891 protein-coding genes, 5 tRNA genes, 4 pseudogenes and 3 riboswitches (2 of these 903 only partly in view) are annotated in these 915668 nt (G+C 66.7%); of the genes and pseudogenes, 534 read left to right on the forward strand and 366 right to left on the reverse strand.

Going from position 1 to position 915668, the window contains the following annotated elements:
- Positions 1-318: the beginning of a xylulokinase gene (locus tag PGN27_RS17425; RefSeq protein WP_335327243.1), read on the reverse strand. The gene continues 1164 nt to the left of window position 1, outside the view; only the first 318 of its 1482 coding nucleotides appear in the window; the start codon lies at positions 316-318; the stop codon falls past the left edge of the window.
- Between the two features lie 153 nt (positions 319-471).
- Between PGN27_RS17425 and PGN27_RS17430 the strand changes: the two genes are divergently transcribed.
- From PGN27_RS17430 to PGN27_RS17455, 6 genes are all read left to right on the forward strand, one after another.
- Positions 472-1302, forward strand: coding sequence for a DeoR/GlpR family DNA-binding transcription regulator (locus tag PGN27_RS17430; protein ID WP_335327244.1), 831 nt, complete (start codon positions 472-474; stop codon positions 1300-1302).
- A 28-nt stretch (positions 1303-1330) separates the two neighbouring features.
- Complete coding sequence (locus tag PGN27_RS17435) at positions 1331-2380, forward strand: zinc-dependent alcohol dehydrogenase (protein ID WP_335327245.1); 1050 nt, start codon at positions 1331-1333, stop codon at positions 2378-2380.
- Positions 2377-3048, forward strand: coding sequence for a class II aldolase/adducin family protein (locus tag PGN27_RS17440; RefSeq protein WP_335327246.1), 672 nt, complete (start codon positions 2377-2379; stop codon positions 3046-3048). Before PGN27_RS17435 ends, PGN27_RS17440 begins: the two co-directional genes overlap by 4 nt.
- A gap of 184 nt (positions 3049-3232) precedes the next feature.
- On the forward strand, positions 3233-4150 hold the full coding sequence (locus PGN27_RS17445) for a LysR family transcriptional regulator (RefSeq protein ID WP_335327247.1): 918 nt from the start codon (positions 3233-3235) through the stop codon (positions 4148-4150).
- A gap of 106 nt (positions 4151-4256) precedes the next feature.
- On the forward strand, positions 4257-5762 hold the full coding sequence (locus PGN27_RS17450; protein WP_335327248.1) for an APC family permease: 1506 nt from the start codon (positions 4257-4259) through the stop codon (positions 5760-5762).
- Positions 5763-5778: 16 nt separating this feature from the next.
- On the forward strand, positions 5779-6786 hold the full coding sequence (locus PGN27_RS17455) for an aminotransferase class IV (RefSeq protein ID WP_335327249.1): 1008 nt from the start codon (positions 5779-5781) through the stop codon (positions 6784-6786).
- A 25-nt stretch (positions 6787-6811) separates the two neighbouring features.
- Here the strand turns inward: PGN27_RS17455 and PGN27_RS17460 are convergent, their stop codons facing one another.
- Complete coding sequence (locus PGN27_RS17460) at positions 6812-7672, reverse strand: SDR family oxidoreductase (RefSeq protein WP_335327250.1); 861 nt, start codon at positions 7670-7672, stop codon at positions 6812-6814.
- A gap of 138 nt (positions 7673-7810) precedes the next feature.
- Here PGN27_RS17460 and PGN27_RS17465 point away from each other — a divergent pair, with 138 nt between their 5' ends.
- Genes PGN27_RS17465 through PGN27_RS17475 form a run of 3 tightly spaced genes read left to right on the forward strand, consistent with a single transcriptional unit; the run spans position 7811 to position 9626 of the window.
- Complete coding sequence (locus tag PGN27_RS17465) at positions 7811-8293, forward strand: GNAT family N-acetyltransferase (RefSeq protein WP_335327251.1); 483 nt, start codon at positions 7811-7813, stop codon at positions 8291-8293.
- Entirely contained in the window at positions 8290-9399 is a 1110-nt protein-coding gene (locus PGN27_RS17470; protein WP_335327252.1) for an LLM class flavin-dependent oxidoreductase, read from the forward strand. Before PGN27_RS17465 ends, PGN27_RS17470 begins: the two co-directional genes overlap by 4 nt.
- 17 nt (positions 9400-9416) lie before the next feature.
- A complete protein-coding gene (locus PGN27_RS17475; protein WP_335327253.1) occupies positions 9417-9626 on the forward strand; it encodes a hypothetical protein in 210 nt (69 codons plus the stop codon).
- Positions 9627-9675: 49 nt separating this feature from the next.
- Here PGN27_RS17475 and PGN27_RS17480 read toward each other — a convergent pair whose 3' ends face one another.
- Together PGN27_RS17480 and PGN27_RS17485 are read right to left on the reverse strand one after the other, a co-directional pair.
- Positions 9676-10407 carry a class I SAM-dependent methyltransferase gene (locus tag PGN27_RS17480; RefSeq protein WP_418888658.1) on the reverse strand — a complete coding sequence of 244 codons (732 nt, stop codon included), beginning with the start codon at positions 10405-10407 and terminating at the stop codon, positions 9676-9678.
- 11 nt (positions 10408-10418) lie between these two features.
- Positions 10419-11150 (reverse strand): MBL fold metallo-hydrolase, encoded by a 732-nt coding sequence (locus PGN27_RS17485; protein ID WP_335327255.1) that lies wholly within the window; start codon positions 11148-11150, stop codon positions 10419-10421.
- A gap of 23 nt (positions 11151-11173) precedes the next feature.
- Here PGN27_RS17485 and fgd point away from each other — a divergent pair, with 23 nt between their 5' ends.
- Complete coding sequence (gene fgd, locus PGN27_RS17490; protein ID WP_141868481.1) at positions 11174-12184, forward strand: glucose-6-phosphate dehydrogenase (coenzyme-F420); 1011 nt, start codon at positions 11174-11176, stop codon at positions 12182-12184.
- On the opposite strand, the gene PGN27_RS17495 is transcribed toward fgd, so the two are convergent.
- From PGN27_RS17495 to PGN27_RS17505, 3 genes are read right to left on the reverse strand one after another with little or no spacing between them, the layout of a single operon-like run.
- A complete protein-coding gene (locus tag PGN27_RS17495; protein WP_335327256.1) occupies positions 12144-12911 on the reverse strand; it encodes a GntR family transcriptional regulator in 768 nt (255 codons plus the stop codon). The genes fgd and PGN27_RS17495 overlap by 41 nt on opposite strands.
- A 2-nt stretch (positions 12912-12913) precedes the next feature.
- Positions 12914-13690 (reverse strand): 3-oxoacyl-ACP reductase FabG, encoded by a 777-nt coding sequence (gene fabG, locus PGN27_RS17500; protein ID WP_335327257.1) that lies wholly within the window; start codon positions 13688-13690, stop codon positions 12914-12916.
- 8 nt (positions 13691-13698) lie between these two features.
- Positions 13699-14688, reverse strand: coding sequence for a phosphotransferase enzyme family protein (locus PGN27_RS17505; protein WP_335327258.1), 990 nt, complete (start codon positions 14686-14688; stop codon positions 13699-13701).
- Between the two features lie 251 nt (positions 14689-14939).
- On the opposite strand from PGN27_RS17505, the gene PGN27_RS17510 reads away from it, so the two are divergent.
- The 4 genes from PGN27_RS17510 to PGN27_RS17525 are packed head-to-tail and all read left to right on the forward strand — an operon-like array spanning position 14940 to position 20900.
- Complete coding sequence (locus PGN27_RS17510) at positions 14940-16466, forward strand: APC family permease (protein WP_335327259.1); 1527 nt, start codon at positions 14940-14942, stop codon at positions 16464-16466.
- An 8-nt stretch (positions 16467-16474) separates the two neighbouring features.
- On the forward strand, positions 16475-17731 hold the full coding sequence (locus PGN27_RS17515; protein WP_335327260.1) for an aspartate aminotransferase family protein: 1257 nt from the start codon (positions 16475-16477) through the stop codon (positions 17729-17731).
- A complete protein-coding gene (gene pta, locus PGN27_RS17520; protein ID WP_335327261.1) occupies positions 17728-19797 on the forward strand; it encodes a phosphate acetyltransferase in 2070 nt (689 codons plus the stop codon). Before PGN27_RS17515 ends, pta begins: the two co-directional genes overlap by 4 nt.
- A complete protein-coding gene (locus PGN27_RS17525) occupies positions 19794-20900 on the forward strand; it encodes an acetate kinase (protein WP_335327262.1) in 1107 nt (368 codons plus the stop codon). Before pta ends, PGN27_RS17525 begins: the two co-directional genes overlap by 4 nt.
- A gap of 10 nt (positions 20901-20910) precedes the next feature.
- Here the strand turns inward: PGN27_RS17525 and PGN27_RS17530 are convergent, their stop codons facing one another.
- Positions 20911-21594 (reverse strand): helix-turn-helix domain-containing protein, encoded by a 684-nt coding sequence (locus PGN27_RS17530; RefSeq protein WP_418888610.1) that lies wholly within the window; start codon positions 21592-21594, stop codon positions 20911-20913.
- 252 nt (positions 21595-21846) lie between these two features.
- Between PGN27_RS17530 and PGN27_RS17535 the strand changes: the two genes are divergently transcribed.
- From PGN27_RS17535 to PGN27_RS17585, 11 genes are read left to right on the forward strand one after another with little or no spacing between them, the layout of a single operon-like run.
- Complete coding sequence (locus tag PGN27_RS17535; RefSeq protein WP_335327264.1) at positions 21847-22230, forward strand: nuclear transport factor 2 family protein; 384 nt, start codon at positions 21847-21849, stop codon at positions 22228-22230.
- A gap of 5 nt (positions 22231-22235) precedes the next feature.
- Positions 22236-23297 carry a maleylacetate reductase gene (locus tag PGN27_RS17540; RefSeq protein ID WP_335327265.1) on the forward strand — a complete coding sequence of 354 codons (1062 nt, stop codon included), beginning with the start codon at positions 22236-22238 and terminating at the stop codon, positions 23295-23297.
- A 24-nt stretch (positions 23298-23321) separates the two neighbouring features.
- Positions 23322-24041 (forward strand): SDR family NAD(P)-dependent oxidoreductase, encoded by a 720-nt coding sequence (locus PGN27_RS17545; RefSeq protein ID WP_335327266.1) that lies wholly within the window; start codon positions 23322-23324, stop codon positions 24039-24041.
- Positions 24042-24071: 30 nt separating this feature from the next.
- Positions 24072-25094, forward strand: a complete 1023-nt coding sequence (locus PGN27_RS17550; RefSeq protein ID WP_335327267.1) for a sugar ABC transporter substrate-binding protein — start codon at positions 24072-24074, stop codon at positions 25092-25094.
- A complete protein-coding gene (locus PGN27_RS17555; protein ID WP_335327268.1) occupies positions 25091-26635 on the forward strand; it encodes a sugar ABC transporter ATP-binding protein in 1545 nt (514 codons plus the stop codon). Before PGN27_RS17550 ends, PGN27_RS17555 begins: the two co-directional genes overlap by 4 nt.
- A gap of 5 nt (positions 26636-26640) precedes the next feature.
- A complete protein-coding gene (locus tag PGN27_RS17560; RefSeq protein WP_335327269.1) occupies positions 26641-27687 on the forward strand; it encodes an ABC transporter permease in 1047 nt (348 codons plus the stop codon).
- A 40-nt stretch (positions 27688-27727) separates the two neighbouring features.
- Positions 27728-28135 carry a cupin domain-containing protein gene (locus PGN27_RS17565; protein WP_335327270.1) on the forward strand — a complete coding sequence of 136 codons (408 nt, stop codon included), beginning with the start codon at positions 27728-27730 and terminating at the stop codon, positions 28133-28135.
- Positions 28136-28151: 16 nt separating this feature from the next.
- Positions 28152-28469: a hypothetical protein gene (locus tag PGN27_RS17570; RefSeq protein ID WP_335327271.1), complete on the forward strand. Its 318-nt coding sequence runs from the start codon at positions 28152-28154 to the stop codon at positions 28467-28469.
- Positions 28466-29251 carry an SDR family NAD(P)-dependent oxidoreductase gene (locus PGN27_RS17575; RefSeq protein ID WP_335327272.1) on the forward strand — a complete coding sequence of 262 codons (786 nt, stop codon included), beginning with the start codon at positions 28466-28468 and terminating at the stop codon, positions 29249-29251. The genes PGN27_RS17570 and PGN27_RS17575 overlap by 4 nt, the downstream gene beginning before the upstream one ends.
- Before the next feature lie 31 nt (positions 29252-29282).
- Complete coding sequence (locus tag PGN27_RS17580; RefSeq protein ID WP_335327273.1) at positions 29283-30068, forward strand: acetoin reductase; 786 nt, start codon at positions 29283-29285, stop codon at positions 30066-30068.
- Positions 30065-30949, forward strand: a complete 885-nt coding sequence (locus PGN27_RS17585; RefSeq protein ID WP_335327274.1) for a dioxygenase family protein — start codon at positions 30065-30067, stop codon at positions 30947-30949. Before PGN27_RS17580 ends, PGN27_RS17585 begins: the two co-directional genes overlap by 4 nt.
- On the opposite strand, the gene PGN27_RS17590 is transcribed toward PGN27_RS17585, so the two are convergent.
- Genes PGN27_RS17590 through glnX form a run of 4 tightly spaced genes read right to left on the reverse strand, consistent with a single transcriptional unit; the run spans position 30906 to position 35666 of the window.
- On the reverse strand, positions 30906-31121 hold the full coding sequence (locus tag PGN27_RS17590) for a hypothetical protein (protein ID WP_335327275.1): 216 nt from the start codon (positions 31119-31121) through the stop codon (positions 30906-30908). The two genes, PGN27_RS17585 and PGN27_RS17590, sit on opposite strands and share 44 nt — an antisense overlap.
- A 12-nt stretch (positions 31122-31133) precedes the next feature.
- Positions 31134-33374: a serine/threonine-protein kinase PknG gene (locus tag PGN27_RS17595; RefSeq protein ID WP_335327276.1), complete on the reverse strand. Its 2241-nt coding sequence runs from the start codon at positions 33372-33374 to the stop codon at positions 31134-31136.
- A gap of 16 nt (positions 33375-33390) precedes the next feature.
- Positions 33391-34350, reverse strand: a complete 960-nt coding sequence (locus tag PGN27_RS17600) for a glutamate ABC transporter substrate-binding protein (protein WP_418888611.1) — start codon at positions 34348-34350, stop codon at positions 33391-33393.
- Positions 34347-35666, reverse strand: coding sequence for a protein kinase G-activating protein GlnX (gene glnX, locus PGN27_RS17605; protein ID WP_335327277.1), 1320 nt, complete (start codon positions 35664-35666; stop codon positions 34347-34349). Before glnX ends, PGN27_RS17600 begins: the two co-directional genes overlap by 4 nt.
- Positions 35667-35753: 87 nt before the next feature.
- On the opposite strand from glnX, the gene PGN27_RS17610 reads away from it, so the two are divergent.
- A complete protein-coding gene (locus PGN27_RS17610; protein WP_335327278.1) occupies positions 35754-36233 on the forward strand; it encodes an NUDIX domain-containing protein in 480 nt (159 codons plus the stop codon).
- Here PGN27_RS17610 and thiE read toward each other — a convergent pair.
- The gene (thiE, locus tag PGN27_RS17615; RefSeq protein ID WP_335327279.1) at positions 36223-36870 is read right to left on the reverse strand and encodes a thiamine phosphate synthase; all 648 of its coding nucleotides are present in this window, start codon (positions 36868-36870) and stop codon (positions 36223-36225) included. The two genes, PGN27_RS17610 and thiE, sit on opposite strands and share 11 nt — an antisense overlap.
- 114 nt (positions 36871-36984) lie before the next feature.
- Between thiE and thiO the strand changes: the two genes are divergently transcribed.
- Genes thiO through PGN27_RS17655 form a run of 8 tightly spaced genes read left to right on the forward strand, consistent with a single transcriptional unit; the run spans position 36985 to position 45599 of the window.
- The gene (gene thiO / locus PGN27_RS17620) at positions 36985-38007 is read left to right on the forward strand and encodes a glycine oxidase ThiO (protein ID WP_335327280.1); all 1023 of its coding nucleotides are present in this window, start codon (positions 36985-36987) and stop codon (positions 38005-38007) included.
- Positions 38004-38201: a sulfur carrier protein ThiS gene (gene thiS, locus PGN27_RS17625; protein ID WP_335327281.1), complete on the forward strand. Its 198-nt coding sequence runs from the start codon at positions 38004-38006 to the stop codon at positions 38199-38201. Before thiO ends, thiS begins: the two co-directional genes overlap by 4 nt.
- Positions 38194-38952 carry a thiazole synthase gene (thiG, locus tag PGN27_RS17630; RefSeq protein WP_335327282.1) on the forward strand — a complete coding sequence of 253 codons (759 nt, stop codon included), beginning with the start codon at positions 38194-38196 and terminating at the stop codon, positions 38950-38952. Before thiS ends, thiG begins: the two co-directional genes overlap by 8 nt.
- Positions 38949-39836: an ATP-binding cassette domain-containing protein gene (locus PGN27_RS17635; RefSeq protein WP_335327283.1), complete on the forward strand. Its 888-nt coding sequence runs from the start codon at positions 38949-38951 to the stop codon at positions 39834-39836. The genes thiG and PGN27_RS17635 overlap by 4 nt, the downstream gene beginning before the upstream one ends.
- Complete coding sequence (locus PGN27_RS17640) at positions 39833-40510, forward strand: ABC transporter permease (protein WP_335327284.1); 678 nt, start codon at positions 39833-39835, stop codon at positions 40508-40510. The genes PGN27_RS17635 and PGN27_RS17640 overlap by 4 nt, the downstream gene beginning before the upstream one ends.
- A 15-nt stretch (positions 40511-40525) precedes the next feature.
- Positions 40526-42025: a M28 family metallopeptidase gene (locus PGN27_RS17645; protein ID WP_335327285.1), complete on the forward strand. Its 1500-nt coding sequence runs from the start codon at positions 40526-40528 to the stop codon at positions 42023-42025.
- Complete coding sequence (locus PGN27_RS17650; RefSeq protein WP_335327286.1) at positions 42022-43440, forward strand: M28 family peptidase; 1419 nt, start codon at positions 42022-42024, stop codon at positions 43438-43440. The genes PGN27_RS17645 and PGN27_RS17650 overlap by 4 nt, the downstream gene beginning before the upstream one ends.
- 35 nt (positions 43441-43475) lie before the next feature.
- The gene (locus PGN27_RS17655) at positions 43476-45599 is read left to right on the forward strand and encodes an MMPL family transporter (RefSeq protein WP_335328762.1); all 2124 of its coding nucleotides are present in this window, start codon (positions 43476-43478) and stop codon (positions 45597-45599) included.
- A 21-nt stretch (positions 45600-45620) separates the two neighbouring features.
- Here the strand turns inward: PGN27_RS17655 and PGN27_RS17660 are convergent, their stop codons facing one another.
- The 11 genes from PGN27_RS17660 to thiC form a co-directional block, all read right to left on the reverse strand.
- Positions 45621-46877 (reverse strand): uracil-xanthine permease family protein, encoded by a 1257-nt coding sequence (locus PGN27_RS17660; RefSeq protein WP_335327287.1) that lies wholly within the window; start codon positions 46875-46877, stop codon positions 45621-45623.
- 26 nt (positions 46878-46903) lie between these two features.
- The gene (locus tag PGN27_RS17665) at positions 46904-48259 is read right to left on the reverse strand and encodes an aldehyde dehydrogenase family protein (RefSeq protein WP_335327288.1); all 1356 of its coding nucleotides are present in this window, start codon (positions 48257-48259) and stop codon (positions 46904-46906) included.
- Between the two features lie 8 nt (positions 48260-48267).
- Positions 48268-49062 carry a coniferyl-alcohol dehydrogenase gene (locus tag PGN27_RS17670; protein ID WP_335327289.1) on the reverse strand — a complete coding sequence of 265 codons (795 nt, stop codon included), beginning with the start codon at positions 49060-49062 and terminating at the stop codon, positions 48268-48270.
- Complete coding sequence (locus PGN27_RS17675; protein WP_335327290.1) at positions 49059-50606, reverse strand: acyl-CoA synthetase; 1548 nt, start codon at positions 50604-50606, stop codon at positions 49059-49061. The genes PGN27_RS17670 and PGN27_RS17675 overlap by 4 nt, the downstream gene beginning before the upstream one ends.
- 112 nt (positions 50607-50718) lie before the next feature.
- On the reverse strand, positions 50719-51921 hold the full coding sequence (locus tag PGN27_RS17680) for an APC family permease (protein WP_335328763.1): 1203 nt from the start codon (positions 51919-51921) through the stop codon (positions 50719-50721).
- Positions 51922-51945: 24 nt separating this feature from the next.
- The gene (locus PGN27_RS17685; protein WP_335327291.1) at positions 51946-52215 is read right to left on the reverse strand and encodes a DoxX-related protein; all 270 of its coding nucleotides are present in this window, start codon (positions 52213-52215) and stop codon (positions 51946-51948) included.
- Between the two features lie 50 nt (positions 52216-52265).
- Positions 52266-53753 carry a flavin-containing monooxygenase gene (locus PGN27_RS17690; RefSeq protein ID WP_335327292.1) on the reverse strand — a complete coding sequence of 496 codons (1488 nt, stop codon included), beginning with the start codon at positions 53751-53753 and terminating at the stop codon, positions 52266-52268.
- An 18-nt stretch (positions 53754-53771) separates the two neighbouring features.
- Positions 53772-54521 (reverse strand): DUF4190 domain-containing protein, encoded by a 750-nt coding sequence (locus tag PGN27_RS17695; protein WP_335327293.1) that lies wholly within the window; start codon positions 54519-54521, stop codon positions 53772-53774.
- The gene (locus PGN27_RS17700) at positions 54518-55150 is read right to left on the reverse strand and encodes an alpha/beta hydrolase family protein (RefSeq protein ID WP_335327294.1); all 633 of its coding nucleotides are present in this window, start codon (positions 55148-55150) and stop codon (positions 54518-54520) included. Before PGN27_RS17700 ends, PGN27_RS17695 begins: the two co-directional genes overlap by 4 nt.
- On the reverse strand, positions 55147-55986 hold the full coding sequence (gene thiD, locus PGN27_RS17705; RefSeq protein WP_335327295.1) for a bifunctional hydroxymethylpyrimidine kinase/phosphomethylpyrimidine kinase: 840 nt from the start codon (positions 55984-55986) through the stop codon (positions 55147-55149). Before thiD ends, PGN27_RS17700 begins: the two co-directional genes overlap by 4 nt.
- Positions 55983-57551, reverse strand: a complete 1569-nt coding sequence (gene thiC / locus PGN27_RS17710) for a phosphomethylpyrimidine synthase ThiC (protein ID WP_335327296.1) — start codon at positions 57549-57551, stop codon at positions 55983-55985. The genes thiD and thiC overlap by 4 nt, the downstream gene beginning before the upstream one ends.
- A riboswitch (TPP riboswitch) is annotated at positions 57543-57651 on the reverse strand. (Overlaps the previous gene by 9 nt.)
- An 87-nt stretch (positions 57652-57738) precedes the next feature.
- Here thiC and PGN27_RS17715 point away from each other — a divergent pair.
- Positions 57739-59448, forward strand: a complete 1710-nt coding sequence (locus PGN27_RS17715; protein WP_335327297.1) for an MFS transporter — start codon at positions 57739-57741, stop codon at positions 59446-59448.
- On the opposite strand, the gene PGN27_RS17720 is transcribed toward PGN27_RS17715, so the two are convergent.
- Genes PGN27_RS17720 through PGN27_RS17730 form a run of 3 tightly spaced genes read right to left on the reverse strand, consistent with a single transcriptional unit; the run spans position 59434 to position 61876 of the window.
- A complete protein-coding gene (locus PGN27_RS17720) occupies positions 59434-60474 on the reverse strand; it encodes a phosphotransferase family protein (protein WP_335327298.1) in 1041 nt (346 codons plus the stop codon). The two genes, PGN27_RS17715 and PGN27_RS17720, sit on opposite strands and share 15 nt — an antisense overlap.
- Entirely contained in the window at positions 60471-61133 is a 663-nt protein-coding gene (locus tag PGN27_RS17725; protein ID WP_335327299.1) for a TetR family transcriptional regulator, read from the reverse strand. Before PGN27_RS17725 ends, PGN27_RS17720 begins: the two co-directional genes overlap by 4 nt.
- On the reverse strand, positions 61130-61876 hold the full coding sequence (locus PGN27_RS17730) for an SDR family NAD(P)-dependent oxidoreductase (protein ID WP_335327300.1): 747 nt from the start codon (positions 61874-61876) through the stop codon (positions 61130-61132). Before PGN27_RS17730 ends, PGN27_RS17725 begins: the two co-directional genes overlap by 4 nt.
- 70 nt (positions 61877-61946) lie before the next feature.
- Here PGN27_RS17730 and PGN27_RS17735 point away from each other — a divergent pair, with 70 nt between their 5' ends.
- Genes PGN27_RS17735 through PGN27_RS17745 form a run of 3 tightly spaced genes read left to right on the forward strand, consistent with a single transcriptional unit; the run spans position 61947 to position 64951 of the window.
- Positions 61947-63242 (forward strand): acyl-CoA dehydrogenase family protein, encoded by a 1296-nt coding sequence (locus tag PGN27_RS17735; RefSeq protein ID WP_335327301.1) that lies wholly within the window; start codon positions 61947-61949, stop codon positions 63240-63242.
- Complete coding sequence (locus PGN27_RS17740) at positions 63242-64279, forward strand: zinc-dependent alcohol dehydrogenase (protein ID WP_335327302.1); 1038 nt, start codon at positions 63242-63244, stop codon at positions 64277-64279. Before PGN27_RS17735 ends, PGN27_RS17740 begins: the two co-directional genes overlap by 1 nt.
- Positions 64280-64309: 30 nt before the next feature.
- Positions 64310-64951: a class I SAM-dependent methyltransferase gene (locus PGN27_RS17745; RefSeq protein ID WP_335327303.1), complete on the forward strand. Its 642-nt coding sequence runs from the start codon at positions 64310-64312 to the stop codon at positions 64949-64951.
- Here the strand turns inward: PGN27_RS17745 and PGN27_RS17750 are convergent.
- The 7 genes from PGN27_RS17750 to PGN27_RS17780 are packed head-to-tail and all read right to left on the reverse strand — an operon-like array spanning position 64926 to position 73312.
- Positions 64926-65585, reverse strand: coding sequence for a hypothetical protein (locus PGN27_RS17750; protein WP_335328764.1), 660 nt, complete (start codon positions 65583-65585; stop codon positions 64926-64928). The genes PGN27_RS17745 and PGN27_RS17750 overlap by 26 nt on opposite strands.
- Positions 65585-66352: an exodeoxyribonuclease III gene (locus tag PGN27_RS17755; protein WP_335327304.1), complete on the reverse strand. Its 768-nt coding sequence runs from the start codon at positions 66350-66352 to the stop codon at positions 65585-65587. The genes PGN27_RS17750 and PGN27_RS17755 overlap by 1 nt, the downstream gene beginning before the upstream one ends.
- A complete protein-coding gene (locus PGN27_RS17760) occupies positions 66352-69759 on the reverse strand; it encodes an ATP-binding protein (protein WP_335327305.1) in 3408 nt (1135 codons plus the stop codon). The genes PGN27_RS17755 and PGN27_RS17760 overlap by 1 nt, the downstream gene beginning before the upstream one ends.
- Positions 69756-70427 (reverse strand): DUF4194 domain-containing protein, encoded by a 672-nt coding sequence (locus PGN27_RS17765; protein WP_335327306.1) that lies wholly within the window; start codon positions 70425-70427, stop codon positions 69756-69758. The genes PGN27_RS17760 and PGN27_RS17765 overlap by 4 nt, the downstream gene beginning before the upstream one ends.
- Positions 70424-71836 (reverse strand): DUF3375 domain-containing protein, encoded by a 1413-nt coding sequence (locus tag PGN27_RS17770; protein ID WP_335327307.1) that lies wholly within the window; start codon positions 71834-71836, stop codon positions 70424-70426. The genes PGN27_RS17765 and PGN27_RS17770 overlap by 4 nt, the downstream gene beginning before the upstream one ends.
- Positions 71829-72716, reverse strand: a complete 888-nt coding sequence (locus PGN27_RS17775; RefSeq protein ID WP_335327308.1) for an N-acetylglutamate synthase, CG3035 family — start codon at positions 72714-72716, stop codon at positions 71829-71831. Before PGN27_RS17775 ends, PGN27_RS17770 begins: the two co-directional genes overlap by 8 nt.
- Positions 72717-72718: 2 nt before the next feature.
- Positions 72719-73312: a peptide deformylase gene (locus PGN27_RS17780; RefSeq protein ID WP_335327309.1), complete on the reverse strand. Its 594-nt coding sequence runs from the start codon at positions 73310-73312 to the stop codon at positions 72719-72721.
- A gap of 127 nt (positions 73313-73439) precedes the next feature.
- Here PGN27_RS17780 and PGN27_RS17785 point away from each other — a divergent pair, with 127 nt between their 5' ends.
- Genes PGN27_RS17785 through PGN27_RS17805 form a run of 5 tightly spaced genes read left to right on the forward strand, consistent with a single transcriptional unit; the run spans position 73440 to position 76674 of the window.
- Positions 73440-73748: a nucleoid-associated protein NapA gene (locus tag PGN27_RS17785; protein ID WP_019513723.1), complete on the forward strand. Its 309-nt coding sequence runs from the start codon at positions 73440-73442 to the stop codon at positions 73746-73748.
- 18 nt (positions 73749-73766) lie between these two features.
- A complete protein-coding gene (locus PGN27_RS17790) occupies positions 73767-74234 on the forward strand; it encodes a LytR C-terminal domain-containing protein (protein ID WP_335327310.1) in 468 nt (155 codons plus the stop codon).
- Positions 74235-74244: 10 nt separating this feature from the next.
- On the forward strand, positions 74245-74925 hold the full coding sequence (gene sodC / locus PGN27_RS17795; protein WP_335327311.1) for a superoxide dismutase[Cu-Zn]: 681 nt from the start codon (positions 74245-74247) through the stop codon (positions 74923-74925).
- A complete protein-coding gene (locus PGN27_RS17800) occupies positions 74906-76036 on the forward strand; it encodes a glutamate--cysteine ligase (protein WP_335327312.1) in 1131 nt (376 codons plus the stop codon). The genes sodC and PGN27_RS17800 overlap by 20 nt, the downstream gene beginning before the upstream one ends.
- A 20-nt stretch (positions 76037-76056) precedes the next feature.
- Positions 76057-76674 (forward strand): LON peptidase substrate-binding domain-containing protein, encoded by a 618-nt coding sequence (locus PGN27_RS17805; protein WP_335328765.1) that lies wholly within the window; start codon positions 76057-76059, stop codon positions 76672-76674.
- Here PGN27_RS17805 and mnhG read toward each other — a convergent pair whose 3' ends face one another.
- The 14 genes from mnhG to PGN27_RS17875 form a co-directional block, all read right to left on the reverse strand.
- Positions 76675-77016, reverse strand: coding sequence for a monovalent cation/H(+) antiporter subunit G (mnhG, locus tag PGN27_RS17810; protein ID WP_335327313.1), 342 nt, complete (start codon positions 77014-77016; stop codon positions 76675-76677).
- Positions 77013-77294 (reverse strand): monovalent cation/H+ antiporter complex subunit F, encoded by a 282-nt coding sequence (locus PGN27_RS17815; RefSeq protein WP_335327314.1) that lies wholly within the window; start codon positions 77292-77294, stop codon positions 77013-77015. Before PGN27_RS17815 ends, mnhG begins: the two co-directional genes overlap by 4 nt.
- Positions 77294-77827 carry a Na+/H+ antiporter subunit E gene (locus tag PGN27_RS17820; RefSeq protein WP_335327315.1) on the reverse strand — a complete coding sequence of 178 codons (534 nt, stop codon included), beginning with the start codon at positions 77825-77827 and terminating at the stop codon, positions 77294-77296. The genes PGN27_RS17815 and PGN27_RS17820 overlap by 1 nt, the downstream gene beginning before the upstream one ends.
- Positions 77824-79413 carry a Na+/H+ antiporter subunit D gene (locus PGN27_RS17825; RefSeq protein ID WP_335327316.1) on the reverse strand — a complete coding sequence of 530 codons (1590 nt, stop codon included), beginning with the start codon at positions 79411-79413 and terminating at the stop codon, positions 77824-77826. Before PGN27_RS17825 ends, PGN27_RS17820 begins: the two co-directional genes overlap by 4 nt.
- Positions 79413-79877, reverse strand: coding sequence for a Na(+)/H(+) antiporter subunit C (locus tag PGN27_RS17830; RefSeq protein WP_335327317.1), 465 nt, complete (start codon positions 79875-79877; stop codon positions 79413-79415). Before PGN27_RS17830 ends, PGN27_RS17825 begins: the two co-directional genes overlap by 1 nt.
- Positions 79874-82741, reverse strand: coding sequence for a Na+/H+ antiporter subunit A (locus PGN27_RS17835; RefSeq protein ID WP_335327318.1), 2868 nt, complete (start codon positions 82739-82741; stop codon positions 79874-79876). Before PGN27_RS17835 ends, PGN27_RS17830 begins: the two co-directional genes overlap by 4 nt.
- 134 nt (positions 82742-82875) lie before the next feature.
- Complete coding sequence (locus PGN27_RS17840; RefSeq protein WP_335327319.1) at positions 82876-85017, reverse strand: AAA family ATPase; 2142 nt, start codon at positions 85015-85017, stop codon at positions 82876-82878.
- Positions 85014-85865: a CDP-alcohol phosphatidyltransferase family protein gene (locus tag PGN27_RS17845; protein ID WP_335327320.1), complete on the reverse strand. Its 852-nt coding sequence runs from the start codon at positions 85863-85865 to the stop codon at positions 85014-85016. The genes PGN27_RS17840 and PGN27_RS17845 overlap by 4 nt, the downstream gene beginning before the upstream one ends.
- A complete protein-coding gene (locus PGN27_RS17850; RefSeq protein WP_023985245.1) occupies positions 85865-86575 on the reverse strand; it encodes a phosphatidylserine decarboxylase in 711 nt (236 codons plus the stop codon). The genes PGN27_RS17845 and PGN27_RS17850 overlap by 1 nt, the downstream gene beginning before the upstream one ends.
- Before the next feature lie 35 nt (positions 86576-86610).
- Positions 86611-87813: a molybdopterin molybdotransferase MoeA gene (gene moeA / locus PGN27_RS17855; RefSeq protein ID WP_335327321.1), complete on the reverse strand. Its 1203-nt coding sequence runs from the start codon at positions 87811-87813 to the stop codon at positions 86611-86613.
- Positions 87813-88736 (reverse strand): SDR family NAD(P)-dependent oxidoreductase, encoded by a 924-nt coding sequence (locus PGN27_RS17860; protein ID WP_335327322.1) that lies wholly within the window; start codon positions 88734-88736, stop codon positions 87813-87815. Before PGN27_RS17860 ends, moeA begins: the two co-directional genes overlap by 1 nt.
- Before the next feature lie 46 nt (positions 88737-88782).
- Entirely contained in the window at positions 88783-89541 is a 759-nt protein-coding gene (locus PGN27_RS17865) for an enoyl-CoA hydratase/isomerase family protein (protein ID WP_335327323.1), read from the reverse strand.
- A 21-nt stretch (positions 89542-89562) separates the two neighbouring features.
- The gene (locus PGN27_RS17870; RefSeq protein WP_335327324.1) at positions 89563-90729 is read right to left on the reverse strand and encodes an acyl-CoA dehydrogenase family protein; all 1167 of its coding nucleotides are present in this window, start codon (positions 90727-90729) and stop codon (positions 89563-89565) included.
- A gap of 10 nt (positions 90730-90739) precedes the next feature.
- Positions 90740-92323, reverse strand: a complete 1584-nt coding sequence (locus tag PGN27_RS17875) for a class I adenylate-forming enzyme family protein (protein ID WP_335327325.1) — start codon at positions 92321-92323, stop codon at positions 90740-90742.
- 66 nt (positions 92324-92389) lie between these two features.
- Between PGN27_RS17875 and PGN27_RS17880 the strand changes: the two genes are divergently transcribed.
- Positions 92390-93190 (forward strand): enoyl-CoA hydratase/isomerase family protein, encoded by an 801-nt coding sequence (locus PGN27_RS17880; RefSeq protein ID WP_335327326.1) that lies wholly within the window; start codon positions 92390-92392, stop codon positions 93188-93190.
- Positions 93187-93675 carry a nuclear transport factor 2 family protein gene (locus tag PGN27_RS17885; RefSeq protein WP_335327327.1) on the forward strand — a complete coding sequence of 163 codons (489 nt, stop codon included), beginning with the start codon at positions 93187-93189 and terminating at the stop codon, positions 93673-93675. The genes PGN27_RS17880 and PGN27_RS17885 overlap by 4 nt, the downstream gene beginning before the upstream one ends.
- Here PGN27_RS17885 and PGN27_RS17890 read toward each other — a convergent pair.
- From PGN27_RS17890 to PGN27_RS17900, 3 genes are all read right to left on the reverse strand, one after another.
- Complete coding sequence (locus PGN27_RS17890; protein ID WP_335327328.1) at positions 93636-94292, reverse strand: TetR/AcrR family transcriptional regulator; 657 nt, start codon at positions 94290-94292, stop codon at positions 93636-93638. The two genes, PGN27_RS17885 and PGN27_RS17890, sit on opposite strands and share 40 nt — an antisense overlap.
- Positions 94293-94322: 30 nt before the next feature.
- Positions 94323-94871, reverse strand: coding sequence for a TetR/AcrR family transcriptional regulator (locus PGN27_RS17895; RefSeq protein WP_335327329.1), 549 nt, complete (start codon positions 94869-94871; stop codon positions 94323-94325).
- Between the two features lie 127 nt (positions 94872-94998).
- Positions 94999-96282, reverse strand: coding sequence for a cytochrome P450 (locus PGN27_RS17900; protein ID WP_335327330.1), 1284 nt, complete (start codon positions 96280-96282; stop codon positions 94999-95001).
- A gap of 189 nt (positions 96283-96471) precedes the next feature.
- Between PGN27_RS17900 and PGN27_RS17905 the strand changes: the two genes are divergently transcribed.
- Positions 96472-97287: an HAD-IIA family hydrolase gene (locus PGN27_RS17905; protein WP_335327331.1), complete on the forward strand. Its 816-nt coding sequence runs from the start codon at positions 96472-96474 to the stop codon at positions 97285-97287.
- Here the strand turns inward: PGN27_RS17905 and PGN27_RS17910 are convergent.
- The 3 genes from PGN27_RS17910 to PGN27_RS17920 form a co-directional block, all read right to left on the reverse strand.
- A complete protein-coding gene (locus PGN27_RS17910) occupies positions 97284-99002 on the reverse strand; it encodes a DEAD/DEAH box helicase (RefSeq protein WP_335327332.1) in 1719 nt (572 codons plus the stop codon). The genes PGN27_RS17905 and PGN27_RS17910 overlap by 4 nt on opposite strands.
- Positions 99003-99091: 89 nt before the next feature.
- Positions 99092-99586 carry a cupin domain-containing protein gene (locus PGN27_RS17915; protein ID WP_335327333.1) on the reverse strand — a complete coding sequence of 165 codons (495 nt, stop codon included), beginning with the start codon at positions 99584-99586 and terminating at the stop codon, positions 99092-99094.
- Between the two features lie 9 nt (positions 99587-99595).
- Entirely contained in the window at positions 99596-100492 is an 897-nt protein-coding gene (locus tag PGN27_RS17920; RefSeq protein WP_335327334.1) for an SDR family NAD(P)-dependent oxidoreductase, read from the reverse strand.
- A gap of 85 nt (positions 100493-100577) precedes the next feature.
- Between PGN27_RS17920 and PGN27_RS17925 the strand changes: the two genes are divergently transcribed.
- The 5 genes from PGN27_RS17925 to groL (PGN27_RS17945) all read left to right on the forward strand — a co-directional run bounded on the left by PGN27_RS17925 (position 100578) and on the right by groL (PGN27_RS17945) (position 105478).
- Entirely contained in the window at positions 100578-101141 is a 564-nt protein-coding gene (locus PGN27_RS17925; protein ID WP_335327335.1) for a TetR/AcrR family transcriptional regulator, read from the forward strand.
- A gap of 34 nt (positions 101142-101175) precedes the next feature.
- Entirely contained in the window at positions 101176-101988 is an 813-nt protein-coding gene (locus PGN27_RS17930; RefSeq protein ID WP_335327336.1) for an ABC transporter permease, read from the forward strand.
- Positions 101985-102701, forward strand: coding sequence for an ABC transporter ATP-binding protein (locus PGN27_RS17935; RefSeq protein ID WP_335327337.1), 717 nt, complete (start codon positions 101985-101987; stop codon positions 102699-102701). The genes PGN27_RS17930 and PGN27_RS17935 overlap by 4 nt, the downstream gene beginning before the upstream one ends.
- Positions 102702-102741: 40 nt before the next feature.
- Positions 102742-103689: an ABC transporter substrate-binding protein gene (locus tag PGN27_RS17940; protein ID WP_418888659.1), complete on the forward strand. Its 948-nt coding sequence runs from the start codon at positions 102742-102744 to the stop codon at positions 103687-103689.
- Between the two features lie 163 nt (positions 103690-103852).
- A complete protein-coding gene (groL, locus tag PGN27_RS17945; protein WP_030134211.1) occupies positions 103853-105478 on the forward strand; it encodes a chaperonin GroEL in 1626 nt (541 codons plus the stop codon).
- A gap of 76 nt (positions 105479-105554) precedes the next feature.
- Here groL (PGN27_RS17945) and PGN27_RS17950 read toward each other — a convergent pair whose 3' ends face one another.
- The 3 genes from PGN27_RS17950 to PGN27_RS17960 form a co-directional block, all read right to left on the reverse strand.
- On the reverse strand, positions 105555-106388 hold the full coding sequence (locus PGN27_RS17950) for an endonuclease domain-containing protein (RefSeq protein WP_335327339.1): 834 nt from the start codon (positions 106386-106388) through the stop codon (positions 105555-105557).
- A 62-nt stretch (positions 106389-106450) separates the two neighbouring features.
- Positions 106451-106825: a pyridoxamine 5'-phosphate oxidase family protein gene (locus PGN27_RS17955; protein ID WP_335327340.1), complete on the reverse strand. Its 375-nt coding sequence runs from the start codon at positions 106823-106825 to the stop codon at positions 106451-106453.
- A complete protein-coding gene (locus PGN27_RS17960) occupies positions 106822-108579 on the reverse strand; it encodes an N-acyl-D-amino-acid deacylase family protein (protein ID WP_335327341.1) in 1758 nt (585 codons plus the stop codon). The genes PGN27_RS17955 and PGN27_RS17960 overlap by 4 nt, the downstream gene beginning before the upstream one ends.
- A gap of 22 nt (positions 108580-108601) precedes the next feature.
- On the opposite strand from PGN27_RS17960, the gene PGN27_RS17965 reads away from it, so the two are divergent.
- From PGN27_RS17965 to PGN27_RS17985, 5 genes are all read left to right on the forward strand, one after another.
- A complete protein-coding gene (locus PGN27_RS17965) occupies positions 108602-108982 on the forward strand; it encodes a VOC family protein (RefSeq protein WP_335327342.1) in 381 nt (126 codons plus the stop codon).
- Between the two features lie 29 nt (positions 108983-109011).
- On the forward strand, positions 109012-109524 hold the full coding sequence (locus PGN27_RS17970; RefSeq protein ID WP_335327343.1) for a mycothiol transferase: 513 nt from the start codon (positions 109012-109014) through the stop codon (positions 109522-109524).
- Positions 109525-109587: 63 nt separating this feature from the next.
- Positions 109588-111099, forward strand: a complete 1512-nt coding sequence (locus tag PGN27_RS17975; protein ID WP_335327344.1) for an aldehyde dehydrogenase family protein — start codon at positions 109588-109590, stop codon at positions 111097-111099.
- Positions 111100-111159: 60 nt separating this feature from the next.
- On the forward strand, positions 111160-112017 hold the full coding sequence (ppk2, locus tag PGN27_RS17980; protein WP_019513764.1) for a polyphosphate kinase 2: 858 nt from the start codon (positions 111160-111162) through the stop codon (positions 112015-112017).
- A gap of 16 nt (positions 112018-112033) precedes the next feature.
- Complete coding sequence (locus PGN27_RS17985) at positions 112034-112891, forward strand: hypothetical protein (protein WP_335327345.1); 858 nt, start codon at positions 112034-112036, stop codon at positions 112889-112891.
- Positions 112892-112894: 3 nt separating this feature from the next.
- On the opposite strand, the gene PGN27_RS17990 is transcribed toward PGN27_RS17985, so the two are convergent.
- From PGN27_RS17990 to PGN27_RS18000, 3 genes are read right to left on the reverse strand one after another with little or no spacing between them, the layout of a single operon-like run.
- The gene (locus PGN27_RS17990; RefSeq protein ID WP_335327346.1) at positions 112895-114322 is read right to left on the reverse strand and encodes a WS/DGAT/MGAT family O-acyltransferase; all 1428 of its coding nucleotides are present in this window, start codon (positions 114320-114322) and stop codon (positions 112895-112897) included.
- Between the two features lie 39 nt (positions 114323-114361).
- Positions 114362-114577: a hypothetical protein gene (locus PGN27_RS17995; RefSeq protein WP_335327347.1), complete on the reverse strand. Its 216-nt coding sequence runs from the start codon at positions 114575-114577 to the stop codon at positions 114362-114364.
- A gap of 10 nt (positions 114578-114587) precedes the next feature.
- Positions 114588-116597, reverse strand: a complete 2010-nt coding sequence (locus tag PGN27_RS18000; RefSeq protein ID WP_335327348.1) for a prolyl oligopeptidase family serine peptidase — start codon at positions 116595-116597, stop codon at positions 114588-114590.
- A gap of 22 nt (positions 116598-116619) precedes the next feature.
- Here PGN27_RS18000 and PGN27_RS18005 point away from each other — a divergent pair, with 22 nt between their 5' ends.
- Complete coding sequence (locus PGN27_RS18005; RefSeq protein ID WP_335327349.1) at positions 116620-117096, forward strand: DUF779 domain-containing protein; 477 nt, start codon at positions 116620-116622, stop codon at positions 117094-117096.
- Positions 117097-117117: 21 nt separating this feature from the next.
- Here the strand turns inward: PGN27_RS18005 and PGN27_RS18010 are convergent, their stop codons facing one another.
- Complete coding sequence (locus tag PGN27_RS18010) at positions 117118-117990, reverse strand: cyclopropane mycolic acid synthase family methyltransferase (protein WP_335327350.1); 873 nt, start codon at positions 117988-117990, stop codon at positions 117118-117120.
- Between the two features lie 59 nt (positions 117991-118049).
- Positions 118050-118925, reverse strand: a complete 876-nt coding sequence (locus PGN27_RS18015) for a cyclopropane mycolic acid synthase family methyltransferase (RefSeq protein ID WP_241472090.1) — start codon at positions 118923-118925, stop codon at positions 118050-118052.
- A 157-nt stretch (positions 118926-119082) separates the two neighbouring features.
- Here PGN27_RS18015 and lpdA point away from each other — a divergent pair, with 157 nt between their 5' ends.
- The 3 genes from lpdA to PGN27_RS18030 are packed head-to-tail and all read left to right on the forward strand — an operon-like array spanning position 119083 to position 121876.
- Entirely contained in the window at positions 119083-120477 is a 1395-nt protein-coding gene (gene lpdA, locus PGN27_RS18020; RefSeq protein ID WP_335327351.1) for a dihydrolipoyl dehydrogenase, read from the forward strand.
- A 10-nt stretch (positions 120478-120487) separates the two neighbouring features.
- Positions 120488-120763, forward strand: coding sequence for a hypothetical protein (locus PGN27_RS18025; RefSeq protein WP_234797806.1), 276 nt, complete (start codon positions 120488-120490; stop codon positions 120761-120763).
- A gap of 27 nt (positions 120764-120790) precedes the next feature.
- Complete coding sequence (locus tag PGN27_RS18030) at positions 120791-121876, forward strand: GGDEF domain-containing protein (protein ID WP_335327352.1); 1086 nt, start codon at positions 120791-120793, stop codon at positions 121874-121876.
- Here the strand turns inward: PGN27_RS18030 and PGN27_RS18035 are convergent.
- Both PGN27_RS18035 and ramB read right to left on the reverse strand, forming a co-directional pair.
- Positions 121873-122424 carry a carboxymuconolactone decarboxylase family protein gene (locus tag PGN27_RS18035; RefSeq protein WP_019513776.1) on the reverse strand — a complete coding sequence of 184 codons (552 nt, stop codon included), beginning with the start codon at positions 122422-122424 and terminating at the stop codon, positions 121873-121875. The two genes, PGN27_RS18030 and PGN27_RS18035, sit on opposite strands and share 4 nt — an antisense overlap.
- A gap of 10 nt (positions 122425-122434) precedes the next feature.
- Positions 122435-123859, reverse strand: a complete 1425-nt coding sequence (ramB, locus tag PGN27_RS18040; RefSeq protein ID WP_335327353.1) for an acetate metabolism transcriptional regulator RamB — start codon at positions 123857-123859, stop codon at positions 122435-122437.
- Between the two features lie 63 nt (positions 123860-123922).
- On the opposite strand from ramB, the gene PGN27_RS18045 reads away from it, so the two are divergent.
- The 4 genes from PGN27_RS18045 to PGN27_RS18060 all read left to right on the forward strand — a co-directional run bounded on the left by PGN27_RS18045 (position 123923) and on the right by PGN27_RS18060 (position 128179).
- Positions 123923-124720: an acyl-ACP thioesterase domain-containing protein gene (locus PGN27_RS18045; protein WP_335327354.1), complete on the forward strand. Its 798-nt coding sequence runs from the start codon at positions 123923-123925 to the stop codon at positions 124718-124720.
- A gap of 245 nt (positions 124721-124965) precedes the next feature.
- The gene (gene aceA / locus PGN27_RS18050) at positions 124966-126252 is read left to right on the forward strand and encodes an isocitrate lyase (RefSeq protein WP_335327355.1); all 1287 of its coding nucleotides are present in this window, start codon (positions 124966-124968) and stop codon (positions 126250-126252) included.
- A gap of 80 nt (positions 126253-126332) precedes the next feature.
- A complete protein-coding gene (locus PGN27_RS18055) occupies positions 126333-127187 on the forward strand; it encodes a 3-hydroxybutyryl-CoA dehydrogenase (protein WP_335327356.1) in 855 nt (284 codons plus the stop codon).
- 119 nt (positions 127188-127306) lie between these two features.
- Positions 127307-128179: a cyclopropane mycolic acid synthase family methyltransferase gene (locus tag PGN27_RS18060; protein ID WP_335327357.1), complete on the forward strand. Its 873-nt coding sequence runs from the start codon at positions 127307-127309 to the stop codon at positions 128177-128179.
- 95 nt (positions 128180-128274) lie between these two features.
- Here PGN27_RS18060 and PGN27_RS18065 read toward each other — a convergent pair whose 3' ends face one another.
- Together PGN27_RS18065 and PGN27_RS18070 are read right to left on the reverse strand one after the other, a co-directional pair.
- The gene (locus PGN27_RS18065) at positions 128275-129147 is read right to left on the reverse strand and encodes a polyphosphate kinase 2 family protein (RefSeq protein WP_335327358.1); all 873 of its coding nucleotides are present in this window, start codon (positions 129145-129147) and stop codon (positions 128275-128277) included.
- Between the two features lie 6 nt (positions 129148-129153).
- Positions 129154-129855, reverse strand: a complete 702-nt coding sequence (locus PGN27_RS18070) for a TetR/AcrR family transcriptional regulator (protein ID WP_335328766.1) — start codon at positions 129853-129855, stop codon at positions 129154-129156.
- A gap of 82 nt (positions 129856-129937) precedes the next feature.
- On the opposite strand from PGN27_RS18070, the gene PGN27_RS18075 reads away from it, so the two are divergent.
- From PGN27_RS18075 to PGN27_RS18095, 5 genes are all read left to right on the forward strand, one after another.
- Complete coding sequence (locus tag PGN27_RS18075; protein ID WP_335327359.1) at positions 129938-131230, forward strand: DUF445 domain-containing protein; 1293 nt, start codon at positions 129938-129940, stop codon at positions 131228-131230.
- A gap of 85 nt (positions 131231-131315) precedes the next feature.
- Positions 131316-131774 carry a helix-turn-helix domain-containing protein gene (locus PGN27_RS18080; protein WP_213448168.1) on the forward strand — a complete coding sequence of 153 codons (459 nt, stop codon included), beginning with the start codon at positions 131316-131318 and terminating at the stop codon, positions 131772-131774.
- A gap of 11 nt (positions 131775-131785) precedes the next feature.
- On the forward strand, positions 131786-132403 hold the full coding sequence (locus tag PGN27_RS18085; RefSeq protein ID WP_335327360.1) for a heparin-binding hemagglutinin: 618 nt from the start codon (positions 131786-131788) through the stop codon (positions 132401-132403).
- A 40-nt stretch (positions 132404-132443) separates the two neighbouring features.
- Positions 132444-132725 carry a DUF2516 family protein gene (locus PGN27_RS18090; RefSeq protein WP_187697576.1) on the forward strand — a complete coding sequence of 94 codons (282 nt, stop codon included), beginning with the start codon at positions 132444-132446 and terminating at the stop codon, positions 132723-132725.
- Positions 132726-132729: 4 nt separating this feature from the next.
- A complete protein-coding gene (locus PGN27_RS18095; RefSeq protein ID WP_335327361.1) occupies positions 132730-133131 on the forward strand; it encodes a DUF2599 domain-containing protein in 402 nt (133 codons plus the stop codon).
- Here PGN27_RS18095 and PGN27_RS18100 read toward each other — a convergent pair.
- The 4 genes from PGN27_RS18100 to PGN27_RS18115 are packed head-to-tail and all read right to left on the reverse strand — an operon-like array spanning position 133128 to position 136135.
- Positions 133128-134012 (reverse strand): LmeA family phospholipid-binding protein, encoded by an 885-nt coding sequence (locus PGN27_RS18100; protein WP_335327362.1) that lies wholly within the window; start codon positions 134010-134012, stop codon positions 133128-133130. The genes PGN27_RS18095 and PGN27_RS18100 overlap by 4 nt on opposite strands.
- Entirely contained in the window at positions 134009-134824 is an 816-nt protein-coding gene (locus tag PGN27_RS18105) for a carbon-nitrogen hydrolase family protein (RefSeq protein ID WP_335327363.1), read from the reverse strand. The genes PGN27_RS18100 and PGN27_RS18105 overlap by 4 nt, the downstream gene beginning before the upstream one ends.
- A 10-nt stretch (positions 134825-134834) precedes the next feature.
- Positions 134835-135650, reverse strand: a complete 816-nt coding sequence (locus tag PGN27_RS18110) for a class I SAM-dependent methyltransferase (RefSeq protein WP_418888612.1) — start codon at positions 135648-135650, stop codon at positions 134835-134837.
- Positions 135629-136135 carry a DUF2505 domain-containing protein gene (locus tag PGN27_RS18115; RefSeq protein ID WP_335327364.1) on the reverse strand — a complete coding sequence of 169 codons (507 nt, stop codon included), beginning with the start codon at positions 136133-136135 and terminating at the stop codon, positions 135629-135631. The genes PGN27_RS18110 and PGN27_RS18115 overlap by 22 nt, the downstream gene beginning before the upstream one ends.
- 25 nt (positions 136136-136160) lie before the next feature.
- Here PGN27_RS18115 and PGN27_RS18120 point away from each other — a divergent pair, with 25 nt between their 5' ends.
- Both PGN27_RS18120 and PGN27_RS18125 read left to right on the forward strand, forming a co-directional pair.
- Positions 136161-137216 carry a UDP-N-acetylmuramate dehydrogenase gene (locus PGN27_RS18120; RefSeq protein WP_335327365.1) on the forward strand — a complete coding sequence of 352 codons (1056 nt, stop codon included), beginning with the start codon at positions 136161-136163 and terminating at the stop codon, positions 137214-137216.
- A 15-nt stretch (positions 137217-137231) separates the two neighbouring features.
- The gene (locus PGN27_RS18125) at positions 137232-138557 is read left to right on the forward strand and encodes a L,D-transpeptidase (RefSeq protein ID WP_335327366.1); all 1326 of its coding nucleotides are present in this window, start codon (positions 137232-137234) and stop codon (positions 138555-138557) included.
- Here PGN27_RS18125 and PGN27_RS18130 read toward each other — a convergent pair.
- Complete coding sequence (locus PGN27_RS18130) at positions 138554-139312, reverse strand: SDR family oxidoreductase (RefSeq protein ID WP_335327367.1); 759 nt, start codon at positions 139310-139312, stop codon at positions 138554-138556. The two genes, PGN27_RS18125 and PGN27_RS18130, sit on opposite strands and share 4 nt — an antisense overlap.
- 226 nt (positions 139313-139538) lie before the next feature.
- On the opposite strand from PGN27_RS18130, the gene PGN27_RS18135 reads away from it, so the two are divergent.
- The 6 genes from PGN27_RS18135 to regX all read left to right on the forward strand — a co-directional run bounded on the left by PGN27_RS18135 (position 139539) and on the right by regX (position 145584).
- A complete protein-coding gene (locus PGN27_RS18135; RefSeq protein WP_335327368.1) occupies positions 139539-140819 on the forward strand; it encodes an ROK family protein in 1281 nt (426 codons plus the stop codon).
- Positions 140820-140863: 44 nt separating this feature from the next.
- Complete coding sequence (gene mshA, locus PGN27_RS18140) at positions 140864-142183, forward strand: D-inositol-3-phosphate glycosyltransferase (RefSeq protein ID WP_335327369.1); 1320 nt, start codon at positions 140864-140866, stop codon at positions 142181-142183.
- 76 nt (positions 142184-142259) lie between these two features.
- Positions 142260-142754, forward strand: a complete 495-nt coding sequence (locus PGN27_RS18145; RefSeq protein ID WP_335327370.1) for a type III secretion system chaperone family protein — start codon at positions 142260-142262, stop codon at positions 142752-142754.
- A 23-nt stretch (positions 142755-142777) separates the two neighbouring features.
- Positions 142778-143521 (forward strand): phosphoglyceromutase, encoded by a 744-nt coding sequence (locus PGN27_RS18150; protein ID WP_030134250.1) that lies wholly within the window; start codon positions 142778-142780, stop codon positions 143519-143521.
- A 119-nt stretch (positions 143522-143640) separates the two neighbouring features.
- A complete protein-coding gene (locus PGN27_RS18155) occupies positions 143641-144816 on the forward strand; it encodes a sensor histidine kinase (RefSeq protein ID WP_335327371.1) in 1176 nt (391 codons plus the stop codon).
- Between the two features lie 81 nt (positions 144817-144897).
- Complete coding sequence (regX, locus tag PGN27_RS18160) at positions 144898-145584, forward strand: two-component sensory transduction protein RegX (protein WP_335327372.1); 687 nt, start codon at positions 144898-144900, stop codon at positions 145582-145584.
- Positions 145585-145603: 19 nt separating this feature from the next.
- On the opposite strand, the gene PGN27_RS18165 is transcribed toward regX, so the two are convergent.
- Positions 145604-146416 carry a DUF3109 family protein gene (locus PGN27_RS18165; protein WP_431606698.1) on the reverse strand — a complete coding sequence of 271 codons (813 nt, stop codon included), beginning with the start codon at positions 146414-146416 and terminating at the stop codon, positions 145604-145606.
- A 25-nt stretch (positions 146417-146441) separates the two neighbouring features.
- On the opposite strand from PGN27_RS18165, the gene PGN27_RS18170 reads away from it, so the two are divergent.
- From PGN27_RS18170 to PGN27_RS18210, 9 genes are all read left to right on the forward strand, one after another.
- On the forward strand, positions 146442-147422 hold the full coding sequence (locus PGN27_RS18170) for a Ppx/GppA family phosphatase (RefSeq protein ID WP_174241666.1): 981 nt from the start codon (positions 146442-146444) through the stop codon (positions 147420-147422).
- Positions 147419-148477, forward strand: a complete 1059-nt coding sequence (locus tag PGN27_RS18175) for an Rv0497 family membrane protein (protein ID WP_335327373.1) — start codon at positions 147419-147421, stop codon at positions 148475-148477. The genes PGN27_RS18170 and PGN27_RS18175 overlap by 4 nt, the downstream gene beginning before the upstream one ends.
- Positions 148478-148487: 10 nt before the next feature.
- Positions 148488-149333 (forward strand): sugar phosphate isomerase/epimerase family protein, encoded by an 846-nt coding sequence (locus PGN27_RS18180; RefSeq protein WP_335327374.1) that lies wholly within the window; start codon positions 148488-148490, stop codon positions 149331-149333.
- Entirely contained in the window at positions 149330-150136 is an 807-nt protein-coding gene (locus PGN27_RS18185) for a thioesterase family protein (RefSeq protein WP_335327375.1), read from the forward strand. Before PGN27_RS18180 ends, PGN27_RS18185 begins: the two co-directional genes overlap by 4 nt.
- Before the next feature lie 36 nt (positions 150137-150172).
- Complete coding sequence (gene proC / locus PGN27_RS18190; protein ID WP_335327376.1) at positions 150173-151024, forward strand: pyrroline-5-carboxylate reductase; 852 nt, start codon at positions 150173-150175, stop codon at positions 151022-151024.
- A gap of 138 nt (positions 151025-151162) precedes the next feature.
- Positions 151163-151393, forward strand: coding sequence for a cell division/environmental response transcriptional regulator (locus PGN27_RS18195; protein ID WP_023985266.1), 231 nt, complete (start codon positions 151163-151165; stop codon positions 151391-151393).
- Between the two features lie 69 nt (positions 151394-151462).
- Positions 151463-151564 (forward strand): 30S ribosomal protein bS22, encoded by a 102-nt coding sequence (locus tag PGN27_RS18200; RefSeq protein WP_003402602.1) that lies wholly within the window; start codon positions 151463-151465, stop codon positions 151562-151564.
- Positions 151565-151593: 29 nt separating this feature from the next.
- Positions 151594-152661, forward strand: a complete 1068-nt coding sequence (locus PGN27_RS18205) for an SDR family oxidoreductase (RefSeq protein WP_335327377.1) — start codon at positions 151594-151596, stop codon at positions 152659-152661.
- A 25-nt stretch (positions 152662-152686) separates the two neighbouring features.
- Positions 152687-153751: a lysophospholipid acyltransferase family protein gene (locus PGN27_RS18210; protein WP_335327378.1), complete on the forward strand. Its 1065-nt coding sequence runs from the start codon at positions 152687-152689 to the stop codon at positions 153749-153751.
- A 72-nt stretch (positions 153752-153823) separates the two neighbouring features.
- Here PGN27_RS18210 and PGN27_RS18215 read toward each other — a convergent pair whose 3' ends face one another.
- The 3 genes from PGN27_RS18215 to PGN27_RS18225 form a co-directional block, all read right to left on the reverse strand.
- Entirely contained in the window at positions 153824-154669 is an 846-nt protein-coding gene (locus PGN27_RS18215) for a type IV toxin-antitoxin system AbiEi family antitoxin (RefSeq protein WP_335327379.1), read from the reverse strand.
- A gap of 110 nt (positions 154670-154779) precedes the next feature.
- Positions 154780-155310, reverse strand: a complete 531-nt coding sequence (locus PGN27_RS18220; protein WP_335327380.1) for an FAS1-like dehydratase domain-containing protein — start codon at positions 155308-155310, stop codon at positions 154780-154782.
- A gap of 26 nt (positions 155311-155336) precedes the next feature.
- Positions 155337-156137: an HAD family hydrolase gene (locus tag PGN27_RS18225; RefSeq protein ID WP_335327381.1), complete on the reverse strand. Its 801-nt coding sequence runs from the start codon at positions 156135-156137 to the stop codon at positions 155337-155339.
- A 38-nt stretch (positions 156138-156175) separates the two neighbouring features.
- Here PGN27_RS18225 and PGN27_RS18230 point away from each other — a divergent pair, with 38 nt between their 5' ends.
- From PGN27_RS18230 to PGN27_RS18270, 9 genes are all read left to right on the forward strand, one after another.
- Positions 156176-156427 carry a glutaredoxin family protein gene (locus PGN27_RS18230; RefSeq protein ID WP_213448155.1) on the forward strand — a complete coding sequence of 84 codons (252 nt, stop codon included), beginning with the start codon at positions 156176-156178 and terminating at the stop codon, positions 156425-156427.
- A gap of 78 nt (positions 156428-156505) precedes the next feature.
- On the forward strand, positions 156506-157849 hold the full coding sequence (locus PGN27_RS18235) for a glutamyl-tRNA reductase (RefSeq protein ID WP_335327382.1): 1344 nt from the start codon (positions 156506-156508) through the stop codon (positions 157847-157849).
- On the forward strand, positions 157846-158781 hold the full coding sequence (gene hemC, locus PGN27_RS18240) for a hydroxymethylbilane synthase (RefSeq protein WP_335327383.1): 936 nt from the start codon (positions 157846-157848) through the stop codon (positions 158779-158781). The genes PGN27_RS18235 and hemC overlap by 4 nt, the downstream gene beginning before the upstream one ends.
- Positions 158778-160442 (forward strand): bifunctional uroporphyrinogen-III C-methyltransferase/uroporphyrinogen-III synthase, encoded by a 1665-nt coding sequence (locus PGN27_RS18245; RefSeq protein WP_335327384.1) that lies wholly within the window; start codon positions 158778-158780, stop codon positions 160440-160442. The genes hemC and PGN27_RS18245 overlap by 4 nt, the downstream gene beginning before the upstream one ends.
- Complete coding sequence (hemB, locus tag PGN27_RS18250) at positions 160443-161423, forward strand: porphobilinogen synthase (RefSeq protein WP_335327385.1); 981 nt, start codon at positions 160443-160445, stop codon at positions 161421-161423. It abuts the gene before it with no gap.
- Positions 161420-161839, forward strand: a complete 420-nt coding sequence (locus PGN27_RS18255) for a hypothetical protein (RefSeq protein WP_335327386.1) — start codon at positions 161420-161422, stop codon at positions 161837-161839. Before hemB ends, PGN27_RS18255 begins: the two co-directional genes overlap by 4 nt.
- Before the next feature lie 12 nt (positions 161840-161851).
- Positions 161852-162295 carry a hypothetical protein gene (locus tag PGN27_RS18260; protein ID WP_335327387.1) on the forward strand — a complete coding sequence of 148 codons (444 nt, stop codon included), beginning with the start codon at positions 161852-161854 and terminating at the stop codon, positions 162293-162295.
- Positions 162292-162795 carry a transport-regulating membrane protein Mce1N gene (locus PGN27_RS18265; protein ID WP_335327388.1) on the forward strand — a complete coding sequence of 168 codons (504 nt, stop codon included), beginning with the start codon at positions 162292-162294 and terminating at the stop codon, positions 162793-162795. The genes PGN27_RS18260 and PGN27_RS18265 overlap by 4 nt, the downstream gene beginning before the upstream one ends.
- The gene (locus tag PGN27_RS18270; protein ID WP_335327389.1) at positions 162792-163028 is read left to right on the forward strand and encodes a hypothetical protein; all 237 of its coding nucleotides are present in this window, start codon (positions 162792-162794) and stop codon (positions 163026-163028) included. The genes PGN27_RS18265 and PGN27_RS18270 overlap by 4 nt, the downstream gene beginning before the upstream one ends.
- On the opposite strand, the gene PGN27_RS18275 is transcribed toward PGN27_RS18270, so the two are convergent.
- Positions 163025-164623: an HNH endonuclease signature motif containing protein gene (locus PGN27_RS18275; RefSeq protein ID WP_335327390.1), complete on the reverse strand. Its 1599-nt coding sequence runs from the start codon at positions 164621-164623 to the stop codon at positions 163025-163027. The genes PGN27_RS18270 and PGN27_RS18275 overlap by 4 nt on opposite strands.
- A 215-nt stretch (positions 164624-164838) precedes the next feature.
- Between PGN27_RS18275 and PGN27_RS18280 the strand changes: the two genes are divergently transcribed.
- From PGN27_RS18280 to PGN27_RS18295, 4 genes are read left to right on the forward strand one after another with little or no spacing between them, the layout of a single operon-like run.
- Positions 164839-165714 carry an oxygenase MpaB family protein gene (locus PGN27_RS18280; protein WP_335327391.1) on the forward strand — a complete coding sequence of 292 codons (876 nt, stop codon included), beginning with the start codon at positions 164839-164841 and terminating at the stop codon, positions 165712-165714.
- On the forward strand, positions 165701-166291 hold the full coding sequence (locus PGN27_RS18285) for a TetR/AcrR family transcriptional regulator (RefSeq protein ID WP_335327392.1): 591 nt from the start codon (positions 165701-165703) through the stop codon (positions 166289-166291). Before PGN27_RS18280 ends, PGN27_RS18285 begins: the two co-directional genes overlap by 14 nt.
- 37 nt (positions 166292-166328) lie before the next feature.
- Positions 166329-166538, forward strand: coding sequence for a hypothetical protein (locus PGN27_RS18290; protein WP_335327393.1), 210 nt, complete (start codon positions 166329-166331; stop codon positions 166536-166538).
- A gap of 32 nt (positions 166539-166570) precedes the next feature.
- Positions 166571-167011, forward strand: coding sequence for a pyridoxamine 5'-phosphate oxidase family protein (locus PGN27_RS18295; RefSeq protein ID WP_335328768.1), 441 nt, complete (start codon positions 166571-166573; stop codon positions 167009-167011).
- Here PGN27_RS18295 and PGN27_RS18300 read toward each other — a convergent pair.
- Positions 166995-167378 (reverse strand): nitroreductase family deazaflavin-dependent oxidoreductase, encoded by a 384-nt coding sequence (locus PGN27_RS18300; protein WP_335327394.1) that lies wholly within the window; start codon positions 167376-167378, stop codon positions 166995-166997. The genes PGN27_RS18295 and PGN27_RS18300 overlap by 17 nt on opposite strands.
- A gap of 126 nt (positions 167379-167504) precedes the next feature.
- Between PGN27_RS18300 and hemL the strand changes: the two genes are divergently transcribed.
- Genes hemL through PGN27_RS18335 form a run of 7 tightly spaced genes read left to right on the forward strand, consistent with a single transcriptional unit; the run spans position 167505 to position 174362 of the window.
- On the forward strand, positions 167505-168803 hold the full coding sequence (gene hemL / locus PGN27_RS18305) for a glutamate-1-semialdehyde 2,1-aminomutase (protein WP_335328769.1): 1299 nt from the start codon (positions 167505-167507) through the stop codon (positions 168801-168803).
- Positions 168804-168829: 26 nt separating this feature from the next.
- Positions 168830-169417, forward strand: a complete 588-nt coding sequence (locus PGN27_RS18310) for a histidine phosphatase family protein (RefSeq protein WP_335328770.1) — start codon at positions 168830-168832, stop codon at positions 169415-169417.
- Positions 169417-169998: a TlpA disulfide reductase family protein gene (locus PGN27_RS18315; protein WP_418888613.1), complete on the forward strand. Its 582-nt coding sequence runs from the start codon at positions 169417-169419 to the stop codon at positions 169996-169998. Before PGN27_RS18310 ends, PGN27_RS18315 begins: the two co-directional genes overlap by 1 nt.
- Positions 169995-170726: a cytochrome c biogenesis CcdA family protein gene (locus PGN27_RS18320; protein WP_335327395.1), complete on the forward strand. Its 732-nt coding sequence runs from the start codon at positions 169995-169997 to the stop codon at positions 170724-170726. Before PGN27_RS18315 ends, PGN27_RS18320 begins: the two co-directional genes overlap by 4 nt.
- Positions 170723-172279 (forward strand): cytochrome c biogenesis protein ResB, encoded by a 1557-nt coding sequence (gene resB / locus PGN27_RS18325; protein WP_335327396.1) that lies wholly within the window; start codon positions 170723-170725, stop codon positions 172277-172279. The genes PGN27_RS18320 and resB overlap by 4 nt, the downstream gene beginning before the upstream one ends.
- Before the next feature lie 4 nt (positions 172280-172283).
- Positions 172284-173270 carry a c-type cytochrome biogenesis protein CcsB gene (gene ccsB, locus PGN27_RS18330; RefSeq protein WP_335327397.1) on the forward strand — a complete coding sequence of 329 codons (987 nt, stop codon included), beginning with the start codon at positions 172284-172286 and terminating at the stop codon, positions 173268-173270.
- 30 nt (positions 173271-173300) lie between these two features.
- Entirely contained in the window at positions 173301-174362 is a 1062-nt protein-coding gene (locus tag PGN27_RS18335) for a MinD/ParA family ATP-binding protein (RefSeq protein WP_335327398.1), read from the forward strand.
- On the opposite strand, the gene PGN27_RS18340 is transcribed toward PGN27_RS18335, so the two are convergent.
- A complete protein-coding gene (locus PGN27_RS18340) occupies positions 174359-174520 on the reverse strand; it encodes a hypothetical protein (protein WP_090558896.1) in 162 nt (53 codons plus the stop codon). The two genes, PGN27_RS18335 and PGN27_RS18340, sit on opposite strands and share 4 nt — an antisense overlap.
- A 77-nt stretch (positions 174521-174597) precedes the next feature.
- Between PGN27_RS18340 and PGN27_RS18345 the strand changes: the two genes are divergently transcribed.
- Positions 174598-174870 carry a DUF4229 domain-containing protein gene (locus PGN27_RS18345; RefSeq protein WP_335328772.1) on the forward strand — a complete coding sequence of 91 codons (273 nt, stop codon included), beginning with the start codon at positions 174598-174600 and terminating at the stop codon, positions 174868-174870.
- A 39-nt stretch (positions 174871-174909) separates the two neighbouring features.
- Positions 174910-177138: a S9 family peptidase gene (locus tag PGN27_RS18350; protein WP_335327399.1), complete on the forward strand. Its 2229-nt coding sequence runs from the start codon at positions 174910-174912 to the stop codon at positions 177136-177138.
- On the opposite strand, the gene PGN27_RS18355 is transcribed toward PGN27_RS18350, so the two are convergent.
- On the reverse strand, positions 177112-177876 hold the full coding sequence (locus PGN27_RS18355) for a MerR family transcriptional regulator (protein ID WP_335327400.1): 765 nt from the start codon (positions 177874-177876) through the stop codon (positions 177112-177114). The two genes, PGN27_RS18350 and PGN27_RS18355, sit on opposite strands and share 27 nt — an antisense overlap.
- 41 nt (positions 177877-177917) lie before the next feature.
- Here PGN27_RS18355 and PGN27_RS18360 point away from each other — a divergent pair, with 41 nt between their 5' ends.
- Complete coding sequence (locus PGN27_RS18360; protein WP_335327401.1) at positions 177918-178583, forward strand: DUF3159 domain-containing protein; 666 nt, start codon at positions 177918-177920, stop codon at positions 178581-178583.
- 60 nt (positions 178584-178643) lie between these two features.
- Here PGN27_RS18360 and PGN27_RS18365 read toward each other — a convergent pair whose 3' ends face one another.
- Positions 178644-179513, reverse strand: coding sequence for a 1,4-dihydroxy-2-naphthoate polyprenyltransferase (locus PGN27_RS18365; protein WP_335327402.1), 870 nt, complete (start codon positions 179511-179513; stop codon positions 178644-178646).
- Between the two features lie 94 nt (positions 179514-179607).
- Here PGN27_RS18365 and PGN27_RS18370 point away from each other — a divergent pair, with 94 nt between their 5' ends.
- From PGN27_RS18370 to PGN27_RS18405, 8 genes are read left to right on the forward strand one after another with little or no spacing between them, the layout of a single operon-like run.
- Entirely contained in the window at positions 179608-179829 is a 222-nt protein-coding gene (locus tag PGN27_RS18370; RefSeq protein WP_019513841.1) for a hypothetical protein, read from the forward strand.
- Complete coding sequence (locus PGN27_RS18375) at positions 179826-180602, forward strand: S-methyl-5'-thioadenosine phosphorylase (protein WP_335327403.1); 777 nt, start codon at positions 179826-179828, stop codon at positions 180600-180602. The genes PGN27_RS18370 and PGN27_RS18375 overlap by 4 nt, the downstream gene beginning before the upstream one ends.
- The gene (locus tag PGN27_RS18380) at positions 180599-181630 is read left to right on the forward strand and encodes an NAD-dependent epimerase/dehydratase family protein (RefSeq protein ID WP_335327404.1); all 1032 of its coding nucleotides are present in this window, start codon (positions 180599-180601) and stop codon (positions 181628-181630) included. Before PGN27_RS18375 ends, PGN27_RS18380 begins: the two co-directional genes overlap by 4 nt.
- 58 nt (positions 181631-181688) lie before the next feature.
- Entirely contained in the window at positions 181689-182351 is a 663-nt protein-coding gene (locus tag PGN27_RS18385) for a glycosyltransferase family 2 protein (protein ID WP_335327405.1), read from the forward strand.
- Entirely contained in the window at positions 182348-183010 is a 663-nt protein-coding gene (locus PGN27_RS18390; RefSeq protein WP_335327406.1) for a TIGR04282 family arsenosugar biosynthesis glycosyltransferase, read from the forward strand. Before PGN27_RS18385 ends, PGN27_RS18390 begins: the two co-directional genes overlap by 4 nt.
- A gap of 1 nt (position 183011) precedes the next feature.
- Positions 183012-183641, forward strand: coding sequence for a class I SAM-dependent methyltransferase (locus PGN27_RS18395; protein ID WP_335327407.1), 630 nt, complete (start codon positions 183012-183014; stop codon positions 183639-183641).
- Complete coding sequence (locus PGN27_RS18400; RefSeq protein WP_335327408.1) at positions 183638-184741, forward strand: molybdopterin-dependent oxidoreductase; 1104 nt, start codon at positions 183638-183640, stop codon at positions 184739-184741. The genes PGN27_RS18395 and PGN27_RS18400 overlap by 4 nt, the downstream gene beginning before the upstream one ends.
- The gene (locus tag PGN27_RS18405; protein ID WP_241472114.1) at positions 184738-185202 is read left to right on the forward strand and encodes a hypothetical protein; all 465 of its coding nucleotides are present in this window, start codon (positions 184738-184740) and stop codon (positions 185200-185202) included. The genes PGN27_RS18400 and PGN27_RS18405 overlap by 4 nt, the downstream gene beginning before the upstream one ends.
- On the opposite strand, the gene PGN27_RS18410 is transcribed toward PGN27_RS18405, so the two are convergent.
- Entirely contained in the window at positions 185128-186483 is a 1356-nt protein-coding gene (locus tag PGN27_RS18410) for a hypothetical protein (RefSeq protein ID WP_335327409.1), read from the reverse strand. The genes PGN27_RS18405 and PGN27_RS18410 overlap by 75 nt on opposite strands.
- Positions 186484-186553: 70 nt before the next feature.
- Here PGN27_RS18410 and PGN27_RS18415 point away from each other — a divergent pair, with 70 nt between their 5' ends.
- Both PGN27_RS18415 and PGN27_RS18420 read left to right on the forward strand, forming a co-directional pair.
- Entirely contained in the window at positions 186554-187693 is a 1140-nt protein-coding gene (locus PGN27_RS18415; RefSeq protein WP_335327410.1) for a nitronate monooxygenase, read from the forward strand.
- Between the two features lie 26 nt (positions 187694-187719).
- Entirely contained in the window at positions 187720-188556 is an 837-nt protein-coding gene (locus PGN27_RS18420; RefSeq protein WP_335327411.1) for an adenylate/guanylate cyclase domain-containing protein, read from the forward strand.
- On the opposite strand, the gene PGN27_RS18425 is transcribed toward PGN27_RS18420, so the two are convergent.
- Together PGN27_RS18425 and phoU are read right to left on the reverse strand one after the other, a co-directional pair.
- Positions 188483-189199 (reverse strand): cutinase family protein, encoded by a 717-nt coding sequence (locus PGN27_RS18425; protein WP_418888614.1) that lies wholly within the window; start codon positions 189197-189199, stop codon positions 188483-188485. The two genes, PGN27_RS18420 and PGN27_RS18425, sit on opposite strands and share 74 nt — an antisense overlap.
- 171 nt (positions 189200-189370) lie before the next feature.
- On the reverse strand, positions 189371-190012 hold the full coding sequence (gene phoU / locus PGN27_RS18430; protein WP_335327412.1) for a phosphate signaling complex protein PhoU: 642 nt from the start codon (positions 190010-190012) through the stop codon (positions 189371-189373).
- Positions 190013-190056: 44 nt separating this feature from the next.
- Here phoU and PGN27_RS18435 point away from each other — a divergent pair, with 44 nt between their 5' ends.
- The 3 genes from PGN27_RS18435 to PGN27_RS18445 are packed head-to-tail and all read left to right on the forward strand — an operon-like array spanning position 190057 to position 191877.
- The gene (locus PGN27_RS18435) at positions 190057-190713 is read left to right on the forward strand and encodes an AzlC family ABC transporter permease (RefSeq protein ID WP_335327413.1); all 657 of its coding nucleotides are present in this window, start codon (positions 190057-190059) and stop codon (positions 190711-190713) included.
- Positions 190706-191029, forward strand: coding sequence for a branched-chain amino acid transport AzlD family protein (locus PGN27_RS18440; protein ID WP_030134302.1), 324 nt, complete (start codon positions 190706-190708; stop codon positions 191027-191029). Before PGN27_RS18435 ends, PGN27_RS18440 begins: the two co-directional genes overlap by 8 nt.
- A gap of 14 nt (positions 191030-191043) precedes the next feature.
- The gene (locus PGN27_RS18445) at positions 191044-191877 is read left to right on the forward strand and encodes a GNAT family N-acetyltransferase (RefSeq protein WP_335327414.1); all 834 of its coding nucleotides are present in this window, start codon (positions 191044-191046) and stop codon (positions 191875-191877) included.
- Here PGN27_RS18445 and PGN27_RS18450 read toward each other — a convergent pair.
- The 3 genes from PGN27_RS18450 to PGN27_RS18460 are packed head-to-tail and all read right to left on the reverse strand — an operon-like array spanning position 191871 to position 193961.
- The gene (locus PGN27_RS18450; protein ID WP_335328774.1) at positions 191871-192497 is read right to left on the reverse strand and encodes a pyridoxamine 5'-phosphate oxidase family protein; all 627 of its coding nucleotides are present in this window, start codon (positions 192495-192497) and stop codon (positions 191871-191873) included. The genes PGN27_RS18445 and PGN27_RS18450 overlap by 7 nt on opposite strands.
- Entirely contained in the window at positions 192475-193641 is a 1167-nt protein-coding gene (menE, locus tag PGN27_RS18455) for an o-succinylbenzoate--CoA ligase (RefSeq protein WP_335328775.1), read from the reverse strand. Before menE ends, PGN27_RS18450 begins: the two co-directional genes overlap by 23 nt.
- A complete protein-coding gene (locus PGN27_RS18460; RefSeq protein ID WP_335328776.1) occupies positions 193629-193961 on the reverse strand; it encodes a DUF3349 domain-containing protein in 333 nt (110 codons plus the stop codon). The genes menE and PGN27_RS18460 overlap by 13 nt, the downstream gene beginning before the upstream one ends.
- Positions 193962-194147: 186 nt before the next feature.
- Here PGN27_RS18460 and PGN27_RS18465 point away from each other — a divergent pair, with 186 nt between their 5' ends.
- Genes PGN27_RS18465 through PGN27_RS18475 form a run of 3 tightly spaced genes read left to right on the forward strand, consistent with a single transcriptional unit; the run spans position 194148 to position 196035 of the window.
- Positions 194148-195392: an inorganic phosphate transporter gene (locus PGN27_RS18465; protein WP_335327415.1), complete on the forward strand. Its 1245-nt coding sequence runs from the start codon at positions 194148-194150 to the stop codon at positions 195390-195392.
- A gap of 36 nt (positions 195393-195428) precedes the next feature.
- Entirely contained in the window at positions 195429-195716 is a 288-nt protein-coding gene (locus PGN27_RS18470) for a hypothetical protein (RefSeq protein ID WP_335327416.1), read from the forward strand.
- A gap of 7 nt (positions 195717-195723) precedes the next feature.
- Complete coding sequence (locus tag PGN27_RS18475; RefSeq protein ID WP_030134308.1) at positions 195724-196035, forward strand: DUF3349 domain-containing protein; 312 nt, start codon at positions 195724-195726, stop codon at positions 196033-196035.
- Here the strand turns inward: PGN27_RS18475 and PGN27_RS18480 are convergent.
- Positions 195941-196588, reverse strand: a complete 648-nt coding sequence (locus PGN27_RS18480; protein ID WP_335327417.1) for a TetR/AcrR family transcriptional regulator — start codon at positions 196586-196588, stop codon at positions 195941-195943. The genes PGN27_RS18475 and PGN27_RS18480 overlap by 95 nt on opposite strands.
- A gap of 158 nt (positions 196589-196746) precedes the next feature.
- On the opposite strand from PGN27_RS18480, the gene PGN27_RS18485 reads away from it, so the two are divergent.
- From PGN27_RS18485 to PGN27_RS18500, 4 genes are read left to right on the forward strand one after another with little or no spacing between them, the layout of a single operon-like run.
- On the forward strand, positions 196747-197175 hold the full coding sequence (locus tag PGN27_RS18485; protein WP_335327418.1) for an MmpS family transport accessory protein: 429 nt from the start codon (positions 196747-196749) through the stop codon (positions 197173-197175).
- Positions 197172-200102, forward strand: a complete 2931-nt coding sequence (locus PGN27_RS18490) for an MMPL/RND family transporter (protein WP_335327419.1) — start codon at positions 197172-197174, stop codon at positions 200100-200102. Before PGN27_RS18485 ends, PGN27_RS18490 begins: the two co-directional genes overlap by 4 nt.
- Positions 200102-200449: a DUF732 domain-containing protein gene (locus PGN27_RS18495; protein ID WP_335327420.1), complete on the forward strand. Its 348-nt coding sequence runs from the start codon at positions 200102-200104 to the stop codon at positions 200447-200449. The genes PGN27_RS18490 and PGN27_RS18495 overlap by 1 nt, the downstream gene beginning before the upstream one ends.
- 5 nt (positions 200450-200454) lie before the next feature.
- Positions 200455-200898: a DUF5078 domain-containing protein gene (locus PGN27_RS18500; RefSeq protein WP_335327421.1), complete on the forward strand. Its 444-nt coding sequence runs from the start codon at positions 200455-200457 to the stop codon at positions 200896-200898.
- Between the two features lie 9 nt (positions 200899-200907).
- Here the strand turns inward: PGN27_RS18500 and PGN27_RS18505 are convergent, their stop codons facing one another.
- From PGN27_RS18505 to PGN27_RS18515, 3 genes are read right to left on the reverse strand one after another with little or no spacing between them, the layout of a single operon-like run.
- Complete coding sequence (locus tag PGN27_RS18505; RefSeq protein WP_335327422.1) at positions 200908-201480, reverse strand: TetR/AcrR family transcriptional regulator; 573 nt, start codon at positions 201478-201480, stop codon at positions 200908-200910.
- Between the two features lie 2 nt (positions 201481-201482).
- On the reverse strand, positions 201483-201854 hold the full coding sequence (locus PGN27_RS18510) for a VOC family protein (protein ID WP_335327423.1): 372 nt from the start codon (positions 201852-201854) through the stop codon (positions 201483-201485).
- Positions 201855-201906: 52 nt separating this feature from the next.
- Entirely contained in the window at positions 201907-203286 is a 1380-nt protein-coding gene (locus PGN27_RS18515) for a PucR family transcriptional regulator (protein WP_335327424.1), read from the reverse strand.
- A 142-nt stretch (positions 203287-203428) separates the two neighbouring features.
- Here PGN27_RS18515 and PGN27_RS18520 point away from each other — a divergent pair, with 142 nt between their 5' ends.
- The 5 genes from PGN27_RS18520 to PGN27_RS18540 are packed head-to-tail and all read left to right on the forward strand — an operon-like array spanning position 203429 to position 208138.
- Entirely contained in the window at positions 203429-204877 is a 1449-nt protein-coding gene (locus PGN27_RS18520; RefSeq protein WP_335327425.1) for an APC family permease, read from the forward strand.
- The gene (locus tag PGN27_RS18525; protein ID WP_335327426.1) at positions 204870-205571 is read left to right on the forward strand and encodes an SDR family NAD(P)-dependent oxidoreductase; all 702 of its coding nucleotides are present in this window, start codon (positions 204870-204872) and stop codon (positions 205569-205571) included. Before PGN27_RS18520 ends, PGN27_RS18525 begins: the two co-directional genes overlap by 8 nt.
- A complete protein-coding gene (locus tag PGN27_RS18530) occupies positions 205568-206317 on the forward strand; it encodes an SDR family NAD(P)-dependent oxidoreductase (protein ID WP_335327427.1) in 750 nt (249 codons plus the stop codon). Before PGN27_RS18525 ends, PGN27_RS18530 begins: the two co-directional genes overlap by 4 nt.
- A complete protein-coding gene (gene speB, locus PGN27_RS18535; RefSeq protein ID WP_335327428.1) occupies positions 206314-207306 on the forward strand; it encodes an agmatinase in 993 nt (330 codons plus the stop codon). Before PGN27_RS18530 ends, speB begins: the two co-directional genes overlap by 4 nt.
- A complete protein-coding gene (locus PGN27_RS18540; RefSeq protein ID WP_335327429.1) occupies positions 207299-208138 on the forward strand; it encodes a polysaccharide deacetylase family protein in 840 nt (279 codons plus the stop codon). The genes speB and PGN27_RS18540 overlap by 8 nt, the downstream gene beginning before the upstream one ends.
- 2 nt (positions 208139-208140) lie before the next feature.
- Here the strand turns inward: PGN27_RS18540 and PGN27_RS18545 are convergent, their stop codons facing one another.
- The 4 genes from PGN27_RS18545 to PGN27_RS18560 all read right to left on the reverse strand — a co-directional run bounded on the left by PGN27_RS18545 (position 208141) and on the right by PGN27_RS18560 (position 213015).
- Positions 208141-210228 carry an FUSC family protein gene (locus PGN27_RS18545; protein WP_335327430.1) on the reverse strand — a complete coding sequence of 696 codons (2088 nt, stop codon included), beginning with the start codon at positions 210226-210228 and terminating at the stop codon, positions 208141-208143.
- A gap of 14 nt (positions 210229-210242) precedes the next feature.
- The gene (locus PGN27_RS18550) at positions 210243-211112 is read right to left on the reverse strand and encodes an SDR family oxidoreductase (protein WP_335327431.1); all 870 of its coding nucleotides are present in this window, start codon (positions 211110-211112) and stop codon (positions 210243-210245) included.
- A 45-nt stretch (positions 211113-211157) separates the two neighbouring features.
- Positions 211158-212018 (reverse strand): PDDEXK-like endonuclease domain-containing protein, encoded by an 861-nt coding sequence (locus tag PGN27_RS18555; protein ID WP_335327432.1) that lies wholly within the window; start codon positions 212016-212018, stop codon positions 211158-211160.
- A 94-nt stretch (positions 212019-212112) separates the two neighbouring features.
- The gene (locus tag PGN27_RS18560) at positions 212113-213015 is read right to left on the reverse strand and encodes a 1,4-dihydroxy-2-naphthoyl-CoA synthase (protein WP_335327433.1); all 903 of its coding nucleotides are present in this window, start codon (positions 213013-213015) and stop codon (positions 212113-212115) included.
- 103 nt (positions 213016-213118) lie between these two features.
- Between PGN27_RS18560 and PGN27_RS18565 the strand changes: the two genes are divergently transcribed.
- Together PGN27_RS18565 and PGN27_RS18570 are read left to right on the forward strand one after the other, a co-directional pair.
- Positions 213119-213394, forward strand: a complete 276-nt coding sequence (locus PGN27_RS18565) for a hypothetical protein (protein WP_418888615.1) — start codon at positions 213119-213121, stop codon at positions 213392-213394.
- 119 nt (positions 213395-213513) lie between these two features.
- Positions 213514-214377, forward strand: a complete 864-nt coding sequence (locus PGN27_RS18570) for a DUF8686 domain-containing protein (protein ID WP_335327434.1) — start codon at positions 213514-213516, stop codon at positions 214375-214377.
- On the opposite strand, the gene PGN27_RS18575 is transcribed toward PGN27_RS18570, so the two are convergent.
- From PGN27_RS18575 to fadD8, 5 genes are all read right to left on the reverse strand, one after another.
- A complete protein-coding gene (locus PGN27_RS18575) occupies positions 214374-215057 on the reverse strand; it encodes an HAD family hydrolase (RefSeq protein WP_335327435.1) in 684 nt (227 codons plus the stop codon). The genes PGN27_RS18570 and PGN27_RS18575 overlap by 4 nt on opposite strands.
- 14 nt (positions 215058-215071) lie before the next feature.
- A complete protein-coding gene (locus PGN27_RS18580) occupies positions 215072-216310 on the reverse strand; it encodes a GNAT family N-acetyltransferase (protein ID WP_335327436.1) in 1239 nt (412 codons plus the stop codon).
- Positions 216311-216372: 62 nt separating this feature from the next.
- On the reverse strand, positions 216373-216993 hold the full coding sequence (locus tag PGN27_RS18585) for an SOUL family heme-binding protein (protein ID WP_335327437.1): 621 nt from the start codon (positions 216991-216993) through the stop codon (positions 216373-216375).
- Between the two features lie 58 nt (positions 216994-217051).
- Positions 217052-217279 carry a hypothetical protein gene (locus PGN27_RS18590; protein ID WP_335327438.1) on the reverse strand — a complete coding sequence of 76 codons (228 nt, stop codon included), beginning with the start codon at positions 217277-217279 and terminating at the stop codon, positions 217052-217054.
- 84 nt (positions 217280-217363) lie between these two features.
- Positions 217364-218974, reverse strand: coding sequence for a fatty-acid--CoA ligase FadD8 (gene fadD8, locus PGN27_RS18595; RefSeq protein ID WP_335327439.1), 1611 nt, complete (start codon positions 218972-218974; stop codon positions 217364-217366).
- A gap of 58 nt (positions 218975-219032) precedes the next feature.
- On the opposite strand from fadD8, the gene PGN27_RS18600 reads away from it, so the two are divergent.
- The 3 genes from PGN27_RS18600 to PGN27_RS18610 all read left to right on the forward strand — a co-directional run bounded on the left by PGN27_RS18600 (position 219033) and on the right by PGN27_RS18610 (position 221992).
- Positions 219033-219284, forward strand: a complete 252-nt coding sequence (locus PGN27_RS18600; protein WP_335327440.1) for a DUF3253 domain-containing protein — start codon at positions 219033-219035, stop codon at positions 219282-219284.
- 63 nt (positions 219285-219347) lie between these two features.
- Complete coding sequence (locus tag PGN27_RS18605; RefSeq protein WP_335327441.1) at positions 219348-220970, forward strand: amidohydrolase; 1623 nt, start codon at positions 219348-219350, stop codon at positions 220968-220970.
- Between the two features lie 59 nt (positions 220971-221029).
- Positions 221030-221992, forward strand: coding sequence for an o-succinylbenzoate synthase (locus PGN27_RS18610; RefSeq protein ID WP_335328778.1), 963 nt, complete (start codon positions 221030-221032; stop codon positions 221990-221992).
- 111 nt (positions 221993-222103) lie between these two features.
- On the opposite strand, the gene PGN27_RS18615 is transcribed toward PGN27_RS18610, so the two are convergent.
- Positions 222104-222442: a type II toxin-antitoxin system HicB family antitoxin gene (locus tag PGN27_RS18615; RefSeq protein ID WP_335327442.1), complete on the reverse strand. Its 339-nt coding sequence runs from the start codon at positions 222440-222442 to the stop codon at positions 222104-222106.
- A gap of 90 nt (positions 222443-222532) precedes the next feature.
- Here PGN27_RS18615 and PGN27_RS18620 point away from each other — a divergent pair, with 90 nt between their 5' ends.
- From PGN27_RS18620 to PGN27_RS18640, 5 genes are read left to right on the forward strand one after another with little or no spacing between them, the layout of a single operon-like run.
- Positions 222533-223495 carry a GlxA family transcriptional regulator gene (locus PGN27_RS18620; RefSeq protein ID WP_335327443.1) on the forward strand — a complete coding sequence of 321 codons (963 nt, stop codon included), beginning with the start codon at positions 222533-222535 and terminating at the stop codon, positions 223493-223495.
- A 9-nt stretch (positions 223496-223504) separates the two neighbouring features.
- Positions 223505-224218, forward strand: coding sequence for a DJ-1/PfpI family protein (locus tag PGN27_RS18625; RefSeq protein ID WP_335327444.1), 714 nt, complete (start codon positions 223505-223507; stop codon positions 224216-224218).
- 10 nt (positions 224219-224228) lie between these two features.
- Complete coding sequence (locus tag PGN27_RS18630; protein ID WP_335327445.1) at positions 224229-225017, forward strand: alpha/beta fold hydrolase; 789 nt, start codon at positions 224229-224231, stop codon at positions 225015-225017.
- Between the two features lie 9 nt (positions 225018-225026).
- Positions 225027-226685, forward strand: coding sequence for a 2-succinyl-5-enolpyruvyl-6-hydroxy-3-cyclohexene-1-carboxylic-acid synthase (menD, locus tag PGN27_RS18635; RefSeq protein ID WP_335327446.1), 1659 nt, complete (start codon positions 225027-225029; stop codon positions 226683-226685).
- Between the two features lie 35 nt (positions 226686-226720).
- The gene (locus tag PGN27_RS18640) at positions 226721-227245 is read left to right on the forward strand and encodes a DUF3592 domain-containing protein (RefSeq protein ID WP_335328779.1); all 525 of its coding nucleotides are present in this window, start codon (positions 226721-226723) and stop codon (positions 227243-227245) included.
- Here PGN27_RS18640 and PGN27_RS18645 read toward each other — a convergent pair.
- Entirely contained in the window at positions 227203-227865 is a 663-nt protein-coding gene (locus tag PGN27_RS18645; RefSeq protein WP_335328780.1) for a DsbA family protein, read from the reverse strand. The genes PGN27_RS18640 and PGN27_RS18645 overlap by 43 nt on opposite strands.
- Before the next feature lie 96 nt (positions 227866-227961).
- Between PGN27_RS18645 and PGN27_RS18650 the strand changes: the two genes are divergently transcribed.
- Positions 227962-229089 (forward strand): glycosyltransferase family 4 protein, encoded by a 1128-nt coding sequence (locus PGN27_RS18650; protein WP_335327447.1) that lies wholly within the window; start codon positions 227962-227964, stop codon positions 229087-229089.
- Between the two features lie 28 nt (positions 229090-229117).
- Here the strand turns inward: PGN27_RS18650 and PGN27_RS18655 are convergent, their stop codons facing one another.
- Positions 229118-229363 carry a TOBE domain-containing protein gene (locus PGN27_RS18655; RefSeq protein WP_335327448.1) on the reverse strand — a complete coding sequence of 82 codons (246 nt, stop codon included), beginning with the start codon at positions 229361-229363 and terminating at the stop codon, positions 229118-229120.
- A 135-nt stretch (positions 229364-229498) separates the two neighbouring features.
- Here PGN27_RS18655 and PGN27_RS18660 point away from each other — a divergent pair, with 135 nt between their 5' ends.
- The 3 genes from PGN27_RS18660 (at position 229499) to PGN27_RS18670 (ending at position 231750) form a co-directional block, all read left to right on the forward strand.
- A complete protein-coding gene (locus PGN27_RS18660) occupies positions 229499-229756 on the forward strand; it encodes a MetQ/NlpA family ABC transporter substrate-binding protein (RefSeq protein ID WP_418888660.1) in 258 nt (85 codons plus the stop codon).
- A gap of 126 nt (positions 229757-229882) precedes the next feature.
- Positions 229883-231424, forward strand: coding sequence for an FAD-dependent oxidoreductase (locus tag PGN27_RS18665; protein WP_335327449.1), 1542 nt, complete (start codon positions 229883-229885; stop codon positions 231422-231424).
- The gene (locus PGN27_RS18670; protein WP_335327450.1) at positions 231421-231750 is read left to right on the forward strand and encodes a 4Fe-4S binding protein; all 330 of its coding nucleotides are present in this window, start codon (positions 231421-231423) and stop codon (positions 231748-231750) included. Before PGN27_RS18665 ends, PGN27_RS18670 begins: the two co-directional genes overlap by 4 nt.
- A 1-nt stretch (position 231751) precedes the next feature.
- On the opposite strand, the gene PGN27_RS18675 is transcribed toward PGN27_RS18670, so the two are convergent.
- Both PGN27_RS18675 and PGN27_RS18680 read right to left on the reverse strand, forming a co-directional pair.
- Entirely contained in the window at positions 231752-233083 is a 1332-nt protein-coding gene (locus PGN27_RS18675; protein ID WP_335327451.1) for an MFS transporter, read from the reverse strand.
- Entirely contained in the window at positions 233047-233880 is an 834-nt protein-coding gene (locus PGN27_RS18680) for a sulfurtransferase (protein WP_335327452.1), read from the reverse strand. The genes PGN27_RS18675 and PGN27_RS18680 overlap by 37 nt, the downstream gene beginning before the upstream one ends.
- Before the next feature lie 247 nt (positions 233881-234127).
- On the opposite strand from PGN27_RS18680, the gene PGN27_RS18685 reads away from it, so the two are divergent.
- From PGN27_RS18685 to PGN27_RS18720, 8 genes are all read left to right on the forward strand, one after another.
- Positions 234128-234976 (forward strand): sulfurtransferase, encoded by an 849-nt coding sequence (locus PGN27_RS18685; protein ID WP_335327453.1) that lies wholly within the window; start codon positions 234128-234130, stop codon positions 234974-234976.
- Between the two features lie 10 nt (positions 234977-234986).
- On the forward strand, positions 234987-236366 hold the full coding sequence (locus PGN27_RS18690) for an NtaA/DmoA family FMN-dependent monooxygenase (protein WP_335327454.1): 1380 nt from the start codon (positions 234987-234989) through the stop codon (positions 236364-236366).
- 19 nt (positions 236367-236385) lie between these two features.
- Entirely contained in the window at positions 236386-237408 is a 1023-nt protein-coding gene (locus PGN27_RS18695) for an ABC transporter permease (protein ID WP_335327455.1), read from the forward strand.
- Positions 237409-237424: 16 nt separating this feature from the next.
- Positions 237425-238285, forward strand: a complete 861-nt coding sequence (locus tag PGN27_RS18700) for an ABC transporter permease (protein WP_335327456.1) — start codon at positions 237425-237427, stop codon at positions 238283-238285.
- Positions 238282-239859: an ATP-binding cassette domain-containing protein gene (locus PGN27_RS18705; RefSeq protein ID WP_335327457.1), complete on the forward strand. Its 1578-nt coding sequence runs from the start codon at positions 238282-238284 to the stop codon at positions 239857-239859. Before PGN27_RS18700 ends, PGN27_RS18705 begins: the two co-directional genes overlap by 4 nt.
- A 120-nt stretch (positions 239860-239979) precedes the next feature.
- Positions 239980-241614, forward strand: coding sequence for an ABC transporter substrate-binding protein (locus PGN27_RS18710; RefSeq protein ID WP_335327458.1), 1635 nt, complete (start codon positions 239980-239982; stop codon positions 241612-241614).
- Positions 241615-241620: 6 nt separating this feature from the next.
- Complete coding sequence (locus PGN27_RS18715; protein ID WP_335327459.1) at positions 241621-242577, forward strand: LLM class flavin-dependent oxidoreductase; 957 nt, start codon at positions 241621-241623, stop codon at positions 242575-242577.
- Between the two features lie 15 nt (positions 242578-242592).
- Entirely contained in the window at positions 242593-243963 is a 1371-nt protein-coding gene (locus PGN27_RS18720) for an aminotransferase class I/II-fold pyridoxal phosphate-dependent enzyme (protein WP_335327460.1), read from the forward strand.
- A 115-nt stretch (positions 243964-244078) separates the two neighbouring features.
- On the opposite strand, the gene PGN27_RS18725 is transcribed toward PGN27_RS18720, so the two are convergent.
- Positions 244079-244903: an SDR family oxidoreductase gene (locus PGN27_RS18725; RefSeq protein ID WP_335327461.1), complete on the reverse strand. Its 825-nt coding sequence runs from the start codon at positions 244901-244903 to the stop codon at positions 244079-244081.
- Positions 244904-245062: 159 nt separating this feature from the next.
- On the opposite strand from PGN27_RS18725, the gene PGN27_RS18730 reads away from it, so the two are divergent.
- The 3 genes from PGN27_RS18730 (at position 245063) to PGN27_RS18740 (ending at position 247511) form a co-directional block, all read left to right on the forward strand.
- Positions 245063-245749: a demethylmenaquinone methyltransferase gene (locus PGN27_RS18730; RefSeq protein WP_335327462.1), complete on the forward strand. Its 687-nt coding sequence runs from the start codon at positions 245063-245065 to the stop codon at positions 245747-245749.
- On the forward strand, positions 245746-246690 hold the full coding sequence (locus PGN27_RS18735; protein WP_335327463.1) for a CobW family GTP-binding protein: 945 nt from the start codon (positions 245746-245748) through the stop codon (positions 246688-246690). Before PGN27_RS18730 ends, PGN27_RS18735 begins: the two co-directional genes overlap by 4 nt.
- 77 nt (positions 246691-246767) lie before the next feature.
- Positions 246768-247511: an SDR family oxidoreductase gene (locus PGN27_RS18740; protein WP_335328782.1), complete on the forward strand. Its 744-nt coding sequence runs from the start codon at positions 246768-246770 to the stop codon at positions 247509-247511.
- Positions 247512-247513: 2 nt separating this feature from the next.
- Here the strand turns inward: PGN27_RS18740 and PGN27_RS18745 are convergent, their stop codons facing one another.
- A complete protein-coding gene (locus PGN27_RS18745; protein WP_335327464.1) occupies positions 247514-248374 on the reverse strand; it encodes a lysophospholipid acyltransferase family protein in 861 nt (286 codons plus the stop codon).
- An 88-nt stretch (positions 248375-248462) separates the two neighbouring features.
- Entirely contained in the window at positions 248463-248990 is a 528-nt protein-coding gene (locus PGN27_RS18750; RefSeq protein ID WP_335327465.1) for a helix-turn-helix domain-containing protein, read from the reverse strand.
- Between the two features lie 82 nt (positions 248991-249072).
- Between PGN27_RS18750 and PGN27_RS18755 the strand changes: the two genes are divergently transcribed.
- Genes PGN27_RS18755 through ppnP form a run of 3 tightly spaced genes read left to right on the forward strand, consistent with a single transcriptional unit; the run spans position 249073 to position 251066 of the window.
- On the forward strand, positions 249073-249858 hold the full coding sequence (locus tag PGN27_RS18755; RefSeq protein ID WP_335328783.1) for an aldolase: 786 nt from the start codon (positions 249073-249075) through the stop codon (positions 249856-249858).
- A gap of 11 nt (positions 249859-249869) precedes the next feature.
- Complete coding sequence (locus PGN27_RS18760; protein ID WP_335327466.1) at positions 249870-250748, forward strand: dihydrodipicolinate synthase family protein; 879 nt, start codon at positions 249870-249872, stop codon at positions 250746-250748.
- A gap of 36 nt (positions 250749-250784) precedes the next feature.
- The gene (ppnP, locus tag PGN27_RS18765) at positions 250785-251066 is read left to right on the forward strand and encodes a pyrimidine/purine nucleoside phosphorylase (RefSeq protein ID WP_335327467.1); all 282 of its coding nucleotides are present in this window, start codon (positions 250785-250787) and stop codon (positions 251064-251066) included.
- Here the strand turns inward: ppnP and PGN27_RS18770 are convergent.
- On the reverse strand, positions 251063-251965 hold the full coding sequence (locus PGN27_RS18770) for an oxygenase MpaB family protein (protein ID WP_335327468.1): 903 nt from the start codon (positions 251963-251965) through the stop codon (positions 251063-251065). The genes ppnP and PGN27_RS18770 overlap by 4 nt on opposite strands.
- A 205-nt stretch (positions 251966-252170) precedes the next feature.
- Here PGN27_RS18770 and PGN27_RS18775 point away from each other — a divergent pair, with 205 nt between their 5' ends.
- Positions 252171-253394, forward strand: a complete 1224-nt coding sequence (locus PGN27_RS18775; protein WP_418888616.1) for a TetR/AcrR family transcriptional regulator — start codon at positions 252171-252173, stop codon at positions 253392-253394.
- Here the strand turns inward: PGN27_RS18775 and menJ are convergent.
- Entirely contained in the window at positions 253387-254607 is a 1221-nt protein-coding gene (menJ, locus tag PGN27_RS18780) for a menaquinone reductase MenJ (RefSeq protein ID WP_335327469.1), read from the reverse strand. The genes PGN27_RS18775 and menJ overlap by 8 nt on opposite strands.
- Positions 254608-254627: 20 nt before the next feature.
- Between menJ and grcC1 the strand changes: the two genes are divergently transcribed.
- From grcC1 to PGN27_RS18795, 3 genes are all read left to right on the forward strand, one after another.
- Complete coding sequence (gene grcC1, locus PGN27_RS18785; RefSeq protein WP_335327470.1) at positions 254628-255635, forward strand: nonaprenyl/(2E,6E)-farnesyl/geranylgeranyl diphosphat synthase; 1008 nt, start codon at positions 254628-254630, stop codon at positions 255633-255635.
- 66 nt (positions 255636-255701) lie between these two features.
- Positions 255702-256568: a zinc metalloprotease HtpX gene (gene htpX / locus PGN27_RS18790; RefSeq protein ID WP_335327471.1), complete on the forward strand. Its 867-nt coding sequence runs from the start codon at positions 255702-255704 to the stop codon at positions 256566-256568.
- 107 nt (positions 256569-256675) lie between these two features.
- A complete protein-coding gene (locus PGN27_RS18795; RefSeq protein ID WP_335327472.1) occupies positions 256676-257215 on the forward strand; it encodes a hypothetical protein in 540 nt (179 codons plus the stop codon).
- A 144-nt stretch (positions 257216-257359) separates the two neighbouring features.
- On the opposite strand, the gene PGN27_RS18800 is transcribed toward PGN27_RS18795, so the two are convergent.
- Positions 257360-258385, reverse strand: a complete 1026-nt coding sequence (locus PGN27_RS18800; RefSeq protein WP_019513930.1) for an NAD(P)H-dependent glycerol-3-phosphate dehydrogenase — start codon at positions 258383-258385, stop codon at positions 257360-257362.
- 65 nt (positions 258386-258450) lie between these two features.
- On the reverse strand, positions 258451-258942 hold the full coding sequence (locus PGN27_RS18805; RefSeq protein WP_335327473.1) for a YajQ family cyclic di-GMP-binding protein: 492 nt from the start codon (positions 258940-258942) through the stop codon (positions 258451-258453).
- A 71-nt stretch (positions 258943-259013) separates the two neighbouring features.
- Between PGN27_RS18805 and PGN27_RS18810 the strand changes: the two genes are divergently transcribed.
- Positions 259014-259096 (forward strand) — tRNA-Tyr (locus PGN27_RS18810).
- A 499-nt stretch (positions 259097-259595) separates the two neighbouring features.
- Positions 259596-260927: a PE-PPE domain-containing protein gene (locus tag PGN27_RS18815; RefSeq protein ID WP_335327474.1), complete on the forward strand. Its 1332-nt coding sequence runs from the start codon at positions 259596-259598 to the stop codon at positions 260925-260927.
- Positions 260928-260981: 54 nt separating this feature from the next.
- Here the strand turns inward: PGN27_RS18815 and PGN27_RS18820 are convergent, their stop codons facing one another.
- From PGN27_RS18820 to PGN27_RS18840, 5 genes are all read right to left on the reverse strand, one after another.
- A complete protein-coding gene (locus PGN27_RS18820; RefSeq protein WP_335327475.1) occupies positions 260982-261749 on the reverse strand; it encodes a cutinase family protein in 768 nt (255 codons plus the stop codon).
- A gap of 241 nt (positions 261750-261990) precedes the next feature.
- Positions 261991-263958 (reverse strand): acyltransferase family protein, encoded by a 1968-nt coding sequence (locus tag PGN27_RS18825; RefSeq protein ID WP_335327476.1) that lies wholly within the window; start codon positions 263956-263958, stop codon positions 261991-261993.
- A gap of 38 nt (positions 263959-263996) precedes the next feature.
- Entirely contained in the window at positions 263997-265085 is a 1089-nt protein-coding gene (locus tag PGN27_RS18830) for a GGDEF domain-containing protein (RefSeq protein WP_335327477.1), read from the reverse strand.
- 28 nt (positions 265086-265113) lie between these two features.
- Positions 265114-265587, reverse strand: coding sequence for a TspO/MBR family protein (locus PGN27_RS18835; protein WP_335327478.1), 474 nt, complete (start codon positions 265585-265587; stop codon positions 265114-265116).
- A gap of 71 nt (positions 265588-265658) precedes the next feature.
- Positions 265659-268022 (reverse strand): flippase-like domain-containing protein, encoded by a 2364-nt coding sequence (locus tag PGN27_RS18840; RefSeq protein ID WP_335327479.1) that lies wholly within the window; start codon positions 268020-268022, stop codon positions 265659-265661.
- A 139-nt stretch (positions 268023-268161) separates the two neighbouring features.
- On the opposite strand from PGN27_RS18840, the gene PGN27_RS18845 reads away from it, so the two are divergent.
- Together PGN27_RS18845 and stpK7 are read left to right on the forward strand one after the other, a co-directional pair.
- On the forward strand, positions 268162-269580 hold the full coding sequence (locus PGN27_RS18845; RefSeq protein WP_335327480.1) for a DUF4407 domain-containing protein: 1419 nt from the start codon (positions 268162-268164) through the stop codon (positions 269578-269580).
- Between the two features lie 85 nt (positions 269581-269665).
- Positions 269666-271423 carry a serine/threonine protein kinase StpK7 gene (gene stpK7 / locus PGN27_RS18850; RefSeq protein WP_335327481.1) on the forward strand — a complete coding sequence of 586 codons (1758 nt, stop codon included), beginning with the start codon at positions 269666-269668 and terminating at the stop codon, positions 271421-271423.
- Between the two features lie 3 nt (positions 271424-271426).
- On the opposite strand, the gene PGN27_RS18855 is transcribed toward stpK7, so the two are convergent.
- A complete protein-coding gene (locus PGN27_RS18855; protein ID WP_335327482.1) occupies positions 271427-272275 on the reverse strand; it encodes an NYN domain-containing protein in 849 nt (282 codons plus the stop codon).
- Between the two features lie 294 nt (positions 272276-272569).
- Between PGN27_RS18855 and PGN27_RS18860 the strand changes: the two genes are divergently transcribed.
- Positions 272570-272719, forward strand: a complete 150-nt coding sequence (locus PGN27_RS18860) for a hypothetical protein (RefSeq protein WP_169740070.1) — start codon at positions 272570-272572, stop codon at positions 272717-272719.
- Positions 272720-272725: 6 nt separating this feature from the next.
- On the opposite strand, the gene recD is transcribed toward PGN27_RS18860, so the two are convergent.
- From recD to recC, 3 genes are read right to left on the reverse strand one after another with little or no spacing between them, the layout of a single operon-like run.
- Positions 272726-274336, reverse strand: a complete 1611-nt coding sequence (gene recD, locus PGN27_RS18865; RefSeq protein WP_335327483.1) for an exodeoxyribonuclease V subunit alpha — start codon at positions 274334-274336, stop codon at positions 272726-272728.
- Positions 274333-277572, reverse strand: coding sequence for a UvrD-helicase domain-containing protein (locus PGN27_RS18870; protein ID WP_335327484.1), 3240 nt, complete (start codon positions 277570-277572; stop codon positions 274333-274335). The genes recD and PGN27_RS18870 overlap by 4 nt, the downstream gene beginning before the upstream one ends.
- On the reverse strand, positions 277569-280742 hold the full coding sequence (gene recC, locus PGN27_RS18875; RefSeq protein WP_335327485.1) for an exodeoxyribonuclease V subunit gamma: 3174 nt from the start codon (positions 280740-280742) through the stop codon (positions 277569-277571). Before recC ends, PGN27_RS18870 begins: the two co-directional genes overlap by 4 nt.
- A 132-nt stretch (positions 280743-280874) precedes the next feature.
- On the opposite strand from recC, the gene PGN27_RS18880 reads away from it, so the two are divergent.
- A complete protein-coding gene (locus PGN27_RS18880) occupies positions 280875-281192 on the forward strand; it encodes a PASTA domain-containing protein (protein WP_335327486.1) in 318 nt (105 codons plus the stop codon).
- Here the strand turns inward: PGN27_RS18880 and PGN27_RS18885 are convergent.
- Positions 281170-282126, reverse strand: a complete 957-nt coding sequence (locus PGN27_RS18885) for a DMT family transporter (RefSeq protein WP_335327487.1) — start codon at positions 282124-282126, stop codon at positions 281170-281172. The genes PGN27_RS18880 and PGN27_RS18885 overlap by 23 nt on opposite strands.
- On the opposite strand from PGN27_RS18885, the gene PGN27_RS18890 reads away from it, so the two are divergent.
- Positions 282125-283531 carry an aminotransferase-like domain-containing protein gene (locus PGN27_RS18890; RefSeq protein ID WP_335327488.1) on the forward strand — a complete coding sequence of 469 codons (1407 nt, stop codon included), beginning with the start codon at positions 282125-282127 and terminating at the stop codon, positions 283529-283531. The genes PGN27_RS18885 and PGN27_RS18890 overlap by 2 nt on opposite strands.
- On the opposite strand, the gene PGN27_RS18895 is transcribed toward PGN27_RS18890, so the two are convergent.
- The 5 genes from PGN27_RS18895 to PGN27_RS18915 form a co-directional block, all read right to left on the reverse strand.
- On the reverse strand, positions 283528-284241 hold the full coding sequence (locus tag PGN27_RS18895; protein ID WP_335327489.1) for a crotonase/enoyl-CoA hydratase family protein: 714 nt from the start codon (positions 284239-284241) through the stop codon (positions 283528-283530). The two genes, PGN27_RS18890 and PGN27_RS18895, sit on opposite strands and share 4 nt — an antisense overlap.
- A gap of 11 nt (positions 284242-284252) precedes the next feature.
- A complete protein-coding gene (locus PGN27_RS18900; protein ID WP_335327490.1) occupies positions 284253-285104 on the reverse strand; it encodes a DUF8453 domain-containing protein in 852 nt (283 codons plus the stop codon).
- Positions 285105-285188: 84 nt separating this feature from the next.
- Positions 285189-286055: a phospholipase effector Tle1 domain-containing protein gene (locus PGN27_RS18905; protein ID WP_335327491.1), complete on the reverse strand. Its 867-nt coding sequence runs from the start codon at positions 286053-286055 to the stop codon at positions 285189-285191.
- Positions 286056-286251: 196 nt separating this feature from the next.
- Complete coding sequence (locus PGN27_RS18910; protein WP_335327492.1) at positions 286252-287376, reverse strand: DUF4352 domain-containing protein; 1125 nt, start codon at positions 287374-287376, stop codon at positions 286252-286254.
- A 100-nt stretch (positions 287377-287476) separates the two neighbouring features.
- Positions 287477-288196: an MBL fold metallo-hydrolase gene (locus PGN27_RS18915; protein WP_335327493.1), complete on the reverse strand. Its 720-nt coding sequence runs from the start codon at positions 288194-288196 to the stop codon at positions 287477-287479.
- Positions 288197-288324: 128 nt separating this feature from the next.
- On the opposite strand from PGN27_RS18915, the gene PGN27_RS18920 reads away from it, so the two are divergent.
- From PGN27_RS18920 to rplA, 14 genes are all read left to right on the forward strand, one after another.
- The gene (locus PGN27_RS18920) at positions 288325-288780 is read left to right on the forward strand and encodes an RrF2 family transcriptional regulator (RefSeq protein ID WP_335327494.1); all 456 of its coding nucleotides are present in this window, start codon (positions 288325-288327) and stop codon (positions 288778-288780) included.
- The gene (locus PGN27_RS18925; protein ID WP_335327495.1) at positions 288777-289913 is read left to right on the forward strand and encodes a globin domain-containing protein; all 1137 of its coding nucleotides are present in this window, start codon (positions 288777-288779) and stop codon (positions 289911-289913) included. Before PGN27_RS18920 ends, PGN27_RS18925 begins: the two co-directional genes overlap by 4 nt.
- Positions 289914-290108: 195 nt before the next feature.
- Positions 290109-290954: a type IV toxin-antitoxin system AbiEi family antitoxin gene (locus PGN27_RS18930; protein ID WP_335327496.1), complete on the forward strand. Its 846-nt coding sequence runs from the start codon at positions 290109-290111 to the stop codon at positions 290952-290954.
- Positions 290955-291199: 245 nt separating this feature from the next.
- Positions 291200-291272, forward strand: a tRNA-Thr gene (locus tag PGN27_RS18935).
- 40 nt (positions 291273-291312) lie between these two features.
- Positions 291313-291386: transfer RNA gene (locus PGN27_RS18940), tRNA-Met, on the forward strand.
- Between the two features lie 27 nt (positions 291387-291413).
- Positions 291414-291581 carry a 50S ribosomal protein L33 gene (rpmG, locus tag PGN27_RS18945; protein WP_023985310.1) on the forward strand — a complete coding sequence of 56 codons (168 nt, stop codon included), beginning with the start codon at positions 291414-291416 and terminating at the stop codon, positions 291579-291581.
- A 9-nt stretch (positions 291582-291590) separates the two neighbouring features.
- Positions 291591-292067, forward strand: coding sequence for a (3R)-hydroxyacyl-ACP dehydratase subunit HadA (gene hadA / locus PGN27_RS18950; protein ID WP_335327497.1), 477 nt, complete (start codon positions 291591-291593; stop codon positions 292065-292067).
- Entirely contained in the window at positions 292054-292482 is a 429-nt protein-coding gene (gene hadB, locus PGN27_RS18955) for a (3R)-hydroxyacyl-ACP dehydratase subunit HadB (RefSeq protein WP_019513967.1), read from the forward strand. Before hadA ends, hadB begins: the two co-directional genes overlap by 14 nt.
- A gap of 3 nt (positions 292483-292485) precedes the next feature.
- On the forward strand, positions 292486-292992 hold the full coding sequence (gene hadC, locus PGN27_RS18960) for a (3R)-hydroxyacyl-ACP dehydratase subunit HadC (protein WP_335327498.1): 507 nt from the start codon (positions 292486-292488) through the stop codon (positions 292990-292992).
- Between the two features lie 143 nt (positions 292993-293135).
- Positions 293136-293208, forward strand: a tRNA-Trp gene (locus PGN27_RS18965).
- Between the two features lie 68 nt (positions 293209-293276).
- Positions 293277-293735, forward strand: coding sequence for a preprotein translocase subunit SecE (secE, locus tag PGN27_RS18970; RefSeq protein ID WP_335327499.1), 459 nt, complete (start codon positions 293277-293279; stop codon positions 293733-293735).
- Between the two features lie 29 nt (positions 293736-293764).
- Complete coding sequence (gene nusG / locus PGN27_RS18975; protein WP_335327500.1) at positions 293765-294532, forward strand: transcription termination/antitermination protein NusG; 768 nt, start codon at positions 293765-293767, stop codon at positions 294530-294532.
- A 51-nt stretch (positions 294533-294583) separates the two neighbouring features.
- Complete coding sequence (gene rplK / locus PGN27_RS18980; RefSeq protein WP_030134391.1) at positions 294584-295012, forward strand: 50S ribosomal protein L11; 429 nt, start codon at positions 294584-294586, stop codon at positions 295010-295012.
- A gap of 66 nt (positions 295013-295078) precedes the next feature.
- Positions 295079-295795, forward strand: a complete 717-nt coding sequence (gene rplA / locus PGN27_RS18985) for a 50S ribosomal protein L1 (protein ID WP_335327501.1) — start codon at positions 295079-295081, stop codon at positions 295793-295795.
- A 276-nt stretch (positions 295796-296071) separates the two neighbouring features.
- Here the strand turns inward: rplA and PGN27_RS18990 are convergent, their stop codons facing one another.
- Together PGN27_RS18990 and PGN27_RS18995 are read right to left on the reverse strand one after the other, a co-directional pair.
- Positions 296072-297046: an endonuclease/exonuclease/phosphatase family protein gene (locus PGN27_RS18990; protein ID WP_335327502.1), complete on the reverse strand. Its 975-nt coding sequence runs from the start codon at positions 297044-297046 to the stop codon at positions 296072-296074.
- 50 nt (positions 297047-297096) lie between these two features.
- Complete coding sequence (locus PGN27_RS18995; RefSeq protein WP_335327503.1) at positions 297097-297666, reverse strand: arsenate reductase/protein-tyrosine-phosphatase family protein; 570 nt, start codon at positions 297664-297666, stop codon at positions 297097-297099.
- 278 nt (positions 297667-297944) lie between these two features.
- Between PGN27_RS18995 and PGN27_RS19000 the strand changes: the two genes are divergently transcribed.
- The 3 genes from PGN27_RS19000 (at position 297945) to PGN27_RS19010 (ending at position 301754) form a co-directional block, all read left to right on the forward strand.
- Complete coding sequence (locus PGN27_RS19000; RefSeq protein ID WP_335327504.1) at positions 297945-298166, forward strand: hypothetical protein; 222 nt, start codon at positions 297945-297947, stop codon at positions 298164-298166.
- A gap of 572 nt (positions 298167-298738) precedes the next feature.
- Entirely contained in the window at positions 298739-300031 is a 1293-nt protein-coding gene (locus PGN27_RS19005) for a sugar transferase (RefSeq protein WP_335327505.1), read from the forward strand.
- 103 nt (positions 300032-300134) lie between these two features.
- The gene (locus tag PGN27_RS19010) at positions 300135-301754 is read left to right on the forward strand and encodes a nucleotide sugar dehydrogenase (RefSeq protein ID WP_335327506.1); all 1620 of its coding nucleotides are present in this window, start codon (positions 300135-300137) and stop codon (positions 301752-301754) included.
- A gap of 42 nt (positions 301755-301796) precedes the next feature.
- On the opposite strand, the gene PGN27_RS19015 is transcribed toward PGN27_RS19010, so the two are convergent.
- The 4 genes from PGN27_RS19015 to PGN27_RS19030 all read right to left on the reverse strand — a co-directional run bounded on the left by PGN27_RS19015 (position 301797) and on the right by PGN27_RS19030 (position 306869).
- Entirely contained in the window at positions 301797-302906 is a 1110-nt protein-coding gene (locus PGN27_RS19015) for a glycosyltransferase (RefSeq protein WP_335327507.1), read from the reverse strand.
- A gap of 181 nt (positions 302907-303087) precedes the next feature.
- Positions 303088-304284, reverse strand: a complete 1197-nt coding sequence (locus tag PGN27_RS19020; RefSeq protein ID WP_335327508.1) for a hypothetical protein — start codon at positions 304282-304284, stop codon at positions 303088-303090.
- A gap of 29 nt (positions 304285-304313) precedes the next feature.
- Positions 304314-305780, reverse strand: a complete 1467-nt coding sequence (locus PGN27_RS19025; protein ID WP_335327509.1) for an O-antigen ligase family protein — start codon at positions 305778-305780, stop codon at positions 304314-304316.
- A 66-nt stretch (positions 305781-305846) separates the two neighbouring features.
- Complete coding sequence (locus PGN27_RS19030; protein ID WP_335327510.1) at positions 305847-306869, reverse strand: class I SAM-dependent methyltransferase; 1023 nt, start codon at positions 306867-306869, stop codon at positions 305847-305849.
- 50 nt (positions 306870-306919) lie between these two features.
- Here PGN27_RS19030 and PGN27_RS25745 point away from each other — a divergent pair, with 50 nt between their 5' ends.
- Positions 306920-307879 carry a glycosyltransferase family 2 protein gene (locus PGN27_RS25745; protein ID WP_418888617.1) on the forward strand — a complete coding sequence of 320 codons (960 nt, stop codon included), beginning with the start codon at positions 306920-306922 and terminating at the stop codon, positions 307877-307879.
- Positions 307880-307948: 69 nt separating this feature from the next.
- Here the strand turns inward: PGN27_RS25745 and PGN27_RS19035 are convergent, their stop codons facing one another.
- From PGN27_RS19035 to PGN27_RS19075, 9 genes are all read right to left on the reverse strand, one after another.
- On the reverse strand, positions 307949-309412 hold the full coding sequence (locus PGN27_RS19035) for a tyrosine-protein kinase domain-containing protein (protein WP_335327511.1): 1464 nt from the start codon (positions 309410-309412) through the stop codon (positions 307949-307951).
- Positions 309413-309506: 94 nt separating this feature from the next.
- Positions 309507-311267 (reverse strand): DUF4012 domain-containing protein, encoded by a 1761-nt coding sequence (locus PGN27_RS19040; protein ID WP_335328785.1) that lies wholly within the window; start codon positions 311265-311267, stop codon positions 309507-309509.
- A gap of 170 nt (positions 311268-311437) precedes the next feature.
- On the reverse strand, positions 311438-311875 hold the full coding sequence (locus tag PGN27_RS19045) for a hypothetical protein (protein WP_335327512.1): 438 nt from the start codon (positions 311873-311875) through the stop codon (positions 311438-311440).
- 565 nt (positions 311876-312440) lie between these two features.
- The gene (locus tag PGN27_RS19050) at positions 312441-313376 is read right to left on the reverse strand and encodes an endonuclease/exonuclease/phosphatase family protein (RefSeq protein WP_335327513.1); all 936 of its coding nucleotides are present in this window, start codon (positions 313374-313376) and stop codon (positions 312441-312443) included.
- Between the two features lie 40 nt (positions 313377-313416).
- Complete coding sequence (locus tag PGN27_RS19055; RefSeq protein ID WP_335327514.1) at positions 313417-314301, reverse strand: cyclopropane mycolic acid synthase family methyltransferase; 885 nt, start codon at positions 314299-314301, stop codon at positions 313417-313419.
- 496 nt (positions 314302-314797) lie between these two features.
- A complete protein-coding gene (locus PGN27_RS19060; protein WP_335327515.1) occupies positions 314798-315667 on the reverse strand; it encodes a cyclopropane mycolic acid synthase family methyltransferase in 870 nt (289 codons plus the stop codon).
- A gap of 95 nt (positions 315668-315762) precedes the next feature.
- Positions 315763-316659, reverse strand: coding sequence for an alpha/beta fold hydrolase (locus PGN27_RS19065; protein WP_335327516.1), 897 nt, complete (start codon positions 316657-316659; stop codon positions 315763-315765).
- A 72-nt stretch (positions 316660-316731) separates the two neighbouring features.
- Positions 316732-318075 (reverse strand): ABC1 kinase family protein, encoded by a 1344-nt coding sequence (locus PGN27_RS19070; RefSeq protein WP_335327517.1) that lies wholly within the window; start codon positions 318073-318075, stop codon positions 316732-316734.
- A 52-nt stretch (positions 318076-318127) separates the two neighbouring features.
- Positions 318128-319117 (reverse strand): oxygenase MpaB family protein, encoded by a 990-nt coding sequence (locus PGN27_RS19075; RefSeq protein WP_335327518.1) that lies wholly within the window; start codon positions 319115-319117, stop codon positions 318128-318130.
- Between the two features lie 77 nt (positions 319118-319194).
- Here PGN27_RS19075 and PGN27_RS19080 point away from each other — a divergent pair, with 77 nt between their 5' ends.
- The 7 genes and pseudogenes from PGN27_RS19080 (at position 319195) to PGN27_RS19110 (ending at position 324778) form a co-directional block, all read left to right on the forward strand.
- Positions 319195-319776, forward strand: a complete 582-nt coding sequence (locus tag PGN27_RS19080) for a TetR/AcrR family transcriptional regulator (protein WP_335327519.1) — start codon at positions 319195-319197, stop codon at positions 319774-319776.
- 116 nt (positions 319777-319892) lie between these two features.
- The gene (locus tag PGN27_RS19085) at positions 319893-320747 is read left to right on the forward strand and encodes a type IV toxin-antitoxin system AbiEi family antitoxin (RefSeq protein ID WP_335327520.1); all 855 of its coding nucleotides are present in this window, start codon (positions 319893-319895) and stop codon (positions 320745-320747) included.
- A gap of 134 nt (positions 320748-320881) precedes the next feature.
- Positions 320882-322090 carry an acetyl-CoA C-acetyltransferase gene (locus PGN27_RS19090; protein ID WP_335327521.1) on the forward strand — a complete coding sequence of 403 codons (1209 nt, stop codon included), beginning with the start codon at positions 320882-320884 and terminating at the stop codon, positions 322088-322090.
- 12 nt (positions 322091-322102) lie between these two features.
- Positions 322103-322392, forward strand: a pseudogene (locus PGN27_RS19095) (alpha/beta fold hydrolase); the annotation flags it as partial.
- A gap of 23 nt (positions 322393-322415) precedes the next feature.
- Positions 322416-323204 (forward strand): CoA transferase subunit A, encoded by a 789-nt coding sequence (locus PGN27_RS19100; RefSeq protein ID WP_335327522.1) that lies wholly within the window; start codon positions 322416-322418, stop codon positions 323202-323204.
- A complete protein-coding gene (locus PGN27_RS19105) occupies positions 323201-323854 on the forward strand; it encodes a 3-oxoacid CoA-transferase subunit B (RefSeq protein WP_335327523.1) in 654 nt (217 codons plus the stop codon). The genes PGN27_RS19100 and PGN27_RS19105 overlap by 4 nt, the downstream gene beginning before the upstream one ends.
- A gap of 18 nt (positions 323855-323872) precedes the next feature.
- Positions 323873-324778, forward strand: coding sequence for a LysR substrate-binding domain-containing protein (locus PGN27_RS19110; RefSeq protein ID WP_335327524.1), 906 nt, complete (start codon positions 323873-323875; stop codon positions 324776-324778).
- A gap of 56 nt (positions 324779-324834) precedes the next feature.
- Here PGN27_RS19110 and PGN27_RS19115 read toward each other — a convergent pair whose 3' ends face one another.
- A complete protein-coding gene (locus PGN27_RS19115; RefSeq protein WP_335327525.1) occupies positions 324835-325431 on the reverse strand; it encodes a DinB family protein in 597 nt (198 codons plus the stop codon).
- A gap of 1 nt (position 325432) precedes the next feature.
- A complete protein-coding gene (locus PGN27_RS19120) occupies positions 325433-325951 on the reverse strand; it encodes a DinB family protein (protein WP_335327526.1) in 519 nt (172 codons plus the stop codon).
- A gap of 63 nt (positions 325952-326014) precedes the next feature.
- On the opposite strand from PGN27_RS19120, the gene PGN27_RS19125 reads away from it, so the two are divergent.
- The 11 genes from PGN27_RS19125 to PGN27_RS19175 all read left to right on the forward strand — a co-directional run bounded on the left by PGN27_RS19125 (position 326015) and on the right by PGN27_RS19175 (position 345054).
- Positions 326015-326968: a helix-turn-helix transcriptional regulator gene (locus PGN27_RS19125; RefSeq protein WP_418888618.1), complete on the forward strand. Its 954-nt coding sequence runs from the start codon at positions 326015-326017 to the stop codon at positions 326966-326968.
- A gap of 10 nt (positions 326969-326978) precedes the next feature.
- The gene (locus PGN27_RS19130; RefSeq protein WP_335327527.1) at positions 326979-331082 is read left to right on the forward strand and encodes a glycoside hydrolase family 38 N-terminal domain-containing protein; all 4104 of its coding nucleotides are present in this window, start codon (positions 326979-326981) and stop codon (positions 331080-331082) included.
- A complete protein-coding gene (locus PGN27_RS19135) occupies positions 331079-331645 on the forward strand; it encodes a DUF7158 domain-containing protein (RefSeq protein WP_335327528.1) in 567 nt (188 codons plus the stop codon). The genes PGN27_RS19130 and PGN27_RS19135 overlap by 4 nt, the downstream gene beginning before the upstream one ends.
- Positions 331645-332526: an ROK family protein gene (locus tag PGN27_RS19140; RefSeq protein WP_335327529.1), complete on the forward strand. Its 882-nt coding sequence runs from the start codon at positions 331645-331647 to the stop codon at positions 332524-332526. The genes PGN27_RS19135 and PGN27_RS19140 overlap by 1 nt, the downstream gene beginning before the upstream one ends.
- A 233-nt stretch (positions 332527-332759) precedes the next feature.
- Positions 332760-333290, forward strand: coding sequence for a 50S ribosomal protein L10 (gene rplJ / locus PGN27_RS19145; RefSeq protein WP_335327530.1), 531 nt, complete (start codon positions 332760-332762; stop codon positions 333288-333290).
- Between the two features lie 35 nt (positions 333291-333325).
- A complete protein-coding gene (rplL, locus tag PGN27_RS19150) occupies positions 333326-333715 on the forward strand; it encodes a 50S ribosomal protein L7/L12 (RefSeq protein WP_335327531.1) in 390 nt (129 codons plus the stop codon).
- 171 nt (positions 333716-333886) lie between these two features.
- Positions 333887-334963 (forward strand): ABC transporter ATP-binding protein, encoded by a 1077-nt coding sequence (locus PGN27_RS19155; RefSeq protein WP_335327532.1) that lies wholly within the window; start codon positions 333887-333889, stop codon positions 334961-334963.
- 449 nt (positions 334964-335412) lie between these two features.
- Entirely contained in the window at positions 335413-338907 is a 3495-nt protein-coding gene (rpoB, locus tag PGN27_RS19160) for a DNA-directed RNA polymerase subunit beta (RefSeq protein WP_335328787.1), read from the forward strand.
- Between the two features lie 37 nt (positions 338908-338944).
- A complete protein-coding gene (locus PGN27_RS19165) occupies positions 338945-342898 on the forward strand; it encodes a DNA-directed RNA polymerase subunit beta' (RefSeq protein WP_335327533.1) in 3954 nt (1317 codons plus the stop codon).
- A 283-nt stretch (positions 342899-343181) separates the two neighbouring features.
- On the forward strand, positions 343182-343931 hold the full coding sequence (locus PGN27_RS19170) for a deoxyribonuclease IV (protein WP_335327534.1): 750 nt from the start codon (positions 343182-343184) through the stop codon (positions 343929-343931).
- Between the two features lie 61 nt (positions 343932-343992).
- Positions 343993-345054, forward strand: a complete 1062-nt coding sequence (locus PGN27_RS19175; protein WP_418888619.1) for a phosphatase PAP2 family protein — start codon at positions 343993-343995, stop codon at positions 345052-345054.
- Between the two features lie 9 nt (positions 345055-345063).
- On the opposite strand, the gene PGN27_RS19180 is transcribed toward PGN27_RS19175, so the two are convergent.
- Positions 345064-345660 (reverse strand): TetR/AcrR family transcriptional regulator, encoded by a 597-nt coding sequence (locus PGN27_RS19180; RefSeq protein WP_335327535.1) that lies wholly within the window; start codon positions 345658-345660, stop codon positions 345064-345066.
- Positions 345661-345662: 2 nt separating this feature from the next.
- Positions 345663-345998 carry a cupin domain-containing protein gene (locus PGN27_RS19185; RefSeq protein ID WP_335327536.1) on the reverse strand — a complete coding sequence of 112 codons (336 nt, stop codon included), beginning with the start codon at positions 345996-345998 and terminating at the stop codon, positions 345663-345665.
- Positions 345999-346061: 63 nt separating this feature from the next.
- On the opposite strand from PGN27_RS19185, the gene PGN27_RS19190 reads away from it, so the two are divergent.
- The 4 genes from PGN27_RS19190 to PGN27_RS19205 are packed head-to-tail and all read left to right on the forward strand — an operon-like array spanning position 346062 to position 350087.
- Positions 346062-347681 (forward strand): acyl-CoA dehydrogenase family protein, encoded by a 1620-nt coding sequence (locus PGN27_RS19190; protein WP_335327537.1) that lies wholly within the window; start codon positions 346062-346064, stop codon positions 347679-347681.
- Entirely contained in the window at positions 347678-348604 is a 927-nt protein-coding gene (locus PGN27_RS19195) for a crotonase/enoyl-CoA hydratase family protein (protein ID WP_335327538.1), read from the forward strand. The genes PGN27_RS19190 and PGN27_RS19195 overlap by 4 nt, the downstream gene beginning before the upstream one ends.
- On the forward strand, positions 348604-349317 hold the full coding sequence (locus tag PGN27_RS19200) for a PaaX family transcriptional regulator C-terminal domain-containing protein (protein ID WP_335327539.1): 714 nt from the start codon (positions 348604-348606) through the stop codon (positions 349315-349317). The genes PGN27_RS19195 and PGN27_RS19200 overlap by 1 nt, the downstream gene beginning before the upstream one ends.
- Positions 349314-350087, forward strand: coding sequence for a crotonase/enoyl-CoA hydratase family protein (locus PGN27_RS19205; RefSeq protein ID WP_335327540.1), 774 nt, complete (start codon positions 349314-349316; stop codon positions 350085-350087). Before PGN27_RS19200 ends, PGN27_RS19205 begins: the two co-directional genes overlap by 4 nt.
- Positions 350088-350096: 9 nt before the next feature.
- On the opposite strand, the gene PGN27_RS19210 is transcribed toward PGN27_RS19205, so the two are convergent.
- Genes PGN27_RS19210 through PGN27_RS19220 form a run of 3 tightly spaced genes read right to left on the reverse strand, consistent with a single transcriptional unit; the run spans position 350097 to position 351574 of the window.
- Entirely contained in the window at positions 350097-350495 is a 399-nt protein-coding gene (locus PGN27_RS19210; RefSeq protein ID WP_335327541.1) for a DUF3060 domain-containing protein, read from the reverse strand.
- A gap of 29 nt (positions 350496-350524) precedes the next feature.
- Positions 350525-351139: a M15 family metallopeptidase gene (locus PGN27_RS19215; protein ID WP_335327543.1), complete on the reverse strand. Its 615-nt coding sequence runs from the start codon at positions 351137-351139 to the stop codon at positions 350525-350527.
- Between the two features lie 57 nt (positions 351140-351196).
- Complete coding sequence (locus PGN27_RS19220; protein ID WP_335327544.1) at positions 351197-351574, reverse strand: DUF3060 domain-containing protein; 378 nt, start codon at positions 351572-351574, stop codon at positions 351197-351199.
- 163 nt (positions 351575-351737) lie between these two features.
- Between PGN27_RS19220 and PGN27_RS19225 the strand changes: the two genes are divergently transcribed.
- From PGN27_RS19225 to tuf, 5 genes are all read left to right on the forward strand, one after another.
- Positions 351738-352325 carry a TetR/AcrR family transcriptional regulator gene (locus tag PGN27_RS19225; RefSeq protein WP_335327545.1) on the forward strand — a complete coding sequence of 196 codons (588 nt, stop codon included), beginning with the start codon at positions 351738-351740 and terminating at the stop codon, positions 352323-352325.
- Positions 352326-352641: 316 nt separating this feature from the next.
- Entirely contained in the window at positions 352642-353016 is a 375-nt protein-coding gene (gene rpsL / locus PGN27_RS19230; protein ID WP_019514018.1) for a 30S ribosomal protein S12, read from the forward strand.
- Positions 353016-353486 (forward strand): 30S ribosomal protein S7, encoded by a 471-nt coding sequence (gene rpsG, locus PGN27_RS19235; protein ID WP_018601866.1) that lies wholly within the window; start codon positions 353016-353018, stop codon positions 353484-353486. Before rpsL ends, rpsG begins: the two co-directional genes overlap by 1 nt.
- A 61-nt stretch (positions 353487-353547) precedes the next feature.
- A complete protein-coding gene (gene fusA / locus PGN27_RS19240) occupies positions 353548-355650 on the forward strand; it encodes an elongation factor G (RefSeq protein ID WP_335327546.1) in 2103 nt (700 codons plus the stop codon).
- Between the two features lie 166 nt (positions 355651-355816).
- Positions 355817-357007 (forward strand): elongation factor Tu, encoded by a 1191-nt coding sequence (gene tuf, locus PGN27_RS19245; protein WP_019514020.1) that lies wholly within the window; start codon positions 355817-355819, stop codon positions 357005-357007.
- 85 nt (positions 357008-357092) lie between these two features.
- Here tuf and PGN27_RS19250 read toward each other — a convergent pair whose 3' ends face one another.
- Complete coding sequence (locus PGN27_RS19250) at positions 357093-357752, reverse strand: LuxR C-terminal-related transcriptional regulator (protein ID WP_335327548.1); 660 nt, start codon at positions 357750-357752, stop codon at positions 357093-357095.
- A 167-nt stretch (positions 357753-357919) separates the two neighbouring features.
- Positions 357920-360208 (reverse strand): sensor histidine kinase, encoded by a 2289-nt coding sequence (locus PGN27_RS19255; RefSeq protein WP_335327549.1) that lies wholly within the window; start codon positions 360206-360208, stop codon positions 357920-357922.
- A gap of 145 nt (positions 360209-360353) precedes the next feature.
- Between PGN27_RS19255 and PGN27_RS19260 the strand changes: the two genes are divergently transcribed.
- Both PGN27_RS19260 and PGN27_RS19265 read left to right on the forward strand, forming a co-directional pair.
- Positions 360354-361184, forward strand: a complete 831-nt coding sequence (locus tag PGN27_RS19260; RefSeq protein ID WP_335327550.1) for an SHOCT domain-containing protein — start codon at positions 360354-360356, stop codon at positions 361182-361184.
- An 81-nt stretch (positions 361185-361265) separates the two neighbouring features.
- On the forward strand, positions 361266-362117 hold the full coding sequence (locus PGN27_RS19265) for a mycofactocin-coupled SDR family oxidoreductase (protein ID WP_335327551.1): 852 nt from the start codon (positions 361266-361268) through the stop codon (positions 362115-362117).
- Here the strand turns inward: PGN27_RS19265 and rocD are convergent.
- The gene (rocD, locus tag PGN27_RS19270; protein WP_335327552.1) at positions 362104-363324 is read right to left on the reverse strand and encodes an ornithine--oxo-acid transaminase; all 1221 of its coding nucleotides are present in this window, start codon (positions 363322-363324) and stop codon (positions 362104-362106) included. The two genes, PGN27_RS19265 and rocD, sit on opposite strands and share 14 nt — an antisense overlap.
- On the reverse strand, positions 363321-364163 hold the full coding sequence (gene ddaH, locus PGN27_RS19275) for a dimethylargininase (RefSeq protein ID WP_335327553.1): 843 nt from the start codon (positions 364161-364163) through the stop codon (positions 363321-363323). The genes rocD and ddaH overlap by 4 nt, the downstream gene beginning before the upstream one ends.
- Before the next feature lie 119 nt (positions 364164-364282).
- Between ddaH and PGN27_RS19280 the strand changes: the two genes are divergently transcribed.
- Both PGN27_RS19280 and PGN27_RS19285 read left to right on the forward strand, forming a co-directional pair.
- Positions 364283-364720, forward strand: a complete 438-nt coding sequence (locus tag PGN27_RS19280; protein WP_335327554.1) for an Rv2324 family transcriptional regulator — start codon at positions 364283-364285, stop codon at positions 364718-364720.
- 47 nt (positions 364721-364767) lie between these two features.
- Positions 364768-365946, forward strand: coding sequence for an NAD(P)/FAD-dependent oxidoreductase (locus PGN27_RS19285; RefSeq protein WP_335327555.1), 1179 nt, complete (start codon positions 364768-364770; stop codon positions 365944-365946).
- Between the two features lie 4 nt (positions 365947-365950).
- Here the strand turns inward: PGN27_RS19285 and PGN27_RS19290 are convergent, their stop codons facing one another.
- The 3 genes from PGN27_RS19290 to mftR form a co-directional block, all read right to left on the reverse strand.
- On the reverse strand, positions 365951-367234 hold the full coding sequence (locus tag PGN27_RS19290) for a VOC family protein (RefSeq protein ID WP_335327556.1): 1284 nt from the start codon (positions 367232-367234) through the stop codon (positions 365951-365953).
- A complete protein-coding gene (locus PGN27_RS19295; RefSeq protein ID WP_335327557.1) occupies positions 367231-367758 on the reverse strand; it encodes an RNA polymerase sigma factor in 528 nt (175 codons plus the stop codon). Before PGN27_RS19295 ends, PGN27_RS19290 begins: the two co-directional genes overlap by 4 nt.
- A gap of 91 nt (positions 367759-367849) precedes the next feature.
- Entirely contained in the window at positions 367850-368428 is a 579-nt protein-coding gene (gene mftR / locus PGN27_RS19300) for a mycofactocin system transcriptional regulator MftR (protein WP_472850855.1), read from the reverse strand.
- A 102-nt stretch (positions 368429-368530) separates the two neighbouring features.
- Between mftR and mftA the strand changes: the two genes are divergently transcribed.
- From mftA to mftG, 7 genes are all read left to right on the forward strand, one after another.
- A complete protein-coding gene (gene mftA / locus PGN27_RS19305) occupies positions 368531-368626 on the forward strand; it encodes a mycofactocin precursor MftA (RefSeq protein ID WP_019514032.1) in 96 nt (31 codons plus the stop codon).
- Positions 368611-368928 carry a mycofactocin biosynthesis chaperone MftB gene (mftB, locus tag PGN27_RS19310; RefSeq protein ID WP_335327559.1) on the forward strand — a complete coding sequence of 106 codons (318 nt, stop codon included), beginning with the start codon at positions 368611-368613 and terminating at the stop codon, positions 368926-368928. The genes mftA and mftB overlap by 16 nt, the downstream gene beginning before the upstream one ends.
- The gene (gene mftC / locus PGN27_RS19315; protein ID WP_335327560.1) at positions 368925-370169 is read left to right on the forward strand and encodes a mycofactocin radical SAM maturase; all 1245 of its coding nucleotides are present in this window, start codon (positions 368925-368927) and stop codon (positions 370167-370169) included. The genes mftB and mftC overlap by 4 nt, the downstream gene beginning before the upstream one ends.
- A 5-nt stretch (positions 370170-370174) precedes the next feature.
- Positions 370175-371350, forward strand: coding sequence for a pre-mycofactocin synthase MftD (gene mftD, locus PGN27_RS19320; protein ID WP_335327561.1), 1176 nt, complete (start codon positions 370175-370177; stop codon positions 371348-371350).
- Between the two features lie 120 nt (positions 371351-371470).
- Positions 371471-372214, forward strand: a complete 744-nt coding sequence (gene mftE, locus PGN27_RS19325) for a mycofactocin biosynthesis peptidyl-dipeptidase MftE (protein WP_335327562.1) — start codon at positions 371471-371473, stop codon at positions 372212-372214.
- Positions 372211-373623, forward strand: a complete 1413-nt coding sequence (gene mftF, locus PGN27_RS19330; RefSeq protein WP_335327563.1) for a mycofactocin biosynthesis glycosyltransferase MftF — start codon at positions 372211-372213, stop codon at positions 373621-373623. The genes mftE and mftF overlap by 4 nt, the downstream gene beginning before the upstream one ends.
- Before the next feature lie 6 nt (positions 373624-373629).
- Positions 373630-374997, forward strand: a complete 1368-nt coding sequence (gene mftG, locus PGN27_RS19335) for a mycofactocin dehydrogenase MftG (RefSeq protein ID WP_335327564.1) — start codon at positions 373630-373632, stop codon at positions 374995-374997.
- Here mftG and PGN27_RS19340 read toward each other — a convergent pair.
- Positions 374994-376583, reverse strand: coding sequence for an MFS transporter (locus PGN27_RS19340; protein WP_335327565.1), 1590 nt, complete (start codon positions 376581-376583; stop codon positions 374994-374996). The genes mftG and PGN27_RS19340 overlap by 4 nt on opposite strands.
- 91 nt (positions 376584-376674) lie before the next feature.
- Between PGN27_RS19340 and PGN27_RS19345 the strand changes: the two are divergent.
- Positions 376675-377335, forward strand: a pseudogene (locus PGN27_RS19345) (TetR/AcrR family transcriptional regulator).
- Here the strand turns inward: PGN27_RS19345 and PGN27_RS19350 are convergent.
- On the reverse strand, positions 377301-378566 hold the full coding sequence (locus PGN27_RS19350) for a cytochrome P450 (protein ID WP_335327567.1): 1266 nt from the start codon (positions 378564-378566) through the stop codon (positions 377301-377303). The pseudogene PGN27_RS19345 and the gene PGN27_RS19350 sit on opposite strands and share 35 nt — an antisense overlap.
- A gap of 107 nt (positions 378567-378673) precedes the next feature.
- Between PGN27_RS19350 and PGN27_RS19355 the strand changes: the two genes are divergently transcribed.
- Positions 378674-380272, forward strand: a complete 1599-nt coding sequence (locus PGN27_RS19355; RefSeq protein WP_335327568.1) for a carboxylesterase/lipase family protein — start codon at positions 378674-378676, stop codon at positions 380270-380272.
- A gap of 10 nt (positions 380273-380282) precedes the next feature.
- On the opposite strand, the gene PGN27_RS19360 is transcribed toward PGN27_RS19355, so the two are convergent.
- Entirely contained in the window at positions 380283-380762 is a 480-nt protein-coding gene (locus PGN27_RS19360; protein WP_418888621.1) for a hotdog fold domain-containing protein, read from the reverse strand.
- Positions 380763-381166: 404 nt separating this feature from the next.
- On the opposite strand from PGN27_RS19360, the gene rpsJ reads away from it, so the two are divergent.
- From rpsJ to PGN27_RS19440, 16 genes are all read left to right on the forward strand, one after another.
- Positions 381167-381472, forward strand: coding sequence for a 30S ribosomal protein S10 (gene rpsJ / locus PGN27_RS19365; protein ID WP_003883485.1), 306 nt, complete (start codon positions 381167-381169; stop codon positions 381470-381472).
- 15 nt (positions 381473-381487) lie between these two features.
- Positions 381488-382141: a 50S ribosomal protein L3 gene (rplC, locus tag PGN27_RS19370; RefSeq protein ID WP_030134462.1), complete on the forward strand. Its 654-nt coding sequence runs from the start codon at positions 381488-381490 to the stop codon at positions 382139-382141.
- Positions 382141-382791 (forward strand): 50S ribosomal protein L4, encoded by a 651-nt coding sequence (gene rplD / locus PGN27_RS19375; protein WP_335327571.1) that lies wholly within the window; start codon positions 382141-382143, stop codon positions 382789-382791. Before rplC ends, rplD begins: the two co-directional genes overlap by 1 nt.
- Positions 382791-383093, forward strand: a complete 303-nt coding sequence (gene rplW / locus PGN27_RS19380; protein WP_335327572.1) for a 50S ribosomal protein L23 — start codon at positions 382791-382793, stop codon at positions 383091-383093. The genes rplD and rplW overlap by 1 nt, the downstream gene beginning before the upstream one ends.
- Positions 383094-383123: 30 nt before the next feature.
- Positions 383124-383960 carry a 50S ribosomal protein L2 gene (gene rplB / locus PGN27_RS19385; protein WP_335327573.1) on the forward strand — a complete coding sequence of 279 codons (837 nt, stop codon included), beginning with the start codon at positions 383124-383126 and terminating at the stop codon, positions 383958-383960.
- Positions 383961-383972: 12 nt separating this feature from the next.
- A complete protein-coding gene (gene rpsS, locus PGN27_RS19390; protein WP_019514048.1) occupies positions 383973-384254 on the forward strand; it encodes a 30S ribosomal protein S19 in 282 nt (93 codons plus the stop codon).
- On the forward strand, positions 384254-384715 hold the full coding sequence (gene rplV / locus PGN27_RS19395; RefSeq protein ID WP_019514049.1) for a 50S ribosomal protein L22: 462 nt from the start codon (positions 384254-384256) through the stop codon (positions 384713-384715). The genes rpsS and rplV overlap by 1 nt, the downstream gene beginning before the upstream one ends.
- The gene (rpsC, locus tag PGN27_RS19400; RefSeq protein ID WP_335327574.1) at positions 384715-385548 is read left to right on the forward strand and encodes a 30S ribosomal protein S3; all 834 of its coding nucleotides are present in this window, start codon (positions 384715-384717) and stop codon (positions 385546-385548) included. The genes rplV and rpsC overlap by 1 nt, the downstream gene beginning before the upstream one ends.
- A gap of 1 nt (position 385549) precedes the next feature.
- Positions 385550-385966, forward strand: a complete 417-nt coding sequence (rplP, locus tag PGN27_RS19405) for a 50S ribosomal protein L16 (protein WP_019514051.1) — start codon at positions 385550-385552, stop codon at positions 385964-385966.
- Positions 385966-386199 carry a 50S ribosomal protein L29 gene (gene rpmC, locus PGN27_RS19410; RefSeq protein WP_023985334.1) on the forward strand — a complete coding sequence of 78 codons (234 nt, stop codon included), beginning with the start codon at positions 385966-385968 and terminating at the stop codon, positions 386197-386199. The genes rplP and rpmC overlap by 1 nt, the downstream gene beginning before the upstream one ends.
- Positions 386200-386202: 3 nt before the next feature.
- Positions 386203-386499: a 30S ribosomal protein S17 gene (gene rpsQ / locus PGN27_RS19415; protein ID WP_019514053.1), complete on the forward strand. Its 297-nt coding sequence runs from the start codon at positions 386203-386205 to the stop codon at positions 386497-386499.
- A gap of 356 nt (positions 386500-386855) precedes the next feature.
- Positions 386856-388373, forward strand: coding sequence for a hypothetical protein (locus tag PGN27_RS19420; protein ID WP_335327575.1), 1518 nt, complete (start codon positions 386856-386858; stop codon positions 388371-388373).
- Between the two features lie 56 nt (positions 388374-388429).
- Entirely contained in the window at positions 388430-390433 is a 2004-nt protein-coding gene (locus PGN27_RS19425; RefSeq protein ID WP_335327576.1) for a hypothetical protein, read from the forward strand.
- A gap of 37 nt (positions 390434-390470) precedes the next feature.
- Entirely contained in the window at positions 390471-391964 is a 1494-nt protein-coding gene (locus tag PGN27_RS19430) for a glycosyltransferase (RefSeq protein ID WP_335327577.1), read from the forward strand.
- Positions 391961-393625, forward strand: a complete 1665-nt coding sequence (locus PGN27_RS19435) for an ABC transporter (protein ID WP_335327578.1) — start codon at positions 391961-391963, stop codon at positions 393623-393625. The genes PGN27_RS19430 and PGN27_RS19435 overlap by 4 nt, the downstream gene beginning before the upstream one ends.
- Positions 393626-393694: 69 nt before the next feature.
- Positions 393695-396046 carry an arylsulfatase gene (locus tag PGN27_RS19440; RefSeq protein WP_335327579.1) on the forward strand — a complete coding sequence of 784 codons (2352 nt, stop codon included), beginning with the start codon at positions 393695-393697 and terminating at the stop codon, positions 396044-396046.
- A 137-nt stretch (positions 396047-396183) separates the two neighbouring features.
- Here the strand turns inward: PGN27_RS19440 and PGN27_RS19445 are convergent, their stop codons facing one another.
- Together PGN27_RS19445 and PGN27_RS19450 are read right to left on the reverse strand one after the other, a co-directional pair.
- Positions 396184-396852, reverse strand: a complete 669-nt coding sequence (locus tag PGN27_RS19445) for a YoaK family protein (protein WP_335327580.1) — start codon at positions 396850-396852, stop codon at positions 396184-396186.
- Entirely contained in the window at positions 396852-398429 is a 1578-nt protein-coding gene (locus tag PGN27_RS19450) for a hypothetical protein (RefSeq protein ID WP_335327581.1), read from the reverse strand. The genes PGN27_RS19445 and PGN27_RS19450 overlap by 1 nt, the downstream gene beginning before the upstream one ends.
- 322 nt (positions 398430-398751) lie before the next feature.
- Here PGN27_RS19450 and PGN27_RS19455 point away from each other — a divergent pair, with 322 nt between their 5' ends.
- Entirely contained in the window at positions 398752-400146 is a 1395-nt protein-coding gene (locus PGN27_RS19455) for an MFS transporter (RefSeq protein WP_335327582.1), read from the forward strand.
- Between the two features lie 4 nt (positions 400147-400150).
- Here the strand turns inward: PGN27_RS19455 and PGN27_RS19460 are convergent, their stop codons facing one another.
- Complete coding sequence (locus PGN27_RS19460; protein ID WP_418888622.1) at positions 400151-401830, reverse strand: PucR family transcriptional regulator; 1680 nt, start codon at positions 401828-401830, stop codon at positions 400151-400153.
- Between the two features lie 203 nt (positions 401831-402033).
- Between PGN27_RS19460 and PGN27_RS19465 the strand changes: the two genes are divergently transcribed.
- The 29 genes from PGN27_RS19465 to PGN27_RS19605 all read left to right on the forward strand — a co-directional run bounded on the left by PGN27_RS19465 (position 402034) and on the right by PGN27_RS19605 (position 425268).
- On the forward strand, positions 402034-402486 hold the full coding sequence (locus PGN27_RS19465; protein ID WP_335327584.1) for a GlcG/HbpS family heme-binding protein: 453 nt from the start codon (positions 402034-402036) through the stop codon (positions 402484-402486).
- A 194-nt stretch (positions 402487-402680) separates the two neighbouring features.
- The gene (locus tag PGN27_RS19470; protein WP_335327585.1) at positions 402681-403400 is read left to right on the forward strand and encodes an iron-containing redox enzyme family protein; all 720 of its coding nucleotides are present in this window, start codon (positions 402681-402683) and stop codon (positions 403398-403400) included.
- A 58-nt stretch (positions 403401-403458) separates the two neighbouring features.
- Entirely contained in the window at positions 403459-403803 is a 345-nt protein-coding gene (locus tag PGN27_RS19475) for a Rieske (2Fe-2S) protein (RefSeq protein ID WP_335327586.1), read from the forward strand.
- On the forward strand, positions 403800-405044 hold the full coding sequence (locus PGN27_RS19480; protein WP_335327587.1) for an NAD(P)/FAD-dependent oxidoreductase: 1245 nt from the start codon (positions 403800-403802) through the stop codon (positions 405042-405044). The genes PGN27_RS19475 and PGN27_RS19480 overlap by 4 nt, the downstream gene beginning before the upstream one ends.
- Positions 405041-406510, forward strand: coding sequence for an aldehyde dehydrogenase family protein (locus tag PGN27_RS19485; protein WP_335327588.1), 1470 nt, complete (start codon positions 405041-405043; stop codon positions 406508-406510). The genes PGN27_RS19480 and PGN27_RS19485 overlap by 4 nt, the downstream gene beginning before the upstream one ends.
- Positions 406507-406890 carry a Rieske (2Fe-2S) protein gene (locus PGN27_RS19490; protein WP_335327589.1) on the forward strand — a complete coding sequence of 128 codons (384 nt, stop codon included), beginning with the start codon at positions 406507-406509 and terminating at the stop codon, positions 406888-406890. The genes PGN27_RS19485 and PGN27_RS19490 overlap by 4 nt, the downstream gene beginning before the upstream one ends.
- Positions 406890-408488 (forward strand): gamma-glutamyltransferase family protein, encoded by a 1599-nt coding sequence (locus PGN27_RS19495; protein ID WP_335327590.1) that lies wholly within the window; start codon positions 406890-406892, stop codon positions 408486-408488. The genes PGN27_RS19490 and PGN27_RS19495 overlap by 1 nt, the downstream gene beginning before the upstream one ends.
- Positions 408478-408903 (forward strand): RidA family protein, encoded by a 426-nt coding sequence (locus PGN27_RS19500; RefSeq protein WP_335327591.1) that lies wholly within the window; start codon positions 408478-408480, stop codon positions 408901-408903. The genes PGN27_RS19495 and PGN27_RS19500 overlap by 11 nt, the downstream gene beginning before the upstream one ends.
- Before the next feature lie 294 nt (positions 408904-409197).
- Positions 409198-410343 (forward strand): hypothetical protein, encoded by a 1146-nt coding sequence (locus PGN27_RS19505; RefSeq protein ID WP_335327592.1) that lies wholly within the window; start codon positions 409198-409200, stop codon positions 410341-410343.
- Positions 410331-410675 (forward strand): transporter, IT superfamily protein, encoded by a 345-nt coding sequence (locus PGN27_RS19510; RefSeq protein ID WP_335327593.1) that lies wholly within the window; start codon positions 410331-410333, stop codon positions 410673-410675. Before PGN27_RS19505 ends, PGN27_RS19510 begins: the two co-directional genes overlap by 13 nt.
- Positions 410676-410710: 35 nt before the next feature.
- The gene (locus PGN27_RS19515; protein WP_335327594.1) at positions 410711-412072 is read left to right on the forward strand and encodes an amidase; all 1362 of its coding nucleotides are present in this window, start codon (positions 410711-410713) and stop codon (positions 412070-412072) included.
- A gap of 237 nt (positions 412073-412309) precedes the next feature.
- Complete coding sequence (gene rplN / locus PGN27_RS19520) at positions 412310-412678, forward strand: 50S ribosomal protein L14 (RefSeq protein ID WP_018601827.1); 369 nt, start codon at positions 412310-412312, stop codon at positions 412676-412678.
- Complete coding sequence (gene rplX / locus PGN27_RS19525; RefSeq protein WP_335327595.1) at positions 412678-412995, forward strand: 50S ribosomal protein L24; 318 nt, start codon at positions 412678-412680, stop codon at positions 412993-412995. Before rplN ends, rplX begins: the two co-directional genes overlap by 1 nt.
- Positions 412996-412997: 2 nt before the next feature.
- The gene (rplE, locus tag PGN27_RS19530; protein ID WP_019510999.1) at positions 412998-413570 is read left to right on the forward strand and encodes a 50S ribosomal protein L5; all 573 of its coding nucleotides are present in this window, start codon (positions 412998-413000) and stop codon (positions 413568-413570) included.
- Positions 413571-413573: 3 nt separating this feature from the next.
- Positions 413574-413759 carry a type Z 30S ribosomal protein S14 gene (locus PGN27_RS19535; protein ID WP_019510998.1) on the forward strand — a complete coding sequence of 62 codons (186 nt, stop codon included), beginning with the start codon at positions 413574-413576 and terminating at the stop codon, positions 413757-413759.
- A 71-nt stretch (positions 413760-413830) separates the two neighbouring features.
- Entirely contained in the window at positions 413831-414229 is a 399-nt protein-coding gene (rpsH, locus tag PGN27_RS19540; protein ID WP_019510997.1) for a 30S ribosomal protein S8, read from the forward strand.
- Positions 414230-414241: 12 nt separating this feature from the next.
- Positions 414242-414781 carry a 50S ribosomal protein L6 gene (gene rplF, locus PGN27_RS19545; RefSeq protein WP_335327596.1) on the forward strand — a complete coding sequence of 180 codons (540 nt, stop codon included), beginning with the start codon at positions 414242-414244 and terminating at the stop codon, positions 414779-414781.
- Between the two features lie 3 nt (positions 414782-414784).
- Positions 414785-415192, forward strand: a complete 408-nt coding sequence (gene rplR / locus PGN27_RS19550) for a 50S ribosomal protein L18 (protein ID WP_030134474.1) — start codon at positions 414785-414787, stop codon at positions 415190-415192.
- Positions 415193-415217: 25 nt separating this feature from the next.
- Entirely contained in the window at positions 415218-415883 is a 666-nt protein-coding gene (rpsE, locus tag PGN27_RS19555) for a 30S ribosomal protein S5 (RefSeq protein ID WP_081843412.1), read from the forward strand.
- Positions 415884-415885: 2 nt separating this feature from the next.
- Positions 415886-416065: a 50S ribosomal protein L30 gene (rpmD, locus tag PGN27_RS19560; protein WP_019510993.1), complete on the forward strand. Its 180-nt coding sequence runs from the start codon at positions 415886-415888 to the stop codon at positions 416063-416065.
- A 4-nt stretch (positions 416066-416069) separates the two neighbouring features.
- On the forward strand, positions 416070-416513 hold the full coding sequence (gene rplO / locus PGN27_RS19565) for a 50S ribosomal protein L15 (RefSeq protein ID WP_335327597.1): 444 nt from the start codon (positions 416070-416072) through the stop codon (positions 416511-416513).
- Between the two features lie 248 nt (positions 416514-416761).
- A complete protein-coding gene (sppA, locus tag PGN27_RS19570) occupies positions 416762-418540 on the forward strand; it encodes a signal peptide peptidase SppA (protein ID WP_335327598.1) in 1779 nt (592 codons plus the stop codon).
- An 82-nt stretch (positions 418541-418622) separates the two neighbouring features.
- On the forward strand, positions 418623-419261 hold the full coding sequence (locus PGN27_RS19575) for a helix-turn-helix transcriptional regulator (protein ID WP_335327599.1): 639 nt from the start codon (positions 418623-418625) through the stop codon (positions 419259-419261).
- A gap of 72 nt (positions 419262-419333) precedes the next feature.
- Entirely contained in the window at positions 419334-420299 is a 966-nt protein-coding gene (locus tag PGN27_RS19580; RefSeq protein WP_335327600.1) for an acyl-CoA dehydrogenase family protein, read from the forward strand.
- Positions 420292-421650 (forward strand): PIG-L family deacetylase, encoded by a 1359-nt coding sequence (locus tag PGN27_RS19585; RefSeq protein ID WP_335327601.1) that lies wholly within the window; start codon positions 420292-420294, stop codon positions 421648-421650. The genes PGN27_RS19580 and PGN27_RS19585 overlap by 8 nt, the downstream gene beginning before the upstream one ends.
- Entirely contained in the window at positions 421647-422351 is a 705-nt protein-coding gene (locus tag PGN27_RS19590; RefSeq protein WP_335327602.1) for a glycosyltransferase family 2 protein, read from the forward strand. Before PGN27_RS19585 ends, PGN27_RS19590 begins: the two co-directional genes overlap by 4 nt.
- Positions 422351-423469: a glycosyltransferase gene (locus PGN27_RS19595; protein ID WP_335327603.1), complete on the forward strand. Its 1119-nt coding sequence runs from the start codon at positions 422351-422353 to the stop codon at positions 423467-423469. Before PGN27_RS19590 ends, PGN27_RS19595 begins: the two co-directional genes overlap by 1 nt.
- Complete coding sequence (locus tag PGN27_RS19600) at positions 423462-423824, forward strand: STAS domain-containing protein (RefSeq protein ID WP_335327604.1); 363 nt, start codon at positions 423462-423464, stop codon at positions 423822-423824. The genes PGN27_RS19595 and PGN27_RS19600 overlap by 8 nt, the downstream gene beginning before the upstream one ends.
- A gap of 76 nt (positions 423825-423900) precedes the next feature.
- Complete coding sequence (locus PGN27_RS19605) at positions 423901-425268, forward strand: MFS transporter (RefSeq protein WP_335327605.1); 1368 nt, start codon at positions 423901-423903, stop codon at positions 425266-425268.
- Here PGN27_RS19605 and PGN27_RS19610 read toward each other — a convergent pair.
- From PGN27_RS19610 to PGN27_RS19620, 3 genes are all read right to left on the reverse strand, one after another.
- Positions 425249-426160 carry a class I SAM-dependent methyltransferase gene (locus PGN27_RS19610; protein WP_335327606.1) on the reverse strand — a complete coding sequence of 304 codons (912 nt, stop codon included), beginning with the start codon at positions 426158-426160 and terminating at the stop codon, positions 425249-425251. The genes PGN27_RS19605 and PGN27_RS19610 overlap by 20 nt on opposite strands.
- A gap of 7 nt (positions 426161-426167) precedes the next feature.
- The gene (locus tag PGN27_RS19615) at positions 426168-427085 is read right to left on the reverse strand and encodes a class I SAM-dependent methyltransferase (RefSeq protein WP_335327607.1); all 918 of its coding nucleotides are present in this window, start codon (positions 427083-427085) and stop codon (positions 426168-426170) included.
- Between the two features lie 147 nt (positions 427086-427232).
- Complete coding sequence (locus PGN27_RS19620; RefSeq protein ID WP_335327608.1) at positions 427233-427748, reverse strand: Rv2240c family protein; 516 nt, start codon at positions 427746-427748, stop codon at positions 427233-427235.
- A gap of 403 nt (positions 427749-428151) precedes the next feature.
- Between PGN27_RS19620 and PGN27_RS19625 the strand changes: the two genes are divergently transcribed.
- From PGN27_RS19625 to map, 6 genes are all read left to right on the forward strand, one after another.
- Positions 428152-428910: an MspA family porin gene (locus tag PGN27_RS19625; protein ID WP_335327609.1), complete on the forward strand. Its 759-nt coding sequence runs from the start codon at positions 428152-428154 to the stop codon at positions 428908-428910.
- 36 nt (positions 428911-428946) lie between these two features.
- The gene (locus tag PGN27_RS19630) at positions 428947-429648 is read left to right on the forward strand and encodes an MspA family porin (RefSeq protein WP_335327610.1); all 702 of its coding nucleotides are present in this window, start codon (positions 428947-428949) and stop codon (positions 429646-429648) included.
- Positions 429648-430226: a hypothetical protein gene (locus PGN27_RS19635; RefSeq protein ID WP_335327611.1), complete on the forward strand. Its 579-nt coding sequence runs from the start codon at positions 429648-429650 to the stop codon at positions 430224-430226. The genes PGN27_RS19630 and PGN27_RS19635 overlap by 1 nt, the downstream gene beginning before the upstream one ends.
- Positions 430227-430525: 299 nt before the next feature.
- Entirely contained in the window at positions 430526-431854 is a 1329-nt protein-coding gene (secY, locus tag PGN27_RS19640) for a preprotein translocase subunit SecY (RefSeq protein ID WP_019512380.1), read from the forward strand.
- Positions 431851-432396: an adenylate kinase gene (locus PGN27_RS19645; protein ID WP_030134492.1), complete on the forward strand. Its 546-nt coding sequence runs from the start codon at positions 431851-431853 to the stop codon at positions 432394-432396. Before secY ends, PGN27_RS19645 begins: the two co-directional genes overlap by 4 nt.
- A 10-nt stretch (positions 432397-432406) precedes the next feature.
- Positions 432407-433201 carry a type I methionyl aminopeptidase gene (gene map, locus PGN27_RS19650; protein ID WP_335328790.1) on the forward strand — a complete coding sequence of 265 codons (795 nt, stop codon included), beginning with the start codon at positions 432407-432409 and terminating at the stop codon, positions 433199-433201.
- 3 nt (positions 433202-433204) lie between these two features.
- Here map and PGN27_RS19655 read toward each other — a convergent pair whose 3' ends face one another.
- Genes PGN27_RS19655 through PGN27_RS19665 form a run of 3 tightly spaced genes read right to left on the reverse strand, consistent with a single transcriptional unit; the run spans position 433205 to position 436277 of the window.
- On the reverse strand, positions 433205-433870 hold the full coding sequence (locus PGN27_RS19655; protein ID WP_335327612.1) for a GntR family transcriptional regulator: 666 nt from the start codon (positions 433868-433870) through the stop codon (positions 433205-433207).
- 10 nt (positions 433871-433880) lie between these two features.
- The gene (locus PGN27_RS19660) at positions 433881-435431 is read right to left on the reverse strand and encodes a GMC family oxidoreductase (protein ID WP_335327613.1); all 1551 of its coding nucleotides are present in this window, start codon (positions 435429-435431) and stop codon (positions 433881-433883) included.
- 24 nt (positions 435432-435455) lie between these two features.
- Complete coding sequence (locus tag PGN27_RS19665; protein WP_335327614.1) at positions 435456-436277, reverse strand: alpha/beta fold hydrolase; 822 nt, start codon at positions 436275-436277, stop codon at positions 435456-435458.
- 120 nt (positions 436278-436397) lie between these two features.
- Here PGN27_RS19665 and PGN27_RS19670 point away from each other — a divergent pair, with 120 nt between their 5' ends.
- A complete protein-coding gene (locus PGN27_RS19670; RefSeq protein WP_335327615.1) occupies positions 436398-436901 on the forward strand; it encodes a MarR family winged helix-turn-helix transcriptional regulator in 504 nt (167 codons plus the stop codon).
- 12 nt (positions 436902-436913) lie between these two features.
- On the opposite strand, the gene PGN27_RS19675 is transcribed toward PGN27_RS19670, so the two are convergent.
- Both PGN27_RS19675 and PGN27_RS19680 read right to left on the reverse strand, forming a co-directional pair.
- Positions 436914-438149, reverse strand: a complete 1236-nt coding sequence (locus PGN27_RS19675) for a GAF domain-containing sensor histidine kinase (RefSeq protein ID WP_335327616.1) — start codon at positions 438147-438149, stop codon at positions 436914-436916.
- Positions 438146-438808, reverse strand: a complete 663-nt coding sequence (locus PGN27_RS19680; RefSeq protein ID WP_335327617.1) for a response regulator — start codon at positions 438806-438808, stop codon at positions 438146-438148. The genes PGN27_RS19675 and PGN27_RS19680 overlap by 4 nt, the downstream gene beginning before the upstream one ends.
- 105 nt (positions 438809-438913) lie before the next feature.
- Here PGN27_RS19680 and PGN27_RS19685 point away from each other — a divergent pair, with 105 nt between their 5' ends.
- Positions 438914-439711, forward strand: a complete 798-nt coding sequence (locus PGN27_RS19685; RefSeq protein WP_335327618.1) for an HAD family hydrolase — start codon at positions 438914-438916, stop codon at positions 439709-439711.
- Positions 439712-439745: 34 nt separating this feature from the next.
- Here PGN27_RS19685 and PGN27_RS19690 read toward each other — a convergent pair whose 3' ends face one another.
- The 11 genes from PGN27_RS19690 to PGN27_RS19740 form a co-directional block, all read right to left on the reverse strand.
- Complete coding sequence (locus PGN27_RS19690) at positions 439746-440258, reverse strand: chitin-binding protein (protein ID WP_335327619.1); 513 nt, start codon at positions 440256-440258, stop codon at positions 439746-439748.
- A gap of 74 nt (positions 440259-440332) precedes the next feature.
- Positions 440333-441220 (reverse strand): 3-hydroxyisobutyrate dehydrogenase, encoded by an 888-nt coding sequence (mmsB, locus tag PGN27_RS19695; RefSeq protein ID WP_335327620.1) that lies wholly within the window; start codon positions 441218-441220, stop codon positions 440333-440335.
- A gap of 17 nt (positions 441221-441237) precedes the next feature.
- Entirely contained in the window at positions 441238-442398 is a 1161-nt protein-coding gene (locus tag PGN27_RS19700; protein WP_335328791.1) for an acyl-CoA dehydrogenase family protein, read from the reverse strand.
- 14 nt (positions 442399-442412) lie between these two features.
- Positions 442413-443933: a CoA-acylating methylmalonate-semialdehyde dehydrogenase gene (locus PGN27_RS19705; RefSeq protein WP_335327621.1), complete on the reverse strand. Its 1521-nt coding sequence runs from the start codon at positions 443931-443933 to the stop codon at positions 442413-442415.
- 95 nt (positions 443934-444028) lie between these two features.
- Positions 444029-444631 carry a dTDP-4-dehydrorhamnose 3,5-epimerase gene (gene rfbC, locus PGN27_RS19710; RefSeq protein WP_335327622.1) on the reverse strand — a complete coding sequence of 201 codons (603 nt, stop codon included), beginning with the start codon at positions 444629-444631 and terminating at the stop codon, positions 444029-444031.
- On the reverse strand, positions 444628-445623 hold the full coding sequence (gene rfbB, locus PGN27_RS19715) for a dTDP-glucose 4,6-dehydratase (protein WP_335327623.1): 996 nt from the start codon (positions 445621-445623) through the stop codon (positions 444628-444630). Before rfbB ends, rfbC begins: the two co-directional genes overlap by 4 nt.
- Before the next feature lie 33 nt (positions 445624-445656).
- Positions 445657-446505: an LLM class F420-dependent oxidoreductase gene (locus PGN27_RS19720; RefSeq protein ID WP_335327624.1), complete on the reverse strand. Its 849-nt coding sequence runs from the start codon at positions 446503-446505 to the stop codon at positions 445657-445659.
- Between the two features lie 57 nt (positions 446506-446562).
- The gene (locus PGN27_RS19725) at positions 446563-447408 is read right to left on the reverse strand and encodes an LLM class F420-dependent oxidoreductase (RefSeq protein WP_335327625.1); all 846 of its coding nucleotides are present in this window, start codon (positions 447406-447408) and stop codon (positions 446563-446565) included.
- Between the two features lie 119 nt (positions 447409-447527).
- The gene (locus PGN27_RS19730; RefSeq protein ID WP_335327626.1) at positions 447528-453056 is read right to left on the reverse strand and encodes a beta strand repeat-containing protein; all 5529 of its coding nucleotides are present in this window, start codon (positions 453054-453056) and stop codon (positions 447528-447530) included.
- Positions 453057-454177: 1121 nt separating this feature from the next.
- A complete protein-coding gene (locus PGN27_RS19735) occupies positions 454178-455671 on the reverse strand; it encodes a sensor histidine kinase (protein WP_335327627.1) in 1494 nt (497 codons plus the stop codon).
- 15 nt (positions 455672-455686) lie between these two features.
- Entirely contained in the window at positions 455687-457402 is a 1716-nt protein-coding gene (locus tag PGN27_RS19740) for an NAD(P)/FAD-dependent oxidoreductase (protein WP_335327628.1), read from the reverse strand.
- A 90-nt stretch (positions 457403-457492) separates the two neighbouring features.
- On the opposite strand from PGN27_RS19740, the gene PGN27_RS19745 reads away from it, so the two are divergent.
- Positions 457493-457966: an SRPBCC family protein gene (locus tag PGN27_RS19745; protein ID WP_335327629.1), complete on the forward strand. Its 474-nt coding sequence runs from the start codon at positions 457493-457495 to the stop codon at positions 457964-457966.
- A 41-nt stretch (positions 457967-458007) separates the two neighbouring features.
- Here the strand turns inward: PGN27_RS19745 and PGN27_RS19750 are convergent, their stop codons facing one another.
- Together PGN27_RS19750 and PGN27_RS19755 are read right to left on the reverse strand one after the other, a co-directional pair.
- Positions 458008-458877 (reverse strand): universal stress protein, encoded by an 870-nt coding sequence (locus PGN27_RS19750; protein WP_335327630.1) that lies wholly within the window; start codon positions 458875-458877, stop codon positions 458008-458010.
- A complete protein-coding gene (locus PGN27_RS19755; RefSeq protein WP_335327631.1) occupies positions 458861-460054 on the reverse strand; it encodes a WS/DGAT domain-containing protein in 1194 nt (397 codons plus the stop codon). Before PGN27_RS19755 ends, PGN27_RS19750 begins: the two co-directional genes overlap by 17 nt.
- A 313-nt stretch (positions 460055-460367) precedes the next feature.
- Between PGN27_RS19755 and infA the strand changes: the two genes are divergently transcribed.
- The 8 genes from infA to truA all read left to right on the forward strand — a co-directional run bounded on the left by infA (position 460368) and on the right by truA (position 464995).
- Complete coding sequence (gene infA / locus PGN27_RS19760; RefSeq protein ID WP_003418601.1) at positions 460368-460589, forward strand: translation initiation factor IF-1; 222 nt, start codon at positions 460368-460370, stop codon at positions 460587-460589.
- 44 nt (positions 460590-460633) lie between these two features.
- The gene (gene rpmJ / locus PGN27_RS19765) at positions 460634-460747 is read left to right on the forward strand and encodes a 50S ribosomal protein L36 (protein ID WP_079925868.1); all 114 of its coding nucleotides are present in this window, start codon (positions 460634-460636) and stop codon (positions 460745-460747) included.
- A gap of 158 nt (positions 460748-460905) precedes the next feature.
- Entirely contained in the window at positions 460906-461280 is a 375-nt protein-coding gene (gene rpsM, locus PGN27_RS19770) for a 30S ribosomal protein S13 (protein ID WP_019512359.1), read from the forward strand.
- A 6-nt stretch (positions 461281-461286) separates the two neighbouring features.
- Positions 461287-461703 (forward strand): 30S ribosomal protein S11, encoded by a 417-nt coding sequence (rpsK, locus tag PGN27_RS19775; RefSeq protein WP_019512358.1) that lies wholly within the window; start codon positions 461287-461289, stop codon positions 461701-461703.
- A gap of 14 nt (positions 461704-461717) precedes the next feature.
- Entirely contained in the window at positions 461718-462323 is a 606-nt protein-coding gene (gene rpsD, locus PGN27_RS19780; protein ID WP_030134514.1) for a 30S ribosomal protein S4, read from the forward strand.
- 68 nt (positions 462324-462391) lie between these two features.
- The gene (locus PGN27_RS19785; RefSeq protein ID WP_335327632.1) at positions 462392-463468 is read left to right on the forward strand and encodes a DNA-directed RNA polymerase subunit alpha; all 1077 of its coding nucleotides are present in this window, start codon (positions 462392-462394) and stop codon (positions 463466-463468) included.
- Positions 463469-463536: 68 nt separating this feature from the next.
- Complete coding sequence (gene rplQ, locus PGN27_RS19790) at positions 463537-464118, forward strand: 50S ribosomal protein L17 (protein ID WP_335327633.1); 582 nt, start codon at positions 463537-463539, stop codon at positions 464116-464118.
- Positions 464096-464995 (forward strand): tRNA pseudouridine(38-40) synthase TruA, encoded by a 900-nt coding sequence (gene truA, locus PGN27_RS19795; protein ID WP_418888623.1) that lies wholly within the window; start codon positions 464096-464098, stop codon positions 464993-464995. The genes rplQ and truA overlap by 23 nt, the downstream gene beginning before the upstream one ends.
- A gap of 77 nt (positions 464996-465072) precedes the next feature.
- Here truA and PGN27_RS19800 read toward each other — a convergent pair whose 3' ends face one another.
- The 5 genes from PGN27_RS19800 to PGN27_RS19820 form a co-directional block, all read right to left on the reverse strand.
- Positions 465073-465759 (reverse strand): cutinase family protein, encoded by a 687-nt coding sequence (locus PGN27_RS19800; protein WP_418888624.1) that lies wholly within the window; start codon positions 465757-465759, stop codon positions 465073-465075.
- Positions 465760-465811: 52 nt separating this feature from the next.
- Positions 465812-466522 carry a cutinase family protein gene (locus PGN27_RS19805; protein ID WP_335327635.1) on the reverse strand — a complete coding sequence of 237 codons (711 nt, stop codon included), beginning with the start codon at positions 466520-466522 and terminating at the stop codon, positions 465812-465814.
- A gap of 22 nt (positions 466523-466544) precedes the next feature.
- Positions 466545-467192 carry a cutinase family protein gene (locus tag PGN27_RS19810; protein ID WP_335327636.1) on the reverse strand — a complete coding sequence of 216 codons (648 nt, stop codon included), beginning with the start codon at positions 467190-467192 and terminating at the stop codon, positions 466545-466547.
- 40 nt (positions 467193-467232) lie between these two features.
- Positions 467233-467856 carry a cutinase family protein gene (locus tag PGN27_RS19815; protein WP_036460187.1) on the reverse strand — a complete coding sequence of 208 codons (624 nt, stop codon included), beginning with the start codon at positions 467854-467856 and terminating at the stop codon, positions 467233-467235.
- Positions 467857-467927: 71 nt separating this feature from the next.
- Positions 467928-468929, reverse strand: coding sequence for an EamA family transporter (locus PGN27_RS19820; RefSeq protein WP_335327637.1), 1002 nt, complete (start codon positions 468927-468929; stop codon positions 467928-467930).
- 73 nt (positions 468930-469002) lie between these two features.
- On the opposite strand from PGN27_RS19820, the gene PGN27_RS19825 reads away from it, so the two are divergent.
- Complete coding sequence (locus PGN27_RS19825) at positions 469003-469557, forward strand: CGNR zinc finger domain-containing protein (RefSeq protein ID WP_335327638.1); 555 nt, start codon at positions 469003-469005, stop codon at positions 469555-469557.
- A gap of 11 nt (positions 469558-469568) precedes the next feature.
- Positions 469569-470831, forward strand: a complete 1263-nt coding sequence (locus PGN27_RS19830) for a saccharopine dehydrogenase family protein (protein ID WP_335327639.1) — start codon at positions 469569-469571, stop codon at positions 470829-470831.
- Here the strand turns inward: PGN27_RS19830 and PGN27_RS19835 are convergent.
- Genes PGN27_RS19835 through PGN27_RS19850 form a run of 4 tightly spaced genes read right to left on the reverse strand, consistent with a single transcriptional unit; the run spans position 470819 to position 477947 of the window.
- Positions 470819-472870 carry an FAD-dependent oxidoreductase gene (locus tag PGN27_RS19835; RefSeq protein WP_335327640.1) on the reverse strand — a complete coding sequence of 684 codons (2052 nt, stop codon included), beginning with the start codon at positions 472868-472870 and terminating at the stop codon, positions 470819-470821. The two genes, PGN27_RS19830 and PGN27_RS19835, sit on opposite strands and share 13 nt — an antisense overlap.
- Positions 472870-476064: an ATP-binding protein gene (locus PGN27_RS19840; protein ID WP_335327641.1), complete on the reverse strand. Its 3195-nt coding sequence runs from the start codon at positions 476062-476064 to the stop codon at positions 472870-472872. The genes PGN27_RS19835 and PGN27_RS19840 overlap by 1 nt, the downstream gene beginning before the upstream one ends.
- On the reverse strand, positions 476061-476579 hold the full coding sequence (locus PGN27_RS19845) for a hypothetical protein (RefSeq protein WP_335327642.1): 519 nt from the start codon (positions 476577-476579) through the stop codon (positions 476061-476063). The genes PGN27_RS19840 and PGN27_RS19845 overlap by 4 nt, the downstream gene beginning before the upstream one ends.
- Positions 476580-477947 (reverse strand): hypothetical protein, encoded by a 1368-nt coding sequence (locus PGN27_RS19850; protein ID WP_335327643.1) that lies wholly within the window; start codon positions 477945-477947, stop codon positions 476580-476582.
- A gap of 82 nt (positions 477948-478029) precedes the next feature.
- Here PGN27_RS19850 and PGN27_RS19855 point away from each other — a divergent pair, with 82 nt between their 5' ends.
- From PGN27_RS19855 to eccB, 3 genes are read left to right on the forward strand one after another with little or no spacing between them, the layout of a single operon-like run.
- Positions 478030-478707 carry a hypothetical protein gene (locus PGN27_RS19855; RefSeq protein WP_335327644.1) on the forward strand — a complete coding sequence of 226 codons (678 nt, stop codon included), beginning with the start codon at positions 478030-478032 and terminating at the stop codon, positions 478705-478707.
- On the forward strand, positions 478704-479756 hold the full coding sequence (locus PGN27_RS19860; RefSeq protein WP_335327645.1) for a polyprenyl synthetase family protein: 1053 nt from the start codon (positions 478704-478706) through the stop codon (positions 479754-479756). Before PGN27_RS19855 ends, PGN27_RS19860 begins: the two co-directional genes overlap by 4 nt.
- A 54-nt stretch (positions 479757-479810) precedes the next feature.
- Positions 479811-480944, forward strand: coding sequence for a type VII secretion protein EccB (gene eccB, locus PGN27_RS19865; RefSeq protein ID WP_335327646.1), 1134 nt, complete (start codon positions 479811-479813; stop codon positions 480942-480944).
- On the opposite strand, the gene mycP is transcribed toward eccB, so the two are convergent.
- Both mycP and eccD read right to left on the reverse strand, forming a co-directional pair.
- Positions 480876-482243, reverse strand: coding sequence for a type VII secretion-associated serine protease mycosin (mycP, locus tag PGN27_RS19870; protein ID WP_335327647.1), 1368 nt, complete (start codon positions 482241-482243; stop codon positions 480876-480878). The genes eccB and mycP overlap by 69 nt on opposite strands.
- Positions 482240-483487 carry a type VII secretion integral membrane protein EccD gene (gene eccD, locus PGN27_RS19875; protein WP_335327648.1) on the reverse strand — a complete coding sequence of 416 codons (1248 nt, stop codon included), beginning with the start codon at positions 483485-483487 and terminating at the stop codon, positions 482240-482242. Before eccD ends, mycP begins: the two co-directional genes overlap by 4 nt.
- 248 nt (positions 483488-483735) lie before the next feature.
- On the opposite strand from eccD, the gene eccCb reads away from it, so the two are divergent.
- From eccCb to glpK, 7 genes are all read left to right on the forward strand, one after another.
- Entirely contained in the window at positions 483736-487119 is a 3384-nt protein-coding gene (eccCb, locus tag PGN27_RS19880; protein ID WP_335328793.1) for a type VII secretion protein EccCb, read from the forward strand.
- Positions 487116-488228 carry a type VII secretion-associated protein gene (locus PGN27_RS19885; RefSeq protein WP_335327649.1) on the forward strand — a complete coding sequence of 371 codons (1113 nt, stop codon included), beginning with the start codon at positions 487116-487118 and terminating at the stop codon, positions 488226-488228. The genes eccCb and PGN27_RS19885 overlap by 4 nt, the downstream gene beginning before the upstream one ends.
- 70 nt (positions 488229-488298) lie before the next feature.
- Positions 488299-488607, forward strand: coding sequence for a WXG100 family type VII secretion target (locus tag PGN27_RS19890; RefSeq protein ID WP_335327650.1), 309 nt, complete (start codon positions 488299-488301; stop codon positions 488605-488607).
- 10 nt (positions 488608-488617) lie between these two features.
- Entirely contained in the window at positions 488618-488911 is a 294-nt protein-coding gene (locus tag PGN27_RS19895; protein WP_335327651.1) for a WXG100 family type VII secretion target, read from the forward strand.
- A gap of 127 nt (positions 488912-489038) precedes the next feature.
- Positions 489039-490316: a helix-turn-helix domain-containing protein gene (locus PGN27_RS19900; RefSeq protein ID WP_335327652.1), complete on the forward strand. Its 1278-nt coding sequence runs from the start codon at positions 489039-489041 to the stop codon at positions 490314-490316.
- A gap of 99 nt (positions 490317-490415) precedes the next feature.
- Positions 490416-491939, forward strand: a complete 1524-nt coding sequence (exaC, locus tag PGN27_RS19905; RefSeq protein WP_335327653.1) for an acetaldehyde dehydrogenase ExaC — start codon at positions 490416-490418, stop codon at positions 491937-491939.
- Positions 491940-492067: 128 nt separating this feature from the next.
- Positions 492068-493585, forward strand: coding sequence for a glycerol kinase GlpK (gene glpK, locus PGN27_RS19910; protein ID WP_335327654.1), 1518 nt, complete (start codon positions 492068-492070; stop codon positions 493583-493585).
- A gap of 77 nt (positions 493586-493662) precedes the next feature.
- On the opposite strand, the gene PGN27_RS19915 is transcribed toward glpK, so the two are convergent.
- Complete coding sequence (locus PGN27_RS19915) at positions 493663-494061, reverse strand: GlcG/HbpS family heme-binding protein (RefSeq protein WP_335327655.1); 399 nt, start codon at positions 494059-494061, stop codon at positions 493663-493665.
- Between the two features lie 260 nt (positions 494062-494321).
- Here PGN27_RS19915 and PGN27_RS19920 point away from each other — a divergent pair, with 260 nt between their 5' ends.
- From PGN27_RS19920 to PGN27_RS19930, 3 genes are read left to right on the forward strand one after another with little or no spacing between them, the layout of a single operon-like run.
- A complete protein-coding gene (locus tag PGN27_RS19920; protein WP_335327656.1) occupies positions 494322-495035 on the forward strand; it encodes an MIP/aquaporin family protein in 714 nt (237 codons plus the stop codon).
- A 25-nt stretch (positions 495036-495060) separates the two neighbouring features.
- Positions 495061-495657: a cob(I)yrinic acid a,c-diamide adenosyltransferase gene (locus PGN27_RS19925; RefSeq protein WP_335327657.1), complete on the forward strand. Its 597-nt coding sequence runs from the start codon at positions 495061-495063 to the stop codon at positions 495655-495657.
- Position 495658: 1 nt separating this feature from the next.
- Positions 495659-496093: an OsmC family peroxiredoxin gene (locus tag PGN27_RS19930; protein WP_335327658.1), complete on the forward strand. Its 435-nt coding sequence runs from the start codon at positions 495659-495661 to the stop codon at positions 496091-496093.
- Positions 496094-496107: 14 nt separating this feature from the next.
- Here PGN27_RS19930 and cobA read toward each other — a convergent pair whose 3' ends face one another.
- The 3 genes from cobA to PGN27_RS19945 form a co-directional block, all read right to left on the reverse strand.
- Positions 496108-497244: a uroporphyrinogen-III C-methyltransferase gene (gene cobA / locus PGN27_RS19935; RefSeq protein WP_335327659.1), complete on the reverse strand. Its 1137-nt coding sequence runs from the start codon at positions 497242-497244 to the stop codon at positions 496108-496110.
- A 52-nt stretch (positions 497245-497296) separates the two neighbouring features.
- Positions 497297-497947 (reverse strand): LuxR C-terminal-related transcriptional regulator, encoded by a 651-nt coding sequence (locus PGN27_RS19940; RefSeq protein WP_335327660.1) that lies wholly within the window; start codon positions 497945-497947, stop codon positions 497297-497299.
- A gap of 182 nt (positions 497948-498129) precedes the next feature.
- Positions 498130-498846 carry a (2Fe-2S)-binding protein gene (locus PGN27_RS19945; protein ID WP_335327661.1) on the reverse strand — a complete coding sequence of 239 codons (717 nt, stop codon included), beginning with the start codon at positions 498844-498846 and terminating at the stop codon, positions 498130-498132.
- 214 nt (positions 498847-499060) lie between these two features.
- On the opposite strand from PGN27_RS19945, the gene PGN27_RS19950 reads away from it, so the two are divergent.
- From PGN27_RS19950 to PGN27_RS20025, 16 genes are all read left to right on the forward strand, one after another.
- On the forward strand, positions 499061-499489 hold the full coding sequence (locus PGN27_RS19950; RefSeq protein WP_281570038.1) for a diol dehydratase small subunit: 429 nt from the start codon (positions 499061-499063) through the stop codon (positions 499487-499489).
- A 13-nt stretch (positions 499490-499502) separates the two neighbouring features.
- Entirely contained in the window at positions 499503-501230 is a 1728-nt protein-coding gene (locus PGN27_RS19955; RefSeq protein ID WP_281570039.1) for a propanediol/glycerol family dehydratase large subunit, read from the forward strand.
- A 2-nt stretch (positions 501231-501232) separates the two neighbouring features.
- Positions 501233-501823, forward strand: coding sequence for a propanediol/glycerol family dehydratase medium subunit (locus tag PGN27_RS19960; protein WP_335327662.1), 591 nt, complete (start codon positions 501233-501235; stop codon positions 501821-501823).
- A gap of 37 nt (positions 501824-501860) precedes the next feature.
- Complete coding sequence (locus PGN27_RS19965) at positions 501861-503732, forward strand: diol dehydratase reactivase subunit alpha (protein ID WP_335327663.1); 1872 nt, start codon at positions 501861-501863, stop codon at positions 503730-503732.
- A complete protein-coding gene (locus PGN27_RS19970) occupies positions 503725-504087 on the forward strand; it encodes a glycerol dehydratase reactivase beta/small subunit family protein (RefSeq protein WP_335327664.1) in 363 nt (120 codons plus the stop codon). Before PGN27_RS19965 ends, PGN27_RS19970 begins: the two co-directional genes overlap by 8 nt.
- Entirely contained in the window at positions 504084-504542 is a 459-nt protein-coding gene (locus PGN27_RS19975; protein ID WP_335327665.1) for a hypothetical protein, read from the forward strand. Before PGN27_RS19970 ends, PGN27_RS19975 begins: the two co-directional genes overlap by 4 nt.
- A 221-nt stretch (positions 504543-504763) precedes the next feature.
- Positions 504764-506176, forward strand: a complete 1413-nt coding sequence (gene eat, locus PGN27_RS19980; RefSeq protein ID WP_335327666.1) for an ethanolamine permease — start codon at positions 504764-504766, stop codon at positions 506174-506176.
- Positions 506173-507582: an ethanolamine ammonia-lyase subunit EutB gene (locus tag PGN27_RS19985; RefSeq protein ID WP_335327667.1), complete on the forward strand. Its 1410-nt coding sequence runs from the start codon at positions 506173-506175 to the stop codon at positions 507580-507582. Before eat ends, PGN27_RS19985 begins: the two co-directional genes overlap by 4 nt.
- A gap of 8 nt (positions 507583-507590) precedes the next feature.
- Positions 507591-508364 carry an ethanolamine ammonia-lyase subunit EutC gene (gene eutC, locus PGN27_RS19990; RefSeq protein WP_030134555.1) on the forward strand — a complete coding sequence of 258 codons (774 nt, stop codon included), beginning with the start codon at positions 507591-507593 and terminating at the stop codon, positions 508362-508364.
- A gap of 19 nt (positions 508365-508383) precedes the next feature.
- The gene (locus PGN27_RS19995) at positions 508384-509709 is read left to right on the forward strand and encodes a haloacid dehalogenase-like hydrolase (RefSeq protein ID WP_335327668.1); all 1326 of its coding nucleotides are present in this window, start codon (positions 508384-508386) and stop codon (positions 509707-509709) included.
- A 177-nt stretch (positions 509710-509886) separates the two neighbouring features.
- Entirely contained in the window at positions 509887-510330 is a 444-nt protein-coding gene (gene rplM / locus PGN27_RS20000) for a 50S ribosomal protein L13 (protein WP_335327669.1), read from the forward strand.
- A gap of 89 nt (positions 510331-510419) precedes the next feature.
- On the forward strand, positions 510420-510842 hold the full coding sequence (rpsI, locus tag PGN27_RS20005) for a 30S ribosomal protein S9 (protein WP_472850860.1): 423 nt from the start codon (positions 510420-510422) through the stop codon (positions 510840-510842).
- Between the two features lie 303 nt (positions 510843-511145).
- Complete coding sequence (locus PGN27_RS20010) at positions 511146-511616, forward strand: hypothetical protein (protein ID WP_335327671.1); 471 nt, start codon at positions 511146-511148, stop codon at positions 511614-511616.
- A 149-nt stretch (positions 511617-511765) separates the two neighbouring features.
- Complete coding sequence (gene glmM, locus PGN27_RS20015; protein WP_335327672.1) at positions 511766-513103, forward strand: phosphoglucosamine mutase; 1338 nt, start codon at positions 511766-511768, stop codon at positions 513101-513103.
- A gap of 48 nt (positions 513104-513151) precedes the next feature.
- Positions 513152-513451 carry a type VII secretion target gene (locus PGN27_RS20020; protein ID WP_335327673.1) on the forward strand — a complete coding sequence of 100 codons (300 nt, stop codon included), beginning with the start codon at positions 513152-513154 and terminating at the stop codon, positions 513449-513451.
- A gap of 18 nt (positions 513452-513469) precedes the next feature.
- Positions 513470-514771 carry a hypothetical protein gene (locus PGN27_RS20025; protein WP_335327674.1) on the forward strand — a complete coding sequence of 434 codons (1302 nt, stop codon included), beginning with the start codon at positions 513470-513472 and terminating at the stop codon, positions 514769-514771.
- A gap of 103 nt (positions 514772-514874) precedes the next feature.
- Here PGN27_RS20025 and PGN27_RS20030 read toward each other — a convergent pair whose 3' ends face one another.
- The 3 genes from PGN27_RS20030 to PGN27_RS20040 form a co-directional block, all read right to left on the reverse strand.
- Positions 514875-516218 (reverse strand): DEAD/DEAH box helicase, encoded by a 1344-nt coding sequence (locus PGN27_RS20030; protein ID WP_335328794.1) that lies wholly within the window; start codon positions 516216-516218, stop codon positions 514875-514877.
- Positions 516219-516412: 194 nt separating this feature from the next.
- A complete protein-coding gene (locus PGN27_RS20035; protein ID WP_335327675.1) occupies positions 516413-517459 on the reverse strand; it encodes an LLM class F420-dependent oxidoreductase in 1047 nt (348 codons plus the stop codon).
- A 59-nt stretch (positions 517460-517518) separates the two neighbouring features.
- Positions 517519-518361, reverse strand: a complete 843-nt coding sequence (locus tag PGN27_RS20040) for a dienelactone hydrolase family protein (protein ID WP_335327676.1) — start codon at positions 518359-518361, stop codon at positions 517519-517521.
- A 64-nt stretch (positions 518362-518425) separates the two neighbouring features.
- Between PGN27_RS20040 and glmS the strand changes: the two genes are divergently transcribed.
- Positions 518426-520288 carry a glutamine--fructose-6-phosphate transaminase (isomerizing) gene (gene glmS / locus PGN27_RS20045; protein WP_335327677.1) on the forward strand — a complete coding sequence of 621 codons (1863 nt, stop codon included), beginning with the start codon at positions 518426-518428 and terminating at the stop codon, positions 520286-520288.
- 5 nt (positions 520289-520293) lie between these two features.
- Positions 520294-521172, forward strand: a complete 879-nt coding sequence (locus PGN27_RS20050) for an alpha/beta fold hydrolase (RefSeq protein ID WP_335327678.1) — start codon at positions 520294-520296, stop codon at positions 521170-521172.
- A 1-nt stretch (position 521173) separates the two neighbouring features.
- Here the strand turns inward: PGN27_RS20050 and PGN27_RS20055 are convergent, their stop codons facing one another.
- On the reverse strand, positions 521174-521911 hold the full coding sequence (locus PGN27_RS20055) for a helix-turn-helix domain-containing protein (protein WP_335327679.1): 738 nt from the start codon (positions 521909-521911) through the stop codon (positions 521174-521176).
- Between the two features lie 210 nt (positions 521912-522121).
- On the opposite strand from PGN27_RS20055, the gene cynS reads away from it, so the two are divergent.
- From cynS to PGN27_RS20070, 3 genes are all read left to right on the forward strand, one after another.
- Positions 522122-522568 carry a cyanase gene (gene cynS / locus PGN27_RS20060; protein ID WP_335327680.1) on the forward strand — a complete coding sequence of 149 codons (447 nt, stop codon included), beginning with the start codon at positions 522122-522124 and terminating at the stop codon, positions 522566-522568.
- A 14-nt stretch (positions 522569-522582) separates the two neighbouring features.
- Entirely contained in the window at positions 522583-523440 is an 858-nt protein-coding gene (locus tag PGN27_RS20065; RefSeq protein WP_030134571.1) for a formate/nitrite transporter family protein, read from the forward strand.
- Positions 523441-523680: 240 nt separating this feature from the next.
- Positions 523681-525219, forward strand: coding sequence for an HNH endonuclease signature motif containing protein (locus PGN27_RS20070; protein WP_335327681.1), 1539 nt, complete (start codon positions 523681-523683; stop codon positions 525217-525219).
- Positions 525220-525237: 18 nt separating this feature from the next.
- Here the strand turns inward: PGN27_RS20070 and PGN27_RS20075 are convergent, their stop codons facing one another.
- Both PGN27_RS20075 and PGN27_RS20080 read right to left on the reverse strand, forming a co-directional pair.
- The gene (locus tag PGN27_RS20075; RefSeq protein WP_335327682.1) at positions 525238-525996 is read right to left on the reverse strand and encodes a DeoR/GlpR family DNA-binding transcription regulator; all 759 of its coding nucleotides are present in this window, start codon (positions 525994-525996) and stop codon (positions 525238-525240) included.
- Between the two features lie 22 nt (positions 525997-526018).
- Entirely contained in the window at positions 526019-527998 is a 1980-nt protein-coding gene (locus PGN27_RS20080) for a PTS mannitol transporter subunit IICBA (protein WP_335327683.1), read from the reverse strand.
- Between the two features lie 205 nt (positions 527999-528203).
- Here PGN27_RS20080 and PGN27_RS20085 point away from each other — a divergent pair, with 205 nt between their 5' ends.
- On the forward strand, positions 528204-529265 hold the full coding sequence (locus tag PGN27_RS20085; protein WP_335327684.1) for a zinc-dependent dehydrogenase: 1062 nt from the start codon (positions 528204-528206) through the stop codon (positions 529263-529265).
- A 13-nt stretch (positions 529266-529278) separates the two neighbouring features.
- Here the strand turns inward: PGN27_RS20085 and PGN27_RS20090 are convergent, their stop codons facing one another.
- On the reverse strand, positions 529279-529641 hold the full coding sequence (locus PGN27_RS20090) for a hypothetical protein (protein ID WP_335327685.1): 363 nt from the start codon (positions 529639-529641) through the stop codon (positions 529279-529281).
- A gap of 86 nt (positions 529642-529727) precedes the next feature.
- Here PGN27_RS20090 and PGN27_RS20095 point away from each other — a divergent pair, with 86 nt between their 5' ends.
- The 9 genes from PGN27_RS20095 (at position 529728) to PGN27_RS20135 (ending at position 537928) form a co-directional block, all read left to right on the forward strand.
- A complete protein-coding gene (locus PGN27_RS20095; RefSeq protein WP_335327687.1) occupies positions 529728-531146 on the forward strand; it encodes an NAD(P)H-hydrate dehydratase in 1419 nt (472 codons plus the stop codon).
- Between the two features lie 9 nt (positions 531147-531155).
- On the forward strand, positions 531156-532559 hold the full coding sequence (locus PGN27_RS20100; RefSeq protein WP_335327688.1) for a glutamate decarboxylase: 1404 nt from the start codon (positions 531156-531158) through the stop codon (positions 532557-532559).
- A 25-nt stretch (positions 532560-532584) separates the two neighbouring features.
- On the forward strand, positions 532585-533736 hold the full coding sequence (alr, locus tag PGN27_RS20105; protein WP_335327689.1) for an alanine racemase: 1152 nt from the start codon (positions 532585-532587) through the stop codon (positions 533734-533736).
- Positions 533733-534818, forward strand: coding sequence for an alpha/beta fold hydrolase (locus tag PGN27_RS20110; protein ID WP_335327690.1), 1086 nt, complete (start codon positions 533733-533735; stop codon positions 534816-534818). Before alr ends, PGN27_RS20110 begins: the two co-directional genes overlap by 4 nt.
- A complete protein-coding gene (gene tsaE, locus PGN27_RS20115; RefSeq protein WP_335327691.1) occupies positions 534811-535275 on the forward strand; it encodes a tRNA (adenosine(37)-N6)-threonylcarbamoyltransferase complex ATPase subunit type 1 TsaE in 465 nt (154 codons plus the stop codon). Before PGN27_RS20110 ends, tsaE begins: the two co-directional genes overlap by 8 nt.
- Positions 535272-535937 (forward strand): tRNA (adenosine(37)-N6)-threonylcarbamoyltransferase complex dimerization subunit type 1 TsaB, encoded by a 666-nt coding sequence (gene tsaB / locus PGN27_RS20120; RefSeq protein WP_335327692.1) that lies wholly within the window; start codon positions 535272-535274, stop codon positions 535935-535937. Before tsaE ends, tsaB begins: the two co-directional genes overlap by 4 nt.
- Positions 535934-536398 carry a ribosomal protein S18-alanine N-acetyltransferase gene (gene rimI, locus PGN27_RS20125; RefSeq protein WP_335327693.1) on the forward strand — a complete coding sequence of 155 codons (465 nt, stop codon included), beginning with the start codon at positions 535934-535936 and terminating at the stop codon, positions 536396-536398. Before tsaB ends, rimI begins: the two co-directional genes overlap by 4 nt.
- Positions 536395-537414 (forward strand): tRNA (adenosine(37)-N6)-threonylcarbamoyltransferase complex transferase subunit TsaD, encoded by a 1020-nt coding sequence (tsaD, locus tag PGN27_RS20130; RefSeq protein WP_335327694.1) that lies wholly within the window; start codon positions 536395-536397, stop codon positions 537412-537414. The genes rimI and tsaD overlap by 4 nt, the downstream gene beginning before the upstream one ends.
- Positions 537415-537499: 85 nt before the next feature.
- Complete coding sequence (locus PGN27_RS20135; protein ID WP_335327695.1) at positions 537500-537928, forward strand: nuclear transport factor 2 family protein; 429 nt, start codon at positions 537500-537502, stop codon at positions 537926-537928.
- Here the strand turns inward: PGN27_RS20135 and PGN27_RS20140 are convergent.
- Both PGN27_RS20140 and PGN27_RS20145 read right to left on the reverse strand, forming a co-directional pair.
- Positions 537917-538963 carry a PucR family transcriptional regulator gene (locus PGN27_RS20140; protein WP_335327696.1) on the reverse strand — a complete coding sequence of 349 codons (1047 nt, stop codon included), beginning with the start codon at positions 538961-538963 and terminating at the stop codon, positions 537917-537919. The two genes, PGN27_RS20135 and PGN27_RS20140, sit on opposite strands and share 12 nt — an antisense overlap.
- 94 nt (positions 538964-539057) lie before the next feature.
- Entirely contained in the window at positions 539058-540491 is a 1434-nt protein-coding gene (locus PGN27_RS20145; protein ID WP_335327697.1) for an APC family permease, read from the reverse strand.
- Positions 540492-540736: 245 nt separating this feature from the next.
- On the opposite strand from PGN27_RS20145, the gene PGN27_RS20150 reads away from it, so the two are divergent.
- The 5 genes from PGN27_RS20150 to groL (PGN27_RS20170) all read left to right on the forward strand — a co-directional run bounded on the left by PGN27_RS20150 (position 540737) and on the right by groL (PGN27_RS20170) (position 547115).
- A complete protein-coding gene (locus PGN27_RS20150) occupies positions 540737-543013 on the forward strand; it encodes a propanediol/glycerol family dehydratase large subunit (RefSeq protein ID WP_335327698.1) in 2277 nt (758 codons plus the stop codon).
- Positions 543010-543369: a diol dehydratase small subunit gene (locus PGN27_RS20155; RefSeq protein ID WP_335327699.1), complete on the forward strand. Its 360-nt coding sequence runs from the start codon at positions 543010-543012 to the stop codon at positions 543367-543369. Before PGN27_RS20150 ends, PGN27_RS20155 begins: the two co-directional genes overlap by 4 nt.
- Positions 543366-544925, forward strand: coding sequence for a diol dehydratase reactivase ATPase-like domain-containing protein (locus PGN27_RS20160; RefSeq protein WP_335327700.1), 1560 nt, complete (start codon positions 543366-543368; stop codon positions 544923-544925). The genes PGN27_RS20155 and PGN27_RS20160 overlap by 4 nt, the downstream gene beginning before the upstream one ends.
- Before the next feature lie 179 nt (positions 544926-545104).
- The gene (gene groES / locus PGN27_RS20165; RefSeq protein WP_023985374.1) at positions 545105-545407 is read left to right on the forward strand and encodes a co-chaperone GroES; all 303 of its coding nucleotides are present in this window, start codon (positions 545105-545107) and stop codon (positions 545405-545407) included.
- Positions 545408-545492: 85 nt separating this feature from the next.
- The gene (gene groL / locus PGN27_RS20170; protein WP_335327701.1) at positions 545493-547115 is read left to right on the forward strand and encodes a chaperonin GroEL; all 1623 of its coding nucleotides are present in this window, start codon (positions 545493-545495) and stop codon (positions 547113-547115) included.
- Positions 547116-547297: 182 nt separating this feature from the next.
- Here the strand turns inward: groL (PGN27_RS20170) and PGN27_RS20175 are convergent, their stop codons facing one another.
- Positions 547298-548143 carry an acyl-CoA dehydrogenase family protein gene (locus PGN27_RS20175; RefSeq protein WP_335327702.1) on the reverse strand — a complete coding sequence of 282 codons (846 nt, stop codon included), beginning with the start codon at positions 548141-548143 and terminating at the stop codon, positions 547298-547300.
- Between the two features lie 83 nt (positions 548144-548226).
- Between PGN27_RS20175 and PGN27_RS20180 the strand changes: the two genes are divergently transcribed.
- Positions 548227-549270 (forward strand): acyl-CoA dehydrogenase family protein, encoded by a 1044-nt coding sequence (locus PGN27_RS20180; protein ID WP_335327703.1) that lies wholly within the window; start codon positions 548227-548229, stop codon positions 549268-549270.
- A gap of 10 nt (positions 549271-549280) precedes the next feature.
- Here the strand turns inward: PGN27_RS20180 and PGN27_RS20185 are convergent, their stop codons facing one another.
- The 4 genes from PGN27_RS20185 to PGN27_RS20200 form a co-directional block, all read right to left on the reverse strand.
- Positions 549281-550117: an IclR family transcriptional regulator gene (locus tag PGN27_RS20185; protein WP_335327704.1), complete on the reverse strand. Its 837-nt coding sequence runs from the start codon at positions 550115-550117 to the stop codon at positions 549281-549283.
- A gap of 81 nt (positions 550118-550198) precedes the next feature.
- The gene (locus PGN27_RS20190) at positions 550199-551614 is read right to left on the reverse strand and encodes a histidine phosphatase family protein (protein ID WP_335327705.1); all 1416 of its coding nucleotides are present in this window, start codon (positions 551612-551614) and stop codon (positions 550199-550201) included.
- Between the two features lie 100 nt (positions 551615-551714).
- The gene (locus tag PGN27_RS20195) at positions 551715-552185 is read right to left on the reverse strand and encodes a hypothetical protein (protein ID WP_335327706.1); all 471 of its coding nucleotides are present in this window, start codon (positions 552183-552185) and stop codon (positions 551715-551717) included.
- Between the two features lie 34 nt (positions 552186-552219).
- Positions 552220-552696, reverse strand: coding sequence for a nuclear transport factor 2 family protein (locus PGN27_RS20200; RefSeq protein ID WP_335327707.1), 477 nt, complete (start codon positions 552694-552696; stop codon positions 552220-552222).
- 114 nt (positions 552697-552810) lie between these two features.
- Between PGN27_RS20200 and PGN27_RS20205 the strand changes: the two genes are divergently transcribed.
- Entirely contained in the window at positions 552811-553209 is a 399-nt protein-coding gene (locus PGN27_RS20205; protein WP_335327708.1) for a VOC family protein, read from the forward strand.
- Positions 553210-553215: 6 nt separating this feature from the next.
- Here PGN27_RS20205 and PGN27_RS20210 read toward each other — a convergent pair whose 3' ends face one another.
- Positions 553216-553506, reverse strand: coding sequence for a WhiB family transcriptional regulator (locus PGN27_RS20210; protein ID WP_335327709.1), 291 nt, complete (start codon positions 553504-553506; stop codon positions 553216-553218).
- A 388-nt stretch (positions 553507-553894) separates the two neighbouring features.
- On the opposite strand from PGN27_RS20210, the gene PGN27_RS20215 reads away from it, so the two are divergent.
- The 3 genes from PGN27_RS20215 to PGN27_RS20225 all read left to right on the forward strand — a co-directional run bounded on the left by PGN27_RS20215 (position 553895) and on the right by PGN27_RS20225 (position 556527).
- On the forward strand, positions 553895-554689 hold the full coding sequence (locus PGN27_RS20215; protein ID WP_335327710.1) for a hypothetical protein: 795 nt from the start codon (positions 553895-553897) through the stop codon (positions 554687-554689).
- Positions 554690-554777: 88 nt separating this feature from the next.
- On the forward strand, positions 554778-555356 hold the full coding sequence (locus tag PGN27_RS20220; RefSeq protein WP_335327711.1) for a sigma-70 family RNA polymerase sigma factor: 579 nt from the start codon (positions 554778-554780) through the stop codon (positions 555354-555356).
- Positions 555349-556527 (forward strand): anti-sigma-D factor RsdA, encoded by a 1179-nt coding sequence (locus PGN27_RS20225; RefSeq protein ID WP_335327712.1) that lies wholly within the window; start codon positions 555349-555351, stop codon positions 556525-556527. The genes PGN27_RS20220 and PGN27_RS20225 overlap by 8 nt, the downstream gene beginning before the upstream one ends.
- A 7-nt stretch (positions 556528-556534) precedes the next feature.
- Here the strand turns inward: PGN27_RS20225 and PGN27_RS20230 are convergent, their stop codons facing one another.
- Positions 556535-556939, reverse strand: coding sequence for a DUF5319 domain-containing protein (locus PGN27_RS20230; RefSeq protein WP_030134599.1), 405 nt, complete (start codon positions 556937-556939; stop codon positions 556535-556537).
- Positions 556940-557073: 134 nt separating this feature from the next.
- Between PGN27_RS20230 and guaB the strand changes: the two genes are divergently transcribed.
- From guaB to PGN27_RS20245, 3 genes are all read left to right on the forward strand, one after another.
- Positions 557074-558615 (forward strand): IMP dehydrogenase, encoded by a 1542-nt coding sequence (gene guaB, locus PGN27_RS20235; protein ID WP_335327713.1) that lies wholly within the window; start codon positions 557074-557076, stop codon positions 558613-558615.
- Between the two features lie 33 nt (positions 558616-558648).
- Complete coding sequence (locus PGN27_RS20240) at positions 558649-559797, forward strand: GuaB3 family IMP dehydrogenase-related protein (RefSeq protein ID WP_335327714.1); 1149 nt, start codon at positions 558649-558651, stop codon at positions 559795-559797.
- A 102-nt stretch (positions 559798-559899) separates the two neighbouring features.
- Positions 559900-561645, forward strand: a complete 1746-nt coding sequence (locus PGN27_RS20245) for a GMC oxidoreductase (protein WP_335327715.1) — start codon at positions 559900-559902, stop codon at positions 561643-561645.
- A gap of 80 nt (positions 561646-561725) precedes the next feature.
- Here the strand turns inward: PGN27_RS20245 and PGN27_RS20250 are convergent, their stop codons facing one another.
- Positions 561726-563102 (reverse strand): catalase, encoded by a 1377-nt coding sequence (locus PGN27_RS20250; RefSeq protein ID WP_418888661.1) that lies wholly within the window; start codon positions 563100-563102, stop codon positions 561726-561728.
- Positions 563103-563346: 244 nt separating this feature from the next.
- On the opposite strand from PGN27_RS20250, the gene PGN27_RS20255 reads away from it, so the two are divergent.
- Genes PGN27_RS20255 through PGN27_RS20275 form a run of 5 tightly spaced genes read left to right on the forward strand, consistent with a single transcriptional unit; the run spans position 563347 to position 568905 of the window.
- Complete coding sequence (locus PGN27_RS20255; RefSeq protein ID WP_335327717.1) at positions 563347-564621, forward strand: GTP cyclohydrolase II; 1275 nt, start codon at positions 563347-563349, stop codon at positions 564619-564621.
- Positions 564618-565814: a URC4/urg3 family protein gene (locus PGN27_RS20260; RefSeq protein ID WP_335327718.1), complete on the forward strand. Its 1197-nt coding sequence runs from the start codon at positions 564618-564620 to the stop codon at positions 565812-565814. The genes PGN27_RS20255 and PGN27_RS20260 overlap by 4 nt, the downstream gene beginning before the upstream one ends.
- Before the next feature lie 17 nt (positions 565815-565831).
- Positions 565832-566467, forward strand: a complete 636-nt coding sequence (gene upp / locus PGN27_RS20265) for a uracil phosphoribosyltransferase (protein WP_335327719.1) — start codon at positions 565832-565834, stop codon at positions 566465-566467.
- Positions 566468-566483: 16 nt separating this feature from the next.
- Positions 566484-568043 carry a glutamine-hydrolyzing GMP synthase gene (guaA, locus tag PGN27_RS20270; protein ID WP_030134617.1) on the forward strand — a complete coding sequence of 520 codons (1560 nt, stop codon included), beginning with the start codon at positions 566484-566486 and terminating at the stop codon, positions 568041-568043.
- Positions 568044-568101: 58 nt separating this feature from the next.
- The gene (locus PGN27_RS20275; protein WP_335327720.1) at positions 568102-568905 is read left to right on the forward strand and encodes an HAD family hydrolase; all 804 of its coding nucleotides are present in this window, start codon (positions 568102-568104) and stop codon (positions 568903-568905) included.
- Between the two features lies 1 nt (position 568906).
- Here PGN27_RS20275 and PGN27_RS20280 read toward each other — a convergent pair whose 3' ends face one another.
- The 5 genes from PGN27_RS20280 to PGN27_RS20300 form a co-directional block, all read right to left on the reverse strand.
- Positions 568907-569839 (reverse strand): MerR family transcriptional regulator, encoded by a 933-nt coding sequence (locus PGN27_RS20280; protein ID WP_335327721.1) that lies wholly within the window; start codon positions 569837-569839, stop codon positions 568907-568909.
- 53 nt (positions 569840-569892) lie between these two features.
- The gene (locus PGN27_RS20285; RefSeq protein WP_335327722.1) at positions 569893-570876 is read right to left on the reverse strand and encodes an alpha/beta hydrolase; all 984 of its coding nucleotides are present in this window, start codon (positions 570874-570876) and stop codon (positions 569893-569895) included.
- Positions 570877-570957: 81 nt separating this feature from the next.
- The gene (locus PGN27_RS20290) at positions 570958-572889 is read right to left on the reverse strand and encodes a zinc ribbon domain-containing protein (RefSeq protein ID WP_335327723.1); all 1932 of its coding nucleotides are present in this window, start codon (positions 572887-572889) and stop codon (positions 570958-570960) included.
- Positions 572889-574514 (reverse strand): S53 family peptidase, encoded by a 1626-nt coding sequence (locus PGN27_RS20295; RefSeq protein ID WP_335327724.1) that lies wholly within the window; start codon positions 574512-574514, stop codon positions 572889-572891. The genes PGN27_RS20290 and PGN27_RS20295 overlap by 1 nt, the downstream gene beginning before the upstream one ends.
- An 84-nt stretch (positions 574515-574598) precedes the next feature.
- Entirely contained in the window at positions 574599-574928 is a 330-nt protein-coding gene (locus PGN27_RS20300; protein ID WP_335327725.1) for a hypothetical protein, read from the reverse strand.
- 208 nt (positions 574929-575136) lie between these two features.
- Here PGN27_RS20300 and PGN27_RS20305 point away from each other — a divergent pair, with 208 nt between their 5' ends.
- Both PGN27_RS20305 and PGN27_RS20310 read left to right on the forward strand, forming a co-directional pair.
- Complete coding sequence (locus PGN27_RS20305) at positions 575137-575862, forward strand: DnaE2-dependent mutagenesis accessory factor ImuA' (RefSeq protein ID WP_418888625.1); 726 nt, start codon at positions 575137-575139, stop codon at positions 575860-575862.
- Between the two features lie 28 nt (positions 575863-575890).
- Positions 575891-577423 (forward strand): DNA polymerase Y family protein, encoded by a 1533-nt coding sequence (locus PGN27_RS20310; protein ID WP_335328796.1) that lies wholly within the window; start codon positions 575891-575893, stop codon positions 577421-577423.
- On the opposite strand, the gene PGN27_RS20315 is transcribed toward PGN27_RS20310, so the two are convergent.
- The gene (locus PGN27_RS20315) at positions 577414-578466 is read right to left on the reverse strand and encodes a nucleoside hydrolase (RefSeq protein ID WP_335327726.1); all 1053 of its coding nucleotides are present in this window, start codon (positions 578464-578466) and stop codon (positions 577414-577416) included. The two genes, PGN27_RS20310 and PGN27_RS20315, sit on opposite strands and share 10 nt — an antisense overlap.
- A 23-nt stretch (positions 578467-578489) precedes the next feature.
- A pseudogene (locus PGN27_RS20320) lies at positions 578490-580484 on the reverse strand (SDR family oxidoreductase).
- 309 nt (positions 580485-580793) lie between these two features.
- Between PGN27_RS20320 and PGN27_RS20325 the strand changes: the two are divergent.
- The 3 genes from PGN27_RS20325 to PGN27_RS20335 all read left to right on the forward strand — a co-directional run bounded on the left by PGN27_RS20325 (position 580794) and on the right by PGN27_RS20335 (position 586086).
- Positions 580794-582023, forward strand: coding sequence for a cytochrome P450 (locus PGN27_RS20325; RefSeq protein ID WP_335328797.1), 1230 nt, complete (start codon positions 580794-580796; stop codon positions 582021-582023).
- Between the two features lie 64 nt (positions 582024-582087).
- Positions 582088-584316, forward strand: a complete 2229-nt coding sequence (locus tag PGN27_RS20330) for a molybdopterin-dependent oxidoreductase (protein WP_335328798.1) — start codon at positions 582088-582090, stop codon at positions 584314-584316.
- A 111-nt stretch (positions 584317-584427) separates the two neighbouring features.
- Complete coding sequence (locus tag PGN27_RS20335) at positions 584428-586086, forward strand: FAD-dependent oxidoreductase (RefSeq protein WP_335327727.1); 1659 nt, start codon at positions 584428-584430, stop codon at positions 586084-586086.
- A 224-nt stretch (positions 586087-586310) separates the two neighbouring features.
- Here PGN27_RS20335 and PGN27_RS25750 read toward each other — a convergent pair whose 3' ends face one another.
- Positions 586311-586640 (reverse strand): DUF732 domain-containing protein, encoded by a 330-nt coding sequence (locus tag PGN27_RS25750; RefSeq protein ID WP_418888626.1) that lies wholly within the window; start codon positions 586638-586640, stop codon positions 586311-586313.
- A gap of 268 nt (positions 586641-586908) precedes the next feature.
- Between PGN27_RS25750 and PGN27_RS20340 the strand changes: the two genes are divergently transcribed.
- The 15 genes from PGN27_RS20340 (at position 586909) to PGN27_RS20410 (ending at position 598975) form a co-directional block, all read left to right on the forward strand.
- Positions 586909-587211: a hypothetical protein gene (locus PGN27_RS20340; protein WP_335327728.1), complete on the forward strand. Its 303-nt coding sequence runs from the start codon at positions 586909-586911 to the stop codon at positions 587209-587211.
- Positions 587212-587938: 727 nt separating this feature from the next.
- The gene (locus PGN27_RS20345; protein ID WP_335327729.1) at positions 587939-588745 is read left to right on the forward strand and encodes an ABC transporter permease; all 807 of its coding nucleotides are present in this window, start codon (positions 587939-587941) and stop codon (positions 588743-588745) included.
- Positions 588745-589593: an ABC transporter permease gene (locus PGN27_RS20350; protein ID WP_335327730.1), complete on the forward strand. Its 849-nt coding sequence runs from the start codon at positions 588745-588747 to the stop codon at positions 589591-589593. The genes PGN27_RS20345 and PGN27_RS20350 overlap by 1 nt, the downstream gene beginning before the upstream one ends.
- Before the next feature lie 48 nt (positions 589594-589641).
- Entirely contained in the window at positions 589642-590715 is a 1074-nt protein-coding gene (locus tag PGN27_RS20355) for an MlaD family protein (RefSeq protein ID WP_335327731.1), read from the forward strand.
- Positions 590712-591716: an MlaD family protein gene (locus PGN27_RS20360; RefSeq protein WP_335327732.1), complete on the forward strand. Its 1005-nt coding sequence runs from the start codon at positions 590712-590714 to the stop codon at positions 591714-591716. Before PGN27_RS20355 ends, PGN27_RS20360 begins: the two co-directional genes overlap by 4 nt.
- A 26-nt stretch (positions 591717-591742) precedes the next feature.
- Positions 591743-592684 carry an MlaD family protein gene (locus PGN27_RS20365; protein ID WP_335327733.1) on the forward strand — a complete coding sequence of 314 codons (942 nt, stop codon included), beginning with the start codon at positions 591743-591745 and terminating at the stop codon, positions 592682-592684.
- Positions 592685-592809: 125 nt separating this feature from the next.
- On the forward strand, positions 592810-593781 hold the full coding sequence (locus PGN27_RS20370) for an MlaD family protein (RefSeq protein ID WP_335327734.1): 972 nt from the start codon (positions 592810-592812) through the stop codon (positions 593779-593781).
- Entirely contained in the window at positions 593778-594779 is a 1002-nt protein-coding gene (locus PGN27_RS20375) for an MlaD family protein (RefSeq protein WP_335327735.1), read from the forward strand. Before PGN27_RS20370 ends, PGN27_RS20375 begins: the two co-directional genes overlap by 4 nt.
- A complete protein-coding gene (locus PGN27_RS20380; RefSeq protein WP_335327736.1) occupies positions 594776-595729 on the forward strand; it encodes an MlaD family protein in 954 nt (317 codons plus the stop codon). Before PGN27_RS20375 ends, PGN27_RS20380 begins: the two co-directional genes overlap by 4 nt.
- A 53-nt stretch (positions 595730-595782) precedes the next feature.
- Entirely contained in the window at positions 595783-596427 is a 645-nt protein-coding gene (locus PGN27_RS20385) for a hypothetical protein (protein ID WP_335327737.1), read from the forward strand.
- Positions 596424-597071 (forward strand): hypothetical protein, encoded by a 648-nt coding sequence (locus PGN27_RS20390; protein ID WP_335327738.1) that lies wholly within the window; start codon positions 596424-596426, stop codon positions 597069-597071. Before PGN27_RS20385 ends, PGN27_RS20390 begins: the two co-directional genes overlap by 4 nt.
- A 25-nt stretch (positions 597072-597096) precedes the next feature.
- Positions 597097-597612 carry a hypothetical protein gene (locus PGN27_RS20395; protein ID WP_335327739.1) on the forward strand — a complete coding sequence of 172 codons (516 nt, stop codon included), beginning with the start codon at positions 597097-597099 and terminating at the stop codon, positions 597610-597612.
- A 92-nt stretch (positions 597613-597704) separates the two neighbouring features.
- Positions 597705-598109: a hypothetical protein gene (locus tag PGN27_RS20400; protein WP_335327740.1), complete on the forward strand. Its 405-nt coding sequence runs from the start codon at positions 597705-597707 to the stop codon at positions 598107-598109.
- Positions 598106-598630, forward strand: coding sequence for a hypothetical protein (locus PGN27_RS20405; protein ID WP_335327741.1), 525 nt, complete (start codon positions 598106-598108; stop codon positions 598628-598630). The genes PGN27_RS20400 and PGN27_RS20405 overlap by 4 nt, the downstream gene beginning before the upstream one ends.
- A gap of 30 nt (positions 598631-598660) precedes the next feature.
- Positions 598661-598975 (forward strand): DUF732 domain-containing protein, encoded by a 315-nt coding sequence (locus tag PGN27_RS20410; RefSeq protein ID WP_335327742.1) that lies wholly within the window; start codon positions 598661-598663, stop codon positions 598973-598975.
- A gap of 97 nt (positions 598976-599072) precedes the next feature.
- Here the strand turns inward: PGN27_RS20410 and PGN27_RS20415 are convergent, their stop codons facing one another.
- From PGN27_RS20415 to PGN27_RS20440, 6 genes are all read right to left on the reverse strand, one after another.
- The gene (locus tag PGN27_RS20415) at positions 599073-599564 is read right to left on the reverse strand and encodes a MaoC/PaaZ C-terminal domain-containing protein (protein WP_335327743.1); all 492 of its coding nucleotides are present in this window, start codon (positions 599562-599564) and stop codon (positions 599073-599075) included.
- A 116-nt stretch (positions 599565-599680) separates the two neighbouring features.
- Positions 599681-600013, reverse strand: a complete 333-nt coding sequence (locus PGN27_RS20420) for a hypothetical protein (RefSeq protein WP_335327744.1) — start codon at positions 600011-600013, stop codon at positions 599681-599683.
- Between the two features lie 101 nt (positions 600014-600114).
- Positions 600115-602517: a CaiB/BaiF CoA transferase family protein gene (locus tag PGN27_RS20425; RefSeq protein ID WP_335327745.1), complete on the reverse strand. Its 2403-nt coding sequence runs from the start codon at positions 602515-602517 to the stop codon at positions 600115-600117.
- A gap of 46 nt (positions 602518-602563) precedes the next feature.
- A complete protein-coding gene (locus tag PGN27_RS20430; protein WP_335327746.1) occupies positions 602564-604006 on the reverse strand; it encodes an aldehyde dehydrogenase in 1443 nt (480 codons plus the stop codon).
- Positions 604006-604329 carry a hypothetical protein gene (locus PGN27_RS20435; protein WP_335327747.1) on the reverse strand — a complete coding sequence of 108 codons (324 nt, stop codon included), beginning with the start codon at positions 604327-604329 and terminating at the stop codon, positions 604006-604008. The genes PGN27_RS20430 and PGN27_RS20435 overlap by 1 nt, the downstream gene beginning before the upstream one ends.
- A 186-nt stretch (positions 604330-604515) precedes the next feature.
- Complete coding sequence (locus tag PGN27_RS20440) at positions 604516-605475, reverse strand: PDR/VanB family oxidoreductase (RefSeq protein ID WP_335327748.1); 960 nt, start codon at positions 605473-605475, stop codon at positions 604516-604518.
- A gap of 300 nt (positions 605476-605775) precedes the next feature.
- Here PGN27_RS20440 and PGN27_RS20445 point away from each other — a divergent pair, with 300 nt between their 5' ends.
- The 5 genes from PGN27_RS20445 to PGN27_RS20465 all read left to right on the forward strand — a co-directional run bounded on the left by PGN27_RS20445 (position 605776) and on the right by PGN27_RS20465 (position 611379).
- Entirely contained in the window at positions 605776-606519 is a 744-nt protein-coding gene (locus PGN27_RS20445; protein ID WP_335327749.1) for a Zn-ribbon domain-containing OB-fold protein, read from the forward strand.
- Positions 606520-606547: 28 nt separating this feature from the next.
- Positions 606548-607723, forward strand: coding sequence for a thiolase C-terminal domain-containing protein (locus tag PGN27_RS20450; RefSeq protein WP_335327750.1), 1176 nt, complete (start codon positions 606548-606550; stop codon positions 607721-607723).
- 206 nt (positions 607724-607929) lie between these two features.
- Positions 607930-608808 (forward strand): crotonase/enoyl-CoA hydratase family protein, encoded by an 879-nt coding sequence (locus PGN27_RS20455; protein WP_335327751.1) that lies wholly within the window; start codon positions 607930-607932, stop codon positions 608806-608808.
- 88 nt (positions 608809-608896) lie between these two features.
- Entirely contained in the window at positions 608897-610411 is a 1515-nt protein-coding gene (locus tag PGN27_RS20460; RefSeq protein ID WP_335327752.1) for a class I adenylate-forming enzyme family protein, read from the forward strand.
- 182 nt (positions 610412-610593) lie between these two features.
- Positions 610594-611379 (forward strand): SDR family NAD(P)-dependent oxidoreductase, encoded by a 786-nt coding sequence (locus PGN27_RS20465; protein ID WP_335327753.1) that lies wholly within the window; start codon positions 610594-610596, stop codon positions 611377-611379.
- 23 nt (positions 611380-611402) lie between these two features.
- Here the strand turns inward: PGN27_RS20465 and PGN27_RS20470 are convergent, their stop codons facing one another.
- From PGN27_RS20470 to PGN27_RS20495, 6 genes are all read right to left on the reverse strand, one after another.
- Positions 611403-612932 (reverse strand): class I adenylate-forming enzyme family protein, encoded by a 1530-nt coding sequence (locus PGN27_RS20470; RefSeq protein WP_335327754.1) that lies wholly within the window; start codon positions 612930-612932, stop codon positions 611403-611405.
- A gap of 106 nt (positions 612933-613038) precedes the next feature.
- Positions 613039-613929 (reverse strand): hypothetical protein, encoded by an 891-nt coding sequence (locus tag PGN27_RS20475; RefSeq protein WP_335327755.1) that lies wholly within the window; start codon positions 613927-613929, stop codon positions 613039-613041.
- 7 nt (positions 613930-613936) lie between these two features.
- Positions 613937-615118, reverse strand: coding sequence for an aromatic ring-hydroxylating oxygenase subunit alpha (locus PGN27_RS20480; RefSeq protein WP_335327756.1), 1182 nt, complete (start codon positions 615116-615118; stop codon positions 613937-613939).
- 6 nt (positions 615119-615124) lie between these two features.
- Positions 615125-616357, reverse strand: coding sequence for a cytochrome P450 (locus tag PGN27_RS20485; protein ID WP_335327757.1), 1233 nt, complete (start codon positions 616355-616357; stop codon positions 615125-615127).
- Between the two features lie 29 nt (positions 616358-616386).
- Complete coding sequence (locus PGN27_RS20490) at positions 616387-617253, reverse strand: SDR family NAD(P)-dependent oxidoreductase (protein WP_335327758.1); 867 nt, start codon at positions 617251-617253, stop codon at positions 616387-616389.
- Positions 617254-617507: 254 nt separating this feature from the next.
- Positions 617508-617702 carry a ferredoxin gene (locus tag PGN27_RS20495; protein WP_335327759.1) on the reverse strand — a complete coding sequence of 65 codons (195 nt, stop codon included), beginning with the start codon at positions 617700-617702 and terminating at the stop codon, positions 617508-617510.
- 279 nt (positions 617703-617981) lie between these two features.
- Here PGN27_RS20495 and PGN27_RS20500 point away from each other — a divergent pair, with 279 nt between their 5' ends.
- Both PGN27_RS20500 and PGN27_RS20505 read left to right on the forward strand, forming a co-directional pair.
- Entirely contained in the window at positions 617982-619547 is a 1566-nt protein-coding gene (locus PGN27_RS20500) for an aldehyde dehydrogenase family protein (RefSeq protein ID WP_335327760.1), read from the forward strand.
- Positions 619548-619658: 111 nt separating this feature from the next.
- The gene (locus PGN27_RS20505) at positions 619659-620312 is read left to right on the forward strand and encodes a TetR family transcriptional regulator (protein ID WP_335327761.1); all 654 of its coding nucleotides are present in this window, start codon (positions 619659-619661) and stop codon (positions 620310-620312) included.
- Between the two features lie 115 nt (positions 620313-620427).
- Here the strand turns inward: PGN27_RS20505 and PGN27_RS20510 are convergent, their stop codons facing one another.
- The 3 genes from PGN27_RS20510 to PGN27_RS20520 form a co-directional block, all read right to left on the reverse strand.
- A complete protein-coding gene (locus PGN27_RS20510) occupies positions 620428-621042 on the reverse strand; it encodes a class I SAM-dependent DNA methyltransferase (protein WP_335327762.1) in 615 nt (204 codons plus the stop codon).
- A 650-nt stretch (positions 621043-621692) separates the two neighbouring features.
- Complete coding sequence (locus PGN27_RS20515) at positions 621693-621857, reverse strand: hypothetical protein (protein ID WP_335327763.1); 165 nt, start codon at positions 621855-621857, stop codon at positions 621693-621695.
- Between the two features lie 32 nt (positions 621858-621889).
- Complete coding sequence (locus PGN27_RS20520) at positions 621890-622378, reverse strand: nuclear transport factor 2 family protein (RefSeq protein ID WP_335327764.1); 489 nt, start codon at positions 622376-622378, stop codon at positions 621890-621892.
- 108 nt (positions 622379-622486) lie between these two features.
- Here PGN27_RS20520 and PGN27_RS20525 point away from each other — a divergent pair, with 108 nt between their 5' ends.
- Entirely contained in the window at positions 622487-623077 is a 591-nt protein-coding gene (locus tag PGN27_RS20525; protein ID WP_335327765.1) for a TetR/AcrR family transcriptional regulator, read from the forward strand.
- A gap of 134 nt (positions 623078-623211) precedes the next feature.
- Here PGN27_RS20525 and PGN27_RS20530 read toward each other — a convergent pair whose 3' ends face one another.
- The 8 genes from PGN27_RS20530 to PGN27_RS20565 form a co-directional block, all read right to left on the reverse strand.
- Positions 623212-624996, reverse strand: a complete 1785-nt coding sequence (locus PGN27_RS20530) for an FAD-dependent monooxygenase (protein WP_335327766.1) — start codon at positions 624994-624996, stop codon at positions 623212-623214.
- Positions 624997-624999: 3 nt separating this feature from the next.
- Positions 625000-625689 carry a VOC family protein gene (locus PGN27_RS20535; protein WP_335327767.1) on the reverse strand — a complete coding sequence of 230 codons (690 nt, stop codon included), beginning with the start codon at positions 625687-625689 and terminating at the stop codon, positions 625000-625002.
- Between the two features lie 14 nt (positions 625690-625703).
- Entirely contained in the window at positions 625704-626663 is a 960-nt protein-coding gene (locus PGN27_RS20540; protein ID WP_335327768.1) for a fumarylacetoacetate hydrolase family protein, read from the reverse strand.
- Between the two features lie 119 nt (positions 626664-626782).
- Positions 626783-628096, reverse strand: coding sequence for a PucR family transcriptional regulator (locus PGN27_RS20545; protein ID WP_335327769.1), 1314 nt, complete (start codon positions 628094-628096; stop codon positions 626783-626785).
- Between the two features lie 63 nt (positions 628097-628159).
- Positions 628160-628936, reverse strand: coding sequence for a sulfite exporter TauE/SafE family protein (locus tag PGN27_RS20550; RefSeq protein WP_335327770.1), 777 nt, complete (start codon positions 628934-628936; stop codon positions 628160-628162).
- 66 nt (positions 628937-629002) lie between these two features.
- Entirely contained in the window at positions 629003-630196 is a 1194-nt protein-coding gene (locus PGN27_RS20555; protein WP_335327771.1) for an NAD(P)/FAD-dependent oxidoreductase, read from the reverse strand.
- A gap of 21 nt (positions 630197-630217) precedes the next feature.
- Positions 630218-631597, reverse strand: coding sequence for an MBL fold metallo-hydrolase (locus PGN27_RS20560; RefSeq protein WP_335327772.1), 1380 nt, complete (start codon positions 631595-631597; stop codon positions 630218-630220).
- A gap of 112 nt (positions 631598-631709) precedes the next feature.
- The gene (locus PGN27_RS20565) at positions 631710-632048 is read right to left on the reverse strand and encodes a rhodanese-like domain-containing protein (RefSeq protein ID WP_335327773.1); all 339 of its coding nucleotides are present in this window, start codon (positions 632046-632048) and stop codon (positions 631710-631712) included.
- 371 nt (positions 632049-632419) lie between these two features.
- Here PGN27_RS20565 and PGN27_RS20570 point away from each other — a divergent pair, with 371 nt between their 5' ends.
- On the forward strand, positions 632420-633643 hold the full coding sequence (locus PGN27_RS20570; protein WP_335327774.1) for a YeeE/YedE thiosulfate transporter family protein: 1224 nt from the start codon (positions 632420-632422) through the stop codon (positions 633641-633643).
- Between the two features lie 6 nt (positions 633644-633649).
- Here the strand turns inward: PGN27_RS20570 and PGN27_RS20575 are convergent, their stop codons facing one another.
- From PGN27_RS20575 to PGN27_RS20585, 3 genes are read right to left on the reverse strand one after another with little or no spacing between them, the layout of a single operon-like run.
- Positions 633650-633919: a metal-sensitive transcriptional regulator gene (locus PGN27_RS20575; protein ID WP_030134670.1), complete on the reverse strand. Its 270-nt coding sequence runs from the start codon at positions 633917-633919 to the stop codon at positions 633650-633652.
- 16 nt (positions 633920-633935) lie between these two features.
- Positions 633936-636743, reverse strand: a complete 2808-nt coding sequence (locus PGN27_RS20580) for an MMPL/RND family transporter (protein ID WP_335328799.1) — start codon at positions 636741-636743, stop codon at positions 633936-633938.
- 29 nt (positions 636744-636772) lie between these two features.
- Entirely contained in the window at positions 636773-637195 is a 423-nt protein-coding gene (locus tag PGN27_RS20585; protein WP_335328800.1) for an MmpS family transport accessory protein, read from the reverse strand.
- Positions 637196-637431: 236 nt separating this feature from the next.
- Here PGN27_RS20585 and PGN27_RS20590 point away from each other — a divergent pair, with 236 nt between their 5' ends.
- The 4 genes from PGN27_RS20590 to PGN27_RS20605 all read left to right on the forward strand — a co-directional run bounded on the left by PGN27_RS20590 (position 637432) and on the right by PGN27_RS20605 (position 640866).
- On the forward strand, positions 637432-637647 hold the full coding sequence (locus PGN27_RS20590) for a hypothetical protein (RefSeq protein WP_335327775.1): 216 nt from the start codon (positions 637432-637434) through the stop codon (positions 637645-637647).
- 7 nt (positions 637648-637654) lie between these two features.
- Positions 637655-638962: an alpha/beta hydrolase gene (locus PGN27_RS20595; protein WP_335327776.1), complete on the forward strand. Its 1308-nt coding sequence runs from the start codon at positions 637655-637657 to the stop codon at positions 638960-638962.
- A gap of 142 nt (positions 638963-639104) precedes the next feature.
- Positions 639105-639767 carry a response regulator gene (locus PGN27_RS20600; RefSeq protein WP_030134679.1) on the forward strand — a complete coding sequence of 221 codons (663 nt, stop codon included), beginning with the start codon at positions 639105-639107 and terminating at the stop codon, positions 639765-639767.
- Complete coding sequence (locus tag PGN27_RS20605) at positions 639757-640866, forward strand: sensor histidine kinase (RefSeq protein WP_335327777.1); 1110 nt, start codon at positions 639757-639759, stop codon at positions 640864-640866. The genes PGN27_RS20600 and PGN27_RS20605 overlap by 11 nt, the downstream gene beginning before the upstream one ends.
- A gap of 39 nt (positions 640867-640905) precedes the next feature.
- On the opposite strand, the gene PGN27_RS20610 is transcribed toward PGN27_RS20605, so the two are convergent.
- Together PGN27_RS20610 and PGN27_RS20615 are read right to left on the reverse strand one after the other, a co-directional pair.
- Positions 640906-641247, reverse strand: coding sequence for a hypothetical protein (locus tag PGN27_RS20610; RefSeq protein ID WP_335327778.1), 342 nt, complete (start codon positions 641245-641247; stop codon positions 640906-640908).
- A gap of 65 nt (positions 641248-641312) precedes the next feature.
- The gene (locus PGN27_RS20615; RefSeq protein WP_051644310.1) at positions 641313-641897 is read right to left on the reverse strand and encodes a TetR/AcrR family transcriptional regulator; all 585 of its coding nucleotides are present in this window, start codon (positions 641895-641897) and stop codon (positions 641313-641315) included.
- Between the two features lie 75 nt (positions 641898-641972).
- On the opposite strand from PGN27_RS20615, the gene PGN27_RS20620 reads away from it, so the two are divergent.
- From PGN27_RS20620 to PGN27_RS20645, 6 genes are all read left to right on the forward strand, one after another.
- Positions 641973-643796: an ABC transporter ATP-binding protein gene (locus PGN27_RS20620; protein ID WP_335327779.1), complete on the forward strand. Its 1824-nt coding sequence runs from the start codon at positions 641973-641975 to the stop codon at positions 643794-643796.
- The gene (locus tag PGN27_RS20625) at positions 643793-644344 is read left to right on the forward strand and encodes a hypothetical protein (protein WP_335327780.1); all 552 of its coding nucleotides are present in this window, start codon (positions 643793-643795) and stop codon (positions 644342-644344) included. The genes PGN27_RS20620 and PGN27_RS20625 overlap by 4 nt, the downstream gene beginning before the upstream one ends.
- A 77-nt stretch (positions 644345-644421) precedes the next feature.
- Positions 644422-645291 carry a MaoC/PaaZ C-terminal domain-containing protein gene (locus tag PGN27_RS20630; protein ID WP_335327781.1) on the forward strand — a complete coding sequence of 290 codons (870 nt, stop codon included), beginning with the start codon at positions 644422-644424 and terminating at the stop codon, positions 645289-645291.
- A gap of 54 nt (positions 645292-645345) precedes the next feature.
- Positions 645346-646224 carry a universal stress protein gene (locus PGN27_RS20635; protein ID WP_335327782.1) on the forward strand — a complete coding sequence of 293 codons (879 nt, stop codon included), beginning with the start codon at positions 645346-645348 and terminating at the stop codon, positions 646222-646224.
- Positions 646224-647747, forward strand: a complete 1524-nt coding sequence (locus PGN27_RS20640; protein ID WP_335327783.1) for an APC family permease — start codon at positions 646224-646226, stop codon at positions 647745-647747. Before PGN27_RS20635 ends, PGN27_RS20640 begins: the two co-directional genes overlap by 1 nt.
- 51 nt (positions 647748-647798) lie before the next feature.
- A complete protein-coding gene (locus PGN27_RS20645; protein WP_335327784.1) occupies positions 647799-651095 on the forward strand; it encodes an error-prone DNA polymerase in 3297 nt (1098 codons plus the stop codon).
- 3 nt (positions 651096-651098) lie between these two features.
- On the opposite strand, the gene PGN27_RS20650 is transcribed toward PGN27_RS20645, so the two are convergent.
- Entirely contained in the window at positions 651099-651509 is a 411-nt protein-coding gene (locus PGN27_RS20650) for a TIGR03667 family PPOX class F420-dependent oxidoreductase (protein WP_335327785.1), read from the reverse strand.
- A 23-nt stretch (positions 651510-651532) separates the two neighbouring features.
- On the opposite strand from PGN27_RS20650, the gene PGN27_RS20655 reads away from it, so the two are divergent.
- Positions 651533-652174: a nitroreductase family protein gene (locus PGN27_RS20655; RefSeq protein WP_335327786.1), complete on the forward strand. Its 642-nt coding sequence runs from the start codon at positions 651533-651535 to the stop codon at positions 652172-652174.
- Here the strand turns inward: PGN27_RS20655 and PGN27_RS20660 are convergent, their stop codons facing one another.
- Positions 652175-652639 (reverse strand): tRNA (cytidine(34)-2'-O)-methyltransferase, encoded by a 465-nt coding sequence (locus PGN27_RS20660; RefSeq protein WP_335327787.1) that lies wholly within the window; start codon positions 652637-652639, stop codon positions 652175-652177.
- Positions 652640-652670: 31 nt separating this feature from the next.
- Between PGN27_RS20660 and PGN27_RS20665 the strand changes: the two genes are divergently transcribed.
- From PGN27_RS20665 to PGN27_RS20690, 6 genes and pseudogenes are all read left to right on the forward strand, one after another.
- The gene (locus PGN27_RS20665) at positions 652671-653276 is read left to right on the forward strand and encodes a class I SAM-dependent methyltransferase (protein WP_335327788.1); all 606 of its coding nucleotides are present in this window, start codon (positions 652671-652673) and stop codon (positions 653274-653276) included.
- Between the two features lie 381 nt (positions 653277-653657).
- A pseudogene (locus PGN27_RS20670) lies at positions 653658-655118 on the forward strand (HAMP domain-containing sensor histidine kinase); the annotation flags it as partial.
- On the forward strand, positions 655115-655513 hold the full coding sequence (locus PGN27_RS20675) for a roadblock/LC7 domain-containing protein (RefSeq protein WP_335327790.1): 399 nt from the start codon (positions 655115-655117) through the stop codon (positions 655511-655513). The pseudogene PGN27_RS20670 and the gene PGN27_RS20675, both read left to right, overlap by 4 nt.
- Positions 655510-655863 (forward strand): DUF742 domain-containing protein, encoded by a 354-nt coding sequence (locus PGN27_RS20680; RefSeq protein WP_335327791.1) that lies wholly within the window; start codon positions 655510-655512, stop codon positions 655861-655863. The genes PGN27_RS20675 and PGN27_RS20680 overlap by 4 nt, the downstream gene beginning before the upstream one ends.
- On the forward strand, positions 655844-656410 hold the full coding sequence (locus PGN27_RS20685; RefSeq protein WP_335327792.1) for a GTP-binding protein: 567 nt from the start codon (positions 655844-655846) through the stop codon (positions 656408-656410). The genes PGN27_RS20680 and PGN27_RS20685 overlap by 20 nt, the downstream gene beginning before the upstream one ends.
- Positions 656407-656967 carry a pentapeptide repeat-containing protein gene (locus tag PGN27_RS20690; protein ID WP_335327793.1) on the forward strand — a complete coding sequence of 187 codons (561 nt, stop codon included), beginning with the start codon at positions 656407-656409 and terminating at the stop codon, positions 656965-656967. Before PGN27_RS20685 ends, PGN27_RS20690 begins: the two co-directional genes overlap by 4 nt.
- A 65-nt stretch (positions 656968-657032) precedes the next feature.
- Here the strand turns inward: PGN27_RS20690 and PGN27_RS20695 are convergent, their stop codons facing one another.
- Both PGN27_RS20695 and PGN27_RS20700 read right to left on the reverse strand, forming a co-directional pair.
- Positions 657033-659660, reverse strand: coding sequence for an FHA domain-containing protein (locus PGN27_RS20695; protein ID WP_335327794.1), 2628 nt, complete (start codon positions 659658-659660; stop codon positions 657033-657035).
- A gap of 130 nt (positions 659661-659790) precedes the next feature.
- Positions 659791-661005, reverse strand: a complete 1215-nt coding sequence (locus tag PGN27_RS20700) for an NADH:flavin oxidoreductase (protein WP_335327795.1) — start codon at positions 661003-661005, stop codon at positions 659791-659793.
- A gap of 28 nt (positions 661006-661033) precedes the next feature.
- Between PGN27_RS20700 and PGN27_RS20705 the strand changes: the two genes are divergently transcribed.
- The gene (locus PGN27_RS20705) at positions 661034-661879 is read left to right on the forward strand and encodes a bifunctional methylenetetrahydrofolate dehydrogenase/methenyltetrahydrofolate cyclohydrolase (protein ID WP_335327796.1); all 846 of its coding nucleotides are present in this window, start codon (positions 661034-661036) and stop codon (positions 661877-661879) included.
- 28 nt (positions 661880-661907) lie between these two features.
- A complete protein-coding gene (locus tag PGN27_RS20710) occupies positions 661908-662201 on the forward strand; it encodes a DUF3017 domain-containing protein (protein ID WP_030134702.1) in 294 nt (97 codons plus the stop codon).
- On the opposite strand, the gene PGN27_RS20715 is transcribed toward PGN27_RS20710, so the two are convergent.
- Genes PGN27_RS20715 through PGN27_RS20725 form a run of 3 tightly spaced genes read right to left on the reverse strand, consistent with a single transcriptional unit; the run spans position 662198 to position 665400 of the window.
- The gene (locus PGN27_RS20715; protein WP_335327797.1) at positions 662198-662926 is read right to left on the reverse strand and encodes a class I SAM-dependent methyltransferase; all 729 of its coding nucleotides are present in this window, start codon (positions 662924-662926) and stop codon (positions 662198-662200) included. The two genes, PGN27_RS20710 and PGN27_RS20715, sit on opposite strands and share 4 nt — an antisense overlap.
- On the reverse strand, positions 662923-664068 hold the full coding sequence (gene metX, locus PGN27_RS20720) for a homoserine O-acetyltransferase MetX (RefSeq protein ID WP_335327798.1): 1146 nt from the start codon (positions 664066-664068) through the stop codon (positions 662923-662925). Before metX ends, PGN27_RS20715 begins: the two co-directional genes overlap by 4 nt.
- A 6-nt stretch (positions 664069-664074) precedes the next feature.
- Complete coding sequence (locus PGN27_RS20725) at positions 664075-665400, reverse strand: bifunctional o-acetylhomoserine/o-acetylserine sulfhydrylase (protein WP_335327799.1); 1326 nt, start codon at positions 665398-665400, stop codon at positions 664075-664077.
- Between the two features lie 42 nt (positions 665401-665442).
- A riboswitch (SAM riboswitch) is annotated at positions 665443-665561 on the reverse strand.
- A 256-nt stretch (positions 665562-665817) separates the two neighbouring features.
- Here PGN27_RS20725 and PGN27_RS20730 point away from each other — a divergent pair.
- Complete coding sequence (locus tag PGN27_RS20730) at positions 665818-668055, forward strand: NADP-dependent isocitrate dehydrogenase (protein ID WP_335327800.1); 2238 nt, start codon at positions 665818-665820, stop codon at positions 668053-668055.
- A 106-nt stretch (positions 668056-668161) separates the two neighbouring features.
- On the opposite strand, the gene PGN27_RS20735 is transcribed toward PGN27_RS20730, so the two are convergent.
- Complete coding sequence (locus tag PGN27_RS20735) at positions 668162-669001, reverse strand: epoxide hydrolase EphH (RefSeq protein WP_335327801.1); 840 nt, start codon at positions 668999-669001, stop codon at positions 668162-668164.
- 101 nt (positions 669002-669102) lie between these two features.
- Here PGN27_RS20735 and PGN27_RS20740 point away from each other — a divergent pair, with 101 nt between their 5' ends.
- The 3 genes from PGN27_RS20740 (at position 669103) to yhjD (ending at position 672101) form a co-directional block, all read left to right on the forward strand.
- A complete protein-coding gene (locus tag PGN27_RS20740) occupies positions 669103-669903 on the forward strand; it encodes an exodeoxyribonuclease III (RefSeq protein ID WP_335327802.1) in 801 nt (266 codons plus the stop codon).
- 100 nt (positions 669904-670003) lie between these two features.
- Positions 670004-671032, forward strand: coding sequence for a tryptophan--tRNA ligase (trpS, locus tag PGN27_RS20745; protein ID WP_335327803.1), 1029 nt, complete (start codon positions 670004-670006; stop codon positions 671030-671032).
- A 10-nt stretch (positions 671033-671042) separates the two neighbouring features.
- On the forward strand, positions 671043-672101 hold the full coding sequence (gene yhjD / locus PGN27_RS20750; RefSeq protein ID WP_335327804.1) for an inner membrane protein YhjD: 1059 nt from the start codon (positions 671043-671045) through the stop codon (positions 672099-672101).
- A gap of 65 nt (positions 672102-672166) precedes the next feature.
- Here yhjD and PGN27_RS20755 read toward each other — a convergent pair whose 3' ends face one another.
- A complete protein-coding gene (locus tag PGN27_RS20755) occupies positions 672167-672484 on the reverse strand; it encodes a DMT family transporter (RefSeq protein ID WP_335327805.1) in 318 nt (105 codons plus the stop codon).
- A 12-nt stretch (positions 672485-672496) separates the two neighbouring features.
- A riboswitch (guanidine-III (ykkC-III) riboswitch) is annotated at positions 672497-672561 on the reverse strand.
- 32 nt (positions 672562-672593) lie between these two features.
- Between PGN27_RS20755 and PGN27_RS20760 the strand changes: the two genes are divergently transcribed.
- On the forward strand, positions 672594-673436 hold the full coding sequence (locus tag PGN27_RS20760) for a nitronate monooxygenase (protein WP_418888627.1): 843 nt from the start codon (positions 672594-672596) through the stop codon (positions 673434-673436).
- Between the two features lie 9 nt (positions 673437-673445).
- Here the strand turns inward: PGN27_RS20760 and PGN27_RS20765 are convergent, their stop codons facing one another.
- From PGN27_RS20765 to PGN27_RS20775, 3 genes are all read right to left on the reverse strand, one after another.
- Positions 673446-674648, reverse strand: coding sequence for a D-alanyl-D-alanine carboxypeptidase family protein (locus tag PGN27_RS20765; RefSeq protein ID WP_418888628.1), 1203 nt, complete (start codon positions 674646-674648; stop codon positions 673446-673448).
- A gap of 160 nt (positions 674649-674808) precedes the next feature.
- The gene (locus PGN27_RS20770; RefSeq protein ID WP_335327806.1) at positions 674809-676194 is read right to left on the reverse strand and encodes an aspartate aminotransferase family protein; all 1386 of its coding nucleotides are present in this window, start codon (positions 676192-676194) and stop codon (positions 674809-674811) included.
- Positions 676191-676712 carry an Lrp/AsnC family transcriptional regulator gene (locus PGN27_RS20775; protein ID WP_019510115.1) on the reverse strand — a complete coding sequence of 174 codons (522 nt, stop codon included), beginning with the start codon at positions 676710-676712 and terminating at the stop codon, positions 676191-676193. The genes PGN27_RS20770 and PGN27_RS20775 overlap by 4 nt, the downstream gene beginning before the upstream one ends.
- 100 nt (positions 676713-676812) lie before the next feature.
- On the opposite strand from PGN27_RS20775, the gene PGN27_RS20780 reads away from it, so the two are divergent.
- Complete coding sequence (locus PGN27_RS20780) at positions 676813-678303, forward strand: gamma-aminobutyraldehyde dehydrogenase (protein ID WP_418888629.1); 1491 nt, start codon at positions 676813-676815, stop codon at positions 678301-678303.
- Positions 678304-678358: 55 nt separating this feature from the next.
- Here PGN27_RS20780 and PGN27_RS20785 read toward each other — a convergent pair whose 3' ends face one another.
- Together PGN27_RS20785 and PGN27_RS20790 are read right to left on the reverse strand one after the other, a co-directional pair.
- Positions 678359-679219 (reverse strand): universal stress protein, encoded by an 861-nt coding sequence (locus tag PGN27_RS20785; RefSeq protein ID WP_335327807.1) that lies wholly within the window; start codon positions 679217-679219, stop codon positions 678359-678361.
- Between the two features lie 21 nt (positions 679220-679240).
- Positions 679241-680749, reverse strand: a complete 1509-nt coding sequence (locus tag PGN27_RS20790) for an APC family permease (RefSeq protein WP_335327808.1) — start codon at positions 680747-680749, stop codon at positions 679241-679243.
- A 114-nt stretch (positions 680750-680863) separates the two neighbouring features.
- Here PGN27_RS20790 and PGN27_RS20795 point away from each other — a divergent pair, with 114 nt between their 5' ends.
- On the forward strand, positions 680864-681799 hold the full coding sequence (locus PGN27_RS20795; RefSeq protein ID WP_335327809.1) for a sigma-70 family RNA polymerase sigma factor: 936 nt from the start codon (positions 680864-680866) through the stop codon (positions 681797-681799).
- On the opposite strand, the gene PGN27_RS20800 is transcribed toward PGN27_RS20795, so the two are convergent.
- Positions 681738-682331 carry a carboxymuconolactone decarboxylase family protein gene (locus PGN27_RS20800; RefSeq protein ID WP_335327810.1) on the reverse strand — a complete coding sequence of 198 codons (594 nt, stop codon included), beginning with the start codon at positions 682329-682331 and terminating at the stop codon, positions 681738-681740. The genes PGN27_RS20795 and PGN27_RS20800 overlap by 62 nt on opposite strands.
- Before the next feature lie 87 nt (positions 682332-682418).
- On the opposite strand from PGN27_RS20800, the gene PGN27_RS20805 reads away from it, so the two are divergent.
- Together PGN27_RS20805 and PGN27_RS20810 are read left to right on the forward strand one after the other, a co-directional pair.
- Positions 682419-683531, forward strand: coding sequence for an AI-2E family transporter (locus PGN27_RS20805; RefSeq protein ID WP_335328804.1), 1113 nt, complete (start codon positions 682419-682421; stop codon positions 683529-683531).
- Positions 683532-683634: 103 nt separating this feature from the next.
- A complete protein-coding gene (locus tag PGN27_RS20810) occupies positions 683635-684501 on the forward strand; it encodes a putative endonuclease domain-containing protein (RefSeq protein WP_335327811.1) in 867 nt (288 codons plus the stop codon).
- Positions 684502-684560: 59 nt separating this feature from the next.
- On the opposite strand, the gene PGN27_RS20815 is transcribed toward PGN27_RS20810, so the two are convergent.
- Genes PGN27_RS20815 through sdhC form a run of 4 tightly spaced genes read right to left on the reverse strand, consistent with a single transcriptional unit; the run spans position 684561 to position 688012 of the window.
- Positions 684561-685343 carry a succinate dehydrogenase iron-sulfur subunit gene (locus tag PGN27_RS20815; RefSeq protein WP_335327812.1) on the reverse strand — a complete coding sequence of 261 codons (783 nt, stop codon included), beginning with the start codon at positions 685341-685343 and terminating at the stop codon, positions 684561-684563.
- Positions 685343-687097, reverse strand: a complete 1755-nt coding sequence (gene sdhA / locus PGN27_RS20820) for a succinate dehydrogenase flavoprotein subunit (RefSeq protein ID WP_335327813.1) — start codon at positions 687095-687097, stop codon at positions 685343-685345. Before sdhA ends, PGN27_RS20815 begins: the two co-directional genes overlap by 1 nt.
- Before the next feature lie 13 nt (positions 687098-687110).
- Positions 687111-687587, reverse strand: a complete 477-nt coding sequence (locus PGN27_RS20825; protein WP_335327814.1) for a succinate dehydrogenase hydrophobic membrane anchor subunit — start codon at positions 687585-687587, stop codon at positions 687111-687113.
- The gene (gene sdhC, locus PGN27_RS20830) at positions 687584-688012 is read right to left on the reverse strand and encodes a succinate dehydrogenase, cytochrome b556 subunit (protein ID WP_081843397.1); all 429 of its coding nucleotides are present in this window, start codon (positions 688010-688012) and stop codon (positions 687584-687586) included. Before sdhC ends, PGN27_RS20825 begins: the two co-directional genes overlap by 4 nt.
- 213 nt (positions 688013-688225) lie before the next feature.
- Here sdhC and PGN27_RS20835 point away from each other — a divergent pair, with 213 nt between their 5' ends.
- The 3 genes from PGN27_RS20835 to PGN27_RS20845 all read left to right on the forward strand — a co-directional run bounded on the left by PGN27_RS20835 (position 688226) and on the right by PGN27_RS20845 (position 691098).
- Positions 688226-688627 (forward strand): cytidine deaminase, encoded by a 402-nt coding sequence (locus PGN27_RS20835; RefSeq protein WP_335327815.1) that lies wholly within the window; start codon positions 688226-688228, stop codon positions 688625-688627.
- The gene (locus PGN27_RS20840) at positions 688624-689943 is read left to right on the forward strand and encodes a thymidine phosphorylase (RefSeq protein ID WP_335327816.1); all 1320 of its coding nucleotides are present in this window, start codon (positions 688624-688626) and stop codon (positions 689941-689943) included. The genes PGN27_RS20835 and PGN27_RS20840 overlap by 4 nt, the downstream gene beginning before the upstream one ends.
- A 66-nt stretch (positions 689944-690009) precedes the next feature.
- Positions 690010-691098, forward strand: a complete 1089-nt coding sequence (locus PGN27_RS20845) for an adenosine deaminase (RefSeq protein WP_335327817.1) — start codon at positions 690010-690012, stop codon at positions 691096-691098.
- A gap of 63 nt (positions 691099-691161) precedes the next feature.
- On the opposite strand, the gene satS is transcribed toward PGN27_RS20845, so the two are convergent.
- The 3 genes from satS to PGN27_RS20860 all read right to left on the reverse strand — a co-directional run bounded on the left by satS (position 691162) and on the right by PGN27_RS20860 (position 693800).
- The gene (satS, locus tag PGN27_RS20850) at positions 691162-692430 is read right to left on the reverse strand and encodes a protein export chaperone SatS (RefSeq protein WP_335327818.1); all 1269 of its coding nucleotides are present in this window, start codon (positions 692428-692430) and stop codon (positions 691162-691164) included.
- A 64-nt stretch (positions 692431-692494) separates the two neighbouring features.
- On the reverse strand, positions 692495-693508 hold the full coding sequence (locus PGN27_RS20855) for a bifunctional WXG100 family type VII secretion target/C40 family peptidase (RefSeq protein ID WP_335327819.1): 1014 nt from the start codon (positions 693506-693508) through the stop codon (positions 692495-692497).
- Between the two features lies 1 nt (position 693509).
- Positions 693510-693800, reverse strand: coding sequence for a type VII secretion target (locus PGN27_RS20860; RefSeq protein ID WP_335327820.1), 291 nt, complete (start codon positions 693798-693800; stop codon positions 693510-693512).
- A gap of 86 nt (positions 693801-693886) precedes the next feature.
- Between PGN27_RS20860 and upp (PGN27_RS20865) the strand changes: the two genes are divergently transcribed.
- Positions 693887-694519 (forward strand): uracil phosphoribosyltransferase, encoded by a 633-nt coding sequence (gene upp, locus PGN27_RS20865; protein ID WP_335327821.1) that lies wholly within the window; start codon positions 693887-693889, stop codon positions 694517-694519.
- Here upp (PGN27_RS20865) and PGN27_RS20870 read toward each other — a convergent pair whose 3' ends face one another.
- Positions 694520-696094, reverse strand: coding sequence for a phospho-sugar mutase (locus PGN27_RS20870; protein ID WP_335327822.1), 1575 nt, complete (start codon positions 696092-696094; stop codon positions 694520-694522).
- On the reverse strand, positions 696091-696540 hold the full coding sequence (locus PGN27_RS20875; protein WP_335327823.1) for a MarR family winged helix-turn-helix transcriptional regulator: 450 nt from the start codon (positions 696538-696540) through the stop codon (positions 696091-696093). Before PGN27_RS20875 ends, PGN27_RS20870 begins: the two co-directional genes overlap by 4 nt.
- 92 nt (positions 696541-696632) lie before the next feature.
- Between PGN27_RS20875 and PGN27_RS20880 the strand changes: the two genes are divergently transcribed.
- Positions 696633-697718, forward strand: a complete 1086-nt coding sequence (locus tag PGN27_RS20880; RefSeq protein WP_335327824.1) for an AbrB family protein — start codon at positions 696633-696635, stop codon at positions 697716-697718.
- On the opposite strand, the gene PGN27_RS20885 is transcribed toward PGN27_RS20880, so the two are convergent.
- A complete protein-coding gene (locus tag PGN27_RS20885) occupies positions 697715-698848 on the reverse strand; it encodes an FAD-dependent oxidoreductase (protein WP_418888630.1) in 1134 nt (377 codons plus the stop codon). The two genes, PGN27_RS20880 and PGN27_RS20885, sit on opposite strands and share 4 nt — an antisense overlap.
- Positions 698849-698946: 98 nt before the next feature.
- On the opposite strand from PGN27_RS20885, the gene PGN27_RS20890 reads away from it, so the two are divergent.
- Complete coding sequence (locus PGN27_RS20890) at positions 698947-699492, forward strand: TetR/AcrR family transcriptional regulator (protein ID WP_335327826.1); 546 nt, start codon at positions 698947-698949, stop codon at positions 699490-699492.
- Positions 699493-699508: 16 nt separating this feature from the next.
- Here the strand turns inward: PGN27_RS20890 and PGN27_RS20895 are convergent, their stop codons facing one another.
- Positions 699509-700303 (reverse strand): purine-nucleoside phosphorylase, encoded by a 795-nt coding sequence (locus PGN27_RS20895; RefSeq protein WP_335327827.1) that lies wholly within the window; start codon positions 700301-700303, stop codon positions 699509-699511.
- Between the two features lie 18 nt (positions 700304-700321).
- On the opposite strand from PGN27_RS20895, the gene PGN27_RS20900 reads away from it, so the two are divergent.
- Together PGN27_RS20900 and PGN27_RS20905 are read left to right on the forward strand one after the other, a co-directional pair.
- Positions 700322-701509: a M20 family metallopeptidase gene (locus PGN27_RS20900; protein ID WP_335327828.1), complete on the forward strand. Its 1188-nt coding sequence runs from the start codon at positions 700322-700324 to the stop codon at positions 701507-701509.
- Positions 701506-702675: an amidohydrolase gene (locus PGN27_RS20905; RefSeq protein WP_335327829.1), complete on the forward strand. Its 1170-nt coding sequence runs from the start codon at positions 701506-701508 to the stop codon at positions 702673-702675. The genes PGN27_RS20900 and PGN27_RS20905 overlap by 4 nt, the downstream gene beginning before the upstream one ends.
- A gap of 76 nt (positions 702676-702751) precedes the next feature.
- On the opposite strand, the gene PGN27_RS20910 is transcribed toward PGN27_RS20905, so the two are convergent.
- A complete protein-coding gene (locus tag PGN27_RS20910; protein WP_335327831.1) occupies positions 702752-703219 on the reverse strand; it encodes a gamma-glutamylcyclotransferase family protein in 468 nt (155 codons plus the stop codon).
- Positions 703220-703448: 229 nt separating this feature from the next.
- On the opposite strand from PGN27_RS20910, the gene PGN27_RS20915 reads away from it, so the two are divergent.
- The 3 genes from PGN27_RS20915 to PGN27_RS20925 are packed head-to-tail and all read left to right on the forward strand — an operon-like array spanning position 703449 to position 707509.
- Positions 703449-704864 carry an NAD(P)H-quinone dehydrogenase gene (locus PGN27_RS20915; protein WP_335327832.1) on the forward strand — a complete coding sequence of 472 codons (1416 nt, stop codon included), beginning with the start codon at positions 703449-703451 and terminating at the stop codon, positions 704862-704864.
- Between the two features lie 60 nt (positions 704865-704924).
- Positions 704925-706664: a glycerol-3-phosphate dehydrogenase/oxidase gene (locus PGN27_RS20920; RefSeq protein ID WP_335327833.1), complete on the forward strand. Its 1740-nt coding sequence runs from the start codon at positions 704925-704927 to the stop codon at positions 706662-706664.
- A complete protein-coding gene (locus tag PGN27_RS20925) occupies positions 706661-707509 on the forward strand; it encodes a pseudouridine synthase (protein WP_335327834.1) in 849 nt (282 codons plus the stop codon). Before PGN27_RS20920 ends, PGN27_RS20925 begins: the two co-directional genes overlap by 4 nt.
- Here the strand turns inward: PGN27_RS20925 and PGN27_RS20930 are convergent.
- Positions 707498-708265 carry an FkbM family methyltransferase gene (locus PGN27_RS20930; protein ID WP_335327835.1) on the reverse strand — a complete coding sequence of 256 codons (768 nt, stop codon included), beginning with the start codon at positions 708263-708265 and terminating at the stop codon, positions 707498-707500. The two genes, PGN27_RS20925 and PGN27_RS20930, sit on opposite strands and share 12 nt — an antisense overlap.
- Positions 708266-708469: 204 nt before the next feature.
- Here PGN27_RS20930 and PGN27_RS20935 point away from each other — a divergent pair, with 204 nt between their 5' ends.
- Entirely contained in the window at positions 708470-709240 is a 771-nt protein-coding gene (locus tag PGN27_RS20935) for an SDR family NAD(P)-dependent oxidoreductase (protein ID WP_335327836.1), read from the forward strand.
- Here the strand turns inward: PGN27_RS20935 and PGN27_RS20940 are convergent.
- Positions 709237-710019: an enoyl-CoA hydratase-related protein gene (locus tag PGN27_RS20940; RefSeq protein WP_335327837.1), complete on the reverse strand. Its 783-nt coding sequence runs from the start codon at positions 710017-710019 to the stop codon at positions 709237-709239. The genes PGN27_RS20935 and PGN27_RS20940 overlap by 4 nt on opposite strands.
- Before the next feature lie 9 nt (positions 710020-710028).
- Entirely contained in the window at positions 710029-710745 is a 717-nt protein-coding gene (locus tag PGN27_RS20945; RefSeq protein WP_335327838.1) for a TetR family transcriptional regulator, read from the reverse strand.
- A gap of 128 nt (positions 710746-710873) precedes the next feature.
- Here PGN27_RS20945 and PGN27_RS20950 point away from each other — a divergent pair, with 128 nt between their 5' ends.
- Together PGN27_RS20950 and PGN27_RS20955 are read left to right on the forward strand one after the other, a co-directional pair.
- Positions 710874-711941 carry a ferredoxin reductase gene (locus PGN27_RS20950; RefSeq protein WP_335327839.1) on the forward strand — a complete coding sequence of 356 codons (1068 nt, stop codon included), beginning with the start codon at positions 710874-710876 and terminating at the stop codon, positions 711939-711941.
- Between the two features lie 43 nt (positions 711942-711984).
- On the forward strand, positions 711985-713124 hold the full coding sequence (locus PGN27_RS20955) for a fatty acid desaturase family protein (RefSeq protein ID WP_335327840.1): 1140 nt from the start codon (positions 711985-711987) through the stop codon (positions 713122-713124).
- 5 nt (positions 713125-713129) lie between these two features.
- On the opposite strand, the gene nei2 is transcribed toward PGN27_RS20955, so the two are convergent.
- Together nei2 and PGN27_RS20965 are read right to left on the reverse strand one after the other, a co-directional pair.
- On the reverse strand, positions 713130-713882 hold the full coding sequence (gene nei2, locus PGN27_RS20960) for an endonuclease VIII Nei2 (protein ID WP_335327841.1): 753 nt from the start codon (positions 713880-713882) through the stop codon (positions 713130-713132).
- Between the two features lie 18 nt (positions 713883-713900).
- Positions 713901-718415 carry an ATP-dependent helicase gene (locus PGN27_RS20965; RefSeq protein ID WP_335327842.1) on the reverse strand — a complete coding sequence of 1505 codons (4515 nt, stop codon included), beginning with the start codon at positions 718413-718415 and terminating at the stop codon, positions 713901-713903.
- A 284-nt stretch (positions 718416-718699) separates the two neighbouring features.
- Between PGN27_RS20965 and PGN27_RS20970 the strand changes: the two genes are divergently transcribed.
- The 3 genes from PGN27_RS20970 to PGN27_RS20980 are packed head-to-tail and all read left to right on the forward strand — an operon-like array spanning position 718700 to position 721354.
- The gene (locus PGN27_RS20970; RefSeq protein ID WP_335327843.1) at positions 718700-719569 is read left to right on the forward strand and encodes a metal-dependent hydrolase; all 870 of its coding nucleotides are present in this window, start codon (positions 718700-718702) and stop codon (positions 719567-719569) included.
- A gap of 3 nt (positions 719570-719572) precedes the next feature.
- The gene (locus tag PGN27_RS20975; RefSeq protein ID WP_335327844.1) at positions 719573-720691 is read left to right on the forward strand and encodes a hypothetical protein; all 1119 of its coding nucleotides are present in this window, start codon (positions 719573-719575) and stop codon (positions 720689-720691) included.
- A gap of 51 nt (positions 720692-720742) precedes the next feature.
- Positions 720743-721354, forward strand: coding sequence for a TetR/AcrR family transcriptional regulator (locus PGN27_RS20980; protein WP_335327845.1), 612 nt, complete (start codon positions 720743-720745; stop codon positions 721352-721354).
- A gap of 18 nt (positions 721355-721372) precedes the next feature.
- Here PGN27_RS20980 and PGN27_RS20985 read toward each other — a convergent pair whose 3' ends face one another.
- On the reverse strand, positions 721373-722170 hold the full coding sequence (locus tag PGN27_RS20985; RefSeq protein WP_335327846.1) for an SDR family oxidoreductase: 798 nt from the start codon (positions 722168-722170) through the stop codon (positions 721373-721375).
- A gap of 251 nt (positions 722171-722421) precedes the next feature.
- On the opposite strand from PGN27_RS20985, the gene PGN27_RS20990 reads away from it, so the two are divergent.
- The gene (locus tag PGN27_RS20990; RefSeq protein WP_335327847.1) at positions 722422-723747 is read left to right on the forward strand and encodes an HNH endonuclease signature motif containing protein; all 1326 of its coding nucleotides are present in this window, start codon (positions 722422-722424) and stop codon (positions 723745-723747) included.
- A gap of 70 nt (positions 723748-723817) precedes the next feature.
- On the opposite strand, the gene htpG is transcribed toward PGN27_RS20990, so the two are convergent.
- Genes htpG through hglS form a run of 3 tightly spaced genes read right to left on the reverse strand, consistent with a single transcriptional unit; the run spans position 723818 to position 728547 of the window.
- On the reverse strand, positions 723818-725755 hold the full coding sequence (htpG, locus tag PGN27_RS20995) for a molecular chaperone HtpG (RefSeq protein WP_335327848.1): 1938 nt from the start codon (positions 725753-725755) through the stop codon (positions 723818-723820).
- A 24-nt stretch (positions 725756-725779) separates the two neighbouring features.
- Positions 725780-727321, reverse strand: a complete 1542-nt coding sequence (amaB, locus tag PGN27_RS21000) for an L-piperidine-6-carboxylate dehydrogenase (RefSeq protein ID WP_335327849.1) — start codon at positions 727319-727321, stop codon at positions 725780-725782.
- Positions 727318-728547: a 2-oxoadipate dioxygenase/decarboxylase gene (gene hglS / locus PGN27_RS21005; protein ID WP_335327850.1), complete on the reverse strand. Its 1230-nt coding sequence runs from the start codon at positions 728545-728547 to the stop codon at positions 727318-727320. Before hglS ends, amaB begins: the two co-directional genes overlap by 4 nt.
- A 23-nt stretch (positions 728548-728570) precedes the next feature.
- On the opposite strand from hglS, the gene PGN27_RS21010 reads away from it, so the two are divergent.
- Together PGN27_RS21010 and lat are read left to right on the forward strand one after the other, a co-directional pair.
- Positions 728571-729032 carry an Lrp/AsnC family transcriptional regulator gene (locus PGN27_RS21010; protein WP_019514775.1) on the forward strand — a complete coding sequence of 154 codons (462 nt, stop codon included), beginning with the start codon at positions 728571-728573 and terminating at the stop codon, positions 729030-729032.
- Between the two features lie 49 nt (positions 729033-729081).
- Complete coding sequence (lat, locus tag PGN27_RS21015; RefSeq protein WP_335327851.1) at positions 729082-730419, forward strand: L-lysine 6-transaminase; 1338 nt, start codon at positions 729082-729084, stop codon at positions 730417-730419.
- Here lat and PGN27_RS21020 read toward each other — a convergent pair whose 3' ends face one another.
- Complete coding sequence (locus tag PGN27_RS21020; RefSeq protein ID WP_335327852.1) at positions 730420-730956, reverse strand: restriction endonuclease; 537 nt, start codon at positions 730954-730956, stop codon at positions 730420-730422. It lies immediately after the preceding gene.
- A gap of 110 nt (positions 730957-731066) precedes the next feature.
- Between PGN27_RS21020 and PGN27_RS21025 the strand changes: the two genes are divergently transcribed.
- The 8 genes from PGN27_RS21025 to PGN27_RS21060 all read left to right on the forward strand — a co-directional run bounded on the left by PGN27_RS21025 (position 731067) and on the right by PGN27_RS21060 (position 734966).
- Positions 731067-731498: an SRPBCC domain-containing protein gene (locus PGN27_RS21025; protein ID WP_335327853.1), complete on the forward strand. Its 432-nt coding sequence runs from the start codon at positions 731067-731069 to the stop codon at positions 731496-731498.
- Between the two features lie 17 nt (positions 731499-731515).
- Positions 731516-731812: an ArsR/SmtB family transcription factor gene (locus PGN27_RS21030; protein WP_335328805.1), complete on the forward strand. Its 297-nt coding sequence runs from the start codon at positions 731516-731518 to the stop codon at positions 731810-731812.
- 20 nt (positions 731813-731832) lie between these two features.
- A complete protein-coding gene (locus tag PGN27_RS21035; protein ID WP_335327854.1) occupies positions 731833-732519 on the forward strand; it encodes a PAS and ANTAR domain-containing protein in 687 nt (228 codons plus the stop codon).
- A 35-nt stretch (positions 732520-732554) separates the two neighbouring features.
- Positions 732555-732899, forward strand: a complete 345-nt coding sequence (locus tag PGN27_RS21040) for a hypothetical protein (RefSeq protein ID WP_335327855.1) — start codon at positions 732555-732557, stop codon at positions 732897-732899.
- A gap of 113 nt (positions 732900-733012) precedes the next feature.
- Complete coding sequence (locus tag PGN27_RS21045) at positions 733013-733246, forward strand: hypothetical protein (RefSeq protein ID WP_030134786.1); 234 nt, start codon at positions 733013-733015, stop codon at positions 733244-733246.
- On the forward strand, positions 733243-733398 hold the full coding sequence (locus PGN27_RS21050; RefSeq protein WP_335327856.1) for a hypothetical protein: 156 nt from the start codon (positions 733243-733245) through the stop codon (positions 733396-733398). Before PGN27_RS21045 ends, PGN27_RS21050 begins: the two co-directional genes overlap by 4 nt.
- Before the next feature lie 33 nt (positions 733399-733431).
- Positions 733432-733935: a DUF6328 family protein gene (locus tag PGN27_RS21055; RefSeq protein ID WP_335327857.1), complete on the forward strand. Its 504-nt coding sequence runs from the start codon at positions 733432-733434 to the stop codon at positions 733933-733935.
- 44 nt (positions 733936-733979) lie between these two features.
- Complete coding sequence (locus PGN27_RS21060) at positions 733980-734966, forward strand: LLM class F420-dependent oxidoreductase (protein WP_335327858.1); 987 nt, start codon at positions 733980-733982, stop codon at positions 734964-734966.
- A gap of 82 nt (positions 734967-735048) precedes the next feature.
- Here PGN27_RS21060 and PGN27_RS21065 read toward each other — a convergent pair whose 3' ends face one another.
- Entirely contained in the window at positions 735049-736047 is a 999-nt protein-coding gene (locus tag PGN27_RS21065) for a DoxX family protein (RefSeq protein WP_335327859.1), read from the reverse strand.
- A gap of 63 nt (positions 736048-736110) precedes the next feature.
- Entirely contained in the window at positions 736111-736311 is a 201-nt protein-coding gene (locus tag PGN27_RS21070) for a hypothetical protein (RefSeq protein WP_335327860.1), read from the reverse strand.
- A 212-nt stretch (positions 736312-736523) separates the two neighbouring features.
- On the opposite strand from PGN27_RS21070, the gene PGN27_RS21075 reads away from it, so the two are divergent.
- Together PGN27_RS21075 and PGN27_RS21080 are read left to right on the forward strand one after the other, a co-directional pair.
- Positions 736524-736982: an ATP-binding protein gene (locus PGN27_RS21075; protein WP_418888631.1), complete on the forward strand. Its 459-nt coding sequence runs from the start codon at positions 736524-736526 to the stop codon at positions 736980-736982.
- Positions 736979-737731, forward strand: a complete 753-nt coding sequence (locus PGN27_RS21080) for an RNA polymerase sigma factor SigF (protein WP_335327862.1) — start codon at positions 736979-736981, stop codon at positions 737729-737731. The genes PGN27_RS21075 and PGN27_RS21080 overlap by 4 nt, the downstream gene beginning before the upstream one ends.
- Here PGN27_RS21080 and PGN27_RS21085 read toward each other — a convergent pair.
- Complete coding sequence (locus PGN27_RS21085) at positions 737699-738130, reverse strand: STAS domain-containing protein (RefSeq protein ID WP_335327863.1); 432 nt, start codon at positions 738128-738130, stop codon at positions 737699-737701. The genes PGN27_RS21080 and PGN27_RS21085 overlap by 33 nt on opposite strands.
- Before the next feature lie 124 nt (positions 738131-738254).
- Here PGN27_RS21085 and PGN27_RS21090 point away from each other — a divergent pair, with 124 nt between their 5' ends.
- Positions 738255-738815, forward strand: coding sequence for a nucleotidyltransferase family protein (locus PGN27_RS21090; protein ID WP_335327864.1), 561 nt, complete (start codon positions 738255-738257; stop codon positions 738813-738815).
- 11 nt (positions 738816-738826) lie between these two features.
- On the opposite strand, the gene PGN27_RS21095 is transcribed toward PGN27_RS21090, so the two are convergent.
- The 11 genes from PGN27_RS21095 to PGN27_RS21145 form a co-directional block, all read right to left on the reverse strand.
- The gene (locus PGN27_RS21095) at positions 738827-739525 is read right to left on the reverse strand and encodes an SDR family oxidoreductase (RefSeq protein WP_335327865.1); all 699 of its coding nucleotides are present in this window, start codon (positions 739523-739525) and stop codon (positions 738827-738829) included.
- 99 nt (positions 739526-739624) lie between these two features.
- The gene (locus tag PGN27_RS21100) at positions 739625-739957 is read right to left on the reverse strand and encodes a hypothetical protein (RefSeq protein ID WP_335327866.1); all 333 of its coding nucleotides are present in this window, start codon (positions 739955-739957) and stop codon (positions 739625-739627) included.
- A gap of 85 nt (positions 739958-740042) precedes the next feature.
- Entirely contained in the window at positions 740043-741842 is a 1800-nt protein-coding gene (locus PGN27_RS21105; RefSeq protein WP_335327867.1) for an ATP-binding protein, read from the reverse strand.
- Positions 741843-742073: 231 nt separating this feature from the next.
- Positions 742074-743507, reverse strand: a complete 1434-nt coding sequence (locus tag PGN27_RS21110; RefSeq protein WP_335327868.1) for a hypothetical protein — start codon at positions 743505-743507, stop codon at positions 742074-742076.
- Positions 743508-743686: 179 nt separating this feature from the next.
- The gene (locus tag PGN27_RS21115; protein WP_335327869.1) at positions 743687-744100 is read right to left on the reverse strand and encodes a SufE family protein; all 414 of its coding nucleotides are present in this window, start codon (positions 744098-744100) and stop codon (positions 743687-743689) included.
- Positions 744097-744993, reverse strand: a complete 897-nt coding sequence (locus tag PGN27_RS21120; protein WP_335328806.1) for a sulfurtransferase — start codon at positions 744991-744993, stop codon at positions 744097-744099. Before PGN27_RS21120 ends, PGN27_RS21115 begins: the two co-directional genes overlap by 4 nt.
- A gap of 52 nt (positions 744994-745045) precedes the next feature.
- A complete protein-coding gene (locus PGN27_RS21125) occupies positions 745046-745591 on the reverse strand; it encodes a cysteine hydrolase family protein (RefSeq protein ID WP_335327870.1) in 546 nt (181 codons plus the stop codon).
- A gap of 54 nt (positions 745592-745645) precedes the next feature.
- Positions 745646-745897: a hypothetical protein gene (locus PGN27_RS21130; protein WP_335327871.1), complete on the reverse strand. Its 252-nt coding sequence runs from the start codon at positions 745895-745897 to the stop codon at positions 745646-745648.
- 76 nt (positions 745898-745973) lie between these two features.
- Positions 745974-746624 carry a Maf family protein gene (locus PGN27_RS21135; RefSeq protein WP_335327872.1) on the reverse strand — a complete coding sequence of 217 codons (651 nt, stop codon included), beginning with the start codon at positions 746622-746624 and terminating at the stop codon, positions 745974-745976.
- A complete protein-coding gene (locus tag PGN27_RS21140) occupies positions 746621-746902 on the reverse strand; it encodes an acyl-CoA carboxylase epsilon subunit (RefSeq protein ID WP_335327873.1) in 282 nt (93 codons plus the stop codon). Before PGN27_RS21140 ends, PGN27_RS21135 begins: the two co-directional genes overlap by 4 nt.
- 47 nt (positions 746903-746949) lie before the next feature.
- Positions 746950-748578 carry an acyl-CoA carboxylase subunit beta gene (locus PGN27_RS21145; RefSeq protein WP_030134804.1) on the reverse strand — a complete coding sequence of 543 codons (1629 nt, stop codon included), beginning with the start codon at positions 748576-748578 and terminating at the stop codon, positions 746950-746952.
- A 128-nt stretch (positions 748579-748706) separates the two neighbouring features.
- On the opposite strand from PGN27_RS21145, the gene casI reads away from it, so the two are divergent.
- From casI to PGN27_RS21180, 7 genes are all read left to right on the forward strand, one after another.
- The gene (gene casI / locus PGN27_RS21150) at positions 748707-750350 is read left to right on the forward strand and encodes a steroid-22-oyl-CoA synthetase (RefSeq protein WP_335328807.1); all 1644 of its coding nucleotides are present in this window, start codon (positions 748707-748709) and stop codon (positions 750348-750350) included.
- Between the two features lie 54 nt (positions 750351-750404).
- Positions 750405-751547 (forward strand): 3-ketosteroid-9-alpha-monooxygenase, oxygenase component, encoded by a 1143-nt coding sequence (locus PGN27_RS21155; protein WP_036463144.1) that lies wholly within the window; start codon positions 750405-750407, stop codon positions 751545-751547.
- Positions 751548-751824: 277 nt separating this feature from the next.
- A complete protein-coding gene (locus PGN27_RS21160; protein WP_335327874.1) occupies positions 751825-752988 on the forward strand; it encodes a glycosyltransferase in 1164 nt (387 codons plus the stop codon).
- 54 nt (positions 752989-753042) lie between these two features.
- Positions 753043-753720, forward strand: a complete 678-nt coding sequence (locus tag PGN27_RS21165; RefSeq protein WP_213447713.1) for an acyltransferase — start codon at positions 753043-753045, stop codon at positions 753718-753720.
- Positions 753720-754859 carry a glycosyltransferase family 4 protein gene (locus PGN27_RS21170; RefSeq protein ID WP_335327875.1) on the forward strand — a complete coding sequence of 380 codons (1140 nt, stop codon included), beginning with the start codon at positions 753720-753722 and terminating at the stop codon, positions 754857-754859. Before PGN27_RS21165 ends, PGN27_RS21170 begins: the two co-directional genes overlap by 1 nt.
- Positions 754856-756043, forward strand: coding sequence for a lipopolysaccharide biosynthesis protein (locus PGN27_RS21175; protein WP_335327876.1), 1188 nt, complete (start codon positions 754856-754858; stop codon positions 756041-756043). The genes PGN27_RS21170 and PGN27_RS21175 overlap by 4 nt, the downstream gene beginning before the upstream one ends.
- Complete coding sequence (locus PGN27_RS21180) at positions 756040-757191, forward strand: glycosyltransferase (protein WP_335327877.1); 1152 nt, start codon at positions 756040-756042, stop codon at positions 757189-757191. The genes PGN27_RS21175 and PGN27_RS21180 overlap by 4 nt, the downstream gene beginning before the upstream one ends.
- Here the strand turns inward: PGN27_RS21180 and PGN27_RS21185 are convergent.
- Positions 757188-758684, reverse strand: coding sequence for an O-antigen ligase family protein (locus PGN27_RS21185; RefSeq protein ID WP_335327878.1), 1497 nt, complete (start codon positions 758682-758684; stop codon positions 757188-757190). The two genes, PGN27_RS21180 and PGN27_RS21185, sit on opposite strands and share 4 nt — an antisense overlap.
- Before the next feature lie 184 nt (positions 758685-758868).
- On the opposite strand from PGN27_RS21185, the gene PGN27_RS21190 reads away from it, so the two are divergent.
- The 10 genes from PGN27_RS21190 (at position 758869) to PGN27_RS21235 (ending at position 770844) form a co-directional block, all read left to right on the forward strand.
- A complete protein-coding gene (locus PGN27_RS21190) occupies positions 758869-760323 on the forward strand; it encodes a tyrosine-protein kinase domain-containing protein (RefSeq protein WP_418888632.1) in 1455 nt (484 codons plus the stop codon).
- A 2-nt stretch (positions 760324-760325) separates the two neighbouring features.
- A complete protein-coding gene (locus tag PGN27_RS21195; RefSeq protein WP_335327879.1) occupies positions 760326-761579 on the forward strand; it encodes a lipase family protein in 1254 nt (417 codons plus the stop codon).
- Entirely contained in the window at positions 761576-762301 is a 726-nt protein-coding gene (locus PGN27_RS21200) for a YveK family protein (protein WP_335327880.1), read from the forward strand. The genes PGN27_RS21195 and PGN27_RS21200 overlap by 4 nt, the downstream gene beginning before the upstream one ends.
- 21 nt (positions 762302-762322) lie before the next feature.
- Complete coding sequence (locus PGN27_RS21205) at positions 762323-763558, forward strand: lipase family protein (RefSeq protein WP_335327881.1); 1236 nt, start codon at positions 762323-762325, stop codon at positions 763556-763558.
- A gap of 57 nt (positions 763559-763615) precedes the next feature.
- On the forward strand, positions 763616-764893 hold the full coding sequence (locus tag PGN27_RS21210; protein ID WP_335327882.1) for an acyltransferase family protein: 1278 nt from the start codon (positions 763616-763618) through the stop codon (positions 764891-764893).
- Positions 764893-766122 (forward strand): lipase family protein, encoded by a 1230-nt coding sequence (locus PGN27_RS21215; protein ID WP_335327883.1) that lies wholly within the window; start codon positions 764893-764895, stop codon positions 766120-766122. Before PGN27_RS21210 ends, PGN27_RS21215 begins: the two co-directional genes overlap by 1 nt.
- A gap of 608 nt (positions 766123-766730) precedes the next feature.
- Positions 766731-768224 carry a sugar transferase gene (locus tag PGN27_RS21220; RefSeq protein WP_335327884.1) on the forward strand — a complete coding sequence of 498 codons (1494 nt, stop codon included), beginning with the start codon at positions 766731-766733 and terminating at the stop codon, positions 768222-768224.
- A gap of 43 nt (positions 768225-768267) precedes the next feature.
- Positions 768268-769524, forward strand: coding sequence for a lipase family protein (locus PGN27_RS21225; RefSeq protein WP_335327885.1), 1257 nt, complete (start codon positions 768268-768270; stop codon positions 769522-769524).
- On the forward strand, positions 769514-770314 hold the full coding sequence (locus PGN27_RS21230; RefSeq protein WP_335327886.1) for a biotin--[acetyl-CoA-carboxylase] ligase: 801 nt from the start codon (positions 769514-769516) through the stop codon (positions 770312-770314). The genes PGN27_RS21225 and PGN27_RS21230 overlap by 11 nt, the downstream gene beginning before the upstream one ends.
- Positions 770315-770325: 11 nt before the next feature.
- The gene (locus PGN27_RS21235; RefSeq protein WP_019514732.1) at positions 770326-770844 is read left to right on the forward strand and encodes a PH domain-containing protein; all 519 of its coding nucleotides are present in this window, start codon (positions 770326-770328) and stop codon (positions 770842-770844) included.
- Here the strand turns inward: PGN27_RS21235 and PGN27_RS21240 are convergent.
- Positions 770799-771458 carry a GtrA family protein gene (locus PGN27_RS21240; RefSeq protein WP_335327887.1) on the reverse strand — a complete coding sequence of 220 codons (660 nt, stop codon included), beginning with the start codon at positions 771456-771458 and terminating at the stop codon, positions 770799-770801. The genes PGN27_RS21235 and PGN27_RS21240 overlap by 46 nt on opposite strands.
- 108 nt (positions 771459-771566) lie before the next feature.
- Here PGN27_RS21240 and PGN27_RS21245 point away from each other — a divergent pair, with 108 nt between their 5' ends.
- From PGN27_RS21245 to PGN27_RS21255, 3 genes are read left to right on the forward strand one after another with little or no spacing between them, the layout of a single operon-like run.
- The gene (locus PGN27_RS21245; protein ID WP_335327888.1) at positions 771567-772805 is read left to right on the forward strand and encodes a 5-(carboxyamino)imidazole ribonucleotide synthase; all 1239 of its coding nucleotides are present in this window, start codon (positions 771567-771569) and stop codon (positions 772803-772805) included.
- A gap of 15 nt (positions 772806-772820) precedes the next feature.
- Entirely contained in the window at positions 772821-773333 is a 513-nt protein-coding gene (gene purE / locus PGN27_RS21250; protein WP_335328809.1) for a 5-(carboxyamino)imidazole ribonucleotide mutase, read from the forward strand.
- A gap of 52 nt (positions 773334-773385) precedes the next feature.
- The gene (locus PGN27_RS21255; RefSeq protein ID WP_335327889.1) at positions 773386-774546 is read left to right on the forward strand and encodes an acyl-CoA dehydrogenase; all 1161 of its coding nucleotides are present in this window, start codon (positions 773386-773388) and stop codon (positions 774544-774546) included.
- Between the two features lie 82 nt (positions 774547-774628).
- Here the strand turns inward: PGN27_RS21255 and PGN27_RS21260 are convergent, their stop codons facing one another.
- The 3 genes from PGN27_RS21260 to PGN27_RS21270 all read right to left on the reverse strand — a co-directional run bounded on the left by PGN27_RS21260 (position 774629) and on the right by PGN27_RS21270 (position 777734).
- Positions 774629-775426 (reverse strand): class I SAM-dependent methyltransferase, encoded by a 798-nt coding sequence (locus PGN27_RS21260; RefSeq protein ID WP_335327890.1) that lies wholly within the window; start codon positions 775424-775426, stop codon positions 774629-774631.
- Positions 775427-775516: 90 nt separating this feature from the next.
- Positions 775517-776233: a TIGR03089 family protein gene (locus PGN27_RS21265; RefSeq protein ID WP_335327891.1), complete on the reverse strand. Its 717-nt coding sequence runs from the start codon at positions 776231-776233 to the stop codon at positions 775517-775519.
- A gap of 1 nt (position 776234) precedes the next feature.
- On the reverse strand, positions 776235-777734 hold the full coding sequence (locus tag PGN27_RS21270) for an LCP family protein (RefSeq protein WP_335327892.1): 1500 nt from the start codon (positions 777732-777734) through the stop codon (positions 776235-776237).
- 216 nt (positions 777735-777950) lie between these two features.
- On the opposite strand from PGN27_RS21270, the gene PGN27_RS21275 reads away from it, so the two are divergent.
- The 4 genes from PGN27_RS21275 to manB are packed head-to-tail and all read left to right on the forward strand — an operon-like array spanning position 777951 to position 781868.
- Positions 777951-779003, forward strand: coding sequence for a cellulase family glycosylhydrolase (locus tag PGN27_RS21275; RefSeq protein ID WP_335327893.1), 1053 nt, complete (start codon positions 777951-777953; stop codon positions 779001-779003).
- A complete protein-coding gene (gene rfbD / locus PGN27_RS21280) occupies positions 779000-779866 on the forward strand; it encodes a dTDP-4-dehydrorhamnose reductase (protein ID WP_335328810.1) in 867 nt (288 codons plus the stop codon). The genes PGN27_RS21275 and rfbD overlap by 4 nt, the downstream gene beginning before the upstream one ends.
- 25 nt (positions 779867-779891) lie before the next feature.
- Positions 779892-780785, forward strand: coding sequence for a glycosyltransferase family 2 protein (locus PGN27_RS21285; protein ID WP_335327894.1), 894 nt, complete (start codon positions 779892-779894; stop codon positions 780783-780785).
- 3 nt (positions 780786-780788) lie between these two features.
- A complete protein-coding gene (manB, locus tag PGN27_RS21290) occupies positions 780789-781868 on the forward strand; it encodes a mannose-1-phosphate guanylyltransferase ManB (protein WP_335327895.1) in 1080 nt (359 codons plus the stop codon).
- A 19-nt stretch (positions 781869-781887) separates the two neighbouring features.
- On the opposite strand, the gene PGN27_RS21295 is transcribed toward manB, so the two are convergent.
- Genes PGN27_RS21295 through cofD form a run of 3 tightly spaced genes read right to left on the reverse strand, consistent with a single transcriptional unit; the run spans position 781888 to position 784792 of the window.
- Entirely contained in the window at positions 781888-782469 is a 582-nt protein-coding gene (locus tag PGN27_RS21295; RefSeq protein ID WP_335327896.1) for an NUDIX hydrolase, read from the reverse strand.
- On the reverse strand, positions 782466-783809 hold the full coding sequence (locus PGN27_RS21300) for a coenzyme F420-0:L-glutamate ligase (RefSeq protein WP_335327897.1): 1344 nt from the start codon (positions 783807-783809) through the stop codon (positions 782466-782468). Before PGN27_RS21300 ends, PGN27_RS21295 begins: the two co-directional genes overlap by 4 nt.
- A complete protein-coding gene (cofD, locus tag PGN27_RS21305; protein ID WP_335327898.1) occupies positions 783806-784792 on the reverse strand; it encodes a 2-phospho-L-lactate transferase in 987 nt (328 codons plus the stop codon). Before cofD ends, PGN27_RS21300 begins: the two co-directional genes overlap by 4 nt.
- A gap of 465 nt (positions 784793-785257) precedes the next feature.
- On the opposite strand from cofD, the gene PGN27_RS21310 reads away from it, so the two are divergent.
- The gene (locus tag PGN27_RS21310) at positions 785258-785524 is read left to right on the forward strand and encodes a WhiB family transcriptional regulator (protein WP_191293506.1); all 267 of its coding nucleotides are present in this window, start codon (positions 785258-785260) and stop codon (positions 785522-785524) included.
- A 9-nt stretch (positions 785525-785533) separates the two neighbouring features.
- Here PGN27_RS21310 and PGN27_RS21315 read toward each other — a convergent pair whose 3' ends face one another.
- Entirely contained in the window at positions 785534-785956 is a 423-nt protein-coding gene (locus tag PGN27_RS21315; protein ID WP_335328811.1) for a metallopeptidase family protein, read from the reverse strand.
- Positions 785957-786106: 150 nt separating this feature from the next.
- Between PGN27_RS21315 and PGN27_RS21320 the strand changes: the two genes are divergently transcribed.
- The 8 genes from PGN27_RS21320 to alkX all read left to right on the forward strand — a co-directional run bounded on the left by PGN27_RS21320 (position 786107) and on the right by alkX (position 792960).
- Positions 786107-786532 (forward strand): DUF3499 domain-containing protein, encoded by a 426-nt coding sequence (locus tag PGN27_RS21320; protein ID WP_030134838.1) that lies wholly within the window; start codon positions 786107-786109, stop codon positions 786530-786532.
- 139 nt (positions 786533-786671) lie between these two features.
- Positions 786672-788096, forward strand: coding sequence for a phosphomannomutase/phosphoglucomutase (locus tag PGN27_RS21325; RefSeq protein WP_335327899.1), 1425 nt, complete (start codon positions 786672-786674; stop codon positions 788094-788096).
- Positions 788093-789163: a TobH protein gene (locus tag PGN27_RS21330; RefSeq protein WP_335327900.1), complete on the forward strand. Its 1071-nt coding sequence runs from the start codon at positions 788093-788095 to the stop codon at positions 789161-789163. Before PGN27_RS21325 ends, PGN27_RS21330 begins: the two co-directional genes overlap by 4 nt.
- A gap of 4 nt (positions 789164-789167) precedes the next feature.
- Positions 789168-790412 (forward strand): mannose-6-phosphate isomerase, class I, encoded by a 1245-nt coding sequence (gene manA, locus PGN27_RS21335; RefSeq protein ID WP_335327901.1) that lies wholly within the window; start codon positions 789168-789170, stop codon positions 790410-790412.
- 213 nt (positions 790413-790625) lie between these two features.
- Complete coding sequence (locus PGN27_RS21340) at positions 790626-791864, forward strand: alkane 1-monooxygenase (protein ID WP_335327902.1); 1239 nt, start codon at positions 790626-790628, stop codon at positions 791862-791864.
- Between the two features lie 2 nt (positions 791865-791866).
- Positions 791867-792028, forward strand: a complete 162-nt coding sequence (locus tag PGN27_RS21345; RefSeq protein ID WP_335327903.1) for a rubredoxin — start codon at positions 791867-791869, stop codon at positions 792026-792028.
- Between the two features lie 78 nt (positions 792029-792106).
- Positions 792107-792286 (forward strand): rubredoxin, encoded by a 180-nt coding sequence (locus PGN27_RS21350; protein WP_019514708.1) that lies wholly within the window; start codon positions 792107-792109, stop codon positions 792284-792286.
- Between the two features lie 41 nt (positions 792287-792327).
- Positions 792328-792960 carry a TetR family transcriptional regulator AlkX gene (gene alkX / locus PGN27_RS21355; protein ID WP_335327904.1) on the forward strand — a complete coding sequence of 211 codons (633 nt, stop codon included), beginning with the start codon at positions 792328-792330 and terminating at the stop codon, positions 792958-792960.
- Here alkX and PGN27_RS21360 read toward each other — a convergent pair.
- Positions 792938-794197 (reverse strand): MFS transporter, encoded by a 1260-nt coding sequence (locus PGN27_RS21360; protein WP_335327905.1) that lies wholly within the window; start codon positions 794195-794197, stop codon positions 792938-792940. The two genes, alkX and PGN27_RS21360, sit on opposite strands and share 23 nt — an antisense overlap.
- 286 nt (positions 794198-794483) lie before the next feature.
- On the opposite strand from PGN27_RS21360, the gene ahcY reads away from it, so the two are divergent.
- The 10 genes from ahcY to secA all read left to right on the forward strand — a co-directional run bounded on the left by ahcY (position 794484) and on the right by secA (position 807837).
- The gene (gene ahcY, locus PGN27_RS21365; RefSeq protein ID WP_335327906.1) at positions 794484-795944 is read left to right on the forward strand and encodes an adenosylhomocysteinase; all 1461 of its coding nucleotides are present in this window, start codon (positions 794484-794486) and stop codon (positions 795942-795944) included.
- A gap of 235 nt (positions 795945-796179) precedes the next feature.
- The gene (locus PGN27_RS21370) at positions 796180-797439 is read left to right on the forward strand and encodes a lipase family protein (RefSeq protein ID WP_335328812.1); all 1260 of its coding nucleotides are present in this window, start codon (positions 796180-796182) and stop codon (positions 797437-797439) included.
- A 41-nt stretch (positions 797440-797480) separates the two neighbouring features.
- Positions 797481-798299: a tetratricopeptide repeat protein gene (locus PGN27_RS21375; protein WP_335327907.1), complete on the forward strand. Its 819-nt coding sequence runs from the start codon at positions 797481-797483 to the stop codon at positions 798297-798299.
- A 21-nt stretch (positions 798300-798320) separates the two neighbouring features.
- Entirely contained in the window at positions 798321-798953 is a 633-nt protein-coding gene (locus PGN27_RS21380; RefSeq protein WP_335327908.1) for a dTMP kinase, read from the forward strand.
- A 57-nt stretch (positions 798954-799010) separates the two neighbouring features.
- The gene (gene mtrA, locus PGN27_RS21385; RefSeq protein ID WP_019514701.1) at positions 799011-799697 is read left to right on the forward strand and encodes a two-component system response regulator MtrA; all 687 of its coding nucleotides are present in this window, start codon (positions 799011-799013) and stop codon (positions 799695-799697) included.
- 67 nt (positions 799698-799764) lie between these two features.
- Positions 799765-801441, forward strand: coding sequence for an MtrAB system histidine kinase MtrB (mtrB, locus tag PGN27_RS21390; RefSeq protein ID WP_335327909.1), 1677 nt, complete (start codon positions 799765-799767; stop codon positions 801439-801441).
- Positions 801438-803207 carry an MtrAB system accessory lipoprotein LpqB gene (gene lpqB / locus PGN27_RS21395; protein ID WP_335327910.1) on the forward strand — a complete coding sequence of 590 codons (1770 nt, stop codon included), beginning with the start codon at positions 801438-801440 and terminating at the stop codon, positions 803205-803207. Before mtrB ends, lpqB begins: the two co-directional genes overlap by 4 nt.
- A gap of 54 nt (positions 803208-803261) precedes the next feature.
- The gene (locus PGN27_RS21400; protein WP_335327911.1) at positions 803262-803891 is read left to right on the forward strand and encodes a ComF family protein; all 630 of its coding nucleotides are present in this window, start codon (positions 803262-803264) and stop codon (positions 803889-803891) included.
- 292 nt (positions 803892-804183) lie between these two features.
- On the forward strand, positions 804184-804861 hold the full coding sequence (hpf, locus tag PGN27_RS21405; RefSeq protein ID WP_335327912.1) for a ribosome hibernation-promoting factor, HPF/YfiA family: 678 nt from the start codon (positions 804184-804186) through the stop codon (positions 804859-804861).
- A 183-nt stretch (positions 804862-805044) separates the two neighbouring features.
- Positions 805045-807837: a preprotein translocase subunit SecA gene (gene secA, locus PGN27_RS21410; RefSeq protein ID WP_335327913.1), complete on the forward strand. Its 2793-nt coding sequence runs from the start codon at positions 805045-805047 to the stop codon at positions 807835-807837.
- A gap of 4 nt (positions 807838-807841) precedes the next feature.
- On the opposite strand, the gene PGN27_RS21415 is transcribed toward secA, so the two are convergent.
- Complete coding sequence (locus tag PGN27_RS21415) at positions 807842-808303, reverse strand: Rv3235 family protein (RefSeq protein ID WP_335327914.1); 462 nt, start codon at positions 808301-808303, stop codon at positions 807842-807844.
- Positions 808304-808522: 219 nt separating this feature from the next.
- Between PGN27_RS21415 and PGN27_RS21420 the strand changes: the two genes are divergently transcribed.
- The 5 genes from PGN27_RS21420 to PGN27_RS21440 all read left to right on the forward strand — a co-directional run bounded on the left by PGN27_RS21420 (position 808523) and on the right by PGN27_RS21440 (position 814863).
- On the forward strand, positions 808523-809932 hold the full coding sequence (locus PGN27_RS21420; protein WP_335328813.1) for a WS/DGAT/MGAT family O-acyltransferase: 1410 nt from the start codon (positions 808523-808525) through the stop codon (positions 809930-809932).
- Between the two features lie 44 nt (positions 809933-809976).
- Positions 809977-811743: a BCCT family transporter gene (locus PGN27_RS21425; protein ID WP_335327915.1), complete on the forward strand. Its 1767-nt coding sequence runs from the start codon at positions 809977-809979 to the stop codon at positions 811741-811743.
- A 9-nt stretch (positions 811744-811752) separates the two neighbouring features.
- Positions 811753-812253 (forward strand): DUF6912 family protein, encoded by a 501-nt coding sequence (locus tag PGN27_RS21430; protein WP_335327916.1) that lies wholly within the window; start codon positions 811753-811755, stop codon positions 812251-812253.
- Between the two features lie 102 nt (positions 812254-812355).
- Positions 812356-813522: a ferredoxin reductase gene (locus PGN27_RS21435; protein WP_335327917.1), complete on the forward strand. Its 1167-nt coding sequence runs from the start codon at positions 812356-812358 to the stop codon at positions 813520-813522.
- 87 nt (positions 813523-813609) lie between these two features.
- Complete coding sequence (locus PGN27_RS21440) at positions 813610-814863, forward strand: fatty acid desaturase family protein (protein WP_335327918.1); 1254 nt, start codon at positions 813610-813612, stop codon at positions 814861-814863.
- 83 nt (positions 814864-814946) lie between these two features.
- Here the strand turns inward: PGN27_RS21440 and rsgA are convergent, their stop codons facing one another.
- Positions 814947-815933 (reverse strand): ribosome small subunit-dependent GTPase A, encoded by a 987-nt coding sequence (rsgA, locus tag PGN27_RS21445; protein ID WP_335327919.1) that lies wholly within the window; start codon positions 815931-815933, stop codon positions 814947-814949.
- On the reverse strand, positions 815930-817204 hold the full coding sequence (gene aroA, locus PGN27_RS21450; RefSeq protein WP_335328814.1) for a 3-phosphoshikimate 1-carboxyvinyltransferase: 1275 nt from the start codon (positions 817202-817204) through the stop codon (positions 815930-815932). Before aroA ends, rsgA begins: the two co-directional genes overlap by 4 nt.
- Positions 817205-817214: 10 nt before the next feature.
- Here aroA and PGN27_RS21455 point away from each other — a divergent pair, with 10 nt between their 5' ends.
- Both PGN27_RS21455 and PGN27_RS21460 read left to right on the forward strand, forming a co-directional pair.
- Positions 817215-817997, forward strand: a complete 783-nt coding sequence (locus PGN27_RS21455; protein ID WP_335327920.1) for an SOS response-associated peptidase — start codon at positions 817215-817217, stop codon at positions 817995-817997.
- Entirely contained in the window at positions 817994-819469 is a 1476-nt protein-coding gene (locus PGN27_RS21460) for a DUF7782 domain-containing protein (protein ID WP_335327921.1), read from the forward strand. The genes PGN27_RS21455 and PGN27_RS21460 overlap by 4 nt, the downstream gene beginning before the upstream one ends.
- On the opposite strand, the gene PGN27_RS21465 is transcribed toward PGN27_RS21460, so the two are convergent.
- The 3 genes from PGN27_RS21465 to PGN27_RS21475 all read right to left on the reverse strand — a co-directional run bounded on the left by PGN27_RS21465 (position 819457) and on the right by PGN27_RS21475 (position 821117).
- The gene (locus PGN27_RS21465; protein WP_335327922.1) at positions 819457-820230 is read right to left on the reverse strand and encodes a methyltransferase domain-containing protein; all 774 of its coding nucleotides are present in this window, start codon (positions 820228-820230) and stop codon (positions 819457-819459) included. The genes PGN27_RS21460 and PGN27_RS21465 overlap by 13 nt on opposite strands.
- Before the next feature lie 62 nt (positions 820231-820292).
- Entirely contained in the window at positions 820293-820604 is a 312-nt protein-coding gene (locus tag PGN27_RS21470; protein WP_335327923.1) for a GNAT family N-acetyltransferase, read from the reverse strand.
- A 21-nt stretch (positions 820605-820625) separates the two neighbouring features.
- Positions 820626-821117 carry a YbaK/EbsC family protein gene (locus PGN27_RS21475; protein WP_335327924.1) on the reverse strand — a complete coding sequence of 164 codons (492 nt, stop codon included), beginning with the start codon at positions 821115-821117 and terminating at the stop codon, positions 820626-820628.
- Between the two features lie 277 nt (positions 821118-821394).
- On the opposite strand from PGN27_RS21475, the gene PGN27_RS21480 reads away from it, so the two are divergent.
- Entirely contained in the window at positions 821395-822033 is a 639-nt protein-coding gene (locus tag PGN27_RS21480) for a sigma-70 family RNA polymerase sigma factor (RefSeq protein WP_030134868.1), read from the forward strand.
- Positions 822030-822332 (forward strand): mycothiol system anti-sigma-R factor, encoded by a 303-nt coding sequence (gene rsrA / locus PGN27_RS21485; RefSeq protein ID WP_030134869.1) that lies wholly within the window; start codon positions 822030-822032, stop codon positions 822330-822332. The genes PGN27_RS21480 and rsrA overlap by 4 nt, the downstream gene beginning before the upstream one ends.
- 92 nt (positions 822333-822424) lie before the next feature.
- On the opposite strand, the gene PGN27_RS25755 is transcribed toward rsrA, so the two are convergent.
- Positions 822425-822499, reverse strand: coding sequence for a 50S ribosomal protein bL37 (locus tag PGN27_RS25755; protein WP_085976028.1), 75 nt, complete (start codon positions 822497-822499; stop codon positions 822425-822427).
- A gap of 160 nt (positions 822500-822659) precedes the next feature.
- Here PGN27_RS25755 and PGN27_RS21490 point away from each other — a divergent pair, with 160 nt between their 5' ends.
- Together PGN27_RS21490 and PGN27_RS21495 are read left to right on the forward strand one after the other, a co-directional pair.
- Positions 822660-822875 (forward strand): biotin/lipoyl-binding carrier protein, encoded by a 216-nt coding sequence (locus PGN27_RS21490; RefSeq protein WP_335328815.1) that lies wholly within the window; start codon positions 822660-822662, stop codon positions 822873-822875.
- A 20-nt stretch (positions 822876-822895) separates the two neighbouring features.
- Positions 822896-824395 (forward strand): two-component system sensor histidine kinase PdtaS, encoded by a 1500-nt coding sequence (locus PGN27_RS21495; protein ID WP_335327925.1) that lies wholly within the window; start codon positions 822896-822898, stop codon positions 824393-824395.
- 113 nt (positions 824396-824508) lie between these two features.
- Here PGN27_RS21495 and whiB1 read toward each other — a convergent pair whose 3' ends face one another.
- From whiB1 to PGN27_RS21535, 8 genes are all read right to left on the reverse strand, one after another.
- Positions 824509-824763, reverse strand: coding sequence for a transcriptional regulator WhiB1 (gene whiB1 / locus PGN27_RS21500; protein ID WP_019514677.1), 255 nt, complete (start codon positions 824761-824763; stop codon positions 824509-824511).
- 277 nt (positions 824764-825040) lie between these two features.
- Entirely contained in the window at positions 825041-825985 is a 945-nt protein-coding gene (locus PGN27_RS21505) for a diacylglycerol/lipid kinase family protein (RefSeq protein ID WP_335327926.1), read from the reverse strand.
- Between the two features lie 131 nt (positions 825986-826116).
- Entirely contained in the window at positions 826117-826611 is a 495-nt protein-coding gene (locus PGN27_RS21510; RefSeq protein ID WP_335327927.1) for a M15 family metallopeptidase, read from the reverse strand.
- 9 nt (positions 826612-826620) lie between these two features.
- Positions 826621-827004, reverse strand: a complete 384-nt coding sequence (locus PGN27_RS21515) for a YchJ family protein (protein ID WP_335327928.1) — start codon at positions 827002-827004, stop codon at positions 826621-826623.
- Positions 826994-827905 (reverse strand): LysR family transcriptional regulator, encoded by a 912-nt coding sequence (locus PGN27_RS21520; RefSeq protein ID WP_335327929.1) that lies wholly within the window; start codon positions 827903-827905, stop codon positions 826994-826996. The genes PGN27_RS21515 and PGN27_RS21520 overlap by 11 nt, the downstream gene beginning before the upstream one ends.
- A gap of 36 nt (positions 827906-827941) precedes the next feature.
- Positions 827942-830332, reverse strand: coding sequence for a CaiB/BaiF CoA-transferase family protein (locus PGN27_RS21525; protein WP_335327930.1), 2391 nt, complete (start codon positions 830330-830332; stop codon positions 827942-827944).
- Positions 830333-830339: 7 nt separating this feature from the next.
- A complete protein-coding gene (locus tag PGN27_RS21530; RefSeq protein ID WP_335327931.1) occupies positions 830340-831542 on the reverse strand; it encodes an acyl-CoA dehydrogenase family protein in 1203 nt (400 codons plus the stop codon).
- Positions 831543-831545: 3 nt separating this feature from the next.
- Entirely contained in the window at positions 831546-832637 is a 1092-nt protein-coding gene (locus tag PGN27_RS21535; RefSeq protein ID WP_335327932.1) for an acyl-CoA dehydrogenase family protein, read from the reverse strand.
- On the opposite strand from PGN27_RS21535, the gene PGN27_RS21540 reads away from it, so the two are divergent.
- The 5 genes from PGN27_RS21540 to PGN27_RS21560 all read left to right on the forward strand — a co-directional run bounded on the left by PGN27_RS21540 (position 832636) and on the right by PGN27_RS21560 (position 837004).
- Entirely contained in the window at positions 832636-832761 is a 126-nt protein-coding gene (locus PGN27_RS21540; protein ID WP_335327933.1) for a hypothetical protein, read from the forward strand. The genes PGN27_RS21535 and PGN27_RS21540 overlap by 2 nt on opposite strands.
- A gap of 1 nt (position 832762) precedes the next feature.
- Entirely contained in the window at positions 832763-833203 is a 441-nt protein-coding gene (gene aroQ, locus PGN27_RS21545) for a type II 3-dehydroquinate dehydratase (protein ID WP_335327934.1), read from the forward strand.
- Positions 833200-833577: a hypothetical protein gene (locus PGN27_RS21550; RefSeq protein ID WP_335327935.1), complete on the forward strand. Its 378-nt coding sequence runs from the start codon at positions 833200-833202 to the stop codon at positions 833575-833577. The genes aroQ and PGN27_RS21550 overlap by 4 nt, the downstream gene beginning before the upstream one ends.
- A gap of 945 nt (positions 833578-834522) precedes the next feature.
- The gene (locus PGN27_RS21555) at positions 834523-836163 is read left to right on the forward strand and encodes a type II toxin-antitoxin system RelB family anti-toxin (protein ID WP_335327936.1); all 1641 of its coding nucleotides are present in this window, start codon (positions 834523-834525) and stop codon (positions 836161-836163) included.
- Between the two features lie 19 nt (positions 836164-836182).
- Positions 836183-837004, forward strand: coding sequence for a pentapeptide repeat-containing protein (locus tag PGN27_RS21560; protein ID WP_335327937.1), 822 nt, complete (start codon positions 836183-836185; stop codon positions 837002-837004).
- Between the two features lie 758 nt (positions 837005-837762).
- Here the strand turns inward: PGN27_RS21560 and PGN27_RS21565 are convergent.
- The 3 genes from PGN27_RS21565 to PGN27_RS21575 form a co-directional block, all read right to left on the reverse strand.
- Positions 837763-838263 (reverse strand): GNAT family N-acetyltransferase, encoded by a 501-nt coding sequence (locus PGN27_RS21565; RefSeq protein ID WP_335327938.1) that lies wholly within the window; start codon positions 838261-838263, stop codon positions 837763-837765.
- A 61-nt stretch (positions 838264-838324) separates the two neighbouring features.
- Entirely contained in the window at positions 838325-839407 is a 1083-nt protein-coding gene (locus PGN27_RS21570; RefSeq protein ID WP_335327939.1) for an isochorismate synthase, read from the reverse strand.
- The gene (locus tag PGN27_RS21575; RefSeq protein ID WP_335327940.1) at positions 839404-840021 is read right to left on the reverse strand and encodes an acid phosphatase; all 618 of its coding nucleotides are present in this window, start codon (positions 840019-840021) and stop codon (positions 839404-839406) included. The genes PGN27_RS21570 and PGN27_RS21575 overlap by 4 nt, the downstream gene beginning before the upstream one ends.
- 59 nt (positions 840022-840080) lie before the next feature.
- On the opposite strand from PGN27_RS21575, the gene PGN27_RS21580 reads away from it, so the two are divergent.
- A complete protein-coding gene (locus tag PGN27_RS21580; RefSeq protein ID WP_335327941.1) occupies positions 840081-840875 on the forward strand; it encodes a ParA family protein in 795 nt (264 codons plus the stop codon).
- Here the strand turns inward: PGN27_RS21580 and PGN27_RS21585 are convergent.
- Positions 840872-842119 (reverse strand): Rv3212 family protein, encoded by a 1248-nt coding sequence (locus tag PGN27_RS21585; RefSeq protein ID WP_335327942.1) that lies wholly within the window; start codon positions 842117-842119, stop codon positions 840872-840874. The genes PGN27_RS21580 and PGN27_RS21585 overlap by 4 nt on opposite strands.
- On the reverse strand, positions 842116-843666 hold the full coding sequence (locus PGN27_RS21590) for a DEAD/DEAH box helicase (RefSeq protein WP_335327943.1): 1551 nt from the start codon (positions 843664-843666) through the stop codon (positions 842116-842118). Before PGN27_RS21590 ends, PGN27_RS21585 begins: the two co-directional genes overlap by 4 nt.
- Positions 843667-843967: 301 nt before the next feature.
- On the opposite strand from PGN27_RS21590, the gene PGN27_RS21595 reads away from it, so the two are divergent.
- Together PGN27_RS21595 and PGN27_RS21600 are read left to right on the forward strand one after the other, a co-directional pair.
- On the forward strand, positions 843968-845200 hold the full coding sequence (locus tag PGN27_RS21595; protein WP_335327944.1) for an FAD-dependent monooxygenase: 1233 nt from the start codon (positions 843968-843970) through the stop codon (positions 845198-845200).
- A gap of 9 nt (positions 845201-845209) precedes the next feature.
- The gene (locus PGN27_RS21600) at positions 845210-845896 is read left to right on the forward strand and encodes a ferritin-like fold-containing protein (protein ID WP_335327945.1); all 687 of its coding nucleotides are present in this window, start codon (positions 845210-845212) and stop codon (positions 845894-845896) included.
- 3 nt (positions 845897-845899) lie between these two features.
- Here the strand turns inward: PGN27_RS21600 and PGN27_RS21605 are convergent, their stop codons facing one another.
- On the reverse strand, positions 845900-846844 hold the full coding sequence (locus tag PGN27_RS21605) for a hypothetical protein (protein ID WP_335327946.1): 945 nt from the start codon (positions 846842-846844) through the stop codon (positions 845900-845902).
- 223 nt (positions 846845-847067) lie between these two features.
- Here PGN27_RS21605 and PGN27_RS21610 point away from each other — a divergent pair, with 223 nt between their 5' ends.
- The gene (locus PGN27_RS21610; protein WP_030134890.1) at positions 847068-847316 is read left to right on the forward strand and encodes a DUF3107 domain-containing protein; all 249 of its coding nucleotides are present in this window, start codon (positions 847068-847070) and stop codon (positions 847314-847316) included.
- On the opposite strand, the gene PGN27_RS21615 is transcribed toward PGN27_RS21610, so the two are convergent.
- Complete coding sequence (locus PGN27_RS21615) at positions 847313-847969, reverse strand: HTH-type transcriptional activator FasR (protein ID WP_019511184.1); 657 nt, start codon at positions 847967-847969, stop codon at positions 847313-847315. The two genes, PGN27_RS21610 and PGN27_RS21615, sit on opposite strands and share 4 nt — an antisense overlap.
- 219 nt (positions 847970-848188) lie before the next feature.
- On the opposite strand from PGN27_RS21615, the gene PGN27_RS21620 reads away from it, so the two are divergent.
- The 3 genes from PGN27_RS21620 (at position 848189) to PGN27_RS21630 (ending at position 851588) form a co-directional block, all read left to right on the forward strand.
- Complete coding sequence (locus PGN27_RS21620; protein WP_335327947.1) at positions 848189-849418, forward strand: DUF3152 domain-containing protein; 1230 nt, start codon at positions 848189-848191, stop codon at positions 849416-849418.
- A 111-nt stretch (positions 849419-849529) separates the two neighbouring features.
- The gene (gene moeZ / locus PGN27_RS21625; protein WP_335328816.1) at positions 849530-850696 is read left to right on the forward strand and encodes an adenylyltransferase/sulfurtransferase MoeZ; all 1167 of its coding nucleotides are present in this window, start codon (positions 849530-849532) and stop codon (positions 850694-850696) included.
- Between the two features lie 37 nt (positions 850697-850733).
- Complete coding sequence (locus tag PGN27_RS21630; RefSeq protein WP_030134894.1) at positions 850734-851588, forward strand: TIGR02569 family protein; 855 nt, start codon at positions 850734-850736, stop codon at positions 851586-851588.
- A gap of 77 nt (positions 851589-851665) precedes the next feature.
- Here PGN27_RS21630 and PGN27_RS21635 read toward each other — a convergent pair whose 3' ends face one another.
- On the reverse strand, positions 851666-851962 hold the full coding sequence (locus tag PGN27_RS21635; RefSeq protein ID WP_335327948.1) for an MGMT family protein: 297 nt from the start codon (positions 851960-851962) through the stop codon (positions 851666-851668).
- 1 nt (position 851963) lies between these two features.
- The gene (locus PGN27_RS21640; RefSeq protein WP_335327949.1) at positions 851964-852755 is read right to left on the reverse strand and encodes an alpha/beta fold hydrolase; all 792 of its coding nucleotides are present in this window, start codon (positions 852753-852755) and stop codon (positions 851964-851966) included.
- A gap of 59 nt (positions 852756-852814) precedes the next feature.
- Between PGN27_RS21640 and PGN27_RS21645 the strand changes: the two genes are divergently transcribed.
- Together PGN27_RS21645 and PGN27_RS21650 are read left to right on the forward strand one after the other, a co-directional pair.
- Positions 852815-855916: an ATP-dependent helicase gene (locus PGN27_RS21645; protein ID WP_335327950.1), complete on the forward strand. Its 3102-nt coding sequence runs from the start codon at positions 852815-852817 to the stop codon at positions 855914-855916.
- Positions 855913-859155 carry an ATP-dependent helicase gene (locus tag PGN27_RS21650; RefSeq protein WP_335327951.1) on the forward strand — a complete coding sequence of 1081 codons (3243 nt, stop codon included), beginning with the start codon at positions 855913-855915 and terminating at the stop codon, positions 859153-859155. The genes PGN27_RS21645 and PGN27_RS21650 overlap by 4 nt, the downstream gene beginning before the upstream one ends.
- Here the strand turns inward: PGN27_RS21650 and PGN27_RS21655 are convergent.
- On the reverse strand, positions 859140-859535 hold the full coding sequence (locus PGN27_RS21655) for a DoxX family protein (RefSeq protein WP_335327952.1): 396 nt from the start codon (positions 859533-859535) through the stop codon (positions 859140-859142). The genes PGN27_RS21650 and PGN27_RS21655 overlap by 16 nt on opposite strands.
- Before the next feature lie 42 nt (positions 859536-859577).
- Here PGN27_RS21655 and PGN27_RS21660 point away from each other — a divergent pair, with 42 nt between their 5' ends.
- Together PGN27_RS21660 and nudC are read left to right on the forward strand one after the other, a co-directional pair.
- Entirely contained in the window at positions 859578-860669 is a 1092-nt protein-coding gene (locus PGN27_RS21660; protein ID WP_335327953.1) for a potassium channel family protein, read from the forward strand.
- Positions 860669-861592: an NAD(+) diphosphatase gene (nudC, locus tag PGN27_RS21665; RefSeq protein WP_335327954.1), complete on the forward strand. Its 924-nt coding sequence runs from the start codon at positions 860669-860671 to the stop codon at positions 861590-861592. The genes PGN27_RS21660 and nudC overlap by 1 nt, the downstream gene beginning before the upstream one ends.
- Before the next feature lie 16 nt (positions 861593-861608).
- Here nudC and PGN27_RS21670 read toward each other — a convergent pair whose 3' ends face one another.
- Genes PGN27_RS21670 through PGN27_RS21680 form a run of 3 tightly spaced genes read right to left on the reverse strand, consistent with a single transcriptional unit; the run spans position 861609 to position 864219 of the window.
- On the reverse strand, positions 861609-862790 hold the full coding sequence (locus PGN27_RS21670) for an acetyl-CoA C-acetyltransferase (protein WP_335327955.1): 1182 nt from the start codon (positions 862788-862790) through the stop codon (positions 861609-861611).
- Positions 862787-863437, reverse strand: a complete 651-nt coding sequence (locus tag PGN27_RS21675) for a CoA transferase subunit B (RefSeq protein WP_335327956.1) — start codon at positions 863435-863437, stop codon at positions 862787-862789. Before PGN27_RS21675 ends, PGN27_RS21670 begins: the two co-directional genes overlap by 4 nt.
- On the reverse strand, positions 863434-864219 hold the full coding sequence (locus PGN27_RS21680; RefSeq protein WP_335327957.1) for a CoA transferase subunit A: 786 nt from the start codon (positions 864217-864219) through the stop codon (positions 863434-863436). Before PGN27_RS21680 ends, PGN27_RS21675 begins: the two co-directional genes overlap by 4 nt.
- Positions 864220-864375: 156 nt before the next feature.
- On the opposite strand from PGN27_RS21680, the gene PGN27_RS21685 reads away from it, so the two are divergent.
- Positions 864376-865134, forward strand: coding sequence for an IclR family transcriptional regulator (locus tag PGN27_RS21685; protein ID WP_335328817.1), 759 nt, complete (start codon positions 864376-864378; stop codon positions 865132-865134).
- Between the two features lie 9 nt (positions 865135-865143).
- Here PGN27_RS21685 and PGN27_RS21690 read toward each other — a convergent pair whose 3' ends face one another.
- Genes PGN27_RS21690 through PGN27_RS21715 form a run of 6 tightly spaced genes read right to left on the reverse strand, consistent with a single transcriptional unit; the run spans position 865144 to position 873943 of the window.
- Positions 865144-866184: an alcohol dehydrogenase catalytic domain-containing protein gene (locus PGN27_RS21690; protein WP_335327958.1), complete on the reverse strand. Its 1041-nt coding sequence runs from the start codon at positions 866182-866184 to the stop codon at positions 865144-865146.
- 46 nt (positions 866185-866230) lie between these two features.
- Entirely contained in the window at positions 866231-867022 is a 792-nt protein-coding gene (locus tag PGN27_RS21695; RefSeq protein ID WP_335327959.1) for a hypothetical protein, read from the reverse strand.
- Positions 867023-867082: 60 nt separating this feature from the next.
- The gene (locus PGN27_RS21700; RefSeq protein ID WP_335327960.1) at positions 867083-869395 is read right to left on the reverse strand and encodes a hydantoinase B/oxoprolinase family protein; all 2313 of its coding nucleotides are present in this window, start codon (positions 869393-869395) and stop codon (positions 867083-867085) included.
- Positions 869396-869419: 24 nt separating this feature from the next.
- Complete coding sequence (locus PGN27_RS21705) at positions 869420-871549, reverse strand: hydantoinase/oxoprolinase family protein (protein WP_335327961.1); 2130 nt, start codon at positions 871547-871549, stop codon at positions 869420-869422.
- A gap of 25 nt (positions 871550-871574) precedes the next feature.
- A complete protein-coding gene (locus PGN27_RS21710; protein ID WP_023985459.1) occupies positions 871575-872003 on the reverse strand; it encodes an acetone carboxylase subunit gamma in 429 nt (142 codons plus the stop codon).
- A 32-nt stretch (positions 872004-872035) separates the two neighbouring features.
- Positions 872036-873943 (reverse strand): hydantoinase/oxoprolinase family protein, encoded by a 1908-nt coding sequence (locus PGN27_RS21715; protein WP_335327962.1) that lies wholly within the window; start codon positions 873941-873943, stop codon positions 872036-872038.
- Between the two features lie 187 nt (positions 873944-874130).
- Between PGN27_RS21715 and PGN27_RS21720 the strand changes: the two genes are divergently transcribed.
- Positions 874131-875978, forward strand: coding sequence for a sigma-54-dependent Fis family transcriptional regulator (locus PGN27_RS21720; RefSeq protein ID WP_335327963.1), 1848 nt, complete (start codon positions 874131-874133; stop codon positions 875976-875978).
- A 33-nt stretch (positions 875979-876011) separates the two neighbouring features.
- Here PGN27_RS21720 and mrx1 read toward each other — a convergent pair whose 3' ends face one another.
- Positions 876012-876254, reverse strand: coding sequence for a mycoredoxin Mrx1 (mrx1, locus tag PGN27_RS21725; protein ID WP_019511204.1), 243 nt, complete (start codon positions 876252-876254; stop codon positions 876012-876014).
- 60 nt (positions 876255-876314) lie between these two features.
- Between mrx1 and PGN27_RS21730 the strand changes: the two genes are divergently transcribed.
- From PGN27_RS21730 to PGN27_RS21740, 3 genes are all read left to right on the forward strand, one after another.
- The gene (locus PGN27_RS21730) at positions 876315-878438 is read left to right on the forward strand and encodes an ATP-dependent DNA helicase UvrD2 (protein WP_335328818.1); all 2124 of its coding nucleotides are present in this window, start codon (positions 876315-876317) and stop codon (positions 878436-878438) included.
- Between the two features lie 132 nt (positions 878439-878570).
- Positions 878571-878753: a hypothetical protein gene (locus tag PGN27_RS21735; RefSeq protein WP_335327964.1), complete on the forward strand. Its 183-nt coding sequence runs from the start codon at positions 878571-878573 to the stop codon at positions 878751-878753.
- A 158-nt stretch (positions 878754-878911) separates the two neighbouring features.
- Entirely contained in the window at positions 878912-879190 is a 279-nt protein-coding gene (locus PGN27_RS21740) for a WhiB family transcriptional regulator (RefSeq protein WP_036463207.1), read from the forward strand.
- Positions 879191-879266: 76 nt separating this feature from the next.
- Here the strand turns inward: PGN27_RS21740 and PGN27_RS21745 are convergent, their stop codons facing one another.
- From PGN27_RS21745 to PGN27_RS21755, 3 genes are read right to left on the reverse strand one after another with little or no spacing between them, the layout of a single operon-like run.
- A complete protein-coding gene (locus tag PGN27_RS21745; protein WP_335328819.1) occupies positions 879267-880592 on the reverse strand; it encodes a macrolide-binding ATPase MABP-1 in 1326 nt (441 codons plus the stop codon).
- A gap of 50 nt (positions 880593-880642) precedes the next feature.
- Positions 880643-881500, reverse strand: coding sequence for a bacteriocin biosynthesis cyclodehydratase domain-containing protein (locus PGN27_RS21750; RefSeq protein ID WP_335327965.1), 858 nt, complete (start codon positions 881498-881500; stop codon positions 880643-880645).
- 35 nt (positions 881501-881535) lie between these two features.
- Positions 881536-882870: a zinc-dependent metalloprotease gene (locus tag PGN27_RS21755; RefSeq protein WP_335327966.1), complete on the reverse strand. Its 1335-nt coding sequence runs from the start codon at positions 882868-882870 to the stop codon at positions 881536-881538.
- A gap of 81 nt (positions 882871-882951) precedes the next feature.
- On the opposite strand from PGN27_RS21755, the gene PGN27_RS21760 reads away from it, so the two are divergent.
- From PGN27_RS21760 to PGN27_RS21775, 4 genes are all read left to right on the forward strand, one after another.
- A complete protein-coding gene (locus PGN27_RS21760) occupies positions 882952-883992 on the forward strand; it encodes a YlbL family protein (protein ID WP_036463209.1) in 1041 nt (346 codons plus the stop codon).
- A 114-nt stretch (positions 883993-884106) separates the two neighbouring features.
- Positions 884107-887124 carry a UPF0182 family protein gene (locus tag PGN27_RS21765; protein ID WP_335327967.1) on the forward strand — a complete coding sequence of 1006 codons (3018 nt, stop codon included), beginning with the start codon at positions 884107-884109 and terminating at the stop codon, positions 887122-887124.
- A 169-nt stretch (positions 887125-887293) separates the two neighbouring features.
- On the forward strand, positions 887294-888679 hold the full coding sequence (locus PGN27_RS21770) for an FAD-binding oxidoreductase (protein ID WP_335327968.1): 1386 nt from the start codon (positions 887294-887296) through the stop codon (positions 888677-888679).
- Between the two features lie 62 nt (positions 888680-888741).
- Positions 888742-888815: transfer RNA gene (locus PGN27_RS21775), tRNA-Met, on the forward strand.
- 137 nt (positions 888816-888952) lie between these two features.
- On the opposite strand, the gene PGN27_RS21780 is transcribed toward PGN27_RS21775, so the two are convergent.
- Positions 888953-890497 (reverse strand): LCP family protein, encoded by a 1545-nt coding sequence (locus PGN27_RS21780; protein WP_418888663.1) that lies wholly within the window; start codon positions 890495-890497, stop codon positions 888953-888955.
- 331 nt (positions 890498-890828) lie between these two features.
- Between PGN27_RS21780 and PGN27_RS21785 the strand changes: the two genes are divergently transcribed.
- A complete protein-coding gene (locus PGN27_RS21785) occupies positions 890829-891005 on the forward strand; it encodes a hypothetical protein (protein ID WP_335327970.1) in 177 nt (58 codons plus the stop codon).
- A gap of 34 nt (positions 891006-891039) precedes the next feature.
- Here PGN27_RS21785 and PGN27_RS21790 read toward each other — a convergent pair whose 3' ends face one another.
- The 8 genes from PGN27_RS21790 to PGN27_RS21825 all read right to left on the reverse strand — a co-directional run bounded on the left by PGN27_RS21790 (position 891040) and on the right by PGN27_RS21825 (position 898966).
- On the reverse strand, positions 891040-891546 hold the full coding sequence (locus tag PGN27_RS21790; protein WP_335327971.1) for a VOC family protein: 507 nt from the start codon (positions 891544-891546) through the stop codon (positions 891040-891042).
- A gap of 18 nt (positions 891547-891564) precedes the next feature.
- Positions 891565-892839: a PE-PPE domain-containing protein gene (locus PGN27_RS21795; protein WP_335327972.1), complete on the reverse strand. Its 1275-nt coding sequence runs from the start codon at positions 892837-892839 to the stop codon at positions 891565-891567.
- Between the two features lie 256 nt (positions 892840-893095).
- On the reverse strand, positions 893096-893752 hold the full coding sequence (locus tag PGN27_RS21800; RefSeq protein ID WP_335328820.1) for a cutinase family protein: 657 nt from the start codon (positions 893750-893752) through the stop codon (positions 893096-893098).
- Positions 893753-893917: 165 nt separating this feature from the next.
- A complete protein-coding gene (locus PGN27_RS21805; protein WP_335327973.1) occupies positions 893918-894553 on the reverse strand; it encodes a GPR1/FUN34/YaaH family transporter in 636 nt (211 codons plus the stop codon).
- A gap of 17 nt (positions 894554-894570) precedes the next feature.
- Positions 894571-895620, reverse strand: coding sequence for a hypothetical protein (locus PGN27_RS21810; protein WP_335327974.1), 1050 nt, complete (start codon positions 895618-895620; stop codon positions 894571-894573).
- A 25-nt stretch (positions 895621-895645) separates the two neighbouring features.
- A complete protein-coding gene (locus PGN27_RS21815) occupies positions 895646-896872 on the reverse strand; it encodes an acyl-CoA dehydrogenase family protein (protein ID WP_335327975.1) in 1227 nt (408 codons plus the stop codon).
- Between the two features lie 67 nt (positions 896873-896939).
- A complete protein-coding gene (locus PGN27_RS21820) occupies positions 896940-897893 on the reverse strand; it encodes a LysR family transcriptional regulator (protein ID WP_335327976.1) in 954 nt (317 codons plus the stop codon).
- 77 nt (positions 897894-897970) lie between these two features.
- Positions 897971-898966: an isopenicillin N synthase family dioxygenase gene (locus PGN27_RS21825; RefSeq protein WP_335327977.1), complete on the reverse strand. Its 996-nt coding sequence runs from the start codon at positions 898964-898966 to the stop codon at positions 897971-897973.
- Between the two features lie 448 nt (positions 898967-899414).
- Between PGN27_RS21825 and PGN27_RS21830 the strand changes: the two genes are divergently transcribed.
- Both PGN27_RS21830 and PGN27_RS21835 read left to right on the forward strand, forming a co-directional pair.
- Positions 899415-899720, forward strand: coding sequence for a hypothetical protein (locus PGN27_RS21830; protein ID WP_335327978.1), 306 nt, complete (start codon positions 899415-899417; stop codon positions 899718-899720).
- Between the two features lie 46 nt (positions 899721-899766).
- Positions 899767-901509, forward strand: a complete 1743-nt coding sequence (locus PGN27_RS21835; protein ID WP_335327979.1) for a GGDEF domain-containing protein — start codon at positions 899767-899769, stop codon at positions 901507-901509.
- Here the strand turns inward: PGN27_RS21835 and PGN27_RS21840 are convergent.
- From PGN27_RS21840 to PGN27_RS21850, 3 genes are all read right to left on the reverse strand, one after another.
- Positions 901433-902671, reverse strand: coding sequence for a threonine/serine exporter family protein (locus PGN27_RS21840; RefSeq protein WP_335327980.1), 1239 nt, complete (start codon positions 902669-902671; stop codon positions 901433-901435). The genes PGN27_RS21835 and PGN27_RS21840 overlap by 77 nt on opposite strands.
- A gap of 72 nt (positions 902672-902743) precedes the next feature.
- Complete coding sequence (locus PGN27_RS21845) at positions 902744-903904, reverse strand: iron-containing alcohol dehydrogenase (RefSeq protein ID WP_335327981.1); 1161 nt, start codon at positions 903902-903904, stop codon at positions 902744-902746.
- Positions 903905-903908: 4 nt separating this feature from the next.
- Positions 903909-905420, reverse strand: a complete 1512-nt coding sequence (locus PGN27_RS21850) for a CoA-acylating methylmalonate-semialdehyde dehydrogenase (RefSeq protein ID WP_335327982.1) — start codon at positions 905418-905420, stop codon at positions 903909-903911.
- Positions 905421-905503: 83 nt separating this feature from the next.
- Between PGN27_RS21850 and PGN27_RS21855 the strand changes: the two genes are divergently transcribed.
- From PGN27_RS21855 to PGN27_RS21870, 4 genes are all read left to right on the forward strand, one after another.
- A complete protein-coding gene (locus PGN27_RS21855) occupies positions 905504-906406 on the forward strand; it encodes a LysR family transcriptional regulator (RefSeq protein WP_335327983.1) in 903 nt (300 codons plus the stop codon).
- A 269-nt stretch (positions 906407-906675) separates the two neighbouring features.
- Positions 906676-908139: a purine-cytosine permease family protein gene (locus PGN27_RS21860; protein WP_335327984.1), complete on the forward strand. Its 1464-nt coding sequence runs from the start codon at positions 906676-906678 to the stop codon at positions 908137-908139.
- A gap of 31 nt (positions 908140-908170) precedes the next feature.
- Positions 908171-909607, forward strand: coding sequence for an amidase (locus PGN27_RS21865; RefSeq protein ID WP_335327985.1), 1437 nt, complete (start codon positions 908171-908173; stop codon positions 909605-909607).
- A gap of 88 nt (positions 909608-909695) precedes the next feature.
- Positions 909696-910559 (forward strand): alpha/beta fold hydrolase, encoded by an 864-nt coding sequence (locus PGN27_RS21870; protein ID WP_335327986.1) that lies wholly within the window; start codon positions 909696-909698, stop codon positions 910557-910559.
- Between the two features lie 13 nt (positions 910560-910572).
- Here PGN27_RS21870 and PGN27_RS21875 read toward each other — a convergent pair whose 3' ends face one another.
- Positions 910573-911841: a sensor domain-containing phosphodiesterase gene (locus PGN27_RS21875; RefSeq protein ID WP_335328821.1), complete on the reverse strand. Its 1269-nt coding sequence runs from the start codon at positions 911839-911841 to the stop codon at positions 910573-910575.
- 235 nt (positions 911842-912076) lie between these two features.
- Between PGN27_RS21875 and PGN27_RS21880 the strand changes: the two genes are divergently transcribed.
- Entirely contained in the window at positions 912077-912442 is a 366-nt protein-coding gene (locus PGN27_RS21880; protein WP_335327987.1) for a heme-binding protein, read from the forward strand.
- Positions 912443-912445: 3 nt separating this feature from the next.
- The gene (locus PGN27_RS21885; RefSeq protein WP_335327988.1) at positions 912446-912754 is read left to right on the forward strand and encodes an RNA-binding protein; all 309 of its coding nucleotides are present in this window, start codon (positions 912446-912448) and stop codon (positions 912752-912754) included.
- 17 nt (positions 912755-912771) lie between these two features.
- Here PGN27_RS21885 and PGN27_RS21890 read toward each other — a convergent pair whose 3' ends face one another.
- The 4 genes from PGN27_RS21890 to PGN27_RS21905 all read right to left on the reverse strand — a co-directional run.
- Positions 912772-913974 (reverse strand): metallophosphoesterase, encoded by a 1203-nt coding sequence (locus tag PGN27_RS21890; protein ID WP_335327989.1) that lies wholly within the window; start codon positions 913972-913974, stop codon positions 912772-912774.
- A gap of 91 nt (positions 913975-914065) precedes the next feature.
- A complete protein-coding gene (locus PGN27_RS21895) occupies positions 914066-915259 on the reverse strand; it encodes an NAD(P)/FAD-dependent oxidoreductase (protein WP_335327990.1) in 1194 nt (397 codons plus the stop codon).
- A 55-nt stretch (positions 915260-915314) separates the two neighbouring features.
- Entirely contained in the window at positions 915315-915650 is a 336-nt protein-coding gene (locus tag PGN27_RS21900; protein ID WP_335327991.1) for a PRC-barrel domain containing protein, read from the reverse strand.
- Positions 915637-915668 carry the 3' portion of a hypothetical protein gene (locus tag PGN27_RS21905; protein ID WP_335327992.1) on the reverse strand. The gene runs 376 nt beyond the window's last position, so the window shows 32 of its 408 coding nt (coding positions 377-408); its start codon lies off the right edge, out of view — the gene reads right to left on this strand; it ends in the stop codon at positions 915637-915639. The genes PGN27_RS21900 and PGN27_RS21905 overlap by 14 nt, the downstream gene beginning before the upstream one ends.

Genomic DNA, 915668 nt, shown 5'->3' on the forward strand with positions numbered 1-915668 from the left:
GTTGCGGGCCCGCGAATCCATCCAGACGATGCCTGGGTAGACCGGCGCGCCGGCGTCGTCAACACAGACGAATGTTTCGCGCTGCGTTGTGACGCAGAGTCCACTGATGCGTTCCGGGTCCACGCCCGAAAGTGCGCTGCGAAGTGCTTCGCAGGTCGCGTGCCACCAGTTTTCTGGATCCTGTTCGTGACGGCCCGGACTGGGCTGGGACATATGAATCGGGCTGCGGCCCAACGCAATCGCCCGACCGGCCGGATCGAATACGACCGCTTTGCTAGCTGTGGTCGAACAGTCGACCGCGACGACCAGGTCGCCCATACCTAACGCTCCTCAGATGGCTACACCGGTGCGGGCACGTGCCAGCCGGCCGGTTTATGACTCGCATCACAAGTACATCTATCAAACTAATCATGTCAAGTGTTGAATATGATGAGAAACGACGTTACGCTTGTGAAGTTCATCAATCCGAGAGTGAGGTCTCCCTTGCCCGAGATGCCCACCAAGCGCCGCGAACGTATCGCGCAGTACGTGCAGGATGTCGGCGCCGCTCGAACCGAGGATCTTGCCGATCGTTTCGAGGTCAGCCCGATGACCATCCATCGTGATCTCGACGTCTTGGAGCAGGAGGGCTGGCTCGAACGCACCCGGGGTGGCGCGCGATCGGCCGGTTTGCGACTGCACGAGCGCAATGTCTCCCTGCGGATGCGTCAGCAGGTTGCCCAGAAAAGGGCCCTTGCCCGCGCCGCGCTGAACCACCTGGACCCGGGAACCACGTTGGCCATTGATGACTCGACCACGACATTGGCCCTCTTGCCGCATCTGTCTGCCCTCAAGCCGCTGACCCTCATCACGAACTTCCTGCCCGCGATCCGGTATGCGACCGACGACCCGGATATCGATCTGCAGGGCCTCGGCGGGCACTACGACCGCAGCCTGGACTCCTTCGACGGCCCGGCGGTGATCGACCAGCTGCAACTGCTCTCCGCGGATGTCGTGATCATGTCGGTGGCCTCGGTGTACAAACATCAGCTGTTGCATCCCTCTGCCGAAACCGCGCGCCGTAAAAGAGCTTTCATCGAAGTAGGGGTCAAAAGAATCCTGCTGGTCGATTCCACCAAGTTCGCGCACCGCGCATCTCATAAGTTGGGTGATCTCGACCTTTTCGACATCGTCATCGTCGACGACACGGTGTCAGCCGAACACCTGGAATTGCTGCAGAGCCGTGACGTCGAAGTCGAGGTGGTCGGTGTCTCGACCGAAGACATCACGGCAGGTAGCCAACTCATCACACCCACTGTGTGAACTGACTGAAGCGAAAGGACGAAAACCTATGAGAGCAGCGATCTTCCGCGGACCGGGAGAGCTCGCCATCGAAGAGGTCGCGCGTGACACCCCTGGCCACGGAGAAATCTCGGTGGAGGTGCACGCAGCTGCTACCTGCGGTACCGATCTCAAGTCGTACCGGCGTGGCCACCCGAAACTCTTCCCAACCCTGCCTGCCAGGTTCGGCCACGAGTTCGCCGGCATCATCGATGCGGTTGGTCCGGGGGTCCAGGGCTTCGAGGTCGGTCAGCGAGTTGTGGCAGCCAACACCGCGCCGTGCGGATCCTGCTGGGCTTGCACCAAACAGCGTCCCAGCCTGTGTGAGAACCTCAGCTTCCTCAATGGTGCCTTCGCCGAACAGGTGGTGATCCCAGCACCGATCGTCGCACGCAACACCTATCTGTTACCCGACTCGGTGTCGTTCGCCTCGGCTGCGCCGCTCGAGCCGCTGTCGACTGTTGTGCATGGGATGGCCGAAGCCGGTGTCGAGCTGGGCGACACGGTCGCCGTCAATGGTTGCGGTCCGATCGGGCTCATGTTCATCCGGCTGTCCAAGTTGCGGGGCGCCCGCGTGATCGCAACCGATATGTCCGCGCTTCGGCTGGCCCAGGCCGCAGAGGCGGGCGCCGACGTCACTGTCGATCTGACAGAGATGTCCGATACCTCGGAACGATCGGCGGCGGTGCGCCACCTCACCGATGGCGCCCGCGGTGCCGATATCGCGATCGAGGCCGTCGGGTTGCCCGAGGTCTGGGAACAGACGGTCGAGATGCTCCGCCCGGGTGGGACGGCGGTGTTGTTCGGCGGCCCGAAGGCCGGTGCGCGATTCTCGGTGGACGCTGTCGCGATGCACTACAGCGAGTACACGCTCAAGGGCGTGTTCCATCACACTCCGCAGTACGTCAAAGTCGCGCTTGACCTGTTGGCCAGCGGCGCGCTCGACGGTGAAAGTCTGATCAGCGAGGTGCGTCCGCTGGAGGCCCTGGTCGAAAGTCTCGAGGACATGGCCGCAGGCAAGGGCGCCAAGTACCTGTTGGACCCGAGGCTCGCGGCATGAGCGAGGAGTTGGTACTCGAAGCTGAGCGCACGGCACTGGTCGATTACGCCCGGCGCATGGTCAGGGACCGGTTGGTGGTCGGCACATCGGGCAACCTGTCGCTCCGCTGTGGCGACCTGATTGCTGTCACGCCCTCGGGCGTCGACTACGACACCATGCTTCCCCGGGACGTCCCGGTGGTCACCATGGACGGGACCGTGGTCGATGGATCGTTGAAACCCACGACCGAGCTGCCTTTCCATCTGGCCTGCCACAATCGGCATGGCGCCACCGCTGTGGTGCACACACATTCGACAGCGGCGACGGCGTTGTCGCTGCTGTGCGACGAACTGCCGTTGGTGCACTATCAGGTCGCCATGTTCGGCGGTTCGGTGCGGGTGGCGCCCTATGCCACCTTCGGTACCGAAGATCTCGTTGCGAACGTGAACCTCGCGATGCGCGACCGCACAGGATGCATCCTCAAACATCACGGCACGTTGTGCATCGGTGACGGACTCGGTAAGGCCTATGACCGGGCTCGCCAGCTGGAGTGGCTTTCCGATGTCTGGCTGCGTGCCAGTGCGGTCGGAGAGCCGTCGCTGCTCGACGCCGACGAGATCGCCGATGTGGTGCAACGATTCGAGAGCTACGGTCAACCCCAGCGGGTGGAAGTGTCTTCAGCCGGCTGATCACACAGCCCTGATGTTTGGGCTATGGTCTGCTTACCATGACGCTCGTCGCGGCAATCTACTCCGCCACGCACTCGGGGGACCCGCTGCCGGCTGATCGGCAGGACGCCGACCCTGTCAACGACATGCGCGAGCAATCACGCGAACGATTCTGTGCGGTAGGCCATCTGGATAACGGTGCGCATTGACCGATATCACGCTGCGGCAGCTCCGCTACTTCGCTGTGCTGGGTGAAGAGCTGAACTACCGCCGCGCCGCGGAACGACTGTTCATCACCCAGCCTGCGCTGTCCACCGCGATCAAACAGCTCGAGCATCAGTTCGGTGTGGTGCTCTTCCACCGCAACACCCGTGAGGTCACGCTGACCGACCTGGGCGCGGCCTGGCTGCCCCAGGTGCACCAGGCGCTGTCGGGTGTGGAGGCCGTCGTCGACAATCTGCTGCTGCTTTCGGGCACCCGGCGCGGTGTGTTGCGCGTCGGCTACCTGATCGGCACCGGTGCCGACCTGTTGTTCCGATTGGTCCGCCACTTCGAGTCCGCCTATCCCGAAGTCACCGTCGAGCCGATCGAGTTCGATTTCGCCGATCCCACGGCGGGCCTTGCCGACGGGAGCACCGAGGTCGCGATCATCCGCCCGCCGGTCGACCTGCCCGAGCATCGCGTACTCATCCTGGATTCCGAGTCGTGGGTCGCGTGTCTGCCGCGAGATCACCGGCTCGCCGACCGCACCGAGGTCGGAATCGCTGAGCTGCTCGACGATCCCATCGTGTGCGCTCCTCTCACGGCCGGCACGTGGCGGGACTACTGGCTGGCGATGGACGTCCGGGGTAACCGGCCACCGACCATCGCCGCGGTCGCCGCGACCTACGAGGCCGAGACGACGGCGATCGCGCGGGGACTCGGGATCAGCTTCACCACCTCGTCGGTGGCGCGTTTCTATGACCGGCCGGGGATCGTCTACGTGCCGATCTCCGACCGTCCGCTCAGTCATACCGCCCTGGCATGGAACCCCGCGGATCTCACCCCGCAGGCAGATGCGCTGGTGAGGTTGGTTCAGGCGCGCTGGGGAGTCGGTGGCGGCGACGACTCTGCCCAGGACTGATAAATCCTGCTTATCAGCAGATCAAAACAACAAACTTCCGAAGTCCCCCGGATGACGGTTGTCTGTCCTTGAGGAGTTCTTCCCCACGTCCTGACCTGGAGTGACCATGACCGACGCAGTAGCTCCACCCACTCATTCGGATACCCCTGCCCCCCTCACCTCCGAAGACGCCAAGCTGGCCGAGCTCGGCTACACCCAGAAGCTCGACCGCTCGGTCGGCACCCTGGCCTCGTTCGCCATCGGCTTCGCGACCATCAGTGCCACGACAGCGGTGTTCACCGGATTCGGTGCGGGTTACTTCACCGCAGGCGCGCCGTTCGTGTGGACGCTGCTGCTGGCCGGTGCGGTGTTCGCGCTGTGGACGTTCATCGCCGCCGACCTGACCGCCAAGCTGCCCCTGGCCGGCTACTCCTATCAGTGGATCAGCCGGATCAACGGGCCGAATCTGGCCTGGTTCACCGGGTTCATCGCGCTGATGGGCTGGGTCTGCGGTATGACCGGCGTCGGCTTCATCCTGTCCGGCTACCTCGGCGGGCTGCTGGGCTGGAGCATGACGCAGACGACTCAGATCCTGCTCGCCATCGCCGTGGTATTTCTCTGCGTGCTGATCAACATCTACGGTGTCCGCTTCGCCACCATGGTCAACAACATCGGCGTCAGTCTCGAACTCGTCATCACCGTCGGCGCCACCGCACTGATCGCCGTCATCGCCTTCTCCACACCGGAGAACCACCAGCCCATCTCCACCCTGTTCACCGGCGGCGAATCCGGGGACAAGGATTCCTACATGCTGGCCTGGCTGGCCGCCGCGCTCGGACCGTTCTTCGGACTGATCGGCGTCGAATCCGGTGCCGACGTCGCCGAGGAGACCAAGAACGCGCGACGTGTGGTCCCCAAGACGATGTTCTATGCGTTGATCACCTCGATCGTCATCGAGTTCCTGATGTACGTCGTGTACGTGCTGGCGATCAAGGATCCCGCTGCGGTGGAGGCGAATTCGGCCGCACCGATCGAGGAGATCATCACTCAGCAAGCCGGACCCGTCGTCACCAAGATCGTCGTCGCGATCGCGCTGACCAACATCCTGGCCTGCCTGCTCGCCAACATCCTGGTGGCCACCCGGCTGACCTACTCGATGGCCCGGGACAACATGCTGCCGTTCTCGCACGTCTGGCGCCACGTGTCGCCGAAGAGCAAGGCACCCACCTACGCAGTCCTCGGATTGGGTTGCCTGTCAACGGTTTTGCTGCTATCGGCGCTGGTCAACGAGAAGGCCTTCAACTACATCATCGGTATCGCCTCGCTGCTGTTCTTCTTCGTCTATATCCTGCAGACCATCGGCCTGCTCGTCGGCTACAAGCGGGGCACGATTCCCGCACCCGAGCCGGGCACCTTCGATCTGGGCCGGTTCCGCCTTCCCCTCTATGTCACCGCGCTGGTGGTCTTCCTCGGTGTCGCCGTCGCGCTGCTCTTCTTGCCCCAGTTCACCACCAACAAGTGGGTCTTCCTGGGCATCGTCGTGATCGCCGCCCTCTGGTGGGCCACCGGTCTGACGTCACGGCTGAGCCGTGGCGACGCCGGTGCCGATTACGCCAAGACCCACAACCTCTAGAAAGGACAGCACCATCATGAGCACAGGAACCTCCAACCTCGTGGCCGTCGAACCGGGAGCCATCCGGGAGGACACCCCGCCGGGATCGGTGATCCAGTACAGCGATTACGAGCTGGACCGCAGTAGTCCGTTCGCGGGCGGCGTCGCCTGGATCGAAGGAGAGTTCCTACCCGCCGAGGACGCCAAGATCTCCATCTTCGACACCGGCTTCGGACATTCCGATCTCACCTACACCGTCGCGCATGTGTGGCACGGCAACATCTTCCGGCTGGGAGATCACCTGGACCGGTTGCTCGACGGGGCCCGCAAGTTGCGTCTGGACGCCGGATACACCAAGGACGAGCTGGCAGACATCACCAAAGAATGCGTCTCGATGTCGCAGCTGCGGGAGTCCTTCGTCAATCTCACCGTCACCCGGGGCTACGGAAAGCGAAGGGGCGAGAAGGATCTGTCGAAGCTGACCCACCAGGTGTACATCTACGCCATCCCGTATCTGTGGGCGTTCCCTCCTGCCGAGCAGATCTTCGGGACCACCGCCATCGTGCCGCGCCATGTCCGCCGCGCCGGTCGCAACACCGTCGACCCGACCATCAAGAACTACCAGTGGGGCGACCTGACCGCGGCCAGCTTCGAGGCCAAGGACCGCGGGGCACGCACCGCGATCCTGCTCGATTCGGACAACTGTGTGGCCGAGGGACCGGGCTTCAACGTCTGCATCGTCAAGGACGGAAAACTGGCCTCCCCGTCGCGGAATGCGTTGCCGGGCATCACCCGCAAGACGGTCTTCGAGATCGCCGACCAGATGGGCATCGAGGCCACCCTGCGTGACGTCACCAGCCACGAACTCTACGACGCCGACGAATTGATGGCCGTCACCACCGCCGGCGGTGTCACCCCGATCAACTCCCTCGACGGAGAGCCGATCGGCAACGGTGAGCCCGGTGAGATGACCGTCGCCATCCGGGACCGCTTCTGGGCGCTGATGGACGAGCCCGGCCCGCTGATCGAAGCGATCGAATACTGAGATCGGGCCGGGGTCGTCCGCGCTGTCAGGTGCCGTCGGATTCGATGACGCCCTGGGCGGCCCTGGCCCGATCCTCGTACGCCTTGCGCTTGCTCTTGTCGAACTCCAGGAACACGGTGTCCAGGCCCAGTGCCTTGTTCATCGCGCGGCGACCCTTGGGCGGCAGCATCTGCGCGGCCTGCGCGGTGAAGCGCAGCGGGGCGGGAACGGAGACGTGGGTCTTGGGCTTGTCGAGCGTCTTGACGATCGCGGCCGCGATCTCCTCGGGTTCGACGGGTTTGATGGCGCCGCCGGACTTGGTACCCGAGATCAGCTCGGTGTTGGTGAACGGCGGCATGATGACCGAGACGTTGACACCGTGCGGCGCCATCTCGTCGGCCAACGCGGTGGACAGGCCCACGACGGCGTACTTGGCTCCCACGTAGACGACCTGTCCCGGCAGCGGGATCAGGCCGGACAGCGAGGCGATGTTGATGATGTGGCCGCTGCGGCGGCGCACCATGTCCGGCAGCGCGAGCTGACAGCCGGTGAGCACACCGTAGACGTTGACCTCCAGTGAGGACCGCACCGACTGCTCGGTCTCCTCGAGGAACGGGCCGACGGGCATCACACCGGCATTGTTGATCAGCACATCGATGTGGCCGCCGCCGTCGGTGCGGGCCTTGTCGAGGAACGTTGCGAACGATTCGCGGTCGGTGACGTCGAGCGGGTAGCCGGACACCTGGCCGAGCTTGGTGAGCTCCACGACGGCCGACTCCTGCAGCGCGACGTCGCGGTCACCGATGACGACGCGTGCCCCGCGCGCCAGCAAAGCCTTGGCGGTGGCATAACCGATACCGCGAGCGGCGCCGGTGATCGCGATGGTCTTGCCCCTGATGTTGTCCATGGCGGCGAACTTTACACGTGTCAAGTTTTTCGCGGAAGAGGGGTTCGCCAGCCGGTATTTACGATCAGGACGAGCCGATGGCCGCTCCGGAATGCGCGGAGCCGCGCCGCGTTGGACATTCGAGTGATGGCAGGAGCAATGGTGAAGACTCTGCGGTTCGTCCCGGTGCACCAGACCGACCCCCTGGCCGAACCGCTACTGGCCGAACTCACCGTCGAATACTCCCGGCGCTACGGCGGCACCGAGGCCGGTGTGGCCCGCTGGCTGCGGGCGCACCCGGCCGAGGAGTTCGCCGCACCACACGGTGCGCTGCTGATCGGGCTCGACGACGGTGTCCCGGTCACCGGCGGGGCGTTCCAGCGCTTCGATGCCGACACCGCCGAGCTGAAGCGGATCTGGACCGCCGTCGAACACCGCCAACGCGGCTATGCCAAGGCGCTGCTCGGCGAACTGGAGACGCTGATCGCTCAGCGCGGTTATCGGCGCATCTATCTGACCACCGGCGACCGCCAACCGGAGGCCGAAGCGCTCTACGAATCCACCGGCTACACGCGGCTGAGCGAGCCGCTGCCGAAACAGGGGGAGAGTTACCCGATCGCCTTCGAGAAGGTGCTGTCGTGACGGCCGCGCTCTCGGTGCTCGACCTGGCCCCGGTATCGGCGGGGGACAGCGCGGCAGGTGCGTTGCGCAAGACGGTCGATCTGGCCCAGCACGCCGAGCGGTGGGGATATCGGCGGTACTGGGTGGCCGAACATCACTATGCCGCGGTGGCCAGCGCCTCGCCCGCGGTGCTGATCGGGCAGATCGCCGCCGCCACCACCAGCATCCAGGTCGGCGCGGCCGCGGTGCAGCTGGGGCACACCACCGCGATCGCTGCGGTGGAGAGCTTCGCGACGCTGGACGCCTTCCATCCGGGCCGCATCGACCTCGGTGTCGGACGGTCCGGACAGCGCCGCGCCGAGGCCATTCGACAGACGCCGCGCGCGCCCCGCCCGCCCCGGGTACGGCATGAGGTGGATGGCGTCGTCATACCGGCACCGTTCGACCTGTCGGTCCAACTGCGCAACCCGCGACTCAAGGCGACACTGAGCACACTGCAGCAACCCGAGGCAGTCGCCCCGGATTTCGGTGAACAGGTGGCGGACATCCTGGCGCTGCTGAACGGGACCTTCCGGGTCGACGGGTTCGACGCGCACGCCAGCCCGGGTGAGGACACCGCTTTGCGGCCGTGGGTCTTCGGCACCAGCAGCGGGCAGAGTGCGCGGGTGGCGGGCAGTCTCGGGCTGCCGTTCGTGGCCGCCTATCACATCGTCCCGGCCACCGCGCTGGAGGCAGTCGAGGCCTACCGCAACGCTTTTCGGCCGTCGGAGGTACTCGCCGAACCCTATGTGGTGGTCTCGGCCGACGTGCTGGCTGCCGACGACAGTGCCCGCGCCCACCACCTGGCCCGCGGCTTCGGCCACTGGGTGTACTCGATCCGGGCCGGTGGCGGCGCCGTCCCCTACCCCGACCCGGACACCGTGGGTCCGTTGACCGACGAGCAGCTGGCCGTGGTGCAGGACCGTCTCGACACCCGCTTCGTCGGATCCGCCGAAGAGGTCACCGAGCGGCTCGCCGCGCTGCAACGGGTCACCGGCGCCGACGAGCTGGTCATCACCTCGGTGGCATTCGACCACGCCGACCGATTGCGTTCCCATGAGCTGATCGCCGCGGCATGGGGGAGCTGATTTCGTAAGCTGATGCGGTGTCGCTGATCATCGTCGGATTGCTGATGGTGGTGGCCGCTGTGGTGGTGCTGCTGCTGGGGCTCGGCGTGCGCACTCTTGTCGGCCGCCGAGCCGACGCGGCCGACAGCGCCGAACTCGACGAGAAGATCCTGATGCCGACCATCGTGGTGGCCTGTGGTCTGGTGGTGACCGCGGCCTTCGTGGTCGGCTATGACCTCATCGTTTGAGACCTCATTGTCTGAGACCTCATTGTCTGAGACCTCATTGTCTGAGACCTCATCGTTTGAGGCACAGCACGGCCAGCGCGTCATTGGTCGCCTGGACGCCGCCGGTACCGATCAGTGCGGTCAGCCGGGTCCGCACGCGTTCCTGATCGGCCGCCGGCAGTCGCAGCACGTTGGAGTAGGTGGTGACCATCTCCACCCACTCGGTGCAGGAGTAGTGCGGATGCTCCACGTAACGGCGACGCTCATGGCTCATCCCGGCCGCCGCCAGCAGCGTGTCCAGCTCGGCTCCCTCGATGTCCACCGACGGTCTGCTGGGTTGTTCGACCAGACCGGCATAGGCTTCGGCGAGTGTCTCCGGAGTGGGCGAGACCGCCACGATCCGATTCCAGACCAGTGCCAGCCGGCCGCGTGGAGTGAGTAACCCGCGCACCTTGGCCAAGGCGTCGGCGGGCTCCACCCAGTGAAACGACTGGGCGAACAGCACCAGGTCGAAGACCCGGCCCCGTGGGTCCCAGTCGGCAAAGGTCGCCAACTCCACGGACACACCCTTGGCGGTGGCCACCTCCGCCATCTGCGGATCAGGTTCGACCGCCAGCACATCGGCGCCGGCCGCGCGTAACTGCGCGCTGGCAATACCGGTCCCGGCTCCTACGTCCAGCACTCGGATCCCCTGGTGGGCAATAAGGTCGGCGATCAGCGCGGCGGGGTAGCGGGGCCGGTGGCGGTCGTAGCGGGCCGCCGCCGAACCGAAGGATTCGGCTCGCTGCCGATCGGCGTGCAGCGGGGTGTCGCTCATCGGGCCGCCGTCTCGGCGGCCTTGCGGATCGAGCCGCGCCATAGCGGGCCGTGCCCCGGCACCAATACCTCGGTGTCCAGCAGGCTGAGCGCGGCCAGGCTGCGCAGGCACCCGTCATGGTCGTGGTTGAAGATCGTCGGCAGCAGCTGAGGGCCATGCCTGCTGCTCAGCGGGTGCCCGGTGATCAGGGCATCGCCTGCGACCAACACACCGTCGACGAGATAGGAGCAGTGTCCGCCGGTGTGCCCGGGGGAGGGGACCGCCGCCGGTGCGCCCGGCAGCGAGGCCGCAATGTCCTCGTCGAGGGCCAGCGCGGACGGGATGCCCTCATGGGTCAGCCCGCCCTTGCGGGCCAGCGCCAGCGTCCAGGCCAGATAGCGCGGCTGCCACGCCCGGGTCAGCACGTCGACCGGGGACACCTGTTCCAGGTACTGCCGCTGCGCATGACCCACCTCGGCGGCATGCGTATACACCGGCGTGTCATGGGTTTTCGCGAACCAGATGGCCGAACCGAGGTGATCGACGTGGGCATGGGTGAGCAGGATCGCCCGGACATCAGCGGGACCGAAACCGAGCTCGCGCAGTGAATCGAGGACCTCGTCACGCTGTCCTGGATAGCCCGCGTCGATCAGCAGTACCCCGGATTCGTCGGTCACCACGGTCCAGTTCACGAGGTCGGTCTGGGCGAGGTGGACGCGTTCGGTGACGGCCGTCAGAACCGGAGCCATGGTGTGAGTGTAGAAACTTAAGTATGGCTGAACTGAAACTGGGCTATAAGGCGTCGGCGGAGCAGTTCGCGCCCCGTGAACTCGTCGAACTCGCCGTCGCGGCCGAAGAGCACGGCATGGACAGCGCCACCGTCAGCGATCACTTCCAGCCGTGGCGGCACGAGGGCGGTCACGCCCCGTTCTCGCTGGCCTGGATGACCGCCGTCGGCGAACGCACCCAGCGCCTGCAACTGGGCACCTCGGTGTTGACCCCGACGTTCCGCTACAACCCGGCCGTCATCGCCCAGGCGTTCGCCACCATGGGCTGCCTGTACCCGGGGCGCATCTTCCTCGGTGTCGGCACCGGTGAGGCACTCAACGAGATCGCCACCGGCTACGAGGGCGAATGGCCCGAGTTCAAGGAGCGCTACGCCCGGCTGCGCGAATCCGTGCGCCTGATGCGCGAACTGTGGCTCGGCGATCGCGTCGACTTCGAGGGCGAGTACTACAAGACCAAGGGCGCCTCGATCTACGACGTGCCCGAAGGCGGTATCCCGATCTACATCGCCGCAGGCGGCCCGCAGGTCGCCAAGTACGCCGGCCGGGCCGGGGACGGTTTCATCTGCACCTCCGGTAAGGGCGAAGAGCTCTATAAGGAAAAGCTGATCCCGGCCATGCGCGAGGGTGCCGAAGCCGCGGGCAAGAACGCGCAAGACGTCGACCGGATGATCGAGATCAAGATCTCCTACGACACCGATCCCGAACTGGCGCTGGAGAACACCCGATTCTGGGCACCGTTGTCGCTGACCGCCGAGCAGAAGCACTCCATCGACGACCCGATCGAGATGGAGAAGGCGGCCGACGCGCTGCCCATCGAGCAGGTAGCCAAGCGCTGGATTGTGGCGTCGGACCCCGACGAGGCCGTCGAGAAGGTGGCCGACTACGTCAAGTGGGGTCTGAACCACCTGGTGTTCCACGCCCCCGGCCACGACCAGCGCCGCTTCCTTGAGCTGTTCAAGCGGGATCTGGAACCGCGGCTGCGCAAGCTAGCGTGAGCCCGGTGCTGCTGGTCGCGGTCAGGCGCACCCGGTCGGCACGGAACAGGTCGTAGGCGTACTCGAACGGCACGCCCGAGGTGGCCCTTGTCACCCGGGTGATGGCCAACAGTGGTTTGCGGCTTCCGATATCGAGGCACTGCGCCTCGCGGGGGCTGGCGCTGACGACCTCGATGGTCTCGGTGGTGCTGGCCGGTGCCAAGCCATAACGGGTCCGGAACAGCTCGTAGAGCGAGCCGCCCAAGGGTTGCTCCAGCAGATCCACGGCGTGCGCGGCGACGAAACAGGACTGATCCACCGACAGCGGCACCCCGTCGGCGTAACGCAGTCTACGGATGACGACGACCGGTTCGCCGTCGGGGATCTCCAGTGCGACGGACTCGGCGTCGGTCGCAGGTCTGCTGTCGGTCGCCAGCACCTTGGTGTAGCTGCTGTGCCCGCCGCTGTGCAGCAGCGCGGGCAGACCGGCCTGCTCGGCCGCATGTCGTCGGACGATATCGGCACGCACGAAGGTTCCGCCGGCCCGACCGGTGCGCCGTTCCAGGACACCGGCCTGGCTCAGCGGAAGCAGCGCGCTGCGCAGCGTCGCGCGGGAGACGCCGAATCGCTCGGCCATCTCACGCTCGGTGCCCAGCCGCGAACCAGGGCGCAGCGCGCCGCTGGACAGCATGGACAGAATTCGGCGGCGCACATCCTCGGCGACCGCTCCCCCCACGGTTTCCTCCACGATCAGGTGGCGATCGCGTCCAACGATTCGGGGAGCACCTGCCCCCCGTCGACGGCGATGGCCTGCCCGGTGATGTAGGCCGCTTCCCTGGTGGCCAGGAACGCGGCGAGATGTCCGATGTCCTCCGGGGTGCCGAGCGCGCCGGCCGGGATGGATCGCGCCATGCTCGCCAGATACTCCTCGCCGTTGTCGAGCAGCCCTTCGGTGAGGATGTTGCCGGGCAGGATCGCGTTGACGGTGATCCCCTTGGGCGCCAATTCGATTGCGGCGGTCCGCATGAAGCCCAGCTGGGCGGCCTTGGTCGCACCGTAGTGCGACCAGCCCGGGTAACCGGTGATGGGTCCGGTGATCGAAGAGGTGAGGATGATCCGGCCCGCGCCCGAGGCGGTCAGCGCATCCAGGCAGGCCTGCACGGCGTAGAACGTGCCGTGGACGTTGACCCCCATGATCTCGGTGAGCTGTTCTTCGGTCATGGTGGCCAGTGGGGCGTCCGGGAAGATTCCGGCGTTGGCGCACAAGACATCCAGGCCACCGAACGCATCGACCGCGGCCGCGGCCATCTCGGTACACGATTGCCGGTCGCTGACATCGACGCGTACCCCGAGCACTTTGCCCGCGCCGAGCCCGTCCAACGCCGCGACGGCCTCGTCCAAGCCGGCCGCCGTGCGCGCTCCGATCGCCACATTGGCACCGGCCTTGGCGAACACCGACGCGATTCCGCGCCCGATTCCCTTGCTGCCGCCGGTGACCAACACCGAGCGGGACTGCAGGTCGAACATTTCTCTCCTCACCGTAACCAGCTGTGGTCGAACAGGTAGCGCTCGGCGAGCCGGGCGGTACCGAGTGCATAGCCGGGGCCGATCGCGATCGCGGCATCGGCATCGGCATGCGAGGCGATCCAGGCGGTGAGCTGGATGCGTCGCAGCATCACGAATGTCGGGATGAGTGCCAGGTGTTCGTCGGCGAGCGTGCGCACCTTCGTATAACCGCGCAGCCATTCGGTGATGATGCGTTCGGCTTCCGGGGTGTCCTCGATCCAGGAGACGACCGCGCCGAGGTCGGCAAGGTTCCAGCCCCAGCCGGCATCGTCGAAGTCGATGACGGTGATACCCGCCGATGGCGCTGCCGGGTCGACCATCAGGTTGGACAATCGCAGGTCGGCATGGATGAGCCCGAATCTGTCTGCGCCGGTGCCGTATTCGGCAAGAATTTGGGTGATCTGGTGGACCGCTCGCTGAATACCCGTCCGGTCCTGCTCGGACAGGCCCGGGGCTGCGCGCCAGTCGCCCCAGCGTGCTCCGGGGCCGAGGATATCGTCGAGGTCCCAGCGGAACCGGGTGAAATCGGGCGGGGTCGCCCAGCTGCGCACGTGCTCGTGCATGATGGCGGTCAGTTCACCGAGCTGGGCGAAGCCGACCGCATGCGGGACCTCTTCCGCGGTGCACCCCGAGATCAGCGATACGGCGTCGACATGCAGTTCCCGGTCGCCGACCGATGCGGTGACGACATCCTCCCCGGCGGTCGAGCACACCAGCTCGGGAGTCTGCACCGCGGTGTCGCGACGTAGCGCGGCCATCCAGGCCAGCTCGGAGCGGATGCCGTGCACGCAGTGGTAGCCGGGCCGGTGCACGCGCAGCACGATCGGGTCGTCGTCACACACCAGGTAGGTGGCGTTCTCGGACAGGCTCAGTAGGCGCAGCGCGGTGTCGGGGGCGCGGCCGTAGGCGGGTAGCGCCGCCCTGGCGAAGTGCTCATGGTCGGCAGGCAATCCCGGCATGCCGACCAGTGTGGCCCAATGGTCGGGTCCAAGCAGACCAAATCGGGTTTTTTAACGCAGTCGTTGCATCATTCCCAGGTTCGAAACCTCGCCGAAACACAGCTGGTTGACAGCCGAATCCTCCAGTTGACCAAGCGATCTGGGGAGGGTAACAATTGCCCGCGTCGTTCTTGTCGAAGGCATCGGTGCCGACGACCCTTCAAAGACCAGACCAAATAGCGGTCTGGGAAATGCCCTCAGATTGGGATCCAATGAGTGAGACTATCCAGCGACTCAAGCCGAATGCGGTCGGCTTGGTCGGTGTGCTGTTCATGGCGGTCGCCACGGCAGCCCCCATCACCGCCATGGTCGGCAACGTGCCGATCGCGGTCGGCTTCGGCAACGGCGCCTACGCGCCCGCCGGCTATTTCGTCGCCACCATCGTCTTGACCCTGTTCGCCATCGGCTATGCCGCGATGAGCAAACACATCACCGCCACCGGAGCGTTCTACGGCTACATCTCGCACGGCCTCGGGCGCATCGTCGGCCTCGGCGCGGGTTTCTTGACCGCGCTGGCCTACATGGTGTTCGAGGCGTCGCTGATCGGTATCTTCAGCTTCTTCGGCACCGACCTGTTCTCCTCGCTGTTCGGAGTGGACGTGCCCTGGCTGGTGTTCGCGCTGGTGATGCTCGCGGTCAACGCGTTGCTCACCTATTTCGACATCAACCTGGCGGCCAAGGTGCTCGGTGTCTTCCTGGTGACCGAGATCGTGATGCTGGCCGCGATGGCGCTGTCGGTGCTGTTCACCGGCGGCGGACCGCAGGGATGGTCGTGGGGATCGTTGAACCCGCTCAACGGTTTCCAGAGTCTGTCCGGTGTCGTGGAGGGCGCCGACGGGTCCACCATGGCCGTCGTCGGATCCGCCGGCGTCGGTCTGTTCTTCGCGTTCTGGTCCTGGGTCGGCTTCGAGTCCAGCGCCATGTACGGCGAGGAATCGCGAAATCCCAAGAAGATCATCCCGATTGCGGTCGTGAGCTCGGTGATCGGCATCGGTGCGTTCTACGTGATCGTGTCCTGGCTCGCGATCGTGGGCACCGGTCCGGAGAATGCCATTGCACTGGCACAGGATTCGGCCACCGCGGGCAACATATTCTTCAACCCTGTGCACGACAACCTCGGGCAGTGGGCGGTCGACCTCTTCAAGATCCTGCTGATGACCGGATCGTTCGCCTGCGGTATGGCATTCCACAACTGCGCCGCACGCTACCTCTACGCCCTCGGTCGTGAGGATGTCATCCCCGGGATGCGCAAGACGCTCGGAGCCACCCACCGCGTCCACGGTTCGCCTCATATCGCCGGTTTCGTGCAGACCGGCTTCGCGTTCCTGGTTGTGCTCTTCTTCGACCTCACCCATCGCGACCCTTACACCGGTCTGTACGGCCTGATGGCCCTGCTGGGTACCACGGCCATCATGATCGTCCAGGCGCTGGCGGCCTTTTCGGTGATCTCGTACTTCCATGTGCACAAACGGCATCCGGAGACGGCCAACTGGTTCACCACCTTCCTGGCCCCACTGCTCGGTGGACTCGGGATGGTGTACGTGGTCTACCTGCTGGCCAAGAACGCGTCGTTCGCGGCGGGCGCGGCGGCCACCGACTGGATCTTCGCGGCCATCCCATGGGTGGTCGGTATCGTGGGCATCGGCGGAGTGCTGCTGGCGCTCTTCCTCAAGTACAAGGATCCACAGCGCTATGCCGAACTGGGCCGTACGGTGTTGGAAGAAGCCCACGAACGCTGACGGGAATCATGTCTTTCTCCAACATCATGGACTCGAACAGCTATCGGGGCGGTCACCTCGGTGACCCCCTGATAGCTGCCCGGGCCCGGGTGCTCGGCCCCGCCTACCGGCTGTTCTACGACAACCCGGTGCACCTGGTCCGGGGTCACGGCACCCGCCTCTATGACGCCGAGGGCAACTGCTATCTGGACGCCTACAACAACGTGGCCAGTGTCGGTCATTGTCATCCGCACGTGATCGATTCCGTGACAAGGCAATTGAGCACACTGAATACCCACACGCGGTATTTGCACGAAGGTATCGTCGATTACTCGCAACGGTTGCTGGCGACGTTTCCCGACACCGGGGTCGCCGATTCCTATCAGGTGATGTACGCCTGCACCGGATCCGAGGTCAATGATCTGGCGTTGCGGGTCGCCGCCGCGTACACCGGAGCGCGCGGGGTGATCGTCACCACAGAGGCGTATCACGGAAACACCGAGGCGGTGACCGCCATTTCGCCGTCACTGGGTGGTATCTCTTCACTGGGCGCCCATGTGCGTGCCGTCGATCCGGACCTCACCGGTGTGGCCGCGGCCATCGCCGACCTGCAGGCGTCCGGATACGGAGTGAGTGCGCTGATCGTGGACACCATCTTCTCTTCCGACGGGATCTACCCCGATCCCGCCGTGCTGGGGCCTGCGGTCGAGTTGGTGCGTGCCGCCGGTGGAGTGCTGATCGCCGACGAGGTGCAACCCGGGTTCGGACGCACCGGTGCCGGTATGTGGGGATTCGATCGGCACGACGTCGTGCCGGATCTGGTCACCATGGGTAAGCCGATGGCCAACGGCATGCCGGTGGCCGCGATGGCGGCCCGCGGTGAGGTGCTCGCACCGTTCGCCGAGAGCGTGCCGTATTTCAACACCTTCGGTGGTAATCCGGTGTCCATGGCGGCCGCATCGGCGGTGCTCGACGTCATCGAGGACGAGAAGCTGATCGCCAACGCCGCCACGGTCGGTGAGACCCTGTACTCGGCGGTCGCCGCGCTGGCGGATCCGCGGATAACCGCGGTACGCGGTGCCGGGTTGTATGTGGGCGTCGAGTTGGTGGACCGGGAGACCGCACGCCGGGTGGTCAACGGTATGCGCGAGCGGCGCGTGCTCATCTCGGTCTGCGGCGCGGGCGGAAACGTCCTCAAGATCCGGCCGCCGATGGTGTTCTCGCCCGCCGACGTGGACTGGCTCGTTGCCGAACTCGAGCAGGTGCTGGCAAGCTTGGCGGAGTGACCGCGCCCGCTGCTTCGGCCATCTATATCGCCTCTCCGGAGGGCGACACCGGAAAATCGACGATCGCGCTGGGGATTCTGCACCGATTGGCTGCCACGGTGGCTCGTGTCGCGGTGTTCCGCCCCATCACCCGTCAGGGCGATCGCGACTACATCCTGGAGTTGCTGCTGGCGCACACCACGGCCGGGCTGAGCTATGAGGAGTGCGTCGGCGTCGGATATCAGCAGATCCATGAGGACCCGGATGCGGCGATCGCCGATATCGTCGAGCGATTCCACGCCGTCGCCGAGCGCGCCGACGCGGTGGTGGTCGTCGGAAGCGACTACACCGATGTCGCGACGCCCAGCGAACTGAGCATGAATGCCCGCATCGCGGTGAATCTCGGTGCGGCGGTGGTGCTCGCGGTCAAGGCACAGGATCGCACGCCCGCCGAGGTTGCCCAGGTGGTCGAGCTGTGTCTCGCTGAGCTGGCCGCCCAACATGCCCATACCGCTGCGGTGGTGGCCAACCGGTGCGATCCGGCGCAATTGGTCGCCGTGGCCGAGGCGCTCAACGCGGTGGAACCGAAGAGTTATGTACTGCCTGAGGAACCGCTGCTGGTCGCCCCGTCGGTGGCCGAACTGTGTGAATCTGTGCACGGACGGCTGACCGGAGGCGACGAGGAACTGCTGGGCCGCGAGGCGATGGGTGTCCTGGTCGCCGGGATGACCGCCGAGCATGTGCTGGAGCGATTGCGCGACGGGATGGCGGTGATCACCCCCGGCGATCGCTCGGATGTGGTGATGGCGGTGATGGGAGCACATGCGGCGGCCGGGTTTCCGTCGCTGTCCTGTGTGGTGCTCAACGGTGGTCTCGCGTTGCATCCCGAAGTGGCCAGGTTGGTCGACGGTCTCGGCTCGCGACTGCCCATCATCAGCACCGATCTGGGCACCTACGACACCGCGCGGGCGGTCGCCTACACCCGGGGTCGCGTCACGGTGAACACCCAGCGCAAGATCGACACCGCGCTGTCGCTGATGGAAGAGCACGTCGACACCGCCGATCTGATTGCGCGCTTGTCGATCCCGATTCCGAGCGTGGTCACACCGCAGATGTTCACCTACCAGCTGATCGATCAGGCCCGTGCCGATACCAGGCGGATCGTCCTGCCCGAAGGTGACGACGACCGGATCCTGCGGGCCGCGGGCCGGTTGCTGGCCCACCGGGTGGCCGAGCTGACCATTCTCGGCGACGAGGCCGCGGTGCGGGCCAGGGCGGCCGAGCTCGGCGTGGACATCTCGGCGGCCACGGTGCTCGACCCCAAGACAAGTGCCCTGTGTGACCAGTTCGCCGATCAATACGCCGAGATGCGCAAGCACAAGGGCGTGACGGTGGACCAGGCCCGTGAAACCATCCACGACGTGTCCTATTTCGGCACCATGCTGGTGCACAACGACATGGTCGACGGGATGGTCTCCGGTGCGCGGCACACCACTGCCCATACCGTGCGACCGGCATTCGAGATCATCAAGACCCTGCCCGGTGTGTCGACGGTGTCCAGCATCTTCCTGATGTGTCTCGAGGACCGGGTGCTCGCCTACGGTGACTGTGCCATCGTGCCGGACCCGACTGCCGAACAGCTGGCCGATATCGCCGTCTCCTCGGCGCGCACGGCGGCCCAGTTCGGTATCGACCCGAGGGTGGCGATGTTGTCGTATTCGACAGGAACCTCGGGTACGGGTGCCGATGTCGACAAGGTCCGTGCAGCAACCGAACTGGTGCGGGGACGCGAGCCAGAGCTGTTGGTCGAGGGGCCGATCCAGTACGACGCCGCCGTGGACCCGGCCACAGCGGCCACCAAGATGCCCGATTCGGAGGTGGCCGGCCGGGCCACTGTGCTGATCTTTCCGGATCTCAACACCGGCAACAACACCTACAAGGCCGTGCAACGCAGCGCCGGTGCCATCGCGATAGGTCCGGTTCTGCAGGGGCTGAACAAGCCGGTGAACGACCTGTCCCGGGGTGCGCTGGTCGAGGATATCGTCAACACCGTGGCGATCACCGCGATCCAGGCGGCACACCGGTGACCGCCCGTTCGGTACTCGTCCTCAACAGCGGGTCATCATCGGTCAAATACGAACTGGTCGAGCCCGACTCGGGTGTCTCACTGGCACAGGGCATCGTCGAGCGGGTGGTGGACTACGGCGAGGCACTCAAGCAGGTGTTCGCCGAGCTGCCGGATCTGGACGGACTGGTTGCCGTCGGACATCGGGTGGTGCACGGCGGGGACAGACTGTACCGGCCCACCCTGCTCGACGATGACACCATCGCCATCATCGAAGAGCTGGCACCGCTTGCGCCGCTGCACAATCCGCCGGCTCTGCTCGGTATCGCCGAAGCGCGCAAGGTGCTGCCGGACCTACCGCATATCGCCGTGTTCGACACCGCGTTCTTCCACGATCTACCGGCCGCCGCGGCCGAGTACGCCATCGACCGCGAGATCGCCGAGCGATGGCGCATCCGTCGCTACGGCTTCCACGGCACATCGCATCGCTATGTCAGCGAACAGGCGGCCGAATTCCTGGACCGGCCGGTCGACGACCTGAATCAGATTGTCCTGCATCTGGGTAACGGAGCCTCGGCATCGGCGATCCGGGGCGGTCGGGCCGTGGACACCTCGATGGGCCTGACCCCGATGGAGGGTCTGGTGATGGGCACCCGTTCGGGCGATCTCGACCCGGGCATCATGTTCTACCTGTGGCGGACGGCGCAGATGAGCGTGGAGGACATCGAGACGATGCTCAACCGTCGCTCGGGCGTATACGGACTCGGCGGTGAGATCGACTTCCGGGAACTGCACAAATGCATCGACGGCGGGGACGAGCAGGCGCGGTTGGCCTATGACGTCTATATCCACCGGTTGCGCAAGTACATCGGCGGATATCTCGCGGTGTTGGGGAGCACCGATGTCATCACCTTCACCGCCGGAGTGGGGGAGAACGACGCCGCGGTGCGCCGTGACGCCCTGGCCGGGCTGAAAGGGCTGGGGATCGAACTCGACGAGGATCGCAACACCGCGAAAAGCCGCGATCCGCGGCGCATCTCGTCCGATGATTCGCCGGTGCAGGTGCTGGTCATCCCGACGAACGAGGAGCTTGCGATCGCGCGGTCCTGTCTCTCGGTGTTGTGAATCGAGAGTTCTAGGCCGGCGGTGTGGGGTTCTGCACGGTATCCCAGGATGTTCCGTGCGGGCCGCCGCGGCCCGCACGCGGTGCCACACCGTCCGCGGACTCCGGATCGAACATCAACCAGATGCCGACGGCGGGGGTGTCGGTGGGGTTGTAATAACGGTGCGGGCGCATCGAGTTGAAGCACAGCGAGTCGCCGGCGTGCAGCTCGTGCTCGCCGAACTCCAATTTCAGGCGCAGGGTGCCGGACAACATGTAGACGAACTCATGACCGTGGTGCACCATCGAGCGACCTTCAGGTGAGCTCGACGCCTTCGCCGCATAGGTGACGTGGAGCGACTGCAGACCGTTCTCGGCGTGACCCGCCAGTTGTTCCCACCGGACACCGTGCTCCATCTCGATGACGGGATTGTCCGCCGAACGCTGGATACCCGCCGCATCATCGGAACCCTCGCGCACGGTGTGTTGGGACGGCGCCGGCTCGTCTGTCGCATAACCATTGTCGACCAGGTCGTCCAACGAGACCGACAGCGTGGATGCCAGCGCGAACAGCGTGCGTACCGACGGCTGGCTTTTGCCGTTCTCTACCTGCGACAGCAGGCTGGTCGAAATACCCACTGCGGAAGCAACTTCCCGTAGCGGAAGGCCGCGGTCCAACCGGGCGCGTCGAAGCGCGTGGCCAATGTCTTCGTTCACCCAATACCCCTGCTGTCGTTCACGGATCCAGCAAACGCGTCCCTGATGCTCAGCATCAAACCAGAACGGTCGCCGGCGATCGGTGATTCTGTGGAGTGTTGACAATAACACTGAAATATGACCATGATGCACACCACATAATCCAGTGACAGTGAAAATTATCCAGTGAAGGTGGAAAGTGCGGCGCCGGCGTGAACGCGGGCATCCCCTCCGCTGGTTACCAGCCCTCACTCATGGGAAGGCTTCCGTACGTTGGCCCTCAGTACCGATGACACCGCCATCCGCGAACTCGAAAAGGCGCGTTACGCGGCAGTTCTCAACAAGGACTTCGAGCACTTCGAGGCGTTGTGTCACCCAGAACTGATCTACACACACTCCAACGGGGACACCGACACCCTGGCCTCGTATCTGGCCAAGGTGCGGTCGGGGTTCTACGTCTATCACGAGATCGAGCATCCGATCGCGTTCATCCGTTTCGTGGAGAATCTGGCGCTCGTCGTCGGCGAGATGAACGCCGAACTGACTGCTGCCGGTGTCACGAAGAAGCTTCGAAACAATTGCCTGGCCGTATGGCTCCGAACCGGTGACGCGTGGCGCCTGCTCGCCTACCAACCGACACCACGGGTCGACGGATGACGAGAATGGCCACCAGCGTGGAGTTCTGTTACGACTCACCGCCCGGACGAGTGGTGTTCGGCGCCGGGATGGCGGCGACGCATATCGCGCGCGAGGTGGCGAGCCTGGGCGGTCGCCGCGTGATGCTGATCGCGGGTCCCCGTGAAGCGGACCTCGCCGATGCGCTCACCGCCGGTATCGAGGACCGCATTGCGCTGCGGTTCAACGATGTGCGCCCGCACGTCCCGATCGAGGTGGCGGACAGCGCGGTTGCGCTTGCCCACCGTCGGAACATCGACCTGTTGCTGTCGATCGGAGGTGGTTCGACCACCGGCACGGCGAAGATCGTGGCACTGAGCGACGGCCTGCCCATCGTGTGCGTTCCCACCACATACGCCGGCTCGGAGGTGACGCCCGTGTGGGGCCGCACGGAGGCCGGTGTGAAACGGACCGGTGTATCCGAACGGGTACGGCCCCAGGTCGTGGTCTACGACCCTGACCTCGTGCAGACACTGCCCCGCGATCTGACCGTGGTGTCAGCCCTGAATGCCATGGCCCACTGTGTCGAGGCGCTCTGGACGCCGAAGGCCAACCCGATCACGACGATGACGGCACTCGAAGGCGTGCGAGCGCTGGCGACGGGCCTGCGAGAGGCTGACAAGGACACCGCCGCAACACAATTGTTGTACGGGGCCTACTTGGCCGGGACGGCGTTCGGAGTGGCGGGATCGGGTCTGCACCACAAGATCTGTCACGCGCTCGGTGGCGGATTCGATCTTCCGCATGCCGAGACCCACGCGGTGATATTGCCGCACGTGCTGGCATTCAACGCGATCGCGGCGTCGATGGCCGAACAGATGTGCCGACTGGCCGACGCACTCGGTGCCACCGATCCCGTCGAGGGCATGGCCGATCTCTACGCCTGCGTGCGGCCGCCACGCTCGCTCGCCGATATCGGGCTGACGTGCTCCGATCTGCCTGAGGCCGTGCGTCTGGTCACCACCAAACTGCCCATACCCAATCCGCGTCCTGTCGATGAGCAGTCGATCGCCGCCATCCTCACGTCCGCCCACGGGGCACTCGATTGAACCGCAATGAAAGGACCAACTGTCATGCGTCTTGAGAAGAAGATCGCACTGGTGACCGGTGCGAGCCGCGGCATCGGCAAGGCGACCGCAGAACTGTTCGCCGAGCATGGCGCCACGGTGTATGCCGCTGACCTGGACATTGCCGAGGACGCGCCGTCCGGTGTCACCCCGCTCCTACTGGACGTCACCTCACCGGCTGCCTGGCAGACCGCCGTGGACGATATCGTCGCGGAGGCCGGGCGCATCGATGTGCTGGTGAACAACGCGGGCATCGTGCGGTACTACGACGGAATTGCCGATATGTCACCCGAGCACTGGCACGAAGTCATCGCGGTCAACCAGACGGGGCCGTACCTCGGTATGCGCGCGGTCATTCCGGTCATGAAGCGCCTGGGCGGTGGCTCGATCGTGAACGTGTCATCCATCTGGGGTATTGCCGGGGCGGCGGGGGTGGCGGCATACACCGCCAGCAAGTTCGCGGTTCGTGGAATGACCAAGAACGCCGCACTGACCTACGTCGGCGACGGCATCCGGGTCAACTCCCTGCACCCGGGCATCATCGCGACCCCGCTGATCGACGCCCAGGATGCGGACATCACCTCCGACATCGTCGATGTGACCCCGATGAAGAGGCTCGGTCGTCCGCGGGAGATCGCCTATGGCGCATTGTTTCTGGCCAGCGATGAGTCGAGCTATATGACCGGAGCCGAGTTGGTCATCGATGGCGGATACACCACCCCCTGACCCCACCACATCATCAGCTAGGAGAAAACAATGAACAACCGCAAAGTCGCGGCTGGGGCCGCACTTCTGCTCGCCGGAACCGTTGCGCTGACGGGCTGTGGTCGCGGCGAAGGCGGCGAGGGAACCCCGGTGGGTTTCTCGGCAGGCTTCCTGGACAGCCCCTTCAACTCCGGCATGGTGAAGGCCGTCGAGGGGCAGGCCAATGCCGAAGGTAGCGGGCTGAGCATGCTGCCTGCCACCGATGCTCAGAGCGACCCCGGCAAGCAGATCACCGATGTGAACACGCTACTGAGCCAGGGTGTCGAGGGGCTGGTCATGTTCCCCACCGACAGTGATGCGATCATCCCCGCGATCGAGGCCGCCAACGCGAAGGGGGTACCGGTCATCACCGTCGACATCGCCGGTAACGGTGGCGATATCTACATGAACATTCGTGCCGACAACGTCGCGATGGGGCGCAGCGTCTGCGAGAAGCTCGGTGAGCTCACCGGTGGGTCGGGACGGGTACTGGAGATCCACGGTGATCTCGGAACCACTTCGGGATTCGATCGTAATGCCGGGTTCACCGAATGTATGGGAGAGCGGTTCCCTGGCATCGAGGTCGTCTCCCGGGATGCGAAGTGGAAGACCGACCAGGCCGTCGATGTCGCCCAGACAGTGCTGTCCACCCAAGACTTCGATGCTGTCTTCCTTGCCAGCGATTCGGTGATGCTGACGGGGGTGATGAACGTCATGCGCGACATCAACAAGTTGGCACCCACCGGATCGGCGGGGCACCTCCCGCTGGTCACCATCGATGGCACGCCGGGTGCGCTACAGGCGGTTCGCGACGGCTATGTCGATGCCGTCGTATCACAGCCGGTTGACCTGTACGGCAAGTATGCGGTCAGCTATCTGCAGGATGCGTTGGCTGGCAAGGAGTATCAGACCGGACCTACCGATCACGACAGCGTCATCGTCGATTACAAGGGCAACCTCGCCGATATGCTGCCGGCTCCGGTCGTGACCGCGGACAACGTCGACGACACGACCCTGTGGGGTAATCAAGCGTGAACGCCGGCGTCGATTATGCGATCGAGGCCACCGGAATCGTCAAGACTTTCGGACCGACTCGTGCGCTCCGCGGTGCCAGCGTCCGGGTTCGACAGGGTGACTGCCATGCGCTTCTCGGCCGCAACGGCGCCGGTAAGTCGACCCTGATTGCCGCCCTGACCGGGTTGATCGAGCCGGACGAGGGAACTCTGTCCTTCCACGGGAACAGCGCTTCGGACGACACCCGCGAGAATGTCGCGTGTGTGTACCAGAAGAGCACTCTCGTTGCCGACCTGACGGTGGCGGAGAACATCACCCTGGGGGCTCAGCCGCGCAACCGCGCCGGCCTGGTGGATTGGAAGCGAGTCGACAGCACCGCGCGAAACCTGCTGCAACGGTGGGGTAATCCCAATCTCGCTCATCGCATGGTTGCCGATCTTGAGCCGATCGAGAAGAAGATCGTGGAGATCTGCCGGGCGCTGTCCAAGGGGCCGCGGATCCTGTTGCTCGACGAACCGACCGCCGGCCTGGACGGGGCCGGCGCCGGTGAGCTCTTCCGTCAGATTGCCACGCTCAAGTCCGACGGTGTCACGTTGATCTACGTCTCGCATCATCTGGAGGAGATCTTCCAGATCTGTGATCACGTGACGGTGTTGCGCGACGGTATCGACGTTATGTCCTGTCCGCTCGGTGATCTGACGATGGACCGGTTGATTGCCACGATGACGGGCAGCAACACCGCCGGATCCTCGGGGCGTGGCGCCTCCTCTCACGTCGCGGAGGCGAAAGCGTTCGGTGATGCTGCTCTGATCATTGAGGACTTGCACATCGAGGAACGGGTCTTCGGTGTCGACATCGCTGTGCGCCAAGGTGAATGCGTCGGGCTGACGGGTCTGGACGGGGCCGGACATGTTCACATCGGTCGAGCAGTGGCGGGGCATGTGGCGCCGGTGAGCGGCCGGATCGTGCATCTCGGGAAGCCCTTGCAGGCGAACCCGGCATCGGCGATCAACGCCGGGATCGGCTTCGTTCCCGAGGACCGGCACGTCGACGGTTACGTACCGGAGATGTCGGTCGAGGAGAACGCGACACTCACCGTTCTGCCACGGATCACCAACCGTGCGGGTTTTGTCGATACCGTCGCCCGCCGCGCGATCTACCGGAAGCTCGCCGACTCGTGGACGATCGTGGCAAGTTCGCCCGACCAACACGCCGAACAGCTCTCGGGCGGCAACCAGCAGAAGGTGGTGCTGGCGCGAGCGCTGGCATCCCAGCCGGACACCCTCGTGGTCGTCAACCCGACCGCCGGAGTGGATGTGGCGGCCAAGAATTCGATCTACACCACACTGTCCGACCTCGCCTCGGCAGGCAAGGCGATCCTGGTGATCAGCGGCGACGACGACGATCTCGCGATCTGTGACCGGGTGATCGCACTGCACAAGGGACGAGTCGCCGGCGAGTTCGAACGCGGCTACACCGAGGACGCACTCATCGCGAGCGTGCAGGGCGGTACGTCCACTGTGATCGATGACGTCCAGTACGACAAGCCAAGCAAGGAGTAACTGATATGTCGACGACGAGCGTCGGGCGCGCTCCCTCCGAACCGCCGGTGCGCGACACCGAAGGACGCTGGCGCACAATCCGAAACAGTGCTGCATTTCGTGAACTGAGCCTGGTGCCGGCGATTTTCGTGGTGCTGATCCTCGGTTACGCACTGTCTCCGCAGTTCTTGACCGTCAACAATCTGCTCAACAACGTGCTGGTGAACTCGGCGGTGCTCGGGGTCGTGGTGGTGGCGGAGAGCTTGATTCTGATATCGGGACACTTCGACTTGTCACTGGAATCGATCGTCGGGTTCATCCCTATGCTCGCGGCGTGGCTGTCGGTACCGTCGGCGGTCGGCGGACTCGGGATCGAGCTGCCCGCCGGTGCCTCCATCGCCGTCGGCTTCGTCGCGGCCGCTGTCGTCGGTCTGGTGAACGGGTACCTGGTGGCCAAACTTAAGCTGAATGCCTTCATGGTCACGCTGGCGATGCTGATCCTGTTACGCGGCGTGACGATGGGCATCTCATCGGGCCAGACCCTGAGCAGTCTGCCTGCACCGCTGCTGTGGTTGGGGCGCACGAACATCCTCGGCATCTCCGTGCAGGTGTGGTTGTTCTTTGTGATCTTCCTGCTGGCCTGGCTGATCATGCGGCACCACCCGGTCGGTCGCAAGCTCTACGCCATGGGCGGTAACCAGGCCGCGGCCGACGCCGCCGGTATCAATACGACCCGCTTGACGGTGGCGGTCTTCGTTGCCGGTGCGATGGTCGCCGCCTTCGCCGGGTTCATGCTCACCGGCCGCATCGCATCGGCCACCTCGAATCAAGGTGACGGCCTCATCTTCACCGTGTTCGCGGCCGCGGTCATCGGCGGTATCAGCCTCAACGGTGGCAAGGGATCGATGATCGGGGCCTTCCTCGGCGTGATCATCCTCGGGCTGGTCGACAACATCTTGACGCTGTCCAGGGTCCCGAGCTACTGGGTGAACGCCACGTATGGGTTCATCATCCTGGCCGCACTGATCGTCAACCGGTTCACCGGCACCCGCGAGCACCGCAGGGCGGTGTGAACTCAGGCGATGTCGAGTACACGAGAAAGGAAGTCAACACATGAGTAGTCCACTGGTCATCTCCGATACCGGATCCCCGAGCGAACTCCACGGCCTGCACGGTGGCCGCGGCATGGACAAATGGAAGCGGTTCGTCACCGGCCTGATGCTTTACGCCGACTGGGATTCCTTCGAACACAATCGCGTCGAGTGCGGAGGCTTGATAGGCGAGCACGTGCACACCCGCACCGAGGAAATCTATTACATCGTGAGCGGGCGCGGTCTGATGATGCTCGACGGTGAAACACGGGAAGTCGGCCCGGGTGACCTCATCATGACTCCGCTCAATGGCAGGCACTCGATCGAGAACATCGGCGATGAGGAGTTGGAATTCGTGGTGGCCGAGGCACTCCCGCCGTCGATCGTCGAACGACTGCCCGGATACCGACCAAGCGAAGCCGCCCTCTGACAGACAGGACCTCATGATGACCGCCACTACCGCACCCAAGAAATTCGTCAACCTCTTTCGAGAAACCAGCAACATCGCCGACGTGATGGCAGGTCCGTGGGCTGACGTCCGCATCGACACGATCGGCGCCGGCGAGACCATGGTCCTGGAATCGACGGAGCTCGAGCATGCCGCATTCGTCCTCGGCGGCAAGGCAACTCTGACCAACGGTGACGGCAAGACCTTCGAGCTCGCACGTTCGAGTGCATTCGCGATACCCAAGACCGGCCGCGTCACCATCAAGGCCTTGGTTGAGCTGTCCTTCCTGCACATCGAGATGCGGATCGCGCAATGACCTCGCCCGCAGGCCGGGTGTTGGGCAAGGTCGCCGTGGTGACCGGGGCGGCCGACGGTATCGGGCTGGCGATCGCAGAGAAGCTGGCCGAACACGGTGCGGCAGTCGCGCTCATGGATATCCGAGAGGACGCCGGCACGGCTGCGGCACAGCGGATCAACACCTCCGGTGCAGACGCGCTGTTCATTCGAGCCGATGTCAGCGACGAGCGGTCGGTGGCTGCTGCGATGGAGCGAGTATGGGACCGATGGGGCGCGTTGCATGTCCTGGTCAACAATGCAGGCGTCTCGGGCCCCGCAGAACCCACCGACAAGGTCGACTACCGGGCTTGGCAGGAGATGTTCGCCGTCAATGTCGGTGGCCCCTTTCTGTGCACGAAGCACGCCATCGGCCATATGCGCAGGACAACCGGCGGTCGCAGCATCGTGGATATCTCGTCGATCTACGGGCTCATCGGCAACAGCGACGCTCCGAGTTATCACGCAGCCAAAGGAGCGGTCCGGCTGATGGCCAAGACCGATGCGGTGACCTACGCCCACGAGGGAATTCGCGTCAACTCCGTGTGCCCGGGCACCGTCCTCACCCCGCTGAATCTCCGGAAGGGGGCATCAAGTCCGGGTGGGTTGGATGCTTACCTGGACGCAATGCGGGCGATGCATCCGCTCGGATACATCGCCGACCCCGAGGACATCGCCTACGGCGTGCTCTACCTGGCATCCGATGAATCGCGCTTCGTGACCGGCACCGAGCTGGTCATCGACGGCGGATACACCGCACAGTGAACGACAGTCGCACCGAAGGAGAGAAGAGCGTATGACCAAACCCCTGGCGGGCAAGATCGCCGTGATCACGGGAGCCGGACAGGGCATCGGCCGAGCCATCGCATTGCGACTGGCAGGTGACGGTGCAGATATCGGCATCATCGATCTCAACGCCGAGAAGGCCGAAACGGTCGCCGCCGAAATCCGTTCTCTCGGGAGAGGAGCAGCGTTTGCCACGTGCGACGTCAGTGTGCGCGAGGACGTGCGTGACGCGGTCGGCGAACTGGAAGAACGCCTGGGCGGACTGGATATCATGATCAACAATGCCGGTATCGCGCAGGTACTTCCCTTGCTTGAGGTCAGTCCGCGCGATCTGGAGCGCATCACGCAGATCAATATCGGCGGCGTGTTGTGGGGCATCCAGGTGGCGGCCGAGAGCTTCATCCGCCGCGGAGTCAAGGGCAAGATCATCAACGCGTGTTCGATCGCCGGACATATGGGACAACCGGTGTTCGGGGTGTACTCGGCCACGAAGTTCGCCGTCCGGGCACTCACCCAATCCGCGGCACAGGAATTCGCGCAGCACGGCATCACCGTCAACGGTTACAGCCCGGGAACGGTGGGTACCGAAATGTGGGGTGAGATCGATCGGATCCTCTCAGTACGTGATGGCGTCGCCGTCGGAGAGTCGTTCGACAAACAAGCCGCCGGTATCGCGCTGGGTAGACCCTCGACTCCCGAGGACGTTGCGGGATTCGTCGCCTATCTGGCCGGACCGGACTCGGATTACATGACCGGGCAGAGCCCGCTCATCGACGGCGGGATGCTGTTCAATTGACCACCGACCTGTCTGGGGCAGACCTCACCGCACAGGTGGTGGCGAGCTTCGCCGCGACCGGAGACCGTCGTCTGCGTGAGATCCTGGAGCGACTCGTCGTGCACCTGCACGCATTGGTCGAGGATGTGGCTCCCACGATCGACGAGTGGTCGCGTGCAATAGATTTCCTCACCGCAACCGGCAAGATGTGCACCGATGTGCGGCAGGAGTTCATCTTGCTCTCCGACGTACTGGGCGTGTCGATGTTGGTGGAGACCATCAATCATGCCGACACCCCCGAGGCCACCAGCTCCACGGTGCTCGGGCCGTTTCACATGGTGGAGTCGCCACCGCGGGCATTGGGAAGTGACATCTCACCGCAAAGCGATGGCACCCGCTGTGTGGTGCAGGGCCGGGTGGTCTCGACGACCGGCGAGCCGATCGCCGGTGCGGCTCTGGACGTCTGGCAGGCCGACACCCACGGCTTCTACGATGTTCAGCAGCCAGAATTGCAGGCCCAGGGTAATGGCAGGGGTTTGCTGACCGCCGACGGCGACGGCAGGTTCTGGTTTCTTACCGTGGTGCCTGCCCACTATCCGATACCGACCGATGGTCCGGTCGGTGATCTGCTACAGGCCACCGGCCGACATCCGTTCCGCCCGGCCCATATTCACTTCATCGTATCTGCGCCGGGGTACACGGAACTCACGACGCACATCTTCGTCGCCGACAGCGCCTATATCGATTCCGATGCCGTCTTCGCCGTGAAGGACAGCCTGATTCGACCCTTCGTGCCCCTCACCTCAGAGACGGCGGCACGGTTCGGTCGTGGGTCGGACCTCGAGACTGATATCGAGATCATCTTGGCGCCGGCTGCAGAACCCGCATCCGACGATCGGTGATTTCCAGGGCGATCAGCACATCGGCGGTGGTGATCACCAGACCCCACCAGTACATCCACTTCATATCGTGATTGGGTGTCGCGCCGAAGTAGATCAACAGGAAGATCGGCCCGACGATGCCGTAGACGAGAAGCTGGCCCTGGATCTTCAGATAGGTCGTCAGGGTGGACATGATCAGGCGTCGTCAGAAGGTGCTCATCGGACGCACGCTGTTGGCCAGGTCGACCAGCGCGTAGCGGTGCTCCTGGGTGGGGGCGACGCGGGCCAGTTGGCGCAGTGCTGCCTCCACCCCGAGCTGGAGACCGTGCTGGGTGAACGGGAACCCGAGGATGTGGTTGGTGCTCGCGGAGTTGTCCGCCAGCCAGTCCATGGCCGTGCCGAGCACCAGCGCGCGAATCTGCAACACCCTCGGCTCACTGTCCGGAAGTGCCTCGACTCGCCGTGCGGCACTGCGGATCTGCTGCTCGGTGACCTCACTGGTGGAGCGGCCGGAAAGCAAGGTCACTGAACTGGTCAGCCGGGCGGTGGTGAAGTGCCGGGAGGTCGGCGGCACCTGGTCCAGTGTGCGCACCGCGTCATCGCGCTCACCGGCGGCCGACTGCGCGCGGGCCAACCCGAATCCGGCCGAGATCACCCCGTTGTCGGTGCGCCACACGGTCTGGTAGAACCGGCGTTCGTCGGAGGTGCCCGCCAACTCCGCCGTCGCGGCCAGCGCCAGCTTCGGCGCAAGCTCTCCGGGCAGGGTGTCCAGAACCTCGGTGAAATGCTTTGTGGCCGTGTCATAGTCGGCGGTCAACATGGCCGCAACCCCACGGAACCAGGACAGTCGCCACCGCCAGCCCACCCGCTCGGTCAGCTCGTCGAGTTTGCGGGTGGCCTTGGCGACATCGCCGAGATCGAGCAGGGCGCGGGCCTCCATCAGGGGGAGTTCCACCGAGTCCGAGAGATCCACCCCCTCGGAGTCCAGCGCACCGTGACGGGCTGCCCGCAGTGAATCCAGGGTCTGCACAGGCTCACTGAGCACGGTCGCGGACAGGATGGGGGCGCCGACATCGGCCGGATCGACGAGCGGAACCTGCAGCGCCTTGACGATCTCGGCGGCGGTCAACTTCTCCGAGTGCACCTGCCCGTCGAGATATACGTCGGTGTGTGCGACCAGCAGATCGACCCCGAAAGTAGAGCGCGGCGGGCTGAACACCGTGGACAGACCGGGACGGGGAACGCCGGTGTCCTGGGCGACCACCTCGCGCAACACGCCCATCAGCTGGCCGGACATCTCCTCGGCGCTGGCGAACCGGCGGCGCGGATCCGGATCGATGGCGCGGCGCAGCAACCGTCCGAACGAGTCGTACTTGGCCAGTACCGGATCATCCTCGGGAAGACCGTCGACATAGCGTCCCTTGCGGGTGCGCAGGTTCAGGGTGAGTGCGGCCAGCGTACGGCCCACCGTGTAGATGTCGGTCTGCACCGTCGGGCCGGTGCGGACGATCTCGGGGGCCTGGTAACCGGGTGTGCCGTAGAGGTATCCGAACGAGTTGATCCGCGACACCGCACCGAGGTCGATCAGCTTGAGCTGCTCCTCGGTGACCATGATGTTCTCCGGTTTGAGGTCGTTGTAGACCAGGCCGAGGGAATGCAGATAACCGAGCGCGGGCAGGATCTCCAGCATGTAGGCGATGGCCTGAGCCACCGGGAGTTTGACGCCCTTGGCCTGTTTGAGCGAGGTGCCGCCGACGTACTCCATGACGATGTAGCCGACCGGCTCACCGTGCTTGTCGTCATGCTCGACGAAGTTGAAGATCTTGACGATGGCCGGATGGGTCACCTCGGCCAAGAATTGGCGTTCGGCCATTGCGGTGGCCTGTGCCTCGGCATCCCCGGAATGGACGAGACCCTTGAGCACCACCGGGCGCTCGTTGACGTTGGTGTCGAAGGCGAGGTACACCCAGCCCAGGCCGCCGTGGGCGATACAGCCCTTGATCTGGTACTGCCCGACCACCATGTCACCGGGACTCAGTTGGGGCAGAAACGAATACGGGCTGCCGCAATGCGGGCAGGTGCCCTCGGAACGCGCCGGACCCTCGCGGGTGGCCCGGCCGACCCGCTTACCGCAGTTCCAGCAGAATCGCTTGGATTCGGCGACCACCGGATTGCTCATCAGCGCCGTCAACGGGTCGCGCTCGTAGACCCGCGGCACCTCCACGAGTCCGCCGCCCAGCTTGCGGATCGGCGAGCGCGGTCTGGTCAGCACACCGAGCGTCGTCGCCGACGGCTCGGTGGCGGCGGTGGTGGAGCGGTCGGTGTCGTCGAAATCCGGTCGGTAGACGGCCTGAGTGGCCATCGGCCGCACGGTGGCCACCGACTCGTCGTCCAGATCCTCGAGGTCGGCCAGGCTGGCCGGCTGGGTGCCCGGGTCTTCGCTCATCTGCCGATTTCGTTCATCAGTTGTAGTACCTCGCCACCGGCGGGGCCGGCGTCGGGCCGAGCACGGTCAACCACTTGCGGTAGAGCGTGTTCCAGGTGCCGTCACGGCGGATCCGCTCCAGTGTTCCGTTGACGAACCGCACCAGCCCGTCGTTGTCCTTGTTGATCCCGATGCCGTAGGGCTCGGAGTTCATGCTCGGCCCGACGATGTGCAGATACGGGTCCTGGCTGACCAGCCCGGCCAGGATGGAGTCGTCGGTGCTGACGGCGTCGACCTGACGCTGCTGTAGGGCGACCAGGCAGTCGGCCCAGGTGATCACGTCGACCAGCTCCACCGGTGGCTGGATCTGCTGAACCCGTTTACGTGAGGTCGTGCCCTTCACGGCGCACACCCGCTTGCCGGACAGATCGGCGGCCTGTCGGATGCGCGAATCGCGGGCGGCCAGGATGCGCTGGTTCGCCGAGAGGTATTCGGTGGAGAACGCCACCCGCTCCCTGCGCTCGCAGGTCATGCTCATCGTCTTGACCACGATATCGACCTGGTTGTTCTCCAGCGCTTCGATGCGGTCGGCCGAGGACAGGATGCGGTACTCCATCTGCGATGGCGTGCCGAAGATATCTCGGGCCACCTCGCCGGCGATATCGACGTCGAATCCGGTGATCTCGCCGGTGATCGGATCGCGGAACGAGAAGAGATTGCTGCCGATGTCCAGCCCGACGATCAGCCTGCCGCGGTTACGGATGTTCTCGACGGCCGCCTCGGCATCGGCGCGGTCGGCGAACGGCCGCAGGCTCGCGGTGCGATCGCAATCGTCGTTGTCGGGCAGTTCGGGCACCGGCTCCGGTGGCGCGGTCTCCATCCCGGCCGGCGTCGGGGGTGCCAGCGTCAGCTCGGGGATGGGATCGATCTGGGTGTTCTGCTGACAACCGGCCAGCAGCGCCGCGGTGACCAGCACACCGGCCAGGCGGGCGATCACCGGTACTCACTCAACCTCGGCCACAACCCCAGGGTCACCGCGAACGCGGCGATGATCGAGAGGGCGGCGGCGCCGACGGTGGTGCCCGAGAGCACCCGGCGGGCGTTGACGATATCGGTGCGCAGCTGGCTGCGGCTCTGCTCGATGGAGCGCGAGAGCGCTTCGTCGAGGGTGCTGAAAGCCGGGCTGGAATCATCCTCACCGGTGCCCAGCGCCACCTGGGTGGCGGCCTGGTAGTTGCCCACCGAGATGTAGGCGTTGATCCGGTCGTTGGAGGCCCGCCACTTGCGCAGTAGGTCATCGGCATCGGCCAGGTCGGCCTTGTCGATGTCGTTGTCCGCGGCCAGGTATGCCTTCAGCTGTTCCTGGATGGTTTCGATGCGCTGGTAGTACGACTGCTTGCGGACGTCCTCGTCACCGCGGCGGACCAGCGCCAGGGTTTCGTCGGCACGGGCCTGCTGGGCGGTGATCGCCATCGTGGTGACCGTCTTCAGCGACTGCGCCGCAGTATTTTTGGCGCTGCGGCTGTCCGCCGTCGAGATGACAAGAGCGGTCCCCACCCAGACCACCATAATCAGTACCGCCAGCCCGCCGGCCACGAAGCCCATGTTGATCCGGCGCCGGGTCCGCTTGCTGAGCCAACGGTTGGCGAACAACCCGAACAGAATGGTGGCGAGCACCACCAGGATCACCGGGGCCGGGATGCGGGTGGACGCGGTCGTCTCGGTGTCCACCCGGGCCGAGGTCGCCTCGTAGAGTCGCTGGGCCTGCGGCAGGATCTCGGACTGCATCAGCGCCGAGGCCTCGGACAGGTAGGACGAGCCGACCGGATTGCCCGCCCGGTTGTTGGTCCGAGCGGTCTCGACCAGACCGGTGTAGACGGCCAATTCGGCGTTGACCCTGCCGAGCAGTTCGATCATCGGTTCAGTGGTCAGACCCGCCGACGCGCGGGTCACCGCGACGGAGGCATCGGTGATCGCCTGTTCGTAGCGCTCGCGTACATCCTGGGGCTCCGCGCCGGCGATGAATGCGGTGGCCGCGGCGGCGTCGGCGACCGAGAGCGTGGTGTAGAGCTGTCCGGCGGCGAAGGCCAGCGGCTCGCTGTGGTCGAGCACCGTGGTCAGTGCTTCCTGACGGTCGGTGATCGTCGTCGAGGTGGCGAACGCACACGCCATCACCAACGCCGACAGCACGATGCCGATGGTCAGGATGCGCCCCGGCGTGGTCCACAGGAACCACCAGCGGGGGTGTACGGGGCTCGTCGGCGAACGGGATGCCAGCGGCTCGGTCGACGGGTGCGCCAACTCCACGGTCACGTGTCCGCCAACCTCCTCGGTATTTCTAAGAAGTCTAAGAGACATTGGTGTGACGTGTGGGAATTCGCGAACCCCTATTCTGAACACGTGCGCGGTGATGGTGACGGTTGGGTGTTATCGGACGGCGGTGCGCACTTCTGGGGCCGCCACGGCGCCGCGGGACTGCTGCTGCGCGCACCGGACACCGGCGGCGGATTCGCCGTCCTGCTCCAGCATCGCGCACCGTGGAGCCACCAGGGTGGGACCTGGGGATTGCCCGGCGGCGCGCGCGACAGCCACGAGACGGTCGAGGAAGCCGCGGTGCGCGAAGCGGCCGAGGAGGCCGGTCTACAGGCGGGGCAGTTGACCGTTCGGGCCACCGTGGTCACCCACGAGGTTCCCGGCTGGAGTTACACCACCGTGATCGCCGACGCGGCCGAGCAGCTCCCGACGATCGCCAATCGGGAGAGCGCCGAGCTGCGCTGGGTTTCCGAGAACCAGGTCGCCGCGCTCCCGCTGCATCCCGGCTTCGCGGCCAGCTGGGCGCGGTTGCGGGAGGTCACCGCCGAGTTGCCGCTCACGCCCTGAGCGCGGCGTTGAGCATCGTCTTGAGCAGGCGGGCCGCCGCCCGTGGATCTTCGGCCTCGGTGATCGCCCGTACCACCACGATGCGTGTCGCACCGGCGTCGATGACCTGGGGTAGCCGCTCGGCATCGATCCCGCCGATGGCGAACCACGGTTTTGCCAGCCCGATATCACCGGCCAGCGCGGCAGTGTGGCGCACCAGGTCCAGACCGGGCGCGGGACGGCCGGGTTTGGTCGGCGTCGGCCAGCACGGGCCCACGCAGAAGTAGTCGACGTCCTCGTCCAGAGCCCGGGCCACCTGCTCGGCGTCGTGAGTGGACCGGCCGATCAGCGCGCCCGGCGCGATCTCGCGGGCCACCGGCAGCGGCAGATCGTCCTGGCCGAGGTGCAGCACATCGCTGCCCGCCGCGCGGGCGATATCGGCGCGATCGTTGACCGCCAGCAGCGCGCCGTGGCGGCGGGCCGCGTCGGCGAGCACCGCCAGGGCATCGAGCTCCTGGCGGGCCTCCAGCCCCTTGTCCCGCAGCTGGATGATGTCCACCCCGCCGGCCAGCGCCGCGTCGGCGAACTCGGCGAGATCACCGCGTTCGGTGCGGGCGTCGGTGCACAGGTACAGCGAGGCGGAATCGAGTCGGGACACCCGAGTATCCTTTCAGCAGACACGGGAGTCCCGGGAGCGGGGACTGAGAGTGGGCGCGCACCGGCCTTGACCGTCGTACCTGATCCGGGTCATGCCGGCGAAGGGAGAGGAAGAATGGGCAGTACGTCGAGGGCCGCCGGCTCGTTGGGCATCGTGGGCGGCGGCGTCATCGGGCTTGCGGTCGCGCGCCGGGCCGCCGCGGACGGCTGGGACGTGCGCGTGCACCGCACCGAGCAGCGCGGCGCCTCCTGGGTCGCCGGTGGCATGCTCGCTCCGCACAGCGAAGGCTGGCCCGGTGAAGAGGCCCAGCTCGCCATCGGGCTGGAATCGCTCAAACTGTGGCAGAACGGGTTTCTGGCGGGTCTGCCCGACGATATCGTCACCGCGCGGCGATCCTTGGTGGTCGCGGTCGACCGTGCCGACGTCGCCGACCTGCGAACGGTCGCGGACTGGCTGTCCGCCCAGGGACACCCGGTGACTCCGACCACCACCGCACGCGACGTCGAACCCCTGCTGGCGCAGGGTATCCGGCACGGATTCATCGCCGATACCGAACTGGCGGTGGACAATCGGGCACTGGTGGCCGCGCTCGAGACGGCCTGTGTCGATGCCGGCGTTCGCTGGGCGCCCCCGGTTGCCGACCTCGCCGAGGTCGACGCCGACATCCGGGTGATCGCCAACGGTATCGACGCGCCGACACTGTGGCCGGGTCTCGCGGTCCGCCCGGTCAAGGGCGAGGTGTTGCGACTGCGCTGGCGCAAGGGCTGTATGCCGTTGCCGCAGAGTGTTATTCGTGCCAGGGTGCACGGCAGGCAGGTGTATCTGGTGCCGCGGGGCGACGGTGTGGTGGTCGGCGCGACCCAATACGAACACGGTCGGGATACCACGGTGGTGGTGACCGGGGTGCGTGACCTGCTCGACGACGCGTGCGCGGTGCTGCCTGCCCTCGGTGAGTACGAGCTCGCCGAATGCGCGGCAGGTTTGCGTCCCATGACCCCGGACGGTCTGCCCTTGGTGGGTAGGCTCGATGAGCGGACGCTGGTGGCCGCCGGCCACGGGCGCAACGGATTTCTGCTGGCACCGTGGACTGCCGAGCAGATCGCCAGGGAACTCGCGGCACTCGGAGGGGCACAATGATTCTGCTGGTCAACGGCGAAGACGCCGATGTTCCCGACGGCACCACCATCGAAGAGCTGATGGCGCGCCTGGGTTTCCCGGACAAGGGCATCGCCGTGGCGGTCGACTGGGAGGTACTGCCGCGCTCGTCATGGGACACCGTGCTTGCCGACGGCGCCAGGGTCGAGGTCGTGACGGCGGTGCAGGGTGGCTGACTCTACGCTCACCATTGCCGGCCGTGAGTTCGGCTCGCGACTGATCATGGGCACCGGCGGCGCGGCGAACCTGGCGGTGCTCGAGGAGGCGTTGATCGCCTCGGGAACCGAACTGACCACGGTGGCGATGCGCCGCGTGGATGCCGAGACCGGCACGGGCGTGCTGGACTTGCTCAACAGACTCGGCATCGCGACGCTGCCCAACACCGCCGGATGCCGCGGCGCCGCCGAGGCGGTGCTGACCGCGCAGCTTGCTCGTGAGGCCCTGGGTACGGACTGGGTGAAGCTGGAGGTCATCGCCGACGAACGCACTCTGCTTCCCGATGCCATCGAATTGGTCAGGGCCGCCGAGCAACTGGTCGACGACGGTTTCATCGTGCTGCCGTACACCAACGACGACCCGGTGCTGGCCCGCAGGCTGGAGGACGCCGGCTGCGCGGCGGTCATGCCGCTGGGCTCACCGATCGGCACCGGGCTGGGCATCTCCAACCCGCACCACATCGAGATGATCGTCGACGCGGCGAACGTTCCGGTGATCCTGGACGCCGGAATCGGCACGGCCAGCGATGCCGCGCTGGCGATGGAACTCGGCTGTGATGCCGTGCTGCTGGCGACTGCGGTGACCAGGGCCGCCGACCCCGCCACCATGGCGTCGGCGATGGCCTCGGCCGTCACCGCCGGGTATCTGGCCAGACAGGCCGGCCGTATCCCGAAGCGGTTCTGGGCCCAGGCGTCCAGTCCGGCACTGTGATCGAACTGGTCGGACTCACCAAGACCTACGGACGCAGCCGGGCGGTCGACGGGCTGAGCTGCGTTATCAAACCGGGTGTGGTGACCGGCTTCCTCGGCCCGAATGGTGCGGGCAAGTCCACCACCATGCGGATGATCGTCGGGCTTGACCGGCCGACGGCGGGAACCGCCACCATCGACGGACGCCGCTACCGGGATCTGACGCATCCGCTGCGCACCGTCGGTGCGCTGTTGGACGCCCGTCAGGTCTACCCGAATCGGACCGCGCGCGCACACCTGAGTTGGATTGCGGCGACCAACCGGATACCGCAGGCGCGGGTCGGCGAAGTGCTCGAGCAGGTAGGCCTGACCGCGGCGGCCGGCAAGCCCGCCGGGTCGTTCTCCCTTGGCATGCTGCAACGTCTCGGCATCGCCGGAGCTCTGCTCGGTGATCCGCAGGTGCTGCTGTTCGACGAACCGGTCAACGGCCTGGACCCCGAGGGGATCCGGTGGATCAGGACCCTGATGCGTGACCTGGCCGCCGAGGGACGCACCGTGCTGGTATCGAGTCATCTGCTGGCCGAGATGGCCAACACCGCCGACGAGCTGGTGGTGATCGGTCGCGGGCGGTTGATCACCGCCACCACGATGGCCGACTTCGTGCGCAAGGACGCGGCGGTGCGGGTGCGCAGCCCGCAGCTGGACCGGCTCGCCGCGTTGCTGCCCGACGCACGTCGCGAGGGCGATGCGCTGCTGGTGCCGGGCAGCACCGAGCGAATCGGTGAGCTGGCGGCCGAACACGGGATCGTGCTGCACGAACTGAGCACCCGGCAGACCTCTCTCGAGGAGGCATACCTCGGACTGACCGATGATGCGGTGCAGTATCGCGGTGGGGGAGACTCATGATCGGCGTGCTGGAGGCGGAGGCCCGCAAACTGGCCACCACCCGGTCGGCGCTATGGCTGACGCTCACGGTGGCGGTACTGGCCCTGGGGTTGGCCGCGATGTCACAGGACCCTTTGCTCGGGGTTGCCAATTTCGGCGTTCCGGTGCTGATGATCCTGTCTGCGCTGACCGTCACCGGCGAGTACCGCACGGCCATGATCCGCACCACGTTCCTGGCCACGCCGCGCCGCGCCCGGGTCCTGGCAGCCAAAGCCCTTGTCGCCGCGGTGTTCTCCGCGGTGTTGGCCGCCGCCATGACGGCCGGGTCGATCGTCGTCGCGGGGTCGGGCCGGTGGGCCTCGGTGAGCGCGGTCGCGTTCTATGCCGCCACCGGCGCGCTCCTGGCGGTCGGGGTGGGGGCGTTGTTGCGACACACCGCCGCCGCGGTCGCCGTGTTGTTGTTGGTGCCCTTCGTGGTCGAACCCATGCTGAGCGTCAACACCGACATCGGGGACACCGTGGGTCCGCTGCTGCCCTTCGTCAACGCCGCCGCATTCACCGGCGGATCGATTTTCGGCTTTCTGCACAACTTTTCGATGTGGTGGGGTCCGCAGGGTTCGGCGCTGTACTTCGGCGGTGTCGCCCTGGGTATCTTCGCTGCGGCCGTCGTCGTGGTCGCGCGCCGGGACCCCTGAGCTACCGTGGGGTCCATGCAGCGCAGATCACGGTCCCTGGGGGCCCTGTTGGCCCTGACCGCCCTCGTCGCCGGTTGCGGATCGCCGGGTGCGCCCGAGTCGTCGCCGACCGCCGATGCCGACGCCGCCGGCTATGCCGACGAGATCAGCAAGCGTGTGCAGACCGATGCCATGATGGCGCATCTGACCCGGCTGCAGGAGATCGCCGATCAGCACGACGGTAACCGCGCGTTGGGAACGCCTGGCTACCAGGCCAGCCTCGACTATGTGGTCAACGCGCTGCGCGACAAGGGTTTCGAGGTGCAGACCCCGGAGTTCGAGGTGCGCATCCCGTTCGCCGAGGACCCCACCGTCGAGGTGGCAGGCACCGCGGTGGCGGCCCTGCCGATGAGCTTCACCATCGGCACGCCTGACGACGGGGTGCGCGGACCGCTGGTCGCCGCACCCGTCGATGACACGCCCGGATGTGCCGACGCCGACTACGAGGGCCTGCCTGTGCAGGGCGCGGTGGTGCTGGTCGACCGTGGCTCGTGCCCGTTCAGCGACAAGCAGGCCGTCGCCGCGAAACGGGGAGCGCTGGCCCTGCTGGTGGCCGATAACGAGGACCGTCCCGTCGAGGACTTCGGCGGCACGTTGGGTAGCGGCACTGACGTAAAGATCCCGGTGCTCGGCATCACCAAGAGTGAGGGCGCGCGACTGCGGGCGAATCCGGGCCAGGCGTCGATCCGACTGGAGGCCGGGGTGAACGTCAAGCGCTCCAACAACATCATCGCCCAGACCAGCACCGGCGCAACGGACAACGTGGTGATGCTCGGAGCGCATCTGGACAGCGTGCCGGAGGGCCCCGGTATCAACGACAACGGATCCGGGGTGGCCGCGGTGCTGGAGACCGCCCTGCAGATGGGCAATGCCCCGGAGATCCGCAACGCGGTGCGCTTCGGATTCTGGGGTGCCGAGGAGGTCGGACTGGTCGGGTCCGACCGCTATATCTCCTCCCTGAATGCCGACGAGCTCAAAGATATTGCGCTGTACCTGAATTTCGACATGCTCGGCTCGCCGAATCCGGGATACTTCACCTATGACGGTAACCAGTCGGCACCGCCGGCCGCCGACGGCAGCGTGCCCCGGGTCCCGGAGGGATCGGCGGGTATCGAACGGATGCTGGTCGGCTATCTCGACGGTGCGGGTAAGCCGGGTCAGGACACCAGCTTCGACGGCCGTTCCGACTACGATGCGTTCACCCGGGCCGGAATCCCCTCGGGTGGGCTGTTTTCCGGAGCGGAAGAGAACATGACGGCCGAGCAGGCCGAGCTCTGGGGTGGCCGGGCCGATGAACCGTTCGATCCGAACTACCACAAGGACACCGACACCCTGGACAAGATCGACACGACCTCCCTGGAAATCCAGGGTCGCGGTGTCGCCTACGCCGCCGCGTTGTACGCCCAGGACCTCGGCGGCCGCAATGGCGTTCCGGTGCGCGAGGATCGGACCCGTCACGTGCTCGCCGAATCATGAGGCGCCTGTGTGCGGTGGCGGCCACCGCGCTGCTGCTGACGTCCGCCTGCAGCGCACCCGAGCCCGCGGCGCTGCGGGCCGACGAGCTCGCCGCCTCGGTCAGCGCCGATGCCATCTTCGCCCACCTGGAGCGGCTCGCCGCCATCGCCGATGACAATGCCAACAGCCGGGCCGTCGGCACCGCCGGCTACGACGGTACCGTCGACTACATCTCGGAGGTGCTGCGGGATAACGGGTTCGAGATCAGCACACCGGAGTTCGAGTGGCTGAAGATGGGTGATCCCGGCAATCCGACCCTGGAGGTGGCCGGTCGCAGCTACCCCGTGACACAGGCCTCCCCGCTGGCGTCCACTCCGCGCGGAGGACTCAGCGGGCTGTCGCTGCGCCCGCGCACCAGCGACGGATGCGAGCGCGCCGACTACGGCAACGTCCGTGGCGCGCTGGCGATCGTCGACGACACCGGATGTTCGGTGGTCGCCAAACAGAACGCCGCGGCGGCCAATGGGGCGGTCGGTCTGCTGGTGGTCAGCGCCGGCGGGACCAAGGGACTGTTCGAACCGGGCTACTACCAGAAGCTGACCATGCCCGTCGCCGTGATCGATCGCACCACCGACGCGGCCCTGCGCCGAACCAACGACCCGGTGCGCCTCGTGCTCGACGGCCAGGCCAGCGTGGCCAGATCCAAGAGCGTCATCGCCCAGACCTCCACCGGTGACACCGGCAATGTCGTGCTGGCCGGCGCACATCTGGACAGCGCACCGCGCAGCCCGGGCATCAACGACAACGGCAGCGGGGTGGCGGCGTTGCTCGCCATCGCCGATGCGATGGGCTCGGCGCCGCGGATCGACAATGCGGTGCGGTTCACCTTCTGGGGTTCCCAGCGGCTGGGCGCCGCGGGCAAATACCTGGCCGGTCTCGATGACGGCGGCCGCGCGGATATCGCCGCGTACCTGGATGCCACCATGATCGGCTCGCCGAACCCGGGGTATTTCACGCTGGACGGTGATCAGTCGGGGCAGGCCAATCCGGCGATCCCCGCCGACACCGTGCCCGAGGGCTCGGCCGGTATCGAACGCACCTTGGCCGGTTACCTCAACCAGGCCGGTGTTCGCCCGGCCGATATGCCGTTGGACACCGCCGGTGATTACGCGGCGTTCCTCAACGCGGGAGTGCCCGTCGGCGGCTTGACCACCGGTGCCAACCAACAGAAGACGCCGGTGCAGGCCCGGTTGTGGGGCGGTCGCGCCGGGGCGCCGTTCGACCCGAACGCCGGCGGACCGCGGGACGGGATGGACAATGTCGACCACCGGGCGCTGTCGATCACCGGACCCGCAATGGCCTTCGCCATCGCCACCTATGCCCGCTCGATCGAGGGCGTCAACGGCGTACCTCCCAGAGACCGCCGAAATCGGTAGCCATCGGGCACCATGTTCGGGTGGACAATCCCGGCGTGCTCGAACGTCTCGCGCGCTACGCCATGGCGGCACCCAGGCGCATCCTGGCGATCGCCGGGATGTGTGCGGTGGCCGCGGCGATCTTCGGGGTGCCGGTCACCCAGGAGCTGAGCGCGGGCGGATTCACCGACCCTGACGCCGAATCCTCGCGCGCGGCAGAGTTGCTGACCGACAAGTTCGGCCAGGGTGACATGCAGTTGCTGATCATCGTCTCCGACCCCGCCGGCGCCATGAGTCCGGCCGCGCGCCGGGTGGGCACCGAGATAGCCACGGCGCTAGGTGAATCCGAACATGTGGCCCAGGTGAGTTCGGCATGGAGTGCCCCGGCGGCGGCCTCGGCGGCACTGCTCAGCAGGGACGGCACCGCCGGGCTGATCGTCGCCGGTATCACCGGCGGTGAGCAGCACGCCCAGGACCACGCCGAGGAGCTCACCGACCGCCTGGTCCACGACCGCGACGGTGTGCGGGTGCGGGCCGGTGGTGTCGCCATGGTCAACACCCAGATCACCGAGCAATCCCAGCGGGACCTGTTGGTCATGGAATCCATCGCCATCCCGGTCAGCTTCCTGGTGCTGGTGTGGGTTTTCGGCGGGCTGTTGGTCGCGGCGGTGCCGGTGATGGTCGGCCTGTCGGCGATCCTCGGTTCGCTTGCGGTGCTGCGGCTGATCACCTTTGCCACCGACGTGTCGGTGTTCGCGCTGAACTTGTGCATGGCGATGGGGCTGGCGCTGGCCATCGACTACACGCTGCTGATGGTCAGTCGCTACCGCGACGAACTGGCCGAGGGCGCCACCGCCGAGGACGCTCTGCTGCGCACGATGGTGACGGCCGGTCGGACGGTCGTGTTCTCGGCGACGACGGTGGCACTGCCGATGTCGACGCTGGTGCTGTTCCCGATGTACTTCCTGAAATCGTTCGCTTACGCCGGGGTGGCGACGGTGGTGTTCGCCGCCATCGCCGCACTGGTGCTCACCCCGGCCGCGCTGGTGCTGCTCGGCGATCGTGTCAACGGCCGCCGGTCGGGCCCACCCAAACCGGTTGCGCAGCAATTCTGGTACAGATCAACGAAATTCGTGTTGCGTCGCGCGTTGCCGATCGGTTCAGCCGTGGTGGTGCTGCTGGTCTTGCTCGGGCTGCCCTTCACCGGCGTGAAATGGGGTTTTCCCGATGATCGCGTGTTGCCTTCGTCGGCATCGGCCCATCAGGTCGGCGACCGGTTGCGGACGGACTTTGCCGACAATACCGCCACCGAGGTGAGCATCGTCGTCCCGGAGTCCGACGGGCTGACGCCCGAGCAGTGGGACCGCTACCTCACCGAGGTGGCCGGCGCACCGGATGTGGTGGCCGTGGCCGCGCCGGTGCACCGTGAGGGCAGCGCGTTCATCCGAGTCTCCAGTTCGGCCGATCTGTTCTCCGACGGTTCGGCGGCACAGCTGGACCGGCTGCACGCGATCGCCGGCCCCGGCGATCGGCAGGTGCTGCTGGGCGGGGTGGCCCAGACCGACCGCGACAGCGTGGCCGCGATCGGTGCGACACTGCCGCTGGTACTCGGCCTGATCGCGGTGATCACCTTCTGTCTGCTGTTCCTGCTGACCGGCAGCGTGGTCTTGCCCGCAAAGGCCTTGGTGCTGAACATCCTTTCGCTGACGGCTGCGTTCGGCGCCATGGTGTGGATATTCCAGGACGGGCATCTCGGTGCTTTCGGCACGACGGCCACCGGCACACTGGTGGCCAACATCCCGGTACTGCTCTTCTGTATCGCGTTCGGCCTCTCGATGGATTACGAGGTCTTCCTGCTCGCACGGATCCGCGAGTACTGGTTGGCCTCCGGCCGCACCTCCGTCGATGTCGGTGAGAGTGTGGCACTCGGCCTGGCGCGCACCGGCCGGGTGGTCACCGCCGCCGCACTGGTGATGTCGATCTCGTTCGCCGCGCTCATCGCGGCGAACGTGTCGTTCATGCGGATGTTCGGTGTGGGACTGACGTTGGCGGTTTTGATGGACGCCACCCTGGTCCGGATGGTCCTGGTGCCGGCCTTCATGCAGTTGATGGGCCGATGGAACTGGTGGGCGCCCGCCCCGCTGGTACGCCTGCACGAGCGGATCGGGCTGCACCACTGAGAATGTGGCGCCGGCCGGTTCTCAACGCGCTCGGCGGGCAGCACCCAGCAGCGTCATGCCGTGGTAGACCGCGAGTGCGGCGATGGACCCCAGTGCGATACCGGTGAATGTCAACGATCCTGCCTGCCAGGTGAAGTCGGCGATGCCGATGATCAACGGGATGGCGGCCGTCATCTGGTTGACCGGCTTGGAGAAGTCGACGTGGTTGGTCAGCCAGATCCGGATTCCGAGCACCCCGACCAGGCCGTAGAGCACGATCGTCGCACCACCGAGCACACCGGGCGGAATGGCCGAGATCGTCGCACCCACCTTCGGGCACAGGGCCAAAAAGATCGCCACCACCGCGGCCACCCAGTAGGCGGCGGTCGAATAGATGCGCGTCGCGGCCATCACGCCGATGTTCTCGGCGTATGTCGTGGTGGCCGAGCCGCCTCCCGCGCCGGCCAGCACGGTGGCCACACCATCGGCGGCCAACGCCCGGCCCATCAGCGGATCGAGATCCCGGCCGGTCATCTGGCTCACCGACTTCACATGTCCGATGTTCTCGGCGACCAGGGCGATCACGGCGGGCAGGAACATCGGCAGGACCGCGAGGCTCAGTGTCGGCGTCTGGAACTCCGGTAGGCCGAACCACGCCGCCTGAGCGATCCCGGAGGTGTCCACCTGACCCAGTGCCAGCGCCAGCACGTAGCCCAGCACGACGGCCAGGAAGATGGCCAACCGACCGATCAGGCCCTTGAAGAAGGCCAGCGCGCCGACCAGCAACACCAGGGTGACCATCCCGACCACCGGGCCCTGCTCGAAGTTGTTCTTGGCCGCCGGCGCCAGATTGAACCCGATGAGCGCCACCACCGCCCCGGTGACCACCGGCGGCAGCACCACATCCAGCCAGTGCGTGCCGACCAGGTGAACCACCGCGCCGATGATGATCAGCAGCAGGCCCACCGCGATCAGCCCGCCGAGTGCACTGCCGGTGCCCTGTGCGGTGACCGCGGCGGTGACCGGAGCGATCACCGCGAAGCTGGACCCCAGGTAGCTCGGCAGCCGGTTACCGGTGATGAGCAGGAAGGCGATGGTGCCGATCCCGGAGAACAGCAGCGTGGTCGCCGGTGGGAAACCGGTCAGCACGGGCACCAGGAACGTCGCACCGAACATCGCCACCACATGCTGGGCACCGATCCCGAGGGTGCGCGGCCAGCTCAATCGTTCGTCGGGGGCGACGATGTCGGCATCGGGGCCCACGGGCTTCCAACGCGGCGTCAAGGACAGCTTTGCCATCAGGACAAGGTAGCCGGGTCGGATCGCTATTGCAGCAGTCGAATGATCTTCCTGGACAGTGCGGTGTAGGGCGGATACACCAGCCGGGGATCGGGACGCGTCGACTTGGTCAGTACCGCGCGCCGGTGCGACAGTGCCTCGAAACCCCACCACCCGTGATAGGCGCCCATGCCGCTGGGGCCGATCCCGCCGAACGGCAACTGCGGCACCAGACAATGCATGATCGCGTGATTGACCACCGCGCCACCGGATTCGGTCCGATCGATCACGTCCCGGGCGAGTTCTGGTGTCTCGGTGAACACATAGAGGGCCAGCGGCCGTGGCCGGTGCCGAACGAAGCCGATGGCCTCGGAGATCGAGTCGACCGTGATGATGGGCAGGATGGGACCGAAGATCTCGTCGGACATCACCGCATCATCGGGCCCCGGATCGAGGATCACAGTCGGTTCGATGCGCAGGGATGCCTCGTCGCAGCCGCCGCCGGTCACCACCTGACCGCTGGTGTCCGAAATCAGGGCTGTCAACCGATCGAACTGGCGTCGGTTGACGATGGGCAGGTCGGGTGTGGTGCTGAATTCGGCGATCGTGGCGCACAGCGCGGTGACCAACTCCGCGGCGACGGACCGCTCGACGAGGACGTAATCGGGTGCGATGCAGGTCTGACCCGAGTTCACCAGTTTGGTGTGCGCCAACCGGCGGGCCGTGACCGCGATATCGGCGTCGCCCGCCACGATGGCCGGGCTCTTGCCGCCCAGCTCCAGGGTGACCGGTGTCAGGGTGGGTGCGGCGCCGGCCATGATCTTTCGCCCGACCTCGGTGCCGCCGGTGAACAGGACGTGATCGAAACCCTGGGCCAGCAGGTCCTGGGTCACCTGGGCATCGCCCTCGACGACGGTGATCGCCTCGGTATCCAGATAGTGCGGCACCAGCCGGGCGATCAGTGCCGACGTCGCCGGGGCGAGCTCCGATGGCTTGATCACCACGGTGTTGCCCGCCGCGATTGCCGATACCACCGGCGCCATCGCCAGGTAGAACGGGTAGTTCCACGGACCGATCACCAGGACCGCGCCCTTGGGGTCGTACTGCACCCAGGCGCGGGCCGGTTTCTGGCTGACCGGAACCGATACCCGACGCCGACGCATCCACTTGCGAATCCTTTTGCGCGCAAACGCCGCTTCGGCCTTGGTGGGTTGCACATCACCCATCCAGGCCTCCATGGCCGGGCGGCCGAGGTCGGCGAGTAGCGCGGCCGCGATGGCCTGCTCCTGTTCGTCGCACATGCGCTCGATGGCGCGCAACTGCTCGATGCGCCATTCTGCGGAGCGGGTACGCCCAGTGTCGAAAACGGTACGCGCGTGCGGGGTTCGAACAGTCGTACTCATGGTGCGCCCTAGCGCATTTCCGGAGCCGGGATGACGCCGGCGGCCACCGCCGCCATGCCGCCACCGTCGACGGCCAGCGTCTGACCGTTGACCCAGCCGGCGTCGGCGGAGATCAGATAGGCGACCGCGCCGGCGATGTCCTCGGGTGTGGCATGCCTGCCGAGCAGCGCCTTGGCGCCGTCGAGGGTGTCCTTGCCCATGGTCTCCTCGAAATCGGCGAGAATCGGCGTTTCCACCGGGCCCGGCAGGACGGCATTGATGCGCAGCCCGCGTTGTGCGAACTCCAGGGCCTTGGCCATCGTGTAGACCGTGGCGACCTCCTTGGAGAAGTTGTATGCGTTGCCTGCCTGTGGGTTCTCGGCGAACCAGCGCGCACCCTCGACGAAGCCGTCGGTGGCCAGCAACGCCTGGATGGCGGGCATCCTTGCGGGCCAGCCGAATCCGGCGATCGAGGACACCACGACTACGGAACCTCCGTCGCGCAGCCGGTCGATCAGGGATTCGGTGAGGTGGCGTACGGCCAGCACGTTCACCGCGATGACCGTCGCGGCGGGTGCGGTGCCGGGGACGCCGGCGACGTTGATCAGCGCGTCGAACGAGCCGTCCAGCTGGGCCACCGCGGCGTCGATGCTCTGCGGGTCCGCCAAATCGACCGCGACATGGTGCTTGACCGCGGCAGACGGGGTGTTGCGGTCCAGGCTGATCACCTCAGCGCCCGCGGTGACCAATCGTTCGGCGACGGCGTGCCCGATACCGGATGCGGCGCCGGTGACGATGTAGCGCTTGTGGGATGTGACGGTCATGCCGGGCTCCTCGTGGTGTCGGTGTAGCGGGCTTTGAGCTTGCCCTTGATCAGTTTTCCGGTGGGGGTACGTGGCAGCGCGTCGACGAAGTCGACGGTGCGGGGTGCCTTGTAGTGGGCGACACGGTCGCGGACGTAGTCGATCAGATCCGCGGCGAGGTCGTCGCTCGCGCTGAATCCGGGCCGGAGCGCGACGACGGCCTTTACCTGTTCGCCCATCTCCGGATCGGGAACGCCGATCACCGCGACGTCGAACACCGCGGGGTGCATGGTCAACACGTTCTCGGTCTCCTGGGGATAGATGTTCACCCCGCCGGAGATGATCATGAACGATTTGCGATCGGTCAGGAACAGATAGCCGTCCTCGTCGACATAGCCGAGATCACCGACGGTGGTCCAGTTTTCGTGTCGGGGATGCTGGGCCTCGCGGGTCTTGGCCGCATCGTTGTGGTAGACGAAGGGCATGGCTTCGCGCTCGAAGTAGACGGTGCCGACCTCGCCCGCTGACAGTTCGGCGCCGGTGTCATCGCAGATGTGGATGGTGCCCAGCACCGCACGCCCCACCGAACCGCGCTTGGTGCCCCATTCCGCGGAGTTCATCATCGTCATCCCGTGTGCCTCGGTGGCGCTGTAGTACTCCACCAGGATCGGGCCCCACCAGGCGAGCATGGCGTCCTTGACCTCGGGCGGGCACGGGGCACCGGCGTGGACGACGGTGCGCATCGAGGACAGGTCATAACGCGACCGGATCTCCTGGGGTAGTTGCAGCAATCGGACGAACATCGTCGGCACCATCTGCGTCATGGTCACCCGATGGGTCTCGATGGCCGCCAGGATCTTCTCGGCGTCGAACTTCTCCATCAGGATCACGGTCGCGCCGAGCGCCTGCATGCCTGCGCAGTACTTCAACGGCGCGGCGTGGTAGATCGGCGCAGGCGAAAGGTAGACGGCGTCCGGGCCGATGTCGAAAACGTTCTGCAGCACCGCAAGAACGGGGTCGCCCGGCTCATCGACCTGGATGGGCAGCAGGTGCGGTTTGATGCCCTTCGGGCGCCCGGTGGTCCCCGACGAATACAACATGTCCGCACCGCGCGGTTGATCGGTCAGCGGGGGGACCGCCGCGTCCAGCAGTTCGCGGTAGGACCGGTAGCCGTCGATATCGCCGCCGAAGGCATAACGCGCCACGTCGCCCGGTATCTCGTCGAGCACCAGTCGGCCGAGCTCGGCCAGTGCACCCGAGACGAAGAATGCCTTCGCTCCGCTGTCGGTGACGATGTATCCGGCTTCCGGTGCGGTCAGGTGGTGGTTGACCGCCGTCGCATACAGGCCCGAACGCAATGCGGCCCAATAGATGACGAATACCTCGGCGGTGTTGTCGGCGAGGATGGCGATGACATCGCCACGACGCAGGCCGGCGGCGTGCAGTGCGGCGGCGATCTGGGCCGAGCGGGCGTCGAGATCGCCGTAGGTCAGGGTTTCACCACTGCCGGCCATGATGACCGCCGGTCGGTGCGGATCAGCGGCGGCGTGAGTTCCGGGAAACACATATCTCCTTGGGATGCGGGCGCAGGCGGTGACCGCTCATCGTGATCGGCGCCACAGCCCGCGATGGGAAGGACGGTATGCGCCGCCGAGACAATATGTCAAGACACACTGTCTAGTGACGCGACCTGGCCAGGTAGAGGGCGGCGCCGAGCGTGATCACCGCGGACCCGGTGAGCACGGAGCCGGCAGGCAGGGTGCATGCCAGAAGTGCGCAGCCGGCCAGCCCGATCGCCGGGATCATTCGCCGGGACGGCCGCAACGTCCAGGCGCTGGCATTGGCGATGGCGTAGTAGACCAGCACCGCGAACGAGGAGAACCCGATCGCCCCGCGAAGATCGACAACCGCCGCCAGCACCGCGACGACGATCCCGACCGCGATCTCGGCGCGGTGCGGTCCGCCGAACCGCGGATGGACCGCGGACAGCGCGCTCGGCAGGTGCCGGTCCCGCGCCATGGCCAGCGTGGTGCGTGACACGCCGAGGATCAACGCCAGCAGCGATCCGAGGGCGGCTACTGTGGCTCCGACGCGGACCACCGCAGCCAGTTCGGGATGTCCGGCCACCGACACGGCATGAGCCAATGGTGCTGCCGCGGTGGCCAGTTCGGTACTGCCGAGCACCGAGAGCACGGTGACCGCCACCACCGCGTACACCAGCAGCGCAATGCCCAGCGCGATGGGTATGGCGCGGGGAATGGTGCGGGCCGGATCGCGGACCTCCTCACCGAGGGTGGCGATGCGGGCGTACCCGGCGAACGCGAAGAACAACAACCCGGCGGCCTGCAGGACACCCCACAAGCCGGTATCGCTGCCGAGCGACAGATTGGATGGCGCTCCGGCGCCGCTCAGCACGACCACCACGACGGCCAGCACCGCGAGCACCACGGCGACGATCACCCGCGTGAGCAATGCCGACTTCTGCACGCCCACATAGTTCACCGCCGTCAGCGCGACGACGGCGGCGACCGCCACGGCATGCGCGTACTGCGGCCAGGCGTAGACCCCGACCGTCAGGGCCATCGCGGCACACGAGGCCGTCTTGCCGACGATGAAGCACCAGCCCGCGGTGTGGCCCCAGAACGGGCCCAGGCGTTCCCGGCCGTAGACATAACTGCCACCGGACTTGGGATAGATCGCGGCGAGCCGTGCTGTGGACGTCGCGTTGCAGTACGCCACCACCGCAGCGACAGCCAGCCCGATCAGCAGCCCGGAGCCGGCGGCTGCGGCGGCGGGTCCGAGCGCGACGAAGATGCCGGCTCCCACCATCGATCCCAGACCGATGACGACGGCGTCGAACGTGCCGAGCCGGCGCTGCAAGTGCACGCGGAAAGTGTAGAGCTGCTACCTGTTCCGTGCAGCGTTGATGCCCAGGTATCCGACGTAACCCAGCGCGCCGAGGAGCGCGAGCTTGCGTGTCTTGGGCACCAGCAGGCCCACGCCGAGGGCGGTCTCGATGGTGCCGTTGGTCTTGATGTGGCGCGCGGTGTCGTTCGGGAAGGCAGGCTTGGTGATCGACTCGAACAGCTGCGGGGCGACGAAGTGGGCCAGACCGGCACCGACCAGTGACACCCCGGCGAGTGTGGTGCCCGGCGAGCTCTTCTTCTCGGTCAACGGATTTCCTCTCGGCAGTTGGTTGATGACTCGTTCAGTTCGTGGCTTGTTCAGTTGATGGCGTAGTCGCTCAGTGGGAACTCGGAGGCTTCCCGGATGGCGGTGTCGGTGGTGGTGGGCCGCAACAGCGTGGGCTCACCGGCGGGGTTGTAGTAATAGGACCGCGCGCTGGCGCAGTTGCCCAGGGTGAACAGCGAATTGCCCAGCAGATCGGTCATCCGGTCCAGGTAGCGGCTGTTCGCTTCCTCGGTGACCTCGAAGGTGCTCGCGCCGCGGCGCTGCACCTCGGAGAACAGCCGGTCCATCAACCGCATCTGATACTCCATGGTGTTGAAGAAGTTCAACCCGAGGAAGGCGTAGGGGCTGGCCAGACTCAGATAGTTCGGGAAGTACGGCATGGACACGCCCTGGTAGGCCTGGAAACGCGTTTCGCGCCACCACTTCCCGAGGTTGCGACCCTCGCGACCGATGACCTCGATGGCCGGGAAGTTGGCCTCCCACAGGTCGAACCCGGTGGCCAGCACCAGGGTGTCGACCTCGTTCTTGGTGCCGTCCTTGGCGACGATACCGTCGGTCTGGATGTGATCGATCCCGACATCCTGCAGGTGGACATTGTCCCTGGTGAACGCCCGGTAGTAACCGTTGCTGAATGTCGGTCGTTTGCAACCGAAATCGTAATCCGGGGTGAGCCGCCGTCGCAGATCCTTGTCCCTGATGGTGAGGAAGCGGTGCAGCTTGGACAGGTCGGCGGCCGAGATGTTGCCGCGTCCGCGGAAGGTCTTGTAGTAGACGACGCCGATGGTCACCATCCACTCGTAGATCGAGTCGGTGAGCCAGCGCAGCGCCCGCTGGGTGGCCGGGATGCGGGCGAACAGCTTCTTGGTCCGCGGGCCGAACCGCAGATCAATCTTGGGCACCACCCAGATCGGGGTGCGTTGGTACACGGTGAGGTCGGCCGCGGTTTTCGCCAGCTCCGGGATGAGCTGCACGGCCGTGGCACCCGTGCCGATGATCGCGATACGCCGCCCGGCCGGATCGAAATCGTCATCCCACTGCGCGGTGTGGATGACCTTGCCGGCGAAGCTGTCGATGCCCGAGATATCGGGCAGCTTGGGCTGGGACAGGAAGCCGGTTGCGGTGATGAGATACCGGGCCGTCAGCGTCTCGTTTGTGTTCCCCCCGGAGGCGACGCTGACCTGCCACGCCCTGGCATCCTCGTCCCAGCGGGCACCGTGGACCACGGTGTTGAACCGGATGTGGCGCCGGATGTCGTACTTGTCGGCCACATCGTCGGCGTACTTCTTGATCTCCGGACCGGTCGAGAACAACCGCGACCAGTTCGGGTTCGGCTCGAAGTAATAGGAATAGGTGGTGGTCGGGACGTCGACGGCCAGCCCGGGATAGTGGTTCACGTACCAGGTGCCGCCGAGATCGTCCTCCCTGTCGAGCAGGACGATGTTGTCGATACCCAACCGTTTGAGCTGGATGGCGGCACCTATACCGGCGAAACCGGCGCCCACGATGACGGCGTCAAACATGGTTGAAACGGTACCTCGCTACTGCTGCAGCGATCCGGTGCGTGGGACGTCGGTGGTGGCGATGCAGGTCACGGCGCGATCGCCGCGCTTCCAGGAGTCCTCGGTCGGGTAGAGCACGAACATGCCCACCTCGGGGTCTTCCATCGCGGCCGGGGAGAATTCCTGCAGTGCGGGCGCGCAGCGATCCTGGTAGTCGATGATCGCCGACTGGCCGGGGAAGCTGCCGCCGGGCACATCGATGACGAAATAGACCTCACCCTTGTGCGGCTCGGCGCAGCTCACCGTCTTGACCGAGGCCACCAGGCTGGCATCCGATGGGATCTCCGAGAGGCAGTCGCCCAGCCCGATATCGGCGGCGTTCACCGAGTTCGGATCGAAGAGGTCGGCGAACTCACTGTCGGCGATCTTGTCCTTGTTGGCTGCCACCAGCGCGAACACGGCGATCAGGCCGACGATCCACAGCGCCGAGAGGACCAGGCCGGCGATGGCCATCCCGCGGCCGCCGTGGCCCTTCTTGGCCTTGTTCAAGCCGACGATGCCGGCGACGACGCTGATCAGCACGCCACCGATGACGCCGAAGATCAGCGAGGCGACGGCCCACCAGTTGGTGCCCGGCGCCTGCTGCGGCGGGTAGGGCTGGCCGTACTGATCGGTGTAGGGCAGCGGCGGTGGGGGAGGCGGGTACTGGCCGCCCGGTGGAGGCGGCGGGTACTGGCCACCGGGCGGGGGTGGGGGGTATCCCTGGGGCTGCTCCGGCGGCTGCGTCATGAGAGAAAGATAGCCGCGGCGGCGACCGCGAGCGCGGGCACGTCCAAAGTCTTGGAACCGAGATCATGGCGGGCACCGGTGACCTCGACGATTCGGGTCGGCCCGCTCACCAGATCCGCGGCCGCGCGCAGCTCCTCGATGGTGCCGAACGGGTCCGCGGTGCCGTGGGTGAAGACGGTCGGAACGGTGATAGCGGGCAGATGCTCGGTGCGGGCGCGCTCGGGCTTGCCCGGCGGGTGCAGCGGGTAGGAGGACAGCGCCAGCACATCGGGGCCGCCGGATGTGGCGGCGACCATCGACGTCATCCGGCCCCCGTAGGAATGTCCGCCGGCGACGACGGGTCCGTCGGTCTGGGTGCGCGCCCAGGAGATGGCCTCGGCGATACCGTCCTGATCGCTGGCCGCAGAGTTCGACGGCGGGCCCTTCGGCCTGCGGCGCCGGTAGGGCAGGTTGTAGCGGACGGCCAGATATCCCTGCCGTGCCCATTCGTCGCACAGGCCGACCAGCAGCGCGGCGTCCCGGTTGCCGCCGGCTCCGTGGGTCAGCAGCACGACGCCCGCGGGGGTGGTTGCCGGTTCGTGGGCTATCCCCCCGATGCCTTCGATACCGGCGAGATCGGCGAGGCTCACAACTGCTGCAACCGGAACAGCGGATTGACCGGGCCGTGGCCGTGACCCAAGGGATACGCCGCGCGGATGCATTCGGTGATCCACGACTTGCCGAACGCCACCGCGTCGGGAACCGAGAAGCCATGGGCCAGAGCGGATGCGGTGGCCGCAGCGAGAGTGTCGCCGGCCCCGTGGTCATGGCCGGTGTCGACGCGGGGTTCGCTGAACTCGTGGAACTCGGTGCCGTCGAACAGCAGGTCGGGGCTGAGTTCGGAGGATCGCAGGTGCCCGCCCTTGACCAGGGCCCACTGCGTTCCCAGATCATGCAGCGCCCGCGCGGCGTCCTTCTGGGTGTCGGTGTCCACCACCTCGATGCCGGTGATCAGGCGAACCTCGTCGAGGTTCGGGGTGACCAGGGTGGCCAGCGGGAACAGTTCGGTGCGCACCGAATTCAGCGCCGACGGATGTAACAGCGGGTCGCCGTGCATGGAGGCGCACACCGGGTCGACGACCAGCGGTACGGTGCCGGCCAGGCTCTCGGCCCGCCAGGTCTCGGCGACCACACCGATGATCTCCGCCGATGCCAACATGCCGGTCTTGGCGGCCTGGATCCCGATATCGGAGGCCACCGCGCTGATCTGACCGGCGATGATGTCCAGCGGGATCTCGTGAAATCCTTTGACGCCTACCGAGTTCTGCACGGTCACCGCGGTCATGGCAACCGTGCCGTGCACGCCCAGCATCGCGAAGGTGCGCATATCGGCCTGGATGCCCGCGCCGCCGCCGGAATCGGACCCGGCGATCGTCATCACCCGCAACGGGGTTGCCCCTGGCTGGGGCAGCGGTAGGAAGTTCATGGCACCAAGGGTAGATAGACGCGATTTCCATGTTCGGCGAACTCCACCGATTTGTCCGCCATGGCGTCGCGAATGTCCTGCGTGATGCGCATGGAGCAGAACTTCGGGCCGCACATCGAGCAGAAGTGCGCGGTCTTGGCCGGCTCGGCGGGCAATGTCTCGTCGTGGAACTCGCGTGCGGTATCGGGGTCCAGCGACAACGCGAACTGATCGGCCCAGCGGAACTCGAACCGGGCGGTGCTCAGGGCGTCGTCGCGTTGCTGGGCGCGGGGATGGCCCTTGGCGAGGTCGGCGGCGTGCGCGGCGATCCGGTAGGCGATCACCCCGTCCTTGACGTCCTTGCGGTTGGGCAGTCCCAGGTGTTCCTTGGGGGTGACGTAGCAGAGCATGGCGGTGCCGGCCTGGGCGATGATGGCCGCGCCGATCGCGCTGGTGATGTGATCGTAGGCCGGGGCGATATCGGTGGCCAGCGGGCCCAGGGTGTAGAACGGCGCCTCTTCGCAGAGCTCCTCTTCCAGGCGCACGTTCTCCACGATCTTGTGCATCGGCACGTGCCCGGGACCTTCGATCATCACCTGCACGCCAAAAGATTTCGCGATCTTGGTGAGCTCGCCGAGGGTTTCCAGTTCGGCGAATTGGGCGGCGTCGTTGGCATCGGCGATGGAGCCGGGGCGCAGACCGTCACCGAGAGAGAAGGTGACGTCATAGCGGGCCAGGATCTCGCAGAGCTCCTCGAAGTGGGTGTACAGGAACGATTCCTGGTGGTGGGCGAGCATCCAGGCGGCCATGATGGAGCCGCCTCGGCTGACGATGCCGGTGACACGGTCGGCGGTCAGCGGGATGTAGCGCAGCAGGACCCCGGCATGCACCGTCATGTAATCGACACCCTGCTCGCACTGTTCGATCACGGTGTCGCGGTAGGACTCCCAGGTCATCTTGGTGGGATCACCGTTGACCTTCTCCAGCGCCTGGTACATCGGGACCGTCCCGACCGGGACGGGGGAGTTGCGCAGGATCCACTCCCGGGTCAGGTGAATGTCCTTACCGGTCGAGAGGTCCATGATGGTGTCCGCGCCCCACCGGGTGGCCCACACCATCTTGTCCACCTCTTCGGCGATGGAGCTGGTGACCGCCGAATTGCCGATATTGGCATTGACTTTCACCCCGAACGCCTTGCCGATGATCATCGGCTCGCTCTCGGGGTGGTTGTGGTTGGCGGGGATGACCGCACGGCCGCGCGCGACCTCGTCGCGCACCAACTCCGGTGACACCGCCTCGCGTTCGGCGATGAAGGCCATCTCCGCGGTGATCTCACCGTTGCGGGCGCGCTGTAGCTGGGTGCCGCGGTCGCGGATGATGTTGGCGCGCTTGGGAAGCCCGTGCTCCAGGTCGATGACGGCGTTGTCATCGGTGTACGGGCCGGAGGTGTCGTACAGGTCGAAGTGTTCGCCGGTGCTCAGGTGCACCCGGCGCGACGGCACCCCGTTGGGTGAGTAGACCTTGGAGCTGCCGACGATGGGGCCGGTGGTGACATCGGAGGTACGGGGGTCGACAACAGCACTCATTACACATCTCCCTACGCCGGCATTACCCGGTCAGGTTCGTACGGTCGACGGCCCTAGCCGTCCTCTCAGCGCGCTGGTGCGTGCTCCCGTGTGGACCTGTCCAACGTAGCGCATGCCCGTCCGATTGCCGAGTGATCGTTTGTATAGCTAATATATGTTTTTGCCGATCGTAGGGATTTGAGTGCCGATGACCCTTGAGCTGGAAAAGATCCACGAGCACCCCCGCTACAAGTGGGTCGTGCTGTCGAACACGACACTGGGCATCCTGCTGGCGTCGATCAACGCCTCCATCGTGCTGATCTCGCTGCCGGCGATCTTCCGCGGTATCGGGCTCAACCCGCTGGACCCGGGCAACATCAGCTACCTGCTGTGGATGCTGATGGGATATCTGGTGGTCACCGCCGTGCTGGTGGTGCCGTTCGGCCGGCTCGGCGACATGTTCGGCAGGGTGCGGATCTACAACATGGGCTTCGTCGTCTTCACCGTGGCGGCGGTGGCGCTGTCGTTCGACCCGTTCCAGCTCGATGGCGGCGCGATCTGGTTGATCGGGTGGCGGGTGATCCAGGGTATCGGCGGCGCCATGCTGATGGCTTCGTCCTCGGCGATCCTCACCGATGCCTTCCCGGCCAATCAGCGGGGCATGGCGCTCGGGGTGAACATGGTGGCCGCCGTCGCGGGATCGTTCCTGGGGCTGCTGATCGGCGGGGTGCTCTCCGAATGGCATTGGCAGGCCATCTTCTGGGTGGGAGTGCCGATCGGTGTGCTCGGGACGGTGTGGAGTCTGCGCTCCCTGGTCGAGTTGGGGGTGCGCACACCGGGCAGGTTGGATTGGGCGGGAACGCTGACGTTCGGTATCGGCCTGACGGTCTTGCTCATCGGTATCACCTACGGCATTCAGCCCCATGGTGATTCGAGCACCGGCTGGACCAATCCGTGGGTGCTCGGCTCGATCATCGCCGGGTTGGCGGTGCTGGTGGTGTTCTGTCTGGTCGAACTGCGGGTGGACCAGCCGATGGTCGATATCCGGCTGTTCCGGTCGGCGGCCTTTGGGATGGGGAACCTCGCTGGGCTGATGTCGTCGGTCGGACGCGGCGGTCTGCAGTTCATGCTCATCATCTGGTTGCAGGGCATCTGGCTTCCGTTGCACGGGTACAGCTTCGAGTCGACACCACTGTGGGCCGGCATCTACCTGCTGCCGGTGACCATCGGCTTCCTGATCGCGGCCCCGCTGGCCGGATCGTTGGCCGACCGGTTCGGCGCACGACCGCTGACGGTGGGCGGCATGCTGCTGATGGCGGTGTCTTTCGTTGCGCTGTTGCTGATCCCGGTGAACTTCGACTACTGGGTGTTCGCGGTGCTGGTGTTCCTCAACGGGCTGGGCGGCGGCATCTTCACCGCTCCCAACACCGCGGCCATCATGTCCAGCGTTCCCGCGTCGCAGCGCGGTGCCGCCTCGGGTGTGCGCGCCACCTTCTTCAACGCCGGATCGTCACTGTCGATCGGAATCTTCTTCTCGCTGATGATCGTCGGGCTGGCCAATGCGCTGCCCTCGGCGATGAGCAGCGGGCTGCAGGCCCAAGGGGTGCCGGCCTCGGTGGCCCACGAGGTGGCCAACACGCCTCCGGTCGGCAGCCTCTTCGCGGCATTCCTGGGCTACAACCCGATCGACGAACTGCTCGGTCCCTCGGGTGCGCTGTCGGATCCCGGCGTGAACGCCGAGGTGCTGACCGGTAAGACCTTCTTCCCCGAACTGATCACCGGTCCTTTCCATGCCGGGCTGACGGTGGTGTTCCTGGCCGCCGCGGCGATGATGCTGATCGGTGCGGTGGCGTCGATGTTCAGCGCGGGACGGTACAGCGCGGATGTTGGCGGCGACGGCGATTTATCGGCTCGGTGACCAGTCACCCGCGGCGATGCGGGCCGACAGTTCGAAGAGCCCGATGGCGCACCGGTGCAGATGTTCGCCGACCTCACGCGGGGCTCGACCGGATAGTGCGCGTACCCAGGTTCCCTCCAGTACCACGGCCATCTTGAAGCCGGCCAGCGCTGTATACCAATCGATCTCGTCGGCGCTTCTGCTGCTGGTGGCCGCGTAGGCCTCGATGACCTCGCGCCGGGACGGTAACCTACCCGCAGCAGCCAGTCGTTCCCCGGTGGCGACCGGCGCCGGGTCCTGCGGCCAGCAGGCAAGCAGCCAGCCCAGGTCCAGTAGCGGGTCGCCCACGGTACACATCTCCCAGTCCACGATCGCGGCGACTTCGGGGCGGTGGGCGTCGAGCAGGACGTTGTTGAGGTGGAAATCGCCGTGCATGATGCCCGGTCGAGGATCGGTGGGCTGATGGGTGCGCAGCCACTGCACAGTCCGCTCGACGTCGGGCAGCTCACGAATGTCGTTATCGCCGTAGTCGTACCCGGCCAGCACGCCGACCCACTGGTCCACCTGGCGGCCGAGGAAGCTGCCGGGTTTGGCGAAGCCGGCCATCGGGGTGCCCGTCGGGTCGAGCTCGCCCAAAACTGCCAGCGCGCGTGCCACCGCCAGCCCGGACTCGTGGCGGGTTGGCGCGTCCGCGCGGTATCGCTCGCTGATGCTGTCGCCGGGGTTGAATCCGTCGACCTCCTCCATCAGGTAGAAGACCGTGCCCATGACGGTGAGGTCGTCGCAGCACGCCACCAGCCGGGGATGTGGGACACCGGTGCCCGAAAGCGATGTCAGAGCCGCGACCTCGCGCAACATCGTGCGGTTGCTCGACGGTCGGGGGTGCACCGGCGGGCAGCGCAGGACGAGCCTGCGGCCGTCGACCTCGAGCGCGATCACCCTGTTCTGGGTCCCACCGGTCAGCGTGCGGGCAGCGGTGATCGAGTCGCCGATGCCGCGCTCGCGTAGCCAGGTCTGCACCGGAGCGAGATCGATCTCGAGATTCATTGTGGTGGTGTGCCTTTCTTGCTGTCGATCCGAAGGGATCGCAGTCGGCGCGTCTCGGCGGAGACGGGGGCCAGCAGCTGCCCGGCCGCGACGTCGATCAGGTGACTCAGGAACAACGCGTGTTCGGTGCGATCGGTTCGGGCCCGCAGGGCGAGTTCGACGACGACGAACCGGGTGGTGAGGAAGCGGCGGTGCAGCAGCACGGCTTCGGGTGCCAACAACGGTTCGAGCAGCGTGCGCCACCGCTGCATGCTGCTCGTGGGGGAACCCGCGCCGAGTGGTTCGACCGAGGGGTCCGGTCTGGTCAATAGATCCGACATGGTCCGCAGAAAGCCCGCACCGGCGACGCCCTGATCCAGCTTGGCGCCCAGCGGCCGCACGAGTGCGGCGGCCAGCAGGGCGACATCGCCCGTTCCGCCGGCCTCGTAAGCGTCCAGCAGGGCGTGCCGACGGCTCTCGATCTCGGGATTGTGCTTGTCCAGCAACGCCTTGACCAGGCCGTCGCGGTCCCCGAACCAGTACTGCCCGGCCATGACGTTCTTCGAGCCCGCTTCGCGACTGATCTCCCGCATCGACACGGCGTCGACACCGCGTTCGGCGAACAGCCGTTCCGCGGCCGCCAGTAACCGCTCGCGGGTCTCCCTGTTCGGGGTGCTCATCCCAGTCCGCTGGCCATGCCGCCGTCGACCTTGAGGATGGCGCCGGTGGTGAACGATGCGTCCGGACCGGCCAGGTAGGCCACGGCGCCGACGATCTCCTCGGGTCGGCCGATGCGTCCGAGCGGTACCGACTGCTCGATCCGTTGCACGGTGTCATCGTTCCAGGCGGCGGTGACATCGGTGTCGAAGGGACCGGCCATCACGGCGTTGACCCGCACGGTGGGGCCGAATGCGCGGGCCAACCCGGCGGTGACGGTGTTCAGCGCGGCCTTGGCGGCCGCATAGGGCAGGTCATAGGGCGCGGGGTGCGCGGCGGCAATACTCGTGATGTTGATGATCGACCCGCCGTCGCCCCGGCACATCAGATCGCCGGCGCGCACCGCCAGCCGGAAGGGGCCGCCGAAGTTGACACCGACCACCTTGGCGAACAGCTCCTCGCTGAGCTCGGGCAGTGACGGATAGTGCGGGGACATCCCGGCATTGTTGACCAGGACGTCGATTCGTCCGAATCGCTGTTCGACGAAATCGATCAGCGCGTCGCACTGGGCCCACGATGCGACGTGGCAACCGAATCCGACGGCGTCCACCTCGTGCGCATCGCGTAGTTCGCGGGCGAGCGCATCGCAGGCATCGGCCTTGCGGCTGGAGACCACCACGTGATCGCCCGCGGCGGCGAAATGGCGACACATCGCCCTGCCAAGGCCGCGGCTTCCTCCGGTCACCACGACAACTCGTCCGGCCATCTGGCGGGCACCTTCCTCGAAGCGATACAGTCGCATCGAAGTTTAATGCAACTGTATTGGAGTGTAGCTGATGTGGGACTTCTCGACGGAGCCGGAGTTTCAGGCGAAACTCGACTGGGCGGACGCCTTCGTGCGCTCGGAGGTGGAGCCGCTGGACCATGTGCTCGGCGATCCGTATGACAAGAGCGACGCGCAGGCCATGCGGCTGATCGCACCGTTGAAGGAAGAAGTTCGCGCACAACGACTCTGGGCCTGTCATCTGACCCCCGAACACGGCGGACAGGGCTACGGCCAGGTCAAGCTGGCACTGCTCAACGAGATCCTGGGTCGTTCGCGCTGGGCGCCATCGGTCTTCGGTTGCCAGGCGCCAGATTCGGGAAACGCCGAGATCCTCGCCAAGTACGGCACCGCAGAGCAGAAGGCCCGCTATCTGCAGCCCTTGCTCGACGGGGAGATCTCGTCCTGCTACTCGATGACCGAACCCCTGGCCGGCGCCGATCCGACCCTGTTCACCACCCGCGCGGTTCTCGACGGTGACCATTGGGTGATCAACGGCGAGAAGTGGTTCTCCTCCAACGCGCGGTACGCCAGCTTCCTGTTGGTGATGGCGGTGACCGATGACGGTCCCGACCGGCACCACACGATGTCGATGTTCATCGTGCCCGCCGATACCCCCGGGGTGGAGATCATCCGCGACGCCGGGGTCGGTACCGAGGGCGCGGACCGTTCCAGCCACGCCTACCTGCGGTATCGCGATGTCCGGGTGCCCGCCGATCACCTGCTCGGCACGCGGGGTGCGGCCTTCGAGATCGCCCAGACTCGGTTGGGAGGCGGACGCATCCACCACGGCATGCGCACCATCGCGCAGGTCCGCAAGGCTTTCGATCTGATGCTGGAACGTGCCGCGTCACGCACCACCCGGCACGGTCGGCTTGCCGACCTGCAGGCCACCCAGGAGAAGATCGCCGACAGCTGGATCGACATCGAACAATTCCGGCTACTGCTGCTGCGGACCGCGTGGTTGATCGACAAGCACGACGACTACCGGGCCGTCCGCAAGGACATCGCCGCGGTGAAGGTCGCCATGCCGCGGGTCTTCCACGATGTGGTGCAGCGGGCCATGCAGTTGCACGGCGCACTCGGTATCTCCAACGAGATGCCGTTCTCGGCCATGATGGTCGAAGCGCAGGTGATGGCGGTGGCCGACGGGCCGACCGAGGTGCACAAGTGGACCTTGGCCAAGAGCCTGTTGCGCGACGTGGTCCCGGGGGAGCCGAAGTTCGGCTCGGGTCACCTGCCGACCCTGCGCGATGCTGCACGCGCGCACCTCGCTGCGCGGCTCGAGGCGGCGGCGGCCGACCTGTGATGCGCGCGGCGGTGATGGACGCGGCAGGAGCCCCGCGACTTGTCGATATCGCGATTCCCGAACCGGGGCCCGGCGAGGTGCGGGTGGCGGTGCGCGCCTGCGGGGTGTGCGGTTCGGACCTGCATCTCATCGACGGCGATATTCCGGTGCCCGAAATCCCGCTGATCCTCGGCCACGAGGCGTCCGGCGTCATCGACAAGGTGGGGCCCGGGGTCTCTGTGCAGGTCGCACCGGGGGACCGTGTGCTGGTCAATCCCATCGTGGTCTGTGGGACGTGCCGGGCCTGCCGCGCGGGACGGACCAATCAGTGTCCCGACAACATCGTGCTCGGAGTTGCGCGCGCGGGCGCGGCGGCCGACTACGTGGTGGTACCGGCAAGCAACGTCCACCGGATACCGGAGTCGATCGACTTCGCCACCGCCGCGATCATGGCCGATGCGGTGGCCGGGCCGTTCCATGCCATCCGGACCGCCGGGGTGCGCGCGGGTGACACGGTGGCGGTATTCGGACTCGGCGGACTCGGCATCCACGCGGTCATGATCCTCAAACAGGTGGTGGGTGCCCGGGTGATCGGTGTCGACACCTACGACGCTGCCCTGCAGCGGGCTGCCACGTTCGGGGTGGATGTCGTCATCGATGCCAGGGCGGGCCTGCCGAGTCGGCAGATTCACGCCGAAACCGGCGGTGTCGACGCCAGTTTCGAGTTCGTCGGGCGGGCCGATACGGTCGAACAGGCGGTGCGCAGCCTACGGCCGGGCGGGCTGTGTTCGGTGATGGGAATCGGAACCGACAAGCTCGGCGGCGGCATGTCGGTCTCGACGTTCGTCGCCAACGAGTGGGCGCTGCGTGGATCCTACGGTTACGTGCCCGCCGACCTCGATGACCTGATCGAGCTGGTGGGCAACGGCACGCTGCGCATCGCGGGGACCATCAGCCATCGCGTGCCGCTCGACGACTATCAGGAGGGCCTGGCGACCCTGCGCGATCGCAGCCGTAACCCGATCCGGGTGGTGATCGACGTCGACGACAGTCCGTGAAGCGGGACCGCGACCCCTACACTCGGGCCGATGACCACCATCCAGCGCCGCGCCTTCAACGATGCGATCACCAAGTTCTGGAGCTTCGCCGCGCCGGCCTATGACACGGCCTGCCTGCAGCGGTTCGTCTACAAGCCCGCCCAGGACGAGGTCATCGAGCAGCTGCGGCAGCGGGGAGCGACCCAGATCGCCGATATCGCGTGCGGAACCGGCATCCTGGCCGACCGCATCCAGCGTGAACTGCGCCCCGATGAGGTCTACGGACTGGACATGTCCGACGGCATGCTGGCCCAGGCACGCAAGCGCTCCGACCGCATCCGCTGGAAGACCGCACCCGCCGAGCAACTGCCCTTCGAAGATGGATTCCTCGACGCCGTCGTCACCACCTCGGCCTTCCACTTCTTCGACCAGCCCGCCGCGCTGCGCGAATTCCACCGAGTGCTGCGCTCCGGCGGCATGGTGGCCGTCACCACCATGAGCCCGCGGCAATCCTTCCCGCCGCTGCACGCGCTGTCGGCGGGTCTCGGCGCACCCGCGCACGCGCCGACCCCCGATGCGATGCGCACCCTGTTCGCCGACGCCGGTTTCGAGATCGCCGATCAGCACCGGGTCCGGCGGCCGGTGTGGACGCCGATCTCGGATCTGATCACCGTGGGTCTGAAGCCTTCGTGAGCCACTTCTTGCCGGCCTTGGCCGCCCGGTGCAGGGCCCCGTACTCGCCGAGATAGGCGGCGACCGCGCCGACGACGGGGAGCATTCCGATATAGCGGAACACCGCCCGCGGATGCGGCCGCTTGCCCAGCTCGCCGCCGATCGCGTTGAGAATGCCCGCCAGATGCCACACCTTGGCCACCACGTTGTCCGGCCACGGCTCGTCGGTGTCGGGCATGGGCGGGTCCGGGATCTCACGACCGCACAACACCGAGGCCAGCATGCGCACCGTGTCCCGCCGGTCGGTCACCCCATACTCGCGGGCCACCGCGCACAGGATCAGCGTCTGTGAGGCGAACCCGAGCAGATCCTGGATCGGCAGCCGACTGGCCAACGCCCCCAGCGCTCCCGGCCACGCGACGGCCACGGTGTCCAGCGCCCCGACCCGCCAGATCCACCAGCCGATCCGCTCGTCGCGGCTCTTCTGCTGCCAGGCTTCGGTACCTGGCAGCCCGAGGAACTCCAGATGTCGGCGCACACCCAGCGGATCGAACCCGGCCAGCACATCGAGGATCAGATCCGACAGCGCCACCGCCCGCGCGAGCGCATCGGCGACGTCGTTGTCGGAAAGTTCGGCCTTGGGTAACAGGTCCATCACGTCAACTCCACGAGTACGGGCGCATGATCACTGGGTGCCTTGCCTTTTCGTTCGTCACGGACGATCTCGGCGTGTGTCACCCGCTGCGCGAAGTCGGGTGAACCGAGAATGAAGTCGATCCGCATGCCCTGACGCTTCGGGAAGCGCAGCTGTGTGTAATCCCAGTAGGTGTACACGCCCGGGCCGGGGGTGAAGGGTCGCACCACGTCGGAGTAGCCGGCGTCCAGGATGGCCTGGAAGGCCGCGCGTTCGGGTGCGGACACATGGGTGGAACCCTCGAACACCGCCGGGTCCCAGACATCCTCGTCGGTGGGTGCGATGTTCCAATCACCCACCAGCGCCACCGGTCCGGTCCACGATGTCGCGGCATCGCGAAGGGCGGCAAGCCATTCCAACTTGTACGGATAGTGCGGGTCGGTCAGCGTTCTGCCGTTGGGCACATACAGGCTCCACACCCGCACCCCGCCGCAGGTTGCTCCGATGGCGCGTGCCTCGGCGAGGTCCTGCCAAGACGGTGCACCGTCGAACCCGATCTGGACGTCCTCCAGACCGACGCGGGAGGCGATCGCCACCCCGTTCCACTGGTTGAGGCCCACATGCGCGATCTCGTATCCGAGCGCGGCGAACGGCATGGTCGGGAACTGGGAGTCCTTGCATTTGGTCTCCTGCATGGCCAGCACGTCGACATCGGCGCGCGCCAGCCAATCGGTGACCCGGTCGACCCGCGTGCGGATCGAGTTGACGTTCCAGGTGGCGATGCGCATCAGACGGGCTCCGGGACCTTGAGTTCGCGCTTGAGCGCGGTGAAATCGCTGATGGTCTTGGTGGTGACGTGCGCGACCGGCCGGGCGTTGCGGCCGCTGGCCTCTGTCTTGGACACCATCACCACACCGTCGATATAGGGCTGGATGGTGGTGGCGTTCTGCACGGTGGCCACGATGACGAGCTGGAAACCGAACTTGCGGAACGCCTGCAGCGCCTGCTGGGCGAACTGGGGATCGGACTTGGAGAACGCCTCGTCGAGCATCAACTGGGCGAACACCGGCTTGTTGTCGCCGCTGTCGGGGTTGGCCAGGTTGAAGCTCAGTGCTCCGGCGAGGCAGAACGCCATCAGCTTCTCCTGCTCACCGCCGGAGTTGTCGCCGGCGTTGCTGTGCGTGCGGATCAGCTCTTCGGTGCGCACATCCCACTCCGCGCAGTCGAAGGTGAACCGGTTGCGCACGTCGAGCGCATCACGGGTCCACACCCGGTCTTCGGGGGTGTTGCCCGCCAACCGGTTCCGCAACCGCAGGATATCGGCGTACTGCTCGAGGATTGCCTTCTTGTCGCCGAGGCCGACCTCGGCGATGCGCCGCGAGATGGCCTTGACGATGTCGGTCAGCTCGGTCACCGCGGTCAGACTGCGGGGCGTGGCCCGCAGTGTCAGCCGGGTACCCCGGTTGAACTCCACCGCACCCAGGCCGGTGTTCACCCGCTCGATCTGCTCGGCGATGCGGCGGGCCTCCTGCTCGGCGATCCGGTGCAGCGTCAGGATCGCATCGGGGGCCTGTTCGGTGATCAGCCGCATCATCCGCTCGTAGGCATCGGGGAGTTCGCGTTCGTCGATGTGGCGGCACACCGCGACATAGTCGTGCACCCGCTCGTCGAGATCATCGGAATCATTGGGTATGGCATCGGGGAACGATGAGTCGTAGGTGGCGATGATGCGGGCCAGCTCGTCGTGAGATCGCCTGCGGCTCTCGGTGAGTCGGTCCCGCTCACGCCGGATGGCGTTGAACAGCGCCTCTCGGTAGGGCTCGGGGTTGAGCAGCTCCAGGCTCACCGGGATCTGCGCCGCGTAGCGGTTGAGCAGCTCGGTGGCCTGTTCGGACACCGCCGCCGGATCGAGGCGGTCCTGTAGATCCAGCAGCCGGGTGCGACGCGAATCGAGATCGTCGCGGCGGGTCTGGATGGCGCCTCGCCGGGTCATCAGAACCTGAATATCGTTCCAGCACTCCTCGGCCCGCGTGCTCAGCGCCTCGACATCGGGATTGTCGGCGAGCAGCAACTCGTACTGTTCACGCAGCCGGTCGGCGTGCCCGTCCGCGGTCTCGGTGTCGATATGGCTCCACTGGGGGAACTGTTCACAGATGGCCTTGCAGGCCGCGGCCTGATCGCGCCAGTGTTGCCTGCCCGCGGCGATCTCGTCGGCGGCCGTCCGCGCCGCGGCGAACACCTCTTCGGCCTCGGCCAGTTCGGCGGTCAGGGCGTCCAGTTTGGCGGTGATATCGCCCTGATAGATGTACTCCGAGGGTTTCAGCGGTCGGCGGTCGTCCTTGATGGCCAACCGGTCGGAGTCCTTGTACAGACCGGTGTCGGTGACCGCGCGGCGGAACCGGGCGAACAGATCCGGGCTGTCCACGCAGATGTGATCACCGGCGGCGGCCAACACGTCCAGTGCCTCGGCGGCGCACGGGTGGCCGGGGTTGACCACGAACAGCTTGCCGGCCAGCGTTCGCGAGGAGCCGGAGGCGGATCGCGCAGACTCCGTGTTCGGCTCGGGACGCCGGTCGGGGGCGTTGACCCGCACCTGGTGCAGTGCCAGCCTGCCCCGCATGTTGTTCTCGTTGACGAAGCGCAACACCTTGGCGTAGTGCTGATCGGGAACCAGCAGGCGCAACCCCACCGAGCGCAGCACCTTCTCGACCGCGGCGCGCCACCGGTTCTCCTCGGGCCGCAGGTCCATCAGCTCGGCGACATAGGGCAGCGCCGACGGGTCGATACCCAAGGTGGTGCAGATGTGTTCGCGCATGGCGACGGCGAACTCGGGCAGCGCCGACCCGACGTGTTCGACGCGTTTGAGTTCCTTGGCCGCGTGATCACGGGCCATCCGGGCGGCCTTCTGGGCATACTCGGCGTCGGTAGAGGACTCCCGGCCGCGGTCGAGCTGGACGGCCAGCCCGGCGGCCTGTTTGGACAGCTCCTCGCGCAGATTCCAGAATTCGTCGGCGGTCTCGGGCACCTCGACACCGTGCGCGCGGACCATCTCGGCGTAGGCGGCGTACCGGCGGGAGACCTCTTCGGCCTGTGCCTCGGCGGCCGCGACCTGGGACTGCAGCGGACCGATGCTGGCGCTGGCCCCACTGATCTGCGCGTTGAGGGCATCGCCCTCGGCCTTGGCGAGGTTGAGCTGCCGGGTGATATCGCCGTACTCGTTCTCCAGCTGGTCGATGGTGCCGTCCAGCGATTCGATCTGGGCCGGGCACTGCTGCAGACGCTGGTGATCGGTGTGCGCGCGGACCATCGGCATGTCGACCAGATCGATGATGCCCAAATCCGAGGATTCGGAGGCGTACCGCAGCTGGATCGCCTCGATGTCACCGAGCACCTTGCGCTTGCGCTGGGCAACTGCCAGCAACTCACGCGCCTCGACCAAGGGGTCGATCTGCTTGAGTGCCTCGGGAAGTCGGCTCAGGCTGTCCGGCTCGTCGAGCATGAAATCGCGGACGAACTGTTCCAGGCCGCCGACGCTCTTGAGTGATTTGGCCTTGCCGAGCAGCTGCTGGGCCGCCTCGGAGGCCCGGATACCGATGGCGGCGTAGAGCTGGGCCAGGTACTGCGATTCGACCTTGGTGGAGAACCGCCAACCGTACGATGTCCCGTCGCTTCGCTCGCCCCGCGAGTCGGTGAACACCTTGCTGTCGAAACGTCCAGCCGCCCACCGGTTGCAGACACCCTCGATGTCCAGATCGCCGTCACCGAGCACGAACCGGCTCGAAGAATCCGAACGGGATTCTCCGGTAAGCCATTTCAGTACCAGGCCGGTGATTGTGCGCCCGGTGTTGGAGGTATAGGTGACAGCGACGGCCGACCAGGTGGTGCCGTCACCGCGCAGATACATCACCTGGCTGGTGCCGCCGTCGCTGCGCTGACCCCACGCGCCCCGGACGTACTTGTCGACGGTGCGACGCCCGGCGCTGGAGCCGGCGGCGGTGTTATCGCCGGAGGCGTTGAAGTTACGCCGGTTGAACGGCAGGAAGCCCAGTGAGATCGCATCCAGCAGTGAGGATTTGCCACTGCCCGAGGATCCGGCGATCAGCGAGCCGCCGGCGTTGATCGGGATGGAGTGGTAGCCGTCGAAGACGCCCCAGTTGATGACCTGCAGGCGGGACAGATGGAACTGCTCGCTCATTCGGCACCACCTTTCAACAACTGCTCGAACTGCTGCTGCAGTTCGGTGATCACCGAGGCCGTCATGATCGCGGTGATGACGGGGCTGACGGTGTAGGAGTCCTCGTCGTCGCGGGTGCGGCGCAGGATGTCCAGTCCGGCGAGCCGGGCGATGGCGGCGTCGATGCGCGCGGTGAACGTGACGGTGTCGCGGTCGGTGTCGTTGAGCACCCCGGCGAACAGGCCGTGCACCTCGTCACGGGTGATCAGGAAGCTCACATCGCCACCGGCGCGCATCATCTGCGCCAGATGCAGTGCCAGGATGGAGTCGTAGGTACCCAGGGGTTCGCGACGTAGAAGCTTTGCGCCCCTTGTCGGTTCGTAGCGGGCCTGTTCGATGAAGGCGATGTCGACCTGTGCCGAGATCTGCAGTTGCAGGTCGAGTTCGGAGAGCCGGACGGCCAGATCGTTGCGGTACTCCAGGATCCAGGCGTAGATATCGGGGTCGGCCTCAGCGCTGATATAGCGTCGGGTCAACAGATGCTGCAAGGCCCAGCAGGCACGGTCGGGCAGGACGCTGACATCACCGTCGAAACGCGGTTTGCGTGTTCCGGTGCTGCGCCCGGTTCGGTCGACGTCGGGCAGGGAGGCGAAATCGACTTCCGGTGCGGACGTCGTGGCGTCGGTCATGAGGCAACCTCGGTGACAGGTTCGGTGAACATCAGGTGCGGGACCTCCATCTCGCGGTCGTGCCCGTCCAGCGAGTGGAAGCGCACGGTCACCGATTCGGTGACCGCGGGGGCCGGTTGTTTGAGCGCCCACGACCACAACACGATGACGTGACCGAGGTAGGGGGCGTCGAGCATCGCGCACGCGTCCGGAAGGGACACCGGCAGAGCGGAATTGAGCATCTCGGTCAGCGCGGGCGCATCCACCTGGGTGGTGAGCGAGGAGAATGTGGTCAGATCGACTTCGCCATGGGCGATCTCGGCAGGTTTCGGCGAGGACAGGTCGTTGATGCGGAAGCTCAGGGCGCCGACCGAACTTATGGCATGCCGGGCCAACGGCACCTCGATGTCCAGGCGGGAGTCGGTCAGCGACTCCTTGAGCAGGGCGCGCGCGGCGCCGATGGCCTCGTTGAGCTGGCGGGCCACACCGCGGCTCTGCTCCAGGGTGCCGAAGGCGGTGAACCGCTTGACCCGCTGAGCGCAGCGCTGCTGGATACGTTCCACCTCGTCGATCTGGTGGCCGACGAGTTCGAAGAAGTTGGCCATCACCTTGCGCAGCGCCGGGTCGAGCTCGGGCAATTGCGCAGCGACGGTGGCGATATCGGCCTCGAATTCGGCCCGCTGCTGCGGATCGTTGATCATGTGCAGGAATGCGCGGTGCGAATCGCGCCCCGCGGAGTCCCAGGCCGCCTGATAGTCGGCGTACATCTGGCGCTGCCGGTCGCGGTACTCGAGGTTGGTGTCGATCGGGTCGTCGAGCGCGGCGGTGGCTTGCTCGATCATGTTGCCGTACAGACCGATATCGGTGATCAGCCGCTCCATCTGCATGGCGATGGCGCGGGCCTCGTCGTACATGGCGACGGTATCGGGTGCCGGGCGGGTGCCCGCGTCGAGTTCGTCGAGTTCGGCGTGCAGGGCGGCGATCTCGGCCTCGATACCGGCCCGGATGCGGTCGGGATCGTCCCCGGCGCGGGTGGCGACCTGCTTGAGCCGGGCCGCGATCCCGTGGATGGACCCACCGGTGGCGATGGTGTCGTTGCGGCGCACGCCGCGCACGAAGTCCAACGCCCGGCGCGCGTCCTGGGTCAGATAGCAGACATTGCGTTCCACACCCGCATGCTGGCCTGCGACCCGGTGCAGCCAGCCCTGGCTGGCCCAGGACTTGATCAGGGCAAGACCGGACTGTTCGCCTGCCTCGTGCAGGGTCTCCAGATCGCGCTCGAGGCGGACGACGAGATCGGTTTCGCCGACCACCCCATCGAACAGATGGCGTTCCATCAGCGTGGCGTAGACCGCGAGATTCGACGTGGCCAGCAGGCGCAGCGCACGGGACGCCTGCACTTCGCGATTGGCATCGAGTAACTCACGCATGGGCCACGAGGCTATCTGCGCGCAGGTAACGATGCCGGTGGTGTAGCTCGAACCCCAGGGACTCATACAGCGCCTGTGCAGGCGAGTTGTCCTCGAGCACTTGCACATATGTCCGGGTCGCGCCCTGGTCGGCGCCCCAGGCCGACAGGGCGGTGAAGACCTCGCGGGCCAGGCCCCGCCTGCGGGCGGACTCCGCGACACGCACGCACGACACGCCGAGCCAGCGGGTGCCGTCCGGTGCAGTGGTCACCGCGCCTCGCCCGACGGCGTCACCGACGGTGGCGAAGGCCAGCGTCCCGTCGATCACGGCGGTGAGGATCCCCGTCGGCACGTCACGTTCATAGATCCGCAGCCACTGCTCGTCGGGCGCGGCGGCCAAAGCGACGCCCGGCGCCGATGGCGCGGGGGAGAGATCGCGGACCAGCACGCGGGTCGGTTTGACGCCCGGGGCCTTGATCGGCAGGAGACGTTCCGGCAGCGCCAACCACGGTGGCAGATCGCGCCCGGCGTACCAGGACACGATCTCCGACAGCGCCGCCGTCGATGACGAGAACAGCAGTGGGACAGCCGAGTTGGCGCGGCTGGTGTGACCGGAGCCGGCGCGCAACAACCAACCATCCTGCCAGTGCTGCTCGGTGCCGGGCCAGGCCAGCGCCGCAGCATGCTCAAGGGCGCGGATCTCGGAGTTGCGCACCGGTCGGTGGGACAGCTCGCGTACCGACACCACGTCGGCTGGGTCGATCTCCACGCGGTCACCGGATCGAGGGCGGACGATCACGGTGGGGCTGAGTGCCTCCAGATGGCCGACCACATCGGTCAGGCCATCGAAGGTTCGGTAACGCAGGGATACCCTGCTGCCGCGGGATGCCGCGAAAGGCACGGTTAGTGGCCGAAGGGGTCGGGATCCTCGCCGGGCAACCAGCTCAACCCCGGGACCCCCCACTTGTTGGACTTCACCATCCGCTTCGCCGCCCGCGCGTGCCGGCCGATCAGGCGGTCGAGATAGGTGAAACCGTCCAGGTGCCCCGTCTCGTGCTGGAGCATCCGCGCGAACAGCCCGGTTCCCTCCAGGGTGATCTCGGTGCCGTCGGCGTCCAGACCGGTGACCCGCGCCCAGGACGCGCGTCCGGTGGGGAAGGACTCGCCGGGCACCGACAGGCACCCCTCGTCGTCATCGTCGGGATCGGGCATGGTCTCGGGGACCTCGGAGGTCTCCAGCACCGGATTGATCACGACCCCCCGTCGGCGGGTGGTCTTACCGCGGTCATCGGCACAGTCGTAGACGAACACCCGTTCGGTGCGCCCGATCTGGTTGGCCGCCAGGCCAACCCCGTTGGCGGCGTCCATCGTGTCGAACATGTCGGCGATGAGCGCCGCCAGGTCGGCGGGTAAGGTCCCGTCGGCGCCAACGGGCACCGGCGTGGTCGGAGTGTGCAGGACGGGATCTCCCACGATGCGGATCGGTACGACAGCCACGATTGGCAAGCTTAAGTCAGCCGACTCGCGGGTAACGATCACGCCTCAATCTCCGGCGCCGTGATTGAATGAGCGCCGAACAACACCATTGTCATTTGCGAGTGATCGGAAGGGTCCAAACAGCGATATGGATGGCGCCATCGCGCGGACCGGCCAATCCGGGGACGACTCCGAACCTGCGGACGGGCTGACCCGCCGCGAACACGACATTCTGGCGTTCGAACGCCAGTGGTGGAAGTACGCAGGGTCCAAAGAAGACGCCATCAAGGAGCTCTTCTCGATGTCGGCGACCCGGTACTACCAGGTACTCAACGCGCTCGTCGACCGGCCCGAGGCATTGGCCGCCGACCCGATGCTGGTCAAGCGGCTGCGCCGGGTGCGCGCGAGCCGGCAGAAGGCCAAGGCCGCCCGGCGGCTCGGTTTCGACATCACGTGAGCCGTTAGGCTGGCCCCGATGAACCAGCGAGACTCTTCCGGGCTGCCCCTGCGCGCCATGGTGATGGTGCTGCTTTTCCTGGGTGTCGCGTTCCTGCTGATCGCATTCCAGTACATGGGATCCGATGACGACGACGCCTCGGATGAATCGGTCGCCATCAGCGCCACGACGACCAGCAGTCCTACCTCCAGTGCCGAACCGACGCCCGCGGCCCGCGATGCCGAGGTGCGCGTCTTCAACACCTCCGAGGTCGCCGGTGCCGCGGAGGGAGCAGCCGACCGGCTGCGCAAGGACGGCTGGAACGTGACCGAGACCGGCAACCTCGTGTTGGAGGGTCTACCTGCGACGACGGTGTTCTTCGGCAGTGAGCCGGGGGAGAAGGAAGCCGCCGAGGAGGTCGGCCGTCTGCTGCAGGCGCCGGTCGAACCGCGACGCCCCGAACTGACGGAACAACCGCCGGGCGTCATCGTGGCGGTCACCGGCTAGGCTCTCGGACATGCCGATCTCAGCTCCGATCCGTCTTCTTGCCGCCGCCGCTCTGACCGTGCCGATCGCCGCCGCCTGTGCACCGTACGAGCCGGAGGCCACTTCGCCGGGAACCACACCGCCGGTGTGGACCGGATCGCCGTCGCCGAGCGCGCCCGCCACCGGCGGACACAGCGAGGGTGAGGCGCACGGATCGGGCGCCGGTGCCGAGACGCTGACCGCGGAGCTGAAGACCGCCGACGGCACCGACGTCGCCAAGGCCACCATCGACTTCGCCGGTGGATTCGCCACCGTGACCGTCGAGACCACCACCGCCGGCGAGTTGACTCCGGGCTTCCACGGGCTGCACATCCACCAGGTCGGCTCGTGTGAGGGCGATTTCACCAGCGCCGGTGGGCACTTCCAGGCCGAGGGCCACTCCGGGCATCCCTCCAGCGGTGACCTGAGCTCGCTGCAGGTGCGTAGCGACGGTTCGGCCAAGCTGGTCACCACCACTGACGCGTTCACCGCCGAGGAACTGTTGGCCGGTACCAAGACCGCGATCGTGATCCACGAGAAGGCCGACAACTTCGGCAACATCCCGCCCGAGAAGTACCAGCAGATCAATGGAACTCCCGGCCCCGACCAGCAGACGCTGGCCACCGGTGACGCGGGCGGTCGAGTGGCCTGCGGTGTCTTCTCCGCGGAGTAAGAACCGCATCGACTTCGCCGGGTCACCCCGGCCGACCGTCGGTGTCGAATGGGAGTTCGCGCTCGTCGATCCGGTGACCCGTGACCTGTCCAACGAGGCAGCCGCGGTGATCGCCGAGATCGGCGAGACCCCGCACGTGCACAAGGAGTTGCTGCGCAACACCGTCGAGGTCGTCACCGGCATCTGCGAGACCGTGCCGGAGGCAATGACCGATCTGCACGACACCTTGGTCCCGGTCCGGCGTATCGCTCGCCAGCGCGGGATGGAGTTGTTCTGCGCCGGGACGCACCCGTTCGCCGAGTGGGAGATGCAGCAGCTCACCGAGGGGCCGCGGTACGCCGAGCTGATCAAGCGCACCCAGTGGTGGGGTCGCCAGATGCTGATCTGGGGCGTGCACGTGCACGTCGGGATTTCTTCCGGGCACAAGGTGATGCCGATCATCACCTCACTGCTCAACCACTATCCGCACCTGCTGGCATTGTCGGCCTCCTCGCCCTTCTGGGACGGTGAGGACACCGGGTATGCGAGCAACCGGGCGATGATGTTCCAGCAGTTGCCTACCGCGGGTCTGCCCTTCCACTTCCAGAAGTGGTCGCACTTCGAACGGTTCGTCCACGACCAGAAGAAGACCGGCATCATCGATCACATGAACGAGATCCGTTGGGACATCCGGCCGTCCCCGCATCTCGGCACGATCGAGGTGCGCATCTTCGATGGGGTTTCCAACCTCGCCGAGCTGGGTGCACTCGTGGCGCTGACCCATTGCCTGATCGTGGATCTGGACCGTCGGCTGGATGCCGGTGACCAGCTGCCCACCATGCCGCCCTGGCATGTGCAGGAGAACAAGTGGCGGGCAGCACGTTACGGGCTGGATGCGGTGATCATCCTGGATGCCGACAGCAACGAGCGGCTGGTCACCGAGGACCTCGATGACCTTTTGAACCGGCTGGAGCCGGTCGCCGACTCGCTGGGCTGCGCCGATGATCTACGGCGGGTCGAGCGGATCTACCGCGATGGCGCCTCCTATCAGCGCCAGCGCCGGGTGGCCGAGGAACACGACGGTGACCTGCGCGCCGTGGTCGACTCATTGATCGGTGAGTTGGACCTGTGAACACGCCGCCGTCGACAGCAATGTTCCCGCTGGAGGCGGCGATGCTGCCCGGCGAGGAATTGCCGTTGCGGATCTTCGAACCGCGGTATTCGGCGATGATTTCGGACTGTCTGGCCGGTGCCGGGGAGTTCGGGGTGGTGCTCATCCAGGCCGGCCGTGAAGTCGGCGGGGGCGATGTGCGCAGTGATGTCGGGGCATTGGCGCGCATCGTCGAGCACACCGACCTGGGCGGCGGGAAGTACCGTCTGCGCGCTGTTCTCGGGGAGCGCATCCGGGTGACACACTGGCTCGAGGATGACCCGTTTCCCCGCGCGCACATCGAGGGATGGCCCGACGAGGACGGCCCGCCGGTCACCGGCGGGGACATCTCCGATGTCGAAGACACCGTCATGGCGCTGTTCGAGCGAATCGCCGCCGCCCGCGATGCCGTGCTGCCCCCGCGGGAGGTGCTGCTCGGCGGACCGGAGCCCGGGCAGAGCCCCGGAGATCGGTTGTACGCGTTGGCCGCCCGGATACCGATCGGTCAGGCGGACCGGTACGCCGTGCTGGCCGCCCCGCACGCGTCCGCCCGGCTGGCGGCGCTGCGCGAAGCTGTCGAGACGGTCGCGGCACTGGTGGAGTTCCAGCTTTCGGAGTGACTACTCCGGGTCGGGCAACGGGTTGTGCTTCAACTCGTCGGCAACCAGGCTCTCCTGCACATTCTGTTCCCGGTAGGCGAGCTGACCGACCCGGTTGGCGACCACCGGCGCGGTGAAAAGGGTGAACAGGCCCGCCAGGATGATCATGCCGACATCGGGATGTCCGCGCAGCTGCACCGCCGCACCGGCCAGCACCAGCAGTAGACCGAGCACCTGCGGTTTACTCGCGGCGTGCATGCGGGTCAACGTGTCCGGGAAGCGAACCACCCCGATGGCGGCGGTCAACGCCAGCCCGGAACCGCTCAGGATCAGAACCGCGGTGATGACATTGGCGATGGTCATGAGGCTCTCCGCTCGTCCGGATCGCGGTCGGGCACGCGGAATCGGGCCACACTCACCGAACCGACGAAACTGATCAGCGCCAACGCCGTCAGACTGTAGGTGACGGTGCTGTCCAGGCTGAACGCCGCCCAGGTGCCGATGCTGCACATCGACACCGCCACGAACGCATCCAACGCCACCAGCCGGTCCAGGGTGGTGGGCCCGGCGAGCAACCGGTAGACGGTGATCGCGGCGGCGGCCGAGAGCATGACCGCCGCGGCGATCCATACGATGTGCATCAGCCGTCCTCCTTCGACGCGGAAGGTTGCCAGTCGGTGTCCCGCTCGAACGCCGCCACCATGAGTCGCTGCAGGGTCTCGGCCTGCCGGTAGAAGGCCGCGACCGCCTTCTCCGACCCGACATCCAGGACGTGCAGGTAGACCAGTCGGCGCTTCTGGTCGATCTCCAACACCACCGAACCGGGAATCAGGGTGAGGATGCCCGCCGAAAGGGCGAGCACGAGATCGGATTTGACGGCGAGGTGCACGCGCAACACCGCGGTCGCCGGCGGCGGCCCCGGTCGGATGGCCAGCCATGCCACCTGGAACGAGGACACCACCAATTTGACGATGACATAGAGGATCAGGCGCACCAAGGACAGAGGACGGACCCGCCCCTCGACGGGCACCCGCGGCAGTGGCAGCAGCAGCGTGATCACCAGGGCGACCGCCAAGCCACCCAGAATGTTCGCGGCGGAGAAGGTGCCCCACAGCAGAACCCACACCAGCGTCAGCCAGCACAGCGTCCAGATACGTAAGGTGACCTTTCTCATTGCAACACCGCCGAGATGTACTGCCCGCGATCGAGTATCTGTTCACCGGCTCGCTCGCTGTAGGCGTAGATGGGTCCGGCGAACACGGTGAGCGCCAACCCCACTGCGATCAGTGCGCCGGTGGGCAACAGCATCCCCAGCGGCATCTTGCCGACATCGTCGCGGTCGGCGAAGGCGATGTCGTCGTCATCGTCGATCAAGGCCGCAGGCACCGTGTTGGAGAGGTCACCCTCGGGCGCGTCGGCGCGGGCACGCCAGAACGCCTTGGTCCACACCCTGGTCACCGCGTACAACGTCAGCAGGCTGGTGGCCACACTGCCACCGACAAGTACCCAGGCCAGCGTGGTGCCGGATTGAGCCCCGGCCTCCAGCAGGGCCACTTTGCCGATGAACCCGGAAAACGGCGGGATACCACCCAGATTCAGTGCCGGGACCACGAAGATGAACGCCAGCAGGGGACTGGCCGCGGCCAATCCGCCGAGCCGTTGCAGGGTTGATGCACCCGCTTGGCGTTCGATCAGGCCGACGACGAGAAACAGGGTGGTCTGCACGACGATGTGGTGCGCGACGTAGTAGACGGCGCCCGACATGCCGAGGGCGTTACCGAGGGCAACCCCGAAGATCATGTACCCGATGTGGCTGACCAGGGTGAACGACAACAACCGCTTGATGTCGTTCTGCGCGATCGCACCGAGGATGCCGACCACCATGGTCAGCAGCGCCGCGACGAGCAGAACATCGTCGAGACCGCCGTCGGGGAACAGCAGCGAATGCGCTCGGATGATGGCGTAGACACCGACTTTGGTGAGCAGGCCGGCGAACACCGCCGTGACCGGCGCGGGCGCGGTCGGATAGGAATCGGGTAGCCAGGCCGACAACGGGAAGACCGCCGCTTTGATGCCGAACGCGACCAGCAACACGGCGAACAACGCGGTGCGGGTGCCTGCGGGCACATCGGTCAGCCGGACCGCGACCTCGGCCATGTTCAGGGTGCCGGTTGCTGCGTACACCAACGCGATCCCGGTCAGGAAGATCAGCGAGGACACCATCGACACCATGACGTAGGCGATACCGGCGCGCACGCGTTCGGCGCTGCCGCCGATGGTCAGCAGCACGAAGCTGGCGGCCAGCAGCACCTCGAAACCGACGAACAGGTTGAACAGGTCACCGGCCAGGAAGGCCGTGCACACACCCGCCGACAGGATCAGGTACGTGGGTTGGAAGATCGAAACCGGTTGGCGTTCATCGCCGTCGCTGATGCCCTGCCCGATGGCGTAGAACACGACCGCCAGCAGCACGATCGAGGACACCACGAGCATCAGCACCGAAAGACGGTCGGCCACCAGCGTGATGCCCAATGGGCCCATGCCCGGTTCGCTCTGGCCCCACCCGCCGACCTGAACGGCCACGGTGCCGTCACGGTCGACGAGGTAGAGCAGCAGGGCGCACACCGCCACGACGGCCGAGAGCGCGGTCAGCGAAATCAGTTGCTGGATGCGGGGACTGCGGCCGGCCACCATGGCGATGGCCGCGGCGATGGTGGGAATCAAGACCGGCAGGGGTGTGAGGATCTGCGCGAGGGCCATCAGCGGGATCCCTCCGCACCCGGCAGGGCGTCCAGTTCGTCGGGGGCGTCGGTGTCCCGCGAGGGCACCACATCCGGGACGTCGCGGTCCACGACATCTTCGTCGGCGCGCTCGGCGACCCTGGTGTCCTCGGGATCGTTGCTGACCTCTTCGACGGTGGTGAGCTGATACGAGCGGTAGGCAAGGGCCAACACGAAGGCCGCGACACCCATCGCGATGACGATGGCCGTCAGGATCATGCCCTGGGCCAGCGGATCGGCATCGGTCTGCGCTCCGTTGCTGGTGCGTCCGTACACCGGCGGATTACCCGACGGGCCACCGACATTGAGGAGCAACAGATTGACGGCATTGCCGATCAACAGCAGTCCCAACAACATCCGGGTCAGCGTGCGCTCCAGCAGCAGGTAGACACCGGTGCTGGTGAGCCCGCCGATCAGGATCAGAGGAACAAGGTAGGTGGTCATTTCTGCACCCTTTCCGCATCGACCCGGGCGCCGAGGCTGCGCAGGATATCCAGAACCAGACCCACCACGATCAGATAGACACCGACGTCGAAGAACAGCGCGGTGACGAGCTTGATATCTCCGAGCACCGGTAGCTCCAGATAGAGCACCGCCGAGGAGAGCACCGGGGCACCGAGTGCCAGTGAGGTGAGCGCCGTGCCCGCCGACATCAGCAGCCCGGCACCGAGGATCTTGCCGGCATCCAGTGGCAGGGTCTCGCCGAGTTCGTAACGGCCACCGGCGAGATAGCGCAGAACCAGGGCCAGCCCGGCGGTCAGCCCGCCGGCGAAACCACCACCGGGGGTGTTGTGCCCGGCGAAGAACAGATACACCGAGAGCACCATGATCAGCGGGAAGATGATGCGGGTGGCGACCTCCAGCACCAGGGAACGATGCCGCGGGTCGCGCAGCTCGCTGCCGCGCAGCCAGGTGACATCACCGGCCGCCGGACTGTAGGCGGTCACCAATCCGATATCGGGCTGGCCCGCGACACTGGGTTTGGCCTGCGACACCCGCGGGGCCGCCCCGAAGCGCCGGTTGCGGAACACCATCGATGCCACGCCGGTCGCGGCGACGACCAGCACCGAGATCTCGCCCATGGTGTCCCAGGCGCGGATGTCGACGAGCAACACGTTGACCGTGTTGGCGCCGTGCCCGCGGTAGTAGGCGGCGTCGGGCAGCAGCGCCGCGATCGGCCTCGTGTCACGCGCGGCCATCGCGAACACCGCCAGTGTCGTCACCGCCGCCCCGACCGCCGCCGACAACACCGCCCGAGGGGCGCGGCTGCGGGTGACGTTGGACCGATCGGCCTCGGCGGGCAGCGTGCGCAGCACCAGCACGAAGATCACCAGCAGCAGTGTCTCGACCAGGAACTGCGTCAGCGCCAGATCGGGTGCGCCGTGCAGGGCGAAGATGGCGCCACAGCCGTAACCGGTGACGCCGACGAGCAGCACCGCGGCCAATCGGTTGCGCATCACCGTCGCACCCAGTGCGGCCGCCAGGATGACGGCGCCGATCACCACCTGCAAAGGCGAGTCCCACAACGCCATCTCGGGCCGGTTGCGCGCGCCGAGGGCCAACATGACCAGCGGCAACACCACCAGGGTGCACAGGATGATCGACTGGGTGGCCGGCAACGAACCGCGCTGGGTCTGCCCGGTCACCCGCACCGCGAGCAGGTCGAGCCCGCGCATCACCTCGTCGTAGATGCGGTCGGCGTTGCCCAGCGGGGTGAACCCGGTGCGCGCGCGAGGCAGTCGCCGGCGGCCGAAGAACGCCACCGCACCGGTGACCAGGATGAACACCGACAACAGCAACGGAATCCCGAACCCGTGCCACAGCGCAAGGTAGTAGTCCGAACCGCCGGGGATGGTCTCGGCGTAATCGTCGAGCACCGCGTCGATTCCCGAGGGCCACAATCCGAACACCAGGCCGGCGGCGGCAAGGATCGCCGGCGGCAAAAGGAAGGTCACCGGCGGCCGGTGCATCTCGGCAACCCGGACGCTGGGCTCGGCGGCCCCCTTGTCGGCGAACGCGCCCCACAGGAAGCGCAGCGTGTACATGGTGGTGAAGACCGAACCGAACACGATGCCGGCGAGCACGAAGGGGGCGGCGCCGCCGAGCACTTCACTGTGCAGCACCGTCTCGAGGTCGGCCTCTTTGGCGATGAAACCGAAGAACGGCGGCAACGCGGCCATGCTCGCGCTGGCACCGGCGGCGATGACCAGCAGGGGACGATGTGCGCGGCCGAGCCCGGAGAGCTTGCGGATATCGCGGGTTCCGGTCGCATGGTCGATGATGCCGACCACCATGAACAGCGCCGCTTTGAACATCGCGTGCGCGCAGAGCATGGCAAGACCGGCCAGCATCATGTCGGGACCGCCGGTGCCGACCATGATGGTGATCAGACCGAGCTGGCTGACGGTGCCGAAGGCCAGGATGAGCTTGAGGTCGTACTCGCGGATGGCGCGCCAGCCGGCCAACAGCATGGTCAGCAGGCCGAGCCCGACCACCATGGGTCGCCAGAAGGCCGTGTCGGCGAAACCGGGGGTCAGCCGGGCGACCAGATAGACACCGGCCTTGACCATGGCCGCGGCGTGCAGATAAGCGCTGACCGGTGTCGGCGCCGCCATGGCGCCGGGCAACCAGAAGTGCAGCGGCACGATCGCCGATTTCGACAGTGCGCCGACGAGGATGAGCGCGATGCCGACGCTGGCGGCAAAGCCGGTCGGCGGTGCGGCGATCAACTCGGAAAGCAGATACGTCCCCGCCATCTCGCCGAGAACGACGATGCCGACCAGCATGGCCAGACCACCGAACGTCGTGACCAGCAGCGCCTGGGTGGCGGCGCGACGGCTGGTGGCCCGTTCGGCGTAATGCCCGACCAACAGGAACGACAGCACCGTCGTGGTTTCCCAGAAGATGTAGAGCAGCAGCATGTTGTCGCTGACCACCAGGCCGAACATCGCGCCGGAGAAGGCGACGAGTTCGGCGGCGAAACTGGGCAGCCGCTTCTCGATGCGGCCCCCGTGATGGTGGAAGTACTCCGCACAGTAGAAGAGCACGAGTGCACCGATGGCCAGCACCAGCACGCTCATGATCGCGGCAAGCGAGTCGAAGCGCAGCGTGATGTCCATCGACAGCATCGGAAGCCACGGGATGTGCACGGTCGGCACATGCTCGTCGGTGGGCCAGTTCAGGCCGACCCAGATGAGCGATAACAGCGGGACCGAGGCCAGCGGATAGAACGCGAGGCGTCCCCAGCGGGCGACCAGAAGCGGCGCCACCGCGGTGGCGATGACGTGAGCGAGCAAGACGACGAGCATGGCACTCCGATCGGGTTGGGTCGGGGTGTCAGTGACCGATGAGCACCCGAAGAGGGTGCAGCGGCGAGTATGACCGTTGGTACGAACTCATTCTACGTGCACGGTTTTGAGTTCATCGAACCCAGCCTGAACGGTCAGCGGCCGTCGGCGAAAGCCCGCAGGGAATCGACCTGTTCGGGGTCGAGCGACGGTCGCACGTTCTCACGGGCGGTGGCCACATCGGCGGCGGTGACGTCGGCGGCGTCGATCGATCGCCGCATGGCGGTCAGTGCGGCCTCGCGCAACAGCGCGACGCAGTCGGCCGCGCTGTAGCCCTCGAGATCGTCGGCCAGGGTGTCCAGGTCGACCTCCGGGGACAGCGGTATCGACTTGCCCGCGGTCCGCAGGATGTCGCGGCGCGCGTCGGCGTCCGGCGGCTCGACGAATACCAAGCGCTCGAGCCGGCCCGGCCGCATCAGCGCCGGGTCGATCAGGTCCGGTCGGTTGGTGGCACCGAGCACGACGACATCACGTAACGGCTCGATACCGTCGAGCTCGGTCAGCAGCGCGGCGACCACCCGGTCGGTCACCCCGGAGTCATGACTCTGCCCGCGCCGCGGCGCCAGGGCATCGACCTCGTCGAGGAAGACCAGCGACGGCGCCGAATCGCGGGCCCGGCGGAACAGCTCGCGCACGGCCTTCTCCGACGATCCGACCCACTTGTCCATCAGCTCGGCACCCTTGACGGCGTGCACGGACAACCGTCCCGAACTGGCCAGCGCGCGCACCACGAAGGTCTTGCCGCAACCGGGCGGGCCGTAGAGCAGGACACCGCGCGGGGGTTGCACGCCGAGGCGGGCAAAGGTGTCCGGATGCTGCAGTGGCCACAACACCGCCTCGGTGAGGGCCTGCTTGGTGGCCACCATGTCGCCGACGTCCTCGAGGGTGACCGAACCGACCGCCACCTCCTCGGTGGCCGACCGTGACAGCGGGCGGATCACCGAGAGCGCCCCGGAGATATCGTCTTGGACCAATGCGGGCGGCGCGGCGTCGGCGCTGGCCCGGGCGGCGGCACGCAGCGCCGCCTCCCGCACCAGCGCGGCAAGATCGGCCACCACGAACCCCGGGGTGCGCTCGGCGATGGCGTCCAGATCCAGTTCTGCGGCAGGCACCCCGCGCAACAGCACCTCCAGCAGCGCCTTGCGGGTCGCGGCGTCGGGCAGGCTCAGCCCGAGCTCGCGGTCGCAAAGATCCGGGGCGCGCAATCGTGCGTCGACATCGTCCGGGACCGCGGAGGTGGCGATGAAGGCAACACCCTTGGTGGCCACGGCTTTCCGCAATTCGGTGAGGATCAGCGTCGCGACCGGCTCGGCGGCGGCCGGCAACAGCGCGTCGATATCGGTGATCAGCAGCACCCCGCCGGACTGCACGGCGGACACGGCGGAGGTGACGCTGCTCAGGCGGTCGTCGGGGGCCAGAGCGCCGACCTCCGGGCCGTCGAGCTCGACGAGTGTGCGCTCGGCACACACCGCGCGCACCAGGGTGGCCTTGCCGACACCGGCCGGACCGGACACCAGAACGCCCAGATTGGTTGTCGCGCCCAGGCTTTCGAGGAGTTCGGGCTGGTCGAGGGCGAGCTTGAGCCACTCGGCCAGCTTGCCTGCCTGGGTGTGGGCGCCCTTGAGATCATCGCGCGGGACGGCAGGCTCGGCGGGCGCCTGACTGGGCGTCGGTGCGACCGACAGCGTGCCATCTCCCCAGCTGACGTTCGAATTGGGCTGCACGCTCACGGTTCCGGCGGGATCGACACCGGTGACGGTCAACAGTTCGGAGGTCCAGGTGATGCCGACCGAGGTGGTCAGGGCGGTCGTCGCCGCCGAGGTCGAGGTGCCCGGACCCAGATCGCGGGGCAGCAGCGACACCGTGTCACCGACGGTCAGCACCTTGCCGAGCAACGCCATCCGCAGCGTCGAGGAGGTGACCGATTGGGTGGCCAGGCGAGAACCGGTCAACGTCACCGCGCGGGCGCCGTGCACCGTCACCGGCGCCACCACGACGCCGGTGTCCTCACGCAGCCCCGCATTGGACAGCGTCACATCGTCGAGCAAGGCCACCCCGGCGGGGGTGCCCGCCGGTGCGATCCCGACGACGGCGGCGGTGCTGCGCGACCCCAGCAGCGATACCGCGTCCCATTCGCGGATCCCGAGCGCGGCGATGGCCTCGGGGTGCAGTCGCACCACACCGCGGCGGCTGTCGGAGGCCGAAGTGTTCAGCCGGGCGGTGAGCGTCAAGCTCATGGGCGGCCCGGCGGCTTGCGCAGGCCCAGCCGCGACATCGACCGCCGGTGGGGTTGTGCCCGACGGATCTCGCGGCGCTGGGCCCGACGCTCCTTCGGCATCGCGTCCCAGGCCTCGGGCCGGGCGGCCACCCAGCGTTGGCTGCGCACGGTGAACGGGATGATCAGCAGGTAGCCGACGATGATCAGCAGCACCAGCACGTAGGGGAACAGCAGCAGCGCCGCGGCGGCCGCGGCGATCGCGATGAGCAGGATGGGTGCGGCGTTGGGCGGCATCGACACCGACTTGAGGGCCAGCGTCGGCACCCGGCTGACCAGCAGGGTGGCGTTCGCGGCGAACCACAGGCAGACGAACCACTGCGAGGTCCACCAGCCCTCGCCGAACTGCAGCATGGCCGCCAGCGGACCGATCACGCCGACGGCACCACACGGCGCGGGCATCCCGGTGAAGTATTGCCGGGTGTAGGCGGGTTTGGAGGTGTCGTCGAGCAGTGCGTTGAACCGTGCCAGACGCAGCACGATGCACACGGCATAGAGCAGCGCGAAGATCCAACCCACCGGCGAGGTGGGCAACAGCGTCACATAGACCACCAGCGCGGGCGCGACGCCGAAGTTCACCGCATCGGCCAGCGAATCGATCTCCGCACCCATCCGGGACTGGGCATCCAGCGCGCGGGCGATACCGCCGTCGATACCGTCGAGCACGGCGGCCGCACCGATCAGCGCCAGCGCGATGTGCGGTTGGCCGTCGAGCGCGAATTTGATGGATGTCAGGCCACAGCAGATCGCCAGCACGGTCGTCGCGCTGGGCAGGATCTTCATCGCCGCCGGCCGCTGCTTGGTGGGCATCAGGGCAGCTCGGCCAGGATCGTCTCGCCGCCGATGGCGCGTTGTCCCGCCTCGACCAGGATCCGCGAGCCCTGCGGGAAGTAGGTGTCCAGCCGGGAGCCGAACCGAATCAGTCCGTACGTTTCACCCAACTCCAGTGTGTCCCCGGTTTTGGCGGTGCACACGATCCGTCGTGCTACCAGGCCGGCGATCTGCACGGCGACGATGTCGACATCTTCGGGGGTGCGGATCCACAGGCTGTTGCGTTCGTTGTCCGCACTCGCTTCGTCCTTGTCGGCCGACAGGAACTTGCCCGGCCGATGGACAACGCCCATCACCCGCCCGGCGATCGGCGCCCGCTGCACGTGGGCGTCGAAGATGGACAGGAAGATGCTGATCCGGGCCATCGGGGTGTCCCCGAGCCCGAGTTCGGCAGGCGGGACGGCGGTGTCCAGCAGGGTCACCAGACCGTCGGCGGGGGCGACGACGGCACCCGGTCGGCTCGGCGGCACCCGCGGCGGATGCCGGAAGAACAGCGCACAGAAGCCGGCCAGGCCGAGGCCGGTGTTGCGTAGCCAGCGGCGGTTCTTCCCGGCGGCCGCCACGCCGAGACCGCCGGCGATGAATGGGAGGCCGGCCGGATGCAACGGCGGGACGGTGGAACGGACCAATTCGACGAAGCGTTGGGCTTCTGAGCTGTGGTCATCGGGTGAACGCGCAGGTCTGGCCATGTTGGCTCCCGATTCTACGTTGATTTTCGGCTGGGTCAGCAGCCGGACAGGTCCCACACGTCCACCTGCGCGCCCGCGGCCAGCTGATCGACATCGGCCGGGATATCGAGCAGACAGTTCGCCGAGGCCAACCACCGCAGGTGATGTGAGGCCGGCGGTCCGTAGCTGGTGACGGTGGTTCCGGCCAGCACACCGCGACGGAACTGCCGTTTACCGCGCGGTGAGGTCAGGCCCTCGGTGAGGGTGGCGCTGATCCGCGGCCGGTCGGGGAGCAATCCCATGGCCGCGCGCAACGGCGGACGTACGAACACCTCGAAGGACACCAGGGCACTGACCGGGTTACCGGGCAGCGTGACGATCGGGACGTCTCCGACCCGCCCGCACCCCTGGGGCATCCCGGGTTGCATCGCCACCTTGGTGAACTCGACCTGCCCGCCGAGGGCGTCCTTGACGACCTCGTACGCGCCCGCGCTGACACCGCCGGTGGTGATGATCAGATCGGCATCGGCGGCGTGCTCGTCGAGAGCGGCGCGGAACGCGGCCGGATCGTCACGCACCATCGGGGCGGTGACCGCGTCGGCACCGGCCTCGCGGACCGCGGCGGAGAGCATGACGGCGTTCGATTCGTAGATCTGACCGGGTTGCAGCGCGACGCCGGGGGCGACCAGTTCCGAACCGGTCGACATCACGACCACGCGCAGCCTCGGCAGGGTGCTCACCCGGTCCAATCCCAAAGCGGCCACCAACCCCAGCGCCGCCGGGGTCAGCAGCTGACCGGTGCGCAACACCGCGGTTCCGGCCGCGACATCCTCCCCGGCGCGACGGATGTGCTGGCCCGCGGCGGTGGCCCGCCGGATCGCCACCTGTGTCGCCGTGGTGGCGAAATCGGCATCGGTGCCCTCCACCGGCACCACGGTGGTCGCACCGGCCGGCAGCGGGGCGCCGGTCATGATCCGCGCGGCGGTGCCGGGTTGCAGTGCACGGGTATCGGTACGGCCGGCCGGGATATCGTCGACGACGGGCAGGGTCACCGGCGTCGTGTCCCCGGCGGTGGCGATATCGGTGTCGAGCACCGCGAAACCGTCCATCGCCGAGTTGTCGAAACCGGGCAGCGAGATCCCGGCCACCACGTCCTCGGCCAACACCAGACCCAGCGCCGCGACGGTGGGGACCACGGTGGCCGCCCGGGATCGGATCAGCTCACCGACGATGTGCTGATGCTCCTGGACCGACCGCATCAGAGATCGATGTGTACGTCGGTCAGTTCCCCGGATACCTGCCACAGTCGGCGGGCGACCGCCGCATCGTGGGACTGCTCGCTGGAGGTCACCAGCTGCGGGTGCCCCACCAGCCCGAATGCGGCCACCGGGAAAGCGGGACCGTAATACTGGCCACCGCGCACCGCGGGATCGGTGGCCGCGCGTAGCGTCGCCAGCGCACCGACCAGCGGTGAGTTGGTGACCAGACCGGTGAGCGCGCCCACGCCAGGCAACGAGCTGCCCGGCGTGTGCCGCATCAGTTCGGTGTTGGAGATGCCAGGGTGCGCGGCGACCGAGAGGGTCGGCTTGCCGGCCAGCCGCCGGTTGAGTTCATAGCTGAACATCAGGTTGGCCAGTTTGGACTGACCGTAGGCCGCTACGCGGTTGTAGGGACGACGCTCCCACTGCAGATCGTCGAAGTCGATCTCGGCCTGGATCCGGTGGGCGATGCTGGCGACCGCGACGATGCGTGAGTTGTCCGCGGCCAGAACGTTTTCCAGCAGCAGTCCGGTGAGGGCGAAGTGCCCGAGGTGGTTGGTGCCGAACTGCAACTCGAAACCGTCTGCGGTGGTCTGCTTGGGCGGGTACATCACGCCGGCGTTGTTGATAAGCAGGTCGATGCGCGGATGGTCGGCCTTGATGCGTTCGGCGGCAGTGCGTACCGACTGCAGCGAGCCCAGATCCAATTGGAGCACCTGCAGATCGGCCTTCGGGGTGGCCGCACGGATCTTCGCGGCGGCCTGGTCGCCCTTGGCGGTATCGCGCACGGCGATGACGACGCGCGCGCCACGGGCGGCCAGCACCCTGGCGGTTTCGTAGCCGAGTCCGGTGTTGGCGCCCGTGACGATCGCGGTGCGGCCGGACTGGTCGGGAACGTTCGATTCGGTCCATTTCTGGCTCATGTCTTAGAACATACGGTCCCGAGCGTCCGGCCTCGAGTGCGGCGACTTACTTGCGGAGGTTGCGGTAGGCCTGGCCGATACGGTCGACGACCTCGGGGTGCCAGATGACCTCGCGGTAGGCCAAGGTCTCGTAGGTCAGCGCGGCGATGGGGTCCATGGCGGGGGCGCGCAGCGCCATTTCCTTGTTGTTCATCGCCGACGCGGTGGTGGTTCCGGCGATGGACCGGGCCAGCTCGGTCGCCGCCGCCACGGCCTGTCCGGCGGGCACCAGGCGGTCCAGCAGTCCGATGCGCAGTGCCTCCGCGGCGTCGATGCGGTCGCCGGAGAACGTCAGCAGTTTTGCCTGGCTGAGCCCGACGATCTTCCACAGCGGCGAGAAGTACGGGGTCAGCCCCATCTTGATCTGTGGGTAGCCCATGATCACGTCATCGGAGCCGATCCGGATATCGGCGAAGACGGCGATATCGCAGCCGCCGCCCAGGGCGGGACCCGCGACGGCGGCGATCGTGGGCTTGGCGTAGTCGAGCAGGGTGCCGTAGGCGCGCATACAGGCGTCGGAGTACTTGACCCGCGTTTCCCCGGTGAAGCCGGACTGCAGCTGCAGATCCAGTCCCGCGCAGAAGAACTGGTCACCGCCGGTGATGACCACGCAGGCCACATCGTCGTTGGTGCGCCAGTCGTCGAGGCAGTCGCTCATGTCGGCCATCAGTTCGAGGCTCAGCGCGTTGCGCCGGTCGACGCGGTCGAAGGTGATGGTGCCGACACCGTCGGTGATATCGGTCTTGATCTGGGTGTAGTCGCTCATCAAGGTTGTCCTTTCAGGGGTTCAGAGGCCGAGATCGCGGCCGATGATCTCTTTCATGATTTCGGTGGTGCCGCCGTAGATGGTCTGGATGCGTGCGTCGGCAAAGGCCCTGCTGACCGGGTACTCGCGCATGTACCCGTAACCGCCGTGCAGTTGCAGGCAACGGTCGGCGACGCAAACCTGCAACTCGGTGGTCCACCATTTGGCCTTGGCGGCCCGTGCGGCGCTGAGTCGGTTCTCGGCGTGCAGGCTGACGCAATGGTCGACGTAGACGCGGGCGATGTCGATCTCGGTGGCCAGTTCGGCCAGCAGGAACCTGCTGTTCTGGAAGGTGCCGATGGCTCGTCCGAATGCCGTTCGCTCGCTGACATATTCGAGGGTGCGCGCCAGCACGCCCTCCGCCGACGCGACGGCGGTGATCGCCAGAGACAGGCGTTCCTGCGGCAGGTTGTGCATCAATTGGTAGAACCCGGATCCCTCGTCGCCGAGCAGATTGGCCACGGGAACCCGCACATCGCTGAAACTGAGCTCGCTGGTGTCCTGACCGTGCAGGCCCAGCTTGGCCAGATTGCGCCCCTTGGTGAATCCGGGTGTGCCGTCTTCGACGACGAACAGCGACAGTCCCTTGTGTCTGTCATCGCTGGTGCGTGCGGCGACGATCACGAGATCACAGTTCTGGCCGTTGGAGATGAAAGTCTTGGCGCCGTTGATGACGTAGTGATCGCCATCGCGTACCGCACGGGTGCGGATGCCGGACAGGTCGCTGCCCGCGCCCGGTTCGGTCATGGCGATGGCGCCGATCAGGGATCCGTCGGTCAGCCCGGGCAGCCAGCGCTGCTTCTGGGCCTCGTCGGTCAGCTCGGTGAAATATGGCCCCAGAACGTCGTTTTGCAGAGCGAGGCCCAGACCGACCGAGGCGTATCCGGACCGGCCGAACTCCTCGTCCAGGATCGCGTTGAAGCGGAAATCCGGCACCCCCGCACCCCCGAACCTCTCGGGAGTGGCGAACATCAGCAGGCCCTGTGCGCCAGCGGTGGTGAACAGCGACCGGTCGACCTTCTTCTCGTCCTCCCAGCGTTCGAAGTTCGGCGCGACGGCGGTGTCGATGAAACCGCGCACGGTGGCCCGGAACTGTTCGTGGTCGGCGGAGAACACGGTGCGCGGGGCGGTATCGGAAACGGTCTTCACGAAGGATTCCTCAGGAGAGTCGGGCGTGGGTGGCGGTGGCGAGATCGGGGATCTGGTGCAGGGCGTACTTCTGCACCTTTCCCGATGCAGTGGTCGGAATCTGCTGTACGACATGCCATTCGACAGGGAGCTTGGCCTTGGCCAGGTGCGCGGAGTCGAGGTGGCGCAGATAGCTTGACGGGCCCGGCCACGGGACGCCGTCGGCGAGCACGATCCACGCCCCGACCGCCTCACCGAGGCGTGAATCGGGCACGGCAGTGACCGCGGCGGCCACTATGTCGGGGTGGGTGAGCAGCGCCTGCTCGATATCCTGGGTGGAGAACTTCTCCCCGCCGCGATTGACGATGTCCTTGCTGCGCCCGGTCATGCGCAGCCAACCGTCGTCGAGAACGCCGATGTCGCCGGGATAGAACCAGCCGTCCGCGTCGAACTGGGCGGCGTTGAGGCCGGGGTCGGTGTATCCGGAAAACAATTGCGGCCCCCGGATCCGGAGCTCGCCGGGGCAGCCGTCGGCGAGCGGCCGGCGGTCGTCGTCGACGGCCTGGATCTGCATGCCGGGCAGAACCCGCCCGTCCCATTCGCGGCGTCGCCGCGCAGGATCCGAACGGTCACTGCCGGTGCATATTCCGGCGGTCTCGGTCATCCCGTAGTGGCGGGTGGCGAAGATGCCGACGCGCTCGGCGTCATCGATGAGGCCGGGCGGGATGGCGCTGCCCGCGCACATGTAATGCCCTAGTCGGTGCTCTGGTGCGGCGCCGCCGGCATACTGCGACACCAGATCTTGCAGGAAGACGGTGGCGCCCATCATCGTGGTGACGCGTTCGGCGTCGATGACCTCGACGGCCTCCTCAGGTCGCCAACTGGGCAGGATGACCGCCCGCGCACCGAGATAGGCGGGCAGGAGCAGACCCGCGACGAATCCGCTCAGGTGTGATAGCGGGGTACCGACGGCAAGCACGGTGGTCTCGTCGAGGCTTGCGCTGGAGACCATGTTGCGTATCTGGGCCAGCAGCGAGCGGGAATTGAGCACGGCACCCTTGGGCGCAGATGTGGTCCCCGAGGTGTAGAGGATGAGAGCAGCGTCGTCCGGGTCGGCCGGGTCGGGCAGGCCCGGCCCGGCAGCACCGTGCAGATCGGCGTCGGGTAACGGTCGCCACGCGCTACTCGGTGGGCCCACCGAGTAGCGAATGGTGGGCTGGTGGCCCAGATCGCCCAATATGCCTTCGATCTCGTGTTGTGGTCTGCGCGAGCCGAGGCCGGACGCGGCGGCGATCACCGCCGGCCGGGTGTCGGCGATGATCTGTCGGGTCTCGTGTGTGCGGTAGATCGGGATGACGGGAACGTCGATGGCGCCGATCCGGAACGCGGCGACCTGAAGGACGAGCGCCTCCAGACAGTTGGGCAGCTGCACCAGGATCCGGTCGCCGCGGGTCACGCCGTGGCGGTGCATATCGGCGGACACCGCCGCGACCCAGGAATCGAATTCGGCGTAGCTGACCCGGCGTTCGTCGAAGCGGAACAGCTCTCGATCCGGGAGCCGGGCAGCCCGGGTGGGGATCAGGTCGCCCACCCGACTGAATGTCCGCTCGCTCATGATTTGACCATACATGCTGTTCGACTTTTATCCGACAAAAACTCGAACAGTATGTACGATATTTGCATGACTGCTTACCGATACCTGTTGACCAGCATCGAAGATGGGGTCGGCATCGTCCAGCTGAATCACCCCGAGAAACGGAATGCACTCGGCTGGGAACTGCATGAGGAACTGATCGACGTGCTGGCCGCATGGGCCTATGACGACCGGGTCGCCGCGGTGCTGTTGATCGGAAACGAGGACTACTTTTGCGCGGGCTGGGCACTGGACGTGCTGCAGGGCACCCAGGGTGAGGAGCGGAACAGGTTCACCGATCTGGCCCTGCGTTTCATGACCGACCTCTACGACTTCCGCAAACCGACGGTGGCGGCCGTGGCCGGTGTCGCACCCGGCTATGGCATGGATGTGGCCAACATGTGTGACATCACCATCGCCTCGGAGAATGCCGCTTTCGGTTCCACCCAGGTGAAATACGCGATGAACGGCTTCTACCACGGCATGCTGCGCAAGGTGAACACCCAGCGAGCCCGCCGGATGTTCTTCACCGGCGATCCCATCGACGCGCAAGAGGCGCTGCGGGTGGGCCTTGTCGACGAGGTGGTGCCCGTCGGGGCCCTTCGGGAGGCCGCTCTGACGCTGGCCAAACAGATCGCCGAATCCGGCGCCGAGCTGACCACCGTGCTCAAAGAGGTTGCACTGCGCGCGCAGAACATGGATCACATCGGTGCCACCGCCTACGAGCTGCGCGTCACCCAGGACCTGCTGCAACGCGGTCTGTTCGAACGCCGTATCGACGAGGGGCTCATAAGGCTGAAATCCGGTCGCAGCCGCGCCACCGAGCGGTTCGATCGGAGCGCCCGATGAGCGCGCCCGCGCAGACCCCGGAATTCTTGCGCGACTTCGGGACTCGGTGGGACCGCGCCTGGAATTCCCATGACACAGCGCAGGTGATGGCGCTGCTGCACCCGGAGATCGTCTGGGATGACACCGTGTTCTGGCACGACGTCCTGCACGGCACCGATGCCGTCACCACCTATGTCGACACAATCTGGAAGATCATGCCGGATGTGCAGTTCCGGGAGGTGCAGTTCTTCACCGCTCCCGACGACGGCCGTGCACTGTTCCTGTTTGAGCAGAGTGGCTCGGCGCCCGCACGATTCGGCGACGGAAAGTTCCGTACCCATGGCTGCGACATCTTTCTGGAATTCCGTGACGGACTGCTCTCGAGTTACCTCGCCCAATACGAGATCACCGAGATGATGCGGCAGTACGGCGCCCTGCCACCCCGCGGAAGGGCGATCGGCGGGAGTTACCTGCTCTCGCTGCTGGCGTCCGGGTCCGGTGCGTAGAGGGAATGCCAGATGATGGCGGCCAGGGCCGCCACATGGCGACGGGTCTGGGTGGGCCCGGCGGGCCTGATCTGTTGGTAGAGACCGCGTTCGACCATCCAGACCAGCCAGGCGGCGGTGCTCTCAGGGTCGATGTCCGCACGGGCACCGCCCGCGTCCTGGGCGCGGCGGATGTGTTTGGCCAGCTCCACATGCCCGACGGTGAGCAGCCCGTGGAATTCCTCGCGGACGCCGGGATCGTAGACCGATGCTTCGGCCAGCGCGGCAAGGAGTTTGGCGCGCCGCCGGTATGTCTTGACCAGGTCGGTGAAAATCTCCACGAGGGCTGCCTCGGTCACCGCGCCGTCGAGGTCCATCCACCGGCGGGCGGATTGCACCACCTCACCGACGACGCCCTGGCCGACGACGCGCAACAGATGACCCAGATCGTCGAAGTAGCTGTAGAAGGTCGACCGCGATACCTGTGCTCTGGCGATGACCTGTTCGACGGATATCTCGGAGAAGCGGTCGGACTCGGAGAGCAGATCCTCGGCGGCGGTGACGATGCGGCGCACCGACGCGGCGCGCTGCAGTTCGCGCTTGGACGGCCCGCCGGTGCTGGCCTCGGCTGCTGGCATCAGATCACTGTATCCAGGATCGTCGGGTGGTCAGGACAGGTCCCGGTACAGATCGCCGTGTAGCCGGACCAACGCAATGAACTGTCCCAGCGACCAATCCATGGTGTGTACGTCGAGGTGTTGGTGGCCGACCACGATCGACAATCCCATCGCGGCGAGCCGCGATGCCGTATCCGGATCGGCGACCATGGCATTCACGGTGTCGAAGATCATCTGCCTGCGCATCGAATCGACCTCGTCGCGCACCCGGGCAGCACGTGGTTCGGTGTTGCTCCAGGCCCGCAGCGCCACCTCGGCCTGATGGGGCACCGATAGCGCCAGGCCCCGCAGCTGGTCCAGGCGCGCCGCCGGATCCTCGGTGGCGGTGACCTTGCCGAGCAGCCGTTCGGTCAGCTCGATCTCCCAATAGGACAGGAACTGGTCGACGAAGTCGTTCCAGTCGCGAAACCAGTTGTAGAACGAGCCGGTGGTCATGCCCAGCGACCGGCACAGCGTCGTGACCCGTAGTGCCCCGAAGCCGTCGGCCGCCATCAGATCCAGCGCGCCGCGAAAGTAGTCGTCCCGATTGACGCTGGCCATCGATCTGTTTCCCGTCTGCCGCAGCTGCGATCGGCGCCCATGGCCTCAGCCGGTGATCATGGTAGCGGTCTCGGCTGTGCCGCCACGGCCGGTCTGCCTCCGATGGCGACGGTGCTTCGTCGGCGGCTCACCGTGCCGATTCCGGGGTGAAACGCACCTGTTGGCGCTTGATGCCATTGATGAAATTGCTTGTCAGGTAATCGGGTTCGCCGACGGCCTCGATATCGGGAAGGCGGCGGAACAACTCGCTGAAGATGGCCTTGAGTTGCAGTTTGGCCACATGACTGCCCAGGCAGTAGTGCGGTCCGCGACCGCCGAAACCGATGTGCGGATTGGGTTTGCGGCTCAGGTCGAAACGCTCGGGATCGGCGAAGGCCCGTTCGTCCCGGTTGCCGGAGTTGTAGAACAACACCACCTTGTCCCCGGCCTCGATGGTGACACCGTTGAGTTCGAAGGACCGTAGCGCGGTGCGCCGGAATGTCATGACCGGACTTGCCCAGCGGATGAGTTCTTCGACCGCGAGGTCGATGCGCCCGTCGAAGTCGGCCAGCAGATACGCGCGCTGATCCCGGAATTCGGTCAGGGCCCGGATGGTGTGCGTGGTGGTCTGCTTGGTGGTGTCGTTGCCTGCGACGCAGAGCAGGACGAAGAAGGACCGGATCTCCTCATCGGTGAGTTGGACACCGTCCACCTCGGCCTGGACCAGCGCGGAGACGAGGTCGTCGCGCGGCTGTGACCGGCGGGCGTCGATGAGCTCCTGGCAACGGGCGTGCAGCGTGGTGATGCCGGTGAACATGGTGGTGAGCGGATCGGTCGCAGCCGTGCTTTCGTCATCCCATGCGGTCAGCGGGGCGGCCGCATCGGTGACCTCCTGGCGTTGCTCCTCGGGGATGCCGATCATCTCCGAGACGGTCCACATCGGCAGGCGCGCCGACACCGTCTCGACGAATTCCACCTCGCCGTGGGTAGCGATGTCATCGACGATCTGGCGGGCCTGATGGAAGATCTGGTCGGCGATCAGATTGATCCGCCGCGGGGTGAACACGGAGCTGACGATGCGCCGCACCTTGGCGTGCCGCGGTTCGTCCATGGATAGGATCGACGATGCCGCCTCCAGGACTTCGGTGGGCATGTCCTCGAAGGTGACCCCGCCGGTGGCCGAGGAGAACACCTCGGCGGTGCGACTGACGGTGACGATGTCCTCGTGGCGGGTGATCGCCCAGTAGCCCGGCGGGGAAGCCTGGCCCAGCAGATCCATCATCGGGCTGCGGATGGGGCGCTGCCAGCTGACCGGTCGGTCCCGGCGCAGCTGGGCGAACAGGGCATCGCGTTCGGCGCTGGGGCCGTCCCACACCCAGGGCTGGGACAGATCGATGGCGTCGTGCTCGCGCTCGGTGGATGTCAGGGTCATCGCCGGCTCCTCGATAGCTGGTCGGTACGTCCTGTGCATGACGTGGCTCACATTAACATAAATTAAATTATGAATAATGCGTGCTCGAAGGGGAATATCCGCTCGGTTGGCGAGTTGCGCGTAAACAGCATTACGATATGGTGGGGGATCCCGGTGGCCGACGCGGACCGCGCGCCTTAGTCTCGCTGCATGGCAACCGGCGGAGTGCTCTTCGACATCGATGGTGTGCTCGTCACCTCATGGCAGCCGATCGATGGCGCCCGCGAAACGCTGCGCGCGTTGGCGACCCATCAGATCGCCCGCGCGTATCTGACCAACACCACTACCCGAACCCGCGTCCAGATCGCCGACCTGCTGACCGAGGCCGGGATGGATGTCACCCCCGACGAGGTGATCACCGCGGCGGTGCTGACCGCCGATTTCGTCAGGGACCGCTATCCCGGTGCTCGCTGCTTCCTGGTCAACAGCGGTGATATCGCCGACGATATGCCGGGTATCGATCTGCAGGCCTCGGTGGACACCCACGGTGGACCGATGCCTGACACCCCCGACGTGGTGCTGCTCGGTGGCGCGGGTCCGGAATACGACCATGTAACCCTGTCGTGGGTCTACGACTGGATGGCCCAAGGTGTTCCGGTCGTGGCCATGCATCGCAGCATGTCGTGGACGACGACCGAGGGTCTGTGGATCGACACCGGCATGTACCTGGCAGGTATGGAGGAGGGTTCGGGTCGCAAGGCCACGGCCGTCGGAAAGCCGGCGCCGGAGGGCTTTTTGGCCTCCGCCGCGCGCCTGGGTGTCGAGCCCGACGAGATGTACATGGTCGGCGACGATCTGAACAACGATGTGCTGGCCGGGCAGGTGGTCGGGATGACCGGCGTGCTGGTGCGCACCGGAAAGTTCCGGCAGCAGACGCTGGATCGTTGGGCTGCAGACGAATTCGCGATGCAACCCAATCATGTCATCGACTCGGTGGCCGATCTTCCTGAGCTGCTGGGTCTTTAGCGCTGCGAGGACGAACGCAGGCTGCGCACCGCATCGATGCGCGCCTTGATCTGCTCGCCGGTGGCCGCGGCCAGCACCGGGCCGCCGCAGAGCTGACGCAACTCGTTGTGGATCTGCCCGTGGCTCTTGCCTGTGCGGTGATGGGCGATGGACACCAGCGCGTTGAGTTCGCGACGTAGTTCCTGCAATTGACCGTGGGTGGTGCGCGGTGGTGGCGGACCGCCCGCGGCGGCGGCTGCCGCGGTGCGCTTCTGGAGTTGCTCGTCTTGGCGCTTGCTGAGCAGATCGCGCATCTGCGTGGCGTCCAGCAGACCGGGGATGCCGAGATAATCGGCCTCCTCCTCGCTACCCGCGGCCGCGGCGGTGCCGAAGGTGGAACCGTCGAAGATCACCTGGTCGAGCTCGGCGTCGGCGCCCAGTGACTCGAAACCGCGGTCCTGATCGGACTTCTCGTCCTTGGTCTTGTTGGCGTCGGCGATCAGCTCGTCATCGAGACCGTCGGATTCACGGTGCGGCTTGCCCAGCACGTGGTTGCGTTGGGCTTCCATCTCGCTGGCCAGCTGCAGCAGGTTGGGCACCGAGGGCAGGAAGATGCTTGCCGTTTCACCGGGACGTCTGCTGCGCACGAAGCGACCGATCGCCTGGGCGAAGAACAGGGGTGTCGAGGCGCTGGTGGCGTACACGCCGACGGCAAGCCGAGGCACGTCGACACCCTCGGACACCATCCGCACCGCGACCATCCACGGTGTGGCCGCCTCGGAGAACTGTGAGATGCGGCTCGATGCGGTCGGGTCGTCGGAGAGCACCACCGTCGGCTCCTGCCCGGTGATGGTGGTCAGCAGCTTGGCGTAGGCCCGCGCAGTGGTCTGATCCGAGGCGATGATCATGCCGCCGGCGTCAGGCACGTGCTCGCGTTTCTGCATCAGCCGCTTGTGGGCGGCCGCGATCACCGCGGGCATCCACTGGCCCTCCGGATTGAGCGCGGTACGCCAGGCGCGGGCGGTCTGCTCGGCGGTCAACGGTTCCCCGAGCCGCGCGGCGTGCTCCTCACCGGCGCTGTCCCGCCAGCGGGCCTCCCCGGAGTAGGCCATGAACACCACCGGTCGGACCACGTTGTCGGCCAGCGCGTCGGCGTAGCCGTAGACATGGTCGGCCTTGGAACGCTGGAAACCCGCGGCGTCGGTCTCGTAGGTGACGAAGGGGATGGGACTGTCGTCGGAGCGGAACGGGGTTCCGGTGAGGGCGAGCCGACGGGTGGCGTCGTCGTAGGCCTCGCGGATGGCATCCCCCCACGACTTGGCATCGCCGCCGTGGTGGATCTCGTCGAAGATGACCAGCGTCTTGTAGTTCTCGGTGCGCACCCGGTGCCGGGTGGGGTGGCTGGCCACCTGGGCGTAGGTGACCACGATGCCGTGATAGTCGCTGGAGGTGTGCGAGGCGGAGTTGCTGAACTTGGGATCGAGCGCCAAGCCGAACCGGGACGCGGACTGCGCCCACTGCGTCTTGAGGTGCTCGGTGGGGACGACGACCACGACCTGGGTCACGGTGCCGTCGGCCAGCAACTCCGAAGCGATGCGCAGAGCGAACGTGGTCTTACCGGCTCCAGGGGTGGCGACAGCCAGGAAGTCCCGCGGCTTGGCCGCCAGGTACTTCACCAACGCCCGACGCTGCCAGCTCCGCAAATCCTGGGTGCTGGGCGCTGCACTAGCCGACACCCGAGACTCCTATCTGGTCGAAGGGCAGTCTAGGGCAAGGGGTTCCGGGTTCGCATATCCGCTGCGCGAGTCCCGCTTCCGCCGGCGTGTCAGACGAAGAAGTTGTCGTTGTCGATGAACCACTGGGTGCGCTCGTCGTCGGTCAACTCGCCGAGGCGGGTCAGGTTCTCGAAGTAGTGCTCCCGTGGCGCGCCGGGAGCAAACAGCATCAACATCGCCGCAGGCGCGTCGGCGGTGTTGCGGAAGCCGTGCACCCCGCCCGGCGGGACGTACAGGAAATCGTTGGGGCCGGCCGTCGACCAGTCGGCACCGTCGTAGATCTCGACGTCACCGGAGAGCACATAGAATGCCTCGCTCATGGCGCGGTGGAAGTGCGGTCCGGGCCCGCCGGCCCGCGCGCTGAGCTCGATGCGGTAGAGCCCGTAGTCGCCGCCGGTCTGTTGTTGGTTCGCCAGGTAGTGATAGCGGACCAGGCCGAGCGAATCGTGGTCGGCCGGAGCGTCGGCGCGGCGCACCCAGGCGCTGACCTCCGGCTCGTCCGCGGTGTAGCGGGGCGGGGGATAGGGCGGTACGACCAGGGACACACCCCCACGCTAGACCGCGAAGAGGACCCCGGTGAGCTCTTCGGAGACCGTCCACAGGCGCTGCTGCAGGGCTACGTCGTAGGACTGATCGCTGGAGGCGACGACGACCGGTGCGCCGCGCCATTGCGCCAGGTTCGCAGGCCCGTAGTACTGACCGCCCAGTACGCCGGGGTCGGTCGCGGCGCGCAATGTCGGTAGGGCTCCGTCAGCGGCGGTTTGCGCTGCGACCTTGGTGACCAGTTCGGTGACCGGCCTGGCCAGCGCAGGCAGGTTGCGGGCCAGCTCGGTGCTCGACGTGCCCGGGTGGGCAGCGACGGCGATGGTCATGCCGCGCGGTGCGAGCCGGCGCTGCAGTTCATAGGTGAACATCAGATTGGCGAGCTTGGATTGGGCGTAGGCGCCGAGGCGGCTGTAGGAGCGTTCCCACTGCAGATCGTCGAAGTGGATGGCGCCACCCATCTTGTGACCGTTGCTGCTGACGGTGACGACGCGGGAGCCCGGCGTGTCGAGCAGCGTGTCCAGCAGCAGGCCGGTCAACGCGAAGTGGCCCAGATGGTTGGTGCCGAATTGCAGTTCGAAACCGTCTGCAGTCGTGCTCTTCGGCGGGGTCATCACGCCCGCGTTGTTGATCAGCAGATCGATGCGCTCATGCGCGCCGCGCAGCTCGGCAGCCGCGGCCCGCACCGATTCCAGCGAGCCGAGATCGAGTTCCTGGACGCTGACGTTCCCGGTGAGCTGGGCGGCGGCGCGCTTGCCCTTGTCGGTATCTCGGACCGCGAGGACTACGTGCGCGCCGTGTTCGGCGAGCGCCTTGGCGGTCTCGAACCCGAGTCCGGTGTTGGCGCCAGTGATGACCGCCGTGCGGCCGCTCTGGTCGGGAATATGGTGGGTGGTCCAGTGGGTCATGGGAAACTCCTGGTTCGGGCGGGTTTCGGTCATATACGGAACGAGCGCCCCGCTTAATTGGTTCCCGGGAGGTGGTGACGAATTCATGCGAGCCGATGCCGCTCGTAACCGCGCCCGGATTCTGCAGGTCGCCTACGAAACCTTCGCCGCCGACGGTCTCGGGGTTCCCATCGATGAGATCGCCCGTCGCGCGGGTGTGGGGGCGGGCACCGTCTACCGACATTTCCCCGCCAAGGAGGACCTGTTCCGTGCGGTCGTCGCCGACCGGATCCGGACGCTGGTCGACCGAGGTCGGGAGTTGGCGCAGGCCGATCCTGCGGGCGGGCTGTACACCTTTCTGAAGTCGATGGTGCTGCAGTGGGGCGCTGCCGACCGCGGCCTCGTCGACGCGCTGGCCGGGATGGGCATCGACGCGAACGCGGCGATGCCCGAGGCCGAAGGTGACTTCCTGGCGATGCTGGCCGATCTCGTCGACGCCGGCCAGCGGGCCGGAACGGTCCGGCCCGACGTCACTGTGCCCGAGGTCAAGGCGTTGATGGTCGGCTGCCAGGCGGCCCAGGCCTACAACCCCGAGGCGGCCGGACACGTCACCGACATCGTGTTCGACGGACTCCGTCCGCATTTGCAGTCACGCCGATCGGAACGGTAGGCACCGCGGGCCGACCGCGGCAACATGGCCGGTTATGGTGACCCAGATCGCGGCGATTCCGCATGCCCGGCATTCGTTGCCGTGGTGGCGACGCCCCGGGGTCCTGCGCTCGCTGGCGCCGATCACACTGCTTGTGCTGTGGCAACTGGCCAGCCAGAGCGGGTTGCTCTCGGCCAAAATCCTGCCCGCGCCGTCGGCGGTGTTGGAGGCGGGGGTCTCGGTGATCGAGTCCGGTGCGCTGGCCGATGCGCTGTTGGTGTCCGGGCAACGGGCGCTGCTCGGTTTCGTCCTCGGCGCGACGGCCGGGATCGGGTTCGGGATCCTGGCAGGTCTGTCGAAGATCGGTGAGTACGCCGTCGACCCGCCGCTGCAGATGCTGCGCACCATCCCGCTGTTCGGCCTGATCCCGCTGTTCATCATCTGGTTCGGCATCGGCGAGGAACCGAAGGTCTATCTGATCGCGCTGGGTGTCGCGTTCCCGCTATACCTGAACACCTTCGCCGCCATCCGCCAGCTCGATCCCAAGCTCGTCGAATTGGGTGAGGTGCTCGGGCTGAGCCGCGGCGAGCGGCTGCGCCATCTGGTCATCCCTGGTGCCCTGCCGCAGATCCTGGTCGGCATGCGGCAGAGCCTCGGCATCGCCTGGCTGTCGCTGATCGTGGCCGAACAGATCAACGCCAGCGCCGGACTGGGCTACATCATCAACAACGCCCGTGAATTCCTGCGTACCGACATCGTGATCTTCGGTCTGCTCGTCTACGGACTGCTGGGGTTGGTGACCGACTCGATCGTGCGCTGGCTGGAGCGGTGGGCGCTGCGCTGGCGGCCCGGGGCGGTGGCCCGATGAGCGCCGTAGTACGCGGGCTGACCAAGCGCTTCGACGGACGCGCGGTGCTCGACGGTATCGACCTGAGCGTGGGCCGCGGCGAGATCGTCGCGCTGGTGGGGCGAAGCGGTTCCGGTAAATCCACCCTGCTTCGGGTGCTGGCCGGGCTGTCCGATGACCACGACGGGCACGTCGACGTCCACGGCACCCCGACGGTGGTGTTCCAGGAACCGCGACTGGTGCCGTGGCTGTCGGTGACCCGCAACGTGGTACTCGGCGATCCGCAGCGTCGCCGCAAGCGCGCGGCCGAGGAGAACGCGCGTCGCGTGCTCGGCGAGGTCGGCCTGCCTCATCGCGTCGATGCCTGGCCGTTGACGCTGTCCGGCGGCGAGGCTCAGCGGGCCGCGCTGGCCAGGGCTCTGGTCGCCGAGCCCACCCTGTTGTTGCTCGACGAACCGTTCGGTGCGCTGGATGCCCTGACCCGGTTGGCGATGCACGACCTGTTGCTGAAGCTGTTTGTCGAGCATGGATTCGGGGTTCTGCTGGTGACTCACGATGTGGCCGAGGCCGTGACGCTGGCCGACCGCGTCCTGATCCTCGACGAGGGCCGCATCGCCCACGCCGTCGACATCGACCTGCCCCGGCCGCGCAGCCATGCCTCTCCGGACGCCGCCGTGTACACGGCTCGGCTGCTGGAACTGCTGGGCGTCGACGTCCTGCAACGACAACACTGAGGAACATCTGGTGAAGATCGCATCGCTGTTGGTGGCCCTGATGATGGCTCTGACGGCCTGCGCGGGCGGCTCGGAGAAGGCCGCGCCCGCCGGGCCCGTCGACCTGTCGACGGTGACGTTGAAGGTCGGTGACCAGCGGGCGATTTCCATCGAGGTGCTGATGAAGGCCTCCGGTCAGCTCGCCACGTTGCCCTACAAGGTCGAGTTCTCCACCTTCACCGCGGGCCCGCCGCTGGTGGAGGCGGCCAGTGCGGGCGGTATCCACCTGGCCCAGGTCGGCAACACCCCCGGCGTGTTCGGCGCGGCGGCCGGCGCGGACATCAAGTTCGTCGGCGCGCTGCAGGCCACCGGTAAGGGCGACGCGATCCTGGTGGCCAAGCAGTCGCCGGTGTCCGGGGTTGCCGATCTCAAGGGCAAGAAGGTCGCGGTCACCAAGGGCAGCTCGGCCAACGCCAACCTGCTGTTGCATCTGAAGAAGGCCGGCCTGGGCCTCTCCGATATCGAACCCGTGTACGTCGCGCCCGCCGATGGTTACGCCGCGCTCACCCGCGGCGAGGTGGATGCGTGGGCGGTGTGGGATCCCTATACCGCGATCGCCGAGCAGGAGATCGGCGCGCGGATCATCGCGGCGGCCGACACTGCGGGCAATGGCTACAACTTCTGGGTCGCCTCATCGGGTGCGCTGGACGACGCGGGAGTCAGTGCGGCGATCGCCGACTTTTTGGATCGCTATGCGGTGGCCACGAAGTGGTCCGAGGACAATCTCGACCGATGGTCGGCCGACTACGCGAAGCTGACCGATATCAGTCCGCAGGCGTCCACGACCACCTGGACGCGGTCTCTCAAGCGGCCTGTCCCGCTCTCCGCCGACGTCGTGGCCTCCGAGCAGCAGATCGCCGATGCGTTCACCGAGGCCAAGGAGTTCCCGGGTGCGGTCGAGATCGCCGATTTCGTCGACGACCGGTTCCAGGGGGACGGCGGACAGTGACCTTGCACTCGCCATGCCCGAGTGCTAAAAATGGTGTTGGCACTCTCGATCTGTGAGTGCCAGGTCGGGACGGTGAGGCGGGGAGCACACCCACGCCGTCCGTCGCGGGCACTGAACCCGACCAATGAGACGTGCAATTCCCAACCGGAGGAATCACTTCGCAATGGCCAAGACAATTGCGTATGACGAAGAGGCCCGCCGTGGTCTCGAGCGTGGGCTCAACGCCCTCGCCGACGCCGTAAAGGTGACGCTGGGCCCCAAGGGCCGCAACGTCGTCCTGGAGAAGAAGTGGGGCGCCCCCACGATCACCAACGATGGTGTGTCCATCGCCAAGGAGATCGAGCTGGAGGACCCGTACGAGAAGATCGGCGCAGAGCTGGTCAAAGAGGTCGCCAAGAAGACCGATGACGTCGCGGGTGACGGCACCACCACCGCCACCGTGCTCGCCCAGGCCCTGGTTCGCGAAGGTCTGCGCAACGTCGCGGCCGGCGCCAACCCCCTCGGCCTGAAGCGCGGCATCGAGAAGGCCGTCGCGGCCGTCACCGAGCGGCTGCTCTCGACCGCCAAAGAGGTCGAGACCAAGGAGCAGATCGCTGCCACCGCGGGCATCTCCGCCGGTGACCAGTCGATCGGTGACCTGATCGCCGAGGCGCTGGACAAGGTCGGCAACGAGGGTGTCATCACCGTCGAGGAGTCGAACACCTTCGGCCTGCAGCTGGAGCTCACCGAGGGTATGCGCTTCGACAAGGGCTACATCTCGGGTTACTTCGTGACCGACGCCGAGCGTCAGGAAGCCGTCCTGGAGGATCCCTACATCCTTCTGGTCAGCTCGAAGGTCTCGACCGTCAAGGACCTGCTGCCGCTGCTGGAGAAGGTCATCCAGTCCGGCAAGCCGTTGCTGATCATCGCCGAGGACGTCGAGGGCGAAGCCCTGTCCACCCTGGTGGTCAACAAGATCCGTGGCACCTTCAAGTCCGTCGCCGTCAAGGCCCCGGGCTTCGGTGACCGCCGCAAGGCGATCCTGCAGGACATCGCGATCCTGACCGGTGGTCAGGTCATCAGCGAAGAGGTCGGCCTCTCGCTGGAGACCGCTGACCTCGCCCTGCTGGGCCAGGCCCGCAAGATCGTCGTCACCAAGGACGAGACCACCGTCGTCGAGGGTGCCGGTGACTCCGACGCCATCGCCGGTCGGGTGGCCCAGATCCGTGCCGAGATCGAGAACAGCGACTCCGATTACGACCGGGAGAAGCTGCAGGAGCGCCTGGCCAAGCTGGCCGGTGGCGTTGCCGTCATCAAGGCCGGCGCTGCCACCGAGGTGGAGCTCAAGGAGCGCAAGCACCGCATCGAGGACGCCGTCCGCAACGCGAAGGCTGCCGTCGAAGAGGGCATCGTCGCCGGTGGTGGCGTGGCCCTGCTGCAGTCGGCTCCTGCGCTCGACGAGCTGAAGCTCGAGGGTGACGAGGCGACCGGTGCCAACATCGTGCGTGTCGCGCTGTCGGCTCCGCTGAAGCAGATCGCCTTCAACGGTGGTCTCGAGCCGGGCGTCGTCGCCGAAAAGGTGTCGAACCTGGAAGCCGGTCACGGCCTGAACGCCGCGACCAACGTGTACGAGGACCTGCTGGCCGCCGGCGTTGCCGACCCGGTCAAGGTCACCCGCTCGGCGCTGCAGAACGCGGCGTCCATCGCGGCGCTGTTCCTCACCACCGAGGCCGTCGTCGCCGACAAGCCGGAGAAGGCCGCCGCACCTGCGGGCGACCCGACCGGTGGCATGGGCGGTATGGACTTCTAAGTCCTGTTTTTCGGAAAGCCCGGTCCCGTTCGCGGGGCCGGGCTTTTCCAATGTTCGCCTGACAGCGTCGTCATGCCTATATATCCACGACGGCGCTGTCAGCGGAACATTGCGTCGGGCCGCGATGCTCGCGGCGGCGGACGATGGCCAGAATGTCACCCACCACCACGTCCCAGCGGTAGACAACATCCTCATAGGTCAGTCGAATCACCAGAAACCCCAGGCTCGTTGCGACCCTGTCCCTGGTTCGGTCGTCCTGGTACTTCGGCAGATGGTGCTCCCGGCTGTCGGCTTCGATGATCAGTCGCCGGCCCACCAGAAAGTCGACCCGCCCGACACCGGGAATGTCCACTTGGGTCCGGAGTCCGATGCCGAGGGCTCGCAGCCGTAATCGGATGATCGTCTCGGTTCCCGATTCACTGCGGGCATCACATCGGTCGGCGAGGTTCAGGCGCGCAAAGGGCGATGCCGCGACGATCGACCGCGCGTCGGCCATCTCGATCATTCGCTTGTTCAGCATCGAGTCCAACACGATGACGAGCTGCTCGGCGTCGAGGCAATTGGCCGCCGAGGCCACCGCGATGTCGACCGGGTCGACGGCGGCGAGAATCGGTGGGTCGAGGCGGTAGGGGTGGCAGGACCGCACCCCCGGGCGGCGCGCACGTTTGGGATAGCGCACGTGTAGCGCCGCATCGAGAACCCAGACTCGACCCAGACGCAGCGCCGAGGTGCACCCGAGGACGCCGCCGGCCGATACCGCGCGAACGACCTGCGGATCCGCAGACGGGCCGGCGTACCAACCGCGCCGCAGCCGCGTCCAGGTCGGCGGTGGCGCGACCCCCGCGGCCCGCAGTTGCGCCGCCGAGAGCACCCCGCCGTTCGCCGCGAGGGCACGCTCGATTCCGGTCACACTCCGATCTCAGCTCACACCGATGCCGCCCGACAGCCCCGGGCAGTCGCCCTGTGGATAACTCAGTGCTTGAGCGGGACGCAGTCGTGTAAGCCACCGGGATCGGTGCCGGCACCGGGTTCGACCGCGCTTCGGTGCAGCACCGCGCGGCGCGGGGTCAGCCGGACGCTGTCCTCGACCACCTCGGCGGTGCCGTCGACGATCAGCGAGTATCCGGTCGGCTCCCGGGGCGGCCACAACACGGTGATGGCCTCATGCGACTGCGAATTGCGGCGGGTGGTGTTGCCCAGCGGCCCGATGGTGAAGACGCCGTCGGCAAGGACGGGTGTGACGGCCACGGTGTGCGCGCGGAAATCGTCGCCGACGGTGATCAGGTAGCCGAACGGAAAATCGGCAAGAGTCTCGGCGAGCTTGTCCAGATCGACCTTCACGCTCATGCGGTCGGCGCCTTCTGACGGCCCCGGACCAGTCGCCCGGGCCGGGCCGCCGTCGGCACACCTTGCTCGGCGATGACATCCCCGGACACGATGGTCGCGACGTACCCCTCGGCGGCCTGGTCAAGTCGGCGACCGCCGGCGGGCAGATCCGCCTTTACCGTCGGGCGGTGCAACCGCATGGCGGCGGTGTCGAGGATGTTCACGTCGGCCTTGTAGCCGACCGCGAGTCTGCCCCGATCGGCCATCCCGGCGATCCGCGCGGGTACCGATGTCAGCTCGCGGATCACCTGCGGCAACGGCAGTCGGCCGGTGGGCCGGTCGCGCACCCAGTGCGTCAACATGTAGGTGGGAAAGCTTGCGTCGCAGATCATCCCGTAATGCGCGCCACCGTCGCCGAGGCCGAGCACGATGTCATCTCGCTGGATCAGTTCGGCGACGGTGTCCAGCGAATGGTCGCGGAAGTTGGCCAGCGTCACCAGCAGCATGGCGTGCCCATCGTCGTCGAGCAGCCGGTCGTAGGCTTCTTCGAGCGGGTCGACACCGCGGGCCCTGGCCCGCGCGCCGATCGAATCCTGTGGCGAGGGTTCGTAATTGGGCGGATCGCCCAGTGGATACATGTAATCCCAGGCCTGGGCGGCGAACATCAAGGGGTGACCGTCGGATGCCGGTGTGTCGGTGAGGATGCGCGTCCGCACCTCAGGTGTGCGCATCAACGCGACCCGTTCGGCCAGCGGCAGATCGGCGATCTCCCGGTAGGACGGGTACATGACGAACGGATTGCCCGAGAGCTCCAGGCCCAGGACCAGGCCGATGGGACGCGGGAAGATCTGGCCCGTGACCATGGGCTCGTCGGCGCCGGCCTCGGCATTGGCCTTCTCGACCATGCGCAGGGCATCGAGATGCAGCGGCGGGCCGGCGTTGCCGATGGCCAGGGTGAAGGTCACCGGCAGCCCGACCTCGGCGGCGACATCGAAGACGGCCTTCAGCGCACCCTCGTAGTCCCCGGCCATCAGGTCGGGCACGAACTGCAGGAGTCCGCCACCGGCATCGTCGACGCCACGGGCGATGGCCTCGATCTCGGCGTACTGCGCCTCATAACTCGGAATGGGTTGCCCGCCCGCGGTTTTGTGCAGCGTCAGCCGCGACGAGGCGAACCCGACGGCGCCGGCGCGGACGGCCTCCTCGGCCAGCTTGCGCATCATGGCCAGATCCTCGGCGGTGGGGAGCTCACGGTCCACCCCGCGCCTGCCCATCACGTAGACCCGCAGCGGGGAGTGCGGTAGGAAGGCGGCCACGTCGATATCGCGTGGTCGCGCATCAAGCGCGTCGAGGAACTCCGGGAAGGTCTCCCAGGTCCAGGGCAGGCCGTCGACCATGACCACGCCCGGGATGTCCTCGACGCCGGCCATGACGTCGACCAGCGTGTCGTGATCCTCGGGCCGGCAGGGTGCGAACCCGACGCCGCAGTTGCCCATGATCGCGGTGGTGACACCGTGCGCCGACGACGGTGTCATGCGGTCACTCCAGATGGCCTGCCCGTCGTAATGGGTGTGCAGGTCGACGAATCCGGGCGTGACATGTAGTCCGGTGGCATCGATCTCGCGGTCGCCCGGGCCGTCGACGGCACCGATCGCGCGGATGACGCCGTCGGCGATGGCGATGTCCCCGACATAGGGCTCGCCGCCCAGCCCGTCGACGATGGTGCCGCCGCGGATGACCAGATCGAATGTCCTCGCGTCGCCCTCATGTGTCATACCTCGAATGTACGGTCACCTCGTGATAGATCACTTTGGAATCAACTGTGCGGATTGGGAGCGGTCGAAGGCCTTCTACGACAAGGTGCTCGGCGTGCTGGGGTTCACTCGGCAGATGGATTTCGATGTCGCGGTCGGCTACGGCGTGGAGGGCAAGCCCGACTTCTGGATTGCCGATATGAGCTCGGGGGAGGCGACCGGCCCCAACCGGGAGACGCATATCGCGTTCCAGGCAATCGATACCGACGCCGTGCGTGCGTTCTACGATGCGGCGTTGGAGGCCGGTGCTGAGTCGCTGCACGCGCCGCGGTTGTGGCCGGAGTATCACCCCGGCTATTTCGGGGCGTTCGTCCGCGATCCGGACGGCAACAACGTCGAGGCGGTGTTCCACGGGGCCGCTTAGGGCGGGCGTGCCCCGGGTACCTTCCCGGTATGTCTGATGCTGCCAGGGAATTGCTGCGCGACGCCTTCACTCGGCTGATCGAGCATGTCGACGAGGTGACCGATGGGCTGTCCGACGAGGTGTCGTCCTGGCAGCCGGTCGCCGGCGCCAACAGCATCGCCTGGTTGGTGTGGCACAGCGCGCGAGGACAGGATCTGCAGGTGTGCGATATCGCCGGCACCGAGCAGATCTGGACCCGCGACGGGTGGCGGGAGAGGTTCGCGCTGGACCTGCCCGGCAACGACATGGGCTACGGGCACACGCCGGACGAGGTGGCCAAGGTGCGCGCGCCTGCCGATCTGCTCGCCGGCTATTACCACGCCGTGCACAAGATGAGCCTGGAGTACCTCGCGACCGTCGATGACGCCGAGTTGGCGCGCGTCGTCGACGATGGCTGGGACCCGCCGGTGACGGCGTCCGCCCGACTGGTGAGCATCGTCGACGACTGCGCACAGCATCTCGGGCAGGCGAAGTACATCCGTGGCACCCTCTGGCAGGACTGACCGAACTTGACAGGTGTCAACCCCGGTGCGAGATACGTCACAGCCCCGGTCTAGCATGTGGCTATGACTGCAACAGCAGACCGTTCCGACGTGTCGACCATCCTGAATCCAGCAACCGGTGCGGTAGCGGGCCAGGTGCGTTGGACCAGTCCCGCCGACGTGCCCCAGATCGCCGCCGGCCTGCGTGAAGCCCAGCAGGGCTGGGAGGCGCGCGGCGCCAAGGGGCGGGCCAAGGTGCTGGCTCGCTATGCCGTGTGGCTCGACGAGCACCGTGACGAAATCGAGCGGCTGCTGATTGCCGAGACCGGCAAATCGACCACCGATGCCGCCCAGGAAGTGCTGCTGATCAGCATCATCCTGTCCTACTACATCAAGACGGTGGAGAAGGCGATGGCGCCCGATCCCCGCCCCGCGCCCCTGCCCTTCCTGTCGGTGAAGAAGATCGCCGTCCACTACCGGCCCCGGCCGGTCGTCGGCATCATCGCGCCATGGAACTACCCGGTCGCGAACGCTCTGATGGACGCGGTCGGCGCGCTGGCCGCCGGTTGTGCGGTCCTGCTCAAGCCCTCCGAGCGCACGCCGCTGACCGCCGAGGTGCTGCTGCGCGGCTGGATCGACTGTGGCGCCCCCGAGGTGCTGGCGCTGGCCCAGGGCGCCCGTGAGGTTGCCGAAGCGGTGATCGACTCCTCGGACTACATACAGTTCACCGGTTCGAGCGCCACCGGCGTCAAGGTGATGGAGCGGGCCGCCCGCAGGCTGACCCCGGTCAGCCTGGAACTCGGCGGCAAGGATCCGATGATCGTCCTCGATGACGCCGATATCCCGCTGGCCGCCAATGCCGCGGTGTGGGGGGCGATGTTCAACGCCGGGCAGACCTGCGTCTCGGTGGAGCGGGTGTACGTCATGGACTCCGTCTACGACCAGTTCGTCGCGGCGGTCGTCAAGGCCGTCGACAACCTGAAGATGGGTGCCGGCGCCGGATTCGATTTCGGTGCCCTGATCGACGAGTCGCAGGTCGCCGTCACCGCGCGCCACGTCGAGGACGCGCTGGCCAAGGGCGCCAAGGCGCTCACCGGTGGCAAGCGCCCCGAGGGCGCGGGCAGCTTCTACCCGCCGACGGTGCTCGTCGACGTCGATCATTCGATGCTGTGCATGTCCGAGGAGACCTTCGGGCCGACACTGCCGATCATGAAGGTGTCCTCGGTCGGCGAGGCGGTCCGGCTGGCAAACGACAGCCCCTACGGGCTGAGCGCCTCGGTGTTCTCCAAGGATGTCGAGCGGGCCAAGGATGTCGCCGTCCAGCTGGAATGCGGTGCGGTCAACGTCAACGACGTGATCTCCAACCTGATGTTGCCGACCGCCCCGATGGGTGGCTGGAAGACCTCGGGAATCGGCGCGCGATTCGGCGGTCTCGACGGAGTGCGCAAGTTCTGCCGTCAGGAGACGGTGGTCGTGCCGCGCACCGCGGCGGGGGCGGGCAGCAACTACTACAACCACACCGTCAAGGCGCTGGCCCGCGGCAACAAGCTGATGACCAAGTTCGCCCAGATCCGTCCGCGCCGCGAAGCCAAGTAATACCCCTGCTGTTCACCCGGACGTCACCGTCGCGTACGTCCGGGTGGATAGCTTCGGTCGGTGACTCTAGATGCCGCCGGCTACGCCGTCCGCGACGATGACGACGACGATCCCGAATTGGTGCTGTTGCCCAGCGGAGACGTCGTCGACACCTGGCGGGAGAACTATCCCTACGACGAGCGGATGAACCGCGCCGAGTACGAGGAGCAGAAGCGGCTGCTGCAGATCGAACTGCTGAAGCTGCAGAAGTGGAGCCAGGCCAACGGCCTACGGCACGTCATCGTCTTCGAGGGCCGCGACGCCGCGGGCAAGGGCGGCACCATCAAGCGGTTCATGGAACATCTCAACCCGCGTGGTGCCCGGGTGGTCGCCTTGGAGAAGCCCACCGAGAAGGAACGTACGCAGTGGTACTTCCAGCGCTACGTGCAGCATCTGCCGGCCGCCGGTGAGATCGTGCTCTTCGACCGGTCATGGTACAACCGGGCCGGTGTCGAACGGGTGATGGGCTACTGCACACCCAAGCAGCATGCGGAGTTCATCCGCCAGACCCCGCTGTTCGAGCAGATGCTGGTCAACGACGGCATCAGCCTGACCAAGCTGTGGTTCTCGGTGACCCAGAACGAGCAGCGCACGCGGTTCACCATCCGCCAGGTCGACCCGGTCCGGCAGTGGAAGCTCTCCCCGACCGACCTGGCGTCGCTGGACAAATGGGGCGACTACACCGCGGCCAAGGAGGACATGTTCTCCTGGACCGACACCGAGACCGCACCGTGGACCGTGGTGAAAAGTAACGACAAGAAACGCGCCAGGATCAACGCGATGCGCCATGTCCTGAGTAAGTTCGACTACGACAACAAGGACTACGAGGTGGTCGGCAGGCCCGATCCGCTGATCGTGGGACGCGCGCTATCGGATTGATGATGAAAGGGGCGGCATGCGTTCTCTGCTGGCCGCTCTGCTCTGGCTCGTGACCACGGCGCTGCTTGCCGTCACGCTGCCGGCGTTGTGGGCCCAGCAGCACGTCGTCAGCGAGGATGGCTATGCCGACCTTGCGGCCTCGGCGGCCAAGGACCGCGCCCTGCAGCAGCCGATGGCCGCGGAGCTCACCGACCGGATCACGGCTGCCACCGGAACCTCGGGCACCCAAGCGACCCTGATCGGCGCCGCCGCCAACGGCTACACCTCCAGCGATGTGTTCCCCGGACAGTTCGGCGCGATCAACCGGGTCGCGCACCGCTGGTTGTTCACCAATGACGCGCAGGGTCAGTGGGAGGTGGACCTGTCCCCGATGCTGGATGACGGTTCGATCCGCCAGACGCTGGCCGATTTCGGTGCACAGCCGCCGCAGGATCTGCAGGTCGCGATCACCGAGGACGCCGCAGGCGGGCTGCGTCCCGGACAGCTTCGCCCCGCTGCGGTGTGGGGTCCGTGGGCGAGCATCGGGGTGGCGGTGCTGACCGGTGTGTTCGCGTTGCTGACGCTGGCCGCATCGCGTCGGCGCGGCAAGATGCTTGGGGCGCTCGGGGTTTCGGGCCTTCTTGTCGGTGCGGCCGGGTGGGCGGGGATCGAGATCGGCCGCCGTTACGTCGACGGCGCGCTGGGCCGCACCACCGGCAATATCCGCGAGATCGCCGAGGTCATGGTCGAGCACGCCATCTCCAGCATGCACGTCTGGCTCAATCTCACGCTGACCATCAGCGGCGGCGCCGTGATCATCGGCGTCATCGTGTCCCTGCTCAGCGGGCTCGGTGCAGCTCGTCGGGAAGAGGTGCCGGTCAACCGGAAACGGTGACGCTCACCGGCGTCCACGGGGAGGCACCCGCTTGCCCGGTCGTGGTTCGGCCAGACCGGCGCCGACCTCCAGGTCGTAGAGCGCCGGTTCGATCAGATCGGCCATCTTGTGGATGTCCGCCGCCACCTCCGGGGTGGTGATGAACCCGAAATCGACCGAGTCGCAATAGCTGAAGCACGTGATGTTGAGCGCCACGTCGAACAGCAACGGCCCCAGCGGCATCAGACTCTCCACCTTCGCTCCCGCCAGATAGAGCGGAAACGGCGGCCCGGGCACATTGCTGATCACGACGTTCATCGGTGCGATCGAACTGCCGATCCCGCTGGCCGCATACGCCCGTGATGCCAGTGCCAACAGGCCGGGCGGCGTCGTCTCGGTGTAGCCCATGATCTGGTTGGCGGTCAGCGCCTTGGCCATCTCCTTGGCACCCTGGGTGTAGGCGTAGATCTTCTTGATACGTTCGGCCGGATCGGCGATATCGCTGGCCAGGACGACGGTCATCGCCGACACCTGGTTGCCGACGGCGTTGTCGGCATCGGTGCGGGTGGACACCGGTACCTGGGACACCAGCGACTTGTCCGGCAGTTCGTCGCGCTCCTTGAGATAGTCGCGCATGGCGCCGGAGACCAGCGCGAGGACGACATCGTTGAGCTTGACCCCGTAGGCCTCCTTGACCTTCTTCACCCGGTCCAGCGGCACCCGGGCCCCGGCCACCCGGCGATGCGGTGAGATCGGGGCGTTGAAACGTACTGTCGGAGAATCGAAATAGCGTGGCGGCTTGTTGTCGATGTTGCGGACCGCGATCTGTTGGCGCACGGTCTGCTCGACGAGGCGGGCGATCCGGTACGGGGTCTTGACGCCGATGTTGATCAGACCGTTGATCAGCTGTAGCTCGGGTCGCGGCAGTCTCTTGCCGACCAGGGAACGATCCACGTCGACAGCCGGCGGGCGGGGCTCGGGCGTGACGTCGAACAGGATCTCGGTCAGACCCGCACCGGAGACGCCGTCGACGACGGCGTGATGCATCTTGGTGATGATCGCGACACGGCCGTCCCGCAGACCCTCGATCCACCAGAGCTCCCACAGCGGCTTGGACCGGTCGAGCTTGTAGGACATCAGCCGGCCGGCGAGCTCGTCGAATTCCTTGCGGCCACCGGGTGCGGGCACCGCAATCCGCCGGATGTGGAAATCGATGTCCAGTTCGTCGTCCTCGACAAACCACGGCCGGTCCAATCCCATCGGGGAGCCGGTCACCCGCCACCGCAGCTGCGGCAACTCTGGCAACCGGCTGGCAACCAGATCGCGGACCCTCTCGAAGGTGAAATCCGGTGCGTCCGTGGGATCGCACACCGCACAGGCGCCGATATGCATATGCCAACCGTTGGTTTCAGCGAACCAGAAGGCTGCATCGACGCTGGATAGCCGGCTCATGGGCATCAGCGTACGGAAGCGCTGCGCTGCGCGGATACGTTATGCGCCAGAGCGGCGGGTGATTGCCTCGGTGATCCCGAGCGCGATGAGGATGTCAGCGACCGTGACGAACAACCCGGCCCAGTACATCCACTTGATCGTCGCATCGGGTTGGGCGGCGAAGTAGACGAACAGAAAGATCGGCCCGACGATGCCACACACCAGCGTCATCGACTGGATGACGAGGTAGCGCTTGAACACCGTGAGCCCGGACATCGGCGTCAGCCTAGTTGCCGATGGTCTGCCACAGATAGCGGTAGATCAGCGCCGAACGGAACGCGGCCTGCGAGTTGTCCGCCGCGCCGCCATGGCCGCCCTCGATGTTCTCGTAGTAGCTCACCGGGTGCCCGGCCTCTTCCAGTGCCGCGGTCATCTTGCGCGCGTGCCCCGGATGCACGCGGTCATCGCGGGTCGACGTGGTGATCAGGATCGGCGGGTACGTCCGATCGGCCGAGATGTTCTGATAGGGCGAGTATTTGGAGATGAACTCCCAGTCCTCGGGATCGTCGGGATTGCCGTACTCGGCCATCCAGGAGGCGCCGGCCAACAACAGGTGGAAGCGCTTCATGTCCAGCAGCGGGACGCTGCAGACCAGGGCGCCGAAACGATCGGGGTAGCGGGTCAGCATGATGCCCATCAGCAATCCGCCGTTGCTGCCGCCCTGAGCGCCGAGGTGTCCCACCGTGGTGACCCCGCGCGCGACCAGATCGGCGGCCACCGCCGCGAAGTCCTCGTCGACCAGGTGCCGACCCTCGCGCATGGCCTGGGTGTGCCAGCCCGGTCCGTACTCGCCGCCTCCGCGGATGTTGGCCAGCACATAGGTGCCGCCGCGCGCCAGCCACAACCGACCGAGCACACCGTCGTATCCGGGTGTGCGCGACACCTCGAATCCGCCGTACCCGCCGAGCAGTGTCGGCCCGGTCGAGCCGGGGCGGCCGACCACGAAGTAGGGAATCGAGGTGCCATCGGCCGACGTCGCGAAGTGTTGGCTGACCTGCAATCCGGTGGTGTCGAAGAACCCGGGCGCCGCCTTGATCGGGCTGACCGGTCCGTCGGCCGTGCCGTGCAGCAACTGCGATGGTGTCAGGAAACCGCTTGAGTCCAGGAAGATCTCGTCACCATCGGAGTCGGCTCCCGCGATGACGGTGTTGGTGTTGGGCGGCACGCCGGCCAGGTCGACGGCGGTCCATGTCCCGGGTGTGACGATCTGCACGTGGCTGGCGACATCGGCCAGTGTGACGAGCACCAGCTTGTCGCGGGTCCACGAGTACTGGTGCAGGCTCGTCCGTTCATCAGGCTCGAAGACCGCCGTGAGATTCTTTGTGCCGGAAACGAACTCGTCGTAATTGGCGGCCAGCAGTGAGCCGGCCCCGTAGTTGTCCCAATCGGTGCGCAGCTCGATGAGCAGCCAGTCGCGATGTACCGACAGCGAGGCGTCGGTCGGCGCGTCGATGCGCACCAGCTGCTCGCCGCGCAGCTCGTAGATCTCATCGTTGAAAAAGTCGACCGCGCGGCTGATCAACGTCCGCTGGTAGCCGGGCGTGCGGTCCACCGACGCCGCGACGAGGACATCGCCCCGCTCGCCCGCGTAGACCTGAACGGCTTCGGCCAGCGGGGTACCGCGCTGCCACCGCTTGACCAGCCGGGCGTAGCCGGAGTCGGTCAACGATCCCTCTCCGAAGTCGGTGCCGACCAGCAGCGTGTCCGCATCCTCCCAGCAGATCTGGGTCTTGGCCTCCGGCAGCTCGAAGCCACCGGGGACGAATGCGCGTGTGCGCATGTCGAATTCGCGCACGACGACGGCGTCTGCCCCGCCCCGGGAGAGGCTGATCAGGGCCAGGCTGTGGTCAGGTTCGATGACATCGGCGCCGGCCCACACCCAGTTGGTGTCGTCGGTGCGGGCGAGTTCATCCACGTCGATGACGACGTCCCAGTCCGGCTGCTCGGTGCGGTAGCTCTCCAGTGTCGTGCGCCGCCACAACCCACGCGGGTTGGTCTCATCGCGCCAGAAGTTGTAGAGATACTTCCCGCGCCGGCGGACATAGGGGATGCGGGCATCGGTGTCGAGGACCTCGAGGGCCTCAGCGCGCATCGCCTCGAATTCGTCGTCACCCAGCTGCGCCAGGGTCGGTTCGTTGTGGCTGCGAACCCAGTCCAGGGCGGCGTCGCCGGTGACGTCTTCGAGCCATAGGTACGGATCGGCGGGGGAGTCGGCAGAAGTCACACAGACATTCATACCCTGCGCGTAGCGTTGAGATATGACCAGCCGAGCCCTCATCACCGCACCGGCCGCCGATTTGCTTGCCACCTTGCAGAACCAGCACGGGGCGTTGATGTTTCACCAGTCCGGTGGTTGTTGTGACGGTTCATCGCCGATGTGTTACCCGGAGGGCGATTTCATCGTCGGTGATCGCGACATCCTGCTGGCCGTGCTCGATGTCGGGACCGGGGTGCCGGTGTGGATCTCCGGACCGCAGTTCGACGTCTGGAAACACACCCAATTGATCATCGATGTCGTGCCAGGCCGGGGCAGTGGATTCAGCCTCGAGTCACCGGAGGGCAAACGCTTCCTCAGCCGTGGGCGGGTCTTCACCGACTCCGAACTCGCCGAACTGGAGGCGCGCCCGCCGATCACCGGCGCGCGTTACGAGGCGGGCGAACGGCCGAACGATGAGGAAACCCGGATCGTGTCGGAAGCGTCCGAGGCCTGCCCGGTGCCGGGGCTCATGCGCTGAACTGTCGGTTGCGCGCGCCTGTCAGGTGTTGAGCTTGCGCAAGGTGAACTGCACGACATCGGTCTGCCGCTTGCGGAATGTTTCGGCACAGCCGGTGAGGTACTTCATGTAGCGGTCGTAGACCTCTTCGGACTGGATCTCGATCGCCTGTTCGCGATGGGCTGCGAGGGCTTCGGCCCAGCGGTCCAGCGTCAGCGCATAGTGCGGCTGCAGCGACTGTCGGCGGGTGAGCGCGAAACCACCGGCAGCCGAGACCTCCTCGACCATCTCGACCGACGGCAGCCGTCCACCGGGAAATATCTCGGTGATGATGAATTTCACGAACCGCGCGAGTTCGAAGGTGACGGGGATGCCCGCTTCTTTTGCTTTCGCCGGGTTGAACGCGCAGATGGTGTGCAGCAGCATGATGCCGTCGTCGGGCAGGGCGTCGTGGGTCATCCGGAAGAAGTCCGGGTAGCGGTCGAAACCGAAGTGCTCGAACGCGCCGATCGAGACGATGCGGTCGACGGGTTCGGTGAACTGTTCCCAGCCCTGCAGCAGCACGCGTCGCTCGCGGGTGGAGTCCATGGCGTCGAAGCTGCGTTGGACGTGTTCGGCCTGGTTTTTCGACAGCGTCAGGCCGATGACGTTGACATCGTATTTCTCCACGGCGCGGCGCATGGTGGCACCCCAGCCGCAGCCGATATCGAGCAGCGTCATACCCGGTTGCAGGCCCAACTTGCCGAGTGCGAGGTCGATCTTGGCGAGCTGGGCCTCTTCCAGCGTCATGTCATCACGCTCGAAGTAGGCGCAGCTGTAGGTCTGCGTGGGGTCGAGAAAAAGCCGGAAGAACTCGTCGGACAGGTCGTAATGGGCCTGGACGTCGGCGAAGTGCGGGGTCAGATCCTTGGGCATGAACTGCCTTCCTGGCCGCTCGAGCGGCGATGGCGTAGCGGGACGGCGCGGCGTGCGGCTCAGCCTTTCGCGCCCTTTTCCAGGGTGAACTGCACGACGTCGATCTGACCGTTGCGGAACAGGTCGGCGCAGCCGGTGAGGTACTTCATGTACCGGTCGTAGACCTCTTGGGACTGGATGGCGATGGCCTCCTCGCGGCGCGGCTCCAGCGCCGCGGCCCAGTGGTCCAAGGTGATGGCGTAGTGCTGCTGTAGGGAATGCTCGCGGGTGAGGGCGAAGCCGGCGTCGGCGGCGTGTTCCTGCACCATCTCGCTGGTCGGCAGCCGACCGCCAGGGAAGATCTCCTCGGCGATGAACTTCGCGAAACGGACCCCATCCATCGTCAGCGGGATGCCTTTGGCTTGCACGGCTTCGCGGCTGAAGTTGCAGATGCTGTGCAGCATCATGACGCCATCGGCGGGCAGCGCTTCATAGGTCATCCGGAAGAAGTCCTGGTAGCGGTCGAAACCGAAATGCTCGAACGCGCCGATCGAGACAATCCGGTCCACCGGCTCGTTGAACTGTTCCCAGCCCTGCAGCATCACCCGGCGCTCGCGGGCGGAGTCCATGGCATCGAAGCTGCGCTGCACGTGCTCGGCCTGGTTCTTCGACAGGGTCAGGCCGATGACGTTGACGTCATACCGCTCGACGGCCCGGCGCAGCGTGGCGCCCCAGCCGCAGCCGATATCGAGCAGCGTCATGCCGGGCTGGAGGCCGAGTTTGCCGAGGGAAAGATCTATCTTCGCGAGCTGGGCTTCTTCCAGCGTCATGTCCGGACGCTCGAAGTAGGCGCAGCTGTAGGTCTGCGTGGGGTCGAGGAACAGCCGGAAAAAGTCGTCTGACAGGTCGTAATGTGCCTGGACGTCCTCAAAGTGCGGGGTCATGTTCTTGGCCATGGGATTCAACTTCCTGGTCGAAGAGCGGCACATCTCAAGGTATTCGGTACAGCCCGAGACCCGGATGGGTTTTTGCTCGACTGAACGTACCCATCTTGCCTGTCAACCAATCGCGGTCGCCATCCGGCCGGATCGGCAACGGCGATAAGCTGGTGTCGTGACCCACTATGACGTCGTCGTACTCGGAGCCGGCCCGGGCGGATACGTGGCTGCCATCCGCGCCGCCCAACTCGGTCTCAACACCGCGATCATCGAACCCAAGTACTGGGGCGGTGTCTGTCTGAACGTCGGGTGCATCCCGTCCAAGGCGCTGCTGCGCAATGCCGAACTGGCGCACATCTTCACCAAGGAAGCCAAGACCTTCGGCATCAGCGGGGAGGCGAGCTTCGACTTCGGTGCCGCCTTCGACCGCAGCCGCAAGGTCGCCGACGGCCGCGTGGCCGGTGTGCACTTCCTGATGAAGAAGAACAAGATCACCGAGATCCACGGCTATGGCAAGTTCACCGATGCCAACAGCATCACCGTCGACCTCAACGAGGGCGGGACCGAGAAGGTCACCTTCGACAACGCCATCATCGCCACCGGCTCGTCGGTGCGCCTGGTACCGGGCACCTCGCTGTCCGAGAACGTCGTCACCTACGAGAAGCAGATCATGACCCGCGAACTGCCGGGGTCGATCATCATCGCCGGCGCCGGTGCCATCGGCATGGAGTTCGCCTACGTGATGAAGAACTACGGCGTCGACGTCACCATCGTCGAGTTCCTGCCGCGCGCGCTGCCCAACGAGGACGCCGAGGTGTCCAAGGAGATCGAGAAGCAGTACAAGAAGCTGGGCGTGAAGATCCTGACCGGCACCAAGGTCGAGTCGATCGAGGATTCCGGCGGCGAGGTCACCGTCACGGTGAGCAAGGACGGCAAGACCGAGGAGCTCAAGGCCGACAAGGTGCTCCAGGCCATCGGTTTCGCCCCCAACATCGAGGGCTACGGCCTGGAGAACACCGGAGTCGCGCTCACCGAGCGCAAGGCCATCGATATCGATGACCACATGCGCACCAGCGTGCCGCACATCTACGCGATCGGCGATGTCACCAGCAAGCTGCAGCTCGCCCACGTCGCCGAGGCCCAGGGCGTGGTGGCCGCCGAGACCATCGGCGGCGCCGAGACGCTGACCCTCGGCGACTACCGGATGATGCCGCGCGCGACGTTCTGCCAGCCGCAGGTGGCCAGCTTCGGGCTCACCGAAGAGCAGGCGCGCGACGAGGGGTACGACGTGAAGGTCGCGAAATTCCCCTTCACCGCCAACGGCAAGGCGCACGGACTGGCCGATCCGACGGGCTTCGTCAAGCTGATCGCCGACACCAAGTACGGCGAGCTGATCGGTGGGCATCTCATCGGACCCGACGTGTCCGAGCTGCTGCCCGAGCTGACGCTGGCCCAGAAGTGGGATCTGACCGTCAACGAGCTGACCCGCAACGTGCACACCCATCCGACGCTGTCGGAGGCGCTGCAGGAAGCCATCCATGGCCTGGCCGGCCACATGATCAACTTCTGACGGGGAGCGCGTGCCGACCAGGGCAGTGATCGTCGCCGCCATCGGCGGTCTGGTGATCGGCCACATCCTGTGGCTGGTGGCCATCTCGCTGGCGATCAACACCAGCGATGTCCCGTTCTGGGTGCTCGTCGTGTCCGGTGTCATCACCGTGCTGGCGGGCGTCATCGCGGCTCTGGGCTGGCGCGCCCATCAACGCAAGGATCGGGTCGCGACGGCGTTTCTGTGGTCGGTCCCGGTCGCACCGATGTTGCTGACATTGACTGTTCTGGCCGTCACGTACTTGTAGGCGTTTGCTTTCGGTAAGAATGGCCCCGTGGGGGATGGCGCGCGGGGTGACCTGCTACTTCAGTGGTGGCGTCAGCGCGACGACTACGAATGGCGCATCGAGTTCCTGCGTGGCTGCGGCCTGCTACCCGTCCTGCGGTATCTGATCGCCGGCATCGGCGCCGTCCTGGGCGTGCTCGGTGCGATCAATGTGTTTGTTCCGCCGGTCAACGACACCACCCTGATCCGGGCGGGATGGGCGGTGGTGTCGATCGGTTCGCTGGCGTGGTCGGCGCGCTGGGCGCTGCGGCCGTGGCCGAGCGAACGTGTCTCCGCGCTGCTGGTCGCCTATGTGGACGTCATGATGACGCTGTCGGCGTTGTTGTTCGGTGATCCCAACCTGGCGATGTCGGGTATTCCGATCCTGTTGTGCGCCGGCGGTTATGTCGTCTTCTTCCACGGGCCGAAGCTGCACGTCGTCCACATTCTCTGGTGTGTGGCATCGGTGCTGGGCATCGCGGTGTGGATGGTGCTGAGCGCCGACGGTTACGGGCTACAGGTCGCCATCTCGCGCTCGGTGATCGCACTGGCGGTCACGGTGTGCATCCTGCCCGCCCTGCAGTTCGGGTTCTGGCTGCTGCAGAGCAGTTCCATCCAGTCCGTCACCGATCCGTTGACCGAGCTGACCAATCGGCGCGGTCTCGACGCCGCGGTACGCCGGCTCAACGAGTCGGCGCCGCCCGATACCGACCTGTGCGCGCTGCTGATCGACGTCGACGGTTTCAAGGCGGTCAACGACGACCTCGGCCATGTCGTCGGCGACCAGGTGCTGATCCGCACGGCCCGCCGTATTCGGGCCAGCGTCTGCCCGCACGCGGTGGTGGTGCGCTGGGGCGGGGAAGAGTTCTTGGTCGTGGACCGCATCATGGCCGATCAGGCGCCCGGGGTTGCCGAACGCATCCGGGCCTCGGTGGCCGTGCCCGCCGAGCCGCGGGTGACCGTCAGCGTCGGCGTGGCGGTATGCACCGAGCCGGTCTCCGGGCTCGACGGTGTCATCCCGGCCGCGGACCGGGCGATGTACGAGGCCAAGGCGCTCGGCGGTGACTGCGTGGTGATCGCCGAGAAGGCCCATTAGTCGGGGAAGTCCAGGGGGATGCGCAGCGTCTCCATGGTCGCGGCCAGCGCGTCGTACTGGCCGGCCAGCGTGCAGAACTCGATGATCTGGGCGCGGTCGTAGATTTTCGACAGTGCGCTCCACGTCTCGGGGGACATCGATCGGGTGACGACGAACTCGTCGGTGGCGGCGATGAGCACCCGCTGGTGCGGGGTCAGGCCGTCGGCGTCGGGACCCTCGAAGATCGCGGCCTGCACATCGGCCTTGAGGCCGCGGCTGCGCGCCAGCCGCCGGTGTTGCTGCAGTTCGTACTCGCAGTTGCGCAGGTGCCCGACCCGCAGGATCACCAGCTCGGCATCCTTGCGATCCAGCTTGCCCGCATAGAGCAGATACCCGGAGAACGGCAGCCAGGCCAGGAACAACAGCCGATGCTGGCCCAGCACGTTGAACAGGTGGAATTTGGGGGCCCTGATGCCGCGCGCGCCGATCTTGGCGATCGCCCAGTTCAACGGGCCGAGCTCACGGAATCCGCCGGGCGGGATACGGGCAGGTGCGGTATCGGCGCTCACGCACCCGAGTCTAGGTAGTGCGCACCAGATACGGGGACACCGTGCTGCGGTGCTCGTCGAGGTCGAGTGCCTTGCCGAGGGCGGGGAACGCGCGCTGGGTGCAGTTGTCGCGTTCGCAGACCCGGCAGCCGGCGCCGATGGGGGTCGCCGTGACCCGATCGCCCGCCAGGTCCAGACCCTCGGAGTAGACCAGCCGGTGGGCGTGGCGCAGCTCGCAGCCCAGGCCTATCGCGAACGTCTTCCCGGGCTGGCCGTAGCGCGCCGCGCGCCGCTCCACGGTGCGCGCCACCCACATGTAATTGCGGCCGTCGGGCATCTGGGCGATCTGAACCAGGATCTTGCCCGGGTTGGCGAAGGTCTCGTAGACGTTCCACAACGGACAGGTGCCGCCGCTGGACGAGAAGTGGAAGCCGGTCGCCGACTGTCGCTTGGACATGTTGCCCGCCCGGTCGACGCGCACGAATGACAATGGTACGCCGCGCATATCGGGTCGTTGCAATGTCGAGAGCCGATGTGCGACGGTCTCGTACGACACCGCGTAGTGTGCCGACAGGCGCTCGACGTCGTACCGGAAGTTGCCGGCGATCTCGTGGAACTGCCTGTACGGCAGCACGATTGCCGCGGCGAAATAGTTCGCCAGTCCCAGCCTGGCCAGGGTGCGCGACTCGTCGCTGGTGAAATGTCCGTCCTCGACCAGCTTGTCGATCAGATCGCCGAATTCCAGGTGGCCCAGTTCGGCTGCCAGCTTGAAGACGAACTGCCCGCCGGACAGGTGGTCACCGACCTGCAGGGTGCGGGTCTGCGGGTCGTAGCGGTGCAGCACGTTGTCGCCGAGATCGGTGCGCCGCACGATGCGCACGCCGTGCACGCGGTTCAGCCGGTCGGAGAGCTCGCGGGTCAGCTCGGCGCGGTGCATGCGCATCCGGATCGTCAGATCTTCCGCGGCGGTGTCGAGTTCGTGCAGGTAATTCTGCCGTTGGTAGAAGTAGTCGCGGACCTCTTCGTGCGGCATGGTGATCGCACCGGAACCGGATTCCGATGCGCTGAACCGGCCCTCGGTGGCGGCGGCCAGCTGGGTGGTGGTGAGCCGGTATCGCTGATGCAGGTTGACCATGGCCCGAGCGATCGCCGGATGGGCGTTGACGATATCGGCGAGTTCGCCGGCGTCGATATCGATGTCCAGATCACGGTCGAGGGTCACCTCGCGCAACTCGGCGACCAGGCGGGTGTCGTCCTGGGATGCGAAGAACCCGGCGTCCACGCCGAACACCTCGGTGATGCGCAGCAGCACCGATACCGTCAACGGCCGGACGTCGTGTTCGATCTGGTTGAGGTAGCTCGGGGAGATGTCGAGCATCTGGGCCAGCGCAGCCTGGCTGAAGCCGCGTTCCCGTCGTAACTGACGAACGCGGGATCCGACAAAGGTCTTGGCCACCCGTTCAGCGTAATGAGCGTTGCAAAGGTTGGCTTTGCATTCTTCGCAGGTCATATTGGAGGAATGACCGGCTTGGCCAAGACCATGATGCCCGTGCCCGATCCGCACCCCGACGTGTTCGACACCCAGTGGCCGCTGCGGGTCGCCGACGTGGACCGGACCGGCCGACTCAAGTTCGATGCCGCCACCCGGCACATCCAGGACATCGGTTCCGATCAGCTGCGGGAGATGGGCTACGAGGAGACCCACCCGCTGTGGATCGTGCGTCGCACCATGGTCGACCTGATCAGGCCGATCGAGTTCAAGGACATGCTGCGGTTGCGACGCTGGTGTTCGGGCACGTCGAATCGGTGGTGTGAGATGCGGGTCCGGATCGACGGCCGCAAGGGCGGACTGATGGAATCCGAGGCGTTCTGGATCAACATCAACGCCGAGACGCAGGGACCGGCTCGGATCTCCGACGACTTCCTGGCCGGTCTGCGCCGGACCACCGATGTCGACCGGCTCCGCTGGAAGGCCTACCTGAAGGCCGGCGACCGGGCGGATGCCGAGGAGATCCGGCCCTATCCGGTTCGCGTCAGCGATATCGACATCTTCGACCACATGAACAACTCGGTGTACTGGAGCGTCGTCGAGGACTTTCTCGGTACCCGGCCGGAGCTGCTGGAAAAGCCGCTGCGGGTGACCATCGAGCACGATCTGCCGGTGGCGCTCGGTGACGACCTGGAGATCATCCGGCACACCTACCCCGCGGGTTCCACGGATCGATTCGGTCCGGAACTTGGCGACCGGACTGTTACAACGCTCACATATGCCGTCGGCGACGAGACCAAAGCGGTCGCGGCGATCTTCAATCGGTGACTCCCACCTTTTAACAGTACGGGCGTACTGACCAGCGCAAACCTCCTACCCGCCGGTAGGTTCTGAACCGGTAAAGCGGCCTTACCGATTCGCAAAGTTAGCAACCTGGCGCGGTGTGTTGGACAAAATTGGCAAGCGAAACGGGTGGACCTGCGGATATGGCGTGAGGCATGCTCGGTGTATCAGCTCAGTGGAAATCGCTGCAGCGTTAACAAAATCGAGTTGCATCATCGATAGGAGCGACCATGTCCACCGTTGGCACGCCGAAGAGCCCGGAACAGATCCAGCACGACTGGGACCACAACCCGCGCTGGAAGGGCATCACCCGCACCTACACCCCCAAGGACGTCGTCGCGCTTCAGGGCACCGTCGTCGAAGAGGCGACGCTGGCCCGCCGTGGCGCCGAGGTGCTGTGGGAGCAGCTCCACAGCATGGACTTCGTCAACTCGCTCGGCGCGCTGACCGGCAACATGGCCGTGCAGCAGGTGCGTGCCGGCCTGAAGGCCATCTACCTGTCCGGCTGGCAGGTCGCCGGTGACGCCAACCTCTCCGGTCACACCTACCCCGACCAGAGCCTCTACCCGGCCAACTCGGTGCCGCAGGTCATCCGCCGGATCAACAACGCGCTGCTGCGCGCCGACGAGATCGCCAAGGTCGAGGGCGACACCTCGGTCGAGAACTGGCTGGCCCCAATCGTTGCCGACGGCGAGGCCGGTTTCGGTGGCGCGCTGAACGTCTACGAGCTGCAGAAGGCGATGATCGCCGCCGGTGTCGCCGGTTCGCACTGGGAAGACCAGCTGGCCTCGGAGAAGAAGTGCGGCCACCTCGGTGGCAAGGTGCTGATCCCCACCCAGCAGCACATCCGCACCCTGACCTCGGCCCGCCTCGCGGCCGACGTCGCCGACGTGCCGACCGTCGTCATCGCCCGTACCGATGCCGAGGCCGCCACCCTGATCACCTCCGATGTCGACGAGCGCGACCAGCCGTTCATCACCGGTGAGCGCACCGCCGAAGGCTTCTACCGCGTGAAGAACGGCCTGGAGCCGTGCATCGCCCGTGCCAAGGCCTACGCGCCGTACTCCGATCTGATCTGGATGGAGACCGGCACCCCGGATCTGGAGCTGGCCAAGAAGTTCGCCGAGGGCGTCAAGAGCGAGTTCCCCGACCAGATGCTGGCCTACAACTGCTCGCCGTCGTTCAACTGGAAGCAGCACCTCGACGACGCCACCATCGCGAAGTTCCAGAAGGAGCTGGGCGCGATGGGCTTCAAGTTCCAGTTCATCACCCTCGCAGGCTTCCACGCCCTGAACTACTCGATGTTCGATCTGGCCTACGGCTACGCCCGCAACCAGATGAGCGCCTACGTCGAGCTGCAGGAGCGCGAGTTCGCCGCCGAAGAGCGTGGCTACACCGCCACCAAGCACCAGCGCGAGGTCGGCGCCGGCTACTTCGACCGGATCGCCACCACCGTGGACCCGACCAGCTCGACCACCGCGCTGGCCGGTTCGACCGAAGAGGGCCAGTTCCACTAGGAATTGCTGTTGATAGCGTCAGGCCCCGTCCGTGCATTGCGGGCGGGGCCTGACGGCTGTCCGGAGTCAAGGAGAAACAGTTGAGCATCGAACGCGTGGGTGTCATCGGCGCCGGGCAGATGGGCGCCGGGATCGTCGAGGTATGCGCCAAGGCCGGAGCCCAGGTGCTGGTCTTCGAACCCAATGACGATCTGATCGCCGCGGGCCGTACGCGGATCACCGCGTCGCTGGACCGGGCCGCCGCCAAGGGCAAGCTCAGCGAGGCCGACCGTGATGCGGCCGTCGCGCGACTGGCCTTCACCACCAGCCTGGCCGATATGGCCGACCGACAGCTGACCATCGAGGCGATCGTCGAGGACGAGAACGTCAAGGCCAAGGTCTTCGCCGAACTCGACCGGGTGATCACCGACCCCGATGCCGTGCTGGCGTCGAACACCTCCAGCATTCCGATCATGAAGATCGCTGCGGCGACGCAGAACCCGCAGCGGGTGTTGGGCTTGCACTTCTTCAATCCGGTGCCGGTGCTGCCGCTGGTCGAGTTGATCTCGACGCTGGTCACCGACGAAGCGGCCGCGGCGCGGGTGGAGGACTTCGCGGCCAACGTGCTCGGCAAGCAGGTGGTGCGGTGTTCGGATCGTTCGGGATTCGTCGTCAATGCGCTGCTGGTGCCGTTCCTGCTGTCGGCGATCCGCATGCTCGAATCCGGTTTCGCCTCCGTCGAGGACATCGACACCGCGGTGGTCGGCGGGCTGTCGCACCCGATGGGCCCGCTACGGTTGTCCGACCTGGTGGGGCTCGACACCCTGAAGCTGATCGCGGACAAGATGTACGAGGAGTTCAAGGAGCCGCTGTACGGCCCGCCGCCGCTGCTCCTGCGCATGGTCGAGGCCGGTCACCTCGGCAAAAAGTCGGGCAAGGGCTTCTACGATTACTGAGCTCGGCTAAATATCCGGCCGGGCCGTATGGGGTAAGGTCGTCGGATGCGATGCGGGGGCCGCTGAATCGTGAGCGCCTGCCAACGTCATTTCTGATCAACACCAGGGGTTGTTTTCGTATGTCAGAGGTTGAGTCCGGGTTGGAGCCGTACTACGAGGAGTCGCAGTCCATCTACGACATCTCCAACGACTTCTTCGCACTGTTCCTCGGACCCACGATGGGTTATACCTGCGGCTATTACGAGCGCGAGGATATGACCCTCGATGAGTCGCAGAACGCCAAATTCGATCTGGCGCTGGGCAAACTGGCGTTGGAGCCGGGGATGACGCTGCTCGACATCGGCTGCGGCTGGGGCGGCGCTCTGGAGCGGGCGTTGATCAACCACGACGTCAACGTCATCGGCATCACGCTGAGCAAGGCGCAGTCCGAGTACGCCCGCGAGCGGCTGGCCAAGATCGACACCAAGCGCAACGTCGAGATTCGGCTGCAGGGCTGGGAAGAATTCAACGAGCCCGTCGACCGCATCGTGTCCATCGGCGCGTTCGAGGCCTTCAAGGCCGAGCGCTACCCGCTGTTCTTCGAGCGGGCCTACGACATCCTGCCCAGCGACGGCCGGATGTTGCTGCACACGATCCTGGCCCACACCCAGGAGTTCTTCCGCACCAACGGCATCAAGGTCACGCTCAGCGACCTGAAGTTCATGAAGTTCATCGGCGAGGAGATCTTCCCGGGCGGCCAGCTGCCCGCCGTTGAGGACATCGAGAAGTTGGCCGCCGATACCGGGTTCGACCTGCAGCGCATTCACCTGCTGCAGCCGCACTACGCCCGCACGCTGGATATGTGGGCGGCCAACTTGGAGGCGGCCAAGGACGAGGCGATCGCCATGCAGGGCCAGGAGGTCTACGACCGGTACATGAAGTACCTGGTCGGCTGCGCCGACTTCTTCCGCCGCGGTATCACCAACATCGGACAGTTCACGCTCGTCAAGTAGGCCATGAAGTGTCGAGAGTGCACACAGATCGAGAAGTCGGCCGATAACTCGATCTGAGTGCACCGTCGCGACAAACGGTCGCCTCGGCGCGAAAGTCAGGCCGAAGCCAGCCGCTTCTTCTCGGCCTCGACGTCGAAATCGGCGGGCGGCCAACTCAGATCGAGGCTCTTGAGCGCTTCGATCAGCAGCTCCAGGACCGCCAGCCGGCTGTACCACTTCCGATTGCACGGCACGATGTACCACGGGGCGTAGTCGGTCGAGGTCTTGTCCAACATCGCCTGGTAGGCCTCTTGGTACAGCGGCCATTTCAGCCGCTCGTCGACATCGGCGGGGTTGTACTTCCAGTATTTGTCCGGTCGGTCCAGGCGGTCGGCCAGCCGTTGCTTCTGTTCGTCGAGCGAGACGAACATCGCCACCTTGACGATCGTGGTGCCGGTGTCGACGAGCTCACGCTCGAAGGCGTTGATCTCGTCGTAGCGCGCACCCCAGACATCCGGCGGCACCAGATTGTGCACGCGCACGATCAGGACGTCCTCATAGTGCGACCGATCGAAGACGCCGATATGCCCGGCCGACGGCAACGCCTTGTTGATCCGCCACAGGTAGTGGTGCGAGAGCTCCTCCGGTGTCGGCTTACCGAAGCTGGTGTACTGGATTCCCTGCGGATTTCCAGACCCCACAACATGTTTGACGATGCCGCCCTTGCCCGCGGTGTCCATGCCCTGCAGCACCAGCAGCACCGAACGCCTGTCACCACTGCGACTGTTGGCGTAGAGCATCTCCTGTAGACCGGCGAACCGCTCACCGCGCTCGGCGGCCAGCGCCGGGGCGTCGGACTTGGACCCGGTGAACCCGGGGGTGGCCTCGGCGTCGATCTCGGAGACCTTGTCACCGGGGCGGAATTTCAGGTGGATGTGGGGTTCGTGGCTCCACAGCTTCGACAGTTCGGAGGCGTTGTCCTGGCTCACAACATCTCAGTCAAGCAGGTGTGGCGGCAGCGCGGGTGAAGGATGGGCCTGGGCGTTGAATCTCTCCAGCGATCCACCGACCTCCACGATGCCGCGCAGCGCGCTCCAGGACAGCATCGTCAAGTAGTCGATCAGCTGGTCGGTGCTCATCCGCTGGTTGGACATCCACGAGTGGGTGGCCAGCTGCACCCCACCGACGATGTGGAACGCCCACGGCTCGACCCCGCCGGTGTCCATGCCCGCGGCCTGCATCCGGCGACGCAACATCACCGCCAGCATCCTGGCGATGATCTGCTCGGAATCGTTGATCGCCTTGGTGCGCGCCGAGGAGTTGTTGGACATGACGAACCGGTAGGGCTCGGGCTCGGAGGCCACCGTGTCGACATAGACCCGGATGATCTCCCGGACCAGCGCGTAGCCATCCAGATCGGTCGACAGCGCGGCGGCCATGTTGGGGATCAGGGTGGTCTGGGCGAAGCGCATCATGACCGCGGTCGTCAGATCGTTCTTGTCGACGAAATAGCGGTAGAGCACCGTCTTGGAGACACCGATCTCGGCAGCGATCTCGTCCATGCTCACATTGGCGCCACGGCGGCGGATGGCCTCCAGCGTGCCGTCGACGAGTTCGTTGCGCCGTTCGACTTTGTGCTGATGCCAGCGTCGTTTGCGGCCGTCTGTCTTCACCGCCGCGGAGCCCTGCTGTGCCACCGTCGAGAGTTCCATTCCGTTCACTAGGTCGCCTTGATACTACGGTGGACGAGCCAGCTGCGCGCTGGCGGATGATGGGGGAGTGGTGCAGACAAGTTTTGCTGAGTCGCTGGCCGGTGCCGATTCGGTAGCCGACGAACAGCGCAGGCTGGCATTGCGCCGGATGAAGATCGTGGCGACGGGTTTCCTGGTCGGTGCGACCGTGGTCTTCCTGGCGTGCACCTGGTTGCAGTCGCGCGGTGATGCGGCGCCGTGGGTGGGTTACGTACGGGCCGCGGCGGAGGCGGGCATGGTCGGCGCCTTGGCCGACTGGTTCGCGGTGACCGCGCTGTTCAAGCACCCCCTCGGTATCCCGATTCCGCACACCGCGATCATCAAACGCAAGAAGGACCAGCTCGGCGAGGGGCTCGGCACCTTCGTGCGGGAGAACTTCATGTCCCCCGACGTGATCGCCACCAAGCTGCGTGACGCCGACGTCGCCTCCCGCACCGGCAAGTGGCTGGCCGATGAGCGCAACGCCGAGCGGGTCGCCGCCGAGGTCGCGACGGTGCTGCGGGTGCTGGTGGAGATGCTGCGCGACGAGGATGTCCAGCAGGTGTTGGACCGGATGATCGTCAAGCGCATCGCCGAGCCCCAGTGGGGTCCGCCGATCGGCAGGGTACTCACCAGCCTGCTCGACGAGGGACGCCAGGAGGCGCTGCTGCAGCTGCTGGCCGACCGCGCCTTCCAGTGGTCGCTGAACTCCGGCGAGGTCATCGAGCGGGTGATCGAGCGGGATTCGCCGACCTGGTCACCGCGCTGGGTGGACCACTTGGTCGGCGATCGCATCCACCGGGAGCTGATGGACTTCACCGACAAGGTGCGTCGCGACCCCAACCACGAGCTGCGCCGCTCGGCCACCAAATTCCTCTTCGAGTTCGCCGGTGACCTGCAGAATGATGCGGCCACCATCCAGCGGGCCGAGAACGTCAAGGAACAGATCATGGCCCGCGACGAGGTGGCCCGCGCCGCCGAGACGGCGTGGACGGCGGCCAAGCGCATCCTGCTGGAATCGGTGGAGGATCCGTCCTCGGCGCTGCGTGGCCGGGTGGCCGACACGGTGATCCGCATCGGGGAGTCGCTGCGTGATGACGCCGACCTGCGGGCCAAGGTCGACGCCTGGATCGTGCGGGGCGCCCAGCACCTGGTGTCGCAATATGGGACGGAGATCACAGCGATCATCACCGAGACGATCGAACGCTGGGATGCCGACGAGGCGAGTCGGCGAATCGAGCTTCATGTGGGCCGTGACCTGCAGTTCATCCGTATCAACGGCACCGTGGTCGGATCGTTGGCCGGCCTGACCATCTACACCATCGCTCAGGTCCTCTTCTGAGACTGCTAGCAGACTGCTTGCAATAGTTAGCACTCCGTGCCACCGTGGATTCTGTCAGCCACAAGCGACGGATGAAGGAGGCACCATGACGCAGGACGACAACCTCGCCGGCGTTGTGGCCAACGCTGCGCAGGACATCGGCAGCTACATCAGGACTCAACGCGAGGCGGCGCAGGTATCGGTGCGCCAACTCGCCGAGAAGGCCGGGGTCAGCAATCCCTACCTCAGCCAGATCGAGCGGGGACTGCGGAAACCGTCGGCTGATGTGCTCAACCAGATCGCCAAGGCACTCCGTGTCTCTGCCGAGGTGCTCTACATCCAGGCCGGGATGCTCGAACCCAGCGAAGGCAACAAAGTGCGCGACGCCATCGTCACCGATACCGCCATCACCGAGCGGCAGAAACAAGTGCTGCTCGACATCTACACGTCGTTCTGTCAGCAGAACGAAGCGGAAGCCGAGGCCGCGCAGAAGGCCGACGCCGAGGCCGAGATCGCCCATCTCGACACCGAAGACGCCGCACCGGCGCAACCGTCCACTGTCTGAAAGGAAACGTCATGACCGAGAAGAATCAGCCCACCATCGAAGACCTCAAGGCCCCGCTGCTGGCCGCGGTCGGCGCCGCCGACCTGGCACTGGCCAAGGTCAACGAGATCGTCGACACCCTGCGTGACCGCGCCGGTGACGCCCGCAGCGATGCCGAGACCCGCGTCGAGGAAGGCCGCGCCCGGCTGACCAAGCTGCAGGAAGACCTGCCGTCGCAGTTCGACGAGCTGCGCGACAAGCTCACCTCCGAGGAACTGCGCAAGCTCGCCGACAAGTACGCCGAAGAAGCCCAGAGCCAGTACAACAAGCTGGTCGAGCGCGGCGAGGCCGCCCTTGAGCGGCTGCGCAACCAGCCCGCGCTGGAAGAGGCCGCCTCGCGCGTCGAAGAGGTCACCGACCAGGCCGTCGAGCTGACCCAGGATGCGCTGGGCACCGTCGCCAGCCAGACCCGCGCGGTCGGCGAGCGTGCCGCCAAGCTGGTCGGCGTGGAGCTGCCCAAGCGCGCCGAGGCCGCTGAGCCCGCCAAGGTCGCCCCGGCCAAGAAGGCTCCGGCGAAGAAGGCCCCGGCCAAGAAGGCCGCCGCTCCGGCCGCCAAGAAGGCTCCGGCCAAGAAGGTCACCCAGAAGTAGGTTCGCCAACAAGGTGGCACCCGCATAGGCTGCAACTGTGATGCTTGCAAACCTGGCGGGTGCCATTCTTTTTGCCCTGGGCATTGTCGTCGCCCTGGTAGGCCTCTACGCGTTCATCCACGCTGCGATGCAGCGCCCGGACGCCTACACCGCCGCGGGCAAGCTCACCAAGCCGGTGTGGCTGCTGATCCTCGGTGCCGGAGTGCTGCTGAGCCTGCTGATCAGCGGCGGGTTCGGCGCCGCGATCGGTGCCTGCGCCGCCGGTGTGTATCTGGTCGACGTCCGGCCCAAACTGCTGGAGATCCAGGGAAAGTCGCGCTGAACAGATGCGTCACCGCGATATCGCCGCCGTCGTCCTCTGTTCGGCGGGGCTGCTGCTCGGTACGCCGGTAGCGCATGCCGAGCCGGCCTATGTCGACCACACCGAATGGGTGCAGTGGGGCGATCTGAAGAGCCTGCGCGTGTATCCGACGGCCCTCGGCCGGGCGCAGGCCGCGATCCCGGGCACCCAGACCCAGCAGGACCAGGCCTGGTCACAGGTGCTGTCCCTGGCCCCGGAGGCCGACATCCCGGGTATGCAAACCCAGTTCAACTGCCACTGGCAGTTCGCCGAGTTCATCGAGCCCGGTAAGACGAGCTGGAATCTGGAACCGTGGCGGCCCGTCGTCACCGACGCCGAAATGGTGGCCGCCGGGTGTAATCCCGGCGGCACCGAAGAACCCTTCTAGGGCAACCCGGCGAAGCAGGGGTCGCCGCCGGCGCCGCTGCGCCCCGGGGGCATGACGCCGTTGCGGGTGGAGAACTTCGCGACCACCCCGGTATCGGTGACCTCGACGCTGTCGGCGTGGATGCCCATCGGATAGTTCTCGGTCATCTGCTTGAGGAACGCGTCCAGCGCCGGCTGCACGCTCTCCCGCGGTAGCACGAAGCCCAGGCCGGTCAACCGCTCCACCGTCAGCGTCAGCTCCTGGTTACGCACCTCGGGCTTGGCGACGATGCTGCCCAGCGTGCCCTGCAGCTCCACGGTCCCGTCGGCGGGGTTGGTGGTCACGCCGTTGACGAAGCTGCCGACCAGCGGCACCGCGTTCTGGATGGTGCGTTTGATGCCGTCAGCCGACCACGTGATGGTGGCATCCAGCGCACCGACGGTGCCGGGGGACTCAGGGTTTCCGGTGACCCGGACGTCGTTGATGACGATCTCGGCCTTCATCCCCTCGGCCTCACGGATGCGGTTACCCGCCGTGGTCGCGGTGATGTTGTTGTAGTTCTTGGCGAAGTGCTGCAGCAGGAACGGCCGGGGGCCGAACGACACGTCGACGCTGTCCTGTACGACGCAGGAGGTGACGCGCGAGACGGTGTCATCGGCGATCTTGCGGGCGATGAGCTCGGCGCCGACGACGCCGGCCAGTGCCAGGGCGGCGACGATCACCACCACCAGCACGATCGACAGCGGATCGCGGAAGAGCTTGGTGAACTTGTTCGAGCTCGTGTTCGTCGTCGGCGCTGCCGGCTCGGCGGGCACTGCCGTCGGCTCGGCGGGTACTGCTGCCGGCGCTTCGGACGGAGGCGGATTCACGCCGTCGGTGGGGCGGGCCCAGGGATCGGTCACGCAGTCGATTGTGCCTTAGCGAACGGGACGCGGTTAACCAGCACTGCGATGGTGTCTCGGGCTTTCGCGGCGGCCGCGAGGTCGATATCGGTCACCACCAGCTGCGGATCTGCCTGCGCGGCGGTGATGACCTCGCCGGTCGCCGAGGCGACCAGGCTGCCCCCGACGCCGGTCGGGCCCAGCGCGGCGATCTCATCGCCGGGGTAGGCCTGCCCGACGGCCGCGACGATGCCGGTGGTGTCGATGGCCCTCGCCCGTGCCAGCAAGGTCCACTGATCGAGCTTGCCGGGCCCGGTGCCCCATGACGCGTGCACCGTGATGAGCTGCGCGCCACGGTCGGCGAGATCCAGGTACAGCTCGGGGAAGCGGATGTCGTAACACAGCGTCAGCCCGACGCCCACGCCGTCGACGTCGATGACGGTGGGCTGTGAGCCGGGCGCGACGGTCGCGGACTCGGTGAACCCGAACGCGTCGTAGAGGTGGATCTTGTCGTAATGCGCGTCGACTCCCGGGCCGACGGCCAGCAGGGTGTTGGTGACCCGACCGGCGGGCACCTCATCGGCGGGACGGAACATCCCGGCCACGACGGTGATGCCGGCGCGCGCGGCGATCCCGCGCACCCCATCGGCCCAGCGGCCGTCCAGCGGCTCGGCCACGGGTGACAGCGGCACCCCGAATCGGCACATCGTCGCCTCGGGGAACAGCACCAGCTGTGCGCCGGCGTCGGCGGCCTGGCGGGTGTACCGGTCGACCAGCTCGAGGTTGGCCGCCGGGTCGGTGCCGGATCGGATCTGAGCCAGGGCAATCCGCATGTGGTCGAGGCTAGCCGTCTGCGGCGACGGTCGCCCACGGCACCGAGAGCACACCGTCGCGCAACCGCCGCCGCGGGGGGTCCACGGCGAAACCCTCGGCGCGCAGCTGTTCGAGCATCGCGCGCCAGCGCACCCGCGGGCCGAAGACCCCGTGCCCGGCCGCACTGGCCCAGGCCCGGTCGGCGGCCGTCAGCAGGGTGTGGATGGGTTGTCCGTCGATATTGCGGTGGATGAGGATCTTGGGCAGTCGCTCGGCCAGATCCGATGGCCTTTGGATATCGAATGGGTCGCACGCCAGGGTCAGGCTGATCGGCCCGTCGACGTCCAACAGCACCCAGCAGCAGCGCCGCCCGAGCTCGTCGCAGGTGCCGTCGACCAGCAGGCCACCCGGGGCCAGTCGGCCCAACAGCTGCGCCCAGGCCGGCTCGACCTCCTCGACCGGATATTGGCGCAGCACGTTGAACGCCCGCACCAGTACCGGTCGCAAACCGGCGAGTTCGAACCCGCCGAGCTCGAATTGCACTGCGGCCGTGGCTGATTGCTGGGCGAGTCGGACCCGGTCGGGATGGATCTCCAGTCCCGTCACCCGCACGTCGGGGCGCACCGTTTGCAATCGCGCTGCCAACTCCAGCGTCGTGGTGGGCAGTGCGCCGTAGCCCAGGTCGACCACCAACGGGTCGGCGGCGGTGTGCAGGGCGGCCCGCACCCGGGGTGAGTGCACGAGCCAGCGGTCGCTGCGACGCAGCCGGTTGTACCCCGTGGTGCCACGCGTCGGTTTGCCCTGTGGCGAGCCGACGGACTTGTTCAGCGGTGGTCCCTGACCCACGTCTCGGTGAACTCCTGCTCCAAGCGGACCATCTCGGCCAGTTGGCCGCCGATGAAGCCCTCGATCTTGCCGCCCACCAACGGGATGCGCACCTCGGTCACCACGTGCACGTCCAACTGCGCACCGCCGGCGCTGTCGCGCAACGCGGCCTTCCCGGTCACCCGCACCGGTGCGCCCGGCACGGTACCGGTGATGGTGCCCGAGGTCCGTCCGTCAACGATCGGGGCCCAGGATTCGGTGCGCACGAGTGTGAGGTCGCCGGAATGGAGTTGGCTGACGAAGCCGGGCAGTCGATGAAACCGCACGGTCTGGGTGGTGCCGATGTCGAGGCCGCCGTCCGGGCGGGTGGCCAGCTCGTCGAGGTTGACCGCGTCGCACCCGGACTTCTCCAGCCGCTCGAGCCAGTACGTCCGGTCGGTGAAGGCTTCGAACAACTGCGCGACGCTGCATCCGTACGCGGCCGCCATGTCATGGGTACGCGGCATAGTCGGCACGCTACCGTTAGCGTCCGTGGTCAGTCCGACTTTCGCCGGTGCGGCGGTTGCCGAGAACATCGCCGTCGCCCCGTGGACGACATTGCGCATCGGTCCCGTGGCACAGCATCTGATCACCTGCGATACCACCGAACAGCTGATTGCCACGCTCTCGGCGCTACCGGTCGCCGAGAACGTTCTGGTGCTGGCCGGTGGATCCAACGTCGTCCTCGCCGACGATCTGACCGGGCTGACGGTGGTCAGGATCGCCACCACCGGCATCTCCGTGCAGGGTGCGGTGCTGCGGGCCGAGGCGGGCGCGCAGTGGGATGACGTCGTGGTCGCCGCCCTTGCGCACGGTCTGGGTGGTCTGGAATGTCTGTCGGGTATCCCCGGATCCGCCGGCGCCACCCCCGTTCAGAATGTGGGCGCCTACGGCGCGGAGGTCGCCGACACCATCTCCCGGGTGCGGGTCCTGGACCGCCGAACGGGGCTGGCCGAATGGGTTGATCCGCACCGACTGGACTTCGGCTACCGGCACAGCGCGCTGAAGTATCAGTCGGCCGTCATCGTTCTGGAGGTCGAGTTCACCCTGAATGCCGATGGCCTGTCCGCGCCGCTGCGCTATGGCGAGCTGGCCGCCCGCCTCGGCGCCGAGCCGGGGCAGCGGGTCGAGCCGGACCGGGTGCGCGCGGCGGTGCTCGCGCTGCGTGCCGCCAAGGGAATGGTGCTCGACGCGGACGACCACGACACCTGGAGCGTCGGATCGTTCTTCACCAATCCGGTCGTCACCCAGCAGGCCTATGAGCGGCTGCGGGACGCCGTCGACGGGCCGGTTCCGCATTATCCGGCCCCCGATGGGGTCAAACTGGCCGCCGGCTGGCTCGTCGAGCAGGCCGGTTTCGGCAAGGGGTATCCCGGTGGCGACGGTGTGGCGCGGTTGTCCACCAGGCACGCGCTGGCACTGACCAACCGCGGCGGGGCGGGCACCGCCGATGTCCTGGCCCTGGCCAGGACCGTTCGGGACGGCGTGCGCGCGCGTTTCGGGATCGAACTCACACCCGAGCCCGTGCTGGTCGGGTGCACGCTCTAGGTACTCTTGGTCCACGTGAGACCACCCGCCGAGTCCGAGAACGCACCGCTGAGCCGGCGTCGTGCGCTCGCATTGCTGGGCTTGGGCGGTGCCGGACTGCTGGCGGCCTGTGCCGGTAAGCCCGCCGGAACTCCGCAGGCCGAGGAATCCGCCGCAGCCAAGGCGCCCACCTTCACGCTGACCCCGGACGATGCCGCCACCGATATCACCCCGACCTCGCCCGCCGGCGTGGTCGTCAGCGATGGCTGGTTCCAGAAGATCGCCCTCACCAACGCCAACGGCAAGGTGGTCGCCGGCAAACTCAACCGTGACCGCACCGAGTTCACCGTCTCCGAGCCGCTGGGCTATGGGGCCGAATACACCTGGTCCGGTTCGGTCGTCGGCCAGGACGGCCAGGCGGTACCCGTCACCGGCAGCTTCCGCACGGTGAACCCCCAGACCACCGTCAACGGCCAGTTCCAGTTGTCCGACGGTCAGACCGTCGGCGTCGCGGCGCCGATCATCCTGCAATTCGACGCGGCGATCACCGACGAGCACCGCGCCGACGTGGAGAAGGCGCTCAAGGTCACCACCACCCCCGCCGTGGAGGGCAGTTGGGCCTGGCTGCCGGATGAGGCCGGCGGTTCGCGGGTGCACTGGCGCACCAAGGAGTACTACCCGGCCGGCACCACCGTGCACGTCGACGCCGATCTGTACGGGGTGAAGTTCGGGCCGCAGGCCTACGGTGCGGCGGACTCGACGCTGGACTTCACCATCGGTCGGCGCCAGGTGGTCAAGGCCGAGGCCTCCAGCCACCGCATCCAGGTGCTCGACGGGGCAGGCGCGGTCATCATGGACTTCCCGTGCAGCTACGGCGAGGGCGACCTGGACCGCAACGTCACGCGTAGCGGTATCCACGTGGTCACCGAGAAGTACGAGGACTTCTACATGACCAACCCGGCCGCGGGGTACGCCAATGTGCGGGAACGCTTCGCGGTGCGCATCTCCAACAACGGCGAGTTCATCCACGCCAACCCGGCCAGCTCCGGCGCCCAGGGCAATAGCAACGTCACCAACGGGTGCATCAACCTCTCGCTCACCGATGCCGAGCAGTACTTCCAGACTGCGATGTACGGCGACCCGGTCGAGGTCACCGGCACCCGCATCGACCTGTCCTACGCCGACGGCGATATCTGGGACTGGGCGGTGCCGTGGAGTGAGTGGCAGGCCATGTCGGCGCTGAGCAAGGACAGCCCGCCCTCGGGCATCCCGGTGACGGCTCCGGTCACTCCGAGCGGCGCGCCCACGCCGTCATCCACATCGACGACACCGACGACGACACCGACGACGGCGGGCCGTTAGGTCCGGCGGTTGATCCGGGACCCGGTAGCGCCGGTCACCTGATCGCGCGGGCGCACCACGATCAGGTCCAGGTCGACGTGCGACGGTCGGCTGGCGACGAACCCGATGACCTCGGCGATGTCCTCGGCGACCAGTGGGGTCACCCCGGCGTACACCTTCCCGGCACGGCCCGCGTCACCGTCGAACCGGTTGAGCGAGAAGTCGGTCTTGACCATGCCCGGCGCAACCTCGGTGAGCCGCACCGGTTTTCCGAACAGCTCGCTGCGCAGGGTGCGATGCAGGACGCCCTGGGCGTGCTTGGCCGACGTGTAGCCCGATCCGTTGTCGTAGGTCTCCAGGGCGGCTATCGAGGTGACGGTGACGATGAGCCCGTCGCCGGAGTCGATCAGCTTCGAAAGCAGCGCCTTGGTGACCTGCAGCGTGCCCAGCACGTTGGACTCCCACATCCAGCGCCAGTGCTCGATATCGGCCTCGGCCACCGACTCCAGGCCGCGGGCGCCGCCGGCGTTGTTGACGAGCACGTCGACGCGATCCAGGCGCTTGGCCAGCGACGCGACCGCGACCGGGTCAGTGACGTCCGCCACAATCGCGGTGCCGTCGATCTCGGCGGCCAGCGCTTGTATGGGGGCTTCGCGGCGGGCCACGCACACTACGTGAAAGCCAAGCGAGGCAAGGGTTTTGGCGGTCGCTTCACCAATGCCGGCGCTGGCGCCGGTGACCACCGCGACGCGGCGCTTGTCGGTTGAGGTCGTCATGGTGACAACAGTAGGCCGCGGTGTCCACCCGTCGCGCGGGAGTCGATCCCGTGTTACTTTGACGCCGTGATCTCGATCAGCCAGGCGAGCCGTCTCGCCGTGCGGAGTGCGTGTTGTTGTTGCGCACCCGCCGCGCCTTGCTGACCTGAGGACCTCGTTCGTCCCGCTGAGTCGCCGGTGTGGCAGAAGCCCACCCCTTCCACGACCCAGCCCAGAGGACACCATCGTGAGCACCGCCACCGTCGTTCGCCAGACCCCCGCCGCACACGCCAAGCGCGCTCTGCTGGCCCGCCACCACATCGTCGCGCCGTCACTGAAGGTCGCCGAGGTGGCCGCGGCATCGGTGTTCGGTGCCGCCCGGCAACGCGGCCCGATCGCCCGAGATGCGATCGCCCGAGTCACCGGCCTGAGCATCGCCACGGTGAACCGCCAGGTCACCGCCCTGCTCGACGCCGGCGTGCTGCGCGAGCGTGCCGATCTCGCGGTGTCCGGGGCGATCGGCCGTCCCCGGATCCCGGTCGAGGTCAACCACGAGCCGTTCCTGACCCTGGGCCTGCACATCGGTGCCAAGACCACCAGCATCGTGGCCACCGACCTGTTCGGCCGCACCCTCGACGTCGTCGAGACGCCGACCCCGCGCGGCAGCCAGAGCGCGGCGCTGGCCTCCCTGGCCGGTAGCGCTCGTCGTTACCTCAGCCGCTGGCACCGGCGCCGCCCGCTGTGGGTCGGCGTGGCCAGCGGCGGTGTGGTGGACAGCACCTCGGGTTACCTCGACCACCCGCGGTTGGGCTGGGCCGAGGCGCCGGTCGGGCCGGTGCTGGCCGAGACGCTCGGGTTACCTGTCTCGGTCGCCTCACACGTGGACGCCATGGCCGGCGCCGAACTGCTGCTCGCTGTGCGCCGCCCGAACACGCAAGCCGGCACCAGCCTGTATGTCTATGCCAGGGAGACCGTCGGCTACGCGCTGTCCATCGGCGGCCGGGTGCATTCGCCGGCCAGCGGCCCGGGCACCATTGCCGCACTGCCGGTCAGCTCTGAATTGCTCGGCGGCTCAGGGAAACTTGAGTCGACCGTCAGCGACGAGGCGGTCCTGACCGCGGCTAGGGCGCAGCGCATCATCCCGGCCGAGGGTCCCACCTCGACGATGGCGACGGTGCTGCGCGCCGCGCGTGGCGGGCATGAGGGGGCCCGCGCCCTGCTGGCCGAACGGGCCCGCGTGCTCGGCGAGGCGGTGGCCTTGTTGCGTGACATGCTCAACCCCGATGACCTCGTCGTCGGCGGGCAGGCCTTCACCGAGTATCCCGAGGGGATGGAACTGGTGGAGCGGGCCTTCGCCGACCGCTCGGTGCTGGGTGCGCGCGATATCCGCGTCACGGCGTTCGGAAATCGGGTGCAGGAGGCCGGTGCCGGTGTGGTCTCCCTCGGTGGCCTCTATGCCGACCCGATCGCCGCGATGCGACGGGCCCAGCAGCGCCGCAGTGAGGCCGCGGTGCTCGGCGCGTCCTGATCCCGCAGGTTTCGCCGGTCCGCCGCAGGTGTAGACATGACCTTGTGCGTGTCGTACCCGAACCGTCCGGACTGACGGAGGCCCGCCGCGTCGCGGTCCTGTCGGTACACACCTCACCGCTGTCGCAACCGGGTACCGGCGACGCCGGCGGAATGAACGTCTACGTGTTGCAGACCGCGCTCGAGCTGGCCCGCCGTGGTGTCGAGGTGGAGATCTTCACCCGCGCCACGTCCTCGTCGGATGAGCCGGTGGTCCAGGTGGCGCCCGGGGTTCTGGTGCGCAATGTGGTGGCAGGCCCGTTCGAAGGGCTGGACAAGAACGACCTGCCCACCCAGCTGTGCGCCTTCACCGCCGGGGTGTTGCGTGCCGAGGCCACCCACGAGCCCGGCTATTACGACATCGTCCATTCGCATTACTGGCTTTCCGGCCAGGTGGGGTGGCTGGCATCGGATCGCTGGGCGGTGCCGCTGGTGCACACCGCCCATACGCTGGCCGCGGTGAAGAACGCTGCTCTTGCCGAAGGCGACACCCCCGAGCCGGTCCTGCGTTCGGTCGGTGAACAACAGGTGGTCGACGAGGCCGATCGGCTGATCGTCAACACCGAAATCGAGGCAAGCCAACTGGTTTCGTTGCACCACGCCGACCCGGCCAGTATCGATGTGGTGCACCCCGGTGTCGACCTGGCGGTGTTCACCCCCGGCTCGCGCAGGCAGGCGCGTAAGGCGCTCGGCCTTGCCGAGGACGACAGGGTGGTCGCGTTCGTCGGTCGGATCCAGCCGTTGAAGGCGCCGGACGTGCTGCTGCGAGCGGCGGCCAAGGTCCCCGACCTGCGGGTGCTGATCGCCGGTGGTCCCTCCGGCTCCGGAATGGACACTCCGAACGGGCTTGTTCGACTGGCCGCCGAGTTGGGTATCACCGATCGCGTGACATTCCTCCCACCCCAATCACGTGACGAATTGGTCGGCATCTACCGTGCTGCCGACATGGTCGCGGTGCCGAGCTACAACGAATCCTTCGGGCTGGTCGCCGTCGAGGCGCAGGCCTGCGGCACCCCGGTGGTGGCCGCCGCCGTCGGCGGTCTGCCGGTGGCGGTGCGCGACGGTGTGACCGGTGCTCTGGTCGACGGCCACGATGCGGGGGATTGGGCGGCGGCCCTGCAGTCGGTGCTGGCCGGTGACGCCGATCGGCTCAGCGCGGCCGCCGTCGCGCACGCGGCGACCTTCTCCTGGGCGCACACCGTCGACGGGTTGCTGGACAGCTACGGCCGGGCGGTCACCGACTACCGGTCCCGCCATCCGCGATCGGCGGCGCCCACGCGGCGGACCGGCCGTCGTTTCGCGTTGCGCCGGGGGGTACGGGCATGAGTGTGACCGCGAAGTCGCGCGTGAGTGAGGATCGCAGCGAGGTACGAGCGAGGACCGGAGCGAGGGTGGGACGAGCATGAGTGTGACCCGCCTCATCGAGGAGACCCTGGCCGCCAACGACCTGGAATACACCCACCACAAGGGCGTCAAGGGCGGTCTGCCCGGCCTCGTCGTGGCGCTGCCGGGGGAGCGCAGGCTCAAGACCAACACCATCCTGAGCGTCGGCGAGCATTCGGTGCGGGTGGAGGCCTTCGTCTGCCGCCGTCCCGACGAGAATTTCGAGGCCGTCTACAAGTTCCTGCTCAAGCGCAACCGCAGGCTGTACGGCGTGGCGTACACGCTGGACAATCTCGGCGACATCTACCTGGTGGGCTGGATGGCCAACGGTTCGGTGACCGCCGAGGAGATCGACCGCGTGCTCGGCCAGGTGCTCGAAGCCGTCGACAGCGATTTCAACACCCTGCTGGAGCTGGGCTTCCGCTCATCGATCCAGAAGGAATGGGAGTGGCGGGTTGCCCGCGGCGAATCCCTGAAGAATCTCGAAGCCTTCGAGCACCTCATCGAGGACTGACCGGTCATGGCAAGATTCCAGTCATGCCGACCTTGATCCTGCTGCGCCACGGCGAGAGCGACTGGAACCAGAAGAACCTGTTCACCGGGTGGGTCGATGTCGACCTCACCGACAAGGGCCGGGCCGAGGCGGTCCGCGGCGGCAAGCTGCTCGCCGAACAGGGCGTGCTACCCGACGTGCTCTACACCTCGCTGCTGCGCCGCGCGATCACCACCGCCAACCTGGCACTGGACGCGGCCGACCGGCACTGGATCCCGGTGCACCGGGACTGGCGGCTCAACGAGCGGCACTACGGCGCGCTGCAGGGCCTGGACAAGGCGGCCACCAAGGAGAAGTACGGCGAAGAGCAGTTCATGGCGTGGCGCCGCAGCTATGACACGCCGCCGCCGCCCATCGAGAAGGGCAGCGAGTTCAGCCAGGATGCCGACCCCCGCTACGCCGACATCCCGGGTGGGGCCCCGCTGACCGAATGCCTCGCCGACGTGGTCGAGCGTTTCGTCCCGTACTTCGAGCAGGCCATCGTGCCCGACCTCAAGGCCGGTAAGACGGTCTTGATCGCGGCGCACGGCAACTCGCTGCGCGCCCTGGTGAAGTATCTGGACGGAATGTCCGATGCCGATGTCGTGGGTCTGAACATCCCGACCGGTATCCCGCTGCTCTATGAACTGGACGAGAACCTGAAGCCCACGGTCGCCGGCGGGAAGTACCTGGATCCCGAGGCCGCCGCCGCCGGGGCAGCGGCCGTCGCGGCGCAGGGCGCCAAGTAGCGCGCATCAGGTGAGCGTCAGGTAAACGGCCGCCGAATACTGGTCTTTCTACGTGTGACTTGTCCCGGTTTGGCCGCTTGCTGCTGGGATGTCGTTCACCCGATGCGTACGATTTTCGCGTGAGTGTCGGTTCCGCGCTGCTGTTGGCGGCAGCGCTGGCTGTGCTCGCGCTCGGGATAGGCGTCGCCGTCGGCATGGTGGCGATGCGCAAGATCGCCGCCCGCCGGGCCGAGCGCGACATCGAAGAAGGCGGTGGGATCACCGTCTCCCAGATGCTCAGCCATATCGCCGCGATGTCCCCGATGGGGATCGTCGTCGTCGACACCTTCCGCGATGTCGTCTACATGAACGACCAGGCCATCGAACTGGGCCTGGTGCGTGACCGGTTGCTCGACGACCGCGCCTGGCAGGCCGTCCAGCGTTGTCTGGCCACCGGCGCCGATGTCGATATCGACCTTTCCCCGCGCAAGCGGCAGAAGACCGGCCGTTCGGGTCTGGCGGTCCGCGGACATGTGCGGTTGCTGGTGGAGGGCGCGCATCAGTTCGCGGTGGTGTTCGTGGGCGATCAGTCCGAGCAGGCCCGCATGGAGGCCACCCGCCGGGATTTCGTGGCCAACGTCAGCCACGAGCTCAAGACGCCGGTCGGGGCCATGGGTGTGCTCGCCGAGGCCATGCTGGCCTCCACCGAGGATCCCGACACGGTGCGCCGGTTCGCCGAGAAGATGATCATCGAGTCGGTGCGGTTGGCCGACATGATCGGTGAGCTGATCGAGCTGTCCCGGCTGCAGGGTGCCGAACCGCTGCCGGATCTGGAGAGCGTCGACGTCGACGGTGTCGTCGCCGAGGCGGTCTCGCGCTACAAGGTCGCCGCGGACAGCGCGCACATCACCATCACCACCGATGCGCCGACGGGCTTCCGGGTGCTCGGCGACGAGCGGCTGCTGGTCACCGCGATCGCCAACCTGGTGTCCAACGCCATTGCGTACTCCCCGGACGGATCGGATGTGTCGATCAGTCGGCGTCGCCGCGGCGACGAGATCGAGATCGCGGTGACCGACCGCGGAATCGGTATCGCCCGCGCCGACCAGGAGCGGGTTTTCGAGCGGTTCTTCCGGGTCGACAAGGCGCGCTCACGCGCCACCGGGGGCACCGGTCTGGGGTTGGCGATCGTCAAGCATGTGGCGGCCAATCACAACGGATCGATCCGGCTGTGGAGTCAGCCGGGCACCGGTTCGACGTTCACCCTGTCGATTCCGGCAATACCTGAGGGCCAATCGGCCGATGAAGAAGAATGAGGAAGGCTAGCTTCTGATGACCAGTGTCCTGATCGTGGAAGACTCCCCGAGAGCCCTCGTGGCGAAAGGCGCGGCACTCTGATGACCAGTGTCCTGATCGTGGAAGACGAAGAGTCCCTTGCTGATCCGCTGGCGTTCCTGTTGCGCAAGGAGGGGTTCGAGGCCACCGTCGTCTCCGACGGCCCGTCGGCGCTTGCCGAGTTCGAGCGCACGGGGGCCGATATCGTGCTGCTGGACCTCATGCTGCCCGGAATGAGCGGCACCGATGTCTGCAAGCAGTTGCGGTCGCGGTCCAGTGTGCCGGTCATCATGGTGACCGCGCGGGACAGTGAGATCGACAAGGTCGTCGGGCTGGAACTCGGCGCCGATGACTATGTCACCAAGCCGTACTCGGCCCGTGAGTTGATCGCCCGCATCCGCGCGGTGCTGCGCCGCGGCGCCGACAACGACGATCCCGGTATCTCCGACGGCGTGCTGGAGGCCGGTCCGGTGCGGATGGACGTCGAGCGGCATGTCGTCAGCGTCAACGGCGAGCAGATCACGTTGCCGCTCAAGGAATTTGATCTGCTCGAGTATCTGATGCGCAACAGCGGACGGGTGCTGACCCGCGGGCAGCTGATCGACCGGGTCTGGGGTGCCGATTACGTCGGCGACACCAAAACCCTCGACGTTCACGTCAAGCGGCTGCGCTCGAAGATCGAGTCCGACCCGGCCAGCCCGGTGCATCTGGTGACCGTCCGCGGGCTCGGCTACAAGCTGGAGGGCTGAGACCCCGCCGGTACCCGGCTTACTCGGCGGCGCGGGTCGCCGGGTGCACGGCGATCAGCCCGAGTTGTCCTCGGCGTCGGCACATCGCGGCCAGCTCGGCATAGGCCTTCTCGCCGAGCAGTTCGGTGAGTTCGGGTGCGTAGGACTGCCAGACCGGCTTGGCGCCGACATGGGCCGCCGGATCCCCGGTGCAGTACCAGTGCAGATCGGCGCCGCCCTCGCCCCAGCCACGCCGGTCGTATTCGGTGATGACGGTCTTGAGGATCTCCGAACCGTCCGGCCGGGTCACCCAGTCCTGGGTGCGCCGGATCGGTAACTGCCAGCAGACCTCGGGCTTCATGGTCAGCGGTTCGACGCCGAGTTTGAGCGCCTTGGAGTGCAGCGCGCAGCCGATACCGCCGGCGAAGCCGGGCCGGTTGAGGAATATGCAGGCGCCCTTGTACTTTCGGGTCCGCTGGTTGGGTTTGCCGTCGTACTCGTCATCTTCCAGATAGCCCTTGCGGCCCAGCCCCTTGCTGCGAAACTGCCAGTCCTCGTCGGTCAACTTCGTGACCGCATCGTCGAGCATGGCGCGGTCGTCGTCATCGGAGAGGAAGGCGCCGTGCGAGCAGCAGCCGTCGTCGGGGCGGCCTGCCACCGTGCCCTGGCAGGCGGGCGTGCCGAAAACGCATGTCCAGCGCGACAACAACCACGTCATGTCCGCACTGATCACGTGGTTGGAATCCTCGGGGTCGTAGAACTCGACCCACTCGCGCGCGAAGTCGAGGTCGACTTCGCCACCCACTCCTCCGAGTTGCCTACCGCCGACGGGTGACGTCTTCACAGTTGTCAACGGTAAACCCACTAACCTTGGTCGCGTGCGATTGGGCGTGCTGGATGTGGGCAGCAATACGGTTCATCTGTTGGTCGTCGACGCCCGCCGCGGTGGACACCCGACACCGATGAGTTCGACCAAGGCCGCGCTGCGGCTGGCCGAGGCGATCGATTCGACCGGCAAGCTGACCCGTAAGGGTGCGGACAAGCTCGTCAGCACGGTCGACGAGTTCGCCAAGATCGCCACCAGTTCGGGATGTTCGGAGTTGATGGCCTTCGCCACCTCCGCGGTGCGTGACGCCACCAACTCCGAGGCGGTGCTCGCCAGGGTGCAGTCCGAGGCCGGGGTTTCGCTGCGCGTGCTCAGCGGTGTCGACGAGTCGCGGCTGACGTTCCTGGCGGTGCGCCGGTGGTACGGCTGGAGCGCCGGGCGCATCATCAACATCGATATCGGCGGCGGCTCGTTGGAGTTGTCCAGTGGGGTCGACGAGGAGCCCGATGTGGCGCTGTCGCTGCCGCTGGGCGCGGGGCGGATGACCAGGGAGTGGCTGGCCGAAGATCCGCCGGGCCGCCGGCGGGTGGCGATGCTGCGTGACTGGCTGTCCACCGAGCTCTCTGAGGCGGGGTCGGTGATCCAGTCGGCAGGCACACCGGACCTCGCGGTCGCCACATCCAAGACGTTCCGGTCGTTGGCGCGGCTCACCGGCGCGGCGCCATCGGGGGCGGGGCCGCGGGTCAAGCGGACGCTGACCGCGAGCGGTCTACGCCAGCTGATCGCATTCATCTCTAGGATGACAACGGCCGACCGAGCCGAGTTGGAGGGGGTGAGTGCCGAGCGGGCGCCACAGATCGTGGCGGGGGCGCTGGTTGCCGAGGCGAGTATGAAGGCCTTGGGTGTCGAAACGGTGGAGATCTGTCCCTGGGCGTTGCGGGAGGGACTGATCCTGCGCAAACTCGACAGTGAAGCCGACGGAACCGCCCTGGTCGAGACCATCCCAGCCACTCCCGAGGGCAAAAGACGATGACTGATAGCAACAGCAACGCAGACAACACGGCCACGCGACCCATCTCTGTCGCCGAGCTGCTCGCCAGGAACGGGTCGATCGGAGCGCCCGCGCCCGGCGGGCGTCGCCGGCGCCGTCGCGGCAACGCCGACGCGGTGACCGTCGCCGAGCTGACCGGGGAGATCCCGATCATCTCGATGACCGACGAGCCCCCGGCCCCCGAACAGCCCACCGCCGAGGCCACCGACGAAGCCACCGAGAAAGCCACGGCCGAAGTCGAGGCGGCTGAAGCCCCGACGGCCGAGGAGACCGCCGTCGACGCGCCCGTCCTCGACGAACCGCAAGCCGAACCGGACCCCGAACCCGAACCGGATGCCGAGGAGACCGCGGCGGTCGACGCCGCGGCCACCGACTACGACGCGCACCTGCAGCAGCGCGAGGCGGAGCCGGAGCCGGTGGCCTTCCAGCCCCGCCGTCGTGCCCACGGGTTCTCCCGCCGTGCCGCCGAAGCCGATGTCACCGAGACGGCCAGCGAGACGGCCACCGCCGAGGCGATGAGCCCGGACCCACTGCTCGATGATGACGGTGCCCTCGACGACATCGACGATGTCGAGGGCACCCACGACCGGCCGTCCTATCTGAAGTCCCCATCGGACACCCTCTTCGGCGGCGATTCGGTGGCCGACGAGGCGACGCGGCGCACCCGGACCCCCGGCCCGGAGGACATCGACCTCGAAAGCGGTGACCTGGACCGCAGCGATCTCGACGACACCGAGCTGCTCCTGATCGGTGACGCCGGCGAGCAACACGAGGGCTCCGCGTTCATGCGCGGTCTATGGGTCGTCGTGCAGAGTGTCCTGGCCGTCGCGCTCGGTGCCGGGTTGTTCATCGCCTTCGACCAGCTGTGGAGATGGAACAACATCGTCGCACTGGCGTTGTCGGTACTGGTGATCCTCGGCCTGGTCGTCGGCGTGCGGGTGGTCCGCAAGACCGAGGACATCGCCAGCACGCTGATCGCGGTGGCGGTGGGCGCCATGGTCACCCTCGGCCCGCTGGCGTTGCTGCAATCCACCTGATGACGAGCTAGTGCGTCCCGCGATCAAGGTCGGTCTGTCGACGGCCTCGGTATATCCGCTGCGCACCGAGGCGGCGTTCGAGCACGCCGCCCGCCTGGGCTACGACGGGGTCGAGCTGATGGTGTGGGCCGAGGCGGTCAGCCAGGACATCGATGCCGTCGAGGCGATGTCGCAGCGGTATGGGATCCCGGTGCTCTCGGTGCACGCACCGTGCCTGCTGATATCGCAGCGGGTCTGGGGGGCCAACCCGATCGCCAAGCTGGAACGCAGTGTGCGCGCCGCCGAACAGTTGGGCGCCCAGACCGTCGTGGTGCACCCGCCGTTCCGCTGGCAACGCCGGTACGCCGAGGGGTTCAGCGCACAGGTCGCGGACTTGGAGGCCGGCAGCGATGTACTGGTCGCGGTGGAGAACATGTTCCCGTTCCGCGCCGACCGGTTCTGGGGTACCGGCAAACCGTCGATCGAGCGGATGCGACGGCGCGGCGGCGACCCCGGGCTGGCGGTGTCGGCGTTCGCACCGTCCTATGACCCGCTCGACGGCGGTCACGCGCACTACACGCTGGACCTGTCGCACAGCGCCACCGCCGGCACCGATGCGCTCGAGTTGGCCCGGCGGATGGGTGATGGCCTGGTGCACCTCCACCTCTGCGACGGCAGCGGGGCGTCCACCGATGAACACCTCGTCCCCGGTCGCGGTAATCAACCCGCCGCCCAGATCTGCAGACAGTTGGCGACGTCGGATTTCACCGGGCACGTCATCCTCGAGGTCACCACCTCGGGAGCGCGCAACGCCGCCGAACGGGATGCGCTGTTGACCGAGTCCCTCCAATTCGCAAGGGAGCACCTGCTGCGATGAGTGTGTTGTTCAGCGACGCGATGCGGTTGGAGACCGCCGGCGACGGGGTCTACACGGGGGCGCTCAACGAGCACTGGACGATCGGCCCGAAGGTGCACGGCGGGGCCATGCTGGCGCTGTGTGCCAATGCCGCGCGCACCGAGATCGGTGTCCCGGGTGTGGAACCGATCGCGGTGTCGGGAAACTTCCTGTGGGCGCCGGATCCGGGCCCACTGCAGGTGGCCACCGATGTGCGTAAGCGGGGTCGCCGGATCAGTCTGGTCGACGTCGAACTGCGCCAGGGCGAGCGGGTCGCCGTGCGCGCGGCCATCACGCTCGGCGTGCCCGAGAACGACACCGTCCCGCTGTTGTCGACGAACCCGGTGGTCGCGTTGATGACCCCGGAACCACCGCCCGGACTGGAGCCGATCGGACCGGGACATCCAATGGCCGATGTGGTGCACCTGGCCCACGGCTGCGATATCCGGCCGTCGCTGACCACCATGGCGCCGCGCTCGGATGGCGGCCCGCCGGTCATCGAGTACTGGGTCCGCCCGCGTGAGTGCGCTCCGGACGTCCTGTTCGCCCTGCTGTGCGGTGATGTGTCGGCCCCGGTGACCTTCGGCGTCAACCGGCTGGGTTGGGCGCCCACCGTGCAGCTGACGGCCTTTCTGCGGGCCGTCCCGGCCGACGGCTGGTTGCGGGTGCTGTGCACGACGACCCAGATCGGTCAGGAGTGGTTCGACGAGGACCACGTCGTGGTCGACTCCAGCGGCCGGATCATCGTGCAGAGCCGTCAGCTCGCACTGGTGCCCGCGTCCTGAGCGAACTCCTGTCACGGTCCGTGACATGCTTTCCCGGTGGCGAGAATTGCGATCATCGGCGGAGGAAGTATCGGCGAGGCCCTGCTCTCGGGATTGTTGAGGGCCGGCCGTCAGGTCAAGGATCTGGTGGTCGCCGAGAAGCATCCCGACCGTGCCCGGCAGCTGTCGGAAACACATCAGGTGTTGGTGGCCTCGGTCGCAGATGCCGTCGAGAATGCGTCCTACGTGATCGTGGCGGTCAAGCCCGGTGATGTCTCCGCGGTGACCGCGGAGATCGCCGAGGCGGTCGCCAAGGCCGACAACGACAGTGACGAGACGGTCTTCGTCAGCGTCGCCGCGGGTGTCAGCACGACGTTCTTCGAGAACAAGCTGCCCGCGGGCTCTCCGGTGGTGCGGGTCATGCCGAATGCGCCGATGGTGGTCGGCGGCGGCGTCAGTGCCGTGGCGGCCGGCAGGTTCGCCACCCCGGAGCAGGTCAAGGAGGTCGCCGCGATCTTCGACACCGTCGGCGATGTGCTGACCGTTACCGAGGCGCAGATGGACGCGGTCACCGCGGTGTCGGGTTCGGGCCCGGCGTACTTCTTCCTGATGGTGGAGGCGCTCGTCGACGCGGGTGTGGCGGCCGGGTTGTCCCGTGAGGTGGCCACCGAGCTCGTGGTGCACACGATGGCGGGGTCGGCGGCCATGCTGCTGGACCGCCGCGACTCGGCACCGAATGGCGTAATGGACACCTCTGCGACCGCATTGCGGGCTATCGTGACCTCACCGGGTGGTACCACCGCGGCTGGTCTGCGAGAACTCGAGCGCGGGGGCCTGCGCAGTGCCGTGGCAGACGCCGTGCAAGCGGCCAAAACACGCTCTGAGCAGCTAGGAATTACATCCGAGTAGTTCACCAATTTCGGACTGATTAGCCCACACCCGTCGCAATAACCCCAGTGGCCACGCTATTCTCCTCGTGTATGCACGCGTACGTGCCAGCGGTGGGGAAGCCGCTGGCCCGGCCGTGCCTTATGGATTGGGTTTGCGATGACGTCAATGAACGGGCCATCGGCGCGGGATTCCGCTGGCGACGGCCAGCCGAAGGCTCAATTTCTCACCGTCGCAGAGGTCGCCAGCTTGATGCGGGTCAGCAAGATGACCGTGTACCGCCTCGTGCACAACGGTGAACTGCCTGCGGTACGGGTTGGTCGCTCGTTCCGCGTACACGCCAAGGCGGTGCACGACCTTCTGGAGACCTCGTACTTCGACGCCGGCTGATTAGTTCCGGGCCGGGGCACCCGGGTAAGGTGACCCGGTCAGTTCACACATCGGTAGGTAGCGGAGTTCATGGGTTCAGTAATCAAGAAGCGGCGTAAGCGCATGTCGAAGAAGAAGCACCGTAAGTTGCTTCGTCGCACCCGGGTCCAGCGCAGAAAACTCGGTAAGTAGCTTCCGGCTTCGGCCGCTAGGCTGGCCCGATGGATGAACTTGGTTCCGCACCGAAAGTCGTCCTGGTCACCGGGGCCTGCCGTTTTCTCGGCGGATACCTGACTGCACGCCTGGCGCAGAATCCCGCGATCGACCATGTCATCGCGGTGGATGCGATAGCACCGAGCAAGGATCTGCTGCGGCGGATGGGGCGCGCCGAATTCGTGCGCGCCGACATCCGCAACCCCTTCATCGCCAAGGTCATCCGCAACGGCAACGTCGACACCGTCGTCCACGCCGCGGCGGCCTCCTACGCGCCGCGCGCCGGTGGACAGGCCACCCTCAAAGAGCTCAACGTGATGGGGGCCATCCAGCTGTTCGCGGCCGCGCAGAAGGCACCCTCGGTGCGTCGTGTCGTGCTCAAGTCCACCTCTGAGGTGTACGGGTCCAGCTCGCGTGATCCGGTCCGGTTCACCGAGGACGGCAGCGCGCGCCGGCCGCCGACCGACGGTTTCGCCCGCGACAGCATCGATATCGAGGGCTACGCCCGCGGGCTGGCGCGCCGGCGCCCGGATATCGCGGTGACGATCCTGCGGTTGGCCAACATGATCGGTCCGGCGATGGACACCGCGCTCTCGCGCTTTCTGGCCGGCCCGGTCGTGCCCACGGTGCTCGGGCGGGACGCCCGGCTGCAGTTGCTGCACGAACAGGATGCGCTCGGCGCGTTGGAACGGGCCACCGTGGCGGGCCGACCCGGCACCTTCAACGTCGGCGCCGACGGCATCATCATGATGAGTCAGGCGATCCGCCGTTCTGGCCGGGTCGCGCTGCCGGTACCGCGTTCTGCCCTTGCCGTCGTCGACTCGCTGCGCCGCGCCACCCGCTATACCGAGCTCGACCGCGAGCAGCTGAACTACGTGAGCTTCGGCCGGGTGATGGATACCGCCAGGATGCGAAACGACTTAGGCTATATCCCGAAGTGGACCACCGCGGAGGCATTCGACGATTACGTGCGGGGACGTGGTCTGACGCCGATCATCGACCCGAAATGGGTACGCTCTGTGGAAGGTCGGGCAGTGGCGCTGGCGCAACGCTGCGGCGGCCAGGGGACGACGTGACGTCGGGTTGGGGAGAGGTTGTTCGGTGGCGGGTGAATCAAAAGCGAAAGTGATTCCGCTGCGCGCGAATTCGGGTCGCTCGACCGCCGCGCGCCGCGCCGCTCAGCGTGCCGATGGTGCGCGCAGGCATCCCTCCCTGCTGTCGGATTCCGACGAGCGTGCCTCCGTCGAGGAGATCGCCGCCGTCGTCCGCGAGATCGACGAGCATCGACACAACGGTGCGGCCGCCGCCCCCGAGGACGTTCCCAACGAGCTGTCCAAGGCCATCTCCGCGATCGCCGATTTCGCCACCCGCCGGATGACGGGTGACTACACCGTCGACGAGTTCGGTTTCGACCCACACCTCAACGACAACGTCGTATTGCCGCTGCTGCGTGGACTTTTCAGGAACTGGTTCCGCGTCGAGGTCAGCGGTATCGAGAATCTGCCGCTGGATGGGGCGGCACTGGTGGTGGCCAATCACGCCGGCGTGCTGCCCTTCGACGGACTGATGGCGTCGGTGGCGGTGCATGATCATCATCCGCGTCAGCGGGCATTGCGTTTGCTGGCAGCCGATCTGGTCTTCGACATGCCCGTGGTGGGTCAAGCAGCGCGCAAGGCCGGACACACCGTGGCGTGCACCTCCGATGCTCACCGGTTGCTCGCAGCCGGTGAGCTCACCGCGGTGTTCCCCGAGGGTTTCAAGGGGCTGGGTAAGCCCTTCAAGGATCGCTACAAGCTGCAACGGTTCGGCCGCGGCGGCTTCGTATCGGCTGCGCTGCGCGCGCAGGTGCCCATCGTCCCGTGCTCGATCGTCGGGTCCGAGGAGATCTACCCCAAGATCGGCGACATCACGTTGCTGGCCCGCCTTCTGGGGCTGCCCTACTTCCCGGTCACGCCGCTGTTCCCGCTGGCGGGCCCATTGGGCTTGGTGCCATTGCCGTCGAAGTGGCACATCAAGTTCGGCGAGCCGATCTCCACCGAGGGGTACGACGACGGTGCCGCGGATGACCCCATGGTCACCTTCGAGCTGACCGACCATGTCCGCGAGACCATCCAGCACACGCTGTATCAGCTGCTGGCCAATCGCCGGAACACCTTCCTGGGCTGAGCCTCTTTTTCCTGGGGTGCGGCGAGTGAGACGCTATTGCGCTCCTACAGCCCGATCGAGCGCAGAAACGTCTCATTCGGGGACCCAGCCGCGTGCGAGTAGAGCCGTTCTTGCCTCTTCCACGATGTCGCGCCGACGGTCTTCCTTGACCACATGGATGACGTGCCAGCCGAGCCTGTGCAGCACACGCGCGACCAACACGTCGTTGACGTAGGTCTTCCGACTGGTCAGATGTATGTCGCCGTCGTACTCGGCGCCGATCTTGAACTGCTTCCACGCCATGTCGATGCGCCGGACATAGCGACCGTTCTCGTCGTGGACGACGACTTGAGTGGTCGGTGCCGGTAGGCCGGCGTCGATGAAGATCAACCGCAGCCACGTCTCCCGCGGTGACTCCGCTCCACCATCCACCAGTGGCAGCGCCACCCGCAACCGACGAAGTCCGCGCAGGCCCGGATGGTCCTCGGCGATGGCGAGGATGTCGCAATGTGTGAACGGTCTGGCGCGCATCAGGGCGTCCAGGCGGGCCACGGCGTTGTCGCGGGGGAGATGGCGGGCCAGATCGAAAGCAGTGCGGGCCACCGTGGTGACCCTGATGCCGGAGACCATCGTCATCTCGTCGGGCAGCAGAGACTCGCGGCGTCTGATGAGGCCGGCCTGCGGGCGCGTGGCCGAGATGATTTCGATCGGCGTCTCTACATCCACCCATTTCGCACCATGCACGGCTGACGCGGCGACTCCGGTTACAACGGCGTCCGGCACGGCCAGCATCAGCCCCGTCAGTCTGTCCCGTTGCGATATCTGGTGCTCTGCGGGCACATACACACCGCGGTAGATGGCGCGGTACCGACGCCGCAGTGCGGACGGAGTCAGCTCACCGGATGACACCGCGTCGGCACCGACGAAGGGGATCTGCACACTTCTTAGGACGCAGCCGATGTTGATTCGGCTCCAATGAGCGTTGAGTGAGACGCTTTCGCGCGCAAATCGCCCGCAGAAAGACGTAAACGTCTCACTCGGGCGAAAAACTAGCTGTTCTGGTTGGCGACCATTCGCGCGATCGAGGCATCCCGGGCCGCCGCGATCTGTGCGGTGACCTCGTCGGCCTCGCCCTCGTGCTCGGCCTCACCGAGGATGGTGATGACGCTGGTGAGCACCGGATTGCCGTCGTCATCGGTGACCTCGGCGCGCACCTCGGTGAGGATGGCGCCGTGCGATTCGATGACCGAATCCAGGTACGAGTCGAACCACAGTTTGTCGCCGGCCTTGATCGGGCGGTGGAAGACCAGCTTCTGATCGCGGTGCAACACCCGCTCGAGGTTCACCGGCACATCGAACTGGTTGAAGATCTCCAGCTGCACCCGGCGCCCGGCGACCGCGATGAACGTCAGCGATGCCACGAGGCTGTCGTGGCCGTGTTGGGCGGCACCTTCCTCGCTGTGGTGGGCGGGGTGCTCATCCTTCACCGCGGTCGCGAACTCGCGGATCTTCTCCCGGCCGACCTCGAAATAGTCGGGGTACCGGTAGTGGGTTCCCACGATCTCTTCGGCAATGCCCATGGCGGGTGAGCCTACCGTGCGGGCGATCAGTGACCTGCGTCGCGGCGAGAGGCGACTGCAGCCAATGCTCCGCCGACCGCACCGAGGGCCAGCGCCGAGGGCACTCCGATGCGGGCCGCCTTACGGGCGGTGCGGAAGTCGCGGATCTCCCAGCCGCGCTCGCGGGCCACATCGCGCAGCGCCGCGTCGGGATTGATCGCGACCGCGGTGCCGACCAGCGACAGCATCGGCACGTCGTTGAAACTGTCCGAATAGGCGGTGCATCGACGCAGGTTGAGGCCCTCGCGGATGGCCAGCGACCGGACCGCGTGCGCCTTGCCCGCCCCATGCAGGATGTCCCCGACGAGCCGGCCGGTGAACACACCGTCGACGGATTCGGCGACGGTGCCCAGCGCCCCGGTCAGGCCCAGCCGACGAGCGATCGTGTCGGCGAGCTCATAGGGCGTCGCCGTCACCAGCCACACCTGCTGGCCGGCGTCGAGGTGCATCTGCGCCAGCGCGCGAGTGCCAGGCCAGATTCGGTCGGCGATGATCTCGTCGTAGATCTGTTCACCGAGCTCGACCAGTTCGGCGGTGGAACGGCCCTCGATGAACGCCAGCGCCTTCTGCTTGCCCTCGGCGACGTCGTCGCTGTTCTCCTTGCCGGTGAACTGGAACTTGGCCTGCGCGTAGATGATCCCGGCGATATCGCGGTAGGTGAAGTACTTGCGCGCGGCCAACCCACGGGCGAAGTGCACCAGCGATGATCCGTGCACCAGCGTGTTGTCGACGTCGAAGAACGCCGCCGCGGTCAGGTCCGGCGGTGGCGGCGGAGGCGTGTCGGACACCGTTCAACATTAAGTCACGCCGGACCGATACTGGGGGCGTGGACCATCAGGTGTTGTTGCTCACACGTGCCGGATGCAGCCTGTGCGCGGCGGCCGCCGCGACGCTGGACGCGCTGGCCGCCGAATTGGGTATGCGCTGGGAGTCGGTCGATGTCGACGTCGCCGCCGACGCGGGTCAGCCCGCGTTACGTGCCGAGTACGGCGATCGGCTGCCGGTGGTGCTCCTCGACGGCGTCGAACACAGCTACTGGGAGGTCGACGAAGCGCAGTTACGAAAAGATCTCAGCTAATTTGGTCGCTGCGCAGGTAAAGGCTACTTTGGACCGTGGCCTAGGGCGAGTGACGGGAAGAATCTGGGTGATGATGCCGTGAGCGTACTGCTATTCGGAGTGTCGCACCGCAGTGCGCCGGTTTCCGTCCTGGAGCAGCTCAGCACCGACGAGGCCGACCAGGCCAAGATCGTCGATCAGCTCCTGCAGTCGTCACTGGTCACCGAGGCAATGGTGCTCTCCACCTGCAACCGGGTGGAGATCTACGCCGTCGTCGATGCGTTCCACGGTGGCCTGTCCGTCATCGGCCAGGTGCTCTCCGAATGCTCCGGCATGGGACTGAACGACCTCACCAAATATGCCTATGTGCGCTACGCCGAGGCCGCCGTCGAGCATCTCTTCTCGGTCACCAGCGGGATGGATTCGCTGGTGATCGGTGAACAGCAGGTGCTCGGCCAGGTGCGTCGCGCCTACGCCGCCGCCGAGGCCAACCACAGCGTCGGCCGCACCCTGCACGAACTGGCCCAGCGCGCCCTTTCCGTCGGCAAGCGGGTGCACAGCGAGACCGGCATCGACTCTGCCGGAGCATCGGTGGTGTCGGTGTCGCTGGAGATGGCGGAACGGCGCATCGGCGGCCTTGCCGGTCGCCGGGCCGTGGTGGTCGGTGCGGGCGCGATGGGCGCCCTGGCCGCCAAGCACCTGATCCGGGCCGGTGTCGAACGTGTCGACGTCGTCAACCGATCGCTTCCGCGTGCCCGCAGGCTGTCCCAGAACATCACCGATCTCGGCGTGGCATCGCACCCGTATCTGCTCGACGATGTCGCCGCCGTACTGGCCACCGCCGATGTCGTGGTCAGCAGCACCGGTGCGGTCCGCCCGGTCATGACGCTCGCCGACGTGCACCATGCGCTGGCCGCCCGTGACGACGACGATCGCCCGCTGGTGATGTGCGATCTGGGGATGCCACGCGATATCGACATCGCGGTCAAAGGGCTGCCCGGCGTCCACGTCATCGACATGGAGCGCATCCAGCGCGAACCGCGGGCCCGCGCGGCGTCCTCGGATGCCGAGGCCGCCCGCACCATCGTCGCCAACGAGGTCGCCAACTACCTGGCCGGGCAGCGGATGGCTGAAGTCACCCCGACGGTCACCGCGCTGCGCCAGCGCGCCGCCGATGTCGTCGAGGCCGAGTTGCTGCGCCTCGACAACCGGCTGCCGGGGCTGGATTCCACGCATCGGGACGAGGTCGCCCGCACCGTCCGCAGGGTGGTCGACAAGCTTCTGCACGCGCCGACCGTGCGGGTCAAACAACTTGCCGGGGCGCCCGGCGGGGACAGCTACGCCGAGGCGCTGCGCGAGTTGTTCGAGCTCGATCCGCAGGCCGTGGACGCCGTAGCCGGCGGCGAATTGCCGTTGATCGCATCAGATACCGATACTCAGTGATCCGGATCGGCACCCGGGGCAGCCTGCTGGCGACCACCCAGGCCGGCTTCGTCCGCGACGCGTTGATCGCCAACGGACACGAAGCCGAACTCGTCATCATCTCCACCGAGGGCGACCGCAATCAGGGCCCGATCGCCGATATCGGCATTGGCGTGTTCACCGCGGCGCTGCGCGAGGCGCTGGCCGACGGCGATGTGGACGCCTGCGTGCACTCCTACAAGGATCTGCCGACCGCCCGTGACGAACGGTTCACCATCGCCGCCGTGCCGCCCCGTGAGGACTCCAGGGACGCGCTGGTGGCACGTGAGGGACTGGTGCTCGGCGAGCTCCCGCCGGGCTCGGTGATCGGTACCTCGAGCCCGCGACGGGCCGCGCAGCTTAGAGCACTGGGTCTCGGTTTGGAAATCCGCCCCCTACGAGGCAACCTAGACACCAGGTTGAACAGGGTAAGCAGCGGTGATCTCGACGGCGTCGTCGTCGCCCGAGCGGGCCTCGCCCGCATCGGACGGCTGGACGTTGTCACCGAGGCCCTGGAACCGGTGCAGATGTTGCCGGCACCGGCTCAGGGGGCGCTCGCGGTCGAATGCCGTGCCGCAGATTCCGACCTCGTCGCGATATTGGCGGAGTTGGAAGATGCCGACACGCGTGCCGCGGTAATCGCTGAACGTGTCCTGCTCGCCGAACTGGAGGCGGGTTGCTCCGCACCGGTGGGTGCCATCGCTGAGGTGGTCGAGTCCATCGATGAGGAAGGCCGCGTCTTCGAAGAGCTGTCGCTGCGCGCATGCGTGGCGGCGCTGGACGGATCCGACGTGATCCGTGCGTCCGGTATCGGGACTCCCGAGCGGGCACGAGAGCTGGGGCTCTCGGTGGCCGCGGAGCTGTTCGAACTGGGCGCACGCGACGTGTTGGCAGACGCTGGGAGTGACAGATGACTGGGCACGCAGGTAACCGGGGCCGCAAGATTCGGCCCGGCCGCATCACATTCGTGGGCTCCGGCCCGGGTGATCCGGGCCTGCTGACAACGCGTGCGCGGACCGTGCTCGCCAATGCGGCGACCGTGTTCACCGATCCCGATGTGCCCGAGTCGGTGCTGGCGCTGGTCGGTTCCGAGTTGCCGCCGACGTCGGGTCCCGAGCCCGCCGCCACCGAGACGCCCGACGGTGAGACCGTCGCCGCCGTGGTGCCGGGTGGTCCCGATGTGCGACCGGCCCTCGGCGAGCCCGCCGAGGTGGCCAAGACCCTGGGCGCCGAGGCGCGCAACGGTGTCGACGTCGTCCGGCTGGTCGCCGGTGATCCGTTGTCGGTGGACGCCGTGATCGCCGAGGTCAATGCTCTGGCACGGACGCAGCTGACCTTCGAGATCGTGCCCGGTCTGCCGGATACCACCGCGGTGCCGACCTACGCCGGCCTGCCGCTGGGCTCGTCGCACACGGTCGCCGATGTGCGCGACCCGAACGTCGACTGGGCCGCGTTGGCCGCCGCCCCCGGGCCGCTGATCCTGCACGCGACCGCCGGCCACCTGGCCGATGCGGCCCGCACCCTGGTCGAATACGGCCTCGCCGAGAACACTCCGGCCGTCATCACCGCGCACGGCACCACCTGCCAGCAGCATTCGGTGGAGACCACGCTGGTCGGCCTCGGCGACAAGGCGATCCTCAACGCGGCGGAGCCGTCCGGTGGAACGCCCGGCCCGCTGTCTGGTCCGCTGGTCGTCACGATCGGCAAGACGGTGGCCAACCGCGCGAAGCTGAACTGGTGGGAGAGCCGGGCGCTGTACGGCTGGACCGTGCTGGTGCCGCGCACCAAGGATCAGGCCGGCGAGATGAGCGACCGGCTGGTCACCCACGGCGCACTGCCGGTCGAGGTGCCCACCATCGCCGTCGAGCCGCCGCGTAGCCCGGCCCAGATGGAAAGGGCCGTCAAGGGTTTGGTGGACGGCCGGTTCCAGTGGGTGGTGTTCACCTCGACCAACGCCGTGCGTGCCGTCTGGGAGAAGTTCAACGAATTCGGTCTGGATGCCCGGGCGTTCTCGGGTGTGAAGATCGCCTGCGTCGGTCAGGCCACCGCGGATCGGGTGCGTGCCTTCGGTATCAATCCCGAACTGGTGCCTGCCGGTGAGCAATCCTCGCTGGGCCTGCTCGACGAGTTCCCGCCCTATGACGAGATCTTCGATCCGGTGAATCGGGTGCTGCTGCCGCGTGCGGATATCGCGACCGAGACGCTGGCCGAGGGTCTGCGCGAACGGGGTTGGGAGATCGAGGATGTCACGGCCTACCGCACCGTGCGTGCGGCCCCGCCGCCGGCGCACACCCGCGAGATGATCAAGACCGGCGGGTTCGACGCGGTCTGCTTCACCTCCAGCTCGACGGTCCGCAATCTGGTCGGTATCGCCGGTAAGCCGCACGCGCGCACCATCGTCGCTTGCATCGGTCCCAAGACGGCCGAGACGGCAGTCGAATTCGGTCTGCGTGTCGATGTGCAGCCGGAGACCGCCGCAGTCGGTCCGCTGGTCGAGGCGCTCGCCGAGCACGCCGCGCGGCTGCGCGCCGAGGGCGCACTGCCTCCGCCGCGCAAGAAGAGCCGCCGGCGCTAGATGGGGTACCCGCGGCATCGTCCCCGCAGGCTGCGTTCCACGCCGGCCATGCGCCGGTTGGTCGCGCAGACGACGCTGGAGCCCCGGCACCTGGTGCTGCCGATGTTCATCGCCGACGGGTTGACCGAGCCTCGGCCGATCAGCTCGATGCCGGGAGTCGTTCAGCACACCCGTGATTCGTTGCGTCGTGCGGCTGCCGATGCGGTGGCCGCCGGCGTGGGCGGGTTGATGTTGTTCGGCGTTCCGCAGGCGCAGGACAAGGACGCCTCCGGAAGTGTGGGCCTGGATCCTGATGGCGTGCTCAACGCAGCGTTGCGCGACCTGAGTGCTGATCTCGGCGATGCCACCGTGCTGATGGCCGATACCTGCCTCGACGAGTTCACCGATCACGGTCATTGCGGTGTGCTCGATGCGCACGGCCGCGTCGACAATGACGCGACCAACGACCAGTACGTCAAACTCGCTGTCGCACAGGCGCATTCCGGTGCGCACGTGGTCGGGCCCAGCGGCATGATGGACGGTCAGGTCGCGGCCATTCGGGACGGTCTGGACGAGGCGGGGCACGAGGATGTCGCGATCCTGGCGTATGCGGCGAAGTTCGCCTCGGCTTTCTACGGCCCGTTCCGGGAGGCTGTGGATTCCAGCCTGGCCGGTGATCGGCGCACCTACCAACAGGATCCGGGTAATGCGCGCGAGGCCGTGCACGAGATCACGTTGGACATCGACGAGGGTGCCGACATGGTGATGGTCAAGCCTGCCATGAGCTATCTCGATGTGGTGGCCGCGGCCGCGGAGATCTCGCCGGTGCCCGTCGCTGCCTATCAGATCTCGGGGGAGTACTCGATGATCAGCGCCGCTGCTGCCAACGGCTGGATCGATCTGCGGGCGTCGGCGCTGGAATCGCTGACCAGCATCCGCCGGGCGGGCGCCGATATCGTGCTCACCTACTGGGCGGCCGAGGCTGCCGGCTGGCTGAAGTGACCGAATCTGCTCCTGCCGAGGGCATCCGTCCCGAAGATGTGGATACCGGTGTCTGGTTGTGGGCGGCCGCGCTGATCCTGATGGTGTCCGGCTACCTGATCGATCTGTTCACCGCGCCCGTCGAGGTGGCCTGGTACATCTACGCGGCATCGGTACTGTTCGTCGTCGTGATTGCCGCGGTCGTCGCCGCGTTCACCTGGTTACTGCGCTTCGGCTATCGCTGGCCCCGCACGCTGTTGACCGCCGGTGGGCTGACCGCGGTGGTCTATACGGTGACCAGTCTGTTCACCGTCGAGCGCAGTGCGGCCGTGGCCGCGTTCGGGTACGCGGCCTGCACCATCGTGGGCTCGGTGCTGATTTTGGGCGGGGTAGTGCTGCTGCACCGCAAGGACGCCCACGAATACCTCACCCGCTAGGCTGCCGGGATCATGACCGCACCCTCGTCACCCGCCCGTCCCGGCATCGTCAACATCGCATTCTGGCTGGTTTTGGTGGGCTCGGTGTTGCTGCTGTCGGGCGGTCTTTTGGGCCTGAGCGTCGCGGTCAGTGCCGAGGACGCGGTGTTTGGTAAGGACGTCTCACAGGAGACGGTGCAAAATCTGCGGATCCTGTTGGGTGGGCTCAGCGTGTTGTGGGCCGTCGTCGGGATGGCGCTGAGTTTCCTGGCCGGGCGCGCTCGCAACGGCGACCTGCGGTTCCGCCGGTCGGTGGTGGTGATGGCCGCGGCGGTCGTGCTGATGGTGTTCCTGTTGACGCTGCTGGCGCCGTTCACCATCACGCTGCCCACTCTGTTCGGGGTGGTCCCGGTGGCCATCGGTGCCACCCTGTTCATGCGGCCGGCGGCCACGGACTGGTTTTTGGACATGCAATGACCGATGAGAAGCCGATCGACCAGGGTCTGACCGAGCCGCGGGCCGAGCAGGTGCTCTTCCACGAGCCCGGCGGCACCTGGTGGTGGCTGTTGGCTGGCCCGGTGGCCGGGCTGGCAATGGCGTTGATCCAGGTGTCCGGGGGTGCCGGCTGGCGGCTGGGCGTGCCTGCGGTGTTCTGCATCCTGGTCAGTGGTTTCCTGGCAATCCAGATCAAGGCCGCCCGTATCCACACCTCGGTGGAGCTGACGCCGACGACGTTGCGCCAGGGCACCGAGCGGATACCGATCGCCGATATCGTGCAGATCTATCCGGAGCTCAAGCGTGGCGAGAGCGAGAAGTGGCAGACCTACCGCGCCTTCGGCGAGCTCAGTGGGATTCCCCGCGGCCGAACCGGCATCGGTATCAAGTTGACCGATAAGCGGACAGGGCAGGCGTGGGCGCGTAAGCACCGCACTCTGCGCACGGCCCTGGTCGGGCTGGTCGAGGAGCAGATGTCGTGAGGCGCACCGCGATGATCCAACTGGGTGCTGCGGTAGTGGCCTTGGTCGGTTGCGTGCTGAGCTGGTTGGCTTCGCGTTCGGACGCGGAGTTGCCGCCGGTTCTCGAGGGTGAGCCGACAGTGACCACGGTCATCTACTACCCGCCCTTGATCCTGCTGGCACTGCTGCTCGCCACGGTCGCCGGTGTGCTGACCGTGCTGGCGGTCGTCAGGTTGCGCGCCTCTCGCGTCTAGAAGTCTGGTTGTCCGCGGGCGTTTTCGAGTGCGATGGCGGTGGCGTTGCGGGTGCGTTCGGCGTTGATGCGGTAGTCGCGGTCGTGTTGTCGGGTGCGTTGGCGCCGTGGGACGTCGGGCTCGCGGCCCCACTCACCGATCAGGGTGATATGTCGCGATCTCGGTATCGGGGTGTCGATGGTGTTGTGCGGGAACAGGATCGGTGCGAGCGGCATCGTCGTGTAGGTGTGCCCGTTCGGGGCGGTCCATTCGGTGGTGCCGTCGGGGTGTGCTTTGGGTGTCCAGCCGGTTTTCAAGGTTTTGAGTAGGTGGTGTTCGCGGCAGAGCGGGCGCAGGTTGCCCGGATGGGTGGCTCCGGCCGGCCACGGGGTGACATGGTCCAGGTCGCAGCGCTGGGCGGGCTTCCCGCAACCGGGGAAGCAGCAGGTCATCGCGGTCATGCGGACGAAAGCCGCGAGCGCTGTCGAGGGTCGGTAGCGGGGTTCGGAACCCAACTCGGTGGCGCTGCTCAGGGGCCGGACTTTCGCACCGGTGGCGATGAGTTCGGCGAGCAGGTGGGCGGGGATGATCGCCCCGTCCAGGGTGATCCCGGCGCCCAGGCTCGACTGAGTGCTGGCGGCCGGTGCGGCGGGGCGTGGCTCGGCGCTGCCGCCTTCTCTCGCGGCAGGTTCCTCGGCCAGCGGCTCGGCCATCGGCCGCTCCAGGTCTTCACCGGCCTCGGGCGCCGCAGGTTCGGGACCCGGCTCGGGTGTGGGCCCCGAGGCGGGCTTGGCACCGTGCCCGGTGTCGGGTTCTTGTCCAGTGAGCACGTAAATGGTCACCGCACCCGCGCGCGGGTCTTTCCCCGACCCGGCGCAGTCTTTGTTGCCGCACAGGCACGTGAGCTGGTCGGCTGCGGCCAGGATGGCGGCGAGGGCGTCGGCGCGGCGTTGGGCCACGGTGCGCGGATCACCATCACAGACACCGTGGGCGAGGTCGTTGAGGCGGGCATCGCTGATCGCGGCGTCGGTGGCGCGCATCCGTCCCCAGAACGACACCACACCATCAGGATCATCACTGTCGCCGAAGTCGATATAGCGGTCGTTGGCCGCGGCCTTGGATCGGATGACCGCGATCGGATCGAACCTGTGGACCCAGAAGTCGACCGCCCGGATCAACGCGTTCTCCGACAGCGCGCCGTATTGGTGGGCGCTGCCGGCGATCCCGGCATCGATCAACGCCAATGCGTCGTCGTCGGTGACGAGTTGGGTGCGCCAGGTGATCGCCGCGATCACCTTGGCCGACACCAACCCCTTCGCGAACACCTCAGCGGTGCGGGGCAACCGATCACGCAAGGCCATCGCGATGCGCATCTGCGCACTGGCGGCGCGCGGCCCGAGAGTGCACGCCGCACTGATCTCGGCCTTCGCCAGCGCCCATCCGTCGATCAACTTCAACGCCGAGGACTCGTCCTCGTCAGAACAGTGCCGGACGGTCACCTCTGCGATCGCAGCCAACCGCCGGGCCGCCGCCGCGGCTTCGGCTCGAGTGGCATCGGAGACCTCGCAGATGAGCGCCTCATCACTCAGCTCCGACAGACCCGACCGTTCGAACATACATGCGATTCTACCCGCGCCCACCGCCGGGACAAGGCCGATCGTGACCCCTGTGGATAACTACGTCATGACTGCTCAAGGTGTGGAAAGTGTGGCGATCGGGACCCGCTTCGCGCCCCGAGCGCTCATCGAGAGCGGTTCGCAACCGAGCGGGCCACTATGACCCGCGCCACACCGCATTGGAACAAAGTGCAAAATCTGTAACACTGTTTCGCATGACGGAACTGGCCGAGAACACGCCCGAGGCTCTGGACGACGCGCTGCCCCTGGGGCCCGACTCGTTGGTGTGGAAATACTTCGGGGACAACCGGATGTATCTCATCGGTCCGCGGCCTGCCGTCCTGCAGAACATGCTGGCCGAACTCGGCCAGGGCGTGCTCGATCACTCCACCTTCTTCTCCGATACCGCCGAGCGGCTCAAGCGGACCATCCCGCCGATCTTCAAGACTGTCTACGGTTCCGAGGACGACAATGCCGGAACTCAGGTGCGCGACTTCCACACCAATATCAAGGGATCCATGCCCGGTCCCGACGGCCAGCCGATCGGCCGTTACCACGCGCTGGACCCCGAGACCTACTACTGGGCGCATGCCACCTTCGTCGAGCAGATCTACTACTTCGCCGACACCTTCGTGAAGCGCCTCACCGATGCCGAGCGCGAACAGATCTGGCTGGAATCCAAGACCTGGTACCGCCGCTACGGCGTCAGTGACCGGCCGATGCCCGCGACCTATGCCGAATTCGTGCAGTACTGGGACCGGATGATGAATGAGGTTGCGGTGCCGCACAAGTCGGCCAAGTACGGCGTCGGATACGTCACCAAGGGATTTCCGTGCCCGAAGGGTGTCAACCCCACCGCATGGAAGATCATCGCCAAGGTCTTCGACCCCGTCGCGGCGTTCCTGACCACCGGCGGTCTCCCGCCGCGGGCGCGCGACCTGCTGGGTCTGCCGTGGACCGAACGTCAGGAGCGCAATTACCAGCGGTTCGCCACCTTCTGGCGCTCGCGGCCGGTCAATTGGATCTGGGACCGGTTACCGATGTCGGTGCGCTACAGCAAGTTCGCTCGAGTCGGCTATGCCCGCGGCTGACGCCGGGACGGCGATCCTCGACGCGGCACTGGTCGAGTTGGAGCGCCACGGCTTCCGCAAGGTCGCCCTCGACGATGTCGCGCGACGGGCCGGAGTCAGCCGCACCACCATCTACCGCCGCTTCGCCAACCGCGATGAGCTCGTAGGGGCGGTCATCGAGCGCGAGAATGTGGCACTGTTCGCCGATATCGCCGCGGAGCTGAAAAGCACCAAGCCGCAGGCGAATTACTATGTCGAGGCGTTCACGCTGTCCATCATGCGGTTTCGCCGGCACCGGGTGCTCAACCAGATGATCGTCGACGACCCCGCACTCGCCCAAGAACTGCTGCATCGGCACTACGGGGCGGCGGTGGAACGGATGGCCGCCGCACTGCGGGTCATCTTCCCCGAGGGTTTCGCCGAACGGATCGGCGCGCCCGCGGTCAACGATCTGGCCGACACCATCCTGCGCTATGCGGCGATGGTCCTGTTGCTGCCGAGCGTGCAGCCGCTGCAGACCGCTGACGAGGTGCGCGCCTTCGCCACCAGGCATTTCCTGCCCAGCCTGCCCGCCGCGCTGCGATCAGTACCGGCCTGAGTGTTTCGTAGCTCACATAAGCGGGCAGCCGGGGGTAATGACACAAGCACCGGATCCCGAGAAGACGGATCACCCGGACGCCGACCCGGAAAACAAGGACATCTTCGGCGATTACGACCAACCTCGCCCCACGGCCGTACTGCCCGGCAGTAACGGCACCGTCACCGGAACCGCCGTCAACGACTGGTTGGACGACGACGGAAATCCGATCTACGGCAAGGACGAGGCACCTAAAGTGACGGAGTGACCCTCTCCGAGACTGCGCCCGCGTTCGTGAACATGGCCCACTCGATCGTGTGGGCCTCGGTGGCCACCGTCGATGCCGACGGCAAACCGCGCAGTCGGGTGTTGCATCCGTTGTGGGAGTGGGACGGGACCGACCTGCTGGGCTGGATCGCCACGGTGCCGTCGACGGTGAAGAAACGCCATCTCGCGGCGCATCCCTATGTCTCGGTGAACTATTGGGCACCCAACCAGGACACGTGCAGTGCCGATTGCCTGGTCGAGTGGTATCTCGACGACGACACGCGCACCGCTGTCTGGGACAAGTTCGTTGGCGCCCCAGAACCCCTCGGCTACAACCCGACGATCATCCCCGGTTGGGATTCGCCGACGTCACCGAACTTCGCGGTGCTGCGCCTGGCGCCGTACCGGCTGCGTGTCCAGCCCGGCAGCATGATGACGCGCGGCGAGGGGGCAGTGCTCAGCTGGAGCGCGTGAGCAGCAGCGCCGACTTGACCGGCAGCATCCGCACCAGCCGCTGCCAGGGTCGACGGGTGATGGCGGCGGCTTCCGCCGTGGACACCACTCGAGGGTCACGCACCGCCAGATCTCGCCCACCGATCATCACCGTGCCCGTTCCGGCGGCCTGCAGATTGCGCACCCAATCGGTGTCGACACCGTAGGGGAGCAGGATTGCCACCCCGTCGGTGGTGGGAAACGCGGTCACCGGCGTGCGGTACTGCCGCCCCGACCGCCGACCCACATGATCGACGGCAGACCACAGCGGCAGGTGTCCGGCCAGCGGCCGCACGACCGGGTTGACGAAACGCCGATTGAACTCGGCGCGACGGCGCGCACACTGCATGTCTTGCATCATAGGCCGCGCCGACCTGCGGAAAGTGTCCGTGAACCGTTCGCTGAGCGGGACCCACTACACCCTGTAGTTGACGGGTTTGCCCGGACTGGGAGACTGGAAGGCATGAGCAGCACCGTGTCGTCCGTTTCGGCGTCGGCTGCGTTGTTCGCCGATGCCTCCTCGGTGATCCCCGGCGGGGTGAATTCACCGGTGCGCGCGTTCAGCGCCGTCGGCGGCACGCCCCGCTTCATCACCAGCGCCGGTGGCTACTGGCTGACCGATGCCGATGGCAATCGGTACGTCGACCTGGTGTGTTCGTGGGGCCCGATGATTCTCGGTCATGCCCGCCCCGAGGTCGTCGAGGCCGTACAGCGGGTCGCCGCCGACGGACTGTCCTTCGGCGCGCCCACCCCCGCCGAGACCGAGCTGGCCCGCGAGATCATCGACCGGGTCGCCCCGGTCGAGCGGATCCGCTTCGTCAACTCCGGTACCGAGGCGACGATGAGCGCCATCCGGTTGGCCCGCGGTTTCACCGGCAGGCCCAAGATCGTCAAGTTCTCCGGTTGCTACCACGGTCACAGCGATGCGCTGCTTGCCGACGCCGGGTCCGGGGTGGCCACGCTGGGGTTGCCGTCCTCGCCGGGGGTCACCGGTGCGGCCGCCGCCGACACCATCGTGCTGCCCTATAACGATGTCGCCGCCGTCGAAGAGGTCTTCGCCGCCCACGGCGAACAGATCGCCTGCGTCATCACCGAGGCCAGCCCGGGCAACATGGGCACCGTCGCACCGCTGCCCGGCTACAACGCGGCACTGCGCAGGATCACCGCTGAGCACGAGGCCCTGCTGATCTCCGACGAGGTGATGACCGGCTTCCGGGTCAGCCGCGCGGGTTGGTACGGCCTGGATCCGGTGGACGCCGATCTCTTCACCTTCGGCAAGGTCATGAGCGGCGGGCTGCCTGCGGCCGCGTTCGGTGGCCGCGCCGAGGTCATGGAACGCCTCGCCCCGCTCGGCCCGGTGTACCAGGCGGGCACGCTGTCGGGGAACCCCGTCGCGATGGCCGCCGGATTGGCCACCCTGCGGGCCGCCGACGACACCGTCTACCAGACCCTCGACGCGCATGCCGACCGGTTGCACGCGCTGATCAACACCGCGTTGACCGAAGCTTCGGTGGCACACACCATCTCGCGGGCAGGGAACTTCCTCACGGTGTTCTTCGGTGAGGAACAGCCGACGAACTTCGCCACCGCCAAGGCCACCGAGACCTGGCGCTACCCGGCCTTCTTTCACGCCCTGCTCGACGCCGGCATCTACCCGCCGTGCAGCGCCTTCGAAACCTGGTTCGTATCAACGGCTTTGGACGAGACAGCCTTCGAAAGGATCGCCGAGGCGCTGCCGCATGCCGCCCGTGCCGCCGCCGAGGCCACCCAGTGACCCCAGTCCGAACCACCGTGCACGTGATGCGCCACGGTGAGGTGCACAACCCGGAAAAGGTGCTCTACGGCCGGCTGCCCGGGTACAACCTGTCCGAGCGTGGCAAGCTGCAGGCGCAAGCCGCCGCGGACTGGCTTGCCGCCCACGACATCACCTATGTGGTGGCATCGCCGCTGGAGCGCGCGCAGCAGACCGCGGCTCCGATCGCGGCCTCGCACGGGCTGGACATCGACACCGACGATGACCTGATCGAATCCTGGAACGATTTCGAGGGCAAGCGGGTGGCCCCCGGTGATGGCGCGCTGCGCGACCCACGCAACTGGCCGCGGCTGCGCAATCCCCGCAAGCCGTCCTGGGGTGAACCGTATGACGAAATCGCCCCGCGGATGACCGCGGCGATGCACAGGGCACGCGTCAAAGCCGAAGGCCACGAGGCGGTATGCGTCAGCCACCAGCTGCCGGTGGAGACACTGCGTCGAGCCATGACCGGACGTTCGTTGGCACACCTGCCGTTACCGCACAGTCGGTTGTGCAACCTGTCGTCCATCACCTCGTTCACCTTTGACGACGACCGTCTCATCCGGTGGAGTTACACGGAGCCCTGGGGAATCTAGTGAAGTGGTTGGCCGCGCTCGCGGTGCTGATGGTGGTGCTCACCGGTTGCGCGACCGGTGACGACGCCGTCGCCCAGGGCGGCACCTTCGAATTCGTCGCCCCGGGCGGCAAAACCGACATCTTCTACGATCCGCCCGAATCGAGAGGCACTCCGGGCAAGCTCACCGGACCGGATCTGATGGATCCCGACAAGACGCTCTCGCTGGCGGATTTCGCGGGCAAGGTCGTCGTGATCAACATCTGGGGCCAGTGGTGCGGTCCGTGCCGGTCGGAGATGCCACATCTGCAGCAGGTGTACGAGGCCACCCGGGACCGGGGTGTGCAATTCCTCGGCATCGACGTGCGGGACAACAACCGCACCGCCGCAGTCGATTTCGTCACCGACCGCAATATCACCTTCCCGTCGATCTACGACCCATCGATGCGCACCATGATCGCCTTCGGCGGTAAGTACCCGACCACGGTCATACCCTCGACGCTGGTGTTGGACCGTCAGCATCGGGTCGCCGCGGTGTTCCTGCGCGAGCTGCTGGACACCGATCTGCAGCCGGTCGTCGAGCGGTTGGCTGCAGAGAATTGACCGAGCTGATCACCGGCGGCCCGCTGCTGCTGGCAGTCGGGCTGAGCCTGCTGGCCGGTCTGGTGTCCTTCGCCTCGCCATGTGTGGTGCCCCTGGTGCCCGGTTATCTGTCCTATCTCGCCGCCATATCCGGGGGGCCGGGCCGCTGGCGGGTTGCCGGTGCGGCTGGACTGTTCGTCGCAGGTTTCACGGCGGTGTTCCTGCTCGGCAGCGTCGCGGTGCTCGGAATGACGACGGCGCTGATCACCAATCAGGAACTGCTGCAACGCATCGGCGGTGTCGTCACGATAGCGATGGGTCTGGTGTTCATCGGCTTCGTCCCCGCACTGCAGCGCGATACCCGGTTCGCGCCGCGGCAGCTTTCGACCCTGGGTGGGGCGCCGCTACTGGGCGCGGTATTCGCCCTGGGCTGGACGCCGTGCCTCGGCCCGACCTTGACCGCGGTGATCGCGGTGTCCTCGGCCACCGAGGGATCCGCGGTGGCCCGGGGTATCACGTTGGTGATCGCGTACTGCCTCGGACTCGGACTGCCGTTCGTCCTGTTGGCATTCGGGTCGGCGCGGGCGGTGCGCGGGCTCGGCTGGTTGCGCGAGCACACCCGCGGCATCCAGATCTTCGGTGGTGTGCTCATGATCGGCGTCGGGGTAGCGCTGGTCACCGGATTGTGGGGTGATTTCGTCGCCTGGGTGCGCGACGCATTCGTCAGCGATGTGAGGTTGCCGATATGAGAGTCCTCCAGCCCATCTGGGCGCTGTTCCGAAATACCTGGCGCACGCTGACCTCGATGGGCACGGCGCTGGTGCTGCTGTTCCTGTTGGCCCTGGGCGCCATCCCCGGCGCGCTGCTACCCCAGCGCAGCCTCAACGCAGGCAAGGTCGACGAGTATCTGGCCGATCACCCGACACTCGGGCCGTGGCTGGACCGGGTGCAGGCCTTCGACGTCTTCTCCAGCTTCTGGTTCACCTCGATCTACGTCCTGCTGTTCGTCTCTCTGGTGGGTTGTCTCACCCCGCGGATGCTCGAACACGTGCGCAGTCTGCGCGCGGTGCCGGTGCCCGCCCCGCGCAACCTGAGCCGGTTGCCCAAACACCACGAAGCCGATATCGAAGCGGACGCAAGCCAATTGGCCGCGCAGATCGACGAGCGGTTGAAGGGCTGGCGGCGCACCACCCGGACGACCGAGGGCGGCGTGACCGAAGTATCGGCCGAGAAGGGGTATCTGCGCGAGTTCGGAAACATCGTCTTCCACTTCTCGCTGCTCGGTCTGCTGGTCGCCATCGCCGCGGGCAAGCTGTTCGGCTACGAGGGCAATGTCATCGTCATCGCCAACGGCGGACCCGGGTTCTGCTCGGCGTCGCCCGCGGCATTCGACTCGTTCCGGGCGGGCAACACCGTCGACGGCACCTCGCTGTACCCGATCTGCGTCAAGGTCAACGACTTCGATGCCGATTACCTGCCAAGCGGGCAGGCGGTCAGCTTCGCCGCCAATATCGAATACCAGGCCGGCGAAGACCTGCAGAACGACGTGTGGAACGACTATCGACTCGAGGTCAACCATCCGCTGCGCATCGCCGGGGACCGCATCTACCTGCAGGGCCACGGGTACGCACCGACCTTCACCGTCACCTTCCCGGACGGCCAGACCCGCACCAACACCGTGCAGTTCCGGCCCGACGATCCGCTGACGCTGTTGTCCTCCGGTGTGGTCCGCGTCGACCCGCCGGCGGGCACCTATCCCGACCCCGACGAACGTCGTAAACACCAGATCGCCATCCAGGGCCTTTTCGCGCCGACGGAGTTCCTGCACGGCACTCTGCTGTCGTCGAGCTTCCCGGCGCTGAACAAGCCCGCGGTGGCCGTCGACATCTACCGCGGTGACGCCGGGCTGGACACCGGGAGACCCCAGTCCATCTTCGATCTGGACCCCCGCCTGATCGGCCAGGGGCGTCTGAACAAGGAAGCCAGGGTCAACCTCACCGTCGGCCAGGAAACCCGATTGAGCGACGGGACCACCGTCCGATTCGACGGCGCGGTGCCGTTCATCAACCTGCAGGTGTCCCACGACCCCGCCCAGGTGTGGGTGCTGGTGTTCGCGCTGACCATGATGGGCGGGCTGCTGGTGTCGCTGGTGGTGCGGCGGCGCCGCGTCTGGGTTCGAATTACCCCCACATCGGCGGGTACCGTGAGCGTCGAGCTGGGTGGACTTGCCCGCACCGACAACTCCGGATGGGGCGACGAGTTCGAGAAGCTGACCGACCGGCTGCTCGCAGTAAAGGAATGAACACGTGAACAGCACCGACATCGACCTGGGCCTGGCCCGCTATTCGGACTGGGCGTTCACCTCGTCGGTGGTGGTGCTGACGCTCGCACTGTTGCTGCTGGCCGTCGAACTCGCCTACTCCCGCAGCCGCAAGGTCGAGGCGCGGGAACTGGTGGGTGCCGCCGGTGGGCCCGCCATCACAGTCGACGCAACCAGCGACACACCGGGCCGCGTCGTGGAGGCGCCGGTCCGTTCGGCCGATGAGCGCATCGGCCGTGCCGGGGTGGCGCTCAGCTATGCGGGCATCGTCCTGCTGGCGACCTGCATCGTGCTGCGCGGCCTGTCCACGGCGCGCGTGCCGTGGGGCAACATGTACGAGTTCATCAACCTGACCTGCTTCTCCGGCCTGGTCGCCGCCGCGGTGGTGCTGCGCAAGCCGCAGTACCGGGTGTTGTGGGTCTTCGTGCTGGCGCCCACCCTGATCCTGCTGACGGTGTCGGGGAAGTGGCTCTACACCCATGCCGCGCCGGTGATGCCCGCACTGCAGTCCTATTGGCTTCCCATCCACGTTTCGGTGGTGAGCCTGGGATCCGGGGTGTTCCTGGTGGCCGGCGTCGCGAGCCTGCTGTTCCTGCTCAAGATGTCACCGCTGGCCGAGAAGAACAACGGACTCGGCCGCATCATCGAGAAGCTGCCCGATGCCCAACTGCTCGACCGCATCGCCTACCGCACCACCATCTTCGCCTTCCCGGTCTTCGGGTTCGGCGTCATCTTCGGCGCCATCTGGGCCGAGGAGGCGTGGGGCAGGTACTGGGGTTGGGACCCCAAGGAGACGGTGTCGTTCATCGCCTGGGTCGTCTATGCCGCGTATCTGCACGCTCGGTCGACCGCGGGCTGGCGGGACAAAAAGGCGGCGTGGATCAACGTCGTCGGCTTCGTGGCGATGGTGTTCAACCTGTTCTTCATCAATCTGGTGACCGTGGGTCTGCACTCGTATGCGGGGGTGGGCTGACCGGTGTCGTTCGGCGGCGAACAGCAACACGTGAGCTTCCGTGATCAGCAGCGCTTTGTCGATCCGGCGCAGGAGGTGCCGCCGGAGTGGACGGCGCCGACCCCGCCGCGCGGCTTCCCCGCGCTGACGCAGGAGCTGCCCCCGCAGACCAGCCCGGTGCCGTTGCCCGCCCCGTATCTGGACCTGTCCACCGTCGCGTTGCTCGGCAGGCCCGAACAGGCGCCGACCCGCGGCTGGCGGCGCTGGGTGTATCTCGCGTCGTTCAAGCTCATCAACCCCGGTGAGAGCCCCAAGGTGACCGATCAGCTGGCGCTACGCGAGCAGGCCGCCCGTCCGCTGCGCGGCTGCTACCGCATCGCGGTGCTGTCGCAGAAGGGCGGTGTCGGCAAGACCACCGTCACGGCCACGCTGGGCGCCACCTTCGCCTCGACCCGCGGTGACCGGGTGATCGCGGTGGATGCCAATCCCGATCGCGGCACGCTCAGCCAGAAGGTGCCCCTGGAAACCCCGGCGACCGTGCGCCACCTGCTGCGCGACGCGGAGGGGATCGCCAGCTACAGCGATGTCCGGCGCTATACCTCGCAGGGTGCCAGCCGGCTGGAAGTGCTTGCCTCAGAATCGGATCCGGCCGTCTCCGAGGCCTTCAGTCAGGAGGATTACACCCGGACCGTCGATCTGCTGGAGCGGTATTACAGCCTGGTGCTCACCGACTGCGGCACCGGCATGTTGCATTCGGCGATGGCCGCGGTGTTGTCGAAGGCCGATGTGTTGATCGTGGTCAGTTCCGGGTCGGTGGACGGTGCACGGTCGGCGTCGGCAACGCTGGACTGGCTGGACGCGCATGGTCATCAAGATCTGGTGCGCGGTGCCATCGCCGTGGTCAACGGGGTGCGCCCGCGCTCGGGCAAGGTGGACCTGGAGAAGGTCGTCGATCATTTCGCCCGGCGGTGCCGAGCGGTGCAGCAGGTGCCCTTCGACCCGCATCTGGAGGAGGGCGCGGAGATCACGCTGGAGAGGCTGAAGCCGCAGACGCGTGAGGCGCTCTTACGGCTGGCAGCGGTGGTCGCCTCCGGGTTCCCCGGGCCTGCCTAGCTGCGTGGGTTGTCGCCGGGGTTGATCCGACGCAGAAAATCGGGATCGTCATCGGGCCCGATCACGCGGGGGCGCGGGCGGTTTGCCGACGCGCGCAACAGGCGCCATGTCACAAGGGCTAGCCCGGTCACTACCAGGACCAGGAGTAAGTACTGCAACGAAAACCTCCTTACTCCGAATATACGCGCCCGCTCGGTAGGCTCGGGCCGTGTCTGATTCTCGGCCGGGTACCCGGATGCTGCGTGACGTCGGAGCCTATCTTCTGGCGCGGTTGGCCTTGGCGGCCGTGCTGACCGCGGTGATCCTGGGCGCGGGACATCTGGTCGGGCTGCGCGAGTTCCCCATCGTCGTGGCGGTGCTGTTCGCGATCGTGCTGGCGTTGCCCTTGGGTATCTGGGTGTTCGCACCCTTGCGCCGCCGGGCCACGCTGAGCATCGCCGAATTCGACGAGCAACGGCGCCGCGACAAGGAGACGCTGCAGGCCCGGTTGCGCGGTGAGGACATCTGACTTGACTGTGCCGTAGCGGCCGGGTGTTGCATGGCCGTCGTGACGACGACCCTGCGCGACTCCGATTACGCGCGTGCCGAACAGATGCTGGCCCCGTACCGGGCGCGGCGGGTGCCCGGCAGCAAGCTCGTGCCGCAGTGGCTGCCTTCGGGAGCGCGCTTCTGGTATCAGGTGGGCCACCGCTATGTCCTGGTCGACCCGAGTCGGCGAGCCCGTACCGAGGCCTTCGATCACGCCTTGCTGGCGGCGGCGCTGTCGGTGGCCGCAGGCAAGCCCGCCACGGCCGCCGACCTGCCCCTCTCTGCGGTGGAGATCGGCGCCGACGACGCGGTGGTGTTCGGTGCCTTCGGCACGCGCTGGCGGTGGACCGACGAACAGCTGACCCCATCCGCCACGCCGGCACCTGTGCCCGGCGAGGTGCCGTCACCGGATGGCAGTTGGGTCGCGTTCCGCCGCGACGGCAACATCTGGGTTCGGGACGCCGACGGTGACGAGTTCGCGTTGACCGTGGATGCCGAACCGGATTTCGACTATGGCGGGTTGCCGGGGACGACCGGGCTGGGCTCGTTGTTCCGATTGCTCGGTCTGCCCACCCCGGCGGTGCTGCAATGGTCGCCGGACTCGACACGAATTCTGGTGCAGCGCATCGATCAACGTGAGGTTCCCGAGCTCGTGCTGGTCGAATCGAGCCCGCCCGATGGTGGTCGGCCGGTCGAGCATCGCACCAGGTACAGCATGCCCGGTGAGCAGACCGTGGCGATGATGACGTGGAACATTCTCGACGTGCGCGACCGCACGATCGTTTCCCAGCAGGATGTTCCGAGGGTCATCATGCACAACACCGCACTGGTGTACGCCTGGTGGAGCGGTGAGAACGACGTCCACTACCTGCACCACTCCCGCGACGCCCGCACCCTGGAACTGCGCCGTCTGGACCCGACCACCGGCGCCGTCACCACCAAGATCAGCGAAACGGGCTCGACCCGGGTGGATCCGACCGTCCTGCTGGGCGATCCGCACATGGTGCACATCCTCGGCACCGGCGAGGTGCTGTGGTGGTCGCAGCGTGACGGCTGGGGTCACCTGTACCTGTATTCGGCGGACGGTGCCGAATGCTCGCAGATCACGAAGGGGCAGTGGCTCGTTCGGTCGACGCTCTGGGTTGACGAGAACACCAGACAGGTGTGGTTCGTGGCGGGCGGGCTGGTCGACGATGATCCATACGTTCGGCAGATCTGTCGAATCGACCTGGACGGCACCGGGTTCACCCGGTTGACCGACGACACCCTCGATCACGATGCGGTGGCCCCGCCAGAGGGTGGTTACCTCGTGGACCGGGCGTCGGGACCGAGCCGGCCGCCGCGGTCGGTGGTCCTCGACGGCGACGGCTGCGAAGTGGTCGTCCTGGAGGAACCCGGCACCGAGGCGCTGGAAGCGCTCGGGTGGCGCCCGCCGGAGCGGTTCCGCGCCATCGCCGCGGACGGTCAGACGCCGATCTACGGGTTGCTCTGGCGACCGCACGAGTTCGACCCGCAGCGGCGGTACCCGATCGTCGAACACACCTACCCGGGACCGCAGAACTACCGCGCCGAACCGGTTTTCGATGTCATGCACCACGGTGAACCGGAGGCCTACGCCGCCCTCGGGTTCGCCGTGGTGGCCATCGACGGCAGGGGAACTGCGGGCCGCAGCAAGGCCTTCCATGACCACTCCTACGGCGATCTCGGCAATGCCGGCGCCCTCGATGACCATGTGGCCGCCATCCGGCAGCTCGGACATCGGTATCCCTGGCTGGACACCACCCGCGTCGGCATCACCGGCCAGTCCGCGGGTGCCTTCGCTGCCGCGCGGGCGCTGCTGATGTACCCCGACTTCTATCGGGTGGCCGTGGCGACCTCGGGCAATCACGACAACGGCGTCAACCTGGCGATGTGGGCCGAGCACTATCACGGTGACGTCAGTGCCGAAGGCAAGCGCGCGATCTCCAATGCGAGCCTGGCCGAGAATCTGCGGGGCAAGCTGCTGCTGATCCACGGCGAATTGGACGACAACGCTCATCCGTATATGACGATGCGACTGGCCGACGCATTGATCAAGGCGGACAAGGATTTAGACCTGATCACCATTCCGGGCGCCGAGCACGCGCTGATCGGCAGGCAGCACTATTTCCTGCGGCGCACCTGGGACTACTTCGTACGGCACCTGCACGGCAGCGAGCCGCCCAGCTATCGGCTGGCGCCGCTACCGCCGCCCACGCTCGGCCTCTAGGTCCCGCACGATCTGATCGGCGCGGCGCAGCACGTCGAGCTGGGCGGGGTTGTACAGGTCGGTCATCGCATCCGCGATGGTCCTCTCGGCATAGCGCGCACCCCGCGGCGCGTCGGCGCGGGCCTCCCGCAACGCGGGATGGTCCTGGCGGACCTGCCGGATATGGGGCGCCAATCGTTGCGCGAGGTCGGCGCGGGTGGCCTCGTCGGCATCGGCGGGCAGCGAGTCCAATTCGGTGGCGGCCGGATCCTCGCGGGTGTCACCGATCAGGTCGGCATAGGCCTGGCGGCCGCGCGGACCGAGCACCCGGCTCAGCACGACCACCAGCTTGCGGTCGGCATCGGTCATCGTGGCGGCGGCGGTCGGCGCGGCGAACTCGGTGGGCAGGTCGGTCGGCGCGGCGTGCGTCAGGATCTCGGCCAGCTCGTCGCGAGCCCGCTGCAGACGCGCGATGGTAGCCGCCAAATCGTCGTCGAGCTCGCGTAAAGCCTGTTCGGGATGCTCGTCGGTATCGCCGAGCGCCGCGATCTGGGGCAGCGAAAAACCGAGGTCCACCAGTCGCTTGATCCGTACCAGGCGCACCAGGTGGGCAACGCCGTACTGCTTGTAGCCGTTGGTCCGGCGCTGCGGTTCGGGTAGCAGGCCAACCTGGTGGTAATGCCGCACCGCCCGCAGGCTGGTGCCGGCAAGGTCGGCGATTTCCCGGGTGCTCCACGCCACGGCTCCATCTTGGCCCATCCCGGTCGACTTGACTGTGCCGTTACGTCCGAGTGTGCGATATGCCGGTGTCCGAACTAAGCGCGTCCGAACAACCAAGCACGTCCGAACAACCCTGCGCCACCGAAGCGCGCGAGCCGACCATCCTCGAGCGAGCCGGCGGTGTCTCCGGGCTGGTCCATGCCGCCGTGCCCACGTTCGCCTATGTCATCGTCGACGCCATCGCGGGTCTGACCGCCGCGGTCGTGGTCGCGCTGGCGGTGTCGGTCGGGTTGGTCGTGCTACGACGGTTACGCAACGAGCCGATCCAGCCTGCGGTGTCCGGGCTGCTCGGTGTCGGGCTCGCGGCCGGGATCGCCTACGTCACCGGCTCGGCGGACAACTACTTCCTGCCCGGTATCTGGATCAGCCTGCTCTGCGCGGTCGCATGCACCGTCTCGGTGCTGCTCCGTCGCCCGATTGTCGGGGTGATCTGGAATCTGTTGCGCAGCAGCGGGCCCGACCCGAACTGGCGAACTGAGGCGACGGTGGTGCGGGCGTTCGACATCGCGACCCTGGCGTTCGTGACGCTGTTTGCCGCAAGATTCGTTGTGCAGCAATGGTTGTACGACGGTGGCTACACCGGCTGGCTGGCGGTGGCGCGCATCGGGATGGGCTATCCGTTGCTCGGCCTTGCGCTGCTGGTGGTGTTCTGGGCAGTGCGGCGCGCCAATCGGATCAAGGCGTGAGAGTGAGGTTTCTGTGGTCTGCGAAGTCGTGAGAGCGCAGAAGCGTCGCTCTCGCCGTCGTTACGCGAGCGCCAGCGCGGCCGCCACGGCCACCGACCACACCAGCATGGTCAACCCGGTGAACTGCAGCACCGGGATCAGCGCCGCGCCGCCGAGCTTGTTGCGCACCGGGGCCGCCGCGCGGACGGCCAGTGGCGCCGCCAGGAATCCGACCGCCGCCCACGGGGTGGCCAACATCAACACCAGGGTCAGCGCGAAGGTGAGCGCGACGAGGCCGGAGAACAGCAGGCGGGTGCGGGCATCGCCGAGGCGTACCGCAAGGGTGATCTTCCCGGACTCGGTGTCGGTGGGGATGTCTCGCAGATTGTTGGCCACCAATACCGCCGAGGACAGCGACCCGACGCCGACGGCCAGCGTCACGCCCACCCAGTCGACCCGCAACGCCTGGGTGTACTGGGTGCCCAGCACCGCCACCAGTCCGAAGAACACGAAGACCGCTACCTCCCCGAGACCGCGGTAGCCGTACGGCGTGGAACCGCCGGTGTACAGCCAGGCGGCCGCGATGCAGGCGGCGCCGACGGCGATCAGCCAGGGTTGGCTCACGATGGCCAGCGCCAGCCCCGCGAGCGCGCCGATGGTCAGGCTGATGATCGCGGCGGTCAGCACCGCGCGCGGTGTGGCCACCCGGGAGCCGACCAGGCGCATCGGCCCGCTGCGCACGTCATCGGTGCCGCGGATGCCGTCGGAGTAGTCGTTGGCGTAGTTCACCCCGATGATGAGGGCCACGGAAACCACCAGTGCCAGCAGCGCCTTCCACCACACCACGGAGCCGAGCCAGGCGGCGGCACCGGTTCCGGCGATCACCGGTGCGATCGCATTGGGGAGCGTGCGGGGGCGGGCACCGGAGACCCATTGCGCGAAGCTAGCCACGCGGGTCATCGTTGCACGGATGGCGAGCAGGGGCCTGAACAGGGGTGACGCGGCGCACCTTGTCACATCGTGTGGTGCGCATGAAACTGATCACATGACCGACCGACTCAGCAAGACCGAAATCGCCAAGGATGCGTTGCAGGAGGGCGTGGAGTCCGTGGCCTCCACGGTGGGTGAGGTCGCGTCGATCATCACCACCGCCGTCAAGGACGTGGCGGGTGCACTCGGTGGCCTGGCCACCGACGCCTTCGCGATCCGCGATGCCGCCCGCCAGGCCGCCGAGCGTGCCGAGCTGGACGGTGAGCCGCACGAGTGATCGGTGTCATCGGCGGTAGCGGCTTCTACACCTTCTTCGGCGCCGACGCGCGCACCATCAATCTGGACACCCCGTTCGGTGAACCCAGCGCGCCCATCACGGTGGGCGAGGTGGCCGGCCACGAGGTGGCGTTCCTGCCCCGGCACGGCCTGAAGCACGAATTCTCGCCGCACACCGTGCCGTATCAGGCCAATATGTGGGCGCTGCGTGCCCTCGGCGTGCGCCGCATCTTCGCCCCGTGCGCGGTGGGCAGCCTGACCCCCGAGCTCGGCCCGGGCGCCATGGTCGTCCCCGACCAGCTGGTCGATCGCACCAACGGCCGGGGGGACACCTACTTCGACTCCGGCGGTATCCACGTTGGGTTCGCCGACCCGTACTGCCCGACATTGCGGACGGTGGCCGCGGGTCTGCCGAACGTGGTCGACGGCGGCACCATGGTCGTGGTGCAGGGGCCGCGCTTTTCCACCCGCGCCGAGAGCCAGTGGTATGCCGGACAGGGGTTCACACTGATCAACATGACCGGTTACCCGGAGGCGGTGCTCGCCCGCGAACTCGAAATCTGTTATGCATCAATAGCGTTGGTCACCGACCTGGATGCCGGTGTGGAGGCGGGCGCCGGCGTTCGGGCGGTGGACGTATTCGCCGAATTCGAGCGCAACATCGGCGGATTCAAACAGCTCGTCCACGAGGCGATCGCCGGTGTCGCACCCGAACGCAGCTGCACGCACTGTCTGGCGCACGAAGGTGTGACGTTGCCGTTCGACCTGCCATGAGGGTGCTGCTCACCGGCGCGGCCGGTTTCATCGGCAGCCGCATCTGGGCGCGGCTGACCGAGGCAGGTCACGATGTCGTCGCCGTCGACGCCATGTTGGGAGCCGCCCACCGCGACGGCGCCGCACCGCCGCCGGGCTGCCGCCGAATCGACATCCGGGACGCCGACGCGGTGGCCGAGATCCTGGCCGGCGTCGACGTCGTGTGCCACCAGGCCGCGGTGGTGGGGGCCGGGGTCAACGCCGCCGACGCCCCGTCCTATGGCAGCCACAACGATTACGGCACCTCCGTGCTGTTGGCGCAGATGTACGCCGCGGGATGTTCGCGGCTGGTGCTGGCGTCCTCGATGGTGGTGTACGGCCAGGGCGGATATGACTGCCCCGAGCACGGCCGGGTCGAGCCGCTTGCGCGCACCCGCGCGGACCTGGACAGCGGCGTCTTCGACCATCGCTGCCCGATCGGCGGTGAGCCGCTGCGCTGGCGGCTGGTCGACGAGGATGCCCCACTGAAACCACGCAGTCTGTACGCGGCGAGCAAGACCGCCCAGGAGCACTATGCGTTGGCGTTCAACGATTCCGTCGGGGGTTCGGTGGTCGCGCTGCGCTATCACAACGTGTACGGCCCCGGGATGCCGCGGGACACCCCGTACTCCGGAGTGGCCGCGATCTTCCGTTCGCAGCTGGAGGCCGGCGGTGCGCCCCAGGTGTTCGAGGACGGCGGGCAGATGCGCGACTTCGTCCACGTCGATGATGTGGCCGCGGCCAACCTCGCCGCGGTGGAGGCCGAGCTGGACGGCTTTCATCCCGTCAACGTGTGTTCGGGGCGGCCCGTGTCGATCCTGGATGTCGCCACCAAGCTCAGTGCCGCGCGTGACGCCGCGGCGCCCCAGGTCACCGGGCAGTACCGGCACGGCGACGTGCGGCATATCGTCGCCGATCCGGCGCGCGCGCACACCGTGCTCGGCTTCCGCGCCGCGGTGGATCCCGATGCCGGACTCACCGAATTTGCCTTTGCGCCACTTCGGGATTAGCGCGGTCCCGCGACTAGCGACCCTGGCGCGATGGCTGATGCGCGCCTAGCGTCGGGGCATGAGCGATGCGGGTGACCCCGAGGTGACCGTGATCCTGCCCTGCCTGAACGAGGCGCAGTCGTTGCCCGGTGTGTTGGCGGCCACACCGAGTGGGTATACGGCGTTGGTGGTCGACAACAACAGCACAGACGGCACCGCGGAGGTGGCCCGCGCGCACGGCGCGATGGTGGTGACCGAGCAGCGGCCGGGGTACGGGTCGGCCGTGCATGCCGGGGTGTTGGCGGCCACCACACCGATCGTCGCGGTACTCGACGGCGACGGTTCGCTGGACCCGCGGGAATTGCCCGCGCTGGTCGCCGAACTCGACCACGGTGCGGATATGGCGATCGGCCGCCGCCGGGCGACGCCCGGTCTGCGGTGGCCCTGGCACGCGCGACTCGGTACCGCCGCGGTGTGCTGGCGACTACGCCACCGCTACGGGTTGCCGGTGCACGATATCGCGCCGATGCGGGTCGCCCGCCGCGACGCACTGCTCGGTCTCGGGGTCACCGACCGGCGCTCCGGCTACCCGCTTGAGCTGTTGGTCCGCGCCGCGCAGGCCGGGTGGCAGGTGGTCGAGCGTGATGTCGGCTACGGCCCGCGCACCGGCGGCAAATCCAAGGTCAGCGGTTCGGTGCGGGGCAGTGCCGTTGCCGCACTGGACTTCTGGCGGGCGATGTGAGGCCGACCGCCACCGTACTGGTGGTGGCCAAGGCCCCTGTTCCCGGTTTGGCGAAGACACGATTGGCCGCCGACCTCGGTGCGCAGGTAGCCGCCGAGATCGCCGCGGCCGCGCTGCTGGACACCCTCGATGCTGTCGCGGCCACGCCGGCCCGACGCCGGGTGGTGGCGATGACCGGAGACCTGTCGCGAGCCTGCCGTCGCGACGAGATACGGCCCAGGCTGCGTGACTTCACCGTGATCGCCCAGCGCGGAGAGGGTTTCGCCGAGCGCCTGGCGCACGCCCACATCGATGCTGCGGCCCCCGGCGAACCCATCGTGCAGATCGGGATGGACACCCCGCAGATCGTTCCCGACCTACTTGCCGAGTGTGTCTCGGCCCTGCAGGCCTGCGATGCCGTGCTCGGGATGGCCGAAGACGGCGGGTGGTGGGTGCTGGGGGTGCGCGACGGTGCGATGGCGCGTTGCCTGCGCGATGTTCCGATGTCGCAACCGGATACGGGTGCGCTGACGCTCGCGGCCCTGCGCGCCGAGGGACTCGACGTGGCGCTGGCAACCGAACTGGCCGATGTCGACACGATCGCCGATATCGACCGGGTGCGGGCCATGTGCCCGCGGGGCGGACGATTCGCCGAGGCAACCCGGATGGTGGGGGTCTGAGATGCACGGGCAGCTCTACGACGAGGCGTTGGACGGCCGTCGATGTTGGATCCGCGACGAAGACGGTGAACTCACCCAGCTGCCGGTGCAGCACTGGATGGTGGGCGGGCAGACCGACCAGGTTTTCGATCAGGCCATCGTGGGATTGTGTTCGGGTCCCACCATCGATCTCGGTTGCGGGCCGGGTCGATTGTTGGTCGGCCTCGCGCAGCGCGGCCTGCCGGCTCTCGGCGTCGACAAGTCCTCCGCAGCAGTGGAATTGGCGCGCAGCAGCGGAGTGACCGCGTTGTGCCGGGACATGTTCGGCCCGCTACCGGGGGTGGGCCGCTGGCACACCGCCCTGCTCGCCGACGGCAATATCGGCCTCGGCGGCGATCCGTGGCGGGTGTTGCGCCGTGCCGGGGAAATGCTGCGGGCCCGCGGCGAGTGCCTCGTCGAATTCGATCCGACGACCTCCGGGGTCACCTCCCGCTGGGTTCGCCTGGAATCGGCCTTCGATATCGGTCCGTGGTTCAAATGGGCGTCGGTGGGTCTGGATTGCGCTGCGCGCATCGGAGCCGATGTCGGGTTCACCATGCGCACAGTGCATCCCATCGGTGATCGGGTGATCGTGAGGCTGGTGACCCGGTGACCGGCGGGCGCGATGTCGCCGTGACCGCACGGGTCGGCGTCGCGCTGGGGATCGCGGTGGCGGTGTGCTTCGTAACGGGACTGCTCAGCCACGCCATTGCGCACCCACAGCCCTGGTTCGGCTGGCCGACGGCCCCGGTGTGGTTGTACCGATTCACCCAGGGATCTCATGTCGCCAGTGGTATCGCGGCGATCCCGCTCGTGGTGGTCAAGCTGTGGTCGGTGTGGCCCAAGCTGTTCCAGCGACGCCGCGGACGTGGCGGAGCCGGCGTGCTGGTGCGATTGCTGGAGCGCGGATCCATCCTGGTGCTCGTCGCGGCCATCCTGTTCGAGCTGAGCACCGGGCTGCTGAACATCGCGCAGTGGTACGTCTTCGGGTTCTATTTCCCGCCGGTGCATTACGCGATGGCGTATGTCGCTGCGGGTGCGGTGCTGGTGCACCTCGCGGTGAAGCTGCCCGTCATCCGCCAGGCACTGGGTGAGCCCGTCGACGCGTCCAGCCCCACCGGGCCGAGTCGGCGGACCGTGCTGCGCGCAACCTGGCTGGCCGTGGCGGTGGCCACCGTGGCTACCGTCGGTCAGACAGTCCCGCTGCTGCGGCGGGTCTCGGTGCTCGCGCCCCGTTCCGGTCAAGGGCCACAAGGGGTTCCGGTCAACCGAACCGCGCGTGCCGCGGGTGTGGTCACGGCCGCCTCGGCCGTCGACTACCGGTTGACCGTGGTCGACGGTTCGCGCACAAGGGCCTTCGCCATCGACGAGTTGCGGGCCATGCCCCAGACGACCCAGCACCTGCCCATCGCCTGTGTGGAGGGATGGAGTGCTGGTGCGCAGTGGAGCGGTGTGGTCCTTGCCGAACTGCTGGCCGCCGTCGGTGCGGACACCGACTCCGATGTTCGGATGGTGTCGCTGGAGCCCCCGGGGCCGTACTCGCGGACTGTGCTGCCGGCTCGGCACGTGCGCGACACCCGGACGCTCATCGCCCTCCAGGTCAACGGCGAAACGCTGAACCTCGACCACGGCTACCCGTGCCGCCTGATCGCGGCGAGCAGACCCGGAGTGCTGCAGACCAAATGGTTGTCGCGTATCGAGGTGCTGCGATGACGCTCGTCCGCGTCACCCTTGCCCTGGCCGGTGTCGTCCTGGCGGGATACGGGATCGTGCTGTTGTCCGACAACCCGCCGGCAGTTCTCTCCCGCATCCTCATCTGGGCGGTGGTGGGCGTGGCCGTCCACGATCTGGTGTTCGCGCCGCTTTGCGCAGCGGCCGGCTGGGCCGGCCGTCGGGTGCTCCCGCCGGCATGGCGGTCACCCGTCGCGGTGGCCGGTCTGTGCAGTGTGGTGCTGGCGTTGTTGGCGATCCCGGTGTACGACCGGCCGGGTCTACGGCCGGACAATCCGAGCGTGCTCGACCGCAACTATCCGCTCGGGCTGTGGTTGGCGTTGGCGGTGGTGTGGTTGTGCGTCCCGGTGTATCACCTATTGCGGCGACTACCAGTTCGTGAAGATCAGGTGGTTGATCGCCAGCGCACCGATGATGTTGAGCCCCAACCACCATCGGTGTGAGCGGACCGGAAGCAGTGCGGCCGCCGCGGTCAACCACACCGTGAACGGCAGCCAGATGCGTTCGGTCTCGGCCTTGCTCAGCATGCTCAGGTCGGCCAGCACGATGGACAACAGCGCGCCGGTCAGCAGCACGTGTATCCCCGAGCGGCTGCGCAATGCCTTGATGTCGAGGACCCGGCCGAGGCCCGCCACGCTGCCCAACCCGATGGCGCAGATCGTGGAGGCGAAGTTCGCCCAGCCCCAGTACTGGAAGGGCCGGTCGTTGGCGATGCCTTGCCAGTACCGCTCCTGGACCAGGACATAGCCGTCGAACCACCAGAACCCGGTGGCATAGAAGACCGCGACCACCGCCAGCGCGGCGAGCACGGCCGCTCCCAGGCTGCGCAGCGCCGCCCGCACGGTGGGCGCGGTGATCAGTACCGCGACGGCGGGCACCGCCATCAACCCCAGTCCGTAGTTGAGGAAGATGCCCCAGCCCAGCAGCAATCCCGCCGCGGCCGCCGTCGGCACCGGCCACCGCGCGGTCCCGTGCACGGCCAGCGCCAGCAGGGTGATACCCCAGGCCGCGACCCCGGCGAAGTACCCGTCGGCCGATACCGCGATCCAGATCGCCGTCGGCGCCACCGCGACGAACGGCGCGGCCCGGCGGGCGATCGATTCGTCGGCGACGGCACGCAGGGCGATCAGGATGGCCGCCGCAGCACTGGATCCGACCAGTAGGCAGAGGATCCCGGCCCAGGCGCCGCCACCCAAACCGATGCGGTCCAACCAGACGAAGGTCAGCAGCGCCCCGGGGGGATGGCCGGAGACGTGGGTGATCCACGAATCTGGTTGATAATCGAGGATTCTGGATGAAAAGGTGCGCAGCGCCTCGGGTATGTCGGTGATGCTCGGCACCTGGCGCAGGTACTCGTGGCGTGCGGTCAGGCGCCCGGCGAAGCCGCGCTCCCAGCCGTCGATCATGGCCAGCGAGAATGCCCACAGCGCCGAGGTGCCCCACGCCGTGGCCACCAGCGCCCGCCAGGGCAGGCGTGCGGCCACCGTCGGGCCCCACAGCACCGCGGCGGCACCGATCAGCACGGCGCTGATGGAACCCCACCCGACGTGCGGATCCCACCATCCGAAGATCGGCGCGGTCTGCGCGAAATCGCGGATCCGCTGGGGTGTGCTGTTGATCAGCGGCGTGATGGTGCCGAGATCGAGGTGCGGGACCACGAAGGCCGCGACCAGCACGATCACTCCGATGGTCAACGCCACGAGTTCGCGTCGGCCGATGCGCATGACTCCACACTATGGGCGCCGCGACGGGACCCGGTGCCGAACAAACTTGACACGTGTCCATAATGAGCGGATGGCACCCACATCCACGTCGGACTTCTGCGCCGCCTACGGCATCGACTTTCCGCTGTTCGCCTTCAGTCACTGCCGCGATGTCGTCGCGGCGGTCTCCAATGCCGGCGGGTTCGGCGTACTCGGTGGTGCGGCGTACTCACCCGAGCGGCTGGACCAGGAACTGACCTGGATCGACCAGCACGTCAATGGCAAGCCCTACGGCATCGACATCATCGTGCCCGCCAAGTTCGAGGGCAAAGGCGAGACGTTGTCCACCGCCGATCTGGCCTCGCGGATCCCGGAGAGTTACCGCGACTACGTCAACAAGCTGCTGGCCGACCACGGCATCGAGCCCGATACCCGGGTGCGCACCGGCAAGCCCGTGCTGTCCGGCGGCAACGGCGAGGAGCTGCTCGAGGTGGCGATGAGCCATCCGATCAAGATGATGGCCAACGCCCTCGGGGTGCCGCCGGACTACATGATCGAGGCGGGCCGTGAGCGCGGGATCCCGGTCGCCGCGCTGGTGGGTGCCAAGGAGCACGCCGTCAAACAGGCCGCCGCCGGGGTGGACCTGATCGTGGCCCAGGGCACCGAGGCAGGTGGGCACTGTGGCGAGGTGAGCACGCTGGTCGTCGTGCCCGAGGTGCTCGACGCCTTGGCCGAGATCGGCAGTTCGACTCCGGTGCTGGCCGCGGGCGGCATCGTCACCGGCAGGCAGATGGCCGCGGCCGTCGCGCTGGGCGCGGTCGGCGCGTGGACCGGTTCGGTATGGCTGACCACCGAGGAAGCCGAGACCGAGCCGCACACCGTCACCAAGATGCTGGCCGCGAGCTCGCGCGACACCGTCCGCTCGGCCGGTCGGACCGGTAAGCCCTCGCGACAGCTGCGGTCGGACTGGACCGACGCCTGGGCGCCCAACCCGGGTGGACAGCAGCCGCTGCCACTACCGCTGCAGAACATGCTCTCCGAGCCGGTCCTGCGGCGCATCGACGCCCTGGCCGATCAGGGGCACGAGGGCGCGCGGGCGCTGTCGACGTATTTCGTCGGCCAGGGCGTGGGACTGATGACCAAGGTCAAGCCCGCCCGCGATGTGGTGCTGGAGTTCATCGAGGATTATCTGGCCGCCACCGAACGGCTCAGCGGCTCGCTGCCCGACTGACGGCGGCGCCGGGCAATAATCGAGGCGTGCCGACAACCGAGATCGTTCTGCTGGTGGTCGTCGCAGTGCTCGGTGCGGCGCTGATCACCTTCCTGGTGCTCTTCCTGGTGACCCGCCGTCGTCTCGGCAGGACGCGCGCGCAGCTGGCCGAACTGCTGGCCGAGCAGGAGGGGCGGCGCCGCCGCCGGCGTCGCGGGGTGGCGCCGATGGCCATCAAGACCGTGTTCCAGACCGCGGACATGATCATCACCAAGGGGCTGGGCGCGACGGTGCGCAACTCGATCGAGGACCTGGCCGGCTGGGCGCGCGTGGAACGCCCGGATCTGGCCCGCCTCACCGCCGACGGCCGGGTCGTCATCGTCTTCTCCGATATCGAAGGTTCCACCGAGGCCAACGCCGCGATGGGGGACCGGGCCTGGGTCCGGCTGCTCGGCAAGCACAACAAGCTGGTCGAATCGCGGGTCGCCAAGCACGGCGGACATGTCGTGAAGAATCAGGGTGACGGTTTCATGATCGCCTTCGCCGATCCGGAGAACGCGGTGCGGTGCGCCGCCGAGGTGCAGGAGGCGCTGGCCGACACGTCGCGCTGGGAGTCCATCCGGGTGCGGATCGGCGTGCACATGGGCACCTCGGTGCGGCGCGGCGACGACCTGTTCGGACTCGACGTGGCGATGGCGGCCCGGGTCGCCGGTCAGGCCGGCGGCGGGGAGATCCTGCTCAGCGAGCCGGTGGCCGCCGCGGTCGGCGATCTCGACGACATCGCACTCGGGTCACCGCGGGAGACCGAACTCAAGGGGCTGCGCGGGACGCACTCGCTGTATCCGCTGCTTCCGTTGGCCGAGTTGCCGGCTTCGCCGCTTTGACCAGCTTGGCTGTCCATTCGGCGCCCAGCTTGACCAGGCCCGACTCCGGATACTGGACGTGGGCGTCCCAGTCCCTGCCCAGTGAGCAGACCGGATCGGCCGGCGCGCACAGATCGGCCGTGCGGGCGCCGAAGATCGTGCTCATGCGGGTCAGCGGATTGCCGATACGTGCCGACGGGTTGCCGAACACCACGATCGAGGTGATGTGCGGGGCGGCGGCCGCGGGCAGCGGCGCGGTATATCCCAGTCCGGCGATCGGGGCGGTCGCCACGACGTCGACCACGGCGGCACCCTGGGAGTAGCCGCCCAGCACGATCTTGGTGTCCGGGCATTGCGCGACGATGGTCTGGACCCGCTTGCTCATATCGTTGGCACCCACCGCGGCCTTCATGAAGTCCCAGCTGGCGGGGTATTTCACGGCGTATGTGGTGATGGTCTTGCCCTTGAGCATGGGGCGCAGCGATTCGACGAACGCCTTGCCGACCTTGCCGATACCGGCCGGTTCGTCGGTGCCGCGGGCGAACACCACTTCGACGTCGGAGCATTCAGGGGCGGCCGATGCGGTCGCGGCGGTGGCCGGACCGAGCAGCAGCGTGAGCGCCAGTCCGGCGGTGGCGAGCATGGTCGGTAGTCGCGCGGCCATTTCTCTCCTCGGGGTGGCGCCGGCCCTCTACCGGCACCTCATGAGTTCCCATTATTCACAAAAATCACTCTATTAACATCCGTGACAGTTATTTGTGGGCACCGACACGCACATTGGCGGTGGTTCAGGACACACTTCCGAGGGCCTCGGCGAGGGCAGCTCCGGCGCGGATCAGTGCAGCGAAGGATCGGCCTGCGGCGTCTCGCCGCGGGCCTGGAAGATCACCTTGCGCGCGATCTCGACGGCATTGTCGGCGAACCGCTCGTAGAACCGTCCGAGCAAGGCGACATCGGAGGCGGCCTGCACACCGTGGGGCCACCGATCGGTCAGGACGGTGGTGAGCAGCTCGCGGTGCAGGTCGTTCATCACAGCGTCGTCACGCAGCAGACGTTCGGCCTCTGCTGCGTCATCACCGAGCACGGCGCGATGGGCGGTTTCGGCCAGGGCGACGGCCTGCCTGCCCATCTGGGCGAACAGATCGCGAGCCGATTCCGGGGCGGGACCTGTTTTGGCGATGTTGGCCGCCAGCGCACCCATCCTGTCGGCGTTCGCGGCGATGGAAAATGCCGACATCACCACGCGCAGGTCGTGCGCCACGGGTGCATGCAGAGCCAGCAGGGTAAACGCGCTCCTGTCGATGCGCCTGTTCAACTGGTCGAGCCGGTGCAGGGTGGCGCGCACCCGCGGCGCGGCCTCGATGTCGGCGTCGACCACCGCCGCCGTGGCATCGGCGGCGGTGACAGCGGCCAGCGCGCACATCTGTCCCAGATCGGCTGTCAGCCGATCGATCTGGGCGATGAATGCGGTACGCATGATCGGCCGGACTACCCACAATCGAGGGCTGCCAAACTGGCCAGATGTCGGTTTTGCGTGTCGCTGCCCCGATCGGGCTGGCCTTCCTGCCGTTGGGGGCGGCGCTGGGATTCCTGGTGGTGCACGCCGGACTGGCGTGGTGGTGGGCCCCGGTCTTCGCCGCGGTGATCTATGCCGGCTCGCTGGAATTCCTGATGGTGGGCCTGGCCGCCACCGCGGCGCCGGTGGCCGTGGTGGCGTTGACGACGTTGATCGTCAACTCGCGGCACGTGTTCTATGCGCTGTCTTTCCCGCTACACCGGGTACGCGGTGTAGCGGGCAAGGCGTACAGCACCTACGTGCTCTCCGACGAGGCGTTCGCCGTCGCGGTCAGCCCGGCGGCCGCGACCTGGACCTCCCGGCAGATCCTCGGCATGCAGTGCGGATTGCACCTCACCTGGACCCTGTCGGCGGGCCTCGGTGGTCTGCTCGGGTCGGCGTTGCCGATCGAACGCCTCAGCGGGCTCGAGTTCGCGCTGACCGCGCTGTTCATCGTGCTGGCCATCGAGGCGTATCGGCAGCATCCGGACCGCGGGACTGCGCTGGCCGCGACGGTCTGTGCGGTCGGTGCCTGGCTGCTGGCACCACAGCAGATGCTGCTGTGGGCGTTCGCCGCATTCACCGTCCTGCTGGTGGTGCGAATGAGGGTGACCCGTGCCTGACACCGGATACATCGCGCTGCTGGTCGGGGTGGCCGCGGCGCTCACCTGGGCACTGCGGGCATTGCCGTTCGCCGCACTGGCCCCCATGCGCCACAGCGCCGTGGTGCGGTATCTGAGCCTGCACATGCCGCTGGGGGTGATGGTGATGCTGGCCCTCTACACGGTGCGGGATGCCCCGGAAGCGACCGGGCGTCAACAGCTCTGGCTGTTGATCGCGATCCTGGTGACGGTGGGTCTGCAGCTGTGGCGGCGGCACGCGCTGCTGTCCATCTTCGCGGGCACCGTTATTTATGTGGCGCTGATGTCGCTGTCCTGACAGAGTGTGGCGCCGTGAGCATCCTGTTCTGTGGCATCGAATTGGCCCGGCGTATCGAAAATGCCGAGGCCGCACTGATGAACGACGCGGTGGCCGTCGCCGTACGACGCGGCGCCGACGGTTTCGCCATACCGGTGGCGGGCGGGGTCGCCACCTACGGCGAACCGGATGCACCCTTCAACAAGGTGGCCGGCCTGGGATTCGCGGGAATGCCTACCGACGCCGAACTGGGCGCGGTCGAGCAGGCCAACGGTGCGCGCGGCGCGTCCACCGTGGTCGAGCTGAGCAACCTGGCCGATCCGGAGATCCTGGCGCTGCTCGCCGGTCGCGGTTACCGCCTGCTCGCTTTCGAGGATGTGCTCGGCATGACCGTCGATGTTGCGACACAACCGATTCCGGAGGGGATCGACATCCGGCCGGCCCGCGAGGACGAGATCGATGCCTGGGTGGACGTGATGGCCGACGGGTTCGCCCACCCCGACGGCGAGGGCGTGCCCAGCCCCGAAGAGTTTCCCAGGGACGTGATCGAGCGCGCCCAACGGGATTTCGCCGCCGCGGGCGTCGTCGCCTATGTGGCGGTGCGCGACGGGCAGATCGCCGGGGGTGGGAGCCTGCGCATCACCGACCGCGTGGCTCAGCTGACCGGGGCAGCGACCGCACCGGCGCACCGGCGCCGCGGAATCCAGAGCGCACTGCTGGCGGCCAGGCTGCGCGACGCGGCCGCCGCGGGTGCCGATATCGCGGTGGTCACCACTTCGCCGGGCTCGCGATCTCAGCAGAACGTGCAGCGCAGCGGTTTTCACCTGCTCTACACCAGGGCGATCCTGGTGCGTACGCCCGATCAGTAGAGCTGCTTGCGGAAGTTCTCCTCGCTGTAATAGGCCTCCAGTTCGGCAAGCGTCTGTTCGGCCTTGAAGGACTTGGCCAGCTGCGCGGTGCTGGGCACCGACTCCGGGTCCCAGGTCTCGGGCTTCCATGCATCCGAGCGCAGAAACGCCTTGGCGCAATGGAAGAACACCTCCTCGACCGCGATCTCCAGGGCCAAAATCGGTCGTTTGCCCTGCACCGCGAGTGCATCGAAATAGTCGGCGTCCGAGACGATCCGCGCGGTGCCGTTGACCCGGACGGTGTCGCCACGGCCGGGGATGACGAACAGCGTGCCCACATGCGGGTTCTGCAGGACGTTGAGATAACCGTCGACGCGCTTGTTGCCGGGGCGCTCGGGAATGGCGATCGTCGAGTCGTCGATGATGTGCACGAACCCGGGTGGATCACCCTTGGGGGAGACATCGACGCGGCCCTGGGCATCGGTGGTCGCCACGAAGCACAGCGGTGAGTTCTGCAACCACACCCGGTGCACATCGGCCAGCGCACCGGCCACCTTGTCGGCCACCGCCTGGTGCGGGTGCCCGACGATCGCTCGGAGTTGTTCTACGGTGGTCACCTCAGTTGCGCTCACCCGTTCCATCATGCCCGCTGAATCGTTCGATCAGGGCCCGCCGATCGAGCTTGCCGATCCCGCGGCGGGGGAGGGCGTCGACGATGTGCAGCTCACGGGGCGCGGCCGTCGGGGCCAGCGTCAGCCCGACGTGGGTGCGCACCGCGTCGATATCCGGTGCGCGCCGGCCGGGGACGGGCACGATCGCGGCGACGACGCGTTGGCCGAGCCGGTCGTCGGGCACCCCGAAGACCGCGCACTCGGCGACGGCGGGATGGGTGGCCAGCGCATCTTCGACGAGCTGTGGCAGCACGGTGAGGCCGCCGGTGCTCACCGCATCGTCGATGCGGCCCAGGATTCTCAGCGTCCCGGTGCCGTCGAGGACGCCGATATCGTCGGTGCGAAACCAGCCGGGCTCGGCGAACGGGTCGGGTGTGACGGGATTGCGGTATCCCGAGGCCACCACCGGCCCGCCGAGCACGACCCGACCGTCGTCGAGCCGGATCCGCACGCCGTCCAGGGGCAGCCCGTCGTAGACGCAGCCGCCGGCGGTCTCGCTCATGCCGTAGGTGCGCACGATCGGTATGCCGGCGGCGGTGGCCCGCTCGCGCATCCCGGCAGGCATCGGGCCCCCGCCGATCAGCACGGCGTCGAATTCGGCCAGCGCCGCGGTGGCCGCCGGATCGGCCAGCGCCTTGTCCAGCTGGTTGGACACCAGTGAGGTGTAGCGCCGCCCGGGACCCATCCGTGCCGCCGCGGTGACCAGATCGGGCGGGGTGAAGCTCGCGGGTAGGGCCACCACGCTGCTGCCCGCGACGATGCTGCGGATCAGCACCTGCAGTCCGGCCACGTGATAGGCGGGTAACGCGAGCAACCAGTTGCCAGGGCCGCCGAGCCGGTCATGGGTGGCGTTCGCCCCGGCGATCAGCGCGGTGGCCGAGAGCTGGGCGCCCTTGGGTGTGCCCGTGGTACCCGAGGTCGACACCACGACCGAAATCTCCTCGGCGATGGGCTCTCCCACGCGCAACGCGGATATCAGCAGCTCTTGCTGCCGGGGGTCGTCGGCGGGGACCGGCAGTCGCGCCCCGGCCCCGTGCAGGGCAGTCTCCAGCTCCGGCAGGATTGCCGTCGCCGCGGCACCGGTACCGACGGGAAGTGCGGTCAGGACGGTGATGGCGGGTCCTCGGGTTCGGGTGGGCGCGGATCGTCGAGCGGCCAGCCCTGCATGGCCAGCCGGCGTCGCACCCGTTCGATGTCCTCGGCGCGGGGCAGTTCGTCGGTGATTCCGGTGATCAGCACCTTGAGATCGATGTGATCGACGGGCCCACCGTCGAGGTGGGCGCGGTTCATCAGATCCTGCGCGACGGCCTCGGCCTCCTCGTTGGTCAGCCTGCGGGTCAGCAGCGCCATCAACGGGACACGGTCGGGCCCCGGTACCCCTTCGGGGTAGCCGGCGGTCAGCCAGGCGGCGATGCGCGCCAGGAAACCGTTCACGCATCCGAAGCCTGCCAGATACCAGCGGAATCCGCTGCGTCGGCCCGCCAGTCGGAACGGGACGCGGCGCCCAGATGAACGTTTGGTGAACAGGGTCACGAAAACAGCTGAAACCCCAGCTCAGCGGTGACGGGCAAGTTGGCCGTAATTACGCGAAACACTGAGGGATGTCTCAGGATTAGGGGCATGAGCGCAGAGCTGATCATCCTGGTGCTACTGATTGCCACGGCACTGGCATTCGACTTCACCAACGGCTTTCACGACACCGGTAATGCCATGGCCACCTCGATCGCCACCGGCGCGCTCAAGCCCAAGACCGCCGTCCTGCTGGCCGGTGTGCTGAACCTGATCGGCGCGTTCCTTTCGGTCGAGGTGGCAGTCACCGTCACCACGTCGGTGCTCAAGGTCCAGGACAGCAAGTCCGGTCAACTGCTCCCCGGTATCGATGCCTCGACCGGTTTGACCATCATCTTCGCCGGCCTGATCGGCGGCATCCTGTGGAACCTGCTCACGTGGCTGTTCGGCATCCCCTCCAGCTCGTCGCATGCGCTCTTCGGCGGGCTGATCGGTGCCGGCCTGGCCGCGCTGGGGCTGGCCGGGGTCAACTGGTCCGGCGTCACCCAGAAGGTGCTCATCCCGGCCGTCGCCGCCCCCGCGATCGCCTGCCTGGTCGCCGGCTGCGGCACCTGGCTGGTGTACCGACTGACCCGCAACGTCGCCGAGAAGCGGCGCAAGGAAGGTTTCCGCTGGGGACAGATCGCAACGGCCTCGCTGGTCGCCCTGTCGCACGGCACCAACGACGCGCAGAAGACGATGGGCGTCATCGCGTTGGCGCTCATCACCACCGGGCACCTGACCGGCGACGTGAAGGAGCAGGGACTGCCGTTCTGGATCATCTTCAGCTGTGCGGTGGCGATCGGCCTCGGTACCTACCTGGGCGGCTGGCGGGTCATCCGGACGCTGGGCAAGGGCCTCGTCGAGATCGAGTCCCCGCAGGGTTTTGCCGCCGAGGCTTCCTCGGCCGCCATCATCTTGAGCTCGAGTGCGGCGGGTATGGCGCTGTCGACCACCCACGTCGCCACCGGCTCGATCCTCGGCAGCGGTGTGGGTAAGCCCGGTGCGGAGGTGCGATGGGCGGTGGCCGGCCGGATGGCGGTGGCCTGGCTGATCACGCTGCCCGCCGCCGGTGTGGTCGGCGCGCTGTCCTATTGGTTGTCCCACGGGGTCAAGACCTTGACCGGTTCGGCACTGGTGGGCGACGGTCTCATCTTCGCGATCCTGGTCGCGCTCTCGGGCTACATGTGGTGGCGCGCGCAGCAGCAGAAGGTCGACCACAGCAACGTCAACGCCGACTGGGACGACTCGACCAACTCGGTGATCCCTGCCGATCTGCGCGACGCCGCCGTCCCCAAGCCCACCGCATCGGTCTGAACCGAGCCAATAGCTCCCTGACTCAAAGGAATTCACATGTCTTACCTGGAGAGCATCCTCAAAGTGCTCGGTGTCGGACTGGTGCTCGGTGCGGGTCTGCCTGCGGTCTTTGCGCTCGGCCTGGTGGCCTACTCGCGCGGTGCCGACGGTGCCGCCGGCGGCGATGCGACAGGTGCGGCGCCCAACCCGGCGTTCAAGTTCCTCGGTATCGGGCTGTTCGTCTTCGTCGGATGGGTGATCCTCACCGCGGTGCTGTGGATCACCAGGGCCACGATCATCCATCACACCGGAATCGACCTGTTCCCGTTCCTGCCCAAGAAGTGAGACTGCGATGACGGAAAACAAGAACGTCCTGGAGAATGTGCTGAACTGGCTGCACCAGGGTTATCCGGAGGGCGTGCCGCCGACCGACTACTTCGCGCTGCTGGCGCTGCTGAAGCGCTCACTCACCGAAGACGAGGTCGTGGCGGCCGCGAAGTCGGTGTTGCGCTCCAGCGACGGGATCAGCCCGGTGACCGAGGCCGAGATCAGCGGAGCCATCCAGCTGGTCACCGACAAGGAACCGAATCCCGAAGAGCTGCACCAGGTTGCGTCGCGGTTGGCCTCGGTGGGCTGGCCGTTGGCGCCGGCTCCGGCTCGCTGACGCACGACAGGAATCCCCGGAGCAGGATCTCGTGTAGGTCTTGTGCCGAGATGTCCCGCAACCCCGGGTCGGTCGTACAGAAGTAGAGGCCGGCGCAGGCTACTGACAGCGCCACTCGTTGCGCGTCGGTGGGTTCGGTACCCGACAGCAGTGACCGTAGTCGCTCCGCGAGTGCCGTCAGCTTGTCGTGTCGGCTGACCAGTTCCTCGACGGCCGGGTCACCTCGGAACAGGCAGGTGGCGCGCCGGTGGTCGACGGCCACGTCGACCAAGCCGCGGATCGCGGTATCGCGACGGCGCTGCGGTGACGGTTGCGCCTCAGCGTCTTCGACGACCCCGGCGATGGCATCGAACAGCGGTGTCAGCAGGGCCAAGACGATGTCGTCCTTCGACCGGAACTGGTAGTACACCGCACCTTTGGCGACGCAGAGCCGATCGGCGATCATGCGCAGCGAGGTGCCCTGAACGCCGTGCTCGGCGAACAGTTCGACGGCAGCAGCGATGACGCGCTCGCGCGCGGTGGTGCGTCCGCCGAGCATCTGGCCCCCATTCACGGTGTGCCGATCGACTTTCCCATATTCAAGCACTGATTGTGCCTCAATTAGCCGTACGGCTTGCTTCAAGTTGGCCAACTGTATAACTTGTGTGAGTCCGATGGCCAAGGAATGCCATCGGCCATGTGTTGTCGGCACTGCGGAAGGACGTCGGGAGAATGCAGCTGCTCAAACGGGTGTGGCTACCGCTGGTCATCGTCGTGGTCGTCGGAATCGGCGGCTTTTCGGTGGACCGGATACGCGGAGTGTTCGCCTCCGACCCCCCGCTGGTGACGCCGGTGAACTTCGCCAACGACCCCGAGCCGTTCGACCCGAAAGTGGTGACCTATGAGATCTTCGGCCCGGAAGGTGCAGCCGTGGACGTGAACTATGTCGACCTCGCCGGTGAGCCGCAACGGGTGGATGGCGCGATCCTGCCCTGGTCGGTCGTCCTGCAAACCACCGAGCCCTCCGCGGCGGCGAACATCGTGGCGCAGGGCAAGACGAGCTTCCTGGGCTGCCGCGTGCTCGTCGACGGTGAGCTCAAGGACGAGCGCGCTGTTTCCGGCACCAATGTCCAGACCTTCTGCATCGTGAAGTCCGCATGAGTGAGCCGCCCGTTCAGCACGGCGGCGAGCCGCCCGTTCAGTACGGCGCTGACGCGCCCACCGGGCCGATCGCGGTGCAATCCCCGCATCAGACAGCACATTTCGGCCGCGTCGCCCGGGTTTTCCGCAAGCTGGCGGTGCCGTTCATCCTCGGCTGGATCACCATCGCGGTGTTGTTGAATGTCGCGGTGCCGCAGCTGGAGGCCGTCGGCGAGATGCGGTCGGTGTCGATGAGCCCCAAGGAAGCCCCCGCGGTCATCGCGACCGAACACATCGGCAAGGTCTTCCAGGAATATGAGTCCAACAGCTCGGTGATGATCGTGCTGGAGGGCCAGGAGCCCCTCGGTGCGGACACCCGCCGGTACTACTCGGAGTTGATCGCGAAGCTGGAGGCCGACAAGGCCCACGTCGAACACGTTCAGGATCTGTGGAGCGATCCACTGACCGCGACCGGTGTGCAGAGCGGTGACGGTAAGGCCGTCTACGTCTCGGCGAACCTGGCCGGAAACCAGGGCGAGGCAAAGTCACTGGAGTCCATCGAGGCCGTCAAGAACATCGTCGAGAGCATGCCGCCGCCCGATGGTGTGCAGGTGTTCGTGACCGGGTCGGCGGCCATGACGGCCGAACAGACCGAGGCGAGCCACGGCAGCATGCGCTTGATCGAGGCGCTGACCTTCCTGGTCATCATCGTCATGCTGCTCATCATCTTCCGCTCCGTCATGACGATGGTGCTGATGATCGTGATGGTGGCCGTCAGCCTGCTGACGGTGCGCGGTGCCGTCGCCGCGCTCGGGTACTACGAGATCATCGGACTCTCGACATTTGCCACCGGCCTGTTGGTGACCTTGGCCATCGCGATCTCGGTCGACTATGCGATCTTCCTCATCGGCCGGTATCAGGAGGCTCGAAGCGCCGGCGAGGATCGCGAGCAGGCGTACTACACGATGTTCGGTGGCACCGCCCATGTGATCGTCGGGTCCGGGCTGACCATCGCCGGTGCCACGTTCTGCCTGAGCTTCACCCGGCTGCCGTATTTCCAGACCCTCGGCGTGCCGCTGGCCGTGGGCATGCTGGTGCTGATCATCACGGCCATGACCTTCGGTCCGGCGATGATCACCGTCGGCGGACGGTTCCTGGATCCCAAGCGTGCCACCCGCGTACGTGGCTGGCGCAAGGTCGGTGCCGCGGTGGTCCGCTGGCCCGGACCCATCCTGATCACCACCATCGCGGTCTCGCTGATCGGTCTGCTGGCACTGCCCGGCTACAAGACGAGCTACAACGACCGCCTCTATCTGCCGGACGACATCAGCTCCAACGAGGGCTATGCCGCCGCCGAACGGCACTTCTCGCCGGCGCGGTTGAACCCGGAGATCCTGATGATCGAAAGTGACCGGGATCTACGCAATCCCGCCGACTTCCTGGTGATCGAGAAGATCGCGAAGGCCATCTTCCAGGTCGACGGGATCGGGCGCGTGCAGACCATCACCCGGCCCGACGGCACGCCGATCGAGAACACCTCGATCCCGTACATGATCAGTCAGAACAGCACGCTGCAACGGTTGAACGAGAAGTACAACCAAGACCGCACCGCCGATATGTCCAATCAGGTGGCCGATATGGACCGGACCATCGCGAGCATGGACAAGATGCAGGCCATCACCGAGCAGATGGCCGACACCACGTCGAAGATGGTGTCCTCGATGGACGTCATGGTCGGTGATCTGGAGGAGATGCGGGACAGCATCGCCAATTTCGACGATTTCTTCCGGCCGATGCGTAACTATTTCTATTGGGAACCGCACTGTTTCAACATTCCGATGTGCTGGTCCATCCGGTCGGTCTTCGACGTGCTCGACGGTATCGACGTGATGACCACCAACATGAACGACATGATGCCGCAGATGCATCGGCTCAACGAACTGATGCCGCAGATGATCGCGATCATGCCCGAGATGAAACAGACCATGGTCAACATGAAGGAAATGATGCTGACCATGCAGCAGACCCAGGCGGGGATGCAGGAGCAGCAGCGCATCATGAGCGAGACCTCGACCGAGATGGGCAAGGCCTTCAACGATGCGATGAACGACGATTCGTTCTATCTGCCCGCCGAGGCGTTCGACAATCCGGACTTCGCAAAAGGTTTGGAGCAGTTCCTGTCCCCGGACGGCCACGCGGTGCGGTTCATGATCAACCACGAGGGTGACCCGATGTCGGCCGAGGGGATCGAGAAGATCGAACCGATCAAGACCGCGGCCAAGAATGCGATCAAGGGCACCCCGCTGGAAGGATCGACGATCTACCTTGGCGGCACCGCGTCCACGTTCAAGGATATGGCCGACGGCACCCGCTATGACCTGCTGATCGCCGGTATCGCGGCCATCTGCCTGATCTTCCTGATCATGTTGTTGCTCACCAGGGCCATCGTGGCCGCCGCGGTCATCGTGGGGACGGTGGTGTTGTCTCTCGGTGCATCCTTCGGTGTGTCGGTGCTGCTGTGGCAACACCTGCTCGGTATCGAGTTGCACTGGATGGTGTTGCCGATGGCGGTGATCATCCTGCTTGCCGTCGGCGCGGACTACAACCTGCTGGTGGTGTCGCGGCTCAAGGAGGAGATCCATGCCGGGTTGCACACCGGCATGATCCGGGCCATGGGTGGTTCCGGCTCGACCGTCACCGCAGCCGGAATGGTGTTCGCGTTCACCATGATGGTGATGGCGGTCAGCGATCTGACGATCATGGGCCAGGTGGGTACCACGATCGGTCTCGGCCTACTGTTCGACACGTTGGTGATCCGGTCGTTCATGACACCCTCGATCGCGGCCTTGATGGGCAGGTGGTTCTGGTGGCCGCAGCAGGTGCGCCAGCGTCCCAAGCCGCAGGCCTGGCCGCCCATTCAACGACGACCCCAGGATGTGTTGGTGTGATGAGGAATTCGCGCATCGCTTCGATGCTGGCCGCCGGTGCCGTGGTGGCGGCGTTGGCGGTCGCCCCGGTCGCCCAGGCCGATCGCGACGAGGCCTTCGCCGATCAGTTGCACAGCTTCGGCATCTACGGGCAGAAGGATTTCAACGCCTGGATCGCCAAGATCATGTGCAAGCGCTTGCACCGTGGGGTGGATGCCGACGTGTTCGCCTCGGCGAAGTTCGTGCACGGCCAACTACAGACCGGGTCCAGTACCGAACAGGCGTGGCAGTTCGTCGGTGCCGGTATCCCGGCCTACTGCCCCGAGCTGACACACCTGTTGGCCCGCGCCGGCCAGAAGGGGGATTGAGCAGCATGTCCTGCAACAGGATTGCGGTGGCCGGGCTCGTCGCGGCCGCCGTGGTGCCGCTGGCTCCAGGGGTGGCAGCCGCGGATGCCACTGACGAGTATCCGATCCCGAGCAATATGCTCAAGACCACGTGCACGGTGGATCAGTACATGGCCGCGGTACGCGATACCGATCCGGTGTACTACGAGCGCTACATGATCGACTACAACAACAAGTCACCGGACGTGCAACGGGCCGCCCGGGATCGGATCACCTGGTTCTTCTCGATGGACTATGCCGGGCGCCGGCAGTACTCCGAGGACACCGCCACCAACGCCTTCTACGAGCAGCTGGCCTGGAACTGGCCGAACTGGGCCAAGCTGTTCTTCAACAACAAGGGCGTCGTCGCGCACGGGACCGAGGTGTGCGCCGGCTATCCGCCGTCCGATCCCGGCGTCTGGATCTGGTGAGCGCGGGCGTCAGTCGAAATACGCAGTGTCGCGCAGCAACTGCTGGGTGGCGGCCAGCAGCGTGCGGTGCAGATCCTCGTCACTGACATCCTCGAGCGCCTTGTCGGTGACCGCGGCGTACACACCGTTGGTGACCATCGAGATGACCACCCGGCCTGCCGGGCCGTGCCCACCACCCAACAACAGATTGGTGAAACGCTCCACCAGGTCACTGAGGTCTTCGCGGGCCTCGATCATGCTCTCCAATACCGGATCACCCGCCAACACCGCGGCCAGCCGACGGTTGCGCACGCTGAACTCGATGAAACCGCTGATGGCGATCTCGCGGCGGGTGCGCGGGTCGGCGACTGCCTCGGCGATGGTCACCACCCGGGCCATATCGTCGAACATCGGCTGCGCGGCCGCGGCGACGATCTCTTCCTTGGAATGGAACTGGTAGTACACCGAGGCCTTACCGACCCCGATGCTGTCGGCGATCATCTGCAGGGTGGTGCCGCTGACGCCATGTTCACCGAACAACGTCAGCGCAGCCTCCAGCACCCGGGTCCGTGCCGTGCCGCGTCCCAACACCGATTTGGCCACCGTCAGCTCCGGGTGTCCCGACGCAACGGATGGTCATCGGGGATCTGGACGAAGATCAGCGTCACCCCGTCGGGATCGCAGACGTGCATCTCGTGCAAACCCCACGGCTCCCTGACCGCGGCCCGGGCGATCTCGACACCGCGGCCGACCAACTCGTCCTGGGTGGCGTAGACGTCGCGCACCTGCAACCACATGCTCCCGGCGGCGGACGGGCCGCCGTGGCCGGCGAGTTCGATCAACGACTGGCCCGCGTAGAAGACGGTGCCGCCGGCGTACTCGCGTGCGACGGCCAGGCCGATGCGATCGCGGTAGAACTCCACCGATCGCCGATAGTCGGCCGGCCGCATCAGCATCCGGCTGGCCAGGATCTCCATACCGAAGTGTCTATCACGCGATCCCGCGTTCCGGCGGCAGCGACGGACGTCCTCAGGCGCCCCGGTCGGCGGCCCGCAGGCCGATGGTGAAGGCGGCCTGGTCCTCGAAGTCCAGGGGGTTTCGTCCGGTGATCTGCCGGATCCGGGACAGTCGGTGGCGCACGGTGTTGGTGTGCAGGAACAGCTCGCGGGCGGTGTCGATCAGCGAACCGTTCGCGGCAAGGAAGACCCGCAGGGTGCGGATGTGTTGAGTGCCCCGATCGCGATCGAGTGCCAGCAGCGGATCGATCAACTGGGTCTTGAACGGTGTGAGCCGACTGGGCGGCAGTCCTTCCAGCAGGCTGGTGAAGGTGCTCAGCTGGTCCGGCCCGATGCTGCCGCCGCGCTGCCTGGCCAGATCCAGCGCGACTCGGGCCTGGCTGATGGACGTGCCCAGCTCACTCAGCGGTGCTGCCGTCGCATGCCCGGAGGGCATGGCCAGATCGGTGGCCGTCTCGATCGGCTTGTCGGCCCCGGTGCTGAGCACCAGGCATACCTCCGGGGCGTCGGCGACCAGAGCGTCGGGAAAGGCCATCGACAACAGCGCGCCCGCCCCGGCTGGCCACGCCGAGCAGTCGATGTCCGAGGCCGCCAGGCCCGGCCAGTCCAACAATTGGTGAAGTGCGTCGGGCAGCAACATCCGCCGTTCGACGAGCGATAGCAGCTGACCGATGCGTTCACGGGAGAGTGCGGCCTCGATATCGCGCTCACCCTGGGAGGCGGCCAGGAACCGGGCGATCACCTCCAGGACCGCGGCCTCGGGCGGTTCGCCGCGCCCGACCCACACCAGCGTGCCCATCCCGTCGACCGCCGCGGCCACCGCGCCGGCGTCGATCGGGGCACCCGGGGGCTCCAGTAGGAAATAGCAGCCCAGCACGTGCCCGGCCCGGTCCAGCAGCTCCCGACTCGACTCGCGTCGTCGCTGGGAGGAAAGCAGCTCGGGCACAAGCGCGTTGGTGGCCCGTGCGGTGGCGACCGCGCCGCCGAACCGGAAGTCGGCGATATAGCGGCTGACCGTGGCGAACGGCACCTCCGGCGGCGCGATCAGCAGCGGTAACCGGTGGTCGCGGCACGCGTCGACCAGAGCCTGCGGCGCGGCGTCGTGCACATCACCGATCCCGAAACAGATGCCGGCGGCCCCCGCGGTGTGCACCGAGGCGACGAAGGCTGCGCTGTCGGCGGGGGCCTGCAGGCTGATGCCGACGGTGCAGACCAGTTCACCGCCGCGCAGATACCGCGACGGGTCGCGCAGTTCCGTGGTGTGTGACCAGGTGATCTGGCGGTCCGTGGCGGCCGGCCCGGTGTCGATGCGGTGCAGTCCGAGCCCGGAGCGTTCGAGCAGGTCGGCGAACGTCGGCGCACGCGCGCCGTCGTCGCTGTCGGACTCTGCCATCGGTCGATCGTAACGTCGTTGTCATCTGCTGACCGGGTTCGGTTGTGCGATCATCCAATGGGCGGCCGGGCCGGTGGTGGGTTCGCAGCGTCTTCGCCGTCAACGATGGCGGCGGTGCGGCCGGGCGCGTGATAGTTCGTTGATGACCGAGCCACAGGTACTGCGCCGCGAGTTCTCCCTTTGGTCGGCGTTCGCGTTCGCCTTCGCCTTCATCTCGCCGATCGTCGCGTTGTACGGAATCTTCGGGTTGGCCTTGTCGGCAGCCGGTCCGAGCTTCTGGTGGGGCTTCGGGCTGGTGTTCGCCGGCCAGTTCCTGGTCGCGCTGGTGTTCGCGATGCTGGTGTCGCGCTGGCCGTTGGAGGGGTCCATCTACCAGTGGTCGCGACGGCTGCTGGGGACCACCTATGGCTGGTTCGCGGGCTGGGCCTATATGTGGACGCTGGTCATCGCGATGGCCACGGTCGCTCTGGGCGCGGCCGGCTTCACCGCCAACATCTTCGGTGTCGAGGAGCCCTCGGGGACGACGCTGGCGCTCATCGCCCTGGCCATCCTGCTTGCCGGCACCGCGGTCAACCTGGCCGGCCGGCAGGCGCTGAAGATCTTCATGATCGGCAGCATCATCGCCGAGGTCATCGGCTCGGTGGTGCTGGGTACCTGGCTGCTGCTGTTCCATCGGCAGAACTCGCTGTCGGTGCTGTTCTCCGGCGGCGGCCCCGAGGTGGACATCTGGACCTGGCTCAGCGGACCGTTCCTGCTGGCGGTGGCCTTCATCGGATGGTCCTTCGTCGGTTTCGAGAGCGCCGGGTCGATCGCCGAGGAAGTGCACGAACCGCGCCGTTACCTGCCCAAGGCCGTGCTGTTCTCGCTGGCGTTCATCGCCCTGGTCGTCGGCTATTCCAGCCTCGCCATCATCCTGGCCATCCCCGACCTGGACGCCGTCGCCGAGGGCGCGGTCGGTGATCCGGTGTACGAAACCCTCACCGTCGCACTGGGTCACGGCATCGCGCGGCCGGTGGAGGTGATGTTCGTCATCGGCTTCCTTGCCAGCTTCCTGGCACTGCAGACCTCGGCTTCGCGGGTCATCTGGGCTTATGCGCGCGACCGGGCGCTGCCGGCCTCGGCGGTGCTGTCCCAGCTGCGCGGTCCGGCCCGGATCCCGGTCGTGGCGATCGGGGTCACCACCGTGGTGGGTGCCGCCCTGTTCGGGCTCAGCATCGTCGCCGGGGATATCTACTCGCTGATGGTCAACTTCACCGCCGGTGGCTTCTATCTGGCATTCCTCTTCCCGCTCATCGGATTCCTGGTCGTGCTGGTGCGTCGGGCGTGGACACCCGCCAACTTCTCGCTGGGCCGGGCCACCCTGCCCGTCGCTGTGGTGGCCGTGGTGTGGGCGGTATTGCAGTTCGTCAACATCGCCTGGCCGCGAGTGGCTTTCGAGCAGCGCTACCTGGACTGGTCGGTGTGGATCGGCATCGCGGTGCTGCTGGTGCTCGGCACGGCGATCCTGGCGACCGTGCGTTCGCGTATCGTCGAAGCCTCGGTGATCGACGAGGTGGAATCCCGTGACGAGTTCGCAGACGCCCATGAGTGACCCGGGCCCGGTCGCCGTCGTCACCGGTGCCGCAAGCGGTATCGGCGCGGCCGCCGCCGAGGCGCTGCGCCGGCGTGGGTACCGGATCGGCGCACTGGACCTGTCGGCCGACGCGGAGGCTGATCATGCTGTGGCGGTCGATGTTTCCGATCACGTGGCGGTGGCGGCGGCCGTCGCCGAGATCCGCTCGACCCTGGGCCCGGTCGCCGCGCTGGTGACCTCGGCCGGCTACTACGAGATGGCGCTGATCGACCAGATCGATGCGGCGTCCTGGCGGCGGATGCTGCGGGTGCACCTCGGCGGATTGTTCAACGCGGCGCGTGCGTGCCTGCCCGACATGCTGGCGGCCGGATCGGGCGCGGTGGTCGCGGTGGCCAGTGAACTCGCCGTCGGTGGTGGCGACCAGGAGAGCCATTACGTCGCGGCCAAGGGGGCGATCATCGGTCTGGTGCGCAGCCTGGCCGCTGAGGTCGCCGGATCCGGGGTACGAGTCAACGCTGTCGCACCCGGACCCACCGATACTCCGCTGCTGGATGCCCATTCCCCATGGCGGGCACAGGAATACCTGGATACTCTGCCGCTGCGCAGGCTGGCCACCCCGGACGAGGTGGCCCGCTGTGTCGAATATCTGGTCTGCGACGCGACGTTCAGTGTCGGCGATGTGGTCAACGTCAACTCGGGAGCGGTGATATGAGCAGGGTCGCGCTGATCACGGGCGCGGCGCAGGGGATGGGTGCGGCGCACGCGCGTCGGCTCGCCGGCCGGGGAATGACGGTTGCCGTCAACGATATTCGTCCCAGTGCGGAACTGGACGCGCTGGCCGAGGAGACCGGCGGATTCGCCGTTGCCGGTGACGTGTCCGATCCGCAGGAATGCCTGCGCATCGCCGACACTGTGGCCGAGCGCACCGGCCGACTCGATGTACTGGTGGCCAACCACGCGTACATGACGATGGCCCCGCTCCTCGAGCACGATGAGCAGGATTGGTGGCGCATCGTCGACACCAACCTCGGTGGCACCTACCACCTGATACAGGCCGTGCTGCCACACATGCGGGCCAGGGCCGAAGGGCGCATCGTGGTGATCGCCAGCGAGTGGGGTGTCACCGGATGGCCGGAGGCGACCGCCTACGCGGCCGCCAAATCCGGGCTGATCGCCTTGGTCAAGGGTCTCGGCCGCGAACTGGCGCCGGAGGGGATCATCGTCAACGCGGTCGCGCCGGGCGTCACCGATACTCCGCAACTTCAGGTCGACGCCGATGCCGCCGGAATCGACCTGGCGGACATGCACGAACGGTATGCGGCGGGAATTCCGTTGGGTCGCATCGGTAGACCCGATGAGATCTCGGCGGCGGTCGAGCTGCTCGCCGATTTCCAGGTGGCGGCAATCGTCGGGCAGGTCGTCTCGTGCAACGGCGGATCGACCAGGAGCAGAGCATGACGGAAAGGGAGCCGGTGGACGGCCAGGACAGATACGTGCGGTCGGCGTCGGGAAATATCGGACAGGTGAACGCGCAGCAGGTGCCGCGCTATGCCGGGCTGGCGACCTTCGCCCGCCTGCCGCAGCGTCACGAGGTGCCGCGCCACGATATCGCCGTCGTCGGGGTGCCGTTCGACAGTGGGGTGACCTACCGGCCGGGGGCCCGGTTCGGTCCGGCCGCCATCCGCGAGGCCTCCAGGTTGCTCAAGCCCTACAACCCGGCTCAGGACATAAGTCCGTTCGCGCAGGCGCAGGTCGTCGATGCCGGGGATATCGCGGCGAACCCGTTCGATATCGATGCCGCGGTCGACGAGGTGCGCGAGGGTATCGCTGCGCTGTTGACCAACCCGCAGCAGCGGGTGCTGACCTTCGGTGGTGATCACACCATCGCGCTGCCCGCGCTGCAGGCGGTCAGCCGCGTGCACGGGCCGGTCGCCCTGGTGCACTTCGACGCCCACCTGGACACCTGGGACACCTACTTCGGCGCACCGTGTACGCATGGCACGCCGTTTCGCCGCGCTGCCGAGCAGGGGTTGCTGGTCAAGGGACACTCCGCGCACGTCGGGATCCGCGGATCGCTTTATGACAGAGCGGATCTGCTCGATGACGAGTCGTTGGGATTCACCATCGTGCACTGCCGCGATATCGACCGCATCGGAATAGACGGTGTCATCGAACGAATCCGGGAGCGGGTGGGCGAGCACCCGGTCTACGTCTCGATCGATATCGATGTGCTCGACCCGGCGTTCGCGCCGGGGACAGGTACTCCGGAGATCGGCGGTATGACCAGCCGGGAGCTGGTGGCCATCCTGCGGGCGATGCGCGGTCTGCACATCGTCGGCGCGGATGTCGTCGAGGTGGCACCGGCCTATGACAGCGCCGACGTGACAGCGGTGGCCGCGGCCAATATCGGCTACGAGTTGATCACCCTGATGGCCGAAAATGTCTGAATTACGCTGGCCTGAAGGCAAGGTCGCGGCCGCGGCCTTCACCTTCGATGTGGATGCCGAGTCGGCGGTGCTGTGGGGCAATGAGTCGGTGGCAGCCCGGATGAGCGTGATGAGCCATCAGGCCTACGGTCCGCTGGTGGGTATCCCGCGCATTCTCGACCTGCTGGACCGGCATCAGATCCGATCGACGTTCTTCGTGCCGGGGCATACCGCGCATCGCTATCCGGAGGCGGTGCGGTCGATCGTCGCCGCGGGGCATGAGATCGCCCACCACGGGTATCTGCACGAGCAGCCGACGGCGCTGACGCTGGAGGAGGAGATCGAGGCGCTCGACCGCGGGTTGGAGGCCCTGGCCGAGGTTGCCGGGGTACGCCCGAGTGGGTACCGCGCGCCGATGTGGGATCTGTCCTGGCGGACACCGGAACTGCTCGCCGAGCGTGGATTCCTGTACGACTCGTCGCTGATGGATTCCGATCATCCGTATGAGCTTGCGGTGGGATCGCGCTCGCTGGTCGAGATCCCGATCCAGTGGGCGCTCGACGATTGGGAGCAGTACTGCTATCTGCCGGATATCTACAGCGGAACCATCGAGAGTCCACGTAAGGCCCGCGAGCTGTGGCAACTGGAGTTCGATGCGCTGCGCACCGCCGGGGCGTGCTGGGTGCTGACCAATCATCCATTCCTGACCGGACGGGCATCGCGCGCAGCCGAACTCGGTGACCTGATGCGTTACGTCGTGGAACACACCGACGTGTGGACGACGAGCCTGAGTGAGATCGCCGAGCACGTGCGCACGCTCGGGCTGGCGCCGCGCACCATCACCCGACCCTGAAATCAGCCGCGCGGGTACAGCAGTTCCAACTCACCTAAGTGGGCCGCGACGGTCAGCAGCGGCAGTGCCGCCGATACCGCGAGCTCGTCGTGGGTGTTCTCGGCGCGCAGTGCCAACACGAAATCATCACTGATCGGCGGCCCCGAGAGGCCTTGCCGGCATACCGCTTCGGCGTGTTCTTCAAGTAGTTCCCGCGCTCGCGGATAGACCCCGTGCGGAGGTGGCATGACATCGGCGATCAGCTCGGCGGCAGCACGCAGGCGGACCACCCGATTGGCCGCGCGCACCGTGGGGGCGCGCCGGTCGGCGTGCCCGCCGTTCTCCGAAAGATACTGTCGGAGTGTGTCATCGAGTATCCGGCTGGCCTCGAGAGCGCGACGGCTCAGCGTGAAGACGCGATTGTCGGCGGTCTCGGAGGCGCCCCGGATGACCCGCAGCACACCGGCTTTGAGCAACTCCGCGCCGGCGGCATGGGCCCGACTGACCGCCCTGCTGACCTGCGTGGACGCGCCGCGGGGCCACAGCAGCACCGATACGGCGACACCCACGAGCGCCCCGACCACGACATCCTCGACCCGGATCAGTCCGACGGCCCACCCCGACGGCTGGATCAGGTTGAAGATGATCAGCACCATCATCGTGAACGCGGCCTGGCCGGCGACGAATGACGCGATCTCGGGCACGAAGGCCGAGCCGAAGGCCACCACCGGCAACAACATCCACATGACCACCGGGTCGACGCCCACCAGTTCGATGACGGCGACCCCGATGGCGAAGCCCAAGGCCGTGCCCGCCACGGCGCGCAGCACCCGGGTACCCGTGGTCAACGCGCTGCTGCGCAACACCGACAACGCACCCAGCACCACCCAGAATCCGTGTTCGACCGGGAACACGTGGGTGACCGCGACGGCAAGGGCCAGACCCAGTCCGGTGCGCACGCTGTTGCGCACCACGAGTGCGCGACCCGCCAGGAATCCCTTGGTGATCTGTGCGACGGCGGTGGTCTCGGGCATCACCCAGTCCGCGGCACCGGTCCGGGGCAACCCGCGGCCCAGCACCCGCGCCCAGACCGGCCGGGCGTCGGCCAGCGCGGCATTGCGGATGATGCGCCCTGTGACCCCGACCGTCGCCGAGAACGTACGGCGCCCCAGCAGGCTGCGCCCGACCTCGACGGCGGTGTCGTCATCGGGTATCGCCAGAATCTGCTCGATGTCCTCGCGGTAGCGGCCCTGCGCGACCTTGCGCAGCTCGTCGAGGGCGGTGCTGAGGTCGGCACCCCGGGCCGCGCGCAGCCGGGGATCCGAGATCTGCAGCACCGCCGTGCAGTCGCGGAGCACCGCGACGATGGCCGGCCGCATATCGCCCAGAGCCGGCCCGGTGTGATCGGTGATCTGATCCGCCAGCCACCCCAGGTCGTCGACGACGCGGACCAGCGCCCGGCTGCCCGCCGTCAGGGCGACTGGCCGGAAGTCGGCGTTGACGAAGTTGGCCCACAGCGCGTTCATCGCGCGGGTGACATCTCTGGTCGAGCCCGCCGCCTCCAGACAGTCGGCGAGCGCGCGGCACACTCCCGCCGCGTGGCGACGAAGGTCGTCGTGATGCCTTGGCGGGAACAGGAACAATGCGGCGGGCACGCACACGGCCAACGCGACCAACCAGCCCGTCAGGCGTTCACCGATGGGCCCGGGCGAGGTGCAGGCCGGTAACACGAAGGTCAGCAGAGTGGCGCGCTGCCCGGCGGCGACGGTCTCGCTGAGCACCCCGCTGAACATCACGGTGACACCGAGCACGAACATCAACCCGACACTGAGCCATGGGTACGGCGCGACCAGGGTGCCCACCGTGATCAGCACGGCACCGTTGAACGCGAGACCCGCGTAGGCCAGCGCGCGCGCCTCCCGGTTTCCCGGGAAGTCGGTGATGATCAGCAGCGCGACCGACCCGAAGATGGCGAACATGGGTGCCTGGCTGTTGCCGGCCACCAGGAAGCTGGCGGCCGCGGCGATCGGCACCACGATGGCGGCCCTGGCCGCTCGGCGCAGTGCGTCGTACTCGGGGTCGCGCTGCTGTAACCAGTCCAGGATCCGCATCGGCGACGAGTGTCTTAAGACGACTCGGTGACGCCGCGCTTCATGAAGACACCCAGCAGACCCGGCGCCACGCTGTCGATCGCCTTAGCAGTGACCGCCATGCGTGGGGCGATGCGCACCGGTCGGGTCTTCGCGGCGGTGACCATCCAGTCGGCGGCCTCCTCGGCGGACAGGCCGGGCATCGCGACGAACTCCTTGGTCGGCTCGATCATCGGTGTCTTCACCAGCGGGTAGTACAGCGTCGTCGAGTGCACGCCCTTGCCCGACCATTCGGTCTCGGCCACCCGGCTGATCGCCGTCAGCGCCGCCTTGGAGGCCTGGTACGCCCCGAACAGCGGGGAGGACTCGTTCATCACACCCCAGGTCGAGACGTTGATGACGTGGCCGTCGCCGCGGGCGATCATGCCGGGCACCAGGGCGCGCATCAGCCGCAGCGGGGCGTAGTAGTTGAGCGTCATGGTGCGCTCGAGATCGTGCCAGCGGTCCAGCGACTCGATGAGCGGGCGGCGGATGGACCGGCCGGCATTGTTGATCAGGATGTCGATACCGCCGTGGCTTTCGAGGGCCTTGGCGGCGAGCGCGTCGACGGCGTCCAGATCCGACAGGTCGGCGGTGATCGCCTCGGCGATGCCGCCGTTGTCCCGGATCTTCGCGGTGACGGTCTCGAGCAGCTCGGCGCGCCGGGCAACCACGATCACGCTGGCACCCAGCTTGGCCAACTTGAGCGCCGACGCCTCACCGATACCGGAGGACGCCCCCGTGATCAGGATGCGCTTGCCGCGTAGTTCGACCTCGGGGCCGCGGCCCAGGTATTCGGTCAGTGGGGGACGCATGCTGGTCAACAGCACCGCGTCCGAGATTCGGCGCAGGGGGTTCTTGCTCACCGCGACAGTCTAGATTTCGGCGCGCAAACGCTCGCTCACCGAGCGTCAGCGCGCCGAAATCGCAGACAGAATGGTCGCGATGACACGGTCGGGGTACTCCGAGAGGTCGAGCCAGGTGAAGCGCAGGACCTGCCAGCCGTGCACGATCAGGTAGTTCTGCCGACGCCGGTCATTGGTGAACGCGTCCGGGTCGGTGTGAAAGGCCCAGCCGTCGACCTCGACCGCGATCATCCGTTCGGCAAAGGCGACATCGATGAAGTACGGCCCTGCCGGGACGTTGGCCCGCCAGCCGGTGATGTCCGCCTGCCGCAGCAGCTTGATCAACAATCGTTCCGCGGCGGATCGAGAACCGTCCGCCGCGGCGAGGAGCAGGCGCCGCGCTGCCGGCGAACCGTATCGACCCTTGTTGCGGGTCTGCGCACGCCATAGATCACGCAGCTCGGAGTCGCCCTGTAGGGCACGGTCCATGATGCGGGCGCCACCGCCCCGGCGCACGGCCGCCTCCACGATCGTGAGCGGGCGCGCCGTCAGTGGAAGGCCACGGTGCACGGCGACGTCGGCTGGATCGAGGTCACGGCGACGAACGCGGCTGCCGGGGTGGGTGCGGCCATGGCTGTTGCGCGGCACGGTGACCTCCGCGATTGCCGGCGGGTATTGGGTGAATCCATACCACCACGCGGCGGCCAAGCCACTGGCGACCGCGTCATCGCCGTAACCCCAGACCGCGGCACGAATGCGTGCAGCATCGGTGAACGGGCGGTCGTCGACGAAGTACACCCCCTGTGAACACCGCCGCCAAACCCCGGAACCGATGCGCCTGCGCACGGCTTGCGGGCTGATCCCGCACCGCCCGGCTTGGGCGAGGGTGATGACACCGTCGTGGTCGCGTAGATAATCCTCGAGCACACGACTTTGGACGCAGGCGCACCGCTTGCGGTTCCATCCCCGACGATTTGGGCGCGCAAACGCTCGCTCACCGAGCGTCAGCGCGCCGAAATCATCAGAAGTAGCGCGGGAAGCCGCTCCAGTCGGGATCACGTTTCTCCAGGAAGGCATCCCGGCCCTCCACGGCCTCATCGGTCATATACGCCAACCGGGTTGCCTCACCCGCGAATACCTGCTGGCCGACCAGCCCGTCGTCGATCAGGTTGAAACCGAACTTCAACATCCGGATCGCCTGGGGGGACTTGCCGTTGATCTCGGCCGCCCACTGCAGGCCGGTGCTCTCCAGCTCGTCGTGGTCGACGACCTCGTTCACCGCGCCCATCTGATACATCGTTTCGGCGTCGTAGGCGCGGCCGAGGAAGAAGATCTCGCGGGCGAACTTCTGCCCGGTCTGGCGTGCGAGGTAGGCGCTGCCGAACCCGCCGTCGAAGCTGCCCACATCGGCGTCGGTCTGCTTGAAACGGGCGTGCTCGCGGCTGGCCAGCGTCAGATCACAGGTGACGTGGAGGCTGTGCCCGCCGCCGGCGGCCCAGCCATTGACCAGGCAGATGACGACCTTGGGCATGAACCGGATGAGGCGCTGCACCTCCAGGATGTGCAACCGGCCCGCGCGGGCGATATCGACGGTCTCCGCTGTCTCCCCGGAGGCGTATTGGTAACCGCTGCGGCCGCGGATGCGCTGGTCACCGCCCGAGCAGAAGGCCCAGCCGCCGTCCTTGGGCGACGGGCCGTTACCGGTCAGCAGGATCACCCCGACATCGGGGGACATCCGGGCATGATCAAGCACCCGGTAGAGCTCGTCGACGGTGTGCGGACGGAACGCGTTCCGCACCTCGGGACGGTCGAAGGCGACCCGTACCGTCGGTTGCGGTTTTCCGTCGATGACGTGCCGGTGATAGGTGATATCGGTCAGCTCGAAGCCGGCGACCGGCTGCCACAGCGCAGGGTCGAAAGTCATTCCCCGACTGTATTCACGGTGTTTCGCCGGAGACAGTGCGGGGTACAAAGCGCGGCGACGAAGTGAATGGGGCGTGACTCGGCGCCATGACAAGGAGGACACGATGAGGCGTACAGCGGCGGCGTTTATGGCGGCTGGTGCGGCGGCTGCGATGTTGGTCGGCTGTTCACCGTCGGTCACCGGTGGTGACACCGCGTGCAAGGACTTCACCGGTGCCGACGAGAAGACTCAGAACGAGGCCGTCACCAAGATGCTGAAGGACGAGAAGGGATCCGACCCGCAGCAGGTCGAGATCAGCGGCACGCGTCTGGCCGTGCAAACCTGGTGCCAGACGCTGGGCACCCCGGATTCCAAGATCAAGGAGGCTCCGCACCTGTAGCGGAGCCAGGTATCTGATCACGAGTCAGTCGGAAACGGCGGCCCTGTTCGCGGGGCCGCCGTTCTGCTGTTCGGCGCCGAAAGGCACGGGATCGCCGCGCCGGCGGTAGCGTGCCGACCATGAAGTCGACCGCCGGCCGCCTCGACCGGGGTGCCCGCATCCTGGTGGTCCTGGTCGTCATCGGGATCGTGGTGGCGGGGAGTGTCGGTGGATTCCTGGCCAGCCGCTCCTACACGCAGCAAGCCTCGGTGCCCTTCGGCACCGAGGACGCTGACAGCCCCGATGTCGTGCTGATGTCGATGTACATCACCCGGGTCGACGTTCACGACCAGTCGATGACGGTGGAACTCGATGTCAACGACGATCCCGTCGGTGGTGTGAGCGACGGGCTCACCGAGGACATCACCGTAGAGACCAACTCGCGGCGCTCCAGCGTGGTGAAGTTCGCCGCGGGCGACCGATTCCACACCGTGATCCAGGAGTTCGCCCTCGGCGGCAGCAGCACCGACTTCCCGTTCGACACCTACCAGTCGTTCCCGGCCATCCAGGTCCTCGGGGCCGACGGCACACCGCTACCGCTGGAGGTGACGGTGTCCAGCGGCGATGCGTTCTTCGCCGTGACACCCACCCTGTCGCCCGACCAGGGCTGGCTGTCGCTGACCCTGAAGGCCGAACGCAGCGTGCCCACCATGGTTTTCGGCGTGTTCATCATGGTGCTGATGCTGGGATTGGCGGCCTCTGCCGCGGTACTGGCGTCCTACGTCGTGCGCACCCGTCGTGGCGTGGAGTACGGCGCGTATTCGGTCATGGCCGCGCTGCTGTTCGCGATGGTTCCGTTGCGCAACGCCATTCCCGGCGATCCGCCGATCGGCTCGTTGATCGACTTCTCCGCGTTCTTCATCGCCGAGGCGGTGATCGCGGTCTCGCTCATCACCAGCGTCGTCGTCGGGTACCGCAACCAGGTGTCCGTCGACGCGCGCTAGCTGTGCGGGAGCGTCAGGCCGTGCGATCTGAGGGCGGAGAGCAACCCATCCGGACGCCGTGCGGTCGGTAGTGGATCCACCAGCGCGAAGGCGCAACCGACGGCGCGTGCGCCGCCGTCGGCCTCCTCACTGTCACCCACCATCAGCGTTTCCTCGGCGCTCACACCGAGGCGGTGCAGCGCGGTCTGGAAGATCGCGGGATCCGGTTTGACGGCACCGACCTCGAACGACAGCACGTACTCGTCGGCGCCGGTGCCTGCGGCGGCCAGAGCCGGTCGTAGGTCGAAGGCGATGTTCGACACCACGGCCGTCTTGATCCCGTTGCCGCGCAGTCCGTTCAGCGCCGTCGCGGTGTCGGGGTAGGGCGTCCAGGAAGCGGGATCCACCAGCTTCGGGTACAGGGCGGCCGCATCCTCTCCGGTGAGACCCGATTCGCGCAGCACATGCAGATACGCCTCACGGTGCAGGTGCGGTTCCAGATCCCGGTTGGCCCAATTATGTTGCTGCTCTGTGTTCATGGGCACCGTGCTTCCGGTCGGCGCGGTCACCCGACGCATCAGCTCGGCCTGCACGTGACCCTTCACCGTCTGCTCGTCGACAGTGATGCCGTCGAACCAGTCGTCCTGTTCCTCCAGACGGAACAGGGTGCCGGAGAAATCGAAGAGTACCGCGCGGATCACGGGGCCGTCCTTTCTCAGTAGTGGTCGGGGATGGCGGGCGCCACCGGCCAACCGAAGCCGACGGACGCCCGGTGCACCGAACCGGCGGTCTGTTCGTGGACCAGACCCGCGGCAGCGAGGTGGGCAAGGGTGGTCCCGCCGAGGTACACCGCGCCGAGGTCACGCACACCGATGGCGATATCGGCAGGTGCATCGGTCTTTTCGCATTTCGCACCGTCGACATCACCGCGCAGTCGGTACCGCGCGGTGTTCCACGGGCAGAACTCGTCGTGCACGTCCAGAACCGCATCGACCGGTGCGGCATAGCGGCGCAGTGTGAGTGCCCGCCTCACGTCCACGAGCCGGACGAAGATGCCGTCGGACACCTCGCAATGCAACGCTCGGCTGTCGGCAACCAGTCCGCGCAGCGGTTCGTCGATGGCGGCGTCCTTGAAGACCAGACGTCGAATCAGGTCGATCTCCAGCAGGAATCGCCAGAGCTTGGCGTAGGCACGCGGATTGGTGGCGCGCACCTCCTCGACGTGCAGCTCTCCGATGGGGCCGCTGGCATCCCACGCCGACTTGGTCCGGTACCGAGCGAATCCGCTTGGCGTACCGTCAGATTCGCGGTGCAGGGCGAATCGGATGCTGCCGCTGTTCTTACGGCGCTCGTCGTTGTCGAAGACCTGATAGTCCCACCACGCACGCGGCCGGTCCATCCGACCCGGCAGATCGGCCACTGCCCGGTCATAGATCACGGGTCCGACATCCAGCAGGGTGTCGACGCCGATCTGCGACACGGAACCTCCCCCGAGGTCGACGTCGGGGCGGAAGCCGAGATCGCGCACCGGGCCGGACAACGTGGCGTTCTGGCTCGCCAGCCCATACCCGAAGCGGCCGTAGATCGATGTCTCGGAGGCGAACAGCATGGCCACCGCCTCGGTACCGCGGTCGCGGATGGTGTCCAGTTGATGGCGCATCATCTGGCTCAGCAGCCCCCGCCGCCGATGGTCGGAGGCGACGCTGACGCCCGTCACCGCCGCCACGTCGGTCTGTACGCCGCCGGGCAGCACGACCTTCTTGCGGTAATCCCCGGCGGTGGACACCCATCGGGTTCCGTCGTGAAACCCGAACATCCGGTCCAGGTCGGTGAAGGCACGCGCGAGTCTGATGTCGTCGGGCTGGGGGTCCTCCAGGAAGCCCCAGGCCATCGCGGTGTTGAAGTCCTGGTAGTCGGTGTCGTCGCGCAGGGCGCGCAGGGTCAGCTCGGGCACATACCCATGTCTACCGTGACGGGACGATCGGGCGCGCGTCATTTTCTCGCGCGCAGGTCTGCCTAGATCGTCACGACCACTTCGTTGCGCCGGCGGAAGGGCAGCGTCCAGGGCGGATCGTAGAACCACGCGATCGGCTCGCCCGCCGGTTCGATGCCGTTCGCGCCGAGTGTGTCGACGAGATCGGCGGCCTGTTGGGCGACGGCCGCGGGGCTGCGGTCCCCGGTGAAGCGGATGACCGCAACGGTTTCGGGCGGCACGGACACCAGATCGACATCCGGATCGTCGGGCTCCGGCAGGGTTTCCAGCGTCCACTCCGACGGCATGAAGAACCGGATGGTCCAGCCCTCTTCGGCGCTGCCCTCCTGGCTCACCGGCGCGGTCATGGCGATCTCCTGTGCACCGCCCTGCTGGCTCACCGGTGCGGTCATGGCGATCTCCGTCCGGCGCTGGTTTCCACCGAAGATGTAGGACGCCAGCTTCCGGAATCCCGCGTTGAGGGCCCGTTCTCGGTCGCCGGTGATGGTGGTCTGCGCTGCGATCCGGCGGCTGTACCGCCTGATCTCGACGTTGCCGGTGAGTGGGCGGCTGATGTAGCGCGGTTCCTCCACGGTCCGCACGCCGACCACCGATGGCACCGATTCGACGATCTGACCGGCCAGTTTGACGAGATTCACTGCCACGCTCCTTCCTGATGAAGGTATTCGCGGCAGATCGGGTGACGGATGGGTCGACCGCCGGTCAGCTTTCGCCGAATTCGTCGGCCTCCGCCCGGAAGAAGAACATGCTCACCACGAAGCTGGTCAGCGACAGCAGGCCGACTCCGAAGGTCAGACCGATGCGTTCCAGACCGAAGGTTCCGATGGTCAGGGCGAACCCGATGATCCCGATCATCGACAGGAACAGCGCTCCGGTGCTTAATGCCTCGGAGGTCGCGGGGCGGGAGGCGACTGCGACGCGGTCGTCCATCGTCGGGGTTCCTATCTCGGGATGCCTACGTTGTCAGCGCATCTGTACCCCGGACCGCCCCGCCCCAATCCTCGGCGGGGAAACTCAGCCGACCGAGCGGCCCGCACCCTCCCAGAACTGCGCACGCACCGCCTTCTTGTCCGGCTTGCCCAGCGCGGTCACCGGCACCGAATCCACCACGACGACCTGCTTGGGCACGTGCACCGAACCCTTGCGTTCCTTCACCGAGGCCTGGATCTCGGCGATCATGACGTCCACCGCGGACTCGTCGGACGCGGCATCGGGACGCAGCACCACCACCGCGGTCACCGCCTCGCCCCACTTCTCGTCCGGCGTGCCGATCACGCACACCTGGGCCACCGAGGGGTGCTCGGCCACGACGTCTTCGACCTCGCGCGGGAACACGTTGAAGCCGCCGGTGACGATCATGTCCTTGGTGCGGTCGACGATGAAGTAGAAACCGTCCTCGTCCTCGCGGGCGAGGTCGCCGGTGTGCATCCAGCCGCCCTTGAAGGTGTCGGCGGTGGCCTCGGGCAGATTCCAATAGCCGCCCGACACCAGCGGGCCCGCCACGCAGATCTCGCCGACCTCGCCCTGGGGCACCGGCTTGCCGTCGTCGCCCAGCAACGCCACCTTGGCGAACAGCGTGGGTCGGCCGCACGAGGTCAGCCGCTTCTCGTCGTGGTCCTTCTTGGCCAGGTAGGTGATCACCATCGGCGCCTCGGACTGCCCGTAGTACTGGGCGAAGATCGGGCCGAACCGGCGGATCGCCTCGGCCAGGCGCACCGGGTTCATCGCCGAGGCGCCGTAGTAGACGGTCTCCAGCGACGACAGGTCGCGGGTGTGACTGTCGGGGTGGTCCATCAAGGCGTAGATCATCGACGGCACCAGCATCGTCGCGGTGATCTTCTGTTCCTCGATGACCCGAAGCACCTCTGCCGGATCGAACTTGGTCAGCACGATCAGCTCGCCGCCCTTCACGATGACCGGGGTGAAGAACGCGGCGCCGGCATGTGAGAGCGGGGTGCACATCAGGAACCGCGGATTCTCCGGCCACTCCCATTCGGCCAGCTGCACGGTGGTCATGGTGGTGATCGACTGCGTCGTACCGATCACGCCCTTGGGCTTACCGGTGGTGCCGCCGGTGTAGGTCAGACCACCGATGTGGTCGGCCGGTAGATCGGCGGCGACCAGCGGTCTGGCGTCGTACTTGGCGGCCTCCGCACTGAGGTCGACGGCCTTCACACCGGCTTCGGTCAGCTCGGCGGGCACGGGGCCGATGGTCAGGACCTGCTCCAGCGACGGGACCTTCTGCATCAGTCCGAGCGCCCGTTCGACGAACATCGGTTGCGGGTCGATGATCAGCGAGGTCACCCCGGCGTCGGAGAGCACATAGGCGTGGTCGTCCAGCGAGCCGAGAGGGTGTAGTGCCGTGCGGCGGTAGCCCTGGGTCTGGCCGGCGCCGATGATCATCAGCACCTCGGGGCGGTTGAGGGAGAGCAGTCCGACCGCCGCCCCTGTCCCGGCGCCGAGCGCCTCGAAGGCCTGAATGTACTGGCTGATGCGGTTGGCGAGCTCGCCGCCGGTCAGCGTGGTGTCGCCGAGGAACAACACCGGCCGGTCCTTATGGCGCTTCAGCGCGCCGACGGTGAGATGGCCGGAGTGCAGGAAATGGCGCAGCTGGGAGTCGCTCATGACATCAGATTAGAACGTGTTACAGATTTAGTTTCAAGGTCCGGTGTTCACTGGAGGGGTGAGCCAGAACCCCGAGCTGCGGCGCGCGATCCTGTCTCTGGCCCGGGAGCGCGGCCCCGACAAGACCATCTGCCCGTCGGATGCCGCACGCACGGTGGGTGGTGAGCGGTGGCGCGAGCTGATGGATGCGGCCAGGGATATCGCCCGAGACCTGGCGCGGGGCGGTGTGGTCGAGATCAGTCAGCGCGGCACGGTCCTCGACCCGGACGCCGACTGGCGCGGACCGATCCGAATCAGGGCCATTGGCTGATCGATGATGACCGAGTCGTTCGTTTCGCCCGGGGACGACGCGGTCGGCCTCTAACCTTGGCCCATGTCAGGCCCCGATACGCCGGCCGATCTGGTCATCACCGGCACCATCCTCACCGTTGACGATGCCCGCCCGGAGGCGCACAACCTGACCGTCGTCGGGGGCCGGATCGCCGCCGTCGACGTGGCCGAGGACGAACTTCAGGCCTGGATCGGACCCGATACCACCGTGCTGTCGGCCGGTGACGGTTGCGTGCTACCCGGTTTCATCGAGGCACATGGCCATCCGCTGATGGAGGCGGTGGCGTTGTCCGAGCGGATGGTCGACATCCGGCCGGTGACGCTGCCCACCGCCGAGGAGGTGGTGGCCGCGGTGCACGCCGAGGTCGCCCGCCGCGGCGCCGACGGTGCATATTTGAACGGCTGGGATGCCTTGTTGCAGAAGGGTTTACCAGATCCGACCCTGCGGTGGTTGGACAGTGTCGCCGACACCCCGCTGGTGATCATGCACAACTCGGGCCACAAGGCGTTCTTCAACAGCGCGGCGGCCCGCATGGTCGGGATCACCAAGGACACCCCCGATCCCAAGGGGGCTCGCTACGGCCGCGGTGCCGATGGTGAACTCGACGGCACCGCCGAGGAGTCCGCCGCGGTGTTCCCGCTGATCGGCGGTGCCATCGCGGTGGCCGACTACCCGGCGATGCTGCTGGCCGAGTGCGATCGGCTGAACCGGGCGGGCCTGACCACCTGTTCGGAGATGGCCTTCGACCCGATGTTCCGGCCGGTGCTGGCGGCGATGCACGACCAGCTGACGGTCCGGCTGCGCACCTACGAGATGTCGACGGCGGATCTGCACACCGACGCCCAGCCGTTCGACGGGGACGATCTGGTGCGTCAGATCGGTATCAAGATCTGGGTCGACGGCTCACCGTGGGTCGGCAACATCGACCTGAGCTTTCCCTATCTGGACACCGAGGCCACCCGCACCATCGGCGTCGTCCCCGGCTCCTGCGGGCACGCGAACTACACCCGCGAGCAGCTGGCCGAGATCGTCGGGACGTTCTATCCGCAGGGCTGGCAGCTGGCCTGTCACGTGCACGGCGACAACGGCGTCGACACCATCCTGGACGTCTACGAAGAGGCGCTGCGCGCCCATCCGCGCGATGACCACCGCCTGCGCCTGGAACACGTCGGCGCCATCACCGACGAGCAACTGGCGCGCGCCCATGCGCTCGGAGTGACCTGCAGCCTGTTTGTCGACCATCTGCATTACTGGGGAGACGTCATCGTCGACGGGTTGTTCGGGCCCGAGCACGGTGAGCGGTGGATGCCGTGCGGTTCGGCGGTGGCCACCGGCATGCGCATCTCCCTGCACAACGACCCGCCCGTCACGCCCGAGGAGCCGCTACGCAATATCAGCGTGGCCATGACGCGCACGGCGCCGAGCGGACGGGTGCTCGCACCCCAGGAGTGCCTCACACTCGACCAGGCCATCCGCGCCCAGACCCTCGATGCCGCCTATCAGCTGTTCGACGATGAGCGGATCGGCTCGATCGAGGTCGGCAAGTACGCCGATCTCGTTGTGCTGTCGGCAGATCCGCGTGCTGTCGCGCCGGAGGCGGTGGCCGATCTGCAGGTCAGGGCCACCTACCTGGCGGGCAGGCAGGTCCACCCGAAACCCGAATGAGCCCGCACGCTGACCGCCGCTAGCATGGGTGCCCTGCTGGTGACCTTGGGAGGATCGCGATCGCACCACCGTTCGAGTGCCCGCCGCTGGATGATCTGCTGGAGCGTCTGCACGTCGTCTCCCTGCCGATGCGGGTCCGGTTCCGCGGCATCACCGTCCGTGAGGTCGCGCTGATCGAAGGGCCGTCCGGCTGGGGCGAGTTCGGCGCTTTCACCGAATACGAACCGACCGAGGCCGCGCACTGGCTGTCTTCGGCAGTCGAGGCCGCCTACCGACCCGCACCCGTCCCGCATCGTGACCGCATTCCCGTCAATGCGACCGTGCCTGCGGTGGCGCCGGAACAGGTGCCCGAGGTGCTGGCGCGATTCCCCGGTGCCCGGACGGCCAAGGTGAAGGTCGCCGAACCCGGACAGTGTCTGGCCGATGATGTCGCCAGGGTCGAGGCCGTGCGGGCGCTCGTGCCCACCGTGCGTGTCGACGCCAACGGCGGCTGGAGTGTGGCCGAGGCGGTGGAGGCGGCCGGTGCGCTCGGCGAGCTCGAATACCTCGAGCAACCGTGCGCCGCCGCCGAGGAGCTCGCCGAGGTGCGCCGCCGGATCGACACCCCGGTCGCGGCCGACGAATCGATCCGCAAGGTCGTCGACCCGTTCCGGGTGGTGGCGCTGGGCGCTGCCGATATCGCGGTGGTCAAGGTCGCTCCGCTGGGCGGTGTGCAGCGGCTGCTGGTGATCGCCGCACGGATAGGCATCCCGGTGGTGGTATCCAGTGCGCTGGACAGCGCAGTGGGCATGTCCCGCGGGTTGCTGGCTGCCGGGTGCCTCCCGGAGCTGCCGTACGCCTGCGGGCTGGGAACCGGGGGACTGTTCGTGGAGGACATCGTGGACCCGGTGGCGCCGGTCGACGGCTTTCTCCCGGTCGGTCCCGTGGTCCCGGATCGCGCGCGGTTGACCACGCTGGCCGCACCGCCGGACCGCCGCCAGTGGTGGATCGAACGGGTGCGGCGCTGTCACGCGCTGCTGTGACCGGCCACCGCTGTGACCAATCGAGATGCCCCTGCGGACGTAGTATCACCGGTAGTACTACCGCGGCGGTAGTACCACCGGCGGTACTACATATGCAGACCCATCATTGGGTCAGAAGCCGCGGAAATCGGTGCGGCCGACCAGCTTCTGCACCACCCACTGGTTCAGCGACATCCGTTGTTCGGTCGCCTCGACGGCGAGCAGGGCGTGCAATTCCGGAGAGACGCGGAGCACGAACCGCCCGCTGTATTCGCGGTCGGTGAGCGACTCCGGGGCGGTCCAGCCGTCGGCCGTCGCGGCGGCGACATCCTCTCTGACGATCTTCTCGATCGCGGCGATGGCTTCGCCCGCCGTTCCCCGGTGTTGCCGCAGCCCGGGGAACTCCAGACAGGTCCCGACATAGGACCCCGCGGCGGGCGACCACATCGCCCGGTACGTGTATTCCGTCATGCCGGCAGCATGGCCCCGCCATCCGACATGTCCTGATCTGTGGGATGCGTGGCGTAGACGACATGGGGTCGGGCCGGTGACGATGGGGGCGTGACGCGATCGGTGGTGATCCTCGGGTTCGACGGTGTGCAGGCTCTGGACATCGCCGGCCCGTTCGACGTCTTCACCGGAGCCAATATGCAGCTGGGTGCGATGGGCCGGCCTGACCGCTACGACGTCCGGTTGGTATCACTGGACGGGTTGCCGGTCCGCACCATGACGGGCCTGGAGTTCGCGGCGGCGGCGCTGCCCGACACCGCGTCCATCGACACCTTGATCGTGCCCGGTGGCTTCGGGACCGAGACGGTGCGCAAGGACCCCGCCACCGTGCGGTGGATCCGCACCGTGGCCGAGACCGCGCGCCGCGTCGTCACGGTGTGCTCGGGTGCCTTTCTCGCCGCCGAGGCGGGCCTGCTCGACGGATGCCGGGCCACCACCCATTGGGCGGCCGCCGGCCACCTTGCCGACCAGTACCCCGGCGTGACCGTCGACCCCGAGCCCATCTTCGTCAGGAGCTCGGAGCAGGTGTGGACCGCCGCGGGTGTCACCGCGGGCATCGACCTGGCCCTGCATCTGGTCGAGGACGACCTCGGCACCGATGTCGCGCAGACGGTGGCCCGCTGGCTGGTGCTCTATCTGCGTCGCCCCGGCGGGCAGACCCAGTTCGCGGCACCGGTGTGGGCGCCGCGGGCCAAACGCGAACCGATCCGTGAGGTGCAGGAGTTCATCGAGGCCGAACCGGGCGCCGTGCTCAGCATCGGTGAACTTGCGCGGCGGGCGGCCATGAGCCCGCGGCACTTCACCAGGGTGTTCACCGAGGAGGTGGGGGAGGCGCCGGGCAGTTATGTCGAACGCATCCGCACCGAGGCGGCCCGCCGCCAACTCGAGGAGACCGACGACACCGTCACGGTCATCGCCGCCCGGTGCGGTTTCGGCAGCGCTGAAACCCTGCGCCGCAATTTCGTTCGACGTCTTGGCATTTCGCCCGACCAATACCGCAAGTCATTCGCCTAGGAGGCAAACATGCAGATCGCCATCGTGCTCTACCCCGGATTCACCGCGCTGGATTTCATCGGTCCGTACGAGGTGCTGCGCTGGCTGCCCGACGCCGAGGTGCGCTTCGTCTGGCATGAAGCAGGGCCCATCGCCGCCGATTCCGGCGTCCTCGTCATCGGCGCCACCCACTCCTTCGACGAGACACCCAGACCGGACATCGTGCTCGTCCCCGGCGGATTCACCACGATGGAACATGCCCGCGACGAGCGGGTCCTCGACTGGCTGCGCCGCGCCCACCAGAACACCACCTGGACCTCCTCGGTGTGCTCCGGTTCGGTGCTGCTGGCCGCAGCCGGCTTGCTCGACGGCAAACGTGCCACCTCGCACTGGGCCGCCGTGCAGTCGCTGCGCGCGTTCGGCGTGACGCCGGTGGGCGATGAGCGCATCGTTCGGTCCGATCAGCGCATCGTCACGTGCGCCGGGGTGTCGGCGGGTATCGACCTCGGGTTGTGGCTGGCAGGCGAGATCGGCGGAGAAGCCAAGGCCAAGGCCATCCAGCTGTCCATGGAGTACGACCCACAGCCGCCGTTCGACTCCGGGCACATGTCGAAGGCGTCGACCGCCACCAAGGCCGCGGCCACGGCGCTGATGGCCCGCGAACTTGCCAGCCCACCTGCACTGAAGGCGACCGTGGGCCTGCTGTGGGATCACGCAATCAGGAGAGCTCGCAGCCGCAAGTAGGCTCGAGCAAATGAATCTGGCATACGTCGACAAGGGCGGCACCGGCGAACCGGTGCTTTTCATCGCTGGCCGGGGCGGGGCCGGACGCACCTGGCACCTTCATCAGGTCCCGGCGTTCCAGCGGGCCGGCTACCGCGTCATCACCTTCGACAACCGCGGTGTCGGTGCCACCGAGAACGCCAGCGGATTCACCACCGAACAGGTGGTCGCCGACACCGCCAACCTCATCACCAAGGTCGTCGGCGGCCCGGTGCGGGTGGTCGGCGTCTCGATGGGCTCGTTCATCGCCCAGGAGCTGATGGTCTCGCGCCCCGAGCTGGTCAGCCAGGCAGTACTGATGGCCACCCGCGGCCGTCACGACAAGGCGCGCGAGTTCTTCAACAAGGCCGAACGTGATTTCCATGAGGCGGGGATCACCCTGCCGCCCAGCTATGACGCGAAGATCCGGCTGATGGAGAACTTCTCGCCCAAGACCCTCAACGATGACCGGGCCGTCCTGGACTGGGCCGAGATGTTCACCATGTGGCCCACCAAGTACACCCCGGGACTGAAGAGCCAGCTGGCCATCGCGCCCGAGGGCAACCGGCTGCCCGCCTACCAGCACATCAAGGTTCCGGTGCTGGTGATCGGTTTCGGCGATGACGTGCTGATGGCCCCGCACCTGAGCCGTGAGGTCGCCGACGCCATCCCGGGCGGGCGGTACCTGGAGATCCCCGACGCCGGGCATCTGGGCTTCATCGAGCATCCGGAGACCGTCAACGAGGCGATCCTGGAATTCTTCGCCGAAGCCAAGACTTAGGCTGATCGAGTGAATGCCTCGACGATCCAGGCGCGCATCGTCGTCGACGAACTGATCCGCGGCGGTGTCCGCGATGTGGTGCTGTGCCCCGGATCACGCAACGCCCCGCTGGCGTTCGCGCTGCACGATGCCGACCGGGCCGGCCGGGTCCGGCTGCACGTGCGCATCGACGAACGCACCGCGGGCTTCCTGGCGATCGGATTGGCGATCTCCGGGCAGGCGCCGGTGCCCATCGCGATGACCTCGGGCACCGCGGTGGCCAACCTCGGCCCGGCGGTGGTCGAGGCCAACTATGCGCGCGTGCCGCTGATCGTGCTGAGCGCCAACCGGCCCTACGAACTGCTCGGCACCGGGGCCAATCAGACGATGGAGCAACTCGGCTACTTCGGATCCCAGGTGCGCTCCAGCATCAGCCTCGGACTCGCCGAGGGGCCCGGTGGCGACTCCGGTGATATGGCCGCGCTGAACGCCCAGTGGCGCTCGGCGACCTGTCGAGTGCTGGTGGCGGCCAAGGGTTCTCGCAGCGCGAACGCCGGACCGGTGCAGTTCGACATCCCGCTGCGCGAACCGTTGGTGCCCGATCTAGACGATGCCACGCCGACCCCGGCGGGTAGGCCCGACGGCCGCTCCTGGACGCACACCCCGCCGGTCACCTTCGACCAGCCCCTGGATATCGATCTGAGTGCGGACACCGTGGTGATCGCAGGCCATGGCGCCGGGGTGCACCCGAACCTGGCGGGACTGCCCACCGTCGCCGAACCGACGGCACCGGCGGCGGCCAACCCGCTGCACCCGCTGGCGCTGCCCCTGTTGCGACCCGCCCAGGTCATAATGCTGGGCCGGCCCACCCTGCACCGCACCGTGTCGGCACTGCTGGCCGATCCGGCGGTGCCGGTGTACGCGCTCACCACCGGACCGCGCTGGCCCGACGTCTCCGGCAACTCGCAGGCCACCGGCACGCGTGCGGTCACCACCGGCGCGCCGGACTCGCTGTGGCTGCAGCGCGCCGAGGACCTGCACCGTCGGACGTTGGATGCGGTGCGCGCCCAACTGGCACAGCATCCGCACACCACCGGTCTGCACGTGGCGGCGGCGGTGACGGCCGGTCTGCGAGATGGTGACCAGCTGGTGCTCGGCGCATCCAACCCGGTCCGCGATATCGCGCTGGCCGGATTCAACCAGCCCGGGGTCAAGGTGCGCTCCAATCGCGGCGTTGCCGGCATCGACGGCACCATCTCCACGGCCATCGGGGCGGCGCTGGCACATGAGCGCAGTGGCAGCGGGACCACCCCGTTGAAGACCGTCGCCCTGGTGGGCGACCTGACCTTCGTCCACGACAGCTCCGGCCTGCTGATCGGGCCCACCGAACCGGTCCCGCGCAACCTCACCATCGTGGTCTCCAACGACAACGGCGGCGGCATCTTCGAACTGCTCGAGCAGGGCGACCCACGGTTCTCCGATGTGTCCTCCCGCGTCTTCGGGACCCCGCACGATGTCGACATCGCGGCGCTGTGCCAGGCCTATCACGTGCCCAACCGACAGGTCGACGTCGATTCCCTGACCGAGGTGCTGGCCGAACCGGTCGAGGGAATGCGGGTATTGGAGGTCAAGGCGGACCGGACCTCACTGCGCGCCCTGCATGCCTCCATCCGGGCGGCGCTGCAGTGACGTTGCGCACGGTGCTGGCCGAGCTGTGGCGGCGGATGCCGCGAATGTTCGGCGACGGCACCGAGACTCGCCGACAGCGCGTCATTCGTAGGGTCCGGGTCGGCATCGTCCTTGCGGCCTGTGTGGTGACGTTCCAGTCGGTGCTGCTGGTCCTCGGTGCCTGGGAGAACGATCGGCGCATCGAGAGCGATATGGGGGTCGCCGCCGCCGAGGTGCTCGACGCGGGACCGCGCCGCTCGACCATCGAGTTCGTCACCCCGGACCGTGTCACCTATCGGCCGGAACTGGGCGTGCTCTATCCCTCCGAGCTGGACACCGGGATGCGCATCTACGTCGAATACGACCGCAGCGACCCCGATCTGGTGCGCGTGCAGGATCGCAACGCCGCGCTGGCGATCATCCCGGCGGCTTCGATCGCGGTGCTGGGCTGGCTGATCGCCGGGGCCGCATTACTGGTCGTTGCCGTCATCGCACGCCGGGTCGAGGACGACGAGCCCGCCGGCGAGCAGGCCGCTGATCAGGCTGAGGACATCAGCTTGTCGAGCCAATCCGCATCGTAGATATCGACGGTCTCGTCGGTGTTCAGGTTGTACACCGTCGGGGTGCCGGTATACATCGGGTCGACGAGATAGAGCAGATCGTAGTTGGCGGCGTCCATCTCGACGGCATCCACCGCGGTCTCCCCGCGCGCAATGCGCCCCACCACATCCTCGGGTAGCCCGGCGGCACCGGCCTTTTCGGCAATTTCGTCATCGTCGGGGCCGCGGCCGGAGGGGTCCTGATCGGCCCACAACGCCTCCACGAACCGCTGGAACGCCACCGCGGGGGAGTCGGTCCCCGAGGCCGCCACGAACAGCGCATTGCTGACCCGGGCGGAATAACCGAGATCGCCGGTGTCCAAGAAGGTCATCGGACGGTAGGTGACGGCCAGCTGGCCGAGGCCGATGTAATGGCGCAATCCCTCACCGACATCGCGCTGCAGGTCCGCGCAGTGTGAGCATTGCGGTTCGGCGAAGATCTCGATCTGCACCGGGGCGTCGGCAAATCCGGCGGTCAGGCCGTACCCGTCCTCGCTCACCTGGGTCAACGGTGCGTCGGGGTCGGGCAGGGCGCTGCCCTGGATCTGTTTGGTGCACCCCACACCGGCCAACAGCGTCAATCCGGTGAGCACGGCCATCATTCGACGCACGTCGACCACCGTACCGCTGTCGTGGTGTTCGCATGCCGGACGCCCGCGCGCAACCGTGTGGTCAACCGTTGCTGCGACAGTCAGGGCGTGCGCGTTGCGATCGTTGCCGAATCCTTCCTCCCGAATGTCAACGGCGTCACCAACTCGGTGCTTCGGGTGATCGAGCATCTCCGCCGCACCGGACACGAGGTGCTGGTCATCGCGCCGGATTCGCCGCGTGGGCAGCCGCCGGCGGACCGGGTGCACGATGGCGTGCGGGTGCACCGGGTGCCCTCGCACATGTTCCCGAAGGTCACCTCGCTCCCGTTGGGTGTGCCGCGCCCCCGGATCGTCGGTGTGCTGCGCGGCTTCGACCCCGATATCGTCCATCTCGCCTCGCCGGCGTTGCTCGGCTGGGGTGGTGTGCACGCGGCACGCCATCTCGGCGTGCCCACGGTCGCGGTGTTCCAGACCGATGTCGCCGGTTTCGCCGAGAGCTACGGGGTCGGCGTGCTGTCGCGGGCATCATGGGCGTGGACCCGCAGACTGCACAGTAAGGCCGACCGGACCTTGGCCCCGTCCACCTCGGCGATGGAAAACCTTGCCGCCCATGGTGTCCCGCGGCTGCACAAGTGGGGGCGCGGGGTGGACATCGGCGGTTTCGTGCCGTCGGCGCGTGATGACGCATTGCGTCGGCGCTGGTCGCCTTCGGGTAAGCCGGTGGTCGGTTTCGTCGGCAGGCTCGCTCCGGAGAAACATGTCGAGCGGCTGGCGGTGCTGACCGCCCGCGATGACCTGCAGGTGGTCGTCGTCGGCGACGGTGTGGACCGGACCAAGCTCCAATCACTGATGCCGACGGCGGTGTTCACCGGTGAGTTGCGCGGAGCAGCGCTGGCCGCCGCGTACGCCAGCATGGACGTGTTCGTCCACCCCGGTGAGCACGAGACGTTCTGCCAAGCGGTCCAGGAGGCCATGGCATCCGGTTTGCCGGTGGTGGCGCCCAATGCCGGCGGTCCGCGCGATCTGGTCGTCCCGATGCACACCGGGCTGCTGCTCGACGTCGACGATTTCACGACCCGACTCGGCGATGCAGTCGACCATCTGGTCGCCGACCGGCCCCGCTACTCGGCAGCGGCCCGGCGCAGCGTGCTGGCCCGCACCTGGCCCGCGGTCTGCGATGAGCTGCTCGGGCACTACGAAGAGGTCATCGGAACCCGGCGCAGCCGGGCGGCGTGAGCCCGGTGGCCGCGGTGATGCCGGGTGGTCACGCGATCCGCCTTTGAGCCTCGTCGAACAGATGTGCATGATCTTGTCGAATGTCGATGGTGACGGAGTCGCCCGGTGCGGGGGGCCTGCGCCATCCCGCCACCGCGGCGGCCTCGACGACGGCGGTCAATCGGTGTCCGCCGACGCGGACGATCAGTGCGTAGCGCGGGCCGAGCAACTCGACCAGCTCGACAACGCCGTCGCCGGCATCGAGCGGTGTCACGATCAGGTCTTCCGGACGCACGCCGAGTGTGACCTCGCCGTGCGAGCCCGCGAGGGCGAACCGTATACCGTCGGCCGTGAAGATCCCGCCGCGTAGCGTGTCCCTCAGGAGGTTCGCACTCGCTCAACCTTCCAACTCATCGAAGCCGCACCGGACCTGCAGGCGAAGGCAGTTCCCGACGTTGACCTTGCGATCCTCAACGGCAACTACTTCCTCGACGCCGGTTACACCCTCAAGGACGCCCTCATCGTGGAATCGTTGGAGGGCAACCAGTACGCCAACTTCCTTGTCAGCCGCGACGATAACCAGAGTAATCCAGACATCGTGAAGCTCAACGAATTGCTGCACAGCGAGCAGACGAAGCAGTTCATCGAGCAGAAGTGGCCGGGTGGCGACGTGTCACCGGCGTTCTAGCCGACGCGATCGTCACTGCTGGGATGGGTGACGGAATCGCGATGAGTTGAAGTCTTTTCTCCTTGGGCCGGTCGGTCCAAGATCGCAGTGCTACCCACTCGCCGATGCCGAAAGCCGACACCACCAATGACGGAGACCGACGTCCTGGTCATCGGGGGCGGTCCGGCGGGTACCTGGGCGGCGATCCGTGCGGCGGAAGCCGGTGTCGATGTCGTGCTGGCGGACAAGGGATATACCGGCACCAGCGGTGCGACCGCATCGGCGGGCACCGGTGTGTGGTTCGTCCCGGAAGAGCGACGTGACGACGCGATCGCCGCGAGGGAGAAGATCGGCGCCGGGCTCACCGAGCGTTCCTGGATGGCTCGGGTGCTCGACGAGACGTTCACCCGAATGCACGAGATCGCCCGGGTCCAGCGCTATCCGTTCCCGATCGGACCCGATGGCAACCCCATCATGGATGATCTGCAGGGACCTGAGTACATGCGCAGACAGCGGTTGCGGCTGCAACGGCTGGGAGTGCGCATTCTGGATCACACGCCGGCGCTACACCTGTTGAGCGATGACGACGGTGCGGTCTCCGGCGCCGTTGCGGTGGATCGGCGTACCGGCGCGGAGGTCCGCATCTCTGCGGGTGCTGTCGTGCTGGCAACCGGGGGATGTGCCTTCCAGTCCAAAACCCTTGGCTGCGATGTCGATACGGGCGATGGCGCGTTGATGGCGGTCGAGGCCGGAGCAGTACTGTCTGGGATGGAATTCTCCAACGCGTATGCGATCGCGCCAAGGGGAACCGGTGTCACCAAGAATGCGTTCTACAACTGGGCTACCTTCTATCGTGCGGACGGGTCCGTGCTCGATGTGCCGCGCTCCAAGGACCGCACCTTGATGGCGACGACCATGTTGGCCGAGCCGGTGCTGGCCTGCATCGACCGCGCCACGGTGGCCGAACAGGCGATGATGCGCACCGCCCAACCCAACTTCTTTCTCACGTTCGATCGGCTGGGTATCGATCCGTTCAGTGAGCGGTTCGAGATCACACTCGTGACGGAGGGAACCATCCGCGGCACCGGTGGGATCCGTATCGCCCAAACTGACTGTGCCACCGATGTTCCGGGACTCTTCGCCGCGGGCGACGCGGCTACCCGTGAACTCATCGCCGGTGCCTGGACCGGCGGGGGCAGCCACAACGCTGCATGGGCGGCGTGCTCGGGTGGTTGGGCCGGCCAGGGTGCGGCGGCCTTTGCCCGGCAGCGGCGCCGGCCCGCGGGTCTTCTGCTGCAGCTCGGCCGCCCGGGGGCCGTCCGATATCGCGATCTGGTAGCGGCGGTGCGTGATCGTGTACTGCCCTATGAAATCAACTGTTTGCGGCACGCCGATCGGCTGGTGCCCGCGCTGGACTCACTTGATGACATGTGGGCCAACATGCCTGTCGACCCGAACATCACCGGTGAGGACCGATTGCGGGCTCGCGAGGCCACGGCCATGCTGGCACACGCCCGGTGGATGTACTACGCCGCGTTACAGCGCACCGAAAGTAGGGGTATGCACCGGCGATTCGATCTGACCGAACTCGATCCGGCTCAGGAGTACCGGCTGCTGACCGGCGGACTGGACACACTATGGTCTCGTCCCGAACCAGATTGGCTCATCGCCACCGGACGTGCCGCGTGATCGAGATCATCGTCGGAGAGCGGTGCATAGCTTGCGACAAGTGCATCGACGTCTGCCCGACGCGAGTGTTCGACCGCGGTGCCGACGGCATCCCGGTGATCGCCCGGCATGACAGCTGTCAGACCTGTTTCCAGTGCGAGGCGTACTGCCCGACCGATGCCCTGTTCGTCGCGCCGACACTGGCGCCGCTGCCGGATGGGGCACCGCTGCGCGATCTCACCCATGTCCTCGACGCGGATCTGTTGGGCTCCTACCGACGGTCCCTGGGCTGGGGTAAGGGCCGGACGTTGGGCGCCCGCACGGCCATTCAGCCCGAGACGCCATGAATCAGGGCTGCGGGTCGGCAGCATCGTAACGGGCGAAACCCGGCACCCGGCGCGCCAGCAACCAAACGACGACCAGCATGACGGCGCCACCGGCCACCAGCGGGCTCCAGATCGCCAACACGCTGGCCACGGCACCGGTCACTACGTCGCCGACGCGTGGTCCGCCGGTCACGATGATGCTGAAGATGGACTGCACCCGCCCGCGTAACTGGTCGGGAACGGCGGCCTGAAGGATGGCGCCGCGGAAGATGGCCGACACGCCATCAGCGGCGCCGCCGACGGCCAACACGGCCGTCAGGGCCGCAATACCAAGACGATTGACCTCGACATCGCGATGCCAGACCGTCGCGACCATCAGTATCGTTCCGGACGCCAGAATGGCACCGGCATAGATGTAGGTGACCACCAAGATCGCCAGCCCCTGCCGACGCACAGCGCCCGTCCACCCGGAGAACAACGAGCTGAGCATGGCGCCCGCCGCCGAGGCAGCGGACAGCACACCGACCGTCGTGACGCCGCCACCGAGGGTCACCGCACCCAGAGCGGGGAACAGCACCCGCGGTTGGGCCAGCGTCATCGCGACCAGATCGATGGTGAGGGCGTACCGAATATTGCCGGCGCGGCGCAGATAGCCCAAGCCCTCCCGGACGGCCCGCCACACGCCGGTCTGTGGATCGGACATCGGTCGCAGCGTAGGTAGCGACCACACCCCGAGGAAGGCCGCGGTGTGCAACAGCACGTCGAGCCCATAGGCCACGTGAAACCCGCCCGCGCCCACCGCTGCCGCGCCGAGGAGTGGTCCCACCGTGGCCATCAAACCCATGTTGATGCCGTTGAGCGCCGCCGCGGCAGGCAGCAGTTCGCGCGGCAGCAGCCGGGGAACTATGGCCCGCCTGGTGATCCCGCCGACCGTGCCTGCCACCGAGTTGACGGTGGCGGCCGCGTACAGGACCCATAGTGACGTGCCGCCCAGCCAGGCATGCACGGCCAGCACGATGATGGCCAGCCATGAGATGACCGAGGCGACCATCGCGACCAGACGCCGGTCGAACCGATCAGCCAGGCTTCCCCCGTACAGACCCATCACTACGATCGGCGCCAACGCAATGCCGGCGATAAGCGATACCGCGAGGGTCGACGAGGTGACGGCATACACCTGCAACGCCACAGTGACGACCGTCATCTCCTGACCGACGCTACCCAGCGCGTTTCCGAGCCAGAGCCTTCCGAAGGCGCGGCTCGCGCGGAATGGCGAAAGATCCAGCAGCAGGCCCGATCCGCGTCTGGTTCGGCCCTTCACTGTTCGAGCATGCGTGAGGGATCTGCTGTCCACTCCGACGCCGACCCGACGTACAGGTGCGCGCGGATACCGAGGACGGTGAGCACCAGCACCTCCAGGGCTGCGGCGACCCCCGTGCCGCAGTACGCCGCGGGTTCGTCCGATTCACTGATACCGACGCCGACAAAACGTTTCCGTAACTCCGCGTTCGGCAACAGATAGCCTTCTGCGTCGAGCGATTCGGCAACAGGAACGCTGCGCGCCCCGGGGATGTGCCCAGCTCCCGGTGCGGTCGGATGCGAGAATTTGGCGGCCGGGCGGGCGTCGAGCAGTAGCCCGCGGGCGGCAAAATCGGGCACTGAAGTCAGCTCGGCGACCGGCATCCCGCCGGGCCGGATGTCGAAATCACTCTCCGGAAGCTGCGTCTGCGTGGCACCGGTCTGCAGCTCGCCACCGTTGGCTACCCAACCATCCAGGCCGCCGTCGAGCATCCGCACCGATTGCACTCCGGCCCAACGCAGCAACCACCAGGCGCGGGCGGGTGCGGCCGATCCAGTGGCACCGTACACGACCACCGGGGTATCGACCTGGATACCCCACTGGCGCACTTTCTTCTGGAACTCTGCCGGTCCGGGAAGTGGTCGTCGCCCGTTGGTGCCGGTACTGACACCGGCCAGATCAACGTCCAGGTCGACGAAGATCGCGCCAGGAATATGTCCGGTCAGGAAGGCGTCGAGGTCCGGCGCGTCCGCGTCCGAGGCCTGGCGCACATCGAGCAGCACCACATCGGAGCGCTGGGCGCGCAATGTATTCGGCGCGATGACATGCCCGGTCCGGGCCTGATCGCCCATGCCTCACTCCTTCACAATCCGAATACGTTGCAGATATGTATTGATACATTTTATGTGAACATCGACGGCTCATACTGTCGTGCAATGTATTTCACCTCGGTCGCCGTCACACGCTATACCAGTCAATCGCGGCCATGCGTCAATAAATTCACGCTATTCAAAATATGGACAGTGGAGTCCCGGTGACATTCAATGTGGGCCATCCCGAAATTGTGTGTCACACAATTGCTGTCACAAAGGATGTGTCATGCCACTCATTACCCACGGTGTCGTGTCCGTCGAGGAGATCGTCCAGCAACTGGCGAATCCGAGGCTGGTCGTCATCGAGGTGCACGCCACCCAGCCGAGTGCGCCGCTGATCCCCGGCGCCCGGGCGGTGTTCTGGAAAGACCTCGCCTGGCATCCGCTGGAGCGCGAACTTGCCGACGGTGCCGAGCTTTCGCGGCGGTTGTTCGACCTCGGTGCCGGCGAGGGCTCACGTATCGTGCTGGCCGGGGATCCGACACAGTTCGCCGCCTACCTGCTGTGGACGTTGCGGGTGCGTGGTTACGAGGAGGTGTCCTACCTCGACGGGGGCCTGGAGGCCTGGCGGGCCATCGGCGCCCCCACCGCCGATCGACTGACTGTCACCCGGGAGCCCGCCACCGAGCCCCTGCCGGTGCCGGTGGCAACGGACGCGCACGAGGCGCTGCGCATCGGCCGCGATGAGGTGCGCGGCCTGCTTGGCGCCGATGATGTGGTGCTGCTGGACTATCGGACACCGCAGGAGTACTCCGGCGAGCGTGTCAGCGGACCGACGGCACCGATCGACCACGGTGCCGAACGGCACGGCCGGATTCCCGGCGCCAAGCCATTGTTCTTCCGCGAGCTGCTCGACGAACACGGCCGGCTCAAGTCGGCAGACGAACTGCGTGAGCTGGTCGGTCGCAGCGTCGATGGCGATCCGCGGTTGATCGTCAACTACTGCCGACTATCCCACAGATCCACCCTCGGCTGGATCGCGCTGTCGGAGGTCCTGGGTCTCGACAACGTGCGTGTCTACGACGGTTCGTGGACCGAGTGGGGCAGCATCGTCGGCTTTCCGATCGAGAAGTGAGGACTCTGTTATGGCTTTCACCCGTGATTCGATCACGCTGAACCTCAACCTAATTCCTGGCGGCGTGTTCCCCGGTGCGTGGCGGGCCGGCAGCGGCGACGCCCAGCAGTACAGCAGCCTTGACCATTACATCGAGGTCGCCAAGATCGCCGAACGCGGCAAGTTCGACGCGGTGTTCCTGGCCGACACCCCGGTGTGGCGCTACCGGGGGGAATACCGACCGTTCCGCGGTCTTGACCCGACACTGGCCTTCGCCGCCATCGCCCAGCACACCGAGCACATCGGGCTGGTCGCCACCGGATCAAGCTCGTACAACTCGGCTTACAACCTGGCTCGGCGCATCTCGACGCTGGACCACATCTCGGGTGGTCGCGCGGCGTGGAACATCGTCGCCACCAACGGGGACGACGTGGCCCGCAACTTCGGCCGCGAGCACGGACTCGACCACGATGCCCGCTACCGGCGGGCCCATGAATTCGTCGAGGCCGTCCGTGCGCTGTGGGACGGCTGGGCCGACGACGCCTGGGTGGCCGACCGCGCGACCGGCACCTACGTCGACGAAAAACGGATCCGCGCCGTCGATTACCGCGGCGAGTTCGTCAGCACTGCCGGTCCGCTACCGCTTCCACGCTCCCCGCAGGGGCATCCGGTGCTGGTCCAGGCCGGATCATCCCCGGACGGCATCGGGTTGGCCTCGCGTTTCGCCGACGCCGTCTACACCGTGCAGCCCACCATCGAGTCGGCCATCGATTTCCGTAACACCGTCCGCGAGCACGCGGCTGGTTGGGGCCGGGACCCGGACTCCATCCGCGTCCTGCCCGGGTTGATCACCCTCGTCGCGCCTACCGAGCGCGAGGCCCGCGAACGTGAGATCGAACTGCGTGAGCTGCATACCGAACGTTTCGCGATCAACGCGCTCGCCCTGCAGATCGGTGTTCCGGTCGAGGCACTGGATCTGGACAAGGAACTGCCGTGGGACCTGGTGCCCGCCGATGGCGAACTCGGCGCCCAGGGCGGGCATTTCGCGGCGCTGATCGGGACCGCCCGACGTGAGAAGTTCACGGTCCGCCAGATCCTGGCCCGCCAGGGTGGCGGGCTGACCCACGTCACCGCCATCGGGTCACCGGAGCAGGTGGCCGACCAGATCGAGACCTGGGTGCAGGCCGGCGCCTCCGACGGATTCAACATCATGTCGGCCCAACTGCCCGATGTGGCAACCGCCTTCGTCGACCATGTGGTGCCACTGTTGCAGCGCAAGGGCATCTTCCGCACCGAGTACCCGGGCACGACACTGCGCGACACCCTCGGGCTGGCCCGGCCCGGTGACGGTTTCGAGAACCACGTGCACACCGGGACCCTGCACTCGGTAGGCGAGGCGGCGTTCGGCTGACGCCGACCGCGAGACGACCATGACCGTCCTCGAGACCTCCCAGAGCACCCGGCCCGGAACGGCGGTGACCCCGAACGCGGGGCCACCCCGCCGGGTCAGGCGGTGGTCGGGTGTCGCCTTTCAGGCCCGCTACATCGCCGAGAAACTCGTGGCGGCCATGGTGGTGCTCTGGCTTGCCGCGTCGGCGGCCTTCCTGGCGGTGCACCTCGCACCAGGCGACCCGGTGACGTTGTTGATGGGCGAGTTCGACACCCCCGAACTCCGCGCCACCATCGAGGCACAGTGGGGTCTGGACCGCTCACTGGCCTGGCAGTACGTCGACTTCATGACCAGGCTGGTGCAGGGTGATCTGGGACAGTCCTACGTGCAGCGCTCCGCGGTCACCGACATCCTGTTCGGGCACCGGCTGCTGGCCAGTGCTCAATTGACCGTGGCGGCAACGGCGCTCGCTGTCGTGCTGGCGGTGACCGTGGCGCTGGCCACCGCCAACCGGCCCGGTATCGCGAGTCGGGTCACCCAGCTCGGCGAGCTCACCTTCGCCTCCATCCCGACCTTCTGGCTCGGCATCGTGTTCATCACCGTGTTGTCCTTCCAGCTCGGACTATTGCCGGTGGTCGGCGGCACGAAGGTGCAGAATCTGATCCTGCCCAGCCTCACCCTCGGACTGCCACTGGCCGCGGTGCTGTCCCAGGTGCTGCGCGAAGGTATCGAGAAATCACTCGAGCAGCCCTACGCCGTCACCGCAAGAGCCCGTGGCATCTCGCCATGGCAGCTGAAGGTGCGCCACGGTCTGCGGCATGCGCTCATCCCGGCGCTCACCCTGGCCGGCTGGTCGGTCGGCGGCATGCTCACCGGAACCGTGATCGTCGAGCAGGTGTTCGGCAGACCCGGTATCGGCCAGGCCACCGTCGTCGCGGTCACCCGCCAGGATGTCCCGGTGGTCCTCGGTATCACCCTGCTGGCGGTCGCGCTGTATGTCGCGGTGAACACCGTCGTCGACATCCTGTACCTGTGGATCGACCCGCGGATGCGGGTCAGGTAGGCATCGGAATACCGCCATGGCAACGACATTCGCCTTTCCCGGCCGGTCTCTGTCCTCCGGGCTCACCCGATTCCGCGGCACCGGTCTGTTCGTCGCGGTGACCTTTCTCGTCCTGCTCGCGGTGGCCGTCGTGCTCCCGGGGTTGTTCACCGACCGAGATCCGCTGGCCAGTGACATGGCGGACGCACTGGCCGCGCCCAGCCTGGACCACATCTTCGGCACCGACCACCTCGGCCGCGACGTCTGGTCGCGGGTGGTTCACGGCGCCCGGTACTCGATCCTCATCGGTGTAGCATCCACACTGCTCGCCGTCGTCATCGGAGTGGTGCTGGGCCTGATCGCCGGGGTGGCCCACCGGTGGGTCAACGAGGCGATCTCCCGGGTGTTCGACGCGGTCGGGGCGTTTCCGGACCTGCTGTTCGCGTTGATGTTGATCACACTGATCGGACCCGGCACGGGCAATGTCATCGCCGCCATCGCCATCGCCTCGGCACCGCGGTTCGGCCGGGTGGTACGGGCCGAGACGCTACGGGTGCGCGAATCCGACTATGTGGCCCAGTCACGGTTGGCGATCGCCTCGGCAGTCACCCGCACGGCGCGCCATGTACTGCCGAACGCGCTGGGCACCGTGCCGGTGCTGGCCACCCTCGGGGTGGGTACCGCGATCATCGGCGCCGCCGGCCTGAGCTTCCTCGGATTCGGTCCCACTCCGCCACTGCCGGAATGGGGTTCGATGCTCTCCGACGCGCGTCAGGACCTGCGGATCGCGTGGTGGGTCGGCTTCTTCCCTGGACTGTTCATCACCCTCACCGTGATCAGCGTGTCGATCACCGGCAGGCACCTGCAACGCCGATTCGAGCGCAGGGCCGTGCAATGAGCGACGATCTGCTGGTCGAGGTCCGCGGGCTGACGGTGTCCTTCGACAGTGTTCGTAATCCTGACGGCACCCCACTACCGGTCGTGCGAGGCGTCGATCTGAGCATCCGGCGCGGCCGGATCCTGGCCATCGTCGGGGAATCCGGTTCCGGAAAGTCGGTGACGGCGCGTGCGCTGGTCGGATTGGCTGGGGCCGCAGGGACCGTGACGGCCGAGCATCTGCGCATCCTGGGTATCGACGCGACGAAGCACCGCGAGCGGGACTGGCGTGCAGTCCGCGGGGCGCAGATCGGCTTCGTGCTGCAGGACGCGCTCACCTCGCTGGACCCGCTGCGCACTGTGCAGGCGGAGGTGTCCGAAGCGTTGCGTGTCAAGCGGTCTCAGCGAGTCGATGCGGTGGAGCAACTGCTGGACTCCGTGGGTATTCCGGAACCGGGATACCGGCGTCGCAACTATCCGCATCAGCTCTCCGGTGGTCTTCGCCAGCGTGCACTGATCGCGTCGGCACTGGCCGGTCGACCCGATGTGCTGATCGCCGATGAGCCCACCACCGCCCTGGACGTCACCGTGCAGGCTCGCATCCTGACTCTGCTGCGATCACTGGCCGACGACGGCCGCGGTGTCCTACTGATCAGTCATGATCTGGCCGTGGTGTCCCGGGTGGCCGATGACGTGCTGGTGATGCATCACGGCGAGGTCGTCGAGCGGGGTTCGGTCGAACAGGTGATCCACCATCCGACCCACGATTACACGCGTCGGTTGGTGGCCGCCGTCCCGGGCCGCGAGACCCGCGGACGGCGACTGGCCGCACCGGGCAGCCCCGCACCCGGGGCGCCCGCGGTCGGGCCGCAGATCGTCGCCGATATCGCCGGGGTGAGCAAGTTCTATCGGCGCGGCCGCGCCGCCGAGTTCACCGCAGCCCAGGACGTGACGTTCGCCATCCGTAGCAGCGAGATCGTTGGCCTGGTCGGTGAATCCGGCTCCGGTAAGTCGACCGTCGCACGAATCGTGACCGGTCTGCTGGCTCCCGACGCAGGGCATGTCACGGTGAGCCATCCCCGTTTGGGCGCTGTGCAGCTCGTTGCGCAGGACTCGGTCGGCTCCTTTGATCCGCGGTACACCGTACGCGAGATCATCGCCGAGACAGTCGCGCTCGGCCATCACGGTAGAACGGCCAGGCAGCAACGTATCCGAGAACTGTTGGACCTGGTCCACCTACCTGCTGCGGTCATCGATCGCCACCCCCGGTCGTTGTCCGGCGGGCAACGGCAACGGGTGTCGATAGCCCGGGCGCTGGGATCGGACCCCGAGTTGCTGGTCTGCGATGAGGCGGTGTCCGCACTCGATGTGTCCATCCAGGCCCAGATTCTCGATCTGCTGCTGGAGATCCGGGCCGCCCGCAACACGGCACTGCTGTTCATCTCCCACGACATCGGTGTGGTCCATCACGTCGCCGACCGGGTGCTGGTGATGCACCGGGGGCGGGTCGTCGAAGAGGGCTCCGCCGACGAGGTGTTCCAGACACCGCGAGACACCTACACCAAGACCCTGCTGCAGGCGGTGCCGACGCTGTGAACGCGCTGTATTCCTGTTGCCACTGACCATCTTTCGGCCACTCCAGACCCCTACCGCACATGGTGTGCGGAAACATCACGATATGGAAATCACGACATGACCCGTACCGAACGACCACGAATGGCTGTGCTGCGGTGGGTTGCCGCGGCCCTGGCACTGCTGTTGACCCTGACAGCCTGCGGGAGTGACTCCGGCAGCAGCCCCGGCAGTGGCGAACCGGTGCGTGGCGGCACGCTGACCGTTGCGCAGGCCGACTATCCCGAGGAGGGGATGAACCCGCAGGTGCGTGGCTGCTGCAGCGAGGTCCAGGTGCTGCGCAACGCCTTCGACAGCCTGGTGGCCATCGACTACGACGAGTCGATCCACCCGTGGCTGGCTGAGAGCTACGAGCGCTCCGATGACGGACTGACCTACACCTTCACGCTGCGCCGGGATGTCACGTTCCATGATGGTGAGCCGTTCAACGCTGCCGCGGTGAAGGCCAACTTCGACAAGATCATCAATGACAAGGAGTACGCGCCCTCGGTGGCGAAGAGCACCTTCCAGACACTGAAGTCGACAGAGGTCGTCGACGAGTACACGGTGCGTACGGTGCTCTCCGAACCGACCGCAAACTGGCTGAATACCCTTGCATCACTGCAGGGTGCGCAGATTTCACCGAAATCGCTACAGAACCCCGATGTCGCCGCCGGTGGTGTTGGGATCGCGGGTACCGGCCCGTTCATCCTGACCGATGTCGTCGAGGGATCCGAACTGCGCTTCAAGCGCAACGAGGACTACAACTGGCCCTCGGCGCTGGCCCAGCACGATGGCCCGGCGTATCTCGACGAGCTGGTGGTCAAGATCGTCCCCGAGCCCAATGTCCGTGCCGGGCTGCTGACCTCGCAGGAGGTCGATGCGATCGCCCAGGTCGCGCCCGCCGATATCGCCCAGTTCGACGGTGTGGACGGTTTCCAGTTCGAGTGGAAGCCGTCCAACGTGTCGCCCTACTCGCTGTACTTCAACGTCACCGGTGACAACAGCAAGGATGTCCGGGTGCGCCGCGCGCTGCGTGAAGCGGTCGATCTGAACCCGATCATCGACACCGTCCTCCAGGGCAGTTCCGACCGGGCGTGGAGCATCGTTGGGCCGCAGAGTCCGTTCTACGACGCCAAGTACGAAAATGCCTACGGTGGCAATGTCGAGGAGGCCAACAAACTGCTCGACGAGGCCGGCTGGACCGGACGCGACAGCGAGGGGTACCGCACCGACGCGACGGGCCGCCGGCTGACGGTCCGGCTGATCGCAACCGAACCGAAGCCGCCGCTGAGCACCGTGTTGGAGGCCTATCAGGCGGAGGCCCGCACCAACGCCGGCATCGATGTCGACCTGCAGTTCCGCGATGAAGGGACCGTCGACGTCGTGCGGGAGACCAATGCCTACGAGGCGTTCCCGCGGGCCGTCGGCGGCGTGGACATCGGTGTGGTGCTGGAAAAGATCTATGAGACCGGCGGTGCGATCAACGGACCGAAGCTGGAGGACCCGCAGGTCGACGGCTGGCTGGCCGACGGCCGCAGTGCCCTCGACGACGGCGCCCGCAAGGCCGCCTACGACAAGGTCGCCCAGTACGCGCTGATCGATCAGGTCACCACGCTGCCGCTGTACACCGAGCGTTACAACGCGGCGGCCACCAGCCGGGTACACGAGATCGAACGCTGGTTGGATCCGCCACGCGGCATGACCAACTTCTGGGCCTACGACACCTGGAAGGAATAACACTCGATGACCAGCCTGCCCGAGTTCGGGATCTTCTTCCGACTCAACGACACCGAGGCCGATCCGGTCCAGCAGTACCACGACGGTCTGGACCTGATCACCCACGCCGAAGAGCTCGGACTCGATTCGGCGTGGGTCACCTCGCATCACTTCCGCTCGGACAAGGGCACCATCGCCTCGCCGCTGGTGTTCTTGTCCGCAGCCAGCCAGCGCACCAGCCGGATCCGGCTGGGTGCCGGCGTCGTCGTGGTCACCCTGGAGAATCCGATCCGGGTGGCCGAGGATGCGGTGATCACCGATGCATTGTCCCGCGGCCGGCTACAGCTGGGTCTCGGCTCCGGGCTGGAGGATTGGGCCTTCGAGCCGTTCGGCGTGGACTGGGACGACCGGTTACACGTGTATGCGGAGAAGACGGCGGCGTTGCGGTCGGCCCTGGACGGTGATGACCTCGGCGGCGGCCGACACCTCTACCCGCCCGCCGGTGATCTGCCGAACCGGTTGTGGCGGGTGGCCAGTGATCCCGCCGAAGCTGCGCGGATCGGGCGGGCGGGTGACAACCTGCTTCTGAGGTCCTCCAAGGCGCTGTCGTTCGAGGGCAACCTGGACCGGCACAGCGAGGCCATCGACGGGTTCCGCGAGCATGCCGGCCCCGGCCAGCGGATCGCGGCGTCCCGGACCGTCATCGTCGCCGAGACGACGGCGGCGGCGCGGGAGTTGGCGGGTCAGCGGGCGATTGACCTGCATCTGAAGAACGGCAACGGTGAGCCGTGGTACGGCGATCCGGAGTTTGTGCGTGAACGACTGCACAACGACCCGGAACTCTATCTGGTGGACGAGGTGCTGCTGCAGGTGGCGCCGGCCAAACTGACTCTGGCGCAATGGAAAAAGAACCTGGACTTGATCGTGTCGGAGGTGCTCGACCCGGTCCGCAACATAGGAGACCGCTTTGCGCGGGTCTCGTGACCCCAGGCCGGGCCGATGAGTGCCCCCGGGCACGTCGACGCCGGCTGGCTGGCCGGGCGGCTGGCCGCGGACAACGCCCGCGAACTCGGTAGAGGGTTGACTCAGCTGATCGACGGTGGCGAGCTGAGCCCGGGGACCCAGCTGCCGACGATCAGGGACTTCGCCCGCGCCGCCGGTGTCAGCCCGGGCACCGTGATGGCGGCGTGGAGCCGGGTCCGCGACACCGGACGCCTGGAGACGCGGCGCCGCGGCGGCACCGTGGTGGCCGGCGCGGCGCCGGTTACCCGCAACCGTGCGGACTTCGGCTGGCCGCAGGTCGAGATGTCTTTGGTGACACCGGATCCCGCCGTGCAACCCGATCTGCGGGCGGCGATCGTCGCCGCATTGGGCACCGGGGATCTGCACGCCGCTCAGCGCGCCTACATCACCCCGGAGCTGTTGCGCGCGGTGCAGCCGGGATGGCCGTTCGTGGCGCAGTCCTGGAACTGCGTGGGCGGCGGGAGTGAGGCGCTGGTCCTGGCCAGTGCCGCGGCCGCCGGTGGCGTCGAGGTGGATGCCGGCGGGCTGATCGCCGTGGAGGAACCGGTCAGCCCGGGTTACCTGGACATCCTGCGCCATCTGGGTATCGGCGCCGTCGGCGTGCGCGCCGACACCGAGGGGCCGACGGTGGACTCGGTGGCCGCGGCGGTACGTGCCGGGGCGTCCGCGGTGGTGCTGCAGCCCAGCGGGGCCTATGCCGTCACCGGCGGCCTGACCCCGGCCCGCGCAGCCGAATTGGCCGAGCTGTTGCGCGCACATCCCGGGGTGTGGGTGATCGAGGATGACAGCGCCGGCCCGTTGGCGGCCACGGAGCCGGCCACCTTGGGTACCTGGCTGCCGGACCAGGTCGTCCGGATCCGTAGTTACTGCAAGGCCTTCGGTATCGACCTGCGTTCGGCGGTGCTGGGTGGCAGCGGAGAGCTGGTGGAACGGACCGTCCGGTTGCGCAGCTTCGGGATGGCGTCCAACAGCCGGATCCTGCAGAACGCGCTGGCGGACCTGATCGAGGACGACGCGGTCGCCGATCAGATGGCACGGGCCCGTGCGGTGTACGGCCGCAGACGGCAGGCGGCGCTGACGGCCTTCGCGGCCGTCGGACTGCCCGCCACATCGGGGGACAACGGCTTTGTGGTCTGGGTACCGGTCCCGGACGAGACCTCGGCGCTGATCAATCTGGCCCGGCAGGGCATCGTGGTGGCCGCCGGCGCCAAGTCCTTCGTCAGCACGTCCACCGGTCTGCTGCGGGTGTCGATCCTGCAACTGCCCGACGACGACGAGCTGATCGGTGATCTCGCCCGCGCGGTGCGCGCGGCCATCCACTCGGCGGACCGGGAGTACTTCGACTGAGCAGGATCAGATCTGCACCCGCGTGGCACCACACCTCACCTTCCCACCGAGCGTGCCTGTCTGCGGCCGGACATGCGCTCTGAGCGTAAAGTTTCCGCACGCTCGTCGGGATCGATCAGCCCTGCGCCTCGACCGAGACCGGTTGCCACTCCCGCCAGGTCTGCAGGCGCTGGGCGTAATCGGCCTCGGCCAGCTGCAACGGCAATTCGCCGAAGAACACCCGCAGCGGCGGCTGCTCGGCATCGACGATCTTGAGCACGGCGGCGGCCGAGGCCTGCGGGTCGCCCGATTTCGCGGTGCGCTTGGCGCGGGCGTCGGCGGCCTGCTGGTGGGCCTCGGCGTAGTCCGGCAGCGGAGTGGCCCGTTTGGCCGAGGAGCCGGCCCAATCGGTGTCGAACCCGCCCGGTTCGATCAGCGTGACGTGGATGCCGAAGTCGGCGACCTCCTGGGCCAGCGACTGCGAGAAGCCCTCCAGCGCCCACTTGGACGCGTGATAGATGCCGACGTTCTGAAATGCCGTGATGCCGCCGATCGAGGACACCTGCAGGATGTGCCCGCTGCGCTGGGCCCGCAGGAACGGCAGCGCGGCCTGGGTGACCCACAGCGCACCGAAGACGTTCGTCTCGATCTGGTCGCGTGCCTCGGCCTCGGTGAGCTCCTCGATGAAGCCGAACTGCCCGTATCCGGCGTTGTTGACGATGACGTCGAGCCGACCGAAATGCTCGTGGGCACGCTGCACCGCGGCGAAATCGGCCGCTCGATCGGTCACGTCGAGCTGCAGCGGCAGCAGCGCGTCCCCGTACCGGGCCACCAGATCGTCAAGCGTGGTGGTATCCCGGGCCGTCGCGGCGACCCGGTCCCCGCGTTCGAGGGCGGCGATCGTCCACTCCCGGCCGAAGCCGCGGGACGCGCCGGTGATGAACCAGACCTTCTCAGTCATGTGGCTGCCTTTCTCGGGGAGTGTTCTTCCCGCCAGCAGACGCATATACCCCCATCACAGGCCGAAACCAGGGGAACAGCTGTCTGCTCACGCAAGGTTCAACGTCACCAGACGCAGCCCATTCCGGGAAGCCCGGGACTCACAGGTAGTTTTGATCTGGTGAGCAGGGCGTCGTTGGAGAAGAATCCGCATGAGGTGGCGTCGATGTTCGACGCCGTGGCCCGCCGCTACGACATCACCAATACGGTGATGTCGCTCGGCCAGGACCGGTTCTGGCGGCGGCAGACCCGCGCGGCGCTGGGGATCGGGCCGGGGGACAAGGTGCTCGACCTGGCTGCCGGGACGGCGGTGTCGACGGTCGAGCTGGCGAGCTCGGGTGCGTGGTGTGTGGCGGCGGACTTCTCGGTCGGCATGCTGTCGGCCGGGGCATCCCGGGCGGTACCCAAGGTGGGTGCCGACGCCACCAGGCTGCCGTTCGCCGATGATTCCTTCGACGCGGTGACCATCAGCTTCGGTCTGCGCAACGTCGTCGACCATGTGGCCGGACTGCGCGAGATGGCGCGGGTGACCCGCCCGGGCGGCCGGCTGGTGGTGTGCGAGTTCTCCACGCCCACCAACGCGCTGTTCTCCACGGTCTACAAGGAATACCTGATGCGGGCGTTGCCGGGGATGGCCACGGCGGTGTCGAGCAATCCCGAGGCTTATGTCTATCTGGCCGAGTCGATCCGCGCCTGGCCGACACAGGCCGAACTGGCCGCCCGCATCCGCGAGGCCGGGTGGGATTCGGTGCGCTGGCGCAACCTCACCGGAGGGATCGTCGCGCTGCACGCCGCCGTCAAACCGTGAGCGTTCCCGTCCTGGCGATCGCCGGTTTCCTCGGCGCAGGGAAGACCACCCTGCTCAACCATCTGCTGCGCAACAGCCGCGGGGTGCGAATCGGCGCGCTGGTCAACGATTTCGGTGCGGTCAACATCGACGCGATGCTGGTCGCCGGGCAGGTCGATGCCATGGCCTCGCTGTCCAACGGCTGTATCTGCTGCGCGGTGGACGCGTCGGAGGCCGCCGAGATGCTCGGCAAGCTGGCCGCCGTGCGACCCGCGCTGGACCTGATCGTCGTGGAGGCCAGCGGTGTCGCGGAGCCGCAGGTGTTGGCCCGCACCATCGCCACCGCCGAGGACGACCGCTTCCATTACGCGGGGCTGGTACTGGTGGTCGACGCCGTCCAGCCCGCCGATCTGGGCCATGGTGTGGCGGTGGCGGATCTGGTGGTGCTCAACAAGATCAGCGAGGCGTCCGCCGATGATGTGGCCGTCAGGATCCGCGAGCTCAATCCGCGGGTGCCGGTGCTGCCCACCGACTTCGCGCGCATCGATCCCGAGCTGCTGATCGATCCGCCGGTAGCGCGGAAACCGCAGGCGCAGTTGTCCTTCGACGAACTGCTGCACGATCACGACGACCACCACGATCATCACCACCCCGAGTATCAGAGCGTGCAGTTCTGCACCGGTGACACGGTCAACCCGCGGCACTTCCTGCAGTTCCTCCAGGCCCGCCCCCAAGGGCTGTACCGGGCAAAGGGTTTCGTCGATTTCGGATCCGACGGCCGGTTCCTGGTACAGCTGGTCGGCAGCTCGCTACGGTTCCAGAAGGCGCGCGGCCGCGGTACCGAGTTGGTGTTGATCGGCACCGGGATGGACGTCGCCGCACTGGAGGCGGGCCTGGCCGACTGCACCCGTGAGCCTGCCGACGAGAACGCGATGTTGGGGCTGGGCAAGTACATGGTGTGAGCACCGGGGGACTACGGACTTTCCGGGACGTCCACGACCTGCCGTGGTGCCAGCCTGGATGCGTGAACACGTCGAATATGAGGATCACCGTCGTCGGCGCCACCGGTCTGATCGGACGCCAACTCGTGCCGATGCTGAGTGGCCGCGGCCACGATGTCGTCGCCGCCTCCCGGGCAACGGGTGTGGATCTGCTCACCGGCGACGGTCTCGCCGACGCGTTGGCAGGTGCCGATGTGGTGATCGATGTCATCAACGCCCCGACCCCCGAGGACTCGGCACAGCAGTTCTTCGAGCAGACCTCGTCGACCCTGGCCGCCGCGGTTCGCGCGTCATCGATCCGGCACCATGTCGTCCTGTCGATCGTCGGAGCCGACGTCATGGCCCGCTACGCCGGGTATCTGCGCGGCAAGCTGGCCCAGGAACATGCCGCTGCGGGATCGGGGGTGCCGTGGACGGTGCTGCGGGCGACGCAGTTCCACGAACTGGCCGAACCCATCACCGAATCGATGATCCGCGACGGCGAGGTGCGCGCACCCGTCGCCGGGATCCAGACCGTCGATTCCGCCGAGGTGACCGCCGTCCTTGCCGGGATCGTCACCGGCACACCGACCGACGGGGTGCGGGAGGTCGGTGGCCCACAGAAGATGTCGTTCGCCGAGATGGCCCGCGTGGTGCTGCAACGGCAGGGACGCGAGCTGCCGGTCGTCGACGACCCGGTGGCCACCGATCACGGCATCCCCGTCGACGAGACGACGCTGGTCACCGGTGCCGGTGCCGACCTGTGCACCACGGAGTTGGCCGATTGGCTGGCACGGCACTGACCTCAGCCGAGCAGCGGCGTGCGGCCCTCGGTCATCTCGGTCAGCGCGGTCTGCATGGCCGACTCGACCCTGGCCGCATATGCCGCGGGCTCCTCACCGGACGCCGCCGGCATGACGGGCAGCACGCGAGTCTGCAGTTTGGTGGGCAGCGGCAGGTAGGGCAGCAGTCCCACGACACCGATGTTGAGCCCCCACGGTAACGAGACACTGATCGGCGCCGACTTCAGACGCAACAGCTTGTCGAGGCGGGTGGCCCTGGCGAGGCGCTCCCCGCTGGAGATGACGAACAGCGACTCGCCCGCTCCTGCAGTCACGATCGGGACGATGGGCACCCCGTTGTCGATGGCCAGGCGGGCAAAACCGGTGCGCCCGCCGAATTTGATCCGGTTACGGTCCTCCCAGGCCTTCGCGGCGTCGATATCGCCGCCGGGGTACACCGCGACGTGCTCACCGCGGGCGAAGGCATCCTGCGCGGATTCGACGCTGGCGGGCCGGGCGCCGATGGGTTCGATCAAGCGGCCGACGCCGAGGGTCCAGGCGAGCTGATGGGTCAGGATCGTCACATCGCGATCGAGGTGCAGCTGCTCCAGCGCGGCAGTGGTCGCGAAGACGTTCAGGTCGAAGATCCCGCCGAATCCGTGGTTGGCGACGAACAGCACCGGTTCGTCGAAACTGTGCTCGGCGGTGTCGATTTCCAGCCGGTTGTACTTGCGGACGAACTCGACGCCCAGCTTGCGGAAGGCCGCCATGGTGGTGCGCAGCAGCTCCGGTGCGGCGTCGGAAACGCTGCCCTCGATGGCATCGAGGAGGGCGTCGGCGAGGTTCTCGGAATCGGTCCGGTCCTGTGCGTCCGACGTGGACATGGCGATCTGCTCCCTCGGAGTGGCTGAACGGGTCTGTCGATGCTGCCGCATCGGGTGCGCGGCGTTCGTCGATTCGGTCAATCCTGTGCTATCCCCGTCGGCCCGGTGCGCTGTAGGCCACCACCACGACCTCGGCGGGAGTCTCACCGACCTGCCGTAGCTTGTGCGAGGCCGACGCGTCGAAGTAGGCGCAGTCCCCGGTCTGCAGCGGCACCACCCTGCCGTCGAGATTCAACTCGACGGCACCGGCGTGCACGAAGACGAACTCCTGCCCTGGGTGACTGGGGTGGTGGTGTGCGCTGAACTGGCGGCCGGGTCTGACGACGAACGGCGACATGGCCTTGCCCAGCATGCCGGCGGCCACCGCGTGATGACGCTCGGCGCCGCGGTCGGCGGCCCGTTCCACGGTCAGTGCGGAGACCTCGGGATCGTCGGAGAACAGTTGTGCCACATCGACATCGAGTGCGCGGGAGATCTTCAGGGCGGCGGCGATCGACGGTACGCTCTGGCCGCGTTCGACCTTGGACAGATAGCTCTTGGTCAGACCGGTCGCCGCGGACACCTCGTCCAGCGTCATGCCCCGCTGCTGGCGCACGGCGCGTAACAAGCCACTCACGAGCCCGAGATTACCGCATTGACGATATGACACAAAGTGTCCTATAGTCCTCAATGTGTCATCACGAGAGGAGATCGCCCCGATGACGAGCACCCTGCAGGATTCCAAGTCCGAATTGATGCGCCGTGCGCTCGACGGCCTCAGCCGAAACATCGCCGATACCGGTCTGAGTGCCCGCGAAAAGGTCGCGCTGACCTGCCGCGCGTTGTTCGACGCCGGCCACGACTCCGGCCTGGCCGGTCAGATCACCGCCCGCGCCGACGAGCCCGGCACCTACTACACCCAGCGCCTCGGCCTCGGTTTCGACGAGATCACCGCGGGCAACCTGCTACTGGTCGACGAAGACCTCAACGTGCTCGACGGTGACGGAATGGCCAACCCGGCCAACCGTTTCCACTCCTGGATCTACCGTGCCCGCCCCGATGTCGGGTGCATCGTGCACACCCATCCGTTCCATGTGGCGGCACTGTCGATGCTCGAAGTGCCGCTGATGGTTTCGCAGATGGACATAGCACCGCTCTACGACGACTGCGCATTCCTACCGGACTGGCCTGGCGTGCCGGTCGGCAATGAGGAGGGCGAGATCATCTCGGCCGCACTCGGGGACAAGAAGGCCATCCTGCTGGCCCACCACGGGCACGTCGTCGCGGGCGCCAGCATCGAAGAAGCGTGCTCGCTGGCCATGCTCATCGAACGCGGCGCCAAGCTGCAACTGACTGCCATGGCCGCGGGAACCATTGCCGCACTGCCCGATCGGCTGGCCCGCGAAGCCCACGACTGGACCCTGACCCCCAAGCGCAGCCTGGCCAACTTCGCCTACTACGCGCGTCGCGCGCTGGCCAACCACCCCGACACCCTCACCGCCTGAAAGGTCGCACCATGACGAACATCCACGGCATCATCGCCTACCCCATCACCCCGTTCACCGCCGACGGATCCGGTGTCGACGGGGCCGCGCTCGCCACACTCGTCGATCGACTGGTCGGCACCGGCGCGCACGCCATCGCACCGACCGGCAGCACAGGGGAATCCGCCTACCTGACCGAGGACGAGTTCGACACCGTCATCGACGTCACCGTCGGTGCCGTCGCCGGCCGCGTCCCGGTGATCGTCGGCGCCTCGGACCTGACCACGGCCAACACCGTCCGCCGCGCCCGCTACGCGCACCAGGCCGGAGCCGATGCGCTGATGATCCTGCCGGTGTCCTACTGGAAGCTCAGTGAACGCGAGATCATCGCGCACTACGAAGCCGTGGCAGGCGCCGTCGACCTGCCGATCATGGTCTACAACAACCCCGCGACCAGCGGTATCGACATGAGCCCCGAGCTACTGGTGCGGATGTTTGACGAGATCGACAACGTCACGATGGTCAAGGAGTCCACCGGTGACCTGACGCGGATGCAGCGCATCAAGGAGCTCTCCGGCGGCGAGCTGCCCTTCTACAACGGCAGCAACCCGCTGGTGCTCGACGCACTCACCGAAGGTGCCGCGGGCTGGTGCACCGCGGCGCCCAACCTGCGACCGCAGCCCTGCCTGGATCTCTACGACGCGGTGCGCGCCGGTGATGTCGACCGCGCCCGGCAGATCTATGACGACCTCGCGCCGCTGCTGCGGTTCATCGTCGCCGGTGGTCTGCCCACCACGGTCAAGGCCGGCCTCGAGCTACTCGGTAACAAGGTCGGCGATCCACGGGCGCCGTTGCTGCCGCTGGATGCGTCCGGGCGGGCCGAGCTGCAGGCGATGCTCGCCGGGGTGTGATCCACGGTCCGGGGAGCGGGTCGCTAGTCTGCGCGCATGTTCAAAGTCAACGAGTACTTCGACGGCGCCGTCGCCTCGATCGCCTTCAGCCCGGCCGACGGGCCGGCGACCGTCGGGGTGATGGCGGTCGGGGAGTACGAGTTCGGGACCTCCCAGCTGGAGATCATGCATGTGATCAGCGGGGCGCTGACGGTGCGGATGCCGGCTGCGGACGAGTGGGAAACCTTCGCGGCGGGAACGCAATTCACCGTGCCGGCGGACAGCAAGTTCGGTGTGCGGGTCGAGGTCGAGACCGCCTACCTCTGCCAGTACCGCTAGACCAGTGCCTTCCCGAGGCGGACTCGGCGCCGGACATCGGCCAGCAACACATGGCTGCCGCCGTGCCGGACGAACCGCGGGATGAAGCGGTTCACGAAGGCCACCAAGGCGAACAGGTTCTCGAACTTGCGCTGCTGTGAATCTGACCAGGTGAAGCCCATGGCCTCGCGGAACACCGGGGCCAGCGACCCGACGGTGAGGAAGCGCAGCAGCGGGGCGAAGGTGACACGCAGCGGCCAACTGATCATTCTGAGGTCTATCAGCGCCATCAGGTAGTCGCGGATGCGCTCGTCGACGACAACCCGCTCGCATGCTGCGTTCCAGAAGTCATCGAACTCCGAACGGGTGGGTGGCCACTGGTCGGCCCTGACCTGCAGGGTGGTCCCCAGCGGTCGGGCCGATTGGTAGAACTGTTCGGCCTGCTCGGCGGACATCGTGCCGTGGAGCAATTGATAGGTGTCTTCGAGCCCGACGAACAGGCAGGCCGCGACCCACAGCTGTAGGTGCCTGTCGAAGGCGTTGTAACGGACGGGGCTCGTATCGGTGGAGCGCACCTGGCGGTGTGCCACGTTCACGGCGGCTCGGTAGGCGGCGCGGTCGTCGGTCGTGCCGAGGATGGCGACGGCAAGGTACTGGGCAGTGGTGCGGGCCCGTTTCCACGGGTGCTCCATCAGACTGCCCGACGTGACGCGGCTTTCTGCCACCCCGTAACCGATCTGAGGGCGGGCCAGTTGCATCACCACATTGGCGGCCGCCCCGGCCAATGACCAGAAATCGATGGCATCGCGGATATCGACCTCCCCGTGATCGCGCCGGGCGGTCCGTCGCCGAACGGTGATCCGCGTATCGGCAAGGGTGAATGGATAGCTGGCCACGGAGTCGTAGTCGTTGTGAGCCATGGGCGTCCCTTCTGGTCTTGAAGACCAGGTTCGCATGCCCCGGCACGTCACGCAAGAGTCTATGTTAATGAATATTCTTGAGGTATAAATCCAAGATCGGCCTGCTGAGCTGATGAATTGCACATCAGGCCGTTCTTTTCGTGGATGTAAGTGAATCGATATTCTCGCCAACACCACGTGGCGAAGAATGCGTTACCGTGAGTACATGTCGACAGTCGGCCGCGCCGCGCAACCCGCTGTGCGCAAGCGCCCGCGAGACCGCAAGGCCCAGATCGTCAAGGCTTCCGCCGAAGCGTTCAGCGCCCTCGGCTACCACGCGGTCAGTATGGAGGACATCGCATCACGGGTCGGTATCTCCGCGGCCGCCCTCTATCGGCACTCGGGGGGAAAGTACGAGCTGTTCAGGGATGCGGTCTTGGCTCTGGGGCAACAGCTCGTGGACGGCACCGAGATTGCTGATCCGGACGCCGATCCGGCGGCCCAGCTCGAGGATCTGATTCGTGCAGTCGTCGATATCGCCATCGCCAACCGCAGCTCCGGGGGCCTGTATCGCTGGGAGGGTCGCTACCTCAACGATGCCGACCAGGCCACGTTGAACGGACAGATCGAACTGGTCAACCGGCGTCTGCAGCAACCGTTGATGCGGTTGCGCCCGCAGCTCACGTCGCGGGAGCGCTGGACGCTGACCTCGGCAGCGCTGAGTGTGATCGGCAGCGTCACCGACCACCGGGCCGCACTGCCGATGGCGGAGATGCGGACGCTCTTGGCGGGTTTGGCGTCCGCGGTGCTGTGGGCTGAGCTGCCCGCACCGGTAGCATCCGATGAGCCTGTGCCACAACTGAAGAGCAGTGCCGGAGTCGGTGGCAAGTATGAGGTGCTGCTACATGAATCCCTGCGTTTGTTCCACAGCAAGGGTTTCCGTGAGACCAGCATGGAAGACATTGCTGTAGCTGCCGGCATGCAGCCATCTGGTATCTACCGGTTCTTTCCCGGTAAGGCCGACATCCTGGCCGCCTCCTACCGGCGCAGCGCCGACCGGGTGTCCGGGGATGTGTCCAGTGTTATTGCGGTTGAATCGGATCCGGAACGGGCGTTGGCGCGACTTGTCGACTTGTACGTCGACCGGTCCTTCAAGGATCCTGAACTCGCGTACGTGTATTACACCGAGCGGGGCAACGTGCCCGAAGTCGACCGGATGGTCCTGCGCAACATCCAACGTGCGACCGTCGATGAATGGGCGCGGCTGTTGTCCGAGGCGCGGCCCGAATTCGGCCACGCCCAAGCATGTTTCGCGGTGCTCGCCGCGTTCGGCCTGGTGGTCGACCTGGGGCGGCTGGTCCATTACGAGGACACCAAGTATGCGCGCGCCAGCGTCCGGCTGATGATGGAGCACACTCTGCTGGGTCGACCCTCGCAGACCGTCAGCTGAACGGTGCGCGCTGGTCGAACCGCCGCGATGCCAGCCCCGCCGAGCGCCACGTCCGCGCGATCCAGTCGGTGTCCTCCTCGGTCACCAGATTGCCCATCATCCGCACCGCGACCTTCATCAGGAAATGCGAACGCATGGCCACCGGTCCGGCGACGGGCAGGAACCTCGGCAACGTCAGCAGCAGCGCCAGTCGGCGTGCGGCGGAGAATCCGCGGGCGTAGTGCTCGGTCAGCACCGCCGGCCAGGCCGCGCTGAGATCACCGGAACCCAGGAGTTCGGCGGCCAATCGCCCGGTTTCCAAGCCATAGTCGATGCCCTCGCCGTTGAGCGGGTTGACGCATGCCGCGGCGTCACCGATCAGCATCCAGTTCGGCCCGGCCACGCCGCTGACCGCACCGCCCATCGGCAGCAGCGCCGAGAGCCCGGCGCGGGGTTCGCCCTCGAAACCCCACTCGTCGCGGCGCAGATCCGTGTAATAGGACAGCAGGGGACGCAGCGCCGCATCGGCGGGGCGCTTGGCCGTCGCCAGCGCGCCGACGCCGATGTTCACCTCGCCGTTGCCCAGTGGGAAGATCCAGCCGTAGCCGGGCAGCACCTCACCCTGCGGAGACCGCAGCTCCAGATGCGAGGTGATCCAGGGCTCATCCGAGCGCGGCGTGGCGATATAGGCGCGAATAGCGGTGCCGTACACCGTCTCGCGATGCCAGACCCGGCCCAGCGCGCGGCCCAGTGTGGACCGGGCGCCGTCGGCGACGATCAATTCGCCCACCCGGATCTCCGAACCGTCGTCGAGCAACAGCTCCGATACCCGCCCGGACGGATCATGACGGACGTCGACTGCTTTGACACCGAGCATCATCTTGGCGCCCTCGTCGGCGGCGACCATCCTGATCCGGTCGTCCAACTCGGTGCGCGGCACCGCGCTACTGGTCGCCGGGAACGACGGACCGGGCCAGCGCACTTCGACATCGGCGCCGAAGCCCGACATCCGCAGCCCGTGGTGTGCGATCCGGCCGTTCAACCAATCGCCGAGGCCCAGCTGACGCAGTTCGGCGATGGCGCGAGGGGTCAGTCCGTCCCCGCAGGCCTTGTCGCGGGGGAACTGCGCGGAGTCGATCACCAGGACGTCGCGACCGGCCCGGGCCGCCCAGGCGGCGGCCGCCGAGCCCGCGGGCCCGGCGCCTACAACAACCACATCTGCTGGACTCGGCACCCTCCCAGTATGTTGGAACAATGAGGACACCGGCGAGCGTGGTGGCGGGCGTGGATTTCGGGGACCCCGATTTCGCGACGCGGGTGCGTGACGGCGTGGAACGCGTCGAGGATCTGATGTCTACCGAGCTGGGTAAGGCCGACGTGCTGATGGCCGAGGCCGTCCAGCATCTCTTCCAGGCCGGCGGCAAACGCTTCCGCCCGCTGTTCACCGTGCTGGCGGGTTCGCTGGGACCGCGGCCGGAGGATCCGGAGGTCACCATCGCCGGGGCCGTCATCGAGCTGGTGCACCTGGCGACGCTCTATCACGATGACGTGATGGACGAGGCCCAGGTGCGGCGCGGCGCCGACAGCGCCAACGCCCGCTGGGGCAACAACATCGCCATCCTGGCCGGTGACTACCTCTTCGCCACCGCTTCCCGGCTCGTCTCCCGACTCGGCCCGGACGCCGTGCGGGTGATCGCCGATACCTTTGCCCAGCTGGTCACCGGTCAGATGCGGGAGACCCGCGGCGCCGCCGAGGGCACCGACGAGATCGAGCACTACCTCAAGGTGGTCTACGAGAAGACCGCCTGCCTGATCGAGGCATCCGGCCGGTTCGGGGCGACGTTCTCCGGTGCCGACACCGAACAGATCGAGCGGCTGTCCCGGCTCGGCGGCATCGTCGGCACGGTCTTCCAGATCTCCGACGACATCATCGACATCGACAGCGACCCCGACGAATCCGGCAAGCTGCCCGGGACCGATCTGCGCGAGGGTGTGCACACCCTGCCAGTGCTCTACGCCTTGCGCGAGGACGGGGAGGATGCCGACCGGTTGCGGGTGCTGCTGGCCGCGCCGCTGACCGATGACGCCGAGGTCGCCGAGGCACTGACCCTGCTGCGCCGCTCCCCGGGCATGGGCAAGGCCAAGAAGAAGGTGCGCGAGTACGCAGGGCGGGCCCGCGACGAGTTGGCCAACCTGCCGGCCGGCCCCGGCCGCGACGCCCTGGCCACGCTGGTCGACTACACCGTCAACCGGCACGGCTGAGTCATCCGGAACCTGAGGCGGTCGTCGGCCGTTGAATCAGCGAAGACTCTCGGAGGAGAAAAGCTGATGACCTGGCATCCCCATGCCAATCGATTGAAGACGTTCGTGCTGCTGGTCGGCATGTCCGCGCTGATCGTCTTCATCGGTGCCCTGTTCCAGAACCAGTCGATCCTCATGCTGGCGGTGCTCTTCGCCGTCGGCATGAACGCCTACGTCTACTTCAACAGCGACAAGATGGCGCTGCGGGCCATGCACGCCCAGCCCGTCAGCGAGATGCAGGCGCCGGCGATGTACCGGATCGTGCGGGAGCTCGCGACCGTGGCGCGCCAGCCGATGCCGCGGCTCTACATCAGCGATACCGCAGCGCCCAACGCGTTCGCCACCGGCCGTAACCCGCGCAATGCCGCGGTGTGCTGCACCACCGGCATCCTGGGCATCCTCGACGAGCGTGAGCTGCGCGCGGTGCTCGGCCACGAGCTGTCCCACGTTTACAACCGCGACATCCTGATCTCGTGTGTGGCGGGAGCGATGGCATCGGTCATCACCGCGCTGGCCAATATCGCGGTGTTCGCCTCGATGTTCGGCGGTAACCGCGAAGGTGGCGCGAATCCCTTTGCGATGCTCCTGGTTTCGATGCTCGGCCCGATCGCGGCGACCGTCGTCAAGCTCGCGGTGTCGCGGTCGCGGGAGTACCAGGCCGACCAGTCCGGCGCCGAGCTGACCGGTGATCCGCTGGCCTTGGCCAGCGCCCTGCGCAAGATCGCCTACGGTGTGCAGGCCGCGCCGCTGCCGCCCGAGCCGCAACTGGCCGATCAGGCGCACCTGATGATCGCCAACCCGTTCCGGGCGGGGGAGAAGATCGGCAAGCTGTTCTCCACCCACCCGCCGATCGAGGACCGCATCCGTCGGCTGGAGCAGATGGCCGGCCGCTGAGGCCTCCGGTTGCCGAGTGAGACGTTCTGGTGGCCCCAGGGTCGAATGGAGCGCAGTAACGTCTCACTGGCGGCGGGAAAGCCCCACGACGGGATAGGGTGTGGCGCATGCGTACCCGAGGTGTGCTGTGTGCCGTGGCAGCCATGGCTGCGCTGAGCGCCCCCGCGATCGCGGCGGCCGAACCCCCTCCGCCGCCGCCCCCGCCACCAGCGCCCGATATCGGCGGCTACGCATTCGTGAAGCCCTCGGAGTACGCGGTCAACGACGGCAGCATGTACGCCTTCACCGCCGGCGAGGGCATCACCTGCGTGATGAGCCGAGCCAACGGAAGCTATGGCTGCAGCGGACCGCCCTTCCCGGGTGCACCCGGTGGAGCCAACGTCGTCACCGGCGCGCAGATCGGCGCCCCGGGATTCGCCACGGCGGCCAACCCGGTCTATGTCGGCGACAAGCCGGCGCTGCCGTTGCCCGCGAACTCGCGCATCAGCTTCCAGCACGTCACCTGTGGCACGGACGGTGCACTGGTCACCTGCCAGAACTCGTTCGACCAGTCCGGTTTCGTGATCAGCCCGGGCGGCAGTTGGATCGTCAACCCGACCAACCCGCTGCTGGACCGTCCCGAGGGCCGCAACCCCTACTTCAACTGAGCCGGCTCCTACCTGGTTTCAGCCATCCCGGTGCGAGACCTGGCGGCACTGCACTGAGGTAGCCCCTTGGCCGGTTTCGTCTCCCTGACTGCAGCCGCGCCAGCACACCGAGCGATTCGGCTGAACCCAGGGAGACCGGTGGCTTCAGAACCCGGAGCCGTGCACCTCGTGGCCCGGGTTCTCCACCATCAACCCGCGGTAGGCGTCCTCGACCGTGTGCCCGTGATTGATGACACCGTCGACCTCGCGGGCGATTGGCATGCTCAGGTCGTACTTCTCGGCGAACTCCATGATGACCGAGGCGGCCTTGACGCCCTCGGCGACCTGGTTCATCGAGGCGATGATCTCCTCGACGGTCTTGCCCGACCCCAGCTGCTCACCGACGTGCCGGTTGCGGCTGCGCAGCGAGGTGCAGGTGACGATCAGGTCGCCCATGCCTGCCAGGCCGCCGAAGGTGTCCCGGTGCCCGCCCATCGCGACGCCCAGCTTCGACATCTCGGAGACCGCGCGGGCCATCACCATGGCGCGGGTGTTCTCCCCGATGCCCAGCGAGTAGCCCATGCCGACGGCGATCGCGTAGACGTTCTTCAGTGCGCCAGCCATCTCGACGCCGACGACATCGTCGGTGGTGTAGGTGCGGAAGCGCCGGGTCCGGAACAGCCCGGCCAGGTTGGCTGCCAGATGCTGATCGGGCATCGCCAGCACGGCCGCGGCGGCATAGCCCTCGGCGACCTCGCGGGCGATATTGGGCCCGGCCAGGATTCCCGCCGGATGCCCGGGCAGCACCTCGTCGACGATCTGGCTCATCCGCATATTGGTGCCCTGCTCAAGGCCTTTCACCAACGACACCACCGGCACCCACGGGCGCAGCTCGCGGGCGAGCTCGATGAGCACCCCGCGGAAACCGTGCGAGGGCACTCCCATCACGATGACGTCGGCGCGCTGGGCGGCTTCGGAGAAATCGGTGGTCGCCTGCAGTCCGTCGGGCAGCACACACTCGTCGCCCAGATACCGGGAGTTGCGGTGGTTCTCGTTGATGTCCTTGGCGGTCTCCTCGGAACGCACCCATTGCAGGGTGGGTCCGCGCCGAGCACAGATGGAGGCGACGGTGGTTCCCCAGGAGCCGCCGCCGAGGACGACGACGTTCGGTTCGCGTTGTGCAGGTGCCATCCGGTCAGCGTATTGCGGCGACGGTGCCGGTGAGCCCGACTTGCCCAACTCCCGCGGGCGAAGCGCTACCGGTAGTTGACGAACTGCAGAGCCACCGGCAGGTCGGCCCCGCGCAGCAGCGCCTGCACGGCCTGCAGGTCGTCGCGCTTCTTCGAGCTGACCCGGATCTCCTCGCCCTGGATCTGCGCCTTGACGCCCTTGGGGCCCTCGTCGCGGATCAGCTTGGTGATCTTCTTGGCGTTCTCGCTGTCGATGCCCTGCTTGATGCTGCCGATGACCTTGTAGGTCTTGCCCGAGGGTTGTGGGTCGCCTGCCTCGAAGGCCTTCATCGAGATGTCGCGGCGGACCAGCTTCTCCTTGAACACGTCGACCGCGGCCTTCACGCGCTCCTCGGTGGAGGAGACCAAGATGATGCCCTCCTCACCCTGCCACTCGATGGTGGTGTCCGTGCCGCGGAAGTCGAAGCGGGTCGACAGTTCCTTGGCCGCCTGGTTGAGCGCGTTGTCGACCTCCTGGCGGTCGGCCTTGCTGACGATGTCGAAGCTTGAATCCGCCATTGGACCCTCCTCATAGTGCCGTTTTCGTCTTCGGTACATCCTCGTTGTAGTCTGCTACTCGCACCAAATCCGGCAGGTTGCCCGAGCGGCCAATGGGAGCGGACTGTAAATCCGTCGGCTAACGCCTACACAGGTTCGAATCCTGTACCTGCCACACTGATCAGGCCCCCTTTTCGAGGGGGCCTGACGTGTTTCTGCCTGCCGCGTCCGCCGATCGGCTGAAATCTCTGGACGCCCGTCAAGTTGTGTTCTCGATCTCAGCAACCTCACAGCGGCCGCACCGCCGGCGGCGACATTGCGCGGTGGGTAACTTGTGACGGGATTCGCCTCGGTCGGGTGCCGCGTCGCTGGCGGTGTTGCGACCGCGCGTGACCCAGGGTCGACGGAGCCGACGGCGGGTTGCCGGAGGTTCACGGTCGCCCCCGGCCGAGCTACCGCTCGGCGTGCCCACGTCCGCGGATCACGAATCCGCGGTGGCGAACACGAACACGCAGTTTCAGCAAACTTTACGCCCCGAGCACGAGCTGCGCGGACGTGCGCTGTAGCTCTACTATCCGCCGCAAGGGAACGGTGTCACCGCGAAAGGCGCACCCGCTGGTGCGGTTTCAGCAACTCGCGGACGCCGTCGGGGGATCATCATGAAGGAGCCTGGGGTGAACAAGCGCTACCGAATAAGTCGTGTCGCCGTCGCGGTACCCGCAGTGGCGGTCCTGCTCGCAGGCGGAGTCGTCGACCACACCGTGCCGGCCGATCCCACCCCACCCGTGATCCAGCACCGCACGGTGTCCGCTGAGGCCGTCGAGCTGGCCGCGCTGGCATTGTTCGCGGTGCCCGGCGCCGGTGTGCAGTTCCCGGCCGGCGCCCTGGACACCCAGGACGGCGGCGTCTGGCGCCGCATCCAGGACGTCACCGTCCTCAACGACCCGGTCCGCTATCCCGGCAGCGTCACGGCGGCATCCGTCGACGCCGGAGCAACCTGGCTCACCGAACTGCTGGCGGCCCGTGACCCGGCCACCACCGTCAGCGCCATCAACACCGGATCGTTCGGCGGCCGCGTCGCCGCCGAGGCGCTGAACCGGCTGGCCGCCACCGGTTATGACATGTCGAGCGTGTTCGGGGTCTTCTACGGCGACTCCAACACCCCGGGCACCGGCATCTTCGCCCGCTACGGCCCCGACGAGCCCACCTTCGGGTCCGACGTGTTGGGTGGCGCCATCGCGTTGCCCGACGGAACCTATCTGCGCGTCAACCGCGAGTACGACCCCATCGCGTACTTCCCGCGGTATCTGTTCAACCCGATGAGCTGGATCCAGCTGGCCGCCGGGTTCATCTTCGAGCACTCCCGACTGCAGGATTTCGACTTCGAGGATCCGGAGAATGTGGTCACCGTCGACGGAAACGTCGTCACGGTGCGGGTGCACAGCCCGGTGATGCCGCTGCTGATGCCGCTCAAGCTGCTCGGTGTGCCGTCCCAGTTCATCGACGCCCTGCAGGCGATCCTGCAGCCGATGGTGGAGAGCACGGGTATGTACGAGACCGGCCGAATCCAGTTCCTGCCCACACCACAGCAGGCGTTCACCTACCTGCAGAACATCGCTGCCGGATTCGAGAAGGCCGGCCAGATCATGGCCGGGACGGCGCCGACGCCGGAGCCGCCGAGTGAGCCACCCGTGGTCACCGCGCCGGACACAACCTCGGAGATCATCGACGCCATGGAGGATCGGGACGCCGAACTCAACGGCATCACCCAGAAACCCCAACAGCAGGCCCTTACCGTCGAGCCCGAGGACGACGAATCCGATTCCGAGGAACGCGGTTTCGAGCGCGCCGAGTTCACCGATTCCGACAACGATCCCGATGCGCTGACGGCCGCCGATGATCCCGGGCCCGGGATCGCCGAACCCGATCCGGGGCCCGAGCCGTCCGAGCCCGCCGATACGGCTGCGCCGACCTCCCGAGACGACGAGGGTGCCGATCCCGAGTAGCCACCAACACAATTGAGGCCCCCTCGTGAGAGGGGGCCTCAATCATGTTCGGCGTCAGCCGACCTGCGCGGCCGCCTGCACCATGGTCGCCGACGGGGCCGCGGCGCCCAGCCGTCCGACCACGAAATCGGCTGCCTGATTCGCCATTCCGTTGCTCTTGTACGAGCTGTGCGCGGCGCGGTCCCACCCGCCGGGGAAGCAGACCGGGTCACCGGCGGCGCACAGTTGCAGGCTCTTACCGGCGTACAGGTCGCCGATCGTGATCGGGGGAGCGTTGCGATCGGCCAGGCCCAGGAACCAGTTGTCGGGGGTGCCGAACAGCACGACCGCGGACACATGCGAGGCGACATCGGCGGGCATCGGACCGGCCAACCCGGCGGGCAGGGTGTACCCGGCGGGGACGCTGGTGCTGGTGCTGTAGCCCGCGACCGCGGCGCCCTGCGAGTACCCGCCCAGCACGATCTTGGTGTCAGGGCAGTCGGCGGCGATCTGCTGAATGTGGTTGGTGGCGTCGGCGATACCGTCGACGGCCCGGCCGAAGTCCAGCGAGGCCGGGTAGTTGACCCCGTACACACTGACCGACTGGCCGGGCAGCCGTGCATTCAACGCGTCGACGAACGCCTGACCGGTCGCGCCGACGCCGGGTGCCTCGAAGGTGCCGCGGGCGAACACCACTGCGACATCGGCGCAGGCGCCGGCGGCGGCCTTCGCGGTGGCGGCGGGACCGGCGAACAGTCCGGCGATGACGGCGAAGACGGCCAGGGCCGCGAACAGTGCCGAGCGTGCGGCCCGCGCCGCCCAGGTCTGTGGCGATGTGCTCATGAGTTTCCCCGTTCTGGAATCCGATGTGCCATCGCTGCGAGTAGTGGTGGCAGTTACCTGCTACAAGCCCGGATCGGCGGACAGGATTCCACGGCTGTCAAGTGATCCATCTCACCTGAGCGCACGGAATCAGCGCGCCGGCAGGAGGGGTTGGATTACAACCGCGAAAGCGACGTTCTGGCAGCTGAGTCCGGGGTTTTCACGACCGCAGCGTCACTCTCGACCGCATATAAGCGGACCTTCACCACCAACCGGTCGCCTCGGCCAACTGCCGGCCCAGTTCGTCGGCCATGGTGCGGACGTAGGTCGCCGAGAGGTGGTGCGCGTCGTGGTAGATCAGCACATTGCCCTCCGCGGCCCGGCAGATGTCCGGCCGGCACACCACGTCGGAAAGGTCCAGCACCTGTAGCAGCGGATAGTCCTGCACATGATCCAGCGTCGGGTTGCGGTCGGCCAACGCCTCGGTGCGCGGCACCCCGCAGGTGTCTGCATCCTCACCGGAGGCCAGGCAGTCGACGGGGGAGAAGAACCGCCCGTCGCGCAGCATCCACGGGGTGTCCCGGATGCCGAGCATGCCGATGCCGTTGTCGGACAGCTCGTCCCAGACACCGAGGTAGTAGTCGGGTACGTAGTCGCCGTCCCCGTCGAGGATCGGCCGGGTGGTGGTGAAGAAGACGTAATCGGGCCGCTCCGCCACGATCTGGGCCAGCGCGTTGTCCGACCAGGTGCGGCATGACGGGTACGGCGTGAACGGCCCGGCGATGATCGGGACCTCCGCCGTGGTCAGCGGGCACCCCATCTTCATATAGGTCGTCACTTTGAAGCCGTGCTGGCGTCCCAGTGCATGCAGCGCGGTCAGCCAATGCTCGGAATGCGAGCCGCCGGCCAGCGCGATGGTGCGGGTGGCTTTCGGGTCACCGTAGACACAACTGACGACCTCCTCGCCGCCGAAGTCGGCAAGGCACTGGTCGAGGGTGGACGGCGGTACGTCGTCGGGGGCCTCCAGACCGGTGGGGCGCGTCGGCAGCTTGGCGACCGGCCGACCGTCGCCGAGGGCCAGCGCGCCCGGGTAGTCGCGCAGCGGCAGCGTCGCCAGCTCGGTGCCGCTGGCCCGGATCTGTTCGACATGCTCGCGCCAGCCCACCGCGGCGACCGCGAGCGCGACCACCAGGACCGCGGTCGTGGCGCCGGTGAGCACCGTGCGCCAGGCGCTCGTCCCGGCCCGCACCGACAACCAGGTCAACCAGGAGGCCAGTGCGCCGGCACCCAGGATGGCGGCCGCCTCACCGATGCCGACGGTGTCGTCGTTGGTGTGGGCCAACCAGAAGATCAGCATCGGCCAGTGCCACAGGTACATGGCGTAGGCACAGGTGACCACGGCAGAAGACGATGTCCCCGACGGTCCGCTGATGATCACGAGCACCGTCGCCAACACCGGCACCAACGCCCACGGCCCGGGGTAGTCGGCGACACCGTCGACGAGCAACCCGGAGCCCACGATCGCGATGACGCCGACCACCACTGCCGCCTGCCGCAGCCGGGACGGCCAGGGCCATCGCCCGGCAACCGCCGCGGCCAGCACACCGGCCAGCAGCTCCCAGGCGCGGGTCAGCGTGCTGTAGTAGGCGACGGTCTGGTCACTGGAGGTCTGCACCACCGCCCACGCCAGGGACGCCGCGGCGGCCAACCCCACGACGGCAAGCAGCGGCCCGCGCCGTCGAATCAACCAGGCCGCCGCGACCAGCGCCAGCATCACCTGGCCCGCCACCGACAACGCCCACAGGTGCTGCAGCGGGGTGACGGTCTGGCCGGCCTGGAAGTAGTCGCCCACGGTCGTGGCCAGCAGCCAGTTCTGATAGAAGCCGAGGCTGGGCAGCGTCTGCTCGGCGAAGGATTCCCAGCGGGTCTGCGGCTGCACCAGCACCGTGAGGACGGCCGAGACGGCCAGCATCAGCACCAGCGCGGGGACCAACCGGCGGGTCCAGCGCCACGCCTCGACCCACACCGATCCCCGGCATCCGAGGATGCGCGAGCCGAAGAAGTAGCCCACCAGCACCAGCAGCACGTCCACCCCGCCGGACACCCGGCCCAGCCAGAGGTGGCCGATGACCACAAGGGTCACCGCGATGACCGTCAACGCGTCGAGGTCGGGGCGGACATGCCGCCCGACGGGCGCAACGGGGACGGGGGCGGGCTGTGTGGTCTGCAAGGCGCCCCGAGCATAACGGGGCGGCGGCGGGGAGTCGGCTACGCCGGGTCGGCGATGGACACGCGGTCGCCGCCGTCGTGTTTTGCGCGGTACATCGCGGTGTCTGCGGTCTGCAGCAACCGCTCGAAGCACTCCATGCTGTGCACCGGCCCACATGCCGCGCCGATGCTGACCGTCACTCCGGGCGGGCCCACCTCGCCGATCGCCGCCCGCAGCAGTGATCCCACCTCGGCTGCCCGGTCGGCCGTCATGGTGTCGACGGCGACGAACTCCTCACCGCCGGTGCGGGCGGCCAGCGCGGGCTCGCCGAGCACCCGACGCACCTGCGCTGCGGTCTGGACCAGGATGTCGTCGCCGACGGCGTGGCCGTGTCGGTCGTTGACGTTCTTGAACTTGTCGATGTCGATGACGAACACGCACAGGTCGCTCAGCGGTTCGCCGGCGCCGATCAGTCGGGACATGTGGGCGCGCAGCCCGCGCCGATTGGCCAGTGTGGTCAGTGGGTCGACCAGCGATTCCACCGAACTGTTGCGGATCAGCCAGAAAGCGAACTGGGCGAACGGCAGGATGAACACCGTGACCAGCAGGGCCACCGCGGTTTTGCCCACGGTCAGCGGCACCGCGTCGGGATAGTCCGAGACCGCGAGCCGCGTCGCCAGCGCGGCGATCGCCGCGACCACGATCACCAGATGCGCGACCATCGCACGGGCGCCGTGGAAGAACAGGATGTAGATGCCGGTCACCGCGAATACCGGTGTCGCGGTCAAACCGGCCAGCGGGTCGCGATGGGCGAAACCGGCCACCGCGATGCCGACGTCGATGAACAGGAACAGCGTGATCGACATCCGCGGGGAGGGCCACGGGCCGAACAGCCAATAGAACGGCCATGCCACCGCGACGACGGTGATCGCGGTGACCAGTACCCGCATCGGCCCGGCAGGGTCGGCCAGATCGGTGGCCAGCAGAGCGAGCAACGCGACGGCCATCCCGGCGCCGACCACGGCGATGACGACCCGCAGCGAGGTCAGGAAACCGCGGGCCCGCAGGAAGTCCAGCAGAAAGCGATGGTCGACGTCGTCGCCCCACCACAGCCGGAGCTGATCGGTGTAGTGCGGCGCACCGGCCAAGCGCCAGACCGTGGTACGTCGGGGCAAGTCAGCGTCGGTTGAGCACCCAGATATGGGTGGATAAGGCGGTGGCGAAGGTGCACCACAGCGGATAGAGACCCAGCGGCGCGGCCTTGGCGCCCCGCACGGCCACGGCGCGGCGGGTCAGGTCGGCGCTGCTGACGGTAAGGGCCCCGGCGGCGATGGCCGATGCGCCGAGCTTGCGCCGGTTGAAGAACAACCAGGACCAGCTGCCGTTGAGGATCAGGTTCAGCACCAGGGCCCGGGTGTAGCTGCGGCGCACCTCGGGTGGCGCTTCGTCGAGCGTCTGGGACGAGACCACGGCGATATCGGTGTACAGCGAGGTCCATGCGACCGGGAACGCCGCTCCGGGGGGCTGGTAGGGCGGCTTCTTGAGTTTTGCGTACCAGGCGGATTCGACGGCCGGTTTGCTGGCAAGGCTGCCCACCACCGCCGTGGCGGCGACGGCGAGTGCGGTCGGTGCAAGCGTGCGAATCTGCAAGGGACGCTCCAGGCTTATGGGGGACGTGCGCTGTCCCTGTCCAGTATCCACCCGACGAGAAGGTGAAACCCTCAGATCATGTCCTTGCGGGTCAGCCAGCGCATCACCGGCCAGCCCACGAACACCGGCAGCCAACAGGTCAGCACCCGGTAGAGCAGGACCGCGGGCACCGCGATGGCGGCCGGGACACCGAAGGCGGCCAGTCCACCGATCAACGCCGCTTCCACCGCGCCGACACCGCCGGGGGTCGGGGCGGCGGAGGCGAGCGTGCCGCCGATCATCGTCACGACGGTGACCGTGACGAAGGAGGTGTCGCCCCCGAATGCCTCGATGCTGGCCCACAGCGCCAGCGCCGAGCCCAGCGTGGTGCCCGCGGCACCCAGCACGATCAGGGCGAGGCGTTTGGGTTCCTTGGACAGTTCCCAGAGGTCGGTCTTGACCTCCTGCAGTTTGGGCGCCAGCGACGAGGCAAGCCAGCCTCGCAGCTTGGGCACCGACAGGAACACCCCCACCAGCCCGAGGGCGACGCCGGCCACCAGATAGAGCACGGTCGCGCTGGGCACGAAATGCGACAGGTTCGCCGACGCCCCGGCAATGGTCGTGAACAGGATCAGCAGCACCACGTGCACCAGCACCTGAACGCTCTGCTGCAGCGCGACCGCCGCGGTGGCGCGCATGGTGGACAGGCCGCCCTTCTGCAGCACGCGGGTACTCAGTGCCAGGCCGCCGACGCCGGCGGGCGTCGTGGTGGCGGCGAAGGTGTTGGCCACCTGCATGATGGCCAGGTGGCGGTAGGCCACCAGCCCGTCCGCGCACGCCCACAACGCGCCGGCGGCACCCAGATAGCGCAGTGCCGACACCCCGAGCCCGACCAGCGCCCACCACCAGTTCGCGTTGCCGAGTTCGTCGAAGAACGCGGGCACGGTGCTGATGAAGGGGTAGGCCACGTAGACCAGCGCCACCAGCAGCACCAGCTGGATGAGCTGGATGCGGGTGAACCGGGTGATGGTCTCGGTGCGGATGTTGTCGGCCCCGGTCTGGTGTTGGACCTGTGCGCGGGCCGCCTCGATGACGGCCTTCGGGTCGTCGACCGAATCCCGGATCCGGGCGGGTACGGCGGTCTTGGTGAGCCGCCGCGACGCGGTCAGCACGGTGTCGCGGCCGAGGGTCTCGATGGCCGCGGCGACCGCGGATTGCGGGTCGTACATCGCCGAGGTGGTCACCAGCAGTTGGGCGATATCGGATTGCAGCTGCGCGTCGGTGGCGCCGTATTCGGCGTTGACGAACCCGCCGAACTGGACCTGCCCGTCGTGCACGGTGATCTCCCCGCAGCACAGGTCGCCGTGGGAGATCTGGTTGTCGTGCAATACCCGCAGCGCCTCCCATACGGCGGTCACCGGCGCGGCGTCGGCGCTCAGCGGAACACCGCGCGCGGGTTTGCGGGCATACAGCGTCCAGCCACGGTCGAGTGCGCTGACCGACACCGAGGAGATGTTGGACCGCCCCAGGGTGTCGATCGCGATGGCCATCAGCGCGCGATGCTCGATGGTGCGCCGCATGGAGGCGTGCAGCGGGGCGGTTTCGTCGCTGCGCAACCGAACTTTTCGCCACAGTTGGCTCAGCGCGCCGCCGCTGCGCTGGTTGGGTCCGTACAGCTCGACGACGGCGGTGCTGTCGGGACCGGTGGCCGCCAGCACCAGTGCGCCCTCACTGGGCGCCCGGATGACGGCCAGGGCGGAGACGACGAAACCGCGGCGGGCCAGCGCGCGCACGGCGCCATCGAGCGGGACCTCCAGAGCGGGGGTGCCGACCACCCAGACCACCAGGGCGCCGACGAACCAGCCGACCGCCAATCCGAGCAGTGTGCGGGCAGGCACGACGGCACTGACGAACAGGTGGATCGGCACGAACGCCAACAGCAGCGCCCACCAGTACCGGCGCAGCCGGCGGGACAACCACGGCCCCGAGACGGTCAGCACCGCGGCCAGCAAGGCGACCCAGCGCGGATCGTCGAGGAACTGCGAGAGCTGGGTGTCGAGCCGGTCGCCGAGGTCGAAATGCCACTGCGGCGCCGCGATTCCGCGGCCGGTGATCGACAGCGCCAGCACCGCGATCAGGCCGGCGGCACCGTAGGCCGCCAGCAGCCGCCAGTGCCTTCCGATGATCAGCTGCACCAGGATGACGAAGGGCAGCGCCAGGATGGCGACCCCATAGGCCAGGTAGACCAGATTGGACTGGGTGGGGGTCAGCACGCCGATGATCTCGGAGATGGACCGTTCCAGGGCCACCCAGTCGTTGCGGGTGATCAGTGAACTGGTGATGACGACGGCAAGGAACACCGCCGACAGCACCACCCGCAGGATCTCGTTGGTGCGCCGGGTGAGCGGTTGCAGCAAGCTGCCGGTGACGCTGATGTCCCGACCGTCGACTCGCACGGGGACAAACGTAACCGGGGCGGGCGGATCGGTGCGCGAGGCGGGACACGCGGCGCTGTGAGAGAATTCCGGCATTCGCAGCCGGCGTGGGTTCTTCCGCCTGGCGCACAGCACCGAGAAAGAGACTGTGGGGGCCTCTATGCGTGGCGAGAAAATCGGCGAGCCGCTGATGGGCGCGGTGGCCACGCTGGTGGGCGGGCTGGCACTGGGCGGTTCGACGACCTGGCCGCCGACGGCGGTGATCGCGGCCGCGGTGGCGTTCGGTGCGGTGTTCTGGGCCGTGGTGTGGGCCGTGACACACGGCGCGGCCACGGCTTTCGGGGCTCGCGTGGCCGTCGCCGTCGTGGCGGGTCTGCTGCTCGGCGAGCTCGCGGCGGTGGCGGTGTTCGGCGGACAGATCGACCAGGTGCTGACCGCGCGGGATTCCCCGGCCGAGGCGACGGCGACGGCGGCACTGGATCAGGCGCGGGCTGAGCGTGCGGGTCTGGACGAAGCCGTCGCAGAGGCCAACCGCCATCGCGACGAGGCGTTGATCGTGGCGCGCTGCGAGGTCAATCCGTCCGCGGCCTGTCCGCAGATCCGCATCACCGGGGTGCCGGGCTCTGGTCCGGAGGCGCGGACCGCCGATGCATTCCTCGACGACGCCCAGCGCCGCCTCGACGCCGCGGTCGCCGATCGGGACGGTCGCGGGCCGGTGTTGGACGATGAGGTGCGCATCAGGGAACAGGCGCTGGCACAGGCGCGACAGGACACCCTGACCGGTGGGCTCGGCGTGCGCTGGCAGGCGATGAACACCTATGTCCTCGACCATCCCGGTTCGGTGATCCTGCGCCTGCTGGTGGTCGGCTTCTTCACCGTTCTGACGGTGCTGCCGCTCATGTTGAGGCGGTGGCGCGGCCCGACGGCGGTCGAGGCCGATACGGCGGCCGACACGGCGATCGCGGTGAATCGGGCGCAGGTGCGCGCCCAGGTCGATCAGATGTGGGCCGAGCAGGAGCTCAACAGCGCGCGGATGGCGATTGCGGCGCAGAACGAGATCGACGCCGAGCGGCAGCGCCGCCGGGTGGCGCAGGCGTGCGCGGCCGAGCCCGAGGTACCCGAGTCCGAGGTGGTGCTGTCCGAGCGGGTGGCCCCTGCCGAACTGCCGGCGCCGGTGCAGAAGTCTGCCGAGCTTGAGCCGCAGCGCGGGGTGCCCGTCATCGGAGAGGTCACCAACGCCGCGGCGCGGCTGATCATGCCGTTCGTCCCGCCGATCGTGGCCGGTGCCGTCGACAACGTCTCCAGGAATGTCGCGCGGACGGTGGCCAAACCGCTGCGCCAGGTGTTCACCGAGACCGAGGAGTTCCATTTCACGCTGCGGCGCACGCATCGGGTGACCGTCGAGTCCGACGCCGGGGCCGAGGGTGCCGAGCAGCCGCGGCAGGTCACCTCGGACCGGGAATGGGTTGATGCGGACGGACCCCACGTGGAGTCGCGGCGCACGCTGATTCTCGGCGAATCCGACGGGCCTGCGGAGCTGACGTCGGATGCGGGGCCGCGGCAGCTGCCGCCCGGATGACATCACGTCATGACATTTTTGCCACCTGTGATGTAACTTCGATCGACATCACGAGGCCCGCAGGCCTGCGCCGAGAGGAAAACAGGTGGACTCGACGCCGTTCGGCCACTATCAGCTGCGGGGGCTGATCGGCCGAGGCGGCATGGGCGAGGTTTACCGGGCCTACGACACCAAGACCGATCGCGTGGTGGCGTTGAAGGTGCTGCCGCCACAGATGGCCCAGGACAAGGTGTTCCAGCAACGGTTCCGCCGCGAATCGCAGGCGGCCGCCGGGGTCAACGATCCGCATGTGGTGCCGATCCACGGTTTCGGCGAGATCGACGGCCGGTTGTATCTGGACATGCGTCTCATCGAGGGACGCACGCTGGGTGAACTGTTGTCCGAGACCGGGAAACCGTTGGATCCGACGTTCGCGGTGCAGGTGGTTGAACAAATCGCCTCGGCATTGGATGCGGCCCACCAGCAGGGCCTGATCCACCGCGATATCAAACCGTCCAACATCCTGTTGACCAAGGCGAATTTCGCCTACCTGATCGATTTCGGTCTGGCCCGCACCGCGGGGGAGACCGGAATGACGACGGCGGGCAGCACGCTGGGGACGCTGGCCTATATGGCGCCCGAACGGTTCGACGGCGGTTACGCCGACGCCCGCGCGGACACCTACGCGTTGACCTGTGTGCTCTACGAATGTCTCACCGGTGCGCGGCCGTATCCGGCCGACAGTCTGGAGCAGCAGATCGCCGGGCACATGGTGTCGCCGACACCGAAGCCCTCGGACACCAATCCGCGGCTCGCACCGTTCGACGAGGTGATCGCCACAGGCATGGCCAAGAAGCCGGAGAAGCGGTACCAATCCGGTGCCGAGCTGGCGGCCGCGGCGGCGCGTGCGCTGCGGGCGCCGGTGCGTATCACCGGATCCGGTCGGCACACGGCCCGGCGGCGCGCACCGCAGTCGCGCCGGCTTCCACGCCGGGCACTGGTGCTGGCCGGGGTGCTGGTGCTCGTCGGTGCCGGTGTGGTCGGGGCGTGGAAGTGGCACGACTCCCGCGATACCGGGCAGTGGCCCGAGGGTGCGGTGCCCGCGATCGCCGCCGCGGTGCCCGCCGATGTGCGGGCCGCCGGCAAGCTCGTCGTCGGTGTGAATGTGCCTTATGCGCCAAACGAATTCACCAATTCTGACGGGGAGATCGTCGGGTTCGACGTGGATCTGCTGGATGCGGTCGCGCGGACGATGGGTTTGAGCACCGAGTACCGCGAGAGCGAGTTCGACGACATCATCCCCGCGGTGCAGGCCGGCACGGTCGATGTCGGGATGTCGTCGGTGACCGATACGGTCGCCCGGCAGAAGCTGGTCGATTTCGTCACCTATTTCCAGGCGGGCACGTTGTGGGCGCAGCGGGCGGGATCATCGGTGGATCCGACCGCCGCGTGCGGGTTGCGGGTGGGTGTGGCCCACAGCGTCATTCAGGAAACGGTCGAGATCCCGGCCAAGAGCGACGAATGTGTGGCCGCCGGGCTTGCCCCGATCGAGAAGGTGGTCTTCGGCAGGCAGGACGATGTGACCGCGGCGCTGATCGCCGGTGATATCGATGCGATGAGCGCGGATTCGCCGGTCACGGGTTTCGCCATCAAACTCAGCGGTGGTGCCCTGGTGCCGGCCGGTGAGGTGTTCGACTCCGCGCCCTACGGGTGGCCGGTGGCGAAGGGATCGGAGTTGGCCCGGCCGTTGCTGGAGGCCGTCACGCACCTGATCGGCACCGGTGAGTACCGGACCATCGCCACCATGTGGGGTGTGGAGCGCGGCATGATCGCCGAGCCGGTGATCAACGGCGCCGCGCGGTGATGCTCAGTCGGTCGAGCGCAGCCGCACCATCCGGGTGGTCGAGCTCTCGTCGAGTTCCACGACATCGGTGCGCGACCGCAGGAAATCGCTGAACGACCGGAATCCCAGCGACTTTTCGCTGAACGACGGGTCCATCCGCTTCATCTGCGCCTTGACCGCCGAGTTGTGCAGCCAGTCGACATCATCCTTCTCGGTACCGATGTGCAGGGCGCGCACCAACAGCGCCGTCGCGACGGTCTGGGGGTCCGGCTCCCCGGACTTCTTGGTGCGCCGGGCGGTGCTCTTCGGCTGGTCGGCTGGCTCGAACACCGGCACCCCTGGCAGCGCGTCGTAGACGACGAACTCGTCGCAGGCCGAGGCCAGTGCCTTGCTCGACGAGCCGGCCACGCCGATGCCGACGACGTAGCGGCCCAGGCGTTTACAGCGCTGAGCCAGTGCGATGTAGTCCGAATCGCCGGCGACAATGACGACATGGGTCAGGTCGGGCAGGCGGAACATGTCCTCCACGGCGTCCACAGCCAGCCGGATGTCGGCGCCGTTCTTGCCGTAGGCGGCGGCCGGGAACAACTGCACGAGGTCGACGGCACGGCCGACGAGTTGCTCGCGGTATCCGGCATTGACTTCGGCCGACCAGTCGGCGTATGCGCGGGTGAGGACCAGCGTGCCGAATGACGACGCGAAGTCCAGGATGGCCCCGACGTCCACGGTGGCGCGGTCCAGGGCCTCGGACTGTAAGCCCTTGGATTTGTCGCGCTGGAACGAGTTCCGTCCGTTCACCTGGTCATACCGGGAGATGACGATGTTGTCGAAGTCGAGGTAGACCGCGACGCGGGTGGGTGCTGTTTCGGTCACGGGGACTAGTGTGCCGTGTCCGCCGATCGACGGAAATGTCTGCCCGGCGTGCGGGTGGCCAACGGGGGCGAGGGTCCGTAGACCAGCCGATCAGATCCATTAGTCGGCCTTACTAAGCCAGCTGAGCGATGGTGCTACGACGAGCTAACGATTTTCGGCCCCGGATCGTGTCGGCACCTGCCAGTTTCGGTGTGCGCGTGGGGATCAGCTACCCCCGGATCGATACCCGAATGACTGTGATTCAACACACTCGGTGCGTTACATTGTGATCGCAGTCATACGAAAGAGGTCGACATGAGTGGTGTTCTCTTAGGCGTCATCATGGTTCTGCTCGGTGCCGGCGCTGTCGGCGCTGTCGTGGTCGCCGCCATCCTTGGCTACGGCACCGCGGCACTGGCCATCGGCATCATCTCCAGCGCCGCGTTCGCGGCGCGGACCGTCTGAGACCGCCTACCTACGTAATCGTCCACCCAGGCCCGTCGCACGGATGGCCTGGCGGGAGATCGCTGCACGCACCTCGGCTTCCGAGCCGACCACCCGCACCCGGTGCCTTGCCCGGGTGACCGCGGTGTAGAACAGCTCCCTGGTCAACAGTCGGGAATCCTCGGCGGGCAGCAGCACCGTCACCTCGTCGGCCTGGCTGCCCTGGGCCTTGTGAATCGTCATGGCGTGCATGGTCTCCGCCTCGGCCAGCCGGCCCGGTGCGAACGTCTGGTCACCGACGGCCACCCGCAACCCGGCAGGCGAGGCCACCGTCACCCCGGTGTCGCCGTTGTAGAGCTTGAGTCCATAGTCGTTGGCGGTCACCAGGATCGGCCGTCCGGCATACCACGTCGCCCACAACGGATCACCGGTCGCCTCGGTCAACCACCGCTGCACCTGGCGGTTCCAGTGCGTCACCCCGACCGGCCCGTGCCGGTGCGCGCACAACAGGCGATGCTCCTCCAGGGTCGCTTGTGCGGTGTCGACATCGCCGAGGATGCACGCCTCGCGGAGCCGAAGCGCCTGCGGTAACAACACATCCCGCAGTGCCACGGTCGATGTCGACCATTCGACATGGGCTCCGCCGGCAGCCAACACATCGAGCGCGGCATCGGCATCCCCGGTGCGCACCGCGTCGGCCAGCGTCCCGATCTGCGCGCCGAACCGGTGTGAGGTGCTCAGCGCGGCCACGCGATCGGGGCCCAGGCCGTCGACCAGATCGGCCAGCACCGCGCCGGCCTCCACCGAGGCGAGCTGATCGGGATCGCCGACGAGCAGCAGCCGGGTCTGTGGCCGCACCGCCTCCAGCAGCCGGGCCATCATCGTCAGCGACACCATCGAGGTCTCGTCGACCACGATCACGTCGTGCGGTAACCGGTTTCCGCGGTGGTGGCGAAACCGGGACGAGGTGTCGGGTCGGGCACCGAGCAGCCGGTGCAGGGTGGTCGCCGTCAGTCCGTGCAGACGGTCGCGATCCTGCAGGTCGAGCTGGCCGACCTGTTCGGCGACCGCCTCCTGCAGTCGGGCCGCCGCCTTACCGGTCGGTGCGGCCAACGCGATTCGCGGGGCGGGCCGGCCGGCCAACGCGGCCTGCTCGGCCAACAGCGCGAGCAACCGGGCCACGGTGGTGGTCTTGCCGGTGCCCGGACCGCCGGTCAGCACCGTCAGCCCCTGGGTCAGTGCCCGTTCGGCCGCGGCGCGCTGCTCGGCCCACTGGTCGGGGAACAGCCGCAACACATCCGGGAGTTCACCGGGCGGCCGGGTGGACACCAGGGCCAACACGTCGGCGCAGACCTGCTCCTCCTCCAACCAGTAACGGTCGAGATAGAGCAGGTCGCCGAACAGTCGAAGCACGGGCGGGTCGGCGGCCAAGGGGCTGGCCGCGATGGCGGCGAGCCACTCATCGGCCGCCAGGCCGGCTTCCGGGGCGGCGGCGCGTAGATCCACGCACACCGAGCCGCCGCGCAGCGCACGTACTGCCCACTGGACCGCCAACACCACATCGGCCGAGGTCTCCCCGGCCAGGGCTGTCAGTCGTTGTGCCACATGGATATCCGCGGCCTCGAACTCGGTGATCACGGTCCCCTCAGCAGATCGGCGATGGCGACGACGAGCGCCGCAGGCGGTTTCCAGCTGAACACACCGGCCGGGTTGCCGTCGGTCACCGGGGTATCCGGTCCGCACATGCCGCGCACGAACAGATACAGCACCCCACCCAGGTGCGTCTCGGGGTCGTAACCCGGTAGCCGCCAGGACAGGTAGCGGTGCAGCACAACGCTGTACAGCAGCGCCTGCAGCGGATAATCCGAATGCAGCATCGCCTCGGCGAGTCGCTCAGGCCCGTAGTCGGCGGCGGTCAGCGGTGCGTCGCCCACCCCCAGCCAGTTCGTCTTGTAATCCACCACCAGGTAACGCCCGCCGATACGCAGCACCGCGTCGATGGAACCGGACAGATACCCGTGTAACGGCTGGGCGCCCAGCGATCCCGAGGACAGCCGGTCGATGTAGCGGCGCATCGGGTCCCCCGCGGGCAGATGCGTGGCCAGCAGCGTGGCCAGGTCGGTCAGCCGCGCGAACCCGCCGACGGTGCCGTCGCCGCCGGCCAACGGAATCTCGAAGTCCAACTCGCACAGGCGATCGGTCAGCCCGATCTGGCGCAGTGTGACACCCGGAGCCAGCGGCCCCAGGTCGGTGTCGTGCAGCGGCACCAGTGCTGCGGCCAGCTCGGCAGCAGGCACCGTCACCGGCCACTGCGGGCTGTGGCGTTCGATATGGCCGACCAACTCGGCCGCCAGGTCGACTGCGTGCGGGTCGGCGGTCTCCAGGACGGCGTGCACCAGCGATCCGAAGGCCGCGCCGACGGGGAGCAGCGCCATCGGGGATGGGACGTCCGCGCCGGTGGCCGGCGCCACCAGGGCGATATCGGCCACCTCGTCGTCCAGTTCGGCGATCTCGGGCTCACTGGATACCGGCGCCTCCTCTGCCGAGCGCAGCAGACCCGAGTACGAGGTGCGTCGCCATGACAGATCGATGGGGCGGTGAAAACGCCGGATCGCGAGATCATCCGGTGCCCCGGCGAGGTCTGGGGCGGGCACGGACTCGATCACCGAGTCCTCTAGCACGGGTCCACCCGCATCGGCCCATTCCTGCAGCCTTGCCCTGGCATCGGCGTCGGAGAGCCGGTCCGGCGAGCACACGGCGGGCACCTGCGCCTCCCCGGGCCGGCGTCCGCGCAGCAACCGGGAGAGCCCGCCGTTTCGTTCATCCCATGACGGTGCCCACCAGGCCACCACCTGGGAGCAGGCCCGCGTCATCGCCACATAGGTCAGCCTGCTGTCGTTGGCGGCGGCCTCGGCCTTGCCTGCGCGCAGAACGTCCGGACCGGCCTCCCCGACGTGCAGGCACCGGGTGTCCCCATCGTGATAGAGCACCGGGTTCGGTTCGGGTGCATACCGATTGAACGCGAACGGCAGATAGACCACCGGATACTGCAACCCCTTGGACACCCATACCGTCATGATCTGCACCGCGGCGGCATCGCTGTCCAGCCGTCGGTTGCGCTCGGTGGCCCCACCATCCTCACCGGTCTGGGTGCGCAACCAATCCCGCAGCGCGGGAAGACCGTAACCCTCCCGGTGCGCGGTCTCCTGCAGCAGCTGCGTCACATGCGACAGGTCGGTCATCAGCCGCTCGCCGCCCTGCCAGGACAGCACCTGCGTGCCCATCCCGGCCAGCTGAGCCGCCTCGAACACCGCGGCGACCCCGCGCTCGCGGGCGTGCCCCGCCCAGCTGCGCAACTCCTCGGCCACCCGATCGGTCAACGCATCGCCGCCTGCGGCAAGGGTTTCGGCGGTCTCGCGGAAGAACAGCGTCGACGCCGCGGCGCGTACCAACCCGGACCGGTGCGGTTGGTCGAACGCCTCAAGCAGGCACAGCCAGTCGTGTGCGGCACGAGAGGCGAACACGTTCGAGTCCCCGGTGTAGACCGCCGGAATCCCGGCCTTGGCCAGCGCCGCATCACAGGCCCTCGCGTCCCGGTGGGTTTCGACGATCACCGCGATATCGCGCGCCTGCAGCCGCCGGCCGTCGAAGGTGGCCCCGCTGTTCAACAACGCACCGATATCGGCGGCCAGATCGCCGCCGATATGGGTGCGCAACCGATCCATCGAGATGGTGCGGGTACCGGTGCCGGTGCGTGAGACAACCCGCAACCGGAACGGGTCGTTGCGCGGGGCGCCGGCCAGCCGGGTGCCTTGATGGTGGGCCTGAACATCGTGCACGACGATCTCGGGGCCGCCGAGCTGGGCGCCGCCGAGCACCACCTGCAACCGCTCGACCAGAGCGGCATCGCTGCGCCAGTTGGTGCCGAGGGTCTGCTTGTCGCCCGCGGTCTGCGCGGCGCGCAGGTAGGTGTCGATATCACCGCCGCGGAACCCGTAGATGGCCTGTTTGGGGTCGCCGATGAGCACCAGCGTGGATCGCCCGGCGAAGGCCCGTTCCAAGACCTGCCACTGCACCGGGTCGGTGTCCTGGAACTCGTCGACCATCACCACCGGCCAGCGCTGCGGCATCTGCACCCGTGCCGCCGAATCGGGGTCGTCGAGGGCATCGGCCAGCCGGGTCAGCAGGTCGTCGTATCCGAGGATGCCGTTGCGGCGCTTGCGGATCTCCAGCTCGGCCAACACGTCCCGGGTGAACGACAGCGCGACGGCGGTGCCCGAATCGGGATCGGGCTCCAGCGGGCGCAGTTCCGCGGCCGGGTTGCGGACGACCTGTTTGGCAAGCTGTCGGGCATCGCGGTAGGTCAGCGCGGGGTGGTCGCCGTCCTGGCCGAACCGCGCCAGATAGTGATCGTCGACGATCTCGGATACCAGCTCGTCGAGGTTCTCCACCAGGGTCAGACCGCTGTCGCTGTCACCGGCCACGCCGAGCGATTTCAGCACGATGCTGCAGAACTGGTGGGTGGTCGCGATGGTGGCCGCGTCGAAACCGGCGAGCGCATCGCGGAGGCGTTGATGCCTGGCGTCGTGATCGTCGGCGATCAGGTGCCGCAGCAGTTCATTGTCCGCCAGGCTCGGATCCTCGAAAGCCGCGATGGCTTCGACGATCTGGCCACGCACCCGCTCACGCAGTTCCTGGCTGGCAGCGCGGCCGAAGGTGATCAGCAGCATCTGGTCCAACCCGGCCCGATTCTCGGCGACCATCCTGGTGACCAGACCGGCCAGGGCGAACGTCTTTCCGGTGCCCGCACTGGCCTCCAGGACCGTGGTGCTGCCCGGTGCCGGCAGCGCACCGGTCAGATCGAAAGTCTTCACCGCACGGCCTCTTCGGCGTCCAGCAGCGGCAGCCACAGCCGGGCCGCGTAGTCGGGCAGCCCGTCGAGATCGTCCAGTGCCGCGTCGCGGCCCCAGACCCGCTCGATAGCCGGGTCGTCGCGCTCGTTGCGCCACCGGTAGGAGGCGGGCTGGTGCGGATCGTCACCGGCCTGGCGGGCGGCGGCCCAGGCATAACTGGTTTTGATGGGGAGCGGGAGCGGACGACGCCGGCCTTCGTCGTACATGGACACCAGATCGCGCAGCAGGTCCGTGGCGTCCTGCGGTGGGGCCAGCCCCGTCAGGCGGGGCTGGACGCCGCGCGGTGGGCGGCCGATGCAGACCGCCGACCACTGCGCACCGCGCGCCGCGGTCAAGGCCAGCAACGGAATCCAGGCTGCCAGCAGATGTTGTGCGCCGAGTTTGGAATAGGTGACGTTGACCAGACGGTCGCCGAAGACCAGCGGCACCGTGCCGGTCAGGCGACGACCCGCCCCCAGGTCGATGTCGACGTCGAAGGCCTGACCGTCGGCGCCGCGGTAGCGCAGCGCCTCGGCGGCCAGTAACGCGGCCTGATCCCGCAGTTCGATGGCGCGCCGCCAACCGAGCTTGCCCGGAGGTAGTGTGCCGCGGCGCCATTCGGCCTGCTGGGCATCCTGGGGTGTCATACCGCGCATGATGTCGCCGAGCATGCGGTCACCGACCGTCCACTCCGCAAGGGCATCGATCTCGACCGGCATGCCATCGGAGACGCCGTCGACATCCCAGGGCAAGGTGTAGTCCAGGGCGCGGAAGAAGCCCTTCACCGGATTCTTGAAGAAGGCGATCAGATCGGCCAGAGGCACGTCACCGGCGACCGTGTCGGGCAGCGGACCGGACACGAAACTCGGCTGGGTGCGGCGCCGGCCCGCCATCGCCTCGGCGGTGTCGAGAACCGTGCGATCGAAGCTGAAGGGCTGGTCCGGGATCAGGCTACCCGGCCGGACGTTCTCGATATCGAAGGGCTGCAAGGGGTGCCGGGTCACCACCGGATGGCCTTCGGACGTTTCCGCGGTGGCACGGACGGCGTCGAGCAGTTCGGCGATCGGTACGGCGGGCGGGCGCGGCTGTCCGGTGTATTCGTTGGCGCCGGTGTAGGTGATCACCAGGGTCTCGGTGGCCGCGCCTATCGCGTCCAGGAGGAGCTGTCGGTCCTCGGAGCGGGTGTCGCGTTCGCCGGTGTGTGGGTCGCGGGCCAGGATGTCGTCACCGTCGACGACACCCCGGCGGGGAAAGACGCCGTCGTCGAGTCCGACCAGACACACCACCCGATGCGGGACCGAACGCATCGGCACCATGGTGCACACCGTGAGCGTGCCCGTCCGGAAGTTGGCGCGGGTCGGGCGGCCGGCCAGCTGCCGATCCAGTAAGGCGCGAATATCGCTGAGTCGCAGTGGAACCGGGTTGTCCACCGCATTCTCGGCGATGCGGGCGAACTCGCGGTGCACCTGGGCCGCGGGCCAGTCCTCCTCGGCGAGGGCCAGGGATTCGATCGCCTCGGTGAGGGTCTGCAGCCAATCGTCCAACTGCCGGCTACCTGTCATGGCGCGCACCGCGTCGGTGAGCCGCTCGACGAAATCGGCGAACCGACCGGCGAGCTCGACCCGATTGCTGCTGACATCGTCCAACGGCAGTGTGGTGCCCAGCCACGCGTGCGAGTCATCCGACATCGCGACACCGGCCAGAATGCGGTCGAGTCCGAATCGCCATGTGTTGTGCAGGTATTCGACCCCATAGGGTCGGCGGTGGTGCTGGTCGAAACCCCAGCGGATGTTCGCTTCCCGCACCCAGGCGGTGATGGTGTCCAGATCGTCATCGGTGAAGCCGAACCGCATCCGCACCGGCGCCGCGCCCGCGAGGTTCAGCACCTCGCTGGCCTGGGCGCGCCCACCGGCGAGCGTGAGCAGCTGGCCGGCCACTCTCAGCAGCGGATTGGTCTGCACCAGTGCGCGATCGGCGAGGCGGACGCGCAGGCGGTGCGCCGGGTGCGCGTCGTGCACGACGTCACCGAGACCGAATCCGGCGGTGATCAGCGGGGCGTAGGTCTCGATATCGGGGCACATCACCAGGATGTCGCGTGGCTCCAGGGTGGGATCGTCGGCGAGCAGACCCAGCAGGACCTCGCGCAGGACGTCGACCTGACGAGCCGCGCCGTGGCAGGCGTGGACCTGCACGGAGCGGTCGGTGCGCAGGTGACGGCGGCCCGCCGGGCGCACCGCGTCGGCGGCGATATCGGACTGCAGCCAGCCCAGCATCGTGTCGGGATAGCTTGCCGCAGGGAGGTATTCGTCGGTGTCCGGCTCCGGCAGGCCACGTTGCAGCTCGCGTAGGTCGCGGCCGAGGGTGGCCAGCAGCGGATGCCCGACGGCGCGATGGTCGGTGTCTTCACGGCGCGGGATGCTGCCGCGCCGTCCGGCCAATGCCCGCCACAGCGGGTCGCTGGGATGGGGCAGCCACAGGTGCAGGTCGTGCTGTGCGGAGACGGCTTGCAGCAATTCGATCTCGGTGGCGGGGATGCGGGTGTGGCCGAACAGCGACAACCGGGGCGGCAGCGCGCTCGGTGCGGTGCGCAACTTCTCGACCGCGTCGCGGTGCGCGATATGCGGCGGATCGGCGGCGACGCGTGCGACCAGCCGTTCCCACAGCGGGCGCTGCCACGACAGATCGGCGGGCATGTCGTCCCAGTCGATCAGCAGGCCGGGGCGTTGGCGTGCGTAGGAGGAGAACAACCCGGCCAGCCGGCGGGCGACCGCGTAGCGGCGGCCCTGTCGCAGCTCGCGCTCCTCGCCGTCGGCGAAATGGCCGAGGTGGTTGGCCAGCGTCGTGCACCAGGGCTCGTCGAGACTGTCGTCGATCACCGCCAGCAGCGGCCACACCATGGCGTCGGGGGCCCACGGATCGCCGGTATCGATACCGGTCAGTTCGGCCAGCAGGGAGCGCGGGTTGCGGAACTCGATGCCTGCGCAGACCCCGAGCCGATTGGCCAGCCGCTGACCGAGCCAGCGCTCGACACCCTTGGCGGGCACCAGCACCAACTCGGTGGCGAATGGATCGGCCATCGGTTCGGCGAGCATCGATGCCAGGCCGTCGGCGAGCGCATCGGTGCGCTCGGCACGGTGCAGGTGCAAGGCCATCGCCGCTCAGCGTAACGGGCTGGGCACAAAGCAAGACAAGACAGGTGAAGGTCGGGAAAACACCCGTGCGTTCGGTCTAGGCTGCCGGGGACGACGACGCGTGCCACGGCACGACGACAGAGGGAGTGGGCGTTGATCAGGACACTTGCAGTCAGCGGAGCTGCGGTCCTTGCGCTGTCGGTGGCGGGTGCCCCGACGGCTTCGGCTGCGACGGCATGGACGATGCCCAACTTGCGGGGGCTGAGCCTGGCCGATGCGCAGGCGCTGTACGACACGACGGTCAAGGATGCCGGCGGTCCGCAGCTGGAGGTCATCAACGCCTACGTGGAAAGCTGGACCATCCGGGCTCCGAGCATGTGGGATGTCTGCAAGCAGCAGCCCGCGGCGGGCAAGACCCTCAGCGCCAAGACCTGGACCGCGATCGCGGTCAACAAGCGCGGCGACTGCTAGTAGGTAGTGCGGGCCGGCCCACCCGGGACCGGACCGCCAGCAGGGCGCACGCGATGACCGCGGTGCCGCCGATGACCGTGACCGCGGTGATGGGCTCGTGTAACAGTACCGCGGCCCACCCGATGCTCAGGATCGGTTGAGCCAGTTGGATCTGGCTGACCTGTGCCAGCGGACCGATTGCGAGGCCGCGGTACCAGGCGACGAAGCCGAGGAACATGCTCACCACGCACAGGTAGGCAAAGCTCGCCCACTCGGTCGGCGTGCCCGTGGGCGGATGCGACACGATCGCATGAACCGTGAGCGCCGCCATGATCGGGGCGGCCGCCACCAGCGCCCACGAGATCGTCTGCCACGCACCGAGGCTCCTGGCCAGCACGCCGCCCTCGGCATAGGCGACGGCACAGACCACCACGGCCGCGAACAGCAGGCCATCGGCCGGTTGCAGACGTCCCATGCCGCCCGCATGCACGGCCGCGAAGGCGACGGCGGCGACTGCCCCGGCAGCGGCGGCGCACCAGAACGTCGCAGTCGGCCGTTCCCCGGTGCGCAGCACGGAGACGAAGGCCGTCGTCGCGGGCAGCAGCGCGATCACGACGGCGCCGTGGCTGGCGTGCGTCTGTGTCAGCGCGAACGACGTCAGGACGGGAAAGCCCAGCACGGCGCCCGCCGCGACGATGCCCACGCTGATCCACTGGCCTCCGGTGGGCCGGCGCGAGCGGGTGACCAGCAATGCCGCCGCGGCGATCGCGGCGGCGACGACGGCGCGCGCGCTACCGACGAAAAGCGCCGACAGGTGGCCCGCCTCGACCGCGATGCGCGTCAACGGGACGGTCAACGAGAACGCCAGGACACCGACACATCCCCAGGCGAGTCCCTGTCGGGGGTGCGATAGCGCGGAGGCGCGTTGCGCGGTAGCGCTACTCTGATCCTTCATGATCGACAGTAGCAGTGCGCGGATCGAGCGTGAACTCCAACGGTGGGTGGCCGCGGCTTCCCCGGGTGAGCGCCTGCCGTCGACACGGGAGCTGGCCGCCCGCTACGGGGCCGGCCCGGTCACCGTCCAATCGGCACTGCGGTCACTGGCCGCGCGTGGGCTCATCGAGACCCGACCGGGCGTCGGCGCTTTCGTCAGCGCGACGCGAGCCGTCGGACCGCGCGATTACTCATGGCAGACCGGCGTCTTACGATCGGGCGCCATCGCCGCGCAGGCACCCGCGGCATTGCGTTCGCCGCGGCCCGGCGCGATCGCGCTGCATTCGGGATACCCCGATCGCGAGCTGCTGCCCGAACGGCTCGTCCGCGCGGCGCTCACCCGGGCAGCGCGCAGCGACGCGGCGCTGGAACGCCCCGAACCCGAAGGCATGGCGAGTCTGCGCGCCTGGTTCGCCGCCGAGCTCGCATCGCAGACGCCCGCCCATCTCACCGCCCCGGCCATGCGGGACGTGCTCGTGCTTCCCGGCAGCCAACTCGGACTCGGCGCGCTGTTCCGCAGCATCGCCGGGCCAGGAGGCGCGCTGCTGATCGAGTCACCGACCTACTGGGGCGCCATCATCGCCGCGCGGCAGGTCGGCGTGACGTTGGTTCCGGTCCCCGCCGGGCCGGCGGGTCCCGATCTCGATGCGTTGGAGCGCGCCTTCGCCGAGACCGGGGCCCGTGCTTTCTACGCGCAACCGAGCTTCGCGAATCCGACTGGTGCCCAGTGGAATTCGTCGACCGGTTCCGATGTCCTGGAGATCGTCCGACGGCATCGGGCCTTCCTCATCGAGGATGACTGGGCGCACGATTTCGGGATCGACACCGACGCAACTCCGCTGGCGGCCCGAGATGACAGCGGCCACGTGGTCTACCTACGGTCCCTGACCAAGAGCATCTCGCCGGGCATCCGGGTTGCCGCGGTCATCGCGCGAGGCCCGCTGCACACCCGACTGCTCGGCGAGCTGCACGCGCAATCGATGTATGTCAGTGGCCTGCTGCAGACGGCCGCCCTTGATATCGTCACCCAGCCGGGCTGGCAGACGCACCACCGCGCGCTGCGCAAGATGCTGCGCGCCCGACGCGATCTGCTCGTCGATGCGATCTCCACCCACCTGCCGGAGGCGACGGTCTCGGCGCTACCACCCGGTGGGCTGAACCTCTGGGTGCGGCTGCCCGACGGGGTCGACCTCGATCGGCTCATCAAGGACACCGAATCGCGGGGTCTGGTCATCGCCGGTGGCGACCAATGGTTTCCGGCCGAGCCTACCGGACCCTACCTGCGCCTGAACTTCGCGGGCCCGGACCCGGCGGCCTACGACGAGGCCGCCGTCATCCTCGCGGAATCACTTGCCGCGCAGCGCTAGCTGACCGACTTCTTGTATTCCTCGGCCAGCCCGTCGATACCGGCCTGGATAGCGTCGATCGCGATCTGGCGGGCCTTGACCTTGCTGGCCAGGTGGGCCTTGAGGTTCAGGGTGGCGGCGTACTCGGCGCCGATCTCCTGTGCGCGCACCAGCACGGCCTCGTGCTCGACGATCTCGTCCACCCAGCCGGCGTCGATCGCCGCGTCACCGGCGAACACCGCGGCCACCGATACCGCGCGCGAGTAGGCCGGCGGGGTCAGCCGCATCCGCATGATCTCCAGTGCGGCCTGGGGGATGACCATGCCGATGGCCACCTCGTTGGCCTGGAAGCGCGACTTCACCGATCCGACCCGGTGGTCACCGGTCAGCATCAGGAACGATCCCATGGCGATCGCGGGCCCGGTCGAGGCCATCACCACCGGGGCCGGGAAGGTCAGCACGCGCAGCGCCAGTTCGAATCCGCCGCGCAGCATGCCGTACCCGGCCTCGGCATCTCCGGAGGCGAAGACGCTGAGTTCGAATCCCGCGCTGAACACGCGCCCGTTACCCGCCAGCACCACGGCCTTGACGGTCCCGGCCTCGACATCGGCGGCGGCCTGGTCGAACGCGGTGTTGATGGCGGCCTGCATCGCCGGTGAGAGCGCGTTGACCTTGCCGTCGTCCAGGGTGATGGTGGCGACGGATTCGTGCACGGCATAGGTGGCGGTCATAGGTCCGGATGTTACGGAGCGTGCTGGCGAATTCCGATGGCGGGGCTGGAGTGATGCCGTCCGGTGGGCTGTTGCGCTGCGGGCTGGCTGCCATTGTGTGCCGGGCCGGTGTTCCACGGGAAGTCGAGTTGGGCGGTTTCGTCGCTCTGTCGGGTGCGCCACCCGTCCTGGGTCTCGCGCACCGCCTGGTTCATCCGCTCGATCTCCGCGCGGTAGACCTCGGGTCGGGTCTCCTTGGACGCGTAGTGGAAGTAAGTGAGCACGCTGCGCAGCAGCTCCAGCTTCTGCTTCTCCCGCTTGGCCAGGTCGTGGGTGGTCAGCAGTTCGAGGCGTTGCACGGGTTGCAGTGTGGCCCAGTCGAGGACGACGGCGGATTCGAAGTCGCGGGTGCCGGCCCGGTAACGGACGGTGCCCTCGAACCGGGAGCCGATCTGTTCGCCGAACTCCGCACGGCTGATCGCCGAGTCCCACACTGTTCGCCACTCCTGCCCGGGCGCCAGCTGGGTGAGTTCGCTGGGCAGTGTCAGTTCGGCGATCTCGGGTAGCCGGTCAGGGTAGCCGTCCTCGTATCGCCCGACGGTCAGCGGGGTGGCGAACTCCAGTCGGATGTCCTGGGCGGCGGTCTGTCCGAAGTTACGCACCACCAGTTCGATGACATGCCAGTCGGTCGGGTGGGGTTCGATGAAAACGGACACATGCGGCCGTATTTCATCGCTTCTGAGCTGGCGGTTTCGCTTCAACGCGCGGCCAGTGAAGATCAGCGCCGCCAGCGCGAGGGCCAACCCCGCCCATGCCGCGATCGCCAACCATCCCGTCGAGCCGAGGCCGGACAGGTCGGCCCACCGATCTTTGAACCAGTCCACCGTGACCTCATGTCGTCGAAAGCGAATACCGAACTTCGCTGATGATCGCACACGATGGGCGATACGGCGTTGCTGGTACGCCTTCTAGGAGGCGGTGGCCAGCACCCTTACCGGTGTCGGTGCGGTGCGTTCGGTAGCCAGCAGCCGCTCGCCACGGTCGAGCCAGTCGAGGTCGTGCCACTGCACGCGGGCGGGCAGGCGCCGCCAGTACCGCGGGTGGTTGTGCAGGTGCATCTGCACGCTGGCGTGTACCGCCGCGGTCTCGGGCAGTCTGCGCAGCGGAAGCGTCAGCGCCGAACTGTCGGGCTCGGCGTGCACCGACGGGGCGGTGTCCAGTCGCAGGCCGGCCTGCGTGGCACCGTCGAGCATCCACTCCAGGGTCAGGGCGCCACCGACGATGTCGCGGTGGGTTCCGCGGAACCACACCTCATTAACGCCGTCGACGCGCTGCCACGACGGGCCGCCGTCGATGGCGAGGGCGTGGCGGCCGTCGGCGACGTCCACGGGCCCGCCGGCACCGCGGATGGGTGTGCTGTCCCATAGGCCGAGGAAGCGCACCGGCACCGCGATATCGTCGTGCTCGGCCAGTCCGGCGGCCACCTCGGTGACGCGGCGCCATTCCTGTGCCGAGCGTTCGGTGCGCGGCAGCGCGTAAGTCGACAGCATGTAGTCGCGCAGTTCGCCGTCGAGCACGCCGATGGTGCTCAGCAGCCGCGCCAAGGCTTGTGCGCATGACGCGCCGCTGCCCGCACCGAAGACATAGACCGGGTCGCCGGGATGCCAGTGTTCGGTGAGGAAGTCGTATGCCGCCGCGACCGCCGCACGCGCTCGGTCGGCGCGTCGGCTGGTGTGTCGATGCCAGCTGATCTGATCTGCGGGATCGACGCGGCGGAACAGCGCCGCGGCATTGGTTTCCCCCGCTTGGTCGAAGCACAGCACGATATTCGTCACGGCAACCCCCCGGTATGCACTTGAATCGAATCCTGGCGAATCATTCTGCCAAGCTCGCTCGTCGCAACCAAGGCGGAATCTCGCCCATGACGATAGCTCTGTCGACGAATTTCGGGGTCTAAACCACCATGTGCGACGGAATTCGTCGGAAGTCGGCCGGAAAACGCACGGCCGGCAGTCGACCGAGCTATTTCGGTCAGTTCAGCGCAATCCGTCCGCCGGCGCTGCCGAGGTCACCGGAGACCTGGATGAACTCCGGGTTGCTGTCGGCGGGGATGTCGTAGGCGACGGTCACCTGTACCGGCTCGCCCGGATACAGCACCGCCGAGATCCCGTTGAGGTAGAAGGTCGCCTCGGTATCGGGCGAATAGGGCTGCCCGCCCGCGGTCAATACCTGCTGGTCGGACAGGAACGTGGCGGGGGACTGGCCGTTGTTGAGGAACGTCAACTTGACCAGGACGAATTTTCCGGTGGCCGTCTTGGTGAGGAACTCGTTGTCGACCGCAGACACCGTCGGCACCGTGTCGACGCCGTTCTCGGTGATCGTCACGTCGCCGTCGACGACCGATCCTTCGGCCGGGGCGGGCGCGTCACCGGCGTCGGCGGAATCCGTGGTGGGAACGGTGGGCGCAGTGGCCCCATCGGTCGCCACGGTCCCATCCGTACCGCTGGCCTCGGGGGAGCCGGAGCCGGGATCGGCGAACGCGAAGGCCCAGACGAGCACACCGACCAACACGATCAGCAACGCCGCGACGCCCAGCAGGTAGCCCTTGAGCGGGCTCTTGGGCGCGGGTTTGGCCGCGATATCGCCGACGCCGCCGAAGGCCAGCGGCTCCGCGGGCGGTGGCGGCAGCGTCGGCACCACCGCGGTGGTCTGGTCGAACGCGGGCGTCGTGGGTGTCACCGTCGGAATGGTGAGGTCTGGCTGCGGCCACTGGTCGGCGGGCGGCTCGCTGGCAGGTTCGACGGGCTCAGATGCGTCGGCCGGTGGGTCGATGACCGGTTCGGTCTCGGGTTCCACGGCCGCGGCGAGCTCGGGCTCCATGGTCTCGGGCTCTGGCTCCACGGTCTCGGGCTCGGGCTCGGGTTCCGGATCGGCGGCGATGACGGGCGGCTCGCCCTTGCCGGCGTCCTCCCAGGACGGCATCGCCATCACGTCTTCGGGCCATGGCGGCAGCTCGGCGGGCCAGGCCGACGTCTCTTCGGTGAACTCGGGTCCCTCGGGGCGCTGGGCGGTCCACTCCGTGCCGTCCCAGTAACGTTGACCTCCGGAACCGTCGGGATCCGGGTACCAGCCGGCCGCGGTCGGCGGTGTCGTCATGCGGGGTTTCCTCCCTAACGCGCGCCCGAGAGCGCTGTGACCTCGCACAATAGTCCAGCCAGCAAACGGTCGCGAAATTATCGCCGGTCAGCGGAGGCGGTCAGCCGCCCATCAGCATGCGCCACTGGTCCAGATTGCTGGCGCGGTAGACGTAGTTGGAGCGCTTCACATCCGACAGCGGGGCGCTCGGCTCGGCGGAATACCAGTGGCCGGGGAACACGGTCGGATCGCCGGATAGCGTCGAGAGCTTCTGCAGGCTGTGGAACATGTCATCGACGTTGCCGCCGGGGAAGTCGGTGCGCCCGCAACCCTCCAGGAACAGGGTGTCGCCGGCCACCAGTCGGCCGTCGAGCAGGAAACACTGGCTGCCCGGAGTGTGTCCGGGGGTGTGCAGCAGTTCGATGTCGATACCGCCGACGCTGACCTTGTCGCCGTGCTGGTGGCCGGTCAGCTCGCTCATCGCGATGCCGGTGACATTGGAAACCCATTCGCCCTCAAGGGCATTGACGTGTACCGGAACGCTGACCCGCTCGAGCAGCTCGGCGACACCGGCCAGTGTGAAGCCCATCATGGTGCCGCCGACGTGGTCGGGGTGGTGGTGGCTGACCAGCACACCGGACAATCGCATGCCGTCGGCCTCCAGTGCGTCGACGAGTTCGCCCGCCGAGTACGCGGGGTCGACCAGGACGGCGTCGCCGGTTTCGCGGTCACCGATCAGGTAGGCGAAGTTGCGCATCTGTTGGGCGATCGGGTCGGCGGCCGCGAAGTCGCGACCCGACAGCAGCTGGCGGAAGTACAGGCGATCAGCGTCGGAAGCCATGCGCAACACCTTATGGGTACGGGCGCGGACGATCGAAACCGCAGGTCTAAAAACCGCACGTCAGCGCGTGTTTAAAGCCACTGCCCGTTATCTGGTATTCGCGATGCAGGATTTGTAGCGTCAGCGCCATGCAACTCACCCGGTTCACCGACCTGGGGCTGCGCACGATGATGCTGCTGGCCGCGGGGGACGCCGCCGAACGCCGCATCACCACCCGCTCGATCGCGACCGGCGCCGACGCCTCCGAGCATCACGTCGCCAAGGCCGTCGCCCGGCTGGTCGAGCTCGGCATGGTCAACGCCAAACGTGGTCGTGTGGGCGGACTTTCGCTCACCGAGGACGGGCGCACGGTCTCGCTCGGTTGGTTGGTGCGCCGCCTGGAGGGCGACGCCGAGGTGATCGACTGCGCGGGCGATCGGCCATGCCCGCTGATCGCCGGGTGCCGACTGCGCCGGGTCCTGGCCGAGGCCAAAGAGGCCTTCTACCGCGAACTGGACAACCACACCCTCCAAGACCTGACCGGCAGCGGCCTGCTGCCGGTCGTGACACTCCCGTTGGAAATCGCAGGAAGGAACACCCCATGACCGTCGTCGCTGCTCCCGAGGAACTGCAGCCCGCACACGCCGAGATGATCAGGGCGACGCTGCCACTGGTCGGCGCCCATATCGACGCCATCACCAGCTCCTTCTACAAGAGGCTCTTCGCAGCGCACCCGGCGCTGCTGCGCAATCTGTTCAACCGGGGCAACCAGGCCCAGGGTGCCCAGCAGCGGGCGCTGGCCGCCTCGATCGCCACGTTTGCGACCCATCTGGTCGATCCCGACCTCCCGCACCCCGCCGAGCTGCTGTCGCGGATCGGGCACAAGCACGCGTCGCTGGGCGTGACGGCCGATCAGTACCCGATCGTGCACGAGCATCTGTTCGCCGCGATCGTGGAGGTACTGGGCGCCGAGACCGTCACCGCCGAGGTGGCCGAGGCCTGGGACCGCGTCTACTGGATCATGGCCAACACCCTGATCGACATGGAACGTGACCTGTATGAGCAGGCCGGGGTGGTCGCCGGTGACGTCTACCGTCGTGGCCAGGTGACCGCCCGGGTCGACGATCCCTCGGGCGCAGTGCTGGTCAGCGTCGCCTCCGATCTGAATTTCGGTGCCGGACAGTACGTCTCGGTCGGCGTCACACTGCCCGACGGGGCGCGCCAGTTGCGGCAGTACAGCCTGGTGAACAAGCCGGGCGACGGGCAGCTGACCTTCGCGGTCAAGCCCGCCGGTGAGGTGTCGGAGTGGATCCGCGACAACCTGCGGGTCGGCGATCTGCTGGACGTGACGGTGCCGTTCGGCGACCTGCCCGCGCCGGCGCCCGGTGTGCCGCTGGTGCTCATCTCTGCCGGGATCGGCATCACCCCGATGATCGGCATCCTCGAAGCGCTGCCCACCGATGCCCGCGTGCAGGTGCTGCACGCCGATCGCAGCGAGCAGACCCATCCGCTGCGGGAACGCCAGCGCGAGCTGGTCGACGCGCTGCCCAACGCCACGCTGCAGCTCTGGTACGAGGACCTGATGTCCCTGGACGGTGTGGAGCTGCCCGAGGACGCCGAGGTCTACCTGTGCGGTAACGACGGTTTCGTCCGCGCCGTGCGCGATCAGCTGCTGGCGCGCGGGGTGACCCGGGTGCACAGCGAGCTGTTCAGCCCGAACGACTGGCTGCTGTCGTAGCTCGTATCTACGTGGGTTCAGTCTGAAGACGGCGTCAGCCGGTCAGACTGAACCCACGTATGCATTTGGGTCGAAATCTCTACCTGAGCGCAGCGGCTCGCCCGACAACTTGCTTCTGACTGAAGCCAGGTCGCTTATCCACAGGCGCGGGCTTCTGGGGTGTTGTCCCGCTGTCCGCGATGCCAGCATCGGTGCATGGGTGGGGTCTTCATCGGCAGCGAGGCGTTGGCCGCCGGCCGGGTGACGCGCCACCAGCTGCGCACGCGATACGGGCGCATCCTTCCCAACATCTACGGTCCGCCCGCACCATCGGTCCGCGACCGGGCGCGTGCAGCGTTCCTGTGGTCGGGGCGCCGGGGTGTCATCGCAGGTGTCGCGGCGTCGGCGCTGCATCACGCGAAATGGGTCGACGACGACGTCCCCATCGAGTTGTTGTGGCGCAACACCCATCCGCCGAGCGGATTGATCGTCCGCAACGAGTCCTTCTCGGCCGATGAGGTGACCACCATCGCCGGTATCACGGTCACCACCCCAGCCCGGACGATCTTCGACCTCGGCAGGCACCTGCCGCGCGATGAGGCCGTCGCTCGCATCGACGCGCTGCTGACGCTCGGTCGGGTGACCGTCGACGATGTCGCGCCGCTGCTCGGGCGCTACCCACGCGCCACCGACATCCGCCGGCTCACGACAGCTCTGGCTCTGGTCGACGCCGGTGCCGAGTCACCCCAGGAGACCCGGCTGCGCCTCGCGCTGACCGATGCGGGCATGCCACCCGACCGGACTCAGATCCCGGTCGTCGACGGCCAGGGGCGGATCGTGGCAAGGGTCGACATGGGCTGGGAGCACCTGCGGGTCGCCGTTCAGTACGACGGTCGGCATCACCAGACCGATCGGGCGACCTACGTCAGGGATCAGAAGGTCAATCGGGCACTGCAGGCTCGTGGGTGGGTGGTCATCCGGGTGATCGCCGAGGACACCCTGGCCGATGTGGTCGGACGCGTCGCCGCGGCGCTCTACGGGCGCGGCTGGCGAGCGGCTTGAGTGACATGGTTTCAGCGAGAGAGCGCCATTGCGCTGCGAAACTGAACCCAGGTAGCGCGTGGGGCCAGATCGCCTACCTGGATTCAGCTCAAAGGCCCAGATGCTGTTGACGGCTGAAACCAGGTGCCAAGCGAGCCGGCGTACCCTCGTGAACAGCGGAAAACCGGCCTCAGACCAGCCGTTTTGGCAGCAGGAACAGCGAGAATGTACCCTCTTTAAGGCCCTACGGCCGAAGGTAGTGCAAGGCCCCCTTAGCTCAGTCGGCAGAGCGTTTCCATGGTAAGGAAAAGGTCAACGGTTCGATTCCGTTAGGGGGCTCGGTGGACGCGCCTGGCGGAGCTCCGCCTGCGTCGATCGGGGCGGTGTAGCTCAGCTGGTTAGAGCGCACGACTCATAATCGTGAGGTCGGGAGATCGAGCCTCCCCACCGCTACAGGCAGAACAACGAGAGGCAAGAGACGTGGCGTCGAGTACCGACGTACGGCCGAAGATCACTTTGGCCTGCGAGGTGTGCAAGCACCGTAACTACATCACCAAGAAGAACCGTCGGAACGACCCCGATCGGCTGGAGATCAAGAAGTTCTGCCCGAACTGCGGTCACCACCAGCCGCACAAAGAGTCTCGCTGACCGTTCGTCGTGGCTCTGTCGACCGATATCGTCGGGATGCATTATCGCTATCCCGACGAATATGAGGTCGGGCGTGAAAAGGTGCGCGAGTACGCCGTAGCGGTCAAGAACGACGCCGCGTACTTCCAGGACGAAGCTGTCGCCGCCGAGCTGGGCCACCCGGTCCTGCCGGCGCCGCTGACCTTCATCAGCATCTTCGGTTACACCGCCCAGTTTGCGTTCTTCAAGCACGCCAACATCGGTATCCACGACGCCCAGATCGTTCAGGTCGATCAGGCGTTCACATTTGTCCGGCCGATCCGCGTAGGGGACCGGCTGCATTGCGATGTGTACGTCGATTCGGTGCGTCAGGCGCACGGCACCGACATCATCGTCACCAAGAACATCATCACCAACGACAAGGGTGAGGTTGTCCAGGAGGCCTTGACGACCCTGGCGGGGCGTTCGGGCGACGGAGAAGAGGGCTTTTCAGATGGCACTGCGTGAATTCAGTTCGGTCAGCGTGGGGGACACCCTTCCGGAGAAGGTGATTCCGCTGACCCGCCAGGATCTGGTCAACTACGCCGGGGTCTCCGGTGACCTGAACCCGATCCACTGGGACGACGAGATCGCCAAGCAGGTCGGTCTGGACACCGCCATCGCCCACGGCATGCTGACCATGGGCCTCGGCGGCGGTTATGTCACCGAATGGGTGGGCGACCCGGCAGCGGTCACCGAGTACAACGTGCGGTTCACCGCGGTGGTCCCCGTCCCCAATGACGGCGTGGGAGCCGAGCTGGTGTTCAACGGTCGGGTGAAGTCGGTCGACGCCGACGCCAAGTCCGTGACCATCGCGCTGTCCGCGACGACCGGCGGGAAAAAGATCTTCGGTCGCGCCATCGCCACCGCGAAGTTGGCCTGATCCATGGCGCTCAAGGCAGACATCCGGGGGATGGTCTACAAGTACCCCGAGGTTTTCATCGTGGGTCGCGAACAGGTCAAGATGTTCGCGAAGGCGGTGAAGTCGGAGCATCCGGCATCGCTGCATGAGGAGGCGGCCGCCGAACTGGGTCATGACCGCTTGGTTGCAGGCCCGACGTTCGTCTCGATCCTGGCCAACCTGGTGCAGCAGGACTTCTTCCGCAATGTCGACGTCGGCATGGAGACCATGCAGATCATCCAGGTCGATCAGCGATTCGTGTACCACCAGCCGATCCGGGTGGGCGATCACCTGCACGCCGAGCTGGAGATCATGTCCGTCGAGAATAGGTTCAACGCCGATATCGTCGTGACGCGCAATATCCTTCGCGACGAGAACGGCGTCGTGGTCATGGAGGCGTACACCACGCTGATGGGTCACGAGGGCGACAACTCGGTGTCGGTGCGTTACGACCGTGAGTCCGGCCAGGTGCTGCGGACCGCGGCCGGGTAGAGCGCGCAGGGACGAGGGGATTAGTAAGTAGTACTTGGACCGATGTACACTCGGTCCTCGGGGTTTTCCCACTACAGCGCGCTGTCCGTCGGTTCGTCAATCGGCCGATCGGAGAGCGCGCAACTGTGTGAGGCCCTGAACAGAGGGGCGTAGCTCAATTGGCAGAGCAGCGGTCTCCAAAACCGCAGGTTGCAGGTTCAAGTCCTGTCGCCCCTGCTCAACTGAATACTCGACAAGTGTGGACACTGGAAGGTGACCACACGTAACCAGACGAAAGGCATGCGGTGAGCGACGACAAGCCGGCACTGGGGCCTTCGGCAGACGAGGCGCCCGAGGGCGGCGAGACGGCCGGCCAGCCCGCCGCAGCAGCCCGACCGCTGCGCCCGACCGGAAAGCGGACGCGTCGCGCGGCCGTCGGCGTCATCGATGACGATGCCGATGCCAGTGCCGATACCGCGGCCGTCGACGCCGGTGACGCGGGCTCCGACTCGGACGAGAAGGCGGCCAAGCGCACCAAGGCGCCCAAGGCTGCGAAGAAGGAAGGCTCGCGGGTCAACCCGTTCGTCTTCGTCTGGAACTACCTGAAGCAGGTCATCGCCGAGCTGCGGAAGGTCATCTGGCCGAACCGTAAGCAGATGGTCACCTACACCACAGTGGTCCTGGTGTTCCTGGCGTTCATGGTGACGCTGATCGGATTGGCTGATCTCGGGCTCGTGCGGCTCGTGGGAATCATCTTCGGCTGACCCGAAAGTTTGAGAGAGGACTGACAACCGTGACTAGCTTCGACGGCGACGAAACCTTCGACGCCGACACCCCCGAGGGTGAAGCCATCGTCGACGTGATCGATGAAGCGGCAGCTGCCGAGGAGATCACCGAGACCGAGGCTCCCGCGGCCGAGGCTGCCGAGGTTGCCGAGGATGAGGATCCGGCGACCGCCTTGAAGAAGGATCTGCGGACGCGCCCCGGCAACTGGTACGTCATCCACTCGTACGCCGGTTACGAGAACAAGGTGAAGGCCAACCTCGAGACCCGCGTGCAGAACCTCGACGTCGGCGACTACATCTTCCAGGTCGAGGTACCCACCGAAGAGGTCACCGAGATCAAGAACGGCCAGCGCAAGCAGGTCAATCGCAAGGTGCTGCCCGGCTACATCCTGGTCCGGATGGACCTGACCGACGAGTCGTGGAGCGCGGTGCGCAACACCCCCGGCGTCACCGGCTTCGTGGGTGCGACGTCCAAGCCGTCGCCGCTGTCGCTCGATGATGTGGTGAAGTTCCTGCTGCCGCCCGCCGCTGCCAAGAAGCCGGCCTCGACCAAGGCTGCTGCCGCCGCATCGAGCGAGGCGACGCTGGAGCGTCCGGAGATCCTGGTCGACTTCGAGGTGGGCGAGTCGGTGACCGTGATGGACGGCCCGTTTGCGACGCTGCCGGCCTCGATCAGCGAGGTCAACGCCGAGCAGCAGAAGCTCAAGGTGCTGGTGTCGATCTTCGGCCGCGAAACGCCGGTCGAGCTGACGTTCACCCAGGTCGCCAAGATTTAGTTTTCGGGCCCGGATATCGGCTGGGCCCAAGAGAGAAGGAAAAACCAGAGCATGGCCCCGAAGAAGAAGGTCACCGGGCTCATCAAGCTCCAGATCCAGGCCGGGCAGGCCAACCCTGCCCCGCCCGTGGGTCCGGCGCTCGGTCAGCACGGCGTCAACATCATGGAATTCTGCAAGGCGTACAACGCCGCGACGGAGTCCCAGCGCGGCAACGTCATCCCGGTGGAGATCACGGTTTACGAAGACCGCAGCTTCACCTTCGCGCTGAAGACCCCGCCGGCCGCCAAGCTGCTGCTGAAGGCAGCGGGCATCCAGAAGGGTTCCGGCACTCCGCACACCACCAAGGTCGCGGAGATCACTTGGGATCAGGTGCGTGAGATCGCCGAGACCAAGAAGGAAGATCTGAACGCCAACGATATCGACGCCGCCGCGAAGATCATCGCCGGCACCGCCCGCTCCATGGGCATCACGGTCAAGTAAAACCAAGCAATTCGTGGGAGGGCCCGCTTCGGCCCGGCAACCACACCCTCTGAACTGGAGACACCAATGAGCAAGAGCAGCAAGGCCTATCGCGAGGCCGCCGAGAAGGTGGACCGCGACAATCTCTACACCCCGTTGCAGGCGGCCCGCCTGGCCAAGGACACGTCGTCGAAGAAGCAGGACGCGACCGTCGAGGTCGCCATCCGGCTGGGCGTCGATCCGCGCAAGGCAGACCAGATGGTGCGCGGCACCGTCAACCTGCCGCACGGGACCGGTAAGACCGCGCGCGTCGCGGTGTTCGCCGTGGGTGAGAAGGCCGAGCAGGCTACCGTTGCCGGCGCCGATATCGTCGGCAGCGATGACCTGATCGAGAAGATCCAGGGCGGTTTCCTGGATTTCGACGCGGCCATCGCGACCCCTGACCAGATGGCCAAGGTCGGTCGTATTGCCCGCGTGCTGGGCCCCCGTGGCCTGATGCCGAACCCGAAGACGGGCACCGTGACTGCCGATGTGGCCAAGGCCGTCACCGACATCAAGGGCGGCAAGATCAACTTCCGCGTCGACAAGCAGGCCAACCTGCACTTCGTGATCGGCAAGGCGTCGTTCGACGCCGAGAAGCTGGCCGAGAACTACGGCGCCGCCCTCGACGAGGTGCTGCGTGCCAAGCCGTCGTCGTCGAAGGGTCGCTACCTGAAGAAGGTCACCGTCTCGACCACGACCGGCCCCGGCATCCCCGTGGATCCCTCGGTCACCCGCAACTTCACCGCGGACGAGCAGGCCTGAGCCCGCCTCCCCAGTTGAGCTCGATGCCCCCGCACCTCGGTGCGGGGGCATTTTGCTGCGCGTCGGACGACGGTGTGACCGGGAATCACGCTGCAGCGCTTAGGATCGGCCCGGTGAGTGGCGGAATCTGTCGGTGCGGGCATGAGCGTGCCGCGCACGAGCACTATCGTCCCGGCGCCGAGTGCGCGTTGTGCGCGCCGGGGGAGTGCACCGGCTTCCGGCGCCCCGGGGTGCTGGGGGTGTTGCGGGGTTGGGTGCGCGGGGCAGGTAGCCGACTCAGGGGGTGGCTGGGTCCAGCGGAACGGCGACGGTGGCCAGCAGGGCGCGGTGATCGGAACCGGGTACGTCGACGGTATGGATGGACGTCGCGGTCGAATTGCGGGTCAGCACATGGTCGATCGTGATCAGGGGCGGGATGCGCGGGTGCGGTGAGTACGTCGGACCGAAGCCGGCGCCGGTCTGGCGGACCGCCTCCTGGTAGCCAACATCGAGCAAGTCGCGGAACTGCCGCATGTCCACAGTGCTGTTGAAGTCGCCGGCGATGATGACCGCGGCCGGACCCGCGGCCTCGGCGTAGTCGGCGAATTCGGATCTTGCCGCGGTGATCTTTCGGTCCCAGTCGGTGAAGGTGTTCTCGTCGCCGGCGATGGGGGACATCAGGTGGACGCTGGACACAATGGGTTCGTGTTGTACACCGGGGATGCTGAGGCGGGCAGTACTCGAGTTGGTTCCGTACTTGGCACTGGGCACAACGGTGATCGGGTATCGGCTCCACAACCCGATTCCATCGGCCCGCGGCCGCGGTGACAGCGCTGAGTAGGGGAACACCTGGCGTAAGCCTGCTTGGTTGAATCGTTCCACGGCTTCGGCCGTCAGCTCCGACACCGTGATCACATCGGCACTAGTTCTGGCCAGTTCGACGAAGAAGGCCGGATCCGCCATGCCGTATCGAAGGTTCGACGACAGCACTCGGACGGTCAGATGGCGAGTACTGTCAGCTGCGCTTCCGCCGAAGTACCAGGGAAGCTGCACGGCGAGCGCGGCGGCCAGGACGGCCGACGCTGCGAGGGCGAGAAGTGCGCGTCTGCACAGCAGCAGTGCAAAGGTTGCGGCCAGGACTCCCAAGGGCACGTAGGGGAGGCTGACGACCGCGAGAAGTGCGGGCAGGTTCGATAGCGGCAGAGCCCGGATGAGCACTGCGATCACGGCATATCCGAGCATCAGCACGGCTAAAGCCGTGGTCAGCGACACTGGTCGGGACCATGCCGGGCCACGTCGGCGGTCTCGGGTGCGTAAAGCCATTAAAAGCGGCAAAGTTCTAGTATTGGCGGCAGCGCCGCGGCGATCTGCTTCCCTACCGCGGCGAAAACCTCCGGGCTCTGGCCGATTGGGTCGGCGATATCAAGGCCGTCGTTGCCGTCGAGGTATGGCCGAAAATTAGCGAGGTCTGCAAGGGTGCGTGCATTTTGCTCAGTCACCAATCGGGTGGCCTCGATCAGGGTGAAGGTGCGTTTCAGCTTTTGCGGAGCAACTTCGAGAACCGAGGCTCGGTGTGCTGTTGTCATGGTCAGAATGAGGTCGGCACTTCCCGCAATTCTCTCGGTGAGATGTCTGGCAGCAAATTCTGCGGGATCTCCGCCAAGCTTGACCAGTACCGATTCCGCTTCGGGATGTATGGGTTGTCCCGACGCAGCGCGAGTCCCCGCGCTGGAAGCAGAGAACCCGTCAAGGCCCGTCTTGTGGGCGTGCGCGGTCGCCAGGCGCTCTGCGGTGGGCGATCGGCAGATGTTTCCAGTGCAAACGAAGAGTATGTGCAGGGCCGTGGTCCTTTCCTGTCGAACTGGCGAGGCGTCTAGCCCTTCGAGGTGCAAGTCGGATGCTATCCACTATCCGAGTCCATCGCCGTGACCTGGTCCTCCACTGGTGCCACTCATACGCAAACTGTCGATATGGCAAATTTTGAGGCAGTCAGGGATCGAAGCGCGGGTATGACGTCCTCGCGAGTCTGAACAGACGGACATACGTCGTTCTGGCAAGGCTTATTCAGGGCCGGCGCCGACGCCGATCTGCGGAAGTGAGCCGCTTGGCTTCGCTCACTTCAGTACCTTCACAAAAGTTTGCTGTTGCGTCTCTCTCCGGAGCGCCGGACTTGGCGAAGCTTGTGGCCGTGCTTGTTGTTGACGCATTGGGGCCGACGGCGCTGGGGCTGCAGCAGATGACTTTCGCGTCGTCTTCAGCAAACAATATGAATACCGAATCTCCGTATGTGAGCCCGGACGCGGTCGTTACGCTTCAAGATCAACCCGAAAGTGTAAAAAATGGCCTCTGCCAGCACTTATTGGCCGAAGATGCCGCCGATCCCGCGAAGTAGCGAAAAGATCTCGCGTATGGCTTCCGGGGTCGTCAATTAAGCACTAACATCCTGATCAACGCCTACCGCATCGCGTGCCGCGGTAAAGAATGAACGATGTGCCATCTGCTCCGATACTCTCGGCCGGTCGTAGTTCACGGGCAAATTTCTGACAGGTAGTGACAGGGAGTGTGCGACAGCATGGATGGTGAGGCAGTCACGCCGCTCGGGCCACGCGGTGCGCGGTCCACACGAAGGCGATCGGCATCATGCCTGGCGCTACCGCATTTGCCGACTTACGCTAGGGTCAATTTTTTCGAAGTCTGGCTGGGAGGCGCAGCTCAATGACAGTTGTGGATCCTGCGGCAGATCTCATTCCCCGCACGACGGACACCAAGAAGTCCGCGATTGCGGTGTCGAGTTCTTGCTCGGAGCCCTCGGCGGCAAGCGTGCACAGTGTTGCGGATCTCCTGGTGGGGGGCACATTCCAGCGCGCCGATGTCATCCGGCCGACTGCCGGCTTGCTATCAAGGGTCGCTGGGCCGGCGGGCGTTGGCTACTTGAGCCGTGTGCGAGCTTGGATGGTTGTACCGGTGGTTGACTTCCTGATGTTGGCCGCTCCGATGATGTGGCGGCCGCCGCAGCCGCTGACGATTCTCACTATGGCGGTGTTAGGAACGCTGCTGCTCACCGGTGGTGTTCGCTACGTCGCACCACTGCACCTCAGCGTGATGGATGACTTGCCGTCAATCGTCACCCGGCTGCTGGCCACGGTGGCAGCAATAGCAGCGGTGGTACTCCATCTACACGCCAAGCCGCAAGTATTGATCTTCCTGGAGACCGCTTGTCAGGCTGTTGCGCTCGTCATCGTCGGACGCTTGATAACGACTCGATTGGTCGGATTTGGCCGGAGCATTGGCATCGCGCGCCATCCGACCGTACTGATCGGCGGCGGCCAGACTGCGGCCGAAATTGCCAAGACCCTCGCTGACCACCGTGAGTACGGATTGGTGCCTATGGGATTTGTCGACGACAGCGACGTCTGCGCCGCCGCCGCGATACTGCCTCGGCTCGGCCGGCTCGCTGATCTGGACATGGCGATGATCACCAGCGGCGCCGACACGATTCTCGTCGCCGACGGAGACTTCGACGAGCGTGCGCTTATTGACGCAGTCCGTACTGAAGTTGGACTTACGGCCGAGCTGCTCGTAGTGCCCAGATTGCACCACTTCCATACTCTGACCGGGACGGCTGACCACATCGGATCCATCCCCATAATGAGAATTCGTAACCCCAACCTTCGAGGACCTGCACGAATCATTAAGCGGGCGTTCGACATTTTCTCGGCCGGAGCTGCTCTACTGGTGCTGTCGCCCGTTCTTGCGGTCGCCGCCCTCGCAGTTCGGATGGAAGGCGGGCCAGGTGTCATCTTTCGGCAAACTCGTGTTGGTCGCGATGGCCGCAGATTCGAGCTTTTGAAGTTCCGGTCGATGCGGCCCGCCAACGAAGCCGAATCGGCCACGCAATGGAATGTCTCAGCGGATAGTCGAGTTGGCCCGGTCGGAAAGTTCCTGCGTTCGACGTCCATTGACGAGTTGCCGCAGCTGTGGAACATCCTTCGTGGCGACATGACAATCGTCGGACCTCGACCTGAGCGTCCCCATTTCGTTGAACAGTTCTCGACGCAGTTCGAACGATACGCACACCGGCATCGAGTTCAGGTGGGGCTTACCGGGTTTGCGCAAGTCAGCGGCCTAAAGGGAGATACCTCCATTGCCGACCGGTGCCGCTACGACAACTTCTACATCGAGAACTGGTCGCTGTGGCTCGATATCAAGATCATACTTCGAACATTTCGCGCTGTCGTCTTGTACCGCGAAAGGTGAGGACAGGCAAATGACGATCTCAGAAGTGCCCAGCCGAGATAGGCTGGACGCAGGTTCCGAAGGATCCCTGCCGTGTCCTGTGAGTCCGACTTCCCTTGGGGCGGTGAAGGAATCGAGCTGGACGACAGATGTCGAAACCCTCGTATCCGCTGCGTCCAGCGAGCGCGTGGCTGCGATACTGCAGCGTGCCACCTCGATCGGCGCAGCAAGAGACGCCTTGAATACGGCTGGTTGGCAAGCCACCATCGCGGGAAACCGAATAACTGTGGACGACCACATATCTGTTCAGTATCTCTCTGGCTCTTTCAATCTCGTTGGCGAGCGCACTGCTGAATGGGCAATCTATGGACGCTCCGATGGATCAGTTCAATGTGTCAGCGCAACTGAATTATCAACTCTAATGGGGGGACTTGTGGGAACCGAAGTTGAAACGACAGCCAACCCGCGATCCAGTACACGAAAGGCGCTGGGAGGTAGATCGATAGCGGTAGTGGGTCTGGGATATGTCGGAGTTCCCACCGCGCTGTCCTTCACTGACGCGGGAGCCAAGGTCGTCGGATTCGACGTCAGCGAGGCGCGACTGAGCGCCATCAAAGACATTCGAATCGATCTGCTCGAACGCGATAAGAAACGACTGGCGCCTGCGCTGAACGATCATGTGCTGCGGCTGACAACTGAACCTTCGGCAATTGCCGAGACCGAGCTTGTGGTTGTGTGTGTCCCCACGCCGATCGATAACCATCTGACTCCTGACCTCACTGCTCTATCTGCCGCATGCGCAACGGTTGTCGAGCATGCGCGACATCACCAGGTCATCGTGTTGACCTCGACTACGTATGCGGGTTGCACAAAAGACCTCCTGATCAAGCCTTTGCAGCGAAGGGGATTCGTCGTAGGCGAAGACATCTTTGTGGCCTTCAGCCCGGAAAGGATAGATCCGGGCGTCGTCGCACATGCCCCCGAGAACACGCCGCGCGTGCTGGGAGGCTATTCCGCTGCTTGTAGCGAGCGAGCCGCAGCGTACCTGGCACACACGGCGGGATCGCTACACGTTGTCTCATCACCCGAGGCCGCAGAGATGGCCAAGCTGCTCGAGAACACTTTCCGTGCTGTGAACGTTGCCCTCGCGAACGAGATCGCCGATGCTTCCCAAGAGCTCAATATTGATGTGATGGAAGTGATCAAGGCAGCCGCGACTAAGCCATATGGATTCATGGCGTTTTATCCGGGGCCAGGCGTCGGAGGGCATTGCATACCGTGCGATCCGCACTATCTGCTCTGGCAACTCCGCGGCCGGAGAATGCAATCACCGTTAGTAGAGGCTGCGATGGGTGCGATCGCCGGTCGTCCACGTGTGATCGCGGAGCACGCTCGACGAATACTTGGCGAAAGCGGCAGGAAGCTAGAGGGCGCAAGGGCACTCGTTCTGGGGGTTAGCTACAAGCCGGCGCTCGGCGATGTCCGCGAGTCCCCTGCTCTGGAGATCATGCAGATGCTGACCGAACACGGTCTTACAGTGTGCTATTCAGACCCGTACGTCGAGGCGATCAATCTGCCGGGCAGTGGCAGTCTCTTTCATCTGCCGGATCCAGCTGCTCAAGAATGGGACCTGGTAATCGTCCATACCGCACATCCGAACGTCGACTATTCGTGGTTGGACGGTCACCCAGCAGTTCTGGACACGACCTATCGGCTGAAGTTACCGGGCGTACACGTGCCGTGAGAAGTGCCTCCTGACAAGGGCTAGCGGCCGCGGCTTATCGGCTCACCGTGGGTGTGCTCTCGACTCTGATGCACTGTTGATCAGCTGCTGCCAGTCCTTCGCAATGTTCTCAACCGCCTTCTGGCGCAGAAGGTGTGCACGTGCATGCTCTTCCGGGGTGATTGGACGTTGAGACAATCTGATGATTGCGTCCGCGAAGCTTCTCGGTTCTGGTGCTGCGAGGACGCCTGGCACCAGCGCCGGAACGACCTCCGGCATTACGCTCTGATTTACCGCCACAACGGGTTTGCCGAACTGTGCGGCCTCGAACAGCACCAGGCCGTAGGTCTCGCCCAGCGATGGATGAACCATAATCTCCGCACGGGCGAAGTACTCTGCGGGGTCTTCAACATAACCGCTGAACCACACGCGGTCGGCGATTCCGAGTTCCCGGACCATACTCTCGAGCTCGTGCCGTTGTGCTCCATCACCGACAATATCCAGCGTGTAGCTGGAAGGTAGTAATGAAAGTGCGTGAATAGCGAGACTGAGATTCTTATTCCTCGTAAGAGAGCCAACTGCCAGTAGTCTGCCAGATATGACGCGCGGAGTATCCTGCCGATTGAGATTCCGAACGATGTTCGGTATGACCGCTATGGGCTCACTGAAACCGTAAGCAAGCAGATCGCGACGGAGTGATTCGCTCACGGCCACGGTGGCGTGTGCACGCGCATAGAGGGTGCGCGCGATAAACCGGAGAACTCGGAGATTACGACTGGATTTGACCTGTTCATCGCCAAATGAGTGCTCCCAGATCAGAGCGCCTCGGCTAGCAGTGCGCGATAGAGCAAGTAAGAGTGGAATGGCGGTCCAAGCGCCGCTGATAATCACGACACCGTCAATATCGGCGCGATGACGTAGCGCTCGCCACAGGGTGATCAGCCGTTTCCATCCAGTTACTTTCGAGCCCCATCGCTGGTCAATTATGGATGTCGGGCCGGGGCTATCCGGCGGGTCTTCGTTTGCAAGGGCGACAACGCGTACATCGTAAGTCGACTTCAGGGATTCGATGAGCGACAGGGTGGCCGATTCGAGCCCTGTGAGCGGATATAGGCTCGATACTACGACGGTGACGCGAATCGGACTCTGTGGAAGATTGCAACCTTCAACCACTATTGTCGAGTTCCTCTCAAGGTAGTCAGGTTGTCTCCTTGAAATATACATTGAAAGGCGTGTGAAATTTTGGTCCGCTAGATATCCGAGCGAGATCTTTCAGGGCGGTAGTGGCCAGTCGCAGCATCGTGAAAATACCCGCCCAGGATTGCACTCGCTCACACTCGATGATGCCGAGTGGCTAGCCGTGCAGGTTACGTGAGATTCGTGAAAGCAGTATCACTACACGCAGCATCAAGCCGCACAGAACTGCCGCCTGCACTCCTTGTGCGCCGTCTTGTAGGGCGCCAAATACTGCAGTTGGTAGTAGTACGACGAAACTGACAAGAGTCGCAGAGGACACTGTATTGACTCGGTTGAACGAAGTTGCTACGGCATATGCCAAGACCGAGTTGAAAAGATCAATTGCAATGATGCATGCGATCATAAATGCCATGGAAGATGGGATGACAATTTGTCCGTCGCTCAACCAGTTGGCGAGCGTGGGACTACACACGATAAGCGTCATCCCGGTCGCAACAGCTAAACCGGCGGTGACGAATAGCGCGGCACGGCTGCGGCCCGGCAGAGCGTTATCGGCTGCGCGCGGCACCCAGCCCTGAAAGACAACAACAATCGGATTGAGTCCTGCGCTTACGAGTTGTCGAATCTTGTCGACCAGCGCATAAGTCGCCTGTGCCCAAGGGGCTGCGATGGCGATAATCACAAATGGCGCCGTGAGAAAAAGCTGCGATGTGACCATCGATGCAATGCCATGGCGTCGCGAGACCAGGATATCTCGTAGTGGCTCTTTGGGAGGGGGTGGATCAGCGTCCGAACTGGTCGTATGACGCACCCACAGCGACACGAAGATCAATCCGAGGACCATGCCCCCCGAAGTCGCGGCCAAGCCGAGCAGCGCTCCGTATCCAGCGTGCATGAGGGCGATACCGAAGGAGGTACTCAGCACCCTCGGCACGATCTCAAGCCACAGCCAGGTATACGGCCTCGCCAATCCCGCGAAGTACCAGTTGCTGGTGAGCGATACCAGTGTCGCCGACAAAGCGCCGGCAGCGGCGAAGCTCGCATGCTGATGGGACAGCGCTGCCGCGACGGCAGCTGCCAGCACGCCTACGGGTGCTAGCAAGCTGAGCTTTACCCGAACTGAGTCGGCGTACTCTCTGCGTCGGGCGCCGGTTCCACCACGAGCGATGATCGACGGACCGGAGACGTTCCATCCGTAGCCCACCACCAGGGATGCGACGGCGCCGACTGCCTGGCCTAGCGCGATGGCTCCCCATGCTGCGATACCGTCGGCTCCAACCATGGCGGGGACTGAGGCTACCGACACCACCGCCAACAGCACCGTCGACAAGCCGAAGCCGGCAAGCCGGCTCACACCATTTCCGGCGGCGCGAAATCTGGAGTTCACGCTCGATGTTCCGGTTGACCGTCTTGTGCTAATTCGCCGGCATTTGAGGGGCGCTCGTGGTTGTTCGAGTAGAAAACTGGTGGTTTGTCATGGGCTGATCGACTCTTGGGGCCATACGCGGTCAGCTTCGGCATCCATGGAGTGTCTACTCCGGGGTGAGAAGTGCCTTCTGGAACGTTTCGACTAGTAGTACCAACGCATACGGAAACAAGTGCGAAGAATAGCCACGTTCCAGCATCGATGGTAAGTGGATTCCAGATCGCCTCAATGATCCCGCAGACTGTGAACACGAGCGGCACCACTGCACCACGTGCGATTGATCGATAATTTTCGATGGCAGACCCTGTTACGCGGAACATGACGACAGCCAATAACGCCAACCCGATCAGTCCACCGGAAAAGTAGATGAGTAGATACTCACTGTGAGGAAAGCGGTCAAATGTCTTGCCGAAGTAGCCGGCATGGGTCAGCGCGTCCCACCAATCAATTCCGCGTCCACTTACGGCATACCCAGAAACTGCCTCGCGGCCAAGTATCCATATCCTGCCCCTGTTACTAAAATCTGACAGCTGAGCACGGAAAACCAGCGCCATTCCTATTGCAAGCGGCACTACCGATACGGACAGGGCGACCACAGTAGTTGACAGCGGCGATGATCGGTAACTTCTTTTCGGTTTTGAAAGCAAGCTATTGGTGATGATCAGGGCTACACCGGCGCCGAGTGCCAAAGCCGAAGTCCGCGACATGGTTGCATAAAGTATTGCAAAGAGGAAAACCATCGTGGTGATCGTGGATTTCTTAGACACGTGCGAGGATGCCAACAGCAAAGCACCGGAAATCGCGGCCATCAATCCGAGCAGGTTGCCGGAATCGAAGGGTCCTTGCAGAATTGCATCGAAATCGGTGCACTTAAACTTGCCGCACGGGATGAACGCACCTGGAGTGAGCGGCACGGCGGCGACTACGAAAGCAATCGTGGTGAGTGCTGACGAGAAAAACTGGACAGCCGTTATAGGTCGGTATCGTTGAGTTATTACGAAGGCTGCAAGAGCGATACCAGACACGATACGGGAGAGCGCCGAGTAAGCTGTCTCGTCGTCGGCCATCCAGATATTCACGCAAAACAGCCACGCCCAGAATGCCAGTATCAACCCCGCGGGAGTTCCGTTCATTTTTGGTGCGGATAAGCGCGGTACGGCTTGGGCCCGCTTGGAATCCGTTAGCTCCGAGAGTAGAAGGCTGGCAATGAATCCCGCGAGTGTGGCGGCTTGCAGGATTTCACGACTGCTAATCAGAGTCGTTGCGCTAAATGTCCCGCCAGTTACTATTATCTGGGCGGAGAATGCCTGAGCTCTTGCCCCGGGTTTCCAGGCCTCCGCGATCAGCTGTCGACACGCGAAAATGCTCGCAATCGCCAGGACAGTCAGGGCGATCCATACCAGTGTCACCAGACCGCCCGCCACGACTTAGAAGACTAACAGGCGCCCTTGGCCTTGCTATCGCGTATCTGCGTGTTCTGGGTATCTGATTTAGCCAGCGGCAGGCGACATCTCGAAAATGTAAAAGTCAGCGAAGCTGGTGTGATCGGGATCGTCTGCGGAGTACGGGTACACATTGGGTATTCGGTGGACGAGTCGGAAGCGGGGTTCGTTGGCGTCAATCCATCTGGTGAACTCTCTGTGGCGCACGTGTGGCGTTTGGTGAGGTTGGGACTGGTTGCTGGCGTAGATGATCACCCAGCGCGACGACGCTGCGAACAGCTGCTTCATGTAATCGTTGAACACCTCGTCTTCAACGAGGTGGTAGATGACATCCAAGGACAACACAAGATCCGCCTGCAGGTCATCGGTTACCTCAGACGAATGAAGAAAGCGAAACGCGCCATTACCTGCGAACCGGCGACGGGTCGATTCGATGGCAGTTGTCGATACGTCTATCCCGGTGTAGTCAGGATAGTCCGCCAGCTCGAGCTGGGCGCCGTCGCCGGATCCGAACTCGATGACGCTCCGGATGTTGTTCTCCCTGACGAACGTATTCAGTACCTGTGCTTTGAAATCGGCAAGACGATCGTAGGATCCGGCTCCCGATGTGCCCCCTCGGCGGTAGCGGTCCTCCCAGTAGTTTGCCGACGAGGTGAAGGACGTCCCACCTGAGAGTGCGCTCTTCACTTTTCGTGCAAGTCGTTGCAACGATGGTGTGCTTGTCAGGATCGTCTTGATTTTCAATCGTGTTCCCCTCTGCATGCCCTGTGACTTCCGCCCCCGTTGATTCAACCGCGATTGCCGGCGCCGCGCAGTTGAATGAATGGGCGGGCCGATGTCGGCGCTCGTCGACAGCCGATCCGATTCCTCCGGGTTCTCGGGACCAGGGATCTTCCCAACGACGATGTTCTGCGCGGAACACCTTTTCAGCGGCGTCCGGTGCTTGGTGTCCCAACCGAGATGCCTATCGATCCTGCTGCTTACCTTGGGAATCCGTTGCAACAACCGCATCCAGCAACGTCCATGCAAATGGTTGCGGTGTGCCAGTATTGGCTGACGGTATTCGTTCACGTTTGTCTCAGCGCTTTGCGCCTGGCGATCAGACGAGTGAGGGGCCTTTGATGCGTGAGAGCACAGCTGAGAAGCATGGGCGGACCTGGGTTCCATCTGTTTCGGTCGTCGTGCCGACCGTCGGACGGCCGGAACTCCTGCGAGCACTGTCAAGCGTCCGAGAGCAGACGTCCGATGCGCAGGTCGAGTTGATTGTGGTGCACGACGGCGGGCCGAATGAGGATCTTCCACGCGGAGTGGACGGACTTGCGGACCGTGTTCTGAGGACGAAGGGCCGCGTCGGCGGTTCGCATGCCCGGAACACGGGAATTGCAGCGGCCGGAATGAACTTCGTGGCCCTTCTCGATGACGACGACGAATGGTTACCAACGAAACTCGACGCTCAATTCGCAGTTCTCGGCACTCGGGATCCCGGCCGCACGGTGGTTTCTGGACGCCAACTGTTCGTGGACTCGCGGACCGGCAGCGTTTCGAGGCCAAGCCCGGACAGGCTCATCGAGGAGGACGAGTCCGTGGAGCATTACCTGTTTCGCCGGCGCCCTCCAAGCGGAGGGCGCCCCACGATGACCACGCCGACCTTGCTGTTGTCGACTGAGTTGGCTAGAGCGACACCGTGGGACGAATCCTTACGCAGACATCAGGATTGGGACTGGCTCGTGCGGCTGGGGCGTCAACCCGAGACTTCGTTTGTGCAGGCACCTGAGGCCGTTGTGCGCATTAACCTCGGTTCTGCCGGATCAATCTCAGCGAGCACTGACTGGCGGAGCTCGTTGGCCTGGGCTGACCGGGCACTCAAAGCAGATCGCCACATCTACGCTGATTTTGTTGCGGCGCAGACACTCCGCTATGCACTCGCTGGCCGTTCACGCAGCGGCGTTCGTGCCGCGCTGGTAGCGCTGCGACGTGCGGGGTGTTTGCCGGCGCCTGGACCGGCTGCCATCGGGATTGCCGGCCTCCTGCCGCGGCGCGTGATCGATCGAGTTACCTCGTCGACCGGCGGTGTCCGTTGATGTTCCTGCTATTGGGTGTAGGTGCCTGGCGCCAGCGCTGAGCGCTGGATGGCCTCGCCGCATGCTCGTTCACGGCTCTTGCCGCTGATGAGCGTTGCTAGATGTACTTTCGGTAGTTTCCGCCCCACTGCCGGTCGAGGAAGCGGCTGTGTCGGCCACGGCAGATCTCGCCGATCGCTCGGCTTCGGATTGGCCGTAGTAGGTGTAACTGTACGACGCATCCCCGCGTTCGGGTGCCATCGTGAGCACTGCCCCCAGCGTACGTGCGCCGACATGCTCAAGGTTGGCGATCGCGTGCGCCAGCTGATCTCGCTTCGCTTGACCGAAGCGGGCCATGATGAGTACCCCGTCGGCTTCAGCGGCCAATATTGCGGCATCGGTGACGGCGAGGAGGGGCGAAGAATCGATGACCACGTAGTCGAACTGACCCCGCATCTCGGCCAACAGCTTTTTGGCGGCCATCGATCCAAGCAGTTCACTGGGATTGGGTGGAATGGTTCCACAGGTGAGGGCGGTCAAGCCCGGGAATCGTGTCTTCTGCAGAACATCTGAGAGATCTGCCTTTCCGCTCAGGACGGTGCTGAGGCCGGCTTGGCCTACCAGGTTCAGATACTTATCAAGCTTGGGGCGGCGCATATCGCCATCGACGATCAGTACGTTGTGTTCGGCCTCAGCAAGCGCCAACGCGATGTTGATTGACGATGTCGACTTCCCCTCTCCGGGCATCGAACTCGTGACGACGATGACGCGAGGTGGATTATCAACAGCTAAAAACTGCAAGTTGGTCCGAAGTTTTCGAAACGCCTCGGCAATTGCAGAGTTGTCCTGGCCAAAGGAAATTGGCGGATCTTTTCGGCGTTCTTTATCGCTGGGGATGATGCCGACCATGCCAACGCCGGTTACCTGTTCAAGTGTTTCTCTGTCCTTGACCGTGTTGTCGAGGAGCCCACGGAGGACTGCGACTCCAACTCCAGCGACCACGCCGAATGCAAGCGCGAGGAGCAGGTTGTTGACGAGGTTTGGCGAAATTGGCTTTTCCGGAATCGATGCTCGCTGTTCAACGACAACACGCGCATCAGGTCGAGATCCGTCCTCTGGGGTCTCCAGTTCTCTGACCATGGTCACGAACTCATCGGACAGAACATTTGCGATGTCGCGCGCCTGGACTGGCGATGGATCTTGAACCTTGACGTCTATCAGCACCGTCTCTGGTTTCGCGGTGGCTTTGACTCTGGCGCGAAGTGACGACGCGCTGAGGTCGAGATTCAGCTTGTCGATGGTTCGCTGAGCCAAGGTCTCGCCCATCAGCAGCTCGGCGTATGAGAGAACCCGTTCCTGAGAAAGGCGGTTACCTTGGTAAGTGTCGGCAACGCTGTCACCACCGGATGCTGAGACAAAAAGCCTCGTGGAAGCCTGGTATTGGGGAGTGGTGAGCAGTGTGAAGGCGAGTGCACCCAGCACAGCCGCGGCGACGGTGACGGCCATCGTGATCCATCGGGCTCGCAGCAGTTTCACGAAATCTTGCAGAGTCACCTTTGCCCCTTTACTGCGGAATGCCCAGCCGCGAATACGCTACCCCGCGTCACCGATCGTCCAGTAGTGCCTCGCCGCTTCGAGTGTCCACAGGTCACCGGCCACACTCTGGCACCGAGATTTTGGGGATCACCGCGTCGACCAGTGGCTGAACGGGCACGCGAGCCGCATCGGGCGATGTTGGTTCGGAGAGGCGGAAGCTCAATTCCCCTGACTGGCCAGGCGGGATCACCACCTGAATTTCAAAGGTGGGGTGGCCGCGCTCCGACCCAGTGAATACCTGGACACGCTCACCGTTCGAGAGAGCACTTTCCAATGTCGCTCCGCTTGTCGCAAGCAGTTTGACCGAAGTCAGCATCGAACCGCTTGGCAACTGGATCGGCAAGGTTGGGTTGAGCCCGCCGGTTCCGGCCACATAGCTGGGAAGCGGCGTGGGCGGAGCGTCGTTTTTCAATCGGACGCTGACGGTCGATTTCCGACTATCTCCGCTGCATCCATCGGCCACGTACTCGATCTCACGCTTTAGGTAGTAGTCCATCTTGTTTCCGCCGAGGTTGTTCAGGACTACCGCGGCGTATGGTGCATCGTCATCAGGGACGGTATGCGCCAGGGGTGTCTGTTCCAGCAGCTCCTGCTCGGCGGGCACTGCGCTCCACACCGCGATGCGGCCCTGACTGACGGATTTGCCCAGCGCCTCCAGTAAAGACTTCGGTGAGCCGGTGGAGCCGGTCACCTTCTTGACGACCTCGCTCGCAATGTCCTGCAGATACTGCTTTCGTGCCGCCTGATCGGTGGGAAAGCGAGCGTAGGCGGTCGATTCGGTCAGCTCAACGACATTGTCTTTGGTCACCTGTTCGCCGTCGGGCATGGTCACCGGCCCCACCGCTCCGAGGATGTAGCTGAGGGCGAATGGGTCCAGGGCAATGACACCGTCGACATTCATGCCGGTCTGTTGGGCCCACATCGACTTCCAGATCTGGGCCGCGTACGGGAAGTGCGGACTTAGATTGCTGTTACGGAAGTCGCCGAATGGATTGGCATAGCCGTAGTTCTGGTTGAACTCGGCGCCCAGGTCGATAGGGGTGAAGGGCTTGTCCAGCTCCGTATTGGCGCCGAGCGTGTCGACGGTGGCCACTCCATCGTCGAACCGCAGGACTCCGAAACCGCCCAACAGACCGCCGGTCCCGCGCGCCTCCGCGTTGGTCTGGAACGCCATGAAGTAAGAGCGCGGACCATCGACGCCCATCATCGGCGGGACCAGCTGCGAGGCCACCGCCGTGTTCTCCAACAGCCCGGTGATCTGAGCCGTCTGCTCCTGCAATTGTGTGCGCGCGTCCGACAGTGTCGAGACGTACCGGGGGTCCGAGATCGCCTGTGCTTGGCTGTTGAGCCTTGTCGCCGCCTCCGCAAGGGAGGTCAGATTCGGCTCCTCCAAGCGCAGCAACGCGACGTCGACCCTGCTGCCATCCACCAAACGATCGGGTGACAGTGCCGTGCCGGCCTGCGCCGCCGGCTTGAGTACGTCGTTGGCCAGGCCCAGGACGACATCGGAGATCTGCTGGCCGGTGCGGAAGGGGCTGCCCACCCACGGGATGGCCGAGGTGATTGTCCAAGGCAGTGAGTGCGTGGCGTCGCCGGCCACCTGCGCGTGTTGCTGGGTGTCGTCGACAAAACGGGATGCTGCGTCGGAATCGCCCTGCTGCAGCGCGTCTTTGGCTTGTTGAGCGCTGCTGCGGGCCTGTTCGAGTGCGGCCTTGGCGTCCAATCCGCTCTTGGCCAGCCATCCCACGAATGCCACCACGATGGCCAGGAAGACAAGCCCGCCGATGATGACGGCTCGGCGGTGCCGTTTCAGCCGAGAACGAGCGTCCCCGAGCCCTCCGCGGTGTTCTTTCGCTGAAAAATCATTGTCGTCACCATCGACGGAATCAACCTTGGGCACTCAGCGCGCTTTCCGCATAGATCGGCGCGGACCCACCAAGTGGATCCGCGCCGATGAGACGAGCTTCTGGGCAGAACTCAAAGTCAGGCGCAACCACGCCCGACGGAGAACGTGGTGGTGCCGTATGGGCCGACCCGCAGCGATGCGCCGAACACGCACGCCTCGAGGTTGAGGTTCTGGGTGAACCAGCCGTACAACGGCTTGAGGAATCCGGGCACCAGGCTCAGCGGCTGGAACGTGAAGACCGGCGAGCTCGGCGGGGGAGTCGGGTTGGCCGTACCGAACCACCACAGGTTGTTCTGGAAGATGCCGCGGATGGCCTGTTCCGGAGTGGGCAGCGCGTTCGCCTGGGACGGGCAGCCGGCGGTGACCGAGGGATCGCACTGCGCGGCACCAACCACCGAACCGACAATGGGCTGCGACGGCGCAGCGTGGGCGACGGTGACCGGCGTGAGTGTTGCTGCGGCGGCGAGCGCGCCTGCCGCCAGGCCCATGCTCATCTTGCGTGAAACTGCTGACATTTCTCCCCCTTGGACGGGCCTTTGAGTTGGGCAAAGCATGTCAGACTGGGAACGTCCTGTCAACACGTTTTCGCAGGTTGCATGGCTGTATCGCGGCATCTGGCAACCGTTTTGGACGCCGGCTCACAGGCACTCCATGGCCGACAGGTGATGCTTGGGCAACCCTCACGCAGGGTGGTGGAGCAGGCTCGCTCGACAGCGATTTCATCAGCTCCAAAAGTTTGCTGGTAGTTGATGTCCGCTGGTTCGGTGCAAAGTTAGCTGTGACTGCAACCACGCGTCAGGTTCTGGTTTCGCGCAGACGTGTTTGTCGACCACCGTGACTCGTGCGGCGCTCGTCAGGATCGACCACGAAGGCGCCCCCGCGGTAACCGTCATCGCACGTCGCCGTCAAGTGTCATGGATCCGAGCCCGATATTGACGTTGCTGTTATTTGATGTTGGACCATCTGGATCGGATGCAGACTGCCGCCGCCGCACACATGTCGACGAGATCGGCAACACTCGCCCGTCCGGTCAATGCCGTAGACGCCGTGCCGATGCCGCTGCGTGATTCGGTCGAGATCTCAGTCCACGACCACTGTCGCGGCCACTGCGCGGTGGTCCGAACCCGGCACGGCGACCGCACGAATCGCGGTCACGGTCGCCTTGCGGGTCAGCACATGGTCGAGCGCCAACAGCGGCGGGATGCCGTAGCGGCGTAGATGGTTGGGATAGGTACGTATCCGCCCGGCACCGGCCTGGGCGGCACCGCTGCGGTAACCGCCACTACCTAATAGGCGACGGAACTCCACGACATCGGGGGTGGCGTTGAGATCGCCCCCGGCGATCACCGGTCCGGTCGCCGGCAGTTCGCGCAACGTCGGGCCGAGCCGCACGATATCCGCGCGCCACGACGGGAACGCCGAACGTGGCGGCGGCATGTGAGTGGAGATGAATGTCGGCTCGGCATCGGTGCCCGGCAGGCGAACCCGCGCCCACAACAGCCCTCGGGTAAAGCTTCCGTCGGCGCCGGAGGCCGTGATCGGATAACGGCTCCACAGCCCGACCCCGGCGGCGCGTTCCTTCGGGCGCTGTTCGCAGTGCGGAAAGTCCTGTGCCAGTGCGCTCGACAGTGCCTCGGCCAGTTCCGGTGTCAGCTCCTGGACGGCGATCACATCGGCATACTCGCGGGCCAGCCGGGCCACGGCCGCCGGATCGGCCTTGCCCATCAGCAGGTTCGCCGAAACGAATCGCACCGACACACCGCCCTCGGGCCGCGGGCTGCGGCCCCGCAGCGGAAGCAGGAAGGCGATGGCCGCTGCGGTCGCCACGGCGGCGACGGCGGCCGGCACCCAGTGCCGCCCGAGCGTGAACATGAGCGCCGCTGCCGGCGCACCGAGCATCAGGTACGGCGACAACGCCGCCGTCGCGAGCAACAACCGACCTGCCGCGGGCACCGACCGGGCGACCGCGGCGATCACCGCGCACAACAGCATCAGCGAGCCGAGGATCAGCGTCATGAAGGGCTACGGACTGATGTCGCCGTCGCGGGGGAGGGGACTACGGCTTGACGTAGGTGACCAGGCTGACGTCGAGCGCCTCGTCGACGTAGTAGTACTGGCAGCCGGTGAGGTAGCGCATGTAGTCGTTGTAGTGCTGCTCGCCGGCTGCGGCGATGGCTTGGTCCTTGTTGTGCTCCAGGCGCGCGGCCCAGATGCCGAGGGTCTTGATGTAGTGGTTGCGCAGCGACAGCACCTCGGGAACGGTGAAGCCGGCCTTCTCGCCGTGTTCCACCAGCATCTTGGTGCTCGGGATCCGGCCGCCCGGGAAGATCACCTCGGCCATGAACTTCGCGAACCGGGCCAGCTCGAAGGTGAGCTTCTTGCCGCGGGCGCGCAGATCGTCGGGGTGGTACCCGCAACTGCTCTGGATGGTCATCCGGCCGCCGGAGGGCAGAATGTCGAAGCTGTTCTTGAAGAACTCATCGAAGCGCTCGAAGCCGAAGTGCTCGATGGCCTCGATCGACACGATCGCGTCGACCGGAGAGTGGAACTGCTCCCATCCTTCCAGCCGCACATCGAAGGTGCGCTCGGAATCGATGGAGCTCAGCAGCTGGTTGCAGTACGCCTGCTGGTTCTTGCTCAGCGTCAGACCGATGACGTTGACGTCGTACTTCTCCATGGCGCGCTGCAGCGTGAGCCCCCATCCGCAGCCGACCTCCAACAGCGTCTGGCCGGGCTTGAGGTTCAGCCGGTCCAGGTGCTGGTCGACGTTGGCGATCTGAGCCTCGGACAGCGTGGCGCTGGGTCCAGTGAAGTAGGCGCTGCTGTACTTGCGCGTCGGGTCCTGGAAGACGCCGAAGAAGTCGTCGGACAGATCGTAATGAGCCTGGATGTCCTCGAAATGCGGCCGCATGTCCGTGGTGCCGCTCGACTTGTCAGACATAGAGGTGGCCTGCCCTTCTCGGTGGGTTCCGACTACGCCGTCCACCACATCACGGGTGCCCACTTGTGTGGGCACCCTACTCGCCGGGAATCCGGTCCCCCAGGAACTCCGCAGCGTGTCTCTTCAAAACGGATGTGATCACCATCGCGCCGTTGCTCATGGCGATCCTGCTTTCCCCGACTCTATCGTCCGTGACGCCCTATCCCGTGCGGATGGTGGATATGCGTGCCGTGGTGCGCCGTGTGGACGTCATTGCGGAAAAGGGTTGCCGCGTGCCGATTTCGCACCTGCCATGCAGGTGAGAAGCAAATTGTCCGCATCGTCAGCGCCTTTGCTGAAACGGCATACTGCCGGGGTGGCAAGTCGGCTGACCTACTCTGCCACGTTTCGCTATTCAGTGGTCGCAATGCTCAGCCACTCGCTAGGCAAGTTTGCCCTGAACGTGATTGATCTTGATTTTCAACAGTTTTCGGTGTGCGCCCGTGTTGCGCACGTGTCATTTGACCATCGTGAATTGGTTGACGTCGATATAGCCGGTCCGAAAACCGTTCGCGCAGCCGGTGAGGTACTTCATGTAGCGCTGGTAGACCTCTTCGGACTGGATCTCGACCGCTTGATCATGATGCGCTTCGAGCGCCTCGGCCCACAGATCCAGCGTGCGCGCGTAGTGCGGTTGCAGTGACTGGCGCCTGGTCACCGTGAACCCGGCGGGCACCGCATGCTCCTCGACCTTCTCGATCGAGGGCAGCCGTCCGCCCGGGAAGATCTCGGTAAGGATGAACTTCACGAACCGGGCGATCTCGAAGGTCAGTGGGATGCCCTCGTCGATCATCTGCTGAAAAGGCTTGCCGCAGATGGTGTGTAGCAGCATGACGCCATCGTCGGGCAGCACGCTGTAGGCCATCTCGAAGAAAGCGTCATAGCGCTCGAAGCCGAAGTGCTCGAACGCCCCGATCGACACGATGCGGTCGACGGGCTCGTCGAATTCTTCCCAGCCCTTGAGGTACACCCGCTTGTCCCTGGTGGATTCCGATTTGTCGAACTCGGACTCCACGTGGGCTTTCTGGTTCTCGCTGAGCGTCAAACCGATGACATTGACGTCGTAGCGCTCCAGCGCACGCGTCATGGTCGCACCCCATCCGCACCCGACGTCGAGCAGCGTCATGCCCGGCTCGAGTCCCAATTTGCCCAGTGACAGATCGATCTTGGCCAACTGGGCCTCGTGCAACGTCATATCGTCGCGCTCGAAGTACGCGCAGCTGTATGTCCTGGTCGGATCCAGAAACAACGCGAAAAAGTCGTCAGACAGGTCGTAATGCGCCTGTACATCCGAGAAATGCGGTTCGAGCTTCTTACGTCCGGTCAATGTTGTATCCCCACCGCGACCTGCTACGTCCCCCCGGATCATCGTCGATCCGGCCTTTGCGGTGACTCTACGCGCTGAGGATGAGAAGGCCGAACTTATGCGGAAAAGTTTGCTTTGAGCGTACCGATGATGTCGTCCCAGAGCGGTTCGGGCAGTTCGTGACCCATTCCGTCGAAAAGCACCAGTCTTGCTCCGGGAATCGCGCGTGCGATGGCCCGGCCACCGGACGGTCGCATCAGCTTGTCGGCCTTGCCGTGGATGACCACCGTCGGCGCGGTGATCTGTCGGTCGTATTGCAGCAGGCTGCCGCTGCCCATGATCGCCGCGAACTGCCTGCCGATCCCGGCCGGGTAGTAGGAGCGTTCATAGCTTTCGGCGGCCTCGGCCCGTAGCTGTTCGTCGGTTTTGGGATACCCGGGGCTGCCGATGATCTTGGAAACGCGAACGGTATTGGCGATCACGCCCTCGCGGCTGGTGTCGGTCGGCTTGGACAGCAGCGTCAGCAGTTGGCGCGGGCCTGGCGGCGGCAGGAAGGCCTGGTTGTTGCTGGAGAAGATGGCGGCCAGTGACCGGGTGCGGGCGGCATGCCGGGCGGCGAAGACCTGCGCGATCATTCCGCCCATCGACGCCCCGACGATGTTCGCGCGCTCGATCTTGAGATGGTCCAGTAGCCCCGCCGCGTCATCGGCCATGTCCTCGAGGGTGTAGCCGGCCGGACTCTTCATCCCCACCAGCGATCGGGCCATCCGGGGGATCAGCGGTGCACCACTGCGGGCATGCGGCAGCTTCGACGAGAGCCCGACGTCGCGATTGTCGAACCGGATGACGCGCAGGCCCTGGTCCACCAGCTTCTGACAGAACTCGTTGCGCCACAACACCATCTGCGCCCCGAGGCCCATGATCAACAGCACCGCCGGATGGTCCGGGTCGCCCATGTCGTCGTAGGCGATGTCGAGCTCGCCCGCGCGCGCGACACCCGTACGAATCTGCATACCTGACCTCCAGTTCGCCCGCCTGCTGAATGCAGCGAGCGTCAATGCCGTTGTGGCGGTGGAATTTCGGTGCTAGCTGTCCAGCTCGTCGGAGTGCTCCCGGCTGACCTCGACCATGAAGTTGGCGAAGTACCCGGTGAGCTGCGGGTCGCTCATCATCTGCCAGCGCGGCGCCAGCAGCTTCATATAGCGCTCGACGTAAAGGAACTGCTTGCCGATCAGCACCAGTTCCCGCGGCAGCTTCACGTCATAGGCATCGGCCAGTGTGGAGAGCTGCTTGCCGATCTCGGCGTAGCTCATATCGCCCAGCGAGGACATCGTGAGCGGGGTGGCGAACTTCTCCAGGTCCTTGGCCGCCTGCGCCTCCGGCTTGACGGTCCCGACCGCGCCCATCAGCACGACGATCTTGCCCGCCGCGGCGTGGTCCTTCTTCACCAGCAGCGCGTACACCAGCTCGCGCAGCAGCCACCGGGTCCGCGGATCGATGCGACCCATGATGCCGAAGTCGAAGAACACGATCTTGCCTGCATCGTCGACGTATAGGTTGCCTGCGTGCAGGTCGCCGTGGAACAGCCCGTGGCGAAGGCCGCCCTCGAACACGCTGAACAACAACGCCTTCACCAGCTGCTCACCGTCGAAACCCTGTTTGCGGATGGCCGCGACATCATCGATGCGGGTGCCCTGGATGCGCTCCATGGTGAGCACCCGCTCGCTGGTCAGATCCCAGTAGACCTGGGCGACGCGGATGTTCTCCCCGAGCGGGGAGGCGTGCATATGGGCCACCCAGGCGTCCATCGACTGGGCCTCCAGCCGGAAGTCCAGCTCCTCGGCCAGGTTGTCGGCGAAGTCGGCGACCACGTCCTGGGCGGACAGTCGCTGGCCGAGCTTGGCGAACTCCACCAGCCGGGCCCCGCGCTTGAGGATCTGCAGGTCCGCGGCGACCCGGCGCCGGATCCCCGGACGCTGGATCTTGACCACGACCTCCTCGCCGCTGTGCAACGTCGCATAGTGCACCTGGGCTATCGAGGCCGATGCGAACGGCTTCTCGTCGAAGGACTTGAACAGGTTCTGCGGCTCGTCGCCGAGCTCTTCCTTGAACAGTTTGTGCACGGCCGTCGAATCGGCAGGCGGGACCCGATCGAGCAGGCCGCGGAACTCGCGGCTCAGGTGTTCGCCGAAGGCGCCGGGGCTGGAGGCGATGATCTGGCCGAACTTGACGTAGGTGGGGCCCAGGTCGGCGAAGGTCTGCGGAATCTGCTTGATGACCTTTTGTTGCAGCGACCCTTTACGTAGCAGGCTGCCGGCGACGCGGGCGCCGGTGCGGGTGATCTGCCAACCCGTCGCGCCGACGCGGGCGGCCTCCACCGGCAATGGCACCCGGTCCAGCCGGGCTCCTTCTCGGTGTTGGGTACTCATCTCTGCAGTGTCTCAAAACCGGCGGTAGCGGTAAAAACACGGGTGGCCTGCATCACACGAAGGCGCGCTCCACCTGGTCACGGCTGAGCTCGGGATCGCTGCCTGGCACATAACGCGGTTCGGTGTGCGCGACGGTGGTGCCGCCGCCCACTCGTCGCTGGGCCTGCCGAAACTCCGGAGCGGGGCCGGCTGCGGTGTGCAGACCGTTGATCACCGACCACACGATGGCGCGCCGTCCCGCCCGCTCGATGGGGTTGGGATCGGTGTGCCCGATGAGCTGTTTGGCCCACCGCGGCATGGTGTCGCGGATGGCCCAGTCGACCGCGCTCTGGGGCATCGGCAGGTTGGGTCCGGTGGCCATCGCCGCGCCGTGGGTGAGGGCGAGGCGGGGCAGGTACGAGTGCAGGCATTCCAGCGTCTCGGCCTTCGTGGTGGGCAGGTCGGTGCCGCCCAGTGCATGCCCCACCCTGGTGAACTCACCGTAGTAGCGGTCGAGTTTCTTGCCGCGCAACGGATTCGGATGGTAGAGCTCGTGAGCGGTGGCCAGCCCCCACGCCACGGTGGCGTAGTTCCAGCGCAGCCACTCGGGATCGTCGGCGTCGTAGGTGGCGCCATCGGGTCGGGTGCCCTTGATGGTGTGATGCATGGCTCGCACGGTTCGCGCGACGCGTTCGGCGGTCTCGGTGTTGCCATAGGCGGTGCCGATGAAGAAGGCGATCGAGTGGCCCAGCCGAATCGCTGCGCCCTCGGGATCGATGACCGGGACGGCGGTGCCGTCGGCCTCGCGCTTGACCAGTCGTGAGTGATGCATCCCCATCCAGTAGATGGACGGGTCGAGGCGTTCCAGATAGGCCGCACACTGCAGGCCGAAGATCAGTGCCTCGGTGTGGGAGTGCACGTGCCAGACGGCGCTGCCCGGGCCGAACCAACCCGGATCTCCTTCCGGGCCGGCGAACTCCAGACCCTTGAAGAAGTGCCTGCGAAAGGTCTTGTCGTACCGGCCCTGCAGGCCTTGCTCCAGTACCTGGTGCGGCATGTCCACGGGTGAGCCCCTTTCTGGTCACGGCTGTAGCCAGAATACATTTTGGATACGGGCGTGACCAGATTTACGCTGTGTCGATGACTCGGTGGGCGGGTGTTGCACTGACCGACCGGCGCGCGGAGCGTCGCGCGCTGCTCATCGATGCCGCCTACGCGCTCTTCGGTACCGGTGGCGAGGCAGCGCTGACGGTGCGCTCGGTGTGCCGCGAGAGCGCATTGAACACGCGCTATTTCTACGAGAGCTTCGCCGATATCGGTGAGCTGCTGGGCGCGGTGTTCGACAAGGTCGCCGGGGAACTCGGCGCTGCCGTCGACACCGCGATGGCCTCGGCCGGTGACTCCCTGAGCGCGCGCACCCGGGCCGGCGTCGCGGCGGTGCTCGGCTTCAGCTCCGCCGACCCCCGACGTGGCCGCGTGCTGTTCACCGACGCCCGCGCCAACCCGGTTTTGACCGAACGCCGCGCCGCCCTGCAGGACCAACTCCTCGACGCCGTGCTCGCCGAGGGCGCGCGGCTGCACCCGGGCTCTGATCCCGTCGCCACCCGCGTCGGCGCGGCGATGTACACCGGCGCGATGGCCGAGCTCGCCCAGCAGTGGCTCTCCGGCGCGCTCGGTGGGGATCTGGACATCGTCGTCGACTCCGCGGTGCGGTTCTTCTGACCCCTCTCGTCCGCCGAGAGTGACGCAATGGTCGCTGTAGGTCACGCAGGAGCGACCACTACGTCACTCTCGCGCTGGTATGGATCCGTCCGGGCCGCCGATGCGTCCAAGCAGATGTGCACATTCCCTTCGACGGAGCCGCCGCGATATCGGCCGGCGCGCTGACCCGCGGGCAATTGCGGCACCGCTACCGACCGCTGCTGCGCGGCGTGCACATCCCGCGCGGGCATCTCCCGACGCTGCGCGAACGGATCGACGCCGCACTGCTCGCCATCCCCGACGGGGTCATCGGTGGGGTGGCGGCCGCGGCGCTGCACGGCGCGCGATGGGTCTCTGATACCGAGCCGATCGAGGTCTTCGCCCGGTGTCGACACCAGTCCGGTCTGGTCATCCGCAAGGACGTGCTACCCGCCGCCGAGATCACGATCGTGCGCGGCACCCCGACCACGACGCGTGAACGCACCGCCTTCGACCTCGCGCGTCGGTGTCGGCGTAGTCCGGCGATCGCGCGGCTGGATGCCCTCATGCGGGATGCGCCCTATCGGATCGAGGATGTGCTGACACTGGCCGAGTCGCATCCAGGCGTCCGTGGCCTCGTCCAACTGCGCGATCTGCTGCCGTATGTCGACGGCGGTGCCGAATCGCCGCGCGAGAGCTGGCTTCGGCTGCTCTTCCTCGATGCCGGACTGCCAAGGCCACGAACGCAATTGGTTGTCTACACCGCCGAAGGTCGCTACATCAGGCGGGTCGACATGGTCTGGGAGGACTACCGGGTGGGCGTCGAATACGACGGAGAACAGCACCTGAGCGACCGCACCGTCTATGCCCGCGACGTATGGGTGGGCCGCGAACTGCAGCGGGTGGGATGGCACCTCATCCGCGTCATCAAGGAGGACCGCCCCGGCGACATCATCGGCCACGCCAGGGCGGCCCTTGAGTCTCGCGGCTGGTCCGGTACTGCGCGAGAGTGACGCAATGGTCGCTATCGCCCGCTCCGGGACGACCGCAGCGTCACTCTCGGCCCAGAAAACTAAGATGTTAAACCTCTCAATCGGGACAAATTCGGTACTTCAGAATCTCGACGCAGGTATCTACCGTCGAAAGCATGGTCGATGTCGTCATCTGCAGCCCGCTGCGCACCCCGGTCGGAAGGATGGCGGGTGCGCTGTCCTCACTCACCGCCGCAGACCTTGCGACGACGACGCTGCGCGCGCTGATCGAACGCACCGGCCTCAGCGAAATCGACGATGTCATCCTCGGCAACGGCTACGCCAACGGTGAGGCGCCCGCGCTGGGGCGCATCGCCGCCCTGGACGCCGGGCTGGGCACGGATGTGCCCGGGCTGCAGATCGACCGGCGTTGCGGATCCGGCCTGCAGGCGGTGCTCTACGCGGCAGGGCAGGTGGCCACGGGCGCGGCACGAGTGGTCGCGGCAGGCGGAGCAGAGTCCATGTCGAATGTCGAGCATTACGCGCTGGGCCTGCGCACCGGTGTCCGGCAAGGCGGAATAGCCCTGCAGGACAGGCTCGATCGAGCCCGCGAGACCGCAGGCGGCGCCTCCCACCCGATAGCCGGCGGCATGATCGAGACCGCCGAGAACCTGCGCCGCGAGTACGGCATCACCCGACAGGCGCAGGATGAGCTGGCGGTGCGGTCCCATCGGCGCGCCATCGCCGCCCACGACGCGGGACGTTTCGCCGAGGAGCTGATCCCGGTGACGGTGCCCGGACGACGGGGCAAGCCCGACGTGATCGTCGACCGCGACGAACATCCGCGCGCCGATATCGACCTCGACACACTCGCGGCACTGCGAGCTGTGCGCACCAAGGTCGATCCCGATTCGACGGTGACGGCCGGTAATGCCTCCGGTCAGAACGATGGCGCCGCCCTGTGCGTGGTGACCACCGCCGCCGACGCCGAACGGCTCGGCCTCACCCCGCTGCTGCGGCTCCGGTCCTGGGCGGTGACGGGGTGCCGCCCCGAGACCATGGGCATCGGTCCGGTCGGGGCGACCGCCGCCGCGTTGGAACGTGCCGGACTGACACTCGACGATATCGACCTCATCGAACTCAACGAGGCATTCGCCGCACAGGTACTCGCGGTGCTGGCGGAATGGAAGATCGACGCCACCGATGACCGGTTGAATCCCAACGGATCCGGGATCTCGCTCGGGCATCCCGTAGGCGCGACCGGTGCCCGGATACTGGCGACCGCGGCGTACGAGGCGCGCCGTCGCGGCGCGCGACACGTGCTGGAAACCATGTGCATCGGTGGCGGGCAGGGGCTGGCCGCAGTCTTCGAGGCGATCCGATGACTGCCGTCGAGGTCCACGGTGCCGGCCGGCCCTTACACCATCGACGATCTTGCCGACGATCTGATCGCGCTGGTGGACCGGCTCGGCATCGCGAAAGCCGCACTGGTCGGTTGTCGCTGGGTGGGATGACGGCCATGCGGGTCGCCGCCCGCAACCCGAATCGGGTCAATTCGATGGTATTGCCGTGTACCGGCGCCGAACTCGCCCCGGCCATCGCGGGCTGCTGCGTGGACATCGTGAGATTTGATCTACGGCAACAACTGTCGAGTATCGACGCCCCCACACTGGCGATCACCGGCGCCCTCATCGACCACCTGGAGCAACGATGACACTGAACAAGGTGATACCCAGCGCGGCCGCGGCGGTCGCCGACATCCCCGACGGCGCCAGCCTCGCGGTCGGCGGATTCGGTCTGGCCGGAATCCCGTGGTTCCTGATCGACGCGCTGCTGGAACAGGGCGCCACCGACCTGACCATCGTGAGCAACAACTGCGGCGTCGACGGTGGCGGGCTCGGCCTGCTGTTGGAAGCGCACCGGATCACCAGGGTGATCGCCTCCTATGTCGGCGAGAACAAGGAGTTCGCCCGGCAGTACCTGGCCGGTGAACTGACCGTCGAGCTGACCCCGCAGGGCACCCTGGCCGAACGGATGCGCGCCGGCGGCAGCGGAATCGGCGCCTTCTTCACCCCGACCGGTGTCGGGACGCTGGTGGCCGACGGCGGCCTGCCGTGGCGCTATCACCCCGACGGCAGTGTCGCATTGGCCTCACCGCCCAAGGAGGTCCGCACCTTCGGCGGCAAGCAGATGCTGCTCGAAGAGTCCATCGTCACCGATTACGCCCTGGTGCGCGCGGCCGTCGCGGACAAGGCGGGAAACTGCGTATTCCACGCGGCGGCACGGAATTTCAACCCGCCGGCCGCCATGGCGGGGCGCATCACGGTGGTCGAAGCCGAACGGGTCGTCGAGGTCGGCGAGCTACATCCCGACGCGGTGCACCTGCCGGGGATCTTCGTGCAGCGCGTCGTCGAACTGACCCCGGAGCAGGCCGCGCGCAAGAGCATCGAGAAACGCACGACCCGCGCCCGGCCGAACGCAGAGGAGATCACGCGATGAGCTGGACCCGCGACCAGATGGCCGCCCGCGCAGCCCTCGAGCTGCGCGACGGCGACTACGTCAACCTCGGGATCGGGCTGCCGACGCTGATCCCCGACCACCTGCCCGCGGGTTCGGATGTCACCCTGCACGCCGAGAACGGCATCCTGGGCGTCGGACCGTTCCCCTACGACGATGAGGTGGACCCCGACCTGGTGAACGCCGGCAAGCAGACCGTCTCGGTGGTCGCCGGTGCCTCGTTCTTCGACTCGTCGACCAGTTTCGCCATGATCCGCGGCGGGCACGTCGACGTGGCGGTGCTCGGCGGCATGCAGGTGGCGGCCAACGGTGACCTGGCCAACTGGATGGTCCCCGGATCGATGGTCAAGGGCATGGGCGGGGCGATGGATCTCGTCAGCGGTGCCGAACGCGTCATCGTGCTGATGGACCACGTCACCAAAGCCGGTGCGGCCAAACTCGTTCTGGCCTGCGACCTGCCGCTGACCGGTAAGGCCGTGGTGAGCCGGGTGATCACCGAACTCGGGGTGTTCGACGTGACGGGCACCGGATTCGCCGTCGTGGAACTCGCCGACGGTGTCAGCGTCGATGATGTGGTGACCAGGACCGGGGCACCGGTGACGTTGCGTGGAGTGTCAATCACCTCCCATTGAGAGGTCTAACATCTCGATATGGAGTTGCGTCACCTCCGGTACTTCCGGGCGGTCGCCGAGGAACTGCACTTCGGGCGGGCGGCCGAACGGCTGCACATGGCCCAACCGCCGCTGTCCCAACAGATTCGGGCCCTCGAACGTGAGCTCGGGGTGCAACTGTTCATCCGCAGCACCCGCCGGGTGGAACTGACCGCGGCCGGACGGGCCTATCTGCCTCGCGTGATCGCCCTGCTCGATGGTGTCGACGACGCCGGTCGGCAGGTTCGCCGCATCGAACTGGGGACCGAGGGGCAGCTGACGGTCGGATGTGTCGGTTCGGCGACGTATTCGCTGCTGCCGCAGTTCGTCCGAACCTTGCGCGCCGAACTGCCACTGGTCGACGTGAGTGTCCGTGGGGAGATGCTGGCGCCGGCCCAACTTGCCGCGCTGGCGGCGCGCGAGATCGACATCGCCTTGTTGCGGCCACCGGTGGATCTGCCCGGTGTGCGGGCCACCGTGTTGCGCCGGGACCGGTTGCTCGTCGCGCTACCGCTGGGCCATCCGCTGGCCGAGCAAGACTCGCTCACCGTGGCAGACCTGCGGGATGAGGAGTTCATCGCCCATGTCGGGCAGGGCCGTTCGGTGATGGGTGAGGTGATCACCGGGTTGTCCTCGGCCGCCGGTTTCCGCCCCCGGATCCGCCAGGAGGTCGCCGAAACCTCGACGCTGGTGACCCTGGTCGCCGCGGGGCTGGGCGTCGCGATCGTGCCCGCGCCCACGGCCGCCCTGGACCTCGGCGGCATCACCTATCGGCCGATCGAACCCGCCGACCTCGGCGTCGATCTGATGGTCGCCCATGCCGCCGAGACCACAGCGCTGGTCGACCGCGCGGTCGGGGTGTTGCGTGGCATCGCGGCCGAGGACGGCAGCAGTGCGCGAGAGTGACGCTGCGGTCGCTGGAGGCCGCTCCGGTACGACCACAGCGTCACTCTCGCGCAGTACTAGGAGCCCTTGCCCCACGGGGTCAGCCACGGTGTCGGCTCCCAATCCTCGAGGCCGGCCAACAGCTCGTAGAGCGTCGCGCCGTCGATGCTCTCCCGGATGATGTCGCCCTGACCGGCGTGGCGAGCCAATTCCTCGATCATGTGGAAGATCACCCAGCGCACCGACCATGCCGCGACATCCTTGGGGAACCACGGCACTTCCTGTGGAACCGGCACCGCCGCAGCCAGATCCGCGGTCTCGATGAGGCGGATGGTCTCGGCATTCTGGTCGTCGAAGGCCGCCAGGATCCCGGCAAGGCTCTCGTCCTCACCCATCACGAACTGCTCGGTGTATTCCTGCTGTAGCTCCTCCATCGGGCGATCGTCGGCCGGCGGCAGCTCCGGTGCCGCCGCCACCCGCTCCATCCATCCCTTCTGGCAACTGGTGACGTGCTTGATTAGCCCGCCGATCGACAACGCGCTGACACTGGGTGTGGATCGTGCCTGCTCGTCGGTCAGGCCGTAGGCGATCGCCCGGAACGCGTATTGCTGGGCGGCGACGTACTCCTTGAGTCCGGCACGTTCGTCGGCGACGGGAGGGGGCATGGCGGGCATCTCAGTTCTCCTTCTGGGTGTGGGTGAAAAGATCTCGTAGCAGGCAGATTTCGGCGCCGTGGTGGATCACCTCGCGGTTGATGTGCAGCATCAGCGCGGCCATCGGATAGTCGGCATAAGGCCCCTCGGCCGGACCGCACGGGCGCTGCAGGTCCGCATCGGACAGGGCGCGCACCCCGGCCGTCCACCGTGCCTTCTCCGCGTCGAGCTGGGCCAGCGCGGTCGCGGCGTCGTTGGCGTACGGCCAGGTCTGGTAGTCGGCGGCGGGCCCGCCGAAATGGGAGTGGCTGCGCATGGCCAGTACACCGATGATCACGTGAGCCAACCGCCACGCGATCGTGGTGACCGGCGCGGGCTCGGGTTCCGGATGCACGAAGTCCACTCGGCCGTCCGGATGGACCGTCCAGCAATCAGATACCGGTGACCAGAAGTACTCCTCGTCGGTGAGGCCGGCAAGCCTCGGGCGCAGCTGGTTATCCCAGTGGAAGTCCAGCTGATCGGCCAGCAGTTCGGTGTTCATGGCTCAAAGACTCGCACCTCTATAGGACAGTTTCGGTCCTATGAATGCGGCAGCATGATCGACATGAGTACCGCCCGGGTCCTGCAACTGCTCGGTCTGCTGCAGTCGCGTCGCGTCTGGACTTCCGAGGAGTTGGCCGAACGCCTCGAGGTCACCACTCGCAGTGTCCGGCGCGATGTCGAGCGGCTACGCGAACTCGGCTATCCGGTGCACGCCAGCAAGGGCCACGGCGGCGGCTATCAGCTGGGCGCCGGGGCCGCGATGCCGCCGCTGCTGCTGGACCCCGACGAGGCTGTCGCGATGGCCGTCTGCCTGCGGCTGGCCGCCGGCGGCAGCGTGGCCGGCGTCGGCGAGTCCGCACTACGCGCGTTGTCCAAGCTCGACCAGGTTATGCCGTCGCGGCTGCGCTCGCAGGTCGCCGCGGTACACGAAAGCACCGTCACCCTGACCCCGGCCCGCAGCGACGCCCCCGTCGATCCCGAGGTGCTGATGACGCTGGCCAGGGCCTGCCGCGACCACGAACACGTCGGCTGCGGTTACACCGATATCCGCGGCGCGACCTCGCTACGCCGCCTCGAGCCCTATCAACTGGTCACCACCGGACGGCGGTGGTACCTGCTGGCCTTCGACAGGGACAAACAGGACTGGCGCAGCCTGCGCCTGGACCGGATGGACACCGTCCGCGCGATCGGCAGTACCTTCACCGCGCGCCAGGCCCCCGACGCCGCCCAGTATGTGCAACGCGCCATCACCAGCTCGCCCTACCGCTACATCGCCAGGGTTCGCTACCACGCCTCGCGTGATGTTGTGGCACAGACCTTCTCGTCGGCCTCGGTGCACATCGAAGCCGACGGCGACCAGGGCTGCATCCTGACCACCGGCGCCGACGATCCGCGGGTGATGGCGCTCTATCTGGCCATGCCGGGATGCGAGTTCGAGGTGCTCGAACCACCGGAAGTCGCCGACGCCGTGCGCAGCGCGGCCGAACTGCTGCAGCGGGCGGGCACCCGAACGTAGGGTGCGGAGCATGCGTGTGACAGCTGCGGAGTCGACGGAGTTGTTCGTCGGGCCGCCTGCCGCCCCGCTGCAACTCGTCCGCGCCCACCACACCGCCTGTACGGTCCCCACACCGGTGCGGGTGAGCGGCTACGGCATCCACGGTGAGGCCGTCGCCCAACCGGGTGACACCTACGTGGAGATCCCGGTCTACGTCGACGATCCCACCCCCGGGCAGCGCCACAACGCCCGGATCGGTGACACCGCCTTCGAGTTCGTGGTCGCCGAACCGGGCTGGACCATGCACATGATCAGCCACTTCCACTACGACCCGGTGTGGTGGAACACCCAGGCGGCCTACACCAGCCTGTGGACCGAGGATCCGCCCGGCGCGTGCCGCCAGACCAACGGCTTCGACCTCGTCACCGCCCACCTCGAGATGGCCCGCAGGGTGCCCGAATACAAGTTCGTGCTGGCCGAGGTGGACTACCTCAAACCGTTCTGGGACACCCACCCCGAGGAACGCACCGATCTGCGCCGGCTCATCGACGAGGGCCGCATCGAGATCATGGGTGGCACGTACAACGAACCGAACACCAACCTGACCAGCCCCGAGACCGCGATCCGGAACTTCGTGGCCGGCATCGGGTTTCAGCGTCATGTGCTCGGCGGTGACCCGGCGACGGCCTGGCAGCTCGACGTGTTCGGCCACGATCCGCAGTTTCCCGGAATGGCCGCCGACGCCGGACTGACATCCAGTTCATGGGCGCGGGGACCGCACCACCAGTGGGGTCCGATGGCCGATCACGGTGACCCCGAGCGCATGCAGTTCGCCAGCGAATTCGAATGGACCGCGCCGTCGGGGCGCGGGCTGCTGACCCACTACATGCCCGCGCACTATGCCGCCGGCTGGTGGATGGACTCCGCTCCGACACTGGCCGACGCCGAGGCCGAAACCTACCGGCTGTTCACCGAACTGAAGAAGGTCGCGCTGACGCGCAACGTGCTCCTTCCTGTCGGCACCGACTACACACCGCCGAACAAGTGGGTCACCGAGATCCACCGCGACTGGAACGCCCGCTACACCTGGCCGCGGTTCGTGTGCGCGTTGCCGCGCGAGTTCTTCGCCGCGGTCCGGGAAGAACTCGACCGGACCGGGCGACGGGCGTCGGTGCAGACCAGGGATATGAATCCCATCTACACCGGCAAGGACGTCTCCTATATCGACACCAAGCAGGCCAACCGCGCGGCCGAGAATGCGGTGCTGGAGGCGGAGCGCTTCGCGGTGTTCGCCGGTGTGCTGGGCGGGGTCCGGTACCCGCAGGCCGCGTTGGCCAAGGCCTGGGTGCAGCTGGCCTACGGCGCCCATCATGACGCCATCACCGGGTCCGAGTCCGACCAGGTGTACCTGGACCTGCTGACCGGCTGGCGCGACGCATGGGAGATCGGCCGTCGCACCCGCGACAACGCGCTACGGTTGCTCTCCAGCGCGGTGAACGTCCCGCTGGTGGTATGGAACCCGCTGGCGCACAACCGAACCGATATCGTCACCGCCGAGCTGGATCGCGATTTCACCGGCGTGGTCCGCGATGTCGACGGCATCGAGCTGCCGACCCTGATCGAAAACAACCGCGTCAGCTGGCTGGCCGAGGGTGTCGGCTCGCTGGGCTGGCAGGGTTACCGCCTCGACACCGAAGGGCGCGGATCACGCTGGGAACCACACGACGGGGTCACCATCGGCACCGACCGACACCGGGTGAGCGTGGACCCCGACCGTGGCGGCGGGGTCAACTCCTTGATCACCGACGGCAGGGAATGGATCGCCCCCGGGTGTGTCGGCAACGAACTCGCGGTCTACGCCGAGTATCCGGCCCACCCGAAGGCCGGCGAGGGACCGTGGCATCTGCTGCCGCGCGGGCCGGTGACCACCTCGGCCCAGCATCCGGCGGCGGTCCAGCTGTGGCGGTGCGCGCTCGGTGAACGGCTGGTCGTCACCGGGCATATCGGGGAGGTGGTGAGCTACACCCAGACGATCACCGTCTGGCACGGTGTCGAGCGCATCGAATACCGCACCGTCATCGATGAATTCACCGGTTCCGATGATCTGCTACGGCTGCGCTGGCCATGCCCGGTCCCCGGCGCCATGCCCGTCAGCGAGGTCGGTGACGCCGTCATCGGTCGCGGGTTCGGACTGTTCCACGACGGAGACCGGGCGGTGGACGCCGCTGTGCACCCATCCACCCTGGACAACCCCGCCTACGGTTGGTTCGGTCTCTCGGCGACGCTACGGGTGCGCGTCGGCGAGCAGACCAGGGCGATCTCGGTGGCCGAGGTGGTGGTCCCCGACGACGATGTCGACGCCCGCGACCTGATGGTCGCGCTGGTGCGCACGGGTGTCACCGCCACCTGCACCGTCGCCGGGCAACCCCGCTACGGGGATCTGGCCGTGGATTCCAACCTGCCCGACGCCCGAATCGCCATCGGCGGACCAGATGAGAATTCCTTCACCGCAACGGTATTGGCGTCCTCGCCGGACTGTCGTCAAGAGTTCGACCGCCAACTCTCGGCGACCGGCGCGGCGCGCGTCTGGGTTCCCGCCCTCGCCCCGCTGGAACAGCAATGGGTGCCGGGGGCCGACCTGCGCGGCGAGCGCGCGCTGCCGGTCCTCGTCATCGCCGGTGGGCTGGCCGCACTGATCGACGATATCGCCGACGCCGAGATCGCGGTGTCACAGCAGACGCCGGCCGGGATGGAGCCCTTCGAACCGGCCACGGTCGCGCTGCTCAACCGTGGGGTGCCCGGCTTCGCCGTCGAATCCGACGGCACGCTGCACACATCGCTGATGCGCTCGTGTACGGGTTGGCCCTCGGGAACCTGGATCGACCCGCCACGTCGCACCGCACCGGACGGGTCCAACTTCGGGCTGCAGCACTGGACGCACACCTTCGACTATGCGCTGGTCGCCGGTTCTGGGGACTGGCGAGACCGTGAAATACCGCGCTGCAGCGCAGAATTCGGCCACCCGCTGATCGCCGTGGTGAATCGGAGAGCTACGGCGGATCTGCTTCCCGCGCACGGCGCCCTGCTCGATGTCGACGCCGAGGGTATCCAGCTCGGCGCACTCAAGGCCGCGGGCAACCCGATGGCGGCCGGCGCGCTCGCCGGAGTCGATGCCGGATCGGTGGCCATGCGGCTGGTCGAGACGCACGGCAGGCATACGCCGTTCGTCATCCGCTCGGGCATCTGTGCGGTCTCCGGTCTGCGCCACGGCGACCTGTTGGAAAACGATTCCGGCCCGCCAACCGATGCGTTGCACGGCTACCAGATCGCCACCATGCTGGCGCATCTGGACGCGGTCCAGATCCTGCACGCCGACAACGATGCCATCGGCCCCGAAGCCGAAGCGGCGCAACCGCTCTACGCCCGATATTGGCTGCACAACCGCGGACCCGCTCCGCTGGGCGGATTGCCCGCGGTCGCCCACGTGCATCCCCGGCAGGCGCAGGTGCAGCCGGGCACACCGCTGCAGCTACGACTGACCGCCGCCAGCGACTGCACCGATGCCGCATTGCGCGGGCGGGTCCGGCTGATCTGCCCACCGCAATGGTCGGCCGACCCCGACGAGGTGACCTTCGTATTGCCGCCGGGGGAGTACCTCGATGCCGAGGTCGCCGTTGCGGTTCCCGCAGGGGCGCAGCCCGGCCTGTACCCGGTACGGGTGGAGTTGGCGCTCACCGGCGGACGAGGTCTGCCTGCCGCGTGGCGCCAGGTGGTTGAGGACGTCTGCCTGGTGCGCGTCGGCGAAACGACCGATCAGCAGGTGCTGCGGCTGGTCGACGGGCCCGCGCAGGTGCGGGTCCGCCCCGGCGGCCTCGGGCGACTGAGCGTCACCGTCGAGACCGACGCCCGCGCCGACCTCTCGGTGGAGGCCCATCTGATCAGCCCGTGGGGCACCTGGGAGTGGTTGGGGCCCGCCGCGATCGGCGCGGAACTGCCGGCAGCGGGGCGGGTCACCCTGGACTTCGACGTCAGCCCGCCGCCCTGGGTGGCACCGGGCCGATGGTGGGCGTTGGTCAGGGTGGCCGGGGCGGGCGCGCTGGTCTACTCGCCGGCGGTCGCGGTGGTGGTCACGTGACCGCGGCGCTGGTGGGCGGTGTCGCGATCACCGTCGCCCAGGTCGACGAACGGGAAAGACAACTGCGAGAAGGCAATTCGTCGGCAGCGCTGCCGCGGTCGGGCACCAGCGAGGGCCGTCAGCTGCGACGCTGGCTGACCCAGCTGCTGGCTGCCGAATGTATCGTCGAGCTCGAGGCGGGTAGCCCGGGGCACCTCCCTACCCAAGAGGAGATCCTGCCCGATATGACCGCGCGCCTGGAGATCGGCAGCATCGCCGCGGCCGTCCTGAGCACACCCGCGGGCCGGGCCGCCTTCGCGGCCGTCACCGCTGGGGTGGACGTCACGGATATCGAGATCGCCGATTACCACCGGCGCAACCCCGGCCGGTTCGGACCGCGCCGATCGGTGCCGCTGCCACTGGATGAGGCCTATCTGCTGATCGCCGAGCACCTGCGGTCGGCCGCGCAGCGGCGCGCGTTCCGGCAGTGGCTGGACGTCCGCATCGCCGAACTCGTGCAGCTGGCGCCCGGATACGAGCACCCCGGTGATCCGCGCCAGCCCGACAACACTCACCGACACTGATGACCGCCCTCGCGATCGACATCGGCGGCACGAAGATCGCCGCCGCACTGGTCGACGGCAACTCACTGGAGCACAGGACCCAGGTGCTGACACCGCAGACCTCGGCCGAGGACGCCTGGCACGCGACGGCCGAGCTGATCACCGCCACCCTTGCCGCCGGGGCGGTCGAGGCCGTCGGGATCTCGTCGGCAGGGCCGGTGGACCTCGGCGCGGGGGCGATCAGCCCGGTGAACATCGGTGTGTGGCGGGACTTTCCGATCGTGGCCCGGGTGGTGGAGCTGACCGGCCTGCCCGTGCGTCTCGGTGGTGACGGACTGTGCATGGCGCTCGGCGAACACCGGTACGGTGCGGGACGGGGTGCACAGTTCGTGCTGGGCATGGTGGTCTCGACCGGTATCGGCGGCGGACTGGTGCTCGACGGTATGCCCTATGACGGCCGCACCGGCAATGCCGGGCACGTGGGGCACACGGTGATCGAGCTCGACGGGCAGCGCTGCCCCTGCGGCGGCCGCGGCTGTGTGGAGACGGTGGCCTCCGGGCCGTCGATGACGCGTTGGGCCCGTGCACAGGGCTGGGCGGGCGCCGATGCCAGAGAGCTCGCCGCGGATGTGGAACGCGATGACCCGATCGCCGTTGCGGCATTCCGCAGGGGAGCGACTGCGGTGGCAGCCATGATCGCCTCCACCGCGGCGGTATGCGATCTGGACCTGGTGGTCATCGGCGGTGGGGTGGCCAAGGCCGGGCCGGTGCTGTTCGACCCGCTGCGCGCGGCACTGGCCGATTACGCCGGGCTGACCTTCCTGCACGATCTGCGGGTGGTGTCCGCCGAGTTGGGTTCGGATGCCGGGCTCATCGGCGCGGGGGTGCTGGCGATCAGCTGACCCGGCGTTCGGCGCTGATTTGGGCTGAGGCCGCCGGGCAGGCTATCCTTCTGCAGTTCCACCGAAGACCGTCGGTCACCGAGAAATCGGTTGAAGGTCCGGGATTTCCCGGCGGCCCACGCAGGAGGACGAGGTAGAAGCATTCTTGCGCGCCCCGACCTTTCTGTGTCGGGGCGTTTGTGATTTCTGGCCCCTCATGCGGTGGACGACCCAACCATCACGAGGAGGCAAGCATGGCCAAGGCTGAAAAGGCCACCGCGGTCGCCGACATCGCCGAGAAGTTCAAGGAGGCGACGGCCACCGTCGTCACCGAGTATCGCGGCCTGACGGTGTCCAATCTTGCCGAGCTGCGCAGGTCGCTGGGCGACGGAACCACCTACACGGTTGCCAAGAACACCTTGGTCAAGCGTGCGGCTGCCGAAGCCGGCATCGAGGGTCTGGACGATCTGTTCGCCGGCCCGACCGCCATCGCGTTCATCAGCGGCGAGCCCGTTGATGCCGCGAAGGCGATCAAGAAGTTCGCCAAGGACAACAAGGCACTGGTCGTCAAGGGCGGCTACATGGACGGAAAGGCTCTTTCCGTCGATGAGGTCAACCGCATCGCCGATCTGGAATCGCGCGAGGTCCTGCTGTCCAAGCTGGCCGGCGCGCTGAAGGCGAAGCAGTCCCAGGCCGCAGCGCTGTTCGTGGCGCCCGCGTCCCAGGTCGCCCGACTGGCCGCAGCTCTGCAAGAGAAGAAGGCCGGCGAAGAAACCGCCGCCTGACATACCACCACCACCCACAGAGATAAGGAATCACCATGGCAAAGCTGTCCACCGAAGAACTGCTCGACGCGTTCAAGGAAATGACCCTGCTGGAGCTCTCTGAGTTCGTGAAGCAGTTCGAGGAGACCTTCGACGTCACCGCCGCCGCTCCGGTCGCCGTGGCCGCCGGCCCCGCCGCCGGTGGTGCCCCCGCCGAGGCCGCCGAAGAGCAGAGCGAATTCGACGTCATCCTCGAGGGTGCCGGCGACAAGAAGATCGGCGTCATCAAGGTCGTCCGCGAGATCGTCTCCGGCCTGGGCCTGAAGGAAGCCAAGGACCTCGTCGACGGCGCGCCCAAGCCGCTGCTGGAGAAGGTCAACAAGGAAGCCGCTGACGACGCCAAGGCCAAGCTCGAGGCCGCCGGCGCCACCGTCACCGTCAAGTAGTTCACTCGCACTGCGGGCCGGGTCGATCATTCGACCCGGCCCGCAGTCGTTTCGGTGCCTTCGCGGGGCACCGGTTCGTCGTTGCTGGAAATGCGCGTAGGTTACAGTGACTCAAGCCACAGGTGCCCCAGGCGAGTGGTAATACCCGGGCTGCAATCGGAAGGAACATGTATGGGCGTCCAAATCGACGTGAACAACCTGAGCAAATCGTTCGGGTCGTCGAAGATCTGGGAAGACGTCACGATGTCGATTCCCGCAGGTGAGGTCAGCGTTCTGCTGGGCCCCTCGGGTACGGGTAAGTCGGTGTTCCTGAAGTCGCTGATCGGCCTGCTGCGGCCTGAGCGCGGTTCCATCATCATCGACGGCACGAACATCCTGGAGTGCTCGGCCAAGGAGCTCTACGAGATCCGCACCCTGTTCGGCGTGCTGTTCCAGGACGGTGCGCTGTTCGGCTCGATGAACATCTATGACAACACCGCCTTCCCGTTGCGTGAGCACACGAAGAAGAGCGAGTCCGAGATCCGCAACATCGTGATGGAGAAGCTGGAGCTCGTCGGTATGCCCAATGACGGGCACAAGTTCCCCGGTGAAATCTCCGGTGGTATGCGCAAGCGTGCCGGTCTGGCCCGCGCGCTGGTGCTGGACCCGCAGATCATCCTGTGCGACGAGCCGGACTCGGGTCTGGATCCGGTCCGTACCGCGTATCTGTCGCAGTTGCTGATCGATATCAATGCTCAGATCGATGCGACGGTGCTGATCGTGACGCACAACATCAACATCGCGCGCACGGTGCCCGACAACATCGGCATGTTGTTCCGCAAGCAGTTGGTGATGTTCGGTCCGCGTGAGGTGTTGTTGACCTCCGAGGAGCCGGTGGTCAAGCAGTTCCTCAACGGTCGGCGTATCGGCCCGATCGGTATGTCCGAGGAGAAGGACGAAGCGACCGCGGCCGCTGAGCAGGCCATGCTGGAGCAGGGTCAGCATGATGGTGGTGTCGAGGAGATCGAGGGTGTGCCGCCGCAGCTGTCGGCTACCCCCGGTATGCCCGAGCGTAAGGGTGTCGCCCGTCGTCAGGCACGGGTGCGCGAGATCCTGCACACGCTGCCCCCGGCCGCCCAGGAGGCCATCCGCGACGACCTCGAGGGCACCCATCAGTACGCCTCGCACGAGCCTGGCCACGTCCCGGCTCGCCCGCACAATCACGAGGACGACGCCCCGACGCAGTCCATCCCGGTGAGCAACCAGTAGAACCCGATCCGACAAAAAACCGCCCGGGCTGTTGCCCGGGCGGTTTTTCGTTGGCCGGATCGCAATGTTCCGCTGACAGCTCCGTCATGGATATATAGGCATGACGGAGCTCTCAGCGGAACATTGCGCCGAGCAAATCGGAAAACTCCACAGCCGACACGGCCTTATCTCTTGACGGACGGCGGCAAACGGGCCAGTCTGTTGGGCAGCAATGTATGAGGCAATGTGCAGGATCCAGCCGCCAGCCAGCGCCGGACGCACCCCATACACGCCGTGGTTGAGGAATGCGCCATGTTCCGCTATTGTTGGACGTTGCGCTGGCTGCATCCTGCCCACCCTTCTGTGCACCTGACATCGTGGACCTAGCCTGAGCCCTGCTCAGTGATCTAGTCGCGTGCCATGGCTCGAAGATTCGGGCTTGAGAGCCAGCCGAACCGATGCAGATATAGCTGGAAGGGTGCATCTTGGCAGTCTCGAGCCAGAGCAAGTCAGATTCCACTAATAGCTCCGTTCCGGGAGCGCCCAATCGTATTTCCTTCGCCAAGCTCCGCGAGCCTCTCGAGGTTCCGGGGCTGCTCGACGTTCAGACCGACTCGTTCGAGTGGCTGGTCGGTTCGGACAAGTGGCGCACCAAGGCAGTCGACCGCGGCGATGTGAACCCCGTCGGCGGTCTGGAAGAGGTCCTTGCCGAACTCTCCCCGATCGAGGACTTCTCCGGCTCCATGTCGCTGAGCTTCTCGGATCCGCGCTTCGACGAGGTCAAGGCGCCGGTCGACGAGTGCAAAGACAAGGACATGACGTACGCGGCCCCGCTGTTCGTCACGGCCGAGTTCATCAACAACAACACCGGTGAGATCAAGAGCCAGACGGTCTTCATGGGTGACTTCCCGATGATGACCGAGAAGGGCACCTTCATCATCAACGGCACCGAGCGTGTCGTGGTGAGCCAGCTGGTCCGTTCGCCGGGCGTGTACTTCGACTCCTCGATCGACAAGGCGACCGAGAAGGACCTGCACAGCGTCAAGGTCATCCCGGGCCGCGGCGCCTGGCTGGAATTCGACGTCGACAAGCGCGACACCGTCGGTGTCCGCATCGACCGCAAGCGCCGTCAGCCCGTCACCGTGTTGCTGAAGGCGCTCGGCTGGACCAACGAGCAGATCACCGAGCGCTTCGGCTTCTCCGAGATCATGATGAGCACGCTGGAGAAGGACAACACCGCCGGTACCGACGAGGCGCTGCTGGACATCTACCGCAAGCTGCGCCCGGGCGAGCCCCCGACCAAGGAGTCGGCGCAGACCCTGCTGGAGAACCTGTTCTTCAAGGACAAGCGCTACGACCTGGCCCGCGTCGGCCGGTACAAGGTGAACAAGAAGCTCGGCCTGAACGCGGGCCAGCCGATCACCAACTCCACGCTGACCGAAGAGGACGTCGTCGCCACCATCGAGTACCTGGTGCGTCTGCACCAGGGCGACAAGGTGATGACCGCACCCGGTGGTGTCGAGGTGCCCGTCGAGGTCGACGACATCGACCACTTCGGTAACCGTCGTCTGCGCACCGTGGGCGAGCTGATCCAGAACCAGATCCGGGTCGGCCTGTCGCGTATGGAACGTGTCGTGCGTGAGCGCATGACCACCCAGGACGTCGAGGCGATCACCCCGCAGACCCTGATCAACATCCGCCCCGTCGTGGCGGCGATCAAGGAGTTCTTCGGGACCAGCCAGCTGTCGCAGTTCATGGACCAGAACAACCCGCTGTCGGGTCTGACCCACAAGCGTCGTCTGTCGGCGCTGGGCCCCGGCGGTCTGTCCCGTGAGCGTGCCGGCCTTGAGGTTCGCGACGTGCACTCCAGCCACTACGGCCGCATGTGCCCGATCGAGACCCCTGAGGGCCCGAACATCGGCCTGATCGGGTCGCTGTCGGTGTACGCCCGGGTCAACCCGTTCGGCTTCATCGAGACCCCGTACCGCAAGGTCACCGACGGTGTGGTCACCGACCAGATCGACTACCTGACCGCCGACGAGGAGGACCGCCACATCGTGGCGCAGGCCAACTCGCCGCTGGACGCCAACGGCCGCTTCGAGGAGGACCGCATCCTGGTCCGCCGTAAGGGCGGCGAGGTCGAGTTCGTCTCGGCCGACGACGTGGACTACATGGACGTCTCGCCGCGCCAGATGGTGTCGGTCGCGACCGCGATGATCCCGTTCCTCGAGCACGATGACGCCAACCGTGCCCTGATGGGTGCCAACATGCAGCGCCAGGCCGTTCCGCTGGTCCGCAGCGAGGCCCCGCTTGTCGGCACCGGTATGGAGCTGCGCGCCGCGATCGACGCCGGTGACGTGGTCGTCGCCGACAAGACCGGTGTCATCGAAGAGGTGTCGGCGGACTACATCACCGTGATGGCCGATGACGGCAGCCGCCAGACCTACCGGATGCGCAAGTTCGCCCGGTCCAACCACGGCACGTGCGCCAACCAGCGCCCGATCGTGGACACCGGGCAGCGGGTGGAGGCCGGACAGGTCCTCGCCGACGGCCCCTGCACCGAGAACGGTGAGATGGCCCTGGGCAAGAACCTGCTCGTGGCCGTCATGCCGTGGGAGGGTCACAACTACGAGGACGCGATCATCCTTTCCAACCGTCTGGTGGAAGAGGACGTGCTCACCTCGATTCACATCGAAGAGCACGAGATCGATGCCCGCGACACCAAGCTGGGCGCCGAGGAGATCACCCGGGACATCCCGAACGTCTCCGACGAGGTGCTGGCCGATCTCGACGAGCGCGGCATCATCCGCATCGGCGCCGAGGTCCGCGACGGCGACATCCTGGTCGGCAAGGTCACCCCGAAGGGTGAGACCGAGCTGACCCCCGAAGAGCGCCTGCTGCGCGCCATCTTCGGTGAGAAGGCCCGCGAGGTCCGCGATACGTCGCTCAAGGTGCCCCACGGTGAGTCCGGCAAGGTCATCGGCATCCGCGTGTTCAGCCGCGAGGATGACGACGAGCTGCCCGCCGGTGTCAACGAGCTGGTCCGCGTCTACGTGGCCCAGAAGCGCAAGATCTCCGACGGCGACAAGCTCGCCGGACGCCACGGCAACAAGGGCGTCATCGGCAAGATCCTGCCGGTCGAGGACATGCCGTTCATGCCCGATGGCACCCCCGTGGACATCATCCTGAACACCCACGGTGTGCCGCGTCGTATGAACATCGGCCAGATCCTGGAAACCCACCTCGGGTGGGTCGCCAAGGCCGGCTGGAACATCGAGGGCTCACCCGAGTGGGCGGCGAAGCTGCCCGAGGGCATGCAGTCGGCCCCGGCCGACTCCATCGTGGCCACCCCGGTGTTCGACGGCGCGCAGGAGAAGGAACTCGAAGGCCTGCTCGGCTCGACCCTTCCCAACCGTGACGGCGATGTCATGGTCAACGCGCAGGGTAAGGCCGAACTGTTCGACGGCCGCAGTGGCGAACCGTTCCCGTACCCGGTGACGGTCGGCTACATGTACATCCTGAAGCTGCACCACCTGGTCGACGACAAGATCCACGCCCGTTCGACCGGTCCGTACTCGATGATCACCCAGCAGCCGCTCGGTGGTAAGGCGCAGTTCGGTGGTCAGCGATTCGGTGAGATGGAGTGCTGGGCCATGCAGGCCTACGGCGCGGCGTACACGCTGCAGGAGCTGCTCACCATCAAGTCCGATGACACGGTGGGCCGCGTGAAGGTGTACGAGGCAATCGTCAAGGGCGAGAACATCCCTGAGCCGGGCATCCCGGAGTCGTTCAAGGTGCTTCTCAAGGAGCTGCAGTCGCTCTGCCTGAACGTTGAGGTGCTGTCTTCGGACGGCGCGGCGATCGAGATGCGGGACGGAGACGACGAGGACCTGGAGCGCGCCGCTGCCAACCTCGGAATCAACCTGTCGCGCAACGAATCCGCCTCTGTCGAAGATCTGGCCTAATTAGTATTTCTAGTCCCGCAAGGGGAAAGGGAGTTACGTGCTAGACGTCAACTTCTTCGATGAACTCCGCATCGGTCTGGCGACCGCGGACGACATCCGCAACTGGTCCTACGGCGAGGTCAAGAAGCCGGAGACCATCAACTACCGCACGCTCAAGCCGGAAAAGGACGGCCTGTTCTGCGAGAAGATCTTCGGACCTACTCGCGACTGGGAGTGCTACTGCGGCAAGTACAAGCGCGTGCGCTTCAAGGGCATCATCTGTGAGCGCTGCGGCGTCGAAGTGACCCGCGCCAAGGTGCGCCGTGAGCGGATGGGCCATATCGAGCTGGCCGCACCCGTGACGCACATCTGGTACTTCAAGGGCGTGCCGTCGCGCTTGGGCTACCTGCTGGACCTGGCCCCGAAGGATCTGGAAAAGATCATCTACTTCGCGGCCTACGTCATCGTCGCCGTCGACACCGAGATGCGGCACAACGAGCTGTCCACGCTCGAAGCCGAGATGGTCGTCGAGAAGAAGGCCGTCGAGGATCAGCGCGACGCCGACCTGGAAGCCCGGGCCCAGAAGCTCGAAGCCGACCTGGCCGAGCTGGAGAAGGAAGGCGCCAAGTCCGACGTGCGCCGCAAGGTGCGCGACGGTGGCGAGCGCGAGATGCGTCAGCTGCGCGACCGGGCCCAGCGTGAGCTGGACCGGCTCGACGAGATCTGGACCACCTTCACCAAGCTGGCCGTCAAGCAGCTCATCGTCGACGAGGTGCTCTACCGCGAGCTCGTCGACCGCTACGGCGAGTACTTCACCGGTGCCATGGGTGCCGAGTCGATCAAGAAGCTCATCGAGACCTTCGACATCGACGCCGAGGCGGAGTCGCTGCGCGACACCATCAAGAACGGCAAGGGCCAGAAGAAGCTGCGTGCGCTCAAGCGACTGAAGGTCGTCGCCGCGTTCCAGCAGTCCGGCAACTCGCCGATGGGCATGGTGCTCGACGCCGTTCCGGTGATCCCGCCGGAGCTGCGCCCGATGGTTCAGCTCGACGGTGGCCGCTTCGCGACCTCCGACCTGAACGACCTGTACCGCCGCGTGATCAACCGCAACAACCGGCTCAAGCGACTGATCGATCTCGGTGCTCCCGAGATCATCGTCAACAACGAGAAGCGCATGCTTCAGGAGTCGGTGGACGCGCTGTTCGACAACGGCCGCCGCGGCCGTCCGGTCACCGGACCGGGCAACCGTCCGCTGAAGTCGCTGTCCGATCTGCTCAAGGGCAAGCAGGGCCGCTTCCGTCAGAACCTGCTCGGTAAGCGCGTCGACTACTCCGGCCGTTCGGTCATCGTGGTCGGTCCGCAGCTCAAGCTGCACCAGTGCGGTCTGCCCAAGCTGATGGCGCTCGAGCTGTTCAAGCCGTTCGTGATGAAGCGTCTGGTCGACCTGAACCACGCCCAGAACATCAAGAGCGCCAAGCGCATGGTGGAACGTCAGCGTCCCCAGGTGTGGGATGTCCTCGAAGAGGTCATCGCCGAGCACCCGGTGCTGCTGAACCGTGCACCCACGCTGCACCGCCTGGGTATCCAGGCCTTCGAGCCGCAGCTGGTCGAGGGCAAGGCCATCCAGCTGCACCCGCTGGTGTGTGAGGCGTTCAACGCCGACTTCGACGGTGACCAGATGGCCGTGCACCTTCCGCTGTCGGCGGAGGCGCAGGCCGAGGCACGCATCCTGATGCTGTCCTCGAACAACATCCTGTCGCCCGCGTCGGGTCGTCCGCTGGCCATGCCGCGTCTGGACATGGTGACCGGTCTGTTCTTCCTGACCACCGAGATCGACGGTGACAAGGGCGAATACACCCCGGCCGCCAAGGACACCCCGGAGACCGGCGTCTACAGCAGCCCGGCCGAGGCCATCATGGCCATGGACCGCGGTGCGCTGAGCGTGCGCGCCAAGATCAAGGTGCGGCTGACGACCCTGCGTCCGCCGGCCGACATCGAGGCACAGCTGTTCCCCGAGGGCTGGAAGCACGGGGATGCCTGGACCGCGTCGACCACGCTGGGCCGGGTGCTGTTCAACGAGCTGCTGCCCAAGGGCTACCCGTTCGTCAACGCGCAGATGTTCAAGAAGGCGCAGGCGTCGATCATCAACGATCTCGCCGAGCGCTACCCGATGATCGTCGTCGCGCAGACCGTCGACAAGCTCAAGGACGCCGGCTTCTACTGGGCCACCCGCTCGGGTGTCACCGTGTCGATGGCCGACGTGCTGGTTCCCCCGCAGAAGCAGGAGATCCTGGAGCGCTACGAGGGTGAAGCCGACGCGATCGAGAAGCAGTACCAGCGCGGCAAGCTCAACCATGACGAGCGCAACGGCGAGCTGGTGAAGATCTGGCAGCAGGCCACCGAAGAGGTCGGTAAGGCGCTGGAGGAGTACTACCCCTCGGACAACCCGATCATCACGATCGTGAAGTCCGGCGCCACGGGCAACATCACCCAGACCCGCACGCTCGCGGGCATGAAGGGTCTGGTGACCAACCCGAAGGGTGAGTACATCCCGCGTCCGATCAAGTCCTCCTTCCGCGAGGGCCTGACCGTGCTGGAGTACTTCATCAACACCCACGGTGCCCGTAAGGGTCTGGCCGACACCGCGCTGCGTACCGCCGACTCGGGTTACCTGACCCGTCGTCTGGTGGACGTGTCGCAGGACGTCATCGTGCGCGAAACCGATTGCCAGACCGAGCGCGGCATCAACGTCACGCTGGCCGAGAAGGCAGAGGACGGCACGCTGGTCCGCGATCAGCACATCGAGACGTCGGCGTACGCCCGCACGCTGGCCACCGACGCGGTGGACGCCAACGGCAACGTCGTCATCGAGCGTGGACATGACCTGGGCGACCCGGCCATCGACGCGCTGCTGGCCGCCGGTATCACCGAGGTCAAGGTTCGCTCCGTGCTGACCTGCACCACGGGCACCGGCGTCTGCGCCATGTGCTACGGCCGTTCGATGGCCACCGGCAAGCTCGTCGACATCGGCGAGGCCGTCGGTATCGTCGCCGCGCAGTCGATCGGTGAGCCCGGCACGCAGCTGACCATGCGTACCTTCCACCAGGGTGGTGTCACCGGTGGCGCCGACATCGTCGGTGGTCTGCCGCGTGTGCAGGAGCTGTTCGAGGCCCGCGTTCCGCGAAACAAGGCCCCGATCGCCGATGTCACCGGCCGGGTGCAGCTTGAGGAGACCGACAAGTTCTACAAGATCACCATCGTTCCCGACGATGGTGGCGAGGAAGTCGTCTACGACAAGCTGACCCGTCGCCAGCGCCTGAAGGTGTTCAAGCACGACGACGGTTCCGAGCGCCTGCTCTCCGACGGTGACCATGTCGAGGTCGGCCAGCAGCTCATGGAAGGTGCTGCCGATCCGCACGAGGTGCTGCGTGTGCAGGGCCCGCGCGAGGTGCAGATCCACCTGGTCCGCGAGGTCCAGGAGGTCTACCGCGCCCAGGGTGTGTCGATCCACGACAAGCACATCGAGGTCATCGTGCGGCAGATGCTCCGCCGCGTGACGATCATCGATTCCGGTGCCACGGAGTTCCTGCCCGGATCGCTGACCGAGCGCAGCGAGTTCGAGTCGGAGAACCGTCGCGTCGTCGCCGAGGGCAACGAGCCCGCGGCGGGACGTCCGGTGCTGATGGGTATCACGAAGGCATCGCTGGCCACCGATTCGTGGCTGTCGGCGGCGTCGTTCCAGGAGACCACTCGCGTGCTGACCGATGCGGCGATCAACTGCCGCAGCGACAAGCTGATGGGTCTGAAGGAGAACGTGATCATCGGTAAGTTGATCCCGGCCGGTACCGGCATCGCCCGTTACCGCGACATCCAGGTCAACCCGACCGAAGAGGCCCGCGCTGCGGCGTACACGATCCCGTCCTACGAGGATCAGTACTACAGCCCGGACTTCGGCCAGAGCACCGGCGCTGCCGTGCCGCTGGACGATTACGGTTACTCGGACTACCGGTAGTTCGTTTCGGAAAAGGCCCTCGGGATTCGTCCCGGGGGCCTTTTTCGTGCCCGGTGGCGCCGGACCAGCGGAACCGGGACCCATCGGTTGTGCGTGGTTTCAGCCGCATGGGGCCTCAACCCATACCAGCTGAACCCAGGTATGTGTCCGGTCGCCTGGAGCTACCTGGCTTCAGTCGGACGGCAGACGAGGCTCGCGACACTGAAATCAGGTCGCGCTGGTCCGCACGTTCGACGGCCCGTCGCCCCGCAGGCCCGTCGGTGCGCGGGCCTAGACTGGCCGCGTGCTCATCGGATCGCATGTGAACCCCGACGACCCGCTGGCCGCGGCCGCCGCCGAGAACGCCGACGTGGTGCAGTTTTTCCTCGGCAACCCGCAGAGCTGGAAGAAACCCAAGCCCCGCGAGGATGCCGAAACCCTCAAGGCCGCGGCCGTCCCGCTCTACGTGCACGCGCCGTATCTGATCAACGTGGCATCGGCGAACAACCGGGTGCGCATCCCGTCGCGCAAGATCCTGCAGGACACCTGCGATGCCGCCGCCGAGATCAACGCGACCGCGGTGATCGTGCACGGTGGCCACGCCGACGACAACGATATGGAGGCCGGGTTCGAGCGCTGGGCCAAGGCGCTGGATTACCTGGAGACCGACGTGCCGGTCTACCTGGAAAATACCGCGGGCGGCGACCACGCGATGGCGCGGCATTTCGACACCATCGGCCGGTTGTGGGAACGCATCGGCGACAAGGGGATCGGGTTCTGCCTGGACACCTGTCACGCATGGGCGGCCGGCGAGGCACTCATCGACGCGGTCGACCGGATCAAGGCCATCACCGGCCGCATCGATCTGGTGCACTGCAACGACTCCCGCGACGCGGCCGGCTCCGGTGCCGACCGGCACGCCAACTTCGGTACCGGACAGATCGATCCCGACCTGCTGGTGGCCGTGGTGAAGGCCGCCGATGCCCCGGTCATCTGCGAGACGTCCGAGGACGGCCGCAAGGATGACATCGCGTTTCTGCGCGACAACATCTGACACCACACCGCAACCTCGGGCAAACACCTGGTGACCAGCAGGTGAACTAGGCTCCCGTAACGTGGCCACGATTGACGAGGAACAGTCGATCGTTTCGCTACCCGAAGGTCCCGACCGCCGAGCCCAGCGCCTGCGTTACCTGCGCTACGCCGCGATCGCGGTCTGGGCGGGTGTCGTCATCTACCGCACGGTGACCGACGGCTTCGCGTTCAACCGCGAGCTCCTGCTGGTCTATATCGGCACCGGTCTGATGGCGGCCAGCATCGGTCAGGGCCGCGCGGTGCTCTACGTCATCCGCGACTGGTTGCCGTTTGCGTTGCTGCTGATCGCCTACGACCTGAGCCGCGGCGCGGCAGATCTCGTCGGCAGGCCGACGATGTGGCACTGGCAAGCCGACGCCGATCGATGGATGTTCTTCGGGAACATGCCGACGGTGTGGCTGCAGGAGCGGCTCAAACTGCCTGAGCCGCCGCTGTGGGAAGTGCTCATGAGCTCGGTGTACATGTCCTTCTTCATCCTCCCGTATGTCATCGCCGGTGTGCTCTGGCTGCGCAACCGTGACGAGTGGAAGAGCTTCGTCAAACTGTTCGTGGGGCTGAACTTCGCCGGTCTGCTCATCTACGCGCTGGTGCCCGCCGCGCCGCCGTGGGCCGCCGCACGGTGCACCGCGGCCGATGTGGCCGGGGGACCGTCGGGACCGCAGTGCATGTTCGGTTCCGCGCGTGGTGTGCCCGACGGCGGGGTGTTGGGCGCGATGAGCACCAGCATGGACGGTGCCAACGAGTGGATCGAGCGCATCGTCGCGCGGGGCTGGCGGGCGCTGGATCTGCACACCGCCACGGCTCTGCTCGACCAGGGCCAGGCGAGCGTGAATCTGGTCGCGGCCATCCCCTCGTTGCACGCCGGCATGTCCGCCGCGCTGGCCGCCTTCCTGTGGACCCGGCTGAGCCGGCGCTGGCGCCCGGTGCTGATCGCCTACCCGCTGGTGATGGCTTTCACGTTGGTCTACACCGCCGAGCACTATGTCATCGACGTCCTGCTCGGCTGGGGACTGGCCGCGGTGGTGTTCTACTGCCTGCGGGTGCACGAAACGCGCCGCGCCGCGTCCATCGCGGTGGGCTGACCGAACCGCTCAGACACCGGCCGCGGCGATGACCATATCGGCCAGCACGGCCAGGTCGGCCTGCGCGCGCTCGTCGTCGGGGTCGCAGGCGTACTGCATCGTCAGCCCGTCGACGCCGGCCAGGATGAGGCGTGCCAGCTGGTCGTAACCGACCGCGCTGTCCTCACCTGCGTTGGTGGCCGCGCTCTGGCACCACTGCGCGATGGCCTCGGCGTAGCGCTGGTACTCCCACTGCGCCAGGTGCTCCAGACCCGGCTGCCGCAGTGCGTAGTTGACCAGTTCGAATTGCATCAGCTGGGAGTCGACCTGTCCGATGACCAACTCGGACCAGAAGACCGTCAGCCCTTGCCGGACGGCATGTGCCAGCCCCCGGTCGACGTCGACGCTGGCGGTGAGGACGGTCGAGATCTGCTCGATGACGTCCTCGATGACGGCCCGCAGCAGCAGTTCCTTGCTGGGGAACACGTACTGCAATGTGCCGAGCGGCACCTCGGCTTCGGCGGCTACGGCGCGCAGCGCGGTGGCCGCGACACCCTGACGTGACATGACCGAGCGTGCTGCTGCCACGAATTGCTTGCTGCGTATGGACGCCTCGACGTAGGGCATGGCTAGGTGAGGTAGATCTTGCGCAGGGTCTCGGTGACCGTCCAGGTGGTCCGCGCGCCGGCCGCGAGCCGCCCCACGTCGCCGGCCCGGAGCTCCAGGGTGGGGGAGCCGTCGGCGAAAACGACGGTGGCCGCACCGCCGAGTACCACGAAGATCTCATCGGCCTCGATATCGGTCATGGTGCCGACGGACATCTCCCAGACGCCGACCTCCAGGCCGCCGAACCGGGTGAGTGCGGACGCCGCGGTGCTCGGATCACCCGCGACCGATTGCCCGGCGGGCACCGGCTCATGGTCGAGCGGGAGGTCAACGGCGTGGACGACGGTGTTGGGGTGCACCGCACGAGTATGCACCGTGTTACGGATCTTGTGCGGCTGTCGAGAAAATGTAACAGTGTCCGTATGGCCACTCATGTCGTCACCAATCAGGTTCCGCCGCTGCGCGACCACAATCCCGCCTCATCGCCGGTGCTGATGGAGGCGCTGGTCCGCGAGGGCGGCGGCTGGGGCGCCGACGAGATCACCGAGCTCGGGGCGCTCAGCGGCACGGACAAGGCCCAGCGCTGGGGCGAGCTCGCCGACCGGCACCGTCCCGAGCTGCACACCCACGATCGGTACGGGCACCGCGTGGACGAGGTCGAATACGACCCGGCCTATCACGAACTGATGACCGTCGCGGTCGGCCACGGCCTGCACGCCGCGCCGTGGGCCGATGACCGCGCCGGATCGCATGTGGTGCGGGCGGCCAAGACCTCGGTGTGGACGCCGGAGCCGGGGCATATCTGCCCGATCTCGATGACCTATGCCGTGGTGCCCGCGCTGCGGTTCAATCCGGAGCTGGCCGCGGTCTACGAACCGTTGCTGACCAGCCGGGTCTATGACCCCGAGCTGGCCGTGCCGAGCACGAAAGCCGGTATCACCGCGGGAATGTCGATGACCGAGAAGCAGGGCGGCTCCGATGTCCGGGCCGGCACCACCGACGCGGTGCGCAACGCCGACGGCAGCTACACGCTGACCGGCCACAAATGGTTCACCTCGGCCCCGATGAGCGATGTGTTCCTGGTGCTCGCCCAGACCGCGCAGGGTGTCAGCTGCTTCTTCCTGCCCCGGGTGCTGCCCGACGGCACCCGTAACCGGATGTTCCTGCAGCGTCTGAAGAACAAGCTGGGCAACCACGCCAACGCCTCCAGTGAGGTCGAATACGACGGCGCGACGGCCTGGCTGGTCGGCGAGGAGGGCCGCGGGGTCAAGACCATCATCGAGATGGTCAACCTCACCCGGCTGGACTGCACGCTCGGCAGCGCCACCAGCATGCGCACCGGTCTGGCCCGCGCCGTGCATCACGCGCAGTACCGAAAGGCATTCGGCGCCTACCTGATCGACCAACCGCAGATGCGCAACGTGCTGGCCGACCTCGCCATCGAGGCCGAGGCGGCCACCATGTTGGCCATGCGGATGGCCGGTGCCACCGACGCCGCGGTACGCGGTGACGAACGGGAATCGCTGTTGCGGCGTATCGGTCTGGCGGCCGCCAAGTACTGGGTGTGCAAGCGCGCCACCCCGCACGCCGGCGAGGCGATGGAATGCCTCGGCGGCAACGGCTATGTCGAGGATTCCGGCATGCCGCGGCTCTACCGCGAGGCCCCGCTGATGGGAATATGGGAAGGCTCGGGAAATGTCAGCGCGCTGGATACGCTGCGCGCGATGGCCACCCGGCCGGAATGTGTCGACGTGCTGTTCGAGGAACTGGCGCTGGCATCGGACCCTCGGCTGAACGCCCATGTGGCACAGCTGAAGACCGCACTGGGAGACTTCGCCGATATCGAGTACCGGGCGCGCAAGATCACCGAGGACATCGCGCTGGCGTTGCAGGGTGCGCTGCTGGTGCGCCACGGTCATCCGGCCGTCACGGAGGCCTTCCTGGCCAGCCGCCTCGGCGGACAGTGGGGCGGAGCGTTCGGCACCCTGCCGACCGGATTGGATCTGGCACCGGTGATCGAGCGCGCGATGGTCAAGGGATGAGCGTCGACACGCTGAAGACCCCGCCGTTGAAGACGATGACCTACGAGGTGACCGACCGCATCGCCCGGATCACCTTCAACCGCCCCGACAAGGCCAACGCCATCGTCGCCGACACCCCGGTGGAGTTGGCGGCCTGCGTGGAGCGCGCCGACCTCGACCCGAACGTGCATGTGATCCTGGTTTCCGGTGCGGGAGAAGGGTTCTGCGCGGGCTTCGATCTGGGAGCCTATGCCGACGGATCATCCTCACCGGGCAACGACTACCGCGGCACGGTGCTGGACGGCAAGACCCAGGCCGTCAACCACCTGCCCGACCGGCCCTGGGATCCGATGATCGACTATCAGATGATGAGCCGGTTCGTCCGCGGCTTCGCCAGCCTGATGCACTGTGACAAGCCGACGGTCGTCAAGATCCACGGCTACTGCGTGGCCGGCGGCACCGATATCGCGTTGCACGCCGATCAGGTCATCGCGGCATCGGACGCCAAGATCGGCTACCCGCCGATGCGGGTATGGGGTGTTCCCGCGGCTGGGCTGTGGGCGCACCGCCTCGGTGACCAGCGCGCGAAAAGACTGCTGTTCACCGGGGATTGCATCACCGGAGCGCAGGCCGCCGAATGGGGGTTGGCAGTGGAGGCGCCCGAGCCGCAGAACCTCGACGAGCGGACCGAACGGCTGGTCGCGCGCATCGCGGCCATGCCGGTCAATCAGCTCATCATGGCCAAACTCGCCTGCAACACCGCACTGTTGCAACAGGGGGTCGCCACCAGCAGGATGGTCAGCACCGTCTTCGACGGTATCGCCAGGCACACCCCGGAGGGGCATGCCTTCGTCGCCGACGCCGTCGAGAACGGTTTTCGGGAGGCGGTCCGCCACCGTGACGAGCCGCTCGGCGACCACGGTCGCCGCGCGTCCGGAGTCTGATGCGGCTCACCGCGCGGTCGGTGGTGCTGAGCGTGCTGCTGGGCGCGCACCCGGCGTGGGCATCGGCGGCCGAATTGATCACGCTGACCTCCGATTTCGGCATCCGAGAATCGACGCTGCGGGTGGCGCTGACCCGGATGGTCGGGACCGGGGACCTGGTGCGTTCGGCCGACGGGTATCGGCTCTCGGATCGGCTGATGGCCCGCCAGCGCCGACAGGATGCGGCCATCGACCCGCAGGAACGCCCTTGGGACGGGCTGTGGACGACGGTGGTGATCACTCGGGTGGGTGCCGATGCCCGCAGCCGAGCCGAACTGCGGAACGGGCTGGCGCAGAACCGTTTCGGTGAGTTGCGGGATGGGGTGTGGCTGAGGCCGGACAACCTGCAGGTGGCACTCCCCGCGGACGCACTGGCCCGGACGAGGGTCTTGCACAGTCGTGACGATGATCCTGCCGGTTTGGTGGCGCAGTTGTGGGATCTCGATGGTTGGGCAGCCGAAGGCGCCCGCCTGCTCGATGAGATCGGCAGCGCGGATGACGTACCCACGCGCTTTGTCGCTGCCGCGGCGATCGTGCGTCAGCTACTCACCGACCCGGTCCTGCCCGCCGACCTGTTGCCGGCACGCTGGCCGGGGGAGCAGTTGCGCCACGCCTACCGGGACTTCGCGGCCGAATTGGTCGCGCGACGTGACCAGAAAGTGGAGACGATATGAGCGCGGAGACCGGTTCGGTACGGGTGGAGCACAACGGGCCGGTGACGACGGTGATCATGAACAGACCCGCCGCGCGCAATGCCGTCGACGGGCCGACCGCGGCCGAGCTGTATGCGGCCTTCGAGGAGTTCGACGCCGATCCGGACGCCGCGGTGGCGGTGCTCTGCGGCGACAACGGAACATTCTGTGCCGGAGCCGATCTCAAGGCGATGGGTACGCCACGGAGCAACCGGGTGCGCCCCGACGGCCCCGGGCCGATGGGTCCGACGCGAATGGTGCTGTCCAAACCGGTGATCGCGGCGGTCAGTGGATATGCTGTGGCCGGCGGCCTGGAACTGGCGCTGTGGTGTGACCTGCGCGTGGTCGAACGCGACGCCGTGTTCGGGGTGTTCTGCCGGCGGTGGGGCGTGCCGCTGATCGACGGCGGCACGGTGCGGTTACCGCGGCTGATCGGCCACAGCCGGGCGATGGACCTGATCCTGACCGGGCGCGCGGTGGATGCCGACGAGGCGCTGGCGATCGGGTTGGCCAACCGTGTGGTGCCCACCGGTCAGGCGCGTGCGGCGGCCGAGGAGTTGGCGACCCAACTCGCCGCGCTACCCCAGGGCTGCCTGCGCGCCGACCGGCTCTCGGCGCTGCACCAGTGGGGCGAACCCGAAGGCGACGCAATGGCTTTCGAATTCGACAGCCTGCAGAAGTCGTCGGCCGAACTGCTGGCCGGCGCGAAACGGTTCGCCGACGGAGCGGGCCGGCACGGCGCCCAGGCCTGAGCCGCCGTCCTAACCCTTGTCAACCTTGTTGCCGCTGCCCAGATCTTCGATCTTCGGGTCACCGGCCAGGTAGACGACGGTGTTGTCGAGGCCGACCACGCTGATCTTGGTCTCCACGTTGTCCAGCGTGATCTTGTTGTCCGCCCCGCCGACGTTGACGCTCGAGCACGTGCCCTTGACTGTCAGCACGTTGTTGGATCCGCCGATGTTCAGCGACTTGCCCTCGGCGCAGTCGATATCGGCGGTGGTGCCCACCGACCCGTAATTGATGGTGTTGCCGATCTGGACCTGCGCCCCCGATGTTCCCGCCGTGACCGACGGCCGGCCCGACTCGTCACCGGATCCGCACGCGGTCAAGCCCAGTGCGAGCAGAACCACCGTCGACATCCCGACGATCTGAGTGCGCATGCTTCCTCGATTCTTTTTCACGTGTGCGGCTAGCCGAGCGGCACGTTGATGATCGGTCGCGGCGATCCGGCACCGGGGCCATCGAAATGCCACCACTCACCGTCGTACACCGACAATCCACCGGCGGCCATGGCCGCGCGCAGGACTGCCCGATTGTGTTGTGCGGCCTGGCTCACACCGTCGGTGGCGTACGCCAGCGCGTCGGGGGTGAAGGAATCGAAATCGGTGCCCATATCGGTCAAGCCCGTCGGGCCGTAGGTTGTGACATCTACCGACCGGCCGGATTCGTGGCTCTTGGAGTAGTCCCCGGGGCGTGCCACCCACGCCGGATTCGAGACCACCTCGAACATCCGTACCTGCACATCATGCGGCCGGTAGCAGTCCCAGAACACCAGCCGCAGGCCCTGCGCGCGCAGTTGCGCGGCGGCCACGGCCAAACCCTGTGCCAGGGATTCGTGCACCAGGCAGCGGGCTCCCGGCGGGTACAGCGGTGTGCCGACGAAGTTGTTCGAGGTGGCATAGCGCAGATCGATCAGGGCATCGGGCACCGCGGCGCGGACGTCGATGAAGCCGACAGCGCGGGCCGCGGCCGACACCGGGGGCGCTGGTTGCGCTTCGGCCGCCGGGGACAGATCGGGATTCACAGCGAGGCCACCTATTCCGCACAGCAGGGCGAACAGGGTGAGGAGTCGGCGCACGGGTCAGGCAGGCGCCCAGTTGATCCGGTTGGTCATCCCCAGCTCGCGGCCGTGATCGATCAGTGCGGGCGCGCCGTTGTGGTAGATGACGGTCTGGTCGTACCCGTAGACGGTGATGTCGTTGACGACGTTGTCGGCGACGACGATGTTCGACGATCCCTGCAGCGTCACCGCCCAGCAGCTGCCCTTGGCATAGATGGTGTTGCCGGTGCCATTGACAAGCAACGTCGCGTTGTTGCAGTCCAACGTCTGGGTGACGCCCTGACCGGTGATGTGGGTGTCGCCATTCTTGGCATCGGCCGCCGGGGCACAGGCCAACGCCATGGCTGCGGCAAGGGCACCCGCGGTCGCGGACCGGCTTCGGACTGAGAGGCTCGCCATGGGTCAACAGCGTACGGTGCCGCGGCGCGGTCGTGGCAGGTCTGCGCGGAATCACCGTCGGATCGTGCGACCGAGCTGAATCCGGGCCGGGTGAACTAGAGTCATTCGTCAGCCTCGCTAAAGGTGTAGTCGGGGACGGGTGGGACTTTCGGAAGGGGTAGCGATGGCAACGCGGGCGACCAAACTGAGCCGCGACGCCATCGTCAGCGCCGCGCTGGCGTTCCTGGACCGGGAGGGCTGGGACGCGTTGACCATCAACGCGCTGGCAACCCAGCTCGGCACAAAGGGCCCGTCGCTCTACAACCACGTGCAGAGCCTGGAGGACCTGCGCCGAACAGTGCGTATGCACGTGATTCAGGACATCATCGGCATGTTGCGAGCCGTCGGGGAGGGGCGCACCCGCGACGACGCGGTGGTCACCATGGCCAGCGCCTACCGCAGTTATGCCCACCACCATCCGGGGCGGTACTCGGCGTTCACCAGGATGCCGCTGGGTGGCGACGATCCGGAGTACACCGCCGCGGCCAGAGAGGCCGCGGGGCCGGTGCTCGCCGCCCTGGCGTCCTACGGGTTGGCCGGCGATAACGCGTTCTATGCGGCCCTGGAATTCTGGTCGGCCCTGCACGGATTCGTCCTGCTGGAGATGACCGGGGTGATGGACAATATCGACACCGACGCGGTCTTCACCGATATGGTCTTGCGGCTCGCGGCGGGCATGCAACAGCGGGAGCCGCAGCCGGGGCTCCGGTAGGCTCGAACTTGGGTGCTGCGGCGGGCGTAGCTTCTGACCTGCGATAAGGCCGTTACGCACGGGTTTGGTTCGGCGCGCCCACCCCTGGTATCGTGGAGCCTCGTGCCTGGCTGTCAGGGGGCACATGTGTCCGCTTTGTGGACCGTAACCCCTGCAGGTCGGGCGAATTCGTGTGTCTTCGTACGTCTGTCGGATGCATCGGGGCGAAAGCCGTGGTGCAGGCGCGTGCGACACGCCCGAACGCGGGGGACGCGAACGGGCGAAAACTGCAGTACAGAGACTTAGAAGTTCGAATAGCAACACAGAAAGCCGGTACATGCCAACCATCAACCAGCTGGTCCGCAAGGGTCGCCGCGACAAGGTCGCCAAGGTCAAGACCGCGGCCCTCAAGGGCAGTCCGCAGCGTCGCGGCGTGTGCACTCGCGTGTACACCACCACTCCGAAGAAGCCGAACTCGGCGCTTCGTAAGGTCGCCCGCGTTCGCCTGACCAGCGCGGTCGAGGTCACGGCCTATATCCCCGGTGAGGGCCACAACCTGCAGGAGCACTCGATGGTGCTGGTCCGCGGCGGTCGTGTGAAGGACCTCCCGGGTGTGCGCTACAAGATCATCCGCGGCTCGCTGGACACCCAGGGTGTCAAGAACCGCAAGCAAGCACGTAGCCGTTACGGCGCCAAGAAGGAGAAGAGCTGATGCCGCGCAAGGGCCCCGCGCCGAAGCGTCCGTTGGTCAACGACCCCGTCTACGGGTCGCAGCTGGTCACCCAGCTGGTCAACAAGGTGCTGCTGGACGGTAAGAAGTCGCTCGCCGAGCGCATCGTCTACGGCGCCCTCGAGCAGGCTCGGGACAAGACCGGCACCGATCCCGTCGTCACCCTCAAGCGCGCGCTCGACAACGTCAAGCCCGCCCTCGAGGTGCGCAGCCGCCGTGTCGGTGGCGCCACCTACCAGGTGCCCGTCGAGGTCCGCCCGGATCGCTCGACCACGCTGGCGCTGCGCTGGCTGGTGAGCTTCTCCAAGGCTCGTCGCGAGAAGACCATGGTCGAGCGCCTTGCCAACGAGATCCTTGATGCGAGCAACGGCCTCGGCGCCGCGGTGAAGCGTCGCGAGGACACGCACAAGATGGCCGAAGCAAACCGGGCCTTCGCGCACTACCGCTGGTGATCTTGTCCCTTCGGGGCACACCGGACAGCAATCAAGCAAGCGAAAGAGTGGGAATTTAGCCGTGGCACAGGACGTGTTGACCGACCTCACGAAGGTCCGCAACATCGGCATCATGGCGCACATCGACGCCGGCAAGACGACGACGACCGAGCGCATCCTCTTCTACACCGGTGTCAACTACAAGATCGGCGAGACGCACGACGGTGCGTCGACCACCGACTGGATGGAGCAGGAGCAGGAGCGGGGTATCACCATCACCTCCGCGGCCGTCACCTGCTTCTGGAACCAGAACCAGATCAACATCATCGACACCCCGGGTCACGTCGACTTCACCGTCGAGGTGGAGCGTTCGCTGCGCGTGCTCGACGGTGCCGTGGCCGTCTTCGACGGTAAAGAGGGTGTGGAGCCGCAGTCTGAGCAGGTGTGGCGCCAGGCCGACAAGTACGACGTTCCCCGCATCTGCTTCGTCAACAAGATGGACAAGCTGGGCGCGGACTTCTACTTCACCGTGCAGACCATCAAGGACCGCCTCGGCGCCAAGCCGCTGGTGATCCAGCTGCCGATCGGTGCCGAGAACGACTTCGAGGGCATCATCGATCTGGTCGAGATGAACGCCAAGGTGTGGCGTGGCGAGACCAAGATGGGTGAGCAGTACGAGGTCGTGGAGATCCCGGCCGATCTGGCCGAGAAGGCCGAGCAGTACCGCAACGAGCTGCTCGAGGCCGTCGCCGAGACCGACGACGCTCTGATGGAGAAGTACTTCGGTGGCGAAGAGCTGTCCATCGACGAGGTCAAGGGTGCGATCCGCAAGCTGACCGTCAACAGCGAGATCTACCCGGTGCTCTGTGGCAGCGCGTTCAAGAACAAGGGTGTGCAGCCCATGCTCGACGCCGTCATCGACTACCTGCCCTCGCCGCTGGACGTCGAGTCCGTGCAGGGACACCTGCCGGGCAAGGAAGACGAGATCATCTCGCGCAAGCCGTCGGTCGATGAACCGTTCTCGGCGCTGGCGTTCAAGATCGCGGTCCATCCCTTCTTCGGCAAGCTGACCTACGTCCGGGTGTACTCCGGCAAGGTCGAGTCCGGTGCCCAGGTGATCAACTCCACCAAGGGCAAGAAGGAGCGCCTCGGCAAGCTCTTCCAGATGCACGCGAACAAGGAGAACCCGGTCGAACGGGCTTCCGCGGGTCACATCTACGCCGTCATCGGACTCAAGGACACCACCACCGGTGACACCCTGTGCGATCCGAACGACCAGGTCGTGCTGGAGTCGATGACGTTCCCGGATCCGGTTATCGAGGTCGCCATCGAGCCCAAGACCAAGAGCGACCAGGAGAAGTTGGGTACGGCCATCCAGAAGCTGGCCGAAGAGGATCCCACCTTCAAGGTGCACCTGGACCAGGACACCGGCCAGACCGTCATCGGTGGTATGGGCGAGCTGCACCTGGACATCCTGGTGGACCGCATGCGTCGCGAGTTCAAGGTCGAGGCCAACGTCGGCAAGCCGCAGGTGGCCTACCGCGAGACGATCAAGCGTCCGGTCCAGAACGTCGAGTACACCCACAAGAAGCAGACGGGTGGCTCGGGCCAGTTCGCCAAGGTCATCATCAACCTGGAGCCCTTCGAGGGCGAGGATGGGGCGACCTACGAGTTCGAGAACAAGGTCACCGGTGGCCGCATCCCGCGCGAGTACATCCCGTCGGTGGATGCCGGTGCGCAGGACGCGATGCAGTACGGCGTTCTCGCCGGTTACCCGCTGGTGAACGTGAAGGTCACCCTGCTCGACGGCGCGTACCACGACGTCGACTCGTCGGAAATGGCCTTCAAGGTGGCCGGTTCCCAGGCGTTGAAGAAGGCTGCCGGACAGGCGCAGCCGGTCATCCTGGAACCGATCATGGCTGTCGAGGTCACCACGCCCGAGGATTACATGGGCGACGTGATCGGCGACCTGAACTCCCGCCGTGGTCAGATCCAGGCCATGGAGGAGCGCAGCGGTGCGCGCGTCGTCAAGGCGCAGGTGCCGCTGTCGGAGATGTTCGGCTACGTCGGCGACCTTCGGTCGAAGACCCAGGGCCGGGCAAACTACTCCATGGTGTTCGACTCGTACGCTGAAGTTCCGGCGAACGTGTCGAAGGAGATCATCGCGAAGGCAACCGGAGAGTGAGAATCGAGGCCGCCCGCGGCCGAGGCTCGGAGCGATCCGGGTGCCGAGCAGACGGCCACGCGAAGGCGACCGGAGAATAATTCTCCGGTGGTCTTGGCGGACCACACAACTGAACACACACACAACTGCTTTGTAAGAGCACCAACAAGTCCAGGAGGACACAGAAGTGGCGAAGGCGAAGTTCGAGCGGACGAAGCCGCACGTCAACATCGGGACCATCGGTCACGTTGACCACGGCAAGACCACGCTGACCGCAGCAATCACCAAGGTGCTGCACGACCAGTACCCCGATTTGAACGAGTCGCGCGCATTCGACCAGATCGACAATGCGCCCGAGGAGCGTCAGCGCGGTATCACCATCAACATCTCCCACGTGGAGTACCAGACCGAGAAGCGTCACTACGCGCACGTCGACGCCCCCGGTCACGCTGACTACATCAAGAACATGATCACCGGTGCCGCGCAGATGGACGGCGCCATCCTCGTGGTCGCCGCCACCGACGGCCCGATGCCCCAGACTCGCGAGCACGTGCTGCTCGCCCGTCAGGTCGGCGTGCCCTACATCCTGGTCGCGCTGAACAAGTCCGACATGGTCGACGACGAAGAGCTGCTCGAGCTCGTCGAGATGGAGGTCCGCGAACTGCTGGCCGCTCAGGACTTCGACGAGGAGGCCCCCGTGGTCCGCGTCTCGGCTCTCAAGGCGCTCGAGGGCGACGAGAAGTGGGTCAAGTCGGTCCAGGAGCTCATGGCTGCTGTCGACGAGTCGATCCCGGATCCGGTCCGTGAGACCGAGAAGCCGTTCCTCATGCCCGTCGAGGACGTCTTCACCATCACCGGTCGTGGCACCGTGGTGACCGGTCGCGTCGAGCGTGGCGTGATCAACGTCAACGAGGAAGTCGAGATCGTCGGCATCCGTCCGGAGACCACCAAGACCACCGTCACCGGTGTCGAGATGTTCCGCAAGCTGCTCGATCAGGGTCAGGCCGGTGACAACGTCGGTCTGCTGGTGCGTGGCATCAAGCGCGAAGATGTCGAGCGTGGCCAGGTCGTCGTGAAGCCCGGCACCACCACCCCGCACACCGAGTTCGAGGGCAGCGTCTACATCCTGTCCAAGGACGAGGGTGGCCGCCACACGCCGTTCTTCAACAACTACCGTCCGCAGTTCTACTTCCGTACCACGGACGTGACCGGCGTGGTGACCCTCGCCGAGGGCACCGAGATGGTGATGCCCGGTGACAACACCGACATCTCCGTCAAGCTGATCCAGCCGGTCGCCATGGACGAGGGCCTGCGGTTCGCCATCCGTGAGGGTGGACGCACCGTCGGCGCCGGCCGTGTCACCAAGATCATCAAGTGATCTAGCTTCAACAACACAGAGCGGCGCTCACCCGAAAGGGTGGGCGCCGCTTTGTTTCTCGTACTCTGGGCGAGTGCGCGTGGTGCTACAGATCCTCGATGCTCAGGATCCCGTCCTGCACCGCGCGGGCGATCAGCGCCGCCTTGGTGGGTGCGGGCCGTCCGACCGCGGCGTACTTCGCCCGGGCACGTTGCAGATGCGTTCGCACCGTGGATGGTTCGATGAACAGTCGCTTCGCGACGAACTCTTTGTTCTCGGTCTGGAACCAGGCGATCAGCACCTCCCGTTCACGGGTGCTCAGGCCGGGTCGTCCCACGGTCCGGTCGTTGAATAACGCCTTGGCCATCCGTGGCCCCACGTACGGGGTGTTGGCTCGCGCCGCGTAGATCGCGTCGAAGAGGTGCTGCTTGTCCTCGCTCTTGGCCAGGAAGGTGCTCGCGCCGGCGTCGAGGCTGGTCAGGATCACCTCGTCGGTGGCCATATGTGAGTAGACGATCACCCGATGCCCGGCCGCGCAGACCTCGCTCAGGGTGTCGAACTCGGGCTGGAAGCGGTCGTACTGCAGGTCGAACACCACGACCTCGATGTCGTGGCCGCCCTCTGGGTAATCGGTCAGGAATGTCTTCGGATGGTTGTATTCGGCGACGAGTTGTATCGGCGGATCCTGTTCGGCAAACCACGCCCGCACTCCGGCGTGGATCACGTCATGGTCGTCGATCAACACCACCGACACGGCGTCTGTCATGCTCCCCGCCCTGCGACTTACCGTCTCCATCATGTACTTCACCCAAGAATCAGCGTTCCAGCAAGTGGTCCGCACCCCGTCCCCGTGAGAGGACTGTACTACTCGCGGGCAGGTTTTGTTGCCCAAGATGAAGTTATGGCTAACTGAATTGTCGCTGCAGTAGATATTCAGGCGATATCGACGCGCTCGTTGCCGGCGGCGAGCGCGTTGTCTTCCCGATCCAGAAACCGGTGGTGAACACTCACCCAGATCGTGTCCTCGATCTCAGTGACCTCGATCCGTGGTGTGTCCGGGCCGCCGGGATGGGAGGTGATGTCGGTACCACTGCTATCGCAGATGATGCTGGCGACGACCTCATCGGGTGCCGACACCAGCCCCACCCTGGCATGACGTGCGGCCGTTGCCAGCGTGGCCACCACCGGTTCCAACAGCCGGCGACGCTCGTCGGCGGCGAGCTCGGGCAGGTCGTGGTCGGTGTTCAACGACACCACCACCCCGCGTCGGTCGGCGGCCTCGATGGCGGGGCGCAGGTCGGCGACCAGCGGATTGCCGGTGGTGCGGGCCTGATAGATGTAGAGCCGGAGCCGGCGGGACTCGATGCGTGCGCGCCACCGGGTATCGGCGTCGATCGTTCCGGTGCTGAGGGTCTCCAGCAGCGGGAAGACGCCCGCGATCAGCTCCGAATTACGCCGCATGTAGTCCTCGTGCAACGCGTCGGCGATATGCCGCTGGGCATCCTGAGCCCACCGCTCGCGGCTCTCCTGCACGGCGGTGGCGTGGGCGCGCCGCAGCCACGCCGGGAACGCCAGGACCAACAGCTGCACGACGAATACCCCGGCGGTGTGCAGAGCGAGGTTGAACGCTGCCGCCATCCCCGGATGCTGGACGAAGTTCAATATCCCGGTGGTGAGCCAGAACAGCACCATCACCGATACCGAAATCTGCCAGGGTCTGCGCAGCAGATAGGGCAGGACACACAGGGTGGTCGCGGTCAGGGTCCACTGGATGGGGCTGCCGAGTTGATCGTCGGGCAACAGCAGGGACTGGGCGCAGACCACGACGCCCATGGTGGCGATCGCGGGGACCGTCAGATCGGGCCTGCGGCCGAGCACAGTGGGCAATGCGCCGAGGGCCACCAGCACCGCGACCGCGCCGAGGACCAGGTGCACAATCGGATCAGGGGTGCGAAATGCCGTGTTCGGCACCGCAACCGCGAGCTGCAGCACGGCGATCGCGATGATGGCGATACCGAATCGGACCAGGATGCGTTCGGTCAACTGGTCGACATCAGCGGGCAACGGATGGTCGGCCGGAGCGGGCACGCGATTCCATGTGAGGGTGATGGCGGTGCCGTCGCCGGGTGCCGAGCGCACCGACGCGTTGCCCCCCGCGCGTCGCATCCGGCCCACGATGGATTCGGCGACCCCGTGGCCCAGGCTGGTGCGCATCGGGTCGAAACCGATGCCGTCATCGGTGACCACGATGCACGACGGTCCGATGTCGATGGTGATTCGTGTTGCGCGCGCGTGGCGTTCGGCATTGTTCAGTGACTCACGCACCACCGCGACGACGGCATGGGCGGACCTGCCGGCCAGGACAAGTTCGGGTATCCCGGTGATCTCCACCGGGGTGCTCACATGTCCTATCTCGGTCCGCAACGCCGCGACGATGTCGATTTCGGCATGCTGCGGAGCACCCGGATTGTCCTGCGCCAGCAGAGCCAGGTCTCGTTGGGCCTGCGCGGCAATGCGGGCGGGGGAGATATTGGCGCCCTCGCCGACGAGGTGCAGGGTGGAGGCCGCGGTGTCGTGCACGAGGGCCATGTGCTCGAGTTCGTTGTCGCGCATGGCTGCGTCGAGAGCATCGCGCAGGGCGGCTTCGTTGTTGGCGCCGCGCACCTGGTCGACGCGACGCGCGACGGCGCGCGCGGTCAGCAGCAGGGCGGTGGTGGCCACCCACTGGATGGGTAATACGTAGTAGATGGTCGGCAGGTGGACCACCCCAGCCCAGCCGATCACCTGCGCGCACCCCGCGGCATAGGTTGCCGTGATGGCCAGTGCCGCCGGCAGACTCCATTTCGGCGGCGCGGCAAGTGCAGCGCAGATGACCGCGGTGCCGGCGATCACCTGCGGGACGGAGTTGGTGTAGAGCAACTGTGGGTCGAAGCCGAACACCGGGACGGTGGCCGAAACGGCTAGCACATACCCGAAATCGATGGACAGTTGCAACGGTGCCGTGGACCGGGTCAGGAGGCGGTAGACCGCCCACCACACCAGCATCGCCAGCCCGATGACACCTACCGAACTCTCCGGGGTGCCGGGCAGCAGTAGAGCGCTCCCGCAGGCGACGAGGGTGGCGCAGTTGAGCAGGATGACGGCGATTTGCTGTGCGCCGTGGATGACCTGCCGCTCGGACACGTCTGCCGCGAGGTCGTGGCCGCTCCTGGGCACAGGCATGTTCTTACCAAACATTCACGTCTAGGTCAGCCATGTGGCCGACATCGCCATATGTTAGGGGCATCCGCGGCGGCTGTCCCGCGCTGCGGGCAATGCCTCGTCGCTGTCCCCGTTACTCTGTGCCCGTCGAGGTGAGGAGCGTGCCATGGTGTGGCGTTACGTCAAGGCTCAAGCCTGGGTTCTGCTGTGCGGTGGGCTCGTGGGTCCGATCTTTCTGGCCGTCTACTTCGCCACCGGCCAGAGCGAGCTGATGAAGTGGATGTTCTGGGTGGGTCTGTTGATCACCGCGGTCGACGTGTTGGCCGCTCTCGGCCTGACTGCCTACGGGGCAAACGCGCAGGCCCGCTCCGAGGCGCTGGAAGCCGACGGCGTGTTGGCGCTGGCCACGATCACCGGGCTGGCCGAGACGAACACCCGCATCAACGATCGACCGCTGGTACGGCTGCAATTGAACATTGCCGGGCCCGGCATCACACCGTTCGCGGCCGAGGATCAGGTGATCGCCGGGGTGGACCGGTTGCCGATGCTGACCGCCCGTCGGTTGGTCGTGCTGGTCGATCCCGCGACGCACAAATTCCAGATCGACTGGAACAGATCGGGTTTGATCAACGGTCTGATGCCCGCAACGTTCTCGGTCGCCGAAGACAATCGGACCTACGATCTGTCCGGCCAGGTGGAACCGCTGATGGAGATCCTGCAGATCCTGAAGGCCAACGGCATCGGGATGAACAGCATGGTGGACTTGCGTGACAATCCGGTCGCGCGCGCACAGGTGCAGGCCGTGGTGCGGCGCGCGGCTGCCCGGCGTGCGACGGCACCCGAACCTCAAGCGTCCACTACTGCCGCGCCGCCGCGGGGCACTCCCGCGGTCAGTACCGCCCAGCGGTTGCAGGAGCTGGAGACGTTACGCGCCACCGGCGCGATCACCGACCAGGAGTACGCCGCCAAACGCCGGCAGATCATCGCCGAGTTGTAGCGCGCGGATTTACTAGAACACGTTTCAGTTTGGCTGCTAGCCTTGGCGCTCGTGAGTTCGGCGTATGAGGAAGGACCGGTCATGGCGGCAGAGAAGGCACTCGAGGGCCGGGTGGCATTCGTGACCGGGGCCGCTCGCGGCCAGGGACGCGCGCACGCGGTGCGGCTGGCCAACGAGGGGGCCGACATCGTCGCCTCCGACATCTGCGCGCCGGCGTCTCCGACGGTCACCTACCCGGCAGCCACCCCAGAGGATCTCGCCGAGACGGTGCGCGCCGTGGAAGCCACCGGACGAAAGGTGCTCTCGCGCGCCGTCGATATTCGCGATCTGGAAGCCCAGCAACAACTCGTCGCCGACACCATCGAACAGTTCGGCCGCCTCGATGTGGTGGTGGCCAATGCCGGTGTGCTGAGCTGGGGACGGATCTGGGAGCTGACCCCCGAGCAGTGGGACACCGTCGTCGACGTCAACCTCAACGGCACCTGGCGCACCATCCGGGCGACTGTTCCCGCCATGATCGAGGCGGGAAACGGCGGGTCGATCATCATCGTCAGCTCGTCGGCGGGCGTCAAGGCCACCCCTGGCAACGCCCACTATGCCGCGTCCAAGCACGGCCTCACCGCGCTGACCAATTCGCTGGCCCTGGAGGTCGGCGAGTACGGGATCCGGGTCAATTCGATCCATCCGTATTCGATCGACACACCGATGATCGAGCCGGAGGCCATGGGGGCGATGTTCGCCAAGCACCCCAGCTTCCTGCACAGCTTCGCACCGATGCCGTATCACCGGGTGACCGACGGAAAGAGCGAAGGGCTGGCCGCCTTCATGGCGCCGGAAGAGGTATCGAATGTGGTCGCATGGCTGGCCGGCGACGGATCGGCGACCCTGTCGGGCAGTCAGATCGCCGTCGACCGCGGCGTCATGAAGTACTAGCCAGAGCTTCGACGAATCTGTCCAGGGCCCAATCGATCTCGTCGGCGGTGATCACCAGCGGGGGAGCCAGCCGCAGGGTCTGACCATGCGTGTCCTTGACCAGGACGCCCCGTTCGGCCAGCCGGCGGCTCACCTGCTTGCCGGTTCCCAGCGCCGGGTCGATGTCCACCCCTGCCCACAGGCCCTTCCCGCGGACCGCGGTCACACCCGAGATATCCGGCAACCGGGCATGCATGCGCGCGCCCAGTTCGGTTGACCGGGCCTGGTACTCGCCGGTGCCCAGCATCGCCACCACGGTGGAGCCGACCGCCGCCGCCAGTGGGTTGCCGCCGAAGGTCGAACCGTGTTCACCGGGGTGCAGGACGCCCAGAACATCGCGATCGGCCACCACCGCGGACAGCGGAAGCACACCGCCACCGAGCGCCTTGCCGAGCAGATACACATCCGGCACCACACCCCAGTGTGCGCAGGCGAAGGTCTGCCCGGTCCTGGCCAGACCGGACTGTATCTCGTCGGCTATCAGCAGCACGTTGTTCTGTGTGCACAGTTGCCGCGCCTTCGGCAGAAAATCGTCCGGCGGCACGATGATGCCCGCCTCACCCTGGATAGGCTCTACCAGGACCGCGACCGTGTTCTCGTCGATCGCATCGGCCAGCGCCGCGGCGTCGCCGAATGGGATGGCACGAAAGCCGGGGGTGAAGGGCCCGAACCCGTCACGCGCGGCCGGGTCATCGGAGAAGCTGACGATCGTGGTGGTACGACCGTGGAAATTGTTGCGCGCCACGATGATTTCCGCACGACCCGATGGAACGCCCTTGACGTCGGTGCCCCACTTGCGGGCGACCTTGATGGCGCTCTCGACCGCTTCGGCGCCGCTGTTCATCGGCAGGACCATGTCCTTGTCGCACAGTTGCGCCAGCGCTGCGCAGAACGGGCCGAGCCGGTCGGAGTGGAACGCCCGGCTCACCAGTGTCAGCATGTCGAGCTGGGCGTGCGCGGCGGCGACGATCAGCGGATGGCGGTGGCCGAAGTTGACCGCCGAGTACGCGGCCAGGAAATCGAGGTAGCGGTTGCCCTTGATATCGGTGATCCACGCGCCCTCCGCCGAAGCCGCGACCACCGGAAGCGGTGCGTAGTTGTGTGCGACGTGGCGCTCGTCGAGTTCGATGGCTGCCTCGGTGGCGCGGTGGTCGGCGATCACGCTCACGAAAAGACCTCCAGCGTGCAGCACTTCACCGATCCGCCGCCCTTGAGCAGCTCGGAGAGCTCGATGCCGATGGGGCGGAATTCTGCATTGCGCAGTTGCTCGGCGAATCCCGTCGCGGCCGCCGGCAGCAGCACATGGCAACCGTCGGACACCGCGTTCAGGCCCAGGACGAAGGCGTCGGCGGTACCGACAATGAGCGCATCGGGAAAGTTGCTGCGCAACAAGGCAAGTGCGCCATCGCTGAAGGCCGGCGGATAGTAGGCGATCAACGGTTGCGGACCGTCGGTGAGCACCGTGAGTGCGGTGTCGAGATGGTAGAAGCGCGGATCGATCAGCTCCAGGCTCAGCACCGGCAGGCCCGTGATCTCGGCGATCTCGTCATGGGCTCGGCGGTCGGTGCGGAACCCATAACCCGCCAGCACCGTGGTGCCGGCGACCAGGAGATCGCCCTGTCCCTCGTTGTGATGGCGAGTCCGCCGCGGTTGTAGACCCGCCGCGCTCATCCATGCGCTGTAGGCGTCGGCCTCGGCGGCGCGTTCGGGATAGGTGAAGTTGGCAACGATGGCGTGACCGTTGATCACCAGGCCGCCATTGGCGGCGTAGACCATGTCCGGCAGACCGGGTACCGGGTCGACCAACTCGACGGTGTGCCCGAGCTCGGTGTAAGTGCGCCGCAAGTCTTCCCACTGCGCGACGGCTCGGTCGACATCGACTCCGATGGTGGGGTCCATCCACGGGTTGATCGCGTATTGCACCGCGAAGTGCGCGGGTGCGGTCATGACGAATCGGCGGGTGCGGGCTCGGCGAGTGGTCGCGGTGCGGAGATCGGAAATCGTCATACCATGACGATATGGGGGTCATTGTACGCAATCAATCGCCATAGCTTGCGCTATGTATACGGATACATTGCATCATGGAGTGAATATTGGCGATCTGTTGCGCCAGGAAAGGAATGCCGATGGATGAGGTGGATGAGCGCATCATCGCCGAGCTGACCGACCACGCGCGCGCGACGTTTGCCGAGATCGGCGAGCGGGTGAATCTATCCGCTCCCGCGGTGAAGCGCCGGGTCGACCGCATGCTCGAGACGGGAGTGATCCGCGGTTTCACCGCCGTGGTCGACAGGCAGGCGCTGGGCTGGACCACCGAGGCCTATGTGCAGGTGTACTGCCACGGCACCATCGCACCCGCCGAGTTACGGCAGGCCTGGGTCGACATTCCCGAGGTGGTCAGCGCGGCGACGGTCACCGGCACGGCGGATGCCATCCTGCATGTGCTGGCCCGCGATATGAGACATCTGGAGGACGCGCTGGAACGCATCCGGGCCAGCGCCGATATCGAACGCAGCGAGAGCATCGTGGTGTTGTCCAACCTGATCGAACGAGGTCGATCCTGACGGGGTAGGCGGACCATCCGGGCCGGTCGTGGTGTAAGAAGACCCACGTGGCAAATACTGGTGGAATCGTCATCGTCGGCGGCGGCCTGGCGGGTGCCCGCACCGCCGAACAACTCCGTCGCGCCGAGTTCGACGGTCCGATCACCATTGTCAGCGACGAACAGCACCTGCCGTATGACCGGCCGCCGCTGTCCAAAGAGGTGCTGCGCAATGCCGATCATGATGTCGTTCTCAAGCCGCAGGAGTTCTACGACGAGGCCCGGATCACGCTGCGGTTGGGCAACGGTGTGACCGCCGTGGACACCGGAGCCAAGACATTGACGCTGGCCGATGGCTCGACGCTCGGATACGACGAGCTCGTCATCGCGACCGGCCTTGTGCCCAAGCGTATCCCGTCATTTCCCGACCTCGAGGGCATCCGGGTGCTGCGTTCGCTCGGCGAGAGTGCCGCGTTGCGTGAGCATGCCGCGAGCGCCCGCAATGCGGTGATCATCGGTGCCGGTTTCATCGGTTGTGAGGTCGCGGCCAGCCTGCGCCAGCTCGGCGTCGACGTGGTGATCGTCGAGCCGCAGCCCACCCCGCTGGCCTCGGTGCTCGGCGAGAAGATCGGTGCGCTGGTCACCCGGCTGCACGAGGCCGAAGGCGTGCAGGTCCGCTGCGGGGTCGGCGTCGATTCGGTGTCCGGTGACGGCAAGGTGGAGAAGGTGGTGCTCTCCGACGGCACCGAGCTGGACGCCGACATCGTCGTCGTGGGAATCGGATCGCGTCCGGTGACCGGCTTCCTCGACGGCAGCGGTGTCGAGGTGGACAACGGTGTGGTGTGCGACTCGGCCGGCCGTACCAACGTCGAACACGTGTGGGCCATCGGCGATGTGGCCTCGTGGCGGAACGAGGCGGGGCATCAGGAGCGCGTCGAGCACTGGAGCAACGTCGCCGAGCAGGCGCGCGTGCTGGTGCCCGCCCTGCTGGGCCGGGAGCCCGCGTCGGCGGCCGTCTCTGTTCCCTACTTCTGGAGCGACCAGTACGACGTCAAGATCCAGTGCCTCGGCGAGCCTGCCGCCGACGATATCGTCCATCTGGTCAGTGACGACGGCCGCAAGTTCCTTGCCTACTACGAGCGTGCTGGTGTGCTGACCGCGGTGGTCGGCGGCGGGATGCCCGGCAAGGTGATGAAGGCCCGCGGCAAGATCGCCGCGGGTGCTCCCATCACCGACGTGCTGGACTGATCGCTCAGAACTCGCCGAGGTAGAACACGCTGCCCTGGTCGTCGGTGCACAGCGCCGAGCGCCCGTAGGACTGTGCCGAGGGTTCTTCGAGGATCGTGCCGCCGGCCGCGCGGACCCGCTCGGTCGCCGCCTCGATATCCGTGACGGTCCACATCGGCACGGCCGCAGGTCGATCCTGGCCACCCACCATGCCCGCCATCGGGTGTGTGCCCTGGATTTCCCAGCCGTCCGGAACGCGGCCGTTGTCGAAGGTCCAGAACAGGAATCGACTGTAGAACGCCCGGAACGCCGCGGAGTCCTCGGCGTGGTAGGTGATGTACGAAAGGTCGCCGGAGCCTGCGCCGTTGAGTTCCGGGCGCGGGGTGCCGGGCGCCGGGCGGTACACCGCGAACGGCGAACCGGAAGGATCGGTCGCGTCGAGCGTCGTGCCGTCCTCGGATTCGGCTTCGACTCCCACCGCCCCGCCGCCGGAGATGATCGCCTGACGGACGCCGGCCAGGTCGTCGACGGCATAGCAGCAGCGCATCGTCGGGGTTCCCACGCTGCGGGACAGCGTGATTCGGGTGGCGGTGTTGGTCACCCGGTCGGTCGCCGCGTCGAACTCCCAGCCGAGCACCCGACCGTAGAAGATTGCGGCGCGCTCGGTGTCGGGGGTGCATATCGACACGACGCCGACATCGCCGTGCTGGATGCTGACCGCGGCACCGTTGATCGGTCCGGTCAGCATCCATCGGTGCCCGGACGGATCGATGATGGTCGCGGTGCGCGACCCGTGCGCCTCGTAGGGTTGGCGCTCGACGGTGGCGCCACGGACGGCCGCGCGCCGCAGCGCTGCATCGGTGTCCGGTACCTGTAGCATCAGGCTCACCGAGATCGACTGAGGGGCAGGTGCTTTCAGGCCCATTTCGGGGAACTCGTCGGCCAGGTAGAGCACGCCCGTGCCGATGGTGAGTTCGGCGTGCCCGACCCGGCCGTCGTCCATCAGGATCGGGTCGCCCAGCAGCGTGGCGCCCAGTGCGTCGACGTACCAGTCGATGGCAGTCCGGGCGTCGCGGACCGAAAGATAGGGCAGCGCCGCGGGCCGTGGTAGGCCGACCTCGGCGGGCTCGGAGTTGTTCAGTTCGGCGATGGCGGTATCGGTGCCACTCATCTGGACTCCTTGGCTGTGGTGGGGGAGGGCGAGGGCCGATTCCAGGCGGGCGCGCAAACGCGCCGCGAACGCCGGATCGGGTGCCACCGGAAGCTCGTCACCGTGCAGTGCGGTCAACGGATTTGGTTCGTCGATCACGGGGTGCCTCCTTCCGGTGTCGGGTAGTGCGTTCGAAAAGCGCGGCGGGCGCGCACCAGCAGGGCTTCGGTCGCGTGCACGGTGCGCCCGAGTAGTTGCGCGCATTCGGGTACGGAGCAGTCATCGAGGTAACGCAGTGCCAGCACGGTGCGGTGATGTTCGGGCAGTCGTGCCAGCACCGACTCGGCGATGATGCGGTCCAGTTCGATATCCCAACCGTCCACCGGGTCGGTGTCCGGCAGGTCGGCAACCGGCACGGTGAACCTGTCATGCCTGCGGCGGTAGTGATCGGCCAGCTTGTGCCGCGCCACCCCGATCAGCCACGGCACCGTGATCGGCGGCGGCGTTGCCCGGCGGGCGGCATCCATTGCCGCCAGGAAGGTCTCCGACGTCAGATCTTCGGCGGTTGCGCGATCACCGCAGCGCCGGGTGAAGTATCCGTACACCACCGGCAGCGCCTCGTCATAGAGCTCCAGGAGCTCCCGGGGCGCGTCGCGGGGTTCGGCGTGGACGCTCACACCCATATCGTCGCCGCCAGGGCCTCAACTCCGACACCCCAATTTTCTGCGATTTGTGGAGTCTCGGCCGCCACCAGTGCTGGTGAGACTCCACAAATCACAGTTCGGTCAGCCCGCGGCCCACCACATCGAAGGAGTCGCCGAGCAGTCTTGCAAGGGACACCGACTCGTCACCCAACCACTGCTCATAGGCGGTCAGCGCGACGCCCAGCAGGGTCCAGGCGGCAGTCTGTGGGACCAGGCCGTCGGGCTGCTCACCGCGGCGGCGAGCCACGTATTCTGCGACCACGGCGCGCCAGCCGGCGTACATCGTCATCGAATGCGCCTGCAGTGCATCGGTTTTGAGAATCAGCCGCATGCGGCGACGGTGCCGGTCCTTATCGTCGAATTCGTTGAATGCCAGCAGCGCGGTGCGCAATGCCTCGCCGACGCCCGCGGTCGGATCGGCCTCGTCGAGCAGTTGGCGCATGTGGTTGAGATAGGCGTCGAAATCTCCCCAGGGGATCGCGTTCTTGGACGGGTAGTAGCGGAACAGGGTTCGACGAGCGATGCCGGCGGCCTTGGCGACATCGTCGACGCTGACCTCGTCGAAGCCATGGGTGGTGAACAACTCGAGTGCGACGTCGGTGATGTGGTCCTGATTGGTCGACGGGCGCCGGCCGACGCGAGACACCATGTGAACCACCCCTTCCATTTGTGCACTGGATGCCATATTATGTGCGACACAGGTCACACTCATCGAACATGGTGACCTGGTGACAGCCTAGAAAGGTATGACATGGACCAGAACCAGCAGGCCGAGAACACCACCGAACTCGTCACCGAGTCGCTCGTCGAAGAGGTGTCGATCGACGGTATGTGCGGGGTCTACTGATCGTGACCGCACCCACTGCTGATGCAGTGGCGTTCGACCCCGATCGCGGCTGGCGGCTGCACCACCAGGTGGCGGTGCGGCCGGAGCCGTTCGGGGCGCTGCTGTACCACTTCGGGACGCGCAAGCTGTCCTTCTTGAAGAACCGCACGATCGTCACGGTGGTCAACTCGCTCGACGAGCACCCCGACATCCGATCCGCCTGTCGCGCCGCCGGTATCGACGACGCCGCTCAGGGCCCGTATCTACATGCGCTCAGTGTGTTGGTGAAGTCCCACATGCTGGTCGCCAAGGAGACTTCATGACCGTGCTCGATTCCGCGCCCGCGCGGGAAATCCTGCCCCCGGCGCTGGCTCCCGTCACGGTCGCCGAGCCGACCAAGGTTCCCAAGCTCGTCGAGCAGTTCGAACACGGCCTCGATGCGCCGATCTGCCTGACCTGGGAACTGACCTACGCCTGCAACCTGTCGTGTGTGCACTGCCTGTCGTCCTCGGGCAAGCGTGACCCGCGCGAACTGTCCACCCAACAGTGCAAGGACATCATCGATGAGCTGGAACGTATGCAGGTGTTCTATGTGAACATCGGCGGCGGCGAACCGACTGTCCGATCGGACTTCTGGGAACTCGTCGACTACGCCACCGAGCATCACGTCGGGGTCAAGTTCTCCACCAACGGCGTGCGCATCGACAAGAAGGTGGCCGCCAAGCTGGCCGCCAGCGATTACGTCGACGTGCAGATCTCGCTGGACGGCGCGACCGCCGAGGTCAACGACGAGGTCCGCGGGCCGGGTTCGTTCGCGATGGCGATCCGCGCGCTGGAGAACCTGCGTGAGGCGGGATTCAAAGACGCCAAGATCTCGGTGGTGGTCACCCGCCACAACGTCGGACAGCTCGATGAATTCAAGGCGCTGGCAGACACTTACGGCGCAACCCTGCGCATCACCCGGCTGCGCCCCTCCGGTCGCGGCGCCGACGTCTGGGACGAGCTGCACCCGACCCCGGCCCAGCAGGTCGAGCTCTACAACTGGCTGGTCGCCCACGGCGAGCGGGTGCTCACCGGTGACTCCTTCTTCCACCTGTCGGGTCTCGGGGAGCCAGGCGCGCTGGCGGGGCTGAACCTGTGTGGTGCCGGTCGAGTGGTCTGCCTGATCGATCCGGTGGGCGACGTCTATGCCTGCCCGTTCGCCATCCATGAGAAGTTCCTGGCCGGAAACATTCTGACCAGCAACGGTTTCAAAGATGTCTGGCAGAACTCGGCGCTGTTCAACGAGCTGCGGGAGCCGCAGTCGGCCGGCGCGTGCGCCAGCTGCAACCACTATGACGCCTGCCGGGGTGGCTGCATGGCGGCCAAGTTCTTCACCGGTCTGCCGATGGACGGACCCGATCCCGAATGTGTCCAGGGATACGGCGAACCCGCCCTGGCCGCCGAACGTGACAAGCCCAAGTCCAGCGTCGACCACTCCCGCGCCGGTGGGAGGAAAGGTCCCATACCGTTGAAGTTATTGACCGTCCCTCCCAAGAAGTTCTGTAACGAAAGTCCTGTGTAAAGATCATGGCTCGTGATACCTGGTTCGAGACCGTCGCCATCGCCCAACAGCGCGCGAAAAAGCGGCTACCCCGCTCTGCCTACTCCTCGCTGATCTCGGCCAGCGAGAAGGGCGTCTCGGTCTCCGACAATGTCGAGGCGTTCTCCGAATTGGGCTTCGCCCCCCACGTGATCGGTGCCACCGAGAAGCGCGAGATGTCGACAACTGTAATGGGGCAGGACATTTCGATGCCTGTTGTCATCTCGCCGACCGGCGTGCAGGCCGTCGACCCCGACGGAGAGGTCGCGGTGGCCCGCGCCGCCGCCGCCCGCGGCACCGCCATGGGGTTGTCCTCGTTCGCCAGTAAGCCGATGGAGGAAGTCACCGCCGTCAACGACAAGATCTTCTTCCAGATCTACTGGCTCGGCAGCCGCGATGACATCCTGGCCCGGATGGAGCGTGCCCGCGCCGCCGGGGCGAAGGGCCTGATCCTCACCACGGACTGGAGCTTCAGCCACGGTCGGGACTGGGGGAGCCCGAAGATCCCGGAGCAGATGGATCTGAAGACCATGATCAAGATGAGCCCGGAGGTGATCACCAAACCCCGCTGGTTCTTCAGCTTTGCCAAGCATCTGCGTCCACCGGACCTGCGGGTCCCCAACCAGGGGCGCCGCGGGGAAGCCGGACCGACCTTCTTCGATGCCTACGGCCAGTGGATGGGCACCCCGCCGCCCACCTGGGAGGATGTCGCCTGGCTGCGCGAACAGTGGGGTGGCCCGTTCCTGCTCAAGGGCATGGTGCGCGTCGATGATGCCAAACGCGCTGTGGACGCCGGGGTTTCGGCGATCACGGTGTCCAATCACGGCGGCAACAATCTGGACAGCACCCCGGCCGCCATCCGTTGCCTGCCTGCGATCGCCGATGCGGTCGGCGACCAGGTCGAGGTCCTGCTCGACGGTGGTATCCGCCGCGGTAGCGATGTGGTCAAGGCCGTCGCCCTGGGTGCCCGCGCGGTGCTGATCGGCCGCGCCTATCTGTGGGGTCTGGCGGCCAACGGGCAGGCCGGTGTCGAGAACGTCCTGGACATCCTGTCCGGTGGGATCGATTCCGCGCTGCGGGGCCTCGGCAAGTCCTCCATTCACGACCTCACCCGTGAGGATGTGCTGATACCGGAGGGCTTCACCCGCACGCTCGGTGTCTGACGGTCTCGACCGCGATGAAACGGGCGTGGCTGCCGTTACGGACGTGACCGAATGTCCGCCGACCGGGCGACAGTGCCACCACGATTTCCGTCGCATGCGCCAACAATCGGTGCATCACAGGTGAACTCGGCCTACCATCGGCGGGTGGCTTCACCCGCCGATCTCGGTAGCGAGACGTCGACCGGACTCGTCGGTGGCACTTCCGACGGCAGGCCGGCGCTGATCATCCCGGTCGGGTCTCTCGAACAGCACGGACCGCATCTGCCGTTGGACACCGACACCCGCATCGCCGCGGCCGTCGGCCGGGCGGTGGCGGCCAGGCTGGGCGACGGCTGGCTGCTGGCGCCGGCGCTGAATTACGGCGCCAGCGGTGAGCACGAGGGTTTCGTGGGCACCATCTCGATCGGCACGGCCGCCCTGCAGCAGGTATTGATCGAGTACGGCCGGTCGGCCGGGATCTGGGCAGGCCGCATGGTGTTCGTCAACGGCCACGGGGGGAATGTCGAGGCGCTGGCCGGGGCGGTCACCGTGCTGCGCTACGAGGGTCGCGACGCCGGCTGGTGTTCCTGCACGGTGCATGGTGCCGATGCGCACGCCGGACACACCGAAACCTCGATATTGCTGCATCTTTCACCCGAGGATGTGCGCGGCGACGCTGTGGTGCCCGGGAACAGCGCCCCGCTGGCGGAGCTGCTGCCCGCCATGCGAGCGGGCGGGATCGCCGCGGTGAGCGCGGTCGGCGTTCTCGGCGATGCCACCACCGCGACCGAAGCCGACGGCGCCCGATACGTTGCCGCTATGGTCGACGAGTGTGCTCGCAAACTGTCGGCCTGGGCACCGAACGGACGGGGGATGCTGACATGACGGGGCCGCGGCTGCCGGACGGATTCGTCGTCCAGGTCGATCGGCGGGTCAAGGTGCTCGGTGCCGGCTCAGCGTTGCTCGGTGGTTCCCCCACCCGGCTGCTGAGGCTGGCGCCGGTAGCCCAGACGATGCTCGACGATGGTCGTCTGGAAGTCCACGATGCGCTGTCGGCGCAGCTGGCGCGCGCCCTGCTCGATGCCACCGTGGCTCATCCGCGCCCGGCGACGGGCCCATCGCATCACGATGTTACCGTCGTGATTCCGGTGCGCAACAACATCTTCGGGGTCAGCAGGCTCGTCAGATCGCTGCGCGACATGCAGGTCGTCGTGGTCGACGACGGATCCACGGTGCCCATTTCGGAGACGGACTTCGCCGGGGCGCACTGCCCGGTGCGGGTCATGCGGCACCAGCGAAGCCGGGGGCCTGCCGCCGCCCGCAATACCGGCCTGCGGGCGTGTGACACTGATTTCGTGGCCTTTCTGGACTCCGATGTGGTGCCCCGGCGCGGCTGGTTGGAGGCCCTGCTCGGCCACTTCTGCGACCCGGCCGTCGCCCTGGTGGCGCCGCGCATCGTGAGTCTGCGCGAACCGGATAACCTGCTCGCTCGCTACGAGGCCGTGCGTTCCTCGCTCGATCTCGGTATGCGTGAGGCGCCCGTCGTTCCGCTTGGATCGGTGGCCTATGTGCCGAGCGCGGCGATCATCTGCCGTCGTTCTGCGCTGATCGAGGTGGGCGGATTCGACGAGACGTTACATTCCGGTGAGGATGTCGACCTGTGCTGGCGACTGGTGGAGGCCGGCGCCCGGTTGCGCTACGAGCCCATCGCGCTCGTCGGCCACGATCACCGGACCCAGTTGCGGGAATGGTTCGCGCGCAAGGCGTTCTACGGTGAGTCCGCCGCACCGCTGTCGGTGCGCCACCCTGGCAAGACGGCGCCGATGGTGGTGTCGCGCTGGGTGCTGTTGTTGTGGATGTTGGCGGCGACGGGGTCACGCCTCGGGTACTGCGCGGCTGCGGTGATCGCCGTGCTGTTCGGACGCAGGGTGGCCAACTCGCTGGAGACGGTCGAGACGGCGCCCCGTGACGTGGCCACCATGACGGTGCACGGCCTGTGGGGTGCCGCGTTGCAGGTCGCTTCGGCGATCTGCCGGCATTACTGGCCGGTGGCCCTCATCGCGGGGGTCTTCTTCCGGCGTTGTCGCCGCGTGGTGCTGACCGCGGCGGTCCTCGACGGTCTGGTCGACTGGGTGAGTCGCAACAACAGCATCCCCGAGGACTCCCGCAGGGTCGGATTCCTGAGCTATCTGGTGCTCAAACGGCTCGATGACATCGCCTACGGGCTGGGATTGTGGACCGGGGTGGTCCGCGAGCGGCACCTCGGTGCGCTCAAACCGCAGATCCGTACCTGAGCTCCGGTGCGCGTCGTCATCGTCGGAGCCGGTAGCGCCGGTTCTATTCTGGCCGAGCGGATTTCCCGCAACCCCGACTGTCAGGTGACGCTCTTCGAGTCGGGACCTCCGGCCGTCGGCCCTGGTTTGCGGGTAGCCCACCGACTACCGATCGAGCCGGCCAGTCCGGTCGCCGCCCGGTTCTCGGCCACGCTGACCGATCACCCGGCCCGGCCGGTGAGTCTGGTGCGGGGCGCGGTGGTGGGCGGATCGGGTGCCATCAACGGCGGTTACTTCTGCCGCGGCCGGGCGGCCGATTTCGACGGGTGGAATCTGCCCGGGTGGTCCTGGGACGATGTCCTGCCGGATTTCCGCGCCATCGAGACCGACCTCGACTTCGCCGGGCCGCTGCACGGTGCGGATGGGCCGATCCCGGTCGTCCGGACGCGCCGGTTCGGTGCCGGCACCGAGCGATTCGTGGAAGCCGCACTGGCCCAAGGCTTCCCCTGGGTCGACGACCTCAACGGTGCCGCCGGCGGGGACGGGGTCGGTGCTCTGCCACTGAACGTCGTCGACGGTCAGCGGTGCGGGCCGGGTGAGATGGTGCTGGCACCGGCGCTGGACCGGCCCAACATCGTTCTGCGGACCGGCACCCGGGTGGTGGCGGTCCGGTTCGCCGGACACCGGGCAGTCGGTGTGCAGGTGCTGGGGCCGGATGGGGCGGCGGCATGGGACGCCGACCGGATCGTGCTGTGTGCGGGCGCGATCTCCACCGCCCAGCTGCTGATGCTCTCGGGGTGTGGACCGGCCGAGGTGCTGTCGAGGGTGGGCGTGCCGGTGCACGTCGACCTTCCCGTAGGGCAGAACTTCGCCGACCACCCGGAGTGGTTGCTGCCGACGAGGTGGCCTGCGACCTCCGGGCTTACCCCACTTGAGGCGGCGCTGTCGGTGGGCGACGTCGAGATAAGGCTCTATACAACAGGTTTCGCCGAGATGATCGGTGATCCACCGGAGGACCCACCGCATCTCGGCGTGGCTCTGATGCGTCCCCGGGTCCGTGGCAAGCTGACATTGGTGTCGGCGGATCCACTGGTCGCGCCGGAAATTGCACACCACTATGATTCGGTGGCCGCCGATGTCAGCGCACTGCGGGACGGGGCAGAGCTGGCGCGCGGTCTCGCGCGGCTCGGCGATGTCGAGGCCAATTGGTCCACCACCCAACATCTGTGCGGCACAGCGCCGATGGGATCTGTCCTCGACGCGCAGTGCCGGGTGCTGGGTGTGGACGGACTATGGGTCGCCGACGGTTCGATCATGCCCACCATCACCTCACGCGGTCCGCACGCGAGCATCGCGATGATCGGCCACCGGGTCGCGCGGTTCGTCGCCGGTTAGCGGCGATGCTTGCCGGTACCGCGCAGACCGCGCAGCACTGCCAGCTGTCGGCCGTCGCGCCCAGGCGCCCAGAACCCGAGGACCACCGCGCTGATTCCCACCACGAGCGCCATCACCATCAGCGCCGAGCTCATCGATTCGACAAACGCCCGCTCGGCCAGCCCGGCTATCGGGGCCCCGCGCGGTCCGAGCGAAGCGGAGACTTCCAGAGCTTGGCCGAGTGAGCCCGTCACCGCCTGCCGCACAGGTGACGGAAGATCCTCGGGCAGCCCCGTGGCCAGCGCATCGGTGTACTTCGCGGCCAGCAGTGATCCGGCCAGCGCGATCCCCAGCGCGGCGCCCACCTCCCGCGTGGTGTCGTTGACCGCCGATGCCACCCCCTGTTTGTCATCGGAGACGGTGCTCATGATCGCGGAAGTGGCCGGCGTGGTGAGTAATCCGATGCCGGCGCTCATCACCAGCATGGGCCATCCGATGGCACCGTAACCGTCTCCGAGCTCGATTCGGCTCATCAAGGCGAAGCCGGTCGCGACGAGGGCGGACCCGGTGAACACGACCGTCCGCAGACCGACTCGCGGCAGGTACCAGAACGCCGTGGTCGAGAGCAGCAGCACGGGACCGACCAGTGGTGTCAACGCCGTGGCGGTCTTGATCGGGGTGTAGCCGAGAATCAGTTGCATGTGCTGCACGATGATGAAGAAGTAGCCGAACATCGACAGAAAGAAGACGGTGATCGTGGCTGCTCCGGTGGCGAAGGCCGGGTCGGCGAACAGCCGGACGTCCAGAAGCGGGTGCTCGCAGCGCAGTTCCCAGATCGAGAAGGCCACCACCAGTGCCAGGCCGGCGGACAGGCATCCGATGACCAGCGCATCGGACCACCCCCGGGCAGGAACCTCGAGGATGGCGAACACGACCGCAGCGACCCCGACGCCGATCAACACCGCGCCTGCCCAGTCCAGCGGGGTGGCCACGGATTCCTTGGATGTGGCGATCGTCAGGGCGAGGAGGAACAACGCCGCGGCGGCGGCGGTGAAGGCCCAGAAGATCATCTGCCAGGACCAGAAGTGCAGGATGGCGCCCGACCCGAGCATTCCGATGATCGCTCCGGAACCGGCTGCGCCGGCCCAGATGCCGACGGCCTTGTTGCGCTGGTCTTTCGGATACGCGGTGGTGATCAGCGACAGGGTCGCCGGCATGACGAGCGCGGCACCGGCGCCGGCGGCGCCACGCGCGATGATGAGGTGTAGCGGATCCGACCAGATGGCAGGGGCGATCGAGGCGATTCCGAACATCGCCAACCCCACCAGTAGGGCACCGCGGCGGCCGTAGCGGTCCCCCAGCGCGCCGGCGGGCAGCAACAGGCAGGCCAGTACCAGCGTGTAGCTGTCGACGATCCAGGTGAGTTCGGTTTGGGTGGCCGATGTCGACGTCGCCAGATCAGGTAACGCGGTGTTCAACCCGATCATCGACGAGATGACAAGGAGGACACCGAGACACGCTACGGTGAGGGTCCAGCGGCGCGCGGCGGCAGACGGCTGCGGCGTCGAGCCGGTGGCGCGGTCGGTCTCGCTGAGCGTATCGACCATGTGCCCGCTTTCGACGAGTGCGTTATTTTTGGTACTGACCGTCTTGTTTCGAGACTAACAGTCTCGTCCGGATGGTGGGAGGGAGATCGCAATGTCGACCGTGCACACCGACCCACGTCCCGCACGCTCGCGGGCGCGGCTGTTGGACGCCGCCACCACACTGCTGCGCACCGGCGGGCCCAGCGCGGTCACCGTCGACGCCGTCATCCGCGCCTCCAATGTCGCCCGGGCTACCCTGTACCGGCACTTTCCCAGCGGGAACGACCTGCTGGCGGCCGCCTTTCATGCACTGATCCCGCCCGTGCCGTTGCCGCCGGAGGGTGGCACGCTGCGCGATCGGTTGATCGCCGCCCTCGACGGTTTCGCGACTCTGGTCGTCGACGCCCCGATCAGCCTGGCTGCCACGTCGTGGTTGGCCCTCGGCGGCGGGCTGGAGCCGTCATGGTGGCCCAGGGGAGACCGCGACGGGGAAAGCGATGAGGTGCGGACGCTGCGTGAACGGGTGGCCGAGCAGTACGCGGCACCTTTTGATGCCATTTTCGCCAGCCCCGATGCGGTCGCCCAGATCGGCGATGTGGACCGCGCTCAGGCCGTGGCGCTGCTGTTGGGTCCGATCGTGCTCGGCAAGCTCAGCACGCTGCCCGATTTCGACTACCGCCAGGTTGCCAGGGCCGCCGTCGACGGCTTCCTGGCCACCCACCGCCGGGCCGGGGAAATCTAGCGCAACGAATACCGGATCGGCAGGTGCTTGAGCCCGCCGACGAACGTCGTCGCCGACAGTTCCGGGGTGCCTGCCAGTCCGATCGAGTCCAGCCGCGGGATGAGCTCGGTGAACAGACTGTTCATCTCCATCCGTGCCAACGCGGCCCCAAGGCAGAAGTGCACCCCGTAGCCGAAGGACACGTGCTTGTTGGTCTCCCGGCCGACGTCGAAACGGAACGGCTCGGCGAACACGTCCTCGTCCCGGTTGCCCGAAGCGTAAGCCAGATAGACGGATTCGCCCTCGGCGATGCGTACCCCGCGCACTTCGGTGTCGGCGGTCGCGGTACGCATGAACTCCTTGACCGGTGTTGTCCAGCGGATCATCTCCTCCACCGCGGTGCCCATCAGATCGGGATGGGTGCGCAGCCGGTCGAGTTGGTCGGGATTCTCGATCAACGCCAGCAGGCCGCCCGAGATCGCGTCCTTGGTGGTGTCGTGCCCGGCGCTGGCGACGATCACGTAGTACGAGGCGGTGTCCACATCCGAGAGCGGTTCACCATCGATGCGGCCGTTGGCGATCGCCGAGGCGAGGTCCTCGGTGGGGTTGGCCCGCCGTGAGGCGGTCAGCGTGGAGAAGTAGGCGAAGAAGTCCATCAGCACGGCGAGCTGGTCCTCCAGGGAGCCGCCATCGCGCTTGTACTCGTCGTCGTCGCCGCCGAACATCTCCTGGGTCAGCATGTGCATGCGCTCGTAGTCTTCTTCGGGCAGCCCGAGCAGCGACATGATGACGTAGAGCGGGAACTGTACGGCGATCGCGGTGACGAAATCGCATTCGGGCCCGATATCGCGCATCCGGTCGACATAGCGCTTGGCCAGCTCGTCGACGCGTACCTTGAGGTCGCGCATGGCCTTGGGGCGGAACCAGTCCGCGCCGATGGCGCGCACCTTGCGATGGTGCGGGTCATCCATGTGGATGAGGGTGCGCAGGCCCATGCCTGCCTCCAGCTGTTGCTTGGCCAGGTCGTCGGCGGCGGCGGTGGCCAGCAGCGGCCGCGGTTCGCTGATGAACAGATTGTTCTCCCGCTCCACGGCCATGATGTCGGCGTGTTTGGTGATGGCCCAGAACGGTCGATACAGCCGCGACTCGACCTTGACCACGGGTTCGTGGCGCCGCAGGTATGCCATCGCCTCGTGCAGCCGCGCATCATCGGCGTACGCCTTCGGCTCGACGAAGACCTTTGCGTACTCACTGGCCCGGCCGTCCTTGGTCGGAGTGCTCATCAAAGGTCTCCTTCGCGCTTCCTTGACGGGTGTCAAGTGAGAAGTCTAGGCGGGTCGCATCGACTGCACGGCCGGATTGTCCGAATCGTCGTCAGTAGGCTCGGTCCGTGCTCACGTCGTCGCGATCCGTCTTCCGCGCGCTGACGCTGCTGGTGGTCGTGCTGTTCGCTGCGGGGTGTGGACCGGGCGGTGCGGGAGGGCGGGCATCGTTGCCGCCGGATCCGTCGGTGGTGCGGACCGCCGACGGTTTCGTCCGTGGGGTGGCCACCCTGGACAAACGCAACTTCGCGGGAATCCCTTATGCCGCACCGCCGGTCGGTCCGCTGCGGTGGCAGCCTCCGCAACCGGTCGCCTCGTGGCAGGGTGTCCGCGACGCGACCAAGGCCGGCCCGCGGTGCCTGCAGGGTGAGAGCGGGGACGTGGAGTTCGGCAAGCAGACCGACGAGGACTGCCTGACGCTCAACGTATGGACGCCGGCGCCCGAGGACACCCTTCGGCCGGTGATGGTGTGGATCCACGGTGGCTCCTTCATCAACGGCAACGGCGCCATGTATGACGCCCGCTGGCTGGTCGACCGTGGCGACATCGTGGTGGTCACCCTCAATTACCGATTGGGCGCCTTGGGATTTCTCGCCCATCCGGCGCTGGGGGAGCCGGGCAGCGTCGGCAATTACGGACTGGCCGACCAGCAGGCGGCGCTGCGCTGGGTGCACGAGAACATCGCGGCGTTCGGGGGCGACCCGGACAAGGTGACCATCGCCGGGGAGTCGGCGGGCGGGATGTCGGTGTGCGATCACCTGGTCGCCCCGGAGTCGCAGGGCTTGTTCCGGGCAGCGATCATCCAGAGCGGACCCTGCCAGGCACAAGTGGGGCTACCTCAGGCCGAGAAGATCAGCGGCGACTTCGCACGCGATGTCGGGTGTGGCGACCCGGCCACAGCTGCCGCCTGTCTGCGCGCCCTGCTGGCCCATCGCGTCGACAAACCGGTGTGGTACGGCCGAATCGGCGAGGACACGCTCAGTGGGCCGGTCCATGGCAGCACGACCCTGCCCGAGGATCCGGTGGTCGCGTTCCGCGAGGGTCGGGCGGCCGATGTGCCGATACTCATCGGCACCAATCGCGACGAATTCACCCTTTTCGCCGCCCTGCAGTACCTGCGCGGGGCCAGACAGTACGCCGCAGGGGAGTACCCCGACCTGCTCGCCGACACCTTCGGTGCGGATGCCCCGGCGGTCGGGGCCCGTTATCCGCTCGACAGGTACGACAACAGCGCGGCCCTGGCGTACTCGGCGGCGGTCACCGACGGCGTCTTTGCGTGCGTCGCCCAACGGATGGCCGGCCAATTGGCGTCGAGTCGGCCGGTTTTCGGCTATCAGTTCGACGATCCTCGCCCGCCGACTCCAGAACCGATGCGTACGTTGCCGTTTCCGGTCGGCGCCAGCCACTCGCTGGAACTGCGCTATCTGTTCGACGTCGGTGGGGCGCCGCAGCTGAGCCCCGCCCAGCAGCAGCTGTCGAACCAGATGATCGACTACTGGACGGCCTTCGTCCGTTCCGGTGCGCCCGATGTCGATGGTGCACCGGACTGGCCGACGTTGGTCGGTTCGGGTCCGTGGATGTCGCTGCGCCCCGACGGATCGCGGATGGTCACCGATTTCGGATCCGCGCACCAATGCGACTTCTGGGCGGGCCTGTCCGGCCGGTAGGGCAGTACGGTCAGGACGTCGGGGCGACCGGGGTCACCCAGGTGGTGATCTCGGCGTGCACCACCTCGGTGCCGGAGCGGTCGGTGATGCGCACCGGCACGACGAGCTCGGTGCCGTCGGTGATGGTGGCGAAGTCCGGCGCGTCGAACCGGGCCGTCGCGCGCAGTGAGGTCGTCGCCTTGGCCAGGTACTGGACCGTCATCCCCTTCGGGATCCAGCGATGGCTGGCCGGCACCGTCGCCTCCATGGCCATTCCCATCGCCACCTCTGCGGCGTTGCACGATGCGATGGCGTGCACGGTGTGCAGGTGGTTGTAGACGTAGAACCATTTCGGTACGTCGACCTCGGCCAGGCCGGGCTCCATCCGGCGGATGTGCGGGAGGACCGATGCGAAGTAGGGGACCCGGACCATCGCTGCCGCCGAGAACAGTCGGCTACCCAGCGGTTTGTCGGCCAGCTGCTGCCATGCGCGGTAGGTGGGACTCGTCATGATCGGCAACCTTACTCGGCGGTAAGATCGGCCGGTCCCGCTGCGCCGGACGCCCAGGTCCGGCGGCCGGCAGGTGAGCGGCCGACCTGGTCAAACGGAGATTTGTGGGACGCCGGGATCTGAGGCATACTGTTCGGGTTGCCTTGAGCCGGGTTCGCCCGGGCGAGGCATCCGACCGGCGCCCTAGCGGGCGCACCCGGTTCCCAATTCGATCGCGACAATTTTCGACGCGGACGAGTATGCGCGAGGGCGACACGCCCGAGTGCGGGGGCCGGTGAACCAGAGACAGGTAAACAGCGGCGGCAACAGGCTGCGCGCGCCCCGGGACACCGGAACGCGCACACCGAGGCCAGACCAGAGACAAGGCCCAACCATGGGCCCGTTAGTAGTGAGGTAGGAGAAGCGTGGCGGGACAGAAGATCCGCATCAGGCTCAAGGCCTACGACCATGAGGCGATTGACGCCTCGGCGCGCAAGATCGTCGAGACGGTCACCCGGACGGGCGCCAGTGTGGTTGGCCCGGTGCCGCTGCCGACCGAGAAGAACGTGTACTGCGTCATTCGGTCTCCCCATAAGTACAAGGACTCGCGGGAGCATTTCGAGATGCGTACCCACAAGCGCCTTATCGACATCCTCGACCCCACGCCGAAGACCGTTGACGCCCTCATGCGCATCGATCTGCCGGCCAGTGTCGACGTCAATATCCAGTAGGAGATTCCAGAACTCATGGCACGAAAAGGAATTCTGGGCACCAAGCTGGGCATGACGCAGGTGTTCGACGAGAACAACAAAGTCGTCCCGGTGACGGTCGTCAAGGCCGGCCCCAATGTGGTGACCCGCATCCGTACCACCGAGCGTGACGGCTACAGTGCCGTGCAGCTCGCCTACGGCGAGATCAGCCCGCGCAAGGTGAACAAGCCGGTCACCGGTCAGTTCGCCGCCGCCGGTGTGAACCCGCGCCGCCACCTCGCCGAGCTCCGTCTTGCCGACGAAGCTGAAGCGGCCGCCTACGAAATCGGCCAGGAGCTGACCGCCGAGATCTTCGCCGACGGTGCTTACGTCGACGTGACCGGCACCAGCAAGGGCAAGGGTTTCGCAGGCACCATGAAGCGGCACGGCTTCGCCGGCCAAGGCGCCGCGCACGGCGCCCAGGCTGTGCACCGCCGTCCGGGCTCGATCGGTGGCTGTGCCACCCCGGGCCGCGTCTTCAAGGGCACCCGCATGTCGGGCCGCATGGGTAGTGACCGCGTCACCACCCAGAACCTGAAGGTGCACAAGGTCGATGCCGAGAACGGCGTGCTGCTGATCAAGGGTGCCGTCCCCGGACGCAACGGTGGACTCGTCGTGGTCCGCACCGCGATCAAACGAGGTGAGAAGTAATGGCTCTCAAGCTTGACGTTCACACTCCGGACGGCAAGACGGATGGTTCCGTGGAACTTCCCGCTGCCCTGTTCGATGTGGAACCCAACATCGCTCTGCTGCACCAGGTGGTGACCGCGCAGCTGGCCGCCAAGCGTCAGGGCACGCATTCGGCCAAGACGCGCGCCGAGGTCTCCGGTGGTGGCAAGAAGCCGTACCGCCAGAAGGGCACCGGCCGCGCCCGTCAGGGCTCGACCCGCGCACCGCAGTTCACCGGTGGTGGCATCGTGCACGGACCGAAGCCGCGTGACTACAGCCAGCGGACCCCGAAGAAGATGATCGCCGCCGCCACCCGCGGGGCGCTCTCGGACCGGGCTCGCAACGACCGCATCCACGCTGTCACCGAACTGGTGGCCGGCCAGACTCCGTCGACCAAGTCGGCGAAGTCGTTCCTGGCCAGCCTCACCACGAACAAGAACGTGCTGATCGTCATCGGTCGCAGCGATGAGGTCGGCGCCAAGAGCGTGCGGAACCTGCCCGGCGTGCATGTCATCTCGGCGGACCAGCTCAACGCGTACGACGTGCTGCACGCCGACGACGTGGTGTTCTCGGTCGAGGCCCTGAACGCCTACATCACCGCGCACACCAAGAAGGAAGAGGTGTCTGCCTGATGGCCACGATCACCGACCCTCGCGACATCATCCTCGCGCCGGTCATCTCCGAGAAGTCCTACGGGCTGATCGAGGACAACGTTTACACGTTCGTCGTGCACCCGGATTCGAACAAGACGCAGATCAAGATCGCCATCGAGAAGATCTTCTCCGTCAAGGTCGACTCGGTGAACACGTTGAACCGCAACGGCAAGCGCAAGCGGACCCGCAATGGCTACGGCACGCGCAAGAGCACCAAGCGCGCCATCGTGACCCTGGCCGCCGGCAGCAAGCCGATCGACTTGTTCGGAGCGCCCGCCTAGCGGCAGGCAGAGAGACTCAGGAACTTAGAAATGGCAATTCGCAAGTACAAGCCGACGACCCCGGGTCGTCGCGGTTCGAGCGTCTCCGATTTCGCCGAGATCACTCGTTCGACTCCGGAGAAGTCGTTGATCCGTCCGCTGCACAGCACGGGTGGACGTAACGCGCACGGCCGCATCACCACTCGTCACAAGGGTGGCGGTCACAAGCGTGCCTACCGGTTGATCGACTTCCGTCGTCACGACAAGGACGGTGTCAACGCCAAGGTCGCGCACATCGAGTACGACCCCAACCGCACCGCGAACATCGCGCTGCTGCACTACTTGGACGGCGAGAAGCGCTACATCATCGCCCCCAAGGACCTGAAGCAGGGCGATGTCATCGAGCAGGGGCCGAACGCCGATATCAAGCCCGGCAACAACCTGCCGCTGCGCAACATCCCGGCCGGTACCGTCATCCACGCCGTCGAGCTGCGGCCCGGCGGCGGCGCCAAGCTCGCCCGCTCCGCCGGTGTCAGCATCCAGCTGCTCGGTAAGGAAGGCACCTACGCCTCGCTGCGTATGCCGTCCGGCGAGATCCGGCGCGTCGACGTGCGCTGCCGCGCCACCGTCGGCGAGGTCGGCAACGCCGAGCAGGCCAACATCAACTGGGGCAAGGCCGGTCGTATGCGGTGGAAGGGCAAGCGCCCCACCGTCCGTGGTGTCGTCATGAACCCGGTCGATCACCCGCACGGCGGTGGTGAGGGTAAGACCTCCGGTGGCCGCCACCCGGTGAGCCCCTGGGGTAAACCCGAGGGCCGCACCCGCAAGCCCAACAAGGCGAGCGACAAGCTCATCGTCCGTCGCCGGCGCACCGGCAAGAAGCGCTAGGAGTAAATAGCGATGCCACGCAGCCTCAAGAAGGGCCCGTTCGTCGACGACCACCTTCTCAAGAAGGTCGACGTCCAGAACGAGAAGAACAGCAAGCAGGTCATCAAGACCTGGTCGCGCCGGTCCACCATCATCCCGGACTTCATCGGTCACACCTTCGCCGTCCACGACGGTCGCAAGCACGTGCCGGTGTTCGTCACCGAGTCGATGGTCGGGCACAAGCTGGGCGAGTTCGCCCCCACCCGCACGTTCAAGGGTCACATCAAGGATGACCGGAAGGCGAAGCGCCGGTAATGACTACTGCAATTGAGTATCCGTCCGCGAAGGCGGTGGCACGCTTCGTGCCGTTCTCGCCGACCAAGGCGCGCCGGGTCATCGACCTGGTCCGCGGCAAGTCCGTGGCCGAGGCGCTCGACATCCTGCGGTGGGCACCGCAGGACGCCAGCACCACGGTGGCCAAGGTGATCGCCAGCGCGGCCGCCAACGCGCAGAACAACGACGGCCTGGACCCGTCGACCCTCGTGGTCGCGACGATCTTCGCCGACGGTGGCCCGACCGCCAAGCGCATCCGTCCGCGCGCCCAGGGGCGTGCCTTCCGGATCCGCAAGCGCTCCAGCCACATCACGGTGATCGTGGAAAGCCGTCCGCCCAAGCAGAAGGGTGGCGCGTCGACCTCGACCGCGCGTACCCGTCGTGCGCAGGGCAGTAAGGCTGCTGCTGCGAAGGCCACCGATTCGAAGGAGGGCTCGGAGTAGTGGGCCAGAAGATCAACCCGCACGGCTTCCGGCTCGGTATCACCACCGATTGGAAGTCCCGCTGGTACGCCGACAAGCAGTACGCGGATTACGTCAAGGAAGACGTCGCCATCCGCCGTCTGCTGGCCACCGGTCTCGAGCGCGCCGGCATCGCCGACGTGGAGATCGAACGCACCCGCGATCGCGTCCGGGTGGACATCCACACCGCGCGTCCGGGCATCGTGATCGGCCGCCGCGGCACCGAGGCCGACCGTATCCGCACCGACCTGGAGAAGCTGACCGGCAAGCAGGTTCAGCTCAACATCCTCGAGGTCAAGCAGCCCGAGGCCGTCGCCCAGCTGGTCGCACAGGGTGTCGCCGAGCAGCTGTCCAATCGTGTGGCGTTCCGTCGCGCGATGCGCAAGGCCATCCAGTCGGCCATGCGTCAGCCCAACGTCAAGGGCATCCGGGTGCAGTGCTCGGGTCGCCTCGGCGGTGCTGAGATGAGCCGTTCGGAGTTCTACCGCGAGGGTCGAGTCCCGCTGCACACGCTGCGCGCCGATATCGACTACGGCCTCTACGAGGCGAAGACCACCTTCGGCCGGATCGGCGTGAAGGTCTGGATCTACAAGGGCGACATCGTCGGTGGCAAGCGTGAGCTGACCGCCGCGGCGCCGGCCGCCGACCGTCCGCGTCGTGATCGTCCGTCGGGCACCCGTCCGCGCCGCAGTGGCGCATCGGGCACCACCGCGACGAGCACCGAGGCCGGCCGGGCCGCAAGCGATGACACGGCGGGCACCACGGCAGCAGCCGAGGCGCCCGCAGAAACCACCCCAGAGAATTCAGGGAGCTGACATGCTTATCCCCCGCAGGGTCAAGCACCGCAAGCAGCATCACCCCAAGCAGCGCGGTACCGCCAGCGGCGGCACCTCGGTGAGCTTCGGTGACTACGGCATCCAGGCTCTGGAGCACGCCTACATCACCAACCGGCAGATCGAGTCCGCTCGTATCGCCATCAACCGGCACATCAAGCGTGGCGGCAAGGTCTGGATCAACATCTTCCCGGACCGCCCACTGACCAAGAAGCCTGCCGAAACCCGCATGGGTTCGGGTAAGGGTTCGCCCGAGTGGTGGGTCGCCAACGTCAAGCCGGGTCGGGTGCTGTTCGAGCTGAGCTACCCCGACGAGAAGATCGCCAGGGACGCGCTGACCCGCGCGATCCACAAGCTGCCGATCAAGGCACGCATCGTGACCCGAGAGGAGCAGTTCTGATGGCAGTGGGAGTTTCGCCTGGCGAACTGCGTGAGCTCACCGAGGAAGAGCTCACCACGCGCCTGCGTGAGTCGAAGGAAGAGCTGTTCAACCTGCGCTTCCAGATGGCCACCGGCCAGCTGACCAACAACCGTCGGCTGCGTGTGGTGCGCCAGGAGATTGCACGGGTCTACACCGTGCTGCGTGAACGTGAACTGGGTCTGGCTTCCGGACCTGTTGGTGAGGATTCGTAAGACATGGCAGACACTAAAGGCCCCAACCACACGCCGGCCACCGAGACGCCCCGTGGCCGTCGCAAGACCGCGATCGGCTACGTGGTGAGCGACAAGATGGAGAAGACCATCGTCGTCGAGCTCGAGTCGCGCAAGAGCCACCCGCTCTACGGCAAGATCATCCGGACCACGAGCAAGGTCAAGGCCCACGACGAGAACGGGGACGCCGGTATCGGTGACCGCGTCTCGCTGATGGAGACCCGCCCGCTCTCGGCGACCAAGCGCTGGCGCCTGGTCGAGGTCCTCGAGAAGGCCAAGTAGCCTCGACGCCAACGCTTTTGGCATCCAGATCCCCGGTACCGCAGCGCGGTATCGGGGATCTGTGCATTAGCAGGCCCATTCGATATCCGGCGTGTCGACCTGGGTTTGCCTGAGTGGTGTGCAAGGGCGGTTATCCGTTTCAAGGCAGGGTTACAGCGATCGGGATCGCTTTGCTGTAACTGCATGTCGACGTCAAGTTTTTGTTACTTCAACGAAATCGGCGTCTACACCGGTTATCTGACCTAGCATCGCGCTCATGACGTGCAGTTTCGAGGTGGCCACGGGGTCGGTGCGGCGGTGTCGCCGCAGCGACAAACAGGCCGGTAAGCGCACGGCATCACCGGGCTGACCGGCTGATGGACACCTCCACAGCGGCCGCGGAAGTCGCCGCGGCCGAACCCAAACCGTTCCTGGAGCGGTACTACGATCTGCATCCGGCATTCCGGGCGACGCTGCGCTGGGGACTGATCCTGGCGTTGTTCATCCTCGCGTTCCACGACTCGATGATCAGCCTGGCCCACACCACGGCCGCCGGTGGTCTCGGCGGCTATATGTGGACGGTGCCGATCGTCTCCGTCCTGGTGGCGATCGCCGTCGCCCGTCGGCATCGCACCGAGCTTCCCATCCACGATCGCCAGACCGACATCATCACCGGCGGTATGGCATTGGTGCTCGCCGTCGTCATCGAATCCCAGCTGCTCGACCGCTATGCCCTGTACTTCCACCTGCTGCGGCTCGATGTCGTCGCGGCCTGGTTGTTCCTATCCGGTTCGTGCGTCGTGCTTTTCGGGCTGCGACCGGTCACCCGGTTCGCGTGGGTGTGGGGCATCTTGTTGATGGCGCTTCCCTTGCCCTACTACATCGTGGTGGTGCTGCTCGGCGGCGGTGCCTTCGCGGCCGGGGCGGCGAGTCTGTTGGTCGCCGCGATCGGCACCGCCGTGGCGGTCGGCCGGACCTGGCGGCGCGGGGTGATCGGGTCGCTGCGGGCCTGGGCGGTCGGCTTCGCGGTGCTGATCACCATCGAGCTCGCCTTCCCCGATGCGCCGATGTTCGTCTACCAGCAAGTGCCTGCGGTGACCGCCATCTGCGTGGTGGGAACACTGATGTTCCTGCAGGCCCGCCGCGGCGCACCGAAGAAGATCCTCGACCGTGAGGTGGAACCGCTGGCGTCCCGGCAGGTCTGGGTGGGCGTCCCGGTGGTGGTGGTGACCGCGGTGGCACTGGCGCTGTGCCAACTGCCGAGCGGGACCTCGACATCACCCGTCGCCGTCGCGGCGCCGGGCCCGTTGGAGCCGGGCCGGGGGCTGACCGCGCCGTACGGGTGGACGGTCACCGAACAGCAGGAGTTCACCGATGTCGACCGGCTCTACGGCGACGGCGCCACGCTGGTCCGCCAGTACCTCGTCGCGAATGTCGGTACGGCCCGGTGGGACAAGCTCTCGCGCCCGCGCACCCTCGTGGTGGACAGCACGGTGACCCGGCGACCGTTCAGCCTCGACGTCTACCCGGGCCGGGTGCTGTACAGGTTGACCAGCGCGCGCATCAGCGAGCCGCGATATTTCGACCTCGGGCACGGGGTGCAGGGCCGGCTGGTCTCGGTGGTCGACGACAGGCTGCTGGTGACCTGGAACTCAATCCAATTTGCCTGGGGAGACAAGGATCTGGCGCAGCGCGTATCGGTGTTCGCGGTGGACAATCACGATGCAGATGCGCCCTTCCCGACGCCGTCGACCAGTGTGGCGTCCAATATCGGGGCGCTGTTCACCCTGTTGTTCCGTGGTAACGGTGTCCTGGATCAGCGCACGCCCGTCTTCAAGGACGAGGACATGCTGCTGAGTTTCACGAGGTCGCTGGTGACGGCGCAGTTCCCATGACCAGACCCGACGATTCTCGGGTGCCCGACAGATATCCACGCACGATGGGGAGTTCGATGAGTTCAACACGGGACGACGCCGAAGTCGGCCACGGCATTCGGAGGTTGCCGCGTCTGCTGGCGGTGCCCGCCGCCGTCCTGCTCGCCGGCGGGCTGGCTTTACCGGCGATCGCTTCGGCCGAACCCGAACCCGAAGCCCAGACATCGTTGGCGAACTCACCCTCGCTGAGCCTGCGCGTACTCGGCGGTGATCCGACCATCACGCTGTACGGCGCAGAAGGCACACAGACGGTGTCGATCCCGGTGCAGGCCGGGCTGCTACCGACCGAACTGAACGTGACCGCGCGCCTGCCGGTCAACGCGCTCGGCGGCACGATCGAGGTCATCCAGGACGACCGCGTCGTCTCGCGGGTGCCGCTTCCTGCCGACGACGGCCGATTTGCCATTCCGCTGATCGGTGCTCGGGTGGTCGACAGTGCGGTGACCGTACAACTACACAGTTTCCTCACCCTGCCGGAGGGCAATTGCGTATTCGAGGCTGACAATCCACTGCGCCTCGGTGATGCGGAGGTCCGGTATGCCGGCCAGGAGGTGGCGCCGATCTCGGTGGCCGAATTCCTGCCACCGATTCTGCGCAAACTGACGATCTTCGTTCCGCGCGAGCCGTCCTCGGCGGAATCCGATGCGGCACTCAAGCTTGCCACCGCGACCGTCGCCAGGTACGGCACCCAGCGCATCGAGGTCGAACTCGTGGAGAACGACGGCACCGCGGTGCCGGCGCCTCAGCCTCTCGAACGACAGATCGTCGTGCGCGAGGGCGGGGACGCACGGCTCGCGCTGATCGGGACGAACGCGGTTCGCGCGCTGTCGGTTTCGGGCAGCGCGGGCGATCTGGCCAACCAGACCCGGTTGTTGTCCAGCGACCTGGCCCGATTGGCCGTCCAGTCCGCCGCCGTCGTCGGCCCGCTGTCTGCCGCACCCGTCCTGCCCAGCGACCACACCACCATCCGGGGGTTGGGCCAACCGGGCGTCAACGCCACCGCGTTGGTCAACCCCAAGGTGAGCATTCCGCTGGACCAGACCCGTCTAGGCCGCGCGGTCGAGGATGTGCGTGTGCATCTGCAGGGCTCGTACACACCGCTTCCGTCTGGCCTCGCCGGCCAGGTCGTCGTCAGTGTGCGCGGGGAGGTGCTCGACCGATGGCCGACCGAGTCCGCCGGCGCGATCGATCGCTGGGTGAACGTGCCCAACCGACTCCTGGAGCGGTACACCAACCTCGACGTCGAGGTGAACGCCGCGGGCAACACCGGACGGTGCGGTGAGTTCCAGCCCATCACGTTGACCATCGACGGTGAGAGTGCGGTGGAAAGCGCGCCCGCCGATCCGCCGACACCGCTGGGCTTCCAGTCGTTGCCCCAGGCGTTGATGCCGCGCGTCGAGATCGGCGTCGGCGATGGCACCTCGGTGGAGTTCGCCGACCTGCGGCGGGCGGTGTCGATCATGACCGGTCTGCAGCGACTCAGTAGCCTGCCGTTCGACACCGCCGTGGTATCGACCGACGCCGCCATCGCGTCGGCGAACCCGGCGGTCGTGGTGAGCGCCGACGGTTGGGACACCGACAACGTGACGTTGCCCGTCTCGGTGGGCGCCGACGGCGTGATCACCGTCGAGAATGTCGACGGCACAGGCAAATCCACTACCTTGGCGCTCGACCCGCAGGTCGGATTCGGGTCGCTGCAAGCCCTCTACAGCGGAGGACGGACGCTGCTGGTCGCGACATCATCCGATGCACCGGGCGAGTTGGACCGGCTGTTGCAGTGGCTGGATACCGACGTCATGCGCTGGTCAGGTCTGCGTGGCAACGCCCTGATCGCGGTGCCCGGCCGGGATGTCATCCAACTGACCACGCCCGAGTCGGCGCAACCGGATGCAGTGTCCGCGGCCGATAACAGTTCGCGGTACCTGCTCGCCGGCGCGGCCGCGACGGCGGTGGTGGTGATCGGGGCGGGACTGCTGTTGCTACGAGCGCGCCGATCTCGGGGCGCCGCGGACGCGTCGTGAGCATGTCGCCACGTCCGGACGATCCCGGGACCCGGCCATGAAGGTACGCGAGATCCTCGACGCGCAGACCGTGACCGATGAGCAGCGGCAGTATGCGCTGAACACGGCGATCAACGGCCTGCGCGATGACGACCCGCGCGCATCGGCGTCGAAACCATTGCTCGGATGGCAGAAGCCGGTGCTGCTGACGATGCTCGCCCTGGTCGTCGCGCTGGCGATCTGGCGGCCGATGCAGACCACCGTCGTGCTGATCGGGTTGTGCACGGCCGCCTATCTGGTGACGCTCGGCGACCGGGTGCTGATCTTCCGGCGCGGTCTGGCGTCCCGCCCGATCGCGGTCCCCGACGATATCGCCCGCGCGATCCCCGATACCGAGCTACCGGGCTACACCATCCTGGTGCCCGCCTACAACGAACCCGAGGTGGTCGCCGACCTGATCGGGGCGATGGACGCGCTGGAGTATCCGCGGGACAAGCTGCAGGTACTGCTGCTGTTGGAGGCAGACGATCAGGTGACCATCGACGCCGCCGAGGCGTGCGGCGAATCCGACATCATCACCATCCTTCTCGTTCCACCCGCCGACCCGCGGACCAAGCCCAAGGCGTGCAACTACGGCCTGCACTTCGCCACCGGGGACATCGTCACCATCTTCGACGCCGAGGACCTGCCGGAACCGCTGCAGTTGCGCCGGGTCGTTGCGGCGTTCCGCGATCTGCCCGAGGATGTGGCCTGCATACAGGCCAAGTTGGTCTACCACAACGGGCATCAGAATCTGCTCACCGCATGGTTCACCGCGGAGTACGGACTCTGGTTCGGTTATCTGCTCCCCGGCATGATGGTGAGCACCTCACCGATCCCGTTGGGCGGCACATCCAATCATCTGCGCCGTGACGTGCTGGTCGACATCGGGGCATGGGATCCCTTCAACGTCACCGAGGATGCCGATCTGGGATTGCGCATCGCGGCGCACGGCATGCGCACCGCCGTCATCGACTCCTACACCCTCGAGGAGGCCAACAGCGACCCGATCAACTGGGTCCGGCAGCGGTCCCGTTGGTACAAGGGCTATCTGCAGACCTGGCTGGTGCACATCCGCCGACCGGTGAAGCTGTTCCGGACGTTGGGGTTACGCGCGTTCATCCGGTTCACCTTGGTGCTGGCGGGCACGCCGGTCATCGCGGTGCTCAACCTGCTGTTCTGGTTCATCACCGCACTGTGGTTCCTCGGGCAACCGGCCGTCGTCGGCAGCGTCTTCCCGCCGTTGATCTATTTCCCGGCTCTCGTCGCCATGATCATCGGCAACTTCACCGTGATGTACATGAACATGATCGCGCTGCGCGAGGATGACCGCGCCGACCTGCTGCACGCGGCGCTGACGGTCCCGTTGTTCTGGGTGATGATGAGTATCGCCGCGGCCAAGGGCTGTTATCAGATGATCCGGCAACCGTCGTTCTGGGAGAAGACCTTCCACGGACTGGCCGAGAAGCCCGACGAGAAGACCGCACACGAAAAGGTGGTCGGCTCGTCGTGACGAACCGGCGGCTGAAGTTCGGCATCTTCGCCGTGACCGGGATCGTGTATCTCGGGGTCGGCTGGTGGCTGCAGGTCCGGCACGGTTACATCATGGGCGACACGCTGTCCCGAGTGGCATCCACACAGGCGGTGTTGTTCAGCCGCGATCCGCACTTGGCGGCCATCGGCTTCATCTTCACCCCGGTGGCGGCGATGGTGCAGATCCCGGCCATCCTGTTCAGCGGCATCTGGACCGAGCTCGCCGAACGCGCCTTCTCCGGCACGTTGATGTCGAGCGTGTTCATGGCCGGAGCGGCGGTGCAGATGTTCAGCATGGGTGCCGACCGTGGTCTGCCCCGGTGCTATTCGCTGACGATCACCGCATTGTTCGCCCTCAACCCGATGATCGTGTTCTACGGATCCAACGGGATGAGCGAGGCGCCGTTCATCTTCTTCATGACCTGGGCGGTGCGCCGGCTCATCATGTGGATGGTCGACGACGATGTCCACCACCTCGTCGCCGCGGGTGGTATCGCGATGGGGTTGGCCTACCTGACGCGCTATGACGCGCTGGCGTCGGTCGGTGCGGCCGGTGTGATCGTCGGTGCCACGACCTATCTGCGGGCCAGGACCGCGCCGCGGCTACGTCGGGCCGTGCTGGACATGCTGATCGTCAGCGGACCGGGCGTGGCGGCATTCCTCGGCTGGGCAGCGGCGGGTTGGTTGATCACCGGGGAAGCGTTCGCCCAATTCACCTCGCAGTACGGCAATGCCGCGATCCTGGAACAGTCCGGCCAGACCGCACCGAACTTCGCCGACGGTATCGGGTTCGCCGCCGCGTGCGTCATGCTGCTCGCCCCGACGCTGATTCCGCTGCTGCTGTGGGCGACGATGCAACGTTGGGGGACCCCCCGCTGGCCGATGCTGGTGGTCCCGCTCGGGATGTACGGTGCCGTGCTGGGGTTCCAGGCATTCAGTTATGCGAACGGATCGACGTTTCCGTTCCTGCGGTTCTTCATCATCGCGATCCCGATGGCGGCCACCCTGGCTCTGCTCGGTGTGCCTGACGGCGTGCTCGCCCCGGCGAAACGACGCGGTCGCTATGCTCCGATCGCTGCAGTTGCTGCTCCGACCGCCCGCCGCCGTTCTGCGGCACCCTATATCGCGGTCGCGGCGACGCTGGCCGTCGGTATCCCGGTCACGGTGTTCGGTATGAGCCAACCGGATTATGCGCCGCAGGAGTACGGTCTCGGGGCGGTGCTGAATCCGCAGCCCGACGATGTCAGCGCGCGCAAGGCCGTCGAGCAACGCATCGCGCGGACCTTCGGCACCGAGCGGCGCATCGCCGAGTATCTGGATTCCCTTGGCCTCCCCGAGAGCTCCGTCATCACCGATACCGTCTACGGGTTCGGCGTGCTGGCCGCCACCGACCGGCCCACGGTGTTCGTCATCCCGTCCGACCCGGATTTCACCGAGCTGCTCAACGACCCGGTCGCGAATGGTATCGAGTATCTGTTGGCGGTGCCACCAATCGGCCGGGGCGCCTCGGACGCGCTCAATCTGCGGTATCCCACGCTCTACGACACCGGTGCCGAGGTGGCGACACTGGAGCTGGAGATTCCCAACGACGGCGACGGGCAGCCTGATTGGCGGTTGTACCGGGTCAACGAGCCGGCCTGAGATCGATTGACCCGCGCCGCGAGCGGCGCGGGTGTACTCTCCGGTCGATGCCGATCCCCGGGAGGGCCGATGACCGCTGAATTCAAGGGCACGATCGCGCTCGACATTCGCGACTCGGAACCGGACTGGGGCCCCTACGCCGCACCCACCGCACCGGAGGATGCGCCCAACGTCCTGTATCTGGTCTGGGACGATATCGGCATTGCCACCTGGGATTGCTTCGGCGGTCTTGTCGAGATGCCGGCCATGAGCCGGATTGCGGACAAGGGTGTGCGGTTGTCTCAGTTCCACACGACCGCACTGTGTTCCCCGACGCGCGCTTCCTTGCTCACCGGCCGCAACGCGACCACGGTCGGTATGGCCACCATCGAGGAGTTCACCGACGGGTTCCCCAACTGCAACGGTCGTATTCCCCGCGATACCGCGCTGCTGTCGGAGGTGCTCGCCGAGCGCGGTTACAACACCTATGCCGTCGGGAAGTGGCACCTGACTCCGTTGGAGGAATCCAACCTTGCCGCCACCAAACGGCATTGGCCGCTGGGGCGCGGCTTCGAGCGCTTCTACGGGTTCATGGGCGGCGAGACCGATCAGTGGTATCCGGATCTCGTGTACGACAACCACCCCGTCACCCCGCCTGCCACTCCCGAACAGGGCTATCACCTGTCGAAGGATCTGGCGGACAAGACCATCGAATTCATCAGGGATTCCAAGGCCATCGCGCCGGACAAACCGTGGTTCACCTACCTGTGCCCCGGTGCCGGGCACGCTCCGCACCACGTGTTCGAGGAGTGGGCCGACAGGTACGCCGGCGCCTTCGACATGGGGTACGAGAAGTACCGAGATATCGTGCTGGCCAATCAGAAACGACTCGGTATCGTCCCGCAGGACACCGAGCTGTCGCCGATGAATCCCTATCTCGACGTCACCGGGCCAGGGGGAGAGGCGTGGCCGGCGCAGGACACTGTGCGTCCGTGGGACAGCCTCGACGACGAGGAGAAGCGGCTGTTCGCCCGGATGGCCGAGGTGTTCGCCGGCTTTCTGTCCTACACCGATGCCCAGATCGGCCGTGTGCTGGACTATCTTGAGGAATCCGGTCAGCTGGAGAACACCATCATCGTCGTCATCTCCGACAACGGCGCCAGCGGTGAGGGCGGACCGAACGGATCGGTCAACGAGGTGAAGTTCTTCAACGGGTACATCGATACCGTTGCCGAAAGCCTGCGTTTCTATGACCAGCTGGGCGGACCGCAGACCTACAACCATTACCCGATCGGTTGGGCGATGGCATTCAACACCCCCTACAAACTGTTCAAGCGCTACGCATCCCACGAAGGCGGTATCGCCGACAGCGCGATCATCTCCTGGCCCAAGGGGATTGATGCTCACGGCGCTGTTCGTGATCAGTACATCAACGTCTGCGATGTGACCCCCACCGTGTACGACCTGCTCGGCATCACCGAGCCCGCCGAGGTCGGCGGTATCGCGCAGAAGCCGCTCGACGGTGTGAGTTTCAAGTCCGCTCTTGCTGATCCCGACGCCGTGACCGACAAGCGCACCCAGTTCTACGCGATGCTGGGCACCCGGGGGATCTGGCATGAGGGCTGGTTCGCCAACACCGTGCACGCGGCATCACCGGCGGGGTGGGGACATTTCGACGACGACCGCTGGGAGTTGTTCCATATCGACTCCGATCGCAGCCAGTGCCGTGACCTGGCGGCGGAGAACCCGGAGAAGCTGGCCGAACTGCAGCAACTGTGGTTCGCCGAGGCGGCCAAGTACAACGGTCTGCCGCTGGGGGATCTGAACATCTTCGAGACATTCGGGAGATGGCGGCCGCTGCTGTCCAAGGGGCGTACGAACTTCGTCTATTACCCGGACAACGCCGAGGTCGGTCTCGGTGCGGCCCCGGAACTGCGCGGCCAGTCGTTCTCGGTCCTGGCCGAGGTCGCCGTGGACACCGCCGACGCTGAAGGAGTGCTCTTCAAGCAGGGCGCCGGTCACGGTGGGCATGTGCTGTTCGTCCAGGACGGCCTTCTGCAATACGTCTACAACTTCATGGGCGAGGACGAACAACGGGTGACCGCTCAGGCGCCGATCCCGTTGGGCAGCCATGTTTTCGGCGTCCGATACGAGCGGACCGGCACGGTCGAGGGCAGTCACACCCCGGTCGGGCAGGTGTCGCTCTATGTCGACGACGACATCGTCGGTCAGGCCGATGGGGTGCGCACCCATCCGGGCAGCTTCGGGCTTTCCGGCGGCGGGATCAAGGTCGGCAGCAATACCGGGCAGGCTGTGTCCGGCGCCTATTCGGCACCGTTCGCCTTCACCGGCGGGACGATCGCCAAGGTGGTGGTCGACATCTCCGGCACCCCCTATCTCGACGCGGAGCGGGAGCTCGCCCGCGCCTTCGCCAAGGACTAGCTGCGGCGACACTACGGTTTGTCGCGCCATCTGTACGAAGGATGGCCACAAACCGTGGTCTCGGCGGTCAGGTCGCGGGGACCTCACGGGTCGGTTCGGTGTGCCGGTCGTCGAAGTACGGAATCGCTGCGCCCGGTTCAGCCCACCAGATGCCGGTGGCCGAGGAGGGCGACGGCGCCGGTCAGGATGGCAGACAATGCGAAAGGTGCGCTGATATGCCACTTCACCAGCAGCGCCCCGGTCACGGCTCCGACGAATATCGTTGCGATGGCGGCGAATCGACGGTTCCGCAGCACACCTCCGCCGCGGGTGGTCCACGTTTCACCGGCCAAAGAAGCCAGCGTCGAGGTCACCACGACGGTCGTCATATCGGCGACTGCGACGGCGCGGGCCACCATCGCCTGCGAACCCATGACCGCAGCGGTGGCGGCGGCCATGACTATCTGCAGCACCGCTCCGCTGTGCGCGTCAGTCCCGCCGAGCACACTCAGTGCCGCAAGCGTCACCGCGCCGATGGTCAGCAGCACGGTGACCCGGTGCTGCCATCCTTTCGGCCTCGCCCGTAGGACCAAACCTGCGAGGAACGCCGCAATGGTGAAGGCCGCCAGCGCAATCGCTGGGCCCAGGACCGGCAGGTCGTCGGCGCCTGCGACGCCCATACCGAGGATCACGATGTTGCCCGTCATGTTCCCGGTGAACACCCGATCCAAGGCCAGGAAGCCGACAGCATCGACGACGCCGGTCACGTAGGTCAGCACGATGGTCGCGACCAGTGCCGCCCACTGACGATGGTCCGCAGACACCATCAGAACAGCAGGACGGCCGCGACGGTGCACAGAACCAGGCCGGACATGACGGGCACAAAACACTTTCGGGCCAGCGTCAGTACCGGCACGCGGGCGAAGCCGGCCACGGCCACCAGCGACGACCACGCGACCAATGTGCCGCCGCCGGACCAGATATTGCCCATCTGACCGATCGCTGCCAGTGTCGACGGATCGACTCCGGCCGCCCCGCCGAGCGCGCCCGCCAGTGATCCGGTGAGCGGTAGGCCGCTGAAGCCCGATCCCTCGAGGCCGGCTATGACACCTACGAACAGCACGGTGAAGGCAACCAGAAAGGCGTTGGGCGCGACATTGGCGAGCGCCGCATTGATCAGATCGAACAGTAGCGCCGGCCCCTTTGCCTCCGTAGGCATTCCGAGAATCTGCGCCGAGAAGTCACCGTTACCGATGAAAAAGAAGCCGGCGATCGGCAACACGATGCCCATTGCCTTGAAGGCAAACACCAGGCCGTCCACGATATGTGTCGACGAGCTTTCCAGGAATGTCCGCTTGTCATTGGTGACACAAGCGGCGAACAGCAGCATCGCAGCGATGCCACCGACGATTCCGGCGGCATCGCCGCCCTGCAGTGGCGGCACCAGGCTGGTGAACTTACCCAGCAGCAGATACATGATGAAAGCGAGGTAGGCCAACGGCACGACCACTGCGAAAGCTTTGGCCGACAGTGTCTTCGATGGTTCGACAGGCTGGACGGGTGCCTGGTCGAGGACAACGGTCGCGGTTGGCGCCGCCATCCCCGCAGTCCCTGCCGATGCCGTGGCAACGCCACCTGGCGCCGGGGAGGTATCGGCGACGCGGCTCGCTGCGGAGCCGCCATCCGCCGGTGCGCTCTCGCCGCCGCTCACCCCGAACTTGTCGGCCTTGTTCTCCCAGGCAACCAGCAGGTCCGGGGATGGTTGTCGCCAGGTCCGGCGCTGGGTGAGATAGGTGATCGCCAGGGCGATCAGACCGACGATCAGCGATAGCACCATCGCCTTGTCGGCGACGCTGTCGGTGTCCACGCCCGCGGCTGTGGCCGAGATCCCGGGTGCGACCTTGATGATGTAATCCGAGGACAGCGCCATGCCCTGACCGGCGATCGCGATGACCATGCCCACCGACAACGGGCTCAGCCCGGCACGGATCGCCACCGGTATCAGCACGGCACCCACCAGGGGCACCGCCGGAGTGGGCCAGAAGAACAGCGAAATCACATAGGTCACGATGGCCAGAATCACGAAACTACTTGTGCCTGCGCGCATCACCCGGCGGAACGGGGTCACCATCAGCCGGTCGGCACCCATCTCGCGCAGCGCTCCGAGCATCGCGGTCACGAAGGCGATGATCAGGAAGATGTTGAACAACTCGTGTGCCGCCACCAGGCTGGCGTTGAAGATCGACGCCAGACCTGTCACGATGCTCCCCGAAAAAACCCAGGCCGTAAGCAAAGTCGCGATCACCGACGGCACAAGGATGTTCTTGCGGAGTGCCATTGTCAGCAGGATGACGACTATTCCGGCGAGGTAGATCCAATGTGCGGCACTGAGGTGAATGTCCATCGCGGGTCTTTTCAGTCACAACTGCTCGTGGGCTGTGCAGTTTGATGGGGGAATGCTCGGCGCGTCGGGCCGCGGGGTCAACGCACACAGTGCACAACGGTGTGCACGCGCTGCTGTGCAACGTGTTCTGACCTTGTCATCTTGATGTCGCGGTGTTTCGCAGAAGTTAAAATTCGCTGTCGACGGTGAACCGGGCCTCCCCTCGGCGCGGTTGCGTCCGCGCGCGTCCTGTGCAGGGTGACCATGCGCGCGCCTGCTTCGAGGGCAGTGTGACCCTGGCGGAGGACACCCCGCCCGGGCCGGTGGTGGGACAGTAACTGCGATGACTGATACAGACAGCCGGGAATCGACGCCTCCGTCGGCCCCCGATCCCGCCGGCACGCCGCTGGCCCTGGCCGCGCTGTTGTCCGGGACGCTGGTGGGCACCGTGAGCAACAACGTTGTCAACGTGCCGATGGCGGCGATCCTGGCCGATTTCGGCGCGCCGCTCGGCAGCGGTGTGTTCGTCGTGGTCGGATTCCTGCTCACCTTCACAGCGACGATGCCGCTCGTCGGTTGGATCGGGGACCGGTTCGGTCGGCGCCGGGTGTACTGCGCCTCCATGATTGCCACCGCGATCTGCGCGGTGGGCGCGGCGACGGCGCCGTCACTGGAGCTGTTGATCCTGTGGAGATGCCTGGGCGGAGCCGCCGCATCGGCGCTCGGGCCAGCCGTCCTGGGACTGTTGACGTGGCTGTTCGCCGGTGATCGGCGCGGCAGGGCGGTTGGGCTTTGGGCGTCGGTGAACGGGATCGGGCAAGCGATCGGCCCGACGATGGGCGGGTTCATCGCCGACGGCTGGGGGTGGCGGTGGGTCTTCGTGCCGCTGGTACCGGTCGCGCTGGCCGGTCTGATCGGAACGCTGCTGCACATTCCGCGGCACCCGGGCACCCGGATGCCCTTCGACGCTCTTGGCGCGTGTGCGCTGACGCTGGGGGCAGGGTTGCTTATCCTCGGGCTCGCGCTGGTCCCGGCGCAGGGCGTCTCGCTGGTGGTGCTCGGGGCTGTGGCGACAGCTGTACTGGCCTTGGCCTTCTTCGGGTGGCACTGCCTGCGGGTACCCGATCCCTTCGTCGATGTCCGCCTGGTGGCCGAACCGCGTTTCGTGCGTAGCACGCTGGGCGCATTCGCCTTCATGTTCAGTCTCGGTGCCACGTTGCTCGCGGTGCCGCTCTATGTCGTCGATCGAGGGCGGTCGGGGTCGGTGGCCGGGTTGGTGCTGCTGGCGATCCCGGCTTCGATGGTGATCCTGGGGCCGCTGGTCGGCCGGTACTTGGACCGCCTCGGAGCCCGCCGGGTACTCCGTGCAGGCCTGTGCCTGCTGATATTCGGGCAGGCACTGCTCGCCGTCGCCGTCGGCCGCGATTGGATCGATACCCCGGCCGGACCGGCCGGTATCACCGCGATCCTGGTGGTGATCGGTATCGGCACCGCTTTCGTGCAGACGCCCGCCGCCACCGGGGCCACCCGTTCACCGGCCGGCGCGCAGGGTACCGGTCTCGGTCTGTTCAACCTGGTGCGGTTCGGCGGATCGGCGATGGGGGCCGCTTGGGTGGCGGTCGCATTGGGCCTGCACAGCACGACCGGATACGTGCTGGCGTTCGCCATGGTGTCCGGGGTGGCGGTGCTGGGCCTGCTCGGTTCGTTCCTCGGGCCGGACCCCGTTCCCCAGCGGTAGTACATCAGCGAAAGCTGGCCTCTCGGTCGACGGCGGCGTGCACCTCGGTCAACAGATCGAGCCTGATGGCCAACCAGACGGTGAACTGGTTGTCGGGTAGCCGGATGTCCATGCCGATCGTCCGGGACACCCGGTCCAGCTTGGTCAGCATGGTGTTACGGTGCACATTCAGCGCGCGGGCGGTCGCGTTGACGTTGCCCCCGTTGGCCAGATAGCCGGTCAGGAATTCGCGCAGATCCGGAGCCGCGCGGAGTGGGCCGAGGATATCGGTGACCAGTGCACGGCTCTGATCGGTCTCGGCCACCTCCGCGAGAACGGTGAAGCTGCGCAGATCCTGATAGGAGATGGCCCCGGTGAGGTGGAGCCGACGCGCGATGCCCAGCGCGATCCGCGCCTCGCGGTAGCTGCCCGAGACGGCCTGCGCGCCCGAGGCCGGTCTGCTGTAGGACACCGCAACCGCGGCGCCACGGCGATTCTCCAGTTCGCAGGCCATCGCGCCCGCGTAGTGTGCCATCTCCCGGCGTCGTTCGTCGTCATCCTGTCCGCGTAGCGACCGCACGACCACCAGCACGTCGCCGAGCACGGTGACGTAGGAACGCACCGCCGGATCGGGTGCGACATTGGCGGCGTAACGGGCCAGCCGGACCATGCTCGCGGCCGGATTGTCGACGCCGTGCGGCACCACGCCCGGCGCGACGAAAACCCCGAAGTGCGAATCGATGTCGACGTCGTGGTACTCGGCGCGGGTGCGCATATCGTGCTCGCTGGAGAAGTGGCCGTGTACCAGTGCCTGCACGAAGTCTCCACGTGCGCGTTCCTCGGCCTCGTCGATACTGTGCTGGCGCAGCATTTCCGAACCGATGATTGCGGTCGCCTGCTCGGTCACCACGATGTGGCGTGCCAGCTCGTGGGACCCCGGTTCGGAATGCGGAATGACGATGGCCACCCAGCCCTCGAACGCCTTGCCCAGCCTGATGGCGGTGGAGATGGCGGTCCAGCGGGTGCCCAGTGGATCGTCGAGTTGTTCGACGCGGGTGTCATGGTGTGCCGACAATCTGGCTGCGGCAGGCAGATCGACGGTGAGCAGCGGGACGATGGCCTCGGTCAGGCCGGCGGCGATCTCGGGAGTCAAGCCGTTGTGCGCCACGATGTGTCCACGGGCATCGAGCGCGATCGCCGGGTTGCGGGCGAGATTGGACACCTCTCGGACCAGCATCTGCAGCCCTGCCCCGCGGTGGAAGAGCCCGGCCAGCGAGGCATGCACGTGCGTGGCATAGCGCATCACGTGCACCTCCTGACTGAGCGCACGCTCGGCGAGCAGGCGGTTGAGTGCGGTGAATCCGACCGGGAAGGCCATCTCGATCACCACCAGGCCGGCGGGCAGGACGGCCGGGAAGTCAGCGGGAACCGAGTTGTCCACGACGAGCGTCGTCGCTCCCCGCGCCGCAAGTGCGGCCAGCGCGCCGGCACTGCCCAGGAGCGCTTCGGGGCGGGCGTACACGGCCACCCCGTCGAGCGCCTCGTGGCGAGAAAGCACCTCTGAAAGTGGTAGAACCCAATGTAATTCGCGGTCGAGGTGATCCTGTCCGGCAACCACCCTGGCGCCGGACATCAACGATTCGTCGAGCAGTCCTGCGACGGTCATCCGATCGCCGTGCGGGTGCGCTGGTGTCATATCCCTCATCTCGGCAGTGTGCGACGCATACACCGGGCGGCGGAGGCTCGCTCGACCACGATCACACCGCCGATGGCTCCAACCCTATGTGCAGTTTGACCCTGATGTCGCGCGAAATGCGGACATTGTGACCAGGGCGTGCGGGCGCGGTCCTCGGTAGACATTGACCAGGCGCACCGCCAGTCACCGACCGATCACAGGAGTCAGCCGCCATGCACCAGATCTACCGGATCACCCTCGACGATGCCCTGCCCCTGCTCGCCGCGGGGCGGGCCAAGGCAGAGGAGATCGGCGTCAAGCAGACCCTGTGCATCTGTGACGATGGAGGCAATGTTCTTGCCTTGCACCGGCTTCCCGGCGCCCGGCTGACAGGCGTCGATATCTCCATCGCCAAGGCGTTCACTGCGGCGGGTCACGAGCGGGCGACTCATCTGTTCAACGAGGCGCCCGACGGCCCGGCGCTTCCCGGCAACGAGGCCTTCGGCATCAGCCACATGCTGCCCGGCAAGTTCGCAGTGTTCGTCGGTGGATTCCCGTTGCTGTTCGACGGGCAGATCGTCGGCGGTGTGGGCATCAGCGGTGGCAACGGCGCGCAGGACAAGGCCGTTGGTGCCGCCGTCCTCGCCGAATTCGAGGCGCTCACCGCGGCCATCGGCAGTCGTTGAGAACCACTGTGCAGCATGACCCGTCCTGCCCGTCATCGGCGGTGATGTTGTCCATGTCGCAACCGCGACCGCCTGGCTAACGTCGCTGGTGCAGAGAGCGGACTTCGCAATGCTGCGACGTTTTGCAGCCCCATCGCATCATCAGACATCGGCATCCGTCGGCGTCTGCATCGCACATCGAAAGGACCCCCATCATGACCGAACTGTTGGGCCGCGAGGAGTTCCGCGCCGAACTGGAGAACGCCATCAAGGGCCGAGAGGCCAAGAACGCCTCGTTTTCCAAAGCGTGGGCCGAGGGGCAGCTGCAGCGCCACCACTTCGCACGCTGGGCCGAGAACCACTTCCACTACGTCGGGCCGTTCGCCGACTACCTGGCGAACATCTATGCCAACACCCCCGACGAGTACACGGGTGCAAAGGATTTCACCTTGCAGAACATGTACGAGGAGGAACTGGCCGATATCCGACACACCGACCTGCTGATCAAGTTCGGTGAGGCCTGTGGCACCACCAAGGAACGCATCGAAGATCCGAACAACATGAACGCGATCACCCGCGGTCTGCAGTCGTGGTGCTACGCGGTCTCGGCGCGCGAACACTTCGTGGTGGCAACCGCAGCGCTGGTGGTGGGTCTGGAGTCGCAGGTGCCCAGCATCTACACCAAGCAGATCGTGCCGCTGCGCGAGGTGTACAAGTTCACCGAGGACGAGATCGAATTCTTCGACCTGCACATCACCTCCGACGTGGTGCACGGCGAGCGCGGCTATCAGATCGTGCTCGACCACGCCGACACCCCGCAGTTGCAGCAGCGTTGCCTGCAGATGGTGCGCTGGGGTGCCGAGATGCGGTTCTCCTACACCAAGGGTCTCTACGACACCTATGTCGCACCGGAACTGGAGCCGGCCGCGGTCTGACCGGTTTCGGTGCGGTCCGCCCGCCGGACCGCGCCGAACCGACCGAAAGGGAGAGCACATGTGGACAGCTGTGGCCACCATGAAGGACCTCGGCAGGCGACGTAAGTTGAGGATCGAGATCGACGGCGTGGCCGTCGCGTTGTTCCAGGCCGACGGTCGGGTGTACGCCTTCGCCGATCTCTGCGTGCACCAAGATCGTTCGCTGTTCAAGGGCACCCTGCTCCATGGGAAGGTGATCTGCCCGGGCCACCAGTGGCAGTTCGACCTGGAGACCGGTTACGAGGCCGATCAGGATCTCTGCCAGCCGACCTACCCGGTGCGTATCGATGACGGCACCGTCTACATCGACATGGTGCCTGCGCAGCACGCCGAGGCGAGCACCGGTGAGGGGGCACGCGCATGACGCCACAAACGATCGTCACCGTCGGCGCCGGCCAGACGGCCGCCGTCGCCGCGCGCAATCTGCGCCGGCACGGATTCGACGGCCGGATCCTTCTCGTCGGCGACGAGCCATATGCCCCCTATCAGCGACCACCGCTTTCCAAGGAGTTCCTCGCCGGCACCGAGACCACGGATTCCCTGTGGATCCTGCCCGAGAAGTGGCGCGAGGCAAATGAAGTCGAGCTGATCACCGGCACCACGGTGACCCGGGTCGACGCCGCCACGCGACGCGTCGAACTGGCCGGTCATCGGCCGATCGCCGCCGACGCCGTGCTGTTCGCCACCGGCGGCAGCCCGCGGCGGCTCACGGTCCCGGGGCCGCGACCAGACCTCGTGCATTACCTGCGCAGCCTCGACGACGCCACCCGACTTGCGTCGCAACTGCGTCCCGGCCGCCGATTGGCCATCGTCGGTGCCGGATTCATCGGCCTCGAGCTCGCCGCCACAGCAGTCACGGCGGGTGTCGCCGTAGCGGTGCTGGAGACCGCGCCGGTGCCGCTGGCCGCCGCTCTCGGCGCCGACATGGGCATGGTGATCACCAGTTTGCACCGTGATAACGGTGTCGACGTACGTACCTCGGCATCGGTCACCGAGGTGCGCACCACCGCTGAGTCGGTGCTGGTCAGCAGTGACGGTGTTGCCGAGGAATTCGACCTGGTGGTGATCGGGATCGGCATCACGCCCAATACCGCTTCGGCGCTGGCCTCCGGCCTTGACGTCGATGACGGGATCGTCGTCGACGCCGCCGGTCGCTCGACGGTGCCGCACGTCTATGCCGCTGGCGATGTCGCGCAGCGCTTCTCGGATAGGGCCCGCCGGCACGTCCGGGTCGAGCACTTCGACAATGCCAGCCGCCAGGGGGTGGCGGTCGCCGGGACGATGCTGGGCCGGGACGCGGTCAATGATGACCCGCACTGGTTCTGGTCGGATCAGTTCGGCCACAACATCCAAAGCCTGGGCGCCATTCGGGGCACACCGGTACTGCGCGGTGACCGCGACGCACTGGACTTCACCGCCTTCTATTTCGACGGTCCCCATTTGTGCGGTGCACTCAGTATCGATCGGGGTGAGGACATCTCGGTGGCCCGCGAACTGCTCGGCCGGCCCATCGAGGCCGACGCACTCGGTGATGAAGACATCGACCTGTGGGACCTGGCCTACAGCGACGAGACCGACGACCACAACGAGGAGGTACCGGCATGATCGAGGGGCGTAATTTCATCGGCGGGTCCTGGGTGCCGGCGCGGTCCGGTGCCACCTTCACCCGGGTGAATCCGGCCGAACCGGCAGACCTCATCGGCACCTTCCCGGCATCGGGAGCCGAGGATGTCACCGCCGCCGTCGACGGGTTGGCCCACGCTGCCGCGGAATGGGCGGAGACGGCTCCCGAACGGCGGGCCGCCATCCTGGAAGCCGCTGCCGCACAGCTGGAATCCCACGGTCCTCAGTTGATCGCCGAGCTGGTGCGCGAGGAGGGTAAGACCCGCGCCGAGGCCGCCATGGAGGTCAGCCGTACGCCGTCCAATCTGCGGTTCTACGCCGCCGAGGCGACCCGCGCCTGCGGTGTCACGTTGCCGACGGCCGGTGCCGACCTGGTGTACACCCTGCGTGAACCCGTTGGCATCGTCGGGGCGATCACGCCGTGGAACTTCCCGTTGAACATCCCGTCCCGCAAGCTCGGGCCGGCGCTGGCGGTCGGGGACCCGGTGTTGTTCAAGCCTTCCGAACTGACCCCGTTGATGGGTCAGCGGCTGGTCGAGGCCCTGCTCGCCGGCGGGTTGCCTCCGGGTGTGATCGCGCTGGTGCAGGGTGACGGCGTGGCCGGGGCCGCCGTGACCGCCGATCAGCGGGTCGCGGCCATCACCTTCACCGGATCCACAGGCGTCGGCCGGGCCATCCACACCCAGGTGGGCCCCCACCGCCGGGCGCAGTTGGAGATGGGCGGCAAGAATCCGGTGATCGTTGCCGAGGATGCCGATCCGGAGCGGGCCGCGGCCCTGATCGCCAAGGGTGCGTTCGGGTTGTCCGGCCAGGCCTGCACCGGAACCAGCCGGGTGATCGTCACCAGCGCCAACCACGATGCCGTGGTCGACGCACTGATCGCGCGCGCCGGGGCGATGAAGGTGGGGCCGGGCGCAGAACCCGGTATCGACATGGGCGCTCTGGCCAGCGCCGCACAGTTCGAGAAGTTCCGGTCCTACCTGCAGGCCGGTATCGCCGAGGGCGCGACGCTGCGTTGCGGCGGTGAGGCGGTCACTCCCGGTGGGGAGCCCGGCGGGTACTTCGTCCGGCCCGCTGTCTTCACCGAGGCCAGGGCCGGGATGCGGATAGTTGACGAGGAGGTCTTCGGGCCGATGGTGGCCGTGCAGCGCGCTGTGGATCTCGATGAGGCGATCGAACTGGCCAATGCCACGGAGTTCGGGCTGTCGGCGGCGATCGTCACCGACGACCTTGCTGTCGCCCAGCGGTTCTCGCGGCGGTCCAAGACGGGTCTCGTCAAGATCAACCAGCCCACCACGGGAATGGCGATGAATGCGCCCTTCGGTGGTTACAAAGCGTCGTCGGGCGGCACCTTCAAGGAGCAGGCGGGTGCGTCGATGATGGAGTTCTACCTCAACGAGAAGACCGTGTACCTGACCTCCGGCACACCTAGGACGGGAACGTCATGACCGAACAGATCCAGCAAACTGCAACAGAATTCGTCCGGGTCGCCCGGTCGGGTCAGGTTCCCGAAGGTATCGTGCGCCGGTTCTATGCCGGCGAGCACGAGTTCGCGGTGGCCCGGCTACACGGTAAAGCCTATGCCACCTCCAACTACTGCACCCACCTCGATTGTCTGTTGTCCTCGGGCAAACTGCGTGACGACGGTATCGGGTGTTCCTGTCACGGAAGCGCTTTCGATCTGGAGACCGGCGAACCGATAAGTCCGCCGGCGACCGAGCCGATCAAGACCTTTCCGTGTCAGGAGCGCGACGGTGAGATCTTCGTCGGTGTGACGCCGGGAGAGGCGCCGGCCGGTCCCACCCGCCGAGCCCGCCGGGACGTCTGATGGCCGACGCGGCACGCCCGTCAGCCCTTTCGGGCGCCGGCATGGTCAGCTCCAGTCATCCGGCGGTGAGTTTGGCCGGGGCCAGGGTGCTCGCCGACGGCGGCAACGCCGTCGATGCGACGCTGGCGATGGCCTCGATGTCGTGGCTCACCCTGCCCGGGCAATGCGGTATCGGCGGTGACGCGTTCGCGGTGGTCCGCGAACCCGACGGCCGGGTATGGACAGTCAACGGATCGGGCTTCGGGCCGGACGGTGGAACACCGGAGTTTTATGCCGCACAGGGCCGTTCGGCGATTCCGCTGGACGGTCCGCTGGCGGTGGCGGTGCCGGGTGCCCCGGCCGCGCTCGCCACCCTGCACCGAGTCGGTGGCACGCGGGAGCTGTCGGCGCTGTGGGCGCCGGCGGCACGGATCGCCGAAGGCGGACTGCCGTGTTCGGCGCGCACCGCCGCTGATGTCGCCGTCGCGTCTATGGCCATCGTCAGGGACCCGGGGTTGGCTGCGGTCTACACCCGCGACGCGATTCCGGCGCCTGTCGGGCACCGACTGACGCAACCGGATCTGGCCTCCACCATCCGCGCGCTTGCGCTCGACCCGGACGGCTTCTATACCGGTCTTTTCGCCGAACGAGCCGTCGCCGCGCTGCAGGATGGCGGTGCACCGTTCTCCGGCGACGAGTGGGCCGCGGGTGCCGTCGCGGCCGTCGAACCCGCGCTCACCGGTCGCTATGCCGGCGCCACCGTGCACCTGACGCCACTGCCCACCCCCGGGTGGATGGTTCTGCAGCAGGCCTCGCTGTGCGATGGTGTCGTCGGATTCCAGGGGTGGCTGAGCAGCGGGGCCATCGACAGGCTGGCACGCGCCGCCAGGCTGTCCTTCGCCGATCGGCTCGAGCTGTGCGGAAGCGACAATGCGGGCGCCGCCTATGTTCTCGGCGCAGAGCGACTCATGATGCAGCGGCGCGACCTCGATGAACGAACCGAGGCGCGTGGGCCGATATCGGTGGGTTCGGGGGATACCACCTCGACGGTGGCCGTCGACGCCGACGGACGCGCGGTCAGCTTCATCCACTCGCTGGCATTCACCTTCGGTGCCAAGTTCACGGTGCCGGGCACGGGTGTGGTCCTCAACAACCGGCTGGGCCGCGGCGCCTACCTGATCCCGGGGCACCCGAACGAAGTCGCACCGCGGCGCAAACCGCTGCACACCCTGAACGCCTGGGTCGTCACCGACGACAGCGGCGGGTTGCTGCACGTCGGGAACACTCCTGGCGGCGACGGTCAGGTGCAGTGGAACATGCAATTGCTCTCCCATGTTCTCGATCACGGACTCGATGCCGCCGAAGCAGTTGCCGCACCGCGGTTCACCGTGTTCCCCGGCTCTGACGCCGACGTCCTCGGCGCGCCCGACGAGCTGCGCGTCGAGCCTTCGGTGTCGGCGTCGGTCCGTGCCGAGCTGACCGCTTTGGGTCATCGGGTGGTGCTACAGCCGGAATGGGGCGCCGGCGGGAGTGCCCAACTGATCTCGCTGGATGACCGCGGCGTCCTCAGCGGCGCTGCCGACCCCCGCCAGGAAGGCGTGGCGCTCGGTGTCGAATGACGAAGCGCCGCCACCGCAGGGCGACTATGTACCGGCGGTGCTGCACGCCGGGATCGTCTACACCGCAGGCATGACGCCGCGCCGCAAAGGCGTGCTTCAGGTGGCAGGTACGGTCGGCGCCGACCTGGACGTCGAGACCGCCTACCGGGCCGCGGGGTTGGCTGCGCGGAACGCGGTGGCCGCGGTGCGGTCGGTGCAGTCTGATAGCACCGGCGATATCCGCTGTCTGCAGATGACGGTGTACGTGGCATGCACTGCCGACTTCACGTCATTGACCGCGGTGGCCGACGGCGCGACGGCAGCACTCACCGAGGTTCTCGGCCCGGGAAACACACCGGCCCGCAGTGCGATCGGGGTGGCATCCTTACCGTCGGGAGCCCCGGTGGAAGTGCAACTCGTCGCCGCGGTGGGCTAGCGAGCCGGTCATGATCGCACAACCGTGCGCGGCGCGCAGCGATACGGAACATTGGCTTCATATCTGGACACTGTGCACGGCTGACCGGTTGTGCCGTGTGCCTTTTCGGGATTGCCGCAGGGACAGGTTCTGGTCAGAATCAGGGTCTGCACGACGCCGGGGCTGCAGCGATGCACACCCGCACGTACCACCGCGGTGGTACAGCACTGCGCTATGGTTCCGGCGGGTTCGACTGGTGTTGAAAGCTTTTCGGATCGCCACACCGTGGCGCTCGGTTCCAGGAAGGTTCTCCAGGTGACTTTTGCCCACTATTGCTATCTGCTTGGACTCGTCGCGCTCATCATCACCGTCATCGCGAAGAAGAACGTCGTGGCACCCGCGCTGCTGGCCACCTTCGTCACCGCGACGGCCTTCGGGGGAAGTATCACCACCGGTCTGGCGGCGTTGTTCAACGCCGCCATCGTCGGTACCCGTGAGCTCTTACCGATCTTCCTGGTGATCGCTCTGGTCACCGCGATGCTGGGAGCGGTACGCCGCGCGGGTGCCGACGCGCTGATGATCGCACCCCTGCGCTCACTGTTTCGCAACGGACACACTGCTTACGTCGTGCTGGCGATCGTGACTTTCCTGCTGTCGCTGTCCTTCTGGCCGACCCCGGTCCTGCCGTTGATCGCGGCGATCCTGCTGCCCGCTGCAGTACGGGTGGGGTTGCCGCCCTTCGGCGCGGCGTTGGCGATCGCCATCACCGGTCAGGGAATGGCGCTCAGTTCGGACCTGGTCATGGGTGTGGCCCCCTCGTTGTCGGCCGGTGGTGCCGATGTGTCAGCAGGATCGATCGCGATCCGCGCCACCATCATCGCGCTGATCGCGGGTGTGGTGGCCCTGACCGTCGCCTATTTTCGCGACGTCCGCACCAGAATGCTCACCCCCGCGGCGGCCGCGGCTGTGGTCCTTCCGGTCCAGGCCGCGGCAGAGTGCGGTGCAACCGAAGATGTCGCGAGTGCGGCGACCGACCCGGCCGCAGTCCGCGTCGCCACCGAAGCCTCGGACCCGCAGCGGGTTTCGGGTGCCGCTCGAGTCATCGCTGTGGCGATTCCGACGTTGTTCGCAGCCTTGCTGCTGTTCATGCTGCTCGGCCGGTTCACCGACTGGTTGCCCAACATCGACGAAGGATTGGGCGGCCCATTGGTGGGCGGTACGGCGGCGTTGGCATTGGTGGCGGTGTCGGTCATCTCGGTTCCTCGCGGCTGGCTGGCCGAGGTCGGCGACCACTTCACCGACGGTATAACCTTCGCGTTCCGCACCATGGGAAGGTCATTCCGGTCGCCGGCTTCGTCTATATCGGGCTGTCGGACTACTCGGGGACCATCCTCGGCCTGCCTGAGGACGGCGCGGCACCGGCTTTTCTCCTCGACGCGGTGTCCAGAGTGCAACCCTTGATCCCCGCCATTCCGGTCCTTGCGGCGTTTGCGATGTTGGTCGTCGGCATGGTGATCGGCCTCGACGGCAGCGGTTGGCCGGGACTTCCGTTCACCGGTTCGCTCGCCGCCTCACTGGGGGAGAGTTCGGGAGCCGATGTGGCTACCCTGGCCGCGATCGCCCAGAACGGCGCGAGTTGGACCGGTGGTGGAACCTTGGTGATCTGGTCCTCGCTGATCGTGGTGGCAGGCCTCACCGGAGTGTCGGTGATCGACCTCGCCCGACGCCTGTTCATACCCGTCATAACAGGACTGCTGGTGGCGACATCCGTTGCGGCAGTGGTGATGCTGTGACCGCCGCACGCAGTCGGACTGCTGGGTCTCCCGTAGTGGATACGGCGGAGAGCGTCCGATCCGGACGGATCAGCGCCCGCGAGGTGATGGCCGAGGCACTGCGCACGATCGAAACCGTCGACCCCGAACTCAACGCCTTCGTGCACGTGGATCGCGATGGTGCCATGGCCAGGGCCGCGGAGATCGACCGACTCGTAGCTGCCGGTGACGATCCGGGTCCGCTCGCCGGCGTACCGATGGGCGTGAAGGAGTTGCACGCGGTGGCCGGCTGGCCCTACGCGATGGGGAGTCGGCTCTATGCGGAGCGGATCGCCGATCACACGACCACATTGGTGACCCGTGCGGTGGCCGCAGGCGCGATTCCCGTCGGGGTGACCACCTCGCCGGAGTTCGGCCGGGCGTCCTTCACCGCGTCACCCCTGCACGGAGTGACCCGTAACCCGTGGAATCCGCGGTTGACGCCAGGCGGTTCCAGCGGCGGGTCTGCGGCGGCGGTGGCCGCCGGGATGGTGCCCTTCGCCACCGGAACCGATGGAGCAGGGTCGTTACGGATTCCGGCCGCCTACTGCGGGCTCGTCGGGTTCAAGGCGACCTACGGTGTGGTCCCGCGCGGGCCGCGACACCGCGGGGTCGCCGACAACGATCACTTCGGGGTGTTGACCACCACGGTCCGTGATACCGCCAGGGTGCTCGATTGTGTGACCGGTCTCGATCCGACCGACCGCGCGTCGGTCCCCGCCCCGCGGCTGCAGGCCGCATTGGATCGGGTCGACCTGCGTGGCCTGCGGGTGGCGTTCCTGCCCACGCTCGGTGGTGCGCCGTGCGATCCCGAGGTCGCGGCGGTGGCCGAGGCGGCCGCGCAGCGGTTTGTCCTGGCCACCGGCGCGGTTCGGGTGAGCGTCGAGGTCCCCATCGATCCGGACTGTGCCGCGGCATTCCGGGTGCTGTCGGCACCGGATGTGTACGCCGCCGTTGCCGCGGCAGGTATTGGTGACCCCGGCGACGTCGAGGTCGACGCATCGGTGCGCCGCTATGTCGAAGCGGCGCGGGAGCTGACCGCGCCGGCGCTGCTGCAGGCGCACGAAACGCGGGCCAGGCTGGTGGCGGCCACCGCGGGCGCGTTCGAGCAGGTGCAGCTCTTGTTGACCCCGTCCACGCAGGTCACTGCGTTCGAGGCGGAGGGGCCCATGCCGACCGAGATCGACGGCCACGCGGTGGACCATTGGGGTGCGCTCGCGGTGACCTACCCTTTCAACCTGACCGGCCAGCCGGCGATCTCGGTCCCGGCCGGCTGGGCCGGTGGTGCGCCGTGCGGTCTGCAGATCGTCGGTGCCCGACATGCAGACGGCCTGGTACTGGCCGCCGCGCACGCCGTCGAGCTAACCAACGGCCGCTGACGTGCGACTTCGGTGTGGCAGCGTGCCGCCAGCGCACGAAACCACACCGAAGTCGGCATGCCATCGGCGGCGATTTGGTGCAAAGCACGTGCTCACCTAGTATGTAGGGGTTGCCTCGGGCAGACCTCGGCTGGCTTGTGCAGTTTTACTGTCAGCCCTGCGTGCCCTGAAGTGACAAAGACCGCGTACGTCCAGGTCGGTATCTGGCGTGCATACAAAACCAGGTCAGGAGATCGAGTGATTCAGCAGGAATCGCGGCTCAAGGTCGCCGACAACACGGGTGCCAAGGAAATCTTGTGCATCCGGGTGCTCGGTGGCTCGTCGCGGCGCTATGCGGGTATCGGCGACATCATCGTCGCGACCGTCAAGGACGCCATCCCCGGCGGCAACGTCAAGCGTGGCGACGTCGTCAAGGCAGTGGTGGTGCGGACCGTCAAGGAACGCCGCCGCGCCGACGGCAGCTACATCAAGTTCGACGAGAACGCCGCCGTCATCATCAAGAACGACAACGACCCGCGCGGTACCCGCATCTTCGGGCCCGTCGGTCGTGAGCTGCGCGAGAAGAAGTTCATGAAGATCGTTTCGCTGGCCCCGGAGGTTTTGTAATGAAGGTGCACAAGGGCGACACCGTGCTCGTCATCTCCGGTAAGGACAAGGGCGCCAAGGGCAAGGTCATCGAGGCCTACCCGTCCCGCGAAAAGGTTCTGGTCGAAGGTGTGAACCGGATCAAGAAGCACACCGCGCAGTCGCAGAACGAGCGCGGCGCCTCCTCTGGCGGCATCGTCACGCAGGAAGCGCCGATCCACGTCTCCAACGTCATGGTCATCGACTCCGATGGCAACCCGACCCGCATCGGCTACCGCGTCGACGAGGAGTCCGGCAAGAAGGTCCGGGTCTCCAAGCGCAACGGCAAGGACATCTGAGAATGACCACAGTAGAAAACTCCGCCAAGGTTCAGCCTCGGCTGAAGCAGCGCTACCGCGAAGAGATCAAGGACGCGCTCAACAAAGAGTTCGATTACGCCAACGTGATGCAGATCCCGGGCGTGGTCAAGGTCGTCGTGAACATGGGTGTCGGTGACGCCGCCCGCGACGCCAAGCTGATCAACGGTGCGGTCAACGATCTTGCGCTGATCACCGGGCAGAAGCCGGAAATCCGCAAGGCGCGTAAGTCCATCGCCCAGTTCAAGCTGCGCGAGGGCATGCCGATCGGCGCCCGCGTCACGCTGCGCGGCGACCGGATGTGGGAGTTCCTGGACCGCCTGGTCTCCATCGCCCTCCCGCGTATCCGCGACTTCCGTGGCCTGAGCCCCAAGCAGTTCGACGGCAGCGGAAACTACACCTTCGGCCTTTCCGAGCAGTCGGTGTTCCACGAGATCGACGTGGATTCCATCGATCGCCCCCGTGGCATGGACATCACCGTCGTCACCTCGGCGACGAACGACGACGAAGGCCGTGCGCTGCTGCGCGCTCTGGGCTTCCCGTTCAAGGAGAACTGAGCAATGGCAAAGAAGGCTCTGGTCAACAAGGCCAACAAGAAGCCCAAGTTCGCAGTGCGCGCCTACACCCGGTGCAACCGGTGCGGTCGTCCCCACGCGGTGTTCCGCAAGTTCGGCCTGTGCCGTATCTGCCTGCGGGAGATGGCGCATGCGGGCGAACTGCCCGGTGTGCAGAAGTCCAGCTGGTAACCAGCATTCATTACTGATTAACACGGTAGGCCCGGACTGGGAACCGCCGCGAGGAAGGTGAACCGGCTGTCATGACGATGACCGATCCCATCGCAGACTTCTTGACGCGTCTGCGTAACGCCAATTCGGCGTATCACGACGAGGTGACTCTGCCCCACTCGAAGATCAAGGCCAATATCGCCGAGATCCTCAAGACCGAGGGCTACATCTCCGATTACCGCACCGAGGATGCTCGGGTCGGCAAGGCACTCGTGGTGCAGCTCAAGTACGGCCCCAGCCGTGAGCGCTCCATCGCAGGCCTGCGCCGGGTCAGCAAGCCCGGTCTGCGGGTCTATGCAAAATCCACCAATCTGCCCCGGGTGCTCGGCGGCCTGGGCGTGGCGATCATCTCCACGTCCTCAGGCTTGCTCACCGACCGCCAGGCAGCTCGATCGGGCGTGGGCGGCGAAGTCCTCGCGTACGTCTGGTAGGGGGACGAGAACATGTCGCGTATTGGAAAGCAGCCGGTTCCGGTTCCCGCCGGAGTCGACGTCACCATCAACGGTCAGAACGTCTCGGTGAAGGGCCCCAAGGGCACCCTGACCCTCGACATCGCCGAGCCGATCCAGGTGTCGCGCAACGACGATGGCGCCATCGTGGTGGCCCGTCCGGACGACGAGCGGCGCAGCCGTTCGCTGCACGGTCTGTCCCGCACCCTGGTGGCCAACCTGGTCACCGGCGTGACCGAGGGCTACACCCAGAAGATGGAAATCTTCGGCGTCGGCTACCGCGTCGCGCTCAAGGGCGCGAACCTGGAGTTCGCACTCGGCTACAGCCACCCGGTCCTCATCGAAGCGCCCGAGGGCATCACGTTCGCGGTCGAGACACCCACCAAGTTCTCGATCACGGGTATCGACAAGCAGAAGGTCGGCCAGATCGCCGCGGTGATCCGTCGTCTGCGTCGCCCCGACCCGTACAAGGGCAAGGGCGTTCGCTACGAGGGTGAGCAGATCCGCCGCAAGGTCGGAAAGACAGGTAAGTAACCCATGGCTACCACGAAGACCGAAGCTCCCACCCGGAAGCCGGTGGGGCAGAACATCTCCGAGACCCGTCGGAACGCCCGCATCCGCCGTCACGCGCGTCTGCGCAAGAAGGTCGAAGGCACCGCGGAGACCCCGCGTCTCATGGTCAACCGGTCGGCACGGCACATCCACGTGCAGCTGATCGACGACCTCGCCGGCGTCACCGTCGCGGCGGCCTCGTCCATCGAGGCCGATGTGCGTGCGGTCGAGGGCGACAAGAAGGCACAGAGCGTGCGGGTCGGTCAGCTGATCGCCGAGCGCGCCAAGGCTGCCGGAGTCGAGACGGTCGTTTTCGACCGTGGCGGCTACACCTACGGTGGCCGGATCGCCGCGCTGGCCGATGCCGCGCGCGAAGGCGGGCTGAAATTCTGATGACTGACAACGAGAGGACTGCATGATGGCCGACCAGGCTGGCGCCGGTTCGGCGCAGGACAATCGCGGTGGCCGCGGCGATCGTGGCGGCCGAGGACGCGACGACCGCGGTGGCCGCGGTCGCGGCGACGACCGTGGCGAGAAGAGCAACTACATCGAGCGCGTCGTCACCATCAACCGCGTTTCGAAGGTGGTCAAGGGTGGTCGGCGCTTCAGCTTCACCGCGCTGGTCATCGTCGGTGACGGCAACGGCATGGTCGGTGTCGGCTACGGCAAGGCCAAGGAAGTTCCCGCCGCCATCGCCAAGGGCGTCGAAGAAGCTCGCAAGAACTTCTTCCGGGTTCCGCTGATCGGCGGCACCATCGTCCACCCGGTTCAGGGTGAGGCCGCAGCGGGCGTCGTCATGCTGCGTCCGGCCAGCCCCGGTACCGGTGTGATCGCCGGCGGTGCGGCGCGCGCGGTGCTGGAATGCGCCGGCGTGCACGACATCCTGGCCAAGTCGCTGGGCAGCGACAACGCGATCAACGTGGTGCACGCCACCGTTGCCGCGCTGAAGATGATCCAGCGTCCCGAAGAGGTGGCGGCCCGTCGCGGTCTGTCCATCGAGGACGTCGCCCCGGCCGGCATGCTCAAGGCCCGCCGCGAGGCCGAGGCCGTGGCTGTCGCCGCGGCTCGTGAAGGAAGCGCATAGTCATGGCAGAGCTCAAGATCACCCAGGTGCGCGGCACCATCGGTGCACGCTGGAAGCAGCGCGAAAGCCTGCGGACCCTCGGGCTGCGGAAGATCCGCCAGTCCGTCGTCCGTGAGGACAACGCCCAGACGCGCGGTCTGATCAAGACCGTGCATCACCTCGTCACGGTTGAGGAGGTCTAGGACGATGAGTGTTATCAAGCTTCACGACCTGAAGCCCGCCCCGGGCAGCAAGACCGCCAAGACCCGCGTCGGTCGCGGTGAAGGCTCCAAGGGCAAGACCGCCGGCCGCGGTACCAAGGGCACCAAGGCGCGCAAGAACGTCCCCGTGGCGTTCGAGGGTGGCCAGATGCCGATCCACATGCGGCTGCCGAAGCTCAAGGGCTTCCGCAACCGCTTCCGGGTTGCCTATGAGGTCGTCAACGTCGGCGATATCGCCAAGGCGTTCCCGCAGGGCGGCACCATCGGTGTCGACGAACTGGTCGCCAAGGGCCTGGTTCGCAAGAACACCCTGGTGAAGGTCCTCGGCGACGGCAAGCTGACCGTCAAGGTCGACGTCACCGCCAACAAGTTCAGCGGCAGCGCCCGCGAGGCCATCACCGCCGCAGGCGGTTCGGCCACCGAACTGTAGTTCTACGTCAGAAGGCCCCTGCTTCGGCAGGGGCCTTCTGCGTTGCCGGCCGATGCGTGCGTGGTTTCAGTCAGGCTGCGGTGGGGCGTCGCGCGGCTGAAGCCAGGTAGCTGGATGGGCCTGTGTGGGTACCTGGGTTCAGCAAGATCGCGGTGGGGCGCTGGTCGGCTGAATTGAGGTAGCCGGCGCCGGCGACGTTTCACGTTCGGCGAAAGAGCCGTCCGTAAAGCCGCCGGTAGGCTCGAAAGATGTTCGGACTGCTGACCAATCTGCCCGGCCTCCTGCCTGACGCGGAGGATGTCCGCGACCTGATCCGCAAGGTCGACACGGCCCGCCACAACGGCGTCCCGCGCGGCTGCGTGCTGGAACTCGATCTCCAGCTCGCCCCGCCGGAGACCGTCGGATTCGACCCGCTGATGCTGATCAACCTGGGTGGCAAGCCGCTGACCCTGCGCCAGACCGTGGCAGCCATCCATCGTGCCGCCGAGGACGACAGGGTCGCCGGGCTGATCGGCCGGATCCAGCTGTCCGCCGCCCCGCCCGGACCGATCCAGGAGCTGCGTGATGCGGTCCTGGCCTTCGATGCGGCCAAGCCCACCCTGGCTTGGGCCGAGACCTATCCCGGCACCCTGTCGTACTACCTGGCCTCGGCGTTCGGCGAAGTGTGGATGCAGCCCTCGGGCACCGTCGGGCTGATCGGGTTCGCCACCAACGCGCTGTTCCTGCGCGACGCACTCGGCAAGGCCGGCGTCGAGGTCCAGTTCGTGGCGCGTGGTGAATACAAGTCGGCGGCAAATCTTTTCACTCAGGACAGCTACACCGACGCGCACCGGGAGGCCGATGCGGCATTGATCGGTAGCCTGCACAATCAGGTCACCGCGGCGGTCGCCGACGCCCGTGGCCTGGAGGTCTCGGCGGTCGACGCACTCGCCGACAGGGCGCCGTTGCTGCGCACCGACGCCGTGACTGGCGGTCTGATCGACCGGATCGGCTTCCGTGACGAAGCCTATGCGCGGATCAGCGAGCTCGCCGGGGCGGCCGCCACCGCCGACGGTCCGGATACCGCGCCGCGGCTCTACCTGTCCCGCTATGCGCGTGCCACCGCCGACAAACCGGGTCCGTCGCTACCCGGGCGCACGAAGCCCACCATCGCGGTGGTCACCCTGCACGGCCCGATCGTCAGTGGCCGCGGCGGGCCGCAGGTGCTGCCGTTCGGCAACTCCAGCGCCGGCGGGGACACCATCGCCGCGGCGATCCGGGAAGCGGCCGCCGATGACGACGTTGCCGCGATCGTGCTGCGCGTCGACAGCCCCGGCGGCTCGGTCACGGGCTCGGAGACCATCTGGCGCGAGGTCGTGCGGGCTCGCGACGCCGGAAAGCCGGTGGTGGCCTCGATGGGTTCGGTGGCAGCCTCCGGTGGTTACTACGTCTCGATGGCGGCCGACGAGATCGTCGCCAACGCGGGCACCATCACCGGCTCCATCGGTGTGGTGACCGGCAAACTCATCACGCGGGGACTCAAGGACAAGCTGGGCGTCGGGTCGGATTCGGTGCGCACCAACGCCAATGCCGATGCCTGGTCTGCCGACGCGGCGTTCACGCCGGAGCAGTACGCGCAGGTCGAAGCCGAGGCCGACCTGTTCTACACAGACTTCGTCGAGCGGGTTGCCCACGGCCGCAATATGAGTGTCGAAGCGGTCGATGCCGTGGCCCGCGGCCGTGTGTGGACCGGTGCGGACGCCAAGGAGCGAGGCCTGGTGGACACCCTCGGCGGGCTGCAGACCGCGATCGACCGGGCTAAGGTGCGGGCCGGGCACGACGCCGACACGCAGGTGCGGGTGCTCAGCTATCCGGGCTCCTCGGTGCTGGACATGTTGCGGCCCAAGCCTTCTTCCCAACCCGCCGCCGCGACATTGCCGGAGGCTGTCGGGTCGGTGCTCGGCCGGTCGGTGGTGGGGGCCGTCGACCAGGCTGAACGGAGCCTGACCGGAGCGCACGCCCTGTGGCTGGGGGCCTACCGGTTCTGACCCGGGGCGTACCGGGTGAAGACCCGCCGGGATTGGGTCTATCGTTATCCCGGCGGAATCGGTCGGGCGAAAGGCGGGCTCCATGAGTAGTTCGCCGGTGACGTTGGCGATCGTCAACGACTATGAGTTGATCGTCGCGGGTCTGGCCGCCTTGTTGCGCCCCTATTCCGACCGGGTGCGCATCGTCGAACTCGACTCGCGCACCGAGGTACAGATCCCCGTCGATGTCATCATTTGGGACACCTTCGCCGCAGCGCAGGGGGACCGCACCGATGTCACCGATCTGGTGGGCAACAATCACATCGGCCGGGTCGCGGTCTATTCGTGGAACATCGACCAGTTGTTGATCGACCGCTCGCTGGCCGGCGGTGTGCATGGGTACCTTGCCAAATCGCTGCCTGTCGACCGGCTCGTCAGCTGCCTGGAACGCATCCACGCCGGGGAGACCGTCGTGGAACGCGGTGACGGCAGCATGTCCATGCCGATGGCGTGGCCGGGCCGGGACGCGGGTCTGTCCGCCCGCGAAGCCGAGGTGCTGGCGCTGATCACACAAGGTCGCACCAATCACGAGATCGCCGAGCGGTGTTATCTGTCGATCAACACCGTGAAGTCCATCGTCAGGTCCACCTACCGCAAACTGGGAGTGACCCGGCGGTCGCAGGCCGTCGCGTGGGGGATGACACACGATTTCCAGCCCGATGTGGTCCGGATCCACCCCTAGGGGTGTAGTCCGCGGGGTTGTCCGCCCCGTTCAATCGACTCAGTGCATCACCTCGTCGACGAACAACTGAGAATGCGCCTGTCGGTCCCCACCGACGGGCCGGTCGACGTGTCTGCGGCACTGGGCATCGCCGCCGAACTGGCCGGGCACCGCCCCGGTGAGGGCCGGACGCTGGACTATCTGCGGGTGCTGGCGACCCTCGGCGCCGTCGATGCCTCGCTGGCTCGCATCGTGGAACCACATCTGGACGCACTGGCCATCCTGCACCAGGCGGATGTGCCGGTCGCGGAGGGTTCAACCTGGGGCGTATATGCCGCCGCCGCAACGGGTTTCGGGCTCACCGCGCACCAAGGTGCCCAGGGGTGGGTGCTGAACGGAACGAAAGCCTGGTGTTCGTTGGCCGGTCGGCTCTCGCACGCCGTGGTCACCGCGGAGGTCCCAGGCGCCGGTCAGCAGGCATTCGCGGTGCGCTTGGATCCGCGGCACGTCGAAGTGCAGCCGACGCAATGGGTTTCCCGCGGGCTGGTGGCCATCCCGAGTGGGCCGATCACCGTCGACGATCTCCCTGGAATACCGCTGGGTGGTCCGGGGTGGTACCTCGACCGGCCGGGATTCGCTTGGGGTGGAATCGGTGTCGCGGCAGTCTGGTTCGGCATCGCACTCGGCGTGGGGGAGCGGGTGCAACGGCATGTCGACGCGCACCGTGCATCGCCCATCGGGCTGTCCCAACTGGGCAGCATCGACGAAGAGATGTTCGCCGCCCAGACCTGCCTGCTGCACGCCGCGGCAGTCATCGATGACGGGATCGCGTCGGCGGCGCTGCTGGCCCAGCGGGTCCGGGCGGTTGTGGCACGGACATGTGAGAACACCGTGCGCACTGCCGGATACGTGCTCGGACCCGGCCCCTTGGTCGGTGAGGAGCCGTACGCCAGGCGGATCGCCGACCTGACCGTCTACCTGCGTCAGCATCACGGACCGCGCGATCTGGCCCATCTCGGCGAACTCGTGGTGGCCGCGAGGCAGGTAAGCCATGGTTGACGCCCGGCCGTTCACCCACCGTGAGGCAGGCACCGACGAGCCGACCTGGTTGCTGGCCCCCGGCTGGGACGATGTGCCGCGACTGGACCTCGGCTCGCTCACCCGCGGCTGTGCCCGATTCGTCGTGCTGGCACCGCATCCCGACGATGAGACGCTGGCAATGGGTGCGACCCTTGCCGACCTGGGGACCGCGGAGGTCGAGGTCATCGTGGTCTTCGCAACCCACGGTGGTGAGGGTCCGGGATCGACCCCGCGACGCATCGAGGCCGAGCGCGCGATGGGCACGCTGGGCGCGCACGTGCGCACCGTGTGGTGGGATCTGCCCGACGGCGGTCTGCCCGCTGCCGAGCAGGAGCTGGCCCGCCGGTTGACGGAACTGGTCGACGCGCGCACCGTGCTGCTCGCCCCTGCCGAATGCGACGGGCACTCCGATCACGATGCCGCCGGCCGCGCGGCCGAGGCGGTCGCCAGGAATTCGTCGGCCACACTGCTGAACTATCCGGTCTGGATGTGGCACTGGGCCACTCCGGCAGATATCGACTGGAAAAGGGTGCGCACGCTGTCGCCCAGCCTCGCCGCCCTGCGGATCAAGGAATCTGCCATCAACTGTTACACCAGTCAATTGGATGCATCCGGAGACGCCCCGATCGTCGGAGCCTCGGTGCTACGCCGCGCCCACCGGGCCTTCGAGACGGTGCTGCTGCCGGCCGACCCGGATCTCGCGCGTCGGGCGGCCGGTCACGTGCTCGGCCCCCGCGCCCGCAATGATGTCGCCCAGCCGTTCGATGCCATGCTTGCCGGTGGTGAAGACCCCTGGCATCTCGATGATTTCGTCTATGAGCGGCGTCGACTGGGCCTGGTTCTCGCCTGTCTCGGCCGGGAGCGATATCAGCGCGTGCTGGAGATCGGATGCGCGACCGGGCAGTTGTCGGAGGAGCTGGTCGGCCGTGCCGACATCGTTGTGGCCCTCGATGCCAGCGCGCGTGCCCTCCAGGTTGCACGTCAAAAAACCGATGCTGTGCAATGGATCTGGGGTGCAGTACCGGCGGACCTTCCGAACGAGCGTTTCGATGCCATCATCCTTTCCGAGGTCGGGTACTTCCTGGACGGTCCGGCACTGGTCGCCACCCTGCGGGCCGCCCGGCGGCGGCTGACCGCCCGCGGCGAGATCGTGCTGGCGCACTGGCGTGGACCGACGCGGGACATCCCGCTCGACGGTCCGGCGGTGCATCGGCAGGCGGCCGCACTGATGGATCTGCCGCTGCGCGCACGCTACGAGGACGTCGACCTGATCGTGGAAGTCTGGGGTGAACCCGTGTCGGTGTACCGAGAGTACCGAGGCGCATCATGACCGCCATCCATCATGTCGAGGTGGTGGTGCCCGCCCGGAACGAGCAGGATCACATCATCGATTGCTTGGACAGCATCGTCCGCGCCGGTGCGGCCCTCGGCGCCGAGGAACCGGGTACGTCGTGGGCGATCACCGTCGTTCTCGACTGCTGTACCGATGACACCGGACCGCTGGCAGCCCGATTCGGTGTTCACCTGCTGACCACCGACACCTGCGTGGTCGGTACCGCGCGGAAGGTGGGTACCGCGGCGGCGATCAACCGCGCCGTCGGTTGCGGGCACACACTCGACAGGATCTGGTTGGCCTGTACCGATGCCGACACCATCGTGCCAGACCACTGGCTGACCCGGCAGCTCGCGATGGCGGCCGAGGGCGCGGACGCGGTCATCGGGACGGTCGTTCCCGCTGGGCTGGGACCGGAAACGTACAGCCGGTGGTTGCGTCGCCACGACCTGACCGAAGGTCACCCCCATGTGCACGGAGCCAATCTCGGATTCCGGGCCGATGTCTACCTGCGCGCAGGCGGATTCCCCGAGTGGGCCTCCGGGGAGGATGTGAAGCTGGTGCAGCAGATTCGGGCGATCACCCCGCGCTGGGTCGCCACCCATCACACCAGCGTGCACACATCCGGTCGGACCGACTCGCGCGTCGAGGGTGGATTCGCCTCGTTCCTGGACGAACTAGGGAAGGAGGCGATCTGATGCGCATCGCCGTCATCGGCCCGTCCCGCAATCCCGTCGCCGCGCCCTACGCCGGCGGCCAAGAACGTTTCACCGCGATCCTTGCCGACGGACTTCGGGCTCGTGGTCACCGGATCGAGCTGTGGGCGCGCGCGGGCACAGACCGCAAGCTGGCCGACCGGCTTCATGTCATGCCAGGCACGCCGGATTTGTCGGCCGTGGCGTCGCAGGACCCCAATATGCCAGAGCCGAGCTTTCTCGACGACCAGGTCGCTTATCTGGCAGTGATGCGAGATCTGTTGTGTCGAAACGATATCGATATCGTGATCAATCAGAGTCTGCATCAGTTGCCGTTGGCTCTGGCTCCCGCGCTGGGGATACCGGTGGTGACCACATTGCACACCCCGCCGTTCCCGTGGATGGAGGTCGGCGCGTGGTTGGCGGGCCCGGACGCGCACATGGTGGCCGTCAGCAAGGCATTGCGGACGCAGTGGGAGACCCTCAGTAGGGTATCGGTGATATCCAATGGGGTTGACCCACAGCTGTTTCCACCTGGGCCGGGTGGTGATCACCTTGCCTGGGCCGGGCGGCTCACCCCGGAGAAGGGTGCCGACATCGCCATCTCCGTGGCGCGGGCCGCGGGCCTACCGTTGCGACTGGCCGGACCCATCGCCGACCCGCAGTGGTTTGCCGAGGTGATCCGTCCGATGCTCGGGGGCAAGGTCGAATACCTCGGGCAATTGGCTGACGCGGAGCTGGCGCAGATGTACGGCGCCAGCCTGGCGACGCTGGTGACACCATGCTGGGAAGAACCGTTCTGTCTGGTGGCGGCCGAATCCCAGATGTGTGGGACGCCGGTGGTCGGCGTGCGCCGCGGTGGGCTCGCCGAAGTGGTCAGTGGTCCCGGCGGGGTCCTGGTGGACCCCGGCGTCGGGGTGGCCGACCGGCTGGCCGCTGCCATCGCCTCGGCGGGCGCAGCCGACCGGCATGCGGTCGCGGAGTCGGCGCGCGAACGTCTCGACTGTGCGCGCACCGTCGACAGTTACGAGCAGCTGCTCTGCGCTGCAATCGAATTCAACACAGTGGAGGTGCCGGCAATGTGCTGCACACAGGTATCGGTCGGAGGGCCCGATGGTTAGCGGATCGCACTGCGATATCGGGGCGCGTCAGATCGACGCGGTCACGGTGGTGGCGGTCGTCGGCACCCTGGATTCGGTGACCGCTCCGCAGCTGGAGTCGGCCATCGCCGATGCCGTGACCGCGGCAGCGGGTGCCATCGTCGTCGACCTGGGCGGCGTGGACTTCCTTTCCTCCGCGGGGATGGGCGTGCTGATGGGCGCACACGCGGATCTCACCCCGGCGCGCCGCTTCGCCGTGGTCGCCGATGGTCCGGCCACCAGTCGGCCGCTCAGGCTAGTCGGAATCGCCGACGTCGTCGGGCTGTTCGCCACCCTGGACGAGGCGCTCGATGCGGTGACCGGAGGTGATGTTTAGCGCCTCGACGTGACGGGCACAGCCTCAAGGACGCGGTGTGTAGGCCCGTGCTCGGGACGAAGGAGTGAGTTCAACAGTGGATACGTCCACCGAGGCCACCGAGCCGCCGCCCGCGGAGGTCAGGCGGGCGGTGGCCGCCTCGGCCACCGGTAACGCCACCGAATGGTTCGATTACGGAATCTATGCCTTTGGTGTCACCTATATTTCGGCGGCGATCTTTCCCGGTGACACACAGCGGGCCACCCTCTTGGCACTGATGACCTTCGCGGTGTCCTTCCTGGTGCGTCCGCTCGGCGGCTTCGTGTGGGGACCGCTGGGTGACCGGATCGGACGCAAACATGTTCTGGCGCTGACCATCCTGCTGATGGCGGGTGCCACGCTGGGCGTCGGCCTGGTTCCGTCCTACGCCACGATCGGGATGTGGGCCCCGGTGCTGCTGGTGTTCCTGCGGATGGTCCAGGGCTTCTCGACAGGTGGCGAGTACGGCGGTGCGGCGACCTTCATGGCCGAGTACGCGCCGTCCCGGCGACGTGGGTACTTGGGCAGTTATCTCGAATTCGGGACCCTGGCTGGTTTCTCGCTGGGGGCATCGCTGATGCTCGGCTGCTCGCTGCTGCTCAATGAGGATCAGATGAGCTCATGGGGGTGGCGGCTGCCGTTCCTGGTCGCGGCGCCGCTCGGGTTGATCGGGGTCTATCTGCGTTCGCGCCTCGATGAGACACCGGTGTTCAAGGAGGTTGCCGAGTCCGCCGATACTGCCGCGGACACCACAACTCAGTTCAGAGAGTTGATCGCCGACTATTGGCGACCCATTCTGCGCCTCGGCGGGCTCGTCGTCGCGCTCAACGTCGTCAACTACACCCTGCTGACGTATATGCCGACGTATCTGGAAGGCACGATCGGCCTCTCGAAGGATGTATCGCTGGTGGTTCCCATCATCGGCATGGTGTCGATGATGGTCTTCCTGCCGCTAGCCGGCATGCTGTCAGACAGGCTGGGTCGAAAGCCACTGTGGTGGTTCTCCCTTGCCGGATTGTTCGTGGCCGGGGTGCCGATGTTCATGTTGATGGGCACTGGTCCGGCGGGCGCGATCATCGGCTTCGCGGTGCTCGGTCTGCTGTATGTGCCGCAGCTGGCCACGATCTCGGCCACCTTCCCGGCGATGTTCCCGACCCAGGTGCGCTTCGCCGGTTTCGCGATCGCCTATAACGTGTCGACGTCGATCTTCGGCGGAACCGCGCCTGCCGTCAACGAGTGGCTCATCGGTGCGACTGGCACCAACCTCGTCCCGGCGTTCTACATGATGGCGGCGTGTGCGATCGGTGCGATCGCCCTGGCCGGGATGCCCGAAACCGCGCGGTGCCCCATCGACGGCACGCAGACCCCCGGAACCGCTTCCGCGCCACCGCCGCTGGACTACGAGGTCAGCTCAAGCGGCCGCTGATGTAGATGATCTCGCCGAGCACGTCGCCGGCGCCGAGGTCGGGCTTGTCGAGGCCGTACCTGGCGAACAGATCGGCCCGGGCCGTTTGCGTCATCTGCCAGCCGCGAGGGCTGAGATAGTCTGCGGCCGAGGTGCGTTCACCCCGGTAGACAAGGGAAGGCATGTCCATCTCCAGGCCCAGCTTGCTGAACGTCGCGGCGGCCGCGCGCGCCTTCTCCGGGTCGAAATCCTTCATACCCGGCACGAACTCGGTGGCCACGGTGCTTCCGGGGGCACTGAGCGCATGAATGTTGTCGAACAGCCGATCCTGCGCCTCCGGCGGTAGATAGATCAGCAACCCCTCGGCGCACCACGCGGTGGGCTGGTCGGGATCCAGCCCTGCGGCCCGCATCGCGGCGGGCCAGTCGTCGCGCAGATCCACCGGCACCGTGCGCCGCTGGGCGGTCGGTGTGGCACCGAGGTCGGCCAGAGTGCGGGTCTTGAATTCGATGACTGCGGGCTGATCGACCTCGTAGACGGTGGTGCCGTCGGGCCACGGGAGCCGGTATGCACGTGCATCCAGCCCCGCGGCCAGGATGACCGCCTGGCGGACCCCGGATTCACCCGCCGCCATGAAGTAGTCGTCGAAAAACTTTGTCCGGACCGCCATCTCGTCGATGTTCGAGCGAACCTGCGCCGCTGAGTCGGGAGCGATCTCGGCCAGGTCGACGGAACCGTCGACCATCATGGTGAACGCCGGGATGCCGACCGCACGCACCAGCGGCGCGGCGAACGGATCGTCGATGAGCGGATCTTCTGCCGCGCTGGCGATGGCCCGGCCGGCCGCCACCATGGTCGCCGTGGCACCCACGCTGGATGCCAGATCCCAGCTGTCGCCCTCGGTGCGCACCATCGCCGCCCTACTGCTTGATGGCGGTGATATAGGACGGGTGCCCGAACTGCTCCTGCTCGTCGGGCACGGGCAGGCCGTAGCGCTCAAGCAGCGCATTCGTGGTGAGGGCGGAGGTCTGCCAGCCGAGTTCGACCAGGTGGGTGTCGGCATCGGTGCGGTCGCCGAGATAGACCAATTCGCTGAAGTCCAGGTCGAATCCGTGATCGGACCACTGGTCGCGGACGGCTTGCATCCGCTCGCGTGCCTGCTCCTGTTGCTCCTCGGAGATCCCCGGCACGGCTTCGGCGGCCAATCGACTGCCCGGCGCGCTGTGCTCGGTGATGACCTCAAGGAGCCGGTCCTGTGCCTCGGGTGGCAGATAACCGAACAGCCCCTCGGCGATCCACGCCGTCGGAGCCGCCGGGTCGAAACCGGCCGAGCGCAACGCGCTCACCCAGTCGTCACGCAGGTCGACGGCGACGGTGCGGCGGTCCGCGGTCGGCGTGGCACCCAGGTCGGCCAGGGTACGGGTCTTGAACTCGATGACCTCGGGTTGGTCGACCTCGAAGACCACGGTGCCTGCCGGCCACGCGAGCCGATATGCGCGCGCATCGAGGCCGGCGGCCAGGATGACCGCCTGGCGCACGCCGGCACCGGCCGCGTCGGCGTAGAAGTCGTCGAAGAACCGGGTGCGCGCCGCCATGCCGTTGGCGAAGCGGGCGATGTTCATCTGCGGGTCGTCGCCCAGCTCGGACTCGGTGATCTCACCGTCGACGAGTTTGGTGAAGAAGTCGACGCCGACCGCGCGAACCAGGGGAGCGGCGTAGGGGTCGTCGATCACGGGATTGGGTCCCGACGAGGCCATCGCGCGGGCGGCGGCCACCATCGTCGCGGTGGCGCCCACGCTGGAGGCCAGGTCCCAGGTGTCGCCGTCGGTGCGTGCCATGGATCCTCCTCGGATTGCGTTGTCAATCCATGTAATTAGCTGACGTAAATATCATCCTCGACTGTACGCCGGTCCGTACATCGTGCCCAGCCCGCTGGATCGGTCGCCGGTGGCGCACCGTGATGCGGCGGGCCGCAGGTGGTGGGATCAGGGTTGCGCGACGATCCTCGCGCAGGCCAACTGTGCGTTCTGCGCGTCGGTGTTCATCTGTGAGGCGGCGGTGTTGAGCGCGTCGCCGCCGCGGTGTAGGCCCATGTCCAGGAGGAGTTTGGTGGCATGCAGCGACCAGGCCTGCATCGGATCGCTGATGTCCGGGGCGAGGCCGGGTGTGCGACCGGCCGTCAAGGCGGTGGCGGCGGCCTCGCGTAGTGCGGTACGCCCGGTCGTGTTCGAGTCGACGACGTCGGGCTTGCTGTAATCGACATGGTCGCCGGTGCCCGCAGTGGCATAGGCGAAGTCCTCGTAGTTGGTGGTGGCGTAGTTCAGTGCCGAGGTGAACTGCTGGCAGGCCATGGATGTGGGATCTGCCGTGGGGTCGGTCGATACCGCCTCCGGCCGAGCGGCATCGGACACCGCAGGCTCGATCGGTGCCGAAGGAGCGGCGGCGCCGGGATCGACGGGTTCGGCAGCCGCGATGGCGGACGTCGCCGGGGCGAGTGTCATGGAAATGGCTACCAGGGCCCAAACGGCTGGTCTGCTCAGCACTGAATTCTCCCGGGATTGAATTGCATGCGTAAAATGCAGCGACAATATAAGCAGTAGACGGCCATCCGGCAAATGCTGCGACAACCATTCGGATTTCTATGCAGCGCGATTTTTATATTGTCGGGCGCGGCCGGTCAAGCTCCTGTGAGCGAGGTCATGCCGCGAACTGTCATTCGAGTTCGAAACTGTGAAAACGGCTATTTTCCACAGGTTTTCGGCAGTCAATAAACAGCGTATGTCCATTTGGGCGGCGCGATCACGACTTGTAGTGTTCACCGTCAATCTACCGATCCGACACGCGATGAAGAAAAGATCTCGGATCAGATTGCCGGTTTTCTGCTGACAAAAGTGAGGGAATTGCATGCATTACTTGGCGCCGAATACACCGAAGAAATGGCATCGCATTCCTGTGATCGTGGCGGCCTGCCTGGTCGCCGCCGCCACCGCGGCCGGACCGGCATCGGCGGACCCGTCGACCGATGCCGCGATCTCTCCGGTTGCGGCGAACTCGGACCCCACGGACGCACCGCCGCCCCCGCCGCCAGGGGCCATGCCCTCGGCCGCGCCCGGAGTTCTCACCACACCGGATGGCTGGGTGCTCAATGTCGTCGGCAAGGACGAGTCGCTGGCGCCGGTCGCGCCGCTGACCGGCGCCCCCACCTCACGTGAGTATCTCGTGAACGGAACCTTCACCGGAGCGATCGCCGGCTCGGGAAGCACTACGTTGGCCGGCGGCACGCTGGAGGCCGGTTACCAGATCGGTTGCGGTATCGCCCAGGACGATATCGAGTCGATCACCGGCGGCGGCATCTCACCGTTCATCACCCCGCCGTTCGGTTTCAAGTCGGGCCTGCGACCCGAGTTCCTCTTTCCGATCGGCGTCACGGCCAATCTGACCCAACAGATGAAGATCGACCTCAAGCCCGGGACGGTCAACATCGTGCCGGTGGGAAAGAAGTCCTTCAAGGGCGAGAACCCTCGCGTCTCGATCACCGGTTTCCGGATCAAGATCGATGGCTGTGCCGGGCAGTCCTTCATCAGGTCCTACGCCACGCTCACCAGCTCGACCGACAACACCGATGACGTCATCACCTATCTCGGCGTGACCAAAGCCGTCTGACGGCAACCACTCGAACTTCGACCCGGAGACTGACTGATGAACTTGCACCGTTTCGCCGCGTTCGCCGTGGCGCTCGCGCTACCCCTGGCGATCACCCCTGTTGCGTCGGCCGACCCGGCCGACGATCCCGCGGCGCCGGGTGCCGATCCGCTGTCCGCGCCGGCGGTACCCGGCCCGGCGCCCGACACCGGCGCCGTCGCCTCCGAGGTTCCCGGAATCGCACACACCCCGGACGGTCGGACACTGACCGTGTTGGCCAAGGATGAGACCCAACTGCCGGTGGCACCGTTGACCACCTCGCTGTCGTCTCGGGAATGGCTGGTCGGCGGCACCTTCACCGGCAGCGGCATGGGATCGGTCAAGGGGGGCACCTTGGAGGTCGGTTACCAGATCGGCTGCGGTATCGAGATGGACAAGGTCAAACTCAACGGCTCGATCGGTATCTCCGGCGGCAACATCGCCTTGGACAACGGCGGCAGACTCTCCGACCTCGGGGCGGTGGCCTTCCCGATATCGGGTCAGATCGAGGTCGAACCCCGCCCGGGCACCGTCACCAACGTCCAGGTGGACAAGAAGTCCTACAAGGGCAACGACGTCCGCGTCACCGTGAAGGACGTGCACATCAAGGTGGACAACTGCGTGGGTGCGTCGTCGTTGCGCTCCTATGCGGTACTGACCAGTTCCGGTACCGACGCCGACGACATCGTCGCCTACTACGGCGTCGCGAAGGTCTTCTGATGCGCGCCATCGTGCCGCTGGCCGCGGCCGCGGCTGTCGCGGCCACCCTGTTCACGTCTGCCACCGCAGCCGCCGACCCTGGCGCAGGCGAACCGCCCGCCCCGCCGTTGCCACCCGTACCGGCCGACCCTGTGCCGGCGCCGACGGGGCCGGCATCCGCACTCGGTCCCGCGCTGCAGGGCCCGGTGGCGGCACTCACCCAGAACACGCAGGAACTGATGCTCGGTCAGTACGCGGTGCCCTCGGTACCTGGATCGGCCCCGGCGCTCGCGCCCGATGCCTCGGTGCTCGCCATCAGCCAGTTCCTGAACCCGCTGAACTTCCAGGTCCAGAATCCCGGTCCGGACTCGGCGCCGACCTCGCCCTACCCCCTCGATCCCATGCAACCGGGTCCGTTCGACCGGGTGAACGACCTGCGCGCCACCCATGCGATGGTGCACGGCGCGCTGGGCCGGATGAACATCGCCGACCTCGGCCGGCCACTGCCCGGTACCGCTCCGCCGGAGGGGACGAACATCCCACCGGGACCGGTTCAGTTTCTGCCCGTCCCCGCCGTGCCCGAGGCTCTGCTGCCGTAGGACTCTGCACGCCGTCTGTCACGGTCGTCGCGACCGCTGTTGCGCACCCACGAACGTCGAGCGCGGCTGAATTCTCGCGATCGCAGTCTCTGCCGGTCGTTTACTGGCGAACCCTCGATGCCGGCGGTGATCGGTACCGGGCAGACGGCGCACAGCTGTTACTCTCGTAGACTGTTTGACGCACGCCTGCGTAGGTTGCAAAACCGCAGCTAGGCGGCGCGAGACTTTAACCAGACGCTGGTAACGACCCAGCCCCATCGGCACGCCGCGTAACGAAGCCGGCCTGCGCAGGAGGAAGAGTGCTTTCGGCTTTCATCTCGTCGCTGCGGACTGCCGACCTCCGAAAGAAGATTCTCTTCACTCTCGGTTTGGTCGTGCTGTACCGCGTCGGCGCGGCGGTCCCGTCGCCCGGCGTGAACTACCCGAACGTCCAGCAGTGCATCGAGCAGGTCTCCGGTGGTGACTCGGCGCAGATCTACTCGCTGATCAACCTGTTCTCCGGAGGCGCGCTGCTGCAGCTGTCGATCTTCGCGGTGGGCGTCATGCCCTATATCACCGCGAGCATCATCGTCCAGCTGCTGACGGTCGTCATCCCGCGTTTCGAACAGCTGCGCAAAGAGGGTCAGGCCGGTCAGGCCAAGATGACCCAGTACACCCGCTATCTGTCGGTCGCTTTGGCGATCCTGCAGGCCACCAGCATCGTCGCGATGGCCGCCAACGGCGCCCTCCTGCAGGGTTGCTCGCTGGAGATCATCGACGACTCCTCTATCTGGGGCCTGGTCGTCATCGTCCTGGTCATGACCGCCGGCGCGTCGCTGGTCATGTGGATGGGCGAGCTGGTCACCGAGCGCGGTATCGGCAACGGCATGTCGCTGCTGATCTTCGCCGGTATCGCCGCCCGCATCCCGTCCGAGGGCAAGATGATCCTGGACGCCCGCGGTGGCCTGGTCTTCACCTTCGTGTGCATCGGTGCCCTGGCCATCCTGGTCGGCGTCGTGTTCGTCGAGCAGGGCCAACGCCGCATCCCGGTCCAGTACGCCAAGCGCATGGTCGGCAGGCGCATGTACGGCGGAACGTCGACCTACCTGCCGCTGAAGGTCAACCAGGCCGGCGTCATCCCCGTCATCTTCGCGTCCTCGCTGATCTACATCCCGCAGCTCATCACACAGCTGATCGACAGCGGCCGCAGCAACCCGGGCACCGGCTGGTGGAGTTCGTTCGTCGCCAATCATCTGTCGAACCCGACCAGCATCACCCACATCGCCATCTACTTCGGCCTGATCGTCTTCTTCACCTACTTCTATGTGTCGATCACGTTCAATCCCGAGGAACGTGCCGACGAGATGAAGAAGTTCGGCGGCTTCATCCCGGGCATCCGCCCCGGCAAGCCGACCGCCGATTACCTGCGCTACGTGCTGAGCCGGATCACCCTGCCGGGGTCGATCTACCTGGGCGCCATCGCGGTTCTCCCGAACGTGTTCCTGCAGGCCGGTAGCGGTGGCGCCACCCTGCAGAACCTGCCGTTCGGTGGTGTCGCGGTGCTGATCATGATCGGCGTGGGTCTGGACACCGTGAAGCAGATCGAGAGCCAGCTGATGCAGCGCAACTACGAAGGATTCCTCAAGTGAGAATTGTTTTGCTCGGTCCCCCCGGCGCCGGAAAAGGCACGCAGGCGGAGAAGCTCGCGGCCCAGCTCGGCATCCCGCAGATCTCGACCGGCGACCTGTTCCGCCACAACATCAGCAATGGGACCCCGCTCGGCGTGGAGGCCAAGAAGTATCTCGACGCCGGTGACCTGGTCCCGGCCTCGTTGACCAACGCGCTGGTCGATGACCGTATCGATCACGACGATGCGGCCGGCGGGTTCATCCTCGACGGTTTCCCGCGTTCGGTGGAGCAGGCCGAGGCGCTCAAGGAGATGCTGGCCAAGCGCGGTCTGAAGCTGGACGCCGTGGTCGAGTTCCGGGTGCCCGAAGACGAACTGGTCGAGCGGCTCAAGGGCCGCGGTCGTGCCGATGACACCGAGGAAGTCATCCGCAACCGCTTCAAGGTCTACCGCGACGAGACCGCGCCGCTGCTGGACTACTACGCCGGTGAACTGAAGACCGTCGACGCCGTCGGCAGCCTCGATGAGGTGTTCGCTCGGGCGCTGGCCGCCCTCGGCAAGTAACCGGCCGCCGGTGATCAACGTGCCCGGCCTGCGTCGCAAGGTCGTCCCGCAGCGCAGTCCCGGTGAGCTCGACGCGATGGCCGCGGCCGGAGCGCTGGTCGCCGCGGCACTGCGCGCCGTGCAGCAGGCCGCCAAGCCCGGCGTCTCCACCGGTGAGCTCGACCGAGTCGCCGAGTCGGTGATCCGCGACGGTGGCGGCGTGCCGTCCTTCCTGGGGTATCACGGTTTCCCGGCGACCGTCTGCGCGTCGGTCAACGACCGCGTCGTGCACGGCATCCCGTCGGACAGCGAGATCCTGGCCGACGGTGACCTGGTCTCCATCGACTGCGGGGCCATCCTCGACGACTGGCACGGCGATTCGGCCGTCACCTTCGGGGTGGGCACCCTGATCGAGGCTGACGAGAAGCTCTCCGCGGCCACCCGGTTCTCGATGGAGGCCGGCATCGCGGCCATGCTGCCGGGCAACCGGTTGACCGACGTCTCGCACGCCATCGAGAAGGGCACCCACGCCGCCGAGGCCCGTGACGACCGCCGCTACGGCATCGTGGCCGGCTACGGCGGACACGCCATCGGCCGCGAGATGCACATGGACCCGTTCCTGCCCAACGAGGGATCGCCCGGGCGGGGTCCCTACCTGGAGGTCGGTTCGGTGTTGGCAATCGAGCCGATGCTCACCCTCGGCACCACCAACACCAAGGTGCTCGACGACGACTGGACCGTCGTCACCACCGACGGCTCGCGGGCGGCGCATTGGGAGCACACCGTCGCCGTGACCGCCGACGGGCCGCGCATCCTCACGCTGTAGCGCTCAGCTCGGCTCGCCCGATCCGTCGAGCAGGGTCAGGGTCTCCCAGTTCTGCTGAGTCGCCGCGGCCGCCGCCTCGGCGTCGCGGCGGCGGCAGCACTCGATGATCCGCTCGTGTTGGGCTATCGACTGCCGGCCCGACAGCGAGGAGAATCGCTGATACTCCAGGCGTCGCAACACCGGGGTCACCGTTTCCAAAGCCACGGAGATCGCGTGGTTGCCACTCGCCTCGACCGCGACATCGTGAAAGCGGGTATCGGCGCGCATGGCGGCGGCGGGGTCCTCGCGGTCCAGTGCGTCGGCGAACTCGGCGTTGGCCGCGACCATGGCGTCGATATCGGATTCGGTCAACACCGGGACGGCGAGCCGGACGGCCAGCGCATGCATGGCGGCGGCGACGGCCTGGGCGTCCAGCGCCGCCTTGCGCTCGATGGTGGAGACCACCGTCGAACGACCCGGCATCGTCTCCACCAGACCGGCGGTCTCCAGCCGGGCGATGGCCTCCCGGATCGGGGTGCGGCTGATCCCGAGCCAGCGCTCCAGCTCGGGATCACGCAGCTTCTCCCCGGGTGCCAACGTGCCGTTGACGATGGCGTCCCGCAGTGACAGGTAGGCCTGATCACGCAGCAGCGACCTTTTGTGTTTACCCTGTTCACCCGGCACCGGCATGCACCGAATCCTATGTCGGCGTGCGGATGCCACGGATCAGGTCGGCGGCCTTCTCGCCGATCATGATGGTCGCCGCGTTGGTGTTCACCGACACGATGGTGGGCATCACCGAGGCATCGGCCACCCGTAGACCCTGCAGGCCGTGCACCCGTAGCTCGTGATCGACGACCGCTTCGGGGCCGGTACCCATCGCCGCGCTGCCCACCGGGTGGTAATAGGTACTGGTCGCCCGTATGACGTGGCGGCGCAACCCGGCCTCGTCGACGGTTTCCGGGCCCGGCAACGCTTCCCGGCCATACCAGGGCGCGAAGGCCTCGGTAGCGGCGATCTCGCGGGCCAGCCGGACGCCCTGGACCAACCTGCGCACGTCGGATTCGGTGCCCAGATAGTTCGGATCGATCAGCGGGGCCGCCTCCGGATCCGGTCCGGCGAGCCGGATACTGCCGCGGGCATGCGGGACGGCCGCGACAGCGATCGTGAAGCTGTTGGCCGGCGAGCTCAGATGTGGTGGATGGAACGGGACATGGATGAACATCAGCTGCATGTCCGGACCGGTCAGTGCGGCGTCGCTACGCCAGGCCAGCGATGTTTCGGCGTGGTTGGTGAGCCCGGCCGGGATGGGGCGCGACGCCTCGAACACCACCGGACACAGCGGATGATCGTGCAGATTGCGGCCCACGCCGGGGAGGTGGTGGTGCACGGGTATATCGACCGACTCGAGCTCGGGGGCCGGGCCCACCCCGGACAGTAGGAGCAGGCGCGGGGTGTCGACCGCCCCTGCGCTGAGGATCACCTCGGCGTCGGCCAGACCGCGGCGCAGATGTCCATCCATGACGAATTCCGCACCGATGCAACGGGTGTCGGAGAACAGGAGTCGCCGGGCGCGGGCTACGGTCGAGATGGTCAGGTTGGGACGTGCGCGCACCGCCGGAGGCAGATAGGCCACCGCGGTGCTCTGCCGGCGCCCCTGCGCTATCGCCAGATCATGCCAGCCCGCACCCTCGGGGTCGGCGCCGTTGAAGTCATCGGTCAACGCGAAACCCGCCTGCTGTGCGCCGTCGAGGAACACCTGGGACAGCGGATTCGCGGCATCGGGTGAGACCGGGGCCGGTGACATCGGGCCGTCCGTGCCGCGGTAGCGGGGATCGCGCCCCGGCACGGTTTCCATGCGTCGGAAGTAGGGCAGCAGCGACGCGTGGTCCCAGCCTGGGCAACCGGCCGCCGCCCAGGTGTCGAAATCGTTGGGATGTCCACGCAGATGCACCATGGCGTTGATGCTGCTGCTGCCGCCCAGAGTATTGCCCCGCGGCCAGTTGTGTTGCAGCCCATCGGTTCCCGATTGTGGGACGGTGGTGTAGTTGTGGTCGACCGGGCTGCCCCACAGTGTCGGCCATGCCGGTGGCGTTGCCACGGCCGGGTCGGTGTCCGGCGGGCCGGACTCCAGCAGGAGCACGGTGGTGCCGGGATCTTCGGAGAGTCGGCTGGCGATGACACTGCCTGCCGAACCGGCGCCGATCACGATGAAGTCGTAGGTGGCGTGGGCGGTCTGGGGGTGAGACATGACATTCCTTTCGGGGGTGGTCGATCAGCGGGAGGTGGAGCGGGCGGCGTCGTCGATGAGATCGGCGACGACATCGGGGCGGGAGACGGTGACGGCGTGCGACGCGTCGACCTCGACGGTGTGTGCGCCGGCCCGTTCACCCATGAACCGCATGGAGTCGGCGGGGATCGCCAGATCGTCGGTGGTCACCAAATTCCATGACGGAATCTGCTTCCACGCGGTGCGGGACGCCCGATCGGCGAGGGCGGCCGCGGTGATGGGTCGTTGTGTGGCGGCCATCAGGGCGGCGACGTCGGCGGGAACGTCGGCGGCGAACACATCGGCGAATTCGGGCTGCTTGACGTACAACTCGTCGGCGGTACCGCCGCCTGGCAGGGGATAGGGCACGGTGTCGAGCGCGGGCCCCAGTTCGGCGCCCGGGAACTTCGCTGCCAGCTCTCCGGTGCTCTCGCCCGCCTCGAGGATGAAACTGGCGATGTAGACCAGCGCGGTGACGTCGGGATCACCGTCGGCCGCCTCGCTGATGACCGATCCGCCGTAGGAATGCCCGGCCAGCACCACCGGACCGTCGATGTGGTCGAGCACGCTGCGCACATAAGCGGCGTCGCCCTGCAGTCCGCGCAACGGGTTGGCTGCGGCGACCACCGGATAGCCGTCGCGATGGAGCTCCTCGATCACCCCGTTCCAGCTGGAGGAGTCGGCGAACGCGCCGTGCACGAGCACGACGGTGGGGTGCGCACTGGGTTGCGGCGCGGGCGCTTCGGCGCCTGCTCCTGTGCAGCTCACGGTGAGTGCGGCGGTCGCCGTCAGAGCACTGATGGTCAGGGCGGTGGTGCGGATGCTCATGGAAGCCTCTCTGGTGGAAATGCAATATATTGGATATCGCTCTGTGGATGGACTTTGTTCCCGGTCGCGCCCATGTCGCTCGGTTTTGTCTCGTCAGGTGGTCAGACGGTAAGAAAAGGGATGCCCTCACACCCCAGCAAGCGCGACCCGATAGCTCTGGCGCGCGCCAACTGGGAGCGCGCCGGCTGGTCCGATGTCGCCGACGGCATGGTGGCGGTCACCTCGGTGATGCGAGCCCACCAGATCCTGCTGGCACGCGTGGAGAACGCCCTACGGCCCTACGATCTGAGCTTCTCCCGCTTCGAGCTGCTACGCCTGCTGGCATTCAGCAGCAACGGAGAGCTGCCGATCACCAAGGCCTCGGATCGGCTCCAGGTGCACGTCACCAGCGTCACCCATGCCATCCGACGGCTCGAGGCCGACGGGCTGGTCGAGCGGTTGCCGCACCCGACCGATGGCCGCACCACGTTGGTGCGACTGACCGATCTGGGTCGCTCCACGGTCGAGGATGCCACCGAGACGCTCAACGCCGAGGTGTTCGCCGATATCGGTATCCCCGACGAGGATTCGCGCTCGCTCGCCGCTGCGATCGAGGCGCTGCGCCGGCACAGCGGGGACTTCTGACAGGCCGCGAGACTACGGGTTCTGCTGCCCGGCGGCCGATTCCGTGCCAGAAACCGTCGTGTCGGCGGCAGGGATCGGGATGCTGGCGGTGACGGTGGTACCCGCGCCCGGACGTGACCGGATGTGCAGGCGACCGCCGACGATCTCGGCACGCTCGGCCATTGACAACAATCCGTAGCCGCCCATTTCGTCGCCGCCCAGGGGATGCTCGAATGTGTCGAATCCGATTCCGTCATCGGTGATTTCGAGACGCGCCTGCTGATCGGAGACGGAGAAGGTGAGTTTCGCACGGGTGGCGCGGGCGTGTTTGACGACGTTCTGCAGGCACTCCTGGGCGATCCGGTACAGCGCGAGCTCGATATGGTCGGGTAACCGTCGATCGGCGAGTTCGACCGCCAACTCGAGCTCGGGGATCGAGCGCGCCAGGCTGGCCAGGCCGCCGGCCAGACCGAGATCGTCGAGCACCGGCGGGCGCAGCCCGCTGATCGCGGCGCGTGCCTCTTGCAATGTCAGGTCGGCCAGTTCGCGGGCCTTGGACAACTGGTCGGCCGCGATCACCGGATTGTCGGCCACGGCGCGGCCCGCGGCGTCGAGCCAGTAGGACAGCGTCACCAGGCGCTGGGAGATACCGTCGTGGATATCGCCGGCCAGCCGCCGCCGTTCCAACTCTTGGGCCTCGATGACCTGCTCGACGAAGTTCTCGTGGGCGCGCTCGCGGGCCACCAGCTGACGGTGCAGGCGGGCCTGGTGCAGTGCGCCGGCGATGAGCCGCCCGATGACCAGCAGCAGCTCGACATCGCGTTCGGTGAACTCGCGGCGCTGCACGGTGTGCACATTCAGCACGCCGACCAGGCCGCCCGGATCGGTCTGCATGGGCACCGAGACCATCGAGGTGAAATCCGAACCGCGCAGCGACTCGAAGGGCAGGTAGCGCGGATCTGATTCCTTGTCGTGACTGATCACCACCGCCTCGCGGTTGCTGGCGACCCAACCGGAGATCCCGTGGCCGAGGGGTAGCCGGATCTTGCCGACCTCACTGTCGAACGGAGGGGTGGCACCGGTCAGCGTCAGCGACCGCTCGGTGTCGTCGAGCACGTGCACGAAACATACGTCGGTGGCGGTGGCATCGGTGATCATCCGGGCGGCAGCGGCCGCCAACGGCTCGACACCGGGACCGCTGGAGGTGGCCTGGATCAGTTCACGCAGCAGGGCCAGCTCGCGGTCGGCGGTCAGGATGGGGCTCGTCATCGGTAGATGCCCTCCCGTAGCGCGGTGGCCACCGCGCCGGTGCGATCGCCGACGCCGAGCTTGCGATAGATCGAACTCAGATGGGTCTTGACCGTTTCCTCGCCGATCACCAGCTTGGCGGCGATACCGCGGTTGGACAGCCCGCTGACCACATACGACAGGATCTCGCTCTCGCGCTGGGTCAGCCCCTGCCGGGCGCCCGGCCAGAATTCGTCGCGCTGCAGGCGGGCCGCGGTGTCGGCGGCGCGTGCCGCCATGCCGGGGTCGATGGCCGTCTCACCGCGATGAGCCAGTTCGAGCTGGCGGACCAGTTCGTCACTGCTGATGCTCTTGAGCAGGTAGCCCGATGCGCCGACCCGTAGTGCCTGGAAGAGGTACTGCTCGTCCTCGTACACCGACAGCATGACGATCTTGCGGTCGGGATCGCGCTCCCGCAGCGCCAGGCACAGATCCAATCCGCTGGATCCCTGCATCCGGACATCGCACAGGACGATGTCGGGGTCCAGTTCGGCGACCACCGTGAGGGCCCGCTCGGCGCCGACGGCCTGTCCGACGACCTGAACACGATCCTCGAAGCTCACGAGCATGGCCTTGAGCCCCTCGATGACCATCTCGTGGTCGTCGACCAGCACAAGGCGCATCGGGCTGGACGGCGCCATGCGGACAACCATAGGGCCGCCGGGTGGCCCGCAGACCCAACTTGGCCCACCCAATCCCCCTTATGGGGGAAGCGTCGAGAATGTGAGCTGGGCCACTCTTGTGCCATGACGACGCCGCTGGATAGTGCCGGACCCGCCGCCACCTATCTGTTCCGCCGCACTGACCCGTTGCGTGCGCTGGTGCTCGATCTCGATGCGCTGGCCGACCTCCGTTTCGACGGCTACCGCGCGGTGTTCAACGCTGCCTTCGCCGCTCTCGGCCTCCCTGTGCAGTGGAGTGTCGAGCGCTACCGTCAGCTCCTGGCGTTGCCCGACGAACGGCTGCGGGTGGCCGCCGAGCTGCGTAAGCGATGCATCGGCACCGACTGCGATGTGCTGGTGCGAGTCCTGGTCGAGCAGGTATGCGCCACCAAGGAGGCCATGCTGCAGCGGGTCATGCTCGACGCGGGGCTCAGCCCGCGGCCCGGGCTCAACGATCTGGTGACAGATGCCTTCGTCGCGCAGGTGCCGATCGCGGTCATCACCGACGGCCGGCGGCGCTGGGCGCAGCCGCTGGTGGGCCAGTTGGTGGGGGCCGGTCTGGTCGAGGCCGTGGTGACTGCCGACGATATCGGTGTGCCGCCGCGCGGGGATGCCCTGTTCCGGCAGGCGCTGGCCGAACTGGGCGCGGCGCCGCATGAGGCCTTGGCCATCGTCGGGTCGGCCGCCGGTCTGCGCGGGGCTGATACCGCGGGCCTGGCCACCGTCCTCATCGATGACGATGCGCACCCCGCGGCCGGGGTTCCGTCTGCCGCGGCCGCGGTGCGTCGCGATTACAGCGGTACCGACGGCGGGTTGCGGTTGGCCCAGTGTCGCCGACTGCATTCGCAGTGGTGGGCCGACCACAGCGTGCCGGCGGCCTGACCGCGCGGACGCCCTGTATCGACGGTGCTTGCGATCACAGCGGCACCCAGATCCCGAAGAACCAGAACCCCCACTGACCGAAACCCGGATCCCAGACCGGGGTGACGGTCTGGCCCCAATAGTCGAAGGGGGGCGGTGGCGGCGCCCACGGTGGCGGTGGCGGGTCGAATCCCCACGGCCGCGGCGGTGGGGGCGGTGGCCCGAAGCCCCACGGGGCAGGTCCGTCTCCCCATGGCGGAGGATGTCCGTGCCAGTGCGGGTCACCGGGCGGCCCAGCAGGTCCGCCGGGCCCACCCAGATCTCCAGGTCCCGGACCGTGCGGTCCACCGGGCCCACCCGGATTGCCCGGATTACCCGGCCCGCCCGGTCCACCCGGATTGCCCGGTGGTGGTGGCCCGGCCGGACCGCAGTGCACGCCGGGCGGACCGCACGGCGGGCCCGGCGCGGCCTGGGCGACGCCGGAACCCATGCCGATCGCGGCCACACCGATCACTCCGGCAGCGCCCGCGGCGAGCAGCCTCGTCGTGTATCGCTTCGTCACGCTCATGTCGAACTCCCTCGACGATCAGGTTTCCCGACCTGGAGTCCACAGTCACCCTCGAACCTGCACGCAGGCTGTGACTATCCCGCGCGTAACGCCTCGATGACGGCGCTGAAGTCCAATCCGCTGTGCTCGGCGTTGAAATCCGCGTAGATCTGCGCCGCATGGGTGCCCAGCGGGGCATTCGAGCCGGTCGATTCGACCGCGGCCATGGCCAACCCGAGGTCCTTGTGCATCAGGGCGGTGGCAAAGCCGGGCTTGAAATCGTTGTTGGCAGGGGAGGTCGGAACCGGCCCTGGCACCGGGCAGTTGGTGCTGACCGCCCAGCAGTTGCCGGTGGCCCCGGTGATCACATCGAACAGTTTCTGTTTGTCCAGGTCCAGCTTCTCGGCCAACACGAAGGCCTCGCCGATGGCGATCTGCTGCACCGCGAGCACCATGTTGTTGCACACCTTGGCGGCCTGCCCGGCCCCTGCGGCGCCGCAGTGGATGATCTTGCCCGCCATCGGATCCAGCACCGGCTTGGCCCGCTCGAAGGCGTCGTCCTCACCACCGACCATGAAGGCCAGGGTGCCGGCCGCCGCACCCTTGATGCCGCCGGACACCGGGGCGTCGAGCTGCGCGAAGCCCAATTCGATCGCCTGGCGGTGGATCGCCCGGGCGTCGTCGACCGAGATGGTGGAGGTGTCGATGAACAGCGTGCCTTCCTTGGCCGCGGGCAGCACCTCGGCGTAGCAGCGCTTGACGATGTCACCGTTGGGCAGCGAGGTGATCACCACGTCGGCGTCGGCGACGGCCACCGCACCGCTGTCGAAGGTCTTGACGCCCTTGGCTTCCGCGGCCTCCCGCAGCTCGGCGACCAGGTCGAAACCGTGCACGGTGAAACCACCGGCGACCAGATTGGCGGCCATCGGGCCACCCATGTTGCCCAGTCCCAGAAAAGCGACGGTGCTTGTCTCAGCGCTCATGTGATGCCCGAACCTTCCTATCCGGCGGCCCGGGCCCGGGCGGCTTCCGCCCGGCCGATGACCACACGCATGATTTCGTTGGTACCCTCCAGGATTCGGTGCACCCGCAGATCCCGGACGATCTTCTCCAACCCGTACTCCTTGAGGTAGCCGTACCCGCCGTGCAGCTGCAGGGCGGAGTCGGCAACCTCGAAACAGGCGTCGGTCACGTAGCGCTTGGCCATCGCGCACAGTTCGACCTTGTCGGTCGAATTCGAGTCGAGCGCGGAGGCCGCCCGCCACAACATGATTCGCGAGGTCTCCAGCGAGGTTGCCATATCGGCGAGGGCGAACCGGATGGTGGGCTCGTCGAGCAGTGAGCCGCCGAACGCCTCCCGGTCCCGCACGTAGGCGCAGGCCTTCTCGTAGGCTGCGCGGGCGCCGCCCAGCGAGCAGGCCGCGATGTTGATCCGGCCGCCGTTGAGACCGTTCATCGCGATACCGAATCCGGTGCCCTCACCCTCGGCTCCGCCGAGCATGGCCTCGGCCGGGACCCGGACGTTCTCCAAGATCACCTGCGCGGTGGGCTGAGCGTTCCAGCCCATCTTGGCCTCGTTCGGGCCGAAAGACATTCCGGAGGTGTCCTTTTCGACCACGAAGGTGGAGATGCCCCGAGGGCCTTCGCCGCCGGTGCGGGCCATCACGACGTAGACGTCGGAACTGCCGGCTCCCGAGATGAACTGCTTGACGCCGTTGAGCACGTACTCGTCGCCGTCGCGCACCGCGCGGGTGCGCAGCGCCGAAGCGTCCGAACCCGCACCCGGTTCGGTAAGGCAGTAGCTGGCGATGGACTCCATCGTGGCCAGTCGCGGCACCCAGGTCTTGCGCTGCTCCGGCGTGCCGTAGGTGTCGATCATCCAGGCGCACATGTTGTGGATCGAGATGAACGATGCGATGGCCGGATCGGCGGCCGAGAGCTCCTCGAAGATGCGGACAGCGTCGATGCGGCGTAACCCGCTGCCGCCGACCTCGTCGGAACAGTAGATCGCACCCATGCCCAGTTCGGCCGCCTCGCGCAGCGCATCGACCGGGAAGTGCTTGTCGGCGTCCCAGTCCAGGGCATGCGGCGCGAGCCGTTTGGCGGCGAACGCGGCTGCCGTTTCGGTGATGACGCGTTCGTCGTCGTCGAGTTCGAAAATCGACATGGTCAGCGCTACTGCATCGTCGGGATGACGAACTCTGCGCCATCTTTGATGCCCGATGGCCAGCGCTCGGTGACGGTCTTGACCTTGGTGTAGAACTGGATCGAGGCCGGACCGTGCTGGTTGAGATCGCCGAAGCCGGACCGCTTCCAGCCGCCGAAGGTGTGGTAGGCCACCGGGACCGGGATCGGCACGTTGACGCCGACCATGCCGACCTGCACACGGGAGACGAAGTCGCGGGCGGCGTCGCCGTCGCGGGTGAAGATCGCGACACCGTTGCCGTATTCGTGCTTGGTGGGCAGGCTCAGGGCCTCTTCGTAATCGTGCGCGCGCACGATGCACAGCACCGGGCCGAAGATCTCGTCGGTGTAGATCGACATATCGGTGGTGACGTGGTCGAACAGGGTGGGCCCGATGAAGAATCCCTTCTCCAGGCTCTGGTCGTCGAAGGTCAGTTCATCGGTGGCGCGCTCGCGACCGTCGACCACCAGTTCGGCGCCGGCCTCCACACCTTGGCCGATGTAGTCGCGCACCCGCTCGAGCGCCGCGCCGGTGACCAGCGGTCCGTAGTCGGCCTTGGGGTCCAGGCTGTGCCCCACGCGCAGCTGATTGACGCGTTCCACCAATCGATTTCGGAGGCGGTTCGCGGTTTCCTCGCCGACCGGCACGGCGACGCTGATGGCCATGCAGCGCTCACCCGCGCTGCCGTAGCCGGCGCCGATCAGCGCATCGACGGCCTGATCGAGATCCGCGTCGGGCATGATGATCATGTGGTTCTTGGCGCCACCGAAGCACTGTGAGCGCTTTCCGTGCGCGGCCGCGGTCGAGTAGATGTACTGCGCGATGTCCGAGGAACCGACGAAGCCGACGGCCTGGATGTCGGGGTGGGTCAGAATGGCGTCGACCGCTTCCTTGTCGCCCTGCACCACCTGGAACACGCCGGCCGGCAGACCAGCCTCGATGAACAGCTCGGCGAGGCGGACCGGAACCGACGGATCGCGCTCGGAGGGCTTCAGGATGAAGGCGTTGCCACAGGCCAGCGCGGGCCCGGCCTTCCACAGCGGGATCATGGCGGGGAAGTTGAATGGGGTGATGCCGGCGACCACACCGAGCGGCTGGCGGATCGAGTAGACATCGATGCCACCGCCGGCGCCCTCGGTGAACTCGCCCTTGAGCAGATGCGGGATGCCGATCGCGAATTCGATGACCTCGACGCCACGCTGGATGTCGCCCTTGGCATCGGCAATGGTCTTGCCGTGTTCGATGGAGAGCAGCTCGGCCAGCTCGTCGACATTCTCGTTGACCAGCGAGACGAACTTCATCATCACGCGGGCCCGCCGTTGCGGATTCCAGGCCGCCCATTCCTGCTGAGCCGTCACCGCCGAGGCGACCGCGGCGTCCACGTCCGCCTTGCTTGCCAACAGGACCTGCGCCTGTACCTCGCCGGTGCTGGGGTTGAGGACATCCGCGGTGCGGGTGGAGGCGAGGTCGCTGCGCTTGCCGTCGATGAAGTGCTGAATTTTCGTGGTCATGACATCCGTCCGAAGTGTGCGTGCCCGGTGTGATCTGAGATACTTGGATATCCTAGTAATTGGTCGAGCCGCACGCAAGGAGCGATTGAGGAGGCTCAGCCGATCCGGGCGCGCAACTGCTCGACGTAGGCCTGGGTATCCGCCCATGCCGGGAGCACGCCCTGGGCGAGCGCTTCGGCCAGTGTCGGTGCGGCCGCATCGCGCTCGGAGAGGATCAGGCGATGTTCCAGGGGCCAGTCGATGCCCAGGGAGGTGGGTGAGATGGTGCGCTCGCGATCCGGGGCGTACCCGGCCGAGCACAGATACATGACCGTCGAATCATCTTCCAGCGCAAGGAAAGCGTGGCCGAGTCCCTCGGAGAGGTAGACCGATCGGCGCTGCCTGTCGTCGAGCAGCACCCCGTCCCAGTGCCCGAAGGTGGGCGAGCCGACCCGGATGTCGACCACCACGTCGTACACCGCGCCGCGCAGGCAGGTGACGTATTTGGCCTGGCTCGGTGGCACGTCGGCAAAGTGCACACCGCGCAACACCCCGGCCGCCGAGATCGAACAGTTGGCCTGGTGCAGTTCGAAGCGGTGACCGGTCATCGCCTCGAAGGACGCGTCGGTGAACCACTCGAAGAATGCGCCGCGGGCGTCGCTGTGCACCGTCGGAGTGATCTCCCATGCTCCGGGAATCGCGAGTTCCCGTGCGCTCACTGGCCGCGCTCCGCGTATCGTGCCTCGATCGTCGTTTTCAAAGGCCCCCACCACTTTTCGTTGTTTTGATACCAGGCGATCGTGGCCAGCAGGCCCGCCTCGAAATCGGTGTGTATCGGTGCCCACCCCAGCTCCTCGCGTAGCACCGACGCGTCGATGGCGTAGCGCAGGTCGTGCCCGACCCGGTCGGTGACCTGGTCGAAATCGTCGGGATCGCGACCCATCAGCGTCAGCAGTGTCCGCAGGACGCTGCGATTGTCCCGCTCACCGTCCGCCCCGATCAGGTAGGTCCGGCCGGGCGTGCCATCTAAAAGGATGCGCCACACCGCCGCATTGTGATCATCGACGTGGATCCAGTCGCGCACGTTGGCGCCGGTGCCGTAGAGCTTGGCGCGCCGGCCGGTCAGGATGTTGGTGATCTGGCGAGGGATGAACTTTTCGACGTGTTGGTAGGGCCCATAGTTGTTGGAGCAGTTGGAGATGGTGGCGGGCACACCGTAGGAGCGAACCCAGGCTCGCACCAGCAGGTCGGCGGCCGCCTTCGTCGAGGAGTACGGACTCGACGGGTTGTACGGGGTGGACTCGGTGAATCGCGCGGGATCGTCGAGGGCCAGGTCGCCGTACACCTCGTCGGTCGACACGTGGTGCAACCGGGTCCCGTGCCTGCGCACCGCTTCCAACAGCGTGTAGGTACCCACGATGTTGGACTGTACGAACGGCGTCGGGTCGGCGAGGCCGTTGTCGACATGGGTCTCGGCGGCGAAGTGCACCACCGCATCGGCGGCACCGACCAGCTCGGACACCAGATCGCTGTCGGTGATATCGCCTTCGACCAGCCGAATACGGTCGGCCACCGGCGTCAGCGACTCGCGGCTGCCCGCGTAGGTCAGGGCATCCAGGACCGTCACCTCGGTCGCCGGGTGTTCTCGGAGGGTGAGATGCACGAAGTTGGACCCGATGAATCCGGCACCACCGGTGACCAGCAACCGCATGGCCCAACCCTAGAGGTGCCGCGCCCCGCCGCTCTAGGTGAGGCCCAGCGGGCCGGCCAACTCGGTCAACGTCGGCAGCAGCTCATCCCAGCCACCCAGCACCTGGATCGCCACATGATCGGCGCCGGCATCCAGATGCTGGTTCAGGCGCGCGGCGACATCGGCCGCGGTGCCGTGCGCGACGACGGCGTCGATCAACCGGTCGCTTCCCGGCTTGGCGATATCGTCCTCGGTGAAGCCCAGACGGCGCCAGTTGTTCAGGTAGTTGCTCAGGTTCAGATAGAAGTCCACCGCACCCCGACCGATCTCACGGGCGTGCTCGACATCGGTGCTGAGGACGACCTTGTGCTCGGGCGCCAGGAACACGGTGTTACCGATCAGGTTGTGCGCCTGGCCGGTGTGCTGGGGAGTGGTCAGGTAGGGGTGTGCACCCGCGCTGCGGGCGGCCGCCAGTTTGAGCACCTTGGGCCCCAGCGCGGCGATGACCCGCCGGCTGGTCGGCACATGGGCGGCGTCGAGCGCATCCAGGTACTCGACCAGCACGTCATAGGGTTTGCGGTATTCCTCGGTGTGCTCGGGATGACCGATGCCGATACCGAGCAGGAAGCGACCCGGATACGCCTTCTCCACCCGGTGGTAGGCCTCGGCCACCTCGTCGGCATCCGCCTGCCAGACGTTGATGATGCCCGTCGCGACCTGCAGATTGTCGGTCGCCTCCAGCAGCGGCTCGACATAGTTCAGGTCACCCTTGGGCGACCCACCGATCCACAGGGCGCCGTACCCCAGCTTCTCGATCTCGGCTGCCTGCTCGGGCTTGGGCACACCGAACGTCCACACGCCATAGCGACCGAAGTCGGGTTTGAGGGTCACGGCGTCGGTCATGGCGATCTCCATCCTCGTCGTTCTCGTCCTGATCGGTGTGTCTCGGCCCGGTTCATCTCACCGCAGGCCCAGCGGTCCGGCCAACTCGGTGAGCGCGGGTAACAGGTTGTCTGTACCCGTCAGCACCTGAACCGGAACATGATCGGCACCGGTGGTCAGGTGTTCTTTGAGCCGGGCCGCAATGGCCTCGGTGGTGCCGTGGGCGACGACGGAGTCGACGAGGGCATCGCTGCCGGGCTTGGCCACGTCCGCGTCGGTGAACCCGAGCCGTTTCCAGTTGTTCAAGTAGTTGGCCAGATTGAGGTAGATCTCCAGCGCCTTCCGGCCTACCTCGCGGGCGTGTGCCGCATCAGTGGTGAGCACGACTTTGTGTTCGGGCGCCAGGAACGCGTCGGGTCCGATCAGCTCCCGCGCCTGCGCGGTGTGTTCGGGAGTGGTCAGATAGGGATGCGCGCCGGCACTGCGGCGTGCCGACAGCTTGAGCACCTGCGGACCGAGTGCGGCCACCACGATCCGATCCTTGGGCAGACCGCGCTGATCGAGCGCATCGAGATACTCGGTGAGCGCGTCGTAGGGCTTCTTGTACTCGGAGTGCGCCTCGGGATGGCCGACGCCGATACCGAGCAGGAAGCGGCCGGGGTAGCGCTTTTCGATGCGGTGGAAGGAGTCGGCCACAGGCGCAGCCGGTGCCGACCAGATGTTGACGATGCCGGTGGCCACCTGCAAGGTTTCGGTCGCGCCCAGGATCGGATCGACCCAGCCCAGTTCGGCGGGCGGTGAGCCGCCCGCCCAGATCGCACCGTAACCGAGTGATTCGATCTCGCGGAGCTGTTGTTCGGGGAGCTGCCGCCACTGCTCGTAGTGACCGAACACGCCGAACTTGCCGAGAGCTGGCTTCGTCATGGTCGGCACAACCTCCGATGGGGCGTTGCGCATTCCGGCAACCTCATCCTGCGTGCATCGAACGGTCGATGGCCGGCCCGCGTATCGCGGACCGGCCATCGACGTGCTGCGCGTGCGTGCTAGGTGATCGGCACCGTGACGCTCACCGGGGTGAGTCCGCCGTGTCCGTCGTCGAGCATCACGATGAACGTGTCGGACTGATCGGCGGCCGACGCCCCCGCGGCGGTGGCGGCCGCCCGTGCCGCGGCCGTCGGGGTGTAGGAGAAGGAACCGGTCGCCGAGTCGAGGATGACCGTGCCCTTGCCCGTGCTGCCCGGTCCGGTGTAGGTCAGGGTGTCGCCGTTGGCATCGCTGCCGGTGACGGCCCCGTTGACCACGCCGGTCGGGTTGTTGTTGTTGAGCACCTTGACGTTGTCGATGCTCAGCTTGGCTCCGGCGGCCAGGCCCTGGGTCGCATCCCATGTTCCGGCGACGAACACGAACCGGTAGTTGCCTGCGGTGTTCACCAGATAATTGACCACCGTCACCGGTTGCACCGTCGAGGCATTGGCGCCCGTGGCGTTGAGCATGATCTCGGTCCGGCCGGTGTCGACATCGACGATGTAGCCCACGACATCGAAGGCGTCCGCGCCCCCGCTGGCCTCCCAGTCGAACTGCACCGTGGCCCCGGCGTAGATCGCCAGCGGATTGTTCGACACCACGACGGGTCCGTGCACGACACCGCCGCTACCGGTTGGGGTGTTGGTGACGCCGTTCAGGTTCGATTGCATGACTGCCCGGCCATTGGTGACCGTCGTGGTGTAGGTGCCGGTGCCGCCGGTGGATTCGATACCACCGTCGGGTGCCCGGGTCGGGTCGACCGGAGTGGGCCACCCGGCGACGGTTCCGGCGCCGCCGAGTTTGACCCGGTCGTTGATGGCCGTCCAGCCCGTCAGGGAGTTCGAGAAGTCGCCGTTGGGGAAGGTGTTGATGCTCGCCGTTCCCGTCGGTGCGGTATTGCTCGGGCTGATGGCGACGCTGACCGGCACCACGAGCGTGCCACCGTGGCCGTCGCTGATCGTCACGTTGAAGGTGTCGTTGAGCGCCGACGCCGGGGCGTTGGTGGCTGCGGCGTTGTGCCGGGCCGCCGCGGTGGGCGTGTAGCTGAACGTGCCCGTCGTCGTGTTGACCGTGACCGTTCCGCCGAGCGCGGTCGTGGTCGATCCCGAGAACACCGGGGTGTCCTGATCGGCGTCGGTGACGATGATCGACCCGGTGACGCTGCCATTCGATGCGTTCGGGGTGTTGACGTTCACCGCCGCCGTCGGCGTGCTGTTGGCCGGGTCGACATCCACCAGGATGGTGACGACCATGGTGCCGCCGTGGCCGTCGTCGACCGTCAGGTCGAAGGTGTCCTTGCCGGCCGATGCCGGAGCGCCGGTGGCTGCGGCGGCGTGGCGGATGGCGGTGGTGGGGGTGTAGGTGAAGGCGCCGGTGGTGGGGTCGACGGTGACGGTGCCGCCCTTGGTGCTGGTGAGCGGTCCGGTGATGACGGGGGTGTCGTTGTCGTTGTCGGTGATGTTGAGGGTGCCGGTGACGGTTCCTTGTGCGCCGCTGGGGTTTCCGATGGTGGCGCTGACGGTGGGTGCGGTGTTGGTCGGGTCGATGTCGACGGTGACCGCGAGGGTGGTGGTGCCGCCGTGGCCGTCGTCGACGGTGATGGTGAACGTGTCGGTGCGGTCGGCGCCGGTGGCTGCGGCGGCGTGGCGGATGGCGGTGGTGGGGGTGTAGGTGAAGGCGCCGGTGGTGGGGTCGACGGTGACGGTGCCGCCCTTGGTGCTGGTGAGCGGTCCGGTGATGACGGGGGTGTCGTTGTCGTTGTCGGTGATGTTGAGGGTGCCGGTGACGGTTCCTTGTGCGCCGCTGGGGTTTCCGATGGTGGCGCTGACGGTGGGTGCGGTGTTGGTCGGGTCGATGTCGACGGTGACCGCGAGGGTGGTGGTGCCGCCGTGGCCGTCGTCGACGGTGATGGTGAACGTGTCGGTGCGGTCGGCGCCGGTGGCTGCGGCGGCGTGGCGGATGGCGGTGGTGGGGGTGTAGGTGAAGGCGCCGGTGGCGGGGTCGACGGTGACAGTGCCGCCCTTGACACTCTGCGTCGGCGCCGTGATGACGGTGGCGTCATTGTCACTGTCGGTGACGGTGACGGTCCCGCTGACCGAGCCACCTGGCCCACTGGGGTTGCCGACCGACGTCGACACCGATGGTGCGGTGTTCGACCCGCTGACCTGCACGGTCACCGGCACCTCGATGGTGCCACCGTGGCCGTCGCTGACGGTGATGGTGAAGGTGTCGGTCTGATCGGCCGCGGTGGCGCCGTTGGCCGCGGCGGCATGCCGGACCGCAGCCGACGGTGTGTAGACGTAGGTTCCGGTGGACGGATCGATCGTCACCGTTCCGCCCTTCGTGCTCAGCGCCGGTGCGCTGTAGCTGGGGACGTCGTTGTCCGGGTCGACGATGCTGACCGTCCCGGTGACCGTTCCCGCGGGGCCGCTCGGTGATCCGACCGTCGCGCTGCCCGATGTGGGCCCGGTGTTGGTCGCGCTCAGTGCGATCACCACCACCACCGATGTCGTGCCGCCGTGGCCATCGCTGACCGTGGCGGTGAACGAATCCACCAGATCGGACGCGGAGGCGCCAAGGGCCGCGGCAGCATGGCGCGCAGCAGCGGTGGGCGTGTAGACGAATGCGCCGGTGGCCGCGTCGATGGTGACGGTGCCGCCCTTGGTGCTCAGCGTCGACCCACCGAAGACGGTGGTGTCACCGTCGGAATCGGAACCGGTGATGGAACCGGTCGCCGTGCCCGTCGTGTGGCTCAGACCGGTCACGGTGGCGCCGGCCACCGGTGCGGTGTTCGCGGCGACGATTGACACGCTGACCGGCACTTCGACGGTGCCGCCGTGTCCGTCGCTGACGGTGATGGTGAAGGTGTCGGTCTGGTCGGCGGTGGTGGCGCCGGTGGCTGCGGCGGCGTGACGGATGGCGGCGGTGGGGGTGTAGGTGTACGCACCGGTGGTCGCATCGATGGTGACGGTGCCGCCCTTGACGCTCGTGGCCGGGCCGGAGTAGCGCGGGGTGTCGCCGTCGGCATCGGTGGCGCCGCCGACGCTGCCGGAGACCACGCCGGAGCCGCCGTTGACATTGGTCACCGTCGGGGTGCCTGCGGTCGGGTTGGTGTTGAACGACGAGATGCCCACGGTCACCGGTACTTCGATGGTGCCGCCGTGTCCGTCGCTGACGGTGATGGTGAAGGTGTCGGTCTGGTCGGCGGTGGTGGCGCCGGTGGCTGCGGCGGCATGTCGGATGGCGGCGGTGGGGGTGTAGGTGTACGCACCGGTGGTGGGGTCGACGGTGACGGTGCCACCCTTGGTGCTCGACGTCGGCCCGGTGAAGCGCGGGGTGTCACCATCGGCGTCGGTGACCGAGACCGCACCGGTGACGGCACCGTTGGTCGGATTGGTGATGGTGGTTCCGGGCGCTCCGACAGTGGGATTCGCGTTGTTGGGAAGGATGTTCAGACTCACCGGAACCGTGAAGGTGTTGTATCCGTCGGTGACGGTCACCGAGAAGGTGTCCAGCTTGTCGGCGGCGCTGGCCCCGTCGGCGGCTGCGGCGTGGCGGGCCTCCTCGGTGGGGGTGTAGGTGAAGGCGCCGGTCGTCGGGTCGATGGTGACGGTGCCACGGGTCGGGGCACCGGCGCCCAGCGTGTAGGTCAGGGTGCCGTTGGCGGGGTTGTTGACCGTGACGGATCCGGAGGTGCTCCCCGTGGTGGGGTCCGAACCGTTTGCCGTATAACCGTTTCCGGCGGAGCTGGGCAGGATGGGGTTGACGTGGACAACGATGGTGGTCTGGCGGGGGCCGAGCCAGCCCAGCAGCCCGAACAGTCCGCGGAAGTGGATCGGTGTGCCGATGTTGTCGTCGACGATCACGCTGAACTGGTCGTTGCCGCCGAGTGCCGCGGTCTGTGCGTTGGGGGTGTAGCTGAAGTTGCCGTTGGCGTCGACGGTGACCACACCGTTCTTGGGCTGGCCGGCGACCGTGTAGACCGGTGCCGCGTCGTCGTAGTCGACGGCGTTCAGCGACCCGGTGATGGTGCCGTCGGCGGCTTGTCCGAGGACGATCGGATTCACGGTGGCGCGCTGGTTGTTCCAGGTGTACTGGAAGGTGCGGACGGCGTTCCAGAGTGACACCAGGGGCTCCGGCATCGCGATGGCGGGCAGCGGAAGCCGGTTGGCCAACCAGCCGAGGCCGACCCAGTGCATGGCGTCACTGATCATGCTGCCCAGCGTCACCTGGGCCGATTGGCGTCCCGCGGTGGGCAGCGGTGCGCCGGTGAGCGACACGTTGACGATGGTGTCCAGAGAGCTGTCGTTGGCGAAGAGGTCGAGCAGGCCCGCCCGGTGCGGTGCGTTGCCCGGCTTGTCGTCGATGGTGACGGTGAAGGTGTCAAAGAGCGCGTTCGTCCCGGCCGTCGGGGTGTAGATGTAGTTGCCGTTCGCGTCGATGGTGACGGTCCCGTGCGCTGGTCCGGCGCTGACCGTGTAGGTGATGTTCGTGTCGTCGTAGTCGGTGCCGTTGAGGCTGCCGGTGATGGTGCCGTTGGCGCCGGGACCCGATGTGGTGGGCGCGGCGGTGGGCCGCTGATTGTTCAAGGTGTAGTTGATGTTTCGCACGAACAGCCACAGTGATTCGACGAACATTCCGACCGGGCTCGGTGGGACCGGCAGGTTTGCCGAGAGTGAGCCGAGACCGATCCAGTGCATGATGTCGGTGAAGATGCTCTGCAGCGTCACATCCGTCGCCTGCCGGATGACCGTCGGTGCGGCGGTCGCGACCGCAGTGGTGGACGCGCCGGAGGTGGTGACCGCCGCCGCCGATCGCAGGGCGATCGGGGCCGCGGTGGTGGTGGCAGAACTCTGCGGTTGGGTAAGGCCGCCGCCGGTGGACTGCCCGGACACCCGCGGGGTCGCGGTGTTCTCGACCACTGCAGGACTCGTCGTGGTGGGTGACGCGTCCGGAGTGCTCTGCGTGTGTCCCGCACCGCTGGTGCCCGTGTCGGGAACCTCGATGGTGGGCTGAACCGTGGGCGGAGTGGATTCGCCACTGCCGGAATCACTGTCGGAACCACTCCCGCCGGAGCTCACCTCGGTGTCGTCGGTGACGTCGGGTTCGGTCAGCTCACCGTCGGACGGGTCCTGCTCGGCAGGCTCGTTGTCCCCGGCGTCGGAGATCCCGGTGTCGTCGTCGGTGTCGTCGGCGTCATCGAAGCCGTCGAGTTCGGTCGCAGAGTCCCTGCCGTTCGGTTGTTTCGGGGATTCCGGCTCTGTCGAGGATCCGGTGGCCGAGCTCTCCGACGCCGAGCTCCTGGAGTCGTTGCGATCGTCATTCGCGGAGGACTCACCCGCCGACGAAGACGACGAAGATGACGAAGACGCACCGGAATCCGACGTGTCGGCCGCCGCGACGGCCGGAGCGGCGAACGCGCTGGCCCCCAACGCAAATGCGACGGCGCCCACGCGCAGCCACCGGGCGAAGGACTCGTAATCCAGCCCGGTTCCTGCGTGCCGATGGATGAGGTCATGGCGTGAGATGTCGGCGCGTTCTTTCTTCATGGGATCCCCCCGGGTCTGTGATGTCTCGGTGTGTGGTGCTGAACAGAGAAGCTGAGGGAGCTGAGGGCGTTGAGGCGGGCACCGAACGGGGTGCTGAGTGCGACGGTTTCCTGAGTTTTACCTGAGAATCTTGCTCAGGTGTCGAAAGTTAGCACATCAAATTCCGTCTGTTCAACGGTTGATCTAATAAATATTCTGTGAGGAGACTTAATGTCCGATATGCGTAGTAGTCGAATCGAAAATGCAACGGCCACAACTGGTTTAGGCGCCCACCTGGTCAATTACGAGGCGGACATGGTGTGGCATCAAGCGGCACAGGATGCATTGTTTATTGCGTGATAAATAGCGTGATTGCCCGCTATTCAGCGGACCCAGTTCGGCAATTCGATATGACCGCGGCATGCGCGTATATCCGAGAGGGTCGGTGTGATCGGTCGATCGGCGACCGCGAGGCGCATTGGCGCGTCGAGGATGGGTCGCCGGCAGGGCCCGCCGATGAGGGCTGTATGTGACGTCGATGGCCGATCGCCGCGATCGTCCGGTCAGGGGCGCGGCGCATGCCGACGTTGCTATGGGAGCGCCGTGATGGGCCCGCGTTCCCTTCCCTTGGGGGTGGCGCGTTCGACTGCTTCCGGCCGCGACACGGATGGTTTGGCGTGGAGCATGCCCGCATGACGCTTGCTGGCGGCGGCGAGGCGACCGCGAAAAGCGTTACGAGTCATGGGCGTAAGGGTATAACGCGCGCGTCAATTAAATAGCGTTTGGAAAAATTTTCCACGCCCGTCGGCGTCGGATTGTCCGTGTCCAGGGGCAGAATTTCCCCGGGCGGTGAAAATCAGCAACGTTCGCGACGGTGTTCACGCCGCTCAGGTGCTGGGCGCTGCCCGACGGCCCCAAACCGCCTCGGGTGAGCCCGTTGTGGCCGCCCGACCAGCGCATGTCGATAGTTGCTTTACAACATCGCGTGCGGCTGTGGAAGGCCGGGGCGTGCGACAGCCGCTTCGCGTGCACCGCGACGTGTTGATTCAGCAACAACCCGGGCGGTGCCGACGGCGACCGACCGTCGGTGAAAATATTTCACGGGCGGTGACCGAAGCGCGGGCCGCTCCTGTTGCCAGCTGCTATTCGGCTCCCGCCGCCGACAGCTCACCCGGGGTGGGGATGACCGGGGCCGGCGCCACCAACGGCAGGCATACCGCGAACCGGGTGTCACCGGGCTTGGACTGCACCGAGATATTCCCACCGTGCTTTTCGACCACGATGCGCCAGGCCAGGTCCAGCCCGAGGCCGGTGCCCTCGCCGAAAGGTTTGGTGGTGAAGAACGGGGTGAAGATGCGGTCGATGACATCCTCGGGGATGCCGGGACCGTCATCACAGATCTCGACGCGGATCATCTGGTCGTTCTCGCGGCTGGTCCGGATGGTCAAGGTGCCGTGGCCACCCATCGCCTGGATCGCGTTGTCGATGATGTTGGTCCACACCTGGTTCAGGTCGCCGGGATAGCACTGCAGTTCGGGCAGCGTCTTGTCCATGTCCTTGACGATCGTCACCGGACGATCCTTGCCAGGTCCGCCGATCTTGTCGCCGAACATCATCACGGTGCTGCGGATCAGTTCGTGTACATCGGCGCTGCCGTAGGAACCACGATCCATCTGCGAGTACTGCTTGGCTCCCGCCAGCAGCGCCGAGATGCGCTTGCTCGCCTCGGCGATCTCGTTCATCCGCAGCTCGTTGTCGATGGTGTACTTCAGCCAGCCGATGGCACCCTGCAGCGAGGCGGTGGAATCCAGATCGTCGACCAGTGCCGACACCCGCTCCAACCAGTCGGTGTCCAAACCCGCCTCGACGAACGTCGGAGCGTAATCCCAGGCACCGGCGATACCGTGATCCTCGAGCCAGTCACCGAGTTCGTCCTCGCGATCGGAGGCTTCCAGGGCGGTGAGTTCCAGGTCCTTGTTCTTGGCGACCTGTTCGGCGACCTGATCCTGGATGTTGACCAGGGCGCGCAGCGATTCGGGGCTGAACTTCGCCTCGGCGACCATGGCGAGTTTGTGGCGCATGTGACCGACGCTTTCGCGAAGGTCGGATACCGCGCGCGCGGTGGCGGCCGCCGGATTGTTCAGCTGGTGGGTCAGCCCCGCGGTGATCGTGCCCAGTGCCAGCAGCTTCTCGCGCTGCCCGATGATCTGGCTCTGTCGGCGGCCGCCGACGAGCTGACCTTCCATCAGGTGTACGGCCATCGGGAACTGCGCGCGCATGAACTCCGCGAACGCCCGCGCCTCCAGCACGAACACCCGAGACTCGGACACCAGGCGTACTGAGGCCTGGTAGAGCTGCTCCTCACCGGGGATGTAGGCAGACCAGGCACCAAAATAGACGCCACGTTGCGAGGTCCGGTTGGTTTGGATGTCGACGCCGCCGGAGCGCTTCGACATGATCAGTTCGCCGTCGATCAGCACATAGAAGCACGTCGCCTGGTCGCCCTCCTGCACGATCGGGCCGGCCGGGAACGTCTCGATGGAGCCCGCCTGGCACAGCGTGTCGAGCTGCTCGTCGGTCAGATGCTCGAACAGGAACAGCGTCCGCAGTTCGTCGCGCACACACGTCTCGCCCATATGTCTCAAGCCCCTCTACGCCTCAGCCAGGTACCGGTGCACGAACATCACCGCCATCGATCCTTCGCCGACGGCCGCGGCAACCCGCTTGGCGGATTCCGAACGCACATCTCCTGCAACAAACACACCGGGCACACTTGTTTCCAGGTGGTGCGGAGGGCGGTCCAGGCTCCAGCCACACACGTCGCGCAGATCGGGGCCGGCCAGGATGAAACCGCGGTCGTCGCGGGCCACCACCCCGTCGAGCCAATCGGTGCGCGGTGTGGCGCCGATGAAACAGCACAGCCGGTTGGCCGGCACATCCTCGGTCTCACCGGACTTGCGGTCGGCCAGTGTGAGCCCGACGAGGTGGTCATCGGCGGCAGTCGTGCCGACCACCTCCGTGCAGGTGCGGACCTCGATCTTGTCGTTGGCCTCGATCTGCTGAATCAGGTAGTAGGACATCGATGCCTCCAGTGAGGGCCCCCGCACCAGCATGGTCACCCGCTTGGCGGTCCTGGACATGAACATCGCCGCCTGGCCTGCCGAATTGGCGCCACCGACGATGTAGACCTCCTCGCCGGCACATTCGGCGGCATCGGACACCGAGGCGCCGTAGTAGACGCCGCGCCCGATCAAGTTGGACTCCTCGGCCGCCGAGCAGCCCGTCACGGCGAGCTCGCGGTAGTCGACACCGGTGGCAAGGATGACCGCCCGCGCACCGATGGTGCGCCGGCCCTCGCCGTCGCCGGAATCGTCATCGGAGAAGGTGATCGTGCGCGCCGTCCCGATCTCGCCGGCTTGCAGGTGCAGGGCCTGGCGGGTGGTGATGACCTCGGCGCCGAAGCGCTCGGCCTGCCGACGCGCCGTGGTGGTCAGATCGACTCCGGAGATCCCGTTCTCGAAGCCGAGGTAATTCTCGATCCGGGAGCTGCGGCTGGCCTGACCTCCGGTCATCGCACGCTCGATCAGGACGGTGTTGAGGCCCTCGGATGCGCCGTAGACCGCGGCGGCCAGCCCGGCCGGCCCGCCGCCGATGACCGCCAGGTCATACATCTCCAGGGACGGGTTGGTGGAAAGGCCGAGCATGGTGGCCAGCTCGGTGTCGGTGGGCTCGACCATCGGCTTGCCGTCCTCGGTGATCACCACCGGCAGCCGTTTGCCGTCCAGCCCGGCCGCCTCGAGCAATTGGCGGCCCTTGGGTTCCTCGGCGGTGAACGCCTTGAACGGATAACCGTTGCGGGCCAGGAACTGACGCACATCCCAGGACCGCGGATTCCACTGGTGGCCGATCACCTTGGTGTACGGGATGGCGTGATCGCCCGCGGCATGCCAGGACTCGAGCAGTCCGTCGATCACCGGGTAGAGCTTCTCCTGGGGCGGATCCCACGGCTTGAGCAGGTAATGGTCGAGGTCGACGACGTTGATGGCGTCGATGGCGGCCGTCGTATCGGCATACGCGGTGAGCAAGACCCGACGTGCCATCGGGTACAGGTCCATCGCGGCCTCGAGGAACTCGATACCGCTCATCTGCGGCATCCGGTAGTCGGCCACGAACACGGCGACCGTGTCACCGCGCAGCTTCAGCTCGTGCAGCGTGTCCAGGGCATCGGGACCGGATTCGGCGCGCACGATCCGATATCGCTCCCCATAGTGGCGGCGCAGATCGCGTGCCACGGCGCGGGACACGGCCGGATCGTCGTCCACGGACAGGATCACGGGCTTGCGGGGTTGGCGCTCGGCGTCAGGCATCACTGATGATTATGCGCTGACCGTCCACTTCTTATCCCAGCCTGATCGCTGACGGCGAACGTCGCGCATCGTCGGCCTAGACTGCCGCGTGTGACGGCCCTTGAGTACTCCGATTCCATCCACCTCGCCCTGGACGCGGAGGCGACCTACGAGCTGGTCTCCGATATCACCCGGATGGGCCAGTGGAGTCCGGTGTGCAAGGAGTGTTGGTGGGACAACCCGGCAGCCGGTGCGGTGGCCGGGGCGTGGTTCACCGGGCGCAATGTGCTGCCCGAGCGCACCTGGGAGACCCGCAGCCAGGTCGTCGCGGCCGCGCCGGGTCGCGAGTTCGCGTGGGAGGTCAACGATGGTTGGGTCCGGTGGGGCTTCACGATGGAGCCGGCCGGCGAGGGCACCACGTTGACCCAGTACTGGAGGTTCTTGCCCAAGGGCATCGAGGGATTCCGGGAGCGCTTCGGCGCCGACGCGGACGCGCAGATCGCGACGCGCTCGGAATTGGCGCTCAGCGGGATCCCGCAGACCCTGGCGGCCATCAAGGCCACCGCCGAGGCACAGTCGGCATAGCCAGCTCAGCCAGCTCAGCCAGCTCAGCCAGCTCAGCCGGCTCAGCGCGGGCGGGCCACCAGGACCGGCACCCGCGCAGCCTGGACGACGGCATTGCTGACCGAGCCCAGCAGCACCGAGGCCACCGCGCCGTGGCCGTGACTGCCCACGACGACCAGCTGTGCCGCCGTCGAGTGTTCGACGAGCCGCGCGGCGGGACGGTCGGGAACCACGATGCGGTCCACGTCCACGTGCGGATATCGGTTCTGCCAGGGGGCGAGCATTTCGCGCAGTTGCCGGTCGACCTCGGGGCGCAATGTCTCCCAGTCGAAACCCGGCATCTCGAATGCGCCGGGGGACCACCAGGAGTGCAGGACGTCCAGGCCCACACCGCGTCGGGACGCCTCCTCGAAAGCCAGGGCCGTGGCCGACTCCGATGCCTGCGATCCGTCGAAGCCGAGCAAGACCCGCGCCGCGGGTGCCGGTAGACCGTCGTCATCACGGATCACCACCACCGGGCAGTGGGCTCGATGGAGCAGTCCCGTGCTGACGCTGCCCAGTAGGTGACGCGAAAGCGCACCCCTGCCGCGGCTTCCCGTGACGACCATGCCCGCCGTGCGGGACGCGTCGACCAATGCGGCGGTGGGTGTCGCAACGACCAGATCGGTGGTCACCGTGGTGTCGGTGAGGGTGCGGACCGAGTTGGCGGTCTCCTCGAGCAGATCGCGCCCGAGCTGCATCTGCCAGTCCAGGTAGTCCGCAGGCGCAGGTACCGCGGGCCAGGCGCCGACCGGCATGGTGTTGGCGTGCAACAGCACCAGCGGGATGCCCCGCAACCCCGCCTCGTTGGCCGCCCACTGCACGGCGATCCGAGCAGACGGTGAATCATCGACTCCGACAACGATGTTGGCGATGTCAACCGGCTCGGTCATCTGTGTTCCTTTCACCGAGGAGGTGGTCCCCGGTAGCTCTGGGCCCGATCAACGCCAGGGCCGGCCGCCCAGGGTGCGGATGCCGGGCGGCAGCGGCGAGATGCTCGACCGTTCGGGCCATCCCGTGGGTGACATCGTCCGCCTCAGGGAACGTATCGCAGTCGGCGGTCAGCCCGAAGAACAGATCCGGACCGTAGGTGAGCAGCATGACGGCGACCTGGCCCGGCGGGGGGACCGGTGGAACACCCACCATCGCCACGATCGGTCGGCCCAGCATGTCCCCGGGACGACGAGGACCCGTGACGTTCGTCATCGCCACCAGAAGATCGTCCCGGGGCGGGGCGGTCACCATCGTGAACGCCCGCCGTGCCAGCTCGACGGGCAGCAGCGCCGGGGAGGGCACCGACCAGGGGGACCGGTGTCGCGCGTCGGCCTTGAAATCGGCCACCGTGCGATGCACGTTCTGTAGCTGCCGCAGCACATCCGGCTCTTCGACCGGTAGCGCTCGTCGTAGGACCGGTATCCGCCGGCTCATCCTGGCCGCCGCTGCGACCGCCCTTGCCGACAGCGGCTGCCTGGTGTGCACGGAGATCCGCCGCGGATCCCGACCCCGGTGTCTCAGCGCGGACCGCAGACCGTTGGTGACCGCCGTCAGTGCCAGTTCGTTGAGCGTGACGTCGAAGGTCCGGCAGACCGATTCCGCGTCGGCCAGTGCCACCTGGACGGCGCTGAAGCTGGTCGGTCGGCCCGGCGCACGGGTGCTCGGGTGGGGCGCACCGACCGGGCCCGGCACGGCACCGTCCGTACTGAGCCCGGCAAGGACGTCCGTGACGGTGCCTGCATCGGCGATATCGTGGCGCGCAGCCAGCAGCACGGCCCAGCGGTCATCGCTCAGAGCGGCCACGGCCCAGCACCGCCACTGCGGACCGGGTTTCGGGCAGGGACGGATGGCCTGCGTGACGAATGCGAACAGGGCGTCGTCATCACCGGGTGCGGCCAGCTCGGCCGCAAGGAGGTCGACGGACCTACCGAGACGCTGGTCCAGCGCCGCTGCCAGCTCGTCGTGAGCGGGCATCGGGCCGGTCATGATGGCGATGACGCCGACGTAGGGCACCAGTTCGGGATCTGAATGCGCACCATCGTGGGAGTCGGAGTGTGCGGCGCCGGGGTGATTCACACCTCGACTATCCGATGCGGAAAGGTCCCTGCGACAGGGCCGTAGGTCCTCGATGTGATCCGTGGCGGGGCCGGAGACCGAGCGCCGGCGTTCGGGGCGCCGCAGTGGGCGCGTCGAGCTGCAATTTCGCTGATTTTGGGGTACGGCGCGGTGCGGGTAGTATGGATCGACGGTGCGGCCTGCGCACCGACTCTTTGCGTGCCTCGTCTGAGAACCATAACGATTTCGGGTCCGGCTCACGTCATGTAGTCGGTGTATCGGTCGTGCCGGGGCGTAGAGATACGAAAACGAAGACAAGGATCGCTAAGACAGTATGGCCAAGAAAGACGGTGCCATCGAGGTCGAGGGCCGCGTGGTCGAGCCTCTGCCCAATGCGATGTTCCGCATTGAGCTGGAGAACGGACACAAGGTTCTGGCCCACATCAGCGGCAAGATGCGGCAGCACTACATCCGCATCCTGCCCGAGGACCGCGTCGTGGTGGAGCTCTCTCCCTATGACCTGTCCCGGGGCCGCATCGTGTACCGGTACAAGTAACTGCCCACCATCAAGACCATCCGAGAGAACAGGATCGCGAAGCCGTGAAGGTGAACCCGAGCGTCAAGCCGATCTGCGACAAGTGCAGGGTGATCCGCCGGCATCGGCGAGTCATGGTGATCTGCTCCGACCCCCGCCACAAGCAGCGTCAGGGCTAGGTCTCTTCCCGAGGCCGACCGGCACCACCCATAACTGAATGCAGACATCCCAGTACCACTGAGCAGATTGGCTGCTCACCACGTCCGGCACGGAGGCCGGACCCCGAACGGGGAACGGACTGGGAACAGACCTCCGCAACGAAAAGGAACACTGCCTGATGGCACGTCTCATGGGCGTTGATCTCCCGCGCGACAAGCGCATGGAGATCGCGCTGACCTACATCTACGGCGTTGGCCGTACCCGCTCCCAGGAGATCCTGGACGCCACCGGCATCAGCCGGGACCTGCGCACCAAGGACCTGACCGATGATCAGGTCTCGCAGCTGCGCGATTACATCGAAGGCAACCTCAAGGTCGAGGGTGACCTCCGTCGCGAGGTGCAGGCCGACATCCGTCGCAAGATCGAGATCGGCTGCTACCAGGGCCTGCGCCACCGTCGTGGCCTGCCCGTGCGCGGTCAGCGCACCAAGACCAATGCGCGCACCCGTAAGGGCCCCAAGCGCACCATCGCCGGCAAGAAGAAGGCCAGGTAATCCCGGATGGCACAGGCTAAGAAGGGCGGCACCGCCGCCAAGAAGGGTCAGAAGACCCGTCGTAGGGAAAAGAAGAACGTCCCGCACGGCGCTGCTCACATCAAGAGCACCTTCAACAACACCATCGTCTCGATCACCGATCCCCAGGGCAACGTCATCGCCTGGGCATCCTCGGGTCACGTCGGGTTCAAGGGTTCGCGTAAGTCGACCCCGTTCGCCGCGCAGCTGGCCGCCGAGAACGCCGCCCGCAAGGCGCAGGAGCACGGTGTCAAGAAGGTCGACGTGTTCGTGAAGGGCCCGGGCTCGGGCCGCGAGACCGCGATCCGTTCCCTGCAGGCCGCCGGCCTCGAGGTCGGCGCGATTTCCGATGTCACTCCGCAGCCGCACAACGGCTGCCGTCCGCCCAAGCGGCGCCGGGTCTAGGGAGGATCTAGAAAATGGCTCGTTATACCGGACCCGCAACCCGCAAGTCGCGCCGCCTCGGCGTCGACCTGGTCGGCGGCGATCAGTCGTTCGAGAAGCGTCCCTACCCGCCCGGTCAGCATGGCCGCGCGCGGATCAAGGAGAGCGAATACCGCACCCAGCTGCAGGAGAAGCAGAAGGCTCGCTTCACCTACGGCGTCATGGAGAAGCAGTTCCGCAAGTACTACGAAGAGGCCAACCGGCAGACCGGCAAGACCGGCGAGAACCTGCTCCAGATCCTGGAGAGCCGGCTGGACAATGTCATCTACCGGGCCGGCCTGGCCCGCACCCGTCGGATGGCGCGTCAGCTCGTCAGCCACGGCCACTTCCTGGTCAACGGCGTGAAGGTGAACATCCCGAGCTACCGGGTGTCGCAGTACGACATCATCGACATCAAGGACAAGTCGATCAACACGCTGCCGTTCGAGGCCGCGCGTCAGGCCGCGGGCGAGCGCCCGGTCCCGTCCTGGCTGCAGGTCGTCGGCGAGCGTCAGCGCATCCTGGTCCACCAGCTCCCCGAGCGGGCGCAGATCCAGGTGCCGCTCACCGAGCAGCTCATCGTCGAGTTCTACTCGAAGTAATCAGGTAAGGGTCCCAGGCCGCCAACATCCAGGAGGCCTGGGACCGCCCAGACGGCATCAAATAGCGGGTGCCGAGAAGGAGATGGAAAACAATGCTGATCTCACAGCGACCCACACTGTCCGAAGAGTCGTTGGCCGAGAACCGGTCCCGGTTCACCATCGAACCGCTGGAGCCCGGCTTCGGTTACACCCTCGGCAACTCGTTGCGGCGCACGCTGCTGTCGTCCATCCCGGGCGCAGCGGTCACCAGCATCCGCATCGACGGTGTGTTGCACGAGTTCACCACCGTCCCCGGGGTGAAGGAAGACGTCACCGACATCATCCTGAACCTCAAGGGTCTCGTCGTGTCCTCCGAAGAGGACGAGCCGGTCACCATGTACCTGCGCAAGCAGGGCCCGGGTGCGGTCACCGCCGGTGACATCGTCCCGCCCGCGGGTGTGACCGTGCACAACCCGGATCTGCACATCGCGGCGCTGAACGACAAGGGCAAGCTCGAGGTCGAGCTCGTCGTCGAGCGGGGCCGTGGCTACGTGCCGGCCGTGCAGAACAAGGCCTCCGGTGCCGAGATCGGCCGCATTCCGGTCGACTCGATCTACTCGCCGGTGCTGAAGGTGACCTACAAGGTGGAGGCCACCCGCGTCGAGCAGCGCACCGACTTCGACAAGCTCATTCTCGATGTCGAGACCAAGAACTCGATCAGCCCGCGTGACGCCCTGGCGTCCGCAGGCAAGACCCTGGTCGAGCTGTTCGGTCTGGCCCGCGAGCTCAACGAGGCGGCCGAGGGCATCGAGATCGGCCCGTCGCCGGCCGAGGCCGATCACATCGCCAGCTTCGCGCTGCCGATCGATGATCTGGACCTGACCGTCCGCTCGTACAACTGCCTGAAGCGCGAGGGTGTGCACACCGTCGGTGAGCTCGTCTCGCGTACCGAGTCGGACCTGCTCGACATCCGTAACTTCGGGCAGAAGTCCATCGACGAGGTGAAGATCAAGCTGCATCAGCTCGGTCTGTCGCTCAAGGATTCGCCCGCCACCTTCGATCCGTCCGAGGTGGCCGGCTACGACGTGGCCACCGGAACCTGGACCGGCGACACCGGCTATGACCTGGACACCGACCAGGACTTCGCCGAGACCGAGCAGCTCTAACACTTTCAATTCAGTTCCGTCCCGGCCCTACCTGATACGGGGGCCGGCCCCACAAGGAGATAGTCGCAATGCCCAAACCCACCAAGGGTCCCCGTCTCGGCGGGTCGTCCTCGCACCAGAAGGCGCTGCTGGCCAACCTGGCCACCGCGTTGTTCGAGCACGGCCGGATCAAGACCACCGAGCCGAAGGCCCGGGCGTTGCGTCCGTACGCCGAGAAGCTGATCACCCACGCCAAGAAGGGTGAACTGCACAACCGGCGCGAGGTCATGAAGAAGATCCGCGACAAGGATGTGGTGCACACCCTGTTCGCCGAGATCGGTCCGTTCTTCGCCGACCGCAACGGTGGTTACACCCGCATCATCAAGATCGAGAACCGCAAGGGCGACAACGCCCCCATGGCGGTCATCGAGCTGGTGCGGGAGAAGACGGTGACCTCGGAGGCCAACCGCGCCCGTCGTGCCGACGCCGCGCAGAAGGTCGCGGCAGCCGCCGCACCGCAGGCGGCTGTCGAGCCGGAGGCCACCGAGGGCCCGGCCGCTGACGACGCCGTGACCGAGGAGACCGCCGACGCCGAGGCCACCGAGGCCCCCGCCGAGGAGTCCGCCGAGGTCGAGGCTGCGGCCGAGGATGCGAAGTCTGACGACAAGTAGTCACGCTGTGAACGAACCCGCCACCTCCACAGGTGGCGGGTTTGTTCGTCTGCGGCTCGATATCGCCTACGACGGTACCGATTTCGCTGGCTGGGCCACCCAGGCCGGGCAGCGCACCGTCGCCGGTGTGCTCGAAGACGCGCTGTCCACGGTGTTCCGCACACCGGTGGTGCTGCGCGCCGCTGGCCGCACCGATGCCGGCGTGCATGCCACCGGCCAGGTGACCCATGTCGATATCCCCGATGACGCGCTGGCACAGGCATTTCCGCGCAGTCCGCGCCCTGCAGGCGAGCCGGAGTTTCTTCCGCTGACGCGACGGCTCGGCCGTTTCGTCCCTGAGGAGATCCGGGTGCTGCGCATCGAGAGGGCGCCGCAGGGATTCGACGCGCGGTTCTCGGCGCTGCGCAGGCACTACGCGTATCGCCTGGGCACGGCACCGTACGGTGTGCTGCCCCAACAGGCGCGCTTTGTCACACCGTGGCCGCGACCGCTGGATGTCGAGGCCATGATGGCCGCGTCGCGACATCTGGTGGGGCTGCACGATTTCGCCGCCTTCTGTCGGCATCGCGAGGGCGCCACCACGATTCGGGACCTGCAGCGGCTGGACTGGGAGTGCTCCGGTGACATCATCACCGCCCACGTGACGGCCGACGCCTTCTGCTGGTCGATGGTCCGTTCGTTGGTCGGTGCATTGCTGGCCGTCGGGGAGGGGCGGCGGGATCCAGATTGGTGTGCGGGGCTGCTGGATTCGACGACGCGCTCCAGCGATTTCGCGGCTGCCCCGGCGCGGGGACTGACCCTGGTCGGGGTGGACTATCCGCCCGATGACGAACTCGCCGCCCGAATCCAGATCACCCGGGATCTGCGCACGCTCTAGTCGAGCTCGCCGAGACTCCGGGTTGTGGCGAACGAGCGGCTGGATTGCGCCAGAAAGCGTCGTCTTGACGCAGAAGCTCAGATCCGTGGCGCGACGAAATCGGCTGCCTGGGTGACCATCCCGGCCTTGATGTACGCCGGCGCCAGATGGTCGGCCCAGTAGTCCTGCCAGTTCTCCGGATCGGTCGGATTGCAGATCGGATCGTCACCATGGCACAGCTCGATGGTGCGTTCCTTGTAGATCGGATTGAAGTTTGAGATGGGACCCACCCAGGCAATACCGTTGCCGAACAGCGCGATGGCGGCCACTTTCTGATCGAGGCCCGGCGGTAGCGGGTTCTTGAAGCCGAAGAAGCCGAACGGCACCGCCAGCACCACATCGGTGACCGCGGCGCCCAGTGAATAGCCACCGAGCACCAGTCGGGTATCGGGGCAGGACGAGGCCATGTACTGGACGCGCGCGCTCATGTCGTTCGCGCCGATGTCGATCTGGGTGTCGGCGGGGTACTTGACCGCATAGAGGGCGACGTTCTTACCGGTCTTGGAACGCAACGATGCAACGAGCGCGTTGCCTATCTGACCCGCGCCGGGGGACTCCATGCGCCCGCGGGCGAAGATCAACTCGGCGTCCGGGCAGTTCGCCGCCGAGGCGACGGGCAGCATCGGTGCGGTCATCGTCGGTATGGCCACGGTGGCCAGCGCCAGGAGCGCGGCAACGGTGAGCACGGTGAAACGGCGGACCGGACCCCTCGGCGTCAAGATCACCGTGCCGATTGTAGCGGCGGTTTTTGACGCTGGTGTAGCCGAAGCAGGCCGATCAGCGCACGCGCGCGGCCGCGAAGTCGGCGGCCTGGTTGATCAGATCCGAACCGATGTAGGCGTCCTGCCAGTGGTTCGGCCACACGTTCTGCAGATCCTCGAAGCCCGTGGGCAGGGAGTCGCCGCAGACCGGGTCGGTCGGGACACACACGTTGATGGTTCGGTCGCGGTAGGGCGGACCGATCTCGTTGCCCACCATCCGCCGGGTGATGTTTGCGACCAGCACGACGGCCGCCACATGGCCGGACATCTCCGGCGGCAACGGTCGGTCGAAACCGAGTCCGGATTGCGTCGCGGACAGGGCCAGCGCCGCGGAGGCGGCGCCGAGGGAGTATCCACCGATGATCAGCCTGGTGTTCGGACAGGCTCCGGCCATGTACTGGATCCGGTCGCTGATGTCATTGGCGCCCACCGGAACCTCGAAATCGGCGGGATAGTTCACGGCGTAGACGCCGACGGGTTGCGGTAGCCGGGCATTGAGGGCGCCGACGAGCGCGTCACCGATGCGGCCGATGCCGGCAGGCTCGCCACGCCCGCGCGCGAAGATCAGCTCGACGGGAGCGCACGGTTCGGCCGATGCAGTGGGCAACTGACCGGCAGGGGCCACCGCGATGGAGGCGACAAGGCCGCCGGCGGCGGCCGCTGCCGCGGCTACGGTCGCGATGAATCTGCGCGCGCGGTGCTTTGCTGAAAGCGTTCGGCTGGACACCAGACGAGTGTACGGGGCCGGTTCAGAGCAGCCCGGCGACGAAGGTGGCCGCCTGATCGGCGGGGGCACCGTCGTAAGCGCGGTGGGCCGCCACGTCATCGCCACTGGTGCAGACCGGATCGCCGGGATTGCATAGGTCTATCGCCCGAGGCCCCCACACCGGGCTCACCGTCAGCGGCAGGCCGACCTTCGCCGACGGGTTGCCGAACACGGCCAGCGCCGCGACGTGTTCGGGGGTGTTCGGCGGAAGCGGGGCGGTGAAACCGATGGCGGGTACCGGTACCGCGGCGATGACGTCGATGACCCCTGCGCCCTGGGAGTACCCGCCGAGCACCAGCCGGGTGGTCGGGCAGTTGTTGATCATCCATTGGATGTGGGCACTGGCGTCGTTGGCGCCGGTGGCGGCGGCCAAGAAGTCGTAGCTGGCCGGATAGTTCACCGCATAGGTGCCCACCGACCTGCCGCCGACCTTGCCGCGTAGCGACTCCACGAAGGCCGCGCCGATGCGGCCCAGACCGGGATCCTCGTTCGTGCCGCGGGCGAACACGACCTCGATATCGGGGCAGGATTCGGCGGAGGCGGGTGTCGCCGGTGTCAGGAGCAGCGAGCCGATGGCCGCGGTGGCGGCGGCGAGCAGTGCCGAGCGGCGGCGAACAAGATCAAAGCGCACGCCACATGGTAACGCGAAGACGGCCAGAGCAAGCCTGGAGTCAGACCCGGCCCGCGATGAAACCGGCTGCCTGCGGGATGAATCCGGAGGATTCGTATCGGGTGTGCGCAAATGGGTTGCGGCCACCGGAGCAGATCGGGTCACCGTCGGCGCACAGGTCGATACCCCGGCCGCTGAACGGGGGCCCGGCGGCACTGACCGGATAACCGAACTTGGCACCCGCATTACCGAATGCGGCGATGGCGGCCACATTGCCGGCCAAGTTGGAGGCCAGCGGGGGAGCCGAACCGATATCGCCGATGCGGTCACCTACCGGAGGAAGCCCCACCAGCATGTTGACGATGGCGGCACCCTGGGAGTACCCACCGAGCACGACGCGGGTGTTCGGGCAGGCGTCGGCGAGGTAGGCGATCCGCGCGCTGGCATCGAATGCGCCGTCGGCGGCGCGCAGGAAATCGTAGGTCGCGGGGTAGTTGACACCGTAGGTGCTCAGCGTGCGGCCACCGAGCTGCGGGCGCAACGCGTTCTCCAGAGCAAACCCGACCCGGCCGATGCCCGGCGGCTCGCTGGTGCCGCGAGCGAAGATCAGTTCGACGTCCGAGCACGCCGGTTCGGCCGAGGCGACCGGCGCCGGAGCCGCCAGCACGGCCAAGGTGGAGACCATCGCCGAGCCCACTGCGGCCCACCGGACCGCCAACTTGCGCAACTTCACAAGCCCATCTTCACATCTGATGGTCAGGTATGAGCAATCGGTCGTTCGGCAGGCGGCGGCACGTCCTGCCAATTGGCCTGGGCCACCTGGTCGGAACGGTCCCCGTGGCGGGCCAGCGCCAGGCCCATCAACACCACCGCGCCGCCGACGGCCTGGGTCAGTGAGATCGATTCGCCGAGCACTACCCAGGCGATGAGCACGGCGAACAGGACCTCGGACAGGCCCACCAACGAGGCGAACCGGGGCTGCAGCCGGGCGATGCCCATGATGCCGAGGGTGTAGGCGATCGCCGTCGGGATGAGTGCCAGGGCGATCACCGGGACGTACCAGGGCAGGGTGAGACCGGCGACGACGGTATCGGCGGCGGTGAAGCGCAGCGGCATCACGCCGCTCGCGCCGAGTCCGGCCACCGCGAGGGCGCCGATGACGAGACCGGCGGCGGCCAGGGTAACCGGGCTCAGGCCGGTGCCGTCGGAGCTGGCCTTCTCCGACATCATGAAGTAGCACGCGGCGCAGATCGCCGCGGCCAGGCCCCAGACCACCCCGGTCGAGTTGATGTGGGCGCCGGCGAAGACGTCGAGGACCAGCACGATGCCGGCAACTGCCAGTGCCGCACCGGCGAGGGTCAGCGCGGCGGGTCGACGCCGCGTGGTGGCCCATAACCAGCCGACCACCAGGATCGGCGCGGTGTACTCCAGCAGCAGCGCCACGCCGACCGAAAGGTGTGAGACGGCGTTGTAGTAGCAGAGCTGGGCGCCGGCGATCGGGATCAGGCCGTACGCGATGACGGTGGTGCGATGCCGCAGGGCCTCGCGGACCCAGCCGGGCCGGTAGTAGGTAGCGAACACGGCCATCGCCAGTGCACCACCGGCCAGGCGGGCTGTCACGGCCGCCGTCGGGGTCCAACCGGCCTCCATCAGTGCCTTGGCGAGCGGGCCGGACATGCCGAAGGTGAAGGCCGAGGTGATTGCGAAGACCAGACCGACCCGAAACCTGGTCGTCGCGCGCGCGTTGATCATCGTCATGGAGCACTCCGGACTGTAATGAGTAAAATGGAAGTTGCTCATGACAGTAACGGCGACGGGAGTCACGCGTCAAATGATTTTTACTCATGACACGGAACTCACACTCCGGGCTGCCTGCGTGCTGATCAACAGTGATCGCGTCGACGGCGACGAGCTGGCCGATCTGGCCGGATTGGAGGCCTATCTCGCCGAGTTCGGCTGGACCGGCCGCCGTGACCGTGACGGTGAGGAGCTGGCCGCCGTGCACCGCTTGCGCGAACGACTCGGCAGGCTCTGGGAGGGCGCCGACGACGAGGAGCGCACGGTCGGCCAGGTCAACGCTCTGCTGGCCGACACCCAGGCCTCGCCGTGGTTGACCCGGCACGCCGAGATGCCGGAGTGGCATCTGCATCTGGCCTCCGTCCGGGATCCGCTGGCCCAGCGGATGGGTGCGGAGATGGCGATGGCGTTGGCGGACCTGATCCGTGGTGGCGAGCTGCGCCGGCTCAAGGTGTGCGCGGCACCGGACTGTACGGCGGCGCTGTTCGACGTCTCCCGCAACCGGTCGAAGATCTTCTGCGACACCGGAAACTGCGGTAATCGTCAGCATGTTGCCGCTTATCGGGAAAGGCGTGGCCGGCACGGGTAGCGTCGATCCGCATGCGCGCCCGGCGTGATCTGGACATCGTGCTCTACGGTGCGACGGGTTTCGTCGGTCGACATGTCGCGCGTGCACTCGCCGCCGCCGGCGGCGGTGTGCGCATCGCCCTGGCGGGCAGGTCCGCCGACCGGATGACCGCACTGCGCGATTCGCTCGGTACCGGGGCGCGGGACTGGCCGGTGCTTGTCTCGGATCTCGATGAACCCGGCCCGTTGGCGAACCTGGCAGGGCGGACCCGGGTGCTGGTCAGCACCGTCGGTCCCTATTCGACGGTCGGACTTCCCCTGGTGGCCGCCTGCGCGCACGCCGGCACCGATTATCTGGACCTGGCCGGCGAGATCCCGTTCGTGCGCGCCAGCATCCACCGCTATCACCGCATCGCGGCGTCGACGGGCGCACGCATCGTGCACTCCTGCGGATTCGATTCCATCCCTTCCGATCTCACCGTCTACGCCCTGCACCGCCGTGCCGTCGACGATGGTGCCGGGGCGCTGGGCAGGACCACGTTGGTGTTGCGCGCCTACTCGGGCGGGTGCTCGGGCGGCTCGCTGCGCACGATGGTCGAGCTGATGCGGGCCGCGCACACAGATGCGTCCCTGCGCGCAATGCTCGACGATCCCTACAGCCTGTCGCCGGACCGGGCCGGCGAACCGGATCTCGGTGCGCAACCCGATGTCCCGGTGTTCAGTGGATCCGAGATCGCCCCCGAGCTGGCCGGGCTGTGGACCGGCGGCTACCTGATGGCGTTGTACAACACCAGGTGTGTGCGACGGACCAATGCGCTGCTCGGCTGGCCGTACGGCCGTGGATTGCGCTACACCGAGACGTTGAGTTACGGATCCTCGCCGATGGCGCCGTTCCTCGCGGCGATGAGCGGCCCGACCATCACCGCGGCCGCGCGCCTGGGCGGGGCCTATCTGGCCACGGTGCCCTCGATGGTGGTGGATCGTCTGCTGCCGGATGCGACCACCGGCCACGATCACGGTGACCGCGGCCGGTACGTGGTCGAGACCTACACCAGAACGACGGCCGGACACCGCTACGTGGCGACCATGGCGCAGCGTGGTGATCCCGGATACTCGGCCACGGCGACGCTGATCGCCGTGGCGGCGATGGCCATGGTCACCGACGCCGCGCGGCTGTCCGCGCTGCGCGGCGTCCTGACCCCGGTCGCGGCCATGGGCGACCTACTGCTGGAAAAGCTCCCCGGGCGGGGAGTCACGTTGACAGTGACACCGCTGGATCGCGATCAGGGCAGGTAGAAACCGCGGATCCGATAGAACCTGCTCCGGCCGAGCAGTGCATTCGCCGCTTGAAGTCCCGACATGACGGCGGCCTCGATACAGCCGGCATTGATCCCGCAGTCGGTCCAGTCGCCGGCCAAAACCAGGTTGTCATAACCGCTTTCGTCCGGACGCAGCCGGTGCTTGTCCGAGCCGGGGACCGATTGCACGTACCGGTCCGAGGGGTCGATGTTGACGCTCACGTGCTGGGTTTCCAATGCGGCAGGTCCGTGCAGACCGCCTGTGCCGCAGAGCATCTTCCATGCGAAGCCATCTGCGGTGACGGCACCCGGCAGGTACAGCCCGACGTGGTGGTCCAGATACTCGGTCGCTGTCGTCAGCACCCGGTCCCGGGACCGGCGTCGGTACTCCCGGTCCTCGGTATCCGGTGGCCATGGGGCGTCGAGCACCCCGCAGAAGTAGGCCACCGTCTTCGGATCGTCCTCGGCAGGCCAGTTCTCGGCCCAGAGCGTCTGCGGCATCGACGCCCAGGTGTCGAACGGTGCGACATAGCCGCTGGTGGTCACGCCCGGCCGGAACCAACCAAGACTCGATTCGTCGGGGGAGAGCCAGAGCTGAAAGGCCTGGGTGGCCACCGTCTTCACGTGATGCGTCATATCCCGCCATTCGGGGCGGTCGGCGATGAGTTCGCCGCAGATGATCTCGACCATCCCCGCCGATGCGGCCAGCACCACGTGATCGAAGTCCGTACCGCACCGCAGCGTGCGCTGTTCGGCGTCGCGCCGCGCCGCGAAATGCGACTCCAGCTCGCGCATCGGCTGGCCGGCGTCGACGATCTGCTCGCGCCGCGGCTCGGCGGGGAAAACCGGCAGCCCACCGACCCGAATCAGCGGATCGTAGGGCGTCGCCGGGTCGACGAGGTCGACCTGGCGTCCCATCGAGATGGCCTCCACCCGGGTGCCTGTGGCGTCCAGATGCAACGCATCCACCCGGTGGAAGAACTCGAATCGCACACCACGGGCGCGCAACGCCTGATAGATCGGGGCGATCACCACATCACCCATACCGGCAGTCATCTTCCAGAAGAAGGCACCCTTGTACTGGAACAGTGCGATGCCGGTCAGCAACACCGCCAGACCGGCGGCGAACGACGGTCGGGTGCAGTCGCCTTCCTCATATCCGAAGACCATGTCGTACAGACCCCGCACCAGGGCGAAGTCCAATACGTCGGGGTGGGCGCCGTGGCGGCGCAACCAATCTCGGTATTCCTCGTCGTTGATCGCTCGGAACCCCGCCGGGTCGGTCAGCAGATCATCGGCGATCAACCCACGCGCGGTCGTGGTCAACAGCGATAACAACAGCCAGAACCGGCGGTGTTGCGGGCGGTGCTCGTAGTCGAGCGCGTCGCGGAGCGCCTGCAGCGGCTCGTCGAACGGCCTGCCGACCGGCGCACACCCGGGTCGCTGCACCAGTGCGCTCAGCGCATCGTGGACACTCTCGCCGAGCATCGTCGATATGCGGATGACGCGCGCCGCGCTGTCCTCATCGGTGTCGGGGGCGTCATCGGCGTCGAGTGAGGTGGCGAAATCCGCCAGCAGTTGCAGCGCTCTGTGCAAGAACCCGACGACGGTCAGTTCCCGTCCGTCAGCGTCCGGTTCACCGGGTAGGTCGGCATTTCGGGAGAACCGGCCGGGCCACACCGACCAGCGGCCTGCCCAGTGATCGGCCATGCCCAGTTCGTCGGCTGGGATCAGCGCCTGATCCCAGGTTTGGATCGGGCACTCGGGATCATCCGTAGCACGGTCGATTTCGGCATAGCATTCGCGCAGCAGGGCGAACGCGTTCTCATAGGACCCGAGCCAGATGTGGAGGCCGTGCTCCTCGATGCGGTCATGCACACCGCGGCTGGACGCACCCTTACCGCCGAGCCGCCAACCGCGCTGATAGACGGTGATGGCATCGAAACGATCCTGCCAGCCCGGCGAACTCAATCGCCACGCCGCGCTGAGCCCCGCCATCCCGCCGCCGAGTATCGCGACCTTCCCCCGGCTCGGCATCAGTGCAACAACGCGCGCGCCTCGGCCAGTGCCGGCCAGTCCTGGTCGGCGGGCAGCCTGGCGAGCACCTGCTCCAGATCGGCCCGGCAGCGGTCCCCATGGATCCGGAACCGATCGGCGGCCACCGCAAGCTCGAGCACCACCGCGCCCTGGGTACGCGACAGCTCAAGGGCCTCGTCCAGGTCGGCGTCCCGCTCGACGGCCGAGTCCTGGGTGTGGGCGCGCAGCCGCAAGAGCTCGGCGTCGAAAAGATGCCAGGACGTCTCCGCAGACATCTGCAATGCCATGTCGAGCTGTCGGCGCGCGCCGTGGACGTCACCGGCGCCGAGCAGGGCGGCCGTCAGTCCGGCGTCGTACCAGCACAAGAATGCCTTGAGCTCGAAATCCCGCCAGACCTGGACCAGGGTCGCCAGCGTGGCGGTGCTCTCGCTCAGCGCCGCCAGATCCGGTTGCGGCCCCGCAAGTGCGGCTTTCGCGCCGGCGTTGGCCGCCGCGGTGGCCGAGATCATCACCCACTCGTCAAGGCCGTTCTCGGTGGCGATCTCGGCGATGCGTCCGGCGAGGTCGATCGCCTGCGCGCATTGCCCGGCGTGGGTTCGCACCACGGCCTCCTGCACTCTGCCGTAGCACTCGGTGAACGGACCGTGCGGGAAGATCAATGCCTGACAACGTTTCTCCAGGTCGGCGAACGACTCGATCGCCGATTCGAGATCGCCCTGCAGATAGCGGGTCAGCCCCAGCAGCGCATACATCCCGCCGACCGGGTCGTTGGGTGCATACCAATCGCCGTCGATCTCCGGCGATTCCATCTCTGCGATCGCCGTCGCCGCCGACTCCAACCAACTCCGTGCATCGTTCAGCTCGCCGCGGAACAGCGCCAATGAACCGACCACCGCGTCCATGACCGCCTGGTACCACTGCGGCATATCGGCGATGTTGGTGCGCAGCGCGTCCACCAGCTGGGCGGACCTGCGCAGATCACCACGCGAGGCGAAGAAACTCCACAGGGCGCTGAAGGTCGCGAACATCTCCACGCCCGGGTGGTTGTCGATGATCTGCAGGCAACGTTCGAAATCGGCGGCCGCATCCACACTGGCGTGGCCCGCGGCGGCGAACCCGAGAAAGCCGCGCTCCAGCCGAATCGCCACCTCGCGAGCATCGCGCGCCTGGGTATCGGGCGGCAGCTTGGCGGTACTTTCCAGTGCCCGGCTCAACAGGGACCTGGCCTCGTTCAGCGCGCCGCGTCGCCGCGCGTCGGCCGCAGCCTTCTCATAACTGTCGGCGGCCTCGTCGAACTGCTCACCCTGCTCGTAATGATGTGCCACCAAGGGCCATTCGGGTGTGCCATCGGCCGCCGAGCTGACCAGGGCGGCGCCGATCCGGGTGTGCAGCCGCTTACGGGCGCTCGGCGGCAGTAGCTCGGCGGCCACCTCTCTGAGCAACTCATGCCGAAATCGCCAGCCGCCGTTGCCGAATGGTTTCATGACGCGGGTGCGTGTCAGCTCGTCGAGGATGTCCTCGATCGACCGACGGTCGAGTTCGACGACGGCAGCGAGGAGTCCCTGGTCGACCTGGCTGCCGATCAGTGCGGCGGCCTCGATCACGTGCCATGCGCGCTCGTTGAGTCGTAACCGCGCCACCAGCGCTTCGTAGAGGGTGTCCGGTACGTTTCCGGTCTCCGCCGACTCGGCAGGCGCAGACCGCATCTTCGCCACGACTTCTTCGATGTAGAGCGGCATTCCGTCGCAGCGGTCCACCACCGCTCGGCGGGCGACGTCATCGAGATCGGGATGTAGTGCGGTGACCAACAAGTCGGAGTGATGATCCTCGAACGGGGTGAGCTCGAAAGTGGTGCAGTGGGTCAGCTCCGGGACCTCACGACCGGTGATGACAACCATCAGCCGCTCCGGAGCCTCGCTCAACACTGCCTGCAGGATCTCCACGGTGTCCTCGTCGTACCAGTGCACGTCCTCGAACACCATCATCGCCGGTCCGTCACCCGTCGCCGCGATCAGATATCTGCGGACGGCATCGGCGATCTGGTCGTAGAGGCGTCCCGCGGTCGCACTCGGAGGCTGATAGTCGACCCCTGGCGCGATACCCAGCACGGGCGCCAGTAGGGGTACGGCCTGCTCGGGATCGAGTCCGTGACGGATGACCTCGGAGCGCAACTGGCGAAGGCCCTGGGCCGGATCGGAGTCGCGGGCAATACCGCTGGTCGCCTCCAACAGTCGCCGGATCGGGCGCAGACCGATATCGGAGTGGAAGGACGACCCGTAGATGCCGAGCACCACCGCACCCGATTGGCGCGCCATCGCGATGGCGGCATCGGCCAGCCTGGTCTTGCCGATGCCACCCTCGCCCTTGAAGACCACGCCGGGCACGGTCAGGGTGCCCGCCTGCGCGGCATCCCAGCAACGTCGCAGGTGAGCCACTTCGTCGTCGCGTCCGACCAACGGACCGGAGAGCAACGGTGCCTCGGTGCGTTCGGCCAGCACCCGGAAATGCTCAAGGGGCTTGTCGAAACCCTTCACCGATCGGGGCGGTAGCGGCTCCAGGGTGAAGTCCTCGCGCAGCACCCGGCGCACCGCCTCGGAGATGGCCACGGTTCCCGGATCCGCCAGGTCGCAGACCCGCGAAGCCAGGTTGGCGCCGACCCCGATGACCTCGTCGCGCACCGGGTCGATGGTCACCACCCCGCGGTGGACACCCACCCTGACCTCGATACCGAACCCGAACTTGCGGCGCAATCGTCTGCTGAGGGCAGCCACCTCCGCGGCGATGTCCAGGCCGGCCGATACCGCTCGCTGCGCATCGTTCTCATGCGGTGTGGGATGTCCGAAGGTGATCAACAGTCCGTCGCCCTGGGCCGCCCCGATATGACCCTCATAGGTCGCGACGATCCGATGCACCTCGTCGCGATAGCGGCGGATCACGGTGCTGTACATCTCGGGCTCAAGCCGGGTCGACAGGCCCACGGAGTCCACCACGTCGACGAACAACAGTGTCAGCCGCTGCACGACGGAACCATTGTCCGAGACCGCCATCAGTTCCTCGGCCTCGAGGTTGTCGCGGTCGACCGCGAGGACCTGGCGGGCCAGCGATCTGGCGCTGCCGTGATCCTGGCGATTGATGGCCTCGACGGCGCTGTCGAGCAGTTCCTCGATCGTGGGTCCGACGGTGTATTCGTTCACAGGCCTACTTCGATGGTGACCGGTGGTCGGTCGGCACCGCGCCCGCCGGGCTCACGATGCCGGAATCCGACCGTTCCGAGATAGTTGGCGCCGATGTAATCCGCATCCGTCAGTTTTATCCGGAACGTGGTCTCGCCTGCACGCAGGGTCGCAGGTACGAACTCGATGGCCCGGTCGGGGATGCACTCGTCCTCGCGCCCGACGCGCCGGAAGGGTCCGGCCACGGTGAGTACCCGCTCGTAGGGGGCTGCGGCGATGGTGATCTCCTCCGACAAGGCATGGAACCGTTCGACCGGGCGGCGCCACCACGGACCGGCCAAACCCAGCGCGACACCATTGGCGGCCGTCCGGATCTGCAGGTCGATCAGATCATGGATGATGGTGATCCACGGGTCGATTCCCCACACGCCGCGTTCGTCGGTGCGGGCGGCCTTCTCGACGATGGTGTTCAGCTGGCCCAGGTAATGGTGGGCGGCATTCGTCGCGTGGATGACCGGTGAGTCCTTGTCGGGCATCTACCGGCTCCGGTGGCGGGATCGGTACATGGCATCCAGAAAGGTCAGCGGTGCGGCCGCCATTCGGCTGCCGACCCGGCTCCCGAACTCGGTGACATCGGCGGCGGTGATGCCCCGGTCCCACCACTTGCCTGCGAGTTCGGCGTAGTCACCGGTGACACCGATCATGGTGTCGGTCCAGATCTGCACCGCGGTGGGCACGGCGTGCCGTGGCCGCGTCGCCGGGGTGTCGTCGATGTCCGCGGCTGCCTCATCGTTGTCCGGGTAGTCGAACGGTTCGGCGGTCGGATAGGGCGGATCGGCCCTGCCGAGCAGGAAATCCGACGACGCGGTGCCATAGCCGCAGATACACACCAGGCGTTGTTGGGCGTACGGACTGATGCCCTCGATGTGCACCACCTTGCGGGTGCGAATCCGGACCCCACCACCGTCTGGATCTCCGATGGCGGTCATGTTGATGTAGCCGTGGTCCACCCGCACCCGACCGTCACCGGTGTCGAAGCGCGAGGTGTCCAGGTCGTAATCGAGGCGTGCTGTCGTGGGGCCGGCCGTCGGGTTGAACTTCAGCGGGGTGTTGAGTTCGAATCCCTCGACCAGCGAAACCGTCTCCAGGACCCGCCGCCAACCGTCGTGGGTGTATGTCGGACCGTTGTGCGACATCCTGAGGAAGAACTCCGGATAGTTCTCGTTCCAGTTGTACGGGTTGACGACGCGCTTGAGGTTGTTCAGTGAGACCGAGTCCGAACTGAACTCGGTGTCGACGACGACCGCGTCGAAGCCCCGGTAGTTGACGACCCCGCTTGCGCACAATGGCGTCGTCGCGGTCTGCTCGCCGATAGCGCCCGCCCGCAGTGCCGCGGCTCGCACATCGTCGAACGCGGAGCGCGTGACGAACGATTCCGGCACTGTGCGGGCGAACTGATCGTCGAAGAACGCCTGTGCCTTGTCGCGGCACTGCCCGGGGCTCGACGAACCCGGTCCGGCCGCCGCCAGTGCCTCGATGGTGAGGTCGCGATGCTCGTCGGCGCACAGTGCGGGCAGCGGGTTATCCGGTTGCAGCTGGTTCAGCCGGGCGATCACGGCCAACGCCAACAGCAGCCGGGCCTTCTGCGGCTGGGGTAGCCGGATATCGTCGGCAGCCTGGGCGGCGAGCGCGACCAGAGCCTGCTCGGTGTCTGGTGGTCCACCGGGATCGGTGGGATGCAGGAAATGGTCGACCTCGGAATACCAGTCGGGGTGCGCCGAGTAGCCGGGCAGGAACTCGTCGACGGTCGCCCCGAAGTCGTTTCGATCGAAATCTCTTACCGCCGCCGAAATTCCGCCATACACCGCGAGCAGGTGTCGCACGCCTTGTCTGCTGGACGACATCACCCCTCCTGGCGGTGTTGGCGCAGTTAGCATACCGCTCAGGTGACCCGTCTGCGGGCGGGTTGACGGGAGGAGAGCGTGGGTGGAAAACGGTACTGGCAAGGGCCTTCCCTGGGCGTCGGTCTTCGATTCGGCTGCCAACATGCGGGCGCTGACCGCGATTCAGGCCGAGGGTCTGCGCGCTGCGAGCAAACTCGTCGACCGCTTCATCACGGCGGCCTCCGACAGCGTGAACACCTTTGGCGGGGCCGCCGGTTCGCGTTCGGCGCTCTCGGAGGACCAACGCGCCGACCTTTGGGGAGCCACCGATATCGAACCCTTGCTGGCATCCTGGTGGAAATTGGTCGACCAGTTCGGCCGTGGGTTCGCCGCCGGGAATCGCGAGCCGCGGGGAACCGATGACGGTCAGCCCGTCCTCGACATCACCGCTCGATCGGCCACCGGTCGCATCGCCATGGATTCAGCCCGCGGTGATACCGCCACCGCCGAGATCTGGCTGGACAATCGCGGCGCCGACGACGCCGGCGAGATCCGGTTGCGCATCGGCACCCTGGAATCAGACGGGGGCACTGTTGTCTCCGCCGCCGACGTCGACCTGCGCCCCGCCACGGTGGCGATGCCGGCACGCGCGGGTCGCGGAGTGGTGCTGCAGATCCACGCCCGCGTGCCGGCCGGGGTGTATCGCGGGATCCTCTTCACGCAGGGACATCCCGATCTGTGGTTGCCGATCGAGCTCGCCGTGTCGGATCAGCCGGCATGACGTCCACGGCCGACCGACCCGATCTCATCGAGGATGTCGAGAACCGGCTGCGTCTGGTCGGCCGCGATGTCCGTCGCGCGATGCTCGATGCGATACCCGACGGTGAGCCCGTCCAGTGGCTCTACGCGCCGATGCGGGAGTATCCGATGCGACCGAGTAAGGCGTTGCGTCCGGCATTGTGCCTGTCCAGCGGGCGGTGTTTCGGGGCGGATTCGTCGGCTCTGACCGGTATCGCCGTGGCGATCGAACTGCTGCACAACGCTTTTCTCGTTCACGATGATATCGCCGACGGTAGTGAGATGCGCCGGGGCAGGCCGACGCTGACGGCCTCCTATGGCACGGCGGCGGCGCTCAACGCCGGCGACGCCCTCGCCATCGTGGCCAGTCAGGTGCTGCGGCGCGCGACCCGGCAGCTGGACCGCGGCCTCGCCGAGCAGGTGATGACGGAGTTCGACACCATGGCACTGCGCACCCTGGAGGGTCAGGCCACCGAGCTCGGATGGCAGCTCGACAATGTCGAAAACCTCACGCCGTCGGACTATCTCGACTTGATCATGCACAAGACCTGTTGGTACACCACCATCTACCCATTGCGGGTCGGAGCGTTGGTCGGATCGAACGGCACCGCCGAGCTGGCACCGCTGATCAGGTTCGGGTTCCACTTCGGGGCGGCATTCCAGATCCGCGATGACCTGCTCAACCTGATCGGGGAGGAGGCGACCTACGGCAAGGAGATCCTCGGTGATCTGTACGAGGGAAAGCGGACTTTGACCCTGGTGCACCTGCTGGACGTGGCGCGCGGTCGCGACCGTGCGGTGCTGCGCGATTATCTGCGATGCGACCGGGCGGACCGGGACGAGGCCATGGTGCACAAGGTGCGCTCGTTGATGGACGACTACGGCAGCATCGCGTTCACCCGCGAATACGCCGAAGGCATCCTGGTGGTGGCAGAAGAGTATTTCGAGCAGGCGTTCGCCGATGCCCGTCCGGGGCCGGATCTGGACTTCCTGCGCGCGCTGGTGCCGTATGTATGGGCGCGCTGGCGCTAGAAACTTCTGCGTTCGGCTGATCCGGAGCTGCGTTAGGGTCGAACCGGGGGACAGATGGCGGGGCGTTCGGTTTCACGGTTGGAGGTCAGCGGATACCGCTTCCTCATGCGCAGGATCGAATACGCGTTGGTGTGCCGGGACACCCGGATGCTCGATGATCCGATTCACATCCAACGACTTTCGCTGGCCGCTGGGCTTGCCGTCGCCGCGATCGTGCTGGCGGTGTGTGCCGTGCTGGCGCTGCTGCGACCACACGGGCCGCTGGGTGATGACCCCATCGTGGTGGTCAAGGAGTCCGGCGCCATGTACGTGCGCATCGGCGATACCGTCCATCCCACACCGAATTTGGCGTCCGCTCGACTGATCGCGGGTACCCCCGCCCAACCTCGTATGGTCAGCGCTGCGATGCTCGATGGTGCCGAAATCGGTCCCGCGGTCGGAATTGCGGGCGCCCCGGGCAGCATCGGAGCCGCGCTGGACGCCGAGATGACCGCATGGACCGTCTGCGACGGCGCCTCCGAACGCGCCACCACCCTGTTCATCGGCGCCCCCGTCGCACCGTCGGTCACCCCGCCGGTGCTGGTCACCGCTCGCGGATCGGCGCGCACCTATCTGCTGCACGACGGACGCAAGCGTGCGGTCGACCTCCGAGATCGCTCCGCTGTGGCGGCGATGCGATTGGAAGGCATTGTCCCACTCAGTGTGTCGCGGGTGATGGTCGATATATTGCCCGAGGCGACGGCTCGGGCCATGGTCCCTACGGACGTGCCGGTGGGTGCGGAGTTCGGTGAGGTGCTCTGTGCGCAATGGCGGTGGGCCGGAATCGGGCAGCCACCCGAAACCGTCTTCTACACCGCAACCGCCGCACCCGCGGGTCCGTCGACTGTCGCCCTCGCACAGGCCGATGGTCCGGGTCCGCATATCGACGCTGTGTCGATCCCGCCGGGGCGCAGTGTCTATGTCCGTGCCGCCGGATCGGCCGGCGACGGCTCGACGACGGGACCGCAATACCTGGTCACCGGGACCGGGGTGGCCTTCGGAATACGTGACCGGCAGTCGGCGGCAGCACTCGGGTTATCGCAGGCGCCCGGTGCCGCGCCATGGCCGGTGCTCGCGCTGCTACCGCGCGGACCTGAACTCGCCATCGACAGCGCCGTCCTGATGCGCGATGTCCTCACCCCGCCGTGACCTCACTGGCGGAAGCAGCCCCACGCCAACGGCAAGGACGGCACACAACGCCGCGCCGATCACCGCGAAACGGTTGCCGGGACCGACATGCACCGGCACGGGTGGGTCCACCGGGCGCGCGATGCCGGTCGGCGCCTCGCCGATGCCGTCCAGCGCGGCGAGCACATCGACGACACCGTGCCCGATCAGCGGATCCCAGCCCGCCCCCGGCCGCCGCGTGGTGCTCTCGATCCGGTGCATCACCTGTCTGGCGGTCAACTGCGGGGCCGCCGACCGCAGCAGCGCAACCACGCCCGATACCACCGGAGTGGCGTAGCTTGTTCCGGCAATCGGTTGTGGGCCATCATGTCCCGGCATCGAATCGACGGTCCCGTCGCCGGCCGGGCTCAGCGACACGACCCCCTCGCCGGGGGCGGCGACATCGACCCACGGGCCTGCGAGGGTGAACCGCGACGGGCCGCCCTCGGCATCGACCGAGCCGACGGTGAGCACCAGGTCGTCATACCAGCTCGGGCTGACCACCACATCCACCCGGTCCCAGTCGGGTTCGTGCCGGTGCTCCGGGCCCGGGGTGGGATTCTGCTTGGGGCAGGTGCCGCGGCCACCGACATTGCCTGCCGCCGCGACCACCACCGCGTTGCGCACGTCGACCGCGTAGGCCAGGGCCGCGCCGAGTGCGCGGTCGTCGAGTTCGGGTTCGGCATCCAGGCATGCCACCGAGGCGATGTTGATGACCGTGGCCCCCTGGTCCGCCGCGCTACGCACCGCGGTCGCGAGCGAATCGACATCACCGATACCCTCGCGTGCGGCACCCTCGCTGTCACGAAACATCATCGACGACTGCCGGATAGCCAGGATCGTCGCCTCCGGTGCGATACCGCCGAAACCTGATACCGGGTCGTAGGTCGCGCCGACCAATCCGGCCACGATGGTGCCATGCCCATCGCAATCCTGAGTGCCGTCCCCGGTCGACACGTAGTCACCACCGGGCAGTAGGCGGGGCAGTAGTCGATGCGGGTTCACGCCGGTGTCGATCACGGCGACGACCTGGCCCGCTCCGCGAGTTCGTGCCCAGGCCGCCTGCAGATCGGGCCGCGCAGGACGCACCGGAGGCGGCGTCGCGGGCAGTGCCACGCACGGCTGGGTCTGCTCGGTCCGGCCACGGGGCGCGGCGGGTCCCGGCGCGGGCACGCGGGTCATGTCGATCGCCGGCGGTCCCACTGCGGCGGCCGGTGCGGCGACGGCCACGGGTGTGGTCACCATGACGAGTACTGCGGCGATCCGGCCGACGCATCTCATGGCATGCTCGTCGATCGGACGAGGTCGAATATGCCGCCCACCCAGCAGGCCAGCGGTATGACTGCCGCCGACGCCAGTGACTCGGCGACATCACCAACCCTGGTCAGCGGCGGGTTCCCCGGTGCACCCCGGTACCAGGCGGCCGCGGCGAACGCGGTGACCGTCGACCAACCGGCATGGACCGGAGCGGATATCGCCAACAGCACGAAACCGGCGGCCGCGCAGGTCAATCCGGACCAACCTGCTGCGCGCCGACACCGTGGGTCGGCGTATGTGCGCATTCGCAGCGACAGCACCGCCGCGGTCACCGCGACGAGTGCCACCGTCGCCTGCCATCGTCGCTGTTCCAACGCGGTGCCCGCTGCCAGTGATATCGCCGCCAGGGCGGCGGTCGCCGCGAACCCGGACACCAGACCGGTCAGGCGGTCCCTCGCGCGGTCGGCGTGCCGGCCGGAAAGTGGCCGCCCTGGTCGGATGCCACCGATGAGCAGGGTCAGGCGTCCCGACACGGCCAACCCGCCCAGCGACACCACCGTCAGGGCGGCGCCCAGGGTGGTCAGATCCGCAGGCACCGCCATCGCGGTGGCGCTCACCACCGCGATGGCGGTGGCTGCTGCCGCGACGGCGGTGTACAACCGGGTCCCGTGCGCGCTGACCCGCAGCAGCATCACCGACACGGACGCGCAGACCGCGGACGTCAGCAGCAGATGTCCTGGACCCGGCCGGCCGGGACTGGCGATGAATGCCGCCGCGCCGGCGAACACGATGCACAGCAGCATGGTCCAGACATATCCGGTCCGCATCCCGATGCGCAGTGCACCGACTGCGACCACGGCCGCGAGAATCGCAGTGGCCGGCTGGCTTGCGCCGGTCGCCCCGGACAGGACGAGGATGGCCGCGACCGTCACGCCTGCGATGGAACAAGCGGCCGCCGATTCTGCCGGCTGTGGCGGTTCCAGTCCGGCCTCGGCCAGGGTCGCGCAGGCATCCCCGGGCACAGGTCCCGGCCCGGCGGCCTGTGCCGGTGAGAGCACGATGACATCGCCGTCGTGAACCCCGTTGTCGTGCAGGCTCCTCGACTCGTCGCAGCGGTCGCCGGAGATCCGGTCCAGGCGCCAGGTGGCCTGCGGCGGATCTGTCCCGGCCACCAGCTCGACGATATCGGGGATGAGTAGCCCGAGCCTGGCATGTCTCGGTATCGACAGATCGACGGCGCGCGACGTGTGCGCACACTGAATCGTCACCCGGCACAACGGATCATCCATGACAGTCCCCCCGACTCTCACCGTAATCGGAATGCAGGCCTCGGCTGTGCACCAGAATTCGGTGGAACCGAACACCGCCGGACTGCGTCAGTGGTGGCATGGAGTTCGTCAGGGACCACCGTGCACAGCCACCGCCGGTCTCCTCGGGTGCGGTTCGGGTGCACACGCCCCCGGAGGTGCCCGCAGTTGCACCTGTTAACCCTCTGGTGCGGTTGTTACCCGTCGTGATGCTCGTGGCGGCCGGCGGCATGGTGATTCTCTATCTGTCCGGCGACCGGCTGGCCACCGCGCGCAGCCCCATGTACCTGGTGCTGCCCGTGATGATGCTCGTCTCCGTTCTTGCGACGGCGGCCCACGGTATGCGCGGAGGTACCGCCGAAATCGATGCGGGACGGCGTGATTACCTGCGCTACCTGGACGAGGTGGCCAGGGATGCGGCCATCACCGCCGGCCACCAACGCGCCAACCTGTATTGGACACACCCGGATCCCGCCGCGCTGTGGACCGTCGCCGGTACCGCGCGAATGTGGGAACGTCGTGCGACCGACCCGGATTTCTGTGTGGTCCGGGTCGGTATCGGGCCGGCTGTCCTGGCGACACCGCTGATCGTCGAGGACAGCTCGCCGGTCGGTGAGACCGACCCGGTCACCCAGACCGCCCTTGATGCGCTGCTGACATCGCACGCCATCGTGCCGGGACTGCCCATGGTCACCGAGCTGTCCGGTCACCTCGGTATCTGCGGTGTCCCGGAGGTCGCCCGCGATCTGTTGCGGGCCATCGTCTGTCAACTCGCGGTATGGCACAGTCCGGCCGATATCCGGATCGTGGCGCGGGCCGGCGACGGCGACCGGTGCTGGGATTGGCTCAAATGGTTGCCGCACCACGCGACTGCGTCGAACACGGCGCGTACGGTGCTGATCGTCGACGACGGTGAATCTGTGCCGGTGGGGGCGGCCGACATCGTGTTGGAAGTGGGAGGTCGGGGCGAGCGGCTGATCGAAACTGGTCCTGGGTCCGACGCATTGTCCACGGAGCTGGCGCAGCTGTGCGCGCGCAGGCTGGCACGGTGGCGACCCGGTGCGGTGTCTTCCGGTGCGGCGGTGCGCGGCTGGGCAGAGTCGGTGGGAACGGACTGCTCGCCGGATCGGATCCGGTTACGTGTGCCGATCGGAACCGGTGACGGGCCTGGAAACCGCGGTACGCCGGTGTATCTGGACATCAAGGAGGCGGCCGAGGGTGGGATGGGCCCGCACGGCCTGTGTGTCGGCGCCACCGGGTCGGGCAAGTCCGAGTTCCTGCGGACCCTCATCCTGGGGTTGGCCGCGACGCACACCTCTGACGAATTGAACTTGGCATTGATCGACTTCAAGGGCGGGGCGACGTTTCTCGGATTCGAGCGGTTGGCTCATGTCGCCGCGGTGATCACCAACCTCGCCGAGGAGTCGCATCTGGTCAGTCGGATGCATGCCGCACTCACCGGAGAGATGCAGCGCCGACAGCAGCTGCTGCGCACGAGCGGTACCGGCAGCATCGCCGAGTACCGCCGGGCGCGCGAGGCCGGCCGCGAACTGGCCGTGTTGCCGGTGCTGTTCCTGGTGATCGACGAGTTCTCCGAGCTGCTCACCCAGCATCCCGAGTTCGCCGAGGTGTTCCTTGCCGTCGGCAGGCTCGGCCGTTCGCTGGGTGTACACCTGCTGCTGGCAAGTCAGCGCCTCGATGAGGGCAGGCTGCGCGGTCTTGAGACTCACCTTTCCTATCGGGTATGTCTGAAGACGTTCTCGACCAGCGATTCTCGGGCGGTCATCGGAGTTCCCGACGCCTACGGGTTGCCGGCCGAGCCGGGATCTGCCTACCTGAAGACCGTCGATGGCGAACTGGTGCGACTGCGCACCACCTATGTCTCCGGGCCGACGCGGCAGATTGCCGAGGAGCCGCTCGGCGTGTCGTTGTTCACCTCGGACCGTCCACCGGCCCCGCCGCCGGCCGGCAAGCCGCGGCAGGCGCCCACCGTGCTCGAAACGGTACTCGATCGACTGGCCGGTCATGGACGCCCCGCGCACCGAATCTGGCTGCCGCCGTTGCCCGCTCCGCCGACACTGACCGAACTGCTGGCCGATGACGAGTGGCCGACCCTGACGGCACCGATCGGTCTGGTGGACAACGCGTTCGAACAACGTCGGGATCTGCTCACGCTCGATCTGACCGGCGCCGGTGGGCATGTGGCGGTGGTGGGGGCGACCCGGTCGGGTAAATCCACCGCATTGTGCACCCTGCTGCTGGCTCTCGCGCTGCGGCACGGCCCAGGTGACATCCAGTTCTACTGCCTGGATTTCGGTGGGGGCGCCCTGGCGGCGTTGCATCAGCTCCCTCATGTCGGGGTGCTGGCCGGACGGGATGAGCCAGAGCTCGTCGCTCGCACCATCTCGACGGTCCAGACGCTGATCCGGCGCCGGGCTGCCCAGCCTGCACGATCCGACGGTTATGGCGAGGTCTTCCTTGTCGTCGACGGCTGGGCGGCGCTGCGCCAGGACGGGGGAGCAGCCCAGGACGCGGTCACCGATATCGCGGCACATGGGCTGGCTCACGGTGTGCACGTCGTGATCTCGGCGGCGCGGTGGGCCGAGCTGCGACCGGCGCTGAAGGATCAGCTCGGGAGTCGGGTAGAACTGCGTCTCGGCGAGCCGGGGGAGTCCGAGATCGATCGGACGGCTGCCCGGAAACTGGCGGGCAGCCCGCCGGGAACCGCGCTCACCCCCGACGGGAATCTGGCCGCATTGGCCCTGCCGTACCTGGACGCCGTCGACGTCGCCGGCTCCGTGCGGGCCGTCTTGGCTAGGCACCCCGGCCCCGCGGCGCCCCCGGTGCGGTTGCTCCCGGCGCGCCTGGACCGGGAACGGCTGCCCCGGTCGGTGCGCCCGCGGACGCATGTCGTGATCGGTGTCGGTGAGTCCGAACTCGGGGCGGCGACAGTCGATTTCACCGATCCGGCGCATCTGATGGTGCTCGGTGACAGCGGTTGTGGGAAGACTGCGCTGCTGCGGACCCTCTGCACGCAGTTGACGAAGGCGTGTGAGCCCGGCGAGGTGCAGCTCTATCTCGCCGACGTCCGGCGAACCCTGCTCGGTGTCGTCGATGGCGCTCATCTGGGTGGATACGCCATCTCTGCGGCCATTTTCGGCGACCAGCTGCGCGGGCTGGTCGACATGCTGCGCGAACGGCTGCCCGGGGCCTCGGTCTCCCAGCAGGAGCTGCGGGACCGGTCCTGGTGGTCTGGACCGGAGGTCTACGTCATCGTCGACGACCACGATCTGCTGGCCACCGGCACCGACCCGTTGAACCAGCTGCTGGAATTCCTGCCCTACGCCAGGGATATCGGGCTGCACCTGGTCATCGCGCGCCGCGCCGGGGGAGCGGCGCGCGCACTCTACGATCCGGTGCCCGCGATGATGCGCGAGCTCGGTAGCACGGGGTTGGTGATGAGCACCGCCACCGAGGAGGGCCCGTTGCTCGGCACCATCCGGCCCGTGGTGCTGCCGCCGGGGCGGGCGACGCTGGTGCTGCGCGGGACCGCCGTCGAACGCGTCCAGATCGCCTGGACCGATCCGCCGTGACGGTCCTGGTGGTCGGCCCGGCCACGGTGCACGGATCGGTGCGGGGTACCGCGCCCGTGCCCAGCGATCTGGCGGCGGCGGCGTGTGCAGCGATCGATGATCGGTACGCCATCGTCGATGACAGGCCCGTGGATGTCGACGACCTGTGGCGCACCGTCCTGCGCGCCGACGCCGAACGGTCGGGTCCGGTACTGCTGATCTGCCCAGGCTGGTGGCATCCGCGGCGAGTCGACCGGATCCGTCGCGCCGCCGGTGGTGAACCCCTTGTCCGGCAACGCCATACCGCGCATCGCCGGTCGGCGGATGTCATCGTCGAGATTACCGAGGAGTTCGTCCTGGTCCGGGCCGGCGACCGGGTGTTGGCCTCGGTGCCACGGGTCGGAGACGCCGTCGCCCGAGAGGTCGCGGCGCACATCACGGTGGGTGGGACCGTTCTGATCGACGCACCGGTCGGGGTGTCCGCTGCCCGAGGACTGGCCGAGACCATCGCCGGCGTTGTCGTCGCCGGTGGCCGCGATGCCGTCATCGTCGATGACCACGTGTTGGTGCGGGACACCGTCGGCGTTGCTCGGCCCCGCCGGGTGCGCATGTCACCGGCCCTGGCCGGTGCGGTGGCGGTCGCGGTGTGCGGGATGTGGTTGATCTGGCAGGTGGATCGCCCGCCTCCAGCGCGCGACGAGCTGGTGGTCGAGGGCCGGGTCGCCTTGCTGCTGCCCGCGGCGTGGGAGCGCCGGCGCCTCGTCGACGGCCCTGGTTCTCCACGCTTGCAGTCGATCTCGGCCGAGCATCCGGACGCGGCCATCCTGCTGACCCAGTCACCGGCCGGCCCGGACCCGGCCGGCGTGCTGGCGGCGGCTCTGGCGGTCCAACCCGCGGGGGTGTTCACCGACTTTCGGCAGCAGGACCGGCGTGCGGGACGCGATGTCATCAGCTACACCGAAAATCGGCCCGGCCGGACGATCGAGTGGGTGGTGTTCGCCGACGGCCCGGTGCGGATCGCCATCGGTTGTCAACACCCCGGGCCGATCCGCAGCCAGTGCGATCTGGCGATCCGCTCGGCGCACGCGGTGCCGACTGACCGAAATCCGAAAGAGAGTGGAACCGGATGACCGTCGGCTGCGTCCAAGACAGATAGAGACCGTCTGACACCTGACGGCACTTACCGAGGAGGACAATCGAATGGCCGCTCTCACCACCGACCTGGATCTCATGCACGCGGTCTCAGGTCAGATCGACGCCCGCAACGATGAGATCCGGGCGATGCTCGGCTCGTTCATCGGACGGATGTGCAGCGTGCCGGCCTCGGTGTGGGGCGGTGCGGCGGCGGTGCGCTTCCGCGAGGTGGTGGACCGCTGGAATTCCGAATCGGTCGCACTACATGCCGCCCTGGGACGGATCGCCGAGACCATCCGCCTCAACGAACAGACCCTGCGGGAAGCGGCCGAGAGCCACTCGCATCAGCTCGCCGCCGTCGCCGACCAGCTGTGAAGGACACGCCATGGACATGATGCTGACCTATAACTTCGACGAGATCGAGCACACCGTGCGGCGGGAGATCCACACCGTCTCGGCCCGGTTCAATGCCGCGCTGGAGGAGCTGCGCGCGCAGATCGCCCCGCTTCAGCACACCTGGACCGCCCAGGCCGCCGAGGCCTACCGGGCCGAGCAGCTGCGGTGGAACCAGTCCGCGGCCGCGCTCAACGACATCCTGCTCCGGCTCGGCAACGCGGTCCGCGACGGCGCCGACGAGGTCTCGGCCACCGACCGGCGGGCCGCCGGCGCCTGGGGCTGACCGGGCCGGCCCGGACACGATTGCGACGCCCGGAGTCGACGAACACCGCTGCACTGTGACGCGGTCCACTATCCTGGCTTCAGAGTGCGGTGCGTCCGGCGATCGGCGCACCGCGGGGAGTGTGAGCATGGTGGTAGCGAAGACGTCCGGCAGCCGAGTGCAGCCGGCGAAGGTGCGTGCCGTCCACGACCTTTTCGTCGCAGGTCAGGTCGACGCGGCCTATCTCGACTCGGCTCCGCTGCGCCGGATCGTCGCCGAGAGCTGGCAGCGCAGTCTGGCGACCGGGGTGGACCCGGACACCGGCGGGCGGGCCACCGAGGCGGCCAAGGCCCTCGATGATCTGCGCAGATCCCATCCGTTGGCACCGACCCTGCCGCTGATACGGCGTCTGCTGGTCGAGGATGCCGTCGACGCCGGTGTCGTGGTGGCCATCACCGCCGCCGACGGCACCCTGCTGTGGGTCGAGGGTGACCGCCGGGCCATCCGCAAGGCCGAGGCGATGAACTTCGTGCCGGGCACCGACTGGAGCGAACACGCCGCCGGGACGAATGCGCCGGGAACCGCCCTTGCGCTGGACCGCGAACTACAGATCTGCGGCACCGAGCACTTCTCCCGGATCGTCCATCCGTGGAGCTGTACCGCCGTACCGGTCCATGATCCGCGCAGCGGTGCGCTGCTCGGAGCGATCGACCTGACCGGCGATCTGTCGGTCGCCACACCGCAGACGCTGGCGCTGGTCCGGGCCACGGCGGTGGCCGTCGAGAACCAGCTCGCACTGCTGCGGCTCGCCGGTCCCGACGACGGCGCCCGGGAGGGCTTGATGTTGTCGGTGCTCGGTGCCGACCGACCGCGCTGGCAGGCCGGTTCCGCCGGCCCCGTCGTGCTCACCGGTCGCCATGCCGACATCCTGGTGCTGCTGATCCGTCATCCGGAGGGATTGAGCGCCGATCACCTGGCGATGCTGCTCGATGACAAGGATCTCGACGTCGTCACCATCCGTGCCGAGATGTCGCGGCTGCGTCGGGTCATCGGCGGTGACCACATCGCCTCGCGCCCGTATCGACTGGTCGGACCGGTGGCCAGTGATATGGGTGATGTGCTCGATGCGCTGCAGGCCGGGGATGTCGCCGGGGCGCTGTCGGCATATGCCGGTTCGCTGTTGCCGCAGTCGGTGTCACCGGCCATCGCGCGGTTGCGCACCGAATTGACCACCAGCCTGCGCGGTGCGGTGCTGGCCGAATCCGCGCGCGGCAACCTCGCGTTGTTGCGGCATTGGCTCGGCCTTCCGGACGGTCGCGATGACCGACGGGGCTGGCAGTTGCTCGCCGAGCACGGCGCCGTCGACCCCGTGGAACGGGCTCGCGCCCGGGCACATCTGATCGGACTCGACGCCGAACTCGGCTGAGTGGAACTGCGTGGCCAATTGCAACCGTCATGCAACGTTGCAACCCCTAGGTTGAGTGACGACCGACACACTTGAAGTGTCCCAACGCAGGAGAAAGCCATGACTGTTTACGCACGTCCGGGCGCAGAGGGCGCCCTGATGTCGTTCGACGCGCGCTACGACAACTACATCGGCGGCCAGTGGGTGGCCCCGAACGCGGGCCGCTACTTCGAGAACCGCACTCCCGTCACTGGTGAGGTGTTCTGCGAGGTGGCCCGCTCCGACGAGTCCGATATTGAGAAGGCACTCGACGCCGCGCACGCCGCCGCGCCGGCCTGGGGTAAGAGCACCGCCGCCGAGCGCGCGGTCATCCTCAACAAGATCGCCGACCGGATCGAGGAGAACCTCGAATCGATCGCGCTGGCCGAATCGTGGGACAACGGCAAGCCGATCCGCGAGACGCTCAACGCCGATATCCCACTGGCCGTCGACCACTTCCGCTACTACGCCGGTGCCATCCGGGCGCAGGAAGGCTCGCTGTCGGAGATCGACAACGACACGGTGGCCTACCACTTCCACGAGCCGCTCGGCGTGGTCGGACAGATCATCCCCTGGAACTTCCCCATCCTGATGGCGGTCTGGAAGCTGGCACCGGCGCTGGCCGCGGGCAACGCGATCGTGCTCAAGCCCGCCGAGCAGACCCCGGTCTCGGTGCTCTACCTGATCTCGATCATCGGTGACCTGCTGCCCGCCGGTGTGCTCAACGTGGTCAACGGTTTCGGTGTCGAGGCGGGCAAACCGCTGGCCTCGTCCAACCGGATCGCCAAGATCGCCTTCACCGGTGAGACCACCACCGGCCGGCTGATCATGCAGTACGCCAGCCAGAACCTGATCCCGGTCACCCTGGAGCTGGGCGGCAAGAGCCCCAACATCTTCTTCAACGATGTGCTGGCCGCCAACGACGACTACCAGGACAAGGCGCTGGAGGGCTTCACGATGTTCGCCCTCAACCAGGGCGAGGTGTGCACCTGCCCGTCGCGCAGCCTGGTGCAGGCCGACATCTTCGACGAGTTCCTGGCGATGGCCGCGATCCGCACCAAGGCGGTGCGCCAGGGCGACCCGCTGGACACCGAGACGATGATCGGCGCGCAGGCCTCCAACGACCAGCTGGAGAAGATCCTGTCCTACATCGAAATCGGCAAGAGCGAAGGCGCACAGGTGATCACCGGTGGTGAGCGGGCCGATCTCGGCGGTGATCTCAACGGCGGTTACTACGTCGCCCCGACGATTTTTACCGGTCACAACAAGATGCGGATCTTCCAGGAGGAGATCTTCGGACCGGTTGTTGCGGTGACCTCGTTCAAGGATTACGACGATGCCATCGATCTGGCCAATGACACCCTCTACGGCCTCGGCGCCGGTGTGTGGAGCCGCGACGGGAACACCGCCTACCGCGCCGGCCGCGATATCAAGGCGGGCCGGGTGTGGACCAACTGCTATCACCAGTACCCGGCGCACGCGGCGTTCGGCGGTTACAAGCAGTCCGGCATCGGACGTGAGAATCACCTGATGATGCTCGATCATTACCAGCAGACCAAGAACCTGCTGGTGTCTTACAGCAGCAAGGCGCAGGGCTTCTTCTAAACTGCACCCACGATCTCCGCGGGCGTGAGCTTGGGTTCGAAACTCCCCCCGATCTCCGGCTCAAGCTCACGTCCGCGGCTGCACCACCTTCAACTGCAAAAGAACCCATCTCGGCGTCAGGAGCAGCGTTGCCCAAATTCGTCGCGGCCATCGACCAAGGCACCACCAGCACCCGTGCGATGATCTTCGATCACGACGGAGCAGAGGTGGGACGCCACCAACTCGAGCACGAACAAATCATGCCGCAGGCGGGCTGGGTCGAGCACAACCCGGTGGAGATCTGGGAGCGCACCGCGTCGGTGCTGACCTCGGCGCTCAACAAGACCAATCTGCAAGCCGAAGATGTTGCAGCACTGGGTATCACGAACCAACGTGAAACCACGCTGGTGTGGAACCGCCACACCGGGCGTCCGTACTACAACGCCATCGTCTGGCAGGACACCCGCACCGACCGCATCGCCACCGCACTCGACCGCGACGGCCGCGGCGACGTGATCCGGCAGAAGGCCGGTCTGCCGCCGGCGACCTACTTCTCCGGTGGCAAGATCCAGTGGATCCTCGACAACGTCGAAGGGGTACGCGAGGCCGCCGAGAACGGCGATGCGATCTTCGGCAACAGCGACAGCTGGGTGGTGTGGAACCTGACCGGTGGCCCGCGCGGCGGTGTGCACGTCACCGATGTCACCAATGCCAGCCGCACCATGCTGATGAACCTGGAGACCCTGGACTGGGACGACGAACTGTTGTCGTTCTTCGGGATTCCGCGCCAGATGCTCCCGCAGATCCGGCCGTCCTCCTCGCCGGAACCGTACGGGATGACGCTGGCCACCGGTCCGATGGGCGGCGAGGTACCGGTCACCGGCATCCTCGGCGATCAACAGGCGGCGATGGTGGGTCAGGTGTGTCTCAAGGCCGGCGAGGCCAAGAACACCTACGGCACCGGTAACTTCCTGCTGCTCAATACCGGTGAGAAGATCGTCCGTTCCGAGAACGGGCTGCTGACCACGGTCTGTTACCAGTTCGGCGACGCGAAACCGGTTTACGCACTGGAAGGTTCGATCGCGGTGACCGGTTCGGCCGTGCAGTGGTTGCGCGACCAACTCGGCATCATCAGCGGTGCCGCACAGAGCGAGTCACTGGCCCGGCAGGTCGAGGACAACGGTGGGGTCTACTTCGTTCCGGCATTCTCCGGCCTATTCGCCCCGTACTGGCGTTCGGACGCGCGCGGCGCGGTGGTGGGACTCAGCCGTTTCAACACCAACGCCCACCTGGCCAGGGCCACCCTGGAGGCGATCTGTTACCAGAGTCGCGATGTGATCGACGCGATGGAAGCCGATTCCGGTGTACACCTCGATATCTTGAAGGTCGACGGCGGTATTACCGCGAATTCGCTCTGCATGCAGATCCAGGCCGATGTCCTCGGTGTCGACGTGGTCAAGCCGGTGGTCGCCGAGACCACTGCGCTGGGTGCCGCGTATGCGGCAGGGTTGGCGGTCGGGTTCTGGGACAACCCTGATGACCTGCGCGCCAACTGGCAGGAGGGCCAGCGCTGGAGTCCGCAATGGTCCGAGCAGCAGCGCAATGACGGATACGCGGGCTGGCAGAAGGCCGTCAAGCGCACCCTCGACTGGGTCGACGTCTCCTAGCCTGCCGCACCGGCGGTCACGCGAAAACATTTCAGCCCTGCGGATCGGCGATCCGCAGGGCTGAAATATGTTGCGGCTCAGAGCGCGGCGACGCCGGCCTCGGCCACCGTGACGTCCTGTTCGACACTGCCGGCACTCACTCCGATCGCGCCGACGACCACGTCGTCGGCGACCAGCGGGATGCCGCCGCCGAAGATCACCAGGCCGCCGCTGGTCTGCTCAAGGCCGTAGAGTTCGGCGCCGGGCTGGGCGAGTGGCATCAGGGCGCTGGTCGGAGCGTTCATCAGGATCGACGTCCGTGCCTTGCGGGTGGAGATGTCGATGCTCGCCTTGATGGCGCCGTCCATCCTGGCGAACGCGATCAGATGCCCGCCGTCGTCGACGACGGCGATGTTCATCGGTTGGCCGATCTCGTCGGCTTTGGCGATGGCGGCCGACAGGACCGCCTGCGCTTTCTGTAGAGGTAGCGAGGTCATCTAGGGCCTTTCGGAAACGGTTCGGCTGCAGGCAAATCGGGCAACATCAGGCAGAACTGATGGCACTGCCGATTCTAGAGCGCGCCAGCCGGTGGGGGACAGGTTCGCCATCGGCTGCTGACGGTCCTAATCGAAAGTTCAGTATCGCGGACAGTAAATCGGTTGGTAGCTCTGGTGAATCATCACATCCGCTGCTTGGACGCGAATACTTTTCGTTGAATCGTCATCGCGATCGGGGCCCGTCAGGAGGATAGCTGTCTGTGTCCAATATCGACATCTTCATTTGGGAGTTCCTCGGCACGGCGGTGCTGTGCCTCATCGGTAACGGTTCGGTTGCCGCCGTCGTACTGAAGAATTCCTACTCGCATGGCGGCGGAGGAGACTGGCTGGTCATCGTATTGGGGTGGGGCTTCGGTGTGTTCACCGGCGCCAGTATCGCCAGCCCGGCCGGTGGACACATCAACCCGGCGGTGACACTGGCAGTGGCGATATCCGGCGACGTGCCGTGGTCGAGTGTGCCGGTCTACTGGGCCGCACAGCTCGCCGGCGGCTTCGTCGGCGCGGTACTGGGCTGGGCGGTCTTCAAGCTGCAATACGACAACAACGACGACAACAGCGGTACCCGCGGAATCTTCTGCACATATCCGGCGGTCCGCAACATCCCGTGGAACATCGTCACCGAAGTCATCGCGACTTTCGTGCTGATCTTCTGGGTGCTGACCAATCCCGCCGATGTCAACAGCGGATTGGGTTATGCCGCCGTCACGTTCGTGGTCATGGCGATCGGTTTCGGGCTCGGTGGGCCGACCGGTTACGCGATCAACCCGGCCCGCGACCTCGGTCCTCGGATCGCCTACGCCATCCTGCCGATCAAGGGCAAATCCGATGCCGGGTGGGATTACGCCTGGGTCCCCGTGGTCGCACCGCTGGTCGGCGCAGGCCTGGCCGCGGGTCTCGCCCTGGCCATCGTCTGATCGAATTGAGTGCGAGGTACACACCATGGCAGTGCATTTGACAAGGATCTACACCAGGACCGGTGATGCCGGCACGACCGCGCTGGGGGATATGTCGCGGGTCGCGAAGGCAGATGTGCGGGTCGGCGCCTACGCCGACTGCGACGAGACCAACGCGGTGATCGGAGTGGCCATCGCCGCGGGCGGTGTGGGTCCGGCCACGCGGGCGGTGCTGCAGCACATCCAGAATGACCTGTTCGATGTGGGCGCGGATCTGTGTACCCCGATCACGCCGGACCCGGAGTATCCCCCGTTGCGGGTCACCGACGAACAGGTCTCGCAGCTGGAATCCTGGTGCGACGAGTTCAACGCGGGCCTGGCCAAGCTGAGCAGCTTCATCCTGCCCGGCGGCAGCACGGCCTCGGCTCATCTGCATCACGCTCGCACGGTCGCCCGCCGTGCCGAACGCAGCGCCTGGATGCTGGCGGGGGAGGCCGAGGTCAACGATGCGGCCCTGCGGTACCTGAACCGGCTGTCCGATCTGCTGTTCATCCTGGCCCGCGTGGAGAATCCCGGCGGCGATGTGCTCTGGCAGCCCGGCGGCGAGCGTGCCGCGTCGGTTTCGCGTGACGAGGAGAGATGACATGAGCGCACGACAGGCGATCGCCGAGTGGAACGGTGCATTGGTGACCGGTTCCGGCACGATCGAGCTGGCCACCTCCGGGCAGGGGCAATTCCCCTACTCGCTGCCCGCCCGGGCCGCCGACGCTGCCACCATGACCTCTCCCGAGGAATTGTTGGCTGCGGCGTACGCGTCCTGTTATGCCATGCAGTTGGCCGCGTTACTCGACGCCGGCCCCGATGATCCGGTCGGCCTGCATGTCGAAGTGGTGGTGACCCAGGGCGGCCCGGAGGTCGACTTCGGCATCGCCGACGTGGCGCTGACGGTACGCGGGCGCGGTATCGGCCGCAGCGCAGAAGAATTCGTCGGACTCGCACAGCAGGCAGCCCAGGTCTGCCCGGTCGGCCGCGCGCTGGCCGCGGTGCCCAAGACCGTGGACGCCGCCTTACAGAGCTGAACGGCCAGACCGGATCAGGCGTGTGAGCGCGTAACCCGCTGCGCCGGTGCCCTGCCGGGCACGAACCCGGCGACCGCACCGATGACCGTTGTCGCGGGTGGTTCGATACCCGCCGCACGGGCCAACCCGGCGATGGAGCCCAGCGTGCCGCGCACCTCGTGCTGGCTGGACAGGCTGCCGTCGGCGACCACCGCGGCCGGGGTGGCCGGGTCCATCCCCGCCGCGGTCAACGCCGCCGCGATCGACGCCAGGTTGGCCACCGCCATCATCAACACCAGGGTCGTATTGGCATGTGCCAGCGCGGCGTAGTCGATGGTGCACTCGGGGTGGCCTGGGGGCACATGGCCGGACACCACGGTGAAACCTTGGGTGAGCCCGCGATGGGTGACCGGGATCAGGGCCGATGCCGGCGCGGCGATCGCCGAGCTGACACCGGGGATCACCTCGACCGGTACGCCGGCCTGGACACAATGATCGAGCTCCTCGCCGCCGCGGCCGAAGACGAATCCGTCACCTCCCTTGAGGCGTACCACCACCTGGCCGTCGAGTGCCCGGGAGACCAGCAGCGCGTTTATATCCCATTGTTCGGTGCGTCGCCCGCCGGGGATCTTCGATACGTCGATGATGTCGGCGTGCGGGGCAAGCCGTTTCAGCGCACCCACCGGGGCGAGTCGATCGGTGACGACGGTATCGGCGGCGACGATGGCGTCCCGGCCGGCCACGGTCAGCAGGCTGGGATCCCCGGGTCCGCCGCCGACCAGGATTACCCGGCCCATGCCCGGCCGCCCGGTGCGCGGTCCGATCGGCCCGTTGTCGACGACACAGAGCACCGCGAGCTCGCGTGCCGTCTCGGCAATCCACCGATTGTGGCCTTCGTCGTCAGTGGAGGCGAAAATCATTGCTGCCGAGTCGATATCGCCAGGCTGAATGCTGCGGTACAGGACGGTCGCCAGACCGCGTTCGGCAAGGTCGCTCAGATACGGCGTGGCATGTGTGCCGATCACCGTGACCAACGCGCCCGCCTCGATCAGTTCGGCGACGGTGACGGCCGCGCGCGCGGTGGCTCCGACGACCGTCACCCGGTGTCCGCGTAACGCCAGTTCGACCGGCAGCGTGCACGGCACCCGTGTCGAGGGTGAGCTCGTGGTCATCGTGGGATTCCTCGTGTCGTGATGGTCGGAAGGCCTCGCGTCGGGGGCTGCTTCACCCCGTGGCGTCCGCACCGCGCAGCGCCGCCGCGATCAGCGCGGCGCGTTTGTGCACTCCGAACTTGTTCATGATGTTGTGCAGGTGGAACTTGACCGTCGCCTCGGAGACGAACAACCGGCCCGCGATGGTGCGATTGTCCAGGCCTTCGACCAGTTCGTTGAGAACGTCTCGTTCGCGGGCGGTGAGCAGTCTGGTGTCGCCCGCGGTGCGGGACACCGCGGGGGAGCGTAACTCGGTGATCAGCGATTGCACGCTGAGCGCGTCGAGGGCGGGCTGCCCGCTGACGACCTTGGCGAAGGTGGCCCGCAGCTCGGTGGCCGGTGAGCGGCGGTCCACCAGGGCGTCGGCGCCGGCACGCAGCAGCTCGACGGTGTTGATGTCGGCGTGCTCGCTGTCGGTCACCACGACCACCTTCACCGTGCTGTCCAGTTCGGTCAGCAAATCAGTCAACGTGCCCGTCGGCGGCATGCCCAGGACCAGCAGCTCTGGTTGCAGCAGCCGGATGCGTTCGGCGAGCTCGGGACCGTGTCGAAGATCACCGACGAAGTGGATCTCTTCGATGCAGGACATCACATGTGTCAAACCGTGCCGAACCAGTTCGTCGTCGATGACCAGGGTTGTCCGCAGTCGCTGGTGATCGGTCAAAGCGCTACGGACACTGGCTATTTCATATGCGTTGCTGGTGCCACTACGGCGTCGTGGCGGTGGAATCGGGACGTATCGGTGGGGTGACAAACTCATGACTGACTCCGTCCTGCCATTGGCGGCCGAAGGATAGCGATGATGGCGTTGCAGCAACGTTGCACGGATCTGCCGGCCCCACCGGCTCATGATCGCGCGGCCGGCAGGACGCAGTCTCCGCAGAGGCCGCCGCCGGGCGCCTGATAGAACAGGCAGCAACTGTGCCGGGTGAACATGCCCCGTCCGAAATCGCCGGTGTCGCGCAGCGGTGTATGCCGGGTCAACGCCGCGACCAGGTTCCTGCCCTCGGCTTCGAGATCTGGGCGGGTCATGGCCAGGACGGTGACCGCACCGTTGGCCGCCGATGTCAGATTGCCCAGCGCGACCCGCGTCGGCAGCCCGGCCACAACCCGCAACGTGTGATGCAACGGGTCGAAGAGATCGGGCAGTAACGCGCAGATTGCCGCGCCGCCGGCGACCGGACCATCGATGGTGCGCAGTTGGTCGGCGCTGGTCTGCAGATCAGGGTGGTGCGCGCTGATCCGGTAGAACACGTTGTCCGGCTGCAGGATCGGAATACTGCCGTGACACAGGGCGGAGCCGATCAGTGGGGACAGCAGCCGTGCGGCGACGCCCAACTGGAATGACGATGCGGCCACCCGCACGGGGAGCGACTCGATGTCGACCGCCATCGATACCGCGATCGCCGCCCTGGTGGCCGAGACGAACCACCGCGTCGTCTCCGGGTCGGCCAGCTCCGCGAGCGCCGCTGCCTCCGAACCATCCCGGGCTGTCAGCGCGAAGTACCCGCCGAGCCGCGGCAGCTCGGAAAGGGCATCGACGACGGTGTGGCGACTGTCCATCAGACACCGACCCTAGCCACAACCGGCCGCCGCCCGTGATCGCGTCCACGCATTCCGGTGCCGACAACTAGCCGAACGGTCAGTGCGAAGCCCTCCGGGTGGACGGTGCAACCCTCGTGCAACGTGACGGGCGACACAATGGCTGATACGTGCCGGCGACACGTCACACACCCCGCGGCGGAGCGCCTCCCGCCCCGAACCTTTGGGAGAGTTCATGACGGAACCAAACCTGGACCCGGCGGTGGACTACCCGCTGAGCGTGCACCGCAGTGATCTGCTGTTCACCCCGACCGGTAAGCCGTTCGACGCGGTGACGATGGATGCGGTGATCGCCGGTGACATCGAGGCCGCCGATCTGCGCATCACCCCGGAAGCGCTGCGCCTGCAGGCGCAGATCGCCGAGAAGGCCGGGCGTACCCAGATCGGGGCGAACATGCGGCGGGCCGCCGAGATGACGGCCATCTCCGATGAGCGGGTCCTGCAGATCTACAACGCGCTGCGTCCCAATGCATCGACGAAGGCCGAACTCGATGCCATCGCCGACGAACTGCTCGACACCTACAACGCCGAGCATCTCGCCACCTTGGTGCGTGAGGCCGCCGACGTCTATGAACGCCGCGACATCTTGGCCGAAAGCGAATAGGAGCCCCTGGACAATGACCGCTTCAGCAGTCCCGCACGATCCCGCCCTCGACAAGGACGGCGTCCGCCACTCGCACCGCACCATGCTGTTGGAGGACCGCCCGGTCAACCTTGACGGATTCGTCGAGGAATGGCCCGAGGTCGGCATGGTCGCCATGGACAGTGCCTTCGATCCGGAGCCCAGCGTCCGCGTCGAGAATGGCGCCATCGTCGAGATGGACGGGGTGGCGCGCGCCGACTTCGACTTCATCGACCAGTTCATCGCCGACAAGGCGATCGACGTCGAGACCACCGAGGCCTCGATGGCGATTCCTGCGGCCGAGATCGCGATGATGTTGGTCAACCCCACCGTCACCCGTGCCGAGGTCATCGCGGTGACCAAGGGCCTGACACCGGCCAAGCTGCTGGCCGTGGCCAAGACGATGAACATCGTCGAGATCATGATGGCGATGCAGAAGATGCGGGCCCGCCGCACGCCGGCCAACCAAGGGCACTGCACGAGCGCGCGGGACAACCCGGTGCAGGTGGTGTGCGAGGCGGCCGAGGCCTCCATCCGCGGATTCGCCGAGATGGAAACGACTTTGGGTGTGGTGCGCTACGCACCGCTGGTGGCCATGGCCCAGCAGATCGGCAGCCAGGTGGGCACCGGCGGACCACTGACCCAGTGCGCGCTGGAGGAAGCGACCGAACTGGATCTCGGGATGCGCGGGATCACCGCCTACGCCGAGACGATCTCGGTGTACGGCACCGAGCCGGTGTTCGTCGACGGTGATGACACGCCGTACTCCAAGGCGTTCCTGGCCTCGGCCTACGCTTCGCGCGGGATCAAGATGCGCTTCACCTCGGGCACCGGCTCCGAGGTCCAGATGGGCAATGCGCAGGGTAAGTCCATGCTGTACCTGGAGATTCGTTGCATCCTGGTGACCAAGGGTGCCGGCGTACAGGGTCTGCAGAACGGGTCGATCTCCTGCATCGGCGTGCCGGGCGCGGTACCGGGTGGTATCCGTGCGGTGGCCGCCGAGAACCTCATCGCCTCGGCGGTGGACCTGGAATGTGCCTCCGGTAACGACCAGTCGTTCTCGCATTCGCCGATGCGCCGGACCGCGCGGCTGATGCCCCAGATGATGCCGGGGACGGACTTCGTCTGCTCCGGTTACTCGGCGGTCCCGAACTACGACAACATGTTCGCCGGATCGAACCTCGACAGCGACGACTTCGACGATTTCAACACCATCCAGCGCGATCTGCAGATCGACGGGGGTCTGCGCCACGTCAAGGAAGCCGACATCCTGGCGGTGCGCACCCGCGCTGCCAAGGCATTGCAGGCGGTGTTCGCCCACCTCGACCTGCCGCCGATCAGCGATGCCGAGATCGATGCCGCGGTGTACGCCAACGGCAGTCGCGAGTGCATCCCGCGTGATGTGCTGGAGGATCTCAAGGGCGCCCAGCAGGTGATGGACCGCGGCATCACCGGTCTGGATCTGGTCAAGGCGCTCGAGGCCACCGGATTCTCCGATATCGCGCGGAATCTGTTCACCGTTCTGCGGCAGCGCATTTCCGGTGACCTGTTGCAGACATCGGCGATCATGACGCGTGACCTGCAGCCGTTGTCGGCGGTCAACGACGCCAACGATTACAACGGCCCGGACACCGGTTACCGACCCTCGGGGGCGCGGTGGGAGGAAATGAAGCGACTGCGCCATGTGACCAGCGCTGCCAACCCGGAAATGGAGGTGGAGTGACCATGTCGACCACGATCGGCGAAGAACAGCGTTCACTGTCATTCGAAGAGGTCGGTCCGGCGCAGCGCGGATCGCGCAGTGACGAAGTGGTGCTGGCGATCTCGCCGGCCTTCGCCGACTTCTTCAGCAAGACCATCGTCGACACCCCGCATGCCGAGGTGATCCGGCAGATCCTGGCCGGTATCGAGGAACAGGAGGTGGCGGCACGCTGCATCCGGGTCCGGCACAGCGCCGATCTGGCCGTGCTGGCGCACACCGCGGCCAAACTGTCCGGTTCGGGCATCGGCATCGGGATTCTCTCGCGCGGCACCGCGATGATTCATCAGCGCGATCTGCCGAGGTTGTCGAGTCTGGAGTTGTTCCCCCAGTGCCCGCTGCTCACGCTGGACACCTACCGCAGTATCGGTGCCAACGCCGCGCAGTACGCCAAGGGCGAATCCCCGGAGCCGGTTCCGACGCTCAACGACCAGATGGCCCGCCCGCGGTGGCAGGCCAAGGCGGCGCTGTTGCACCTGAAGGAGACCGAGCAGATCCGCAAGGGCAACAAGCCCGTCGAGGTGACACCGAAGTTCAGCGTCGCCGCCGCGGTCTGATCGCCGGGGCGGGCTTGCAGCAGGGAGGTAGGTCTTGGTGAGTGTCACGGTGGTCGGGGTCGACATAGGTAACTCGACAACCGAGGGCAGCGTCGCCCGGATAGACGAGACCGGCTCGGTGGTCTATCTCGGCGGCGCGCTGACCCGCACATCGGGGATCAAGGGCACCGTCCGCAACGCCGAGGGCGTGGTCAAGGCGGTCACCCGCGCCGTGCAGAACGCCGGGATCACGGTGGACGAGCTGGATCTGATCCTGCTCAACGAGGCCACCCCGGTGATCAGTGGACTGGCGATGGAGACCATCACCGAGACCATCATCACCGAGTCGACGATGATCGGACACGACCCGCGCACGCCCGGTGGCCGCGGGCTGGGTGTCGGGGTGATTGTCGATATCGGGTCGTTGGACGACGTGCATCCGGGTGATTCCGTGATCGTCCTGGTGCCCGGTGGCGCCGACTTCGAATGGACCGCCACCACCATCAACAACGCCGTCGAGCGCGGTGCGGACGTGACGGGTGCGATCCTCGGTAACGACGACGCGGTGCTGGTGGCCAATCGGTTGGCCACCAAGATCCCGATCATCGACGAGGTCTCCCGTGTGGACGCCGTCCCGGTCGGCATGCTCGCGGCCGTCGAGGTCGCCGGACCGGGCCAATCCATCCGCACATTGTCGAATGCCTATGGATTGGCAACCATTTTCGAGCTGGACCCGGACCAGACGCGGGTGGTCTCCCCGGTGGCCAGGGCGCTCACCGGCAACCGGTCTGCGGTCGTGGTGCGCACCCCGTCCGGTGATGTGGAAGATCGCACCATCCCGGCAGGTTCGCTGGAGTTCATCGGCGCGTCCAAGCGAGGTCTCATCGACGTCTCCCGCGGCGCGGCCGAGATCATGGCCGAGGTCGAGCGCGTCAGTCCGCTCCAGGATGTGCTCGGCGAATCGGGCACCAACACCGGTGGCATGATCGCCAATGTCCGACAGAGCATGGCGGATCTGTCCAAACACGCGTTGGCCGATGTGCGCATCCAGGATCTGCTGGCGATCGACACGCTGGTTCCCCAGGAGGTGCGCGGCGGGGTGGCCGGTGAGGTGGCCCTGGAAAATGCGGTCGCATTGGCGGCCATGGTGCGCACCAAGGAGAGCGGGATGCAGGCCGTGGCCGACGCGGTCGCGACGGCACTGCGCGACGCCGGTGCCACCCGCATCTCGGCGGTGGTCGGCGGGGTGGAGGCCGAGATGGCCGTGCTCGGTGCGTTGACCACACCGGGCACCGAAAAGCCATTGGTGGTGCTCGATATGGGTGGCGGATCGACCGATGCCGCGGTGATCGAGCGCTCCGGTGCTGTGCAGGCCGTCCACCTGGCCGGCGCCGGCGATCTGGTGACCAAGCTCATCGACGCCGAACTGGGCTTGGACAATCTGGAACTGGCCGAGGACATCAAGCGGTTGCCGCTGGGCAAGGCGGAGAGCTTCTTCCACATCCGGTTGGAGAACGGCACAGTTCAGTTCTTCGACAAACCGCTGCCGCCCAATGCGTTTGCGCGGGTGGTCACCCTCTCGGAGACCGGGATGAGCCCCATCCCCACCAGGCATTCGCTGGACCGCATCCGCTCGGTGCGCCGGACCGCCAAGGAACGGGTCTTTGTGGTCAATGCCCTGCGCGCGCTGCGCGCGGTCGCGCCGCACGGTGACCTCCGTCGGATCGGCTTCGTGGTGCTGTTGGGCGGATGTGCGCTGGATTTCGAGATCCCCGAGCTGATCGCCGATGCGGTCGCACCCTACGGAATCGTCTGTGGAACAGGGAATGTGCGCGGTACCGAGGGGCCGCGCAATGCTGTGGCGTCGGGTCTGGTGGCCTCGTATGCCGCCCGCTCGCGTGAGCGTGACGGGGCACCGGTCGATGCTTGAGGGGGGCCAGCCCGAGAAGCCCGCGATCCTGGTGCTGAGCGCGGGCGGCGCACCGGAGAGTGAGGTGCTGGCCGGTATCGAGGAGGAGGGCGTGCCCTATCTCGTCGAGCGGGTGGCCCCGGACGGCGACAGCGATGCGCAACGGCTGGCGCGGCGTGCTGCGGCACGTTCGTCCTTGGATGTGGGCGTGGGTATCGACGCCGACGGCGGGGTCGCGATCCTGCACGACAAGTTGCCCGACGGGGTCGAGGGTCTGTCCGCCGATCAGCCGGCAACCCCGCGCGCCGGCCGGGTCGCCGGGCACAATGCCGCGCGCATCGTGGTGGGTGTGCCCTTGATGGATGTGCCGAGATGACCGATGTGCCCGCACAAGCCGTCGAGGTGTTGACGGCACTGGAGGCGTCGGTCAAGTCCCACAGTGCCTTTGTGAGCAGCTGTTGCGATGCGGACTGGATCGACGAGGACGGCCGGATTGCGGTGCGCTGGCTGTTGTCGGCGCTGCGCGAACACCGGCGCAGATTGCGGCGGGCCATCCGGTTGTGGCGGACACTGTCGGTCGCCGATCCGGTGGACGGCGCGTTGGTGACCGCGACCAACGAGCTGTTGGACGAGAACCGGTTCTTCGCACCGCATATCGCACGGTGGCGGTCGGCGGCGGTGGGTTCACTCCAGATCGACAGGGTCAGCTTCTGGCGCGATATGGCCGCCTTGGCGGCGGCCAATCTGCAGGAAGCCGAAAAGGGTTGTCCGACGGCGCCGCTGCCGACCTCCGCACGGCAGTGGACCCCGGTATCCCGGCGAACTGCATAGATTCGGTGCGTTTTCGCGACCATGTTGGGCTGGACAGCACGCCGGTAACGGGCGATACTACTTAACCAAAGGTCGGCTAACCGACCTTTAGGCTGACTCGTACCAGGGCAGTCGAACGCTTCCCGGTCAGCCAGCGGCTGGCAGATGCGGAGACGCCCGTTCCGGCGCCCCCGATCACCGTCGATCGAGCGCAATTGCATTGTCAATGAAGGAGTTTTGAAGTGGCCGGTGTCGAAGAACACCTCGAGAGCGCAGACTATCTGCAGAAACGACAGCTCAAATCGGGCACCGCGGGCTGGATACTGCTGGCCGGGCTCGGCGTCAGCTATGTCATCTCCGGTGATTACTCGGGATGGAACTTCGGGTTGGAACAGGGCGGCTTCGGCGGTCTGGCCATCGCCGCGGTGATCATCGCGGGCATGTACCTGGCGTTGGTGCTGGGGATGGCCGAGCTGTCCTCGGCGCTGCCTGCGGCAGGCGGCGGCTACACCTTCGCCCGGCGGGCGATGGGGCCGTGGGGTGGATTCGCCACCGGCACAGCCATTCTCATCGAGTACGCCATTGCTCCTGCCGCCATCGCCACCTTCATCGGTGCCTACGTCGAGTCGCTCGGATTGTTTGGTATCACCGACGGCTGGTGGGTCTACCTGGCCGCCTACGCCGTGTTCATCGGTATCCATCTGGCCGGCGTGGGCGAGGCACTGAAGGTGATGTTCGTGATCACCGCGATCGCCCTGGTGGGGCTCATCGTCTTCGCGATCGCCGCGATCGGACATTTCGACATCGCCAACCTGACCAATATGGCGGTCGACGAGACAGCGGCGGGCGCGTCGAACTGGTTGCCCAACGGCTACCTCGGAATCTGGGCGGCTTTCCCGTTCGCCATCTGGTTCTTCCTGGCCATCGAGGGCGTGCCGCTGGCGGCCGAGGAGACCGCCGATCCGGAGCGCAACGTCCCGCGCGGCATCATCGCCGGGATGGGTGTCCTGCTGGTCACCTGTGCGACGGTGTTGATCCTGACCACCGGTGCCGGCGGAGCCGACGCGATGTCGAGCTCGGGCAACCCGTTGGTCGAGGCGCTCGGTGACGGCACTGCGGCCAAGGTCGTCAACTACATCGGTCTGGCAGGGCTGATCGCCAGCTTCTTCTCGATCATCTACGCCTACTCGCGGCAGCTGTTCGCGCTGTCCCGGGCCGGGTACCTGCCCAAGGCGTTGTCGGTCACCAACTCTCGCAAGACGCCGACGCTGGCCCTCATCGTTCCCGGACTGATCGGCTTCGGGCTGTCACTGACCGGACAGGGCGCGACCCTGCTGAACATGGCCGTCTTCGGCGCCGCGCTCAGCTACGTGCTGATGATGATCAGCCACATCGTGCTGCGCCGCCGCGAACCGGACATGCCACGGCCCTACCGCACCCCTGGCGGCGTGGTGACCACCGGCTTCGCCCTGGTGATCGGAGTCTTCGCCGTCATCGCCACCTTCCTGGTCGATCCGGTCGCCGCCGGCATCTGCCTGGGCGTGTTCGCCGCGTTCATGCTGTACTTCGCGGTCTACAGCCGCCACAAGCTGGTCGCCAACTCGCCCGACGAGGAATTCGCCATGCTCGCAAAGGCGGAGAGCGAGCTCAAGTGATCTACCGGCAGCAGGTCTCGGGCGTGAACTACGCCTTCGACGGACTCGTGGAGCTCTTGGCCAAGGCGACACCACTGCGCTCCGGCGATCAACTCGCCGGGTGCGCCGCCGAACATGACGCCGAACGCGCGGCCGCCGCGTGGGTGTTGGCGGACCTGCCGCTGGAGACCTTTCTCAACACCGAGGTCGTGCCCTACGAGACCGACGAGGTGACCCGGCTGATCATGGACAGCCATGACCGACGGGCCTTCGCCCCGGTGTCCGGGCTGACGGTGGGCGGCCTGCGGGATTGGCTGCTGGAAACGGCGTCGCAGGACGACGCCGCGGCGCGCATCGCGGCGATCTCCGCGGGGTTGACCCCGGAGATGGTCGCCGCGGTCAGCAAGATCATGCGCAATCAGGACCTGATCGCGGTGGCGGCGGCCTGCACCGTCACCGCGGCGTTTCGCACCACCGTCGGCCTGCCCGGCACGCTGGCCACCCGACTGCAGCCCAACCATCCGACCGACGACCCGCGCGGTATCGCCGCCGCGGTCCTCGACGGACTGCTGTTGGGTTGCGGTGACGCGGTGATCGGGATCAACCCGGCCACCGATTCCCCGCAGGCCACCGCCGACCTGCTGGATCTGTTGGATTCGATCCGCACCCGCTACGACATCCCGGTGCAGTCGTGCGTGCTCTCACACATCACGACGACCATCGGACTGATCGAAGCGGGTGCGCCGGTGGACCTGGTCTTCCAGTCCATCGCGGGCACCGAGGGCGCGAATTCCGCTTTCGGAGTGAACATCTCGTTGCTGCGTGAGGGGCGTGATGCCGCGCTGGGCCTCCAGCGCGGCACCGTCGGCAGCAATGTCATGTACCTGGAGACGGGTCAGGGGTCCGCGCTGAGCTCCCACACCCATCTCGGTGTCGGTGGCAAGCCGGTCGACCAGCAGACGCTGGAGACCCGCGCCTACGCCGTCGCGCGCGACCTCGATCCGCTGCTGGTGAACACCGTCGTGGGTTTCATCGGACCCGAGTACCTCTACGACGGCAAGCAGATCATCCGCGCCGGCCTCGAGGATCACTTCTGCGGCAAGCTGATGGGCCTGCCGATGGGCGTCGACGTCTGCTACACCAATCACGCCGAGGCCGACCAGAACGATATGGACACCCTGCTGACGCTGTTGGCGGCGGCCCGTGCGGCGTTCGTGATCACCGTGCCCGGCGCCGATGATGTGATGCTCGGGTACCAGAGCCTGTCCTTCCACGACGTGCTCACCACCCGCCGGACCCTTGGACTGCGGCCCGCCCCGGAGTTCGAGGCCTGGCTCAAACGCGTCGGGATGGTCGATGACACCGGCCGGCTGACCCCCTTCGACCTGACGCACTCACCGCTGCGTGCGCTGACCTCCGCACCATGAGGAGTGCCATGCGCGATACACCGACAGATGTTGCCGTTCAAGAGTTCTGGGACGAGCTGCGCAAGACGACCCAGGCCAGGATCGGGCTAGGCCGGGCCGGCACCGCGCTGCCCACCCGGCAGGTGCTGGAATTGGCCGCCGCACACGCCGCTGCCAGGGACGCGGTCCACATACCGCTGGACACCGACGAACTCGCCGACGCCGTGCGGGCGGTGGGAATCGGGGAGCCTGTGGTGGTGTCCAGCCGGGCCGGTTCCCGCGAGGAGTACCTGCGCAGGCCCGACCTCGGCAGGATGCCTGCCGAGTCCCTCGAGGTCCCGGCGAGTCCCGCCGATATCGGTTTCGTGCTGGCCGACGGGCTCTCCCCGACGGCATTGAGCCATCACGGTGCCAAACTGCTTGCCGCGCTGGTCTCGGCGCTCGGCGACCGCTACTCCATGGCCCCACCGGTGATTGCGACCCAGGCCCGGGTCGCCCTCGGCGATCACATCGCCGCGGCCCAGGGGGTACGCACGCTGTTGGTGATCATCGGCGAGCGGCCCGGTCTGAGCGTGGCCGACAGCCTCGGCATCTACCTGACCCATCTGCCGCGGCCGGGGCGCACCGACGCCGACCGCAACTGCATATCCAACATCCATCCACCCGACGGGCTCGGCTATGCCGAGGCGGCCCGGGTTGCCGCCGGTCTGGTCGGCGGCGCCGTGGCGCTCGGACGTTCCGGGGTGGATCTCAAGGACACCTCACGCGCACTGGCCGCGGCCGACCCGGACGAACTGACCTGATCCGTCCCCCACTCAGGAGATGACCGTGTTCACCCATGTCCGCAGGATGGTCCTGCCCGTCTTCGCCGCCACGGCGGTTGTGACCGTGGCGCTGTCGGGTTGTAGTACCGACACGGGCCAACGCACCGAGAACACCGCAACCGGGAGCACGGGGGCCGCGAGCACCACCGGTGCGGCCTCGGCCCTGGACTGTCGGGTGCTGGCCGAGGACCCTGGCTGGTACGGCGACAATCGCGCGCGTATCGACGCCATGATGGCGGAGATCGGACGCTGCGGTGCCCCCGGCGACATCGCCGAGGGCGCTCCGCTGGCGCTGTTCGACTGGGACAACACGGTCGTCAAGAACGATATCGGCGATGCCACCTTCTTCTGGATGGTTCGCAACGGGAAACTGCGCGCGCCGAAGGGCGGGGACTGGTCCACCACGAGCCCCTATCTGACGCCCGCCGCTGCGGGAGCCTTGTCGCGGGCCTGCGGTGCCGCCGGTCCCGGGCAGCCGATGCCCACCGATACCGATACCCGCTGTGCCGACGAGTTGGTGTCGGTCTACAGCGAGGCCGAGACCACGGCCGAGGAGCCGGCGTTCGCCGGGTTCAACGCGCGCCGGATCGAACCCGGCTATGCCTGGGCGGCGCAGATGCTCGCGGGCTGGCCGGAAAAGGAGCTCGAAGGATTCGTCGAACAGGCCCGCCGGGAGAACCTGGATGCACCCGAGGGCACCGAGCAGAAGGTCGGGACCACCGAGCAGACCGGGTGGGTGCGCTATTACCCCCAGATGCGCGATCTGATCGGTGCGCTGCAGGCCAACGGTTTCGACGTCCGAATCATCTCGGCCTCGGCCGAACCGGTGGTCCGGGTGTGGGCCGCCGAGTTGGGTATCCCCGCCGACAAGGTGATGGGCGTCCGCACCGAACGCGACGGGGACGTGGTGACCTCGCGTCTGGTCCCGTGCGGCGGCGAGCTCTCCATCCCGTACATCGAAGGCAAGCGCTGCCGGGTCAACGAGCAGGTGTTCGGGGTGAGCGGGCCTGCCGCCTATCAGCAGCAGCCCGAACCTCGCCGGGCCGCGTTCGGCGCCGGGGACTCCGATACCGATATCAGCTTCCTCGATGACGCGACCGTCCTGCGGCTGGCGATCAACCGGAACAAGGATGAGCTGATGTGCACGGCCTATGACAACGCCGACGGTCGATGGATCATCAATCCGATGTTCATCGACCCCGCCGAGCAGGCCGATCCGTACTCATGCGCCACCGAGGGCCGTATCGAACCGGACGGCGGTACCGGCCCGTTGCGTCGCGCCGACGGCAGCGTCGTGCCCGACCAGGCCGACACCGTCCACTGACGGTGCGTTCGCCCGCCGGGACGCGTTTTGACCTGGGCAGATATCTGCCGGTAAGCTCCACCGTCGGCGTGTGCTGCCCGTAATGGGCATACGGGCCCCGGGTCAATGTCGGTCGCCGGGAGCCTCATCGCAGGCGCCGGACCGGCACGTAACCCGAGAGAAGAGAAGGTAAGCACTGTGCCTACTTACACGCCGAAGGCGGGTGACACCACGCGGTCGTGGTACGTCATCGACGCCCAAGACGTGGTGCTCGGCCGGCTCGCCGTCGAAGCAGCAAAGCTGCTGCGCGGCAAGCACAAGCCGACATTCACGCCCAACGTCGACGGTGGCGATTTCGTCATCGTCATCAACGCCGAGAAGGTCTCCCTCAGTGGAGACAAGCTCACCAAGAAGTTCGCTTACCGCCACTCGGGTTACCCCGGCGGCCTGCGTAAGCGCACCATCGGCGAGCTGCTGGACAAGCATCCCACCCGCGTGGTCGAGAACGCCATCGTCGGGATGCTCCCGCACAACAAGCTGAGCCGTCAGGTGCAGAAGAAGCTGAAGGTGTACGCCGGCCCCGAGCATCCGCATGCCGCGCAGCAGCCGATTCCGTTCGAGATCAAGCAGGTGGCGCAGTGACCGAAGCCGAAGTGACCGAAGTGACCGAAGAGGTCGTCGAGACCCCGACCGGTGAGTACGTCGAAGAAACCGTCGTCGTCGAAGAAGGCATCGAAGAGGCCGCTCCGCGCGAGCCCGTCTACATCGACCGCCCCATCCAGACCGTCGGCCGCCGCAAGGAGGCCGTGGTGCGCGTGCGCCTGGTGCCCGGCACCGGCCAGTTCAACCTGGACGGCCGCTCGCTGGAGGCGTACTTCCCGAACAAGGTGCATCAGCAGCTGATCAAGGCTCCGCTGGTGACCGTGGATCGCGTGGACAGCTTCGACATCTACGCCCACCTCGATGGTGGCGGCCCGTCCGGCCAGGCCGGCGCGCTGCGGCTGGCGATCGCCCGTGCACTGATCCTGGTGCAGCCCGAGGATCGCCCGGCACTGAAGAAGGCCGGGTTCCTCACCCGCGACCCGCGCGCCATCGAGCGTAAGAAGTACGGCCTGAAGAAGGCCCGCAAGGCGCCTCAGTACAGCAAGCGCTGATCTGTCGTCTTTCGGCCGCCGGGTGTGGAGCAATCCACACCCGGCGGTTTATTTTTATCGTGACCTTCTTTGCCGCCAGGGGTCGTCGGCGCTGGTGACGCCCGTGTCATCGACGTTGCCGGACGTGCGCGTCGACAGTGATCCAGGTCTCGTCCGGGTTTGATTCGTCGGCGCGATGGTGAACCGTGGGGGTCGAGGAGCGGGGGCGCTGTCATGCGTCCGGGCAGATCGGATCTGCCGTCGGTACGAGTCAGTCAGCTCGTAGTGAGACCGAACCGCTCCCACTGACTGAAAGGATGCTCGATGAAGAACACCATGATGACGCGCATGACCGCCGGTGCCGCGATGAGCGGGGCCCTGCTGCTGTTCGGCGGGGCCGCCGTTGCCGCCGCCCAGCCCGAGGACGGCAAGATCGACGTCTCGATCGGCACCGCAGGCGTGCTGACCAACGTGCCGGTCACCACGGCGGCACAGATCGCCGCGGACCTGTGCAAGACCGATCTCGGCGACGTGACCGTGACCGCCGAGAGCGTGGACACCGCCGGTGCTCAGCAGAGCGCATGCACCACCGCGACGGTGGGCCAGGTCGACTTCCGGCAGAACGGCCAGCAGCCCGATGAGGCCGCCACGCCGGCCACCGCCGAGGGCGCGTCGTACTCCGAGGAGCCTGTCCAGACCGACGAGCCGGTCAATGACGAGGCCACCGCGGGCTCGACCGACGAGGCGCCGGAGACCACGGTGACTCCGGTCCCGCAACCGGAGCCGGCCGGCTGACCGATTGCAGTAACCACAGCTTCATAGCGCCACTGCCCGCGTCCACGGACGCGGGCAGTGGTGTTTCCCGTGGGATTGGTGAGAATTCTCAGTCGGACCTCGGGCTGTCAGTTCGCTCTGGGGCGCCCGGGTATGAGAAATTTGACGTCATGGCTCGACTGTTCGGCACCGATGGCGTGCGCGGAGTCGCCAATCGTGACCTCACCGCGGAACTGGCGGTGGCGCTCGGTTCGGCGGCCGCGCGGCGGCTCGGCTCGGTATCGACGACGGGCCGCCGGGTAGCGGTCGTGGGACGGGATCCGCGGGCCAGTGGCGAGATGCTCGAGGCCGCGGTCATCGCCGGCCTGACCAGCGAAGGCGTCGACGCGTTGCGGGTCGGCGTTCTGCCCACCCCCGCGGTGGCCTATCTGACCAGTTCCTATGACGCCGACTTCGGCATCATGATCTCCGCGTCGCACAACCCGATGCCAGATAACGGCATCAAGATCTTCGGGCCGGGCGGGCACAAGCTCGACGATGCCGCCGAGGACCGCATCGAAGAACTGGTCCATTCGGGGCCGGGACAGCGGCCGGTCGGCGCCGATATCGGTCGCGTGGTGGACGCCCAGGATGCGCTGGACCGCTACCTGCGCCACGTCGCCAAGGCGGTCACCACACCCCTGGACGGCATCAGGGTGGTCGTCGACTGCGCCAACGGCGCCGGTTACGCCGCCGCTCCGCTGGCCTATCGTGCCGCCGGTGCCGAGGTCATCGCCCTGAGCGCCGAGCCCAACGGTCTCAACATCAACCTCGATTGCGGTTCCACGCACATGGAGGCGCTCGCGGAGGCGGTCGTCGCGCATGGCGCGCACCTCGGTCTGGCGCACGATGGTGACGCCGACCGGTGCCTGGCCGTGGATGCCGACGGTCGCATCATCGACGGGGACGCGATCATGGTGATGCTGGCCCTGGCCATGCAGGAGTCACAGGAGCTTGCGTCCAACACGCTGGTCACGACGGTTATGAGCAATCTGGGCCTGCATGTCGCCATGCGTTCCGCCGGGATCGACGTACGCACGACCGCCGTGGGTGATCGCTACGTCCTCGAAGAGCTGCGGGCCGGTGAGTTCTCGCTCGGCGGTGAACAGTCCGGCCACATCGTGCTGCCCAGTTTCGGCACCACCGGCGACGGGATCGTCACGGGGCTGCGGCTGATGTCCCGAATGGCCCAGACCCGTAGCACGTTGGCGGACTTGACCGCGCCGATGCAGACGATGCCGCAGGTGTTGATCAACGTCGCGGTGCATGACAAGGCGACGGTCGCACAGGCCGCCGCCGTGCAGGAGGCCGTCGCCGAAGCCGAGGCCAAGCTCGGCGATACCGGCCGCATCCTGTTGCGGCCGTCGGGGACCGAGCAGGTCGTGCGGGTGATGGTCGAGGCCGCTGATGCCGATACCGCCCGCCAGCTCGCCGCGCAGGTGGCCGAATCGGTGAGCCGACACACCTAGTCGCGGATTGGATGGAACCGGTGCGGTGTCCGGTGCGTCCTATTCCGTATGGGATACATCGACTCGGCGCGGATGGATGTCACCGCGGTGCTGGGTGTCGCGCAGCGGTATGACAGCGTGGCAGGCCTTCTCGACGATGCCGCCGGCCGCGTGCACACGGTGTTCGGTGCCGCCGGGGCGGGCCGGGCGTACGCCGACTGTGGTGCGCTCGTGCAGCGCGTCGTCACCGAAACCGTGGGCCAGCTTCGGTCTTGGGCGGCGGCGAATCGAGAGGTGGCGTCGAGTCTTCGGATCTCGGCTGCCGATTACGCCGATATCGATGCCCGGGCCGCCCGACGGATCGGGTGAGCGGTGTTGGAGCAGGGGATGCCCGCCGTCGAGGTGCTGACCGAGTATGTGCGGGCGTGCCGCCAGCTCGGGCACGACACTCCTGACCCGGTGGCGCTGCACACCGCCTATACCGCGGAGCGGTCGCTGGACTTCGGCGCGTTGGCCGCCGACTGCCGGACTCTGTCGGCCGCGGCTGCCGCTGCCGAGGAGGCGCTGACCGAACAGGAGGGCGCGCGGAACGTGCTGCTTGCGCAATGGCACGGTGTCGGCGGTGGTGTCGCCGCCGACTTCTTGCGCCGGCATGCCGACACGTCGTCCGTGGCGGTCGACAATCTGCGGTGCGCGGCAACGGTATTGAGAGATCTCGCCGACCGGCTGCGGCTACTGGTCGAGGAGAAGGTCGGCGCCACCACCGATATCGAGGCACGTGGTGTACGCGAGGTGTGGCTGAGTGCGGCGCGGACGGTGACCACCGGCGCCGGGGATCTCTCGACGGCCAGCGAACTGGTGGATCAGCAGGTGGCACCGTTCGTCGCCACCGATATCGCCGGTGACTGGGTCACGTCGATGCGTTCGACCGAGCAGTCCGTCCGGGACGCTTACCGCGCGGCCGCGGATGCGGTGGGCCCTGCCGTCATATTCACCGGCCCCGGCAGGCCGGTGCTGCCGGAGCAATTGATGGCAGAAAGGTCTGTTGTGCAACCAGTTTCGTATGCACCGCCGACGACGGTGCCCGCTGGGCACTCGGCCGAGCAGATGACGACGCCCATGCCGTCGGCTGGTCCGGCCGCTATGCCGTCACCGGTGGCACAGCCCGTGGCATCACCGGAAATGCCTACCGCCGCACAGGTGCCGCCGAGCGGCGGATTGGGTGCCATGCCGTCACCGGCCGGGGGATTGTCCGGTCTGTCGGGTCTGGGCCAGCCATTCGCGGACATGCTGGGTGGATTACTCGGATCGAACACGCCCGGTCTGTCGCCAGACGCTCTCGGGCTGGATGATTCGTTCGACGCGAGGGATGGCGCTGCGGATGGGGACGTGGGGCGCGACGAGGAGGACATTGACCCCAAGGAGGAGGCCGACGACGAGGAGGCCGACGACGAGCAGCGCGAAGATGGTGAGGACGAGCTACCCGAAGATGATGAGGCCGCAGCGCAAGAGCCCGAGGCCGTGACGGTCGAAGACGCGCCACTCGGTGCCGCCGAGGCAGTACCGGTTGCTACCCCGGTACCCGAGGCGCTACCCGAGCCGCCGGTTGATCCCGCTCCACAGGCTGCACCACCGCCGGCCACCCCGTGTGAGATCGCTGCCGATGCACTCCCGCAGGCAGGGCCCTGAGCCATCCGTCGGGATGCCCGCCGATGGACCCGCGAACAGACTCATGTTCCCCCTAGAACCGTGATTCCAGGGGGAACATGAGTCTGCTCGTGGGGCGGAAAGGTCAGCGGGGAGATCCGGCGCCGCTGCGGCGCGGCCGACCCCGGCGTGCCCCGGCGTTCGCCGCGGGGGAGCCGGAACCGCCGGATCCACTGTGCCGTGCGGGCTTACGCCGACGGTTCGATTGTCCGGCAGGACGCGCGGCGGGTTGCTCGGGTACGTCCAGCACGATCGGGCCGCTGAACGTGCGCTCACCCGGGGCGATCTCCTGCAGCACCGGATGCTCGGCACCGCGGAACTTGGTCACGGTGGCCTTCACGCCCGCCTTGCGGGTGAGCACCTTGACGTCGGAGACCTGGCTGTCCAGCATCAGGGTCACCACGGTGCCCTCGCTGCCCGCGCGCGCGGTCCGGCCGGACCGGTGCAGGTAGGCCTTGTGCTCGACCGGCGGATCGGCGTGCACCACCAGGTTCACGTCGTCGACGTGGATGCCACGGGCGGCGATATCGGTGGCGACCAGCACGGTCGCCGAACCGTCGGAGAAGGCGCCGAGGTTGCGGGTGCGCGCATTCTGGGACAGGTTGCCGTGCAACTCGACCGCCGGTACGCCGCGCGAATTGAGCTTTCGGGCAAGGCCTTTGGCGCCGTACTTGGTGCGGGCGAACACGATGGTCCGGCCGGGTGATGCGGCGAGGTCGGCCAGCACCTCGAAGCGGGCGTCATGCTCGACGTGCAGCACGTGATGCACCATCGCCGAGACGGGCGACTGCTCGGAGTCCACGCTGTGCACGACCGGGTCATGCAGGTACCGCTGGACCAGCACGTCGATGCCGTTGTCCAGGGTGGCCGAGAACAGCAGGCGTTGGCCGTCCCGGGGTGTGCGGTCGAGCAGGCGCTTGACCGGCGGCAGGAAGCCGAGATCGGCCATGTGGTCGGCCTCGTCGAGCACGGTGATCTCCACGCCCGACAGGTCGGCGTGGCCGGACTTGACGTGATCCTCGAGCCGGCCGGGGCAGGCGATGACGATATCGACACCGTCGCGCAGCTTTTGGATCTGCGGCTGGGCGCCGACGCCGCCGAAGATGGTCACCGACTTCAATCCGGTGGCCTTGGCCAGCGGGGCCAGTGACGCGTCGATCTGACTGACCAGTTCGCGGGTCGGGGCGAGGATCAGGGCGCGGAACCGGCCCGGACGGCGGGGCTGCGGCGCGGCGGCAAGTCGTCCGACCACGGGCAGCAGGAACGCGTAGGTCTTACCCGATCCGGTCTTGCCGCGGCCGAGAACATCGCGGCCGGCCAGGGAGTCGGGCAGCGTCGCAGCCTGAATGGGGAAGGGAGACTCGATACCGCTGGCAGCGAGTGTGGAAACAACGGCCTCGGGCAGCCCGAGGTCGGCAAAGGTGGGCACGTAAAAGCTCCAGATAGATAGAGTGCGGTCGTCCTGCCCGGCGCGGGTGATCCCGCGGCGCTCGGTGTGACGATCGGCCATGGCGTAGAAATCGCCTTGGCGAAGCGGCAAAAGGCAGAACAGACGATGCCGCTGGGCACCACCCTACCCAATGAGGCATGCGCACCCCAATTATGAGGCGCGCATCACCCTCGTCAGAGATCGCTGGTGAGGGTGATCAGCTCCTCGGTGAAGCGGTGCGCCTCGGCGCCGTCGAGGGCGAGCGGGTGCACCAGCATGGTGGTCACCCCGGCCTCCTTGTATGCGGCCAGGCGTTCCTTGACGTATCCGCGCGGACCGACCAGCGAGACGTTGCGGACCAGATCATCGGGGACCGCCGCGATCGCCTCTTCCTTCTTGCCCGCCAGGAACAGGTCCTGGACCTGGTCGGCGACCTCACCGAATCCGTAACGGGTGGCCAGCTTGTGGTAGAAGTTCTGCCCCTTGGCGCCCATACCGCCGATGTAGAGCGCCAACTGCGGTTTCGCCCACGCCAACCGGTCCTCGACATCCTCGCCGATGGCGAGGCTTGCGCTGACCATGATGTCCAGCGCGCCGAGTGCGGGATCACGTTTGGCGTAGCCGGCCCGAAGTGCGTCGCCCCACACGTCGTCGGCCTTCTCCGGGTAGTAGAAGATCGGTTGCCAACCGTTGGCGATCTCGGCCGTCAACTCGACGTTCTTCGGGCCGAGTGCCGCAATGGCGATCGGGATGTCCTCGCGCACAGGGTGATTGATCAGCCGCAGTGGTTTGCCCAGCCCGGTGCCGCGGTCGGCGGGCAGCGGGATCTGGTAGTGCTTGCCGTCATAGGTGACCTTCTCGCGACGCCACACCTGCCGGCAGATGTCGACCACCTCGCGGGTGCGCCCCAACGGCGCGTCGAAGGGCAGACCATGAAAGCCCTCCATCACCTGTGGCCCGGAGGTACCGATACCGAGTTGGAAGCGACCGTCGGAGACGTAATCGAGTCCGGCGGCGGTCATCGCCAGCAGGGTCGGGGTGCGCACATAGATCGGCACCACACCGGTGCCGAGTTCGATCGTCGAGGTCTTGGCCGCGAGATAGCCGAGCTGACTGATCGCATCGAAGGAGTAGGCCTCGGGGACCAGCGCGATGTCGACGCCGACCTTCTCCAGTTGGACGACCTGCTCGGCGGCCTCTTTGAAACCACCGGCGTAGCTGAGGAAGATGCCTGTGCGCATGCGTGCGTTTATATCACCAACCAGTTGGTTGGACGTCCGTTGGTGGGACGCTGCGGGCGTCAGCCCTTCAGCAGCGCAACGACCTTGTCTTCGAGAGTCGGCTGCTCGGCGTCGGGATCCAGTGCCACCGTCTTGGGCAGCGTCACCTCGGGATCGGCGAAGTCGCGGTAGGTCTTATCTCCGGCCAGGACGAAGAGCAGATAACCGGTCAGCAGCGCCCGCACCGCCTTCTGGGTGCCCTTGTCGGCGCCGGGCAGGCCCACCGCCTTGGCCAACCGCCTGCCCTCCACGAGGCCGCCGGACTCGCCCTTGCTGACGACCCGCAGTGTCGATGATGTCCAGGCCTGCGCCAGCGCGTCCGCATTGGAGCGGATGGAGCTGGAATCCGAGGAGGCCCGCAGGATCAGCCCCGGCAGCGCCAACCCGGCCGCCGGTTGCTCGGCCGGGGGGCTGCTGACCGCAGGAAACAGCGCAGCCGCGGTCTTCAGTCGCGATCCCATGCCGGCAGCGGCGAAAACGGCGGCCGAGCCGCCGAAACCGTGCCCGACGACTCCGAGCTTGCTCGGGTGCACGCTGATCTTGCCGGGACCCAGCCGCACCCCGGCGATGATGTCCAGCGTGGTGCCCAGATCGACGGCGAGGTTCAGCACCGACGGCGCGAAGGTCTTCTCGGTGTCGGGGGCTGCCGCGACGATCCCCCACGAGGCCAGATGCTCCAACGTGCCCGCATAGCGGTCGCTACCGGTCAGCCAGTCGTGGCCGAAGGCGATGCCCGGCAGATTGAACCCCGATTCGGGGGTGTAGACCACGCCGGGCTGGCCGGCGAATGCCAGGTCCCCCCGCAGCACACGGTGCGGTCCGCGCCGGGTCAGAGCTGCGAAGAGCTTCTTCGTCTTGGCCACGCATAGACCCTAGTCGACGCGCGTGGCGGGGCGGAGGATCGGCACTGGACTACCCTGGGACGCTATGTGTGGAATCGTCGGCTACGTCGGACGGCGCCCTGCCTGCGAGATCGTGGTCGAGGCGTTGCGCCGGATGGAGTACCGCGGATACGACTCGTCGGGTGTGGCCTTGCTCGACGGCTCCGGTGGACTGACCGTGGAACGTAAGGCCGGCCGGCTGGCCAATCTGGAAGACGCGCTCGGCGAGGCCGGTGATGGCGCGCTCGTCGGCAGCACCGGGATGGGGCACACCCGGTGGGCCACTCACGGGCGTCCGACCGATCGCAATGCCCACCCGCACCGCGACAGCAGCGGCAAATTCGCCGTGGTGCACAACGGCATCATCGAGAACTTCGCCGGGCTGCGCGCCGAGCTGGAAGCCGTCGGGGTCGAGTTCGCCAGCGACACCGATTCCGAGGTCGCGGTGCACCTGGTGGCTCAGGCCTACCGCGCCGGCGATACCGCCGGAGACTTCGTGGCCTCGGTGCTCGCGGTGCTGCGCCGCCTGGAAGGCCACTTCACCCTCGTGTTCGCCTTCGCCGACGAGCCGGGGACCATCGTCGCGGCGCGGCGCTCGACCCCGCTGGTGGTCGGTGTCGGCGACGGAGAGATGTTCATCGGATCCGATGTCGCCGCGTTCATCGAGCACACCCGCGAGGCCGTCGAGCTCGGGCAGGACCAGGCCGTGGTGATCACCGCCGACGGCTACCGGGTCACCGACTTCGCCGGTGAGGACGCCCCTGCCCGGCGTTTCCATGTCGACTGGGACCTCAGCGCCGCCGAAAAGGGCGGTTACGAGTACTTCATGCTCAAGGAGATCGCCGAGCAGCCGACCGCGGTCGCCGAGACGCTGCTCGGGCACTTCGAGGGCGGTCGCATCGTGCTCGACGAGCAGCGCCTCTCCGATCAGGAGCTGCGCGAGGTCGACAAGGTCTTCATCGTCGCGTGCGGTACGGCCTATCACTCGGGGCTGCTGGCCAAGTACGCCATCGAGCACTGGACGCGGCTTCCGGTCGAGGTGGAACTCGCCAGCGAATTCCGCTATCGCGACCCGGTTCTCGATCGCAGCACGCTGGTGATCGCCATATCGCAGTCCGGCGAGACCGCCGACACCCTCGAGGCGGTGCGGCATGCCAAGGAACAGAAGGCCAAGGTGCTGGCCATCTGCAACACCAACGGCAGCCAGATTCCGCGGGAGGCCGATGCGGTGCTCTACACCCGGGCCGGACCGGAGGTCGGGGTGGCGTCCACCAAGACCTTCCTGGCGCAGGTGACGGCCAATTATCTTGTCGGCCTTGCCCTTGCGCAGGCCCGTGGCACCAAGTACGCCGACGAGGTCGCCCGCGAGTATCACGACCTGGAGGCCATGGCCGCTCAGGTCGAACGGGTGCTGGGATGCATGGATCCGGTCACCGAGTTGGCCCACAAGTTCGCCAACTCCTCGGCGGTGCTGTTCCTGGGCCGCCATGTCGGCTATCCGGTGGCGCTGGAGGGTGCGCTCAAGCTCAAAGAACTCGCCTACATGCACGCCGAGGGTTTCGCGGCCGGTGAGCTCAAGCACGGGCCGATCGCGCTCATCGAGGACGACCTGCCGGTCATCATCGTGATGCCATCGCCGAAGAGCGCGGCAACGCTGCACGCCAAATTGCTCAGCAACATCCGGGAGATCCAGGCCCGCGGTGCGGTCACGATCGTCATCGCCGAGGAGGGTGATGACACGGTGGCCCCGTACGCCGATCACCTAGTCGAGATCCCGGCGGTATCGACGCTGTTCCAGCCGTTGTTGTCGACGATCCCGATGCAGGTGTTCGCCGCGGGTGTCGCGCAGGCGCGTGGTTATGACGTTGACAAGCCGCGCAACCTCGCCAAGTCGGTCACCGTCGAGTAGCTGCTGTGGGAGTCGGGCATTGGCGCAGTGATGCGGCGCGTGCCCACTTTGCGGCCGTCTATGCCACCGCGTTGGCGCGGCTTCCGGATGCCGACCGGATGTGGGATGTGGACACGGCATTCGGCACCGTGCGGGTGTATCGGTTCGAGGGCGGGACAGGCCGGCCGGTGGTGTTGCTGCCCGGCCGTAATGCCTCGACCCCGATGTGGGCCGACAATCTGCCCGGCCTGCTCACTCATCGACCGGCCTATTGCATCGACCTGCTCGGTGAGCCGGGAATGTCGGTGCAGCGCAAGCCGATCACCGGACCCGATGACCAGGCGCGCTGGCTGGACGATGTGCTGACCGGTATCGGGGAGGAGTCGGTCCACCTGCTGGGGGTGTCCTTCGGTGGGTGGAGCGCGATGAACTACGCGCTGCGTCGACCGCAGAAGGTGGCATCGCTTGTGCTGGTCGACCCGGTGCTGACCTTCGCGCCGATCCCACTTCGGACCATGCTGGCGTTCCTTCCGATGGGGTTGCCGGGTGTCCCGGATAGGGTGCGGCGCCGCATCCTTCGGTGGATATCGGGGGGAGCAGAGGTCGACGAATCCGATCCCGTGCTGATGCTCATCGACGCGGGTACCGCAGATTTCGTTCTGCAACAGCCGGCGCCGACCAGGTTCACGACGGGGCAGTTGCGCGCACTGCGGGTTCCCGTGCTGGCGATCATCGCGGGGCGCAGTGTGATTCATGATGCGGCTCGCGCGGCCGCTACGGCCTGCTCCGTGTTGTCCGCGGGTCAGGTCGAGGTCTGGCCGCGGGCATCACACGCGGTGACCGGTGAGTGCCCCGATGAGATCGCGGCGCGGACTCGCGCGTTCTGGGCAGGTGTCGACCGGTAGCTCAGCCGGCTCGGCGTGCGCGGTCACTCGGCGGTACACCGTACTGGCGTCGGAAGGCACGATTGAATGTTCCCGGGTCGGTGAAACCACTGGCCCGGCAGGCGTGACTCACCGACGCGCCTCGGGTGATCAGGCTGTTCGCGTGCTCCAGTCGGTGGCGTCGGATCTCACTCGCGGGCGATCGGCCGTCTTCGGCGAGCAGCTGCTGAACCGAACGCAGCGAGAGATGGAACTGCGCGGCCAATCTGGCGGCGGTGAAATCCGGGTCGTGGAAGTGCGTTCGGATGTACGCCAGCAGCCGGGTTCGCAGTTCGGACCGTGTCGGGGCGAGATCGTGGTGATCTCGCGAATGGGTTGTCGCCGCGATACGTTCGGTTGCGTCGATGAAGGTCAGTAGCCGAGCCCCGCTGGTGCCCAGAGGTTTTGCCGACCATGTCACCGGGATGGGTTGACCCGCACGGGTGATGAACCACTCGTGTGCGGTGACACTCGGCGAGCCGCAGCCGTCCAGGATCGGGCAGGCGTGCGACGGGTAGCGCGATCCGTCGGGATGCCATTCGTGCAGAGTGTCGTGGCTGGGCGCGCCGATCACGTTATCGACGGATCGGTAGCCCAACATGGTCAGCGCGGCCTGATTCGCCAGGGCCACCGCACCGTCCGACCCGATGACCCACAGCGGGGTCGGGGCCACATCGATGACCGCTGATAGCGTGCCGGCATCGAGGGCAGTCTCGTTCACCACATCCCACCTGGCTTCCACTAGTGGCGTCGACTGTAGGGGGCCGTCGTTTCGGGTGTGTTTCACCGGACGTTACGTTGCGGTTAAACGACATCCGCCGCTTCTCCGCTTCGCAAAATGCCGGGTTCGCTTCGCCTTCTGCCATGGGCAGCGGGGTGGCGAATCGGTGTTATGGAGACCTCGACATCCATCTAGCAAGGAGCGGAAAGTATGGCATTCGATGGTGCCTCGCCCGTCATCGCCGAAATCGAACAACGACGTTCCGAAACCGGGATCGGCTGGCAGAAAATCGCCGACCATATCGACCGCCCGCTGGTGTGGACGGTGGCGGCCCTGCTCGACAGCCACCCGATGCCCGCCGAGGAAGCCGCCCGGGTCGGAGAGCTACTCGGTCTCAGCGCCGAAACCGTTGCCGCGCTTCGACGTCAGCCCTACCGAACCGCCGACCCCGCACTGCTCACCGATCCGACCATCTACCGGTTCGTCGAGTTGATCAACGTGTATGGCCCGACGTTCAAGGCGCTCATCCATGAAGAATTCGGCGACGGCATCATGAGCGCCATCAATTGCAATGTGACCTTCGCGCGTCGGTCCGATCCAGACGGTGACCGGGTTGTCCTGACGATCGACGGCAAATTCCTGCCGTACCACTGGTAGGGAGGAGACCGGATATGTCGTACGTCAAACCAGCCGAACTTGCGACCCGCATCATCGACGCCGGCGAGTCGAAGGTGTTCATGTCGACTCGAGACACCCTGATACGTGCCTACATGGCGGGTGCCATCCTGGCACTCGCGGCAGCTTTTGCGATCACCATCTCGACGAAGACGGGGGAGCCGCTACTCGGTGCGGTGCTGTTCCCGGTCGGCTTCTGCATGTTGCACCTGCTCGGATTTGATCTGTTGACAGCGGTTTTCACCTTGGTGCCGCTGGCATGGCTGGACAAGCGGCCGGGCGTGACACTGCGGCCGATGCTGCGCAACTGGGGTCTGGTGTTCCTCGGGAATCTTCTCGGGGCGCTGACGGTCGCGGTGTTCATGGCGGTGTACTTCACCTACGGGTTCAGCGTGGCACCCGATGCTGTCGGGCAGGCGATCGGTGAGATCGGCGCGGGCCGAACGGTCGGCTACGCCGATCACGGCGCCGCAGGCATGCTGACGTTGTTCCTGCGCGGCGTGATGTGCAACTGGATGGTGTCGATGGGTGTCGTGGGTGCCATGATGTCGGACAGCCTGCCCGGCAAGGTGATCGCCATGTGGATGCCGATCATGGTGTTCTTCTACCTCGGTTTCGAGCACTCCATCGTCAACATGTTCCTGTTCCCGTCGGGGTTGATGCTGGGTGGGGAATTCACCATCGTGGATTACCTTGTGTGGAACGAGATCCCGACGGTACTGGGCAACCTCGTCGGCGGACTGGCCTTCGTCGGATTGGTCATCTATGCCACGCACGGTAAGACCGGACCGCTGCGTCCGCGGCCGAACGAGCTCGTCTCGGTCGACGCCGTCGCAGGCCCCAACCGGGTGTGATTGCCGCCGGACTCGCGGGCCGGTCTACAACCCCGACCGATCATCGCCGCAGCCACCGGGGTCACACCGATCGCGAGGAGCTGTATCGCTGTAATTCTGGCTGCCGCCGTGAGGCCTTCGGTGCCCACTGCCGACACCGCAAAGATTGCGGCGGCCGGCCGGCTACCCGGGCATCATCGGCCGCACGCTGATGGGTCGGACATGATTCTGTTGTCAGAGGTGCGGAGTAACCTCGGAGACATGATCGAACACCAGTTCGACAAACCGGGAATGGTGGTGGCTGACCACCTCGATGCCGCGCGCGATCAGCTGCGCACCGAACGGGTCGCCGTGGCGGCCAAGATTCTGGCGGCGGGCCGGTTCGCGCTGGCGCGGATGGCTGAGCTGGGCCACGCCTTCGAGGACATGATCGTCGATGACTGGGAACTGGCTGCTTCCGAACTGGGCGCCGAGCTAGGGATCAGTCGGGGTCGGGCCTGCACGCTGATCACCCAGGGCCGCGACCTGATCGTTCGGCTCCCGGCATTGGCCGACGTGTTCGCTCAGGGGGCGGTGGATCTGCGGGTGTTGCGGGTCATCCTCCATCGCGTCGCGTTGATCGTGGACCCCGACGTCATGTCGGTCATAGACACCCAGCTCGCCGAACAAGCAACCTCGTGGAACGCCCTGTCCGATGAACGGATCGGTGACTTGGTCGACTGGATGGTGGTCGATGTGGACCCCGAGGCGGTCCGTCGGGCCCGAGAGGCGCGGCGCGGTCGGCGTATCACGGTGGAGCCCGTCGGGGACGGCATGGTCGAGATCTACGGCCGCGTCGATGCCGCCAAGGGCGCGGTTTTCGATCAGGGGTTGGACGCGCTGGCCCGCACCACGTGCCCAGCGGACCCGCGCACCTTCCAAGAGCGGCGCGCAGATTCGGTGGACGCCCTGACAGCCGGTGCGAAAAGCATCCCGTGCCTGTGCGGACGTCCGGAATGCCCAGCGGCCGACAATGAGGTCGCCAAGGGACACTTCGTGATTCACCTGCTGGGCGAACGGGACTCCGTTATCGAAGCGCACACCGGACATGCTGACGAACCCTCTGATGACGAGCAGCGCACCGACACCATCCCCGACGCCCGGGACGGTGACAATGCAGACCGCGATACCCTGGACCCGGCTAAAGCAATCCAGCCGGCGCGACCGACCCGGCCCGCGCTGATCCCCGGATACGGTGTGATCGCAGGCGAAGCTCTGGCCGACCTGATCCCGCAGGCCACAATCCGGCCCGTCCCCGCGGCGACCGATCTGGGCACCGAGAACAGCTATCACCCATCGCGGGGGCTGGCCGATTTCGTCGGCTGCCGCGACCTGACCTGCCGGTGGCCGGGCTGCACCATGGCGGTGGCACGCTGCGATATCGACCACACCACACCCTGGCCCTACGGGCCCACCCACCCGTCGAACACCAAGCTGTATTGCCGAATCCACCATCTGATCAAGACATTCCACTGCGGACCCGGCGGCTGGAACGACCACCAACACCCCGACGGCACCCTCACCCTCACCGCCCCCAACGGCCGGGTGTACACCACCAAGCCCGAGGGTGGGTTGTTCTTTCCGCAGTTCACCGTGGCCACCGCCGAACTCGGCGCCATCGACATGCCACCACCGAACCCGCACCGAGAACGGGCCGCCCCCAAGCGATCCCGCACCCGAACCCAGAACCGGGCCTACCGAATAGCCCACGAGCGTGCGCTCAACCGCGCGGCCATCGCGGCCGATCCGCCGCCCTTCTGACCCGCAGCGCCGGGGGAGTCACACCCGGATGACGCTGGGGCCGAGCGCCTCGTAGCGATGTGCGTCCTGCGCCGACAGTTCGGTGCCGGTGATGATCGTCTGAAAATCGGCGATATCGGCGAATCGGCAGAAGTGCGATTCACCGAACTTGGAGTGCGCCGCCACCAACACGCGCCGGCTGGAAACCTGGACCGCTGTCTTCTTCACCGCTGCCACTGCCGGATCCGGTGTGGTGATGCCGTGCTCGGTGGAAATTCCGTTGGTGCCCATATAGGCCACATCGATGACCAGGCCACGCAACCGCTCCAATGCCCATTCGTCGACACAGGCCAGCGTCCGCCCGCGCATCCGGCCACCCAGTAACAGCACCGTCACCGTCTCGCTGTGCGCCAGCGCCTCCGCCGCCAGCAGCGACGCCGTCACCACCGTGAGTTGCTGGTCGGCGAGCAGCTGTGCAATCAACCGCGGGGTGAAACCCTCGTCGACATAGACGGTTTCGGCGCCGTGCAACTGTTCGACGGCCGCACCCGCGATCCGATGCTTCTGCGCCAGATCGACCTGGCTGCGGAACTCGACACCGGATTCGAAGGCCGCGGTCTCCAACGGCACGGCGCCGCCGTGCACCCGCTTGAGCAGCCGCCGACCCGCGAGCACCTTCAGGTCGCGCCGGATGGTCTCCGTCGCGACCTGAAGTTCTGCAGCCAAGGCCGGCACCTCGACCCGCCCGCGGCTACGAGCGAACTCGACGATCTGACGCTGGCGAGTGTCCGAATCCACGGTGGACATTCTCCACCGACAACTAGTCGCCGGCTGTCAGCACGGCGCGGATCTCCTCGGCACTGGTCGCGGCACGCAGCCGGGCAACCTGCTCCTTGTCCAGGAACACATGCGCGATCTTGGTCAGCAATGTCATATGGTCGTTGCCCGCCCCCGCGATACCGACCACGAACTCCGCGGGCTTTCCGTTCCAATCGATCGGCTCGGCGTATCGCACGAAGGAGATCCCGGTCTTGCGGATCGCGGTCTTGGCGTCGTTGGTCCCGTGCGGGATGGCCAGGCCGTTGCCCATATAGGTCGAGACCGACTTTTCCCGCTCGTGCATGGCGGTCACGTAGCCGGGCTCGACCGCACCGGCGGTCACCAGCAGCCCGCCGGCCTCGTCGATGGCCGCCGACGCCGTGTCGCCCGTGCCGCTCAGCACGATCGAGGACAGCGGCAGCACATCGTCACCGGGAGAATCGGATGCGGGCGCGCCAGCCTCCTCGACGGGGGACGCCCCGGCGTCGCCGTTGGTCTTTCGCAGCAACTCGACGATCTCGTCGTAGGCGGGGGTGCTCATGAAGTCCTCCACCGAGACATGCACCGCAGAACCGGTTCGCTGCTTGGCCCGGTCGGTCAGATCGCGATGAGTGACGACCAGTCCGTAGCTGTCGGTGAGGTTGGCGATGGATTGATTGGTCACCTTCACATCACCGAACCCGGCGGCGTTGACCTTCTTGCGCAACACCGAGGCGCCCATCGCCGAGGAACCCATCCCCGCATCGCAGGCGAAGACGATGTTCTGGATGCGCCCGCCACCGGTCAACATGCCGGACACGCTGGACTTCTTGCCCTTCATCGACTCCATGGATGCGGTGGCCGCGGTGAGATCGCCGTCGTCGGTGGCCTTGTCCGTCTTCAGCAGGAACGCCGCCACGACGAAGGACACCGCGGCAGCACCCAGCACCGACAGGGTGACACCGAGGAAACTCCCACTGGCGGTCTGGGCGTAGATCGCGATGATCGACCCGGGTGCGGCCGGGGCGCGCAGACCGGAACCGAACAGCACGTTGATGAACACGCCGGTCATGCCGCCGAGGATGGTGGCGATGATCAGCTTGGGCTTCATCAGTACGTACGGGAAGTAGATCTCGTGGATACCGCCGAAGAACTGGATGATTGCCGCCCCGGGCGCCGATGCGCGGGCCGCGCCCTTACCGAAGAACATGAACGCCAACAGCAATCCCAGCCCCGGGCCCGGATTGGCCTCGAGCAGGAACAGGATCGATTTGCCGGTCTCCAGCGCCTGAGTGGTACCCAATGGGGTCAGGACGCCGTGGTTGATGGCGTTGTTGAGGAACAGCACCTTGGCCGGTTCGATGAGGATCGAGGTCAGCGGCAGCAGGTTGTTGTTGACCAGGAAGTCCACGGCACTGCCGGCACCGCGGGTGAAACCGGAGACGATCGGTCCGATCCCGAAGAACCCGAAGATGGCCAGCAGCATGCCCAGGATGCCCGCGGAGAAGTTGTCCACCAGCATCTCGAAGCCGGGTCGGATTCTGCCTTCCCACAGTGCGTCCAGCTTCTTCATGCACCAGCCGCCCAGCGGGCCCATGATCATCGCGCCCATGAACATCGGCACGTCCGCCCCGGCGACGACGCCCATGGTCGCGATGGCGCCGACCACCGCGCCGCGGTTGCCGTGCACCATCCGGCCGCCGGTGAACCCGATCAGCAACGGCAGCAGGTAGGTGATCATCGGGCCGACGATCCCCGCGCCCTCATAGCTGCCCCAGCCGCCGATCTTGGCGACCCAGCCATCGGGATCCTGCAGGCCGGTGAAGATGGCCTGCAGCCAGCCCTGCTCGATGAACAGCGCCGTGATCAGGCCCCAGGCGATGAACGCGCCGATATTGGGCATGACCATGTTGGACAGGGCGGTGCCGAGTTTCTGCACGCGTACCCGCGCTCCGGTCCGCGGGGTGGGGGACCCATCCACTGGTGCGTTGGCGAGGGACATCCGATGACCTCCGGTTCACTGCAGTTCCGAACCGGACGCTTCGGTGACGCCGGTCACATGCATATCTAGTAATACGCATACCCGGGCAGCAATGCAAGAGATTCGGGCAAAAACGGGCGAAAAAATCTGTGGTTTTATGACCGAATTGCGGTTAGGCTCCCAATCAACAGATCGCTGCGAAGGTCGACAACCGAAAGGACCGCGCATGTTAGCCCTGCGTTTCTATGCCCCCGAGGACGTTCGCCTGGAAGACGTGCCGGAGCCCGAATGCGGTCCTGATGAGGTGAAGCTGCGGGTGCGCAACTGCTCCACCTGCGGCACCGACGTCAAGATCTTCCACAACGGGCACCAGAACCTCACCCCACCGCGCACCATCGGTCACGAGATCGCGGGCGAGATCGTCGAGGTCGGCGCCGACGTCAACGCGACCTACGGCAGCGAATGGGCGGTCGGCGACCGCGTTCAGGTGATCGCCGCGGTGCCGTGCGGGGAATGCCACGAGTGTCGCAAGGGCTGGATGGCCGTCTGCCAGAATCAGACGTCGATGGGCTACCAGTACGACGGCGGTTTCGCCGAATACATGATCGTGCCCCGACAGGTTCTCAAAGTCGATGGGCTGAACAAGATTCCGGACAACGTCGGATTCGACGAGGCCTCGGCGGCCGAGCCCTTCGCCTGCGCCATCAACGCCCAGGAACTGCTCGGCATCGAAGAGGGTGACACGGTCGTGGTCTTCGGCGCGGGGCCGATCGGATGCATGCACATCCGTATCGCGCGCGGCGTACACAAGTGCGGCCCGATCTACCTCGTCGACGTCAACGATGCCCGACTGAAGATGTCCGCCGATGCGGTCAACCCGGACGGTGTCATCAACGCCGCCGAGGTCGACGTCGTCGAGAAGGTCATGGAGCTCACCGGCGGTCGCGGCGCCGATATCGTGATCACCGCGACGGCCGCCAACATCGCACAGGAGCAGGCCATCGCGATGGCCGCCCGCAACGGCCGGATCTCCTTCTTCGGCGGACTGCCCAAGACCGACCCCACCATCACCTGCGACTCGAACGTCGTGCACTACCGCCAGTTGCACATCCACGGCGCCAACGGTTCGGCTCCCGAGCACAACAAGCGCGCCCTGCAGTACATCTCCACCGGACAGGTGCCGGTCAAGGATCTGATCACCCGGCACATCCCGCTGCAGAACGTGCTGGACGCCTTCGACATCGTCAAGAACGGCGAAGCCATCAAGGTGACGGTCGAACCGTCCTGATCGATCGGTCGGGTCAGCCGCCCACCGCGATGATGTAACCGGCGATGCCCGCAACGCAGGCACCGCAGCACAGGAACAGGGTGCCCAGGGCGAACGGCCATGCCCTGCTGCGCCGCACCAATCTGACGATGGTGAGCACGGTGCCTGCCACCCACAACACGCCGGCGGTGATGAACCCCGCGAACATCGCGCTGACCCCCGCGTCGATATGGCAAGTGGCCGGCGGGCAGTAGTCGGTGAACGCCATGAAGAAGATCCCGAAGAACGCGGCCACCGCGCCGCCTCCGACGGCCAACAACAGGGCCGTGATCGAGATCGCGATATCGATGCCCGACACCGGAGGTTTCTGCGGCGGGTACCCGTACGGGTAGGTCATGACGCACGATCGTATGGCCTGACCACCCCTGGTGGCGGTGAACGCGTAACGTGTTGGCGCGCGGGCACGAGAGGGGACGGCAGCCGATGCGGAACTACTACACCGCGGATGCGATCCGGGCGGCCGAGGAGCCGCTGCTCGCCTCGCAACCCGAGGGAACCCTGATGCGACGGGCCGCTTACGGTCTGGCGGGCGTCATCGCAGCCGAGTTGCGCCGCCGTACCGGCGGCATCGCCGGGCGCACAGTCTGTGCCGTCGTCGGTTCCGGTGACAACGGCGGTGATGCGCTGTGGGCGGCGACCTTCCTGCGGCGTCGCGGAGTCCACGCCGTGGCCGTGCTGCTCGCGCCCGATCGTACCCACGGTCGGGCGCTCGCCGCCTTCCGCAGGGCCGGTGGCCGCATCGACGAGACCATCCCGGCGACAACAGATCTGGTCATCGACGGGGTGGTCGGAATATCCGGTCGGGGCGCGCTGCGTCCCGATGCCGTGGCGGTCTTCGCGGCCACCGGCGCACCCGTCGTCGCCGTCGATCTGCCCAGCGGTATCGACGTGCACACCGGCGCGGCAGAGGGCGCGCACGTGACGGCCGCGGTCACCGTCACCTTCGGCGGCCTCAAACCCGTTCACGCACTCGCCGATTGCGGCCGGGTCGAGCTCGTCGACATCGGTCTGGACCTACCGACCTCGGACATCATCGGACTCGACGCCGCCGATATCGCGGACTGCTGGCCGGTTCCGGGCCCGCACGATGACAAATACAGCCAAGGCGTGACCGGGGTGATGGCCGGTTCGGCGACCTATCCTGGCGCGGCGATCCTGTGCACGGGAGCGGCTGTCGCGGCCACCTCCGGAATGGTGCGCTATGCGGGAACCGCTGCCGCAGAGGTGGTCTCGCACTGGCCCGAGGTCATCGCGACGTCCGATCGAGAGTCTGCGGGCCGGGTGCAGGCCTGGGTGGTGGGCCCGGGCCTGGGCACCGACGACTCGGCTTCCGAGGCGCTGCGCTGGGCGCTGCAGACCGACCTCCCGGTGCTGGTCGACGCCGACGCACTCACCCTGCTGGCCGGCTCGCCGGATCTGGTGACCGGCCGGCGCGCGCCCACGGTGCTCACCCCGCACGCCGGTGAGTTCGCCCGGCTGGCCGGTGGACCGCCTGGTGCCGACCGGGTGGCGGCCGCCCGCGGCCTGGCCGACCGTCTCGGTGCCACCGTCCTGCTCAAGGGCAATGTGACGGTCATCGCCGAGCCCGGCTCGAAGGCGGTCTACCTCAACCCCGCGGGGCAATCGTGGGCTGCCACGGCCGGTTCCGGCGACGTGCTGTCCGGCGTGATCGGCGCACTGCTGGCCGCAGGAGTGCCTGTCGGCCTGGCCGCCGCGGCCGGCGCATTCGTTCACGCCCGCGCGGCCCGTGCCGCCGCCGAAGACCCAGGACCTGCGCCGGCACCGACATCAGCCGCGGCGATTCTGGCCCATCTGCGTGCCGCGTTGGGCTGCGTCCTCTAGAAAGGACACATGCCCAACGTCTCCCGTCATTCCTCGCTGAGCCCCGCCTACACCGGACGGCTGTCGACCAGCCCGATCCCGGCCCTGCGGTTGCCGGACGAGTCGATGGAGCCCGAGCAGACCTATCGCTTCATCCACGACGAGCTCATGCTCGATGGCAGTTCGCGGTTGAACCTCGCGACCTTCGTCACCACATGGATGGACCCCGAAGCCGACCAGTTGATGTCGGAGACGTTCGACAAGAACATGATCGACAAGGACGAGTACCCGGTCACCGCGGCCATCGAGCAGCGCTGCGTGTGCATGGTTGCCGACCTGTTCCACGCCGAAGATCTGCGCGACGACGATCCGTCGACCGCCGTCGGGGTCTCGACGGTCGGCTCGAGCGAGGCGGTCATGTTGGCCGGCCTGGCGATGAAATGGCGGTGGCGCGCCAAGATCGGCGGAGCCGAGGGCGACGGGTGGAAGGGACGCACCCCGAACCTGGTGATGGGCTCCAACGTCCAGGTGGTCTGGGAGAAGTTCTGCCGCTACTTCGACGTCGAGGCCCGGTATCTGCCGATGGCCGACGGACGCTACGTCATCACCCCCGAACAGGTACTCGACGCCGTGGACGAGGACACCATCGGCGTGGTGGGCATCCTCGGCACCACCTACACCGGCGAGTTGGAGCCCATCGGCGAGATCTGCGCCGCCCTCGACGGCCTGGCCAAGGACAAGGGACTCGACATCCCGGTCCACGTCGACGCGGCCAGTGGCGGTTTCGTCGTCCCGTTCCTGCACCCGGACGTGGTGTGGGATTTCCGGTTGCCCCGCGTGGTGTCGATCAACGTCAGCGGCCACAAGTACGGGCTGACCTACCCGGGCATCGGTTTCGTGGTCTGGCGCAACAAGGAATACCTGCCTGAGGAGCTGGTCTTCCGGGTCAACTACCTCGGCGGCGACATGCCGACATTCACGCTGAACTTCTCTCGCCCTGGCAACCAGGTGGTCGGCCAGTACTACAACTTCCTGCGGCTGGGCCGGGAGGGCTATCTGCAGGTGATGCGCTGCCTGTCCGAGACCGCGCAATGGCTGGCCAGGGAACTCGCCGGCATGACGGCGGAGCACAAGCCGTTGTTCGACGTCATCACCGACGGGTCGGCCATCCCGGTCGTCGCGTTCAAGCTGGCCACCGAGACCCCCTACACGGTGTTCGACATCTCGGCGATGCTGCGCAGCTACGGCTGGCAGGTCCCGGCCTACACCATGCCCGACGACGCCACCGACGTCGCGGTCCTGCGGATCGTCGTGCGTGAGGGGTTCTCGGCGAACCTGGCCCGCGCACTGCGCGACGACCTGGTCGAGGTGCTGGAGAAACTGTCCAAAGTCGGTATCGGCGGCTTCGCCGACGAGGAGCATTTCGCCCACTGATCCGGCGTTTGGGACAATCGGAGCAGTGATCACCACCGAGAACGTCCCGCGCGCGATCGTCGACCTCGACGCCATCGCCCACAACGTGACCGAACTGCGCGAACACGCCGGTTCGGCCGCGGTCATGGCCGTGGTCAAGGCGGACGGATACGGCCACGGCGCGGTGCGGGTCGCGCAGGCGGCGCTCGTCGCGGGCGCCGCCGAGCTCGGCGTGGCGACCGTCGCCGAAGCCGCCGCGCTGCGGGCCGCCGGCGTGACCGCGCCGCTGCTGGCCTGGTTGCACGCACCGGACACCGATTTCGCCCCCGCGGTGCGGACCGGCGTGCAGCTGGCGGTGTCGTCGGCCGCCGAGCTCTCCGCTGTGCTCGACGCGGTCCGGCGCACCGGCGACAGCGCCACGGTCACGGTGAAGGCCGACACCGGGCTCAGCCGCAACGGCGTGGCGCCCGCCGAATTCGACTCGGTGCTGGCGGCCCTGGCCACCGCCCGCGCCGAGGGCTCAGTGCGGATACGGGGCCTGATGTCGCACCTGGCGCACGGGGACACCCCCGAGCACCCGTTCAACAGCATCCAGGGCGAGCGGCTGCGTGAGCTCGCGGCCAGAGCCCGGCGGCACGGCATCCATTTCGACGCGCTGCACCTGGCCAACTCGCCTGCCGCGCTGACCCGTCCCGACCTGGCCTTCGACATGGTGCGCCCGGGAATAGCGGTGTATGGACAGACCCCGATCCCCGAGCGTGGCGCGATGGGACTGCGACCGGCGATGACAGTGGTCTGCCCGGTGACCAAGATCCGTTCCCTGCGCGCCGGCGACGGCGTCTCCTACGGTCACACCTGGGTCGCCGACCGCGACACCACGGTGGCGCTGATCCCGGCCGGCTACGCCGATGGGGTTTTCCGGTCCTTGAGCAACCGGCTGCACGTGGCGATCAACGGACGTCGGTATCCCGCCGTGGGCCGGATCTGCATGGATCAGTTCGTGGTGGACCTCGGTCCCGGCGGGGCCGGGGTGAACGTCGGGGACTCGGCGATCCTGTTCGGTCCCGGGGAGCGCGGCGAACCGACCGCGCAGGACTGGGCAGATCTGTTGGGGACCATCAACTACGAGGTGGTGACCAGTCCGCGTGGGCGCATCGTACGCAGCTACACCGGCGGCGGTCCGGAGGGCGCCCCATGAGCGGGCTGGCACGCTGGCTCGCCGGGGCGGCGGGGCTGACCGCGGTCGGATCGCTGGCCGGAGTCACCGTCGCGCGGTCGCTGACCCGCCGGGTCAGTGCCGACGATCCCTATGCGGGTGAGGATTTCACCCTGATGTACGCCGATCGCAGCGTCGTGGTGACCACCGCCGACGGGGTTCCGTTGGCGGTGCGCGAATGCGGGCCGCCCGATGCGCCGCTGACCGTGGTGTTCGCGCACGGCTTCTGCCTGCGGATGGGCGCCTTTCACTTCCAGCGTGATCGACTGGCGCGGCAGTGGGGTGACCAGGTCCGGATGGTGTTCTACGACCAGCGCGGACACGGTCTGTCCGGAGATGCCTCCCCGGACACCTTCACCGTGCCGCAACTGGGCCAGGACCTGGAATCGGTATTGGCCGTCCTGGCGCCCAAGGGGCCGGTGGTGTTGGTCGGACACTCCATGGGCGGCATGACGGTGTTGTCGCACGCTCGTCAGTATCCGGAGCGCTATCGCACACGCATCGTCGGCGCCGCGCTGATCTCTTCTGCGGCAGAGGGGGTTTCGCGATCACCATTGGGTGAGATCCTGCGCAATCCGGCACTGGAGGCGGCCCGGTTCAGCGTCCGTTACGCGCCGGGGCTGTTGCATCGGGGGCGCGGGGTGGTGCGCTCGGTGATCGCACCGATCCTGCGTGCGGCGTCCTATGGACGCGAGGACATCAGCCCCTCGGTGGTGGCGTTCAGCGAGGCCATGATGCACGACACCGCGGTGCACACCCTGGTGGGTTTCCTGCACGCCCTGGAGGTGCACGACGAAGCCGAGGCCTTGCCGGTACTGGCGAAGATTCCGACCCTGATCGCCTGCGGCGACCGGGATCTGTTGACACCGCTGGAGTATTCGCAGGAGATGGCGGCGCAGTTGCCGAAGTCCGAGCTCGTCGTGGTCGAAGGCGCCGGACATCTCGTGCAGCTGGAACAGCCCGACATCATCGACGATGCCCTGGTGCGGCTGGTCGAGCGGGCCACTCCGTCGAAGCTGGTGGCCCTGACCCGACGGCTGCGGGATCGGGCTCGTCATGGCTGAGCGCACCGGCGGAACCGCGACACTTCCCACTGCCGAGGACACCGTGGCGCTGGGGGCAGCGCTCGGTGCGGATCTACGGGCCGGTGACGTGGTGGTGCTTTCCGGGCCGCTCGGCGCCGGAAAGACGATGCTGACCAAGGGAATTGCCCGCGGCATGGACGTCGAGGGCCCGGTGACCTCACCCACCTACGTGTTGGCCCGGGTGCACCCGCCGCGACGTGCCGGGGCGCCCGCGCTGGTCCACGTCGACATCTACCGGCTGCTCGACCACGGCGGGGATCTGCTCGCCGAACTCGACTCGCTGGACCTGGACACCGATCTCGACGACGCCGTGGTCGTCGTCGAGTGGGGTGAGGGACTGGCCGAGCGACTCTCCGACCATCATCTCGACATCCGGCTCGACCGCGATGCCGACTCCGAGGAACGCACGGTGACCTGGCAGTGGAGCACATCATGAGCCCTCGTCGCTTCGCCCGCCCGAAGGACACGACCCTCGTGCTGGCCATCGACACCGCAACCCCCGCGGTCACTGCGGGCATCGTGCGCGTGGCCGACGACATCACCACGCTGGCCGAGCGCACCATAGTCGACCACCGCGCGCACGCCGAACGACTGACCCCGAATGTGGTTGCTGCGCTGGCCGACTGCGGTGCGTCGATGGGTGATCTGGACGCCGTGGTGGTCGGGTGTGGGCCGGGTCCCTTCACCGGCCTGCGGGTCGGGATGGCGACCGCGGCGGCCTACGGGCAGGCGCTGGGGATCCCCGTTTTCGGGGTGTGCACGCTGGATGCCATCGGCGGCGCGACCGAAGGCGAGGTCCTCGTCGTCACCGATGCACGCCGCCGCGAGGTGTACTGGGCGCGCTACCTCGACGGGGTGCGCACCGGCGGACCGGAGGTCGGTCCTGCCGCGGACGTGGACACCGCCGGCGTACAGCGCGTGGCCGGATCACCCTCGCATGCTGGGTTGTTCGGTCTGCCGGTGATCGATCCGGAGATTCCGTCGGCCGCGGGACTGGCGTCCGCCGTTGCCGATTGGACCGCGGAGCCGGCACCGCTGATCCCGCTCTATTTGCGTCGACCGGACGCCAAGACGCTGGCCGAACGAGGACTGGCGTGACCGAACCGACCACGGTGAAGATCGACGCGCTGACCAAGGCGGACGCGGTGCGGTGTGCGGAGCTGGAGGCACAGCTGTTCGCCGGTGACGATCCCTGGCCGCCGGCGGCCTTCGTGCACGGTATCGCCGGAAAACACAATCACTACATCGCCGCGCGCGAGGACGGCAGACTGGTCGGCTACGCCGGCATCTCCCGGTTGGGCCGCATCCCGCCCTATGAGTACGAGGTGCACACCATCGGTGTCGATCCGGACTGTCAGGGCCGCGGTATCGGCCGCGCGCTGCTGGCCGATCTGCTCGACTTCGCCAAGAAGGGCGAAGTGTTCCTGGAGGTCCGCACCGACAACGAAGCGGCCATCAACCTCTACAGCAGTGTCGGTTTCGTGACGGTCGGTTTGCGTAAGAGGTACTACAAGGTCAGCGGCGCCGATGCCTACACCATGAAACGGGACGCGACATGATCATCCTGGCCATCGAAAGCTCATGCGACGAAACCGGAGTCGGGATCGCACGGCTGCAGAACGGCACGGTCACGCTGTTGGCCGATGAGGTCGCCTCCAGCGTCGACGAGCACGCCCGCTACGGCGGAGTGGTCCCCGAGATCGCCTCGCGCGCGCATCTGGAGGCGTTGGGGCCCACCATGAAGCGGGCACTGGAGACCGCAGGGGTGCAGCGCCCGGATGTCGTCGCCGCGACCATCGGCCCCGGCCTGGCCGGCGCACTGCTGGTCGGGGTGGCCGCGGCCAAGGCCTACGCCGCGGCGTGGGAGGTGCCGTTCTACGCCGTCAACCATCTGGGCGGGCACCTGGCCGCCGACGTCTATGACCATGGACCGCTCCCCGAGTGCGTCGGGCTGCTGGTGTCCGGCGGGCACACCGAACTGCTGCACGTGCGCTCGCTGGGCGAACCGATCGTCGAACTCGGCAGTACCGTGGACGATGCGGCGGGGGAGGCCTATGACAAGGTCGCCCGCCTGCTGGGGCTCGGTTATCCCGGCGGCAAGCCGCTCGATGATCTGGCCCGCACGGGCGACCGGCGCGCGATCGTCTTCCCGCGGGGCATGACCGGCCCGCGCGATGACGCCTATTCGTTCAGCTTCTCGGGTCTGAAGACCGCCGTGGCCCGCCATCTCGAGAAGAACCCGGATGCCGCGCCCGCCGATATGGCCGCCGGCTTCCAGGAGGCGGTCGCCGATGTGCTGACCGCCAAGGCGGTGCGGGCCGCCGCCGACCTCGGCGTCTCGACACTGCTGATCGCCGGTGGGGTGGCGGCCAACTCCCGGGTGCGTGAGCTGGCCGAGGAGCGTTGTGCGGCAGCCGGTCTTACGTTGCGAGTGCCCCGACCCCGGTTGTGCACCGACAACGGCGCGATGATCGCCTCCTTCGCCGCGCACCTCATCGCCGCCGGTGCCCCGCCGTCGGGACTGGACGCCGCGAGCAACCCGGGGCTTCCGGTGATCCAGGGGCAGGTGGCGTGAGCCTCCAACACACCGAGGGTGCATACAGATCGAGAAAACGGCCGGTGGGTGGATCTGAGTGCACCGTCGGCGGAAGCGGGCGGCGATGAGTAGGGACCAGATCACCGAATTGCTCTACCGGTACGCCGAACTCATCGATGCCGGTGACTTCGACGGCGTCGGCGCCCTGCTCGGCCGCGGCAATTTCATGGGTGTCGCCGGTGGACAGGCCATCGCCAAGCTGTTCGCGGCCACGACGCGCCGGTTTCCCGAACATGGCAACCGCCCGCGGACCCGGCATCTGGTGCTCAATCCGGTCGTCGATATCGATGCCGATTCGGCATGGGCGCGTTCGACCTTCGTCGTCGTGCAGCAGACCGATACCGTCGCGCTGCAACCCATTGTCGTCGGCCGCTACGCAGACACCTTCGCCCGCGACGAGCAGGGCTGGTACTTCACCGAGCGCACGGTCGATGTCGAGATGGTCGGCGATGTCTCCGATCATCTGTTGATCGACCCACGGTCATTCGGGTAGCCGGGAGCCGACGCGCGCCTCGTTGATCTGGTGCACGCGCACACTGACTTCCAACTGGAAACGGTCGGCCGGGTTCTTCAGGGACAGTCCGGTGAGATCCTCGATCAGCTTGATCCGGTAGAGCAGGGAATGCCGATTCAAGAACAGCGCCCGCGCCGCGGCACTGGTGTTGATGGCCTCGTTGAGCAGGATCTCCAGGGTGTGGACGAGCTGGCCGCGGCGGGTTTTGTCGTAATCGATCAGCGGCTGAAGGGTTTTCAGGATGGTGGCCATGCTGCGCGGGTGTTGGCGCAGCACCTCGGCGAACTGCAGCGGTCCGATGGGGGCGTCGGGTACCGAGGCCGCGGCAACGGTCACGGAATGACCGTGCCCGGGTGGGAGTAGCACCCAGCTGATCAGCCCGTCCGGCAGACCGCTTGCCTGCCAGGCCGACTCGATCAACGCCGAGCCGGTCGAGGCAGGCAGCGCTGCCGAGAAGTGACTCATCACCAGATCGTCGGTCACCGACGTCTTGCACATGACTCCGGCGGCGCGCGCCGATGTCGCCAGCGTGTCGGCGAATGCGTGCGCATGCTCGGACCAGCGCGGGTCGTCATCCTCGCGCCGGCCGATCACCATCTGGATGGGCCGGTCGTCGGGGGCGGGTGTCACCAGGGGGAGCAGCTGGCGCTGGATATCGGCGAAGGGCACCTCCCACGGCAGCATCACCAGCGGGAAATCGTGTTTGTCGGCCAGCGGAACCAGCATGGCCAGCAGCTCGCGGGTGTCGACGTCGGGTGGACCACCGAGCGCCACCCCGGCGGCCGGTGAGGACATCAGGAAGGTGAGGAACTCGCGGACCCCGGGCTGGCGGATGTCGGTTCCGGTCGTCAGGACGAAGTCGCCGGGCCGGACGAAGTCCTCGGCGGGCGCGTGCATGATGTCGACCCAGAGCACCTCGCGGATCAGACCGCGGTGCCCGCCGAGCACCGAGCCCTGGTCCAGCGGCGGGATCGTCAAGGCCGCCGCCACGGTCAGTGGCGCACCCGCAGACATGTCGGCCGTTTCCTCTCGAACTCGGCGGGCCGCTGATACCGCCGTGTTTCGACGGTATCAGCGACCCGTGACGCGCTGAGGGGACTCCCTGCGATCAGGACTTCGGAATCGACAGGTCCTCGGGTGCCCGTCCGCTCAGCGCGGCGCCGATACCGAGGAACACCACCGGTGCGATACCGAAGATGATCGCCAGCGTCGTCGACCCGCCGACCACCAGGGTCAGGTTGGCGATGATCAGAGCCACCGCGGCCGCCAGTGCAATCGTCCCGATGACCGCCAGCACGATGATGTTCACCGGGCCGCCGCGCCGCTTGAAGAACAGGCCCACCGAGATCGTCGTCAGCAACCAGAGGATGGACAGGCCCCAGATGCCCAGGCCGCCGAGCGGACCGAAGATCTGCAGCACCGGGTCCAGGCCGAGCAGCACGAACACACCCATGATCACCATGGACAGCACGGTCACCAGGACCGAGGCATTGGCCGGTGAACCCAGCTTCGGATGCACCTCACCGAGCTTGCGGGGCAGCACGTTGTCGCGGCCGAGCACGAAGGTGTACCGCGCGCAGATGTTGTGGAAGGCCAGCGCGCAGGCGAACACGCTGACGAACCAGAACAGTGTGGTCAGGTCCTTGCCGAGCATGCCGAGGTACTTCTCGGCGGTGTTGACCATGAAGTTGTCCGGATCGTCCTTGGCCACCTGGATGGCGTCGTTGCCACCATTGCCCTCGACCAAGGCCCAGCTGGAGAACGCGTAGAAGCTGGCGACGATGCCGACGGCCCAGTAGGTGGCGCGCGGCACAGTGCGGTCTGGGTCGCGGGCCTCGTCGCGGAACACGGCAGTGGCCTCGACACCGACGAAGCCCCACAGGGCGTAGAGCAACGCGATGCCGAAGGCGCCGGAGATGCCCGATGGGGTGAACGAGTCACCGGTGATGCCCTTGTCGCCGCCCTGGATGACGATGACGAAGTCCAGCACCACCAGGATGGCGACCTCGGACACAAGGAAGATGCCGAGCACCTTGGCGCTGAGTTCGATATCGCGGTAGCCGAGGAAGGCGATGATCAGTAGCACCAGGCCCGTCAACACCCACCATGGCACCGCGGGCGCACCGATGATCTGCAGCAGGCCGGCCAGGATGACGCCGTCGTAGGCGGCCACGGCCAGCAGGGTCGCCATGTACGCGGGCAGGGCGAGTACCGCCGCTCCGGTACCGGCCGCCTTGCCGAGGCCCTTCTGGATGTAGGCATAGAACGCGCCGGTGTCGCTGACGTACTTCGACATCGCCACGAAGCTCGCGGCGAACAGCAAAAAGATCACACCTGCGACGAGGAATGCCACCGGGATGCCGGTCGAGTCGCCGAGCGCCATCGCGATCGGGACGTTGCCGCCCACCGTCGACAACGGGGCCGCCGCCGCCACCACCATGAGCACGATGGCGGGCACACCCAGGTTGCCGCGTAGCCGACCGCGGCTGTCCGGTGGCGTTGCGCCACCGGGCTTGTCGCCCGTATTGAGCACTTCGGACATGTTCGAACCTCCTCTGCGCACGGAGCAGGCGTTCGTCGGCTCCGAGTCCGGGGAAAGTGTGCGACCCGCACGGGGTGTCTGCCAGAGGTCTGCATCACTTTCCAACATCTTGTTGTAATCCAGTCACAGCTGCCGCGCCGGTGGTGTGTTCTTCTCACACAGGTTGTTGGAAGCTCTCCGCGTCCCGTTGTCCGTCCCGCACCGCTGACCGATGCTGTATCCACCCCGCGACGAGAGAGGTCATCGTGAACAGCCCCGAACCGGAGCCGGACCACCGGCTCGGACGCATCCGTCTCCTCGATGAGCAGCGCGTCAACCTCGACGGCTTCGCCGAACCCGATCCCTCGCTGGGCATGATCTCGCATCTGTCGCCCAACGACCCGGAACCGTCCTGGGTGGTCGGCGACGACGGCACCGTGCTCGAGATGGACTCCACACCCGCCGCCGACTTCGACGCCATCGACGAGTTCGTCGTGCGCTACGCCATCGACCACGCCCAGGCGCCGGTGTCGATGGCGATGTCGGAGGTCGAACTGGCGCGTCTGATCGTCGATTCCGGCGTGCCGCGCGCCGAGGTGCTCACGGTGTGCTCGGGATTGACGCCGGCCAAGATGGCCAGGGTGGTGGCCGGGCTGCATCCGGTCGAGATCCAGATGGCCATGATGAAGATGCGCGCACGACGGACCCCGGCCAACCAGGCGCATGTCACCAATCGCCTGGATGATCCGCTGCTGATCGCCGCCGATGCGGCGACGGCGGTGGTGTATGGCTTCCGCGAGTTGGAGGCCACCGTCCCCGTCCTCGACGACGCGCCCGCGGTGGCCGTCGGCCTGCTGATCGGCTCGCAGGTACCCGCCCCCGGAGCCTTGACCCAGTGCTCGGTCGAGGAGGCTCGCGAGCTGGAACTCGGTGTGCGCGGTCTCGTTTCGTACGCCGAGACGGTTTCGGTCTACGGCACCGAGCAGGTGTTCACCGACGGTGACGACACCCCGTGGTCCAAGGCGTTCCTGACATCGTCCTACGCTTCGCGCGGTATCAAGATGCGGCTGTCCAGCGGTGCCGGCTCCGAGGTGTTGATGGGGGCGGCCGAGGGCAAGTCGATGAACTATCTGGAGTCCCGCTGTGTGGCGCTGGCCAAGGGTATCGGTGCCCAGGGCGTGCAGAACGGCGGCGTGGACGGCGCGGCGATCACCGCCTCGGTGCCCGGTGGGGTCAAGGAGCTGCACGCCGAGAACCTGATGGTCATGTTGCGCGGGCTGGAATCCTGCAGCGGCAACGACTCGCTGATGAGCGAGTCAACCATGCGCCGGACCAGTCGCACGCTGCCGACGCTGTTGTCCGGATCGGATTTCATCTTCTCCGGGTTCGGCTCGATCGTGTCCTATGACAACATGTTCGGCCCGTCCAACTTCAACGCCGACGACCTCGACGACTACCTGGTGATGCAACGCGACTGGGGCGTCGACGGTGGCCTGCGGTCGTGCGACCCGACCACGTTGGAGGCCATGCGCCGCCAGGCCGCCGAGGCCACCCGGGCGGTGTTCGAGTATCTGGGGCTCGCCGATTTCGACGATGATCACGTGGAAGCCGTTGTCGCCGCAGCAGGTTCGAAGAACCTCCCGCAGACCGACGGAGTGCAGGTGCTCAGCGCAGCCCGGATGATCGACCAGTCGGGTCTGACGGTGCTCGATATCGTCACCGCACTCGCCGAGACCGGATTCACCGAGCTGGCCGACCGAGTCCTCGGCATGGCCAAGGCCCGGGTCAACGGTGACTATCTGCAGACCGCCGCGATCTTCGACGAGCAGATGAATGTGCTTTCCGCACTGGAAGATCCGAACGATTACCGAGGCCCCGGCACGGGCTACCGGCCGACCCCGGAACGCCAGGCGCAGATCGACGCGGTGCGCCAGGCCCGGTCGGTGACCGACCTGGTGCGTGAGCAGGCGACCTTCGCCGAGCCCGACCGCCTGCGGATCCTCGGACCGGCCGACTTCGGCACCGATCCGCGCGAGGTGGTCGTCGGTGTGTCACCGGCGTTCGGCACCAAGCTGTTCTGCACGCTGTCCGGGATGACAATCTATGACGCCCTCGAGCAGATCCTGGCCGGGCTGGAGGAGGAGAAGTGCGTGCCGCGGGTGGTGCGCATCGCCGACAGCATCGACCTCGGGATGATCGGCAAGTCGGCGGCCGGCCTGTCCGGGTCGGGTATCGGAGTGGGGCTACAGGCCAAGGGCACCACGCTGATCCACCGTCGCGACCTGCCACCGCTGGCCAACCTCGAATTGCTCAGCGTGGCTCCGCTGATCTCACCGGAGATGTACCGGATCATCGGGATCAACGCGGGCAGGCACGCCAAGGGCGCGACCCCGTCACCGATGCGCAACGCCTACACCGACGAGGCCATCACCGCGCGCTATCACACCAAGGTGGTGTCGATGGTTGCCATCGAACGGGCCGAGAGCCTGGCCCTCGACGGCGGCGAACGCCGCCGCAATATCGACATGGAGTTCACCCGATGACCGCACTTTCGCACTCCGGGCGCAGCATCGACGATGTCACCGTCGAGGCCGCCTGCAACGGTGAACTCGTCCTCGACGACATCCGGATCAGCCGGGACACCCTTTTACGCCAGGCCGAGAACGCCGAACGCAGCAGATCCCTGCAACTCGGGCTCAACCTGCGTCGGGCCGCGGAGATGACCGCGCTTACCGCCGAGGACATGCTGGCCTCCTACGAGGCGCTGCGCCCGGGACGGTCGTCGTTCGAGGAACTCGAGGAGCTGGCGGCCCGATTGGCCGCCCAGGACGCCCCGACCTGCGCCGCGCTGGTGCGCGAGGCCGCCGTCGTCTACCGGCGGCGCGGCCTGTTGCGATGACGGTGTGGGCCGGTGTCGACATCGGCAACGCCACCACCGAGGTGGTGCTGTGTCGTGATCGTGACGTGCTGGCCTGTGGGCGTACCCCGACCCGCGGTGGGAAGGGCTCCCCGCGGGCGATTCAGGTTGCGGCACAACTGGTTCGGCGACTGGCCGACAAGCACGGGCTGACCGTCGAGCGGGCGGCCTTCGCGCCTACCCCGCCGGTGCATTCGACCGTGGAACGGGTTCGACTGCAGGCCCGGCGCACGGGTCGGTTGGCCATCGTGTTGCGGTCGGCGGCCACGACCGCCGGTGACGCGGCTGGTGTAGGTGTGCCCGTCCCGGTCGATCGGTTGGCCTCGGTCAACCCAGATGTCTCTGTCATTGCCTGCGCCACAGCAGAATTCGGCTATGTCGAGGTGGCTGCGCTGGTGAACGACGCGATGGCGGCGGGCTGTGATGTCGCCGCTGTGCTGACGGCCAACGACGAGGCCGTGCTGATCTCCAACCGGTTGGACAGCGCGGTGCCGGTGGTCGACGATGTCGACGTCCAACGCGTGCTGGCGGCAACGCTGGTCGCGGTCGAGGTCCGGGAGGGAATGTCCCCGCTGCAGCGCCTCACCGACCCGTTCTGGCTGGCCGATGTCTTCGCCCTCGACGACGGCGAGCGCGCCGACGCCCGCGCCGTGGCCGACCAGCTCTTCGACAGCGTGTGTGCGGTGGTCACGTTGGATGCGCAGGCCGCGGCCGACGAGCCCGCGTCCGAGCCCGAACTGCCCGACGGGCTGGTGCACATCGTGCAATTGGCCGATATCGCCGCGGCGGCCAATGCCCGCCGCGGCGCCGTCGCCGTCGACAGCCTAGTGATGGCGACGATGGGTGGCGGCGAGGTGTCGCCTGCCGATGCCGACGCGCTGGCCGATGCACTGGGGGTGCCGGTCTCCCGGATCGACTCCGAGGCCGCCGCCGCGCGGGCGGGTGCGCTGACCACGCCCGGACTGCCTGCCGATGTGGTGGTCGTCGACGTCGGCGGCGGCACCGTCGATGTGGTGGCGACCGGGGATCGGGTGGTGCTGCCGGGGGCCGGTCAACTGCTGACCGCGGCGACCGCCGCCGCGCTGGACATCTCCACCAGCGCGGCCGAGTACGCCAAGCGCGCCGAGGCGGTGACCGCGGTGACGGTGCAGCTCGTCGAGGACGAGCACGGTCGCCGCCGGTTCCTGGACACCCCGATCGACGGACGCTCCACCGGATGGCTGCTGACGGCGGCGCCCAGTGGGTTGTTGCCGTTCACCTCGGCGATGTCGGCCGCAGAGTGGCGCAGCTGGCGATTGGCCGCCAAGCGGTTGGTCATCGGCGGAAATGTCATGCGCGGTGTGCAGCAGGTCGGCGCGGGTGCGAGCGCGGTGCTGCTGGTCGGCGGTGGCGCCGGTGATGATGAGCTGGTCCGGGCGCTGGCCGAACGACTCGGCCACGATGTCTCCGTGGGCCGCGGCAACGTCGCGGGGGAGCTGGGGCATCGGTTCGCGGTGGCCTACGGGCTCGTCGTGCTCGCGACGGCCGGGACGGGATAGCACCTGCACAACCCACCCTTGAGTGCTAGCACTCGCGTGTATAGAGTGCTAGGTGGCACGCGGCCACACCCGGCGCCGGCACCCGCGACGACGGTGCGAGGGCTCGGACGCATGCCGAACACCTGAAAAAACAAGGACCCGGAACATTCCCGGTCTCCGATACCTAGTGGAGGGCTCCAATCGTGGCAGTCAACATCAAGCCACTCGAGGACAAGATCCTCGTTCAGGCCAACGAGGCCGAGACCACGACCGCTTCCGGTCTGGTCATCCCGGACACCGCCAAGGAAAAGCCGCAGGAAGGCACCGTCGTCGCAGTTGGCCCCGGCCGCTGGGATGAGGACGGCGAGAAGCGGATCCCCCTGGACGTTTCCGAGGGTGACACCGTCATCTACAGCAAGTACGGCGGCACCGAGATCAAGTACGGCGGCGAGGAGTACCTGATCCTCTCCGCGCGTGACGTGCTGGCTGTCGTCAACAAGTAAGCAGCTGTGTACCGCCCCGGAAGTCCCCGTCGATGGGTGACGTCCGGGGCGGTCGGCTTTGCCCCCGGCACATCAAAGGACATTTATGAGCAAGCAGATTGAATTCAACGAAACTGCGCGCCGCGCCCTGGAGGCCGGCGTGGACAAGCTCGCCGATGCCGTCCGCGTCACCCTCGGCCCGCGCGGCCGGCACGTGGTGCTGGCCAAGGCGTTCGGCGGACCGGTCGTGACCAACGACGGTGTCACCATCGCCCGCGAGATCGACCTGGAGGACCCGTTCGAGAACCTGGGTGCCCAGCTGGTCAAGTCGGTGGCCACCAAGACCAACGACGTCGCCGGTGACGGCACCACCACCGCGACCGTGCTCGCCCAGGCGATCGTCAAGGCCGGCCTGCGCAACGTCGCCGCCGGTGCCAACCCCATCGCCCTCGGCGCCGGGATCAGCAAGGCCGCCGATGCGGTGTCCGAGGCCCTGTTGGCCGCGGCCAAGCCTGTCAGCGACAAGACCGCGATCGCGCAGGTCGCCACCGTGTCCTCGCGCGACGAGCTGGTCGGTGACCTGGTCGGCGAGGCCATGACGACCGTCGGTGCCGATGGTGTGGTCACCGTCGAGGAGTCCTCCACCCTGGAGACGCTGCTCGAGGTCACCGAGGGTGTCGGGTTCGACAAGGGCTTCATCTCGGCCTACTTCATCAACGACTTCGACGCCCAGGAAGCGGTGCTCGAGGACGCGCTGGTGCTGTTGCACCGCGACAAGATCAGCTCGCTGCCCGACCTGCTGCCGCTGCTGGAGAAGGTGGCCGAGGCCGGCAAGCCGCTGCTGATCATCGCCGAGGATGTCGAGGGCGAGGCGCTGTCGACCCTGGTCGTCAACTCCATCCGCAAGACGCTGAAGGCCGTCGCCGTGAAGGCTCCGTTCTTCGGTGACCGCCGCAAGGCATTCCTGGAGGATCTGGCCGTCGTCACCGCCGCGCAGGTGGTCAATCCCGATGTGGGTCTGACGCTGCGCGAGGCCGGCCTGGACGTGCTGGGTTCGGCCCGGCGCGTCGTGGTGACCAAGGACAGCACCGTGATCGTCGACGGTGCGGGCACCCAGGAGGCCATCGAGGACCGCAAGGCCCAGCTGCGCAGCGAGATCGAGGCCACCGATTCGGACTGGGACCGCGAGAAGCTCGAAGAGCGCCTCGCCAAGCTGTCCGGCGGCGTCGCCGTCATCAAGGTCGGTGCGGCCACCGAGACCGACCTGAAGAAGCGCAAGGAAGCCGTCGAGGACGCCGTGTCGGCGGCCAAGGCTGCCGTCGAAGAGGGCATCGTCACCGGTGGTGGCAGCGCGCTGGTGCAGGCCCGCAAGGCGCTGGACAGCCTGCGTGGCTCGCTGACCGGTGATGAGCTGCTCGGCCTGGAGGTCTTCGCTTCGGCGCTGTCGGCACCGCTGTACTGGATCGCCACCAACGCCGGGCTCGACGGCTCGGTCGTGGTGAACAAGGTCAGCGAACTGCCCGTCGGGCAGGGCTTCAACGCCGCTACGTTGACCTACGGCGACCTGCTCGCCGAGGGCATCGTCGACCCGGCCAAGGTGACCCGCTCCGCGGTGCTCAATGCGGCGTCGGTCGGCCGGATGGTGTTGACCACCGAGACCGCGGTCGTCGACAAGCCGGCCGAGGAAGAGGATCACGCCGGCCACGGACACCACGGCCACGCGCACTAGGTTCTCCCGAGCAGACACAGAACTGCCCCAAATCTTCGGATTTGGGGCAGTTTTGTTGGGGGCACCTCCCGCTTGCGGGGGACTGCTCGTGGTCTGGAACGTTGACTCTGCGTTTACGGCGCGTTAGTGCGAGTAGTCGGCGCCCAGATCGCAGAGTCAACGATCGGAAGGCGGATCGACCGTCAGCGATACCGCGCGGCGAGCCGGCAGCCGGCATGCACATCCCGCCACGCCGTGGTGACCGGATCCGAAACGTCCAGCGCATGCCTGCTGCTGGCCAGCAGTTGGTCCATCGCCGCGCGGGCCCGCGCCATCGCCTGGTCGTACGGTGCGCGATGCCCGAGTCCGCCCGTCGTGATCTGAAGCCGCGAGGCGTCGAGATCCGATGCCGTGCGCGCAATCTGCGCCGCGGCCTGATCGGTGAGTTCCTCACCGCCGTGCGAGATGGCCAGTCGGGCGCGTAACGCGTCGACGTGCCTGTGCCAGCCGCCCAGTGCGCTACCGACGACTGCTGCCGCCGCGGCCGCGGCGGCGAGCACCCCGTACACACCGGTGCGATGTGGACGCACCTGAGGTGCGGTGAGATCGGCATCGGTGACGTCGACATCGGCCAGCCCCGATCCGTGAAGGCCGCCGCCATCCTCGATGCTGTGCACGCGCACCGCGGCAGCGGGAAGCAGTACGCAGCCGTCGTCGGCGCCGAGCAGAAACCAGTCCGCCTCCAGGGCGCCGACCACCGAGGGCCACCGGCCATTGAGGCGGTTGCCGTCGACCAGTGCCGAGCCGCCGAATGCCACGGTGACCCGCGCATCCGGGTGCTCCGACCAGACCACGTCGAACGCGGTGGATGGCAACGCCTGCGCACCCAGACCATAGGCGGCGGCAACCCACCCGCGCGAGGCGTTCTCGGTGCCGAGTTCGATGACCGTGCAGAGAAATTCATCAGGTGTGATTGCGCCGCCACCGTACTGGGCAGGCTGCATCAGGCGGTGTGCCATCGATTCGGCGATCTCAGCCGAATACGGCATATCCACCTCCCACATCTGCGGTGACTGATATACCTCGATCGTTGCACGCCGAAGTACTCGTAAAGGAGAGAACGTCGCAGTCCGTGCTCGATTCGGTCCGTGGTCTGCTCCCCGAGATCGCCGCGGCCGCTGCCGAAGTCGACCACCGGGGGACGGTCGACGCCGAGGTGATCGGACGGCTGCACGATGTCGGCTACTTCGCGCTGCTGCAGCCGCCCGAGTTCGGCGGCCTGGACGCCGAGCCGGATACCTATCTGACCGCGACGCTGGAACTCTCGTCGGCGTGTACGTCCACGGGGTGGTTGGCCGGCTGGCTGGCGGTCAACAATTGGGGGCTCTCGGTACGTGACGAGCGCGCGCTGGGGGAGGTGTGGGGAGCGGATCCCCGATCGCTGCTGTGCTCGTCGTACGCACCCAACGGACGACTGGAGCGCGTGCCTGGAGGGTTCCGGCTCAGCGGCAGCTGGGCGCGTTGCACAGGGGCCCGCCACGCCTCCTGGCTGAGCGTCGCCGCGGTGACCGTCGGTGCCGACGGCGCGGCGCAGGATTTCATGGCCGTGCTCGTTCCCGCGTGCGATTATCGGGTCGAAAGGGCCTGGAACGGTCTGGGTTTGCGGGGAATCGGAGCCGATGACGTGATCGTCACCGATGCGTTCGTGCCGGAGCACCGGGCGTTCAGCTGGCTCGGTCTGAGCTACACCGACGCGATGCCCGCGTTGCAGCGGTTACCTCAACCGACGCTGTACACCCTGGCCGGCTCCATTCCGTTACTCGGTGCCGCGCAACGTGTCCTCGACATCCGGCCATCGGGAGTTTCTCGTGCCGAGATCGAACTGTCGATGTTGCAGATCCGGCGAAACGTCGTCGAGCAGCTCGACTGCATTCGCTCCGGCGGTTATCCGGATTCGGAATCGATGTTGCGTACCAGGCGTGATCAGGTGATGGCCTCCGATCGAGCGGTCAAGGCCGTCGCCGCGGCGGTGGGAGACGCCGATGACCCAGCACTGGAACGCATCTGGCGCGATGTCCTGACCGCTCGGATGCATGTGGCCAGCAATGTCGAGCAGGTGCTGGCAGTGGTGGGCCGGCATACCGTGGGTATCGACGTCGACGACCTGATGTGGTGAACGGCTGGCCTCACACCCAGGCGTCGGAGGCCAGGGTGCGCAACACCCGGGACAACATGTCATCGGTGACGGTATGGGCCTCCGCGCGCTCGGTGGCCGATGCGCCGAGCTCGAAGGTGATCCCGTTGGCCGAACGCGATAAGAACGGCGCGACGCGCACCAAGCGTTGCGCGGGTACGGTTCCGGTGAGTGAGAGCCCGGCGATCTCGCCATCCGGGAGCGTGATCGGTGCGGCAACGCTCGACAACCCGGCCGCCAATTCCTGTTCGTCATAGGCTATTCCGCGTCGCCCGCGGATCCTGGCCAGCTCCTGGTGCAATGTGGGCAGGTCTCCGATCGTCCAGGCGGTGCATTTGCGCAACACGCTGTCCAGGGTCTTGTCGATGTCCTCAGCCGGTCGGCGCGCCAGCATGGCTTTGCCCAGTGCGCTGGCATGCGCCGGCGTGCGTCCGGCGACGCGGGTGGGTACCGCAGGGCCGCCCGCACCGGTCACCTTGTCCACGTACACGACATCGGCGCCGGCCAACACCCCGAGGTGCACGACGAGGCCGGTATCGGCGTGCAATCGCTCCAACACCGGCGATGCCACGCCTCGCAACTGTGCGTTTTCGACGGCCCCGGCGGAGGGCAGCGCGGAGGCAGCCAGCGAGTAACCCACGGGACCACGTTGCAGAAGTCCGGATTCGTGCAGCTGGTTCAAGATGCGGTGGGTGGAGGACCGCGGCAAACCGCTGCGTTCGACCACCTGATCGGGCCGGAGTACCACGCCGGCCCGATCGAAGGCGTTCACGATCAGCGCGACTCGGGCCACCATCGAGGCGGGAGCGTCGGGCGTAACGTCGGGCACGGCCTCACCCTAGCGACCGCATCGGCCGGTGACGTGACGATTCCCCGCCGCGGTCACGGCGGGGAATCATCGGGCGCCGGCTCAGTCCGAGCTGTCGGTACCACCGCCATCGGACGTTGCCGCGGTGGTGACCACCTTGTCGGCTTGGGTTGTGGTGCCGGTCTGTTCACCGCCGCCGGTGTTGGGCTCGTTGACCTTCACGGGCTCCGGTTCGACGGATTTCGCTGTATCGGTGTCGTCATCGAACCCGATGGTCTCGCGAATGTCGGTGTCCACCTCATCGGTCAGCGACGGTCCGGGTTCGTCCGCGATGAGGGTTGCGGTGTCCGGTTCGGTGTCGACGATCGCGATGGGGCTCTGCGGCTCGATCGGCCGCGTGTCCAGAACGGCGGTCAGCTCCCTGCGGTGGGTTGCTCCGACCGCGGCGTCCTCGGTCGTGCTCGTCGTGGATTCGTCGACGGTGACGGTCCGGCTCGCGACTCGCTCGGTGGTGTCGGTGACGGTCGGCAATGCGGTCTGTGCGGGCGGGTTGGGCTGGGTGTTCTTGGCCCACTCGACTGTCAGCTTGTTGCCCACCGCGCCGGCGAACTTGATGATCGAGACCACGGTGTCGGAGAAACTCGCGGCGATGGCGGCCAGCACCCTGGCCGGGTTCAGGGTGGCGAAGGAGGCGAACACCTGGGTCACCGCGGTGCTGAGTTGCCGTTGTAGCGTCCGGAACTGCAAGCTCACCTCGTCGGCGACCGACGCGTCGGGCCCGAACTTCTGTCCGTTCCAGTTCACCAGCTTCCAGCCCTCTTCCGGGCTGCCTTCGATGACAACGTAATTGGTGTTCCCCAGCGGTGAGTACCGCAACAGGTCCAGCTTCTGCTCGAAGGAGAGGTTGGAGACGTTCATCATCGTCCAGAACATGATGGCACCGCCGTGGGAGAACACCACGGCGTTGCGGTCGCCGTTGTCGTAGATCTGCTGCAGGGAATCGTCCATCCGGGCATCGAATTCATGGCCGTTGATGGAACCGGGGATGCGCAGGTCGCGGTTGCCCTGCAGGGCCCAGGCCAGCGGGAACCGGCCGTACCCGTTGGCGGCCTCGCTCTCCGGCGTCCCTTCGAACACCCCGGCCTCGATCTCCTGGACACCGGGCAACACCTGGATCGGCAGGTGCAGATACTGCGACAGCGGAGTGGCGGTCAGTTGGGTCCGCTGCATGGTCGAGGCGTAGACGCCGTCGTAGTTGTTGATGCCGAGGTTCCCGACCACCGCCCGTGCCTGATCCTCACCGTTCTGCGTCAGCGTCGGTCCGGGGGTCGACGTGTCGATCAGGCCGGAGGCGTTCCCGGCCGATTGGGCGTGTCGCACGAATGTCACCCGCATCAGTTCGGCCGCTGCGGGTATGGCGGCCCCGATGAGCAGGGCCGACGCGATCAGGGTGATACCGAGGAGCTTGCCGAATCGGGCCAGACACCGCCGGGCGCCTGAGAGTGGGTCTGCCAACATCGAGTGCTTCTTCCTGCCGGGGGCGTGTTCAGCACACGGTGGCCCCGCCGGGCGCATCCCGACAAGGTGTGATCTCACTCACTGAGACCGACGGATCTGACTACGCCAGCGTCGGCTGGATCGACACCAGCTGGTACGGCGCATCACCGTCGCCCGAGGTGAAAGACACCATGAGGGTGTCGGGCGGGAATCCGGTGGCCAGCTCGTTGAGGGTGCGCGGCAGGAACACCTTGGCTTTCGCATTGCCGTACCAGTTGGGGTCCGACGGCGAGACGTCGAGCGGACGCACCTGATCGATGGTGCTGTCCCAGGTGCGCACGGCCTCGGGGGCGTCGGTGAAGCCGGCGGACCTCAGGTATACGTCGCCCTCGCCGGTGAGGGTGATCGCGGGACCGCCTCCAACGGGGGCCCCGGTGATCGTGCCGTCTACGGCATCGGCGGTCACCGACGCCAGGCGGACGGTGCAGACGTGGTCGGACGCCGGAACGCAGAACTCCGGCAGCGGGAGCGCGTGCGCCGGAGCGGCGCTGGCCACGGCGAGGGCCGCGAGGACGGGCAGGCTGCGAAGCATCACGAGTGGTCTATCGGCGCGACCGCCGAAGGAGTTACACCGGCACCCGCCGGATCAGGTCGTCGAGCGCCACCAGATCCAGGTATGCCACCACCCGCGCGATCTCGCCGCCACGCATCGTCATGGACCAGGCGTACTCGTTGACATAGGGCTTTCCGTCCAGCGCCGTGGCGGTGCCGCGCCACAACGCGACCACCTGATCGCCATCGATGATCAGATCGTGCACCGACGCCTCGATGGGACCGGTGAGCCGGTCCAATACGGGTCGAGCACCGCGGTCGAGAAAGTCCTGTCGTGAGGTGTAGACCGATGGGTTCTGGGCCCTGGCAACGGTCCAGTGCACATCCTCGGCCAACAGCGCGTAGAAACTCTCCGGCCCACCGACGCCGCGGCCGAAGGCGTCGCGGATCCGCTGTTCGTCACGCGATGGTGCGGCCTGTGCCGAGCCCGCGCCTGCCATCATCGAGAACAGGAGTGCCACCAGCGCAGTCGTTTTGGTGAGAACGTTCATGATGTCAACGTAGGCACGCTGAACCATGGGTGACAGGGTGTGCTGCACCCACCGAGACTCGACCGGAGCGGACGCGGTTGACCTCAAGTGTTGTTGAGGTTGCACACTGCTGGCATGTCACTGCCCATCGCTCAGATTCGATTCGCCCGTCCCACCGACCGACTCGCCGAGGTCGAGCAGTTCTATGCCGAGCACCTCGGTCTGCCCGTGCTGTACCGGTTCGAGAATCACGCCGGCTACGACGGCGTCATGCTGGGTCTGCCCGGCACCGATCAGCATCTGGAGTTCACCGCACACGCCGATGGAAGCCCTTGTCCCGCACCGACAACGGACAATCTTCTGGTGCTGTACTTCCACTCCGAAGCGGAGATGTACGACATCGTGGAGCGATTGGGGGCCTACGGCCACGAACCTGTGGAGCCAGAGAACCCGTATTGGACGGGTGTGGGTGCGCTGACGTTCGCCGACCCCGACGGGTGGCGGGTGGTCCTGGTGCCGCGGCCGGTGTTCTGAGCCGGCTCAGGCAGACCGGCGCATCCCGCGCTTGAGCAGCAACTCCCGCTCGGATTCGGAAAGGCCGCCCCAGATTCCATAGGGTTCGCCGACGGCCAGTGCGTGCGAGCGGCACTGTGCGATCACCGGGCAGGTGCGGCACAGTTCCTTGGCCCGCATCTCGCGCTGCGCGCGGGCCCGGCCGCGTTCGCCATCGGGGTGGAAGAACATCGAGGAGTCGACGCCTCGGCAGTGGCCCTTCATCTGCCAATCCCAGATGTCGGCGTTGGGTCCGGGCAGTTGCTGCGGCTGTGGCATGTCAAAACCTCTCTCTTCGAACCCATTTCGCAGACCCACGCGAGTACGTGAGTTGCGGAGTTGAACCGAGTCCGTGTCGCCGATGACTGCTCGTGAACACAAGGTAGAAGCGCGGGAGAAAAATCGTCAATAGGCGACCTCACCGCGTAAACGCATAACTGCAGGGTGCGAATTTACGTCACGTTCATCATGTTCACTTGCGGGCAATCCAAAGAGTGCTTCGCGGCCGGGTTCATCGTGCCTGGCGGCGCGGTTTTCCCTGCTCGCGTCAAATCGGCTGATTTCGCACCGCGAACCCGGTTGATCTGTTCGTAACGTGGTGACCATCAAGTGTTAACCAAGGTCGAATTGGTCACGTTTTTGCCCGCATTGATAGCGTCCGAAGGCGATGGCGACCCCGACAACCACCCCTTCCGCGCTGCTGGCGGACGCAGCCTTCGGTGCTCAACCGCAGCTCTGGCCGCTGCCACAGGCGCAGAATTCACACCAGCGATGGTTGCGCGCGGTCGCCGCCGGTGGCCAGGGCTATTACGGGATCGCCTTCGCCGAACTCGACGAGATCATCAGGCAAGGTCGCGACGAGCCGACGACCGCATTGGCCTACAGCACGCGGGCGTCCTTTCTGCGGCAGCTCGGCGGGCACCGCACGGCACGCCGGTGGGACGGTCGCGCACTGGTGTCGGCCGGGCCCGACCTGCAGGCGCGCGCCGACGCGATGGTCGGGTTGGCGGCCGATGCCCTCGGCGTCGGCAGGCTGGCAGCCTCGGCACGGCTGTTGCAGCGCGCCGCCGGTGATTCCGGCGTACCCCGACAATCCGTGCGTCGACACTGGGTATCCGCCGAGTTGGCGATGGTGAGCGCCGACGGCCCAGCTTCGATCGACCATGCCGAACGGGCGGTGCACGAGGCCGACACGCTCGGGTCGGTGCGACACCGCGCCAAATCGCAGGTGGTGCTGGCGGCCGCACTGTGTTGCACCGGTGACCTGAGCGCGGCACGACGCGTCGCCGATTCCGTCTTCGCACTCACTGCCGAGTTCGGGCTGGTCCCGCTGCATTGGGCGGTCGGTTGCCTGCTCGCCGACATCGGTAGCGCGGGCGGATCAGCCGCCGACATCGCGGCCGCGCGGGACCTGGCCGCGGAGACCATCCGAAACCGCGGCGGCGTGTGGTCGCGCCACTGAACCGTTCCACCCGCTTGCGATCGTTAATGTTTGTGTGGCGCACCCGCCCGGCTGCGTCCCATCCGTAACGCTGGAGAGATCACCCACGATGACCATTTCGGGAGAACGTCTCGATGAAGTCGTCGCTGATGCTGTGGCGGGGGACAGGGACGCTCTCAGGGTGGTCTTGGAGACCATCCGCCCGATCATCGTCCGGTACTGCCGGGCCCGGATCGGGTCCGCTGAACGGAGTGGTCTGTCCGCAGACGACATTGCGCAGGAGGTGTGCTTGGCCGCCATCACGGCGTTGCCGCGTTACAGAGATCAGGGACGACCGTTCCTGGCCTTTGTGTACGGCATTGCGGCGCACAAGCTCGCCGATGCGCACCGGGCGTCGGCGCGCAATCGCGCCGAGCCGACCGACAACGTGCCGGAGCGATTCTCCGGTGAGGCCGGGCCCGAACAGCTCGCCCTCGACGCCGACGCATCGGCTCGGATGGAGAAACTGCTGGCCATCCTGCCCGAGAAGCAGCGCGAGATCCTGATCCTGCGTGTGGTGGTCGGGATGAGCGCGGAGGAGACAGCAGAGGCGGTCGGCTCCACACCCGGTGCGGTGCGGGTCGCCCAGCACCGCGCACTGGCCAAGCTCAAAACAGAGATTTCGGGAGGAGGGGAAGAATATGCCTGATTTCGGTCGCTGGACCGCCAACGGCGGTGACCCCTCGCTCAACGACATCAACCGCGCCGACCGGTTCCTGGACGCGCTCGCCGGCGAGCAACCGGTGTATTCCACCGACCGCGGTGACGCCGAACTGGCCGCTCTGTTGTCCGGCTGGCGCGACGAGGTCCGGCAGGTGCCGATGGACCATGTCGTGTCACCGTCGCAGGCGACCGCCGCGCTGGTCGATGCCACCAACCGGCCGAGGGGCCGGAATCGCTTCGGGTTGGCCGTGGTGGGCTCCGCCGCCGCCGCGGTGCTCTGTCTCGGCGGCTTCGGCACCGCGGTGTTCGCCGCCGGCCCCGGTGACGGACTGTATGGCATCCGCACCATGATCTTCGGTGAAGAGCGCGCCACCCGCGACGATGCCGTGGTGCTGGCCGCCCAGACCGAGTTAGCGCAGGTGCAGCAGCTCGTCGACAGAGGCCAGTGGGATCAGGCCCAGGACAAGCTTGCCGCGCTGTCATCGACGGTGCAGAGCGTCGGCCCGGTCGAACAGAAGCAGGATCTGATCGAGCAGTGGAATGCCTTGACCTACAAGGTCGTTGCGCAGGACCCGGCCGCCACGCTGCCACCGCCAGGTGAGCCGATGCCGGTCCTGCCGCCGTCGCCGCTGACCCTGTTGCCGGTACCGGTGATCGAGGAGACCCTCACCGTGACGACCACTCCGGGTCCTGAGGTGCTGGCCACGACCACCACCTCCGAAACGACCACCGTGACAACCTCCGAGACCAGCCCGTCCGGTACCAGTGCCACCGAGACGAGCCCGGCCACGACGAGTCCGGTCGAGGGGAGCACGTCCGAGCCGGCCACCACCGCGGCGACGACGACTGCACCGACGACGACTGCGCCTGCCACGACTGCTCCGACGACTACTGCCGCGACCACCAGCGCACCATCGTCGTCCTCTGCGCCGTCGACGACTGCACCAACAACGACCACGGTGGCACCGACCACCAGCACGCGGACGACGGTTACCACCACCAGCACCACGGTGGCGCCGCCGGCGACGAGCGCCGCACCCGAGCCGCAGCAGGAGGCGCCGGCGACAACGGCACCGGCGGCCACCACGGAAGTCGAGCAGTCAACCTCGGCGGTAGTGACGACCACCACAACGGTGCCGGTCGGCGAGGGCGAATAACCGCAGTTCAGCGGAAGCCGTCGGGCTCCGTCGTCGCCTCGTTCAGCGAGGCGTCGGCGTAACCGCGGCAGTAGTCCCAGGTGACGTAGGCGTCCGGCTCGGGATCGTAGGCGGGCTCGTGCGGGCGGACGGTGCCGTCGACCAACAGCTGCAGCAGGTTGGCGCGCAGCATGTCCCAATCGTGATAGTGATCCTGCTGGCAATCGTCACAGCAGACCACCAGGCCGCGAATACCCTTGTGCGCCAACAGTGCTTCGTAGACCGCCAGATCGGCGAGATCGGCTTCTACGGCGCTGCGCTCCTGCGGGTCGAGTGGAAGACCGGGCTCGATCGCATCAAGAGCCGCCGAGGGATCGGACGGGTCATCGGCGAACGGGTCAGGTGGCAGGCCCGGCGGGAGGTCATCACGCACGGATCTAGCCTACGCAGCCGCGCTGGCTTCGCGCCACCGGTTGCACGGCGTGCCGCGCCCGGGCCGAGCCTGGAGGTCATTGCCGATAGGATGGCCTCTTAGATTCACGACTGTTGCTAGTGGAGGCTCCACCCATGTCGATCGCTGAAAGCAGCGTCCCGCTCGCCTTACCGGTCCCTACCGGCGGCGACGATCCGACCAAGATCGCGATGCTGGGCCTCACCTTCGATGACGTACTGCTGTTGCCGGCCGCATCCGATGTCGTGCCCGCCAACGTCGACACGTCCAGCCAGCTCACCAAGCGCATCCGGTTGCGGGTGCCGCTGGTCAGCTCGGCCATGGACACCGTCACCGAATCGCGGATGGCCATCGCGATGGCGCGGGCCGGCGGTATGGGCGTGCTGCACCGCAACCTGTCGATCGCCGAACAAGCCGGGCAGGTCGAGACCGTCAAGCGGTCCGAGGCAGGAATGGTCACCGACCCCGTGACGTGCTCCCCGGAGAACACTCTCGCCGAGGTCGACGCCATGTGCGCCCGCTTCCGCATCTCCGGTTTGCCCGTGGTCGATTCCGCAGGTGCACTCGTCGGGATCATCACCAACCGAGACATGCGGTTCGAGGTGGACCAGTCCAAGCCGGTGTCGGAGGTGATGACCAAGGCGCCGCTGATCACCGCCCACGCCGGGGTCTCGGCCGAGGCCGCGCTGGGCCTGCTGCGCAGGCACAAGATCGAGAAGCTGCCGATCGTCGACGGCAACGGCAAGCTGACCGGACTGATCACCGTCAAGGATTTCGTCAAGACCGAGCAGTTCCCGCTCTCGACCAAGGACAGCGACGGGCGGTTGCTCGTCGGTGCGGCCGTCGGCATCGGTGACGATGCCTGGACGCGCGCCATGACGCTGGCCGACGCCGGTGTCGACGTGCTGATCGTCGACACCGCGCACGCGCACAACCGGCTGGTGCTCGACATGGTGAGCCGGCTCAAGGCCGCCGTCGGTGAGCGTGTCGACGTGGTCGGCGGCAACGTCGCGACCCGGGCCGCCGCCGCCGCGCTGTGCGATGCGGGCGCCGACGCGGTCAAGGTCGGTGTCGGCCCCGGCTCGATCTGCACGACGCGCGTCGTGGCCGGCGTCGGTGCACCCCAGATCACCGCCATTCTGGAAGCTGTCGCCGCCTGCTCCCGCAAGGGTGTGCCCGTCATCGCCGACGGTGGCCTGCAGTACTCCGGTGACATCGCCAAGGCGCTTGCCGCGGGGGCCTCCACCGCGATGCTGGGCTCGCTGCTGGCAGGCACCGCCGAGGCCCCCGGTGAGCTGATCCTGGTCAACGGCAAGCAGTTCAAGAGCTACCGCGGGATGGGCTCGCTGGGCGCCATGCAGACCCGTGGACCGCAGAAGAGCTTCTCCAAGGACCGCTACTTCCAGGACGACGTGCTCTCCGAGGACAAGCTCGTTCCCGAGGGCATCGAGGGCCGGGTGCCGTTCCGTGGGCCGCTGTCCACGGTGATCCATCAGCTGACCGGCGGGTTGCGGGCCGCCATGGGGTACACGGGATCGGACACCATCGAGCATCTCCAGCAGGCGCAGTTCGTGCAGATCACCGCGGCGGGGCTCAAAGAGAGCCACCCGCACGACATCACGATGACTGTCGAAGCCCCGAACTACTACGCCAGATAAGGCGCCCGATCAGGCCCGAAAGGGGCTTTCCACATGCGTGACATGGTTGAAATCGGCATGGGCAGAACCGCCCGCCGCACCTATGAACTCGACGACATCAACATCGTCCCGTCCCGGCGCACCCGGTCCTCCAAGGATGTCTCGACGGCCTGGCAGCTCGACGCCTACCGGTTCGAGATCCCCGTCGTCGCACATCCGACCGACGCGTTGGTGTCGGTCGAGTTCGCCATCGAGATGGGCAAGCTGGGCGGTCTCGGCGTGCTCAACGGTGAGGGCCTCATCGGTCGGCACGCCGACGTCGAGGCCAAGATCGCCCAGGTCACCGATGTTGCGGCCGGCGCATCCGATGAATCCGCCGCGATCCGTCTGCTCCAAGAACTGCACGCCGCACCGTTGGACCCCGAGTTGTTGGGCGCCGCGGTCGCGCGCATCCGGGAGTCCGGGGTGACCACCGCCGTGCGGGTCAGTCCGCAGAACGCTGCCGCGCTGACGCCCTCGCTGGTGGCCGCCGGTCTGGATCTGCTCGTCATCCAGGGCACCATCATCTCGGCCGAGCGCGTCGCCAAGGATCACGACGGAGCCGGCGAACCGCTCAACCTCAAGACCTTCATTTCCGAACTCGACGTCCCCGTGGTGGCCGGTGGCGTGCTCGATCACCGCACCGCCCTGCACCTGATGCGCACCGGAGCTGCCGGCGTTATCGTCGGGTACGGGTCGACCTCGGGGGTCACCACCTCAGATGAGGTGCTCGGCATCAGTGTGCCGATGGCGACCGCGATCGCGGATGCCGCGGCCGCCCGGCGCGAGTATCTCGACGAGACCGGCGGCCGCTATGTGCACGTGCTGGCCGACGGCGATATCCACACTTCCGGTGACCTGGCGAAGGCGATCGCCTGTGGCGCCGACGCGGTGGTGCTGGGCACCCCGTTGGCGGTCGCCGAGGAGGCCCAGGGCGGTGGCTGGTTCTGGCCGTCGGCTGCGGCCCATCCGTCCTTGCCGCGCGGAGCACTCCTGCAGGTCGGGCTGGGGGAACGTCCGTCACTGTCGAAGGTGCTCACCGGCCCGTCGGATGATCCGTTCGGCTCGCTCAATCTCGTCGGCGGCCTGCGCCGTTCGATGGCCAAGGCGGGCTACTGCGACCTCAAGGAATTCCAGAAGGTCGGCCTGACCGTCGACGCATAGTCGATCGGGCGGCGGGCGGACAGGATCGCGGAACCACAATCTCTTTACAAGTTAGGCGTCCCTGTCTAGCTAGTTACCCGTCGGTAGGCCCATAATGGTCGGATGAAGCCTGACTATGACGTCTTGATCATCGGTTCGGGATTCGGCGGCAGCGTCAGCGCGCTGCGCCTCACCGAAAAGGGCTATCGGGTCGGGGTACTCGAAGCCGGCCGACGATTCGCCGATGAGGACTTCGCGAAGACCTCCTGGAACCTGCGTAAGTTCCTCTGGGCGCCGCAGTTCGGCATGTACGGCATCCAGCGCATCCACCTGCTGCGCAACGTCATGATCCTGGCGGGTGCGGGTGTCGGCGGCGGATCGCTGAACTACGCCAATACGCTCTATGTCCCGCCGGCGCCGTTCTTCAACGACCCGCAGTGGAAGGACATCACCGACTGGCAGTCGGAGTTGATGCCGCATTACGACCAGGCCAAGCGCATGCTCGGCGTGGTCACCAACCCCACCTTCACCGACGCCGACCGGATCATGAAGGAGGTCGCCGAGGACATGGGCGTCGGGGACACCTTCGTACCCACGCCGGTCGGGGTGTTCTTCGGCGAGAACGGTGAGAAGACACCCGGCAAGACCGTGCCCGACCCGTACTTCGGCGGGGTCGGCCCGGCCCGCACCGGCTGCATCGAGTGCGGCGAGTGCATGACGGGCTGCCGGCACGGCGCCAAGAACACCCTGCTCAAGAACTATCTCGGGTTGGCCGAGCGGGCGGGCGCGCAGGTGCATCCCCTCACCTCGGTGCGCGAATTCTCCCAGCGCCCCGACGGCGTCTGGGAGGTGCACACCGTGCGCACCGGGGGCAAGTTGCGCCGGCGGAAGAAGACCTTCACCGCCAACCACCTTATCCTTGCGGCGGGCACCTACGGCACCCAGAAGCTGTTGTTCCGGATGCGCGACAAGGGGAAGCTGCCTCGCTTGTCCGATCGGCTCGGCGTGCTCACCCGTACCAACTCCGAGTCCATCGTCGGCGCCGGACGACTCACCGTCGGTGAAGATCTCGACCTCACCCATGGCGTGGCGATCACCTCGTCGATCCATCCGACCGCCGACACGCACGTCGAACCCTGCCGGTACGGCAAGGGCTCGAATGCGATGGGTCTGTTGCAGACGCTGATGACAGATGGCACCGGGCCCGAGGGCACCGATGTGCCGCGGTGGAAGCAGCTGCTGGAAACCGCGCGTAACGACCGTCGCGGCACGCTGCGCCTGCTCAACCCGCGTAAGTGGAGTGAGCGCACGATGATCGCGCTGGTCATGCAGCATCTGGACAACTCGATCACCACCTTCAGCCGCAAGACCTGGTTCGGCTACCGCATGCTCGACAGCAAGCAGGGCCACGGTCTGCCCAACCCGACCTGGATTCCCGCGGGCAACGAGGTGACCCGACGGATCGCCGAGAAGATCGACGGGGTTGCCGGTGGCACCTGGGGCGAGCTGTTCAACATCCCGCTGACCGCGCACTTCCTCGGCGGCGCGGCGATCGGCGACAGCCCCGAGCACGGCGTCATCGACCCCTACCACCGGGTGTACAACTATCCGACGCTCTACGTCACCGACGGTGCGGCGATCTCGGCGAACCTGGGAGTCAATCCGTCGTTGTCGATCACCGCGCAGGCCGAACGGGCTGCTTCGCTGTGGCCCAACAAGGGCGAGGACGACTTGCGGCCAGCCCAGGGTGAGCCCTATCAGCGGCTGGACCCCATCGAGCCGGTCAAGCCCGTCGTCCCGGTCGAGGCGCCCGCCGGACTGCGACGGCTGCCCATCGAACCGGTGTCCAAGCTGTCACCTTCGGCATAGACCCGCACGCGACGGTGCGCTCAGATCGAGGTCCTCACGGATTTCTCGATCTGAGCGCACCGTCGCGGTGGTGAACGCAGCTACTTGACGGCCGCCTCCACGCGGTCGCCGAGATCCTTGTCGACATTGCGCCAGTACTCGAACGCGCGTTGCAGCACCGGCTCGGACACCCCGTCGGACAGATGCCCGGCGATGTTGGACACCAGACGATCGCGTGCCGCGTCATCGAGCACATCGCGCACGAGCGTCCCGGCCTGACCCCAGTCGTCGTCCTCGGCGTGCAGGCTGTATGCGGCGCGCACCATATCGCCGTCGGCATGCCAGAGCGGTTCGGCCGTGCGGGCCGGATCGGCCGCCGGACCGCTGTAGGAGTTCGGCGCATACACCGGGTCGGTGACGTTCGTGACCCGCATCGCGCCATCCTTGGAATAGCTGTGCACCTCGGTCTTCGGCGAGTTCACCGGGATCTGCTTGTAGTTCACTCCCAGCCGGTGCCGGTGGGCATCGGCATAGGCGAAGTCCCGCGCCAGCAGCATCTTGTCCGGGCTCAGTCCGGTGCCGGGCACCGCGTTGTTGGGTTCGAAGGCCGCCTGCTCCATCTCCGTGTGGTAGTCGGTGACGTTGCGGTTCAGGGTCAGCTTGCCGACGTCGATCAGGGGATAGTCGGAATGTGGCCACACCTTGGTCAGGTCGAACGGGTTGAACCGATAGTCCTTGGCGTCCTCGAACGGCATGATCTGCATCTTGAGAGTCCAGCTGGGGAACTCGCCGCGCTCGATCGCGTCGAAGAGGTCGCGCTGGTGGGCATCGCCGTCCTTGCCGGCCATCTCGTCGCCCTCGTCCTGGGTGTAGAACTCGATGCCCTGATCGGACTTGAAGTGGTACTTGACCCAGAAGATCTCTCCCGCGGCGTTGATCCAGCTGTACGTGTGGCTGGAGTATCCGTTCATGTGTCGCCAGGTGCGCGGGATGCCGCGGTCGCCCATCAGCCAGGTCACCTGATGCGCGGATTCCGGCGACAGGGTCCAGAAGTCCCACTGCATGTCGTGGTCGCGCAGGTTGTTGGCGGCGCGCCGCTTCTGGGACCGGATGAAGTGCTGGAACTTGAGTGGGTCGCGGATGAAGAACACCGGGGTGTTGTTGCCGACCAAGTCGAAGTTGCCGTCTTGGGTGTAGAACTTCACGGCGAACCCGCGGGGGTCGCGCCAGGTGTCCGGGCTGCCGCGCTCGCCCGCGACGGTCGAGAACCGGGCCAGCGTCTCGGTCTTCACACCGGGTTGCAGGAACGCGGCCTTGGTGTAGGCGCTGACATCTCCTGTGACCTCGAAGTGGCCGAACGCACCACCGCCCTTGGCATGGGGTTGGCGCTCCGGGATGCGTTCTCGGTTGAAGTTGGCCATCTGCTCGATCAGGTAGTGGTCCTGGAGCAGGATCGGTCCGTTCGGACCGATGGTCATGGAATGCTCGTCGCTGGGTACGGGAATTCCGGCATCGGTGGTGGTGGGCTTGGGCTGGGTGTCGGTCACCGGGTGTTCCTCTCGCGCATGGCTACAGGCGTCCGGTGCGGGTACCCCGCCAGCGAGATATTGACACCACAGTCCGATTTGCGCCGAATGACGTTGTCAGAGTGCGGTATTCGCGTACCCGGTGCATCGGCTGCTGCGCTGATACGATGCGAGGGACAAAGCAGTCTCGTGCGCCATGGTGTTCTGCGAAGGAGTCGACGTGGGAACGGATCGCACCGGCGCGCGCCACATCCGATTGACATCTCACAGCGGCGGACCGCTGGCGCCACCCGTCAGGTGGGGGGCACCCACGGCCGCCGAACGCGGACCGATCGTCGGCACCACAGGCAACCGTGCGCACCGCAATGTCATCGGTACCCACAGCGGTTCCTATGGTGTCTACCGGGCACTGGCCGTGGCTGCCGGGGCGTTGTCCCCGCAGCATCGCGCCGACCTCACCAACACCGCGCCGACCGATGTCATCGGCCCCTATCCGCAGTGGCAGAACCCCGAGGCGATCGTCAGCCTCGATCCCTGGGGTGCGGCAGTGGCCGACGTGTTCGCCGACCAACTGGCCGCCGACCACGACATCCGGCCGACCATCGCGGTCACCAAGGCTCACGTGATGCTGCCCGAGGTCGCCGAGGCGATGCAGAAGGGCAGGCTTGTCCCGGACGGAACGGTGCTGCTCGACGGTGGTGCCGCGGTGGTGACGAAGGTCGCCGTCGAGCCGGTCTGGTATCTGCCGGGAGTCGCGGCCCGATTCGGGTGCACCGAGGCCGCGCTGCGGCGCGCGTTGTTCGAGGAGACCGGCGGGATGTATCCCGAACTGGTCACCCGCGGCGATCTGGAGGTGTTCCTGCCCCCGATCGGCGGGCAGACGGTCTACATATTCGGTGACCCGCGACATCTCGCCGATCCGACGGTCGAGCTCACCGCGCGGGTGCACGACGAATGCAACGGCTCCGACGTGTTCGGCTCCGATATCTGCACCTGCCGGCCCTACCTCACGCACGCCATTGAGGAGTGCATCGCGGGAACGCAGCGCGGCGGCGTCGGGTTGGTGGCCTACTCGCGCAAGGAGGGCCGTGCCCTCGGTGAGGTCACCAAATTCCTGGTCTACAACGCGCGCAAACGTCAGGAGGGCGGCGATACCGCAGACCAGTACTTCGCGCGTACCGAATGCGTTGCGGGCGTGCAAGATATGCGATTCCAGGAGCTCATGCCCGATGTCCTGCACTGGCTGGGCATCACCCGCATCCACCGCCTGGTCTCGATGAGCAACATGAAATACGACGCGATCACCGGATCAGGGATCAGCGTGGGGGAGCGGGTCAACATTCCCGACGACCTGATCCCGGCCGACGCCCGCGTCGAGATCGACGCCAAGATGGCCGCCGGTTACTTCACCCCTGGCCCGGTGCCCGATGCCGACGACCTGAAGAGGACGATCGGTCGGGGGCTGGTGTGAATCCGGCGCAGACCTTGCGCAGCACCGCCGAGATCCGCGCCAGGGCCGGGCATCTGCTGGCTCGCGCCCGCGCCGGCCACTCAGCGTGGTTCACCGTGCACGACGAGGCGCTGCCGGGTGCGGCCGCCGAGGTCGTCGATCTGACGCTGCGCCGCTTCCCTGATCTGGACATCCCGTTCCACAGTCGGTGGCGGCACTTCGAAGCCGGTGGCGTGCGCCGCACCCTGGATGTCGACGGCCTCGACGCGGCCGGACGAGCCCGCGCGATGATCGATCTGGCGGTGGTGAGCGTCCTGCTCGACGCGGGGGCCGGGCCCGACTGGCGCTATCGCGAGGACGGCCGAGAGTTCGGCCGCTCCGAGGGGCTGGGCGTCGCCAGTTGGCACGCGTTCACCGCGGGGGTCTTCTCCTCGGACCCGGCCCGGCCGCTGCAGGCCGACGCGGCAGGTCTGATCGGGCTGGATGCCGACGCGTTGGCCACCGCGATGCAGGTGGGCCCGACCAATCCGCTGGTCGGCTTCGACGGCCGCGTCGACGTGCTGCGCCGACTCGGAGCCGCCCTGGCCGACCAACCAGGAGCATTCGGTGAGCCCGGACGCCCCGGCGGACTGTACGACCTGTTGATCACCGATGCGGCGGCGCCGACGATCGCCGCGCACGACATCCTGACCATCTTGCTGGCCACACTGTCGCGAATCTGGCCCGCCGACAACACCATCGACGGTGAACCGCTCGGGGACTGTTGGCGGCACAGCGCGGTCCCGGGTCCCGAGGCGACCGCCGGCTGGATGCCCTTCCACAAACTCTCCCAGTGGCTGGCCTACTCGCTGCTGGAACCGTTCGAATGGTCCGGGGTCGAGGTGACCGGTATCGACGCGCTGACCGGACTGCCCGAGTACCGCAACGGTGGCCTGTTGCTGGACACCGGTGTGCTGATGCTGCGCGACCCGGACTGGGCATCGCAGACCTGGACACCGGCCGATGAGTTGGTGGTCGAATGGCGGGCCCTGACCGTGGCGCTGCTCGACGAGGTGGCCGACCTGGTGCGCGCCCGGCTCGGACTCGGGGCGGACCGGCTGCCGCTGGCGTGCGTGTTGGAGGGCGGCACCTGGGCCGCCGGCCGCGAGCTGGCGCAGCGGTTGCGCGGCGGGCTGCCACCGTTGACCGTCAGCAGTGACGGCACCGTCTTCTGAGAACGAAAGGAGCGTCGATGACCCTGCCCTCCCAGGTGCATGTGATCGACCACCCGCTGGTCACCCACAAGCTGAACACGCTGCGCCAGAAGGACGTCTCCACCAACAGTTTCCGGCGGCTGGTCAGTGAGGTGTCGGCGCTGATGGCCTACGAGGTGTTGCGTGACATCCCGCTACACCCCGAGCAGATCGAGACGCCGCTGGAGACCATGACCGCGAGCGTGATCGACGGCAAGAAGCTGGTGTTCGTCTCCATCCTGCGGGCCGGCGGCGGAATCCTGGACGGCATGCTGAGCCTCGTGCCGAGCGCCCGGGTCGGCCATATCGGCCTCTACCGTGACCCGAAGACCCACGTCGCCGTCGAGTATTACTTCAAGGTCCCCGACGACCTGCGCGAACGCGATGTCGTCGTGGTCGATCCGATGCTGGCCACCGGTCACACCGCAATCGCCGCGATCGACCGGCTCAAGGAGCACAGCCCGCGTTCGGTCAAGTTCGTGTGCCTGCTCACCTGCCCGGAAGGGCTGGCCGCGCTGCACGGAGCGCACCCGGACATCCCGGTCTACACCGCGGCCATCGACCGTCAACTCGACGAACACGGCTATATCGTTCCGGGCCTGGGCGATGCCGGGGACCGGCTGTTCGGGACCTGAGCACTAGACTGTCCGGGTGGAATCAGCCTCAGTACGTCCGGTGCTCGTCATCGACTTCGGTGCGCAGTATGCCCAGCTGATCGCGCGACGGGTTCGCGAGGCGCGGGTGTTCTCCGAGGTGATCCCGCATACCGCGACCGTCGAGGAGATCAAGGCGCGCAACCCGCAGGCGATCGTGCTTTCCGGCGGGCCGGCCAGCGTCTATGCCGAAGGCGCGCCTCGGCTGGACCCCGCGTTGTTCGATCTGGACTTGCCGGTCTTCGGTATCTGCTACGGCTTCCAGGCCATGGCCCAGGCGCTCGGCGGCACGGTGGCACACACCGGCACCAGCGAGTACGGCCGCACGGAGCTCAAAGTCACCGGCGGAGAACTGCATTCCGAACTCCCCGGGATCCAGCCGGTCTGGATGAGCCACGGTGACGCCGTCACCGAGGCGCCGGAGGGATTCGATGTGGTGGCGGCCAGCTCGGGAGCCCCGGTCGCGGCCTTCGAGAACCGGGCACGGCGGCTGGCCGGCGTCCAGTACCACCCCGAGGTGTTGCATTCGCCGCACGGGCAGCAGGTCCTGAGCCGGTTCCTGCACGAGTTCGCCGGAATCGGGGCCAGCTGGACCCCGGCCAACATCGCCGACCAGCTCGTGGCGCAGGTGCGTGAGCAGGTCGGTGACGGCCGCGCCATCTGTGGTCTGTCCGGCGGGGTGGACTCTGCCGTCGCCGCCGCGCTGGTGCAGCGGGCCATCGGTGACCGCTTGACCTGTGTGTTCGTCGACCACGGACTGCTGCGTTCCGGGGAGCGCGCACAGGTGCAGCGCGATTTCGTCGCCGCCACCGGCGCCAAGCTGGTCACCGTCGACGTGGCCGACCGGTTCCTGGAGGCTTTGAGCGGGGTGACCAACCCCGAGGGCAAGCGCAAGATCATCGGCCGGGAGTTCATCCGGGCGTTCGAGGGTGCGGTCCGCGATGCGGTCGACGTGTCCGGCGGCGAGGTCGACTTCCTTGTGCAGGGCACGCTCTATCCCGATGTCGTCGAGTCCGGTGGCGGCTCCGGCACCGCGAACATCAAGAGCCATCACAACGTCGGCGGGCTGCCCGACGATCTGAAGTTCACCCTCGTCGAGCCGTTGCGGCTGCTGTTCAAGGACGAGGTGCGCGCGGTCGGTCGCGAGCTGGGTCTGCCCGAGGACATCGTTGCGCGGCAACCCTTCCCGGGCCCGGGACTCGGAATCCGCATCGTCGGTGAGGTGACCGCCGAGCGGCTGGACACGTTGCGCCGGGCCGATGCCATCGCCCGCGAGGAGCTGACCTCGGCCGGACTGGACCACCAGATCTGGCAGTGCCCGGTGGTGCTGCTCGCCGATGTACGGTCGGTCGGTGTGCAGGGCGACGGACGCACCTACGGTCACCCCATCGTGCTGCGTCCGGTGTCCAGCGAGGACGCCATGACCGCCGATTGGACGCGGGTGCCCTACGAAGTGCTGGAACGTATTTCGACGCGGATCACCAACGAGGTGCCCGAGGTCAACCGGGTGGTGCTCGACGTCACGAGCAAGCCGCCGGGCACCATCGAGTGGGAGTGATCGCTCTGGGCGCCTGAAACGTCCGTGCCGGCGAACGCGGATCTGCTAATTTGCCGTCATGATCAATAATTCGGTTCGTCACGGGACGGTCGCCCTTGCGTTATTGGCACTGCTCGGGGCCGGTTGCTCGAAGAAGGTCGACGAGCCGACGGCGTCACCCGCCAGTTCTGTTGTGGCGGAATCGCATTCGGGCTGTAGCGCGGGTGCTACCCGTCCGGTGCCGGTGCGCATCAAGCAACAGGAGCAGGCACCGGAACCGGAGGCCAAACCCGACCCGCCGGACGGTGTGTACGGGGATCCCGAGGCCGCGAGCCGGTACTGGGTTCAGCAGTCCCAGGGCGATTGCGGGCTGATGGCCACCCGGATGGTGATCGGCGAGGTCAACGGCAATCCGCCCTCGGAGCGGGAGATGATCGACCTGGCGGCGGCCACACCCAGCGAGTGCAGTCCCGGCGAGCCGGTCTATGACGAGAGTTTCGATCCGAGCGACGGCGGCATGGGGCATGGCACCTGTACGACCGACCTGCTGTTGCTCCTTAATCACTTCGGGATCGAGGCCGACTACACCAACGATTCGGTTGCTGCCGAGGGTGGACTGGACACCGGCATGGACGCGCTGCTGGATTATCTCAACGACGACCGGCAGGCGATCGTGTGCGTGAACTCGAAAATCATCTGGGACAACGAGGGAGATCGGACCGGCTGCGGTCACCTGATCACCGTTGCGGCAGTGGATGTTCCGAACGACATCGTCTATCTGGGCGACAGCGGTGGTGACGACACGCGTGGCGAACAGGTCAGTACCGATGTGTTCGAGCAGGCGTGGAGCGCGGGCGACCACGAGCTGGTGGTCACCGGTTGAGCTAGTCGGACTGCTGCTCGGCTTCTTTCTCGATCAGGTCGGCGAGAATTTGTCCGACCGCCGACTCGATCGTCGACTCGATGGAGAACGAGAGCGTCGAGGAGACCGCGGAGACGGCTTGGGTGCGAAACCGCACCAGGGTGGTCAGCAGTTCGGCGATCTCGGTGTCCGGAGGCAGCGCCGCACCGGGGTTGACTCGGTGCAGCACCTCCTCGATCCCCGCCTGAACCAGGATTGCGCTGATCTGGTCGACCAGCGGGGCAATCTGCTCATGAAGTCCGATGAGTTTTGTCGGCGCCACGCCGTACTGGCGCAGTTCGTTGAATGTCTCGATCAGCTTGGGACGCACGATGATCGCCACTTTTTCGTCGTGTCCCGGGTCGGCATCCTCGATCTTGATGATTCCGAGGTCGACCATGCGGTCGAAGCCGGTGTCGTCGTCGACGAGGTGGCGCGCGTCGGACAAGCTCATCCGCTCCGGCTTCTCGGCGGCCCAGCTGCCGGCAATCGCCGATTCCAGACCGAGCAGCTCGCCCACACCCTTGCCCTGCTCCCACGCGGAGAGCATCTCGTGCACGTGTGCGATGTTGTAGCCGCGATCCAGAAGTGAGGTGATCAACCGCAATCGGGTCAGATGGGTGTCGTTGAAAAGCGCGATCCTGCCGACCCGCAGTGGCGGGTGGAGCAGCCCGCGGTCACGGTAGACCCGGATGTTGCGGGTGGTGGTTCCGGCGAGCTGGGCCAGCTCCTCGATCCGGTACTCGCCGGATGCCGCGACGCCGTGCGGTTGGACCGCAGCATCGAAGAGCTGAGTCACCGCGTTCTCGACGACATCGCGGGAACTGCGCCGGATCTGGCGGGGTGCGCGGCGCAGACCGAGCAGAATCGTCGAGATCGCGCCTGCGGACTGTCGCGGGGTTTTGGGTCCCGTCATGAGATCGCCGTCATGAATCGGACATCCCGCATCAGTCGAAGATACTCTCAGCCTCAGCCGACGGCGCGGATCGCGTTTCGTTGCAGGGCCTCGGCGATGAATGCGGAGATGGTGCGCATGGCCGGTATCGCCTCGGGCGCGATCTTCGGCAGGGCCTGGAAGACGTGCACCTGGTCGGGCCATATCTGCAATTCGCCGGTACCACCGGCAGCCCGGATATCGGCAACCAGGGTGCGAGCGTCGGATTGCAACATCTCGGCGCCGCCGGCCTGGATCAGCGAGGGCGGCATCGGCCGGCCGCCCGCCACATCGAGAGTCAACCGTGCGTCGGTCATGTCCGCACCGATGCAATACAGGTTGATCAGGCGGGCGGCATCGGCGGCACGGATCGCCGGGTCGTCGCGTAGCGCCTCCCTGGCTCGCGCCAAAGCAAAGGTCAGGTCGAGTAGTGGCGAGAGCAGCACCATGGCCGCCGGATGTGGCACATCCGCCCGGAGCAGCATGTCGACGGTCAGGTGACCACCTGCGGAGTCCCCGGCGATCACCATCTGGTCGTGCTGGAATCCGCCCTCGGTGCACAGCCAGTCCCATCCCGCGCGCACATCGTCGGCGGCGGTGGGAAAGCGGTACTTCGGTGCCAGCCGATAGTCGACGCAGAACACCGGCAGGCCGGTCAGTCGGGACAGCCAGCCGGTCAGTCGACGGTGGGTGCGCGGGGAGCACAGCGCGAAGCCGCTTCCGTGCACGTAATAGATCGCCTGGCCCGGGGTGCGATCGGCTGCCGAAGTGCTGCGCACCCACTCACCGACCACCCGGCGACCGTCGGCCATTCGGAGGTCTACGGGTTCGATCTGGACACCGTGCAGCGACGGTCCGAAGGCATTCATGACACCGGCGATGATCTGACGTGACGCCCACAGCCCCCACGGCTGTTCGGGCGGGAGAACCGCGCTGATCTGCCGAATCGTCAGGCTGCTGACGGTTGCCGCACTACGGGACCGCAGCGAGCCGCGGGCGGGAAGAGCGTGGTCGGGCATCCGGACCTCCGTGGTGGGAATGTCCGACGAGTACACCGCCTATTGGTGACATTTGTCAATGTCAAGATCGAGCCGGGGCGGCTATCGGGGAGGATCGCCGCGCCAGCTGAAACTGTTGACGTACTTGCCCATGTCCAAGGCGAGCTGCAGATTCGCGGCCGACGGCTTACCGGACCCGAAGTCCGGGCCGAATGCGCGATACGGGCCGATGGCACCGGCGACCAACGCGAGATCGTTCTTGACCGCGACCATGACGATGATGCGCATCCTGGCTGAACTGCTCATCGCGCCCTGCGGCCAGTAATCGGCGGCCATCCCGTAACCGAGCTGGTACCCGACCATCGTGTTGGGGATCTCGTAGGCGGACTGGGTGTCCGGGAAGGTCTTGTTCACCAGATCGACCGCGATGGTCTTGGGTCCGCGCCCGGCGGCCGGTTCACTGAACAACTGCATGGTGCCGCCGTCGCCGGCCTGCAGCACTGCGGTGATCCCGTTCGGATTCTTGGTGACCCGGTAGGCCGCATTTTCGACCGGGTAAGACACCGAGAACGATCCGTCGGCGGCGGTGAACCTCGGGTTGATCTCCACCCCCCGGCCCATCGGCGGACTGCCGCAATCGGGCGGACAGGCATAGCGGGCCGCGGGTTCGGTGATCAGCCCGGACAGACCCACAAGGCCCGCGGCGACGACCACGATGACCGTGCCGAGGATCAACGACACGTTGCGGAACGACGTCTTGGGCGGTTCGGTGACCGTGAACTCGCCTGTGTAGAGCGAGTATCCGGGCATCAGCCCCACCACGATCTCGCCGTCGGCGGGCTTCTCCTCGAGCCTGATCGGCCGTTCCTCGCGGCGGGTCCGGCGCGAGCGACGCGAGGATGCGTGCATGGCCGCACCGCACCGGGCGCAGAACGGTGCGTCCGGCACGACGTGATTGCATTCGGTGCACAGAATCGGCTCGTCGGGGCGGATCTCGTCCTGGGCTTCGTTGAGAAGCGCGAGTTGCAATCCGATTCGCAGGGCGAACAGCGCGAGCGCGGAGAGCGTGAGGTGGCCTGCCAATTGCAAGAACTGGGGGACGCGCGCGACGTCGACCAGGCCGAGCGACAGGTAGATGACGATGACGACGACCGCGAACAGGACCAGGATTCCGCGGACCACGCCGCGGTGTTTGGTGACCTTGCTCGGTGGCCTGGTGAACCACAACGCGATGCCGATCAACCCGCCGACCGCGGCCGCGGTCAGGGGCATCGCGATACCGCGGATGCCGGCTTCGACCAGTAACCCGTCCAACGGCCGGGAACGGTTGATCATGCCGGTGCTGAACTGAGGCGCCAGCCGGGACAGGGTGGCCGCGGCGGTGAACGTGACGGCACCCAGCGCCCCGATGGCGTAGCCGTCCAAGGATTCCCGGTCACCCCGCCAGGACAGCCGGACAGCCACCGCGGGAGCCAGCATGAGCAACATGCTGCCGAGCGGAATTCCCATGCCGTCGCGCAGGATCCGCGCCCCGGCGACACCGGCCCCGAGCGGCACACCGTAGGCGCGGGCGACCGCGGCGCCGGTGAGCAACACCCACCCGACGCCGAGGCCGATGCCCAGCACGGCGGTGAGCACGAGCGATGACCGCGGGATGTCACGGGACACCCCGGATTCGCGGATGTACAGACCGAACAGCAGTGGCAGCCCGAGGGAGGCCACCGTGATCAGTGCGGCGGGCATGCGCAGCAGGGTGGCCGCGGTGAGGGCGACGGCAAGCAGCGCGAACCCCATCAGGAACACCCGGCGTGCCCGCGGGGAGAGGTGGGGGAACAGCGAACTCGTGAGTGCGGGGGCCAATAGGGACTGTCCGGGTGCCGCGCTGAAAGTGCGCGCGCGCAACCAGTGCGGACCTTCACCGCTGCGGTGTTCGGCGAGCGGGACGCCGCACAGCCCGCAGTATTCACCGGCCGGTACGTCGACCCGGCAGACCCGACACTCCACCATCCCCGGCGCGGGTGCGGTAGCGGTCATCAGGCCTGAACTTTCTGTGCGAGTTGGAGATTGCGGACCAGATTGTCGACATCGGGGCTGCCCAAACCGGTGACCAGGTCATAGCCGGGTCCCGCGACGTCGACGGCGTTACCGCCGAGGGTGATGTCGCGGAACGCGGGTCGGGGTGCGCCCTGGGCGATTCGATAGAGCAGTGGGTTGATATCACCGATCAGCTGGCCGTCGTGTTCGAGCAGCCATTGGTTCATCACCGCGGTCAGTCCGGCCCAGATGGGCGCCGACTGCGAGGTGCCACCACCGGTGACGAACTGACCGTTGAGCACGATCTTGACTCCCGTGAACGGATCGGCCACGGCGGCGACGTCGGGCGTCATCCGGCGGCCGATATCACGTTCCGGTGCGATGAGTCCGACTGCGCTGCGCTGCCAGGGCGGCAGATCGAAGAGATTCGAGACCCCGCCGCCGGTGCCCTGGGACAGCGGAACGTCGAACCAGGTCTGCTCGGAGATCCATTGGCCCTGAGCATCGGTGGACAGCGTGGTGCCGCCGACACTGGTCATCTCGGGAAGGGAGGCGATCGAGTCGAGGCCGATGTCCTGGGCGCTCGGTGGGGAGGACCAGTCCTGTCCGCCACGGCATTCCATGCCGGCCAGATCACCGCTGGCATTGAAGGCGGTCGTGCCCCGCGATTGCGCCGCGCGCAGTGCCGAACGCACCGGGGCGACGTCCGCGGCGGTTATCAGCTTGTCGCAACCCCAACCGATGGAGAAACTCCAGACCGCGCCGGGGAATCGGCGATCGGTGTCTTCGAGCATCTCGCCGATCTTGCGGTAACCGCCGCCACCCTGGACGGTCGGGTGGGCATTGACCACAACCTTGCGGGCGTCGGGAGCAATTGCGTGCGCGACTTGTAGGTCCATGGACAATTCGCCGCGCGTTTCACCGGGCATTCCACCGACGATCTCCGGCGTGAATTGCGGTAATTCGAATGCAGAACTGAATTTGTCGAGATCGGATTGATTGAATCCGTCGAAGGCGAAGATGACAATGGTGATTCCCTTGCCGGTGAACCCGTCGGCGGCGAGATCGTCTGCGTTGTAGGTGTTCAGCAGCGCGGCCGGTGTCAGGCCCTGGGCAGGGACGTCGAGCGGGATGTGATCGGGGCGCGACATCTTGTGTGGGGTGTAGCTGAGGATGCGGCCGATCTCGGCGACCTCGTGGCGCAGGTGGTCGGGCACCAGCGGTTGCTGCGGGGAGGCATAGAACTGCTGGCCGCGGCGGCCGCGGTAGTCGCGCACGGACACGTCGAAGGCGCGTTCCACGTCGCCCGGCGCACCCGTGACGATCGCCCAGTCGTCACCGGGGCGCCACTGGACGTCGAGGGCCCGGGCGGCAGCCCAGTCGATGAACGCGTCCGGTTCGGCGTCGTCGGTGAGGCTGGCGGTGAACTCGATGTGCTGTTCACGGGCCGGCCCGAGATCGGTCGAGGCCTCCAGCAGCGAGGCATAGGGGCCCTCGATGGGGCCGTCGATCCGGTTGTTCCCGGCGTGCCGGTGGTCCAGGACCAGGGTCGCGCCGAGGACGAACGTGCCGGCCAGGGCCAGCGCGGTCAGCGAGCGAACCGAGAGAGCAGCCCGAATGGTCATGGTTGAAGTGTGCTCGCTAAAAGTTGGTTCTCAACAGACAAGCGGGTCCAGAAAAATCTGGACCCGCTTGTCGTCGTGAGTGGGTCAGTCGTGGTAATTGGGATCGAACTGCGGTGCCGTCGGCGGCGGGGTGAAGACGGTGACGCCGGGGTTGACCGACTTCTCGGTCGGCGCCACGGTGGGCTCCGACGTCGTGGTCGTCGTCGTGGTGGTGGTTTCTTCCGCAGGCTTGTCGCTATCGCTGCTGCACGCGGCGGTGAAGCCGATCATCGCGAAGATGGCGGCACCACCAATCGCAGCCGAAACCTTGCGACTCAGAAGCGTTGATGCCATTTCTTTCGGTCCTTTTCCTTTTCCATCGGGTGGATCCTCGGTCGGCGCGTGGTCCGCGAAAACCGTGTGCAGCAGTCCCATTCCGTCGGGATCTGGTGGCAGAAACTGTAACGCAACGGCGGTATCGGTGCATTCCCTTATGGACGGCCGCTCTTTTCGTGTTCGCCGCAATCCCGACGTCCCGCAGGTGCGGCAGGCGGCTTGACGCTGCCGCGGGTGGGGTGTTTACTCGAGCGATCGAACAGATGTTCGAAAAGAGTGAGTTGCTGATGATGCTGGAGGTGCTGCTGTGACGGTGGCGATGAACCTGGAGCAACATCGGAAACAGCGCGCTGAACAGGTAGAACAGCTTCGTCGCAGAATAGCCGAGGTCTCCGACAGAATGGGCGCCGGGGCCACTGGCGCGAGGAGTGTGCAGCCCTCGTCGCGGGTGGCAAATAGTTTGCCAGCACCGGACGAAACGCCGTTCGGGCCCGACGTGGACATGTTGCCGGCCCCGGTGCCTGCGAAGCGTTTGGTGAAAGGCTCGGTGGCGGTGCTGTCGGGGGCCCGGTCGCTCGGGCTGCAGTTGGTGGCCGCGGCCACCGCGGCGGGCGAGCACGCGGCCATCGTCGGGCAACCCGATATCGGCCTGCTGGCGGCGGTCGAGATGGGTGCCGATCTCAGCCGGATCGCGGTGATCCCCGATCCGGGGCCGGACCCGGTGGAGGTGGCCGCGATCCTGCTCGACGGTCTGGATCTGGTGATGCTGGCATTGCACGGCCGGTCGGTATCGATCAACCGGGCAAGGGCGGTGACCGCGCGAGCCCGACAAAAGGAGTGCACGCTGCTGATCACCGACGGTGACTGGCAGGGGGCATCGGTCCGGTTGGATGCCAGGGTCAACGGCTATGACATGGCCGCCGCGGGTCCCGACGGCCCGGTGCCGGGCCGGGGGCGGATAACCGGGGTCCGGTTGGCCACCCGGACCAGAGGGCGGATGCCCGGCCGGCCCCGTCTTGCCGCGGGGGGCTGACGTGTCCAGGGTGCTGGCGCTCTGGTGCATGGATTGGCCGGCGGTCGCTGCGACCACCGCGGCCGGACTGGGTGCCACCGATCCGGTGGCGGTGACCCTGGCCAACCGGGTCATCGCGTGCTCGGCGGCGGCCAGGTCCGCCGGGGTGCGCCGCGGCCTGCGTCGTCGGGAGGCCCAGGCGCGCTGCCCGCAGCTGCATGTCGCCACCGCAGATCCCGCCGGGGACGCCAGGCACTTCGAGGTGGTGACCGCCGCGGTCGACGACGTGGTGCCGCGGACCGAGGTGCTACGGCCGGGACTGCTGGTGGTGTCCATCCGCGGGGCCGCCCGCTATTTCGGGTCCGAACAGGCCGCCGCGGAGCGGCTGGTCGATACGGTGGCCGCGGTGGGTGCGGAATGTCAGACCGGTGTCGCCGACCAGTTGGGCACCGCGGTCTTCGCGGCCAGGGCGGGCCGGATCATCGAACCCGGGCAGGACGCGGCGTTTCTGTCCGCGCTGTCCATCCGACAGCTGGCCGCCGAACCGAGCCTGGCCGGCCAGGGTCGTGAAGAATTGGCGGATCTGCTGTGGCGGATGGGTATTCGCACCATCGGCCAGTTCGCCGAGCTGTCCCGGACCGATGTGACCTCTCGGTTCGGTGCCGATGCCCTGCACGCGCACCGGTTTGCCCGCGGGGAGGCCGACCGCGGCCCGTCGGGACGTGAACTGCCCGCGGATCTGGACGTGGTCATGAATTGCGACCCGCCGATCGACCGGGTGGATGCCGCGGCCTTCGCCGGCCGTTCACTGGCCGGTCAACTGCATCGCAGCCTGGAGTCTGCCGGTGTCGGCTGCACCCGGTTGGCCATCCAGGCCGTCACCTCCAACGGTGAAGAGCTGAACCGGGTCTGGCGATGCGCGGAGCCGCTGACCGAGGATGCCACCGCCGACCGGGTGCGCTGGCAGCTGGACGGCTGGCTGGCCCGGCGGCATGGCGGTCAGGGGCCCACCGCGCCGATCACGGTGCTGCGTCTGCATCCGGTCGAAGTGGTCTCGGCGGGGGCGCTGCAACTTCCGCTGTGGGGCTCCTCCGGTGAGGACGACCGGTTGCGGGCCCGCCGGGCATTGGTACGGGTGCAAGGTCTGCTGGGGTTGGAGGCGGTACGGGTGCCGGTGCTCAGCGGTGGCCGGGGTCCCGCCGAGCGCATCACCTTGACCGCACTCGGCGACGAAACGGTGCCCCGGTTCGACCCCGAGCAACCCTGGCCCGGCCAATTGCCCGAACCGTCACCGGCGGTGCTGCTCGATGATCCGGTGGAGGTAGTGGATGCCCAAGGCCAACCGGTCCGGGTGACCCGGCGCGGGATGTTCTCCTCGTATCCGGCGCGGGTGGAATCGACGTGCCACGGTGGGGATCTCACGTGGTGGGCCGGCCCGTGGCCGGTCGACGAACGTTGGTGGGATCCGGCGAGTGCGTCATCCGGGCACACCGCCCGAGCGCAGGTGCTGACCGCGCCGGGGCGGGCGATGTTGCTGTGCTACCGCCAGCGCCGGTGGTACGTGGAGGGTATCTACGAGTAGCGCGCGGCGAACGGGCCGACCCGTTCGACGAAGCGGTCGAAGAATTCGGCCGGATCGACCTCGATACCGATGCGGGCGTTGGGTTCCCGTCCCCAGTGGCCGCGCCAGTCGACCACCGTCATCGCTCTGGTGAGGGTGCCGGTCAACTCGACATCGACGGTCGCTTCACGGCAGCGCACCAGATCCGGATCCAGCGCGACCGCGGCGGCCAGCGGATCGTGCAGATGTGCCAGATACCCCTCACCCTGGTCGAAGTGGAACTCGAAGTAGAACCGCATGGCATCTTCGAGAACCCGGATCACCGGATTGGCCGCCGTCGACCGCGTTCCCCTGTCGTCCAGGACGCTCAACGGCGCCGAGGGCGCACCGGCCGCGGCGGACAGTCGGGCAAGGATGGACGGTGTCATCGCGATGTGCTCGGTGACGTTGAGGCCCAACACGATCGGCAGATGCGTCGGGGTGCTCAACCCCCAGGCTGCGCTCCACACCGCGAAGACCTCGGCGGCGGCCTCGGGGTCGACATGGGTGTTCCACTCGGCCACCGGGGTGGTGTTTCCGCGGTAATCGAAGGCGCCACCCATGATCACCAGCCGCCGCAGCAGCCGGGGGAGTGCGGGCTCCACCCGCATCGCCAGCGCCAGATTGGTCAGCGGTCCGGTGGCCAGGCCGATGAGCTCACCGGGATGTGTGCGGGCCGCCTCCACCCAGGCGTGCGCGGCGTCATGCTCGGTGAGCACCCGGTCACCGGCAGGCAAGGTGGCGTACCCGAGGCCTTCGGGCCCGTGGGTGTCCTCGCATGTTCGCAGCGGGATGCTCAGTGGACCCGCGGCGCCCGTGGACACCGGGATATCTGCGGCATCGAACAGGTCCAACAGTCCCAAGTTGTTGCTGCTGACCTGATCGACCGGGACATTTCCCGCCGTCGAGGCGATACCTACCAGCTCGGCGTCGGGGCTGGCCAGCAGATAGGCCAGCGCCATCGCATCGTCCACTCCGGTATCGACATCGGCGAACACCGGCTGGCGCGTCTGGGGCCCTGTCACCTCACCACGATAGGTGCGGCCCGTTACCAGTGCACACCCGGAATCGCCCGGACCGCGCGCTTGACCGGTCGCGGCATCCGCATGGCGCGCACGGCCGGTGCCGGGCGCCGGGGATGGCGTTCCGGCACTGCCACCTCGTCCTCGGTTGCCTGGCCGCGGGCCGCGGCGGAATCCGGGTAACCCAGATAGAGCTGATGCAGCACGCGCCGGGACAGTCGTGGCGTGAAGTAGGTGCCCAGATCGGCCAGCGTGCCCAACGGGGTGTCGATGCGCGACGGTTTCTCGATCAGACCGCGCACCACCATCGCCGCGGCGTGCTCGGCGGTGATGGGCGGCACCGGATTGAGCCGGCGCGACGGCGCGATCATCGGAGTGCGCACCAACGGCATGTGGATGTTGGTGAAAGTGATGTGATCGGACAGTGTTTCGGTGCCGACCACTTCGGAGAACGCGTCGAGGGCCGCCTTGGTTGGCAGGTAGGCGCTGTACTTGGGGCTGTTGGCCTGCACGCCGGCGCTGGACACGTTGACCACGTGCCCGAACCGCCGTTCCTGCCAGTGCGGCAGCAGCGCAAGCACCATCCGCACCGCACCGAAATAGTTGACCGCCATCACGCGCTCGTAATCGTGCAGCCGATCGGTCGAGGCCGACACCGAGCGCCGGATCGACCGGCCGGCATTGTTCACCAGGTAGTCGACGTGGCCGAAGCGCCCGAGGATGTCCTTGATCGTGTGCTCCACCGAGCCGGAATCGGTGACGTCACAGGTGAACGCGTGGGCGTCCCCGCCCTCGGCACGGATCTCGGCGATCAGTTCGTCGAGCGCGGCGGCGTTGCGGGCCAACGCGAAGACCGTGGCGCCGCGCCGCGCCACGGCGACGGCCGAGGCGCGTCCGATACCGCTGGACGCGCCGGTGATCACGACATGCCTGCCCACCAACGGGCCTTGCGGGTCGTCGCGACGGGCGCGGTCCGGGTCCAGGTTCTGCGCCCAGTAGCGCCACAACTTCGGTGCGTACGAGGCGAATTCGGGTACCTCGATGCCGGTGCCTGCGAGTGCGGCCGTGGTGCGGTCGGCGACGAACGTCGGTGCGAGGTCGACCACGTCCAGGATCTCGGCAGGTACCCCGAGTTGGGTGGCCGCCATGTTGCGCACGATCTTGGCCCGGCCGGTGGCCTTGAGGACGGGGGACACCGCGGACCCGGGCAGCGAACCGACCAGCGGCGGCAATCCGGCGGCCGTGGCCACACCACGCTAGATACCCCGCAGCCCAATGGTTTTCGGGGCTGTGAGATGGAACGTGCGGCCGTCGCCGTCGGCGATGTGCATCAGGTGGACCATGGCATCGACCACGAAGTCAACCGGGACGATGTTCGTCCGGCCGGTATCGGGCAGCACCATCGGGGTGAACCCGGGCAGCACAGCGAGTTTGGCCAGGATGGGGAAGAAGTAGTACGGCCCGTCAACCTTGTCCATCTCGCCGGTGCGGGAGTCACCGACCACCACCGCTGGGCGGTAGATCCTCGCCCGTAGCCCGGGTTCGGCGCGCACCAGTGCCTCGGCCTCGAACTTGGTCTGGTGATACGGGGTGGGCAGGTACTGCCCGACGTCGAAATCGTCCTCGGTGTACTCGCCGACGAAATCGCCGGCCACCGCGATCGAGGACACGTGGTGCAGGGTCGCGTGCCACTCGCGGGCCGCCGCGATGACCGCGCGGGTGCCCTCGACGTTGGCGGCGCGCTGGATGCCTTCCGGCGCGGTCATGTCATAGATCGCGGCGCAGTGCACCACATGGTCGACGGGGTCGACGTCGGCGCCGTCCAGACCCAGATCAGGCACTGTCAGGTCGCCGACCAGCGCATTCACCCGCGGACCCCACCCCGCAGTGAGCCTTTCGAAGCGGTGCAGCGATCCGCGTCGGACGAGCACGGAGACCCGGGCATCGGGATCGCGGGCCAGGAGTCGGGCGATGACGCGGCTGCCAATAAACCCGGTACCGCCGGTAACGACATAATGCATGCCGGTCATAGTCGTCTGCCTGGCGGCGTACGTCAACAGTGGGGTTTGCAAGGGCGGACCCGAGCCCGCCGCGGCGATGCGGACATGCGACCCAGATGCGAGGCAGTCTTCGGAGCAGGGTTTCGGGTGAAGGTGGGCGCCTTCCTCTCGGCGCGTCACGGCATTGTGGGTCCTCGGCGATTACTGAGACGCGCTCCCGGATGCCCCATCGTTCGGGCCGGCCGGATGTGACCTTGACCACCTATTGCTTATAGGTTTATGGTCGAGGCTGTCCGCACGTCAAAAGGGGTACCAGCTGTGCCAGCTCAGATGATTGACCTGCCCGATCATCTTGTGACGGATTTCGACATCTACGACCCGGCGTTGGCCGGCGAAGTCGATCGACTGAACGATAGGGTCCGCGAACTGGCTGCCGCCGGCCCCGTTGTCTACTCGACGGCGCACGGGGGGCACTGGATCGTCACGGGATACGAGGAAGCGCACTCGGTGCTGCGCGATACCGAAACGTTCTCCAGCTACCCCAACAATCTCGTGGACGCCGGGGATGGCAAGTTCATCCCAATCGAACTCGACCCGCCGGAGCACACCTCGTATCGACGAGTCCTGCAACCACTTTTCAGCCCCCGGCGCATGAAAGAGATGGAAAGCGAGATCCGCCTGGTTGTCGATCGACTCCTGGATAAGTTTGCCGACCGCGGATCGGCAGAATTCGTCTCCGAGTTCGCCCACGAACTGCCCACATCGGTCTTCCTGTCGTTGATGGACTGGCCGATCGAGGACGCACCACTGTTCACCGAGGCCACCGACATCGCCATCCTGGGCAAGCCAGGCGCGAGTAGCGAAGAAAACCTTGCTGCTCGGCATCAGGCCGCGGGCCAGATGTTCGGCTACTTCGCCCAGGTGCTGGCCGACCGCCGTGCCCGCCCGGGCGCCACCGATATCACCAGCGTCATCATCAACACCCCGCTGGAGACGCCGGAAGGCCCGCGGCTGCTCACCGACGACGAGCTGTGCCGGATGTTCTTCCTGCTGTTGATCGCCGGGTTGCACACCGTGCAGGGCACATTGGCCTGGAGCGTGATTCACCTCGCCAACCGCCCATCGGTACGTCAGCAACTCATCGACGACCCCGCACTGATCCCGCGTGCTGTCGAAGAGATGTTGCGGTATGAATCCGCGGTGTCCATGGGGCGACGTGCCACTGTCGACACCGAGATCGGCGGCGTGCGCATCAGTAGAGGCGACCAGCTCGTGGTCATCCTCGCCGCGGTGAATCGCGACAGCGACGAATTTCCGAACCCCGAAGAGGTACAGCTGGATCGAAACCCCAATCGACATCTGGCATTCGGTTCGGGCCCCCATCGCTGCATCGGATCACATCTGGCCCGCATCGAGGTGGCTGCGGCGATAGAAGCAATTCACCGGCGCATCCCGGACTATCGAATCGATCCGTCCAAGCCCGTGCTCTCGCACGCATCTCAGGTCCGTGGTGTGACCCAACTGCCCATCATCTTCACCCCAGAGAACTCCCCGGCCTGATCGTCGCGCGTCGTCGGATCTGCTGTGCGTGAGCTTTTCGTCGTTAGGATGCCAAGTGCAACCATTGTTTGCCGCGACCTCGGCACCGACCAGAGCCGGCAACCGAATATGCCCCCTTTGTGAGTCCACCTGCGGGCTGTTGTTCGCCATGGACGGACGCAGGATCGTGGGCGTAACTCCGAATCCCGCCGATATATTCAGCGAAGGGCACAGCTGCGCCAAGGGCATTGGGCTGGCTGCCATCGAGAATGATCCTTCGCGGATTCGCAAGCCCCTGCTACGCAACGCCACTGGGAGATTCCAGGAGGTCACGTGGGATAGGGCGTTCGCCGTGATCGATGAACGATTGCCTGAGTTCGTCGGCGACGATCCAGGCACCTGCGCGGTCTACCACGGTAATCCGGCTGCGCATCATCTTGATTCGGCGTTCTACCTCGGTGAACTGCTCGCGTCGCTCGGAACCCGAAATGTCTACTCACCGGCCAGCGTCGACACCTGGCCCAAAAACCTTGCCCAGCTGCTCTTGTACGGTTCAGGGCTGGGCATCACCGTGCCGGACATCGACCGTACCGACTACTTCCTGGTCCTTGGATCCAATCCGCTGATATCCAACGGCAGCACGATGACCGCTCCGGGCATGCACCGACGTCTCGACGCTCTGCGAGCACGGGGCGGCACGCTGGTCGTGGTGGACCCGGTGCGCACACGTACGGCCGACATCGCCGACATACATGTGGGGATCCGGCCAGGGACCGACGCATTGTTCCTGCTTGCTCTGCTGTCGGTGATCTCGCGCGAACGCCTGTTCAACCCTTCGTGGATACCTGATGTCGTCGACAATGTCGCCGAAGTCCTGGCGATGGTCACCGAGTTCACTCCGGAGCTGGTTGCCGGACCGTGTGGAATCGATGCGGCCGTCATCTACCGGGTGGCCCGCGAGTTCGCCGCTTCGACTGCTGCCGTCGCACATTCCCGGATCGGGACTTGCCTGCAGGAGTTCGGCACACTGACCAACTGGCTTGTCGAAGTACTCAACGTCGTGACCGGGAACCTGGACCGGCCAGGGGGAGCGATGTTCTCTCTTCCCCCCGGTGGTGGTCCGAACACGTGGCCGGTGACAAAGCCGCCGCGACTGATGTATGACCGGTGGCGGTCACGGGTGCGCCAACTGCCCGAGCTGCTCGGCGAGTTGCCGGCCGCCTGCTTGGCCGAAGAAATTCTGACCCCGGGCCCCGGTCGCTCGCGCGCCTTGATCACCATCGCAGGGAACCCGGCTCGTTCGTTACCCAACAGCAATGCTGTGGAGGCGGCTCTCCAGGAGCTGGAGTTCATGGTGTCCGTCGACTGCTACCTCAACGAGACGACCCGCTACGCCGACGTGATTCTTCCTCCGCCACCCCTGGCCACTCGCGGTCATCATGACATCTTGTTGGCGCACTTCCAGGTTCGCAACGTCGCCCGCTACAGCCCACCTCTCATACCGCTCGTCGACGGGGAGTTCGCCGAGTGGCAGTTGATGCTCAGACTTGCCGCCGCAGCGACGGGGCGGGGCGATCGGCCGATTGCCGATATGGATGCAGCCGCGGCCGCCGTCGCAGCCCGCCGAGCCGCGACAGTCACCGGGACGACAACCGATCACGTGCTGACCTCGACTGCACAACGCAGCGGCCCCGCGCGCATTCTCGACATGAGATTGCGCAGCGGTCCCTACGGCGACCGGTTCGGCGCCAACCCCGGCGGACTCACGCTGGAACAGTTGGAGAACAGTCCGAACGGCATCGACTACGGTCCACTGCAACCGCGGCTTCCCGGCGTGCTGCGTACTCCGAACGGGAGGATCGATCTTGCGCCCGCGATGATCATGGCCGACTTGCCGCGACTGAGATCCAGCATCGATCGTCCGACGGCGGGGCTGACACTGGTGAGTCGGCGCCAGCCGCGAGGAATGAACTCGTGGCTGCACAACGCTCTACGGCAACCACATTCGGGGCTTTGTGCGCTGTTGATGTGCTCGCAGGATGCCACGGCGCGGGGCCTGCTTTCCGGTGATCGCGTAGTCGTCCGCTCCAAGACCACCGCGGTCACCACCGAACTACGTGTCGACGACGCCCTCCGGCCCGGCGTGGTCAGCATGCCGCACGGTTGGGGCCATACCGGCTCTGGCATGCAGACGCCGCACGCGGAATCTGCGCCCGGCACCAACTACAACGCGTTGGTCGATGATGTGCAACTGGAACCGTTGACCGGATCTCCGATCGTCAACGGGATTTCGGTAGCGGTCAGTCTGGCGTAGCGGTGATCGCGTCGCCTCCCGCCCACCCATATCCACCACATCCAGAATGCCGACAACCGTGAAGCCGACGAAGGACGCCCGCGACCATACACCACGACCGGGGACCGACCGATGACATACGTAGTGACGCAGAACTGCTGCAACGATGCCACCTGTGTCGACGTCTGCCCTGTCGACTGCATCCACCCTGCTCCCGGTGAGCCCGGCTACGCCTCGGCCGAGCTGCTGCACATCGACCCGGCGACATGTATCGACTGCGGAGCGTGCGCCGAGGTCTGTCCGGTGGATGCGATTGTGCCCGACCACGATCTCACCTCGGCCAACCGTCGCTATCTCGACGTCAACGCCGACTTCTTCCGACGAGCCCCTGCCGCCGAGCCAGCCGTCACCGCGCCTGCGAAACTCGTTGTGACAGAGCACCCCACCCGATTGCGCGTCGCCATTGTCGGATCTGGTCCATCGGCGCTCTATGCGGCAGAGAATCTTCTCAGCCGCCACGACGTGCACGCCGAGGTGACCATCATCGAACGCCTGCCGTTCGCCGGCGGGCTGGTGCGCTACGGCGTCGCTCCCGATCACGCACACACCAAGTCCATCGAACGAAGCTTCCAACGCACACTGCGGCGCCGCGGACTGACGGCTTACTTCGATGTCGAAGTCGGAAAGCACGTCAGCGTAGATGAACTGTCGGCGCGGCATCACGCGGTCCTGTTCGCCACAGGTGCCGCCGAGGACCGCCGCCTCGGAATCCCCGGTGAGGGGCTGCCCGGTAGCCACTCCGCTCGTGAGTTCGTGGCCTGGTACAACGCCCACCCTGACTTCGCCGATCAGAGCTTCGATCTTTCCCATCCGCAGGCGGTCATCATCGGCAACGGCAATGTCGCGCTGGATATTGCGCGAATTCTCACCACGCACGTCGACCGACTGCGGCGCACCGACATCGCCGAGCACGCACTCGATGCATTGCGCGCGAGTGCGGTCCGCAGTGTCGTCATTCTGGGACGGCGCGGACCGGAGTCGGCAGCGTGCACGACGCCGGAGCTGTTGGGCCTCGACGCGGATCCCGGTATCGGTATCACCATCGACGGACAGGTCCCGATCGATGACGACTCTGCGCTGAAGGTACGGCTTCTGGCCGAATACGCGCAGCGTTCCGCGCAGGCCGAACGCCGCCGTATCGCCTTTCGGTTCCACACGGTGCCGATGGAACTGATCGGAGATACCCGTTTGACCGGCATCCGGGTGACCCGTTCGGGCGCAGCGGAGTCCGAAATCATCGACTGCGGCCTTGTATTGCGTTCCATCGGATATCGCGGAGTGGAGATTCCCGGCTTGCCGTTCGATGCCATAGCGGGGACTGTGGCCAACCGTGCAGGCCGCGTCTTCGACTCAATGTCCGGTCGGCCGATCCGTGGACGCTACGTGGCGGGATGGATCAAGCGTGGTCCGATCGGTGTCATCGGTACGAACCGAGCCTGCGCCGATGAGACCGTGCAGAGCATCCTGGCAGACTTCCGCGGCGGTGTACTGAGCGAACCCACCGTCGGCCTCGAGACACTCCGCGGGCTGATCGAGGCCCGGCGACCGCAGAGCTTCGGTACCGACGGATGGCTGGCCGTCGACCGGCACGAGCGCGAAAAGGGACAACGATTGGGTCGGCCGCGCGTCAAGCTCCTCGATGCCGAATCGGTGCGCGCGGTGCTTCGCCCCGAAGTCGATCGCGATTCCACCGGTCCTGACGGACGGACTGGAACAGAGGCGGCCCGATGAGTGGCACCGTAGGCACCGCGCCGGCTTGCTGGTAGGGGAGCGGATCTGCGGACAGATCGACTCCGACGCCTCTCGGACATCAGCTTCGAGCTGAGAGGTAGATCAGCTTCGTTCGCAGACAACGAGACGTGGAGATTTCGTCAACCGTGGGTGCTGTCGGCGAAGTTACTCGGTGATCGCCGACCCGTGCGCTCGCAGTCACGCTCGCGTGTGTCAAGTTCTTTTCAGAAGGATCCTCGGCTGGGGCAGATGTGCTGAACTGATCTGTTCGCAAAGTGCAGAGCAGTCCCGACACTCCAATCCGGGTGCATCGACCTGACCTTTTGCCCAGCGTCCCAGAGGGATCCATCGCCGGGTGGCCTGATGAGCTCACAGACGGCGTGACCCTCGCTGATAGCACGTCGACTGTCGATCTCGATGCCGTCGCCCGCGAGGGCCTGTAGGAATACCGAGTAGTTGGCACCGGGATAGCTGTCTTCGGTATCGGCACGTGCCGACACTGGCGGCGCGATCATCACCATCGAAACGGTAAGCATGGCTGCCAGTTTCCCCATATTCCCTATCCTAGGACCAGCGTTGGGTGACGGGTGGAAAATCCCGCCAGAACTTCCTGGGGCGACATCGAGACCGCCCTTCGTAGTCTGAATTCCAGTCACAGCGCCGCGGCCGAAAGGTAGCGACCATTGACACTTATTATTCTAAGACCTTAAGGTTAACTGGACGCGAACGAGAAGTCGTCTGCCCCGTGGATCACCGGGGACAGTGTTGCTCACGTGGCGATGGTTATGCGCGTCCGATGCGGAGACATCGGAGGAGAGTGTCGTGGACGGATGGTATCGGGCGTGGGGTGGATTGGCTGCGGTCCTGGCCATCAACATGATTGCGGTGCAGCCGGCGAAGGCTGATCCGCTTGTGCCGCCCACGCCGGCCGAAGTCGCCTTTCTCGAGCACGCCCGCAAGGTATTCGCGGTAAGTCACGACCCCACGAGTTTCCGCAGCGACGGTGAGTTGCTCGGCTACGGTCGCTATGTGTGTGACAAACGGGCCGCGGGCTACGTGGGCGCCCCGGCAACGTTGGTCACTCCAGCTGTTACGCAACTGGCATTGATCTACCTGTGCCCCTGACGCATGTTCGGCACACGGATACCCGCGTACTTCCGCGAATGGGGTGGATGGGCCTGCGGGCGGCGCCGGTCCCCGCATAGCTGCGATTGCTTCGCCGCGACGTCCGATTTGGCGCGTCATGGTAGATCGAAAAGTGCTCCGGTGCAGAGCATTTAGATTCATGTGCCGGCCCGTGCCGGTGTTGGCTCTTCTGGTTGGGTGGGCCGGCCTGCGGCGATGGCGGTTGTCCGCGTGTGGCAGCTTCCGGATCTGAAACCACAGCGCTGACGGTGTTGTCAATAACTTCCTCCGATGCAGACTTGGCAACTAAACCTATTGGGTATAAGTTATTGCTCGACGTGAGCAAAGCCACTCAGCACAGGTTTCTGCTTCGCCGGTCACTCTCGGATCGACTTCGGGTCATCGGTACGCGGAGTGCAACGTGCCGGTGCAGCGTCACTTCGTGATCTGCCAGACCAGACGTCCTTGCCGGCGGCGAGCAACCGGTCGGACGCGCCGGCTTCGGCGGGAAATTCACACACGACGATGGGAGAGCAGGAGTGGAACAGTCGACGCTCGCTAGTCACCGAGCATCGAAATACGCGTCCGCCAACTCGCGGTCGGGCGCGTGTGGGAACGTGCCGCGCCGTCGTGCAGGTGTCTCGGTGTCGATCCGGTGTCAGGTCGGCGGATGGTAGCCGTCACAGACCATCCTGCCGGCGCCGGCCGGTCGGGAGCGCTCCTTGCGATGAAGCGGAGTGCGACGCGCCTTGCCAAGGCCCCGGTGGCAGCTGCCGGGTCCACCGGTCGCGGTGTCGCTCTTGCTCTATCCGTCTTGCGCTACTCGGTTCAGGACACTCTCACCGGCCGACTGCCGGTGGGCGAATTCATGTGGCAAGCATGGGCTTTGTTCAAGGTCACCGCGACCCCGGCCGTTCTGATGGCGATACCGATCGGCGGGATCGTGACGGTGGTGGTTTCCGGACTGGTCGCGCAAGTGGGAGCAACGGCCCTCCTCGGCGCGGCAAGCGGGGTGGGGGTGCTCCGACAAGGAGCACCCGTCACCGCCGGATTGTTGATGGGAGGCGCGGCGGCGTCGGCCATCGCTTCGGACTTCGGGGCTCGGGCGATTCGCGAAGAGCTCGATGCCATGCGGGTACTCGGTGTGGACCCGGTCCGGCGTCTGGTGGTACCCCGGTTCCTGGCCCTGTTGTTGATCGCACCCATGCTGACATTGGTCATCATCGTCTCCGGTACGGCTTCGGCGTTCCTGCTGTCGGTCACGGTCAGCGATGTGGCGCCGGGGAGTTTCTGGAATTCATTCGGAACATTCGCCAAGATGACCGACGTCTACTTCGCGATCGGTAAAGGCCTTGTCTTTGCCTCGATCGTGGCCGTCATCTCCTCGCTGCGGGGCATGGAAGCGAAGGGTGGCCCGCGTGGTGTCGCCGACGCCGTGAATGCCGCCGTCGTGATCAACGTCATTCTCATCCTCTTCGCCAATCTCGTCATCACACAGATATCGACGATGTTCTTCCCCACGGCGGTCGCGTGATGTCCACTCCATCGACACTGTCGCGTGCACGTGCGGCCACCGCCGACGCTGCGAAGAAGCCGTTGACCGGCATCGGGCAGTGGGCGCTGTTCGTCGGCCAGGTCTTCTACTACCTGCCGTTGACCGTGCGTCGCTATTCTCGTCAGACGTTGGCCGCGACGATCAACATGGCCTGGGGCAGGGGGTCGCTGGTCGTCGACGGCGGCACCATCAGCGTGCTGCTACTGCTCGGTGTCGCTACCGGTGCCTCGCTGGGCATCGAAGCGCTCGCGGTATTGGATATCTTGGGATTTGGTTCCCTGTCGGGCATCATCGGCGGCATCGGAGCTGTGCGGATTCTCGGGCCCATCGTTGCGGGCATTGCGTTCATGTCCCAGGCCGGAACGCGGATGACGGCCGAGATCGGCGCAATGCGCATCGCCGAAGAGATCGACGCCGTAGAGGCAATCGGTCTGCGACCTATCCCGTTCGTTGTCGGCACGCGTCTGATCGGCGCGCTGACGTGCGTGGTACCCGGCTATCTGCTGACGCTCATGGGGGTCTTCTACACGATCCAAACGGTGGTCGTGGTCTTCAATGGCGAACACGGTGGTACGTATTTCCACTACTTCGTCATGTTCCTGACGCCGATGGACCTGCTCTACTCGGCTGTAAAGTTGAGCATCTACTGCGTCGCGGTGACGTTGATCCATTGCTACTACGGATATTTCGCATCGGGCGGGCCGGTCGGGGTCGGTATGGCATCGGGCCGGGCGGTGCGCGCGAGCCTGGTGACGATCGTCGTTCTGGACTTCACCACGACCGTGCTCCTGTGGGGCCTGCAGCCCGAGTTCATCTTCAAGGGATAGGGGCGTCTCATGTTGAGAGGATCTGCCCAGCGGCAGGAACGGGTGTTGATGAGCATCGGGGGCGCCGTCGTGTTGTGCGTCGCCTCGGCGGTGTCACTCTTCGTCATCAACCCCTTTGGCGGAGACGCCAAAGATAGCTATTCCGTAGTGATTTCGACACCTTATGTCGGTCAGGGGGTCGAGGCCGGAACGGCAGTCGTGTTGCACGGTGTCAAGGTCGGCGAGGTCACCAATGTCACCAACACTGCCGACGGCGGCGTGCAACTGGATACGGACCTACAGGCGCAACCAACCAGCGGCCTGAGCGACACGATGGGTATTGATTTCCGGCCTATCAACTATTTCGGTGTGCCAGGCATCAACGTGGAGCCGAAGTCTGGCGGTGCAGCGCTCAGGGACGGCAGTAGGGTCAATCTGACGCCTTCGGGCAACTTCACGCTTTCGGAGTTACTCAATCAATTGGGTGACGTGTCCGAATCCTCGCTGACGCCGCAGTTGATCAAGGTCATCGATCGCGTGACCCGCTACACCGACGGATTGAACCCGCTCTTCGAAACCGCCGTCACGATGGTTCGCGCCGTCGAAGCCGTTCAGACCGAACCCACGGAGGAGCAGCTGAACAGGCTCACGTCAGCGGTGGTGGCGGTACCTCCGTTCGTGAACGAGGCAGTGATCGCCGGCAGGCGAATTCTCGACTACAGCTATTACCCCGGGCAGGTCCGCGGGCCTGCGACGTCGAGCACACACAATGTGGAGTTCCCGTTCCTCACCGATGTCCAGGTTCCGAACATCGGCCAGATAACCCCCGAGTACTACGCGAGGCACTGGATACCCTTCATGGAGCTCGCACAGAACGGCTTGTTCGGCGCAGTGGGCAAACTCGTCGGCAGTCACGTCGATGACCTGACGCCTCTGATCAGTGGCCTCAAGGCGATCACCGATACCGGACCCGTCTTGCTCCGACCGCAGGACCTCGCACAGAAGCTATCCGAACTGCGTACTCGATTCGAGCATCTCTACGCGGGAAACAATGAGCAGCATGCGGTTTCCGTTCGCATTTTGTTGGACAGCCTGCCCGGCGTGGCAGCGCCGGTCGGCATCGTCACGGAGGGGACACCGTGAAGCCGCTAGCTGCGACCTGGCGGATAGGAGTGGCTCTGGTCGTTTCGGCGGTGCTCTTCATCCTGCTGTCGAACACTCTCGTCAATCCCGTCCACATCAGTACGCGGACGTACATCGCCGAGTACACCGATGCCTCCGGGCTACATCCCGACGGTGACGTACGTGTGCGCGGGGTTCGCGTCGGCAAGGTCAATTCGGTCGACCTGGCCCGCGTCGATGGCCAGAACGTCGCTCAGGTCACGTTCACTTTGGACAACAAGTACGCCGTCGTAGCCGACACCCGGCTCGCTATCAAGTTCCAGGCGCTGACCGGGGTTCGCTATATCGACGTGACCAACCCGGCGGAGGAGTTCGGCGACGGAGACGTGATCGAGCGGATCCCGACGTCGATGACTCAGCCCTCGTTCGACGTGACCGCCCTTTTCAACGGTCTTCAGCCGGTGCTCGCCACGTTGAGCCCCGAGGAGATCAACACCTTCACGTCCAATGCCGCCTCATTCCTGACCGGTGACGGAAGCGGGCTGGCGCCGCTGCTCGAGAGCGTCCGCCGGCTCACGGAGTTCGTGTCGAACAGGCAACAGATCGTCGCAACGTTGATGAACAACCTCGCAGAGGTCGCCGACGGACTCGGGGGTACCTCCGAACGCTTCATACACCTCATAGATCTGCTGAATCAGCCTGTGGACAAACTGAACTCCGTTCTCGACGAGTTCCGCAAGGATCTCCTGTACGGCGCGGACTTCTTCGATCCGGTGGTCCGCCTGCTGCACAATGCCGGGTTCCGGAACGGAGTCAACGTCGATGACGCACTGGACCGGGCATTCAGTAACCTCGACAACTTCTTCGACGCGTTCAAGTTGGTTCCGGTGATCAACGAGAACATTCCGCCTCCGGGCAACGACGGGACAGAGGTCGAGCCGTGTTCGCGAGGCAACTTCCAACTCCCGGAAACTATGGACGTGCTACTGAACGGTCAACGGGTGGTGCTGTGCAATCGCTGAGTCTCAATCGTGTTCTACGCAGCCCGGTGTCATGGGGCTTCACGGCCATCACGGTCGCGGTTGTCATCGGGTTGGTGCTGACCTACGTCTACTACAACCCGCCGAGTCAGCGACAGGCCGTTTCCTTCTACACAGACGACGTGAATTCGATCAGGGTCGGTGACGAGGTACGAATGGCCGGAATCAAGGTCGGCACGGTGACAGCCCTGGAGTTGGAGCCGAGCCAGGTGCTGGTGACCGCCAAGATCGAGGACGACGCATTCGTCGGGGATCAGTCGCAGGTCGACGTCCGGATGCTCACGGTCGTGGGCGGGTACTACGTCAACCTCTCGTCGATGGGCAATGCCCCACTGGGTCAGGAGACCATCCCACAGTCGCGAGTGACGATGCCCTACAGCCTTATTCGGACCCTTACCGACACAACCAAGATCACCGAGAATGTCGCCACCAAGCCTCTCAACGAATCCCTCGACCAGATTTCGCAGGGCCTCAGTGGCACGAATGTCCAAGTGATCTCAAACACCATCGACGCGGGTAACGCGCTGATGTCCACGGTGGACAGGCAACGCGGGCAGGTGACCAAGATCCTCGACCTCTCGGACGAGTACATCAGGACATTGGCCAACTATCGGGATCAGTTCGCGCAGCTGGTGCGCAAGATCGCCATCGTGACCCAGACGATGGTGGTCTACCAGAAGGGTGTGTCCCAAACGCTGCAGGGACTCGGCGACGTCCTGCTCGCCTTGAAGCCGCTGGGTGACTTCTACGAGACGCACCGCCTCGAGTTCATCGAGAAAGTGCGGGATTACCTGGAACGAGGTCGGGTGTTCGTAGAGCAGAACGGACTCACCATCCGTGCGCTCAAGCGAATGCAGAACTTCGCTGATCGCGTACTCAACGCGCAGAACGCGGAGCCAGGACTGCTGGCGACCGATCTCTGCGTACCGATGCCGGGGAGCCCGTGCTGATGACGACATCGCGTTCAGGCCGAATCAGGCGTGTGACGTCCCTGACGCTGGCCGTGGCCTCCTTGCTCGCATGCTCATCGTGCGCGACGTCGGAAAAGCAGGCAGTAGCGGCGTATTGCGCTGTCATGCCGGACAGCGTCGGGTTGTACGTCGACAACCCGGTGACCCATCTCGGTTATCCGATCGGCAAGGTCACTGCGATCACACCGTCGACGAAGTCGGTGCGCGTCGATTTCACCATCGACGGCGGACTTGAGATTCCGCTGGAAGCCAAGGCTGTCACCAGATCTACGTCGATCCTTGCCGACCGGGCGCTCGAACTCGTCGGTGACTACGAGGGGTCGACTCAGCACTTGTCACCCGGCGGTTGCATCCCGCTCGATCGGTCATTGACACCGAGGAGCCTGTCCGAGGTCATCGGGTCCTCGACAAACTTCATCAACTCGATCAGTCCGGATGGATCGGACAACATCGGGCGGGTGGTGTCGGGTATCGACCAGGCGCTCAATGGTCAGGGGTCGAAGGCCAACACATTGCTGACCACCACGTCGTCCGTGGTCGACTCGCCCGAGCAGGCGGTCGGGGATATGGCCGCCATCACGCGCAATCTCAAGGAGCTGACCACGATGCTGGTCGATGTCGAGCCGACGCTCAACGGAGTGTTCGACGATCTGGCGAGCTCCGCGGGCGAAGATGCGGCAGAAACCCTCGAAGGATCATCCAAGACGATGGAGGGCATCAAATCGGTCGTCGAAGCTGCGGGCGGCATCGAACGGGAGTTGGGTCCGCAGATTCAGCAACTGCTCGACGCGGTATCCGTCGCGCTGAGGAAGGCCAGTCCCCGCGCTCCCTACTACGCGAGCCTGCTGAATGTCGCGCCGCGGGTGCTAAACGGACTGGTCAACCTTGCCAACGACCACCAGTTCACCTTGCACTATCGGCCGCCCCTGTACCGGGTGCGGATGCCCGATGGGGTCGCTCAGTGCAACATCATGAATGCCTCTGTCCCGGGTAGCTGCGCGAACGTCAAGGGGACGCCGTACGCGGTGGACGTGGCGTTGCTCCAGTACGTGCTGACGCTGGCGGCGAACAAATGATGCGACAGTCCCGAGTGCTCGCTGGTGCCGTGGTCGCGACCGTCGTCCTGGCGGTCACGTCCTGTGCGGCGGTCAACGTCGAGGCCTTGCCCCAGCCGGGCCCCTCCTATGACGACGGATACGACATCGTCATGCAATTCGACAGCGTGCTGAACCTGCCCGACCGCGCCAAGGTGGTGCTCGACGGAGTCACGGTCGGCGTCGTGTCGGAGATGGCACTCAACGGTGCTGACGTGAACGTGACCGCCCGCATGAGTCGCGGGGTCACCGTCCCGTCCAACATCAGGGCGGTTCTGCAACAGGCGACCGTGCTGGGCGATATCTACGTCGCACTCGAGCGACCCGCGGAGAATGCCGCTCCGGGCGCCGTATTGGCTCATGGTGGAGTGATTCCGCTCGCGCAGACGACGTCGCCACCGCAGCTGGAGGACACCATCGCGAGCCTCGCGAACTTCGTGTCCAGTGGCTCCATCCAGCGAGCACAGAACACCATCATCCGTCTCAACCGCGTCGCGCCGTCCAGCGACGAGATCAAGCTCTTGACAGGCCGTGTCGAAACCAACCTTTCGGCCCTGTCGGAGAATCTCGACACCGTCGACCAACTGCTGAACGGAGTCGCTGAGGGCGCCGCAGTCATGAACAGTCGACTGCCGGAGCTGGACTACCTGTTCTCCCCAGAGGGACAACTCGGATTCGAACACCTCATCGGAATCCTCAACTACATCGGGACGATTCTGCCCAGCGTCGGAAGTATCACCTTGGGCGGCTACTGGTTGGTCCCCTTCCTCAACTCGCTCGCCGACTCCGTGGGAGCGCTCCAGGAGTCGAAGGTGGCCGGCGAAACCGAGATCCCCAAGTATCGACAACTTTTCACCGAGATGTTCCTCCCGGTCGACAAATATCCAGCCATCAACATCACCTCGATCATCGGGCCGGACGGGCGGGAACTGTCGGGCAATGTGCAAGAGGTGTTGAGGATTCTGGGGGCCATGCCGTGAACGCCATCACGAAGAAGGATGTGCTCTCCTACATCGTCTTCGCCCTCATCATCGGCATAGTGCTGTTGTACTTCGGGTCGCTCGGACTTCGTATCGGTCCACCGTCGAACCGGACCAACGTGACGATGGATGTTCCTGATGTCAACGGGCTCGTCCCGGATTCAAATGTGCTGTTGCGCGGCGTACCGGTCGGCAAGGTCACCGGCACAAGGACGTCTCTGGACGCAGCGTCCATCGATTTCTACGTCGACGGGCAGTATGAGATCCCCGTCGATACCGAGGTGCAGCTCCAGAACCTTTCGGCGTTGGGTGAGTCCTACATCCAACTCGTTCCCCGCAGCGAGGGCGGCCCGACGCTCAAGGACAACCAGCGCATCTCGACAGAATCGGTGGTTCAGCCGCCGTCGATCTCGGAGTTGGCGACAAGTGTTGTGCGAGTACTGGATCAGATGGATCCCCAGGCGCTCGCCCGCATCATCGGTGAAACCGATTCCGCATTGCCCGATCCGGTGGCTGTGCTGCCCAATCTGTCGCGCGCGAGCAACGTCTTCAACAACATGCTCAACGGTCTGAACGGCGAGGGGCGGGCACTACTGAGCAATTTCGGGACGCTTATCCAGAACTCCGAATGGGTCAATCCTGATCTGACCACGTTCACCCCGATCGCTGCGAAGGCCGGTATCAACTTTCAGGACTTCTACAAGCACTTGCCGCTGCTGCTGAGTCCCAATCAGCCTGAGGACATCGCACTGCTGAACAACCTCGTCGCGCGGATCCAGGCGCTGCTCGACGTCAACGGCGGCGATCTGAAGGTCCTCGGCGAGGCGTTTCAACCGAAGCTCAACACCATCGCCGCGACGCTGATGAATTTCGATACCGGTCAGATTCTGGATCACTTCCTTGAGCAGGTGCCCGCAGACGGGGTGATCACGTTGCGGGTGAGGCCGTGACGAGCGCGGACGTGCGGGGCCCGCGAGATGTCAATCTAGGGAAAGGCAGCAGGATGACCATCAACGACGTCGATGTAAAGGACAGTCGCGAGACCGATTCCGATACGGCGGAGACTGATTCGAGTTCGTCGGATCCCGGCGCTGCAGACGGTGGTGCCACATCACCGCGTCGACCTCGGTCGATCTCGCTGAGCCTGCGCGGTCTCATGGTCACCGGGCTGATTGTGGTGCTCGCGGTGGCGGTCGGTGTCCTGGGCTGGCTGTACGGTAGCGCGCGCCACGAATTGAACGCACAGGTCGCGCAGGCGGCGAATGATGCTCGGGCGGAGAAGATCGCGCTGGATTACGCTGTCAGCGCCGCAACCATGGACTACAAGGACCTGCAGGCTTGGCACGTCAAGCTCGTCGCAGGCACCACTCCCGAACTCAACAAAAAGCTCTCCGACGCCGGCACTCAAATGGAGCAGGTGCTGGTTCCGTTGCAGTGGAGTTCAAGCGCACAACCTTTGATGGCCAAGGTGAGGTCGGCCACGGACGGCGTCTACGTCGTGGACAGTTTCGTCAGCGTGCAGACGAAGACCGCGCAGGCACCGGACGCGCTGCAATCGACGGCGACCTACAGCACCACGATCGACAGCAACAACAATTGGCTGATCACCGACGTCGGAGGCATCGGTTCGGCGATGGGACCCAAGTGAGACCGGGTGTTCGGCACAGTGCGCTTGCCCTGCTCTGTGCGACGGTCTTGTCGGCAGCCGGCATTGCCTCGGGTGCGCCGGTCGGCGCGGAACCCGACGCCGACGTCGGCCCGCCGGGGCCGCCGTCCGACAGCATGGTGATCAGACCCCTTCCCGTCATCACGCCGACGGCCTGGGGGTGGACACCGAAGTTCCCGTTCCCCTACGACAAGACGAGGAACATGGTCACCGACGCCGACATCGCGGCGATGAGCGACATGTGCCAGTGGTACAACGCTCAATACGCCACACTGCGCTTCCAGATCGACAGGCTGCAGACGAATCGGATCGGGCCGGACGGCAACGATTTCGACTACAGCCGCGACAACATCCAGCAGCAGGTGGACATCGTGACGGGCAACATCAGACAGGCCGTCGACTTCCTGACCCCGCGTGTCCATGCACTGTCGCAGCCGCAGAACCCCTTTGGCGACCGCTATTTCGCCATCTACGAGGGGGAGGCCTTCTTCAAACTGTGGGAGCAGCTCTCCAACGTCAACAACGGGATTCTGGCGCATCAGCCCAACTGGTTCACCGGGCCCTCGGTGCAGAAGGCGAAGCGTTGGGGCAGTGATATCCATCGTTCGCACGTGTGCGAACAGTGACGACGGCCCGACGAGGAGAAGTGCGATGACGGTCGAGGTATTCGAGAAGACGGGCACGGCCACACCATGGAGTCGGTTCCTGGATCTGAGCGCCGGACTTTGGGTGAGTTGTCTACTGGCCGCCGCCTTGACGATGGCGGGCATATCCGTGGCCCCGACCGCGGCAGCAGATGACACCGAGAATCTGCGCGCGGCAGTGGCGGCTTCTCGACCACCGACGTGTGAGCCGTTGCGATCTGATCCGATCATCGATCAAGCGGCGCTGGGCATCAACAGGACCACCGACAGGTGGATCAACCACGAGGCGCGTGCCGTGCCCGAGACCGACGCGTTGCCGGTCCTGAAGGATCTCGGATACGGCGGCAGCAAGGCGTCGATACTGTCCGGTGCCGCGACGGACCCGGGCAATGCGATCAAAGTGACGATCCTGCAGGGCTTCAAGCTGCTCCCGGACTGCTCGTTCTCCGATTTCGGTGTCAGCACGCTGTACAACGCCAAGAAGAACATGATTCTGACAACCGTCGTGCTGGCAACGCCGTAGCGCGCTGATCGATGTCATTTCCCACGAATTGTGGTTCGCTTCAGGAAGGGATACAGGTGAATCGGATACACGCGGCACTCGGGTCGATCTTCATGGGAATCGCCGGTGTCATCTATCCGCCGATCGCACACGCGGAGGAGACCGTCACCTACGACATCTTCTCGCAGGTCGTCGGCCGACTGGCCGAAGTCGAGTACCGCGACATATCGGGTAAACACCTGCTGCGGGACGTTCCGCTTCCCTTCACCCTCAGGGTGCCGGTTGTCGACGCAACGAGCCCGACGGCTGACGGCGCCGAGCTACGAGCCGACTGGCGACCCCCCTTCCGCACCGCGGCGACGGTAGGGCGGGTTCTGCAAGGCCAGTTCGTCACGGTGCGGATCACCAAGGGTACGGACGTACTGTGCGAGAGCATTCTGGACGTGGGCAATGTGACGTGTTACGGCAGCGTGCCGCACACGGCGGTGAACGAATCTTCTCCGGGAAATCTGCCATGATCAGCGAGCCCGGACAGGTCGCGCGATGCGTCTACGCCTGCCTGACGGCTCTGGCGGTGGCGTGCGGTTCTTCGCTCGCTGCGGCCACGGCGCTCGCCGAACCAAACAGCGGCTCTGATGAGAGTCCTTACCCGGCGGCATATCTGATCCTGGACTACTACGAGAAGGTGAAGTACGACGACTACTTCACCACTAGTTCTGGCGGCGTCTGGTTTTCGACTCCACTCGGACTCAACTGCGGTATCTGGGATCGGGGGGCCTTCGCCTGCCAAGGCGACATCCGCGGTGCGCCGGGTACCACGAATGTCGGGTGGGTCAGCGGCCAGATTCGGATGCGCACCGACCCCGGTTTCATCGTGCTGACTCCACCCGGCAGGGCACAGCGCGAACTACCCCCACGCAGCTTCATCGAGTACAACGGGACTCGGTGCGCCACCATGGCCGACACGAGCACCTATTGCTCGCGCGGCCCCTTCAGGTTCTTCATCACGCCGACACGGACGTGGTTGAGTCCACCATGACCGTTTTGAGGGAAGGGAGAGGGACCACGCGTGCGCACATCTGTTAAGACCTTGAGCTGCATCGCGGGCCTGTTCATCGCACTCGCGGCGTCGCCGACGGCCCGGGCGGACGACGCCGCGGTGATCGACGCGGCACGCGAGATCGGCATCATGAACAGTGATGTCAACATCATCAGCGCTGGTCGATCGGTCTGCTATGTGCTGCGGTTGGGCAACCGGCCTCCGGTCGAGATCAGCAAGAAGATCGCCCGCAATTTCGTCATCGACCAGGACCAGGCTCGACGCTTCGCCTTGGTTTCCGCCAATGAGTGGTGCCCGCAGTGGAGTGGGTTGTTCGCCGGATAGGACATCGGCGGATGGGCTGTCCTGCTGACGGCAACGGTCGACGCTGGGCTACCTCTCACGAACTCGATTCGGTGACAAGACGAGTGGTGTGGCGCCCTCAGCGGTGTTTCCGGCGAGCCACCACGGTGATCGCGATGAAGTCCAGCACCACGCGGCCTGACTGGTCGACCATGGTCGACCCGCACACGATGTCGGCACGTTCCGGCTTCATCACCACGTCGTCGATTCTGATCTGTCCGGTCAGGCATGCGCCGGGAAATACTGGGTGCGGCAGACGCATGCGTTCGATTCCTTTGCCCGCAACCAGTGCGAGTCGCGGGAAGAACGACCGTGATGCCATGCTCGAGAAGTACGCCATGGTGTGGACCCCGCTGGCGATGATGTCGCCGAATGGGGATCGGGTGTCGTCGAGGTGGATCTCGAGCGGGTCGTACCGAGCGGCGAAATCGATGATGGCCTCACGCGTGACGTCGACACTGCCCAGATTCATGCGGTCGCCGACCTGGAGATCTTCGGCGTGCCATAGGTCGTGGCCAGACAGCGCCGCGAGGTCTCGTCCGATGGCGGGGGTTGTCGGCGGGTTCTTCATCGCTCACCGAGAACGCGCGTTGTACGGACGTGGCGCGGACGGGCCGAGTGTTTCAACGATATTCCCGATCTTGAGCTAGGTGCGGTTGTTGGCTGCGGTATTAGAAGATCTCGGCGTCAGAGGGCCAGCAGCGGTGCTGGCGCCGCTGGGACGTGTGGTGGCCGCGAGCGGACGGCGGCGATTCGCACGCGCAGGACGTGTTCCATCGGAGTTCCGCGATAGCCCCGTGCCCAATCGTCGAGCCGGGCGACCAACGAAATCGGAAGCTCCAGATCGATCGCGGTGCAATGGTCGAGGAGGTCGAACAGCGTGTTCTCGATCTCGCCCGCGCCAAGAAGAGTCGTCATGCGTGTGCGTTCTCGGGGCGGCAGATGCGGACGCATCAGTTCGACGAACGACCACGCCAAGATGCGCTGTTCGTCGCGGGCAAGGTATCGATCGGCAGACATGTCTACTCCAAATGGTGGCGAGGCTGATTGTGGCTGTCACGTCCAGTCGTGGTGGCCGTCATCGGTAGTCCACGGGTCAGTAGCTCGATGACCGCACCGGATCATCCGGCGCGAGCGCCGTCCTCGCCGAGCTGCAGAACGCCTTCCTCGACGAGAGATTCGAACTCCGAGTCGGTCATGTTCAGCACGCTGCGGCATATCTCGCGGGTCTGCTCGCCCGCCAGTGGTGCCGGACGTAGTGGCCACGGCGGTATCGTCTGAAAGTGCGCAAGCTGCCTGGCGGTCGGCAGACTCATCGGAAGTCGATGGTGCGTGATTTCGGTGAAGGCATTGCGCGCCAACAACTGTGGATCCGTCAGCAGTTCAGGTAGACGGCGCATCGCGCCCGCCGGAATCTCCGCCGCCTGCAGGGTGTCCATCACGTCGTCCGGCGCTCGCGTTGTCGTCCAACCGGCTATCACATCAGCGACGGCGGAACGGTTTTCCAACCGAGCGTGGGCAGTGGCGAACTTTTCGTCGAGCACCAGATCTGGGCGGCCGACAATCTCACATACTCGCTGCCAGTCCCGGTCATCTCGCACGCTGATGACGCACCATTCGTCGTCGCCGGCGCACGGGAAGACTCCCGACGGCACCGTATAGCTGCCCGCGTCGACGGCCACCGGAGAAGCGTTGGTGTGCAGCGATTGCGTCACCAGCTGCGGTCCGATCTGCATGATCGCGGTGTCGGCTTGGGCGACCTCGATACGACATCCGTGGCCTGTCCTCATCCGTTGGATCAGCGCGGCCAGCACCGCGGTGGCGGCCACCTGTGCGGCGATGTGATCGGGGTAAACCGTCGATCCGTCGCACAGGCTGTCCGCCGAGTCCGGATACCGCCACAGAGCGGAGACTCCGCACGCGGCGCGCACCAGCGGCCCGTAGCCGAGTCGCTTGTTCCACGGTCCGGTTTCGCCGAACGCACTCGATTCGGACACGATGATGCCGGGATTGATGGCGGACAACACGTCATAGCCGATTCCCATGGCGGCCAGCGTGCCGGGTTTGAAGTTGGCGAGGACGAGATCGGCATCGACAGCAAGTCGTTTGAACACCTCGATGCCGGAACTGGACCGCAGGTTCAGACCGAGGCTGCGGCGGTTGCGATGACCCCAGGCGACCGACGCCGCCAGCGAGTTGCCGCGTTTGGACTGTCTGAGGCCGTCCGGGAATTCCGAGTTCTCGATCTTGATGACATCGGCGCCGTTGTCTGCGAATTGACGCCCGAGCTCGGCGCCGAACACGATGACACCGAGGTCCAGGACTCGCAGACCTTCGAACGGTGGTGTTCCGACCGGGTAGCCGGGTGCGATCGGCGGAAGCGCGCTGTGCGCGACACCGATGACGGACTCGTTGTGCTGTCCGGGCTGCGGTGCGGGGTATCGAAAACCCATCCGGTCACCGTTCAATCTGCAGTAACCATGCGGAATTCGCGCGGTCACACCGGGGGCGAGGGATGCCTCGACCAGCGTGCCGGACTCCTGGAAATGATCGGTGTGCAGAACTTCGGCAGGCGCATTGACGCCGCCGATCGGTATCCCACGCCTCGTGCCCTCGGCCACCAGCTGATCGCGCGTGTAGGCGGCGAACAACTCTTCGATCAATGGATTGAGACGATCCGCGGCCGCAAAACGAGCCGGGATCGTGTCGAAGATCGGATCGGCGAACTCCGCTGGCTCGCCCAACCAGAGGAACATCGATCGCCATTGGCGCTTGGCCAACAGACAGATCCGAACCCGGCCGTCGCGGCACCGATACACCGGGTAGAAGTTGGCTGCATCGGGTCGTCCGCGCGGGTAGTCCTCCGAACGACCGGCCGCCGCGGACCCCTGCACCCCGAAGCCGGGATCGAAACCGTGTACCAAGACCTCGAGCGCCGAGATGTCGACGGTCTGCCCGCGACCGGTGTGTAATCGGTCGTAGTAGGCCAGCAGGGCCGACCACGCGGCGTGCACGCCCACGGACTCTTCGACGATCCCGTCGGGAGGTAACAGCGGTGCAGTGTTCGGTGCGCCGGACCGGGACAACACCCCACTCAGTGCATAGAGGGTGGCCTCGGTGCTCGCCCAGTCCCGGTAGGGGCCGGTCTGTCCGAATCCTGTGATCGAGACGTAGACCAGAGCAGGGTTCACCGTGGCCAGGTCGGCCGGTCCCAAACCGTGGGTACCCAGTCGGCCCGGCCGCGCCGATTCGATGAAAATGTCCGCGCCCGAGACCAGTTCACGAAGCTGGGTTCGGTCGGCCGGGTCCTCGATGTCCAGCGCGATGCCGAGCTTGTTCGCGTTTCGCAGGGCGAAGGCAATGCCGAGGTCGGCGTGCCGCGGTTCAGTCCGGCGCGACGCCGAGCCGGTCGGGTGCTCCACCAGGATGACCTCGGCGCCGAGGTCGGCGAGGAAGCGGCCGGCGGATGCGCCGAGTCCATCGGTGAGATCGAGTACTCGAACTCCGTCGAGGGGTAATGCCACGGGTACTCCTTTGGCGTCGCCGGGGCGTTCCTGCAGATCTGCCGGGTCAGTCCGAGCCCAGATAGATCGATTTCAGCGCGAAATACGGGCTCAGTCCCTCGGGCCCGAGCTCGCGGCCGAGGCCGGAGGCCTTGCGACCGCCGAACGGGACGGCCAGATCCAGCGCGTAATGGTTGATTCCGACCGTTCCGCTATCGATACGTGCGGCGAGGTCGATTCCGTGTTGCTCATCGGTGGTCCACACTGTGCCGCCGAGGCCATAGGCGGAATCGTTGGCAATCCGTATTGCCTCGTCCTCGTCGGCATAGCGGGTGATGACGAGGACAGGTCCGAAGATCTCTTCCTGCGCGATCCGTGCCGCGTTGTCCACATCGCTGAAGACAGTCGGCTCCACGAACCAGCCCGCGGTCTGTGCGGCCGGTATGCCGCCGCCGGTGGTGATCTGGTAGCCGGCGTTGCGCCCGTCCTCGATGAGACCGAGCACCCGGTCTCGTTGGGCGGAGCTGACGAGCGGGCCGATCGCGGTTTCCTTGTCCAGTGGGTCGCCGACTGCCAGCGACCGTACCGTTTCGGTAACGACCTCGACGACCTCGTCGTAGCGGTTCTGCGGTGCCAGGATGCGGGTGCTCGCGTGACAGGTCTGACCGTTGTTCGGCAGTGAGACCTCCAACAGGTTCTTGGCGAATACATCGAGATCGACCGACTCGGTGATGATGGCGGCGGACTTGCCGCCTAGTTCGAGCGTCACCGGCCGCAACAATCGGCCGCACACCTCACCGATGGCCCTTCCCGCTGCGGTAGACCCGGTGAAGGCGACCTTGTCGACCCCTGGGTGCGCAACCAGATGGGCACCGGATTCGCGGTCACCGGGAACGACGTTGAGCACCCCCGCAGGCAGTCCCGCCTCGACGGCCGCTTCGGCGAACACGAAGGCGTCCAGCGCCGTTTCCGGGGCAGGCTTGAGCACGACGGTACAACCGGCGGCCAAGGCCGGGGCCAGCTTCATGGCCGCAAGTCCCTGCGGATAGTTCCACGGCGTGATGGCGGCGACCACGCCGACCGGTTGCCGGGCGACGATGCTGCGGCCGCGTAGTGCGTTCGGTCGGATCTCCAGGGTCGAGTATTCCCGGATGAGTGTGGCGTAGTAGGAGAACATCAGGGCGGGGGCATATCCGTTGGCGCCCTTGGACAGCGAGATCGGCATTCCGTTCTCGCGGCTAACGAGGGCGGCGGTGTCCCGGGCGCGTGACTTCAGCGCGGCACCGATGCGGTCGAGCAGATCGGCCCGTTCGGTGGCGGTGTAGGACGCCCACGGGCCGCGTAGCGCGCGCCGTGCAGCGTTGACCGCGATGTCCATATCGGCGGTCGATCCGAGTACGCACCGGGCAAGGGGTTGCTCGGTGGCGGCCTCGATGACCTCGACGCTCTGAGCGGAGCGCGGCGCGACCCACTGACCGTCGATGAAGAGCTCGGTTCGGTCGGTGGTCATCAGACTCCGCGCTCGACAGGCTGTTCGACCGGAAAATTCTCCAGGCCGGCGGCCAACCATCGACCGTCGTGGTTTGCCCAGATGGATCGAAGTCCGATCAATCTGTCGCCGACGTCGTAGACCGTCTCGCCGATCATGAGGTCACCCTCGGCCCGAACGTCTCGGATGGTGTGTGCGCGGACTACGCCGCGCGGCGTGTCGACACCGTCGAACACGGCGGGAACGTTCTCCTGGACCATGTCGGCCAGGATGGCCTTGATGTCGCCCGCGGCAACAAATGATATGTGCCTTTCGTAGATGGGTCGGAACTCATCTACTGACATGGTCTCTCCTTTGAATTCACTTCGCCCGCGGGCGTAGGTCCGTTGTCGTGTCGGCAACATGCACGTATCCATAAAACTTATCGCGTTAGTTTGAGCTCCACAAGATATGAAGGTATCCGGTAATTCTTCGATGGCTTCGTTGTCGTGATGCGTCCCGTCCACGAGCTCAGGGCGCCGCTGGGTGTGTCACAGGTCGAGGGTCAAGCGTGGTGTTCGACTGCGTGACACACAGACGAACATGACATCGTTCTCTGCCCGTTCGGACTCGGTGAGCAGCGAATCGCGGTGCTCCGGAACCCCCGCCAGTACCGTGGTCTCACATGTGCCGCAGGTGCCCTCCAAGCAGGAGTACTTGACGTCGATACCCGCTTCGCGCAGAACATCGAGCACCGATCTGTCGGCCGGCACCGACAGGGTCCGGTCCGAGCGGGTGAGTTTGATCTCGAACGCCGACGGATCGGCCACGGAATCCTGCGCCTTGGCGGCAAACCGTTCGACATGCAGGCTGCCGGCCGGCCAGTCGCGGCAATGATGTTCCACGGCCTGCAACAGTGGTTCCGGACCGCAGCAGTAAACGGCCACGCCATCGCGCGCCGGACCGAGATCCTGCGCGAGGTCGAGTAAACCGACCTCGTCCTGTGGTCTTATCAGGACCTTGTCGCCGTGGCGCTCTTCGAGTTCGCGGTGGAAGGCCATGGATGCTCGTGACCGGCCGCCGTAGACCAGCCGCCACGGGAGACCCGAGGCAGCGATCCGGCTCACCATGGCCAGTATGGGGGTGATGCCGATCCCGCCGGCGATGAACACGTACTCGGGCGCCGCAACCAATTCAAAGTTGTTGCGCGGTGTGCCGATCATGAATCGGTCACCCACTGCCAGCCGATGCACGGCAGCTGATCCGCCGCGGCTTTCGGGTACCCGCAGCACCGCAATGGTCAGGCTGCGACGGTCGGTGAGGTCGCCGCACAGCGAATACTGCCGAACCAGGTCGTCGAGCAGGACATCGATATGGGCACCGGGATCCCAAGTCGGGAACTCCTGTCCGCAAACGGTGGCAAGGGTGATCTGAACAATGTTGTCGGCCAGTTGTTCTCGATGTACGACTTGGACTTCGATCTCGTGCCTCCCGGTGCGGCCGACTGTCATTGCATTCCCTTTGCGGTGAGCCTCATCGTTTACCGTATTGCGATAGTTTTATGAGGAGTGGGTGGGCCTGCGGCATGTGGCCGAAGGTGTGGTGGATGCACTGCCATGTCGCGGGGTCGTCGGGCTATCGGACGGGCATCGCACAGGGGATCGACCAGCCACGCTCGGCCGAACCGGTCTGCGTCGCCGCCGAGCCACTTGACCTCTAAAACTGAAGATTATAGGTTAATTTCGAAATGAAGCGCCACTCCCCGTGGAGAACTCCCGGATGCCGGCGCCGGAGCGTGAGGAGCTCGTGAATTGCCCGAGATCGTGGCCGAGGATGTGCCGCCGGAGCTGGTCGAGCTCGTCAGGGCGCACAGCCACGCGACCATCACGGGTGATGTCGCAACGGTTCTGGACGACTTCCGCCCCGACCGTCGTGGCCAGCTGATCGGTTCGGCGAAGTTGCCGCCGAACGTCGCAACCTCGGAGCTGCAAAGCATCGGACCTGATGGCGACGGTTTGGTGTCCGCCATCACATGCTACTCGACGGCCGATGGTGTCGACACCTACTTGCGTGCTCGGTGGATCAAGATCGACTCGAGATGGTTTGTCAACGATGTGCGCAACCTTCCCGACACGCCGCCACAGATGGCAGACACCGGTCCGGCTGAGGATGGATCTGACCTTCCGTTCTGGGAGGCCCTGCGCAACAGGGAGTTACGTCTGCCGCAATGCGACGAGTGCGGAAACTGGGTATGGCCCTGCCGGCCGATATGCCCGTGCTGTCACAGTTTCGGTCGTACCTGGTCGAGTGTCGCGCTGACGGGCACCATCTTCTCCTGGATACGCACGTGGTTGCCGTTCGCGCCCGCCTTCACCGGGCACCTGCCCTTTGTGACTCTGGTCGTTGAGCTGCCCCAGGCGGGTGACCGCCGGCTGCTGGGTGTGTTGTTGGATGCCGACGGTGTCGAGCCCCGGATCGGTCAGCCGGTGGTCGGTGAGATCGAAGCGCCTGAGGACCCCGACGGGTGGCCGGTCCTGCGTTGGCGCCTGGCTTGATGGCAATGACCGAAGGGGCGCAGAGTTCATGAATGCAGACCGGACCTTGCGAGGTCGGACCGCGGTGGTGGGCATTGCCAACACCCCGTACCGCAAGCGCGGCTGCAGTGACCATTCGGCGCTGGAGCTCATACTGCAGGCCGTGCTGGCGGCGTGTGCGGACGCCGGAATCGACCCTCGGGAGATCGACGGGTTTGCGTCCTACGCGAACGACCGCACGGAGGGATTGGTCGTCGGAGCGTGCCTGGGTGTCCGAGAGATCCGTTGGTCGAACTTGGTGTGGGGAGGCGGCGGAGGTGGGGTGGCCGCCGCGGTCAACTCGGCCGCGACCGCCGTGGCCACCGGCCAAGCGGACTGTGTGGTCGTCTACCGGGGCATCACCGAGGCGGACGACGGGCGCGGCAGCTATGGCAAGGGCCATTTCCCGTCGGCGCTGACCGCTCACGGAGTGGTCGCACCGGCTCAGATCTGTGCGCTGCGCACGCAACGCATGTTGAAGGTCGACGGCGTTCCGCAGTCGGCGATGGAGGCTCTGGTCATGGCGTCCTATCAGCATGCTCAGAACAACCCTCAGGCGGCGGCGTATGGAGCCCCGATCGATCACGCGATCTACGCCGGTTCACGCTGGGTGAGCGAGCCGCTGCGGTTGTACGACTGCTCCAGGGAGAACGACGCCGCGAGCGCGATCATCGTGGTGTCGGCGGAGCGGGCCAAGGACTGCGCGAGCACACCCGCCTATGTGCTGGCCGGTGTGCAGGGCTCGGGGCCGAACTGGAGCGAGTCCATGGAGAACGAAGAGCGCTACACCAGTGCAGGATTTCATCCCGCGATGGTGTCGCGACTGTGGCAGTCGGCGGAGGTGCGGGCCGAGGATGTCGACGTGGTTCAGGTATACGAGAACTTCAGCGGCCCTGCGGTAGCCTCACTCATCGATCTCGGGCTGTGCCCGCCGGGCCCTGCTGCGGGCGAGTTCATGCAGTTGCCGAACCTCCTTGCGCCCAAAGGAGTTCTGCCGATCAACACAGCGGGCGGGAACATAGCGGAAGGATTCGTGCACGGAATCGGTCTGGTGACCGAGGCGGTCCGTCAGATTCGCGGGTCGTCACCGAACCAGGTTCCCGGCGCCGAGGTCTCGCTGCTGCTGGGTGGCCCGATGGCGCCGCTGGTGAGCGCCACGATGTTCGGGTCGGCGTCCACTCTGTAGGTGGCCCTCCCGACGGAGCGATCTCTTTCTGGCGGGTTCGCATCGAATTGACGAATGCGGGCGATGACTCGAGTCCCAGTGGGTGGGTGATCGCCCTTGACATCAGTTATCTAATTACATAAGTTTTATAGAAGTTGCCCGCGCCATCCTGTCAAGGCGGGATCTTGCGGATTGTCACCGTTACATCGCCTGCGGGAGTATTCGTCGTGAGCCAACCCGACCCGGATCCCTCCTATCGTCATATCGGCTACTCGGTGGCGGACGGAGTCCTGACCATCACGTTGAACCGTCCCGAGCGGTTGAATGCTTTCACCGAGTTGATGGCAACCGAGCTCATCGACGCCTTCGACCGCGCCGATGCCGACGACGCGATTCGCGCCGTCATGATCACCGGCGCCGGACGCGGGTTCTGCGCCGGTGCCGATTTGGAGTCCGGGGGCGATACTTTCGACTTTACGGGCGAGCGTGACTACCGCGATACGGGTGGGCTCGTCTCACTGCGGGTTTATGAATCGCTCAAACCGGTGATCGCGGCGATCAATGGACCGGCGGTCGGCGTGGGCATTTCGATGACCCTACCCGCCGATGTCCGATTGGCCTCCGAAAGTGCACGTTTCGGGTTCGTCTTCGCCCGCCGGGGTATCGTGCTGGACGCCGCATCGAGCTGGTTTCTACCGCGCACTGTGGGGATCGCGCGGGCCCTGGAGTGGACCGCCACCGCGCGGATTTTCGGTGCAGGTGAGGCGCTCGACGCCGGACTGGTCAGCAGTGTGCATCCGGCCGACAAGCTGCTGCCCGCGGCCTACGCGGTGGCGACGGAGATCGTAGCCAACACCGCGCCGGTGTCGGTGGCGCTCAACCGGCAGATGCTTTGGCGGATGCTGGGAGCCGACCATCCGATGACTGCGCACGAGCTGGATTCTTGGTTGGGGCAATCCCGCGGTGCTTCCGCTGATGCCAATGAGGGTGTCACGGCTTTTCTGGAGAAGCGCACGGCGAACTTTCCGGACAGAGTGTCGACCGATCTGCCTGCCGGATATCCGTGGTGGAAGTTCCGGCCCTTCATTCCCGATCAGTTCGGATGATGCCGACGTCCAGGTCATCTGACGAGAGCGGCGCGGATCTGGACTTGGGCGTCGGAGCTGACCACCATGAAGCCGGGAAGGACAGGCAGTGACGGCGCATATCACCGATGGATTGCGGTTCTGGGCGGAGGCGGCGCCGCATCGGGCTGCGATCGTATTCGACGGCAGCGATACCGTGGACTTTCGCACCCTTGAATGCTGGAGTGACACCGCCGCGCACGATCTGACGAGTGCCGGGCTGCGTCCAGGAGAGCGGGTGGCCATAATCGGAGAGAACAGTCTGGAATGGTGTGTGGCCGCACTCGGTGTGCTCAAAGCCGGCGCTGTGGTCACTCCGTTCAACAACCGGTTCACCAGCTCGGAGCTGAAGCAGCTCGTCGAGGACGCCGATCCGGCGATGGTGTTGACAGATGTCAGTAGTCGGGAGCGCATGTTGGATGCGTTGTCCGACAGGAATATTCGGATGCGATCACTGGTGGACATCGCGGCGCTGCGGGTCGTCGAGCACCGGCCGTTCGACCGACATGTCACCGATTTCGACGACGTCGCGATCATCATCTACACCAGCGGCACGACATCTCGGCCCAAGGGTGTGACAATCACCCATCGCAGCGCCTTCAGCTTCATGGCCGAGATGGCATTGGCCGAACCCGCGCTGCGACCCGGTGGGCGAATGATCTTTACGTTGTCGATGGCCGGGGCACCGGGCCTACCGTGGCACGTGCTGCAATCCTTGACCCGAGGCATGACGTTGTTCTACGAGCGGGGTTTCGCCGCCGAATCCGTGCTGTCGAGATTGACCACCGAGCGGATCGAAATCATGTGCGGTGTGCCGGTTCAATTCGAGCAGATCGCAGCCCAGCCGGGGTTCTCCGATGCAGACCTGTCGAGTCTGAGGCTGGTGACGATCGCCGGCGCCCGGATCCCGCTGGGAACCGTGCAATCATGGCTTGCCAAAGGTGTACCGCTCCGACAGGCGTACGGCATGACCGAACTCAACGGCTTCTCCACGCTCAATCCTGCCGAGGAGGCGATGACACGGCCTGAGTCGATCGGGCGAGGTTCGGTCTTTACTCGGCACCGAGTGGTCCGCCCCGACGGAACCGATTGCGACCCAGGAGAATGCGGCGAGATCGTCGTCAACGGCCCGTCTATCATGCCAGGATACTGGCGCAATCCGGAGGCGACGGCAGCAGCCTGGCGCGACGGCTGGTTTCACACCGGTGACCTCGCGGTGGTTGATGGTGACGGTTTCATCAAGGTGGTCGACCGGATGAAAGACCTCATCATCTCGGGCGGTTTCAACATCGCACCCTCGGAGATCGAGGCGGTGATCGCCGACGTTCCGGGTGTGCAGGATGTCTGCGTCATCTCGGTTCCCGATGCGAAGTTCGGAGAAGTGCCGGCCGCGATCGTGTACGCCACGGAACCGGTCGACGAGCCCTCGATCGTCGAACACTGCAAGCGGCATCTGGCGGGCTTCAAGGTGCCCAAACATGTGAGGATCGAACCGGAGCCGTTGCCGAGAATGGTCAGCGGAAAGATCGCTCGGCGAGAGATTCGGGCACTCCACGCTGATCTCGGCTGCGTCACGTCATCGTAGATCCTCGGTCATGACGGAATTCCGAATCGCAGAATTGGGCATTCACCGGCAGTGACGAGTGCCTCGCGCAGACAACAGCGGGTCTCGATTGGCGACCGTCGATCACCGATAAACCTATCGGTTATCGTTATTCGGAGTACTAGTTCGACACCCGCGGTACGGGTCTGAGAGGGCAGGGGATTATGGCGAACGGCAGCAATGAGCGAACGAGCGTCCTCGATCTCTTCCGGCTGGATGGTCGGGTGGCTGTCGTCACCGGTGCCAGCGGCGGGCTGGGGGCAGGCTTTGCTGTGGCCCTGGCCGAAGCCGGCGCCGATGTCGTGCTGGCCGCGCGTCGCCCCGAGGCGTTGGCGGGCGTGGGTCGGCAGGTCCGGTCGATGGGCCGTCGGGTAGTGGAGGTCGTCGCGGATGTGACAGATCCGGCTGCCTGCGACGAGGTCGCCCGGCGCGCGATGGCGGATCTGGGTCGGCTGGACGTCTTGATCAACAATGCAGGAATATCTTATGTCGCTCCGGCGCTGCGCGATTCGGCGGAGAGCTTCCAGTCCACGCTCGACGTCAACCTCACGGCCGCGTATTCGATGTCCATCGCGTGCGCACGGGTGATGGGTCGGGGATCCAGTATCGTCAACGTATCCAGCGTGCTCGGGCTGATGAAGTCCCGACTCCCGCAGACGGCATACGCGGCGAGCAAGGCAGCCATGATCGGGCTGACGAGAGATCTGGCCCACCAATGGTCGGAACGTCGCGGTATTCGCGTGAACGCGATGGCGCCGGGCTTTGTCGCCACCGACATGACCTCGGAGATGGACGACACGATGCTGGCGCGGTTTCTCGATACGGCGTCGATCCCGCGACTGGGCACACAGCGTGAAATGGACGCCGCAATGCTGTTTCTCGCATCCCCGGCATCCTCGTACATCACCGGATCGACTATTGCCGTCGATGGTGGTATGTCGGGACACTGACGGCGACGAGTCTGTCGCGACGACTACCGCACCTTGGCGAAACGCGACGCGATGTCGCGGTACTCCTGGCGGATCGACACCTTGTCCAGCTTTCCGTTCGGCAACCGGTGCAAACCGTGAGACCGCAAGACCACATAGCGCGGAACCTTGTAGTCGGACAGCTGCTGTGTGCAGTGTTCGATCACCGTGGCCTCATCGATCTGCGGCCCGTCGGCTGCCACGGTGATGATCGCAGCAGGCGTCTCCCCCCAGCGCTCATCGGGGATGGCGATCACGGCGACCTCGGCGACGCCGGCGAGGGTGCCTATCACGATCTCGAGTTCGACCGGGGAGATATTGATTCCGCCTGAGATGATCAGGTCCTTCTTGCGGTCCACGAAAGTGATGCGACCGTCGGCGTCAGCGCAGCCGATGTCGCCGCTGTGCAGCCATCCATCGCGGATTGCCTGGCCGGTGGTGACGGGATCATTCCAGTACCCGGGAGTGATCAACGGACCGCGCACCACGATCTCGCCGTGCTCACCTGGGCCGGACAAGTCGCCGTTGTCGTCCATCACCCGAACCTCGGTGAAGATCGACCCGCTGCCGCAGGAGTCCGGGTGATCCAGCGCCTCGGATTTGAGCGTCGCGGTCGCAACACCGCCCGCTTCGGTCATCCCGTAGATCTGGCGCAGCATGACACCCTTGTCGGCCCAGCGGTGCAGCAGATCCAGTGGTACGGCGGCGCCGCCGACGATCGCCGTCTGTAGTGAACTGAGGTCAGCGTGCTCGAATTCCGCTGCTCGCGAGATGGATTCAAATATGACCGGAACACCGAAGAGCGCTTGCACACGTTGCGACTCGATGAGCGTGACCGCACGGGATGGGTTCAGATCGGGTTCGATGATCAAGGTGCCCCCCAGCACGGTGGTCATCAACAGGCCGTAGACCAGACCTGGGGTGAATGCCAGGGGCAGGACCAGCAGCGCAACGTTGCCGGGCCGGAATCCGTCCTCGGTGAGGGTGTTTTCCAGGACGATGTTGAGCAACGTCTGCGTCGTGAGGATCACGCCCTTGGACAATCCGGTGGATCCGCTGGTGAAGATCACCGAGATGGGTTCGGCGGCATCGCGTTCGACGGAGAAGTCATCATCATCATCCCCGGCGCGGAGGCGGCGGACCACGTCGAAATCGACGATGTCGTATGGGGTGCCGAATTCGGCCGCTGCTTCGGCGGTCTGATGCAGCGCAGAACCGGTCAGCACCAGGCTGATCCCCGCGTCCCCGGCGACCTTGCCGATCTCGGCGGGCTTCAACCTGGAGTTCAGTGGCACCAGGATCGCGCCGGATTTGATGATGGCCAGCGCACAGGCGGGCCACTCGACGGCGTTCGGGGACAGCAGCCCCACCCGGTCGCCGGGCTTTACCCCGAGATCGACCAGATGGCGGGCCAGCCGGCTCGACCAGTTGTGCAGTTCGCGGTAGGTGACGTCGTCGTCACCGATCCGAAACGCGGGCTGTTTGCCCTTGGTGCGTGCCCACCAGTTCAGCGCAGAACCAACGGTCGCGGACATGTCTTCTCCTCGGACGGTGCGGGTGACGTCGCAAATTGTGGCAGAGCAGATATTGTTGCCAGTGTGTCCGAGAACGGACGGACCGGCGCGTGTTCGGTGCAGGCCGTTACTGCTGATCACCCAGCTGGAAACGGACGTCGGTGCGATCGTGTTGGAAGCCCGACAGCCGGCATGCATTGACCCATTCGCGATCGTCGGAGTCGACGTAGATGACGAGTCCGGTGAGTCCCTCGCGACCGACGGTATCGGCGGCCGCTGCCAGCAGTGCCCGTCGGGTGTTAGCCGTGGCATCGGGCGGGACACGATATCCGGTGAGGGTGGCGCACCTGCCGAACTCTTCCGACTCCACCGGGTCGAAGTCGATCCGGACAACTCCGGTGATCTGATCATCCATCCGCACGGCGTGTGTCACGGCGATACCGATGCCTCCCGTCCAGCCCAGCTCGCCCACCTCGGCCGCCGAGATCGATTGCATGGTGGCCGACCCGCCCGTCCGGTCGGGCGCGGCCGGACAGATCAGCTTCCAGATGCGTCGCGTGCGGGGTATCAGGAAGCGGTCGCTGAGACGCCCGGCGGCGGGGTGATTGCCCTGCGCCCATGAGGTGATCTGATGAGCTCCGGTACCCAGCCAGCCATCGGGCGTCGTGGTGTCCAGACCTACGCGCTCGAGTAACAGGGTGGTGATGCCGATCGACCGCAGCCGCGGTTCGATCACCAGCGTGGCCTCCGATGTGCCGTCCGAGCCGATCACCATGCGCAGCAGACCGGCGATCTGCTCCGGGTGATCGTGTTCGTTCAGCAGCGACGCGTACGGCAACATCCAGATCAGTAGGTGGCGTGTGCCCGAAGCCGGATCTGCCATCGAATCGAGCACGTCGCGGATCTTGATCGTCGTGTACTCGGGCTCGGCGTCGTAACTGGCGGCCCGCTCCAACATATCGGTCAGTTCGGCGATTTCGGGCGGGGACAGCTCGGTGCGCCATTCGTACTTGATCATCGGCGCATCACTCGGCTGCTGCTCGCCCTTCGGCGAGCAGCTTCTTGATCTCCCGCCGGAAAACCTGATTCGCCGTCTCGTTGCGGCCCAGCAACATGCCGCCGGCGTCCGCGCTGCCCATACCGCGCTGGGAGTTGCGCAGCAGCGGGAAATCTTCGTTGTGCAGGACGGCCAGCAGGATGTCCCAGTTCTTCTCCCACCGGCGCGCCCAATGCGACTCTTCCAGACCGGATTCCTCGACCGGAGGCACCATCAGGCGCTGTTCCATCCGGGACTTGGTCGGGTCGGTGGGGTGTGGGCGGAATGTCAACAGCTGAAAGTGATCCGGCTGTCGAAGCAAGGTGCTGTTGGGAAGTAAAAAGTGGGTCTCTGTGACGTAGTTGTCCAGCGGTGTATCGCCGGGGTCCTCTTCCAGCCATCGATCGATCGATTTGCGCGGAGCGATGAAGCGCACGTGCCGCCCGAAGTCCTCGAACGCCATCACGTTGGTGTGGATGACCTTGCCCGCGGTGTTGGGGTGCGCGTACTGGATGTGGTAACCGTCCAAGAACGCGTCCTGCATGATCTTCCAGTTGGTGGGCTCGTCGAAGCCGCCGGCGCGGAAGCACACCAACTTGTCGAGGTTGTACCCGGCCACGATGGCATCCATCTCCGGGCCCAGCCACGACGCGACGTCGATCTCGGCGTGCGCGTTGTCGATCACCCAGACGAAGCCGTGACGCTCTTCGCATGGAATCTCGACCAGGCCGTGCTCGGCGCGGTCGATCTCACCGAAGGTGTTGTCCCTGGTTACCATGCGCAACTTGCCATCAGGGTCGTAGGACCACCGGTGGTACGGGCACGAGAAGAACCGGCAGCGTCCCTTCTCGGCCTCCTCCAGCAGTGCGCCACGGTGACGGCACAGGTTCACGAACGTACGAACGCTACCGTCCTTCTGCCGCACCACGATGATGCTGTTCCGCGGCATCTGCACCGTGATGAAGTCATATGTCTTCCCGATTTCGGAGCTGTGGCAGACGATCGAGGGCACTCGTCCGAAGACGTAATCGCGCTCCTCCTGTGCGATCACCGGATCGGTGAACTCGTGCGCCTCGAATTCGACGACGTCGTCGAACTTGTCGGTGGTCTCGTTGCGCAAGAGTTCCAGCGCCCGGCGGATACGATCCTGGCGAGGAAGTGATGTGGTCATGGTGGGCTACTTCGTTTCGGGTGTGAAGGTGATGGGCATGCGTGCGCAACCGCGCACCTGGGTCGAGTGAAACACCGGCGGATCGTTCTCGACGAGGGCGTAGTCAGGAATCCGGCGGTGCATCTCCTCAAGTGCGATGTTGAGCTCGATCCGGCCGAGGTGCGAGCCCAGGCACCGGTGCACACCGGCACCGAAGGACAGGTGCCGATTCGGGGATCGGGTGATGTCCAGCAGACCCGGATCAACGAACTGTTCGGCATCTCGGTTGGCGGCACAGAGCATCAGGATCAGCTGGTCGTCCTTGGCGATGGTGACACCGCCGATCTCGACGTCCTTGGTGGCGCGGCGGCCAGGGATGACGGCGGCCTCGATGCGAAGGATCTCCTCGACCGCCTTGGGCATGATCGACGGATCGGCGATCAGCGCAGCGCGTTGTTCGGGATTCTTGGACAGGTGGGCAACCGTCCAGGCCAGCGATCCCTGGACGGTGTGCAGTCCACCCATCAGCAGCAGGAAGAACATCCGGAACAGCTCTTCGTCGTTGAGCAGCCGCTTGCCGTCGAGCAGTTCGACTTCGGTGTGGATGAGCGCCGAGGTGGCGTCATCGCCCGGATTGGCGCGGCGCTCGGCGATGATGTTGTTGAAGTAGCCGGCGATGGTCATCGCCGCCATCATCATGACCTGTTCGGATTCCTCTTTGGTTCCGCCGGGCTTGCCGAACAGCACGGCGTCGGTCGCTTCGGTGAACATCGGGGCGTCCGTGAGCGGCCAGTCCATCAGGGCGAGGAAGACCCGTGCAGGCAGTTCGTGGGCGAACTGGGAGATGAATTCGGCCTCGCCGGTCGGCGCGAACTGGTCGATCAACTCGTTCACGACCATGCGGATGTCATCGCCGAGCTTCTTCATGCGCTGCGGGCTGAACAGCGGCTGCAGCGCATGCCGATAGGCGGTGTGATCCGGCGGATCGAGTTCCAGCGGAATGAATCTGCCGAAGTCGGCGGGCGTCACCAGATTGTTCGGGTAGCTGGAAAAGGTTTCGGCATCGGTGAGGATGTCGAAGACCTCCCGGTAGTGCGTCACGATCCAGTGACCGCCGTGCGCGGTGGAGTAGACGATCGGCCCCTTGGCTGCCAACTCGGCGATGCGGGCCTGCATGTTGTCGACGGGGTGCGCCAAGGCGGCGTCGTACACGTCGAAGTCCACCAGAAGGTCCGCGGGAACTTTCTCGAGTGTCGTCATTTGTCTATGTCTCCGTGTATGTTCCGTCGTCAGGGGGCGGGCTGCGGATTGAGGTCTTCGTCGAACCACATGCCGACGCGCGACAGCGTGCCACCGTCGGTTGCGCCGATGGTGGCGCCCGAGATATAGGCGGATTCGTCGCTGACGAGGAAGAGCGCCACGTTGGCGTTGTCGGTCAGCGAAGGTGGCCGCGACAGTTTGAGCGGAATGGGGGAGACGGTGGGATTCCAGGGCCCGGCGACCTCTTCGTAGGACTGCCCGACGACCGGGGTTCCGGGCGGCATCAGGAAGTTGGGCGACATACCGTGCGTGGGAGCGATGGCGTTGACGCGGATTCCGAAGCGTCCCAGGTCAAGTGCCAACCCTCGGACGAGTCCGTTTACGCCCGCCTTGGTGGCCGAGTACATCGCGATGCTGTGATAAGCAACCAGGGAGGCCGCCGAAGACGTGGCAAGGATGGTGCCGCCGCCGTTGGCCTTGAGTGCGGGAATGGCTGCCTGTGCGGTGTACACGACACCGGAGAGGTTCACCCCCAGCACGTCCTGCCAGTCCTGTTCGGTCAAATCCTCGAAGGCGACAAATTCGCCGCCGGCCACCGTGGGAACGCCACCACGGGACACGACACCGGCGTTCGCCCAGGCGATGTCGAGCTTTCCGTAATGGTCCACCGTCTGGTTCACAGCATCAGTGATCTGCGCGCGATCGGAGACATCGGCGGTGATCGCGATGGCATCACCCCCGGCCTCTTCGACCAGCTTGAGTGATTGCGCGGCACGATCGGCGTCGATGTCGACTATTGCGACCCGGGCGCCCTCGCTGGTGAACCGTTGGGCGCAATGCCGTCCCAGTCCGGAGCCGGCCCCGGTGATCAACGCAACCTTGCCCTGCAGTCTCATGACCCTCCTTTGGGTATGCGGTGGATTGCCCTCGTGCGGCGCGGCGCGGACCGATGCGGGCGCGCTCCGACCCCGCAGTGGCTGTGATCCGTGCCACTAACGTTTTAAACCTTACGACAATAGATATGGTGCGTCAACAAAGCGGGCTGCGATTCGCCCGCAAGCGGGTTGAATTTGCAGCTCAGGTAGTCAATAGGCCGACATTGTGGCGCGGTGGCGAGCTGCGCGGACAAGCCGATTTTGCGATATGCGGGTCAGTCCTCGTCGATGATGAGGGCCAGTTCGGGGCAGGCCGCCGCACCGTCGCGGGTGGTCGACTCCTCGTCGGCAGGCACCGTGTGGTCCTCCATGATGGAGTAGCCCTCGTCATCGATCGGGAAGATGTCAGGGTCTGCTGCAAAGCACTGTGCGTGTCCGGCGCACCTACTGCGTTCGAGTCGAATCTTCATGGGAATCCCTTCGGGTCGGCGTGAACCTGGCGGCGACGTCGTCGCTCGATGGATCCGTGGTTTATGGCCCATCGCAAACGTCATGAGGTATATTGCAGGACAACCGATTAAGCTCGGTAAAACTATAGGTGTTAGCCACGTTGCGGTCCAGATCCGAAGTGCACACCCCGGGTGCGGACCAACCGGCAGTCCTGGGCCACGGCAATCCGAATCGCACTGCCGATCGAGAAGCCGATCTTTGCCGCGTCCGCGCCGCCGCCGATCAGTAGGGAGTTCGATGTGTCCGGACCAACGGCTGAGGCCACCACCTCCGATCGCGGATCGGTCCGATCCGGCCAGATCACCGTCCGGTGTCCGGCGACCGGTGAGGTCGTCGGAACGGTTCCCAACCTCGATCGCGAGGGCATCGCTGGACAGTGCGCTGATCTGCGCCGGGCGCAGCCGGCGTGGGAATCCCTCGGCCCGCAGGGGCGCAGCATCCATCTGTTGCGGTGGCTGGACTGGTTGCTGGACAACGAACGGCGGCTGTTGATGTTGGTTCAAAAGGAAACCGGCAAATCGTGGGCAGACGCCTCGATGGAGATGTCGGTGGTCGTCGATGTGATCAACTACTTTGCCGCCAACGCCGCGGCATTCCTGCAAGACCGGCACGTCAAGCCGGCCGGCCCCGCGAATTCGTTGCGGCGGCTGAGGGTGCAGGTGCGTCCACACCAATTGGTCGGTCTGATCACACCCTGGAACGGGCCCTTGGCGGGACCGATGATGGACGTGGTCGGCGCTCTGACCGCCGGGGCGGCGGTCATATCGAAGCCCTCCGAGGTCACTCCGCTGGCGTGGAGTGAGGCTGTCCGCGGGTGGCGCGATGAGATCGGCGCACCGCCGGTCCTCGACGTCGCCACCGGTACCGGCGACGCGGGAAGCGCCGTGGTCGATCAGGCGGACATGGTGATGTTCACCGGGTCGGTGCGCACGGGCCGCGCGATCGCCGTGCGATGCGCGGAGCGACTCATTCCGTGCAGCCTGGAGCTCGGCGGAAAGGACGCGTTGATCGTGCTCGCCGACGCCGATCTGGAACGCGCTGCCGGCGCCGCGGTGTGGGGCGGGATGACCAACTCCGGGCAAGCATGCGTCGGGGTGGAACGGGTGTACGTGGAAGCCCCCGTGTACGACGAGTTTGTGGAGTTGGTCACGGGCAAGGTGTCCGCGCTGCGACAGGGTATGGACGCGCCGGGCAGCTTCGCCAGCGATATCGGCGCCATGGTGACCACCGCGCAGGTGGACATCGTGGCCGATCATGTGGCCGACGCGGTAGCCAAGGGCGCGCGCGTGCTTGTGGGTGGGCAGCGCGGTGCGGGCAACACCTTTCAACCTACGGTGCTGGTCGATGTCGACCACTCGATGAGATGTATGCGGGAGGAGACCTTCGGGCCGACGCTGGCCATCATGCGCGTCGACGACGAAGACGAGGCGATCGCAATGGCCAATGACTCGGAATACGGTTTGAGTTCGAGTTTGTGGACCCGCGACCGGGCACGTGCAGAGCGGCTCTCCCGGCGTATCGAGGCAGGATCGGTGTCGGTCAACAACGCTCTGGTGGCGACTTTTCAGATGCCGGTGCCGATGGGTGGATGGAAGAACTCCGGTCTGGGGTCCCGGTTCGGTGGGGCGGCGGGCGTGTTGAAGTACTGCCGTCAGCAATCGGTGGTGGAGGAGCGCTTCACGCCGAAATCTGAACCGATGTGGTATCCGGTCAACCCGACTCGGTCACGGCTGATGTCGCGGGCAGTGCGGTTCCTCGGCGCCCACGACTGGCGCCGGCGGTTGGATCTCCGAGGCCGACGGTGAACCGCGGCGAATATCTGCGCGCGTTAGTTTGCGTCGCGACGGGGGACCGGTCGTACAGTGTGACGATGCGCAGTTTCTCTGACCAGCACCGCGACGCGCGGGACATGTGAGATGGCCCGTCCTTCCAAGCCGTTGATCAGTAAGACCGCCGCTGTCGAGGCGTCCATCGAGATCATCGATGCCGAGGGTATCGGCGCCTTCAGCCTGCCGCGGCTCGCAGCCCACATGGGGGTGCGCGCACCGTCGCTCTATCACCATTTCGAAGACAAGAACGACATCATGACTGCCATCGCGCGCCACATCGCGGGCAGATCGGTGATCAAGCCGCGACGTGCACCCGGGCCGGATTGGCCGGAGTATTTCGTGAGCCTGGCGTTGAACTTCCGGCAGTCGGTGCTGCGGCATCGCAACGCGGCCACCGTGTTGATCGAGCACCTCCCGCGCGAGACGCTGGTCGGCAGCTTCGAGAGCGCCGCCAAGTTCCTTCAGGATTCCGGTGTTCCGGCGCACCTGCACATCGCGATCCTTGATGGCATGGAGACGTTGTGTATCGGTGCGGTGCTGGCCGAGGCTGCCCGTAAACCCCGGACGCGCCACGCGCTGTTCCCGCCGCTGGACCCCGAGGAGTTTCCGCACCTGACCGGAGCCGTCGAGGCCAACGAGTTGACGGTCAAGGAGCTCTTCGCCGAGCGGATCCGCAGCTTCTTGTACGGCGTGATGATCAACGAGGACTATCAGGGGCGCTCCGAGGAAACCTCGGCCTGACAGTCAACAGTTGGATTTCGACTTCGTCGGTGCCATGCGCAGGGCCGACTCCTTTTCAACCAAAAGCTCGTCGATAGGTTTTGCGACCGAAGAGATCCCGCATTTCCTTGCGTGACTAGGTGGTCCGTGCGAGCCAGATGGTGCGCCGCCCGCACGTGGGGTCTTCGACAGCGTGGGCGATGAGCGCGAAGCCGTTGTCGGCGAGCAGAGTGCGGTATTCGGTTGGGTCGAGGCTGGCGTGGTAGAGCGGTTCGCCTCGGTAATTGCCGATCTGCACGCCAGCTGATGGACCGGTATTGAACATGAGCGCTGCACCAGGCGCCGCGTGTTGTGCAAAAGTCGCGAACATGTGCCGTTGATGATGTGGCGAGAGATGAAAAAGGCTGTCCCACGCAATGATTCCACCGTATCGGCCGTAGAGGTCCAGCGAGCGCATGTCGGCGACATCCCATCGATGGTCCGGGAAACGCGTCCTGGTCATCGAGATCATCTCGCTGGATGAGTCGACCCCGTGAAGCAGGCATCCCTGATTGATCAGGTACTGGCCGATCGGTACTGCTGTCCCGCAACCCACGTCGAGGACGGTGCGACGCTGAGTGGGTAGGCATGCCACGAATCGGTCCAGCCACGCGCGTTCGACCAGCCGGTCACTCCGGTCGCGCGCCCATGCCTGCGCGTGACGGTCGTACAGCTCGATCACCTGATCAGCATCGGGATGCTCGTCTACCACACTGACCAGTATGGCCGCGCCGGTGGCCGTTTACCTCGATGCAGTGCGGTCCTTCTAGATTGGTGGGCTGGATGCCCGGCGCACGAAATTCCGGCCGAATGGCTGAGCGAAGCCGCCAGATGGCGGATCGCGGACCTGGCACCGTCGCGGTGACCATCGGATGGTGAGAACGCGAATCGTCAAAGCGCCCGTGTCCGCACGCACACATCGCCGTGCGTCCCCAGGCAGGAGCATCGACGCGGCACGGGTTTGGGCGCGGTTCGGTCGGCCGTTGGCCGTCGTCACCGTCGCGTGCGGGCTGCTGGCGTCCACTGCCGGAATGGCCAATGCAGAAGACATAAAGCCGAATCCGAGCTCTCCTGTGGCGGGCCCGGTGGCCAAGGATGGTGTCCGCACGGCGAAGCCGGGGATCGCCAACGGGGGGACGTCAAAGATCCGGGTGGCTGAGCCGGGGAAGCCTGTGCTCCCGGTGGGCGGTGTGGTGCGGGAATCGCAGCGTGCCGTTCCCGCTATCAAGGGTGGCTCGGGGGCTTTCCGGCCTGGCCCGTTCCGCAGGAGCCCAGCGCTCGGGAAGTGGTAGAGCAGTGAAGCGGAATTTCCGGCCGGTTCTGCCGCCCGGCGCGGCTGCGGGAGCATCATCTGGGTTCCTATTACGGGCTGTACGCGTCCATCGGCGGAATCCTGGTGTTGCCGGCCTCGGCGGCGCTCGGTGCAGTCGTCGACGCGGTACCGGACACCGGCGCAGGCCGCGCAGCACCCTGGCTGGCAACCGCGCCGGTGCTGATGTTGGCCGCCGGTCTGGTGGGGCGGATCATGGTTCAAGCCTCGGCATCGGCTGAAGCGTAAGTCACAGGCCCAGTTCGGATAGGCTCGGATGATCCTGTGGCAGTGACGCATTCGTGTCCCAATAGAACTTGCGCTGGCTTTGCTCGATCCTCAGATCATTGATGCTGGCGTGGCGGTGTGTCATCAGGCCGTGTTCGTTGTACAGCCAGTTCTCGTTACCGTAGGCGCGGAACCATTGCCCCGAGTCGTCGTGGTATTCGTATGCGAAGCGGACTGCGATGCGGTTGTCGCTGTGCGCCCATAGTTCCTTGATCAGACGGTACTCGTGTTCGCGGTCCCACTTGTCGCTGAGGAATTCGACGATGTGTGCGCGGCCCGTGACGAACACCGACCTGTTGCGCCAGACGCTGTCGACTGAATAGCCCTCCGCGACGCGCCGCGGATCACGGCTGTTCCAGGCGTCCTCTGCCAGTCGTACCTTCAGTGCGGCCGATTTGTCAGTGAACGGGGGAACCGGCGCTTTGACGCCGATCGGTGGGGTCCTGGTCATTTCGGTGCCTCTCTCGGCAATCAGGTCGCGTTGCCGGTCATGTAGACGGGGTTGTCTACATGACGCGGAAGGCTAGCGTGTGTAGACAGATCTGTCTACAGTGGGGTTGTGAGCATCGCCCAGACTCTGGATCCGCAGGTTGACGTGCCATCCCTTCCGGCTCGGGAGCGGATACTGGCTACCGCGTACCGACTCTTCTACCGAGAAGGGATCCGGGCGACCGGGGTCGATAAGGTGATAGCCGAGGCGGGCGTCACCAAAGTGACGTTTTACCGACACTTCCCGAGCAAGGACGCCCTGATCTTGGCATTCTTGGATCTGCGACACCGCCGTTGGATGGACTGGTTCGTCGACGCGCTCGATCGACACGCTCATGGCCATCGCCGACCCGCGGTGGTCTCCGCGATCGCGGAATGGTTGACCGCGGACTCCTTTCGCGGCTGTGCGTTCATCAACAGCGTCAACGAAATCGGTGCGGAGTTACCCGAGGTTCACGTCATCACCGCACGACACAAGGCCGAGATGGTTGCGGCGATCAAGGAGACACTCCCGCCAGGCCCGGGCCGAGCCCGGACGGCACAAGCGCTCGGAGTGGCAATCGATGGCGCCATCGTCCACGCCCAGTATCAGCGCGACGCCACGTCGGCGATCAAAGCACTCGCCACCATCGCCTCAACCCTGCTGTCGTCAGAACGTTAGCCCGCGCCAGGCTGCGTGAGAGTGACGTTTCTGCGGTCAACGGGCCGGTGTGAGCGCAAAAACGTCATTCTCGAACGGGTAGGCCGGCAGCGCAACGTGCAGTGCGGTGCACCGACGGGGCGCCGGAGCCACCCTTACAGAGCAATTTCTGCGCTGGGATACACCTCTGCCCAGGCGCATTGGATGAAACGATGCAGTTGGTCTACCGCCGTCGGATCGCTGCGAGTGCGCCACACCACGTGGCCGTCGGGTCGCACGACCACAGCGCCACGCTCGTCGATCTCGAACGCGGTTGTCAGCATCGCAACCGTGCATCCCGGCGGGGGAGTCAGCGCCACCACGCTGAGTGGCACGGCGGTCGTCGTGCGGGCGAGGGCCTCAGTCCATGCTGCTGGATCGGCGGTGAACAGCGTCAGACCGCGCGGCGCAACGGCGGCGTGGGTCGAGGACTCAGCACCATCTGGACCCAGGATGAGTGCATGCGGCAGACGCGCGCCCGGATGTGTCGTGGGGCGATACAGCGCGACATCGCCTTCGGGGCAGCGACCTTCGGCGGTATCGATGAGCGAACTGACGTAGGAGTAGCCGAACTCCAATCCGCTGGCGACGAAATGCTCCTCTTGTCCTGGGATCTCATCGGCCATCCGTTGCCGCAGGCGTCTGCTGCGGCCGCCCCGCTTGAGCAGCCGCCGTGTCCTGGATGTTTGTGCCGTGGTGAGCGCATCCGCGGTCCAGGCGACCGCTGCGGCGGGTACACGGTCAAGGCGGAGCTTACCTATCAGTTCCGTTGCCCGGTGCAACGAGCGGTTGGTGATGCCCAGCTCGGCGGTGACCTCGTCGAGCTGGAAGTGGTTGTGGGTGCTCTGTTCGGCGAACCGGGTGACGACGGGGCGCCGCTCGATCTCGTAGCTGTCCAGCAGTGTCTCGGAAGCTCCGTGATCGAGGATCGCGGCAAGCTTCCACGCGAGGTTGTGGGCGTCCTGCACACCGCTGTTGAGCCCGAAGCCCCCGGTGTGCGGGAACCGATGGGCGGCATCACCGATCAGCAGCAGCGGTCCGCGCCGGAAACGGTCCGCGATCTGTTTGGTCATCGTCCACGTTCCGGTCGATCGGATGTCGTAGTGGGTGGACCCGATGACCTCGGGCAGGATGCGGTTCCAATAGCGCCGGCTGTCGCTCGCGATCTGTTGTGCAGAGTGTAGATACGGTGTCATCAGCACGTAGTCGTCATCGGCGTGGGCGATCATCACCCCGCTGAAGCGGGGGTGGTAGATCCAGCTCAGCAGCGGTCGGCTGGTGCCCTGCGGGTAGAGCCGCGGAGCGTGAAAGAAGACGCTACCCATGTTGGCCAGCACCGGGCCGGTCATCGCGATACCGGCGGCGTCGCGCAGTGTGCTGTTGGCACCGTCCGCAGCGATCACGAACCTGGGGGAGAGGGTTATCGGCTCGGTGTCCGAGGACCGCAGGGTCAGTTTCTCATCGTCCAGGTCGGCGTGCAGACCACGCCGGAAGTCGACGAGTGGCTCGCGTTCGAGTGCATTCCAGAGCACCGGCATCAGGAGGTGCTGGCCGATGTGGGATATCAGATAGGGGCTGTGCGAGCGGACTTCTTCGAGGCGATCTGGTTGGGACAGCAGGTCGATCTCACCGATCGGTTCGGAACGGACGTCGGTGCACCACCGGATGATGTTCACGGTGTCGATCGGCGGGGTGATCGCTTCCAGCGCGACGCCGAGTTCGGGAGAAGCCTGATTCCAGATCTCCAGCGTCCGGGCATTGATGACATGCGCCGCGGGATGCAACCGAGTATCCCGTCGTTCCTCGACGACGGTGCTGGGAATGCCGTAGCGAGCCAGCAGTAACGCGAGCGTGGCCCCTGCCGCGCCCGCACCGACGATGACGACGGTGTCAGATTTCATCGCTCACAACGTCTTCCACGTCAGCGCCCGCTTGTTGGACCGAGGTTTGGTACCTGGGCGCGTTCCGGCACCGGGTTCGAGCAGCCGTCGGTGATCCGTGCCGGCCCGCAATTGCTCGAGCAGATAATCGGGATCGATATCGGTACCGATCGGATTCTGGTCGAAATCGGCGCTGTTGAAGAACTCGGCGGTCTCTTGGGCAGTGGGGAAGTTCTCGGTCTGGAATTCCAGCCGAATGCCCTCGGGATCTTCGTAATAGAGACTGGTCGTGGGCCCGTGGTTGATCGACCAGACCGGGGTGATCCCGACGTTCTTGAGTCGTTCGTAGGTGAGCAACAACTTCGCTATCGAGGTGAATGTGAAGGCGAGATGGTCGATGCCATAGGTCTTTCGGCGCCAGCGCGACAGGGGGAAGACGTGGCGCACCGGGGGCGGCAGCTTGACCAATGCCAGCCGGTGGCTCTCGTGGTCCCAGGTCAGAAAGGCGATTTGGTTGTCCTCGTGGACAACTCGGGCGCCGAAGACATGGCTGTACCAGTCGATCATCTCGGCGCTCCGCGCGGTCTTCACCACCCAGTGGGCGATGAAGTCGGGAACGAGGCGATCTGGAAGAGCATCCAGGTCCGGCGCGGAGGTGGTCGCCGAGGTGTCGTCGGAGTCGGACGGCTGCAGGGGGCTCGGGGTGGCGCTCATGGAGGCATCTCCTTTCAGGCGGATCCGTCGACGATGGTGGTCTGCTGCGTACCCAGGTCGAGCGTCCCGGCAGCGTTGCGTATCGATGCGGTGATGACGTCACCTGGCCGCAGATAGGGTTTGCGCTGATTGAGTCTGACGAAGGCGGCCCACAGCTTGTCTTCCGGGAGCAATGCGGTGGCCAGCCGACGGATCACCGCCGGCGGTGATCCTGCCGTGATGCCATGCGGCGTGCCGGTCAGCAGGACGTCACCGGGATCCCAGTTACAGAATTCGCTCAATTCTGTCAGCGTCTCCGCGGGTCGGTAGAGCATGTTCGCGGTGTTGTCGCTTTGGCGCAGGGATCCATTGACCTCCAGCCGTAATTCGAGGTCGTCCAGCAGACCGAGGTCACCGGGTTCGAGCACGGCGAGCACGGGACCGAGCGGGCAGAAGCCGCGGTAGCTCTTGCCCTTCAAGAACTGTCCCTGCGGTAGCTGGACATCTCGGGCGGACAGATCGTTGCCGATCGTCATGCCGAACACGTACTCATGGAGATTCTCGGCGGTGACCGTGGTGGGCTCCGTCACGGTGCCGTTGAGCACCAACGTCAGTTCGATCTCATAGTCGAGCAGGGTGACGTGGGCAGGGCGGGTGACCGGGGCGTGGGGACCGGTCACGGCCGCGTCGGTTTTGTCGAAGAACAGGTTGAACAGCCGTTTGTCCGGGTCCATCCCGGATTCGATCGCATGCTGGCGGTAGTTGGCACCCTGGCACATCACCCGGCACGGGGTGGTCACCGGTGAGAGCAGTTCCACGTCGGACATCGGAAGGTCTGCGGTTCGACTCGCGGCCGCGGTCCAATCGGCCCTGCCCTGGTCGATGAGGTCGGCGGTCCGGGGGTATTGGCCGGTCAACGGTGAGATCAGGTCACCGGTGAGCACACCCCACGAAGTCCGCTCATCGCGCATGTATCGGACCAGGTGGACGACCATCGACATCTCCACGTCTGCCGGGCGTTCGACCGGCTCGGGGATCAGTCAACCTTCAGACGACTCCCTACAGCCTGGTCTGGAATCCAGAAAAGGTAGTGATTGATTGGTCGTAAGTCCAATCATTCTGAATCGGGCTGCAAGACCGCCTCGCCGAGTTCTTCGGCGAGGGTCAGCGCGGCGTGCAGCTGTAACCGGCGAAACGTGATCGGCTGGCCGCGCAGTTGTTCGGCACGCTGCACGCGGTAGGCAACGGTGTTGCGGGCCACCTGGAGATCGGCCGCGGTCCCTGCCAAACTCCGGTCGCGATCGAGGTAACGCTTGAGAGTCTGTCGCACCACGGTCACCGGTTCGGCGGTGCCGGCCAGCTCACCCAGCTCGCGGTTGACGAAGTCCCGGGCGTTGGACATGTCGGTACTGAGCATCGCGACGATGTCGAGGTCGGTGTAGGCGAACCACCGGACATCTCTGGCCGACTGAGCACCGACGCGAGCTGCCTCGGCCGCCCGCTGATGGCTACGCCGGAACCCCTCCACCCCAGCGCCTGGGGTCCCGACCGCGAGCTGGACACCAGGGGCCAAGGGGCTTTCGGCCTCGTGTGGCTCGAGTGGCTCGGATGTCCGTGAGCCCCAGGCCCAGACACGTTGTGCACCAAGGGGGAGTATCAGCAGCGCGGTGCACCCCGCAGCGGAGAGTGCTGCTGTGGCGGCCGAATTGAGGTGGTGTGGTTCGGCCGTTGTGGACGGCTCGGTCCAGGCGATCATCGCGAGGTGCCAGCGGGTGAGGTCGTAGCCCAGGACCCGTGCAGCCCGGTTCGTCGACACCGGCCTTCCCTGCAACAGGTCCTCGACGACCTCCATCCGCAGCGCGACCGAACTGGTCAGCCACGCCTCGTGCGCACGGGCATACTCGTCGGCCATCTGTTTGGTCAGGATCTCGACGACGCCGAACAGTACTTGGTTGATCCTCCGCATCTCGGTGAAGCGTCGATCCTCGGGTATGACCGCTTCGGCAGCATCGAGCAACACCGAAACAGCGGTGGCGTGCGCGAGGTGGATGCTGCGCAACATGTGCTCGATACCGATACCGCGTGCGACCACTTCCATCGGCCCGTCGAGAACCTCTGGCATCTGTGCCGAGGACACGTCATCGTCGACGGCGAGCGCGTACAGCACGCCAAGGGCCACGGCCTCGCAGCCCTTGGCGATCTCGTGGGCAACCGCGTCGACGGCGAGTTCAGGGATCGCGTCGGTGATGGTGGTCGCCATCGTTGCGCCGAGTTCGATTGCCCACGATGCCGGTTGGGGGCCGAGCAACTCGGCGAGCGTCTGTGCGCGGTCGGGGAGCAGGGTTTCGCGGGGGATGTTGCGAGGTGCCCGCGGTGCGAGGTCGGCAAACCATGCCCGTCGCATGCGCGGTCCGGAGGCTGCGTTCATCGTGCCGGCGCTCCTTTCTGGCTGGTTGGCCAGCAACGATACGCCTGGGTGCGCAGTGTCTACCTATCCGCGGATGAGGCACGTGTCGACGATGAGATAGGCGGCGACGGCGAAAACCAGATAGGCGAACCAGCGGTTGAGACGCCGCGTATCCAGTCGGGCTCCCCAGTGGCCGGCCAGAAGGGACCCGAGGATGGCCGGGGCGGCGAATGCGGCGGCGATGGACCAGTCGATCGGTGTCCCGAGATGGGACACGACTCCGGCCGCCGAATTCGCGGTGATGATGAGCAGCGATGTGCCGATGGCGGTGGGCATCTCGACACCGAGTAGCAGGACCAGGGCCGGGATGATGAGGAACCCACCTCCGACGCCGAACACGCCGGTGAGCAGCCCGACGAGGATGCCGACCGGGATGGAGCGTCCGGCGCAGCGCCGCCAATCGATGCTGCCGTCGGTGAGCTGGCACGCCGTTCCCGTGCTGTCTCCACCCCGCAGCATGCGCACGCCGGCAATCACCATGATGAGGGCGAAGCCGACGGTCAAAACGTTCTGGGGGAGGTGCCTGCCGATCGTGGTTCCGACGACTGTCGCAGGCATACCCGTCAGGGTGAAGATTGCCACCAGTCTCCATTGCACCTGACGGTGCCGGATCTTGGGCAACGCACCGACCGCCGATGCCAACCCGACAACGATGAGGGATAGCGGGATCGCCTGCGCGAAGCCGAGTCCCAACACATAGACCAACGCCGGCACGGCCAGGATCGAACCACCGCCGCCGAGCAGGCCGAGCAGCACGCCGATGACCGCACCCAGCGCCAGCGCCGGCGCGACGGTACTCATCGCTTCAGAATCAGAGGTTGTGTGAGCGGAATGATCATCGTGAATCCTTCGGGGCGGGCCCGGGCCCTACGCCAGGCCCTTCAACATGAAATTCCAATACATGAACGGCAATCCGTGCTTCTTGACGTACCAGTAGGGCCGATGCGGCACGCTCGGGTCGAGCAGCGGAAAGCTCGGTCTGAGCGTGAGGTCGTAATCGAATTCGGCCAGTAGCATCGACTTTGATGACGTGACGATGGGACATGACGAATACCCGTCGTAGTGGGCCGTCACGGCCCGCCCGTTCAACACCGCGTCGATGTTGTGCACGACCACGGGTGCTTGTTTTCGGACCGCCGCGCCCGTCTTGGAGTTCGGCGTCGACGCCACGTCACCGAGTGCGAACACGTTCGGGTAGCGCACATGCTGCATGGTGTATTTGTCGACGGCGACGTAGCCATTGGCGTCCTTGACAGACAACGGGCTCGCCTTGATGAAATCCGGCGCCGACTGCTGGGGGACAGCGTGCAGGAAGTCATAAGACATTGTGGTGGTGCCACTTTGACCGGTGATCTCTACGGTACGAGATGACGGGTCCACAGCTGTCATCTCAAAGTTCACATGAAGCGAAATCCCGTAGTCGTCGATGACCTTGTCCAGGCTGGTTGCGATGGACGCGATCCCGAACGGTCGCGGTGTGGGCATGATCAGATGCACGTCGATGTCATCGAGAACCCCCTGCTTACGCCAGTAGTCGCTGGCCAGGTAGGCGATCTTCTGAGGGGCACCGGCACATTTGATAGGTCCGCTCGGCACCGTGAACACCGCGGTGCCGGATCGGAGTCCCCGAATCATCTCCCAGGTGCGGGGAGCCAGATCGTAGCGGTAGTTGGAGGAAACGCAGTCGTGTCCAATGGCACGGGACAGGCCGTCGGTCTTGCGCCAATCCAGCTGGATACCAGGGCAGACGACGAGCGCATCGTATCCGTGGACGGATCCGTCGGCGCAGGTCACGGAGTTGTTGTCGGGATCGAAAGTGTCCACGCTCTGTTTGATCCACGTGGTGGATGGTGGAATGACCGAGTGCATGGGTCTTTGCGTGCTTGCGGCGCGCGCTTGTCCGCCCCCGACCAGGGTCCACAAGGGCTGGTAGTAGTGGGTGTCGGACGGTTCGATCAGGGCGACATCGCGATACCCCTTGCGGTGCAACCGCGCCGCGACCGTGATGCCTGCCGTTCCGCCTCCGATGATAAGGACACGATGCTTGGTGACATTCGACATGGATGTGAACCTCCTCGGTGGTCAGGCGTGCTGATGCGACTCGGCCCAGGCACCATAGCCGCCGAGGATGTCGCTGACGTCGGTGAAGCCCTCCCTGCGCAGTAGGCTGGCCGCGGCTGACGAGCGATAGCCACCGGCGCAGTACACGACGGTCGGTCGTTTCGGATCCAGCTCGTCGAGCCTTCCCGGCAGATCTCCGACGGGAATGTTGCGCGCGTGGGCGACTGCTCCATCTGCCACCTCGGTCGGTTTGCGGACATCGACCACTTGCAGGTCCGGGATCGACGCGATGCGTTCGTCGAAGGCCGCAGCGGTCAAGCGGGATGCTGTCTGAACCTCTTCGGCATGGGTGAACATGGCCTCTTCGGGATCAGCGAGATAGCCGATCACGCGGTCGAACCCGATACGCGCCAACCGGTTCTTCCCTTCGAGCTCCTGGCCGGGGTCCGTCATCAGAACGATGTCGGCATCGTGGGGCAACACCGATCCGCAATACTCGGCATAGCGGCCGGCGAGACCGATGTTGATCGCGCCACGCAGATGACCGAGCGCGAAATCTTCCGCGCTGCGGCCATCGACGAGAACCGCCCCGGCGGCCAGCGCCGAATGCACCTGGTCAAAGGTCAACGGCGCGGGCATCTCGTCCTCGTCGAGCAGAGCCCGGTTCTTCCGGTTGAGTATCGCGTCATAGGCGAAGTAGCCCGGCGCGGGCGCCTGGCCCTCGGTGACCAGTGCCATGAAGGTGGCTTTGTCCGGTGCCCGGAGTGCGTAGTTCGTCGCCTTCTGCTCACCGATCGTCGATGACAATTCGGTGGAGAGGTTCTTACCGCATGCCGAGCCGGCACCGTGGGCGGGGAACACACGCGTCTGGTCCGGCAACGTCATCAGCTTGTCATGCAGGGAGTCGTAGAGCGCGCTGGCGAGTTCCTCGCGGGTGTGTCCGATGGACGCCAGCAGATCAGGCCGGCCGACGTCGCCGATGAACAGCGTGTCGCCGGTCAGCACCCCGAATGGCTCTGTCTCCTCGGCATTCTCGAAGACGACGATGCTCATCGACTCCGGGGTGTGGCCCGGGGTGTGACGGAACTCCAGGATCACCTCGCCGAGCGAAAGCCGCTCTCCGTCGGCAACAGCCACCGACTCGAACTCGGTTTCCGCGACGGACGAGTACACGATGTGAGCTCCCGTGGCCTCGGCGAGCTCCAGATGCCCGGAGAGGAAATCTGCGTGAAAGTGCGTCTCGATCACCATCTCGATCGTCAGACCGTGGCGGGTGGCGTCCTCGAGATAGGCCGAGACATCGCGCTGGGGGTCAACAACGACTGCTCGGCCGGTGGTCCGGTCACCGATGAGATACGAGGCGTGCGACAGGCATTCGAGATAGTACTGTTCGAAGATCATGATCTGGCTCCTTCTGTGGCCGGGTGTGAGCGCCCTATGTGCGATCTCTTTAATACCCCTACGGGTATAAGAACGAACTGCCTGGACGGCTCTATTCCGGCAGCGGTGTGGGCTATGCAACAGTCCCGAAGGACCCGTCATCGCGGACGACGGGCCGCCCGGCGGCATGCCAGGCGGTGATCCCTCCGGTCAGGTTGAACGCGGTGATTCCTGCCGCGCAGAGTGTGTCGTCGGCCTTTTGTGAGCGACCTCCCGATCGGCACATGACGACGACGGTTGATCCGCCGTAGCGCTCAGGAGTGAGTTCTGTCAGTGCACAATGCGTGGCTGCCGGTGCGTGATCCGCGACCCACTCGAAGTCTTCGCGGACGTCAAGTAAAAGTGCCCGTCCCTGGTTCACGAGCTCTTCGGCATTGGCGACATCGATCTGGGGTGCCACAGAGTCTGTCATCTTGGTCCTTCCTCTCATGCGCGGTTGCGGCGGAATGGATTCCACTTGTTGCGGGATGGGGGCGGCGAGGTGTGGCCATCGCACCAGTCGTCGGGCCGCACGTTGCGGCGCACGGCATCGACATGCGCTCCGCAGCCGGCCCAGGTGGTCTTGCCGCAGTTGCGGCATTTAACAGCGCGACACACGGTAAATCCTTTCGTAGGTGAAATAGATGCTGATGGGCGGAGGCTTAACCCTCCCGGTTCGCTCATGGCGAGCCTTAGATTCTCCGTCTCCATTACCATACCCCCTACGGTATAGTCAGGCCAGAAAGTCGGCAGCCGGCGAGGGGGTAACAGGGTGAGGTCTGATGACACAGTGGAGGCTGAGCTATGAACGGGGTCACAGCGCCGATGTGGGTCGGTCTCCCGCTCGGGGTGGGGTTCGGCGCCATCGCCTCGTTGTGGGGCATCGGTAATCCCGAGACGATCATCAGGGCTGCTCGACTGATCGACCGGTTGCTGCCGGCCTGCTTCCTGCTGGTCACCGCACTGGGTTCGGTTCTGCTCTACGGCCTGCATGCGTCCGGCGTGGCCATGCACTTCTCGCCCAAGCCGACCTACATCTATGGCGTGGTGTTGGGCGGGATTCTCTTCGGAGTCGGTCTGGCGCTCAGCGGCTACCTGCCGGGGACTGCGCTGATGGCGATCGGAGAAGGTCGCCGAGACGCCCTACTTGCGATTCCCGGCGGACTGCTGGGTGCATCGGCGTGGACCGCTCTGGCGGATACCGACTTCGGCCGATGGATCGTCTCCGACGCGAACTTCGGAGACGTGGTAGCCGGCGGCAACATACATGACGTGTCGCCGGCCCGTATGGTGGCCATCGCACTGCTCTATGCCGTCGCGGCATTGGGTGCGTTGTACTTTCTTCCGCGGTATCGCGCGAGCCGACATTGCTGTCTTCGGAGCATCCGGGACGGTGAACTCGATGCCCATGATCGGCAGATGGCGATGGATACACATCGATACCTGAACGAAGGCGCTCGGAGGCCCATCGGCCGAAGAATCAGACTCGCGCGTCTGTCCGAACACTACGTGACCCACCCCGGCTTCTTCGTTCGCGCAACGATTCTCGCCGGATCAGCGGTCGCCATCCTGGGTGTGCTGGCTCTGTTCCTGCGCCAGCAATTCGGCCAGTCCACCACCTACTCATGGGTGGTCGGCGTGCTGTTCATGCGCGACTCCGCCTACTCGCAGAGTGTCTTTGCCACGATCGGCTGGGAACCGCTGACCGATCTCGGGGTGCTGATCGGCGCGTTCTTGTCTGCGTACCTGTTCACCGGGCGTTTCACGGCGTTCGCGAAGGTGACTCCACCGTCGTGGCGCAATCGTTTCGGCGACAACCCGCGTTTGCGCCAGGCCGCGGTCTTCGGTGGATCGTTCCTCACGCTGCTCGGAGCGCGGATGGCCGGCGGATGCACCAGCGGCCATACCCTCAGTGGAGGGATTCAGTTATCGGTCAGTGCATGGCTTTTCACCGCATCGTTGACGGTTGCGGCGGTGCTCACGGCGCGCTTGGTCTATCGCGACGCAAGTTGCCGGGTCGACGGCTGAGACCGCTCAGGCCAGCGTCAGGAACAGCTTCTCCAGTTCGGCTTCTGACATGGGTGCGGTGCCGCCCTCCTTGTCTGCGACGATGCATTCGCGCATACCGGTGGCCACGATCTTGAAACCCGCTCTGTCCAGCGCCCGCGATACCGCAGCGAGCTGTGTGACCACCGCTTTACAGTCTCGGCCCTGTTCGATCATGTTGATGACACCGCCGAGCTGCCCCTGTGCGCGTTTCAGCCGTGCGAGGATGGCCTCGATGCTCTGCTGATCGTCGATCATGCTCAACGCCTTCCCTCTATGCCGTGGTGGTGGTAATGATACCCGCGCGGGTATCGTGCGATCGGTTGCGCACCTTAAGCGGCCACCAGAACCATCGCCCGAGCAGTGCCGCGATGGAGGGTGTCATGAGCGAACGCACGATGAGGGTGTCGAAGAGCAGTCCGATGCCGATCGTGCTGCCGGCCTGACCGATCGAACTGAGATCGCTGGCCACCATGGACATCATGGTGAAGGCGAACACCAATCCCGCGGCGGTGACCACGCTGCCCGTCTCACCCATCGAACGGATGATGCCTGTGCGCAGCCCGGCGCCGATCTCTTCCTGGAAACGCGATACCAGCAACAGGTTGTAATCCGATCCGACGGCCAACAGGATGATCAGACCGAACACCGGGGCGATCCAGTTGAGTTCGAGTCCGAACCCGTACTGCCATATCAGCACCGTCAGCCCGAATGCGGCGCCCAGGGACAGCAATACCGTGCCGACGATCACCAGTGATGCGACCAATGCCCGGGTGATCAACAACATCACGATGAAGATCAATGTCAGTGCTGCGACGCCGACGATCAGCAGGTCATAATGCGCCCCGGACTGGATGTCGCGGTAGATGGCAGCGGTGCCGGTCAGGTAGAACTTCGCCTCGGTGAGACTTGTGCCCTTGACGGCCTCGTGGGCGGCCTCGAGTTCGGGCGTCACGGCAGCAATACCGGCGGGGGTGGCCGGATCCTTTTCGTGGGTGATGATGAATCGCGCGGCCTTACCGTCCAGTGGGAGGAACAACTCAAGTCCGCGTTGGAAGTCGGGGTTCTGGAACGCCTCCGGGGGGAGATAGAAGTAGTCGCCACCCTTGGAGGCATCGAAGGCCTGGCCCATGGCGCTGGCCGTGTCGGTCATCTGTGACATCTGAGTGACCAGGCCGGAGAAACTGCTGTGCATGGTCAACAAGGTGCTGCGCATCGATTCGGCGATCGCGATCATCGGCCGGAACTGGGCGAGCATGTCGGGAACAACGGCACTGACATCGCGCGTCTCATCAACCAGGGCGTGCATATCGTCGCTGAACTTGTCCACCCCGTCGATGGCGTCGAAGATCGATCGGACCCCCGAGCAGGCCGGAATGTCAAAGCAATGCGGCTCCCAGTAGAAGTAGTTGCGCAACGGTCGGACCACGTCGTCGAAATTGGCCAGATGATCGCGCACCTCGTCGAGTGTGGCCTTGGCCGTGGTCATATCGTCGACCATCCGATTGGTGGCCCCACCCATCCGAGAGAGTGCCGCCTCCAATTGTTTCATCGACGCGATCATGGCGCCGAGGTCATCGCTCATGGTGAGCATATCGGCGGTGCGGTCCTTCATGAACTGCAGGTTCTGTTGGATCGGAATCGACTGGGCGCTGATCTGGAACGGGATCGAACTATGATCCATCGGCCCACCCAAAGGACGGGTGATGCTCTGCACCATCGCAATCCCTGGCGTTCGGAAGACTTCCTTGGCGATCTTGTCCAGTACGAGCATGTCGGCGCTGTTACGCATGTCGTGGTCGGTCTCGACCATCAGGATGTCCGGGTTCATCGTGGCCGCGCTGAAATGACGCTCCGCGGCCGCGTAACCCACGTTGGACGGGAGGTCTTTCGATATGTAGAAACGGTCGTTGTAGTTGACTTCCATTGTCGGCACGAACGCGATGCCGAGAAGCGCGATGGCGAGCGTCGCTGCGAACACGGCGCCAGGCCAACGCACGGTGACGGTGCCGATGCGCCGCCACCGGCGGACGTTCGGCTCGCGCTTGGGGTCCAATAGTCCGAAGCGACTCGCGACCACCACGACCGCCGGCGCGGCCGTCAGTGCTCCGGCGACCACCACTACCAGTCCGATTGCCGAGGGCACGCCCAGTGCCTTGAAGTACGACAGACGTGCGAAGTGCAGGCACAGGGTCGCGCCGGCGATGGTGAGTCCTGAACCCACGATGATGTGCGCTGTGCCGCGGAACATCGTGTAGTAGGCCGACTCTCGGTCTTCGCCGGCTCGACGTGCCTCCTGGTAGCGGCCGATCAGGAAGATCGCGTAATCGGTACCGGCCGCGATCGCAAGAGAGGACAGCATCGCGACCACGAACGTCGAGAAGCCGAGTACGCCCATATCGCCCAGTAGCGCGACAACACCTCTGGCCGTGCCCATTTCGAATCCGACCATGACCAGTACGAGCAGCATCGTGACGATCGACCGGTAGGTGATGAGCAGCATGATCATGATGACCACGCCGGTGACGCCCATCATGAGCAGCATGCTCTTGTCGGCTGCTTCGTTTATATCGGCGGTCAGCGCCGCTGAGCCGGTCAGATAGACCTTGAGTCCTGCTGGTGGCGGCGAGTGCTCAAGAATGGTGCGTACCGCCTCAACCGAACGGATACCTTCCGTACTGCCTTGGTCGCCGGCCAGGTTGACCTGCACGTAGGCGGCTTTACCGTCTCTGCTTTGGACGCCGGCCGCCGTCAGTGGGTCTCCCCAGACATCCTGGACGTGTTGAACGTGTGCGCTGTCGGCGCGCAGGGCGCGCACGAGATCCTGGTAGTAGATTCGCGCCTCGTCGCCCAGCTCTGCATCGCCTTCCAGTACAACCATCGCCATGCTGTCGGAGTCGAACTCGTCGAAAGTGGCGCCGATGTGGCGAGTGGCGATCATCGCCGGTGCGTCGTGCGGCGACATCGTGACGGCGTGCTCGCGGGCCACGGTCTCGATCTGCGGGACCAGCACATTGATTCCCAAGGTCAACAGGAACCAGGCGATGAGTATCGGGACAGCGAACCGGCGGACGAATCGCATGGCGGCCGGCCGGGTCTGCGTATCGCGGGTCATGCGGCTTTCGCCAGACACGAGATCTGTGCGTCATGCCCGGCCGCCGACTGTTCGGCCTTCACCACACCGTTGACGGTTATCCGGCACCCGATGTTCGAACCGTCGCCCTGCGCAACCACACTCGCCAGTACTGCTGGTGTGGTCGTTGTGATCGTCAATGTCCATGGCAGAGAAATGAAATCGACCTGGTGTGCCGTGGCGCCCATATCGAGATAGCTCACGCTCCCCGCCGTCCCGGCGGGGCCGTAGACGTCGTAGGTCACATGCTTGACGAAGGTGGGGTCGAGCGGCTGGGCACCCCGTCCGGTGGCGGAGAAGATCGGCTCGGACCCGAACGCGTCGCGCAGGTGCACCACGGCCACACCACCGATGGCGACGGCGATGGATACCGTGATCGGCACCCACGCCTTCACGAGCATGTTCACAGCGATGTTCCCTTCGTTGGTGCGGGTTACGCACAAGCGAGACGAAAAACGTTCCGCCCTGGCAGTGCCACGTCCGGCCGCATGCGCACGGCATCGGGCGCACCGGAACGGACAGATCGGGAATGGCGATCCGATTTCAGATTTATACCATACCCCCTAGGGTAATTTTGCGAGCCGCGTAGCCGGCCGCATCGGCCGACGAGGGAGATTCAGCCAGCCGGCGGAGGGAGATGGCCGAATGGCCGATGCCGGGGCGTGTTCTGAGCGACAAGGCTGGCGTCGTGAAGAAGACCAGGCACCCGTCGACATCATCCACGCAATCGGACGCACGTGCGCGTGCCGCCGCCGTTGCGGTGGTGGTGGGCTCGATGGTCATCACGCTGGTGATAGTGATCGGCATTCATCTACTGCGGGTGAACGGCTTGCTCGCCCCTGGCGCCGTGTAGTCGATCCATGCTCGATTGGTCGCTACTGAGCGGGCCGGTACCGGTGGCGCTGTCGGTCATGGCGATAGCGGCGGGGATCTGGCTCGTGGTGCGGATGTATCGCGCTGCGCAGTCACCACGAGTGATCGTCAAGACATTCGTGGTGTGTTTGGCGACGGCCGTGGGGGTCCCGATGATCGGCGTCTACCTGGTGCGTGACGTGTGGGCGATCTTTCCCGACCGATTGCCGGTCTCGGTGTACGTCTGGTTGGGAGCCACCGTCCTCGCGGTGTCCCTTGCCGTCGCGGTCATGACCTTGCGTGTCTCACCGGCGCGCGCTGCCATCACCGTCGTGACCGCGGTGGTGATCGTGGCAGCGTGTCTCAACCAGATCAATATGGTGTTCGCCGCGTATCCGACCGTGCGGGATGCTCTCGGGATCACCCGCGTCGACGACATCATGCTTCCTGATCGACATCAGAAGGCCCTGCCGGTGAGCGCGCACGGTCCGTTGGACAAGATGTGGGCGAGTCCGGCAGGACTCAGCCGGCGTGGCAAGATCACCTCGGCGGCGATACCGGCGACCGTGTCGGGCTTCGCTGCCCGGCCCGCCCGGATCTATCTGCCGCCGGCGTACTTCACCGACGTTCCGCCACGGCTACCGGTGCTGGTCTTGATAGCGGGACAACCGGGAGGCCCCCAGGACTGGATCAGTGCCGGAAAGCTGCCACAGATCATGGACGCCTTCGCCGCCGCGCACAACGGTCTGGCGCCGGTGGTGGTGGTCCCCGACGCGACCGGAAGCCAGCTGGGTGACCCGCTGTGCCTCGATTCGCGCCGCGGGAACAGCGCCGCCTACCTGGCCATCGACGTGCCGGCATGGATAAAGGCCAGGTTGACAGTCGATGTTCGACCGACGGCGTGGGCGGTGGCGGGAGCGTCCTACGGCGGTACCTGCGCGCTTCAGTTGGCCACCAACCATCCCGCGGTCTACCCGACATTCATCGACATCGCCGGCGCCGCGGAACCGTCGCTCGGTGACCGAGCACGGACCGTGATGGAGGCGTTCGGAGGTGATGAGCGTCGATTCGAACAGGTCAATCCAATTGACATACTGCGCCGACAGCGCTTTTCCGGCAGCGCGGGCGCGATCGTGATCGGTAGCTCAGATCGGGACAACAGGCCAGATGCCGACAGGGTGCTCGAGGCCATCAGAGCCGCCGGAATGGATGGCCACCTCACCGAGGTGCCGGGCGCTCATGACTGGCGAGCGTTCTCAGCGGGCCTGTCGGTCGAGCTCCCTTGGGTCGCCCGCCGTGTTGGTCTCACCGGTTAGCGCCGTGACAACCATCCGCGTAGGCGAATCTCGCGACCATCCGGCTGTGAAGGCGATGGACCGGGCCGGTGTGATCGTCGTCCGGGGTTACCGTGGGGGCCGGAACATTCGCAATGGCGACTGCAGCGTGGAGGAGGTCCCCGTGCCCAGGGTGGTGATCGTCGACGACGAAGCACTGATCCGATCCGGGTTCGAGCTGATTCTGTCGGCGGTTGCCGATATCGAGGTGGTCGGCACGTCCGACGGAGTGGGTGCTCTCGCCGTGATTCGTGAACACCAGCCCGATGTTGTACTGCTGGACATCCGGATGCCGGGCAAGGACGGCCTGACCGTGCTGTCCGAGTTGCAGCGACTGCCGTCGCCGCCCGCGGTGGCCATGCTCACCACCTTCAACGCAGACGAGTACATCGCCGCCGCATTGCGCGCGGGCGCCTCGGGATACCTGCTGAAAGATACTGATCCCGAACAACTCCCGCATATGATACGCAGCCTGGCTGCCGGTGGTCTCGTGCTGTCGGGCGGCGTCGGTCCCAAGGTGATCTCGGGTTACCTCGATGATCCCGTCGATTCAGACGCGGCCCAGCGACTACAGGCATTGACCGATCGTGAAACCGAGGTGCTGCAGTTGCTGGCACGCGGCCATTCCAACGGCGAGATCGCGGGGACGCTCTACACCAGTGTCGGCACCGTGAAGGATCAGGTCAGTTCGATCCTGTCCAAGCTGGGGGTCAGGAGTCGGGTCGAAGCCGCCATCCTCGCTCAGCGCGCCGGCGTCCTCGACGGTGGCGACCAACGTGCCCACTAGGTGGCCACAGTCGGGCCAACGCCTGCTGATCCATGTGCTGCTCATCGGACTCGCCGGCGCCGATGTCGTACTCAATGGGCTCGACGGGGGCTACTCGAAGAGTGAGATGGCCCTCGCGATCGTCGCTGTAGCCGCCCTGATGGTGCGTAATCGATTTCCCTATCTCGCCTTCGCCGCGACCATCCCGGCGCTCGTGGTGGGTTCGGCGGTCGTCGCGGCACTCATCGCGCTCTACACAGTCGCCGAACAGCGCACCAGCCGGGTGCGCATATATGGCTGTGCGGCAGTGGTTTTCATGTGTTACACCAGTGTCTGGGAGACGCCGTACTCCAATGCCAGTCGCTTACTCGACATTGTCTACGCCATCTTGTTCACCGGCGCTCCACTGCTTCTCGGGCTGCTCGTGCGTGCGCGGGCGGAGCTGTCGGCCAAATTGGTAGAGATCGACCGGGCCCATCGACACGAGCAGGAACTGATCGTCGACAAGGCTTTGGCGCGGGAACGCACCAACTTGTCCAGAGAGATGCACGATGTGGTGTCGCACCAGGTGAGCTTGATCGCGGTGCAGGCGGGTGCGCTTCAGGTGACGGCACCGGATGAGGCGACCGCGAGGACAGCGCGGACCATCCGGAAGCTCAGCGTGCAGACGCTCGACGAACTACGCGACATGGTCGGCGTGCTACGGGCATCGGGTGAACATCCCGAGGGCCTCGACCCGCCACCTGGTATCGACGACGTCGATGCGCTGGTGGCCAACTCGGGGATCGCCATCGAGGTCAACGCCGATATCGACCCTGCGGTACGAACTTCCGCGGCAGTGCAACGAGCCATTTACCGGGTGGTCCAAGAGGGCTTGACGAACATCGCCAAACACGCGCCGGGGGCGCCCGCGACCTTGGAGCTCAGTATCACCACCCAGCGAGTGAGTGTGACCTTGACGAATGCCGCGCCGACGCGGACGCCCGATCGCTTGCCCAGCGACCGCTACGGTCTACTGGGGTTGCGTGAACGCGCCGAACTTCTCGGCGGGGCGCTGTCTTCCGGTCCGCTGGCAGACGGGGGATACCAACTGTCGTTGTACCTGCCGCTACCCGGGTGACTTCGGACCTGGTTTCCCTCCGAGAAAATGTGTCGGTGATCAGCGAGCGGGTGTCGGCTGGGTGTTGGTCGGCGAACTCGGTTCAGCATCAACGGGTTCGTTCTGCTCGCCCCAGAACGCCATGTCGCCATCGTCGAACATGCCCATGTGCCAATCGGATTCGTAATCAACATCGGCATAGCCGAGATTGTCCCAGCCTAAGCTCGACTGACTGCCGATAAAAAGACCGAACATGAAGATCGCGCCGGCGATGATGACACCGCCTACGGCGATACCGACGCCTGCCGCGACACGGTAGATCCGGTTGGATGTCCTGGATCGGTTCGGCGACATGTCGACGACGGGGCTTGTGACGGTGGGCGGTTCGACGGGTGCATGCACAGTTTCGGACATGGCAACAGCGTGTCAACATGTCGAGATGTGCGGAATCCGCCGAGCGGCGGTATCTAACCGCCGACTGGATGGTCCGCCGCCGCGCCGGCGACCTTCGCGAGTGCGGCGCGACACATGTCCCGGGTTTCGCGCGGGGATTGCTTTCCGTGCCGGATGTCCAAGTGTGCCGAAGTCAACAGCGACCACGTCGCGCCCACCATGAACAGCGGTGTGAAGTGGGTATCGACCGACCCGTCCTGCTGTCCACGTTGGATGACGGCGATGATGCCTGCGTCGGACTCGCATTCGAAGTCATCGGGGTCGGCATCCGCACCTGCTCGCATCCACCAGCCGAGGCTGTCGAGACGTTCGAGCATCTCGTCGACGATTCGCAGATAGGCGGCCAACCCGGTGCCCTCGGCGGTGCGGGCTTGCTGAACGGCCTCTTCGTACTGGGACTCGACGAATGCCTCGATGCCCTCGGTCAGGGCGGCGCGATCAGGGAAGTAGCGGTTGAGCGTGCTTCGCGCGACGCCGGCGGCCTTGGCGATATCGCTCATCGACGCCGCCGCGTTGTCGGTCAACGCGTCGATGGCCGCCGTGAGCAGTGCCGCGCGGGTGCGGTCACGTAACCGTGGCGGGGGACCTGTCGTCGACATCCGCTCATGATGCCCCATTGACCGTCAATCGGTCATGACTTGACGAAAATCGGACATATATGTCCTAATTTTCCCATGGCCATCGATGTGACGCCCGATCGTCGCGACGTGAAGCAGCCGACGAAGCTGTCCGTGTTGTGGGGGTTTGCCCGTCCACACCGTGGCAAGCTGTTCTTTGCCCTGGTGCTGGGGCTGGGCGTATCGGCAGCAGAGCTTGCGACACCATTGGTCACGCGATGGGTGCTGGACGCTATCGGCATGCCGGGCAACCGATTCGGCGCGCCGGTCATGCTGCTGGCGGGGCTGATCGTCGTCGGCACCATCTTGAGCTGGCGGCAATGGATCGTGCTCGGGACGCTGGCGGAGAACATCGTCTACGACGCCCGCCAGGGCATGATCCGTCGCTTCCTGCGGGCCAGGCTGACGCCACTGCAGGCACGACCGAGCGGCGAAATGGTGACTCGCGTCACCAGCGACACCGTGCTGTTGCGGGAGGCCGCCTCCTCCAGTGCGGTCGGCCTTGTCAACGGCACCATCACCGTGATCGGGACCCTGAGCCTGATGGTGTACCTGAACCCGATGCTGGGTGCGATCACCATCACGGCAATGGTCCTCGTTGCGTTGGTGTTTGCCGTCTTGATGCCCGCCATCGGGCATGCGCAGGAGGAAGCGCAGGGCTCGTTGGGACGTCTCGGCGGATCGCTGGAGTCGACCGTGCGCGCCATCAAGACCGTGAAGGTCGCCAAGGCGGAGGATCGTCAAACCGATGCTCTGCTGAAGCTGGCAGATGATTCGCGGGGACATGGCGTACGTGCCATCCGCCGAGAGGCGCTGGTGTGGAGTGTGACCTTCTCCGGAGTGCAGGCCGCCACTCTGGTGATCGTATGCGGCGGTGCGTATCTCGTATCTGTCGGGCAGCTCGGTGTGTCCACACTGGTGGCGTTCCTGCTCTACGCAGTGGGCTTGTTGGGTCCCGCGATGGAACTGAGTACCCACCTGACCACGCTGCAGGCGGGTATCGCGGCGGCAGGCCGGATCAGAGACGTGCAGGCACTGCCGCCGGAGCGATCCGGCGGATCCGCGTCGAGGCCGGCAGTCGACGACGCGGCCCCGGTCATTGCACTCGAGCGGGTCAGCGCTCGGTACCGCGCCGATGGCCCGCAGATCCTTCGTGATGTCGACCTCGAGGTGCCTCGACAAGGGCACACGGCGATCGTCGGCCCCTCCGGTGCCGGGAAGACGACATTGTTCGCCCTGATGCTCACGTTCATCGAGCCCGACAGCGGCCGACTTCTGATGTCGGGGACACCGTACGCAGACTTGGGCAACAGCGGTGTGCGGGAACGACTCGGCTATGTCGAGCAGGACAGTCCGCTGCTGCCGGGAAGTCTTCGCGACAACCTGGTGTTCGCCAACCAGGCTGCGTCGCAGGGGGATATCGATGCGGTCATCGCGCAGCTGCGACTGTCCGATCTCGTCGACGGGCTCCCGCAGGGCCTCGACACCGATGTCCAGGCTGCGACGATCTCGGGTGGGCAGCGTCAACGTGTCGCGTTGGCCCGGGCGCTGCTGGCCGAACCGGATGCGCTGCTCCTGGACGAGGTCACCGCACAGATCGATGGGCTCTCCGAATCTGCTGTCCACGAAGTGATTCGGCAGCAAGCCACGCAACGCGCGGTCATCACCATCGCCCACCGTCTTTCGACCGTCATCGATGCCGACACGATCATCGTGATGGATGGCGGCCGCATCGTCGATCGCGGGCGTCACGACGAGCTGATCGGGCGATGCGTGCTATATCAACGTCTGGTCGACGCCTTGAGCCTCGATCTCAGCGACGATGCGCGCCGCGATGACACCGACGAATCATCCCACCGAGAACTGAGGACCACACCATGACCGACAACCCGACCCCGGCGCAGACGTCCGCTCCGCCCGGCCGATGGAAGGCGCTGTCCGCCAACGACATATACGGCGGCGTGATCGGGACGGTGTTCGCCAGCGCGACCCTGGCCGCCATTCCGGTGGGGCAAGCGCCCAGCTATTCGGCCTTGTGGGTGGCAGTAAGCGTCGCGATCGCCGCCGTCACGCGTAGTTATGGGCAGCATGTCTCCACACATGAGGTGAATTCGGAGACGGGTTTCTGGCGGGATCTCGGTTCCTCGATGCTGACGGGCATCCCCATGGTGCTGGCTTCTATTCCCACCGTGATCGCCTTGTGGCTGGCCCACATCTTCGCGTGGCGCGACGATGTCGAGGGCCCCGACGGGTTGGAGACCCTTGGATTCACCTCGATCATCTTGTTGATGAATGCGGCGCTGCTGTTCGGCTGGGGTCTGCTGGCCGGTCGTATCGGCGGCTACTCCCGCTGGGGCGCGCTGGCCGTGGGTCTTGGCAACGCCGGTATCGGAGTGTTGGTGATTCTGGTGAACCTCATGATCAAGTGATCGCGGCCACCGGCTCGGCGCTGTGGGCTATCGTCGGCGCTCATACCCTGACAGCCCGCCGCGAAGGGATCGTCCGTATGCCCATCGACCCGAATGCCATCGGCGCGAAATCCGACGCCCAGACCTTCACCTGGACCGATCGCGAGACATTGCTCTATGCGCTCGGGGTCGGAGCGGGCGTCGACGACCTCGCGTTCACCACCGAGAACAGCCATGGCGTCGAGCAACAGGTGCTGCCGACCTTCGCCGTGATCGCGTGCTCGCCCTTCGGTGCCGCGATGCTGATCGGATCATTCAACTTCGGCATGCTGCTGCACGGATCGCAGGAGATCCGGTTGTTCGCGCCGCTGCCGCCGGCGGGCAGCCTGCGGGTGCATTCCGAGGTCGCCGACATCCAGGACAAGGGTGCAGGCAAGAACGCGGTGGTGATGTTCAAAGGTGTCGGAGTCGACCCGGACAGTGGTGCGGTCCTAGTCGAAACTCTGACCACCGTGGTGATCCGTGGCGAGGGTGGGTTTGGCGGACAGCCGGGACAGCGCCCGCCCGCACCGCAGTTCCCCGACCGCGCCCCCGATGCGCGGGTCGCGCTGCCGACGCGCGATGACCAGGCGTTGTTGTACCGGCTCTCCGGCGATCGCAATCCGCTGCACAGTGATCCGTGGTTCGCTCAGACTCTGGCCGGGTTTCCCCGTCCGATCCTGCACGGACTGTGCACCTATGGTGTCGCGGGCCGGGCGCTGGTCGCCGAGCTCGGTGGCGGGGATGCCACCAAGGTCACCGCGATCGCCTCGCGATTCAGCTCACCGGTGTTCCCCGGAGAGACGCTCACGACGTCGATCTGGCGCACCGACGACCAGCGGGCGGTGTTCCGCACCGAGGCGGCCCAACCCGACGGGTCGGAGTCCCGGGTGGTCCTCGACGACGGGACCGCGGAGTACAACGACTGATTTCGTAGGCTCAAATGCCTGTGCGGGTGGCCCCTGCGTTGACAGGATGTCCTGATGAGATTGGCTGTGGGATACCTCGCCACCCCCGGCGGAGCGGATGCGGTCGCCCTCGGCGTCCGACTGGCCAGGAGCCTGGGCGCCGAACTGGACATCTGCATGGTGCTGCCCCCTGATCGTGGTGTACCTGCGATGGTCACCACCGGTGGGTACGACGAACTGTTGGCCCAGCAGGCGCACGAGTGGTTGGCCGAAGCGCTGGCGACGGTGCCCGATGACGTCGTCGCGCATGCGCATGTGAGTTTCAGCGACTCGGCATCCGACGGTCTGCTCAGCGAGGTGCGGCGCCTCGGCGCGCAGGCGGTGATCGTCGGCGGCGCCGGCGGTGGACTGGTCGGCAGTTTCACACTCGGTTCCGTGGTCAACGATCTGCTGCATTCCTCCCATGTGCCGGTGGCGGTGGCACCCAGGGGAACTCGGTCGTCTTCCGCCGGGCGGGTTCGGGAGGTGACATGCGCCATCGGTGAACGCGCCGGTGCCGGTGTGCTGCTGGATGTGGCGGTACGGGCCTGCGAGCGGGCCGAAGTCCCGCTGCGACTGGTGTCGCTGGTCGCCCTCGACCCGATGTTCGGATCGCTGCGGGGGGATGCCGAGGCCTCCCGCGAGCGCGCGCTCGCGCACGCGCACCGGACCCTGAACGAGGCGAAGGAATCGCTGCCGGAGGGGTTTTCGGTCACGGCGACGGTGGCCGACGGCGCCTCGGTAGAGGATGCCGTGAGCCGACTGCCTTGGCATGACGGGGACGTGATCATGGTCGGCTCCAGCAGATTGGCCGCACCCCGGCGGTTGTTCCTCGGATCGACGGCGGCCAAGATGCTGCGGGTGCTGGAGGTTCCGATGATCGTCGTTCCCAGCACCTCAGATCAGGAGGCCTGATGACCACGAGCAGTTCGGAGGCGGGCACCGGATCGATCTCCAAGGGTCTTGCCGAGGGCAAGGTCGGCACCTTGTCCGGTGCCATGCTCGGGATTTCCTGCGTGGCACCGGGTTATACCCTGACCGCCAGCATCGGGGTGATCGTCGCCGCGGTGGGTCTGAAGATGCCGGCGATCTTCATCGCCGGCTTCATCCCGATGTTCCTCACCGCCTACGCTTACCGCGAACTGAACTCCCGCACACCGGATTGCGGGGCGTCGTTCACCTGGTCCACCAAGGCCTTCGGACCCTACGTGGGGTGGATGTGCGGGTGGGGCATGGTGGTCGCCTCGATCATCGTGCTGTCCAATCTGGCGGCGATCGCCGTCGAGTTCTTCTACCTGTTGATCGCGCGCGTGTTCAATCAACCCGGCATCGCCGATCTGGCAGGCAATGTCGCGGTCAACATCATCACCACCCTGGTGTTCATCGCGCTGGCGACACTGATCGCCAGCCGTGGCATCACCACCAGCGAGCGCGTCCAGTTCGTGTTGGTCGGCTTTCAATTGGTGGTGCTGGTGGCATTTGCGGTCACCGCGTTCGTGCACGTCAGCCGCGGCGATGCCCCGGCCGGCCTGAGCTTCGACCTGGATTGGTTCAACCCCTTCACCGGGCTGACGCTGGCCGTGTTCGCCGTCGGCCTCACCGGTTCGATCTTTGCGTTCTGGGGCTGGGACACCTGCCTCACCCTCGGTGAGGAATCCAAGGATCCGACCAAGGTGCCGGGACGAGCCGGGTTGTTGTGTGTGACGTCGATCCTGATCACCTACCTGCTGATCGCGGTCGCCGTGATGATGTACGCGGGGGTCGGCGAGGAGGGGCTTGGACTGGGCAACCCGGAGAACTCGGAGAATGTCTTCGGTGCGCTGGCCGACCCGGTGCTGGGTCCGTGGTTCGGTCCGCTGCTCTACCTGGCGGTGTTCGCCTCCTCGGTGGCCAGCCTGCAGACCACCTTCCTGCCCGCGGCCCGCGCCATGCTCGCGATGGGTGCCTACAAGGCGTTCCCGGTCCGCTTCGCCGAGGTGAGCCCGCGGTTTCTCACCCCGGTGTACTCCACCGTGGTCGCCGGTGTGGTCACCGCGGGTTTCTACACCGTGGTCAAGCTGTTGTCCGACAATGCGCTCTGGGACACCATCGCCGCGCTGGGCATCATGATCTGCTGGTACTACGGCATCACCGCATTCGCCTGTGTCTGGTTCTTCCGGCGTGAGCTGTTCGACAACGCCCACAACATCATCTTCAAACTCCTGTTCCCCCTGTTGGGCGGGCTGATGCTGGCGGTCGTCTTCGTCATTGCGATCGGCGAGAGCATGAACCCGGAGAACGGCAGCGGTGCGGAAATCGGCGGGATCGGTCTGGTGTTCTTCATCGGATTCGGCATCCTGGCGCTCGGAGCGGTGCTGATGCTCGTGATGCGCGCGCGGCAGCCGGACTTTTTCCTGGGCCGGACGCTGCGGCGGGACACCCCGGCGCTGACGGAGTAACGTCACCGAAGCCCCTCAGTATATCGAACAAATGTTCGATATACTGCGTGGGTGGGTTGGCACAATGGGCCGCCGAGCTGGCCGGAAATGGAGCGGGTCCTCAGCAGTAGGCCCCGGGGTAAACCGCGCCGCTCCGGGCTGCCGCTGGAGCCACCGGGCGACGGCGGTGACAGTCCGGCCTGGTCGCGCAAACGCGGGGCCTACCTGGCCGACGGGGTGCAGCGCTCCCGCTCCTCGGTGCCGTATGCCGAACTGCACGCCCATTCGGCCTACAGCTTCCTCGACGGGGCCAGCACCCCGGAAGAGATGGTGGAGGAGGCGGCGCGGCTGGGTCTGCGGGCCATAGCGCTGACCGACCATGACGGCCTCTACGGAGTCGTGCGGTTCGCTGAGGCTGCCCGCGAACTCGACGTGGACACCGTGTTCGGTGCGGAACTGTCGCTGGGAAACGTGCCCCGCACCGAACAACCCGACCCGCCCGGGCCCCACCTGCTGGTGCTCGCCCGCGGACCCGAAGGGTATCGACGGTTGTCCCGCGAGATTTCGTCGGCCCATCTGGCCGGCGGTGAAAAGGGAAAACCGCGTTACGATTTCGACGCACTCACCGAGGCCGCCGGTGGCCACTGGCACATCCTCACCGGTTGTCGCAAAGGCCATGTCCGGCAGGCACTGACCCGTGGCGGACCCGAAGCCGCCGAGCGGGCGCTGGCCGACCTGGTGGACCGGTTCGGGGCCGACCGCGTCAGCGTCGAGTTGACTCATCACGGTCACCCGCTCGACGATGAGCGCAACACGGTCCTTGCCGGGTTGGCGTCGCGGTTCGGCCTTGGGCTGATCGCCACCACCGGCGCGCATTTCGCAGCACCCGAGCGGGGGCGGCTGGCCATGGCGATGGCGGCGATCAGGGCCCGCAACTCGATGGATGACGCGGCTGGGTGGCTGGCGCCGCTGGGTGGAGCGCATCTCCGCTCGGGGGAGGAGATGGCCCGTATTTTCGGAACCGAGATCGTCACCGCCGCTGCCGATCTCGGCGAACAATGTGCCTTCGGCCTGGCGTTGATCGCCCCGCAGTTGCCGCCGTTCGACGTACCTCCCGGTCATACCGAGGTCAGCTGGCTGCGACTGCTGGTGCGTAAGGGGGCGCTGGATCGCTACGGCACGCCGGAACGCGCGCCGAAGGCGTATCGCCAGATCGAGCATGAATTGGCCATCATCGAAAAGCTCAACTTCCCAGGTTATTTCCTGGTGGTCCACGACATCACCCGATTCTGTAGGGAACGTGACATCCTCTGTCAGGGAAGGGGATCGGCGGCCAACTCCGCGGTCTGCTACGCCCTCAAGGTCACCAATGTCGACCCGATCGCCAACGAGTTGTTGTTCGAACGGTTCCTGTCACCGGCGCGCGATGGCCCACCCGATATCGATATCGATATCGAATCGGACCTGCGCGAGGAGGTCATCCAGTACGTCTACGAAAAGTACGGCCGTGATTATGCCGCCCAGGTGGCCAACGTCATCACCTACCGGGGGCGTAGTTCGGTCCGGGACATGGCCCGTGCGTTGGGTTTCTCGCAAGGGCAACAGGATGCGTGGAGCAAGCAGATCAGCCGTTGGAACGGACTTGCCGATTCCCCCGACGTGGAGGACATTCCCGAGCAGGTCGTCGACCTGGCCACCCAGATCTCCAATCTGCCCCGGCACATGGGCATCCACTCCGGTGGCATGGTGATCTGTGACCGCCCGATCGCCGACGTGTGCCCGGTGGAGTGGGCGCGAATGGAGAATCGCAGCGTTCTGCAATGGGACAAGGATGACTGTGCGGCAATCGGTTTGGTCAAGTTCGATTTGTTGGGGCTGGGCATGCTGTCGGCGCTGCACTATGCGATCGACCTGATCCGGGAGCACAAGGGCATCGAGGTCGACCTGTCCAAGCTGGACCTTTCGGAGCCGGCCGTCTACGAGATGCTGCAGCGCGCCGATTCGGTCGGAGTGTTCCAGGTCGAGTCCCGTGCGCAGATGGCCACCCTGCCGCGGCTGAAACCGCGGATGTTCTACGACCTGGTGGTCGAGGTGGCCCTCATCCGTCCCGGCCCCATCCAGGGCGGATCGGTGCATCCGTACATCAAGCGGCGCAACGGCGAAGAAGAGGTGACTTATGACCACCCGTCGATGAAACCTGCCCTGGAGAAGACCCTCGGCATACCCCTGTTCCAGGAGCAACTGATGCAATTGGCGGTGGACTGCGCAGGCTTCACCGGGGCCGAGGCCGATCAGCTGCGCAGGGCGATGGGCTCCAAACGGTCCACCGAGAAGATGCGCCGGTTACGCGGCCGGTTCTTCGACGGAATGCGCGAGCGGCACGGTATCACCGGTGCGGTGGCCGAGAAGATCTACGACAAACTGGAGGCATTCGCCAATTTCGGTTTCCCGGAAAGTCATTCGCTGAGCTTCGCCTCGCTGGTGTTCTATTCGTCGTGGTTCAAGCTTCATCATCCCGCCGTGTTCTGCGCCGCGTTGCTGCGTGCCCAGCCGATGGGGTTCTATTCGCCGCAGTCGTTGGTCGCCGACGCCCGTCGACATGGCGTGATCGTGCACGGACCGGATGTCAACGCCAGCCTGGCCCACGCCACCTGTGAGAACCGAGGATTGGATGTGCGGATGGGTCTGGGCAGCATCCGGCACATCGGTGACGAGCTGGCGAAGAAGATCGTCGAGGACAGGATGGCCGGTGGGGCGTTCACCGATCTGCTGAATCTGACTGCACGAATCCAACTTTCGGTCCCGCAAACCGAGGCGCTGGCCACTGCGGGGGCACTCGGCTGCTTCGGGATCACCCGTCGCGAGGGATTGTGGGCGGCCGGTGCGGCCGCCGCCGAACGCCCCGATCGGCTTCCCGGGGTGGGCTCGTCCACACACATTCCGGCGCTGCCGGGGATGAGCGCTCTGGAACTGGCCGCTGCCGATGTCTGGGCCACCGGCGTCTCACCGGACAGCTATCCCACCCAGTTCCTGCGCGAGGACCTTGCCGCGATGGGGGTCGTTCCTGCTGCCGAACTGCTGTCGGTGCCCGACGGAAGCCGCATCCTTGTCGCCGGTGCGGTGACGCATCGGCAACGCCCGGCCACCGCCCAGGGCGTTACTTTCGTCAACCTCGAAGACGAGACCGGCATGGTCAACGTGCTGTGCGCCCCGGGCGTCTGGGCGCGCTACCGCAAGCTGGCGCAGAGCGCGCCGGCGCTGATCATCCGCGGCATCGTGCAGAACGCGACCGGGGCGGTGACGGTGCTGGCCGACCGGATGGGCCCGGTGGACCTGAAAATGCGGTCCCGATCGCGGGACTTTCAGTGATCGTCACGCCGTCGGTGTCGTCCACACCTTCTCGATGCTGATCTTGAGCCGGGTGCCGTAGTTGCCCATCGAGGGGGTCAACCCGATCTGATCGGACATCGCCTGGTATTTCGCCCAGTACGGTGCGTCCTCGCGGGGATCGGTGCCCTCGGCATCGACCCGTGCAGGCCCTCCGATGACGATGATCCCGCCACCGTTGCCATCGGAGTCCAGATTCAAGCTCACCTGGGGGTGGTTGCCGATATGCCGAACCTTGGCCGCGCCGGGCTCGGTGTACACCACGATGTCGGTCCCGTCGAAGAAGAACCACACCAGTTTCGGCACCGGCTGGCCGGACTTGGCGACGGTGGTCAACCACGCGAAATCGTCGGATTTCAGGCGGTCGAGGATTTCCGGTGTCAGCTCTGCGGTCATGGAAGCGAATGTAGTCTCGCGGTATGACACTCAACCTGACCGCGGATGAAGTTCTGACCACGACGCGTTCGGTGCGCAAACGGCTCGATTTCGACAAGCCCGTCCCGCGCGAGGTGCTGATGGAGTGCCTCGATATCGCGCTGCAGGCCCCGACCGGCTCCAATTCCCAAGGCTGGCAATGGGTCTTCGTCGAGGATGAAGAGAAGAAGAAGGCGATCGCCGATATCTACCGGGTGGCCGCCACCCCGTACCTTGATGCCCCCAAGCCCGAGTTCGGGGACAGCCGCGACGAACGCGCACCCAAGGTCATCGACTCCGCCAAATACCTCAACGACCACCTGCACGAAGTGCCGGTCATGCTGATCCCCTGCCTGGAGGGCCGCCCGGACGGGGCGCCGGCGGGGATGAGCGCCGGATTCTGGGGATCGCTGATGCCGGCGGTGTGGAGCTTCATGCTGGCGCTGCGCAGTCGCGGCCTCGGTTCGGCATGGACCTCGCTGCACCTGATGGGTGACGGTGAGAAGAAAACCGCCGAACTGCTGGGCATCCCCTTCGACAAATACTCCCAGGGCGGTCTGTTCCCGATCGCCTACACCAAGGGCACCGACTTCAAGAAGGCCAAGCGGCTGCCCGCCGAGGAACTCACACACTGGAACAGCTGGTGATCACACCGCGCCGGTGAACCCCTGCTGGCGCCACGCTTCGTAGGCAGCCACTGCGGCGGCGTTCGACAGGTTCAGCGACCGCCGGCCCGACAGCATCGGGATGCGCACCCGCGCGGTGATGTGCGGGTCGGCCAGCGTCTGCTGGTCGAGCCCGGTCGGCTCCGGTCCGAACATCAGCACGTCCCCGGGCTCATAGGACACCTGGGCGAAGGACAGCTCCGCGTGCGCGGTAAAGGCGAACACCCTGGCCGGTCCGATGGCGGCCCAGGCCGAGTCCAGGTCCGGGTGCACCGTCACCGAGGCCAGATCGTGGTAGTCCAACCCCGCCCGGCGCAACTTCGGTTCGGACAGGTCGAAGCCCAACGGTTCGACCAGGTGCAGCTCGCAACCGGTCGCGGCCACCATCCGGATCGCGTTACCGGTGTTGGGCGCGATGCGCGGCGAGTAGAACAGGACGTGGAACATCGGGCCATTGTCCACTGCGCATAATGGCGGCATGGTCGAGCAAAGCCTCTGGATGCAAAAGGTCGCCGCCAACCCCGGCCACTCGCAGTGGTACATCGATCGCTTCCGCGCCATGGCCGAAGCCGGAAACGACCTCGACGGCGAGGCCCGCTTCATCGACGCCATGGCACCCCGCGGTGCGCACATCCTGGACGCCGGTTGCGGGCCGGGCCGGGTCGGCGGCTATCTGGCCGCAGCCGGACACCATGTCGTCGGCGTCGACGTCGACCCCACCCTGATAGCCGCCGCCGAAGCCGACCACCCCGGTGCCCGCTGGTTCGTCGGCGACCTCGCCGAACTCGACCTGCCCGCCCGCGGGGTCGCCGAACAGTTCGACATCATCGTCTCGGCGGGCAACGTGATGACTTTCCTGGCACCGAGCACCCGTGGACAGGTCTTGGCACGATTGCACGCCCACTTGCGCACCGACGGCCGTCTGGTCATCGGATTCGGCGCGGGCCGCGACTATCCCTTCGACCGGTTCCTCGACGACGCCCGCGCTGCCGGTCTGGCCCCGGACCTGTTGCTGTCCACCTGGGATGTGCGCCCATTCGACGACAACGCCGAGTTCCTGGTCGCGATCCTGCGCCGCGGCTGAACTGCCGGGAAAAGGTTGCGCATCGTAACGGTCACGAACTGTCGTCACGGCGCCTTCGAACCTGGAATCGGCTGTGCCCGAATGCCATAATCGACCAATTGCCCGGTGATACGACGCCGGACCCGACGTGGGCATAAGCAGCAGGAAGCACATGAACGCGCCACAACCGACATGACAGTCTTTCCCGCGTCCAGCGCGCACGGCGAGATAGCCGGTGCCGCAACGACACATGCGAAGCGGCCGGCGCGCTGGTCGCTGAGCAACTGGCCCGCCGCAGGGAAAATCGTTGCCATCGCCGCGGTTCCGATGCTGCTGGCCGCCTCGATGGGCGCGTTGCACATCTACACGAGCTTCACCGACAGCGCGATAGCCGACGACACGGCCACCCGCGATGCGGTCATCGTGGCGGTCTTGCTGCTGGTGGCGCTGCTGATCGTCGTGGTGGTCGCGCGCTCCCTGATCGGGCCGCTGCGCCGACTCCGCGACAGTGCGTTGCAGGTGGCCCACACCGATCTGGCCCGCGAACTCGAACAGGTGCGCATGGGCGGTGATCCCGGCCCGCCGACCCCGATCCCGGTGCACACCAGCGAGGAGCTCGGACAGCTGGCGCACGCAGTCGACGAACTCCACGAACAGGCCCTGCAGCTCGCCGGCGAGCAGGCCCGGCTGCAGGCACAGGTCAGCGACATGTTCGAGACGGTGTCCCGGCGCAGCCGGTCGCTGGTGGACCAGCAGCTGACGCTGATCGACGAGCTGGAGCGCGACGAACAGGACCCCGACCGCCTGGATGGCCTGTTCCGGCTCGACCACCTGGCTGCCCGGATGCGCCGCAACGGTGCCAATCTCCTTGTCCTGGCAGGCGCCGACACCGCTCGTGGTCACAGCGACCCGGCACCATTGTCGGCGGTGGTCAACGCCGCGTCCTCCGAGGTCGAGGACTACGCCCGGCTGCAGACGACCGAGCTTCCCGATTGCGCCGTCGTCGGCGCGGTGGCCGCCGATCTGGTGCATGTGCTCGCCGAGTTGATGGACAACGGATTGCGGTACTCGCCGCCGGCCACGACGGTGCGCATCTCGGGTTTGCGCACCGAGGACGGCGCACTGGTGCTCGAGATCGGCGACGATGGTCTCGGGATGGCAGAACCGGACCTGCGCGTCACCAACACCCGGTTGCAGTCCGACGGTGAGGTCACCGCCTACACGGCACGCCACATGGGGCTGTTCGTCGTCGCCCGGCTGGCCGCCCGGCACGGGCTGGTGGTGCGATTGCGGGCCACCGTCAGCGGGGACCCGAACTCGGGTATCACCGCGGGCATCTACGTTCCCGCGGGACTGGTCGTCGGCGCACCCGCACGACCCCGGTTCGCCGATGCCGAGCCGGTACCGACAGACGAGACGGTGGCGGCGCCGCCGGTGGCTGTCGAGTCGACCCAACGCGAGTTGCCCCGACGAGACCCGGTCTTCGACGCTGTGACACCGAATGCCGGCTCCGACGATGCGATCTACCAGAAGATGCTCTCGGAATGGCTGGTCGACCCCACCGACCTCGGCGTCGACACCGATCTGGACTGGAAATCGGTGTGGGACAACGGTTGGTCGGCGGCCGAAGCGGCAGAGAGCACGCCCGCCGTCGAGCACACCGCCGAGGGCCTGCCGGTCCGCCGACCCGGTGCGCGGTTGGTGCCCGGCGCGGGCGAGGCCGACCCGGGGGCAGTCGAGCCCAACGACCCGGTGACCGCTCCGCTGCCGGATCCGGCAACCATCCGGGCCAGCCTCAGCAGTCACTTCGCCGGCGTGCACGCCGCCCGCTCGCGGTCGCAGGACACCGGGGGAGACCGGTGACCACCCGGGAGTCCCTCGACTGGCTGGTGGCCAAGTTCGCCCGCGAGGTCGACGGGGTATCGCACGCGGTGCTGGTCTCCGCCGACGGTCTGCTGATGGCCGCCAGCGAGCACATGCCCACCGAACGCGCCGACCAACTGGCCGCAGTGACCTCCGGGCTGGCCAGCCTCGCCGGCGGCGCCGCGCAACTCTTCCAGGGCGGTCACGTCATGCAGTCGATCGTCGAGATGGAGCACGGCTACCTGCTCGTGATGCGCGCCGGGGACGGATCCAATATCGCGGCGCTGGCCATGCGATCCTGCGATATCGGCCAGGTCGGATACGAGATGGCGATGCTCGTCGAGCGCGTCGGCAACGTCGTGCAGGCCGCGCGCCGCTCACGCCGCGCACCGTGAACGACGATGTCACCGCCTTGGTGCGGCCCTACACACTGACCGGTGGGCGCACCACTGCGCGATTGGATCTCCCTTTGGAAGCGCCGATCCAGACGGTCGAGCCCGGGCCACCACCGCGGTGGCCGGCAGCAGACGTGCGGTCTCGGATCCTGACCGCGGGTCGCGCGGGACCATCGGTCGCCGAGATCGCGGCGCAGTTGGAGTTGCCGTTGGGTGTGGCGCGTGTGCTGATCGGCGACCTGGCCGAGGAGGGGTATGTTCGGGTGCGCGCGACGCTGGGGGAGTCATCTTCTGCCGACGAGCGTCGTGACCTGATCGGAAGGACGCTGCGTGGACTCCGGGCGCTCTGAACGGCCGACATCCACCAAGATCGTCATCTCGGGTGGTTTCGGCTCGGGCAAGACCACCTTCGTCGGCACAGTGTCGGAGATCATGCCGCTGCGCACCGAGGCGCTGGTCACCACCGCGTCGGCGGGTTTCGACGAGCTCGGGGCCACCCCGGGCAAGACCACCACGACGGTCGCGATGGACTTCGGCCGCATCACCCTCGCCGAGGACCTGGTGCTCTACCTGTTCGGTACTCCCGGTCAGCGCCGGTTCTGGTTCATGTGGGATGACCTGATCCGCGGCGCCATCGGCGCGGTGATCCTCGTCGACGTACGGCGGCTGCAGGACAGCTTCGCCGCCGTCGACTTCTTCGAGGCGCGCCGGCTGCCGTTCATCATCGCGGTCAACGAGTTCGATGACGCGCCCCGGCACCCGCAGGCAGCGCTGCGCCAGGCGCTGGCGCTGCGCGCGGACATCCCGATCGTCACCGTCGACGCCAGGGACCGGAACTCGGTGCGGGCCGCGCTGATCACGGTGGCCGAGTACGCGTTGGCAGCGGTCCCGACGTGACCGACGACCAGGTGTGGGCGGACCGCGAGTTCACCAATCACGACTTCCGCGACGAGGACCTGTCCCGCCTGCGCACCGAGCGGGTGGTCTTCGACGAGTGCGATTTCAGTGGTGTCGACCTGACCGAGTCCGAGCATCTGGGTTCGGCCTTCCGCAACTGCACCTTCCGGCGGGCCGCCCTGCTGCACAGCACGTTCCGGCAGTGCAGCCTGCTCGGCTCGGTGTTCACCGAGACCCGGCTGCGGCCGGTGCAGTTCGTGGAGGTCGACCTGTCGTTGAGCGTGCTCGGGGGCTGTGACCTACGGACCCTGGACCTGTCGGACTGCCGGCTGCGCGAGGCCAACCTGGTGGGCGCGGATCTGCGCAAGGCCGTGCTGTCCCGCGCCGACCTCGGCGGTGCGCGGGTTCAGGACGCCAAGTTCGATGAGGCCGATCTGCGCGGCGCGCGCGTGGACCCGACGTTCTGGACGACGGCCAAGCTGCGCGGCGCGCGGGTGGACATCGAGCAGGGGCTGGCCTACGCCGCCGCCCACGGGTTGGACGTGCAAGGCGAGTGACACATGCGATTTGTGGAGTTTCAGCCGCCTTGATGGCGGCTGAAACTCCACAAATCGCAAGGGGGTCAGCCCGCCTTGAGCCGGATCTTCCAGCGCACGAAGGTCAGGTAGGCCACGCTCAGCAGGGCCAGCATGCCCATGTCGAACCACCAGACCGACGACGTGTGCTCCCAGTGCGCATCCTTGGGCGTCAGCGGGCCGGGCACCAGGTGGATCAGGTCCACCGTGGAGGCCGACGCGGCGAAGCCCCAGCGGGCCGGGGTGAACCAGGACAGCTGGTCGAGCACCAGACGGTCGGTCACCGGGATCATGCCGCCGGAGAACACCAGCTGGCTCATCACGGCCACCACCAGCAGCGGCATGATCTGCTCGTTGGACTTCGCCAGCGCCGAGAGCGCCAGACCGACCATGGCCGCGGTCACCGTCGTCGCCGCCATCACCAGGAACAGCTCGGCAGTCGGGGGCAGGAACGACAGCGAGCCCTGCGTCGGACCGCCCTTGCCCAGCACCGCGATCGCGGTGACGATCGAGGACTGGATGATGGCGAACACCGCGTAGATGCACACCTTGGCCATCAGATACGCCGTCGTCGACAACCCGACGGCCTGCTCGCGGCGGAAGATGGCGCGCTCACCGATCAGATCGCGCACGGTCAGCGCGGTACCCATGAAGATGGCTCCGACGTTGAGCAGTACCAGGATCTGACCGGGTTCGTTGGGCGCATCACCCATCGGGTTCGGCACGCCGAAGCCGACGGTGCCCGGGACCGACAGCGACAGCACACCCATGATGAACGGCAGCACCGCCAGGAACGCGAAGTAGCCGCGGTCGGAGATGATGAGCCGCATCTGGCGCCGGGCGATGGTGGAGAACTGCCTGCGCACACTCGTTTTCGCCGGCTTGCCGAGGTCGGCGGGCTGTTCGGAGGCCTCGGCGTGCGGCAGCGGGCCGCTGCGCGCCAGGTAGTTCTGGTGCGAGGTGTCCGGGTCACCGGCGACCGAGGAGAAGATATCGGCCCAGTTCGTGGTGCCCAGCTCGGGACCGATCTGGCTGGGCGGGCCGTAGAACGCGGTCTTGCCGCCCGGCGCCAGCAGCAGCACCTGATCGCAGACGTCGAGATAGGTCAGCGAGTGCGTCACAACCAGTACCACGCGGCCCGCGTCGGCGAGCTGGCGCAGCATCGTCATGACCTGGCGATCCAGCGCCGGATCCAGACCCGAGGTGGGCTCGTCGAGGATCAGCAACGAGGGCCCGGTCAGCAGCTCGAGGGCCACCGAGGCGCGCTTGCGCTGGCCGCCGGAGAGTTTGTCCACCCGGGTTTCCAGGTGCTTGGTCATCTCGAGTTCTTCGAGGACCTGCAGGACCACGCGTTCGCGGTCCTCCTTGGTGGTATCCGGAGGCAGGCGCAGCTCGGCGGCATACATCAGCGCCTGTTTGACGGTCAGCTGACCGTGCACCACATCGTCCTGCGGGACCATGCCGATTCGGGAGCGCAACGAGGCGTACTCGGCGTGGATGTCATGGCCCTCGAAGGACACCGTGCCCGATGTCGGGTGGGTCAGGCCGGCGACCTGTTTGGCGAAGGTCGACTTGCCGGCACCCGAGGGCCCGATCACCGCCGTCAGCGTGCCCGGCCGGGCATCGATCGAGATGTTGTTGAGCAGCGTCTTGTTGCCCTCGATGGTCCACGTGAGCCCGCGGACCTCCAGGCCGCCGGTGCGGGTGGCCGCCTGGGTCTCCGAACCGCGGACCAGCGTGCCGCCGGTGAACACCAGGTCGACGTTGCCGATGGTGACCACGTCGCCCTCACGCAGCAGCGCATCGTCGACGCGCTGGCCGTTGACGAAGGTGCCGTTGATGCTGCGGTTGTCGAGGATCTCGGTGCCGCCGGGGCCGGAGACCAAGGTGGCGTGGTGCCGAGAAGCCAGGACGTCGGGGATGACGATGTCGTTGTCGGTGGCGCGACCGATCTTGATCCCGCCCGGTGGTACCTCAGGAGCTTTTCCGGGGCGCAGGATCTTGAGCATGCTCGTCGCGAGGTTGTTCTCCGACGGACGCGGCACCGCGGTCGGTCCCATCGCGGTTTGCGAGGGATCGGCGGGCGGGATATAGGTCGGCTGCGAGCGCGATACCGTCGGCTGCGGTGGCGGCGGGTAGCCCTGCTGCGGCGCCCCCTGATAGGGCTGCTGCCCGGTCGGCTGATAAGGCTGCGGAGCCGACGGATAGCGCGGCTGCTGCTGGGACGGGGTGGCGCCGGTCGGCCAGGCCGGCGGTGCCTGCGGGGCCGGCTGGATCGGCGCTTGTGTCGGCCAGGATGCGCTGGGACGGGGACCGGTCGGTGTCGGGACGGCCTGCGTCGGGGGCGGGCTGCCGACCGCACCCTGGTGACGACCGACCTCGAAGACCAGCTGCGGGCCGTCGGGATTGCCGACGTTGACGTGCTGGCCGTCGGTGATGTCCAGCGTGGGAACCCGCTGACCATTGACGTACATGCCGTTGAGGCTGCCGTTGTCGATGGCGATCCAGCGGCCCTGATCGAAGCGCAACACCAGGTGTGCGCGCGAGATCAACGGGTGGGCGATACGTACGTCGGCGCGCAGGTCGCGACCGACGACGACGTCATTGCCTGCGGAGAAGGTCCGAGTCGATCCTTCGTATCGAACGGTCAGTGCGGGCGTTCCGGGGCGGCTCATCGGGACCAACTGTATCGGGTACGCCAACGCAATTCCCGCTCCGAGGTCACCGTTCGGCTGGCCGAGAGCAACGATATGGTCGCTGCCACCCGTTCGGGCGCGACCAATTCGTCGTTCTGGGCGAACGGCCTCAGACCTTGAGGGTGTCCGGCGCTCCGGTGACCACGCAGTGGGTGTGGGTGTAGATCGTGGGCATACAGCGGTTGCAGTGCGTGCACGCCGACCTGACCGAGGAATCGGCCTTGATGCGGTTGACCAGATCCGGCTCGGCGAGCAGCGCCCGCCCCATCGCGACGAAGTCGAAACCCTCGGCCATCGCCTTGTCCATGGTGTCACGGTTGGTGATACCGCCGAGCAGGATCAGCGGCATGCTCAGCTCGGCGCGGAAGGCCCGGGCGTGCCGCAGTAGGTAGGCCTCGCGGTAGGGGTACTCGCGCAGGAACTTCTTGCCGGTCATCCGCATGCCCCAGCTGATCGGCGGCTTGAAGGCGCCCGCGAACTCCTTGAGCGGGGCGTCGCCGTGGAACAGGTACATGGGGTTGACCAGGGAGCTGCCCGCGGTCAGCTCGAGGGCGTCCAGACCGCCGTCTTCTTCCAGCCATTTCGCGGTCTGCAGCGCCTCGTCGAGCGGGATACCACCGCGCACCCCGTCGGTCATGGTCAGCTTGGCGGTCACGGCGATCTTGGCGCCACCGTGGCGCTCGACGGCATCGCGGACGGCCCGCACCACGCCCCTTGCCACCTTCGCGCGGTTCTGCAGTGAACCCCCGAACTCGTCGGTGCGCCGGTTGAGCAGCGGTGACAGGAAAGAGCTGGCCAGATAGTTGTGCCCGAGATGCACCTCGACGGCGTCGAAGCCGGCATCGATGGCCAACCGGGCGGCGTCGGCATGCGCGGCGATGACATCGCGGATGTCGTCCTTGGTGGCCTTGCGGGCGAAGCGCATCGACAGCGGGTTGAAGAATCGGATGGGTGCCAGCGCCGGTGCCTTGTTGGTACGCGCATTGGCCACCGGGCCGGCGTGGCCGATCTGTGCGCTGATCGCCGCACCCTCGGCATGTACCGCGTCGGTGAGTCTGCGGAGGCCCGGAACGGCCTCGGGCCGCATCCAGATCTGCCATCCGTCGGTGCGACCGCCGGGAGCCACCGCGCAATAGGCGACCGTCGTCATGCCGACACCGCCTGCGGCAGGCAACTGGTGGTACCTGATCAGATCGTCGGTGACCAGCGCGTTCGGGCTCGCCGCCTCGAAGGTGGCGGCCTTGATGATGCGGTTGCGCAACGTCACCGGCCCGAGCTTGGCTGCACCGAATACATCGGTGAACACTTCCGGCTGGGTGTTCATACCGGGCGAGCCTGCCACAATGTGTTCCGTGGCAGCGACGATTCTGGATGGTAAGGCGACTCGCGACGAGATTCTCGACGATCTCAAGGAGCGGGTCGCGAAGCTGACGGCCGCGGGCCGTACCCCTGGACTGGGCACCATCCTGGTCGGTGATGACCCCGGATCGCAGGCCTATGTGCGGGGTAAGCACGCCGATTGCGCCAAGGTCGGGATCAACTCCATCCGGCGTGATCTGCCCGCCGACATCAGTCAGGCCGAGTTGGACGCCGTCATCGACGAGCTCAACGCCAACGCCGAGTGCACCGGCTACATCGTCCAGCTCCCGCTGCCCAAGCATCTGGACGAGAACGCCGCCCTGGAGCGCATCGACCCGGACAAGGACGCCGACGGGCTGCACCCGACCAACCTGGGTCGGCTGGTGCTCGGCAAAGAGGCTCCGCTGCCGTGCACCCCGCGTGGCATCGTGCACCTGCTGCGGCGCTTCGACGTGCCGATCGCCGGTGCGCACGTCGTGGTGATCGGTCGCGGTGTCACGGTGGGCCGTCCACTGGGTCTGCTGCTCACCCGCCGGTCCGAGAATGCCACGGTGACGTTGTGCCACACCGGAACCCGCGACCTTGTCGAGCTGACGCGGCAGGCCGATATCATCGTCGCCGCCGTCGGGGTGCCCTACATGGTCACCGCCGACATGGTGAAGCCCGGTGCGGCGGTCGTCGACGTCGGAGTGAGCCGCGTCGAGGGCAAGCTGACCGGCGATGTGGCACCCGACGTCTGGGACGTCGCCGGGTTTGTGTCGCCGAATCCGGGTGGGGTGGGTCCGCTGACGAGGGCCTTCCTGCTGACCAATGTCGTGGAGCGCGCGGAGCGCGGGTGACGGCGATGAGCACGTGCGCGAAGTGCGCATGACACCACAGGAATTCGCCCGTAAGGTGCTGGCCGGCCAGTGGCCCATTCTGCTGGTCGCGCTGATCTTCGCGGCGTCGTTCGTGCTGGTGATCGCCGGGTACTGGCGCCGTGGTGCCCTGGTGATGGGCATCGCCGTCGGGGTCGCCGCGGCACTGCGGCTGGCGCTGTCCGATGACCGGGCCGGACTGCTCGTGGTGCGAACGCGCGCAATCGATTTCGCAACGACCGCATCGGTCAGCGCGGTGATGCTCTACATCGCCTGGACCATCGACCCACTGGGTACCAGCTAGGTCAGATCGGCTCGGATCCCGACCGTGACATACGGCAGTGCCAGCCCGCTGCTGTTGGCCAGCGCCGGGTGTGTGGCCAGCAGTTCGCGCACCCGGTCCAGGGTGCGGGTGCGCACCTCTGCGGGTGAGGTGATGCAGTAGCTGCGCGAGGCCACCAGGTCGATGAGCGCCTGCGGGGTCAGATAACTGGTCCACTCGACCTGCGTGCGCTCGATCGTCCCGAACGGCTCGGTGAGCGTCACCCGGTCGTTGAGCGGGTCGTGCTCGTGGCCGATGATCGCACCCAGATCCTTGACCCAGCCCATCCGCTCGTCGCGGGTGTTCCAGACCAATCCCAGCCGGCCGCCCGGGCGCAACACCCTGGCGACCTCGTCGGCGGCGCGCTGCGGATCGAACCAGTGCCAGGCCTGCGCCACCAGCACGCAGTCGACACTGTCATCGGGCAGCGGGATCTCCTCGGCGGTCCCGAGCAGGGCGGGGGTGCCCGGCAACGACGAGGACAGCACCTCCAGCATCTCCGGGATCGGGTCCACCGCAACAACATCGAGGCCGCGCTCGACCAGTCGAACGGTCAGTTTGCCCGTTCCGGCGCCGAGATCGAGGACGGTGCGCGCGCCGTGCGGCAAGAGCCAGTCGATGGCGTCCGGGGGATAGGACGGTCGGCCGCGCTCATAGGCGGCGGCCTCCTCGCCGAATGACAGTGAGCGCGGATCCGGCTTGCTCACCGCTGTGCCATCTCCAGCGTCTGTCGGATCAGCGGCGCGACCGCATCGGTCTCGACCAGGAAACCGTCGTGACCATAGATGGAGTCGACCACCGACAGACCGGGGCAGCCGGGCAGCAACTCGGCCAGTTCCTGCTGCTGGCGCAACGGATAGAGCCGGTCGGAGGTGATGCCGGCGATCAGTACCGGGACCGGGCAGCCGGCCAGCGCGGCCGCCACTCCGCCCCGTCCACGCCCGACGTCATGGCTGCTCAACGCGTCGGTCAGGGCCACGTAGGTGCCGGCGTCGAACCGCGACACCAGCTTGCCGCCCTGGTGCTCCAGATAGCTCTGCACTGCGTAACGGCCGCCGGTGGTCGGGTCCTCGTCACCCTGGGCATCGTTGGCGAATCGCGAATCCAGTTCGGCCTCACCGCGATAGGTCAGGTGTGCGATGCGCCGCGCGATCTCCAGGCCCGCGACCGGGCTGCGACCGGTGCCGTAATAGTCACCGCCCTGCCAGTCCGGGTCGGCCTTGATCGCGGCGACCTGGGTGCTCTGGGTGCCGATCTGGTCGGCCGTGGCCCGTGCCCCGACCGCCAGGACGAGCCCGGCGCGCACGGTGTCGGGATGACCGACGATCCACTCCAGCGCCCGTGCCCCGCCCATCGAGCCACCGATCACCGCGGCGACCCCGGTGATGCCCAACGCGGCCAGAGCGGCGAGGTCGGCATTCACCTGATCGCGAATGGTGATCGCCGGAAACCTTGAGCCCCAGGGCTTTCCGTCGGGGGCGAGGGAACTCGGGCCGGTCGAGCCGCGGCAACCGCCCAGGGCGTTGGTGGCGATGGCGCACCAGCGGGTGGTGTCGATGGTGGCACCGGGGCCGGCCACCCCGTCCCACCATCCCGGTGTCGGGTGGTCGGGGCCAACCGGGCCGGTGATGTGCGAGTCGCCGGTCAGGGCGTGCAGCACCATGACGACATTGTCTTTGGCTGCGGACAGGTCGCCCCAGCGCTGCACGGCGATCGAGACGGCCGGCAGGACGACGCCGCTCTCCAGAGTCAGGTCGCCGATCTCGACGACGCCGATCTCGCCCTCAGCGGGCAGCGTCGACACCGCGTCGCTCTGTATGTCGTCGCGCCGTAGGTCGAAGATGGTCATATCGCCTCACACCGATGCGACGCTCTGCCCGAAACCCGCGAAGGCGCGGGCGGCCGCGAATCCGCGGTCGAGATCGGCCAGGATGTCGTCGATTCCCTCGATGCCGACAGCCAGCCGCACCAGCCCGGGGGTCACGCCGGTGCTGAGCTGCTCCTCCGGGCTGAGCTGCTGGTGGGTGGTGGACGCGGGATGGATCACCAGCGACCGCACGTCACCGATGTTGGCGACGTGGCTGTGCAACGTCAGTGCGTTGACGAACGCCTCACCGGCCGCGATGCCGCCGGCCAGTTCGAACGCCAGCACCGCGCCGGTGCCCCTGGGTGCCAGCTTGCGCCCCACCTCATACCAGGGCGAGCTCTTCAGGCCCGCGTAGTTCACCGAGATGACCTCGTCGCGGCCCTCCAGGTATTCGGCGACACGCTGCGCGTTGGCCACGTGTCGCTCGATGCGCAGGCTGAGCGTCTCCAGGCCCTGGGCGATGAGGAACGCGTTGAACGGGGCCACCGCAGACCCGAGGTCACGCAGCAGTTGGACGCGCGCCTTGAGTGCGTAGGCGGGCGGGCCGAGTTCGGCGAACACCACGCCGTGGTAGCTCGGATCCGGGGTGGTGAACCCGGGATGGCGGCCCTGGGTCCAGTCGAACTTCCCGCTGTCGACGATCACCCCGGCGATGGCCGAGCCGTGGCCGCCGAGGTACTTGGTCGCCGAGTGCACGACGATATCGGCGCCGTGCGCGATCGGCTGGATCAGATACGGCGTGGCGATGGTGTTGTCGACGATCAGCGGTATGCCGTCGGCGTGGGCGACCTCGGCCACGGACGGGATGTCGAGGACGTCGATCTGCGGGTTGGAGATCGTCTCGGCGAAGAACGCCTTGGTGTTCGGTCGGATGGCCCCGCGCCAGGACTCCGGATCGTCGGGGTTGTCCACGAAGGTCGTCTCGATACCCAGCTTGGGCAGCGTGTAGTGCAGCAGGTTGTAGGTGCCGCCGTAGAGCCGCGGACTGGACACGATGTGATCGCCGGCCTGGGCCAGGTTGAGGATCGCGAACGTCTCGGCGGCCTGACCGGAGGACAGGAACAGCGCCGCGACACCGCCTTCGAGGGCGGCCAGGCGCTGCTCGACGACATCGGTCGTCGGGTTCATGATGCGGGTGTAGATGTTGCCGGGTTCGGCCAGGCCGAACAGTGCCGCGGCGTGCGCGGTGTCACGGAACGTGTACGAGGTGGTCTGGTAGATCGGCAGGGCCCGGGCGTTGGTCGCCGGGTCGGGCGTCTGACCGGCGTGGATCTGCTTGGTCTCGAATGACCAGTCTTGTTCTGGCGTGCTCATGAAGAACGAACCTCCATCTGTCTCTGGGGGTCCGTCGATACGGACCCGCGCTTGCCGCGTAGCCGCATGGGCTACTCAACCTGGTCTTCACCCGGAGCACCCCACCGCGGTTGGAGGGTTGCCGGCCAGCAAGCCGGGGCTTGGTGCTGGCACTCATGACCGGAACAAAGACTAGCTCACCGACTCGATGCCGTGCCACCTGGTTCCGCCGTCCCTGTCAGGACAAACCTACTGACCAGTAGTGAAAGCTGACCCATCGCGGATTCATCGGCCCTTGTAGTGTTGCCGGTGAGGACAGTCCCCGACCGTCGAACATGCGGCCGCGGGCGGTCCGCCGTGCGATTGCGACGCTGCTGAATCACATACGGCAGCGCCGACTTTCGCTACACCTGTCCGACAGTGACGCCGGGAGTACACATGAGCGCCGAGCAGCCGACCATCATCTACACGTTGACCGACGAGGCGCCGCTACTGGCGACCTACGCCTTCCTTCCGGTCATCCAGACCTTCGCGGGTGCGGCCGGCATCGACGTGGCGACCAGCGATATCTCCGTGGCCGCGCGCATCCTCGCCGAGTTCAGCGACCACCTCAGCGATGAGCAGAAGGTGCCCGACAACCTGGCCGCGCTCGGCGAGCTGACCCAGGACCCGAGCGCCAACATCATCAAGCTGCCCAATATCAGCGCCTCGGTACCGCAGCTGCTGGCTGCCATCAAGGAGCTCAAGGCCAAGGGCTACGACCTGCCGGACTTCCCCGGCGACCCGAAGACCGACGAGGAAAAAGAGATCCGAGCGCGCTACGGCAAGATCCTGGGCAGCGCGGTGAACCCGGTGCTGCGCGAGGGTAACTCGGACCGCCGCGCCCCCAAGGCGGTCAAGGAGTACGCCCGCAAGCACCCGCACAGCATGGGCGAGTGGAGCCAGGCGTCGCGTACTCACGTCGCGACCATGAAGACCGGCGACTTCTACCACGGCGAGAAGTCGATGACGCTGGACAAGGCGCGCAACGTCCGCATGGAGCTGGTCACCGCAGCCGGCCCGACCATCGTGCTGAAGCCAGAGGTCAAGCTCGATGAGGGCGACGTCATCGACAGCATGTACATGTCCAAGAAGGCCCTCATCGCGTTCTACGAGGAGCAGATCGAGGACGCCTACAAGACCGGCGTGATGTTCTCGCTGCACGTCAAGGCGACCATGATGAAGGTCAGCCACCCCATCGTCTTCGGCCACGCGGTCAAGGTCTTCTACAAGGACGCGTTCGCCAAGCACGGCAAGCTCTTCGACGAGCTGGGTGTCAACGTCAACAACGGCCTGTCCGACCTGTACGACAAGATCGAGACGCTACCGGCCAGCCAGCGCGAAGAGATCATCGAAGACCTGCACAAGTGCCACGAGCACCGGCCGGAACTCGCCATGGTCGACTCGGCCAAGGGCATCTCGAACTTCCACTCGCCCTCGGACGTCATCGTTGACGCCTCGATGCCGGCGATGATCCGGCTCGGCGGCAAAATGTACGGCGCCGACGGCCGCACCAAGGACACCAAGGCGGTCAACCCGGAGTCGACGTTCTCCCGGATGTACCAGGAGGTCATCAACTTCTGTAAGACGCACGGCCAGTTCGACCCCACCACGATGGGTACCGTCCCCAACGTCGGCCTGATGGCGCAGAAGGCCGAGGAGTACGGCAGCCACGACAAGACCTTCGAGATCCCCGAACCCGGCTACGCGCGGATCGTCGACAACGACTCGGGCGAGGTGTTGCTGAGCCAGGCGGTCGAGGAGGGCGACATCTGGCGGATGCCCATCGTCAAGGACGCCCCGATCCGGGACTGGGTGAAGCTGGCCGTCACCAGGGCCCGGCTGTCCGGAATGCCGGTGGTGTTCTGGCTCGACGACGAGCGCCCGCACGAAAACGAACTGCGCAAGAAGGTCAAGGCCTACCTGGGTGAGCATGACACCGAGGGCCTGGAAATCACCATCCTGCCGCAGGTATGGGCCATGCGGTACACGCTCGAGCGGCTGATCCGCGGGCAGGACACCATCTCGGCCACCGGCAACATCCTGCGCGACTACCTCACCGACCTGTTCCCGATCCTGGAGCTGGGCACCAGCGCCAAGATGCTCTCGGTGGTACCGCTGATGGCCGGTGGTGGGCTGTATGAGACCGGCGCCGGCGGGTCGGCGCCCAAGCATGTCAGCCAACTGATCGAGGAGAATCACCTGCGCTGGGATTCGCTCGGCGAGTTCCTGGCCATCGGCGCGAGCCTGGATGATCTGGGCAACAAGACCGACAACGCCAAGGCCAAGGTGCTGGCCGACACACTGGACAGCGCGGTCGGAAAGCTGTTGGACGAGAACAAGTCTCCTTCGCGTAAGACCGGCGAGCTGGACAACCGCGGTAGCCAGTTCTACCTGTCGCTGTACTGGGCGCAGGCGCTGGCCGAGCAGACCGAGGACAAGGAGCTGGCCCAGCACTTCGCGCCGCTGGCCAAGTCGCTGGCCGAGAACGAGGAAGCCATCGTCAACGAGCTCAACGAGGTGCAGGGCGGTCACGTCGACATCGGCGGGTACTACTACCCGGACCCGGAGAAGACCGCCGCGGTGATGCGTCCTTCCAAGACCTTCAACTCGGTGCTGGAGTCGGCGCGGAGCTGACAACGGGCCGACAATCGTGATACTGCCGGTAGTACTGCCCTCGTAGCAGTACTACCGGCAGTACTACGTTTCAGATCGCTTTGTCCGACCCGAGCGGGCGTTGCGTCTAACCCGCCGGCGGCACCGCGCGGGTTGGTTCGGTGTGCTGGTCGACGAAATCGGCGATCAGTGCGGTGACCCATCCGGGCGCCTCGAGCATCGGTATGTGCCCGACGCCCGGCAACCGGGTCACCGTGGCGTCGGTCGGCAGGTTCTCGACGAAGTACTTCGTGCCGCGCGGGCTGGGGAACACCCGGTCCTTCTCGCACAGCACCAGATGTGTCGGCACACCGACCTGGGCCAGTTCCAGCAATCCCGGCAGTCGCAGCGTCTTGACCAGCAGTTGTACGTAGGCCGAGCAATGCGTCGCATCCTGAACCAGCGCCTCGAGATCCGCTCGGCTCGGGCCATCGGCCGGCCCGCTGACGGGCAACGTGGCGATCCGGGTACCGAAGGGCACGTCGAGGATGCGCGGGCCGGCCAGCCGCGCCGCGATCAGGGCGGGGCCGCCGAGCAGGAATTTGAGCACCGTCTCGTACTTGGTGGGGGAGTGCTGGCGCCAGCCGCCGGCCGGGGCGATGGCGGTCAGCGTGCGTGCCCGGCCGCGTCGCTCCAGCTCGAAGGCGACCCACCCGCCGAGCGAGTTGCCGACGATATGCGCTGTCTCCCAGCCGATCTGATCCATCCGACGCTCGACGTCGTCGACCAGCGCAGCGGTGTCCAGAAACCAGGTGCCGGAGCGGGCGCCGCCGTGGTGGCCGACCATCGTCGGTGCCAGGACCTCGAATCGGCCCGTACCGGCGAGTTGGCCGGCGACGGTGGACCACACGTTCTGCGAGCACAGAAATGGATGCAACATCAGGACTGGTTCACCCGATCCGAGATGGATGGGTGTGCGCTGGGTCATAGCGCTCGACAGTATGGCGGTACCGCGGGTACCGCAAGGTCCGATGACGGTGACCGGGGGAATCCCCGCGGTGTCGGTGCGCTCCACTAGGGTCGTCGTCCGTGATCGTCACCACCGTGAACGCCAACGGCATCCGTGCCGCGGTCAAGCAGCGCTCCGAAACCAACCTCGGCATGCTGCCCTGGCTGAAGGAGACCGAGGCCGACGTCATCTGTCTGCAGGAGACCCGCGCCGATGACGCGCAACTGGCCGATGCCCTGGCACCGGCGCTGGCCGATGGCTGGCACCTCGCCTCGGCCGAGCCACATGTGAAGGGCCGCAACGGTGTCGCGGTGCTATCCCGCACGCCTTTCGACGCTGTCCGGGTCGGCACCGGCGCCGAGGAGTTCGCAGCCCACGGTCGCTACATCGAGGTCGACACCGCAGGCGTCACGGTGGCCAGCGTCTACCTGCCCACCGGCGAGGCCGAAACCGACCGCCAGCTGGAGAAGGAGCGGTTCATGGCCGCCATGCAGGCGCGGATGGCCGTGCTGCTGGACGGTGGGAAGGATGCCGTGCTGTGCGGGGACTGGAACATCGCGCACACCGAGAACGACATCAAGGCCTGGAAGAACAACGTCAAGAAGTCGGGCTTCCTGCCCAGCGAGCGGCAATGGCTCACGGATCTGCTGGCCACCGGCTGGGTCGATGTGGTGCGCGCGCTGCACCCCGATGTGCCCGGGCCGTACAGCTGGTGGTCGTGGCGCGGCAAGGCGTTCGACAATGACGCGGGCTGGCGCATCGACTACCACCTGGCCAGTCCGGCGCTGGCCGCGCGTGCGGTGTCCGCCCGGGTCGAACGCGCCGAGCTCTACGCCCTGCGCTGGTCCGACCACGCGCCGGTCACGGTGCAGTTCTCCTGACCGGCCGGGCGTCGTCGCCCGCATCGCCGACATTCGTGGTCGCCGGGTCGTCCGGTGGCAGGCAGGACCGCCGATGGTCGCATGACAAAATGCAGTGATCATGAATGAACCACGCGGCGCCGCCGCTCGCCAGGTCGTGTTCTCCGGTGCACAGCCCACCTCCGACTCGTTGCACCTCGGCAACGCCCTCGGCGCGGTGAACCAATGGGTGAGCATGCAACGTGACTATGACGCCTACTTCTGCGTCGTCGACCTGCACGCCATCACCATCGCCCAGGATCCCGAGGTGCTGCGCAAGCGCACCCTCGTCACCGCCGCGCAGTACCTCGCGCTCGGCGTCGACCCGGACCAGGCGACGGTCTTCGTGCAGAGCCACGTGCCCGCCCACACCCAACTGGCCTGGGTGCTCGGTTGTTTCACCGGATACGGGCAGGCCTCGCGGATGACGCAGTTCAAGGACAAGTCCCAGAAGCAGGGGGCCGAGGCCACCACAGTCGGGCTGTTCACCTACCCGGTGTTGATGGCCGCCGACATCCTGCTCTACGAGACCGATCTGGTGCCCGTCGGCGAGGACCAGCGTCAGCATCTCGAGCTGGCCCGCGACCTCGCCGAGCGCATCAACGCCCGGTTCCCCGGCACCTTCGTCGTCCCCGAGGCGATCATCCCCAAGGCCACCGCCAAGATCTTCGACCTGCAGGACCCGACGGCGAAGATGAGCAAGTCCGCCACCACCGACGCGGGCCTGATCAGCCTTCTCGACGACCCGAAGAAGACCGCCAAGAAGATCCGCTCGGCGGTGACCGACAGCGAGCGCGAGATTCGGTTCGACCGCGACGCCAAGCCCGGCGTGTCCAACCTGCTGACCATCCAGTCCGCCGTCACCGGTACCGATATCGACACCCTGGTCGCGGGGTATGAGGGCCGCGGATACGGTGACCTGAAGACCGAGACTGCGGACGCGGTGGTCGAGTTCGTCACGCCCATCAAGGCACGCGTCGACGAACTGATCGCCGATCCCGCCGAGCTGCAGGCGGTACTTGCCAGGGGTGCAGAGCGGGCCGCGGCGGTGGCTTCAGCCACCGTCGAGCGGGTATATGACCGGCTGGGTTTCCTGGCGCCGACGCACTGAGGGGTAGCACATGGCCGGCCGCGACGCGGTATCGACAGCGCAGTCCGAGCAGGACGCTCCCGGCTTCGTGGACCGGCTGCGGAGCCGATTCCCCTGGTTCAACCGGGTGATGCTCGCTCAAGGTCGCTACAACGACTGCAAGGGCGACTTCTACGCCGCCGGGATCACCTACTTCACCATCTTCGCGCTGTTCCCGCTGCTGATGGTCGGCTTCTCGATCGGTGGCTTCGTGCTGGCCAACCAGCCCGACCTGATGCTCGAGGCGGAGGCCAAGATCCGTTCGGCGGTCTCGGGGGACCTGGGTGCGCAACTGGTGGAGCTGATGGATTCGGCCATCGATTCCCGCGGCACCGTGGGCGTGATCGGCCTTGCCACGGCGGCCTGGGCGGGGCTCGGTTGGATGAACAACCTGCGTGAGGCGCTCAGCCAGATGTGGGAACAGCGGCACGAGCCTGCCGGTTTCGTGGCGACGAAGCTGTCGGATCTGGGCGCGCTGCTGTCGGCGTTCGTCGCCCTGACTCTGACGATCGGGTTGACCGCATTGAGCAAGGAATCCCCGATGACCGCGGTGCTCGGCTGGCTGGGGCTCAGCGATGTGCCGGGGTTGAGCATCGGGCTGCAGGTGGCGTCGTGGTTCGCCTCACTGATCATCTCGTGGATGCTGTTCACCTGGATCATCGCCCGACTCCCGCGGGAGTCGGTCAGCTTCCGCAGTTCGCTGCGGGCGGGCCTGTTGGCCGCCGTGGCATTCGAGATCTTCAAGCAGGTCGCCTCCGTCTACCTCAAGTCGGTGCTGACCGGCCCTGCTGGGGCGACGTTCGGGCCGGTGCTGGGTCTGATGGTGTTCGCCTACATCACCGCCAGGCTCATCCTGTTCTCGACCGCCTGGGCGGCCACGGCGGCGGAGAACCTGGCCGCGGCCCCCGTCGAGCCGCCCGGCCCGGTGTTGATCCGGCCGCGGGTCCAGGTCCGGGAGGGCATCGGATTACCCGGCGCTGCCGCCGGTTTCGCCGCGGGGGCACTCGGCGGGCTGGGGCTGGCCAGGTTGCTGCGGCGCAATCGTCAGTGACCACGACGCCGGGGGTGCCGATGACCACGACGCCGGGGGCGTCAATGACCGCGACGCCGGGGGCGTCAATGACCGATGAGCTTGAGTCCGACCACGCACCCGATGATCCCGATGATGAGCGCCACCTTGATCGGGGAGGCGCTCTCGGTGCCGGTCAGCATGGCGTAGCCGACCGTCAGGGCCGCGCCGATGCCCACCCAGATCGCATAACTGGTGCCGATCGGCAGCGTGCGCATCGCGTAGGCCAGACCGGCCATCGAGAGCACCAGCGCGACCCCGAATATCGCTGTGGGCCATGGTCTGCTGAAGCCCTCGGATCTACCGAGCGCGGTTGCCCACACGGCTTCCAGCACCCCGGAAATCACCAGCACGAGCCAGGCCATGGCACACCTCCCTTGGCTGCCGTCTTGTCGCTGGCCGGGTACGGTGCCTCTCGTCCGGTGTCACACGGTGACGTCCTCGACGGTAGCAAATTCCGGTAGCGTCGCACCGGTGTCACTGGTCACCACCTGGTCCGCGGCGATGGGCCTGCGCACGCCGATCGTGAACGCCCCGATGGGCGGTGCCGCGGGTGGACGGCTGGCATCGGCGGTCACCGCCGCGGGCGGCTTGGGCATGCTCGGTCTGGGCAGTGCCGGGACACCGGAGGTGTTGCGCCGCGAGATCGGTGTGGCGCAGGGACGATTCGGGATCGGTTTGGTGCACTGGGTGATGGCCGAACGTCCCGAGCTGCTCGATATCGCGCTGGCGGCGCGGCCCGCGCTGTTGAGCGTCAGCTTCGGTACCGACTTCACGTGGGTGCACCGCGCGCACGATGCCGGGGTGACGGTCGCGACGCAGGTGGCCTCGGTCGAGGCGGCCCGACGCGCCCAGGATTTCGGTGTCGACGTGCTGGTGGCGCGTGGCGCCGAGGGCGGCGGTCACGGTGAACCGTTGCTGGGCACCCTGCCACTGCTCACGGGAGTGCTTGACGCGGTGGACGTTCCGGTGTTGGCGGCCGGCGGGATCGGTTCGGCGCGTGGGGTGGCGGCGGTGCTGGCCGCAGGGGCGTCGGGGGCATGGATCGGCACCTTGTTCGCGGCCTGCCCGCAGGCGCTGACATCGGAATCCGCGCGCGCCGAGTTGGTTGCCGGTCACGACACCGAGCTGACCTCCACCCATGACATCGCGGCCGGATACCGTTGGCCCGTACATATTCCCGAGCGAGTGCTGCGCGGGTCGCCGGTCAACGCCGGCCAGGGCGTGGGCCAGGTTCGACAGTCGGTCGACGCGGGAGAGCTGGTGACAACGCTGTCCGCAGGCGCCGAGGAACTGCTGCGCGGGCCGTTGGGCTGACGTGCGGGCTCAGGCGCGCTGTCGGTTCATCGACCGGGCCACCATCATCAGTGCGAACACGATGATGGCGCCGACCAGCCCGACGCCGACGCGCACCGGCACGGTATCGGCGGGCGGCAGCGCAGTGGCGGCGACCGCGGTGGGATCCGGTGCCTCTTCGGTTTTCGCGACGGCCAATGAGGGGTCGGCCTCGATGAGGGTGCCGACCTTGGTGCCCGGCGGGGTGGCGAACCCGTAGTCGAGCAGGCGGGCGGCCTGCTCCCACGGTGCGATGGGTACCCGGGTGCCCTTGAGCATCACGGCCACCAGCCGGCGGCCGTCACGTTCGGCTGCGCCCACGAACGTCTGGCCGGCGTCATCGGTGTATCCGGTCTTGCCGCCCAGTGCGCCCGGGTAGTTGTACAGCAGCTTGTTGTCGTTCTCCAGCTCATAGGCGGGCCATGGGTATTTCTCGGTGCCAACGATTTTGGAGAAGGTGTCGTTCTGCCACGCGAAGCGGTAGAACAGGCCGACGTCATAAGCCGAGGTGCTCATGCCGGGGCCGTCCAAGCCCGACGGCGTGGCTGCGCGGGTGTCGCGCGCTCCGAGCTTGCGCGCCAGCGTGTTGATCTTCTGCAGCGCGATGTCCATCCCGCCGAGCTGCATCGACAGTGCGTGCGCGGCGTCGTTGCCGGACACCATCAACAGCCCGTGCAACAGATCGTTGATCGTGTAGCGCTCGCCGTTCTTCACCCCGACGCGGCTGCCCTCGGCGTGCTCGTCACCCTCGGTGCCGTTGACGATCCGGTTGATGGGCAGTTCCTGGATGGCCTGCATCGCGACGAGCACCTTGATGATGCTGGCCGGGCGATGCCGACCGTGCGGATCCTTGGCGGCGATGACGTCACCGGTGTCCAGATCGGCAACCAACCATGCCTCGGCGGAGACATCCTCGGGCACCGGGCCGGTACCCGCTGCGGTCACGATGCCGCAGCCGCCGAGAGCCTCGCCGCCCAGTGGCGTCGCGGGAACGGGCAGCGCGCCCGGGGTCGGATCACCCGGCTTGGGGACCTCCGAGGCGTCGACCGCAGGTGGTGTCGTGGTGCGGTACGGGCAGGGATCCGGTGCCGGTTCCGCACCCGCCAGCGGCGCGCTGACCAGCGCCGGTCCCGCCAGCATCAGTGCCGTGGTGGCCGCGCAAGCCATTCGGCGCAACGTCGCGAAGGAAGCCATGATGACTGCAGATTAGGAGACCGTGGGCCGAATCTGGGCTCGCCACGCTGTGGCTGAAGTGACTTATGTGATTAATGTGATTTAACGACACCGACGGTGCACTCAAATCAAGATGCGCGCTGCTTTCTCGATCTGGGCGCACCGTCGGTGCTTATGTCGCTCAGAGTCGGCGGGCGGCCTCGGACAGCACGTTGTGCAGGATGTCGTAGATCGCGTCGAACTCGGCCTGCCCGCTGATCAGCGGCGGCGCCAGCTGCACCACCGGGTCGCCACGGTCGTCGGCGCGGCAGTACAGTCCGGCCTCCCACAGCGCCGGGGTAAGGAATCCGCGCAACAGCCGCTCGGACTCGTCGTCGTCGAAGGTCTCCTTGGTCGTCTTGTCCTTGACCAGTTCGATGCCGTAGAAGAAGCCCTCGCCGCGCACGTCACCGACGATCGGAAGATCGTAGAGCTTCTCCAGGGTCGCCTTGAATGCCGGCGCATTCTGTTTGACGTGGTCGTTGATGCCCTCGCGCTCGAAGATGTCGAGATTGGCCAGGGCGACGGCCGCCGAGACCGGATGTCCGCCGAAGGTGTAGCCGTGGCCGAAGACGGTCTTGCCGTCATCGAAGGGCTCGAACAGTCGGTCGCTGGCGATCATCGCGCCCAGCGGTGAGTAACCGGAGGTCAAACCCTTGGCGCTGGTGATGATGTCGGGCACGTAGCCGAAGTCGTCACAGGCGAACATCGAGCCGATCCGGCCGTAGGCGCAGATGACTTCGTCGGAGACCAGCAGCACGTCGTACTCGTCGCAGATCTCGCGGACGCGCTCGAAGTATCCGGGCGGCGGCGGGAAGCATCCGCCGGCGTTCTGCACCGGCTCCAGGAAGACCGCGGCGACGGTGTCGGGGCCCTCGAACTCGATGGCCTCGGCGATGCGGTCGGCGCAGTACTGACCGAACGCCTTCTCGTCGTGCGCGAATGGTTCGGGCGCGCGGTAGAAGTTGGTGTTCGGCGCGCGGAAGCCACCTGGGGTCAGCGGCTCGAAGGGAGCCTTGAATGCCGGGATGCCGGTGATCGCCAGCGCCCCCTGCGGGGTCCCGTGGTACGCGATGGACCGCGAAACCACCTTGTGCTTACCGGGTTTGCCGGTGAGCTTGAAGAACTGCTTGGCCAGCTTCCAGGCCGACTCGACCGCCTCGCCACCGCCGGTGGTGAAGAACACCCGGTTCAGGTCGCCCGGCGCGTAATTGGCGACCCGCTCGGCCAGCTCGATCGCCGTCGGCGTCGCGTAAGACCACAGCGGGAAGAAGGCCAATTGCTCTGCCTGCTTGGCCGCAGCGGCGGCCAATTCCTCACGGCCGTGGCCGACCTGGACGACGAACAGTCCGGACAGGCCGTCGATGTAGCTGTTGCCCTTGTCGTCGAAGATGCGGGTGCCTTCGCCGCGGGTGATGATCGGTGGGGTGATATCGGCGCCATGGCGCGCGAAGTGCCCCCACAGGTGGCGCTGGGCCTTAGCGGCCAGATCGCCTGTGGTATTCGCAGTTGTTTCGGTGATAGTCATCTAGTGCCCCAGTTGTATTGCTGTTTAACGAGTTTCAGGTAAACCAACGTTTCGGTGGATATCACTCCCGGGACGGCGCGGATCTTGGTGTTGAGTAGGTCGAGCAGGTCACCGTCGTCCTCGCAGACCACCTCGACGATGGCATCGAAGGTGCCGGCGGTCAGCACCACGTAGTCGACGGATTCCAGTTGGGCCAGCTTCTCGGCAACTTTGGTGGTGTCGCCGGTGCAGCGGATGCCGATCATGGCCTGGCGGGCGAAGCCCAGTTGCATCGGGTCGGTCACCGCGACGATCTGCATGACGCCGGCGTCCACCATGCGCTGCACGCGCTGGCGAACCGCCGCTTCCGATAGTCCGACCGCCTTACCGATCCCGGCGTAGGAGCGTCGACCGTCCTGCTGGAGCTTCTCGATGATGGCCTTGGACAGTTCGTCGAGCTGGAACGCGGCCCCCGGGCGCGAATGGTTGATTCGTAGTGACACGGCGGAGGGGCCGGGCGGAGAGTCCGGGTGCGACATGCCTTGATTGTGCACGGAATCCGTCGTTACAAGCAACCATTTGTATGAAATCAGGCGTTGGTCATGCCGTCGATCGCCGGAATGCGTAGCCTTGTCGTTCGTGAGTGCTCAAAAACCTGCCATCGCGGGCAGTTGGATCAATGGTGCAGCAACAACCACGTCGGGGCAGAGTTTCGACGTCATCAACCCCGCCACCGGGGCGGTGGTCACCACATATGCGTTGGCCACCCCCGCCGACGTGGACGCCGCGGTGGCCGCCGCGCGTGCCGCGCAGCCCGCCTGGGCCGCCGCGCCGCCGGTGGAGCGGGCCGGCGTGCTGGCCAAACTGGCCGAACTGATGGAAGCGGCCGCCGACACCTTCATCGCCGAGGAGGTCGCCCAGTGCGGTAAGCCCGTGCGGCTGGCCACCGAGTTCGACGTTCCAGGCAGTATCGACAACATCGCCTTCTTCGCCGGTGCCGCACGGCACCTGGAGGGCAAGGCCAGCGCGGAGTATTCGGCCGACCACACCTCCAGCATCCGGCGGGAGGCCGTCGGTATCGTCGCGACGATCACGCCGTGGAACTATCCGCTGCAGATGGCGGTGTGGAAGGTCATCCCGGCGCTCGCCGCAGGATGTGCGGTGGTCATCAAGCCCGCCGAGATCACCCCACTGACGACGCTGACGCTGGCCCGCATCGCCGCCGACGCGGGTCTTCCCGCCGGGATTCTCAACGTCGTCACCGGTGCGGGTGGCGATGTCGGGACCGCGCTGGCCGGACACCCCGATGTGGATGTGGTGACCTTCACCGGGTCGACCCCGGTGGGGCGCAAGGTGATGGCCGCGGCGGCGCTGCACGGTCACCGCACGCAGCTCGAACTCGGCGGCAAGGCGCCGTTCGTGGTGTTCGACGACGCGGATCTGGACGCGGCCATCCAGGGCGCGGTGGCCGGTGCGTTGATCAACAGCGGACAAGACTGCACCGCGGCCACCAGGGCCATCGTCGCGCGCGACCTCTATGACGATTTCGTGGCCGGGGTCGGCGAGGTGATGAGCAAGATCGTCGTAGGCGATCCGCATGACAAGGACACCGATCTGGGGCCGCTGATCACCTACGCCCACCGCGAGAAGGTGGCAGCCATGGTCTCCCGCGCCCCCGATCAGGGCGGGCGCATCGTCACCGGCGGTGTCATTCCGGATCTGCCCGGTGCGTTCTACCGGCCGACCCTGATCGCCGATGTGTCGGAATCCTCGGAGGTGTACCGCGACGAGATCTTCGGCCCGGTGCTCACCGTGCGGGCGTTCACCGATGACGACGACGCACTGCGCCAGGCCAACGACACCGCCTACGGTCTGGCGGCCTCGGCCTGGACCCGTGACGTGTACCGGGCGCAGCGCGCCTCGCGTGAGATCAACGCCGGCTGTGTGTGGATCAACGACCACATCCCGATCATCTCCGAGATGCCGCACGGTGGTGTCGGGGCATCCGGGTTCGGTAAAGACATGAGCCAGTACAGCTTCGAGGAGTACCTGACCATCAAGCATGTGATGAGCGATATCACCGGGGTGGCCGACAAGGAGTGGCACCGGACGATTTTCGCGTCTCGTTAGCCTGCGATTTGTGGAGTTTCAGCCGCCGTGCTGGCGGTTGAAACTCCACAATCCGCTACTCGTCGCGGGGGATCACGATCACCGGGGCATCGGTACCGGCCAGGATGCGCGACGCCGTCGAGCCCAGGAAGATGCGCTTGGGCGCGGCGAACCGGCTGGAGCCGACCACCAGGATGTCGTCGTCATCCCAGTTGAGTTTCTTCAGGGCCGACTCCAACGTCATACCGTCGGCGACCAGCGATTCGATATCCGGTGAATCCGGTAGTGCGCGGGCGGCGACCGACAGGTTCTCCTGCGCTGCGGCGATCTGCGTGGCTCGCAGTTCCTTGAGATCCTCTGCCTCGGAGAGGTTTTCGGCCGACACCAGCGACACCATCCGGATCGGCAGGTTCGCTGCGCTGGCCAGCGTGATGGCGAACGGCAGCGGATTGTCGTCGCCGGGCCTGCTCGGCACCGCTGCGGTCACCGCGGCGATGGTCTCCGGTGCGTCGTCGGCGTAGCCGCGCGGGGCGAGTGCGACCGGGATGGGTGAACTGTGGAGCAGCGCGCTGGACACCGGCCCGATGACGTGACCGCCGAAGAAGCCGTCACGCGCGCCGCCGACGACGATCAGGTCGGAGTGGTGGCTCTCGGCGAACCGTAACAATTCCTCGGCAAACGATTCTCCGACAAGGACATTGGCGTGGACGGACTTGGCCGCACCGGTCAGCGTGTCGACCGCCTTGATGATCCACTGCTTGCCCTTTTCGAGCAGCAGCTCCTGATACTGCGCGCGGCCGGGATGCCCGTCGGGCAGTTCCTCGCGCACGACGAGCACCACGTCGACATCGGCATCGAAGGTGCGGGCCAGCGCGGCCGCCAGGGCGACACCGTCGTCGCCGGTGGGAGTGGCCAGGTAACCGACCGTCAGATGCATGGTGTTGCCTGCGCTTTCGTATCAGTACACATCGGGGACCTTGACCTCGGTTTCGGCGGTGAGCGTCTCGCCGCGGAAGAAGCGCTTGGTGCCGAACGCGAAGCACGCGAGCATCAGCGGTACCCCGAGGACCAGCATGCCGACGCCGAGCACGAATACCCCGCCGACCGGACCGAAGGCGGTGTAACCGTAGTCGGGAGCGATCATGTCCTTGGCGCTGATACCGAAGGCGACCGCCATCGCAAGTCCGCCGAGGAGCGGGAAGATGCCGCGGAAGAACAGGTTTCGCGCCGAGGTGAACAGGGTTCTGCGGAAGTACCAGACACAGGCGAACGCGGTGATGCCGTAGTAGAACGCGACGGCCAACCCGAGCGAGGCGACCGAGTCGGCCAGGGCGTTCTCCGAGAGGAAGGTGAGCACGAGATAGAAGAACAGCGCCATCGCTCCCATCACGATGGTGCCGAACGCCGGTGTCATGTATTTGGGGTGGACGCTGGCGAACCGCTTGGGCAGTGCCTCGTAGACCGCCATCGACAGGGTGCCGCGCGCGGTCGGCAGGATGGTGGTCTGTGTCGACGACAGCGCCGATACCGACACCGTCAGCAGCAGCAGCGAGGCCAGGATCGGACCGCCCACCGGTGCGCCCAGCACGGTCAGCACATCGTCGGTGTTGTTCGGGTTGTTCAGCCCGATTCCCACCACGCTGAAACCGGCGAACGACTGGACCGCATACGCCACCAGCACATAGGTGCACACCAGGATCAGCGTGGTGATGACCGCGGCGATACCGGGCGTGCGGCCGGGATCCTTGGTTTCCTCGCCGACGGCCAGGCAGGCATCCCAGCCCCAGTAGATGAACACGCACAGGATGATCGCCGCGGCGATCGAGGAGATGTCCAGACCCGACGGCCACAACCAGGACAGTGACGGGCTGACGGCCTGAGCGCCCGCGGTGTTGCCGAACACCCGGATCAGCGCCCATACGCTCGCGACGATCAACACACCGAACTGGATGGCGATCAGGACGTTCTGCATCTTCTCCGAGACGACCACACCGCGGGCGCTGACCAGGGTCATGGAGATGATGAAGAACGAACCGAGGGCGACCTTGGCGTAGAGATTGTCCGCCAGCGCGTCCTGGCCGAGGAATTTGAACAGGTAGACCGCGGCGATCTCGGCGACGTTGGCGAGCACGATGATCGCCGACACGGCCAGTCCCCAGCCGCCGATCCAGCCGATCCACGGACCGAAGGCCTTGGTACCCCAGGTGAAGGTGGTGCCGCAGTCCGGGGTGTCCTGGGACAACTCCTTGTAGGCGAAGGCCACCAGGAGCATCGGGATGAACGCCAGCACGAACATGGCCGGAGCCTTGTCGCCGACGTGGAGCACGACGTAGCCCAGCGTCGCCGCCAGGCTGTAGGCCGGGGCCACGGCCGCCAGTCCGATCACCACGTTGCCCACCAGACCCAGCGCGCCGGCCTGCAGACCCTTGTCCGTGGTCACCGGGGTCGGCTGTTCCGCGATTGCCATGTGCGTGAATATACGGTTTCAGTTGTCTGGCAGGGGTGATACGACGAAAAGGTTTTCATTGGGGTAACACGGCAACGAAATCAACACATGGAGGGACGGCCCTAGACTCGGCTCATGTCGGCCGACGCGTGGACCGCGGAATTCGAGGAGCTGCGGCCGCATCTGCTCGCCATCGGGTACCGGTTGACCGGAACATACGCCGATGCCGAGGACATCGTCCAGGATGCGTGGCTGCGCAGGCAGAGAGCCGCCGAACCCATCGCCGACCTGCGCGCCTGGCTCACCACCGTGGTCAGCCGGCTGGGCCTGGACACCTTGCGCTCGGCGACGCACCGCCGAGTCAGCTACGTCGGGGAATGGCTTCCCGAGCCGGTAATCACCCCGGTGGCGGGGGACGACCCGCTGGACATCGTCGTGGCCGGTGAGGATGCGCGGTTCGCGGCGATGGTGGTACTGGAGCGGCTCACTCCCGAACAGCGCGTCGCCTTCGTCCTGCATGACGGTTTCGGGGTGCCGTTCGACGAGATCGCGGCGGTGCTCGGCACGACCGCCCCGGCGGCCCGCCAGCTGGCGTCGCGGGCTCGGCGCGCCGTGGCGGCGGCCCCGCCACCCGAGACCGTCGACACCCACAACGAAGTGGTCGGGCGGCTGATGGCCGCGCTCGCCGCCGGTGATGTCGACGCCGTCGTTGCGCTGCTCCATCCCGACATCACCTTCACCGGTGACGCCAACCGGCGCGCGCCGACCGCCCCGAATGTCATCCGGGGGCCGGAGAAGGTGGCGCGTTTCCTGTTCGGGCTCGCGAAGCGGTACGGCCCGAACTGGCAGGCCGGCAGCCGGCCGGTGCTGATCAACGGCGAGCTCGGCTCGTACACACCCGGCGCGCCGGCCGTCGACGGCTACCGCGAGCTGATGCCCCGCATTACCGCGGTGACGGTCACCGACGGGCGTGTGGCCGCGGTCTGGGATATCGCGAATCCGGACAAGTTCACCGCGTCTCCGCTTCGCCGGGATCTGCCCACGGAACCCGGCAGGCATCCCCGGAGCTGAACCCCTGCTCGGTGATGCCCAGCGCCGAGTACATCCGGGCCCGCATGTTCTCCAATCCGATCTGGTAGGTCAGTTCGATCACCCCCGCGTCGCCGAATCTGGTGCGTAGGTCGGCCACCTGCTCGTCGGTGACGGCGTGCGGGTCGGTGCTCATGGCGTCGGCGTAGGCGATCGCGGCGCGTTCGTCCGCGTCGAACAGTGGTGAGGTCGCATAGTCGTCGATGGCCGCGAGCCTCTCGACGTCCAGACCGTCGAGGCGAGCCAGCATGGATCCGAAGTCCACACACCACGAGCACCCGATGGTGCGTGCCGTCCAGAACACCGCCAGTTCGCGGACAGCTGTGGGCAGCGTCGTGGACCCGGCCTGCACCAGCATCTCGTGGACGGCGTTGGCCGCCAGCAACCGCCGGTGGTGGGCGGCGACGGTGAACGGTTGCGGGACTTCGCCGAACTTCCGTTTGGCGATGCGGTACATCATCCGGGTGAACAGTCCGGCATCGTCGGGGTGCAGGGCGGCGATTCTGGGTGTCATACCCCTAAGACGACACGGCAGGCCGATTTGTGACCGCGGTGCTAGTTGGAAACCGGTGGGTGCGGGTAGAGAGGAAGCGTGACTGACATGCTGCCGAGCCGGGGCTCGGTATTCGGTGCCCACCTTCGATCGGCCGCCACGGTCTCGGTCCAGATTGTCGCGGTCTCGGCGGCCCTGTGGATCCTGGCCTGGGTGGTCGGTGAGGCGTGGGTGATCATCCTGCCGGTCGCGTTGGCGGTGGTGGTCTGCACCGTGCTGTGGCCACCGGTTCGCTGGATGCGGTCCAAGGGCGTCCCGCCCGCGGCCGCGGCGCTGCTGATGCTGTTGGTGGCGGTCGGGGTGATCGCGGGTCTGATTGCGGCGGTGGCGCCCGCCATCGTCGAGCAGTCGACCGAATTGGCCGAGCAAGCGACCGCCGGTGTGGTCCAGGTCCGGGACTGGTTGGGTGGCCCCCCGCTCAATATCAGTGAGGCGCAACTGGATTCGGCTGTCACCGCGATCAATGACCAGTTGAACTCCAGCAGTAGCCAGATCGCGAGCGGCGTGTTCACCGGGGTCGGGGCGGCCACCTCGGCGTTGGTGACGCTGTTCACCACGATCGTGGTGTTGTTCTTCTTGCTCAAGGATGGCCCGCGGTTCATCCCGTGGCTGCGGCGTTCGGTCGGGCATCCCGGCGCACGGCACCTGGCCGAGGTGCTGGCGCGGATCTGGGACACCCTGGGCGGGTTCATCCGCACCCAGGCTTTGGTGAGCCTGGTGGACGCCGCGCTGATCGGGATCGGCCTGGTGATCCTCGGTGTGCCGCTGGCCTATGCCTTGGCGATCATCACCTTCATCGGTGGTTTCGTGCCGATCGTGGGTGCTTTTGTCGCCGGTGGTCTGGCCGTGCTGATCGCGTTGGTCGCCAACGGGCCGATCAACGCGTTGCTGGTGCTCGGCGTCATCATCGCGGTGCAGCAGCTGGAGGGCAACGTGCTGCAGCCGTGGCTGCAGTCGAAGTCGATGAAACTGCACGCGGTGATCGTGCTGCTGGCCGTGACCCTCGGGGCGTCGACATTCGGTGTCATCGGCGCGTTCCTGGCGGTGCCGGTGGCTGCTGCGGTAGCGGTGATCATCCGGTACTACGACGAGCAGGTCGCCGAGATCGCGGGGGAGAACATCGGGCCGGAGCCGCCGCCGGAGGATGAGGCCGTGAAGTGACGGCCAATCTGAAGTAGATTGCGTGATCAGCCCGTCTTTCCGCAATCTAGTTCAGACTCGGTGGCGGTGGAACCGGCGGCCGCACCGCTGCGTCTGAATACGCATGGTCTTCCTTGGTTCCGAAGCGCTGGCCGCCGGCACCGTCACGCGCCATCAACTCATCCATCACCACGCGATGTTGCACCGCGATGTATATGTGGCTCGGGGTCACGTGCTGACGCCGGTCGACAAAGCGCGGGCCGCGTGGCTCTGGTCGCGACGACGGGGTGTTGCCGCGGGGCTGTCGGCGGCCGCTTTGCACGGCTGCAGATGGATCGACCCTGCATTGCCCGCCGAACTGATTCAGCGCAGCCAGCACAAGGTGGCCGGCATCCTGCTGCATTGCGAGCAACTGGCTGCAAACGATATCTGCGTCCTCGATGGCGTCCGGGCGACGACACCCGCACGGACTGCCTTCGATCGCGGGCGCCGCCGGGGATTGGTACGTGCGGTGAGTAGGGTCGATGCGCTGATACAGGCAACGGATCTCACACTGGCCGGCCTACAGGCTCTGATGGACGACCACCGAGGAGCGCGCGGAGTCGTGCAGCTGCGCCGAGTGATCGACCTGGCCGATGCTGGCGCGGAGTCACCGCAGGAGACGCGGCTACGCCTGGTGCTGACACAGGCAGAGTTGCGGCCGTCGCGCACCCAGATCGAGGTGTTCGATCACGAAATTCTGATCGGCCGCCTCGACATGGGCTATCCGGAGTGGAAGGTCGGGGTGCAGTACGACGGGGCGCAACACTGGACCGATCCTCGCCAGCGGGCGCTCGACATCGATCAGGACGCCCGATACCGGGAACTGGGCTGGCGCATCGTCCGGGTGGACGCCGACCTGCTGCGCCGCAGGCAGCTTCTGGTCATCCGCCGGGTCCGGCGCGATCTGGACGCCGCCGGCGCTCCCCAGGAGCTGCCCAATATGAACTAGATGGCGAGATTTCTAGGAAATCTCGCCATCTAGTTCAGACTCGAAGCAAGCAGGAGGACCTAGCGCGCGAACATCAGGGCGCGCTTGACCTCTTGGATCGCCTGGGTCACCTGGATGCCACGCGGACATGCCTCGGTGCAGTTGAAGGTGGTGCGGCAACGCCACACACCGTCGACCTCGTTGAGGATGTCCAGCCGCTCGGCGGCACCCTCGTCACGGGAGTCGAAGATGAACCGGTGCGCGTTGACGATCGCGGCGGGCCCGAAATAGGACCCCTCGCTCCAGTACACCGGGCACGAAGTGGTGCAGCACGCGCACAGGATGCACTTGGTGGTGTCGTCGAAGCGGGCACGGTCGGTGGCGCTCTGGATGCGCTCCTTGGTCGGCGCGTTGCCACTGGTGATCAGGAACGGCTTCACCGCGCGGTAGGCGTCGAAGAACGGCTCCATGTTGACGATCAAGTCCTTCTCCACGGGCAATCCGCGGATCGGCTCGATGGTGATCGTCAGCTGCTTGGACGCCTTCTTGGGCAGCAGGTCCCGCATCAGCACCTTGCATGCCAACCGGTTGACCCCGTTGATACGCATGGCGTCCGATCCGCACACACCGTGCGCGCAGGACCGGCGGAACGTCAGCGTGCCGTCGAGGTACCACTTCACGTAGTGCAGCAGGTTCAGCAGCCGGTCGCTCGGCAGGCACGGGACGCGGAAACTCTGGTAACCGGCCTCGTCGGGGGCATCCGGGTTGAACCGGGCGATCTTCAGCGTGACCATGACCGCGCCGTCGGGAACGGGCGGCAGCTCGGGGCCGTCGGTCGCAGGCTTTTCCAAAACGCTGGTCATCAGTACTTCCGTTCCATCGGCTCGTACCGGGTCTGGACCACGGGCTTGTAGTCCAACCGGATATCGCTCAGCAGATCGGTGCCTTCTTTGTAGGCCATCGTGTGACGCATGTAGTTGGTGTCATCACGGTTGGGGTAATCCTCACGCGCGTGGCCGCCCCGAGATTCCTTGCGGTTGAGCGCACCCACGACCGTCACCTCGGCCAGCTCAAGCAGGAAGCCGAGTTCGATGGCCTCCAGCAGGTCGCTGTTGTACCGCTTGCCCTTGTCCTGCACCGTGATCCGCGAGTAGCGCTCCTTGAGCGCGTGGATATCGGTCAGGGCCTGCTTCAGCGTCTCCTCGGTGCGGAACACCGCGGCGTTGTTGTCCATCGACTGCTGCAGCGCGGTGCGGATGTCGGCGACGCGCTCGTTGCCGTGCTCGCCGAGGATGTCGCCGACCCACTCGACCACCATGTTCGCCGGGTTCTCCGGCAGGTCGACGTGGTTGTGGTTGTTGGCGTACTCCGCGGCCGCGATACCGGCACGACGGCCGAACACGTTGATGTCGAGCAGCGAGTTGGTGCCCAGCCGGTTGGAGCCGTGCACCGACACGCACGCACATTCGCCTGCGGCATACAGGCCGGGGATGACGTTGGTGTTGTCGCGCAACACCTGACCGTTGACGTTGGTCGGGATTCCGCCCATCACGTAGTGGCAGGTGGGGTACACCGGCACCAGCTCGGTCACCGGATCCACACCAAGGTAGGTCCTGGCGAACTCGGTGATATCGGGCAGCTTGGCCTCCAGCACGTCCTCACCGAGGTGGCGCACGTCGATGTAGACGTAGTCCTTGTTCGGTCCGGCGCCGCGGCCTTCGAGCACTTCGAGCACCATCGAGCGGGCGACGATGTCGCGCGGGGCCAGGTCGACGATGGTGGGGGCGTAGCGCTCCATGAAGCGCTCACCGTCGGCGTTGAGCAGACGTCCGCCCTCGCCGCGCACGGCCTCGGAGATCAGAATGCCCAGCCCGGCAAGACCTGTCGGGTGGAACTGATGGAACTCCATGTCCTCCAGGGGAAGTCCCTTGCGGAAGATGATGCCCAGGCCGTCGCCGGTGAGGGTGTGTGCGTTGGAGGTGGTCTTGTACATCCGGCCCGATCCGCCGGTGGCGAAGACGATCGCCTTGGCGTGGAAGACGTGGATGTCGCCGGTGGCCAGCTCGTAGGCGACCACACCGGTGGCCACCGGGCCGCCGGGGGTTTCGGTCAGGACGACGTCGAGGGCGTAGAACTCGTTGAAGAACTCGACATCGTGCTTGACGCAGTTTTGGTACAGGGTCTGCAGGATCATGTGGCCGGTACGGTCGGCGGCGTAACAGGCGCGGCGGACCGGGGCCTTGCCGTGGTCGCGGGTGTGCCCACCGAAGCGGCGCTGATCGATGCGGCCCTCGGGGGTGCGGTTGAACGGCATCCCCATCTTCTCGAGGTCATAGACCGCGTCGATGGCTTCCTTGCACATGATCTCGACGGCGTCCTGGTCGGCGAGGTAGTCGCCACCCTTGACGGTGTCGAAGGTGTGCCATTCCCAGTTGTCTTCCTCGACATTGGCAAGCGCCGCGCACATGCCGCCCTGGGCCGCACCGGTGTGACTGCGGGTCGGGTACAGCTTGGTCAGCACGGCGGTGCGGGCGCGCGGTCCGGCCTCGACGGCGGCGCGCATACCCGCGCCTCCGGCACCGACGATGACGACGTCGTAACGATGTTCTTGAATCATGCTGCGTCCCTAGCTAGATGTTGGCGTCGAACGTGACGAGCACGTAGCTGCCCAGCACCAGTGTGAAGCCGGTGGCCAAAAGCAGCAGCGAGTTCAGCCAGAACTTGGTGGTGTTCTTGCGGGCGTAGTCGCCGATGATGGTGCGCATGCCGTTGGCGCCGTGAATCATGGCCAGCCACAACAGCGCCATGTCCCAGATCTGCCAGAACGGCGATGCCCAGCGCTCGGCGACATAGTTGAAGTCGATGCGGTACACGCCGTCTTCCCAGAGCAGCATGATGAACAGGTGGCCCAGCGCCAGGAAGACCAGGGCGACGCCGGAGAACCGCATGAACAGCCAGGCGTACTTCTCGAAGTACGGGATGCCGCGCGGCCTGCGCGGTGCGCGCGGGTGATCGAGGCTCGCCGGCCGGTCGTGCTCTTTTTCCTGCACCGGGGCGATACGCCCCTCCTTGTGGTGTGGAGTCCAGGCTCCGGTCGTCTCGCTCACAGGAATCGCTCCGCCATGTGCATACCGATCACTCCCAGGGACGGGATCATCACTGCCAGCCAGACGCCGGCGATGACCCACAACATCTTGCGCTGATACTTGGGGCCCTTGGCCCAGAAGTCGATCAGGATGACCCGGATGCCGTTGAGTGCGTGATACAGCACGGCGGCCACGAGGCCGATCTCCATGAGCCCGATGATCGGCGTCTTGTACGTCTCGATGATCGAGTTGTACGCCTCGGGGCTGACCCGGACCAGTGCGGTGTCGAGCACGTGCACCAGCAGGAAGAAGAAGATCGTGGCGCCGGTGATGCGGTGCAGCACCCAGCTCCACATGCCTGGGTCGCCGCGGTACAGACTGCGGCGGCGCGCCGGTTTCGCTCGCGGTGCCGGGATATCGGATTCCGCGGCCGTGGCTGTGCTCATTGAGTCCTCCAACGCCTTCGGTGGACGGTTGGGGAGAAGGCTGATTCCTACCCCAAACCTCGGGGCGACTCTAATCCCATTTGGGGCCGCTGAAGAACTAGCCTGGGTGTCCGGACGCCCCTTGTACCACAAAGTTAGGGTTACCTACCTAGTTTGATCGTCCGGTGGTGGCGGTGTTCGGAATGCATTCAGACGAAGATGAACGGACATCGAATGACTGCTGAAATCGATTGGAAAGCGCTGCGTGGCAAGGCGATTGATGCTTCTCGACGGGCGTACGCGCCGTACTCCGGTTTCCCGGTCGGCGCGGCGGCAATAGTCGACGATGACCGAATAATCCTCGGAAGCAATGTGGAGAATGTCTCATATGGCCTAGGTCTCTGTGCCGAGTGCGCTGTGGTCTGCGCCTTGCATTCCGGGGGCGGTGGACGGCTGATCGCACTGAGCTGTGTGGCCGCCGACGGGGCGCCGCTGATGCCGTGTGGGCGGTGCCGACAGCTGCTCTACGAGCACGGCGGTCCCGAGTTGTTGATCGACCATCCCGGCGGCCCGAAACGACTCGCCGAATTGCTGCCCGACGCGTTCGGCCCGGACGATCTGGAGCGGGTGCGATGAGCACAGCGGCGAGCCCCGAGTTTGATGCGCGACATCTCAGGTCGCATCTCGACGCTCCGTCGATCATCCGGACCAAACGCGACGGCGGTGCGCTCTCCGACGCGGCCATCGACTGGGTGATCGACGGCTACACCAGCGGAGCGGTGGCCGACGAGCAGATGTCGGCGCTGCTGATGGCGATCTTCCTGCGCGGCATGACACCGGCGGAGATCACCCGCTGGACCGCGGCGATGATCGAATCCGGCGAACGCTTCGACTTCGGCGACCTCGGGCGCCCGACGGTCGACAAACACTCCACCGGAGGCGTCGGCGACAAGATCACCATCCCCCTGGTACCGGTGGTACTGGCTTGTGGCGCAGCGGTTCCGCAGGCCGCCGGTCGCGGGCTGGGCCATACCGGTGGCACCCTGGACAAGCTTGAGTCGATCTCTGGTTTCACCGCTGAACTGTCCCCGGCGCAGATCCGCGGGCAGCTCGCCGGGGTGGGGGCGGCGATCTTCGCCGCGGGTGAGCTGGCTCCGGCGGACCGCAAGATCTACGCGCTGCGTGACATCACCGCCACCACCGAGTCGCTGCCACTGATCGCCAGCTCGGTGATGAGCAAGAAGCTCGCCGAGGGCGCCTCCTCGCTGGTGCTCGATGTCAAGGTCGGCAAGGGCGCCTTCCTCAAGACCGAGGCCGAGTCCCGTGAATTGGCCGCCACCATGGTCGAACTCGGCAATGCCAGCGGTGTGCCGACGCGGGCGTTGCTGACCGATATGAACCGTCCGCTGGGTCGCACCGTCGGCAATGCGCTGGAGGTCGCCGAGTCCCTGGAGGTACTCGCCGGCGGCGGTCCGGAGGATGTCGTCGAGTTGACGATCGCATTGGCCGTCGAGATGCTCGCCGCCGCAGGCATCGACGATGTCGATCCCGCGCGGACACTGAGGGACGGCACCGCGATGGATCGGTTCCGCGAACTCGTGACGGCTCAGGGTGGGGATCTCAGCGTGCCCCTGCCGATCGGCGCGCATGCCGAGACGGTGACCGCCGGAGCCGGCGGCGTGATGGGCGATATCGACGCGATGTCGGTGGCGATGGCGGCCTGGCGGCTCGGGGCTGGTCGCGCGGCACCCGGTCAGCCCGTGCAATTCGGCGCCGGGGTGCGTATCCACCGGCGCCCGGGCGAGCCGGTCGCCGCGGGCGAGACACTGTTCACGCTCTATACCGACACCCCCGGACGGCTGGCTCCCGCACTGGCCGAGCTCGACGGCGGGTGGAGCGTGGTCGAGGAGCCGCCGCGGATCGGGCCGCTGATCATCGATCGGATCGGTTGATGGCGCGCCGGCGACGGTTCGGTTAACTGGGCGGCGCCCGGTTGCGTCAACGAGGAAGATGGACAGATGAGCACGCCATTGACGCTGGATCTCATCAAACAGGCTCCCAAGGCCCTGCTGCACGATCATCTCGACGGCGGGCTCCGGCCCGCCACGGTGCTGGAGCTGGCCGAGCAGACCGGCTATGCGGACCTGCCCGCCACCGATGCCGACGAGTTGGCGACTTTCTTCCGCACCGCGGCCCACAGCGGTTCGCTGGTGCGCTATCTGGAGCCCTTCGCGCACACCGTCGGGGTGATGCAGACGCCGGAAGCACTGCACCGGGTGGCATATGAATGCGTCGAGGATCTGGCCGAGGACAATGTGGTCTACGCCGAGGTGCGATTCGCCCCCGAACTGCATATCGACGGGGGATTGTCCCTCGATGCGGTCGTCGACGCGGTGCTCGACGGGTTCGCCGAGGGGGAGAAGGCCGCCGCCGGTGCCGGTCGCCCGATCGTGGTGCGCTGCCTGGTGACCGCCATGCGGCACGCCGCCCGCTCCCGGGAGATCGCCGAGCTGGCGGTGCGGTTCCGCGACCGCGGGGTGGTCGGTTTCGACATCGCCGGTGCCGAGGCCGGATATCCGCCGAGCCGACACCTGGACGCCTTCGAGTACATGCGAAGTAACAACGCGCGCTTCACCATTCACGCCGGGGAGGCGTTCGGTCTGCCGTCCATCCACGAGGCCATCGCCTTCTGCGGCGCGGATCGACTGGGCCACGGGGTGCGCATCGCCGACGACATCACGGTGGCCGAGGACGGCACTCTGGAGCTGGGGCGGCTGGCCGCGCTACTGCGGGACAAGCGAATTCCGTTGGAGCTGTGCCCGAGCTCCAACGTGCAAACCGGTGCGGTGGACAGCATCGCCGAGCACCCGTTCGATCTGTTGGCGCGAGCGCGATTCCGGGTCACGGTGAACACCGACAACAGGCTGATGAGCGACACCACCATGAGCCAGGAGATGCTGCGCCTGGTGGAGGCGTTCGGTTACGGCTGGAGCGATCTGGAACGGTTCACGATCAACGCCATGAAATCGTCGTTCCTGCATTTCGACGAACGGCTGGCACTGATCGACGGGGTCATCAAGCCGCGGTATGCGGTACTGATCGGCTGACGGTTTGTGGAGTCTCAGCCGTCACCGGGGCGGCTGAGACTCCACACAACACGACTCCACAAATCACTCGGGACGCAGGCGCGATTCGACGAAGCGCTCCAGCGCCTCCCATTGTTCGACGGCCGCCGCTGTCGATCCCTTGGGCCGCGGCTTGGCGGGGTCGAGCACGTGCGCGACGAACGAACCCAGCGGCTGATCGGCCGCCAGCGCCTTGGACACGATCGGGTCCTCGGCGTAGTCGCCGACGTCGTTGAGCAGTTCCAGCGCCAGATCGAGCTGGTCGCGATCCACTGCCTCCGGGCCGTCGGCGATATCGTCGACCAGACCGGAGAGCACGTAGATGTTCTCGTCGGTGACCTCCACGCGCAGCGACCCGTCGGTGGCGGCGGTCCGGATGATCTCGTAGGAGCTGAACCCGGACAGATCGCTCTCGTGCTCGTCGGCCAGGTAGCGGGCCAGTGTCCGTTCGGAGCTGAAGACGCTGATCCGACCGTTGCGGCCGAGGAAGCGGGGATCATCGCCGACATAGCAGCGCAGGGTGTACAGCGTTCCGCTGCTGGTGATGATGCGGATCGGATCGATGCCGACCTGGGTCCAGAAGTCGTCGTCGCTGCCGAGGACCTGGCGTTCGGCCTCGGCTTCGAGCGCCTCTTCTTCCTCCTCGGTGTCGACCACACCCTCGATGACCACGTCATCGTCATCGTCGTCGACCAGGATGTCGTCGATCTCGGGGGCGGGCTCGTCGAGCTCGGCGGCGGCCTTGGCCGATTCGGCCTGGTTCACCTCGGGCGTGCTGACCAGTTCGTCGATGGTGTCGACGACGCCGTCCCAGGCCCGGCCGATCACCGCCTCGATCTCGGTCCAGCGCTTACGTCCCGCGCGGCCCTCGAACGCCTCGATACCGCCGCCGAGGGTGCCCAGCACCGGGTTGCCGTTGAAGAACTTGGTGATGGTCGGCAGTTCGCACACCGATCCGATGGCCGAGACCAGCGCCAGCACACCGTGCAGCGTGGCCACCGAATCGGCGGTCGGCTTCTCGGCGACGAGCTCGGGAACCCCGATGAGATCGTGCTGGCGTTCCTCGGTCGGAGCGAAACGGTGCGCGTTGGCCTTGACGAGCTTGTCCCAGGCCGGGTGATCGGTGAGGTCGTTGTCGTCGTTGGTCCGGACGAACGCGGCCAGATCGGCGACGGACTCGAAGGCGTAGATGTCCTCGTCCTTGCCGAGGAATGCCTCCCATTCGTCACCGGCATCGCGCCAGCGCGGAGCCCACAGGGTGTACAGGTCGCCATTGGTCAGTCCGAGCCGGACCGGCACGATGTCAGCCGCCATGGCGCATAGCGTAACGATGCATGCTGAGCGGTTCCGGGCCACACCCAGCTCAGCACCGGAACGGTCACGCGGTGGGACGCCAGAAACCCTGGAATCCCTGGCCGGCATTGGTAGTGCGGACGGGGGAGAGCTGGACCGGGTCACCGGCTTCGATCATGGTGTTGTTGCCGACGATCATCGCGACGTGACCGTCCCAGACGGCCAGGTCGCCGGGACGCAGCGACCCGGCGTCCACCGCCGCCCCGATGTCCTGTTCCTGGGCCAGCCGCGGGATGTCCAGACCGGCCTCCCGGTAGGCCCACTGCGTCAGCCCGCTGCAGTCCAGCCCGACCCCGGCCGTCGTGCCACCCCATTGGTAGGGCACCCCGAGCTGGGTGAGGGCGTGGCGCACGGCGCCGGCCGCCACGGCATTCGGGGCCGCCACCACGCTGCCGTCGGGTAAGCGGACGGCCTCGCCGGCACCGAACTGTGCGGCATCGGGCGCCTCGATCTGCCGGTGTGCGGTGAGAACCGCGTCGGCGAGCCCGGAACCCGGCCGGGCGCCGGCGGCGGAACCGGCGGCCATTCCGCCGAGGCCGGCCGGTGCGAGCGCGGGTGAAAGCGCCGGAGCGGATGCGCCGAGGTTCTGCGCACCGCCCGCCAGTTGACCGCGGAGATCGCCGACCAACCCGCGTGCGGCGGCGTGGGCGCGCGCTGCCTCGTCGGCGAGTACCTCGGTCCCACCGGGTGGGGCGTTCAGCGCGGCGGCCCGCGCTTCGAAGTCGGTGATCAGCCGTTCGAGCTCGGCCCGCGCGCGGGTGACGGTCCCGGCGGCCTCGCCGACCTCGGCGCCCAGCGCACCGAGATGCTCGGCGAGGGCGTGCAGTGCATCGGAGACCTCGCGCAGATATCCCGATGCCGCCGATGCGGCCGGGCCGGACCAGGACTGCAGTAGCGCCTCGGCCAGACGGCCGAGTGCCGCGGCGGTCTCGGACAACCGGGAACGCAGCGCGGCGAGCTCGGCCTCGGGACGCGCGGGTGTGCCCGGCCCGAGCTGTGCGAGCAGAAGATGAAGCGGGGTGCTGAGCGCGATGGGCATGTCAGAGCGCGAGCCGCAGCGCGGAATGCCGGTCGGCTTCGAGATAGTCCGCGGCGGTGCGCGCGGTGGTATCGCCTGCGGTGCCCATGGCGGCCGCGAGCCGATGCGTCAGATCTGCCGCCGCGTCCAGTGCGCCGGTGAGGGCGGCCACGAAATCGGTCCCGATCGGACCGAGCGCACCGGCGCAGACGGCAGCGGCTCCTGGGAGGTCGGCCGCGACCGCGGCGAGGTCGGTGGACAACCGGGCCAGTTCGACGGCCCGGATTCCGAGGGCCGCGGTATCAACGAACATGTCGTTATGACGCAGCCGGTGCCGGTTCGGTTCCATCCGGTTTTCGAGTGTGGGTCCGCCACTGTTGCCGACTAGTCTCTCTGCCCATGGGTCACCTCAGCGTCCAGATCGTCGATCACCCGTTGGCTGCCGCCCGGCTGACCGCCCTGCGCGATGAGCGCACCGATAACGCGGCCTTCCGGGCGGCGCTGCGGGACCTGACCCTGATGCTGGTCTATGAGGCCACCCGCGAGGCGGCGGTCGAGTCGATCCCGGTGCGCACCCCGCTGATCGAGACCGCGGGCGCCCGGTTGGCCAATCCGCCGCTGCTGGTGCCGGTGCTGCGGGCCGGACTGGGCATGGTCGACCAGGCGCATGCGCTGATTCCGGAGGCGCAGGTCGGGTTCGTCGGGATCGCGCGGGACGAGCAGACCCACCAACCCACCCCCTACCTGGCGTCGCTGCCCGACGATCTGCGCGGCCGTTCGGTTTTCGTGCTCGACCCGATGCTGGCTACCGGCGGATCGATGGCGCACACCCTGGGCCTCTTGCGTGACCGCAACGCCGACGACATCACCGCCATCTGCGTGGTGTGTGCGCCCGAAGGTATCGCCGCATTGGAGGCGGCGGCGCCCGGCATCCGGCTGATCACCGCCGCCGTGGACGATGGATTGAACGAGATCGCTTATATCGTACCGGGATTGGGCGATGCCGGTGACCGTCAGTTCGGTCCGCGCTGACTAGAACTGCTCGACGACCGAGCGCACCGCGGCACCCAGCTCCGCGGCCTCCGCCCGGGCCGCAGCCAGGTCATCGGTACGCGGCCGGCGAATCTCGATATAGGACTTCAACTTCGGCTCGGTACCCGACGGCCGCACCACCACACGCACCCCGTCGCCGGTGAAGATCAACGCGTCGGTGCGCTGCTGCCCGCGGCGCTGGGCCAGATCCTCGACGGTCACCGGCACTGCCGCGAGCTCGGCGGGTGGATCGGCGCGTAGCCGGGCCATCGCGGCATCGGCATCGTCGACGCGTCGGGAGACGGCCAGCGTCAGGTGCACACCGTGGCGACGGGCCAGGTCGTCGAGCGCCTCGAGCGGGGTACGGCCCTGTGTGCGTAGTGCGGTCACCAGATCGCAAGCCAGCACGGCGGCGCTGATGCCGTCCTTGTCCCGCACGGTGTCCGGGTCCACGCAGTGCCCGATGGCCTCCTCGTAGGCGTAGACCAGTCCGTCGCCGGCGCGCGCCAGCCATTTGAACCCGGTCAGCGTCTCGGCGTGCCGGGCGCCATGGGCTTCGGCGATGGCCGCGAGCATGCGCGAGGACACCACGGTGCTGGCGACCAGTGCCTGGGCCGGATCGTCATGCTGGGAGAGCAGATAATCGCCCAACAGCCAACCGGTTTCGTCGCCACTGAGCATGCGCCAACCGCTGGGGGTCGGGACGCCGACGGCGCACCGATCCGCATCGGGGTCCAGCGCGATCGCGATATCGGCGTCCACCTCGGCGGCGAGTGCCAGCAGGCGATCGGTGGCGCCCGGTTCTTCCGGATTGGGGAAGGCGACTGTCGGGAAGTCCGGATCCGGAGCGAACTGCGAATCCACGACGTGCACATCGTCGATACCGGCCAACGCCAGTGCGTCAAGGGCGAATTCGCCACCCACGCCGTGCAGCGGGGTCAACGCCACGCGTACCGACCCGGCCGTGCGGCGTACCGCCGCGGCGTGCTCGAGGTACGCGGTGATGAGGTTGGCGCCGGCGGGCTGCACCGGAACCCGGGCTATCTCGTCGGCATAGGGGGCGCGGGCGACGGTGGACTCGATGTCGCGATCGGTGGGCGAGATGATCTGCATCCCACCGTCGCCGTACACCTTGTAGCCGTTGTCGGCGGCCGGGTTGTGCGAGGCGGTGATCTGCACCCCGGCGGCCGCGCCGAGCCTGCGGACCGCGAACGCCACCACCGGGGTCGGTGCCGGTGTGTACAGCTGGATGACGGAGAAACCTTCGGCGGCAAGCACTTCTGCCGCAGCGATGGCGAACTGCTCGGAACCGTGTCGGGCGTCGCGGCCCACGACGACCGGTGATCCGCCCAGGCAACTGCCCTTGAGTACCTGCGCCAACGCCCAGGTGGTGCGCAACACGACGGCCAGGTTCATGGCGTCCGGTCCGCCCCGCACCGGCCCGCGCAATCCCGCGGTGCCGAAGGTCAACGGGTGGGCGAACCGTCGGGCGAGCTCGGCATCATCGCACGCGGACAGCTCGGCTGCGGTGACCGGATCCGGGTCGTGGGCGATCCAATCCTGCGGCTGCGTCATGCCCCGATTGTGCCCGGTTCGGCATCGGCCAGTTTGCGCAGTACCGGGGCCACCAGCATCAGCAGGTCGAACTCCAGATCGGTGAGGTTCTCCCGCATCGAGCGGTGCAACCAGGCATCGCGTTCGGCACGATCGGTGGCCAGCAACCGTGCTCCGGCCTCGGTCAGCTCCACCAGTTGTCTCCTGCGATCGCCGTCGTCGGTGCGGCGCGAGGCGAGGCCCGCGGTGACGAGTCCGTTGATGCTGTCGGTGAGCGACTGCACCCGCACATGCATCCGTGCGGCGAGCTCGGCGGGGGTGGCCGCCCCGGTGCGGGTCACCTCGGCAAGCACCTGCATCTGGCTCAGGGTGAGGCCATGGTCGGGCCGATGGCGGCGCAATTGGCGGGCCACGGCCATCACCGACTCACGGAGCTCCGTCGCGGCGGAGCTATCGGACGCACTCATAAACCAAGTTATACCTTATTGATTTTGAGGGTAGACGCTGTTTGCGATCTTCAATTAGCAAGTCCATACTTGTCATATGAGGAGGTGGCGGGTTGGCTGAGGCGCTGCGTTCAACGGCGAAATGGCTGGTGCTGGCGGTGGTCAGCGTCGGGGTGACCGCGGGATTCACCGCCCTCGGCGTCCCGTCGGCCGCGCTGTTCGCCGCGCTGGTCGTCGGGATCGGCTTGGCGCTGACGTCGTTCGCGCCGGCCGGCATCCCGCGTCGGGCCGGCATGGCCGCCCAGGGCGTCCTCGGTGTCTACATCGGGACGATGGTCTCCCCGGGCGCGGCGGCCGCCCTTGGGCCGGACTGGCCGGTCGTCCTGGCGATCGTGGTCGCGACGCTGGCGCTGAGCGTGCTTGCCGGGGCGTTGTTGGGATTGCGACGCGATATCAGCCCGCTGACGGGGTCACTGGCCCTGACGGCCGGCGGGGCGTCCGGTCTGGTCGCGATCGCCAGGGATCTCGGCGGTGACGAACGCGTCGTCTCGGTGGTGCAGTATCTGCGGGTCGGGGTGGTGACGGCATCCATGCCGGTGGTGGTGACGCTGATCTTCCATGCGGACAAGTCGCATCCGGCCGCCTCCCCGCTCGGCGAAACCAGCCCGGCGCCTTGGTATCTCAGCGTCGCGATCATGGCGGCGCTGATCATCGTCGGTGCGCTGGTCGGCAGGCTGATCCGGCTACCGGGCGCCGGCCTGCTCGGACCGCTGGCGCTGACCGTCGGCCTTGAGCTCAGCGGCTACTCGTTCGGTCTGACCGTCCCCGTCGTGCTCGTCCAACTCGGCTACCTGCTGATCGGGTGGCAGGCCGGCCTGGCGTTCACCCGCGAGTCCCTGCGTTCGGTCGGTCGGGCGCTGCCCGCCGCGCTGGCGCTGATCGTGCTGCTGACCGTCGCCACCGCGGGGCTGGGCGTGCTGCTGGCCCACGTCACCGGTCTGAGCCTGCTGGAGGGATACCTGGCGACCAGTCCCGGTGGGGTGTACGCGGTCCTGGCCACCGCTGTCGACACCGGTTCCAATGTGACCTTCATCGTCGCGGCCCAGGTGGTGCGGATCCTGCTGATGCTGTTCGCCGCCCCGTTCCTGGCCAAGGGAATGGCCGCGCTGAGCAGGCGGCGGTCCGTCGCGCACGTCTAACGTCGATCCAAGCCGGACAGTCGCCGCGCCGCGGCGCGCCGAACGGCGGGCACCGTGCCGGCGATCCGGAGTGCGGCGTTGCGGAGCCTGCGCCGCCCGGGTGGCAGTGTCGCCAGATCGGTGAGCCGACCCGCCAGTGCGATGACGCTTTCGGCGGTGCTCCTGCGCTCGGCGGCGTACGCATCGAGCAGGCGCTCCGGTGCCCCGTCCAGTACCCGGTCGAGCGTCTCACCGGCGGCCACCGCGTCCTCGATGCCGAGGTTCATCCCTTGTCCGCCGGCCGGCGAGTGCACGTGGGCGGCATCGCCGGCCAGCAATATCCGGTCGCTGCGGAAGGCCTCGGCGATGCGGTGATGCACGCGGAAACGCGAACTCCAGACGATCTGCTCGACGACGGCCGGCCTTGCCTGCGGGCCCCGCTCCTCGAGCAGGCGTTGGACGAAGGCGGCGTTGGGTTCGGCCGGCGCGTCGTCGACCGTCGCCACGATCCGGTGCCGCCCCTCGGGCAGTGGTGCGACGACCACCAGGCCCGCCGGTGAGAAGTAGAGGATGACCTCCCCGGCGCCGAGGCCCCCGGCCAATCGCACGTCGGCCAGGACGAACGCGTCGGCGTAGGTGTCACCGGCGAAGCCGATGCCGGCACGCTCGCGCACGGTGCTGTGCAGACCGTCGGCGCCCAGAAGATAGCGGGCGCGGATCTCGCGGCCATCGGCGCATACGGCGGCGATGCCGTCGCCATGCTGCGTGACGTCGGTCAGGGTCACCGGCCGCAGCACGTGTCCGCCGAGGTGTTCCAGCCGCTGCAGTAGCAGGGCCTCGGTATCGGCCTGGGGGATCATCAACGTGTACGGATACGCGGTCGGGAGATCGTCGAACGGCACCTTGAGCAGAGTGGCGTCCCGATCGCGAATGCTGAAGGCCGGTACGTGGACGCCGCGGGCAATGAGGTCGGGCGACACCGCGTAGGGAGCGAGTAGTTCCAGGGTGCGGGCGTGGACCACGGCGGCACGCGAGGTGTTGGCGCCCTCGGCCTGGTTGTCGATCACCTGGACGCGGCGGCCCCGCTGGGTGAGCACGATGGCGGCGGTCAGCCCGACCGGTCCGGCGCCGACTATCAGCACATCGTTCATCGTCACTCCTTTGTCAACATGTGTTGGCCAACAGTTGTTGACAAAGCTATGCGCGGCACGGCAGTAATGTCAACAACCGTTGGCCTACGATCGTTGGCATGAGGCGATCGTCATCCGAGACCAAGGCGGCGATCCTGGCCGCGGCCAGGGAACGCTTCGCCGCCGACGGCTACGAACGCGGCACCATCCGGGCCATCGCCGGCGACGCCGGCATCGACCCGTCGATGGTCATGCGCTACTTCGGCACCAAGGAGAACCTCTTCGCCGCGGCCGCCGAGTTCGATCTGGAACTGCCGGATCTGGCCGACATCCCGACCGACGACATCGGCGGTGCGCTCGCATCCCATTTCATCGAGCGGTGGGAGCGCGACGAGGCGCTGCTCATCCTGCTGCGCGCCGGCGTCACCAACGAGGCGGTGGCCGAACGGATGCGAACGATCTTCGCCGCACAGCTGGCCCCGGTGATCGGCAAGGTCATCGACGATCCGGCACAGGCGCCCACCCGCGCCGCCCTGGCCGCCACCCAGGTGCTCGGAATGGCGTTGTGCCGCTACGTCCTTGCCTTCCCGCCGCTACGGCAGATGACGAACGAGGACGTGGTGGCCTGGATCGGACCGACGCTGCAGCGCTATCTGGTGGGCTGAGCTCGGTCGGGTCGGTTCAGATCCGTTCGATGACCGCCGCCAGCAGTGCACCCATCCGGGTCGCCGACTGCCGGCCCGCCTCCAGTACCTCTTCGTGGTTGAGCGGCTGGCCGGTCATCCCGGCAGCCAGATTGGTCACCAGCGAGATGCCCAGGACCGCGGCGCCTGCGGCCCGGGCCGCGATCGTCTCGTGCACCGTCGACATGCCGACCAGGTCGGCGCCGATCGTGCGCAGCATCCGGATCTCCGCGGGTGTCTCATAGTGTGGGCCCGGCAGGCCGGCATATACGCCCTCGGCCAGGTCGGGATCGATATCCCGCGCCGCGGCACGCAGCGCGGGGGAGTAGGCGTCCACCAGATCGACGAACTGCGCACCCACCAGCGGCGAGCGCGCGGTCAGGTTCAGGTGGTCGGAGATCAGCACCGGTTGCCCGACGGACATGTCGGCGCGCAGGCCCCCGGCGGCATTGGTCAAGATGACAGTGCCCACTCCGGCCGCGCACGCCGTGCGCACGGGATGCACGACATGGCGGAGGTCGTGTCCCTCGTAGGCGTGGATCCGCCCCACCAGCACCAGAACCCGGTGCCCGCCGATGCGCAGCGAGTGCACCTGACCGCTGTGCCCGGCCGCGGTGGGCGGGGTGAAACCCGGCAGGTCGGCCATCGGCAGGGACGCGGTCGGTGCACCGAGCGCGGTCAGCGCCGGCGCCCACCCCGAGCCGAGGATGACGGCGACATCATGGGTGGACTCACCGGTGCGCTCACCGATCGCTTGGGCGGCGGCATCGGCGGCCGACTGAGCATCAGACACGAGTGAGATACTGCCAGGATGTCCACGGTCACCGCGTCGTCGCGCGTCGAAGACGCCGTCAAGCGTCGCAGCGGCGACCTGATCGCGCTGTCGCATGAGATCCACGCCGAGCCCGAGCTGGCCTTCGCCGAACACCGCAGCTGCGCCAAGACCCGCGCGCTGGTCGTCGAACGCGGTTTCGACGTCGTGGATGCAGTCGGCGGACTGGACACCGCGTTCCGCGCCGAATACGGCAGCGGGGACCTGGTCATCGGAATCTGTGCCGAGTACGACGCGCTGCCCGAGATCGGGCACGCGTGCGGACACAACATCATCGCCGCCTCCGCCGTGGGCACCGCTCTGGCGCTGGCCGAGGTGGCCGATGAGCTCGGCCTGACAGTGGTGCTGATCGGCACCCCGGCCGAGGAGGCCGGTGGCGGAAAGGTGTTGTTGCTCAACGCCGGAACGTTCGATGACGTCGCCGCGTCGGTGATGCTGCATCCCGGGCCCGCCGATATCCCGGCGGCGCGTTCACTGGCGCTGTCCGAGGTCGCCGTCGGTTACACGGGCCGGGAATCGCACGCCGCGGTCGCGCCATACCTGGGGATCAATGCCGCCGACGCGGTCACCGTGGCACAGGTGGCCATCGGGTTGCTCCGCCAGCAGCTGATGCCGGGGCAGATGATGCATGGCATCGTCACCGATGGCGGGCAGGCCGCCAACGTCATCCCCGGTCACGCCGAGCTGCGCTACACCATGCGGGCCAACGACATGACCTCGCTGCAGGCCCTTGAGGAGCGGATGGCCGGCTGCTTCGCGGCGGGCGCGGTCGCCACCGGCGCCACCCACGAGATCCGCGAGACGGCCCCGCCGTACGACGCGCTGATGCCCGACCGGTTCCTCTCGGAGGTGTTCCGGTCCGAACTGCTGCGCGCCGGGCGGCATCCGCTGCCGGTCGAGTTGGAGGCGGCGTTCCCGCTGGGCAGCACCGACATGGGCAACGTCACCCAGCGACTGCCCGGTATCCATCCGGTCGTCGGTATCGACGCCGGAGGTGCATCGCTGCATCAGCCGGGCTTCGCCGCCGCGGCTGTCGGTCCGAGTGCGGACAAAGCCGTCGTGGAAGGAGCGATCATGCTGGCGCGCACCGTCGTCGCCCTGGCCGAGAATGCCAACGAACGGGACAGGGTGCTCGCGGCGCGAGCCGAGCGGCAGGAGAAGGCATGACCCTGCGGGCGCACACCGAGGCCTGGCTGGCCGCCCACCACGACGACCTCGTCGCGTGGCGGCGTCACATCCACACCCACCCCGAGTTGGGCCGGCAAGAATTCGCGACCACCGAGTTCGTCGCCACCCGGCTGGCCGATGCCGGATTGAACCCGAAGGTGCTCCCCGGCGGTACGGGGTTGACCTGTGACTTCGGTCCCGAGGATCGTCCGCGGATCGCGCTGCGCGCCGATATGGATGCGCTGCCCATGGCCGAACGCACGGGCTTGCCGTTCAGCTCGACGGTGCCGGGGGTCGCGCACGCCTGTGGGCACGACGCGCACACCAGCGTGCTGCTCGGGGCCGGTCTGGCGATGGCGTCGGCGCCCGAACTGCCGGTGGGGGTGCGGTTGATCTTCCAGCCCGCCGAGGAACTGATGCCCGGTGGGGCGATCGATGCGGTGGCCGCCGGGGCGGTTGCCGGGGTGGCGCGGATCTTCGCGCTGCATTGCGATCCGCGGTTGGAGGTCGGCAAGGTCGCGGTGCGCCTCGGACCGATCACGTCGGCGGCGGACTCCATCGAGATCACCCTGCACTCGCCGGGCGGGCACACCTCACGGCCGCATCTGACCGGGGACCTGGTGTATGCGCTGGGCACATTGATCACCGGTGTGCCGGGCGTGCTGTCGCGGCGGATCGACCCGCGCAAGAGCACCGTGATGGTGTGGGGTGCGGTCAACGCCGGCGTTGCGGCCAATGCGATCCCGCAGACCGGCACGTTGGCGGGCACTGTCCGCACCGCCAGCCGGGATACCTGGCTCACGCTGGAATCCCTTGTTCGCGAGACTGTTTCGGCGCTACTGGCGCCGCTTGCCGTGGAGCACAGCGTGAATTACCGTCGCGGCGTGCCACCGGTGGTCAACGAGGAGTTGGCCACCCGCATCTTCACCCACGCCATCGAGGCGCTCGGGCCGGAGGCACTGGCCGACACCCACCAGTCCGGTGGCGGCGAGGACTTCTCCTGGTATCTGGAAGAGGTGCCGGGGGCGATGGCGCGGCTGGGTGTGTGGTCGGGCCAGGGCCCGCAGCTGGACCTGCATCAGCCGACCTTCGACCTCGACGAGCGCGCTCTTGCGGTCGGAGTCCGCACGATGGTCAATCTGGTGGAGCAGTCCGGCCTCGTCTAGATCGCAATGTTCCGCTGACAGCGTCGTCGTGGATATATATCCACGACGACGCTGTCAGCGGAACATTGCAAACGATTCAGGGGCCGACGTTGCGGGCCGGGCGGGTCCGGATGTCGTGGACGTACTCGGCCGGGGCTCCGGCGATCTCGGCGGCATCGGCCATCACGCCCAGATAGCGCGCCGAGGGCAGGCCGCCCTCCCAGGCATCGACGACGTAGAGCCAGGCCAGCACCGGGTCGGTGCTGGTGTTCGACGACAGTCGTTGCACCCGGCACCGGATCTTCTTGTGGAAACCCAGCTCTGAGCCTTCCCACTGATCCAGGTTGGCCTCGTCCTCCGGTGTCACGTCGTAGAGCACGACGAACACCTTGGACTCGGGGTCTTCGACCAGGGTTGCCAGGGACCCCTCCCAGCTGTAGTCCTCGCCGCCGAAGGTCAGGCGCCAGCCGTGTAGCCAGCCGGTACCGGCCATCGGCGAATGCGGCGCGCGCTGCAGCATCTGTTCCGGATGCATGTTCGATCCGTAAGCGGCGTAGAGCGGCACGGGGCCAACCTTAGGCGGTCCGGTGGGCAGGAGCGAAGCGACCCGGGGAATGTCACGGTGGGCGGGGGCTAAGCGACCCGGGGAATGTCACGGTGGGCGGGGGCGAAGCGACCCGGGGAATGTCATGGTGGGCTGGGGGTACCTCCCGCTTGCGGGGGCGAGCGAAGCGACCCGGGGGATAAGGCCGGCCTCGGCAGCGCGCCCGCGCGCGATTGACTAGGTTATGACCGTGCCTACCAGGATCGTGATCATCGGCGGTGGACCGGCCGGCTACGAAGCTGCCCTGGTGGCGGCCGCGCGCGGCCCCGAAGCCGCCCAGGTCACCGTCGTCGACAGCGACGGCGTCGGTGGGGCGTGTGTGTTGTTCGACTGCGTGCCCTCCAAGACGTTCATCGCCTCGACCGGCGTGCGCACCGAGCTGCGGCGCGCCAACGGCCTCGGGTTCGACATCGCCATCGACGACGCGAAGATCTCGCTCGGCCAGATCCACAACCGGGTCAAGACATTGGCCCGGTCGCAGTCGGCGGATATCGGTTCGCAGTTGCTCAACAACGGCGTCACCGTGGTCCAGGGTCGCGGCGAGCTGGTAGATGACGTGCCGGGGATGGCCCACCACCGGGTGAAGGTCACCACGCCCGACGGTAAGACCGGGGTGCTCAAGGCCGATGTGGTGCTGATCGCCACCGGTGCCACCCCACGGGTGCTGCCCAACGCCCGTCCCGACGGCGAACGCATCCTGAACTGGCGCCAGCTCTACGACCTGACCGAGCTGCCGGAGCACCTGGTGATCGTCGGCTCCGGTGTCACCGGTGCCGAATTCTGCAGCGCCTACACCGAGCTCGGCGTCAAGGTGACGGTGGTGGCCAGCCGCGACCAGATCCTGCCCCATGAGGACTCCGACGCGGCGGCGGTGCTGGAGGAGGCCTTCGCCGAACGCGGTGTCCAGTTGGTGAAGAACGCCCGCGCCGACTCGGTGACCCGTACCGACACCGGTATCAAAGTCTCGATGGCCGACGGACGCACCGTCGAGGGCAGCCACGCGCTGATGACGGTCGGCTCGGTACCCAACACCGGCGGCCTCGGCCTGGAGCGGGTCGGCATCGAGCTGGGCCCCGGCAACTACCTCAAGGTCGACCGGGTCTCGCGCACCACCGCACCGGGTATCTACGCCGCCGGTGACTGCACAGGCCTGCTGCCGCTGGCCTCGGTGGCCGCCATGCAGGGTCGCATCGCGATGTACCACGCACTCGGTGAGGGCGTGAACCCGATCCGGCTGCGCACCGTGGCGGCCGCGGTGTTCACCCGTCCGGAGATCGCGGCCGTCGGCGTCCCGCAGACCAAGATCGACAGCGGTGAGGTGCCCGCGCGCACGCTGATGCTGCCGCTGACCACCAATGCCCGCGCCAAGATGTCCCTACTGCGCCGAGGCTTCGTCAAGATCTTCTGCCGTCCCGCCACCGGCGTGGTGATCGGCGGTGTGGTGGTCGCGCCGATCGCCTCCGAGCTGATCCTGCCGATCGCCCTGGCGGTACAGAACAACCTCACCGTCACCGACCTCGCGCAAACCCTGTCGGTGTATCCGTCGCTGTCGGGCTCGATCGTCGAGGCGGCACGCCGGTTGATGGCCCACGACGATCTCGACTAAAGGTCAGTTCCTCGTCTCGACGGCCCACGCCGGTCCGCCACGCAACGTAGGCTCGAGAGCGTGACTGACCCGATTTCTGGCAATGGTCAAGCTCAACTCGGTCCTGCCCAGCGCGCGGCGGCCTGGGAAAGACTCGGCAGCGAACAGTTCGATGTCGTCGTCATCGGCGGCGGAGTCGTCGGCGCCGGTGCCGCGCTGGACGCCGCGACCCGGGGGCTGAGGGTGGCGCTGGTCGAGGCGCGCGATTACGCCTCGGGCACGTCGAGCCGCAGCTCCAAGATGTTCCACGGCGGGCTGCGCTACCTGGAGCAACTGGAGTTCGGTCTGGTGCGGGAGGCGTTGCACGAGCGCGAGCTCTCGCTGACGACGCTGGCCCCGCACCTTGTGAAACCGCTGCCGTTCTTGTTCCCGCTCACCAAGCGGCTCTGGGAGCGGCCGTACATCGCGGCGGGCATCTTTCTCTACGATCAGCTCGGTGGAGCGAAATCCGTTCCGGCACAGAAACATCTGCTCAAGGCCGGGGCGCTGCGGCTGGCCCCCGGCCTCAAGCGCAGCTCGTTGATCGGCGGTATCCGGTATTTCGACACCGTCGTCGACGACGCCCGGCACACCATGATGGTGGCCCGCACCGCGGCCCATTACGGTGCCGTGGTGCGCACCTCGACCCAGGTCGTGGCGCTACTGCGCGAGGGTGACCGGGTGACCGGCGTGCGGGTGCGCGACTCAGAGAACGGCGCGGTCACCGAGGTGCACGGACATGTCGTGGTCAACGCGACCGGGGTGTGGACCGACGAGATCCAGGCGCTGAGCAAGGAGCGCGGTCGGTTCCGGGTGCGAGCCTCCAAGGGGGTGCACATCGTGGTCCCGCGCGATCGCATCGTCAGCGAGGTGGCGATCATCCTGCGCACGGAGAAGTCAGTGCTGTTCGTCATCCCGTGGGGCACCCACTGGATCATCGGGACCACCGATACCGACTGGAATCTCGACCTGGCTCACCCCGCGGCGACGAAGGCCGATATCGACTACATCCTCGGCCACGTCAACTCGGTGTTGGCCACCCCGCTGACCCATGACGATATCGACGGCGTCTATGCCGGTCTGCGTCCGCTGCTGGCCGGTGAGAGCGAGTCGACCTCCAAGCTGTCCCGCGAACACGCCGTGGCGGTGCCCTCGCCGGGGCTGGTGGCCATCGCGGGCGGCAAGTACACCACCTACCGGGTGATGGGGGCCGACGCCATCGATGCCGCAGCCGAATTCGTGCCGACGCGGGTGGCGCCGTCGATCACCGAGAAGGTGCCGCTGGTCGGCGCCGACGGCTACTTCGCCCTGGTGAACCAGACCGAGCATGTGGGTGCTCACTACGACCTGCACCCCTACCGGGTGCGGCATCTGCTGGACCGGTACGGCTCGCTGATCGGCGAGGTGCTGGCGATGGCGGACGGTAAACCCGAGCTGCTGGAACCGATCACGGCCGCACCGGTGTACCTGAAGGTGGAGGCGGTCTATGCCGCCGCGGCCGAGGGGGCGCTGCACCTGGAGGACATCCTGGCCCGGCGGATGCGGATCTCGATCGAGTACCCGCACCGGGGGGTGGACTGCGCCCGTGAGGTCGCCGAAACCGTTGCCCCCGTTCTCGGTTGGAGCGAGGCGGATATCGACCGCGAGGTGGCGACCTATCTGGCACGGGTGGAGGCCGAGGTGCGCTCGCAGACCCAACCGGACGACGAGTCCGCCGACGCCCTGCGGGCGGCAGCCCCGGAAGCGCGCGCGGAGATCCTGGAACCGGTGCCGCTTACTTGAGCACAGACCGGTACGCCGGGATAGGCCCGGCGCGGGTGCGGCTGCACGGCGGCAGACTGGTCGACGAATTCGAGCGACGTTGGGGCGCGGGAGCCAAAGTGGTTGCCGGGGAGGTGTTCTCGGCCGATGGTGTGCCCTACGACGAGAACTCGGTGCTGGCCGAGGGTGCGCAGGTATACCTCTACCGCGATCTGCCGGACGAGGTGACGGTGCCGTTCGACATGCCGATCCTGCACCGCGATGGCGATATCGTCGTCGTCGACAAACCCCACTTCCTGGCGACCATGCCCCGCGGTGGGCATGTGGTGCAGACCGCGTTGGTGCGGTTGCGCCGAGAGCTCGGCCTGGCCGAACTGAGCCCGGCGCACCGGCTCGACAGGCTGACCGCCGGCGTGCTGCTGTTCACGGTGCGCCGCGAGGTGCGGGGGGCCTATCAGACGATGTTCGCCGACGGCCGGGTGCGCAAGACTTATCTGGCGCGCGCCGCCGGGAATCCGACCGTCGCGCTTCCTACGTCGCTGCGCAGCAGGATCACCAAGGTGCGCGGTCGCCTTCAGGCGTTCGAGGAGTCCGGCGAACCGAACGCCGAGACCTATGCCGAGAGTCTGGGAGCGGGCCTGTACCGGCTGAGCCCACGCACCGGGCGGACCCATCAGTTGCGGGTGCAGATGAATTCGATGGGCGTACCGATCGACAACGACCCGCTCTATCCGCACATCGTCGAGGTGCCGCCGGGCGATTTCTCGCGGCCACTGCAGTTGCTGGCCCAGTCCCTGGAGTTCGACGATCCGGTCAGCGGCGCGCCCCGCCGGTTCGTCAGCCGGCGGGAGCTGTCAGTTCGCTAAGCGGGTGAACTGGGCGATGCCGCCGTAGTGCTCCAGCGAGTGGGTCTGCGCCAGCGGATTCTCGTCGAACAGGTACTCCACGTAGAGCTTCTTGATCTTCTCCGCGATATCGACCGGGATGTTGTCGATGACGGCCGCTTCCAGGCCTTCGATATCGATCTTCAGGATGTCGATGTGCCCGTGCTTGTCGATGACATCGCGAAGAACCTGTCGGGACTCCACGCAGGTCACGGTCAGCGAGTTGCCGAAGTGGGCGTTGACGCCGCCGTAGCGCCCGGTCTCCTCGAACCCGAATTCGACCTCGCCGGCGCTGGCTCCCACCGCGACCTGCTGCAGGGTGTACCGATCTTCGAAGGGGCGCAGGTTCTCTTGCAGGCGCGTGACGTTACGCGGCAGCGGCTCGAACAGGTAGGTGTAGGCGTCCTTGCTGCGGGACAGGAAGTACGCCGCCGAGATGCCGATATTGGAGCCGTAGTCGACGATGACGCGATCGTCGGCATCGGCGTGGTAATCCGACCGGCAGAAGATTTCGTTGACGGTGAGCAGGTCGTGCGACGAGTAGAGGCGTAGCCCGATCCAGCCCATCGGGCTGCGCAGGCGCATCGTGGTGGGGTAGCTCCCGCTACCGGTGAGGTACTGCTTGAAGACCGCGATCGGATGCTCGTAGACCCGGAACATGTTCCGGGCTGCGATGTAGTTCCGGCGATGCAGCACTGAACTGGCAATCTTGCCGGCCCCGCGTCCAGCGATCTGCATTACACCTCCAGGTTCGCGGGCCCGCCCGCTCGGCGCGGCGCCCGGTTCGGATCGAGATTAGCTGCCGAAACAGATGTTCACAGCTTAGGTGTGTCCCCATCGGGGGTCCGCGTCGAGCGTAGGCGACCGGTCGGCCCGGCGCGTGCTCGGTTGCTGGCGTCCGGCTTGCCGCACGTCAGCGGGGCGATCTGGTCTACTACTGGCGTGGATCGCGCAGCGTTTGACCAATTGTTCGACATGACGGATCGCACCGTGATTGTGACCGGGGGCACCCGCGGAATCGGTCTGGCGCTGGCCGAGGGCTTCGTGCTGGCCGGTGCCAGGGTGGTGGTCGCCAGTCGTAAACCGGATGCCTGCGCCGCTGCTGCGGAGCATCTGCGCGGACTCGGCGGGCAGGCCATCGGGGTGCCGACGCATATGGGCGATGTGGATGACCTCGGTGCCCTGGTGGAGGCGACGGTGGCCGAGTTCGGCGGCATCGACGTGGTGGTCAACAATGCCGCCAATGCGTTGGCCCAGCCGATCGGCCAGATGACCCCGCAGGCATGGGAGAAGTCGTATGCGGTCAATCTGCAGGGGCCGGTGTTCCTGGTGCAGCACGCACTGCCGTATCTGCAGCGCAGCGACGCCGCGGCCGTCCTGAACATGGTCTCGGTCGGCGCGTTCATGTTCGCGCCCGCGTTGTCCATCTACGCCTCGGGCAAGGCCGCGCTGATGTCGATGACCAGATCGATGGCCGCCGAGTTGGTGTCCGACGGCATCCGGGTCAACGCCATCGCGCCAGGCCCTGTGGACACCGACATGATGCGCAACAACCCGCAGGAGGCCATCGACGCGATGACCAACGGCACGCTGTTGCACAGGCTGGCGTCCCCTGACGAGATGGTGGGGGCCGCGCTGCTGTTGTGTTCGGCGGCCGGCAGCTACATCACCGGGCAGGTCGTGATCGTCGACGGTGGCGGTACGCCCCGCTAACCCTGCTTGCGCGCGGCGAATGCCTCGGTGAAGGCCCGCATCGCACCGCTGCCCGCGGCGAGGATCTGGCTGCGGTTCTCCACCTGCAGTGCGGTTTCCAGGCATCCCGCGTCGAGATTGGCCCACAGCACCTGCTTGGTGGATTCGAGCCCGAATGTGCCGAAGCCGCACATGGTGTCGGCGATCTCGAGTGCTTCGGCCAGCGGGTCCGTCGCGATCCGGGACACCATGCCCAGGCGTAGTGCCTCGGCGGCCTCGACGGTGCGCGCGGTCAGGATCAGATCGAAGGCGGGGCCGGCGCCGATGATGCGCGGCAAGGTGTAGCTGACTCCGATATCGCAGCCGCCGAGGCCCAGCTTGATGAACTGGGTGCAGAAGCGTGCGGCCTCCGATGCGATGCGGATATCGGCGGCCATTGCCAGGGCGAACCCGCCGCCGTAGGCCGCACCGTTGACCGCGGCGATCACCGGCTGGCGCAGCCGGTGCAGTTTGACCGTCAATGCGGCGATGCGTTCCTGCCAGCGCATCCCGGCCCGCGGCTTCTCCAACCCGGCGGAGACCGCCGGCGTGCTGCCGTCGGTGAGGTCGAGCCCCGAACAGAATCCTCGACCGGCACCGGTGAGCACCACGACCCGGCAGTCGTTGTCCGCTGCGATCGCGTCCAGGGTGGCGTGCAGATCTTCGACGAGTTCGGGGGACAGCGCGTTGAGCTTGTCCGGCCGGTTCAATGTGATGACGGCGATCTCGGGGCGTGGACGGGCGATCTCCAGGGTCGGCATGGGCCGACTCTAGGCGGTTGCGCTGCTCCAACCTCGAACCCCGATGGTGATCATCGACATCTGTTTGATGGCGGTCCGTTTGATCTCGTCGAGCGCGGTCTGGTCGGCGGCGTCCTCGGCCAGTTCGGCGACCGAGATCATGGCGTTGACGAACAGGCTGGCCAAGATGTTGAGATCCTCGCTGCTCCAGTCCTTGAGGCCGGGGAAGCGGGCCAGGTCGATGGCGAGCTCGGAGGTGAGTAGCCGGAGCTCGGTGCGAATGGCGTACCGCAGCACCGAAACTCCGCTGGCGCGTTCCCGGGTGATGAACCGCCAGTGCTCGCGGCGTTCGCTGATGCTGGCGATCAGGATCTCGGCGGAGGAGCCGATGACGTGGTTGGGGTCGAGTTTGCCTGCGCGTGCCCCACGCAACATATCGCGCAGTGACCGGAAGGACTCGTCGATCAGGACCAGCCCGAGTGCCTCCATGGATTCGAAATGCCGGTAGAAGGCGGCGGGCACGATCCCGGCTTCGCGGGTCACCTCGCGGAGGCTCAGTGCGGCGAAACTGTCCTGCTCCAAGAGGTGCAGGGCGGCGGCGACGATGGCCCGGCGGGTGACCTCTTTGCGCTCCTCGCGCGACAGGGTGTCCTTGGCCGGACGACTGGACCGGCTCCGGCCGGAGCGCCCCGACCGGGACCTTGGTACGTCGCTTTCCACAACCATCGAGCCTACAACTGTGCTCATCGGGCCGTGTCCATCATTGCGTATCCACTTGTTAGTGATTTGGGAGTACATGTGTTCACCATGTTATGGCCATCACAACCTGATGATATCGGTTGACGAGACCGCCGGTACTGTTTCAGAGTGTACATATGTTCACCGAAACGTTGACGCACAGGCTGCGGGACCGGGTACTCCGCTCTCCGCTGCTGGATCTGTTGACCGGACCGCACGGTGTGGACCGGTACACCGAGATCGTCGATCCGGTGTGGATCAAGGGCGATGCCCGCGCAAAAGTGGTGGCGGTACGCCGCCAGACGACCCGCAGCGTCACGCTGACGCTGGAACCCAACCAGGCCTTCACCGGCTTCCAGGCGGGGCAGCACATCAACCTGTCGGTCGAGATCGACGGACGCCGTCGGACCAGGCCGTACTCGCCGGCCAGCGCCGAGGGCAGCCGGCTCATCGAGCTGACTGTCGGCCTGCACGACGGCGGCCTGGTGTCGACCTACCTGTACGAGAACGCCAAGCCGGGCATGGTCGTCGGACTGGACTCCGTCGGCGGTGACTTCACCATGCCGGCGCAGCGTCCCGGACGCATCCTCTTCGTCTCCGGCGGCAGCGGTATCACCCCGGTGTTGTCCATGCTGCGCACCCTGAAGGCCGAAGGATTCACCGGCGAGGCGGCCTTCATCCATTACGCACGCTCGGAACAGGACGCCTGCTACCGCGACGAGCTCGATCGGATGCCCGGTGTGCGAGTGCTGCACGGTTACACCCGAGACGATCGGGGCGCCGACCTCGACGGACGCTTCGCCGCGCATCATCTGTCCGCCGCGATGGCCGACCCCGATGCCGTCTACGTGTGCGGTCCACCTGAGCTCGTCGAGGCGGTCCGGGAGCTGCGTCCCGACGCCAGGTCGGAGAGCTTCGTCCCCCCGGTGTTCGCCGTTCCTGCCGAATCAGCAGGTGGCACGATCAGTTTCACCACAAGCGGCGTCGAGGTCACCGATACCGGCCAGACGCTGCTCGAGCAGGCCGAGGCCGCCGGGCTGAACCCGGAGAGTGGCTGCCGGATGGGCATCTGCTTCAGCTGCACCCGACCCAAGACCCGGGGTGCGGTGCGCAACCTGCTCAACGGATCGGTGTCCACCGACGACTGTGAAGACATCCGGATCTGCGTTAGTGCCCCGGTCGGCGACGTCGCCATCGACCTCTGAACCCCTGAATCCCTGAAGTTTTCGAGAAACGAAAGGCAATGTCATGACGACCTTGGATTTGCCCCGTAGCTCCACCCCGACCCCCGCCAAGCCCCGCAGCTCGGCCAAGTACACGCTCACCCCCGAACAGTTCGAAGCCTTCGGTGCCGAACTGGACGCCATTCGTGAGCGTCAGTTGGCCGATCTGGGTGAGCGCGACGCCAACTACATCCGACAGATCATCAAGTGGCAGCGCGGACTTGAGGTCGGGGGCCGGGTCCTGCTGTTCCTCCCGCCGGCCTGGCCGGTCGGGACCGTGATGCTGGGGTTGTCGAAGATCCTGGACAACATGGAGATCGGCCACAACGTCATGCACGGCCAGTACGACTGGATGGGTGATCCGGCGCTGCGCGGCCAGAACTTCGAGTGGGACACGGCCTGCCCGGCCAACCAGTGGCGGCACTCGCACAACTACATGCATCACACCTACACCAACATCGTCGACCTGGACCGTGACATCGGCTACGGCATCCTGCGGATGAGCGAGGACCAGAAGTGGCACCCGTACTACCTGGGCAACCCGGTCTACGCGTTCCTGCTCATGGTGCTCTTCCAGTACGGTGTCGCGTTGCACGAGTTGGAGACCGAGCGCATCCGCGCCGGGGAGATCAAGCTCAGCGACAAGAAAGAGATGCTCACCGAGATGTGGGCAAAGGTCAAACGGCAGACACTGAAGGACTATGTGGCCTTCCCGCTGCTGGCCGGACCGTTCGCGCCGTTCGTGTTCGCAGGCAACATGACGGCCAACCTGATGCGCAATGTCTGGTCCTACGCCATCATCTTCTGCGGGCACTTCCCCGAGGGCACCCACGAGTTCACCGTGGAGGAGACCAAGAGTGAGACCCGCGGACAGTGGTACTACCGGCAGCTGCTGGGTTCGGCGAACCTGACCGGCGGCAAGTGGTTCCACATCTTCAGTGGCAACCTGTCCTTCCAGATCGAGCATCACCTGTTCCCGGACATCCCGGCGCACCGCTACGCCGAGATCTCCGGCGATGTCCGCGAGATCTGCCAGCGCTACGGCTTGCCCTACAACAGCGGACCGCTGCCCAAGCAGTTCTTCTCGGTGGTCAAGAAGATCTGCCGACTGGCGTTGCCGAATCGCAAGCCCGCCGAGGAGTCGAAGGAGAAGGCTGCTGCCTGAGGCGCTCAGCGCTGGCAGTTGGGGCACCAATACCGGATACGGTCGCCGCTGTCGTCCCTCCTGATGGGGGTTCGGCAGCGGCGACACGGTTCTGCGGCCCTGCCGTACACCCAGAACTGCTGCCCCCGGCGGGTATTGCCGGTGATGATGCGATTGGCACGATTGCGGTTCAGCCACAACATGTCTCGGGCGCGCTGGACGACGCGTAGCGGATCGGGCACCTCGCGGACGGGGGAGTCGGGCCGCTTGCCGATCACGAAGCACAGTTCGTTGGCATACACGTTGCCCACGCCGGCCATGACCCGTTGATCCAACAGCACATCGGCGAGTTCGCGGTCCGGCTCGGCGACCAGGTTGTGCTTGGCCAGCTGCGGATCCCAATCCGGACCGAGCAGATCGGGGCCCAGATGAGCGACGGCGTCCTGGTCGTTGGCGCGTTCGAGCACTTCCAGCACGCCCAGGTCGACGCCAAAGGCCACGGTGTCGGCGGTGCCCAGCACGATCCTGATCCGATGCTGCGGACCACGGAACGATCCGATCACCCAGCTACCGTCCATCTTGAGGTGTGAGTGGATGCTGGCCGCGCCGATGCGGATGAACAGGTGCTTGCCCCGGCTGAGCACCTCGTCGACGTGCTCGCCGGTCAGGTCGACAGCCGCGTAGCGCGGCACCCGGATATCGCATCGGGTCAGCACGCGGCCGACGAGCGCCTCTCGCAGTTTCGTCGCGGTGCGATAGACCGTGTCACCCTCGGGCATGTTCTCAGTATCGTGCGCTCAGCGAAGTCGCAGGCCACGGGGGGTGCGGGCGAATCCCGACTCCAAGAGGGCATCCTGGGCGGCGGTCAGGGTCGTGTCGCCGGCGAGTTCCAGCACACTTGTGCCGTTGATCTTCTCGACCAACAGCGAAGGCACCCGGCCGGCACCGACCAGGCCCGCGAGGGCCGCGGCGGCCGCCTGCTGTGCGTCGGGGTCGTCCTGGAAGCTCAGCAGGGTCCGGCCACCGCGTTCGACGAACCAGACCAGAGCGCCGTCCACCAGGACGACCAGCGCGCCGGCCTTGCGGCCGGGTCGATGCGTCAGCTCGGTGTCATCAGGCCATGGCAGCGCCACACCGTAGGGATTGGCCGGATCGGTGGCCGCCAATGCCACGGCATGCAGTTCGGGGCGCTGCGGATCCACCCCGTCGAGATAGGAACGCAGCCGGTCCACCGTCGAGGCCGCGGCGAACTGCGCCCCGCCAAGGGATTCCACGAAGTAGCCGCGCTGGCAGCGACCGGCGTCCTCGAAGGCGGTCAGCACCTTGTACAGCATCGCGAACCCGCCGGGTATCCCGTCGGCCGCTCCGCGGGTGAGCACCCCATAGCGGTTCAGCAGCAACTCGGCCTGGAAATGCGCGCGCACCGTGGAATCCGGTGTGGCGGTGGGCAGAGCAGACCAGCGTCCGGCCACCATCGGGTCGGCCCGCTGCAGGCCCTGGGTCAGGCTGTAGCGACTCAACCGCGGCGGACGCTGACGCTGCCGATGCGCGGGGGCCCCCGAGCGTCGTGATCCCGCCAGCACGGCACGCACCGGGGCGAACGTGTCACCGGTGATCCAACCTGCCCAGATCAGGTCCCAGAGGGCAGTTTTGAATTCGGTCCCGGTCGAGCCGTCGGTGAGCTGGCGGAAAAAGAATGCGCCACCGTGCCCGAGGGCATCCAGGATGGTTCGGTGTGTGTCGGTGAAGTCGATATCGATCGGCGCTGCCAGTGTCAGTGCCGCCGTCTCACCGAGGTGGAACGCGATCCACCCGTCGCTGCCGCCGATCTGCCCAGCGCCCGACCACGTGACCTCGCCGGAGGCCAGCAGCTCGTCCAGCATGGCCGGCTGGTAATCGGCGACGCGTTGGCCGAATATCAGCGGTTCGATCGCCGACGCGGGCAAGGGGTGTCCGGCGAGCTGCTCGATGACCGCGGCCAACCCATCCACGCCGCGCACCTGTTCGGATCCCAGGTGCTGCCAGGCGGGCAGGAAGCGTCCGTATGCGGCGGTGCTCACGGGCTCGACCGCGGCCCGCAACGCCGCCAGTGACCGACGGCGCAGGATTTTCAGAACGGTGGCGTCACACCATTGTTCGGAGGGACCCGGCGCGGCGGTGAACTCGCCGCGGATCAACCTGCCGTCAGCAGCCAGGCGGCCGAGCACATCGGAGGTCACCCGGATGCCCAGACCGAACCGAGCCGCCGCCTCGTCGGTGCTGAAGGGACCGTGGGTGCGCGCGTATCGGCCCAGCAGATCGGAAAGCGGATCCTTGACCGACTCGCTGAGGCTTGCCGGCACCCACACCGGAACAGCGACGCCCACACCGTCGCGCAGCAATCCGATGTCCTCGACCGCCGCCCACCACGTCCGGCCGGCGAAGGAGACGGTCAGCGCCCGGCGTGCTTCCCGCAGCCCCTCCAGCCAGCCGCCGATATCGGGAGTCGTTGCCCGAGCGGCGATTTCCTCCTGGGTCAGCGGTCCCAGCAATCGCAGCAGGTCGGCGACGCCCTCCGCATCACGGGCGGCGCGGTCGGGCTCGAGGTGCTGGAGTTGACGGGCGGTCGTGGCCACCACATCCGGATCGAGCAGATCATGCAGTTCGACACGGCCGAGCAGCTCGGCGAGCAACACCGTGTCCAGCGACAGGGCTGCCGCACGGCGCTCGGCGAGCGGGCTGTCGCCCTCGTACATGAACGCGCCGACATAGCCGAACAGGGCGGCGGCGGCGAAGGGCGACGGGGTGGCGGTCTCGACATCGACGAGTCGTACGCGACGCTGAGCGACCTTGCTCATCAGCTCGGTCAGCGCGGGGACGTCATAGACATCTTGGAGGCATTCCCGCACGGCCTCCAGCACGATCGGGAACTCTGGATACTTGCGGGCGACGTCGAGCAGCTGTGAGGCCCGCTGGCGCTGATGCCACAGCGGGGAGCGTTTACCCGGGTGGCGCCGCGGTAACAGCAGTGCCCGAGCGGCGCACTCCCGGAACCGCGAGGCGAACAGCGCCGAACCGCCGACCTCCGCGGTGACGATGGCATCCAATTCGTCCGCCTCGAAGACGAACAGGTCCGCGCCCGGCGGATCCTCCCCACCGTCAGGAAGGCGCACGATGATGCCGTCGTCGGAGGCGGTGGGTTTCTCGTCGATACCGTAGCGCTCGCGCAACCGACGTCCCACGGCCAATGCCAGCGGACCGTGGACGCGTAAACCGTAGGGGGAGTGCAGGATCACGCGCCAGTCGCCAAGTTCGTCGTGGAAGCGCTCCACCACCAGGGTGCTGTCACTGGGGACCGCGCCGGTGGCCTGACGCTGCTCGTCGATGAGCTGCCACAGATTGTCGGTGGCGTAGTCATCGAAGCCGACGTCGCGGCAGCGCTGCCGGAAACCCTCGGAATCCATCTTGGCGAGTTCGCCTGTGAAAGCGCCGACCGCGGCGCCGAGCTCGGCGGGCCTGCCCACGCTGTCCCCGCGCCAGAACGGCAGTCGGGCGGGTAGCCCCGGCGCGGGTATCACCAGCACCCTGTCATGGGTGATCTCGGTGATCCGCCAGCTGGTGGCACCCAGCGATATGACGTCACCCGGACGGGATTCGTAGACCATCTCCTCGTCGAGTTCGCCGACTCGGGAGGGCTTTTCGTCCTCGGAGGCCAGGTATACGGTGAACATGCCGCGATCGGGGATGGCACCGCCGGAGGTGACGGCGAGCCGCTGCGCACCCGGGCGCGCGGTCAGTGAGCCGGCGTCGCGGTCGTAGACGAGGCGCGGGCGCAATTCGGCGAACTCGGTGGACGGGTACTTGCCGGACAGCAGGTCCAGCGTGGCTTCGAAGGCGGTGCGCGGCAACGTCGCGAAGGGCGCGCTGCGCCGCACGGTGTCGAACCAGGCGTCGGCGTCCAGCGGCTCCAGTGCAGCGGCGGCCACGGTGTGCTGAGCCAGCACGTCGAGCGGGTTGGTGGGCACGCGCATGGTCTCGATCTGGCCCGCCCGCATCCGTTGGACGGTGACCGCGCAGTCGATCAGATCGGTGCGATGTTTCGGGAACAGCACGCCCTGGGAGATCTCGCCGACCTGGTGCCCGGCGCGACCGATGCGCTGCAGCCCGCTGGCCACCGAGGGTGGCGCGGACACCTGGATCACCAGGTCCACTGCGCCCATATCGATGCCCAGTTCGAGACTGGAGGTGGCCACGACCGCCTTGAGGCGCCCGCTTTTCAGATCATCCTCGACCAGAGCGCGTTGCTCCTTGCTCACCGAACCGTGGTGCGCCTTCGCCAGTTCGGTGGGAGCGCCGAAACTCTGCCCGCTGGCCATCACGTAGGCAGGCGCCCCACCGGCCACCTTCTTGTTGGCACCACCGTTGTCGGTCGCGCCCGGTAGCTCCACCCCGTTGCGTTCGGCGTGGATCTCGTTCAGTCGCGAGGTGAGTCGTTCGGCGAGGCGCCGGGAGTTGGCGAAGACGATGCAGGACCGGTGTGTCTCGATCAGGTCGACGATGCGTTCCTCGACATCGGGCCAGATCGAACCCTCGGCCAGATTGGTCATATCCGGTACGGGTACCTGTACCTGCAACTCGAAGGTCTTGTCCGCGGGCGGGCAGACGATGGTCGCCGCGCTGCCGGTGAGGAAACGGGCAACCTCTTCGGCCGGGCGCACGGTGGCCGACAGGCCGATCCGCTGGGCGGGGCGTTCCAGCAACGCATCGAGCCGTTCCAGCGAAACTGCCAGGTGTGCACCGCGTTTGGTGGCCGCCACCGCGTGCACCTCATCGACGATGACGGTGGTGACGGTGGTCAGCGTCTCGCGTGCCGAGGAGGTCAGCATGAGGAACAGTGACTCTGGCGTGGTGATCAGGATGTCGGGTGGGCGGGTGATGAGATCGCGGCGCTGTTTGGGCGTGGTGTCCCCGGAGCGCACACCGACGGTGATCTGTGGGGCTGTACTTCCCAGTCGCTCGGCCACCCTGGTCAGGCCGGTCAGCGGCGTGCGCAGGTTGCGCTCGACGTCCACCGCGAGAGCCTTCAGCGGTGATACATACAGCACCCGGGTGCCGACGGACTCGGCCGGGGACCGTGCCAGGTCGTCGATCGCCCAGAGGAAGGCGGCCAGCGTCTTGCCCGAGCCGGTGGGCGCCACCACCAGGGTGTCGCTGCCGTCGGCGATCGCCGCCCAGGCCTGCGCCTGGGCGGTGGTGGGGGCCGGAAAGGTGCCCGTGAACCACTCCCGCGTCAGCTGACTGAAGCGGTCGAGCGGATCGGCGACGGACGACATCCCACCATGGTGCCCCCAACCACCGACAACCAACCCTGAGCAGGGTATATCCGCTGTTCGGCAGGCTCGCGGAGGTTTAGCTTGAACGTGAGCAGGCCGAGCGCATCCGTCGAACCCGGGCTAGGCAGCCCCGGCGGTGGAGGCACCAGTGGGCGTCGATGACGCAGGCGAGGCGGGCAGCCCTTTCAGCGCCTTGATTGACAATAATGACTCTTAGTGTCAATGTTGGTAACCAGCGTGAGCGCGCCCGGGGGAGGTTGCGGTCGCGGCCGAAAGGGGACGTCGTGACAGCACTGAAGGTCCGCAGAATCCGGTTCGACTTCCGCGATCCCGTTCCGTTCCTGTGGAACCCGCAGAATCCGGCGCTGTCGGTCGGCGGGAACGTTCTGTCGATCATGGCCATCGGGTTCGAACGATTCATCGTCTCAGTCGTGCGGCAGGCGATGCCTTTGATCAGCGATCCGGCGGTTGTCGCGGAGGCCGACGCGTTCCTGCGTCAGGAGGCCCAACACTCCAGCGCACACCAGCAGCACGTGCGATCGCTCGTCAGGAGCTATCCCGGACTGAGTGGCACCCTCGATGCGGTCATCGCCGACTATCGAAAACTGGACGAGACAACAGCACTGCCCTTCAAGCTCGCCTACATCGCGGATATCGAGGCAACGTTCACGCCGGCGTTCACGCTGTTGCTCGATCACGAGCAGACACTCTTCCGGCCCGGGGACGACCGCATCGCGTCGATGTTCCTGTGGCACTTCGTCGAGGAGATCGAACACCGTAGCTCGGCGTTGCGGATCTACGATGCGGTGGTCCCGAGCAAGGCCCTCCGGTTGCGGGCGCTACCGGCTGTCGTCAGTCACCTGGCACAACAAACACAATTGGTGACAACGGGTTTTGAGGCTCACGTGCCCGCTGTCGACAGGATGGGAAGTGTCCGGTCCTCACGGCGCCTACGCCGGAAGGCACCTGCGCTGCTCGGCTCCGTACCGCTGCGTGACAAGCTGGCCGCGATCCGAGGTATCTGTGCAGCACAGATACCCGGACATGAACCCGAATTCGAGAGGTTGCCCGAGTTCGCCGACAAGTGGTTCGTCCGGTACGAGCGGGGCGAGGATGTCGTGCGCTGGTACTGGAGCGAACGGGACGGGAGCTGACCGGTGGATACCTGCACACCGGCATTTCGCGCATTGGCGGAGCAGGCGGGCGGACTCGATTGCGACGGTGGCGCATTGGTCACGTTGCGCAATCCGCTCGCGCTGCAGAACGCCTCCATGCCCGTCATCGAGTTCCTACTGATCGGGCTCGCGATCGGCTGCCTCGTTCACGCGGTGCGGTGGAGGCGAGCCCACGGTGACTCTTCGAACCTGGTGATCTGGCTGTCCAGCATCGTGTGTCTGCTGCTGATCGAACCGATCGCCTACTTTCCGCAATGGTTCGGGCTAGAGGAACTCATGGGGCTGACGTTCGTGCACAACCAGTTCTCGATCCAATTCCTCTACGACCGCATGCCGCTGTACATCGTGGCCATGTATCCGGTGTACGCCTACCTTGCCTACGTGTTGGTCCAGCGAACGGGAATTCTGCAACGCCGCAACCCCTTCGTCGCGGCGACATGTGTCGCGTTCATCTTCCACTGCCTCTATCAGATAGTGGACACCGTCGGACCGCAATTGCGTTGGTGGGTATGGAACCAGGATCTTTCGACCTCGGTACCAGCACTCGGGTCGGTGCCCCTTGTCAACATGCAGGCCTTCACCCTTGGTATACCGTTCGGGATGGTCCTGACGGCGTTGTGGGTGTGCCGGCCCGGTTCTCGATCCGGCGTGGTGCGCAAGGTGGCGCTGGTGTCGTTGCTCGTGTGGCCGGTGCAATTCGTCTTCGCAGCTCCGACCTTCCTGCTCGATCTTCTGGGTGTCCCTGTCGTCGCCGCGCGGTTGATCGTCATCTGGTCGCTGGTGATCGGCGCCGGAATCATCACCGCCGTGACGTATGTGCGCGAGTATCGGCTCAGGAGATCGCATCCGGACAGAGTGCCCGCGGGTGTTCGGAACGACTTGTTTGCTGCTATCTGTGTGGCTGTGTATTTGTTTGTGGCAGTGGCGATCTGGATTACTGCCTTACCGGGCTATTTCGCAGCTGTGGAGGGTATCGCCCCCGGTGGCGGCCGAACCGGATCGCTGAGCTATGCCTTATTGGCGCTGGTGTTTTCGATCGTTCTCGTCGTCGGCTCCTACGTGGGGACCACCGTCGGTGGGCGGAAGAGAAGCGCAACCTGACATGATGCAGAGATCGTTTGGCAATGTCGTGATGGTGAGGGGTGATTCGAGGTGGTGGACGCCGCATTGCCCCGCCGGGTGGCCTGGCGACGCCAAGGGGCGCCGACCGACCCGCGGGAGCACATCGTGGATGCGGCGTCGCGATGCCTGGCTGCCCTCGGTTTGGAACGGACGTCGCTGACGGCGATCGCCCAGGCTGCTGGGGTGTCACGGCAGACGATCTATAAGTACTTCGCCACCAAGGAGGAGATCGTAGCCAAGGCTCTCGAAACGGAGGCCGCGCGCGCGTCAGAGCGGATCATGACGGCTGCGAAGAGCAATACGACGGCGGCGGATTATGCCGTCGAGCTGTTCATGGCCGCCCGGGCCGAGTTCCTTCGCAATCCCGCGATCTCGCCGATGATGACCGTATTGGGTCAGGTCGAACAGAGCAGACGCGTATTGGCTCCCGAGTCCATCGCCATCGCCCGGCAATTCCTGGAGCCGATCCTTGCCTATGCACCGGACATGGAACCCCACCTCGACGAGATGACAGAGACGTTCACCCGGCTCCATCTCTCATTTCTTGAATTTGCCAGTGACATAACCGAATCGGAGGACGCCCTGCGGGACTATCTGCACCGCGTGCTGGTTCCTGCGCTGGGCCTGGCGACGGTCGGCTGATCGTGTGTGGCGGCCGCGTCATCCCCGTAGCGCGCGCTGATAGCGGCGCATCCCTTTGATCCAGCGTTCGTAGTCGGCACCCTTGCCGCGGTACATGTCCAGCACGCCGGGGTGGGGCAGCACCAGGAATGTACCGTCGCGCACCCCGGCCAGGGTGGCGGCGGCGACGTCGTCGGCCGAGAGCACCTCGCCCGCCGTCGTGATGGACGCGGCGGCCACCCTGGCAGTGTCATCGGTCGAGTCGACGATCGCGTCCAGTAGCGGCGTGGCGACTCCCATCGGGCAGACCACGGTGACACCGATGCCGTTGTCGCCGTGGGTGATTGCCAGCCATTCTGCGAATCCGACTGCAGCGTGCTTGGTGACCGCGTACCCGGCGGCACCGATCTGGGTGAGCAGTCCGGCCGCAGAGGCGACCGCCACAAAGTAACCGCTGCCGCGGGCCGTCCACTCCGGGATCAGCGCGTCCGCGGCGCGGATGTGCGCCCGCAGGTTGACGTCCAGCACCCGGTCCCAATCGGCATCGGTACCCAGCTCTGGTGCACCGATGATGCCTGCGTTGGCGACGAAGATGTCGACCGGTCCGAATGTCGAGCGTGCGGCTTCCAGCAGCGTCGCGATCCCGTCGACCGTCGAGGCGTCGACGCCGACGCCGATCGTCTGACCGCCGATCTCGGCGGCGGTCGCGGCGGCCGCCGTCGCGTCGATATCACCGGCGACGACGGAGGCACCTGCGGCGGTGAATGCCACGGCCAGTGCCTTCCCGATACCCGATCCCGCTCCGGTGATGACGACGACGCTGTCTTCGATCTGCATGAGTCGTGTCTACCAGTGCGCTTTCGGTCGAGTGTGATGTCCCGGAGAGAACCCTTGCAGAAGGCCCGAATTCGGTGTAGCGTCGAACACAAGTTCGAACGCGCCGTGGTTCCCGATCCTTGGATCCGGTGAGCCGCAGACCGCGACTTCGGTCGCCGCGGGGTTCGACGGTCCCTGTCCGGGGGATCGGGCGGGCTGTGTGTGTTTGATGGTGCCCTTGGTTGGGTGCTGTGGGGAAGTCGGTATCCGTTATGGACGCCACCTGTCTTGATGCGTTTGTCGATGCGCTCATCGATGAGCTCGCTGCGGTGCCCTCGGAGGATGACGTGGGGGCGAGTTTGGGTCGGTGGGTGCGGTGTCCGCGGCCGGTGGTCGATGACCAGGCATTACTGGACGTGCTGGCTGCGGCGGTGACCGCCCGGAATCTGCTGGATTTTGTGATCGCTTCGGCGGTGGCGGCGGCCGAACGGGTCGGGTTGCCGGGACGGCGGCACCTGCGCACCGGGACTGATCTGTTGAGGTTGTTGGGTATGGCCCCGAGTGCGGCGACGCGCGCGGTGCGGGTAGGGCGGATGGCACCTGCGCTGCCTGCAGTGGTTTCGGCGCAGCGGTTGGGTGGGATCGGTATCGAGTTCGCCGACGCCGTCGGCAAAGGTGTCACCCATATCGAGGCTCGGGTGCCGTTATCCGACGACGATCGGGCGACGGTGGTGACGAAGCTGATGATCCAGACCACCCCGGCGGAGGTGGCGGCGAAAGCCCGCGCGATCGCCCTGGAGAAGACCGCAGGGCAGCCGGGGGAAGAACGGGTAGTGCCGGTGGCCGAGGACACCGCCCTCAACGAGATGACCCTGGTCCAGAACGCCGAAGGCCGGTTTGAGGCCACCCTCGACCTGGACGTCGGAACCGGGGAAGAACTCTGTGCGGCGCTGGATCCGTTATGCCGACCGGTCCCGCAACCCGACGGGTCGGCGGACCCACGACCTATCGGCGTGCGGCGGGCGGAGGCGCTCGGGCAGGTGCTGCGCACCTATCTGGCGCAGTCGAGGCGGCCGATGTCCGGCGGGGTGCTGCCACACGTCACGTTGATCCGACCAGGGGTGGCAGTGGCGCAGGGCGGTCAGGATACAGTCGATCGGCTCGGGTTCGCCGGACCGGTCAGCGCCGCGACCGCGGACCTGATCGCCTGTGATGCCACGTTGACCAATGTGATCGTCGATCACACCGGAGTACCGCTGGACGTCGGGCGGGCCGAGCGGCTGTTCACCCCGGCGATCCGCAAAGCACTCGGCGTGCGTGACGGTGGGTGTGCCCACCCGGGGTGTGGGCGTCCGGTGTCCTGGTGCGATGCCCACCACATCCAACCCTGGAGCGCCGGCGGCACAACCAGTGTGGACAACGGGGTGTTGCTGTGTCGGCTGCATCACGGCGTGATCCATCACGGTGGCTGGCGGGTCTACCTCGGTAGAGACCGCCATCCCTGGTTCATCCCACCCCACGCACCCGGGGAACCCGAACCGGCACATCTGCGATCGCACGCCCGCCGCACCATGACCGACCTACCGACGGCTGCGTAACCCAAAGCCACCGCGCACCTTGACAACTCGCACATTGACAACTGAACAGTGGTACCGGCCGCGAGGCGAACTAGAAGGTCTTGGCCAGTCGGTCGGCCAAGATGGCGGCAAATCGGGCGGGATCGTCGAGCGACCCTCCTTCAGCGAGAAGTGCTGTGCCGTAGAGTAACTCGGCAGCATCGCTGAGCCCGTCGGCGCCCGACGCCAAGCCGTCCCGCAATCCTTTCACGAGGGCGTGCTCGGGGTTGAGTTCCAGGATGCGCTTACCGACCGGCACGTCCTGGCCGGACGCACGGTACATGCGCGCCAACTGCGGGGTGATGCCGAAGGTGTCGGTGATCAGGCACGCCGGCGACGAGGTCAACCGCGTCGACAGTCGCACCTCCTTGACGTGCTCGTCGAGGGTCTCCTGCAGCCAGGAAAGCAACTCGGCGAAATCACCGCTCTCGGGCTTGTCGGCCTCGTCGCCGCTGAGGTCGACCTCGCCCTTCGCGACGGACTGCAGGGGTTTGCCGTCGAACTCGGGCACCGACTCGACCCACACCTCGTCGACCGGATCGGTGAGCAGCAGCACCTCGTAGCCCTTGGCCTTGAAGGCTTCCAGGTGCGGTGAGCGCTCGAGCAACTGACGGGACTCACCCGTGGCGTAGAAGATCTGGTGCTGATCATCCTTCATCCGGCTCACGTAGTCGGCCAGCGTGGTGGGTGTGTCCTCGGAGTGCGTCGAGGCGAACGATGACAGCGTCAGCAGGGTGTCGCGGTTGTCGGCGTCGGAGAGCAAACCCTCCTTGAAGGCACGCCCGAACTGCGTCCAGAACGTTGCATAGTCGTCGGGACGGTTGGCCTGCAGATCCTTGATCGCCGATAGCACTTTCTTGGTCAGGCTTCGGCGAATCACCTTGATTTGGCGGTCCTGCTGCAGGATCTCGCGGGACACGTTGAGCGACATGTCCTGGGCGTCGACGACGCCCTTGACGAAGCGCAGATACTCCGGCATCAGCTCGTCACAATCGCCCATGATGAAGACGCGCTTGACGTACAACTGCACACCGGTGTTCCCGTCGCGATTGAACAGGTCGAACGGCGCCTGTGACGGGATGAACAACAACGCCTGATACTCGAAGGTGCCTTCGGCCTTCATCGCGATGACCTCGAGGGGCTCGTCCCAGGCATGGGCGATGTGCCGGTAGAACTCCTTGTACTCCTCGTCGGAAACTTCGCTCTTGGACTTTGCCCAGAGCGCGACGCGCGAGTTGATGGTCTCGATCTCGGTGGTGACCGTCGCAGCGGTGCCCTCCTCGGCGCCCTCGGGTGCCGGGACGGTCTTCTCGACCTCCATCCGGATCGGCCACGAAATGAAGTCGGAGTACTTCTTGACCAGCTGCCGGATCTTCCACGGTGCGGTGTAGTCGTGCAGTTCGTCGTCGGCGTCCTCGGGCTTGAGGTGCAGGGTGACCGAGGTGCCCTGCGGAGCATCGTCGACGGTCGCGATGGTGTAGGTCCCGTCCCCGCTGGACTCCCAACGTGTGGCAGTGCTTTCGCCGGCCTTCCGGGTAACCAGATCGACCTTGTCGGCGACCATGAATGTCGAGTAGAAGCCGATGCCGAACTGGCCGATCAGATCGTCGACATCGCCACTTCGCCCGCCCGTGGCGTCACCGGTCTGCTTCGCCTCGGCCAACTTGCGGCGCAGCTCACCGGTGCCGGACTTGGCCAGAGTGCCGATCAGGTCGACGACCTCATCACGCGACATGCCGATGCCGTTGTCGCGGATGGTCAGCGTGCGTGCCGAGGCATCGGGATCGATGTCGATGTGCAGATCCGACGTATCGACGTCGAGATCCTTGTCCTGGTAGGACGCCAGCCGCAGCTTGTCCAGCGCGTCGGAGGCGTTGGACACCAGTTCCCGCAGGAACGAGTCCTTGTTCGAGTAGATGGAGTGCACCATCAGCTGAAGCAGCTGACGCGCCTCTGCCTGGAATTCTCTCTGTTCGACCTGCTCGCTCACGCGGTCATACTAAAACCTACCGACTCAGCCGAACCGGACCCCCTGTGCAAGGGGGAGTTCGGAGGAATAGTTCACGGTGTTGGTGGCCCGGCGCATGTAGCCCTTCCACGAATCCGAGCCCGATTCCCGGCCACCTCCGGTCTCCTTCTCGCCGCCGAACGCCCCTCCGATCTCCGCGCCGGAGGTACCGATATTGACGTTCGCTATGCCGCAGTCGGAGCCGTCGGCGGACATGAACCGTTCCGCCTCGCGGATGTCGGTGGTGAAGATCGCCGACGACAGGCCCTGGGGCACCGCATTGTTCATCGCGATGGCGTCGTCGAGATCGTCGTAGGTCAGCACGTACAGGATCGGGGCGAAGGTCTCCGCATGCATCACCGCCGTCTGGGCAGGCATCCGGACGACGGCGGGTCGCACGTAGTAGCCCTCTGCGCCGAGGTCGACACGTTCACCTCCGGTGACATCGCCGCCGTCGGCGCGGGCCTGCTCCAGCGCACCGACCATGTCCCGGTAGGAGCGCTCATGGATCAGCGGACCCACCAACGTGCCCTCGGCAGCAGGATCGCCGACCGGCAGGCTGGTGTACGCGGTCGCGATTCGCTGCACGAGGGTGTCGGCGATCGAACGATGCGCGATGACCCGGCGCATGGTTGTGCAGCGCTGGCCGGCGGTGCCTGCGGCCGAGAACACGATGGCCCGCACGGCCAGGTCCAGGTCCGCCGACGGGGTCACGATGGCGGCGTTGTTTCCGCCCAACTCCAGGAGCACCTTGCCGAACCGGGCGGCAACCCGCGGTCCGACCTCGCGGCCCATCCGGACCGAGCCGGTGGCGCTGACCAGTGCGACGCGCGGATCGTCGACCAGCTGCTCACCGATATCGCGGCCGCCCTGGACCAGGCCGCACACCGTGCCCGCAACGCCGACGTCGGCGGCTGCCCGCTCGATCAGCGCCTGGCAGGCGAGTGCGGTCAGCGGGGTCAGCTCCGAGGGCTTCCACACCACGGTGTCGCCGCACACCAGTGCCACCGCGGTGTTCCACGCCCACACCGCCACCGGGAAGTTGAAGGCGGTGATGACGCCGACCACCCCGAGCGGATGCCAGGTCTCCATGAGTCGGTGCCCGGGCCGTTCGGAGGCGATGGTCTTGCCGTACAGCTGTCGGGACAGCCCCACGGCGAACTGGCAGATGTCGATCATCTCCTGCACCTCGCCGAGCGCTTCGGAGGTGATCTTGCCTGCCTCTACGGTGACCAGCGTGGCCAGTTCCGCCTTGTGTGCGGTGAGCAGTTCGCCGAGCCGGGCGACCAGCGCGCCGCGTACCGGCGCCGGGGTGGTCCGCCAGGAGGTGAAAGCCGCTGCGGCGGCGGCGATGACGGAGTCGGCGTCGGCCGAGCTGGATTCCGGGACGGTGAAGAGCACCTCGCCGGTGACCGGTGTGCTCGCAGGCAGGCCCGGCGCACCCGGACCGGCCAGCTCGGTGGTGCAGCCCAGCGCGTCGAGTGCGGCGCGCACCTTGGCGCGCAGCTCATCGGCGGTCGGTAGGGAGGAGGTCAGGACGCTGGTCATGTACACGCGGCTTTCTCGTAGAGCTCGTAGGGATCGTGGATGTGGTGGCCGATGCGGTCGGCCATCCAGTGCTGGCTGTACTGGGTATCGTCGGGGCGATCGGTGGCCTCGGCGTCCCGATCTAGATTCGAGCGGAAGATCCCCGCGGCCGAGGCGGGCAGGAAGTCCTCGTACACAACGGGTCTGGTCGGATCGCCGCGGTAGTAGTAGGCGAGCCCCTCGGAGCACATCTGCTCGTCGGAGGCCGGGAAATGGCGGTGCCAGCTGGCGGCCGGGTCGGGTTCGGCCATTGCGGTGTCGTAGCGTGAGCGCCCACGCGGTGTCAGCGCCACGCCGCGCTGTTCGACCTCGCCGAAGCGCACCCGCAGCGATCCCTCGGATATGCCGCCGTCGGCGTCGCGGAAGCGGCGCGGCTCGGCCAGCGCCCGGAACGAGGTTTGCCGCAACAGGACTTCGGGACCGTCGATCGCCGGTGGACCCTGGATGGCCTCGATCATCGTGATGCCGCGCCGTGTCATGGACCGTTGCAGGGCATCGATGTCCAGGACCCGGGGCGTCAGGTGATTGATATGGGTGCTGCGCACCCCGGCGATATCGGCGGCCACTGCCGAGACGGCCGACAGTTCGTCGTACCAGCCGCGGTCGATGGGTTCGCGGGACAGGGCGAAGCAGGCCACGGCAGCGGTGACGAAATCGTGGGCTTCCTCGGCGGGACACCCGCCGTCGTCGGCGATCCTGCGCGCGGTCGAGAGCAGTTCGTCGCCGAACAGGCACCGACGGCTCAAGAACGTCTCCACCCTGGTGCGCAGCTCGGGTGTGAAGAAACGGGTATCGGCGGTGGCCAGCATGGAGGTGAAGACCCGAAACGGGTTTCGGGCCAGTTCGTCGGCATGGATCGGCCGGAAGGCGGTGGACACCACCGGGACGGGGGAGGCGGCGGTGCGCAGATCGTAGAACCCCACGGGAAACATGCCGAAGGCCGAGAACAGATCGGCTACCTGCCGCAGCTCGTGGACGTTGCCGACCCGGATGGCTCCGTGCCGTTCCGCGGTGACGCGCTCCAACGAACCCAGGCGCCGATCCTGGGGGTGACGCCGCAGGTGGTCGGCGTTGACGGCGGCGCTGACCTCCACCAAGGTGTCGTAGGCCGGCACCTCGGAGCCGTACATGCAGGACAGCGCCGCGGCGAATTGTGCCCGCAGCTGCCAGGTTTCACAGTGCGGCACGGGACCTCCGATACAGTGCGGCCATGACCGACATCGAGCATCTCGACGAGATAGACCGGCTGCTGGTACGGGAGTTGGTCGCTGACGGGCGTGCGACGCTGGCGCATCTGGCCGCCACCGCGGGGCTGTCGGTGTCGGCCGTCCAGTCGCGGGTGCGTCGGTTGGAGTCCCGCGAGGTGATTCTCGGGTACACCGCGCGGGTCAACCCCGAGACCGTGGGGCACATGCTCTCGGCGTTCGTGGCGATCACTCCGCTGGACCCCTCTCAACCCGATGATGCTCCTGCCCGACTTCGCCATATCGACGAAATCGAGTCGTGCCATTCCGTCGCCGGCGACGAAAGCTATGTGCTCCTGGTACGTGTCGCCTCGGCGCGGGCGCTGGAAGACCTGCTGCAGCGAATCAGGACAGCCGCCAACGTCCGCACCCGAAGCACCATCATCTTACAGACTTTTTACGACGGTCGCGCATATCTACCGAAATAGTTCCTGCATCGAGATTATATAACCGTAAATATTGCGTTAGGATCGCGGTATGACCGCTGTTCTGACTTCACCTGCCACCGGCGACCGGGGCGTGACCCCCGACCGGGTTCATGATGTTCTGCGCGCCAGTGTGCTCACCGATGGCATGGATCTGGTGCTCGACCTCGAGGCCTCGCGCGGATCGGTGCTCGTCGATGCCAGGGACGGCAGCCGATATCTGGACATGTTCACGTTCTTCGCATCGTCGGCATTGGGGATGAACCATCCCGCGCTGGCCGATGACACCGCGTTCTGCGCCGAGCTGGCGCAGGCGGCGGTCAACAAGCCGAGCAATTCGGACGTGTACACCGTGCCGATGGCGCGATTCGTCCAGACCTTCGCACGCGTGCTCGGCGATCCGGCATTGCCGCATCTGTTCTTCGTCGACGGGGGAGCGCTGGCGGTGGAGAATGCGCTCAAGGTGGCCTTCGATTGGAAGAGCCGACACAACGAAGCCAACGGGCGAAACCCTGAGCTGGGCACCAAGGTGCTGCACCTGCGCGGGGCCTTCCATGGCCGCAGTGGATACACGTTGTCGCTGACCAATACCGATCCGAACAAGGTGGCGCGGTTTCCCAAGTTCGACTGGCCGCGCATCGACACCCCCTACGTCCGGCCAGGTGTCGATATCGCGGAGTCGGAAGCCGAATCGCTACGCCAGGCCCGGGCCGCCTTCACCGCCCATCCCCACGACATCGCCTGCTTCATCGCCGAACCGGTGCAGGGCGAGGGCGGTGACCGGCACATACGGCCGGAGTTCTTCGCCGCCATGCGCGAGCTGTGCGATGAGTTCGATGCGCTGTTGATCTTCGACGAGGTGCAGACGGGCTGCGGTATCACCGGAACGGCTTGGGCCTACCAGCAATTGGGCGTCTCCCCGGATGTGGTGGCGTTCGGCAAGAAGACCCAGGTGTGTGGCGTGATGGCGGGTCGCCGTGTCGACGATGTCGCCGACAACGTCTTCGCCGTCAGTTCCCGCATCAACTCGACCTGGGGCGGCAACCTGACCGATATGGTGCGGTCGCGCCGCATCCTCGAAGTCATCGAGGCCGAGGGCCTGATCGGGCATGCGGTCGACGCCGGTAGGCACTTGCTTGGCAGGTTGCACTGGCTGGCAACCGAATTCCCCGAGAAAGTGCTCGATCCGCGCGGGCGTGGATTGATGTGTGCATTCAGTCTGCCGTCCGCGGCCGAGCGCGACGAACTGGTGCGCAGGTTGTGGGATAGGCGGGTGATCATGCTGGCCAGCGGGCCGGATTCGGTGCGTTTCCGGCCGGCCCTGACGGTCTCGCTCGCCGAACTCGACGCTGCGGTCGACGCAGTGCGCGATGTGCTGAGTGGGCTGTAGTCAGCGTCTCGGGCCCGCGAGATCGCGGATCGCACCTTTCAGCCGGGGGAGCTCGGCGCCGCCGACCAACGTGCAACCGTGCCGCTCGGCGAGTTTCCGCGCTGCCGGGGTGAAATCGTTGTTCGTGACCACCATGGTGTGCGTGCAATCCTGCATGGCGGCACCGGCAACCACTTCCTGAACCGCCCCGGTGCCCACCGGTCGTGCCACTCGCTTGCACTGGATGGCGAGGCGGTCCGGGCGTCTGCCGACGATCAGGTCGACCCCCCAGTCACCGGTCGCGGAGGTCATGATCACCGATACGCCGCAGGACCGCGCAACCCGGGCCACGTAATCCTCGAATTCAACTCCGGACATGGTGTCGATCGGATTCTCACCGGCTGCGGGTGTGCGCAGCCCGGTCAGGAAATGCGGCACCGCGGCGGCCAGTAGCGCAGCGGCCAACCCCGCGCCGACAGCGGTGATCGCACTGGAGCCGCAGAGCAGCGCCGTCCCGCCGGCGAGGATGCCGATGATGAGCAAGGTCGTCGGGCGCACGAGCGGATCTTAGGAGGGCACTCTGACATGCAACTCAGGGGTTGCGGTTCCTGTCGACAATGTGCAACTCTGTAGTTGCACATTGCTGGAGCAACACAAGGAGCAACGCCATGACCGGCCCACTCGAGATCGCCCGAACCGTCGACATCGCCGCAACTCCGGCTGCGGTGTGGGCCGCGCTCACAGAGCAAGACCTGATTGCCCAATGGTTCGGAGACAGCGCCGAATTGGACCCGGTGCCCGGGGGCGTCGGGTACTTCGGCTGGTCCACACACGGCCGTTTTCGGGTGGTGGTCGAGCAGATCGATGCGCCGCGATTGCTGGTCTACCGGTGGGCTCGCGAGGCCGACGTGGACCCGGTGCCGGGAAATTCCACCGTCGTACGCTTCGAGCTCACGCCGACCGCGGGCGGAACGCGACTTTCGCTGGTGGAGAGCGGGTTCGACGAACTGGACGACCCCGCGACCGCGCATGCCGACAACACCGGAGGTTGGCAGACCGAACTCGACGACCTCGTGCGGATGCTCGGAGTCGCGGCGTGACGGGCGCGCCTCCGGTCATGCTCGCCGTGCTGGCCGATGACACGCGTTGGCGCATCCTGACCGAACTCGGCTCGGCCGACATGTCCGCCAGCGCACTGGCGACCCTATTGCCGGTGAGCAGGCAGGCGATCGCCAAACATCTTTCGGTGCTCTCGGATGCGGGCTTGGTGGAGGCGGTTCCTGTCGGGCGGGAGATCCGCTATCGGGCCCTGGGGGCGAAATTGAGCGCGCTGGGTGCGCAGCTGATCGCAATCGGTCAGCAATGGGATCGTCGCCTGATGGCGATCAAGCGCATCGCCGAAGGACTGTCGTAGCAGGCATAATCCGATGTGAGATGACCGATGACGGACCAGACGAGCAACCGGCGGTCGAGCGTGTGCTCGCCGATGGGGGACCTCGTCGCGTCGGTTGGTACCGGTTCTACTTCGCCGACGATCGATGGGAATGGTCGCCGGAAGTCGAGCGTATGCACGGCTACGAGCCGGGCACCGCACGGCCGACGACCGAGTTGGTGCTCGTGCACAAGCATCCCGACGACTGCGGTCAGGTCGCCGCGACACTGGACGAGGTTCGCCGCACCGCAACCGCTTTCAGCACCCGGCACCGCATCGTCGACACGCACGGCGATACCCATGACGTCGTGGTGGTCGGCGACCGGTTGTTCGACGAGTCAAGGCATACCGTCATCGGCAGCCACGGGTTCTATATAGACCTGACGCCCCCGCGGGCAACACGCTCGCGCGAGCAGCAGAACCAGGTGAGCGAGGCGGTCGTCGAGATCACCGAGGCGCGCAGCGGTATCGAACAGGCCAAGGGCATGCTGATGCTCGTCTACCGGATCGGCGAGGATGCCGCCTTCGAACTGTTGCGATGGCGCTCACAGGAAACCAACACCCGACTGAAGTCGCTGGCGCAGCAGCTGGTCAAGGATTTCCTCGAACTCGATTACCACGAGCAACTCCCACATCGCAGCGTGTATGACCGGCTGTTACTGACCGCACATCTGCGCGCCGATTGCTGACGTTTGCCGCAGGCGGTGCCGGGCAATCCGGCGGCATGTCCATGCGAGATGCACCGGAAACCCGATCCGCGATCCGATTCGGCGTCGTCGCCGCGGTCGTGGGGGTGCTGTTCCTGATCATCGCCGCCGTTCTTGCCCGCGGATGCGATGGTCTCGTCACCGATTCGGCCGCGTGCGGACGCCCACAACGTCTGGCGCTGGCGCTCGGGGCGCCGGTCATCCTGTTCGCGGCGGGCGTCCGCGCATTCGTGCGTACCTATCGGATATGGAAGAGCAACGGCTCGTGGTGGGCCTGGCAGGGGGCCGGTTGGTTCCTGATGCTGTTGATGCTGCTCGTCCTGACGATGGGGCTGCCGGCCATCGGTGGATTCGGCAGCTGATCGTCGCCGACTGCGCCCCGAACCACCAAGGATCGGCGTTTGACGCCGTCGTCAGCAGGGTATTCCGCCGGTGCAATCGATCAACCTGCAACCGATATGCGACGGAGGATCCCATGGGGCGTGGACTCATCGGCACGGTGGTGCTGGTCTGGTTGTTGATCGGAGTGTTCGCCGCCTGGCAGCGCGATTACTTCGCCGGTGGTGAAACGAATTGCGCTACGGCGGGTTCCATTGCGCTGACCGTTGTCGCGGGCCCGCTCAACTATGCCGGTGTCAATCCGAAGGTCACGGATTGCCGCCTGCCGCAACCGAGTTCGATGGGAACCATGGAAGTGAGGGTGTCATGATAATTCTCGGAGCAATGCTGCTGATCCTGGGATTCGTACTCAACGTCTACCTGCTGTGGGTCGCCGGCGTGGTCCTGCTGGTCGCCGGCGCGGTCTTCTGGCTGCTGGGTTCCATCGGTCGCCCGGTGGCGGGTCGGCGTGCCTGGTACTGACGCCGGAGCGCGGTCGACGCGTGGCGGCCGGAGATGGACAGCCTGGAGGGCGACCGTCGCTGGAACGAGGCGGCTCGGCACGAGACGAGCACGCAAAGGCTGGACCGTAACTGGTCCAGCCTTTTGCAGGAGCTACGGGTGGTGCAGACCGGTGTCCAGTTGCTCACCGGCCTACTGCTGACACTGCCGTTCCATGATCGATTCGAAGGTCTGCCGGCCGAACTGCGGAGCGTCTACCTGGCGACGGTGTCATGCTCCATCGCCGCCACGGTGCTGTTGATCGCCCCCATCGGCATCCACCGGGCGATGTTCCGCAGGCATCGGCTCGACATCGTCGTCACCACCGCGCACCGGCTTTCCTATGCCGGAATCGTGTTTCTCGCACTGACTTTGGCCGGTGTGATGGTGCTGATTTTCGGAGCGGTGGGTAATCTGCAGGCCGGCATCGTGGCCGGATCGGTCACCGCGTTGGCCATCGCACTCTTCTGGGTGGGCCTGCCGCTGTGGTCGCGGATGCGGGCCGGGCCACCGGACTGAGCGAGGCAGTTTGTCGGTCCGGGCGCTCGGGTATGCGGAGGTCCATGACGCGATTCGGATACACCTTGATGACCGAGCAGACCGGACCGAAAGAGCTTGTGAGGTATGCAGTCTCTGCCGAGCAAGCGGGTTTCGATTTCGAGGTCTGCAGCGACCATTTCAGCCCGTGGTTGACCAGCCAGGGGCACGCCCCCAATGCATGGGCGGTCCTGGGGGCGGTCGCGGCGATGACCGAGCGGGTGGGCCTCTATTCCTTCGTAACCTGCCCCACCATGCGCTATCACCCGGCGGTGGTCGCCCAGCAAGCGGCGACCGTGCAGATCCTGGCCGACGGCCGCTTCACCCTCGGCCTGGGCAGCGGTGAGAATCTCAACGAGCACATCATCGGCGCGGGGTGGCCGGCGGCGCCGCGCCGCCTGGACATGCTCGCCGAGGCCATCAAGATCATCCGCGAACTGCTCGGTGGTGACCTCGTGGACTTCCACGGCGATTACTTCTCAGTAGATTCCGCGCGCATCTGGGATGTACCCGACGACCCCGTCGAGATCGGTGTGTCGATCACCGGCGACCGGACGATCGACACGTTGGGGGTGCTCGCCGACCATCTGATCAACACCGCCCCCGACAGCGATGTCGTCGAGAGTTGGAAGCGGGTCCGCCAGCCGATGGGTCTTCCCGAGGGGAAGGTGGTGGGACAGCTGCCGATCTGTTGGGATCCCGACCGTGATGCCGCGGTAGCGCGTGCCCATGATCAGTTCCGGTGGTTCGCCGGCGGATGGTCGGTCAACGCCGATCTGCCGACACCGGCCGGATTCGCGGGAGCGACCCAGTTCGTCCGACCGGAGGATGTCGCGGATGCCATTCCGTGTGGGCCCGATCTCGATCCGATCGTGGAGGCGGTAGGCGAATATGCCAAGGCCGGTTTCACCGATGTGGCGCTCATCCAGATCGGCGGGGACAGCCAGGATTCCTTCTTCGCCGAGGCCGCGGGACCCCTGCTGTCGGCGTTGCGATCGGAGTGGGGTGACTGATCCGAAGCGGCCGTGCAGCAACGAGATCCGGCCGGATGCGCTGATCGCGCGTCCGGCCGGATTCAGGTGATTCTCTGGCGCATCACACCTTGTTGCGCGCCCATCTCCACCGCGACTTGACCTCGTCGCCGCCGCGGTCCAGCGCCGTCTCGGCCAACTCCGCGCTGCGCCGGCGGGCCTCAGCGGCCAGCGGAGCACCGCGCTCGGCTGCCCGCTCCAGTGCCGCGGCGCTGCGGTCCAGTGCGGTCTCGGCCAGTTCGGCGCTACGCTCCCTGGCCTTCTTGGCCACCGGCGCGCTCTTCTCGGCACCGCGTTCCAGGGCCGCGGCACTGCGGTCCAGCGCCGTCTCGGCCAGTTCGGCGCCCCGCTTACGGGCCTTTTTGGCGATCGGCGCGCTCTTCTCGGCGCCCTTGTAGAGGGCCGCAGCCCCGCGATCGTAGGCCGTCCCCAACGACTCGGCCGCGGTCTCGAACGCCGAGGCCGCCAGCGGCACCCCGCGCTCAAGTGCGCTGTCGGCGAGCTCGCGGCCTCGCTCGACACCGACGTGCAGACCGTGCCCGAGCCGGTCGGCGAGTTCGGAATCCAGGATCGAGTCATCGGACCCGGGCAGCCGTTCGGAGACCGCCTGGACGACCTTGCGCCCGGCGCGACGTCCGCGCCAACCCAAGGACGGCTTACCTGCGGTGTCGGCCGAGGCCAGCACCAGGCCGCCGATCAGGCTGACGTCGGTCAGGAATGCCCGTCGCTTCTCGGCCTTGAGAGCGGGGTCGGTTTCCTCCCAGAACATGTGTCGGCCCAGGTTGGCCGGGATCACCGTCGCCGCCAGCACCGCGGCGGCGACACGCGGGACCTTCCCGGTCGCGAGCAGCAGACCGCCACCGATCTGGGCGGCCGCGGTGATGCGGGCGACCGTCATCGGATCATCGGGGACCTTCTGGGACACCGACTCGGGCAGCGACTGCAGACCGTCCAATGTGGGCTGGACGACCTCGGCCGCGGGTTTGACGTCCCGGAGGGCCTCGATTCCCTGACCGATGAACGCGGCGGACAACAACGGGCGGGCAATTCTGCGTACCAACATGCGGGTCAATGTTCCCCCCACACCTGGGTGGCAAACCACCGCGAGCCAGGAGGCCCTACCTACTCAGTAGCCGTCCCGGTCTTCGTCGTCGAGGTCGACCTCCACCGACTGTTCCTGCCAATCGGCGTCGGGGGTCTCAAGGGATGGCACAGCGATCTGTCCGGCGGCGTCGACGTCGACATCGGGACCGGCGTCGACGGCGTCGCGGGACTGTTCGACGGCATCGGCAACGGGTACGTCATCGGGCACATACGGAGTACTCATGCGTGCCGATTACCCGTGGTGCGCAACGGGAAACCGGCTGCGACCGTGGTTTGGCGACGCGTGGACGCCGGGTACTGCCCACCGCATGCGTTACTCATGTGAACGAGGAGCCGAGCTCACCGCGGATCATGCTGACCGCCCCCACGGCGCGCTGGTAGGAGGTGGTTCCGTTGGTTAGCCACAATGCTGCGTGGGGTAACCTCCCAGCGGACATGCCGGGAGGTCAGATGGTGCAGCAGGGTACGGACGCGGATGCAGCCGCGACAGATGGTGATCGGTCGGTGGAGCTCCGGGTTGCCGCAACCCTGGAAAACCTCGCGGTGCTGCGCGTGCTGATCGCCGCAGCGGCCACCTTCGAGGATCTCGACTTCGATGCCGTGTCCGACCTCCGACTGGCGGTCGATGAGGCCTGCACGCGGCTGGTGAAGGCCGCGATACCGCACTCGCCGCTGGTCGTGTCCGTCCAGCCGCGCGAGGATGCCGTCGTCATCACCGCGTCGGCGACCTGCCGCAGCGAAGAGGATGCCATCGTCGCGCCGGGCAGCTTCAGCTGGCATGTGCTCAGCTCGCTGACCGACGAGGTCAACACGTTCTCTGATGGCCAGCACGGCGATGGCGGTCAGATATTCGGGATATCGCTCATTGCCAGGCGAGCGAGTTTGTTGCAGTGAACTCGGAATACGCCGACGTCATCGAGATGTTTCGCGTACTCGGCGAACTGAGCGATGGGTCGGCAGAGTACGAGCGGCAGCGCGAACGCATCGTCACCCGCTGCCTGCCGCTGGCCGACCACATCGCCAGGCGCTTCGAGGGCCGCGGCGAGGCGCGGGACGATCTGGTCCAGGTCGCCCGCGTAGGACTCGTCAATGCGGTGAATCGGTTCGACGTGGAGGCCGGTTCGGATTTCGCGTCCTATGCGGTGCCCACGATCATGGGCGAGGTGCGCAGGCACTTCCGGGACAACGGCTGGTCGGTCAAGGTTCCTCGCCGGCTCAAGGAATTGCACCTGCGCCTCGGTGCCGCCACGGCGGAGATGTCGCAGCGTCTGGGCCGGGCGCCCACCCCCTCGGAGTTGGCCGCCGAACTGGACATGGACCGCGAAGAGGTGGTCGAGGGCCTGATCGCGGGCAGCTCGTACAACACGCTGTCGATCGACAGCGGTGGTTCGGGTGACGACGAGGCGCCGGCCATCGCCGATACCCTCGGCTCACAGGACGATGCGCTCGACCAGATCGAGAATCGCGAGGCGCTGCGTCCACTGCTGTCTAAGCTGCCCGAACGCGAGCGTACGGTCCTGGTGCTGCGCTTCTTCGAGTCCATGACACAGTCCCAGATCGCCGAGCGGGTCGGCATCTCGCAGATGCATGTGTCGCGGCTGTTGGCTCGCTCACTGGCCAAACTGCGGGACGAGCTGCAGTAGCGGCTGTCCCTGGAGGTGGCCTGCGGCCTCGGTGGTGGTCTCGGCGGTGGGCAGAACACCGTCGGGATCGCAGATCCCCAGTAGACGCCGCACCGCGGCACTGGGAACCAGTACCCAGCGGGCATCCTTGCCCGCGGCCGTCACGCTGATGGTGTGCAACATCGAGAATGCTTCTGTGCCAAAGAAATCGATGCCGGCCAGGTCGACGATCAGCTGGTCGGTGTGCGCCAGGTGGGTGAGCGCATATCCGCTGAACTCCCGAGCATTGGCGGCGTCGAGTTGCCCGTAGACCTCGACGACGGTCATGGACGGCGGCATGTGGCGGACGGTATAGACGGCGGTGCCACGCGCCGCGCGCGGCGGGGACAGCGCGATGGCGATGTTGTCTGGCGTGGTCATGGCGGCTCCGACAGTCGGAATCGGTAGGCTGCGGGCTCAACCTGACCTGACACTACGCCTGATTTGTCTGGTCGGACACGTCCCCGCCGAATCCGGTGGCAGCCGCCACCGGCAGACTGGACGGATGGCCTTGCGATACGCAGCCGGAGTGGTACTGGCCGCCGGTGCCGGCACACGTTTCGGGATGCCGAAAGTGCTTGCCGCCGAAGGAGCGTGGTTGGCCGGCGCGGTCACCGCGTTGCACGACGGTGGGTGCGGTGAGGTGTTCGTGGTGCTCGGTGCCGCCCGCACGCACGTGCCGGCACCGGCACACACGGTTCTCGCACAGGACTGGGCGCAGGGGCTTTCGGCCTCGCTGCGCGCCGGACTTGCGGCCGCATCGCGATACGACGTCGATCACGTCGTCATCAGCCTGGTCGACACCCCGGACATCGGCGCCGATGTGGTGCGTCGGGTTCTGGCTGCCGCGGCCGGCTCGACATCGGGATTGGCCAGGGCGGTCTTCGCTGGTCGGCCGGGCCACCCCGTCGTCATCGCCCAGCGGCACTGGCCGGCGCTGATCGAGCAACTCGCCGGGGATGTCGGCGCCGGGCCCTTCCTTCGGTCCCGCGATGATGTCGTCGAGGTGGAATGTGGTGACCTGGCCACCGGCGCCGATATCGACGTTGTTCAGCGGAAGGTGTAGCCGCCGTCGGGTTAGAGCGTCGAACCGGTCGTGACGCGGCTGCTGAGCAGGTAGACGATGGTATGGGCGATCTCGTCCTCGGTGGCCAGCCGCCCGATCGTGGAGGCGGCCCGGTAGCTGTCGAAGGCGGCGTCGCGGTCGGCGGCCGACCGGGTGCTCCAGAGATGTCCGTCGACGGTGCCGGGGGCGATGGCGTTGACCGTGATCGGGGCGAGTTCGACGGCCAAGCCGCGGGCCAGACCCTCGATGGCCGCGTTGACCGCGGAGTAGGCGGGTGCGACGGCGGCGGGCCGGGTACCGGCGGCCCCGGACATCAGCACGATTGCGGCGTCCGCCGCCAGGATGGGTAGCGCCGCCTTGACGACGCGGTACTGACCCCAGAATTTGGATTCGAACGCGGTACCCGCCTGCGAGACGGTCAGGGTGCGCATCGGACCGGTGATGTAGTCGGCGGCCGTGGTGAGCAGACCGTGCGCCACCTCGACATGGTCGAAGAACTCCTCGACCGAGCGTTGATCGGCGGTGTCGATGCGATGCCACCTAGCCGCCGGGCCCAGCGCATCGGCCGTCGCGGTCAGCCTGTCGATACTGCGCCCGCCGAGGATGACCGTGCCGCCACCGGCGACGACGCGCCGCGCGGTGGCAAGCCCGATACCCGATCCGCCGCCGACCAGGACGATCGTGCGGCCGGTGAAGTCCGCGTCCGACATGTCTCCACCGTATGGCCCGGTATCGGCCGCACCGGCCCGGCACCGCGTGCGGGCCCGTGCCTGCCAGCGCATTCCCGGCGAATCATCCTGCGCTGAAGGTCAGGTGTGCACTTCCAGGCCGAGCGCGGCCGAGGCGTAGCGGCGCACGGTGTCCTCGGAGATGGCCGCGACGTCCTCGAACCCCGGCCTGGCCCGACTGGACATGTAGCCAGAGACCGGATCCAGGGCGATCTCGGCAAGCATCTCCCCGGTGGTGGGTTCACACACCGCCCACGTGTAGCGGGTGTCATCGGCCCAGCCGTCGGCCGCGTCGTGGACATAGTCGAGGTCGTCCTCACCCATATCGGTCAGGGCGGGTCGGTCGTCGACGCGGTCGTCACAGCGCAGCCCGCGCAGATACCACTGGCCATTGTTGATCTCGACGGGTTCCATTGCAGCCTCCCGGAAAAGCCGAATGGCCACCTGCTGCACAGGATCGGTGAGAATCCGTGCAACAAGTGGCCACTGGGCGGGTTGTCTAGTCCTTGATCTCGGCGATCACGGTGCCCTGGGTGATGGCCGCACCGGCCTCCACCGCCAGGCCGGTGATGGTGCCGTCCTTGTGCGCGGTCACCGGGTTCTCCATCTTCATGGCCTCCAGGACCACGACCAGATCACCGGCGGAGACCTGCTGGCCCTCCTCGACGGCCACCTTGACGACGGTGCCCTGCATGGGTGCGGTCACCGAGTCGCCGGAGGCCGCGGCGCCGCCGCCACCGCCACGCTTGCGGGGCTTGGGCTTCTTACGGACAGCACCGTGGGCGGCTCCGCCGGCGCCGCCACCCAAGGCCAGGTCACCAGGCAGCGAGACCTCCAGGCGGCGCCCGCCGACCTCGACCACGACGGTCTGCCGGGGCAGGGTGTCGTCTTCCTCGATCGGCTCGCCACCGGTGAACGGCTCGACGGTGTTGTCCCACTCGGTCTCGATCCAGCGGGTGTGCACGTCGAACTTCTCGCCGTCACCGATGAAGGCGGGGTCGGCGGTCACGGCGCGGTGGAACGGGATGACTGTCGCCAGGCCTTCGACGTTGAACTCGGCCAGTGCGCGGCGCGAACGGGCCAGCGCCTCTTCGCGGGTGGCGCCGGTGACGATGAGCTTGGCCAGCATCGAGTCGAACTGGCCGCCGATGACCGATCCGCTCTCCACGCCGGAGTCCATCCGCACACCGGGACCGGTGGGCGGTTCGAACTTGGTGACCGGGCCGGGGGCGGGCAGGAAGCCGCGGCCGGCATCCTCACCGTTGATGCGGAACTCGAACGAGTGCCCGCGCGGGGTGGGATCCTCGGTGATGTCGAGGGCCTCGCCATTGGCGATCTTGAACTGCTGCAGAACCAGGTCGATGCCCGAGGTCTCCTCGGTCACCGGGTGTTCCACCTGCAGGCGGGTGTTGACCTCAAGGAAGGAGATCAGACCGTCCTGGCCGACCAGGTACTCCACGGTGCCCGCACCGTAGTAACCGGCTTCCTTGCAGATGCGCTTGGCGGACTCGTGGATCTCCTTGCGCTGCGCCTCGGTGAGGAAAGGCGCCGGGGCCTCCTCGACGAGCTTCTGGAAGCGGCGCTGCAGCGAGCAGTCGCGGGTGCCCGCGACGACGACGTTGCCGTGGGTGTCGGCGATGACCTGGGCCTCGACGTGGCGCGGCTTGTCCAGGTAGCGCTCCACGAAGCACTCGCCACGACCGAAGGCCGCCACGGCCTCACGGGTGGCCGAGTCGAACAGCTCGGGGATCTCTTCGAGGGTGCGGGCGACCTTCATGCCGCGGCCACCGCCACCGAAGGCGGCCTTGATGGCGATGGGCAGGCCGTGCTCCTTGGCGAACGCCAGGATCTCGTCGGCGTCCTTGACGGGGTCGGGGGTGCCGGGGACAAGGGGAGCGTTGGCGCGCGCGGCGATGTGGCGGGCGGTGACCTTGTCACCGAGGTCGCGGATGGACTGCGGGCTCGGCCCGATCCAGATCAGCCCGGCGTCCAGGACGGCCTGGGCGAAATCGGCGTTCTCCGAGAGGAAGCCGTAACCCGGGTGGATGGCGTTGGCACCGGACTTCTCGGCGGCGTCGAGCAACTTCTCGAAAACCAGATAGGACTCCGCCGAGGTCTGGCCGCCCAGTGCAAAGGCCTCGTCGGCCAGCCGAACGTGGGGTGCGTCGGCATCCGGCTCGGCGTACACGGCCACGCTGGCGAGGCCGGCATCCTTGGCGGCTCGGATCACACGGACGGCGATCTCACCGCGGTTGGCCACGAGGACCTTGGAGATCTTCGAGCTGGCGTGACTTGGCACTGCGCCTCCTGGTGGCATCTTCTCTAAGAAACGTCTTTAAGAATGTATCGGGCGAAGTTTAAGTGTCCAATCCCGGGGGTGGTGAGTCGGACCCCCAATTTTGCGGCGGCGCTTTGTTACCGGTCAGTACGTTTGACGTGCGGTATCGCTGCGCAGGGCGAACGCCAGACAATGCCAGACGGCGGCGTTCCCCACAGGAACGCCGCCGTCGTTGACAGCTGTCGAGACCTCTCAGCCGAACAGGGTCGGGATGCCCTTCATCGACGGCGGTGGCTCCACGCCGAGCGCGTTGGCCAACAGCGATGGGGCGACATCGAGGATGTCGACCTCCTTGCGCGACGGGTCGGCGGAAATACCCGCGCCCGCGGCAAGCAGGATGCCCTCGGGGATGTGATAGCCGGTGTTGACCCCGCCGATCCGCGAATGCACGCTCAGCCCCAGGTCGGTGGCGGGTACATCGGTGTCGGCCGCGGCGCCGAACGGCCGGATCGTCACCTTCGTGGTGTCCTCGCCCGGCACGGTGTAGTCGATGCCGAAGGTGACCGTCTTGCCCTCGACGCGCAGCCGCGCGAACAACCGGTCGGTGCCGTTGACCAGGACCGATTCCAGTGGTGCCACCGCCTCGGCGGCGTCGGCCTCTGACTCGAACACCAGCGAGAGCATCGGGTACATGGCCAGCGCGACGTCGGCGGGCTTGAGACCCAGCGCGGCGATGAGTTTGCTGTGGTCGTCCAGTACGAAGCGGCCACCGTCGAGCTTGGGCACCGCGACCGGTCCCTGCCCCATGCTTGCCGAGATCACCAGCATCGACTGCGGGTTCTTGGCCAGGTACTTGCGGATGCGGCCGACCTGGCGATCGGTGATGTCCATCGCGGCGACGATGAAGCTGCCGTACACCTCGTCCGCGTCGTACTCGTACTTGTCGGTGTAGCCGGGCATCCCGTCACCCCAGAACCGGTGCATCATGCCCGCGACATGGTTGGTGAAGAACACCGAGAGCCGTGGCCGGTTCTTGCGATGCTGGCGCCAGTACAGGTCGAAGCTCAGCGGAGCCTGCATCGCGGAGCGGAATGCCTTGTAGCGCGGGTCGATTCGTTCCTTCACCAGATGGGTGGCCAAGGTCGCGGTCGATCGCGGGGTCAGTCCGAGCCGGACCAGGTCGACCGCCGTCCCGGCGAGCGCCTTGGGGCTCAGTGCCGAATCGGGGGAGAACCCGTTCTCGCCGGTCATCGCCAGGTTGAACGCCTGGAAGCGCTCCAACGCGGGGGGATAGGTCTTGGCATCGGAGGCGAAGGTGTCCGGGACGTAGAAGCCGCCGTGCGCGAACGGGCGGGCAGGCCAGCTCTGCATCGGGCCGAACAGGCCCACCGAGAGTCCGGCGCGTTCGGCCACGTTCCAGATCGGGTCACCCTTGAACGTCGACGGGTCCTGGCCGAGGTCGAACGAATTGTGCTCGTAGCTGGAGGTGTGCAGTGTCGGCCAGGTGCGCCACGGCTGCAGGCCCTGCAATTCCTCGCGGTCCTCGTGGATGGTGGTCAGCGATTGCCCATCCTTGAGCAGCGCGGCCAGATGCGATTCGGGGCGATTCTTGACGTAGATGTCGACGACATCCCACGGCACCTCGTTGAGTTCGTAAAGAATGACGTCCCTGGCCTGCCGATTCATCGAACCGGGCCCCTTTCCTAATTTTTCGTTTGCTCCCCCCGAGCTGAAATATGTGGTGAAACGCACCGATGCGTGTTCGAACTGCTAGCTGGTTCGCAGGTCCCAGGTGCCATTCTGGCATGGATCCCCGAAAAAGTCGTGGCCGCCTTTTATGAATGAACTCACCGGTAACTTCGTGGCTAGTCCCGCAGCCGGCGCTTGATCCGGGCCAGCATCGCCGACATCCCGCGCAGTCGCAGCGGGCTGATCAGTGCGGCCAGGCCGAGTGCGGAGTAGAAGTCGTCCGGCACGGCCAGGATGTCCTCGGCGGACTGCCCGTCCAGCCCGGCGGCCAGGATGGACGCGAAACCGCGGGTCGTCGGGGCTTCGGCGGGTGCGCTGAAGTACAGCCGGACATGCTCGCGATCGGTGGCGTCGACATCGAGGAACAGCGGCGACTGGCACTCGGGGACCGGCTCCATGGCCGCTTCCTCCAGATGGCCGGGCAGCGCGGGCAGCTCGTTGGCGAACTCCAGCAGCAACTGCAGCTTGTCCTGCCCGCTGACCTCCCCGAACTCGCCGACGACCTCGGCGAGCGCCGCCGGCATCGTCATCGCGCCGCGGGTGCCGAGCCGGGCTCGGGGCCGGTGGCCACCGGGACCCGCACCGCGTTGCCCCACTCGGTCCACGAACCGTCGTAGTTGCGCACGTTCGGCAGGCCGAGCAGGTGGGTCAGCACGAACCAGGTATGGCTGGAGCGCTCACCGATGCGGCAGTACACGATCGTCTTGTCGTCGGCGGTGAGGTGGCCGTACAGCGCGTCGAGTTCGGCCCGGTTGCGGAACCGGCCGCTGTCCTCGGCCGCCTTGGCCCAGGGGATCGACACCGCGGTCGGGATGTGCCCGCCGCGCAGCGCACCTTCCTCCGGGTAGTCGGGCATGTGGGTGCGTTCGCCGGTGTACTCCTGCGGCGAGCGGACATCGATCAGCGGCTGCTCACCGAGCGCGGCGAGCACATCGTCGCGGAAGGCGCGGATGGACCTGTCATCGCGCTCGACCACTGGATAACCCGAACTCGGCTTGTTGGGCACGTCCAGGGTGGTGTCGCGGCCGTTGCTCACCCACAGATCGCGGCCACCGTCGAGCAGCCGGACATCGGGGTGGCCGAACAGCGTGAACACCCACAGCGCGTAGGCCGCCCACCAGTTGCTCTTGTCGCCGTAGATCACCACGGTGTCGTCGCGCGAGATGCCCTTGCGGTCCATCAGCTCGGCGAACTGGGCGCCGTCGATGTAGTCACGGACGGCGGGATCGTTCAGATCGGTATGCCAGTCGATCTTCACCGCGCCCGGGATGTGGCCGGTGTCGTAGAGCAGCACGTCCTCGTCGGATTCGACGATGGCCAGCCCGGGGCGGCCCAGGTTGGCGGACAACCAATCCGCGGTCACCAGGCGTTCGGGGTGCGCGTAGGCGGCGAGGGCAGGGTCTGGATCGGCAGGCAGCGACACGCCAAAGAGCCTACTCATGTCGTGACCGGAGGTCGCATGCTCGGGTGACCGATCACCGATCGCGCAGACAGTCCTGCGCGGCGACCAGCTCGGCTCGCATGTTCCGGTGCATCATCTGGCATGCCGCCTCGGCCAGCGCGGGGTCGATATGGGCGACGGCATCAGGCGGCACGATGACGTCGTAGTGCCGTACATAGGCGTCCAGCGCGGTGTAGAGCACACACTGTTCGGTGACCTGTCCGGTGATGATCACCTTGCTCACCCCCAACCGGTTCAGCAGATGATCCAGCGGCGTGGCGTAGAAGGCGCTGTGTCGAACCTTGTGCAGCCGCAGGCAGTCCTTGGTCGGCAGGATCGGTTCGACCAGTTCGGGATGCGCACCGTTGCGTGCGTCGCGCACGATATCGTCCCAGACCGCGGTGAAGTCCCCGTAGTTGTCGTTGACGTAGATGACGGTGACGTCATCGCGGGCGCGGGCCCGGTGGATGAGATCGCCCAACGGTTCGATGATCTGGGCGGCGCTGGCGGCCAGCGGCTCGGCATCGGGGTGGCGGTAGTTGTTCATCATGTCCGTGACCAGGACGGCGGTGTCAGCCATGGCGGGGTGATACCCGAGCCCGCGAGATCAAACGCAGGCGATTCCGGCTGCGCGTTAGGCGCCCAGGTTCGCGATGGCGGCGTCGAGTGCCGCGGCCTGTTCGGTGAGCTCGTGCTCGGAGGGATCGGCCGAAAGCAGCGTCTCGACGAGCTGCGGGCGCGACGTGCAGGTCAGCGCGCCACGGTATTCATCGGAATCCAGCGCCGCGGGCGAGATCACGGCGGTGCGGCCTTCCACGAGGACCAGGAGGGCTTCGGCGTCATCGGATTCGAGCAGTCGGCGGATGTCATCGGGGGTGATCGTCATGACAGGGCTATGCCCGGCCCGCCGCCGATCATGCATGCCAGATGTGCGTGCGGGTGCGGAAATTCAGGCGTCCACGTCAGCGGCCGCCGGTGAATCCGTTGTCCTGCCACAGCGCGGCCACCGATATGCCCAGTGCGGCCAACAGCTTTCGCACCAGCGGAAGGCTGATGCCGATCACGTTCGACGGGTCACCCTCGATCCGTTCGACGAACCAGCCGCCGAGCCCGTCGAGGGTGAACGCGCCCGCCACGTACAGCGGTTCGCCGGTGTCCAGGTAGGCCTGCAGCTCGGCATCGGTGGGCGTACCGAAATGCAGGGTGGTGGTCCCGGTCTGCTGCACGCGATCGGCAACCACGCCGTCGCGCACCCGCAGCACGGTGTGGCCGGTGTGCAGCAGACCGGTGCGGCCCGCGGACGCCCGCCACTGTCGTTCAGCGGCCGCCGCGGTCCCCGGCTTGCCGCTCAGCGCGCCGTCGACCTCGAGCATCGAATCGCAGCCCACCACAACGCAATCGGCGGTGATCGCGGGATCGAGCAGCTCGACGACACGCTCGGCCTTGGCGGCGGCCAGTGCGGCGACCACCTCGCGCGGACCAGAGCCGGACAGCCGCGCGATGATGGCGTCCTCGTCGACATCGGAGACCACGACCAGCGGGTCGACCCCGGCCGACCGCAGCACCCCGAGCCGGCCCGAGGAGGCCGAACCCAGGACCAGCCGCGTCGTCACCTGCGCATGTGGGTCCGCTCCAACAGCGTGATCCGCTGCCAGGAGTGGCTCTGGTACCGCAGCTTGTCCACCGGGTGGCCCCACAGGTTGAGCTCCTGGGGGCCCGGTTCACCGGGACCGGTTCCGCCGGCCGCCGACAGCACCGCGACCAGGGCCGCGAGCTCCTCGTCGGACGGCTCGCCCTTGACCACCCGGAACTCGGGCACCGGAGGTGCCGGGTCGTCGATGGTCATATCTCGCGGATCGCTGACTTCGACGATATCGACGTCGTGGCTCATGAAAGTCCTTCTCGCAGAGGGCCTGTCGCGGGTTGGTCCGAGGACTCTTACAGCGGGATGTTGCCGTGCTTCTTCGGCGGCACCTGGCTGATCTTGCGCTCCAGCAGGCGCAGCGAGGTCGCCACGTAACCGCGGGTGTGCGACGGCGGGATGACCGCGTCGACATAACCGCGCTCGGCGGCGATGTAGGGGTTCACCAGGGTGTCCTCATAGGACTGCTGCAGCTCCAGGCGCAGGGCGTCGACATCTTCACCCTCCTGGGCCGCCTTCTTCAGCTCCTGGCGGTAGACGAAGCCGACCGCGCCGGAGGCGCCCATGACGGCGATCTGGGCCGTCGGCCAGGCCACCACCACGTCGGCGCCCATGTCCTTGGAGCCCATCACGCAGTACGCGCCGCCGTAGGACTTGCGGGTGATCACGGTGATCTTGGGTACGGTCGCCTCGCCGTAGGCGTACAGCAGCTTGGCGCCGCGGCGGATGATGCCGTTGTACTCCTGGCCGGTGCCCGGCAGGAAGCCCGGCACGTCGACCAGCAGCACGATCGGGATGTTGAAGCAGTCACAGGTCCGGATGAACCGGGCGGCCTTCTCCGAGGCGTTGATGTCCAGGCAGCCGGCGAACTGGGTCGGCTGGTTGGCCACGATGCCGACGGTGCGACCGTCGACCCGTCCGTAGCCGACGATGATGTTCTGCGCGTAACCGGCCTGGATCTCCAGGAACTCGTCGTCGTCGAGGATGCGCGAGATGACCTCGTGCATGTCGTAGGGCTGGTTCGGCGAGTCGGGGATCAGGGTGTCGAGCTCGATGTCCTCATCGGTGAGGTTGTCCTCGATGGCGCCCGGGTGCGGCGGCGCCGGGTAGCGCGGCGGATCGGCGTAGTTGTTGGCGGGCAGGTAGCTCAGCAGGTCACGGACATAGTCCAGGGCGTCCTGTTCGCCGGAGGCCACGTAGTGCACGGTGCCGGACTTGGACATGTGGGTCTGGGCGCCGCCCAGCTCCTCCATGGTGACGTCCTCGCCGGTGACGGTCTTGATGACATCGGGACCGGTGATGAACATCTGGCTGGTCTGGTCGACCATGATGACGAAGTCGGTCAGCGCGGGGGAGTACACGTGGCCGCCGGCCGCGGCGCCCATGATGAGCGAGATCTGCGGGATGACGCCCGAGGCCTTGATGTTGTTGTGGAAGATCCGGCTGTACAGGCCGAGGGAGACCACGCCCTCCTGGATGCGCGCGCCCGCGCCGTCGTTGATGCCGATCAGCGGGCGGCCGGTCTTGATGGCCAGTTCCTGGACCTTGACGATCTTCTCGCCGTAGACCTCACCGAGGCTGCCGCCGAAGACGGTGGCGTCCTGGCTGAAGATGCAGACCTCGCGGCCGTCGATGGTGCCGTAGCCGGTCACCACACCGTCACCGAGCGGGCGGTTGGACTCCAGTCCGAAGTTGGTGCTGCGGTGGCGTGCCAGCGCATCGAGTTCGACGAAGGAATCCTCATCCAGCAGTGCGTAGATGCGTTCGCGGGCGGTCAGCTTGCCCTTGGCGTGCACCTTCTCGACCGCGGCCTCACCGACCGGGTGCAGCGCCTCTTCGGCGCGCTTGCGCAGGTCGGCCAGCTTGCCGGCCGTGGTGTGGATATCGATTACGTGCTCTGCCGCCGGCTCGATAGTGCTCGTCATGGGTAGCGATGCTAGCTGTACTTCTAAGAACTGCATAAGAGAGGTCGCAGTTAGGCCATCGTGTCTCCTCCGGCGGCGAAGCTGATCCGGTGCCGACGACCGATCAGAACCGTGACTGCATCGCCGCCATGCTGCTCGATCGCCGCGGCGATACCCACCCCGGCCTGCGCACTCGTGAACAGGACTGGACCTGGGACGAGGTGGTCGCCGAGTCGGTTGCCAGGGCCCGGCTGGGTCGGGCGCTGTTGGCCGACAAGCCCGACATGGCGCCGCATATCGGGGTGCTGCTGCCCAATGTCGCCGACTTCGTGTTCTGGTTGGGCGCCGCGGCGCTGGGCGGGATGACCGTGGTGGGCATCAACCCGACCCGCGGGGACGCCGAGATGGCGGCCGAGATCGCTCACGCCGACTGCCGGCTGATCATCACCGACTCCGAAGGCGCCACCCGACTGGCGGCGCTGGGTCTGGAGCTGCCGGCGGACCAGATACTCGTCGTCGGCGACGCGTCCTACCGCGCCATGCTCGATGCGCATCGGGGCGACCCGGCGCCCTCCGGTCCCGACACCGTGGGCGCAGACACCCTGATGCTGTTGTTGTTCACCTCCGGGACCACCGGTGCGTCGAAGGCGGTGCGCTGCACGCAGGGTCGGCTGGCCCGCATCGCCTACGCCGCTCGCGACAAGTACGGCCACCGGCGTACGGACGTCGAGTACTGCAGTATGCCGCTGTTCCACGGCAACGCGATCATGGCGCTGTGGGCGCCCGCGCTGTCGGTGGGGGCGACGGTCTGCCTGGCGCCGTCGTTCTCCGCGTCCGGATTCCTTTCCGACGTGCGCTATTTCGGAGCCACCTTCTTCACCTATGTCGGTAAGGCGCTGGGATATCTGATGGCCACACCCGAGCGCGACGATGATGCCGACAACCCACTGGAGCGTGGATTCGGCACCGAGGCCTCCCCGGACGATCAGGTCCGGTTCCGGCGTCGGTTCGGCGCCGAACTCCACGAGGGTTACGGTTCCAGCGAGGGCGGCGGGGCGGTGGTCCTCGCCCCGGACGCTCCCGCGGGAGCACTGGGCCGCCCCGCGCACGACGGCGTGGCCATCGTCGACCCCGTGACGCTGCGTGACTGCGCGCCCGCGCTACTCGACGGCTTCGGACGCGTACGCAACCCCGACGAGGCGGTCGGTGAGATCGTCGACAAGTTCGGCACCCGCAGCTTCGAGGGCTACTACAAGAACGACGCGGCCGATGCCGAACGCATCCGACACGGCTGGTACTGGACCGGGGACCTCGGCTACCTCGACGAAGCGGGGTTCATCTATTTCGCGGGCAGACGCGGGGACTGGATCCGGGTGGACGGCGAGAATCTGTCCGCCCTCACCATCGAGCATGTACTGCGCCGCCACCCCGCAGTGATCGCGGCGGCGGCCTATGCGGTGCCCGACCCGCGCTCCGGCGATCAGGTGATGGCCGCCGTCGAGGTGGCCCGGCCCGCGGATTTCGACGCCGCGGCGTTCGCCGAGTACCTGAGCGGCCAGCCCGATCTCGGGGCGAAGGCCGTCCCGAGACTGCTGCGGGTCTCGGCCCGGCTACCGATGACCGGTTCCAACAAGATCGTCAAACACGAGCTCCAGCAACAGCGTTGGCGTACCGACGAGGATGTGTACCGATGGTCGGGACACCGGCCGGTGGTGTTCGAGCTGCTCGACGCAGAGGGTAGACATGCCCTGGATGCGGAGTTCGGCGACCACGGCAGGCAGGCACGCGCCTGAGCGGTGTCGGGCGATCTCGCCGCAACCGGGAAGCGAACGTGCTAGGCAGATCTGATGACCGATATCCGCGAGATCGACGCCGGCGCCGCGATGACGAGGTTCGCCCGTGGCTGGCACTGCCTCGGGCTGGCCGAGACCTTCCGCGACGGGCGACCGCACGGTATCGAAGCGTTTGGTTCCAAGCTGGTGGTCTTCGCTGATGCCGCCGGGGCCCTGCACGTGCTCGACGCGTACTGCAGGCATATGGGCGGTGACCTCTCCCGCGGCTCGATCAAGGACGACACGCTGGCCTGTCCGTTCCACGACTGGCGCTGGCGTGCCGACGGTAGATGCGCGCTGGTGCCCTACGCCAAGCGGACCCCGCGGCTGGCGCGCACCCGGGCATGGGAGACCCGCGAGGTGAACGGGCAGCTGCTGGTCTGGCACGATCCCGAGGGCTCGACGCCGCCCGCGGAGCTGCTGCCGCCGACCATCGAGGGCTATCCCGAGGGGCGATGGTCGCCGTGGCAGTGGAACTCGGTGTTGATCGAGGGTTCGCACTGTCGCGAAATCGTGGACAACAACGTCGACATGGCGCATTTCTTCTACATCCACCACGCCTATCCGACGTTCTTCAAGAACGTCATCGAGGGGCACACCGCAAGTCAGTTCATGGAGTCCAAACCCCGACCGGATTACATCGCCGACCCCGAAAAGCTCTGGGAAGGAACGTATCTGCGATCGGAGGCCACCTACTTCGGTCCTGCGTACATGATCAATTGGTTGCACAACGACCTGGCGCCAGGATTCACCGTGGAGGTGGCGCTGATCAACTGCCACTACCCGGTGTCCCACGATTCGTTCGTCCTGCAGTGGGGTGTGGCGGTGCAACAGATGCCCGGTCTGCCCGCCGACAAGGCCGCCAAGCTGGCCGGCGCGATGAGCCGGTCCTTCGGCGAGGGGTTCATGGAGGATGTCGAGATCTGGCGGCACAAGACCAGGATCGAGAACCCGCTGCTCACCGAGGAGGACGGTGCGGTCTATCAACACCGCCGCTGGTACGAGCAGTTCTACGTCGACTCCGCCGATGTCACGACCGATATGACCGACCGGTTCGAGCTGGAGATCGACACCACCCACGCCTATGGGATCTGGGCCGAGGAGGTGGCCGAGAATCTGGCCGGGCTGGCGCAGGCCGGTCGCGGTTCGACGGCGTAACGGGGCATGCACCGGCCAACGGCCCTGTCTTTGCCGACCCGATCGGGTCGGCTGGCGGGTGCCGGGTCTGCGTGGTGAACTGGGTCGGCTAACGTCACGGGGGCACCCCGGCGTCGAGTGAAAGGGCTGACGAGTTTGAGCCTGCAGGCGGCGCCACGTGGCGAAGCGGTGCGGTGTTCGCTGGGTGACCCATCAGCAATTGACGCTTTTGATAAATTCCGGGGCGTCCAGATGCACCGCCGCGGTCGGTGTGCCGGCTATTCAGGAGGATTCGTTCGTGTCTGACGACCGCAGCGGAGCCCCGCGGCGTTTCGACGGTGTCGACGGCCCGCGGGTGGCGATCGCGCACGACTACCTCACTCAGCGCGGTGGCGCCGAGAAGGTGGTGCTCTCGATGAGCAAGGCCTTCCCCGACGCCCCGATCTACACGCTGCTCTACGACCCGGCGGGCACCTATCCGGAATTCGCCGAGCGCGATGTGCGGGTGTCCCCGCTGAACCGGATGTCGCTGTTCCGCAAGCACCACCGGGCCGCGCTGCCGGTACTGCCGTTCGCGGCCAGTGCGATGTTCGTCGACGCCGACGTCGTGGTCACCAGCAGCAGCGGCTGGGCGCACGGGTTTCGTACCAACGGCGCCAAACTGGTGCACTGCCACACCCCGGCGCACTGGCTCTACGCCCTGGAGCACTACCTCAAGCCCGACGGCGACAAACTCAAGCGCGCCGTGTTGAAGGTCGGCTCGCCGGCGCTGCGGTCATGGGATCAGCGCGCCGCCACCACCGTGGACCGCTACCTGGCGGTGTCGACCGCCATCAAGGACCGGATCCAGACCGCCTACGGTATCGACGCCGGTGTGCTGCCGTCGCCGATCTCCATGCGCCCGGATGCCCCCGCCGAACCGGTGCCCGAGGTGGCGCACTGGCTCACCGATGGCGGCGAGCCCTTCTATCTGTGCGTCTCCCGCCTGATGGCCTACAAGAACGTCGACGCCGTCGTCGGCGCCTTCGCCCACACCGACCGCCGGCTCGTCGTCGTCGGGCACGGACCGGAGGCGGCCCGGCTGGAGCGGCTCAAGACGCCCAATGTCGCCCTGCTCTCGGCGCTCACCGACGGACAGATGGCCTGGCTCTATCAATCCTGCCGAGCGCTGATCGCGGCCAGCTACGAGGACTTCGGGCTGACGCCCATCGAGGCCGCGGTATCCGGCAAGCCCAGTGTGGTGTTGCGATGGGGCGGATTCCTGGACACCGTCGTCGAAGGCAGCACCGGGGTCTTCTTCGACCGACCCGAGCCCGCCGCCATCGCCGAGGCGCTGGACCGCTTCGAAGCCGGTGAGTTCGACCCCGACAGGTTGCGGGCGCACGCCGAGCGCTTCACCGAGGCGCGCTATGCGGAGTCGCTGTACGCCGCCGTCGACGAGATCGTGACCCGAACCAGGTGACACCACGGCCCGGATGGCTATGGTGGACGCGCAATCGCAAAGGAGCACATACCCATGACCGGAGTACCCGCGTCGGCTGATCCGGAAGACGTGGCCCGCAAGCTGGCCGCCGCTCCGGCGCTGCACATGCCACCGCCGCCGGAGTGGATTCTCGACGAGAACAACCGCGTCATCGATTACAAGATGCAGGGGATGACCCGGTTCCGGAAGATCCGCAACCGGCTCGGCGAGCTGTTCTTCAACAGCTTCATCACCTACATCCCTTCGCACACCATCCGGCAGGGCTACCTACGGCTGATGGGCGCGCGGATCGGTAAGCGATCGTCCATCCTGCGCGGCACCACCGTCCTGGACATCGAATTCCTCACCATCGGCGACGGGGTCGCCATCGGTTTCCGCTGCCTGCTGGACTCCCGAGCCGGGCTCTACATCGGCAACAACGTGACGATCGCCAGCGATGTGCATTTCATCGGCGGCGGCCATGACATCAACCACCCCGACTTCCTACCGGTCCCGATCCCGACCGTCGTCCAGGACTACGTGTGGATCGCCAGCCGCGCCATGGTGCTGCCGTCGCTGATCGGCCGCGGCGCGGTGGTGGCCGCGCACGCGGTGGTGAACAAGGATGTCGCCGAACTCGACATCGTCGGCGGTGTGCCCGCCAAGGTGATCGGCAAGCGGCCCGCCGAATCGTTGGGCTACACCAACAATCACCGCCCGCTGTTCTACTGATGTCGGTCGCGTCGGAGTCGTTCCCCGATCACCGGCTCGTCTTCGTCGCCCCGGACGAGGGACAGACCGCGGTCGGGGATTACGCGCAGGACCTGGTGACCGCGCTGCGGCCGCATTTCGGCGAGATCGTGCAGTGCCGCACCGCCGGACCGGGTTCGGACACCCTGGCCGATATCCGGCGGCACCGTGCACAGGTGCGGAGGCTGATCGACGAGGGCCCGCCCGGACGCACACTGGTGCACGCCGAGCTGTCCACCGGGGTGCTACCGACGTTCTGGGCCACCGCCGGGATCGACGACGTACCGGTCACCGCCACCATCCACGACCCGCCACAAGGGTTGTGGTTCCTGGCGCGCACGAAGCTCATCGCGTCGTCGCGGCTGCTGACCCACGGCATCCACTACCCGCTGCGCCCGGTGTCCCGCGCCGTCGAGGGACGGGTGCACGCCGGGCGCACGCTGATCGCGCTGACCGAGACCGGACGGCAGTCGATCGCGCGCACCTACCCGGACACCACCACCTACTGTGTGCCGCACCTGGTGCGCAGCCGGCCGGCCATCGCACCGGCGCAGGACCGGCCGAAGGCCGTCGGCTTCTTCGGATTCGTCTACCGAGGCAAGGGTTTCGACCAGATCGCGCGGATCCGTGAGCTGCTACCCCCGGACATCACGATCCGCATCGCCGGTCGCGGCACCGAGGCGCTTCCGCGCGCCGAGGGTATCGAGGTCCTCGGCGGTGTCGACGGAGCAGACGAGGACGCGTTCTTCGAGTCGGTGCGCGCCATCGTCGTCCCATACGGCAAGCGGCATTTCTACGCCGAGACGTATCCAGCGTCCGGGGTGGTCGCCCATGCCATGGCCTACAGCACGCCCATCGTGTGCACCGGCTACGGCGCCCTGGCAGAACTCGGCACCGACCAGGGCGTTGTCAACGTCGTCCCGCGTGGTGGCGGCGACGATGCCGTGGCGGCCGGACTGGCCGACGGCATCACCACTCTGCTCAACGATGCCGACCGGTTGACCGAGCTCGGGCGCAATGCCGACCGCACCCGCCAGGAACGGTCGGCCGCCCGCACCGCGGAGGCGTTCGCTCAGATCTGGTCGAAGGTGCTCACCGAGTGGTCCGCGAGCGGCCGGTGACCGATCCCGTGCAGCCGGTGCCTGCCGGTCCGGCGCCCACCTCGAATCACCTGATGCGCACGCTGTGGGCGGTGTTCTGGCTCTACGGCGGGCGCGGTGTCGGACTGTTGTGGACGGCCGTCATCATCGCCCAGCTCGGCATCGCCGACTACGGCCAGTACGGCATGGCGTATGCGGCCTTCTCCCTCATCGGGCCGCCGCTGGACAATCCCTTCGCCGTCCGCGCGGTGCGGGAGTCCGAGCAGCGCTTCCTGGCCGAGCGCACCAGCCGCTATCTGCTCGGCATCACCCTCATGGTGGCCGGCGCGGCGCTGGTCGAGGTCAGCTACATCGCCTGGTTCGGGTTGTTCGTCGCCGGCGGTGAGATCGTGCTGAAGGCCTACCAGAGCCATTGGGCCCGCGACGGTCAGCCGCAGCGGGTGGCCCAGCTCGACACCCTCCGCCAGATCGCCAGCGTGGTGTGCGCCGCCGGTTACGTCTTCCTGGCCGATGAGCCGACGTTGCAGCTGGCCAGCCTGTTTTTGGTGGCCCCGTATGTGGTGATCGCCATCGTGGTCGGTTTCGTGGTGCTGCCGCACCGCCCGGGTATGCCGGGTCCGCCCAAGTTGATCGCCATCCTGATCGGCGAGATGCTGGGGCTGGCCGCTTATCTGCAGGGTGATGTGCTGCTGCTGGGCTGGCTGACCGATGACACCACGGTGGGCTACTACGCGCTGACCGTGACCGTGACGATCGCCATCGTCGCCGTCGGCCAGTCCTTCGGGATGTCCTACAACCGGGCCTTGCGCGAGGGGGATGGTCACCTGTCGGCGGGCCCGCCGCTGAAGAGCACGCTGATCCTGGGTGCGGGCGCCGGTCTGCTGGTCCTGCTCGTCGGGGTCGTCATGCTGTTCACCCCGGCGCCCGACGAGCTGGCGGTCGCGATGATCATCATGGCGATGTTCTGCGGTATGCGCACCATCACCTCGGTCTTCCAGGCCGTGCTCTACCTGCAGCGCCGAGACACCACGCGGCTGGTCGCCAACCTCAGCCTGCTGCCGGTCAAACTCGGCCTGGTGGCATTGCTGGCCTTCGCCGGTGCGGTCGGCGCCGCGATCGCCACGGTGATCGCCGATGCCCTGCTGCTCGGGATCTACGCCTACATCCTGTACCGCAGGCCGACAGGCAGGACGACGACGCCATGACCGTCGCACGAACCAAGGTCGTGTTCCTGCTCTCGAAGGATCCGGTCGCCGATCACGGCGGGGACGTCGAGCTGTCCCGATTGGTGATCGGGTTGGCGGCCGATTCCTGCGACGTGTCGGCCATCTGCCTGTCGCATGAGCCGCCGGGCACGGTCGAGACCGATGTGGTCGACGGCGGGATGACGCTGGTGCGGGTGGCCAAGACCGATGTGCAACCGGTGCGGTTGCTGGTCGACACCGTGCGCACCGGCCGCAGCCTGACCCACGCCCGGTTCGACAGCGATGCGCTGGTGGCGGCGATCTCGGCGATCACCGCCGACGTGTTCGTCGCCGAGCACAGTTACATGGCCGAATCCTTCCTGCGCAGCACTCAGGTAGGCCGGGCGCGCCTGGTGGTCAACACCCATGTCAGTGAGTCCCTGGTATGGCGTGCCACCCGCGGGCTGCTGGGGCGGCAGCAGGAAGGCCGGTTGGTGCGCGACGAACTGCGGGTGGCCCGCGCCGCCGACGCGGTCGGCACCTACGACGCCGAGGAGGCCGAGTTCTACCGGGCCAACGGTGTGCCCTCGGCGCGCTGGCTGGACATCACCCTGCCGCCGGCGACGCAGGTGCCGGTGGGATCGACCCCGCGTCGGCTGGTGCTGATGGGCACCAGGGATTGGCCGCCGAACCAGGAGGCGTTTCTCACCGCGCTGCGGTTGTGGCCGCGGATCGCCACCGGGATCGACGGGGCCGAACTGTGCATCATCGGCGCCAAAAAGTCGGGGAGGGCCGGCGGGAGAAACGGCGACCCGGTCTATCCGGACGGGGTGCGGGACCTGGGCTTTGTCGATGACCTCGGTGGTTTCCTGGCGACCTGTCGGGCGATGATCGCGCCGATCAGCACCGGTGGTGGGGTGCGGGTGAAGATCCTCGACGCGGCACGGATGGGCCTGCCGGTGGTGGGCACCACCGCGGCGGTGGGCTCGCTGGCGCAGCTGCTGGACCTGCGCGCCCATGATGACGACGAGGACTTCATCGCGGCCTGCCGGAGTTTGCTGTTGGACGTCGAGCAAGCGCGTTCGGCGGGCGATCGGCTGTACGCCCGTAACCGGGAATTCTGGGAGCACCGCCGCCCGCACCATGCGGTGTCGGCGCTGCTCGGTTAACCGCCTGCCGTCACCGGAACCGGCACGTCCTGGTGTTTTCTGGCCTGCTCGATCCGCGCGGTCAGCTCATCGGCTTCGCGGTTCTCGATCCGCAACTGATCGGCATAGACGAGGAAGACCAGGAAGATCGTGTACAGGAAGACGATCTGGGGGATGATCACCACCGGGTGATCGAGATTGAGCGCCACGAACGAAAATCCGATGAATACGCCGCCATAAACCGCGCCCGGAAGTGAATTTGCCCGCAGCAGGCGATAGCCGATGAAGCAACCGATAGCGACGACGGCCAGGAAAGCGATTCCGACAAAAATGCCGCCGCGGTGGATCGCGATCAGCGGCGCGTTGGAGACGAAGTTCTCCAGGAACGCGTAGGCGCCGTCCTTGAACTCGCGTTGTGACCAACCCCACCCGAACAACCAGTGACCGTCCATCCGGCCGGGGAACTCGCGGATCGAATCGACGCGGTCGGTGGCCCCGGCGTCGTTCTCACTCAGCGTCCCGAGCAATCGGGTGCGCACCGAGGGCACCATGAAGGCGCCGACCACGGCCAGGGTCATCGTGCCGATGAGCAGCTGGCGATCCCGGGCGCGCATCGGGTGGAAGATGAACACCAGAACAACACCCACCAACACCGTGACGATGGCGGATCGGCTCAGCGTCAGGGCAATTGCCGCACCGATGATTCCGACGATCACCACCCGCCGCCACCCTGCGAACACGATCATGGCGACGACGAATGAGATCACCAGCCCGATGCCCGCGGCGTTGGGGTCCAGCCACAGGCCGCCGAGTCTGCTGAACGCCTGACTGTCGGCGGCCACCTGAAAGCGGTCGGTGCGTGGCACATTGGTCGGCGTGCCACCAGTGAAGAAGAACCGCTCGGTGTTCGCCACGGCATACCCGAAGATCCGAAATGGTTGCAGCAGAATCTGATTCGATCCCATCAGGATCGATGCAATACCGAAAGCGGCGTTGAACGCTGCGGCGTAGGCGAAGATCCGGCCGAACTTGGCCAGGTGCTCGCGCGGCAACGCGAGGATGGCGAAGAACGCGCCGGTCGCGATGGCCCATTTGGTGTAGTCGAGGATGTTCACGATCGAGGAGAACGTGACGATCATGGAGATGCCGGACACGATCACCAGTACCAGCACGGCCTTGGCCAACGTGTTCTGCAGCACCGGGAAACGCTTGGCGGCGTTGGGATGGATCAACGCCGCCATCAACGCCCCGCCCGCGAACGGGAGATACAGCGGAAGGTGCACGCCGGGGAAGTAGCCGAACGGCAGCGTGCCGATGGCCACGGCCATACCCCAGTACAACCAGAGTGGATGTCGCAGGCCGATGTAGACGCCCACCGACATGGCGATCAGTGCCGCGATGGCCATGATCGCCGGCTTACCGGCGATGGCGACCGCGGTCGCCAGCAGCACCGTCAGCGCAACGATGGCCGCGCCGACGAGCATGGTGCCGCGCGACGGCGCGCCGAGTTTCATTGCGGACTCGTCTTCATTGCGGAATGATCCTCACGGCTTTACTGCACCGTTGTTGCATTTAACTATCCTTGCATCGGTTTCGCTGGCGCCGCCACCTAGGGTGCCAGCCGCAAACTGGGCGGCTGCTGTAGTTGACGCTATCGTTGCATTGTCGTGGCGATCCAGAAGCGAATGGAGTGCTCCCTTGGCCGTCGGTGATTACCTGCGAATCTTTCGCCGGTTCTGGTGGGTAGTCCTGCTGGCAACGCTCGTTGGCGTTGCTGTGGGGTACGCCACCATGTTCATGTCGACGACGCAGTACTCCTCGACAACCCGGTTGTTCGTCACCACCCAGAGCGGGACCTCGGTCGGTGACGCCTACCAGAACAACCTGTTCTCCCAGGAGCGCGTGTTCTCCTACGCCGGGCTGGCCACCAGCGACCAGGTCGCGGCGCGGGCCATCGCCCAGCTCAAGGCACCGATCTCGGTCGACGAGCTGCGCGCCAAGATCACCGCGGTGCCACTGCCGCAGACGGTGCTGCTCGACATCACCGCCACCGATCCCGATCCCGCCGCCGCCCAGCGCTACGCCAATGCGGTGGCCGACCAGCTGGTCAATGTGACCGCCGAGCTGGAGACCTCCCGCCGTGGCGGTGAGGCCGCCGCGGCCGCCGTGCTGGTCGACGACGCCAGCTACGGCACCAAGGTCGAGTCGATGGGTTTGCCCATCCGGTTGGCCGCGGGCGCGGTCGGCGGTCTGGTGCTGGGCGTGCTGGTGGCGGTGCTGCTCGGCATCTCCGACACCAAGGTCCGTCGTCGCGAGCGAATCGAGGACGTCACGGGTGTGCCGTTGCTCGGCACCCTGGTCGCCGACGGACAGGGCCGCAGCGGTGTCATCGACACCGAAGCCGGGGGACTGGCGGTCGAGCGGTTGCGCGAGCTGCGCACCAACGTCCAGTTTGCCCGCAACGCCCACGGCCAGCATCCGCGCGTCATCGCCGTGACCAGCCCGTCCCCGCAGGACGGCCGCTCGACCACCGCCATCGACCTGGCTGCCTCCTTCGCCGAGGCCGGCCACTCCGTGGTGCTGGTCGACGGTGACCTGGTCAAACCCGATCTGCCGGAGTTACTGGCACTCGACAGTGCTGCGGTCAAGCAGGCAGGCACCAAGGGTTTCAGCACCCTGCTCGCCGGTCAGCACGATCTGTCCGAATCGCTGATCGAGGTGCCCGGGTCGCGGGTCGCGCTACTACCCGCAGGACCGGTGCCGTCGGTGCGCCGCGATCTGTGGGGTGACCAGCGCACCTCACGCGTGCTGGAGCTGCTGCGCGGACATTTCGAGTATGTGATCATCGACACCCCGCCACTGACGAAGTACGCCGACGGCACGGTGCCCGCCGCGCTCGGCGACGGTGCGCTGGTGCTGGGTCGCATCGGGCACACCAAGGCCTCGGCCCTGCGGCAGGGCGTGACCGCGTTGCAGACCGCGCACGCCACCGTCCTCGGTGTCGTCGCCACCTTCGAACCCGGTCACCGTCGCGAGCTGTCCGCCGATCGCAAACACGGTGGGGCAGCGGCGGGACCTGCCAAGACCGCCGACGCGCGGAACACCGACGACGCGACCGCCGAGGCCGAATCCTCGGCCTCGGCCAAGAGGTAGGAGTGGCGCCGAGCCTGTTCCGCGGCGCGGCCGCCCTGTGCGCGGTGGTCGTGCTGGTCACCTCATGCGCGCCCGCGGAACCGGCACCCCCGCCGGAGGCTGCGGCCCCGCCGGCGATCAAGACCTTCACGCCGCCGTTCGACGGCAAGCCCCGGCTGCCACCACCCGATATGACCGACGACGGACCGGGTTCGCTGATCTCGGTCGAGCCCATGTCGGGCAGCGAGCTGCTCAACCAGGACGATGCCACCTATATGCGGGTGGTGTACCGGTCCACCTCGGGTGTGGACGGCCAGCCCACCGAGGTTTCCGGTGCGGTCGCCATCCCGCCGGGTGATCCGCCCAAGGGCGGCTGGCCCATCCTGGCGTTCGGGCAGGGCACCAAGGGTGTGCTGAACAAGTGCGCCAGCAGTCTCTACGGGAGCCTGCCACTGAACGCCTGGACCATGTCGGTCTTCGTCCGGGCGGGCTTCCTGGTCACCGTCTCCGATTTCCAGGGCGCCGGCGTCGAGGGCTATCAGCATCCGTTCCTCAACGCCAAGACCTACGGGTACAACGTCATCGACTCGGTGCGCGCCGCCCAGCGGATCGGCGCCCCGACCACCGGACGCTGGCTGGCCTACGGTCACTCCGCGGGCGGCCTGGCCGTCTGGGCGGCGGCCGAGCAGGCACCCACCTACGGCCGTGGCCTGGACCTGCTCGGCACGGTGTCGATGGCACCGGCAGCCGATATGGCCGGCCTTGCCGATGCGGCGTGGAACGAGACGCTGACCCCCGACCAGCGGGTCACCCTGGTGTTCGCGCTGCAGTCGCTGAAATGGTTCCACCCCGAGATGAACCTCGACAACTACCGGCGCGGGGTCACCGCGCAGAACTGGGATGCCCTGCTGGACTGCATCCCGCCCAACTTCGACGATATCGCCAGGGTGCGCGCCCTGATGACCAACGAAGACCTCAAACCGGCCACCTATGAGGACGTGGTGTGGTTGCGTGACCGGCTCGCCGAGATCGCGGTCCCTCAGGCGCCCAACCTGACGCCGATGGTGGTCGGCTACGGCACCCAGGACATGCTGGTCAACCAGGCCTGGTTCGAGCAGGCCCTCGACCGCGCCTGCGCCATGGGCAGCTATATCCAGATAGAGAAGGGCGTCGGTAAGGGCCACGCCGACCTGGACAGTGGTTTCACGCTGCCCTGGTTGATGGATCGTCTCGACGGCGCCGACCCGCCGCCCAATGATTGCCTGAGCCGGAATTGAGGGCGCCCGTCGACGTCCCGCGGGCTCGGGACTACCTGACGATCCTGGCCAGGGGCTGGGTCATCATCCTGCTCGCGACGCTGTTGGCCCCCGGCGCGGCCTACGTCGTTCAGAAACTGACCTTCGACAAGGGCTACACCGCGTCGGCACTGCTGTTCGCCCAGGTCGCCGGCGATCCCGGCACCTATTCCGCCTACGCGGGCGGGCTCGGCGCCAATGCCCGCATGGCGACGTACTCCTCGCTGGCCCAGTCGCGGGTGATCAGCCAGCGCGCCATCGACGAGACCGGACTGCCGATGACCGCCGAGCAGCTCGCCGCCAGCACCACCGCCACCTGGGAGCCCTACGGCATCAACCGATTCGGGATGCCCAGCTCGGTGCTGCTGCGGGTGACCGTCACCGGTGCCGACCCCGACCAGACCGTGACGGCCGTCAATGCGCTCGCGGCCAACCTGGCCAAGCTCTCCGGGGAGCTGGAGTGGATCCAGGCCGAACCCACCGACGCCATCCAGTACACCGGTCCGGTCGCCCAGCTCGTGCCCGTCGACGCCGCCGCGGCCGCCCACAAGGTGCAACCCGATGTCACCAACACCCTGATCATCGCCGCCGGGGTCGGTTTCGCGCTCAGCGCGGTGCTCGTGCTGGCCGTCGGCATCGCTCGCGACAACGTGCTGACCCGCGGCCAACTGGTCGACGTCGTCAACGGCACGATGTCCGCCTGAGTCCGAGGAGTTCCTGAGTTGGTGCCCAAGAAGATGCTGGCGAGCTCGGTGCTGGCGGTCGCGCTGGTCGTCGCGGGGTGTGCCGGACCCCAGACCCCACCGCCGGCGCCCCAGTCGACCGAGATCCAGCTGCCCGCGGACTATTCCGCGAACGGGCCCGGCGCGCTGGTCAGCGCGACCCGGTTGCCCACCGTGGACCGTCGACTGCTGCGGATCACCTCGATCGCCGCGCGCATTTCCTACAACTCGACCTCCGGGGTCGACGGCAGCCCGCAGGTCGTCACCGGCAGTGTGTTCGTCCCGGACGGCACCCCACCCGAGGGCGGCTGGCCGACCATCGTGTTCGGGCACGGCACCACCGGCGTGCTGTCCGAATGCGGCCCGTCACTGTCGCCGACCCTGCTGGGTTCCGTCGACGCCATCCGGGCGCTGGTCACCCTCGGCTACGTGATGGTCGTGCCCGACTACCAGGGGCTGGGCAACACCAACAGCTATCACCCGTACCTGGATGCCACGACCGCCGGATACAACATGGTCGACGCGGCCAGCGCGGCCAAGCGTCTGGTCCCCGACATGTCGGATCGTTGGGTGGCCTTCGGCGTTTCCCAGGGCGGACAGGCGTCATGGGCGGCCAACGAGGTGTTCAACACCTACGGTGCCCGCGACACCCGGCTGCTCGGATCGGTCAGCGTATCCCCGGCCGCCGATATCACCGGCATGGCCGACATGGCCGCCGCAGGCACGCTGTCGGCCCAGCAGCGCATCGCCATGGTGCTGATCCTGTCCTCGTTGCAGAATGCGCACCCCGATCTGAATCTCGACGACTACCGGCGCGGCCTGGTCGCCGAGAAGTGGGACCTGTTGGCCGGTTGTTCGGTCGACGCCACCGAGGAGCGCCTCGAGATCGCCGAGAAGATACCGCCGGAGGATCTGCGGCCTGCGACACCGGAAGCCCTCGACCGGTTGCGCGGATACCTGCAGCAGATGAGCGGGCTGCCCAAGGCGCCCGCGGCCGCCCCGATGTTCGTGGTACACGGCGACGCCGACGATGTGGTGCCGGTGGCCTGGACCTCCGAGGCCGTGCAAAGGGCCTGCAATATGGGCGACACCGTGGCATCGTTCATCGCTGGTGGCCGCGGACACGGTGATTTCGATCCGATCGTCGCGTTGGATTGGATCATCAAGCGGTTCGCCGACGCACCCGCCGACAGCACCTGCAACGTCGAGGGTGGCCCGTCGATACTCAAGGGTGTCTGACGGGCCCTGGCAGATACAGGAACCGAACCTCGACCGTCGCTCGACCGGAGAACGCTGATGACAGATACCAATGCGGCGCGCGGACAGGCACCTGCGCCGGCCATCGAGTCCCAGGTGGTGGCCAGTTCACCGACCCGGACCCGGATCATCGGGCTGGACGGGATACGAGGTCTTGGTTGTCTGGCCGTCGTCGTCGGGCATGTGGCGCTGGCCTACTCGCCGGTCACACACGACAAGGCGTTCCTCGGCGTGCTGGGCCTGGCACTCATCCTGTTCTTCGTCCTCAGTGGGTTCCTGCTGTTCCTGCCCTATATCCGGCGGCTCACCAAGGACCGGTCGACGGCCGCGATGCCCGACACCAAGCAGTACGCCCTGCACCGGATCTTCCGGGTGTTCCCCGGTTATCTGGTGATCTTCCTGATCTGCAACTACCTGCTGCGGGTGGCCTACGTCGAGAACTCGGCCATCCAGCCGCACGGCACCGATGCCGGCACCGGGATGATCACCGACCCGTGGGAACTGCTGGCCAACCTGACGCTCACCCAGACCTATTTCCCGGACTACGTGCAGACCGGGATCAGCCCGTCCTGGTCGCTGACGCTGGAGATCGCCTTCTACGCGTCGCTGCCGCTGCTGGGTGCGCTGTTGTTCGCACTGCGCAGGCGCACCGACGTCACGCCGCTGGTGTTGGCCTGTCTTGCGCCGGTCATCCTGCTGACGATCGGTGTGGTCGGACGACTGTTCGCACCGATGGTGTTCGCCGCGACCGGCGCGGACACCGTGATGATGCAGAACTGGGGCCCCACCTGGGCCGCGGTATTCATGCGCAGCTTCGTCACCAATGCCGATCTGTTCGCCTACGGCATGTTCGCGGCCATCATCTATGTGGCGATCGAGCAGGGGGTGTTCTCGGCGCCGGCAGCCAGACGGATCTATCTGCTGTGCTTCCCGCTGCTGATGGTGTCCTTCGTCGGTGCCCTCGGACTGACCTTCGCCGGCACCGTATTCGCCACCGCCGGAATCGGTTTCGTCTCCGCGGTGTTCATCGCGATCGTGGTGTTCCCGCTGGCGAGGGGCAGGGATTCGCGGTTGGCCCGATTCCTGGACGCCAAACCGTTCTACTTCGTCGGGCTGATCTCGCTGTCGGTCTACCTGTGGCACTACCCGATCCTGTTGCTGTTGGGCCGGTACGACCTGGCCGCCGGCGACTCCTGGGGCGGAATGCTGCGTAACGTGGCGGTCGTGGCCATCGTGACGATCGTCGTGGCGACGATCACCTACTACACCGTCGAACGTCCGGGGCTGGACCTCGTCAAGCGGTTCCGGAAGCGTTGATGCGTCGCAATCTCGTGATCGGCGGTGCGTTGGCGGCCGTGCTGGTTCTCCTCGCCGGGGTGACCGTCGCGGTGTCACCGACCGTCCGCCAACAGCTGGGTCTGTCCGATCCGCCCGCCGCGGCCGCCCAAGCCGAGCCCGTTCCGGGCGCCGATCTGTCCGGGACCGGACCGGGATCGCTGATCAGCGCGATGACGATGCCGGAGTTCAGTCGCAGCCCGCAGGGCTCGCAGATCAGCGCCGCGCGCGTGGTGTACCGATCCACCGACGGTGACACCGGTGCGCCGACCGAGGTGTCGGGTTCGGTCTTCATCCCGCGTGGCAGCCCACCGGCGGGCGGCTGGCCCGTCGTCGCGTTCGGACACGGCACCGTCGGGATCGATGAGCCATGCGCGCCCTCGCTGTCGGCGACGCTGCTCGGGATGACCGACTGGGTGGTCAAACTCACCGATCTCGGTTTCGCGGTCGCCTTCGCCGATTTCCAGGGCCTGGGTGCGCCCGGTGTGCACCCCTACCTGGACTCCCGGACGGCGGGTCTGAACATGATCGATTCGGTGCGGGCATTGCAGCACACCTTCGACGATGTGTCGGACCGCTGGGCTGCGCTGGGCGGCTCGCAGGGCGGTGGTGCGGTGTGGGCGGTGGGCGAGCAGTCCGGCACCTACGCCCCGGACATGCTGCCCAGCGGCGTGCTGGCATTGGCCCCGGTGGCCGACGTGGCCGGGCTGGTCGACAAGGCCGTCGACGCGACGCTGACCAAGGAGCAGGGCGCGGCGCTGATCCTGATCATCGAGTCGCTGGCCCGGTTGCACCCGGACATCGACCGCGACGACTATCGCCACGGCGTGGCGGCCGCGCAATGGGACACCCTGATCGCCTGTTCGGGTGCCGCGGTGCACGACCGCGAGGGGTTCATCGACCAGCTCAAGCCCGATGATCTGTTGCCCACCTCACCGGCGGCGGCCGATCGGCTGCGCGGATACCTGAAAGCCTGGGCCCTGCCGCAGCAGCGGCTGGCGGTCCCGATGTCGGTCGTCTACGGGGGCAGGGACGAATACATCGATCCGCCGTGGACCGAGGCCGCGATTGCGCAGGCGTGCGCGCTGGGTGGCAACGTGGTAGCCGATTTCCAGCCCGACAAGGGCCACGGTGATCTCGACGTCGCCGATCAGCTCGGCTGGCTCAGCGAGCGTCTTGCCGGACAGCCCGCGGCCGCCGGCTGCGCCTAGCCCGAGTCGCTGCCGCCGAAGCCCTCGCCGAGCCGTCCACGGTGCGGCTGAGGCCCGCTCACCCACGATGTGACCGCTCTACCGGCGATATCGTGCGCCACGTGTCACGCTTTGTCGGCCACGGTGACGGTGCGCGATCGGCGCGGCCGACGCGGGCCACTGGACCGTCACGTCTGCACCAGGCGCACCGAACGCACCGGGACCGGCGGCGTTGCCGGGTCGCGACCGCCACGCGGCTAAGCGGGGGTCGTCGCAAGTGTGCGCGGGACGGCATTTTCAGCAATGAGTTTCCGGGTCCTGGACCAGGCCTCGGCGGATCGCTGTACCGATGTAACGCTTCGGCTACTCAGACGAAAAGTCTTCAGTACGTCTTATTAACACGGCCGGATTACGCTAACTGCCTGGTCAAATAGTCGGGAGCGTCATTTTTGGTCGGCACGGGGGAGCGACGGCCGCGGGCAAATCAAGATCGTTTGGGCGAGCGAATTTGCGCCCGCGTCAGCCGGTGGCCAGAAATTTGGGCCAAAATGTTGCAAGTATCAGGAAACAAAGCGATAGTCTTATCCAGCACGCAGTCAGTGGTGCAGCAAACGAAGGTGGACGCGCAAGTGACGTTGGTGAGAGAGACGGAAGCGCCGGTGACCCTGACGGGCGCGGCGCCCGTTCGAGATCACGATGGGTTGCTGTGGCAGCGGCGTTACGGTCGTGCGCTGCTCATCACCGACATCGTGGTGGTCGGGGCGGCCATGGCGTGCGCACAGATGGTCCGGCTGGGTCGCCCGGTCACCGACTTCGACCCACTCACCAAGTACTTCGGATTGCTCTCGGTCATCTTCGGTCTGATCTGGCTGGGTTTGCTGGCGGCCTACCGCACCCGCTCGCCGCGGATCGTCGGTGCCGGCATGGAGGAGTACCGCCGCGTCCTGTCGGCCACGCTGTCCACCATCAGCGTCGTGGCCGTCACCCTGATGATCTTCCGGCCGGAGTACGCACGCGGATACCTGGCGCTGGCCTTCCCGCTCGGTCTGGTCTTCCTCTTCGTCGGCCGCAGCGCTTGCCGACGGGTTCTGGCGTGGTACCGCAAGCGCGGGCAGTGCATCACCTCGGTCGTCGCGGTCGGTAACGCCGCCGCGGTGCGCAGCCTGGTGCAGTCCCTCGAACGATCCTGGGGTTACGGGTACTCCGTGGTCGGCGTCTGCCTCACCGGTCGCTCCGGCGGCGGCACCCTCGATGTTCCCGGTGTCGGGCCGCTGCCCATCCTCGGTGACGAGCATCAGGTCGAAGAGGCCATCGCCAAGGTCAACGCCGACACCGTGGCACTGACCACGACCGAGCACCTCGGCCCTGACGGTGTCCGCGAGCTGTCTTGGGATCTGGACCGCCTCGGTGTGGACCTGGTGGTCTCGCCGGGCATGGTGGATGTGGCCGGACCGCGGTTGACCATGCGCCCGGTCGCCGGCCTCCCGCTCATCCACGTCGAGAAGCCGCAGTACAGCGGAACCAAGAAGCTGCAGAAGCGTGCCTTCGACATCTTCGTCTCGGTCAGCGTTCTGCTGGCGGCATTCCCGCTGCTGCTGGTGAGCGCCATCGCCATCAAGCTGACCAGCCGCGGCCCGATCTTCTACCTGTCCGAGCGGATCGGGCTGGACGGCAAGCCGTTCCAGATGATCAAGCTGCGCACCATGGTGGTGGACGCCGACAAGATGGTGGCCGGCCTCGCCGAGCTCAACGAGATGGACGGCGGGGTGTTGTTCAAGATCCGCCAGGATCCGCGCGTCACCTCCGTCGGCCGGATCCTGCGCCGGTACAGCATCGACGAGCTGCCGCAGTTCATCAACGTGCTGAAGAAGGAAATGAGTGTCGTCGGTCCGCGGCCGCCGCTGCCCAACGAGGCCGATGCCTACACCGACCAGGTGCGCCGCCGGCTGCTCGTGCTGCCGGGCATCACCGGACTCTGGCAGGTCAGCGGTCGGGCGGATCTGTCGTGGGACGACTCCGTGCGACTGGACCTGTCCTATGTCGAGAACTGGTCCATCAGCAGCGATCTGCTGATCGCGGTCAAGACCGTGCGCACCGTGCTCGGCGGTACCGGCGCCTACTGACGGCCACCCGGAACGGCGCCGGCGCTGCGGTAGCGTGGAGTTCGTGCCGTCCGAGGTCCGATCCAGCCGACCACGCCGGCTGTTCGGCATCATCGCCCTCACCGTCGCCCTGATCGCACAACTGGCCGTGTACGTCGCGTTGGCGCCGTTCGCCGTGCCGATCGGACTCGCGGTCGTCAACACCCTTCCCGGCCCCGGCGGTCCGCCCACCCCCATCCCGTCGGCGGATCTGAGCGCCGGCGGGCCGGGATCGTTGGTATCGGCCACCACCATGCCCGGGGTGACCCGCCGCGTGGAGGCCCGCAACATGCACGCCGCCCGCGTGCTGTATCGGTCCACCTCCGGTGATTCCGGGGAGCCCACCGTCGTATCCGGCTCGGTGTTCACGCCGCTGGGCGCCCCACCCCCCGGGGGGTGGCGGGTGGTGGCGATCGGGCACGGCACCGTAGGAATCGACGAACCGTGCGCGCCGTCGCTCTCGGACACCATGCTGGGCGCGCTGGCGTTCGTGACACCGTTCATCGATCGGGGCTACGCCGTCGCGGTGCCTGACTATCAAGGGTTGGGCGCCAAGGGGATCCATCCCTATCTCGACGCCAAGACCGCCGGGCTGAACATGATCGACAGCGTCCGCGCGTTGCGGCACACCTTCGCCGACATCTCCGGAACCTGGATGGCCTTCGGTCACAGCCAGGGCGGAGCCGCCACCTGGGCGGCCGACGAGCAGGCGGGGGTCTATGCGCCGGAACTGCAGCTGCTCGGGGCGGTGGCGGCCGCTCCGGCCGCCGATGTCAGCGGGTTCGTCGACAAGGCGTTGGCGGGCACCCTGACCGCCGACCAGCTGCTGGCGATGCCCGTGATCGTCGAAGCTCTGGCCCGGGTGCATCCCGATCTGAATCGCGACGATTTCCGGGGCGGGGCGGCCACCGAGAACTGGTCGGTGCTGACCGCATGCCAGGCGCCCGAGATCTATCAGCGCGGTGCGGCCGCCGAGCGGCTCCGGCCCGAAGATGTGGCACCGCGCAACGGCGTGGCCGCCGATCGTCTGCGCCAACTGCTCCGTGCCTGGGCGCTGCCGCAGCGCGCGCTGTCGGCGCCGATGTCGGTCTGGTACGGCGGTGCCGATACATTGGTCGACGCAGCATGGACCGCTGCCGCGATCGAACGCGCATGTGCCTTGGGTGGCACGGTGACGGTCCAGTTCGAGCCGGACAAGGGGCACGCGGAGGTTGACCTGGTGAGCCAGTTGAACTGGATGGCAACGCGATTCGCCGACCAACCGGTGCGCAATGACTGCTGACCGCAGCGCCCTCGATGCCGCCGCGCTGCGGGCAAGCCTGACCGCACCCTGGCAGCGCCTCGACGTCGTCGACGAGACCGGGTCGACCAACGCCGACCTGATCGCCCGTGCCGCCACCGAACCGATCGCCGGTGCGGTGCTGCTCGCCGAGCATCAGGCCGCCGGCCGCGGCCGGGGCGGACGCGTCTGGGAGGCGGTGCCGCGCGGGTTGGTCATCGTGTCGGTGGGCATCTCCACCGCCGGAGTCCACGAACAGCAGTGGGGGCTGTTGCCGCTGCTCGCCGGTGTGGCGGTGGTCGACACGCTGGCTGCCATCGGTGTCACCGCGGGGCTGAAGTGGCCCAACGACGTCCAGGTCGGCGGTGCCAAGATCGCCGGCATCCTGGCCGAGGTCGCCTCGCCACAACCGGTGGTGGTGCTGGGGATCGGGTTGAACGTCGCGGTCAGCCCCGATGAGCTGGGCCAGGCCAACGCCACCTCGGTCCAGATTCTCGGCGGTCCCACCGACCGGACCGAGATCGCGCGGATCCTGCTGCAGCAGTTGGGTTCCCGGATCCTGGCGTGGCAGGCAGGTGGCGGTGCCGCGCTGCTTGCCGACTACCGGACCCGCTCGGCAACTCTGGGCCGATCGGTGCGTGCACTGCTGCCGGGCGGACGCGAGATCGCCGGTACCGCGACCGGCGTCGACGAGCAGGGCCGATTGTGTATCGACACCGGAGCGGGCACCGAGGTGGTCGCGGCCGCCGATATTGTGCATTTACGCCCGTTGTCCGGCGAGGTGTTTGAGTAGAGTCCACAGTCGTGGGCTATCCAGAAAACGTCCTGGCCAGGGATGAACACGTCGTGCTGCATCGGCACCCGCACTGGAAGCGGCTGCTGGGGGCGATCTCGGTGCTGTTGCTGGCCAGTGCCGCCGCGGCGTTTGCCGCAGGCTGGGTCAACCAGACCGACTGGGACGACAACGCCAAGCGCATCATCTTCGCCGTCCTCGCCGCCATCTGGTTGATTCTGGTCGGCTGGCTGTCGGTGTGGCCGTTCCTGACGTGGTGGACAACACATTTCGTGATCACCGACCGCCGTGTGATGTTCCGTCACGGTCTGCTGACACGAAGCGGTATCGACATCCCGCTGGCCAGGATCAACAGCGTGGAGTTCACCCACGGGCTGCTCGACCGGATGCTGCGCACCGGCACGCTGATCATCGAATCCGCGTCACAGGATCCGCTGGAGTTCTCCGATATACCGCGTGTGGAGCAGGTGCATTCCCTGCTCTATCACGAGGTCTTCGACACCCTCGATTCCGAGGAATCGCCCAGCTGATCCGGGCCCGCCACGCCGCGGTGTAAGGGAGTGACAGAACCGTTGTGACCGGCCTCGGCGTGGTCCTCGAAGGCCTCGGCGATACCGCCGGCGGTCAGCGTGGACTCCAACGCCTTCTCGGGGTTGCGGGCGAATTCGTCGGGGAAGACCCAGCGCCGGAACGCCCAGAAACGGAAGGCCATCTGCAGCAGGTTGCCGATGATGTACGCGGAGATGAAGTCGGCGATGTTCTCGACGGTCAGGGATACCTCGGGCACGCGAAGACCCAGCACATAACTGGAGAAGTACAGCGGAGCCATGGCCAGCAGCACTCCGACGCCGCTGACGCCGAAGAACAGCAACGCCTCGTGATGGCGCTCCCGGCCGCCGCGGTCCTTGAAGCTCCACTCCCGGTTGAGGACATAGGACGCGATCACCGCGACGATGCCGGCGATGATCTTCGCCGTCACCGGCTTGGGCTCCAGGATGGTGAGCTTCAGCGTGTAGAAGATCGCCGAGTCGATGACGAACGTCGTCGCGCCGACCAGTGCGAACTTGATGAGCTCATGGTGCCGCTCGGCGAAGGGCCGGATCGGGCGGGGCAGCCGCGCGATCGTGGCATCAGCAAAGGACACGGGGATGGAGTCTACGCAAGTTACCCGGCCAACGTGAACCGCTGCAGGTCAGTCCTGGTACCGGCGGTCCGCTCGACCGCGACGCCCGGCATGACAACATAGGTAGCCGTGTCCCGAACGCCCTCTGTCTCCCGAGCGCCCACCGTCGTGATGATCGGCGGCGGTCAACTGGCCAGGATGACCCATCAGGCCGCCATCGCGCTGGGGCAATCCCTGCGTGTGCTGGCCGCCGATCCCGGCGACCCTGCCGCTCAGGTCACACCCGAGGTGGTGCTGGGCGCCCACACCGATCTGGACGCCCTGCGCCGCGCGGCCCAAGGGGTGGCGGCATTGACCTTCGATCACGAGCACGTGCCGACCGAGCACCTCGAGCAGCTGGTCGCCGAGGGAGTGACGGTGCACCCGCCGCCGCAGGCGCTGATCTACGCCCAGGACAAGCTGGTGATGCGCCGCAAGCTGGAGGCCCTGGGTGCGCCGATCCCGGCCTACGCCGCGGTGCGCAGCGTCGAGGATGTCGATGCGTTCGCCGAGCGGACCGGCGCACCGGTGGTCATCAAGACCGTCCGCGGCGGTTACGACGGTCGCGGGGTGGTGCTGGCACGCGATCTGGCCCATGCCCGCGAGGCCGTCGCCGGTTACCTGGCCGATGGTGTCGAGGTGATGCTGGAGGAGCGGGTGGCCTGGCGCCGGGAGCTTTCGGCCCTGGTGGCGCGCTCGCCGTTCGGGCAGGGCGCGGCGTGGCCGGTGGTGCAGACCGTGCAGCGCAACGGCATCTGCGTCGAGGTCATCGCCCCGGCACCGGGGCTGCCGCTTGAGCTCGCGGCCGGCGCCGAGGCGCTGGGGCTGCGGTTGGCCGAGGAGCTCGGTGTCGTCGGCGTGCTTGCCGTCGAGCTGTTCGAGACCGAATCCGGTCAGATCCTGGTCAACGAGCTCGCGATGCGCCCACACAACTCGGGGCACTGGAGCATGGACGGTGCCCGCACCGGCCAGTTCGAGCAACACCTGCGCGCGGTGCTGGACTATCCGCTCGGTGACACCTCGGCGCTGGCGCCGGTGACGGTGATGGGCAATGTCCTGGGAGCCGAGCACACCCCGGCGATGTCGATGGACGAGCGTGTCCACCACCTGTGTGGCCGGATGCCCGATGCCAAGATCCACCTGTACGGCAAGGGGGAGCGGCCTGGCCGCAAGATCGGGCACGTCAACATCGTGGGAGGCGGTTGGGCGGGACCGGGTCCCGCTTCGCCGGACAATGCCGAATATGTTGCGGCACTGCGGGAACGGGCGCAGCGGGCGGCGCACTGGTTATCGCATGCCGAGTGGACCGACGGATGGGATGGGCACTGAGTCGTGAGTGAGAACGTGATCGGTAAGCCGGGCCCCCGGGTCGGGGTCATCATGGGCAGCGACAGCGACTGGTCGGTGATGGAGGCCGCCGTGATCGCGCTGGCCGAGTTCGACATCCCGTTCGAGATCGGCGTCGTATCGGCCCACCGCACCCCGGGGCGGATGCTGGAGTACGCACAGAGCGCCGCCGGGCGCGGTATCGAGATCATCATCGCCGGTGCCGGCGGGGCGGCGCACCTGCCCGGCATGGTCGCCTCGGCGACCCCACTGCCGGTGATCGGTGTGCCGGTACCGCTGGCGCGACTGGACGGCCTGGACTCGCTGCTGTCGATCGTGCAGATGCCGGCCGGGGTGCCGGTGGCGACGGTGTCGATCGGCGGTGCCCGCAACGCGGGCCTGCTGGCCGTGCGGATCCTCGGTGCGTCCGATCCCGCGTTGCGCGCCCGGATCGAGGACTTCCAGGCGGGTCTGGAGCAGATGGTGCTGGAGAAAGACGCCGCGTTGCGCAATCGCCTGCTCGGCGATTGAGTGAATCGCTATTAACCGGCTAAGGTTACTGGCGAGTAGCGAGGAGATCCCGATGGTTGCCAACCCGTCCTTTGACCTGTTCCAGCTCTCCGATGAGCACAACGAGTTGCGCACCGTGCTGCGCGACCTGTGTGAAAAGGAGATCGCGCCGCACGCCGCGGATGTGGATGCCAAGGCGCGCTACACCGACGAAGCGCTGGCAGCGCTGGATTCCTCCGGCTTCTCGGCGGTATTCATCCCCGAGGAGTATGGCGGCCAGGGTGCCGACGCGGTCGCCGCATGCATCGTCATCGAGGAGGTCGCACGGGTGTGTGCGTCGTCCTCGCTGATCCCGATCTGCAACAAGCTGGGCACCACCGGCCTGCTGATGCGCGGCTCCGAGGAGCTCAAGGCTAAGGTGCTGCCGTCGATCGCCGCGGGCGAGGCGACCGCCTCGTACGCGCTGAGTGAGCGCGAGGCCGGCAGCGACGCCGGCGCCATGCGCACCAAGGCCGTCGCCGACGGTGACGACTGGATCCTCAACGGCACCAAGTGCTGGATCTCCAACGGCGGCAAGTCCACCTGGTACACCGTCATGGCCGTCACCGACCCCGACAAGGGTGCCAACGGCATCTCGGCGTTCATCGTGCACTCCGACGACGAGGGGTTCAGCGCAGGCCCCAAGGAGCACAAGATGGGCATCAAGGGATCGCCCACCACCGAGCTGTACTTCGAGAACTGCCGGATCCCCGGCGACCGGATCATCGGGGAACCGGGTACCGGTTTCAAGACCGCGCTGGCGACCCTGGATCACACCCGGCCGACCATCGGTGCGCAGGCCGTCGGCATCGCCCAGGGCGCGCTGGACGCCTCGATCGCCTACACCAAGGAGCGCAAGCAGTTCGGCAAGTCGATCGCCGACTTCCAGAACACCCAGTTCATGCTGGCCGATATGGCGATGAAGATCGAGGCCGCCCGGCTGATGGTCTACACCGCCGCCGCCCGCGCCGAGCGTATGGAGCCCAACCTGCAATTCCTGGCCTCGGCGTCGAAGTGTTTCGCCTCCGATGTGGCGATGGAGGTCACCACCAACGCCGTGCAGCTGTTCGGCGGGTACGGCTACACCGTCGACTTCCCGGTCGAGCGGTTCATGCGCGATGCCAAGATCACCCAGATCTACGAGGGCACCAACCAGATCCAGCGCGTGGTGATGAGCAGGCAGCTGCTGAAGTGACACCGCCGACCTGAGTCGGCGCCGACCGGCCGGTTATTGCACGCTTTCCTCGAAAAGGCGTGTGATAACCGGCCATTCGCGTCTAGCGCCCCTTGGTGATCTTGCGGTACGTGCTGCGCAGCGTCTCGTTGCGTCGCGCGATGTGCACGGGATGCTTGGGCACCGGCACCAGCACGCTGACCGGATGGCCGACGAAGGACGACTCGAACACGGCGGTCATGGTCCTGCCGCTGTAGGCGGCGTCCAGGGCCTGGCGGTAACGCGTGGCGTGCTCGGGCTGGGTGAACAGCACCTTGTTGTAACCGATGTAGAAGGGCACCAGGGCACCACCCTGCTCGAGATAGTGCACGGTGCCCACGCAGACGCCGGGCCACTGCTGGTTGAAGACGTCGTCGGCGATCACGACGCCGCCCTCGGACAGGCTCTTCTCGGCCAACCGCATATCGCTGAGCACGATCTCCTGGGTGTGCCCACCGTCGACGGAGAACAACCGCACGCCGGACATCTCGGCGATCTCGCCAGGGGAGATCTGGGTGGAATCACCCTGGTGGATGACCAGGCCGTCGCGATCGGTCCAGGAATCCAGGTGTGCCAGGAACCGGTCCCGATCACCCTGACCGGATTTGTCGATATTGGCGTCCTGATCCTCGAAGAGGTCGATCGCAATGGAGGCTTCGCCGGGCTGCTGGAGCAGCTTCATGGCGATGAACAGCTGCCCGTGATGCACGCCGATCTCGGCGATCGGACCGCCGATGCCTGCCGCGCGCTGATAGTCGTCGACGGCGTGCAGCAACCCGATGGCGGCGGTCTCCGTATAGCCCTGCACCCGTCGATGCCCGATATGGCGATATGCAGCGAACTTCAGGCCATTGCGTTCCACGTGTCACAGGGTACTCATTGCAGCCGCAAAAGAGCGATTGGAAGCAAATATTGACGCCCGGGGCACTTCATGGCGACCGGCGCGCCCCGGTCAGCCCCGGGTCACCTTCTCCATCTCGCGCCGGCGATCGAGGCGTTCGGCGTCGGGATGGACCACCAGCACCAGCGACGCTCCGGCGGCCAGCACCGCCAGCAGGTGCTCCACGAGGTCGTCGGGGGTGTCCCACGACGCGGTCGAGAGCACCCGGTCCCGGTCGGTCAACTCCTGTCGGGTGGCGGCCGCGGTGGCGGCGGCGATCAGCTGCGCCGGGCTGCGGCCGGCCAGTGCCGGTCCGGGCGCACGTTCGGGCACGATCTGGTCGCCGTGCACTCGCACCGAGGTCGCGTAATCGGTGACGCCGATCGGCAGATCGGCGACCGGCTTGCCGAACGGATCCAGTGACAGCGCCACCACTTCACCGGTCCCGACGGTCGCGTCGGCCTCGTCGAGCCGGTCGGCGGTGCACAGCGCGATATCGGCGTCCCCGGCATCGGATCCCGGCACGGCCTCGGCACCGATCCACCAGATGCCCAGCAGCACCGCGGCGGTCTGCCAGTGTGCGGGCAGCAGTACCGCGATGCGGCTGCCGGGGCCGGCCCCGAGTTCGTCACGCAACAGGTTGGCGGTCTTGGCGGCCCAGTTGGCCAACGTCACCGCCGACAGCTCTATGCGCTCGCCGGTGGCGTCGTCGTAGTAGGTGATCCGTGGGCCCACCGGATCGGCCTTGAGCAGCGGATCCAGCAGGGCGGCGCTGACGGTCTCGGTCACCTCAGTTCACGCATTGGGGGTCGTCCGAGCCTGCGGTGATGATCGGCGATGGCGGCGGGGGAGCGGTTTCGCTGGTGGAGACCAGGTCATCGCCCTGATAGCCCTGATACCAGTCGCTGGCCGCCGGATCGGCCGATGCGCCCGTGCCCTCCAGCCCGGAGCCGGGGCCGGAGTAGTCATCGGACAACACGACCTGCACGGTGCCGGGGGCCAGCGAGGGATCCTCGACGACGGTCAGATTGCCCAGCTTCTGCGAGACCGCCTGCGCGCCGAGATCATCGACGCTGGGCGCCCTGACCATGCTGTTGGCGACGCGCTCGCCGTCGTGGTTGCCGACTTTGCCCTCGGTGAACCCGCCGCCGGTGAGCACTTTCGACACCGCCGCGGCCAGCCCGTTGATATCGGTGTCGTTGACGACGTCGACGGTGGTCTTCTCCGGTGAATAGGCCACCTTCTCGGTGTTGCCCTCGGCCTGCTCGTTGAGTAGGCCGTCCACCCACTGCTTGACCTGATCCTGGTCGATGCGCACGACGGATTGCATACCGTCGTCACTCCAGCCGTCCTCACGCAGGATGGGGATCGTGGCGAAGGCGACCGAGCCGGCCGCGACATCCTGGAGCTGCTTGATGAAATCCATGATGTCCCAGCCGTCGGACAGCACGACCGAGCGCTGTACCGCGGTCTGCAATCGGTTCAGGGTCGCCGGGCTGGACAGCGTCTTACCCGAGATGACCTCATGGGCCAGCGATGCCATCACGACCTGCTGGCGGGTCACCCGGTCCAGATCGCCGCGCGGCAGATCGTGGCGCTGTCGCACGAAGCTCAGCGCCTGCGGACCGTCCAGCTTCTGCCAGCCCGCCGGGAAGTCGGCACCCGAGAGCGGTTCGTAGACAGGATTCTTCAGGCACACGTTCACACCGCCGAGGGCATCGGTGATCAGGCTGAAACCCAGCAATCCGATCTCGGCGTAATGGTCCACGGTGACGCCGGTGAGGTGGGCGACGGTTTTGATCAGCGCCTCCCGCCCGGCCTCGGTGCCTCTCTTCTCTCCCTCGACCGGATCCATGCCCTCGACCTCGATGAGTTGCTTCATCGTCGCCAGCCTGGCGTCGCCGTAGACCCCGTTGATCTTCATCTTGCCCTCGTTGTCGGGCAGCTCGACGTAGGTGTCGCGGGGGATGGAGATCGCGGTCGCAGACCTGCCGTTGTTCGGGATGCGGATCAAGATGATGGTGTCGGTATTGGTGGCGACATCGTCGCCGACCCGCAGCGTCGCCAATTCCTCGGGCGAGAGCGGATTCCCGTGCGCATCGGTGCGGCTGTCGACGCCTACGAGCAGGATGTCGATGGCGCCGTCCTCGCCGCCGCCACCGAGGGCCGCCGAGTTCACGTGGTGGATACCGTCCTCGAACGAGCGGACCGTGCTCCAGGCAACCCCGGTGGACAACACGACCGCGACCGCGGCAGCAACGCCAACGGTCCTGGTCAGCCGATTCTGCATCTGCTCAGGCTACTGTCCGCCGCTTCGATGACCGTCCAGGCGCGTCGGCGTGCCAACCGGTCCGTCTGGCATCCGCCGGTCACCCCTGCCGGTAACGGGAACGGCGCAGCGAACGAAGGATTGCGTACAAACCGATTACGGCCGACGGTGGCGTTCACCCTCCTGGGCAGGGCGTTCGGTCCAAGAGTGCACAGGAGGTCCGGTAAATTGACCGGCATGCGGAAAACTATGGGCAGGGTCTTCGGCCGTGCGGCGGTAATGGTCGCTCTGGTCGCATCGATGGTCGCGGTGAATCCGGCCACGGCCAGTGCGGTGGTGGCGCCGGCCGACGGGTACGGATTCGCCCAGGGCTACACCTGGGCCACCGGCAACCCGGCGGATTCCGCCCGCGAGATCGCCGCGGTCGGCAAGACCACGGCGACCTGGGTGCGGTTGCCGCTGGACTGGGGGATCGTCGGAACCGGCCCCGGCCAGTACAACTGGGGCTATTTCGACAACCTGGTCAACGCCGCCAGCGCCAACGGACTGCGGATCCTCGGTCTGATCTCCAACACCCCGTTCTGGGCCAGGACCGATGGCGCCCAGAAGTTGTTCCCGTCGGCACCGCCCAAGAACTACGGCGAATTCGGTGACTTCGCCGCGGCCGCCGCCAGTCGGTACGCGGGCCGGATCAATGCCTGGGAGATCTGGAACGAGCCGAACCTGCCGCTGTTCATGGGCTTCGCCGACAACAAGGCCGTCCGCTACACCGACATGCTCAAGGCCGCCTACCCGGCGATCAAGCGCGCCAATCCCGGTGCCACCGTGGTGGCCGCCGGTCTGAGCCCGCTCGCCGGACCCGATTCGCCCCCCGGATTCCTGCAGCAGATGTACGACGCAGGCGCCAAGGGGTCGTTCGACGCCGCCGCCGCCCATCCCTATGTGTTCCCCGGTGGGCTGGCCGCCGATAGCAACAACGGCTGGTCCGATGTGCTGCGCATGCATGACGTGATGGCCGCCAACGGTGACGGGGGCAAGAAGATCTGGTTGACCGAGATGGGTGCCTCCACCAGCGATATCCCCGGCGACGGTGTGAGCCAGCAGGAGCAGGCCAAGCAGATCGTCGATGTGCTCGGTGCCGCGGCCGCGGTCGGCTGGGCGGGCCCGGCCTTCATCCATGCCGTGCGTGACCTGGACACCGGTAACCGCAACGACCGGGAGGCCAACTACGGCGCGCTGCTGACCAGCGATTGGCAGCCCAAGGTGGCCGCCGGCGTGCTCGCCAAATAGCTCAGGTGACCGCCCGGATCGTCATCACCGGTGCGGGCGGGCAGGTCGGACGGTGTCTGGCCGGTGTGCTCACCGGTCAGGGTCGTGATCTGCTCGCCCTGACCTCCGCCCAGTGGGATATCACCGACCCGGCCGCCGGGCGTGACCTGCTGGTCGCCGGTGATGTCGTGGTCAACTGCGCGGCACTGACCGCCGTCGACATCGCCGAGGCCGACGAGTCCCGTGCCCACGCCGTGAATGCCGTGGGTGCCGGGCATGTCGCGCGGGCCTGCGCGGCCACCGGGGCGCGGCTGATCCACATCTCCACCGACTATGTGTTCGGTGGGGCCGATCAGGTCGGCGAACCGCGGCCGTTCGAGGTCGACGATCCGCCGGCTCCGGTCAGCGTCTACGGCCGTAGCAAGCTCGCCGGCGAGCAGCAGGTACACGCCGCGTTCCCGACCGCGCAGGTGGTGCGCACGGCCTGGGTGTACACCGGTACCGGTGCCGATTTCGTCGGCACCATGCGCAGATTGGCCGACGAGCGCGACACCGTCGACGTGGTGGCCGACCAGATCGGATCGCCGACCTATGTGGCCGATCTGGTCGATGCGCTACTGGTGTTGGCCGACGACCCGGATCCCCAGCCGGTGTGGCATATCGCGAACACCGGTCCGGTCAGCCGATACGAGTTGGCGAGGGCGGTGTTCGCAGGAATCGGCGCCGACCCGGACCGGGTGCGGCCGGTGACCACCGCCGAACATCCCCGTCCGGCACCGCGGCCCGGCTACTCGGCGCTGTCGACTGCCCGTTATGACGCTGACCACACACCGATGCGGTCCTGGCAGGACGCCCTGGCCGCCGCCTTGACGGCGCTGGGATAGAACCGGTTATCTACGAGCGTGCGCGATGAACTGGCTGGGCAGCGTGGCTGACGAACTCACCGTGGTGACGGTGACGTATTCACCGGGACCACATCTCGACCGTTTCCTGGCCTCGCTCGCACATGCCACCGAACGCCCGGTCACCGTCGTCATGGCCGACAACGGGTCCACCGACGGAGCGCCCGAGGAGGCCGAGCAGCGGTATCCGAATGCGGTGCTACTGCGGACCGGCGGCAATCTGGGCTACGGCACAGCCGTCAACCGCGCGGTGCAGAAGTACGTCACCGTCGGTGACTGGTTCATCGTGGCCAATCCGGATGTGCAGTGGGGACCGGGCAGCATCGACGAATTGTTCGCCGCCACCGAGCGCTGGCCCGATGCCGGTGCCCTCGGCCCCCTGATCCGGGACCCCGACGGCACGGTGTACCCGTCGGCGCGACATCAGCCGAGCCTGATCCGCGGCGGAATGCACGCCGTGGTCGGGCCGGTGTGGAAGACGAATCCGTGGACGGCGGCCTATCGGCAGGACCGGCTTGAGCCAAGCGAACGGACCGTCGGATGGCTCTCCGGTGCGTGTCTGTTGTTGCGCCGCAGCGCATTCGACGCGATCAACGGGTTCGACGAGCGGTACTTCATGTACATGGAGGATGTGGACCTGGGGGACCGGCTGGCGTTGGCCGGATACCGGAACGTCTACGTCCCGACCGCTGAGATCCTGCACGACAAGGGACATTCCACCGGTCGCGACCCCGCACGCAATCTGGCCGCACATCATCGCAGCACCTACACTTTCCTCGCCGATCGACATCCGCGGTGGTGGCAGGCCCCGCTACGGTGGACCATCAAGGGTGCGCTGGCGACCCGAGCCGGCCTGGTGGTCCGGAATTCTCGACGTAAGCAGGCGAAAGGACGGCACTGAGCAATGGTCAATCCCGCGGAGGTCGACGCCGTCATCCTGGTCGGTGGCCAGGGCACTCGGCTGCGGCCGCTGACGCTGTCCGCGCCCAAACCCATGCTGCCGACCGCCGGTCTGCCCTTCCTGACCCATCTGCTCTCGCGTATCGCCGCGTCCGGCATCCGGCATGTGGTGCTCGGTACTTCCTACAAGGCCGAGGTGTTCGAGGCCGCGTTCGGCGACGGATCGAAGCTGGGACTTGAGATCGAGTACGTCGTCGAGGAGGAGGCGCTGGGCACCGGCGGCGGCATCGCCAACGTCGCGGGCAAGCTGCGACATGACACCGCGCTGGTGTTCAACGGCGATGTGCTCTCCGGTGCCGATCTGGGGGCGCTGTTGACCTGCCACACCGAGCACGATGCCGATGTGACACTGCATCTGGTGCGCGTCAGCGATCCGCGTGCTTTCGGCTGTGTGCCCACCGACGAGAACCAGCGGGTGACGGCCTTCCTGGAGAAGACCCAGGATCCGCCGACCGATCAGATCAACGCCGGGTGTTATGTGTTCCGGCGCAGCGTGATCGACGAGATTCCGAAGGGCAGGATGCTCTCGGTCGAGCGCGAGGTGTTCCCGACCCTGCTGGCCGAGGGCCGCAAGGTGTGTGGCTACGTCGACTCCAGCTACTGGCGCGACATGGGGACCCCCGACGACTTCGTCCGCGGCTCAGCGGATCTGGTGCGCGGTATCGCACCGTCGCCCGCGCTGCGGGGTCAGCGCGGTGAATTCCTCATCCACGACGGCGCGGCGGTGGCGCCGGGGGCATTGCTCATCGGTGGCACCGTCATCGGCCGGGGCGCCGAGATCGGCGCGGGCGCGCGCTTGGACGGCGCGGTGATCTTCGACGGTGTACGGGTCGAGGCCGGTGCGGTGATCGAACGTTCCATCATCGGTTTCGGCGCCCGCGTCGGACCGCGCGCGCTGATCCGCGACGGGGTCATCGGTGACGGTGCCGATATCGGGGCACGGTGTGAACTGTTGCGCGGTGCGCGGGTATGGCCCGGTGTGACGATCCCTGACGGCGGTATCCGCTACTCGACCGACGTCTGAGGTCCCGGCTTCGCCGACGCTACGGGTTCTGCGGTGTGGTCGCCTTCTCGGCGCCCGTGGTCTCGGCGAGCCGGTGATGCGCTGCCCCCGCCAGTGCGTCCAGCGACGGGTCACCCTGCGGCATGGCCTCCAGCGGCCACCAGCGCAGATCCAGTGATTCGTCGCTGCGGGTGATCTCGGCACCTGCCGGTGCGTGCACCACGAACTGCAGATCCAGGTGCCGGGTGGGCACGCCGAGCGAGCAGGTGAGCGGATGCACGTGTATCGCAACGAGTTCCGGGTCGATGCGCAGCCCGGCGATACCCGATTCCTCGGTCGCCTCGCGCAGCGCGGCGGCCACGATATCGGGATCATCGTCCTCGCAGTGTCCGCCCAGTTGCAGCCACCGGCCCACCCGGGGGTGCAGTGTCAGCAGGGCGTGCGTGCCGCTGTGGTCGAGCACCAGCGCCGAGGCGGTGATATGCCCGGGGACGCAGGATCGCCGGCAGGCGTCGGGACGGGCAAGCACGAACGCCAGCACCGCGTGCCGAAGCGCGTCCTGTCCGGCTTCGGGTGCCTGCCAGTCGGTCAGTGCCTCGACAACCGAGGTGTGCAGGCTCATCGCCGGATGAGCAGGCCGTCGGTGGACGCCGGCTCGCGTGCCGGCTGCGGCTCGGCCGGATAGCCGATCGCGATGGCCCCCAACGGTTCCCAATCCTCGGGTGTGGCGAGCTCGCGGCGGGCGATATCGGGGGCGAAGATCGTCGAACCGACCCAGCAGCTGCCGATCTGGCGAACCGCCAACGCCACCAACAGAGCTTGCACCGCAGCCCCGGCGGCCACCGTGAACATCGTGTGTTCGGCGGCGCTGCGATGCGCGTCGGGGTAGCTGTGCGCGCCGTCGGGCACCATGAACGGGATGACCAGTTCCGGTGCGTCGTAGAGCAACCGGCCCCGGTCGGCGCGGCGCGCGGCGTCCTCGGGGGAGCGGCCGTCGCCGATGAGATCGGCTTCCCAGCGCGCCCGCATCGCGTCGAGCAACCGGATACGCGTCGGGCGGTCGCGCACCCAGACGAAGCGCACCGGGCGGGTGTGGTGCGGCGCGGGCGCGGTCAGCGCCTCGGCGACGGCGGCCTCGACGAGGGTGGGCGGCACCGCCGCGGTGTCGAACGCGCGAACCGACCTGCGCAACAGCTGCGCCTGGTGGCGGCCGAGTTCGATGGCCTCGGAGGTGCCGAGCCAGAACAGGTCATCCTGCCCGCTGCGCACCAGGGTGCGGCCCGTGGAGCCGTCGTCGTGCACGGTCAGCCCGCGGACCACCGCCGCTGGAATCCCGGTGAGCTTTCCCTTGACCAGGTCTGCCGCGGCGGCGAGTTCGTCGGCCACCGCAATCTCGGTCACCACCAACTCGTTACCGTGCACGTCGTGGGCGCCGGCGTAACCGTGCAGCACCGTCAGTCCGGCGGCCCCGATGGCGACATCGGTCTGCCCGTTGCGCCAGGCGCGGCCCATGGTGTCGGTCACCACGACACCCACCCGTACGCCGAGGCGCTGGGCCAGGCCCTCGCGCAGGGCGGCGGCGCTGGCGTCGGGATCCACCGGGAGCAGCGCCAATTCGGCGGCATCGACATTCGAGCCGTCCACCCCGGCGGCGGCCTGGATCAGCCCGATCGCGTTCTCGGTGATCAGGGTTTTGCCCTTGCGGGCAAGTACCCGAACGGCCTCGTCGTCGATGAGCTTGCGACGCAATGCATCCCGTTGATCGGGATCGGTGGGCGCCGGCACGATGCGGCCCTCGGCCTTGGACAGCACCTTGCTGGTGATGACGAGCACGTCGTCATCGCGCAACCACGGCGCGGCCCCGGCCACGGTCGCGGCCACATCGTCACCGGGGCGGAACTCGCCGAGACCGGTGACCGGGATGATCTCGAGGGCGCCCGCGCTGCCGTGTTCGGCACTCACAGCGTCAGCCCGGCCAGATCCAGACCGGCGCGCACCATCTCGGCGGTGACGGCGGGCTCGGACATCAACAGCGGCGCCTGGGCGACGGTGACACCCTCGATCTGGGCGCTGTCACCCTGATCGATCAACCAGCCGTCGAGGATGCCGACGCCGCTGCGTGCACCGTAGTGCCGTCCCACGGCTTCGGAGGACGATTCGACACCGATCACCGAGAGACATTCGTCGGCCATGCCGCGCAACGGCTTTCCGGCGATGATGGGGGAGTAGCCGATCACCGGGGCCGCGGTGGAACGCAGCGCGGCGCGGATGCCGCCCACGGTGAGGATGGAGCCGATGCTGACCACCGGGTTGGACGGCGCGACCAAGACGATGTCGGCGCCGGTGATCGCCTCGGCCACACCGGGTGCGGCCGTTGCCTTGTCCGACCCCACGAACGCGAAACTGTGCGTCTGCACCTTGGCGCGGTAGCGGACCCACCACTCCTGGAAATGGATGGCCTTGCGCTCACCTTGCGCGTCGGTGATCACCACATGGGTCTCGCTGCGGTCGTCGCTGGCCGGCAGCAACGCCGCGCCGGGTTGCCATCGTGCGCACAGCGCCTCGGTCACCTGGGACAGCGGGTAGCCCGCCCGCAGCATCTGGGTGCGCACCAGATGGGTGGCCAGATCGCGGTCGCCGAGCCCGAACCAATCGGGCTGCACGCCATAGGCGGCCAGTTCCTCCTTGGCATGCCAGGTTTCGTCGCGGTGGCCCCAGCCGCGTTCGGGATCGATGCCGCCGCCGAGGGTGTACATGCACGTATCGAGGTCCGGACAGATGCGGACGCCGAACATCCAGGCATCGTCGCCGACGTTGACCACCGCCGTCACCTCGTGCACCGGCGTGCCGGTGGGGTCGGCAAACTGGCCCAGCCGCAACAGATGCTGGACCCCGAGCAGGAACCGGGCGCCGCCCACGCCGCCCACCAGAACGGTGACCTTCACGACCTCAGACCCTAGGCCAGTGGGCCCGCCGCGTCGTCGCCACCCGGGGTGTGGCGAACACGCCGGAGCATGGACACGCCGGATCTACGTCACGGGATGGTATGAAAACTAGCCATTCCGCTTGACCGAGACAGCTAACAAGTGTCTAATCACATCAGTGTCATTCCTGGTTCGCCGCCGGTTGCGGTGGCGCAGACCGAAATTCGATCACCTGTTCGAATGGAGTGGCCGGACATCACAATAGTGATAGCTGGGGTAGTGCTGGTGGGGTTTGCGTTTTCACGATCCGGCAGGGGCTCCACCCGTGGGGAAACATACAAGTAGGTGAGGAGGCGGAACATGTCTTTTGAGCAGGTCGATCTCGACCGCGTGCTCCGGTTCGACAACCGGATGCTCGGTTCAGTGGGCAGCACACCGCACACCGCTGCCGGTCCGGAATCCAACGATGTGATCGCACGTCCGCAGCTGAGCCTGGTCTCCGACCGCGCCGAACTCGCTGCGCCGTCCGACGAAGATGATCAATGGCAGGAGCGCGGCCTCTGCGCGCAGACCGATCCCGAGGCGTTCTTCCCCGAGAAGGGCGGCTCCACCCGCGAAGCCAAGCGCATCTGCCAGGGCTGCGAGGTTCGTGACCGCTGCTTGGAGTACGCCCTGGCCAACGACGAACGTTTCGGCATCTGGGGCGGCCTGTCCGAGCGTGAGCGCCGGCGCCTCAAGCGCGGCATCATCTGACGTTCGCCCTCAGGCGTCGTCGGCCGGTGCGTCGATGACGTCGGGATCTACTCCCAGATAGGTGGCCACCTGCGCCACCAGAACTTCGTGAAGCAAGTCGGCGAGTTCGTCGTTGTCCTTGGCGCGGCGTTCGATCGGCTTGCGGAACAACACAATTCGTGCCCGCGTGGAGTTACCGCGGACATCGACTCCCGCCGGGATCAGTCGAGCGAGGGCAATCGGCCCGTCGGCGACGACCTCGGGCGGCCACTGCACGCTGTCGGGATCCTTCGGTGCGATGCGGGGAATCTCGTCGACGGCGACGTCCAGCGTCGCGACCCGACTGTGCCACCGGCGTTCGATCGGTTCGTAGGCTTCCAGCACCGCCATGTCGAAGCGCTCGGCCCGGCTGCGCCAGCCGGGGACGGTCGGGGGCAACAACGGCCCGCGCATTCCACGTCCACGGCGTGATCCCCGATGGTTGCGCTGCGCCACGGCAGTGATGGTAACGGTTGATCATCATGCGATAACGGTTGGAGATCGGCCGACGGTCGCGCGCGTGTCCGGACGCCCCAGGCGGGCCCGCACGATAATCTTCGGGGCGTGAACGTTCCCCGTCGCTGCTGCAGGCCCGGGTGCCCGCACTACGCCGTGGCGACGCTGACCTTCGTCTATTCGGACTCGACAGCGGTCGTCGGGCCGTTGGCCACCGTCTCCGAGCCACATTCCTGGGATCTGTGCGTCGTGCACGCCGGCCGCATCACCGCCCCGCGTGGGTGGGAACTCGTGCGCCACGCCGGACCGCTGCCGGCCAACCCCGACGAGGACGATCTCGTCGCGCTCGCCGATGCGGTCCGCGAGGGACGCGAGGGAATGGCGTCCACGGTCAACGGTGTCACCGCAGGATTCTCCGATCCCACCACCGGTATGCCCGGGGGAGCGCTGATGGCGCCGCCGGTGCGTCGACCGGAACCCAATGGTCGTCGACGCGGCCATCTGCGGGTTCTCCCGGATCCGCCGTCGGAATAGCCGGGATCGCGCCGGCCGGAGAGATCCGCTGTGCGCTCTGGAGGCGGGACCCGCCGCAGCGCTGGGGGCAAGCCACTAGGCTGGCTGGCAGAGCTGTCCCTTCAGATATTCCCCGTCGACCGAGAGAGCGAGGAGAGCCATGTCTCGGCCCGCTGAGGCTGTCCACGCCGTCATCAAGGCCTACGACGTGCGGGGGCTGGTCGGAGAACAGATCGACGAGGGATTCGTCCGCGATGTCGGCGGTGCGTTCGCCCGGCTGGTCCGCGACGAGGGCGATCAGTCGGTGGACACGGTGGTGATCGGGCACGATATGCGCGCCAGTTCGCCCGCCCTGTCGGACGCGTTCGCCGAGGGGGTGACCGCCCAGGGCCTCGACGTGGTGCGGATCGGCCTGGCATCGACCGATCAGCTCTATTTCGCCTCCGGCCTGCTGGACTGCCCCGGTGCGATGTTCACCGCCAGCCACAACCCGGCCGCCTACAACGGCATCAAATTGTGCCGTGCCGGGGCAAAGCCGGTGGGGCGCGAGACCGGCCTGGCCACCGTCGCCCAAGAGGTGATCGACGGTGTGCCCGCCCACGACGGTGCCGCCGGCACCATCACCGACCGCGATGTGCTGGCCGAGTACGGCGATTTCCTGCGCTCGCTGGTCGACCTCGCGGCGTTGCGCCCGCTGCGGGTGGCCGTCGATGCGGGCAATGGCATGGGCGGGCATACGACCCCCGCCGTGCTGGAGGCCATCCCCGGGATCACGGTGCTGCCGCTGTATTTCGAACTCGACGGAACGTTCCCCAACCATGAGGCCAATCCGCTGGACCCGGCCAACCTGGTGGATCTGCAGAAGCATGTGCTGGACACGAGTGCCGATATCGGGCTGGCCTTCGACGGTGACGCCGACCGCTGTTTCGTCGTCGACGAGCTGGGCAGGCCGGTGTCGCCCTCTGCGGTCACCGCATTGGTGGCCGGTCGCGAACTCGGCAGGGAGATCGGCGCCACGATCATCCACAACCTCATCACCTCGCGCGCGGTGCCCGAACTGATCACCGAACGCGGTGGCACGGCAGTGCGTTCGCGCGTCGGCCATTCCTATATCAAGGCGCTGATGGCCGAGACGGGAGCCATCTTCGGCGGGGAGCATTCCGCGCACTACTACTTCCGTGATTTCTGGGGCGCCGACTCCGGCATGCTGGCGGCGCTGCACGTACTGGCCGCCCTCGGCGAGCAGCAGCGTCCGCTCTCGGAGCTGATGGCCGACTATCAGCGCTACGAGTCCTCCGGGGAGATCAACTTCACCGTCACCGACGCCCCGGCCACCGTCGACGCCGTGCTGACCGCCTTCGGCAGCCGGACCCAGTCCCTGGATCACCTGGACGGGGTGACGGTGGATCTCGGTGCGGGCCGCTGGTTCAACCTGCGCACCTCCAACACCGAGCCGTTGTTGCGGCTCAACGTGGAGGCACGTACCACCGACGAGGTGGCCGAGGTGGTGGACGAGGTGGCTGCGCTGATCGCGGCGCAGGCCGATGACGGTGGTCGGCCGCAGGCCAGTGAGCCGGCACCATGACCGCCCAGGCCGCCACCATTGACCTCGACGATGTCGAGGGACTGCTGGCCGCCGACCGGGACGGATTGTTGCGGGCGGCCGCGATGGCCGGTGCGCAGGTGCGCGCCATGGCGGCCGCGGTGGGCGAGGGCGCACTCGACGAGGTACGTGCCGATGGTCTCGCACGCACGCTGATCTGGGTGTCCGACGGCGGGCCGGCCCGTGCGGCGGGCACGATGCTCGCGGCCGCGCTGGCCGGTGTCACGTCGGTACCGATCGTGGTGGCCGCCGAGGTTCCGCCGTGGACGGGCGCGCTGGATGTGGTGGTGGTCGCGGGAGCCGACGCCGGGGACCCGGTGCTGGTATCGGCCGCGGCGACGGGTGTGCGCCGCGGTGCGCGGGTGGTGCTGGTGGCTCCGAACGAGGGTCCGCTGCGCGAGGCCACCGCGGGCCGGGCCGCCGTCCTGGCTCCGCGGCTGGCGGTTCCGGAGGACTTCTCGTCGACCCGATATCTGGCCGCCGGCGCGGCGATCCTCGCGGTCCTCGACCGGGGCCTACAGGTCGACATCGACGCACTCGCCGACGAACTCGACGCCGAGGCGTTGCGCAACAGCGCCGGACGTGAGCTGTTCACCAACCCGGCCAAGACGCTGGCCGACCGGTTGACCGGACGTGAGGTCGTGTTGGCAGGCGACAGTGCGGCGACGGTGGCGCTGGCCCAGCACAGTGCGACGGTATTGCTGAAGGTGGCGAGCCAGGTGGTCGCCGCGGTCGGGCTGACCGATGCCCTCGGCGCGCTGGCCCGCCTCAACGCCGCCCCGGTGGACTACGAGACGGCACTGTTCCATGACGAGGAGCTCGACGGTCCGCTGCCCGCGCGGGTGCGCACCGTCGTGCTGACCTCCGATGCGCAGCGTCCGGCCGTGGTGGCGCGCACCGAGGGCTTCCCCGATCTCGACGTCGTCAGCGCCGATGACGTTCCCGACGCCGCGCCGTCGGCCGTCGGCAACCGTCCCGAGCAGCAACTGGCGATGGTGGCGGTGCGGTTGGAGATGACGGCCGTGTACCTGCGATTGGCGCGAGGTTGACAGCGTGAACCTGCTCCGTGGAGCCATCCGTAAGTATGCCTGGGGATCGCGGACCGCGATCGCCGAATTCACCGGAAGGCCAAGTCCGACAGCCCATCCCGAGGCCGAGCTGTGGTTGGGTGCGCATCCTGGTGATCCCGCGCACTGTGCGACCGAGGCCGGTGAGCTCTCGCTGTTGGAGATGATCACCGCCGACCCGGACGGTCAGCTCGGTGGCCGTACGCGGTCCCGGTTCGGTGACACGCTGCCGTTCCTGGCCAAGGTGCTCGCCGCCGACGAGCCGCTGTCACTGCAGGCGCACCCGAGCGCCCAGCAGGCCGTCCAGGGCTTCGAACTGGAAAACCACCTCGGCATCCCGGTCAACGCGCCGACGCGCAACTACCGAGACCGCAGCCACAAACCCGAGATCATCATCGCGCTGGGCACGTTCGAGGCGTTGGCCGGTTTCCGCCCGGCCGCCAGGACCGCGGAGTTCATGCGCGCCCTTGCGGTGCCCGCGCTGGATCCGTTCATCACCCTGCTCAAGGACCAGTCCGATGCCGACGGTCTGCGCGCGCTGTTCACCACCTGGATCACGTTCCCGCAGCCCGATCTCGACGTGCTCGTTCCCTCGGTGCTCGACGGGGCCATCAGCTACCTGCGCTCCGGTGCGACCGACTTCCATGCCGAGGCCAAGACGATCCTGGAACTGGGCGAGCGGTATCCCGGTGACGCCGGGGTGCTGGCGGCGATGCTGCTGAACCGGATCACCTTGGCCGAGGGAGAGGCGATCTATCTCCCGGCCGGTAACCTACATGCCTATCTGCACGGTATCGGTTTCGAAGTGATGGCCAACTCCGACAACGTATTACGCGGTGGGCTGACGCCCAAACACGTCGACGTGCCCGAACTGCTCCGGGTGCTGGACTTCACGCCCACCGACGATGCGCCGATCCTGCCGCGGGTCGCGCTGGACGGCCTGGAACTGGTCTATGACACCCCGGCCACCGAATTCGCGGTCTCGGTGCTGCGGTTGGACGGTGATCGGCTGGGTCGTGAGATCGACGTCCCTGCCGAGCACGAGGGCCCACAGATCCTGCTGTGCATCGACGGGACCGTACGCGTGCACGCCGAGTCCGGCTCCGGCTCCGACTCCGAGGCCGTCACGCTGTCCCGCGGTGCCTCGGCCTGGATCGCTGCCGATGACGGCCCGGTGCGGTTGTCCGCCGACGAGCCGGCCCGACTGTTCCGGGTGACCGTCGGTATCTGACGCGCCGGCGCGTGCACCGCCGGCAGTCGGTCGGTAGGTCTATCAACTCCACGTAGGCCGTATTCGGCATGCCCGGACGGGCTGGGATGGGACAGTCGCGGCCGACGCACACCCTCTCGTTTGTACAAAATTGGGTAATTTGTATAGACGTCCGACAAAATGCGATCTATAGTCAAGTTCGCACGTGACAGTCCTCACAGAGGGGTAGGGCAGATGACATCGCAGATCGACCACGGGGCGATCGACGTCCCCGCGACCGAATGGCGTGACCGCAAGCGGTACCTGTGGCTGATGGGGCTGATCGCCCCGACGGCCCTGTTCGTGATGCTGCCGCTGGTGTGGGCCTTCAACAATCTCGGCTGGCACATCGCGGCACAGGTCCCGTTCTGGGTCGGTCCGCTGCTGGTCTACGGGCTGTTGCCGATCTTGGACCGCTTCTTCGGTCCCGACGGGCAGAATCCGCCCGACGAGGTCATGGAACGGCTGGAGAACGACAAGTACTACCGCTACTGCACCTATGCCTACATTCCGTGCCAGTACGCCAGCGTCATCTTCGGCGCATACCTGTTCACGGCGACCGACCTGAGTTGGCTGGGCTTCGACGGTGGCCTGGGGTGGCCGGCGAAGATCGGGCTGGCCCTGTCGGTCGGTGTGCTCGGCGGCGTCGGCATCAACACCGCCCACGAGATGGGCCACAAGAAGGACTCGCTGGAGCGCTGGCTGTCCAAGATCACCCTCGCGCAGACCGGATACGGGCACTTCTACATCGAGCACAACCGTGGCCACCACGTTCGCGTCGCCACCCCGGAGGACCCGGCCTCGGCGCGGTTCGGTGAGACCTTCTGGGAGTTCCTGCCGCGCAGCGTGTGGGGCAGTCTCAAGTCCTCCTGGGAGTTGGAGGCCAAACGGCTGGAGCGTGCCGGAAAGTCGAAGTGGCACTGGTCGAATGATGTGCTGAACGCCTGGGCGATGTCGGTGGTGTTCTACGGCGCCCTGTTGGCGATCTTCGGTCTCGGGTTGATCCCGTACATCCTGATCTCGGCGATCTACGGTTTCGCCTTGCTGGAGACGGTCAATTACCTGGAGCACTATGGTCTGCTGCGGCAGAAGCTGGAGTCCGGCCGCTACGAACGGTGCGCTCCGGCGCATAGCTGGAACTCCGACCACATCGTGACCAACCTGTTCCTCTATCACCTGCAGCGGCACAGCGATCACCACGCCAACCCCACCCGCCGCTACCAGACGCTGCGCAGCATGGACGGCGCGCCGAACCTGCCCAGCGGGTACGCCTCGATGATCGGGCTGACCTACTTCCCGCCGTTGTGGCGCAAGGTGATGGACCACCGGGTACTGGCCCACTATGACGGGGACATCACCCGGGCCAACATCCATCCGCGCAGGCGCGCTCACGTGCTCGCCAAGTATGGGACCGGCGACGAGCAGGGGGCTTGAGCGTGAGCGCCTACCGTTGCCCGGGTTGCGACTTCATCTACGACGAGGCCAAAGGTGCACCGCGCGAAGGGTTTCCGGCAGGAACCAGTTGGGACGCGGTACCCGACGACTGGACCTGTCCGGACTGTGCGGTCCGCGAGAAGGTCGATTTCGAAACAGTGTGAAGCTGACTCTGCGCTCACGGCGCGAAAGGACGAGAAGCCGCCACCGTGAGCGCAGAGTCGACTGGGAAAGGGAATGACATGGACTACAAACTGTTCGTCTGCGTGCAATGCGGATTCGAGTACGACGAGGCCAAGGGTTGGCCCGAGGACGGGATCGCGCCGGGCACCCGCTGGGAGGACATCCCCGAGGACTGGAGCTGCCCGGACTGCGGTGCGGCCAAGTCCGATTTCGACATGGTGGAGATCGCCCGGCCGTGACGGCCGCAACGGATCGGCGCGAAAGTTATAGGGTCGCGGTCATGAACGCACCGCGGTCCGGCGCCACCCGCGTGCCGTATGCGGAGGCATCGCGGGTGCTGCTGCGCGATTCGATCCTCGACGGCATGCGCGAGATGCTGCTGGTGCGTGATTGGTCCTCGATCACGCTCACCGATGTGGCACGGGCGGCAGGCATCAGCAGGCAGACCATCTACAACGAGTTCGGCTCACGACAGGGGCTGGCGCAGGGCTACGCGCTGCGTCTTGCCGACCGTCTGGTCAATGCCGTCGATGCGGCCATCGCCAACAACATCGGCCAGGTGTACGAGGCGTTCCTGGAGGGTTTCCGGGCCTTCTTCTTGGAGTCCGCCTCCGACCCGCTGGTCATCTCGCTGCTCAGCGGCGAGGCCAAACCCGATCTGCTGCAGATCATCACGACCGACAGCGGGCCCATCATCACCCGTTGCTCGCAGCGGCTGACCGCCACCTTCCAGAACAGCTGGATCAAGGCCACCGACGAGGACGCCGGGGTGCTCGCCCGCGCGATCGTCCGACTGGCGATGAGCTACGTGTCGATGCCGCCGGAAGCCGATCATGACGTCGCCCGCGACCTGGCCCGCCTGATGTCCCCGTTCGCCGAGCGTTATGGCGTCATCGATCCGGGACCGCAGTGACACTGTCGAGGCCTTCCCGGTCCGGCCGCACGATGAGCCTGCGGTAGCGCAGGAACAATGCGATCGCGGTCACCGCGATCAATCCGCTGAGCAGGTGTGAGGCGTGATAGCCGCGCGCGGACACCACGGCCCCGGCGATCACGTTGCTCAACGACGCACCCACGCCCTGCACCGTCATCACCGCAGCGAATCCGACGTTGAACCGCCCCGTGCCTGCCAATAGGCGCTCGACGGCGACCGGGGTCACGATGCCGACCAGCCCGGCCCCGACCCCGTCGAGGATCTGCACCGGGAAGATCGTCCAGAAACCGGGCAGGGTGCCGGCGATGAGGCCGCGGATCGGCAAGGCGCACAGACCGATCAGCAGCACCGTGGACAACCCGAAGCGCCGGATCGCTGCCGGCGCCGCCACCGCGGCGGCGATCATCGACAGCTGTGCCACCCCGGTGATGATCGCCGTGGTGCGGAACGGAGTGTCCAATTCGATGGCGAAATCCTGGGCGATCAGCCGGCTCATCGGCGCATTGCCGAAGTGGAACATCAACAGCACCAGCGCCAACACCACCAGCCCCGGCGTCGCCACCAAGGTCCGCAGGCCCGACGGACGGTCGCCGGTGTCGGCCTCGGCCAGGCCGCGGGCGGTGTCGTGGTCGATATCGGCGGGGGAGACGCACAAGGCGGCGAGCACCGCCCCGGCGGCGGTCACCAGCATCAGGCCGATGATCGCTTGTTCGCCGTAGAGCGAGACCAGGACGAAGACCGCGGTCAACGAGGCCACGTTGCCGACATGGTTCCAGAACTCGTTGCGGGCGACCTGCCTGCCGAACACCCGTTCCCCGACCAGCCCCAGCGTCAGGCCCATCATCGCCGGACCGATGACGGCACCCACGACCGCCGTACCGACCTGGCCGACCCACACGATCGGTCCGGTCGGAACGATCAACGTCAGCAACGCCACCGCGGTCACCACGATCACCGGGCCGGCAACCAGTGCGCGTTTGCGCCGGGATCCGTCGACCAGCGCCCCGAACAGCGGTGTCACCACCAGCCCGATCACCCCACCCGTGGTGGCGATCGCCCCGAGCGCCACCGATGACCAGCCGCGAGTGGCGAGAAAGGCGTCCAGGAACGGCCCGAGGCCGTCGCGGGCGTCGGCGAGGAAGAAGTTCAGCACGGCCAGCGATATCAGCGAGCGGCGCACGGTGCCGTCGTCTCCGGAGGCCGGGTGAGCACGCATGGTCGACCTCCCGCTCTGTCCTGAACGCGAGCGGCTTGGTACCCCGGCGCGGATCCGCCGAAACCGGATCCGGGACCGCCGGCGGATCCGCGCACGGGGGACGAGGTTGGACGGCGGCGTTTTCGGCTACGGTGTAAGGCGATACCCCGTAGCTGGCAGAGCGCCATCTGATGCGTTGGCCCTGTCCCGCGAGCCCGCAGGCTACGGGTTTCGGCATGGCCCGCGCCGTATCGTGCAGGCCTGCCTCCAGTGATGACGAACGATACAAAAGGGGCTCTGACCACTTATGACTGCGTTGACCGCCGATGTCCGCAACGGCATCGACTACAAGGTCGCCGACCTTTCGCTCGCCGATTTCGGCCGCAAGGAGATCCGTCTGGCCGAGCACGAGATGCCCGGTCTGATGGAACTGCGCCGCGAGTACCACGACGTGCAGCCGCTCAAGGGCGCGCGCATCTCCGGCTCCCTGCACATGACCGTGCAGACCGCCGTGCTGATCGAGACGCTGGTGGCGCTCGGTGCTGAGGTTCGCTGGGCGAGCTGCAACATCTTCTCCACCCAGGACCACGCCGCCGCCGCGATCGTCGTCGGTCCGCACGGCACCGTCGAGGAGCCCAAGGGCACCCCCGTCTTCGCCTGGAAGGGCGAGACGCTGGAGGAGTACTGGTGGGCCGCCGAGCAGATGCTGACCTGGCCGGGTGAGCCCGCCAACATGATCCTCGACGACGGTGGCGACGCCACCATGATGGTGCTGCGCGGCGCGCAGTACGAGAAGGCCGGCGTGGTCCCGCCCGCCGAAGAGGACGACTCGGCCGAGTGGAAGGTCTTCCTGGGAGTGCTGCGTGAGCGCTTCGAGACCGAGAAGGACAAGTGGACCAAGATCGCCGAGTCGGTCCAGGGCGTCACCGAGGAGACCACCACCGGCGTGCTGCGCCTGTACCAGTTCGCCGCCGCAGGTGAGCTGGCGTTTCCGGCGATCAACGTCAACGACTCGGTCACCAAGAGCAAGTTCGACAACAAGTACGGCACCCGCCACTCGCTGGTCGACGGCATCAACCGCGGCACCGACGCCCTGATCGGCGGCAAGAAGGTCCTGATCTGCGGTTACGGCGATGTCGGTAAGGGCTGCGCGGAGTCGCTGGCCGGCCAGGGCGCCCGCGTCCAGGTCACCGAGATCGACCCGATCAATGCCCTGCAGGCGCTGATGGACGGCTATGACGTGGTGACCGTCGAGCAGGCGATCGGCGATGCCGACATCGTCATCACCTCGACCGGTAACAAGGACATCATCACCCTCGACCACATGAAGGCGATGAAGGATCACTCGATCCTGGGCAACATCGGCCACTTCGACAACGAGATCGACATGGCCGCCCTTGAGCGCTCGGGTGCCACCCGTATCAACATCAAGCCGCAGGTCGACGAGTGGACCTTCGGTGACTCGGGCAAGTCGATCATCGTGCTGAGCGAGGGCCGTCTGCTCAACCTGGGTAACGCCACCGGGCACCCCTCGTTCGTGATGAGCAACAGCTTCTCCAACCAGGTCATCGCGCAGATCGAACTGTGGACCAAGAACGACCAGTACGACAACGAGGTCTACCGGCTGGCCAAGCACCTCGACGAGAAGGTCGCCAAGATCCACGTCGAGGCACTGGGCGGCACGCTGACCAAGCTGACCAAGGATCAGGCCGAGTACATCGGTGTCGACGTCGAGGGTCCGTACAAGCCGGAGCACTACCGGTACTGACCCGCTCGACCCATGTGAGTAGCAGCAGACGCCGCGACGGCCGCACGTGCCGTCGCGGCGTCGCGCTGTCCGGGTCATTTGCCGCCACGGAGCGGGTCGGCGCACGCAGTCGGCGTTACATTTGGACCGCCGGACGAAACGTAACGAATCCGTGGTCAATCGGCGACTGCTTTGTTACTGTCCGGTAGTGATTCGGGCCGGGGCGCTATTCTTCGTCATCTCCTTCGGGGTTGTCATCGGTTGTCTGACAAGTGGATTGGCCCATGCCGACGACTGGTATCCGTACTACAACGAGGACGAATACACCGCCTTCTACACGCCACCGAATCCGTTGCCTGATGTACCGCCGGGTGCGCTCGTGCGCACCGAACCGTCTCGGCTGGTGTTGGAGCCGTCCGGCCAGCTCGGCCATATCATGGCCAACGGCACCCGCATCATGTACCGCAGCACCGACGGACGCGGGAACCCCGATGTGGTGACCGGCACCTACTTCGAACCCTGGGCGCCGTGGCCCGGCAGGGGTCCGCGCCCGCTGATCGTCTACGGCCCCGGCACCCAGGGTCAGGGTGACCAATGCGCGCCGTCGCGCGGCTTCAACCAGGGCATCCACTGGTCGCCGTATCTGGACTTCACGTTCAACTACGAGGAGATGTTCGTCGCGACCATGGTCGCGCGTGGCTTCGCCATCGTGATGACCGATTACGAGGGTCTCGGCACCATCGGGGTCACCCACACCTACGTCAACCGGCTGTCCCAGGGCCAGGCGATGCTCGACGCGGCGCGGGCGGCACAAGCGCTGCCCGGCACCTCCTTGCCGCCCGACGGCCCCGTCGCGTTCTGGGGTTACTCCCAGGGTGGTGGCGCGGCGGCCTCGGCGGCCGAACTGGCCTCGGCCTACGCCCCCGAACTCGATATCGTGGGCACCTACGCCGGAGCGCCGCCGGCCGATCTGGCGGCGTTGATCCCGTTCGCCGACGGCAGCGCGCTGGTCGGGGTGATCGGCTACGCGCTCAACAGCGTGTTCCAGACCTACCCGGAGGTGGAGGCCAAGATTCGTGGTCTGCTCACCCCGCGGGGCATGGACTTCGTCGACAAGACCAGGGATCAGTGCGTTCCCGAGACGCTGACGAAGTTCATGTTCCGGCATCTGCAGCCCTACTTCAACGGCCCGATCGACGTCCTGCTGACCGATCCCCAGTTCCGCGGGCTGCTCGACCTGCAGAAGCTGGGCACGCTGAAACCCGATGCGCCCGTGATGATCAACCACAACCGGTTCGATCCGCTGGTGCCGTACGCGCCGTCGGTCCAGCTCGGCAAGGACTGGTGCGCCAAGGGGGCGGACGTAGAGTTCCGCACCAACGAGCAACCGCCGTTCCTCAACAAGGCCGTCGTCAACCATGCGCTGCCGATGCTCGTCGACGGCGAACCCGCGATGCAATGGATCGCCGACCGCTTCAACGGGGTGCCGACCAGACCCAACTGCGGCCAGTTCTAGGGTCGATCGGAGACCGGAAGCCGGACACCGCAGGGGGGACAGTGGCCGACGATATCGCCGCCAGGGGCGGGCAGGCGTTGACGCTCTACGGTCAGGGTCGGGTGCAGGAGGCGCTGACACTGGCCTGGCAGACCGCCGCGGCCCATCCCGATTCACCGCTGGCGCAGTACACATACGCCAGCCTGCTGCGCGAGGCCGCTCGGCCTGCCGAGGCGCTGGACGTCGTCGATCACGCGCTGCGGCTGTACCCGGAGTCGGCGGATGCCTGGGTGTTGCGCGGTGACCTGCAGCAGCAGGTGTCCGGGCTCGCCGCCGCCGAACCCGACTACCTGCAGGCACTGCGGATCGATCCCGGACATGGGCTGGCCGTCCACAATCTGGCCGTCAGCCGGTTGCGGTGGGGGACCAACACCGCGGCGTTGCGTGGCCTGCTGCAGGCCATGCGGATGGATCCGGAGCTGACACAGACGGCACTGGGCAATATCGGGCTGGCCATCACCCGCGTGCTGCGGATGGCGACGGCGGCCACAGTTCTGTTGGCCGCGGCGATGTTCGCCGTCTTCATACTGCACGATCAGGGCCAATCCACCGTCCTGGCAAGGGTTTTCACCGTAGTCCTGGCCGCGCCGCCGATCGCCGCGCTGTACTGGGTGTGGCGGATGGTGCCGATGCCGGTGCTGCGGTCGGTGACGACGGGCCGCATCGTCATGGTGCTGCGGCTGATCTTTCTCGTGCTGGCGGGTGCCTGCGGTTTGGTGGTCGCGGTGCTCGGCGCGACCGGGCTGACCACCGTCGCGCCCGCATTGCTGTTGTTCGCGATGGTGGGGCTGACGATCCTCGGATGGGTGTCCGGCCGATAGCGCGTCGGCTACGCTCGCCGCGTGCTCATCGTGATCGAGGGCCTCGACGGCGCAGGCAAGCGGACGTTGACCGAGGGTCTACGCGCGGCGTTCGAGACCGAAGGCAGGTCCGTGGCCACCCTGGCCTTCCCGCGGTACGGCGAGTCGATCCATGCCGATCTGGCCGCGGAGGCCCTGCACGGCGGACACGGCGACCTTGCCGAGTCGGTCTATGCGATGGCGATGTTGTTCGCGCTGGACCGCTCGGGGGCGGCCGCCGACATCCGGCGACTACTCGCTGAACACGATGTGCTGATCCTGGACCGCTATGTCGCCTCCAACGCCGCCTACAGCGCCGCCCGACTACACCAAGATGGCGATGGTGACGTGGTCGAGTGGGTCGGCGATCTCGAGTACGGGCGGTTCGGGTTGCCCGCCCCGGATCATCAAGTGCTGCTCGATGTTCCCGTCGAACTGGCCGCTGAGCGTGCCGTCAGCCGCGCGGCCGCCGACGCCGACCGCGTGCGTGATGCCTATGAGCGCGACGGCGGACTGCAGCAGCGCACCGGCGCGGTGTACGCGCAGTTGGCCGCCGCGGGCTGGGGCGGGGAATGGATCGTCGTCGGAGCCGATGTCGAGGCGGCGGTGCTGGCGGCGGGCATGTCGGCGGGCTGAGGTTCACCGCGCGGCACCCCGCGTGGCACCCCGGTTTTGTCGCCTTGTGGTGACACCATGGTCACCATGAGGCAACGGATCCTGGTCGTCGACGACGACCCGTCACTGGCCGAGATGCTCACCATCGTCCTGCGCAACGAGGGTTTCGACACCGCCGTCATCGGTGACGGCAGCCAGGCGCTCACCGCCGTGCGTGAGCTCCGTCCCGATCTGGTCCTGCTGGACCTCATGCTGCCCGGCATGAACGGTATCGACGTGTGCCGGGTGCTGCGCTCGGACTCGGGTGTGCCGATCGTGATGCTGACGGCCAAGACCGACACCGTGGACGTGGTGCTGGGTCTGGAATCCGGCGCCGACGACTACGTCATGAAGCCGTTCAAGCCCAAGGAACTGGTCGCCAGGGTGCGGGCCCGGTTGCGCCGCAACGATGATGAGCCCGCCGAGATGTTGTCGATCGCCGATATCGACATCGACGTGCCCGCCCACAAGGTCACCCGCAACGGTGAGCAGATCTCGCTGACCCCGCTGGAGTTCGACCTGTTGGTGGCGCTGGCCCGCAAACCGCGCCAGGTGTTCACCCGCGATGTGCTGCTCGAACAGGTCTGGGGTTACCGGCATCCCGCCGACACCCGGCTGGTCAACGTGCACGTGCAGCGGTTGCGCGCCAAGGTCGAGACCGACCCGGAGAACCCGCAGGTGGTGCTGACCGTTCGAGGGGTGGGATACAAGGCCGGCCCGCCGTGACGGGTGACGGCACCGCCGTCGCGATCACTGACGGTCCCGCCGTCGTGACGACCGAACGGCACCATTCGTGATCTTCGGCTCCAGACGTCGGGTCCGCAGCCGATTTCGGGGGCCGTCCCCGGTGTGGCGCGGGCTCGGCGCGCTCGGTCGCGCCGTCAGCTTCGCTTGGCGTCGGTCACTGCAGCTGCGGGTCGTCTCGCTGACGCTGGGGTTGTCCCTGGCCGTCATCATGGTCCTCGGCTTCGTGCTCACCAGCCAGATCACCGATCGCATCCTGGAAGTCAAGGTGCGGGCGGCCACCGAGGAGATCGAGCGCGCCCGCGACACCGTCAGCGGCATCGTCAGCGGTGAGGAAACCCGGTCGCTGGACAGTAGCCTGCAGCTGGCCCGCAACACCCTGATCGATCGTAAGGCGGATGCCGGACCCGGCCTCGCCGGTGCGTACGACGCGGTGCTCGTCGTCCCCGGTGACGGTCCGCGCGCGGCCACCGCGGCGGGGCCGGTGCAGCAGATTCCCACCGCATTGCGGGATTTCGTGCAGGCGGGCCAGGTCAGCTATCAGTACGCGGGTGTGCACACCGACGGGTTCTCCGGGCCCGCCCTCATCGTCGGCAGCCCGGGCGCCTCGGCGCGGTCGACGGTGACCAACCTTGAGCTGTATCTGATCTTCCCGCTGAGCAACGAGGAATCGACCATCGCTCTGGTGCGCGGCACCATGGCCACCGGCGGCATCGTGCTGCTCGGACTGCTGGCCGCCATCGCGCTGCTGGTCGCCCGGCAGATCGTGTTGCCGGTGCGGTCGGCCTCACGCATCGCCGAACGGTTCGCCGAAGGTCACCTGACCGAGCGGATGCCGGTGCGCGGTGAGGACGATATGGCTCGGCTGGCGGTCTCCTTCAACGATATGGCCGAAAGCCTGTCGCGCCAGATCACCCAGCTCGAAGAGTTCGGTAATCTGCAGCGCCGCTTCACCTCCGATGTCAGCCATGAGCTGCGCACCCCGCTCACCACCGTCCGGATGGCCGCCGATCTGATCCACGATCACAGTGACGAGCTGGACCCCGCGCTGCGGCGGTCCACCGAGCTGATGGTCAACGAACTGGACCGGTTCGAGACGCTGCTGGCCGACCTGCTGGAGATCTCCCGCCACGATGCGGGCGTGGCCGAACTGGCGGTCGAGGCGGTCGATCTGCGCGCCACCGTGCAGAGCGCATTGGACAACGTCGGGCATTTGGCGGCCGACGCCGCGGTGCAGCTGGACGTCGACATGCCCGCCGACGGGGTCATCGCCGAGGTCGACCCCCGCCGGGTCGAACGCATCCTGCGCAACCTCATCGCCAACGCCATCGACCACGCCGAACGCAAACCCGTCGAGATCCGGATGGCCGCCGACGAGGACACCGTCGCCGTCACCGTCCGCGATCACGGTGTCGGGCTGCGCCCCGGCGAAGAGAAACTGGTGTTCAGTCGGTTCTGGCGGTCCGACCCGTCGCGGGTACGCCGCTCCGGGGGTACCGGACTCGGGCTCGCCATCAGCATCGAGGACGCCCGGTTGCACCAGGGACGACTGGAGGCCTGGGGTGAGCCCGGCAACGGTGCCTGTTTCCGGTTGACCCTGCCGCTGGTGCGCGGTCACAAGGTGACCACCAGCCCGCTGCCGCTCAAACCCGTCAATGTCGCGGCAAGGGCCAAGGACACCGCAGCCGAGCGAGGTAGGCGTGATCGCGAATCGGAGGGCGTATGACCCGCGTCCTGGTGATGCTGAGCCTGCTCGTCACCGCAGCCCTGCTGGTCTCGGGATGTGCCGGGGTGCCGAGTTCGTCTGCGCCGCAGGCGATCGGCACCGTCGACCGCCCGGCACCACCGCGGTTACCGACACCATCGCCCGGCATGGAACCCGATGTGCTGCTCCGCGAGTTCCTCAAGGCCACTGCCGATCCCGCCAACCGGCACCTGGCCGCACGGCAGTTCCTCACCGAATCCGCCTCGCGCAATTGGGATGACGCAGGCAGCGCGCTACTGATCGACCGGGTGGTGTTCACCGAGACGCGCCGCCCGGACCGGGTGTCGGTCACCATGGCGGCCGATATCCTCGGATCGCTCTCCGATGTCGGGGTGTTCGAGACCGCCGAGGGCGCGCTGCCCGACCCCGGGCCCATCGAACTGGTGCAGACGCCCGGCGGGTGGCGTATCGACAGGCTGCCCAACGGGGTCTTCCTGGACTGGCAGCAGTTTCAGCAGACCTACCGGCGCAACACGCTGTACTTCACCGACCCCACCGGGAACACGGTGGTGCCCGACCCGCGCTACGTCGCGGTGTCGGACTCCGATCAGCTCGCCACCGAACTGATGTCGAAGATGATCACCGGGCCGCGACCGGAGATGGCGCACACGGTGCGCAACCTGCTCGCCGCGCCGCTGCGCTTGCGCGGGCCGGTCACCAGGGCCGACGGCAGCAAGACCGGGGTGGGTCGAGGCTACGGCGGCGCCCGCATCGATCTGGAGAACCTGTCCACCACCGACCCGCACACCCGCCAACTACTCGCCGCGCAGATCATCTGGACGTTGGCGCGGGCCGGGATCAACGGTCCCTATGTCATCAACGCCGACGGCGCGGCCCTGGACGACCGATTCGCCCAGGGCTGGGACACCGCCGATGTCGCGGCCAGTGATCCCGGCGCGGCCGACGGCGCGGGGGCCGGACTGCACGCCCTCGTCGGCGGCTCACTGGTCTACCTCGACGGCCAACGCGCACCGCGGGTGCCGGGGCCGTTCGGGCAGCTGCGCGACCAGACCGCCGCGGCCCTGTCGCGCAGCGGCCAGCAGGTGGCCTCGGTGGTGGTGTTGCGCCGCGATGCCCCCGACATGGCGTCCTCGCTGTGGATCGGTCCGGTCGGCGGGGATGCCGCGCAGGCGCTCGACGGCCGCTCGCTGACCCGACCGACCTGGTCGCTGGACGAGGCCATCTGGGTCGTCGTCGACGGTGTCAACGTCGTGCGGGTCCTCCAGGAGGCCGCCTCCGGACAGCCTGCGCGCATCCCGGTCGATTCCACCGCCGTGGCGACCAAGTTCCCCGGCGCCATCGCCGAACTGCAGCTCTCCCGCGACGGCACCCGCGCGGCCATGGTGATCAACGGACAGGTGATCCTGGCCGGGGTGGAACAGACCCCCGGCGGGGGATACGCGCTGACCTACCCGCGACGGTTGGGTTTCGGGCTGCGTGACACCGCGGTGTCGCTGTCCTGGCGGACCGGCGATGACATCGTCGTCACCCGCACCGATGCCGCGCACCCGGTGTCCTATGTGAATCTCGACGGCGTGAACTCCGACGGGCCCAATGGCAATCTGGCCGTGCCCATGTCGGTGGTCGCGGCCAATCCGTCCACCGTCTACGTGGCCGATCGCCGAGGGATCCTCCAGCTCTCCGGGTCGGCAGCCGACAACGACCTGACCTGGTCGGAGGTCGGGCCGCTGATGGTCACCGGCGCGGTGCCCGTGCTGCCCGGATAGGTTGGCCCGGTTGCCGGGCCCGGGTTGTCGGACCCCGCGCGGACACTTACGCGTGTGCTGGATCTGATGCTGCCGCTGGAATGCGGGGGGTGCGGTGCGCCGTCGACGCGCTGGTGCGCGGCGTGTGCCGCCGAACTGTGTGCCCGGGCCGCCCAGCCGCAGGTGGTCACGCCGCGCCTCGATCCCGATGTGCCGGTGTTGGCCCTGGGCCGCTACGCCGGCGCGCGGCGCAACGCGATCATCGCGGTGAAGGAGCACGGCCGCGCCGACCTGGTGGCACCGCTGGCGCAGATCCTGCGCATCGGTCTGGACCGCCTATTGGCCTGGGGACTCATCGAAACGCCACTGACCATCGTGGCCGCACCCACCCGACGGTGGTCCGCGCGGCGGCGCGGCGGGGACCCGGTGACGCGGGTGGCCACGCGGGCAACCGCTGATCTCACCGGCGTCGGCGTGATCCGCGCGCTGCGGCTGACCGGCTTCGCCAGGGACTCCGTCGGGCTGTCCAGTTCCCAGCGTCAGCGCAACCTCGCGGGTCGGGTCCGGGTGACACGCCCGGTGCTCGGTGCGGTGATCCTCGTCGACGATGTCGTCACCACCGGCGCCACCGCCAGCGAATCGGTGCGGGCATTACGCGATGCCGGCGTTGCTGTGCAGGCAGTTCTGGCGTTGGCGAGCGCGTGATTCTCACGGGTCGTCGTTGCCCGTAGATGAAGAACTGAAAACAGGTCTGCGAAATAGGTGGCACAGTCAGGTGAACTCGGACTACGGTCGATCCCAACAACCCGTGAACACCTCACGGCGGCACCCGAAGACGGGCGCCCGTGCGGTATCGGGACTGCCCGACTGTGGTGGGAGGTGGTAACTCGACACCTGACGCCGGCGGGCGCGCGGCATGCTCGGTTCTCGTCGGCGTATCTATGACAATCCGGCACGCTTTCTGCGTGCGACTGCCGAGAGAAATGAGTTGTCAAGTATGTCAACGAATTCCGTGCAATCTGATCGCTCGACCATGGTCATGGACGACCGGGAAGACACCCCTGAAACGCCGGCGATGAACGCCGAAGTCGTGGTCAAGGGGCGAAATGTCGAAGTACCTGAGCACTTCCGCATCTACGTCGCGGAGAAGCTGGCTCGGCTCGAACGTTTCGACAAGACCATCTACCTCTTCGATGTCGAGCTCGATCACGAACGCAATCGCCGTCAACGCAAGAACTGCCAGCACGTCGAGATCACCGCGCGCGGGCGTGGACCCGTGGTGCGCGGCGAGGCATGTGCCGACAGCTTCTATGCCGCGCTGGAGTCGGCGGCCAACAAACTCGAGGCACGGCTGCGCCGGACGAAGGACCGCCGCAAGATCCACTACGGCGACAAGACGCCGGTGTCCCTGCACGAGGCCACGGCGATGCTGCCGCCCGAAGAGGCGCCCGCGGCCCCTGACCCGTTCTCCATCGATCCCGCCGACTTCCACGAGCCCGGCCGCATCGTGCGCACCAAGACCCACGAGTCCACCCCGATGAGCGTCGATGACGCGCTCTACGAGATGGAGCTCGTCGGACATGATTTCTTCCTCTTCCACGACAAGGAGTCGGACCGGCCGACGGTGGTCTACCGCAGGCACGCCTACGACTACGGCTTGATCCGGCTGGCTTGATCCAGCTGTCACACACGAGCCCCCGGCCGATCCGGCCGGGGGCTCCGTGCATGTTCGGAACGGACACCGGACGACACCCATTTCGGACACCGGGGACGCTTTCAAGGGGGCTGCCAGAACGGTCGCCTACGATGGAACGGGCCCATAGGCCGTCCAGATTCGTCAACCCACAGGGGAAATAGCGTGCTCGATAAGTTGCTCCGGCTCGGTGAAGGCCGCATGGTCAAACGCCTCAAGAAGGTGGCCGACTATGTGGACACCCTGTCCGAGGACGTCGAGAAGCTCTCCGACGCCGAACTGCGGGCCAAGACCGACGAGTTCCGCAAGCGCATCGACGGTGGTGAAGACGTCGACGACCTGCTGCCCGAGGCGTTCGCGGTGGCCCGCGAGGCGGCCTGGCGGGTGCTCGGCCAGAAACCGTTCATCGTCCAGCTGATGGGTGGTGCGGCGCTGCACTTCGGCAACGTCGCCGAGATGAAGACCGGTGAGGGCAAGACCTTGACCGGCGTGATGCCCGCCTACCTCAACGCGCTGACGGGCAAGGGCACCCATATCGTCACGGTCAACGACTACCTGGCCAAACGCGATAGCGAACAGATGGGCCGCATCCACCGGTTCCTCGGCCTGGAGGTCGGCGTCATCCTGTCCGGGCTGACCCCCGACCAGCGCCGGGCGGCCTACGCCGCCGATATCACCTACGGCACCAACAACGAGTTCGGCTTCGACTATCTGCGCGACAACATGGCCCACTCCGTGCAGGAGATGGTGCAACGCGGCCACCACTTCGCCATCGTCGACGAGGTCGACTCGATCCTGATCGACGAGGCCCGTACCCCGCTGATCATCTCGGGTCCGGCCGACGGCGCCTCCAACTGGTACGCCGAGTTCGCCCGGCTGGCCCCGCTGATGGAGAAGGACGTCCACTACGAGGTCGACCTGCGTAAGCGCACCATCGGTGTGCACGAGATAGGTGTCGAGTTCGTCGAGGACCAGCTGGGTATCGAGAACCTCTACGAGGCGGCCAACTCACCGCTGGTCAGCTATCTGAACAATGCCCTCAAGGCCAAGGAACTCTTCCTGCGCGACAAGGACTACATCGTCCGCGACGGCGAGGTCATCATCGTCGACGAGTTCACCGGCCGCGTGCTGGTGGGCCGCCGCTACAACGAGGGCATGCACCAGGCCATCGAGGCCAAGGAACGTGTCGAGATCAAGGCCGAGAACCAGACCCTGGCCACCATCACGCTGCAGAACTACTTCCGCCTCTACAAGAAGCTCTCCGGTATGACCGGTACCGCCCAGACCGAGGCCTCCGAGCTGCACGAGATCTACAAACTCGGTGTCGTCTCGATCCCGACCAACCGGCCGATGATCCGTGAAGACCAGTCCGACCTGATCTACAAGACCGAGGAAGCCAAGTACATCGCCGTCGTCGACGATGTCGTGGAGCGGTACGAGAAGGGGCAGCCCGTCCTGATCGGCACCACCTCCGTCGAGCGCTCGGAGTACCTGTCGCGGCAGTTCACCAAGCGCAAGGTGCCGCACAACGTCCTCAACGCCAAGTACCACGAGCAAGAGGCGAACATCATCGCCGAGGCCGGCCGCCGCGGCGCCATCACGGTGGCCACCAACATGGCGGGCCGCGGTACCGACATCGTGCTCGGCGGCAACGTCGAGTTCCTCGCCGACAAGCGGCTCAAGGAACAGGGCCTCGACCCGGTGGAGACGCCCGAGGAGTACGAGGCGGCCTGGGAATCCACCGTCAACGCCATCAAGGAAGAGGCCAAGGGCGAGGCCGACGAGGTGCGTGCCGCCGGCGGCCTGTACGTGCTGGGCACCGAGCGCCACGAATCGCGCCGCATCGACAACCAGCTGCGCGGTCGTTCCGGCCGCCAGGGCGACCCCGGCGAGTCGCGGTTCTACCTGTCGCTGGGTGACGAGTTGATGCGCCGCTTCAACGGGGCGACGCTGGAGACCCTGCTGACCCGGCTGAACCTGCCCGAGGATGTGCCGATCGAGGCCAAGATGGTGACCCGCGCGATCAAGAGCGCGCAGACCCAGGTCGAGCAGCAGAACTTCGAAGTCCGCAAGAACGTCCTCAAATACGACGAGGTGATGAACCGGCAGCGCACGGTCATCTACGACGAGCGCCGGATGATCCTTGAGGGCGAGAATCTGCAACAGCAGGCGCACGACATGATGGTCGACGTCATCACGGCCTATGTCGACGGTGCGACGGCCGAGGGCTACTCCGAGGATTGGGATCTTGAGAAGCTGTGGGAGGCGCTCAAGACGCTCTACCCGGTGAGCATCGACCACCGTGACCTCATCGACTCCGATGCCATCGGCGAACCGGGCGAGCTGACCCGCGAGGAACTGCTGGACGCGCTGATCAAGGATGCCGAACGGGCCTACGCCGAGCGGGAGGCCCAGATCGACGCCATTGGTGGCGAGGGCGCCATGCGGCAGCTGGAACGCAACGTCCTGCTCAATGTGATCGACCGCAAGTGGCGTGAGCATCTCTACGAGATGGATTACCTCAAGGAGGGCATCGGCCTGCGCGCGATGGCCCAGCGTGACCCGCTGGTCGAGTACCAGCGGGAGGGTTACGACATGTTCGTCGCCATGCTCGAGGGTCTCAAGGAGGAGTCGGTCGGCTTCCTGTTCAACGTGGCGGTCGAGGCGGCACCACAGACCGCGCCGGTGGTACAGCCGATGTCGACCGGCCTGGCCGAGTTCGCTGCGGCCGCACAGCAGGGGGCCGGCCAGCAGGGGCAGGTCGCCACCAAGGAACGTCCGGCGGGCGTGCAGGCCAAGGGAATCAACGACGGTTCGGCGCCGCCGCTGACCTACACCGGCCCGGCCGAGGACGGTTCGGCAGAGGTGAAGCGATCCGGCGGCGGTACCAACCGGCCTGCCGGCGGTGGCAGCCGCAAGGAGCGCCGCGAGGCATCGCGTCGCGGCAAGAAGCGCTAGATACTCACCCGATCTGCAACGCGACCAGCTGCCAGCGGCCTGCGACGATCTCGACCCGTGCCGCGATCACCCGCACCCGGGGACCCCTGGTGTAGGTCGCGAACACCTCGGCCGCCGTCACCGCGGTGGCTGTCCCGTTGACGATGCTGCGCAACCGGATTCGCCGCAGCATCGCGGTGGGCCCGGACTGCGGCGGGCGAGTCAGCGAGCCGACGGTGTCGATGAGCGCCGGGGTCAGCAGTCCGCGCAACTGGCTGGTCGGCCTCCGTCGATCGAGCACTTCCAGCACCCGGCGTAGCGCCGCGTCGGTGAAGACCGCGGCCGCGGTCGGAGCGGGTGGCTCCCCGGTGATCGCCGGTGGACTGAGTTGGCGCGGCGTCCGGCGCCGTGGCGTGCCGATCGTCGGTTGACGATGGTGCGGTCCGCCATGCGGTGGCGGCTCACAATCGATGATCGGCGTGGTCACCGACGGATGGTGGCGGTGCTGCGGGATGGATGTCACACATACTCCAGCGGGCAGGATCGGACACGGCAATTGCTGGAGGGGACAGGCATATTGATGATCGCACGCGGCGCGCACACCACCGCGCGGTAAATCCGTGGTGCTGCCGAACACCCGCGATGCGCGGATATGCGCTGTGCCGCTACGGTGGCGGTGATATCGAGCAAGGGGGTCCGCGTCGCGATGGTGACCAGGTTGTCGGCATCGGACGCGGCGTTCTTCGGTCTGGAGAACAGCTCCACCCCGATGTACGTCGGATCGCTGTCGATCGTGCGCAAGCCTCGCGGAGGACTCGGCTATGAGACGCTGCTGGCCACGGTCGAGCAGCGGTTGCCCCAGATCCCGCGCTACCGGCAAAAGGTGCGTGCGGTGCCGTTCGGACTGGCCCGGCCGGTCTGGATCGACGATGACGATTTCGACATCACCTACCACATCCGGCGCTCGGCACTACCCTCACCGGGCAGCGATGGTCAGTTACACGATCTGATCGCCAGGATCGGCTCCCGGCCCCTGGATGCGTCACGGCCGCTGTGGGAGATGTATCTGATCGAGGGGCTGGCCCGCAACCGGATCGCGATCTACACCAAATCGCACCAGGCGCTGGTCAATGGCATGTCGGCGCTGGAGATCGGGCATGTCATCGCCGATCGCACCCAGAAACCCCCGGAGTTCGGTGAGGACATCTGGATTCCGGCGCGGGAGCCCAGCGGAAGGCAACTGCTCGCCGGCGCGGTGGGGGAATGGATCACCAGGCCGACGGCCCAGGCCGCCGCGTTGCGGTCCTCGGTCCAGGAGACGATCACCAATGTCGGCGCCCTCGTCGATGTCGGTCGCCGGGTGGCCGAGGTGGCGCGCACCGTCGCACGCGGCACGGCGCCGAGCAGCCCGCTGAACACCACGGTCTCGCGCAACCGGCGCCTGGCGGTGGCCGCCCACGCGTTGGAGGATTATCGCGATCTGCGAGCCCGGTACGACTGCGATGTCAACGATGTGGTGTTGGCGGTGGTGGCCGGTGCGTTACGCAACTGGTTGCTCTCCCGCGGCGAGCCGGTGAATGCCACCTCCACGGTGCGGGCCATGGCGCCCAACTCGGTCTATCCCGACGGCGAGATCGACTCGGACGGCCCCGGTCAGGCGATCAGCGAGGTCTCGCCGTTCCTGGTCGATCTGCCGGTCGGCGAGGGCAACGCGGTGGTGCGGCTCTCCCAGATCGCGCATGCCACCGAGTCGTATTCCAGCGCCGCCAGCCTGGTCGACGCTCGCACCATCGTGACGCTGTCGGGGTTCGCCCCGCCGACGCTGCACGCGATGGGCATCCGGGTCGCCACCAGCTTCTCGGCTCGGCAGTTCAATTTGCTGATCACGAATGTGCCCGGCGCGCAGCGGCAGATGTACATCGCGGGCGCGAAATTGCTCGAGACGTATGCCGTCCCGCCGCTTCTCGCCAACCAAGTTCTTGCCATCGCTGTGACCTCGTACAACGGCATGCTCTACTTCGGGATCAACGCCGACCGGGACGCCATGAGCGATGTCGATGTGCTGCCGCTGCTGCTGCGCGAATCGCTCGACGAGCTCCTCGAGGCCGGTCGTTAGCGGAGTTGACGAAGTTGCCCCGCTAGGTATCTGATGGTTCAACCATGCCTGATACCGATAGCCACGATACGAAACTCGCCAAGTCCGATGTGATACCCCACCCGGTCCTCGACGTCCCGATCGACGAGGACGCCCTGACCAACAAGCGCAGCCTCGATTGGATCGTTTTCGGGGTCACCGCCGTCATCGCGGTTGCGTTCCTGGCATGGGGATTCATCGATACCGCTGGTTTGTCGGAGGCTTCCGGTGGTGCGCTGGGATGGGTTCTGCACAATGCCGGGTGGCTGTTCACCCTGACCGCCTCCGGCTTCGTCATCTTCGTGCTCTGGATCGCGGTCGGCCGGTTCGGCAACATCCCGCTGGGCCGCGACGACGAGGAGCCCGAGTTCCGCACGGTGTCCTGGGTGGCGATGATGTTCAGCGCCGGCATGGGTATCGGCCTGATGTTCTTCGGCGTCGCCGAACCGCTGTCGCACCTGGTGACCCCGCCGCCGGGAACAGGTCCCGAAGGCAATGCGGAGGCCGTCCAGCACGCGATGGCCACCACGCTGTTCCACTGGACCCTGCACCCCTGGGCCATCTACGCCGTCGTGGGTCTGGCGATCGCCTACGGGGTCTACCGCAAGGGCCGCTTCCAACTGATCAGCGCGGCGTTCGAACCGTTGATCGGGGACCGGGCCAACGGCGGACTGGGCAAGGTCATCGACATGCTCGCGATCTTCGCGACGCTGTTCGGATCGGCCGCCTCGCTCGGTCTGGGCGCGCTGCAGATTCGTAGCGGTCTGCAGATCGTGGCGGGTATCGGCGAGACCGGCAATGCCATCCTGATCGGCATCATCGCGATCCTGACCTGTGCGTTCGTGCTCTCGGCGGTGTCCGGTGTGGCGCGCGGCATCCAGTGGTTGTCCAACATCAACATGGTGCTGGCGCTGGTGCTCGCCCTGTTCGTGTTCATCGTCGGGCCGACGATCTTCATCCTGAATCTGATCCCCACCTCGATCGGCAGCTATTTCCAGGATCTGGCGATGATGGCCGCACGGACCGGAGCCGAGGGCGCCGAGACCGACGCCTGGCTCGGTTCGTGGACGATCTTCTACTGGGCGTGGTGGATCTCCTGGACCCCGTTCGTCGGGATGTTCATCGCGCGGATCTCACGGGGCCGCACCATCCGGCAGTTCGTCACCGGTGTCCTGCTCGTCCCCAGCCTGGTGTCGCTGGTGTGGTTCTGCATCTTCGGTGGCGCCGCGATCGACGCCCAGCGCGCAGGTAACGACCTTGCCGGGGAGGGCAGCCAGGAGGCGCAGTTGTTCGGGCTGCTCAGCGATTACCCGTTCGCCGGGATCGCCGGCGTGGTGGTCATGGTGCTGGTGGCGATCTTCTTCGTCTCCGGTGCCGATGCCGCGTCCATCGTGATGGGATCGCTGTCCGAACGCGGCACCATCGAGCCGAGCCGTAAGACAGTGATCTTCTGGGGTGTCGCGACCGGCGCGGTCGCGGCGGTGATGCTGTTGGCCGGTGGGTCGGACGCGCTCAACGGGCTGCAGTCGATCACCATCGTCGCGGCGTTGCCGTTCGTGGTGGTGATGATCGGGCTGGCTGCCGCTTTGGTGAAGGATCTGCGCCAGGATCCTCTGATGGTGCGCCGCCAGTACGCGGTCGAAGCGGTGCACTCCGCGGTGATCGCCGGGGTGACCCAGCACGGTGACGATTTCGTCCTCGCCGTCCAGAAGGATCCCGATGCCGGGGAGGAACCGGCCGAGTCGGAGAAGCAGGCCGAGACGGCGGCGTCGGACGGTGACGCCGAGCGTTAGTCTCGGCGGGTGCGTGTCTACATTCCGGCGACCCTGCCGATGCTGACCCAACTGGTCGCCGACCGGCTGATCCATGCCCGTAGCGGCACCGCGTTCGCGGTCACGCCGACGCTGCGCGAGGCCTATTCCGAGGGTGACGACGAGGAGTTGGCCGAGGTTGCCCTCGCCGATGCCGCCTTGGCGTCGCTTCGGTTGCTGGCCGGTGAGCAGGGCGAGCCCGCCGCGTCGCCGCGTCGGGCGGTACTGGTCGCCGATGTGGAGGGTGTGACGGTCCGGCCCGATCTCGACGATGCCGTGGTCAGACTGGCCGGTCCGGTCGCGATCGACGACATCGTCGCAGCGTATGTGGACAACTCCGGGGCCGAGCCCGCGGTGCTCAGGGCCATCGAGGTGATCGACGAGGCCGATCTCGGCGACGAGGATGCGGAGTTGGCCGTCGGCGATGCCCAGGATCACGACCTCGCCTGGTACGCGCCGCAGGAGTTGCCATTCCTGCTCGAGCTGTTGTGACGTAGATCGCTCCGGCAGACGGTTTTCTGGTCTGCAAAGTTCTGTACGGGCGCGTAACTTACGGTACCGTAGGTTAGCCGCGCACGTGAGGAGCTACAGGCAGTGGCCAAGAACGAAATCAAGGTCTCGGCCAAAGTGGCCGACACCGTCCGCCCGACGATCGCCGGCGCGGACCGGCATCGTGGCTGGCATGCCCTGCGGACCATCGCAGGCCGCATCACCACGCCGCTGTTGCCCGATGACTACCTGAAGCTGGCCAACCCGCTGTGGTCGGCCCGCGAGCTCCGCGGCCGGGTTGTCGAGGTGCGCCGCGAGACGGTGGATTCGGCGACGCTGGTCATCAAGCCCGGTTGGGGTTTCTCCTTCGACTACGCGCCGGGGCAGTACATCGGCATCGGCCTGCTGGTCGACGGTCGCTGGCGGTGGCGGTCCTATTCGTTGACCTCGGCTCCCGTGCGCGGCGACCGGCAGGCGGGCGTCGGCTCGCGCGGTCCGCGCACCATCACCATCACGGTCAAGGCGATGCCCGAGGGCTTCCTGTCGACGCACCTGGTCGGCGGCGTCGCGCCGGGCACCATCGTGCGGCTGGCCGCCCCGCAGGGCAATTTCGTCATGCCGGATCCGGCCCCGGCCAAGGTGCTGTTCCTGACGGCGGGGTCGGGTATCACCCCGGTCATGTCGATGCTGCGCACACTGGTCCGCCACGATCAGATCACCGACATCGTGCACGTGCACTCGGCTCCCACCGAGGCCGATGTCATGTTCGCCGGTGAGCTCAAGGAGCTCCACGATGCCCATCCGGGTTACCGGATGCAGTTGCGCGCCACCCGGACCCAGGGCCGGCTCGACCTGTCCCGCCTCGACGAGGTGGTGCCGGATTGGCGCGACCGGCAGGCGTGGGCGTGCGGGCCGGAGGCCATGCTCGATGATGCCGAGCGGGTGTGGACCGAGGCCGGTATCGCCGGTGACCTGCACCTGGAGCGGTTCGCCGTGTCGCGTGCGGCGCCGCACGGCACCGGTGGAACGGTCACCTTCGAGCGCAGTGGGAAGACGGTGGCCGCGGATGCCGCGACCTCGCTGATGGAGGCCGGCGAAGGCGCGGGCATCCAGATGCCGTTCGGATGTCGGATGGGTATCTGTCAGTCCTGTGTCGTCGGGCTGGTCGAAGGGCATGTCCGAGATCTGCGCACCGGCGTCGAGCACGAGCCGGGCTCGCGGGTGCAGACCTGCGTCTCCGCGGCATCGGGCGACTGCACGTTGGATGCATAGCTTTTTGGCCGCATAGCTTTTACTGACTAGTAACCTACGGTGCCGTAGGTTACGCTACCGTAGTAACCGGAAGGAGGGCCGAACAATATGGCAGTAACCGACGTGCCGGAATTCGCACATCTCACCGAGGCGGATATCGAAGCGCTGGGTGCAGAACTGGACGCGATCCGTCAGGACATCGAAGACTCGCGTGGCGCCGACGACGCCCGCTACATCCGCCGGACCATCGCCTTCCAGCGGGGCCTGGATCTCACCGGCCGACTGCTGTTGGCGGCCAGCTCCAAGCGATTCTTCTGGTGGGCGGGGGCATCCACCCTTGGCGTGGCCAAGATCATCGAGAACATGGAGATCGGCCACAACGTCATGCACGGCCAGTGGGACTGGATGAACGATCCCGAGATTCACTCTTCCTCGTGGGAGTGGGACATGGGTGGGGCGTCCAAGCACTGGCGATTCACCCACAACTTCATGCATCACAAGTACACCAACATCCTGGGTATGGACGACGATGTGGGCTACGGCCTCATCCGCGTCACCAGGGATGCCAGGTGGAAGCCGATGAACGTCTTCAACCTGCTGTTCAACACGGCGTTGATGTCGTTGTTCGAATGGGGAGTCGGCCTGCAGCACTTGGAGATCGGCAAGATCTTCAAGGGGCGCGACGACCGCGCGGCAACCGTGGTCCGGATGAAGGAATTCGGCGTCAAGGCCGGTCATCAGATCGCCAAGGACTACGTGCTGTGGCCGGCGCTGACCTCGTTGTCACCCGGTGCGACCTACAAGTCGACGATGCGAGCCAACTTCGTGGCCAACATCATCCGCAACGTGTGGGCCAACGCGGTCATCTTCTGCGGGCATTTCCCCGACGGCGCGGAGAAGTTCACCAAGACCGATATGGTGGGCGAGACCCGTGGCCAGTGGTACCTGCGGCAGATGTTGGGCAGCGCCAACTTCGACAACGGCCCGGTGTTGCGCTTCATGAGCGGCAACCTGTGCCACCAGATCGAACATCACCTGTTCCCCGATCTGCCGAGTAACCGCTACTACGACATCTCGATCAAGGTGCGGGCGTTGTGCGAGAAGTACGACCTGCCCTACACCACCGGGCCGTTCCTGGTGCAGTACGGCAAGGCCTGGCGCACCATCGCCAAGCTGTCGCTGCCGGACAAGTACCTCAAGGACACCCGGGACAACGCGCCGGAGACCCGCAGCGAGCGGATGTTCGAGGAACTCGAAGGCTTCGGTGGCGTCGATCCGGCCACCGGCAAGCGTCGTGGTCTGAAGTCGGCGATCGCCGCGGTCCGCGGCGGTGGGTGGCGTAAGCACAAAGCCGCCGCCTGAGGCTCAGGTACACAACCGCGAGCGTGCGTGTCTGCACCCAGACACGCCGCTCGCGGTTCTGCATTCACACGCGCTCGCGGTAGTCAGTAACCCGCTTCGCTCAGGGTGACCAGCAGCCGTCGCGCCGCGGCCACCCGCGCCGCCGCCGGACCGGTCAGCGCGTCCAGTGCACACTCGGGGTCGGCCGGCGGCCCGAGGTGGCCGCAGCCGCGGGGGCAATCGTCCACGGCGGCAGCCAGATCCGAGAAAGCCTGGACGACGTCGTCGGCTTGGACATGGGCCAGCCCGAACGACCGGATGCCCGGTGTATCGATCACCCATCCCGATTCCCGCAGGGGCAGGGCAACCGACTGGGTGGATGTGTGTCGGCCCTTGCCGACTCCGGTCACCGACCCGGTTGCCCGTTCCGCCTCCGGCACAAGACGATTCACCAGTGTCGACTTGCCGACCCCGGAATGCCCGAGCAGCACCGTCACCTTGCCCGCCAGCAGTGGCGCCACCACGTCCAGCGGATCATCCCGACCCGCCGTCACCACCTGCAGATCCAGATCGGCGAATTGCGCGGCGAACGGTTCGGCATCGGCAAGGTCGGATTTGGTCAGGCAGAGGATCGGTGACAGTCCGCCGGTGTACGCCGCGATCAGGGCGCGTTCGACGAACCCGGTGCGCGGCGGCGGATCGGCCAGCGCCACCACGATCAACAGCTGATCGGCGTTGGCCACCACCACCCGCTCGGTCGGGTCGGTGTCATCGGCCGTGCGCCGCAACACCGTTCGCCGTTCGGCGCGACGGATGATGCGGGCCAGTGTGTCCGGCCGCCCGGACACGTCACCGACGATGCCGACCTCGTCGCCGACGACGATCGGGGTCCGGCCGAGTTCGCGGGCCCGCATCGCGGTGACGTTGCGGTGCGGGTCCCCGCCGAGCGCGCAACCCCACCGCCCGCGGTCGACGGTGACGACCATGGCGTCCTCGGCATCGGCGTGTTCGGGACGGGTCTTGGTGCGCGGACGCGAACCCTTGCCCGGGCGGACCCGGACATCGGACTCGTCGTACTCGCGTGATTTCACATCTGACCCAACATCGCCGCCCACATCCCCGGGAAGTCGGGCAGGGTCTTGGCCGTGGTGGCGATGTCCTCGACCTCGACCCCCGGCACCCGCAACCCGATGATCGCGCCCGCGGTGGCCATCCGGTGATCGGCATAGGACCGCCACACCCCGCCGTGCAGCGGCGTCGCGGTGATCTGCAGGCCGTCCTCGGTCTCGGTGCAGTCGCCGCCCAGGTTGGTGATCTCGGTGCGCAGTGCCGCCAGCCGGTCGGTCTCGTGCCCGCGCAGATGCGCAATGCCGCGCAGTGTGGACACCGATCCGGGCGTGGCCAGGGTCGCCAGCGCGGCCACCGAGGGGGCCAGTTCGCCGATATCGTGCAGGTCGATGTCGATACCGGCGAATTGCGCGGCGCCGCGCGCTTCCAGATAGGAATCATGCTGTACGGCAGTCACATTCACCCGCAACAGCAGGTCGAGGATATCGCCGGCCGGCTGGATGCTCGCCGCAGGCCAGCGGTTGATCCGCACGGTGCCCGCGGTGACGGCCGCGGCGGCCAGGAACGGCACGGAGTTCGACAGGTCGGGCTCGATCACCCAGTCCCTGGCCGCCACCGTGCCCGGTTCGACGCGCCACCGATTGGCGACGCTGTCGTCGACGCTCACCCCGGCGCTGCGCAGCATCGATACCGTCATCGAGATGTGCGGGGCCGAGGGCACCGAGTCGCCGGTGTGCACCACGGTCAGTCCGTCGGTGAAACCCGCGCCGGACAACAGCAGACCCGAGACGAACTGGGAGGACGCCGACGCGTCGATGCGGACCTCGCCACCGGACACCGCGCCGTGCCCGCGCACGCGGAATGGCAATCCCTCGCCCTCGATGTCGACACCGAGACTGCGCAGCGCATCCAGCAGCGGCGCGATCGGGCGCGCCCTGGCCTGTTCGTCACCGTCGAAGATGACGGTCTCACCGCCCTGGGCGGCGACCGCCGGTAGGAAACGCAGGACCGTGCCTGCCAGCCCGCAATCGATGCGGGTGTCCGCGGCCGGCGCCACGACGCCCTCGACGGTCAGTTCGGTGCCCGCGCCGCCGACCCGTACGCCCAGGGCGCGCAGGGCGTCGATCATCAGGTCGGTATCGCGGCTGCGCAGCGCGCCGTCGATGGTCGACGCTCCTGCCAGCGCGGCCAGCACCAACGCGCGGTTGGTCAAGGATTTGGACCCCGGCACCTCGACGGTGGCGTTCACGGGGGTGGTGGTCGTCGGTGCCGGCCAGTTGCTCACGGCCTCTATCCTGCCTGGTATGTGTGGGCGATTTGCGGTGACCACCGACCCGGCGTTGTTGGCCGAGAAAATCAAGGCCTTGGACGAAACGACCGCGACGTCCGAAGGCCAGGGCGGACCGAACTACAACGTGGCTCCCACCACGACCATAAGCTCCGTGGTTAAACGCCACGATCACGCGTCGTCGACCCAGGGCGAACCCGACGAGTCGAGCAGGCGGATCCGCTCGATGCGCTGGGGCCTGATCCCGCCCTGGTCGAAGACCGGTGAAGACGGTGGCCCCGACCTGAAGAAGGGACCGCTGCTGATCAACGCCCGCGCCGAGACGGTGACCACCTCTCCGGCGTTCCGGGGCTCGGCCAAGTCCAAGCGCTGTCTGATCCCGATGGACGGCTGGTATGAGTGGAAGCCGGGCACCGTCGAGGGTGCCAAGAAGCCTGCCAAGACCCCGTACTACATGTACGCCGCCGACGGTGAGCCGCTCTTCATGGCCGGCTTGTGGTCCACCTGGCGGCCCAAGGACGCCGACCGGGACAGCCCACCGCTGCTCAGCTGCACCATCATCACGACCGAATCGGCGGCCCAGCTGGCCGATATCCACGACCGCATGCCGCTGACCATCAGTGCCGCCGACTGGGACCGCTGGCTGGACCCCGACGCACCGATCGACGAGGGTCTGCTGCGCGGGCACGGCGACCTGGACCGCATCGAGATCCGCGAGGTATCGCGACTGGTCAACAGCGTGCGCAACAACGGTCCCGAGCTCATCGAGCCCGCCAAGCACGATGAGGGCCTGTTTTGACGCTCACACCGCCGCTCCTCGACGCTCTCGGCGCCGATCTGCGGTCCGCCGGGTTCACCGTCGATGGTGTCGCCGCACTGCTGGGACCCGAGGCCAACGATGCGCTGGGCCGCGGCATCTGGTGGCCGGCGCTGCGCGCCACCGGCGAGGACCGGTTGTCGGTGTTGATCCGCTTGTTCCTGCTCGGTGCGTCCGAACCCCGCGATCGATTACAGCGGGCGTTTCCGTCGGTGCCGCTGGACGCGTTGGTCGAGGCCGGGGTGCTGGAGCCGGAGGGTCCCGGGGGTTGGCGTGCGGCGCTGGACATCCGTCCGCACAGTGACGGCGATCGCGATCACCTGGTGGTTTCGGATCAGGACGCCGCCCTGCGTGCCGGAGGCTTGCGTCGTGATCACGTGCTCGGCATCGGCGGGGCGTCGATGTCGTTGGCCCGTGCGACCATTCGCACCCCGGTACGCCGCGCGCTGGATCTGGGCACCGGGTGCGGCATCCAGGCACTGCACCTGAACGCGCACTGCGCCGATATCGTCGCCACCGACACCAACGAGCGGGCGCTGATGTTGGCGGCGGCCACCGCGCGACTCAACGGCATGAACTGGGATATGCGCCTGGGCGACCTGTTCGAGCCGGTGGCCGGTGAACGGTTCGACCTCATCGTGTCCAATCCGCCGTTCGTCATCGGGTCGGGCGCCAGTGATTACACCTACCGCGATTCCGGGATGGCCGGAGACCAGCTGTGCCGCAACCTGATCGAACAGTTGCCCGACCACCTCGAACCCGGCGGCACGGCCCAGATTATGGCCAACTGGATCGTCGGTGAACAGGACTGGCGCGAGCGGGTGGCAGGCTGGCTGGCCGGCACCGGGCTACACGCCTGGGTGGTGCAGCGGGAGCTGGCCGACCCGGTCAGCTATGTCTCGCTGTGGTTGGCCGACGCCGGCGAGCCGCCCGAGGTTGCCGCGGTCCGTGGCGGCCAGTGGTTGGACTGGTTCGCCCAGGAGGGTGTCCGGGCCATCGGCATGGGGCTGATCACGGTGCGCCGCCCGGCCGGCGGTGAGCAGCCCGAACAGATCCTCGAGGAGATCACCGGCGCCGATGAGGCCCCGACCGGTCCCGAGGTGGCGGCCTTCCTCGCCCGCCGGGCCTATCTGCGCGATACCGGCGACGACGCCCTGCTCGCCGCCAAGCTGTCGACCGCACCGGTGCTGCTGGAACAGCATTCGCTGCCGGGGCCCGAAGGTTGGCAGCAGATCGGCGCCGCGGTACGCCGGCCGGGCGGACCGGGTGCGGTGATCGGCGTCGACGATGTGCTCACCGCGCTGCTGGCCGGGTGTCGCGGCGAGGTGCCGCTCGGCACGCTCATCGAACTGCTGGCCGCGCACCACGGGGTGGCCGCCGATGCGCTGGCCGATGCCGCGCTGCCGGAGATCCGGGAGGCGATCGGACGCGGGATCCTGTATCAGGCGGAGTGACGGACCGCGGCGATCACCGCGTAGGACGCCTCGAAACCGACTGTCCCGTCTTCGGCGGTGCGGGCCTGCAGTGCCGCCCGGAACGCCGCGACGAGTCGGTCCCTCGTCGGTTGGTCGAGGCGGGACAGGATGTCGACGTGCATGGGGGACTCGTCGGTGACGAACTGCACGGCGTGCGCTGCCGAGTCGAACGTCCACGGATGCGCACCGCGTTCGATGGTGACACCGGTGAAATCGGTGGACAGGCGTGCGGTGGCCACCTCGGGATCGCCCCACTGATCCGGGCTGTGGGCGCCGGCCGGGCGGGGGCCGAGAACCTCGACGATCGGGTCGTAGAACGGGTTCTCGGCATCGCGCACCCAGGTGGAGAAGACGAACACCCCGCCCGGTCGCAGCAGCCGGGCCACTTCGGTCATCATGGCCACCGGCTCGACGAAGATGGTGCCCATGTTCGACACCGCGATGTCGAACGACGCGTCGGGCAGGCCGGTGGCGGCGGCATCGGCGGCCACCCATCGCACCGCGTCGCCACCCGGTTTACCCGCGGCGATGGCCAGCAGTTCCGGGGTCAGGTCCACGCCCGTCACGGCCGCGCCCGCTGCCGCCGCGGACAGTGCGGCGCTGCCGGTACCGCAGGCCAGGTCGACGACGTCCGCATCGGGTAGCGGGTGCAACCGGCCCGCGGTGTCCACGACGCGGGTGGCGATGGCAGAAATCTGTTGTGCGACGGCCTCATACCGTCCTGCTGACCAGAGGGACACGTCGTCACCCTAGCCGTCGCGGGCGGCGACGGGGTGGCCACGATCTCCGGCCACTTATCCGGTCAGTCGAGCAGTGCGAGGATCTCCGGGGTCACCTCGTCGACGGAGCCGGCGAAATCGTCGTGGGTGTCCAGGAATTTCGCCACGAAAGAGCAGACCGGCACGATGCGCATGCCCGCGGCGACGGTGTCGGTCAGCGCACCGCGAATCAGCTTGCTGCCCAAACCTTTTCCGCCGTACTGCTCGAAGATCTCGGTGTGATGGAAGATCCGCTGCCTGCCATGATCGCGGTACTCGGCGAAACCGGCCAGATCCTGCCCGTGGCGGATCTCGAAGCGATTGTGCTCGGTCGCGTTGGTGATGGTGTCGGTCATGACTCCATCATGGCCCCAGGATCACGGCGCCAGGATGTCGGCGGTGACCGCACCGGTGAGCCGCACCAGATCGGCTGGATCGAGCGCGACATCCCATCCGCGTTTACCCGCACTGCACAGCACCCGATCCCACTGCAGCGCCGAGCAGTCCACCACGGTCGGCAGTGCCTTGCGCTGCCCCAACGGTGAGATCCCACCAAGGACGTACCCGGTGGACCGCTCGGCGGCGGCCTTCTCGGCCATCGCGGCCTTCGGTGTACCCAGTGCGGCCGCGGCCGCCTTGAGTGACAGTTTGGCGGGAACCGGCAGCACGGCGACCGCCAGACCGCCGGGCACCGCGAGCACCAGTGTCTTGAAGATTTGTTCCGGGGCCAGCCCGTGCGCGGCGGCCAGCGCGGCGACCGCCTCGTCACCGAAGGACTCGGCGCGCGGATCGTGCTGGTATCGCAGGATCTCGTGAGCGACGCCGTCCTCGACCAGGACCCCGATGGCGGGGGTAGCTGCGCGTGCCACCCGACCGACCCTAGCCGTTGTGACCAGCCGTCGTGACCAGCCGTCGTGACCGGCCGTCGTGACCTGGCTGTCATCACACCTGGCCGGGCCTGCCGGGAATGAGCGGGCCGCGACCTCGTGTTGTTGGAGTTGATGCGGCCCGAGCCAGGTTGTGTCGGTCATTGCCTTTAGGATCGTCAGATAGGGGATTTTGGTGCCAACGGCCTGCCTTGAACGTCCGGTGGTCGCACTGGAGTGGTTCGGTGGCGCCGCGACAGAAGGGACGGTGTCTCCCGCAATGACCGATATCGACGATATGGCCGCCGCGCCGGCCGAAGAAACCGACGCCGAACTCACCGCACGCTTCGAACGCGATGCCATCCCGCTGCTCGACCAGCTCTACGGCGGCGCACTGCGGATGACGCGCAATCCGGCCGATGCCGAGGACCTACTGCAGGAGACGATGGTCAAGGCCTACGCCGGCTTCCGCTCCTTCCGCGCGGGCACCAACCTCAAGGCGTGGCTGTACCGCATCCTGACCAACACCTACATCAACAGCTACCGCAAGAAGCAGCGGCAGCCCGCGGAGTACCCGACCGACGAGATCACCGACTGGCAGTTGGCCTCCAACGCCGAGCACTCATCGACGGGTCTGCGTTCGGCTGAGGTCGAAGCGCTCGAAGCGCTCCCGGACACCGAGATCAAGGCCGCCCTGCAGGCACTGCCCGAGGAATTCCGGATGGCCGTGTACTACGCCGATGTCGAGGGTTTCCCGTACAAGGAGATCGCGGAGATCATGGACACGCCGATCGGCACGGTGATGTCGCGACTGCACCGCGGCAGGAAACAATTACGCGAGCTGCTGTCCGACGTGGCCCGCGACCGTGGCTTCCTACGAGGTCAGCAACAGGACGAGCCGGAGGAGGTCTCTTCATGAGCGACACCCATGACGAGGAACGCTGGGTTCCACCGATCGGCCCGGTCGATCCCGACCACCCCGAGTGTGCCGCGGTCATCGCCGAGGTATGGACCCTGCTCGACGGCGAGTGCACCGTCGAGACCCGCGACAAGCTCCGCCAGCATCTGGAGGAATGCCCGACCTGCCTGCGTCAGTACGGCATCGAGGAGCGGGTGAAAACCCTGATCGCCACCAAATGCAGTGGTGAGAAGGCCCCGGAGAGTCTGCGTGCCAGGCTTCGCCTGGAGATCAGCCGCACCACCATCGTGCGTGGCTGACTGCCCGACAGGCCGTCAAACATAAACCGCCCGGGCTCCTACGAGGAGCTCGGGCGGTTTGCTTCCCAGCGTCGCTGTCAGCGGCAGAGCGCTCAGGCGTTGGGACGACGGCCGTGATTGGCCTTCGAGTGCTTACGATCGCGCTTCTTGCGGCCACGCTTGGCCATGATGGAACCTCCGGGTCAGACGAATACTGGCTACCAGTGTCTCATGCCCGTGGGAGTGCTTTTGTCCACCTGGTGTTCGTGGGTGCCTCCGGGGTTGTGGTTCGATATAGGCCGGTGGGCCGAAGATAGCCGGCCAGAAGCGCAGATGAGTGGGGTGAAGATGGCCGAGGATGTTCGCGCCGAGATCGTGGCCAGTGTGCTGGAGGTCGTGGTGAAAAAGGGCGACCAGATCGAAGCGGGCGACACTCTCGTGCTGCTGGAGTCCATGAAGATGGAGATCCCGGTGCTCGCCGAGGTCGCGGGCACCATCACCGAGGTGAGCGTTTCCGTCGGTGATGTCATCCAGGCCGGCGACCTCATCGCGGTGATCAGCTAGCCCCGAAGGCGACCCGGCTCATGTCCACCCTCGGTGATCTGCTCGCCGAGCACACCGTCCTGCCGGGCAATGCCGTCGACCACCTGCACGCCGTGGTGGGGGAGTGGCAGCTGCTGGCCGATCTGTCCTTCGCCGACTACCTGATGTGGGTACGCAGCGACGACAACGTCCTGGTCTGTGTTGCTCAGGTCCGCCCGAACACCGCTCCGACGGTCCTGTTCGCCGACGCGGTGGGAACCCTGTCCAGCGCCACCGACATGCCGGTGGTGGGCGCGGCCTTCTCTTCGGGGGCGATTGGCCGGGAAAGCGATGTCGGGCGGCCCGAAACCAGGGACGGCCAGTGGCTGAACGTCGAGGCGGTGCCGGTTCGCCACGGTGACCGGGTGGTCGCGGTGCTGACCCATCAGACCGCCCTTGCCGACCGGCGCACGACCAGCCCGCTGGAACGCGCCTATCTGGACTGCGCTCGGGACCTGGTCCGGATGCTCAGCGAGGGCACCTTCCCCAATGTCGGCGATGCCGCGATGTCGCGGTCCAGCCCTCGCGTCGGTGACGGCTTCATCCGTCTGGACGTCAACGGTGATGTCACCTTTGCCAGCCCCAATGCGCTCTCGGCCTATCACCGGATGGGTCTGAACGCCGAGTTGGAGGGGCACAACCTCATCGGAGTGACCAGGCCGCTGATGTCTGACCCGTTCGAGGCTCAGGAACTGGCCAACCATCTGCGCATCTCGGTGGCGGGCGGAGCCAGCACCCGGATGGAGCTGGACGCCGGTGGCGCTGCGGTGCTGCTGCGCACCATCCCGTTGCTCGCCAGTGGGGAGCCCGCCGGGGCCGCGGTGCTCATCCGCGATGTCACCGAGATCAAGCGCCGGGACCGGGCCCTGCTGTCCAAGGATGCCACCATCCGCGAGATCCACCACCGGGTGAAGAACAACCTGCAGACCGTCGCGGCGCTGCTGCGGTTGCAGGCTCGGCGCACCAACAACGCCGAGGGCCGGGAGGCCCTCATCGAGTCGGTGCGACGGGTGTCCTCGATCGCGCTGGTGCACGACGCGTTGTCGATGTCGGTCGACGAGGAGGTCAACCTCGACGAGGTGGTCGACCGGATCGTGCCGATCATGAACGATGTCGCCTCCGTGGACACCCCGATCCGAATCACCCGCGAGGGCGATCTGGGCGTACTGGATGCCGACCGGGCGACCGCGCTGATCATGGTGATCACCGAACTGGTGCAGAACGCGTTGGAACACGCCTTCGACGGCGACGTGTCCAAGGGTTCCGTCACCATCCGCGCCGAACGGTCCGCGCGCTGGCTCGACGTGGTGGTCCACGACGACGGCCGTGGCCTGCCCGAAGGTTTCAGCCTGGAGAAGTCCGACCGGCTCGGCCTGCAGATCGTGCGCACCCTGGTCTCTGCCGAACTCGACGGCTCACTGGGGATGCACGATGTCGCCAGCGGTGGCACCGATGTGGTGCTGCGGGTGCCCATCGGTAGGCACCGGCGGATGCCGATCTGAGTACCGTCGAGCTTCCGGTATTGCAGCCTATTGTGATGAGGCACACAGCCTTTGGGCCGGAAACGACTGCGGCCCCGACAATTCGTCGGGGCCGCAGTCGTTGTCAGTTCTGGCTAGACGCTGCTGCGGGCCTTCGTCCGCGCGTTGCGACGCTTGAGGGCGCGACGCTCGTCCTCGCTCATCCCGCCCCAGACGCCGGCGTCCTGGCCGGACTCCAGCGCCCAGCTCAGGCACTCGGTGGTCACCGGGCAACGGTTGCAGACGAGCTTCGCATCAGCGATCTGGGCGAGGGCCGGGCCACTGTTCCCCACGGGGAAGAACAGTTCCGGATCCTCGTCGCGACAGACCGCCTTGTGACGCCAATCCATAGCTTCCAACTCCTAGTCAGTTTTTCGCCTGTGCGCACAACGACGCACTAGCTTTTTTTCGGCTGTTAACGGGTGCACATGAAATGTTTCTGCACTGTTGCATCCGATGCTTTCACAGGCTGAACAGATGTCAATAGAACTGCGTTAACACGTGGGCAATGTCACTGCGCTACCGGGTTACCGGTCCACTCATCCGTTTGTACTACACTGGGTCCACTTGCGCTCTAAATATCTGCTGCTCACAGCAAACTAGCAGGTCACGGCGGTGTAGGCCGGATCACGCGGCAGGGGCGACGACCCCGATGGCGTTCGGCACGGAGGTAAAAGTCATCGCCTGACGTAAACCGATGTAATCGCCGTCTATCTGACAGGCCACCGGTGTGTCACTGCTCACTCGCAGCCACGGCAGGTCGTCATCGCGCACCAGATGGCCGGCGGTGATATCGGGCGTCGACGACAGCATCCGGCGTACCAAGCCCAGATTGCGCCAGATGCTCATGCTGGTGATGGCGAACACTCCGAGGCCGGTGTCGAAGGTGGTGTCCGGGTTCGTCCACACCGGTCGGGTGTTGGCGTAGGTCCAGGGACTGGAGTTGGACACGAACGCGAAATGCACTCCGGTCTGCGGCTCCCGGTCCGGCAGTTCCAGCGTCAGTTGGGGCTCCCGGCGCGCGCTGGCCAGCATCTCCCGGATGGCGACCCTGATGTAACGCGAGGCGGTCACCTTGCGCCCGCGGGCGCGTTGGGCCTCCACGGCCGCCACGACGTCACCGTCGACCCCCATGCCCGCGGTGAACACGCCCCAGCGCTCACCGCAGTCCATCAAGCCGATACGCCGCCACGGCATGCCTCGACGACGCTCACCGAGCAGGTCGACCAGCTGATTGGTGGCCTCGATCGGGTCGGGGCTGATGCCCAGTGACCGTGCGAAGACGTTTGCCGAACCGCCGGGCACCACCCCGACCGCCGGGGTGTGTTCACCGGTTCCGCCCGCCTGCAATACGCCGTTGACCACTTCGTTCACGGTGCCGTCTCCGCCGTGCACGATCAGCACATCGGTGCCGTCCTTGGCCGCCTGCGCGCCGATCTCGACGGCGTGACCACGATGGTCGGTGTGGATCACGGTCAGATCCACGCGGCTCTCCAGTGCGTGAGCCAGCAGATCACGACCCGCCGGGGTCGTCGAGGTCGCATTCGGGTTGACGATCAGCACGGCACGCACGGGATACCAGCCTAGCCATCTGTCCGGAGCCCGGTGGCCGCGCCTGACAACAGTCGACGGCCGATTCGCCTCGTCCGGATGACCGTTCGATGAACGCCGGTCACGGCGATCGTGTTGGCGGGCAGCGACGTTCAGCCGGCAGCGTTGGGCAGCATTGGTGGACAGATGCCGTTGGCGTCGGCCGCCAGCTCGAAATGCCATGTCTCGTTGGCGTAGATCTGGCACAACCCGAAACGCGGTCCGTTGGCGATCATCCACTGCGCGGCGTCGGGCCCACCGATATCGACCGCCGTCCCGACGACGTGCCGGGATTGCTCGGGTAATTGGACGTACTGGCGGGCGAGCTCGAAACTGCCGTAGGTGACGATGGCGTCTTCGAGAAGTTGGCGCTGGAACTGCGGGCTGCGCCAGCCCGAGTTGACGGTCACGCTGACGCCTTGGGTTGCGGCCGCCGTGGTGGCGTTCTGTACGGCCGTGCGCAGTGCCGGGTCCAGATTGCCGATCGCCGGATCAGAGGTGTCGAATGCGGTCAACGGCCGGTCCGGTGTCTCCACGGGTTCTGCCTTGGCGACCGGTGCGAGGGTAAGGGCGGTGGCCAGCAGCCCCGTCATCAGCACTGCGCGCATCGGGTCAGTCTAGGAGATCTCACCGTCCAGGTAGCGCCAGGTGCCGTCGCGGACGCGGGTGAACCGACTGCGTTCATGCAGGATGTGGCGCCTGCCGTGCTGTTCGTACTGGGCGCGGAACTCCACGATGCCTTCCTCGTCGTGCAGCCCGCCCGCCTCGGTGTCCACGATCTGCAGCCGTCGCCACGTGATGGCGTCGTCGAGTTCCAGCCCAGCGGGCCGGGTACGCGGATGCCAGGACCGCAGCAGATACCCGGTGTGGCCCAGGGCGAAGGCGCTGAATCGCGACCGCATCAGTGCCAGTGCGGTCACCGCGGGTGCGGTCCCGTCGTGCAGCGGCCCGCAACATCGAGCGTAGGCGAGCGCAGATCCGCACGGGCAGTCACCGGACACGGTCAGCGATCCGTTCGACCAGGGAATCGATCATGCCGGAGCCGTCCGCTGGGTCGGGTACCCAGGCCAGCGCGATCTGGGCCGGGGCCCAGGTGCTTTCGTCGATCGGGATCAACTCGAATTCCGGTGGGGAGAAGATCCGGCCGATCGCCGAGTTCGGCGCGTAGGTGACCAGGGCCACCAGGTGCCGGTTGAAGACCTGGGTTGCCATTTCCAGCTCGCCGCCGAGATCCTTTGTGGCGCGTACGATCCGGGTGACCCCGCGGCTGGCCAGCCCGCGCGCCAGGCCTGCCAGCACGACCGGATTGGGCCTGGCGAAATCGATCACCACATCACGGTCGCGAAGCTGTTCGATGCGCACGCTCGCCGAGCCCGCCAGCGGATCGTCGAAGCGCACCGCGATGGCACCGGGGTAGGTCGCCACCACGCGATGGCGCAGTCGCTTGTCCGATGAGGGCAGATGGATCAATCCGATGTCCAGATGTCCGGAGACCAGCTTCGCGGTGACCTCGGCTGCCGATCCGGGCAGCCCGAACTCGGTGGGCACTGGCAGATCGGCCACTGCGGTCTCGAGTCTGGCCAGAAAATCCGACGGCGCGTACGCGGTGGCGCCAACTCGAACAGTATTGCCGGTCTTGGCGATTCGCGTGGCAATCACTTTGAGATCCTCGACCCGGCGCAGGATCTCGCGGGCCGGTTCGAGCAGCTGCGCCCCGAGTGGGGTCAACTCGACGCGGTGATACTGCCGTTCGAACAGTGGCCCGCCGAGCTCCCGCTCGAGGAGTTTGATCTGTTTGCTCAGTGGAGGCGGGGTGATCATCAACCGATCGGCGGCACGCTTGAAGTGCAACTCTTCGGCGACCGCCACGAAGTAGCGGAGCCTGGTGAAGTCGACTTGCATGCGGCACTCCGGGACGGCTGAGGGGGTCGCTCGATCCTAGACGCCGACACTGTCGATCTCGGCCGGTTGAATCGACTCCAGGATGCCGCTTCGCAGGAGGTCGTCGATCTGCTCGTCATCGAGGCCGAGCAGGTCGGCCGCGATCTCACGGGTCTGCTCGCCGAGTAGCGGTGCCTGCCGCATCGGCGGATCGGCGATCCGCTCGGAATGGATGACGACGTTCTCCACGACGAAAGGCGTGGTCCACAGCGGGTGCAGCTCCTCGCGGAACGCGCGCCGGGCCGCGTAGTAGTCCCAGTCGAGTAGCTCGGCGGCCCGCAGCGCCGCCCCGGCGGGCACCCCGGCGCGCTGCAGCGTCGTCATCGCCTCGGCCGGGGAGCGCTCGACGGTCCAGGCCCGCACGGCATCGTCGATGCGGGCGCGCTGCGCGATCCGGCCGGTCCGGGTGCTCAGCTGCGCGTCGGCGGCCAGATCGGCGCGCCCGATCGCCGCGCACAGCGCCTGCCAGTCGGCGTCGCCACGCACGGTCACCGCGACCCACTGATCGTCGCCGGCGGATTCGAACACGGCCCAGGGCGCGTCCTGCTCGAACGCCGATGTGGCGCCGCCCGACTGCTCGGCGATCTCGGCGGCCAGATGGCTGAGCATCACCTCCGACTGCGCGATGCTGACCGAACCACCGGCACCGGTGCGTTCGCGGCGCAACAGCAGTGCCAGCGCGGCCAATACACCGATGCGGGCCGACACGTGGTCGGGGTAGACGGTCACGGTGTCGCAGAAGGCCCTGCGCTTGGCGGGCTTCTCCGCGTCTTCGGGGTACACCCACAAGTCGGTGAAACCGGCGGCCGCGCGGACCAGCGGGCCGTAACCCATCCGGGTCGCCCAGGGTCCCGTCGGGCCGAAAGCCGAGCTGTCCACCACGACGATGCCGGGGTTCACTGCGGTCAGCGTGTCGTGGTCCATGCCCAGCGCGGCGGCCACCCCGGGCTTGAAGTTGGTGAGCACCACATCGGCCTCGGCGGCCAGTCGGTGCGCCAGGGCGCGCCCCTCGTCCGAGCGCAGGTCGATTCCGATGGACCGCTTGTTGCGGTGCCCGGCGGCGTAGGTCTGCGATACCGAGGTCAGGTTGCCGCGCAATCCGTCCGGGAATGCCGTGTTCTCGATCTTGACCACATCGGCTCCCAGGTCACCGAACAACCGGCCGCTGTCGCTGCCGACCACGATCACGCCGAGATCCAGCACCCGCAGACCCTCCAGCGGTAGCCCCTCGTTGCGACGGGGCCGGCCGGCCAGGATGGCCGCCGACTGCGGGCGGCCCTGCGGGGCGACGGATTCGGTGAGCGTGCTGGCCCGGTGCCCGTCGATCTCGGCCACCCCGACCGGAACCGGCACGATCCGGCCGGGTTCGAGCTCGACCTCGCGCAGGAACCCGCGTTCTCGGATCTGGTCGGTCCGCAATGCCTCGCTCACGGTCAGCACGGCCGCGGCGGGCACGCGGTACCGCTGGGCCGCCGACTCCAGTTCGGCCCGGGTCTTGTCCCGGATGAACGCAGCGATCGCCGGCATCAGTGTCGGGGACATGAAACGTTCCCGCAGCTTGTCGTACTTGGGGTCGGCGAACTCCGCTGGGCGGCCCATCCACTCGAACATGCCGCGCCACTGGCGTTTTGCCAACAGGCAGATCCGGATGTACCCGTCCGCACACTTCAGGATCGGATACCGCAACTGCTCGGCGATCCAGTTGCGCTCCTGCTGGCTGACGGCGACGCCGGCCGAGGCGGTACCGGCAGTGCCATAGGGTGGGTCGAGGGTCTGCATGGCGCCGTCGAGGATGGAGAAGTCGATGAGATCGCCTGCGCCGGTGCGTAACCTGTCCAGATAGACGCTGAGCACCAGCACTGCGGCCTGCGCCGCCGCCACATGGTAGGGCAATTGCCGGGCCGGCGGCACCAGCGGGACCTGGCCCGGGATGCCGGAGCGGGTAAGCTCACTGCTCAGCGCGTGCAATACCGGCGTGGTGGCCTGCCACTGGCGAAACTCGTTGTCCCGGCCGAAGTCACTGATGGACAGCACAACCAGCCCCGGATGTTCGGCCCGGATCTGCCGGACATCGAGCGCCGCCTCGTCTGCCGAACCGGGGCGGGTGTTCTCGACGAGAATGTCCGCACCCGCGACCAATTCCGGCCATTGCCGGGCGTCGGCGTCGACGTGGGGCAGGCCACGCCGGTTGATGGCGGTATCGAGCATATCGCCGTCCAGGGAGTCGTCCGCTGAGCCGGTGTTGTCGTTGACACCGGCGAGTCGCACCACGGTCACCAGTGCGCCCAGGTCGGCCAACAGTCGGCCGACGGCGGTCATCGGGCCGGTGCTCAGATCCAGGACCCGGACGCCGGAAAGCGGTGGGTCGTACTTCTTCGGGATGCCCATTGTTGCTCTAGTTCTTCCTGATTTCGCGGAACGGGATGTCGCGATCTACCTCGGGCTCCTTGGGCAGCCCGAGCACCCGCTCGCCGATGATGTTGCGCTGGATTTGATCGGTGCCGCCGCCGATCGAAGTGAAGAATGCGTTGAGACTCAAGAAGTTCACCTCCTCGGCCTCGGCATGGTCCGGTCCGGCCAGTAGCGCATCGGCGCCGATGATGTCGGTCTTGAGCCGGGCCTCGGAGTGCAGGATGCGCGATGTCGCCAGCTTGCCCAGTGACATCACCGGACTGGCGTTACCCTGCTTGGCCTCGGCCTTGGCCCTGGCGTTGTTGAGGCTGTTCAGTTCTCGCAGCGCGAGCACTTCGGCCAGCGATCTGCGGATCGCGGCATCATCGAGCTTGCCGTGGGTGCGGGCCAGCTCGACGAGACTGTTACCGCGGGACTGCTTGCGATGCAGACTGTTTCCGGTACCCATGACGGCGCGCTCGACGGCCAACGCGGTCTGCAGCACACGCCAGCCGTTTCCGACGCCGCCGACGACATAGGCGTCGGGCACCGTGGCGTCGGTGATGAACACCTCGTTGAAATGCGCGTCGCCGGTGATCTGCACCAGCGGCCGCACCTCGATGCCCGGCTGGTTCATCGGCATGATGAAAAATGTGATGCCCTTGTGCTTGGGCACATCCCAGTCGGTGCGGGCGATCAGGAGTGCGTACTGGGAGCTCTTGGCGCCCGAGGTCCACACCTTCTGGCCGTTGATGATCCACCGGTCACCGTCGGGCACCGCGGTGGTGCGCACGCCCGCCAGATCGGACCCGGCGCCGGGCTCACTGTAGAGCAGGCAGGTGCGTGACTTCTCGGTCAGGAAGTCGTGCAGCAGATCGGCCTTGAGTTGCTCGGTGCCGAACGCCAGCGTGGTGTTGGCAGGGATGCTGAACCTGTCCTGGCAGGCGCCGGGGGCGCCCGCCGCGCGGAACTCCTCGGCGATCACCTTGGCCAGCTTGTTCGGGTAGGCACGGCCGTACCACTGGCTCGGGTAGGTCGGGGCGCCGTAGCCGGCCGCGACAACCTTCTCCAGCCAGGCGATCCGCTCGGGGGAGCTGACCCACGGGTCGTCGGATTTCGGCAGCGTGACACCGGTCCAGTTCTCTTTCAGCCAGGCGCGGACCTCGGCGCGCAGGTCATCGGCGCTGGGCAGCTCGATCTCGCTCATGATTCAGGCGCCTTTCGAGAGCAGGTAGCGTTCGCGGTGCGATCCGGAGTCGCCGAACAGTTGCAGGCCGCTGCGGGCCCGGCGGACGTAGAGGTGGCAGGCGTGCTCCCAGGTGAAGCCGATGCCGCCGTGCATCTGGATGGCGTGCATCGCGGTGGTCACATAAGCCTCGGCGCAAGCGAACCCGGCGAGCCCGACCGCCCCGGCGCGGGCCTGCTCGTCATCGAACTGCGCCGCTGCGTTGCGAGCCGCCGAGGTGGCGGACTCGACCTCCAGCAGCAGATCGGCGGCCATGTGTTTGAGCGCCTGGAAGCTGCCGATCGCCCGGCCGAACTGGAAGCGGGTCGTGAGGTATTCGATGGTGATGTCGAAGATGCGCCGTGCTCCGCCGGCCTGCTCACCGGCCAGGGCGACGACGGTGAGGTCGAGAGCCTGCTGCACGGCATCCCAGCCGGCGGTGCCCAGGCGTCGGGCCGGTGTCTCGGCGAAGATATAGGTCGACAGCGGCACGGTCGGGTCGAAAACCGAAGCGGCCGTGCGCTGGAAGCCGGCCGCATCTGCTTCGACCTGGAAGATCCCGGGACCGTCGGCGCACTGCGCGACCACCAGGACCAGATCGGCGATCTGTCCGTGGGTGACGAAGTGCGCTGCGCCGGTCAGGGTGCCATCGGCCCCGGCGGTGACATCGACACCGGCCGGCGTCCAGGTGCCGCTGGCGCCGGTCACCGCCACGGTGCCGATCGAGCTGCCATCGGCCAAACCGGGCAGCATCCGCTGCTTGTCCTCGGCGGTGCCTGCCGCCTGGATCAGCGCGACGGCGAGCACCGCGCTGGAGAGGAACGGGGCGGGCAGCAGCGCCGCGCCGGTTTCCTCCGCGACGGCCTCCAGTTCCGACGGTCCGAAACCGAGGCCGCCGTGCTCCTCGCCGACCAGCATGCCGAGCACACCCTGCTCGGCCAGCCGCCCCCACAGCTCCCGGTCGAAGCCCTCCTCGGACGCCATGGCCGCGCGCACGTCGCGCTCGGAACACTTCTCCTGCAGCAGGTCGCGGACCGCGGATCGCAGCTCCGCCCGTTCGGCCACGCTGATCGCCATGCTTCTACCGCCCTTCCTGGGTGTCGGGATCCCATGGTGGGTGGTGCGCATGGCCGTGTACATCACGCATGCCGACACCGATACGTTTCCGATGACGACATGTGTGGTGCAGGTACCGTACTGACGTGACCGCGCGCCAATTGCTCCTCGTGAACGGGCCCAACCTGAATCTGTTGGGCACCCGACAGCCCGAGATCTACGGGCGCACCACGCTCGCGCAGATCGAGCAGCAGGTCAGCCAGGCCGCCGCCGAGCACGGCCTGCAGGTTCATGCGATACAGAGCAATCACGAGGGTGTGCTGATCGACGCCATCCATGCCGCGCGCGCGGATTGCGCGGGGATCATCATCAATCCGGGCGCCTACAGCCATACCTCGGTGGCCATTGCCGATGCCTTGGCCGGTGTCGACCTGCCGGTCGTCGAGGTGCACCTGAGCAATATCCACCGCCGTGAGGCCTTCCGGCACCATTCCTATGTCTCGGCGGTGGCCGAGGTGGTCATCGCCGGTGCCGGGCCGCGCGGCTACATCTTCGCGGTGGCGCATCTGGCGGGCCGGTTGTCGTGACGCAGCCCCCGATCGTCCGTTACGTCGGTTATCTGGTGGCGGCCGAAGGCGTCGCGGCGCTCGTCATGGCGGCGGTGCTGCTGGTGCGTGCCTTCGCCGGGGCCGACCAGCACATCGTCAACGGTTACGGCACCGCCGTGTGGTTCATCCTGATCGGGGCCGGTGTGCTGACCGGAGGGTGGGCGCTGGTCACCGGTCGACGCTGGGGACGCGGTATCGCCGTCCCGACCAACCTGCTGCTGCTACCCATCGCCTGGTACGTCATCACCAGCCACCATGTGGTGTACGGAATCCTGGTCGGCCTGCTGGCGATTTCGGCGCTGGCGATGCTGTTCAGCCCGTCCTCGGTGCAGTGGATGGCCGGCCGGGAGTAGTTGCTACGGCGGATGAGTCAGCGGGAGCGGCCGCTCTGACGCTGTCGGCACCGAACAGTCATCGACAACCGACGCTTCAGGAACGATTCAAGCATCGATTAAGCGTCCCATCCGGAGCACTAAGGTCGCGGGGAGAATCAAGAAGCACCATGCGTACACGTGCCAGGTGTGCGGCAGCACCCTGGCTACCCCGTCTGGCCCATATGCCGAGGCAGCGCACATCCAAGCGCTCGGGACTCCGCATCATGGCCCCGATATGCCGAGAACCTACTGTGCCCATGTCCGAATGACCACGTGCGGTTCGACATCGGCTCGATCTACATCGACGAGACTCTCCGGGGCCGGTTGACGATGGGGGACAAGGTGCTCAGTCGACGCCACCTCAAACCCGCGCACTAGCCCAGCCGCAACTACGTGGCTCACCATCGGATCCATTGCGCAGGAAAGACGGATCACTGTTCCCAGTGTCTCCTAGTTAAGAGGCCCAAACCCGTAGGTCTTGACGACCAGACGATCGGCGGAGATTTGAGCCCCGATCTGCGGTCGGGGCCTCGGCGAGTCGCAGCACCTAGGGCTCCGCCCATTAGTTCGTCCAACAGCGTGCTAATCCAACAGAGCGGGATCCGTTGGACCTTATCGGTTGTAGCCGATTAACCGTCGGTGTACTGTATCGGTCATGAGCGATATTCGTGCGGGGGTTGAGTTGGTGTGCCTCGACGGCGACGGCGACGGCGCTGAACCTCCGGGTGTTCGGCTTCGCCGTAGTTTGGTGTTTTCAGTCGCGCGGGTGACCGAGGAGGCTCCGGGCTGACAGATGGTTCCGTGCGCTCAGGTCCTGCTGGGTGCTGCACGTGTGTGTCCATCTCTCGCCTGTCTGACCTCTCGCCTGCCCGCCTTGGGAGCGATGTTGAGGTCTCGATTTCGTCACTCCCTTGAAAGGGCACCATGACCAACTCTGAGGATTCAACAGGGTCAGAACCGCTATCAACTGATAACGGTGCATTTTTTGCGCAGTTGAAGGAGGGCGTGCGGGCGGATCCGACGACCGACGCGGTGTTCCGGGATACAACTCGCAGGATTGAGCTGCTGGAGAAGGGGCGCCGTATCCGGAAAAAGGCGCGCCTTACTCAAGCAGAGGTGGCTGCAGCGATGGCAACAACTCAGTCAGCTGTGTCGGATATCGAGACTGGCCGGGTTGACGCCCAACTGCAAACTTTCCAGCGTTACGCACGCGCTATTGGTCGGCGTTTCGAGTTTAAGTTTGCCAAGGTAGATGATCATGCCGACGGTAGCAGCGAAGATGCGGCGATTAACCAAGTTGGTGAGTTGGCGCTCAGCCCCCTACTCACCACACTCGTGGCTGCCCGCCCTGGGGCCAGTACCGAGGATATTTCGAAAGCTATTCCGCTGTCGGAATCCTTTACTAAACTGCTTCTAGACCGCTTGGAGGATCGCGGAGCTGTCCGAAGTCGGATGACCGGGCATCGCCGAGTGTATTCATTCGATTACGAGGCCGCGAACTTGGTCGGTGTGTCGATCGAAGGCGATCAGATCTCTTCAGTTCTCGTAGATATGAACGGGAAGAAGCTTCATTCAAAAACTGTCCCGCTCGCTGACACCAATGTCGATTCTGTGCTTAACACTGTCGTCGATATTATTGCCGGACTTCACAAAGTTAGCGAGAAGCCCCTGATTGGCGTCGGAGTATGCATTGCAGGAGTAGTGACATCGCATGGCGATGTGAAGTTCGCGCCTGAGCTACAGAACCAAGAAGATCCCTGGTCTGAAGTGAAGTTCGAGTCGAAGCTTCGCGACGTTCTGCATGAGCGGTTGGGTATCTCGGAGCTCTCTGTTGTCGTTGAGAACGATGCGAATGCACTAGCGATTTTGGAATACCTCCGAAAAGAACCGAGTGGCGAATCGGTAATCACTCTCCTAATTAGCGACACGGGAACTGGCGCGGGAGTGATGATAGATGGACACCTTGTTCGTGGCGCGCACTCATCTGCTGGTGAAGGTGGCCATACTATCGTTGACCCGAGTGGACCTAAGTGCCGTGCAAACTTGCCGCATAGGGGATGCTTAGAAACGGTGGCCAGTGTTCGGAGCATACTAGACCAGCTGGATATAGAAGTAAATAATCACGAAGGGTTTGCTCATCGTGTGAACTTAGCGGATCAGCTTGTCCGATCCAATGATGCCAATGCTATCGATGCATTTAATCGGTCAGGTCATTTTCATGGACAGTTCCTCGCGGGTACCATTCTGCTGCTCGACCCTGCTCGGATCGTAGTTTATGGACCTCCCTACATCGTTGACACGGAACGATTTGCTTGCGCTTCTTATTTTCAAAGTGGGCTCAAAAGCGCGCTCGCCGATGCGACAGCGCGGCGCTCAGGATTTGCTGATGAAACGCCGATAAGATGGATGCAGCTCGTGGATGCCGGGCGCAGGGATGATATGAGGGCAGTTGCTGCGAGTGCGACAGCGTTCTGGGACTTCTTGAAGCAGCCGGCTCATTCGCGACTATTAGGGCAGAGGCTCGAATCGTGGAGAGGTGTCAAAGAAGTGCTTTCATCGAGCTAGCTGAGCAAAAGCAATAACAATGAAGCGCATTTGGCAAGCTGCAGGTATTGTATTCGTGGTTGTGGCCGCGGTGGTCGCGGTGCATGTATTCGCATTAATCCTTACTGATGGTAAGACCACGGAAGCTGCAAAGACAATCAATGATGCACGAGCCTCAGTTGTGCAAATCGCGGGAGGCATCGGCTTAGTGGGTGGTCTGCTGTTCACCTGGCGCACATACGCACTGAGTCGGACATCGCAACGCGCCGAACGTTTCGCCAAGGCAGTAGGGCAACTTGGGGAGTCAAGTGAGTCTGTCCGTGCTGGCGGGATATACGCGCTAGCGAAGCTGGGTCAAGAGGACAAAGCGTACTGGCCTTTGATCGAAGATCTGCTGTCTGCACATCTAAGGGAAAGGGCAAAGCCAAATAAAAAGCGAACAGTTGATCTCACGGCTGCAATTAAAGTGCTGGGTGCTCGTCCGGTGGCTAATCCCGTTCGAGCACTTGACTTGCGACAGATTTGCGTCACGCAAGCGAATTTTTCTAACGGAAATTTTGAGAACGGTTGGTTCGACGGTGCCTCGCTTTATGAAGCAGACTTGACGGATAGTAATTTCCGGGGCGCTCGAATGCCGAAAGTAACTCTAACCAGCGCAAAGTTGAATGGCGTCGACTTGCGTGAGTCCATACTTAGTGAGGCTGATCTGCGCGGTGCTGACTTCTATGTTGCAAAACTCGAGGATGCCGATATTGCCGGTGCGTATATATTTGATGCGAAGAACTTAACGCCTGAACACCTGGCGGCGACGAAGGGCTCACCTAACTCACATCCGAACGGGCCTAACTCTAAGACGGACTAAAGTTCAAGACGCTCGAACCTCGATTGGGACAGTGTCCATGCGCTTTCCGGAAGTTTCGGTACAGCCTCCTGCGCACTGCGCACGAGCGTGACATGGAGTGCGAGTAGTTTGCGATCTATCTCGGCGTAAGTAACAAATAGACACATTCCTGGCTGTCGCGCCACTGTGAGGCACCGCAGTCGACGATACTGACTCTCAGTTGGTTGCCGGCCGTGGACTCGACGATGTTCAAGATAGGCATAGGCCTCTGCCTCTAACTCTCGACGAAGAGCGCCACATTCGGAGAACCGGTCGTGCCAGTCGTCTATTGCTGACGAACAGAAAACCCACTCAAGCGGTTGACCCAATGTTGGTGCTCCCCCGAAGTTTGCTGAAAATGCGCGACATCAACTCGCAGTCTGCATCCTACTGTTTAACGCCGTAGGGCCTATGCCAAACGGTGGCGACAGGCTTACAACGATAAGATTCAAACCACTTTAGTGTCCCCAACTGCACGCGACCCCAGCCGATACTTCACGTTGCGTGAGCGGGCTGTGGGGGCGTGTCGGGAGCTAAGTGCCGAGGGGGCTTTAGCTCGCCTAGCGCTGCCATAGCCTGCACGCGGCGGCGGAGCAATCGTCGCAAAATTCCGAAGTTGACGTACTCCGAAGCAGGGTGGGAGGCGAGCACTTTTGCAGGTCGAATGGCGTCAGTGCTTGACTCTAAGTATCGGTATAGAGATCCGCATCCAGGTCCTGAACCACTCTCTTTTGGTGGCCCTATACCCGCCGATCGGATTCGCTGGCCAGTTCCGCCAGCTGCGGCCCGGAGACGCGATAGGTGGTCCACTCGGTCTGCGGGGTGCCACCGACGGCGTCATACAGCGCGATGGCGTCGACGTTCCAGTTCAGCACCGCCCAGCTCAGCCGGGTGTAACCGCGGGTGCGGCATTCGGCGGCCAAGGTGGCCAGCAGTCTGCGGGCCAGGCCGCGCCGGCGAAATGCCGGGCGCACGAACAGATCTTCCAGATAGATCCCGGACACTCCGTCCCAGGTCGAGAAGTTCAGAAACCAGACCGCTGTCGCCGCGGCCTGTCCGTCGATATCGACGATATGGGCGTGCGCCGTCGCCTGCTCACCGAAAAGTGCTGTGTGCAGCTGTGTTTCGGTGACGATGCACTCGTCGGCGGCGTTCTCGAACTCGGCCAGCTCACGGATCATCGCCACGATCTCGGCCTCGTCACCGGGGCGGGCCCGCCGGATCGTCACGTCCTCTGTCATGCGACTGCCTCGCAGGCTCGGCTTTCGCATGCCGTATTGATGATTCGCTCGCAAGCTTCGCTCACGGTGTAACCCCCAGTCCTGTCAGGATCGTTCGGAACTTCGTCGTGGTCTCGTCGACCTCGTCATCGGGATCGGATTCGGCGACGATGCCGCCACCGGCATGCGCCAGCGCGCTCATCCCGTCCTCAGCCAGCACCGCACACCGGATGGACACCACCCAGCGGCCGTCACCTGCGGCATCGCACCAGCCGACGGCGCCGGCGTAGAACCCGCGGTCACCCTCCAGCTCGTTGATCAGCGCCGCCGCCAGCTCCGTCGGCACGCCGCCCACCGCGGGCGTCGGGTGCAGCGCCAGCGCAAGATCCAGGGCGCTGGTCGCCGCTGAGCGCAACCTGCCGCGGATCGGGGTGCTCAGGTGCCACAGCGCATCGGTGCCGTGCAGTTGTGGTTTGTCGGCGATCTCCAGATCGGCGCACAGGGGGGCCAGTGCGGCGCGCATCGTGTCGACCACCAGAGCGTGTTCGTGCCGGTTCTTGGTCGAGGCCGCCAGTGCTGCGGCATTGCGCGTGTCGATCTCCGGGTCGGCCGAGCGCGGCGCCGATCCGGCGAACGGCTGACAGATCACGGTATCGCCGGAACGTGCGACCAACAGTTCCGGGCTGGCCCCCACCAGCACGCCGGGGGTTGCCGCCGGCGTCAGGTCAGCCAGGTACACGGTGGCTGTCGGATCGGCGGCGGCCAGGCGCAGCAGCACCGATGGCGCGTCCCACGGGGTCTGGGCGGTCAACCGCAGCGCACGGGCCAGCACGACCTTCTGCAGCGGCGATCCCGGCGCCCGTAACCGGCGCACCGCCTCGGCGACCCGGGCCCGATGCTCGGAACTGGCAGGCAGGGTGTCACGCGTACGGACCCGCGGCGGGTCGATGGGCGCCCAGTCCGGCAGTGCCGCTACCCGGCTGACCCTCACCGGCGCGTGCAGCGCCGCGGGCCGGGTGAGATCGAAGGGCAAAGCGCCGACCACCATCGGCGTGGTGCCGGTGCGCAGCGCGTGCCGGGCGGCGGCCACCTCGGCGAACGCGGTGCCGATACCCTCGCCCAGCACCGTGCCCGCCGGACCGGACAGCACGAAGGAGGGCGTCACGTCGGTGGCGGTAGGCACGGGTTGGGGTGTCCGGTCAGCCCGAGCGCGCTGATCTGACGGACACCCTTCTCGAATCCGCACACCGCGATGGAGGCGGCGGCCATCGAGAACCGCACGCCCTCCGACACCGGTAGCTCGACCCACCGGCTCAGCAGGGACCGGGAGAAATGTCCGTGCCCGACGAACACCACATCGCGGGTTTCCATATGTTCCAGCGCCATCGCGATGGCACGGTCGGCACGCGCACTGACCTGTGCGGCCGACTCGCCGCCGGGGCAATCGTGGGTCCACACGGTCCAGCCCGGCACGGTCTCGCGGATCTCACGAGTGGTCAGTCCCTCGTAATCGCCGTAATCCCATTCGGCGAGGTCCGGTGATATGTCGGTGACCCTCAGCCCGGCCAGTTCGGCGGTCTCCAGCGCGCGCCGCCGTGGACTGGAGATGACCACCGGGTCGGACAACTGCAGTTCGGCCAGTGCCGCCGCGGCCAACCGAGCCTGGTCACGGCCGATGTCGAGTAGCTCCAGATCGGTGCGGCCGGTGTGTCGACCGCTGCGCGACCATTCGGTTTCGCCGTGCCTCAGCAGTAACAACCGATGCTGGTGGACGCTCACCGTCGCGATTCTGCCGCACGCAACCGCCATCTGTTGCATTCGCGTGCTTGGATGGAGGCGTGACGCGGGTATTGGCGGTCGCCAATCAAAAGGGTGGGGTCGCCAAGACCACGACGGTGGCGTCGTTGGGCGCGGCGTTGACGGAAAAGGGCCGGCGGGTGCTGCTCGTCGACCTGGACCCGCAGGGTTCGCTGACGTTCTCCCTGGGGCACGACCCGGATGCGCTCCCGGTATCGGTGCACGAGGTGCTGCTGGGTGAGGTCGAACCCAGCGCTGCGCTGGTGCAGACCCCCGAGGGGATGACGCTGTTGCCCGCGAACATCGACCTCGCGGGCGCGGAGGCGATGCTGCTGATGCGTGCCGGCCGCGAGTACGCGCTGAAACGGGCGCTGGACAAGGTGGCCGACGATTTCGACGTCGTGATCATCGACTGCCCGCCGTCGCTGGGGGTGCTGACCCTCAACGGGTTGACCGCCGCCGACGAGGCGATCGTGCCGTTGCAGTGTGAGACGTTGGCCCACCGTGGCGTCGGGCAATTTTTGCGCACGGTCAACGATGTCCAGCAGATCACCAATCCGAATCTGTCGTTGCTCGGCGCGCTGCCGACGCTGTACGACTCACGCACCACCCACAGCCGCGATGTGCTCTTCGACGTCGCCGATCGTTATGAGCTGCCGGTCTTGGCGCCACCCATTCCGCGGACCGTGCGTTTCGCCGAGGCCAGCGCCTCGGGTTCGTCGGTGTTGGCGGGACGAAAGAACAAGGGCGCCAACGCCTATCGTGAGCTGGCCGAGAACCTGTTGAAGCACTGGAAGTCCGGCAAGACGCTCGCCACCTTCACCCCGGAGGTCTAACCCAGCGCCACCACGGTGTCGCCGCGCTGCTCGATGATGGTCGAACCGGACGTCGCGGGCACCACCGCGGTCTCGGCGGGATCGCGGGCGAGGTCGATATGGCGGAGCCCGGTGCCCGTCTCGCTGTCGAAGACGTCGTACCCGTCGGTGACCGGTACCAGTAGTTCACCGGCCATCACCGTGGCCGGGCCGACCGGAGCGCCACCGGCGGCGGGGGAGACGGTGAACTTGTAGCGCAGTCCGTCGGCGGCGAACACCAGCAGCGAATCACCGGTCCACCAGGTGATCAGATCACCGGTGCGCGAGGCGGTGGCGTAGCGCGACGGTGCGGCGTCCAGCGGAATGCTGGCCGTCACGGTGCCGGTGTCGTCGACGATGTTGACCACGGGCCGCGGGGTCGGTAGGTACACCGCCGTGGTGGTGTCGGAGACGGCGATCACCCGGGCGTCGGCATCGACCGAAACGCCGGGCTGCTGTTCGTATTTGACGTCGGGCACGTCCTCTTCGTCCGATACCCGCAGCAGGGTCAACCGCATCTCGGTCTGCTCTGGACAGGACTCCATGATCGAGACCGCCGAGGAACTCGCTTGCGCCGAGACCAGCCGGCACAGCGGGGACACCGGCACGTCGGGTTTGACCCGGGCGTCCAGGGCGCCCCAGCTGAGCATGCGCACCATGTCCGACCGCCACAGTTCCAGCCTGCTGTCGCCGTAGGACAGCACCGCGTTGCCGTCGGTGGACAGTTTCACCTGCGGGTCGGCGTAGGCGGTACGGGCGGGGCCGCGTTTGCCGGTGCCGGCGTCGATGGTGCTGACCTGCCCACACCCCCGTGAGTCCGGGTACACCGCGACCGCGTACTGGTAGACAGACGTGACGCCGCACAGCGGCAGGTCGCGTTCGTAACTCCAGAGTTGTTCCCCGGTGTCCGGTGCCCGGCCGATCACCGTACCACCGTCACCGGTCACCAATGCACCCGAAATCGCAAGGGGTTGTGTGGTTTCCGGACTCGTCGCGGTCCACAGCTGACGTAGCCGCTCCGGGACGGCGGTGGCCGGCGCCGGCGTGGTGACGGGGGTGGCGGCCGGGCGGCTGATCGTGGCACGTGCATCGCTGGTCCACCAGACCAGCGCTGCGATGACGGCGACCGCGCACGCGATGGCGACGGCCGCGATCACATCACCGCGGGTGCGGCGTTCCGGCTGCGGCGGGCAGGAGCGCAGCGACCCGGGGATTCTTGGTGTCACTCAGCCGCGGCGGGAGCGCTGGCCTTGCGGGGCCTGCGACGACGGCGACGCTTTGCCGGGGCGGACTCGCCACCCTCGGATTCGACCTGGTCCTGCGGACCACTCTCCGAAGGCGTTGCCGCTTCGCCGTTCTCGGGGTGTCCGGTGGCCGACTGGCCGCCGCGGGTGCGGCGACGGCTGCGGGTGCGGGCTGGGCGCTCGGCACGTTCGGTGCGCTCGACTCGCTCACCTTCGGTACGTGTCTTCGGCTTGCGGGCCGCGGCGATGGAGCCGGTCGCCTCGGCCGGGATGTTCAGCTCGGTGTACAGATGCGGTGAGCTGGAATAGGTTTCGGCGGGGTCCGGGGTGTCCAGCCCGAGCGCCTTGTCGATCATCGACCAGCGGGTCAGCTCGTCCCAATCGACCAGGGTGACCGCGATACCGGTCTTGCCCGCGCGTCCGGTGCGGCCGATGCGGTGCACATAGGACTGCTCGTCCTCGGGGATCTGGTAATTGATGACGTGGGTGATGTCGTCGATGTCGATACCGCGGGCGGCCACGTCGGTCGCGACCAGCACGTCGACATCGCCGGTGCGGAAGGCCTTGAGTGCCTTCTCGCGGGCGATCTGGCCGAGGTCGCCGTGCACGGCGCCGACCTTGAAACCGCGCTCGCCGAGTTCATCGGCGACCTTTTGCGCGGTGCGCTTGGTGCGGGTGAAGATCATCGTTGCGCCGCGGCCCTCGGCCTGCAGGATGCGACTGACCATCTCGATCTTGTCCAGCGCATGGGCGCGGTAGATGAACTGTTCGGTGGTGTCGTGGGTCTGCGAGGACTGCGCCGATTCGGCCCGGATGTGAGTCGGCTGGTTCATGAAGGTCCGCGCCAGCGTGATGATGGGGCCGGGCATGGTCGCCGAGAACAGCATGGACTGCCGGTCGTCGGGGGTGAGCCGCAGAATCCGCTCGATATCGGGAAGGAAGCCCAGGTCGAGCATCTCGTCGGCTTCATCGAGCACCAGCACCGAGAGGCTGCCGAGCTGTAGGTGGCCCTGCTGGGCCAGGTCGAGCAGGCGGCCCGGGGTGCCGACGACGACGTCGACACCCTTCTGCAGTGCCTCGATCTGAGGCTCGTAGGGGCGACCACCGTAGATCGAGGTGACGGTGAACTTGCGATCCTCGCGGCCTTCGACGTTGTCGGCGCGCAGGTACTTGGCGGCCATCTCCAGGTCGTTGTAGACCTGCAGGCACAGCTCGCGGGTGGGCACCACGACCAGGGCGCGCGGGGTGCCGTTCAGCGGTCGGGATCCGTCGCTGGCAATGCGGTGCAGCAGGGGCACGCCGAAGGCCAGGGTCTTGCCCATACCGGTGCGGGCCTGGCCGATCAGGTCGTCGCCGGCCAGCGCGAGCGGCAGGGTCAGCTCCTGGATCGCGAAAGCGTGCTCTTTACCGGTCTCGGCCAGCGCGCGCACGATCTCGTCGCGGACACCCAGGTCGGCGAACGATGTCTTGGCGGTTTCCGCCGGTGCGGTCGTATCTGTCTGTGCGGTCGTATGTGTTTCTGCAGTCATGGTGTGGTCCGGCGGCTTGGGCCGCCGTCAGCCTTTCGCTTGTCAATCCTCGTCGCGTCCACGCGCGCACGACGATGACGAGTAAAAGGCGGATATCCCCAGATGGCGGGCGATACCGCTCCGTCGGGCCCAGCAATTGGACAGCGGGCCGAACCACGTGCACGCACATTTCTTCCGGTGATGATGTAGGCCGGGGAGTCCCGGTCACATCGTTACCGAACACTCATGGTAGCCGGTCATGTCCCGATAGCGCGCATCGTGCGTGTTTCGTGGTGTCGCGCAGTGGGCATCTGTGCAGGTCGTGACTCCTCATGCCGTCATCTCCGGCGCCGGCATCGCCGGACCCGCACTGGCCCATCAACTGCACGCGCGGGGGTGGCGGACCACCGTGATCGAACGGTTCCCGCGGCGGCGGGAGGAAGGGCAGAACGTCGACATCCGCGGTGCGGCCCGCGAAGTGGTGCGCAGGATGGGGATCGAATCGGATGTCCGGGCCGCCGGGACCGGTGAGGTGGGTACCCGGTTCGTCACCGCCGAAGGCCGCCCCGCTGCATCGTTCCCGGTGGGCGAGCCCGGTGGCCACGACGGCCCGACCGCCGAACTGGAGATCCTGCGCGGGGAACTGTCGCGCATCCTGATCGAGCACACCCCGGACACCGAGTACCGCTTCGACAGCCAGATCGCCGATGTCACCGATCACGGCGACGGGGTGAGCACGGCGCTGCAGGACGGCACGGTGCTGGAGTCCGATCTGCTGGTCATCGCGGAGGGTCTGCATTCGCGCTCGCGCCGGTTCGTCACCGATGTCGGTGTGCGCGAACTCGGCATGTACCTGGCGTACGCCACCATCCCGCGTCGCAATGACGACGACATGTGGTGGAACTGGCAGCACGCCACCCGCCGCCGGTCGGTGCATCTGCGACCGGACAACCTGGGAACCACCCGGGCCATCCTGACCTTCATGTCCGACCTGCGGGGGTTCGATGAGCTGGACCGGGATGGTCAGGTGACCATCCTGCGGCGCACCTTCGCCGACGTCGGGGGTGCGGCGCCACGCATCCTTGCCGATATCGAGGCCGGCGCCCCGATGTATTTCTCCGCGGTGGGCCAGGTGCGGGCTCCGGTGTGGAGCCGAGGGCGGATCGCCCTGCTCGGCGATGCCGCGTTCTGCAATGCCACCTTCGGGGGAGCGGGTACCAGTCTGGCGCTCATCGGCGGGTACGTGCTGGCCGGCGAGCTGGCCGTTACACCGGATGTGACCGCGGCGCTGGCGGGCTATCGGCGCACCATGCAACCGTTCCTCGATACCGCTCCGGAGGTTCGCGAATCGATGTTGCGGCTGGCCAATCCGCATTCCGGGCTGGGTGTGCGGGCGGTGCGCGCCATCGCTGCGCTGTCCGCCGGTCCGGTCGGTCGGGCGGTCAGCTCTGTGGTCGGCGACCGGTTCACCGATATCGCCGGTGCGGGACTCCGTCTGCCCGATTACCCGTCACCAGAGACGACTGCAGGTATCGGTCCGGCGGCACGAGATTAAGGTTGGCCCATGACCTCGACGCCGTCCGACGCCGCCGCCGGCGTTTCCCGTGTCCCGGCCGATCATCCCGGTGTCACCGAGCTGTTCGCCCTGCTTGCCTACGGCGAGGTGGCGGCCTTCTATCGGCTGACCGAGGAGGCTCGGATGGCGCCGAACCTGGCCGGCCGTATCAACATGGCCAGCATGGCCGCCGCCGAGATGCGGCATTACGAGGTGCTCAACGAGGCGTTGTCGGCGCGCGGGGTGGACACCGTGCCCGCCATGACCAAGTACGCCCCGGCGTTGGAGAACTATCACCGCCTCACCACGCCGAGCACCTGGCTGGAGGCGCTGGTCAAGACATATATCGGCGATGCGCTGGCCGCCGACTTCTATTTGCAGATCGCCGACGCTCTTCCGTCGGAGGCGGCCGAGGTGGTGCGTTCGGTGCTCGCCGAGACCGGGCACTCGCAGTTCGTGGTGGCCGAGGTCCGCGCCGCCGTCACGGCAAGCGATCGTCAGCGTCACCGACTTGCGCTGTGGTCGCGGCGGCTGCTCGGCGAGGCCATCACCCAGGCCCAGTACGTGCTGGCCGACCGTGACGAGCTGGTCGACCTGGTGATCAGCAGCAGTGAGGGTTTGGGGCAGCTCTCGGAGTTCTTCGACAAGCTGCAGCACACTCACGCCAGCCGGATGCAGGAGCTCGGGCTGGCCTGAGGGCTACCTGGTGCAGGTGGCGATCATCGAGTTGTTCGTCTGAAGGGCCAGCGCGGTGCCGTTACCGTCGAGGATCGCGCAGTTGAGCTGACCGCCCACGCTGGTGGCGGTCACCGAGGACAGCGTGACACCGGGGTTCAGCGTCACCGACTTGGTCCAGGGCAGGGCCACGTTCACGTCGGTCTGCAGGGCGCCCTGCTGGTCGGTGTAGATGATCGTGACCAGATCGATGAGCTGGCGGTTGCCGGTCACGCGGTAGGTGATGGTCCGCGCGGCGGCGGCCGGATCGACGGCGGCCGGGGGCGCGGGCGGTGCGGGTGCGGCCGGTGCGGGCACGACGGGCGTGGGAACGACCTCGGGGGTTGCGGTGACGGCCGGAGTCGGGGTCACGGTGGTGACGCGTTCGGGGTTGGTGTCGGTCCGCGGCCCAGCGGCGGCGGGCGGCGCTGCGGCTGTGGTCGTGACAGCGTCGTCGGCCGGAGCCGCCGATGTGGTGGCTCCCGAGTTGGCGGACGTCACGGTGCCGCTGTCCCCGCCACCCAGGATGACCCCGGTGCAGATGACCGCGACCATGAGGATGGCGCCGGCGACCCCGGCCACCCAGATCCAGCGCCGGTCCAGCTTTTCGTGATAGTCGGCCGGGTATTCGTAGTCGGCCGAGCCGTAATCGTCTGAGTCGTAGGCGTCTGAGTCGTAATCGCCTGACTCGTAGCCGTCGGCTGAGTAGTCATGGCTGGAGTAGTCACGGCCCGCGTAATCGGTGCCGCCGTAGGCGCCTCTGCCGTAGGCCGGGCCGGAATCGCCGTAGCGGCGCTGACGATCGGTGGGGTAGTCAGAGCCGAACCGTGGTTCGTCGTCGACGCCCACGCCGGAGTCGCGGCCGGACCGGTAGCTGTTGCCCGAGTATCCGTCACGCGTTGTCGAATATGGTGAATATTGCCTGCTCATCACGTAATTCCCAGATCGTTTCGGTACGTACTTGGCCGATGCTAGTGGTGCAAAAGTTACGGATGATGTTGACTCGCTCTCGGTCCGATAACGGTCCGGCGTCGGTCTGGTCAGCGTGATTCGCTCACGGCGCAACGGTCGCAGCCCGCCTCGCTGCCACCCGCGCGGCGCTGTCCACTAGCCTGATTGAACGCATCGCCACACAACCGAAGGGGTCTAAAGCGTGGACATCAAGATCGGGGTCGCCGACAGCCCGCGAGAGCTGGTCATCAGCAGCGCGCAGACACCCGACGAGGTGGAAAAGGCGATCGTCGACGCGCTGGGCGCGTCCTCGTCCGTGCTGTCACTGACCGACGAGAAGGGGCGCCGCTACCTCGTGCAGGCGGCAAAGATCACCTATGTCGAGATCGGCCCCAGCGACGCCCGCCGTGTCGGCTTCGGCACCGTCGGCGCCGAAGCGCTCAAGGATTAAGACCTGGTGAGCGGCACGTGTGACAGTCCGCCCCAGGCGAACTGCACCGTGCCCTCCACGGCCGCATCCTTGGAGATCGGCCGGTCGTTGTCCAGCCAGTAGCGGGCACAATCGACGCTGGTCGATACCAGTCCGACCGCGATCATCCTGGCGCGATGGGCCTCCAGCCCGGAATCCCGGCTGATCAGATCGAACACCGCATCGGTGCAGGATTCGGTGGCCACCTTCACCTGGGCGGCCACCTGTGGTTCGGTGACATAGTCGTTCTCGAAGATCAGCCGATAGCCCTGGCTGTCGTGTTCGACGAACTCGAAGAAGGCCTGCACCGCCGCGCGCAGCCGCTGGCGGTTGTCGGTGGTGGTGCGCAGCGCCTGCCGCACACCGGACACCAAATTGTCGACATGCCGCTGAAGCACCGCGAGGTACAGCTCGAGCTTTGACGAGAAATGTTGGTAGAGAACGGGTTTGCTGACCCCTGCCCGTTCGGCGATCTCGTCCATGCCGGCCGCGTGGTAGCCGCGGTCGACGAAGACCTCACTGGCGGCGATGAGCAACTGACCACGGCGCTCATCGCGGGGCAGCCGGTTTCCGCGCCGATTACCTGGCCCCGTCTTGGCGCCCCGCGCTCCGGCGGCGTTGGCGAGATCGCTCATGACGTCCTCAATTTCACTCCGTACCGCGGGTACTGCTGTCGATCTGTACCGCGGCCACTGCGTACGTTCGGGTGTTCCGTGCGGATGTTCTCGGTCAGCAGCCGGCACCCCCTGATCGCCACGACATTACTACCGCCCGTAGGTGGAGGTGTCGCCGTGGTGCTCGTGTCGGTGGCGCGCCGGAATGGGATGTGCGCGCGGTTATGCCATTCTGGTGCGGTGACCTATGACCCGGGGCGCCGCGGGGGCAACCGTGGCCCCGGCGGCCAAGAGCGCAGTGACTCTGAATTCCGGGCGGGCGCGCATGACCGAAGCGAATCCGGATTTGTCCATGCCGGGCGTGGCGCACCCCGCGGTGAGCAGCGCGCACAGCCGCGCCGCCCCACCCACGTCAACCACGGACAACCCCGCCGCGAACCGCCCGAGAGTGCTGCGCAACGCACCGATCCGGGCCGGGTGCCTGCCGCCCGTGACCAGTGGCGCGAACCGTTGCGCGCCCAGCGTGACCCGCTGTCCGAGGATCTCGGCCGGGTCCGGTCCAATCGCGATGAGCGCGCCCAGTTCCGCAAGCAGAGCTGGCTGGGCCGCTTCGTGTCCACCTACGGGTGGCGCGCCTATGCCCTGCCGATCCTGGCCGTGGTGACCGTCGTGGTGATCTATCAGACGATCGCCGGCCCGCCCGCGCCCACGCCGGTCAATGCCGAAGGCCCGGTGCAGGCGCCCGTCGAATCACCGAGTACCGAGATCGTCGGCGCCCCGCCCAAAGGCCTGACCCAGTTCGATGCGAATCTGCCGACCGGCATCCTGCCCGGTGGCGGGCCGTTCACCGAGGCGGGCGCGAAGACCTGGCACATCGTGCCGGGCACCACGCCCAAGGTCGGGCAGGGCACCGAACGCACCTTCACCTACACCGTCGAGGTCGAGGACGGGCTGGACACCGCCACCTTCGGCGGTGACGAGGGTTTCGCGACGATGGTCAGCGAGACCTTGGCCAATCCCAAGAGTTGGACCCACAACCCGCAGTTCGCCTTCCTGCGCGTCGACAACGACACCGAGGGACCACCGGATTTCCGGGTCTCGCTGACCTCGCCGTTGACCATCCGCGAGGGCTGTGGCTACGACATCCCGTTGGAAGCGTCCTGCTACAACCCGGCATATCTCGGCGACCAGGCGCGGGTGTTCCTCAACGAGGCCCGCTGGGTCCGCGGCGCCACGTCGTTCCAGGGCGATATCGGCTCCTACCGGCAGTACGTCATCAACCATGAGGTCGGTCACGCCATCGGCTATCGCCAGCACGAACCGTGCCCGGAGAACGGGGCGCTGGCGCCGATCATGATGCAGCAGACGTTCTCGACCAGCAACAACGACGGCGCCAAGTTCGACCCGCAGTCCGTGCCGGCCGACGGGCTCACCTGTCGCTTCAACCCGTGGCCCTACCCGATCGCCTGACCGCGCTCGGCGCCGGGAACGGATGGCCCGGTTTTGCTGTTGGATACCTGTGCCTGGTCTGATTGAGGCCAGGAATTCGTCGTCCAATGCAAGGAGCGCACGGTGACGTCACTGCCCCCGCTGGTGGAGCCGGCCGCCGAACTGACCCGCGAGGAAGTCGCGCGGTACAGCAGGCATCTGATCATCCCCGATATGGGGGTCGACGGCCAGAAACGGCTGAAGAACGCCAAGGTATTGGTCATCGGCGCCGGCGGACTGGGATCGCCGACCCTGCTGTATCTGGCCGCCGCGGGCGTCGGCACCATCGGCATCGTCGAGTTCGACGTCGTCGACGAGTCCAACCTGCAGCGCCAGATCATCCACGGTCAGTCCGATATCGGCCGGTCCAAGGCCCAGAGCGCCCGCGATTCCGTGCTGGAGGTCAACCCGCTGGTCAATGTCGTGCTGCACGAATTGCGTCTGGAACCCGAGAACGCGGTCGAGCTGTTCGCCCAATACGACCTGATCCTGGACGGCACCGACAACTTCGCCACCCGCTACCTGGTCAACGATGCCGCCGTGCTGGCGGGTAAGCCGTATGTGTGGGGCTCGATCTACCGCTTCGAGGGCCAGGTGTCGGTGTTCTGGGAGGACGCGCCCGATGGTCTGGGCCTGAACTACCGCGACCTCTATCCCGAGCCGCCGCCACCGGGCATGGTGCCGTCCTGCGCCGAAGGCGGGGTGCTGGGCATCCTGTGCGCCTCGATCGCGTCGGTGATGGGCACCGAGGCCATCAAGCTGCTTACCGGCATCGGCGACCCGCTGCTGGGCCGGCTGATGGTCTACGACGCGCTCGACATGACCTACCGCACCATCAAGATCCGCAAGGATCCGGCGACGCCGAAGATCACCGAGTTGATCGACTACGAGGCCTTCTGCGGGGTCGTCTCCGAGGCCGCGGCCGAGGCGGCGGCCGATTCCACCGTCACCCCCCGCGAGCTGCGTGAGCTGCTCGACTCGGGTAAGCCGGTGGCACTGATCGACGTCCGCGAACCCGTCGAGTGGGAGATCAACCACATCGACGGCGCCTCGCTGATCCCGAAGTCGGCCATCGAGGCGGGCGAGGGATTGGCCACCGTCCCGCAGGACAAGACCCCGGTTCTCTACTGCAAGACCGGCGTCCGCTCCGCCGAGATGCTGGCCGTGCTGAAGAAGGCCGGCTTCTCCGACGCGCTGCATCTGCAGGGCGGCATCGTGGCATGGGCCAAGCAACTCGAACCCGACATGGTCATGTACTGACGGTGTCTGCAGGCCGGCACCGCTTAGGCTGGCGTGCGTGACTGACGATCTGCCACCCGATCATGTGATGGCGGCGTTTGGGCTGGCCGGTGTGCGGCCGGTGCCGCTGGGTTCGTCCTGGGAGGGCGGCTGGCGGTGCGGCGAAGTGGTGTTGTCGATGGTCGCCGACCATGCGCGCGCCGCCTGGTCGGCCAAGGTCCGCGAGACGTTGTTCGCCGACGGGATCCGGCTGGCGCGACCGGTGCGTTCCACCGACGGCCGCTACGTGGTGGCCGGATGGCGCGCCGACACCTTCGTCGCCGGTACCCCGGAACCACGCCATGACGAGGTGGTCTCGGCGGCGGTGCGCCTGCACGAGGCCACGGCCAAGCTGGAGCGGCCCCGGTTCCTGACCCAGCCCCCGGTGGCGCCGTGGTCGGATGTCGATGTGTTCATCGCCGCCGATCGGGCGGCCTGGGAGGACCGTCCGCTGCACACTCTGCCCGCGGGCGCCCGGGTGGCACCCGGCACGGTCGACGGCCAGAAGTCCGTCGAGCTGCTCAACCAGTTGGCGTCGTTGCGCACCCCGACGCGGAGCCCGAGCCAACTGGTGCACGGAGACCTCTACGGCACAGTCCTTTTCGCGGGCACCGCCGCGCCGGGAATCACCGACATCACTCCGTACTGGCGGCCCGCCTCCTGGGCGGCCGGCGTGGTCGTCGTCGACGCGCTGGCCTGGGGCGAGGCCGATGACGGTCTGGTCGAGCGGTGGAGTGCATTACCGGAATGGCCGCAGATGTTGTTGCGGGCCTTGATGTTCCGGCTCGCCGTGCACGCGTTGCACCCGCGCTCGACGGCAGCGGCCTTCCCTGGGCTTGCCCGCACCGCGGCCCTGGTCCGGCTGGCGGTCTAGCGTCGCTCTCTTCTCGCGAGCAGACTGGTATACCCCCATTGTCTTCGCGATCCGGGGGTATAAGCGTCTGCTCGCGGTCAGAAGTCGTGACGGTATTCGCGTAGCGACACCCGGCCGTCGACGGCCAACACACCCTCGGCGCGAAGCCGTTCCAACTGTCGGGTCGCCAGCTGCGGTGCAGGTCGTCCCGAGGCCGGAATCACCCGGTGCCACGGCAGATCCGAAGAATCGGTGCGCATGATCCAGCCGACGATCCGCGGGCTCGACAGCCCTGCCTCGGCGGCGATGTCGCCGTAGGTGCTGACGCGTCCCGCCGGGATCCGGTCGACCAGTGCGCGCACCAGTTCGACCTGATCCTCGGTGACCGCGGCCATCTCAGTCCAGGTGACCGCGGATGACGGCCGCTGTCTCGGCGGGCAGCGCCTGGGCAACCATGTGATCGCAGTCCAGTTCGGTCAGGGTGAAGGCCTCGCCGACGGCGTCGCGCAGCGTGGCGATCAATTCGTCGGTCGCATACGGCGGGGTGGTGCGGGTGGCGCGGATCAACGTCGTCGGAGTTCCGCTGCGGGGCAACGGCACCGGACGGGTCAGCTCGCTCCAGTACGACATCGCCGCAGGCACGCTGATCCGCCAACCGAGACGACCGTTGGGCAGGGTGATCAGGTGCTCGTCGAGTTCGCCCTCCAGCACGGCCGGATCACGCTCGGCGACCTCGCGCCAGGACCCGGAGAGCTTGTCGGCGCGGGCCTCCTCGCGGTCGGGATAATCGGGGGAGGAGAACATGGCATCGGCGATCTCGGCCATCCAGCGACCGTCCAGCGCGACGGCGGGGTCCAGCAGCACCAGCCCCCGCACCAGATCCGGGCGTGCCGCGGCGAGCGCCAGGGCCACCGCTCCACCGAACGAATGCCCCACTACCAGGATCGGACTACCGCCGTCGGCGTCCAGCAGTGCCGCCAGTGCCGCCACATTGGCCTCTATGGTCCACGGTGCGGCGTAGTCGGAGCGGCCGTGCCCGATCAGATCCGGTGCCAACACCGAGAACTCGGCAAGATGCTGGTTGGCGATCTCCTCATAGCGACGGCCGTGGCCGGTCAGGCCGTGGATGGCCAGGATCTGCGCCGGACCCGATGGGCCGAAGCGGTAGCTGTGCAGGGCTGCGGTCACGGTTCGATCGTAGGCCCATGTCAGAGCCACTTGTCAGACCCCCGTGCTGTGATTCGGTCATGTCCGCACCGCACACCGAGCTCACCCCGGAGGCCCTGACCCGGTCGGGTCAGCGCGGCATGGTGCGCGTCCTCGGCGGCGCGGGTACCGGCAAGAGCAGCCTGCTCGTCGACACCGCGGTCGCGCACATCACCGCCGGTACCGATCCGGAATCGGTTCTCTTGCTGACCGGTTCGGCCACGCTGGGCGCCTCGGCACGCGCCGCCGTCACCGCTGCGCTGTTGTCGGCCGGGGTACGTGGGGTGGTCCGTGAACCGCTGGTGCGCACGGTGCACTCCTATGCCTTCGCGGTGCTGCGGCTCGCCGCCCAGCGCACCGGTAGCCCTCCGCCGCGCCTCATCACCAGCGCCGAACAGGACGGCATCATCAGAGAGCTGCTCGCCGGCGACCTCGAAGATGGCGCGATGAACTGGCCGGTGGAGCTGCATCCCGCGCTGGGGACCGCCGGTTTCGCCACCGAACTGCGGGACCTGTTGGCGCGCTGCGCCGAACGCGGCGTGGATCCGCTGACCCTGCAGCGGTTGGGCCGGCTCTCCGGCCGGCCCGAATGGATCGCTGCCGGACGGTTCGCCGCGAGCTACGAGCAGGTGATGTTGCTGCGCTCGGCGGTCGGAATGGCCGCCCCGCAAGCGACGGTGCCGGCGCTGGGCGCAGCCGAGCTGGTGGGTGCGGCGCTCGACGCCTTCGCCGTCGATGCAGATCTGCTGGCCGCCGAACGGGCCAGGGTGCGGGTGTTGCTCGTCGATGACGCCCAACAGCTTGATCCGCAGGCCGCCTTGTTGGTTCGGGTGCTGGCCGCAGGTGCCGATCTCACGGTGCTCGCCGGTGACCCGAACCAGGCGGTGTTCGGGTACCGCGGTGCCGATCCGGCGTTGTTGCGACTGGACACTCCGGTCGTGGAATTGACCGAGTCACGGCGCTGCCCTTCGGCGGTGGCCGAGGCGATCACCGCCGTGGCGGCCCGGCTGCCGGGAGCGGACCGTCCTCGCGCGTTCACCGGTGCACCGGAACGCACCGGATCGGTGGCGGTCCGGATCGCCGCGTCGCCGCACGCCGAGGCCACCCTGATCGCCGACGCACTGCGCCGGGCGCATCTGGTCGACGGTGTGCCGTGGTCCCAGATGGCCGTCATCGTGCGTTCCGTGCCGCGGGTGGGGGCGGGTATCGGTCGCGCACTGGTCGCCGCGGGTGTCCCGGTCGATTTACCGGCCGCCGAGACCGCTCTGGCTCAGCAGCCGGCGGTGCGGGCACTGTTGACGGTGCTGGAGGCCACCGCGGGCTCGCTCACCGGTCCGGCGGCACTGGAACTGGTGACCGGACCGATCGGCCGGGTCGATCCGGTCTCGCTGCGCCAATTGCGTCGGGGGCTGCGCCGCATCATGGGCCACCAGCGCGAATTCGGCGAGTTGCTGGTGGCCGCGCTGCACCGGATTCCGGAGGGTCTGCCCACGGAGTTGGGCCACAGCCTGGCTCGGGTGCAATCGGTGTTGCGCGCGGCCCGCGGCAGCCATCGTGGCGGAATGGATCCGCGGAACACGTTGTGGCAGGCCTGGAGTCGCAGTGGCCTGCAACGGCGCTGGGTCACCATCGCCGACCGCGGCGGTCCGGGCGCCGCCGTCGCCGAACGAGATCTGGCCGCGGTGACGGTCTTGTTCGACATCGCCGATCAGTACGTGTCGACCACCACCGGAGCCACCCTGGCCGGTCTGGTCGCCCATGTCGGCACGCTGACGTTGCCCGCCGCGTCGGCGTCGACCGCCCGGACCGATGCGGTGACGGTGTGCACGCCGCACGCCGGGTTGGACCGGGAGTGGGATGTCGTGGTGCTCGCCGGTGTGCAGGAAGGGTTGTGGCCCAACACCGTTCCGCGCGGCGGAGTGCTCAGCACGGGTCGGCTGATCGATGTGCTCGACGGCGTCGCCGATGCCGACGGTGAGCGGACCGCTCGGTTGTCCGCCCGTGCCCCGCTGCTGGCCGAGGAACGCCGCCTACTCATCGCGGCGATGGGCCGCACCCGCGATCGTCTGCTCGTGACGGCCGTCGACAGCGAGACCGGCGATGCCGCGATGCTGCCGTCGCCGTTTTGCACCGAACTCGCTGCTCTGGTCACAGAGGAGCGGGATGCCGGCATTGCGCCTGTGCCGATCCCGGCTCCCCGGGTGTTGACCCCGTCGGCGCTGGTCGGTCGCCTACGGTCGGTGGTGTGCGCTCCCGAAGGTGAGGTCGACGAGGACACCCGCGCATGCGCGGCAACACAATTGGCCCGGCTGGCTGCGGCGGGGGTGGCCGGCGCTGACCCGGCGCAATGGCACAACCGCGCGGCCGCGTCGACCAGCGAGCCGCTGTGGTCGGACGAGGACCACATCAGCACACTGTCCCCGTCGACGCTGCAGACCTTGGTGGACTGCCCGTTGCGCTGGCTGCTGGAGCGCCATGGTGGCTCCGACAGCCGCGATGTCCGCTCCGCGGTCGGCACGCTCGTACACGCCCTGGTGGCCGATCCCGGGAAGACCGAGAACCAGCTGCTGGCCGAGCTGGAGAGCATTTGGTCGGCGCTGCCGTATGAGTCGCAGTGGTACGCCGACAACGAGTTGGCCCGGCACGGTGCCATGCTGTCGACGTTCGTGCAGTGGCGGGAGCTGACCCGTCGGCAGTACACCGAGGTCGGCACCGAGGTCGAGGTCGAGGGCATGGTGGCGCCGGGGGTTCGGGTGCGCGGCCGCATCGACCGGCTGGAACGCGATAACGCCGACCGGCTGGTGATCGTCGACGTCAAGACCGGCAAGAGTCCGGTCACCAAGGATGATGCGCAGCGGCACGCTCAGTTGGCGATGTACCAGCTGGCGGTTGCCGAAGGCGTGCTCGGTGACGGCGAGGAACCCGGTGGCGGCCTGCTGGTGTATCCGGCCAAGGCCGGTGCCGGCGGGGCCACCGAGCGCCATCAGGATGCCCTCACCCCGGCCGCGGCACAGCAGTGGCGCGAGACCGTCGTCGAGGCTGCCGGTGCGATGCAGGGGCCCGACTTCGTGGCCCGGGTGAACGATGGGTGCGCGCACTGCCCGGTACGGTCCATGTGCCCCGCACAGGAGAACCGCTCATGACCCCGTCCCCGACAACCCTGCACAGCCCCGCCGAACTGGCCGAGGCGCTCGGACTGTTCACCCCCACCCCGGAGCAGGCCGCAGTGATCGCCGCCCCGCCGGGCCCGGTGGTGGTCATCGCCGGGGCGGGTGCCGGCAAGACCGAGACCATGGCCGCGCGGGTGGTGTGGCTGGTCGCCAACGGGTACGCCCGACCTGAACAGGTGCTCGGTCTGACCTTCACCCGCAAGGCCGCCGGGCAGCTGCTGCGGCGGGTTCGGACGCGGCTGGCCCGGTTGGCCGGCACCGGACTGGGCCGCGACATCCGCACCGACGAGCCGCCCACCATCAGCACCTATCACGCCTTCGCGGGCAACCTGCTGCGCGAGCACGGGCTGCTGCTCCCGATCGAGCCGGACACCCGGTTGATCGGCGAAACCGAGCTGTGGCAGTTGGCTTTTCGCGTGGTGTGTGAGCATCCCAGGGTGCTCGACACCGAGAAGACGCCGGCGGCGATCACCGCTCTGGTGCTGCGACTGTCCGGGGCGCTGTCCGAGCATCTGGTCGACACGGCGGCACTGCGCGATACGCACGTCGAACTCGAACGGCTGATCCACCACCTGCCCGCCGGCCCGAACCAGCGTGGCGGTCCCGCTCAATGGCTGCTGAAGCTGCTGGCCACCCAGACCGAACGCACCGACCTCATCGAGCTCATCGACGAGTTGCATCGGCGGATGCGCGCGGAGCGGGTCATGGACTTCGGCGCGCAGATGTCGGCCGCGGCCCGGTTGGCGGCCGCCGCCCCACAAGTGGGAGCCGAACTGCGGCAACGCTATCGGGTGGTGTTGCTCGACGAGTATCAGGACACCGGCCACGCTCAGCGCATCGCGCTGTCGGCGCTGTTCGGCGGGGGTGTGGACGACGGTCTCGCGCTCACCGCGGTCGGCGATCCGATTCAATCGATCTACGGATGGCGCGGTGCGTCGGCGGCGAACCTGCCCCGGTTCACGACCGATTTCCCGTACTCCGACGGAACGCCGGCGCCGACGCTGGAACTGCGCACCAGCTGGCGCAATCCCGCCGAGGCCCTGCACCTGGCGAACGCGGTATCCGAGCAGGCCCGGCGACGATCGGTCAGTGTGCGTGAGCTGCTGCCGCGGCCCGACGCCACCCCGGGGACGGTGCGGGCCGCCCTGCTCGATGACGTGGTGACCGAACGGGACTGGGTCGCCGATCAGATCGCGGCGCGCTACCTGGCCGCCGAGAACCCACCCACGGCGGCGGTCCTGGTGCGTCGCAACGCCGATGCCGCACCGATGGCCGAGGCCCTGGCCACTCGTGGCGTGCCGGTGGAAGTGGTAGGGCTCGCGGGATTGCTTTCCATACCAGAGGTCGCCGATGTCGTGGCGATGCTGCGGCTGGTGGTCGATCCCACCGGCGGTCCGGCGGCGATGCGGGTGCTGACCGGTCCGCGCTGGCGGCTCGGGGCGCGCGACATCACCGCGTTGTGGCAGCGCGCCACCGAACTCGACGAGCCGGCTCCCGGCGAGCACGGCACCGTGGCGCGGATCGTCGCCCAGGCCGCCCCCGACGCCGACACCGCCTGCCTGGCCGATGCCATCTGCGATCCCGGCCCCGAGGAACGGTACTCACCCGTGGGGTATGCGCGCATCGTCGCGCTAGGCCGAGAACTCACCGTCCTGCGTTCACATCTGGGTTATCCGTTGCCGGAGCTGGTGGCCGAGATCCGGCGGGTGCTCGGTGTCGATGCCGAGGCCAGAGCGGCCCGCCCGGCGTCGGCAGGGTGGGGTGGCACCGAACACCTGGACGCCTTCGGTGATGTGGTGGCGGAGTTCGCCGAGCGCTCCGACGGCTCACCGGCCGGTCTGCTGGCCTATCTCGACGTGGCTGCCGATGTCGAGAACGGCCTGGCGCCGGCCGAGGTGAGCGTCGCCGCCGACCGGGTGCAGATCCTCACCGTGCACGCAGCCAAGGGCCTGGAGTGGGAGATCGTCGCGGTGCCGCACCTGAGTGGACGGATCTTCCCGTCGACCGCGATGGCGCGGACCTGGCTCTCCGATGCCGGCGAGCTGCCGCCGCTGCTGCGGGGCGATCGGGCCACGCTGTCCGAACACGGCGTGCCGGTTCTCGACACCAGCGACGTGAACGACCGTAAAGCGCTGTCGGACAAGATCGCGCAGCACAAGGATGTCCTGGCCGTGCGGCGCGGTGACGAGGAGCGTCGACTTCTGTATGTGGCGTTGACCCGCTCCGAGGACACCCTGCTGTTGTCGGGACATCACTGGGGCCCCACCGAGTCCAAACCTCGTGGCCCGTCGGAGTTCCTGGTCGAGCTCAAGGCGATCATCGAGAAGTCGGGCTGCGGTGCCATCGAGCGATGGGATCCAGAGCCCGCCGACGGTGAGCCGAATCCGTTGCGAGGCAACACGGTCGAAGCGGTGTGGCCTGTCGAGGGGTCGCGCGTGCACGATGTCGAGCGCGGTGCGGCGCTGGTCGAGCACGCCGCCGAACAGACGCAATCCGGGACCGACCCCGAGGATTGGGCGGCCGATGTGGACGCCCTGCTCGCCGAACGTGAACGGACGGCGGCCGCGGCGCCCGTGCCGCTGCCGGGGCAGCTCTCGGTCAGCACCCTCGTCGATCTCGGCAAGGATCGTGCCGCGGCGCTGAGCCGGCTGCGCCGTAGACTGCCATCGCGTCCGGACCCACATGCGTTACTGGGTACCGCTTTTCACGAGTGGGTGCAGCGTTATTTCCATGCCGAGCGGTTGTTCGACCTCGATGATCTGCCCGGAGCTGTCGACGGTGATGCGGGGCGTGCGCATGCCGAGGAGCTCGCCGAGCTGCAGACCGCGTTCGCTTCGTCACCATGGGCGGGGCGCACCCCAGTCGATGTCGAGGTTCCGTTCGACATGCTGCTGGGCACCGACGGTGCCGGCGAGCCGACGGTGGTGCGCGGCCGGATCGACGCCGTGTTCGCCGAATCCGACGGCGGCGTGATCGTGGTGGACTGGAAGACCGGCGACCCACCGTCCACGCCGGAAGCACGTGAACATGCCGCCATCCAGCTCGCGGTGTACCGGTTGGCGTGGGCCGGGCTGCACGACTGCCCGGTCGATGCTGTCCGCGCGGCCTTCCACTACGTCCGCAGCGGGGTCACCGTCATCCCCGACGAACTACCCGACGCCGAGGACCTCGCGGCGCTGCTGGCCGACGCCAGGGCTCAGGAGTTGCGATAGATCTTGTAGGCCTGGGTGATCATCGGAATCTGCAGCGGCAGGCGTGCCCACGCGCCGATCCGCATCGGCAACGGCTTTTCCTTCCACAACCGCACCATGTTGACGTTCGCCGGGAACACCCCGAGGAACAACGCGATGGCGGACAGCGCGCCGAGCCGGCGGGTCTTCGGCGCGATCAACATGCCGCCGACCGCGGCCTCGGCGACACCGGAGGCCAATGTGTAGAAGCGCGCTGAGCCGGGGAGTTCCTCGGGCACGACGGTGTCGAAGGGTTTCGGCGCCGCGAAATGCAGCACGCCCATCCCGACGAGCCACACGCCCATCTTGGTGGCGCGCGATGCTGTTGCCTGCTGCTCAACTCCGGTTACGGGGGTGGTCATGGTTACATTGTGGCGTGCCCACCCCGTCCCGATCGGTGAATCGTGGCCAAAGGTAGATTGCGCCGGCGCTTGGCGGCGGTCAACCAGGACCTGACATCGCGACATGACGCCGACCTCGTCGACGTCCTGAGCATCCCGGAGAGGTTCGTCAGCCCCTGGCGGCGGATCTTCACGCGCGTGCTGCTGGCGCTGGGCGCCTTGTTCGCCGCCGTGCTGATCGTCTACATCGATCGGCACGGCTACCGCGATATCGAGTCGGCCCCCGACGCGAACGACCCGTTGTCCTTCCTGGACTGCCTGTACTACGCGACGGTGTCACTGTCGACCACCGGCTATGGCGACATCACGCCGGTCACCCCGTCGGCTCGGCTGGTCAACGTCCTGGTGATCACCCCGCTGCGGGTGGCATTCCTGATCGTGCTGATCGGAACCACGGTCGAAACCCTGACCAATCAGTCGCGCCAGGCGTTGAAGATCCAGCGATGGAGGAAAAGCGTGCGTAACCACACCGTCGTCGTCGGCTACGGCACCAAGGGCCGCACCGCGGTGGCCGCCATGATCGGCGATGACGTCGCCCCCGCCGACATCGTGGTGGTCGAGAGCGACCCGGTGGCCTTGGAGAAGGCCAAGAACGCCGGCCTGGTCACCGTCCGCGGCAATGCCCAGGACTCCGAGGTGCTGAGGCTGGCCAGCGTTCAGCACGCCAAATCGATCATCGTCGCCGCCAACCGGGACGACACCGCCGTACTGGTGACCCTCACCGCGCGCGAACTGAACCCGACCGCCACCATCATCGCCGCGGTCCGCGAGGCCGAGAACCAGCATCTGCTCAAACAGTCCGGTGCAAACAGCACCGTCGTCACCTCCGAGACGGCGGGCCGGCTGCTGGGCCTGGCCACCCAGACCCCCAGCGTCGTGGAGATGATCGAGGACCTGCTGACCCCCGATGCCGGCTTCGCGATCGCCGAGCGTCAGGTCGAACCCAAGGAGGCCGGCGGCTCGCCGCGCCATCTCACCGACATCGTGCTCGGGGTGGTGCGCGGCGGTGACCTGCTTCGCGTCGACGACGAGCGCGTCGACGCGCTGGAACTGAGCGACCGACTGCTCTACGTCCGCTCGAACGAGGAACGGTAGTGAATTTCAACCTGCGCAACGTCCCGCTGCTGTCCCGTGTCGGCGCCGACCGTGCCGACACCCTGCGCACCGACATCGACGCCGCCATCGCCGGGTGGCCGGACGCCCGGGTGCTCCGCGTCGACCGCCGCAACCAGGTGCTCATCGCCGACGGCAGCGTCGTGCTGGGCAGCGCGACGAGCCTCGGCGACGCTCCACCCGAGCACGCGGTGTTCCTCGGCCGCCTCGCCGACGGCCGGCACGTCTGGGCCGTCCGTGGCGAGCTCGAACCACCCGAGGATCCCGACGTGCGGACCGAGGTGCTCGACCTACGCCGCGCCGGTCCGGTGTTCGACGATGCCAGCGCGCAGTTGGTGTCGACTGCGACTGCATTGTTGAACTGGCACGACCACGCCCGGTTCAGCCCGGTCGACGGCGCCCCGACCAAGCCGATCAAGGCCGGGTGGTCGCGGAGCAATCCGGCCACCGGTCACGAGGAGTTCCCGCGGATCGACCCGGCGGTGATCTGCCTGGTGCACGACGGTCACGATCGCGCCGTGCTGGCGCGTCAAGGCGTCTGGCCCGAGCGGATGTTCTCGATCCTGGCCGGGTTCGTCGAGGCAGGTGAATCCTTCGAAACCTGCGTGGTGCGCGAGATCGCCGAGGAGATCGGCCTCACCGTCACCGATGTGCAGTACCTCGGCAGCCAGCCGTGGCCGTTCCCGCGCTCGCTGATGGTGGGGTTCCACGCCCTCGGCGATCCCGAGCAGCCGTTCGCGTTCAACGACGGCGAGATCGCCGAGGCCGACTGGTTCACCAGGACCGAGATCCGCGATGCGCTGGAAAACGGGGACTGGAGCAGCACGTCGCCGTCCCGCGTGCTGCTGCCCGGGTCCATTTCGATCGCACGCGAGATCATCGAGTCCTGGGCCTACGCGGTCTGAGCCGTCACGGCCATGTTCACGGTCGGCAGTGCAGCAGCAGCGCCGTGCCCTGACCACCCCCGCCGCACAGCGCGGCGGCACCGTTGCCACCGCCGCGGCGACGCAGTTCGAGCGCCAGATGCAGGGTTATGCGTGTCCCGGACGTCCCGAGCGGGTGACCGAGTGCGATCGCACCGCCATTGACGTTGACCCGGTCCTCGTCGAGACCGAGTGCCGCCGCGGATGCGATGCCGACCGCGGCGAAAGCCTCGTTGATCTCGACCAGATCCAGTGCGGCGGGCGCGAGCTCGCTACGGGCGCAGGCGGCCGCAATGGCATTGGCGGGCTGCAACTGCAGCGTGGAATCGGGTCCGGCGACCATGCCGTGGGCGCCGATCTCGGCGATCCACCCCACACCGAGTTCCTCGGCCTTGCGCCGGCTCATCACCACGACGGCGGCGGCACCGTCGTTGATCGGTGAGGCATTGCCGGCCGTGACGTTGCCGTCGGGTCTAAATGCGGGCCGCAGACGAGCCAGCGACTCGATCGTGGTGTCGGCCCGGATGCTCTCGTCATGGTCGAACGGAAGGGACTCACCCCGGCGCCCGGAGACCTGCACCGGCACCACCTCGTCGGCGAAGAGTCCGTCTTTCCAGGCGGTTGCAGCACGGGTGTGGGAGCGCGCCGCGAACGCGTCCTGGGCGGCGCGGTCGAGATCGTTGGCGTCCTCGGTCAGTGCTCCCATCGCCTCGTCGGTGAAGACGTCACGCAGGCCGTCGAAGGCGAGGTGGTCGGTGACCGCGACATCGCCGTACTTGTACCCGGCGCGAGATTTCGGCAGCAGATGCGGCGCCTGGCTCATCGATTCCTGGCCACCGGCGACCACGATCTCCGCACTGCCGCAACGAATCATCTGATCCGCCAGAATGATCGAGTCGATACCGGAGAGGCACACCTTGTTGACGGTCAGGGCGGGCACGGTCATGGGGATGCCGCCGGCCACCGCGGCTTGGCGGGCCGGAAGCTGGCCCGCGCCGGCGGTCAGCACCTGTCCCATGATCACGTACTGAACCTGTGTGCCGGTGATGCCGGCCTTCGCGAGAGCCCCGGCGATGGCTGTTCCGCCCAGCTCGGCCGCACTCATCGAGGACAGCGAGCCCATGAACCGTCCGATCGGGGTGCGTGCTCCGGCGACCAGAACCGAGGTGCCGCTCGTCATGACAGGTCCAACGGAGCTTCGGTGGCGGCGACCACATCGGCGAATTCGACCCCCGGGGCCAGCTCGCGCACCGTGAGGGTGCCGTGGGTGGTGACGTCCAGAACGGCAAGGTTGGTGATGATGCGGTCGACCACCCTGGCACCGGTCAGGGGCAGGGTGCACGAGTTCACGATCTTGGGTTGGCCCGATTTGTCGGTGTGCTCCATCAGCACGATCACCCGGTCGGCACCGTGTACCAGGTCCATGGCACCGCCCATACCCTTGACCATCTTGCCGGGGATCATCCAGTTGGCCAGATCGCCCCACCGGGAGACCTGCATCGCACCCAGTACCGCGGTGTCGATATGACCGCCTCGGATCATCCCGAACGACGCAGCCGAATCGAAGAAGGCCGCACCCGGGATGACGGTGACGGTCTCCTTGCCCGCATTGATCAGGTCGGCGTCCACGGCATCGTCGGTGGGGTAGGGGCCGGTGCCCAGGATCCCGTTCTCTGAGTGCAGGGTGACGCGCACGCCGGGGTCGAGGTGGTCGGGGATGAGCGTGGGTAGACCTATTCCCAGATTCACGTATTGGCCGTCGATCATCTCGCGGGCCGCGCGGGCGGCCATCTGGTCACGCGACCAGCCGGTGAGAGTGGTGGTCATCTTTCGCCCTCCTGGTTGCGCACGGTGCGCTTCTCGATGCGTTTGTCCTGGTGACCGGTGTGCACGATGCGTTGCACGAACACACCGGGCAGGTGGACGTTGTTGGGATCGATATCGCCCGCCTCGACCAGGTTTTCCACCTGGGCGATGGTCACCTTGCCCGCCATTGCGGCCAGCGGGTTGAAATTCATGGCGGTCTTGTCGAACACCAGATTCCCCGCGGTATCCCCGACCTTGGCGTGGACGAGTGCGAAGTCGGCGCGAATCGACTCCTCCAGCACGTGGCGTCTGCCGTCGAAGACTCTGGTCTCTTTCGGCGGCGAGGCGATGAGTACCGAGCCGTCGGGCGCGTAGCGCCACGGGATTCCGCCGTCGGACACCGGGGTTGCGACACCTGCCGGTGTGTAGAACGCCGGTATGCCCGCACCTCCGGCGCGAAGCCTTTCGGCCAGGGTGCCTTGCGGTGTCAGTTCGACCTCGAGTTCACCGGCCAGGTACTGCCTGGCGAATTCCTTGTTCTCACCGACATAGGACGCGGTGACGCGCCGGATGCGTCCGAGCGCCAGCAGTATGCCCAGACCGTGATCATCGACGCCACAGTTGTTGGAGTACACCTCCAGGTCGGTGGTCGCGGTATCGGCGATGGCCCGGATGAGCGCATCGGGTATGCCACACAGCCCGAACCCGCCGACCGCTATGCGGGCGCCGTCGCTGATGTCGACGACCGCCTCCGCGGCGGTGGAGTACACCTTCGAGGACACGTGATCACCACTTTCGTCCATTATTCAAACGATCAATCTGACATCGACAAGTGTGGATCACGAGGATTCGCAGTGGAAGTCGTCGAACAGTAGCGGCAGCAATCTGCTCGAATGGTGGTCGACTTCGGATTCGACGTTCATTCAGTGAACGCATACTCTCGATGTGTGACGGATTCCATGAGCGGACCGGGGGTGATCGCCCGGGCCGGTGTGCTCCTGCGGGCGGTCAGCGTCGCCGAGCCCGCGGGCGCCTCCACCACCGAGCTGGCATCGGCCGCCGGACTCGCTCGTCCCACGGTGCATCGCCTGTTGACGGCGCTGAACGAGCAGGGACTGGTCGACCGCGATCGCAAGACCGGCAGGTGGAACCTCGGGCCCGAGCTGTACTTGCTCGGCGCCGCAGCGGCCAACCGGTACGACATCGTCGACCAGGCCCGTGACATGGTCGCGGTGTTGGCCCAGGAGTCCGGAGAAAGCGCGTTCCTATCTGCCCGCCGCGGTGACGAGACAGTCTGCGTCTACGCAGAGGAGGGCAGTTTTCCGCTGCGCTCGCACGTCTTACACGTCGGCGTGCGGTTTCCGCTGGGCGTCGCGTCCGCCGGGCTGGCCATCCTCAGCCATCTGACCGAACGGGAGGTCGACGACTTCTTCGCCCGTCAGTCACCGCACACCCGTTGGGGTGCAGAGCATTCCGAGTCACAGATTCGAGAGCGCATTGCCGCGACACGATCCACCGGTTACGCGGTCAATCCGGCGTTGTTGGTGGAGGGCAGCTGGGGGATGGGCGCCGCCGTCTTCGACCGTTATGGTCAACCGGCCTGGGCGTTGAGCGTGACGGGCGTCGAGACGCGCTTTCGGGCCGACCGGAGACCTGTCCTGGGGCAGCTGTTGTTGGCGCAGGCGCACCGGCTGTCGGTTCGCCTGCGCCACCATTGATGGCCCGCGTCAGGGTGTCAGCAGGACCTTGAGTGCCCCGGTGTGTGCGGCATCGCCGAAATCACGGTAGGCAGCCTCGAATTCATCGAAGCGATAGCGGTGGGTGATCATCGACGATGTCTCCAGGCGCCGGGCGGCGACCAGGTCGATGAGTGTCGGCGTCGATGACGTGTCGACGAGCCCGGTGGTGAGCGTCAGGTTCTTGATCCAGATGTCTTCCAGATGCAGGGTGGCCGGGCCGCCGTGCACACCGATATTCGCCACATGACCGCACGGGCGCGCCAGGCGCACCGCGAGCTCGAAGGTCGACGGCAGTCCGACGGCCTCCATGCTGACCTCTACTCCGTGTCCGGCGGTCAACTCGGCCACCACCGTTTCCGGATTCTCGCGCGCCGAGTTGACGACGATATCGGCCCCGAACCGGCGGGCGGCCTCGAGTCGGCTATCGGCGAGGTCGATCGCCACGATGGCGCTCGGGCTGAACAGTTTTGCCGCGGCGATCGCGGCCAGTCCGATCGGACCGGCACCGATCACGGCGACGGTGTCGCCGGGTTCGACGCGGCCGTTCAACGCCCCGACCTCGTAGCCGGTGGGCAACAGATCGGCCAGGGCGATCATCTGCTCATCGCTGACCCCGGCGGGAATGGCGTGTGTCGAGTTGTCGGCGAACGGAACCCGCACATACTCGGCCTGCGTGCCGTCGACACGGTGCCCGAGAATCCACCCACCGCCACCGATGCATTGGCCGTAACGGCTGCGCCGGCAGTAGTGGCAACTCCCGCACGCGCTCACACAGGACACCAGCACCCGGTCGCCGACGGCCACCCTGCGCACACCGGTCCCGACCGCGACGATGGTGCCGACGGCTTCGTGGCCGAGCACGCGGCCGGGATCGGCGGTGGGGACGTGTCCGCGCAGGATGTGCAGGTCGGTCCCGCAGATCGTCACCGCCTCCACCCGCACGATGGCATCGGTGGGATCGGTGATCACGGCATCGGGCACGTCGGCCCAGCTCGCATTTCCGCCTCCGCGGTACACCATGGCCTTCATCGATCGACTTCCTTTCTCGGTGATATGTACCCGTCGAACATGGTGGTCAGCGCAGTTTCGCCAGCTGTTCCAGGACACGTTCCGGGGATGCGGTGGCCGGGATCGATGTCACCACCATGTCGGTGCCTGCCACGGGGACGTCGGCATCGTGGTCGGTCCAGAAGGTGCGTTCGATCATCCCGATACTGGGATCCCCCGGCGGAGTGGATATCTCATCCTCGCCCCACATCGCGGTCGGCCAGCCGAAATGCGCTGTCACATTGGTCACCGCGGTGTAGTCGGCCAGTGCCTCGGGCAGTGCGGAGCCTCTGCTGTCGAGCAGCACCAAGGAGACGGGCAGTGATCCCAGCTGACCGAGCCACTCGGCGACGTACATCGAGGCGTTGTCGGCGCGATCGGGGTCGATCTCACCGAGTGGATTGCCTGCGATCGCATGGGCGCCGGCCAACCAGCGGGCGGGCGAGGGGAGATGCAGGAGTAGTTGGCGGCGGGTCGTTTTCGCTGCAGTTGCCAAGACCTCACGGGCCGAATCGAGCACGTCGGAATCGGTCAGTAGCGTGCGCAGGGGATAGCCGACGCGCGTCTTGGCGCCCATGGCCGCGACCAGATCAGGGCGTGAATCGGTATGAGCGGTGAGCACGCTGTCGATGTCGATCCATAGTGCATCGGGATTCAACAGTGCCGTCACCTGGCCGAAGTGCCCCGCCGTGAGCGTGGTGTCGGTCCAGGGAATTGCTGCACCCTGACGGATCACCGCGGTGGAGTATGCGGCGTCATCGATCAGCAGCGCGCTGGTGCGTCCGCTGGGGCTGGTCGGTGTCGGAGTTTTCGCGCTCATGGACATGCCTTTCGAGAGGGGTGGTGGCGGCCCCGGGGACGACCGGGGCCGCCACCGGTATCAGGTGAGTCGGGTGACCGTCTCGCCGTACTTGGCCTCGAGCTCGGCGATACGGGCCTCGAGCCTGCCGATCTTGACCTCGCGTCGGTCCGGGACCATGACGATCGGAAGCTCTTCCAATGGCGCACATACCCGTTCGGGTCCGTCGATCGTGTACACCGTGGCGGTGATATCCCGCTCCTCGGGCGTCCAGGTGCCCCATGATCCGTAGTAGGGCAGGTCCTTCGGCGGTTCGGAGGTGACGAACTCCTTGCAGAACTCGGCGAAGGGCTTGCCCCGTCGCAGGCGGTCGGCACGGGCCGCGGCGCGCGCCGACGTGGTCGCCTCGTTGTCGAGTCGGAACGTGGCGGGGTCGTAGCGCACCGCGAAGATGTCCTCGGCCACGCGCTGGCTGATCCGGCCGAGCTCGGCATCACGCACCACCGACTCCGGGTCGCGCTCCAACGGGTCTCCGTATCCTCCGCCGGCGCCCTGGCTGATCATGTAGAGCTCGCCGTCCTTGGCGAGATCGAACTGCAGGCCCATGTGTGAGGTGGAGTAGCGCCCGTCCGGGAACGGGCGTTCGTTCATGACCTTTTCGATCGACAGATCGAATTTCCTGTTGTCCTTGCGGAAGTGCTCGTAGACGTTGGTTCCCTTGACCATCGCGAGCGGATATGTGCCGCAACCGTATCCGCCGTACATGCCATAGATCGACGAGAACTTCGCACCCGAGGTCACGGTCATGAAACCCCATTGCGGCGTGCCCTCGGCGGCCACGATCATCTCGTAGCCCATCCCGCCGGTGAACTTGCCGAAGCCCATGTTGTCCCGGACCAGTCGCTTGGCCACGAGCTGCATGAACGGCACCTCTTCTTCCATCACCTCCTGCTCGGCAGTATCGGCCATCGCGCAGAACAGTGGCGAGATGGCGTCCTCGCCATCGCGGAACGGCTTTGCACCACCGGGCATCCCGTTGAGATCTGCACACAGGTTGCCCACCATGTCACCGTGCTGGGTGACCCCACCCCACAGGAAGGTGTTGATCTGGTTGAACCAGTTGGCCACCACGTTGCTGTACTTGTTCGGCGTGGAGAACGACATCCGGCTGTAGAGCGCCTGCATACAGGAGAATCCTCGGAAGGAGGCCTGTAGCGATTGCCCCATCGGTGCGTCGTAGGAGGCGTCGGCCCAGGTGCCCTCGTCGGAGATGATCTCGATACAGCTCATCGCCGCGGTGCAACGAGGCAGATCGGGCCACCAGAAGGCCAGGATGGCCTGCATCATCATCGATTTCACGCTGCACAGGGGTGAGTTGATGGCTCGGTTGAGGATCTCCGGCCCGGTGCCGCGCAGGTCGACGGTCATCGTGTCGCCCTTGACGGTGATCTTGCAGGCGAACTTGATCAGGATGTTCTCTTTGAGCGTGCTGTCCATGAACTGGTCGAAACGATAGGTGCCGTCCGGCAATTCAGAGATCCGGCGGCGGACCTCGGCGTCGACATCCTCGACGGTGGTGCGCAGCGCGGCCACGAATGTGTCGATCCCGACTTCGTCGATGACCTTGTCGATACGCTCCATGATCTTGCGGACCGCGGTGATCTTGACCTTGAGATCGGCGAGCTGCAACTTCGGATCGCGCACCGAGTGCTGAAGGAAGGTCAACAGGTCCCGCCGCAGTTCGCCCCGCTCGACGATCTTGAACGGACTCATCCGCAACCCGTCGTCGAAGGCGGTCTCCGAGCCCGAGGGCATCCCGCCTGGCTCGCAGGCACCGTTCTCGCCCTCGTGGATGGTGGCGGCCACCCACGCGATGATCTCGTCATTGCGGATGATCGGCATGATCATCGACTGGTCGGTGTTGTGCACGTTGCCATATCGCGCGTCGTTGTGGATGAACCCGTCGCCGGCGTGGACGCCGACGGTCGGCTCGTCCTTCCAGTACTTCATGATGTACCGGATCGGATGGTGCAGGATCGCGCTGAACGCGATGACGCCGTGGCAGGACAGATAGGAGACATCGCCGGAGGCGGTGTAGATCGCGGTGGTGAGGTCACCCCATTTGGCTCCCGGCGCGGCACCCTGCGCCTCGCACATCTCATAGCCCTCGTCGAGGGCCCCGGCGATGCGCTTGCGGATGCGTTCGACCTGGAGCCGGTCCACCCCCATGGCGATCGCCGCGTCTTCGTGCGGTGAGCGTTGCGAAATCTGGTGACTGCGCATGATTTCCGGATCGGGTCCGAGGAACAGGGTGGTCTCGTCCATGAACCGGTCCACCCACTGCTGTTCCTGCTCGGTGAGCTGCCCGGCCGGGCGGTCGTTGACTGTGGTCATCTCTTGTTCGTCCTTAGTGTGAAGTCAGTCCTGCAGGAACCAGACAGCGCCCTGGGCCGTGGGCTCCAGTCGCCAACCGGGTTCGACAAGGAAGGTGGTGTTTTCGGTGGTGACGATCGCCGGGCCGGCGATCACCTTGTCCGGGGCCAACGCGCTCTCGTCGAAGACCGGGGTGTCGACCGGCTTGTCGATACCGATGAAATGGGCGCTGCGACTACCGACCGGCTCCGGTGCGCTGCGCTGCCCACCGGGTTGCAGTGATTCGAAATTCACCACGTCACCATCGACGAAGGACGCAACGCGCACGGTGCTGCAGCGGATTCCGGCCTCCGGAGCGGCCGAGGATGCCCCGAAGCGATGACTGTACACATCACCGAAGGTCTTGATGACGTCGAGCACGTCGCCGACACCGGAGATCCGGTGCAGGTCGGAGAGCGCCACGGCTTGGGTCAGCAGCTGGTTGCCGTAGCGCATGTCGAGCTCGAGGCGGTATCGCACGTCCTCTGCCGAGAACCCCTGCCGCACCAGGTCCTCGCAACCGCGCGCCTCGAGCTCTTCGACAATCGCGTTGAACTCGTCGTAGTCGGAGTAGAGCGCCCGGGTGGTGGCGTTGTACAACGTGATGTGCACCCCGCGTTCGTGGAAGTGCAGCTGTTTCATGTTGCCCGCTCCGCAGGCCGAGAAGACCGACGAAAAGGGCGGCGCCAGAACCCGCTTGATCCCGGCGTGCCGGGCGACCCCGCAGGCGTGCAGCGGTCCGTTACCGCCGTAGGCCAACATCGTGAAGTCCTCCGGAAGGTAGCCGCGCACCCGCAGCTCCTTGCCGATGCCGATGGCCATCTGCTCGTCGACCCCGTCCTTGATCACCCGTGCGACATCGATGGGGTCCATGTCGAGGTGGTCGCTGAGCTCTTCTTCGATGGTGAACAGCGACCGCTTGGGGTTCAACTTGATGTAGCCGTTGGCGTAATTGTCGGGGTCGAGATAACCGAGCACCAGATCGGCATCGGTCACCGTCGGCTTGAGGCCGCCGCGGTCGTAGCAGGCTGGGCCGGGATTGGATCCCGCTGATTGCGGGCCGATCTTGACCGAGTTGTGGATGCGGTCGTAGCTGGCGATGGAGCCGCCGCCGGCGCCGAGCGTGTCCAGGTGCACCATCGGCACCGAGACCAGCCACCGGTCGATCGTGGGCAGGAAGTCGTAATGCTTGACCCCGCCCTCGGGGACCAGCCCGATATCGAAGGATGTGCCTCCCATGTCGGTGGCGATGACATGTCCGAGGCCGGTCTCATTGGACAGGTGCTCGGCAGCGCCCACCCCGGCGATCGGGCCGGAGTGGATGGTCTGCAGCGCGTCGGTGGAGTTCATCTGGGCCATGCCGCCCGAATTGTGGATCACCAACATCGGCTTGTCGTAACCGAAGTCGCGCAGGTTGCTCGACAACTGCGCCAGCGCGTGGAACATGATCTCGTGCAGGTAGCCGTCGATGATCGTCGACGTGGCGCGCACATACTCACCCTTGCGGCCGGAGACCTGATGGCCCAGGAGCACCGGGATGGCGCCCAGCTCGTGGGGCGGGAATTCGTCGAGGATGATCTCCTGGATCGCGAGCTCGTGTTCGGGGTTCTCGGTGGCGTTGACCAGCGACACCACGATCGCCTCGGCGCCGGCGTCGACGAGTTCGCGAACCATCGCGCGGACGTCATCGGGATCCAGCCGGGCCACGATCTTGCCCGCCGAGTTGATCCGTTCCTTGACAGAGCGGATCATCGCGCGCGGCACCAACGGTTCCGGTCGCTCGGCCGCGGGCAGGTTCTGTTGCATGGCGTAGTCCAGACCCTCGCCGTAACCGCGGCCGCGGGAGAGCGGGATGGTGTCCTCGAAACCATGCGTGACGATGGCCGCGACCTTGGGCCCGTTGCGCTCGATGAGCGCGTTGGTTCCCAAGGTGGTGGCGTAGCGCACCGAATCGACCTCCGAGAGCACTGTGGATCGGTCCAGGCCTGCGCGTTTGCACGCCAGGTCTAGGGCGTCGTTGAAGCCGATGGCCAGATTGTGGTGGGTGGTCAGTGCCTTGGCATCGACGTAGATGTCGTCCCAGACGAAGAAGCAGTCGGTGAAGGTGCCACCGATGTCGACCGATATTCGTTTCATGCCAGTAGATCTCCTGGTTCTCGGGTCAGTGGATGTGGCCGGCGGCTTTGAGGGCCGCGGTGTACTTCTGGGCGTCCTCGCCGGGGCCGTAGTTGTGCACGGTCTCCGCGTCGGTACCGCGCTGCGCCCATTGCGCACGCAGGGCGGGGATGTCGATCAGGATGTCCACTGCCGGCGGATGTCCCGGCGGCAGGTACTCGCATTCGATCTGTGTCCCGCAGCCGGGGCAGTAGTACTCCAGGATGCGGCAGTAGGCCGGATCGGGGCTGAAGGTGTACTCGTAGCGATCGGGATCGATGATCGGTTGGTGGATCTCGCGCGGATCACGGTCGTACACCAGTGTTCCCGGCTTGTAGTTCTCGTGCGCCGAACCGATATCGTGGGCGCACACACGGCAGACCCATCGTTCGGTGTCGAGGTCGATCACGAGATATTCGGTCATGGGGACTCGCATGCGAATCCTCCCTTCACTGAGATGGATTGGAATCAGTTGTCGGCGGTGAGCATCAGGTCACCCGCGGAGGTGACCCGGAATGACCAGTCGGGCAGGACCCGGGCGGTGAAGAACGGCCCTTCGATGATCGCCGGGCCGTGGCCGGTATCGCCGGGGGTCAACCGGTCGAGCACGTGCACGGCGATCTCGTCGACCCGATCCGTGGTGGATCGCACCGACCGCGTGCCATTCACCTCGGCCTGCCGCGGTGTCAGTTCGGTGTCGGGGTCGAGATCCGGATGCGGAAGTGCCGCAGCGGCACTGAGCTGCAGGGTCACCGCCGCGCCGGGGTAGTCGACTTCGTCACCGGGGGTGTAGGGCAACTGGGAAATGCCGGCGTCGTCGAGATTCTCCACCAGCAGCTGCCACGAGGTCTGACAGTCCGCGAGGTCGTAGCCCTCCTGGAACATGTCTCGTCGTGTCCTGGCCAACAGTGCGTCGTGGGTGGCGCGCGCGGCGTCGGTACTCGGTTCCTCGATCAGCACTTCGTAGGTCTTGCCGATATCGGAGAACGAAATTCCGAACGCCGAGAACACCGCCGCGGTACGCGGTACGAGCACCGTCGAGACACCGGCCATGGCGGCCGCGCCGGTGGCGCTCATGGGTCCGGCCCCACCGAAGGCCAGCAATGTGGTCTGCTCGGTGACCAGATGGGCGAATGATGCCGACAAGGCCTGGTAGTAGGCCTGTTCCATCCGCACCAGCGCTTCCTCAAGGGAGATTCCCAGCGGCTCGGCGATGGTCTCGGTGATCACGGCGCGCGATCGCGACGCGTCCAGGGTGAAGGTGCCGTCCAGATAGGTGTCGGCGTCCAGGACGCCTAGGAGCAGGTTGACATCGGTGATGGTGGCCTGCTTGCCGCCGAACCCGAAACAGGCGGGACCCGGTGCGGCACCGACGGATTGCGGTCCGACGGTGATCTGGCCGTCGACGAGCTGGATGACCGACGAGCCGCCCACGCCGGCCGAGGTCACCGCACTCATCGGGTAGGAGATGTGCACACCCTCGATCGATCCGCGATCGGCCACCGCGACCGACCCGTTCTCCACCACGCCCACATCGGTGGTCGTGCCGCCGATGTCCATCATCAGCGCGTGCGACAGTCCGTAGACCTTGGCCAGCGCTGCGGTTCCTTCCAGGCCGCCGCGTGGTCCGGACGAGTATGTCTTGAGGGCAACAGATTTCGCGACGCGTGAGGATGCACCGTCGTTGCGGTACACGAGCAGGGGATTGACCACCCGGTAGTCCTGCAGGCGTCCCTCGGCGGCGTAGAGGAAGCGTTCCATCGTCGGATGCAGGAAGGCATTGACCACGCACGACCACACGCGGCGGGCGTCGTCGCGGTCGCCGGCCAGTTCCCAGCTGTAGAGCAGCGGAACCGACCCGAGCAGGTGGCGCGGGAACTTGCGCAACAGGACATGGCGCAGTCGGCGTTCCTCCTCGGCCGACGGTGCGGCGATGACCACGCGGGCGGCCCCGAGCGTGGTCAGCCGGTTGACCTTCTGCACCGCGTCGAACTCGAAATCCTCCGAGTGCGGGTCGATGGTCAGATAGCGGTCGGCCACCAGGCCGCCGAACAGCTTCTCCTGCGCCGGGTCACTGCGCATCTGGGTCTGCAGGCTCTCGATGCTGGAGAGGATCCCGATCATCGGGCCGCGCCGTTGTACCAGGGCGTTGGTGCCCTGGGTGGTGGAGTAGCGGATGTGTTCGGTCGCGTGCAGCAACCGGGTGGTGTCGGCGTCGCCGTACATCGCCGCGGACGCCTTCTCGATGCCGCTGAACAGGCATTCCGACAGATCGTGCGGTGTGGTCAGCGTCTTGGTGAAGGTGAAGGCTTCGCCGTCCCATACGCAGATGTCGGTGAGCGTTCCACCGTTGTCGATGTTGATCAGGGTCCCCATGGCACTCCGTTCGTGGAATTCGCATATGTGAATGCGTTGATCGAGCGGCTCTGTGCTGTACACCACACCGCTTGGATCAGCGTGGTCTGTGTCTCACGGCGCGGCGTGTCCCAAGTTCGGACATCGGGGGCCTTGGCTGTGGTGTGGGTCTCATTCACACTTGGTTGACCCGATCGGGAGGTGGCACATGCCCAACAGCTCCGCACGCTTACTGCGGACCGCTGCTGCACGCGCGGATTTCCTGGAGTACGGCGGTAACGGCACTGCGGGCGTCTCTGAGGTCGTCGCCGCGTCGTGGGAGCGCAGCCAGGCGGCCGGAGTGGATGCCTCGCACCCGCACGCACAGTTCACCGACGAGATCGACACGGCATCGCTGTTGGTGCGTTGTGCGCGGCCGGTGCTGCAACAACTGGAGATCGAGACCGCGGACATGCCGTTGGTGATCGCGTTGACCGACAAGAAAGCCCGCGTGGTCGAACGGATCGACAGTTCGACGGCGGTGGCGCGCCTGCTCGACCGGGTGCATCTGGCACCGGGTTTCAGCTATGCGGAGTCGACGATGGGCACCAATGGCATCGGCACGGTGTTCGAGGCGGGGCAGCCGATCAGCGTCGTGGGCCCCGAACACTTCAGTGAGAACCTGCACCTCTTCGCGTGCACCGGGGCACCGATCATCGATCCGATGACCGGGCGGTTGGAGGGGGTGCTCGACATCTCGACGTTGTCGTCGTCCTGGAGTCCGCTGATGCATGCGCTGGTCAAGAGCGCTGCCAAGGACATCGGCCAGAATCTGCTGTTGGATCGAGGGCAGGCGCAGCGTGCGATCTTCGACACCTACCTGAAGGTAACCACGAGGGCCCCGCGCCAGGCGGTGTTCGGCTTCGGCGATTCGGTGTTCATGGCCAATCCGGTGGCACAGCAGATGTTCGACACCGACGAACAGCGTGTCCTGCGCGAGCATGCGGTGTTCCTGATGGCCGGCAAGGACCGGGTCAGTGACACCGTGACGCTTCCCGGGCACCGTCTGGTCAGAATCCGCGGCACCCGGATCGTGGCCGGCGCGGAGATCGCGGGGATGGTCGTGGTCGCCGATGTCGTGACGATGCACAGCCCGGGTTCACCGGCCGACTTCAGCGAGCACCTGTTGCCCGAGGTGGCCGTCGCCACACCGCATACGTCGCAGATCGTCGGCGGCCTGTCACGGTCGCGGGAGGCGATGGCCGGTGGGACATCACCGGCCTGGGTGCGCGGGTACACCGATCTGTATCGTGCGCTGGAGCAACGTCGGCCCGCGCTGGTCGTCGGCGAGCCCGGGTCGGGCAAGTTCACCTTGGTCGCCGAGCTGTTCCACGCGGTCCATCCCGGCGGTCGCGCCATCTCGGTCGATGCCGCCCAGCTGGCTCTGGACACCCCGGCCCCCGATCTGGACTCGCTGTTGACGAACCCGGCCGAGCCGACATTGCACATCGTCCGCGATATCGACCATGCGAGCACCGCTGCCGTGGAACGCCTGGAGTCCTACCTGAGCGCGATCACGGATCTGGAGGGGCCGGCCTGGGTGGTGGCCACGGGGTGCGATTCCGCGGTCACGACGGATCTTCCGTTCGGGCAGCTCTTGCACCATTTCGAGGTGTCGATACAGGTGCCGCCGCTGCGGTGCCGCACCGATGATCTCGCGGCGCTGACGGGGGCGTTGTTGCGCGGGATCGCCCCGGCACGCAAGGTCCGACTCAGCCCGGAGGCGCAACGGTTGATAGCGCGATATACCTGGCCGCGGAACATCACCCAGTTGCGCGAGGCGTTGGTCTACGCGGTGCGGCGCAGGCCGGTCGGTGAGATCCAGGAGTCCGATCTGCCCGGGTATTGCCAGACCGCGTCACGGCACGCGCTGACTCCGTTGGAAGCGGCCGAACGCGACGCGATCGTGGCGGCCCTGCGCGAGGTCGGGGGGAACCGGGTCGCGGCGGCAACTCATCTCGGGATGGCGCGGTCCAGCCTGTACCGCAAGATCAAGGCCTACGGCATCACGGCGTGACGGGTCCGCCCGGCGACGCGTGCCGGGGCGGGCTCAGCCCAGCTTGGCCTTGACCTGCTTGGCGCTCGGGTTGGTCAGTGTCGAGCCGTCGGCGAACTTGACGGTCGGCACCACATGGTTGCCGTTGTTGACCGAACCGACGAATTCGGCGGCCGCCGGATCACCTTCGATGTCGATCTCGGTCCACGCGATGCCCTCGGCCTTGAGCGCGGTCTTCAGGCGCGCGCAGTAACCGCACCACGAGGTCGTGTACATCGTCAGCTCAGCATTGCTCATGGGTGAATCAACCTATCGACGTCGGTGCGCAATTCCCTGCACCCTATGCGCCCCGAGAACATGTCGGACACCCCTGCCATGATGGAGGCCATGCCGTCCGTCGACAGTCTCCTCGGCGACCTCGACGACGAACAGCGCGAGGCCGTCATGGCGCCCCGCGGTCCGGTGTGCGTGCTTGCCGGAGCGGGCACCGGTAAGACCAGGACCATCACCCGGCGCATCGCCCATCTGGTGGTCGGCGGGCATGTCGCACCCGGCCAGGTGTTGGCGGTCACCTTCACCGCGCGTGCGGCGGGCGAGATGCGCAGCAGGTTGCGTGCGCTCGGCGATCAGGCCGGGGTGCCGACGGCCGCGGTCCAGGCCGTCACGTTCCACGCCGCCGCGCGCCGTCAGCTGCAGTACTTCTGGCCGCGGGTGGTCGGGGACACGGCATGGCAACTGCTCGACAGTAAGTTCGCCGTCGTCGCGCAGGCGGTCAACCGCGCCGCGATACAGGCCAGCACCGACGACGTGCGCGATCTGGCCGGCGAGATCGAGTGGGCCAAGGCATCGTTGATCACCCCCGAGCAATACGTGACCGCGGTGGCCAGGACCCGCCGCGACGTGCCGATGGACGCGAACACGGTGGCCAAGGTCTACGCCGGGTACGAAAAGCTCAAGACGCACCGCGACGGTACCGCGCTGCTCGACTTCGACGATCTGCTCCTGCACACCGCCGCCGCCATCGAGAACGACGCCGCCGTCGCCCAGGAATTCCGGGATCGCTACCGCTGCTTCGTCGTCGACGAGTACCAGGACGTCACCCCGTTGCAGCAGCGTGTCCTGGATGCCTGGCTGGGCAACCGGGACGACCTCACCGTCGTCGGCGATGCGAACCAGACCATCTATTCGTTCACCGGTGCCACCCCGCGGTTTCTGCTCGACTTCTCTCGGCGTTTCCCGGAGGCCACCGTCGTGCGGCTGGAACGCGACTATCGGTCCACGCCCGAGGTGGTGTCGTTGGCCAACCGGGTCATCGCCGCCGCGCGCGGGCGGATGGCCGGCAGCAAGCTGCATCTGATCGGTCAGCGCGACCCGGGCCCGAAACCGACCTTCGCCGAATATCCCGACGAGGTCGCCGAGGCCTCCGCCGTCGCCAAGAAGGTTGCCAAGCTCATCGGCAACGGCACGGCACCGGCGGAAATAGCGGTGCTGTACCGGATCAACGCCCAATCCGAGGTGTACGAGGAGGCGCTCACCGAGGCGGGTATCGCCTTTCAGGTGCGCGGTGGTGAGGGATTCTTCAGCAGGCAGGAGATCCGCCAGGCGCTGATTGCCTTGCAGCGCAACGTCGATCGTGAAACGCCGGGTGACCTCCCCGGCTTCGTACGCGGCATCCTGGAACCGCTGGGCCTCACCGAGGAGCCGCCGTCGGGCACCAAGGCGCGCGAACGCTGGGAGGCGCTGACCGCACTGGCCGAGTTGGTCGATGATGAAGTCGCGCAACGCCCTTCGCTGGATCTGAGCGCACTGGTCGGTGAACTACGCCAACGTGCCGACTCGCGGCACCCACCGGTGGTGCAGGGCGTGACGCTGGCCTCGCTGCATGCCGCCAAGGGCCTGGAATGGGATGCAGTCTTTCTTGTCGGACTGGCCGACGGCACGCTGCCGATATCGCACGCCCTTGCCCACGGCCCCGACAGCGAGGCCGTCGAAGAGGAGCGCCGCCTGCTCTACGTCGGGGTCACCCGGGCTCGGGTGCATCTGAGTCTGAGCTGGGCGCTGGCCCGCACACCCGGTGGCAGACAGGGGCGGCGGCCGTCGCGATTCCTCAACGGGATCGCCCCGCAGACCCCGGCCGACAACGCGCCGGCCCGCCCGAAACGCGCGCGGGGGGCCACCCCACGCTGCCGGGTCTGCAACGGTGCATTGACCACACCGACGGCGATCATGCTGCGCCGCTGCGAGAATTGCCCGTCCGATATCGACGAACAACTGCTGGTCGAACTCAAGGAATGGCGGCTGCGCACCTCACAGGAGTTGAAAGTGCCCGCCTATGTCGTATTCACCGACAACACGCTCATCGCGATCGCCGAGACGCTGCCCACCGATGCCGCAGCGTTGGTGGCCATCCCCGGCATCGGCGCGCGCAAGCTCGAGCAGTACGGACCCGATGTGCTGGCGCTGGTCAACGCCCGCTCCTGACGCGCTGCCAACTACGGCACAAATTCTGCCAAAACCCCAGGTCAGAAAATCGCTTGTGGTTTTGGGCTGTTAGGCTCTAGCCTCAAGATCACCAGCTTTTTGCCAGACGATTCCACGAGAGGAGGCGGTCCGATGTCGATCATCAATATGCCCAGCAGCGTAAATGTCAGCGGTATGCCGCTGACCCTCGCTGCTGTCGCCGGCATGTCTGCCGCCCACCGAGCCGGTTGGGCGCCCGCTGCCGCCGCCGCGCCGCAGCATAAGCGCCGCACCGCCCGCGAGATCGTCACGTCCGTGAAGCGGGGTACCACCTAGGTAGCCCCAGCACCGCCGAAAAGGCCACGGACCCGAACTCACCGGATCCGTGGCCATTCTGGTTTTGGGGACACCCGCATAGGAACCCCAAACACCTGGTCACCGGTCCGAACAAGACCGACACCGAGAAAACACGACCAGGAAGTAGGGGACAAGACATGTCCGTCCAGGCATGCCTAGAACGCACACTGCCCGCGGTGCCGTGCCACGAGGCCGATCCGGATCTGTGGTTCGCCGAGAGCCCGTCCGAGCTCGAGCGGGCCAAGGCATTGTGCGCGGATTGCCCAATCCGCAGCCTGTGCCTGAGTGAAGCGCTGCAGCGCCAGGAGCCGTGGGGCGTCTGGGGCGGCGAAATCATCGAGCGCGGGGCGATCGTGGCCCGCAAGCGGCCGCGCGGACGTCCGCGCAAGCAGGCCGACGCCGGTCAGGCGGCGTGATGCCGACGTCCGGGACTACGGGTTCTGGCAGGGAAATCGCAAGCCCCCGCCAGAACCCGTGGTCTCGGCGAAACGCTCAGTCGGCGAAGCCCGGGACGTACTCGTTGGCGATGGCCCGCACCGGGACGTGCGCATCCAGCTGACAGCAGATTGCGATGGTCGAGGCAATCACGCGCAGCGGAATGGCAAGGTTGGCAGGAAGATCCAGCTGCCGGGCCATCTTGATCTGGGCGACCGAGTTGTCCATCTGCCCTGCGGCCATCCGCTGGATCCAGCGACGCGTGTAGTGGAACACCTCGGTCTCCACCGGTTCCACATACTGACGCAACATGTCGTCGATCTCTTCCACCGACACCTGCTCACCCTTCTGGATGAACCCGGCCGCCTCCATGGCGGGCAGCAGTTCGGCGTAGTTCTTGTCCCTGGCCAGCCGGATGCAGTTGCCCAACGACGGCGGGAAACCGCCAGGCAGCGGCGCGACCGCACCGAAGTCGATGACACCCATCCGGCCGTCGGCCAGCAGCATGAAGTTTCCCGGATGCGCGTCGCCGTGCATCATCTCCAGCCGTTTGGGGGCGCCGAAGGTCAGCTCGGTGAGCCGCGTTCCCATCAGATCGCGTTGCTCGGGCGTGCCTTCCCGGATGATCACCGACATCGGGATGCCGTCCATCCACTCGGCGATGACGACCTTGGGCGCGCTGGCCACAATGCGTGGCACCGCGAAATGCGGGTCGTTGTCGTAGGCCTTGGCGAAGGCACGCTGGTTGTCGGCCTCCAGCCGGTAGTCCAGTTCCATCTCGGTGCGCTCGATGAGCTCGGCGACCACACTCTCGATATCGGCTCCGGGCGCCAGCTGTTTGAACACGCCGGTCAGGCGCTGGATCGTCTTGAGGTCAGCGCGCAACGCCTCATCGGCGCCGGGGTACTGGATTTTCACCGCGACGGTCCGGCCATCGGACCAGACGGCCTTGTGTACCTGTCCGATGCTCGCCGAGGCCACGGGGGTGTCGTCGAAACTTTGGAATCGTTCCCGCCATTTGGTGCCCAACTGCTGGTCGAGCACGCGATGCACCTTCGCCGCGGGCAGGGGAGGAGCCTCGCGCTGCAACTTGGTCAGCGCCTCGCGGTAGGGCTTGCCGTATTGCTCGGGAATGGCGGCTTCCATCACCGAGAGGGCTTGGCCGACCTTCATGGCGCCGCCCTTGAGCTCACCGAGCACGGTGAACAGCTGTTGGGCAGCCTTATCCATCAGTTCGGCGGTGACTTCGTCCTTGGACTTCCCGGTCAGCCGCTTGCCGAACCCGAGCGCAGCCCGGCCGGCGAAGCCGACAGGCAGGGTGGCGAGCTTCGCGTTCCGGGCGACGCCACGCCGTTTGATTTCTGACACCCGTCCATCATCCACCACGTAGCTGAGTGCCCCGCCACGAACTGGTAACTACCTGCGGTTGATCGTCAGCACCTGCAGGACGGATGCCGTGACCAGTGCTTGGTCACCACCGAGCCGCGGGCGACGTCGAACTCGACGGTGTGGTCCAGCGTCAACGGCGCCGGTGTGCCGGCCTCCTCGTCGGCAGCGGTCTCGGTATCGGCGCGCAGCGTGTGCACCACGCGGTCCACCTGTGTCAGCGCCAATGCGGCGGTGCCCAACAGCGTCGCCCGGTCGGCGGTGCCCACGGAGTGCCGTAGCTGTGCCGCGATCGCGGGCCAGGCCTCGTCGCGATCGCGCCGGTGCAGGTCGGCGCATCGGAGGCAGGAAGTGACGCCGGGTAGCACCAAGGGTCCGATCAGGCCCGTGCCGTCGCGCACCAGGACCGGGAGATGCGGGATGCGGGCGGCGTGCAGCTCGCGCAGCACGCGGGGATCGGTGACCAGGGCGTCGGCCAGCAGCACCAGGTCCGTCCTGTCGGAGGTCACCGCGGCATGTGACCGGCTGCTGCGCGTGACCCGGGTGGCCGAGCAGCGCAACGCGCCGGCCAGCAGATCCGAGAGCGGTCCGCGGCCGTGGATGCGTACAGCGACCGGCCGAATCGACGGCGACGGGCTGGTCACCACCCCAGCGCGTACCAGGGCGGCGAGCAGATCGGCAACGGCGACGGCGGGCTGCTGCGTTCCGAGTTGGGTTGCGCGGCTGACCAATTCGTCAGTGGTTGCAGGATCCTGCATGAAACGCAACAACTGGGCCAGCGTCGCTGCCGTCAAGCCTGCGGGTGGGTGCACCTGCACCGCGCGGCGCGGGTCCCAGCCGATCTGTACCGTCCCGTCGGGACGCCACAGCACGGGCATGGATGGGTCGAGTGCGTAGCGCCGCATGTCATGACTCTGTCACGATCGGCGCCTGCGCCGCTTCAGTTATCCACAGGCCCGTCGGGACCCTCGTCGCGCTCCAGGTCGGCCAGCGCCTCGTCGATACCGCTGGTGTCGCCGCCGATCACCCGGTCGATGAACCCGGCGGGCTCGTCGAGGTCATCGGAGCCGGGAAGCAGGTCGGGGTGCTGCCACACCGCATCGCGGGCGTCGGCGCCCACCGCCTCGGTCAGCTTCTCCCACAGCGCGGCCGCCTCGCGCATCTTGCGGGGCCGCAGTTCCAGGCCGACCAGCGTGGCGAAGGTCTGCTCGGCGGGACCACCGGTCGCCCGGCGGCGCCGCAGCATCTCGCTGAGGGCGGGAGTTCCCGGTAGCCGGTCACCCAGCGCGGCGGTCACGACGGTCTGCACCCAGCCCTCGATCAGCGCCAGCTGGGTCTCCAGGCGTTCGAGCGCGGCCGTCTGTTCCGGGGTGGCCTTTGGTTCGAACATGCCCTGACTGAGCAGCTGCTCCATCGCGGCGGGATCGGCGAGGGAAGCGGGGTTGAAGCCCTGGGCCATGTCCTCGATACCGCTCATGTCGATCTTCATGCCCTTGGCGAACGCCTCGACATTGTTGAGCAGCTGGCTCGACAGCCACGGCACATGGCTGAACAGCCGGTGATGGGCGGCCTCGCGGGCGGCAAGGAACGTCAGCACCTCGCTGCGCGACTGCTCCAGACCTTCCGACAGCGTGTCCACCGCCGCGGGCATCAGTGCCGCGACACCCTTGGGGCCCAACGGCAGGCCGATATCGGTGGATGTCAGAACCTCGCCTGCCAGCTTGCCCAACGCCTGGCCGAGTTGGCTGCCGAACGCCATCCCGCCCATCTGCGACATCATCGCCAGCAACGGTCCTGCCATCGCCTTGGCTTCCTCGGGCAGGGCCTGCGCCCACACCGAGGAGATCTGCTGGGCGACCGGGTCGCACAGCCGCTTCCAGGTGTCCATGGTGTTGTCGATCCAGTCCGAGGGCGACCACGCCGCGGTCCGGATGGTGCCTGCGGGCAGGGGGGTCGCACCGTCGAGCCAGGTCTCGGCCAGCCGGACCGCATCGCTGATCGCCGTCGCGGTGGATTCGGGAACCGGGGCAACGAAGCCGATCGAGTTCGACGCGAGCTGACGGGCCAGGTCGTAGTTCACCGGCCCGCCCTGCCCGCCGGGTGCCATTCCGCCTGCGCCGCTGAACATCTCGCCGAGCTTGGTGAAGATCTGGCCGAGATCGGACATGTCGAATCCGGCACCGCCCAAACCGAAGGGATCCCCCGCGGGATCGTTCTTGCGCTTGTCGCGATCGGGGTCCTCGCCGGAGGAGAAGCCGAAGGGCAGGTCAGACATACCGTCAACGGTACCCACCACCACCCGCGCGGGTAGGGCCGCGGGTCACGCTCTGGGTGAACGCGCTCTACTGTGGGCGGCGTGAACAGGCGGATTCTGACGCTGATGGTGGCATTGGTGCCGATTGTGGCCTTCGGTCTGCTGCTGTCGGTCGTGACGGTGCCCTACGTGGCGCTGGGGCCGGGCCCGACCTTCAACACCCTCGGTGAGGTGGACGGCAAGCAGGTCGTCGACATCAAGAGCACCGACGGAGTGGCCGGCGAAGTGGTCCACCCGACCAGCGGGCACCTGAACATGACCACGGTGGCCCAGCGCGACGGGCTGACTCTGGGGCAGGCGCTGCTGTTGTGGATGTCGGGTCGCGATCAGCTCGTGCCGCGCGAGTTGGTGTATCCGCCGGACAAGTCCAAGGACGATATCGATCAGGCCAACACGACCGAGTTCCGGCAGTCCGAGGACGATGCCGAGTACGCGGCGCTGTCGTATCTGAAGTATCCGAAGGCGGTCACCGTCTCGACGGTGGAGGACAAGGGCCCCTCGGCGGGCAAGCTGCAGCCCGGCGATGCCATCGACATGGTCAACAACGTCGCCGTCGCCGACCTCGCGGCGTTCCAGGCCGAGGTGAAGAAGACCAAGCCCGGCGACCAGCTGGTCATCGACTTCCGTCGCAAGAATGCCCCGGCGGGCACCACGACCGTGACCCTGGGCAAGCACCCGGAGCGGGACCAGGGGTATCTGGGTATCGGCGTGGTCGACGCACCCTGGGCGTTGTTCGACATCGAGTTCAACCTGGCCAATATCGGCGGCCCCTCGGCGGGGCTGATGTTCAGCCTGGCCGTGGTCGACAAGCTGACCACCGGTGACCTCAACGACGGCAAGTTCGTTGCCGGGACGGGAACCATCGACGCGGACGGGAAGGTCGGCTCGATCGGCGGTATCACCCACAAGATGCTGGCGGCGGCCGAGGCGGGTGCGACGGTGTTCATGGTGCCCGCGGAGAACTGCGCCGAGGCGTTGACCGCGCGCGAGGACAGCATGCAATTGGTGAAGGTGGACACCCTCACCACGGCGGTTGATGCGCTGAACACGATTTCCGCCGGTGGCGAACCCCCCACGTGCTGAGAATCTCCTTGGCGGTTGGTGCGTAGCATGAGGACAGCTGCGTCCAGCAGCTCGAGGCGTTGATGTTGTGGCGGGTTTGTCGGTGCGCCACGCAACCAGAGTGGAGTTGACGAGTTGGGTATGCGGCCGGCGGCGCGAATGCCGCAGCTGACACAGCGGAGCCGGATTCTGATCGGTGTCGCGGTAGCAGTTGTCCTGTTGTTGTTGGTGGGGCCGCGATTCATCGACGGCTATGTCGACTGGTTGTTCTTCGGTGAGCTCGGGTACCGGTCGGTGTTCACGACCGTGCTGTTCACCCGCATCGCACTGTTCTTCGTGGTCGCGATCTTCATCGGCGCGGTGGTCTTTGCCGGCCTGGCACTGGCCTATCGCACCCGGCCGGTTTTCGTGCCCACGGTGGGTCCCAACGATCCGGTGGCCCGGTACCGCACGACGGTGATGAGCCGCCTGCGGTTGTTCGGCATCGGGATCCCGATCTTCATCGGCCTGCTCGCCGGGATCGTCGCGCAGAGTTACTGGGCCCCGGTGCAGCTGTTCCTCAACGGCAGTGAATTCGGGATCACCGACCCGCAGTTCGGTATCGACCTCGGCTTCTACGCCTTCGACCTGCCGTTCTACCGGCTGGTGCTCACCTACCTGTTCGTCGCGGTCTTCCTGGCGTTCGCGGCGAACCTGCTGGGCCACTACCTGTTCGGCGGTATCCGCCTGTCGAATCGTTCCGGTGCACTCACTCGCGCCGCCCGCATCCAGCTGATCGCGCTGGCGGGCACCCTGGTCCTGCTCAAGGCCGCCGCCTACTGGCTTGACCGCTACGAGCTGCTCAGCAACACCCGCGCCGGAAAGCCGTTCACCGGCGCCGGTTACACCGATATCAATGCGGTGCTGCCGGCCAAGCTGATCCTGCTGGCCATCGCGGTCATCTGCGCGGTCGCGGTGTTCTCCGCCCTTGTCCTTCGCGACCTGCGCATCCCGGCCATCGGCCTGGTGCTGCTGCTGCTGTCCTCCCTGGTGGTCGGCGCCGGCTGGCCGCTGATCGTCGAGCAGTTCAGCGTCAAACCGAATGCGGCGCAGAAGGAAAGCGAGTACATCAACCGAAGTATCACCGCCACACGGGATGCCTACGGGTTGACCGATGAGACGGTGGAGTACCGCAACTACGGCGGCGATGCCAATGCCACCGCCCAGCAGGTCTCCTCGGACACGGCGACGACGTCGAACATCCGACTGCTCGACCCGACGATCGTCAGCCCGGCGTTCACCCAGTTCCAGCAGGGCAAGAACTTCTACAACTTCCCCGACCAGCTGTCGATGGACCGTTATGTCGGGCCCGACGGTCAGATCCGCGATTACGTGGTGGCCGCTCGCGAGCTGAACCCCGACCGGTTGATCGACAACCAGCGTGACTGGATCAACCGGCACACGGTCTACACCCACGGCAACGGGTTCGTGGCCTCGCCCGCGAACACGGTGCGCGGTATCGCCAACGACCCGAACCAGAACGGTGGTTACCCCGAGTTCCTGGCCAGCGTGGTGGGCGCCAACGGCAGCGTCATCTCACCGGGACCGGCGCCGCTGGATCAGCCGCGGGTGTACTTCGGCCCGGTGATCTCCAGCGCCCCCGACGATTACGCCATCGTCGGCAAGGTCGGCGATGTCGATCGCGAGTACGACTACGAGACCAACACCGAGACCAAGAACTACACCTACCAGGGCAGCGGTGGCGTCCCGGTGGGCAACTGGTTGGCGCGCGCGGTCTTCGCCGCGAAGTTCGCCGAGCGGAACTTCCTGCTGTCCAACGTGATCGGTGACAACAGCAAGATCCTGTTCAACCGCGACCCGGCCCAGCGGGTCGAGGCCGTGGCGCCGTGGCTGACCACCGACAACGGTGTGTACCCCGCGATCGTCAACAAGCGGATGGTGTGGATCGTCGACGGCTACACGACGTTGGACAACTACCCGTACTCGGAGTTGACGACGCTGTCGAACGCGACCATCGACTCCAACGAGGTGGCGGTCAACCGCCTGCTGCCCGATAAGCAGGTGTCCTATATCCGCAACTCGGTCAAGGCCACCGTCGATGCCTATGACGGCACGGTGACGCTGTACGCGCAGGACGAGAACGATCCGGTGCTCAAGGCCTGGATGTCGGTGTTCCCCGGAACGGTGAAGCCCAAAGCGGATATCTCCGAGGAGCTCAAGCAGCATCTGCGCTATCCCGAGGATCTGTTCAAGGTGCAGCGTGCGTTGTTGGCCAAGTACCACGTCGACGACCCGGTGAAGTTCTTCACCAACGCCGACTTCTGGGATGTGCCACTGGATCCCAACCCGACGGCCAGCAGCTTCCAGCCGCCGTATTACATCGTGGCCAAGGACCAGGCCAAGCAGAACGGCGAACCGTCGTTCCAGCTGACCAGTGCCATGAACTGGATCCGCCGTGACTTCCTGGCCGCCTACATCAGTGCCAGCTCGGATCCGGACACCTACGGCAAGCTCACGGTGCTCACGGTGCCCGGGCAGGTCAACGGCCCGAAGCTGGCGTTCAACGCGATCAGCACCGATACCGCGGTGTCCACCGAGTTGGGTCAGATCGGGCGTGACGGCCAGAACCGTATCCGGTGGGGCAACCTGTTGACCCTGCCGATCGGTAACGGCGGCTTGCTCTATGTCGCACCGATCTACGCCTCGCCGGGCACCAGTGACGCGGCCTCGACCTATCCGCGTCTGATCCGCGTGGCCATGATGTACAACGACAAGGTCGGGTACGGCCCGACGGTGCGTGATGCGCTCGACGAGATCTTCGGCGCAGGAGCGGGTTCCACCGCGACCGGTCCCGCACCGGCCGATGGTCAGGCCGGGCGTCCACAGGCGGCACCGACCAACGGTCAGCCCGCGGCCAACCCGCCGGCCGGTCAGCAGGGTCGGACGCCGGCACCTGCGGCCGAGCCGCCCGCGGCGGCCGTGCCCCCGGGCGGGCCGGTGACGCTCTCGGGTGCCAAGGCCGCTGCGCTGCAGGAGGTCAACTCGGCGCTGGACAACATGCAGCAGGCGCAGACCAGCGGCAACTTCGAAGAGTTCGGCGCGGCGTTGCAGCGTCTGGACGATGCGATGAACCGCTACCGCGAGGCCCGCTAGTAGTTCTGTGTTGACTCTGCGCTCACGGCGGAAAAGTGCGGGAGCACGTCGCCGTGGGCGCAGAGTCATCTCACCGTCGGGCCACTTGTAGTCTTTTCCAAGAAGACGCCAAGTGCGTCGCGGGAGGCTTCTCGCAGTTGCACACCGCACTGCCTGAAAGGACTCTCGAATGCCCCTGGCCGACTCCGTCGACAGCGACGTCGTGTCGACACTGCCCGAGCACGTCAGCGCGCTGGTGGCGCTGCCCGGTGAGCCCGGTTACGAGCGCTGTGCGCCGTGGAACGTCGCGGTCGCCGTGCGGCCGGCCGCCGTGGTGTTCGCGACGGCGCCGCACCACGTTGCCGAAACCGTGCGGTTCGCGGCGTCCCATGGTCTGCGCGTGGCGGTTCAGGCAACCGGGCACGGTGCCACCGCGATCGGCTCGGACACCCTGCTGATCCTCACCGGCGCGATGACGGACTGTGTGGTGGACCCCGACACCCGGACCGCGCGCGTCGGCGCCGGAGCGCGGTGGCAGCAGGTCCTCGATGCCGCTGCGCCACACGGCTTGGCGCCGTTGTGCGGGTCGTCACCGAGTGTCGGGGTTGTCGGTTTCCTCACCGGTTGCGGCATCGGGCCGTTGGTCCGCAGTGTCGGATTGTCCTCCGATCATGTGCGAGCCTTCGATGTGGTGACGGGCGCGGGGGAGTACCTGCGGGTGACCCCCGAGGTTCACAGTGAGCTCTTCTGGGGGCTGCGCGGGGGCAAGGCCACCCTCGGCATCGTGACGGCGGTGGAGATCGATCTGCTGCCGATCTCCGAGTTCTATGGTGGCGCGCTGTATTTCGATGGCGATGATGCGGCCGCGGTGCTGCGTGAATGGGCGCGGTGGAGCGTCGGGCTACCGGAGAACATCAACACCTCCGTCGCCTTGGCACAGTTGCCTGCGCTGCCCGGTGTTCCGGAACAATTGGCCGGACGGTCGACCGTGGCGGTGCGCTATACCGCCTTGGACGACTTGCCGGAGGCTGCAGCACTTCTGGCGCCGATGCGGGAGGCGGCCGCGCCGATTCTGGACGCCGTCGGGGTGCTGCCGTACGCGGCAATCGGCGCGGTGCACGCCGATCCGGTCGATCCGATGCCCATTCACGAGGCGCAGGTGTTGTTGCGCGACTTGGATTCTGACGCGGTGGGCGTGGTGTTGGACGGGGCCGGGCCGGGTTCGGGCTCGGTGCAGACCATCGTCGAGGTCCGCATGCTCGGGGGTGCCATGGCTCGGCAGGCGCCGCACCCCAGTGCGTTCTGCCACCGCAACGCCAGGTACGCAGTCACGGTCATCGGGGTACCGATGGGTCCCGCTGCCGACGCGGTTGTCCCGCAGGCCGACGCGCTCACCGCGGCACTGCAACCGTGGTCCACGGGCGGATTGCTGCCCAATTTCGCGCCGGCGACCGATGATGCGCGGACGGCACGCGTCTACGACGCGGACACCAGGAGCCGGTTGGCCGACCTCGCCGATCATTTCGATCCCGAAAGGGTTCTCGCGGTCGGGCAGGCGGTCCGATTCGCGCGCTAAAACCATGGCTGAGCAGCCGATTTGGTGTGCTGAACGCCCTTGGGTAATGTTGTGTTCACCGACGCGGGGTGGAGCAGCTCGGTAGCTCGCTGGGCTCATAACCCAGAGGTCGCAGGTTCGAATCCTGTCCCCGCTACTAGTGTGATGTCGCAAGACATCGGAATAGCCGTGGACCTACTTTAGGTCCGCGGTCTTTCCGTTTGGGGCCGTGGATGCGCCGGTGCGCACGATGTTGTGGGGGCAGAACCGGGGCCGCGTTGGTGCCCCAACGGGTCAGCGCACGCAGGGGATCCGGGCGCCGGACATCTCGGTCAGATCGGTCGGCGCGGGTGCGTGAGTCCCGGTCGCGGTCGCGTCGACCGTCGTGATTTCCGCGGGCGCCGCCGTTCCTCCTGCGCCCGACGACATTCCGCTCTCATATCCGTTCACGGGGTAGTCGGAGCCGATGGTGACGACAACAGTGTTGAGCGGCACCGCGGAGGACGATTCGGAGGTCACGGCGATCGGCAAGTCGTTCGCGACCGCGGCGGCTGCGCGCTCGGCGCCGGGGCCGTACTCGACGATGGTGGTGTCCGACAGCGCCTCAGCGGTGCCGATGTCACCGCGGGTGAAGCCGTGGGTGCTCAGCTCGTCGGCGACGCTGGTTGCCAGGCCCTTGTGCCCGGTCGCGTTGACGACGTTGACCGTGGCCGGCTCGTCGGGTGCCGCCGAAGGGGCCGTGGCGACAGGCGGATTCGGCGAGCCGGTCTGGAACAGGTTCTGCACGATCGATCGGATCGTCGCGACGTCGACGATGTTCACGTCCTGCCCGAGCGGGTCCTGACCGAATTCGCCGATCGGCAGCGTGTACAGCGACATCGGCTTGTCGCTCATCGCCGACGCCTGATCGACGAACTTCATCATGTCGAATCCCGCGTCGACGGCCACGTTCTGCTTGGCCACGTCCGCGAGGTGTCGCAACGCGGCGGGGTTCGACAGGGACCCACCGTCTCGCACGGCCTTCACGAGCGAGACGATGAACGCCTGCTGGCGGCGTGTGCGGTCCAGGTCGGTGAACAGATCGTTGTTGAGGTCGCGGCGCTGCCGGACGAAGGCCATCGACTGGGCGGCGTCGATCTGCTGTATCCCGCGGTGAAAATCGGCGCCCGAGAAGTCGTCGGCGGTGTCGTCGTTCAGGCACACCGTGATCGGCTGGACAACCTGCGCGATCTGGAAAAAGGCACCGAGGGTGACCTCGATGAAGTGGTCGACGGGAACCCGCAGTAGGTCGCTGATCGTGTTGATCTGTGCCTTGCGGCCGGCCTCGCGCGCGACCTGCTCGTTGGCCGCGGGATCGGCGGACGTCGACCCGCTTTCGGCGAGCGAGTTCATCGTCTCCTGGTAGGCCAGACCGTAGGCCTGCTTGATCTTTCCCTGGCACTCGCCACTGGGGCAGCCGTGCAGACGCACGTAGTCGTCGCGCGGGATCGACACCGCGGTCACGGGACCGTTGCCGCCCGGCACATGCAGCAGGATGAGCACGTTGGCGTTGTAACCGCCGACCGTCTCATCACCCGCGTGCAGGGCGTCGTACAGGTCCTTCGGCAGCGGGTTGCCGTGCTGATCCAGGCGGCTGTCCAGACCCATGATGAGGATGTTCTGGTCACCTCCGGTCGAGGTCGCCGCACCCGCGAGCGCCTCGGAGGTGGTGATCCCCCCTGCGATGTTGCGGTACACCGACCATCCGACGCCCGTGATCCCGACCGTGATGACCGCGACGAGAGCGGAGATCGTGCGAAGTAGAACCCGCCCGCGGCGCGACGGACCGGGCCGCGGCATACGGTGGCGCGGACCTCGCACCTGCGGCAGCACATCCGTGACCGGCCCAGCGGGTTCGCGTTGTGTCATGACGATTCGGGATTATCCGTGGCGACTCTGAGAAGCACCTGATAAGCGACCGGTGGGACCGGGTTTCGGACGAGTGATGTTGCGCACGGGAAAAAGCACTGATCGAAGTACCGCGCCGGTCAACGGGCTCGACGGTGTCGCAGGCAATAGCCGAGGGCCGAGGTAGCTCGTGCGGCTCGGCCCACCGTCGGTGACCGTACGCCCGCGAGGTCAGCCAGACTGTGCGAGAGGATGAGGCAGTATCAACGGGGGAGAGGCGAGTATGGGCGAGGAACCACCAGCAGAGAACAAGTACTCGGTGCTGCCGCCGCCGGTCGACCTGTCCCGGACAGTGGCCTCGGTCGATGTATCCGAGACCGAGGTCGAACACGGGGGTCGGCCCGAGGACAACATGGGCGCTGACCCTTACCTGCGCATCACCGGCTGGAAACAGCCTTAGTCGCGGACGGCACGACGCGACGTAACCTACGTGCTCAGCCGCTCATACCGGACAGGTCGGGCACGTTCTGCATCAACTCGATACGGGTGCCATCCGGGTCGGTCAGATAGATGAAGCGCCCCGAGGTCGGATCTGCCGGATCCCCCAGTACCGTGCGCGTCGACTCCACGAATGTCCCGCCCGCCGCCACGATCGCATCGGTCAGGCCGTCGACGTCTTCCACGCGGAACGACAGGTGGGTGAAGCCGAGCTCGGTCATCGGTTTGCGCCGGCCGGAACCAGTGGTGGGTACGTCAACCCACTGCAGCAACTCGATCCGGATGTCGTTGCGAATGAGCATCGCGGAGCGGAAACGGCCTTCCTGTTCCATGGTGGCGGCGACTTCGTTGTTGTCGAAGTCGAGCTGGTAGAGCTTCACGAATCCGAAGACCTCGGTGTAGAAGCGGATGGAACGGTCGAGGTCGGTGACGCAGATACCGATGTGCGAGAAGCCCTGGATCATGACAGGAGTGTGGCAGATCACGCCGTCCGCCGCGGCCACTCCACGATGACGCTCCCGTCAGCTCGTGGGCTCTTTGTCGGCGTGAGGTGCTGCGCTGTCGCGGCTTTCGGCCTGCCGCTCAGTGGGGGCTTTGGTGTCGTGGGTCGTGCTGTCCGCCTGAGCTGCCGAAGGACGCTCGATCTCACCCGATCGGGACGGGGTCAGCGATGTCTGCACACTCGCGTCGTCCTCGGGTGTCGAGGCCGAGTGGTGCGGCGTCCTGATGTCGATCCCGTCGTCATCCTCGGCCTCCTGAGACGCAGCCACCTCGCGGTGGGAGCTGTCGGGTTCTTCGCGCTTGTGTCCGGCGGCGTGATCCACCGAAACGGTGGCCGAGACATGTTGCGGCGAGACAACCTTCGCCGCTTCCTCGGCAATGGTGGCGCCTGTATCGGCGGGCGTCGCAGCGTGCTCTGCTGAGGCGGTGGGTTCCTCGGTGGGGGTGGCGGCCGAGGCAGAAACCGTGGTGCGGTTGTACGAACGGTCGATCTGCGGCCGAAGCCAGGCGTCGATGAGCGATGTGTCCATCCCGGCCGCGCGCAGCAGCGCAGTGATGGGAAGTTCCGCCGTAGGCACCAGATAGTGGGTGGTGGTGCCCCCGAGAATGTTGGTGGTGACGGTTTTCAGCGTGCCCGGCGTGCGCGGATCCGCTGCGACCCCATAGTCGGGGTGCACGACCACCGTGCCCAGCAGCGCATTCATTGCCGACAGCGCGGTCGGTCGGTCGGGCCAGTCGGCGAGACCGTCGTACTCGCGGACGATCTCGGTGGTGTTGTAGGGGGTGGGCAGTGGACCCAATGGCACCGTCAGCCAGAGCAGTGGGTTCTTGGCGACAATCCCGCCGGTGCCGTTGGTCGGGTCGCCGAAGGTGACGAACGACAATTCGGTGTGCGGCCGGTTGGCGGTAATCTGTAGTGCGAGTGACTGTTTGACATAGTTGAGCACGATCGCGCCCTGACTGACGCCGATGAGGGTGATCTTGACACCGTCGGCGACCGACCCGAGTGCGGAGTTCACCCCACCGGCGCCGATCACGGAATCCAGCGCGAACAACAGACCCGCCGGGTACCCGACGCCGTTGATCGGACCGACATCGTCGAGGTATCCGCTGGCCAGGTCGAGTGCTTCCTGGGCATGGGGAACGGAGTCGCACAGGCAGGTGTACCGCAGGTAGAACGCCGTGGCGCCGGATGAGTGTGTCGTGGTGGCGGCCTGCGCAACCGGCGCGGTGGTCCCACCGATGACAACGGCCGCTGCAAAACCCGCGGCGGCAAGGCGCCTCGCGACACTCATGAGAATCCTTCGACATAAGAGACCGCACGGTGCTCGCGCGCGGCGGTGCGGCGATGCATCGAAGGGCGCGGAGCGGTGGACAAAGGGAATTCGCAGGTGGTGCCGAACCCGCAATATAATTGCAGGTTCAACAATATTATGTAGCGAAATCCGCGGCTTGTCTCGCCATCCCGGGCACCCCGCGGCCCCGTCGCCGAATGTCAGGCCGAAACCGTTGGGCCCGTGGGTGTCTCGTATCGAGCGGTCGGAGAATTCGTCAGTTGGCGGCGGGCGACCCGAGCTTGGTGACGACGTAATCCGCCGCCTGTCCGGTGAGGCCACGCACGGCATACGCGCCGTGGGCACCCTGGTCGCGGCCGGACGGTGAACACACGGGGTCCTCCGGCAGGCACTCGTCGAGGGTCTTGCCCGCGTATTCGGATCCGACGGTGATGGGGGGTGCGCCGGTGTGGATCATCTGCAGGAAGCCGCTGGACGGTTTGCCGAACAACACCACCGCCGCGACGTGGTCGGCCACCTCGCGGGGTAGTGGACCGGTAATGGTGGGCGGCAGCTGGTACCCCTCGGGCACGGCATCCATGGTGAGGTACGCCGCGACCGCGGCCCCTTGCGAGTAGCCTCCCACCACCACTTTGCTGTCGGGGCAAGCGGATACGGTGGAGAGCACCTTGTTCCTGGCGTCGGCGACTCCATCGGCAGCGGTCGCGAAGTCGAGCGAGGCGGGATAGTTGACCGCGTAGGTGTTGACGGACTTGCCTTCTGCGCGTTGCTGTACGGCATCGGCGAAGCTTTGTCCGACGGATCCGACGCCGGGCGCTTCGAAGGTGCCCCGGGCGAAGATCAGCTGAACATCGGGGCATGGGTCGGCCGCTCCCGGCGCGATGGCCACGCCGCCGGCCACACCGGCCAGCAGTGCGGCCGCGGCGGGCACCGATGCGAACCGGTTCACGGCTTGTTTCACGCTGTCGATCACGGCTCATCCCTGTCTGCGCGGCCACTGGATTGAATCGTTGCCCAGTCAACCAAAAATCAAATAGCTGCGCTAACGAATGTGAGCGGCGTCGCACTGACGATGACCTCAGCCGATGAGGGGGCGCCCCAGCGGGAGGGCCCGGCCGCCGGTTTCCGCCCACAGCGCCGCGGCGTAGAAGTACACGACGAAACCGACGAAAGCGAAGACCAGCCATCCGCCGGCGTGCGTGGCACCGGGGCTGGCGGTGAGGTTTCCGATCAGCAGCGCGGCCAGGGCCAGATCGACCACCAGCAGTAGCACCGGGTAGGTCCAGGGCAGGCGGAGTAGAAGCACCGTCAGCAGGCCGATGGTCACCAACCAGCTGGTCAGCCAGAGGGCGACGGTGCCGCCGGCGTCGGCAACGTCGATGCCGAACCAGTCGTGCGTGAGGCCCAGCGACAGCACCGCGTAGCTCCCGTAGAAGCCGAAGAACGTGCCGTAGACGGTCGCGTTGACGTTCTGGCCCAGCGCCGCCGACCACAGCGTGGCGATCAGAAGCCCTATTGACGTCGCCGACAACAGAATTGGTATGGCGGCCGCCGGCACGTCGAGGATGCCGGTATTGGTGACGCCCAGCCCGAAGCCGCCGGCGATGATCAGCGGCAACGCGATCAGGCCGGGATCCCCTGCTCGAGAAGCGACGGTGTCAGGGGAAGTCTGCAGCAGTTCGGGAAAGGCCGTGGGGGTGGCCAGATCGGTCATGAGATGTCCTCGGGTGCTCAGGCCGTCGCGAGGACGGGTTGGTAGGTGCTGGAAAGGTCCCGCCATGCGGTAAGTACGGCGTCGAGTTGTTCGGGGGAGTGGCGTCCGAGTCCGCATTCGGTAGACAGGCCGAACCGCGGCAGGAATTCCGCGGCGAGCGCCGCCCGGTGTCGGGTGCCTGCAGCACCGTCCTCGGCGTGCAGCAAACCGAGATAGAACTCCGTCTCGGCTTCGACGGCCAACCCGGTCAGGGGTTGCCAGTGTGCCCGTTTGGTCCACGCGGCCACCGTCGCCGCGTGGATGGCGTTGATGGGACGGGCGATATGGCGCGCAAGGCCGTTGGACAATGTCACGATCGCGCCGGCGTCCCGCGGCAGGATGTGCCGCCCACCGCGTGCGGCCGCCTCCTCGGTGGGCGGTTCACCCATGAAGGGCGATGCCCCGAATTTCGAGTCGCCGTAGCAGAGGTGGAAGGTCAGGTCGACATCGTCGGCTATCCAGTCCGCGAGGCGGGCAGTGGCCGCGAAGATCGACTCATGGTCGGGGTAGGGGTTGGCGAACCATCCTTCGATGGTCGCCAGTTCGGTCGGCAGATCCCATTGGATGGCCAGGTCCGCATGCGGGATGGCGTCCTGTATCTGCTCGACACTGCGTCGCAGCGCGGTTTCGTACGCCAGCGCGATCTCGACCTGAGAGTCGAAGTGGGCGAACGAGTTCACCGCGTTGAACGGAGTGGCGATGGAGACAAGGAACCTGCTGTCGGGCTCCAGGATTCCGGCGTCGCGGGCGGACCGGAATTCGCGATGGGAGGCGATCGCAGCGGAGTGGTAGTCGATATCGCCGAAGGACACCTCGGTCCCCGGGCGGATGGTGGCGCGTCCGTCGATGACGTCGAGGGTCGGGTTGGACAGGAAGTGAGACGAATGCACCAGAACCCAGTTGGCGCGGTCGCCGGGTTCGCCGTCGGGGACGCGACGCACGCCTGGCTGCAGGTGTTCTCCGACCAGAGCGAATGCGGTGGCGGTGGTCGGGACGTTGATGCTGCCGGTGAGATAGAAGCCGGTCATGAGTGATCCTTGGTGGTAGTGGGTGTCAGAGGAGCAGGCCGAGACGTGGCGGCAGGGTGCCGTCCAGGGTGTGCCGCCCCAGATGGACGTATTTCCACCGAGCGGGATCGTGCAATGTGTGCACGCGTAGATTGCGCCAGTGCCGGTCGAGTGCGTACTTGGTGTCGGTTGCCGATGTCCCGGTCAGTTCGAATATGCCGCTGGCGATCTCGACGGCGTATTCCTGGGCCAGGGCCTTTGCCGCTGCCACCTGAAGCGAGGCCGCTGCCGCTGCGTCGCGGGTCACTTCCGGTGCGTCCAGCGCGTCGTCGACCAGGCGCGAGCCGTGTGCCAACAGTGCCTCCAGGGCATACAGTTTGGCGGTCAGTTCCCCGAATCGGCGGATGACATGTGATTCGTCGGCGGCGCGTTCGACGTGTGCCTCGAACCACGGCCGGCTACGCGACGCGACGAAGTCCGCACCGTCTTCGAGCGCGGCTCGGGCGGTGCCGACGTCGATGGCGGTGTGCAGCGCCTGATCGAATGCGCCGAGGACCGACGGTTCCGCCGACAGGGGGTCGGGGTCTGGACCTTCGTCGATGACCAGATCGGCGGCGACGTGGACTTCGTCCAGAACGACTTCGCCGCTGGCTGTGCCGCGTTGACCGAAGGACGACCAGCGGTCCAGGTTCAGAATAACGCCCGGATCATCGGGGCGAACGAAAACAGTTGCTCCGTGGTCGGTTCCGCTGATCCTGGCAGCGACGGCGATCCAGGTGGCGCCGAGTGATCCGGTGGCGTAGAACTTCGTTCCCTCGAGTACCCAGTCGCCATCGGATTGTCGAGTCACCGTGGTGGTGCGCTCCACGCTGGTCCGGGTTCCTCGCTCGACGGTGGCGTTGCCGAGCTGAGCCCCGTTGAGGACGTCTCGGTAGATCCGCGGAGCGGGTTCGTCGGACTGCAGACCGCGGATGGCGGCGGTGACGACGTAATGGGCCAACAGCAGTTGGCCCACGGCCGAGTCGGCCCGCGCGAGAATACGCAGTACCTCGACGGCGGTGGACCGGGGTAGGTCCGGGCCGCCGAATGTCTTGGGGACCAGTATTCCCAGCAGACCGGAGCTGCCGATTTGAGTCAGCGCATCGGTCGGCAGGCTGCCGTCGATCTCGCGTTGCACGGACCCCTCGGCGGCTGACGCCGCGACGGTCCTCGCGACACCTAGAGCGTCCTCGACGGTTCGCAGAACGGGTACGGCGGTGATGGTGGTGGGCATCGGTGCGGGCTCCTCGCTTTGGGTCTGCGAAAAAACTAGAGAGACCGGAGATGGTTGAAAAGATGGTTCAAGCGACGCTGAAAGCGCTTGCAGGAACGCTGCACTCGATCTGTGTTGCAATGGCTTTGCCGGCCGCAGTGATCAATCCGACCACGGTGGCCAGAACGCTTGCCGGCACCGGTGCAGCGGCGGTGGCTATGGACACCTTGCGCACGGGGCGGTGCCCCGCGACCCTGCGGATGGCAACGTCGGTGCGTGCGCCCGATGCCGCAAGTGACGGCACCAGGGACACACCGAGCCCGGCGGCGACGAAGCCCTGCACCGTCGCGTACTCTTCGGCGCGAAAACTGACGTTCGGTTCGAATCCCGCACGCTCGCAGGTGTTGCGGAAGACGCGGGTGTCCGGGCACAGACCTGTCTGGCTGCTCACCACCCAGTTCTCGCGGGCCAGTTCGGCCATCGGCACCTCGATCCGGTCCACCAGGCGATGCCCCGATGGCAGCACCACGAAGAACTCGTCGTCATAGACGTCGAGCGTGGTCACGCCCGGGAAGTCGGTGTGTTCCCCCGGCACTTCGGTCACCATCGCGGCGTCGACGTCACCGTTGCGCAGTAGTTCCACCCCGTCGTCGGGATCGACTGTCACCAATTCCACTGCCAGCCCCGGCAATACCCGTCGAGTGCGAGCAATGGCCGGTGGCAGGATGACCGCCGCAGCGCTGGCGAACGATGCGATGCGCACCACGCCCGGCCGCCGGGTGGTGCCGTTGGCGAGGTCGCGCTCGGCGGCAGCCACGGCACCGAGGATCGTGGGTGCGTGCTCCAGGAGGGTGCTACCTGCGGGTGTGAGGCGCGCACCGGACGGGCCGCGCACCAGCACGGTGCAACCCAGGTCGCGCTCCAATGCGGTGACCTGCTGGGAGACCGCCGATGTGGTGTAGTTCATGGCAGCAGCTGCGGCACTGAGAGATCCGCAGCGTGCTATCTCCTGCAACACCACCAATCTGCGCACATCGAACATCTCGCGAAGACTAGGAAGGATCTGCGGCAACCGGCAGGGTTGCGCTCATGACGACGGCAACTCTCCGGCTAGACCGGTCAGTAGCCGGATCCAGGGACGCTCCTGGGCCGGATCCCGTGATGGCGTTCGGCGACATCGGGATGTGCGCGGGTTCGTGATTTCCAGGCGTTCTCACCGTAGGTGTTGAAGATCGGATTGTCGGGGTCGGTTTCGACACCACGAGCCAGGGCTGCCAGTTCGTCGGGCAGCACGATCAGCGGGACAGTGGCATCGAGGGCCGGATTCAGGAAGTAGGGGATCGATACCCGGTCGGTGCCCGGCTTCGGTGACAGCACCCGGTGCCGGGTGGCCCGCAGGTAGCCACCGGTGGCGACTTCCAGGAGTTCGCCGATGTTGACGATGAACGCACCGGGCACCGGCGGTACGTCGACCCACTCACCCGCGGTGAGCTCGACCTGCAGGCCCGTCGAGTCCGGCTCGACCAGAAGCAGCGTGAGCACACCCGAATCCTTGTGTGCACCAACGCCTTGGTCGCTGGCGGCGCCACCGGGGTAGCGCACCACCTTGATCAAGGTCGCGGGAAGTCCGGCGAACGCCTCGTCGAACAGGTCTGCGGCGGCCCCCAACGACTCGGCCCAGAGCCGGAGCAACCGCAGACCCACCGCCGACAGCGAGCGGTCCCAGTCTTCGAAGGCCGCGCGGAAACCCGTCGGCTGCTCGGGCCACAGGTTGGGGCCCTGCAGCCGCCAGTAACCCTCGGCGCCGGGCACGGTGGCGCGCTCAGGGCCGATATCGATCTGTTCGCGCCAGTCCACCTGGCCGTTGGTCAGCTCACCGCCCAGGCGGGAGTAGCCGCGAAACTGCGGGCTCTGCAATTGACTGATCCGGTTCTTGACATCGACCGGCAGCGCGAAGAACTCGCGAGCCGACCGCAGTACCCCGGCGGTCTGCGCGTCCGAGACACCGTGCCCGGTCAGATAGAAGAACCCGTACGTGTGGGCGGCCTCACGCAACGTGACTCGGAAACCGTCGGGGTCTGTCTGCGACTTTGACAGATCGAGCACCGGGAGCATTCTTCACACCCTGCACCATCGCCGACGCCGGACCAATCCGCGTCAACAGATCCTTCATCGGCGTGAAGATGGGGTACAAACCGGATCCGGGCGACGCCGACGCGGTGAACGACGCGAGCCCCGCCCGAGCCGACCCCGGAATTCGAAGGTCAAGATGTGCGGCCCGGGCCGCTGTGGGATCGTTAGGGCACGGTCGTGTGCGGGCGGGGATCGGAGGGCGCGAGTGAAGGCGACTCGGTATCGGATGGCGACGGCGCAGGTCGTGGGCGACTGCGGTAGGGCATGCAGTCGACGCCGTCAACTCTGTCCAGAGGGACAGCCCGACCATGCCGACGCGTTGGGAGCCGTGGCGGCGCCAGGGCGCGGGCTGCGACAGGGCATGCGCAGCTCATCGCTGCGGCGGCGGGCCGGTATGTCGGTCGGGGTCGCAAAGGACCCTGCTCCGTGGATGAAAGCCCATGTCGACCGCCTGGCCGTGTTGCTCGCCAACGATCACGGGATGTGGATACCCCGCCAGGTGCTGCGCGCCGAGCTGGCCCGATACCTCACGGATTGTTCATCGCTGTTCGCGGTAAGTCGTTTCGAGGCTCGGAGCTATGTCACCGAGGACATGATGCGGCAGTCCGCGGCGGAACTCGCCAGGAACTACCGGCGACGGATACGAACCGCACCGACTGACACCCCCGGCGGGGCCCAGCCCGCCACCGCGATTAGCGCTGAACAAGAGCGGGACAGCGGTTATCTTTTCAAGTAAGACCGGCGCCGTCCTCGGTGCGGCGGAGGGTGTGCAGGGGACCGATATGTACCGACAGGGTGTTCTGAGCGCCACCTCCGGCATCGACAACGCCAAGGTGTGGCAGGCCGCGAATGGCGAGTGGCCCCAGGTCATCGACGAGCTGATCGGCGCTGCGGCCGAGGTGCCGGTACTCAAGGCCCTGCTGCGGATAGCGGAGGCGGTATTACGTCCCGACTCGTTCGCGCACGTTCTCGAGGTCATCGCTGAGCAGACCGTCGGAGCGCTCGGCGCAGCATCGGTGTCCATCTGCCGATGGGAACGCAATAGCAACGCCCTGCAGACGCTGATCAACGTGGGCAACCTCGGACCGCATGAACGTCGTTGGCCCTCCGACGAGTTCTATTACGTGGCGAACGAATCGGATGTCGCCGAGCTGCTGCACGAGGGTCGCTCCTATACCCACCACATCGACGATCCCGCTTGCCCGCCACGGTCCAGGATGCTTCTCGAACAACTCGGCAAAGAGTGCGAGCTCGCCGTCCCGATCATGGCCGGCGACGTGATGTGGGGTGAGGTATGGGTGAGCGGGGCCGACGGCCGCCGCTTCGACCATGGCGACGCCCAGCTCCTGCAGGCGGTTGCCGCCTTCGTGGCCATCGCGATCGGGCGGTCGGAGCTGATCAGCACCATCTGGGGCTACGCCTTCGAAGACCCGCTGACGGGGCTGGCGAATCGACGAGCGCTCTCGGAGTTCTGCGATGGGATCGAATGGGGCCAGACCGACGTGGTGGCCCTCGTCTGCGATCTGGACGGGTTCAAACAGGTCAACGATCAGTCGGGCCATCCCGCCGGTGACCAACTGCTTCGCGATGTCGCCGCGGTGCTGTCCGGGCTGGCGCACACCCTTCCGGGCGCGCTGGTGGCCCGGTTGGGTGGCGACGAATTCTGCATACTGGTGCCCAACGCGACGATGTCGCATGCCCAGGAGCTGGCCAAGTGCGCGACCCGTGATATCCGCGACGCAGTCGGCGGAATGGTCAGCGTGTCCTGGGGTGCTGCCGCCACGAGCGAGCGCAGCGACTGCACCGGCGACGAGTTGTTGGCCGCCGCGGACGCGGCACTGCGTGAGGCGAAGCGCCACGGCCCGGCTCATTTCAGTTCGGTGGTGATCTCCGAGCACCTTCCGGTCGGGTCGAGGGACCGCAGCATCGATGTGCACCGCGGCACGCAGTTTCTGACCGACAGCGTCGTGCGGATCCTCGGCGAGAACCCGAGACTGTCGCATCTGGAGGCCTTGGAGGTCCTTGCCATCCAGATGCAGCGTGCGGTGAACACGTGCGCCTACGCGTTGTCGGTCGTGTCCGCCGACGGCGCGTCGGTGTCGACGGCGCGCAAGATGGATATCGTGCGCGAGCCCGACTCGGATCTGGCGATCCTCACCGATCTCGGTGTCGACGGCGGTGAGCTTGCCGACTACCCGGAGACCGAGCGTGCGATCAGGGAGGCGTCGACGTTCTTCGCGTCCCGTGACGACGAGTCGTCGGATCCCAGCGAGGTGGCCTTGTTGGAGGTACTCGGGTACCGGGCGGTGCTCGGGGTGGCCGTGCACGCGACAGAGACCAAGTATTTGGTCGAGTTCTACTGCAATACCGATATCCAACAGTTGCGCGACATCGCACCGCTGGCTCAGGTTCTCGCGCACTATTGCGTGTCGCGGCCCGCCGTCGACCTCACCGACGCTGACGGTTCAGCAGGACGTCGCGAACATGAATCGGTACTGCCAGACCCGCTGCCATCGCGGCGATGATCGCAACAGCCGTCGCTGCGCTGGAGGCAGTGGTGGCCAACAACTCCGGGGCGGGATCGCCGGCAAGTCCAACCACGCCGTTCACCGTTGCCAGCACATACGAGCCAGGAACCAGCGATACCACCGACGCGAAACCGATACCGGCAAAGGGAATTCGCAAAGCGTGTGAGAGCGGCGCCAGCGTGGTGCCGACGATCAGGCAGGCGATGAGGGCGGCCGTCGCGGGCCCGCAGTGCCATAACGAAAGCGCCGCCCAGTGCCCGGCATGTGCCAGCATGCCGGCAGCCACCGGCCACAGGATGAACCGGTAGGGCATCGAGAAGTACACCGCGTAGCTGGCTGCCGCGACCCCCGCGGCAATCACATCGCCGGGCAGCGGTGTCTTCAATGCGGTTCCGAGTTCGGGGAAGTGAGCGCCGCCCAGCTGCACACCGAGCAGTAGTCCGACGCCGATCGCAATGAGAATCACTGCTGCCCAACCGATTCGGCACATTCCCAACCCCGCGCGTGCGGACAACAGATCCAGCGCGCCGTTGAGGATGTGCGGGCCGGGAACCAGGATCAGCACGGCGCACAGCGCCACGAGCGCCGCCCCGGCACCCAGCTGAGCGTTCATCGCGTGGGCGCCGATGAGCCCCGAGACCGTGGCGGCGAGGAACGCCTGGGGGAGCGGCCCGGCACCCCAGTGGCCGGCCACGCGCCGCAGGATTCCCCCGACCGCCCCGGTCAGTGCCGCCAACAGCACCACGGTCGGGTTGTCGGCACCAAAGATGACCGCAAGCGCGCCCGCCCCGCCGGCGCAGGCCAAGATGAACAGAATGGGGTGCGATAGTGGCAGCGATGCCGCCTCGGTGAGTGCGCCCCGTACCTCGTCCAGAGCTACGGGACCGTCCTCGGCGGTGTCCACCACCCGCATGACGGCGGCCACCCGCGCGATGTTCACTCCGGTCGGTGACACCGGTACGGCCTGAGCCGCACCGGTGTCATCACCGGAATCGGTCAGTATCAACGACTGCCATGAGGGGATGAGCGTCGTGGAGATACCCAGACCGTTGTTCAGCCTGTCCACCGCTGCCAGTGTCATGCCGGTGGATTGGCCGTTGTTCTGCAGCATCGCAGCAACTTCGAGCACGGTGCTGCTCGCTGATGCCGGACTGCCCATGGTGGCTCCCTCGTGGTCGGTCCGCCCACCCTATGCGGTGCGACCACGATGCGGATCGGTAACGGTGCCTGCCTACTGGTAGATCGCCTGGTACAGCTCGATCACCTCGTCGGCGTCGGGAACCCGTGGGTTGTTGCCCGGTGAGCCGGAGGCCAGTGCTTGGGCGGCCATCACCTCCAGGCGGGAATCCCAGTCCGTCGAATCGATGCCGTACTGAGCCGGTGACGGCACCGCGACATCGGCGCACAGGGCGTCGAGCTCGTCGACCAGCGCACCGGCTGCCACCGCATCACTGGCCGAATCGTCGGCCACGCGCATCGCACGCGCACACTCGGCGTAGCGCCCGGTCGCCGCCTGTGCCGAGAACCTGGTAACGGCGGGCAACAGCATCGCATTCGACAGACCATGTGCGACATGGAAATGCCCGCCGATGGGGCGACTCATACCGTGCACCAGGGCCACGCTGGCGTTGGAGAATGCCATCCCAGCCTGTGTGGAGGCCAGCATCATCGCTTCCCGCGCGGCCCGATCCTCACCGTCGGCATACGCGCGTCGCAGGTTGGCGCTGATGGTGCGCATGGCCACCAGCGCCATTCCGTCGCTGAACGGATTCGCCCGACGGCTCACGTAGGCCTCGATGGCGTGGGTGAGTGCGTCGACACCGGTGTCGGCGGTCAGGCGGGCCGGCATCGACATGGTCAGCTCGAAGTCGATCACGGTCGCGATCGGAAGGAACGACAAACCGGGACACAGCATCTTCTCGTCGGTGTCGTCATCGGTGATGACCGTGAACTGCGTTGCCTCCGAGCCGCTTCCCGCGGTCGTCGGTACCGCGACGATGGGCAGCGCGGGACCGGCGTACAGGTTCGGTGCCTTGAAGGAGTTGATATCGCCCTCGGCGACGGCCAGGACGGCCAGCGCCTTGGCGGTGTCCATCGGGCTACCACCGCCGAATCCGATGACACCGTCGGCCCGGTGCCGTCGTACCGTCTCGAGTCCGGGCAGCAGCGATGATGATGTTGGATCTGGCACGGTCTCGGCGAACAATGCCGGCTCACAGCCGGCCTCGCGCAAAATGCCCAGCAGGCGGTCGGCCTGACCGGTATCGGCGAGGTAGCCGTCGGTCACCAGCACCGGACGCGTGATACCGACCTGTGCGCACAGGGTTCCGAGGTCGGCGGCAGCGCCGGCGCCGACCTTGCTGTGTCGGGGGAGAGTCACGTTGTAAGACATGGGTTTATCCGTTCTCGGGGAAGCCGAGGTTGATACCGCCGTGGGAGGGGTCCAGCCAGCGGGTGGTGATGGCTTTGGTGCGCGTGTAGAAGTGGACGCCTTCGGTGCCGTGGGCGTGGGAGTCGCCGAAGAGGGAGGCTTTCCAGCCGCCGAAGCTGTAGTAGGCCATGGGGACGGGGATGGGGACGTTGATGCCGACCATGCCGACCTCGACCTCGTTTTGGAAGCGTCGGGCGGCGCCGCCGTCGTTGGTGAAGATGGCGGTGCCGTTGCCGTAGGGGTTGGTGTTGATCAGTTGCAGGGCTTGGTCGTAGGTGTCCACGCGCAGTACCGACAGGACGGGGCCGAAGATTTCGTCGGTGTAGACGCTCATGTCGGGGGTGACGTTGTCGAGCAGGGTGGGGCCCAACCAGAAACCATCGGCACCACCGTCGGCTTGGACATTGCGGCCGTCGACGACGACCTTGGCGCCGTCGGCTTCGCCGGCGTCGATATAGGAGGCGACTTTGTCGCGGTGGGCTTTGGTCACGAGTGGGCCCATGTCGGTGTTGCGGGTGCCGTCGCCGATTTTCAATCCGGTGGTGCGTTCGGTGATTTTGGCGACGAGGTCGTCGGCGATGGGGCCGACGGCCACGGCGGCCGAGATGGCCATGCAGCGTTCGCCTGCGGAGCCGAAGCCGGCGTTGACCATGGCGTCGGCGGCCAGATCGAGGTCGGCGTCGGGCAGGATGACGGCGTGGTTTTTGGCTCCGCCGAGGGCTTGGACGCGTTTGCCGGCTGCGGTGGCGGTGGCGTAGACGTATTGCGCGATGGGGGTGGAGCCGACGAAGGACACCGCCTTGATGGCGGGGTTGGTGAGTAGTTCGTCGACGGCGGTTTTGTCGCCTTGGAGGACGTTGAACACGCCGTCGGGCAGCCCGGCTTCTTTCCACAGTTGGGCCAGCCACAGGGAGGCCGATGGGTCTTTCTCCGACGGTTTGAGTACGACGGTGTTGCCGGCGGCAATGGCGATGGGGAAGAACCACATCGGGACCATGGCGGGGAAGTTGAACGGGGAGATGATGGCGACCGGGCCCAACGGCTGCAGGATGTTGTGGACGTCGACGTTGGTGGAGGCGTTTTCGGTGTAGCCGCCCTTCAAGAGGTGGGGGATGCCGCAAGCGAATTCGACGACTTCTTGGCCGCGGGCGACTTCGCCGAGGGCGTCGGAGACGACTTTGCCGTGCTCGCTGGTGATGATTTCGGCGAGTTCGCCTTTGCGGGCGTTGAGTAGTTCGCGAAAGGCGAACAGGATTTGGGTGCGTTTGGCCAAGGAGGTGTCGCGCCAGGCGGGGAACGCGGCGGCGGCGGCGTCGATGACCGTGCGGGAGTCCTCGACCGAGGCCAGGGCGACATGACCGGTCACCGCACCCGACGCCGGGTTCGTCACGGGCGCGGTCTGCCCCGAGGTGCCTTGAAACAGTTCGTTGTTCAGCCAGTGGCTGATGGCCGTGGGCCGAGATGCGGTCTGAGTCACCCCACCATGGGAAGTGAGATTTGCGCACGAGTCAACGAGTAAATACGCTCCGGTGACTGCAAAATTGCACGATAGGAGGTCGCATGCTCAGCGCGGACAATCTTCGCTACTTCCTCGAGGTGGCGCGGGCCGGTCGGCTGAGTGACGCCTCCCGGGTATTGGAGGTCGACCACACCACCGTGGGGCGTCGGATCACCGCGCTCGAGCGGTCGGTGGGTGAGCGGCTCTTCGACCGAGCCCCCAGTGGGTGGCGACTCACCGAGGCGGGCAAGCGGATGATGCCTCGCGCGGAGGCGGTCGAATCGGCGGTAATGGCCGCCTACGATGTCCAAGGTGCGACGCCGGATGTCTTGACCGGGTCGATTCGCATCACGTCCACAGACGGTTTCGGCGCGTTCATCATCGCGCCGCACCTCGTGGAGTTGAAAGCCGCGCACCCGCGTCTGAGCGTGGAGCTGGTCACGGCGACCGTGCACAATGCGGTATCCGAGCGGCATTTCGACGTCGCCGTGACCCTGGAACGGCCCACCTCCCGTGCGGTCCGCTCGGAGGTGCTGTGCCATTACGACCTGGGTCTCTACGCGACCGCGGAGTACCTGGAAACCCACCCGCCCATCGCGAAAGTGTCGGATCTGCGCGCGCACACCCTGATCTGGTACGTCAATGCATTGATGGACGTGGAGCCGCTGAGAATTCTCGACGAGCTGCCCCATGTCCAGAACGTCGACGCGCAGATATCCAACATCACCGGCCACTGGCTGGCGGCGCGAAGCGGGCTCGGGGTCGCGCCGTTGCCCGCTTATATCGCCAACGGTGATGAACGCCTGATCCGGGTGCTGCCCGATGCCTTCAGTGTTCGCAGGCTGTACTGGTTGGTGGTTCCGCGGGAGCTCGAGCGTCTTGAGCGGGTGCGCACCGTTTGTGCATTCCTGCGCGACACTGTGCAGGCGCATCCCGACCTGAGTCTGGGCAAGCGCCGGACCTAACCGCTCCAGGTTCGAAAAGTGCTGCGCTACAGCGTATTTGAAAGTTTGCAACAGAATGCAGAATCGCCTGCATTTATGCACGGCGGGGTGCAGTAATGGCCATTGACTTCAGCCTGCACCGCGGATGAGATGTAGTTCACATCCCTAGGTGAACGACCTCGGTGTGGCGCAGAACGAGGTGCTCGCTGCGTCATGCCGCCCGCCCACGTGATGTCACCGAACGCATCGGAAGCCCGCCGCGCAGATCAGAGTCGGAAAGGACTCATGCCTTGAGTTTGAGAAGTTACTTCCACGGTCCGGCCACCAGTCTGGACGACCAGGTGGAGAGTTACGCAACCACCCGGGTGCCGGACAGCCAGCGCTGGCGCCGACCCGCCATCCTGCTCGTACTCACCGGCAATGTGACCGCCATGTTCTGGTTTGCCCTCGGCGGTCAGATGGGATTCCTGGTCGGATGGCCGGGGGTGCTCGTCCCGATCGCCTATATGGTCATCGGTGCGACCGTGGTCGGCGCCCTGGTCATGCGGATCGCCAGCCAGCAGGGCCTCTCCCTGCCGCTGCTGTCCCGGGGATTGGGGTTCGGTGCACGCGGTTCTGCCATCGCCTCCTTCGTCTACGCCGTCAACTACGTCTTCTACTTCATCTTCGAGGGCAGCATCGTCTCCCACGGACTCAGCGAGATCCTCGGGATTTCCATCGATTCCGCAGCGGCCAGCGTGGTGTTCGCAATCGTCGCGTTGATCGCGCTGTATTACTCCTGGCGAGGCATGCATTCGATGAATGTCCTGCAGCGCTTCGGCATGCCGATATTCCTGATCCTCTTCGTGATCGGCATGGTGATGCTGGCCAACGGCTATGTACTCGCTGGACCGGGTGAATGGGTCGTCGAAGACGGTGTGACGGCGACCGCGATGTGGCAGGCCCTGAGCCTTGCCAACGGCCAAGTGGTGTTCCAGGCGCTCATCGCCACCGACTACGGACGTTTCGTCAAACGTTCGGTGTCCTATGTGGGCACCGGTGGGGTGATGCTGGTCGAGCTGTTGATGATTTCGGTCGTCATGGTGCTCGGCGTCTTCCTCGGGTTCACGATGATCGAGTACTTCGACGGAGAGCGCTCCGCCCGTGAGCTGGCTGCCACCGATCCCGGTTTGATCTTCGCAGTCGTGATGGGTGTGCTCGGCGTCATCTTCGCCATCCTGACCCAGGTTCGGATCAACGTCATGAACCTTTACTCAGGATCGTTGGCCCTGTCCAATGCCTGGGATGTGCTCTCGCCGAAGCGTGTCGGCCGGCAGTGGTGGATGGTGCTGCTGGTGGTGCTCGGGATCGCGCTGTACCCGATCAACGTGCTGCAGTACACCGACAAATTCCTCGCGGTCACCGGCATCATGACCAATACCTGGATCTTCATCCTGCTCAGCGACTACTTCATCTGTCGCAAGCTTCTCAAGCTCGCCCCCAGCACGCTGGTCGAGTACCGCGAGGGTAGGGTCAAGAACTGGAATTACTGTGGAATGACCGCTCTAGCAACCGGTATCGCGGTCGGCGCACTCGGAGTGGCAGGTGTGTACCCGTTGTACTACGCATCGTTCGCCGCAATGTTGGTAGGTCCCATCGTGTACGTCCCGCTGACTATCCTGAGCAAGGGCTCCCAATACGGGCTGCCGGCCGCCGATGCCGAGGATCCCATGGCCGACGAGCGCAGCTCGACGACTGTCGATGCCACCGAGTGAGCCGAGAAATGCTGAAAAGGATTGTGAAGAGATGACCGATACCCACACCGATACCGGGTCCGCCGACACGGCGGAGCTGCACTACCGGGAGATCAGCGAACTGGTACCGCTGCTGGCGAGCGGAGAGATCAGCTCTGCGCAGTTGACCGAGATGACGCTGGAGCGCATCGGCGCCGTCGACCAGCGCCTGGGATCTTTTGCCTTCGTCGCCGCCGATGAGGCGCGAGTGCGCGCTCAGGAGTCCGACCAGCGTCGCGAGGCCGGTGCCTCGCGCGGTCCGCTGGACGGGATTCCATTGGCCATCAAGGACATCTATGACAAGTCCGGGTGGCGAACCGAGGCGGGCATGGCGTTGCGTGCCGGTCAGGTGGCCGATGACACGGCGACGGTGGTCACCAGGCTGGAAGATGCCGGTGCGGTCATCGTGGGCAAGGTGCATACCACCGAGGGCGTGTACACCGAGCACACACCACCCTTTCGGGCGCCGCTGAATCCATGGGATCCCAACCGCTGGGTGGGGGTGTCCTCGAGCGGCAGCGGGGTCGCCCCGGTTGCCGGGTTGTGCTATGGCGCACTGGGTTCGGACACCGGTGGATCCATTCGCATGCCGTCGGCCTCCAACGGTGCAACCGGTCTGAAGCCCACCTGGGGACGGGTCAGCCGCGCCGGTGTCGTCGAGCTGGCGGCCACCCTCGACCATGTCGGTCCGATCTGTCGATCCGCCAGGGATGCCGGGTTGATCCTCGGGGCGATCGCCGGGGCCGATCCGCGCGACCCCACCGCCTCGCTGCAGCCGGTCCCGGAGTTCGGTACGGAGATGCCGACATCGTTGCGGGGTGTCCGGATCGGCGTCGATCCGTCGTGGAGCTACCGAGACGTCAGTGCCGATGTGGAACAGGCGCATCGGGCTGCCGAAGAGATGTTGCGGGATCTGGGTGCGGAGCTGGTGCACACCGATCTGCCCGATCCCACGCAGGCCATCACCGACTGGTTCGGGGTCTGTGCGGTGCAGACCGCCCGGTCACACCAGAGCACGTTCCCCGCGCACCGGGACACCTATGGACCGGCACTGCGCGAGCTGATCGAGCGTGGCATCGCCATGTCCGGTATCGAATACGACGAGCTCCTGCAGCGACGCCTGATCTTCAAGGGAGAGATGGAAGCCGCGTTGGCGCCTCTGGACGGTGTGCTCATTCCGGCCATGTCGTTCATCGCGCCGCCTGTGGAGAAGATGATCCGGATGGACGAAGAGACCACCGCCGGGGTGCACCGCTTCACCGTGCCGTTCACGCTCTCGCAACTGCCCACCATCACCTTCCCCGGCGGATTCACCACCACGGAGGCCGGTCTGCCGTTCCCGGTCGGCCTGCAGATGGTCGGCAGCGCGTTCACCGAGCGTCGCCTCGTCGATATCGTCGGCGCCTTCCAGGCCGCGACGCCGTGGAACAAGCGGCATCCGCACTTGTGAGCCGTGCGTAGTCCTGTCCAAACCGGTCCACGCCTGTCGGAGCCGGTTACCGGCCAGTAGGCTCGGGTGCGAGGGGACGGGAGCTCATATGGCGGAGACACGATTCGTCGAGATTCACGGGGTGCGGCAGGCGGTCGTCGACCAGGGTGACGGTGACGAGGTTCTGCTGCTCATCCACGGTATGGCAGGCAGCGCCGAGACCTGGCGGGCGATATTGCCCCAGCTGGCCAAAAAATACCGCGTGATCGCGCCCGACCTGCTGGGTCATGGCCAGTCGTCCAAGCCGCGGACCGACTATTCGCTGGGTGCCTTCGCCGTCGGTCTGCGCGATCTGCTCGATGAACTCGGGGTGGGTTCGGCCACCGTGGTGGGTCATTCGCTGGGCGGTGGTGTCGCGATGCAGTTCCTCTACCAGCACCCCGAGTACTGTCGCCGGCTCGTGCTCATCGGCAGCGGTGGGCTCGGCCCCGATGTGGGCTGGATCCTGCGACTGCTGGCGGCACCGGGTGCCGAGCTCATGATGCCGGTGATCGCGCCCCCGCCGGTTCTGCGTGCCGGCAACGCGGTGCGCTCCTGGTTGACATCGGTGGGTCTGCGGTCACCCCGGGGAGCCGAGATCTGGAATGCCTATTCGTCCTTCGCCGACAGCGAGACGCGGGAGGCGTTCCTGCGCACATTGCGATCGGTGGTGGACTATCGCGGTCAGTCGGTGAGCGCACTGAACCGGTTGAACCTGCGCGAGGAACTTCCGGTGTTGGCGATCTGGGGAGAAGACGACAACATCATCCCGGTCGACCATGCGTACTCCGCGCTACAGGCCCGTCCGGACTGCCGCCTCGAAATCCTTCCGGGGATAGGACATTTCGCCCAGGTAGAGGCGCCGTTCGAGGTGATCGAGCTGATCGACGAATTCATCTCGACCACGGAACCCGACGATCCCGCGCGAAACTGAGATCCTGTTCCTTTCAGAATTGCAGCTCGGTGACATCGGCGGGACGCCCCAGGTGATAACCCTGCCCCAACCGGATGTCCAGATCGCCGAGGATCTGCAACTGGCGGCAGTTTTCGATGCCCTCCGCGACCGTCAGCGCGTTCAGTTCGCGTGCCAGCACCGCCACCGCGGACACCAGTGCGCGCCTGGCCGGATCGGACTCCAGACCGGTGACCAGTTCGGCGTCGATCTTGATGACATCGGGCCGGATGCGTAGTAGTTGGGTGAGGCTGGCATAGCCCGCGCCGGCATCGTCGATCGCCAGCAGAATGCCGGACTTGCGCAGCGGCTGCAGCCCCTCGAAGGTGTTGGGCGGATAGGGCGCGTGCTCGGTGAGCTCGAGCATCAGGCGGCGATCCGAGGACATCAGACACTGCTGCAGGCTGGCATCGACGGCAGTCTCGGGGCTGAGATTGACCGAGATGATGTAGGACTGCGGGATTGCCCTCGCCGCGCGCAGAATGGCGTGTAGAGCAGCTGCCTCGATGGACAGGCTGCGGCCGAGTCCCCTGGCAATGGCGAACCAGTCTGCAGTGCTGCGCTGCGTGACGTCCGCCGGGAAGCGGGAGAGGCCCTCGTAGCCGACGGTGGTACCGGATTTCAGATCGACGATCGGCTGGAACACCGGACAGATCCGCGGGTGCTCGAGCAGGCTGTCCAGTTCGGCGTGCGCGCCCTCGTCGAGGGTTTCCTTGGGCATCAGCAGTGATCCCGCAAACCGCGCCGACGAATCATGCAGCGTTCCGATGCCCTCATCGAACATGTCGCGCAGAAGCACGGCCATCTCGGCCTGCGCGCCGATGAGAGCTGAGATGAAACTGCTCACGGAGGTGAGCCCGGCGATATCCGCCGCGTCGAACACATCGTTGCCGGCTGCCACCACCGAGAGCGCGCCGACCGCCCGGTGCTGGTGGAAGAGCGGAATCACCGCCCAGGACCCGATGCCCATCTCGACGGCGAGCCGACGCGTCTGTTCCGGTAGCCGATAATCTTCCGCAACGTTCGGGCTCAGCTGTGGCTGCCTGGTCGACAGCGCGAGTTCCTGGAAGGACCCGACTGCCGGCACCACGGTTCCCAGTGCCGGCGCGCTGAGCCCGTGCGCGGAGGCGAACACGAAGGATCCGTTGGGGGTCAGCATGCCCACCGCCGCGCCGTCGGCTTTCGGATTGAATATGCAGACCTGCTCGGCGATCCGGGATAGCAGTGACTCCGGGTCGACCGATGCGGTCAGCGCGGCAATCAGTCGCTTGACGGGAACTCCTCGGGCTCGCGCGGCGCCCTCTCGTAGGCCGCGGCGCTTTCGATCGTGGTTTCAATCAGCAAACTAGCCGATGTTGGTCTACGCCACGTCGGAACTCGCCGATTCGACCTAAGCAAACAAGTGCTTGGTTCGGCACTTGCCACCGAAAGAGTGACATTTCAGCGGCGTCCGGTGAAGATATGTCGATGCAGGTGGTGATCCAGAGAAAGGCGCCTCGATGTCAAGGCTGTGCAAAGGCATTCTCGTAGCAGGAATCGGCTTCGTGGCGGCGGTGACCAGCCTGGCCGGTCCGGGGGTGGCCAATGCCGAGCCGCCACCGAACTGCACCGTGGCCGATATCGCAGGCGTGGCCGGTGGAGTCAACTTCGCCATGTCGGCCTACCTGTTCACCCACGCCGACGTCAACGCGGAGCTGTCCAGCTTGGAAGGGTTACCCCAGGAGCAGACCGTCGAGCGGGCCCGCGCGTACCTGGAGGCGCACCCGCAGGTGGCCGCGGACCTGCGGGGTATCCGCGCGCCGTTGACCGAGCTGCGGACACGCTGCAACGTGTCGCTGCCCATGCAGCATGACGTCCTGGGCTGAGACATGATCGGCAAAATCGCGCGGGCGGCCGTTCTGGCAGCGATCACCGTTGGCGGGCTCGGCATCGTCGGAGCGCCGATCTCGGGGGCGACGGTGTGCGGCTCGGTGGGCGGGTTCCACGTCAACGTGTCGGGGTGTACCGATCCGCTGGGATACCTCGACAGCGCCCTGCCGCCACCCCCGCCGCCGCCCCCTCCACCGGGTGCGCCGCCACCCCCTCCGCCGCCGGTCTACGTGCCGCCGCCGCCCGCGCCGGATGTCAGCGTGTGCGCAAACTTCGGCAGGCGGGTCAGCGTCAGCGGGTGCGTCTGAGGCGTGAAGCGGATCGCCTAGCGGCCGGCGTCGAGCGTCAGCACCGAGATGTCCGGCGGGGCGCCGACACGTACCGGCGGACCCCAGAACCCGGCACCGCGAGACACGTACAGCTGGGTTTCCTGGTGGGTCGACAATCCGGCCAGGGATGGTTGCACCGCCTCGACGATGTACTGGAACGGCCAGGTCTGTCCGCCGTGGGTGTGACCGGACAGTTGTAGGTCGACGCCGCGCGCAGCGGCCTGCTCGACCATGACGGGCTGATGTGCCAGGAGCACCGTCGGGTGTCGTCCGTCGATACCTGCCAGTGCCCGGTCATAGTCGGGTGGGTCGCCGTGCTCGTCGCCGGCGAGGTCGTTGACCCCGGCGATGTGCAGTGCGGCGCCGCCGCGGCGGATCATGGTGTTCTCATTACGCAGCGGGGTGACGCCGAGGCGATCCAGCTCGCGCAGCCACGGCATCGTGTCGGGGACGAAATACTCGTGGTTGCCGGTGACGAAAAACGAACCCTCGCGGGATACCAGATCTTGGAGCGGCTCAGCTGCATGGCCGAGCTTCTCGACCGTGCCGTCGACCAGATCGCCGACGATCGCGACCAGATCGGCATCGGCCGCATTGATCATCTCCACGATGCGCTCGGTGTGGCTGCGTCCCAACAACGGCCCAAGGTGAATATCGGAAACCACCGCGATGCGAAAACCGTTGAACGCCGCGTTCAATCGGTTCAGTTTGATCGGCACCTGCAAGACATTCGGCGGGCCGAGCGCGGTGGCCACTCCGTAGCCCACCAACCCGGTTGCCGCCACGCCTGCCGCCGCGGCGCTGGTCCTGGTCAGGAACACCCGCCGGTTGAGTGCACCGGAAGGCGGCGTGATGTCGGCGGTGGTCCCTGCTTCGGTGGGCTCACCGGGCCTGGCGTTCTCGCCCCGCCGCACCCATCCCCGCAACACCAATCGGATCGGTTCCAGCAACAGCAGTGTCAGAAGCAGATAGCCGACCAGGGCGAACCAGAGATATCCCGGCCAGGCGAACCATGCCGATTCGTCCAGCCCGGTCAGCCGCGGCACCAGCAGGGCCATCACCAACACCGCGGCCAGGGCCAGGAAGACGGCTGTCAGCACCGTGCGAGCACGTCCCGGCCCGGTGGTGTCCTTGATCAGTCGCTTCCACACGTAAAGGTGGGTCAATCCGAGCACCGCACACAAGATGATGATGAACATGCAGGCGGTCAGCCTCGTGCTCGGACCAGAGTCATCTGACCAGCCTAGCCACGGCCCGCCCTGGCCGGGACGATCCGGGACTGACGTGATGTCACAATCGGCCTTTCAAGATGGCGCGCCAGTACATCTGGGGCAGAACATATCTGTCGAAGGCCCACGCGATGCGCCGCGGTACGAACGGATCCAGGAACGACGGTTGCGAGGATGCCGGCGCTCCGGTGCGGTCGAACTCGGCGGCGATCAGCCGGTGGGTGTCGGTGGCGATCGGTGCGACGGTGTAGCCGTCGTACACCGATGTCATGGGCTCGCCGCGGCGAACGGCGAGCAGATTTTCCGCCAACACCGCGATCTGGCGTCGCAGTGCCCCGCCTGACGGATCGGTTTCGACGGTCGCCGCATCGCCTGCGGCCCAAACGTTGTCGTGGACCCGATGGCGAAGGGTCATCGGGTCGGTGTCGATCAAGCCGTGCGCGGAACTGTCGGTCATACCGGCGCCGGCCAGCCACCGCGGACCGCGGAATGGCGGAACGAGGTGCAGCATGTCGTAGCCGATCCGACGTCGGTTCCTGTCGGCGTCGTCGATCTCGATCTCGCCGGCGTCGGGGTCCAGTCCGGTGACGGTGCTCGAGAGCATCGTCTCGACTCCGAGTTGCTGTAACCGGCTGCCCAGGCGGAGGTCGAGTCCTGCGACGCCGAGCAGACCCGCCCGGTCGATCACCAACGTGATCCGCACGGGACGTCCGATCCGTCGCCAATGGGCGGCGGCAAGCAACAACGGCTTGAGCGTCGTGCCCGTGCAACTGACCGGAGCTCGCGGCACGGTGAACACCGCGTGCCCGTATGCGGGCATGGATTCGACCAGTTGCCATGTCTTTTCGGCACGGTTGAGATAGTTGCTGGCGACGGAGTCGGCCTCCATCGCCGCGACCGCTCCGGGCAATTCCTCGTCGTCGACCTCCAGACCGGTCGCCAGTATCAGGTGTTCATAGTGCAACGTGGTGCCACTGACGCAGGTGACGGTGCGGTCTTCAGGTTCGATGGCAGCAGCCGCGTCCTGGACCCAGGTGCACCCGCGCGGGGTCACCGACCGCTGCATGCGTTCGGCCGCCCGCTTGGTTGCCTGGCCCGCTCCGACATAGGACAGCAGCGGACGGTAGGTGTGCACGGATTGTGGTTCGACGATCGCGATGTTGTGCACACCGCGGCGGATGAGGTGGGCGGCGGCGCTGACACCGGCGTTGCCCCCGCCGATGATGACCACCTCGAACGAAGAACCCTGGCGCATCATCGCTGGCTACCCACCGCGTCGAACGCGAAACCGCCGACGGCTACGGCGGTGTCTATGTGGTGGCATTCTCTTTCAGGACGGCCGAGTAGCGATCGAACCCGTCGCGCAGCACGATGCCGCTGTCGTCGATGACGTGCAGGTCCCGCCACAGCGCCAGGAAGGTGCCGCGATGCCGCCACCGCAGCAGTGCCGCCAGAGCCGCGGGTCGGCGCACCTGTGAACGCTCATAGCCCAGGTATGAGGAACGGGTACGAGGACTGATGATCAGTCCGAACAATGTTGGGGCGGTGGTGTCATCGCGCACCGAGAGCCGCACGTCGGTAACGGTACCGAGCCGCTGCCCGCTCTGCTCGGTCACCACCGCTCCGAGTAGGTCACTTAGCTGCATGTCGGCCTCCGGGAATGC

Origin of the sequence: Mycolicibacterium neoaurum (assembly GCF_036946495.1) — a bacterium.
In the GTDB taxonomy this organism is placed as follows: domain Bacteria; phylum Actinomycetota; class Actinomycetes; order Mycobacteriales; family Mycobacteriaceae; genus Mycobacterium; species Mycobacterium neoaurum_B.

Bases quoted from the DNA above. Each gene is read 5' to 3' on its own strand.
- PGN27_RS17435 (WP_335327245.1), top strand. From the start codon at position 1,331: ATGAGAGCAGCGATCTTCCGCGGACCGGGAGAGCTCGCCATCGAAGAG.
- PGN27_RS17440 (WP_335327246.1), top strand. From the start codon at position 2,377: ATGAGCGAGGAGTTGGTACTCGAAGCTGAGCGCACGGCACTGGTCGAT.
- PGN27_RS17450 (WP_335327248.1), top strand. From the start codon at position 4,257: ATGACCGACGCAGTAGCTCCACCCACTCATTCGGATACCCCTGCCCCC.
- PGN27_RS17455 (WP_335327249.1), top strand. From the start codon at position 5,779: ATGAGCACAGGAACCTCCAACCTCGTGGCCGTCGAACCGGGAGCCATC.
- PGN27_RS17460 (WP_335327250.1), bottom strand. From the start codon at position 7,672: ATGGACAACATCAGGGGCAAGACCATCGCGATCACCGGCGCCGCTCGC.
- PGN27_RS17465 (WP_335327251.1), top strand. From the start codon at position 7,811: ATGGTGAAGACTCTGCGGTTCGTCCCGGTGCACCAGACCGACCCCCTG.
- PGN27_RS17485 (WP_335327255.1), bottom strand. From the start codon at position 11,150: ATGGCTCCGGTTCTGACGGCCGTCACCGAACGCGTCCACCTCGCCCAG.
- fgd (WP_141868481.1), top strand. From the start codon at position 11,174: ATGGCTGAACTGAAACTGGGCTATAAGGCGTCGGCGGAGCAGTTCGCG.
- fabG (WP_335327257.1), bottom strand. From the start codon at position 13,690: ATGTTCGACCTGCAGTCCCGCTCGGTGTTGGTCACCGGCGGCAGCAAG.
- PGN27_RS17505 (WP_335327258.1), bottom strand. From the start codon at position 14,688: ATGCCGGGATTGCCTGCCGACCATGAGCACTTCGCCAGGGCGGCGCTA.
- PGN27_RS17510 (WP_335327259.1), top strand. From the start codon at position 14,940: ATGAGTGAGACTATCCAGCGACTCAAGCCGAATGCGGTCGGCTTGGTC.
- PGN27_RS17515 (WP_335327260.1), top strand. From the start codon at position 16,475: ATGTCTTTCTCCAACATCATGGACTCGAACAGCTATCGGGGCGGTCAC.
- PGN27_RS17540 (WP_335327265.1), top strand. From the start codon at position 22,236: ATGGCCACCAGCGTGGAGTTCTGTTACGACTCACCGCCCGGACGAGTG.
- PGN27_RS17545 (WP_335327266.1), top strand. From the start codon at position 23,322: ATGCGTCTTGAGAAGAAGATCGCACTGGTGACCGGTGCGAGCCGCGGC.
- PGN27_RS17550 (WP_335327267.1), top strand. From the start codon at position 24,072: ATGAACAACCGCAAAGTCGCGGCTGGGGCCGCACTTCTGCTCGCCGGA.
- PGN27_RS17560 (WP_335327269.1), top strand. From the start codon at position 26,641: ATGTCGACGACGAGCGTCGGGCGCGCTCCCTCCGAACCGCCGGTGCGC.
- PGN27_RS17565 (WP_335327270.1), top strand. From the start codon at position 27,728: ATGAGTAGTCCACTGGTCATCTCCGATACCGGATCCCCGAGCGAACTC.
- PGN27_RS17570 (WP_335327271.1), top strand. From the start codon at position 28,152: ATGACCGCCACTACCGCACCCAAGAAATTCGTCAACCTCTTTCGAGAA.
- PGN27_RS17575 (WP_335327272.1), top strand. From the start codon at position 28,466: ATGACCTCGCCCGCAGGCCGGGTGTTGGGCAAGGTCGCCGTGGTGACC.
- PGN27_RS17580 (WP_335327273.1), top strand. From the start codon at position 29,283: ATGACCAAACCCCTGGCGGGCAAGATCGCCGTGATCACGGGAGCCGGA.
- PGN27_RS17590 (WP_335327275.1), bottom strand. From the start codon at position 31,121: ATGTCCACCCTGACGACCTATCTGAAGATCCAGGGCCAGCTTCTCGTC.
- PGN27_RS17595 (WP_335327276.1), bottom strand. From the start codon at position 33,374: ATGAGCGAAGACCCGGGCACCCAGCCGGCCAGCCTGGCCGACCTCGAG.
- thiO (WP_335327280.1), top strand. From the start codon at position 36,985: ATGGGCAGTACGTCGAGGGCCGCCGGCTCGTTGGGCATCGTGGGCGGC.
- thiS (WP_335327281.1), top strand. From the start codon at position 38,004: ATGATTCTGCTGGTCAACGGCGAAGACGCCGATGTTCCCGACGGCACC.
- PGN27_RS17640 (WP_335327284.1), top strand. From the start codon at position 39,833: ATGATCGGCGTGCTGGAGGCGGAGGCCCGCAAACTGGCCACCACCCGG.
- PGN27_RS17645 (WP_335327285.1), top strand. From the start codon at position 40,526: ATGCAGCGCAGATCACGGTCCCTGGGGGCCCTGTTGGCCCTGACCGCC.
- PGN27_RS17650 (WP_335327286.1), top strand. From the start codon at position 42,022: ATGAGGCGCCTGTGTGCGGTGGCGGCCACCGCGCTGCTGCTGACGTCC.
- PGN27_RS17660 (WP_335327287.1), bottom strand. From the start codon at position 46,877: ATGGCAAAGCTGTCCTTGACGCCGCGTTGGAAGCCCGTGGGCCCCGAT.
- PGN27_RS17665 (WP_335327288.1), bottom strand. From the start codon at position 48,259: ATGAGTACGACTGTTCGAACCCCGCACGCGCGTACCGTTTTCGACACT.
- PGN27_RS17670 (WP_335327289.1), bottom strand. From the start codon at position 49,062: ATGACCGTCACATCCCACAAGCGCTACATCGTCACCGGCGCCGCATCC.
- PGN27_RS17690 (WP_335327292.1), bottom strand. From the start codon at position 53,753: ATGTTTGACGCCGTCATCGTGGGCGCCGGTTTCGCCGGTATAGGTGCC.
- PGN27_RS17695 (WP_335327293.1), bottom strand. From the start codon at position 54,521: ATGACGCAGCCGCCGGAGCAGCCCCAGGGATACCCCCCACCCCCGCCC.
- thiD (WP_335327295.1), bottom strand. From the start codon at position 55,986: ATGAACTTCCTACCGCTGCCCCAGCCAGGGGCAACCCCGTTGCGGGTG.
- thiC (WP_335327296.1), bottom strand. From the start codon at position 57,551: ATGAGTGCTGTTGTCGACCCCCGTACCTCCGATGTCACCACCGGCCCC.
- PGN27_RS17715 (WP_335327297.1), top strand. From the start codon at position 57,739: ATGACCCTTGAGCTGGAAAAGATCCACGAGCACCCCCGCTACAAGTGG.
- PGN27_RS17720 (WP_335327298.1), bottom strand. From the start codon at position 60,474: ATGAATCTCGAGATCGATCTCGCTCCGGTGCAGACCTGGCTACGCGAG.
- PGN27_RS17725 (WP_335327299.1), bottom strand. From the start codon at position 61,133: ATGAGCACCCCGAACAGGGAGACCCGCGAGCGGTTACTGGCGGCCGCG.
- PGN27_RS17730 (WP_335327300.1), bottom strand. From the start codon at position 61,876: ATGGCCGGACGAGTTGTCGTGGTGACCGGAGGAAGCCGCGGCCTTGGC.
- PGN27_RS17735 (WP_335327301.1), top strand. From the start codon at position 61,947: ATGTGGGACTTCTCGACGGAGCCGGAGTTTCAGGCGAAACTCGACTGG.
- PGN27_RS17740 (WP_335327302.1), top strand. From the start codon at position 63,242: ATGCGCGCGGCGGTGATGGACGCGGCAGGAGCCCCGCGACTTGTCGAT.
- PGN27_RS17745 (WP_335327303.1), top strand. From the start codon at position 64,310: ATGACCACCATCCAGCGCCGCGCCTTCAACGATGCGATCACCAAGTTC.
- PGN27_RS17750 (WP_335328764.1), bottom strand. From the start codon at position 65,585: ATGGACCTGTTACCCAAGGCCGAACTTTCCGACAACGACGTCGCCGAT.
- PGN27_RS17755 (WP_335327304.1), bottom strand. From the start codon at position 66,352: ATGCGCATCGCCACCTGGAACGTCAACTCGATCCGCACGCGGGTCGAC.
- PGN27_RS17760 (WP_335327305.1), bottom strand. From the start codon at position 69,759: ATGAGCGAGCAGTTCCATCTGTCCCGCCTGCAGGTCATCAACTGGGGC.
- PGN27_RS17765 (WP_335327306.1), bottom strand. From the start codon at position 70,427: ATGACCGACGCCACGACGTCCGCACCGGAAGTCGATTTCGCCTCCCTG.
- PGN27_RS17770 (WP_335327307.1), bottom strand. From the start codon at position 71,836: ATGCGTGAGTTACTCGATGCCAATCGCGAAGTGCAGGCGTCCCGTGCG.
- PGN27_RS17785 (WP_019513723.1), top strand. From the start codon at position 73,440: ATGGATGGCGCCATCGCGCGGACCGGCCAATCCGGGGACGACTCCGAA.
- PGN27_RS17790 (WP_335327310.1), top strand. From the start codon at position 73,767: ATGAACCAGCGAGACTCTTCCGGGCTGCCCCTGCGCGCCATGGTGATG.
- sodC (WP_335327311.1), top strand. From the start codon at position 74,245: ATGCCGATCTCAGCTCCGATCCGTCTTCTTGCCGCCGCCGCTCTGACC.
- PGN27_RS17805 (WP_335328765.1), top strand. From the start codon at position 76,057: ATGTTCCCGCTGGAGGCGGCGATGCTGCCCGGCGAGGAATTGCCGTTG.
- mnhG (WP_335327313.1), bottom strand. From the start codon at position 77,016: ATGACCATCGCCAATGTCATCACCGCGGTTCTGATCCTGAGCGGTTCC.
- PGN27_RS17815 (WP_335327314.1), bottom strand. From the start codon at position 77,294: ATGCACATCGTATGGATCGCCGCGGCGGTCATGCTCTCGGCCGCCGCC.
- PGN27_RS17820 (WP_335327315.1), bottom strand. From the start codon at position 77,827: ATGAGAAAGGTCACCTTACGTATCTGGACGCTGTGCTGGCTGACGCTG.
- PGN27_RS17825 (WP_335327316.1), bottom strand. From the start codon at position 79,413: ATGGCCCTCGCGCAGATCCTCACACCCCTGCCGGTCTTGATTCCCACC.
- PGN27_RS17830 (WP_335327317.1), bottom strand. From the start codon at position 79,877: ATGACCACCTACCTTGTTCCTCTGATCCTGATCGGCGGGCTCACCAGC.
- PGN27_RS17835 (WP_335327318.1), bottom strand. From the start codon at position 82,741: ATGCTCGTCGTCTTGCTCGCTCACGTCATCGCCACCGCGGTGGCGCCG.
- PGN27_RS17840 (WP_335327319.1), bottom strand. From the start codon at position 85,017: ATGAGCTTGACGCTCACCGCCCGGCTGAACACTTCGGCCTCCGACAGC.
- PGN27_RS17845 (WP_335327320.1), bottom strand. From the start codon at position 85,865: ATGCCCACCAAGCAGCGGCCGGCGGCGATGAAGATCCTGCCCAGCGCG.
- PGN27_RS17850 (WP_023985245.1), bottom strand. From the start codon at position 86,575: ATGGCCAGACCTGCGCGTTCACCCGATGACCACAGCTCAGAAGCCCAA.
- moeA (WP_335327321.1), bottom strand. From the start codon at position 87,813: ATGCGGTCGGTCCAGGAGCATCAGCACATCGTCGGTGAGCTGATCCGA.
- PGN27_RS17860 (WP_335327322.1), bottom strand. From the start codon at position 88,736: ATGAGCCAGAAATGGACCGAATCGAACGTTCCCGACCAGTCCGGCCGC.
- PGN27_RS17865 (WP_335327323.1), bottom strand. From the start codon at position 89,541: ATGAGCGACTACACCCAGATCAAGACCGATATCACCGACGGTGTCGGC.
- PGN27_RS17875 (WP_335327325.1), bottom strand. From the start codon at position 92,323: ATGAGCGAGCGGACATTCAGTCGGGTGGGCGACCTGATCCCCACCCGG.
- PGN27_RS17880 (WP_335327326.1), top strand. From the start codon at position 92,390: ATGACTGCTTACCGATACCTGTTGACCAGCATCGAAGATGGGGTCGGC.
- PGN27_RS17885 (WP_335327327.1), top strand. From the start codon at position 93,187: ATGAGCGCGCCCGCGCAGACCCCGGAATTCTTGCGCGACTTCGGGACT.
- PGN27_RS17890 (WP_335327328.1), bottom strand. From the start codon at position 94,292: ATGCCAGCAGCCGAGGCCAGCACCGGCGGGCCGTCCAAGCGCGAACTG.
- PGN27_RS17895 (WP_335327329.1), bottom strand. From the start codon at position 94,871: ATGGCCAGCGTCAATCGGGACGACTACTTTCGCGGCGCGCTGGATCTG.
- PGN27_RS17900 (WP_335327330.1), bottom strand. From the start codon at position 96,282: ATGACCCTGACATCCACCGAGCGCGAGCACGACGCCATCGATCTGTCC.
- PGN27_RS17905 (WP_335327331.1), top strand. From the start codon at position 96,472: ATGGCAACCGGCGGAGTGCTCTTCGACATCGATGGTGTGCTCGTCACC.
- PGN27_RS17920 (WP_335327334.1), bottom strand. From the start codon at position 100,492: ATGACCCACTGGACCACCCACCATATTCCCGACCAGAGCGGCCGCACG.
- PGN27_RS17925 (WP_335327335.1), top strand. From the start codon at position 100,578: ATGCGAGCCGATGCCGCTCGTAACCGCGCCCGGATTCTGCAGGTCGCC.
- PGN27_RS17930 (WP_335327336.1), top strand. From the start codon at position 101,176: ATGGTGACCCAGATCGCGGCGATTCCGCATGCCCGGCATTCGTTGCCG.
- PGN27_RS17935 (WP_335327337.1), top strand. From the start codon at position 101,985: ATGAGCGCCGTAGTACGCGGGCTGACCAAGCGCTTCGACGGACGCGCG.
- PGN27_RS17940 (WP_418888659.1), top strand. From the start codon at position 102,742: ATGATGGCTCTGACGGCCTGCGCGGGCGGCTCGGAGAAGGCCGCGCCC.
- groL (WP_030134211.1), top strand. From the start codon at position 103,853: ATGGCCAAGACAATTGCGTATGACGAAGAGGCCCGCCGTGGTCTCGAG.
- PGN27_RS17955 (WP_335327340.1), bottom strand. From the start codon at position 106,825: ATGAGCGTGAAGGTCGATCTGGACAAGCTCGCCGAGACTCTTGCCGAT.
- PGN27_RS17960 (WP_335327341.1), bottom strand. From the start codon at position 108,579: ATGACACATGAGGGCGACGCGAGGACATTCGATCTGGTCATCCGCGGC.
- PGN27_RS17970 (WP_335327343.1), top strand. From the start codon at position 109,012: ATGTCTGATGCTGCCAGGGAATTGCTGCGCGACGCCTTCACTCGGCTG.
- PGN27_RS17975 (WP_335327344.1), top strand. From the start codon at position 109,588: ATGACTGCAACAGCAGACCGTTCCGACGTGTCGACCATCCTGAATCCA.
- PGN27_RS17985 (WP_335327345.1), top strand. From the start codon at position 112,034: ATGCGTTCTCTGCTGGCCGCTCTGCTCTGGCTCGTGACCACGGCGCTG.
- PGN27_RS17990 (WP_335327346.1), bottom strand. From the start codon at position 114,322: ATGAGCCGGCTATCCAGCGTCGATGCAGCCTTCTGGTTCGCTGAAACC.
- PGN27_RS17995 (WP_335327347.1), bottom strand. From the start codon at position 114,577: ATGTCCGGGCTCACGGTGTTCAAGCGCTACCTCGTCATCCAGTCGATG.
- PGN27_RS18000 (WP_335327348.1), bottom strand. From the start codon at position 116,597: ATGAATGTCTGTGTGACTTCTGCCGACTCCCCCGCCGATCCGTACCTA.
- PGN27_RS18005 (WP_335327349.1), top strand. From the start codon at position 116,620: ATGACCAGCCGAGCCCTCATCACCGCACCGGCCGCCGATTTGCTTGCC.
- PGN27_RS18010 (WP_335327350.1), bottom strand. From the start codon at position 117,990: ATGCCCAAGGATCTGACCCCGCACTTCGCCGACGTCCAGGCCCATTAC.
- PGN27_RS18015 (WP_241472090.1), bottom strand. From the start codon at position 118,925: ATGGCCAAGAACATGACCCCGCACTTTGAGGACGTCCAGGCACATTAC.
- PGN27_RS18045 (WP_335327354.1), top strand. From the start codon at position 123,923: ATGACCGGCTTGGCCAAGACCATGATGCCCGTGCCCGATCCGCACCCC.
- aceA (WP_335327355.1), top strand. From the start codon at position 124,966: ATGTCCACCGTTGGCACGCCGAAGAGCCCGGAACAGATCCAGCACGAC.
- PGN27_RS18060 (WP_335327357.1), top strand. From the start codon at position 127,307: ATGTCAGAGGTTGAGTCCGGGTTGGAGCCGTACTACGAGGAGTCGCAG.
- PGN27_RS18080 (WP_213448168.1), top strand. From the start codon at position 131,316: ATGACGCAGGACGACAACCTCGCCGGCGTTGTGGCCAACGCTGCGCAG.
- PGN27_RS18085 (WP_335327360.1), top strand. From the start codon at position 131,786: ATGACCGAGAAGAATCAGCCCACCATCGAAGACCTCAAGGCCCCGCTG.
- PGN27_RS18090 (WP_187697576.1), top strand. From the start codon at position 132,444: ATGCTTGCAAACCTGGCGGGTGCCATTCTTTTTGCCCTGGGCATTGTC.
- PGN27_RS18095 (WP_335327361.1), top strand. From the start codon at position 132,730: ATGCGTCACCGCGATATCGCCGCCGTCGTCCTCTGTTCGGCGGGGCTG.
- PGN27_RS18105 (WP_335327363.1), bottom strand. From the start codon at position 134,824: ATGCGGATTGCCCTGGCTCAGATCCGATCCGGCACCGACCCGGCGGCC.
- PGN27_RS18115 (WP_335327364.1), bottom strand. From the start codon at position 136,135: ATGCCGCGTACCCATGACATGGCGGCCGCGTACGGATGCAGCGTCGCG.
- PGN27_RS18130 (WP_335327367.1), bottom strand. From the start codon at position 139,312: ATGACGACCTCAACCGACAAGCGCCGCGTCGCGGTGGTCACCGGCGCC.
- PGN27_RS18145 (WP_335327370.1), top strand. From the start codon at position 142,260: ATGAGTGTGACCCGCCTCATCGAGGAGACCCTGGCCGCCAACGACCTG.
- PGN27_RS18150 (WP_030134250.1), top strand. From the start codon at position 142,778: ATGCCGACCTTGATCCTGCTGCGCCACGGCGAGAGCGACTGGAACCAG.
- regX (WP_335327372.1), top strand. From the start codon at position 144,898: ATGACCAGTGTCCTGATCGTGGAAGACGAAGAGTCCCTTGCTGATCCG.
- PGN27_RS18175 (WP_335327373.1), top strand. From the start codon at position 147,419: ATGACTGATAGCAACAGCAACGCAGACAACACGGCCACGCGACCCATC.
- PGN27_RS18185 (WP_335327375.1), top strand. From the start codon at position 149,330: ATGAGTGTGTTGTTCAGCGACGCGATGCGGTTGGAGACCGCCGGCGAC.
- PGN27_RS18195 (WP_023985266.1), top strand. From the start codon at position 151,163: ATGACGTCAATGAACGGGCCATCGGCGCGGGATTCCGCTGGCGACGGC.
- PGN27_RS18200 (WP_003402602.1), top strand. From the start codon at position 151,463: ATGGGTTCAGTAATCAAGAAGCGGCGTAAGCGCATGTCGAAGAAGAAG.
- PGN27_RS18205 (WP_335327377.1), top strand. From the start codon at position 151,594: ATGGATGAACTTGGTTCCGCACCGAAAGTCGTCCTGGTCACCGGGGCC.
- PGN27_RS18220 (WP_335327380.1), bottom strand. From the start codon at position 155,310: ATGGGCATTGCCGAAGAGATCGTGGGAACCCACTACCGGTACCCCGAC.
- PGN27_RS18245 (WP_335327384.1), top strand. From the start codon at position 158,778: ATGACTGGGCACGCAGGTAACCGGGGCCGCAAGATTCGGCCCGGCCGC.
- hemB (WP_335327385.1), top strand. From the start codon at position 160,443: ATGGGGTACCCGCGGCATCGTCCCCGCAGGCTGCGTTCCACGCCGGCC.
- PGN27_RS18260 (WP_335327387.1), top strand. From the start codon at position 161,852: ATGACCGCACCCTCGTCACCCGCCCGTCCCGGCATCGTCAACATCGCA.
- PGN27_RS18265 (WP_335327388.1), top strand. From the start codon at position 162,292: ATGACCGATGAGAAGCCGATCGACCAGGGTCTGACCGAGCCGCGGGCC.
- PGN27_RS18275 (WP_335327390.1), bottom strand. From the start codon at position 164,623: ATGTTCGAACGGTCGGGTCTGTCGGAGCTGAGTGATGAGGCGCTCATC.
- PGN27_RS18280 (WP_335327391.1), top strand. From the start codon at position 164,839: ATGACGGAACTGGCCGAGAACACGCCCGAGGCTCTGGACGACGCGCTG.
- PGN27_RS18285 (WP_335327392.1), top strand. From the start codon at position 165,701: ATGCCCGCGGCTGACGCCGGGACGGCGATCCTCGACGCGGCACTGGTC.
- PGN27_RS18290 (WP_335327393.1), top strand. From the start codon at position 166,329: ATGACACAAGCACCGGATCCCGAGAAGACGGATCACCCGGACGCCGAC.
- PGN27_RS18295 (WP_335328768.1), top strand. From the start codon at position 166,571: ATGGCCCACTCGATCGTGTGGGCCTCGGTGGCCACCGTCGATGCCGAC.
- PGN27_RS18300 (WP_335327394.1), bottom strand. From the start codon at position 167,378: ATGCAGTGTGCGCGCCGTCGCGCCGAGTTCAATCGGCGTTTCGTCAAC.
- PGN27_RS18310 (WP_335328770.1), top strand. From the start codon at position 168,830: ATGCGCCACGGTGAGGTGCACAACCCGGAAAAGGTGCTCTACGGCCGG.
- resB (WP_335327396.1), top strand. From the start codon at position 170,723: ATGAGAGTCCTCCAGCCCATCTGGGCGCTGTTCCGAAATACCTGGCGC.
- PGN27_RS18345 (WP_335328772.1), top strand. From the start codon at position 174,598: ATGCTGCGTGACGTCGGAGCCTATCTTCTGGCGCGGTTGGCCTTGGCG.
- PGN27_RS18355 (WP_335327400.1), bottom strand. From the start codon at position 177,876: ATGGGCCAAGATGGAGCCGTGGCGTGGAGCACCCGGGAAATCGCCGAC.
- PGN27_RS18360 (WP_335327401.1), top strand. From the start codon at position 177,918: ATGCCGGTGTCCGAACTAAGCGCGTCCGAACAACCAAGCACGTCCGAA.
- PGN27_RS18370 (WP_019513841.1), top strand. From the start codon at position 179,608: ATGACCGACCGACTCAGCAAGACCGAAATCGCCAAGGATGCGTTGCAG.
- PGN27_RS18380 (WP_335327404.1), top strand. From the start codon at position 180,599: ATGAGGGTGCTGCTCACCGGCGCGGCCGGTTTCATCGGCAGCCGCATC.
- PGN27_RS18385 (WP_335327405.1), top strand. From the start codon at position 181,689: ATGAGCGATGCGGGTGACCCCGAGGTGACCGTGATCCTGCCCTGCCTG.
- PGN27_RS18395 (WP_335327407.1), top strand. From the start codon at position 183,012: ATGCACGGGCAGCTCTACGACGAGGCGTTGGACGGCCGTCGATGTTGG.
- PGN27_RS18405 (WP_241472114.1), top strand. From the start codon at position 184,738: ATGACGCTCGTCCGCGTCACCCTTGCCCTGGCCGGTGTCGTCCTGGCG.
- PGN27_RS18410 (WP_335327409.1), bottom strand. From the start codon at position 186,483: ATGCGCATCGGCCGACGCGAACTCGTGGCGTTGACCATCGGAGTGATC.
- PGN27_RS18415 (WP_335327410.1), top strand. From the start codon at position 186,554: ATGGCACCCACATCCACGTCGGACTTCTGCGCCGCCTACGGCATCGAC.
- PGN27_RS18425 (WP_418888614.1), bottom strand. From the start codon at position 189,199: ATGGCCGCGCGACTACCGACCATGCTCGCCACCGCCGGACTGGCGCTC.
- phoU (WP_335327412.1), bottom strand. From the start codon at position 190,012: ATGCGTACCGCATTCATCGCCCAGATCGATCGGCTGACAGCCGATCTG.
- PGN27_RS18435 (WP_335327413.1), top strand. From the start codon at position 190,057: ATGTCGGTTTTGCGTGTCGCTGCCCCGATCGGGCTGGCCTTCCTGCCG.
- PGN27_RS18450 (WP_335328774.1), bottom strand. From the start codon at position 192,497: ATGGAACGGGTGAGCGCAACTGAGGTGACCACCGTAGAACAACTCCGA.
- PGN27_RS18465 (WP_335327415.1), top strand. From the start codon at position 194,148: ATGAGCGCAGAGCTGATCATCCTGGTGCTACTGATTGCCACGGCACTG.
- PGN27_RS18470 (WP_335327416.1), top strand. From the start codon at position 195,429: ATGTCTTACCTGGAGAGCATCCTCAAAGTGCTCGGTGTCGGACTGGTG.
- PGN27_RS18475 (WP_030134308.1), top strand. From the start codon at position 195,724: ATGACGGAAAACAAGAACGTCCTGGAGAATGTGCTGAACTGGCTGCAC.
- PGN27_RS18485 (WP_335327418.1), top strand. From the start codon at position 196,747: ATGCAGCTGCTCAAACGGGTGTGGCTACCGCTGGTCATCGTCGTGGTC.
- PGN27_RS18490 (WP_335327419.1), top strand. From the start codon at position 197,172: ATGAGTGAGCCGCCCGTTCAGCACGGCGGCGAGCCGCCCGTTCAGTAC.
- PGN27_RS18495 (WP_335327420.1), top strand. From the start codon at position 200,102: ATGAGGAATTCGCGCATCGCTTCGATGCTGGCCGCCGGTGCCGTGGTG.
- PGN27_RS18500 (WP_335327421.1), top strand. From the start codon at position 200,455: ATGTCCTGCAACAGGATTGCGGTGGCCGGGCTCGTCGCGGCCGCCGTG.
- PGN27_RS18510 (WP_335327423.1), bottom strand. From the start codon at position 201,854: ATGGAGATCCTGGCCAGCCGGATGCTGATGCGGCCGGCCGACTATCGG.
- PGN27_RS18515 (WP_335327424.1), bottom strand. From the start codon at position 203,286: ATGGCAGAGTCCGACAGCGACGACGGCGCGCGTGCGCCGACGTTCGCC.
- PGN27_RS18520 (WP_335327425.1), top strand. From the start codon at position 203,429: ATGACCGAGCCACAGGTACTGCGCCGCGAGTTCTCCCTTTGGTCGGCG.
- PGN27_RS18525 (WP_335327426.1), top strand. From the start codon at position 204,870: ATGAGTGACCCGGGCCCGGTCGCCGTCGTCACCGGTGCCGCAAGCGGT.
- PGN27_RS18530 (WP_335327427.1), top strand. From the start codon at position 205,568: ATGAGCAGGGTCGCGCTGATCACGGGCGCGGCGCAGGGGATGGGTGCG.
- speB (WP_335327428.1), top strand. From the start codon at position 206,314: ATGACGGAAAGGGAGCCGGTGGACGGCCAGGACAGATACGTGCGGTCG.
- PGN27_RS18540 (WP_335327429.1), top strand. From the start codon at position 207,299: ATGTCTGAATTACGCTGGCCTGAAGGCAAGGTCGCGGCCGCGGCCTTC.
- PGN27_RS18545 (WP_335327430.1), bottom strand. From the start codon at position 210,228: ATGCGGATCCTGGACTGGTTACAGCAGCGCGACCCCGAGTACGACGCA.
- PGN27_RS18560 (WP_335327433.1), bottom strand. From the start codon at position 213,015: ATGACTTTCGACCCTGCGCTGTGGCAGCCGGTCGCCGGCTTCGAGCTG.
- PGN27_RS18565 (WP_418888615.1), top strand. From the start codon at position 213,119: ATGAGGCGTACAGCGGCGGCGTTTATGGCGGCTGGTGCGGCGGCTGCG.
- PGN27_RS18570 (WP_335327434.1), top strand. From the start codon at position 213,514: ATGAAGTCGACCGCCGGCCGCCTCGACCGGGGTGCCCGCATCCTGGTG.
- PGN27_RS18590 (WP_335327438.1), bottom strand. From the start codon at position 217,279: ATGGACGACCGCGTCGCAGTCGCCTCCCGCCCCGCGACCTCCGAGGCA.
- fadD8 (WP_335327439.1), bottom strand. From the start codon at position 218,974: ATGAGCGACTCCCAGCTGCGCCATTTCCTGCACTCCGGCCATCTCACC.
- PGN27_RS18605 (WP_335327441.1), top strand. From the start codon at position 219,348: ATGTCAGGCCCCGATACGCCGGCCGATCTGGTCATCACCGGCACCATC.
- PGN27_RS18615 (WP_335327442.1), bottom strand. From the start codon at position 222,442: ATGACGGAATACACGTACCGGGCGATGTGGTCGCCCGCCGCGGGGTCC.
- PGN27_RS18625 (WP_335327444.1), top strand. From the start codon at position 223,505: ATGCAGATCGCCATCGTGCTCTACCCCGGATTCACCGCGCTGGATTTC.
- PGN27_RS18630 (WP_335327445.1), top strand. From the start codon at position 224,229: ATGAATCTGGCATACGTCGACAAGGGCGGCACCGGCGAACCGGTGCTT.
- PGN27_RS18640 (WP_335328779.1), top strand. From the start codon at position 226,721: ATGCCGCGAATGTTCGGCGACGGCACCGAGACTCGCCGACAGCGCGTC.
- PGN27_RS18645 (WP_335328780.1), bottom strand. From the start codon at position 227,865: ATGATGGCCGTGCTCACCGGATTGACGCTGTTGGCCGGTGTGGGGTGC.
- PGN27_RS18665 (WP_335327449.1), top strand. From the start codon at position 229,883: ATGACGGAGACCGACGTCCTGGTCATCGGGGGCGGTCCGGCGGGTACC.
- PGN27_RS18680 (WP_335327452.1), bottom strand. From the start codon at position 233,880: ATGGGCGATCAGGCCCGGACCGGGCATGTCATCGCGCCGAATACATTG.
- PGN27_RS18685 (WP_335327453.1), top strand. From the start codon at position 234,128: ATGCCACTCATTACCCACGGTGTCGTGTCCGTCGAGGAGATCGTCCAG.
- PGN27_RS18690 (WP_335327454.1), top strand. From the start codon at position 234,987: ATGGCTTTCACCCGTGATTCGATCACGCTGAACCTCAACCTAATTCCT.
- PGN27_RS18695 (WP_335327455.1), top strand. From the start codon at position 236,386: ATGACCGTCCTCGAGACCTCCCAGAGCACCCGGCCCGGAACGGCGGTG.
- PGN27_RS18700 (WP_335327456.1), top strand. From the start codon at position 237,425: ATGGCAACGACATTCGCCTTTCCCGGCCGGTCTCTGTCCTCCGGGCTC.
- PGN27_RS18705 (WP_335327457.1), top strand. From the start codon at position 238,282: ATGAGCGACGATCTGCTGGTCGAGGTCCGCGGGCTGACGGTGTCCTTC.
- PGN27_RS18710 (WP_335327458.1), top strand. From the start codon at position 239,980: ATGGCTGTGCTGCGGTGGGTTGCCGCGGCCCTGGCACTGCTGTTGACC.
- PGN27_RS18715 (WP_335327459.1), top strand. From the start codon at position 241,621: ATGACCAGCCTGCCCGAGTTCGGGATCTTCTTCCGACTCAACGACACC.
- PGN27_RS18720 (WP_335327460.1), top strand. From the start codon at position 242,593: ATGAGTGCCCCCGGGCACGTCGACGCCGGCTGGCTGGCCGGGCGGCTG.
- PGN27_RS18725 (WP_335327461.1), bottom strand. From the start codon at position 244,903: ATGACTGAGAAGGTCTGGTTCATCACCGGCGCGTCCCGCGGCTTCGGC.
- PGN27_RS18740 (WP_335328782.1), top strand. From the start codon at position 246,768: ATGAGGATCACCGTCGTCGGCGCCACCGGTCTGATCGGACGCCAACTC.
- PGN27_RS18745 (WP_335327464.1), bottom strand. From the start codon at position 248,374: ATGTCCACGTCGGACGCACAGGACCGGACCGATTCCGAGAACCTCGCC.
- PGN27_RS18755 (WP_335328783.1), top strand. From the start codon at position 249,073: ATGACGAGCACCCTGCAGGATTCCAAGTCCGAATTGATGCGCCGTGCG.
- PGN27_RS18760 (WP_335327466.1), top strand. From the start codon at position 249,870: ATGACGAACATCCACGGCATCATCGCCTACCCCATCACCCCGTTCACC.
- ppnP (WP_335327467.1), top strand. From the start codon at position 250,785: ATGTTCAAAGTCAACGAGTACTTCGACGGCGCCGTCGCCTCGATCGCC.
- PGN27_RS18770 (WP_335327468.1), bottom strand. From the start codon at position 251,965: ATGGCTCACAACGACTACGACTCCGTGGCCAGCTATCCATTCACCCTT.
- PGN27_RS18775 (WP_418888616.1), top strand. From the start codon at position 252,171: ATGTCGACAGTCGGCCGCGCCGCGCAACCCGCTGTGCGCAAGCGCCCG.
- grcC1 (WP_335327470.1), top strand. From the start codon at position 254,628: ATGAGGACACCGGCGAGCGTGGTGGCGGGCGTGGATTTCGGGGACCCC.
- htpX (WP_335327471.1), top strand. From the start codon at position 255,702: ATGACCTGGCATCCCCATGCCAATCGATTGAAGACGTTCGTGCTGCTG.
- PGN27_RS18795 (WP_335327472.1), top strand. From the start codon at position 256,676: ATGCGTACCCGAGGTGTGCTGTGTGCCGTGGCAGCCATGGCTGCGCTG.
- PGN27_RS18800 (WP_019513930.1), bottom strand. From the start codon at position 258,385: ATGGCACCTGCACAACGCGAACCGAACGTCGTCGTCCTCGGCGGCGGC.
- PGN27_RS18805 (WP_335327473.1), bottom strand. From the start codon at position 258,942: ATGGCGGATTCAAGCTTCGACATCGTCAGCAAGGCCGACCGCCAGGAG.
- PGN27_RS18820 (WP_335327475.1), bottom strand. From the start codon at position 261,749: ATGAGCACATCGCCACAGACCTGGGCGGCGCGGGCCGCACGCTCGGCA.
- PGN27_RS18845 (WP_335327480.1), top strand. From the start codon at position 268,162: ATGCGTGGCGAGAAAATCGGCGAGCCGCTGATGGGCGCGGTGGCCACG.
- PGN27_RS18860 (WP_169740070.1), top strand. From the start codon at position 272,570: ATGAGTGGTGTTCTCTTAGGCGTCATCATGGTTCTGCTCGGTGCCGGC.
- recC (WP_335327485.1), bottom strand. From the start codon at position 280,742: ATGGCCTTGCACCTGCACCGTGCCGAGCGCACCGATGCGCTCGCCGAC.
- PGN27_RS18890 (WP_335327488.1), top strand. From the start codon at position 282,125: ATGATCGACAGTAGCAGTGCGCGGATCGAGCGTGAACTCCAACGGTGG.
- PGN27_RS18885 (WP_335327487.1), bottom strand. From the start codon at position 282,126: ATGAAGGATCAGAGTAGCGCTACCGCGCAACGCGCCTCCGCGCTATCG.
- PGN27_RS18895 (WP_335327489.1), bottom strand. From the start codon at position 284,241: ATGACCGCCACCTATGCCGTGCACGAATCCGTCGCCACCATCACCCTG.
- PGN27_RS18910 (WP_335327492.1), bottom strand. From the start codon at position 287,376: ATGACGACACCGCCGACCGCGGCCGGCTGGTACCCGGATCCCGACGGT.
- PGN27_RS18915 (WP_335327493.1), bottom strand. From the start codon at position 288,196: ATGGCTTCCGACGCTGATCGCCTGTACTTCCGCCAGCTGCTGTCGGGT.
- PGN27_RS18920 (WP_335327494.1), top strand. From the start codon at position 288,325: ATGCAACTCACCCGGTTCACCGACCTGGGGCTGCGCACGATGATGCTG.
- PGN27_RS18925 (WP_335327495.1), top strand. From the start codon at position 288,777: ATGACCGTCGTCGCTGCTCCCGAGGAACTGCAGCCCGCACACGCCGAG.
- PGN27_RS18930 (WP_335327496.1), top strand. From the start codon at position 290,109: ATGGGTGGGGTCTTCATCGGCAGCGAGGCGTTGGCCGCCGGCCGGGTG.
- hadB (WP_019513967.1), top strand. From the start codon at position 292,054: ATGGCACTGCGTGAATTCAGTTCGGTCAGCGTGGGGGACACCCTTCCG.
- hadC (WP_335327498.1), top strand. From the start codon at position 292,486: ATGGCGCTCAAGGCAGACATCCGGGGGATGGTCTACAAGTACCCCGAG.
- rplK (WP_030134391.1), top strand. From the start codon at position 294,584: ATGGCCCCGAAGAAGAAGGTCACCGGGCTCATCAAGCTCCAGATCCAG.
- rplA (WP_335327501.1), top strand. From the start codon at position 295,079: ATGAGCAAGAGCAGCAAGGCCTATCGCGAGGCCGCCGAGAAGGTGGAC.
- PGN27_RS25745 (WP_418888617.1), top strand. From the start codon at position 306,920: ATGCGTGAGAGCACAGCTGAGAAGCATGGGCGGACCTGGGTTCCATCT.
- PGN27_RS19045 (WP_335327512.1), bottom strand. From the start codon at position 311,875: ATGTCAGCAGTTTCACGCAAGATGAGCATGGGCCTGGCGGCAGGCGCG.
- PGN27_RS19050 (WP_335327513.1), bottom strand. From the start codon at position 313,376: ATGACGCTGATCCTCGGCTCGCTGATGCTGTTGTGCGCGGTGATCGCC.
- PGN27_RS19055 (WP_335327514.1), bottom strand. From the start codon at position 314,301: ATGTCTGACAAGTCGAGCGGCACCACGGACATGCGGCCGCATTTCGAG.
- PGN27_RS19065 (WP_335327516.1), bottom strand. From the start codon at position 316,659: ATGCAGATTCGTACGGGTGTCGCGCGCGCGGGCGAGCTCGACATCGCC.
- PGN27_RS19070 (WP_335327517.1), bottom strand. From the start codon at position 318,075: ATGAGTACCCAACACCGAGAAGGAGCCCGGCTGGACCGGGTGCCATTG.
- PGN27_RS19080 (WP_335327519.1), top strand. From the start codon at position 319,195: ATGACTCGGTGGGCGGGTGTTGCACTGACCGACCGGCGCGCGGAGCGT.
- PGN27_RS19090 (WP_335327521.1), top strand. From the start codon at position 320,882: ATGGTCGATGTCGTCATCTGCAGCCCGCTGCGCACCCCGGTCGGAAGG.
- PGN27_RS19100 (WP_335327522.1), top strand. From the start codon at position 322,416: ATGACACTGAACAAGGTGATACCCAGCGCGGCCGCGGCGGTCGCCGAC.
- PGN27_RS19105 (WP_335327523.1), top strand. From the start codon at position 323,201: ATGAGCTGGACCCGCGACCAGATGGCCGCCCGCGCAGCCCTCGAGCTG.
- PGN27_RS19110 (WP_335327524.1), top strand. From the start codon at position 323,873: ATGGAGTTGCGTCACCTCCGGTACTTCCGGGCGGTCGCCGAGGAACTG.
- PGN27_RS19115 (WP_335327525.1), bottom strand. From the start codon at position 325,431: ATGCCCGCCATGCCCCCTCCCGTCGCCGACGAACGTGCCGGACTCAAG.
- PGN27_RS19120 (WP_335327526.1), bottom strand. From the start codon at position 325,951: ATGAACACCGAACTGCTGGCCGATCAGCTGGACTTCCACTGGGATAAC.
- PGN27_RS19125 (WP_418888618.1), top strand. From the start codon at position 326,015: ATGAGTACCGCCCGGGTCCTGCAACTGCTCGGTCTGCTGCAGTCGCGT.
- PGN27_RS19130 (WP_335327527.1), top strand. From the start codon at position 326,979: ATGCGTGTGACAGCTGCGGAGTCGACGGAGTTGTTCGTCGGGCCGCCT.
- PGN27_RS19140 (WP_335327529.1), top strand. From the start codon at position 331,645: ATGACCGCCCTCGCGATCGACATCGGCGGCACGAAGATCGCCGCCGCA.
- rplJ (WP_335327530.1), top strand. From the start codon at position 332,760: ATGGCCAAGGCTGAAAAGGCCACCGCGGTCGCCGACATCGCCGAGAAG.
- rplL (WP_335327531.1), top strand. From the start codon at position 333,326: ATGGCAAAGCTGTCCACCGAAGAACTGCTCGACGCGTTCAAGGAAATG.
- PGN27_RS19155 (WP_335327532.1), top strand. From the start codon at position 333,887: ATGGGCGTCCAAATCGACGTGAACAACCTGAGCAAATCGTTCGGGTCG.
- PGN27_RS19180 (WP_335327535.1), bottom strand. From the start codon at position 345,660: ATGCCCTACGTCGAGGCGTCCATACGCAGCAAGCAATTCGTGGCAGCA.
- PGN27_RS19190 (WP_335327537.1), top strand. From the start codon at position 346,062: ATGGCCACTCATGTCGTCACCAATCAGGTTCCGCCGCTGCGCGACCAC.
- PGN27_RS19195 (WP_335327538.1), top strand. From the start codon at position 347,678: ATGAGCGTCGACACGCTGAAGACCCCGCCGTTGAAGACGATGACCTAC.
- PGN27_RS19200 (WP_335327539.1), top strand. From the start codon at position 348,604: ATGCGGCTCACCGCGCGGTCGGTGGTGCTGAGCGTGCTGCTGGGCGCG.
- PGN27_RS19205 (WP_335327540.1), top strand. From the start codon at position 349,314: ATGAGCGCGGAGACCGGTTCGGTACGGGTGGAGCACAACGGGCCGGTG.
- PGN27_RS19210 (WP_335327541.1), bottom strand. From the start codon at position 350,495: ATGCGCACTCAGATCGTCGGGATGTCGACGGTGGTTCTGCTCGCACTG.
- PGN27_RS19220 (WP_335327544.1), bottom strand. From the start codon at position 351,574: ATGGCGAGCCTCTCAGTCCGAAGCCGGTCCGCGACCGCGGGTGCCCTT.
- PGN27_RS19225 (WP_335327545.1), top strand. From the start codon at position 351,738: ATGGCAACGCGGGCGACCAAACTGAGCCGCGACGCCATCGTCAGCGCC.
- rpsL (WP_019514018.1), top strand. From the start codon at position 352,642: ATGCCAACCATCAACCAGCTGGTCCGCAAGGGTCGCCGCGACAAGGTC.
- rpsG (WP_018601866.1), top strand. From the start codon at position 353,016: ATGCCGCGCAAGGGCCCCGCGCCGAAGCGTCCGTTGGTCAACGACCCC.
- PGN27_RS19250 (WP_335327548.1), bottom strand. From the start codon at position 357,752: ATGACAGACGCCGTGTCGGTGGTGTTGATCGACGACCATGACGTGATC.
- PGN27_RS19255 (WP_335327549.1), bottom strand. From the start codon at position 360,208: ATGCCTGTGCCCAGGAGCGGCCACGACCTCGCGGCAGACGTGTCCGAG.
- PGN27_RS19260 (WP_335327550.1), top strand. From the start codon at position 360,354: ATGGTGTGGCGTTACGTCAAGGCTCAAGCCTGGGTTCTGCTGTGCGGT.
- PGN27_RS19265 (WP_335327551.1), top strand. From the start codon at position 361,266: ATGGCGGCAGAGAAGGCACTCGAGGGCCGGGTGGCATTCGTGACCGGG.
- ddaH (WP_335327553.1), bottom strand. From the start codon at position 364,163: ATGACGATTTCCGATCTCCGCACCGCGACCACTCGCCGAGCCCGCACC.
- PGN27_RS19280 (WP_335327554.1), top strand. From the start codon at position 364,283: ATGGATGAGGTGGATGAGCGCATCATCGCCGAGCTGACCGACCACGCG.
- PGN27_RS19295 (WP_335327557.1), bottom strand. From the start codon at position 367,758: ATGGGTGTGAGCGTCCACGCCGAACCCCGCGACGCGCCCCGGGAGCTC.
- mftR (WP_472850855.1), bottom strand. From the start codon at position 368,428: ATGGTGTCTCGCGTCGGCCGGCGCCCGTCGACCAATCAGGACCACATC.
- mftA (WP_019514032.1), top strand. From the start codon at position 368,531: ATGGACCAGAACCAGCAGGCCGAGAACACCACCGAACTCGTCACCGAG.
- mftC (WP_335327560.1), top strand. From the start codon at position 368,925: ATGACCGTGCTCGATTCCGCGCCCGCGCGGGAAATCCTGCCCCCGGCG.
- mftD (WP_335327561.1), top strand. From the start codon at position 370,175: ATGGCTCGTGATACCTGGTTCGAGACCGTCGCCATCGCCCAACAGCGC.
- mftF (WP_335327563.1), top strand. From the start codon at position 372,211: ATGACGGGGCCGCGGCTGCCGGACGGATTCGTCGTCCAGGTCGATCGG.
- PGN27_RS19340 (WP_335327565.1), bottom strand. From the start codon at position 376,583: ATGGTCGATACGCTCAGCGAGACCGACCGCGCCACCGGCTCGACGCCG.
- PGN27_RS19350 (WP_335327567.1), bottom strand. From the start codon at position 378,566: ATGAGCACTCCGACCAAGGACGGCCGGGCCAGTGAGTACGCAAAGGTC.
- PGN27_RS19360 (WP_418888621.1), bottom strand. From the start codon at position 380,762: ATGACGAGTCCCACCTACCGCGCATGGCAGCAGCTGGCCGACAAACCG.
- rplC (WP_030134462.1), top strand. From the start codon at position 381,488: ATGGCACGAAAAGGAATTCTGGGCACCAAGCTGGGCATGACGCAGGTG.
- rplD (WP_335327571.1), top strand. From the start codon at position 382,141: ATGGCTCTCAAGCTTGACGTTCACACTCCGGACGGCAAGACGGATGGT.
- rplW (WP_335327572.1), top strand. From the start codon at position 382,791: ATGGCCACGATCACCGACCCTCGCGACATCATCCTCGCGCCGGTCATC.
- rplB (WP_335327573.1), top strand. From the start codon at position 383,124: ATGGCAATTCGCAAGTACAAGCCGACGACCCCGGGTCGTCGCGGTTCG.
- rpsS (WP_019514048.1), top strand. From the start codon at position 383,973: ATGCCACGCAGCCTCAAGAAGGGCCCGTTCGTCGACGACCACCTTCTC.
- rplV (WP_019514049.1), top strand. From the start codon at position 384,254: ATGACTACTGCAATTGAGTATCCGTCCGCGAAGGCGGTGGCACGCTTC.
- rplP (WP_019514051.1), top strand. From the start codon at position 385,550: ATGCTTATCCCCCGCAGGGTCAAGCACCGCAAGCAGCATCACCCCAAG.
- rpmC (WP_023985334.1), top strand. From the start codon at position 385,966: ATGGCAGTGGGAGTTTCGCCTGGCGAACTGCGTGAGCTCACCGAGGAA.
- rpsQ (WP_019514053.1), top strand. From the start codon at position 386,203: ATGGCAGACACTAAAGGCCCCAACCACACGCCGGCCACCGAGACGCCC.
- PGN27_RS19420 (WP_335327575.1), top strand. From the start codon at position 386,856: ATGGACACCTCCACAGCGGCCGCGGAAGTCGCCGCGGCCGAACCCAAA.
- PGN27_RS19425 (WP_335327576.1), top strand. From the start codon at position 388,430: ATGAGTTCAACACGGGACGACGCCGAAGTCGGCCACGGCATTCGGAGG.
- PGN27_RS19430 (WP_335327577.1), top strand. From the start codon at position 390,471: ATGAAGGTACGCGAGATCCTCGACGCGCAGACCGTGACCGATGAGCAG.
- PGN27_RS19440 (WP_335327579.1), top strand. From the start codon at position 393,695: ATGACCGCTGAATTCAAGGGCACGATCGCGCTCGACATTCGCGACTCG.
- PGN27_RS19445 (WP_335327580.1), bottom strand. From the start codon at position 396,852: ATGGTGTCTGCGGACCATCGTCAGTGGGCGGCACTGGTCGCGACCATC.
- PGN27_RS19450 (WP_335327581.1), bottom strand. From the start codon at position 398,429: ATGGACATTCACCTCAGTGCCGCACATTGGATCTACCTCGCCGGAATA.
- PGN27_RS19455 (WP_335327582.1), top strand. From the start codon at position 398,752: ATGACTGATACAGACAGCCGGGAATCGACGCCTCCGTCGGCCCCCGAT.
- PGN27_RS19460 (WP_418888622.1), bottom strand. From the start codon at position 401,830: ATGAGGGATATGACACCAGCGCACCCGCACGGCGATCGGATGACCGTC.
- PGN27_RS19465 (WP_335327584.1), top strand. From the start codon at position 402,034: ATGCACCAGATCTACCGGATCACCCTCGACGATGCCCTGCCCCTGCTC.
- PGN27_RS19470 (WP_335327585.1), top strand. From the start codon at position 402,681: ATGACCGAACTGTTGGGCCGCGAGGAGTTCCGCGCCGAACTGGAGAAC.
- PGN27_RS19475 (WP_335327586.1), top strand. From the start codon at position 403,459: ATGTGGACAGCTGTGGCCACCATGAAGGACCTCGGCAGGCGACGTAAG.
- PGN27_RS19480 (WP_335327587.1), top strand. From the start codon at position 403,800: ATGACGCCACAAACGATCGTCACCGTCGGCGCCGGCCAGACGGCCGCC.
- PGN27_RS19485 (WP_335327588.1), top strand. From the start codon at position 405,041: ATGATCGAGGGGCGTAATTTCATCGGCGGGTCCTGGGTGCCGGCGCGG.
- PGN27_RS19490 (WP_335327589.1), top strand. From the start codon at position 406,507: ATGACCGAACAGATCCAGCAAACTGCAACAGAATTCGTCCGGGTCGCC.
- PGN27_RS19495 (WP_335327590.1), top strand. From the start codon at position 406,890: ATGGCCGACGCGGCACGCCCGTCAGCCCTTTCGGGCGCCGGCATGGTC.
- rplX (WP_335327595.1), top strand. From the start codon at position 412,678: ATGAAGGTGCACAAGGGCGACACCGTGCTCGTCATCTCCGGTAAGGAC.
- rplE (WP_019510999.1), top strand. From the start codon at position 412,998: ATGACCACAGTAGAAAACTCCGCCAAGGTTCAGCCTCGGCTGAAGCAG.
- PGN27_RS19535 (WP_019510998.1), top strand. From the start codon at position 413,574: ATGGCAAAGAAGGCTCTGGTCAACAAGGCCAACAAGAAGCCCAAGTTC.
- rpsH (WP_019510997.1), top strand. From the start codon at position 413,831: ATGACGATGACCGATCCCATCGCAGACTTCTTGACGCGTCTGCGTAAC.
- rplF (WP_335327596.1), top strand. From the start codon at position 414,242: ATGTCGCGTATTGGAAAGCAGCCGGTTCCGGTTCCCGCCGGAGTCGAC.
- rplR (WP_030134474.1), top strand. From the start codon at position 414,785: ATGGCTACCACGAAGACCGAAGCTCCCACCCGGAAGCCGGTGGGGCAG.
- rpsE (WP_081843412.1), top strand. From the start codon at position 415,218: ATGGCCGACCAGGCTGGCGCCGGTTCGGCGCAGGACAATCGCGGTGGC.
- rpmD (WP_019510993.1), top strand. From the start codon at position 415,886: ATGGCAGAGCTCAAGATCACCCAGGTGCGCGGCACCATCGGTGCACGC.
- rplO (WP_335327597.1), top strand. From the start codon at position 416,070: ATGAGTGTTATCAAGCTTCACGACCTGAAGCCCGCCCCGGGCAGCAAG.
- sppA (WP_335327598.1), top strand. From the start codon at position 416,762: ATGTTCGGACTGCTGACCAATCTGCCCGGCCTCCTGCCTGACGCGGAG.
- PGN27_RS19575 (WP_335327599.1), top strand. From the start codon at position 418,623: ATGAGTAGTTCGCCGGTGACGTTGGCGATCGTCAACGACTATGAGTTG.
- PGN27_RS19580 (WP_335327600.1), top strand. From the start codon at position 419,334: ATGCGCCTGTCGGTCCCCACCGACGGGCCGGTCGACGTGTCTGCGGCA.
- PGN27_RS19585 (WP_335327601.1), top strand. From the start codon at position 420,292: ATGGTTGACGCCCGGCCGTTCACCCACCGTGAGGCAGGCACCGACGAG.
- PGN27_RS19590 (WP_335327602.1), top strand. From the start codon at position 421,647: ATGACCGCCATCCATCATGTCGAGGTGGTGGTGCCCGCCCGGAACGAG.
- PGN27_RS19595 (WP_335327603.1), top strand. From the start codon at position 422,351: ATGCGCATCGCCGTCATCGGCCCGTCCCGCAATCCCGTCGCCGCGCCC.
- PGN27_RS19600 (WP_335327604.1), top strand. From the start codon at position 423,462: ATGGTTAGCGGATCGCACTGCGATATCGGGGCGCGTCAGATCGACGCG.
- PGN27_RS19610 (WP_335327606.1), bottom strand. From the start codon at position 426,160: ATGGTGCGCACCGAGGGCGACAGCTGGGATCTGGCATCCAGCGTGGGT.
- PGN27_RS19615 (WP_335327607.1), bottom strand. From the start codon at position 427,085: ATGGCACGCACCGACGGCGACACCTGGGACCTGGCCTCCAGCGTGGGC.
- PGN27_RS19620 (WP_335327608.1), bottom strand. From the start codon at position 427,748: ATGACACTCGCCCCGGCGACGTCCGCCATCGCGGCTGCCGAACCCGTC.
- PGN27_RS19625 (WP_335327609.1), top strand. From the start codon at position 428,152: ATGCATTACTTGGCGCCGAATACACCGAAGAAATGGCATCGCATTCCT.
- PGN27_RS19630 (WP_335327610.1), top strand. From the start codon at position 428,947: ATGAACTTGCACCGTTTCGCCGCGTTCGCCGTGGCGCTCGCGCTACCC.
- PGN27_RS19635 (WP_335327611.1), top strand. From the start codon at position 429,648: ATGCGCGCCATCGTGCCGCTGGCCGCGGCCGCGGCTGTCGCGGCCACC.
- PGN27_RS19655 (WP_335327612.1), bottom strand. From the start codon at position 433,870: ATGCCGGTGCCGGGTGAACAGGGTAAACACAAAAGGTCGCTGCTGCGT.
- PGN27_RS19660 (WP_335327613.1), bottom strand. From the start codon at position 435,431: ATGTCTCACCCCCAGACCGCCCACGCCACCTACGACTTCATCGTGATC.
- PGN27_RS19665 (WP_335327614.1), bottom strand. From the start codon at position 436,277: ATGAGCATCCGCACCACCGCCCTGACCATCAGTGCTCTGACGGCGACC.
- PGN27_RS19670 (WP_335327615.1), top strand. From the start codon at position 436,398: ATGCCCTCACACCCCAGCAAGCGCGACCCGATAGCTCTGGCGCGCGCC.
- PGN27_RS19675 (WP_335327616.1), bottom strand. From the start codon at position 438,149: ATGACGAGCCCCATCCTGACCGCCGACCGCGAGCTGGCCCTGCTGCGT.
- PGN27_RS19680 (WP_335327617.1), bottom strand. From the start codon at position 438,808: ATGGCGCCGTCCAGCCCGATGCGCCTTGTGCTGGTCGACGACCACGAG.
- PGN27_RS19685 (WP_335327618.1), top strand. From the start codon at position 438,914: ATGACGACGCCGCTGGATAGTGCCGGACCCGCCGCCACCTATCTGTTC.
- PGN27_RS19690 (WP_335327619.1), bottom strand. From the start codon at position 440,258: ATGAGCGTGACGAAGCGATACACGACGAGGCTGCTCGCCGCGGGCGCT.
- mmsB (WP_335327620.1), bottom strand. From the start codon at position 441,220: ATGAGCGCTGAGACAAGCACCGTCGCTTTTCTGGGACTGGGCAACATG.
- PGN27_RS19705 (WP_335327621.1), bottom strand. From the start codon at position 443,933: ATGACCACGAAAATTCAGCACTTCATCGACGGCAAGCGCAGCGACCTC.
- rfbB (WP_335327623.1), bottom strand. From the start codon at position 445,623: ATGCGGTTGCTGGTCACCGGTGGTGCCGGATTCATCGGGTCCAACTTC.
- PGN27_RS19720 (WP_335327624.1), bottom strand. From the start codon at position 446,505: ATGACCGACGCCGTGACCCTCAAACCCGACTTCGGTCGCTATGGCGTG.
- PGN27_RS19725 (WP_335327625.1), bottom strand. From the start codon at position 447,408: ATGACGAAGCCAGCTCTCGGCAAGTTCGGCGTGTTCGGTCACTACGAG.
- PGN27_RS19730 (WP_335327626.1), bottom strand. From the start codon at position 453,056: ATGAAGAAAGAACGCGCCGACATCTCACGCCATGACCTCATCCATCGG.
- PGN27_RS19735 (WP_335327627.1), bottom strand. From the start codon at position 455,671: ATGGGCGAGACGTGTGTGCGCGACGAACTGCGGACGCTGTTCCTGTTC.
- PGN27_RS19740 (WP_335327628.1), bottom strand. From the start codon at position 457,402: ATGCCTGACGCCGAGCGCCAACCCCGCAAGCCCGTGATCCTGTCCGTG.
- PGN27_RS19750 (WP_335327630.1), bottom strand. From the start codon at position 458,877: ATGACCGAGCCGGTTGACATCGCCAACATCGTTGTCGGAGTCGATGAT.
- infA (WP_003418601.1), top strand. From the start codon at position 460,368: ATGGCCAAGAAAGACGGTGCCATCGAGGTCGAGGGCCGCGTGGTCGAG.
- rpsM (WP_019512359.1), top strand. From the start codon at position 460,906: ATGGCACGTCTCATGGGCGTTGATCTCCCGCGCGACAAGCGCATGGAG.
- rpsK (WP_019512358.1), top strand. From the start codon at position 461,287: ATGGCACAGGCTAAGAAGGGCGGCACCGCCGCCAAGAAGGGTCAGAAG.
- rpsD (WP_030134514.1), top strand. From the start codon at position 461,718: ATGGCTCGTTATACCGGACCCGCAACCCGCAAGTCGCGCCGCCTCGGC.
- rplQ (WP_335327633.1), top strand. From the start codon at position 463,537: ATGCCCAAACCCACCAAGGGTCCCCGTCTCGGCGGGTCGTCCTCGCAC.
- truA (WP_418888623.1), top strand. From the start codon at position 464,096: ATGCGAAGTCTGACGACAAGTAGTCACGCTGTGAACGAACCCGCCACC.
- PGN27_RS19815 (WP_036460187.1), bottom strand. From the start codon at position 467,856: ATGGTCTCCACCTTGGCCGTGCTGGCGGCTCCGGCGCCGGTCGCCTCG.
- PGN27_RS19820 (WP_335327637.1), bottom strand. From the start codon at position 468,929: ATGACGATGATCAACGCGCGCGCGACGACCAGGTTTCGGGTCGGTCTG.
- PGN27_RS19825 (WP_335327638.1), top strand. From the start codon at position 469,003: ATGATTTTTACTCATGACACGGAACTCACACTCCGGGCTGCCTGCGTG.
- PGN27_RS19830 (WP_335327639.1), top strand. From the start codon at position 469,569: ATGCGCGCCCGGCGTGATCTGGACATCGTGCTCTACGGTGCGACGGGT.
- PGN27_RS19835 (WP_335327640.1), bottom strand. From the start codon at position 472,870: ATGCCGAGCCGGGGGAAGGTCGCGATACTCGGCGGCGGGATGGCGGGG.
- PGN27_RS19845 (WP_335327642.1), bottom strand. From the start codon at position 476,579: ATGCCCGACAAGGACTCACCGGTCATCCACGCGACGAATGCCGCCCAC.
- PGN27_RS19850 (WP_335327643.1), bottom strand. From the start codon at position 477,947: ATGTCGTCCAGCAGACAAGGCGTGCGACACCTGCTCGCGGTGTATGGC.
- PGN27_RS19860 (WP_335327645.1), top strand. From the start codon at position 478,704: ATGACGTCCACGGCCGACCGACCCGATCTCATCGAGGATGTCGAGAAC.
- eccB (WP_335327646.1), top strand. From the start codon at position 479,811: ATGGCGGGGCGTTCGGTTTCACGGTTGGAGGTCAGCGGATACCGCTTC.
- mycP (WP_335327647.1), bottom strand. From the start codon at position 482,243: ATGAGATGCGTCGGCCGGATCGCCGCAGTACTCGTCATGGTGACCACA.
- eccCb (WP_335328793.1), top strand. From the start codon at position 483,736: ATGCTCGTGGCGGCCGGCGGCATGGTGATTCTCTATCTGTCCGGCGAC.
- PGN27_RS19890 (WP_335327650.1), top strand. From the start codon at position 488,299: ATGGCCGCTCTCACCACCGACCTGGATCTCATGCACGCGGTCTCAGGT.
- PGN27_RS19895 (WP_335327651.1), top strand. From the start codon at position 488,618: ATGGACATGATGCTGACCTATAACTTCGACGAGATCGAGCACACCGTG.
- PGN27_RS19900 (WP_335327652.1), top strand. From the start codon at position 489,039: ATGGTGGTAGCGAAGACGTCCGGCAGCCGAGTGCAGCCGGCGAAGGTG.
- exaC (WP_335327653.1), top strand. From the start codon at position 490,416: ATGACTGTTTACGCACGTCCGGGCGCAGAGGGCGCCCTGATGTCGTTC.
- PGN27_RS19915 (WP_335327655.1), bottom strand. From the start codon at position 494,061: ATGACCTCGCTACCTCTACAGAAAGCGCAGGCGGTCCTGTCGGCCGCC.
- PGN27_RS19925 (WP_335327657.1), top strand. From the start codon at position 495,061: ATGGCAGTGCATTTGACAAGGATCTACACCAGGACCGGTGATGCCGGC.
- PGN27_RS19930 (WP_335327658.1), top strand. From the start codon at position 495,659: ATGAGCGCACGACAGGCGATCGCCGAGTGGAACGGTGCATTGGTGACC.
- cobA (WP_335327659.1), bottom strand. From the start codon at position 497,244: ATGACCACGAGCTCACCCTCGACACGGGTGCCGTGCACGCTGCCGGTC.
- PGN27_RS19945 (WP_335327661.1), bottom strand. From the start codon at position 498,846: ATGGACAGTCGCCACACCGTCGTCGATGCCCTTTCCGAGCTGCCGCGG.
- PGN27_RS19950 (WP_281570038.1), top strand. From the start codon at position 499,061: ATGACGGAACCAAACCTGGACCCGGCGGTGGACTACCCGCTGAGCGTG.
- PGN27_RS19955 (WP_281570039.1), top strand. From the start codon at position 499,503: ATGACCGCTTCAGCAGTCCCGCACGATCCCGCCCTCGACAAGGACGGC.
- PGN27_RS19960 (WP_335327662.1), top strand. From the start codon at position 501,233: ATGTCGACCACGATCGGCGAAGAACAGCGTTCACTGTCATTCGAAGAG.
- PGN27_RS19970 (WP_335327664.1), top strand. From the start codon at position 503,725: ATGCTTGAGGGGGGCCAGCCCGAGAAGCCCGCGATCCTGGTGCTGAGC.
- PGN27_RS19975 (WP_335327665.1), top strand. From the start codon at position 504,084: ATGACCGATGTGCCCGCACAAGCCGTCGAGGTGTTGACGGCACTGGAG.
- eutC (WP_030134555.1), top strand. From the start codon at position 507,591: ATGCGCGATACACCGACAGATGTTGCCGTTCAAGAGTTCTGGGACGAG.
- PGN27_RS19995 (WP_335327668.1), top strand. From the start codon at position 508,384: ATGACCGTGTTCACCCATGTCCGCAGGATGGTCCTGCCCGTCTTCGCC.
- PGN27_RS20010 (WP_335327671.1), top strand. From the start codon at position 511,146: ATGAAGAACACCATGATGACGCGCATGACCGCCGGTGCCGCGATGAGC.
- glmM (WP_335327672.1), top strand. From the start codon at position 511,766: ATGGCTCGACTGTTCGGCACCGATGGCGTGCGCGGAGTCGCCAATCGT.
- PGN27_RS20020 (WP_335327673.1), top strand. From the start codon at position 513,152: ATGGGATACATCGACTCGGCGCGGATGGATGTCACCGCGGTGCTGGGT.
- PGN27_RS20025 (WP_335327674.1), top strand. From the start codon at position 513,470: ATGCCCGCCGTCGAGGTGCTGACCGAGTATGTGCGGGCGTGCCGCCAG.
- PGN27_RS20035 (WP_335327675.1), bottom strand. From the start codon at position 517,459: ATGCGCACAGGCATCTTCCTCAGCTACGCCGGTGGTTTCAAAGAGGCC.
- glmS (WP_335327677.1), top strand. From the start codon at position 518,426: ATGTGTGGAATCGTCGGCTACGTCGGACGGCGCCCTGCCTGCGAGATC.
- cynS (WP_335327680.1), top strand. From the start codon at position 522,122: ATGGCATTCGATGGTGCCTCGCCCGTCATCGCCGAAATCGAACAACGA.
- PGN27_RS20065 (WP_030134571.1), top strand. From the start codon at position 522,583: ATGTCGTACGTCAAACCAGCCGAACTTGCGACCCGCATCATCGACGCC.
- PGN27_RS20070 (WP_335327681.1), top strand. From the start codon at position 523,681: ATGATCGAACACCAGTTCGACAAACCGGGAATGGTGGTGGCTGACCAC.
- PGN27_RS20080 (WP_335327683.1), bottom strand. From the start codon at position 527,998: ATGTCCCTCGCCAACGCACCAGTGGATGGGTCCCCCACCCCGCGGACC.
- PGN27_RS20085 (WP_335327684.1), top strand. From the start codon at position 528,204: ATGTTAGCCCTGCGTTTCTATGCCCCCGAGGACGTTCGCCTGGAAGAC.
- PGN27_RS20090 (WP_335327685.1), bottom strand. From the start codon at position 529,641: ATGACCTACCCGTACGGGTACCCGCCGCAGAAACCTCCGGTGTCGGGC.
- PGN27_RS20095 (WP_335327687.1), top strand. From the start codon at position 529,728: ATGCGGAACTACTACACCGCGGATGCGATCCGGGCGGCCGAGGAGCCG.
- PGN27_RS20100 (WP_335327688.1), top strand. From the start codon at position 531,156: ATGCCCAACGTCTCCCGTCATTCCTCGCTGAGCCCCGCCTACACCGGA.
- PGN27_RS20110 (WP_335327690.1), top strand. From the start codon at position 533,733: ATGAGCGGGCTGGCACGCTGGCTCGCCGGGGCGGCGGGGCTGACCGCG.
- tsaE (WP_335327691.1), top strand. From the start codon at position 534,811: ATGGCTGAGCGCACCGGCGGAACCGCGACACTTCCCACTGCCGAGGAC.
- tsaB (WP_335327692.1), top strand. From the start codon at position 535,272: ATGAGCCCTCGTCGCTTCGCCCGCCCGAAGGACACGACCCTCGTGCTG.
- tsaD (WP_335327694.1), top strand. From the start codon at position 536,395: ATGATCATCCTGGCCATCGAAAGCTCATGCGACGAAACCGGAGTCGGG.
- PGN27_RS20135 (WP_335327695.1), top strand. From the start codon at position 537,500: ATGAGTAGGGACCAGATCACCGAATTGCTCTACCGGTACGCCGAACTC.
- PGN27_RS20140 (WP_335327696.1), bottom strand. From the start codon at position 538,963: ATGTCTGCGGGTGCGCCACTGACCGTGGCGGCGGCCTTGACGATCCCG.
- PGN27_RS20145 (WP_335327697.1), bottom strand. From the start codon at position 540,491: ATGTCCGAAGTGCTCAATACGGGCGACAAGCCCGGTGGCGCAACGCCA.
- PGN27_RS20155 (WP_335327699.1), top strand. From the start codon at position 543,010: ATGACCGCACTTTCGCACTCCGGGCGCAGCATCGACGATGTCACCGTC.
- PGN27_RS20160 (WP_335327700.1), top strand. From the start codon at position 543,366: ATGACGGTGTGGGCCGGTGTCGACATCGGCAACGCCACCACCGAGGTG.
- groL (WP_335327701.1), top strand. From the start codon at position 545,493: ATGAGCAAGCAGATTGAATTCAACGAAACTGCGCGCCGCGCCCTGGAG.
- PGN27_RS20175 (WP_335327702.1), bottom strand. From the start codon at position 548,143: ATGCCGTATTCGGCTGAGATCGCCGAATCGATGGCACACCGCCTGATG.
- PGN27_RS20190 (WP_335327705.1), bottom strand. From the start codon at position 551,614: ATGTTGGCAGACCCACTCTCAGGCGCCCGGCGGTGTCTGGCCCGATTC.
- PGN27_RS20195 (WP_335327706.1), bottom strand. From the start codon at position 552,185: ATGCTTCGCAGCCTGCCCGTCCTCGCGGCCCTCGCCGTGGCCAGCGCC.
- PGN27_RS20200 (WP_335327707.1), bottom strand. From the start codon at position 552,696: ATGAACGTTCTCACCAAAACGACTGCGCTGGTGGCACTCCTGTTCTCG.
- PGN27_RS20205 (WP_335327708.1), top strand. From the start codon at position 552,811: ATGTCACTGCCCATCGCTCAGATTCGATTCGCCCGTCCCACCGACCGA.
- PGN27_RS20210 (WP_335327709.1), bottom strand. From the start codon at position 553,506: ATGCCACAGCCGCAGCAACTGCCCGGACCCAACGCCGACATCTGGGAT.
- PGN27_RS20215 (WP_335327710.1), top strand. From the start codon at position 553,895: ATGGCGACCCCGACAACCACCCCTTCCGCGCTGCTGGCGGACGCAGCC.
- PGN27_RS20220 (WP_335327711.1), top strand. From the start codon at position 554,778: ATGACCATTTCGGGAGAACGTCTCGATGAAGTCGTCGCTGATGCTGTG.
- PGN27_RS20225 (WP_335327712.1), top strand. From the start codon at position 555,349: ATGCCTGATTTCGGTCGCTGGACCGCCAACGGCGGTGACCCCTCGCTC.
- guaB (WP_335327713.1), top strand. From the start codon at position 557,074: ATGTCGATCGCTGAAAGCAGCGTCCCGCTCGCCTTACCGGTCCCTACC.
- PGN27_RS20240 (WP_335327714.1), top strand. From the start codon at position 558,649: ATGCGTGACATGGTTGAAATCGGCATGGGCAGAACCGCCCGCCGCACC.
- PGN27_RS20245 (WP_335327715.1), top strand. From the start codon at position 559,900: ATGAAGCCTGACTATGACGTCTTGATCATCGGTTCGGGATTCGGCGGC.
- PGN27_RS20250 (WP_418888661.1), bottom strand. From the start codon at position 563,102: ATGACCATCGGTCCGAACGGACCGATCCTGCTCCAGGACCACTACCTG.
- PGN27_RS20255 (WP_335327717.1), top strand. From the start codon at position 563,347: ATGGTGTTCTGCGAAGGAGTCGACGTGGGAACGGATCGCACCGGCGCG.
- upp (WP_335327719.1), top strand. From the start codon at position 565,832: ATGACCCTGCCCTCCCAGGTGCATGTGATCGACCACCCGCTGGTCACC.
- PGN27_RS20275 (WP_335327720.1), top strand. From the start codon at position 568,102: ATGATCAATAATTCGGTTCGTCACGGGACGGTCGCCCTTGCGTTATTG.
- PGN27_RS20280 (WP_335327721.1), bottom strand. From the start codon at position 569,839: ATGACGGGACCCAAAACCCCGCGACAGTCCGCAGGCGCGATCTCGACG.
- PGN27_RS20285 (WP_335327722.1), bottom strand. From the start codon at position 570,876: ATGCCCGACCACGCTCTTCCCGCCCGCGGCTCGCTGCGGTCCCGTAGT.
- PGN27_RS20290 (WP_335327723.1), bottom strand. From the start codon at position 572,889: ATGACCGCTACCGCACCCGCGCCGGGGATGGTGGAGTGTCGGGTCTGC.
- PGN27_RS20295 (WP_335327724.1), bottom strand. From the start codon at position 574,514: ATGACCATTCGGGCTGCTCTCTCGGTTCGCTCGCTGACCGCGCTGGCC.
- PGN27_RS20300 (WP_335327725.1), bottom strand. From the start codon at position 574,928: ATGGGACTGCTGCACACGGTTTTCGCGGACCACGCGCCGACCGAGGAT.
- PGN27_RS20310 (WP_335328796.1), top strand. From the start codon at position 575,891: ATGGATTGGCCGGCGGTCGCTGCGACCACCGCGGCCGGACTGGGTGCC.
- PGN27_RS20325 (WP_335328797.1), top strand. From the start codon at position 580,794: ATGATTGACCTGCCCGATCATCTTGTGACGGATTTCGACATCTACGAC.
- PGN27_RS20335 (WP_335327727.1), top strand. From the start codon at position 584,428: ATGACATACGTAGTGACGCAGAACTGCTGCAACGATGCCACCTGTGTC.
- PGN27_RS25750 (WP_418888626.1), bottom strand. From the start codon at position 586,640: ATGGGGAAACTGGCAGCCATGCTTACCGTTTCGATGGTGATGATCGCG.
- PGN27_RS20345 (WP_335327729.1), top strand. From the start codon at position 587,939: ATGAAGCGGAGTGCGACGCGCCTTGCCAAGGCCCCGGTGGCAGCTGCC.
- PGN27_RS20350 (WP_335327730.1), top strand. From the start codon at position 588,745: ATGTCCACTCCATCGACACTGTCGCGTGCACGTGCGGCCACCGCCGAC.
- PGN27_RS20355 (WP_335327731.1), top strand. From the start codon at position 589,642: ATGAGCATCGGGGGCGCCGTCGTGTTGTGCGTCGCCTCGGCGGTGTCA.
- PGN27_RS20370 (WP_335327734.1), top strand. From the start codon at position 592,810: ATGCCGGACAGCGTCGGGTTGTACGTCGACAACCCGGTGACCCATCTC.
- PGN27_RS20375 (WP_335327735.1), top strand. From the start codon at position 593,778: ATGATGCGACAGTCCCGAGTGCTCGCTGGTGCCGTGGTCGCGACCGTC.
- PGN27_RS20385 (WP_335327737.1), top strand. From the start codon at position 595,783: ATGACCATCAACGACGTCGATGTAAAGGACAGTCGCGAGACCGATTCC.
- PGN27_RS20395 (WP_335327739.1), top strand. From the start codon at position 597,097: ATGACGGTCGAGGTATTCGAGAAGACGGGCACGGCCACACCATGGAGT.
- PGN27_RS20400 (WP_335327740.1), top strand. From the start codon at position 597,705: ATGGGAATCGCCGGTGTCATCTATCCGCCGATCGCACACGCGGAGGAG.
- PGN27_RS20405 (WP_335327741.1), top strand. From the start codon at position 598,106: ATGATCAGCGAGCCCGGACAGGTCGCGCGATGCGTCTACGCCTGCCTG.
- PGN27_RS20415 (WP_335327743.1), bottom strand. From the start codon at position 599,564: ATGAAGAACCCGCCGACAACCCCCGCCATCGGACGAGACCTCGCGGCG.
- PGN27_RS20420 (WP_335327744.1), bottom strand. From the start codon at position 600,013: ATGTCTGCCGATCGATACCTTGCCCGCGACGAACAGCGCATCTTGGCG.
- PGN27_RS20430 (WP_335327746.1), bottom strand. From the start codon at position 604,006: ATGACCACCGACCGAACCGAGCTCTTCATCGACGGTCAGTGGGTCGCG.
- PGN27_RS20435 (WP_335327747.1), bottom strand. From the start codon at position 604,329: ATGTCAGTAGATGAGTTCCGACCCATCTACGAAAGGCACATATCATTT.
- PGN27_RS20440 (WP_335327748.1), bottom strand. From the start codon at position 605,475: ATGACAGTCGGCCGCACCGGGAGGCACGAGATCGAAGTCCAAGTCGTA.
- PGN27_RS20450 (WP_335327750.1), top strand. From the start codon at position 606,548: ATGAATGCAGACCGGACCTTGCGAGGTCGGACCGCGGTGGTGGGCATT.
- PGN27_RS20465 (WP_335327753.1), top strand. From the start codon at position 610,594: ATGGCGAACGGCAGCAATGAGCGAACGAGCGTCCTCGATCTCTTCCGG.
- PGN27_RS20470 (WP_335327754.1), bottom strand. From the start codon at position 612,932: ATGTCCGCGACCGTTGGTTCTGCGCTGAACTGGTGGGCACGCACCAAG.
- PGN27_RS20475 (WP_335327755.1), bottom strand. From the start codon at position 613,929: ATGATCAAGTACGAATGGCGCACCGAGCTGTCCCCGCCCGAAATCGCC.
- PGN27_RS20480 (WP_335327756.1), bottom strand. From the start codon at position 615,118: ATGACCACATCACTTCCTCGCCAGGATCGTATCCGCCGGGCGCTGGAA.
- PGN27_RS20485 (WP_335327757.1), bottom strand. From the start codon at position 616,357: ATGACGACACTCGAGAAAGTTCCCGCGGACCTTCTGGTGGACTTCGAC.
- PGN27_RS20490 (WP_335327758.1), bottom strand. From the start codon at position 617,253: ATGAGACTGCAGGGCAAGGTTGCGTTGATCACCGGGGCCGGCTCCGGA.
- PGN27_RS20495 (WP_335327759.1), bottom strand. From the start codon at position 617,702: ATGAAGATTCGACTCGAACGCAGTAGGTGCGCCGGACACGCACAGTGC.
- PGN27_RS20505 (WP_335327761.1), top strand. From the start codon at position 619,659: ATGGCCCGTCCTTCCAAGCCGTTGATCAGTAAGACCGCCGCTGTCGAG.
- PGN27_RS20515 (WP_335327763.1), bottom strand. From the start codon at position 621,857: ATGATCCGCCCCACCAGACCGGCGGCCAACATCAGCACCGGCGCGGTT.
- PGN27_RS20520 (WP_335327764.1), bottom strand. From the start codon at position 622,378: ATGACCAGGACCCCACCGATCGGCGTCAAAGCGCCGGTTCCCCCGTTC.
- PGN27_RS20530 (WP_335327766.1), bottom strand. From the start codon at position 624,996: ATGAAATCTGACACCGTCGTCATCGTCGGTGCGGGCGCGGCAGGGGCC.
- PGN27_RS20535 (WP_335327767.1), bottom strand. From the start codon at position 625,689: ATGAGCGCCACCCCGAGCCCCCTGCAGCCGTCCGACTCCGACGACACC.
- PGN27_RS20540 (WP_335327768.1), bottom strand. From the start codon at position 626,663: ATGGTCGTCCACCTGGTCCGATACATGCGCGATGAGCGGACTTCGTGG.
- PGN27_RS20545 (WP_335327769.1), bottom strand. From the start codon at position 628,096: ATGAACGCAGCCTCCGGACCGCGCATGCGACGGGCATGGTTTGCCGAC.
- PGN27_RS20550 (WP_335327770.1), bottom strand. From the start codon at position 628,936: ATGAGTACCGTCGCGCCGGCGCTGGCGCTGGGTGCGGTCATCGGCGTG.
- PGN27_RS20555 (WP_335327771.1), bottom strand. From the start codon at position 630,196: ATGTCGAATGTCACCAAGCATCGTGTCCTTATCATCGGAGGCGGAACG.
- PGN27_RS20560 (WP_335327772.1), bottom strand. From the start codon at position 631,597: ATGATCTTCGAACAGTACTATCTCGAATGCCTGTCGCACGCCTCGTAT.
- PGN27_RS20565 (WP_335327773.1), bottom strand. From the start codon at position 632,048: ATGACAGACTCTGTGGCACCCCAGATCGATGTCGCCAATGCCGAAGAG.
- PGN27_RS20570 (WP_335327774.1), top strand. From the start codon at position 632,420: ATGAACGGGGTCACAGCGCCGATGTGGGTCGGTCTCCCGCTCGGGGTG.
- PGN27_RS20575 (WP_030134670.1), bottom strand. From the start codon at position 633,919: ATGATCGACGATCAGCAGAGCATCGAGGCCATCCTCGCACGGCTGAAA.
- PGN27_RS20580 (WP_335328799.1), bottom strand. From the start codon at position 636,743: ATGCGATTCGTCCGCCGGTTCGCTGTCCCGATACTCATCGCCTGGTTC.
- PGN27_RS20585 (WP_335328800.1), bottom strand. From the start codon at position 637,195: ATGCTCGTGAAGGCGTGGGTGCCGATCACGGTATCCATCGCCGTCGCC.
- PGN27_RS20590 (WP_335327775.1), top strand. From the start codon at position 637,432: ATGGCCGAATGGCCGATGCCGGGGCGTGTTCTGAGCGACAAGGCTGGC.
- PGN27_RS20595 (WP_335327776.1), top strand. From the start codon at position 637,655: ATGCTCGATTGGTCGCTACTGAGCGGGCCGGTACCGGTGGCGCTGTCG.
- PGN27_RS20615 (WP_051644310.1), bottom strand. From the start codon at position 641,897: ATGTCGACGACAGGTCCCCCGCCACGGTTACGTGACCGCACCCGCGCG.
- PGN27_RS20620 (WP_335327779.1), top strand. From the start codon at position 641,973: ATGGCCATCGATGTGACGCCCGATCGTCGCGACGTGAAGCAGCCGACG.
- PGN27_RS20625 (WP_335327780.1), top strand. From the start codon at position 643,793: ATGACCGACAACCCGACCCCGGCGCAGACGTCCGCTCCGCCCGGCCGA.
- PGN27_RS20630 (WP_335327781.1), top strand. From the start codon at position 644,422: ATGCCCATCGACCCGAATGCCATCGGCGCGAAATCCGACGCCCAGACC.
- PGN27_RS20635 (WP_335327782.1), top strand. From the start codon at position 645,346: ATGAGATTGGCTGTGGGATACCTCGCCACCCCCGGCGGAGCGGATGCG.
- PGN27_RS20640 (WP_335327783.1), top strand. From the start codon at position 646,224: ATGACCACGAGCAGTTCGGAGGCGGGCACCGGATCGATCTCCAAGGGT.
- PGN27_RS20650 (WP_335327785.1), bottom strand. From the start codon at position 651,509: ATGACCGCAGAGCTGACACCGGAAATCCTCGACCGCCTGAAATCCGAC.
- PGN27_RS20655 (WP_335327786.1), top strand. From the start codon at position 651,533: ATGACACTCAACCTGACCGCGGATGAAGTTCTGACCACGACGCGTTCG.
- PGN27_RS20660 (WP_335327787.1), bottom strand. From the start codon at position 652,639: ATGTTCCACGTCCTGTTCTACTCGCCGCGCATCGCGCCCAACACCGGT.
- PGN27_RS20665 (WP_335327788.1), top strand. From the start codon at position 652,671: ATGGTCGAGCAAAGCCTCTGGATGCAAAAGGTCGCCGCCAACCCCGGC.
- PGN27_RS20695 (WP_335327794.1), bottom strand. From the start codon at position 659,660: ATGAGCCGCCCCGGAACGCCCGCACTGACCGTTCGATACGAAGGATCG.
- PGN27_RS20700 (WP_335327795.1), bottom strand. From the start codon at position 661,005: ATGAACACCCAGCCGGAAGTGTTCACCGATGTATTCGGTGCAGCCAAG.
- PGN27_RS20710 (WP_030134702.1), top strand. From the start codon at position 661,908: ATGACACCACAGGAATTCGCCCGTAAGGTGCTGGCCGGCCAGTGGCCC.
- metX (WP_335327798.1), bottom strand. From the start codon at position 664,068: ATGACCATCTTCGACCTACGGCGCGACGACATACAGAGCGACGCGGTG.
- PGN27_RS20725 (WP_335327799.1), bottom strand. From the start codon at position 665,400: ATGAGCACGCCAGAACAAGACTGGTCATTCGAGACCAAGCAGATCCAC.
- PGN27_RS20730 (WP_335327800.1), top strand. From the start codon at position 665,818: ATGAGCGCCGAGCAGCCGACCATCATCTACACGTTGACCGACGAGGCG.
- PGN27_RS20735 (WP_335327801.1), bottom strand. From the start codon at position 669,001: ATGACCCAGCGCACACCCATCCATCTCGGATCGGGTGAACCAGTCCTG.
- trpS (WP_335327803.1), top strand. From the start codon at position 670,004: ATGAATGAACCACGCGGCGCCGCCGCTCGCCAGGTCGTGTTCTCCGGT.
- yhjD (WP_335327804.1), top strand. From the start codon at position 671,043: ATGGCCGGCCGCGACGCGGTATCGACAGCGCAGTCCGAGCAGGACGCT.
- PGN27_RS20755 (WP_335327805.1), bottom strand. From the start codon at position 672,484: ATGGCCTGGCTCGTGCTGGTGATTTCCGGGGTGCTGGAAGCCGTGTGG.
- PGN27_RS20765 (WP_418888628.1), bottom strand. From the start codon at position 674,648: ATGGCTTCCTTCGCGACGTTGCGCCGAATGGCTTGCGCGGCCACCACG.
- PGN27_RS20770 (WP_335327806.1), bottom strand. From the start codon at position 676,194: ATGACTATCACCGAAACAACTGCGAATACCACAGGCGATCTGGCCGCT.
- PGN27_RS20775 (WP_019510115.1), bottom strand. From the start codon at position 676,712: ATGTCGCACCCGGACTCTCCGCCCGGCCCCTCCGCCGTGTCACTACGA.
- PGN27_RS20785 (WP_335327807.1), bottom strand. From the start codon at position 679,219: ATGCATCTGACGGTCGGTTACCTGGCCACTCCCACCGGCGACGACGGT.
- PGN27_RS20790 (WP_335327808.1), bottom strand. From the start codon at position 680,749: ATGGCAATCGCGGAACAGCCGACCCCGGTGACCACGGACAAGGGTCTG.
- PGN27_RS20795 (WP_335327809.1), top strand. From the start codon at position 680,864: ATGTCGGCCGACGCGTGGACCGCGGAATTCGAGGAGCTGCGGCCGCAT.
- PGN27_RS20800 (WP_335327810.1), bottom strand. From the start codon at position 682,331: ATGACACCCAGAATCGCCGCCCTGCACCCCGACGATGCCGGACTGTTC.
- PGN27_RS20805 (WP_335328804.1), top strand. From the start codon at position 682,419: ATGCTGCCGAGCCGGGGCTCGGTATTCGGTGCCCACCTTCGATCGGCC.
- PGN27_RS20810 (WP_335327811.1), top strand. From the start codon at position 683,635: ATGGTCTTCCTTGGTTCCGAAGCGCTGGCCGCCGGCACCGTCACGCGC.
- PGN27_RS20815 (WP_335327812.1), bottom strand. From the start codon at position 685,343: ATGACCAGCGTTTTGGAAAAGCCTGCGACCGACGGCCCCGAGCTGCCG.
- sdhA (WP_335327813.1), bottom strand. From the start codon at position 687,097: ATGATTCAAGAACATCGTTACGACGTCGTCATCGTCGGTGCCGGAGGC.
- sdhC (WP_081843397.1), bottom strand. From the start codon at position 688,012: ATGAGCACAGCCACGGCCGCGGAATCCGATATCCCGGCACCGCGAGCG.
- PGN27_RS20835 (WP_335327815.1), top strand. From the start codon at position 688,226: ATGACTGCTGAAATCGATTGGAAAGCGCTGCGTGGCAAGGCGATTGAT.
- PGN27_RS20840 (WP_335327816.1), top strand. From the start codon at position 688,624: ATGAGCACAGCGGCGAGCCCCGAGTTTGATGCGCGACATCTCAGGTCG.
- PGN27_RS20845 (WP_335327817.1), top strand. From the start codon at position 690,010: ATGAGCACGCCATTGACGCTGGATCTCATCAAACAGGCTCCCAAGGCC.
- satS (WP_335327818.1), bottom strand. From the start codon at position 692,430: ATGGCGGCTGACATCGTGCCGGTCCGGCTCGGACTGACCAATGGCGAC.
- PGN27_RS20855 (WP_335327819.1), bottom strand. From the start codon at position 693,508: ATGCCCATCGCGCTCAGCACCCCGCTTCATCTTCTGCTCGCACAGCTC.
- PGN27_RS20860 (WP_335327820.1), bottom strand. From the start codon at position 693,800: ATGTTCGTTGATACCGCGGCCCTCGGAATCCGGGCCGTCGAACTGGCC.
- upp (WP_335327821.1), top strand. From the start codon at position 693,887: ATGGGTCACCTCAGCGTCCAGATCGTCGATCACCCGTTGGCTGCCGCC.
- PGN27_RS20870 (WP_335327822.1), bottom strand. From the start codon at position 696,094: ATGACGCAGCCGCAGGATTGGATCGCCCACGACCCGGATCCGGTCACC.
- PGN27_RS20875 (WP_335327823.1), bottom strand. From the start codon at position 696,540: ATGAGTGCGTCCGATAGCTCCGCCGCGACGGAGCTCCGTGAGTCGGTG.
- PGN27_RS20885 (WP_418888630.1), bottom strand. From the start codon at position 698,848: ATGAACGATGTGCTGATAGTCGGCGCCGGACCGGTCGGGCTGACCGCC.
- PGN27_RS20890 (WP_335327826.1), top strand. From the start codon at position 698,947: ATGAGGCGATCGTCATCCGAGACCAAGGCGGCGATCCTGGCCGCGGCC.
- PGN27_RS20900 (WP_335327828.1), top strand. From the start codon at position 700,322: ATGTCCACGGTCACCGCGTCGTCGCGCGTCGAAGACGCCGTCAAGCGT.
- PGN27_RS20905 (WP_335327829.1), top strand. From the start codon at position 701,506: ATGACCCTGCGGGCGCACACCGAGGCCTGGCTGGCCGCCCACCACGAC.
- PGN27_RS20930 (WP_335327835.1), bottom strand. From the start codon at position 708,265: ATGCAGATCGCTGGACGCGGGGCCGGCAAGATTGCCAGTTCAGTGCTG.
- PGN27_RS20940 (WP_335327837.1), bottom strand. From the start codon at position 710,019: ATGCCGACCCTGGAGATCGCCCGTCCACGCCCCGAGATCGCCGTCATC.
- PGN27_RS20945 (WP_335327838.1), bottom strand. From the start codon at position 710,745: ATGAGCACAGTTGTAGGCTCGATGGTTGTGGAAAGCGACGTACCAAGG.
- PGN27_RS20950 (WP_335327839.1), top strand. From the start codon at position 710,874: ATGTTCACCGAAACGTTGACGCACAGGCTGCGGGACCGGGTACTCCGC.
- PGN27_RS20955 (WP_335327840.1), top strand. From the start codon at position 711,985: ATGACGACCTTGGATTTGCCCCGTAGCTCCACCCCGACCCCCGCCAAG.
- nei2 (WP_335327841.1), bottom strand. From the start codon at position 713,882: ATGCCCGAGGGTGACACGGTCTATCGCACCGCGACGAAACTGCGAGAG.
- PGN27_RS20965 (WP_335327842.1), bottom strand. From the start codon at position 718,415: ATGTCGTCCGTCGCCGATCCGCTCGACCGCTTCAGTCAGCTGACGCGG.
- PGN27_RS20985 (WP_335327846.1), bottom strand. From the start codon at position 722,170: ATGCAGATCGAAGACAGCGTCGTCGTCATCACCGGAGCGGGATCGGGT.
- PGN27_RS20990 (WP_335327847.1), top strand. From the start codon at position 722,422: ATGGACGCCACCTGTCTTGATGCGTTTGTCGATGCGCTCATCGATGAG.
- amaB (WP_335327849.1), bottom strand. From the start codon at position 727,321: ATGACCAGCGTCCTGACCTCCTCCCTACCGACCGCCGATGAGCTGCGC.
- PGN27_RS21010 (WP_019514775.1), top strand. From the start codon at position 728,571: ATGACCGACATCGAGCATCTCGACGAGATAGACCGGCTGCTGGTACGG.
- lat (WP_335327851.1), top strand. From the start codon at position 729,082: ATGACCGCTGTTCTGACTTCACCTGCCACCGGCGACCGGGGCGTGACC.
- PGN27_RS21025 (WP_335327853.1), top strand. From the start codon at position 731,067: ATGACCGGCCCACTCGAGATCGCCCGAACCGTCGACATCGCCGCAACT.
- PGN27_RS21030 (WP_335328805.1), top strand. From the start codon at position 731,516: ATGCTCGCCGTGCTGGCCGATGACACGCGTTGGCGCATCCTGACCGAA.
- PGN27_RS21035 (WP_335327854.1), top strand. From the start codon at position 731,833: ATGACCGATGACGGACCAGACGAGCAACCGGCGGTCGAGCGTGTGCTC.
- PGN27_RS21040 (WP_335327855.1), top strand. From the start codon at position 732,555: ATGTCCATGCGAGATGCACCGGAAACCCGATCCGCGATCCGATTCGGC.
- PGN27_RS21045 (WP_030134786.1), top strand. From the start codon at position 733,013: ATGGGGCGTGGACTCATCGGCACGGTGGTGCTGGTCTGGTTGTTGATC.
- PGN27_RS21050 (WP_335327856.1), top strand. From the start codon at position 733,243: ATGATAATTCTCGGAGCAATGCTGCTGATCCTGGGATTCGTACTCAAC.
- PGN27_RS21055 (WP_335327857.1), top strand. From the start codon at position 733,432: ATGGACAGCCTGGAGGGCGACCGTCGCTGGAACGAGGCGGCTCGGCAC.
- PGN27_RS21060 (WP_335327858.1), top strand. From the start codon at position 733,980: ATGACGCGATTCGGATACACCTTGATGACCGAGCAGACCGGACCGAAA.
- PGN27_RS21065 (WP_335327859.1), bottom strand. From the start codon at position 736,047: ATGTTGGTACGCAGAATTGCCCGCCCGTTGTTGTCCGCCGCGTTCATC.
- PGN27_RS21070 (WP_335327860.1), bottom strand. From the start codon at position 736,311: ATGAGTACTCCGTATGTGCCCGATGACGTACCCGTTGCCGATGCCGTC.
- PGN27_RS21075 (WP_418888631.1), top strand. From the start codon at position 736,524: ATGCCGGGAGGTCAGATGGTGCAGCAGGGTACGGACGCGGATGCAGCC.
- PGN27_RS21085 (WP_335327863.1), bottom strand. From the start codon at position 738,130: ATGACCACGCCAGACAACATCGCCATCGCGCTGTCCCCGCCGCGCGCG.
- PGN27_RS21090 (WP_335327864.1), top strand. From the start codon at position 738,255: ATGGCCTTGCGATACGCAGCCGGAGTGGTACTGGCCGCCGGTGCCGGC.
- PGN27_RS21095 (WP_335327865.1), bottom strand. From the start codon at position 739,525: ATGTCGGACGCGGACTTCACCGGCCGCACGATCGTCCTGGTCGGCGGC.
- PGN27_RS21100 (WP_335327866.1), bottom strand. From the start codon at position 739,957: ATGGAACCCGTCGAGATCAACAATGGCCAGTGGTATCTGCGCGGGCTG.
- PGN27_RS21110 (WP_335327868.1), bottom strand. From the start codon at position 743,507: ATGAATCGGCAGGCCAGGGACGTCATTCTTTACGAACTCAACGAGGTG.
- PGN27_RS21115 (WP_335327869.1), bottom strand. From the start codon at position 744,100: ATGACGATGCCGGCGGCGCTCGCCGAGGTCGTCGGCGAGTTCGGGGAG.
- PGN27_RS21125 (WP_335327870.1), bottom strand. From the start codon at position 745,591: ATGGCTGACACCGCCGTCCTGGTCACGGACATGATGAACAACTACCGC.
- PGN27_RS21130 (WP_335327871.1), bottom strand. From the start codon at position 745,897: ATGACGATCACCCCCGATGACATCCGCCGACTGCTCGAATCCGATGAC.
- PGN27_RS21140 (WP_335327873.1), bottom strand. From the start codon at position 746,902: ATGAGCCACGACGTCGATATCGTCGAAGTCAGCGATCCGCGAGATATG.
- PGN27_RS21145 (WP_030134804.1), bottom strand. From the start codon at position 748,578: ATGACGAGCACTATCGAGCCGGCGGCAGAGCACGTAATCGATATCCAC.
- casI (WP_335328807.1), top strand. From the start codon at position 748,707: ATGCTGCTCGATCGCCGCGGCGATACCCACCCCGGCCTGCGCACTCGT.
- PGN27_RS21155 (WP_036463144.1), top strand. From the start codon at position 750,405: ATGACCGATATCCGCGAGATCGACGCCGGCGCCGCGATGACGAGGTTC.
- PGN27_RS21165 (WP_213447713.1), top strand. From the start codon at position 753,043: ATGACCGGAGTACCCGCGTCGGCTGATCCGGAAGACGTGGCCCGCAAG.
- PGN27_RS21170 (WP_335327875.1), top strand. From the start codon at position 753,720: ATGTCGGTCGCGTCGGAGTCGTTCCCCGATCACCGGCTCGTCTTCGTC.
- PGN27_RS21180 (WP_335327877.1), top strand. From the start codon at position 756,040: ATGACCGTCGCACGAACCAAGGTCGTGTTCCTGCTCTCGAAGGATCCG.
- PGN27_RS21185 (WP_335327878.1), bottom strand. From the start codon at position 758,684: ATGAAACTCGGCGCGCCGTCGCGCGGCACCATGCTCGTCGGCGCGGCC.
- PGN27_RS21210 (WP_335327882.1), top strand. From the start codon at position 763,616: ATGACAGATACCAATGCGGCGCGCGGACAGGCACCTGCGCCGGCCATC.
- PGN27_RS21215 (WP_335327883.1), top strand. From the start codon at position 764,893: ATGCGTCGCAATCTCGTGATCGGCGGTGCGTTGGCGGCCGTGCTGGTT.
- PGN27_RS21230 (WP_335327886.1), top strand. From the start codon at position 769,514: ATGACTGCTGACCGCAGCGCCCTCGATGCCGCCGCGCTGCGGGCAAGC.
- PGN27_RS21255 (WP_335327889.1), top strand. From the start codon at position 773,386: ATGGTTGCCAACCCGTCCTTTGACCTGTTCCAGCTCTCCGATGAGCAC.
- PGN27_RS21270 (WP_335327892.1), bottom strand. From the start codon at position 777,734: ATGCAGAATCGGCTGACCAGGACCGTTGGCGTTGCTGCCGCGGTCGCG.
- PGN27_RS21275 (WP_335327893.1), top strand. From the start codon at position 777,951: ATGCGGAAAACTATGGGCAGGGTCTTCGGCCGTGCGGCGGTAATGGTC.
- PGN27_RS21285 (WP_335327894.1), top strand. From the start codon at position 779,892: ATGAACTGGCTGGGCAGCGTGGCTGACGAACTCACCGTGGTGACGGTG.
- manB (WP_335327895.1), top strand. From the start codon at position 780,789: ATGGTCAATCCCGCGGAGGTCGACGCCGTCATCCTGGTCGGTGGCCAG.
- PGN27_RS21295 (WP_335327896.1), bottom strand. From the start codon at position 782,469: ATGAGCCTGCACACCTCGGTTGTCGAGGCACTGACCGACTGGCAGGCA.
- PGN27_RS21315 (WP_335328811.1), bottom strand. From the start codon at position 785,956: ATGCGCGGGCCGTTGTTGCCCCCGACCGTCCCCGGCTGGCGCAGCCGG.
- PGN27_RS21325 (WP_335327899.1), top strand. From the start codon at position 786,672: ATGTCTCGGCCCGCTGAGGCTGTCCACGCCGTCATCAAGGCCTACGAC.
- PGN27_RS21330 (WP_335327900.1), top strand. From the start codon at position 788,093: ATGACCGCCCAGGCCGCCACCATTGACCTCGACGATGTCGAGGGACTG.
- PGN27_RS21340 (WP_335327902.1), top strand. From the start codon at position 790,626: ATGACATCGCAGATCGACCACGGGGCGATCGACGTCCCCGCGACCGAA.
- PGN27_RS21350 (WP_019514708.1), top strand. From the start codon at position 792,107: ATGGACTACAAACTGTTCGTCTGCGTGCAATGCGGATTCGAGTACGAC.
- alkX (WP_335327904.1), top strand. From the start codon at position 792,328: ATGAACGCACCGCGGTCCGGCGCCACCCGCGTGCCGTATGCGGAGGCA.
- PGN27_RS21360 (WP_335327905.1), bottom strand. From the start codon at position 794,197: ATGCGTGCTCACCCGGCCTCCGGAGACGACGGCACCGTGCGCCGCTCG.
- ahcY (WP_335327906.1), top strand. From the start codon at position 794,484: ATGACTGCGTTGACCGCCGATGTCCGCAACGGCATCGACTACAAGGTC.
- mtrA (WP_019514701.1), top strand. From the start codon at position 799,011: ATGGTCACCATGAGGCAACGGATCCTGGTCGTCGACGACGACCCGTCA.
- lpqB (WP_335327910.1), top strand. From the start codon at position 801,438: ATGACCCGCGTCCTGGTGATGCTGAGCCTGCTCGTCACCGCAGCCCTG.
- hpf (WP_335327912.1), top strand. From the start codon at position 804,184: ATGTCAACGAATTCCGTGCAATCTGATCGCTCGACCATGGTCATGGAC.
- PGN27_RS21420 (WP_335328813.1), top strand. From the start codon at position 808,523: ATGGTGACCAGGTTGTCGGCATCGGACGCGGCGTTCTTCGGTCTGGAG.
- PGN27_RS21425 (WP_335327915.1), top strand. From the start codon at position 809,977: ATGCCTGATACCGATAGCCACGATACGAAACTCGCCAAGTCCGATGTG.
- PGN27_RS21440 (WP_335327918.1), top strand. From the start codon at position 813,610: ATGGCAGTAACCGACGTGCCGGAATTCGCACATCTCACCGAGGCGGAT.
- PGN27_RS21455 (WP_335327920.1), top strand. From the start codon at position 817,215: ATGTGTGGGCGATTTGCGGTGACCACCGACCCGGCGTTGTTGGCCGAG.
- PGN27_RS21470 (WP_335327923.1), bottom strand. From the start codon at position 820,604: ATGACCGACACCATCACCAACGCGACCGAGCACAATCGCTTCGAGATC.
- PGN27_RS21480 (WP_030134868.1), top strand. From the start codon at position 821,395: ATGACCGATATCGACGATATGGCCGCCGCGCCGGCCGAAGAAACCGAC.
- rsrA (WP_030134869.1), top strand. From the start codon at position 822,030: ATGAGCGACACCCATGACGAGGAACGCTGGGTTCCACCGATCGGCCCG.
- PGN27_RS21490 (WP_335328815.1), top strand. From the start codon at position 822,660: ATGGCCGAGGATGTTCGCGCCGAGATCGTGGCCAGTGTGCTGGAGGTC.
- PGN27_RS21495 (WP_335327925.1), top strand. From the start codon at position 822,896: ATGTCCACCCTCGGTGATCTGCTCGCCGAGCACACCGTCCTGCCGGGC.
- whiB1 (WP_019514677.1), bottom strand. From the start codon at position 824,763: ATGGATTGGCGTCACAAGGCGGTCTGTCGCGACGAGGATCCGGAACTG.
- PGN27_RS21510 (WP_335327927.1), bottom strand. From the start codon at position 826,611: ATGCGCGCAGTGCTGATGACGGGGCTGCTGGCCACCGCCCTTACCCTC.
- PGN27_RS21520 (WP_335327929.1), bottom strand. From the start codon at position 827,905: ATGCAAGTCGACTTCACCAGGCTCCGCTACTTCGTGGCGGTCGCCGAA.
- PGN27_RS21525 (WP_335327930.1), bottom strand. From the start codon at position 830,332: ATGGGCATCCCGAAGAAGTACGACCCACCGCTTTCCGGCGTCCGGGTC.
- PGN27_RS21530 (WP_335327931.1), bottom strand. From the start codon at position 831,542: ATGAGCGAGATCGAGCTGCCCAGCGCCGATGACCTGCGCGCCGAGGTC.
- PGN27_RS21540 (WP_335327933.1), top strand. From the start codon at position 832,636: ATGCTTCTACCGCCCTTCCTGGGTGTCGGGATCCCATGGTGGGTGGTG.
- PGN27_RS21535 (WP_335327932.1), bottom strand. From the start codon at position 832,637: ATGGCGATCAGCGTGGCCGAACGGGCGGAGCTGCGATCCGCGGTCCGC.
- PGN27_RS21555 (WP_335327936.1), top strand. From the start codon at position 834,523: ATGACCAACTCTGAGGATTCAACAGGGTCAGAACCGCTATCAACTGAT.
- PGN27_RS21560 (WP_335327937.1), top strand. From the start codon at position 836,183: ATGAAGCGCATTTGGCAAGCTGCAGGTATTGTATTCGTGGTTGTGGCC.
- PGN27_RS21565 (WP_335327938.1), bottom strand. From the start codon at position 838,263: ATGACAGAGGACGTGACGATCCGGCGGGCCCGCCCCGGTGACGAGGCC.
- PGN27_RS21590 (WP_335327943.1), bottom strand. From the start codon at position 843,666: ATGACTGCAGAAACACATACGACCGCACAGACAGATACGACCGCACCG.
- PGN27_RS21600 (WP_335327945.1), top strand. From the start codon at position 845,210: ATGACCTCGACGCCGTCCGACGCCGCCGCCGGCGTTTCCCGTGTCCCG.
- PGN27_RS21605 (WP_335327946.1), bottom strand. From the start codon at position 846,844: ATGAGCAGGCAATATTCACCATATTCGACAACGCGTGACGGATACTCG.
- PGN27_RS21615 (WP_019511184.1), bottom strand. From the start codon at position 847,969: ATGAGCGATCTCGCCAACGCCGCCGGAGCGCGGGGCGCCAAGACGGGG.
- PGN27_RS21635 (WP_335327948.1), bottom strand. From the start codon at position 851,962: ATGGCCGCGGTCACCGAGGATCAGGTCGAACTGGTGCGCGCACTGGTC.
- PGN27_RS21645 (WP_335327950.1), top strand. From the start codon at position 852,815: ATGTCCGCACCGCACACCGAGCTCACCCCGGAGGCCCTGACCCGGTCG.
- PGN27_RS21650 (WP_335327951.1), top strand. From the start codon at position 855,913: ATGACCCCGTCCCCGACAACCCTGCACAGCCCCGCCGAACTGGCCGAG.
- PGN27_RS21655 (WP_335327952.1), bottom strand. From the start codon at position 859,535: ATGACCACCCCCGTAACCGGAGTTGAGCAGCAGGCAACAGCATCGCGC.
- PGN27_RS21670 (WP_335327955.1), bottom strand. From the start codon at position 862,790: ATGACGAGCGGCACCTCGGTTCTGGTCGCCGGAGCACGCACCCCGATC.
- PGN27_RS21675 (WP_335327956.1), bottom strand. From the start codon at position 863,437: ATGACCACCACTCTCACCGGCTGGTCGCGTGACCAGATGGCCGCCCGC.
- PGN27_RS21680 (WP_335327957.1), bottom strand. From the start codon at position 864,219: ATGGACGAAAGTGGTGATCACGTGTCCTCGAAGGTGTACTCCACCGCC.
- PGN27_RS21685 (WP_335328817.1), top strand. From the start codon at position 864,376: ATGAGCGGACCGGGGGTGATCGCCCGGGCCGGTGTGCTCCTGCGGGCG.
- PGN27_RS21690 (WP_335327958.1), bottom strand. From the start codon at position 866,184: ATGAAGGCCATGGTGTACCGCGGAGGCGGAAATGCGAGCTGGGCCGAC.
- PGN27_RS21695 (WP_335327959.1), bottom strand. From the start codon at position 867,022: ATGAGCGCGAAAACTCCGACACCGACCAGCCCCAGCGGACGCACCAGC.
- PGN27_RS21700 (WP_335327960.1), bottom strand. From the start codon at position 869,395: ATGACCACAGTCAACGACCGCCCGGCCGGGCAGCTCACCGAGCAGGAA.
- PGN27_RS21705 (WP_335327961.1), bottom strand. From the start codon at position 871,549: ATGAAACGAATATCGGTCGACATCGGTGGCACCTTCACCGACTGCTTC.
- PGN27_RS21710 (WP_023985459.1), bottom strand. From the start codon at position 872,003: ATGCGAGTCCCCATGACCGAATATCTCGTGATCGACCTCGACACCGAA.
- PGN27_RS21715 (WP_335327962.1), bottom strand. From the start codon at position 873,943: ATGGGGACCCTGATCAACATCGACAACGGTGGAACGCTCACCGACATC.
- PGN27_RS21720 (WP_335327963.1), top strand. From the start codon at position 874,131: ATGCCCAACAGCTCCGCACGCTTACTGCGGACCGCTGCTGCACGCGCG.
- mrx1 (WP_019511204.1), bottom strand. From the start codon at position 876,254: ATGAGCAATGCTGAGCTGACGATGTACACGACCTCGTGGTGCGGTTAC.
- PGN27_RS21730 (WP_335328818.1), top strand. From the start codon at position 876,315: ATGTCGGACACCCCTGCCATGATGGAGGCCATGCCGTCCGTCGACAGT.
- PGN27_RS21735 (WP_335327964.1), top strand. From the start codon at position 878,571: ATGTCGATCATCAATATGCCCAGCAGCGTAAATGTCAGCGGTATGCCG.
- PGN27_RS21740 (WP_036463207.1), top strand. From the start codon at position 878,912: ATGTCCGTCCAGGCATGCCTAGAACGCACACTGCCCGCGGTGCCGTGC.
- PGN27_RS21750 (WP_335327965.1), bottom strand. From the start codon at position 881,500: ATGCGGCGCTACGCACTCGACCCATCCATGCCCGTGCTGTGGCGTCCC.
- PGN27_RS21755 (WP_335327966.1), bottom strand. From the start codon at position 882,870: ATGTCTGACCTGCCCTTCGGCTTCTCCTCCGGCGAGGACCCCGATCGC.
- PGN27_RS21770 (WP_335327968.1), top strand. From the start codon at position 887,294: ATGCCCCTGGCCGACTCCGTCGACAGCGACGTCGTGTCGACACTGCCC.
- PGN27_RS21780 (WP_418888663.1), bottom strand. From the start codon at position 890,497: ATGCCGCGGCCCGGTCCGTCGCGCCGCGGGCGGGTTCTACTTCGCACG.
- PGN27_RS21785 (WP_335327970.1), top strand. From the start codon at position 890,829: ATGGGCGAGGAACCACCAGCAGAGAACAAGTACTCGGTGCTGCCGCCG.
- PGN27_RS21795 (WP_335327972.1), bottom strand. From the start codon at position 892,839: ATGAGTGTCGCGAGGCGCCTTGCCGCCGCGGGTTTTGCAGCGGCCGTT.
- PGN27_RS21805 (WP_335327973.1), bottom strand. From the start codon at position 894,553: ATGACCGATCTGGCCACCCCCACGGCCTTTCCCGAACTGCTGCAGACT.
- PGN27_RS21810 (WP_335327974.1), bottom strand. From the start codon at position 895,620: ATGACCGGCTTCTATCTCACCGGCAGCATCAACGTCCCGACCACCGCC.
- PGN27_RS21815 (WP_335327975.1), bottom strand. From the start codon at position 896,872: ATGCCCACCACCATCACCGCCGTACCCGTTCTGCGAACCGTCGAGGAC.
- PGN27_RS21820 (WP_335327976.1), bottom strand. From the start codon at position 897,893: ATGTTCGATGTGCGCAGATTGGTGGTGTTGCAGGAGATAGCACGCTGC.
- PGN27_RS21825 (WP_335327977.1), bottom strand. From the start codon at position 898,966: ATGCTCCCGGTGCTCGATCTGTCAAAGTCGCAGACAGACCCCGACGGT.
- PGN27_RS21830 (WP_335327978.1), top strand. From the start codon at position 899,415: ATGAAAGCCCATGTCGACCGCCTGGCCGTGTTGCTCGCCAACGATCAC.
- PGN27_RS21835 (WP_335327979.1), top strand. From the start codon at position 899,767: ATGTACCGACAGGGTGTTCTGAGCGCCACCTCCGGCATCGACAACGCC.
- PGN27_RS21840 (WP_335327980.1), bottom strand. From the start codon at position 902,671: ATGGGCAGTCCGGCATCAGCGAGCAGCACCGTGCTCGAAGTTGCTGCG.
- PGN27_RS21845 (WP_335327981.1), bottom strand. From the start codon at position 903,904: ATGTCTTACAACGTGACTCTCCCCCGACACAGCAAGGTCGGCGCCGGC.
- PGN27_RS21855 (WP_335327983.1), top strand. From the start codon at position 905,504: ATGCTCAGCGCGGACAATCTTCGCTACTTCCTCGAGGTGGCGCGGGCC.
- PGN27_RS21865 (WP_335327985.1), top strand. From the start codon at position 908,171: ATGACCGATACCCACACCGATACCGGGTCCGCCGACACGGCGGAGCTG.
- PGN27_RS21870 (WP_335327986.1), top strand. From the start codon at position 909,696: ATGGCGGAGACACGATTCGTCGAGATTCACGGGGTGCGGCAGGCGGTC.
- PGN27_RS21880 (WP_335327987.1), top strand. From the start codon at position 912,077: ATGTCAAGGCTGTGCAAAGGCATTCTCGTAGCAGGAATCGGCTTCGTG.
- PGN27_RS21885 (WP_335327988.1), top strand. From the start codon at position 912,446: ATGATCGGCAAAATCGCGCGGGCGGCCGTTCTGGCAGCGATCACCGTT.
- PGN27_RS21890 (WP_335327989.1), bottom strand. From the start codon at position 913,974: ATGTTCATCATCATCTTGTGTGCGGTGCTCGGATTGACCCACCTTTAC.
- PGN27_RS21895 (WP_335327990.1), bottom strand. From the start codon at position 915,259: ATGCGCCAGGGTTCTTCGTTCGAGGTGGTCATCATCGGCGGGGGCAAC.
- PGN27_RS21900 (WP_335327991.1), bottom strand. From the start codon at position 915,650: ATGCAGCTAAGTGACCTACTCGGAGCGGTGGTGACCGAGCAGAGCGGG.